Annotated in this window: 883 protein-coding genes, 3 tRNA genes, 3 other RNA genes, 6 pseudogenes, 2 riboswitches and 1 other annotated feature (2 of these 898 cut by a window edge); of the genes and pseudogenes, 504 read left to right on the top strand and 391 right to left on the bottom strand. The window is 65.0% G+C overall.

Translation table 11 applies throughout. The annotated features are described in order from the left end of the window. The 4 genes from ACFSX5_RS06215 to hpaR form a co-directional block, all read right to left on the bottom strand. A protein-coding gene (locus ACFSX5_RS06215) for a DUF882 domain-containing protein (RefSeq protein WP_386832419.1) crosses the window boundary here: on the bottom strand, positions 1 to 414 show its beginning. The gene continues 1296 nt to the left of window position 1, outside the view; the window shows 414 of its 1710 coding nt (coding positions 1–414); it begins with the start codon at positions 412 to 414; its stop codon lies off the left edge, out of view. 196 nt (positions 415 to 610) lie between these two features. Beyond that, positions 611 to 2326: a L,D-transpeptidase family protein gene (locus tag ACFSX5_RS06210; RefSeq protein WP_386832418.1), complete on the bottom strand. Its 1716-nt coding sequence runs from the start codon at positions 2324 to 2326 to the stop codon at positions 611 to 613. A gap of 492 nt (positions 2327 to 2818) precedes the next feature. After that, the gene (locus ACFSX5_RS06205; protein ID WP_386832417.1) at positions 2819 to 3202 is read right to left on the bottom strand and encodes a RidA family protein; all 384 of its coding nucleotides are present in this window, start codon (positions 3200 to 3202) and stop codon (positions 2819 to 2821) included. A gap of 322 nt (positions 3203 to 3524) precedes the next feature. Further along, positions 3525 to 3989 (bottom strand): homoprotocatechuate degradation operon regulator HpaR, encoded by a 465-nt coding sequence (gene hpaR / locus ACFSX5_RS06200; RefSeq protein WP_386832416.1) that lies wholly within the window; start codon positions 3987 to 3989, stop codon positions 3525 to 3527. A 170-nt stretch (positions 3990 to 4159) separates the two neighbouring features. Between hpaR and ACFSX5_RS06195 the strand changes: the two genes are divergently transcribed. The 10 genes from ACFSX5_RS06195 to hpaI all read left to right on the top strand — a co-directional run bounded on the left by ACFSX5_RS06195 (position 4160) and on the right by hpaI (position 13486). Then, complete coding sequence (locus tag ACFSX5_RS06195) at positions 4160 to 5122, top strand: ABC transporter substrate-binding protein (RefSeq protein WP_386832415.1); 963 nt, start codon at positions 4160 to 4162, stop codon at positions 5120 to 5122. A 4-nt stretch (positions 5123 to 5126) separates the two neighbouring features. Beyond that, positions 5127 to 5957, top strand: a complete 831-nt coding sequence (locus ACFSX5_RS06190; RefSeq protein ID WP_386832414.1) for an ABC transporter permease — start codon at positions 5127 to 5129, stop codon at positions 5955 to 5957. Between the two features lie 2 nt (positions 5958 to 5959). Next, positions 5960 to 6742 (top strand): ABC transporter ATP-binding protein, encoded by a 783-nt coding sequence (locus ACFSX5_RS06185; protein ID WP_386832413.1) that lies wholly within the window; start codon positions 5960 to 5962, stop codon positions 6740 to 6742. Further along, a complete protein-coding gene (locus tag ACFSX5_RS06180; RefSeq protein WP_386832412.1) occupies positions 6739 to 7536 on the top strand; it encodes an ABC transporter permease in 798 nt (265 codons plus the stop codon). The genes ACFSX5_RS06185 and ACFSX5_RS06180 overlap by 4 nt, the downstream gene beginning before the upstream one ends. An 81-nt stretch (positions 7537 to 7617) precedes the next feature. After that, positions 7618 to 8004, top strand: a complete 387-nt coding sequence (locus tag ACFSX5_RS06175; protein WP_386832411.1) for a 5-carboxymethyl-2-hydroxymuconate Delta-isomerase — start codon at positions 7618 to 7620, stop codon at positions 8002 to 8004. A gap of 12 nt (positions 8005 to 8016) precedes the next feature. Further along, positions 8017 to 9534 carry a 5-carboxymethyl-2-hydroxymuconate semialdehyde dehydrogenase gene (gene hpaE / locus ACFSX5_RS06170; protein ID WP_386832410.1) on the top strand — a complete coding sequence of 506 codons (1518 nt, stop codon included), beginning with the start codon at positions 8017 to 8019 and terminating at the stop codon, positions 9532 to 9534. Positions 9535 to 9536: 2 nt separating this feature from the next. Then, positions 9537 to 11000, top strand: a complete 1464-nt coding sequence (gene gabD, locus ACFSX5_RS06165) for an NADP-dependent succinate-semialdehyde dehydrogenase (RefSeq protein WP_386832409.1) — start codon at positions 9537 to 9539, stop codon at positions 10998 to 11000. After that, the gene (locus ACFSX5_RS06160) at positions 10997 to 11875 is read left to right on the top strand and encodes a fumarylacetoacetate hydrolase family protein (RefSeq protein WP_386832408.1); all 879 of its coding nucleotides are present in this window, start codon (positions 10997 to 10999) and stop codon (positions 11873 to 11875) included. Before gabD ends, ACFSX5_RS06160 begins: the two co-directional genes overlap by 4 nt. Continuing rightward, entirely contained in the window at positions 11872 to 12678 is an 807-nt protein-coding gene (gene hpaH, locus ACFSX5_RS06155; RefSeq protein ID WP_386832407.1) for a 2-oxo-hept-4-ene-1,7-dioate hydratase, read from the top strand. The genes ACFSX5_RS06160 and hpaH overlap by 4 nt, the downstream gene beginning before the upstream one ends. 7 nt (positions 12679 to 12685) lie before the next feature. After that, a complete protein-coding gene (gene hpaI, locus ACFSX5_RS06150) occupies positions 12686 to 13486 on the top strand; it encodes a 4-hydroxy-2-oxoheptanedioate aldolase (RefSeq protein ID WP_386832406.1) in 801 nt (266 codons plus the stop codon). A gap of 226 nt (positions 13487 to 13712) precedes the next feature. On the opposite strand, the gene ACFSX5_RS06145 is transcribed toward hpaI, so the two are convergent. The 6 genes from ACFSX5_RS06145 to lsrA all read right to left on the bottom strand — a co-directional run bounded on the left by ACFSX5_RS06145 (position 13713) and on the right by lsrA (position 20313). Then, positions 13713 to 14198, bottom strand: a complete 486-nt coding sequence (locus tag ACFSX5_RS06145) for a GNAT family N-acetyltransferase (RefSeq protein ID WP_386832405.1) — start codon at positions 14196 to 14198, stop codon at positions 13713 to 13715. A 270-nt stretch (positions 14199 to 14468) separates the two neighbouring features. After that, positions 14469 to 15716 (bottom strand): class II aldolase/adducin family protein, encoded by a 1248-nt coding sequence (locus tag ACFSX5_RS06140; RefSeq protein WP_386832404.1) that lies wholly within the window; start codon positions 15714 to 15716, stop codon positions 14469 to 14471. A gap of 66 nt (positions 15717 to 15782) precedes the next feature. Further along, the gene (gene lsrB / locus ACFSX5_RS06135) at positions 15783 to 16781 is read right to left on the bottom strand and encodes an autoinducer 2 ABC transporter substrate-binding protein LsrB (protein ID WP_386835589.1); all 999 of its coding nucleotides are present in this window, start codon (positions 16779 to 16781) and stop codon (positions 15783 to 15785) included. A gap of 13 nt (positions 16782 to 16794) precedes the next feature. Next, a complete protein-coding gene (locus ACFSX5_RS06130) occupies positions 16795 to 17817 on the bottom strand; it encodes an ABC transporter permease subunit (protein WP_386832403.1) in 1023 nt (340 codons plus the stop codon). Then, positions 17814 to 18827 (bottom strand): ABC transporter permease subunit, encoded by a 1014-nt coding sequence (locus tag ACFSX5_RS06125; protein ID WP_386832402.1) that lies wholly within the window; start codon positions 18825 to 18827, stop codon positions 17814 to 17816. The genes ACFSX5_RS06130 and ACFSX5_RS06125 overlap by 4 nt, the downstream gene beginning before the upstream one ends. After that, complete coding sequence (lsrA, locus tag ACFSX5_RS06120; RefSeq protein WP_386832401.1) at positions 18820 to 20313, bottom strand: autoinducer 2 ABC transporter ATP-binding protein LsrA; 1494 nt, start codon at positions 20311 to 20313, stop codon at positions 18820 to 18822. The genes ACFSX5_RS06125 and lsrA overlap by 8 nt, the downstream gene beginning before the upstream one ends. Positions 20314 to 20488: 175 nt before the next feature. Between lsrA and ACFSX5_RS06115 the strand changes: the two genes are divergently transcribed. From ACFSX5_RS06115 to ACFSX5_RS06100, 4 genes are read left to right on the top strand one after another with little or no spacing between them, the layout of a single operon-like run. Further along, positions 20489 to 21433, top strand: coding sequence for a sugar-binding transcriptional regulator (locus ACFSX5_RS06115; RefSeq protein ID WP_386832400.1), 945 nt, complete (start codon positions 20489 to 20491; stop codon positions 21431 to 21433). Beyond that, the gene (gene lsrK / locus ACFSX5_RS06110) at positions 21433 to 22995 is read left to right on the top strand and encodes an autoinducer-2 kinase (RefSeq protein WP_386832399.1); all 1563 of its coding nucleotides are present in this window, start codon (positions 21433 to 21435) and stop codon (positions 22993 to 22995) included. Before ACFSX5_RS06115 ends, lsrK begins: the two co-directional genes overlap by 1 nt. A gap of 30 nt (positions 22996 to 23025) precedes the next feature. After that, complete coding sequence (locus ACFSX5_RS06105) at positions 23026 to 23334, top strand: antibiotic biosynthesis monooxygenase (RefSeq protein ID WP_386832398.1); 309 nt, start codon at positions 23026 to 23028, stop codon at positions 23332 to 23334. Between the two features lie 32 nt (positions 23335 to 23366). After that, positions 23367 to 24152, top strand: coding sequence for an HAD-IIA family hydrolase (locus ACFSX5_RS06100; RefSeq protein WP_386832397.1), 786 nt, complete (start codon positions 23367 to 23369; stop codon positions 24150 to 24152). A 427-nt stretch (positions 24153 to 24579) separates the two neighbouring features. Here ACFSX5_RS06100 and ACFSX5_RS06095 read toward each other — a convergent pair whose 3' ends face one another. After that, a complete protein-coding gene (locus ACFSX5_RS06095) occupies positions 24580 to 25425 on the bottom strand; it encodes an alpha/beta fold hydrolase (protein ID WP_386832396.1) in 846 nt (281 codons plus the stop codon). A 251-nt stretch (positions 25426 to 25676) separates the two neighbouring features. Continuing rightward, positions 25677 to 26363, bottom strand: coding sequence for a class I SAM-dependent methyltransferase (locus ACFSX5_RS06090; protein WP_386835588.1), 687 nt, complete (start codon positions 26361 to 26363; stop codon positions 25677 to 25679). Between the two features lie 253 nt (positions 26364 to 26616). Here ACFSX5_RS06090 and ACFSX5_RS06085 point away from each other — a divergent pair, with 253 nt between their 5' ends. The 6 genes from ACFSX5_RS06085 (at position 26617) to ACFSX5_RS06060 (ending at position 31513) form a co-directional block, all read left to right on the top strand. Beyond that, positions 26617 to 27381: an ArsR/SmtB family transcription factor gene (locus ACFSX5_RS06085; protein WP_386832395.1), complete on the top strand. Its 765-nt coding sequence runs from the start codon at positions 26617 to 26619 to the stop codon at positions 27379 to 27381. A gap of 215 nt (positions 27382 to 27596) precedes the next feature. Beyond that, positions 27597 to 28352 (top strand): alpha/beta hydrolase, encoded by a 756-nt coding sequence (locus tag ACFSX5_RS06080; protein WP_386832394.1) that lies wholly within the window; start codon positions 27597 to 27599, stop codon positions 28350 to 28352. A gap of 77 nt (positions 28353 to 28429) precedes the next feature. Further along, on the top strand, positions 28430 to 29272 hold the full coding sequence (locus tag ACFSX5_RS06075; RefSeq protein WP_386832393.1) for an SMP-30/gluconolactonase/LRE family protein: 843 nt from the start codon (positions 28430 to 28432) through the stop codon (positions 29270 to 29272). Between the two features lie 139 nt (positions 29273 to 29411). Further along, positions 29412 to 30008, top strand: coding sequence for a hypothetical protein (locus ACFSX5_RS06070; RefSeq protein ID WP_386832392.1), 597 nt, complete (start codon positions 29412 to 29414; stop codon positions 30006 to 30008). Between the two features lie 20 nt (positions 30009 to 30028). Beyond that, positions 30029 to 30544 (top strand): GNAT family N-acetyltransferase, encoded by a 516-nt coding sequence (locus tag ACFSX5_RS06065; RefSeq protein ID WP_386832391.1) that lies wholly within the window; start codon positions 30029 to 30031, stop codon positions 30542 to 30544. A gap of 105 nt (positions 30545 to 30649) precedes the next feature. Further along, positions 30650 to 31513: an arginase family protein gene (locus ACFSX5_RS06060; protein ID WP_386835587.1), complete on the top strand. Its 864-nt coding sequence runs from the start codon at positions 30650 to 30652 to the stop codon at positions 31511 to 31513. A 14-nt stretch (positions 31514 to 31527) separates the two neighbouring features. Here the strand turns inward: ACFSX5_RS06060 and ACFSX5_RS06055 are convergent, their stop codons facing one another. Both ACFSX5_RS06055 and ACFSX5_RS06050 read right to left on the bottom strand, forming a co-directional pair. Next, positions 31528 to 31962, bottom strand: coding sequence for a GNAT family N-acetyltransferase (locus tag ACFSX5_RS06055; protein WP_386832390.1), 435 nt, complete (start codon positions 31960 to 31962; stop codon positions 31528 to 31530). Between the two features lie 91 nt (positions 31963 to 32053). After that, entirely contained in the window at positions 32054 to 32428 is a 375-nt protein-coding gene (locus ACFSX5_RS06050) for an auxin-binding protein (RefSeq protein ID WP_386832389.1), read from the bottom strand. Positions 32429 to 32578: 150 nt separating this feature from the next. Here ACFSX5_RS06050 and ACFSX5_RS06045 point away from each other — a divergent pair, with 150 nt between their 5' ends. Continuing rightward, positions 32579 to 33616, top strand: a complete 1038-nt coding sequence (locus ACFSX5_RS06045; protein ID WP_386832388.1) for a GlxA family transcriptional regulator — start codon at positions 32579 to 32581, stop codon at positions 33614 to 33616. A gap of 159 nt (positions 33617 to 33775) precedes the next feature. Here ACFSX5_RS06045 and ACFSX5_RS06040 read toward each other — a convergent pair whose 3' ends face one another. The 3 genes from ACFSX5_RS06040 to ACFSX5_RS06030 are packed head-to-tail and all read right to left on the bottom strand — an operon-like array spanning position 33776 to position 35874. Next, positions 33776 to 34414: an HAD-IA family hydrolase gene (locus tag ACFSX5_RS06040; protein ID WP_386832387.1), complete on the bottom strand. Its 639-nt coding sequence runs from the start codon at positions 34412 to 34414 to the stop codon at positions 33776 to 33778. Then, positions 34404 to 35228: an alpha/beta hydrolase gene (locus ACFSX5_RS06035; protein ID WP_386832386.1), complete on the bottom strand. Its 825-nt coding sequence runs from the start codon at positions 35226 to 35228 to the stop codon at positions 34404 to 34406. Before ACFSX5_RS06035 ends, ACFSX5_RS06040 begins: the two co-directional genes overlap by 11 nt. Then, positions 35215 to 35874, bottom strand: coding sequence for a DUF899 family protein (locus ACFSX5_RS06030; protein ID WP_386832385.1), 660 nt, complete (start codon positions 35872 to 35874; stop codon positions 35215 to 35217). The genes ACFSX5_RS06035 and ACFSX5_RS06030 overlap by 14 nt, the downstream gene beginning before the upstream one ends. Positions 35875 to 35954: 80 nt before the next feature. Between ACFSX5_RS06030 and ACFSX5_RS06025 the strand changes: the two genes are divergently transcribed. Then, complete coding sequence (locus tag ACFSX5_RS06025; protein ID WP_386832384.1) at positions 35955 to 36365, top strand: winged helix-turn-helix transcriptional regulator; 411 nt, start codon at positions 35955 to 35957, stop codon at positions 36363 to 36365. A 292-nt stretch (positions 36366 to 36657) separates the two neighbouring features. Here ACFSX5_RS06025 and ACFSX5_RS06020 read toward each other — a convergent pair whose 3' ends face one another. After that, complete coding sequence (locus ACFSX5_RS06020) at positions 36658 to 37665, bottom strand: LacI family DNA-binding transcriptional regulator (RefSeq protein WP_386835586.1); 1008 nt, start codon at positions 37663 to 37665, stop codon at positions 36658 to 36660. Between the two features lie 188 nt (positions 37666 to 37853). Between ACFSX5_RS06020 and ACFSX5_RS06015 the strand changes: the two genes are divergently transcribed. The 9 genes from ACFSX5_RS06015 to ACFSX5_RS05975 all read left to right on the top strand — a co-directional run bounded on the left by ACFSX5_RS06015 (position 37854) and on the right by ACFSX5_RS05975 (position 47269). Further along, the gene (locus tag ACFSX5_RS06015) at positions 37854 to 38585 is read left to right on the top strand and encodes a glucosamine-6-phosphate deaminase (RefSeq protein WP_386832383.1); all 732 of its coding nucleotides are present in this window, start codon (positions 37854 to 37856) and stop codon (positions 38583 to 38585) included. After that, positions 38578 to 39351, top strand: a complete 774-nt coding sequence (locus ACFSX5_RS06010; RefSeq protein WP_386832382.1) for a sugar isomerase domain-containing protein — start codon at positions 38578 to 38580, stop codon at positions 39349 to 39351. The genes ACFSX5_RS06015 and ACFSX5_RS06010 overlap by 8 nt, the downstream gene beginning before the upstream one ends. Beyond that, positions 39348 to 40499 carry an N-acetylglucosamine-6-phosphate deacetylase gene (locus ACFSX5_RS06005; RefSeq protein WP_386832381.1) on the top strand — a complete coding sequence of 384 codons (1152 nt, stop codon included), beginning with the start codon at positions 39348 to 39350 and terminating at the stop codon, positions 40497 to 40499. Before ACFSX5_RS06010 ends, ACFSX5_RS06005 begins: the two co-directional genes overlap by 4 nt. Beyond that, positions 40496 to 41767 (top strand): neutral/alkaline non-lysosomal ceramidase N-terminal domain-containing protein, encoded by a 1272-nt coding sequence (locus tag ACFSX5_RS06000; protein WP_386832380.1) that lies wholly within the window; start codon positions 40496 to 40498, stop codon positions 41765 to 41767. The genes ACFSX5_RS06005 and ACFSX5_RS06000 overlap by 4 nt, the downstream gene beginning before the upstream one ends. 55 nt (positions 41768 to 41822) lie before the next feature. Further along, entirely contained in the window at positions 41823 to 43127 is a 1305-nt protein-coding gene (locus ACFSX5_RS05995; RefSeq protein WP_386832379.1) for an ABC transporter substrate-binding protein, read from the top strand. A 71-nt stretch (positions 43128 to 43198) separates the two neighbouring features. After that, positions 43199 to 44086 (top strand): carbohydrate ABC transporter permease, encoded by an 888-nt coding sequence (locus tag ACFSX5_RS05990; protein WP_386832378.1) that lies wholly within the window; start codon positions 43199 to 43201, stop codon positions 44084 to 44086. After that, complete coding sequence (locus ACFSX5_RS05985) at positions 44083 to 44949, top strand: carbohydrate ABC transporter permease (protein WP_386832377.1); 867 nt, start codon at positions 44083 to 44085, stop codon at positions 44947 to 44949. Before ACFSX5_RS05990 ends, ACFSX5_RS05985 begins: the two co-directional genes overlap by 4 nt. Continuing rightward, the gene (locus tag ACFSX5_RS05980) at positions 44946 to 46193 is read left to right on the top strand and encodes a hypothetical protein (protein ID WP_386832376.1); all 1248 of its coding nucleotides are present in this window, start codon (positions 44946 to 44948) and stop codon (positions 46191 to 46193) included. The genes ACFSX5_RS05985 and ACFSX5_RS05980 overlap by 4 nt, the downstream gene beginning before the upstream one ends. Continuing rightward, a complete protein-coding gene (locus tag ACFSX5_RS05975; RefSeq protein WP_386832375.1) occupies positions 46193 to 47269 on the top strand; it encodes an ABC transporter ATP-binding protein in 1077 nt (358 codons plus the stop codon). Before ACFSX5_RS05980 ends, ACFSX5_RS05975 begins: the two co-directional genes overlap by 1 nt. Before the next feature lie 51 nt (positions 47270 to 47320). On the opposite strand, the gene ACFSX5_RS05970 is transcribed toward ACFSX5_RS05975, so the two are convergent. Then, the gene (locus ACFSX5_RS05970) at positions 47321 to 48061 is read right to left on the bottom strand and encodes a glucosamine-6-phosphate deaminase (protein ID WP_386832374.1); all 741 of its coding nucleotides are present in this window, start codon (positions 48059 to 48061) and stop codon (positions 47321 to 47323) included. Between the two features lie 155 nt (positions 48062 to 48216). Here ACFSX5_RS05970 and ACFSX5_RS05965 point away from each other — a divergent pair, with 155 nt between their 5' ends. The 5 genes from ACFSX5_RS05965 (at position 48217) to ACFSX5_RS05945 (ending at position 53645) form a co-directional block, all read left to right on the top strand. Beyond that, the gene (locus tag ACFSX5_RS05965) at positions 48217 to 49182 is read left to right on the top strand and encodes an extracellular solute-binding protein (RefSeq protein WP_386832373.1); all 966 of its coding nucleotides are present in this window, start codon (positions 48217 to 48219) and stop codon (positions 49180 to 49182) included. Positions 49183 to 49234: 52 nt separating this feature from the next. Then, entirely contained in the window at positions 49235 to 50242 is a 1008-nt protein-coding gene (locus tag ACFSX5_RS05960; RefSeq protein WP_386832372.1) for a hypothetical protein, read from the top strand. Beyond that, positions 50242 to 51378 (top strand): ABC transporter ATP-binding protein, encoded by a 1137-nt coding sequence (locus ACFSX5_RS05955; protein WP_386832371.1) that lies wholly within the window; start codon positions 50242 to 50244, stop codon positions 51376 to 51378. The genes ACFSX5_RS05960 and ACFSX5_RS05955 overlap by 1 nt, the downstream gene beginning before the upstream one ends. Beyond that, entirely contained in the window at positions 51375 to 53078 is a 1704-nt protein-coding gene (locus ACFSX5_RS05950) for an ABC transporter permease (RefSeq protein ID WP_386832370.1), read from the top strand. The genes ACFSX5_RS05955 and ACFSX5_RS05950 overlap by 4 nt, the downstream gene beginning before the upstream one ends. Positions 53079 to 53309: 231 nt before the next feature. Next, positions 53310 to 53645 carry a hypothetical protein gene (locus ACFSX5_RS05945; RefSeq protein ID WP_386832369.1) on the top strand — a complete coding sequence of 112 codons (336 nt, stop codon included), beginning with the start codon at positions 53310 to 53312 and terminating at the stop codon, positions 53643 to 53645. 141 nt (positions 53646 to 53786) lie between these two features. Here the strand turns inward: ACFSX5_RS05945 and ACFSX5_RS05940 are convergent, their stop codons facing one another. From ACFSX5_RS05940 to ACFSX5_RS05930, 3 genes are read right to left on the bottom strand one after another with little or no spacing between them, the layout of a single operon-like run. Further along, positions 53787 to 54203: a DUF3830 family protein gene (locus ACFSX5_RS05940; protein ID WP_386832368.1), complete on the bottom strand. Its 417-nt coding sequence runs from the start codon at positions 54201 to 54203 to the stop codon at positions 53787 to 53789. A gap of 34 nt (positions 54204 to 54237) precedes the next feature. Further along, positions 54238 to 57102 (bottom strand): FAD-dependent oxidoreductase, encoded by a 2865-nt coding sequence (locus tag ACFSX5_RS05935; RefSeq protein ID WP_386832367.1) that lies wholly within the window; start codon positions 57100 to 57102, stop codon positions 54238 to 54240. Then, positions 57099 to 57992 carry a dihydrodipicolinate synthase family protein gene (locus ACFSX5_RS05930; RefSeq protein ID WP_386832366.1) on the bottom strand — a complete coding sequence of 298 codons (894 nt, stop codon included), beginning with the start codon at positions 57990 to 57992 and terminating at the stop codon, positions 57099 to 57101. The genes ACFSX5_RS05935 and ACFSX5_RS05930 overlap by 4 nt, the downstream gene beginning before the upstream one ends. Positions 57993 to 58396: 404 nt before the next feature. Here ACFSX5_RS05930 and ACFSX5_RS05925 point away from each other — a divergent pair, with 404 nt between their 5' ends. The 6 genes from ACFSX5_RS05925 (at position 58397) to ACFSX5_RS05900 (ending at position 64096) form a co-directional block, all read left to right on the top strand. Further along, positions 58397 to 59086, top strand: coding sequence for a GntR family transcriptional regulator (locus ACFSX5_RS05925; protein WP_386832365.1), 690 nt, complete (start codon positions 58397 to 58399; stop codon positions 59084 to 59086). A 294-nt stretch (positions 59087 to 59380) separates the two neighbouring features. Further along, on the top strand, positions 59381 to 60622 hold the full coding sequence (locus ACFSX5_RS05920) for a M20 family metallopeptidase (RefSeq protein ID WP_386832364.1): 1242 nt from the start codon (positions 59381 to 59383) through the stop codon (positions 60620 to 60622). An 80-nt stretch (positions 60623 to 60702) separates the two neighbouring features. Beyond that, complete coding sequence (locus tag ACFSX5_RS05915; protein WP_386832363.1) at positions 60703 to 61575, top strand: transporter substrate-binding domain-containing protein; 873 nt, start codon at positions 60703 to 60705, stop codon at positions 61573 to 61575. A gap of 149 nt (positions 61576 to 61724) precedes the next feature. Then, positions 61725 to 62597 (top strand): transporter substrate-binding domain-containing protein, encoded by an 873-nt coding sequence (locus tag ACFSX5_RS05910; RefSeq protein ID WP_386832362.1) that lies wholly within the window; start codon positions 61725 to 61727, stop codon positions 62595 to 62597. Positions 62598 to 62610: 13 nt separating this feature from the next. Beyond that, positions 62611 to 63282: an amino acid ABC transporter permease gene (locus ACFSX5_RS05905; RefSeq protein WP_386832361.1), complete on the top strand. Its 672-nt coding sequence runs from the start codon at positions 62611 to 62613 to the stop codon at positions 63280 to 63282. A gap of 28 nt (positions 63283 to 63310) precedes the next feature. Then, on the top strand, positions 63311 to 64096 hold the full coding sequence (locus ACFSX5_RS05900; RefSeq protein ID WP_386832360.1) for an amino acid ABC transporter ATP-binding protein: 786 nt from the start codon (positions 63311 to 63313) through the stop codon (positions 64094 to 64096). 666 nt (positions 64097 to 64762) lie between these two features. Here ACFSX5_RS05900 and ACFSX5_RS05895 read toward each other — a convergent pair. Both ACFSX5_RS05895 and ACFSX5_RS05890 read right to left on the bottom strand, forming a co-directional pair. After that, entirely contained in the window at positions 64763 to 65986 is a 1224-nt protein-coding gene (locus tag ACFSX5_RS05895; RefSeq protein WP_386832359.1) for a hypothetical protein, read from the bottom strand. A gap of 1235 nt (positions 65987 to 67221) precedes the next feature. Further along, complete coding sequence (locus ACFSX5_RS05890) at positions 67222 to 68709, bottom strand: sigma-54-dependent transcriptional regulator (protein WP_386832358.1); 1488 nt, start codon at positions 68707 to 68709, stop codon at positions 67222 to 67224. A gap of 181 nt (positions 68710 to 68890) precedes the next feature. Here ACFSX5_RS05890 and ACFSX5_RS05885 point away from each other — a divergent pair, with 181 nt between their 5' ends. From ACFSX5_RS05885 to ACFSX5_RS05860, 6 genes are all read left to right on the top strand, one after another. Next, on the top strand, positions 68891 to 69070 hold the full coding sequence (locus ACFSX5_RS05885; RefSeq protein WP_386832357.1) for a hypothetical protein: 180 nt from the start codon (positions 68891 to 68893) through the stop codon (positions 69068 to 69070). 98 nt (positions 69071 to 69168) lie between these two features. After that, a complete protein-coding gene (locus ACFSX5_RS05880; RefSeq protein WP_386832356.1) occupies positions 69169 to 70989 on the top strand; it encodes a M3 family oligoendopeptidase in 1821 nt (606 codons plus the stop codon). Between the two features lie 34 nt (positions 70990 to 71023). Further along, entirely contained in the window at positions 71024 to 71269 is a 246-nt protein-coding gene (locus tag ACFSX5_RS05875) for an aa3-type cytochrome c oxidase subunit IV (RefSeq protein WP_386832355.1), read from the top strand. Positions 71270 to 71371: 102 nt separating this feature from the next. Further along, positions 71372 to 72913, top strand: coding sequence for a Re/Si-specific NAD(P)(+) transhydrogenase subunit alpha (locus tag ACFSX5_RS05870; RefSeq protein WP_386832354.1), 1542 nt, complete (start codon positions 71372 to 71374; stop codon positions 72911 to 72913). Further along, on the top strand, positions 72913 to 73275 hold the full coding sequence (locus tag ACFSX5_RS05865) for a proton-translocating transhydrogenase family protein (RefSeq protein WP_386832353.1): 363 nt from the start codon (positions 72913 to 72915) through the stop codon (positions 73273 to 73275). Before ACFSX5_RS05870 ends, ACFSX5_RS05865 begins: the two co-directional genes overlap by 1 nt. Before the next feature lie 4 nt (positions 73276 to 73279). After that, complete coding sequence (locus tag ACFSX5_RS05860) at positions 73280 to 74683, top strand: NAD(P)(+) transhydrogenase (Re/Si-specific) subunit beta (protein ID WP_386832352.1); 1404 nt, start codon at positions 73280 to 73282, stop codon at positions 74681 to 74683. Positions 74684 to 74696: 13 nt separating this feature from the next. On the opposite strand, the gene ACFSX5_RS05855 is transcribed toward ACFSX5_RS05860, so the two are convergent. Further along, positions 74697 to 74903 (bottom strand): SlyX family protein, encoded by a 207-nt coding sequence (locus tag ACFSX5_RS05855; RefSeq protein ID WP_386832351.1) that lies wholly within the window; start codon positions 74901 to 74903, stop codon positions 74697 to 74699. 206 nt (positions 74904 to 75109) lie between these two features. Between ACFSX5_RS05855 and ACFSX5_RS05850 the strand changes: the two genes are divergently transcribed. The 3 genes from ACFSX5_RS05850 (at position 75110) to ACFSX5_RS05840 (ending at position 77275) form a co-directional block, all read left to right on the top strand. Next, on the top strand, positions 75110 to 75655 hold the full coding sequence (locus tag ACFSX5_RS05850) for a tryptophan-rich sensory protein (RefSeq protein WP_386832350.1): 546 nt from the start codon (positions 75110 to 75112) through the stop codon (positions 75653 to 75655). A 107-nt stretch (positions 75656 to 75762) separates the two neighbouring features. Continuing rightward, on the top strand, positions 75763 to 76401 hold the full coding sequence (locus ACFSX5_RS05845) for a DsbA family oxidoreductase (RefSeq protein WP_386832349.1): 639 nt from the start codon (positions 75763 to 75765) through the stop codon (positions 76399 to 76401). A gap of 64 nt (positions 76402 to 76465) precedes the next feature. Continuing rightward, a complete protein-coding gene (locus ACFSX5_RS05840; protein WP_386832348.1) occupies positions 76466 to 77275 on the top strand; it encodes an alpha/beta hydrolase in 810 nt (269 codons plus the stop codon). An 83-nt stretch (positions 77276 to 77358) separates the two neighbouring features. Here the strand turns inward: ACFSX5_RS05840 and rpsU are convergent, their stop codons facing one another. The 4 genes from rpsU to ACFSX5_RS05820 all read right to left on the bottom strand — a co-directional run bounded on the left by rpsU (position 77359) and on the right by ACFSX5_RS05820 (position 79582). Further along, positions 77359 to 77595, bottom strand: coding sequence for a 30S ribosomal protein S21 (gene rpsU, locus ACFSX5_RS05835; RefSeq protein ID WP_386832347.1), 237 nt, complete (start codon positions 77593 to 77595; stop codon positions 77359 to 77361). A 163-nt stretch (positions 77596 to 77758) separates the two neighbouring features. Further along, the gene (locus ACFSX5_RS05830) at positions 77759 to 78856 is read right to left on the bottom strand and encodes a 5-(carboxyamino)imidazole ribonucleotide synthase (protein WP_386832346.1); all 1098 of its coding nucleotides are present in this window, start codon (positions 78854 to 78856) and stop codon (positions 77759 to 77761) included. Beyond that, entirely contained in the window at positions 78853 to 79347 is a 495-nt protein-coding gene (gene purE / locus ACFSX5_RS05825; RefSeq protein ID WP_386832345.1) for a 5-(carboxyamino)imidazole ribonucleotide mutase, read from the bottom strand. The genes ACFSX5_RS05830 and purE overlap by 4 nt, the downstream gene beginning before the upstream one ends. Before the next feature lie 19 nt (positions 79348 to 79366). Continuing rightward, positions 79367 to 79582 carry a YdcH family protein gene (locus tag ACFSX5_RS05820; RefSeq protein ID WP_386832344.1) on the bottom strand — a complete coding sequence of 72 codons (216 nt, stop codon included), beginning with the start codon at positions 79580 to 79582 and terminating at the stop codon, positions 79367 to 79369. Positions 79583 to 79730: 148 nt separating this feature from the next. On the opposite strand from ACFSX5_RS05820, the gene ACFSX5_RS05815 reads away from it, so the two are divergent. After that, positions 79731 to 79901, top strand: coding sequence for a YdcH family protein (locus tag ACFSX5_RS05815; protein ID WP_386832343.1), 171 nt, complete (start codon positions 79731 to 79733; stop codon positions 79899 to 79901). Positions 79902 to 79971: 70 nt separating this feature from the next. Here ACFSX5_RS05815 and ACFSX5_RS05810 read toward each other — a convergent pair whose 3' ends face one another. After that, positions 79972 to 80736: a sulfite exporter TauE/SafE family protein gene (locus tag ACFSX5_RS05810; protein ID WP_386832342.1), complete on the bottom strand. Its 765-nt coding sequence runs from the start codon at positions 80734 to 80736 to the stop codon at positions 79972 to 79974. Positions 80737 to 80807: 71 nt separating this feature from the next. Continuing rightward, positions 80808 to 81524 carry a DUF1013 domain-containing protein gene (locus ACFSX5_RS05805; protein ID WP_386832341.1) on the bottom strand — a complete coding sequence of 239 codons (717 nt, stop codon included), beginning with the start codon at positions 81522 to 81524 and terminating at the stop codon, positions 80808 to 80810. Between the two features lie 328 nt (positions 81525 to 81852). Between ACFSX5_RS05805 and ACFSX5_RS05800 the strand changes: the two genes are divergently transcribed. Then, positions 81853 to 82071: a hypothetical protein gene (locus ACFSX5_RS05800; RefSeq protein ID WP_386832340.1), complete on the top strand. Its 219-nt coding sequence runs from the start codon at positions 81853 to 81855 to the stop codon at positions 82069 to 82071. A 24-nt stretch (positions 82072 to 82095) separates the two neighbouring features. Here ACFSX5_RS05800 and ACFSX5_RS05795 read toward each other — a convergent pair whose 3' ends face one another. After that, the gene (locus ACFSX5_RS05795) at positions 82096 to 83142 is read right to left on the bottom strand and encodes an NAD(P)H-quinone oxidoreductase (protein WP_386832339.1); all 1047 of its coding nucleotides are present in this window, start codon (positions 83140 to 83142) and stop codon (positions 82096 to 82098) included. A 79-nt stretch (positions 83143 to 83221) separates the two neighbouring features. Here ACFSX5_RS05795 and ACFSX5_RS05790 point away from each other — a divergent pair, with 79 nt between their 5' ends. The 3 genes from ACFSX5_RS05790 (at position 83222) to rcdA (ending at position 84502) form a co-directional block, all read left to right on the top strand. Then, positions 83222 to 83407, top strand: coding sequence for a DUF1192 domain-containing protein (locus tag ACFSX5_RS05790; RefSeq protein WP_386832338.1), 186 nt, complete (start codon positions 83222 to 83224; stop codon positions 83405 to 83407). A 92-nt stretch (positions 83408 to 83499) separates the two neighbouring features. Then, entirely contained in the window at positions 83500 to 83700 is a 201-nt protein-coding gene (locus ACFSX5_RS05785; protein WP_386832337.1) for a hypothetical protein, read from the top strand. A 283-nt stretch (positions 83701 to 83983) separates the two neighbouring features. After that, the gene (rcdA, locus tag ACFSX5_RS05780; protein ID WP_386832336.1) at positions 83984 to 84502 is read left to right on the top strand and encodes a protease adaptor protein RcdA; all 519 of its coding nucleotides are present in this window, start codon (positions 83984 to 83986) and stop codon (positions 84500 to 84502) included. 292 nt (positions 84503 to 84794) lie between these two features. On the opposite strand, the gene rpmE is transcribed toward rcdA, so the two are convergent. Then, complete coding sequence (rpmE, locus tag ACFSX5_RS05775) at positions 84795 to 85016, bottom strand: 50S ribosomal protein L31 (RefSeq protein ID WP_386832335.1); 222 nt, start codon at positions 85014 to 85016, stop codon at positions 84795 to 84797. Between the two features lie 210 nt (positions 85017 to 85226). Here rpmE and ACFSX5_RS05770 point away from each other — a divergent pair, with 210 nt between their 5' ends. After that, a complete protein-coding gene (locus ACFSX5_RS05770) occupies positions 85227 to 87050 on the top strand; it encodes an ABC transporter transmembrane domain-containing protein (RefSeq protein WP_386832334.1) in 1824 nt (607 codons plus the stop codon). Positions 87051 to 87053: 3 nt separating this feature from the next. Here the strand turns inward: ACFSX5_RS05770 and ACFSX5_RS05765 are convergent, their stop codons facing one another. From ACFSX5_RS05765 to tkt, 10 genes are all read right to left on the bottom strand, one after another. Next, complete coding sequence (locus tag ACFSX5_RS05765) at positions 87054 to 88079, bottom strand: peptidoglycan -binding protein (RefSeq protein ID WP_386832333.1); 1026 nt, start codon at positions 88077 to 88079, stop codon at positions 87054 to 87056. A gap of 3 nt (positions 88080 to 88082) precedes the next feature. After that, entirely contained in the window at positions 88083 to 89072 is a 990-nt protein-coding gene (locus tag ACFSX5_RS05760) for a flagellar motor protein MotA (protein ID WP_386832332.1), read from the bottom strand. Between the two features lie 103 nt (positions 89073 to 89175). After that, on the bottom strand, positions 89176 to 89970 hold the full coding sequence (locus ACFSX5_RS05755) for an inositol monophosphatase family protein (RefSeq protein WP_386832331.1): 795 nt from the start codon (positions 89968 to 89970) through the stop codon (positions 89176 to 89178). A 76-nt stretch (positions 89971 to 90046) separates the two neighbouring features. Next, positions 90047 to 91207, bottom strand: coding sequence for a tetratricopeptide repeat protein (locus tag ACFSX5_RS05750; RefSeq protein ID WP_386832330.1), 1161 nt, complete (start codon positions 91205 to 91207; stop codon positions 90047 to 90049). Then, positions 91204 to 91794: a thiamine phosphate synthase gene (locus tag ACFSX5_RS05745; RefSeq protein WP_386832329.1), complete on the bottom strand. Its 591-nt coding sequence runs from the start codon at positions 91792 to 91794 to the stop codon at positions 91204 to 91206. The genes ACFSX5_RS05750 and ACFSX5_RS05745 overlap by 4 nt, the downstream gene beginning before the upstream one ends. Positions 91795 to 91956: 162 nt before the next feature. Continuing rightward, entirely contained in the window at positions 91957 to 92985 is a 1029-nt protein-coding gene (locus ACFSX5_RS05740) for a class I fructose-bisphosphate aldolase (protein WP_386832328.1), read from the bottom strand. A 103-nt stretch (positions 92986 to 93088) separates the two neighbouring features. Next, complete coding sequence (locus ACFSX5_RS05735; RefSeq protein WP_386832327.1) at positions 93089 to 94291, bottom strand: phosphoglycerate kinase; 1203 nt, start codon at positions 94289 to 94291, stop codon at positions 93089 to 93091. Between the two features lie 87 nt (positions 94292 to 94378). Next, positions 94379 to 94918 carry a putative glycolipid-binding domain-containing protein gene (locus ACFSX5_RS05730; protein ID WP_386832326.1) on the bottom strand — a complete coding sequence of 180 codons (540 nt, stop codon included), beginning with the start codon at positions 94916 to 94918 and terminating at the stop codon, positions 94379 to 94381. A gap of 51 nt (positions 94919 to 94969) precedes the next feature. Next, complete coding sequence (gap, locus tag ACFSX5_RS05725; protein WP_386832325.1) at positions 94970 to 95977, bottom strand: type I glyceraldehyde-3-phosphate dehydrogenase; 1008 nt, start codon at positions 95975 to 95977, stop codon at positions 94970 to 94972. 47 nt (positions 95978 to 96024) lie between these two features. Beyond that, on the bottom strand, positions 96025 to 97995 hold the full coding sequence (gene tkt, locus ACFSX5_RS05720) for a transketolase (protein WP_386832324.1): 1971 nt from the start codon (positions 97993 to 97995) through the stop codon (positions 96025 to 96027). Between the two features lie 181 nt (positions 97996 to 98176). Here tkt and ACFSX5_RS05715 point away from each other — a divergent pair, with 181 nt between their 5' ends. Together ACFSX5_RS05715 and ACFSX5_RS05710 are read left to right on the top strand one after the other, a co-directional pair. Next, positions 98177 to 98464, top strand: coding sequence for a DUF4164 family protein (locus tag ACFSX5_RS05715; RefSeq protein WP_386832323.1), 288 nt, complete (start codon positions 98177 to 98179; stop codon positions 98462 to 98464). Between the two features lie 3 nt (positions 98465 to 98467). Beyond that, positions 98468 to 98845, top strand: coding sequence for a cell division protein ZapA (locus ACFSX5_RS05710; RefSeq protein ID WP_386832322.1), 378 nt, complete (start codon positions 98468 to 98470; stop codon positions 98843 to 98845). Here ACFSX5_RS05710 and ACFSX5_RS05705 read toward each other — a convergent pair. Both ACFSX5_RS05705 and ACFSX5_RS05700 read right to left on the bottom strand, forming a co-directional pair. Next, positions 98842 to 100434: a cation:proton antiporter gene (locus tag ACFSX5_RS05705; RefSeq protein ID WP_386832321.1), complete on the bottom strand. Its 1593-nt coding sequence runs from the start codon at positions 100432 to 100434 to the stop codon at positions 98842 to 98844. The genes ACFSX5_RS05710 and ACFSX5_RS05705 overlap by 4 nt on opposite strands. Positions 100435 to 100458: 24 nt before the next feature. Beyond that, positions 100459 to 101376, bottom strand: a complete 918-nt coding sequence (locus tag ACFSX5_RS05700; RefSeq protein ID WP_386832320.1) for a lytic transglycosylase domain-containing protein — start codon at positions 101374 to 101376, stop codon at positions 100459 to 100461. A 150-nt stretch (positions 101377 to 101526) separates the two neighbouring features. Between ACFSX5_RS05700 and ssrS the strand changes: the two genes are divergently transcribed. The 4 genes from ssrS (at position 101527) to ACFSX5_RS05680 (ending at position 103925) form a co-directional block, all read left to right on the top strand. Next, positions 101527 to 101685, top strand: a non-coding RNA gene (gene ssrS / locus ACFSX5_RS05695) — 6S RNA. Between the two features lie 16 nt (positions 101686 to 101701). Next, entirely contained in the window at positions 101702 to 102289 is a 588-nt protein-coding gene (locus ACFSX5_RS05690; RefSeq protein WP_386832319.1) for a 5-formyltetrahydrofolate cyclo-ligase, read from the top strand. After that, positions 102286 to 103101 carry a TIGR00282 family metallophosphoesterase gene (locus ACFSX5_RS05685; protein WP_386832318.1) on the top strand — a complete coding sequence of 272 codons (816 nt, stop codon included), beginning with the start codon at positions 102286 to 102288 and terminating at the stop codon, positions 103099 to 103101. The genes ACFSX5_RS05690 and ACFSX5_RS05685 overlap by 4 nt, the downstream gene beginning before the upstream one ends. A gap of 77 nt (positions 103102 to 103178) precedes the next feature. Continuing rightward, positions 103179 to 103925: a YebC/PmpR family DNA-binding transcriptional regulator gene (locus ACFSX5_RS05680; RefSeq protein ID WP_386832317.1), complete on the top strand. Its 747-nt coding sequence runs from the start codon at positions 103179 to 103181 to the stop codon at positions 103923 to 103925. A 58-nt stretch (positions 103926 to 103983) separates the two neighbouring features. Here the strand turns inward: ACFSX5_RS05680 and ACFSX5_RS05675 are convergent, their stop codons facing one another. Then, the gene (locus tag ACFSX5_RS05675) at positions 103984 to 104757 is read right to left on the bottom strand and encodes a GGDEF domain-containing protein (RefSeq protein ID WP_386832316.1); all 774 of its coding nucleotides are present in this window, start codon (positions 104755 to 104757) and stop codon (positions 103984 to 103986) included. Positions 104758 to 104997: 240 nt separating this feature from the next. Between ACFSX5_RS05675 and ruvC the strand changes: the two genes are divergently transcribed. From ruvC to ACFSX5_RS05585, 18 genes are all read left to right on the top strand, one after another. Beyond that, on the top strand, positions 104998 to 105504 hold the full coding sequence (gene ruvC, locus ACFSX5_RS05670; protein WP_386832315.1) for a crossover junction endodeoxyribonuclease RuvC: 507 nt from the start codon (positions 104998 to 105000) through the stop codon (positions 105502 to 105504). Beyond that, on the top strand, positions 105501 to 106118 hold the full coding sequence (gene ruvA, locus ACFSX5_RS05665; protein ID WP_386832314.1) for a Holliday junction branch migration protein RuvA: 618 nt from the start codon (positions 105501 to 105503) through the stop codon (positions 106116 to 106118). Before ruvC ends, ruvA begins: the two co-directional genes overlap by 4 nt. Continuing rightward, complete coding sequence (gene ruvB / locus ACFSX5_RS05660) at positions 106115 to 107152, top strand: Holliday junction branch migration DNA helicase RuvB (protein WP_386832313.1); 1038 nt, start codon at positions 106115 to 106117, stop codon at positions 107150 to 107152. The genes ruvA and ruvB overlap by 4 nt, the downstream gene beginning before the upstream one ends. Further along, entirely contained in the window at positions 107149 to 107661 is a 513-nt protein-coding gene (locus ACFSX5_RS05655) for an NUDIX hydrolase (protein WP_386832312.1), read from the top strand. Before ruvB ends, ACFSX5_RS05655 begins: the two co-directional genes overlap by 4 nt. A gap of 5 nt (positions 107662 to 107666) precedes the next feature. Continuing rightward, the gene (locus ACFSX5_RS05650) at positions 107667 to 108221 is read left to right on the top strand and encodes a rhomboid family intramembrane serine protease (RefSeq protein ID WP_386832311.1); all 555 of its coding nucleotides are present in this window, start codon (positions 107667 to 107669) and stop codon (positions 108219 to 108221) included. Continuing rightward, positions 108218 to 108721 (top strand): NUDIX hydrolase, encoded by a 504-nt coding sequence (locus ACFSX5_RS05645; protein ID WP_386832310.1) that lies wholly within the window; start codon positions 108218 to 108220, stop codon positions 108719 to 108721. Before ACFSX5_RS05650 ends, ACFSX5_RS05645 begins: the two co-directional genes overlap by 4 nt. Beyond that, positions 108718 to 109110: a tol-pal system-associated acyl-CoA thioesterase gene (gene ybgC, locus ACFSX5_RS05640; protein WP_386832309.1), complete on the top strand. Its 393-nt coding sequence runs from the start codon at positions 108718 to 108720 to the stop codon at positions 109108 to 109110. The genes ACFSX5_RS05645 and ybgC overlap by 4 nt, the downstream gene beginning before the upstream one ends. A 188-nt stretch (positions 109111 to 109298) precedes the next feature. Further along, positions 109299 to 110000, top strand: a complete 702-nt coding sequence (tolQ, locus tag ACFSX5_RS05635) for a protein TolQ (RefSeq protein ID WP_386835585.1) — start codon at positions 109299 to 109301, stop codon at positions 109998 to 110000. A 1-nt stretch (position 110001) separates the two neighbouring features. Then, positions 110002 to 110448 (top strand): protein TolR, encoded by a 447-nt coding sequence (gene tolR / locus ACFSX5_RS05630; RefSeq protein ID WP_386832308.1) that lies wholly within the window; start codon positions 110002 to 110004, stop codon positions 110446 to 110448. A gap of 9 nt (positions 110449 to 110457) precedes the next feature. Further along, positions 110458 to 111639: a cell envelope integrity protein TolA gene (locus ACFSX5_RS05625; protein ID WP_386832307.1), complete on the top strand. Its 1182-nt coding sequence runs from the start codon at positions 110458 to 110460 to the stop codon at positions 111637 to 111639. A gap of 61 nt (positions 111640 to 111700) precedes the next feature. Then, complete coding sequence (tolB, locus tag ACFSX5_RS05620) at positions 111701 to 113011, top strand: Tol-Pal system beta propeller repeat protein TolB (RefSeq protein WP_386832306.1); 1311 nt, start codon at positions 111701 to 111703, stop codon at positions 113009 to 113011. 207 nt (positions 113012 to 113218) lie between these two features. Further along, positions 113219 to 113713, top strand: coding sequence for a peptidoglycan-associated lipoprotein Pal (gene pal / locus ACFSX5_RS05615; protein ID WP_386832305.1), 495 nt, complete (start codon positions 113219 to 113221; stop codon positions 113711 to 113713). A gap of 149 nt (positions 113714 to 113862) precedes the next feature. Further along, positions 113863 to 114876 carry a tol-pal system protein YbgF gene (gene ybgF / locus ACFSX5_RS05610; RefSeq protein WP_386832304.1) on the top strand — a complete coding sequence of 338 codons (1014 nt, stop codon included), beginning with the start codon at positions 113863 to 113865 and terminating at the stop codon, positions 114874 to 114876. Beyond that, the gene (tilS, locus tag ACFSX5_RS05605; protein ID WP_386832303.1) at positions 114861 to 116129 is read left to right on the top strand and encodes a tRNA lysidine(34) synthetase TilS; all 1269 of its coding nucleotides are present in this window, start codon (positions 114861 to 114863) and stop codon (positions 116127 to 116129) included. Before ybgF ends, tilS begins: the two co-directional genes overlap by 16 nt. Positions 116130 to 116356: 227 nt before the next feature. Continuing rightward, complete coding sequence (gene ftsH / locus ACFSX5_RS05600; RefSeq protein WP_386832302.1) at positions 116357 to 118288, top strand: ATP-dependent zinc metalloprotease FtsH; 1932 nt, start codon at positions 116357 to 116359, stop codon at positions 118286 to 118288. A gap of 156 nt (positions 118289 to 118444) precedes the next feature. Then, positions 118445 to 119788, top strand: a complete 1344-nt coding sequence (glmM, locus tag ACFSX5_RS05595; protein ID WP_386832301.1) for a phosphoglucosamine mutase — start codon at positions 118445 to 118447, stop codon at positions 119786 to 119788. A gap of 112 nt (positions 119789 to 119900) precedes the next feature. After that, positions 119901 to 120656 (top strand): hypothetical protein, encoded by a 756-nt coding sequence (locus tag ACFSX5_RS05590; protein WP_386832300.1) that lies wholly within the window; start codon positions 119901 to 119903, stop codon positions 120654 to 120656. A gap of 120 nt (positions 120657 to 120776) precedes the next feature. Continuing rightward, the gene (locus ACFSX5_RS05585) at positions 120777 to 121811 is read left to right on the top strand and encodes an ATP-dependent DNA ligase (protein ID WP_386832299.1); all 1035 of its coding nucleotides are present in this window, start codon (positions 120777 to 120779) and stop codon (positions 121809 to 121811) included. Between the two features lie 3 nt (positions 121812 to 121814). Here the strand turns inward: ACFSX5_RS05585 and ACFSX5_RS05580 are convergent, their stop codons facing one another. Continuing rightward, positions 121815 to 122516, bottom strand: coding sequence for an NlpC/P60 family protein (locus tag ACFSX5_RS05580; RefSeq protein WP_386832298.1), 702 nt, complete (start codon positions 122514 to 122516; stop codon positions 121815 to 121817). 231 nt (positions 122517 to 122747) lie between these two features. Here ACFSX5_RS05580 and ACFSX5_RS05575 point away from each other — a divergent pair, with 231 nt between their 5' ends. Further along, positions 122748 to 123920 (top strand): phosphoserine transaminase, encoded by a 1173-nt coding sequence (locus tag ACFSX5_RS05575; RefSeq protein ID WP_386835584.1) that lies wholly within the window; start codon positions 122748 to 122750, stop codon positions 123918 to 123920. 151 nt (positions 123921 to 124071) lie between these two features. After that, positions 124072 to 125655 (top strand): phosphoglycerate dehydrogenase, encoded by a 1584-nt coding sequence (gene serA, locus ACFSX5_RS05570; protein ID WP_386832297.1) that lies wholly within the window; start codon positions 124072 to 124074, stop codon positions 125653 to 125655. Between the two features lie 76 nt (positions 125656 to 125731). On the opposite strand, the gene ACFSX5_RS05565 is transcribed toward serA, so the two are convergent. After that, entirely contained in the window at positions 125732 to 126673 is a 942-nt protein-coding gene (locus ACFSX5_RS05565; protein ID WP_386832296.1) for a DMT family transporter, read from the bottom strand. A 166-nt stretch (positions 126674 to 126839) separates the two neighbouring features. On the opposite strand from ACFSX5_RS05565, the gene ACFSX5_RS05560 reads away from it, so the two are divergent. Together ACFSX5_RS05560 and ACFSX5_RS05555 are read left to right on the top strand one after the other, a co-directional pair. Continuing rightward, positions 126840 to 128129 carry an adenylosuccinate synthase gene (locus ACFSX5_RS05560; protein WP_386832295.1) on the top strand — a complete coding sequence of 430 codons (1290 nt, stop codon included), beginning with the start codon at positions 126840 to 126842 and terminating at the stop codon, positions 128127 to 128129. Positions 128130 to 128174: 45 nt separating this feature from the next. Beyond that, a complete protein-coding gene (locus tag ACFSX5_RS05555; RefSeq protein ID WP_386832294.1) occupies positions 128175 to 130169 on the top strand; it encodes a hypothetical protein in 1995 nt (664 codons plus the stop codon). Positions 130170 to 130181: 12 nt separating this feature from the next. Here ACFSX5_RS05555 and ACFSX5_RS05550 read toward each other — a convergent pair whose 3' ends face one another. Genes ACFSX5_RS05550 through thiB form a run of 3 tightly spaced genes read right to left on the bottom strand, consistent with a single transcriptional unit; the run spans position 130182 to position 133472 of the window. After that, positions 130182 to 130838 (bottom strand): ATP-binding cassette domain-containing protein, encoded by a 657-nt coding sequence (locus ACFSX5_RS05550; RefSeq protein WP_386832293.1) that lies wholly within the window; start codon positions 130836 to 130838, stop codon positions 130182 to 130184. After that, positions 130825 to 132411: a hypothetical protein gene (locus ACFSX5_RS05545; protein ID WP_386832292.1), complete on the bottom strand. Its 1587-nt coding sequence runs from the start codon at positions 132409 to 132411 to the stop codon at positions 130825 to 130827. The genes ACFSX5_RS05550 and ACFSX5_RS05545 overlap by 14 nt, the downstream gene beginning before the upstream one ends. A 53-nt stretch (positions 132412 to 132464) precedes the next feature. Then, positions 132465 to 133472 carry a thiamine ABC transporter substrate binding subunit gene (thiB, locus tag ACFSX5_RS05540; protein ID WP_386832291.1) on the bottom strand — a complete coding sequence of 336 codons (1008 nt, stop codon included), beginning with the start codon at positions 133470 to 133472 and terminating at the stop codon, positions 132465 to 132467. A 66-nt stretch (positions 133473 to 133538) separates the two neighbouring features. Next, positions 133539 to 133636: riboswitch (TPP riboswitch) on the bottom strand. A gap of 78 nt (positions 133637 to 133714) precedes the next feature. On the opposite strand from thiB, the gene ACFSX5_RS05535 reads away from it, so the two are divergent. Continuing rightward, positions 133715 to 134344, top strand: coding sequence for a thiamine diphosphokinase (locus tag ACFSX5_RS05535; RefSeq protein ID WP_386832290.1), 630 nt, complete (start codon positions 133715 to 133717; stop codon positions 134342 to 134344). A gap of 63 nt (positions 134345 to 134407) precedes the next feature. Here ACFSX5_RS05535 and rpoH read toward each other — a convergent pair whose 3' ends face one another. Beyond that, complete coding sequence (gene rpoH / locus ACFSX5_RS05530; protein ID WP_386832289.1) at positions 134408 to 135280, bottom strand: RNA polymerase sigma factor RpoH; 873 nt, start codon at positions 135278 to 135280, stop codon at positions 134408 to 134410. Between the two features lie 182 nt (positions 135281 to 135462). Beyond that, a complete protein-coding gene (locus ACFSX5_RS05525) occupies positions 135463 to 136488 on the bottom strand; it encodes an RluA family pseudouridine synthase (protein WP_386832288.1) in 1026 nt (341 codons plus the stop codon). On the opposite strand from ACFSX5_RS05525, the gene ACFSX5_RS05520 reads away from it, so the two are divergent. Next, complete coding sequence (locus ACFSX5_RS05520) at positions 136487 to 136834, top strand: DUF6476 family protein (protein ID WP_386832287.1); 348 nt, start codon at positions 136487 to 136489, stop codon at positions 136832 to 136834. The two genes, ACFSX5_RS05525 and ACFSX5_RS05520, sit on opposite strands and share 2 nt — an antisense overlap. A gap of 116 nt (positions 136835 to 136950) precedes the next feature. Here ACFSX5_RS05520 and ACFSX5_RS05515 read toward each other — a convergent pair whose 3' ends face one another. Beyond that, positions 136951 to 138078 (bottom strand): hypothetical protein, encoded by a 1128-nt coding sequence (locus tag ACFSX5_RS05515; RefSeq protein ID WP_386832286.1) that lies wholly within the window; start codon positions 138076 to 138078, stop codon positions 136951 to 136953. 104 nt (positions 138079 to 138182) lie between these two features. Next, positions 138183 to 138743 (bottom strand): DUF1134 domain-containing protein, encoded by a 561-nt coding sequence (locus ACFSX5_RS05510; protein ID WP_386832285.1) that lies wholly within the window; start codon positions 138741 to 138743, stop codon positions 138183 to 138185. Between the two features lie 117 nt (positions 138744 to 138860). On the opposite strand from ACFSX5_RS05510, the gene ACFSX5_RS05505 reads away from it, so the two are divergent. The 3 genes from ACFSX5_RS05505 to ACFSX5_RS05495 all read left to right on the top strand — a co-directional run bounded on the left by ACFSX5_RS05505 (position 138861) and on the right by ACFSX5_RS05495 (position 140556). Further along, the gene (locus tag ACFSX5_RS05505; RefSeq protein ID WP_386832284.1) at positions 138861 to 139328 is read left to right on the top strand and encodes a YHS domain-containing (seleno)protein; all 468 of its coding nucleotides are present in this window, start codon (positions 138861 to 138863) and stop codon (positions 139326 to 139328) included. 80 nt (positions 139329 to 139408) lie between these two features. Continuing rightward, positions 139409 to 140098, top strand: coding sequence for a histidine phosphotransferase ChpT (gene chpT, locus ACFSX5_RS05500; protein ID WP_386832283.1), 690 nt, complete (start codon positions 139409 to 139411; stop codon positions 140096 to 140098). A 92-nt stretch (positions 140099 to 140190) separates the two neighbouring features. Next, positions 140191 to 140556 carry a response regulator gene (locus ACFSX5_RS05495; RefSeq protein WP_386832282.1) on the top strand — a complete coding sequence of 122 codons (366 nt, stop codon included), beginning with the start codon at positions 140191 to 140193 and terminating at the stop codon, positions 140554 to 140556. Here ACFSX5_RS05495 and ACFSX5_RS05490 read toward each other — a convergent pair. The 4 genes from ACFSX5_RS05490 to ctrA all read right to left on the bottom strand — a co-directional run bounded on the left by ACFSX5_RS05490 (position 140553) and on the right by ctrA (position 144818). Continuing rightward, entirely contained in the window at positions 140553 to 141818 is a 1266-nt protein-coding gene (locus tag ACFSX5_RS05490) for an RNA polymerase sigma factor (RefSeq protein ID WP_386832281.1), read from the bottom strand. The genes ACFSX5_RS05495 and ACFSX5_RS05490 overlap by 4 nt on opposite strands. Positions 141819 to 141859: 41 nt before the next feature. After that, positions 141860 to 142726: an alpha/beta fold hydrolase gene (locus tag ACFSX5_RS05485; RefSeq protein WP_386832280.1), complete on the bottom strand. Its 867-nt coding sequence runs from the start codon at positions 142724 to 142726 to the stop codon at positions 141860 to 141862. Positions 142727 to 142809: 83 nt separating this feature from the next. Then, a complete protein-coding gene (locus ACFSX5_RS05480; RefSeq protein ID WP_386832279.1) occupies positions 142810 to 143961 on the bottom strand; it encodes a hypothetical protein in 1152 nt (383 codons plus the stop codon). 149 nt (positions 143962 to 144110) lie between these two features. Next, positions 144111 to 144818 (bottom strand): response regulator transcription factor CtrA, encoded by a 708-nt coding sequence (gene ctrA / locus ACFSX5_RS05475; protein ID WP_386832278.1) that lies wholly within the window; start codon positions 144816 to 144818, stop codon positions 144111 to 144113. A 413-nt stretch (positions 144819 to 145231) separates the two neighbouring features. Between ctrA and fliI the strand changes: the two genes are divergently transcribed. Together fliI and fliJ are read left to right on the top strand one after the other, a co-directional pair. Continuing rightward, on the top strand, positions 145232 to 146560 hold the full coding sequence (fliI, locus tag ACFSX5_RS05470) for a flagellar protein export ATPase FliI (RefSeq protein ID WP_386832277.1): 1329 nt from the start codon (positions 145232 to 145234) through the stop codon (positions 146558 to 146560). Positions 146561 to 146614: 54 nt separating this feature from the next. After that, positions 146615 to 147028 (top strand): flagellar export protein FliJ, encoded by a 414-nt coding sequence (fliJ, locus tag ACFSX5_RS05465; protein ID WP_386832276.1) that lies wholly within the window; start codon positions 146615 to 146617, stop codon positions 147026 to 147028. A 9-nt stretch (positions 147029 to 147037) separates the two neighbouring features. Here the strand turns inward: fliJ and ACFSX5_RS05460 are convergent, their stop codons facing one another. From ACFSX5_RS05460 to ACFSX5_RS05450, 3 genes are all read right to left on the bottom strand, one after another. Beyond that, positions 147038 to 147949 (bottom strand): PRC-barrel domain-containing protein, encoded by a 912-nt coding sequence (locus tag ACFSX5_RS05460; RefSeq protein WP_386832275.1) that lies wholly within the window; start codon positions 147947 to 147949, stop codon positions 147038 to 147040. A gap of 92 nt (positions 147950 to 148041) precedes the next feature. Beyond that, positions 148042 to 149283, bottom strand: coding sequence for a PRC-barrel domain-containing protein (locus tag ACFSX5_RS05455; protein WP_386832274.1), 1242 nt, complete (start codon positions 149281 to 149283; stop codon positions 148042 to 148044). Positions 149284 to 149476: 193 nt separating this feature from the next. Next, the gene (locus ACFSX5_RS05450) at positions 149477 to 149935 is read right to left on the bottom strand and encodes a GNAT family N-acetyltransferase (protein WP_386832273.1); all 459 of its coding nucleotides are present in this window, start codon (positions 149933 to 149935) and stop codon (positions 149477 to 149479) included. Positions 149936 to 150058: 123 nt separating this feature from the next. Between ACFSX5_RS05450 and ACFSX5_RS05445 the strand changes: the two genes are divergently transcribed. The 3 genes from ACFSX5_RS05445 to ACFSX5_RS05435 all read left to right on the top strand — a co-directional run bounded on the left by ACFSX5_RS05445 (position 150059) and on the right by ACFSX5_RS05435 (position 151460). After that, a complete protein-coding gene (locus ACFSX5_RS05445; protein ID WP_386832272.1) occupies positions 150059 to 150673 on the top strand; it encodes a LysE family translocator in 615 nt (204 codons plus the stop codon). A gap of 2 nt (positions 150674 to 150675) precedes the next feature. After that, a complete protein-coding gene (locus ACFSX5_RS05440; RefSeq protein ID WP_386832271.1) occupies positions 150676 to 151143 on the top strand; it encodes a pyridoxamine 5'-phosphate oxidase family protein in 468 nt (155 codons plus the stop codon). Positions 151144 to 151259: 116 nt separating this feature from the next. Beyond that, entirely contained in the window at positions 151260 to 151460 is a 201-nt protein-coding gene (locus tag ACFSX5_RS05435) for a DUF2934 domain-containing protein (RefSeq protein ID WP_386832270.1), read from the top strand. A gap of 3 nt (positions 151461 to 151463) precedes the next feature. Here the strand turns inward: ACFSX5_RS05435 and ACFSX5_RS05430 are convergent, their stop codons facing one another. Genes ACFSX5_RS05430 through fliF form a run of 7 tightly spaced genes read right to left on the bottom strand, consistent with a single transcriptional unit; the run spans position 151464 to position 158999 of the window. Next, a complete protein-coding gene (locus tag ACFSX5_RS05430; protein WP_386832269.1) occupies positions 151464 to 151745 on the bottom strand; it encodes a putative quinol monooxygenase in 282 nt (93 codons plus the stop codon). 1 nt (position 151746) lies between these two features. Beyond that, positions 151747 to 153885, bottom strand: coding sequence for a flagellar biosynthesis protein FlhA (gene flhA, locus ACFSX5_RS05425; protein WP_386832268.1), 2139 nt, complete (start codon positions 153883 to 153885; stop codon positions 151747 to 151749). 7 nt (positions 153886 to 153892) lie between these two features. Then, entirely contained in the window at positions 153893 to 155260 is a 1368-nt protein-coding gene (flbD, locus tag ACFSX5_RS05420) for a sigma-54-dependent transcriptional regulator FlbD (RefSeq protein WP_386832267.1), read from the bottom strand. A gap of 12 nt (positions 155261 to 155272) precedes the next feature. Further along, positions 155273 to 155560, bottom strand: coding sequence for a flagellar motor switch protein FliN (fliN, locus tag ACFSX5_RS05415; protein WP_386835583.1), 288 nt, complete (start codon positions 155558 to 155560; stop codon positions 155273 to 155275). A 50-nt stretch (positions 155561 to 155610) separates the two neighbouring features. After that, entirely contained in the window at positions 155611 to 156282 is a 672-nt protein-coding gene (locus ACFSX5_RS05410) for a hypothetical protein (RefSeq protein WP_386832266.1), read from the bottom strand. After that, positions 156283 to 157365, bottom strand: coding sequence for a flagellar motor switch protein FliG (gene fliG / locus ACFSX5_RS05405; RefSeq protein ID WP_386832265.1), 1083 nt, complete (start codon positions 157363 to 157365; stop codon positions 156283 to 156285). It abuts the gene before it with no gap. Between the two features lie 5 nt (positions 157366 to 157370). Further along, the gene (gene fliF / locus ACFSX5_RS05400; RefSeq protein ID WP_386832264.1) at positions 157371 to 158999 is read right to left on the bottom strand and encodes a flagellar basal-body MS-ring/collar protein FliF; all 1629 of its coding nucleotides are present in this window, start codon (positions 158997 to 158999) and stop codon (positions 157371 to 157373) included. Between the two features lie 169 nt (positions 159000 to 159168). Here fliF and ACFSX5_RS05395 point away from each other — a divergent pair, with 169 nt between their 5' ends. Next, entirely contained in the window at positions 159169 to 159786 is a 618-nt protein-coding gene (locus tag ACFSX5_RS05395) for a glutathione S-transferase family protein (RefSeq protein WP_386832263.1), read from the top strand. 192 nt (positions 159787 to 159978) lie between these two features. Here ACFSX5_RS05395 and ACFSX5_RS05390 read toward each other — a convergent pair whose 3' ends face one another. Both ACFSX5_RS05390 and ACFSX5_RS05385 read right to left on the bottom strand, forming a co-directional pair. Beyond that, on the bottom strand, positions 159979 to 162003 hold the full coding sequence (locus ACFSX5_RS05390) for a YfbK domain-containing protein (RefSeq protein WP_386832262.1): 2025 nt from the start codon (positions 162001 to 162003) through the stop codon (positions 159979 to 159981). Then, the gene (locus ACFSX5_RS05385; protein ID WP_386832261.1) at positions 162000 to 162557 is read right to left on the bottom strand and encodes an RNA polymerase sigma factor; all 558 of its coding nucleotides are present in this window, start codon (positions 162555 to 162557) and stop codon (positions 162000 to 162002) included. The genes ACFSX5_RS05390 and ACFSX5_RS05385 overlap by 4 nt, the downstream gene beginning before the upstream one ends. Positions 162558 to 162653: 96 nt before the next feature. Here ACFSX5_RS05385 and ACFSX5_RS05380 point away from each other — a divergent pair, with 96 nt between their 5' ends. Then, positions 162654 to 162842: a hypothetical protein gene (locus ACFSX5_RS05380; protein WP_386832260.1), complete on the top strand. Its 189-nt coding sequence runs from the start codon at positions 162654 to 162656 to the stop codon at positions 162840 to 162842. A 123-nt stretch (positions 162843 to 162965) separates the two neighbouring features. On the opposite strand, the gene mnmA is transcribed toward ACFSX5_RS05380, so the two are convergent. Continuing rightward, positions 162966 to 164120 (bottom strand): tRNA 2-thiouridine(34) synthase MnmA, encoded by a 1155-nt coding sequence (gene mnmA / locus ACFSX5_RS05375; protein ID WP_386832259.1) that lies wholly within the window; start codon positions 164118 to 164120, stop codon positions 162966 to 162968. A gap of 226 nt (positions 164121 to 164346) precedes the next feature. Between mnmA and ACFSX5_RS05370 the strand changes: the two genes are divergently transcribed. The 3 genes from ACFSX5_RS05370 (at position 164347) to sciP (ending at position 167029) form a co-directional block, all read left to right on the top strand. Further along, positions 164347 to 165852: a flagellar hook-length control protein FliK gene (locus tag ACFSX5_RS05370; protein ID WP_386832258.1), complete on the top strand. Its 1506-nt coding sequence runs from the start codon at positions 164347 to 164349 to the stop codon at positions 165850 to 165852. A gap of 11 nt (positions 165853 to 165863) precedes the next feature. Then, entirely contained in the window at positions 165864 to 166574 is a 711-nt protein-coding gene (locus tag ACFSX5_RS05365; RefSeq protein ID WP_386832257.1) for a flagellar hook assembly protein FlgD, read from the top strand. A gap of 176 nt (positions 166575 to 166750) precedes the next feature. Then, positions 166751 to 167029 carry a CtrA inhibitor SciP gene (sciP, locus tag ACFSX5_RS05360; RefSeq protein ID WP_386832256.1) on the top strand — a complete coding sequence of 93 codons (279 nt, stop codon included), beginning with the start codon at positions 166751 to 166753 and terminating at the stop codon, positions 167027 to 167029. Positions 167030 to 167099: 70 nt separating this feature from the next. Here the strand turns inward: sciP and ACFSX5_RS05355 are convergent, their stop codons facing one another. After that, entirely contained in the window at positions 167100 to 167978 is an 879-nt protein-coding gene (locus ACFSX5_RS05355) for an SDR family oxidoreductase (protein WP_386832255.1), read from the bottom strand. 117 nt (positions 167979 to 168095) lie between these two features. Here ACFSX5_RS05355 and ACFSX5_RS05350 point away from each other — a divergent pair, with 117 nt between their 5' ends. Beyond that, positions 168096 to 168443, top strand: a complete 348-nt coding sequence (locus tag ACFSX5_RS05350) for a winged helix-turn-helix transcriptional regulator (RefSeq protein ID WP_386832254.1) — start codon at positions 168096 to 168098, stop codon at positions 168441 to 168443. Positions 168444 to 168485: 42 nt separating this feature from the next. Here ACFSX5_RS05350 and ACFSX5_RS05345 read toward each other — a convergent pair whose 3' ends face one another. Continuing rightward, entirely contained in the window at positions 168486 to 169439 is a 954-nt protein-coding gene (locus ACFSX5_RS05345; RefSeq protein WP_386832253.1) for a ring-cleaving dioxygenase, read from the bottom strand. A 70-nt stretch (positions 169440 to 169509) separates the two neighbouring features. Here ACFSX5_RS05345 and ACFSX5_RS05340 point away from each other — a divergent pair, with 70 nt between their 5' ends. From ACFSX5_RS05340 to ACFSX5_RS05310, 7 genes are all read left to right on the top strand, one after another. Then, positions 169510 to 169659: a hypothetical protein gene (locus tag ACFSX5_RS05340; RefSeq protein ID WP_386832252.1), complete on the top strand. Its 150-nt coding sequence runs from the start codon at positions 169510 to 169512 to the stop codon at positions 169657 to 169659. A gap of 91 nt (positions 169660 to 169750) precedes the next feature. Then, on the top strand, positions 169751 to 171004 hold the full coding sequence (locus tag ACFSX5_RS05335; RefSeq protein ID WP_386832251.1) for a putative DNA modification/repair radical SAM protein: 1254 nt from the start codon (positions 169751 to 169753) through the stop codon (positions 171002 to 171004). Then, entirely contained in the window at positions 171004 to 172458 is a 1455-nt protein-coding gene (locus ACFSX5_RS05330) for a UdgX family uracil-DNA binding protein (protein WP_386832250.1), read from the top strand. Before ACFSX5_RS05335 ends, ACFSX5_RS05330 begins: the two co-directional genes overlap by 1 nt. An 85-nt stretch (positions 172459 to 172543) precedes the next feature. Then, a tRNA-Met gene (locus ACFSX5_RS05325) sits at positions 172544 to 172620 on the top strand. Positions 172621 to 172836: 216 nt separating this feature from the next. Continuing rightward, entirely contained in the window at positions 172837 to 174468 is a 1632-nt protein-coding gene (locus ACFSX5_RS05320) for a hypothetical protein (RefSeq protein WP_386832249.1), read from the top strand. Positions 174469 to 174499: 31 nt separating this feature from the next. Then, positions 174500 to 174844 (top strand): hypothetical protein, encoded by a 345-nt coding sequence (locus ACFSX5_RS05315; RefSeq protein WP_386832248.1) that lies wholly within the window; start codon positions 174500 to 174502, stop codon positions 174842 to 174844. Beyond that, positions 174763 to 175017, top strand: coding sequence for a hypothetical protein (locus ACFSX5_RS05310; RefSeq protein WP_386835691.1), 255 nt, complete (start codon positions 174763 to 174765; stop codon positions 175015 to 175017). Before ACFSX5_RS05315 ends, ACFSX5_RS05310 begins: the two co-directional genes overlap by 82 nt. Positions 175018 to 175218: 201 nt before the next feature. On the opposite strand, the gene ACFSX5_RS05305 is transcribed toward ACFSX5_RS05310, so the two are convergent. Together ACFSX5_RS05305 and ACFSX5_RS05300 are read right to left on the bottom strand one after the other, a co-directional pair. Next, entirely contained in the window at positions 175219 to 176517 is a 1299-nt protein-coding gene (locus tag ACFSX5_RS05305) for a flavin-dependent oxidoreductase (RefSeq protein ID WP_386832247.1), read from the bottom strand. An 88-nt stretch (positions 176518 to 176605) separates the two neighbouring features. Further along, positions 176606 to 177073 (bottom strand): DUF3237 domain-containing protein, encoded by a 468-nt coding sequence (locus ACFSX5_RS05300; RefSeq protein WP_386832246.1) that lies wholly within the window; start codon positions 177071 to 177073, stop codon positions 176606 to 176608. A gap of 264 nt (positions 177074 to 177337) precedes the next feature. On the opposite strand from ACFSX5_RS05300, the gene ACFSX5_RS05295 reads away from it, so the two are divergent. Both ACFSX5_RS05295 and ACFSX5_RS05290 read left to right on the top strand, forming a co-directional pair. Then, a complete protein-coding gene (locus ACFSX5_RS05295; protein WP_386832245.1) occupies positions 177338 to 177484 on the top strand; it encodes a LacI family DNA-binding transcriptional regulator in 147 nt (48 codons plus the stop codon). Continuing rightward, positions 177481 to 177753 (top strand): hypothetical protein, encoded by a 273-nt coding sequence (locus tag ACFSX5_RS05290; protein ID WP_386832244.1) that lies wholly within the window; start codon positions 177481 to 177483, stop codon positions 177751 to 177753. The genes ACFSX5_RS05295 and ACFSX5_RS05290 overlap by 4 nt, the downstream gene beginning before the upstream one ends. Before the next feature lie 579 nt (positions 177754 to 178332). Here ACFSX5_RS05290 and ACFSX5_RS05285 read toward each other — a convergent pair. Further along, positions 178333 to 179220: a helix-turn-helix domain-containing protein gene (locus ACFSX5_RS05285; protein WP_386832243.1), complete on the bottom strand. Its 888-nt coding sequence runs from the start codon at positions 179218 to 179220 to the stop codon at positions 178333 to 178335. Positions 179221 to 179368: 148 nt separating this feature from the next. On the opposite strand from ACFSX5_RS05285, the gene ACFSX5_RS05280 reads away from it, so the two are divergent. From ACFSX5_RS05280 to ACFSX5_RS05245, 8 genes and pseudogenes are all read left to right on the top strand, one after another. Beyond that, the gene (locus tag ACFSX5_RS05280) at positions 179369 to 180598 is read left to right on the top strand and encodes an amino acid ABC transporter substrate-binding protein (RefSeq protein ID WP_386832242.1); all 1230 of its coding nucleotides are present in this window, start codon (positions 179369 to 179371) and stop codon (positions 180596 to 180598) included. Between the two features lie 102 nt (positions 180599 to 180700). Next, complete coding sequence (locus ACFSX5_RS05275) at positions 180701 to 181576, top strand: branched-chain amino acid ABC transporter permease (protein WP_386832241.1); 876 nt, start codon at positions 180701 to 180703, stop codon at positions 181574 to 181576. Beyond that, positions 181573 to 182505: a branched-chain amino acid ABC transporter permease gene (locus ACFSX5_RS05270; RefSeq protein WP_386832240.1), complete on the top strand. Its 933-nt coding sequence runs from the start codon at positions 181573 to 181575 to the stop codon at positions 182503 to 182505. The genes ACFSX5_RS05275 and ACFSX5_RS05270 overlap by 4 nt, the downstream gene beginning before the upstream one ends. Beyond that, positions 182502 to 183230 carry an ABC transporter ATP-binding protein gene (locus tag ACFSX5_RS05265; RefSeq protein ID WP_386832239.1) on the top strand — a complete coding sequence of 243 codons (729 nt, stop codon included), beginning with the start codon at positions 182502 to 182504 and terminating at the stop codon, positions 183228 to 183230. The genes ACFSX5_RS05270 and ACFSX5_RS05265 overlap by 4 nt, the downstream gene beginning before the upstream one ends. After that, on the top strand, positions 183223 to 183939 hold the full coding sequence (locus ACFSX5_RS05260; RefSeq protein ID WP_386832238.1) for an ABC transporter ATP-binding protein: 717 nt from the start codon (positions 183223 to 183225) through the stop codon (positions 183937 to 183939). The genes ACFSX5_RS05265 and ACFSX5_RS05260 overlap by 8 nt, the downstream gene beginning before the upstream one ends. Before the next feature lie 21 nt (positions 183940 to 183960). Next, positions 183961 to 185412 (top strand): aldehyde dehydrogenase, encoded by a 1452-nt coding sequence (locus ACFSX5_RS05255; RefSeq protein WP_386832237.1) that lies wholly within the window; start codon positions 183961 to 183963, stop codon positions 185410 to 185412. A 331-nt stretch (positions 185413 to 185743) separates the two neighbouring features. Continuing rightward, positions 185744 to 186397, top strand: a pseudogene (locus ACFSX5_RS05250) (acetyl-CoA C-acyltransferase); the annotation flags it as partial. A 188-nt stretch (positions 186398 to 186585) separates the two neighbouring features. Further along, positions 186586 to 187656 (top strand): LacI family DNA-binding transcriptional regulator, encoded by a 1071-nt coding sequence (locus tag ACFSX5_RS05245; RefSeq protein ID WP_386832236.1) that lies wholly within the window; start codon positions 186586 to 186588, stop codon positions 187654 to 187656. A 32-nt stretch (positions 187657 to 187688) separates the two neighbouring features. Here the strand turns inward: ACFSX5_RS05245 and ACFSX5_RS05240 are convergent, their stop codons facing one another. Beyond that, a complete protein-coding gene (locus ACFSX5_RS05240) occupies positions 187689 to 188696 on the bottom strand; it encodes an ABC transporter permease (protein WP_386832235.1) in 1008 nt (335 codons plus the stop codon). Between the two features lie 17 nt (positions 188697 to 188713). Beyond that, on the bottom strand, positions 188714 to 189454 hold the full coding sequence (locus ACFSX5_RS05235; protein ID WP_386832234.1) for an ATP-binding cassette domain-containing protein: 741 nt from the start codon (positions 189452 to 189454) through the stop codon (positions 188714 to 188716). 231 nt (positions 189455 to 189685) lie between these two features. Here ACFSX5_RS05235 and ACFSX5_RS05230 point away from each other — a divergent pair, with 231 nt between their 5' ends. The 5 genes from ACFSX5_RS05230 to ACFSX5_RS05210 all read left to right on the top strand — a co-directional run bounded on the left by ACFSX5_RS05230 (position 189686) and on the right by ACFSX5_RS05210 (position 195414). Next, entirely contained in the window at positions 189686 to 190675 is a 990-nt protein-coding gene (locus tag ACFSX5_RS05230) for a sugar-binding protein (RefSeq protein ID WP_386832233.1), read from the top strand. A gap of 71 nt (positions 190676 to 190746) precedes the next feature. Then, positions 190747 to 191721, top strand: coding sequence for an NAD-dependent epimerase/dehydratase family protein (locus tag ACFSX5_RS05225; RefSeq protein WP_386832232.1), 975 nt, complete (start codon positions 190747 to 190749; stop codon positions 191719 to 191721). Between the two features lie 142 nt (positions 191722 to 191863). Further along, positions 191864 to 192811 carry a sugar-binding protein gene (locus ACFSX5_RS05220; protein WP_386832231.1) on the top strand — a complete coding sequence of 316 codons (948 nt, stop codon included), beginning with the start codon at positions 191864 to 191866 and terminating at the stop codon, positions 192809 to 192811. 86 nt (positions 192812 to 192897) lie between these two features. Then, positions 192898 to 194403 carry a sugar ABC transporter ATP-binding protein gene (locus tag ACFSX5_RS05215; protein WP_386832230.1) on the top strand — a complete coding sequence of 502 codons (1506 nt, stop codon included), beginning with the start codon at positions 192898 to 192900 and terminating at the stop codon, positions 194401 to 194403. A gap of 12 nt (positions 194404 to 194415) precedes the next feature. Beyond that, the gene (locus tag ACFSX5_RS05210; RefSeq protein ID WP_386832229.1) at positions 194416 to 195414 is read left to right on the top strand and encodes an ABC transporter permease; all 999 of its coding nucleotides are present in this window, start codon (positions 194416 to 194418) and stop codon (positions 195412 to 195414) included. A 337-nt stretch (positions 195415 to 195751) separates the two neighbouring features. Here the strand turns inward: ACFSX5_RS05210 and ACFSX5_RS05205 are convergent, their stop codons facing one another. Then, positions 195752 to 196789, bottom strand: a complete 1038-nt coding sequence (locus ACFSX5_RS05205) for a LacI family DNA-binding transcriptional regulator (RefSeq protein ID WP_386832228.1) — start codon at positions 196787 to 196789, stop codon at positions 195752 to 195754. 113 nt (positions 196790 to 196902) lie between these two features. Here ACFSX5_RS05205 and ACFSX5_RS05200 point away from each other — a divergent pair, with 113 nt between their 5' ends. The 10 genes from ACFSX5_RS05200 to ACFSX5_RS05155 all read left to right on the top strand — a co-directional run bounded on the left by ACFSX5_RS05200 (position 196903) and on the right by ACFSX5_RS05155 (position 206689). Then, the gene (locus tag ACFSX5_RS05200; RefSeq protein ID WP_386832227.1) at positions 196903 to 197958 is read left to right on the top strand and encodes a Gfo/Idh/MocA family protein; all 1056 of its coding nucleotides are present in this window, start codon (positions 196903 to 196905) and stop codon (positions 197956 to 197958) included. Next, positions 197955 to 198284 carry an L-rhamnose mutarotase gene (locus ACFSX5_RS05195; protein WP_386832226.1) on the top strand — a complete coding sequence of 110 codons (330 nt, stop codon included), beginning with the start codon at positions 197955 to 197957 and terminating at the stop codon, positions 198282 to 198284. Before ACFSX5_RS05200 ends, ACFSX5_RS05195 begins: the two co-directional genes overlap by 4 nt. A 151-nt stretch (positions 198285 to 198435) precedes the next feature. Then, entirely contained in the window at positions 198436 to 200196 is a 1761-nt protein-coding gene (locus ACFSX5_RS05190) for an ABC transporter substrate-binding protein (RefSeq protein ID WP_386832225.1), read from the top strand. A gap of 55 nt (positions 200197 to 200251) precedes the next feature. Continuing rightward, positions 200252 to 201439: an enolase C-terminal domain-like protein gene (locus tag ACFSX5_RS05185; RefSeq protein WP_386832224.1), complete on the top strand. Its 1188-nt coding sequence runs from the start codon at positions 200252 to 200254 to the stop codon at positions 201437 to 201439. 11 nt (positions 201440 to 201450) lie between these two features. Further along, complete coding sequence (locus tag ACFSX5_RS05180; RefSeq protein ID WP_386832223.1) at positions 201451 to 202455, top strand: ABC transporter permease; 1005 nt, start codon at positions 201451 to 201453, stop codon at positions 202453 to 202455. Positions 202456 to 202457: 2 nt separating this feature from the next. Further along, on the top strand, positions 202458 to 203312 hold the full coding sequence (locus tag ACFSX5_RS05175) for an ABC transporter permease (protein ID WP_386832222.1): 855 nt from the start codon (positions 202458 to 202460) through the stop codon (positions 203310 to 203312). Continuing rightward, complete coding sequence (locus ACFSX5_RS05170) at positions 203309 to 204127, top strand: ABC transporter ATP-binding protein (RefSeq protein WP_386832221.1); 819 nt, start codon at positions 203309 to 203311, stop codon at positions 204125 to 204127. Before ACFSX5_RS05175 ends, ACFSX5_RS05170 begins: the two co-directional genes overlap by 4 nt. Next, positions 204124 to 205092: an ABC transporter ATP-binding protein gene (locus ACFSX5_RS05165; RefSeq protein WP_386832220.1), complete on the top strand. Its 969-nt coding sequence runs from the start codon at positions 204124 to 204126 to the stop codon at positions 205090 to 205092. The genes ACFSX5_RS05170 and ACFSX5_RS05165 overlap by 4 nt, the downstream gene beginning before the upstream one ends. Beyond that, positions 205089 to 205946 carry an amidohydrolase family protein gene (locus ACFSX5_RS05160; RefSeq protein WP_386832219.1) on the top strand — a complete coding sequence of 286 codons (858 nt, stop codon included), beginning with the start codon at positions 205089 to 205091 and terminating at the stop codon, positions 205944 to 205946. The genes ACFSX5_RS05165 and ACFSX5_RS05160 overlap by 4 nt, the downstream gene beginning before the upstream one ends. Beyond that, entirely contained in the window at positions 205943 to 206689 is a 747-nt protein-coding gene (locus ACFSX5_RS05155) for an SDR family NAD(P)-dependent oxidoreductase (RefSeq protein ID WP_386832218.1), read from the top strand. The genes ACFSX5_RS05160 and ACFSX5_RS05155 overlap by 4 nt, the downstream gene beginning before the upstream one ends. A gap of 644 nt (positions 206690 to 207333) precedes the next feature. Here the strand turns inward: ACFSX5_RS05155 and ACFSX5_RS05150 are convergent. Together ACFSX5_RS05150 and ACFSX5_RS05145 are read right to left on the bottom strand one after the other, a co-directional pair. Further along, positions 207334 to 208524, bottom strand: coding sequence for a PAN domain-containing protein (locus tag ACFSX5_RS05150; protein ID WP_386832217.1), 1191 nt, complete (start codon positions 208522 to 208524; stop codon positions 207334 to 207336). A gap of 277 nt (positions 208525 to 208801) precedes the next feature. Next, positions 208802 to 209452: a GntR family transcriptional regulator gene (locus tag ACFSX5_RS05145; protein WP_386832216.1), complete on the bottom strand. Its 651-nt coding sequence runs from the start codon at positions 209450 to 209452 to the stop codon at positions 208802 to 208804. A 144-nt stretch (positions 209453 to 209596) separates the two neighbouring features. Between ACFSX5_RS05145 and ACFSX5_RS05140 the strand changes: the two genes are divergently transcribed. From ACFSX5_RS05140 to ACFSX5_RS05095, 9 genes are all read left to right on the top strand, one after another. Continuing rightward, positions 209597 to 210961, top strand: coding sequence for an acyclic terpene utilization AtuA family protein (locus ACFSX5_RS05140; RefSeq protein WP_386832215.1), 1365 nt, complete (start codon positions 209597 to 209599; stop codon positions 210959 to 210961). Between the two features lie 17 nt (positions 210962 to 210978). Further along, complete coding sequence (locus tag ACFSX5_RS05135; RefSeq protein ID WP_386832214.1) at positions 210979 to 211338, top strand: AtuA-related protein; 360 nt, start codon at positions 210979 to 210981, stop codon at positions 211336 to 211338. A 19-nt stretch (positions 211339 to 211357) separates the two neighbouring features. Then, positions 211358 to 212929 carry an ABC transporter substrate-binding protein gene (locus tag ACFSX5_RS05130; RefSeq protein WP_386832213.1) on the top strand — a complete coding sequence of 524 codons (1572 nt, stop codon included), beginning with the start codon at positions 211358 to 211360 and terminating at the stop codon, positions 212927 to 212929. Positions 212930 to 212931: 2 nt separating this feature from the next. Next, a complete protein-coding gene (locus ACFSX5_RS05125) occupies positions 212932 to 213834 on the top strand; it encodes an ABC transporter permease (protein WP_386832212.1) in 903 nt (300 codons plus the stop codon). A 1-nt stretch (position 213835) separates the two neighbouring features. After that, positions 213836 to 214780, top strand: coding sequence for an ABC transporter permease (locus ACFSX5_RS05120; RefSeq protein WP_386832211.1), 945 nt, complete (start codon positions 213836 to 213838; stop codon positions 214778 to 214780). Then, on the top strand, positions 214777 to 215796 hold the full coding sequence (locus tag ACFSX5_RS05115; RefSeq protein ID WP_386832210.1) for an ABC transporter ATP-binding protein: 1020 nt from the start codon (positions 214777 to 214779) through the stop codon (positions 215794 to 215796). Before ACFSX5_RS05120 ends, ACFSX5_RS05115 begins: the two co-directional genes overlap by 4 nt. Further along, positions 215793 to 216740, top strand: coding sequence for an ABC transporter ATP-binding protein (locus tag ACFSX5_RS19645; protein WP_449240227.1), 948 nt, complete (start codon positions 215793 to 215795; stop codon positions 216738 to 216740). Before ACFSX5_RS05115 ends, ACFSX5_RS19645 begins: the two co-directional genes overlap by 4 nt. Continuing rightward, complete coding sequence (locus tag ACFSX5_RS05100) at positions 216737 to 218164, top strand: carboxylesterase family protein (RefSeq protein ID WP_386832209.1); 1428 nt, start codon at positions 216737 to 216739, stop codon at positions 218162 to 218164. Before ACFSX5_RS19645 ends, ACFSX5_RS05100 begins: the two co-directional genes overlap by 4 nt. Positions 218165 to 218267: 103 nt before the next feature. Beyond that, positions 218268 to 220721, top strand: a complete 2454-nt coding sequence (locus ACFSX5_RS05095; RefSeq protein WP_386832208.1) for a beta-glucosidase H — start codon at positions 218268 to 218270, stop codon at positions 220719 to 220721. Between the two features lie 281 nt (positions 220722 to 221002). Here ACFSX5_RS05095 and ACFSX5_RS05090 read toward each other — a convergent pair whose 3' ends face one another. After that, on the bottom strand, positions 221003 to 222025 hold the full coding sequence (locus tag ACFSX5_RS05090; RefSeq protein ID WP_386832207.1) for a LacI family DNA-binding transcriptional regulator: 1023 nt from the start codon (positions 222023 to 222025) through the stop codon (positions 221003 to 221005). Positions 222026 to 222141: 116 nt separating this feature from the next. On the opposite strand from ACFSX5_RS05090, the gene ACFSX5_RS05085 reads away from it, so the two are divergent. From ACFSX5_RS05085 to ACFSX5_RS05060, 6 genes are all read left to right on the top strand, one after another. Next, positions 222142 to 223101: a hypothetical protein gene (locus ACFSX5_RS05085; protein WP_386832206.1), complete on the top strand. Its 960-nt coding sequence runs from the start codon at positions 222142 to 222144 to the stop codon at positions 223099 to 223101. Continuing rightward, on the top strand, positions 223098 to 224255 hold the full coding sequence (locus ACFSX5_RS05080; protein WP_386832205.1) for a serine hydrolase domain-containing protein: 1158 nt from the start codon (positions 223098 to 223100) through the stop codon (positions 224253 to 224255). The genes ACFSX5_RS05085 and ACFSX5_RS05080 overlap by 4 nt, the downstream gene beginning before the upstream one ends. Positions 224256 to 224362: 107 nt before the next feature. Continuing rightward, positions 224363 to 225667 carry an ABC transporter substrate-binding protein gene (locus ACFSX5_RS05075; RefSeq protein ID WP_386832204.1) on the top strand — a complete coding sequence of 435 codons (1305 nt, stop codon included), beginning with the start codon at positions 224363 to 224365 and terminating at the stop codon, positions 225665 to 225667. 49 nt (positions 225668 to 225716) lie between these two features. Continuing rightward, positions 225717 to 226640, top strand: coding sequence for a carbohydrate ABC transporter permease (locus ACFSX5_RS05070; protein WP_386832203.1), 924 nt, complete (start codon positions 225717 to 225719; stop codon positions 226638 to 226640). Beyond that, positions 226637 to 227461 (top strand): carbohydrate ABC transporter permease, encoded by an 825-nt coding sequence (locus ACFSX5_RS05065; RefSeq protein WP_386832202.1) that lies wholly within the window; start codon positions 226637 to 226639, stop codon positions 227459 to 227461. Before ACFSX5_RS05070 ends, ACFSX5_RS05065 begins: the two co-directional genes overlap by 4 nt. Positions 227462 to 227473: 12 nt before the next feature. Then, on the top strand, positions 227474 to 228547 hold the full coding sequence (locus tag ACFSX5_RS05060) for an ABC transporter ATP-binding protein (RefSeq protein WP_386832201.1): 1074 nt from the start codon (positions 227474 to 227476) through the stop codon (positions 228545 to 228547). Here the strand turns inward: ACFSX5_RS05060 and ACFSX5_RS05055 are convergent. The 5 genes from ACFSX5_RS05055 to ACFSX5_RS05035 are packed head-to-tail and all read right to left on the bottom strand — an operon-like array spanning position 228539 to position 233818. Then, the gene (locus ACFSX5_RS05055) at positions 228539 to 229291 is read right to left on the bottom strand and encodes a ribonuclease activity regulator RraA (protein ID WP_386832200.1); all 753 of its coding nucleotides are present in this window, start codon (positions 229289 to 229291) and stop codon (positions 228539 to 228541) included. The genes ACFSX5_RS05060 and ACFSX5_RS05055 overlap by 9 nt on opposite strands. A 35-nt stretch (positions 229292 to 229326) precedes the next feature. After that, entirely contained in the window at positions 229327 to 230529 is a 1203-nt protein-coding gene (locus ACFSX5_RS05050; protein ID WP_386832199.1) for a mandelate racemase/muconate lactonizing enzyme family protein, read from the bottom strand. Between the two features lie 24 nt (positions 230530 to 230553). Next, a complete protein-coding gene (locus tag ACFSX5_RS05045; protein ID WP_386835580.1) occupies positions 230554 to 231915 on the bottom strand; it encodes a mandelate racemase/muconate lactonizing enzyme family protein in 1362 nt (453 codons plus the stop codon). Continuing rightward, entirely contained in the window at positions 231912 to 233081 is a 1170-nt protein-coding gene (locus tag ACFSX5_RS05040) for a mandelate racemase/muconate lactonizing enzyme family protein (protein WP_386832198.1), read from the bottom strand. Before ACFSX5_RS05040 ends, ACFSX5_RS05045 begins: the two co-directional genes overlap by 4 nt. 35 nt (positions 233082 to 233116) lie before the next feature. Then, positions 233117 to 233818 (bottom strand): GntR family transcriptional regulator, encoded by a 702-nt coding sequence (locus ACFSX5_RS05035; RefSeq protein ID WP_386832197.1) that lies wholly within the window; start codon positions 233816 to 233818, stop codon positions 233117 to 233119. 253 nt (positions 233819 to 234071) lie between these two features. Between ACFSX5_RS05035 and ACFSX5_RS05030 the strand changes: the two genes are divergently transcribed. From ACFSX5_RS05030 to ACFSX5_RS05010, 5 genes are all read left to right on the top strand, one after another. After that, positions 234072 to 235550, top strand: a complete 1479-nt coding sequence (locus ACFSX5_RS05030; protein ID WP_386832196.1) for an ABC transporter substrate-binding protein — start codon at positions 234072 to 234074, stop codon at positions 235548 to 235550. Between the two features lie 75 nt (positions 235551 to 235625). Beyond that, positions 235626 to 236585, top strand: a complete 960-nt coding sequence (locus ACFSX5_RS05025; protein ID WP_386832195.1) for a carbohydrate ABC transporter permease — start codon at positions 235626 to 235628, stop codon at positions 236583 to 236585. Then, complete coding sequence (locus ACFSX5_RS05020; protein WP_386832194.1) at positions 236582 to 237463, top strand: carbohydrate ABC transporter permease; 882 nt, start codon at positions 236582 to 236584, stop codon at positions 237461 to 237463. Before ACFSX5_RS05025 ends, ACFSX5_RS05020 begins: the two co-directional genes overlap by 4 nt. A 12-nt stretch (positions 237464 to 237475) precedes the next feature. Continuing rightward, complete coding sequence (locus ACFSX5_RS05015; RefSeq protein WP_386832193.1) at positions 237476 to 238573, top strand: ABC transporter ATP-binding protein; 1098 nt, start codon at positions 237476 to 237478, stop codon at positions 238571 to 238573. Positions 238574 to 238595: 22 nt separating this feature from the next. Next, entirely contained in the window at positions 238596 to 239756 is a 1161-nt protein-coding gene (locus ACFSX5_RS05010; RefSeq protein WP_386832192.1) for a mandelate racemase/muconate lactonizing enzyme family protein, read from the top strand. A 45-nt stretch (positions 239757 to 239801) separates the two neighbouring features. Here ACFSX5_RS05010 and ACFSX5_RS05005 read toward each other — a convergent pair whose 3' ends face one another. Next, positions 239802 to 240890, bottom strand: a complete 1089-nt coding sequence (locus ACFSX5_RS05005; protein WP_386832191.1) for an ABC transporter ATP-binding protein — start codon at positions 240888 to 240890, stop codon at positions 239802 to 239804. A 348-nt stretch (positions 240891 to 241238) separates the two neighbouring features. Here ACFSX5_RS05005 and ACFSX5_RS05000 point away from each other — a divergent pair, with 348 nt between their 5' ends. The 5 genes from ACFSX5_RS05000 to ACFSX5_RS04980 all read left to right on the top strand — a co-directional run bounded on the left by ACFSX5_RS05000 (position 241239) and on the right by ACFSX5_RS04980 (position 245689). Beyond that, a complete protein-coding gene (locus tag ACFSX5_RS05000) occupies positions 241239 to 242495 on the top strand; it encodes an extracellular solute-binding protein (protein ID WP_386832190.1) in 1257 nt (418 codons plus the stop codon). A 158-nt stretch (positions 242496 to 242653) separates the two neighbouring features. Beyond that, positions 242654 to 243586, top strand: a complete 933-nt coding sequence (locus ACFSX5_RS04995) for a carbohydrate ABC transporter permease (protein WP_386832189.1) — start codon at positions 242654 to 242656, stop codon at positions 243584 to 243586. Further along, entirely contained in the window at positions 243586 to 244431 is an 846-nt protein-coding gene (locus ACFSX5_RS04990) for a carbohydrate ABC transporter permease (protein WP_386832188.1), read from the top strand. Before ACFSX5_RS04995 ends, ACFSX5_RS04990 begins: the two co-directional genes overlap by 1 nt. 53 nt (positions 244432 to 244484) lie before the next feature. Beyond that, entirely contained in the window at positions 244485 to 245114 is a 630-nt protein-coding gene (locus tag ACFSX5_RS04985) for a hypothetical protein (protein WP_386832187.1), read from the top strand. Positions 245115 to 245449: 335 nt separating this feature from the next. Next, positions 245450 to 245689 (top strand): DUF982 domain-containing protein, encoded by a 240-nt coding sequence (locus tag ACFSX5_RS04980; protein WP_386832186.1) that lies wholly within the window; start codon positions 245450 to 245452, stop codon positions 245687 to 245689. 2 nt (positions 245690 to 245691) lie between these two features. Here the strand turns inward: ACFSX5_RS04980 and ACFSX5_RS04975 are convergent, their stop codons facing one another. Both ACFSX5_RS04975 and ACFSX5_RS04970 read right to left on the bottom strand, forming a co-directional pair. After that, positions 245692 to 246432 (bottom strand): SDR family NAD(P)-dependent oxidoreductase, encoded by a 741-nt coding sequence (locus ACFSX5_RS04975; RefSeq protein ID WP_386832185.1) that lies wholly within the window; start codon positions 246430 to 246432, stop codon positions 245692 to 245694. A gap of 6 nt (positions 246433 to 246438) precedes the next feature. Then, positions 246439 to 248301, bottom strand: coding sequence for a feruloyl-CoA synthase (locus tag ACFSX5_RS04970; protein WP_386832184.1), 1863 nt, complete (start codon positions 248299 to 248301; stop codon positions 246439 to 246441). Between the two features lie 90 nt (positions 248302 to 248391). Here ACFSX5_RS04970 and ACFSX5_RS04965 point away from each other — a divergent pair, with 90 nt between their 5' ends. The 5 genes from ACFSX5_RS04965 to ACFSX5_RS04945 all read left to right on the top strand — a co-directional run bounded on the left by ACFSX5_RS04965 (position 248392) and on the right by ACFSX5_RS04945 (position 252551). Then, positions 248392 to 249171 (top strand): crotonase/enoyl-CoA hydratase family protein, encoded by a 780-nt coding sequence (locus ACFSX5_RS04965; protein ID WP_386832183.1) that lies wholly within the window; start codon positions 248392 to 248394, stop codon positions 249169 to 249171. Beyond that, positions 249171 to 249641 carry a MarR family winged helix-turn-helix transcriptional regulator gene (locus ACFSX5_RS04960; protein WP_386832182.1) on the top strand — a complete coding sequence of 157 codons (471 nt, stop codon included), beginning with the start codon at positions 249171 to 249173 and terminating at the stop codon, positions 249639 to 249641. The genes ACFSX5_RS04965 and ACFSX5_RS04960 overlap by 1 nt, the downstream gene beginning before the upstream one ends. Next, positions 249634 to 250503: an amidohydrolase family protein gene (locus ACFSX5_RS04955; protein WP_386832181.1), complete on the top strand. Its 870-nt coding sequence runs from the start codon at positions 249634 to 249636 to the stop codon at positions 250501 to 250503. The genes ACFSX5_RS04960 and ACFSX5_RS04955 overlap by 8 nt, the downstream gene beginning before the upstream one ends. A gap of 180 nt (positions 250504 to 250683) precedes the next feature. Further along, positions 250684 to 251232, top strand: a complete 549-nt coding sequence (locus tag ACFSX5_RS04950) for a TRAP transporter small permease (protein WP_386832180.1) — start codon at positions 250684 to 250686, stop codon at positions 251230 to 251232. After that, entirely contained in the window at positions 251229 to 252551 is a 1323-nt protein-coding gene (locus tag ACFSX5_RS04945; RefSeq protein WP_386832179.1) for a TRAP transporter large permease, read from the top strand. The genes ACFSX5_RS04950 and ACFSX5_RS04945 overlap by 4 nt, the downstream gene beginning before the upstream one ends. Before the next feature lie 33 nt (positions 252552 to 252584). Here the strand turns inward: ACFSX5_RS04945 and ACFSX5_RS04940 are convergent, their stop codons facing one another. Genes ACFSX5_RS04940 through ACFSX5_RS04910 form a run of 7 tightly spaced genes read right to left on the bottom strand, consistent with a single transcriptional unit; the run spans position 252585 to position 260464 of the window. Beyond that, positions 252585 to 253922: an MmgE/PrpD family protein gene (locus tag ACFSX5_RS04940; RefSeq protein WP_386832178.1), complete on the bottom strand. Its 1338-nt coding sequence runs from the start codon at positions 253920 to 253922 to the stop codon at positions 252585 to 252587. Continuing rightward, a complete protein-coding gene (locus tag ACFSX5_RS04935; protein WP_386832177.1) occupies positions 253919 to 255037 on the bottom strand; it encodes a CapA family protein in 1119 nt (372 codons plus the stop codon). The genes ACFSX5_RS04940 and ACFSX5_RS04935 overlap by 4 nt, the downstream gene beginning before the upstream one ends. Next, positions 255027 to 256007 carry an oligopeptide/dipeptide ABC transporter ATP-binding protein gene (locus ACFSX5_RS04930; protein WP_386832176.1) on the bottom strand — a complete coding sequence of 327 codons (981 nt, stop codon included), beginning with the start codon at positions 256005 to 256007 and terminating at the stop codon, positions 255027 to 255029. Before ACFSX5_RS04930 ends, ACFSX5_RS04935 begins: the two co-directional genes overlap by 11 nt. Further along, a complete protein-coding gene (locus ACFSX5_RS04925) occupies positions 256004 to 256996 on the bottom strand; it encodes an ABC transporter ATP-binding protein (protein ID WP_386832175.1) in 993 nt (330 codons plus the stop codon). Before ACFSX5_RS04925 ends, ACFSX5_RS04930 begins: the two co-directional genes overlap by 4 nt. Beyond that, the gene (locus ACFSX5_RS04920; RefSeq protein WP_386832174.1) at positions 256996 to 257898 is read right to left on the bottom strand and encodes an ABC transporter permease; all 903 of its coding nucleotides are present in this window, start codon (positions 257896 to 257898) and stop codon (positions 256996 to 256998) included. Before ACFSX5_RS04920 ends, ACFSX5_RS04925 begins: the two co-directional genes overlap by 1 nt. A gap of 2 nt (positions 257899 to 257900) precedes the next feature. Further along, on the bottom strand, positions 257901 to 258824 hold the full coding sequence (locus tag ACFSX5_RS04915) for an ABC transporter permease (RefSeq protein ID WP_386832173.1): 924 nt from the start codon (positions 258822 to 258824) through the stop codon (positions 257901 to 257903). Between the two features lie 59 nt (positions 258825 to 258883). Further along, a complete protein-coding gene (locus ACFSX5_RS04910; RefSeq protein ID WP_386832172.1) occupies positions 258884 to 260464 on the bottom strand; it encodes an ABC transporter substrate-binding protein in 1581 nt (526 codons plus the stop codon). A gap of 171 nt (positions 260465 to 260635) precedes the next feature. Between ACFSX5_RS04910 and ACFSX5_RS04905 the strand changes: the two genes are divergently transcribed. Then, a complete protein-coding gene (locus ACFSX5_RS04905) occupies positions 260636 to 261289 on the top strand; it encodes a GntR family transcriptional regulator (RefSeq protein ID WP_386832171.1) in 654 nt (217 codons plus the stop codon). On the opposite strand, the gene ACFSX5_RS04900 is transcribed toward ACFSX5_RS04905, so the two are convergent. The 3 genes from ACFSX5_RS04900 to ACFSX5_RS04890 form a co-directional block, all read right to left on the bottom strand. Then, the gene (locus tag ACFSX5_RS04900; RefSeq protein WP_386832170.1) at positions 261286 to 262524 is read right to left on the bottom strand and encodes a cytochrome P450; all 1239 of its coding nucleotides are present in this window, start codon (positions 262522 to 262524) and stop codon (positions 261286 to 261288) included. The two genes, ACFSX5_RS04905 and ACFSX5_RS04900, sit on opposite strands and share 4 nt — an antisense overlap. Positions 262525 to 262624: 100 nt before the next feature. After that, positions 262625 to 263821 (bottom strand): CaiB/BaiF CoA transferase family protein, encoded by a 1197-nt coding sequence (locus ACFSX5_RS04895; RefSeq protein WP_386832169.1) that lies wholly within the window; start codon positions 263819 to 263821, stop codon positions 262625 to 262627. A gap of 58 nt (positions 263822 to 263879) precedes the next feature. Beyond that, positions 263880 to 264398: a MarR family winged helix-turn-helix transcriptional regulator gene (locus ACFSX5_RS04890; RefSeq protein WP_386832168.1), complete on the bottom strand. Its 519-nt coding sequence runs from the start codon at positions 264396 to 264398 to the stop codon at positions 263880 to 263882. A 119-nt stretch (positions 264399 to 264517) separates the two neighbouring features. Here ACFSX5_RS04890 and ACFSX5_RS04885 point away from each other — a divergent pair, with 119 nt between their 5' ends. From ACFSX5_RS04885 to ACFSX5_RS04845, 9 genes are all read left to right on the top strand, one after another. After that, positions 264518 to 265648, top strand: a complete 1131-nt coding sequence (locus ACFSX5_RS04885) for a 2-hydroxyacyl-CoA dehydratase family protein (RefSeq protein WP_386832167.1) — start codon at positions 264518 to 264520, stop codon at positions 265646 to 265648. After that, positions 265645 to 266925, top strand: coding sequence for a 2-hydroxyacyl-CoA dehydratase (locus ACFSX5_RS04880; RefSeq protein WP_386832166.1), 1281 nt, complete (start codon positions 265645 to 265647; stop codon positions 266923 to 266925). Before ACFSX5_RS04885 ends, ACFSX5_RS04880 begins: the two co-directional genes overlap by 4 nt. A gap of 77 nt (positions 266926 to 267002) precedes the next feature. Continuing rightward, positions 267003 to 268130, top strand: a complete 1128-nt coding sequence (locus tag ACFSX5_RS04875) for a CaiB/BaiF CoA transferase family protein (protein ID WP_386832165.1) — start codon at positions 267003 to 267005, stop codon at positions 268128 to 268130. After that, on the top strand, positions 268127 to 269218 hold the full coding sequence (locus tag ACFSX5_RS04870; RefSeq protein ID WP_386832164.1) for a CoA transferase: 1092 nt from the start codon (positions 268127 to 268129) through the stop codon (positions 269216 to 269218). Before ACFSX5_RS04875 ends, ACFSX5_RS04870 begins: the two co-directional genes overlap by 4 nt. Continuing rightward, a complete protein-coding gene (locus ACFSX5_RS04865; RefSeq protein ID WP_386832163.1) occupies positions 269215 to 270378 on the top strand; it encodes a CaiB/BaiF CoA transferase family protein in 1164 nt (387 codons plus the stop codon). Before ACFSX5_RS04870 ends, ACFSX5_RS04865 begins: the two co-directional genes overlap by 4 nt. A 33-nt stretch (positions 270379 to 270411) precedes the next feature. Further along, entirely contained in the window at positions 270412 to 271425 is a 1014-nt protein-coding gene (locus ACFSX5_RS04860; protein WP_386832162.1) for a TRAP transporter substrate-binding protein, read from the top strand. A gap of 61 nt (positions 271426 to 271486) precedes the next feature. Next, positions 271487 to 272005 (top strand): TRAP transporter small permease, encoded by a 519-nt coding sequence (locus ACFSX5_RS04855; RefSeq protein WP_386832161.1) that lies wholly within the window; start codon positions 271487 to 271489, stop codon positions 272003 to 272005. Beyond that, positions 272002 to 273297, top strand: a complete 1296-nt coding sequence (locus ACFSX5_RS04850) for a TRAP transporter large permease (RefSeq protein WP_386832160.1) — start codon at positions 272002 to 272004, stop codon at positions 273295 to 273297. The genes ACFSX5_RS04855 and ACFSX5_RS04850 overlap by 4 nt, the downstream gene beginning before the upstream one ends. Next, complete coding sequence (locus ACFSX5_RS04845) at positions 273294 to 274493, top strand: MFS transporter (RefSeq protein ID WP_386832159.1); 1200 nt, start codon at positions 273294 to 273296, stop codon at positions 274491 to 274493. The genes ACFSX5_RS04850 and ACFSX5_RS04845 overlap by 4 nt, the downstream gene beginning before the upstream one ends. A gap of 89 nt (positions 274494 to 274582) precedes the next feature. Here ACFSX5_RS04845 and ACFSX5_RS04840 read toward each other — a convergent pair whose 3' ends face one another. After that, positions 274583 to 275605 (bottom strand): TRAP transporter substrate-binding protein, encoded by a 1023-nt coding sequence (locus ACFSX5_RS04840; RefSeq protein ID WP_386832158.1) that lies wholly within the window; start codon positions 275603 to 275605, stop codon positions 274583 to 274585. 249 nt (positions 275606 to 275854) lie between these two features. Between ACFSX5_RS04840 and ACFSX5_RS04835 the strand changes: the two genes are divergently transcribed. After that, positions 275855 to 276319 carry a MarR family winged helix-turn-helix transcriptional regulator gene (locus ACFSX5_RS04835; protein WP_386832157.1) on the top strand — a complete coding sequence of 155 codons (465 nt, stop codon included), beginning with the start codon at positions 275855 to 275857 and terminating at the stop codon, positions 276317 to 276319. Positions 276320 to 276331: 12 nt separating this feature from the next. Here ACFSX5_RS04835 and ACFSX5_RS04830 read toward each other — a convergent pair whose 3' ends face one another. The 3 genes from ACFSX5_RS04830 to pobA form a co-directional block, all read right to left on the bottom strand. Next, positions 276332 to 277270 carry a PDR/VanB family oxidoreductase gene (locus ACFSX5_RS04830; protein WP_386832156.1) on the bottom strand — a complete coding sequence of 313 codons (939 nt, stop codon included), beginning with the start codon at positions 277268 to 277270 and terminating at the stop codon, positions 276332 to 276334. 59 nt (positions 277271 to 277329) lie between these two features. Next, entirely contained in the window at positions 277330 to 278376 is a 1047-nt protein-coding gene (locus ACFSX5_RS04825) for an aromatic ring-hydroxylating dioxygenase subunit alpha (RefSeq protein WP_386832155.1), read from the bottom strand. A 72-nt stretch (positions 278377 to 278448) separates the two neighbouring features. Continuing rightward, positions 278449 to 279606, bottom strand: a complete 1158-nt coding sequence (gene pobA / locus ACFSX5_RS04820; protein ID WP_386835579.1) for a 4-hydroxybenzoate 3-monooxygenase — start codon at positions 279604 to 279606, stop codon at positions 278449 to 278451. Between the two features lie 72 nt (positions 279607 to 279678). Here pobA and ACFSX5_RS04815 point away from each other — a divergent pair, with 72 nt between their 5' ends. Continuing rightward, positions 279679 to 280530, top strand: a complete 852-nt coding sequence (locus tag ACFSX5_RS04815) for a helix-turn-helix domain-containing protein (protein ID WP_386832154.1) — start codon at positions 279679 to 279681, stop codon at positions 280528 to 280530. Here the strand turns inward: ACFSX5_RS04815 and pcaQ are convergent. After that, the gene (pcaQ, locus tag ACFSX5_RS04810) at positions 280527 to 281462 is read right to left on the bottom strand and encodes a pca operon transcription factor PcaQ (RefSeq protein WP_386832153.1); all 936 of its coding nucleotides are present in this window, start codon (positions 281460 to 281462) and stop codon (positions 280527 to 280529) included. The two genes, ACFSX5_RS04815 and pcaQ, sit on opposite strands and share 4 nt — an antisense overlap. Positions 281463 to 281610: 148 nt before the next feature. On the opposite strand from pcaQ, the gene pcaD reads away from it, so the two are divergent. The 8 genes from pcaD to pcaF are packed head-to-tail and all read left to right on the top strand — an operon-like array spanning position 281611 to position 287790. Then, positions 281611 to 282405: a 3-oxoadipate enol-lactonase gene (gene pcaD / locus ACFSX5_RS04805; protein WP_386832152.1), complete on the top strand. Its 795-nt coding sequence runs from the start codon at positions 281611 to 281613 to the stop codon at positions 282403 to 282405. Further along, complete coding sequence (gene pcaC / locus ACFSX5_RS04800) at positions 282398 to 282787, top strand: 4-carboxymuconolactone decarboxylase (protein WP_386832151.1); 390 nt, start codon at positions 282398 to 282400, stop codon at positions 282785 to 282787. Before pcaD ends, pcaC begins: the two co-directional genes overlap by 8 nt. Next, on the top strand, positions 282784 to 283530 hold the full coding sequence (gene pcaH, locus ACFSX5_RS04795; RefSeq protein WP_386832150.1) for a protocatechuate 3,4-dioxygenase subunit beta: 747 nt from the start codon (positions 282784 to 282786) through the stop codon (positions 283528 to 283530). The genes pcaC and pcaH overlap by 4 nt, the downstream gene beginning before the upstream one ends. Then, on the top strand, positions 283530 to 284150 hold the full coding sequence (pcaG, locus tag ACFSX5_RS04790; protein WP_386832149.1) for a protocatechuate 3,4-dioxygenase subunit alpha: 621 nt from the start codon (positions 283530 to 283532) through the stop codon (positions 284148 to 284150). The genes pcaH and pcaG overlap by 1 nt, the downstream gene beginning before the upstream one ends. After that, positions 284147 to 285181: a 3-carboxy-cis,cis-muconate cycloisomerase gene (locus ACFSX5_RS04785; RefSeq protein WP_386832148.1), complete on the top strand. Its 1035-nt coding sequence runs from the start codon at positions 284147 to 284149 to the stop codon at positions 285179 to 285181. The genes pcaG and ACFSX5_RS04785 overlap by 4 nt, the downstream gene beginning before the upstream one ends. Positions 285182 to 285192: 11 nt before the next feature. Next, positions 285193 to 285915, top strand: a complete 723-nt coding sequence (locus tag ACFSX5_RS04780) for a 3-oxoacid CoA-transferase subunit A (protein WP_386832147.1) — start codon at positions 285193 to 285195, stop codon at positions 285913 to 285915. Further along, positions 285908 to 286579: a 3-oxoacid CoA-transferase subunit B gene (locus ACFSX5_RS04775; protein WP_386832146.1), complete on the top strand. Its 672-nt coding sequence runs from the start codon at positions 285908 to 285910 to the stop codon at positions 286577 to 286579. The genes ACFSX5_RS04780 and ACFSX5_RS04775 overlap by 8 nt, the downstream gene beginning before the upstream one ends. 2 nt (positions 286580 to 286581) lie before the next feature. Next, on the top strand, positions 286582 to 287790 hold the full coding sequence (gene pcaF / locus ACFSX5_RS04770; protein WP_386832145.1) for a 3-oxoadipyl-CoA thiolase: 1209 nt from the start codon (positions 286582 to 286584) through the stop codon (positions 287788 to 287790). Between the two features lie 664 nt (positions 287791 to 288454). Here the strand turns inward: pcaF and ACFSX5_RS04765 are convergent. After that, positions 288455 to 289227, bottom strand: a pseudogene (locus tag ACFSX5_RS04765) (LysR substrate-binding domain-containing protein); the annotation flags it as partial. A gap of 215 nt (positions 289228 to 289442) precedes the next feature. On the opposite strand from ACFSX5_RS04765, the gene ACFSX5_RS04760 reads away from it, so the two are divergent. Together ACFSX5_RS04760 and ACFSX5_RS04755 are read left to right on the top strand one after the other, a co-directional pair. After that, the gene (locus tag ACFSX5_RS04760; RefSeq protein ID WP_386832144.1) at positions 289443 to 290051 is read left to right on the top strand and encodes an NADPH-dependent FMN reductase; all 609 of its coding nucleotides are present in this window, start codon (positions 289443 to 289445) and stop codon (positions 290049 to 290051) included. 129 nt (positions 290052 to 290180) lie between these two features. Beyond that, positions 290181 to 291116 carry a LysR family transcriptional regulator gene (locus ACFSX5_RS04755; protein WP_386832143.1) on the top strand — a complete coding sequence of 312 codons (936 nt, stop codon included), beginning with the start codon at positions 290181 to 290183 and terminating at the stop codon, positions 291114 to 291116. Between the two features lie 35 nt (positions 291117 to 291151). Here ACFSX5_RS04755 and ACFSX5_RS04750 read toward each other — a convergent pair whose 3' ends face one another. The 4 genes from ACFSX5_RS04750 to fni all read right to left on the bottom strand — a co-directional run bounded on the left by ACFSX5_RS04750 (position 291152) and on the right by fni (position 294619). Then, positions 291152 to 291787, bottom strand: coding sequence for a TetR/AcrR family transcriptional regulator (locus ACFSX5_RS04750; RefSeq protein WP_386832142.1), 636 nt, complete (start codon positions 291785 to 291787; stop codon positions 291152 to 291154). A 26-nt stretch (positions 291788 to 291813) separates the two neighbouring features. Beyond that, a complete protein-coding gene (locus tag ACFSX5_RS04745; RefSeq protein ID WP_386832141.1) occupies positions 291814 to 292752 on the bottom strand; it encodes a quinone oxidoreductase family protein in 939 nt (312 codons plus the stop codon). 155 nt (positions 292753 to 292907) lie between these two features. Next, positions 292908 to 293525, bottom strand: a complete 618-nt coding sequence (locus ACFSX5_RS04740; RefSeq protein ID WP_386832140.1) for a hypothetical protein — start codon at positions 293523 to 293525, stop codon at positions 292908 to 292910. Positions 293526 to 293596: 71 nt separating this feature from the next. Then, positions 293597 to 294619, bottom strand: a complete 1023-nt coding sequence (gene fni / locus ACFSX5_RS04735; protein WP_386832139.1) for a type 2 isopentenyl-diphosphate Delta-isomerase — start codon at positions 294617 to 294619, stop codon at positions 293597 to 293599. Positions 294620 to 294764: 145 nt separating this feature from the next. Between fni and ACFSX5_RS04730 the strand changes: the two genes are divergently transcribed. The 4 genes from ACFSX5_RS04730 to ACFSX5_RS04715 are packed head-to-tail and all read left to right on the top strand — an operon-like array spanning position 294765 to position 298390. After that, the gene (locus ACFSX5_RS04730; protein WP_386832138.1) at positions 294765 to 295679 is read left to right on the top strand and encodes a polyprenyl synthetase family protein; all 915 of its coding nucleotides are present in this window, start codon (positions 294765 to 294767) and stop codon (positions 295677 to 295679) included. Next, on the top strand, positions 295676 to 296614 hold the full coding sequence (locus ACFSX5_RS04725; RefSeq protein WP_386832137.1) for an ABC transporter ATP-binding protein: 939 nt from the start codon (positions 295676 to 295678) through the stop codon (positions 296612 to 296614). The genes ACFSX5_RS04730 and ACFSX5_RS04725 overlap by 4 nt, the downstream gene beginning before the upstream one ends. Continuing rightward, positions 296611 to 297810 (top strand): ABC transporter permease, encoded by a 1200-nt coding sequence (locus tag ACFSX5_RS04720; RefSeq protein ID WP_386832136.1) that lies wholly within the window; start codon positions 296611 to 296613, stop codon positions 297808 to 297810. The genes ACFSX5_RS04725 and ACFSX5_RS04720 overlap by 4 nt, the downstream gene beginning before the upstream one ends. A 52-nt stretch (positions 297811 to 297862) precedes the next feature. Next, the gene (locus ACFSX5_RS04715; protein ID WP_386832135.1) at positions 297863 to 298390 is read left to right on the top strand and encodes a sterol desaturase family protein; all 528 of its coding nucleotides are present in this window, start codon (positions 297863 to 297865) and stop codon (positions 298388 to 298390) included. Here the strand turns inward: ACFSX5_RS04715 and ACFSX5_RS04710 are convergent. From ACFSX5_RS04710 to ACFSX5_RS04695, 4 genes are all read right to left on the bottom strand, one after another. Next, a complete protein-coding gene (locus ACFSX5_RS04710; RefSeq protein ID WP_386832134.1) occupies positions 298387 to 299313 on the bottom strand; it encodes a phytoene/squalene synthase family protein in 927 nt (308 codons plus the stop codon). The genes ACFSX5_RS04715 and ACFSX5_RS04710 overlap by 4 nt on opposite strands. Then, positions 299310 to 300800, bottom strand: coding sequence for a phytoene desaturase (locus ACFSX5_RS04705; protein WP_386832133.1), 1491 nt, complete (start codon positions 300798 to 300800; stop codon positions 299310 to 299312). Before ACFSX5_RS04705 ends, ACFSX5_RS04710 begins: the two co-directional genes overlap by 4 nt. After that, positions 300797 to 301942: a lycopene beta-cyclase CrtY gene (crtY, locus tag ACFSX5_RS04700; protein WP_386835578.1), complete on the bottom strand. Its 1146-nt coding sequence runs from the start codon at positions 301940 to 301942 to the stop codon at positions 300797 to 300799. Before crtY ends, ACFSX5_RS04705 begins: the two co-directional genes overlap by 4 nt. 558 nt (positions 301943 to 302500) lie before the next feature. Then, a complete protein-coding gene (locus ACFSX5_RS04695; protein ID WP_386832132.1) occupies positions 302501 to 302866 on the bottom strand; it encodes a response regulator in 366 nt (121 codons plus the stop codon). Positions 302867 to 303029: 163 nt separating this feature from the next. Here ACFSX5_RS04695 and ACFSX5_RS04690 point away from each other — a divergent pair, with 163 nt between their 5' ends. Then, positions 303030 to 304478, top strand: coding sequence for a PAS domain-containing protein (locus tag ACFSX5_RS04690; RefSeq protein WP_386832131.1), 1449 nt, complete (start codon positions 303030 to 303032; stop codon positions 304476 to 304478). Positions 304479 to 304791: 313 nt separating this feature from the next. On the opposite strand, the gene ACFSX5_RS04685 is transcribed toward ACFSX5_RS04690, so the two are convergent. Further along, positions 304792 to 305367, bottom strand: coding sequence for a YcnI family copper-binding membrane protein (locus ACFSX5_RS04685; RefSeq protein ID WP_386832130.1), 576 nt, complete (start codon positions 305365 to 305367; stop codon positions 304792 to 304794). Positions 305368 to 305580: 213 nt separating this feature from the next. After that, positions 305581 to 305769: a hypothetical protein gene (locus tag ACFSX5_RS04680; RefSeq protein WP_386832129.1), complete on the bottom strand. Its 189-nt coding sequence runs from the start codon at positions 305767 to 305769 to the stop codon at positions 305581 to 305583. A 105-nt stretch (positions 305770 to 305874) separates the two neighbouring features. Here ACFSX5_RS04680 and ACFSX5_RS04675 point away from each other — a divergent pair. Then, a protein-coding gene (locus tag ACFSX5_RS04675; RefSeq protein WP_386832128.1) for an IS3 family transposase occupies positions 305875 to 307115 on the top strand; the annotation gives its coding sequence in 2 pieces (ribosomal slippage) (positions 305875 to 306235 and positions 306235 to 307115; 1242 coding nt in all). Positions 307116 to 307398: 283 nt separating this feature from the next. Here ACFSX5_RS04675 and ACFSX5_RS04670 read toward each other — a convergent pair. From ACFSX5_RS04670 to ACFSX5_RS04660, 3 genes are all read right to left on the bottom strand, one after another. Continuing rightward, positions 307399 to 307827, bottom strand: coding sequence for a hypothetical protein (locus ACFSX5_RS04670; protein WP_386832127.1), 429 nt, complete (start codon positions 307825 to 307827; stop codon positions 307399 to 307401). A gap of 626 nt (positions 307828 to 308453) precedes the next feature. Next, positions 308454 to 309671, bottom strand: coding sequence for an AAA family ATPase (locus tag ACFSX5_RS04665; protein ID WP_386835577.1), 1218 nt, complete (start codon positions 309669 to 309671; stop codon positions 308454 to 308456). A 270-nt stretch (positions 309672 to 309941) separates the two neighbouring features. Then, a complete protein-coding gene (locus ACFSX5_RS04660; RefSeq protein WP_386832126.1) occupies positions 309942 to 310970 on the bottom strand; it encodes a LacI family DNA-binding transcriptional regulator in 1029 nt (342 codons plus the stop codon). 206 nt (positions 310971 to 311176) lie between these two features. Between ACFSX5_RS04660 and ACFSX5_RS04655 the strand changes: the two genes are divergently transcribed. From ACFSX5_RS04655 to ACFSX5_RS04630, 6 genes are all read left to right on the top strand, one after another. Then, positions 311177 to 313528 (top strand): alpha-L-rhamnosidase, encoded by a 2352-nt coding sequence (locus ACFSX5_RS04655; RefSeq protein WP_386835575.1) that lies wholly within the window; start codon positions 311177 to 311179, stop codon positions 313526 to 313528. Positions 313529 to 313640: 112 nt separating this feature from the next. Beyond that, positions 313641 to 314879: an ABC transporter substrate-binding protein gene (locus tag ACFSX5_RS04650; protein WP_386835574.1), complete on the top strand. Its 1239-nt coding sequence runs from the start codon at positions 313641 to 313643 to the stop codon at positions 314877 to 314879. A 68-nt stretch (positions 314880 to 314947) separates the two neighbouring features. Further along, on the top strand, positions 314948 to 315835 hold the full coding sequence (locus ACFSX5_RS04645) for a carbohydrate ABC transporter permease (protein ID WP_386832125.1): 888 nt from the start codon (positions 314948 to 314950) through the stop codon (positions 315833 to 315835). Next, positions 315832 to 316659 carry a carbohydrate ABC transporter permease gene (locus ACFSX5_RS04640; protein ID WP_386832124.1) on the top strand — a complete coding sequence of 276 codons (828 nt, stop codon included), beginning with the start codon at positions 315832 to 315834 and terminating at the stop codon, positions 316657 to 316659. Before ACFSX5_RS04645 ends, ACFSX5_RS04640 begins: the two co-directional genes overlap by 4 nt. Positions 316660 to 316664: 5 nt before the next feature. Further along, positions 316665 to 317756, top strand: coding sequence for an ABC transporter ATP-binding protein (locus ACFSX5_RS04635; protein WP_386832123.1), 1092 nt, complete (start codon positions 316665 to 316667; stop codon positions 317754 to 317756). Positions 317757 to 317917: 161 nt separating this feature from the next. Next, a complete protein-coding gene (locus ACFSX5_RS04630) occupies positions 317918 to 318472 on the top strand; it encodes a hypothetical protein (protein ID WP_386832122.1) in 555 nt (184 codons plus the stop codon). A 60-nt stretch (positions 318473 to 318532) separates the two neighbouring features. On the opposite strand, the gene ACFSX5_RS04625 is transcribed toward ACFSX5_RS04630, so the two are convergent. After that, on the bottom strand, positions 318533 to 319240 hold the full coding sequence (locus ACFSX5_RS04625; protein WP_386832121.1) for a sulfite exporter TauE/SafE family protein: 708 nt from the start codon (positions 319238 to 319240) through the stop codon (positions 318533 to 318535). A gap of 142 nt (positions 319241 to 319382) precedes the next feature. Between ACFSX5_RS04625 and ccoN the strand changes: the two genes are divergently transcribed. The 9 genes from ccoN (at position 319383) to hemN (ending at position 328737) form a co-directional block, all read left to right on the top strand. Continuing rightward, positions 319383 to 320993 (top strand): cytochrome-c oxidase, cbb3-type subunit I, encoded by a 1611-nt coding sequence (ccoN, locus tag ACFSX5_RS04620; protein WP_386832120.1) that lies wholly within the window; start codon positions 319383 to 319385, stop codon positions 320991 to 320993. 12 nt (positions 320994 to 321005) lie between these two features. Next, entirely contained in the window at positions 321006 to 321737 is a 732-nt protein-coding gene (ccoO, locus tag ACFSX5_RS04615; RefSeq protein WP_386832119.1) for a cytochrome-c oxidase, cbb3-type subunit II, read from the top strand. Between the two features lie 9 nt (positions 321738 to 321746). Next, entirely contained in the window at positions 321747 to 321917 is a 171-nt protein-coding gene (locus tag ACFSX5_RS04610; protein WP_386832118.1) for a cbb3-type cytochrome oxidase subunit 3, read from the top strand. Further along, positions 321914 to 322801: a cytochrome-c oxidase, cbb3-type subunit III gene (gene ccoP, locus ACFSX5_RS04605; RefSeq protein ID WP_386832117.1), complete on the top strand. Its 888-nt coding sequence runs from the start codon at positions 321914 to 321916 to the stop codon at positions 322799 to 322801. Before ACFSX5_RS04610 ends, ccoP begins: the two co-directional genes overlap by 4 nt. A gap of 147 nt (positions 322802 to 322948) precedes the next feature. Continuing rightward, the gene (ccoG, locus tag ACFSX5_RS04600; RefSeq protein ID WP_386832116.1) at positions 322949 to 324508 is read left to right on the top strand and encodes a cytochrome c oxidase accessory protein CcoG; all 1560 of its coding nucleotides are present in this window, start codon (positions 322949 to 322951) and stop codon (positions 324506 to 324508) included. After that, positions 324505 to 324978, top strand: coding sequence for a FixH family protein (locus tag ACFSX5_RS04595; RefSeq protein WP_386832115.1), 474 nt, complete (start codon positions 324505 to 324507; stop codon positions 324976 to 324978). The genes ccoG and ACFSX5_RS04595 overlap by 4 nt, the downstream gene beginning before the upstream one ends. Then, positions 324975 to 327182, top strand: a complete 2208-nt coding sequence (locus tag ACFSX5_RS04590; RefSeq protein WP_386832114.1) for a heavy metal translocating P-type ATPase — start codon at positions 324975 to 324977, stop codon at positions 327180 to 327182. Before ACFSX5_RS04595 ends, ACFSX5_RS04590 begins: the two co-directional genes overlap by 4 nt. Continuing rightward, positions 327179 to 327337: a cbb3-type cytochrome oxidase assembly protein CcoS gene (gene ccoS / locus ACFSX5_RS04585; RefSeq protein WP_386832113.1), complete on the top strand. Its 159-nt coding sequence runs from the start codon at positions 327179 to 327181 to the stop codon at positions 327335 to 327337. Before ACFSX5_RS04590 ends, ccoS begins: the two co-directional genes overlap by 4 nt. Positions 327338 to 327396: 59 nt before the next feature. Further along, positions 327397 to 328737: an oxygen-independent coproporphyrinogen III oxidase gene (gene hemN / locus ACFSX5_RS04580; protein WP_386832112.1), complete on the top strand. Its 1341-nt coding sequence runs from the start codon at positions 327397 to 327399 to the stop codon at positions 328735 to 328737. Between the two features lie 96 nt (positions 328738 to 328833). Here the strand turns inward: hemN and ACFSX5_RS04575 are convergent, their stop codons facing one another. Together ACFSX5_RS04575 and ACFSX5_RS04570 are read right to left on the bottom strand one after the other, a co-directional pair. Continuing rightward, on the bottom strand, positions 328834 to 329253 hold the full coding sequence (locus ACFSX5_RS04575) for a GreA/GreB family elongation factor (RefSeq protein WP_386832111.1): 420 nt from the start codon (positions 329251 to 329253) through the stop codon (positions 328834 to 328836). A 192-nt stretch (positions 329254 to 329445) separates the two neighbouring features. Further along, a complete protein-coding gene (locus ACFSX5_RS04570; RefSeq protein ID WP_386832110.1) occupies positions 329446 to 329652 on the bottom strand; it encodes a hypothetical protein in 207 nt (68 codons plus the stop codon). Between the two features lie 362 nt (positions 329653 to 330014). Here ACFSX5_RS04570 and ACFSX5_RS04565 point away from each other — a divergent pair, with 362 nt between their 5' ends. The 4 genes from ACFSX5_RS04565 to ACFSX5_RS04550 all read left to right on the top strand — a co-directional run bounded on the left by ACFSX5_RS04565 (position 330015) and on the right by ACFSX5_RS04550 (position 332411). Next, positions 330015 to 330305 (top strand): DUF982 domain-containing protein, encoded by a 291-nt coding sequence (locus tag ACFSX5_RS04565; RefSeq protein WP_386832109.1) that lies wholly within the window; start codon positions 330015 to 330017, stop codon positions 330303 to 330305. A gap of 103 nt (positions 330306 to 330408) precedes the next feature. Further along, positions 330409 to 331014, top strand: a complete 606-nt coding sequence (locus ACFSX5_RS04560) for a lyase family protein (RefSeq protein ID WP_386832108.1) — start codon at positions 330409 to 330411, stop codon at positions 331012 to 331014. A 10-nt stretch (positions 331015 to 331024) separates the two neighbouring features. Next, positions 331025 to 331747, top strand: coding sequence for a 3-oxoacid CoA-transferase subunit A (locus ACFSX5_RS04555; RefSeq protein ID WP_386832107.1), 723 nt, complete (start codon positions 331025 to 331027; stop codon positions 331745 to 331747). Further along, positions 331740 to 332411, top strand: a complete 672-nt coding sequence (locus ACFSX5_RS04550) for a 3-oxoacid CoA-transferase subunit B (protein WP_386832106.1) — start codon at positions 331740 to 331742, stop codon at positions 332409 to 332411. The genes ACFSX5_RS04555 and ACFSX5_RS04550 overlap by 8 nt, the downstream gene beginning before the upstream one ends. A 10-nt stretch (positions 332412 to 332421) precedes the next feature. On the opposite strand, the gene ACFSX5_RS04545 is transcribed toward ACFSX5_RS04550, so the two are convergent. The 3 genes from ACFSX5_RS04545 to ACFSX5_RS04535 are packed head-to-tail and all read right to left on the bottom strand — an operon-like array spanning position 332422 to position 334960. Next, on the bottom strand, positions 332422 to 333594 hold the full coding sequence (locus tag ACFSX5_RS04545; protein WP_386832105.1) for an acetyl-CoA C-acetyltransferase: 1173 nt from the start codon (positions 333592 to 333594) through the stop codon (positions 332422 to 332424). Continuing rightward, the gene (locus tag ACFSX5_RS04540; protein ID WP_386832104.1) at positions 333591 to 334247 is read right to left on the bottom strand and encodes a 3-oxoacid CoA-transferase subunit B; all 657 of its coding nucleotides are present in this window, start codon (positions 334245 to 334247) and stop codon (positions 333591 to 333593) included. The genes ACFSX5_RS04545 and ACFSX5_RS04540 overlap by 4 nt, the downstream gene beginning before the upstream one ends. Beyond that, complete coding sequence (locus ACFSX5_RS04535; protein WP_386832103.1) at positions 334247 to 334960, bottom strand: CoA transferase subunit A; 714 nt, start codon at positions 334958 to 334960, stop codon at positions 334247 to 334249. Before ACFSX5_RS04535 ends, ACFSX5_RS04540 begins: the two co-directional genes overlap by 1 nt. Positions 334961 to 335041: 81 nt before the next feature. Between ACFSX5_RS04535 and ACFSX5_RS04530 the strand changes: the two genes are divergently transcribed. Further along, on the top strand, positions 335042 to 335602 hold the full coding sequence (locus ACFSX5_RS04530) for a PAS and helix-turn-helix domain-containing protein (RefSeq protein WP_386832102.1): 561 nt from the start codon (positions 335042 to 335044) through the stop codon (positions 335600 to 335602). On the opposite strand, the gene ACFSX5_RS04525 is transcribed toward ACFSX5_RS04530, so the two are convergent. After that, the gene (locus ACFSX5_RS04525) at positions 335603 to 336130 is read right to left on the bottom strand and encodes an AAA family ATPase (RefSeq protein WP_386832101.1); all 528 of its coding nucleotides are present in this window, start codon (positions 336128 to 336130) and stop codon (positions 335603 to 335605) included. 81 nt (positions 336131 to 336211) lie between these two features. Between ACFSX5_RS04525 and ACFSX5_RS04520 the strand changes: the two genes are divergently transcribed. Then, positions 336212 to 336619 (top strand): DUF1801 domain-containing protein, encoded by a 408-nt coding sequence (locus ACFSX5_RS04520; RefSeq protein WP_386832100.1) that lies wholly within the window; start codon positions 336212 to 336214, stop codon positions 336617 to 336619. Between the two features lies 1 nt (position 336620). Here the strand turns inward: ACFSX5_RS04520 and ACFSX5_RS04515 are convergent, their stop codons facing one another. From ACFSX5_RS04515 to ACFSX5_RS04505, 3 genes are all read right to left on the bottom strand, one after another. After that, entirely contained in the window at positions 336621 to 337370 is a 750-nt protein-coding gene (locus tag ACFSX5_RS04515; RefSeq protein WP_386832099.1) for an amino acid ABC transporter ATP-binding protein, read from the bottom strand. Further along, positions 337367 to 338047, bottom strand: coding sequence for an amino acid ABC transporter permease (locus ACFSX5_RS04510; protein ID WP_386832098.1), 681 nt, complete (start codon positions 338045 to 338047; stop codon positions 337367 to 337369). Before ACFSX5_RS04510 ends, ACFSX5_RS04515 begins: the two co-directional genes overlap by 4 nt. 69 nt (positions 338048 to 338116) lie before the next feature. Further along, entirely contained in the window at positions 338117 to 338884 is a 768-nt protein-coding gene (locus ACFSX5_RS04505; protein WP_386832097.1) for an amino acid ABC transporter substrate-binding protein, read from the bottom strand. 345 nt (positions 338885 to 339229) lie between these two features. Between ACFSX5_RS04505 and ACFSX5_RS04500 the strand changes: the two genes are divergently transcribed. Genes ACFSX5_RS04500 through ACFSX5_RS04490 form a run of 3 tightly spaced genes read left to right on the top strand, consistent with a single transcriptional unit; the run spans position 339230 to position 341872 of the window. Then, the gene (locus ACFSX5_RS04500) at positions 339230 to 340228 is read left to right on the top strand and encodes a zinc-dependent alcohol dehydrogenase (protein WP_386832096.1); all 999 of its coding nucleotides are present in this window, start codon (positions 339230 to 339232) and stop codon (positions 340226 to 340228) included. After that, positions 340225 to 341103, top strand: a complete 879-nt coding sequence (locus ACFSX5_RS04495; protein ID WP_386832095.1) for a sugar phosphate isomerase/epimerase family protein — start codon at positions 340225 to 340227, stop codon at positions 341101 to 341103. Before ACFSX5_RS04500 ends, ACFSX5_RS04495 begins: the two co-directional genes overlap by 4 nt. Positions 341104 to 341149: 46 nt before the next feature. Continuing rightward, positions 341150 to 341872, top strand: coding sequence for a class I SAM-dependent methyltransferase (locus tag ACFSX5_RS04490; protein WP_386832094.1), 723 nt, complete (start codon positions 341150 to 341152; stop codon positions 341870 to 341872). Here ACFSX5_RS04490 and ACFSX5_RS04485 read toward each other — a convergent pair whose 3' ends face one another. The 11 genes and pseudogenes from ACFSX5_RS04485 to ACFSX5_RS04435 all read right to left on the bottom strand — a co-directional run bounded on the left by ACFSX5_RS04485 (position 341873) and on the right by ACFSX5_RS04435 (position 356482). Next, entirely contained in the window at positions 341873 to 342520 is a 648-nt protein-coding gene (locus ACFSX5_RS04485; protein ID WP_386832093.1) for a ThuA domain-containing protein, read from the bottom strand. A gap of 1074 nt (positions 342521 to 343594) precedes the next feature. Next, a pseudogene (locus ACFSX5_RS04480) lies at positions 343595 to 343753 on the bottom strand (DapH/DapD/GlmU-related protein); the annotation flags it as partial. Between the two features lie 530 nt (positions 343754 to 344283). Further along, complete coding sequence (locus ACFSX5_RS04475) at positions 344284 to 345294, bottom strand: hydroxyacid dehydrogenase (RefSeq protein WP_386835573.1); 1011 nt, start codon at positions 345292 to 345294, stop codon at positions 344284 to 344286. Next, positions 345291 to 347150 (bottom strand): DUF2264 domain-containing protein, encoded by a 1860-nt coding sequence (locus ACFSX5_RS04470; protein WP_386832092.1) that lies wholly within the window; start codon positions 347148 to 347150, stop codon positions 345291 to 345293. Before ACFSX5_RS04470 ends, ACFSX5_RS04475 begins: the two co-directional genes overlap by 4 nt. Beyond that, entirely contained in the window at positions 347150 to 348184 is a 1035-nt protein-coding gene (locus ACFSX5_RS04465) for an ABC transporter ATP-binding protein (RefSeq protein WP_386832091.1), read from the bottom strand. Before ACFSX5_RS04465 ends, ACFSX5_RS04470 begins: the two co-directional genes overlap by 1 nt. Further along, positions 348181 to 349218, bottom strand: a complete 1038-nt coding sequence (locus ACFSX5_RS04460) for an ABC transporter ATP-binding protein (RefSeq protein ID WP_386832090.1) — start codon at positions 349216 to 349218, stop codon at positions 348181 to 348183. The genes ACFSX5_RS04465 and ACFSX5_RS04460 overlap by 4 nt, the downstream gene beginning before the upstream one ends. Beyond that, entirely contained in the window at positions 349190 to 350326 is a 1137-nt protein-coding gene (locus ACFSX5_RS04455; protein WP_386832089.1) for an ABC transporter permease, read from the bottom strand. Before ACFSX5_RS04455 ends, ACFSX5_RS04460 begins: the two co-directional genes overlap by 29 nt. Further along, a complete protein-coding gene (locus ACFSX5_RS04450) occupies positions 350326 to 351315 on the bottom strand; it encodes an ABC transporter permease (RefSeq protein ID WP_386832088.1) in 990 nt (329 codons plus the stop codon). Before ACFSX5_RS04450 ends, ACFSX5_RS04455 begins: the two co-directional genes overlap by 1 nt. An 81-nt stretch (positions 351316 to 351396) precedes the next feature. Continuing rightward, positions 351397 to 353304, bottom strand: coding sequence for an ABC transporter substrate-binding protein (locus ACFSX5_RS04445; RefSeq protein WP_386832087.1), 1908 nt, complete (start codon positions 353302 to 353304; stop codon positions 351397 to 351399). 106 nt (positions 353305 to 353410) lie between these two features. Then, positions 353411 to 355237: a heparinase II/III domain-containing protein gene (locus ACFSX5_RS04440; protein WP_386832086.1), complete on the bottom strand. Its 1827-nt coding sequence runs from the start codon at positions 355235 to 355237 to the stop codon at positions 353411 to 353413. 237 nt (positions 355238 to 355474) lie between these two features. Further along, positions 355475 to 356482 carry a LacI family DNA-binding transcriptional regulator gene (locus ACFSX5_RS04435; protein ID WP_386832085.1) on the bottom strand — a complete coding sequence of 336 codons (1008 nt, stop codon included), beginning with the start codon at positions 356480 to 356482 and terminating at the stop codon, positions 355475 to 355477. Positions 356483 to 356650: 168 nt separating this feature from the next. On the opposite strand from ACFSX5_RS04435, the gene ACFSX5_RS04430 reads away from it, so the two are divergent. Next, positions 356651 to 357379: a Crp/Fnr family transcriptional regulator gene (locus ACFSX5_RS04430; RefSeq protein WP_386832084.1), complete on the top strand. Its 729-nt coding sequence runs from the start codon at positions 356651 to 356653 to the stop codon at positions 357377 to 357379. Between the two features lie 3 nt (positions 357380 to 357382). Here ACFSX5_RS04430 and ACFSX5_RS04425 read toward each other — a convergent pair whose 3' ends face one another. Continuing rightward, positions 357383 to 357841: a hemerythrin domain-containing protein gene (locus ACFSX5_RS04425; RefSeq protein WP_386832083.1), complete on the bottom strand. Its 459-nt coding sequence runs from the start codon at positions 357839 to 357841 to the stop codon at positions 357383 to 357385. Positions 357842 to 358028: 187 nt separating this feature from the next. On the opposite strand from ACFSX5_RS04425, the gene ACFSX5_RS04420 reads away from it, so the two are divergent. From ACFSX5_RS04420 to ACFSX5_RS04350, 15 genes are all read left to right on the top strand, one after another. Further along, entirely contained in the window at positions 358029 to 358985 is a 957-nt protein-coding gene (locus ACFSX5_RS04420) for a sugar-binding transcriptional regulator (protein WP_386832082.1), read from the top strand. A gap of 123 nt (positions 358986 to 359108) precedes the next feature. Further along, positions 359109 to 360419: an ABC transporter substrate-binding protein gene (locus tag ACFSX5_RS04415; protein ID WP_386832081.1), complete on the top strand. Its 1311-nt coding sequence runs from the start codon at positions 359109 to 359111 to the stop codon at positions 360417 to 360419. Positions 360420 to 360596: 177 nt separating this feature from the next. After that, a complete protein-coding gene (locus ACFSX5_RS04410) occupies positions 360597 to 361469 on the top strand; it encodes a carbohydrate ABC transporter permease (RefSeq protein ID WP_386832080.1) in 873 nt (290 codons plus the stop codon). Positions 361470 to 361637: 168 nt separating this feature from the next. Next, complete coding sequence (locus ACFSX5_RS04405; protein ID WP_386832079.1) at positions 361638 to 362468, top strand: carbohydrate ABC transporter permease; 831 nt, start codon at positions 361638 to 361640, stop codon at positions 362466 to 362468. Positions 362469 to 362640: 172 nt separating this feature from the next. Continuing rightward, positions 362641 to 363645 (top strand): ABC transporter ATP-binding protein, encoded by a 1005-nt coding sequence (locus ACFSX5_RS04400; protein WP_386832078.1) that lies wholly within the window; start codon positions 362641 to 362643, stop codon positions 363643 to 363645. A gap of 141 nt (positions 363646 to 363786) precedes the next feature. After that, a complete protein-coding gene (locus ACFSX5_RS04395; protein ID WP_386832077.1) occupies positions 363787 to 365262 on the top strand; it encodes a mannitol dehydrogenase family protein in 1476 nt (491 codons plus the stop codon). Positions 365263 to 365323: 61 nt separating this feature from the next. Then, positions 365324 to 366910, top strand: a complete 1587-nt coding sequence (locus ACFSX5_RS04390; protein ID WP_386832076.1) for an FGGY-family carbohydrate kinase — start codon at positions 365324 to 365326, stop codon at positions 366908 to 366910. 6 nt (positions 366911 to 366916) lie between these two features. Next, on the top strand, positions 366917 to 369358 hold the full coding sequence (gene ligD / locus ACFSX5_RS04385) for a DNA ligase D (protein WP_386832075.1): 2442 nt from the start codon (positions 366917 to 366919) through the stop codon (positions 369356 to 369358). Positions 369359 to 369401: 43 nt separating this feature from the next. Further along, positions 369402 to 370313 carry a non-homologous end joining protein Ku gene (gene ku, locus ACFSX5_RS04380; protein WP_386832074.1) on the top strand — a complete coding sequence of 304 codons (912 nt, stop codon included), beginning with the start codon at positions 369402 to 369404 and terminating at the stop codon, positions 370311 to 370313. A gap of 3 nt (positions 370314 to 370316) precedes the next feature. Beyond that, a complete protein-coding gene (locus ACFSX5_RS04375; RefSeq protein ID WP_386832073.1) occupies positions 370317 to 371396 on the top strand; it encodes a tetratricopeptide repeat protein in 1080 nt (359 codons plus the stop codon). Between the two features lies 1 nt (position 371397). Then, positions 371398 to 372042, top strand: a complete 645-nt coding sequence (locus tag ACFSX5_RS04370; RefSeq protein WP_386832072.1) for an alpha/beta hydrolase family protein — start codon at positions 371398 to 371400, stop codon at positions 372040 to 372042. Then, complete coding sequence (locus ACFSX5_RS04365) at positions 372039 to 372815, top strand: exodeoxyribonuclease III (RefSeq protein WP_386835572.1); 777 nt, start codon at positions 372039 to 372041, stop codon at positions 372813 to 372815. The genes ACFSX5_RS04370 and ACFSX5_RS04365 overlap by 4 nt, the downstream gene beginning before the upstream one ends. A gap of 70 nt (positions 372816 to 372885) precedes the next feature. Continuing rightward, positions 372886 to 373854 (top strand): acetylxylan esterase, encoded by a 969-nt coding sequence (locus tag ACFSX5_RS04360; protein WP_386832071.1) that lies wholly within the window; start codon positions 372886 to 372888, stop codon positions 373852 to 373854. An 87-nt stretch (positions 373855 to 373941) separates the two neighbouring features. Then, a complete protein-coding gene (locus ACFSX5_RS04355) occupies positions 373942 to 374433 on the top strand; it encodes a YciE/YciF ferroxidase family protein (RefSeq protein WP_386832070.1) in 492 nt (163 codons plus the stop codon). 32 nt (positions 374434 to 374465) lie between these two features. Next, positions 374466 to 374690 carry a DUF2934 domain-containing protein gene (locus ACFSX5_RS04350; RefSeq protein WP_386832069.1) on the top strand — a complete coding sequence of 75 codons (225 nt, stop codon included), beginning with the start codon at positions 374466 to 374468 and terminating at the stop codon, positions 374688 to 374690. A gap of 45 nt (positions 374691 to 374735) precedes the next feature. Here the strand turns inward: ACFSX5_RS04350 and efp are convergent, their stop codons facing one another. Then, the gene (gene efp / locus ACFSX5_RS04345; protein WP_386832068.1) at positions 374736 to 375305 is read right to left on the bottom strand and encodes an elongation factor P; all 570 of its coding nucleotides are present in this window, start codon (positions 375303 to 375305) and stop codon (positions 374736 to 374738) included. 129 nt (positions 375306 to 375434) lie between these two features. Between efp and epmA the strand changes: the two genes are divergently transcribed. From epmA to ACFSX5_RS04330, 3 genes are read left to right on the top strand one after another with little or no spacing between them, the layout of a single operon-like run. Then, positions 375435 to 376493, top strand: coding sequence for an EF-P lysine aminoacylase EpmA (gene epmA / locus ACFSX5_RS04340; protein ID WP_386832067.1), 1059 nt, complete (start codon positions 375435 to 375437; stop codon positions 376491 to 376493). After that, entirely contained in the window at positions 376490 to 377518 is a 1029-nt protein-coding gene (locus tag ACFSX5_RS04335) for a lysine-2,3-aminomutase-like protein (protein ID WP_386832066.1), read from the top strand. Before epmA ends, ACFSX5_RS04335 begins: the two co-directional genes overlap by 4 nt. 4 nt (positions 377519 to 377522) lie before the next feature. After that, the gene (locus tag ACFSX5_RS04330; protein ID WP_386832065.1) at positions 377523 to 377834 is read left to right on the top strand and encodes a hypothetical protein; all 312 of its coding nucleotides are present in this window, start codon (positions 377523 to 377525) and stop codon (positions 377832 to 377834) included. Here ACFSX5_RS04330 and ACFSX5_RS04325 read toward each other — a convergent pair. The 20 genes from ACFSX5_RS04325 to ACFSX5_RS04230 all read right to left on the bottom strand — a co-directional run bounded on the left by ACFSX5_RS04325 (position 377831) and on the right by ACFSX5_RS04230 (position 404930). After that, complete coding sequence (locus ACFSX5_RS04325) at positions 377831 to 378040, bottom strand: hypothetical protein (protein ID WP_386832064.1); 210 nt, start codon at positions 378038 to 378040, stop codon at positions 377831 to 377833. The two genes, ACFSX5_RS04330 and ACFSX5_RS04325, sit on opposite strands and share 4 nt — an antisense overlap. Positions 378041 to 378117: 77 nt before the next feature. Continuing rightward, the gene (locus ACFSX5_RS04320; RefSeq protein ID WP_386832063.1) at positions 378118 to 378894 is read right to left on the bottom strand and encodes an SDR family NAD(P)-dependent oxidoreductase; all 777 of its coding nucleotides are present in this window, start codon (positions 378892 to 378894) and stop codon (positions 378118 to 378120) included. A gap of 68 nt (positions 378895 to 378962) precedes the next feature. Further along, positions 378963 to 383300, bottom strand: a complete 4338-nt coding sequence (locus ACFSX5_RS04315) for a translocation/assembly module TamB domain-containing protein (protein ID WP_386832062.1) — start codon at positions 383298 to 383300, stop codon at positions 378963 to 378965. After that, on the bottom strand, positions 383300 to 385165 hold the full coding sequence (locus ACFSX5_RS04310; RefSeq protein WP_449240226.1) for an autotransporter assembly complex protein TamA: 1866 nt from the start codon (positions 385163 to 385165) through the stop codon (positions 383300 to 383302). The genes ACFSX5_RS04315 and ACFSX5_RS04310 overlap by 1 nt, the downstream gene beginning before the upstream one ends. 266 nt (positions 385166 to 385431) lie before the next feature. Continuing rightward, positions 385432 to 387282 (bottom strand): extracellular solute-binding protein, encoded by a 1851-nt coding sequence (locus tag ACFSX5_RS04305; RefSeq protein ID WP_386832060.1) that lies wholly within the window; start codon positions 387280 to 387282, stop codon positions 385432 to 385434. A gap of 28 nt (positions 387283 to 387310) precedes the next feature. Then, on the bottom strand, positions 387311 to 388930 hold the full coding sequence (locus ACFSX5_RS04300; protein WP_386832059.1) for an ABC transporter ATP-binding protein: 1620 nt from the start codon (positions 388928 to 388930) through the stop codon (positions 387311 to 387313). After that, complete coding sequence (locus tag ACFSX5_RS04295; RefSeq protein ID WP_386832058.1) at positions 388927 to 390069, bottom strand: ABC transporter permease; 1143 nt, start codon at positions 390067 to 390069, stop codon at positions 388927 to 388929. Before ACFSX5_RS04295 ends, ACFSX5_RS04300 begins: the two co-directional genes overlap by 4 nt. After that, on the bottom strand, positions 390066 to 391160 hold the full coding sequence (locus ACFSX5_RS04290; protein ID WP_386832057.1) for a microcin C ABC transporter permease YejB: 1095 nt from the start codon (positions 391158 to 391160) through the stop codon (positions 390066 to 390068). Before ACFSX5_RS04290 ends, ACFSX5_RS04295 begins: the two co-directional genes overlap by 4 nt. Positions 391161 to 391389: 229 nt before the next feature. After that, positions 391390 to 392799 (bottom strand): dihydrolipoyl dehydrogenase, encoded by a 1410-nt coding sequence (gene lpdA, locus ACFSX5_RS04285; RefSeq protein ID WP_386832056.1) that lies wholly within the window; start codon positions 392797 to 392799, stop codon positions 391390 to 391392. 143 nt (positions 392800 to 392942) lie between these two features. Then, a complete protein-coding gene (locus tag ACFSX5_RS04280; protein ID WP_386832055.1) occupies positions 392943 to 393392 on the bottom strand; it encodes a hypothetical protein in 450 nt (149 codons plus the stop codon). 152 nt (positions 393393 to 393544) lie between these two features. Next, complete coding sequence (odhB, locus tag ACFSX5_RS04275; protein WP_386832054.1) at positions 393545 to 394891, bottom strand: 2-oxoglutarate dehydrogenase complex dihydrolipoyllysine-residue succinyltransferase; 1347 nt, start codon at positions 394889 to 394891, stop codon at positions 393545 to 393547. An 11-nt stretch (positions 394892 to 394902) separates the two neighbouring features. After that, positions 394903 to 397905: a 2-oxoglutarate dehydrogenase E1 component gene (locus ACFSX5_RS04270; RefSeq protein ID WP_386832053.1), complete on the bottom strand. Its 3003-nt coding sequence runs from the start codon at positions 397903 to 397905 to the stop codon at positions 394903 to 394905. Between the two features lie 252 nt (positions 397906 to 398157). Then, complete coding sequence (gene sucD, locus ACFSX5_RS04265; protein WP_386832052.1) at positions 398158 to 399063, bottom strand: succinate--CoA ligase subunit alpha; 906 nt, start codon at positions 399061 to 399063, stop codon at positions 398158 to 398160. An 8-nt stretch (positions 399064 to 399071) separates the two neighbouring features. Beyond that, positions 399072 to 399449: a cupin domain-containing protein gene (locus ACFSX5_RS04260; protein WP_386832051.1), complete on the bottom strand. Its 378-nt coding sequence runs from the start codon at positions 399447 to 399449 to the stop codon at positions 399072 to 399074. Further along, complete coding sequence (locus tag ACFSX5_RS04255) at positions 399449 to 399985, bottom strand: hypothetical protein (RefSeq protein WP_386832050.1); 537 nt, start codon at positions 399983 to 399985, stop codon at positions 399449 to 399451. Before ACFSX5_RS04255 ends, ACFSX5_RS04260 begins: the two co-directional genes overlap by 1 nt. A gap of 5 nt (positions 399986 to 399990) precedes the next feature. Beyond that, positions 399991 to 401184 (bottom strand): ADP-forming succinate--CoA ligase subunit beta, encoded by a 1194-nt coding sequence (gene sucC, locus ACFSX5_RS04250; protein ID WP_386832049.1) that lies wholly within the window; start codon positions 401182 to 401184, stop codon positions 399991 to 399993. A 178-nt stretch (positions 401185 to 401362) separates the two neighbouring features. Then, a complete protein-coding gene (gene mdh / locus ACFSX5_RS04245; protein ID WP_386832048.1) occupies positions 401363 to 402325 on the bottom strand; it encodes a malate dehydrogenase in 963 nt (320 codons plus the stop codon). A 243-nt stretch (positions 402326 to 402568) separates the two neighbouring features. Further along, complete coding sequence (gene zapE / locus ACFSX5_RS04240; protein WP_386832047.1) at positions 402569 to 403708, bottom strand: cell division protein ZapE; 1140 nt, start codon at positions 403706 to 403708, stop codon at positions 402569 to 402571. A gap of 208 nt (positions 403709 to 403916) precedes the next feature. Beyond that, positions 403917 to 404570: an AprI/Inh family metalloprotease inhibitor gene (locus ACFSX5_RS04235; RefSeq protein WP_386832046.1), complete on the bottom strand. Its 654-nt coding sequence runs from the start codon at positions 404568 to 404570 to the stop codon at positions 403917 to 403919. Between the two features lie 132 nt (positions 404571 to 404702). Next, positions 404703 to 404930: a hypothetical protein gene (locus tag ACFSX5_RS04230; RefSeq protein ID WP_386832045.1), complete on the bottom strand. Its 228-nt coding sequence runs from the start codon at positions 404928 to 404930 to the stop codon at positions 404703 to 404705. Between the two features lie 233 nt (positions 404931 to 405163). On the opposite strand from ACFSX5_RS04230, the gene ACFSX5_RS04225 reads away from it, so the two are divergent. The 7 genes from ACFSX5_RS04225 to ACFSX5_RS04195 are packed head-to-tail and all read left to right on the top strand — an operon-like array spanning position 405164 to position 410712. Further along, a complete protein-coding gene (locus ACFSX5_RS04225) occupies positions 405164 to 406144 on the top strand; it encodes a TRAP transporter substrate-binding protein (protein ID WP_386832044.1) in 981 nt (326 codons plus the stop codon). A gap of 60 nt (positions 406145 to 406204) precedes the next feature. Continuing rightward, positions 406205 to 406735 carry a TRAP transporter small permease gene (locus ACFSX5_RS04220; RefSeq protein WP_386832043.1) on the top strand — a complete coding sequence of 177 codons (531 nt, stop codon included), beginning with the start codon at positions 406205 to 406207 and terminating at the stop codon, positions 406733 to 406735. A gap of 1 nt (position 406736) precedes the next feature. After that, complete coding sequence (locus ACFSX5_RS04215) at positions 406737 to 408020, top strand: TRAP transporter large permease (protein WP_386832042.1); 1284 nt, start codon at positions 406737 to 406739, stop codon at positions 408018 to 408020. An 18-nt stretch (positions 408021 to 408038) separates the two neighbouring features. Then, complete coding sequence (locus ACFSX5_RS04210) at positions 408039 to 408767, top strand: FadR/GntR family transcriptional regulator (protein ID WP_386835571.1); 729 nt, start codon at positions 408039 to 408041, stop codon at positions 408765 to 408767. Between the two features lie 12 nt (positions 408768 to 408779). Continuing rightward, complete coding sequence (gene kduI / locus ACFSX5_RS04205) at positions 408780 to 409610, top strand: 5-dehydro-4-deoxy-D-glucuronate isomerase (RefSeq protein ID WP_386832041.1); 831 nt, start codon at positions 408780 to 408782, stop codon at positions 409608 to 409610. Beyond that, the gene (gene kduD, locus ACFSX5_RS04200; protein WP_386832040.1) at positions 409607 to 410371 is read left to right on the top strand and encodes a 2-dehydro-3-deoxy-D-gluconate 5-dehydrogenase KduD; all 765 of its coding nucleotides are present in this window, start codon (positions 409607 to 409609) and stop codon (positions 410369 to 410371) included. Before kduI ends, kduD begins: the two co-directional genes overlap by 4 nt. Positions 410372 to 410376: 5 nt before the next feature. Continuing rightward, positions 410377 to 410712 carry a cupin domain-containing protein gene (locus ACFSX5_RS04195; protein WP_386832039.1) on the top strand — a complete coding sequence of 112 codons (336 nt, stop codon included), beginning with the start codon at positions 410377 to 410379 and terminating at the stop codon, positions 410710 to 410712. A gap of 136 nt (positions 410713 to 410848) precedes the next feature. Here ACFSX5_RS04195 and ACFSX5_RS04190 read toward each other — a convergent pair whose 3' ends face one another. Continuing rightward, entirely contained in the window at positions 410849 to 411469 is a 621-nt protein-coding gene (locus tag ACFSX5_RS04190; RefSeq protein WP_386832038.1) for a hypothetical protein, read from the bottom strand. Positions 411470 to 411553: 84 nt separating this feature from the next. On the opposite strand from ACFSX5_RS04190, the gene ACFSX5_RS04185 reads away from it, so the two are divergent. The 4 genes from ACFSX5_RS04185 to ACFSX5_RS04170 all read left to right on the top strand — a co-directional run bounded on the left by ACFSX5_RS04185 (position 411554) and on the right by ACFSX5_RS04170 (position 415867). Next, entirely contained in the window at positions 411554 to 412168 is a 615-nt protein-coding gene (locus tag ACFSX5_RS04185) for a trimeric intracellular cation channel family protein (protein WP_386832037.1), read from the top strand. 81 nt (positions 412169 to 412249) lie between these two features. Then, a complete protein-coding gene (gene uxuA, locus ACFSX5_RS04180; RefSeq protein WP_386832036.1) occupies positions 412250 to 413461 on the top strand; it encodes a mannonate dehydratase in 1212 nt (403 codons plus the stop codon). Positions 413462 to 413572: 111 nt separating this feature from the next. Continuing rightward, positions 413573 to 415474: an ATP-binding response regulator gene (locus tag ACFSX5_RS04175; protein WP_386832035.1), complete on the top strand. Its 1902-nt coding sequence runs from the start codon at positions 413573 to 413575 to the stop codon at positions 415472 to 415474. A 9-nt stretch (positions 415475 to 415483) separates the two neighbouring features. After that, entirely contained in the window at positions 415484 to 415867 is a 384-nt protein-coding gene (locus tag ACFSX5_RS04170; protein WP_386832034.1) for a response regulator, read from the top strand. A 14-nt stretch (positions 415868 to 415881) separates the two neighbouring features. Here the strand turns inward: ACFSX5_RS04170 and ACFSX5_RS04165 are convergent, their stop codons facing one another. Both ACFSX5_RS04165 and ACFSX5_RS04160 read right to left on the bottom strand, forming a co-directional pair. Then, positions 415882 to 416274, bottom strand: coding sequence for a response regulator (locus tag ACFSX5_RS04165; RefSeq protein WP_386832033.1), 393 nt, complete (start codon positions 416272 to 416274; stop codon positions 415882 to 415884). Between the two features lie 9 nt (positions 416275 to 416283). Then, positions 416284 to 417630: an aminotransferase class I/II-fold pyridoxal phosphate-dependent enzyme gene (locus ACFSX5_RS04160; RefSeq protein WP_386832032.1), complete on the bottom strand. Its 1347-nt coding sequence runs from the start codon at positions 417628 to 417630 to the stop codon at positions 416284 to 416286. 222 nt (positions 417631 to 417852) lie between these two features. On the opposite strand from ACFSX5_RS04160, the gene ACFSX5_RS04155 reads away from it, so the two are divergent. After that, positions 417853 to 420246: a putative bifunctional diguanylate cyclase/phosphodiesterase gene (locus tag ACFSX5_RS04155; protein ID WP_386832031.1), complete on the top strand. Its 2394-nt coding sequence runs from the start codon at positions 417853 to 417855 to the stop codon at positions 420244 to 420246. On the opposite strand, the gene ACFSX5_RS04150 is transcribed toward ACFSX5_RS04155, so the two are convergent. From ACFSX5_RS04150 to ACFSX5_RS04130, 5 genes are all read right to left on the bottom strand, one after another. Then, positions 420243 to 421385, bottom strand: a complete 1143-nt coding sequence (locus ACFSX5_RS04150) for a succinylglutamate desuccinylase/aspartoacylase family protein (protein ID WP_386832030.1) — start codon at positions 421383 to 421385, stop codon at positions 420243 to 420245. The genes ACFSX5_RS04155 and ACFSX5_RS04150 overlap by 4 nt on opposite strands. A gap of 10 nt (positions 421386 to 421395) precedes the next feature. Beyond that, on the bottom strand, positions 421396 to 422130 hold the full coding sequence (locus tag ACFSX5_RS04145) for an ABC transporter permease (protein ID WP_386832029.1): 735 nt from the start codon (positions 422128 to 422130) through the stop codon (positions 421396 to 421398). Beyond that, complete coding sequence (locus ACFSX5_RS04140) at positions 422130 to 422939, bottom strand: ABC transporter permease subunit (protein ID WP_386832028.1); 810 nt, start codon at positions 422937 to 422939, stop codon at positions 422130 to 422132. The genes ACFSX5_RS04145 and ACFSX5_RS04140 overlap by 1 nt, the downstream gene beginning before the upstream one ends. A gap of 89 nt (positions 422940 to 423028) precedes the next feature. Further along, complete coding sequence (locus ACFSX5_RS04135; protein WP_386832027.1) at positions 423029 to 423781, bottom strand: transporter substrate-binding domain-containing protein; 753 nt, start codon at positions 423779 to 423781, stop codon at positions 423029 to 423031. Between the two features lie 22 nt (positions 423782 to 423803). Then, the gene (locus ACFSX5_RS04130; protein WP_386832026.1) at positions 423804 to 424655 is read right to left on the bottom strand and encodes an ABC transporter ATP-binding protein; all 852 of its coding nucleotides are present in this window, start codon (positions 424653 to 424655) and stop codon (positions 423804 to 423806) included. Positions 424656 to 424849: 194 nt separating this feature from the next. On the opposite strand from ACFSX5_RS04130, the gene ACFSX5_RS04125 reads away from it, so the two are divergent. Next, a complete protein-coding gene (locus tag ACFSX5_RS04125; protein ID WP_386832025.1) occupies positions 424850 to 425674 on the top strand; it encodes a YdcF family protein in 825 nt (274 codons plus the stop codon). Here the strand turns inward: ACFSX5_RS04125 and ACFSX5_RS04120 are convergent. From ACFSX5_RS04120 to ACFSX5_RS04110, 3 genes are all read right to left on the bottom strand, one after another. Then, positions 425635 to 426576 carry an HWE histidine kinase domain-containing protein gene (locus ACFSX5_RS04120; protein ID WP_386832024.1) on the bottom strand — a complete coding sequence of 314 codons (942 nt, stop codon included), beginning with the start codon at positions 426574 to 426576 and terminating at the stop codon, positions 425635 to 425637. The two genes, ACFSX5_RS04125 and ACFSX5_RS04120, sit on opposite strands and share 40 nt — an antisense overlap. Before the next feature lie 74 nt (positions 426577 to 426650). After that, positions 426651 to 426815 carry a DUF1328 domain-containing protein gene (locus tag ACFSX5_RS04115; protein WP_386832023.1) on the bottom strand — a complete coding sequence of 55 codons (165 nt, stop codon included), beginning with the start codon at positions 426813 to 426815 and terminating at the stop codon, positions 426651 to 426653. A 124-nt stretch (positions 426816 to 426939) separates the two neighbouring features. Beyond that, on the bottom strand, positions 426940 to 427734 hold the full coding sequence (locus ACFSX5_RS04110) for a response regulator (RefSeq protein WP_386832022.1): 795 nt from the start codon (positions 427732 to 427734) through the stop codon (positions 426940 to 426942). 158 nt (positions 427735 to 427892) lie between these two features. Here ACFSX5_RS04110 and ACFSX5_RS04105 point away from each other — a divergent pair, with 158 nt between their 5' ends. Both ACFSX5_RS04105 and ACFSX5_RS04100 read left to right on the top strand, forming a co-directional pair. Beyond that, the gene (locus ACFSX5_RS04105) at positions 427893 to 428114 is read left to right on the top strand and encodes a NepR family anti-sigma factor (protein WP_386832021.1); all 222 of its coding nucleotides are present in this window, start codon (positions 427893 to 427895) and stop codon (positions 428112 to 428114) included. A gap of 3 nt (positions 428115 to 428117) precedes the next feature. Further along, complete coding sequence (locus ACFSX5_RS04100) at positions 428118 to 428666, top strand: RNA polymerase sigma factor (protein ID WP_386832020.1); 549 nt, start codon at positions 428118 to 428120, stop codon at positions 428664 to 428666. Here the strand turns inward: ACFSX5_RS04100 and ACFSX5_RS04095 are convergent. Further along, positions 428663 to 429031: a hypothetical protein gene (locus tag ACFSX5_RS04095; protein ID WP_386832019.1), complete on the bottom strand. Its 369-nt coding sequence runs from the start codon at positions 429029 to 429031 to the stop codon at positions 428663 to 428665. The two genes, ACFSX5_RS04100 and ACFSX5_RS04095, sit on opposite strands and share 4 nt — an antisense overlap. A gap of 248 nt (positions 429032 to 429279) precedes the next feature. On the opposite strand from ACFSX5_RS04095, the gene ACFSX5_RS04090 reads away from it, so the two are divergent. The 3 genes from ACFSX5_RS04090 (at position 429280) to ACFSX5_RS04080 (ending at position 433207) form a co-directional block, all read left to right on the top strand. After that, complete coding sequence (locus ACFSX5_RS04090) at positions 429280 to 430689, top strand: sensor histidine kinase (protein WP_386832018.1); 1410 nt, start codon at positions 429280 to 429282, stop codon at positions 430687 to 430689. A 17-nt stretch (positions 430690 to 430706) separates the two neighbouring features. After that, the gene (locus ACFSX5_RS04085; RefSeq protein ID WP_386832017.1) at positions 430707 to 431606 is read left to right on the top strand and encodes a diacylglycerol/lipid kinase family protein; all 900 of its coding nucleotides are present in this window, start codon (positions 430707 to 430709) and stop codon (positions 431604 to 431606) included. A 101-nt stretch (positions 431607 to 431707) separates the two neighbouring features. Next, complete coding sequence (locus ACFSX5_RS04080) at positions 431708 to 433207, top strand: sensor histidine kinase (RefSeq protein WP_386832016.1); 1500 nt, start codon at positions 431708 to 431710, stop codon at positions 433205 to 433207. Between the two features lie 15 nt (positions 433208 to 433222). On the opposite strand, the gene ACFSX5_RS04075 is transcribed toward ACFSX5_RS04080, so the two are convergent. The 7 genes from ACFSX5_RS04075 to ACFSX5_RS04045 all read right to left on the bottom strand — a co-directional run bounded on the left by ACFSX5_RS04075 (position 433223) and on the right by ACFSX5_RS04045 (position 439981). Next, complete coding sequence (locus ACFSX5_RS04075) at positions 433223 to 433663, bottom strand: phage holin family protein (RefSeq protein WP_386832015.1); 441 nt, start codon at positions 433661 to 433663, stop codon at positions 433223 to 433225. Positions 433664 to 433665: 2 nt separating this feature from the next. Continuing rightward, complete coding sequence (locus ACFSX5_RS04070) at positions 433666 to 434082, bottom strand: DUF883 family protein (RefSeq protein ID WP_386832014.1); 417 nt, start codon at positions 434080 to 434082, stop codon at positions 433666 to 433668. A gap of 195 nt (positions 434083 to 434277) precedes the next feature. After that, entirely contained in the window at positions 434278 to 434436 is a 159-nt protein-coding gene (locus tag ACFSX5_RS04065) for a DUF3309 family protein (protein ID WP_386832013.1), read from the bottom strand. A gap of 42 nt (positions 434437 to 434478) precedes the next feature. Further along, the gene (locus ACFSX5_RS04060; protein WP_386832012.1) at positions 434479 to 434643 is read right to left on the bottom strand and encodes a hypothetical protein; all 165 of its coding nucleotides are present in this window, start codon (positions 434641 to 434643) and stop codon (positions 434479 to 434481) included. Between the two features lie 131 nt (positions 434644 to 434774). After that, positions 434775 to 437891, bottom strand: a complete 3117-nt coding sequence (locus ACFSX5_RS04055; RefSeq protein WP_386832011.1) for an efflux RND transporter permease subunit — start codon at positions 437889 to 437891, stop codon at positions 434775 to 434777. A 10-nt stretch (positions 437892 to 437901) separates the two neighbouring features. Then, entirely contained in the window at positions 437902 to 439101 is a 1200-nt protein-coding gene (locus ACFSX5_RS04050; protein WP_386832010.1) for an efflux RND transporter periplasmic adaptor subunit, read from the bottom strand. A 127-nt stretch (positions 439102 to 439228) separates the two neighbouring features. Continuing rightward, positions 439229 to 439981 (bottom strand): FadR/GntR family transcriptional regulator, encoded by a 753-nt coding sequence (locus ACFSX5_RS04045; protein ID WP_386832009.1) that lies wholly within the window; start codon positions 439979 to 439981, stop codon positions 439229 to 439231. 431 nt (positions 439982 to 440412) lie between these two features. Here ACFSX5_RS04045 and chvE point away from each other — a divergent pair, with 431 nt between their 5' ends. The 3 genes from chvE to mmsB all read left to right on the top strand — a co-directional run bounded on the left by chvE (position 440413) and on the right by mmsB (position 444447). Then, positions 440413 to 441489 carry a multiple monosaccharide ABC transporter substrate-binding protein gene (gene chvE / locus ACFSX5_RS04040; protein ID WP_386832008.1) on the top strand — a complete coding sequence of 359 codons (1077 nt, stop codon included), beginning with the start codon at positions 440413 to 440415 and terminating at the stop codon, positions 441487 to 441489. Between the two features lie 145 nt (positions 441490 to 441634). Beyond that, positions 441635 to 443167, top strand: coding sequence for a multiple monosaccharide ABC transporter ATP-binding protein (mmsA, locus tag ACFSX5_RS04035; RefSeq protein WP_386832007.1), 1533 nt, complete (start codon positions 441635 to 441637; stop codon positions 443165 to 443167). Continuing rightward, positions 443164 to 444447: a multiple monosaccharide ABC transporter permease gene (gene mmsB, locus ACFSX5_RS04030; protein ID WP_386832006.1), complete on the top strand. Its 1284-nt coding sequence runs from the start codon at positions 443164 to 443166 to the stop codon at positions 444445 to 444447. Before mmsA ends, mmsB begins: the two co-directional genes overlap by 4 nt. 109 nt (positions 444448 to 444556) lie before the next feature. Here mmsB and sseA read toward each other — a convergent pair whose 3' ends face one another. Both sseA and ACFSX5_RS04020 read right to left on the bottom strand, forming a co-directional pair. Then, positions 444557 to 445390 (bottom strand): 3-mercaptopyruvate sulfurtransferase, encoded by an 834-nt coding sequence (gene sseA, locus ACFSX5_RS04025; protein WP_386832005.1) that lies wholly within the window; start codon positions 445388 to 445390, stop codon positions 444557 to 444559. A gap of 109 nt (positions 445391 to 445499) precedes the next feature. After that, a complete protein-coding gene (locus ACFSX5_RS04020) occupies positions 445500 to 446519 on the bottom strand; it encodes a LacI family DNA-binding transcriptional regulator (RefSeq protein ID WP_386832004.1) in 1020 nt (339 codons plus the stop codon). 447 nt (positions 446520 to 446966) lie between these two features. Here ACFSX5_RS04020 and ACFSX5_RS04015 point away from each other — a divergent pair, with 447 nt between their 5' ends. The 6 genes from ACFSX5_RS04015 (at position 446967) to ACFSX5_RS03990 (ending at position 453307) form a co-directional block, all read left to right on the top strand. Then, positions 446967 to 448226, top strand: a complete 1260-nt coding sequence (locus tag ACFSX5_RS04015) for an ABC transporter substrate-binding protein (RefSeq protein WP_386832003.1) — start codon at positions 446967 to 446969, stop codon at positions 448224 to 448226. Between the two features lie 71 nt (positions 448227 to 448297). Then, positions 448298 to 449278 (top strand): carbohydrate ABC transporter permease, encoded by a 981-nt coding sequence (locus tag ACFSX5_RS04010; RefSeq protein ID WP_386832002.1) that lies wholly within the window; start codon positions 448298 to 448300, stop codon positions 449276 to 449278. After that, positions 449278 to 450123, top strand: a complete 846-nt coding sequence (locus ACFSX5_RS04005; protein WP_386832001.1) for a carbohydrate ABC transporter permease — start codon at positions 449278 to 449280, stop codon at positions 450121 to 450123. Before ACFSX5_RS04010 ends, ACFSX5_RS04005 begins: the two co-directional genes overlap by 1 nt. A 13-nt stretch (positions 450124 to 450136) precedes the next feature. After that, the gene (locus ACFSX5_RS04000; RefSeq protein WP_386832000.1) at positions 450137 to 451144 is read left to right on the top strand and encodes an ABC transporter ATP-binding protein; all 1008 of its coding nucleotides are present in this window, start codon (positions 450137 to 450139) and stop codon (positions 451142 to 451144) included. 175 nt (positions 451145 to 451319) lie between these two features. After that, complete coding sequence (locus ACFSX5_RS03995; RefSeq protein ID WP_386831999.1) at positions 451320 to 452099, top strand: ThuA domain-containing protein; 780 nt, start codon at positions 451320 to 451322, stop codon at positions 452097 to 452099. Positions 452100 to 452263: 164 nt separating this feature from the next. Next, the gene (locus ACFSX5_RS03990) at positions 452264 to 453307 is read left to right on the top strand and encodes a Gfo/Idh/MocA family protein (RefSeq protein WP_386831998.1); all 1044 of its coding nucleotides are present in this window, start codon (positions 452264 to 452266) and stop codon (positions 453305 to 453307) included. On the opposite strand, the gene ACFSX5_RS03985 is transcribed toward ACFSX5_RS03990, so the two are convergent. Continuing rightward, a complete protein-coding gene (locus ACFSX5_RS03985; RefSeq protein ID WP_386831997.1) occupies positions 453304 to 453852 on the bottom strand; it encodes a hypothetical protein in 549 nt (182 codons plus the stop codon). The two genes, ACFSX5_RS03990 and ACFSX5_RS03985, sit on opposite strands and share 4 nt — an antisense overlap. 150 nt (positions 453853 to 454002) lie before the next feature. Here ACFSX5_RS03985 and ACFSX5_RS03980 point away from each other — a divergent pair, with 150 nt between their 5' ends. Further along, on the top strand, positions 454003 to 454254 hold the full coding sequence (locus ACFSX5_RS03980; RefSeq protein ID WP_386831996.1) for a GlsB/YeaQ/YmgE family stress response membrane protein: 252 nt from the start codon (positions 454003 to 454005) through the stop codon (positions 454252 to 454254). A 67-nt stretch (positions 454255 to 454321) separates the two neighbouring features. Here ACFSX5_RS03980 and ACFSX5_RS03975 read toward each other — a convergent pair whose 3' ends face one another. Beyond that, complete coding sequence (locus ACFSX5_RS03975; protein ID WP_386831995.1) at positions 454322 to 455929, bottom strand: bifunctional metallophosphatase/5'-nucleotidase; 1608 nt, start codon at positions 455927 to 455929, stop codon at positions 454322 to 454324. Between the two features lie 267 nt (positions 455930 to 456196). Here ACFSX5_RS03975 and ACFSX5_RS03970 point away from each other — a divergent pair, with 267 nt between their 5' ends. The 5 genes from ACFSX5_RS03970 (at position 456197) to ACFSX5_RS03950 (ending at position 460783) form a co-directional block, all read left to right on the top strand. Then, positions 456197 to 456697 carry a GtrA family protein gene (locus tag ACFSX5_RS03970; protein WP_386831994.1) on the top strand — a complete coding sequence of 167 codons (501 nt, stop codon included), beginning with the start codon at positions 456197 to 456199 and terminating at the stop codon, positions 456695 to 456697. Between the two features lie 31 nt (positions 456698 to 456728). Then, positions 456729 to 457382, top strand: coding sequence for a ThuA domain-containing protein (locus ACFSX5_RS03965; protein WP_386831993.1), 654 nt, complete (start codon positions 456729 to 456731; stop codon positions 457380 to 457382). Between the two features lie 69 nt (positions 457383 to 457451). Beyond that, positions 457452 to 458303: a cytochrome b/b6 domain-containing protein gene (locus ACFSX5_RS03960; RefSeq protein ID WP_386831992.1), complete on the top strand. Its 852-nt coding sequence runs from the start codon at positions 457452 to 457454 to the stop codon at positions 458301 to 458303. Next, positions 458300 to 459091 carry a molybdopterin-dependent oxidoreductase gene (locus tag ACFSX5_RS03955; RefSeq protein ID WP_386831990.1) on the top strand — a complete coding sequence of 264 codons (792 nt, stop codon included), beginning with the start codon at positions 458300 to 458302 and terminating at the stop codon, positions 459089 to 459091. Before ACFSX5_RS03960 ends, ACFSX5_RS03955 begins: the two co-directional genes overlap by 4 nt. A 267-nt stretch (positions 459092 to 459358) precedes the next feature. Continuing rightward, positions 459359 to 460783, top strand: coding sequence for a DEAD/DEAH box helicase (locus tag ACFSX5_RS03950; protein WP_386831988.1), 1425 nt, complete (start codon positions 459359 to 459361; stop codon positions 460781 to 460783). 32 nt (positions 460784 to 460815) lie between these two features. Here the strand turns inward: ACFSX5_RS03950 and ACFSX5_RS03945 are convergent, their stop codons facing one another. The 7 genes from ACFSX5_RS03945 to ACFSX5_RS03915 all read right to left on the bottom strand — a co-directional run bounded on the left by ACFSX5_RS03945 (position 460816) and on the right by ACFSX5_RS03915 (position 466502). After that, positions 460816 to 462228, bottom strand: coding sequence for an alpha,alpha-trehalose-phosphate synthase (UDP-forming) (locus ACFSX5_RS03945; protein ID WP_386831986.1), 1413 nt, complete (start codon positions 462226 to 462228; stop codon positions 460816 to 460818). 25 nt (positions 462229 to 462253) lie between these two features. Next, positions 462254 to 463009: a trehalose-phosphatase gene (gene otsB, locus ACFSX5_RS03940; RefSeq protein ID WP_386831984.1), complete on the bottom strand. Its 756-nt coding sequence runs from the start codon at positions 463007 to 463009 to the stop codon at positions 462254 to 462256. A gap of 327 nt (positions 463010 to 463336) precedes the next feature. Beyond that, positions 463337 to 463960 carry a nucleoside deaminase gene (locus tag ACFSX5_RS03935; protein ID WP_386831982.1) on the bottom strand — a complete coding sequence of 208 codons (624 nt, stop codon included), beginning with the start codon at positions 463958 to 463960 and terminating at the stop codon, positions 463337 to 463339. 2 nt (positions 463961 to 463962) lie between these two features. Then, complete coding sequence (locus ACFSX5_RS03930) at positions 463963 to 464727, bottom strand: META domain-containing protein (RefSeq protein WP_386831980.1); 765 nt, start codon at positions 464725 to 464727, stop codon at positions 463963 to 463965. A gap of 57 nt (positions 464728 to 464784) precedes the next feature. Further along, positions 464785 to 465279, bottom strand: a complete 495-nt coding sequence (locus ACFSX5_RS03925; RefSeq protein ID WP_386831978.1) for an ureidoglycolate lyase — start codon at positions 465277 to 465279, stop codon at positions 464785 to 464787. Positions 465280 to 465283: 4 nt separating this feature from the next. Then, a complete protein-coding gene (locus tag ACFSX5_RS03920) occupies positions 465284 to 466099 on the bottom strand; it encodes a bifunctional allantoicase/(S)-ureidoglycine aminohydrolase (RefSeq protein ID WP_386831976.1) in 816 nt (271 codons plus the stop codon). 67 nt (positions 466100 to 466166) lie between these two features. Continuing rightward, a complete protein-coding gene (locus tag ACFSX5_RS03915; RefSeq protein WP_386831974.1) occupies positions 466167 to 466502 on the bottom strand; it encodes an ArsR/SmtB family transcription factor in 336 nt (111 codons plus the stop codon). A gap of 50 nt (positions 466503 to 466552) precedes the next feature. On the opposite strand from ACFSX5_RS03915, the gene ACFSX5_RS03910 reads away from it, so the two are divergent. Both ACFSX5_RS03910 and ACFSX5_RS03905 read left to right on the top strand, forming a co-directional pair. Beyond that, positions 466553 to 467011, top strand: coding sequence for an SRPBCC domain-containing protein (locus tag ACFSX5_RS03910; RefSeq protein ID WP_386831972.1), 459 nt, complete (start codon positions 466553 to 466555; stop codon positions 467009 to 467011). Positions 467012 to 467072: 61 nt separating this feature from the next. After that, positions 467073 to 467216 (top strand): hypothetical protein, encoded by a 144-nt coding sequence (locus ACFSX5_RS03905; RefSeq protein WP_386831970.1) that lies wholly within the window; start codon positions 467073 to 467075, stop codon positions 467214 to 467216. Between the two features lies 1 nt (position 467217). Here ACFSX5_RS03905 and puuE read toward each other — a convergent pair whose 3' ends face one another. Continuing rightward, positions 467218 to 468639, bottom strand: a complete 1422-nt coding sequence (gene puuE, locus ACFSX5_RS03900; RefSeq protein WP_386831968.1) for an allantoinase PuuE — start codon at positions 468637 to 468639, stop codon at positions 467218 to 467220. Between the two features lie 147 nt (positions 468640 to 468786). Between puuE and uraH the strand changes: the two genes are divergently transcribed. From uraH to ACFSX5_RS03845, 11 genes are all read left to right on the top strand, one after another. Continuing rightward, positions 468787 to 469140 carry a hydroxyisourate hydrolase gene (uraH, locus tag ACFSX5_RS03895; protein WP_386831966.1) on the top strand — a complete coding sequence of 118 codons (354 nt, stop codon included), beginning with the start codon at positions 468787 to 468789 and terminating at the stop codon, positions 469138 to 469140. Between the two features lie 204 nt (positions 469141 to 469344). Next, positions 469345 to 470811 (top strand): xanthine dehydrogenase small subunit, encoded by a 1467-nt coding sequence (xdhA, locus tag ACFSX5_RS03890; protein ID WP_386831964.1) that lies wholly within the window; start codon positions 469345 to 469347, stop codon positions 470809 to 470811. A gap of 109 nt (positions 470812 to 470920) precedes the next feature. Continuing rightward, the gene (gene xdhB / locus ACFSX5_RS03885) at positions 470921 to 473248 is read left to right on the top strand and encodes a xanthine dehydrogenase molybdopterin binding subunit (protein WP_386831962.1); all 2328 of its coding nucleotides are present in this window, start codon (positions 470921 to 470923) and stop codon (positions 473246 to 473248) included. 513 nt (positions 473249 to 473761) lie between these two features. After that, positions 473762 to 474619 (top strand): xanthine dehydrogenase accessory protein XdhC, encoded by an 858-nt coding sequence (gene xdhC / locus ACFSX5_RS03880; protein WP_386831960.1) that lies wholly within the window; start codon positions 473762 to 473764, stop codon positions 474617 to 474619. A gap of 1 nt (position 474620) precedes the next feature. Beyond that, positions 474621 to 476153 carry an ABC transporter ATP-binding protein gene (locus ACFSX5_RS03875; protein WP_386831958.1) on the top strand — a complete coding sequence of 511 codons (1533 nt, stop codon included), beginning with the start codon at positions 474621 to 474623 and terminating at the stop codon, positions 476151 to 476153. After that, positions 476137 to 477219, top strand: a complete 1083-nt coding sequence (locus ACFSX5_RS03870; protein ID WP_386831956.1) for an ABC transporter permease — start codon at positions 476137 to 476139, stop codon at positions 477217 to 477219. The genes ACFSX5_RS03875 and ACFSX5_RS03870 overlap by 17 nt, the downstream gene beginning before the upstream one ends. Then, a complete protein-coding gene (locus ACFSX5_RS03865; RefSeq protein WP_386831954.1) occupies positions 477216 to 478142 on the top strand; it encodes an ABC transporter permease in 927 nt (308 codons plus the stop codon). The genes ACFSX5_RS03870 and ACFSX5_RS03865 overlap by 4 nt, the downstream gene beginning before the upstream one ends. A 25-nt stretch (positions 478143 to 478167) precedes the next feature. Beyond that, on the top strand, positions 478168 to 479250 hold the full coding sequence (locus tag ACFSX5_RS03860; RefSeq protein WP_386831952.1) for a BMP family ABC transporter substrate-binding protein: 1083 nt from the start codon (positions 478168 to 478170) through the stop codon (positions 479248 to 479250). 200 nt (positions 479251 to 479450) lie between these two features. After that, positions 479451 to 480674 (top strand): urate hydroxylase PuuD, encoded by a 1224-nt coding sequence (locus ACFSX5_RS03855; protein WP_386831950.1) that lies wholly within the window; start codon positions 479451 to 479453, stop codon positions 480672 to 480674. Further along, positions 480671 to 481972: a guanine deaminase gene (guaD, locus tag ACFSX5_RS03850; protein ID WP_386831948.1), complete on the top strand. Its 1302-nt coding sequence runs from the start codon at positions 480671 to 480673 to the stop codon at positions 481970 to 481972. Before ACFSX5_RS03855 ends, guaD begins: the two co-directional genes overlap by 4 nt. Positions 481973 to 482030: 58 nt before the next feature. Next, complete coding sequence (locus ACFSX5_RS03845; protein ID WP_386831946.1) at positions 482031 to 484199, top strand: malate synthase G; 2169 nt, start codon at positions 482031 to 482033, stop codon at positions 484197 to 484199. Positions 484200 to 484348: 149 nt separating this feature from the next. Here ACFSX5_RS03845 and ACFSX5_RS03840 read toward each other — a convergent pair whose 3' ends face one another. Continuing rightward, complete coding sequence (locus tag ACFSX5_RS03840) at positions 484349 to 485977, bottom strand: CocE/NonD family hydrolase (RefSeq protein ID WP_386831944.1); 1629 nt, start codon at positions 485975 to 485977, stop codon at positions 484349 to 484351. A 3-nt stretch (positions 485978 to 485980) separates the two neighbouring features. Next, positions 485981 to 487690: an adenine deaminase gene (gene ade / locus ACFSX5_RS03835; protein ID WP_386831942.1), complete on the bottom strand. Its 1710-nt coding sequence runs from the start codon at positions 487688 to 487690 to the stop codon at positions 485981 to 485983. Between the two features lie 113 nt (positions 487691 to 487803). Between ade and ACFSX5_RS03830 the strand changes: the two genes are divergently transcribed. Together ACFSX5_RS03830 and ACFSX5_RS03825 are read left to right on the top strand one after the other, a co-directional pair. Beyond that, a complete protein-coding gene (locus ACFSX5_RS03830; protein WP_386831940.1) occupies positions 487804 to 487962 on the top strand; it encodes a hypothetical protein in 159 nt (52 codons plus the stop codon). A gap of 5 nt (positions 487963 to 487967) precedes the next feature. Then, positions 487968 to 488963, top strand: a complete 996-nt coding sequence (locus tag ACFSX5_RS03825) for a DNA topoisomerase IB (protein WP_386831938.1) — start codon at positions 487968 to 487970, stop codon at positions 488961 to 488963. On the opposite strand, the gene ACFSX5_RS03820 is transcribed toward ACFSX5_RS03825, so the two are convergent. Further along, complete coding sequence (locus ACFSX5_RS03820) at positions 488960 to 491158, bottom strand: putative bifunctional diguanylate cyclase/phosphodiesterase (protein WP_386831936.1); 2199 nt, start codon at positions 491156 to 491158, stop codon at positions 488960 to 488962. The genes ACFSX5_RS03825 and ACFSX5_RS03820 overlap by 4 nt on opposite strands. A 163-nt stretch (positions 491159 to 491321) precedes the next feature. Between ACFSX5_RS03820 and ACFSX5_RS03815 the strand changes: the two genes are divergently transcribed. The 3 genes from ACFSX5_RS03815 (at position 491322) to ACFSX5_RS03805 (ending at position 495260) form a co-directional block, all read left to right on the top strand. Further along, on the top strand, positions 491322 to 492371 hold the full coding sequence (locus ACFSX5_RS03815; RefSeq protein ID WP_386831934.1) for an NAD(P)-dependent alcohol dehydrogenase: 1050 nt from the start codon (positions 491322 to 491324) through the stop codon (positions 492369 to 492371). Between the two features lie 64 nt (positions 492372 to 492435). Beyond that, positions 492436 to 492978, top strand: coding sequence for an MgtC/SapB family protein (locus ACFSX5_RS03810; RefSeq protein ID WP_386831932.1), 543 nt, complete (start codon positions 492436 to 492438; stop codon positions 492976 to 492978). A 539-nt stretch (positions 492979 to 493517) separates the two neighbouring features. Beyond that, positions 493518 to 495260, top strand: coding sequence for a tetratricopeptide repeat protein (locus ACFSX5_RS03805; RefSeq protein WP_386831930.1), 1743 nt, complete (start codon positions 493518 to 493520; stop codon positions 495258 to 495260). Here the strand turns inward: ACFSX5_RS03805 and murD are convergent. The 3 genes from murD to ACFSX5_RS03790 form a co-directional block, all read right to left on the bottom strand. After that, entirely contained in the window at positions 495257 to 496549 is a 1293-nt protein-coding gene (murD, locus tag ACFSX5_RS03800; protein WP_386831928.1) for a UDP-N-acetylmuramoyl-L-alanine--D-glutamate ligase, read from the bottom strand. The two genes, ACFSX5_RS03805 and murD, sit on opposite strands and share 4 nt — an antisense overlap. Next, positions 496539 to 497870, bottom strand: coding sequence for a hypothetical protein (locus ACFSX5_RS03795; RefSeq protein ID WP_386831926.1), 1332 nt, complete (start codon positions 497868 to 497870; stop codon positions 496539 to 496541). The genes murD and ACFSX5_RS03795 overlap by 11 nt, the downstream gene beginning before the upstream one ends. Positions 497871 to 498240: 370 nt before the next feature. Continuing rightward, the gene (locus tag ACFSX5_RS03790; protein WP_386831924.1) at positions 498241 to 498579 is read right to left on the bottom strand and encodes a hypothetical protein; all 339 of its coding nucleotides are present in this window, start codon (positions 498577 to 498579) and stop codon (positions 498241 to 498243) included. On the opposite strand from ACFSX5_RS03790, the gene ACFSX5_RS03785 reads away from it, so the two are divergent. After that, positions 498551 to 498973: a YciI family protein gene (locus ACFSX5_RS03785; RefSeq protein ID WP_386831922.1), complete on the top strand. Its 423-nt coding sequence runs from the start codon at positions 498551 to 498553 to the stop codon at positions 498971 to 498973. The genes ACFSX5_RS03790 and ACFSX5_RS03785 overlap by 29 nt on opposite strands. Positions 498974 to 499136: 163 nt before the next feature. Here the strand turns inward: ACFSX5_RS03785 and ACFSX5_RS03780 are convergent, their stop codons facing one another. After that, positions 499137 to 500102 carry a metallophosphoesterase family protein gene (locus tag ACFSX5_RS03780; protein ID WP_386831920.1) on the bottom strand — a complete coding sequence of 322 codons (966 nt, stop codon included), beginning with the start codon at positions 500100 to 500102 and terminating at the stop codon, positions 499137 to 499139. Between the two features lie 43 nt (positions 500103 to 500145). Between ACFSX5_RS03780 and ACFSX5_RS03775 the strand changes: the two genes are divergently transcribed. Continuing rightward, entirely contained in the window at positions 500146 to 500619 is a 474-nt protein-coding gene (locus tag ACFSX5_RS03775; RefSeq protein WP_386831918.1) for an NUDIX domain-containing protein, read from the top strand. A 112-nt stretch (positions 500620 to 500731) separates the two neighbouring features. Here the strand turns inward: ACFSX5_RS03775 and ACFSX5_RS03770 are convergent, their stop codons facing one another. Further along, on the bottom strand, positions 500732 to 501691 hold the full coding sequence (locus ACFSX5_RS03770; RefSeq protein ID WP_386831916.1) for a glutathione S-transferase family protein: 960 nt from the start codon (positions 501689 to 501691) through the stop codon (positions 500732 to 500734). A gap of 325 nt (positions 501692 to 502016) precedes the next feature. Between ACFSX5_RS03770 and ACFSX5_RS03765 the strand changes: the two genes are divergently transcribed. The 3 genes from ACFSX5_RS03765 (at position 502017) to ACFSX5_RS03755 (ending at position 504461) form a co-directional block, all read left to right on the top strand. Beyond that, complete coding sequence (locus ACFSX5_RS03765) at positions 502017 to 502574, top strand: GNAT family N-acetyltransferase (protein ID WP_386831914.1); 558 nt, start codon at positions 502017 to 502019, stop codon at positions 502572 to 502574. A gap of 88 nt (positions 502575 to 502662) precedes the next feature. Further along, positions 502663 to 503289, top strand: coding sequence for a CoA pyrophosphatase (locus ACFSX5_RS03760; protein WP_386831912.1), 627 nt, complete (start codon positions 502663 to 502665; stop codon positions 503287 to 503289). Beyond that, complete coding sequence (locus ACFSX5_RS03755) at positions 503286 to 504461, top strand: CCA tRNA nucleotidyltransferase (protein WP_386831910.1); 1176 nt, start codon at positions 503286 to 503288, stop codon at positions 504459 to 504461. The genes ACFSX5_RS03760 and ACFSX5_RS03755 overlap by 4 nt, the downstream gene beginning before the upstream one ends. Here the strand turns inward: ACFSX5_RS03755 and ACFSX5_RS03750 are convergent. Further along, complete coding sequence (locus ACFSX5_RS03750; protein ID WP_386831908.1) at positions 504458 to 504646, bottom strand: DUF1059 domain-containing protein; 189 nt, start codon at positions 504644 to 504646, stop codon at positions 504458 to 504460. The two genes, ACFSX5_RS03755 and ACFSX5_RS03750, sit on opposite strands and share 4 nt — an antisense overlap. Positions 504647 to 504867: 221 nt before the next feature. Between ACFSX5_RS03750 and ACFSX5_RS03745 the strand changes: the two genes are divergently transcribed. Then, positions 504868 to 505887 (top strand): TerC family protein, encoded by a 1020-nt coding sequence (locus ACFSX5_RS03745; RefSeq protein ID WP_386831906.1) that lies wholly within the window; start codon positions 504868 to 504870, stop codon positions 505885 to 505887. A 32-nt stretch (positions 505888 to 505919) separates the two neighbouring features. On the opposite strand, the gene ACFSX5_RS03740 is transcribed toward ACFSX5_RS03745, so the two are convergent. After that, entirely contained in the window at positions 505920 to 506873 is a 954-nt protein-coding gene (locus ACFSX5_RS03740) for an IS110 family transposase (RefSeq protein WP_386835569.1), read from the bottom strand. 527 nt (positions 506874 to 507400) lie between these two features. Between ACFSX5_RS03740 and ACFSX5_RS03735 the strand changes: the two genes are divergently transcribed. The 3 genes from ACFSX5_RS03735 (at position 507401) to ACFSX5_RS03725 (ending at position 508540) form a co-directional block, all read left to right on the top strand. Further along, on the top strand, positions 507401 to 507580 hold the full coding sequence (locus ACFSX5_RS03735; protein WP_386831904.1) for a hypothetical protein: 180 nt from the start codon (positions 507401 to 507403) through the stop codon (positions 507578 to 507580). A 94-nt stretch (positions 507581 to 507674) separates the two neighbouring features. Then, on the top strand, positions 507675 to 508088 hold the full coding sequence (locus tag ACFSX5_RS03730) for a VOC family protein (RefSeq protein ID WP_386831902.1): 414 nt from the start codon (positions 507675 to 507677) through the stop codon (positions 508086 to 508088). 65 nt (positions 508089 to 508153) lie between these two features. Further along, on the top strand, positions 508154 to 508540 hold the full coding sequence (locus ACFSX5_RS03725; protein WP_386831900.1) for a GFA family protein: 387 nt from the start codon (positions 508154 to 508156) through the stop codon (positions 508538 to 508540). A gap of 514 nt (positions 508541 to 509054) precedes the next feature. On the opposite strand, the gene ACFSX5_RS03720 is transcribed toward ACFSX5_RS03725, so the two are convergent. The 5 genes from ACFSX5_RS03720 to petA all read right to left on the bottom strand — a co-directional run bounded on the left by ACFSX5_RS03720 (position 509055) and on the right by petA (position 512641). Continuing rightward, positions 509055 to 509588 carry an adenine phosphoribosyltransferase gene (locus ACFSX5_RS03720; RefSeq protein WP_386831898.1) on the bottom strand — a complete coding sequence of 178 codons (534 nt, stop codon included), beginning with the start codon at positions 509586 to 509588 and terminating at the stop codon, positions 509055 to 509057. Between the two features lie 38 nt (positions 509589 to 509626). Continuing rightward, positions 509627 to 509821 carry a hypothetical protein gene (locus tag ACFSX5_RS03715; RefSeq protein WP_386831896.1) on the bottom strand — a complete coding sequence of 65 codons (195 nt, stop codon included), beginning with the start codon at positions 509819 to 509821 and terminating at the stop codon, positions 509627 to 509629. Positions 509822 to 509963: 142 nt separating this feature from the next. Next, entirely contained in the window at positions 509964 to 510815 is an 852-nt protein-coding gene (locus tag ACFSX5_RS03710) for a cytochrome c1 (protein ID WP_386831894.1), read from the bottom strand. 20 nt (positions 510816 to 510835) lie between these two features. After that, positions 510836 to 512101 carry a cytochrome b gene (locus tag ACFSX5_RS03705; RefSeq protein WP_386831892.1) on the bottom strand — a complete coding sequence of 422 codons (1266 nt, stop codon included), beginning with the start codon at positions 512099 to 512101 and terminating at the stop codon, positions 510836 to 510838. Between the two features lie 15 nt (positions 512102 to 512116). Beyond that, positions 512117 to 512641: a ubiquinol-cytochrome c reductase iron-sulfur subunit gene (gene petA / locus ACFSX5_RS03700; protein WP_386831890.1), complete on the bottom strand. Its 525-nt coding sequence runs from the start codon at positions 512639 to 512641 to the stop codon at positions 512117 to 512119. Positions 512642 to 512865: 224 nt separating this feature from the next. On the opposite strand from petA, the gene ACFSX5_RS03695 reads away from it, so the two are divergent. Together ACFSX5_RS03695 and hemF are read left to right on the top strand one after the other, a co-directional pair. Next, on the top strand, positions 512866 to 513336 hold the full coding sequence (locus ACFSX5_RS03695; RefSeq protein WP_386831888.1) for a tRNA (cytidine(34)-2'-O)-methyltransferase: 471 nt from the start codon (positions 512866 to 512868) through the stop codon (positions 513334 to 513336). A gap of 18 nt (positions 513337 to 513354) precedes the next feature. Beyond that, the gene (gene hemF / locus ACFSX5_RS03690; RefSeq protein ID WP_386831886.1) at positions 513355 to 514227 is read left to right on the top strand and encodes an oxygen-dependent coproporphyrinogen oxidase; all 873 of its coding nucleotides are present in this window, start codon (positions 513355 to 513357) and stop codon (positions 514225 to 514227) included. A 115-nt stretch (positions 514228 to 514342) separates the two neighbouring features. Here the strand turns inward: hemF and ACFSX5_RS03685 are convergent, their stop codons facing one another. Genes ACFSX5_RS03685 through ACFSX5_RS03675 form a run of 3 tightly spaced genes read right to left on the bottom strand, consistent with a single transcriptional unit; the run spans position 514343 to position 515750 of the window. Further along, positions 514343 to 514723, bottom strand: a complete 381-nt coding sequence (locus tag ACFSX5_RS03685) for a hypothetical protein (protein WP_386831884.1) — start codon at positions 514721 to 514723, stop codon at positions 514343 to 514345. After that, on the bottom strand, positions 514720 to 515277 hold the full coding sequence (locus ACFSX5_RS03680; protein WP_386831882.1) for a MaoC family dehydratase: 558 nt from the start codon (positions 515275 to 515277) through the stop codon (positions 514720 to 514722). Before ACFSX5_RS03680 ends, ACFSX5_RS03685 begins: the two co-directional genes overlap by 4 nt. Continuing rightward, a complete protein-coding gene (locus ACFSX5_RS03675) occupies positions 515274 to 515750 on the bottom strand; it encodes a MaoC family dehydratase (protein ID WP_386831880.1) in 477 nt (158 codons plus the stop codon). Before ACFSX5_RS03675 ends, ACFSX5_RS03680 begins: the two co-directional genes overlap by 4 nt. A 193-nt stretch (positions 515751 to 515943) precedes the next feature. On the opposite strand from ACFSX5_RS03675, the gene ACFSX5_RS03670 reads away from it, so the two are divergent. The 5 genes from ACFSX5_RS03670 to pth all read left to right on the top strand — a co-directional run bounded on the left by ACFSX5_RS03670 (position 515944) and on the right by pth (position 519494). Further along, positions 515944 to 516300 (top strand): YciI family protein, encoded by a 357-nt coding sequence (locus tag ACFSX5_RS03670; RefSeq protein ID WP_386831878.1) that lies wholly within the window; start codon positions 515944 to 515946, stop codon positions 516298 to 516300. Between the two features lie 91 nt (positions 516301 to 516391). After that, complete coding sequence (locus ACFSX5_RS03665) at positions 516392 to 516742, top strand: YciI family protein (protein WP_386831876.1); 351 nt, start codon at positions 516392 to 516394, stop codon at positions 516740 to 516742. Continuing rightward, positions 516742 to 517974, top strand: coding sequence for an RNA polymerase sigma factor (locus ACFSX5_RS03660; RefSeq protein WP_386831874.1), 1233 nt, complete (start codon positions 516742 to 516744; stop codon positions 517972 to 517974). The genes ACFSX5_RS03665 and ACFSX5_RS03660 overlap by 1 nt, the downstream gene beginning before the upstream one ends. A 124-nt stretch (positions 517975 to 518098) precedes the next feature. Continuing rightward, entirely contained in the window at positions 518099 to 518719 is a 621-nt protein-coding gene (locus tag ACFSX5_RS03655; protein WP_386831872.1) for a 50S ribosomal protein L25/general stress protein Ctc, read from the top strand. 67 nt (positions 518720 to 518786) lie between these two features. Beyond that, complete coding sequence (pth, locus tag ACFSX5_RS03650; protein WP_386831870.1) at positions 518787 to 519494, top strand: aminoacyl-tRNA hydrolase; 708 nt, start codon at positions 518787 to 518789, stop codon at positions 519492 to 519494. Between the two features lie 282 nt (positions 519495 to 519776). Here pth and ACFSX5_RS03645 read toward each other — a convergent pair whose 3' ends face one another. After that, on the bottom strand, positions 519777 to 521066 hold the full coding sequence (locus tag ACFSX5_RS03645; protein ID WP_386835570.1) for a PQQ-dependent sugar dehydrogenase: 1290 nt from the start codon (positions 521064 to 521066) through the stop codon (positions 519777 to 519779). 152 nt (positions 521067 to 521218) lie between these two features. Between ACFSX5_RS03645 and ychF the strand changes: the two genes are divergently transcribed. Beyond that, entirely contained in the window at positions 521219 to 522316 is a 1098-nt protein-coding gene (gene ychF / locus ACFSX5_RS03640; protein ID WP_386831868.1) for a redox-regulated ATPase YchF, read from the top strand. 165 nt (positions 522317 to 522481) lie between these two features. Here ychF and ACFSX5_RS03635 read toward each other — a convergent pair whose 3' ends face one another. The 4 genes from ACFSX5_RS03635 to lgt form a co-directional block, all read right to left on the bottom strand. Further along, positions 522482 to 523414, bottom strand: coding sequence for a ribose-phosphate pyrophosphokinase (locus ACFSX5_RS03635; protein ID WP_386831866.1), 933 nt, complete (start codon positions 523412 to 523414; stop codon positions 522482 to 522484). A 112-nt stretch (positions 523415 to 523526) separates the two neighbouring features. Next, positions 523527 to 524282, bottom strand: coding sequence for a peptidoglycan editing factor PgeF (pgeF, locus tag ACFSX5_RS03630; RefSeq protein ID WP_386831864.1), 756 nt, complete (start codon positions 524280 to 524282; stop codon positions 523527 to 523529). Continuing rightward, complete coding sequence (locus ACFSX5_RS03625) at positions 524279 to 525358, bottom strand: class I SAM-dependent methyltransferase (RefSeq protein ID WP_386831862.1); 1080 nt, start codon at positions 525356 to 525358, stop codon at positions 524279 to 524281. The genes pgeF and ACFSX5_RS03625 overlap by 4 nt, the downstream gene beginning before the upstream one ends. Then, a complete protein-coding gene (lgt, locus tag ACFSX5_RS03620; protein WP_386831860.1) occupies positions 525358 to 526224 on the bottom strand; it encodes a prolipoprotein diacylglyceryl transferase in 867 nt (288 codons plus the stop codon). The genes ACFSX5_RS03625 and lgt overlap by 1 nt, the downstream gene beginning before the upstream one ends. Before the next feature lie 185 nt (positions 526225 to 526409). On the opposite strand from lgt, the gene ACFSX5_RS03615 reads away from it, so the two are divergent. The 5 genes from ACFSX5_RS03615 (at position 526410) to proC (ending at position 529392) form a co-directional block, all read left to right on the top strand. Then, positions 526410 to 526775 (top strand): YciI family protein, encoded by a 366-nt coding sequence (locus tag ACFSX5_RS03615; protein WP_386831858.1) that lies wholly within the window; start codon positions 526410 to 526412, stop codon positions 526773 to 526775. 83 nt (positions 526776 to 526858) lie between these two features. Then, complete coding sequence (locus ACFSX5_RS03610) at positions 526859 to 527113, top strand: accessory factor UbiK family protein (protein WP_386831856.1); 255 nt, start codon at positions 526859 to 526861, stop codon at positions 527111 to 527113. Between the two features lie 5 nt (positions 527114 to 527118). After that, on the top strand, positions 527119 to 527835 hold the full coding sequence (locus ACFSX5_RS03605; RefSeq protein ID WP_386831854.1) for a metallophosphoesterase family protein: 717 nt from the start codon (positions 527119 to 527121) through the stop codon (positions 527833 to 527835). 232 nt (positions 527836 to 528067) lie between these two features. After that, positions 528068 to 528568, top strand: coding sequence for a type III secretion system chaperone family protein (locus ACFSX5_RS03600; RefSeq protein ID WP_386831852.1), 501 nt, complete (start codon positions 528068 to 528070; stop codon positions 528566 to 528568). A 2-nt stretch (positions 528569 to 528570) separates the two neighbouring features. Continuing rightward, the gene (proC, locus tag ACFSX5_RS03595) at positions 528571 to 529392 is read left to right on the top strand and encodes a pyrroline-5-carboxylate reductase (RefSeq protein ID WP_386831850.1); all 822 of its coding nucleotides are present in this window, start codon (positions 528571 to 528573) and stop codon (positions 529390 to 529392) included. On the opposite strand, the gene ACFSX5_RS03590 is transcribed toward proC, so the two are convergent. Both ACFSX5_RS03590 and ACFSX5_RS03585 read right to left on the bottom strand, forming a co-directional pair. Next, positions 529393 to 529902, bottom strand: a complete 510-nt coding sequence (locus ACFSX5_RS03590; protein WP_386831848.1) for a hypothetical protein — start codon at positions 529900 to 529902, stop codon at positions 529393 to 529395. Positions 529903 to 529989: 87 nt separating this feature from the next. Further along, a complete protein-coding gene (locus tag ACFSX5_RS03585) occupies positions 529990 to 530427 on the bottom strand; it encodes a MarR family winged helix-turn-helix transcriptional regulator (protein WP_386831846.1) in 438 nt (145 codons plus the stop codon). 216 nt (positions 530428 to 530643) lie between these two features. Here ACFSX5_RS03585 and ACFSX5_RS03580 point away from each other — a divergent pair, with 216 nt between their 5' ends. Both ACFSX5_RS03580 and ACFSX5_RS03575 read left to right on the top strand, forming a co-directional pair. Continuing rightward, positions 530644 to 531537: a branched-chain amino acid aminotransferase gene (locus ACFSX5_RS03580; protein WP_386831844.1), complete on the top strand. Its 894-nt coding sequence runs from the start codon at positions 530644 to 530646 to the stop codon at positions 531535 to 531537. Between the two features lie 251 nt (positions 531538 to 531788). After that, positions 531789 to 532742 (top strand): IS110 family transposase, encoded by a 954-nt coding sequence (locus tag ACFSX5_RS03575; protein WP_386835569.1) that lies wholly within the window; start codon positions 531789 to 531791, stop codon positions 532740 to 532742. 21 nt (positions 532743 to 532763) lie between these two features. Here ACFSX5_RS03575 and ACFSX5_RS03570 read toward each other — a convergent pair whose 3' ends face one another. From ACFSX5_RS03570 to ACFSX5_RS03555, 4 genes are all read right to left on the bottom strand, one after another. Further along, positions 532764 to 533207 (bottom strand): molybdenum cofactor biosynthesis protein MoaE, encoded by a 444-nt coding sequence (locus ACFSX5_RS03570; RefSeq protein WP_386831842.1) that lies wholly within the window; start codon positions 533205 to 533207, stop codon positions 532764 to 532766. Positions 533208 to 533210: 3 nt separating this feature from the next. Further along, positions 533211 to 533465 carry a MoaD/ThiS family protein gene (locus tag ACFSX5_RS03565; RefSeq protein ID WP_386831840.1) on the bottom strand — a complete coding sequence of 85 codons (255 nt, stop codon included), beginning with the start codon at positions 533463 to 533465 and terminating at the stop codon, positions 533211 to 533213. After that, positions 533462 to 534034 (bottom strand): CDP-diacylglycerol--glycerol-3-phosphate 3-phosphatidyltransferase, encoded by a 573-nt coding sequence (pgsA, locus tag ACFSX5_RS03560; RefSeq protein WP_386831839.1) that lies wholly within the window; start codon positions 534032 to 534034, stop codon positions 533462 to 533464. The genes ACFSX5_RS03565 and pgsA overlap by 4 nt, the downstream gene beginning before the upstream one ends. A 141-nt stretch (positions 534035 to 534175) precedes the next feature. Continuing rightward, positions 534176 to 535249 carry a 3-deoxy-7-phosphoheptulonate synthase gene (locus ACFSX5_RS03555; RefSeq protein WP_386831837.1) on the bottom strand — a complete coding sequence of 358 codons (1074 nt, stop codon included), beginning with the start codon at positions 535247 to 535249 and terminating at the stop codon, positions 534176 to 534178. Positions 535250 to 535566: 317 nt separating this feature from the next. Here ACFSX5_RS03555 and ACFSX5_RS03550 point away from each other — a divergent pair, with 317 nt between their 5' ends. Genes ACFSX5_RS03550 through ACFSX5_RS03540 form a run of 3 tightly spaced genes read left to right on the top strand, consistent with a single transcriptional unit; the run spans position 535567 to position 538536 of the window. Continuing rightward, positions 535567 to 536655 (top strand): efflux RND transporter periplasmic adaptor subunit, encoded by a 1089-nt coding sequence (locus tag ACFSX5_RS03550; protein WP_386831835.1) that lies wholly within the window; start codon positions 535567 to 535569, stop codon positions 536653 to 536655. Positions 536656 to 536659: 4 nt separating this feature from the next. Then, positions 536660 to 537865 (top strand): ABC transporter permease, encoded by a 1206-nt coding sequence (locus ACFSX5_RS03545; protein WP_386831833.1) that lies wholly within the window; start codon positions 536660 to 536662, stop codon positions 537863 to 537865. Then, positions 537862 to 538536, top strand: coding sequence for an ABC transporter ATP-binding protein (locus ACFSX5_RS03540; protein WP_386831832.1), 675 nt, complete (start codon positions 537862 to 537864; stop codon positions 538534 to 538536). The genes ACFSX5_RS03545 and ACFSX5_RS03540 overlap by 4 nt, the downstream gene beginning before the upstream one ends. Positions 538537 to 538542: 6 nt before the next feature. On the opposite strand, the gene uvrC is transcribed toward ACFSX5_RS03540, so the two are convergent. Further along, positions 538543 to 540429 carry an excinuclease ABC subunit UvrC gene (uvrC, locus tag ACFSX5_RS03535; RefSeq protein ID WP_386831831.1) on the bottom strand — a complete coding sequence of 629 codons (1887 nt, stop codon included), beginning with the start codon at positions 540427 to 540429 and terminating at the stop codon, positions 538543 to 538545. After that, the gene (locus tag ACFSX5_RS03530) at positions 540426 to 541196 is read right to left on the bottom strand and encodes an SDR family oxidoreductase (protein WP_386831829.1); all 771 of its coding nucleotides are present in this window, start codon (positions 541194 to 541196) and stop codon (positions 540426 to 540428) included. The genes uvrC and ACFSX5_RS03530 overlap by 4 nt, the downstream gene beginning before the upstream one ends. Before the next feature lie 242 nt (positions 541197 to 541438). Between ACFSX5_RS03530 and ACFSX5_RS03525 the strand changes: the two genes are divergently transcribed. Together ACFSX5_RS03525 and ACFSX5_RS03520 are read left to right on the top strand one after the other, a co-directional pair. Further along, positions 541439 to 542350, top strand: coding sequence for a DMT family transporter (locus ACFSX5_RS03525; protein WP_386831827.1), 912 nt, complete (start codon positions 541439 to 541441; stop codon positions 542348 to 542350). Positions 542351 to 542408: 58 nt separating this feature from the next. Continuing rightward, entirely contained in the window at positions 542409 to 542849 is a 441-nt protein-coding gene (locus ACFSX5_RS03520; RefSeq protein WP_386831825.1) for a hypothetical protein, read from the top strand. Between the two features lie 34 nt (positions 542850 to 542883). Here the strand turns inward: ACFSX5_RS03520 and ACFSX5_RS03515 are convergent, their stop codons facing one another. Together ACFSX5_RS03515 and ACFSX5_RS03510 are read right to left on the bottom strand one after the other, a co-directional pair. Beyond that, the gene (locus tag ACFSX5_RS03515) at positions 542884 to 543339 is read right to left on the bottom strand and encodes an SH3 domain-containing protein (RefSeq protein WP_386831823.1); all 456 of its coding nucleotides are present in this window, start codon (positions 543337 to 543339) and stop codon (positions 542884 to 542886) included. Positions 543340 to 543446: 107 nt separating this feature from the next. Continuing rightward, positions 543447 to 543869, bottom strand: a complete 423-nt coding sequence (locus ACFSX5_RS03510; protein ID WP_386831821.1) for a hypothetical protein — start codon at positions 543867 to 543869, stop codon at positions 543447 to 543449. A gap of 106 nt (positions 543870 to 543975) precedes the next feature. Here ACFSX5_RS03510 and ACFSX5_RS03505 point away from each other — a divergent pair, with 106 nt between their 5' ends. The 3 genes from ACFSX5_RS03505 to hemH all read left to right on the top strand — a co-directional run bounded on the left by ACFSX5_RS03505 (position 543976) and on the right by hemH (position 547639). Then, complete coding sequence (locus ACFSX5_RS03505; protein ID WP_386831819.1) at positions 543976 to 544908, top strand: LysR family transcriptional regulator; 933 nt, start codon at positions 543976 to 543978, stop codon at positions 544906 to 544908. A gap of 25 nt (positions 544909 to 544933) precedes the next feature. Further along, complete coding sequence (locus tag ACFSX5_RS03500) at positions 544934 to 546532, top strand: HoxN/HupN/NixA family nickel/cobalt transporter (protein WP_386831817.1); 1599 nt, start codon at positions 544934 to 544936, stop codon at positions 546530 to 546532. Positions 546533 to 546616: 84 nt separating this feature from the next. After that, positions 546617 to 547639 (top strand): ferrochelatase, encoded by a 1023-nt coding sequence (hemH, locus tag ACFSX5_RS03495; RefSeq protein ID WP_386831815.1) that lies wholly within the window; start codon positions 546617 to 546619, stop codon positions 547637 to 547639. Positions 547640 to 547799: 160 nt separating this feature from the next. Here hemH and ACFSX5_RS03490 read toward each other — a convergent pair whose 3' ends face one another. The 5 genes from ACFSX5_RS03490 to ACFSX5_RS03470 all read right to left on the bottom strand — a co-directional run bounded on the left by ACFSX5_RS03490 (position 547800) and on the right by ACFSX5_RS03470 (position 553224). Further along, positions 547800 to 548093 carry an SH3 domain-containing protein gene (locus tag ACFSX5_RS03490; RefSeq protein WP_386831813.1) on the bottom strand — a complete coding sequence of 98 codons (294 nt, stop codon included), beginning with the start codon at positions 548091 to 548093 and terminating at the stop codon, positions 547800 to 547802. 132 nt (positions 548094 to 548225) lie between these two features. Beyond that, positions 548226 to 548732: a pyridoxamine 5'-phosphate oxidase family protein gene (locus ACFSX5_RS03485; protein ID WP_386831811.1), complete on the bottom strand. Its 507-nt coding sequence runs from the start codon at positions 548730 to 548732 to the stop codon at positions 548226 to 548228. 411 nt (positions 548733 to 549143) lie between these two features. Further along, complete coding sequence (locus tag ACFSX5_RS03480) at positions 549144 to 549509, bottom strand: hypothetical protein (RefSeq protein WP_386831809.1); 366 nt, start codon at positions 549507 to 549509, stop codon at positions 549144 to 549146. 307 nt (positions 549510 to 549816) lie between these two features. Further along, positions 549817 to 552195, bottom strand: coding sequence for an excinuclease ABC subunit UvrB (gene uvrB, locus ACFSX5_RS03475; protein ID WP_386835568.1), 2379 nt, complete (start codon positions 552193 to 552195; stop codon positions 549817 to 549819). A gap of 357 nt (positions 552196 to 552552) precedes the next feature. Beyond that, positions 552553 to 553224: a spermidine synthase gene (locus tag ACFSX5_RS03470; RefSeq protein WP_386831807.1), complete on the bottom strand. Its 672-nt coding sequence runs from the start codon at positions 553222 to 553224 to the stop codon at positions 552553 to 552555. 125 nt (positions 553225 to 553349) lie between these two features. Here ACFSX5_RS03470 and ACFSX5_RS03465 point away from each other — a divergent pair, with 125 nt between their 5' ends. After that, positions 553350 to 553913 carry a GFA family protein gene (locus ACFSX5_RS03465; protein WP_386831805.1) on the top strand — a complete coding sequence of 188 codons (564 nt, stop codon included), beginning with the start codon at positions 553350 to 553352 and terminating at the stop codon, positions 553911 to 553913. Positions 553914 to 553990: 77 nt separating this feature from the next. On the opposite strand, the gene ACFSX5_RS03460 is transcribed toward ACFSX5_RS03465, so the two are convergent. From ACFSX5_RS03460 to ACFSX5_RS03440, 5 genes are all read right to left on the bottom strand, one after another. Further along, positions 553991 to 554797: a hypothetical protein gene (locus ACFSX5_RS03460; protein ID WP_386831803.1), complete on the bottom strand. Its 807-nt coding sequence runs from the start codon at positions 554795 to 554797 to the stop codon at positions 553991 to 553993. 151 nt (positions 554798 to 554948) lie between these two features. After that, complete coding sequence (locus ACFSX5_RS03455; protein ID WP_386831801.1) at positions 554949 to 555629, bottom strand: DUF1236 domain-containing protein; 681 nt, start codon at positions 555627 to 555629, stop codon at positions 554949 to 554951. A gap of 164 nt (positions 555630 to 555793) precedes the next feature. Next, positions 555794 to 556006, bottom strand: a complete 213-nt coding sequence (locus tag ACFSX5_RS03450; protein WP_386831799.1) for a hypothetical protein — start codon at positions 556004 to 556006, stop codon at positions 555794 to 555796. A 199-nt stretch (positions 556007 to 556205) separates the two neighbouring features. Further along, positions 556206 to 557477, bottom strand: a complete 1272-nt coding sequence (locus tag ACFSX5_RS03445) for an RsmB/NOP family class I SAM-dependent RNA methyltransferase (RefSeq protein WP_386831797.1) — start codon at positions 557475 to 557477, stop codon at positions 556206 to 556208. A 118-nt stretch (positions 557478 to 557595) separates the two neighbouring features. Continuing rightward, complete coding sequence (locus ACFSX5_RS03440) at positions 557596 to 558003, bottom strand: hypothetical protein (RefSeq protein ID WP_386831796.1); 408 nt, start codon at positions 558001 to 558003, stop codon at positions 557596 to 557598. A 160-nt stretch (positions 558004 to 558163) separates the two neighbouring features. Between ACFSX5_RS03440 and ACFSX5_RS03435 the strand changes: the two genes are divergently transcribed. Both ACFSX5_RS03435 and ACFSX5_RS03430 read left to right on the top strand, forming a co-directional pair. Continuing rightward, positions 558164 to 558724, top strand: a complete 561-nt coding sequence (locus tag ACFSX5_RS03435) for a DUF1003 domain-containing protein (RefSeq protein WP_386831794.1) — start codon at positions 558164 to 558166, stop codon at positions 558722 to 558724. Between the two features lie 77 nt (positions 558725 to 558801). After that, positions 558802 to 559173: a DoxX family protein gene (locus ACFSX5_RS03430; protein WP_386831792.1), complete on the top strand. Its 372-nt coding sequence runs from the start codon at positions 558802 to 558804 to the stop codon at positions 559171 to 559173. A gap of 17 nt (positions 559174 to 559190) precedes the next feature. Here ACFSX5_RS03430 and ACFSX5_RS03425 read toward each other — a convergent pair whose 3' ends face one another. The 5 genes from ACFSX5_RS03425 to ACFSX5_RS03405 form a co-directional block, all read right to left on the bottom strand. Further along, on the bottom strand, positions 559191 to 559763 hold the full coding sequence (locus ACFSX5_RS03425) for an SH3 domain-containing protein (protein WP_386831791.1): 573 nt from the start codon (positions 559761 to 559763) through the stop codon (positions 559191 to 559193). A 108-nt stretch (positions 559764 to 559871) separates the two neighbouring features. Beyond that, a complete protein-coding gene (locus ACFSX5_RS03420) occupies positions 559872 to 560531 on the bottom strand; it encodes an SH3 domain-containing protein (protein ID WP_386831789.1) in 660 nt (219 codons plus the stop codon). Between the two features lie 210 nt (positions 560532 to 560741). Further along, the gene (locus ACFSX5_RS03415) at positions 560742 to 561401 is read right to left on the bottom strand and encodes a peptidase inhibitor family I36 protein (protein ID WP_386831787.1); all 660 of its coding nucleotides are present in this window, start codon (positions 561399 to 561401) and stop codon (positions 560742 to 560744) included. 89 nt (positions 561402 to 561490) lie between these two features. Next, positions 561491 to 561889: an acyl-CoA thioesterase gene (locus ACFSX5_RS03410; protein ID WP_386831786.1), complete on the bottom strand. Its 399-nt coding sequence runs from the start codon at positions 561887 to 561889 to the stop codon at positions 561491 to 561493. A 3-nt stretch (positions 561890 to 561892) separates the two neighbouring features. Next, a complete protein-coding gene (locus ACFSX5_RS03405; RefSeq protein ID WP_386831784.1) occupies positions 561893 to 562486 on the bottom strand; it encodes a thymidine kinase in 594 nt (197 codons plus the stop codon). 338 nt (positions 562487 to 562824) lie between these two features. On the opposite strand from ACFSX5_RS03405, the gene ACFSX5_RS03400 reads away from it, so the two are divergent. Next, complete coding sequence (locus tag ACFSX5_RS03400) at positions 562825 to 563214, top strand: hypothetical protein (RefSeq protein WP_386831782.1); 390 nt, start codon at positions 562825 to 562827, stop codon at positions 563212 to 563214. Positions 563215 to 563283: 69 nt separating this feature from the next. On the opposite strand, the gene ACFSX5_RS03395 is transcribed toward ACFSX5_RS03400, so the two are convergent. From ACFSX5_RS03395 to ACFSX5_RS03365, 7 genes are all read right to left on the bottom strand, one after another. Continuing rightward, positions 563284 to 564189: a DMT family transporter gene (locus tag ACFSX5_RS03395; protein ID WP_386831780.1), complete on the bottom strand. Its 906-nt coding sequence runs from the start codon at positions 564187 to 564189 to the stop codon at positions 563284 to 563286. Between the two features lie 109 nt (positions 564190 to 564298). Beyond that, a complete protein-coding gene (locus ACFSX5_RS03390; protein WP_386831778.1) occupies positions 564299 to 565603 on the bottom strand; it encodes an aminotransferase class V-fold PLP-dependent enzyme in 1305 nt (434 codons plus the stop codon). A gap of 122 nt (positions 565604 to 565725) precedes the next feature. Then, on the bottom strand, positions 565726 to 566313 hold the full coding sequence (locus tag ACFSX5_RS03385; RefSeq protein WP_386831777.1) for a Spy/CpxP family protein refolding chaperone: 588 nt from the start codon (positions 566311 to 566313) through the stop codon (positions 565726 to 565728). 112 nt (positions 566314 to 566425) lie between these two features. Next, positions 566426 to 567061 carry a LysE family translocator gene (locus ACFSX5_RS03380; RefSeq protein WP_386831775.1) on the bottom strand — a complete coding sequence of 212 codons (636 nt, stop codon included), beginning with the start codon at positions 567059 to 567061 and terminating at the stop codon, positions 566426 to 566428. A 9-nt stretch (positions 567062 to 567070) separates the two neighbouring features. Beyond that, positions 567071 to 567499, bottom strand: a complete 429-nt coding sequence (locus ACFSX5_RS03375) for a CBS domain-containing protein (protein WP_386831773.1) — start codon at positions 567497 to 567499, stop codon at positions 567071 to 567073. A 129-nt stretch (positions 567500 to 567628) separates the two neighbouring features. Then, the gene (locus ACFSX5_RS03370) at positions 567629 to 567919 is read right to left on the bottom strand and encodes a hypothetical protein (protein WP_386831771.1); all 291 of its coding nucleotides are present in this window, start codon (positions 567917 to 567919) and stop codon (positions 567629 to 567631) included. A 212-nt stretch (positions 567920 to 568131) separates the two neighbouring features. Further along, on the bottom strand, positions 568132 to 568311 hold the full coding sequence (locus ACFSX5_RS03365; protein WP_386831769.1) for a hypothetical protein: 180 nt from the start codon (positions 568309 to 568311) through the stop codon (positions 568132 to 568134). A gap of 128 nt (positions 568312 to 568439) precedes the next feature. On the opposite strand from ACFSX5_RS03365, the gene ACFSX5_RS03360 reads away from it, so the two are divergent. The 3 genes from ACFSX5_RS03360 to ACFSX5_RS03350 all read left to right on the top strand — a co-directional run bounded on the left by ACFSX5_RS03360 (position 568440) and on the right by ACFSX5_RS03350 (position 571366). Continuing rightward, positions 568440 to 569510, top strand: coding sequence for a LacI family DNA-binding transcriptional regulator (locus ACFSX5_RS03360; protein ID WP_386831767.1), 1071 nt, complete (start codon positions 568440 to 568442; stop codon positions 569508 to 569510). Positions 569511 to 569655: 145 nt separating this feature from the next. Next, entirely contained in the window at positions 569656 to 570858 is a 1203-nt protein-coding gene (locus tag ACFSX5_RS03355) for a pyridoxal phosphate-dependent aminotransferase (RefSeq protein WP_386831765.1), read from the top strand. Position 570859: 1 nt separating this feature from the next. After that, complete coding sequence (locus ACFSX5_RS03350) at positions 570860 to 571366, top strand: 2'-5' RNA ligase family protein (RefSeq protein WP_386831763.1); 507 nt, start codon at positions 570860 to 570862, stop codon at positions 571364 to 571366. A gap of 942 nt (positions 571367 to 572308) precedes the next feature. Here ACFSX5_RS03350 and ACFSX5_RS03345 read toward each other — a convergent pair. The 8 genes from ACFSX5_RS03345 to ACFSX5_RS03310 form a co-directional block, all read right to left on the bottom strand. Next, the gene (locus ACFSX5_RS03345) at positions 572309 to 573007 is read right to left on the bottom strand and encodes an HAD family hydrolase (protein ID WP_386831761.1); all 699 of its coding nucleotides are present in this window, start codon (positions 573005 to 573007) and stop codon (positions 572309 to 572311) included. Positions 573008 to 573139: 132 nt separating this feature from the next. Next, entirely contained in the window at positions 573140 to 574033 is an 894-nt protein-coding gene (locus tag ACFSX5_RS03340) for a LysR family transcriptional regulator (RefSeq protein WP_386831759.1), read from the bottom strand. A gap of 36 nt (positions 574034 to 574069) precedes the next feature. Further along, the gene (gene trxB / locus ACFSX5_RS03335; protein WP_386831757.1) at positions 574070 to 575020 is read right to left on the bottom strand and encodes a thioredoxin-disulfide reductase; all 951 of its coding nucleotides are present in this window, start codon (positions 575018 to 575020) and stop codon (positions 574070 to 574072) included. 160 nt (positions 575021 to 575180) lie between these two features. Further along, on the bottom strand, positions 575181 to 575654 hold the full coding sequence (gene greA, locus ACFSX5_RS03330) for a transcription elongation factor GreA (protein ID WP_386831755.1): 474 nt from the start codon (positions 575652 to 575654) through the stop codon (positions 575181 to 575183). Positions 575655 to 575862: 208 nt separating this feature from the next. Further along, a complete protein-coding gene (locus tag ACFSX5_RS03325) occupies positions 575863 to 576924 on the bottom strand; it encodes a FecCD family ABC transporter permease (RefSeq protein WP_386831753.1) in 1062 nt (353 codons plus the stop codon). Between the two features lie 22 nt (positions 576925 to 576946). After that, positions 576947 to 577894 carry an ABC transporter substrate-binding protein gene (locus tag ACFSX5_RS03320; RefSeq protein WP_386831751.1) on the bottom strand — a complete coding sequence of 316 codons (948 nt, stop codon included), beginning with the start codon at positions 577892 to 577894 and terminating at the stop codon, positions 576947 to 576949. A gap of 9 nt (positions 577895 to 577903) precedes the next feature. Then, positions 577904 to 578707 (bottom strand): ABC transporter ATP-binding protein, encoded by an 804-nt coding sequence (locus tag ACFSX5_RS03315; RefSeq protein ID WP_386831749.1) that lies wholly within the window; start codon positions 578705 to 578707, stop codon positions 577904 to 577906. 109 nt (positions 578708 to 578816) lie between these two features. Further along, a riboswitch (cobalamin riboswitch) is annotated at positions 578817 to 579030 on the bottom strand. A gap of 106 nt (positions 579031 to 579136) precedes the next feature. Then, positions 579137 to 579346, bottom strand: a complete 210-nt coding sequence (locus ACFSX5_RS03310) for a cold-shock protein (RefSeq protein ID WP_332691596.1) — start codon at positions 579344 to 579346, stop codon at positions 579137 to 579139. Between the two features lie 559 nt (positions 579347 to 579905). Here ACFSX5_RS03310 and ACFSX5_RS03305 point away from each other — a divergent pair. The 5 genes from ACFSX5_RS03305 to ACFSX5_RS03285 all read left to right on the top strand — a co-directional run bounded on the left by ACFSX5_RS03305 (position 579906) and on the right by ACFSX5_RS03285 (position 584800). Then, a complete protein-coding gene (locus ACFSX5_RS03305) occupies positions 579906 to 580820 on the top strand; it encodes a class I SAM-dependent DNA methyltransferase (protein ID WP_386831747.1) in 915 nt (304 codons plus the stop codon). A 59-nt stretch (positions 580821 to 580879) separates the two neighbouring features. Then, a complete protein-coding gene (gene ltaE, locus ACFSX5_RS03300; RefSeq protein ID WP_386831745.1) occupies positions 580880 to 581908 on the top strand; it encodes a low-specificity L-threonine aldolase in 1029 nt (342 codons plus the stop codon). A 90-nt stretch (positions 581909 to 581998) separates the two neighbouring features. Next, positions 581999 to 583165, top strand: a complete 1167-nt coding sequence (locus ACFSX5_RS03295) for a GNAT family N-acetyltransferase (protein ID WP_386831743.1) — start codon at positions 581999 to 582001, stop codon at positions 583163 to 583165. Next, positions 583158 to 584459, top strand: coding sequence for a lipopolysaccharide biosynthesis protein (locus ACFSX5_RS03290; RefSeq protein WP_386831742.1), 1302 nt, complete (start codon positions 583158 to 583160; stop codon positions 584457 to 584459). The genes ACFSX5_RS03295 and ACFSX5_RS03290 overlap by 8 nt, the downstream gene beginning before the upstream one ends. Before the next feature lie 68 nt (positions 584460 to 584527). Beyond that, positions 584528 to 584800, top strand: a complete 273-nt coding sequence (locus ACFSX5_RS03285) for a DUF2277 domain-containing protein (RefSeq protein ID WP_386831740.1) — start codon at positions 584528 to 584530, stop codon at positions 584798 to 584800. A 69-nt stretch (positions 584801 to 584869) separates the two neighbouring features. On the opposite strand, the gene ACFSX5_RS03280 is transcribed toward ACFSX5_RS03285, so the two are convergent. Together ACFSX5_RS03280 and clpS are read right to left on the bottom strand one after the other, a co-directional pair. Beyond that, positions 584870 to 585592, bottom strand: coding sequence for a glutathione S-transferase (locus ACFSX5_RS03280; RefSeq protein WP_386831738.1), 723 nt, complete (start codon positions 585590 to 585592; stop codon positions 584870 to 584872). Between the two features lie 124 nt (positions 585593 to 585716). After that, positions 585717 to 586022: an ATP-dependent Clp protease adapter ClpS gene (gene clpS, locus ACFSX5_RS03275; RefSeq protein WP_386831736.1), complete on the bottom strand. Its 306-nt coding sequence runs from the start codon at positions 586020 to 586022 to the stop codon at positions 585717 to 585719. 102 nt (positions 586023 to 586124) lie between these two features. Here clpS and ACFSX5_RS03270 point away from each other — a divergent pair, with 102 nt between their 5' ends. Continuing rightward, a complete protein-coding gene (locus ACFSX5_RS03270; protein WP_386831734.1) occupies positions 586125 to 586298 on the top strand; it encodes a DUF1328 family protein in 174 nt (57 codons plus the stop codon). Positions 586299 to 586329: 31 nt separating this feature from the next. Continuing rightward, positions 586330 to 587166, top strand: coding sequence for an aldo/keto reductase (locus tag ACFSX5_RS03265; protein WP_386831732.1), 837 nt, complete (start codon positions 586330 to 586332; stop codon positions 587164 to 587166). Here ACFSX5_RS03265 and ACFSX5_RS03260 read toward each other — a convergent pair. Genes ACFSX5_RS03260 through ACFSX5_RS03250 form a run of 3 tightly spaced genes read right to left on the bottom strand, consistent with a single transcriptional unit; the run spans position 587163 to position 589896 of the window. Further along, complete coding sequence (locus tag ACFSX5_RS03260; protein WP_386831730.1) at positions 587163 to 587627, bottom strand: GNAT family N-acetyltransferase; 465 nt, start codon at positions 587625 to 587627, stop codon at positions 587163 to 587165. The two genes, ACFSX5_RS03265 and ACFSX5_RS03260, sit on opposite strands and share 4 nt — an antisense overlap. Next, positions 587624 to 589159, bottom strand: a complete 1536-nt coding sequence (locus ACFSX5_RS03255) for a permease (protein WP_386831728.1) — start codon at positions 589157 to 589159, stop codon at positions 587624 to 587626. Before ACFSX5_RS03255 ends, ACFSX5_RS03260 begins: the two co-directional genes overlap by 4 nt. Next, positions 589156 to 589896 carry an ABC transporter ATP-binding protein gene (locus ACFSX5_RS03250; protein ID WP_386831726.1) on the bottom strand — a complete coding sequence of 247 codons (741 nt, stop codon included), beginning with the start codon at positions 589894 to 589896 and terminating at the stop codon, positions 589156 to 589158. The genes ACFSX5_RS03255 and ACFSX5_RS03250 overlap by 4 nt, the downstream gene beginning before the upstream one ends. Before the next feature lie 144 nt (positions 589897 to 590040). On the opposite strand from ACFSX5_RS03250, the gene ACFSX5_RS03245 reads away from it, so the two are divergent. Next, positions 590041 to 590241, top strand: coding sequence for a hypothetical protein (locus tag ACFSX5_RS03245; RefSeq protein ID WP_386831724.1), 201 nt, complete (start codon positions 590041 to 590043; stop codon positions 590239 to 590241). 149 nt (positions 590242 to 590390) lie between these two features. On the opposite strand, the gene ACFSX5_RS03240 is transcribed toward ACFSX5_RS03245, so the two are convergent. After that, complete coding sequence (locus ACFSX5_RS03240) at positions 590391 to 592367, bottom strand: bifunctional 2',3'-cyclic-nucleotide 2'-phosphodiesterase/3'-nucleotidase (protein ID WP_386831722.1); 1977 nt, start codon at positions 592365 to 592367, stop codon at positions 590391 to 590393. 267 nt (positions 592368 to 592634) lie between these two features. Here ACFSX5_RS03240 and ypfJ point away from each other — a divergent pair, with 267 nt between their 5' ends. From ypfJ to ACFSX5_RS03225, 3 genes are all read left to right on the top strand, one after another. Continuing rightward, on the top strand, positions 592635 to 593567 hold the full coding sequence (gene ypfJ / locus ACFSX5_RS03235) for a KPN_02809 family neutral zinc metallopeptidase (protein WP_386831720.1): 933 nt from the start codon (positions 592635 to 592637) through the stop codon (positions 593565 to 593567). Positions 593568 to 593615: 48 nt separating this feature from the next. Then, on the top strand, positions 593616 to 595142 hold the full coding sequence (locus ACFSX5_RS03230; RefSeq protein ID WP_386831719.1) for a glycosyltransferase family 32 protein: 1527 nt from the start codon (positions 593616 to 593618) through the stop codon (positions 595140 to 595142). Between the two features lie 73 nt (positions 595143 to 595215). Continuing rightward, a complete protein-coding gene (locus tag ACFSX5_RS03225) occupies positions 595216 to 595713 on the top strand; it encodes a cupin domain-containing protein (RefSeq protein ID WP_386831717.1) in 498 nt (165 codons plus the stop codon). On the opposite strand, the gene ACFSX5_RS03220 is transcribed toward ACFSX5_RS03225, so the two are convergent. From ACFSX5_RS03220 to carA, 3 genes are read right to left on the bottom strand one after another with little or no spacing between them, the layout of a single operon-like run. After that, a complete protein-coding gene (locus ACFSX5_RS03220; RefSeq protein WP_386831715.1) occupies positions 595710 to 596015 on the bottom strand; it encodes an AzlD family protein in 306 nt (101 codons plus the stop codon). The genes ACFSX5_RS03225 and ACFSX5_RS03220 overlap by 4 nt on opposite strands. Further along, entirely contained in the window at positions 596015 to 596722 is a 708-nt protein-coding gene (locus ACFSX5_RS03215) for an AzlC family ABC transporter permease (RefSeq protein ID WP_386831713.1), read from the bottom strand. Before ACFSX5_RS03215 ends, ACFSX5_RS03220 begins: the two co-directional genes overlap by 1 nt. Positions 596723 to 596740: 18 nt before the next feature. Beyond that, the gene (gene carA, locus ACFSX5_RS03210) at positions 596741 to 597946 is read right to left on the bottom strand and encodes a glutamine-hydrolyzing carbamoyl-phosphate synthase small subunit (RefSeq protein ID WP_386831711.1); all 1206 of its coding nucleotides are present in this window, start codon (positions 597944 to 597946) and stop codon (positions 596741 to 596743) included. Between the two features lie 185 nt (positions 597947 to 598131). On the opposite strand from carA, the gene ACFSX5_RS03205 reads away from it, so the two are divergent. Further along, the gene (locus ACFSX5_RS03205; RefSeq protein WP_386831709.1) at positions 598132 to 598593 is read left to right on the top strand and encodes a GatB/YqeY domain-containing protein; all 462 of its coding nucleotides are present in this window, start codon (positions 598132 to 598134) and stop codon (positions 598591 to 598593) included. Here the strand turns inward: ACFSX5_RS03205 and ACFSX5_RS03200 are convergent. Beyond that, positions 598590 to 599738 (bottom strand): GGDEF domain-containing protein, encoded by a 1149-nt coding sequence (locus ACFSX5_RS03200; protein WP_386831707.1) that lies wholly within the window; start codon positions 599736 to 599738, stop codon positions 598590 to 598592. The genes ACFSX5_RS03205 and ACFSX5_RS03200 overlap by 4 nt on opposite strands. Positions 599739 to 599960: 222 nt before the next feature. Between ACFSX5_RS03200 and ACFSX5_RS03195 the strand changes: the two genes are divergently transcribed. Then, positions 599961 to 600524, top strand: coding sequence for an HdeD family acid-resistance protein (locus tag ACFSX5_RS03195; protein ID WP_386831705.1), 564 nt, complete (start codon positions 599961 to 599963; stop codon positions 600522 to 600524). A 3-nt stretch (positions 600525 to 600527) separates the two neighbouring features. Here the strand turns inward: ACFSX5_RS03195 and ACFSX5_RS03190 are convergent, their stop codons facing one another. Next, positions 600528 to 600920, bottom strand: a complete 393-nt coding sequence (locus ACFSX5_RS03190; protein ID WP_386831703.1) for a hypothetical protein — start codon at positions 600918 to 600920, stop codon at positions 600528 to 600530. Positions 600921 to 600980: 60 nt separating this feature from the next. Between ACFSX5_RS03190 and dnaG the strand changes: the two genes are divergently transcribed. From dnaG to ACFSX5_RS03155, 7 genes are all read left to right on the top strand, one after another. Further along, entirely contained in the window at positions 600981 to 602918 is a 1938-nt protein-coding gene (gene dnaG / locus ACFSX5_RS03185) for a DNA primase (protein WP_386831701.1), read from the top strand. 178 nt (positions 602919 to 603096) lie between these two features. After that, entirely contained in the window at positions 603097 to 605154 is a 2058-nt protein-coding gene (rpoD, locus tag ACFSX5_RS03180) for an RNA polymerase sigma factor RpoD (protein ID WP_386831699.1), read from the top strand. 18 nt (positions 605155 to 605172) lie between these two features. Next, the gene (locus ACFSX5_RS03175) at positions 605173 to 605376 is read left to right on the top strand and encodes a type II toxin-antitoxin system HicB family antitoxin (protein WP_386831697.1); all 204 of its coding nucleotides are present in this window, start codon (positions 605173 to 605175) and stop codon (positions 605374 to 605376) included. Further along, positions 605373 to 605582, top strand: coding sequence for a type II toxin-antitoxin system HicA family toxin (locus tag ACFSX5_RS03170; protein WP_386831695.1), 210 nt, complete (start codon positions 605373 to 605375; stop codon positions 605580 to 605582). Before ACFSX5_RS03175 ends, ACFSX5_RS03170 begins: the two co-directional genes overlap by 4 nt. Then, positions 605579 to 605857, top strand: coding sequence for a DUF2442 domain-containing protein (locus tag ACFSX5_RS03165; RefSeq protein ID WP_386831693.1), 279 nt, complete (start codon positions 605579 to 605581; stop codon positions 605855 to 605857). Before ACFSX5_RS03170 ends, ACFSX5_RS03165 begins: the two co-directional genes overlap by 4 nt. Before the next feature lie 21 nt (positions 605858 to 605878). Further along, positions 605879 to 606169: an HlyU family transcriptional regulator gene (locus tag ACFSX5_RS03160; RefSeq protein WP_386831691.1), complete on the top strand. Its 291-nt coding sequence runs from the start codon at positions 605879 to 605881 to the stop codon at positions 606167 to 606169. 94 nt (positions 606170 to 606263) lie between these two features. Next, the gene (locus ACFSX5_RS03155; protein ID WP_386831689.1) at positions 606264 to 606485 is read left to right on the top strand and encodes a hypothetical protein; all 222 of its coding nucleotides are present in this window, start codon (positions 606264 to 606266) and stop codon (positions 606483 to 606485) included. Here the strand turns inward: ACFSX5_RS03155 and ACFSX5_RS03150 are convergent, their stop codons facing one another. The 4 genes from ACFSX5_RS03150 to ACFSX5_RS03135 all read right to left on the bottom strand — a co-directional run bounded on the left by ACFSX5_RS03150 (position 606486) and on the right by ACFSX5_RS03135 (position 611555). Continuing rightward, on the bottom strand, positions 606486 to 607523 hold the full coding sequence (locus ACFSX5_RS03150) for an LLM class flavin-dependent oxidoreductase (protein WP_386831687.1): 1038 nt from the start codon (positions 607521 to 607523) through the stop codon (positions 606486 to 606488). It lies immediately after the preceding gene. An 83-nt stretch (positions 607524 to 607606) separates the two neighbouring features. Continuing rightward, entirely contained in the window at positions 607607 to 608290 is a 684-nt protein-coding gene (locus ACFSX5_RS03145) for a tellurite resistance TerB family protein (protein WP_386831685.1), read from the bottom strand. A gap of 193 nt (positions 608291 to 608483) precedes the next feature. Next, positions 608484 to 608885, bottom strand: coding sequence for a hypothetical protein (locus ACFSX5_RS03140; protein WP_386831683.1), 402 nt, complete (start codon positions 608883 to 608885; stop codon positions 608484 to 608486). A gap of 255 nt (positions 608886 to 609140) precedes the next feature. After that, the gene (locus ACFSX5_RS03135) at positions 609141 to 611555 is read right to left on the bottom strand and encodes an OmpA family protein (protein WP_386831681.1); all 2415 of its coding nucleotides are present in this window, start codon (positions 611553 to 611555) and stop codon (positions 609141 to 609143) included. Positions 611556 to 611802: 247 nt separating this feature from the next. Between ACFSX5_RS03135 and ACFSX5_RS03130 the strand changes: the two genes are divergently transcribed. Together ACFSX5_RS03130 and ACFSX5_RS03125 are read left to right on the top strand one after the other, a co-directional pair. Further along, complete coding sequence (locus ACFSX5_RS03130) at positions 611803 to 612225, top strand: secondary thiamine-phosphate synthase enzyme YjbQ (protein ID WP_386831679.1); 423 nt, start codon at positions 611803 to 611805, stop codon at positions 612223 to 612225. Beyond that, on the top strand, positions 612225 to 613055 hold the full coding sequence (locus ACFSX5_RS03125; RefSeq protein ID WP_386831677.1) for a sulfite exporter TauE/SafE family protein: 831 nt from the start codon (positions 612225 to 612227) through the stop codon (positions 613053 to 613055). The genes ACFSX5_RS03130 and ACFSX5_RS03125 overlap by 1 nt, the downstream gene beginning before the upstream one ends. A gap of 79 nt (positions 613056 to 613134) precedes the next feature. On the opposite strand, the gene ACFSX5_RS03120 is transcribed toward ACFSX5_RS03125, so the two are convergent. Beyond that, complete coding sequence (locus ACFSX5_RS03120) at positions 613135 to 613842, bottom strand: SIMPL domain-containing protein (RefSeq protein ID WP_386831676.1); 708 nt, start codon at positions 613840 to 613842, stop codon at positions 613135 to 613137. A 178-nt stretch (positions 613843 to 614020) separates the two neighbouring features. Here ACFSX5_RS03120 and ACFSX5_RS03115 point away from each other — a divergent pair, with 178 nt between their 5' ends. After that, a complete protein-coding gene (locus ACFSX5_RS03115; protein ID WP_386831674.1) occupies positions 614021 to 615172 on the top strand; it encodes a fumarylacetoacetate hydrolase family protein in 1152 nt (383 codons plus the stop codon). 20 nt (positions 615173 to 615192) lie between these two features. Beyond that, positions 615193 to 616632 (top strand): aldehyde dehydrogenase family protein, encoded by a 1440-nt coding sequence (locus tag ACFSX5_RS03110; protein ID WP_386831672.1) that lies wholly within the window; start codon positions 615193 to 615195, stop codon positions 616630 to 616632. 46 nt (positions 616633 to 616678) lie between these two features. Here the strand turns inward: ACFSX5_RS03110 and ACFSX5_RS03105 are convergent, their stop codons facing one another. Continuing rightward, positions 616679 to 617101 carry a DMT family transporter gene (locus ACFSX5_RS03105; RefSeq protein ID WP_386831671.1) on the bottom strand — a complete coding sequence of 141 codons (423 nt, stop codon included), beginning with the start codon at positions 617099 to 617101 and terminating at the stop codon, positions 616679 to 616681. Beyond that, positions 617098 to 617598, bottom strand: a complete 501-nt coding sequence (locus ACFSX5_RS03100; RefSeq protein WP_386831669.1) for a DMT family transporter — start codon at positions 617596 to 617598, stop codon at positions 617098 to 617100. Before ACFSX5_RS03100 ends, ACFSX5_RS03105 begins: the two co-directional genes overlap by 4 nt. A gap of 175 nt (positions 617599 to 617773) precedes the next feature. Here ACFSX5_RS03100 and ACFSX5_RS03095 point away from each other — a divergent pair, with 175 nt between their 5' ends. Then, positions 617774 to 619399: an MFS transporter gene (locus ACFSX5_RS03095; RefSeq protein ID WP_386831667.1), complete on the top strand. Its 1626-nt coding sequence runs from the start codon at positions 617774 to 617776 to the stop codon at positions 619397 to 619399. 84 nt (positions 619400 to 619483) lie between these two features. On the opposite strand, the gene ACFSX5_RS03090 is transcribed toward ACFSX5_RS03095, so the two are convergent. Both ACFSX5_RS03090 and ACFSX5_RS03085 read right to left on the bottom strand, forming a co-directional pair. Continuing rightward, a complete protein-coding gene (locus ACFSX5_RS03090) occupies positions 619484 to 619732 on the bottom strand; it encodes a DUF1127 domain-containing protein (protein ID WP_386831665.1) in 249 nt (82 codons plus the stop codon). 72 nt (positions 619733 to 619804) lie between these two features. Further along, positions 619805 to 620896 carry a class I SAM-dependent methyltransferase gene (locus ACFSX5_RS03085; protein ID WP_386831663.1) on the bottom strand — a complete coding sequence of 364 codons (1092 nt, stop codon included), beginning with the start codon at positions 620894 to 620896 and terminating at the stop codon, positions 619805 to 619807. A 129-nt stretch (positions 620897 to 621025) separates the two neighbouring features. Here ACFSX5_RS03085 and ACFSX5_RS03080 point away from each other — a divergent pair, with 129 nt between their 5' ends. Beyond that, complete coding sequence (locus tag ACFSX5_RS03080) at positions 621026 to 622024, top strand: GlxA family transcriptional regulator (RefSeq protein WP_386835567.1); 999 nt, start codon at positions 621026 to 621028, stop codon at positions 622022 to 622024. Positions 622025 to 622459: 435 nt separating this feature from the next. Here the strand turns inward: ACFSX5_RS03080 and phoB are convergent, their stop codons facing one another. The 7 genes from phoB to ACFSX5_RS03045 form a co-directional block, all read right to left on the bottom strand. Beyond that, a complete protein-coding gene (gene phoB, locus ACFSX5_RS03075) occupies positions 622460 to 623161 on the bottom strand; it encodes a phosphate regulon transcriptional regulator PhoB (protein WP_386831661.1) in 702 nt (233 codons plus the stop codon). A gap of 236 nt (positions 623162 to 623397) precedes the next feature. Then, positions 623398 to 624108: a phosphate signaling complex protein PhoU gene (phoU, locus tag ACFSX5_RS03070; protein WP_386831659.1), complete on the bottom strand. Its 711-nt coding sequence runs from the start codon at positions 624106 to 624108 to the stop codon at positions 623398 to 623400. 23 nt (positions 624109 to 624131) lie between these two features. Then, positions 624132 to 624914, bottom strand: a complete 783-nt coding sequence (pstB, locus tag ACFSX5_RS03065) for a phosphate ABC transporter ATP-binding protein PstB (RefSeq protein ID WP_386835566.1) — start codon at positions 624912 to 624914, stop codon at positions 624132 to 624134. 64 nt (positions 624915 to 624978) lie between these two features. Further along, on the bottom strand, positions 624979 to 626334 hold the full coding sequence (pstA, locus tag ACFSX5_RS03060) for a phosphate ABC transporter permease PstA (RefSeq protein ID WP_386831658.1): 1356 nt from the start codon (positions 626332 to 626334) through the stop codon (positions 624979 to 624981). Further along, positions 626334 to 627713: a phosphate ABC transporter permease subunit PstC gene (gene pstC / locus ACFSX5_RS03055; protein ID WP_386835565.1), complete on the bottom strand. Its 1380-nt coding sequence runs from the start codon at positions 627711 to 627713 to the stop codon at positions 626334 to 626336. The genes pstA and pstC overlap by 1 nt, the downstream gene beginning before the upstream one ends. Before the next feature lie 69 nt (positions 627714 to 627782). Next, the gene (locus tag ACFSX5_RS03050) at positions 627783 to 628814 is read right to left on the bottom strand and encodes a substrate-binding domain-containing protein (RefSeq protein ID WP_386831656.1); all 1032 of its coding nucleotides are present in this window, start codon (positions 628812 to 628814) and stop codon (positions 627783 to 627785) included. Positions 628815 to 629045: 231 nt separating this feature from the next. After that, complete coding sequence (locus ACFSX5_RS03045; protein WP_386831654.1) at positions 629046 to 629801, bottom strand: IclR family transcriptional regulator domain-containing protein; 756 nt, start codon at positions 629799 to 629801, stop codon at positions 629046 to 629048. 253 nt (positions 629802 to 630054) lie between these two features. Between ACFSX5_RS03045 and ACFSX5_RS03040 the strand changes: the two genes are divergently transcribed. Next, positions 630055 to 631830 carry a hypothetical protein gene (locus ACFSX5_RS03040; protein ID WP_386831652.1) on the top strand — a complete coding sequence of 592 codons (1776 nt, stop codon included), beginning with the start codon at positions 630055 to 630057 and terminating at the stop codon, positions 631828 to 631830. Between the two features lie 54 nt (positions 631831 to 631884). Here the strand turns inward: ACFSX5_RS03040 and ACFSX5_RS03035 are convergent, their stop codons facing one another. Beyond that, a complete protein-coding gene (locus ACFSX5_RS03035) occupies positions 631885 to 632184 on the bottom strand; it encodes a DUF4326 domain-containing protein (RefSeq protein ID WP_386831651.1) in 300 nt (99 codons plus the stop codon). Between the two features lie 121 nt (positions 632185 to 632305). On the opposite strand from ACFSX5_RS03035, the gene ACFSX5_RS03030 reads away from it, so the two are divergent. Together ACFSX5_RS03030 and ACFSX5_RS03025 are read left to right on the top strand one after the other, a co-directional pair. Beyond that, complete coding sequence (locus ACFSX5_RS03030; protein ID WP_386831649.1) at positions 632306 to 632602, top strand: hypothetical protein; 297 nt, start codon at positions 632306 to 632308, stop codon at positions 632600 to 632602. A gap of 6 nt (positions 632603 to 632608) precedes the next feature. Beyond that, positions 632609 to 633475, top strand: a complete 867-nt coding sequence (locus ACFSX5_RS03025) for an SIR2 family NAD-dependent protein deacylase (RefSeq protein ID WP_386831647.1) — start codon at positions 632609 to 632611, stop codon at positions 633473 to 633475. Between the two features lie 48 nt (positions 633476 to 633523). Here the strand turns inward: ACFSX5_RS03025 and ACFSX5_RS03020 are convergent, their stop codons facing one another. The 3 genes from ACFSX5_RS03020 to ACFSX5_RS03010 form a co-directional block, all read right to left on the bottom strand. After that, positions 633524 to 633793: a hypothetical protein gene (locus tag ACFSX5_RS03020; RefSeq protein WP_386831645.1), complete on the bottom strand. Its 270-nt coding sequence runs from the start codon at positions 633791 to 633793 to the stop codon at positions 633524 to 633526. A gap of 164 nt (positions 633794 to 633957) precedes the next feature. Further along, positions 633958 to 637095: an efflux RND transporter permease subunit gene (locus ACFSX5_RS03015; RefSeq protein WP_386831644.1), complete on the bottom strand. Its 3138-nt coding sequence runs from the start codon at positions 637093 to 637095 to the stop codon at positions 633958 to 633960. Positions 637096 to 637098: 3 nt separating this feature from the next. Then, on the bottom strand, positions 637099 to 638277 hold the full coding sequence (locus tag ACFSX5_RS03010; RefSeq protein WP_386831642.1) for an efflux RND transporter periplasmic adaptor subunit: 1179 nt from the start codon (positions 638275 to 638277) through the stop codon (positions 637099 to 637101). A 141-nt stretch (positions 638278 to 638418) separates the two neighbouring features. Between ACFSX5_RS03010 and ACFSX5_RS03005 the strand changes: the two genes are divergently transcribed. Both ACFSX5_RS03005 and ACFSX5_RS03000 read left to right on the top strand, forming a co-directional pair. Then, positions 638419 to 639087, top strand: a complete 669-nt coding sequence (locus ACFSX5_RS03005; RefSeq protein WP_386831640.1) for a response regulator transcription factor — start codon at positions 638419 to 638421, stop codon at positions 639085 to 639087. Beyond that, positions 639084 to 640445 carry a sensor histidine kinase gene (locus ACFSX5_RS03000; RefSeq protein WP_386831638.1) on the top strand — a complete coding sequence of 454 codons (1362 nt, stop codon included), beginning with the start codon at positions 639084 to 639086 and terminating at the stop codon, positions 640443 to 640445. The genes ACFSX5_RS03005 and ACFSX5_RS03000 overlap by 4 nt, the downstream gene beginning before the upstream one ends. A 153-nt stretch (positions 640446 to 640598) precedes the next feature. Here the strand turns inward: ACFSX5_RS03000 and arsC are convergent, their stop codons facing one another. Next, positions 640599 to 641021 carry an arsenate reductase (glutaredoxin) gene (gene arsC / locus ACFSX5_RS02995; protein WP_386831636.1) on the bottom strand — a complete coding sequence of 141 codons (423 nt, stop codon included), beginning with the start codon at positions 641019 to 641021 and terminating at the stop codon, positions 640599 to 640601. 132 nt (positions 641022 to 641153) lie between these two features. Next, positions 641154 to 641205 (top strand) — a sequence feature (sul1 is cis-regulatory element that is thought to sense ions involved in sulfur or methionine metabolism; They are found in Alphaproteobacteria). A 205-nt stretch (positions 641206 to 641410) separates the two neighbouring features. Here arsC and ACFSX5_RS02990 point away from each other — a divergent pair. The 3 genes from ACFSX5_RS02990 to ACFSX5_RS02980 all read left to right on the top strand — a co-directional run bounded on the left by ACFSX5_RS02990 (position 641411) and on the right by ACFSX5_RS02980 (position 645198). Continuing rightward, a complete protein-coding gene (locus ACFSX5_RS02990) occupies positions 641411 to 642898 on the top strand; it encodes a SulP family inorganic anion transporter (protein WP_386831634.1) in 1488 nt (495 codons plus the stop codon). Positions 642899 to 642912: 14 nt separating this feature from the next. After that, positions 642913 to 643767 carry a universal stress protein gene (locus tag ACFSX5_RS02985; RefSeq protein ID WP_386831632.1) on the top strand — a complete coding sequence of 285 codons (855 nt, stop codon included), beginning with the start codon at positions 642913 to 642915 and terminating at the stop codon, positions 643765 to 643767. 159 nt (positions 643768 to 643926) lie between these two features. Beyond that, positions 643927 to 645198: an MFS transporter gene (locus ACFSX5_RS02980; RefSeq protein ID WP_386831630.1), complete on the top strand. Its 1272-nt coding sequence runs from the start codon at positions 643927 to 643929 to the stop codon at positions 645196 to 645198. A gap of 51 nt (positions 645199 to 645249) precedes the next feature. Here the strand turns inward: ACFSX5_RS02980 and ACFSX5_RS02975 are convergent. Together ACFSX5_RS02975 and ACFSX5_RS02970 are read right to left on the bottom strand one after the other, a co-directional pair. Further along, a tRNA-Ile gene (locus ACFSX5_RS02975) sits at positions 645250 to 645325 on the bottom strand. Positions 645326 to 645369: 44 nt separating this feature from the next. Beyond that, positions 645370 to 645981, bottom strand: coding sequence for a LysE family translocator (locus ACFSX5_RS02970; RefSeq protein ID WP_386831628.1), 612 nt, complete (start codon positions 645979 to 645981; stop codon positions 645370 to 645372). Positions 645982 to 646156: 175 nt separating this feature from the next. Here ACFSX5_RS02970 and ACFSX5_RS02965 point away from each other — a divergent pair, with 175 nt between their 5' ends. After that, positions 646157 to 647734 (top strand): ABC-F family ATP-binding cassette domain-containing protein, encoded by a 1578-nt coding sequence (locus tag ACFSX5_RS02965; RefSeq protein WP_386831626.1) that lies wholly within the window; start codon positions 646157 to 646159, stop codon positions 647732 to 647734. A 75-nt stretch (positions 647735 to 647809) separates the two neighbouring features. Here the strand turns inward: ACFSX5_RS02965 and ACFSX5_RS02960 are convergent, their stop codons facing one another. Continuing rightward, positions 647810 to 648751 (bottom strand): nucleoside hydrolase, encoded by a 942-nt coding sequence (locus tag ACFSX5_RS02960; protein WP_386831624.1) that lies wholly within the window; start codon positions 648749 to 648751, stop codon positions 647810 to 647812. Between the two features lie 164 nt (positions 648752 to 648915). Here ACFSX5_RS02960 and ACFSX5_RS02955 point away from each other — a divergent pair, with 164 nt between their 5' ends. The 9 genes from ACFSX5_RS02955 to ACFSX5_RS02915 all read left to right on the top strand — a co-directional run bounded on the left by ACFSX5_RS02955 (position 648916) and on the right by ACFSX5_RS02915 (position 664040). Beyond that, positions 648916 to 650157: an AI-2E family transporter gene (locus ACFSX5_RS02955; protein ID WP_386831622.1), complete on the top strand. Its 1242-nt coding sequence runs from the start codon at positions 648916 to 648918 to the stop codon at positions 650155 to 650157. A 76-nt stretch (positions 650158 to 650233) separates the two neighbouring features. Next, a complete protein-coding gene (locus tag ACFSX5_RS02950; RefSeq protein ID WP_386831620.1) occupies positions 650234 to 652096 on the top strand; it encodes a monovalent cation:proton antiporter-2 (CPA2) family protein in 1863 nt (620 codons plus the stop codon). A gap of 82 nt (positions 652097 to 652178) precedes the next feature. Next, entirely contained in the window at positions 652179 to 654659 is a 2481-nt protein-coding gene (locus ACFSX5_RS02945) for a glycogen/starch/alpha-glucan phosphorylase (protein WP_386831618.1), read from the top strand. Positions 654660 to 654700: 41 nt separating this feature from the next. Next, on the top strand, positions 654701 to 656890 hold the full coding sequence (gene glgB / locus ACFSX5_RS02940; protein WP_386831616.1) for a 1,4-alpha-glucan branching protein GlgB: 2190 nt from the start codon (positions 654701 to 654703) through the stop codon (positions 656888 to 656890). A 46-nt stretch (positions 656891 to 656936) separates the two neighbouring features. Next, positions 656937 to 658208 (top strand): glucose-1-phosphate adenylyltransferase, encoded by a 1272-nt coding sequence (gene glgC / locus ACFSX5_RS02935; RefSeq protein WP_386831614.1) that lies wholly within the window; start codon positions 656937 to 656939, stop codon positions 658206 to 658208. Next, positions 658208 to 659671 (top strand): glycogen synthase GlgA, encoded by a 1464-nt coding sequence (glgA, locus tag ACFSX5_RS02930; protein WP_386835563.1) that lies wholly within the window; start codon positions 658208 to 658210, stop codon positions 659669 to 659671. Before glgC ends, glgA begins: the two co-directional genes overlap by 1 nt. Continuing rightward, complete coding sequence (locus tag ACFSX5_RS02925; RefSeq protein WP_386831612.1) at positions 659649 to 661286, top strand: alpha-D-glucose phosphate-specific phosphoglucomutase; 1638 nt, start codon at positions 659649 to 659651, stop codon at positions 661284 to 661286. The genes glgA and ACFSX5_RS02925 overlap by 23 nt, the downstream gene beginning before the upstream one ends. A 13-nt stretch (positions 661287 to 661299) precedes the next feature. Beyond that, positions 661300 to 663315, top strand: coding sequence for a glycogen debranching protein GlgX (gene glgX, locus ACFSX5_RS02920; protein ID WP_386831610.1), 2016 nt, complete (start codon positions 661300 to 661302; stop codon positions 663313 to 663315). Further along, a complete protein-coding gene (locus ACFSX5_RS02915) occupies positions 663312 to 664040 on the top strand; it encodes a metallophosphoesterase (protein WP_386831608.1) in 729 nt (242 codons plus the stop codon). The genes glgX and ACFSX5_RS02915 overlap by 4 nt, the downstream gene beginning before the upstream one ends. A gap of 1 nt (position 664041) precedes the next feature. On the opposite strand, the gene ureG is transcribed toward ACFSX5_RS02915, so the two are convergent. From ureG to ACFSX5_RS02865, 10 genes are all read right to left on the bottom strand, one after another. Next, complete coding sequence (gene ureG / locus ACFSX5_RS02910) at positions 664042 to 664674, bottom strand: urease accessory protein UreG (RefSeq protein ID WP_386831606.1); 633 nt, start codon at positions 664672 to 664674, stop codon at positions 664042 to 664044. Then, a complete protein-coding gene (locus tag ACFSX5_RS02905; RefSeq protein ID WP_386831604.1) occupies positions 664671 to 665102 on the bottom strand; it encodes a DUF3995 domain-containing protein in 432 nt (143 codons plus the stop codon). Before ACFSX5_RS02905 ends, ureG begins: the two co-directional genes overlap by 4 nt. Beyond that, a complete protein-coding gene (locus tag ACFSX5_RS02900) occupies positions 665099 to 665761 on the bottom strand; it encodes an urease accessory protein UreF (protein ID WP_386831602.1) in 663 nt (220 codons plus the stop codon). Before ACFSX5_RS02900 ends, ACFSX5_RS02905 begins: the two co-directional genes overlap by 4 nt. Then, the gene (locus ACFSX5_RS02895; RefSeq protein WP_386831600.1) at positions 665758 to 666228 is read right to left on the bottom strand and encodes an urease accessory protein UreE; all 471 of its coding nucleotides are present in this window, start codon (positions 666226 to 666228) and stop codon (positions 665758 to 665760) included. Before ACFSX5_RS02895 ends, ACFSX5_RS02900 begins: the two co-directional genes overlap by 4 nt. 13 nt (positions 666229 to 666241) lie before the next feature. Then, complete coding sequence (locus ACFSX5_RS02890) at positions 666242 to 666619, bottom strand: MliC family protein (RefSeq protein ID WP_386831598.1); 378 nt, start codon at positions 666617 to 666619, stop codon at positions 666242 to 666244. 75 nt (positions 666620 to 666694) lie between these two features. Continuing rightward, a complete protein-coding gene (gene ureC, locus ACFSX5_RS02885) occupies positions 666695 to 668404 on the bottom strand; it encodes an urease subunit alpha (protein WP_386831596.1) in 1710 nt (569 codons plus the stop codon). Between the two features lie 123 nt (positions 668405 to 668527). Further along, positions 668528 to 668926, bottom strand: a complete 399-nt coding sequence (locus ACFSX5_RS02880) for a hypothetical protein (protein ID WP_386831594.1) — start codon at positions 668924 to 668926, stop codon at positions 668528 to 668530. Between the two features lie 64 nt (positions 668927 to 668990). Next, on the bottom strand, positions 668991 to 669296 hold the full coding sequence (locus ACFSX5_RS02875) for an urease subunit beta (RefSeq protein WP_386831592.1): 306 nt from the start codon (positions 669294 to 669296) through the stop codon (positions 668991 to 668993). 10 nt (positions 669297 to 669306) lie between these two features. Then, positions 669307 to 669609, bottom strand: coding sequence for an urease subunit gamma (locus ACFSX5_RS02870; protein ID WP_386831591.1), 303 nt, complete (start codon positions 669607 to 669609; stop codon positions 669307 to 669309). Between the two features lie 11 nt (positions 669610 to 669620). Then, complete coding sequence (locus ACFSX5_RS02865) at positions 669621 to 670475, bottom strand: urease accessory protein UreD (RefSeq protein WP_386831589.1); 855 nt, start codon at positions 670473 to 670475, stop codon at positions 669621 to 669623. A gap of 57 nt (positions 670476 to 670532) precedes the next feature. Between ACFSX5_RS02865 and ACFSX5_RS02860 the strand changes: the two genes are divergently transcribed. After that, positions 670533 to 670898 carry a hypothetical protein gene (locus tag ACFSX5_RS02860; protein ID WP_386831587.1) on the top strand — a complete coding sequence of 122 codons (366 nt, stop codon included), beginning with the start codon at positions 670533 to 670535 and terminating at the stop codon, positions 670896 to 670898. Positions 670899 to 670956: 58 nt separating this feature from the next. Here the strand turns inward: ACFSX5_RS02860 and urtE are convergent, their stop codons facing one another. The 5 genes from urtE to urtA all read right to left on the bottom strand — a co-directional run bounded on the left by urtE (position 670957) and on the right by urtA (position 676889). Continuing rightward, the gene (urtE, locus tag ACFSX5_RS02855; RefSeq protein WP_386831585.1) at positions 670957 to 671661 is read right to left on the bottom strand and encodes an urea ABC transporter ATP-binding subunit UrtE; all 705 of its coding nucleotides are present in this window, start codon (positions 671659 to 671661) and stop codon (positions 670957 to 670959) included. Continuing rightward, complete coding sequence (gene urtD, locus ACFSX5_RS02850) at positions 671658 to 672407, bottom strand: urea ABC transporter ATP-binding protein UrtD (RefSeq protein WP_386831583.1); 750 nt, start codon at positions 672405 to 672407, stop codon at positions 671658 to 671660. The genes urtE and urtD overlap by 4 nt, the downstream gene beginning before the upstream one ends. 3 nt (positions 672408 to 672410) lie before the next feature. Further along, a complete protein-coding gene (urtC, locus tag ACFSX5_RS02845; protein ID WP_386831581.1) occupies positions 672411 to 673619 on the bottom strand; it encodes an urea ABC transporter permease subunit UrtC in 1209 nt (402 codons plus the stop codon). Positions 673620 to 673794: 175 nt separating this feature from the next. After that, positions 673795 to 675372 carry an urea ABC transporter permease subunit UrtB gene (urtB, locus tag ACFSX5_RS02840; protein ID WP_386835562.1) on the bottom strand — a complete coding sequence of 526 codons (1578 nt, stop codon included), beginning with the start codon at positions 675370 to 675372 and terminating at the stop codon, positions 673795 to 673797. Positions 675373 to 675590: 218 nt separating this feature from the next. Beyond that, the gene (gene urtA, locus ACFSX5_RS02835; protein WP_386831578.1) at positions 675591 to 676889 is read right to left on the bottom strand and encodes an urea ABC transporter substrate-binding protein; all 1299 of its coding nucleotides are present in this window, start codon (positions 676887 to 676889) and stop codon (positions 675591 to 675593) included. A gap of 233 nt (positions 676890 to 677122) precedes the next feature. Here urtA and ACFSX5_RS02830 point away from each other — a divergent pair, with 233 nt between their 5' ends. Both ACFSX5_RS02830 and ACFSX5_RS02825 read left to right on the top strand, forming a co-directional pair. Beyond that, a complete protein-coding gene (locus ACFSX5_RS02830) occupies positions 677123 to 680488 on the top strand; it encodes a hybrid sensor histidine kinase/response regulator (RefSeq protein WP_386831577.1) in 3366 nt (1121 codons plus the stop codon). Beyond that, positions 680475 to 681386: a response regulator gene (locus ACFSX5_RS02825; protein WP_386831575.1), complete on the top strand. Its 912-nt coding sequence runs from the start codon at positions 680475 to 680477 to the stop codon at positions 681384 to 681386. The genes ACFSX5_RS02830 and ACFSX5_RS02825 overlap by 14 nt, the downstream gene beginning before the upstream one ends. A 266-nt stretch (positions 681387 to 681652) precedes the next feature. Here the strand turns inward: ACFSX5_RS02825 and ACFSX5_RS02820 are convergent, their stop codons facing one another. Then, on the bottom strand, positions 681653 to 682174 hold the full coding sequence (locus tag ACFSX5_RS02820) for a superoxide dismutase family protein (protein WP_386831573.1): 522 nt from the start codon (positions 682172 to 682174) through the stop codon (positions 681653 to 681655). A 186-nt stretch (positions 682175 to 682360) separates the two neighbouring features. Here ACFSX5_RS02820 and ACFSX5_RS02815 point away from each other — a divergent pair, with 186 nt between their 5' ends. The 7 genes from ACFSX5_RS02815 (at position 682361) to ACFSX5_RS02785 (ending at position 687608) form a co-directional block, all read left to right on the top strand. Then, on the top strand, positions 682361 to 683458 hold the full coding sequence (locus ACFSX5_RS02815; protein ID WP_386831572.1) for a methyl-accepting chemotaxis protein: 1098 nt from the start codon (positions 682361 to 682363) through the stop codon (positions 683456 to 683458). A gap of 310 nt (positions 683459 to 683768) precedes the next feature. Continuing rightward, positions 683769 to 685424, top strand: a complete 1656-nt coding sequence (gene ettA, locus ACFSX5_RS02810) for an energy-dependent translational throttle protein EttA (RefSeq protein WP_386831570.1) — start codon at positions 683769 to 683771, stop codon at positions 685422 to 685424. A 55-nt stretch (positions 685425 to 685479) separates the two neighbouring features. After that, positions 685480 to 685713, top strand: coding sequence for a type II toxin-antitoxin system RelB family antitoxin (gene relB, locus ACFSX5_RS02805; protein WP_386831568.1), 234 nt, complete (start codon positions 685480 to 685482; stop codon positions 685711 to 685713). Continuing rightward, positions 685710 to 685979: a type II toxin-antitoxin system RelE family toxin gene (locus ACFSX5_RS02800; RefSeq protein WP_386831566.1), complete on the top strand. Its 270-nt coding sequence runs from the start codon at positions 685710 to 685712 to the stop codon at positions 685977 to 685979. The genes relB and ACFSX5_RS02800 overlap by 4 nt, the downstream gene beginning before the upstream one ends. A gap of 218 nt (positions 685980 to 686197) precedes the next feature. Beyond that, entirely contained in the window at positions 686198 to 686458 is a 261-nt protein-coding gene (locus ACFSX5_RS02795; RefSeq protein ID WP_386831564.1) for a hypothetical protein, read from the top strand. A 5-nt stretch (positions 686459 to 686463) separates the two neighbouring features. After that, a complete protein-coding gene (locus ACFSX5_RS02790; protein WP_386831562.1) occupies positions 686464 to 686778 on the top strand; it encodes a hypothetical protein in 315 nt (104 codons plus the stop codon). Continuing rightward, on the top strand, positions 686772 to 687608 hold the full coding sequence (locus ACFSX5_RS02785) for an alpha/beta fold hydrolase (protein WP_386831560.1): 837 nt from the start codon (positions 686772 to 686774) through the stop codon (positions 687606 to 687608). The genes ACFSX5_RS02790 and ACFSX5_RS02785 overlap by 7 nt, the downstream gene beginning before the upstream one ends. A gap of 212 nt (positions 687609 to 687820) precedes the next feature. On the opposite strand, the gene ACFSX5_RS02780 is transcribed toward ACFSX5_RS02785, so the two are convergent. Then, a complete protein-coding gene (locus ACFSX5_RS02780) occupies positions 687821 to 688252 on the bottom strand; it encodes a host attachment protein (RefSeq protein ID WP_386831559.1) in 432 nt (143 codons plus the stop codon). Positions 688253 to 688440: 188 nt separating this feature from the next. On the opposite strand from ACFSX5_RS02780, the gene rarD reads away from it, so the two are divergent. Continuing rightward, the gene (rarD, locus tag ACFSX5_RS02775; RefSeq protein WP_386831557.1) at positions 688441 to 689394 is read left to right on the top strand and encodes an EamA family transporter RarD; all 954 of its coding nucleotides are present in this window, start codon (positions 688441 to 688443) and stop codon (positions 689392 to 689394) included. Here the strand turns inward: rarD and ACFSX5_RS02770 are convergent. Further along, the gene (locus tag ACFSX5_RS02770; RefSeq protein WP_386831555.1) at positions 689381 to 690292 is read right to left on the bottom strand and encodes a hydrogen peroxide-inducible genes activator; all 912 of its coding nucleotides are present in this window, start codon (positions 690290 to 690292) and stop codon (positions 689381 to 689383) included. The two genes, rarD and ACFSX5_RS02770, sit on opposite strands and share 14 nt — an antisense overlap. Before the next feature lie 99 nt (positions 690293 to 690391). On the opposite strand from ACFSX5_RS02770, the gene katG reads away from it, so the two are divergent. From katG to rnpB, 8 genes are all read left to right on the top strand, one after another. After that, the gene (gene katG, locus ACFSX5_RS02765; protein WP_386831553.1) at positions 690392 to 692611 is read left to right on the top strand and encodes a catalase/peroxidase HPI; all 2220 of its coding nucleotides are present in this window, start codon (positions 690392 to 690394) and stop codon (positions 692609 to 692611) included. A 148-nt stretch (positions 692612 to 692759) separates the two neighbouring features. Further along, positions 692760 to 693890 (top strand): DUF2336 domain-containing protein, encoded by a 1131-nt coding sequence (locus ACFSX5_RS02760; protein WP_386831551.1) that lies wholly within the window; start codon positions 692760 to 692762, stop codon positions 693888 to 693890. 79 nt (positions 693891 to 693969) lie between these two features. Then, on the top strand, positions 693970 to 694764 hold the full coding sequence (locus tag ACFSX5_RS02755; protein ID WP_386831549.1) for a hypothetical protein: 795 nt from the start codon (positions 693970 to 693972) through the stop codon (positions 694762 to 694764). Positions 694765 to 694845: 81 nt separating this feature from the next. Beyond that, positions 694846 to 695811 (top strand): ArsR/SmtB family transcription factor, encoded by a 966-nt coding sequence (locus tag ACFSX5_RS02750; protein ID WP_386831548.1) that lies wholly within the window; start codon positions 694846 to 694848, stop codon positions 695809 to 695811. Then, positions 695808 to 696725, top strand: coding sequence for a methylenetetrahydrofolate reductase [NAD(P)H] (gene metF, locus ACFSX5_RS02745; RefSeq protein ID WP_386831546.1), 918 nt, complete (start codon positions 695808 to 695810; stop codon positions 696723 to 696725). The genes ACFSX5_RS02750 and metF overlap by 4 nt, the downstream gene beginning before the upstream one ends. 195 nt (positions 696726 to 696920) lie before the next feature. Continuing rightward, entirely contained in the window at positions 696921 to 697739 is an 819-nt protein-coding gene (locus tag ACFSX5_RS02740) for a hypothetical protein (RefSeq protein WP_386831544.1), read from the top strand. Between the two features lie 117 nt (positions 697740 to 697856). Continuing rightward, entirely contained in the window at positions 697857 to 698570 is a 714-nt protein-coding gene (locus ACFSX5_RS02735) for a TerB family tellurite resistance protein (RefSeq protein ID WP_386831542.1), read from the top strand. Between the two features lie 46 nt (positions 698571 to 698616). Then, positions 698617 to 699001: RNase P RNA component class A (gene rnpB, locus ACFSX5_RS02730), an RNA gene on the top strand. Positions 699002 to 699022: 21 nt separating this feature from the next. On the opposite strand, the gene ACFSX5_RS02725 is transcribed toward rnpB, so the two are convergent. The 3 genes from ACFSX5_RS02725 to ACFSX5_RS02715 are packed head-to-tail and all read right to left on the bottom strand — an operon-like array spanning position 699023 to position 701994. Further along, a complete protein-coding gene (locus ACFSX5_RS02725; RefSeq protein WP_386831541.1) occupies positions 699023 to 700060 on the bottom strand; it encodes a response regulator in 1038 nt (345 codons plus the stop codon). Continuing rightward, positions 700061 to 700507, bottom strand: coding sequence for a response regulator (locus ACFSX5_RS02720; protein ID WP_386831539.1), 447 nt, complete (start codon positions 700505 to 700507; stop codon positions 700061 to 700063). Further along, complete coding sequence (locus ACFSX5_RS02715; RefSeq protein WP_386831537.1) at positions 700504 to 701994, bottom strand: sensor histidine kinase; 1491 nt, start codon at positions 701992 to 701994, stop codon at positions 700504 to 700506. Before ACFSX5_RS02715 ends, ACFSX5_RS02720 begins: the two co-directional genes overlap by 4 nt. A gap of 192 nt (positions 701995 to 702186) precedes the next feature. Here ACFSX5_RS02715 and rsmH point away from each other — a divergent pair, with 192 nt between their 5' ends. Genes rsmH through mraY form a run of 6 tightly spaced genes read left to right on the top strand, consistent with a single transcriptional unit; the run spans position 702187 to position 709305 of the window. After that, a complete protein-coding gene (gene rsmH / locus ACFSX5_RS02710; protein ID WP_386831535.1) occupies positions 702187 to 703188 on the top strand; it encodes a 16S rRNA (cytosine(1402)-N(4))-methyltransferase RsmH in 1002 nt (333 codons plus the stop codon). Continuing rightward, entirely contained in the window at positions 703185 to 703568 is a 384-nt protein-coding gene (gene ftsL / locus ACFSX5_RS02705) for a cell division protein FtsL (protein ID WP_386831533.1), read from the top strand. The genes rsmH and ftsL overlap by 4 nt, the downstream gene beginning before the upstream one ends. Continuing rightward, positions 703568 to 705274 (top strand): peptidoglycan D,D-transpeptidase FtsI family protein, encoded by a 1707-nt coding sequence (locus ACFSX5_RS02700; RefSeq protein ID WP_386831531.1) that lies wholly within the window; start codon positions 703568 to 703570, stop codon positions 705272 to 705274. Before ftsL ends, ACFSX5_RS02700 begins: the two co-directional genes overlap by 1 nt. A gap of 23 nt (positions 705275 to 705297) precedes the next feature. Then, positions 705298 to 706740 carry a UDP-N-acetylmuramoyl-L-alanyl-D-glutamate--2,6-diaminopimelate ligase gene (locus ACFSX5_RS02695; RefSeq protein ID WP_386831529.1) on the top strand — a complete coding sequence of 481 codons (1443 nt, stop codon included), beginning with the start codon at positions 705298 to 705300 and terminating at the stop codon, positions 706738 to 706740. A 50-nt stretch (positions 706741 to 706790) separates the two neighbouring features. Next, positions 706791 to 708188, top strand: coding sequence for a UDP-N-acetylmuramoyl-tripeptide--D-alanyl-D-alanine ligase (locus ACFSX5_RS02690; protein WP_386831527.1), 1398 nt, complete (start codon positions 706791 to 706793; stop codon positions 708186 to 708188). A 31-nt stretch (positions 708189 to 708219) separates the two neighbouring features. After that, positions 708220 to 709305 (top strand): phospho-N-acetylmuramoyl-pentapeptide-transferase, encoded by a 1086-nt coding sequence (gene mraY / locus ACFSX5_RS02685; RefSeq protein ID WP_386831526.1) that lies wholly within the window; start codon positions 708220 to 708222, stop codon positions 709303 to 709305. On the opposite strand, the gene ACFSX5_RS02680 is transcribed toward mraY, so the two are convergent. Next, entirely contained in the window at positions 709302 to 709703 is a 402-nt protein-coding gene (locus tag ACFSX5_RS02680; protein ID WP_386831524.1) for a type II toxin-antitoxin system VapC family toxin, read from the bottom strand. The genes mraY and ACFSX5_RS02680 overlap by 4 nt on opposite strands. Further along, positions 709700 to 709939 carry a type II toxin-antitoxin system Phd/YefM family antitoxin gene (locus tag ACFSX5_RS02675; protein WP_386831522.1) on the bottom strand — a complete coding sequence of 80 codons (240 nt, stop codon included), beginning with the start codon at positions 709937 to 709939 and terminating at the stop codon, positions 709700 to 709702. The genes ACFSX5_RS02680 and ACFSX5_RS02675 overlap by 4 nt, the downstream gene beginning before the upstream one ends. 154 nt (positions 709940 to 710093) lie before the next feature. Between ACFSX5_RS02675 and ACFSX5_RS02670 the strand changes: the two genes are divergently transcribed. The 15 genes from ACFSX5_RS02670 to ACFSX5_RS02600 all read left to right on the top strand — a co-directional run bounded on the left by ACFSX5_RS02670 (position 710094) and on the right by ACFSX5_RS02600 (position 727690). Beyond that, positions 710094 to 711257 carry an FtsW/RodA/SpoVE family cell cycle protein gene (locus tag ACFSX5_RS02670; RefSeq protein ID WP_386835561.1) on the top strand — a complete coding sequence of 388 codons (1164 nt, stop codon included), beginning with the start codon at positions 710094 to 710096 and terminating at the stop codon, positions 711255 to 711257. Next, positions 711254 to 712372, top strand: coding sequence for an undecaprenyldiphospho-muramoylpentapeptide beta-N-acetylglucosaminyltransferase (gene murG / locus ACFSX5_RS02665; RefSeq protein WP_386831521.1), 1119 nt, complete (start codon positions 711254 to 711256; stop codon positions 712370 to 712372). Before ACFSX5_RS02670 ends, murG begins: the two co-directional genes overlap by 4 nt. After that, positions 712369 to 713787, top strand: a complete 1419-nt coding sequence (murC, locus tag ACFSX5_RS02660) for a UDP-N-acetylmuramate--L-alanine ligase (RefSeq protein ID WP_386831520.1) — start codon at positions 712369 to 712371, stop codon at positions 713785 to 713787. The genes murG and murC overlap by 4 nt, the downstream gene beginning before the upstream one ends. A gap of 37 nt (positions 713788 to 713824) precedes the next feature. Next, entirely contained in the window at positions 713825 to 714745 is a 921-nt protein-coding gene (locus tag ACFSX5_RS02655; protein WP_386831518.1) for a D-alanine--D-alanine ligase, read from the top strand. Next, positions 714733 to 715614 carry a cell division protein FtsQ/DivIB gene (locus ACFSX5_RS02650; RefSeq protein ID WP_386831516.1) on the top strand — a complete coding sequence of 294 codons (882 nt, stop codon included), beginning with the start codon at positions 714733 to 714735 and terminating at the stop codon, positions 715612 to 715614. Before ACFSX5_RS02655 ends, ACFSX5_RS02650 begins: the two co-directional genes overlap by 13 nt. A gap of 23 nt (positions 715615 to 715637) precedes the next feature. Then, positions 715638 to 716936, top strand: coding sequence for a cell division protein FtsA (ftsA, locus tag ACFSX5_RS02645; protein ID WP_386831514.1), 1299 nt, complete (start codon positions 715638 to 715640; stop codon positions 716934 to 716936). Positions 716937 to 717003: 67 nt separating this feature from the next. After that, complete coding sequence (locus ACFSX5_RS02640) at positions 717004 to 717483, top strand: DUF4126 domain-containing protein (protein WP_386831512.1); 480 nt, start codon at positions 717004 to 717006, stop codon at positions 717481 to 717483. Between the two features lie 139 nt (positions 717484 to 717622). Next, entirely contained in the window at positions 717623 to 719305 is a 1683-nt protein-coding gene (gene ftsZ / locus ACFSX5_RS02635) for a cell division protein FtsZ (RefSeq protein ID WP_386831510.1), read from the top strand. A 110-nt stretch (positions 719306 to 719415) separates the two neighbouring features. Next, positions 719416 to 720372, top strand: coding sequence for a UDP-3-O-acyl-N-acetylglucosamine deacetylase (lpxC, locus tag ACFSX5_RS02630; protein ID WP_386831508.1), 957 nt, complete (start codon positions 719416 to 719418; stop codon positions 720370 to 720372). An 85-nt stretch (positions 720373 to 720457) separates the two neighbouring features. Further along, positions 720458 to 721297: an outer membrane protein assembly factor BamD gene (locus ACFSX5_RS02625; RefSeq protein WP_386831507.1), complete on the top strand. Its 840-nt coding sequence runs from the start codon at positions 720458 to 720460 to the stop codon at positions 721295 to 721297. Positions 721298 to 721407: 110 nt separating this feature from the next. Continuing rightward, a complete protein-coding gene (recN, locus tag ACFSX5_RS02620; RefSeq protein ID WP_386831505.1) occupies positions 721408 to 723075 on the top strand; it encodes a DNA repair protein RecN in 1668 nt (555 codons plus the stop codon). A 116-nt stretch (positions 723076 to 723191) separates the two neighbouring features. Further along, complete coding sequence (gene ligA / locus ACFSX5_RS02615; protein WP_386831503.1) at positions 723192 to 725405, top strand: NAD-dependent DNA ligase LigA; 2214 nt, start codon at positions 723192 to 723194, stop codon at positions 725403 to 725405. A gap of 12 nt (positions 725406 to 725417) precedes the next feature. Next, positions 725418 to 726701, top strand: coding sequence for a hypothetical protein (locus tag ACFSX5_RS02610; RefSeq protein ID WP_386831501.1), 1284 nt, complete (start codon positions 725418 to 725420; stop codon positions 726699 to 726701). After that, the gene (locus ACFSX5_RS02605) at positions 726701 to 727210 is read left to right on the top strand and encodes a hypothetical protein (protein WP_386831499.1); all 510 of its coding nucleotides are present in this window, start codon (positions 726701 to 726703) and stop codon (positions 727208 to 727210) included. Before ACFSX5_RS02610 ends, ACFSX5_RS02605 begins: the two co-directional genes overlap by 1 nt. Positions 727211 to 727219: 9 nt before the next feature. Further along, positions 727220 to 727690: a DUF3828 domain-containing protein gene (locus ACFSX5_RS02600; protein ID WP_386831497.1), complete on the top strand. Its 471-nt coding sequence runs from the start codon at positions 727220 to 727222 to the stop codon at positions 727688 to 727690. A 117-nt stretch (positions 727691 to 727807) separates the two neighbouring features. Here ACFSX5_RS02600 and ACFSX5_RS02595 read toward each other — a convergent pair whose 3' ends face one another. Further along, the gene (locus ACFSX5_RS02595; RefSeq protein WP_386831495.1) at positions 727808 to 729631 is read right to left on the bottom strand and encodes an aminopeptidase P family protein; all 1824 of its coding nucleotides are present in this window, start codon (positions 729629 to 729631) and stop codon (positions 727808 to 727810) included. A gap of 106 nt (positions 729632 to 729737) precedes the next feature. Between ACFSX5_RS02595 and ACFSX5_RS02590 the strand changes: the two genes are divergently transcribed. Together ACFSX5_RS02590 and ACFSX5_RS02585 are read left to right on the top strand one after the other, a co-directional pair. Next, complete coding sequence (locus ACFSX5_RS02590; protein ID WP_386831493.1) at positions 729738 to 729872, top strand: hypothetical protein; 135 nt, start codon at positions 729738 to 729740, stop codon at positions 729870 to 729872. Between the two features lie 122 nt (positions 729873 to 729994). Continuing rightward, positions 729995 to 730126, top strand: coding sequence for a hypothetical protein (locus tag ACFSX5_RS02585; RefSeq protein ID WP_386831491.1), 132 nt, complete (start codon positions 729995 to 729997; stop codon positions 730124 to 730126). Positions 730127 to 730192: 66 nt separating this feature from the next. On the opposite strand, the gene ACFSX5_RS02580 is transcribed toward ACFSX5_RS02585, so the two are convergent. Continuing rightward, entirely contained in the window at positions 730193 to 731062 is an 870-nt protein-coding gene (locus tag ACFSX5_RS02580) for a 50S ribosomal protein L11 methyltransferase (protein WP_386831489.1), read from the bottom strand. A gap of 82 nt (positions 731063 to 731144) precedes the next feature. On the opposite strand from ACFSX5_RS02580, the gene ACFSX5_RS02575 reads away from it, so the two are divergent. After that, on the top strand, positions 731145 to 731435 hold the full coding sequence (locus tag ACFSX5_RS02575; protein WP_386831487.1) for a putative quinol monooxygenase: 291 nt from the start codon (positions 731145 to 731147) through the stop codon (positions 731433 to 731435). On the opposite strand, the gene ACFSX5_RS02570 is transcribed toward ACFSX5_RS02575, so the two are convergent. Then, a complete protein-coding gene (locus ACFSX5_RS02570) occupies positions 731432 to 731749 on the bottom strand; it encodes a heavy metal-binding domain-containing protein (RefSeq protein ID WP_386831486.1) in 318 nt (105 codons plus the stop codon). The two genes, ACFSX5_RS02575 and ACFSX5_RS02570, sit on opposite strands and share 4 nt — an antisense overlap. A gap of 67 nt (positions 731750 to 731816) precedes the next feature. Further along, entirely contained in the window at positions 731817 to 734162 is a 2346-nt protein-coding gene (locus ACFSX5_RS02565) for an ATP-dependent helicase (protein ID WP_386831484.1), read from the bottom strand. Between the two features lie 225 nt (positions 734163 to 734387). On the opposite strand from ACFSX5_RS02565, the gene ACFSX5_RS02560 reads away from it, so the two are divergent. Next, the gene (locus ACFSX5_RS02560; protein ID WP_386831480.1) at positions 734388 to 738011 is read left to right on the top strand and encodes an AsmA family protein; all 3624 of its coding nucleotides are present in this window, start codon (positions 734388 to 734390) and stop codon (positions 738009 to 738011) included. Here ACFSX5_RS02560 and ACFSX5_RS02555 read toward each other — a convergent pair. The 3 genes from ACFSX5_RS02555 to ssrA form a co-directional block, all read right to left on the bottom strand. After that, entirely contained in the window at positions 738008 to 738226 is a 219-nt protein-coding gene (locus ACFSX5_RS02555; protein WP_386831478.1) for a ribbon-helix-helix domain-containing protein, read from the bottom strand. The two genes, ACFSX5_RS02560 and ACFSX5_RS02555, sit on opposite strands and share 4 nt — an antisense overlap. A 10-nt stretch (positions 738227 to 738236) precedes the next feature. Beyond that, positions 738237 to 738707, bottom strand: a complete 471-nt coding sequence (locus tag ACFSX5_RS02550) for an SspB family protein (RefSeq protein WP_386831476.1) — start codon at positions 738705 to 738707, stop codon at positions 738237 to 738239. 106 nt (positions 738708 to 738813) lie between these two features. After that, positions 738814 to 739169, bottom strand: a transfer-messenger RNA (tmRNA) gene (gene ssrA, locus ACFSX5_RS02545). Positions 739170 to 739238: 69 nt separating this feature from the next. Between ssrA and ACFSX5_RS02540 the strand changes: the two genes are divergently transcribed. Then, positions 739239 to 739769 (top strand): thermonuclease family protein, encoded by a 531-nt coding sequence (locus ACFSX5_RS02540; protein ID WP_386831474.1) that lies wholly within the window; start codon positions 739239 to 739241, stop codon positions 739767 to 739769. A gap of 1 nt (position 739770) precedes the next feature. Here the strand turns inward: ACFSX5_RS02540 and ACFSX5_RS02535 are convergent, their stop codons facing one another. Beyond that, positions 739771 to 740010, bottom strand: coding sequence for a YdeI/OmpD-associated family protein (locus ACFSX5_RS02535; RefSeq protein WP_386831473.1), 240 nt, complete (start codon positions 740008 to 740010; stop codon positions 739771 to 739773). Then, the gene (locus ACFSX5_RS02530) at positions 740007 to 740405 is read right to left on the bottom strand and encodes a RidA family protein (RefSeq protein WP_386831471.1); all 399 of its coding nucleotides are present in this window, start codon (positions 740403 to 740405) and stop codon (positions 740007 to 740009) included. Before ACFSX5_RS02530 ends, ACFSX5_RS02535 begins: the two co-directional genes overlap by 4 nt. Before the next feature lie 146 nt (positions 740406 to 740551). Here ACFSX5_RS02530 and ACFSX5_RS02525 point away from each other — a divergent pair, with 146 nt between their 5' ends. From ACFSX5_RS02525 to ACFSX5_RS02495, 7 genes and pseudogenes are all read left to right on the top strand, one after another. Further along, entirely contained in the window at positions 740552 to 741346 is a 795-nt protein-coding gene (locus ACFSX5_RS02525) for a thymidylate synthase (protein ID WP_386831468.1), read from the top strand. After that, positions 741343 to 741669: pseudogene (locus tag ACFSX5_RS02520) on the top strand (phosphoribosyl-ATP pyrophosphohydrolase). The gene ACFSX5_RS02525 and the pseudogene ACFSX5_RS02520 overlap by 4 nt, the downstream one beginning before the upstream one ends. Before the next feature lie 81 nt (positions 741670 to 741750). Continuing rightward, positions 741751 to 742755 (top strand): DUF4424 domain-containing protein, encoded by a 1005-nt coding sequence (locus ACFSX5_RS02515; RefSeq protein WP_386831466.1) that lies wholly within the window; start codon positions 741751 to 741753, stop codon positions 742753 to 742755. A gap of 14 nt (positions 742756 to 742769) precedes the next feature. After that, positions 742770 to 743249 (top strand): GNAT family N-acetyltransferase, encoded by a 480-nt coding sequence (locus ACFSX5_RS02510; protein ID WP_386831464.1) that lies wholly within the window; start codon positions 742770 to 742772, stop codon positions 743247 to 743249. After that, positions 743246 to 743770 carry a dihydrofolate reductase gene (locus ACFSX5_RS02505; RefSeq protein ID WP_386831462.1) on the top strand — a complete coding sequence of 175 codons (525 nt, stop codon included), beginning with the start codon at positions 743246 to 743248 and terminating at the stop codon, positions 743768 to 743770. Before ACFSX5_RS02510 ends, ACFSX5_RS02505 begins: the two co-directional genes overlap by 4 nt. Before the next feature lie 66 nt (positions 743771 to 743836). Beyond that, positions 743837 to 744952: an FtsH protease activity modulator HflK gene (gene hflK / locus ACFSX5_RS02500; protein WP_386831460.1), complete on the top strand. Its 1116-nt coding sequence runs from the start codon at positions 743837 to 743839 to the stop codon at positions 744950 to 744952. A 5-nt stretch (positions 744953 to 744957) separates the two neighbouring features. After that, positions 744958 to 746103: a protease modulator HflC gene (locus ACFSX5_RS02495; protein ID WP_386831459.1), complete on the top strand. Its 1146-nt coding sequence runs from the start codon at positions 744958 to 744960 to the stop codon at positions 746101 to 746103. A gap of 54 nt (positions 746104 to 746157) precedes the next feature. Here the strand turns inward: ACFSX5_RS02495 and ACFSX5_RS02490 are convergent, their stop codons facing one another. From ACFSX5_RS02490 to ACFSX5_RS02460, 7 genes are all read right to left on the bottom strand, one after another. Continuing rightward, positions 746158 to 746958, bottom strand: coding sequence for a phytanoyl-CoA dioxygenase (locus ACFSX5_RS02490; protein WP_386831457.1), 801 nt, complete (start codon positions 746956 to 746958; stop codon positions 746158 to 746160). A gap of 203 nt (positions 746959 to 747161) precedes the next feature. After that, positions 747162 to 747791: a type B chloramphenicol O-acetyltransferase gene (catB, locus tag ACFSX5_RS02485; protein ID WP_386831455.1), complete on the bottom strand. Its 630-nt coding sequence runs from the start codon at positions 747789 to 747791 to the stop codon at positions 747162 to 747164. Between the two features lie 216 nt (positions 747792 to 748007). Further along, on the bottom strand, positions 748008 to 748778 hold the full coding sequence (locus tag ACFSX5_RS02480) for an AAA family ATPase (RefSeq protein WP_386831453.1): 771 nt from the start codon (positions 748776 to 748778) through the stop codon (positions 748008 to 748010). A 272-nt stretch (positions 748779 to 749050) separates the two neighbouring features. Next, on the bottom strand, positions 749051 to 752362 hold the full coding sequence (gene carB / locus ACFSX5_RS02475; protein WP_386831451.1) for a carbamoyl-phosphate synthase large subunit: 3312 nt from the start codon (positions 752360 to 752362) through the stop codon (positions 749051 to 749053). A 210-nt stretch (positions 752363 to 752572) separates the two neighbouring features. Next, entirely contained in the window at positions 752573 to 752950 is a 378-nt protein-coding gene (locus ACFSX5_RS02470; RefSeq protein ID WP_386831449.1) for a response regulator, read from the bottom strand. A 242-nt stretch (positions 752951 to 753192) separates the two neighbouring features. After that, positions 753193 to 754296 carry a THUMP domain-containing class I SAM-dependent RNA methyltransferase gene (locus ACFSX5_RS02465; RefSeq protein ID WP_386831448.1) on the bottom strand — a complete coding sequence of 368 codons (1104 nt, stop codon included), beginning with the start codon at positions 754294 to 754296 and terminating at the stop codon, positions 753193 to 753195. Further along, positions 754297 to 754728: a PACE efflux transporter gene (locus ACFSX5_RS02460; RefSeq protein ID WP_386831446.1), complete on the bottom strand. Its 432-nt coding sequence runs from the start codon at positions 754726 to 754728 to the stop codon at positions 754297 to 754299. Between the two features lie 252 nt (positions 754729 to 754980). Here ACFSX5_RS02460 and motA point away from each other — a divergent pair, with 252 nt between their 5' ends. From motA to dinB, 3 genes are all read left to right on the top strand, one after another. After that, complete coding sequence (gene motA, locus ACFSX5_RS02455) at positions 754981 to 755844, top strand: flagellar motor stator protein MotA (protein WP_386831444.1); 864 nt, start codon at positions 754981 to 754983, stop codon at positions 755842 to 755844. A 15-nt stretch (positions 755845 to 755859) separates the two neighbouring features. Then, positions 755860 to 756780 (top strand): flagellar motor protein MotB, encoded by a 921-nt coding sequence (locus tag ACFSX5_RS02450; protein ID WP_386831442.1) that lies wholly within the window; start codon positions 755860 to 755862, stop codon positions 756778 to 756780. 73 nt (positions 756781 to 756853) lie between these two features. Next, the gene (dinB, locus tag ACFSX5_RS02445; RefSeq protein WP_386831440.1) at positions 756854 to 758098 is read left to right on the top strand and encodes a DNA polymerase IV; all 1245 of its coding nucleotides are present in this window, start codon (positions 756854 to 756856) and stop codon (positions 758096 to 758098) included. On the opposite strand, the gene serB is transcribed toward dinB, so the two are convergent. Next, positions 758095 to 758967, bottom strand: a complete 873-nt coding sequence (gene serB, locus ACFSX5_RS02440; protein WP_386831438.1) for a phosphoserine phosphatase SerB — start codon at positions 758965 to 758967, stop codon at positions 758095 to 758097. The two genes, dinB and serB, sit on opposite strands and share 4 nt — an antisense overlap. Here serB and miaA point away from each other — a divergent pair. Continuing rightward, the gene (miaA, locus tag ACFSX5_RS02435) at positions 758966 to 759865 is read left to right on the top strand and encodes a tRNA (adenosine(37)-N6)-dimethylallyltransferase MiaA (protein WP_386831436.1); all 900 of its coding nucleotides are present in this window, start codon (positions 758966 to 758968) and stop codon (positions 759863 to 759865) included. The two genes, serB and miaA, sit on opposite strands and share 2 nt — an antisense overlap. On the opposite strand, the gene ACFSX5_RS02430 is transcribed toward miaA, so the two are convergent. Further along, the gene (locus tag ACFSX5_RS02430) at positions 759862 to 761268 is read right to left on the bottom strand and encodes an MATE family efflux transporter (RefSeq protein ID WP_386831434.1); all 1407 of its coding nucleotides are present in this window, start codon (positions 761266 to 761268) and stop codon (positions 759862 to 759864) included. The genes miaA and ACFSX5_RS02430 overlap by 4 nt on opposite strands. An 84-nt stretch (positions 761269 to 761352) precedes the next feature. Between ACFSX5_RS02430 and ACFSX5_RS02425 the strand changes: the two genes are divergently transcribed. From ACFSX5_RS02425 to ACFSX5_RS02415, 3 genes are all read left to right on the top strand, one after another. After that, positions 761353 to 761727: a DUF423 domain-containing protein gene (locus tag ACFSX5_RS02425; RefSeq protein WP_386831432.1), complete on the top strand. Its 375-nt coding sequence runs from the start codon at positions 761353 to 761355 to the stop codon at positions 761725 to 761727. Between the two features lie 65 nt (positions 761728 to 761792). Beyond that, on the top strand, positions 761793 to 762065 hold the full coding sequence (locus ACFSX5_RS02420; RefSeq protein WP_386831431.1) for a YMGG-like glycine zipper-containing protein: 273 nt from the start codon (positions 761793 to 761795) through the stop codon (positions 762063 to 762065). A gap of 165 nt (positions 762066 to 762230) precedes the next feature. After that, a complete protein-coding gene (locus ACFSX5_RS02415; protein WP_386831429.1) occupies positions 762231 to 762719 on the top strand; it encodes an NUDIX hydrolase in 489 nt (162 codons plus the stop codon). Here ACFSX5_RS02415 and ACFSX5_RS02410 read toward each other — a convergent pair. Beyond that, positions 762689 to 764188: an inorganic phosphate transporter gene (locus tag ACFSX5_RS02410; protein WP_386831427.1), complete on the bottom strand. Its 1500-nt coding sequence runs from the start codon at positions 764186 to 764188 to the stop codon at positions 762689 to 762691. The two genes, ACFSX5_RS02415 and ACFSX5_RS02410, sit on opposite strands and share 31 nt — an antisense overlap. Before the next feature lie 325 nt (positions 764189 to 764513). Here ACFSX5_RS02410 and ACFSX5_RS02405 point away from each other — a divergent pair, with 325 nt between their 5' ends. Together ACFSX5_RS02405 and ilvN are read left to right on the top strand one after the other, a co-directional pair. Continuing rightward, positions 764514 to 766283 carry an acetolactate synthase 3 large subunit gene (locus ACFSX5_RS02405; protein WP_386831425.1) on the top strand — a complete coding sequence of 590 codons (1770 nt, stop codon included), beginning with the start codon at positions 764514 to 764516 and terminating at the stop codon, positions 766281 to 766283. A 19-nt stretch (positions 766284 to 766302) separates the two neighbouring features. Beyond that, the gene (gene ilvN, locus ACFSX5_RS02400; protein ID WP_386831424.1) at positions 766303 to 766857 is read left to right on the top strand and encodes an acetolactate synthase small subunit; all 555 of its coding nucleotides are present in this window, start codon (positions 766303 to 766305) and stop codon (positions 766855 to 766857) included. Positions 766858 to 766872: 15 nt separating this feature from the next. Here ilvN and ACFSX5_RS02395 read toward each other — a convergent pair whose 3' ends face one another. Then, positions 766873 to 767271 (bottom strand): hypothetical protein, encoded by a 399-nt coding sequence (locus tag ACFSX5_RS02395; protein ID WP_386831422.1) that lies wholly within the window; start codon positions 767269 to 767271, stop codon positions 766873 to 766875. 228 nt (positions 767272 to 767499) lie between these two features. Between ACFSX5_RS02395 and ACFSX5_RS02390 the strand changes: the two genes are divergently transcribed. Beyond that, positions 767500 to 768237 (top strand): pyridoxine 5'-phosphate synthase, encoded by a 738-nt coding sequence (locus ACFSX5_RS02390; protein ID WP_386831420.1) that lies wholly within the window; start codon positions 767500 to 767502, stop codon positions 768235 to 768237. A gap of 6 nt (positions 768238 to 768243) precedes the next feature. Here ACFSX5_RS02390 and ACFSX5_RS02385 read toward each other — a convergent pair whose 3' ends face one another. Continuing rightward, positions 768244 to 768570, bottom strand: a complete 327-nt coding sequence (locus tag ACFSX5_RS02385; RefSeq protein ID WP_386831418.1) for a hypothetical protein — start codon at positions 768568 to 768570, stop codon at positions 768244 to 768246. Positions 768571 to 768893: 323 nt separating this feature from the next. On the opposite strand from ACFSX5_RS02385, the gene ACFSX5_RS02380 reads away from it, so the two are divergent. Beyond that, positions 768894 to 769505 (top strand): NADPH-dependent FMN reductase, encoded by a 612-nt coding sequence (locus tag ACFSX5_RS02380; protein WP_386831416.1) that lies wholly within the window; start codon positions 768894 to 768896, stop codon positions 769503 to 769505. A gap of 153 nt (positions 769506 to 769658) precedes the next feature. Then, on the top strand, positions 769659 to 771581 hold the full coding sequence (locus ACFSX5_RS02375) for a potassium transporter Kup (RefSeq protein ID WP_386831414.1): 1923 nt from the start codon (positions 769659 to 769661) through the stop codon (positions 771579 to 771581). Positions 771582 to 771586: 5 nt separating this feature from the next. On the opposite strand, the gene ACFSX5_RS02370 is transcribed toward ACFSX5_RS02375, so the two are convergent. From ACFSX5_RS02370 to pepT, 3 genes are all read right to left on the bottom strand, one after another. Further along, on the bottom strand, positions 771587 to 771991 hold the full coding sequence (locus ACFSX5_RS02370) for a hypothetical protein (protein WP_386831412.1): 405 nt from the start codon (positions 771989 to 771991) through the stop codon (positions 771587 to 771589). 83 nt (positions 771992 to 772074) lie between these two features. Beyond that, a complete protein-coding gene (locus ACFSX5_RS02365) occupies positions 772075 to 773211 on the bottom strand; it encodes an NADH:flavin oxidoreductase/NADH oxidase (RefSeq protein ID WP_386831410.1) in 1137 nt (378 codons plus the stop codon). 86 nt (positions 773212 to 773297) lie between these two features. Then, complete coding sequence (gene pepT / locus ACFSX5_RS02360; protein ID WP_386831408.1) at positions 773298 to 774527, bottom strand: peptidase T; 1230 nt, start codon at positions 774525 to 774527, stop codon at positions 773298 to 773300. Between the two features lie 165 nt (positions 774528 to 774692). Between pepT and ACFSX5_RS02355 the strand changes: the two genes are divergently transcribed. From ACFSX5_RS02355 to ACFSX5_RS02335, 5 genes are all read left to right on the top strand, one after another. Continuing rightward, the gene (locus ACFSX5_RS02355) at positions 774693 to 775340 is read left to right on the top strand and encodes a TetR/AcrR family transcriptional regulator (protein WP_386831406.1); all 648 of its coding nucleotides are present in this window, start codon (positions 774693 to 774695) and stop codon (positions 775338 to 775340) included. Between the two features lie 25 nt (positions 775341 to 775365). Next, entirely contained in the window at positions 775366 to 776385 is a 1020-nt protein-coding gene (ilvC, locus tag ACFSX5_RS02350; protein ID WP_386831404.1) for a ketol-acid reductoisomerase, read from the top strand. Between the two features lie 40 nt (positions 776386 to 776425). After that, entirely contained in the window at positions 776426 to 777148 is a 723-nt protein-coding gene (locus tag ACFSX5_RS02345) for an NUDIX hydrolase (RefSeq protein WP_386831403.1), read from the top strand. A gap of 124 nt (positions 777149 to 777272) precedes the next feature. Further along, the gene (locus ACFSX5_RS02340; RefSeq protein ID WP_386831402.1) at positions 777273 to 779039 is read left to right on the top strand and encodes a B12-binding domain-containing radical SAM protein; all 1767 of its coding nucleotides are present in this window, start codon (positions 777273 to 777275) and stop codon (positions 779037 to 779039) included. A 72-nt stretch (positions 779040 to 779111) separates the two neighbouring features. Continuing rightward, positions 779112 to 779567 carry a GFA family protein gene (locus ACFSX5_RS02335; RefSeq protein WP_386831400.1) on the top strand — a complete coding sequence of 152 codons (456 nt, stop codon included), beginning with the start codon at positions 779112 to 779114 and terminating at the stop codon, positions 779565 to 779567. Between the two features lie 4 nt (positions 779568 to 779571). On the opposite strand, the gene ACFSX5_RS02330 is transcribed toward ACFSX5_RS02335, so the two are convergent. After that, complete coding sequence (locus ACFSX5_RS02330) at positions 779572 to 780213, bottom strand: hypothetical protein (RefSeq protein ID WP_386831398.1); 642 nt, start codon at positions 780211 to 780213, stop codon at positions 779572 to 779574. Positions 780214 to 780319: 106 nt separating this feature from the next. Between ACFSX5_RS02330 and ACFSX5_RS02325 the strand changes: the two genes are divergently transcribed. The 4 genes from ACFSX5_RS02325 (at position 780320) to ACFSX5_RS02310 (ending at position 783587) form a co-directional block, all read left to right on the top strand. Further along, positions 780320 to 780817 (top strand): heme-degrading domain-containing protein, encoded by a 498-nt coding sequence (locus ACFSX5_RS02325; RefSeq protein WP_386831397.1) that lies wholly within the window; start codon positions 780320 to 780322, stop codon positions 780815 to 780817. Next, a complete protein-coding gene (locus tag ACFSX5_RS02320; RefSeq protein ID WP_386831396.1) occupies positions 780814 to 781701 on the top strand; it encodes a PhzF family phenazine biosynthesis protein in 888 nt (295 codons plus the stop codon). The genes ACFSX5_RS02325 and ACFSX5_RS02320 overlap by 4 nt, the downstream gene beginning before the upstream one ends. A 92-nt stretch (positions 781702 to 781793) precedes the next feature. Further along, positions 781794 to 781916 carry a hypothetical protein gene (locus tag ACFSX5_RS02315; RefSeq protein WP_386831394.1) on the top strand — a complete coding sequence of 41 codons (123 nt, stop codon included), beginning with the start codon at positions 781794 to 781796 and terminating at the stop codon, positions 781914 to 781916. A 111-nt stretch (positions 781917 to 782027) separates the two neighbouring features. Continuing rightward, positions 782028 to 783587, top strand: coding sequence for a 2-isopropylmalate synthase (locus tag ACFSX5_RS02310; protein ID WP_386831392.1), 1560 nt, complete (start codon positions 782028 to 782030; stop codon positions 783585 to 783587). A 41-nt stretch (positions 783588 to 783628) separates the two neighbouring features. Here ACFSX5_RS02310 and ACFSX5_RS02305 read toward each other — a convergent pair whose 3' ends face one another. Next, positions 783629 to 784729 carry a pyridoxal phosphate-dependent aminotransferase gene (locus ACFSX5_RS02305; RefSeq protein WP_386831390.1) on the bottom strand — a complete coding sequence of 367 codons (1101 nt, stop codon included), beginning with the start codon at positions 784727 to 784729 and terminating at the stop codon, positions 783629 to 783631. Between the two features lie 243 nt (positions 784730 to 784972). Here ACFSX5_RS02305 and ACFSX5_RS02300 point away from each other — a divergent pair, with 243 nt between their 5' ends. Next, complete coding sequence (locus tag ACFSX5_RS02300; RefSeq protein WP_386831388.1) at positions 784973 to 785176, top strand: hypothetical protein; 204 nt, start codon at positions 784973 to 784975, stop codon at positions 785174 to 785176. A gap of 38 nt (positions 785177 to 785214) precedes the next feature. On the opposite strand, the gene ACFSX5_RS02295 is transcribed toward ACFSX5_RS02300, so the two are convergent. Beyond that, positions 785215 to 786003, bottom strand: a complete 789-nt coding sequence (locus tag ACFSX5_RS02295) for a mechanosensitive ion channel family protein (RefSeq protein ID WP_386831386.1) — start codon at positions 786001 to 786003, stop codon at positions 785215 to 785217. 185 nt (positions 786004 to 786188) lie between these two features. Between ACFSX5_RS02295 and ACFSX5_RS02290 the strand changes: the two genes are divergently transcribed. Together ACFSX5_RS02290 and ACFSX5_RS02285 are read left to right on the top strand one after the other, a co-directional pair. Next, a tRNA-Lys gene (locus ACFSX5_RS02290) sits at positions 786189 to 786264 on the top strand. A gap of 200 nt (positions 786265 to 786464) precedes the next feature. After that, the gene (locus ACFSX5_RS02285) at positions 786465 to 788150 is read left to right on the top strand and encodes a catalase (protein ID WP_386831384.1); all 1686 of its coding nucleotides are present in this window, start codon (positions 786465 to 786467) and stop codon (positions 788148 to 788150) included. A 64-nt stretch (positions 788151 to 788214) separates the two neighbouring features. On the opposite strand, the gene ACFSX5_RS02280 is transcribed toward ACFSX5_RS02285, so the two are convergent. Together ACFSX5_RS02280 and ACFSX5_RS02275 are read right to left on the bottom strand one after the other, a co-directional pair. Continuing rightward, a complete protein-coding gene (locus ACFSX5_RS02280; protein ID WP_386831382.1) occupies positions 788215 to 788421 on the bottom strand; it encodes a hypothetical protein in 207 nt (68 codons plus the stop codon). A 214-nt stretch (positions 788422 to 788635) separates the two neighbouring features. Continuing rightward, positions 788636 to 789331 (bottom strand): DUF1127 domain-containing protein, encoded by a 696-nt coding sequence (locus ACFSX5_RS02275; protein WP_386831380.1) that lies wholly within the window; start codon positions 789329 to 789331, stop codon positions 788636 to 788638. A 424-nt stretch (positions 789332 to 789755) separates the two neighbouring features. Here ACFSX5_RS02275 and cphA point away from each other — a divergent pair, with 424 nt between their 5' ends. From cphA to ACFSX5_RS02245, 6 genes are all read left to right on the top strand, one after another. Beyond that, positions 789756 to 792311, top strand: coding sequence for a cyanophycin synthetase (gene cphA / locus ACFSX5_RS02270; RefSeq protein ID WP_386831378.1), 2556 nt, complete (start codon positions 789756 to 789758; stop codon positions 792309 to 792311). 215 nt (positions 792312 to 792526) lie between these two features. Beyond that, positions 792527 to 793393 carry an isoaspartyl peptidase/L-asparaginase family protein gene (locus ACFSX5_RS02265; RefSeq protein ID WP_386835560.1) on the top strand — a complete coding sequence of 289 codons (867 nt, stop codon included), beginning with the start codon at positions 792527 to 792529 and terminating at the stop codon, positions 793391 to 793393. Then, positions 793390 to 794199, top strand: a complete 810-nt coding sequence (locus tag ACFSX5_RS02260) for a cyanophycinase (RefSeq protein WP_386831376.1) — start codon at positions 793390 to 793392, stop codon at positions 794197 to 794199. Before ACFSX5_RS02265 ends, ACFSX5_RS02260 begins: the two co-directional genes overlap by 4 nt. Positions 794200 to 794325: 126 nt before the next feature. After that, positions 794326 to 794901, top strand: a complete 576-nt coding sequence (locus ACFSX5_RS02255) for an NADPH-dependent FMN reductase (RefSeq protein WP_386831374.1) — start codon at positions 794326 to 794328, stop codon at positions 794899 to 794901. A gap of 153 nt (positions 794902 to 795054) precedes the next feature. Beyond that, the gene (locus ACFSX5_RS02250) at positions 795055 to 795441 is read left to right on the top strand and encodes a DUF983 domain-containing protein (protein WP_386831372.1); all 387 of its coding nucleotides are present in this window, start codon (positions 795055 to 795057) and stop codon (positions 795439 to 795441) included. Positions 795442 to 795464: 23 nt separating this feature from the next. Further along, complete coding sequence (locus ACFSX5_RS02245) at positions 795465 to 796358, top strand: alpha/beta hydrolase (RefSeq protein WP_386831370.1); 894 nt, start codon at positions 795465 to 795467, stop codon at positions 796356 to 796358. Positions 796359 to 796393: 35 nt separating this feature from the next. Here the strand turns inward: ACFSX5_RS02245 and ACFSX5_RS02240 are convergent. Together ACFSX5_RS02240 and ACFSX5_RS02235 are read right to left on the bottom strand one after the other, a co-directional pair. Further along, positions 796394 to 796900, bottom strand: a pseudogene (locus ACFSX5_RS02240) (DMT family transporter); the annotation flags it as partial. Positions 796901 to 796915: 15 nt separating this feature from the next. Then, positions 796916 to 797431, bottom strand: coding sequence for a DMT family transporter (locus tag ACFSX5_RS02235; protein WP_386831368.1), 516 nt, complete (start codon positions 797429 to 797431; stop codon positions 796916 to 796918). A 202-nt stretch (positions 797432 to 797633) separates the two neighbouring features. Between ACFSX5_RS02235 and ACFSX5_RS02230 the strand changes: the two genes are divergently transcribed. From ACFSX5_RS02230 to ACFSX5_RS02215, 4 genes are all read left to right on the top strand, one after another. Then, positions 797634 to 798305 (top strand): L,D-transpeptidase, encoded by a 672-nt coding sequence (locus ACFSX5_RS02230; protein WP_449240238.1) that lies wholly within the window; start codon positions 797634 to 797636, stop codon positions 798303 to 798305. A 117-nt stretch (positions 798306 to 798422) separates the two neighbouring features. Beyond that, positions 798423 to 799124, top strand: coding sequence for a TerC family protein (locus ACFSX5_RS02225; protein ID WP_386831364.1), 702 nt, complete (start codon positions 798423 to 798425; stop codon positions 799122 to 799124). A gap of 112 nt (positions 799125 to 799236) precedes the next feature. Beyond that, positions 799237 to 800412 (top strand): lipid II:glycine glycyltransferase FemX, encoded by a 1176-nt coding sequence (locus ACFSX5_RS02220; RefSeq protein WP_386831362.1) that lies wholly within the window; start codon positions 799237 to 799239, stop codon positions 800410 to 800412. Continuing rightward, positions 800409 to 801731 (top strand): lipopolysaccharide biosynthesis protein, encoded by a 1323-nt coding sequence (locus ACFSX5_RS02215; RefSeq protein ID WP_386831360.1) that lies wholly within the window; start codon positions 800409 to 800411, stop codon positions 801729 to 801731. The genes ACFSX5_RS02220 and ACFSX5_RS02215 overlap by 4 nt, the downstream gene beginning before the upstream one ends. 1 nt (position 801732) lies before the next feature. Here the strand turns inward: ACFSX5_RS02215 and ACFSX5_RS02210 are convergent, their stop codons facing one another. Further along, positions 801733 to 802344: a GNAT family N-acetyltransferase gene (locus tag ACFSX5_RS02210; protein ID WP_386831358.1), complete on the bottom strand. Its 612-nt coding sequence runs from the start codon at positions 802342 to 802344 to the stop codon at positions 801733 to 801735. A gap of 175 nt (positions 802345 to 802519) precedes the next feature. Here ACFSX5_RS02210 and acs point away from each other — a divergent pair, with 175 nt between their 5' ends. The 6 genes from acs to ACFSX5_RS02180 all read left to right on the top strand — a co-directional run bounded on the left by acs (position 802520) and on the right by ACFSX5_RS02180 (position 809743). Continuing rightward, positions 802520 to 804466 (top strand): acetate--CoA ligase, encoded by a 1947-nt coding sequence (gene acs / locus ACFSX5_RS02205; RefSeq protein WP_386831356.1) that lies wholly within the window; start codon positions 802520 to 802522, stop codon positions 804464 to 804466. A gap of 339 nt (positions 804467 to 804805) precedes the next feature. Next, the gene (locus ACFSX5_RS02200) at positions 804806 to 805891 is read left to right on the top strand and encodes a glycoside hydrolase family 3 protein (RefSeq protein WP_386831354.1); all 1086 of its coding nucleotides are present in this window, start codon (positions 804806 to 804808) and stop codon (positions 805889 to 805891) included. Positions 805892 to 805990: 99 nt separating this feature from the next. Then, positions 805991 to 806791 (top strand): UDP-2,3-diacylglucosamine diphosphatase, encoded by an 801-nt coding sequence (locus ACFSX5_RS02195; protein ID WP_386831352.1) that lies wholly within the window; start codon positions 805991 to 805993, stop codon positions 806789 to 806791. 148 nt (positions 806792 to 806939) lie between these two features. Next, positions 806940 to 808136, top strand: coding sequence for an MFS transporter (locus ACFSX5_RS02190; protein WP_386831350.1), 1197 nt, complete (start codon positions 806940 to 806942; stop codon positions 808134 to 808136). A gap of 9 nt (positions 808137 to 808145) precedes the next feature. Then, positions 808146 to 809330 (top strand): MFS transporter, encoded by a 1185-nt coding sequence (locus ACFSX5_RS02185; protein WP_386835559.1) that lies wholly within the window; start codon positions 808146 to 808148, stop codon positions 809328 to 809330. Between the two features lie 11 nt (positions 809331 to 809341). Further along, positions 809342 to 809743: an SRPBCC family protein gene (locus ACFSX5_RS02180; RefSeq protein WP_386831348.1), complete on the top strand. Its 402-nt coding sequence runs from the start codon at positions 809342 to 809344 to the stop codon at positions 809741 to 809743. 75 nt (positions 809744 to 809818) lie between these two features. Here ACFSX5_RS02180 and ACFSX5_RS02175 read toward each other — a convergent pair whose 3' ends face one another. After that, positions 809819 to 815290 carry an apolipoprotein A-IV repeat region-like domain-containing protein gene (locus tag ACFSX5_RS02175; protein WP_386831347.1) on the bottom strand — a complete coding sequence of 1824 codons (5472 nt, stop codon included), beginning with the start codon at positions 815288 to 815290 and terminating at the stop codon, positions 809819 to 809821. A gap of 353 nt (positions 815291 to 815643) precedes the next feature. On the opposite strand from ACFSX5_RS02175, the gene ACFSX5_RS02170 reads away from it, so the two are divergent. The 10 genes from ACFSX5_RS02170 (at position 815644) to ACFSX5_RS02125 (ending at position 825942) form a co-directional block, all read left to right on the top strand. Beyond that, positions 815644 to 816036, top strand: a complete 393-nt coding sequence (locus ACFSX5_RS02170; RefSeq protein ID WP_386831345.1) for a histidine kinase — start codon at positions 815644 to 815646, stop codon at positions 816034 to 816036. A 111-nt stretch (positions 816037 to 816147) separates the two neighbouring features. Further along, positions 816148 to 817752 carry a peptide chain release factor 3 gene (locus ACFSX5_RS02165; RefSeq protein WP_386831343.1) on the top strand — a complete coding sequence of 535 codons (1605 nt, stop codon included), beginning with the start codon at positions 816148 to 816150 and terminating at the stop codon, positions 817750 to 817752. Then, a complete protein-coding gene (locus ACFSX5_RS02160; protein WP_386831341.1) occupies positions 817749 to 818930 on the top strand; it encodes a class I SAM-dependent methyltransferase in 1182 nt (393 codons plus the stop codon). The genes ACFSX5_RS02165 and ACFSX5_RS02160 overlap by 4 nt, the downstream gene beginning before the upstream one ends. Positions 818931 to 819072: 142 nt before the next feature. Beyond that, positions 819073 to 819393 carry a 2Fe-2S iron-sulfur cluster-binding protein gene (locus ACFSX5_RS02155; protein ID WP_386831339.1) on the top strand — a complete coding sequence of 107 codons (321 nt, stop codon included), beginning with the start codon at positions 819073 to 819075 and terminating at the stop codon, positions 819391 to 819393. A gap of 177 nt (positions 819394 to 819570) precedes the next feature. After that, a complete protein-coding gene (gene cysG / locus ACFSX5_RS02150) occupies positions 819571 to 820962 on the top strand; it encodes a siroheme synthase CysG (protein WP_386831338.1) in 1392 nt (463 codons plus the stop codon). 1 nt (position 820963) lies between these two features. Next, complete coding sequence (locus ACFSX5_RS02145) at positions 820964 to 821287, top strand: DUF2849 domain-containing protein (RefSeq protein ID WP_386831336.1); 324 nt, start codon at positions 820964 to 820966, stop codon at positions 821285 to 821287. Continuing rightward, complete coding sequence (locus tag ACFSX5_RS02140) at positions 821274 to 822929, top strand: nitrite/sulfite reductase (RefSeq protein ID WP_386831334.1); 1656 nt, start codon at positions 821274 to 821276, stop codon at positions 822927 to 822929. The genes ACFSX5_RS02145 and ACFSX5_RS02140 overlap by 14 nt, the downstream gene beginning before the upstream one ends. Further along, on the top strand, positions 822916 to 824187 hold the full coding sequence (locus tag ACFSX5_RS02135; RefSeq protein WP_386831333.1) for a phosphoadenylyl-sulfate reductase: 1272 nt from the start codon (positions 822916 to 822918) through the stop codon (positions 824185 to 824187). Before ACFSX5_RS02140 ends, ACFSX5_RS02135 begins: the two co-directional genes overlap by 14 nt. Positions 824188 to 824356: 169 nt before the next feature. Beyond that, the gene (locus ACFSX5_RS02130) at positions 824357 to 825382 is read left to right on the top strand and encodes an NAD(P)/FAD-dependent oxidoreductase (protein ID WP_386831331.1); all 1026 of its coding nucleotides are present in this window, start codon (positions 824357 to 824359) and stop codon (positions 825380 to 825382) included. 239 nt (positions 825383 to 825621) lie between these two features. Beyond that, on the top strand, positions 825622 to 825942 hold the full coding sequence (locus ACFSX5_RS02125; RefSeq protein WP_386831329.1) for a 2Fe-2S iron-sulfur cluster-binding protein: 321 nt from the start codon (positions 825622 to 825624) through the stop codon (positions 825940 to 825942). Positions 825943 to 827329: 1387 nt separating this feature from the next. Here ACFSX5_RS02125 and ACFSX5_RS02120 read toward each other — a convergent pair. Both ACFSX5_RS02120 and ACFSX5_RS02115 read right to left on the bottom strand, forming a co-directional pair. Next, positions 827330 to 828343 (bottom strand): YcjF family protein, encoded by a 1014-nt coding sequence (locus ACFSX5_RS02120; RefSeq protein WP_386831327.1) that lies wholly within the window; start codon positions 828341 to 828343, stop codon positions 827330 to 827332. After that, positions 828340 to 829782, bottom strand: coding sequence for a YcjX family GTP-binding protein (locus ACFSX5_RS02115; protein WP_386831326.1), 1443 nt, complete (start codon positions 829780 to 829782; stop codon positions 828340 to 828342). The genes ACFSX5_RS02120 and ACFSX5_RS02115 overlap by 4 nt, the downstream gene beginning before the upstream one ends. Before the next feature lie 183 nt (positions 829783 to 829965). Between ACFSX5_RS02115 and ACFSX5_RS02110 the strand changes: the two genes are divergently transcribed. Then, positions 829966 to 831951: a PhoX family protein gene (locus ACFSX5_RS02110; RefSeq protein WP_386831324.1), complete on the top strand. Its 1986-nt coding sequence runs from the start codon at positions 829966 to 829968 to the stop codon at positions 831949 to 831951. Positions 831952 to 831989: 38 nt separating this feature from the next. On the opposite strand, the gene ACFSX5_RS02105 is transcribed toward ACFSX5_RS02110, so the two are convergent. Together ACFSX5_RS02105 and ACFSX5_RS02100 are read right to left on the bottom strand one after the other, a co-directional pair. Further along, positions 831990 to 832901: a homoserine O-succinyltransferase gene (locus ACFSX5_RS02105; protein WP_386831322.1), complete on the bottom strand. Its 912-nt coding sequence runs from the start codon at positions 832899 to 832901 to the stop codon at positions 831990 to 831992. Between the two features lie 67 nt (positions 832902 to 832968). Beyond that, on the bottom strand, positions 832969 to 833835 hold the full coding sequence (locus ACFSX5_RS02100; protein ID WP_386831320.1) for an ATPase: 867 nt from the start codon (positions 833833 to 833835) through the stop codon (positions 832969 to 832971). Positions 833836 to 834087: 252 nt separating this feature from the next. On the opposite strand from ACFSX5_RS02100, the gene ACFSX5_RS02095 reads away from it, so the two are divergent. From ACFSX5_RS02095 to ACFSX5_RS02085, 3 genes are all read left to right on the top strand, one after another. Then, positions 834088 to 836574 carry a flagellar hook-basal body complex protein gene (locus ACFSX5_RS02095; protein WP_386831318.1) on the top strand — a complete coding sequence of 829 codons (2487 nt, stop codon included), beginning with the start codon at positions 834088 to 834090 and terminating at the stop codon, positions 836572 to 836574. A gap of 62 nt (positions 836575 to 836636) precedes the next feature. Continuing rightward, the gene (flgK, locus tag ACFSX5_RS02090) at positions 836637 to 838472 is read left to right on the top strand and encodes a flagellar hook-associated protein FlgK (RefSeq protein ID WP_386831316.1); all 1836 of its coding nucleotides are present in this window, start codon (positions 836637 to 836639) and stop codon (positions 838470 to 838472) included. A gap of 14 nt (positions 838473 to 838486) precedes the next feature. Next, positions 838487 to 840421, top strand: a complete 1935-nt coding sequence (locus ACFSX5_RS02085) for a flagellin (RefSeq protein WP_386831315.1) — start codon at positions 838487 to 838489, stop codon at positions 840419 to 840421. A gap of 194 nt (positions 840422 to 840615) precedes the next feature. Here the strand turns inward: ACFSX5_RS02085 and flaF are convergent, their stop codons facing one another. The 7 genes from flaF to ACFSX5_RS02050 all read right to left on the bottom strand — a co-directional run bounded on the left by flaF (position 840616) and on the right by ACFSX5_RS02050 (position 845730). Then, on the bottom strand, positions 840616 to 840984 hold the full coding sequence (gene flaF, locus ACFSX5_RS02080; protein ID WP_386831313.1) for a flagellar biosynthesis regulator FlaF: 369 nt from the start codon (positions 840982 to 840984) through the stop codon (positions 840616 to 840618). Then, positions 840935 to 841360, bottom strand: a complete 426-nt coding sequence (gene flbT / locus ACFSX5_RS02075) for a flagellar biosynthesis repressor FlbT (protein ID WP_386831311.1) — start codon at positions 841358 to 841360, stop codon at positions 840935 to 840937. The genes flaF and flbT overlap by 50 nt, the downstream gene beginning before the upstream one ends. Positions 841361 to 841467: 107 nt before the next feature. Continuing rightward, positions 841468 to 843174, bottom strand: a complete 1707-nt coding sequence (locus tag ACFSX5_RS02070) for a flagellin N-terminal helical domain-containing protein (RefSeq protein ID WP_386831309.1) — start codon at positions 843172 to 843174, stop codon at positions 841468 to 841470. 212 nt (positions 843175 to 843386) lie between these two features. After that, positions 843387 to 843719 (bottom strand): hypothetical protein, encoded by a 333-nt coding sequence (locus ACFSX5_RS02065; protein ID WP_386831307.1) that lies wholly within the window; start codon positions 843717 to 843719, stop codon positions 843387 to 843389. Between the two features lie 99 nt (positions 843720 to 843818). Next, positions 843819 to 844286: a hypothetical protein gene (locus ACFSX5_RS02060; protein WP_386831306.1), complete on the bottom strand. Its 468-nt coding sequence runs from the start codon at positions 844284 to 844286 to the stop codon at positions 843819 to 843821. After that, on the bottom strand, positions 844283 to 844603 hold the full coding sequence (locus tag ACFSX5_RS02055; protein ID WP_386831305.1) for a rod-binding protein: 321 nt from the start codon (positions 844601 to 844603) through the stop codon (positions 844283 to 844285). Before ACFSX5_RS02055 ends, ACFSX5_RS02060 begins: the two co-directional genes overlap by 4 nt. After that, positions 844603 to 845730 carry a flagellar basal body P-ring protein FlgI gene (locus ACFSX5_RS02050; protein ID WP_386831303.1) on the bottom strand — a complete coding sequence of 376 codons (1128 nt, stop codon included), beginning with the start codon at positions 845728 to 845730 and terminating at the stop codon, positions 844603 to 844605. Before ACFSX5_RS02050 ends, ACFSX5_RS02055 begins: the two co-directional genes overlap by 1 nt. 217 nt (positions 845731 to 845947) lie before the next feature. On the opposite strand from ACFSX5_RS02050, the gene ACFSX5_RS02045 reads away from it, so the two are divergent. Next, positions 845948 to 846367, top strand: coding sequence for a flagellar assembly protein FliX (locus tag ACFSX5_RS02045; RefSeq protein ID WP_386831302.1), 420 nt, complete (start codon positions 845948 to 845950; stop codon positions 846365 to 846367). A 152-nt stretch (positions 846368 to 846519) separates the two neighbouring features. Then, positions 846520 to 846936, top strand: coding sequence for an RNA polymerase-binding protein DksA (gene dksA, locus ACFSX5_RS02040; protein ID WP_386831300.1), 417 nt, complete (start codon positions 846520 to 846522; stop codon positions 846934 to 846936). 70 nt (positions 846937 to 847006) lie between these two features. On the opposite strand, the gene ACFSX5_RS02035 is transcribed toward dksA, so the two are convergent. Then, positions 847007 to 847423 (bottom strand): curlin, encoded by a 417-nt coding sequence (locus ACFSX5_RS02035; protein ID WP_386831298.1) that lies wholly within the window; start codon positions 847421 to 847423, stop codon positions 847007 to 847009. A gap of 186 nt (positions 847424 to 847609) precedes the next feature. Here ACFSX5_RS02035 and ACFSX5_RS02030 point away from each other — a divergent pair, with 186 nt between their 5' ends. Continuing rightward, positions 847610 to 848461 (top strand): alpha/beta fold hydrolase, encoded by an 852-nt coding sequence (locus ACFSX5_RS02030; RefSeq protein ID WP_386831297.1) that lies wholly within the window; start codon positions 847610 to 847612, stop codon positions 848459 to 848461. A gap of 52 nt (positions 848462 to 848513) precedes the next feature. Here the strand turns inward: ACFSX5_RS02030 and csgH are convergent, their stop codons facing one another. From csgH to flgF, 8 genes are all read right to left on the bottom strand, one after another. Then, the gene (gene csgH / locus ACFSX5_RS02025) at positions 848514 to 848891 is read right to left on the bottom strand and encodes a curli-like amyloid fiber formation chaperone CsgH (protein ID WP_386831295.1); all 378 of its coding nucleotides are present in this window, start codon (positions 848889 to 848891) and stop codon (positions 848514 to 848516) included. Between the two features lie 68 nt (positions 848892 to 848959). Beyond that, positions 848960 to 849394: a curlin gene (locus ACFSX5_RS02020; RefSeq protein WP_386831293.1), complete on the bottom strand. Its 435-nt coding sequence runs from the start codon at positions 849392 to 849394 to the stop codon at positions 848960 to 848962. A 103-nt stretch (positions 849395 to 849497) separates the two neighbouring features. Continuing rightward, complete coding sequence (locus ACFSX5_RS02015) at positions 849498 to 850997, bottom strand: carboxypeptidase M32 (RefSeq protein ID WP_386831291.1); 1500 nt, start codon at positions 850995 to 850997, stop codon at positions 849498 to 849500. Positions 850998 to 851076: 79 nt separating this feature from the next. Then, positions 851077 to 851235 carry a hypothetical protein gene (locus tag ACFSX5_RS02010; RefSeq protein WP_386831289.1) on the bottom strand — a complete coding sequence of 53 codons (159 nt, stop codon included), beginning with the start codon at positions 851233 to 851235 and terminating at the stop codon, positions 851077 to 851079. Positions 851236 to 851425: 190 nt separating this feature from the next. Beyond that, positions 851426 to 852163 carry a flagellar basal body L-ring protein FlgH gene (gene flgH / locus ACFSX5_RS02005; protein WP_386831287.1) on the bottom strand — a complete coding sequence of 246 codons (738 nt, stop codon included), beginning with the start codon at positions 852161 to 852163 and terminating at the stop codon, positions 851426 to 851428. Between the two features lie 10 nt (positions 852164 to 852173). Beyond that, on the bottom strand, positions 852174 to 853115 hold the full coding sequence (gene flgA, locus ACFSX5_RS02000) for a flagellar basal body P-ring formation chaperone FlgA (RefSeq protein WP_386831285.1): 942 nt from the start codon (positions 853113 to 853115) through the stop codon (positions 852174 to 852176). A gap of 11 nt (positions 853116 to 853126) precedes the next feature. Next, positions 853127 to 853912, bottom strand: coding sequence for a flagellar basal-body rod protein FlgG (flgG, locus tag ACFSX5_RS01995; RefSeq protein ID WP_386831283.1), 786 nt, complete (start codon positions 853910 to 853912; stop codon positions 853127 to 853129). Between the two features lie 14 nt (positions 853913 to 853926). Further along, a complete protein-coding gene (gene flgF / locus ACFSX5_RS01990; protein ID WP_386835558.1) occupies positions 853927 to 854664 on the bottom strand; it encodes a flagellar basal-body rod protein FlgF in 738 nt (245 codons plus the stop codon). A 283-nt stretch (positions 854665 to 854947) separates the two neighbouring features. Between flgF and ACFSX5_RS01985 the strand changes: the two genes are divergently transcribed. The 5 genes from ACFSX5_RS01985 to ACFSX5_RS01965 all read left to right on the top strand — a co-directional run bounded on the left by ACFSX5_RS01985 (position 854948) and on the right by ACFSX5_RS01965 (position 861647). After that, positions 854948 to 855448: a flagellar basal body-associated FliL family protein gene (locus ACFSX5_RS01985; protein ID WP_386831281.1), complete on the top strand. Its 501-nt coding sequence runs from the start codon at positions 854948 to 854950 to the stop codon at positions 855446 to 855448. Continuing rightward, on the top strand, positions 855448 to 856632 hold the full coding sequence (fliM, locus tag ACFSX5_RS01980; RefSeq protein ID WP_386831279.1) for a flagellar motor switch protein FliM: 1185 nt from the start codon (positions 855448 to 855450) through the stop codon (positions 856630 to 856632). Before ACFSX5_RS01985 ends, fliM begins: the two co-directional genes overlap by 1 nt. Next, on the top strand, positions 856632 to 857060 hold the full coding sequence (locus tag ACFSX5_RS01975; protein WP_386831277.1) for a DUF6468 domain-containing protein: 429 nt from the start codon (positions 856632 to 856634) through the stop codon (positions 857058 to 857060). The genes fliM and ACFSX5_RS01975 overlap by 1 nt, the downstream gene beginning before the upstream one ends. Beyond that, positions 857057 to 858133 carry a MotE family protein gene (locus ACFSX5_RS01970; RefSeq protein WP_386831275.1) on the top strand — a complete coding sequence of 359 codons (1077 nt, stop codon included), beginning with the start codon at positions 857057 to 857059 and terminating at the stop codon, positions 858131 to 858133. The genes ACFSX5_RS01975 and ACFSX5_RS01970 overlap by 4 nt, the downstream gene beginning before the upstream one ends. 160 nt (positions 858134 to 858293) lie before the next feature. After that, the gene (locus tag ACFSX5_RS01965; protein WP_386831273.1) at positions 858294 to 861647 is read left to right on the top strand and encodes a tetratricopeptide repeat protein; all 3354 of its coding nucleotides are present in this window, start codon (positions 858294 to 858296) and stop codon (positions 861645 to 861647) included. Here ACFSX5_RS01965 and fliP read toward each other — a convergent pair whose 3' ends face one another. Together fliP and ACFSX5_RS01955 are read right to left on the bottom strand one after the other, a co-directional pair. Next, positions 861648 to 862394, bottom strand: a complete 747-nt coding sequence (gene fliP / locus ACFSX5_RS01960; protein ID WP_386831271.1) for a flagellar type III secretion system pore protein FliP — start codon at positions 862392 to 862394, stop codon at positions 861648 to 861650. It abuts the gene before it with no gap. Between the two features lie 16 nt (positions 862395 to 862410). Next, a complete protein-coding gene (locus ACFSX5_RS01955) occupies positions 862411 to 863034 on the bottom strand; it encodes a FliO/MopB family protein (RefSeq protein ID WP_386831269.1) in 624 nt (207 codons plus the stop codon). 176 nt (positions 863035 to 863210) lie between these two features. Here ACFSX5_RS01955 and flgB point away from each other — a divergent pair, with 176 nt between their 5' ends. The 9 genes from flgB (at position 863211) to ACFSX5_RS01910 (ending at position 870926) form a co-directional block, all read left to right on the top strand. After that, entirely contained in the window at positions 863211 to 863618 is a 408-nt protein-coding gene (gene flgB, locus ACFSX5_RS01950) for a flagellar basal body rod protein FlgB (protein WP_386831267.1), read from the top strand. Between the two features lie 11 nt (positions 863619 to 863629). Beyond that, entirely contained in the window at positions 863630 to 864040 is a 411-nt protein-coding gene (flgC, locus tag ACFSX5_RS01945; protein WP_386831265.1) for a flagellar basal body rod protein FlgC, read from the top strand. 14 nt (positions 864041 to 864054) lie between these two features. Then, positions 864055 to 864390 carry a flagellar hook-basal body complex protein FliE gene (locus ACFSX5_RS01940; protein WP_386831263.1) on the top strand — a complete coding sequence of 112 codons (336 nt, stop codon included), beginning with the start codon at positions 864055 to 864057 and terminating at the stop codon, positions 864388 to 864390. Between the two features lie 134 nt (positions 864391 to 864524). Next, positions 864525 to 864791, top strand: a complete 267-nt coding sequence (gene fliQ, locus ACFSX5_RS01935; RefSeq protein ID WP_386831261.1) for a flagellar biosynthesis protein FliQ — start codon at positions 864525 to 864527, stop codon at positions 864789 to 864791. Positions 864792 to 864794: 3 nt separating this feature from the next. After that, positions 864795 to 865562, top strand: coding sequence for a flagellar biosynthetic protein FliR (gene fliR / locus ACFSX5_RS01930; protein WP_386831259.1), 768 nt, complete (start codon positions 864795 to 864797; stop codon positions 865560 to 865562). Between the two features lie 146 nt (positions 865563 to 865708). Then, entirely contained in the window at positions 865709 to 866791 is a 1083-nt protein-coding gene (flhB, locus tag ACFSX5_RS01925) for a flagellar biosynthesis protein FlhB (RefSeq protein WP_386831257.1), read from the top strand. A 755-nt stretch (positions 866792 to 867546) separates the two neighbouring features. Beyond that, a complete protein-coding gene (gene cckA, locus ACFSX5_RS01920) occupies positions 867547 to 870111 on the top strand; it encodes a cell cycle histidine kinase CckA (protein WP_386831255.1) in 2565 nt (854 codons plus the stop codon). Beyond that, on the top strand, positions 870108 to 870503 hold the full coding sequence (locus tag ACFSX5_RS01915; RefSeq protein ID WP_386831253.1) for a DUF2237 family protein: 396 nt from the start codon (positions 870108 to 870110) through the stop codon (positions 870501 to 870503). The genes cckA and ACFSX5_RS01915 overlap by 4 nt, the downstream gene beginning before the upstream one ends. Positions 870504 to 870695: 192 nt before the next feature. Next, positions 870696 to 870926, top strand: a complete 231-nt coding sequence (locus ACFSX5_RS01910; RefSeq protein WP_386831251.1) for a DUF2798 domain-containing protein — start codon at positions 870696 to 870698, stop codon at positions 870924 to 870926. Here ACFSX5_RS01910 and ACFSX5_RS01905 read toward each other — a convergent pair. Both ACFSX5_RS01905 and araD1 read right to left on the bottom strand, forming a co-directional pair. Further along, on the bottom strand, positions 870923 to 871933 hold the full coding sequence (locus tag ACFSX5_RS01905; protein ID WP_386831249.1) for an aldo/keto reductase: 1011 nt from the start codon (positions 871931 to 871933) through the stop codon (positions 870923 to 870925). The two genes, ACFSX5_RS01910 and ACFSX5_RS01905, sit on opposite strands and share 4 nt — an antisense overlap. 58 nt (positions 871934 to 871991) lie before the next feature. Then, complete coding sequence (gene araD1, locus ACFSX5_RS01900) at positions 871992 to 872984, bottom strand: AraD1 family protein (RefSeq protein ID WP_386831247.1); 993 nt, start codon at positions 872982 to 872984, stop codon at positions 871992 to 871994. 244 nt (positions 872985 to 873228) lie between these two features. Between araD1 and recA the strand changes: the two genes are divergently transcribed. Beyond that, positions 873229 to 874305, top strand: coding sequence for a recombinase RecA (recA, locus tag ACFSX5_RS01895; RefSeq protein ID WP_386831245.1), 1077 nt, complete (start codon positions 873229 to 873231; stop codon positions 874303 to 874305). Between the two features lie 183 nt (positions 874306 to 874488). Then, positions 874489 to 877134, top strand: a complete 2646-nt coding sequence (gene alaS, locus ACFSX5_RS01890) for an alanine--tRNA ligase (RefSeq protein ID WP_386831244.1) — start codon at positions 874489 to 874491, stop codon at positions 877132 to 877134. Positions 877135 to 877140: 6 nt separating this feature from the next. Here alaS and ACFSX5_RS01885 read toward each other — a convergent pair whose 3' ends face one another. The 6 genes and pseudogenes from ACFSX5_RS01885 to ACFSX5_RS01860 form a co-directional block, all read right to left on the bottom strand. After that, the gene (locus tag ACFSX5_RS01885) at positions 877141 to 878121 is read right to left on the bottom strand and encodes a glycerophosphodiester phosphodiesterase family protein (protein WP_386831242.1); all 981 of its coding nucleotides are present in this window, start codon (positions 878119 to 878121) and stop codon (positions 877141 to 877143) included. 119 nt (positions 878122 to 878240) lie between these two features. After that, on the bottom strand, positions 878241 to 879203 hold the full coding sequence (locus ACFSX5_RS01880; RefSeq protein ID WP_386831240.1) for a Tim44 domain-containing protein: 963 nt from the start codon (positions 879201 to 879203) through the stop codon (positions 878241 to 878243). A gap of 131 nt (positions 879204 to 879334) precedes the next feature. After that, positions 879335 to 879793: pseudogene (locus tag ACFSX5_RS01875) on the bottom strand (transposase); the annotation flags it as partial. A gap of 175 nt (positions 879794 to 879968) precedes the next feature. Beyond that, positions 879969 to 881180, bottom strand: a complete 1212-nt coding sequence (locus ACFSX5_RS01870) for an NADP-dependent isocitrate dehydrogenase (RefSeq protein WP_386831238.1) — start codon at positions 881178 to 881180, stop codon at positions 879969 to 879971. 112 nt (positions 881181 to 881292) lie between these two features. After that, positions 881293 to 881628: a TfoX/Sxy family protein gene (locus tag ACFSX5_RS01865; protein WP_386831236.1), complete on the bottom strand. Its 336-nt coding sequence runs from the start codon at positions 881626 to 881628 to the stop codon at positions 881293 to 881295. Then, on the bottom strand, positions 881625 to 882122 hold the full coding sequence (locus ACFSX5_RS01860; RefSeq protein WP_386831234.1) for a GFA family protein: 498 nt from the start codon (positions 882120 to 882122) through the stop codon (positions 881625 to 881627). Before ACFSX5_RS01860 ends, ACFSX5_RS01865 begins: the two co-directional genes overlap by 4 nt. A 27-nt stretch (positions 882123 to 882149) precedes the next feature. Between ACFSX5_RS01860 and ACFSX5_RS01855 the strand changes: the two genes are divergently transcribed. The 5 genes from ACFSX5_RS01855 to rpsD all read left to right on the top strand — a co-directional run bounded on the left by ACFSX5_RS01855 (position 882150) and on the right by rpsD (position 886369). After that, positions 882150 to 882743 carry a GNAT family N-acetyltransferase gene (locus ACFSX5_RS01855; RefSeq protein ID WP_386831232.1) on the top strand — a complete coding sequence of 198 codons (594 nt, stop codon included), beginning with the start codon at positions 882150 to 882152 and terminating at the stop codon, positions 882741 to 882743. Positions 882744 to 882838: 95 nt separating this feature from the next. After that, the gene (locus ACFSX5_RS01850; protein ID WP_386831230.1) at positions 882839 to 883435 is read left to right on the top strand and encodes a GNAT family N-acetyltransferase; all 597 of its coding nucleotides are present in this window, start codon (positions 882839 to 882841) and stop codon (positions 883433 to 883435) included. 58 nt (positions 883436 to 883493) lie between these two features. Then, positions 883494 to 884288, top strand: a complete 795-nt coding sequence (locus tag ACFSX5_RS01845) for an RNA methyltransferase (RefSeq protein ID WP_386831228.1) — start codon at positions 883494 to 883496, stop codon at positions 884286 to 884288. Positions 884289 to 884347: 59 nt separating this feature from the next. After that, positions 884348 to 885580 (top strand): MFS transporter, encoded by a 1233-nt coding sequence (locus ACFSX5_RS01840; RefSeq protein ID WP_386835557.1) that lies wholly within the window; start codon positions 884348 to 884350, stop codon positions 885578 to 885580. 171 nt (positions 885581 to 885751) lie between these two features. Continuing rightward, a complete protein-coding gene (gene rpsD / locus ACFSX5_RS01835) occupies positions 885752 to 886369 on the top strand; it encodes a 30S ribosomal protein S4 (protein WP_386831226.1) in 618 nt (205 codons plus the stop codon). Between the two features lie 110 nt (positions 886370 to 886479). On the opposite strand, the gene ACFSX5_RS01830 is transcribed toward rpsD, so the two are convergent. Beyond that, positions 886480 to 887886 (bottom strand): SbmA/BacA-like family transporter, encoded by a 1407-nt coding sequence (locus ACFSX5_RS01830; protein WP_386831224.1) that lies wholly within the window; start codon positions 887884 to 887886, stop codon positions 886480 to 886482. Between the two features lie 155 nt (positions 887887 to 888041). Here ACFSX5_RS01830 and ttcA point away from each other — a divergent pair, with 155 nt between their 5' ends. The 5 genes from ttcA (at position 888042) to ACFSX5_RS01805 (ending at position 891118) form a co-directional block, all read left to right on the top strand. After that, positions 888042 to 888908 carry a tRNA 2-thiocytidine(32) synthetase TtcA gene (gene ttcA / locus ACFSX5_RS01825; protein ID WP_386831222.1) on the top strand — a complete coding sequence of 289 codons (867 nt, stop codon included), beginning with the start codon at positions 888042 to 888044 and terminating at the stop codon, positions 888906 to 888908. Continuing rightward, on the top strand, positions 888905 to 889723 hold the full coding sequence (locus tag ACFSX5_RS01820) for an inositol monophosphatase family protein (RefSeq protein WP_386831221.1): 819 nt from the start codon (positions 888905 to 888907) through the stop codon (positions 889721 to 889723). The genes ttcA and ACFSX5_RS01820 overlap by 4 nt, the downstream gene beginning before the upstream one ends. A 63-nt stretch (positions 889724 to 889786) precedes the next feature. Further along, on the top strand, positions 889787 to 890101 hold the full coding sequence (locus tag ACFSX5_RS01815) for an ArsR/SmtB family transcription factor (protein WP_386831219.1): 315 nt from the start codon (positions 889787 to 889789) through the stop codon (positions 890099 to 890101). Then, positions 890098 to 890439: an SRPBCC domain-containing protein gene (locus tag ACFSX5_RS01810; RefSeq protein ID WP_386831217.1), complete on the top strand. Its 342-nt coding sequence runs from the start codon at positions 890098 to 890100 to the stop codon at positions 890437 to 890439. The genes ACFSX5_RS01815 and ACFSX5_RS01810 overlap by 4 nt, the downstream gene beginning before the upstream one ends. A gap of 49 nt (positions 890440 to 890488) precedes the next feature. After that, complete coding sequence (locus ACFSX5_RS01805) at positions 890489 to 891118, top strand: ATP-dependent Clp protease proteolytic subunit (RefSeq protein WP_386831215.1); 630 nt, start codon at positions 890489 to 890491, stop codon at positions 891116 to 891118. Here the strand turns inward: ACFSX5_RS01805 and ACFSX5_RS01800 are convergent. From ACFSX5_RS01800 to purC, 11 genes are all read right to left on the bottom strand, one after another. Then, complete coding sequence (locus ACFSX5_RS01800) at positions 891115 to 892368, bottom strand: multidrug effflux MFS transporter (RefSeq protein ID WP_386831213.1); 1254 nt, start codon at positions 892366 to 892368, stop codon at positions 891115 to 891117. The genes ACFSX5_RS01805 and ACFSX5_RS01800 overlap by 4 nt on opposite strands. A gap of 110 nt (positions 892369 to 892478) precedes the next feature. Then, the gene (locus ACFSX5_RS01795) at positions 892479 to 893714 is read right to left on the bottom strand and encodes an MFS transporter (RefSeq protein WP_386831211.1); all 1236 of its coding nucleotides are present in this window, start codon (positions 893712 to 893714) and stop codon (positions 892479 to 892481) included. A gap of 158 nt (positions 893715 to 893872) precedes the next feature. Then, complete coding sequence (grxD, locus tag ACFSX5_RS01790; protein WP_386831209.1) at positions 893873 to 894208, bottom strand: Grx4 family monothiol glutaredoxin; 336 nt, start codon at positions 894206 to 894208, stop codon at positions 893873 to 893875. Positions 894209 to 894351: 143 nt separating this feature from the next. After that, on the bottom strand, positions 894352 to 894678 hold the full coding sequence (locus ACFSX5_RS01785) for a DUF6665 family protein (protein ID WP_386831207.1): 327 nt from the start codon (positions 894676 to 894678) through the stop codon (positions 894352 to 894354). A 2-nt stretch (positions 894679 to 894680) separates the two neighbouring features. Continuing rightward, complete coding sequence (locus ACFSX5_RS01780; RefSeq protein ID WP_386831205.1) at positions 894681 to 894914, bottom strand: BolA family protein; 234 nt, start codon at positions 894912 to 894914, stop codon at positions 894681 to 894683. A 69-nt stretch (positions 894915 to 894983) separates the two neighbouring features. Then, positions 894984 to 895586, bottom strand: a complete 603-nt coding sequence (locus ACFSX5_RS01775) for a hypothetical protein (protein WP_386831203.1) — start codon at positions 895584 to 895586, stop codon at positions 894984 to 894986. A 73-nt stretch (positions 895587 to 895659) separates the two neighbouring features. Continuing rightward, on the bottom strand, positions 895660 to 897894 hold the full coding sequence (gene purL / locus ACFSX5_RS01770; RefSeq protein ID WP_386831201.1) for a phosphoribosylformylglycinamidine synthase subunit PurL: 2235 nt from the start codon (positions 897892 to 897894) through the stop codon (positions 895660 to 895662). Between the two features lie 26 nt (positions 897895 to 897920). Next, positions 897921 to 898589, bottom strand: a complete 669-nt coding sequence (purQ, locus tag ACFSX5_RS01765; protein ID WP_386831199.1) for a phosphoribosylformylglycinamidine synthase subunit PurQ — start codon at positions 898587 to 898589, stop codon at positions 897921 to 897923. Between the two features lie 100 nt (positions 898590 to 898689). Next, positions 898690 to 899766: an acyltransferase family protein gene (locus ACFSX5_RS01760; protein WP_386831197.1), complete on the bottom strand. Its 1077-nt coding sequence runs from the start codon at positions 899764 to 899766 to the stop codon at positions 898690 to 898692. A 250-nt stretch (positions 899767 to 900016) separates the two neighbouring features. Beyond that, positions 900017 to 900259: a phosphoribosylformylglycinamidine synthase subunit PurS gene (gene purS, locus ACFSX5_RS01755; protein WP_386831195.1), complete on the bottom strand. Its 243-nt coding sequence runs from the start codon at positions 900257 to 900259 to the stop codon at positions 900017 to 900019. 9 nt (positions 900260 to 900268) lie between these two features. Then, the gene (purC, locus tag ACFSX5_RS01750; protein WP_386831193.1) at positions 900269 to 901033 is read right to left on the bottom strand and encodes a phosphoribosylaminoimidazolesuccinocarboxamide synthase; all 765 of its coding nucleotides are present in this window, start codon (positions 901031 to 901033) and stop codon (positions 900269 to 900271) included. A gap of 224 nt (positions 901034 to 901257) precedes the next feature. Between purC and ACFSX5_RS01745 the strand changes: the two genes are divergently transcribed. Then, positions 901258 to 901581, top strand: a complete 324-nt coding sequence (locus tag ACFSX5_RS01745) for a DUF1476 domain-containing protein (protein ID WP_386831191.1) — start codon at positions 901258 to 901260, stop codon at positions 901579 to 901581. 5 nt (positions 901582 to 901586) lie between these two features. Here ACFSX5_RS01745 and ACFSX5_RS01740 read toward each other — a convergent pair whose 3' ends face one another. Next, on the bottom strand, positions 901587 to 901659 hold the 3' portion of the coding sequence (locus ACFSX5_RS01740; RefSeq protein ID WP_386831189.1) for an RBBP9/YdeN family alpha/beta hydrolase. It continues 479 nt past the right edge of the window; 73 of the gene's 552 nt are visible here — the last part of the coding sequence; its start codon lies off the right edge, out of view — the gene reads right to left on this strand; it ends in the stop codon at positions 901587 to 901589.

Below are 901659 nucleotides of genomic sequence, written 5' to 3'. Positions count from 1 at the left end.
GAAGAAATCCATGGCATTGCCTTTGGTGTGCTGCGAGTTCTCGGCCACGCCCGACGAGGTTTCCCGCAGCATCGCATTGGTGGCCGGCGAGCGATAGGCGGAGACGATGTGGACAGGCTGGGTGGCGCCGACTTCCTGGTACACTTCCCAGATCAGGTCGAAGAGGCGCGGGTCCATCTTAGCCGGTTCGTTGCGGCGCCAGTCACGGAGGAACTGGTTGAGCTCGTTCAGTCCCGACTGCACGTACTGGCCGTTGCGCTTGAAGACGATGCGGGCCGTCTCGCGGGTATGGGTGTAGTAGAGATAGAGGGCGCGCTCGCTGGCGCCATAGGCCGGCACCACTGCCTGCGGCAGGAGGACGGTGATGCTCATAAGGGCGGCCATGAACAGCCGCACGATATGGTGCCCGCTCAAGAAGGAAGTCCCCGTCACGCTGAACTCTGCCCGGATACGCCTAAACATCTCGGCAGATTAGCGCTCAATTGGAGCCAATTGATTAACGCTAACCAACTCTGAAGCCTTGGCGACCCAACTCCTCACGACAAAGTCATAGCGCCGAAATAGCGGCGTCACCAAGGCGAAATTGTTAAGCGAATCCTACCGGGGCGCCTCAGGGGGAGAGCGTGTTAGCGGCAGCCGGTACCGGCTCGGCGGCAGCGATGATCTCGGGTGCGAGCTCCGGCAGCGTGCCCAGGCCCATGGCTTCGATCACCGCGGCGTTGTGGCCATAGACGTCCCCAAAGGAAACCAACTCGCCATCGTCCGTCACCTTCACCGTGAAATAGGCGAGGTGGACGGGGATCTGCCGGGTTGGATTCACCCAGCGCTCACTCGGACCAAACATGGCCTCGAGGCTGGCACGGGAAATGGTCGGCTCGTTCGCCATCAGCGCGTCGGCGAACTCCATCGGGTTCTCGACCCGCACGCAGCCATGGCTGAAGGCGCGAAGGTCGCGGGCGAACAGCGACTTCGAGGGCGTGTCGTGAAGGTAGACGTCGTGCTTGTTGGGGAACAGGAACTTGATCTGACCAAGGGCATTGCCGGGGCCCGGCCGCTGGCGCACCCGGAACGGGAAGTTCGAGGTGCTCACCATGCTCCAGTTGACCTGCCAGGGGCTCACCGGGGTGCCGTTGTAGAGCAGGTCCATGTTCTGGCTGTCGAGGTAAGCCGGGTTGCGCAGCACCGCCGGGGCGACCTCGCCGCGGATGATGGAGCTCGGCACGTTCCAGTAGGGGTTCACCACGACGTGGCGAATATTGTCCGAGAAGATCGGCGTCTGGTTCTTGACCGTGCCGACCACAACCCGTGTGGTGTATTCCTCGACGCCGTCGCGATTGATGCGCAGCCGGAACTCGGGAATGTTGACGAAGACGTGGAACTCGCCGAGATCCCGCGGCATCCAGCGCCAGCGCTCCATATTGGCGAGGATATCGGCGCGGGTGACGGGCAGGCCGCCGTTGAGGGCGGAGCGCGTGGCGGGACCGACAGCGCCATCGACGTCCAGCGCGTGGGCGATCTGGAAGGCCTTCACCGCCTCGACCAGCGTATCGTCATAGACAAGGCTGTCGCTGGCCGGCAGCTCGAGACGGGTGCGCAGCGTCGGCACGCGCGGATCGCTCATGCCGGAGCGCAGGGTGGGGCCTTCGGCGAGCTGCGGCGGACGGTTCGCGCCGCTCTCGTCGAAGGCGGCAAGCGCCTTCTTGAGCGCCAGGTACTGCGGGTGGGTCGGCTCGAGGGCAGCCAGCACCTTTTCCGGCTCATCCGAAGAGGCCAGCTCCATCAGCAAGGCCGTTTCATCGAGAGCCTTGGGGGCAATGTCGAGCAGCGGGTTCACTTTCCGCGGGTCGAGACGGCCGGTGTAGAGATGCGTCGCATAGCGCATGACGGCGGCGGAGAAGCGGGTCTCCAGGGCTGCCAGGCTGGCCGGATCTGCGCCGCTGGGAGCGAGGTCGAGTTCCGGCGTCAGGTAGTCGGCGGGATCGAGGCCCAGTTCGGCCGCTTCGCCGAACAGGCGCATGATGCGCTGCGCGCTCGCCGAAAACGCCACCTCGCCATCGCTGCCTTGATCGAGCCAGATGGGTTCGAAATGCCGGGCGCCATAGAAGAAATAGAGGTCCTGCGCCTCGCGATAGGCGGCGGTATCGCGCGCCGCGCTGTAGTAGGCGGCGGACAGGCCGGCCTTGATCGTGGCTGCCAACGGGGTTGCGGGTGGGGCGATCACCACCGGCGACACGGCCAACCCTGCCGCAAGCTCCTGGCCCGCAGCCGGCACAACCGGTGCGGTGCCGGCCAAGGCGGCAACAAGGCAGAGGACGAACCTGTTCATGAGCGCTCCCAGACACGAAAGCAGCCATGACGCCTGGCCGCCAACGCTTCCGAGCAATACTCTTGAAACCTTAACAGGAGCAATCACTCGCGAGACTGTGAGCCATGCGTGTGGCGCCGAAGCAACGCTGTTCATCGCCAATAAGACTTGTCAATTTTGCCAACAAGACGTGTCGTCTCCGCCAACAAGACGCGACCGATGTCGCGAACACGTTGAATTTGCGCAGCTTTATCTTGGATGGTCGGACCGTGGGATGAGGGTGTTCCATCCAACCATCGGCTACTTCGTGCGCCTGCACGCCGCCAATCTCGGCCATTCCGATGACCAAAATGGCGGACGCATCGAGGCTTGTCTTCGACTGCGGAGGACCAGCTTGTCCCGGAGGCTACTTCGCGCCCCATTCTGGACGTCCGAGAGCTCCTTGAGATTTGCTGAAAGCTGCCATTCCTGCCTCCGCCGTGATGTCCGTAGTGAGCAACCGGTCCCAACGCCTTACGAAGCTTCTGCGATCATCGCTATCGACACTTTCATTCCGGGAACCCGTACTGGCATCTTCGCGCCTTGCCGAGCCGGCGGATCAGACGGAAACCACCTTTGCCACTCTTCATTGGCGGCAGCGAAGTCATCTTCGTCGGCGAGTATGAGGGTGGCACTCACAGCCTGGGCCAAACTGCTTCCTGCCTCTTCCAGAATTGCAGCGATGTTGGTGAGGCATTGAGAGACCTGGGCTTGAATCGTTCCATCCACAATCTTTCCCGTAGCAGGATCAATTGGCGCGGTGCCGGAAACGAATACCAGCCCAGCGGCCTTCACCGCCTGGCTGTAGGTCGGAGGGGCGGCCGGAGCGGCAGTGCTGACGATGATCGTTCGCGACATGGGTGCTCCTGACGTGCAATGGGACGCCGGGGTATGGTTTTCTAACATTGGGCCCGCCTACCTCCGCTTGCAAGTATTCCCCTGACCTCAGCTGATAAGGACGGAGAGCACAGCGGCCGGCCCGAATGGGTCGGGTGCCGCCAGTCGGCAAAGCGCCCGTACAGACTTCCAGCGCTGCGAGCTCTGATTCCCGAAGCTGCCGTAGAACCGCTGCAGTAGCCGCTTCCTTGTTTGTGGCCCCCTCGACGAACAGAATGCCACAGGCGGGCGCCGTGCTGCTAGACACGACCGCTCAGCAATTGCCTTTGCGTGGACCTCATCGTCAACTTTCCGAGCGACGCAGTTCGGCTAGGTCGGCAACCTCTTTCAAGAGCTTTTGCAACGCTCGCATTCGCTCTGAATCTATGGCCAAGGACAGGCGCTCGTAGATGCGCTGCATCTCAGGCAGAGCTTCCTGCATGAAGTCCCTGCCAGCAGAAGAGATGGAGATCAACACACGCCGGCCATCGGTGGGGTGACGCGCGATCGCGATAAGTCCCCGCTCCTCAAGCACTTTGATCATGCGGGTAAGGCTGGGAGCCATCACGGCCGACACCTGCGCCAGCTCTAAGGCTTCCATCTCGCCGCCTTCGTAGAGGCTGCGCAAGACGCGCCACTGAGTCTCAGAAACACCCCGAGCGCTGAGCATTGGACGGAAATGCTGCATCAGTGCTTCACGCGCGCGCAACAGCTGAATGGTTAGCGATTCCTGCTCTGCAGATGCGTGCCCCTGTCGTTCTGAAGTCAATCGCCCCCCCCCCTCAACCTGGCATGATGCTGATACGGGCCGCTAGCCACACGCGCAAGCGTATTGACACCCCGTCGCAAATATACTTAACCTGTTAATTATATCGCTGTCGATGGTCAACCGCAACGAGGCGATAGAGGCAAGACGCGCCAAGCGCGATCGGAGGAAAAATGAAAATCACGCTCAAATCCCTGCTCGGTGGGGCGGCCGTGGCTACCCTTGCAACGGTATCGGTCCTGGCGCAGGACGCCGGCAATCTCACACTCGGCTTTCCCGGCGGCGTCGGCCCTACCGACATTCCCGCCATCCTGGCGCTCCAGGAACTAGAGGCGCAGGGCTGGACTACGAACTACATCGAGTTCGATTCGCCTGACATCCAGACGCAGGCGCTGCTCAACGGTGACATTCAGGTCGCCTCGATGGGCCCCGCCACTGTGTTCGCCGCCAACATTGCCGGCGCCGACCTGCGTATCGTGTCGAACAACAACAGCATTGACTTCATCGTGTTGGCCAAGACCGGCATCGAAGAGTGTGCTGATCTAGACGGCGAGATCGTCGCCTATCACTCCACCGGCAGCACCACCACCGCGCACCTCTACCGCTACATCGCCGACAACTGCCCCGAAATCACCCCGAACTACATGGTTCTCTCGGGTTCGGCCAACCGCGCAGCAGCTCTGCTGAACGGGCAGATCGCCGGCACCATCGTGCGCATGGAAGACTGGATCGCTGCGACCGGTGGCGAAGACGAGCGCGCCAAGATCCTGGCTCTGCTCGCCGAGACCCAGTCCACTCTGCTCACCCAGACCATCGTCGTCAGCGCCAAGAACGTTGAAGCCGAGCGCGGTGAAGTGGAAGCCTTTGTCGACGCTCTGCATGCCCAGTTCGCCAAGGTCTACGAAGACCCGGCCGCCTATGCTGAACTCGCTGCTCCGTACCTCGACGGTGCAAGCGTCGAGACTGTCGCTGCCGTGTACGGCGCGCTGGTTGAGTCCGAGCTCTTCCCGAAGGAAAAGGCTCTCAGCCCTGACCAGATCGCAGACACCATCGCTTTCTACGAAGAAGCTGGCCGCGCCGAGCCGGGTGCCCTGACGCCCGAGAACGTCGCCGACTTCACGCTCGCGGATCGGTAATAGCATGGCGGGTTCGATCTCTCCGGCGGTGGGTACCGGACCCGCCGTCTCCGGCAAGCCGATTCACATTCTCAACCTGCGCAAGGATCTAACCGGCCCGCAGGCTCTGGTGGTCCGTATTCTTGCGCTGGTAGTATTTGCCGTTCTCTGGCAGTTCGCGGCTGAGGCTGCGGACTCTATTCTGATCCCGACCTTCACCGAGACCATGGAGGCCATCTACCAGACGGCCTTTGTGACGGGTGAGATCTGGCCGGCGCTCTGGGTCAGCAATCTGCCGCTCATCATCGGTTTTGCCGTGAGCGTCCTGATCTCCGTCCCACTCGGGCTCGCCATGGCCCGTTGGAAGGCGATCGATGCGGCGCTGAGCCCAGTGATTGCTCTTGCGTTGGCCCTTCCAATCGCGCCGCTGATCCCGGTCGTACTGGTTGCCCTTGGCATGGGCATGACGCCTAAGGTCGTCATCATTGTTCTGTTCTCGTGGGTCTTCATCGCCACCAACGTGCGTGCTGGTGCCCGCCGGGTGGATAAGAGCCTGGTAGAAATGGCGCAGAGCTATGGCGCCACTGAAGGCCAGGTCTGGTGGCGCATTCTCATCCCGGGCGCCATTCCCGCAGTGTTTGCGGGTCTGCGCATTGGTCTTGGCCGCGCCTTCGCCGGCATGGTGATCGTCGAACTGATCATGCTGCCCATCGGTATCGGGGCGCTGTTGCTGGACTATCGCGGCGATTTCAAAGCCGGACTGCTCTACGCCACCACCATTCTCGTCATGGTCGAGGCCGTCATCCTTGCGCTGCTGATGCAGGCGCTGGAACGCCGCCTCATTCAATGGAAATAATAATGTCCATCATCTCCGTCTCCGACCTGACTCACCAGTACGCCGTAGAAGGCCGCGAGAAGACGCTGGCGCTCTCGAACGTCAATCTTGAGATCAAAAAGAACGAATTCGTTACGCTGCTTGGCCCCTCGGGCTGCGGCAAGACCACTCTGATGCGCGCCATCGGCGGCCTTGTGAGCCCCACGCAGGGCACCATCACCGTTAATGGCAAGAAGGTCGACGGTCCGAACCAGGACAGCGCCATCGTGTTTCAGAGCTTTGCTCTGATGCCCTGGGCGAGCGTCTTGCAGAACGTGACCTTCGGCCTCGAAATGCGCGGTGTTGGCAACAAGACCGAGCGCGAGCACAAGGCCATGGCAGCCATTGCCCAGGTCGGCCTCAAGGGCTTTGAGAACAAGCTGCCCAAGGAACTCTCGGGCGGTATGCAGCAGCGCGTTGGTCTTGCTCGTGCGCTGGTGGTCTCCACGCCCGTTCTGCTCATGGACGAGCCCTTCGGCGCTCTCGACCAGCAGACCCGCCGTTACATGCAGGAAGAACTGCTGCGCATCTGGCAGGAAGACCAGCGCACCGTGGTCTTCGTGACCCACGACATGGAAGAGGCCATCATGCTGGCCGACAAGGTCGTGCTGATGTCGGCTCGTCCCGGTCGTATCGAGGAAGTCATCGACGTGACCTTCCCGCGTCCGCGCGATCCCGATGCCGTCGAACGTCTGCCCGAATTCGTGGAACTCAAGGAGCATCTCTGGCGCCGTCTGCGACAGGCGCACGAGCTGAACGCGGCATGACCATGAGCTCAGTGGCAATTCAGGGCGATAGCCCGACGGCCGGCTTCGTCCGAGTCATACGCAACATCACCGCGAACTGGATGGGCATGATTGTCATCGCCCTGATCTGGGAAGTCGCCGGGCAGATCTTCCAGCAGCCTTGGCTGCCGCCGCTGTCCCGCGTCTTGACGCGGATGGTGGAGCTGTTCACCACGGGCGGTCTGTCCCAGCACCTCGTGGCCAGCCTATCTTCGCTCGCCATCGGCTTTGCCATCGCCTTGGCGATCGGCCTTGTGGTTGGCGTGCTGATGGGCCTGTTCAACACGATCTATACGGCCCTCGACGTCTATGTGAATGCCATGCTGTTCACACCGGGCCTGATCTTCGCACCAATCCTGTTTGCGATTTTTGGCCTCTCGGACGCGACGCGTATCAGTGTCGTGGTGATCTATGCGGTGTTCATCATCATCATCAACACCGCCGCCGCTGTCCGAAACGTGGACCGACCGCTGATCGAAATGGCTGCATCCTATGGTGCAAACCGTCGTACGACAGTGTTCCGCATCGTCCTGCCCGATGCCTTCCCGCTGATCATTGCGGGTCTCCGCATGGGGGCCGGTCGTGCCGTCAAGGGCATGGTCAACGGTGAGATGTTCATCGCGCTGATCGGCATCGGCGGTCAGGCAGCCCGTTACGGCAAACAGTTCGACTTCACGTCGGTCTGGGCCATCTCGGTGTTCATCATGATCCTCGCCGTTGTCATCAACCAGGTCGTGACCTGGATTGAGAAGCGGCTGACAGCCTGGGTCGACTAGTTCGATCCCTCGGAGAGCGCCGCGCCCCTACGGCGATCTCCATTCCCAATCCCTTTGAATTCTTTTGGATGGAGCGGAGCCATGCCGCATCTGACGGTGGAGTATTCTGCCAATCTGGACGGTTCGGTTGATTTCAACGCGCTGTGCCGGGAGCTCCTTCAGGCTCTGTTGGACAGCGGTCTGGTTGAACGCGGCGCACCGCGTGTTCGCGCCATCCGATGCGATGCCTATGCCATCGCCGATGAACTTCCAGAGAACAGCTTCATCGACATGTCTTTGCGCCTGGGTGCCGGTCGCAGCCAGGACGAAAAACGAAATCTGGGAGAGGCGCTGATCGCCGCCGCCCGACCGCTTCTTGCCGACCAGTTCGCGCAGCCGCACTTCGCCCTGTCGCTTGAAGTGCGCGAGATCGATCCGGACCTGAGCTGGAAGCTCAATACCATGCATGCGCGCCTGCGCGCTCAATAACGGAATGAGACGATGAGCGACCTTCAAACCAATCTTGCCAAGGCTCAGGCCTACCTCGCCCGTTTCCAGCAGGATGGTGTGCTGAACCATATCGCCGGCAAGGCCATGCCTGCTTTGGATGGCACCACGTTCGAAAGCATCTCCCCGGTTGACCTCAAGCCGCTGGCGCGCGTCGCGCACGGCAAGGCCGGCGATATCGATCTTGCGGCCAAGGCTGCCAAGGAGGCCTTCCCGGCCTGGGCTGCCATGAGCGGCAAGGCACGTCGCGCCACCCTTCACAAGATCGCCGACGCCATCGTGGCGCGCGCCGAAGAGATCGCCTTCGTCGAATGCATGGACACGGGGCAGACGTTGCGGTTCATGGAAAAGGCCGCCCTGCGCGGCGCGGAGAACTTCCGTTTCTTTGCCGACAAGGCACCCGAAGCGCGTGATGGCAAGTCCTTGCAGGGTCCGGGCCAGGTCAACATGACCACCCGTCACCCGATCGGTCCGGTGGGCGTTATCACGCCCTGGAACACCCCGTTCATGCTCTCGACCTGGAAGATTGCGCCGGCGCTCGCCGCTGGCTGCACCGTGGTCCACAAGCCGGCTGAATTCTCGCCGCTGACCGCGCGTCTGCTGGTCGAAATCGCGGAAGAGGCCGGTCTGCCGCCAGGCGTGTGGAACCTCGTCAACGGTCTGGGCGAAGATGCGGGCAAGTCCCTCACCGAGCACCCCGATATCAAGGCCATCGGCTTTGTCGGCGAAAGCCGCACCGGCTCGATGATCATGAAGCAGGGCGCCGATACGCTTAAGCGTGTTCACTTTGAACTCGGCGGCAAGAACCCTGTCGTGGTCTTTGCTGATGCCGATCTCGATCGCGCTGCCGACGCTGCCGCCTTCATGATCTACTCGCTTAACGGCGAGCGCTGCACCTCTTCCTCCCGCCTCCTCGTCGAAGAGAGCATCTACGAACGCTTCACCGCCATGGTTGCCGACCGCGCCAGCCGCATCAAGGTCGGGCACCCGCTCGATCCTGAATCCGTGGTTGGCCCGCTGATCCACCCGGTGCACGAGAAAAAGGTGCTCGAATATATCGACATCGCGCAGGGCGAGGGCGCCACGCTTGCTGCCGGCGGCGCGAAGTATGAAGGTCCGGGCGGGGGTTGCTATGTTTCGCCCACGCTCTTCACCAATGTGCGCAACGACATGCGCATCGCGCAGGAAGAAGTATTCGGTCCGGTTCTCTCGGCCATTCCGTTCAGGGACGAGGCCGACGCGCTGGCCATCGCCAACGACGTTCAGTACGGCCTTGCCGGCTATCTCTGGACCTCCGACGTCACTCGGGCCTTCCGCTTCTCTGACGGGCTGCAGGCTGGCATGGTCTGGGTTAATTCCGAAAACTCCCGTCACCTTCCAGCGCCGTTTGGCGGCGTAAAGAGCTCGGGCATTGGCCGTGACGGCGGCGACTGGTCGTTCGATTTCTACATGGAAACCAAGAACATCGCCTTCGCTACGATCCCGCATGCCATTCCCAAGCTGGCGAAGTAGCCATGTTGCCGGAGCTCAAGGATTCAATGCTGCTGCGTCAGGCGGCCTACCTGTCTGGCGAATGGATCGAGGCCGAGGGTCGTAAGTGTCTCCCGGTGACCAATCCGGCCACCGGCGAGACCATCGGCTACGTGCCCGACCTGGGCGTCGAAGACACCCGCCGCGCCATCGAGGCCGCCGAAGTGGCGCGCAAGAGCTGGGCGGCGCGTACCGCCAAGCAGCGCGCCGATCTCCTGCGCGCTTGGTTTAACCTCATGATCGAGAACCGCGACGACCTCGCGGCGATCCTGACGGCTGAACAGGGCAAGCCGCTCACTGAAGCCAAGGGAGAGATCACCTATGGCGCCAGCTTCATCGAGTGGTTTGCCGAGGAAGCCCGGCGCATCAATGGCGACATCATTCCCGGCCACCAGCCGGACAAGCGCATCATGGTGCTCAAGCAGCCCATCGGTGTCGTCGCCGCGATCACGCCCTGGAACTTCCCCAATGCAATGATCACCCGCAAGGTCGGGCCGGCTCTGGCAGCAGGCTGTGCCATGGTGCTCAAGCCCGCCAGCCAGACGCCGTTCTCGGCCATCGCCCTTGCCGTCCTCGCCGAGCGCGCCGGCATTCCGGCAGGTCTTTTCAGCATCGTCACCGGCTCGGCCCGTGTCATCGGCGGCGAAATGACGGCCAATGCGCTGGTCCGCAAACTGACCTTCACCGGATCCACCGAGGTCGGCGCTGAGCTCTATCGCCAGTGTGCCCCCACCATCAAGAAGCTGGGGCTGGAATTGGGCGGCAATGCCCCCTTCATCGTCTTTGACGATGCCGATATCGACGCGGCTGTCGAAGGTGCGCTCATCGCCAAGTTTCGCAACAATGGCCAGACGTGCGTCTGCGCCAACCGGCTCTATGTTCAGGACAAGGTCTACGACGCCTTTGCCGAAAAGCTCGCAAAGGCCGTGGCCGGCCTCAGCGTCGGCAATGGCTTTGACGAAGGCGTCGTGCTGGGCCCGCTGATCGACCACAAGGCTGTCGACAAGGTCGAGGAGCATATCAGTGATGCCGTGGCCAAGGGCGGTGCCATTGTCACCGGCGGCAAACGTCACGCGCTGGGCGGGACTTTCTTTGAGCCCACCGTCATCACTGGCGTAACGCCCGAAATGGCCGTCGCGCGCGAGGAGACCTTTGGGCCTGTGGCGCCGCTGTTTCGGTTTACCGACGAAGCCGATGTCATCGCCCAGGCGAACGACACTGAATTCGGCCTCGCCTCATACTTCTATGCGCGCGACCTCTCGCGTGTGTGGCGTGTGGCCGAGGCGCTCGAATACGGCATGGTCGGGGTCAATACGGGCCTGATTTCTACGGCTGAAGCCCCGTTTGGTGGCGTGAAATCCTCCGGCCTAGGCCGTGAGGGCTCGCGGTATGGCATCGAGGACTTCATCGAACTTAAATATGTATGCTTGGGAGGCATCGAGGCATGACAACGCATTCCCGTCTCGCCACAGTCACGGCAGCCAGCGCGACCCGCTATGGTCTTGTTCTCGACAACGGTTTTGTCGATCTCTCCGCCCGCCACGGTTCGGTCTGGCCGACGCTGCGAGCGGCCATCGAAGCGGGCGCATTGCAGACCCTTTCCGAAAAGGGCGCTGCTCTTGCACCCGACTACAGCCTCGACGAGATCACTTATGAGATCCCGGTCCCAAACGCCGAGAAGATCATCTGCGTTGGCGTGAACTATCCCGACCGCAACGAGGAATATAAGGATGGCCAGGCAGCTCCGCCTAACCCATCGCTGTTCCCCCGCTTTGCCCGCTCATTCGTCGGCCACGGCGTTGCGCTGAACCGGCCCCCGGAATCCGCGCAACTGGACTATGAAGGCGAGATTGTTCTCGTCGTCGGGAAGGGCGGTCGTCGGATCCCCGAAGCGCAGGCGCTCGACCATATCGCCGCGCTGACACTGTGCAACGAAGGCACCATACGCGACTGGGTTCGCCACGCGAAGTTCAACGTCACCCAAGGCAAGAATTTCGACGGCACCGGCTCGATCGGCCCATGGCTGGTACCCTACGTGAACGAGGCGCAGATTGCCGACATTGGTTTTGAAACGCGCGTGAATGGCGAGGTCCGTCAGTCCGACCGTACCAGCCGCATGATCTTCCCCTTCCGCAAACTCATTGCGTATATCTCCACCTTCACCACCTTGGTACCGGGCGATGTCCTCATCACCGGCACGCCGACGGGTGCTGGCGCCCGGTTCGATCCGCCTATCTGGCTTCAGCCTGGCGACGTGGTTGATGTTGAAGCCGAGGGCGTCGGCACTCTGCGCAATACCGTTGCCGACGAGGCGCTCAAATGAGCCTCAGTGCCGCCCAAGTTCGCGAACTTGCTGAAAAACTGTTCGAGGCTGAACGGACCGGAGTGCAGACCCCGGTGCTGAGCCAGTCCTATCCCGATGCTGGAATGGACGAAGCTTATGCCGTTCAGGCGGAGCTCGTCGCGCTCAAGCTCGCTACTGGCCGTGAGACACGAGGCTGGAAGATCGGCCTCACTTCAAAGGCCATGCAGTACGCGCTCAACATCGACATCCCTGACTCGGGCGTGCTGCTGGATGACATGTTCTTCCCAGACAGTGCCACCATCCCGTCTGGCCGCTTCATCCAGCCGCGCGTTGAGGCGGAAATCGCCTTTGTGATGAAGTCGGGGCTCTCGGGTCCGAATGCAACGATCTTCGACGTTCTCAACGCAACGGACTATGTCGTGCCCTCGCTCGAAATCCTCGACACGCGGGTGCAACGCATTGACAAGGAAACGGGCAGGGCGCGAACCATTTTCGACACCATCGCAGACAATGCCGCCAACGCCGGTATTGTGACGGGCGGTCGCCCGATGCGCCCCGACGCCGTAGACCTGCGCTGGATCGGCGCCATTGTCTCCCGCAATGGGCAGGTGGAAGAGACTGGCCTGGGCGCTGGCGTGCTCAATCATCCGGCTGCGGGGGTGGCCTGGCTTGCCAATCGGCTTTCGAGCTATGGTGCCGCCATCAAGGCCGGAGAAGTCGTGCTGTCTGGATCCTTTATCCGGCCCATCGAAGCAGGTCACGGCGACACCATCATCGCTGATTTCGGCCCGATGGGTGCGGTCTCAGTCTTCTTTGAATAGGTACATCATGCCCGTAGCATCCAACCCATTGAAGAAGGCGCTGGCGGAGCGGCGGCTACAGCTTGGTCTCTGGCTGGGCCTGCCCACCGCGACCACTGCTGAACTCTGCGGCGGTGCCGGCTTTGACTGGTTGCTGGTCGACGGCGAGCATGCCCCTTTCGACATCCCTACCATCGCCGCACAACTGCGCGCTCTGGAGGCGTCTACCAGCCATGCCGTCGTGCGCCCGCCGATCGGTGAGACCTGGATTATCAAGCAGTTGCTCGACATTGGGGCGCAAAGCCTGCTCGTGCCCATGGTGGAAAGCGCGGAACAAGCGCGGGCACTGGTCAGCGCAACCCGCTATCCCCCTCGCGGTATCCGCGGGGTCGGTGCGGCACTCGCCCGCGCGAGCAGCTACAATCGCGTGGGTGACTACCTCGCCACAGCCGACAATGAGATTTGCCTCCTCGTTCAGGTTGAAACGCTGAAAGGCTTGGCCAACATAGAAGAGATTGCCGGCATCGAAGGGGTCGATGGCATCTTCATCGGGCCATCAGACCTCGCCGCAGACATGGGCCATTTGGGCAATCCCGGCCACCCCAAGGTTCAGGAGGCAGTGCGCTCGGGGCTGGAGCGCATCATCGGCTCCCGCCAGGCTGCCGGCATTCTGACCGCAGACGAGACGCTTGCGCAGAGTTACATAGACCTCGGTGCAACGTTCGTTGCCGTTGGCACAGACGTAACGTTGCTTAGTCGAGCAACGGCCGAGCTCGCGGCGCGATTTCAGAATAAGCGCCAAAGCTCCACGGCTACCCAAGGCTACTAGTACCCCCTTGGCGGCAGGCGGAGCGATATTCTGTATCGTAACCGACCGCAACGCGCCCCATCCCGGCCATTGGAGCGGCAATCGCGAACTCCCAAAAGCGGACGTTGGCGCCCAGCCCAACGAATGACCAGACTGGGGGTGGACAGCGGACAGGCAGCTTTCAGGCCGTTATTGATAGATTGGCCACGCGGCCATTGGCCAGCAGGAAGACCACAGAGAGCGGCAATCAAGCCACTGCGAACTCGTAGATAAGCCAGTCTTCGCCGTCGAAGTGGTGCGGGTACGAATTGGGCGAGTGAGATGCGACGACTTTGCTCCAAAACTCACTAGCCCCGCCATTCTTCTCGATGACTCCAAGTTGCCATGGCCCTCGGTGGCGCTCGACGATTTGTCGGAAGGCTTCAGACCCCACACCCTTACCACGATAGGCCTTGAGCACGAAGAACTCAGCCATAAAATAACGATTGGGAGCATCGGAGATCGGGCTGCCATCGACTACAAAAGCAAAGCCTGCCAGTTCTGACTTCCTAAAAATCAAGTAGGGATGCTGCCAAAATCGCTCGAAGAAGTCGTACTCAAATCGCCCGTCACGACCCACCGGAAATGGAAGGTCTTCGGTCATGTCGTAGAGGTAGAGTTGAATTAGGTTGGCTATAACTGCCTTGTCGCTGGCTACCGCCTCAACGACCGATACGCTTTGACTTTCTCTCATTCAGGTCTCCTCAACCGAACGATGCATGGGCGTCAGCTTCTGGGCAAGTCATGCCATTAGGCAAAAGACCGCAATGGGGTCGGCAGGTGCCATCGTCCAATCCGAGGCTCAACGGCAGCTATTCTGAGGCTGCCGCCTGAAAGCTGCCGGTCTGCTGTCGGCCCCCCCTTGGCCCCCTCGCCGACGCAAGAACTAGGCAGGTCTCGGGACGACAGCTTTCCGAAGCCTTTGTCTTCAGCTCCCAGCGCCTCGATCTACAGTTGTCGCTGTCTAGGGCTTCTTCACCTGCAGTTTTGCCTGTTCGAGGGACCAGTATTCCATGTCGAACAGGTCGGCTTCGTCGAGGGGGCGGAACGTGCCGTAGCGCTCGGCGGCGTGGACGATGCGACAGGTTTGTTCAGCAAGGTCAGCCGCAATGCCCGCAGCTTTGGCGCCCTTGGCGATGCCGGCGACGCCGTGGCCGCGAACCAGCACCACACGCGGGAGCGGGTCGAGTATGGTCTTGGGCTCGCTCGCACGTGCGGCGTTGCGCTCGAAATAGGCGGTGTACTTGTCGGCATAGGCATCGAGGGCCGCAGCCATTTCCGCATCGGTGGCGCTGGCTTCCAGGATCAGCGGGAAGGGCTTGATGCGGATGACGTGATCTGGAGTTGCGGTGCCGCGATGGGCGACCTCATCTAGGTTCGGCAGCGCCAGGTAGTCGCGAATGGCGGGTGTGGAGCGGAAGTCCCAGACGTGGGCGTCACCGCCGGCGCGTCGATCAAGCTCGCGCTTTAGCATGTCGAGCAGGGCTGCGGGCGCCTCGCGGTCGGTGGCCTGCGGAGCCGCTAGCGACGCGCCGGTGCGGGCGAGTTCGGCCTCGGCGATGGTCACGAAGTCGATCATCAACTCGTAGGACGTCCGAGCATCGGGGCCGAAGGTGAAGAGGCCATGGTTTTCGAGCCAGAGGCCTTCGCAGCTTGGATGTGCGTCGTAGATGCGCGCCCCTTCCATCGAGAGATCGTAGCCGGGCATGACATAGGGCACGAAGGCGACCCGATTCCCGTAGAGGGCCGCGACGCGGTCGCGCATGTCGGCTTGGTTGGCAAGCGCCAATACGGCGCTGGAATGGGTATGGTCGACGAAGGCGTGGTCGATGAAGGCGTGAAGCAGCGCCTCGACCGAGGGATTAGGCGCGGCGGGATCGACCAGGTTCTGCCGCAGCAGCGCGACCATCTCCGGATCGGTTAGAGCCGGACCGTCGCGGGAGGCGAGGAGGGCGGCAAGGCGAACGGCGGGAAGCCCGGGCGCGGCGATGGTGTCGAGGTCCCAGCCGCTGCCCTTGATGTGCATCAGGGGCTCGCCGTCGCCGCCGGTCACCTTGACCGAGGTGTTGCCGCCGCCGTGGAGCACCAGGTCAGGGTCCTGGCCGATCAGTTTCGAAGTGTAGATGCGCAGGCCCAACTGGGGATCGAGCTCGTCACGGCGAGCCTCTTCGGCATAGGAGTGGGCATCGGCGTCGCGCCAGCGGCTGAGCATGGGACTGTCCTTGCGTGAAATGGGCCGCCCCCGAAGGGACGGCCCGGTCGTCATGTCGAGCTCCGACTAGAAGTCGAAGTCGTTGATGTTGTCGGCGGTGAACACGGTGCGCTCGGGCAGCAGGATGATGCCGTTGCCCTCGGCCTCGTAGTCGTAGCCCTGAACGGAGTTCGGCTCGACGGTGATGGTGCCGATGCCAGGCACGTCGAGGCTGTCGCCCACGTTGAGCGGGCCTTCCTTGAGAACGTGCGCGGCAACATGCACCGACAGGGCGCCCTGATCGGTGACGTCCCACAGGCCGAAGCGCTTGATGGTTCCGCGCTCGACATAGGGCCGCATCACGTTCGGTGTAGAGAAGCCGACAATCGTCACGTCATCGCGGCCGAGGTTCTCGGCTGCCTGGGCGGCAGCGGGGAGCGCGTTGGCGTCGGGCGCGAGGATGGCGTCGAGATCGGGATAGGCCTGCAGGATGCTCTCGGCGGTCTGCAGCGACTGCTGGGCATCATTGTAGCCGTACTGAGTGGTGACGATCTCCCAGCCGGGGTGATCGGCTTCGATCTTGGCCTTGGCGGCCGCAACCCAGGCGTTCTGATCGGTCACCGTCGGGCTCGAATAGAAGAACGCGATCTTGGCGTTCTCCTTGGTCACGTCGACTTCGGCCATTTCGACCAGCATGCCGCCGAGCTGCTCGGGCGTACCTTGGTTGATGTAGTAGCTGCGGCACTTGGGATCGACGTCGCTGTCCCAGGTCATCACAAGCACGTCGCGCTGCTTGGCCCGCTCCAGCGCAGGGCAGAGGCCGTCGGGCGACACCGACGACACGATGATGGCGTCATAGCCCTGGTTCACGAAGTTGTTGATGAACTGGACCTGTCCGGAGACGCTCGGTTCGGTCGGGCCGTCATAAGTGACGTTGATGCCCAGTTCCTCGCCGGCAGCCGTGGCGCCGGCACCGCCGCTGGTGAAGAAGCCCACGCCGACGAGCTTCGGGATAAAGGCGATTTCCTGCGCGCTGGCAGCGGTCACGCCCAGGATCGCGGTCATGGCCGTAGCGCCGACTGCGATCGATCTTAGGGTCTTAAGCACTAGTCTTCTCCTCCACGATGAGCTGCGGCGCTGCCGTTCTGGCACTTCTCCCCGCAGCGATGAAATTGGCCATCAAGGCGCCTCCCTGGCGCAGCGCGACCACGACAACCAGCAAGCCTCCCGAAAGAGCGCTGGAAACCTGACTGGACACTCCAGCCATCTGCAAACCCTGCTGCAGGAAACCGATGATGAAGACCGCGATCAGGGTGCCGAGCACCGATCCCTGGCCGCCATAGATGGACGCGCCGCCCAGCACTGCGACCGTGATCGCCGGCAAGAGGGAGGTGGTGCCGAGGTCGACGCGGGCGGAGCCGAAATAGGCCGACAGCATCAGCCCGGCGATAGCCGCCCCGAGGCCCATCATCACATAGGTGGCGAACTGCACCCGCCCGACCGCGATGCCGGAATAGCGGGAGGCGTTCTCGGACTGGCCGACCAGGTAGACGCCGCGTCCGAAGCGCGTGACGTGGAGCGCGACGACGAAGAACACCGCCAGCGCGGCGAACAGCCAGAGCATTGCCGGCAGGCCGAACAGTTCGAGATAACCGAAGCTGGTAAACTCGCCCGGGAAGTTGCCGATGCCCTCGTAGCCGCCGGCACCCACGGCGCCCGACAGGACGGTTGCCGTGCCGCCGAACAGGTACATGGTCCCTAGCGTCACGACGAGAGGCTGAATGCGCGACACATGGATCACGGTCGCATTGAACGCGCCGGCGGCGCCGCCGGTGGCGAGGGCAAGCGCCAGCGACAGCGGCAGCGGCACGCCGAAGAAGTTGGCGACGCCAAAGACAATGGCGCACAGGCCCACCAGCGAGGCGAACGAGACGTCGATGCCGCCGCTGATGATCACCAGGGTCAGCGGCAGCGCCAGGATGCCGATGTGGACGAAGTCGGACGTGCCGTAGATGAGGTTGGAGGGGTTGAGGAACCGGGGGTTGATGATCCCGAAGACCGCAAGCTCGAGGATGAGCACCAGCACCAGGACCACTTCCCAGCTGGAGAAGAAGCGCTTCATTTCCGGGACTCCGGGTTGGCCGAGGGCGTCGCCGCGTGGTGGGTGCTGGCGTAGCGCTTGGCGCGGATGCGGGCATTGACCGCCATCCGCACCCGCCCGTCGACAAAGATCACGAGCAGCAGGATGGCGCCGGCAATGAAGTCGTTCCAGAAGGCGGGGATGCGCAGGAAGACGAGTGCGCTGTCGATCGCGGTGAGGAAGATGACGGCGACGAAGACGCCGACCGCCGAGCCGACACCGCCGAGGAGGCTGACGCCGCCGAGCACGTTGGCAGCGATGGCCTTGAGTTCGATGCCGCTGCCGGCCTGGTTGGGAATGAAGCCGATCTGGGCGGCAAAGACGATGCCGGCGAGGGCAGCGCAGATGCCAGCCGCGACGAAGGCGAGGAACTCGATGGTGCGGACGGGAATGCCCAGGTGACGGGCCGCCTCGCGATTATCGCCCACGGCAAAGAGGAAGCCGCCGCGCCGGGTATGCCGCAGGAAGAACCAGAGCAGCGCAAACACCGCCAGGACCAGCAGCGTCAGGACGGAGCCGCCCCAGCCAAGATCGCCCGCCAGCGCCTTGATGCTTTGCGGCAGGGCTTCGATCCACCGGCCGCCGGTCATGGTCAGCATCAGGCCGCGGAACAGGCCGAGCGTTCCCAGCGTCGCAACGATGGACGGCACACGGAAGCCGGCGACCAGCAGGCCGTTCACCGCTCCGGCCAGTGCACCCGTCGCCACACAGAGGGCGATTGCGACGGGCAGCGCCATCCCGGCAGTTAGGGCCAGACCCAGCACCGCCGCCGACAATCCCAGCACGGAACCACTCGATACATCAATGTTACGAGTGATGATCACCAACATAGTGCCGGCAGAAACCAGCAGCAGCACGAGGCTGTTGGCGACGACCACGGAGACCGTTTTGGCCGAAAGGAAACCTGGAGCGGCGATACCGACCACGAGGAAGATGGCGACCGTGATGATCAGGAGCGTGGCGATGCGGTTGCGGGCGAAGAATTCAAACAAGGCTGACCTCCTGAACCCCGAAGGCCAACTGCCCGATGGCTTCGACCGGGGAACCGCCGGGCAGTTCGCCGGCGAGACTGCCGAAAGCCATGACCAGGATACGGTCGGCGAGTTGCACCACTTCGTCGAAATCTGAGGAGATCAGCAGCACCGCCACACCTTCGCGGGCGAGATTGCGGATGATGGCATAGATGTCGTTGCGGGCTGCGACGTCGACGCCGCGCGTCGGCTCGTCGAGGATGAGCACACGCGGCTTGGCGGCAAGGCACTTGGCCAACAGCACCTTCTGCTGGTTGCCGCCCGAAAGGCGCCCGGCCGATTGTCCCGGGCCCTCGCACTTGATGCCCATGGCCTCACGGAATTCGCCGAACATCTGGCGTTCGTGTGCCGGCCGCAGCATGAACGGCTGCCGATGCATGATGTAGGAAGAGGCGTTCCAATAGAGGGGCGCTTCGAGGAACAGTCCGTATTGCTGACGGTCCTCCGGCAGGTAGACGAGGCCGCGGTCGATGCATCGGCGTGGGGAGGGCTGCGACAGTTCGGCGCCGTCGAGCGCTACCGCGCCGCCATGCACGGGACGAAGGCCGAAGATGGTCTCGGCGAGTTCGGTGCGACCAGCGCCGACCACACCGGCGAGGCCGACGATCTCGCCCGCACGAATGGCGAAGGAGATACGCTGGAAGCCTTCGCCGGACAGGTCGCTGAGCTGCAGCCGCACTTCTTCGGTGCCCGAGGAGGCAACCGGCGCCGGAGCGGCCACGGCCTGCGTGGTGCGGGTCATTGCCGCCACGATCTCGCTGTCGGTGTAGTCGGCGATCGGGCCGCTCAACACTGTCGCGCCGTCGCGCAGCACCGAAATGTCATCGCAGATCTCGCGGATTTCCCGCAGCTTGTGCGAGATGAAGAAGATGCCCACCTGCTCGCGCGCCAGGTCGCGCATCCGCTTGAACAGGGCGGCGACCTCGTGTGGCGTCAGCGCGGACGTCGGTTCGTCGAGGATGAGGATCTTGGAGTTGCGGATCAGCCCGCGCAGGATTTCGACGATCTGACGATCGGCGACTTCAAGCGTCGCTGCCTGGGAGTCGAGGTCAAGCTTGACCTCGAGTTGGCTTAGCAGGCTCTCCACCCGCGGGCGCAGTTGCGCTGGCGACCGATCCAGACCCATGCAGATGTTCTGCAGCACGGTCTGGTTCCCAAAGATGTGCGCTTCCTGCGGGACGAGGTAGATGCCGAGCCGCTGCGCCTTGGCGGCGGACGGGCGGTCCATAACTGTTCCATCGACGGTGATGGTCCCCTGGTTGGGGACGACCAGACCGGCGATGATCTTCATGAGGGTGGACTTGCCGGCGCCGTTGCCACCGAGGAGGGCGTGGATCTGCCCGGCACGCAGCGAGATCGATACGCCTTTCAGCACGGCCGCGGCGCCATACCGTTTCCAGACGTCACGAACGTCGATTAGCGGGCGCGCAGCGCTGACCATGGACATCGTCCTCCTCCTCATCAAGCCATCATATCAAATGCACAGCGTCAATGCATTTGTTCACTATGACTGCTCCTCTGGTGGGTCGTCCCGCCGCGAACGGCGCTACAACAGCCATATGAACGCGCTTGACGCGAACATTTGTAGCTGAAAGATTGCATGTGATCAGAGGAGGGGGCCTGTGAACGATCAACTGTCCGAGGCTGACAGCGAAGAGGAAGTGTTGGCCCGCGTCGCGTGGTACTACTACCATGACGGCCTTACCCAGAACGAGATCGGGGACCGGCTGAACCTCAACCGGATCAAGGTCTCGCGCCTTCTGGAACAGGGCCGGCGGACCGGTGTGATCGACGTTAAGATCAACTCCCGCTATCAGGGTTGCCTTATGCTGGAAGACGGGCTGCGGCGGCACTATGACCTCGCCGATGCCTGCGTCGTTCCTGCGTTGCCGGGGGGCACCGAGAGCGAGCGCCTCGGCCAGGCCGCAGCACAATACCTCATGCAGCGGCTGCGGCCGGGCGACTTGCTGGCCGCAGGGTGGGGCGCGACCGTCAGCAATGCCATCCAGCGCCTCGGGCACGTCGCCAACGAGCGCAATGTGGGCCTTGTCAGCATGACTGGCGGGGTCGGGACCTATGTCGACGGCATGCGCGCCGCCCATTGGGGCAGCAATGTCCATCTGGTGCCCGCGCCCCTCGTCGTGCGGGATCCGGCCGTCGCGACGGCGCTCTCCACGGAGCCGGCCGTGACCAATCTCCTCGAGATGGCGCTCGATGCCAGCTACCAGCTGGTCGGCATCGGCGAACTATCCCAAAGCTCGACGGTGGTGCGCTCCGGCTACGTGTCGCCATCGGAAATCGAGCCGTTCCGCCGCAAGGGCGCGGTCGGCGACATCCTGTGCCGGTTTTTCGATGAGAGCGGTCGGGTGCTGAACCTGCCGTTCCACGACCGGGTGATCGGCGTGAAGCTCGAAGCGCTTGCGAAGTCGCAGAAGGTCGTTGCCGCTGCCGGTGGCGCCGGCAAGGTGCCGGCGATCCGCGCCGCCCTGCTCGGCAAGTTCGCATCCATCCTGATCACCGACGAGGACACTGCACGATCCTTGCTTGAAACCGCGGAGGGGGCGTGATGCCACGCTATTTTCTAGCCATTGACGCCGGTACCGGCAGCGGTCGCGCCCTCCTGTTCGACGACCGTGGAGTCCAAAAGGCGGTCTCGCAGGGGGAATGGTGGCACAAGCCGGATCCACGGTTTGAAGGGTCGATGGATTTCGACCTTGCGGGCAACTGGGCGCTGCTGTGCCGCTGCATCCGCAACGTCATCGCCGAGACCGGTATCGACCCAAGCGACATCGCCGCGGTCAGCGCCACAAGCATGCGGGAAGCCATTGTCGCGTATGACAGCACCGGCAAGGCGATCTGGGGCTGCGCCAATGTCGACAGCCGCTCCGTCGATCAAGTGCGTCGCCTCCAGACTGAACGTCCTGACCTCGAGCGCGAACTCTATGCGCTAAGTGGGCAGACCTTCGCCCTCGGCGCCTTGCCACGCCTGCTCTGGCTCAAGGAGAACCTGCCCCAGGTGTTCGAGCGTGTCTCGAAGGTATCGCTGATCTCGGACTGGATCCTGGCCGAGCTTTCCGGCGAGATCGTCTCCGAGCCGTCCAACGGTGGCACGACCGGGCTGCTGTCGCTGGTCGAACGCCAGTGGCTGCCAACTCAGCTGGAGAAGGTCGGCCTGAGTTCGTCTATCCTGCCGCCTGTCCTTGAACCCGGCCAGCGCGTTGGGCACGTGACGGCCGTGGCGAGCGAAGCCACAGGGCTGCGCGCCGGTACCCCGGTCGTGGTCGGCGGCGGCGATTGTCAGATCGGAACGGCGGGGCTTGGGCTTGTCCGCAGCGGGCAATGTGCCGTGCTTGGCGGCACGTTCTGGCAGCAGATCGTCAACGTGCCGCAGGACATCGTCGACCCCGACATGAACCTGCGGCTCAATCCGCACGTGGTGCCTGGTCTCAACCAGGCTGAGGCCATCAGCTTCTTCGTCGGCGCGGCGATGCGCTGGTTCCGTGACGCCTTCGGCCAACGTGAAATGGCGCGCGCCGCCGAGACGGGTGCCGATGCCTATACGCTACTGGAACAAATGTCGCAGTCGGTGCCACCGGGCGCGTACGGCATCATCCCGATCCTCTCGGACGTCATGCACTACGGGCGCTGGTACCATGCTGCGCCTTCGCTGCTGAACCTGTCCATCGATGCCGAAAAATCCGGCAAGGCTGCCATCTTCCGCGCCCTGCAGGAAAATGCCGCCATTGTCTCGGCGCGCAACCTCGAGGCGATCTTTGCGCTCAGCCGAACCCGGCCCGAGCAGATCGTGTTTGCGGCTGGAGCGGCAAAGTCGGCCCACTGGGCGCAACTGCTCGCCACGGTAACCGGCGTGCCGGTGGTGACGCCGAAGGTGAAGGAAGCTACGGCCCTTGGTTGCGCCGCCGCCGCTGCGATCGGAGCCGGCGCCTTTGCCGACTTCGAGGAATCCGCAGAGGCGTGGGTCACCTGGGAAGCTCGCTTCGAGCCGGACCCCGCATTGAAGCCAGTTTACGACGAGGCCGGCGAGCGCTGGGCAAAGGCCTATCGCGCACAGCTGGCGCTGGTCGACGAGGGGGTCACCACCTCGATGTGGAAGGCGCCGGGCCTTTAAGCCCGAACACATTCAGAAGAAAGGTCTACTATGCTTATTCAAATGGTGCGGATCGAAGTCCAACCCGACCACGTCGACGAATTCCTGGCGGCTTTCCGCATCAACTATGTCGGTACGAGGGAGGAGCCGGGCAACCTCCGCTTCGACGTGCTGCGCGACCCGGAAGCCTCGAACCTCTTCTTCGTTTACGAGGTATTCAAGTCCAAGGAAGCGCTTGAGGAGCATCGCAACACGCCGCACTACCAGGAGTGTGTTCGGCGTATCGATCCGATCCTGACAGGGTCGCGCACCAAGCAGTTCTTCGACCCGGTTATGGCGGACTTCCTCGCGGAGGCCTAAATCGACCGTCTCAATTGTCCGGACCAGACTGCGTGACGCCTCCAGCATCTCCCATTCGCCTCGGCTCCATCGACGAGCTGCGCTTCTCTGCCGTTCTTGCCGACCTCGACGGGGTGGTCTACCGGGGCGACGAGGCCATTCCCGGGGCGGTGGATCGCTTGCGCTCCTGGCGAGAGCGCGGTGTTCCTTATTGCTTTGTCACCAACAACGCGGAGAAGTCGGCCGAGCAGTTCGCGGAGAAGCTGATGCGGTTGGGCGTGCCTTGCACGCCCAATGAGGTGGTGACCTCGGCCGATATCGCCATCGCTCATCTCGAAGCACACTATGCGGCCGGAACCGGGGTCTTCTGTGTCGGCTCCGCCTCTCTCCGTGAGCGCGTTGAGGCCCACGGATTTGAGCTGTCGGCTGATGAGGCGAAGGTGGTGCTGGTTGGGCTAGATCGGGAGTTCAGCTACGATAAGATGGCGATTGCCGTCCGGCGCGTGCTTGCCGGCGCCAGCCTCGTCGCCACCAATGCGGACCTGTTGCGCCCCATCCACGGCACGTTTGAGCCCGGGGCAGGGGCGATCCTGCAGTCTATAGCCGCATCCGCAGGTGTGACGCCCCGTAGTCTGGGCAAGCCTTCTCCAGAGATCGCGCATGTCGCGCTCGCGCGGATCGGCGCACGACTGGAGGACAGCATTCTGATCGGCGATCAGCTAGAAACGGACATTCTGACGGCCAGAACAGCGGGCATTCGCTCCGTGCTTGTGGAAACCGGAGTTCCGGCAAAGCACGGCAGCCACATTGTTCCCGACTATGTCCTCGCAAGCTTGTAGGTGTCGGTGCCGTTTCGCTTCCTTACACTCAGGACTGGCGAAGGCAGCCTTCAGCGGCAAGGGCCAAGTGGCAGCTTCTGTTGTAGTTGGTCTTCAAAGCTGCCTGTCTGCTTTCGGCCCCCTATGCGCCCCGCCACGCGCACCGCTAAATGGCGCTTCGCACGAGCTGCGAAGGCTCTCGCATCCTAGGCGCACAAGATCGTAGCACGGCGGGGGGCTGTGCAAGTGGAGACACAACCCTCACATCATCGAAGGGGGTCAGCAAGGGGTGTAGCCGTCAGTCCGATAGGCAGGTGGTGCCGACGGCCGCGTCGGCCAGAAGCGGACTTGTTGATTGAACGGTTTAGCAGATCGGAGAACGCCAGTAGGCGGATCTGAGCACAGCAGGCCCAAAAGGAGCTCCAGCGCCCAACCGTCGCCCGGGCCTTCAGGAACTTCGAAGCACTGCCCGCTCGAGCTCGGGGACGCTTGTAGTGAAGTCCTTTACGGCTTGCGAGAGAGCAGCTGAGGATTGGATTGAGTAGTGGGTCTGTCCCGGCAAAATGGCTAGTCGATGCTGATTCATTCCGGAAGTATCCCACCCAGCATCCCGCAGACCGCCTCCCAGTCTGGAGAAGTACTCGACCATGTGGCTGGGTGCGACCGCGTCCCAGTCACCGGATACCAGCAGCGTCGGCGCCGGAAGTCCTCTTTTCAGCGCTTCTCCGTGATCATAACCAGCTGAGGCAGCGGCCATTCTACCCAAAGCCAGATGGAGCTTCGGCCAATTCGCATCAGGGTTTTCGGCAACCCTTACATACATGTCATACAGGGGCGTCCCTCTCATCGGATCGATGCTGTTTGCGCCGATGGTTAGTAGTGCGGCCTGCGTGGTATCGTGCCACCCGCCCCACGAAAACGGCGCAGAAACGATCACCAGACGGTCGACCACATTTGGATGCCGCAGCGCAACTTGCAGAGCGACTTCTCCACCCATTGAGTAACCAAGGAGATTGGCCCGCTCGTAACGTAGATGCGCAATTACCGCGACGACGTCGTCGGCGAAGCTGGCGTGAGACATGGGCCGATCGAAGGGGGCAGTTCGACCATGACCCTGCAAATCTACTCCGATGACCGTGTGATGTTCGGAAAGTTGTTTGATCATATGGTGGAATGTTTCGATCATCCCAAATCCACCATGGATGAGCAAAATCGGCCTGCCGTCGCCATAGGTTTGATAGTACACTTCGCCACCAAACACAGGCGCGTAGCCGAAGGACTTTGGCTTCATCATTGATAGCTCCAATTATTTGGCCGCCCACTTGGCGGCCATAGGTTCAGTGCGCTGCCGTGCCGGACAACCGTGATGCGATCGCATCTTCGCCGGCCGGCCCATGTCGCTGCTCTAGGCTGGGTGGCGCGCCAGCCTGGCACGCTCCGTGAATGTCACCTCTGACCTGAGCCGCTGCTCCTGGCCGCGTGGTCATGCGCGATTGACCATCTGAAGCAGCGGCTCCGTCGACCGGGGACCTCCAAGGATTGGTATTATTCGGAGAGCCTACGCCGAGCCAAATAGAGCACCGTCGTGATGTTGCGAGTAACGCTGTTCCCGAAGTCCTCTCGTGCAATCCGTCCGAGCTCAGCTAACACGGCTTCGCGATCTGAACGTAGGCTGACGTTGGAGTAGCTCGCGTAAAGGTCCACGACCTGGGATCCGTTGAGAGTGACTGACCATGTGCTTTGATGTACCTCTATGCTGTCAAAAGCTTCAGCGGCCCTCAATGCAGAGACGCGTGCGTCTACATCCGCCCCGAACTCCAGGTGAGGATGACCTCGATTGGATGGATTGGCAGGGCCAGAGGCGAGCAGGTCTAGAGTAGCTTCGTGAAAGGGATCCCGTCTGTTGGGATCACCATAGATGTTCCAGAATGGAGCCCACCAACCTCCCGGACGGATAGCGTCGGCAATCCTCCGCAACGCCGAGCTCTCATCCAGCCAGTGGAATGCAGTAGCGCAGATGCCCAAGTCGAAAGAGAGGGGGGGCAGATCGGCGTCCTCGAAAGCACTGTTTACGACCCGAAGTGCCGGAACAGCCACACCTTCCGAGAGGAAGGCTGCCAGTCGAGGGTCGGGTTCAATAGCGACGACCGGGTTGGCGCCCAAGGCCAAAAGCTGCCGCGTAGCTTTTCCAGTTCCCGCTCCGATTTCGAAGGCAGCAGTGCTTGTACTCACACCGCAATATGATGACAGGCACTCGAACACCCACGCGGGATAATCTGGCCGCGCCCGATCATAGCTAGCGGGATCAAGGCCAAAGGCTACCCGTCCAGCACTTTTCAAGATTTCTGAGGTGATCACCTTCTAGCTCCAAGCTCGTGCCATACGAGCTTATTCAGCGCCAAGTCCGGTGGGCAGGCTAAAATGTGACTCTTTGGTCTCATTTGCCCGTTGACACGAGACCTTTTGGTCACCTATGGGGGTTTACATGGATGACGTGTTTAAAGCCCTCGCTGACCCCACCCGCCGGGCATTGCTCGACGCGTTGCAAGAACAGGACGGGCAGAGCCTAAGTGCCTTGGAAGCAGCTCACGGAATGTCTCGATTTGGAGTGGCCAAGCACCTCAGGGTGCTGGAGGCCGCCGGACTCGTGGTTGCGCGGAAACACGGTCGCGAACGCCTTCATTTTCTGAATACCGTCCCCATCGCGCAGATTTACGACCGCTGGGTATCGAGGTTCGCAGCCCCATGGGCGGAGGCGCTTGTCCATTTAAAATCGGAGCTGGAGACGACTGTGCAAAAGGTATTCGAAATCTACATCAAGGCCTCTCCAGAGAGGCTTTGGCTCGCGCTAACCGATCCTGACGCGAGGGCCAAGTATCAGTTCGGCCTTCTTTTTTCGCCTGAGTTCCGTGCAGGCGAGCCTTACACTGCGGTCGGAGGCGGTCGAACCATAATATCAGGCGAGACGCTGGAATATGCCCCCCCAAAGCGGCTTGTTCAGTCCTACAACGCGCATTGGAATCCTGGAGTCGCATCCTACGCGCCTTCCAAGGTTACCGTTGAGATCGAGCCGATCGGAGACTCCTGCAGGCTCACCGTTATCCACGACATGCTACCGGAAGATGCCAATCCAGAGCTCTACGGGGGGTGGCCCATGATCCTGTCTGGTCTCAAGACCTTGGTTGAAACTGGAGAGCTTCTGACGACGCCAGGATCTATCCGCTGGGGCCATGGCGAGAACGCTCCATGAGCAGCAAAGTAATGTCGAAGCTTAGTAGCCGCCCTTTTGTCTTCATCTCAGCTGGCTTGGTGCTTGCGGCTCTTGCCATTCCGCCAGTCGCCGTGGGCGCAATTCTCTGGCCGGCGAGCGAAGCAATTTTGCGACCGTCTGGGCCAGGTGGCGTAGGTGAGATACGTAGCTGCTCACAGCTAGCAATGCAGGCATGGGGCACGGATTGCGGGCGCTTGAGCGCGCGAACGGACATTGAGAAACTCCCGTGGGAGGTTCAGTCGGACAACGAGTACATGCTCAGCGGCTGGATACTTCGCTCCAACACTCAGGACGAGTACCGAAAGGTGTTGCTTTATGTACCTGGTGGCGGCAGCGACCGAAGGGAAGCCAGTCGGTACGTCGATCTGGCACACAGCCTCGGGTTCGACTTGGCGTCCTTCGACCCGGTTTGCCACGGGATCTCGCCGTGTATTGGGCACGGAGTGTCGTACGGCGATAGAGAGTCGGTGGATGTCAGATCTGCGGTCCAGCAGCTGACTGCGAGCTACCGGCATGTCGTTGTGATGGGAAGCTCTGTCGGCGCATTGTCTATTTTGAGGGCGTTGCCGTCGACGCCCGGTGTTGATGGCGTCATTCTCGAAAACCCCATGGAGAGCCTGTATCAGCTGCTCCGGGATGCTCGTGAGTCGGAGGGGCTACCCGATTGGATGGTGGCTAGCCTTGCGGGTATAGTGCAACTGCGCGCTGGGTCGTCCGCGGCGCCGTCGGCAGTTGAAGCTTTAAGGATGGCCGACCTTCCACCATTGCTGTTCATCCACAGTAAGTCTGATCAACTCGTTCCATACAACCACACCGTTCGCCTAGCGGCCGAGGTTAGGGGAGAAGTTGAGATCTGGCTGCCCGAGCAAGGTGATCACGGCCAGGTTTGGAACGCCAACCCACTGGAGTTTGAGGGTCGAGTACGTCGTTTCCTTGCGCACCTGAACTGATTACCCGGTGCAGGAGGCTCTCACCCTTATCCCCCTCCCTGAACACCCCTGAACTGCCAAACACCCCAGGTAAAGCCATGGCTGCTCACAAGCTCAAACTCCTGAAGTCTGACATCCTGCTTGGTGAATGTCCCCGATGGCATGAGGGGCGCTTGTGGTTCGCAGATTGGGTCGGACAAGCGATCCATGCTGTGGACGAGACCGGAGGCAGCGAAGTCCAGCTGAACCTTGCCTCGCTACCGATCTCCTTCGATTGGCTACCGGATGGCACCGTTATAGTCGTCAATGCCACGGCCAAGAAGCTGCAAAAGTTGAACAGCGGCGCCCTCGAAGATTTCGTGGACTTGGGTGGAGCTGAACACCGTTACAACGAAATCGTCGTGGACGGCGCAGGCCGCATCTACCTCAACAACGTGAACTTCGAATTCCCCGGTGGTGATTTTCGCCCCGGCTTCATCGCGCTCGTCCACCCAGATGGGTCAGTCGTTCGGCAGGTGGGCGACTTGGCCTTCCCGAACGGCATGGTCGTCACACCTGATGGCGGCACCCTCATCTGTGCCGAGTCGTTCAACGGGAGACTCACTGCGTTTGACATCGCGAGCGATGGCGCCCTGAGTAACCCGCGCCTCTGGGCGCAACTCGAGGGCCAAGGCGGCGACGGGATGTGCATGGATGCGGAGGGAGCTATTTGGATCGCTGCAGGTGCTCGGTGCGTCCGAGTCGCCGAAGGAGGGCGAGTTCTGGACGAGGTTCCCTTAGACCGAATGGCTTTCGCCTGCATGCTAGGAGGGCATGATGGTCGGACCCTGTACATTTGTGCCAACGAGTGGACCGGATCAGTAGACGTTGCTGCTCGTACCGGCAGGCTATATTCCACAACAGTCAGCGTTCCTCACGCCGGCTATCCGCGCTCAGCTTAGGCCCTAAGACTTTTGAGCATCGCCACCGCAGATGGGTGGACGAGAGCCGGCACGCGAAAGTGGCAGAGAACGGTACAGTTCTGTCATTTCTGCCACGGCATGGAAGTTGTATTTTCCGGCCAGATCAAGGGAACCAAACATGACCGAAATTGCGCGATCGACACCCGAGGAAACAAGCTCGTCACTGAACTCACTTCAACGATGGGCAAAAACGTTGCAGTGGTGGCCCTCACTGGCTGGAGCCGTAGCCGCTGGCGTATTCGCTTTTGACCTCGCTCAAGGTCGAGATTTGGCGCCGGTAGTTACGGCATCCGCGCTTATTTATCTTGGTGCTGCGGCTCTGCAGAAGAAGAGTTCGGCGTGGCCTCTATTCTTTGCAAGCCTGCTTCTTGGCGGGCTGGGGTCATTCTTGTTTGACCTCAATGCGGCATGGGTGCTGATCATTCTTGGTGGCCCGCTTCTCGCTTATGGTGTCGTGAAAGGCGGGTTCATCCGCCCCATGAGCGGACTGCCGCTTCAGACCATCGGAATGCTAACCTTTAGTGCGGCGGCTCTGGTCGCGTTGGCCGTTGAGCCCAAGGTGGGCGCCCTTCTAGTAGCTGTGGCTCTCTTTACCCACGCCGCGTGGGACGTCTACCACCATAGGGTGGATAGGGTCGTATCTCGGTCGCTATCCGAGTTCTGCTTCGTCCTGGACACCGCGCTTGGCATAATCATCCTGGTCACGATCGCATAGCCATTGGTGGGTAGACAGCGATGGATGTGCCGCGCCTAGAGACGGACAGATTAGTGCTTCGTGCCCATTCGCCAGACGACTTACACGAGTGCTTGCGGCTGTGGAGCAATGAAAATGTGACGAAGTACATCACGGGCCGCCCCTCTACATCTGAGGAGGTCTGGGGCCGCATCCTTCGCTACGCCGGCCATTGGCAGCTGCTTGGCTACGGGTACTTCCTTGTTGAGGACAAGTTCAGCCAAGCACTAGTGGGTGAAGTGGGTATAGCCCATTACCATAGGGACGTGTTGACGTCGTTCGGTGAGCCCCCGGAAGCCGGTTGGGCTTTGCTGCCGCGGTACCAGGGCTTAGGTCTCGCGCGTGAGGCTCTTACTGCAGTTCTGTCATGGGCGGAGAAGAAGGGGCTGCGGAAGACGACCTGTCGCATAGACCCTCGAAATCTCGCCTCCATCAAGTTGGCGAAACGATTGGGATACGAGAAGTACGACAAGGTCACAGTAGGTGACCTCCAGTCAGTCCTTCTTCAGCGTGGGTAGGGTTGAACAAAGCTGGCTTGAACGAATGCGATCAGGAGAACCGGTGAATTGCCGAGCAAAAGACGCCAGCTTTGGATCATCGATGCACCCAGCAACCTTGGGCTTATGCCACCTGCCAACTCGCGTGAGCCCGGCACACGTTTCGCTCCGCAGGCCTTCAGAGATCTTGGTCTTCATCAAGCCTTGTCGCCGGCTAAGACAACGGTTGTGGAGGCTCGGGTCTACAGCGACGACCGCGGTCGACGAGTCAATGTCCGGAATATGCAAGCGATTGCGGAGCATGCGGCTAGACTCTGCCAGGCGATAGAAGTGGCCCTCTCGAACGATGCATTCGTTCTCGTTTTGGGTGGAGACTGCAGTCTATTGATCGGATCCATGCTGGCCAATGCCCATCGCGGGTCTCCTGCTTTGCTGTTTATCGACGGCCACTCAGATTTCTACCTTCCCGAGCAGTCTCATACGGGTGGAGCGGCTGGAATGGACCTTGCTCTGGTAATGGGCTGGGGACCGGGCGAGTTGACGAACCTCGCCGGCAAAGGGCCGTATGTTGCGCCCCAAAGAGTGGCAGTTTTGGGCAACAGAGCCGGTCTGGCGATCGGCTCGGCAAGTCTGCCCGCGCTGGAGGAGACTGGTGTCTTCTATGCTCCCCTGCAGTCGCTGCGTGAGATTGGAGTGGAGCAGGCAACGAGACATGCCTTGGCCAAGATCAGAACGGTGGACGAACCCTACTGGGTGCACCTCGACGTGGACGTGATCGATAGTGCTCTTATGCCAGCAGTGGACAGTCCACAGGCAGATGGGCTGACCTGGCAGGAACTAGAAACGCTACTCGAGGTCGCACTGGACGGGAATGCCTGCGGTTTGCAGGTCACCATCTATGATCCGACTTGCGATCCGGGCTTTATCGCCGGGAAGACGTTAGTCGAGGCATTAGTCCGCGTACTCGCTCCCCGAATCTCATCGGGATGAGCTTTTCAACAGTACTATTCGGTTTGCAATTTTTGCAGTGGCCTAATGAAACACGCCATTCCGATTGACGCTGGAGCAGTCGAGACGAAGCCGAACTGAGCATAAAGACGGTGAGCCTCTCCATCCGCGATCAGGCTTACATACGAGCCATCGGGCGCCATATCATTAAGCCGTCGCATAAGACTGGCTACGATTTTCTTCCCTAGTCCTTGGCCCTGATGTACCGGGTCGACGGCAATATCGGTGACCTGAAAAAAGAGCCCATGGTCGCCAATCACGCGCCCCATTCCCACCACGCCAGTGTAGTTGCGAACAGTCACGCCCAGTACAGAGTTCGGTAGTCCGATCGCCGCACCTTCTCGGCTTTTCGGGCTAAGTCCGGTCAGTACCCGCAAACGAAGGTAATCTTCCAAAGGGGGCACTTCGTCGACTACCGCATATTCGTTCATAGCAATCGTCTTCCATGAGAATGCCAGGTGAGTTCCTGGCAGGAGCAGCCCGTCTACCGCGCGCTAGCCTGTCAGTTCGGCAGGTTGAGAGTTAGAGATTTAGACCAAAGATGGCCATGTCGTCGCCAGCCGGCCCCGTGATATCCACCCTCAACAGCCAGTTGCCGGCCATGCTAAAGCGTACCCCCTCCACAATATGCCGCTCCGCCACTTCGTCGTAAGTCACCTCGGCGGCAGCGCTAAGGCCATGACCGTGCCCCGGCATTTCCCCAGCGAAGCGGACCTCCACGTCGATCTGACCACCCTGGGGCTCCGTTACCTCTACCAGCCATGAGTGGACCTCACCGATGGGTACGGGTTCGAGGCGTGGTTTGAGTGAGACTCGGTAGAGTCCCTTGGTCGATAGTTGAGGTTCCCAGCCCGCAACTTCCGGCACAAATGTCCGAGCTGTGATGGCAAAGGCCATGCTCCCGGCCAGAATCGCCCCGACTGGGAGGATCGAGGCTGGAAACGCCCACTTTCTCATTTGTTAAAGCCCCAGATGATCGACACTCCGGTGGCACTCAGCGGAGACCTAGTGCCTTTTGCGATCATATGTGCGACGGAGTAGGCAGAAATGACAAAAAGGGGCAAGATTCTGCCAATGAAGCACCGAGTTGCAGTTGTTGTCTATCCTGGGTTCGAATTACTCGATGCCACGGGGCCAGCCTCGGTCTTTGGCAACGCCAACGGAGTACTGCCCCCAGAAACATCCCCGCTGTATGAGATCGAGTTCCTGTCGGCTTCAGGCGGTGGAGTCACTAGCAGCAGCGGTGTAAGCGTAGTCACGCGAGCGTTCGCGGAGGTAGAAGGTGATTGTTGCGAAACCATACTCGTAAGCGGGGCTGAAGCTAGCGTCATCAGATCGGCAATGCGCGACCCTGCGGTGGCTGTCTTCCTGCAAAGCAGGAGTAAGAACTGCATTCGGCTCGCTTCAGTCTGCGCGGGCAGCTTCATTCTTGCTGCCGCCGGTCTACTTGAGGGAAAGCGGGCAACGACGCACTGGGCAGCGACTGCTGCCTTGGCTACTCACTTCCCTTCGGTACGGGTGGAGCCAGACGCCCTTTACACAGCCGACGCGGGAATTTGGACATCCGCCGGTGTCACCACGGGCATAGACATGGCACTAGCGATGGTGGCGGAGGATCTGGGCACCGCCGTAGCCAATAAAGTGGCGCGGCACCTCGTCCTGTATCTGCGTCGGCCGGGAAATCAATCGCAATTCAGCCCTATGTTGCAGGCGCAAATCGCCGGCGATCACCCGTTTGAGGACCTGATCAATTGGATTCACGACAACCTTCATCGGTCCTTGGATGCGCCGGCGCTTGCGGCGAGGGCAGGACTTAGCGAACGCTCCTTCTATCGGAAGTTCAGCCAAGCTATGGGGCAGACACCTGCGTCTTTCGTCGAGAACCTGAGGCTTGATAAAGCGCGGAGTTTGCTCGCTCATGGGCACTCATTGAAGGTCGTCGCGCGGAGCGTGGGCTTTTCCTCCAGTGCCAAACTGTCCCAGAAGTTTGAGCGGAAATTCGGCCTCTCACTAGCGCTGTACCGAGAGGTCCATTCAGAGCGCCATCTTCAGGGAGGTCTTGAAACCCTACATCACGCGCAATGAAGGGCAGGACAGGCTCAGCTGCTACAACGAATCATCCAGCCGAGCCGTACGTCGGCGGTCTCCCTAGCATGGGCAGACACCAGCGCAGTTGGTCGAGGGCCTCCCTGGCTACGCGACCGCAACTGGGACGCATGCCTAGTGCCAAGTCGCGCAGCCGCCTCACCTAATGTGCAGGCGACCCTCGGCAAAACGAAGGTCGACGAAGTCCGGCAGCCAGCGGCCGTAACCTTCTGAATGCTGGCCAACCGCGATGACATGGGCACCGGCCATTTCCGCCGAGGTAAGACCTGCCACCGAATCCTCAAAAACTACCATTTCTTCGGTGCGGCAGCCGAGCGCCCGGGCAGCCGCAATATACGGCATCGGATGCGGCTTTCCGGCTACCACGTCTTCGGCGGCGATGAGCACACTAGGTACAGGGAACTCAAGGTGGCGCATCCACCGTTCAGCGATCGAGCGTTGAGCAGAGGTCACGAGCCCCCAGTCTGCCGGCGATAGCGATTGGAGCAGTTCCATCGCTCCGGGAGCCGGTTTCAGCTCATCAAGGCGCCTGTCGACGAAATCGGCAACTTGCGCGGCCTCTGCCTCGATATCCATACCTGGGACAGCAAACCGGGCAACTGTCTCTATTGCCCGGCGGCCATGACAGGCCTGGAGGATATCGGTGACATCCAGGTGGTGATGCTTCGCCCAGTGCACCCACGCTTTTTCTATCAGTCCCGTCGAGTCGATCAGGGTGCCATCCATATCGAAGGCGAGCCTGGCTGCTTCGATAACGGTGCCGCTCTCAAGCCGCATGGCGTCCCTCTGCTGTACTCAGCAGCACCTCCGCGACTTGGGCGGGCTGGGTGAGCATGACGTCGTGACCGGCATCGTTGATCTTGCCGACGAGGAAACCGAGTGAGGCCGCCTTTTTCGCCTCGGCGGCAAAAATGCCGGAAGATTGGATGAACACGCGGGGGATTGCTGACAAGGTTTCAGCGTCGAAGTCGACCTTCTGCTCCAGCGCTCCCAGAGGATGGGGCGTGAGCCGGTCGCCGACGAAGGCTTGTTGCGCCGGATCGACGATACCGAGTTCTTCAACTGTCAGCATTGGTGCAACTCTTCCCCGGTCCGCCATTTGCCCCACGTCCAGTTTGGTCAGGTCGGCGAAGGATTGCCCGGGTTCGGGAAGAAAGGCGTCAAGGTAGATGAGACACTGGATCTGCTCGGCTGCCTGGCTGGCGAGCTGGCTGATCACGAAGCCCGCGTAGCTGTGCCCTACAAGAATGACATCGGTGAGGCCCTCATAGAACAACATGGCGAGAAGATCGGTGACGTGGGTCTGCAGGGCAGTCTCGGCAGAGGATAGGTGCAGCCGCTCACCGCAGCCGGTCAGCGTGGGTGCAAACACGGAATGCCCCTCCGCGCGGAGCAGGTCGGCGACGGGCCCCCAGCACCATCCGCCATGCCAGGCACCATGGACCAGCACGAAGGTTTTCGAGCCGAGTGGGGCAGTGGCGGCTGCCACCTGCATTGGCAGCAGGCCAGAGGCGACCGCACCCGCGCCCTGGATCAGGCGACGACGGGTCGTTCGCGCATTTACGAGGCGAGACATTTCAGTATTCATCATGGAAGCGCATCCAGTCCATCGGGCTGTTTTCGTTGCGGCCCAAGGGAGCCATGTCGAGGAAATTGTAGGTTCCGATCAGGATATCGATGCCTCGAGCCTCCGCCGTGTATGTCTGATAGGTTCGGTCTCCGACCCGAGCAAACACGCTGAGGCCAGGAGTGTGGTCCATTGGGGTGCCCAAGCGAGAGAAGACCTCGCCGTGGAACTCTCTCGTTGCTCCACCGAAACAGCCGACCTGCCACCCCATACGCTGTCGGAGCGCCGCAAATTCGCGGTACGGTGCTTCGGCTACGCAGACCAGGTTGACATCGTGAGCGCGCAGGTGGGCATTCGCCGCGTCGAAGTGATCCGCCACAAACGCGCAGCCATCGACCCCTGTGCGCCAGGCCGGATGTTCAGGACCCGCGCCGGGCGGCAGCAGGAAATGATAGACAATCAGCTGACTGCGCCCGTCAAAGAGATCGGCCAATTCACTCCGGCGATCGCCGGCATCGAACGAGTGACCGGCGGGAAATTCGCGCATCGGTAGCGCTAGCCGGGCCCGCGCGATTGTGTCCCGCTGTCGTGTGAGGGCTTTTTCGGCCTCGAGCAGCCGCTCTCGCGCTGCGTGCCAATCTGATCGTGCCGCCAGCCGCTTCTTGAGCATTGTATCCTACCACTTCAGTTTGTAGAGTGGTCGAGTTGTTCAAAACCGCTTCATAAAGTCAACTGGTTTTCGCAGGTACAATGAAAGAGCCAAAATCGGGGTGCCCGATCAACCTTGGGCTGGAGGTCTTTGGAGACCGCTGGACCTTGCTGATCCTCCGGGACATCATGTTCGCCGACCGACGGTCCTTCAGGGACATCCAGGCGTCTGAGGAGTCCATTTCTGCCAAGACTTTGACCGATCGAATTACTATGCTGCTGGCGGAAGAAATTCTGGTGCGATCTGCAGACCCGGCGCACAGCCAGAGGTCGATATTGAAGCTGACCAGGAAAGGTATCGACCTTCTTCCACTGCTAGTCGACATCGCTGTCTGGAGCCTGCTGTACAAGGCGGTGGACCCTGGTTTGGCGGATATCGCTCATGCCGCTCGAGCTGATCGTGAAGGATTTATCCGCGCAGAGACGAAGCGCCTTCTAGACCGTGATCTCTAGTGCGAGCCTCAGGACGCGAGTGCCTAGACCCGCGGCATGCCAGACAACCATCAGCGTTCGAAAGCGGTCGGAACCGGCTGATCCTACCATGCCCGCCGTGCCGCCGAACGGACCGTACTGGCCCTTTGCGAGGCCAAAGGTTGGTGTTCTAGCGTGGAAGGAGGTGACCAGAGTATAGCGAGCGGTGATTTCAGGTCTGACCAGCCCTTCGGAGACGGTTTGTCAGTGAGACCCCAAGCGACCGCTAGAGTGTCGCCGGCTCCTGATAGCGGACCGACTGCTTACGGCCCCCCTAAGGCCTCGCCATGGCCACCGCAGCTCCGGTCGTGCTTCGGATAACAACAGTGGTGCTCAGTACGTAACGAACGTCCCGTATTGCTTGGTTGGATAGGATGTCTACCAATAGCGTCAGGGCGGTTCTTCCGGCTTCCACCGAGCGGTTGGAGACGCTCGTAAGCGAAGGGTAAGTTGTCGCTCCCAGTACGTCGTCGCACCCAACAACGGACAATTGTTCTGGTACGGATATTCCGCGCGCGAGAAGTTCGGCGAGCATGCCCTGTGCCGTGACGTCATCAAACGCGATGGCGGCAGTCGCACCCGACGCCAGGACGCTGGGCACGATGCGCCGGCCCGACTCGAACGCTGGGTACTCGTTGGCGATGTGGACCACCTCTATACCCAGTTGCCTCGCCGAGCGCCGCACCGCGGCGCGGCGCTGCTTGTTGGACCACGATCCCTGCGGGCCGGCGACATATACCAGTTTCCGGTGTCCCAGTGAGGCTAGGTGCCTGACCGCCTCCGCGACGCCCGTCGCGCTGTCGATGAGGACCCGAGGAATCCCCTCAACATCACGATTGATTAGGACCACCGGACGGCGGGCGGCATGATTGACGATCTGCTCGTCGCTTAGGCGCGAGGACACCAGGAGAAATCCTTCTACCTGACCGCCAAAGCGGGCGATCAGCTTGTCCTCCTGCATCGGCTTCTCGTCGGAATTGCCGAGAAACACACAATAATCGGAGCGGTCGGCCTCGGACTGTGCGGCTCGGATCAGCGGCGGGAAGAACGGGTTGGCCACGTCGGGCACGATCAGCGCGATGTTGCCGTGCTTGCCGGTGCTAAGGGCGCGAGCGGTCTGGTTGGGGACGTAGCCGAGTTCTTCGGCGGCCGCAAAGATCTTGCGGACCGTTTCCTCGCTGAGCATCTCGGGACGTGTGAAGGCGCGCGACACACTGGACTTGGTCACACCCGCAGCTTCGGCAACCTGGTTGATCGTCGGTCTGGTCCGGCGAGGCGTCATGCGCATCTGTCTCTGCATTCCCTGGTCACTAATGCCACGCTGATCGGCGGATGAATAGCCGCTTGACCTGCAACCGGTTGCATCAGATAGTTCCCGCGCTTGGGTTGCCCTGTTAGCCGGCCCGAGATTGGAGGATTTCCGTGACTTCTGCTGCTCCTGTCGTGAGCGATACCCGCCGGGCTGGGCGGATGAACGTTCACGTGTACGACACCCGCGAGATGATGGGGGCAGCGGCGGCGCAAGAAGTTGCCGAGGCGCTGCGCGCCGCACTCAAGCGGCAGGCGAGCGTGCGCATGGTCTTCGCCGCTGCACCCAGTCAGGCACAGATGTTGGCGGCCCTGTGTGCAAGCCCAGATATTGACTGGGGACGCGTGACCGCCTTCCACATGGACGAATATATCGGCCTTGCCCCGGATGCGCCGGAGCGCTTCGCCCGATGGCTGGACGACAATCTGTTCGGGCGCGTCCCGTTCGCTCAAGTGCATCGCATCCGGCCCGAGCCGGATCCGGCCGGCGCAGCGGCGCGCTACTCCGAGTTGCTGGCTGAGGCGCCGATCGATTTCGTCTGCCTCGGTATCGGGGTCAACGGACACATCGCCTTCAACGACCCTCCGGTCGCAGACTTCAACGACCCGATGGACGTCAAGATCGTGACCCTGGACGACGAATGCCGGCAGCAGCAGGTCGACGACGAGTGCTTCGCCACCATCGACGACGTGCCGGAGCAGGCGATCACGCTGACGGTGCCGCGCCTCCTGCGAGCAGGAAGGCTGTTCTGCGTCGTGCCTGGCCGCTTGAAACGGGAGGCGGTGCGCGCCACGCTGCATGATCCGATCAGCACGAAGTGCCCGGCGACGATCCTGCGCGAACACGCGGCCTGTACCCTTTATCTCGATGCGGAGTCCTATCCCGATGCCTGATCCAATCGATGCCGACGCCCTGTGCGCCGGCTACCTGGACGATGTCACCGCGCTCATGCGGTTGATCCTGGTCGACGAGCGGGACGCCCTGGACCGGGCGGCCGCGCGGGTGGCCGACCAAATCGCGGCGGACCGACTGGTCCATGTCTATGGTCCTGGCGGGCACTCAAACCTCGCGGCGCAGGAGATCTTCTTTCGGGCCGGCGGGCTGATGCATGTCAGCGCAATCCTCGATGAGGGCACGCTCCTCTCCAACGGCGCATTGCGCTCCATGGCCATCGAGCGGACGCCCGGCTACGGCAAGGTGGTCATCGACGACCAGCGTCTCGGGGAAGGCGACCTGCTGATCCTCACCAACGCCTACGGGATCAATGCGGCACTGATCGATGCGGCCATGGTGGCACGCGAGCGGGGCGCCTTCCTGATCGGGTTCAATTCCCATGCCCATGCCAATGGCAGCGCGCCCACGCATCCTGCCCGCCATCCGACCAAGCAGAACCTGCACGATATCGTCGATATCGCCATCGACACCAAGGTGCCGATCGGGGATGCGCTCGTCGCCGTAAACGGTGTAGGCGAGCGGATCGCGGCGGTCTCGACCTTTGCCAACGCCTTCGCCCTCAATTGCCTGGTGATCCGCACCGTGGCCAAGCTGGCCGAGCGCGGCGTCGAGCCGCCGATCTGGCGTAGCGGCAATGCTCCCGGAGGCGACGAGGCAAATGCGCGCTTTCTCGCGCGCTTCCGCGACAGGGTGCGCTGGCTATGACGGATACTGTCCGCATTGTCGGCCGAGATCCGGCCAGCGGGCAGGGCGTTGCAGTTACTGCGACGGCGGGGGTAGTCGCCAGCATCGAGCCGGCCGAGGTGGGCAACGATGCGCCCTACCTTTCGGCAGGGTTCGTGGACCTGCAGGTCAACGGCTATGGTGGCAATGACCTCAATGCAGGCCCGCCAAGCCTCGAGACCCTCGAGCGCCTGGGGCGGCTGCTGCTGGCGGCGGGGACGACGAGCTTTGCGCCGACACTGATCACGGCGAGCGAGGAGGCGCTGTGCAGTGCGCTGGCGGCTATCGCGGCGGCACGCCGGCAGAGCCCGCTGCTCGCCGATATGATCCCGTTCGTCCATGTCGAAGGCCCCTCGCTCGGCCCCGCGGACGGGCCGCGTGGGGCGCATCCGCTCGAACACGTCCGCCGGCCGAGCCTCGAAGAGTTTGCCCGCTGGCAGCAGGCGGGCGAGGGGCTGGTGGGCCTCGTCACGCTGTCGCCGCACTATGACGAGGCGCCGGCCTACATAGCCGCGCTGGTGGTCCAGGGTGTCATCGTGTCCATCGGCCATACCGGGGCCACTCCCGAACAAGTCACTGCGGCCGTGGATGCCGGTGCGCGGCTGTCGACGCATCTAGGCAACGGCGCCGCGAGCACCTTGCCCCGGCACCCCAATTTCATCTGGGCACAGCTTGCCGATGACCGGCTGACAGCAAGCTTCATTGCCGATGGTCACCATCTGCCGGCAGCCACGCTCAAGGCGATGCTGCGCGCCAAGACGCTGGACAATGCCATCCTCGTTTCGGACGCGGCAGCGCTCGGCGGGCAGAAGCCGGGCATCTATCGCAGCCCCATCGGCGGCGAGGTCGAGGTTTCCGCCGACGGCCGGCTCGGAGTTGCGGGCACGCCATATCTTGCGGGCGCCGGCCACCTTCTCGACCGCAACATCGCCCATGCCATCGAGGCGGCGGGGCTGTCGCTCGCCGACGCGCTGCGCCTCGCCACCCGCAATCCTGGCATGCTTGCCGGTGACCGCGGCGTGCTGGAATCGGGCCAACGAGCCGACATCACGCTATTCAGTTGGTCTCCCGGCGACTACCGGCTCCGCATCAAGGACGTATTCCTCGCAGGAAAAAGGGTATTCCCATGATCAGCGCGGGCGCTGCCACTGTCGACATCACGCCTCCGGCCGGCTTGCACCTGGCCGGATTTGCAGCGCGCACTCTGCCATCAACCGGAACGCACGACCCGCTCACCGCCAGAGCAATCGCCGTCGACGATACGGCCATCGTTGCTCTCGACGTGGTCGGCATCCATGAAAGCATGGCCAGGAGGATAAGGCAGCGCTGCTGCTTGCCCGAGGACCGCGTCATCGTCACGGCCACGCACACGCATGGGGCGCCGGTCTCCATGCAGGGCCGACTGGGGCGCTCTGCCGATCCTGACTTCCTCAAGCAGATGGAGAATGGCGCCGTGGAGGCCATCCGCCTCGCGGTCGAAAGCCAGCAGGAGGCCACCATTGCCGTCGGGATGGGCGGAGATCCGGGCGTCGCCTGGAACCGCCGCCACAAGGACGGCCCGCTCGACCGCTCCGTGCCGGTGATCCGCATCCGCAATGGCGCCGGCGCCTGCATCGCGGTGATGGTGTCCTATGCCTGCCACCCGGTGGTCCTGGGGGCCGACAATCTGCTGATGACTGCGGACTACCCATACTATGTGCGCCAGGCCCTGGAGGCCGAGCATCCCGGAGCCGTCGCAGTGTTCCTGACAGGCTGTTGCGGCGACGCCAATACGGGGCATACCGCGCGCGCATCATGGACGCTGGCCGCCAATGCGGAACGCACCTTCGCGACCGCCGAGCGGCTGGGGCGGCGCGTGGCCGCTGCAGCGCTCGAGGCGCCTGAGGAGGTGGTAACCGGCGGGGTAGGAGCGGGGCATCGCGAGCTCGACCTGGCGCTGACCCGGCTCGAGGATACCCCACTCAATGAACTCGCGGCGCGCTGGCGCGCCGAGCAGCAGGATGCCGAGGCTGTACAGGCGATCCTGCTTGGGCACTGGATCGAGTGGGCCGAGCGCAACAAAAACGTCGAGCCGGGATCCTGGCGCGCCCGCGTGAGCCTCCTGGACTGGGCCGGTATCCCGATCGTCGCCATGCCCGGAGAAATCTTCAGCGAAACGGGACTTTCGGTCCGTAGCGCTTGCGGCGATCGCGCTGCATTCGTGCTCGCCTATGCCGAGGGCACGCCGGGCTATATCCCGCCACGCAGTGAATACCCTCATGGCGGCTACGAAGTGAGCGAAGCGCATCGTTTCATTGGCATGCCTGGCGCCTTCGCGCCGGGCTCCGCCGAGGCACTTGCCGAGACCGCCACGGCATTGCTTCGAGAACGCCACTTGACACCGCAACCGGTTGCATAAACAGTAGAATTTGCCGCTAGAATAAGGGAACGCGCGGCGAACAAGGGGAACAGTGATGACACGCTTAGTCGAGCAGGGTCGCAAGACGCGACTGAACGCTTTCAAATTCGCACTGCTGGGCGGTGTGGCCCTGACCATGGAAACCGCCGCCAGCGCTCAGGAAATCCGGGTCTGGAGCGGATATCCGGAGCTGGCGCCATTCTATGAGCACGTCGCCGAGGGCATGAAGGACGAGTATCCCGATCTCACGGTGCGGGTCGAGGCGATTGCCCTGCGCGAGCACGAGAAGCGCCTGGCACTTGGCCTGACCTCCGGCGAGGCAGCAGAGGTCATCGAACTCGGCACCTCGACTGCGACGCGCTACCTGGAAAACGAACTCTTCAACGTCGCGCCCGACGAGGTCGCCGCGTTCGTCCAGGATTCCGCCAATTTCACCGACTTCTTCCGCGATTCAGCCAGTTATGACGGCACGGTCTATGGTGTGCCGCTGTTCCGCGGCCAGAGTGCGCTCTACTACAACACCGAGATGTTCGAGGCTGCCGGGCTAACCGAGCCTCCCACGGACATGGCTGAGTACACCACCTATGCCGAAGCGCTGACTCAGCGCGATGCCAACGGCGAGCCGGTGGTTTCGGGCTGGAGCCTGCGCCTGTCCGGCGGTGGTCAGGGTATTGCCGAGAAGTTCTGGATCAACATGTTCCAATTCGGCGAGAACCTGGTCGAGCAGAACGAAGACGGTTTGTGGCGCGCCGACTTCGCCAATGAGCAGGGTCGGGCTGCACTCAAGCAGTATCTAGAGAACGTGCACACGCTGAAGACGGTGACGGTGGAGATGCCTGCCGACGCGGAAGCGTTCGAGCGTGAGCAGACGGCGATGTTCATCCGCGAGTCCTGGGTGATCGGCGATATCGCGGCCAAGGCGCCGGATCTGCAGTACGCCACCGCGACCCTGCCGCGCGGCTCGATCGTGGCGCCCGTGTCGCTGTGGGTCACCGGTGAGGGCGAGAAGGAGGAGGCGGCATGGGCCTTCGCTCAGGCAACGAACGAGCCGGAGAACCTGCTCTGGCTGCTGGACAATGTCGGCTGGCTGCCGAACCGGTCGGGTCTCGACTACAGCACGATCCTCGAGGCGAAGCCGGCTTTCGCGGCATTCGTCGACTACCCGGAGAGCTATGAGTTCTTCTCGCTGCCGAATATCGGGCCAGTCGAGGAGATCCTCACCCGTGCCGCCGCGCGCCTGACTGAAGCCTTTGCGAATCCGGCGCTGGCAGCAGATGATGCAGCGATCGACGCCGTGCTGGTCGCCATGCAGGACGAGATCAACGGCCTGCTGCAGCGCGAAGGCCTGTTGGCCGAGTAGGTCTGCCGCCTGACACCATCACTCACCGGGAAGGCGAACGGCCTTCCCGGTTCCGATCAGCGGAGAACCATATGCTCCGGCGCAAGAGATGGCTCTTTGCCGTACTCGCCATCCTGCCCACGCTGGCGATCTTTGCCTGGCTGCGGATGTATCCCATCGTCGAGACCCTGCGGCTCAGCCTGCACAAATGGGATATTCTCTCCAAGAACAAGCCCTTCATCGGCTTGGCGAATTTCCAGGAACTGCTCGGCGACCGGCTGTTCCACGAGGCGCTGCTGAACACGAGCATCATCGCCTTCGGCGTCCTCATCATCACCATTCCTACGGCCATGGTGCTGGCGGCGTTGATCCACTATCGCACCCGCTCCCGGATTTCTGGGTTCTACGAAACCGCGATCTTCCTGCCGCACGTGGTGTCACTGGTGCCTGCAGCCATGGCCTGGAAGTGGATCTTCGACGCGCGTCTGGGGCCGCTCAATGCGCTGCTGAGCTTCTTCGGCGTGCAGCCGCAGGCCTGGCTGTTCGACCCCACCCTGTCGGTCATCAGTGTCGTCGTGCTCTGTTCCTGGCAGGCGCTCGGCTATGCGGTGCTCATCTATCTCGTCGGGTTCAAGAGCCTGCCGGTGTCGCTCTATGAGGCGGCCAAGCTCGACGGCGCCTCCGGGCCGCAGTCGTTCTGGTTCCTGTCGATCCCGATGCTGAAGCCGATCACGCTCTATGTGTCGGTGGTAACGCTCGTCTCCGGCTTCAACGTTTACGCCCAGGCCTTTGTCCTCGCGTCAGATGCGCAGGGTGCGCCCGGGCGGCAGGTGCGGGTGCTGGTGCTCGACATGCTCGAAAACAGCTTCCGCAACTATCGCGTGGGTTATGCCGCCTCCGAGGCCGTGGTGCTGCTGCTGATCGTGCTGGTCCTGACGCTGATCCAGTTCACCTTGCTGCGGGAGAGGGGACGCGCATGACCACGGATTCGACCCGAGCCACCAGCAAGAGCCGCCGCAGGCGCCGCATGCTCGTGGACCGGAGCATCGATGCGGTGCTCGTGGTATTCAGCCTGCTGATGCTGCTGCCGCTGGTGTTCCTGGTTTCCAACGGCTTCAAGACCCCGCAGGAGATGTTGGCCTGGCCGCCGACCATCATCCCGGTCGATCCGACCACTGCCAATTTCGAGGCGGTGCTGCGCGACACGCCGCTGTTGCGGTGGATTCTCAACAGCATCCTGTTCGCCGTTCTCTCCACGCTGGCGATCCTGGCGACGTCGTCCATTGCCGGGTACATCCTCGCCAAGTTCCGCTACAACTCGCTGAACGTGGTGTTCGCCCTGATCCTCGCCACGGCGATCGTGCCGTTCGAGGTCTACATGATCCCGCTCTACTTCCAGGCGCAGAGCCTCGGCATCCTCAATAGCCTTTGGGGACTGCTGCTGGGCTACCTGGTGATGAGCTTCGGCATCTTCCTCATCCGGCAGAACGTCATCCATTCCATTCCCGACGAACTGATCGAGGCGGCGCGCATCGATGGCGCCGGCGAACTCTGGATCTTCTTCCGCATCGTGCTGCCGCTGCTGCGGGGCGCGCTGGGGGCACTGGGCGTGCTGGCGTTCTTCCAGGCATGGACCGCATTCGCCTGGCCGATGATCGTGGCGACCAACCGCGAGGCCTATACGATCGAAGTCGGGCTGGCTCTGTTTCAGACCGGGTTCACGGTCGATCTGGGGCGGCTCAGCGCCGCTTCTGCACTGGTGCTCATCCCCTCCATCACGCTCTTCGTCATCCTGCGCCGCAATTTCGTGCAGGGCGTCGCCAGCACGGGGCTCAAGGAATGACCTTGCTATCGCCCTTCATCGCTGAGGCGCACAGGACATATGTCGAGGCCAATGCCAGGTGTCTCGACTGGCTGCTAGACCGCCCCGCGCTGGGGCCTGGTTTTCTCAACAGCAAGCAGAACAGCATAACGCTCGCCGACTATGGCATCGATGATGGGTTGCGCGGCCCGGCGTACACTTACGGCTGGATTCAGGGCAGGGGGCTCGAGGCGCTGGCAACGCATGCCGAGTACTTCGCTCGCTCGCAGCGGGACCTCACTGAAAAGATCGACGCTGCCGGGCGCCGGCTCTATGCGATCCTTGCCGACCTCTGGGCCCAAGATGGACACGCCTATTTCTGCTACGACGCCGACATGCAGCCGATCATCGCCGGTGCGCATGGCAGTGAAGGCCGGCAGGCGCAGGCCCGAGAAATCCATACCTACTCCGACATCTTCGTGCTCAAGGGCCTGATCGCCGCTGCCGCGCGCTACGATCATCCTGCGCTCGACGGCTATGTCGCGCAACTGCCGGCGCTCATCGAGGCGATCGAAGGCGGTCGCTTCCTGATGAACGAGCGCCAGCGCATCGGCCGTGAGGCGCTGGCGGCGCAGGAGGACGATTTCGGCCCGCGCATGATCCTCTTGGGCGCCGCGGGCATGCTCCGGCGGCTCGGCCGCGGGGAGGCCGCCGCGTTTGCCGACCGTTTCGTGGCCCACGTACTCGGAAGGCACTTCGATCCGGTCTCGGGGCTCTTGCGCAACGTTCCGGGTAGCGACACCTGCAATGTCGGGCACGGGATCGAACTGGTGGGCTTTGCGCTCGACTATCTGCCGGCAGACGCCGATGACAGGCTGGTGCGGCAGCTCGAAACCGTGCTCCTCGCATCGTTTGAAGCCGGATTCCACGGCCCCGGCCTGCGGCTCGCAGTATCGGTTGCGACCGGCGCGCCACAAAGTCCGTACTGCCCGTGGTGGTCGCTGCCCGAGACCATCCGCGCCGCGGCGTTCTGTTTCGAGCGCACGGGCAATCCGCAGGTGCTCGAGGTTTGGCGCAAGGCGCACGCCGCTTTCTTCAGCTGGTTCTGGCGTGGGGAGCCGCCGCTGGCCTACCAGACCAGAACCGACGAGGGGCCGGCCGATTTCGTGCCGGCCACGCCCGACCTCGATCCGGGCTACCACACCGGCCTTAGCCTGCTTGCTGCCATTCAGGTGGCCGAGCGCATGGGCGCAGGCCAGTCGCTTCGTTCCAACACAGGTGCTTGATGGCTGCCGTAGAAATTCGCAACGTAGCCAAGTCCTTTGGGCCGACGGATATCATCCGCAACGTCAACATCGACGTGCCCGATGGCGCCTTTGTGGTGTTGGTTGGGCCGTCGGGCTGCGGCAAGTCCACGCTGCTGCGCATGATCGCGGGGCTGGAGGACATCGACAAGGGTGAGATAGCCATCGGGGGCCGCGTGATCAACGAGGTCGAGCCCAAGCACCGCGACATCGCCATGGTGTTCCAGAACTACGCGCTCTATCCGCACATGACGATTGCGGAGAACATGGGCTTCTCGCTCCGGCTGGCGCGCCAGCCCAAGGACGAGATCGATCGTCGCGTTGCCGAGGCCGCACGCATCCTCGGGCTCGAGGACTACCTGCATCGCTACCCCAAGCAGTTGTCGGGCGGGCAGCGGCAACGCGTGGCCATGGGCCGCGCAATCGTCCGCCAGCCGCAGGTGTTCCTGTTCGACGAGCCGCTGTCGAATCTCGATGCCAAGCTCCGCGTGCAGATGCGCGCCGAACTCAAGGACATGCACGCCCGCTTCAAGACCACCACGATCTACGTGACGCACGACCAGATCGAGGCCATGACCATGGCAGACCTGATCGTGGTGATGCGCAGCGGCGTGGTGGAACAGATCGGCACGCCGCTCGAACTTTACGATAACCCGGTCAACATATTCGTCGGCAGCTTCATCGGGTCTCCCGCCATGAACTTTGTCCCCGGTACCGTGCGGGCGGAAGCGGGCACTGTCACGCTCGAAGCAGCCGGCGGCGTGCGCTTGCCGCTGGGGACAGAATATGCCGGTCTCACTGGTCGGGCGGCAACACTCGGTATTCGGCCGGAGCACCTTGCGGTGGCCGCGCCGGGCGAGGGGCTGAGCGGTACCATCATCTCTATCGAGCCTACGGGCTCGGAGACCTTCATCGTGGTGGACATCGGCCAGGACAGGCTGTCCGTGTTGCTCCGCCAGCGCCTTATGGCGCGGCCGGGCGATGCCATCTCGCTCGCCGTGAATCCAGGCGCAGCCCACCTTTTCGACAGCGAGAGCACGACGCGCTTAGTGCCGTAACTGTCCCCGACGGCGCAGTCGGTCCTGCGCCGTCGGGGACGTGGGTGGCCCTTATCCGCGGCCCAGCAGTGCGGCCGATGCCTTGTCCAGGTGCAGGGTGGTGTTGTGGTGCTGCTGGAGGATGGAGGCCGGCACGTTCGGCGTGACCTCGCCTTCGCACGCGGCCCGCACGGCTTCGGCCTTGCGCGCATCCGGCACCGACAGGATGATGGTGGCGCTCTTGAGGATCTGCTGCACGCTCATCGACACGGCACGCAGTGGTACGTCATCGATCGTGGCGAACCAGCCCTCGCCCATCTGTTGGCGACGGCAGGCCTCGTCCAGGTCAACAACGAGATAGGGCGCGCTTGTCACGAAGTCCGCCGGGGGGTCGTTGAAGGCGAGGTGCCCGTTCTCGCCGATCCCGGCGAAGCAGACATCAATGTCGACCTGGGCGATCCGCTGGCTGACCCGGTCGATTTCGGCGGTCAGGTCAGCCGCGTCGCCGGCGACATAGATGATCTCCCCAAGGTTAGGCAACTTTTCAGCGAAGCGTTCCCGCAGGTAGCGGCGGAAGCTGGCGGGGTGATCGGTCGAGATTCCGACATACTCGTCCAGATGAAAGGCAGTGACTTGCGAAAAGTCCACGTCCGCCTTGACGAGGTGCTCAAGCATTTCGAACTGGCTGGCGCCGGTTGCGACAATGATGTTGGCGTGGCCGCGCGCGGAAATTGCGGCCTTGATTGCTTCAGCGCCCTGGCGGGCTGCCGCCTGGCCAAGCTCATCCTTGGAATTGTGGGTGATGATCTGCACGAGACGACTTCCCTTCGGTCTGTCAGGCCTTAGCCTTTGAAACGATTGCACAATCGGCACGGGAAGTTACCACCTTCGACCGATTGCGCAACCGGTTGCCAAACTGCCGGGAGTGTAGAACAGTTGTGTATCGGCACGGCCGTAAGGAGGACCCCATGAATCTGAAATCGCTTGCTCTCATTGCTGCCGTTGGCACCCTGATGAGCCAGACCGCCATCGCCCAGGAAGGTGGGCTGGTTGTCTACAACCCCGCCGGGGACGCCGGCGAGTTGATCATCGACGCATTCCGCGAGAAGTACCCGGGGATCTCAATCTCAGCGATCAACGCAGGGGTGGGCGAGCTGTTCACCCGAATGGCCGCCGAGAAGGACAACCCCCAGGGCGACGTGGTGCTGTGCGCCTCAAGCGAAGCCTTCCTTGCTAATCCGGGCCTGTTCGCTCCGCATGAGAGCCCCGAGTTGCCGAACTTCGATCCGAGCGTCGTGGCGGCGGACCACTCCTTCTATGGCTGCTCGATGCCGCTCCAGGCCTTCATCGTGAACACCAACCTGATGAGCGAAGACCAGTATCCGCGCACCTGGTCGGACCTGGCCAAGCCGGAGTTGGAAGGCAAGCTCGTGCTCGCCAACCCGTCGCTGTCCGGTTCCGCCTATGCCCAACTCGCGCAGATCCTGCAGCTCTATGGCTGGGACGTGGCCGAACAGGTCATGAAGAATGCTCGCTTCACCACCTCCTCGCAGAGCGTCTTCCAGGACGTGGGGCGCGGCGAGATCGAGGTCGGCGTGACCGGCGAAGTCAACATCAAGACCATGATGGACGAAGGCTACCCGGTGGCGGCGATCTATCCGGAAGACGGCACCGGCCTTCGCTTCGACGCTTCGGCGGTCATCGCCGGCGGCCCGAACCCGGACAATGCCAAGCTGTTCCTCGATTTCGCGAACTCCAAGGAAGCCCACGAGCTCATCGTATCGACCAACCGTCGCTCGGTGCGCAAGGACGTAGCGCCCCCGGAAGGCCTAATGCCGACCAGCGAGGTTCCGACCTTCCCGTATGACGACAATCTCGCGGCCTCCACCCGCGACGAGAACCTGGCCAAGTTCGACGAACTGTTTGCACAGTAACCGAACAGTGAAGCGCGGCCCCCCGCGCTTCACCACTACCGGAGAGCGCCACTTGCACCATTTCCAAGGGTTTACGCAGGCCAAGAACCCTGACGCGCCTGAGACCAACGAAGACCGCATCGTGGCCATTCCCAATCGCCTCTACGCGGTGATCGACGGCGCCACCGATATCAGCGGCCTGCGCTATGACGACCGGCTGGGGCAGGGCGCCACCGGCGGTTATCTTGCGGCTCAGGCCGTGGCGGAGGCGCTTGCGAGTGTCGCTGCCGGCCCTCTCGCGAGCCTGCCAGATCCGACCGAACTTGTCGGAGATCTCAACCACGCCATCGCCGCTACCTACGAGCGGCTCCGGACTGCTGAGCCCGATATCCGGTCCGGGCTGGCGCGCTTCCGCGCTGCCTTCTCCGCCGCTTTCGTATCTGGGGACATGGTTCGCCTCGTAGCGCTTGGCGATTGCGCCATCCGGGTCAACGGTCGGGCCGTGCTCGAACATCATTTTCCCGGCGACACCGTGCTCTCCAAGGCGAGGGCGGTCGCCTGGCAGATCCTGCTGGACAAGGGGCTGAGCGTCGCCGGGACCCGCGCCGTTGCCCGGCAACTGATCGTCCAGGGACCGGCCTCCTCCGCGCCGCCACCCGAATCCCTGACGTCGGTCGACATTGCCGACGTCATCTCGGCCGTCCGCAACGATGCCCTCGTGCTCGAAGCCTGCGGCAATGACCTTGCGCTGGTCGACGTGATCCTCACGGCTGGCCTCGAAGGTATTCGTGCCGATCCGGACGCCTTCCATGCCGCTGCCCTTGATGGCGTGAGCGACACCGGCAGTTCGGCCCGCGTGCTGGATCTGCCCCGATCCGAGATCAACACGCTGGAACTTGCCACCGACGGCTATCCGGCTCTTCCCGACGGCACCGGTATTGCCGCCTGGGAAGCAGCGCTCGCCGAGGCCGACCGGATCGACCCTGACCGTATCGGCCCCTATGCGAGCACCAAGGGCCGCGTCGGCAAGAATTTCGGGGATGACCGCAGCATCCTCTTCATATCCGCAGGAATCGACTGATGGCCTCTTCTTCGCCGGCACCCGCCCGCCTTTCAGTGCGCGAGCTGACCAAGATCTTCAATACGCCCGAGGGGCCGGCCACGGCGGTCAAGGATGTCAGCTTCGACATCGCGCCGAACACGTTCTTCACCATGCTTGGGCCATCGGGCTGCGGAAAGACCACGACGCTCCGCATGATCGCCGGCCTCGAATCCATCACGAGCGGGCAAATCCTGTTCAATGGGGAGGACTTCCGGCGCAAGAGCGCCTTCGAGCGCAATATCGGGATGGTGTTTCAGTCCTATGCGCTGTTTCCGCACATGACCGTGTTCGAGAATGCGGCCTACGGACTGAGGCTGCGCGGCGCCGACGAGGCTACGATCAAGAAGCGGGTCCACGAAACCCTGGCTATGCTTCGCCTCGACGGACTGGCCCAGCGCTACCCGGCTGACCTGTCGGGCGGCCAGCAGCAGCGGGTCTCGATCGGTCGCGCCCTGGTCTACCATCCCGGCATGCTGCTGCTCGACGAGCCGCTGGCCAACCTCGACGCCAAGCTGCGCGTCGAGATGCGCGATGAGATCCGCCGCCTGCAGAAGGCGCTGAATGTGATGGCACTCTATGTGACCCACGATCAGGAAGAGGCCATGGCGATTTCGGATGTGGTTGGGGTGTTCTCGAAGGGGCGGCTGATGCAGCTCGGAGCGCCCTACGAGATCTATTCCGCGCCGACGTCCTTGTTTGTTGCCGACTTCATCGGCAAGGCCAACTTCTTTCCGGTCGACGTCGAAACTCGGGACGGCGACCGTGCCGCCGTGGTCGCCCTCGGCGGCAGCCCCTTCGCCGGAGTCAGGACAGTGACGGCAGCAGGCGACGAGGGTGACTGGTTCGTCAAGCCGCAGGCGGCCCTGATGATGAGCCGGCCCGAGCAGATGTGGCTGTCCTCAACCAGCCAGCAACTCGACAGACCCGCCTTCACCGGACGGGCGGTGCGCATCCAGTTCCTCGGCAGCTTCGTCCGCTATCTGGTCGAGAGCAGCCAGGCCCGAGGTGAGGTCATCATCGACCTGCCGGCGTTCGCCGAAGGCGTGTCGGAGGGCGATGAGGTACGGTTCGGGCTGGTCGGGGAAGGCCTCGTGTTCGAGGAGGGTGTCCGATGAGCGAGCTTGCAGCGACAGCGTTGCCGACCGCCACACGGCGGCGCCTCAACATCGCGCCCTACGTGGCGGGAGGTGTCACCATCTTCGTGCTGGTGGCGTTCCTGCTGTACCCTATCGGCACCACGATGCTGAACAGCTTTGCCCCAGCGGGTGAGGCCTTCAATGGGCTCAATGCGACCCTGGAGAACTTCTCGCGGTTCTTCACCTCGTCCATGTACCAGCAGGCCTTGTGGAACACGATCTTCATCGGCGTGGTGGTGACCGTACTCGCAACGGCAGTTGCCGTGCCGGCGGCCTATTTCGTTGCCCGGGTGCAGATGCCCTTCAAGCCGTTGATCCTGTCGCTGTCCATTATCCCTCTGATCTCACCGCCCTTTATTGGCGCCTATTCGTGGGTGGTGCTGTTCGGCCGCAGCGGCATCGTCTCGCAATACCTGAACCAGTGGTTCGGCGTCCAGATGCCGCCGGTCTACGGGCATTTCGGCGTCATCCTTTCGATGGTGCTGTCGAACTTCACCTTTGTGTTCCTGTTCGTGCAGGGCGCCCTGACAGCAGTGGATCCGCATCTGGAGGAGAGCGCCCGCGTGATGGGCGCGTCGCGCTGGCGCGTGCTGCGCACAGTGGTGCTGCCGCTAGCCATCCCGCCGATGCTGGCCGGAGCGATGATCGTGCTCATCGAGGCGCTGGGCGAGTTCGGCACGCCAGCTGTGCTGGGCGGGGAAATGTATGTGCTCTCCACGCTGATGTATTTCCAGATTCACGGCTTCTTCAATCTCAACGCGGCGTCCGCCATTGCGTTGGTCAATGTGCTGATCACGCTCGGGGCGATCCTGTTCCTGATCCGGGTCAACAAGAAGCGCCGCTTCGTGACCGTTGGCAGCACCACCCGCCGCGCCGCTCTACAGACGGGCCGGGGCATCCGCATCATCGCCAACCTCTATGTGTGGGGATTGCTGGCGCTGGCCCTGCTGCCGCAACTGGTGGTGGTGTTCACCTCGTTTGCCGAGAAGTGGCCGGGCACCCTGTGGCCCACGCAGTACGGCTGGGGCAACTACCAGTATGTGTTCAGTCGTGTGGTCGAGCCGCTCCAGAACAGTCTGATCCTTGCAGCTGTGGCGACCGTGGCTTGCGTCATCTTCGGCACGCTCACCGGCTATGTCGCCGAGCGCAAGAAGTTCGTCGGCAAGTGGGCCCTGGACCTCACCATCATGCTGCCGTTTATCCTGCCGGGCATAGTCACCGGCGTGGCGCTGTTGGTGACCTACAACAGCGGACCTGTCGCTCTGACGGGCACCGCCGCGATCATCGTGATCGGCTATTTCGTGCGCCGCATTGCCTATATCTACCGTTCGGTGGTGGCTGCGGTGACCCAAATTGACCTCAAGATGGAAGAAGCCTCCACCGTTGCGGGAGCGACATGGGGGACCACGATGCGCAAAGTCACCATCCCCTTGATTGCTCCCGGGATTCTCGCCGGCGCAATCATCGTGTTCACGACGCTCATTTCGGAAATGAGCACGACGGTGATGCTCTACTCCGCCCGGTGGAAGACCATCTCGATCGCCATCTATGAACGCCTGGAAACTCAGGAGATTTCGGCCGCCGCAGCCATCGGCTCGATCACCATCCTGGTCACGCTGATCCTGGTCCTTGCCGCTACCCGGGTAATCGGCAAATCCATGTCCGAGCTTTTCTCATGAGCGGTCGTCATAGGCAATTCAGGCCGTAGCTGGCGGACAGTGCGTCAGTTGGGTGGCTGCTCTTGCGTGCGCATCGCCAGGAGCGGACCGTCCGCATTCGGCCCCGCTGAAGTCGCTGGTGAGCATGTGGGAAAGGGCGTGGCCATTCTAGCGCGGCACGGCGCCGACCGATGAACCGATCCTCTTAATCGTGTTCTCTCAATGGTCGATGATGGCCAAAGGAGAATGGAAATGGGTATCCAATATGACCCCCCCGCTAGAGGTCGGCCCGGCTTGGAGCGCCGGGCGGCAAGTTGGCGCCAAGCGGGCGCTGAAGGTCCGGCAGATCTAGGCCATCCGGCTTTTCCTGTATCGGGAGGGTCACATGCGCGACGAGCGCTGTTTGATCTGGCCATTGATAGCAAGCTGCGCGGCTGCGACCTGATCAGGCTTAAGATCGGCACGCTGGTGTCCGGTCATGACCTTCGCGCCCGGGCAATGGTGATCCAGCAGAAGACCGGTCGGCCGGTGCAATTCCAGATCACAACGGCCGCCAGAACAAGTTTGCTGGCGTGGCTCGAAAGGTGAGGGGGTCGATGGCGGATTTGGCGTTTCCGAGGCGGGCAGATCCTAACGATCACCTGAGCACCAGGCACTATGCCCGACTTGTCGTTAGATGCCCTTTCGCGATTGCAGCTGACCTCAAAGCAGCCTGTGAACTGACCCTGGCTAGGTCGCAATTGCGAAACGTACCGGCTGGGCACCCTTCCAGAGCACCAGCTCTCCAAGCGGGCGCAGGTTTTCCAAGCCGTCTTCGATGGTGATGAAATGGTTTCCAGCCAGCTGCCCCATCTTGGACGAGAAGGATAGTCCGCCATAGGCGAGGATGATTTCGGTCTCGCTGATGCCGCCGGGGTAGAGCAGCACCTGGCCCGGCGCCGGGTGGCTGGTGTGGTTCTCGTAGGTGACGCCGAAATCGCGGTCGCCGAGGGGCACCCAGACGCCCTCGCCGCTCCAGCGAACATGCACGAACTGACTCTCGAAGGGCATGGCGGCAACAAAGGCGGCGCACGTCTTCGGAGCGGCGGCCGTCTCGAGCCGGGCGCCAAAGGTGAATGGGCCGGCGGTGATGGTGATCTTCGTCATTCTCTGAGACCTCGTCTTCGGGATGGATTGGTCGCTAGAAGCGGCTGAGCGTGAAGGGAGCGAGCTCCGGCGCCGCCTGGCCGGTCATGGCCAGTCTGGCGGCCTCCCGTCCCATCAGTGGCCCCAGGGTGAAGCCATTGGCGGTTGCCGCGACCACGACCTTGGAATGCCCCGGGAGGGTGGAGAGCAGCGGGGCGCCATCGATGTCGATGTTCATCGCGGCCCAGCTGCGAACCAGCGACAGCCCGGCAATGGCCGGGACTGTCCGGCAGGCGACCCACAGGTTGCCCTCTATGCTGTCGAGAAGGACGCGCGGCTGGCCTGTGGCGCTGGTCTCGGCCGTCCAGGCACCGCCGATGAGCACGGTCCCATTCGCCCCCTGCTTCATGGTGAGGTGACGGTCGGCGTGCGCCAGCAGGCAGGGCAGCAACGGCGGCGCCGGTTCGGTCACGAGCATCTGGAGCGGCGCGCCGCGCACGGGCAGGTCGACGCCGAGATGCCGGCCGAGCTCCGCACTCCATCCGCCGGCCGCTATGATCATTCTCGAGGCGCTGACCGCCCCACGGGCCGTGTCGATGCGGTAGCGACCTGGTTCGGCGACCAGGTCGGTCACGCGGGCCAGCGTCTCGATCTCGGCCCCGCTGGCGCGGGCCGAACGAGCGAGTGCAAGCGTGGCCGGAAGCGGGTTGATCTTGCCCTCGCCCGGACACCACGCGCCTGCAACGACATCGGCAGAGAGATGGGGCACCAGCGCGAGCACCTCCGCACGGTCGAGTACCTGGGTCTCGATACCCACGGTCGCCTCGGCTGCTGCCTTGCGCTTGAGAAAATCGATTTGCGCAGGGTTTTCGGCGACCATCAGGCCGCCGGTGACCTTCATCTCGAAGTTCGCTGCAAGGGTTGTTTCCAGTTCACCCCAGAGGGCGATGGATTGCTTCTGCAGCGCCAGAGTGCGCAGAGCCGCGGACCCACCGGCGAACGCCTTGGCGCCAAAATCCCAGGACAGCAGCTGCAGGTGCAGGCTGCCCGCATTGCCGCCGGACGCTTCCGCACCGACCTGGCCCTGGTCCAGTACGATAACCTTGGCACCGGCCAGCGCAGCCTCTCGCGCTGCCGCAAGGCCGGTCACGCCTGCGCCGATGACGGCGAGGTCATAGTGGCCGCCGCCGAGTGGCCACTGCGCCTGCGACGAGGGTCGCGCCGATGGCCGGCTTTCGCGATGGCCGGACCATTCCGGCTTCTCGATCGTGACGTCCCGCAATGGCAACGGACGCGCCGGGAGCTGGGGGGCAAAGAGCGAGTTCGCATCGACACTGCGGCCGGCCGCCTCCAGCAGGCCGAGCACCGGCCTCGTGCAGTATCGCCCCTGGCAGCGGCCCATGCCCAATCGGGTCGCTCGCTTGACGCCACCGGGGTCCTGTGCGCCGTTGCCGATTGCCTGTCGGACCTGCCCGGCAGATACATTCTCGCAGCGGCAGACCACCAGGTCATCCAGCATCCTTCCAGCCTGCCGCGGCGGTGCTGCGTAGAGTTGCCAGAGCGCCTTCTGGAAGCGCTCGATCTGCCGGGTGCGATGGGCCCGAGCCTCGATCGGAGCCGGTTCGCCCAGCCATCGCGCGATCGAGGCTGCGCTGGTCCTGCCCTGCTCCTCTGCCAGTTGCGCGCCGCCAAGCCCGCCACCGTCACCGGCGATCCACACGCCCGTTACCGGTGTTGATCCGTCGGCGGCGCGGCGCGGTACCGCGATTCCATCCCTCAGGTCCATCGGGCAGTCCAGCAGTCGTGCCAGCTCGATCTGGGGCGCAAACCCTTCGCCGATGCACAATGCATCCGTCTCGATCGATCGGCGGTTACCGCCATCGAGCTGCTCGATTTCGACGGTCAGGGAGTCGCCACCCTCGATACGGCCAACCTGCCATCCCCAGAGCATCGGCACCCGGGCGCGGGACATCCTTGCTGCAAAGTATGCGCCGCGCATCACAAGGGCCGGATCAGAAACGACAGCAGCGGCAAGTGCCGCGCCTGAAGCCGGTCGGCTGCGCTCGATAATACCGAGGACGGTGCCGCCAAGTGCAAGAATCTCGGCGCCCAGTTGCAGGCCGAGGGGTCCGTTGCCGGCGATCAGCGTGCGTTTCCCCGGCGCAACGCCATAGCGGCGCACGAGGGTCTGGCCGGCGCCAATGGACATGACGCCCGGGAGGGTCCAGCCCGGTACAAGGGCGGGAAGCTCGTAGGCACCGGTCGCCAGCAGCAGGGCCCTGGCGACGACGTGCAGGCGACCCTGCGGTCCGAGTGCGTGGACATCGAAGCGCTCGTCGCTGCCTCGGCGCGCCGACCAGACTGTGGTCTGAAGACGGATGTCGAGCCCCGCGGCCCGAGCCCGCAGGCCATCCCCGGACCGATGCTGGGCGTCGGCCCGCCGGGTATGGCGGGATGCGGCGGAGCGCGGTTTGAAATATTGACCGCCAGCGGCATCACGCTCGTCGATAACAAGGACATCGAGACCCATCTCGCGGCATGCAATCGCCGCCACGAGTCCGGCCGGACCGGCGCCGATCACCAGCACCATGGTCTCGATCCGCGGTTCGGGGGCTGGATCAGCCTTCTGCAGCGATGGCGGCTGCGCAAAGCGCCCGTCATCCTGTGTGCGAACGTCCATGCCGTTGCGGACCTTGGTCATGCAGGCCCGCTGCGATCGCTGCCCGTCGACCTCCAACAGGCAATCCTGGCAGACGCCCATCCCGCAGAAGATACCGCGGCTGCTGCCGGCCGAAGTGGAATGGAGCCGGGTGATCCCGTTTTCCGCGAGCGCCGCTGCCAGACTGTCACCATCGCGGGCAGCGATTTCGCGTCCGTCGAACCGGAAGCGAACCGGGGGCGAAGTCCGCGGCGGCGTCATGCCGTCGGCATCGGCAGCAAGCCAGCTGCCGTAAGGGCCTGCTCCACCGCCGCAAGCTCGCCGGTCGGTGTCGGCAGCCGCGGCGGGCGTGGATCGCCCACGGGGTAGCCGAGCATAGCCAGTGCCGATTTGGTGGCCGAAACATAGCGGTGCCCACCGACGAGGCGGATCACCGGCAATGCCTGCTGGTAGATCGCGCGAGCCCCGGCGATGTCTCCGGCCGTGCTGCGCTCGAAGAGCTGCGCCAGCAGCCTGGGCATGAGATTGGAGCCCACGGCGACCCAGCCTTCCGCACCATTCATGAAGGACTCGAACCCCATGATGCCGCCGAACACGGTCATGCGGCCGTCGCACATGTCGATGATGTCCCGCACGCGGGTCACATCCATGGTGGATTCCTTGATGTACGAAACACCTTCGATGGTCGACAGCCGAGCGACGATTGGCGGTGTCAGGTCGACATTGGCGGTAGCCGGGTTGTTGTAGATCATGATCGGGATGGAAATCGCCTCCGCGATCCGCCGATAATGCTCGAACAGCTCATCCTCGGTCGGGGTGGAGTAAAAGGGCGGGATGATCATCACCCCGGTGGCCCCCATCGCCTCGGCTTCCTGCGAATAGCGGATCGCGTCATCGGTGTATTCGGCCCCGGTACCCACCAGAACAGGCACGCGGCCGCCCACGGTTTCGATGACGCAGCGGGCGACGGACTCACGTTCCTCATCCGACAGGGACAGGAATTCCCCGGTTGATCCCAGGGGGATCAGGCCGTGGATGCCCTCGGTCACCTGCCATTCGGTGTAGGCCTCCATCCTTTCGAGGTCGACCTGCCCGCCCTCGTCGAACGCCGTCACCATGACTGAATAGGTTCCGCGAAACTTTGTCGTCATGAGGATCAGCCCTGCGGCAGCGAGGTGGTGCGGGCCGTCCCGGCAGCGTCCCGATTCGGTCCGGTCGACAGGCGGGAGCAACTCGCCGCTGAGGCGCGGCGCGCACCGGCATTTGCAGATCGCGCCGGTATGGGTGACGCCATTTCGTAAGAATTCATGCCTGCGCTCGCCATACTTTCCTCGCGTTCGGGACTCCGTTGGTATACAGAACTCCTCGAGGCGATAGCAATCCCAATCTTGTGGACGACGCGTCGACCAGCCTTCGCGGCTGGATGCGGCGCCCGCCTGCGGGGGATGGAACGTCATGAACGGGCGGCATTTACCTCCGCTGCTAACCGTATGCGGCTTGTTCCGATTGCGCTATGAACCTCGGACGGCAACGCTCTCTCAGATCGGGGACATCGATGAAGCAGACCGCATCACACAAGATTCCAAGCGATTCGGTTTCTGCGGTGAAGTCGCGCCCTGCCCCGCGCAGACTATCCGATTTGGCTTATGAGACCCTGTCGATGGCGATCAGGGAGCGTAAGCTGCGGAGCGGCGAAACCATCGTCGAGCACTATCTGGCGGAAAGCCTCGGACTGTCGCGCACGCCACTGCGCCAGGCCTTGCAGCGGCTGGAACTCGAAGGACAGCTCGTCAAGCACGGTGGCCGCTCCTACCAGGTCCGCCACGTCAGCATGGGCGAGTACCTGCAGAGTCTCAAGGTTCGCGAGATGCTGGAGCCGGAGGCAGCCGAGCTTGCCGTCGACCGATTGCAGGATGAACACATCCAGGCCGCGCGCAAGGAGCTCGTGGCTCTCGACAACATTCGTCCATACAATGTCATTGCCCACTGGAAGGCTGATGACGCGCTGCACCATCTCTTTATCGACAATTGCGGCAACCAGGTCCTGGCCAGATCGCTGCATGCGCTTAGAGTGACAACCAAGCTGTTCGAGATCGATCGCCTCGCTGACCGGCTGGAACCCGATTCACGGGAACACTACGAAATCCTCGATGCCCTCCAGGCGCGCGACAAGAAGGCAGCCCGCCGGTCCGTCGCCCAGCACATCCGCTCGCTGATCCGCTTCGCCATCGCCACCGCAGCCTGAGCCGACGTGTCGTCCGGTGCCGGCCCGCCTGCCTCGCCCGTGCGACGGAAAGGCCTTACCTCTCTGCGCCCGTACCGCAATCCTTTCGCGCCCGGCCGCTTGCTCGACCCTTGCCCAACGGCCATGAGCAACTGGTCAGGAAATGCTCATCGAAGCCATTATTTCGGCAGCTGCGAAATAGCAGGCATCGATACGGATTGGCCGCTTGACTCGCTTCCTTCCCTAGTAAAGAGTGTCCGAACGGTATACCGCAGGAATACAAGGGGGCTCTGGATGTCGGTTGGAGCAGGAAACGTGGCGGCGATTGTAAACGGGGACGCCGATGCAACGCTCGATCTCCTGAAGAGGGTGGTCGCGGTCCCGAGCGTCACCGGAAACACCGCGGCGGTGCATGCGCTGCTGCGAGCCGAGCTGGAGCAGTTGGGCTACACGGTCGACGATGTGGCGAGCGACCCGAACGACATGCGCGGCGAGCCCGACTTCTCTCCGCCGACGCGCGAGACCTCCGGTGGGGGCATGGTCGCCCACAAACCCGGCCCTCGCGGGATAATGCTCTTCGCGCACTCCGATACCAGCGACCACGAGCGGCAGGACGGATGGCAGACCGACCCCCTGGTCCTGACACCCGATGATCAAGGCCGGGTCGCAGGCATCGGCGTCGCCGACTGCAAGGCCGGCGTCGTCGCGATCGTCGCTGCGCTGAAATCCCTCGACCGTGCCGGCATCCGCCTCCGCAAGCCGCCGGCGGTCGTCATTGCCGAAGCCAAGACCGGTGGTTTCACCGGCATGTACCAGTCGGTGCGTCAGGCCGGCCGCAGCGAAGGCGCGCTCTATTGCCATCCCGGTGAAGTCGGCGACGGCATGGGACGCATCAAGGTCGCCACGCGGGGCGTACTGTCCTTCCGCATCACCGTTGCCGGGCGCACGCCCATCCCCATTGAATCGTCGGCTCGCAGTGCCGATCCGCGTCAGGGGGAAAACGCTCTCGTCCACGCCTCCCGCGTCGTCGGCGCTATCGTCAACTGGGCCGAGACCCAGCCGCATCTGATCTGCTCGGTCAATACCATCCAGGCCGGGCGCGACGCGCTGGAAGTTCCCGCGCTTTGCGTCATGGAAGGTACCTGCTGGTACACCGAGGGAACGATCACTTCCGTGATCGATGGTCTCAAGAGCGCCGTGTCGAAGGCCGCCGCGTCGAACCCGTGGCTCGCGGCGAACGTGCCGGAGGTGGAACTGATCGGTGTACGCGCCAATCCGGCCAGCTGCGCCGACTCGCCTTTCGCCGTTGCCGTTCAGGACGCTGTCGCGGCCGTGACTGGAACGCGGCCCGAACCCTACGACTGGCATAGCGCCAGCGATATCCGCTTTCCAATGCTTTACGCGGATACGCCGACCGTTGGTATCGGCTCGATTGCCGGTAATTTCGGCCGCTCCGGTGAGTGGGTCGACGTGGCCGACTTCATGCGCATGGTCGAGGTCATCGCCCGTGTCCTCGTCTGCTGGGACGAGAGGTCCGCGGCTCCAGCCGCAGCCTGATCGAACCAATATCCGCCATTAGCGTGGCCCTGCCCTCGCGATGGAGAATACCCTCAAACCCGCAACGAAAGTCTCCTGCTATGCCCCAAAGCCGCTTTCGCATTTCCGTACTCTCGCTCGCTTCGGCTGGCGTGCTGCTTTTCGGCGGCGCGCTCGTGCCGGGCGTCGCCACGGCGCAGACCCCCAGTGGTGCCGATTGCATCGACGTCCCCGACACCTCGCTGATCAAGCCGGGCACCCTCACCGTCGTCACCAACGCTGCGAGCTACCCCAACTCCTACGTTGACGCCGATGGCAAGATCGTGGGCGTGCGTGCCGAGATGTCGCAGATGATCGCCGACGAGCTGTGCCTCGACCTGGAGATGATCAACGCTCCGTTCGATGGCCATATTCCCGGCCTGCAGAGCCAGCGGTGGGATATCAGCGCCAGCGGCATGGTCTACACGCCGGAGCGGGTCGAGGTCGTCAAGATGATCCCGGTCGAAGTCCAGGGCGTCGTCATCTGGGTTACCGGCGACAACCCCAGGAACATCGAGACCGTGGGCGATCTCGCAGGTCTGCGCGTCGCGACCGAGGGGCCGGGCTACGAGTTCGACGCCACCAACAAGCTCAGCGAGGGGCTTGCCGCTGAAGGCAAGGAACCGTTCGAGGTCCTGGTGTTCGGCGACAATACCAAGGCCGCACAGGCGCTTGCAGCCGGCCAGGCCGAAGCCCTGATCACCACTGGTCTGCCGCCGTCCGATGGGCGCTTCATCGTTGCCGGCAAGCCGCTGAACCAGACCTTCAAGTGCCTCGGCTTCAACGATCAGGCGCTTGCCGATGCCGTGGTCCAGGTGGTGAAGCGCCTGCGTGAAGACGGGCGGCTCGCAGAACTCCTCGCCCGGTACAATTTCACCATGTACGAAGGCGAAACCAAGGTCCTCACCCCTGACTCACCTCCCGAAGAAGCCTGACCGATGAAAAAGGCCGCCTCGGCGCTGCGCGCCAGGCGGCATGATCGGTTGCACCAGCAACTGCCTCCGCCTCGATATTTGTCCAGCCCCTCGGCGCTAAGATGTCCCGGCTCGCCCGGCGAGACGCCCCGAACCAAGGAGACTTACACATGCCTAGATCTGCTGTCCGCAGGGCCGTGGCCGCCCTTTCGTCCGCCGGCCTCATACTGGCAACGACTGCTCTGGGTGCGGGAAGCGCCCTCGCCCAGACTGACGCTGGATCGGGGGCCGATTGCATCGAGGTGCCCGGCGAGTCTCTGGTCACGCCGGGCAAGCTGACCGTCGTGACCAACGCAGCCAGCTACCCGATTTCCTATGTCGATGCCGACGGCGAGATCGTGGGCATCCGGGCGGAATACTCGCAGCTCATCGCCGACGCGCTCTGCCTCGAGCTCGAGATGATCAACGCGCCGTTCGACGGGCACATCCCCGGGCTCCAGAGCAAGCGCTGGGACATCAGCGCCAGCGGCATGGTCTACACGCCGGAGCGCGTCGAAGTCGTCAAGATGATCCCGCTGGAAGTACAGGGCGTGGTGATCTGGGTCAACGGTGGCAATCCACTGGGCATCGAGACCGTCGAAGACCTGGCAGGCCTGCGCGTCGGCACCGAAGGTCCCGGCTACGAGTTCGACGCTACTACCAAGCTCAGCGAGGACGTCGCGGCGCAGGGGATGGAACCGTTCAACATCCTGACCTTCGGCGACAGCTCCAAGGCCGCACAGGCGCTCGCTGCCGGCCAAGTCGATGCCAAGATCGGTACGGTACCGCCACCGGACGATGGTCGTTTCGAGATCGCTGGCGAACCGTTGAGCCAGACCTTCAAGTGCCTCGGTCTCAACGATCAGGCCCTCGCGGACGCCGTGGTGAAAGCAGTGGACCGCTTGAAGGCCGAAGGGCAGCTGGCCCCAATCTTCGAGCGCTACGAGGTAACGCTCTACGACGGTGAGACCAAGGTCATCACCGCAGATTCTCCGCCCAACTAAGAGCTGTAGCGAAATGTGGGATTGGCCTAGCTTCTTCGAGTTCCTTGTCAGCAAGCAGTATCTGCAGGGCGCATGGGCAACAATATGGCTCACCGCTGTGTGTCTGGTAATGGGGCTGGCCATCGCCATCGTGCTGGCGCTGATGCGCATGTCTCCAAATCCGGCGCTGCGGTACCCCTCGGCGTTCTTTACTTGGCTGTTCCGCGGCATCCCGCTGCTGGTGACCTTGGTGATTATATACACCGGTCTCCCGCAGTTCGGAATTCGCCTCAGCCCCCTGGCGGCAGGCATTCTTGGCCTTACCCTCAACGAGGCGGCCTACCTCTCCGAGATCGTGCGGTCGGGCATCCTCGCAGTGCCGAAAGGGCAGTATGAAGCTGCCCGGGCGCTTGGCATGACCCCAGCCCGCGTGATGCGCGTCGTGGTGTTCCCCCAGGCTTCGCGCATCATCGTGCCTCCACTGGGCAATGCCGTGAACGGGCTGCTCAAGACCACCACCCTTCTTTCGGTGGTGGCGGTCAACGAACTGCTGCGCAACGCGCAGTTCGCCATCCAGATCAACTACCGCGTGCTCGAGGGTCTCGTAGCCGCCGCCATATACTACCTCGTCCTGGTGTCGATCTGGCAGCTCTTCCAGAACTACTTCGAGGATCGCCTGAACCAGAGTTACGTCACCAAGTCATGACCACCGCAGCGACTGAAAGGAAATTCCGATGACCGAAACGAACGACGCTTCCCAGCCGGTTCTAGAGGCCACCGACGTTCGCAAGTCATTCGGCAAGCTTGACGTGCTCAAGGGCATCTCGCTGACCTTGATGAAGGGTGAATCGGTCTGCATTATGGGGCCGAGCGGCGGCGGCAAGAGCACCTTCCTGCGTTCGATCAACTGCCTGGAAATGATCGACACCGGCACGATCCGGGTCTGCGGCGAGGAGATGGGCTACCGCACCACGGCGACCGGTCGCAGGCAGCTGAGCGAGCGGGCTATTGCGGTGCAGCGTCGGCAGACCGGCATGGTCTTTCAGCAATTCAACCTGTTCTTCACCATGACCGCGCTCGACAACGTGGCCTCGGGCCTGGTGCATGTCTATGGTGTCAACAGGGAGGACGCACGGGAGCAGGCTTACGAGCAGTTGAAGCTGGTAGGTATTGCTGACAAGGCCGAATCCTATCCCATCCAGCTCTCAGGCGGCCAGCAGCAGCGCGTCGCGATCGCTCGCGCCATCGCAGTAAAGCCCAAGCTCATGCTGTTCGATGAGCCAACGTCCGCACTGGACCCTGAAATGGTCCAGGAAGTGCTGGACGTGATCTTCAATTTGCGCAAGGCCGGGATGACCATGATCCTGGTGACGCACGAGGTTGGCTTCGCCAAGAAGGCGGCCGACCGCGTCATGTTGATTGCCGACGGCGTTGTCGCTGAGCAGGCCTCACCGCAGAGATTCTTCGAGAATCCTCAGAGCGAACGGACGCAGCAGTTCCTCTCTCGCGTGCTTCACTGAGGTATTCGGACGCTGTGGCACCACCTATCGTTAAGGTTCAACGACATGATCTCCAACCGTAGAGACTCAAGGAACAAAATCCCCTCGCTTCTGCCGAGGGCACGCCATATCCCAGAGATCTACGGTATCAGTGAGCTCGAGGGACATCCCGACGTCTACCAGAGGTACCGAACGGTGTCCTCGAAAGGCGCCTCCACAAGGCAAGGGCAAGTGGCAGCTTCTGTGGATTTCGCGTCTAGCAGCATCGCCCGCAGCAGCTTCTCGGGCGCGATTAAGGGGCTGTTTAGACCCGAGTAGAGCGAAGAAAACTCACCTTTTCCATCAACCACGCCATGATGGCGAGCCCGGTCTCCCTACTTCGGCTGGTAACGCCGTCTTCCGAGCCAATGTCTGTCTAGAAACGGGGGAAAGTGAAAACCGGTCTTGGCCGCGAGCGGACTTGGTCTTTCACGCGCGGTATGTCGGTTTGTTCCTAAGGCCTGCCCAATAGCGGACAGTCTGCTACCGGCCCCGAGCTAGCCGTTCGGGCAAGCAGCTGCGTTAGCAGCAATGGGGCCGGCAGCGGACCGTCTGCTATCGGGAATTATAGCAAGGAAGCGGACGTTCGTTATGGCTGCGAGCAAAGATATCGGCCCAAGTGGAGACTGCAGGCGCTAGGAAGTGCCCCTAAGCCCGGCTGGGCGAGCGCGCATCTAGGAGCGCATAGGCTATTGGTCGCACTGTCCCGGCAACAACGTCTGCACCAAAATCGACGACGGTTCTCTTCGAATATTGCGCCGCTAGTTCCGACTCACACCAGAGCCGCAGCTCCCCGTTCATCTGACCCGCAAGCGCTAGCAGCTTGGGCAAGCTTGCTTTCTCATTCGGAGTTGGGGAGCCCCTCAATTTGGCGACCAACTGGGTGGCGCACTCGTCATCGTCGGTGAGACGAGCAACGATCAGATCCACGCACATCGGTGAGAAGTCCCACATGTTGAGCTGAGCGTGGGAGATATAGGACAGAACTATCCTGCAGAATGCCTCTGCTGTGCCGAGGGCGGCGACAAGGCGAATCGCGTCCGGCCATATTAGTTTACCGGCCTCTGCGCTCTCATCGAGTGCTAGATACAAATCTTCAAGAACTTTGCTCGTCGGCCACCCCTCGCATAGACCTGCGATCGCGGCCGATGGATGGCGGACGGATGCGGCCTCAAGCGCATGTTTAACACTGCCGTCGGTTGCGAACCGGCGGCCGAGTACCACTCCGGCGATGACGTCGCGGCGCCGGCTATCGTATGCATGTGAATTGACATCGCTGCTGGCGCCGCTGAATGCACGCAAACAATGGTCGCGTAGAAGATGCGACCCGGGCATCTCGCGTGCCAGAGCCTCGATGCAATTTGCCGACAAGATCTTTGTCTCGCGCGTACAGTACTCGATAAAGTCGCCGCGGATCGCGTCAGACTCAGAAGTATAGGGAGCAAGATGATCCCACGAATACCATTCGTTGTCGCTTCGGGTGAGGTGCGACAGAACGTCAGCGCCAAAGGCATTCTTTAGCCGTTGCCAGTGTTGGGCGATATAGGCCAGCGCGGCTCTGTTGTTGTCGAGTGCAAACAGCTCGAGCTGTCCGGAGTGTTCGGGGAGGTCACGGTATTCCTCGACCTCGTCAAGCGCGATAAACCCTGCGAGCGATGACTGCCGTATGAGGTCCATGTAAGGGCCAATCATGACGGCCTCGGCCCGTAGTTGCTCGAGACAACCCTCGCGCTCGATCCTGTCGTCGGCGGTCGCCTCATGAAGAGCTATGGTTGCCGCCGTTCGAATAGCGTGGTTGGCCTCAGCCTTGTACCCCGAAAGTAGCTTCATGAGGTCCTGATCATCGGCAGCGCGCTTGCCCAGGACGGACACGACAAGGCCTCTCAGTTCTACAGGCAAGGCCGATAGATACCTCGCAAGAACAACTCGTATCTCTTCATCCCCCGCATATCCAAAGCTTTTATTTACCCCGTTTGGCGTAGACGAGGGTATCTGAACAGTCATCTCAAGTTATGCGAAAATATAAACTTGCACCAGGACGTCGGTCCTATACTGTTGAATCTGCTACAGTATAGATTGTCTTCCCGGCCGCCCTAAGGTTTGCGAAAAACCCGTTTGCTGCGCGAGGGCTGTTGGCCCGAGGGTAACGACCGTTGTGTCAGTGAGTATGGTGGTCCAGTGCAATGTCACCAGGCCAGCGCACGCCATGGACAAGACATAGCTTGACCATTTGGGAGTGTGGTCATCACCATGTGGTTGGAGCGAGGTGAGTGGAACACCGTCCTCCCAGGTCTGAAGTGTCCTTAGTGAGCACAGGACAAACCACTGCGGCACAACAACGCTCCTGGCTGCCCAGATCGATCTGGCGACGAATGACCGCGGGTCGGACATTACGGACGCGCGAGTCAAAATCCTGTCGATTTCAACTCCCAGTTCGGTCGCACGGGAATCATCAAAGAGGCCGACGGATGTGCTGGTGCCAGATCGGATCTCTTCGAAAGCGAACCTCGCGCCAATCGGGAGTCGGGTTTCCGCTTTCCACGGGCGGATTTCGTCCACAGCCGGATCGAGCGTACTTTGGACTAGGACGTGCCTACACCATCGTGCGGTGTAGTTCATGAGTGCCGCTGTTTTGAAGCTGGCGAAGCCATTGCGGCGGAGTGACGCCGTGCTTGGCGCGATACGGTGTTGTCCGGGTGTTGTGGATGACATGAACTCTCTTCCAGTTGCCTGGAGTATTGTTCATTTACAATTCTGCATTAGTAAATGCCGCAAACACTTCTGGTTGCTCGGTGTGTTTACGGAGTGTTTAAGGGGGCGGGTGCATTAGTTTAGTGTGGTCCCGCGAAAAAATACTTGAGTCGCATTTTCGCAGGACGACCTTATCGGTACTACCGTGCTCTGCTTGCTCCCCAGCATTCCGCAGGCACAGCCAGCGCAAATTCCGTTTTAGATACAGGCGCTTACACCTAGTGGTCACGTCTTGTTGGCGAAATCGGTGTTTTTTGCACGTCTTGTTGGCGACCGGTGCAGTTCTTGCCATAGCCGGTACCTAGGAGAATCAAAGGGTTAGTCGTCGCGTCTTGTTGGCGATGAACAAACGCTGTTCAGGCGGCGTCGCTGATCAGGCCGTCGGCGAGGCCGTATTCGTGGAGCTTTCGGTAGAGTGTCGAGCGCCCGATGCCGAGGGCGCGGGCCACGCGCGACATGCGGCCGCCGTGGTGTTCGATGGCGAAGGCGATGGCTTCGCGCTCGAGGTCGGACAACGGAGTGACGTCGCCGCCGGGACCGAGAAAGCGGTCGGCGGGGGTGGTGGGGCGTTCCACCTGGACGCGTTCGCGCGCCGGGGCCATGTCGATATGAATAGGGGCCGCGGGGACCGGTGCTGCCGCCATGACGCCGGCAGCCAGGTCGCGACCATTGGCCTGGGCGACGATCTGCGGGAAGTCGAGGGTTTCGAGAAAGGCGCCGTCGGCGAGGATGACCGCCCGGTAGACGGTGTTCTCCAACTGGCGGACGTTGCCGGGCCAGTCATAGGCCATCAGCAGCTCGAGCGCGGCGGGGGAGATGCCAAGCACGCGCTTGTTGGCCTCGGCGGCGAAGCGGGCGATGAAGGTCTCGACCATGACCGGGACGTCTTCCATACGCTCGCGCAGGGGGGGCACGTAGATCGGGAAGACGTTGAGCCGGTAATAGAGGTCCTCGCGGAATTCGCCGGTGCGGGCGAGATTGAGCAGGCGGCGGTTGGTGGCGGAGATCACCCGGACATTGACCCGTTCGGCGCGGCCGCTGCCCAGGGGCTCGATCTCGCCTTCCTGCAGGGCGCGCAGCAGCTTGACCTGAGTGTCGTGCGGCAGTTCGCCGACCTCGTCGAGGAACAGCGTGCCGTTGTGGGCCTCGGCGAACTTGCCGACCTGATCGGACACGGCGCCGGTGAAGGCGCCCTTCTTGTGCCCGAACAGCACGGACTCGACGAGGTTGGCGGGGATGGCACCGCAGTTGACGGTGACAAAGGGCCTGCCGGCGCGATCGCCGCTGCCCTGGATGATGCGCGCGATCAGTTCCTTGCCGACCCCGGTCTCGCCTTCGATCAGCACCGGAATGGTGGAGCGGGCGGCCTTGGTACACAGGTTCATCACCCGCGACATGGCGGGGGCGCGCGCGATCATGTCGGCGGCAGTGAAGGTGCCGGAGCGGCGCGCCTGCTCGGACCGGATGGCGGTTTCGAGGGTGTCGAGCTTGATGGCGTTGCGCAGTGACACGATCAGGCGCTCGGGCGCGACCGGCTTGACGAAATAGTCGGCGGCACCGTTGCGCATGGCCGAGATGACGGTCTCGAGCGAGGCGTTGCCGGTCTGGATGATCACGGGGGTGCTGAGCCCCTCGCGACGCATGGCATCCATAACGCCCATGCCGTCGAGATCGGGCATGACAAGATCGAGGATCATGGCACCGATGCTCTTGTCCTCGCGCAGAATCGAGAGGGCCTGCTCGCCGCCGGTAGCGGTCAGCGGACGGAAGCCCGCGCGGTTGGCCACTTCGGCCGTGAGACGCAGCTGCACCGGATCATCGTCGACTACGAGAACGCGCGTCATACCAACTCCAGTTTTTGTCTTTGCCCGCGAGGAATCGCGGTGTGCCGTTTTGGGAGCAGCATGCGGGCGGCGCCTTAAGAGGGGATTAATCCTAAGCGATTGCGCATTTGAGGCAGGTTCCCGGCGCAGCGAGGCAACCGCTGCATCGGCCTGTGCATTGCGGGGGCAGAAGGAGACGACAATGGCAACCAACACCCGGACCGGACTGGAATTCATCGAGGGATTTACGCTTCTGGTTGGCGCGATGTGGCTGCTTGGCGCCTTGCTGGTGGGCGGCCTGGTGCTGATGGGGCAGGGGCGCGTCGCCGGTACGCCGAACGATTCCAACCAGACCGCCGTCGGCGAGATGCCGACGCAGTAAGCGGCTGTCGCGGCGCCTGCTAGAAGGCGCCGCGCACCCTTCACAGCCAACCCTCTGCTGGCTAAGGTCCGCCGCGACCGATCAGCGGAGACCACCTGATGACCCAAGCGGCACCCAACAAGGGCCACAACGCATTCGGCACGCTGCCGGTATGGGACCTTACGGACCTCTATCCGGCGCCGGACAGCCCGGAGTTCAAGGCGGCCCTGGAAGAGGCGCGCGAGCGCGCCAGCCGGTTCGAAAGCGACTACAAGGGCAAGCTTGCCGAACTGACGCGTGCCGGCCGGCTGATCGAGGCCATCCGCGACAGCGAGGTGCTGGGCGACCTGACCGGGCGCATCGGCTCGTATGCCTTTCTGCGCTATGCCCAGAACTCCACCGATCCCGATCGCGCCAAGTTCATGGGCGACACCAACGAAGCACTGACCACCTTGTCGACCCGGGTGCTGTTCTTCGAACTGGAATTGAACCGGATCGAAGACGCCGAGCTCGAGGCGGCGATCAGCAAGGACGCCGAACTCGCCCGCTACCGCACCTGGTTCGCCGACCTGCGCAAGGCCAAGCCGTATCAGCTCGACGACAAGCTGGAAGAGCTGTTCCACGACAAGTCGGTCACCGCCTTCTCCGCCTGGAACCGTCTGTTTGACGAAACGCTCTCAGGCCTCGAATTCGAGGTCGATGGCGAGACGCTGAACATGGAAGCGACGCTCCACCTGCTTTCGGAAAGGGACGAGACGAAGCGCGAGGCCGCGTTCAAGGCGCTGGCGAAGACCCTGTCGGGCAATGTGAGGCTGTTCACGCACATCACCAATGTCCTCGCCAAGGACAAGGAAATCTCCGACCGCTGGCGCGGTTACGAGGACATCGCCGACAGCCGGCACATGGCCAATTCGGTGGAGCGCGAGGTGGTCGATGCGCTGCAGGCGGCGGTGCAGGCGGCCTATCCGCGGCTCAGCCACCGCTACTACCAGATGAAGGCGAAGTGGTTCGGCAAGGACCAGCTCAACGCCTGGGACCGCAATGCGCCGCTGCCGACCAGCGACGAGCGAATCTGGGATTGGGACAGCGCAGTGTCGACGGTGCTGGAGGCCTATTCGAGCTTCTCTCCGGAGCTTGCCGAAGTGGCACGCCCCTTCTTCAACTCGGGCTGGATCGACGCGCCGGTGGTCGAGGGCAAGCTGTCGGGAGCCTTCGCGCATCCGACGGTCCCCAGTGCCCATCCCTATCTGATGTTGAACTATCTTGGGCGCACGCGGGACATCATGACGCTGGCCCACGAACTGGGCCATGGCGTCCACCAGCGGCTCGCCGCCGCTCAGGGCCCGATCCTCGCCAACACGCCGCTGACCTTGGCGGAGACCGCCTCGGTGTTCGGCGAGATGCTGACCTTCCGGCATCTGCTGGCCAAAACCACCGATCCCCGCCAGCGCTTCGCGCTGCTGTCGGGCAAGGTCGAGGACATGCTCAACACGGTGGTGCGCCAGATCGCGTTCTACACCTTCGAGCGGCGGGTCCACACCGCGCGCCGGCAGGGTGAACTGAGGGCCGAGGAGATCAACCGCATCTGGCTTGAGGTGCAGGCGGAATCACTGGGGCCGGCGATCAAGGCGAACGAAGGCTATGAGGTGTTCTGGACGTATATCCCGCACTTCATCCATTCGCCCTTTTATGTGTACGCCTATGCCTTTGGCGACTGCCTTGTGAACTCGCTCTACGCACAGTATGAGAAGGCACATGAGGGGTTTGCCGAGCGCTATTTCGAGCTGCTCAAGGCCGGGGGAAGCAAGCATCATTCCGAGCTGCTGGCTCCGTTCGGGCTCGACGCCAAGGACCCGCAATTCTGGTCGCTCGGCCTCGGCATGATCGAGCGGCTGATCGACGAACTGGAAGCCACTTCGCCTCCTGCGACTGCTGGCTGACAGACCAAAGACCGACTGTACCTTCGAGGACGATATGGCCACCAACCACCCCACCACACCTCACCCCGCCCCGCAGCAGGAGTCGGCCATGGACTATGCGCAGCACGAAGCCACCTACAGCGGTTTCGTGGCCGGTCTGAAATACGTCATCGCCTCGATGGCCCTGCTGATGGTGGGCCTCTACTTCGCGGTCATCGCCAACCAGGCCGGTGTCGGTTGGGTGCTGATCATCGCCTCGCTGATCGTGCCGGTTGTCTGGGCGATCCTGGACCGGCGCTAAGCATCGGTCGCATAGTCTGGTTCGCCGGACCACCTGGCCCGGCGGCAAACCTCTTCGGCATGCCGCAGCCGTTCCCGGCGCTCAGCGGCGGGAGCTTGCGCTATGAAGATTGCCATCGTCCGCGAACGTTTCGAGGGGGAGAACCGGGTCGCGGCGACTCCGGAAACAGTCGGCAAGCTGATCGGGCTCGGTGCGACCGTCGCGGTCGAGCGCGGCGCGGGTAGCGGATCGCGCATCACCGATGCGGAGTACGAGGCGGCTGGCGCAACGCTCGCAGCAGACGCACCGACGGCACTCAGCGGCGCCGACGTGGTGCTGACCGTCCGCCGACCTGCCGCTTCGATGCTTGCCGGCGTCAATCCCGGAGCGCTGGTGATCGGGGCGCTCGACCCCTACGGCAATGAAGCCGATATCGCCGCGCTGGCCCAGGCAGGCGTCACTGCGGTTTCAATGGAATTCATGCCGCGCATCACCCGGGCCCAGGTGATGGACATTCTGTCCTCGCAGGCGAATCTTGCCGGCTATCAAGGCGTGATCGAAGCTGCGGCGGTGTTCGACCGCGCGCTGCCGATGATGATGACCGCCGCGGGTACGGTGCGGCCGGCCAAGGCCTTCGTGATGGGCGCCGGGGTTGCGGGGCTGCAGGCGATTGCGACGGCGAAGCGGCTGGGGGCGGTGGTCTCCGCCACCGACGTGCGGCCAGCGGCCAAGGAGCAGGTGGAGTCACTGGGCGCCAAGTTCATCGCTGTCGAGGACGAAGAGTTTCGCCAAGCCGAGACCGCCGGCGGCTACGCCAAGCAGATGAGCGCCGAGTACCAGGCGAAGCAAGCCGAACTGACGGCGCAGCACATTGCCAAGCAGGACATAGTCATCACCACGGCGCTGATCCCGGGCCGAGCAGCGCCGCGGCTGATCAGCCGCGAAATGGTGGAATCGATGGCACCGGGCTCGGTGATCGTCGACCTTGCGGCCGAACGCGGCGGCAATGTGGAATTGACCCAGCCAGGCAGGGTGGTCGAGCACAACGGTGTGACCATCATCGGCTACACCAATGTGCAGGGGCGGATCCCGACAACGGCCAGCCAGCTCTATGCCCGCAACCTGCTCGCCTTTGTCGAAACGCTGATCGACAAGACCGAGAAGCGTCTCGCCATCAACTGGGACGACGAACTGGTCAAGGCCACGGTGCTGACGCGTGATGGGGCTGTGGTGCACCCGAATTTCGCCAGTGCCGTGCCTGCGGCGGGCGGCCCCGTGACCGAGGTGAAGCCGGCACCAGCCCCGTCAAGTGCAGCCGTCGAGGCGAAGGACGCAGCGGTCAAGATCGGCGCGAGTGGCGCGACCACAGCGCGCAAGGGCAAGGCTGCTGCCAAGGTGGCGGTTCCTGCCATGGCCGATCCGCCGAAGAAGGCGCAGCCGGGGGTGGAGCAGTCGCTTCCGGGAGCCGTCGAACCGGCCCCGAGCCCGCGCAAGCGTGCTGCCATCAAGAAGGCAGAGCGGGTTATCGATACCGCGGCGGACGCAGCGGCGAAGTCCGGGGCGCGTAAGCCGCCGGTGCGCAAGATTGCCACCGAAGCGGTATCGGATGCGTCGGCAACAACCAAGCGCACCCGCAAGCCTGCAGCACCCAAGGGGACTGAATAATGGACGCGACGGCAGAACAGACCGCGGATGTTGCGGCCGCAGTGGCGCATGGAGCGCTGGGTGGCGCGATCGATCCGTTCACCTTCCGGCTAGCCATTTTCGTGCTGGCGATCTTTGTCGGCTACTTCGTGGTCTGGAGCGTGACCCCGGCCCTGCACACGCCGCTGATGAGTGTGACCAACGCCATTTCCTCGGTGATCGTGGTGGGCGCGCTGCTCGCCGTGGGTGTGGAACTGGCAACCGACGGCAACTGGGTGTCGAAGCTCTTCGGCTTCATCGCCCTGGTGTTCGCCAGTGTGAACATTTTCGGGGGCTTCCTCGTCACGCAGCGCATGCTGTCAATGTACAAGAAGAAGGGCTGAAGCCATGATCTCGGGGGACATCTCGGCTCTGCTCTACCTCGTCTCGGGCGTCTTGTTCATCCTGGCGCTGCGCGGGCTTTCGCACCCGTCTTCAGCCCGCCAGGGCAATACCTTCGGCATGGTCGGCATGGGCATCGCCATCGTCACCACGCTGCTGGTGGCGGCGCCGACGGACTGGCTGAGCTGGCTCTTGATCGTGGGCGGCCTCGGCATCGGCGGCGGCATCGGCGCCTATATGGCGCGCACGGTGAAGATGACCGACATGCCCCAGCTCGTTGCCGCCTTCCACTCGCTGGTGGGCCTTGCTGCGGTGTTCGTTGCGGCGGCGGCGCTGTACGCGCCGGAGGCATTCGGCATCGGCGTGCCGGGCGATATCCACGCCCAGGCCCTCGTCGAGATGAGCATCGGCGTCGCCATTGGTGCTTTCACCTTCACCGGCTCGGTGATCGCCTTTGCCAAGCTCAACGGCAATATGAGCGGCAAGCCGATCATCCTGCCGGCGCGGCACGTCATCCACATCGTCCTTGGCCTCGTCATCATCGGGCTGGTCTGGGCCTTCACCGTTACGGCCGACCCGCTGCTGTTCTGGCTGATCACCATCCTGGCGCTGGTGCTGGGCGGGCTGATGATCATCCCCATCGGCGGCGCCGACATGCCGGTGGTGGTGTCGATGCTCAACTCCTATTCGGGCTGGGCGGCGGCGGGCATCGGCTTCACGCTCGGCAACACCGCGCTGATCATCACCGGGGCGCTGGTGGGCTCGTCGGGTGCGATCCTGAGCTACATCATGTGCAAGGCGATGAACCGCTCGTTCATCTCGGTGATCCTGGGTGGATTCGGCGCCGATACCTCGATCGCCGGTGCCGCCGAGGACGACCGGCCGGTCAAGCAGGGGGCTGCCGACGACGCTGCCTTCCTGATGAAGAATGCCGGCAAGGTGATCATCGTGCCCGGCTACGGCATGGCGGTGGCGCAGGCGCAGCATGCGTTGCGCGAAATGGCGGACCTGTTGAAGGCGGAAGGCGTGACGGTGAAATACGCCATCCACCCGGTGGCCGGCCGCATGCCGGGACACATGAACGTGCTCCTCGCCGAAGCCAATGTGCCCTACGACGAAGTGTTCGAGCTCGAAGACATCAACTCCGAGTTCGCCCAGTCAGACGTCGCCTTCGTGATCGGTGCGAATGACGTGACCAATCCGGCGGCCAAGACCGACAAGACGTCACCGATCTACGGCATGCCGGTGCTGAACGTGGAAGACGCTGGCACCGTGCTGTTCATCAAGCGCGGCATGGCTGCAGGCTATGCGGGCGTGCAAAACGAGCTGTTCTTCCGCGACAATACGATGATGCTGTTCGGCGACGCCAAGAAGGTCACCGAGGACATCGTCAAGGCGCTGGGTCACTGAGGCCCGTTTGGCCTCAGTAGTGCGGCGGCGGCTTCTCCGTCGCCGGGTCGGCGATGAAGCTGCCGGAGAGCACTTGTTGCTCTAGTTGTTCGACCTTGTGGCGCAACTGCTCGATCAGCGCCCATTGATCGGTGACCGCCGAATTCAGCTCATCGATGGTCTGCTCCTGATAGGCGATGCGGGTCTCGAGAGCGTCGATCCGATCCTTGTCGTCAGACATCGTAGAAACTCCTGTTCAGGTGGGGTCCGGGGCCTTGGGAGCGCCTATGTGACGCCGCACGGCAGGACCAGTTTTCGGCTCCCGCAGATATTTCGCTCACGTCACGGTGATCGCAGAGGCTCGATCACGAAGTTGACGTAAGCGGAACTTTGCGTCAGCGCCCGGAATTGATCTGCCACGAAATGGCAAGTCACGGGAGCCCAGAAATGGCGACCATCAAGGCAATTCCTCTTCCTCCCAAGGCGTCGTTGCTCGACGCCGACCGGCACGATCTGCTGGGCCTGACGCTCAGCGCTGCCTTGCCGCTTGCCGTCTTTGTTATCGCCAATGGCGTGGGGCAGATCACCGGCAATCCGCCGCTGTTCTTCTCCCCGTTCGGGCTGCCCGGCTGGTTCGGTGCCGTGATGCACCTGGTGACGCTGCCGCTGTTTGGCGCGGCGCGCTGGATGGTTGCGGAGCGCGGAGAGGCTGGCCGCAAGGCTGGCTGGTGGCTGGTAGCGCTGATGCTGGGCATGATCGCCTTCCCCTTCGTCGTCCTGCCGCTCGACTCTCTGGCCCTCAGCATGATCAGCATGGCGCTGCTCCTGCTGGGAATCGCCACCACGCTGCGCGTGTCGGCAGTGTCACGGCAGGCCGGCCTTGTGATGGCACCCGGGGTCGCCTGGATGGGGCTGAGCGCTGCCATGGGCCTCGCGCTGGTAGCCGCCTGGGCGCCACCCTTCGCGGTGACCAACGTCAACAACACGCTGTGACCCGAGCCGGTTACACCGAGGTGCGTTCTTGCCGATGAGCCGTTCAGCCGCCATGTGAGGAGCATATGCTCCCGCCGGCGGCTGCCGGCCGACTTCGGAAGGCGCCCATGTCCAAACTGCTCAAGATCGACCTCTTCACCGACGTGGTCTGCCCCTGGTGCCTCATCGGTTCGGCGCGACTGGATGCGGCGCTGGCACGGCTCGACTCCGACATCGAGGTCGAGATCAACAATCACCCGTTCTACCTCGATCCGAACGTTCCGCCCGAGGGCGTAGACGTCGGCGAGATGCTGCGCCAGAAATATGGCCGCGATCCCAAGGAGATGTGGGAGCGGGTGGAGAGCGAGGCCAAAAAGGCGGGGATCGATCTCGACCTGTCGCGGCAGCCGCGGATGTTCAACACCGCCAAAGCCCATACGATCACGCGGTTGAGCAAGCCCAACGGCAACCAGCACGAGCTGGCCAATGCGATCGCCGCCGCCTATTTCCTCGAGCACCGCCAGATCAACGATGACAATGTGCTGGCCGATATCGCCGTGGAGTTCGGTTGGGACCGGGGCGACGCGCTCGATGCGATGAACGACGAGAACGAACTCGATATCACCCGGCAGATGGCCGTCGGTGCTGCCGAACAGGGGATCAGGGGCGTCCCGTTTGTCGTGTTCGCAGAGAAGTATGCGCTGTCCGGGGCGCAGCCCGACGAAGTGTTCGACGAGGCGCTGCGGCGGACCATCGCCGAACTCTGAGAGACCGGGTGGACGCAGTTTCCCGCTCGTGTAGGGTCGGCGCGAAACGAACGAGAGGGGCGTCGTGCGGATATTCCTGAGGGTACTGGCGGGGCTGGTGGCGCTGCTGGTGATCGCCTATGCCGGCGTGGTCGGCTACATGTATCTGAACCAGCGGTCCCTGCAGTATTCGGCGAGCGGCGAGATAACGCCGCTCGATGGCACGCTGCTGTCGCGGGCCGAGGCGGTTGAGATCCAGTCCGGCGATGGGGTACTGGCCGGCTGGTACGAGCCACCGCAGCCGGGCAAGCCGCTGATCGTCTATTTCAAGGGCAACACCGGAAGCTTCACGGCCGAGCATGAGCGCTATGAGCAGTTCGTGGCGGAGGGCTATGGCTTCCTGGCGTTCGACTATCGCGGCTTCCCGGCGTCACCCGGCGAAATCACGCAGGACAATGTGCTGGCGGATGCGATCGCGTCCTATGACTGGGCCGCGGAGAAGGGTTTCCCGATGGTGATCTGGGGTCGCTCGCTCGGCTCTGGGCCGTCCACCTATGTGGCGAGCCAGCGGGATGCCGAAGCGCTGCTGCTGGAGACACCGTTTCTGTCGGCCGTGACGGTGGCGGCGGAGCGCTACCCATTCCTGCCGGTCCATTGGGTGATGCAGGATCAGTTTCCGGTGAACGATTGGATCGCCGATGTGGGCGAGCCGGTGATGGTGGCGCATGGGACGGCCGACGTTGTCATCGATGTCAGCAATGGTGAGCGGCTTTACGAGCTGGTGCCGAACAAGGACGAGCTCTGGATCGAGCCCGGAGCCGGCCACAGCGATCTTTGGGCACGAGGGATTTGGCCACGGGCCGAGGCGTTCTTCGAGCGGGCAATGGCGCAATAACCAGCGCCACTCTCTTCTCCATCGGCACAACGAAAAGCGCCGCCCCGAAGGACGGCGCTGATTCTGTCAGTAGTCAGGCTGGACTACCGAGCGGCCGAGCGGGCCGGAGCGGCAGCGATACCGCCTTCGCGCTGGGCGCGCTTGCGGGCAAGCTTGCGGGCGCGGCGCACGGCCTCAGCCTTCTGGCGAGCCTTCTTCTCGGACGGCTTTTCGTAGTAGTTGCGCAGCTTCATCTCGCGGAAGACGCCTTCGCGCTGCAGCTTCTTCTTGAGCGCGCGCAGCGCCTGATCAACGTTGTTATCGCGAACGACTACTTGCAAAGGTAAACCGCCCTTTCAAAGCCTGACATAATGGGTTTGGAGTAAGCGCCAGCGCCAAAGGGCACCGTCGCCGACCAGCGCTGCCGGTCACCGTGGCCGCGTCTATAGCGCAGCGGCTCCGGGTTGTCCACTGCCGCGGGCAGAAAAACCGGCCGCAACGCCTTTAGTTCCGCCCGATGCGGTTGATATGTCCCATCTTGCGGCCGGGGCGGGCCTCGGCCTTGCCGTAGAGGTGCGGCTGGGTATCGCCATCGAGATTTGCCGGCAGTGCCAACACTTCGTCGCCAATCAGGTTTTCCATGACCACGTCGGCGAGGCGGGCGGGATCGCCCAGCGGCCAGCCGGCAATGGCGCGGATATGCTGCTCGAACTGGTCGGTGAGGCAGACGGCCTCGGTCCAGTGACCGGAATTGTGCACGCGCGGGGCGATTTCGTTGACCAGCAGGGTCTCTCGGCCGTCTGCGGGCACGACGAAGAACTCGACGCCGAGCACGCCGACATAATCGAGCGCAATGACGATGGCTGTGGCGATCATGCCGGCTTGGCGGGCCAATGTCGGGGAGATGGTCGCCGGGACGGTGCTGGTGTGCAGGATGTGGTTGCGGTGGACGTTTTCGGCGGGGTCGTAGGCCTTGACCTCGCCGGTGAGGCTACGGGCGACGACCACCGAAATTTCCTTGCTGAACGGGATAAACCCTTCCAGCACCAGAGGTTTCGGGGAGAGGTCGGCAAAGGCGGGGGCGAGATCGGCATCGCTGCCCAGGGTGCGCTGGCCCTTGCCGTCGTAACCGAGGCGGGTGGTTTTTAGAACGGCGGGCAGGCCGAGGGCGGCGATTGCGTCGGCTAGGTCGGCGTTGGTCTCGACAGCGCGGTAAGGGGCGACGGGGATGTTCTTGCTGGCGAGAAACGCCTTCTCGGCGAGGCGGTCCTGGGAGATGGCGAGGGCGTTGGCGCCGGGACGCAAAGGCTTGATCCTGCTCAGGATTTCGGCCGTCGCGGCAGGGACGTTCTCGAACTCGTAGGTGACGATGTCGACCGCTTCGGCGAAGCGCTGGAGGGCGGCGGCGTCGTCATAGGCGGCGACAGTTTTGTGGGGCGTGACGTCGAAAGCGGGGCTCTGCGGATCAGGGCAGAAGATGTGGGTCTTGAAGCCGAGGCGGCTGGCGGCGAGGGAGAGCATGCGGCCGAGCTGACCACCGCCGAGAATGCCGATGGTGCTGCCGGATGGCAGCGGTTTGGGTTGCGTTTCGTTCACGCTCACTCGCTGTCTGCAGGGAATTGGGGAACAATTGCGCTCTGGCGGGCACGATAGGCGTCGAGCCGGTCGGCCAACTCGTCATCGGCGAGGGCGAGGACCGCTGCGGCAAGCAGGGCGGCGTTGATGGCACCGGGTTCGCCGATGGCGAGGGTGCCGACCGGGATGCCGCCCGGCATCTGCACGATCGAGAGCAGGCTGTCATGTCCGTTGAGCGCCTTGGACCGTACCGGCACGCCGAAGACCGGCAGCGGCGTCATGGCGGCGATCATGCCGGGCAGGTGGGCGGCGCCGCCGGCGCCAGCGATGATGATCTTGAAGCCCTCGCTGCGGGCGGTGGTGGCGAAGTCGACCAGGCGCTCGGGGGTGCGGTGGGCGGAAACGATTCGCGCCTCGTACTCGACTTCGAGCGACTCGAGCGTCTCGGCGGCAAGCCGCATGGTGGGCCAGTCGGACTGGCTGCCCATGACAATGGCGACCGGGGGCTTTGTCAGCATGCGGGCTCCTCTCGGCGGCTCAGGCGATGATGTCTGGCAGCAGGATGTTCTCGAGCTGCACGATCCGGTCCTTCAGCGCGAGCTTCCGCTTCTTGAGGCGCTGGATGAGCATGCGGTCGGCCACGTGCGACTGGGTGAGCGTGTCGATGGCCGCGTTGAGATCGGCGTGCTCCTGCCGCTTGGTCGCCAGTTCGAGGCCGAGGACGGCCTCCTGCTCCTTGGTGAGCTGCAGCATGTGTGACGAGCCCCGAGATCACACCATTGTGGTTAACCGATGGCCTTGGATTTTGCACCAGCTTTCACACATGCCGACAAGCGGGTCGACAATGCGTGAAAGATTTGTGACCATCGCTTCGTCCATAGTGGTTCTGAAAGGAGTTGTCATGACTACCGAAGGCCATATCGCGGCGCTGGAGCGTCGCCATCAGGAGCTCGATCGCCAAATCCAGTCGGAGATGCAAAACCGCCTCCGCGACGAGATGATGATCAGCGCCCTCAAGCGCAAGAAGCTCGAGGTCAAGGACGAACTCTACCGCTACACTCAGAACCCGTAAGAAAAGCGGCAACCGCTCGTTGCGGGAGTGGGAAAGGGTCACGGCAGCTGTCGCGGCCCTTTTTTGATGCCTAGAGCCCCCAGAAGATGGCGCGCGAGCCGTCCCAGATCAGCTTGAGGGCGAGCAGGAACACCAGCCAGTAGGCGATGCGGTAGAACCAGACCATGGAGATACGGCGTACCAGCACCACCCCGATCAAGACGCCAACGATGCCCACCGGTGCCAGGGCAGCGGAGAGGGCCAGGTTGCTTACACTGAGCTGTCCCAGGAAGAAGTAGGGCACCAGCTTGGCCGTGTTGACGATGGCGAAGAACCAGGCCGAGGTGCCGGAATACTCCATCGGAGAGAGGCGCTGCGGCAGCACGTAGATCTGGAAGGGCGGGCCACCGGTATGGCTGATGAAGCTGGTGAAGCCGACCGCGGCACCCCAGAAGCCGCCCCAGCCGCGTGACGGCGGCAGACCTTCGAGCTTCTTGCGCAGCGGCAGGATGGCATCCAGCACGAAGAGCAGGGTGATGACGCCGACGAAAAGCAGCACCGCCGCGTCGGAAACCACCGACCAGAGCAGCCAACCCAGGAGGGTGCCGATGGCTGCGCCCGGCAGCATGAGCTTGAGGATGTGCCAGTTGAGATCGCGCCGATAGGTCCAGACGGCGATCACGTCCATGGCCAGCAGCACCGGCAGCATCATGCCGGCGGCGTCGCGAGCCGGCATGACCAGGCTGAGCAGCGGCACACCGACCATGCCGAGGCTGCCGAGCAGACCCGCCTTGGAGAGGCCGACGATCAGCACCGCGATCACGGCAACGGTGACGAAGATGGGGTCGAATTGCATGGAGGAGCCGGCGGGAAGCGCAAAAGAAAGGCCCCGCTGCGGGCGGGGCCTGGTGTTCGGTTCCGTGGAACCTAGTTGTCGGTGTCGCTGCGGAGCGACTTGAGCTTGGAGAAGACCGAATCGGCGTCGAAATCGTCCTGCCGTTCGGCAGCGCGTTCGTAGCCGCCTTCGCCTTGTCCTTCCTGCTCGGCGCGGGCATTGCTGCGGGCCAGCGCTTCCTCGGCGGTAAGCAGGGTGGTGCCTTCGGCGAGCTCTTCGCCGGGCGCGGCGCCCTTGCTGGCGCGCTTCACCTCGAGGTCGAGGTCGATCTGGCTGCAAAGGCCCAAGGTCACCGGGTCCATGGCGGTCAGGTTGGCAGCGTTCCAGTGGGTGGATTCGCGCACCGACTCGATGGTGGCCTTGGTGGTGCCGACCAGACGCATGATCTGGGCGTCCTTGAGCTCGGGATGGTTGCGCACCAGCCACTTGATGGCGTTAGGGCGCTCGTTGCGGCGGGAAATCGGGGTATAGCGCGGACCCTTGCGCTTGGCGGCCGCGACGCGAACCTTGGGCTCGCTGACCTTCATGCGGTAGTTGGGATCGGCTTCGGCCTTCTCGATTTCCTCGCGGGTCAACTGCCCGTTCTGGATCGGATTGACGCCCATGATGCCGCCCGCAACATCGCCGTCGGCGATGCCCTGCACCTCGAGCGGGTGCAGCGAGCAAAAGGCGGCGATCTGTTCGAACGACAGGGCAGTATTGTCGACCAGCCAGACAGCGGTTGCCTTAGGCATCAACAATTGGGTCATAAGAATAAAACTCCTGGTGGCGCGGCGGGTCTTCCTCCCGGCCGCTCCGCCTCATGCTTCAGTCGTGAGGGGGAACGTGGATAATATAAGACGAAGATGGTGCATCCGCAACGGATTTGGGGCGGTGGGGCTCACTAATCGATGGGAGAGATTGCCGGCCCATGCGGGCCCGCCAACGGCCTAGCCCAGGTCGGTGCATCACGGTGGTTAGCGTGCAGGCGGAACGGGTTGGGCACGGCTGCCTTGAGCACGTCATCTTTGCAACGATGATGATGGAGCCAATCGCCCGGATGCGGGTTGATTGCTGGCGCTTAATGGAGACCGCCATATGAACCGCAATGTCATCATCGGCATCGTCGTCGTCGTTGTCCTCGTGCTGCTCGTCTTTGTCTTCATGAACAATTCGGGCGGCCCGGCGACCGATACGGCACCGGCCACTGACACCACGACTACCACCGACACCACGACCACCACCGAGCCCGCCGTGCCGGCCACGGACACGACCACGGCTCCCGCGACGGATACCACCACCGCTCCGGCGCAGTAGCCTCGGCAAGCCTCATGTTTCGGATCAGGCCCGCGTGAGCGGGCCTTTTCCTGTTGCCTGTGCTTCCAGTCCGAACGCTGTTTCCAGCACCAGCTTGCCGATGTGGGTGCGGCTTTCCATGTGCCGGTGGGCTTCGGCGGCCACTGCAAGCGGAAAGCGGGTGATGCGGGGGCGTGGCAGGCGCCCTTCGGCGAGGCGCGGCAGAAGATCGGTGCGGATGCGGTCGGCGATGGCCGCCTTGGTGGCGGACGTCTGCGGACGCAGGGTGGAGCCCGATAGCGTCAGGCCCTTGGCCATGATGGCGCGCAGCGGCACGCTGGCCGTGCCTCCGCCCAAGGTGGACACCTGGACGATATGGCCATTGCGGGCCGAGATCTTGACGTTGAGCGCGGCCATGTCGCCGCCGACGAGATCGACGATGCGATCGACACCGAGGTTTTCGGTCAGCGCCATGACCCGCTCGGCCAGGTTTTCGCGGCTGGTGTCGATCACCGCCGCGGCGCCGAGTTCGTGGGCATAGGCAGCCTTTTCGGGGCTGGAGACCACACCGATGGCGCGGGCGCCCAGGAACGTGGCGATCTGCACGGCAGCACCGCCGATGCCGCCGGCAGCGCCGTGGGCGAGAACGGTCATGCCGGGGAGCAGGCCGGCGCGCATGACCAGGGTCTGGGTGACGGTGAACCAGGTTTCCGGCAGGGCAGCGGCTTCGGCGAAGCTCCAGCCCTCCGGCACCGGCAGCACCTGACCATGCGGAACGGCAACGTATTCAGCATAGCCGCCGCCATTGGTGAGGGCCATGACGCGGTCCCCGACCTCAAGGCCAGCAACATCGCCGCCGACAGCGACGATCTCGCCTGCCACCTCGAGCCCGGGCAGCGGCGAAGCGCCCGGCGGCGGGTCGTAGTTGCCGGCACGCTGTGCCAGGTCAGGTCCGTTGACGCCGGCAGCAGCGACACGGATCAGCACCTGGTCGTCGGCGCATTCCGGCACCGCGGTGGTGACCGGCTGCAGCACTTCCGGCGCACCCGGGGTGCTGATGGCGATGGCGATCATGGTGTCAGGGATGCTCATTGGACCATGCTGGGCGAAGCGGACTTGTCCGGCAAGAGCCCTCGGCTAACATCACCGGCCGAAATCGAAGGAGAGGAAGATGGACGGAGACGAGGTGCGCAAGAGCGCCCGGGTGCATGAGATCGGGCAGTCGCTCGATGGACTATCGGTTGAAGAGCTCGAGGCTCGCATCGTGGTGCTGGAGGAGGAGATCGTTCGCCTCCGCGCAGCGGTGGACGCGCGGGGCAGCACCCGAAAGGCGGCGGAGGCGGCGTTCAAGTTGTAGGTGGGAGCCATCCGGCAGCATCATCCGTTAGGGGTGCCAGTAGGTACTACAAAGCAGATTCGGTACCTGAGCTTGTATGGAGGATCGACGACATGATGCGGGACGCTGTGCTTGAGGGTGTTCGGCGCTTCGATGTGGATCATTTGCGCCAGCTCGCCCGTGGCGGCGCCGGCGATGCCAGTGCGCTGGCGCGGCTCGAGGCCAAGGGCTGGGTGGAAACGGTGGGCTCGGTGCACCTGATCACCCTGGCCGGGCGCACGCTGCTGGACCATCCGCCGACCGAGCTGCAGTAGTCGCTCCGAGGCGTCTTGCAGGCAGGGTTAAGAAATCGAGTCTTGTTAACGCGTGATTAAGGTTCACGCGCTAATTTGTCGTTATTCAGATCTCTTCTGGATTTGCAGAGCGGTTTCTCCCTCTGTTTGACGCCTCCCTGTTAACTTCGAGAGCTGCCCGCTGGCGGCTCTTTTTCTTTTCCCCAGCCTCAACCTTGTGGCCCTTAACGGCTTTTCAATTTCGTTGCGGCTGTGTCGTGACGACAAAGCCCCAACAGCCTAGTGAACGGGCAAGGAGGCACGCGTGACGGATACCGAACCGAAACCAGCAGTTGCCCTGGGCCCGCGCATCGTTGCATCGGGAGGCTTTACCGGCCTCTACCGCGAAGGCATGGCGCTGATCGAGGAAGTCGCCGCCTATCTCGACGGGGATGGGCGGTACGAAAGCCGCTCGCTTGGGCGCGAGGCCGCTTTCGTCTATGCGACGGAATCGATGCGGCTGACGACGCGGCTGATGCAGCTCGCCTCCTGGCTGCTGTTGCAGCGGGCGGTGAACGAAGGCGAGATCACCGCCGAGAATGCCCGCACCGAGAAGGAAAAGGTGCGGTTTTCCGCCACCGCATCGCAACGCGGCGGCCCCGGCTATGACGAACTGCCAGCGCGGCTGATCGAGTATATCGATCGCGGCGACCGGCTGTTCGACCGGGTGATGCAACTTGATCGGCTGGAGCGCAGCCCGGTGCCGGAAGAGGCGGGACCAGTGTCGGCCAACGGCATCGCCGACCAGCTGGCGCGGCTGAAGGCGGCGTTCGGGCGGATGTAGGGGAGCGAACGGGCCCCACCGTCATTCCCTCCCCATTGAGGGGAGGGAGGCGATGAACACCTGCATCTGGTGAAGCGCGGTGCCTTAACCATCCACGGTGTCATCCCCGCGGAGGCGGGGATCCATCCTGAGATGGCTGCACAGCCACCTGGCGGCGGTGGCGACATCTCAGGATGGGCCCCGGCTCAAGGCCGAGGTGACATCGGGGGTGTGGGAAGTTCGGAACTCAAGCCGACAATGAACAAAAAGCCCGGCACGATGGCCGGGCTTTTCGATTCCGATCGGGAGCGGCTTAGATGCCGAGGCCCTTGAAGCGTTCCTTGAACTTGGAGACGCGGCCGCCGCGGTCCATCAGCTGGCCCGTGCCGCCGGTCCAGGCGGGATGGGTCTTGGGGTCGATGTCCAGCTGAAGGGTGTCGCCTTCCTTGCCGTAGGTCGAACGGGTCTGGTACTTGGTGCCGTCGGTCATCACCACGTTGATGGTGTGGTAGTCCGGGTGGATGTCAGCCTTCATCGCGATGCGCCTCAAATCAAACGGGCGCCGCAGCGCCCGGAGAGCCAGAATGGGTTGTTGGCGGGCTTCATACAGAATGGCCGCCGAAACCGCAAGGGCAGGGGCGCGGCAAAATCGCCGGGGCCGCACCGGTTGCCGCGCAGCGGGCACAGGCCTATATCGAGCGGGCACTTGTCGCCTTATGAGCGGCCCAAACAGCGTGTTCACGCAATGACCGATCAGGCCGCCCCGGCGGAAGCCGCTCCCGTCAAGCTCGAAACCGGCAGCACCATCAATCCCAAGCGCCTGCAGCCCTTGCGCAAGCTGGTGCCGTTCATGCTGCGCTATCCCTGGCGGCTGAGCGGAACGCTCCTGTTCCTGCTGGTGTCGACGATCGCGTCGCTCGCGATTCCTGCCATGCTGGGCGGGGTCATCGACCAGGGGTTCGTGGCGCAGAATCTCGACAGCATCACCCGCTATGGCTGGTTGATCATCGGCATCGCGGCCATCATGGGCGCGGCGAGCGGGGCGCGCTTCTATTTCATCTCGTCGCTGGGCGAGCGGGTGCTGGCGGATCTGCGGCAGTCGGTGTTCGCGCATCTGTTGCGGCTCGATGCGCGCTTCTTTGACACCCACCGAGTGGGCGAACTGACCAGCCGGCTCAATGGCGACGTGGCGATGATCCGCGGCGCGGTTGGCTCGAGTTTCTCGCTGGCGCTGCGCTCGATGGTGACCATCATCGGTGCTCTCACCATGATGCTGCTGACCAGCCCGGTGCTGACCATCGCCGTGGTGGTGGCAGCCCCGGCGATCCTGGTGCCGGTGGTGACTTTTGCCCGGCGGCTGCGCGGGATGTCGCGCAAGACGCAGGATGCACTAGCCGATCTTTCGGCGATGGCGACCGAAATGCTGGGTGCGACGCGGACGGTGAAGTCGTTCACGCAGGAAAAGGTGCAGTCCGAGCTTTACGATCGGCATAGCGAAGAAAGCTATCGCGCCGAGACGCGCCGGCTGTTCGCCCGCGCGGCGCTGGTGGCGATGGTGATCTTTCTCGGCACGGCAGCCCTGGTGGGGCTGGTGTGGTGGGGTGCGCGTTCGGTGTTCGAGGGCTCGGTCACGGCCGGGCAGCTGGCGCAGTTTCTCGTTTATGCGCTGATGGCTTCGGGGGCGCTGACCAATGTCAGCGAGGTGCTGGGATCGCTGCAGTCGGTGGCGGGGGCGACCGAGCGGCTGAGCGAGATCCTCGCGACGGAGCCGGCGATCACCGATCCGGCGGAGGCGAAAGCCTTGCCCGTGCCGCCGCTGGGGACGGTGGCGTTCGAGAATGTGAGCTTCTCCTATGCGCCGGGCGGGATGGATCCGGTGCTGAGCGAGCTGAGCTTTGCCGTCGGCGCTGGCGAGACGGTGGCGCTGGTGGGGGCTTCGGGATCGGGCAAATCGACCATCCTGTCGCTGCTGCAGCGGTTCTACGACGTGAATGCCGGCAGTATTCGCGTGGACGGGATCGACATTCGTGACGTGCGGCTGGCGGAGTTGCGGCGGCGCTTCGCCTATGTGGAGCAGGAGCCGACCATCTTTGCCGGTACGGTGGCGGAGAACATCCGCTTCGGCCGGCCGGAGGCGACCGATGCCGAGGTCGAGGCGGCGGCGCGGGCGGCGCTGGTGCACGATTTCGTCGCGGACCTGCCGCTGGGCTACCGCACGGTGGTGGGTGAGCGCGGGGTGACGCTGTCGGGCGGGCAGAAGCAGCGGCTCGCCATTGCCCGCGCGATCCTGAAGGACGCGCCGATCCTGCTGCTCGACGAGGCGACGAGTGCGCTCGACGCGCAGAGCGAGCGGCTGGTGCAGATGGCGCTTGAGCACCTGATGCAGGGGCGGACGACGCTCGTCATCGCCCACCGGCTGGCGACGATCCGCGATGCCGATGCGATCCTGGTGCTCGACAATGGCCGCATCATCGACCAGGGCACGCATGACCAGCTGGTCAGCAAGGGCGGGCGCTATGCCGAGCTGGCGCGGCTGCAGTTCCGTCTGGATGACGTTGCGGCCAGGTAGGGCTCAGCCCTCGGTCAGCTTGAATTCGATGCGGCGGTTGCGGCGGTAAGCTTCTTCGCTGTCGCCGGGGTCGAGCGGGGCGAACTCGCCGAAGCCGGCGGCGACAAGCCGGGCCGGAGCAACGCCGCGCGAGACCAAGTATTGCGCAACGGAGATGGCGCGGGCGGCCGAGAGTTCCCAGTTGGACGGGAAGCGGGCGTTGCTGATGGGCCGGACGTCGGTGTGGCCGTCGATGCGCAACACCCAGTTGATGTCGGGCGGGATTTCTTCCTCGAGCTGGAGGATGGCGTCGGCCAGGGCATCGAGCTCGGGCAGGCCATCGGGCTGGATGTCGGCCTGACCGGGATCGAACAGCACTTCGGACTGGAACACGAAGCGGTCGCCGACGACACGCACATCGGCCCGGCCTTCGAGGATTTCACGCAGGCGGCCGAAGAAATCTGAACGATACCTGCTCAGATCCTGAACGCGCTGTGCGAGAGCGAGATTGAGGCGACGGCCGAGATCGGCGATCTGGGTGCGGGATTCGGCGTCGCGCGCCTCGGAGGCTTCGAGGGCCGCTTCAAGGGCGCCGAGCTGGGCGCGAAGGGCGGCGAGCTGCTGGTTGAGCAAGGCGACTTGGGCGTTGGCCTCTTCGGAGAGTTCCTCGGCGGCTGCAAGCTCGGTTTCGAGCCCGGCGATGGTGGCGTCGCGATCGTCGAGACCGGTCCCGATGCCGGCGAGCTGGCCCTGCAGGGTCTGGTTCTCGGACTGGGCGGTCGCGAGGGTGGCGGTGAGCGCAGCGATCTGGCTGTTGAGATCGTCGGCATTGGCGCGCTCGAGCTGCAGCATCTCGGTCAGCTCGGCGATCTGGCTGTTGAGCTGGGCGAGGGCAGTGTCGCGGCCCTGGATCTCCTGGCCGAGGAAGAACTGCGTCAGCATGAACAGCGACAGCATGAAGATGATGACGAGCAAAAGGCTCGACAGCGCGTCGACGAAGCCGGGCCAGTAATTGGCCTCCTGCCGGCGGCGGGCGCGCGCGAAAGCCATGGGCTAGTTCCGCCGCTCGTCGTTGTCGGCCTGGCTCAGCACCGCCTCGATCAATTCGCGCAGCTTGCGGTTGGTCTCGCCCTGCTCGGTGATGTGACGGCGGAGGTCGTCCTGCTCGGTGCGGATATGCTTGACGAGGCCATCGATGCCGCGGGCCAGTTCGGCCATGGCCCGAATGGCGTTCTGGGAGGCGTTCTGGTTCTGCATGGTCGAGCCGAGCCGCTCGATCACGGCGGTCATGTCGGGGCCGCCGGCATTGGCCTGCATCGCCGAGACCGGATGGTCGAGCTCGGTCATCGAGGTCATCCAGTCCTCGAGATCGGTGTAGAAGGCGTTCTGCGCCTGGCTGGTCTGCAGGTCGAGAAAGCCGAGGATCAGCGAGCCGGCAAGGCCGAACAGCGAGGACGAGAACGCCGTGCCCATGCCGCCCAGTGGGGCGGCGAGGCCCTCGCGCAGGGTGGCGAATTGCGAGGCCGTGTCACCAGCGCCGACATCGAGGGTGTTGATGACCCCGGCAACGCTGCTGACGGTCTCGAGGAGACCGTAGAAGGTGCCCATGAGGCCGAGGAAGACGAGAAGGCCCGTCAGATAGCGCGAGGTGTCCTTGGCCTCGTCGAGGCGGTTGCCGACGGAATCGAGGATGGAGCGCATGGCCGAGGGCGTGATGATCGCCTCGCCGATCCGCTCGCGCAGCAGGCCAGCGACGGGGGCCAGCAAGACCGGCGGGCGCACATTGGCGCTGCTGCCATCCTGCAGGGAGTTGACCCACTTCACTTCGGGGAAGAGTCGGAAAATCTGGCGGAAGCTGAGGAAGATACCGACGGCCAGGGCGAAGAAGATCATCGAGTTGATGAACGGGTTCGCCCAGAAGAAGGTGATGATGTTGGTGAACAGGATGGCGGCGACCAGCCCGACCAGCACCAGGAAGATCAGAATCTTGACGAGGTAAACCGTGGGGCTGGCAAGATGGTAGGGATCGTAGCCTTGCGTCATCGTCCTGTCGCGCTGCTCCCAAGCAAATCAGCCCCTTGGCACACTAGTCAGCGGCACCAAGCGTGACAATGCCAAAGGCGCCCGCCGCAGCAGGCGTGAAGCGCTAGTGGATTGGCTTGAGCTGCTTCAGCAACTCGCCCTGGATCGCCTCGTTGCCGGCAACCACCTGGCCATTCCAGACCGAGCCGCCCTGGCCGGCGAAGTCGGTGACGAAACCGCCAGCCTCCTTGACCATCAGCAGACCCGGCGCAACGTCCCAGGGCGCAAGGCCGGCCTCATAGAGGCCGTCGAAGCGGCCGGCAGCGAGCCAGGCGAGGTCTACCGAGATGGAGCCCGAACGGCGGATGCCGGCGACGGCCGGGTTGATGGCGGCAAGCTGGCGCATCTGCAGCCCGTCATTGCTGGTGCCCTGCGTCTTGATGCCGGTGGAGACCAGCGCATCAGCGAGGTGGCGCCGTTGGGCGACGCGCAGGCGCTTGCGGTCGGCAAGCCAAGCGCCGCCGCCCTTTTCGGCAGTGTAGAGCTCGTCCATCACCGGATTGTAGATCACGGAGGCAATGATCTCGTTGGCGCGCTCGAGGGCAATCGCGACGGCAAAGAGCGGCACGGAATGGAGGAAGTTGGTGGTGCCATCCAGCGGGTCGATGATCCAGCGATGCTGGCCGTCGGTGCCTTCCACTTCCCCGCCTTCTTCCATCAGGAAGGCGTAGGTGGGGCGGGCCTTGCGCAGTTCGTCATAGACGATCTGCTCGGCACGAAGATCGGCCTTGGAGACGAAGTCGGCCGGGCCCTTGCGTGACACCTGCAGGTTTTCGACCTCGGCGAAATCCCGCGTCAGCGACTTGCCGGCCTTGTAGGCAGCATTGACCATGACGTTGAGAATGGCGGAACGCGCCATGGGATCACTCCGCGGCTGAAGACGATGGGAAGGGCGGGAACGGGCGTGGGGTTAATGCCCGAGAACGCCCCGGGGTTCAAGGACTTTGAGGGGCGGCCTCGGCTTCGGTGTCTTCCGTACCCGCGGCGCCACCAGCGGCAGCAGGCGCCTCGCTAGCATCGGTCGGGGTCGGCAGGGTCTCGCCTGAGGTGGCAGGAGCTGCCTCCGCGGCCGCCGGGCTGGGCGGCACCGACGGCCAGAAGCGGGCCCGTTCCTCGGCGCGGCTCAGCGCATCGGCGGGGATGGAAACGAGGAGCCGGTCGAGACTTGGATCGGAGAGACCCTGGCGGCGGGCGAGGGCGCGGAAGAGGGCCGCTTCCTCGAGATCGAGCGCCACGCCTTCGCCGACGGCGAGGAGCTTGGCATAGCGGTTCTGCGCCACGGCATTGCCGGCCTCGGCGGCGCGACGGTACCAGTCGGCGGCGGCGGCAACGTCCTGCCCGATGCCCTCGCCGAGATAGAGCAGGGTGGCATAGTCGATCTGGGCTTCGATGAGCCCCTGTTCGGCAGCGAGGCCGATATAGCGGGCCCCTTCTTCCGGATTCGGGGCGACGCCGGCGCCCTCGATCAGCATGGTGCCGTAGTCGTACTGCGCCTCGGGCAGCTCGGCGTCGGCGGCTTCCTTCATCAGCGCGGCGGCCGTGGTGAGGCTCGGCGAGGCGAAGAGCCCTTCGACGTGGAGCAGGGCCATGTTGTATTTGGCCGGGATGTAGCCGGCGTTGGCGGACTGCTGGAACAGCCGCGCGGCACGCTCGCGATCCTTGGGCACGCCTATGCCCTGCTGATAGTAGAGCGCCAGTGCGAAGGCAGCCAGCGGATCGCCATTGTTGGCGGCAAGCTGGTACCAGCCAGCGGCGCGCTCGGGGTTCTGCGGGACGCCGAGGCCTTGGGCATAAATCTCGCCGATCAGGGTCTGGGCCGCGGGGTCGCCCTGCTCGGCGCGCGGCAAGGCCAGTTCGAAGGCAGTCAGATAATAGCCGCGCTGGAACGCACCATAGGCGTAGTCGATTGGTGCGCGGGGGCCGAAGATGGCTTCGCTGATGCTTTCGGCCTGGGTGTCGGTCTCACCACCCGCCTCGGCCTCGGTCAGGGCCTCGGTGATGGTCTCGTTCGCCGCCCCGTCGTCGCCGGCCGGCTCCTGAGCCAGGGCTCCGGTGGTGAGGAGGGCGAAAAGCGTAAGCGGCAGCAGGCGTTTCATGTCGACGCCTCCGCAAGCACAGCCTTGAGGGCATCGGCTGGAGCCGGTGCGGACCAGATGCTGGTCGACAGCGCCAGGAATTCGGCACCAGCCGCATCGAGCGTGGTTGCGCCGGGGTCGCTGAGCACAGCCGGGATCTCGAAGGTCTCGGCCCACCAGGAAGCGAGTTCCGCCGCCTTGGGGTCGGTGTCCCCACCCAAAGGACCGAACAACAGGTAGTCGATGCCGAGTTCGCCAAAGCTCATGGCATCGTGGCGGCTGCGGATGTTGCCCGCGCCCACGATCAAATCCGGCTTGAGGGCGGAAACAGCCTCGCGCGCCGCCTCGAGCCCGCCAGTGACATGGACACCGTCGGCGCCGAGGCGCTTCGCCAGTGCAACGTCGTCCTCGACCAGCACGGCCGCACCAGCGCCCTGACCGATATTGACCACGTCGGCAACCAGGCGCGCATAGGTGCGCTCGTCGAGGCTGGCGCGGCGGACGAGGATGGCGGCAGCCGGGGAGGCGCTCAAGACGGCCATCAGCCGGGACCCGAAATCGGGCGCATCGGCTTCCGCCGGGGTGATGAGGTAAAGCTCGGGGGCCATGGCAATCCGGCGAGGTGACGCTAGAACCGCTTCCTTAACTGCCAATTTGGCGAGATGAGGACGGTTTCCTCCAATAGGAGATGCGCGCCCGGCAGGCAAAGAAAATGCACGCCTCCCGCAAAGGAGGCGTGCCAGTCGTGACGTTGGGACGTCGCGAAGTAATCAGGCGGCGCGGTCGACAGCGTTGTTCCACTCGCCGAGCGCGGCCAAGGAGTTCATCCGCGCCCGGTGTGTGAAGGCGGCCTGGGCCGCGGGGAAGTTCTCGCGGCGGCCGGCCCAGGTGCGCAGGGCCACGTTCTGCAGTGCGCGGCCATAGCTGAAGGTGAGCGGCCACGGCTTGTTGGGGATGCGGGCCATGGCGGCGAGGTGAGCGGTGGCTTCCTCATCGGTCTGGCCGCCGGACAGGAAGGCGATGCCCGGCACGGCGGCGGGGACATGCTCGCGCAGCACTTCGACGGTGCGGCGGGCGACATCGTCGACCGAAGGCCGGTCACGCGAATTGATGCCGGGCAGCACCATATTCGGCTTGAGCAGCATGCCGGAAAGATCGACGCCGGCCAGCCGCAGTTCCTTGAAGACGTTTTCGAGCACGTCGCCGGTCACCTGGGCGCAGCGCTCCATGGAATGGTTGCCCGGCTCACCGTCGCCCACCACTTCCGGCTCGACGATCGGCACAATGCCGGCTTCCTGGCAGAGCATGGCGTAGCGCGCGAGCGAGTGGGCGTTGGCACGGATGTTGTTTCGCGTCGGGGCAATGTCGTTGATGGTGATCACGGCACGCCATTTGGCAAACCCGGCACCGAGGCTGGCATAGTGGGCGAGCCGCTGGCGAAGGCCATCGAGGCCTTCGGTGATCTTCTCGCCGCCCTCGCCGGGCATCGGGAAGGCGCCACGGTCCACCTTGATGCCGGGAATCACATCAGCATCGGCCAGGATGGCGCGGAACGGCGTGCCGTCCTCGGCGGACTGCTCCAGCGTCTCTTCGGTAAGGATGACGCCGGAGATGTAGCTGGTCATCGCCTCGCGGGAGCGGAACAGCATCTCGCGGTAGTCGCGGCGCAGTTCCAGCGTGTTCGGAAGTTCGATCTTGGCGAAGCGCTTGGCGATGGTGGGGGTGGATTCGTCGGCAGCCAAAATGCCCTTGCCGGGCTCCACCAGCTTCTGGGCGATAGCGTTCAACGACTTGGTCATTTGGGTCCTCGGGGAGAATAACACTCCCCGAGGTTAGACTTTCGTCACGGCCCGCGCGATTAGACCTACGGTTATTGGACGAAAGGCGGATGGAACCTTTCGCCTATTTCCTCAGCGCGTCGACCCCCGGCAGGGGCTTGCCTTCCATCCATTCGAGGAAGGCCCCGCCGGCGGTCGACACATAGGTCATCTCATCCTTGACGCCGGCATGGGCGAGCGCGGCGACGGTGTCGCCGCCCCCGGCCACGGAGACCAGCTTGCCGTCATGGGTGCGCTTGGCGACGTGTTTGGCGATGGCGACGGTGCCGGCATCGAAGGGGCGCATTTCGAAGGCACCGACCGGGCCGTTCCAGACCACGGTGTGAGCATCATCGATGGCCGCCTGGATGCGCTCGACCGAGGAGGGGCCGATATCGAGGATCATGCCGTCCTTGTCGATGGCATCGACGCCATAGAGGCGGGTCGGGGTGTCGGCCTTGAAGTGCCAGGCGACCACGGCATCGATCGGCAGGATGATGGCGCAGCCGGCCTTGTCGGCCTTTTCGAGGATGCGGATGGCGGTTTCGGCGAGGTCCTTCTCGCACAGCGACTTGCCGACCCCATAGCCCTGGGCATGGAGGAAAGTGTTGGCCATTCCGCCCCCGATCACCAGGGCATCCACCTTGTTGACCAGGTTTTCGAGCAGGTCGATCTTGGAGGAGACCTTGGCGCCGCCAACGATGGCAACTACCGGCTTCTTCGGCTTGCCGAGGCCGGCTTCGAGCGCTTCGAGTTCGGCCTGCATGGCAAGGCCGGCGGCAGCAGGGAGCAGGCGCGCCAGCGCTTCGGTGGAGGCATGGGCGCGGTGGGCGGCGGAAAAGGCATCGTTGACATAGACGTCGCCGAGGCTGGCCATGCGTTGGGCGAACTCGGGGTCGTTGGCTTCCTCGCCGGGGTGGAAGCGGGTGTTCTCGATCACGTAGACGGCGCCGGCGGGGCCGGTATCGATGCCTTCCTTCGCCTTGCTGACGTCGTTCCAGTCGGTCTTGATGAAGCCGACGGGATGGCCAGTGGCCTCGACAATCGCGGGCACCACCTGTTCGAGCGAGAACTCGGGATCGACCTTGCCCTTGGGGCGGCCGAAATGGCTGAGGAGAATGGCCTTGCCGTCGCGCTTGACGATCTCGCGGATGGTGGGGACGAGGCGCTCGATGCGGGTGGCGTCGGTGACCTTGCCGTCGGCGACGGGCACGTTGAGATCAGCCCGCAGCAGCACGCGCTTGCCGGTGAGATCGAGCTCATCGAGGGTCTTGAAGGTCGCGCCCATGCTGTGCCTCCGCAGGTGTTCGGTGTTGGCCGTGGCGTAGCAGACGGGGCGCCAGTGCGGAAGGGCGAAATGTTGCGGCGGCGCCGGTCAGCCGACCTGCTGGAACAGGCCGGGGTAGGTGGTGACAATGCCGTCGGGGTCCACCTCTAGGACGCGCTCGAAGTTGTCGGGACCCTGGTAGCGGAAGCGGGTGGCGTCGATACGAGTGTAGATCTGCTCCTGGCGCTGGACACTCATGGCGTCGCCGTCGATCCAGGCCATGGCGAAGCGCTGCGGCTGGCCATCGCTCCAGCCGGTTCGCCAGATCGGCAGGGAATTGGTGAGGGGTGTCGGCCAGAGGTCGATGTCGATGCAGCCGCGGAGGTATGCGAGCGGTTCGGCGCGGTCGTCGCTCCAGCCGCCGGCGCCGTCGGAGAAGAGTTCGAGCACTTTGCCATCGGTGCGTTCGATTTTGACGGTACGGACATGGCCGTCGTCATCGAGCTTGAGGCGGTAGAAGAGGCCGTAGCTGGGGGTGATGATCGTGCCGCGGATGCGGGTGTCGCGGCCGTTGGCAATGACGTGGCAGTGCTCGAGCGTGCCGGTGTCGCCGATTCCCTGCCAGCGGATGGTGCGGTTGAGCAGCATGGGTGTGCCCAAAATGAAACCGGCGGGGTGATGCCCCGCCGGTCAGTGAATTCAGAGGGTCTTGGCGAAGGCCGCGGTGACGTCGGCCATGCGGTTCGAGAAGCCCCACTCGTTGTCGTACCAGCCCATGATGTTCACGAAGTTGCCGTCCATCACCTTGGTCTGGTCGAGCAGGATGGTGGACGAGTGCGGGTCGTGGTTGAGGTCGGACGATACCAAGGGGTGCCGGGTATAGGTCATGACGCCCTTCATCGGGCCGTCGGAAGCGGCGACCAGGGCGTCGTTGACTTCCTGGGCGGTGACGTTGCGCTTGGCGATGAACTTGAGGTCGACCAGCGACACGTTCGGGGTCGGCACGCGGATGGAGATGCCGTCGAGCTTGCCCTTGAGCTCGGGCAGGACTAGGCCGATGGCCTTGGCGGCGCCGGTCGAGGTCGGGATCTGCGACAGGGCGGCGGCGCGGGCGCGGTAGAGATCCTTGTGCATGGTGTCGAGGGTGGGCTGGTCACCGGTGTAGGAATGGATGGTGGTCATCATTCCCTTCTCGAGGCCGAAGCTGTCGTTCATCACCTTGGCCATCGGAGCGAGGCAGTTGGTGGTGCACGAGCCGTTGGAGATGACGACGTGCTCGTTGGCGAGCTGGTCGTGGTTGATGCCGTAGACCACGGTCAGGTCGGCGCCTTCGCCCGGGGCGGAGATGATGACCTTCCTGGCGCCCGCGGTCAGGTGAGCCGAGGCCTTCTCCTTGGAGGTGAAGATGCCGGTGCATTCGAGCACGATGTCGACGCCGAGATCCTTGTGCGGCAGCTGGGCCGGATCGCGAACCGCGGTGACCTTGAACTTCTGGCCGGCGGTGGTGATCACGTCGCCATCGACCACCACTTCGTGCGGGAACTTGCCGTGCACGCTGTCGTAGCGGAGCAGGTGGGCATTGGTTTCAACGGGACCGAGATCGTTGACGGCGACGACTTCGATGTCGGTGCGGCCGGACTCAACGATGGCACGGAGGATGTTGCGGCCGATGCGGCCAAAACCGTTGATGGCGACGCGGACTGCCATGTCTTGACGCTCCTGAAGGAGAAATTGGGAGGGAGGGCGCGGGTCTCTTACAACTGCGCCGTCACGGCTTCAACAACGGCGTTGGGCGTAATGCCGAAGTGCTCGTAGAGCTTGTCGATCGGACCGGAGGCGCCGAAGGAGTTCATGCCCACGAAGCGGCCCTTGTCGCCGAGCAGCTTGTTCCAGCTCATCTCGATGCCGGCTTCGACGGCGACACGCGCCCTGGCCTTGCCGAGGATCTCGGCGCGGTAGGCGTCGGACTGCTGGGCGAAGAGCTCCATCGACGGCACCGAGACGACGCGGGCGGAGATGCCCCGCTCGGTGAGCTGCTTCTGGGCTTCGACGGCGATGGCGACTTCGGAACCGGTGGCAAAGATCACCGCATCGGCGTCGGCATCACCCACCAGGGTATAGGCACCCTTGGCCGACTTGTTCTCCGAGGAGAACTCGGTGCGCACGGCCGGAAGGTTCTGGCGCGAGAGTGCAAGGATGGAGGGGGCGCTGGCCTCAAGCGCCAGTTCCCAGCACTCGGCGGTCTCCATGGCGTCAGCCGGCCGGAAGACCAGCAGGCCCGGAATGGCGCGCAGCGCCGAGAGATGTTCCACCGGCTGGTGGGTCGGGCCGTCTTCACCGAGGCCGATGGAATCGTGGGTCATCACATAGATGACGCGCTGGCCCATCAGGGCCGACAGGCGGATCGAGGGTCGGGCATAGTCGGTGAACACCATGAAGGTGCCGCCATAGGGAATGAGCCCGCCATGGAGCGCGACGCCGTTCATGGCCGCCGCCATCTCGTGCTCGCGAATGCCGTACATCATGTAGCGGCCGAGGCGGTTGTCGGCCTGGAAGGGCACGGTCTCGGGCGTGTTGGTGAGATTGGAGTGGGTCAGGTCGGCCGAGCCGGCCAGTGTTTCGGGCAGCGCCTTGTTGATGACCTCAAGCGCCATCTGCGAGGACTTGCGGGTGGCAACCTTCGGCTTGTCGGCGGCGAGCTTCTGCTTGTACTCGGCCATCGCCGCGGCGAAGCCGGACGGCAGCGTGCCGGCCATGCGGCGGGTGAACTCGTCCCTCTTGTCCGACGCGGAGAGGCGGGCCTCCCACTCGCCGCGCAGGTTCTGCGAGCGCTTGCCGGCGGCGCGCCAGCTGTCGAGGATGTTGGCCGGGATCTCGAAGGCGGGGTAGGTGATGCCCAGCGCTTCCTTGGCACCGGCGAGTTCTTCGGCACCGAGCGGAGCGCCGTGGACCTTCTCGGTGCCGGCCTTCTTGGGCGCGCCGAAGCCGATGGTCGTCTTGGCGGCGATCAGGGTCGGGCTGTCGGACTGCTTGGCAGCGTTCAGGGCCTTTTCGATCGCGTCCTGATCATGGCCGTCGATCTCGATGGTGTTCCAGCCGACGGCCTTGAAGCGGGCGATCTGGTCGGTGGAGTCGGCGTTGGAGACCTTGCCGTCGATGGTGATGTCGTTGTTGTCCCAGATCACCACCAGCTTGTTGAGCTTGAGGTGTCCGGCAAGCGAGATCGCTTCCTGGGAAATGCCTTCCATGAGGCAGCCGTCACCCGCGAGCACCCAGGTGTAGTGGTCGACGAGATCGGCGCCGAACTCGGCGGCGAGCTTGGCCTCGGCAACGGCAAAGCCCACCGAGTTGGCGAGACCCTGGCCCAGCGGGCCGGTGGTGGTCTCGATGCCGGTGGCATGGCCGAATTCGGGGTGGCCGGCGGTCTTCGAGCCGATCTGACGGAAGTTCTTCACTTCATCGATCGTCATGTCCTCGTAGCCGAGCAGATAAAGCGCGGAATAGAGCAGCATCGAGCCGTGGCCGGCGGAGAGAATGAAGCGGTCGCGGTCCGGCCAGTGCGGCTGGGACGGATCGAACTTCATCACTTTGGTGAACAGGACCGTGGCGATATCGGCGCAGCCCATGGGCAGGCCCGGGTGGCCGGAATTGGCTTTCTCGACGGCATCCATCGCAAGCGAGCGGATGGCATTGGCCAGTTCGTTCTGCTGGGCAGTATTCGGCATGGGCGAGCGCTTTCGTCGGGGCTGTTCAGGGGGAGCGACGGCGCGGGTGCGCCTCCTCCCAAAAGGCGGGTTTAGGGCATAACAGGTTCGGTTTGCCTGTCAATGACGGGGCCGGCTGCGGTTGCAAAGGCGGGCGGGCTGGGGCAGGCTGAAACCCGCGGAGTCGCGTGGGCGAGTGCTTATGGATCAGGGCGAACTGGAAGACGGCTTGGCAGCGGCGGCGGAGCGGTTCGATCGGGCCCTCGGCCGGCTCGACCAGAGCGTGCGCGATCTCAATGGCCGCCTGCGGCAGCAGCAGCGGATCGAAGTCGATACCCAGCGTCTGGTGCACGAGCGCGCCCGGCTTGCGACCGAACTCGACAAGACTGCCGCGCGCGCCAAGCGGCTCGATGACAGCGCCCATGAAGTTTCGCGGCGGCTGGTCGAGGCCATGGAGACGGTGCGCGCCGTCCTCGCCAAGGCGGAGTAGCAGATGCCCGAGGTCAATGTAGAGATCAACGGCCGGCGCTATCGCATGGCCTGCGAAGAAGGCCAGCAGCAGCACCTGATCGGGCTGGCGAAAAGGTTCAACGACCAGGTCGAGGGCCTCAAGGGTGCTGTCGGGGAAATCGGCGACAACCGGCTGACGGTGATGGCGGGGATCGCCGTGCTCGATGAGCTCGCCGAGGCCGAGCGCCGCATCCGGGCACTCGAGGAGCAGGTAGGCGAACTGACCCGCGCCGGGCAGGAGATCGCCACCGAGTACGAGACGCTGGAGCAACGGTTTGCCGAGCGGCTCGCTGCCGCCGCGGCGAGACTGGAAAGCGTCGCTGACACCCTAGACGCTGCGGCGCCGCTGCCACCGAGCTAGGGCTTGCCGTCGCCGGCAGCAACCGAATCCATGAAGGCCTGCTCCAGATCGAGCTTTTCGAGCATCTCGCGCACCACTGTGTCGTCGAGCTCGAGATTATCGCGGGCCCGAACCAGGCGGATGCGGCGCTCCGCGAGCAGGAGCTGCCCCAGCGCCAGGGCTTCGTCGGTGTCCGGCCCGGCGGGGTGCTCCATCTGGTGGTCGTCGGCTCGGAGCCGCTGCTCCATCTGCGCGGCCAACTGCCGTCCCGAATGGGTGGGATGGGTCTCGCGATATCGGCCGAGCACCGACAAGGCGGTGTCGCGGATCATGGCCTCGGCGCGTTCGCGTTGCTCGGCGGCGAAGCGGCGATGGTCGGGATCGTCGAGCCGGAGCCGGTTGATCAGCCAGGGCAAGGTGAGCCCCTGGATCAGCAGCGTTGCTATCGTCACGAGAAAGGCCAGCGAGATGATCGCCTCGCGGTCGGGGAAATCCGTCCCGTCCCCGACCAGCAGCGGGGTGCCGGCCGCCGCGGCCAGGGTGACAACCCCGCGCATGCCGGTGAACGAGATCACGGTCAGTTCGGCCCAAGAAAGGGGTTTTACCGCCGCCGCCTTGCTGCGCCGCCGCCAGCGCACGACGGCCGCGGTGCCGAACACCCAGGCGAAGCGGATCGCAACGATGGCGAGGAAGATCACCGCAGCGGCAAGCAGCAACTCGCCGAGGTCATAACCGTCTTCGGCGGCTTCGGTGATGACGAAGCGGAGCTGCAGCCCGATATAGGCGAAGACGAAGGTCTCGAGCAGCGTATCGACCGTTCGCCAGAAGGCCTGCTCCTGCAGGCGCTGCCGGTATCCTGACTGAACCGCATGGTGGCCGATCGTGAAGCCCGCGGCGACAACGGCGAGGACGCCGGAAGCGTGCAGTTCTTCTGCCACGAGGTAGGCGACGAAAGGCACCAGAACGGTCATGGCGGTTGCCAGCGGCGGACTGTGCAGCCGGTGATTTACCCACTGCGCGAGATTGCCGATGAGCAATCCGATCACGGTGCCGATCCCGGCCGCATAGAGGAAGTAGAGCGGGATGTTGTCGATAAAAGCATGGGTGCCGGTCGCCATCGCCACCAGCACGGCAAAGAGGGTGAGCGCCGCGGCGTCGTTGATCAGGCTCTCGCCCTTGAGCACCGTCATCAACCCCACCGGGAGCCCGGCACGCCGGCCGATGGTGATGGCGGTGACGGCATCGGGCGGGGCGATGACGACACCGAGGATCAGGGCGGCGAGCGGCAGCATGTCGGGCAGCACCAGCATGGCTGCGCCGGCGGCAACCACCGTGGTGGCGAAGACCAGGAACACGCCGAGGCTGACGATGGCGCCGGCACGACGGCGAAATTCGGCGAAGCTGAAGTCGCGGGCTGCCGAGAACAGCATCGGTGGCAGGACGATGCCGAGGATGAACTCGGGATCGAGTTCAAGATGGGGAATGCCGGGAATGAACGACGCCGCCAATGCGACGATGGCCACGACCAGGGCAGGCTGGCCCCCGCGGCGCTCGGCGATGGCGCTCAGGGCGATGGCGACGATGACGACGACCAGGACGAAAGCGAACACCGGGGTTCCCCATGCAGCGACGTGCTAGGGCGAGTTGACCCCGTTGCGCTGCACGATGCAATTGCCGCCATCGGCCAGCAGGTCGGCGCAGAAGGCATTTGCCTCGTCGCGGGTCGGGAAGCCGACCTGGGCGGAGTGGCGGAGGCGCGTGCCGAGGCTCAGATTGCGCACGGTGACGAGCAGCATCTTGTGCTCTCCGAAGATCGCCGGGTGGGCGGCGCGCTGGCGCTCCCAGGCAGCGCGAGCGATTTCGGCGGAGAAATTCTGCGAGATCAGCACGCCCCAAGGCTGCCACTCACCCGGGGCGCGGCCAAAATCCGGCATGGGAACGGCGCTGGCCATGTCCGTGCAGGCTTCGGTGAACGGCGCCTCGGGATGGAGCGTGAAGTCCACCGGCTCGGGCGCTTCTCCCAACCAGTATTCGATCGGGCGCCCGGTGATGATGGACACGAAGGCCCGGGTTTCCCCAGCCACGCCGCCAGTGCCGGCGAGAAGCCGGCCGATGCGTCCCTCGCCACCGTTGTAGGCGGCAGCGGCGAGGCCGAGATTGCCGAACTTGCGCTCGAGAAAGCGGAGATATTCGGCGGAGCGGACCAGCGCCTCGGCGGGGTCGAAAGGATCGGCGAGGGATCTCAGCGCGGCGGTGGACGGCATGAACTGGGCGATGCCCATGGCGCCGGCGGGGCTCACCGCCTGCGGATCGAAGCGGCTCTCCTGCCAGATCAGGCGGGCAAGGAAGCCTTGCGGCAGCCCGTAGTAGGGAGCGGCGCGGGCGATCGTGTCGCAAACGTCGGAGACATAGCTTTGCTGGCCGATGCAGACGCGCTCGGTGCCGAGCTGAGCGCAGCGGGGGGCGGCGTCTTCAGACACCGCCTCGGCCCGTGCCGGACCCGGTTGATAAAGCAGCGCCAAAGTGGCCATCAGGACGAGCAGGGCACGCATGGCACCAGACTATGCAGGGATGGCCAGGCCGTGAACCGGCACCGGCGTACTGGCCACGAAGACGTGATGCCAAAGGGCCGGGTTCCATCCCTCCACGCAGATTTGCGGGGCTGGTGCCCCTTTCGTGCGCCAGCGAACGGGCCTATATTGCCCATGCTGCCCGGTGCGTGTTGGAGACACATATCCCCGGGGCCTTAATCGATCTTAAGGGAGCTGTCCCTGACCGGGCCCGTGGGCTCGGACATACGGCGCCCACCTACGTGAGTAGGTTCCCGGGATCGATTCTCCCACGGCCAGGGCGGCACCTGATTTCCGAAAGAAGGCGATGGCGGACGCAGCGATCGAAGAGGCCAAGGCCCTGCTGCGGCGGAGGGCGCGAGTCGCACGTGGCGCGCTCAGCCCCGAGGCGCGGACGGAGGCTAGTTCCGCTATCTGCCGAAACTTCTTCGATGGCGTGCCGCTCGGGCCGGACGAGGCGGTGGCCGCCTATTGGCGTGTCCGTGACGAAGTGGATTGCCAGCCCATCCTGATCCGGCTGATGGACAGCGGCCAAACGGTGATCTTGCCGGTCGTGACCGGACCCGACCAACCCCTCGACATGCGGATATGGGAAGCGGGTACTCCGCTGTTCGAGGCGGGTTTCGGCACGCTCGCCCCTTCCGAGCTGGCGCCGCGGCGCGACCCGGATCTGATGTTGATGCCGCTACTGGGGTTCGATGCTTCCGGAACGCGGCTCGGCTATGGCGGTGGGTATTACGACCGCACGCTGGCGCATTTGCCGCGCCGGCCAAAGCTGATCGGGCTGGCTTTTTCCGCACAGGAGCTTGACGCGATCCCGCGTGAGCCGCACGACGTTCCGCTTGATGCCGTGATCACGGAGCATGGCGCGCGGTTTTTCGGCGAGGATAGATGAGGCTGTTGTTTCTGGGTGATGTCGTGGGCCGGTCTGGCCGCGACGCGGTGGCGGAGCGCCTGCCGGGGCTGATCGAGCGGCACGGCTTCGACTTCGTGGTGGTGAACGGCGAAAACGCCAGCCATGGTCGCGGGCTGACCGAGGCGCATTTCCACATGCTGCGCGAGGCCGGGGCCGATATCGTCACCCTGGGCGACCACGCCTTCGACCAGCGCGACACGCTGAGCTATATCGAGCGGGAAACCACGCTGATCCGCCCGATCAACATGCCGGAGGGCACGCCGGGCCGCGGTGCGATGTTCGTCGAAGGCCGCAAGGGGCACCGGGTGCTGGTGGTCAACGCGCTCGGCCGGGTGTTCCTCCCGCCGATCGATGATCCGTTCCGGGCGGTGGAGGCGGCGGTCGCCGCCTGTCCGCTGGGGGAACAGGCCGACGCGATCGTGGTGGACTTCCACACGGAGGCGACCTCGGAAATCCAGGGCATGGGTCACTTCCTCGACGGACGAGTGAGCCTTGTGGTCGGCACCCACACACACATCCCCACCGCGGACCACCGCATCCTCAAGGGCGGCACGGCACTGATGGCGGATGCCGGCATGTGCGGGGATTTCGACTCGGTGATCGGGGTGGATGCCGAGGAGCCGCTGAATCGCTTCCTGACCGGCATCGCCAATGGGCGGTTCACCCCGGCCGAGGGCGAGGCGACGCTGTGCGGGGTGGCGATCGAGACCGGTCCGCGGACGGGGCTCACAACCAAGGTCATGCCGGTGCGCATCGGCGGGGTGCTGGCGCAGGCGGAACCAGCCTTCTAGCGCCGCTTCACAATCGGGCGGGTCTTGCCCTATAAGGCCCCACCATTTCAGCCCAGCCAAACTATCCGGAGTGACCGATGGCCGGCCATTCGCATGCCAAGAATATCATGCACCGCAAGGGCAAGTCCGATGCGGCGCGTTCCAAGGTCTTTTCCAAGCTCGCCCGCGAAATCACCGTGGCGGCCAAGATGGGCATGCCCGACCCGGCGTTCAACGCCCGCCTGCGCCTGGCGGTCGCCAATGCGCGCGCCCAGTCCATGCCCAAGGACAATATCGACCGCGCCATCAAGAAGGCGATGGGCAATGACGGCGAGAACTATGACGAGATCCGCTATGAGGGCTATGGCCCCGGTGGCGTCGCCATCATCGTCGAGACGCTGACCGACAACCGCAACCGCACCGCTTCCAATGTCCGTTCGTATTTCTCCAAGAACGGCGGCGCGCTGGGTGAAACCAACTCGGTCGGCTTCATGTTCGACCGCGTCGGCGAGATCACCTATCCGGCCTCGGTCGGCTCGGAAGACAAGGTGATGGAAGCGGCCATCGATGCCGGTGCCGATGACGTCGAAAGCGACGAGGAATACCATTACATCTACACCACCTTCGAGAGCATGGCCGAAGTGTCGTCGGCGCTGGAGAAGGTGCTGGGCGAAGCGGAGTCGGTGAAGGCGATCTTCAAGCCGCAGAACACCACGCCGATCGATGCCGAAAAGGGCGCGACGCTGATGAAGCTGATCGCCACCCTTGAGGAAGATGACGACGTGCAGAACGTCTATTCGAACTTCGACATGAGCGACGAGGACGCAGCCAAGCTCGCGAGCTGAGCGCCCTCACATCGTGAGCATTTCGGCACCGCGTTCCGCAAGGAGCGCGGTGTTTTCGTCAGGCGATCTGGCGAAGCTCGACGAAGGGGTGGTCGGAGACGTGGACCACGGCGGCACGATTGCGGCCGGACTGCTTGGCGCCATAGAGGCGCTGGTCGGCGATGCGGAACAGTTCCGAGAAGGTGGCGGGCCGGTCGAAGGCGACGCCGCCGATGCTGACCGATAGCGAGCGCTGCCGGCCATCGGGGGTGAAGATGGCGAGGTTGACCGAGCGGCGGATGCGCTCGGCTACGGCCTCGGCGGCGCTCTGGTCGACCGCGGGCAGGAAAACGGCAAACTCCTCGCCCCCCATGCGCCCGACGAGATCGCCGGGGCGGACCACGGCCCGGATAGAACGGGCGATAATGGTCAGCGCTTCGTCGCCGGACTCGTGGCCATAGAGGTCGTTGATGGTCTTGAAGTTGTCGGCGTCGATCATCAGCAGGGCGCCGGTGCCGCGTGCCTGAAGCGTCTCGGTCACCTTGGAGGCGAAGGCGCCGCGATTGAGGCAGGCCGTGAGGCTGTCGGTACGCGCCACGAGCCCCAGCCGCCGGTTGGTGATCGCGAGGCCGCGAAGGCGCATGCCGAGATAGAAGAACAGCGGCGCGCCGAGAAGGATGGGTAACACCACGGCACTGACGATGGCACGGTAGAAGGCGTCCCGGCCGAGATCCTCGAAATAGACGGCGTTGAAGGCCACCGAGATCAGGACGCAGGCGGCGGTTCCGAACACGGTCCAGCGCCCGACACTCGACCAGCTGCGCCAGGCATTGACGGTTTTGTCGCTGTTCATGGCCGGAACAAGCCCCTTCCAGCCAACGACGGATTCGCGCGCGCCGCACGGCGCGACGACACCCTGCTTGTTCTGGTCATTCGTGGTTCCCTGCAATCCCGTCGCCACCATGCGCAAGCGGGTTGAAGGGCGTCTTGTCGAAGCCCCGACATTTTTAGGTATTGTTTCGAAGATAGTGATGGTTGCTGGTTTGTTCACTTCTGGCTTGGTAGGTTCGTGCCATCGGCCTATGGATGGAACATGAGTGAAGCCACCCGAATCATCGGCATCGACCCGGGCCTCCGCCGCTGCGGCTGGGGCATCATCGAGAGCGAAGGCACACGCCTGCGCTTTGTCGGTGCCGGAACCATCACACCGCCGGTCACGGGCGCTCTTTCCGAGCGGCTGTCGGCACTGATGGCGGGGCTTTCGGAAGTGCTCGATCGGTTCTCGCCGGCTGAAGCGGCCGTGGAAGAGACGTTCGTCAATCAGGGCGCCCGTTCGGCGCTGATCCTCGGCCAGGCCCGGGGTGTGGCGCTGGTGACGCCGGCGGCGCGTGGCATCCCGGTGGGGGAATATGCGGCCAACGTGGTCAAGAAGGCCGTGGTCGGCACCGGCCACGCCGAGAAGGAACAGGTTCAGATGATGGTCCGCACCCTGCTGCCGACGGCGAGCTTCAGCGGCGCCGATGCAGGAGACGCGCTGGCGATCGCCATCTGCCACGCCCACCATCGAGTGGCGGCGCGGCGGCTGAGGGCACTGGCATGATCGGCAAGCTCAAGGGGCTCGTCGACAGCTTCGGCGAAGATGTGGTGCTGATCGACTGCGGTGGCGTCTGCTACGAGGCGTTCTGCTCGGCGCGTACGCTGCAGGCGCTGCCACGGGTTGGCGAAGCGGCGGTGGTTTTCATCGAGACAGTCGTGCGCGAGGACATGATCCGCCTTTATGGCTTTGCGACCGAAGCCGAGAAGGCTTGGTTCAACCTGCTGATGACGGTGCAGGGCGTGGGCGCGCGCGTGGCGCTGTCGATCCTATCGGCGCTGTCGCCGTCGGAGCTGTCGAGTGCGGTGGCGCTGCAGGACAAGGCGATGATCGGCCGGGCCAACGGGGTGGGGCCGAAGCTGGCTTTGCGGCTCGTAACCGAACTCAAGGGTAAGGTGCCGGCCATCGGCAGCATCGATGCGGGCACTCTGGGGCTGCAGGCAGCACTCGGTGAGGGCGTCGCCAGCGGCAACGTCGCCGACGCGGTGTCGGCGCTGGTCAATCTCGGCTACCAGAACGCGCAGGCCTCGGCCGCGGTGGCGCGGATCGTCGCCCGCGAGGGTGACGGCACGCCCACCGAGAAGCTGATCCGCCTTGGACTTCGGGAGCTGAGCGCGTGAGTTCGTTGACCTCTGCCACCGCCGGTCGCGACGATCCGCTCGATGTGTCGCTGCGACCCTCCGGTTTCTCAGATTTTGTCGGGCAGGCAGCGGCGCGCGCCAACCTCGAAGTGTTCATCCAGGCCGCCAGGCAGCGCGGGGCGGCTCTCGACCACGTGTTGTTCGTCGGCCCGCCTGGCCTCGGGAAGACCACGCTGGCGCAGATCATCGCCAAGGAACTGGGCGTGGGCTTCAGGGCCACCTCCGGGCCGGTGATCGCCAAGGCGGGCGACCTGGCGGCGCTGCTCACCAATCTCGAAGAACGGGACGTCCTGTTCATCGACGAAATCCACCGGCTGAACCCCGCGATCGAGGAAGTGCTCTATCCGGCGATGGAGGATTTCCAGCTCGACCTGATCATCGGCGAGGGACCCTCGGCGCGCTCGGTGCGGATCGATCTCGCTCGCTTCACGCTGGTGGGCGCAACGACGCGGGCGGGCCTGCTGACGACACCGTTGCGGGACCGGTTCGGCATTCCGGTGCGGCTCAATTTCTATACGCCCGAGGAACTGGTGCAGATCGTCACCCGCGGGGCGCGGCTTCTGGGCATGCCAATGGCGCAGGATGGCGCGATGGAGATCGCCCGGCGCTCGCGCGGCACCCCGCGTATTGCCGGCCGGCTGCTGCGGCGGGTGACCGACTTCGCGCTGGTCGACGGCGCTAAGGAAGTCACCAGCGCCATTGCCGACAAGGCGCTGCTGCGCCTCGACGTCGATGCGCGCGGGCTGGACCAGTTGGACCGGCGCTATCTCACCACCATTGCCGACTTCTATGGTGGTGGACCCGTCGGTATCGAGACCATTGCCGCGGCGCTCAGCGAACCGCGCGATGCCATCGAGGAGATCGTCGAGCCCTATCTCTTGCAGCAGGGCTTCATTCAGCGCACTCCGCGGGGACGCATGCTGACGGGCCTCGCCTTCCAGCATCTCGGCCGCTCCGTTCCGCAGGGCTTTGTCGGTCAGCAGACCTCCCTGTTCGAGGAGCCGGAGGAGTGAGCGCGCGCCACGTGCTCAGCTTTCCGATCGAGGGCCAACGCTTCAACTATCGTGTGGCCGCGGTGATCATCGCCGATGGGCATGTGCTGGTGTCGCGCGAGGATGACGACGACTATGTCATGCTGCCCGGTGGCCGCGTGGAAATGGGCGAGGTCAGTGCGCCGGCGCTTGCCCGCGAGATCGAGGAAGAGCTCGGCATGAGCGGTGCGGTGGGGCCGCTGCTCGCCACCTCCGAGAGCTTCTACCGCCGTGAAGGCGAGGATTTCCACGAGATCGGCTTGTTTTACCGTGCCTCGTTGCCCGAGCACGCCGTTCCGGACGGCAAGGCGCCCTGGCTGGTGCGCGAGGATGAGGGACACGTGCTGTCGAACTTCTGGGTGCCGCTGACCGGCGGCGCCCTGGCTGCCATGAACCTGTTGCCGCGCTGGCTGCCCGGCTTTCTCGAGAGCCTGCCCGCGGAGCCCGTCCACATCGTCCATGACGAACGGGGAGTGACGGCAAAATCCTGAACCGGTTGCGCTGGCCATGGCTCACTCTCGCAGTATTCGCGCTGACGCTGCTGATGGTGGTGGCGCAGACGCTGAATCCGGACGTGCTGACGGCGCTGCAGTGGAATGCCGCGGCGGTCGGTGAAGGAGAATTCTGGCGCATCCTTACCGGCCCGTTCGTGCACAGCAACGGCTGGGGCCAGATCATCTCCAATCTGACCGGGCTGCTGCTGATCGGCTGGCTCGCCGAACAGCAGTGGTCCTGCCGGGCCTGGGCGGCGGCAGCCATCGCCGGGGTTGCCGCAGCGGAGGCGAGCGCAGTCTGGTGGTACCCGGTCGGCGGCGGTATCTCGGTGCTGCTCGGGGGACTGGTGGGGCTGCTGATGGTCGGATGGCTGTTCGACCGGCGCCTGCCTCCATGGTTCCGCTTCGGCGTGCCGGTGGTGTACCTATTGGGTGCCGGATATGTCGTGAGCCTCACCGACATTCATGGGCCGCCGGTTTTTGCGGGTGCCCTTGTCGGGCTCGTGCTTTTGAGCGACAAGCGCGGCCCCGCAACCGCTAGCGGTGCTGAGCCATGACCCAGACACGCCGGATGATCTGCTACGACGAGGACAATCGTCGCTTCCAATTGCGTGCGGCCGGTATTGCGCTGCGCGGAGGCAAGCTGTTGATCCACCGCGGCACGACCGACGCCTTCTGGGCACTGCCGGGTGGGCGTGTCGAATATGGCGAGACCATCGTCGAGACCCTGGAACGCGAAATGGTCGAAGAACTCGGCTGCAGGGTGACGGTGGGACGACTGCTGTTCACTTGCGAGACGATTTTCTCGGCCGGTGAACGACGCCATCACGAGATCGGCTTTTATCATCTGATGAGCGTCCCCGACGACTTCGGCTGCGAAGACGGCATCTGCCATCGCGTTCGGGACGGATTCGCCGATCTCGAATTCCGCTGGATCGATACGGACGAGCCTTCATTGTCGGCAGCACCCGTCCATCCCGCGGCGATGCGGCCATTCCTGGCCGATCTACCCCTAGCGCCCGTTCACCTTACCGATGTCCGGCAGGTGCGAGCGTGAGCGTCCATCACCTGCAAGTCCGCATCTACTACGAAGACACCGACTTCTCCGGCTTCGTCTACCACGCCGCCTACCTCAAGTTCTTCGAACGCGGCCGCACCGAGTTCCTGCGCGACCTCGGAGTGCACCACGCCGAGCTGGCGGAGCAGGGCATTGCCTTCGCGGTGCGGCGCATGCAGATCGATTTCGAGGCGGCGGCGCGGATCGATGATCTGCTCAGCGTCGAGACGGCGGTCGAGGGCGGTAGCGGGGCCCGGCTGGTGCTGAACCAGACGATCCGGCGGGGCGATACGGTGCTGACACGGGCGCGGGTGGAGGTTGCTGCGGTTCGCATCGGCGGCGGGGCGACCCGGCTGCCGAAGAACCTGCTCGAGCGGCTCAGAAGCTGACGCCGCCGACGCTTTGTTAACCATCTCTTGACCATAATCCTGGCAAAGAGCGTCGGTTGAACTGCGGGCGTCGCACAGCCCCGTGAAACAGCCGATTTCTCTTAATTTTGACAGATTTCGCCCGCATCGCCGCAAGCATGCGGGTCGGACAGCCGGAGCCGGGCCGAAAGGATCACGACATGGAAGCCATGGATGCTGTGGGGGCCGCCGCGCCCCACGCGGACCTCTCCATATGGGGCCTGTTCTGGGCCGCCGACTGGATCGTCAAGAGCGTCATGCTGGGGCTGCTCGCCGCCTCCATCTGGTGCTGGGCGATCATCATCGACAAGACCATTACCTATCGGCGCACCGAACGGGCGATGAACCAGTTCGAGCGCACCTTCTGGTCGGGGCAGTCGCTGGAAGAGCTCTATCAGCAGCAGGCCGAGCGGCCTTCGGGCGGGCTCGGGTCGGTGTTCGTCGCCGCGATGAAGGAATGGAAGCGCAGCCACGAGCAGAATGCGGCGAGCTTCGTCGGCATGCAGCAGCGGCTCGACAAGGTGCTCGACGTTGCCATTGCGCGTGAAAGCGAGCAGCTCGAAAAGAACCTCGGGTTTCTCGCGACGGTGGGTTCGGCCGGGCCGTTCGTCGGCCTCTTCGGCACGGTGTGGGGCATCATGAATGCCTTCACCGCCATTGCCGCCTCGTCGAACACCAACCTCGCGGTGGTGGCGGGGCCGATCGCAGAGGCGCTGTTCGCGACTGCCATCGGTCTTGTTGCGGCCATTCCGGCGGTGGTGGCCTACAACAAGCTCTCCTCCGACGCCGGCAAGATGATCGGCCGCCTGGAAGGCTTTGCCGACGAGTTCTCGACCATTCTCAGCCGTCAGCTCGAAGCACGGAGCCGCTGAGATGGGCATGGGCGTAGCAGCAGGCGGGGGAGGCGGCGGTGGCCGCCGGCGCCGCCGCAAGAGCCGGGCGGTGATGAGCGAGATCAACGTGACGCCGATGGTGGACGTCATGCTGGTGCTGCTGATCATTTTCATGGTCGCGGCGCCGATGATGACGGCCGGCGTGCCGATCGACCTGCCCAAGACGGCGGCGAACGAGATGCCGAGCCAGACCCAGCCGATCACCGTTTCGGTCGATCCGGCCGGCGCGATTTACGTGGACGAGAACCAGGTCACTGAAGCGGACCTGGTGAGCACGGTCACCGGCCTTGCCACCGGTGGCACCGAGGACCGCATCTATGTTCGCGGCGACACCACCGCCAACTATGGCTCGGTGATGCGGGTCATGGGGCTGTTGTCGTCTGCCGGCTTCACCAAGATCGGGCTGATCACCCAACCGGAGCAGTAGGACGGGCGAATGCGGACCGGCCTCACCGTTTCCATCGTTGCGCATGTGGCGCTCATCGCCATCGGCCTCGTGAACCTGGGGTTCACCGAGCCGCTGGAGATGACGGTGGATTCGATTTCGGTCGACCTGATCCCGATTTCCGAAGTGTCCAACATCCGCGTCGGCCAACTCGACAGCGAGGTGGTGGAAACACCGACGCCTTCGGCGGTCGACGACGACCAGCCCGCCGAACTGGCGCAGCCAACCGGGACCACCGAAGAGAATCAGCCGGTCCCACAGGCGGCCGATACCCCGACCCCGCAGCCGGTGACCAATACCGCTCCCGCTCCGCCGCCACCAGCTCCCGAGCCGGCTCCCGAACCGGAACCGGAGCCGATCCCAGAGCCTGAACCGCCACCGCCACCGGAGCCCGCTCCCACGCCAGAGCCCGTGCCGGCGCCGCCGCGCGAGGCGCCGGTGCCGCAGACGCGGCCGACGCCACCCGAACCTGCGCCGGAGCCAGAACCCGAGCCAGAACCTGAGCCTGAGCCTGAACCCGAGCCCGAGCCCCAGCCAGAGCCCGAGCCCGAGCCCGAGCCCGAGCCGGAACCCGAGCCCGAGCCCGAGCAGCCGGCGGTGAATGCGCCGGTGCCGATGCAGCGTCCGAGCAATCTGGAGGAGAAGCGCCGCCAGTTCGCCCAGGCGGAGGCCGAGCGCCGCCGCCGCGAGGAAGAAGAGCGTGAACGTCAGCGCGTCGCCGCTGCGGAAGCGGCGGAGCGCGAGTCGCAGGAGGCCGCGTCGCAGGACGAACTGGCGGACCTCGCGGACGAGATCTCCTCGATCATCAACCGCGACGAGACCACCGGCGCAATGACCGGGCAGGGGGGCTCGCCCACGCTGGGCGACACCACCGGCACGGCGGCGACGCTCAGCCAGACCGAGATCGCGGCGCTGGTCGCGCGGATCAAGCAATGCTGGGTGCTGCTGCCGAACGAGCAGACCAGTGGCGTCGAAGTCGTGGTCAACATGCGCCTCAACCAGAATGGAACGCTGTCGGACGTGCCGCGCATTGTCTCGGTCAGCCAGCAGCCGGAAGCCATTGCCGTGGCCCAGAAGGCGGTGAGCGCCGTTGCGGGGTGCGGGCCATACGACATGCTCTCAGCCGCAAGCTACGACCAATGGCAGAATATCAACGTCACGCTGCGTCCGTGATGCCCTCAAAGCGCCGTGTGCCGGTGAGATCGCTGGCCAACGGCAGGAATGGAGATTGACAATGACCCTTCTCACCCGGCGCAACGCCCTCAAGCTTGGCCTGGCTGGCGGGATCGCCATGGCGGCAGCCACGCGGGCTGCAGCGCAGCTCAACATCACGGTGGAAGGCGCGAATTTCCGCCCGCTGCCGATCGCCATCCCGGATTTTGCCTCGTCCGACCCCGCCTTCGGCCGGGAGATCGCCGAGATCGTGCGCAACAATCTGCGCCGCTCCGGCCTGTTCGTGCCGCTCGATCCGGCGCAGCTGCCGGTGCAGGTCGGCGACGTCAACGCCACCCCCGACTTCAACACCTGGCTGCAGGTCAATGTCGACGCCCTGGTGATGGGCGCGGTGGAACGCGGCGGCACCATCAGTTCGTCGGTGCGCGTGTGGGACACCCGCCAGGGCGCGCAGGCGGTGGGTCGCAGCTACAATACCGATCCAGGTTCTTATCGCCGCGTGGGGCACCAGATTTCGGACGCCATCTATGAGGCGCTCACCGGCGGGTCAGGCTATTTCGACACCCGGGTGATCTATGTGGCCGAAAGCGGCCCCAAGGCCAACCGCGTCCGCCGCCTCGCCATCATGGACCAGGACGGCGCCAATGCGCAGTACCTGACCGATGGCTCGTCGATGGCACTGACGCCGCGCTTCTCCCCCAATGGCGACCTCGTCACCTATATGAACTTCGCCGACGGCAACCCGCAGGTCTACCTGCTGCAGTTATCGACCGGCCGTCAGCAGCGGCTGGCATCCGTCGGCGCAATGACCTTCGCGCCGCGCTTCTCGCCCGATGGTGGCACCGTCGCCTTCTCGGTGGAGCAGGGTGGCGCGACCAATATCTATGCCGTTTCGAGCGGTGGCGGGCAGCCGATGCAACTGACCTCCGGTGCAGCGATCGACACCGGCCCGTCCTATTCGCCGGACGGGTCGCGCATCGTGTTCGAGTCCGACCGTGGTGGTTCGCCCCAGATCTACATGATGGGTGCGGGCGGCGGCGAGCCGCAGCGCATCAGCTTCGGCCAGGGTCTCTATTCGACCCCGGTGTGGTCCCCGCAGGGTGACCTCATCGCGTTCACCCGCCAGGGTGGCGGTCAGTTCTCGATCGGCGTGATGAACCCGGACGGCTCCGGCGAACGCCTGCTCTATACGGGCTTTCACGCCGAGGGTCCGACCTGGGCGCCAAATGGCCGGGTCATCATGTTCTTCCAGGATCCGGGCGGCAATGACGGCCCGCGGCTGATGAGCATCGACATCTGGGGCCGCAACCTGCTGACCATTCCCACCGAGACCTACGCGTCCGACCCGGCCTGGTCGGGGCTGCGGACCTAGGACAAGGAGGGCGCGGTGATCCCCAGGGTAACCTTAACCGCGCCCACCCACCGGTCTGTTGCATCCGGGCAACGTCACAGAAAAGCCCGGATTTCGGCCACATTCGCGCCGCGATAGGCAAAGATTTAACCACGCAGACATACCGCCCCTTAAGACTAAGCGCGGTAAATGCCGTGCTTAAGATTGTTGCCTTTCCAGGAGCCCGTCGTGGTCATTCCCGCTCCCCTCAATACCGCCTTGCGTGCCCTCGCAATGCTGTTCCTCGTGGTGGTCGTTGCCGCGTGTTCGCGGACGCCCAACACCATGCCGACCGGCGTCGGCAATCTCGGCCCGGGCGGTGGCGCTCCGGGCAGCCAGCAGGAATTCCTGGTCACCGTCGGCGACCGCGTGTTCTTCGAGACCGACTCGTCCTCGCTGACCGCCGAAGCCATGGCCACCCTCGACAAGCAGGCCGCCTGGCTCAACCAGTACCAGAACTACCGCATCCTGATCGAAGGCCATGCCGACGAGCGCGGCACCCGCGAGTACAACATCGCCCTTGGCGCCCGCCGCGCCTCGGTTGTGGTGAACTACCTCGTCTCCAGGGGTGTGAACGCACAGCGCATTACCTCGCAGAGCTTCGGCAAGGAACGCCCGGTCGCGATCTGTAACGACATCTCGTGCTGGTCGCAGAACCGCCGCGCCGTCACCGTGGTCCAGTAAGACCACCTACCAGATCCAGTGCAAACTGGAGGCAAGAGCGCCCGGTGCCGGAGACGGCCCGGGCGCTTTGTTTTGACCAAATTTGGTCTTTATCGGCTGGCAGGGGATCACCATGTGTGGGCAGCACACCCTGTCCTCGGAGGCACCGCTTGACGTTTTCCGCACTTGCGAAGGGAGGCCGGGCCGCGCTGTGCGCCGTGGCCATGGCCCTCGGCATCGTTCCCGCCGTCTCGGCACAATCCAACCTGCCGCCGGGCGAACTCGGCGGGCTGAGCTACAACAACACCGAGCCTGGCCGATTGCTGGTGGCGCAAGCCGACAGCGCGCAGTTGATGGTGCGCATCCAGCAACTTGAAGAGCAGATCCGCCAGCTCAACGGGCAGGTGGAGGGCCTCACCTTCCAATTGACGCAGATGCAGGAACTGGTGACGCGCCTCGAGCAGAACACCAATGGACGCCTGCAGGCGCTGGAAGGCGGTGGCTCGGGAAACGCTGATGCGGCACCGGCAGCGGGCGGCGCGACGCAGCCCCAGGCGGCGCCGCAGGACCCAGCCGATGTGCCCGAAACCGACATCCCGCCGCAGGGCGTGGTGCCGCTGCCGGGTGAGGTCGAATTCGATCCGACCTTTGATGATGGGTCGGTTCCCACCGACGAAGTTGGCGAATCCTCGGATCCCCTGGTTGGAACCGGAGCAGGTGGTGCGGTCGATCTCGCCACGGGCCAGCCGCTCGACCTGAGCTACGATCCGTCGGCGAACCCCTCCGGGAACGCCGATGCGGATGCGCAGTTTCAGGCGGGCTATGAGGCCCTGATGCAGGGCGACTACGCCTTTGCCGAGGACCAGCTCACCCAATTCCTCGAGCTTTACCCGAACAATCCCAAGGCAACGGACGCGGCCAATTGGCTGGGTGATGCGCTGATCTACCGCGCGGCCTATACGGAAGCCGCTGCTGTGCTGCTGGACGCCTATCAGAAGGCGCCGGACAGTCCGCGCGCGCCCGACCTGCTGCTCAAGCTCGGCGTATCGTTGTCCGGTGCGGGAGAACGTGATGTCGCCTGCCGGACCTTTTCGCAGGTCAGCGATCGCTACACCAATGTGACCCCGGCCTTTGTCGCGCGATTGGATGCCGAGAGGGCCAAGGCGCAATGCCCGCCCGCCTGAATCCCGACCTGGGTGATGCAGACACGCTGGCGCGGCTCTTTGCCCCCGTCGCCGATGAACCGGCGATCGGTCTTGCCGTGTCGGGTGGAGCGGACAGCCTGGCGCTGATGCTGCTCGCCCACCGTTGGGCATCGAGCGGTTCTGCACCGCGGCTGGTGGTCTATTCGGTCGACCACCGCCTGCGGCCGGAAGCTGCGGCGGAGGTCGCCATGGTGCTGGAGATCGCACAACGCCTCGGCATGGAGGCGCGGGGCCTCACCTGGACCGATACCAAGCCCACGACCGGCCTGCAGGAGGCGGCACGCACCGCCCGCTACCGGCTGATTGGCGAGGCCATGGCAGCGGACGGCGCCACGGTCTTGCTGACGGCCCATCACCGCAGTGATCAGGCCGAGACGGTGCTGATGCGGTTGGCGCATGGTAGCGGCGTTGAGGGGCTCAAGGGTATCGCGGCGCTGTCCCGCGTCGTCGGTGTGCGGGTCTTCCGCCCGTTTCTCGACGTCGATCGCGAGGCGCTGCGGCGTGTCGTCGTGGAGGCCGGTATCACGCCGGCCGCGGATCCATCCAACACCGACAGCAGCTATGAACGTGTGCGCTGGCGCCAACTGATGCCGCATCTGGCGGAGCTCGGGCTCGATGCCGATACGCTGGCGGGTTTCGCCGAGCGCATGGCCGAGACGGACCAGGTGCTGACGCAACTCGCGGATGCGGCGTTCAGCGAATTGGTGCTGCTCGATGGGTTCGGCGCGGCGCGGATCGAACAGGATCGTTTCGTCGCGCTCGGCGCAGCTGTCGGAACGCGCGTGCTTGGTCGGGTACTCAACATCGTCGGGGGACGGCAGAAGCCGCGCGCGCTTGGACAAGTCGAGCGTCTGCGGGCGCAGATCGCCGGCGGCTCCTTGCCGCGCTCCACGACTCTGTGCGGCTGTGTGGTCCGGCTCAAGGACGCAGCGGTGGCCGTTGCTCGCGAACCCGGGCGCAGCCTGCCGCCTGACGCGGTGCTGGCGCCCGGCGGCGAACTGGTGTGGGACGAGCGCTTCCGCATCGTCAACGGCACCGGGGCCGGCCTCACCGCCGGCGTCGCCGACTACCTGCCGCGGCATCGCCTCGAGGAGGTGCTCGGGTTCAAAGTGACTGCTCCCGCGGAAGCGATCCGCACCGCGCCGATCGTGCGCGATGCAGAAGGCGGCGTCGTGTCGCTCGGCGGCTGGAGCTTCGACGAGCGACTGACGGTGCAACTGCTGATCGACTAGCCGGTGTAGGCGGTCTCGACTCCGGCGCGACTAGCTATGGAGGCTAACCAGCGTTCTCTACGAAACCGTCTCGTGTGCACCGCATTAACCCCGTCGCGATAAAATGACTGGACGGGGGCGGCTCTGGACCGCAGGTGTTGCCCTTGTAACGCCCCATTGCGAGGCATACATTTGCGGCACACAGCGACGCTGGCCGCTTCCAAGCCGGTATCTCCGGGACAGGATTGATGAACGGAAACTTCCGCAACTTCGCCATCTGGCTGGTCATACTTTTCATGCTGATGGGCCTGTTCCAGGTCTTCCAGTCCTCCACGCGGTCGATCTCCGTATCGGACAAGAGCTACTCGCAGTTCGTCTCCGACGTCGATGCCGGCAGCGTCACCTCTGTGACCATCACCGAGAACATCGTCACCGGCACGCTGCGTGACGGCACCCGCTTCGAGACGGTGCTGCCCGAAGGCACCGACGTGGTGTCGCGCCTCGAAGATCGCGGCGTTGCCATCACCGCGCGGGCGCCGGAATCGAGTCCTTTCTGGTCGATCCTGCTGTCGAGCTGGCTGCCGTTCCTGGTCATCATCGGCGTGTGGTTCTTCTTTATCCGCCAGATGCAGGGTGGTGGCCGTGGCGGCGCCATGGGCTTCGGCAAGTCGCGTGCCAAGCTGCTGACCGAGACTCAGGGCAAGGTGACGTTCGAGGACGTTGCTGGCGTCGACGAGGCCAAGCAGGATCTAGAGGAGATCGTCGAATTCCTGCGCGACCCGGGCAAGTTCCAGCGCCTCGGTGGGCGTATCCCGCGCGGCGTGCTGCTGGTCGGCCCTCCGGGTACCGGCAAGACGCTGCTGGCGCGCTCGGTAGCCGGCGAAGCCAATGTGCCGTTCTTCACCATTTCCGGTTCGGACTTCGTGGAAATGTTCGTCGGCGTGGGCGCATCGCGCGTCCGCGACATGTTCGAGCAGGCCAAGAAGAACGCACCCTGTATCATCTTCATCGACGAAATCGACGCCGTCGGCCGCCAGCGTGGCGCTGGTCTCGGTGGCGGTAACGACGAGCGCGAGCAGACCCTCAACCAACTCCTGGTCGAGATGGACGGCTTCGAGGCCAATGAGGGCATCATCCTCATCGCCGCGACCAACCGCCCCGACGTGCTCGACCCCGCGCTGCTGCGTCCCGGCCGCTTCGACCGCCAGGTCGTGGTGCCGAACCCGGATGTGTCCGGTCGCGAAAAGGTGCTCAAGGTTCACGTCCGCAAGGTGCCGCTGGCGCCCGACGTCGACCTCAAGGTGCTGGCCCGCGGTACGCCCGGCTTCTCCGGTGCCGACCTGATGAACCTCGTCAACGAGGCGGCCCTGATGGCGGCGCGGCGCAACAAGCGCTTCGTCACCCACCAGGAGTTCGAAGACGCCAAGGACAAGATCATGATGGGTGCCGAGCGCCGCACCATGGCCATGTCCGAGGACGAGAAGAAGCTGACGGCCTACCATGAAGCGGGTCATGCCATCATCGCGCTGAAGCTTGCGGGGCTCGACCCGATCCACAAGGCCACCATCATCCCGCGCGGTCGTGCGCTGGGCATGGTGATGACCCTGCCGGAAAACGACAGCTACTCGTTCAGCCGCGAGAAGGCGCTGGCGCGTCTCGCCATGCTCTTCGGTGGCCGCGAGGCCGAGATCAAGAAGTTCGGCCCGATCAAGGTGACGTCCGGCGCTTCCGGCGACATCCAGATGGCCACCAATCTGGCCCGCTCCATGGTCATGGAATGGGGCATGAGCGAACGGCTGGGCCGTGTGCGGTATCGCAGCAATGACCAGGAAGTGTTCCTCGGTCATTCGGTGACCCAGTCGCAGCACATGTCCGACGAGACGGCCAAGCTGATCGACGAGGAAGTGCGCCTCCTGATCGAAGGGGGCGAAGCCAAGGCGCGCGAGATTCTCACCACCTATGAGAAGGAGTGGGAGGCAGTTGCCCAGGCGCTGCTCGAGTTCGAAACCCTCACCGGCGACGAACTGCGCGACCTGATGGAAGGCAAGCAGCCTGTGCGGCCCGATGATTCTGGTCCGTCTGCGCCCAAGGCCAGCGGCGTTCCCGCTGCCGGCAAGCCGGGGCGGAAGCGCCCCGACGCTCCGCCGGAGCCTGGTCTCGAGCCGCAACCCAACGGCTGATGCGATCCAGGGCCACCCCACAGGGTGGCCCTTTCGCTACAAGAGCTGCAGATTGGTGCAGCCGCGACGCGGCTGCCCCTTTTGCATTAACCGCCTCTCCGGTATTTCGCTGGAAAGTGGTATCATCCAGTGCGCACCAGCTGGGGCGAGGGAAACATGGCCAGAAAATATTTCGGCACGGACGGCATCCGTGGCCTGGCGAACGGCAGCAAGCTGACGCCGGAACTCGCGCTCAAGGTGGGAATGGCCGCCGGTGTCAAGTTCGTGCGCGGGGATCATCGCAATCGCGTGGTGATCGGCAAGGACACCCGCCGGTCGGGCTATATGCTCGAACAGGCGCTGACCGCCGGCTTCACTGCCGTGGGGATGGATGTCTACCTGCTGGGGCCGATGCCGACCCCGGCCGTGGCTATGCTCACCCGCTCCCTACGTGCCGATCTCGGGGTGATGATCTCGGCCTCGCACAACCCTTTCGATGACAACGGCATCAAGCTGTTCCGGCCCGACGGATACAAGCTCAGCGATGAAATCGAACTCGAAATCGAGCGCCTGATCGACGGCGACATGACCTCGATGCTCGCGCATGGCCGCGAGATTGGACGTGCTCACCGCGACGAGGAAGCCCGCACGCGTTATATCGAATACGCCAAGCGGACGCTTCCACGCGGCATGGACCTGGCGGGGCTGCGGGTGGTGCTCGATTGTGCCAACGGTGCTGCCTACAAGGTCGCCCCGCTGGCGCTTTGGGAACTGGGCGCCGACGTCGTGCCGATCGGCGTCGAGCCGGACGGCTTCAACATCAACCACAAGGTTGGCTCCACGGCCCCCGAGGCGGTCGCGGCAAAGGTCAAGGAAGTGCGCGCCGATATCGGTATTGCGCTCGATGGCGATGCCGACCGGGTCATCATCATCGATGAAAAAGGCCAGGTGGTCGACGGCGACCAGTTCATGGCAGTGATCGCCCAAAGCTGGAAAGACCGCGAAATGCTGATGGGCGGCGGGATCGTCGCCACCATCATGTCCAATCTCGGGTTGGAACGCTATCTGACGGAAATCGGGCTGACGCTGGAACGCACGCAGGTAGGTGACCGCTATGTGCTCGAAGCCATGCGCTCCAAGGGCTTCAATGTGGGTGGCGAGCAATCCGGCCACATCATCCTGTCGGACTTCACCACCACTGGCGATGGCCTCGTGGCCGCGCTGCAACTGCTGAGCGTGTTGAAGCAGTTGGACCGGCCCGCGTCCGAGGTGTGTGCCCGCTTCACCCAGGTTCCGCAACTGCTGAGGAACGTGAAGTTCAAGTCTGGCAAGCCGCTGGAGAACAAGCTGGTCCTGGCAGCCATCGCCGATGCCCAGGCGCGCCTTGGCACATCGGGTCGCCTTGTGGTGCGCCCTTCCGGTACCGAGCCGGTGATCCGGGTGATGGGTGAAGCCGATGACGCGGCGCTGGTGAGCGCCGTGGTCGGGCAAGTCGAAGCGGCCATTCTGGACGTCGCCTGACTGTCCGCACAGCAACTATTAGGGTTAAGGCGCAGGGTTAAGCGGGTTTTAAGAAGTTTGCGCAAATATTGCCACGAGAGCGACTGAAGTCGTGGCAATCCGAGGATCAATCATGCGCAAGCTCATTGCGGGTGTGGTGGCAGGAGCCACCCTTCTGCTCGCTGGTCAGGCCTTTGCGGCCGACATGCCCTACTATCCCCCAGTGATCGAAATCCCGGACGTGGATTACGGTTACGCGGGTTCGTTCTATCTTCGCGGCAGCGCTGGCGGGAACCTGTTCTGGAGCCGCGAGGCGTTCGGATATGATTGCGTCGCACCCTGCGGTGGTCTGGTGGAGAGCAGTTTCCCGTTCACCGAGGTGGGCTACGGCTACAGTGTCGGTGCCGGTATCGGCTATGAGACAGGTACTGGACTGCGCTTCGATGCGACTCTGGACTACATCAACAACGAAGGTGCTACCGTCACCAAGCCGCCGGCTTACGGCGACCGTGCGGGTGACTACCGACTGAGCCTCCGCTCCACCGTAGCCCTGGTCAACGGCTACTACGACTTCTCCTTTGGCGGTGGCGGATATGGCGCTGCTGGCGGGGCATTCGCCTATGTGGGCGCCGGTCTCGGTGCCGCCTTTACCCACGCCAATATCTCGGCCCCGCCCGGCGTCGTTGTGCCCCCGGGTGGCAATACCAGCCTCGCTGCCGCGGGCATGGTTGGCGTCGGCTATGACTTCGGCGCAGTGGTGGCAGATATCGGATACCGCGGCCTCTACCTGCCGCAGCTCAGCACCAGCACTCCTGTTCCCGACACCGTGTGGTCGAACCACAACTGGCTGCACGAGATCCGCGCCTCCCTCCGCTACCGCTTCAACTGACGGAGCAGGAAGCGGCAGCCACGGCCGCTCTTCTCGACATCCAACCGGCGCCCAGCGGGCGCCGGTTTCGTTTTTGGCAACGGGGTGTCTGGCGCGGCGTTACCTCGCCTGAGGAGCGCCATGCCGGATCTCAGTTTCATTGCCCCGATGGAAGCCAAACTGGCGGAGCGCCTGCCCTCCGGAGAGGGCTGGCAGTTCGAGCCCAAATGGGACGGCTTTCGTGCCGTTGCGGTTCGCCGCGGCGGGGAGGTGGCGCTCTGGTCCAAATCCGGCAAGACGCTTGGCCGCTACTTCCCCGAAGTGCTTGCGATGCTGTCGGAACTGATACCGGATGGTACGGTACTGGACGGGGAACTGGTCGTGCCGGTCCATGGCGCTGCCTCGTTCGATGCCCTGCAGGCGCGGCTGCATCCGGCCGAGAGCCGGGTGCGCAAACTGGCGGAGGCCACACCAGCCCTGCTCGTGGTGTTCGATCTGCTGGAGGAGGGCGGTTCGGATTTGCGTTCCCTGCCGCTGCGGGAGCGGCGCCGCCGGCTGGAGGCGCTCCTGTCGACCCTAGGGGAGCAGCCCGGCCTGAGGCTGTCGCCCTACGCCCATGATGCGGCGGAGGCACAGGGCTGGCTCGAGCAGACGACCACCGAGCTCGATGGCGTTATCGCCAAGCGACTGGATGAGCCGTACCGCTCCGGCGAACAGGCGATGATCAAGGTGAAGCGGATCCGTTCGGCCGACTGCGTCGTGGGCGGTTTCCGCTACGGTACGGGGGGCAACGAGGTCGGATCATTGCTGCTCGGCCTCTATGACGACGATGGGCTGCTGCACCATGTCGGCTTCACCTCCGGCATCGCCAATGCCGATAAGCCGGAACTGACACGGCGTCTGGAAGCGCTCCGCGGCGGCAGCGGCTTCACCGGCGATGCACCGGGCGGGCCGAGCCGCTGGTCGACGGAGCGCTCGGCCGAATGGGTGCCGTTGGCGCCGGAACTGGTGGTGGAAGTACTCTACGATCAGGTCACCGGTCGCCGCTTCCGGCACGGAACGCGCCTGCACCGCTGGCGTCCGGATAAGGCACCACGCCAATGCACCTTCGAGCAGATGGCGCAGCCGGCGGACCCGGACGCAGTGATCGGCGAGATCGTCGGGCGTGCCGGCTAGCCGCTATTGCTCGTTCTCCGAGAAGCGACCGTCAGGACGCAGCTTGCGGATGATACCCTCGGGCTCAAGCGCCGTTGCCGGCCACCGGCTCTCCAGCAAGCGGCCTTTGGCCAGGCGTGTCACCGTTACGGCATTGCTCTGGTTGCCGCCGAGGATGTGGTAAGCGTCCCGGTCCTCGCCGACATAGAAGCCGACATGGCCGAGCGCGCCGGATGGGCTGCCACGCCAGAAGACCATCACCGCGCTCAGTTGCGGCGAGCATTCCGTGCCGAAGCTGCGCCAGGCGCGCGCAGAGAGAGGGTAGTTCGGCAGCGGCTCTTCGGTCAGTTGCGAGCCGATGCAGTGGGCAACGAATAGCCCGCACCAGGGTATGCCATCATCGTTGTAGTCGATGTCGAGATCGCGGGCCCAGCCAATGATCAGCGGATTGTCGGCGTCCGAGATGTCCTCGGTGACCCCGATCAGCCGCACAGCTTCGCCCATCCAGCCATGCGCCACCGGAATCACCGGGCTCTTGGCGGCCGGCGCACCCGCGGGAAACAACTTCGCAAGGGTTTCCGGCCCGACGATGCCATCGACCAAGAGGCCGTTCGCGGCCTGGAAGGCCTTGATAGCGGCGATGGTGCGGCGGCCGCGGATGCCATCGATCTCGCCGGGATCATAACCCTTCGTCTTCAGGGCCGTCTGAATCTGCGCAGTGTTCATTTCCTCACCCCCTGGCGCAGATGATCTGCGTCGGGGAAGTAAACTGCCCAGCTTTCGGCGGCGGTATTCGGCGCAATACTTAGGTGGAGCCGCCTTGTTGGGAGCAAGCGTGCGCTGCGTCGTTCATGAATCCCGTTGACGGCACCGGCCGGCAGGCGTATCTGCGGCCTCAGGACATCTCCCCCTAACGGGAGACGCATAGGCCTGGGAGGGCCGTTGATGATGGCTGAAATGCCCGTAACCGCGCCGGCGGTGAAACCGGCTAACCCTAATTTTTCGTCGGGTCCGTGTGCCAAGCGTCCAGGCTGGACGGTTGAGGCGCTGGCCAATGCGCTGGTCGGCCGCTCGCACCGGTCCAAGCCCGGCAAGGCACGCATCCAGCGCGCGATCGATCTCACCCGTGAACTGCTCGAGGTTCCGGCCGACTACCGCATCGGTATCGTGCCGGCATCCGATACGGGCGCGGTGGAGATGTTCCTGTGGAGCGCTCTTGGCGCGCGCGGCGTCGACATGCTGGCTTGGGAATCGTTCGGCGCCGGCTGGGTGACCGACGTGCAGAAGCAGCTCAAGCTCGACGATGTGCGTGTGCTCGATGCCCCCTATGGCGAGTTGCCGGACCTCAGCCAGGTGGATTTTGACCGCGACGTGGTCTTCACCTGGAACGGCACCACCTCGGGCGTGCGCGTCGCCAATGGCGACTGGATCCCTGCCGACCGCAAGGGGCTGACCATCTGCGACGCCACCTCGGCCGCTTTCGCCCAGAACCTCGACTTCGCCAAGCTCGATGTGGTCACCTTCTCCTGGCAGAAGGCGCTGGGCGGCGAGGCTGCACACGGCGTGCTGATCCTCAGCCCCCGTGCCGTCGAGCGGCTCGAGACCTACAAGCCCGATCGCCCGCTGCCCAAGATCTTCCGCCTCACCAAGGGTGGCAAGCTGCTCGAGGAAGTGTTCCAGGCCGCCACCATCAACACGCCCTCGATGCTGTGCATCGAGGACGCCATCGACGCCATGGAATGGGGCAAGTCGATCGGCGGGCTCAAGGCCATGCAGGCCCGCGCCGACGCCAACTTCAAGGTGCTGGCCCACTGGGTGGAACGGACGCCGTGGGTCGAGTTCCTGGCCAAGAGCCCGGCCAACCGCTCCAATACCTCGGTGTGCCTGTCGATCGTCGATCCGGCGATCACCGCGCTGGATGACGCGGCTCAGGCCGCCTTCGCCAAGGCCATCGTGTCGCGGCTCGACAAGGCCGGCGTCGCTTACGACATCGGCGCCTACAAGGATGCCCCCTCGGGGCTGCGCATCTGGGCCGGCTCGACCGTGGAAGCTTCCGACCTCGAGGCGCTGACGCCGTGGCTCGACTGGGCCTTCGCCGAAGAGCTCACCGCGCTCAAGCCTGCCGCTTAAGACCGACCACCCCCACCCAACCTCCCCCTGAAGGGGAGGCGCTGATCGAGTTCCTGGCACGATTTCGCCACACGCTCGGAGCTGTCCCTCCCCTTCTTCAGGGGGAGGTCAGGTGGGGGCTCCTGCAACACATCACTCCAGGGATTCACCCATGCCCAAGGTTCTCGTTTCCGACAAGCTCAGCCCCACCGCCGTCCAGATCTTCAAGGACAACGGCGTCGAGGTCGACTACCTGCCCGATCTCGGCAAGGACAAGGACAAGCTGTTCGAGGTCATCGGCCAGTACGACGGCCTTGCCATCCGCTCGGCCACCAAGGTGACCGAGAAGATCATCTCGGCGGCCACCAACCTCAAGGTGATCGGCCGCGCCGGCATCGGCGTCGACAATGTCGACATTCCCGCTGCCACCAAGAAGGGCATCATCGTGATGAACACGCCCTTCGGCAACTCCATCACCACCGCCGAGCACGCCATCGCCATGATGATGGCGCTGGCCCGCCAGTTGCCGGAGGCCGATGCCTCCACCCGCGCTTCGAAGTGGGAAAAGAACCGCTTCATGGGTGTCGAAGTCACCAACAAGACCCTTGGCCTCATCGGCGCCGGCAATATCGGCTCGATCGTCGCCGACCGGGCCATCGGGCTCAAGATGAAGGTCATCGCCTTCGATCCGTTCCTCACCCCGGAACGGGCGCAGACGCTCGGCGTCGAGAAGGTCGAACTGAACGAACTTCTCGCCCGCGCCGACTTCATCACCCTCCACACACCGCTGATCGATGCCACTCGCAACATCATCAATGCGGAAGCCTTGGCGAAGACCAAGAAGGGCGTGCGCATCATCAATTGCGCCCGTGGCGGGCTGATCGACGAAGCCGCGCTTTATGACGCGCTGAAGTCCGGCCACGTCGCCGGTGCCGCGCTCGACGTGTTCCTCGAGGAGCCGGCCACCAACAATCCGTTGTTCGAACTGCCCAACGTCATCTGCACGCCGCATCTGGGTGCCTCGACCACCGAAGCGCAGGAGAACGTGGCGCTGCAGGTCGCCGAGCAGATCTCGGCCTACCTGATGACCGGCGAGATCACCAATGCGCTCAACTTCCCCTCGATCTCGGCGGAAGAAGCGCCGCTGATCACGCCGTGGGTGAAGCTCGCCGAAGCGCTCGGCTCCTTTGCCGGCCAGCTCACCGAGACGGCCATCACGGGCGTCAAGATCGAGTTCGAGGGTACCCCCGCCGGGCTCAACATCCGCCCGATGGTCGCCGCTGCCATCAATGGCGTGCTGAAGCCGTCGCTGGGCGACATCAACATGGTCTCGGCGCCGCAGATCGCCAAGGACCGCGGCATCACGGTGGAAACCACCACCCGCGACCAGCAGGGTGCCTATGAGGGCTATATCCGCCTGACCGTGACCACCGAGCGGCAGACGCGCGGCATTGCCGGCACGCTGTTCGCCAACGGCAAGCCGCGCATCATCCAGGTCAAGGACATCAACATGGAAGCGGAACTCTCCCCCTCCATGCTCTACGTCACCAACGAGGACAAGCCGGGCCATATCGGCCGTCTCGGCACCCTGCTGGGCACGCTCGGCATCAACATCGCGAACTTCAATCTCGGCCGAGCCGAGGTCGGTGGCGATGCGATCGCGCTGGTGTCCATCGACGGTACGCTGACCGAGCCGCAACTGGCCGAGATCGCCGCGCTTGAAGGCGTGAAGCAGGCGAAGGCGCTGCGCTTCTAGCACCCCTTCTGCGGGAGGCACTGCCCTCCCGCAGACCTCATGGTGAGGTCTACGAAGTCTCTATTCCCGCCACCGTCTAGGCCCGCCGAGCCGCCCACTCTGCCAGAACGATGCCGCCGATGATGATCAGGGCGGCGACGAAGTGGTAGAGTTCGAGCCGCTCGCCCAGGATCAGCACCGATCCGAGCGTACCGAAGACGGGGATGAGGTTGTGGCTGGGCGCAGCGCGGTTGGCGCCGACCAGTTCCACCCCACGGGCATAGGCGACCTGGCTGAACATCGAGGGGAAGATCGCCACATAGGCGATCACCGCCCACACCGTGGGCGAGGCGGTGGCGAGCGTCGCCGTTTTGCCGAGACCGCCGCCGAACAGCGCCAGCATGATCACGCCGGTGATCGCCGCTCCCGAGAACGAGACCGCCATGAAGCTCATGATGTGCATCCTGGGGCGGAAGCGGAGGGCCAGCGTGTAGCTGGTATAGGCGAGGCAGGCGAGGATGACGAAGCCGTCGCCGATGTTCACGTCGAGGGTTAGGATACGGGTCGCGTCCCCGTGGGTTGCGGTCAGGATCACACCGAAGATCGCCAGCAGCACGCCGACGATCTGCAGCAAACGCGGCCTCACGCGGAAAACGATGAAGTTGGCGGCCAGAATCAGCATGGGCAGCGAGGCCTGTTCGATGGCCGAGTTGACCCCCGTGGTGGTCTGCAGTCCGACATAGAGGAACACGTTGAACAGGGCGTAGCCGATGGCGCCATAAGCCATCAGCAGCGGCCAGGTCCGCCGGATGACCGGCCAGTCGGCCCCGAGAAAGCGCCAGGCGAAGGGCACGATGACCACGGTCGCCAGTACGCAGCGGCTGGCCAGCAGCAGAAATGGGTCGATCTCGCCGACCACGAGCTTCGCCGCCACGACATTGCCGCCCCAGAACAGCGGGGCCAGCACCAGCAACAGATAGGGTTGATCGAGCAGACGGGCGTAAATGCCGCGATTTCCGACTTCCAGCGGCTTTGTCATCGTCGCCTTGGTGATGTAAGGACAAGCGGACTTAGCAGTTATTCGGTCGCGATCAAACGTCAACCAAAGGCGACCGGGAGGACGGACGTCCAAGAATCAGTGGCAGTTCGGGGCCGTGGGCGTCGGGCTGGTCGCGTCACGCCGAACGGTTGAGAAGGACTAGGTAATGGCGAATGTGGTTGTCGTCGGCTCGCAGTGGGGCGACGAGGGCAAGGGCAAGATCGTGGACTGGCTCTCGGAGCGCGCCGACGTCGTGGTGCGCTACCATGGCGGCCACAATGCCGGCCACACGCTGGTGATCGATGGCGTCAGCTACAAGCTGGCGCTGCTGCCGTCCGGTCTGGTGCAGGGCAAGCTCAGCGTCATCGGCAATGGCGTTGTCGTCGACCCGCACCATTTCGTCGCGGAAATGGAGAAGCTGCGCGGGCAGGGCGTGACCATCACTCCCGAAGTGCTGCGCATCGCCGACAACGCGCCGCTGATCCTGTCGCTGCATCGCGAACTCGACGCGATCCGCGAGGACGCCAACTCCGGCCTCAAGATCGGCACCACTCGCCGCGGCATCGGTCCGGCCTATGAGGACAAGGTCGGCCGCCGCGCCATCCGTCTTGTCGATCTCAGCGAGCCCGAAACGCTGATGAGCAAGATCGAGCGCCTCTTGACACATCATAACGCCTTGCGCCGCGGCATGGGCCTGGCCGAGATCCAGGCTCAGGCGATCCATGACGAACTCACCGCCATTGCCGACCAGATCCTGCCGTTCATGGACCAGGTCTGGCGCGTGCTCGACGACAAGCGCCGGCAAGGCGCCCGCATTCTGTTCGAAGGGGCGCAAGGCGCGCTGCTCGACAACGATCACGGCACCTATCCGTTCGTGACCTCTTCCAACACCGTGGCAGGGCAGGCTGCCGCTGGTTCCGGGCTCGGACCGACCGCCATAGGCTATGTCCTCGGCATCACCAAGGCCTATACCACCCGCGTGGGCGAGGGCCCGTTCCCGTGCGAGCTCGACGACGAGATCGGGCGGCACCTGGCGACGGTTGGGCGCGAGGTCGGCGTGAACACCGGTCGGCCGCGGCGCTGCGGCTGGTTCGATGCCGTCCTGGTTCGCCAGACGGTGAAGACGTCGGGGATCACCGGCATCGCGCTCACCAAGCTCGACGTGCTCGACGGGCTCAAGGAGATCAAGATCTGCGTCGGCTACGAGCTCGATGGTTCACGCATTGATTATTTGCCTGCCTCAATGGGGGCACAGGCACGGGTTAAGCCGATCTACGAGACCCTGGAAGGGTGGTCGGAGACGACGGCCGGGGCCCGAAGCTGGGCCGAACTGCCGGCGCAGGCCGTCAAGTATGTCCGTCATATCGAGGAACTGATCGGCGCTCCGGTGGCGCTGTTGTCGACGAGCCCGGAAAGGGCCGACACCATCCTGGTGGTTGACCCGTTCCAAGACTGAGAATTTTTGTTACAACACCACCGAAACCTGAGTACCAAGTAACCGATGGCGGATTACAAAGAGCTGTTGCGCCGGGCCATCGCGGCCTTACCGGAAAATAACGGGTCTGCGCGCCGCGCGGTCTACGAGAAGGCGCGCTCAGCTCTGGTCGGTCAGCTCCGGGCGATCCAGCCGCCATTGCCGGCCCGCGAGATCACCCAGCATCGGCTGCAGCTCGAGGATTGTATCCGGCAGGTCGAGCAAGAGGCCAGCGAAGCGGTCATCCAGCTCGGCCGCGATGCTGCTTTTGGCACCAGCCCCACAGTGGCTCCCGCCGTGCGGTCCGGCTGGAGCACCACGCCGGCACAGCCTGCGAAGCCGGAGCCGGAAGCTCCGGCGCCCGCTCCTGCCGCGCCCGAGCCGGAGCCTCCAGCACCGGAGCCGGTTGCGGCAGCGAAGGCGGACGAGCCTGTAGAACCGGAACTCCCCGTTGCCGAGCCGGAGCAGCAGCCTGAGGAAAATCCCGACTCGGGTAATGAAAAGCTCTCGATCGAGGAGATCATCGCCAAGGCTGCCGAGACGTCGGGCGCCGAGGTGACTCCGGTCGTGCCGAAGCCGAGGGAAACACCGGCTCCGGCGATCACTCCGCGGAACGAGCCCGGCGGATCCAATGTGCGTCCCTTCGAGCCTGTCCGCCCCTCCGGCGGCGACACGAGGCGCGACGCGACGCCGGTCGCTCCCAACCGTCCCGCGAGCGAACCGGTGCGGTTTGGTCCCCGCGTCGAGCCAGCCGTTCAGCATGCCGTCGCGCGCCAGGCAGGCTCGCCGCTAGCCATGGCCGAAGCGGCACCCGTCGAGGCAGCCTTGTCGGCCGTGCGCGAAGTGGAGGTCGAAACGCCTCCCGACGAGGCGAGCGAGGCCGAAGGCGTCATTCAGCGCGCCATCCAGACGCTGGATCGCGAGGCGCGCGGCGAGACTGCCGAGGCCCCGCCCGAAGCCGCGGGCGATGGCTTTGCCATGGTGCCGCCCGGCAAGGACGACGCCGAGACCGCTTTCGATACCGGTGACGCACCGAGCCGTTCTGGTGCCGGCCTCACAATTTTCCTGGTGGTGTTCGCCGTGCTGCTGGCCGGTGTTGGCGGTGCTGGCTACTGGGCCTGGCGCGAAGGCTATGTCGATCTTGAACAGATGTTTGGTCAGGGTCAGCCGCAGGTGACCGAGACGGCGGAAACCACGACCCCCACCCTGCCGCCACCAACACTGGACGCCCCGGTTCAGCCCACCGAAGAAACCACCGGCCCCGGAAATACCACACCCATTGCGACGCCCGATCCAGCGGGCGAGATTGGTGGTCTCGAGATCGATGATCGGCTGGAGCCGACGCCCGAGCCGGTGGTGCCGGAGGGCAACGAGACCGTGCTGCCGGACATCGGCGCCAATGGCGAGATCAAGTCCGAGGAACGGCTTCCTGCCGCCGAAGAGGCGCTCCCCGGCACCGACGACATTGCCGCTTCCGTGGATCCGGCTGTCCTTGCGGGCAGCCAGTCGCTGCTGCTCGAAGCCAGCGCCGATGGGCGCTCCGGCGCCGTGCCGTTCTCGGGCTCGGTGGAGTGGTCGCGCGGCGAGGACGAACTCGGCCTGCCGACCCTGGAAGGGACTGCCAGCATCCCGGCACGAAACCTGTCCGTGGATGTCACGATCCGCAAGAATTCCGATCCGGCGCTTCCGGCCAGTCACCTGATGGAAGTGGACTTCCAGGTCAGTGACAGTTTCGTGGGCGGCAGCATCGCCAGCGTCGCAGGGGTCCTGCTCAAGGACGAGGAACTGGTGACCGGCACTCCGCTGGTCGGTGCCTCCGCGCGTGTTGTCGGCAACTCGTTCCTGTTCGCGCTCAGTGCAGCGGAGAACGACCTCGCCACCAACACGGAACTGTTGGAAAACCGGCGCTGGCTTGACCTGGCGATCGTCTATGGTACGGGCCGCAACGCCATCATCACCCTGGAAAAGGATGAAGAGGCGCAGGCGCTTTTTGGCGAGGTCTTTACCACCTGGGCTGAGTAGTCTCTTCTCCCCTCAGGGGGAGGAGACAACCTGCTCCTCGGCCAGTTCTCCCGCCTCTATCCGGTAGTGGCGGGCAGCCAGCGCGGCCACATCGTCGGCATGATGGCTTACCAGAACCGTGTGCCAGCCATGGCGCTCGGTCAGTGTGCCGACCAGCGCGCGGGTTGAGCGCCGGGTCTCATCGTCCAGCGCGGAAAATGGCTCGTCGAGCAGCAACACCTCACGTGCGCGCAACAATGTCCGGGCCAGCGCCACGCGCTGCTTCTGGCCGCCGGACAGCGTGGCAGCCGGTTGGGCGGCGAGACCAGTCAGGCCCACTTCTTCCAGGGCAGCCCGGACCTGGCGCTCTGCGTCGGATCGGGCAGTACCGTGTGGCAGTCCCAGCGCAACGTTCCGGCCCGCGCTCAGGTGATCAAACAGGTTGTCGGATTGCAGCAGCAGCGACACGGGCCGGTGTTCCGGTTCGAGCGGGAGCAGGTCGGTCCCGTCGAGCAGCAGGCGTCCGGTTGAGGGCTTGAGGAAACCGGCGATCAGATCGAGCAAAGTCGACTTGCCGGAGCCGCTGGGTCCAGAGATCGCGGTGACCTCACCGGGCGCAGCCGTGAACGAGAAGCGGTAAGGCGCCGTCTGCCCGGGATGGGCAAAGGTCAGCGCTTCAGCGGCGAGCATTGGCGATCCTTTCGACGAGGCGCGGCAGGCCAGTGAAGGCCACGATGGTGCCGATCAGAAGAATGGCGGCGATGGCGGCCGCGTCGTTGGTCCGGTAGGCGCCGAGACTGCGGAACATCATCAGCGGCAGGGTTTGGAAGTTCTCCGTGCCGAACAGGGCGATGACGCCGAGATCGCCCAGCGAGAAGCAGAAGGCCAGCGCCAGCATGATGCCGATGTCCCGCCCGAGCAGCGGGTATTCGATGGCAAGGAACTGGCGGGTGCCGCCGAGGCCCAGTGACCGAATGAGCTTGCCCCGGGTGCGCGCGATCGCTTCGAGCGGCGGACCGAGCGTGGCGATCGCAAAAGGCAGGGCCAACAGGCTGTTGCCGACGATCACTACTACCGGGGCGGCCTGTGCCGGCGCGATGCCGGCATTGCGGACCAGCAGGAAGAAACCCAGAGCGAGCACCACTGCCGGCACGGCGAGATAGGCATAGGGTGGCATGCCGAGCAGCGTGCGCGCCAGCGGCTGTGCTGTAGCGGCCCTGCCGAGTGCCAGCCCCAGCGCCAGCACGAGCGTGAGCAAGGCCGACGCCGAGGCGATGACAAGACTGCTGAGCGCCGACCACCAGAAGACCGGCCGGGCCAGCAGCTCCACGATCCCTGCGGTCAGACCGTCGCTGAGCACAGACAGCAGCGGCAACACGAACGCAGTCACCGCCACCAGCAGCACCAGCCATTGCATCAGGCGCGCCCCGGTGCCGTCACGCCAGCGGGGCGCGATGGAGCGCCCAAGCGCGGTCGGTACCGGCGCGAGCATGGACGCAGTCAGGATCACGACGGCGCATACGGCGATCTGGGTGAGCGCCAGGGCGACCGCCCCGCCGAGGTCGAAATTCTGCCGCACCGCGGAATAGATCGCTACTTCCAGCGTCTGGTTGGCTGGCCCACCGCCCAGCATCAGCACGATCGGAAAGCTGGTGAAGGCCAGCAGGAAGATGATTGCGCCCAAACCCGGCAGGGTGCCGCGCATGGCCGGCCAGTCGACGATGCGAAAGCGCTGCCAGGCCCCGAGCCCCAGCGATTGCCCGGTCTTGAGACGCGCCGCAGGAATGGCATCGAGCCGCGCCAGCAGAATGCGGGCGGCGAAGGCTCCATTGAGCACCACATGAGCCAAGAGGATCCCCGACAGTCCGAACGCCGGATTGCCGATCGGGGTGCCGAACAGCGCCTCGCTGGCCCGGTTGATCCAGCCATTGCGGCCCCAGATGGCCAGCAGCCCGAAGGCCATGACCATCCCCGGCGTAACGATGGCCGCCGCAAACAGCCCGACCACCAGTTCGCGCCCGCGGAAGCGGAGACGATTGAGGCTCCAGGCCAGTGCCATGCCCACCGCCAGCGACAGAAGCATGGTCAGGGCGGCCTGCAGAGACGTCATCCGCAACAGATGCGGGATGTCGATGCGCGACTGGCTCGCGCCCGAAGCGGCGTCAAGGATCGACCAGAATACCGCAACGATGAGGCCGGCGATCGCCACGGCGAGCATGGCGGCGGCGGCAATTCGGAGCGGGCGGCGGGGCAGGGTGGGCATATTGGTCCGGATTGAGTGGCCTCGCCCCCGGAACCGGGAGCGAGGCTGGAGCATCACTGGATCGCGGTCAGCATCTCGTCGATCCAAGCATCGGAATTGGCCTCGATCTCCTCGTCGGTGAAGCTCAGCGTCTTCTCCGGTTGCGGCAGGCCTGCGAAGGCCGGATCGAGTTCGTCACCGAGGTCGACCACCGGGAACATCCAGTTGGTGGTCGGAATGATCGCTTGGCCCTGGCGCGAGGCGAGGTAAGCCAGGAACTCGCTCGCCAACTCCTGCTTGTCCGAAGAGGCCAGAATGCCGGCCACCTCGGTCTGGGGGAAGTGTCCTTCCTCGAACAGCGCGGCGTGAATGGTGTCGTCGTCTTCGGCGACGATGTGGTAGGCCGGCGAAGTGGTGTAGGACAGCGCCATGTCGGCTTCACCGGCGAGGAACAGGTTGTAGCTCTCGCTCCAGTCGCGGGTGACGGTGAGAATGTGCGGCTTCAGCCCTTCCCAGATCTCGGCGGCGCGATCGCCATAGGCGGCTTTGACCCACAGCACCAGGCCGAGCCCCGGCGTTGCCGAGCGCGGATCCTGGATGACGATCTTGAAGTCCTCCGGCAGCGCGATCAGCTCCTCGAACGACTTCGGCGGGGTGGTCACGGTGTCGGTGTCGTAGACGAAGGCGAAGTGGGCATAGTCTACCGGCACGAAGGTCGGGTCGCTCCAGCCGCGGGGCACGGTCAGCCCCTCGAGTTCGAGGCCGTGGTCGGCAAAGAGCCCCGTTGCGCGGGCTTCGCCGGCAATGGCGGTATCGAGCCCGACGATCATGTCGGCCTCGGTCGTCTCGCCTTCGAGCTGCACGCGGCGCAGCGTGCCGATGGAGGAATCCGCCGCGACGAACTCGACGATGCAGCCGCCGCAGATCGCCTCGAAGCCGGCCTTCAGCCCTGGGCCCGGTCCCCATTCGGCGGCAAAGCCGTCATAGGTGTAGATGGTGAGGATCGGCACCTCCTCGGCAGCGATCGGCGTGGCGCCCAGTCCGAGAAGGACCGCAGCAGCGAGGCGGGTGGCGTTGAGCATGGCTCATCCCTTCGTGTTGCGGTCATGCGTTGAGGGATGCGTCAATGGTTGGAGCGCTCCGAGGCGCCCTTGCCATCTCGAACTTCCTCCGCCAGCATGACCTGGTTCAGGTTCAATGGGTAACTCTCAGCTCCGGCAGATCCGGAACACCCCAGCGAGACGAGCCCACGTTTAATGAGCGTTCCGTGACAGTGCAAGTCCGATCGGGGGCGACCGCCCCAATCCTGCGGTTTGACGGCCCTTTGGCCATCGTTGGCGGCGGCGCCGTTGACGCCGACATGCTGCAGGAACTCGCCGGCAGAGGTGTCGCCCTGGTCGGCGCCGATGGCGGTGCCGATACCATCGCAGCGGCGGGGCTCATGCCGGCGGCGGTGGTGGGAGACCTCGATTCCCTCGCCCATCGCGCGGCATGGGAGCAGCGCACGGTGGTGCGCCACATCCCCGAGCAGATCACCACGGACTTCCAGAAAGCGCTCTACTCCACTGCCGCTCCGGTGACCCTGGCGCTCGGCATGACGGGCAAGCGCCTCGACCACACGCTCGCCGCGCTCAGCGCCGTGCTGGAATATGCACCGCGCCGCCGCTTGCTGCTGGTCGATGAGGTGGATGTGGCGCTGGCCGTGGTAGGGCCGATCCGCTTCGAAGCGGCCTCCCGCGAACGTGTCTCCATCCACCCGCTGGAGCCGATCGGCTTCAGCGGATCGACCGGCTTGCTCTACCCGCTCGACGGCTTGCACCTGCGCCCGGGCGGGCTGCTCGGTACTTCCAATGAGGGGCTTGGCGGGCCGGTGGAGATCATCCCCGCCGAGACCGTGCCGTGGCTGCTGATCCTCGCGCGAGAGCGGCTGTGGGACCTGGTAGCCGCCGCTTGAGCTCTGCCCAAAACAAAGCTGCCCGGCTCGGAGCCGGGCAGCCAGATCGCGCGGATGGTAGCGTTAGTTGGCCGCGGCTGCCTTTTTCACCGCATCCTGCACCTTTTCGAAGGCTCGAACCTCGATCTGACGGATGCGTTCGCGGCTGACGTCGTATTGCTGTGCCAGCTCCTCAAGGGTCGACGGATTGTCCTGCAGGCGACGGGCCTGGAAGATGGCGCGTTCACGCTCGTTCAGCACATCCATGGCTTCACTCAGCAGTCCCATGCGTTCGCTGAACTCCTGCGACTCGCCCAGCGTGGTTTCCTGGCTCGGCGTATCGTCGACGAGCCAGTCCTGCCACTCCGAGGAACCTTCGTCGGCGCGCATCGGCGAGTTGAGCGAAGCATCGCCGCTCAAGCGGGCGTTCATCTGCACCACGTCCTGTTCGGTCACGTTGAGCGTGGTCGCGATCTGCTTCACCTGGTCGGGATGCAGGCTCCCTTCCTCGAGCGCAGCGATCTGCCCCTTCACCTTGCGCAGGTTGAAGAACAGGCGCTTCTGCGCGGCGGTGGTGCCTATCTTGACCAGGCTCCACGAGCGCAGGACGTATTCCTGGATCGCGGCGCGGATCCACCACATCGCATAAGTGGCCAGACGGAAGCCCTTTTCGGGCTCGAACCGCTTCACCGCATGCATCAGGCCAACATTGCCCTCCGAAATCACTTCGGAGATCGGCAGGCCATAGCCGCGGTAGCCCATGGCGATCTTGGCCACCAACCGGAGATGGCTGGTGATGAGCTTGTGGGCGGCGCTGGGGTCGTCATGCTCCTGATAGCGTTTGGCGAGCATGTACTCCTCGTCCGCTTCCAGCATCGGGAACTTGCGGATTTCCTGCAGATAGCGGCTGAGGCCACCTTCAGAAGAGAGAACCGGAAGATTGGACTGCTGGGCCATGGACGCACCCCCTTTCATGTTCCCCCGCAACGCGGGCAGATGCCGTCTGTTGCCGATGGCCGGAATGGCCCATCGGCAATTGACGATGGTTATATATAGGACGCAATGAGGCGATTGTAAGGGGAGGGATAATGCGGACCGTGCGAGTTTGGTTCCGCCATGCCTTCAAACTTTAGGGCGGCTCAGGCAAAGGCGCGGTCGTACCGCTCCAGCGACTCCTCCAGTGCCGCGAGATCCTCCGGCAACGGCGCTTCGAAGAACATTTCCTCGCCGGTCTTGGGGTGCTCGAAGCCCAGTTCGGCTGCGTGCAGCGCCTGACGGCCGAGTGCGCGCACCCGTCCGCCGACGTCCTCCGGCAGCTTGTTCACCTTGGTGGCGTATCCGGAAGCATAAACGCTGTCCGCGACCAAAGGGTGGCCGATATGCGCCATGTGAACGCGGATCTGGTGCGTGCGGCCGGTCTCGAGCTGGCAGACCAGCCGGGTGATGTCCCAGCCCTCGCCGCCATAGCGCGCCTCAACCATGTAGTGGGTGATGGCCTCGCGGCCATCCTTGCGCACTGCCTGCTTCAGGCGATTGTTGCCGTCGCGGCCGAGCGGGGCATCGACGGTGCCGCGCGCGGACTCGGTCATACCCCAGGCAAAGGCGGTGTAGGCGCGGTGGAGTGGCCCGGTGCGACCGTGATCGGCGAACTGCTCGGCAAGATGCCGATGCGCCTGTTCGGTCTTGGCCACCACCATGACGCCGGAGGTGTCGCGGTCGAGCCGATGCACGATTCCGGGACGCTTGACGCCGCCGATGCCCTTTAGGGAGTCCCCGCAATGGAACAGCAGCGCGTTGACCAGCGTCCCATTGGGTGAGCCTGGTGCCGGATGCACCACCATGCCCACCGGCTTGTTGACGACGATGAGTTGGTCGTCCTCGTGCAGGATATCGAGCGGGATATCTTCCGGCTCGGGTTCGGCATCCTCCGGCGGCGGAGCCAGAAGCACGATTGTCTCCCCCGCCTTCAGCCGGTATTTGGGTTCGCTGACCGGACGGCCGTCGATGGTGACGGCGCCGTTCAGGATCAGATCCTTGATCCGGTTACGGCTCAGCAGCGTGTGCTCGCCCGCCAGCACCGCATCAAGCCGGCCCCCCGCCAGGGCTTCGTCGACCGTAATGGTTACGGGCTCGCCCTCGAACTCGAATTCGGTGTCTTCCGCCATGCATGATCCTGAAAAGACCGGCACCGGGCCGGAAGTCGAAGCGCTCTCGCCCGAGGCGATGGCGCTGATGCGCAGGGCCCGCCGCTCGTTTGCCGTGGCCATCGGCGTCCTGCTGCTGGGCTTTATGGCGATTGGCTTCGCACTTGTCTATCGGGTGATGCGCGATGCACCGCCGACGGTGGTGGCGGAGTCGGTCGTGTTGCCCGCCGGTGCGGAAGTCGTTTCGGCTGTACTTGCCGATGGCGCGGTGAACGTCACCTACCGCGCCGGGGGTGAGACGGTGCTGGTGCTGTTCGACCATGTCACTGGTGAAGAACTCCGCCGCGTGGTTATCGGCGCGGAGTAAGGCCCTCTCAGACCTCATGGTGAGCCTTTGAACCACGAGGTCGGTGGCACGGTGCCCGCCTCTCGCCCTTAGCCAAGCTCAGGGCGGGACGAGGTCTACACACGCATGCGGGTGGCTTACCGGCCGAGGATCTCCTGCAGCGCCGTCATCCGTTCCGAGACGCGGCGCTGCGGTTCCTCGGCCTCGACGTGATCGAGGTCCTCATCGGCGAACCGCTGGACGCGATCGAACAGACTTTCTTCCGGCTCCGGCGCCGTCGTGTCGGAGTCCGCGGCATAGACGACCCGGCTCACCCGCCTGGCGATCTCGCTGAGGCGATCGCGAAGTTCGGCCTTGTCCGACGGCGGGCCCGACAGAATGCTGCTCTCGACGCCCACCACCATCTCGCGCAGCGCCGCCAGCGCATCGGCTTGCCCAAGCGTTTCGGCGAGCAGGGGGGCGGCGTCGGCGGTGGGGGCCTGCTCCTCTCCGAGGATTTCGTTGAGCCGCGTTTCGGCACTGGCAATGCGCGCTTCTGCAGCCTCCAACTCGGCGGCGGCCTTGCGTTCGTCGCGGCTGGCCAATGCACCGCGCATCTGGGCGATGGCGGCGGTGGCCTCGGCGCTGCGCCGGTCCGAGCTTTCCAGGCGGGCCACGAGGTCGCGGGCCTGTTCCTCAAGGAACGAACTGCGCTTGCGTTCGATGGCGAGGGCGGTGGTCAGCCGCTCGACATCATCGTCATAGTCTCCGGTCAGCGTTTCGCCGTCCACATCGAGGCTCGCCGGAGCATCGCCGCGGATGGTCTCGCGCAGTTCGGCCAGTTCCGCCGCCCGCGCTTCAAGGTCGCGCTCGCGCATGCGCAATTGCTGCGCGAGGTCGGCAAGCTGACGTTCGGTGTCGGCCAGTTCGGTCCGCAGCGCATCCTCACGGACGTCGCGCTCCGCCAGCTCTGCGGCAAAGCGCTCGCGCTCGAGCTTCATGGCGCCGGTATCGGCCCGCGCCTGGTTGACCTCGGCCAACTGCTCGGCAAGGCGCGCGCGCTGGGTCTCGATGGTCTGCTCGAGCTTGCGGATGGTCAGCGCGAACTCGGCGCGCAATTGATCCTTGTCGGCGCGGAACTCGGCGAGCGTGATCGGGGTGGCAGCCTCGATGCGGCGGCGGGTCAGCCGCACAGCGCGCTTCCACACCGCCGGTAGCACCACCAGTGCCAGCAGCCCGGCGGCGAAGAAGCCAAGCGCGAAATACATGATGTTCTCGATGAGCATCCGCCGATCTCCGGACGGCGCTTCGCCGCGCCTTGGTCCCTATCTGCCAGACTGCAGCGCCCGGCGCCAGCGTTTGCGCCGGCCGCGGGCTAGACGCCCGGGCCTCAGAAGGGGTTCCAGGTGGGCTCGGCGGTGAACTTCAGGTAGCCGACATTGAGGCCGAGCCGGGCGCCGACGCCGGAGCGGATCGGCACCATGACCACATTGGCGCGCTTGATCACCGTCATGCCGAACCCGCCCAGCACATAGGCCGAGCCGTCGACGCCGGCAAAGCGCCCGAGCACGTCCTGGATCTGGTTGAGGTTGTAGACCAGGACCATGACCTTGGAGCCGTCGCCGCCGATGTCGAAGCCGATGGAAGGCCCCTGCCAGTAAACCGAATACTGGCCGGCATTGCGGGTGAATAGTGTGCCTTCCCCATAGCGGGCGCCGGCAAACAGGGCGCCGCCGGCGTCTTCGCCCAGAATGTAGCCGTTGGGCAAGCCGAACTGGGACACCGCCCGCTCCACCACCGAGGCAAGGCCCTGCGCCGCCGAGCCGAAGAACTCGCGGCCGCTTTCGACCAGTTCCTCGCCGGAATAGCTGTCGCTGAGCGAGCCTTGGGCCATGGCGGGCGCGGCCAGACCGAACAGGAGGGCGAGAACAAGGGCGAAACGGTTGAGCATTGTGGATCTCCCGGTGATCGCCCGCCGGTTACAAAGCCTAAGGGTCTGTCAGCCAGAATGGCGCGGTGCCGATCATTCGAGACGATGATGACGCAAACGTCTAAACAAATCTTAACCATGATCGCCTTGCTTTTGCCGCTTCTGGGCGCGGTTTCTGCCGCAATCTCACCGGTCCGGGCGCAGTCGGTGGTGACGCTCATCGTCACCGATCCGCTGACCGGCATTGCCCTTGGCGGTGCCGATCCCGTCGCCTACTTCACCGAAAATGCGCTGGTGCCCGGCCGGGCCGAGTACGCCTTCACCTGGCAGAATGTGCCGTGGTATTTCTCCTCGGCCGCCAACCGCGATGTTTTCGCGCGCGCGCCGGAGGTCTACGCTCCCCAGTTCGGGGGTCATGACGGTATGGGAGTCGCCAGGGGTTTCGTGGCCGACAGTGACCCGCGCTTCTTCACCGTGTTCAAGCAGCGGCTCTACCTGTTCTTCTCGGCGGCCAACCGCGAGGCCTTCCTGATGGCGCCTGACGCGGCTGCGGCGCGGGCCGAGAGCCTTTGGCCGGAACTGTCGCGCAACCTGTCGATCAACTGAGACCCGGGCAGGAAATTGCTGTCCAAATCGGCTAAGCGTGTTTCTAACGTCTGATCGAACTGATTCTGGAGATGCTGCCGATGGCCGACATCATCGAGCTCAAGGCTACCGACCTCGCCGCCATGCTGTGCAGCCGCGTCTGCCACGACCTGATCAATCCCATTGGTGCCATCGGCAACGGCCTGGAAGTGCTGACCGACCCGTCGCAGTCCGAAATGGCCGAAGGGGCGCGCGACCTGATCGCGAGCGCCGCCAAACAGAGCCGCGCCAAGCTCGAGTTCGCCCGTCTCGCCTATGGCGCGTCCTCGACTACCGGCACCGACATCGACACCCGTGAATGCGAGCGGGTAGCGCGCCTCCTGTTCGAGATCGAAAAGGCCGATCTCGAGTGGAACGCGCCCCTGATCCTGCTGCCCAAGCACAAGGCCAAGCTGTTCATGAACATGCTGCTGATTGCGGCCGGCTCCGTGCCGCGCGGCGGCGTGGTCACCGCCAGCATCACCGGCGAGGCAGGGCAGGAGAAGTTCGAGTTCACCTCCCGCTCCGATCCGGAAAAGCGCCAGAAGACCCTGGTCCCTTCCGGTGCCGCGGGCCTGCTCTCGGGCATTCCCGAAGAGGGCGCGGTCGACGCCCGGGGCATCCAGCCGTTTTATACCGGCCTGCTCGCCCGCATGACCGACATGGAGATCGAGATCGGGCTCGAAAACGACCAGTTCTTCTTCCGCGCCACGCCGAAGCCGGCTGCCGCCGAGGTCGAGGCTGCCGAGTAGCGCGGAAAACGTCAGCAACCTGCTAACCATTCCGTAGCAGGTTGCTGTCATCTTGGGGGCGAGCGTTAGCCTCTGCGGAGCCCGTCCCCGAGATGAAGTCCTGCCTGATCGTCGACGACTCGAGCGTGGTGCGCAAAGTCGCGCGCCGCATTCTTGAGGACCTCGATTACATCGTGGAGGAGGCCGAGGACGGGCAGGAGGCCTTCGACAAGTGCCGGCAGGAGATGCCGGACGCCATCCTGCTCGATGCCAGCATGCCCATCATGACGGGGCTTGAATTCCTCAAGCTGCTCCGCGCCTTTGTCGGCGGCGAGAAGCCGCATGTTGTCTACTGCACCATCGAGAACGACATTGGCGCCATCGCCATGGCACTCAAGGCCGGGGCCAGCGACTACATGATGAAGCCTTTTGACCGGCAGATCCTGGAGTCGAAGTTCGAACTGGCCCAGGCCGCCTAGACCCGCATCTCCTCGGCCCGTGCCAAGAGATGCGCCCGCTCGCGCTCATTGCGCGTCAGTTCCGCGGCCCTGCGAAATTCCGCAACTGCCTCCTCGCGGCGATCGAGTTTGCTGAGCAGGTCAGCACGCACGCCGTAGAGCAGGTGGTAATTTCTGAGTGCCGGCTCCTCCCGGATAGCGTCGACGATCGCCAGGGCCGCGGCCGGCCCTTCCGCCATCGACACCGCCACGGCCCGGTTCAACTCCACGACGGGCGACGGCATCACCTCGGCCAGTCGCGCATAAAGGCTCGCGATCCGCGGCCAGTCCGTATCCTCTGGGCGGTGCGCGCGGGCATGGCAGGCAGCCAGAGCGGCCTGTAGGGCGTAAGGCTGGTCGGCGCCGCCAAGGGTCTCGGCCCGCTCCAGCGCCGCAAGGCCGCGGCGGATCAGCAACTGGTCCCAACGCGATCGGTCCTGGTCCAGCAACAGCACCGGTTCGCCCCGGCTGTCGGTGCGGGCGGCGGCTCGGGAAGCCTGGATTTCCATCAGCGCCACTAGGGCATGCACTTCGGACTCGTCCGGCATCAGCCCTGCCAGCACGCGCCCCAGACGCATCGCCTCCTGGCAGAGCTGCGGCCGGATCAGATCCTCGCCGGCGGTGGCCGAATAACCCTCGTTGAAGATCAGGTAGATGACCCCCAGCACCGAAGCGAGGCGCTCCTTGCGCTCCGGCCCGCGCGGTACTTCGAACGGCACGCCGGCATCGGCGATGGTCTTCTTGGCGCGCACGATGCGCTGGCCGATCGTGGTGTCATTGGCAAGAAAAGCCCGGGCGATCTCCTCGGTGGTCAGCCCACCCAACAGCCGCAGCGTCAGCGCCACACGCGATTCCGGCGGCAGGACCGGGTGGCAGGAGGTGAAGATCAGCCGCAGCAGATCGTCGCCGACATCATCATCGAGCGCCTCGTGGATTTCCGCCTCCGTATCCGGTGCGTCGTCCTCGATGATGCGCCCGACTTCCTCGAGTTTGCTGGCGGCCATCTTGCGGTGGCGGAAATAGTCGATCGCCTTGCGCTTGGCAGCCTGGGTCAGCCAGGCGCCGGGATTGCGCGGTACGCCGGTCTCCGGCCAGGTCTTGAGGGCGACGACCAGCGCCTCCTGTGCCAACTCTTCGGCAAGGGAGATATCGCGTACCATCCGCGTCAGCCCAGCGATCAGCCGGGCCTGCTCGAGCTTGAACACGGTGGAGATGGCGCGGTGCGTCTCGGCGGCAGTGCTCATGCAGCCAAGATGCACTGCGCCGGGCGCGGGTCGTCAAGACCCTACTGCTCGAACATGCCCTTGGGTGTCTCGCCCTCAAGGAACGGCTCGATGATGAGGTGCAGCAAGTCCACCTGGTTGATGACGGCGGTGTGGGAGGTTGCCGGCAGGACGGCCAGGCGCGAGGCGGGCAGGGGCACGCCCATATCGCCCATCACCCCGCCACCCAGCAGCCGGAACATGGCCACCGAATGCTCCAGCGTCGAGACGTCGGCGTCGCCAGCGATGATGAGTACGGGAATGTCCAGAGCCTTGACCTCGTCCTCCCAGGCCATCGGTTCCTTCTCAAGCTGGATCAGGCGCTCGGCGAAGGCGCGGAAGCCTTCCGGATCGGGTGCCAGCCGCTTCCACTCCTCCTCCATCGGTCCGCCGACGAACATGTCAGGTGACATGGTGGGGATCATGGCCGTGAATTCCGGCTGCCAACCGGAGGCGTCGTAGGCGACCGAGGCGGCGACCAGTTGGTCCACTTTTTCCGGATAGTCGATCGCGAGCCGCAAGCCGGCGGCAGCGCCCATCGAGTAGCCGAACACATCGGCCCTTTCGAGCCCGACTTCGTCCATGAAGGCAGCAACGTCGCTGGCGAGGTTGGGATAGGTGATCGGCCGGTCGATGTCGTTGGTGCGGCCGTGCCCCTGGAACTCGAGGGCGTAGACCTTGTGGGTCTCGGCGAGCTTCGGGATGATCCCGCCCATGGTGTCGATATTCATGTAGGCGCCGTGAAGCACGATCAGCGGATCGCCTTCGCCCGAGACCTCGTAGTACATCCGCATGCCGTTCACCTCGGCATAGTCACCCACGGGTTCGGACTGGGCAAAGGCGGTGGTGGCGCTGGCAAGAACGCCCGCAATGATGACGGTGCGAAGCATTGTCGTCTCTCCTCTGTGCGTGAATGCGCTGTCGGAGAGACGACGGATGGCTGTCGCGAGATTCGACAGCCCCTGCCTTGCGATCAGTTCCGGCCGAATTCCAGCCCCGACAACGCGCAGCCCTCCGCCTCGTCGATCGAGAAGCCGGTCTCGGTGCGGGTGAGGGGACACGTCATTGGGAAGGTGGCGCTGCCGGTGGGGCCGGTCGCATCCGAAAGCACGAGTTGGTCGTCCTCGAGCGTGTAACTGCCGCTCACCTGACGCCCCACCCGATCCTCAAGGGTGAAGCTGCCGTCTTCAGCGAGGGTCAGCGCCAACCCGCGAGCCTGACCGTCACCCGACACACGGAAGGTGCCGGTGCTGGCAGTGGCATCCGCTTCGGCAATGGCTTCGCCGATGCGCTGTTCGAGCGCCTCCAGTTCGGAGCTGCGCTGCGAAAGCGTCTGTGTCAGCGTCTCGACCTGCGGTTGCAGGTCGGCGCGCTGGGATTCGTAGCTTGCAACTTCGCGGGCCAGTTGCTCGCGGCGGCCCTCGAGGTCGCTGACCTGCTGCTGCAGATTGGCGAGATCCGCCCCGGCCGTTTCGGTCTGGCTGGCGAGATCGGCGAGTTGCGTCTGCGCTTCGGTGAGCTGCTGGCGCGCCGCCTGCAGATTGGTCTGGGTGTCGGCCAGTGATGCCGTGTTGGCCGCCGCCTCCTCGGTCAGCTTGGCGACGTTGGCGGTAACGGTCTGCTCCTGCCGCCGCGCGTCCTCGAGCCGGGCGCCGACATCGGTTAGTTGCCGGTTGGCGGTGTCGATCTCGGCCTGCAGGCTCGCCTGCCGATCCGCCAGAGTCGAGACCTGGGTGTTGGTGTCAGCGATCTGAGATTCGAGCGCGGCGAGTTCCTGGCGTCGTGCCTCGAGATCGGCTGTGACGCTGTCGAGTTCACCCGTCCGCGCCGCAAGATCGGCTCGTGCCGCTTCGGCGGCTGCCGTGGCGGCGGTGGACTCCCGTTGCGCCGTGGCCCTTTGGGTGGTCAGTGCCTCGAGGTCTCCGGCCGCTGTCTGCAACTCGGTCAGTTGAGCGGCCACCTGGTCGCGCTCGGCGGTGACCGCCGCAAGCTGCTCCTGCTGATTGTTGAGCTGGCTGCCGGAATTGATCCACATGGCGAGAAACGCCAGCCAGCCGGCAATCGCGATGACCAGAATGACGAGGACCAGCGGTTCGCGCAGGCGTTTGGACAGGTCGGTGGCCATGATTTCCCCCCAAGGCGTTCACCTTCGAGAACGCTAGCCCGGAAAGGGAGTTCCGGGCCAGCCCATGGCGACCGCGCCCAAACGACAAAGCCCCGTGCGCTGGCACGGGGCTTGAAGAGGGAGCGTTAAGTAGCGAGCGTTGCCTCAGATCAGGCGACGTTCTCGTTGTAGACTTCGCTCTCGTCGGGCTCGCGCAGCACATAGCCGCGGCCCCAGACGGTCTCGATGTAGTTCTTGCCGCCGGTGGCGACCGAGAGCTTCTTGCGGAGCTTGCAGATGAAGACGTCGATGATCTTCAGCTCCGGCTCGTCCATGCCGCCATAGAGGTGGTTGAGGAACATTTCCTTGGTGAGCGTGGTGCCCTTGCGGAGCGAAAGCAGCTCCAGCATCTGGTATTCCTTGCCCGTCAGGTGCACGCGCTGGCCGACAACTTCCACCGTCTTGGTGTCGAGGTTGACGGTGAGCTCGCCGGTCTGGATGACCGACTGGGCGTGCCCCTTGGAACGCCGGACGATGGCGTGGATGCGGGCCACGAGCTCGTCCTTGTGGAAGGGTTTGGTCATGTAGTCGTCGGCACCGAAGCCGAGCCCGCGGACCTTGTCCTCGATGCCGGCAAGGCCGGAAAGGATCAGGATCGGCGTCTGCACCTTGGCCACACGCAGGGTCCGCAGCACCTCGTAGCCGCTCATGTCCGGCAGGTTCAGATCCAGCAGGATGATGTCGTAGTCATAAAGCTTGCCGAGATCGACGCCTTCTTCACCGAGGTCGGTGGTGTAGACGTTGAAGCTCTCGGACTTCAGCATCAGTTCGATGCTCTGCGCTGTCGCGCTGTCGTCCTCGATAAGGAGTACCCGCATTATATTCCCCTTGTCATTCGTTCCTGCTGGAACACATGAGGGAGCCGCCTCATGCCGAACCCGTACTGGATATGACTGAACCCTAAGCCCAAATAGTTAACAAAGTTTAATTCGCTTCGGCAAGGTGCAAAAGCCGTTAGGGTGAATTAAGTATAACTTGTTGAAAATGCTATAGAAAAGGGTCGTTCGCATCTTAATAAAATGGTTTAAGAAAGCCCTGCATGCGATTCTGCGGACTCAAGCAATTGTGGCGGTGTGAGGGGGTTGAGCGCAGCGCCGCGGCAATGCCGTCCGGAAGGGCCCAAACCTCGGAATAGCGCTTTTTGCTTAACGCTGGGTTACCGTGTGATTCGCTGCTCACAACGATTCGAGCGGCCACGGAAACCATAATTGGGGCAGGGACCCGACGCGGAATGAAATCGCTGATCTCGGCGATCGAAGCCATCGACGACATCGAGGTGTTCGGCCGCGTCAAGTCGGTGCAGGGGCTGCTGCTCGAAATCGTCGGCCCGGTGCGCGAACTGCGCGTGGGCGGCCGCGTCCGCATCGACACGGTGGACTGTCAGCAGCTTGCCGCCGAGATCATCGGCTTCCGCGATGGGCATGCTCTCTGTCTGCCGTTTGGGCAGGTTGCGGGAGTGCGGCTCGGGTGCCGTGCGGTGTTCCTGCGCCACGACGGCAGCGTGTTTCCATCCAGTGCCTGGCTCGGTCGGGTGATCAATGCCGAGGGTGAACCTATCGACGGCAAAGGGCCCCTCCCGCGCGGGGCCGGCGCCTATCCGCTCAAGCAGGATCCCCTCGCCGCCCATGACCGCGTCCGCGTCGGCGAGCCGCTGGATCTCGGCGTGCGTGTACTAAACACCTTCACCACCATGTGCGAGGGGCAGCGCATGGGCATCTTCGCCGGATCGGGCGTCGGCAAGTCGGTGCTGATGTCGATGTTGGCCCGCAATACCGATGTCGATGTTGCGGTGATCGGCCTGATCGGCGAGCGCGGGCGCGAGGTGCACGAGTTCATTCAGGAATATCTGGGCGACAAGGGCCTCGAGCGAGCCGTGGTGGTCGTGGCCACCTCGGACGAAGCGGCCCTGATGCGCCGCCAGGCCGCCTATCTCACGCTCGCGCTCAGCGAGTATTTCCGCGACCAGGGCCGGCGCGTGCTGTGCATGATGGATTCGCTGACCCGCTTTGCCATGGCGCAGCGCGAGATCGGTCTCGCCATCGGCGAACCGCCCACCGCCAAGGGCTACCCGCCGACCGTCTTCACCGAATTGCCGCGACTGCTGGAGCGGGCGGGGCCCGGCACGCCTTCGACTGGTTCCGTTACCGGTCTTTTTACCGTTTTGGTCGAAGGTGATGATCACAATGAGCCCATTGCGGATGCCGTACGCGGCATTCTCGACGGGCACATCGTGATGGAGCGCGGCATTGCCGAGCGGGGTCGCTACCCGGCGGTAAACGTGTTGAGGTCCATCTCGCGAACCATGCCCGGATGCGTGCCGCCTGACATGCGGCCGGTGCTGGCGGGGGCGCGGGAACTCATGTCCCTTTATTCGGACATGGAGGAACTGATCCGGCTGGGGGCTTACCGGAAAGGGTCAGATCCGCAAGTGGACCGCGCCATTGCCTTCCATCCGGCCCTGGAGGCGTTCTTGAACCAGGACCGGGAGGAGACCTCCACTATTGCCGAAGGCTATCAGATGCTGTCGGCGATCGTGGGCGAGGCGGGTGCGGGGAACTAGGGGCGCGATGGGATCGGCGCCCCGGACTGACTTGGTGTGTAAGGAGTACAGGTCTTGAAATCGCGCAGCGAAAGCCTCATCCGGCTCAAGAAGTTCCAGGTGGACGAGAAGCGCCGACAGGTCGCGCAGATCGAGATGATGATCAACGATTTCGAGCGCATGGCGAGCGAACTCGACCAGCAGATCGAAATCGAGCACCAGAAGACCGGCATCTCCGATGTCGCCCACTTCGCCTATTCGACCTTTGCCAAGGCAGCGTCGACCCGGCGCGACAATCTGCTGGCTTCAGCCAACGACATGAAGAGCAAGCTCGAGGCGGCGCAGGACGCGCTTGCCGAGGCGCTCGAAGACCTCAAGAAGGTCGAGCTTCTCGATCAGCGCGAGCACCAGCGTGAGACCGCCGAGCAGCTCAAGGTCGAGCAGGACCAGTACGACGAGATCGCTCGCCTGCGCTTCTCCCGCAAGTGATCATCCCTCTCAGGGCGTCACCACCAGCCGCTGCGTGTTGCGCTCGGCTTCGTAGGTCGTCGGATCGAAAGCCGGCTGCGCCTCGAGCTGTTCGCGCGTCGTGCTGATGAACAGGTAGCGCTGCCCCGCGATGTCCTCCGAGATGGTGAGATTGTCCGAGCCCACGGCCACCGGCTTGGCGCCAAGGCCGAGGAAACCGCCAACATCCACGATGACCGCGTCGACCGAGCCGTCGGGATTGAGCACAACGTCGCCGATCGAGCCGATGAGTTCGTCGTTGATGCCGTAGACGCCGATCCCCCGCAACTGCTCGGGCTGGAACTCGGTCGCGTTGATGGCCGTCAGCCCTTCGCGATCACCCGGCGTAGCGCGGGCTTCCGGCTGGTCTGTGGTCAGTTCAGGATCGACCGATGCCGCGTTGGGATCCCCCTCTTCCAGCTGGGCCTCTTCCTCTTCCGGCGAGAGCGCCGGCTCGCCGGTCACAGCCTCACTGTCGCCCCAGATGAAGGCGGGGGCGTCGACAAGGGCGTCTGGCGTGGTGGCAAGAACCCAGCGGCGGCTGCCGTCCTCTCGCTCCGCCCAGGTCAACTGGTCGAAGGCAACGGCCACGTCCTTGGCTCCCACGCCCAGCACGCCACCCACGCTGATGACCACGGCGGACAAACCGACCCCCGAGGTCACCACCATGTCGTTGATGGTGCCGACCTCCTCGCCCTCGTCACCCACGGCGGTCCACACGGTCTGGCCGAGCAACTGCGTCACCAGCACGTCGGCGCCCTGCGGCGAGTAGCCCTGCGACAACACTGTCGGCGGCGTCAGCCCGCTCGCTTCCAATTGGCTCGAGCTCGACGGAGTGGCTTGGGCAAACACGGCAGTGGGAACCAGCGCCAGCACGGCGGCGGTGGCAGCAAGGCGCAGCATGGCGATCTCCTCTACGAGAAAGGGGCCGGCCCGCAGGTCGACCCCTAGTTGATTAAGCACTCAGTTCCGCTTGGTGCGCTGCACCGGCTCGACTACTGGTCGAGCGTGCGGAAGCTTTCCGGATCGTTGGTGTAGGCGGCTTCGTCATATTCCGGAGCGGCTTCCAGCTGCTCCTGGGTGAAGTCGCTGTAGATCAGCAGGTCGCCGTTCTCGTTGGCGGCGAACTCCAGATTGTCCATGCCGACAGCCACGCGCTTCTGGCCAATGCCGAGGAAGCCGCCGAAGTCGATCAGCATCGCATCGACCTGACCGTCCTGGCTGAGCAGGATGTCGCCGACCTGGGCGATGTCCTCGCCGTCCGGGCCAACCACGGTCGCGCCGGTGAGGTTCTCGGCGGTCAGGGCGTCGACCTCGACCGTGTTGTAGCCTTCACGCGGCATGCCCATGGCAGCGCCATCGGTACCGGCGGCCGGTGCCATGGCGTTGTCAGCCGGGGCCATCGCCGGGTCGGCCGGAGCCATCGCACCGCCCGCAGCCGGGTCGGCCGGGGCCATGGCCGGGTCAGCCGGAGCCATCGCACCGCCTGCAGCCGGATCGGCCGGAGCCATGGCGCCGCCATCGGTGGCGTTGCCCTCGGCATTCATGTCGGCGGGCTCATCTTCTTCCCAGACGAACTCGGGAGCTGCATTCAGAGCATCAGCAGTGGTCGGCAGCACCCAGCGTTCGGTGTTGTCGGCGGCCAGCGTGAACTCGAGCGAGTTGAAGTCGACGGCCACAGCCTTGGCGCCAATGCCGAGGAAGCCGCCAACGCCGATCACGACCGCTTCGATCTGGCCGTCCTGGCTGAACACGATGTCGTCGATGTTGCCGATGTTCTCGGCATCGTCACCAGCCGACGAATAGACCGGCTGGCCGATCAACTGCGAGCCGAGGTTGTCGGTATCAGCGGCAACATAGCCGGCCGACATGTCCCAAGGCTCGTTGATGTCGGTGTTCTCGGCACCACCGGCTTCCACATCCGAACCCTGGGTCGGATCGGTGGTGGTGGCGGCACCAGCCGCGCCAGCCGTGCCAGTGGCTGAGCCGCCAGCGTCGGTGGAACCAGCATCAGCGCCAGCATCGGTGGAACCAGCGGCAGCGTCGGCGTCAGTCGCCGTCGTGTCAGTGGTGGTGGTTGTGGTGTCGGTGCCGGTGGCAGGAGCGGCGGCGCCGCCTTCGGCAGGGGTCTCGGTGGTGGTGGCGGGCGCCTGGCTGTTGGCCGGCGCATCCTGCGCCACAACGCCTGCGGTCAACAGAATTGACAGGGCGGTGCTAGTCAGCAGTGTGCGGATCATTATAGGCTCCAGGTTCATCGTTAAGGTGAACAAGGCCGTGTGGCGCGAGGACTTTGCCGGTACGCACGCTGCACGGCCTGATGTCTCGTCAACGTGATAGCCCGGCAGTCGTTCCGACCCCCTTGCCGCGATTTGGGCAAGAAGGCGGTCAGAAACCGTTCATGTTCGTTCATTCACGTGGCAGGAGTGCCGCTCAGTCCGAGAGTTTTGCGGTCTCGCGGTCGTAGTTCCGCATGGCGCGGTGCGGCATGCCGCCGTCCTGGAACTCCGGCCCGAAAGCGACGAAGCCGAATTTTTCGTACATGCCGATCTTGTCGGACTGCGCCGTCAGGAAGAACCGATCCTGTCCGCAGGCCCGCCCATGCGCCATGGCCGCTTCCATCATCCGGCCGGCGATGCCCTTGCCGCGCCAGTTCCGGGCCACCGCTACCCGGCCGATCTTGATGTGCTCGGGCTTGTCGATCAGCCGCAGCGTGCCGACCACCTCCCCCTCAAGGATCGCCGCGAAATGGGTGGCCGTCAGGTCGTCGGCATCATGCTCCTCTTCTTCCGGCACCTTCTGTTCCACCACGAAAACCTCACGCCGCAGCGCAAAGGCGGCGTTGCAGATGGTGGAAAAGACGGGGACCCGGAGGATGACAAGATCAAGCATGGCCCGCTTCTAGCGCGGCTGAGCACGCCGCTCAACGCGCCATGGTTTGGTGAAGATGATGCGGTGCCACTTGCGGCGACGAGCCCGGCGGTGGATGCTGCCGCGCCTGCGGGAGCCTGAACGATGAGCATCGAATTCCTGATCACGACCCTTGTCGTGGTGGTCTCGCCCGGAACGGGTGCCCTCTACACCATTGCTGCGGGTCTTTCCCGCGGCAGGCGCGCCAGCCTGTGGGCGGCCTTCGGCTGCACGGTCGGCATCGTGCCGCACATGCTTGCTGCCATCACGGGTCTGGCGGCTGTGCTGCATGCCAGCGCGCTGGCCTTCGAGATCATCAAGTATCTGGGTGTTGCCTACCTGCTCTACATGGCCTGGGCAACGCTGCGCGAGACCGGCTCGCTGAGCCTCAACGCACGGGATGCGCCAGCCAAATCCGCCGGCGCGGTCATCCTTGAATCCATCCTGATCAACATCCTCAACCCGAAGCTGTCGATCTTCTTCTTCGCCTTCCTGCCGCAGTTCGTACCGGTGGATAGTCCGAATGCCGTCGGCCAGATGCTGCAGCTCAGCGGCGTGTTCATGCTGCTGACCTTCCTGGTCTTCGCCGCCTATGGCCTGTTCGCCGCAGCGGTGCGCGGGCACGTCATCTCGCGGCCTTCCATCATGACCTGGATGCGCCGCACCTTCGCTGGTGCCTTCGTGCTGCTCGGCGCCAGGCTCGCACTGACGGAGCGCTGAGCTTGGCGCGGATCAACCAGACCTTTCGCGAAGAGGCGCAGCGGGCCGTCCTGTGCTGGCTCGCGACGGTGAGCGCCGATGGGCAGCCGAACGTTACGCCCAAGGAACTGTTCGCCATCCATGACGACGAGACGCTGGTCATCGCCGACGTCCTGTCCACCAACAGCGTCCGCAACATCCAGGCGAATCCGCTTGTTTGCGTCAGCTTCGTCGACGTGTTCGCGCAACGCGGCTTCAAGGTGGAGGGTGATGCCAGGGTGCTCGCGCCCGAGGCGCCCGATTTCCGGATCTTCGCAGTGCCGCTGCTGGCGATGGCGGGTGAGACCTTTCCAGTCCGTCATGCCATCGTGGTGCACGTCGCCCGCATCTCGCGCATCTGGGCGCCGAGCTACACGCTGGTGCCGGAGCGGACCGATAAGGAACGGCACGCAGAAGCCTATCAGCGATACGGCGTCCGCCCCGGGACTTAGCTTCCCGTTGCGCGCAATGCACTGCTGCACGTTGGGCGCCGAACGGAACCTGTCCTGCTTCGTTGCGGAGGTGCCGGTAGGACCGGCGCCAAACTCACGACCTATGGAGTGCCGACATGGACTTGGTGGAGCATCAGATCCGCGAACGCGCGCGCTGGTTCTGGACGGAGGCAGGCAAGCCCGACGGGCGGGACCTCGAGTTCTGGCTCGAGGCCGAGCGGAGCTTCATGGATGGTTCCGCCGTCAGTCGCGCCGAGGAAATGCATAAGCGAGAACCGGAAGCGCCGCTGACGGACCTCGCTTTTCGCGAGCGCTGAAGGCTAGCCTTCGTCGCGTATGGTGTAGTGCCGCGGCATTCCGGCCGTGACCGTCGCCCAGGGCGAAGACGCGGCACGATGCTGGTGCGCCTCGAACGCAGCGCGGTCCGCAAACACTTCCGACACCACGAAGTGGGTGGGCTGCTCGGGATCCTGCAGCACCTCGAACCGCAAGCACCCGGGCTCGGTGCGAGTGAGATGGATGTGCTCGGGCAGAGCAGCGGCGACGGTGTCGACCTGCTCAGGAGGTACTTCGAGGTAGCCGTCGAGGAACACCTTGGCCACGCTAGATGCTGCCCACGGTCTTGAGGCGGATGCGCGGGTGCACCTCGGCCTGGCTCATCACCACCGTCTGTGGACGGAAGCGCTCGATGATCGAGCGAACATGCGGGCGGATACCGGGCGAGGTGATCAGCACCGGCAACTCGCCCTGCTGGGCAGCGCGTTCGAACCCGGTCTGCACGGCCCCGATGAACTGCTGCAAGCGGCTCGGCGCCATGGCGAGATGACGGTTGTCGCCGTCGCCGACCATGGCCTCGGCGAAGTCGCGCTCCCATTGCGGCGAAAGGGTCAGCAGCGGCAGCGTACCGTCAGGCCCGAGGTTCGCGGCGCAGAGCTGGCGGGCGAGACGCGTGCGGACGTGCTCGGCTATGGACTGCACCGTGCGCCCCGGGCCGGCGATTTCGGCGATGCCTTCAAGGATGGTCGAGAGGTCGCGGATCGAGATTCGCTCGGTGAGCAGGGCCTGGAGCACGCGCTGCACACCAGACACCGAGATCAGGCTGGGGACGATATCCTCAACCAGCTTCTGCTGATCCTTCGGCAACCCGGAGAGCAGCGACTGCACATTGGCGTAGCTCAACAGGTCCGCGACATTGGCCTTGAGTACCTCGGTGAGATGGGTCGAGATCACCGTCGATGGATCGATGATCGAGAGGCCCCGCAGTTCCGCCTCGTCGCGCAGCGCCGGCTCGATCCAGGTTGCCGGCAGGCCGAAGGTCGGCTCCGTGGTGTGGGTGCCCGGCAGGTCGATCGGGTTGCCGTAGGGGTCCATCACCATCAGCTGGTTGGCGTAGATCTCGCCGGCACCGGCTTCCACTTCCTTGATGCGAACCTTGTAGGCGTTGGGCTCGAGCTGCATGTTGTCGAGGATGCGCACGGGGGGCATCACGAACCCAAGTTCCAGCGCCAGTTGCCGGCGCAGCGCCTTGATCTGCTCGGTGAGCCGGTCGGTGCCGGTCTCGTCCTCGCGCACGAGGCTCAGGAGCCCATAGCCAAGCTCGAGCTTGAGTTCATCGATCTTCAGAGAGTCGGTGATTGGGGGCTCCGAGGGCTGCGCAGGTGCGCCCGGGTTGGGGGCACCCGGTGCTCCCGCCATCTTCTTCGCCGCCTCTTCGACTTCCCGCTCGGCCTTACCCTTGGCGGCCCGCCAGGCGGCATAGCCGATGCCACCAGAGAGAGCGAGGAAGGGGACAATGGGCATGCCCGGCAAGAGCGCCAGCGCCGCCATCACGGCCGAAGACATGCCGAGCGCGCGCGGATAGCCCGAAAACTGCGAAGACAGCGCCTTGTCCGCTGATCCGGTCACGCCGGACTTCGACACCAGGATACCGGCGGCGGTTGACACGATCAGGGCCGGAATCTGCGAAACCAGCCCGTCACCGATGGTGAGCAGCGTGTAGACGTTGCCCGCCTCCTGAAAGCTCAGGCCCTCCTGCATCATGCCGATCAGCATGCCGGCCGAGACGTTGATGAAGGTGATGATCAGCCCGGCGATGGCATCGCCGCGCACGAATTTCGACGCGCCATCCATATTGCCGAAAAAGGCGCTCTCGCCTTCGAGTTCAGCCCGGCGCCGCTTGGCTGTGTCTTCGTCGATCAGGCCGGCCGAGAGATCTGCGTCAATCGCCATCTGCTTGCCGGGCATGGCATCGAGGCTGAAGCGCGCCGCGACTTCGGCGATGCGGCCCGAACCCTTGGTGATGACGATAAAATTTACGATCACCAGGATGATGAAGATCACCGCGCCGATGATGAAATTGCCACGAGTGATGAAGTTGCCAAAGGCCTCGATGACGTGCCCGGCGGCGCTGGAGCCATTGTGGCCCTCGCTCAGGATCAGGCGGGTGGTGGCGAGATTGAGGCCCAGCCGCAGCATGGTGGCGATCAGCAGAACCGTGGGAAAGCTCGAGAACTCCAACGGCTTCTGGATGAACAGCGCGGTCATCAGGATCATGACCGAGAACACGATGGAGATCGCCAGCAGCATGTCCACCAGGATCGGCGGCAGCGGCAGGATGAGGATGACGATCAGCCCCATTACCCCGACGGCGAGCGCGATGTCGCCCGAGCGCAGCATGTCGAGCACGCCGCTGACGGAGGGAAGCTTGAAGCTCCGTGCGGGGTTGGTGGGCAGGTCGGTCATCTAGAGCTTACGCCACATTGCGGCGTTCGCCGGGTTCAGGAATATGCACCCCCTCATCGGCATATTGGTTGAGCTTGTTGCGCAGCGTACGGATCGAGATGCCGAGGATGTTGGCGGCATGCGTGCGGTTGCCCAGGGTATGGTCGAGGGTGTCGAGGATCAGGTCGCGCTCGACATCGGCCACGGTGCGACCGACCAGCGCCCGCGACATGGCTTCGGCGGTTTGGGCCAGTTGCGCGGCAGGGCTCGACTGCCGCGCGGCCTCGGCCAGTCCCATCCCATCCGGAAGGACGATGGCTTCAGGCCCGATCACGTCGCCGCTGGCGAGCAGTACGGCGCGGTGCAGGGTGTTTTCCAGTTCGCGGACATTGCCTGGCCAGGGCGCCTTGAGCAACGCGTCACGCGCCTCGGCTGAGAGCGAGCGCGGCGGCAGGCCGTTGGCCTTGGCGTATTTGGCGACGAAGTGCTCGCTCAGCACCGCGATGTCGCCGGGCCGGTCCCTGAGGGCCGGCAGCTTGAGGTTCACGACATTGAGCCGGAACAGGAGGTCTTCGCGGAAACTGCCTTCGCGCACTGCCTCGGCGAGGTTGCGGTTGGAGGTCGCAAGAATCCGGATGTCGACCGGCACGGGCTTGGTGCCGCCGACGCGATCGATCACGCGCTCCTGGATGGCGCGCAGCAGCTTGGCCTGCAGGCGCACATCCATTTCGCTGATCTCATCGAGCAGCAGCGTGCCGCCAGAGGCCTCCTCGAACTTGCCGATGCGGCGGGCGACGGCGCCGGTGAAGGCGCCCTTCTCGTGGCCGAACAGTTCGGATTCGAGCAGCGCCTCGGGGATCGCGGCGCAGTTCACCGAAATGAACGGCTTGTTGGCGCGCCGCGACTTCTGGTGAACGTGGCGGGCGATCACTTCCTTGCCGGTGCCGCTCTCACCGGTGATCAGGATCGACGCTTCGGATGCGGCAACCTGTTCGGCGAGCTTGACCACCCGCTCCATGGCCGGATCGCGGAACAGGAAGTCCGACGACTCCCGCGCCACCGCCGCAATGACTGCAGCGATCAGCTCGGCATCGGGGGGCAGGGGGATATATTCCTTGGCGCCGGCCCGAATTGCGTTCACCGCGGCCGCAGCGTTGGTCTGCACCCCGCAGGCGACCACCGGCACGGCGATGCGCTCGGCCTCGAGCCCTGCGATCAGGGTGCCGATGTCGACCATCACATCGACTAGCAGCAGATCGGCGCCGCGACCGGCGCGCAGGCTTGCCAGGGCGATCTCGACCGTGGGGGCATGCGCCACCTTGGCGCCGCCATCCATGGCCATCTTGGTCGCCTGGCTGAGCTGGCCCTCGAGGGCACCGATGATGAGGAGGCGCATGGGTCTGGCTCCTTATTGCGGCTTGATGATTTCGGTCATGGTGACGCCGAGCTTGTCCTCGACGAGGACGATTTCGCCGCGGGCCACCAACCGGTCGTTGACGAAGATCTCCACCGCCTCGCCGACCTGACGATCGAGCTCGATCACCGTGCCGGTGTCCATCTTCAGCAGTTCGCTCACCGGCATGCGGGTGCGGCCGAGGATCACCGAGATCCGGACGGGAACGTCGAACACCGCCTCGAGGTCGGCGGCGGTGCGTTCGCCATGGCCTTCCGGCCGGGCGCGCTGCGGCGCCTCCATCTCCTCGAAGCCGACGGGCTCCTGCCCGGTGAGATCCTGATCGGTGGTGCTCATTGGTGGCTCTCCTCATGGGAGCTGGGGCGTTGCCGCCCGGCTAGATAGGCTGAGATGGTCTTGTCGATGTCGCCGGCGATGGCGGCGATGTCGCGCACGAGTCCCCCATCCACCCATTCCAGGCGGCCGTCGCCGAGGCGAATGTCGGGGTCGCCCATCACCACCAGGCGCCCGGCAAAGCCGGAGGTCTGCATGTGGGCGGTGGCAATGTCGCGAATGCCGTCGGCGAGTTCGGGGTGGCAGCGAATGACGAGGTGAGGCACGCCGGCAAGATTCTGCATGCACTCGGCGATGAGCGCTTCCAGTTCCACGGTCGGGTACCGGGCGAGCAGGTGCAGCGCCAGCTTGCGGCCGATCGAAGACGCCAGCTCTATGCCCTGGCGGCGTATCTCGGCGCTGGCATCATCAAGCGCGGCGGCCATCTCGACACTGCGCGTCGCCAGCGTTCCGGCGGCAGCCGCAAGGGTCTGTGCCGCCATGGCTGCGGCATTGGCCTGCCCCGCGGCCAGACCCTCGGCGTAGCCTTCCTCCCGGGCCTGCTGCACCATCTGCATGGCGACTTCTTCGGGAATGGTCGGGACGGGAACCGGCGCCGGTCGCGCCGGAGCGCTATCCGGGCGCTGGGCTAGGTCGAGGTCGAAATTGAAGCGGGCGACGCGGGCTGCCATTTACGCCACCATCTGGTCGTCGGCTTTGGTCTTGAGGATGACGATCTCGCCCTTGGCCGCCATGTCCTTGGCAGTCGCGACCATGCGACCCTGCGCCTCGTCGACATCCTTGAGCCGCACGGGGCCCATGGCCTGCATGTCCTCGCGCAGCAGCTTGGCCTGGCGGGAGGACATGTTGGCAAAGAAGGTTTCCTTGACCTGTTCGCTGGCGCCCTTGAGCGAGATCGCCAGCTCCTTCTTGTCCATCCGCGCCAGCAGGGTCTGGATGGCGGAGGCCTCGAGCTTCGCAAGGTCCTCGAAGGTGAACATCAGCGCCTTGATGCGCTCGGCGTCGTCTCGGCTGGTTTCCTCGAGCGTGGTGAGGAACCGCGCTTCGGTCTGGCGATCGAAGGCGTTGAAGATTTCCGCCATCTGCTCGTGGCTATCGCGGCGCTTGGTGTGATTCAGCGTCGACATGAACTCGGTGCGCAGGGTCGCCTCGATCTTTTCGAGGATTTCCTTCTGCACCGGGTCGAGCCCGAGCATGCGCTGCACGACGTCCATGGCCAGCTCTTCCGGCAGCACGGCGAGCACCTTGCTCGCATGCTCGGTGGCGATCTTGGACAGCACCACGGCAATGGTCTGGGGGTATTCGTTCTTGAGATAGGCCGCCAGCACATCGGCCTGCACGTTGCTGAGCTTTTCCCACATGTTGCGGCCCGCCGGACCGCGGATTTCCTCCATGATGGCGTCCACCCGCTCCTGCGAGAGGAAGCTGAGCAGCAGCCGTTCGGTGGAGTCGGTATTGCCGGCCAGCGAGCCGTTGGAGGAAATGGTGGTGACGAACTCGATCATCAGGTCGTCCAGCATTTCCTGGGTGATCGGGCCGAGGCGCACCATGGCGCGCGAGAGTTGCTTGATCTCCAGCTCGTCCAGTTCGTCGAAGATCGGCTTGCCATAGTCCGGTCCGAGCGCCAGCAACAACGCTGCGGCCTTCTCGTCTCCTTTCAGCACGCGCTGGTTCGACGCTTCGTTGCCGATCGTCAGCTGCTTGCCGGCGAGGGCCTGGGGTTCGGGTTCAGCGGATTGGGAAACGAGGGCCATGAGGGTTATGCAGCGCTAGAGAGCCAGTCGCGCACGATCAGCGCGGCCTGCTTCGGGTTTTCTTCGACCAGGGTGCCGACGGTCTTGAGCGTCTGGAGCTGGGTCTCGCCCATGGACTTGGCGTTGGCGACCCAGGCCGGGGTCTTGTCCTTCGGCTCCTCGACGACTTCCGGCACCACTTCGCCATTGGCCGCCAGCACGCCATGGTGGCCGAGTTCGGCTGCGGTTGGCAGCGCCAGCGGCGCCTGTTCCGGGGTCAGCACCTTCTTGAGCAGCGGCCGCATCACGAACAGGATGAGGGCGAGCGCGATCAGCAGGGTGACGGCCATTTCGGCGCCGTTCATCAGGTCGTCGCGGGTGAAGTCGAGCAGGCCGGCGCTGGCGTCGGTGCCCGGCGGGGCGAGTTCAGGACGCTCGGCGAACTGCATGTTCACCACTTCTACCGTGTCGCCGCGCGCCGCGTCGTAGCCGACGGCAGAGCGGACCAGCGTCAGGATCTGCGTGATTTCTTCGGCGCTGCGCGGGGTGTAGGTGGTGCTGCCGCTTTCGTCGGTCACATAGCTGCCGTCAACGACCACGGCCACGGACAGGCGCTTCAGCGCGCCGGCCTCGGTAACGGCTGTCTGGGTGGTCTTGTTGATCTCGTAGTTGACGACTTCCTCGCTCGAAGTGCCCTGCTCGCTCGGGCCGGCAGCGGCATTCTCGCTAGCCCCGGGCAACTCGTTGGCGACGGTGACCTGACCATTAGCGCCTGCGGACAGGTTCTCGCTTTCACGGGTCTGGGTCGAGCGAACTACCTGGGATTCCGGATCGAAGGTCTCCGAAGTCGTGGTGGAGCGATTGAAGTCGAGTTCGGCGGCAACTTCGACGCGGGCGCGGCCGGCGCCGACCACATTGGCCAGCATATCCTCGAGGCGAGTGCGCAGCCGGTTCTCGTAGCCCAGTGTCCGCTCGTCGGCTTCGCCCGCGAGCAGGCCGGCAGTGTCGTCACCGGTGCCGGCGGCCAGCAGGTTGCCGCGGTCATCGACGATGGCGACGCGGGATGGGGTGAGGCCCTCGATGGCGGAGGACACCATGTGCTGGATGGCGCGGATTTCACCGGCGGAGAGCTCGCCGCGGACCGACAGGACGATGGAGGCGGAGGGGTCCTTGCGCTCGCGGCGGAACAGTTCGCGCTCGGGCAGGACGAGGTGGACGCGAGCCGCCTTGATGCGATTGAGCGAGGTGATGGTGCGGGCGAGCTCGCCTTCCAAGGCACGGATATTGTTGACGTTCTGGACGAAGCTGGTGGCGCCGAGCGTCGACTGCTGGTCGAAGATTTCGTAGCCCACCTGACCGCGGGTGGGCAGGCCTTCACCGGCCATCGTCATGCGCAGCGTGGTGATCTGGTCGCGCGGAACGAGGATGGTGTCGCCTTCGCCGCGGAGCTCGTAGGGGACGTTGAGGGTCTGGAGCTCGGTGACGATTGCCGAGGAATCCTCGAGGCTTAGGCCGGTATAGAGCGGGGACAGCGTCGGGGTCTGGGCGCGCAGGATCAGGAAGGCGAAGAAGCCCAGCATCAGCACCGCCACCGTGGCCATGGCGGCAAGCCGCGGCAGGCCAATGCGGTTGATCAACTGGGTAAAATTATCCACGCCCCGTCCCACTTTACGGCCCCGAAGCGGGGCTCTGTTGGTGGGCAAGAATTACCTAGTGGATGGTAAACAAGCTCTTAACCGACCGTTGCAGTTTGCAAAATCTGGGCAGAAACTGCCCCATGAAGGCACCATTTCGGCCGCAAAGATGAACGGAGGTGAACGAAGGATGAAGGTTCTCGGACGGGTCACTTCGATCAATGTGAGGAAGGTCCTGTGGGCCCTGGACGAACTCGCGCTGCCCTATGAACGGGAGGACTGGGGGCTGCCGCTGCGCGATCCCAAGGTGCCGGAGTTTCTGGCGCTCAACCCCAACGGGCAGGTCCCGGTGATCCGCGACGGCGATGTGACGCTGTGGGAGAGCACCGCCATCCTGATCTACATCGCCGACCGCTACGGAACCGGACTGTTGCTGCCGACCGACCATTCCCGGCGGGGACAGGCGCTGCAGTGGCTGGTGTGGCAGGCGACCGAGCTCAACCCAACCTGGGGCTATGCGGTCAATGCCCGGATCAGGAACACGCCGGGCTATGACGATCCTGCCAAGGTGCGCGAGTCGATCGCTCGCTGGGCGGCGAAAATGCAGATACTCGAAGAGCATATGGCGGTGGACAGGGAGTTCGTCGATGGCGCGTTCTCGGTCGCGGACATCGCTCTCGGGCTGTCGCTGCACCGCTGGTACGCGGTGCCGGAGGTGAAGCCGGATTTCCCGGCGGTATCGGCCTATTACATGCGGCTGAAGGAGCGGCCGGCGGGGGCGACGTGGATGGGGGCGGAGACGCCGTAGGGCTCCACTCCTGCCGAACCCCTCACCCGTCTCGGGCTGCGCCCGATCCACCCTCTCCCGCAAGGGGAGAGGGAGGCTCCGTGTTTGCCGCACGCTCCGCAAGGGGAGAGGGAGGTCCCGAGTGCGCCACAGCCCCGATGCCCCCTTCTCCCCTTGCGGGAGAAGGTGCCCCGAAGGGGCGGATGAGGGGTGCTACTCACACCCCTCGCTGGACGACTGGCACGGGTCCGTATGTGTGTCGGGCTTCAGCAGCGCGGCCGTTTCCGCAAGGGACACGAACTCGCTGCGGTAGCCGCCCTCATCCTTGCCGCGGGCGCCCTGAGCAAGCTCGACGATCCCGTCCCAGCTCATGCCGGCATGGATGCTGCCCTTCAGCTTCTGGCCGAAGGCGGCGACAGCGGCGGCGAAGCGGAAGTCCTCGCCGACTTCGTCCACATCGGCTGCAACCAGATCCGGGGTGATCGGCTGCTCGATCAACCGGCTGATGGTCTCGCCCGGTTGCTTGTAGCGGATGCGGAGGAAGGCGATCTCGTCGCTCGCTGCCGCTGTTTCCGCCTCGGTGCCGTAGCGGAGCGGATCGACCAGGGCGGCATCTGAGCCGACGGGCGTGATCTCGTAGAGCGCCGTCACCGTGTGGCCGGCGCCGATGTCGCCGGCATCGACCTTGTCGTTGTTGAAGTCCTCGCGGTTGAGGGCGCGGGTCTCGTAGCCGATCAGGCGGTATTCCGACACGACAGCCGGGTTGAATTCGACCTGGATCTTCACGTCCTGGGCGATGGTCTGGAGCGTGCCGCCGATCTCCTCCACCAGCACCTTGCGCGCCTCGCTGAAGCTCGAGATGTAGCTGGCATTGCCGTTGCCGTTCTGGGCCAGCGCCTGCATGGTGTCGTCGCCGAGATTGCCCTGGCCGAAGCCGAGCACGGACAGGCTCACCCGATCGCGGCGGGCCGCGATGAAGCGCTCGAGTTCTTCGGGGTCTTCGATGCCGACATTGAAGTCGCCATCGGTGGCGAGGATGACGCGGTTGACGCCGCCCTGCACTAGGTTGTCCTCGGCCAGCCGGTAGGCGAGCTCGATCCCCTCGGCACCTGCCGTGGAGCCGCCGGCCCACAGCCCGTCGAGCGCGGCGATGATCGTCGCCTTCTCGGTGGCGCGGGTGGGCTCCAGCACCACGCCGGCCGAGCCGGCATAGGCGACGATCGATATGGTGTCGTTGCCCGACAGTTGTTCCACCAAGAGCGAGAAGGCGCGCTTGAGCAGCGGCAGCTTGTCGGCCTCGTCCATCGAGCCGGAGGTGTCGATGAGGAAGACGAGATTGCTCGGGCGGTCCTCGGTCACCGGCGGCTCATAGCCCTTGATGCCGATATGGATCAGTTGCGTCGCCGGATTCCATGGCGTCGGGTAAACGGCGACGGACGGACGGAACGGCACCTCGGCGCTTCCCGGCGCGGGGTAGTCATAGGGGAAGTAGTTGATCAGCTCTTCCACACGCACAGCGTCGGGTTCGGGCACCATGCCGTCCTCGAGCATGCGGCGCACATAGGAATAGCTGGCCGTGTCGACATCGACGGAGAAGGTCGAGACCGGCTCCTCCGCCACAACCTTGAGCCGCTGCTCATCGAAGCTGGTGAAGCTGTCGCCCTTCGGCTCGGCCGGCGCCATGAAGTCGGCGCTGCGGGTCAGGCCGCCTACCGGCGGGCTCGAGGGCGCCGGCATGACGATTCCCTGAGGCGCCACTTCGCTTTCCATCAGCACGGCAGGTGGCGGCGGCGCGGTGTCGGCGATCTCCGCCGTGCTGGTTGCGGCATCCGCCACCGGTTCGGGTGCCCGCGGCTGGACTTTGGCAGGACTCTGCGGAGCGGGGGCTTGGGCCAGTTCTTCCCGCACCGGCTGCGGCGCGACCACCGTGTCGGCAGGGCTGAGGGCCGTGGTGGAATAAAGCTGCCAGCCGAGCGGCAGGATCAACAGGGCAATGGCGGCGGTGCCGACCGGAATACGCATGTCCATGATCGAAATCCCTCTGAAGGACGAGACGATGGACGTGAGACGGCGGCGCCAGCCGGCACCTTTGGTTGCGGGTGCAGATTTCTTTGTCTGCTCCGCCTCGAAGGCAGCACGGGCAGCAGCGACGGCAGCGGCGCGGGCATCCGGCCGCGGCGGGGGCGGCTCGACGCCGGAGAGCCGGCGAAGCGGATCGTCGGGATGTTCGGTGCTCATAGGAGCCCCCTCAAAGTCTTGCGCGCCGCATGCACATGATAGGAAACCGTCGCCTCCTTGATGCCCATCACCTGGGCGGCATCGGCGTGACTGAGTTCTTCGGCATAGACCAGCAGCACCGCGTCGCGCTGCTGCTCGGGCAGTTGTCGCACCGCCGCCCATAACTGCCGGCTGGTTGCCGTGGTCTCCTGGTCGGCCGCCTGTTGCGATGGCGCGACCTTGGCATAGGCATCGACGTGCCGGCTGCGCCGGGAGCGGGCACGCTGCATGTCCCGCACGGCATTGAGCGTGATGCGGTAGAGCCAGCTCGAAAAGGCGCTCCGCCCGTCGAAGCCAGCGATGGCGGCGCCGAGCTTGATGCAGACCTCCTGCGCCACGTCCTCGGCATCGCTCGGGTTGCCGCACCAGCGCCAGGCGGTGCGGTAGATGCTGTCGTAGTGCCGCTCCACCAGTTCGGCAAAGGCCTCGTGGTCGCCATTGCGGGCGCGAACCGCCAGCGCATCCGCCGCAGGCGCGGGGGTGTCGCTGGAGGAGATGGCGGTTTGTGCTGTCACGGGTGGGTCAACTCGCGCCATACTGTGAGCGGCATTGTAGTGCTAAGACGCCGCTGCCCGAGCAAGCCTTTGGCCCTTTACGCAGGATTTTTTGCCGTGTCCGAGGACAAGCCGACCGATAGCCCGTTCAAGCTCAACCGTGGCCGCATCCTGCTGCTGGTGATGGGCGTAGTGCTTGTGCTGATTGCCGTCTCCACCTGGATGGGTGGGATCAATGCCTACCAGCAGTTGAAGCAGGCCAATGCGGAAGCGACGAGTGCGGCGCCGGAGACAACGACGCGGTAACGCACCCATGAAACCTCGTAGACCTCATGGTGAGCGTGTCGAACCACGAGGCCGGTAACACCGGGGCCGCGACCTCGGTCCTTCGACAGGCTCAGGATGAGGTCTACGAGAGGGCGGTGAGGTTCAGGCCACCAGCGCCTGCGGCACGGCTTCGGCGATGAAGCCGCCGCCGAGCACTTCGCTGGTGTCGCTGTCGTCGGCGTAGAACACGCAGGCCTGGCCGGGCGAGATGCCGTATTCGCCGGTGACCAGCGTCACCATCACCGCGCCGTCCACCATCTGGATCACCGCCGGCTGCGGGCCGCGGGTGGAGCGCACCTTGACCTCCACCGGCGCGCCATTGCCGGCGGCAGCCTCTGCCAAGGGTCGGGCGCCGAGCCAGTTCACGTCGCGCAGGCGAACCGTATGGGTCTTCAGCGCTTCGCGGGGACCCACGATAACGCGCCCGGTGCGGTGGTCGAGCTTGACGACGTAGAGCGCCTCGCCCGCGGCAATGCCGAGGCCCTTGCGCTGGCCGATGGTGTAGTTGACGATCCCGTCGTGCTTTCCGAGGACCCGGCCGTCCATGTGGACGATCTCGCCCTCGGCCAGGGCCTCGGGGTGCATCTTGCGGATGATGTCGGTGTACTTGCCCTGCGGCACGAAGCAGATGTCCTGCGAGTCGTGCTTGTCGGCGATCTCGAGCCCCATCTCGCGCGCCAGCGCGCGCACTTCCGGCTTCGACATGCCCCCGAGCGGGAAGCGCAGATAGTCGAGCTGCTCGCGCGTAGTGGCGAACAGGAAATAGGTCTGGTCGCGGTCCCCGTCGACCGGCCGCAGCAACTGGCGGCGCCCATCCGGGCCGAGCCGCGACTGTACATAATGTCCGGTCGCCAGCGCATCGGCGCCCAGGTCCTGCGCCACCGCCATCAGGTCGACGAACTTGACGCTCTGGTTGCAGGCGATGCACGGCACCGGCGTCTCGCCCTGCTGGTAGGCATTGGCGAAGGGCTCGATGACGGCGTTGCGGAAGCGCTGCTCGTAGTCGAGCACATAGTGCGGGATGCCGAGGGCGGCAGCGACGCGGCGGGCATCGTGGATGTCCTGGCCGGCGCAACAGGCGCCCTTGCGATGCACGGCCTCGCCATGGTCGTAAAGCTGCAGTGTTACGCCCACGACCTGGTAGCCCTGACGGGCAAGCAGGCCGGCGACGACGGAGGAGTCGACGCCCCCGGACATGGCGACAACAACGCGCGTGTCCTCGGGGCGCTTGGGCAGATCAAGCGAGTTCAGCATCACCAATTCAATCCGGTTGGGGTCAAGGGCCAGCGGACAAGCCCCGCTCATACCGGTTTTGGTGGCCAGCCGCAACGAAACTGCCCGGGAGGCGGCAGCTTTTGCCGGGCAGGGGCGGAGATGGGAACACGCTGATTGCTGCTAAGTATCAGCCGTAGCTAGATTTTCCTGCTTGGCACTGCCTTTGCATCGAAGCGGATGGATTCATCTGTTCTGTGAGGCCGCTGCCGTGGCATCCGCGCTAACCGTCACTCCTGCTGCAACCGGTACCGCCCGCCCCTTCGGCGCCAGCGAGCCCGATACCGACGCCCTGGGCGGGTTTGCGGCGCTGCTCGACGGCAACGAGCCGGCAATCGGCACCTCCAGTTCGACCACGCGCAGCGGCGGCGGGATGCCCACGGACCTGGCGAACCTCGTCAAGCTCGCACTCGGGTTCGGCGAGCCGGGCGATGGTGCCGAAGGCGAGGAACCGGAAGCCGGCGATGCCGTCGCCGCCGTGATCGCCGCGCCCGTCACCCAAACGGACCTCGCTGACATCGAGACGGAATTGACCGAGTTCGTCGACAGCCTTGCGGCATTGAAGTTGGCGCTCGATGCCGGCGAGCCGATTGACCCCGAACTGATCGAAAAGATCGACGGCCTGCTGGCCAAGCTGGGCGAGGCCCTGGGCCTCGACCTCGATGCTCCTTCCACGGACCTGTCTGAGGCCGACGGCACCGCCGGTGCAGGTCTCTTCCAGCAACTGGCTGCGGCGCTGCTGCCGCTCGGCCAGGGCATGGCCGAGCAGGCGGCGACGCAGCAGGATGCCGCTGCCATGGAGGCCGCGCGCAAGCTCGGCGTCCGCCTCGAAGCGCTCGCCAACGCCCTCAGCGGCGCCGATGCGGACCTGCCCGAGGCGCTGCAGAACGGCGCCGCCGCCAGCGACGACCTCCGGCAGGCGATCGAGCGCCTGCTGAAGGGCGCGGCTTCGGCCGAGGTGGTTCCGGAGGAGCCGGAACTGGCGGCACCGGTGTTGAAGCTCAGCGAGCCTGTGCTGGCTGGCAAGCCGGCGACGGAACCGGACAAGCCGACCGCGACGCCGCCGACACCAGCGGCAGAGGCAAAGGTCCAGCCACCGTCGGAACGGACGGACCCTGCTGCGGAGCGTCCGGTGCGCACTGCCGAACCCGCCCCGCAGGCACCGGTCGCGCCCGCAGGGGAGCAGGCGGCTCCGACGGCGGCCGCCGGGACGCCCGACACCAGCCTGCGGGTGGATGCGCCGGCGCAGCCGCGTGTCATCCAGGCCGGCTACCAGACCAGCCAGCAGCAGTTGAACCTGCCGCAGCTCGCCTTCGAGATCGTGCGGCAGGTCAATGACGGCAATACCCGCTTCCAGATCCGGCTCGATCCGCCCGAACTCGGCAAGATCGACGTGCGGCTCGATATCGACCGCAGCGGGCAGGTGACGGCGCGCCTGACGGTGGAAAAGGCCGAAACGCTCGACCTGATGCAGCGCGACCAGCGCGGCCTCGAACGGGCGCTGCAGCAGGCAGGGCTCGACAGCCAGAAGACCAATCTCGAATTCTCGCTCAAGCAGAACCCCTTCGCCGGCCAGGGCAACCAGGGCCAGGACGGGCAGGGGCAGGGCAGGAATGGGTTCGGCGCGTCGGCTACCGAGGCCCATGAGGAGCCGCAGCCGACCGTCAATCTCTACCGCGGCAGCCTGACGGCCAGCGGCGTCAACATCATCGCGTGAGGAACTGAGCCATGGCCATAGACGGCGTTTCCGGAACTTCCGCCACCTCGGGTCTCGACACCTCGCGGCGTACCATCGCGGGCAATTTCGACACCTTCCTGTCGATCCTGACCACGCAGCTCAAGAACCAGAACCCGCTCGATCCGCTCGACACCAACCAGTTCACCGCGCAACTGGTGCAGTTCACCGGGGTGGAGCAGCAGCTCAAGACCAACGAGTTCCTCGAAACGCTGATGCTGTCGAGCCAGAACACCGCCAAGTCCGATGCGGTGAGCTATATCGGCAAGCAGGTGACGGCCTCCGGCAAGACCGGCGAACTGACCGACGATTCCGCCGTGTTCTGGAGCTACAATGCGGCATCCAACGTCGCCAATGCGGCCGTGACCATCAAGAATGCGCAGGGGCAGGTGGTCTATACGGAGATGGGCTCGCTCAATGCCGGGCCGGGCACCTTCCGCTGGGACGGCATGGGCAGCGACGGCAATGTGCAGCCCAACGGCATCTACACCATCGAGATCACCGGCACCAACCTCGCCGGCAAGCCGGTGGAGGTGAGCACCTCGTCGGTGGGGATCGTCACCGGCGTCGACTTCACCGGCAGCGTGCCGGTGCTGCAGGTTGGGCGGTCCAAGGTGGCGATCACCGACGTCACCGATGTGCGCATTCCCGAGGTCGTCACGCCGCCGGTCGAGGACGACGGCGGCGAGGACGAGGAGGCCTGAGGCCTCCATTCGGTCCCGCCCTGGCCCGGAGCACAACTGGCCCGAGCCGGTACAGTTTAGATCAATTCTTTGAATTTCATGGCTTTTCTTAACGGGTTGTAAGCAAGCCCTTAGCCGAATTTTAAGGCCGCTCTCCTACTCTTGTCTGCATATGGTCAGGTTGAGTAGAGAGTAAAATGACCGTACAAATGCGTCCACGCGTTAAGTACGTTATCGGGCCGGACGGCAGTCCGTTGACGATTGCCGATCTTCCACCCGCGAACACCCGCCGCTGGGTCATCCGCCGCAAGGCCGAAGTGGTGGCCGCCGTTCGCGGCGGGCTGCTCAGCCTCGAGGAAGCGTGCGAACGCTACACCCTCAGCGTCGATGAATTCCTCAACTGGCAGGCCGCCATCGACAAGCACGGCCTCGCCGGATTGCGCACCACCTGGATTCAGCATTACCGCGAAACCTGAGGTTTTGCGCCGAGTTCATGCAAGAAGGCCCGCCGGGATGACCGGCGGGCTTTTTGTTTGTCGCGGCTGTTCACGCCCCCGCCGCCCCGTAGCTGGCACGCAGGAACTCGGTCGGCGTTACGGGCTTGCGGCCGAGGAGGTTCTCGAGATCGCCGGGTTCCCGATCCCATTCGCCGGCATTGATCCCCTGCACCCAGGCGAGGGCGAAGCGAGCCGCGGGCTGGGGCAAACCGGCTGCCATCAGGTGAGCGATGTAGTCCTCGTCCGCGCCGGGGACAAAGGGCACCGGGTTGCCGCTGATCTCCGACAGGATGCGGCCGACATCGGCGAAGGACACGGCTGGGCCGCCGAACAGCGAGTAAGTCCTGTTCTCGTGGCCGGCCTGGCTGAGCACGACGGCATGGGCTTCCGCCAGATCGTCGCGCGAGGCGAAGCCGGCCTTGCCCGAGCCGGCTGGGACGTGGACGCCGGTTTCGCACGCGTTGCCCGCCAAGTAGAACGGAATGCTCTCGAGAAATGGCGGATGGCGGACCAGGGTGTAGGTCAGGCCGGAGGACTTGAGCCGGTCCTCGGCGAATATGTCCTCGCCGGTGACTTCAGGCAGGGTGAAGGCGGAGCCCGCCTTCCGGATGATCGGCATATAGACGATGTGCCCGACGCCGGCCTGCCGTGCCGCGCTGATGACGTTGTGGTGCTGGGTGTTCCGGTCGGTAAAAGCGGTGGCCGAAACCAGCATCAGCTTGTCGATACCCGCGAAGGCGCGGACGAGGTTGTTCTGGTCGAAATAGTCGCCCTGGCGGATATCGATGCCTTCGGCGATGAGATCGGCGGCCTGAACGGGGTTGCGCGCAAGACCGGCGAGATGGTTCGCGGGCACGCGCTTGAGAAGGTGTTTCAGGGTCGACCGGCCGATATTGCCGGTGGCGCCGGTGACGAGGATCTTGGTCATGGTGTTTCCGTCCGGTCCTTTTTTTCACGTCGACATTGACGCCGGGCTCAATTAGGGCGAAGCAAACCTCTCCACCAGTACGGACTATTTGGTAAGTGTCGGAAAGGAGACCCATTGATGGCCCCGATATTCCATTGCGGATTGGAAGCCGTGCTCGCGGTTCTCGGCGGCAAGTGGAAGCCGCTGATCCTCTACCACCTCGCCGGCGGCGCCAAACGGACGGGTGAACTGCGGCGGCTCGTGACCAATGTCAGCGAAAAGATGCTGATCCAGCATCTCAGGGAACTGGCCGATGACGGCATCATCCGCCGCATCGACTTCCAAACAGTGCCGCCGCATGTCGAGTACGAATTGACGGACCTCGGCCGCAGCCTCGCCGAAGTTCTGGCGCCGCTGTGCGCCTGGGGAACGCGTCACACCGATGAGGTCGCCCAGATCGTGCAGAAGCGGCAGCGGGCGGCATAGGTAGGCCGCGACCCGTAAGTGGGTCGCGACTTTGGTACAATATCAGTCCAGCGGCTTGAGGCCCGCTTCGATCTGGGCGCGGCGCCCTTCGAGGAAGGGCGGCAGCGACAGGCTCTCGCCCAGGGTTTCCAGCGGCTCGTCGGCGGTGAAGCCGGGGACGTCGGTGGCGATCTCGAACAGGATGCCGTTGGGCTCGCGGAAGTAGAGCGAGGTGAAATAGAAGCGCTCCACCTCACCGCTCGAGCGAATGCCGAAGCGGTTCACCCGCTGGATCCACTGCGCCAGCGTATCCTGATCGGGGGTGCGGAAGGCGACGTGGTGGACGCCGCCGGCGCCGGGGCGGGCGCGCGAGAGGTTCGGGTCGACCACCACATGCAGTTCGGCCGCCGGGCCGCCGGGGCCCATCTCGAACGCATGGGTTTCCGCCATGCCGTTGGCGGCGGGGTAGTGGCGCACCTTGCGCATGTTCATCACCTCGGTGAGCATGACTTCGGTGGGCTCCAGCGACGGCACCGCCAGGCTGATCGGCCCAAGGCCGATGATCTGCCGCTCCGTCGGCACCGGCGACTTCGCCCAGGGCACGACCTTGTTCTGCTCGTCGATCACTAGCCGGAAGCGCTGGCCCTCGAAATCCTCGAAGTCGAGCGAGAGCTGCCCGTTGCGCGGCTTGATGGCACTGGTGCCGACCCCGTGGGTCTGCAGGTGCTCCTTCCACCAGTTCAGCGTCTCTTCGCTGTCGACGCGCAGCCCGGTGCGGCTCACCGTGTGGTTGCCGCGGCGCTCGCGCAGGGTGTTGAAGTCGAAAAAGGTCAGGTCGGCACCGGGGGAGGCGACGCCGTCACCATAGAACAGGTGGTAGGCAGTGGTGTCGTCCTGGTTCACGGTCTTCTTGATCAGCCGCATGCCCAACGTCTGAGTGTAAAACTGGACGTTCTTCTTCGCCTCCGCCGTGACGGCGGTGAGGTGGTGGATGCCTCCGAGTTCGAGCTTGGTCATGGCGTGTCTCCTGAAGCCGCGGCGCGGCGCTGTTGAGGAGAATGTAGTCCGCCGGGGAAAGGTTGTGCAGGTGGACAATGGCAACGCACTGGTGCCGATTGGTGAACGGTGCCATCGTCCCGTAGACCTCCTGGTGAGCCTGTCGAACCACGAGGTCGCGGCCACCGAAGCCGGCGCGGACGACCTCGTCCTTCGACAGGCTGAGGATGAGGTCTACTGAAGCTGCAGCGCTCCCACCGATCACATCTTGCCGAACCCGCTTCCGTCCGCCGTTCCGCTGCGTTACAGCTGGCGAACAAAGGAAGAACAAAATGGTCGCCCTCACCATCAGCCAGAAGCTCGCCGTCCTCGCCGACGCCGCCAAGTATGACGCCTCCTGTGCCTCCAGTGGTAGCGAGAAGCGCAACAGCGCAGGCACGGGCGGGATCGGCTCGACCGAGGGACACGGCATCTGCCACTCCTACGCGCCGGATGGCCGCTGCATCAGCCTCTTGAAGGTGCTGCTGACCAATTTCTGCATCTATGACTGCGCTTATTGCATCAACCGCTCGTCCTCCAATGTGCAGCGGGCGCGGTTCACGGTGGAAGAGGTCGTGCGGCTGACGCTCGACTTCTACAAGCGCAACTATATCGAGGGGCTGTTCCTCTCTTCGGGCATCATCCGCTCGCCCGACCACACCATGGAGGAACTGGTGCGGGTGGCGCGCACGCTGCGCGAGACGCACCGGTTTGCCGGCTATATCCACCTCAAGGTCATCCCCAATGCCGATCCGGCCCTCCTGGCGGAAGCCGGCCGCTGGGCCGACCGGCTCTCCACCAATATCGAGCTGCCCACCGACGGGGCGCTGGAGACCCTGGCCCCCGAAAAGAAGCCGAGCGAGATCCGCACCGCCATGGCGCGCCTGCGCGGCAAGCTAGACGAGGCCGAAGATGCGGCGCCGAAAAAGGGTGCGCTCAACAGCAAGGCGAGGCCAGCCCGCTTCGCCCCCGCCGGGCAGTCGACGCAGATGATCGTGGGGGCCGATGGCGCCAGCGACGCCGCCATCCTGACGCGGGCGGCGGGGCTTTATTCCGGCTATCGGCTGAAGCGCGTCTACTACTCGGCCTTTTCGCCCATTCCCGATGCCAGCTCCCGCCTGCCGGTGGCGGCACCGCCGCTGATGCGCGAGCACCGGCTCTACCAGGCGGACTGGCTGATCCGCTTTTACGGCTTCGACGTGCCGGAGATTGTCGAGGGTGGGGAGGCGGGCCATCTCGACCTTGCCGTCGATCCCAAGCTCGCCTGGGCGCTGAAGCGGCGCGACCAGTTCCCGGTCGACGTCAACCGCGCCCAGCGCGAGATGCTGTTGCGGGTGCCGGGGCTGGGGGTGAAGACCGTCGACCGCATTCTCTCCACCCGCCGCCACCACCGGCTGCGGCTCGACGACGTGGCGCGCATGGCGGGCTCGATCGACAAGGCGCGCCCCTTCATCGCCGCGGCCGACTGGTCGCCGGGCGGGCTGACCGACGACGCGAAGCTGCGCCAGAAGCTGGCGCCGCCGCCGGAGCAGTTGGCGCTGTTCTGATGCTGTCGGTCCGCCTCCAGTCGATCAACGACGTTGCCGAATGGCGCGGCAAGGCGCGCCAGCTGCTCGCCGCGGGCGTGCCGCCCGAACAGGTCGTCTGGCGCACCGAGGGCGACGAGAACGGCCTGTTCGAAGCCGGCGACTCGATGCTGCCCGAGGCGAAGCCGGGCACAGTGGGGACGGTGCCGCGCCAGTTCATCGAGGCGGCGGAGATCGCCATCAACCATTCCGACCCGCAACGCTTCGCGCTTTTGTACCGGCAGTTGTGGCGGTTGCAGAAAGATCCCGGATTGCTTGCCGATGCGGCAGATGCCGGTAACGGAAAGCTGTCGGAATTCTGCAAATCCGTGCGCCGCGACAGCCACAAGATGAAGGCGTTCGTCCGCTTCCGCTCCATCGCCGGACCCGATGGCGGCGAGCGTTTCGCCGCCTGGTTCGAGCCCGAACACTATACCCTCGAGATGACCGCGCCCTTCTTCGCCCGCCGCTTCGCCGGCATGGTCTGGGCGGTCGTAACCCCTTATCGCTCCGCGTTTTGGGACACCGAAACCCTGATGTTCGGCCCCGGTGGCCACAAGAGCGACGTGCCGGCAGAGGATGCGGTCGAGGAGGACTGGAAGACCTATTTTTCTTCGATCTTCAACCCGGCGCGGCTCAAAGTGTCGATGATGAAATCGGAGATGCCGGTCAAATACTGGCGCAACCTGCCGGAAGCCGAGCGCATTGCGCCATTGATCCGCAATGCCCGGCAGATGGAGCAGGAGATGATTGCCCGCGCCGCCACCGAACCGCCCGCACGGCACCTGAGGCAGCAGGCGCGTGCCCTTGCCGAAGACGAAACGCCCGAGGAGATCAAGTCGCTCGCCGATGCGCGCGCAGCGATCGACGGCTGCCGCCGCTGTCCGCTCTACGAGCACGCCACGCAAGCGGTGTTCGGGGAGGGGCCGGCGCACGCCGAGGTGATGTTTGTCGGCGAGCAGCCGGGCGATCAGGAGGATCTTGCCGGTAAGCCGTTCATCGGCCCGGCGGGCCAGGTGTTGGACGATGTCGTTGAAAAGGTCGGCATCGATCGGCGACGGGTCTATGTCACCAATGCAGTCAAACACTTCAAGTTCGAGCCGCGCGGCAAGCGCCGCATCCACCAGCGGCCCGACGCCGGAGAGGTTGCGGCCTGCCGATTCTGGCTCAACCTCGAGATCGGCTTCGTCAAGCCCAAGGTGATCGTGGCGCTGGGCGCCACCGCCGCCACCAGCCTCTTGGGCAAGACGGCGACCATCAGCAAGCTGCGCGGTGCCCCGATCGAGATGGAGGACGGTACGACCCTGTTCGTCACCAACCACCCCTCCTACCTGCTGCGCATTCCGGACGCCGAGGGCAGGGCGCGCGAGCGCGCCAAGTTCGAGGCTGACCTGGTGCTGGTGCGCGATGCCGCCGCAGCAAACAAGAAGCGCTGAATCCAGTGCCGGCGAACGCTTGACACCACGAGGCCGCACCCCTAGTTAGGGCCCCGCGCCGGCTCCCTGCCGGGCCCCTTGCTGGGGCGGAGTAGCTCAGTTGGTTAGAGCAGCGGAATCATAATCCGCGTGTCGGGGGTTCAAGTCCCTCCTCCGCTACCAATCTATTCGATAGCAGAAAAGTCCCAGAAATCCTGGCGTCTGCCAAGAAGTGGTAGTCGCGGCGCCGGATACGTGTCACCGCAATGTGACACCGTCCAGACGCAAGGATTTCGTTAATTGGCACGGGCTGCTTACATCGTCAAAAAAGACGGGCGATACTGGTTTCAGAAGAGATTCGCGGCGCATGTCAGCCGGTCGAGGCAGGGTGCAAGTCACATGCGGCTCGCCCTGCGCACCGGGGATTACCATGTGGCAGTACGGCGGATGGCAAGGGTGCTGGATTCAGTCAGCGAATACGAGATTCAACCCGATCTGGTCGGCCGCGCTGAGGCGCTGATGGCGCAGATGCGCCGCTTCAACACGCGCCTTTCCGCGCCCGGCCATGACGAACTCGTCGAGCGGCGGGCGCTGGAACTTCTCGTAAGCCGTCTCATTGACGAGGCGCGCTGGCGCGACCACCCATTGACCAGCGATCCGCCGGACTTCTGGCACACCTGGCTGGTATTCGCCCAGGGCAATCAGCGTTTCGAGGAAATGGTCGCCCAGGCGGACCATCCTCCTGCTGCAACTGATCGCACCGGGATGGCGCTCGCCAGGGTGCGCAGTGCTTTGCGCGCCTCGACGCGAGTGGGCTCTGCGGTGGCTGACATGTCGGCGGAACACTCCGGCAACTCTGACGCGGCTGATCCGATGATCTCGGAGGTTCGGCGCGCATATCTTGACCAAAGGCGCACCAATGATGGCGACGGCCGGGCCGAGGAAGACGCCGGCATCGTCCTGGACTTTGTGGTCGACTTCCTGGGAGACCGGCCGATGTCGTCGTTGTCGGAACGGGAATGGTTCAAGATCGAGAACGCCCTTCCCGACGTCCCTCACCCGTATGGGGTGCCAAAGGAGTACACTGTATCGCTCCACAAGCGCTGGCAGTATGCTCAGGCTCATGGTTGGGGCGGGCTCAAGCGGATTTCCAAGACCCACTTGAAGAACGGCTGGCACCGCTCGCTGCACGCTTTCCTGACCTGGGCCCGCGAAAAGGGCTTCTATGCGGGGCCTGACTACAAGTTCAACCTGGTCAGTGCCGATAACAGCGAAGCCCAGGAACGGGACGCCTGGCAGCCCGGTGAGATCGTCAAACTGTTTTCCCTGCCCCTGTTCACCGGCGCGAAGTCGAAGGCGTGGCACTGGGAATCTGGCGATGTGTTCGTTCAGAACCACCTGTACTGGGCATACCTGCTGATCTTTTTCGCAGGGCTCCGGCCATCCGAGATCGGGCGCACGCGGCTCGAAGACTTCGCCTTGATCGAGGGCGTTTGGTACCTCGACTACCGTTCGAAGTCAGAAAGGGCAAAAGGAGCGAGCAAGGTCAAAAAGTCGGCCTCAGCGCGGCTCGTGCCCATTCCGCGTTTGCTGATCGATCTGGGGCTGCTTGATCGCAGGGACGCTCTGCTGGGAGCTGGGGAGGATCGTCTGTTCCCTGAATGGAAGGTGTATGTTCACAAGAAGTCCGGCCGTGAGATGTGGGGGCACGAGTTCTCGAAATCGTGGCAGTACATCAAGACCAAGTTTGGCTTCACCCGTGAGAACGTGACGCTTTACGGGGGGCGGCACACCCGGGCCAGCTGGTATGATGAGGCCGGCATCCCCCGTCGTATCCGCCTCAGGCTTCTTGGGCACAAGCCAACGGACGTGGCGGATACTTACGGGGCGGTGCACATCACTCCCGAAGAGACTGCGCTGGTGTTTTCGAAGACGAACTCTGTCGAAGAGGAGGTTGCCGAGATCCTGATCACCGCGAAGCTGCGTGCCGACTTCGGGGAACTGAAAACTGTGACGACGTGGGCTTCATAGAGGTCGGTAATGCCCGCTGCGCACTCAAGGGGTGCGGTCATGGCACGAGCGCGGTGTTCTCTACAGCTTTGTGACCAACAACGCCGAGAAGTCGGCCGAGCAGTTCGCGGAAAAGCTGATGCGTGCTGGCGTGTCCTGCACGCCGCAGCAAGTGGTTACCTCGGCCGACGCCGCGTTTGCGCATCTCGAGGCTCGGTATGCGGCCGGAACCGAGGTTTTCTGTGTTGGCTCCGCCTCCCTTCGTGAGCGCGTCGCGGCACACGGATTTTCGCTAGCCGGCGAGGGGCGCAGGCGGTGCTGGTCGGGCTGGATCGGGAGTTCAGCTATAACAAGATGGCAATCGCGGTGCGCAACATGCTTGCCGGCGCGAGCCTGACCGCAACTAACGCGGACCTGCTCCGCCCGATCGCCGGCACGTTCGAACCTGGGGCGGGGGCGATCCTGCAGTCCATCGCCGCATCGGCAGGTGCGGCGCCTCTTGTCCTCGGCAAGTCCTCCCTGAAGATCGCGCACGTCGCGCTAGCGCGGGTCGGCGTACGCGGAGGATAGCATCCTGATCGGCGATCAGCTTGAAACGGATATCCTGACGGCACAAAGAGCGGCATCCGGTCCGTGCCTGTGGAAACAGGGGTGCCGGTACGGGACGGCAGCGACATTGTTCCCGACTACATTCGGGCCATTAGCGCGCTTGCAGTCCACATCCAACCACAGGTCCGCCGCCACTGACCTCGGAGCCTCTCCCGGCGTGGGCTAGACCTCTATCAGGGTCCGTACGGTGGCGCCTTCGGCAATGGTGGGGTGTGCAGCGTTCAACTGCTCGATGGCAAAGCCGGCGGCGGCCTTGTACCGCGCCATGAAGGCGTTCCGTTCTTCGGCCGGCACAACGTCGTCGATATTGTCGAACTCGCCGCCAGAGCGTTCGTCCACGATGTTCAGCAGGCCGAACGGACCGGCGCCGCGGTTTCGCAGGACCAGTTCGGAGACGGGGCCGCAGAACTTCTGGTCATAGTATTGCAGCGCTGCGGGGGTCACGCCATGCTCGAGCATCGCCGCGCCTAAGTGCCGGGCATCCATGATAGCCTGGCTCGCGCCGTTGGAGCCGGTGGGGTACATCGCGTGCGCCGCGTCGCCCATGAGCACGACCGGGCCATCCTGCCAGGTCGGCACGGGATCGCGGTCGATCATCGGGTTTTCGTAGGCAACGTCGGAGCGCCGGAGCATGTCCGGCACATCAAGCCAGTCGTAGGTCCAGCCGGTGAAGTGATGGGCAAACTCATCGATGTCGACCGGCCGGAACCAGTTGCTGCCGTAGCGCCCCTCGTCCTTGTCGACCGTGACTTCGGCGATCCAGTTGATCATGGCCAGACCTGTCACACTGTCGGGATGCGAGATCGGGTAGAAGACGACCCGTTGCCTGTGCGTGCCGAGACCGACGAATGAGGCGCCGGAGCGGATCGGCCGCGCCAACGTGGTGCCCCGCCACATGATCGCCCCGCCCCAGTGGATCGGCGGCTGATCCGGGTACATGGTCGCGCGCACGGCCGAATGAATGCCGTCGGCGGCGATCAGCAAAGTTCCCTGTTCGCGGAGCAGGGTGCCATCGGCTTTCAGCAGGAGGGCGGTGACGGTGCCGTCCGTGTTCCGCTCATAGGCGGTGACCTTGTGCCCGAGCCGGATAGCTTCCGGTCCGGCGCGCTCCACCAGCGTGCGATGGAGGAGCATATGGAAGCGGCCGCGATGCACCGCATATTGGGGCCAGTTGTAGCCGGCCTTCAAACCTCGAGGCTCGGAATAGATGTCGTTGCCATTAAGGCCGACTAGCGCCCATTCCCGGGCGGGAAGCCCCACCGTGTCCAGCTCGTCCGGTCCGATGCCGAGATCATAAAGCTCACGCACGGCATTGGGTTGGATGTTGATGCCTACCCCGAGCGGCCCCAGTTCACGTACCGACTCGTAGACGGTGAACGGCACGCCGAGCTGCTGAAGGGTCAACGCCGTCGCCAGCCCGCCAATACCGCCGCCGGCAATGATCACATGTGGTTCGGTCAAGGTCGTTCGCTCAGGTTTGTGCCGTACCCGGTGTTACCGATGTACCGGCGGCAGGGCAATGCTGCTGCTTTCCGCAAAGTCGTTTTCGCTATTCGACTGAATAGACAGCGATCTGGACGCCGGTTGGGGTTTTGGCACCAGTCCCCACAAAGACCAGCCGATTGACGAAAGCGTAGGCTGCATGGCCGCTTTCAAGGCGAAGGGTGGAACGCATGTAGTAGGACTCGGGCGACACGGCTTCGCCGGCGACGAGGCTCTTCATCACCTGCTCGGGACCGTGGCGATACCCCTGATCCACCACCTCCACGATCGCGCCATCGTCTGTCTCCAGGGCGTATCGGGCATCCATCAGCGCCACACCATCATGACTGGTGGTCATCCAGTCGGCTCCGCCCGAAAGAATCCGGCCGTTGAGCCTGGGCCCACTGACCATTCCGCCGACAATGGGAACGATCCGCCGCTGCCCTAGGCGCCCTGTACCCATGGTTCGAACTGGTCCAGCTTCCACTTCCAGGGTGCAGAAAGGGTGCAGACCAGGCACCTTCAACTCCAGCATGCTTCCTCCTCGATTTGCCGGGACGTTAGCTTTGGCAGTTTGGTGGTGCAACGTCATTGTGCCGGCTCTCTGGCCGTTGGGGATGTCTTCTGAGCCCCACCGAGGGATCGCCCTCTCCGCACCCACTTTGCGGCGGCCGCGGAAGGGGCTCACATTTGCTTCCAAGTCCGCGGATCGCTACATGGGCAGCGTTCGCCATGCGGTCTCTTGATATTCAGGAGACGGGCAGCGACGCTGCTATGTCTTTGGGAAGCATCTAGGTTCATGACGAAAGCGAAACGGCGGTCCGGTGGCACGGGTCCGACCATGATGGACGTTGCGGCCGCTGCAGGCGTGTCTCAGGCGACTGTCTCGCTTGTGCTGAGCGGCAGCAAGCTGGCCCGCCTGAGCGATGCGACCCGTCAACGGTGAATGAGGCGGCGGAGCGGCTCAACTACAAGTTCGTTCGCCGCAGCCAGAAGAGTGCACCGGCCGGTCCCTCCACCATTCTGTTCATCGCCGATGAAGTGTCTACCGACCCGTGGATGCCGCTGGCGTTCGAAGGGGCTCGGGACCGCGCCCTCAACCTCGGCACCAATGTGCTGATGGCGGGCAGCCATGCCGATGCGGACATCGAGCTGGACCTTTTGGCGAGCGTCGGCATGCGGGATCTTGTAGGTGTCATCACGGCACCATCCTGATCCGGCAGGTGCATCTGCCGGAGGCGTTCGACGGCCACAACACCGTGCTGGTGAACTGCTACGACGAGCAGGGGGTGCTGCCCTCGGTGACACCGGCCGATCTGCTCGGCGGGCGGGTGGCTACGGAACACCTGATCAGCATCGGCCGCCGGCGCATCGGCGTGATCAATGGACAGCAGGGGCTGGACAATGGGCGGCGTCATCCTTGTCGGCGTGCTCGCCGACCAGCAGTTCAACCGCTACCGCGAAAAGCAACGGACCGCCCGCGCCAGACAACGCGGCGTCACAGCGCGAGTGATGGACCTCTAGAACGACCAGAAACGACATACGCTCTTTTCCGTCTGACGAAAGCTGCTGAACTAGGGGAGCTTCGCCGGATATTCTCCAAGAATGGGCGCCCCTCCAAGACGAAAGCCGTTTCCGAGCAACCGCAATGGGTTGAAAGCCGCATCGATAGGGCATGGGGACCAACGGCAGCTTCCGGCCCCCAGATGAGCCACCGCACGCCTGCATGCCGAATGGCGTTTTCAATCAGGGCGACGCCAAGACCGGTCAGGCCGCTTCCGCCCGGCAAGCCGGCTAAGGCCAAGCTGCAAAGGAGCCTGCAGAGTTCACCTGCTCTCGGGTGGCTTCAACCCTGAATTGCCTGGGCGAACGTCCACTGTGCCGTTTGAAGAAACGAGAGAAATAGGCGGGGTCCTCGAAACCGAGCGACGAGGCGATCTCGGCGATCTGCAGGCCGGAATCTTCCAGCATTTGCCTCGACTCCTTCATCAGCCTGGCGTGAATGAGGGCAAGCGGGGTCTGACCGGTTGCTCTCAGGATGGCGCTGTTGAGGCGGTCGCTGCTCACCCGCAAGGAGCGTGCGTAGTCGGCCACAGACCAGTGGCGGCGCATGTGTTGATCGACCAGGTGGAGAAAGCTGCTGACCAGCGCGCGCGGTGCCGGCTGCCGCACTGCGGCGCTGAGGTCCGAATTGCGCCAGAGCAGGATGGACACGATGGCCAGTTGGTGGCGCACCATCTCTGCCGCGGCGCCGCCATTGTCGCGCAGCTCGGTTTCCATGTCGCCGAGGAGGGTCATCAACTGCGCTGCTGCCTTGCGGTCGATCCGTGTGCCGAGCTGGGGTCGTATGGAAAGCCAGCGCACATCTTCGGAAATGTTGCCGGGGAGCCCGACCTGCCCAAGTGCCGTATCCGACGCTGCCATCCAGGCGCCGCGTGAGCCCGCCTGCAGGGTCAACTGAGCGGGTGTACCGGTTGGAATCCAGAGCAGGGTAGGGGCCTGCAGCGTGGTCGCTTCCCCGCGGTAGCTGACCTCGCCGGCTCCGGACATCAGCACGAACAAGCGATTGCGCCTGCCCTGAAGCATCCACTGGCCTTTGTCGAGGGTAGTCGCAATGGCCTGGCTCTCCACCTCTTGGGCGAGGTCAAGCTTTTGGCGGGCGACATGTTCTGATCCGCGCATGGCGTGAATGCCTTAAAAGTACAAGTTTCTCCGCAAATAGTCTATTTCATGCACATGGCAGGTTGGCTAGCCTTGGCCCAGGCGCTTGAACAGGGAAAAAACCTGCAGCGCTCCGACGCCTCGATCTTGGGGCAAGAGGAGGTTATCCATGACATTCGTATCGCGCAGGCTTGCCCTGTGTCTTCTCGGTGTGGGCGCCACGCTTCTGGCAGGTGTCAGCCCAATCGCGGTGAGCGCGCAGGAGCGCGACTCCGTCAAGATCGGCTATGCCGTGTCCATGACCGGGGGCAATGCGGGCGGCGCCGGCATCACCACCATCCCCAACTACAAGCTGTGGGTCCACGAGGTGAACGAGGCCGGCGGTCTTGAACTGCCCGATGGTTCGCGGCTGCCCATCGAAGTGATCGAATATGACGACCGCTCGTCGGCTGAGGAAGTGGTGCGCGCGGTGGAGCGGTTGGTCACGCAGGACCAGGTCGATTTCGTTCTTTCTCCCTGGGGCACCGGCTTCAACCTTGCAGTGGCACCGTTGCTTGACCGCTTCGGCTACCCCCTGATCGCCTCGGCTGCCGTGACCGACAAGGCGCCCGAGTTTGCCGAGCGCTGGAAGCGCAGCTTCTGGCTCCTCGGTGGTGGTGCCGACTATGCCGGCGCCCTCGCCGAAGTGCTCAGCGCCGCCCATGAATCGGGCGAGATCAACGGCGACGTTGCGATCATTTCGGTGGCCGACGGCTTTGGCATCGACCTGGTCAACGCCGCGCGCGAGACATTCGGCGAGGCCGGCCTTAACATCGTCATGGACCGGACCTATCCGCCCGGCACCACCGACTTCACGCCCATGCTCAACGAGGCTCAGGCCTCCGGTGCCGACAGCTTCGTGGCGTTTTCCTACCCGCCCGAGACCTTCGCCCTGACCCAGCAGGCGCAGGTTGCAGCCTACAACCCGGATGTCTTCTATCTCGGCGTCGGCACGCCATTCCCGACCTATCTTGCGGCCAATGGTGACAATGCCGAAGGCGTGCTCAGCCTGGGCGGCATCGACACCTCCAACGAGGCGCTGATGGACTACCGCCAGCGCCATAGCGATTTTATCGGCCAGGCCCCCGACTTCTGGGCCTCACAGATGACCTATGCCGGGCTCGAGATGCTCGAGGAAGCAATCAAGCGCGTCGGCCTCGACCGCGACGCTGTGGCCGAAGAGCTCTCGACCGGCACGTTCACCACGATCCTCGGCGAGACCAAGCTCGAGAACAACCAGCTTCGCGACCTGTGGTGGACCGGCCAGTGGCAGAATGGCGTATTCGTTGCGATCGAGCCGTCCGGACGCAAAGGCGCAAGCGATATCGTGCTGCCCAAGCAGGCCTGGAAGGCACAATAACTTCAATCACCGGCTCCGCGCTCCTGAGCGCGGGGCCCATGCTGCTTTGGAACTTATGTTCGTGACCACCTCACCGCATCGAAGGCGAGGGAAGGGTACTCCATGTTGTTGACAGCGCTCATATCGGGTTTGGTGCTGGGGGGCACCTATGCCCTCGTCGCCATGGGGCTCACCCTGCAATACGGCATCTCGCGCATCATGAACCTCGCCTATGGCGAGGTGACCATCTTTGCCGCTTTTGCTGCCTTTTTCCTGTTTTCGACCCTTGGCATCAATCCACTCCTCGGCCTGTTGGTCGTGCTGCCCGGGGCCTTTGCCTTTGGCTACCTGATCTATGGCATCATGATGCAGCCGCTGGTGCGGCGCTCGGCCAAGGGCGGGACCCTGGAGGTGGATTCGATACTCGCTACCTTCGGTCTGCTGTTCGTCATCCAGGGCGTGATGTTGGTCACCTTCGGCTCAAACTATACCAGCTACAGCTACCTCAACTTCGGCGTAAACGTGCTCGGCGCCAACATTGCGGCGAACCGGCTCCTGGCCTTCGCGTTCGCGGTGATCATCGGGGGAGCGCTGTTTCTGGTGCTGACCCGCACCCGCTGGGGCACCACCATTCGCGCCATCGCCGTGGCGCCAAAGGCGGCGCCGCTCGTCGGCATCAACGTCAACCGCACGGCCCGATTCGCTTTTGCCTTGGGCACGCTGCTGGCCGCCTCGGGCGGGGTCATGATCTCCATGTACCAGACCTTCAATGCCTCGATGGGCGTGGTCTTCACCATGAAGGCGCTGGTCATCGTGATCATGGGTGGTCTCGGCAACCTCATGGGTGCGCTCGTCGCCGGGTTGCTGCTCGGGGTGGTGGAGACGCTGGTCGCCACCTATGTGGACCCCGGCCTGACCCTCGCCTCTACCTACGTCATCTTCCTCGTGGTCCTGCTCTGGAGACCCTCGGGCTTGTTCGGAAAGGTCGCGGGCCGATGAGACGTACCGCTATGGGTTTCGGACTGATCGGGCTCGCCCTCCTCGCGTTCGCCTTCGCACCCACCCAACTGGGCGCCTATGGCGTCGGGCTGCTGCTGGGGATGACTGGTTACGTCGTCCTTGCCAGCGCCTGGGCACTGTTTTCTGGGCCGACCCGCTATATCTCGCTTGCTACGGTCGCCTTCTTCGGCATCGGCGCCTATACGGTGGCCGTGCTCTCCGAGACCCTGCCATACCCCGTCGTGCTGCTCGTTGCAGGGCTGATCGGCCTTGTGGTGGCCCTGGTGGTCGGCCTCGCGACGCTGCGGCTGGCTGGCGTCTATTTCGTGATCTTCAGCTTCGGCCTCGCCGAACTCGTCCGCCAGCTCGTCACCTGGTACGAAGTCAACGTCACCGGCACACTCGGGCGTTACATCTTCCTGCCGATCACTGCCGAGCAGATCTACTGGCAGCTGCTGGCGCTGGCCGCGGCAACCCTCGCTATCGGCTTCTGGATTTCTCGCTCGCGCCTTGGGCTGGCCCTAAAGGTCATCGGCGACGACGAAACCGTGGCCGCCCATATCGGCGTCGACATCTCCCGCGTCAAACTGGCCCTGTTTGCGATCAGTGCCACGATCATCACGCTCGTCGGGGCCATCCAGGCGCCGCGCTGGACCTATATCGAGCCGGCCATCGTGTTCAATCCGACTGTCTCGTTCCTGACTGTGATCATGGCTCTGCTGGGCGGCGCGAACCGGCTGTGGGGGCCGCTGCTGGGCGCCGTACCGCTGTTCCTGTTGTTCGAGTGGCTGAGCGCCAACTTCCCCAACCACTATTCCATCATCCTCGGCCTCATGTTCATCGCCATTGTCTTCGTGGTGCCCCGTGGTCTTCTGGCGCTGGGCGAAGAGCTCATGGGGCGGGTTCGGCGCAAGGAGCGGGCACAGTGAACCAGTTCCTCGAGATCAAGGGCCTGACCAAGCAATTTGGCGGCCTCACCGCCGTCAACGATGTCAGCTTCTCGGTCGATGCTGGTGAAGTGGCTGCGCTGCTGGGCCCGAACGGCTCTGGCAAGACGACCCTGCTGAACATGATTTCCGGCGCCCTGGCGCCCACCCGGGGCACCATCGCCCTGGGCGGCGAAACGATCTCCAGCCTGCCGCCGCACCAGATCGCGCGCCACGGCGTGGCGCGTACCTTCCAGCTGGTCAGGATCCTCCCCTCTCTCACTGTGGCCGAAAATGTCATCGCGGCGCTGGCCTTCCGGCCCAGTCCGCTTTGGGGCAGTGCTGCGCGCGACCAGGCCCATGCGCTGCTGGCCCAGGTCGGGCTGGCTGACCGTGGTGGTGAGCACGCCGACGACCTGACCTATATCGACCAGAAGCGCATGGAACTCGCCCGAGCCCTCGCCGCCGAGCCGCGCCTGCTGCTGCTCGATGAATGGCTCTCGGGCCTCAATCCGACCGAACTGCGCGTGGGGATCGACCTCATCCTGTCGCTGCGCGATCGGGGCATGACCATCATCCTCGTCGAACACATCATGGAGGCGGTGCGGGCGCTCTGCGGCCGGGCGGTTGTCATGAATGTGGGCACCAAGATCGCCGAGGGACCGACCGCCGACGTGTTGGCCGATCCGGCCGTGATCGCCGCCTATCTCGGAGACGGCCATGCTTGAGATCGACAGGCTCTCTCTGCGCTACGGGCGTCATCTGGCACTGGAGGATGTCTCCGTCCGCGTCCTTTCAGGCGAAACCGTGGTCATCCTGGGTGCCAACGGTGCCGGCAAGTCCTCGCTGCTGAAAGCGATCGCCGGTCTCGCGAACCCCGACAGCGGATCGCGGGTGACCCTGGACGGCAAATCCCTCCTCGGCCTGCCGCCGCACGAAATCCCGGAAGCCGGTATCGCCCTGGTCCCGGAGGGACGAGGGGTGTTTGGTGATCTCAATGTGGGCGAAAACCTGTTGCTCGGTGCCAATCCGCGCCGCGCCCGCGCCACCGAGGCCCAGCGCCTCGACCTTGTCTATGAGCTCTTTCCGCGTCTGGCGGAGCGCAAGCGGCAGATCGTGCGGACCATGTCGGGCGGTGAGCAGCAGATGGTTGCCATCGGGCGCGCCCTGATGAGCAACCCCAGATATCTCATGCTCGACGAGCCCAGCCTCGGGCTTGCGCCCATCGTCGTCACCGAACTGTTTGCAGCGCTCAAGCGGGTGCAGCAGACCGGGGTGGCCCTGCTCCTCGTCGAGCAGAACGTATCAATTTCCCTTTCGATCTCGGACCGCGGCTACCTCATGGAGGCAGGGCGGATCGTCGGGTCGGACACGGCCGAAGCGCTCAAGACGGACGCAGCGGTGCAACAGGCATTCCTTGGCGGCACCGCCGTCTGACACTCAGAAGGAGATTTACCGATGGATCAGCTCGGCTTGCTCATAGCGAATGAAGACCAGCAGGCATCCGGTGGTGCCGTGTTTGAGCGTCTCAATCCCATTTCCGGCCAGGTTGCCACGCGCGCCGCTGCGGCCACGGTGGAGGACGCCCGTCGCGCCGCCGACGCCGCCGCTGCTGCGTTTCCGGAATGGTCCAGCACGAGTCCCAAGGAGCGCCGCAAGGTGCTGCTGAAAGCGGCAGACGTGCTGGAAGGCAAGGGCCCGCAGTTCGTGGAGGCCATGGGTGCGGAGATCGGCGCCACGGCCGGCTGGGCCATGTTCAACGTGATGCTCGCGGCCGACATGCTGCGCGAGGCGGCCAGCCTCGTCACCCAAATCAAGGGCGAGATCGTTCCTTCCAACCGGCCCGGAAGCCTGGCCATGGCGATCCGCCAGCCCGCCGGCGTGGTGCTCTCGATGGCACCGTGGAATGCTCCGGTCATTCTCGGCGTACGGTCGCTTGCCACCCCGCTCGCCTGCGGCAATACGGTGGTGATGAAGACCTCCGAGCTCTGCCCGCGCACCCACCGCCTGATTGTGGAAGCCCTGCTCGAAGCCGGCCTGCCCAAGGGTGCGCTCAATGCCATTTCCAACTCTCCGGAAGATGCCGGTGAGATCGTGGAGGCGCTGATCGCCCATCCGGCCGTGCGGCGCGTCAACTTCACCGGATCCACTCGTGTCGGCCGCATTATCGCCGAGAAGGCGGGCCGTCACCTGAAGCCGGCGCTGCTGGAACTCGGCGGCAAGGCGCCCTTCGTCGTCCTCGACGATGCCGATCTCGATGAAGCCGTCGCCGCGGCAGCCTTTGGGGCCTACATGAATCAGGGCCAGATCTGCATGTCGACCGAGCGCATCGTTGTGCTCGACACGATTGCCGACGCGTTCGTCGAGAAACTCTCGGCCAAGGCGAGCACGCTGGTCGCCGGTGATCCGACCCAGGGCAACACCCCGCTCGGTTCGGTGGTCGATGCCGGCGCCGCCCAGCGCCTTGAGCAACTGATCAAGGACGCCACCAACAAGGGTGCCGTGCTCGCCGCCGGCGGCCGTATCGATGGCACAATCATGGACGCGACGCTGCTCGACAAGGTCACTCCCTCGATGCGGATCTATGGTGAGGAATCCTTCGGCCCCGTGGTCACTGTGGTGCGTGTCGGCTCCGTGGACGAGGCGGTGCGTGTTGCCAACGACACCGAATACGGCCTGTCGGCCGCAGTGTTCGGCAAGGACGTCAACCGGGCGCTGTCGGTGGCCCGCCGCATCGAAAGCGGCATCTGCCACGTGAACGGCCCCACCGTACACGACGAAGCGCAGATGCCTTTTGGCGGCGTGAAGGCTTCTGGCTATGGGCGGTTCGGCGGAAACTGGAGCATCGCAGAATTCACCGAGCTACGCTGGGTGACTGTTCAGGATGGCCCTCTGCATTACCCCATTTAGCGTGGGCGGCTTGCCGCCGCTCGCCGCCTCACCCTGATGTGACTGGGCAGCACCTGGATCTCGGCCTGACCTTGCCTGGCACACCAGCCGCGATTCGATTGCTGCCTTTGGTGGCTTTCTCGCCCCGATCACCAGGAGATGGTGCATGAGAACGAGCGTTCGGTGCCGCCGCCTGGACGCTGGAATGGCTGGTGCTGCCGCAGATGGCCACCGCCGCAGGGGCGAGCCTCCGGCTCGGACTGCAGTCGCTGGATCAGCTCCGGTTCGGCACCGAATAGAAGGACCAAGGATGGACAAGACGTTTGCGGATGTCGCCGCCGCAGTGGCCGGCATCCGCAGCCAGCAGCGGGCCGCTGCCGCACAGGCGAATGGCCGTCTGGCGCGCGAGATCACGCCGGTCGCAATCCCGCAGCGCAAGGGTGACCCGAAACTGGTCGAGGTGGACGAACACCCGCGTGGCGATACCACGCTCGAGGCTCTGGCCAGGTTGCCGACGCCGTTCCGCAAGGAGGGCGGCACCGTTACCGCCGGCAACGCGTCCGGCGTCAACGACGGTGCTGCCGCGCTGCTGGTCGCCAGCGAGGCGGCAATCGCCCGCTACGGTCTGACGCCACTGGCCCGCATTGTGGGCGGGGCCGCGGCGGGCGTGCCCCCGCGCATCATGGGCATGGGACCGGCGCCCGCCACCCGCAAGCTGTGCCAGCGCCTCGGCCTTCAGCCGACGGACTTCGACGATATCGAGCTGAACGAGGCCTTCGCCAGCCAGAGTATTGCGGTGCTGCGGGACCTCGGCCTGCCCGAGGATGGGGAGCACATCAATCCCAATGGCGGCGCCATCGCGCTGGGCCACCCGCTCGGCATGAGCGGCGCCCGCGTCGCCGGCACCGCCGCCCTGCAGCTGAGCCTCACCGACGCCCGGCGAGCCCTTGCCACCATGTGCATCGGCGTCGGTCAGGGGATCGCAGTCGCACTCGAGCGGACTTGAGGGCAGGTTCTCCATGAATGCCGCCTGTAAGCTGCCAGTCCGCTTGCGGCCCCAGTGCGTCCCATCTACGGCGCTACGGTTGCCGCTAGGGCCGCAGATCGCTACATGGGCAGCGCTCGTCACGCCATCTCTTGATATTCATGAGACGGGCAGCGATGCTGTTATGTCTTTGGGAAGCATCTAGGTTCATGACGAAAGCGAAACGGCGGTCCGGCGGCACGGGTCCGACCATGATGGACGTTGCGGCCGCTGCAGGCGTGTCTCAGGCGACTGTCTCGCTCGTGCTGAGCGGCAGCAAGCTGGCCCGCCTGAGCGATGCGACCCGTCAACGGGTGACTGAGGCGGCGGAGCGGCTCAACTACAAGTTCGTTCGCCGCAGCCAGAAGAGTGCACCGGCCGGTCGCTCCACCATTCTGTTCATCGCCGACGAGGTCTCCACCGACCCCTGGATGTCGCTGGCGTTCGAAGGCGCGCGGGACAGGGCCCTCAACCTCGGCACCAATGTGCTGATGGCAGTCAGCCATGCGGATGCCGACATCGAGGCCGACCTGCTGGCAAGCTTCGCCAGGCCTGACCTGGTGGGGGTGATATACGGCACCATCCTGACCCGGCAGGTCCACCTGCCGGAGGCGTTCGATGCCCACAACACCGTTCTCGTGAACTGCTATGACGAGCAGGGCGTGCTGCCGTCGGTGATCCCGGCGGACCTGCTTGGCGGGCGGGTGGCGACGGAACACCTGATCGGCATCGGCCGTCGGCGCATCGCCCTGATCAACGGCCAGCAGGGACTGGACAATCCGCGCGATCGCCTGAAGGGCTATCGGCAGGCACTGACCAGCAACGACATCCCCTTCGATCCTGCTCTGGTGCGGCCCGGCAACTGGGAGCCGTCCGCCGGATACGCCATGACCATGGAACTCATGGCGCTCGACAATCCGCCGGACGCGATCTTCTGCGCCAACGACCTCATGGCGGTGGGCTGCTACGATGCGCTTCGCAAGCTGGGGCTGTCGATCCCAGACGATGTGGCCGTGGTGGGGTTCGATGATCGCGAGATCGCGCGATCCATGCACCCGCCGCTGACGACGCTAGTGCTGCCCCAGTACGAAATGGGCCGGGTGGCCGCGGAGATGCTTCTCGACCGGGCCAACGGGCTGAACGTCAAGGGAACCCGGATCAAGGTGGAGTGCGAACTGGTCCCCCGCGCCTCTACTGCGGTGAGCCAGCAGTCGGGTGTTGCGGTTGCCGTAGCAGGGTAGGGAGGCCGCGCGGGGCGGCCTCCGCAAAGGGCCTAGTCCTGGGAGCGGAAGTTCCGCACGCGGTCAAAAGCGACCGCTATGACGATGAAGGATCCGACGAACGCCCCCTGCCAGAAGGTGCTGATGCCGAGCAGTATCAGGCTGTTGCGGATCACCTCGATCAGCAGGGCACCGACCACGGCGCCGAAGGCCGTGCCCACGCCGCCCGCCAGATTGGCTCCGCCGATCACGGCTGCCGCGATGACCGACAGTTCCATGGCCTGACCGAGATTGGTGGTGACGCCACCGAGCCAGCCGACCTCCAGGATGCCGGTAATGCCGGCCGTGACCGCCGAGAAGACATAGACCGAGACCTTGAGTTGCTTGACGGCGATGCCGGTCAGCTTCGCCGCCTGCTCGTTGCCGCCCATGGCAAACAGGTGCTGCCCCCAGCGTGTCCACCGAAAAGCGAAGCCGGCGAAAAGGGCCACGGCGGCAAGCACGATCAAGGGATTAGGCAGACCGAACGTGGAGCCCCCACCCAGCGCCAGGAGCAGGGCGTGGTCGGGCCCGAACTCGTACATCATCTTGTTGTTGGACAGCACCATGGCGAGGCTTCGAGCCATGGAGAGCATGCCGAGCGTGACCACGAAGGCTGGCATGCCGACATAAGCAATCAGCACCCCATTCACGAGCCCGACCAGCACGGCTGCCCCAAGTGCAGCGGGGATGCCGACCCAAATGGGCATCCCGCTTTCCATGAGCACCGCAACCGTCATGGCGGAAAGCACCACCGTGGAGCCGACGGAAAGGTCGATGCCGCCCGAAGCGATCACCGCGGTCATGCCGATGGCGATGATGCCAACAAAGGCGAAATTGCGTGCGACGTTGAAGAGGTTTCTCTCGGTCGCAAAGGTATCGGTGAGCAGGCTCAGGGCGAGGCAGGCTGCCACGGCGGCGAGGAACACCCAAAAGGTCTGGTGGCTGGAAAGGCGGGAGAAGACGCCCCGGTGTTGCGAGGTCTCGATCACCTGGTCCAGGGTTGAGTTGTTGGTCGACATGTTGTGGTCCTCAGTCGCTAGGCGGCTTCGATAGCCCCGGTGATCAGACCGGTGACTTCTTCTGGTGATGAGTCGGCGGCGCGCTTGCTGGCCACGAGGCGTCCCCGGCGCAGCACGGCGATCTTGTCTGCCACTTCGAACACGTCGGGCATGCGGTGGCTGATCAGCACCACTGCAATGCCGTGGTCCCGGAGGTTGCGGATCAGGTTGAGGACCTCCGCGACCTGCCGCACCGAGATGGCGGCGGTGGGCTCGTCCATCAGCACGATACGTGCGTCTGTCAGCAGCGTACGGGCAATAGCGACCGCCTGCCGCTGACCACCGGACATGCGGCGGACCAGGTCCCGCGGGCGTGTCTCCGACTTGAGGCGCGCGAAAAGCTGCGCCGAGCGGGTGCGCATGGTCGCGTAGTCGACCAGCCGCAGTGGCCCGAAGGAGCGGGTGGGTTCGCGGCCGAGAAATACATTGGAAGCCGCCGAGAGGTTATCGCACAGGGCGAGGTCCTGGTAGACGACCTCGATGCCGGCTCGCTGTGCGTCGCGGGGCTTGTGAAATTCCGCCTTGCGACCGCCAACATAAACGGATCCGCCGGTGGGCGCAAAATTGCCGGCGATGACTTTGACCAGCGTCGACTTGCCGGCTCCATTGTCCCCCATCAGCCCGACCACCTCGCCCGGCTCGATCGCCAGCGAGACGTTGTTGAGGGCCTGAATGGCCCCAAAATGCTTGCTCACATCCTCTAGTCGCAATGCGCTCATGCGCCCCCTCCACGTTGTGCGCCGCGTTCGGCACATGGCCTCTTGACGGGCCAGCCAAATGAATGATGATATTATCACATAATATGAACGTAGCTGCTAGAGCGGCGCGCTGATATTATTCGGTGCCTGATCGAATCCGTTCGCGCAGCCGCCACCGAGCAGCAAATCAACAGGTTGCGTCGCCAAGCGATGACGACCGCCGGACGATCCGGCGCAAAGGGAGGAACAACAATGACTTATGCTAGCCGACTGGCCGTTGCGGCCGCGGTCCTGTCACTGGCGGCAGGGGCCGCGCATGCGCAGGACAAGCAGACCCTGGCCATCGTGGTGAAGGGGCTCGACAACCCGTTCTTTGAACAGATCAACCTCGGCTGTCAGGACTGGGCCGCCAACAATCTCGATTCCGAGTATGAATGCCTTTACACCGGTCCTGCCTCCAGCGCCGACGAGGCGGGGCAGGTGCAACTGGTGGACGACCTGATCACGCGCGGGGTGGCGGCGATCGCCATTTCCCCGTCCAACGCGCCGGCCATGGCAAACCGGCTGCGCGAGATCGCGCCCGAAATCCCCGTCATGACCGTCGACGCGGACCTGTCCGAGGCAGACCGGTCGCTACGGGCCACTTTCCTTGGCACCGACAACTACCTGATGGGCGTGATGATGGCCGAGCAGGCCATGCGGCTGAAGCCGGAGGGTGGCACCGTGTGCCTGCAGCTGGGCAACGTGGCGGCTGACAACATCAATGCCCGCGCCGCCGGCTTCCGTGACACGGTTGCCGGAACCGAGGGGACAGATCGGCTGGCCGGGGAGGGTGGCTGGACCGAGATAGAGGGTTGCCCGGTCTTCACCAACGACCAGGCGGATCTCGCCAATCAGCAAATGGCCGACGTGTTCACCGCCAATCCTGATCTCGATGCCTTCATCCTGATCGGGGGTTGGGCCCAGTTCGCCCCGCAGGCCTATGCCCAAGTCACCGATCAGGTCAGGGATCGGCTCTCCAGCGATGAGCTCATCATCATCGCCGGCGACACCCTGCCGCCGCAGGTGCAGGCCTTCAACGAGGGTCGCAGCCACGTACAAGTCGGCCAGCGGCCGTTTGAAATGGGCCAGCGTGCGCCCGACGTCATGATCCAGCTTATCAACGGCGAGACGGTGGAAGACCCGATCTATACGGGCCTCGATGTCTGCACCCGCGAAGAGCCGGGCTTCTGCGCCCAGTAAAGGATGTGACGATGGGCGGGCGTGTCGCAATGCGACATGCCCGTCACCAATCAGGGGTGAGGGGCTTCAAGTTGAGACTGTTAGTGACTGGCCTGACCGGGAAGGTGGGAGCGAGCTTTCTGCCTGCATTCCGGGCTGACGAGCGCTTCGCGGGCTGGCAGGTCCGGGCGATCTGCAACAACCGGGTGGTAGATGATCCCGACGTGGAAGTCGTGCGCGCCTCGATCGCCGATGCCGGTGCCATGCGCTCGGCCATGGAGGGTGTCACTCACGTCCTTCACCTGGCATCCGTCAAGGAGACCCCACAGCTGGCGATGGATGTTGGCGTAAAGGGCATGTTCAACCTGCTGGAGGCGTTCCGCCAGTCCGGCACCCCGCGCCAGTTCATGCTGATCAGCGGCGATTGCACCGTCGGGCACATCATGCACCCCTATCAGGAGCCGATCACCGAGCTCTCGCCTCTTCGGCCCTATCCCGGCTCCTATGCCCTGACCAAGGCGCTGGAGGAGGCAATGCTCGAGACGTGCCGCGTCCAGTACGGCATCAATACCTGCTGCCTGCGCGCACCCTGGATCATGGAAAAGGACGACTTCCGGCACGCACTGAGCTTCAGGGCGCAGTTCGGCGGTCCGCCCTGGACCGATCTGCTCAGCGAGGCCGACGTGGCCCGCTACGCCGAACTGGATGCCGTACCCCTGCTACGGGATCGGAAGGGTGCGCCCCTGCGGCGCAACTTCATCCATGTCAGCGACCTAGTCTCCGCAATTCTGGCGGCGCTGGATAACCCGGCCGCCGAGGGCCAGCTGTTCAACATCGCCATGAATGCGCCCGTGGATTACGCCGAGATCGCCGAGCACCTGGCTTCAACTCGCGGCGTCCCCGTCGTCGATATTGCCACCCCGTTTCACAGCAACTGGCTCGACAATGCCAAGGCCCGGCTCCTGCTGGGCTGGCGGCCGCTGGTTGATTTCGTCGAACTCGTGGAGCGCGCCTGGACCTACCAGCGCGCGCCCGATGATCCGCGCATCGTCTGGTACCCAGGCTAGTGCGCCACTGAATGTCCGGTGCCGCCGATGTGGCTGAGGCCGCAGTCGGCCCGGACAGGTACAGCCCGAAGGCAGAGGAGTGCCCCGGGTTTCTTGGAGAGGTCGGGTGACGCCGTGTGCGCGGGCCGACAGGGAGGAACGTATGAAACTGAAAACAGCCGTCTCGGCCGCTGCACTGGCCGCCGTTCTCGCCAGCACCGCCGTGGCCCAGGACAAACCGCAGCTCGCCTTTGTGGTGAATGCCGCTTCCGACTTCTGGAAGCTGGCGGAAGCGGGTGTCGCCAAGGCACAGGAGGAACTGCCGGGCTATGACCTGCAATTCCGCTACCCTGCCCAGGGGACTGCAGCGCTGCAGAATGCCTTGATGGATGACCTGGTCGCTGCAGGCACGGACGCCATCATGATCTCGTCGGCGGATCCGAAGAACTCCATCGACGCCTTCAACCGCATCGCCGCCCAGGTGCCGCTGTTCACCACCGACAGCGACGCCCCCGACAGCGATCGTATCGCCTATCTCGGATCGTCCAACACCGATGCCGGCGTGCAGGCGGGTGAGATCGCCGTCAAGGCGCTGCCCGACGGCGGCAAGTGCATGGGCTTCGTCGGCTTCCTTGGGGCGGACAATGCCGTCGAGCGCATCGCCGGCTTCCGCGAGGCTGTCGAAGGATCGGGGGTCGAACTGGTCGATGTTCGCGGCGACGACGTCGACTTCGCCCGAGCCCGGTCCAATGTGGACGACGTGCTGGCGGCTAATCCCGACATCAACTGCATGGTCGGGTTCTATTCCTACAACCCGCCCAAGATCTATGAAGCCCTGCAGGCTGCCGGCAAGCTGGGCGAGATCACGGTCATCGCCTTCGATGAGGACCCGATCACGCTCGGCGCGGTGCGAGAAGGCAGCTTTGCCGGCACCGTGGTGCAGGACCCCTACCAGTGGGGCTACCAGGGCATGCACCTGATGGCGAAATATCTCGAGGGGGACACTTCCGAGATCCCCGAAAATGAGCTGATCATTGTTCCCACCAAGGTCATCGACCAGGCCAATGTCGATGCCTTCGAGGCGGAACTGAAGGAGCGCATCGGCGGGTGATCCTCCCAGGCCAGTGCGGCCGCACCGGGCAGACGACCTCATGCCCGGTGCGGTGGTCTTACGGGGTCGACATAGCAGGGCTTCGGATGTCGCAGTTTCAGTCCACGCCGCTCCTCAGCCTTCAGAACATCTCCAAGGCCTATCCTGGCGTGATGGCGCTTTCCAATGTCTCGCTGTCCCTCATGAAAGGCGAGGTCCTCGCCCTGATCGGCGAGAACGGCGCCGGCAAGTCCACCTTGATGAAGATCCTCGGTGGCGTCACTGAACCCGACTCAGGTCGCATCCTTGTGGACGGCGTGGACTATGACCGGTTGTCGGTTTCCCAGTCGCAGGCGGCGGGCATTGCCTTCGTCCATCAGGAACTGAACGTCTTCGACAATCTCGATGCAGCGGCCAACATGTTTCTGGGGCGGGAACTCCGCAGCGGGCTTGGCCTGCTGGACCTTGCAGCCATGCACCAGGCAGCCGCGCCATTGCTGGCCCGTGTGGGCGCCCATTTTCCACCGCACGCACCGGTAGCCGACCTGTCGCTGGCCGAGCGGCAGTTGCTCGAAATCGCCAAGGCGCTGTCCATCGACGCCCGCATCGTCATCATGGACGAGCCGACCTCATCGCTGACGCTGGCGGAAACCCGTACACTGATGAAGGTGATCGCCGACCTCAGGGCCGAGGGCATCGCCGTCATCTACATCTCCCATCGGCTATCGGAGGTCGAGGAATGTGCCGACCGCGTCGTCGGCCTGCGGGACGGCCGTGTCGCCGGACATCTCGACCGCGACGAGATCAGCCACGACAACATGATCCGCCTGATGATCGGGCGCGACCTCAGATCCCTCTACATCCCGCCCGCGCGCCCCGTGGGTGAGGTGGTCCTGTCCCTCCGACAGGTCGAGATCGCCGCGAATCCCGGCGCGCGCGTCGACCTCGATATTCACGCCGTTGAAATCCTGGGGATAGCCGGGCTGGTGGGGGCCGGAAGGACGGAGATTGCCGAGGCCATCTTCGGTGCCGCGCCGGTGCTGGCGGGGGACATGCAGCTTGCCGGTGAGCGCTACCGGGTGCTTTCCCCGCGGGATGCGATCGAAGCCGGGCTCTACCTCGTGCCAGAGGATCGCAAGCACACCGGGCTCGTGCTGGAGAGCACGATCGCCGAGAATGTCTGCCTCCCCGACCTGGGATCCGTCAGCCGGGCAGGGCTGGTCTCGGGCCCGGCCGTGCTGGCGCGCGCCGATGAGCAGCGGCGCCAGCTCGGCATTCGAGCGCCCAATGTGCGGCAGCTCGCCGCCAACCTGTCCGGGGGCAACCAGCAGAAGGTGGTGCTGGCGAAGTGGCTCTCCATGCGGCCGCGCGTGATCATCTTCGATGAGCCGACCCGCGGCATCGATGTTGGTGCCAAGTCCGAAATCTACGGCCTGATGCGGGGGCTCGCCGACAACGGCGTCGCCGTGGTGATGATCTCCAGCGACATGGAGGAGGTTATCGGCGTCTCCGATCGTATCGTGGTGCTGCGCGAAGGCGAGGTCGCCGGGTGTCTCCAGCGCAGCGATTTTTCCGAACACAACGTGCTCAAACTCGCCGTCGGCGCAAACTGAAGGGACGCGCTCATGCACAAGAAGGATATGGGACTCGCTGTCCTGATCATCGTGGTTGGCGCCGTCGTCTACCTGCGCAATCCGCTGTTCCTCTCCCCGATCAACCTTGGCAACACGGCCAATCTGATCGGCCTGTTCGGGCTCTTCGCCATCGGGCAGGGCTTCGTGATCATGACCGGGGGCATCGATCTTGCCGTGGGGTCGATGATCGCCCTGCTCGGCGTGTTGTTCGTCGAGATGGTCGGCAAGTTCGGCGTGTCTTGGCCGCTGGCCATCCTCATCACGCTAGGGCTCGGAGCGATCATGGGGCTCGCCCATGGCATCCTGATCACCCGGCTCAAGATGCAACCCTTCGTGGTCACCCTGTGCGGGTTGCTGATCTATCGCGGCCTGGCGCGGGGCTATACCGGTGAGGCCACCGCCGGATTTCCGTTCGGCGCCAGCTATCCCGAACTGGAGTGGTTGACCCTCGGGCGGTCCTTCGGCGTGCCGCATTCCTTCTTCGCCATGCTGCTGGTGGCGGCGATCGCGTGGGTGGTGCTGCACCGGTCCGTGTTCGGGCGCCACCTCTATGCGGTTGGCAGGAACGAAGAAGCTGCCCGCTATTCCGGCGTCCGCACAGGGCGGGTCATCACCGTCGCCTATGTCATCAGCGCCGTTCTGGCGGCGGTGGCGGCGATCTACTTCGCCATGTTCACCAAATCCGTGCAGCCATCGTCGCACGGGAACTTCTACGAGCTCTACGCCATCGCCGCAGCCGTGTTGGGCGGATTCTCACTGCGGGGCGGCGAGGGATCGATCGTTGGTGTCGTTCTGGGTGCGGTGCTCCTGCAGGAACTGCAGAACCTCGTGAACCTGCTTGGTATTCCCTCCTCGCTCAATTTCGCAGTGATGGGCGGCGTCATCCTTGTCGGCGTGCTCGCCGACCAGCAGTTCAACCGCTACCGAGAAAAGCAGCGAACCGCCCGCGCCAGACAATCCTTGGGCCGCGGCGAGACAGCGCAGGCGTGATGGTACTGCGGCGAATTTCTAGACTAGCCAAGACGACAAAGCTTTTCGGTCTGACGAAACCTGCTGCTGAAGAAGGGCGTTTCGCCGGATATCTCTTGAGAATGGACACAGCCCCTATTCGGATGCCATTTCGGTGGCAACGCAATGGGGTCGAAAGCCGCCTGGATGGAGCAGTGGTCTAACGGCAGCTTCTCTGGAAACAGCACCTCTATGCTGCCGGTCCGCTTTCGGCCCCAAGGTAACCGCCCGCTGCAGTAAACGTGAGCGTTGAAGCCGCACGCTCACACCGGCGGCGTTCCACCCTGGGTGCACTGCTAGGCCCTGTTCGATGCCTTGATCAGGCGCTTTCTCGGGCGACGATTTCGAAACCAAGGCGAACCGACTTGGCCGCCGGCTCTCGTTGGTTGAGGCGGGCCAGGATCATGCGCCCCGCCTCCATGCCGGTTTCGCGCACCGGAAAGCGGATGGTCGTGAGGCCTGGTCGTATCCACCCGGACATTATGGTGTCGCCAAAGCTGGCGATGGCAACGCGGCCTGGAACGTCAATGTTCAGATCCGCGGCATGCCGAATCGCGCCCATAGCGACGTAATGGCCAGCAAAAACCACCGCTTCGACTTGCGGATGCTGGCGCAGGATGCTGCCGATGATTTCGCCGCCCTGTCCGGTGCCGGGTACCGCAGCGATGTTGTATGAGATCGGATCGGGAAGCCCGGCCTCACGCGTTGCCAGGCGTAGACCAGCGAGACGGTCAGTCATGCGGCTGTCATCGAGGCCGAGATGGCCGACAAACGCCAGGTTGTTCCGCCCCTTGCCAATGAGGTATTGCCCGATCGCCGCGCCGGCATCAACGTTGGATGACCCGACGCTCATATCGAGCGGATTGGGGTTGTAGTCGAACATCTCGACCATTGGGATGCCTGACCGCTGAAGCAAATAGAGGCATTCGTCGGTGTGATCCTTGCCCGTGAGCAGGATGCCGTCCACGCGATGCCCGAGGAAGGTGCGGACGAGATTGCACTCGGCCTCGGCAGAGAAGTGCGAATGCCCCAGCAGGATCTGATAGCCGGCGGGCTCAAGAACGTCGGCAGCCCCCTGCATTACCATTGAATGGATGGGGTTGGCACTGGTGGGCACAACGACCCCAATGACCCGCGTGCGGGAGGAGGCAAGGCTCGACGCCTGACGATTGGGGATATAGCCGAGCCTGGTCGCTACCTCTAGCACATGCTCGCGCGTGCGCGCCGAGACGCGATCGGGATTGGTCATACAACGCGAGACGGTGACGGTCGAGACCCCTGCGGCTTTAGCGACTTCCTGAAGGCGTACGGTTGAAATCGAGGTCGGCGAAGCGATTGGCACAGCGGGATCCGGCAAGGGCTATCCTCCTCCTGTCTAGCCCCGTGCCGTGGCGGCAACAAGCTCGACTTGACGGCGTGGAAGCGCGATCCTACACCAATGGAAAGCGCTTGCCAATTTTGAGGATCAGGATGCCTGCAAAGGTCCGTGCTGCTGTGATAGGCGCTGGGTGGTATGCCGCGCAAAATCACATTCCGACGCTGGCGGCCCGCGATGACGTCGTCCTGGATGGCGTATCGCGCCTTGGCGCTAACGAACTTACGCTTGTCCGCGATCACTTCGGCTTCGCCTTTGCGTCGGAAGATTATCGTGAGGTGCTTTCCCGGAAACCGGACGTGGTCGTGGTCGCTTCGCCACATCATCTGCATTTCGAGCACGCCCGCGCTGCCATCGAGGTTGGAGCACATGTGCTTTGCGAGAAGCCGATGACGCTCGATCCTGAAGAAGCGTGGGAGTTGGCTCGTCTAGCGCAGCAACACGATCGTCATCTGCTGATTGCCAATGGCTACAATTACTTGCCGCAGGTAAACGTACTCGCGGAGCGGGTCGCCTCCGGAGCCATCGGCGAGATCGAGCATGCGGTGGTGAGTTTCATTTCCGCCACTCGAGACGTGTTTGAAGGTCACCGCGGTTTGCGACAATGGGAAACCGCCATGTTCCGCCCGGACCGTGGAACCTGGCAGGATCCGTCCCGTGGCGGCGGATTTGCCTATGGCCAACTCAGCCATGCACTGTCTCTGTTGCTCTACGTCACGGGTCTAGCCCCGCGGTCGATCGCCGGGCATGTCTTTGGCCGCGACGGCATCGACCTTGCCAATTCCGGCAGTCTCGCGCTGGCCAACGGCGCTGTCGTCAGCTTGTCGGGGGCGGCTGCGATGCCGCAGGGAAATCGGGCGTTGATGCGCCTTTACCTAGCCGGAAGCGAGGGTATGGCCACGGCGGACTTCGATATGGATCACGCATCCATCCGGCACGCTGACGGCACCGTCGACATGTTGCCGCTGGAGGAGGGCGACTGGGTCTACAACTGCAAGGGTCCGGTCAATGCCCTTGTAGAGTTGGCGCAGGGACGCGGCCAGAACCGGTCCTCAGGCATCTCCGGGGCGCAAAGCGTCAGCATCATCTCCGGACTGCTGTCATCGGCGAGATCTGGCGGTGCTCTGCAGCGTGTGCGGGGCGCGCTATGACCGGCCTCGATGCAGTGTCGTCCCGCGCCTTCCTTTTACGCATCCGCCCGGGCAAGCTTGAAGACTATAAGCGGCGGCATGCAGCGATCTGGCCGGAGATGCTTTCCGCCCTGCGAGAGGCCGGCTGCGTACATTACGACATTCATGTCTACGAGCCGCTGGGCTTGGTGTTCGGGCACATGCTCTACAGGCCGCAGGAACCTCTGGTACCGGAGCACCCGGTGATCCTCCAATGGCGCGCCTACATGGCCGACGTGCTGGAGATGGACGGGGGTCAGCCCAGCCGGGAGCCTCTTGTGCATGTTTTCCAGCTCCGCGGTGACTGATCGGTCGTCTCACGGGCCTCCATTGACTACGGCACATGAATGGGTCAAATTTCAATGGAAAGCGCTTTCCAATAATCGGATATGGCGATAGACAGTTCTTGAGGATGGCCGAACGAGGCGACAAGGCCCATCGGCAAATTGGGAGGAGACCATGCCAAAACTTGAACGCAACACCCGTGCAGGCCTAACGGCTCTGGCGGCCATGATGATGGGTACCGCGCTAGTAGGCGCCCAAGACCTGCCAGACGTACCCCGTAACCGCACGCTCGTCAGCCAAGGTTGGGACTATTACAATTCAGTCCCATCAATCGACAACTTCAACCCGTATGCCGGCGTGTTGCTGCACCAGCGCAACAGCCTGCACTACACGGTCAATGAATCTCTGTTCTACACCAACCACTTCACCAACGAGCTGATCCCTTGGATCGGCGAGAGCTACAGCTATAACGACGACTACACAGAGATAACCATCAACCTGCGAGAAGGGGTGACCTGGAGCGATGGGGAGACCCTCGACGCCGGCGACGTGGTTTTCACTTTCGACATGCTCAAGGGTGCGGCGCCGGACCTGCTGTTCTCCAGCGCCATAGCCGAGTGGGTGGCCTCAGCGGAAGCCGTTGACCCGCTCACCGTCAAAGTGACGCTGACCAAGCCGGGTCCCCGTTGGGCTGCCGACTTCCTGGCCACCGGTCAGTCCACCCGGTTCGTCATCGTGCCCCAGCACATTTGGGAGGGCCAGGATCCGAAGACCTTCGCCAATTTCGACCTCGAAAAGGGCTGGCCCGTTGGGACCGGACCATACGAACTGGTCAAGTCCGATGCGAGTTCTCTGTTCTTTGATCTTCGCGATGGTTGGTGGGCTCTGGACGCCGGTGTCGTTGCCGAGATGCCCAAGGTCGAACGCGTGATTTACGTGCCGGCGACAGCTGAAGCCATGCCGCAGCTTTATGCCACTAACCAGATTGACATCGGCCGCAATATTCAGTCCGGCGTGTTTGAAGCCATTCGCGTTCAGAACCCCAATCTGGCCGCTTGGAATAGCGAAGGGCCGGTCTGGGGCGCGCCCAACGGCTGTGTCGTCGGCATCCGCTTCAACACTCAGAAGGAGCCCTTCGACGACGTAGCGCTGCGTCAGGCCATCAACGCCGCGATCGACCGCGACCAGATCATCAACCTCGCCTACGAGGGATCCGTCCAAAAGGCCGTGCTGCCGTTCTCGTCCTATCAGGGTATGCTGGACTATGTAGATGCGATCGCAGACACCGTAGACCTGAGCCAGCTCGATGCGCGGAACCTAGACCGTGTGGCTGAACTGATGGCCGAGGCAGGGTACACCAGCACCGACGGCAAATGGACCAACGCAGACGGCTCGCCGCTGCAGATTGCCATCCAGGTCGGCCAGGGTGACCCGGTTGGCCCGGTGCTGGGCGAGCAGCTCGTTTCCGCTGGCTTCGATGCTATCGTCAATGTCCAGCAATCGACTGCGCAGACCGAAGCGCTAACAGCGGGCAATTTCGAACTCAGCGTGTACCCGCATTGCGGTAGCCTCTACGATCCCTGGCAGACTCTCGAGCATTTCCACTCCAAGTACGCAGCGCCGGAAGGCGAGGCAGCGACAAATCTTCGTGCTGTAACCCGCTATGCCAACCCGGAGCTCGATGCGCTTCTCGATCAAATGGAGTCATCGCAGCCGTCCCCGGACGACGCAGAGTATGTCGCCCTTGCAGAGCAGGCCACAGCCATCTTTGCCCGCGACCTGCCGGAGATCCCGCTGTTCGAGGAAATCCAGACTCAGCCGTTCAACACCACTTTCTGGACCGGCTACCCGTCCTCGAGCGATCCGTACGTCGCTCAGCCGCTGCCCTGGGAAGGCTTCGCGCTGGTAATCCATCGCCTGCAGCCAACCCAATAGTTCCTCCAGATGGGAGGCTTCGCAGCCTCCCATCGCAGCAGGCAGAGTTTTCGCCGTGGTCAAGATCAAGCAAATTCAGGCCTTCGCCATCCGCAGCGAGATGGTCGGGGCGCTCTACAAAGAGGGTTCGACCTCCTCCACGCCACCCCGACGCGACCCGTGGAACCGGAACGCACAGGTTGCAGGCCCCATGTCCGGCTATTCGCATCTCAAAGCCAGTCGATCGAGCTGGCGGCTCGATGGTTCCGTCGGCTGCCTTGTCACCGCGGAGGATGGTACGAGGGGCTTTGGCGTCAGCCGCCACGGCCAGGCCGTGATAGGCCTGATCAACGAGCACTTCGCACCGCTGCTCGAGGGGCAGGACGCCGTCGCCACGGAACGGGCTTGGGACATGATGACGCGCGCGTCCTCACCCTATGGCACTGCGGGCATTGCCTCCTATGCCATCAGTGCCGTCGATCTGGCCCTTTGGGACCTCAAGGGCAAAATCCTGCAGCGTCCTGTCTACGAACTGCTTGGCGGCCCGGCGAGGGAATCCATCTTTTGCTATGCCACCGGCAACGACACCGACTGGCACATGGAACTCGGGTTTGAGGCGACCAAGCTCGCCTGTCCCTTCGGAGCTTTCGACGGCCTTGTTGGGCTCGCGGGAAACGAGGAACTCGTCGCTCGGACCAGAGAGCTGGTGGGGGCAAACGTTGAACTCATGCTGGACTGCTGGCTGGCTCTGGATGTCGAGTACGCCGTTCGGCTCGGAGAGCGCCTTCGTCCCTACAACCTGCGCTGGATCGAAGACTGCCTGCTGCCCGAGCAGCTCGATGCTCATGCAAGCCTGCGCAACAGACTGCCGTGGTTGCCTCTGGCGACTGGCGAGCACTGGTACACCCCGGCAAATTTCCTCCACGCGGCTAGCCGGCAACTCGCCGATATCTTTCAGCCGGACATCTGCTGGGCCGGCGGATTGACGGGTTGTCTACGCATCAACCACATCGCAGAGGCCGCGGGCATCGAAGTCATCCTTCATGCCGGCATGAACACGCCCTATGGACAGCACCTCACCCACGCCAGCGCCAATATGCGGTGGGGCGAGTTCTTCCTCGGCTCTGCACCAGGTGTACCGCTCCGCGAGGCCGTGGTGTTTCCGGGCATGAGCGTTCCTGAAGCCGGACGGCTTATTCCCAACGACGAGCCAGGCTTTGGCCTGGGCCTCACCGAGGCCCGCCTCGAAGCCATGCGCGTGTAGGGAGCTTGCCCATGTACTTGCGCTACGCCACCCAGCGCTTTGGCTTGATGCTCGCCGTCATCGTTCTTGCCGTCTCAATCAACTTCCTGCTGCCCCGCCTCATGCCCGGTGATCCGATCGAGGCCCAGCTGAACCAACTGCTGGCGACAGGAAGCGGAGGTGGCGGCGACATTTCGGCGATGGTCGAGTCCTATCGGGCGCGCTTCGGCTTGGATCGCCCGCTTTGGGAGCAGTATCTCAACTACTGGGGCGCAACGTTGCGTCTTGACCTCGGCGTATCCCTGGCTGCCTATCCGGAACGGGTGATCGATGCGGTCCGCGCCGGACTGCCGTGGACAATTGGCCTTCTTGGTTTTGCGACTCTGGTAAGCTTCGCGCTCGGGACACTTCTCGGCGGCCTCATGGGTTGGCCCCGTTCCCCACGGTGGCTGCAGCCCTTCGGTTCGTCCGTCGTGCTTTTCTCATCGATCCCATACTTCCTCATCGGCATGGTGCTGCTCTACTTGTTTGCCATCGTGTGGCGCATTTTCCCCGCCGGTGGGGGGCTGCCTTTCGGGTTGCAGACGGGGTTCAACTGGGAAACCATCTCGGCCATTGCCATGCATGCCACGCTGCCGGCGGCATCAATCATCCTTGCTGAGATCGGCGCGTGGGCACTGGGCATGCGCGGCATGCTGGTGAGTGTGCTCGGCGAAGACTACATCGCGCTGGCAGACGCAAAGGGCCTCACGCCACGCCGCATCTTCTTCTGGTATGGCATGCGCAACGCGCTGCTGCCCCAACTGACCAAGCTGGCATTGGCCATGGGTCACATCGTTTCCGGTGCCATTCTGGTGGAGGTCATCTTCTCCTATCCCGGCATCGGCTTTCGCCTCTATCAGGCGATCCAGTCCAAGGACTACTTCGTGATTCAGGGCATCGTCCTCATTCTGTCGGTCTCCATCGCCGTCGCGATGTTCATCCTCGACCTCATCTATCCGCTCATCGATCCGCGGATCACGGCCAAGGAGAAGTGAGAATGGCATCGCCACTGTTCCGCTCCGCCGACCTCGTTCGTAACCGTCCGCTGTTTTTCGGCCTGGCTCTCCTCGGCACCATCTGTCTGCTTGCCGTCATCGGGCCGTTGGTGGTCGATCCGACCGGCGCACGGGTGGGCGCTACCATCCCGCGGCAGCCGCCCTCGGCCGAGCATTTGCTCGGCACTGATGGTCAAGGCCGCGACATGTTGACTGTGCTGATCCATGCGTTGCCCAATACGCTGAAGATCGGCTTCGCCGCCGGCCTCATCAGCCTGTCGGTCGGCGTAACCCTTGGCCTTCTCGCGGGGTTTATCGGCGGCATCATCGATACGACGATCCGCCTTGCCTCGGACGTCATGATGACCATTCCGGGGATTGCCATCCTGGTACTGGTTGCCGCCAATGTGCGTGAGATGACCGTCGAGCTGATGGCGATTATTGTTGCTGCCCTCTCGTGGATGGTGGCGACGCGCACCATACGGGCCCAAACGCTGTCATTGCGAGAGCGCGGCTATATTCAGGTCGCGCGGCTCAACGGCAGCACCGGGTTGAAGCTGGTGTTTGTAGAGGTACTGCCGAATCTGCTGCCCTTCATTGCCGCCAGCTTCGTCATCACCGTTTCCGGCGCGATGCTGGCTACCATCGGGCTGGAGGCCCTTGGGCTTGGACCTCAGAACGATTTGACGCTCGGCATGACCATCTACTGGGCGCAGTTCTATGGGGCCATCCTGCGCGGCATGTGGTGGTGGTGGGGACCGCCGATCCTTGTGATCTCAGCCATCTTCGTCGGACTCATGTTGATCGCGATGGGCCTCGACGCCTTTGTCAACAAGCGCCTGGGAGGCAATACGTGAGCCAACCGGTTCTGGATATCCGCAACCTCACGATCGAGTACCCGACCGCCAGGGGCAGTTTCGTCGCGGTAAAGAATGCGAGCTTTTCGGTCGGCGCGGGCGAGCGTTTCGGGCTGGTCGGAGAGTCGGGCTCTGGGAAGTCGACGACCATCCTGGCGCTGATGCGAATGCTGCGCGGAGGGTTTGTGTCGAACGGGCAGATGCTGCTCAACGGTCGTGACCTCGCGCAGGTGCCTGACCGGACCTATCGCGATCTACGCTTCGCGGAAATGTCGCTGGTACCCCAAGGAGCCATGAGCTCGCTCAACCCCGTTATTCGCATCGGCAGGCAGATAGACGACATCTTCGAAGACCACGGGGTCCGGCACAAACAGGGCGAACGCGTACGCATCATCGAGAACCTGTTGGCACGCGTCGGCTTGCCTGCCGATGTGCGCCATCGTTTTCCGCACGAGCTTTCCGGTGGCATGAAGCAACGGGTCTGCATCGCCATGTCCATCGCGCTGACGCCCAGCCTTATCCTGGCCGACGAACCTACTAGTGCTCTCGACGTCATGGTGCAAAAGCAGGTGCTGGCGACGCTAAGCAAGGTCCAGCGCGAGCTTAACGCCGCCATCATTCTGATCGGTCACGACATGGCGTTGATGGCGCATTTCGTCACCACACTGGGTGTGATGTATCGGGGCGAGATCGTGGAGATGGGTCCGGTGCGCGAGCTCTTCACCAACCCAAAGCACGACTACACCCGCATGCTGATCAACTCCTTGCCCTCGTTTGAACGCCGTGCCCGTGCGGCGGAAGTGAGCTCGGCATGAGCAAGCTCCTCGAGGTCAGGTCAGCGAGCGTCGTGTTCGACACAGGTGGGGGCTCCAGCAAGCGCGCGCTAGACGACATTTCGCTGGAAATCGGTGGCCCGACACCTTCTATCACGGCCGTGGTCGGCGAAAGCGGCAGTGGCAAGAGCACGTTGATCCGGCTCCTGCTTGGTTTCCAGCACCCCACTGACGGAGAGGTCTCCTACAACGGGCAGAATGTTGCTACGTTGTCTTCGAGCGCGGCGCGGACCTTTCGGAGGGAAGTGCAGGCGATCTTCCAAGATCCGTTCGACGCCTTCAATCCATTCTACAAGATCGACCATCCCCTAGTAACTCCGCTCAAGGCTTTCGGTCTCGTAGCATCACGGGACGAGGCCTATGAACGGATCGAACGAACGCTTCGCAGCGTCGGCCTCGACCCGGCCAATACACTCGGCAAGTACCCGCATCAGCTCTCCGGTGGGCAAAGGCAGCGCGTAATGATCGCGCGGTCGCTGCTGCTCGACCCACAGATAGTTCTCGCCGACGAACCGGTCTCGATGGTGGACGCCTCATTGCGTGCGACAATCCTCGACATCCTTTATGGCCTCAAACAGGAATTGGGTATTTCGCTGGTTTATGTCACCCACGATCTGACCACGGCCTACCAGGTGGCCGACACTATTGTCGTGCTGCACGGCGGGCACATCATGGAGGTCGGGCCGTCTGAGAAAGTGATCCATGATCCGCGGCACGCCTATACCCGCGCCTTGATCGAAGCGGTGCCTTCACCCGATCCTGACAAGCCCTGGAATCTAGAGGAAGAGCCTCCTTCGCCCGATGCCTTTCTTTCGGCTGGGGCAGACCTTGCGCTTTATGCCACCGAACCTGACCGCGCCATTGCTGCTCCGAGGAGGTCTTCCGAACCGGCAGTGACTGCCGCCAGCATCCAACGCGCTGTTATGGCTCAGAAGGCACAGCAATGATCCTCGACTGCCATTGCCACGTCTGGGAGCGGTGGCCCTATCAGCCGCTGGTTCCGGATGCTGCAACGCGTGCAGCCCCCGAACAGCTGTTGTTCGAAATGGATCAGTCGGGCGTCGAGACGGCGGTGCTAATCGCTGCCGCGATCGGCGGTAATCCCAGGAACGCGGACTTTGCCTTTGCCGCCGCACAGCGGTATCCCGGCCGCTTCGTTGTCTTTCCGGACCTTGAGTGTTTCTGGTCGCCCGACTACGGCGAAGCGGGTGCGTCCGGCCGTCTTCAGCAGGCGCTCGAGCGGTGGGACTTCGCTGGGTTCACGGTTTATCTAGCCGAAGATGAAGACGGCTCCCGCCTTACTGCACCGGACGGACTAGCGTTCTTCACGCTGGCGGCCGAGCGTCGTCTCATTGTCAGCCTTTCTGCTTGGCCGCATCAGCTTGCTGCCGTGGTCGACCTGGCTCAGCGCTTACCTACGCTCGTGCTGCTGCTGCACCACTTTGCCTTTTTTGGCCCTCGCAGCGGTACCGGCCCGGACCTCCGTGCCGCCCTCGCGTCCGCATCGGCCTGCGGCAACATCCACGTCAAATATTCGGGGATGGGCAATGTGGCAGCGCCGGAACACGACTATCCCTATGCCTCCTTGGGCTGGCTGCCGCTCGAAATGGCCAGAGCCTTCGGGTCGAGCCGCATGCTGTGGGGTTCGGACTGGCCGGTGTCGCAACGATATATGACTTACCGGCAGAGCCTGATGCTGCTGAAGCGGCATGGGCCTTTTTCAGACGCGGAGTGCATGGCGGTCGGGGGGAACAACATGATGCAGCTGCTGACTGACGCAGCGCAAGGGAGATTTGCATGAACCAGATCGATCTGAATGGAAAAATTGCCGTCGTCACCGGTGGTGCACAAGGCATCGGCCTTGCGGTCGCCCGCCGGCTAATCGCGTCCGGGGCTACCGTGAGCCTGTGGGACATGAACGCGGAACTGCTCGACAGCGCGGTCGAGAGCCTCGGTGCAGGTGCTTCCGCTATTCCCGTCAACATCACCGACTACGCTGCAGTGGCTGCAGCGACCGCGGCCGTTGAGGGCACCCTTGGGAGTCTCGATATCCTTGTGCATTCAGCGGGCATAGCCGGCAAGAACGCACCCATGGACGAATACGATCTCGATGAGTGGCGGCGGGTGATCGATATCGATCTGACCGGTGCGTTCCACGTCAACCGGGCGGTGCTGCCGGGCATGAAGGCGCGCAATTACGGGCGTATCGTCAATATCGCCTCAATCGCCGGCAAGGAGGGTAACCCGAACGCCGCCGCCTATGCAGCCGCCAAGGCGGGCGTCATCGGCATGACCAAGGCCGTGGGCAAGGAATGCGCCGCCTACGACATCGCCATCAACGCCGTCACCCCGGCCACCGCGAAGACCCGCATCCTCGATGAGCTCAAGCCCGAATTCATCGACTACATGCTAAGTCGCATTCCGCGCGGGCGCTTCCTCGAGGTGGAGGAAGCCGCGAGCATGATCGCCTGGCTGGTGAGCCAAGAGAACAGTTTCACCACCGCATCCGTCTTCGACCTATCAGGTGGTCGTGCGACGTACTAGCGGGATGGTTGCTGCCACAAGCGACCAAGCAGCGCGTCAAGGATCTTTAGGGCCACGCGGCAGAACCCAAATGACCCGGCGGCATGTCGGTGGAGGGCTGGTTGAGCGGAACCTAGGAACAGAGGCAGCCGGCAGCTTTGCAGGTGGTACTGCCTGAAAGCGGACAGTCGGCAAACGGCCCCATTGCAGCTGGCGAGACCTGCTTACCGAGTGGCTCCGTTGGGACCGGTAGCCACCGGTCAGAAACGCGCCCCCTGACGTAGAAAGCCACCGCTAGGGGAGGCGAAGTGCTGAACCCTGATTGGCCAAGCTCGGATCTAGACCGCGATCGTTCCGTCCGGATCCGGGAGTTACCAAAGCGTAAACCTTAATCGGCTATTAACCTGCTGCTGCGAAAATGACGCCAATGGAGTCAGTCATGCTTGCAAAACACTGCCTAATCATCGGACTCTTTTTCGCTCTGTCAGCCAGCTCTGGCCTTGCTGATGAATTTCCCGACCGGCTTGCTACAGCCGCCTTGGTCGAAAGAGACCCCGCCGGCGTCTACAAGCTGGAGTGGCAGCGAAGACTGCTCGCAATACAGCACGCCTTTGCGGAGGAGCTAATCAGGGGAGTTGGCATCGACCACACTGCAACTGGATCTATCACTCCGACAGATTTAGCACGTCCACTGCAGTAAAGGTCATCCAGCGCTTAACGCCGGACGTAACGGCGTTTGCGGAACGTGACTGGCCAATCTCACCCTTAAGCCAGCATTGTTTCGGTCCACTCGCAAACGAGAATGCCACGCACTGGTCGTGGTCCACGCAGGCCATTCTACACTCTCCAGGCGTGTCGATGCCGGGCCAAGGTGAAGTGCTGAGATCACCTCCAACATAGTCAGTCCGCGGCGACACATCCACGGTGGGATCGATGACGCCAATGCGGAAAGTCGGCGCTTGTGAAATGTTCGGGGGGAGGAATACGCCTGAAAGGGCTTCCGCATAACCTTCGAGCCGATCGGTGCCGCTCTTAAGGAAGCAGTTCGGGCCGCGTGTAAGGGCAGGGTTAGCGTTGAAAGTAAAGGCCAGACATTGCTTGTCACTTAGGCAAGCGGCAGCACAAGCTACGACGTCGGCTTCACGTTCAGACGAGATGTCCTGGCCGTAGAAGTCCAGCCCCTCATACAACGCCAAGCGCAAACCGAAGTCCTCCGGCGTCGTACTGGTCGCCGGCGGCACCACCGGGTCGGGAGACCTCGGCTCGACCAATTCAGTCAAGGCTGTGTAGTTCGTCTTACCTAGCGCCTTGCCTCCCCGGTTGATGGCGAGGTTATCGAGCTCCGCTTGGGTGAAGACGTACATCTCTTCGCTAGGAGTTCTGAACATTCGGGTGAATACCTCGGTGGGGGTATCGAACCGGGTGAGCACTTCGAGAATGTCGGACACCGACGACTGCACCCCCGATGGGTCAGGCGTTTCTGACCACATCTGATGCACGCCAAGCTCACCCTCCGCCAAGCGTTCCTTGCCAGCGAAGAAGATGAATGCGCACGCAGAGTAGCATCGCGCACCTTCTGGGATGACAGTGCTCAAGCCTTTGGTATGGATGTCGTCTGCAATGAGCAGGGCACTGGCGACCAGGCCGCCATCGCTCGAGAGTACAACCACCTTTGCATCGGGTCGCAACGCCAAAGCGCGCCGAAATTCCAGAGGCGTACCAACCCCGATCTCACCATCAAGTAGGATCGCCGACTGGCTTTGGTCGGACACGATAAATGCGCCAATACGCTCATCGGCAACTGCCGGCAAAACGGAGGCCGCAATGAACAGCAGCAAGAAAAGCAGTACGCGCATGTTGTCCCTCAACGCCGGGATTGAAGCAGTTGGCGGGCAAACCTGCAATCACTGAGGACGCTCAAAGGCACGCACCATCATCGGGACCCCGGGGAACGTGAGCCGTCAGATCGGCCACACCGGCGCCTCGTCCCTCAGGCAAGATCTAAGTGGGCATCTGCTGGAGCGAAGGCAGAACGTCAGCTTCTTAACACGTGTTGCATAAACCCGCCGGTCCGCTATTGGCCCCCTTGCGGCAGTAACGATGAAAGCTGGAGCCAGCTAGAATAAGGCGCAATCAGAATGAGGCCTCGATGTAGGTCGCCTTCAGATAGAAGTCCTTGGGGCGGGTGATATGGCGGACAATAACCGAGCCGAGCTGCTCACCGTTTCCCTTGGCGATCGCATCGATCATTTCGAAGTGCTCGGAGATGGCGATTTCGCGCAACTCGTCACTGGGGAAAGCGCGGGTTCGGATGGGGTGGGTGGCGAAGGTGTAGTGCAGGATCGCGCTCGCCAGCTGCTGGTTGCCGGCCGCCCGGTATAGCACCTCGTGGAAGGTGTTGTTCAGCGAGAACACCTCGGCAAAGTGTTGAGCGCGTGAGGCGTCGCGGTGACGGGAGGCGATATCGGTCAGCTCCTCCACCAGGGCGAGATCGGCCGGCTTGTTAAAGCGCGACGCAGCCTGTCGCTCGAGGCACTCGCGGATTTCGTAGAGCTCCTCGATCTCCCGGATCGAGTAGTCACGGACCTGCACGCCCTTGTTGGGCTGGCGGATGACCAGGCCCATCCGCTCGAGTTCGTCGAAGGCGCGGCGCACCGCATGGCGGGTCGCGTCGGTGCGGGCGATGATTTCGTCTTCGACCAGTCGCTCCCGCGGGCGCAGTTGCCCAGCAATGATCTGGCGCTGCAGGTCACGGTATACCGCATCCCAGCTTTTCGTCTGCACTTGCAATGGCTTGGCGGCTGGCACTACGTGGGACTCTCCACTGATTTGCACAGGCACAGGATAGCGGCAACGCGCCCATCACACAATCATCGTTGACATTATCGATAATCTTGCCGATGAATGAGGTGATCAAGGAGGATCGTCGTGTTTCGCATTGGCAGTGGTGCTGGTTTTTCAGGCGACCGTGTCGACGCCCCGCAATCGGTGGTGGCCGCGATCGCTGCTGCCGGAGAGGGTGGCGCCCTCATTTTTGAAACGCTCGGCGAGCGTACCCTTGCTCTTGGCCACATCGCCAAGCGCCAGGACTCTGCGCGCGGCTATGAGCCTTTGCTTGAAGATCTGCTGGAGCCGGTCCTTGCAGATTGCGTGAAGGCAGGGATTACAATCGTCGGCAATTTCGGCCAGGCGAACCCACAGGCGGCCGCAGCAGCAATTCAGTCCGTTGCGGACCGCCTTGGCCTCGGCGCGCTGAAGATCGCAGTGGTGACGGGCGATGACCTTGTCGGCCAGCTCGACCTGGGTGTTGCCGAGCGCTGGGACGGCGATGGCCGGCTGCCGGACATCGAGGGCGAAGTCATCGCCATCAATGCCTATGTCGGTGCGGCTCCAATCGCCGAGGCCATCATGGCCGGCGCGCAGGTGGTGGTCACCGGCCGCGTGGCGGATCCTGCCTTGGCCCTGGGGCCGCTGGTCGCGCATTTCGGTTGGTCCTGGGACGATCTTGACCTGATCGCCGCCGGCACGCTGGTGGGGCATCTGCTGGAATGCGGGTCCCAGGTTTCCGGCGGCTTCTTCGCCGACCCCGGATTCAAGGACGTCCCAAACCCGGCCAACATCGGCTTTCCCATTGCCGAGGTCTCCGCCGACGGCAGCTTCGTCGTCACCAAGGCGGAAGGGACCGGCGGGCTGGTCGACCTGCGCACCGTGAAGGAGCAGTTGCTCTACGAGATCCATGATCCGGCCGCATATCTCACCCCCGATGTGACGCTGGACATAACCGGCGTCGAACTGGAGCAGGTGGGCGCCAATCGGGTCCGCGTCACCGGCGCTCGCGGCCGAGCCGCTCCGCCGCAACTCAAGGCGACCGTCAGCTATTTTGGCGATTGGCTGGGGGAAGCCGAGATCTCCTATGCCGGGGCCAACGCACTGGCACGTGCACGGCTGGCCATCACCACCATCAACGAGCGCATAATGCGCCGGGCACTGCCGGTGCGGCACCGCGCCGACATCGTGGGCACGGTCAGTGCGTTCGATTCCGACAATGGCAACCTCTTGCTCGACTACTCGGACGCCGGTGCCGGCGACTACCGCGTCCGTTTTGCCTTCGGGGCATCCTCGCAGCGCGACGTGGAGCGTGCCGTACAAGAGGTCAATGCCCTCTACTGCTGTGGTCCCGCCGGTGGCGGAGGCGTGCGCGTCAGCGTTCGCCCGCGGGTGCGCACCCTGTCCTATCTCGTGCCGCGCGAAATCGTGGCCTCCAGCTTCCACTTTGCCGGCTCCGCGCAATGAAGGGCGCTGTTCGTACCATGAAGCTTCACGCACTGGCTCATGGCCGCTCGGGCGACAAGGGCAATCGGCTCAACGTCAATGTCATCGCCTATGACCAGCGGCACTGGCCGGTGCTGCTGGAGCAGGTGACCGCGGAGAGGGTGGCGGCGCTCTTTGCCCATCGTGGTGTCACGCAGGTGCAGCGCTACGAACTGCCCAATCTCGGCGCGCTCAACTTCGTCATCGAGGACGCGCTCGAAGGGGGCGTCAACTCCAGCCTTGCCGCCGACACACACGGCAAGTGCCTCAGCTACCTGGTGCTGGACCTCGACGTCCAAGTGCCGGTCGACCCGGGTCACGGCCTTGTGCCCAAACCTGCATTGCAAACTGTCCCCTAAAGGACCAAGGGAGGAACATATGACCAAATTGAAGACCTTGCAGCGCATGCTGCTGGCCGGTGCTTCGCTGGCCATCGTGGCCGCGCAGCCGGCCCTGGCCCAGGAGTTCGAGCGCGGTGGTACGCTGCGCATCGGCATCTCGCAGATGGCACCGTCGCCGGACCCGGTGGTGACAACCTTCGGCGTCAACTGGCTCACCGCCTCGATCGCCTGCGAAGGGCTGTTCGCCACCGACGAAACCTGGACGCCGCAGCCAATGCTCGCGGAGAGCTTCGAATACAGCGACGACGGCAAGACGCTCACCGTGACGCTGCGCGAGGGGCTCAAGTTCCAGAGCGGCGCCGACCTGACCTCGGCCGACGTGGTCGCTTCGCTGGAGCGCTTCCGGGAGTCCGCCGGCATCGGCGCTTCCTTCAAGGGCGTGACCGAGTCGATCGAAGCGGTCGACGAACGCACCGTCCGGTTCAACCTCACCACGCCCACGCCGATCGTCCCCGGCATCCTCGCCGGCCAGCAGGCCATCATCCTGTCGCCGGCCTCGCTTGAGGGCGCGAGCCCGACCGAGGCCGCCCGTTCGCTCGACTGCACCGGCCCCTACACGATCTCGAGCTACATGCCAGACCAGGGCGCCACGCTCACCCGTTGGGAAGAGTACCAGAGCCGCTCCGAACCCTCCTCGGCCGCGGCCGGCACCAAGCATGCCTATGCCGACACCATCCAGCTCCGCCTGATGCCGGAGGCCTCGGTCCGCCGCGACTCGCTGATCACCGGCGAGATCGACATCGCCATGGAACTTCCCACCGACTTCTACGACGCGCTGCAGAACGACCCGAACACCGAAGCGGTTGTGGTGCCGAACAACCAGTCGCTGGCCGTGGTGCTCAACACCAAGGACGGGCCGATGGCCGACGTGAATCTGCGTCGCGCCTTCTTCTACGCTCTCGAAATGGAACCCATCATGCTCGCGTCGGTGGGCAATCCCGAGTTCTACACCCTCGACCCGAGCTGGATCCCAGATCCCAACTCGTTCTGGTACACCACCGCCGGTGTGCCCGAAGGCTTCGGCTCGCCGAACCCTGAAAAGGTCGAGGAATACCTCGCCGCCTCCAACTACAACGGCGAGCCGATCCGCTGGCTGGTGGCCTCCGAGCAATATCAGAAGCACTATCTGCCGGCGATCACCGCCTCCCAACAGCTCGAAGAATACGGCATCAACGTCGAGATCGTGGAGTCGCCGATGGCGAACTACATCCAGGCGCGCGCCGACTCCGCCCAGATGGACGCGTTCTCGAGCTTCCTGCCGACCTATGTCGATCCGACGTCGATCGCCTACCTCAATGCCACCTATCCCGGGTTCTGGACCGACCCGACCAAGATGGAGCTGATGGAAAAGCTCGCCTCGACCATCGATCCGGACGAGCGCAAGGCCATCTTCGAGGAAGTCCACGCTCTCGCTTACGACCAGTTCCCGTGGGTGAAGTACGGCACCGAAGCCAACATGTACGGTATCCGTGCCGGCGTCGGTAACCCGGCACGCGTCCCGGCACGTGGCTACGACTACTACAACGTCGCACCCCCGGCAGCGAACTGAGCATGAGCAACACTCAGGCGATATCTCCCGACCGCCTGGCCGGTGGTGACGAAGAAGTCTTCGTCACCACCAACAAGTCAGTCTGGCAGCGGCTTACCGCCAATCCCACCGCGATGGTGTCCCTCACCATCCTTCTGGTTATCTCGCTCAGCGCGATCCTGGCGCCCCTGCTGGCGCCGGGTAACCCGCTGAAGGTGAGCCCTGCCGACCGATTCATACCCCCTGGCGCCGAACACTTCTTTGGCACGGACAATCTCGGACGCGACATGTTCAAGATGGTCCTGCACGGCGGTCGCACCTCCTTGCTCGTCGGCCTTGTGGTCACGGTCATCTCGATGTCTGTCGCCGTGGTGCTGGGCGCTATCTCCGGCTTCTACCGTCAGGTCGACGTGGTGCTGATGCGGCTGGTGGATGGCCTGATGGCTTTCCCCGGCATCGTTTTGGCTACCGCTGCCGCCGGCATCATGGGCCCCTCCATGGGTACCGTGATCACGTCGCTTTCGATCGTGCTGATCGCTCCGTCCCTGCGCGTGGTGCGCGGGCAGGTGCTCGTGGTCCGTGAGTTGCAGATGATCGAGGCCGCACGCTCGGTCGGGGTGCCGACGCTGCGCCTGTTCACGCGCTACATCCTTCCTGCGGTCAGCTCGCCCATTCTGGTGCAGGCGTCCTTCATCTTCTCCGCTGCGGTGCTCGGTGAAGCCGGTCTCAGCTTTATCGGCGTCGGCATCGGTCCCAAGGAACTGAGCTGGGGCAATGCGCTCACCGAAGCGCGCAACTACATCGCCCAGGCGCCGTGGATCGTGTTGTTCCCTGGCCTGGCGCTGATGTTCACCATCCTTGCGCTCAACCTTCTGGGCGACAGTCTGCGCGACATTCTCGATCCGCGCCTGGCACGGAGGCGCTGACATGCTGCGCTATCTCGGCAAACGCTTTCTTCTGATCCTGCCTACGATCTTCGTGCCGCTGATCCTCGTCTTCTTGTTGCTGCGCCTTTCGCCTGGTGACCCGGCGGGCATGATGCTCGGCGACCAGGCGACGCCCGAGCAGATTGCTGCGCTCCGCACCCAGCTTGGGCTCGACCAGCCCATCTGGGTCCAGTTCTTCCTCTGGCTCAAGGGCATCCTGACGCTCGATCTCGGCAACTCGATCTTCTTCCGTGAGCCGGTGATGCAGATCATCCCGCGCTATGCCAGCGTCACCATTCTGCTCACCCTCGTGGCGCTGACGCTCGCCATAGCAATCGGCATCACCCTCGGCCTCATCTCGGCGATGAACCGCAACAAGCCGATCGACAGGGGGGTGGTGACCACTGCTGTTCTTGGAATCTCGCTGCCCGAGTTCTGGTTTGCGCTTCTGCTGATCTTCATCTTCGCGGTGACCCTGCGCTGGTTACCCGTCGCCGGGTACAACCCTCCCGAGGCCGGCATTATTGCCTTCGGCGCCACCATCTTCCTGCCCGCGCTCGCCCTGGGCGTCCGCCAATCGGCATTGATGACGCGCATGATGCGCTCCTCCATGCTCGACGTGCTCAACGAGCCCTACATCACCACTGCGCGCGCTCAGGGGCTGCCGGAGAAGACCGTAATCGGCCGCTATGCCATGCGCACGGCCGCGATGCCAGTGGTCACCGTCGCCGGGCTGGCCGCCGGATACATGCTGGGCGGGGCTGTAGCCATCGAGATCATCTTCGCCCTGCCGGGGCTGGGCCGCATGCTCGTTGAGGCCGTCGGCAGGCGCGACTATCCGCTGGTGGAAGGCGGCGTGCTCACCATTTCGCTGGTGCTGGCGGTGCTGAACCTGCTCATCGACCTCATCTACGCGCTCCTCGATCCCCGGATACGCTACCAATGACAGCGCAGATCGCTCCCATGCCCGAGGAACGGGTTTCGCTGCTCGCCGAGGCGCCCACCATTCTCGAGGTGGACAAGCTCAGCCTGTCGTTCCGCAATGCCGATGGCCTGCTGCCGATCGTGACCGACATCTCCTTCTCCATCCGGGCGGGTGAGGCGGTTGCGCTGGTGGGGGAGAGCGGCTGCGGCAAGTCCATCACCGCCAGCGCCATCATGGGCATCGCGCCCGACAATGCCGAGATCGGTGGCACGATCACCCTGAACGGCAACGTCATCTCGGGCCTGTCACCCAGGGAGCGCCGCCGGCTGTGCGGGCGGCACATGGGCTTCATCTTCCAGGAGCCCATGACGGCACTGCACCCCACGCTCAGCATCGGGCGGCAGATGACCGATACGCTCAGGCATAATCTGGGGATCGGGCAGCGGGAGGCCACCGACCGCGCCGCGGAACTTCTCGACCGTGTGGGCATTCCGCGCGCTCGGGACATTCTCAATGGCTATGTGCACGAGCTGTCCGGCGGCATGCGGCAACGCGTGATGATCGCTCTGGCCATTTCCTGCGGTCCGTCGCTGATCATTGCCGACGAGCCGACCACCGCGCTCGATGTGACCATCCAGGCCCAGGTGCTGGACCTTCTCGAGGACATGCGCCGCGAGCTCAACCTGGCCATGCTGTTCATCACCCACGACCTCGAAGTGGTGGGTGACTTCTGCGATCGCGCCGTCGTCATGTATGCGGGCGACGTGGTGGAGCGTGGCCTCAGTGCAGACGTGGTGCAGAGCCCGGCCCATCCCTATGCCCGCGGACTCATCGATGCCGTGCCCTCCCATGATGACGGCCGCACGCGGCTGACTCCCATCCTCGGCACGGTTCCTCCCGTGGGGCAGTGGCCACAAGGTTGCCGCTTCGCCCCGCGCTGCCCGCGCGCCGACGGCAAGTGTCAGACAAGGCCGCCGCTGGAGACCGTCCGCAATACCGATGTCCGCTGCTGGTACCCGCTGGAGGCAAGCGCATGAGCACCGAGCCGATGCTGACCGTTGCCGGGCTGTCCAAGTCGTTCAAGGCCGTCAAGGCGGTGCGCGACGTCAGCTTCTCCATTCCGCGCGGGAAGACATTCGGACTTGTTGGCGAGTCGGGCTCCGGCAAGTCGACCACGGCCCGCCTTGTGCTTCGTCTGGTGGAGCCCACGGCAGGCACGATCACCTTCCGCGGACGTGACCTGGCATCGCTGTCCGCCGGTGACCTCCGCGCCGAGCGGCGACACATGCAGATGATCTTCCAGGATCCGTTCGGGTCGCTGAACCCCCGCATGAGTGTGCGCGATACGCTGGTCGAGCCGCAACTTGTGCATGGCATCGGCACGCCCGCCGAACAGTTGCGCACCGCCGAGCGGCTGTTGGGTGAGGTCAGCCTGCCACGCGCCGCACTTGATCGCTTCCCCCATGAATTCTCGGGTGGTCAGCGGCAACGCATCGCCATCGCCCGCGCCCTCGCCACCAATCCCGAACTCATCGTCGCTGACGAGCCGGTAAGCGCCCTCGACGTTTCTGTCCAGGCGCAGGTTCTCAACCTGATGCGGGACCTGCAGGACCGCCACAACACGACCATGCTCTTCATCTCGCACGACCTGCGGGTTGTTCAGTTCATGTGCGACGAGATCGGCGTGATGTATCTCGGCGAAATCGTTGAACAGGGTCCGCGCGAACGCATCTATGGGGCACCGGCGCACCCTTACACCCAGGCTCTGCTGGCCTCCGCGCCCGGCAAGGGTGGTGGCCGTCGGGCGCGTCTGCAGGGTGAAATCCCCAGCGCGCATGCCGTCCCATCAGGTTGTGCCTTCCGCACCCGTTGCCCTTATGCCTTTGACCGCTGCGTCAGCGAAAAGCCGGCCATGCGCGACGTGGGAGGGGGGCAGAAGGGGGCGTGCCACCTGCTGGACAGGGCGGCGGTCGCAGCATGACGTGCACCGTGGACGCGCTGAGTGGCGATGCCACCTATCGTGGATTGCGCGACGGCAGGGGAGATCGCTTCCTCGGCATCCGCTATGCCGAACCACCGGTTGGTCGCCTCCGGTTCAAACCACCCCAGCCTCATGAAAACCGGGGCCTCGTCGACGCCACGCATTTCGGCCTCGCGCCGGCGCAGGTCAGACGCCCCATGCCCGGCTGGGCGCCTCGTGGTGACGGTTACCAGACGGGCGAGGATTGCCTGAACCTCAACGTCTATACGCCTGCAGCGGATGACAAGCGCCGTCCCGTGATCGTCCATGCTTTCGGCGGGGGCTTCCAGACCGGCGCCGCACACGGCACGTTCCACATGGACGCCGAATTCGCCAGGGCAGCGGACGTAGTGCTGGTCCGTCCCAACATGCGGGTAGGGGCTCTGGGCTTTCTGGCGCTGGGTGGCGTCTTCGGCCCGGAGCGCGCTGCAGCAAACCGTGGCCTGCTCGACTTCATCGCTGCGCTGCGGTGGGTGCACGACAATATCGCGGCGTTCGGGGGAGATCCCGACAACGTAACGCTTGCGGGAATGTCGTCCGGCTCATTCACCATCGCCGCCCTTTTTGGCGTCGATGGCGTCTCGCAGCTCTTCCGGCGCGCCTGGCTGATGAGTGGGCCGGCAAGCCGGATCATTGCCCCTGAGGCGGCAGCCGCTGTGACCGCGGATTTCCTCTCCAGGGCCGCTGTGGCGCCAGGCGACGTGGCCGCCCTCGAGGCGTTGCCGGTCGAGACCATCCTGTCGCTGCAGGAACAGGTTCTAGCCACCCATCTGGGCGAGCGAAACGCGCCGGGTGGCCGAACCTTTGGCATCGTCCATGACGGCACCAGCCTACAGCGCCACCCGCTGGACGGTCTGGCATCAGGCAGCTTCCAGCACCACCAGATCGTTGCCGGTTGGACCCGCGATGAGGCGCGGATGTGGTACGCCTTTGGCGCCATGCCGGAAGTGAGCAGTCGCGCCGAATTGCTGGCCTCGATCGGCCGCTTCCGTCCCGCTGACGCCGAAGCCGTGCTGGCGGCACTGGAAGCGGAACGACCCCGCCTGAGCCTCACGCAGTACGAGGAAGTATTCCTGTCCCGAGCCGTTTACCGGGAGCCCGCCATCCGGACCCTCCAAGCGCATGCTGCAGCCGGTGGCGCGGGTTACGGCTACGAGTTCGCCTGGGTACCGTCTTTCGAGGCCGGCCGGCTCGGCGCGGCCCACGGGTTCGACGAACCTTTCGTGTTCGGCAGCCTCGACAACATGCCGCTGGCGGCAGGTGATCTCCAGGCGCGGGAGCTCAGCCAACGCATGATGGGACAGTTGGTCGCTTTCGCCAGAAACGGTTCCGTTGATTGGCCCGCCTTCGTCGGATCAGAGGACGCGATCCAGCGCTGGACCTGATCCGGATCGGTCGGACGCTGCGGCCAAAGGGCCAATTGCCGTTTATCAAACAGCACCTACCACTGGCGGTACTTGCCTTGTGGTCTCCAACCGGAGTGCATTCATGACCAGCACCATCGACGATCTGATCGACGCCATGACACTCGAGGAGCAGGTATCCCTGCTTTCCGGCGAGGACTTCTGGTCCCTGCCGGCTGTCGAGCGCCTGGGGACCGGCAAGTTGCGCGTCACCGATGGTCCCAATGGTGCGCGGGGCGGGGGCGGGCTTGTCGGCGGGGTCAAGGCCACGGCCTTCCCGGTGGGCATTAGCCTCGGTGCCACCTGGAATGTTGAGCTGCTGCACGAAGTCGGCGCCGCGCTGGCCGAAGACACCAAGTCGAAGAACGCCCACATGCTTCTGGCACCGACCGTGAACATCCAGCGCTCGGTCACCAATGGCCGCAACTTCGAATGCTATTCGGAGGACCCGATCCTCACTGCCGAACTGGCGGTGGCCTACATCGGGGGCCTGCAGGAAAACGGCATCGCCGCCACGATCAAGCACTTCGCCGGCAACGAGTCCGAGATCGAGCGGACCACGATGAGTTCGCAGATCGATGAGCGGTCGCTGCGCGAAGTCTACCTCATCCCCTTCGAGTGGGCGGTCAAGAAGGCCGGCACCAAAGGGGTGATGACTGCGTACAACAAGGTCAACGGAACCTATGCCTCCGAGCACAACTGGTTGCTCACCGAAGTGCTGCGCGGCGAGTGGGGTTTCGATGGCATCGTGATGTCCGACTGGTTCGGCTCCCATTCCACCGCGCCGACGGTCAATGCGGGGCTCGATCTCGAGATGCCAGGCCCGCCGCGCGATCGCGGCGAGAAGCTAGTGGCCGCCGTCGAGGCCGGAGAGGTCTCACGCGACACCATCCGTGGCCGTGTGCGGTCCATCCTGTCGGTGATGGAGTGGACCGGCGCCCTGAACGACCACCGTCCTTTCCAAGAGCGTGCCGAGGATCGTCCCGAGCACCGCCGGCTGATCCGCCGCGCGGGCGCTGAAGGCATGGTGCTGCTCAAGAACCAGAACATCCTGCCTCTCGCGCCGGGCCAGCGGGTCGCCGTTATCGGGCCAAACGCCAAGGCGGCACAGATCATGGGTGGCGGGTCCTCCCAGCTCAATCCGCACTACCGCGTTTCCCCCTGGCAGGGCCTGGTGGAGGCGCTGGGGGAAGAGGCGCTGAGCTACGCCCCGGGTTGCGGCAACAACCGGTTCGAACCGCTGCTGCAGGCGCCATTGACGGTGGAGTTCTTCGACAACCGCACCCTCGAGGGGCCGGTCGTCGCGACCGAGACGATCCAGGCGGCTGAGACTTTCTGGGTCGGGGCGGTTGCCGACGGCAAGATCCCGGCGACCTACTTCTCAGCCCGGCTGACCGGCCAGTTCACCCCCGAGCGGTCCGGCACCCACCGGGTCGGCATCGCCTCCGCCGGCCTCGCCCGGGTCTTCGTGAATGGCAGGCTGATCGCGGATGCCTGGACCAACTGGACCAAGGGGCGCACCTTTTTCGAAGAAGGTTGCGACGAAGTCGTCGGCGAGATCGAGCTTGAAGCCGGAAAGCCGGCCAACATCACCATCGACTTCGCCACCAAGGATCATTCGGTCTTGGGTCTGGCTGCGCTGCGCATGGGGATCGGCCTGCCACTCGGTGCCGACGACATCACCCACGCCGCCGCGATCGCCTCCGAAGCCGATGTCGCCCTGGTATTCATCGGCCGGAACGGCGAATGGGACACCGAGGGCAGCGACCTACCCGAAATCGCGCTGCCTGGTGACCAGAACGCGCTGGTTGCCGCTATCGCCGAGGCGAACCCCAAGACCGTAGTCGTGCTCCAGTCAGGTGGCCCGGTGGAGATGCCGTGGATCGACAGGGTCGCCGGCCTCGTGCAGGCCTGGTACCCCGGGCAGGAGGCGGGCAATGCCATCGCCGACGTGCTGACCGGCGCTGCCGAACCGGGCGGCCGGCTGCCGCAGACCTTTCCGGTTCGCTGGTCCGACAATCCGGCCTTCAGCCAGGACCCGCTGGTCTATCCCGGGCAGGACGGGCGGGTGGAGTATCGTGAGGGCCTGCTCGTCGGCTATCGCCATTACGACAACCATGGCATCGACCCGCTGTTCCCCTTCGGCTTCGGGCTCAGCTACACCAGCTTCGCGTACGACAACCTGACCATCGACCGGAGCCGGATCGCAGCCGCCGCCGTCAACGTGACCCTTGATGTCCGCAACACCGGCGACCGGGCGGGCTCGACAGTGGTCCAGCTCTACATCACTCCGGATAATCCGCCTCTGAAGCGGCCGCAGAAGGAGCTCAAGGCCTTTGCTAAGGTGGCGCTGGAGCCCGGTGAGAGCCGCCGCGCCAGCTTCGATCTCGACGCCCGGGCCTTCTCGTATTTCGATGTCGATGCGCAGCTATGGGTCGCTGCACCCGGTAACTACACCCTGACTGTCGCCACCGATGCGGTCACCCCGATCGCTTCGGAGCGGGTGACCCTGACCGAGCGGGTCGAACAGCGGCCGTAAGGCGGTTCACCTTAAGACAGTCGTTGTATGCCTAGTCGTGTTCGTTGTGGTGACGTCACCACGGCCGGCGACCGCTAAGGCTGTAACCGCTGCCGAAAGCCGCCGGTCCGCTGTCGGCCCCAAGTCCGCCTTAGCACTTCGTAACGGGGGGAGGGGCTGCAGGGAAGGTAGTGACCAGCCGTGCATAAGGCTCAGGCGTGTCAAACATGCGCGCCGCCAACAAGGATAGCCCCGGGCTGCCATGCGTCTGAAGCTGCTGCAAGCCGTATCGCCCAGTGGGTCTATGCTACCGCATTGCGGATGGACCCGCGCTGGATGATCGGCATGGGCAGGGTGGCCCCCGCGGTGACCTCCGGCCGAAGCAGCAACTCGACCGCAGCCCTGCCCATCTGCTCGTGCGGCAGGGCGATGGTCGTCAGGCCGGGCCTGAGATACGAGGCGATTTCGTCGTTGTCGAACGACACCAGCGCGACGTCGTCGGGGATCGCAAGGTCCGTCTCAGCCAGGGCCTGGTACGCGCCGAAGGCGAGACGGTCATTGAGGCAGAGCAGCGCACTTGGTCGCTTCGTGGCCAGCAGTTGGCGCGTGAGTTTGTACCCCTGATCGGGCTCCCAGTTCCAGCAGCTCAGCTCAGCGGCAAATGTGAGCCCCGCCTCATGCATGGCATCGCGGATGCCCGCGAGGCGCCGGGTAATCATCTCGGATCGGAACAGGCCCGCCTCGTCATCGGCGTTGTGCCCGAGCAGGACGATGTTACTATCGACCTCGGCCTCGGTCAGCAGCCGAACGGCGTCGCGCCCGCCCTGATATTCATCGGGCAGCACCGACAGGGGAAAGCGCGCGCTGGTGCCATTCAGCATGACCACCGGCGCGTTGATGGGCACATCGGGCACGAACACCTCGCGCGCCCGCATTGCGGCGAAGATCAGTCCGTCGACCTGGCGGTCGAGCGCCGCCTGCACCGCCTGGATCTCGCGCGCCGGCTCGCCGCCGGTCTCGAGCACGAGCATCACGTGCTTGGCCTCCTCGGCTGCGGCGAGGGCGCCACGGATGAGCCCGCTGGCGAAGCGGGTGGTGGCGACGTAGTCGGAGATGAAGGCGATGGAGCGCGATTTGTCCGTCCGCAGCGCGCGCGCCGCGACATTGGGGCGATAGCCGAGGCTGGCGGCGGCGGCGTGCACCTTGGCGTGCGCGTCCGCCGACAGGCGCGTATCGGGCTTGCCTGTGAGGATCATTGATGCGGCGGTGGTGGAAAGCCCCGCCAGCCGGGCGACATCAGCCAGGGTTACGCGCTTCTTCGGCAAGTGACCTCGCTCTCCCGCCCGCGCCTGGGGCAGTCCCTTTGGGATAGTCGGACCACTCCGTCTTGACAATGGCTCAGGCCCGTTGCACCGCTAAATGGTTTTAGCAGGGGCGGCGGATGGGCTTCAACCTTTCGGACCACTGGGTCTGGGATTTCTGGCTGGCCGATGACGGCGAGCAGTACCACCTGTTCTACCTGCACGCGCCGAAGTCGCTGGGCAATCCGGACCTGCGCCATCGCAACGCCCGCATCGGCCACGCGACCTCCTCGGATCTCGTCTCCTGGACCAATCACGGCCGCGCCTTCGAGGCCGGCGAGCCCGAGAGCTTTGATGGCAGTGCCACCTGGACCGGCAGCATCGTTCGCGACGAGGCGGGCCTGTGGCGGATGTTCTATACCGGCTCTCGCTTCCTTTCGCCGGTGACGGCCGCCAATGTCGAGACCATCGGCGTCGCCACGTCACCCGATCTGTTTACCTGGACCAAGCAGCCGGGTCCCCTCTGCGTCGCCGATCCCGCGCTTTACGAGACGTTGGGCACGTCCACCTGGCCGGAAGAAGCCTGGCGCGACCCCTGGGTCTTCCGCAATCGGGGCGACGATGTCTGGCACATGCTGATCACCGCCCGCTCCCGGACCGGTGCGGGGCCGGATCGCGGCGTGATGGGCTATGCCACCTCGCCCGATCTCGAGCAGTGGACCGTGCAGCCGGCGCTGAGTGCGCCCGGCGGCGGCTTTGCTCACCTGGAGGTGTTCCAGGTCGTCGAAATCGAGGGCCAGAGCCACCTCGTCTTCTGCTGCGATGCCGCCAAGCTCTGCGGCGCCCGTGCCGGGGGCATCGGGGGCGTGTGGAGCCTGCCGGTCGGGCCGATGCCGGGCAGGGTGGACTTCAGCCAGGCGCGCCTGCTGGTCGATGAGCGGCTCTATGCCGGTCGCATCGCCAAGGATCGCCAGGGCAGGGCGCACCTGCTCGCGTTCAACAATATGACGGCCGACGGTGAATTCCAAGGCGGCATCAGCGATCCGCTCCTCGTGCGGGTCGGGCAGGATGGGTATCTCGTCGTGGAGGCGCAGCGATGACCGTTTCCGTTGCGGGCGAAGTGAAGGCCGGCTTCGAGCCGGTGGCGCACGCTTTCGAACGCGCCTTTGATGGCCGGCCCGCCATGGGCGCCGCCCTCAACATAATGGTCGGGGGAGAGACGGTGGTCGATCTCTGGGCCGGCGTGGCCGATGCCCGGACCGGCCGGCCCTGGCTTCGGGATACCCCGTCCGTCATTTTCTCCTGCACCAAGGGTCTCGTCTCCATCCTGGCGGCGCGGTTGGTCCAGGAGGGGCGGCTCGACTATTCCGCTCCGGTGGCCCGGTACTGGCCGGAATTCGCCGCGGCCGGCAAGGATCGGGTAACGGTCGGTCAGGCTCTGGCCCACCAGGCGGGGCTGTCCGCGCCCCGCGCCGATCTCGTCGAGGACGATATCGTCGACTGGGACCGCGTGGTCGCAGCGCTGGCGGCGCAGGAGCCGCTGTGGCCGCTGGGGACCGGCTATGCCTATCATGCGCTGACCCATGGCTGGATCGCCGGCGAGATCATCCGCCGCGTCACCGGCAAGTCCGTGGGCAGTTACTTCCAGGAGCTGATCACCGCTCCCCTCGGCGCGGACGCCTGGATCGGGTTGCCGGAGGACATGGCGGAACGTGCCGCCCATCTGCAGGTCAGCCCGCCGCTTACCGCCTTGTGGGCCGAGGAAGCCGCCAAGCCGGCCCCGAACTGGCCGTACAAGGCCATGACCCTTGGCGATGCGCTGCCGGCGGACCTCGTCAGCGACGATAGCGGGTTCAACAAGCAGCGGATTCGCGCCGTGGAAATCCCAGGCGCCGGCGGCGTCGCCACCGCCGAGGCACTGGCCACGATCTGGTCGGCCACCGTCACCCCGACGCGCAGCGTCCGGCTGATCGATGACGCGGTGATTGCCGATGCCACCCGGCCCCAGAGCGAAGGGGCCACGGTCTTCGGGGGCGAACCGCCATATTCCCGCTGGGGCTATGGCTTCCAGCTCGATTCCGAAGCGCGCCGCTACCTTGGCGCTGCCAGTTTCGGACATGATGGCGCCGGTGGACAGGTCGGCTTCGCCGATCCCACCCGCCAGGTCGGTTTCGGCTTCGTCACCAACTGGATGATGGGGCCGGAAGACCAGCGCGCAACCGACATATTGTCGGCGCTGCGCTCGGTCCTCTAGCGTTCCGTGATGGGCACAAGGCCGTATTGACAGGTCCCAGCGCTCATGCGCTAAATCCATTTAGCAGAGGGTAACATCCACTGCATTTACCCCTGGAGGAGGTAGTCGTGAGAGAAAAGTCCCGCCACGCACTTCGTATTGCCGCGTTGTCCCTTTCCGTTGCCGCAACCGCCGGCACGGCACTCGCCGCCCCAAGCTGCGGCACCGATCCGGTCGTGCTCAATTCCTACTTCGAGACCGGCTTCCCGCTGCCGACGCGCCTGGCCGAAGAGTTCACCAGGCAGTTTCCCAATGTCACCTTCGACATCAAGGAAGACCAGTTCGCCAACATGATGGAGAACTCGCCGCGCATCCTGTCCGAGCCGAACGCGCCGGACCTGATCCGCCTACCCTCGCTGACCGACCTGGTAGCCAACAACCTGCTCAAGAACCTCGACGGCTATTTCGACGAGTTCGGCTGGGACAAGTTCCCCGCGGGCCAGCTGGTGCAGCTTCGTGTTGAGGACGGCGGCCGCCCCCGCGGCACCGGCTCGCTCTACGCCATGGGCCTCAACTACTCGATGACCGGGGTGTTCTATAACAAGGAATTGGCCGAGCAGATCGGTATGACCGAGCCGCCGAACTCCGTGGCCGAACTGGACGCGCTGATGGCCAAGGCCAAGGAAGCCGGCATCCAGCCGATCATGCAGTTCAACAAGGGCACCGGTGGCCTTGCCTTCCCGCTGCAGAACCTGATGGGCGCCTATGGCGCACCCGAGCCGATCAACGACTGGATCTTCCAGAAGGAAGGCGCAACCATCAACACCGAGGACAACCTCGAGGCCGCCGAACATCTCGAAGGCTGGATCAAGTCGGGCTACTTCCCGTCCGATGCCAACGCCATCGAGTACTTCCAGATGATGAGCCGGTTCATGGGCGGCGAAGGCCTGTTCATGTTCAACGGCGACTGGGAGTCGGGCAATTTCGACAGCAATGCTCCCGGCAAGTTCGGCTTCTTCATCATGCCGCCGCTGGAGGAGGGTGGTCGCCACGCCTCCATGTCTGCGCCGCTGACCTTCGGCATCGGCGCCAATGCCAACAATGCCGATTGCGCTGCCTTCTTCCTCGATTGGGTCGCCACCAATGAAGAAGCCCGCAAGATCAACGTTGCCGTGGGCGGCTCCAACCCCGGCGGTCCGGCAGATCTGCCGATCCCCCCTGTCGAACCCGGCTCGGTGACCGAAGCCTCGCTCGCTGCCGGTGCCGTTCTCGCACAGGACAACGGGGCGATGGACTTCATCGCCAATGCCACCGGCGCTATCTTTGCGGCCGGCTGGACACCCGAGCTCCAGAAGATGGTTGGCGGCCAGCAGGACGCTGCCGGTCTGCTGGAGACTGTCCAGCGCGAATACGAGACTCAGCTGTCGCGCTGAGGCTTCTCCCCTGCTGCGCGACAGCGCCTGAGTGATAGTGGACCGACACATGACCTCGACACCTGTCGCGCAGCGGCAAGACCAGCGGCTCTCCCCATCGCGGGGGAGCCGCAAGACCAGGCGGGGGGCCTGGCTGTTCGTCGCCCCGGCTTTCATCGCCTACGCGGCTTTCGTGCTCGTGCCGCTGGCGATGAGCCTTTACTATTCGTTCCTTCGCTGGGACGGCATCGGCGAAGCGCGCTTTCACGGCATCACCAACTACGTCACGGTGCTGACCGACCCCAAGCTGCTGCAGATCATCGGCAACGCTTTCCAGCTCGTCGCCTACTTCACCATCATCCCCGTGGCGCTCGGCCTTGCCGTGGCCTCGGTGATCCGCGGGCACATGGCCGGCCCCTTCGGCACCGCGACGCGTACCATCCTGTTTCTGCCGCAGGTCATTCCGCTGGTGGCAGCCGGTATCGCCTGGAGCTGGATGTTCGCCTCGACCGGTGTCGTCAACCAGGGCCTGCGCGCCATCGGCATGTCCGGCTGGGCGCGCGGCTGGCTTGGCGATTTCGTCTGGGCGCTGCCGGCTGTCGGCATCATCGGCGCCTGGGTGCTGCTCGGCCTCTGCACCATGCTGCTGGTCACCGGTATCACCAAGATCGACCCCAGCCTCTATGAGGCGGCCCGTCTCGACGGCGCCCGCCCGTGGCACGAGTTCCGCTACATCACCCTGCCGGGCCTACGGCAGGAGATCGCCGTCTGCGTCACCCTCACCGTGATCTCGGCCCTGGCAAGCTTCGACATCGTCTATATCGCCACCCAAGGTGGGCCGGGCATCACCACTACCGTGCCGGGGCTCGAGATCTATCGGCTCGCCTTTGCGCATCGGCAGGTGGGCCTCGCCTCGGCGCTCGCCATCGTCCTCATGGTGCTGGTGCTGATCTCCATCGCACCGATCCAGTGGTTCGCCCGGGAAAAGAAATGAAGACCACTGCTCCCAACGCCCTGCTGGCGCGGGGCCTGATCGTCATCCTGATGATCCTGACGCTGTTGCCGTTCGTGTCGATGCTGTCGGCGGCCCTGGCGCCGCAGGGTTCTTATCCCAACGGCCTGCAATGGCCGGCCGATCCGCAATGGGGCAATTTCGTCAAGGCCTTTGAAGTCGCCCGGATGGATCAGCTGCTGCTGTCGAGCGTGCTGATCGTGCTTGGCGTCGTCCCGGTGTCGGTGCTTATCGCCACCATGGCCGGTTATGGGTTGGCGAAGCTCACCACCAACCGCTATCGCTGGCTCTACCTCGTCTTCGTGTTCGGCCTGACGCTGCCCTTCGAAGCCGTCATCACCCCGCTCTATTACGAAGTGCGGGCTATGGGACTGCTCAACACGCGCTTCGCAATCATCCTGCCGCTGATCGGGCTCTACATGCCTTTTGGCGTCTACTGGATGCGGGCTCACTTTCTCAACGTACCCCATGACCTCACCGAGGCCGCCCAACTCGACGGCGCCACCCGTTGGAAGGAATTCTGGCTGGTGCAGGTGCCGCTCGCTCGGCCCGCGATCATGTCGCTGACAATCCTCCTGTTCCTGTGGACCTGGAACCAGTTCCTGCTGCCCGTGGTGTTGGTGCAGGACCCGATGCAGCGCACCATGGCCGGTGCCCTTGGCGCCTTCCAGGGCCAGTGGGGTACGGACATCCCGTTGCTTTGCGCGGGGGCACTGCTGATCCTCGCGCCCACCATCATTCTCTTCCTCATGTTCCAGCGCCAGTTCGTCGCCGCCCTGATGCAGGGCGCGGTGAAGGGCTAAAGGAGTTATGCCATGGCTGGCCTGACCATCCGTTCCGTCTGCAAGAACTACGGCGATGTCCCGGTCATCAAGGGCATCGACCTCGACATCGCGCACGGTGAATTCGTGGTCTTCGTCGGCCCCTCCGGCTGCGGGAAGTCGACCCTGCTGCGCATGATCGCGGGCCTCGAGGACATCACCGAAGGCACCATCGCCATTGGCGAGCGTGTCGTGAACGAAGTGGAGCCACGCGACCGCGGCGTCGCCATGGTGTTCCAGTCTTATGCGCTCTATCCGCACATGAGCGTTTACGACAATGTCGGCTTCGGGCTGAAGCTTGCCGGCACCCCCAAGGACACCCGCGATCGCAAGATCCGCGATGCTGCCCGTGTCCTGCAGATGGAGCACCTGCTCGACCGCAAGCCGGCCCAGCTTTCCGGAGGTCAGCGCCAACGCGTCGCCATCGGCCGTGCCATCGTCCGCGAGCCCGACGTCTTCCTGTTCGACGAGCCGCTCTCCAACCTTGATGCCACCCTTCGAGGTGACATGCGCATGGAACTGGCGCGCCTCCACAAGGATCTCGACGCCACCATGATCTATGTGACCCACGATCAGGTCGAGGCAATGACCCTCGCCGACAAGATCGTCGTCCTCGATGCCGGCGTGGTCCAGCAGGTCGGCTCGCCGCTGGAACTCTACAACAATCCAGCCAATCTGTTCGTCGCCGGCTTCATCGGCGCACCCACGATGAACCTCATCGAAGCCACGGTTACCGGTGTGGATGGCGGTGTCGCCCAGCTGGCGGCCGGCGGTGCGTCAGTGCCGGTTCAGCTTCGTCCAGAATCCGTTCAGATTGGCGATATGGTCACCCTCGGCATTCGCCCCCACGCGCTCGTGGCTGACCCCCAGGGCCCCCTCAGGGGCACTGTCCAGCTGGTCGAGCAGCTCGGCAACGAAACCGTCCTCCGCGTCCGGTTGACCGCAGGTCACGAACTCACCGCCGTTCTCCCCGGCCAGGCCACCCACACCACCGGCGCGCCCATCGCCCTGACCATCGACCCTGCCGCAGCCCATCTCTTCGGCAGGGACGGGCTGCGGCTAACCTAGCGCTTTACTCTGGCCGTTGAGCTTGCGCCAGGCCTCATACTCCTCGTTGGCGTCAGGGTGGAGCGGGTAGTACCGCTGGAGCGGGGCGCCTTCCATCAGTTTCATTCGGGAAAAGACTTCCCATTCCGCGTGCTTCTGGCCTTCTTCGATGACCTGTTCGGCCATCGACACCGGCACCACGATTGCCCCGTCGTCATCGGCAACGATGATGTCCCCCGGCACCACCGTCACGCCGCCGCAGGCGATCGTGACGTTGACCGCATTGGGAAAGATGTCGGTCTGCACGTGATAGTTGGGCGACCAGCCCTTGAGCCATAGCGCCAGGTCCAGCTTTTCGACATTAGGACGATCGCGCATCACGCCGTCGATGATGATCCCGGCGCCGCCCCGGCCCTTGAAGTAGGTCGACATCATGTCCCCGAAAATGCCCGAGCGCATGTCGCCGCGCGCGTCAACCACCACCACGTCGCCCTCCTGGACGTGGTAGAGCACGTGCCGGTGCAGTTGGGTTTCGGGATCCGCGTACTCGCCTTCGCTGAACAGGTCCGGTCGCTGCGGCAGGCATTGCAGGGTCAGCGCAGGTCCGCAGATCGACTTGCCCCTAGTCTGGGGCAGGATTCCGGTCATGTGCGGGTTGCGAAAGCCCATGTGTCCGAGCGTGCCGGCGATGGTTGCCGCGCCGAGGTTCTTGAGCCCCTCGACGAGGTGCGTTGGCGGCCGCTGGATGTCTGCCGTCGTAATCATTGTGTTCTCCTCCAGGAGGTTCGTGCCCGGCCGGCTTAATCGAAGAAGCCCTCGTCTTCCTCGCGCAGATAGGGTCTTGCTGCTTCAGGGTCGATGTCGAGCCCCAGTCCCGGGCCGGGCAACAGGTCGACATGACTGTCGTTGACGATACGGCCCTCCGGAAGGCCGATGATGATGTCTTCCCACCAGGGGTCCGAGGCGCTGGGATATTCGAAGGCGATGTAATTGGCAGGCAGGGTGGCGCAGACATTGATCAACGCTCCCAGCCCCAGCAGGCCATTGGCGGTGCCGTGCGGTGCCATCATGATCGAGTGCATGTAGGCGTGTTCGGCGACCCACTTCAGTTCGGCGATGCCGCCAACATCTGCGGGGTCGGGCCCGACCACCCGCACCGCCTGCGTCTCGATCAGTTCCTTGAAGTTGTGCCGCGAGTAGATCTGCTCCCCCGTGTGAATGGGGGTCGAGGTCGACACGGTGAGTTCGCGATAGGCCTGTGGATTGACCCAGGGAACGTAGTCCCCGGTCAGCATGTCCTCGAGCCACATGAGGTCGTGCTTCTCGACCGCTCGAGCGAAACGGATGGCGTCGTTCAGGAACCAGCCGGGGCCGCAATCGAGGGCGAGGCTCACCTTGTTCCCAAGCACTTCCTTCATCGCGGCGACGCAATCGAGCATGTGATTGAAGCCGCGCTCGCTGATCTGCCCCTGGTCCATGGCGCCGTGGTAACCGGAATTGGTTTGCCGCACGCCGTAGTGAAAGTCGTCTACTGCATCCTTCATGTTGGAGTGGAAGCTGATGCCCTGCTTCACCATGAAGAAGTTTTCCGGCCGTTCCATCATCCATTTGACGTCGGCGGCATAGTCCTCCGGGCGGTCGCCGGTCCGTTTCTGCCGGATCGAGCCATTGTAGACCCGCACCTTGTCGCGCACCTTGCCGCCCAGTAGCTTGTAGACCGGCACGTTGGCAGCCTTGCCGGCGATGTCCCAGAGCGCATGTTCGATGGCGCTGACCGCGGCGCCGTAGGGCTTGAAGGAGCCCCGCTGCCGAATTTTCAGCATGCAGCGCTCAACGTCGGTCGGATCCTCGCCGATCAGCGCGCCACGAAAGTGCAGCACCCACGGCTTGAGGTACGGCTTGGTGAACTCCACCTCGCCGAGGCCGTAGAGTCCTTCATCGGTGACCACGCGCACGATCGGATGGCGTCCGATCACGGCGCAGCGCAGGTCCGTTATCTTCATGTGTTTCCCCTCGGGCCTCCGTGGTCAGCTCCAGGTGCGATCCCAGGAGTACTCGTGGTCCCACTGTTCTGTGGGCTGCCAGATGCCCTCCACACCCTCTTGCAGGTGCTGGCTGATCACCTCGTCGACGACATCGTCGACGCCGAGACCGGGTTTGTCGGGAACGGTGATGAAGCCATCCTTCACGAGCGGCTTGGGCAGCCCGTTCACGATGTCGTCCCACCAGTCAACTTCCACCGAGTGGTACTCGAGCGCCATGAAGTTCTCTGTGGCAACGGCCACGTGCGCTGCGGCCATGCAGGCGATGGGGCTCTCGGCCATGTGGATCGCCATGGCGACGCCGTGGTCCTGCGCCATGTCGCCGATCTTTTTGGTTTCGAGTATGCCGCCCGATGTCAGCAGGTCCGGATGGATGACCGAGATGCCGGCCTTGAGCAGTGGCTCGAAGCCTTCCTTGAGATAGATGTCCTCGCCGGTGCAGATCGGCACGGTCGTGGCCTGCTGCAGCTGCCGGTACTGGTCGGTGTACTGCCAGGGGATGACGTCCTCGAGCCAGGCGGGGGCATATTTCTCAATCCGCCGGGCCAGCCGGATGCCACTCTGCAAGGAGATGTGGCCGACATGGTCGATGGCCAGCGGCACCTCGTAGCCGATGACTTCGCGCACCTCGTGAATGTACTGCTCCAGCGTGTCGAGCCCCTTCTCGGTGAAGGCGAGTCCGGTGAACGGGTGGCGTACATTGTGGATGTCATAGACCGCATGGCGGGCGCGACGATCTTCGAGCGTCTTGCCAGCGCCCCAGCCCGGGTGGGTGCGGTAGCCTTCGAGGGAACCCGAGGGCGCCACCACCGATCCGGGGGTATCCACCACCTGCATCAGCCCGAGGTCCATCTTGAGGAAGGTGAAGCCGAGGTCCATGCGCTGCTTCAGCCGCCGGCCGGTTTCGGTGCCGCTGGGCACGCTGGCATCGGTGTCGCAATACATGCGCACCCGGTCACGGAACTTGCCGCCCAGCATCTGGTAGATCGGCACGCCGTAGGCCTTGCCTGCGAGGTCCCATAGCGCGATCTCGATGGCCGAGACCCCGCCGCCCTGTCGACCGTGCCCTCCAAACTGCTTGATGCGCCGGAAGAGCCGGTCGATGTCGCAGGGATTCTCGCCCAGCAGCCGGCTCTTGAGCATGAGCGCATAAGTGGCGCTGGCACCGTCCCGTACCTCGCCGAGGCCGACGATGCCCTGATTGGTGTAGATCTTGAGCAGCGCCGACTGGAACGGCGCGCCGGTGATCTCGGCCACGCGCATGTCGGTGATCCGCAGTGCACTTGGCCGCGAAGCGATGCGGACATTGTCCTCGACCATGCTGGTCGCCAGATCCGCGTCCATCAGTCGAGCTCCAGCAGATTGGCTTCGAGGTAGGCGCGGTTCATCTCGATGCCGAGCCCGGGAGTCTTGTTGAGTTTCAGGCTGCCGTTGGAGTTGTCGAGCGGCCTGTCGATCAGGTGATCGTATTTGCCGAGGTTCCACTCCGAGGTTTCGAGCCGATAGAAGTTCGGCACCGTCATCATCACCTGAGCCCCCGCGACGAGGTTGATGGGTCCGGCAGCGTCGTGTGGCGATACTGGAATGTAGTAAGCCTCACACAGAGCGGAGATCTTCTTGAGTTCGGTGATGCCACCGGTCCAGGTGACGTCTGGCATGATGTAGTCGGCCAGTTTCCGTTCGAGGATGGGGACGAAATCCCACTTGGTGTGTCCGCGCTCACCCCACGATATGGCGGCGCTGACCTTCTCCCGCACCTGCTGCAGCGCATTGACGCTTTCCGGTGGAACTGGCTCCTCGAACCAATCGATGTCACCGGCTTCTTCGAGGCTGCGACAGAGGCGGATGGCGGTCGGCACGTCGAAGCGCCCGTGTGCATCGATGAGAATGTCCACGTCCGGCCCCGCAGTGTCGCGAATCAGCGCGGTAAGTTCTGCTGCCTCCCGCTCGTCCTTGCGGCTCATCGCACCGTCCAGGTAGCCCTCCGACTGCTCCCGGGCAATCCCGTTCTTGTCGAATGCACCCTGCTGGGCGAACGGGTCGAACTTGAGGGCGGTGTGACCCGAAGCGATGATGTCACGGATCTCCTGGACCACGCCATCCTTGCTGGTGAACTTGCGCTGGTCGGGGTGGGTGTAGAGCAGGATCTCCTCGCGCACCGGTCCACCCAGCAGCTCGTAGATCGGCTGGCCGAGCACTTTGCCGCGAATGTCCCATAGCGCGATGTCGATGGCGCTGACGCATTCCACCGCCGCGCCGCGGCTGCCCATATAGGTGAAGTTGCGGAAGATCTTGTGCCAGATGCGCTCGATATTGGCAGGGTCATCGCCCTCGATAATCTTGCCGATCTGCCGCAGCATCACGCACAGCGCCCGGTTGGCAACGAAGGTGGTGGTGGTGATCTCGCCCCAGCCGCTCACCCCCTCGTCGGTGGTCACCTCCACGAACAGGAACTCGCCCCAATAGGACGCATCCGACTTGATCAGCCACGGCTGGACCCCGGTTATTCTCATCGTTTCCCCCTCCGCCAGCCGTAGTGAGTTCTCGGCTAGCTTGCCCGGGCCGCCTCCGCCGCCCGCATGTGTTCCAGGATGTGGCGCCCTGACCCCTCGACGTGCTGGGCCACCAGCGCCGCCGCCTTGTCGGCTTCGCCATCCTTGATGTGTTGAATGAGCTGACGGTGCTCGCGCATAACCTGCGCGCGCCGGGCCAGTGTGAAATCGTAGCGCCGCCCGACTGCACGCAGCACCTCGCGATGCTTCCACCACAACTCGGCAGCGTGCCGGTTATAGTGACGCTCGTACATGATGGTATGGAATCGCGTGTCGAGTTCGCTGTGTCGAACCGGGTCGGCGAAGTTGTTGTCTTCGATTTCTGCCTGCACGGCTTCGAGTTCGGCGATGTCGGCGTCCGTGGCCATGCCGACGAACCATCGCGTGAGCGCCGGCTCGATCAATACGCCGATCTCGTAGATGTCGCGCACGAAGTTCTGGTCAATCGGGCGCACCCGTGCCCCGCGATTGGGTGAAATGAGCACGAAGCCCTCGCCACGCAGCAGTTGCAGCGCTTCCCGAACCGGGTTGGTGGAGGTGTTGTGGCGCTTGGCCAGATCGGCAACGATCAGGCGTTCGTTGGCTCGCAGGCGTCCCGAGATGATGTCCTCGCGGATATGGCGGTAGACCGAGTCTCCCGCCTGCGATGCTCCGCTCGGCTCCATCCCTTGTGGCGGCTGCGCCGTGTAGTCGTTCATCTAAAGTCCCGTGGTTCCCACTTTTTTGTTCCCGCCTTGTAGCGCCCGTAGCGGTCTTTGTCGTGCGGTCTTTCAATGAACTACACGGAATGATTGCCGGATAATGTATAATCCAACGCGGTTGACACTCAATATGTCTTCTGCAACGCTGTTTGTTGCTGCACCTGCACATAAGAGGCGAAGCCCGGTGTGCGATGCGGGAGGGAGAGGACCTGCCGGGAGGAGAGCCGGGCAGGACAGACAGGAGGACTTCATGAGGAACTACCGGTTGACCCGTGCGCTTACGCACGGTGCAGCAGTCTCTGCGCTCGCGGTGTCGATGAATTCCGCGGCGGTGGCTCAGAGCGTCGACATCAGCCAATGGACGCCTGAATACGTTCGGTCCATTGCCGGGACCGAAGAATACAATACCGCCGAACAGTGCGGCGCGGTCACGCCGCTCGACTACGAGGGCGACCTGACCTTCTGGTACCAGGGCGTGTTCGAGGGCGATCCCGAACTGCTGCGTCAGTACTATCGCGACTTCTTCGCAGCGTTCAGGGAAACCTACCCGAACATCAACCTGGAGGAGCAGGCGCTTACCTACAACGACCTGCTCGACAAGTTCCGCACCGCGCTGCTCGGCAATGCCGGGCCCATGGTCGTCCGCCTGCAGATACTGGGTGGCGTGGAGTTCGCGTCCAAGGGCTACCTGCAGGAGCTGAGCCCGGAGGATGTCGGCTGGAGCCGCGAGGATTTCTGGCCGGGCGCCATGAAGTCGGTGATGTGGGAAGGCAAGACCTACGGCATCCCCACCAACAATGAGACCATGGCGTTTATCTGGAACGCCGACATCTTTGAGCGGGCCGGGCTCGACCCCGAGACTCCGCCGGCGACATGGGATGACGTCGTCGCCTATTCCAAGCAGATCCACGATGAACTCGGCATTGCCGGCTACGGCCTCGTGGCTCGCAAGAATGCCGGCAACACCCCCTATCGCTTCATGCCCCAGCTCTGGGCCTATGGCGGCGGCGTCTTCGACGAGGCCGACGCGAACCCGACCTACGAGGAGGTACGGCTCGACAGCCCCGAGAGTATCCGGGCGCTGCAAGCGTCCTACGACATGTATGTCCGCGACCAGTCGGTACCGGTCTCGGCCCTGACCAACCAGCAGGCCGACAACCAGCCGCTATTCCTCGCCGGCCAGCTGGCCATGATGATCTCGCACCCGTCAGACTATGACGTGATGCTCGACCTTCAGGCCAAGGCGACGGGCGCCGACAAGGAAGCGGCGCAGACGGTCATCGACAATATGCGCTACGGCCCGATTCCGACCGGTCCTGACGGGCGGCGCGCGGTGGTCTTCGGGGGCTCCAACATCCACATCCTCAACCCCGAATATGTCGAGGGCGGCGAGGTGGACGAAGCCGCGGCCAAGGCGCTGATCTGCTTCTGGACCAGCCCCGAATGGTCCCTGAAAATGGCCTATGCCGGCTCCAATCCGGGTAACCTCAATGGCTTCAAGACCACCTGGATGAAGGAGCGTCTGGACTCCATTGAGTTCCTCGACGTGACCACCTCGATGCTGCCCTACGGCGTGCCGTTCCCGACGCTCCCGGAAACGCCCGAGATCATGAACATCATCATCCCGGACATGCTGCAGAACGCCCTGACCGGCGCCATGACGGTCGAGGAAGCAGCCAAGGACGCGGCGCAGAAGGTGAGAGATATCACCGACGGCGGCGGTCTCTAGCCGCTATCCGCAAAGCTTGACCGGCGGCCCCAACCCGCCGGTCACCCTCTCCGTTCAGGGCAAGGAGCACAAAGGATGACCACGCTGGCCGGCGAAGCCATGGCGTCCCGCGAGACCGCAACCAGGCAGCCCGGCGTGCTGCAGCAGATGTGGAACAGCCGTGCCGACTATCTCTATGTCCTGCCGGCGATCGTGGTGATGCTCGTCGTCATCGCCTATCCGATCTACTACACGATCGAACTGTCGTTCTTCAAAACGCCGCCCGGCCTGCAGTTGCGCGACAAGATATTCATCGGCACCGAGAACTACACCGCAATCCTGTCGAGTGACGTGTTCTGGAAGGTTACCGTCAACACCGCCATCTGGACGCTGGCTTCGACCCTCATCGCCTTTGTATTGGGCTACGCTTCGGCGTTGGCCCTGCACCGGGATTTCGCCGGCCGCGCTGTTCTCCGCGCCATCCTGATCATCCCGTGGGTCATCAGCGCGGTTGCCGCCTCCTACATCTGGAAATGGATCTACCATTCGGACTTTGGCATCATCGGCGCCGTCATGGTGCAGATGGGGATCGTCGACCGTCAGCCGAACTTCATCGACAACGTCAACACGGTTCTGCCATCGCTTATCGTGGTCAACATCTGGCGCGAGTTCCCCTTCGCCATGATCATGGTGATGGCGGGGCTGCAGACGGTGCCAGAGCAGCTGTTGCGCGCCGCCAAGGTCGATGGCGCGTCTGCATGGCAGCGCTTCTGGCACGTCACCTTCCCGCACCTGCGAAGCGTGTCGACGGTAACGATCCTGCTGTTGGCCGTGGCCAACTTCAACTCGTTCATCATCCCCTGGATCATGACTGGCGGCGGTCCCTCCAACGCCTCGCACATCTGGATCACCCACATCTACGAGCTTGCATTTGGGCGCCAGCGCTGGGGCGTGGCAGCGGCCTATTCGGTGCTGCTGTTCCTGATCCTGATGGTGCTCGGCTACTTCTATGTCCGCGCCTTGAGCGGCAACGAAAGCAAGGAGCAGGGGGCATGACTGCGACCGCCGACCCGATCGTGCCGCGCAGCCGCAAGCGTATCGACGGCTGGCGCTGGGCTGGACGCATCTTCCTGGTGCTGATGCTGCTCTACGCCGCCGTACCGATGGTGTGGATGCTGCTGACCTCGATCAAATCGGGCTTTGCGGCGATGCAGTTCCCGCCACAATGGTGGCCAACCGAACCGACTCTGGCGAGTTACCAGAAACTGCTCGATCCGCAGAACAGTGTCGGGCAGGACTTCCTGCGCTTCTTCTGGAACAGCCTGTTTGTGTCGTTCTGCACCACCATCCTCGCAGTGGTGGTGGCGGTGCCCGCCGCCTATGCCTTCTCGCGCTTCCGTTTCCCGGGGCGCAAGTTCCTGTTTTTCTCGGTGCTGCTCAGGAACATGTTTCCGGCCGTGATCTTCCTCGTGCCGCTATTCATCCTGATGCGGGTGCTGGGGCTGGTGAACACGCACGGCTCGCTGATCCTGACCTACCTGACCTTCGGCCTGCCACTCGCCATCTGGCTGCTCAAAGGTTTTTACGACAACATTCCGGTTCAGCTCGAACAGGCCGCCCGCATCGACGGCGCCACGCGCTTCCAGGCCTTTCTCCTGATCGTCACGCCCCTATCGGTGCCCGGGATTATCGCCACGGCGATCTACTCGTTCATCGGGGCTTGGAACGAATACATCTATGCCGCGACCTTCCTCACCAAGAACGAACAGCTCACCCTGCCGGTGGGTATCCAGCGCTTCTTCTCGGAGAACACCACGGATTTTCCAGGCCTGATGGCCGCGAGCTTCATGATGAGCGTGCCGGTCGTGGTGCTGTTCCTGATCCTGCAGAAATACTTCGTGCGCGCGCTCACCGAAGGCGCGGTCAAACACTAGGGGAATTTGCCGATGGCCCAGGTGGTCCTAAAAGATCTGGTCAAGACCTACGGCTCCATCTTTGCGGCCAAGGATGTGTCCTTGACCGTGGACGATGGCGAGTTCGTCGCCCTAGTCGGCCCCTCTGGCTGCGGCAAGACCACGACGCTCAACCTGGTGGCGGGGCTGATCCCCATCACCTCCGGGGACATTGTCATCGGCGACCGGGTAGTCAACGATCTCGATCCAAAAGACCGGGACATCGCCATGGTGTTCCAGAACTACGCGCTTTACCCGCAGAAGACCGTGTTCCAGAACCTGGCGTTTCCGCTGCAGATGCGGAAGTTGCCGAGAGCGGATATCGAGCGCAAGGTCGCCGAAGCCGCCAAGGTTCTCGACATCACCCACCTGCTGGAGCGCAAGCCCCGCGAACTGTCGGGCGGCCAGCAGCAGCGCGTGGCGCTGGGCCGGGCGCTGGTGCGCGACCCTGCCGTGTTCCTGATGGACGAGCCGCTGTCCAACCTCGACGCCAAGCTGCGGGTGCAGATGCGCTCCGAGATCAAGCGTTTCCACCAGGACCTCAACGCCACCATCATCTACGTCACCCATGACCAGCTCGAGGCGGTTACCATGGCCGACAAGATGGCGGTGATGAACGGAGGCCTGCTGCAGCAATACGATGCGCCCGCCAAGGTTTTCGCCGATCCCGTCAACATGTTTGTCGCCAGCTTCGTCGGCAGCCCCGCCATGAGTCTGGTGCCGCTGGAAGTGTCCGCGCGTGACGGCCGCACCGTGCTCACCAGCAGCGAGGGGTGGAACTTGCCGCTTTCCGATCTCAACGCCCGCAAGGTGGCCGGGGCGCAATCGAACCGTGTGGTGCTGGGTGCCCGCCATTCAACCATTCGCCTGCACAAGACACAGGTAGCGGATTCGGTGCCCGCGCGGGTCTACACCGTCGAGCCCACCGGGGATATCACCTTCGTGCAGGCGTTCCTTTCCGGAGCCATCGTCAATATCAGCCTGCCGCCCTCGATAGTGGTGGCACCCGACGAGATGGTGTGGCTGGAGTTCGATCAGGAGCGGATCCACCTCTTCGACGCCGAGAGCGAACAGGCCCTGCGCGCCGCCTGAACCAGGCGCCCCCGAGACCATCATGGCCCCCAAGCTGAAGATCACCGCCATCAAGCCGTACCCAGTGCGGGTCGGCATCCGCAATCAGTTGCTGGTCAAGGTGGAGACCGACCAGGGCATCTTCGGTTGGGGAGAGAGCGGCCTAACCGGGCGCGAGCGGGCAGTGGTCGGTGCCATCGAACACTACCGTGAATTTCTGATCGGCCGGGACGCCATGCAGATCAGCCGCATCTGGCAGGAGCTCTATCGCAGCCAGTATTTCGAAGGCGGGCGCGTACTGCAGGCGGCGATCTCGGCCATCGACATTGCCCTCCACGACATCAAGGGCAAGGCACTCGGCGTCCCCGTTTACGACCTGCTCGGTGGAAAGCAGCGACACGTCATACCCACCTTCGCTTCGACTGGTGATAGTGCAGGGGAGGGCGCTGTCCAGCGGGCGCACGAACTCATGGCGATGGGTTTTGACGCCATCCGCTTCTTTCCCATAGGCCAGGACAGCCGCGACATCTTCGAGCCGCGTCAGTCCATCGCCGCGACGGCTCGCCTGCTCAACCGGGCACGCGAGGAACTGGGCAGCGAAGTGGTCCTGGGTATCGACTACCACCACCGGCTCTCCGTCGCCGAGGCTGCCAGCTTCTGTAGCAAGCTTGACCCCGGCGTACTCGACTTCCTCGAGGAGCCGATCCGCGATGAGACACCGGAAGCCTACGAGTCGCTGCGCACGATGACCGACATTCCCTTCGCCATCGGTGAGGAATTTGCGAGCAAGTGGCAGTTCGTGCCCTACATCGAGCGGGGCATCCACCAGTTCAATCGCATCGATGTCTGCAATGTCGGCGGTCTCACCGAAGCGATGAAGGTCGCCGGCTGGAGCGAGGCGCACTATGTGGACCTGATGCCGCATAACCCCCTCGGTCCCGTGTGTACGGCCGCGACGATCCACTTTGCTGCCGCGGTGCCGAACTTCGCCTGGCTGGAAACCCGGGCCCCCGAGATTGCGCTGGGCTTCGACAACGCCGACTTCTTCCCCGTGCAGCCACGGCTGGAGGGCGCTGTCTACCCGGTCAGCGACACACCCGGCCTCGGCGTCGAAGTGAACGAGGACCTGCTCGCGCGACAGAGCTTCGAATTCTGGGAGGCTTCCCACCTACGAAGACAGGACGGTTCCGTGACGAACTGGTAAGGCCACCCAAAGCCTGTTCTGATGCCAGTGGTGGCGCTGAAGGGGTCAAATGCGCAGTCCAGCGGCGTCGAAGGCTAGGGCGGCTCCCGCTTCTATACCGACATGGATAGGGGCGCCGTTGCTCGCGCGGGAGTGGCCCTTCTGCTGGATCGTTACCTTGGATTGTCCATCTCGGCCGATCGCGTAGACGTGGGAAACGCCACCCAACTGCTCGATGACCTGCGCCGTGGCGGTCAGGGCGGCTCGGGCAGCATCCGACTCGGTGAAATGCTCGGGGCGAATGCCGATGCTGATCGTCTCGCCGACCGCACCACCTGTTCCGCGCCGCCGCACAGCCAGGTCCCGGCCCTCGAAGGCGGCGAGTGAAACCGACAGCGTGTTGCCGTCGATGGCGCGGATCACGCCTTCTAGGAAGTTCATGCGCGGCGAGCCGATGAAGCCGGCCACGAAGATGTTGTCCGGATTGTCGTAGAGTTCGATCGGGCTGCCCTGCTGCTCGATGCGGCCGGCGCGCAGCACGACGATACGGTCGGCCAGCGTCATCGCCTCGACTTGGTCGTGCGTGACATAGACCATGGTGGCGCCGAGTTGCTGATGGAGGTTGGCAATCTCGATCCGCATCTGCACGCGCAGTTCGGCATCGAGGTTGCTGAGCGGCTCGTCGAAAAGGAACGCCCGAGGCTGGCGCACGATGGCCCGGCCGATTGCCACACGCTGGCGCTGCCCGCCGGAGAGCTGGCGGGGCTTGCGGTCCAGCAAGTCTTCCAGTTCCAGAATGCGCGCGGCATCGGCGACGCGTTGTGCGACCTGCTCCCTGGGCGCGCCGCCCATCCTGAGGCCAAACCCCATGTTCTCCGCCACAGTCATGTGCGGGTAGAGCGCGTAGGACTGGAACACCATGGCTACGCCCCGTTCGCTCGGGTCGTACTCGGTAACATCCTCGCCGCCGATGAAGACTTGGCCCGAACTGGGCTCCTCGAGACCGGAAATGGTGCGCAGCAGGGTGGACTTGCCGCAGCCGGAAGGCCCGACGAACACCACGAACTCGCCATCGGCGACGTCGAGGTCGATGTCGTGAATGACCTTAACCGAGCCGAAGCTCTTGTTGATGCCCCGCAGTTTGAGTTCGGCCACCGTTTCCTCCTTGCCGATGGTTCCGGCGCTGCGCCGCGTGTGGAACGGCCCGCACCAGTGTTATGGCAGCGCTTTCTACCATACAAGTATTATCTATCAGGTTTTCTGAAGCTCTTAGTAGTTCGTATCGGCTTTATGAGTATGCCTTGAGTGGCGATGGTCCTCTGAAACGCTGCGTCAGTAAAGTGCAACTTTGTCCTTGATGATCAGTCTTGTGAGGTACGTTCCTCTTGCCTCCGTTCACAAGGCGCGTCTACAAAGTGGCAAGTGGTGATTGCAGCAAGCTGCGGACCACTGCGGCCCGGGAGGAGACCAGTTGGTTATCGGCCGCCAAAACAGGAGGATACCATGAAGCGTATTGCGCTTGCCGCAATGCTCGGCCTGGCCGTCATCATGCCGGTCCAGGCCCAGACAGTCGTCAAACACCTGCACATCACCTCGATCCCAGCGGAAGTGGAGCTGATGAACTCCATCGCCGAAGAGTTCATGGCTCAGAACCCCGACATCAAGGTGGAACTGCCGTTCCTCGAGAACGAGGCGTTCAAGGCCAAGCTGACCACGCTACTGCAGTCGGCGGATGCGCCGGACGTATTCCATTCCTGGGGCGGCGGCGTGTTCTATGAGCAGGCCAAGGCAGGATTCCTGCGCCCCGTCGGGGACGTGCTGAGCCAGGAAGCGCTGGACAACCAGGGGACCGCCGGCGTTTCCGCCTTCACCGGCCCCGATGGCGAGATCTATGGCGTCGCCCGCGACGTGAGCGAAGTCGTGCTGTGGTACAACAAGGCCCTGTTCGAGCAGGCCGGTGTGGATCCGGCGAGCATGCAGACGTGGGAGGGGTTCCTGGAGGGTGTGCAGACGTTCAAGGATGCCGGCATCACCCCGATCGCCGTTGGTGCCAAGGACAAGTGGCCCGCTCACTTCTGGTGGTCCAAGCTCGTTGTCCGCCTGGCGGGCCAGGAAGGCTTCGAGGCTGCCGCGCGGGGCGACGGCGACGGCTTTGCCGGCGAGGATTTCGTCAAGGCTGGCGAGTACTTCCTGCAGCTGGCGGAAATGGAACCGTGGCAGGACGGCTTCCTTGCCGCCAGCTATAGCGACGCTTCGGGCCTGTTCGGCGACGGCAAGGCGGCGATGCACCTGATGGGCGACTGGGACTACGGCGCCATGAAGGACAACTCCGCCACCAAGGAGGGCATCCCGGACGACCAGCTGGGCATCCTGCCCTTCCCCACCATCGAGGGCGGCAAGGGTGACCCGACCGATACACTCGGCGGCATCGGCGGCATCCTGTTCTCCAAGAACGCTTCAGATGCGGCGGTGAAGTGGGTCGAGTTCTTCAACTCGCCCGAACAGCAGCGCAAGTATGCCGAAGCCGCCTACTACATCCCGATCGCCAAGGGCGCTGCGGATGTCATGACCAACCCGTTTAAGGTGCAGATTGGCCAGAACATCAGCGGTGCGCACTGGCACGCCCTGTTCTTCGACCAGGCCCTGGGTCCCAATGTCGGCGGCGTCGTCAATGACGTCTCCGCTGACCTGGCTGCCAACGCCATCAGCGCCGAGGAAGCTGCCCAGCTGATCAAGGAGGCCGTGGACGACTCCCTGTAGTCTCCAAGGCTTTCCGGCGGGCGGCGGAAACCGCCCGCCGGATCACTTGAACAACTCGATCCCGGTCCGTCGGCCGCCATGATTCCTGATCCAGTCGCCCTAGACAGGGCGCCTGGCAGAACAGGGGAGACGGGGTGGCCGGGAGGCGGAGGACTCCGATGACCAGCATTGCCACCGCATCCAGCCCATCCCTGGCGCCGGCAGTTCGCCGCCGACGCTATGTCGAGCGCAAGAGCCTCGTGCCGCTGCTGCTGTTCCTGCCGCCGTCCATCATCCTGTTCACGGTCTTCGTCGTCCTGCCGATGATTGATGCGGCGACGTTCTCGTTCTTCAAATGGAACGGGTATGGGCCGATCACCGAATTCGTGGGCTTCAAGAATTACGACGACGTTCTTACCCATCGTAATTTCGGCACGGCCGTACGCAACAGCCTGATCGTTGTGGCGGTGTCGCTGCTGATCCAGTTGCCCCTGGCGATGTGGTGCGCCATCGCCCTGGCCGGCCGCGGGGCCCATATCAACCTGATCCGGGTGCTGTTCTTTCTGCCGTATATGTTGGCCGAAGTGGCCGCCGGGCTGATCTGGAAGTTTGTCTATGACGGCAACTACGGCTTGTTGCCGGCCGTCGGTAGCGCCATCGGCGTCGACATGCCGTTCGTGCTTGGCGACCGGTTCTGGGTGATGCCGGCGATCATGCTGGTGATCACATGGAAGTATTTCGGCTTCCACATGATGATCTATATCGCCGGGCTGCAATCCATCCCCAGCGAGGTGATCGAGGCGGCGCGCCTTGACGGCGTCAAGCGCTGGCAGATCGTGCGCCATATCCAGATCCCGATGATCCGCTCGGCAATCGTAATCTCGGTGTTCTTTGCCATCACCGGTGCGCTGCAACTGTTCGACCTGATCATCCCGCTCAGCAATGGTGGACCCTCGCACTCCAGCCACACCATCGTGACCTTCCTCTACCAGTTCGGCATTCTGCGCATGAATCTCGGCTTCGGTGGCGCGGTGAGCGTGTTGCTGTTCATCGCCTGCGTGGTCGTCGCGCTGGCCTACCGGCGCGTCCTCTTCAAGGCGGAGCAAGACTGATGTCGACCATGGCCAGGAAGCGCCGGCGCCCGGCGATCTCAATGATCCAATGGCTGACCCTGTTGGTGGTCGCTGCCTTCGTCATCGTGCCGTTCTACACCACGGCGCTCGGCGGCTTTAAGGAAATCGGGGAACTGCGGGTCAATCCATTCGGGTTGCCGGCCAGCTGGGACCCGGTGCGTTTCGTCGAAGTCCTCGGTGGGCCGCGCTATTTCTCTTCGCTGGGTAATTCGCTGCTGATTGCCGGGGGCACGGTGGTGCTGTCCACACTGGTGGCCTCCATGACCGCCTTTGCCCTGGCGCATATCAAGTTCTTCGGCAGCCGCTTCCTTCTGGGCTACCTGATGCTCGGGCTGCTGTTCCCATCGGCCACCGGCATCCTGCCGCTCTTCATCAAGATGCGCGACCTTGGCATGCTCGACAGCCACTGGGGCATCATCATCGTGCAGGTGGCGTTCAGCGTGTCCTTCTCGGTGCTCCTGTTCCACAATTTCTTCAAGGAGCTGCCCAAGGAACTCGTCGATGCCGCGCGCATGGACAATTGCGGCTACATCCGGATCTACTGGTATGTGACGCTGCCGCTGTGCCTGCCGATCATCGCGACGGTCGGGGTGTTCAATTTCGTCGGCAGCTGGAACAGCTTCCTGTTGCCGCTGATCGTGCTGAACACGGAGGCCAAGTACACTTGGCCCCTGGGCATCATGCAGTTCCAGGGGCAATACAGCTCCGACTGGCCGCGCATCCTGGCATTCCTGACGCTGTCGATCATGCCTGCCGTCGCCTTCTTCCTGCTGGCGCAACGATATGTGATCTCGGGGCTCACCGGTGGGGCGGTGAAAGGCTGATCACGGCAAACCTGCAGCATTGAACTTCACCGGCGAGAGCCCACCTAAGGCTGGTGCCACGCAAGCAAAAACAGATACCTGCCAGCCCCACCGACCTCGTTCAGGAGTGGGCGCTGCCAGCGGGGGCGACGCTCGGCTCCTCGGTTCGTGCCAGGGGCATTCTGCTCGAGCTCCGGGCGCGCCTGCCTTCGTCGGTAAGAAAATCGCTGAATCTGGCTGCGGGCGTGATCACCCTGCGGATGCCGGAAGGCTCGGATGCTGAGTTCCACCTGGTTGCGACCACCGTTTCTGAGGATTTGCGGGGAATCGAGAGCATGCCGGTCATCCCCCGGGAGATCGAGGATATCCTGTCCATTTCTACGACAGAACGGCATCGGTGGCTCAAGGATGGCCGCCTGCCGAGCGCCGGAACGCGCACCGTGAAGCTGCGCGGGCGGGCAAGGAAGGTCACCTTCCACGTCTTTGATCCCCGTCGCGTCGAGGACATCCTTGACCGTGACCTCGTCGACGCCTGGCGAGAGGAAGATGCGATCACGGCTGCCGAAAACAGGCGGCGTGCCGGCTGGAAGGCCAAATTGACGCGACAGCAGAAGAAGACGGCCGTTTCGCCGGTCGCTGCGGACGGCAGTCCGCGCCCGCAGCTGCTGGGATGGGAAGAGTTCGAGCGCGACGGGCCGATCTAGCCAGCCGCCCGCGCCGGATGCCGAACTGCTATCCCGCCAGCGCGTTGGCAACGCCGACCACCTCCACCCGCCCCTTGGATCCGTCGGGCCCGAGCCAAGACAACGCCTGACTGGGAAGCAGGCCGAGCAGGGCGGCGCCATGCCTCGATGTCACAGAGAGGCGGAACCGTTCATCCAGGAAGGTGTCATCAGGGAGCACGAGCTTGACGGTGCGCTCCCCCAAATTCTTGGATGTAGAACAAGAATAAGGAGTGGTTGGGCGTGGGCCGAAAGAACTTCGGAAAGCTAATATTCCTGCAGCACGGGCGTGGCGGTAACTTCCGCGCCGACGATGCGTGGATGCTCTGTCCTATATGGAGCGTCTCTGGCGAGGCGACAGGACACGGGAATTCCGACGCGCCTATGCGATCTGCCAGAGTGCGCTGCATAACCTGGCGTCAGCGGAGGTGGCGCGAGGTGGTCGCCGCAGCAGAACGAGCCGGCCTGTTGGACCGACGTCCGCGCATCGCCACTGCCCGGCATTCTCAGCTCGAGTCGTAAGGGCAGCACCCACCGCGGCCGCGTTGGGAGCGTGATCTCAGGTGGCCGCCAGCCGGGTCGCACCGTCGAGGCGGATCACCTCGCCGTTGAGATAGTCGTTGCCGATGCAAGCCGCCACCATATGCGCGAATTCGTCAGGCCGTCCGAGCCGGGCAGGATAGGGGATGGACGCTGCGATCGAGCGTTGGGCCTCTTCGGGCAGTCCGGCGAGAAGGGGCGTCTCGAAGATGCCGGGCGCAATGGTCAGTACCCGGATGCCGAAGCGGGCGAACTCGCGGGCGATCGGCAGTGTCATCGAGGTGATGCCACCCTTGGAGGCCGAATAGGCCGCCTGGCCCACCTGTCCCTCGAAAGCCGCCACCGATGCCGTCGAGATGATGACACCACGGGCGCCATCGGGCAGGGGCTCGGCCACCGATATCGCATGACCAACCAGGCGGATCATGTTGAAGGTGCCGACCAGGTTGACCCGAAGCACGCGCTCGAACAACTCGAGGTCCATCGGTCCGTCGCGCCCGACGACCCGCTTGGCGGGGCCTATGCCGGCGCAGTTGACCAGGATACGCGGGGTGCCGAGTTCGACGTGGACCTGCTCCAGCGCTGAGCGGACGCTGGCGTCGGAGGCAACGTCACAGCTGAGGTTCAGCGTGCCGTTGTCCGCCGGATGCAGGTCGAGCACGGCCACCCGCGCGCCTTCCTCAAGGAGCCTGGCGGTGACGGCGGCGCCGAGGCCTGAAGCGCCACCGGTGACGATCGCGGTTTGTCCGTTGACTTGCACCTGATCCTACTCCTCGATCGAAATGACGCGGGGGCTGCCCTGGTAGATCTCGGCAACGTCCGCGGCGCGGTTGGAGAGCACCTGGCGCTGGTTGATCGAGCCCTTGTCGGTCACCTCGCCACGGTCGATATCCGGCGCTCTGGCCATAAGGATGATGCGCCGGATGAGCGTCGAAGACCCGGTGCTGGTGCTGGCCAGGCTGCGGAGCTTGTCAGCGAACGCGGCACGGACCGCGGGGTGGGCCATCAGCGCTTCCCCTTCGAGCGTGTCGTCGCCGGCAAGGTCGCGAGCGGCGCGCAAGTCAGGGAAGACCAGACCGCCCAGGAATTCCTCGTCTAGACCGGTGACGGCAACGTCCTTCACCAAGCCATCGAAGTGATCGATGAAGCCGGTGCGCAGGCGCCCCACATTCACCCAGGTGCCGGTGCGCAGCTTGAAGTTCTCGGCCGTGCGGCCATCGAAATAGAATCCCTGGTAGACGTCGTCGGGGTCGGCAAAGCGCAAGGCGTCGCCCAGGTTGTAGAAGCCTTCTTCGTCGAATGCCTTGGCCGTCAGTTCCGGCTGCTTCCAGTATCCGGGGGTGATGTTGGGCCCCTTGAGACGGGCTTCGAGCTTGTCGCCGACCGGCACGAGCTTGAGCGTAATTCCCTTGGCGGGGATGCCAACATTGCCGGCGCGCTCGGCCTCGATGGTGCACATCAGCGAGAACGGCGCCGTCTCGGTGGAGCCGAGGCCGGACGCGATCAGTACGCGTTCGCCGGTGGCTTCCACCGACTGGCGCTGCAGGGCTTCCCAGGTGTGCTGGCCGAGGCCTGCGCCTGCATACATCAGCATCTTCACACGCGAGAAGAAGGTGTTGCGCAGCGTATGGTCGCGATCGAAGGCGTGGACCATTTCTTCGTAGCCGCGCGGCACATTGAAGAACCAGGTGGGGGCAATCTCCGCCAGGTTCCGCAGCGTCTTGCCAATGCCGGACGGGGTGGGGCGGCCGTCGTCGATATACAGGGTGCCGCCATTGAACAGTACCAGGAAGAACACCTTGTTGCCGCCCGCGGTGTGGTTCCAGGGCGTCCAGTCCAGGATCACCGGCGGCTCGTCCTGCACAAAGGCGTAGCAGTCGCGGACCATCATCTGGTTGGCCGCGATCATGCCGTTGGTGTTGATCACAGCCTTGGGCGAGCCGGTCGAACCGGAGGTGAACAGCCACTTAGCGATGGTGTCCGGCCGCACGGCTGCGGCTGCCGCATCGACAGCCACGGTGGCCTCCGTCGCCAGCACGTCGCTGAACAGCAGGGCGTCCGGCCGATTCGGCCGACGAGCCACCATTACCGTGACGTCGTCGAAAACAGTGTCCAAGGCGCGGGCGAAGGTTTCTCCGTCGGCAGCAAAGACCAGCCCGGGGTTGAGCAGGCTCTTGATGTCCTTGAGCTTGCTGAAATCGGACGAGACCAGCGAATAGGCCTCGGAAAGGGCAGAGTAGGGGATGCCAACCAGGATGCAGGCCAGCGCCAGTTGGGCATGCTCGATGTCATTGCCCGAAAGGATGAGAACCGGCCGCTCGGTCGACAGGTTGAGGTCGAGGAGCTTCTGCCCGATCCGGCGAGCGCGCTCCAGCATCTCTTTGTAGGACAGGCGGCGCCATTCGCTGTCGGGTCCGCGATCGGCGATGAAGGTGTGGTCGGGCGTGGTATCGGCCCAGTGCCGCAATCGGTCTGAGATTCGTTGCGGAGGCGTGGGCAGTTCGCCCAGCTGGCGGACGTAGATGGTACCGTCCGGACGGCGGTCCACCTCGATCTGCGGCTCCCAATAGCGCGCCTGGCGCAGCGCCGCGGACGCCATTTCTGCGGATTGCTGTTTCAGCGCCGTCACTAACCCCTCCATGAGTTCCGGTTCGCTTCCGGTGCTTGACATTCAACACTGGAATTGTCCACTAGTAAACTAAATTAGCGGGAAAGACGGATGGCGGCTCTGATCACCTATGACCTCGACGGGGATGTCGCCGTTATCGGCTTCAACCGCCCGGAAAAGCGCAACGCGATCTCCGATGCGGTGATCGAAGAGCTGGCCAGGGCGGTCGACCGCGCCGCCGATGAAGCCCGGGCGGCGGTGCTCCACGGACACGGCAAGCATTTCTGTGCCGGCCTTGATCTGGCCGAGCATTCCGAGCGCGACCTAATCGGGGCGATCAGGAACTCCCGTCGATGGCACCAGGTCTTCGACCAGATCCAGCGTGGCGCCATTCCCTTCATATCGGCCCTTCATGGTGCGGTGGTCGGCGGCGGCCTCGAGATTGCGGCCGCCACCCATGTTCGCGTGGCAGACGCCACCACCAAGTTCGCCTTGCCCGAAGGGCAGCGCGGCATCTTCGTGGGGGGCGGTGGATCGGTGCGGATCGCGCGCCTCATCAATCATGCCAACATGACTGACATGATGCTGACCGGGCGGGTGCTTACCGCCGAGGAGGGGCACCGTATCGGGCTCTGCCAGTACCTGGTGGGTGCCGGCGAAGCGCTGGACAAGGCCAAGGAACTGGCGCGGCGGGCTGCGGGCAATGCGCCGCTGAGCAATTTCGCGGTAATCAATGCGCTGCCGCGCATCCAGGACATGGGGCAGGACGACGGCCTCTTCGTCGAGTCGCTGATGTCCTCCATCACCACGGCGACGCCGGAAGCGCGAGAGCGTCTGCGGGCCTTTCTTGAAGGGCGGGCCGAACGGCTCATTCCCAAGGATCCGGCCTGATGGGGCTGAGCAGGAGTGCCCTCGACGACCTGATCGGGTTGAAGCTGCGGCTGGTGCAGTTGCACTTCTTTGCCGTCTACTACGCCGAGTTCGGGCCGCTGGGGATCACGCCTGCCGAATACGCCATCCTGGAAATGGTGGCCGAGAACCCGCGGACGCGCCAGGGGGTGTTGGCCGAGGCGCTCAGCATCAAGCGTTCCAACATGACCAAGGTCATGCGCGGACTGGAAGAGCGCGGGCTGCTCAGCCGAGCGGCTCCGGCCGACGATGCGCGGGCCGTGGAACTGACCCTGACCGAGGCCGGCGAGACTCTGCGGCAGCAGCTGGCTTCGCGCATGCAGCGCAATGACCGGCTAGCGGCATCGGCCCTGGACGGGCCCGAGCAGGTGGAATTGCTGCGGCTGCTCGACAAATTGCTGGCCTCGAGCGCCAGCCATGCCCCGAATTCCATGGAGCTTGCCGATGGTTGATTTCAACGCCGTTCGCGCCATCGACATCCACACGCATGCGGAAGAGCCGTGCGGCACGCACGCTGACGATGGCTACGACGACTTCCAGCAGCACATGAAGCAGTATTTCCGCATGGGCCACTCGCCGCAGCCCACGGTTGCGGAGACGGCGCAGTATTTCCGCGAGCGCAATATCGCTGCGTGCATCTTTCCGGTGGACGCGGAGCGCGAGACCGGTTTCCGGCGCTTCAACAACTACGAGGTGGCCGAACAGGCGGCCGAGCACTCCGACATCCTAATCCCGTTCGCATCGATCGACCCGGCCAAGGGCAAGATCGGCGCTCGTGAGGCGCGCGACCTGGTCGAGAACCATGGCGTGCAGGGCTTCAAGTTCCACCCCACCATGCAGGGATTCGAGCCCAACGACCGCTCGGCCTATGTGCTGTACGAAGCCATCGCCGAGACGGGCAAGCCGGCGCTGTTCCATACCGGCCAGACCGGCGTCGGTGCGGGCATGCCGGGCGGCATGGGCATGAAGCTGCGCTATTCCAATCCAATGCTGATCGACGATGTGGCAGCCGATTTCCCGGAGATGCCGATCATCCTCGCGCACCCCTCCTTTCCGTGGCAGGAGGAGGCATTGGCGGTAGCGACGCACAAGCCCAACGTCTATATCGACCTCAGTGGCTGGTCGCCGAAGTACTTTCCGCCGATCCTGGTGCGCTATGCCAACACGCTACTGAAGCACAAGATGCTGTTCGGATCGGACTGGCCGGCGATCACGCCGGATCGATGGCTCTCGGACTTTGAGCAAATCGATATTCGGCCCGAAGTGCGGCCGCTGATCCTGAAGGACAACGCACGCCGGCTGCTGGGCGCGTAAGCCGGATCGTCGTCACGGTTATAGTTCACGAAGATAACTATCCTGGATGCGGTGCGGCGTGCAGTAGCCGATAAGCTCCAGGTTATGGTTTTCTTTCAACTGTCATTTCACCGTGCTGGCAAAATAGAATAGACGGAAGAGAGATGGCACATGGGGGACTGTGCCTCGACAGGGGGGGTAGTGACAGTGTTTCGTGACGACTCGGCGCTGGGACGCGTGGTAGTCGGCCTTGCCCGATGGACTGCGATCGCGGGTGGGCTGGTGCTCATTGCGATGGTGGTGATGTCGGTGGTCAGCATCATCGGACGAGCATTGTTATGGGCGGGCCTGAAGCCCATCATCGGCGATTACGAACTGATCTCCATCGGCATGGGCTTTGCGGTGTTCGCGTTCCTGCCGTGGACGCATCTGGTGCGCGGGCACGCACTGGTTTCGTTGGTGACCGACTCGTTCGGGCCGCGGGTGAACTCCTGGATCGTGGTAGTCACCGACCTTATGATGCTGGTCGCCTCGGCCTTCATCGCCTGGCGGCTGTACTTCGGCATGATGGACAAGTTCGCCTACCGTGAGACGACGGTGATGCTGCGGTTCTCGCTCGGATGGGCCTATGCGATGGGATTTGTCGGAGCGGTCGTCATGGTGATCGTGGCCGTCTATGTGCTGGGTCGGTCCATCGGCAATGCTGTGGCCGGCCGCGTTGAGGCACCGGGTGCGGGAGCCCATACATGACCCCGTTCGTCATCGGCTTGTTTGCGATTCCCGTCGTTCTCGTCCTGATCTTCCTGCGGGTGCCCATCGGCCTCGCCATGCTGGGCGTGGGCGTTTTCGGCAGCTGGATGATCACCGGCAACTTCAATCCGGTATCCTCCCAGTTCAAGAACCTGACCTATTCCACCTTCGCGTCGCACTCGCTGTCGGTGGTGCCGCTGTTCCTGCTCATGGGTCAGTTCGCTACCCTCGGGGGCCTCTCCAGCAAGCTGTTCAATGCCGCTGCCGCATGGGTCGGGCATCGCAAGGGCGGTGTTGCCATGGCAGCGATCGGTGCCAGCGCCGGATTCGGCGCCATCTGCGGATCGTCGCTCGCGACTGCCGCGACCATGGGGCAGGTGGCGTTGCCGGAGCTGCGGAAATACGGCTACTCCGGCGCCCTGGCGACCGGCACAGTGGCTGCTGGTGGTACGCTGGGCATCCTGATTCCGCCTTCCGTCATCCTGGTCATCTTTGCCGTCCTGACCGAGCAGAACATCGCCAAACTGTTCATGGGCGCCATGGTGCCCGGTATTCTGGCGGCGGTCGGCTACATCATCGTCATCGCCCTCTATGTGCGTTTGCAGCCCGGTGCGGGTGGTTTGCGTGAGCGGGTGCCCTATGGCGAGCGTTTCCGGCAATTGGGGCAGACCTGGCCGGTCATGCTGGTGTTCCTGCTGGTGATCGGCGGCATCTATGCTGGCATCTTCACCCCAACCGAGGCGGCAGCGGTCGGCGCCGCCGGAACCGGCATCATCGCCTGGGCGTATCGCGGCATCGATCGCAAGCGGCTGATCGATGCGTGCCTGGCTACGGCTACCTCGACCGCCATGATCTTCCTGATCGTACTCGGCGCAGCGGCGCTAAACACCTTCCTCGCGCTCTCGCAACTGCCGCAGATTTCAGCCGCGTGGGTGGCCGACCAGGGCTTCAACCCCTGGATCGTGCTAATAATTGTGCTGGTCTTCTACATGATCATGGGCTGTTTCATGGATTCGCTCTCCATGATCCTACTAACCGTGCCGATCATCTACCCGATGATGTCCGTCCTCGACTTCGGCCTGACGCCGGATGAGTTCGGCATCTGGTTCGGCATCATCGTGCTGATCGTGGTGGAGGTGGGGCTGATCACGCCGCCGGTAGGGATGAACCTGTTCATCATCAACTCGATGGCGCCGGAGACGCGGCTGTCGGAGACCTATCGCGGGGTGATCCCGTTCGTAGTAAGCGACCTGGTCCGGACGGCAATCCTGGTGATGTTCCCGCCCATTACGCTTTGGCTGGTGTGGGTGCTCTACTGACAGGAGGAGCCGGCGTTCCTCGCCGGTGCCGCCTCAGAACAAACGCATCAGGTCGCCGGGGCTGTCGGTTTCCAGCCTGGTGACAGCGGCCAGCAGCTCGCGGCAATCCACGGGCTTCCTTCCCGCCGCAAGACATGCCTGCAGCTTGGGCGCGATGGCCTCGAGCTTGGTGTCCGCCGCGCGCAGACCAGGCACCGCGTTAACGATTTCGGTGAGCGATGTACCGTTGGCAATTCGTAGCGTGTAAACCGCTTCGATGCCTGGAGGGAGGGGCGATGCGTCCATGTGGATGCGGCTGGCGAGTTTGAGAGTGTCGGCCGAGGTCAGCCTTTCAGGCGTGAAACTGGCAAGGTCCACGGCTCCATGTTCCAGCGCAGTCGCGAACACGAAGGGTATCGAGAACTTCGCATCAATGGCCGTCCGCGGTGCAATTCGCTGCTGGCGCGGCACGAACAGCATGTCGTTGGGCGGTGATACGGAAACGGTGACCTGCGTCAGGTCGGAGGGCGCCACCCCTCTATTGCGGAGCCGCTGGGCGGCGACAATGGCGCTGTGGGTGCCGCGGCAGGATGGCCATTGCTTCACGCCGACTTCCGGGCCGTAGAAATGCCTGCCGATCCCGGCAAAGGCGCTCTGCCGGGGGCCATTGCCGGTCAGGATCGGGAACACTCCACCGGGTCCTTCGAGAGGTTGCACCACCGCCACGACGCCGGCGCGGGCCAACAACGCTGCCTCCACCGCTGCGCGCGCCGCAAGGCTCTCTCGGACCGCGCGCAGGTGTGAGAGCGGGCTGCGCTTGAGTTCGTCCGCGAGCATGAATTGCGCTGCGAAAAGGCCAAGGGCGTTCAGCGCGGTGTCCGCGTCCAGGTCGAGCAACAGGCAGCAACCGAGGGTCGCACCGAGCCCCGACAGAATGGGTGGATAGTACCAACCCCGCTCCGCCGGGCCTCCGTCGAGTGCCAGGGACAACCGGCACGCAAAATCGCACCCGAGGGCCAGCGCCCTGATCACCTCGGCACCGGTCGCACCCTCAGCCTCCGCGAGGGCCAGCACGGCGGGGATCAGCGATGCGTTGGGGTGGATCTTGCCTTCTTCGAACGTGTCCTCGAAGTCGATGGCATGGGCCAGGGCTCCGTTGCCGAGAGCTGCCATAACCGGAGACACCCTGCGGCTAGTTCCGATCAGCGTCGACGGCCCGGCACCCGAGGCGGAAGCATAAGCGAGCATGGGAGCAACGGCCGGCTCGAGGCCGCTGGCCGCGACCATGACCGAAAGGCCGTCGGCCAAAGCGATGGCAACCGCGGCCTTGGCCGCAGGGGTGATGTCGCGGAGGGCGACATAGTCCTCCAGCAGTGCTCGTGTGAGGGTCATTGCCGGGCAGCGATGCGCAGCACGTCACCATCCGCCGCGACGACGCTGCCCAGGTCGGCCTGGTCGGCAATGGTCTGCAGATAGGCTCGGATACGGTCGAAATCGGGATGGTCGGGCGCAACGATCTTCGGATCGGCGTCGCGCCCGATCATGATCGGCACGAAGCGGACATCGCTCACGCCTTCGCGCGACAGTTTCGCCTCGAGCATCACGCTCATCTCGGAGCCGGGCGGGAAATTGTAGCGGCTGGAGAAATCCGGCACCCAGTCCGGGTTCAGCTTCTGGATCTCCTTGAAGCCTTTCGACTGTGCATGCGCCTCGTCCATCCTGAGGTCGATGGCGAAATTGGCGAGACTGTAGGCAATGGTCTTGCCCTTGTAGACCTCGATGCCCTTTAGGATGTGTGCGTGGTGGCCAAGGACCAGGTCCGCGCCGGCATCGATGGCGGCGTGCGCCACCTGCCGCTGGTAGTCGGGGATCACCGCCGGGACAAAGTGAATGCCGGCATGGTGCGACAGCACCACCACATCAGCTTGATCCCGCACCAGCCGGATGGTGGACAGCAGCGCCTCGAGATCGTCGCGGAAGGCGTAGGTGTGGATGCGGGCCGGCGTGCCGGGTTGGTCGTGCTCGATCTGCTCGTAGATCGTGTGCGCGCGCATCGGCGCACAGCCGGGGCGGTTCTCCTCGGCCCAGTAGTTCATCGGCAGGATGGAATTGACCGAAATGAAGCCGAGGGTCACCCCGTTGCGGGTGAAAAAGACCGGCTGCCGCGCCTCCGCGATATCCCGGCCCGTGCCGATCTGGGTGGCCCCGGCCCGATCTAGGTGATCGAGGGTATCGAACAGCCCCTCCGGGCCCCAGTCCATGCAGTGGTTGCCAGCGAAGGAGACGACCTCCAGACCAACATCAACCAGTGCATCGGCGATGGCGGGGTCGCCGCGCATGGTGTGGCGCGCCTGCGGCAGTCGTACGCCGCGCTCCGTCAGGTTGACCTCGAGCTGGCAAAAACCGAGGTCCGCGCGGCCGATGCGGTCGCGCACGGCATCGAAGATGGTGGCAGGGCGGTCGCGGTCCGGCGCGACATCGCCGACGGCGACGAAGTCAATGCTCACGACGCAACTCCGGATCAAGCAGGTGACACGCGGCGCCGCCGCCATGGGGCGCCGCAAACATAGTCGGGCGAACGCTATCGCAGCGATCGAAGCGCAGCGGGCAGCGGGTGTGGTAGGGGCAACCCGACGGCGGGTCGAGCGGGCTAGGGATCTCGCCCTGCGGCGGCAGGTCGGGCGGCGGGGCGTCCGGATCGGGCGGCAGGGCCGCGGCCAGCAGCGCGCGGGTGTAGGGATGGCTAGGCGTAGTGCAGATCGCCTCGGCAGAGCCGCGCTCGATGATGCGGCCGAGATACATGACGATGACGTCATCGGCCATGAACCGGACCGTGGCGAGGTCGTGCGAGATGAACACGCAGCCGAGACCGTACTCCTCCTGCAGGTCCTTGAGGATGTTTAGAATCTGCGCCCGGATGGAAATGTCCTGCGACGACACCGGCTCGTCCAGCATCAGGACGCGGGGCCGCGAAGCGATGGCGCGGGCAATGGCGATGCGCTGGCGCTGCCCCCCGGAGAACTCGTTCGGGAAGCGCCGGGCATCCTCCCGCCGCAGGCCAACCGCCTCCAGCACCTCGCCGATCCGGTCCTCGATCTGCTGGCGGGTTAGCTCGGGGATCGTCGAGAGCGGCTCGGCAATGATTCGTCCAACCCGCATGCGCGGATCGAGCGAGGAGAACGGGTTCTGGAACACCGGTTGCACCGCCCGGCGGAACTCGCGCCTGGCCTGCGGCGGCAGCGTAGCGCTGGCTTCGCCCTGAAACTGCACTTCTCCGGCAGTGGGCGTGTCGAGCAGCAGGAGCAGGCGGTTGAGTGTGGTCTTGCCGCAGCCGGACTCGCCAACCACGCCAAGCGTTCGCCCCGGCAGGAGGTCTATGTCGACCTCGCTGACCGCATGAAGATCCTGCTGGCGGCCGTTGTGCTTGACCTTGAACACGCGGCTTAGGCCGCGCGCGGACAGGATGGCGCCACTCATGCCGCGCCTCGCTGCGCCTGCAGGGGGAACCAGCACCGGGTGGTATGGTCGACACCTACCTCGAACGCCTTCGGCGGCTCGAGGCACTTGGCTTGGGCATTGGCGCATCGCGGGTGGAAACGGCAGCCCTGTGGGCGGGCCGAGACGGGTGGGGGTGAGCCGGGGATGGTGGGAAGCCGCCTCGGCGGCCGATCGACCGTGGGGATGCTGTCGAGCAGGGCGCGGGTGTACCAGTGTGCCGGGCGGTGGAAAATGTCGCGGACCGGGCCTTCCTCGACGATCTGGCCGGCATACATCACTGCCACCCGGTCGCACATCCGAGCGACGACGCCGAAGTCATGGGTGATGAACAGCATCGCCATCCCGAGCCGCTTCTGCAGGTCCTTGAGCAGTTCGAGGAACTGGTACTGGATGGTCACGTCGAGGGAGGTGGTGGGCTCGTCGGCGATCAGCAGCCGTGGCGCGCGCGTGAGCGAGATTGCTCCGACCACCCGCTGTCGCATGCCGCCGCTCATCTGGTGGGGGTGGTTGGACAAACGGGCTTCGGGGGAGGGGATGCGGACACTTTCCAGGGCGGCGATGGCGCGCTCCCGGAGACTGCCCTCGCCGGTCGCATGCAGGCGCAGTCCTTCCCTAAGCTGGTTGCCGATCGTGAAGATCGGGTTCAGGGAGGCCATGGGATCCTGCAGGATCATCGAGATTTCTCCGCCGCGGATGGCAGTCATCTCCGCGGCCGAGAGGGCTGCGACGTCCCTGCCGTCATAGATGATCTCGCCCGAGAGACCCTTTTCCAGCAGCGGCGGCAGCAGGCGCATCAGCGCCATGCCCAGCGTGGTCTTGCCCGAGCCGCTTTCCCCCACCAGCCCGACAGTCTCGCCGGCCCCGATCGCAAGATCGATGTTCTCGATCAGGCTGAGGGCGTCGCGATCACCGCCGAGGCGGACGCTGACATTGCGCATTTGGAGAAGGGGCGGCGGAGTCGTCGTCATCAGATGTTGCGGCCCCTCAGCGCCGGGTTGATGCGGTCGGCGAGCGCGTCACCGACGAGGTTCACGGCCATAACCGTCAGCAGGATCGCGGTGCCCGGCACGATGCAGAGCCACCAGGCCGAGGCGATGTAGGAGCGACCGTCGGCGACCATCGATCCCCAGGACGGCGCTGGCGGCGGCACGCCGACACCGAGGAAGCTGAGCGAGGCCTCGAGCACGATCACCACGCCGACTTGGAGGGTAGCGATCACGATAAGGGCGGGCGCGATGTTGGGCAGGATATGCCGCCAGATGATCTTCCAGTCGGAAAGGCCGGAGGTGCGGGCGAGGTCCACATAGTCCTCGTTGCGGATCTTCAGGGTCTCGCCGCGCGCCATACGGGCATATTGGCTCCACAACACCAGCGAGATGACGATGATGATGTTGGCAAAGCTCGGCCCCGAGATTGCCCCCAGCAGCAGCGCCAGAAGGATGACGGGGAAGGAAAGGGCGAGATCAACGAGCCGCATCAGGATGCGATCGGTCCAGCCGCCGAAGTAGCCGGCCGCTGTGCCGACCGCGGTGCCCAGCGCTCCGGAAATGGCGATCACCAAGGCGCACACGGTCAACGAAATGCGCGCGCCAGCAATGATGCGGGACAGGATGTCACGACCCAACCGGTCGGTCCCGAAGGGGTGCGCCCAGCTTCCGCCGTCCTGCCAGGCCGGCGGCACCAGGCGGGCGCGCAGGGATCCGGTGAGCGGGTCGTACGGCGTGAGCCATGGACCAAAAAGCGCCACGACGACAAAGAGGACCAGCAGCGCTGCCGCAATCCGCAGAGGCCAGTCCAGCGAGCGCCATAGTCCGGCAACGCTGGTGATGATCCCCGCGCGGCGCGCGCGGGTACCTGAGCTCGCATCCACCATCAGCTCCGGATCCGCATGCGTGGATCGACCAGGACGTAGAGCAGGTCGACGGCGAGGTTGGCGAGAATGAAGAGAGAGGTGATGACCAGCACCACGGTCTGCACCACGGGAAAGTCGCGCGAGAGGATCGACTCGTAGGCCAGACGACCGATACCGGGCCAGGAGAAGACCGTCTCGACAATCACCGCACCGGTGATCATCACCGCAAAGAACGTGCCCATGAAGGTGATCACCGGGATCAGGCTGTTGGCCAGCGCATGCTTCCAGATCACCGCTGCTTCCGAAAGGCCCTTGATCCGGGCCAGCTTGATGTACTCGCTGCCCATCGCCTCAAGCATGGAGGAGCGGACCAGGCGTGTGATAGCGGCGAGGGTGAACAGCCCCAATGTGGCGGCAGGCAACACATAGTGCTGCCATTGCCCATAGCCGGAGGTCGGCAGCCAGCCCAGCTGCACTGCGAACACATACATCAGCACGATCCCAAGCCAGAAACTCGGTACCGACTGGCCGATCAGCGCCACCAGCCGGGCTGCGATATCCACCACGGAATTGCGGCGGATGGACGCCAGCACGCCGAACAGGATGCCGATGGTGACGGTGAACACCAGCGCCACTGCCGCGAGGCTCAGCGACGCCGGCAATCGCAAAAGAACCAGCTCGAGTGCCGGCTGGCTGCCGGCAGTGACGGAGCGGCCGAAGTCCCCGGTCAGGGCGTTGCCGAGGAAGGTGAGATACTGGATCGGCAGGGATTGGTCGAGCCCAAGGTCCTGCGTGAGCTTGGCCTTGTCAGCCTCGGTCGCACCGTCGCCGAGCAGCAGCGCTACAGGATCTCCGGTCAGCCGGCTGAGAAGAAAAATCACCAGGCTCATCAGCAGCAGCGCGATCAGCGCTTCACCTATCCGAGTAGCGATGAGTTTCAGCATGGCCGGCGCCCGGTGGTAGGCCGATGCCGCGCGGACGCGGCATCGGGAGTTGAAAGAGGTCAGTCGGCGCGGGTGACCTGGTCGAAGTTCCACACATAGGCCGTGGTGATCTTCCACTCGCCGACCTTGTCGCTGATGCCGTAGGGCTCATTGGCAAGGGCGATGAACACGGCCGCGGCCTCGTCACGCAGATACTGCCCGATTTCGGTGAACTTTGCTTCCCGGGCTTCGGGGTCCACTTCGGTGGAGAAGTCCTGGATCATCGTCTCCAGCTCAGCCGTGCTGAAGCTGGCGAACACACTGGCAGCCAGATAGCCGGCTTCCATGCCGTTCGCAGCGCTTGCGAACGGGAAGCCGCGGTGGGTCCACACATAGTTGTTGGCGCGCCCTTCCGTCCATTCGGACCGGAGGGAAGGCCAGTCGACCGGCTCGATCGAGGCGTTGACCCCAATGTCCTGCCAGTAGAGCGCGACCGCTTCCGCCATCAGCGGCAGCTCGGCCCCGGGGGCGGTGGTGAAGGTGCGAATGGTGATGTCGAAGCCGTTCTCGTATCCTGCTTCGGCCAGCAATTCGCGGGCGCGCTCGGGATCGTAGGGGTAGGGCTCGACGCTCGACCAGGCAGCAACCGGGGTGTCGCTCGACGCCACCGTGCCTTCCCCGTGGAACAGTTCGTCGATGATGGTCTGCTTGTCGACGGCGTAGTTGAGGGCCTGTCGCACTTCCTTGATGGCCCATGGCGCATCGGGGTTGTAGCGGTTCTCCGAGGTTTCGATCAGGCCGCCGAAGCGGACCACCGGTGACCAGGTCGCCTCTGCCGAAACAATGCTCAGGCCGGCATCGCGCACGGTCGGGATCGAGTCGAAACCGATCGGCGCAATGTCCGCTTCGCCGGTGCGCAGCATGGCGACGCGGGTGGATTCCTCGGGCACGACCTTGAACACGATGGTCTCGAACTCAGGCGCGACGCGCCAGTGGTCCTCCACATCCTCACGGAGCTTCATCACGATCTCGGAGCCGGGGGTGATGCTGGCCAGTTCATAGGCGCCGGTTCCGATCGGGGTGGCTTCTGCGTCAGCTTCACCCAGCGCGTCGAAGTGCTTCTTGGACACGATGCCCAACTGCTGGGTCGCCCCGAAATAGCCCTGAGCCAGTTCGAAATCGGGGAAGTTGAGGTTGACGACGACAGTGTAGTCATCGGGAGTCTCGACCGAAGCGATCAGCCGGCGCATCGGCGAAGCCGGACCAGCGCGGGAGTCGTCACGGATCAGCCGCTCGATGGAGTATGCGACGTCCGCAGACGTCATCTCGCCATAGCCGCCGGAGAATTCCACGCCCTTGCGCAGGTTGAAGGTCCACTTCTGACCGTCCTCGCTGACCTCCCAGGACTCGGCGAGCCCCGGGACGGTCTTGAGCGTGCCCGGTTCGACATAGGTGAGGTATTCGTAGACCACGTCGAGATAGGTCTTGCGCTGACCGCTGCCGCCCCAGGGGGTCATCGTCTCCTCGGAGAACGTCGATACAGCGACGATTAGGTCATCGGCTTGCGCCCATGCCGGCAAAGTGGGGGCGATGGCAAGCGCCACCCCGCACATCAGCCCGAACGCCGTCCTGCGCATGGTACTCAAAATAGGCTTAGTCATAGGATCCTCCCTTCCCGACTTTGCGGAACAGTTATGTTACATAACTAATAAGTCAACAGGATTGTCGACGAAAATGGTCGCCCGATTTGACAGCGACACCTGCCGCTTCATATGTACTCGGCGCCGGTGGCACCGAGGGTGGGCATGCGCGGCGTCAGGAACAGCAGCAAGATGAGCGAACCCATTTCCGCGGTAGCGATCGGCGACGGCATCAAGAACCGGATCCACCGAGGTGCGTACGCACCAGGGCAGCGGCTCATCGAGGTCGACCTGGCGGAAGAGTTTGCTGTGGGCCGGGGCCGCATCCGAGAGGTCTTCAAGACCCTGGTCGGAGAGGGATACCTCGAGTTCGTCCGGAACCGGGGGGTCTACGTCCGCCGCTTCACCCGTGCCGAAATCCTCGAGATGGGGCGCGTCCGCGAAGTGCTGGAAGGGCTTTCGGCGCGGCTGGCGGCTGAAAAGGAGCTCGACCAGACCCAGCGGGACCTGTTGCGGGCGCATCAGACTCGGCTCGACGAGGCCGAGGCCAGCAACGACGTCGACCGGTACAACGCCGAGAATTTCGACTACCACGCCACCATCTGCCGCATTGCCGGTAACCGGCATGTGGAGCAATCCCTCGCCCGGGTGCGCCTGCCGCTCTACCGGCTGCAACTGCCGCGCAGCTTTTCCAGCGACTCGATGGCCAGTTCCAACCGCGACCACCAGGTCATCACCAGCAGCATCCTTGCCGGCAAACCGGATGCCGCCGAGGCCGCCATGCGGGCTCACGTCCACGCCGGCAATCAACACGTCATCCGGCTGGCCGAAGAGCATTTCCGCTAGCCCTCGCCTCGATCGCGGAAGCGCACCGGCACGCTGAGCGGACCGTATTCGGGCCAGGTGGTCATTGGCGTGGGGCCTGTCAGCTCCCATCCGTCCGTACGTGCAATCAGTTCTTCCAGTGTTACCCGCAACATCAGCCGGGCCAGTGGCGCGCCGGCGCATTGGTGCGGACCACGGCCGAACGCCATGTGCTGCTTGTGCCCCTGCCGATCGAGCCGGAAGCTGTCGGGATCCTCGAAGGCGTCCGCATCACGGTTGGCCGAGGTGAAGGCTAGGGCGATCGGCTCGTCCTTCTTGATGCTCCTGCCGCCGATCTCGATGTCGCGTTTGGCCGTGCGGGCAAAGCCGCGGTAGGGCGTGTAGAGACGCAGCAATTCCTCGAGGGCAGCGGGTATCAGTGCCGGGTCGGCCTTGAGCATGGCGAAATGCTCCGGGTGGCGCGCCAGATGGATCGCCATGGAACCGGTGAAGGTGGTGGGCGCAATGATGCCGACCACCAGCAATTGCCGGATGGTCCCAAGGATCATGTCGTCAGGCAGCGCGTTGCCGTTGTCGTCACGCGCTGCGAGCATGGCGCTGGTGGGATCGACACCGGGATCGAGCGGCTCCGCCTTGCGCAGGGCAATGATGTCGCGCGCCACGTCGTAGAGGAACAGGCTGGTGCGCTCCAGCGTGGCGGTGTCGCGGACCTGCAGGGCACGATTGAAGTCGGCACCGATGTTGCGGATCTTCTCCGCCTGTTCAGGCGGGATATGGAAGAACTCGGCCAGCACGAAGATCGGCAGACGATACGAGAAGTCGACGCAGATGTCGCAACTGCCGCGTGCGACCAGTGGCTCCAGCAGCTTAGCCACGATGCCGCGGACCACGGGTTCCCAGAAAGCCATCCGCTCCGGATAAAAGAGCGGCGTGATGGCTCGCCGGTAGGGGGTGTGTTCCGGTGGATCGAGATGCAGTGGCGGGCGACGCCCGGAGGTTGCCACGCGCGGCACCACGTTCTGGTAGGCCGTCGAAAAGGTCTCATGATCGGCAAGGGCGCGGATCACGTCATCATACTTGGTGAGGACCCAGAACCCTTCAAAGTCGGCACTGTGGGCAACGGGGCAGCGTCCGCGCAGGTCCTTGAACATGGCGTGGGCGTCGTCGAACGACTCCACCACATCGGCACTGAACTCGTGCAGGTCGTTGTTCGGCGGAACGAAGGTCTTGGGTGGTGGGCGATGGGCCTCGGTCAATCACTCTCTCCGGTCAGCTCGCCTCAGCCAGGGTGCTGTCGGCTATTTTGTCGACAATTACGTTGGCAAGTTGACGGTGGCAAGGCGTCGGTTGAAATCCTCAGCCTGCGGAGGCCTGCCCGGTGGATGCCGGGACTTCGATGCCCAAGTCGCGCAGCACGGCTTCGGTATGCTCCCCCAGCAGCGGCGGAGGGCCGGATACGCCCGGACCATCATGGGCAAACCGAAACCCCGCGTTGAGGATGCTGGCCTGCTCGACTGCCGGGTTGGGCACCGGGATTTTGACCATCAGGTCGCGCCCCTGCAACTGCTCGAGTTCGAGCACCTCGCGCACCGGGCGTACGGCACCCGCAGGCACGCCGGCTTCGGAGAGGATCACCTCCCACTCGAGCGCCGTGCGCGTTGCGAAGGTGCGAGCAAGTTCTGCCTGGAGAGCGTCATCATGGACCATGCGGCTGTCCGGGTCGGCGAAGCGGGGGTCAGTCAGTAGGTCCGGGCGTTCAAGTGCTGTACATAGTCGTTCATACTGGCCCTGCTGCACGGCACCGATGGTGATCGGATCCTTCAGGGTGTCGAAGGTGTCCGCCGTCGGAGCCAGCGAAAACCCGCGGTTCCCCGTGCGCTTGGGGCTGGTATCCGAGATCATCAGCGGATGGATCACCGACGCCATCATCACCAGCGAGGCATCCAGCATCGACATGTCGATGTGCTGGCCCCGGCCTTCAGGGTCGCGCAGGCGCTGCACATAGGCCGACTGGATCGCGAAGGCCGCGAGCAGGGCGCTGTAGGTGTCAACGATTGGAAAACCCACCCGCATCGGGCCCCCATCGGGTTCACCTGACAGTCCCATCAGTCCGGACACGCTCTGAATGATCTGGTCGATGGCGGGATAGTCGCGCATGGGGCCCGATTGTCCGTAGCCGGAGATCGAGCAGAAGATCAGCCCGGGATTGGTTTTCCGCACGGTCTCGTAGCCCAACCCCAGCCGGTCGATCACGCCAGGACGGAAGTTCTCGACTAGGATGTCGGACGACCTGATGAGCCGGGACGCAGCCTCGCGGCCAACGTCGCTCTTGAGGTCCAGCACGATGGATTTCTTGCCGGCATTGGCGCCGATGAAGGCCTCCGACATGCCGCGCAGTTCCCGGCGCTGCGTGTAGTTGCGCAGCACGTCGCCCGTTGGCGGCTCGACCTTGATGACCTCGGCGCCCAGCAGGCACAGGAAGTGAGTTGCCAATGGCCCAGCGATCACATGGCTGAAATCGGCGATGCGAACGCCCGCGAGTGGTCGTGCCACTGGCCCCTCCCAAGTAGTTCAGTAAATGAACTACCTGAGGTGATCCCTGTCAAGGTGTTCAGTCGTCCCCGGTCTCGATGGCGGAAAGCTGACCGGTGCGTTGCAACTGGCGCTGGCCCAGATGGGTGTAGAGCCGGTTGAGAAAGGTGAACATCTGCGCGCGTTCCTGCTCGCTGAAGGGCTCGAGCAAGGCAGCGTTCTGTTGGGCGATGAGGTCGTTGATCTGCTCATAGCGGGCCTGTCCGGCGGCGGTGAGGTGCAGCGCGTTGAAGCGCTTGTCCGTCTGCCCCCTCGTCCGTTCGATCAGACCGCGTGCTTCGAGATCCTTCACCAGCTTGGTGATCGCGGACTTCTTGAACACCAGTGTGGCGGCGAGGTCGTTCTGCGACATGCCAGGGTTCAGCCCGATGACGCTGAGCACGACGATTTCACCCTGCTCTGCTCCCAGCGCGGCGTAAAACGCTGCGTTTTCGGCGCGGATATAGGCGCGAAGGGCCCGCGTCAGGAAGGGCAGGTTCTCACGGAGAGGGCCAAGGGCCACACCGTGCTGGTCTGCTTCCGCCGTACCGTCCGCCATATCAACAACCCCGCCCTGTGCTGCGGTGACTAACCCCGCATTCGCCGCCCTGTCAAAGGGCACTTGCCTGTCGCCTACACATCAGTTCATATTGTGAACTAAATTTGGAGGGGGATGGATTGCGCGAAGTCGATGACGTCAGCGCCGATGCCGGGGCGGTGCTCGCCCGCGCGTTCGAGCAGCGAGATCGCTGGACAATCTCGTCTGCCCAGCCGCTGGTCGGCATCTTCGGCAACGGCATGCCGGAGACGCTGGTGGCGGCCGCCGGGGCTGTCCCCGTCCACCTGTCGATGGGCTTCACCCACGATGAGCATCCGGTTGCGTCGGTCATCGAACCGTTTGTCGACGACGAGGTACGGACGTTCCTGGTCCGGCTGATGAACGGGGAGTTTGCCGACTATCGCGGCATCATTTTCTCCCGCGATGACGCTCCGGCATTGATCGCCTATCAGTACGCGACCGAGTGGATACGCCAGGGCAAGCCTCGGGGGGACACGCCGCCATTGTTCCTGTGGAACCTCGTGCATACCGACAGTGCCCCGGTGCGGGCCTTCAACGCCGTGCAGGCGGAGAAGCTCTTTGCGTTCTTCGTCTCGATCGGCCTTGCCCAGCCGGATCCTGCTGCTCTTCAGCGCGCCGCTGCGGATGAAGTTCGCCGCCAAGCAGCGCTCGGAGATCTGACGGCAGCCGTTGGAGTGACGGTGTCGGGTGCCAGTGCAATGCAGTGGCGCAATGCAGGTCGCTTCATGCAGGCCGCAGAGCATGCAAGACTGCTGACGTCGGCGCTGACCCAAGGGACTGGACCAGTCTCTGCCGGCCGGCGGATTGCCCTGGTCGGGTCCCCTTTGGCGTGCCCCAGGACCTATGCCGTGCTGGAGACATTCGGGTCGATCGTGTGCGACCTGCAGCCCCTCGGCAGCGTATGGCCCGGTCCCGGCAACACCTCCAGCGACTTGGAAACGATCCTGAGTGCTTCAGCCGCGGACGCCTCGTGCCCTCGCATCAGCCCGACAGCAGCACACCGGGCTGGTATCGTGAAGAGCATCCTCGACGCCCGCTGCGATTTGGTTGTGTGCCAGCTTGCCCAGACCGACGACACCTTCGGCTGGGAAGTGCCCTGGCTCTTCGCCGAACTCTCCGGGCACGGCATCGCGTGCGTGAACCTTGGGTTCAGGGACCCTGAGCCGCCCGCCGCTTGGCTCGACCGGGCGGCTTCGACCATTGCCCAGGCCCTGGAGGCACGCTCGTGAGCCACGAATACTCGCCTTTGCAATCGACCGCCGCCGCAACTGAGTACCAGCGCGAGTGGGCCAAGGGCCTGCGGGCGCAGATTACCTCTGGCGCGCAGTATGCCTTCGTCAACGCCGACACCCCCCACGAACTGTTCCACCACATCGGCTTGCCCATCGTCACCAACCAGTGGTGGTCTGCCATCATCGCGGCCAAGCAGCTGTCGGAATACTATTTCGACTTTATGGAGGCGGCCGGCTTTCATGAACGGCTGGCCCGCTATTCCAGCCTGCCGCTGATCGCCGAGCTGGAAGGGGACACGTCCCGTCAGCCTTGGGGCGGGCTGCCGACGCCCTCGATCCTGTGCGCGCGGCAAAGCGCTGACGATCACCAGAAGATCTTTTCGCTGTGGGCCGAAAAGACCGGGGCGCCGCTGGCGCTGCTCTCCTCTCCGGCCGTGCCGTCACCGCAGCCCAATTGGTGGCGCCTTGCGCGTACCGGCTGGGAGAGCCTCTACGAAACGGATCGGCTCGACCTGATGGTGGCCGAGTTCGAGGCGCTGATCGAGCAGTTGGAAGCGCTCACCGGCCGCCGCTTCGACCATGAAGGCTTCGCGCACTACATGGATCGGATCAACCTGCAGGAGCGGATCTACGAGGAAGCATCCGAACTGATCGCCAATGCCCCACGCTGTCCGATCCGCATCTCCGAGCAGATTCCGAATGTGATGATCCCGCAGTGGCATCGCGGCTCGGACTGGGCCATCGGCCATGCGACGCGCTTCCGCGACGGGGTGGCGGAGCGCGTCAGGGCAGGGGTTTCGGTGGTTGAGAAGGAGCAGATCCGGATGATGTGGATCGGCGCCGGCCTGTGGTTCGACACCAGCTTCTATTCCGCCTTCGAGGAAAGTCACGGCGCCGTCTTTGCCTGGTCGATGTATCTGCCGTTCGCGGCAGACGGGTACATCCGCGAAAGCAACGGCGATCCGTTGCGTGCGCTGGCTGCCCGGGTGTCGGCTATGAATGAGCAACTCCACCAGCCGCCCTGGATCAACAGCTGGATGGTGGAGCAGGCCAGGCGCTACCGCATCGATGTAGCACTGATGCTCATTCCCGAGCACGACCGGTTCTCGGGCCATGGCTCGCTGTTTGCCAAGCAGGCGCTCGAGGAAGCCGGTGTGAGGGTGATCGAGGTGTGGTCCGACATGGTCGATCCGCGCCAGTGGAACCGGAGCGAAATGCTGGCGCGGATCGTGCCCGAACTGGATGCGGTTCTCGCCGGAAAGCAATTGACATAGTTCATTCGCTGAACCATTATTGTCGACAATAAGATCGGCACTCGTTGTCGGCATAGGGGAGGTGCGCTGTGGGCGCGTTGGCCGATTTGAAGATCGCCGATTTCTCTTGGGTGGGCGCTGGACCGCGTGCCACCAAGGACCTCGCCGACAATGGCGCCATCGTGGTCAAGGTTGAATCCCGCAAGCGCCTCGACCTCGGTCGGCTTTCGCCCCCATTTGCAGGCGATCCGAGGGATTTCAACGGCTCTGCTTTCTTCGCCCAGACCAATACTTCCAAGTTCAGCGTCACCATCAATCTGTCCGATCCGCGCGGAATAGAGGTGGCCAAGCGGCTGGTAGCCTGGGCCGACGTCGTGGTAGAGAATTTCGGGCCCGGCTTCATGGATCGGATCGGGCTGGGCTATTCGGTGCTTCGGCAAATCAAGCCCGACATCATCCTCGCCAGCGTCTCCGTCGCCGGGAAGACGGGCCCGATGAGCGGCTTTCGAGGGTATGGCAACTCCGCCGCTGCGCATTCCGGACACGCTTGGCTGACAGGCAGTGCCGGAAAGCCGCCACACATGCCGCCGCTGGCCTATGGGGACGTCGTTGCGCCGATGTTCCTGACCGTCGCCATTCTGGCTGCGCTGGAACATCGCGCCCGGACAGGGCAGGGCCAGCATCTGGATGTCTCACAGATCGAGCCGATGGTACATGTCATCAGCGATCTTTATGCGCAGGAGCGCGCCGAGAAGACGGGCAATGCCGACTCGGCCTTCCTGCTTCACGGGGTGTTCCCCACTGCAGGTGAGGATCAGTGGGTCGCGATTGTCCTCGAGAACGCGGAGCAGGCCGAGGCCCTGAAAGGGGCGCTCGCGATCGCCGATATCGAGCCCGCTACGGTGAGCGCTGCGACAGGCCGCTATGACAAGTCCGAGCTGTTCGACAGGCTGAGCGCCGTCGGCGTTCCCTGTGGCCCCGTTCTGGATGGCAAGGGGGTCTCCGAAAATCCCGAACTTGCGGCGGCCGGACACTTCCGGAAGGTGGACCATCCTGTCCTCGGGCCGGCCAATATGCCGGCGCCGCCTTACAGGCTTCACGGTACGCCGGGTGAGGTTCGCCGGGCGCCGCTACTCGGGGAACACAACCGGGCTGTGTTCGTCGATACCGTGGGCCTGGCTGACGACGAATTCGAGGCCCTGGTCAGCGAAGGGGTTCTCTCATGAGCATGCTTTCCGGTGTTCGGGTGCTGGAGATAGCCGATGGCCTGACCGACTTCGGTGGACGCATGCTGGCGGAGCTGGGCGCCGAGGTCGCAGTGGTGTTGGCGGCGTCCCCGCAGGAAAAAGCCCGCGACCTGGCCTGGCATCATGGCAAGGTGCGGCTGCTCGCCGATGATGATGCGGCCATACGCGAGCTGGCGGGCAAGGTTGACATCGTGCTCGACGGCCAGCGCCTGGGAGATCGCTTCAACCTTGCCGATGCGGTTTCCCCACAGGCCATCTATGTCCGCGTGGCGCCCTTCAGTGCCGAAGGACCTTATGCCGGTCGGCCGGCGACCGATCTCACGCTTTTCGCCCTGTCCGGGCTGATGCACGTCACCGGCGAGCCGCAGGAGCCGCCGCTGAAATTCCCGGGCCAGCAGGCTTACGCGCTCACTGGCATTCAGGCCGCGACTGTTGCCCTTATGGGGCTCCATGCGCGCTGGAAGACCGGCAAGGGTCAGGCTGCGGACCTGTCCGCCCTCCAGAGTGCGACGCTCGCCAACTACCGTGAAGCCGTCATGTACGAGTGGACCGGCCGCATCGGTCGGCGCCAGGGCAACATGCTGGTGCGCGGCAAGTCCGGCGTGCGCCAGATCTGGCCCTGCAAGGACGGCTATGTGACATGGTCGATGATCGACAACCCGTCGATGATGCGCGCCGTGGTGGCGGTGATGACCGAGCAGGGAGAGACGGGCGAGGTCGCGTCGATCGATTGGGATGCGATCCTGGTCGCCGACACCGCACAGGAAACCATCGAGGCTTGGCAGGCGGAGTTCGAGCGCTTCTTTGCCCGGCACACGCGTGCGCAACTCGGCCAGTGGTCGCTCGAACGGGGCTGGGGCCTTTCGGTCATCCTCGATCCGGATGATGTCCGCAGGAGCGAACAACTGAAGGCCCGTGGACTGTTCGTGTCCGTGCTCGACGAGGAGACGGGCGCGCGGGTCGAGGTGCCGGGCCCGCTCTTCCACTCGGCGGTCATGGATGCGCCCAGTCGGATCCTGGCGGCGCCGATCCCGGCATCGCGTTACGTCGCGGAGCGCCAGCGATGAGCGCGCTCGAGGGCGTCCGTATCGTCGACTTTTCGAAGTTCCTGCCGGGGCCGTATTGCACATGGCTCCTCGCGGATATGGGTGCCGAGGTCATCCGGATCGAAAACCCCCGCGAGATTGCGAAGCAGGCCAAAGTGTTCGGATGGGACAAGCTGTCCACAGCCGAGCGGCAGCGGCTGCGCGAGGGGGATATCTTGGCGCGCAACAAGCGGTCGGTGATGCTCGACATCGGCGACCCCGACGCGCAGGAAGCGATCAAGGCCCTGGTGGCGACCGCCGACATTGTGGTCGAGGACTATCGCCCCGGCGTCATGGATCAGATTGGTCTGGGTTACGATGCCCTGCGCGCCGTGAAGCCGGACCTGATCTACACCAGCATCACCCTCTGCGGCCAAACCGGGCCCTATCGCGACAAGCCGGGCCACGATCCCATCGCCCTGGCGATTGCCGGTGTGTTGTCTCGCACCGGGGAAAACCCCGAGGAGCCGAGCTTTCCGGGCATTCCCGCCGCAGACGTGGTCACCGGCACCCATGCCGCATTCGCCACATTGGCAGCCCTGCATGAACGCAGCAGGACGGCGTCCGGCAGGCATGTGGATGTGGCGATGAGCGACTGCTCGATGAGCCTTCTGGTCAACGTGCTGTCCCGCTACCCCGACACATCCAGGATTCCGCCGCGTGGCACGCGGCGAGCCGATCTCGGCCTGTGGCGCACCCGCGACGGCAAGTTCATCTGCACCACCGACATGGAGCCACGCTACTGGCGCGCGTTCTGCGAAGCGGTGGGACGGCCCGATTTCATCGAGAGCCAGAACGACATTGCCCGGCGGCCGGAAATCAGGGCGGCACTCGAAGAGCTTTTTGCCAGCCGCGGCCGTGCCGAGTGGCTCGATGTCCTTGGGGCAGCGGGGACGCAGTTCGCTCCGGTGCTGGAGGTCGGCGAGGCACTGGACAATGAGCACAATCGAGCCCGCGGCATGGTCATCGAGACCGGGGCAGCGGACGCGCCGCTGCGCCAGCTTGGCCAGCCTGTGCGGCTCCAGGGAACAACAGAGGTTCGCAATCTGGGACGCCTGCCAGGCGCCGACACGGAGGAGGTGTTGGCCGAGCTCGGGATCGAGCCGGGGCTGCGGAGCAAGCTGGTGGAGCAAATCGCCTGATCTGCGCAACAGGATCAATGAGGGAGGAAGACTATGGGTATCAAGAAGCTGACACTGGCGCTGCTTGCGGCGTCCAGTCTGGGTTTGGCGTCGGAAGTGGTTCTCGCCGCCGAATTCGAACTCACCTATTCGACGACCTACACGCCGACGCACCCGTATGGGCGGGCGGACGAGGAATGGATCGAGCGCATCCACGAGCAGACTGATGGACGAGTTCAGATCACGGCCTTCTGGGGAGGTTCGCTGATCACCAGCCGCGAAGGCATCGATGAACTCAACGCCGGTGTGGCCGACATGGCCTATATCGCGCCGATCTACGCCACCTCCGGGTACGACCTCAACCGCATGACGCCGCAGTTCTTCTACGGCTACGACGATGCGCAGGATGTCCTGCAGGTTTACCTGGACCTCTGGAACGAGTACCCGCAGTTCGCCGAAGAACTCGGTGGTGCACAGGTGCTGGGCTACAATGTCGGCACGCCGATGCATCTGATGCTACGGGAGAAGCCGTTCACCCAGGTTTCGGACCTGCAGGGGCTGCGCATTCGTTCCGCCGCCGACTACATCGGTGCCCTGTCGGCCGCCGGCGCCGAGGGCGTTACCATGCCGATGACGGACACCTATCCCTCCCTGCAGCGCGGGGTGCTGGACGGCGTTATCGCGCCTTATGAAGCGCTGCGCTCGCTCAGCTTCGCTGAAGTCATCAACTACTATTCCGAACTGCCGCATAGCCGCGGCGCCTACCCCTCCCGGGCCATCAACGCCCAGGCATGGGAGAGCCTGCCCGAGGACATCCAGCAGGTCTTCCTCGACAATATCGACTGGCTGACCCAGGCAACCTACGACTATGCCCAGGAAGCCGAGGATGCAGGCCGGGCCTATGGCGAGGAGCAAGGCGTCCAATTCAACGCCGTCGCGCCTGAAGTGGTCGCTGAGTACTCCAGCGCCTTCGAGCCGGCAGCGCGTGAAACCGCGGCCAAGCTGGACAGCGCCGGGTTGCCCGGCACCGAGATCCTCGAAAAGATTCGCGCCGCCCTCGAGCAGTAGCGACTAGCAACGGCCCCCGCCGCCACCAAGGTGGCGGGGAGCCGCGATCCAGGGGCACACCATGCAACTCGTCGACCGCATACTGCGCCGCATCTGTGAAGCCGCGGGCATCATAGGTGTGCTGGCCATTTTCAGCCTGATGCTGCTTACCGTGGTCACCGTGGTGTTCCGCGCCATGCACATCGCTTTTCCGGGCACCTACGCCATCGCCGAACTACTCCTCATCCCTGCGGTGAGCATCTCACTGGCCTATGCGGCCATGCAGCATGAGCACACGCGCGCGGTGCTGTTCGTCGACCTGATAAAGAACGATCGGCTGCGGCGGGGCATCCACGGCACCGTGCTGCTTCTCGGGTCGTTGTTCTGGGTCGTCGTTGCCTGGGCGACCATCCGCGAAGCCATTCGCCGCGGCGCGCAGAACGAGCTATCGCCCATCATCAACATTCCTGTCGCGCCGTTCCGCTGGAGCATGGCCGCTGCAGTCGCTCTCCTTTGCGTCATTCTGGTGTGGCAGGGCTACAAGCTGCTGCGCGGCATCCCCGCTGAGGACGAACAGCACAATCTGGACACCTCAGCATGACCTCGGTCACCGTCGGCTTCATCGGCCTCGCAATTCTCTTCACCATGATCGGCTTCGGCATGCCGATCGGCTTCGCCATGGGCCTGGTGGGGGCAGCGGGGTTCGCCATCCTGGTCAACTTCGACGCTGCCATCGTGCGCGTCGGCGTTACCACCTTCAGCCTCGCTACCAACCACGCCATCGGCACAGTGCCGCTGTTCCTGTTCATGGCGCATCTGCTGTTTGCTGCGGGGATCGGCAGGGATCTGTTCGACTTCGCTTCGAAATGGGTAGGCAGGCGTCGGGGCGGCCTTGCCATGGCAACTATCGGTGCCTCTGCCGGCTTTGCGTCCGTCAACGCGTCGAGCCTGGCCACTACCGCCACCATGGGGCTCGTCGCGCTGCCGGAGATGCGCAAGCACGGCTATGACAACGCGCTCTCCTCCGGCAGTGTCGTTGCCGGCGGCACAATCGGTTCGCTCATCCCGCCGTCGGGCATGTTCATCATCTATGGCATTCTGACCGAGACCTCGATCGGCAAGCTCTTCGCTGCCGGCATCATCCCGGGGATCCTGCTGGCGCTGTTCTACATGACGGCGATCGCGATCTGGTGCCGGGTCGATCCCAAGGCAGGGCCACGCGGGCCCAAATACACCTGGGCCGAGAAGATGCGCAGCTTCCTGCAGATCGGGGAGGTGGTGGCGCTCTTCGCCCTGGTGATGGGCGGCATCATCGCCGGCTGGTTCACTCCGACAGAGGCGGGCGCGATCGGCTCCGCCGGTGCGCTGGTCATCGCGATCATCCGCCGGCGGCTGACCGTGGAGAACGCCAAGATTGCGATCTACTCGACGCTCAAGACCACCGGAATGATCTTCGGCATCCTCTTTGGGGCCATGGTCTTCAACAGCTTCATCACGGCCAGCACCATCCCCCTCCACATCGTCAACTTCGTTACCGAAGGCGGCTTCCCGGCAATGGTGGTGCTGCTGATGATCCTGGGAGTCTATTTCCTTCTGGGAATGGTTCTCGACGCATCGGCGATGATGACGCTGACCATTCCGCTGTTCTTCCCGCTCATCACCACGCTCGGCTTCGATGCCATCCTGTTCGGAGTGCTGGTGGTGCGCATGACCGAGATCGCGCTGCTCACGCCGCCGGTCGGAATGAACGTTTACGTGCTGTCCGGCATCGTCAAGGACATCCCGTTGACGACAATGTTCCGGGGAGCCTTGCCCTTCGTGGGGGCTGACGCCCTGCACGTGGCCATGTTGATCGCGTTCCCGACCCTGGTGCTGTGGCTGCCCAATCTATGACGCGGTCAAACAGGGCACGCTGGGGCCTGGTCTCCACCTCCGGCGTGCTCACCGGCTTCGGCCATGGCTTTGCGGCTTTCGCTGTGTCGGCTCTGCTCAAGCCCATGGCGTTGGACCTCGATACCGGACGCGGCGCCATTTCCACAGCCATAGGGCTGGGCCGTTTCGTGGCTGGCATGGCCTCGCCGTCCATCGGCCGGATCACCGACGCCTACGGCACGCGGCTCATCGTCATTGCCGGGATGGTGGTGTCTGCCATCGGGCTGTTCCTGCTGGCCGCCGTTCGCTCCGAAATCGAGCTCTACATCGTCTGGTCGCTGGTGTTTTCCGTCGGCATTGCTGCTGGATTCACCGTGGCGCTCGACAAGCTCGTCGTGGCCACGGCGGCCGACAAGGGCGGGATGGCGCTGGCGGTCCGTTTCTCGATCTCAGCCGTCGTGGCAACGCTGATCGTTCCATTGGTCACGACCATGATAGAGCATCTCGGCTGGCGGCAGACCTGCGTCATCTGGGGCGGCATCATCCTGCTGCTCATCCCGATCCCCTATCTGTTCTTCGGCATAAAGCCGGGGACCGATGTTTCGCCATCCGCAGTGAAGGATGGCGGGGAAGCCGCGGCGCCGGCCAGGTCCGTCCTGCGCCAGCCGGCATTCTGGATCATTGCCGGCGGTCTCACCGCGCAGGCCTCTGTGACGACCGGCCTGTCGGTTCACCTTGTGCCGTTGATGACCGATTTCGGGCTGGATCCCGTTTTTGCCGCCACGTTGTTCGGCGGGATGGTGCTGCTCACGGTGCCCGTGCGGCTGCTCGCCGGCTATATCGCGGACCACGTGCTACCGGCGACGCTGCCGATCGTCCTTGGTGCCCTGCTGGTTCTGGAGGGACTTGCCATCGGCAGCTTCGCGCTGGCGCCGAGTTTTGGCACCATGCTGGTGGTGATCGGGGCGCTGGGTGTCGCTGCTGGCGCGCCCATGGTTCTGGTGCTGATCCTGTGCGCCGAACTGTTCGGGCGCTCCGGCTTTGCAACCGTGCAGGGCAATCTGATGATGGTGCAGGTGCCCGGAACCATGCTGGCGCCGATCGTTGCCGGCTACGTGCATGATTTCACCGGCTCCTACGTTCCCGTAGTTGCCGGGTTCTGCGTCCTGCTGGTGATGGGTGGTGCTGGTTTGGGCCTGCTCAAGGCTCGGGGCTAGGCGAAATGTCGCTGTATCGCATTGGCAGCACCTGCCAGAAGCATGGATCAAAAAGGATGGCCCCGCGGGGCAGGGCCATCCTGAATGCGTCAGTTGGACTCGGCGGCGATCGCAGCGCGAGCGGCCTCGACCAGGGCGGGACCATCGACGCCGATGGCTTCCATTTCCTTATACCAGGCGTCGTAGGCGGGCTCAGCCGCAGCGATCCAGCGGGCGGTCTCGTCAGCGTCGAGCTGAACGATGTTGTTGCCTGCCTGGACGGCAAGGCTGAGGCCGGTGGCATCGCCGTTGTCCATCACCCGGCCAAACTGGCGCGACAGTTCAAGACCGGAGTGCTCGTCGATGATTGCCTTCAGGTCATCGGGCAGGTTGTTGTAGCTGTCCCAGTTCATGAACATGCCGAAGGTCTGGCTGTAGAGGCCATGCTCGCTGGTGAAGCCGGTGTGGTTCCGCACCAGTTCGGCGATACGCAGCGAGGGGGTCACTTCCCACGGCACGGTCGTCGCTTCGATCACGCCCTTCGACAGCGCTTCCGGCGTCTGCGTCACAGGCATGCCGACCGGTTCGGCACCAAGCAGCTGCAGCATGTTGGAGATGATGCGCGAGCCACCACGGACCTTCATGCCCTTGAGGTCTTCCAGCGAGTTGATCGGCTCCTGCGAGTGGAACAGGCCCGGGCCGTGCGTGTGAAGCGCCAGGACCTTGGTGCCGGCCACTTCGTCGGCGGCGTATTCCATCACGTAGTTGTAGAACGCGGCCGAGGACTGCTCGCCGGTGGTCAGCATGAAGGGCAGCTCGAACACTTCGGACTTGGGGAAGCGGCCGGGCGTGTACCCGAGAATGGTCCAGACGATGTCCACGACGCCGTCCTTGGCCTGGTCGTAGAGGTCGGCCGGAACGCCGCCGAGCTGCATCGCCGGGTAGTGTTCGAACGCAATGCGGCCGCCCGAAGCTTCCGTCACCATTTCCGCCCACGGCACAATCGCCTGGGCAGGGATGGTGGCTTGGGCCGGCAGCATCTGGTGAATGCGCAGGGTAACTTCCTGGGCAAAGCTGGTGGTGGACATGGCCAGGGCGGCCAGCGCACCGAGTACAAGACTGATCTTTTTCATAGTTCCTCCCTAAGGGTGACCGAGTGATGCCCGGTCCTTGACTCCCACACACCAGATCCTCAGTGGCGTGCCAGATAGCAGACTGGCGGCCGGCCGTTAAAACTTCGGCCGATCTGCCAGGGTGTTTCGGGTGAGGCGGCGCCGTGCAGTGCTTCGCAGTCCTGCCTGATGACACCAGACCCCAAACTGTTATGTTGTATAACAACGCCTTCAGATTGCAGCAAGCAGTCACCAACTCCGGAGAACAGCATGTCGCCAGCAACAGCTGCAGCGAAACTGACGGATGAAGCCGGGGTCCAACTCGAGGAAAGCCTTGGGCTGATCGGTTACCGCCTCCGGCGCGCGCAGCTGAGCGTTTTCCAGCGGTTCGCGGCAGTCTTCGAGACGCTGGCTATCCGGCCTGCCGAATACGCCGTGCTGGTGCTGGTGGACGATTCACCCGGCCGCAAGCAGAGCGAGATCGCAGCGGCACTCGGGATCAAGCGGGCCAACTTCGTTGCCCTCGCCCAAGGCCTAGAAGCCCGGGGGCTGATCGAACGGCTGAACATTGCGAGCGATCGGCGCGCCAATGCACTGCATCTGACGCCGGTGGGGCGCAGCTTTCTCGCTCGAGCGCGCGCTCTTCATGACGAGCTGGAGCGAGAGTTCATCGAGCGACTGGGCGGACCAGCCAAGCGCGAGCAGTTGCTTGACCTGCTGCAACGCCTGACTTGATCGTCACCTCGATTAATCAGGTCGATAGCCCACGTCGATGAGGGCACGTCCACCGGCCAGCCGTGACACGCAGGCGCAGAGGCGATCACCATGGCTCTTCTCCTCGGCGGAGAGGAAGACGTCACGGTGATCTATGGTGGCGCTGGTCTCGACGACCTTCACCGCGCAAAGCCCGCATTCGCCGCGCTGGCAGTCGAAGATCATCTGCACGCCCGCAGACGTGAGCGCCTCCAGAAGCGTCTGATCCGGCCGGACTGACACTGAGATGTCGCGGTTGAGCACGTCGACGGTAAACGCCTCTTCGGCAAAGAGCCCGCTGTCGCCGAACACCTCGTATCGCAAACGACTGGTGGAACGGCCTGCTGCCGCCCAGGCGGCCTTCGCGGCCTCCAGCATCCCAATTGGCCCGCAGAGGTAGCACTCCGCATCGGGCGGAAGATTTGCAAACTCTGCCGCGAGATCGATGTGCTCCCCAACCGAGTTGTCACGCAACACCAGCCGGTCGCCGAGGAGTTCGGTCAGTTCATCGGTGAAGGCCATCAACCCGCGGGTCCGCGCGGCATAGACCACACGCAGCGAGCAGTTCCGCGCCGTCAGCGCCTTGGCCATCCCATAGATGGGGGTGATGCCGATCCCTCCTGCAAGAAGCAGGTAGTGGTCGGTGCGGAAACTCAGCTCGAAGCGATTTTCCGGCACTGTCAGCCTGACCGGTTGTCCTGGCTCGAGGCCCCACATGTAGCGGGAGCCGCCGCGGCTCTGCGGATGCAGCTTTACCGCGACAGCGATCTCGGAGGGCGCGGAGGGCACGACCGTATAGGTGCGGTTGGCCGCCTGTCCGCCGATTTCAACGCGTACATTGGTGTGGGAGCCCGGATCAAACCGCGGCAGGCTCCCTTCCACTGCAAAGGCGATGCGCCGCACATCGTCGGCAACGGCGCGGATGTCCGACACGCGGGCATTCCGCCACTCTACCCGGTTGCGCATCTAGCACGCCTCCCTGCCTACAGCGCTCATTCGGCCGCACTGCGCATGGCAGTTTCCTCGGCAATCATGCGGTCGATCAGGCGGCGGGCCCACATCGAGCCGGCGTCGATATTAAGGTTGTAGATGACGTGGTCCGGGTTGGCGTCGATTGCCTTCTGCTGCGCCTCGAGAATGATCTCGTCCTCGCCGAAAATGGCGTAGACACCCTCGCGCAGGTTGTGAGTGCGGGCCTGCTCGTCGATCTTGTAGTTGCGGGCGAAGGCCCAGAAGTAGTGGCAGGTCTTGTCCGTTTCCGGCGTCATAGTGTTGAGCACCATGCCGTTCACGCCCTGGCTCCGGTCTCCCTGTGGGGCGCCAGTGCCGGTCGGCGCCACGCCCACGTCGATGGCAATGGTGGATGGGGCCTCGAAGTTGATGATCTGCCAGCGATCGACATTGCCCGGCTTGCCCAACTGACCCCGCCAGAATGGGGGAGCGTCGATGTCCAGCATCCAGCGCGTCACCGTCGCCGTCTTGTCGGTGTGCGTGCATTCGAAGGGTGCTTCAGCCACCGCGCGGTTGCCGATCGACGATCCGTGCACATAGGTCTCGTGGGTGAGGTCCATCAGGTTGTCGACTACGAGGCGGTAGTCGCACTTGGCGTGGATGTACTTGCCATCCGAGGCCCATTCGGGGTCCTTGTTCCAGTGCAGATCCGGCACCAGCGCAGGGTCGGCGAGTGCTGGGTCACCCATCCAGACCCAGATGAAGCGGTGACGCTCCACAATGGGGTAGGACTTCACGCAGGCCGAGGGATTGATAGTGTCCTGCGACGGCATGTAGACGCAGCGTCCGGTGTCATCGAACTCAAGGCCGTGATAGCCGCAGATGACGTTGTCGCCGTGCAGTTCCCCCATGGAGAGCGGCAGCAAACGGTGCCAGCATGCGTCCGCAAGAGCGACCGGCGTCCCGTCCTGCTTGCGGTAAAGAACCACCGGCTTGTTGCAGATGGTCCGCGGCAACAGGCTGCGCTTGACCTCAACATCCCACGCAGCTGCGTACCACACGTTCAGTGGGTAGTTCGGGTTCTCCATGTGATCTCCTCCTCACATTGCTATGATGTATAACATTGTGGAACGAGGGAGCCTAGAGGGGGAGCGCCACGATCAGGCGGGCAGGCCTGTGTAATTCTCCGCAAGGCTCTGCTGGGCGGCGACCGAGCCGCTGAGATAATCGAACTCGGCCCGCTGGATACGGCGGCCGAACGGGCCATTCTCCGGGAAGGTGTGCAGCAGCGATGTCATCCACCAGCTGAAGCGCTCTGCCTTCCAGATTCGTGACAGCGCCTTGGCCGAATAGTTGTCCAACCCGGCGGATGAGCGCTCGGCATAGAACTCGATCAGCGCATCGGCCAGCATGGCGACATCGCTCATGGCCAGATTCAGCCCCTTGGCTCCGGTAGGCGGCACGATGTGGGCGGCGTCACCAGACAGGAACAGTTTGCCGAAGCGGAGCGGTTCGGCGACGAAACTGCGGAGCGGCGCGATCGACTTCTCGATCGACGCACCGGTCTGCATCGCTTCGGCTGTAGCCGGATCGAGGCGCCGCCGCAGCTCATCCCAGAACCGATCATCGCTCCAGCTCTCGACCTTCTCGTCCGCCGGCACCTGCACATAGTAGCGGCTGCGCGTCGGAGAGCGCTGCGAGCACAGGGCGAAGCCGCGCTCGTGGTGAGCATAGATGAGCTCTTCGGCCACCGGTGGCTTGTCGACCAGCACGCCGAGCCAACCGAAGGGGTAGACCCGCTCGAATGTCGTCAGCGCGTCGGAGGGTATGCTGGCGCGGCTGACGCCGTGGTATCCGTCGCAGCCGGCGATGTAGTCGCAGTCGAGGCGGTGGGTGACGCCGTCCTTTTTCCACGTGACCCAGGGTTGGCCATCGAAATCGTGCAGTTCGACGTCTTCGGCCTCATAGACCGATGTGGCGGTTCGCGCGGCCATCAGGTCGCGGGTGACCTCGGTCTGCCCGTAGACGGTGACATGGCGCCCGACCAGGCCGGTGAAGTCGATGCGCAGCCGGTCCCCGTCGAAGCTCAGGTCGGTGCCATGGTGCACCAACCCTTCGCGGTGCAGGCGGCCGGCCACTCCGGCCCGCTGCAACAGCTCGACCGAACCCTGTTCGAGAACGCCGGCGCGGATACGGCCAAGGACATAGTCGGCGCTCTTGCGCTCGAGAATGACATTGTCGATTCCGGCCAGGGTCAACAACTGCCCCAGCATGAGGCCGGCTGGGCCTGATCCGATGATTGCCACCTGCGTGCGCATCATTTCCTCCCCCTCTTGCATGTTAGGATGCACGGACAGGGGCGGGCTTGAATGGACTCGGCACACAATCTCTTGCACTATCTGAACATGCAGGAGATTCCCACCTACGCCCTATACGGCGAAGCGGCAGGCGAGCGGCAACAGGATTGGCTGCATTGGGAAACCATCCAGGCCCGCAGCCGCCTGCACGATTACCGCATCTCTCCGCACCGGCATGACCGGTTCCTGCAGGTACTGCATCTGACCTACGGCGACGGAGAGGTGGTGCTGGATAGCCATCGAACGGCGTTGCTGCCGGAAAGCGTGGTGGTGGTGCCTGCCGGAACGGTGCACGCCTACAGCTTCAGCCGTGACGTGCGCGGCGTGGTGGTGACCCTGATCGAGCGAGACCTCGAAGGGTTGGGCCTGCCCCGCCCCGAGGCCGCTGTTGTGACGGGAGAGTGCAGTCAGATCGGAGCGGCGCTGCAGCGGCTGATAGAGGAGGCGGACCGGCCCGGCGTTGCGCATGACGTCGCCATGCGCGCGCATCTGATGCTGCTGCTCGTCGCTTTGCGTCGCGTCGTCAGGAGCGATGTCCCAACTCAGGGCGGTGTTCGCAGCCGCCAGATCGCGCATGCCTTCCGCGATCTCGTCGAGCACCGCTTTCGACAGACCCGGCGCGTTTCCGACTATGCAGCGGATCTGGGAGTCAGCCACACCCATCTCAATCGGGTCTGCCGGGAAGTCTTCGGCCAGGCGGCGCTTGCCGTGATCGAGCAGCGCATCGCCGTGGAGGCGCGGCGGCAGCTTTTGTTCACGACGCTCACCATCAAGCAGATCGGAGCGCAGCTCGGCTACGATGATCCGGCCTACTTCACCCGCTACATGACCCGCCTGTTCGGGGTGTCCCCTGCCCATCTGCGCCGGCAAATCCTGAAACGCTAGTCGTCTTCGCCCCGCAACTCGCGGGTGACGTTGCGCACGGCCTGCATCAACTCGGTGGCGGCAAGGCTCGGCGCGGTGTCGATGCGGGTCGTGAAGCCAACCGGGCCCATGGTTTCGCTGGTGTCGACGGGCAGCACCGCCAGTTGCCCCTCGGCGAGGTCGTTGGCCACCACGCCCTCCGAGATGATCCAGATCGCGTCGGTCTGGCGAACATAGGACCGGCCGAAGGCGTTCGACACCGTTTCGATCTCGGTGCGCAACTGCGTCACGCCCTGGGCAAGGAGAATGCGTTCGACCAGCGGCCGTATGACGGAGTCGGGCGTCGGCATGAGAGTCTGGTAGCCTTCGATCATGCGGAGGCTGAAATCGGGCTGCTGCAGCACCGGGTGACCCGGACGAACCGCCAGCACGACGCGCTCAGAATAGAGATGCTCGAAGGCGAGCCCCACCATGGCGTTCGGCTCCGCCATGCGGCCGATCACCAGATCGACGTCACCGGTGCGCAGGAGCGACAGCAGATAGCCGTTTGGTCCGGTGACGATGCGCGTGACGGCGCCGGTGGATTTTTCGGAGAAGGCCCGCACCGCCTCGGGCAGCACCCGCGCCGACACCGTGGGTAGGGCGCCGACACGCACGACGGTTGCTTCACCGACTCCGCGGGCCGCATTGATCCCCTGCCGCAGGGCCGCCAGGCTGGTGGAGGCATATTGGAGGAACACTTCGCCGAAGGTGGTCAGGGAGAGCCGGCGCCGCGTGCGGTCGAAGAGCTGGCCCTCCAACAGCGCCTCAAGTTCCTGGATGGTCTTGGTGGCGGCAGGCTGGCTGACGTTGAGGGCCTCGGCCGCGCCGGCCATCGAGCGCCGTTGCGCCACTTCGAGAAAGCACACGATGTGCCTCAGCCGGATGCGCGGATCGATGATGGGCTTGCTCATGCCGTTGCCGGTTATGTGTTGCTGCCGATCCGGCCCAATGGTCGGCTTGGGACCGCATCTCGATAATCTCAGGGTTATGTGTCTCCGGAGACATATCATTTTACAGTCCCGACGCCATCCCTCTAGAACTGCCGCGGAGGGGGATCTCATGGCTTTTGCTCGCATCAACGATGTCGTGCTGCATTATCGGCTCAGCGGGCCGGCCGATGCGCCGCTGCTGGTGTTCGTGAACTCGCTGGGCACTGACCTGCGCATCTGGGATGACGTAGTGACCCATCTTGCCGGCCGGTACCGCTGTCTAACCTATGACAAGCGCGGGCATGGCCTCAGCGATACGCCCCCGGGGCCGTACAGCCTCGACGATCACCTGGCCGACCTCGAGGGGCTGCTTGATCATTGTGGAGCCGGCAAGCTCGTTCTGATCGGCGTCTCGGTGGGAGGCCTGATCGGCCAAGGCTTCGCGCTCCGCGCACCCGGACGACTGGTGGGGCAGGTGCTTTGCGACACCGCTCCCAAGATTGGCGACGCCACCTTCTGGAATGCTCGCATGGATGCCGTGACGCAGGGCGGGGTCGCCGCCATTGCCGATGCCATCATGGAACGTTGGTTCAGCCCGGGTTTCCGCAGCGGCCGCCCCGTCGAACTCGCCGGCTGGCGCAACCTGCTGCTCCGGTCGGACCGCGAGGGCTATGTGAGCACCTGCGCCACGCTGCGCGACACCGACCTCAGCCGAGACATCGGCAGGATCGATCGGCCGACGGTGGTCGTCGCAGGTGACGCGGATCTGGCGACGCCGGTCGAACTCGTACGCGCTTGTGCTGACGCCATCCCGCGCGCTCGTTTCGAGGTGATGGCGGGAGTGGGTCACGTTCCCAGCATCGAACAACCTGCGGCGCTGGCGGACATCATCAATCGCTTTCTTGAGGAGCTTGGCCATGGCTAAATCGCCCCTGTTCGAGCGCGGCATGGTCACGCGGCGTGCCGTGCTGGGCGACAAGCACGTCGATGGTGCGACGGCGCGAAAGACCGATTTCGACGATGACTTCCAGACCCTGATCACCGAGGGTGCCTGGGGATCGGTATGGTCGCGGCCGGGGCTCCCGCGCCGCGAGCGTTCGCTGCTGACGCTGGCGCTGCTGGCGGCGCTTGGACACGAGGAGGAATTTGCGATGCATGTGCGGGCGACAGCCAACACGGGGGCGACAGCCGAAGACATCAAGGAGGCGCTGCTGCACGTGGCGATCTATGCCGGCGTGCCCGCTGCAAATGCGGCCTTCCGCATCGCCAAGCAGGAACTGGCCAAGCTTCAGGAGGCGGCGGAATGAGTGGAATCATCTTGCCGGGAGCAGACGGGATTCTGTTCCAGCGCGACCGCGCGTGGCATCCGCAGGCGGACACGCCCGGCTACAAAAGCACAACCTTCCGGGCGCCCAAGCACAGTCTGCTGGCGCTCGGCCCGACGCAATCGGAGATGACCGGGCCGACCTTCGGTCACGAAAAGCTGGGTCCGCTCGACAACGACCTGATCCGCAACTTCAGCCAGGACGGCACCGAGGCTATCGGGCAGCGGATCATCGTCTATGGGCAGGTTCTGGACGAGAATGCGCGGCCGGTGCCGAACACGCTGGTGGAATACTGGCAGGCCAATGCCGGCGGTCGCTATCGCCACAAGAAGGAAGGCTATCTCGCCGCCCTCGATCCGAACTTCGGCGGCTTCGGTCGGTCCATCACCGACGAGAACGGATTCTACCACTTCCGCACGATCAAGCCCGGCGCCTATCCGTGGCCCAATGGGGGCAATGACTGGCGTCCTGCCCACATCCACTTCTCGGTTTTCGGCCATGCCTTTGCCCAGCGGCTGATCACCCAGATGTATTTCGAGGGTGATCCGATGATCTGGCAGTGCCCGATTGTTCGCACCGTTCCGGACCCGGCTGGCATCGACCAGCTGATCGCCCGGCTCGATCGGCACAACACCACCCCGATGGACGCGCTGGCCTATCGCTTCGACATCGTGCTGCGCGGTCGTCGCTCGACCATGTTCGAGAACAAGCTGGAGGGGAACTGATGCTGCACAAGACGCCGAGCCTCAGGGAAACGCCGTCGCAAACAGCGGGCCCCTATGTTCATATCGGCATGACGCCGAATTTCTGCGGCATCACTGGTGTCTATTCCGCCGATCCGGGCGCCACGATGATCAACGGCGCTGTCGAGGGGGAGCGGATCGCGCTCGCCATTCGCATCATCGATGGTGCGGGAGCTCCTGTCGGCGATGGTGTCGTTGAAATCTGGCAGGCCGATGCGAACGGCAGCTTCGTTGCACCGATGTCGCCCAACAGCAATTCCGTGCCGGCCTTCACCGGCTGGGGCCGCCAGCCGGCCAACGAGCAGGGGGTCGCCGCCTTCGAAACCATCAAGCCCGGCCCGGCGCCTGGGCCGAACGGGTCGCTGCAGGCCCCGCATGTGCTGCTGTGGATCGTCGCTCGCGGCATCAATATCGGACTGCAGACCCGGCTGTACTTCGCAGACGAGGCCGAAGCCAACGCTACGGACTACGTGCTCAACCGCATTCCCGATCCGCGTCGGCGCCAGACGCTGATTGCGCAGCGTGAGGATGGTGCCGTGCCGCGCTACACTCTCGACATCCACCTGCAGGGTGAAAACGAGACGGTGTTTTTCGACGTATGAGCATCCTATCGGCCCTCACCGGTGACGACGAAATCGCAGCGCTCCTGTCGGATGCGGCACAGGTCGACGCCATGGTGCGTTTCGAAGTGGCCCTGGCGGACGCTTCGGCCGAAGCCGGGCTGATCGCCGCCGAAGCTGCTGCTGCCGTTGCTGGTGCGGCGGCAGGGTTCGAAGCGGATTGGGCTGACCTTGCAGAGGGCATGCGGCGCGACGGTGTGGTTGTGCCTGCCTTGGTGAAGCAGTTGCGGGCGCATCTGCCCGAAGAGCATCGGGCTGCGCTCCACCAGGGGGCAACGAGCCAGGATGCGATCGATACGGCGCTGATGCTGCAGCTGGCCAAGGTGCTCGATGTGCTGGAACAGCGCCTCGCCGCCGTGCAGTCGCGACTGGATGCACTTCGGGATGAGCATGGCGCCCGCCCGCTGATGGCCCACACGCGGATGCAGGCGGCGCTGCCGACGACATGGTCCGACAAGTTCCGCAGCTGGAGCGAGCCTCTGGTCCGCTATCAGGCGGCCCTTGTCGCTGCCCGCCGCACCCTGCTTGTAGTGCAACTGGGCGGCCCGGTCGGCGATCGTGGCAGCTTTGCGGGCAGGGGAGACACCATCGCCCGCCTGCTGTCGCAAAAGCTCGACCTCGGGTTGGCTTCACCCTGGCATGCGACGCGCGACCCGGTCGTTGCCTTTGGCTCCCTGCTGGCGCTGATCAGCGGTTCGCTAGGCAAAATGGGGGCAGATATCGCCTTGCTGACGCAGTCGGAAGTTGCTGCGGTGCAGATCGCCGGCGGTGGGGGCTCCTCCGCCATGGCGCACAAGAACAATCCGGTCGCGGCCGAGGTGCTCGTGAGCCTGGCGCGATTCAATGCGGGTCTGTCGGGCACGCTCAACCAGGCGATGGTGCACGAGAACGAGCGCTCCGGCGCCGCCTGGACGCTGGAGTGGATGGTGCTGCCGCAGATGGCGGTGACTGCGGGGGCGGGTCTCCGCCTCGCATTGCAGTTGCTGGACCAGCTCCGGTTCGGCACCGAATAGAAGGACTGACGATGGACAAGACGGTTGCGGATGTCGCCGCCGCGGTGAACTGCATCGAAGACGGCATGACGGTGATGATCGGCGGGTTCGGCGGCTCGGGTGCCCCGATCGAGCTGATCCACGCCACCATCGACCGCTTCCGGCAGACGGGAAGCCCGGGCAACCTCACGGTGGTCAACAACAATGCCGGCAATGGGCGTGTGGGGCTGGCGGCAATGATCGACGCCGGCATGGTGCGCAAGATGATCTGCTCGTTCCCACGATCGGCAGACCCGCGCGCCTTCACCGACAAATACCTGGCCGGCGAGATTGAACTCGAGGTGGTCCCGCAGGGCACGCTGGCCGAACGCATCCGCGCCGGTGGGGCGGGGATTCCTGCCTTCTACACGCCGACCAGCTACGGAACCGATCTGGCCAAGGGCAAGCCGACGGCGGAGTTCGACGGACGCATGTATGTGCAGGAGCGCTGGCTCAAGGCCGATGTGGCGTTGATCAAGGCTGAACTGGCGGACCGCATGGGCAATCTCACCTATCGTGCCGCGGGGCGCAATTTCTCGCCGCTGATGGCGGCCGCCGCGGCGGTGACCGTGGTGCAGGCCAGCCGGGTCGTTTCACCCGGTGAGATCGATCCGGAGCACGTCGTCACGCCCTCGATCTTCGTCGACAGGGTCGTAGAGGTGCCGAATGCCCGGCAGGAAGAGGACCTGATGCGCGAGGGCGTGGCCTATGTCTGACAAGCTCTCCAACGCCCAGATCGCCTGGCGCGCCGCGCAGGACATCGAGGACGGCGCCTATGTCAATCTCGGGATCGGCTTTCCGGAGATGGTCGCCAAGTTCCAGCCGCCGGGCCGGCAGGCGATCTTTCACACCGAGAACGGCATCCTGAATTTCGGCGAGTCACCGCCGCCGGGCGAGGAAGACTGGGACCTCATCAATGCCGGCAAGAAGGCGGTGACGCTGAAGCCGGGTGCAGCCTTCTTCCACCATGCCGACAGCTTCGCCATGGTGCGCGGCGGGCATCTCGACGTCGCCATCCTGGGCGCCTTCGAGGTGGCGGAGAATGGCGATCTTGCCAACTGGTCGACGGGGCCGAAAGGCGTTCCTGCGGTCGGCGGTGCGATGGACCTTGTTCATGGCGCCAAGCGCGTTGCCGTCATCACCGATCACCTCACCAAGGATGGCCGGCCCAAGCTGGTGAAGCGCTGCAGCCTGCCGCTGACCGGCGTCGGCTGCGTCACCCGGGTCTATACGAGCCTTGCCGTCATCGACATCGAGAATGGCCGCTTCGTCTTGCGCGAGAAGCTGGCGGGCATGAGCGTGGATGAACTCCAGGCACTCACCGGAGCCGAACTCGTTCTGCCCGACCATATTGGCGACCTCGTCGCCCCGGAGGTTTGATCATGGCCGAAGCCTTCATCTGCGACTATATCCGCACCCCCATCGGCCGCTTTGCCGGGGCGCTGTCGTCGGTGCGGCCGGACGATCTGGGAGCCATTGTCCTCACCGCGCTGGTGGCGAGAAACCGCCAGGTCGACTGGGAGGCGGTGGACGACGTCATCTTCGGCAATGCCAACCAGGCGGGCGAGGACAATCGCAACATCGCACGCATGAGCCTGCTGCTGGCCGGCCTGCCCGCCGGCGTGCCGGGCACCACCATCAACCGGCTCTGCGGCTCGGGGCTCGACGCAGTGATCACGGCTGCCCGGGCCATCCGTGCCGCGGAAGCCGAGCTGATGATCGCCGGTGGCGCCGAGTCCATGTCGCGCGCCCCTTTCGTCATGCCCAAGGCAGAAACGGCCTTCTCCCGCAACGCCGAGATCTATGACACCACCATCGGCTGGCGCTTCGTCAATCCGCGGATGAAGGCGCTTTACGGCGTCGATTCCATGCCGGAGACCGGCGAGAACGTGGCCGAAGAGTACCGCATCAGCCGCGAGGACCAGGACCGGTTCGCCCTGCGCAGCCAGCAGCGCGCCGCTGCCGCACAGGCGAATGGCCGTCTGGCGCGCGAGATCACGCCGGTCGCAATCCCGCAGCGCAAGGGTGACCCGAAACTGGTCGAGGTGGACGAACACCCGCGTGGCGATACCACGCTCGAGGCTCTGGCCAGGCTGCCGACGCCGTTCCGCAAGGAGGGCGGCACCGTTACCGCCGGCAACGCGTCCGGCGTCAACGACGGTGCCGCCGCGCTGCTGATCGCCAGCGAGGCCGCCATTGCCCGCTATGGCCTGACGCCGCTGGCCCGCGTCATGGGCGGGGCCGCTGCCGGTGTGCCGCCGCGGATCATGGGTATGGGACCGGCGCCCGCCACCCGCAAGCTCTGCGAACGCCTGGCCCTCAAGCCGACGGACTTCGACCATATCGAGCTCAACGAAGCCTTCGCCAGCCAGAGCATCGCGGTGCTGCGGGCACTTGGCCTGCCCGAAGATGCGGAGCACATCAACCCCAATGGCGGCGCCATCGCGCTGGGCCATCCGCTCGGCATGAGCGGGGCGCGTGTGGCCGGCACCGCTGCACTGCAACTGAGCCTCACCGGCGACCGACGAGCCCTCGCCACGATGTGCATCGGTGTGGGGCAGGGTATCGCAGTCGCGCTCGAGCGCGTGTAGTTGAAGCTTCTCCACTTGTGATGCTTAAGGGGGCGGTCGGCTTACGGCCCCCTGGTCGCCGCGAGTCCGTACCGAGGGACCGCTGGAGGCACAGAGCTTCTTTGGTGCAACTACGCCCCCAGCTAAGTGTGCAATGGAACAAATCAAGGACGGAAACCATCAGACTCAAAGTCCGATGGGAAGTACCCCCTAAACACCCCCGTTACTCTATCACTTTGTGACAGTTTTCCGCAGATTGGTAACGCTTTTCTAGATGAAGGAAGCTTTGTGGATTCTGCTTGTCGGCGCACCGGAAGACGCGCTCGAGCAGCCCATGGGCTCTGCTTTTGTCGTTGCGACCAATTGCTTGAGAAACGGTACGGGGATCCTTGGTCTCGAGCTAGAAGTGGCCCGAAGCAGCCCAGCCTAGCCAAGTCACGTACGGCGCACAGTGTGCCATGGACTACCATTGCTTTGCCGTTGTCTTTGTCAGGCGCATGCGGAGCTTGCATCGTCAGATGCACTCAGATCGGTCGTCGGCAGGGAAGGGGTGGGAGGCGGACATTCTGCTTTTGGCGCACGGCTCCGCGATAGCGGAAGTGACCATGCGAGACTCTCGATTTCGGTGCCAAGTTCGATGTCGTAGTGATCGCCGCCAACTCATTGATGCCTGCACCACCAGATTTCAGCGCCTTGGCCTCGCCCCGAATTCCCGGGCGGCCTGGATGAAGGCGCTGAAGGCAGCGGAGGGATTCCTGCGACCCGGATAGTAGAGACTGAGAGGCGCGACCTCCGGCATCCAATCCGCCAATACCTGCTCGAGCCGGCCAGCCGCGATGTCGTCCCGCACGTCTGCTTCCATGAAGAACCCGATGCCACGGCCATCGAGAACGGCAAGGCGGGCCAGGCTCGATTCATCGAGTGTCATTGGGCCGGTGACATCCACCTGCACGGTCTTGCCGCCTTTTTCGAAGCGCCAGCGGTAGAGGGCGTTGTTCGGCAACCGAACCCTGATGCAGGAATGATCGAGAAGATCAGCCGGCGCTTCGGGGCGACCGTGACGCCGGAAGTACTCCGGCGAGGCGACGACGGCATTGGCTCTCCTGGGACCAAGGGGAATGGCAATCATGTCGCTCGGCACGAGATCGGCTGGGCGGATACCCATGTCGAATCCCTGCGCGACGACGTCCACGACACGCCCCTCGGTCACGAGATCGATGTGAACTTTTGGGTAGCGTTTGGCGAATGGGAGGATGAGCGGCGCCATCACCTCCCGGGCAGCGGAGGCGAAGGCGTTGATGCGCAGGGTTCCCGAGGGAACATCCTGAAGCGATTGTGCGGCGTCGATCGCCCCCTGATATCGGCGACTGCGGGGCCGACCCGTTCGATGAAGAGGCGTCCCGCATCGGTCAAGGACACACTGCGCGTCGTGCGAGTGGGGCGACGTCGTCCGCGTCGAAACCAGGAACGACGCCGGCAAGCGGACCATCCTCTTTGTCGACAAGGATACGCTGCGCCCCATCGGCTAGCCTCTGCGCAGAACCACGCAAGCTTTGTCTCCTCCGGAGACAAAGCTTCCACGGGCGCCATCTTCTGACCTCCGGACCGGTCCGATTAGTTGGGCCCGGAGGCGTCAGGCGCCACGCCAGCCCCCCTGTCAATGAGAAACACACATGACACACAAACCCAAGATCGCCCTCATCATCGGCTCGACACGTCAGTCCCGCTGGGCAGATGTCCCGGCTCGCTGGATGCTCTCCAAGATGAAGGCGCGCGACGATTTTGACACCGAACTGGTCGACCTGCGCGACTACGAGCTCCCGTTCTTCGATGAAGCTGCCTCGAACATGTGGATCCCGTCCAAGGACCCGCGCGCCCTTCGCTGGCAGGATAAGGTCCAGAGCTACGATGGTTATGTGTTCGTCGTTGCCGAATATAATCGGTCCATCACTGCAGCACTCAAGAACGCCCTCGACCAGGACTATGTAGGCTGGAACAACAGGCCCATGGGCATGGTCGCCTATGGCACGACGGGCGGCGCACGCGCTGCCGAGCACCTTCGGCCGATCGCCGTGGAACTGCAGATGGTGCCCGTGCGCTCGGCCGTTCACATCGGCGGCTCCGATTTCTACCGGGTCATTCCGAACAACCCGCAGATGGAGCCCATCGAGGCGCTGGATCCCATCCTCGCCAATTCGGTCAAGGACACACTCGGCCAGCTCTCATGGTATGCCCGCGTCCTCAAGGCGGCCCGGGAAGCCGACGCCCGCCAGGCTGCCTGACCGCTCCGGACGAGCCCGCAATGGGCATACTCGTTGCGGGTTTTTCAGGTTCTGCAATAGCCTGCAAACTCGTTAGGCCTCCATCGCTTGGAGGCCTTGCGAGCTTCCGAACCATGGCCAGGCATCTGCATGCTCGATCTGAATGATCTCTACTTCTTTCACACGGTGTCGCTGCACAAAGGCTTCAGCGCCGCAGCGAGAGCGAGTGGCATTCCCAAGGCAACGCTGAGCAAGCGCGTGGCCATGCTGGAAGAGGCAATGGGCGTCCGGTTGCTGGAACGAACGACGCGCAGCCTGCGCCTGACGCAGGTTGGGGTCGAGGTTTTCGCTCAGGTGGAAGCCATGCTGGCGAGCGCGGACGCGGCAGCGGCTTCGGCGGCACAGGCGCAGGCGGAGCCAAACGGCTTCGTGCGCGTCGCCTGCCCACAGGGCCTCATTCAGGACTTGGTCATCAACCTCCTGCCGCGCTTTCTGCAGCTCTATCCGAAGGTGAAGGTGCAACTGAAGGTGATCAACCGCCCAGCGGACCTCGTCGAGGACGGCGTCGACGTCGCCCTGCGCGCCCGGGCGCGGCTCGACACCGACCCGAACCTGATCGTGAGAAAATTCGGCGAGACACGAAGCGTCTTGGTTGCCAGTCCAGCGCTTCTGGAGACTTGGCCCGCGCCGCTGAGGGTCGAAGACATCGCCAGAATTCCGACGCTCACCCAATATGAGGAACGAGGCGAGGTGACCTGGACCCTAATCGGGCCGAAGAATGCGGTGGCGTCGGTTGTCCATCATCCGCGGCTCATGTGCACGAGCTTCGATGTGCTGCGCACAAACGCCGAGGCCGGAATCGGCTTGACGCTGCTGCCCGAGTTCGTTGCCGCCTCTGCCTTGAACAGGGGCTCGCTTGTGCCCGTGCTCCCCGATTGGCACACGGCTCCTAGTACCCTCCATGCGGTTTTCTCGTCGCGCCGCGGGCTCGTTCCGGCGGTTCGTGTCTGGCTGGATTTCCTCGCGCAGGAGCTGCCCAAGTTGATGTTGGTTGCCGCACCCGGTGGATGCGCGGCGACTGTCTAGCAGACGCCTATGGGCGGCGGCACACTCCGGCACTCTCACGGACTGGAGCTGCTGTTAGTTTTCGCAGAAAGCGCATTCTCGATCAGTTCGAGCAGTTGCTTCCCGCCCGCGGCACTATTGAACCGAGCATCGGCCAAGAGGCTGTCAATGAGCCCGCAAATACCGGCTGCGATAAACAGGCTGGCGAAATCTGGCATCACGGTCGCTCGGATCTCGCCCCTCCTGATGCCATCGGCAATGTGTCGAGAAAGGAGCGCCAAGGTATTGTCTCGCAACTCTGCAATGTCCTTGGATAGGGCTCGGTCCCTCCTTGGGTCGGCCAGGACGATTTGCGTTGCCAGGCCACGTGTGCGGTCTGCTTCGAGCTGATCCAGCACCGCCCGCGTGATCTCGAGCACCGCCTCCAGACCCGATATTTGGTTCACCTCAGGAAGCGTCTTGTCGAACTCAATCGCGACGTAGGAGGCGAGCGCCTTGAGATAGCTTTCGCGCGAACCGAAATGGTGCGCGGGAAGACCGCGGCTATAGCCGGCGTTCTTGCCAACCTCGGTCAGCGTTAGCTTCTCGGGTCCGTGTTGAGCGACCAGATGCACCCCAGCTGCCAGCATGCGCTGTTCGGACTCTTCCCTTCGCTCCTCTTGGGTGCGCCGCGTCTGGCTCGCTCTCATCATTGTGTACTCACTGGCCCGTCTCGCCCTTATGGTTTGAGCACCAACTTACCAAAAACTCCTCCGGCCTCGAGCATCCTGTGAGCCTCGGCGGCCTCACGCAGTTGCAGGACCTTGGCAATCGGCGCCGTAAGCTCACCGAGGGCAGCTTCGGCAAACAGCGCCTTGGCCGCCTCGACCCTTTGCTCCAGCGGCACAGAATCGAGGCTCAGCAGCGAATAGGTCGGTGATTTAGGAAAACCCTGCAGTAGTGCCTGACTTATGCGGGCAGATGGGAACCCAGCTGCAGCGCCGTTCACGAGGTAGCGGCCATTGGGGGCAAGCGTTCCGACCAGGGCCAGCATCTCCTCACCCGCCACGGGATCAATGATCACGTCAAACGGACCTGCAGGCTCCGGGTCGGTGCCGCGCCGCAGCACGTGCTGCACACCCAAGGCCGCAACCCTGTCGGCCATGCCGAGGCTTGTCATGGCGGTAACGACCGCGCCGTGCCGCACGGCCAATTGGGCCACCATGGCGCCAATGCCACCGCTGGCGCCACGCACCAGCAGGCGCTCTCCCGTTGCAAGTGAGGTCCGCGAGAGGCTGAAGTATGCCACCAGGGCATTCACCCCTAGAGCTACGGCTGCTTCCGAAGATACGCCCTCCGGCAAGGGGACCAGTCCGTTGACACTGGCCACAAACTGCTGAGCATAGCCGCGCTGCCCCTGGGCAAATACCCTTGTACCTTCGAGATTGCGGTCGACGTTCGGACCAACGGCCACGATACGACCACCGACTTCGACGCCAGGGATGAACCCCGGGACAGTAACTCCCAGAAACCCCTTCCGAGCCAGGACATCCACGAGTCCGACCCCTGCCGCCTCCACCTCTATGACCACCTCACCGCTTTGAGGGACAACCTCAGGGACTGAACTGAAGGACAGCTGATCAGCCGAACCGAACTGCTTCACGATGATCGCATGCATAGAAGTGCTCCTCTTTGTTCTTGCTTGTATAGCTAACAAGTAAGATGTTCAAGGTCAGCCGATTGAGAAGATCGCGCCCCGCTGAATGGCTGGTTAGCCAAGCCTGCTCAGGTGTGAAGGGACCACCGGCAAAGCCAGCGGCTTATGCGACGCGGTCAGATGCACTTGCGGTAGAGGCGCCGTTTACCGCAGGGACTCAGGCTGCATTGGCCCAAATGCAGCATTGCTGTGCTGCTTGCGTCCACCAGATCAGCGAGTGAGGGGGAACTGGTTTCGAATAGAGGCTGAACCTTTATGATCGTTAAGAGACGATCGCGAGGGCCAGCAGTGAACTTCCTTGACCTCGCCGTTACAGCACAACGGCCTGTGTGGCCGAAGGGTTGGCGCGGCAAGGTGCTTTGCGGGTTTGCGTTGGCGTCGTTCCAACGCCGCGCGGACCCATTTGTCGCTATCCGGTCGGAGATGATCTTCAGCTTCAACACCGGTTCACAGAAGCTCCCCGGATCGAAGGAGTTGTAGAGTGGTTGCAAACGTCTCAGCGCCGCCGCGACCGTCTCTGGTCCGCTGGTGATCTGGATTTCGTGATATTGGTTGAACAACCCTAGGCGAACGTCCAGGCGCCACCCGTCCTGTTCGCCATGAGCCCAGTCACGACAGGGCATGCTGTTGGTGGGGAACTTGTTCTGCAATCGCCGTTCCGGAGCTCGGGCTGCGATGGTTGCGAACATGTTCTCCGCGTTCATCATCTCGCTTGCACTCCAGACCAGCAGCATGTCGCACAACGAACAAGGGATCGCTGCGGCGGATGGCGATGGGTGCGGTGACGTGGTTGGCGCATTTCCAATCACCCCAAATCTCCCTGCAGCCGCGCGTTCCGCAAAGCGGCGAGATCGATCGAGCCGGTGCAGAAGCACGCCACGCGTAATTGGCCGATTACGGTCTCAAGGTGCTCTTCAACGGCTTCCGAAGACAGGATTGCTGCATCGAGAATCCCGGCAGCCTGACCGACCAGATCGGCACCCAGGCGAATGGCTTTGGCGACGTCCACGCCGTCTCGCACCCCCCCGGACCCGATCAGCACCGCGTCTGGACATGCCTCGCGAACCTCGGCGATCGCTGTGGCCGTCGGCTGCCCCCATCCAACAAAGGCCCTCGCGATCGCGGCTTGGCGCAGTGTTTGCGCTCGCCCAGCCTCAACGGCCGCCCAACTGGTGCCACCAGCACCGGCTACATCGATCACGGAAACACCAGCATCCACCAGTCGGCGTGCCTGGCGCCCGGAAATACCTGATCCGACCTCCTTCACCACCAGCGGCACCGGCGAATGCCTGCTTAGTTGAGCGATCGCGTTCAGCAGTCCACGCCAGTCATGGTCACCTTCTGGTTGCACCGCCTCCTGCAGCGGGTTGAGGTGAATAATCAGCGCATCCGCGTCGATCATGTCGATGGCGCGACGGGCTTGGTCCGCCCCGAAGCCTTTGTTGAGCTGGGCTGCGCCGAAATTCGCCAGCAATGGAATGTTTGGCGCGTGGCGGCGCAGCTCGAGTCCCAGGCCGGCGCTGCCCTCATCCTCGATGGCCACCCGCTGTGAGCCAACCGCCAGTGGAATACCTACTGCCTCACAGGCTGTTGCGAGGTGAAGGTTGATGGTGGCGGCGCGCGCCGGTCCACCGGTCATCGAACTCACCAGCATCGGCGCTTTGATCGACTTGCCGAGAAACTTTGTGCCCAGATCGATCGTATCCATATCGATCTCAGGGAGGGCCGCATGCTCGAAAACAATCGCATCAAAACCCGTATGGACCGAAGATTTCGCCTGGCCCTTCAGCACAATGTCGAGATGTTCGTTTTTCCGGTTGATGGTCAATGATGCTCCCTCTCCACTGTTCAACGTGTCCAAAAAGCCCTCGCAAGGCACGAAGAAAATATCCTTCTGGGGAGAAAGTACGTGCTTACGCCCCCGGTGAGTTTCTGTTTCACTACAAAATATCGAGCCGACCGGAGGCCGCATTGTGAGCCTGACCAGCATCGAACTCAGCAACGGCGTTGGCCGGCGGAGCGATATCGCGGTAATTCGAGCCCGCCTTGAAACCAAGCTGGCGGAACTGCTCGAGACCGGCCCGACACCGGCGAACCTGAAAAGCGCCATGGATCATGCCCTGCTGGCGCCCAGCAAGCGGCTCCGCCCGATCCTGCTCTACCTGGTCAGCGAACCCGACGACTGCTTAACAGAAACCGCCTTGTGTCTGGGTGCAGCTGTGGAGATGGTTCACACAGCCTCCCTGATCCTTGATGATCTGCCGTGCATGGACGATGCAGACATGCGGCGTGAGCGGCCGACGACCCACAAGGCTTTCGGCCAGGCAACTGCTATCCTCAGTGCCATTGGCCTATTGACCCGCGCCTTCGGCATCATCGCCGAACTGGCGGAAGTCCCCGCTGCAACGCGGACACGTCTTGCTGCGGTTTTGGCGACTGCTTCAGGCCACCAGGGCTTGGTGGCGGGCCAGGAGATCGATCTCAACGCCCGCGAAACCTTGGTGGATCAGGAGCAGATCGAAAATCTCAATTGGCTCAAGACCGGCAGCCTGTTCGTTGCTGCCGCCGAAATGGGGGCTATTCTGCGCGACCTCCCCGGTAATCGGGTTGAGCATGTCCGCCGCTTCGCCCGTCATCTAGGGCTGGCGTTCCAAACTGCAGATGATCTGCTGGACAAGACGGCCAGCACCTCCGAAATCGGAAAGGACACGCTCAAGGATGGCGACAAGGCTACGCTGGTCTCGCTGTTCGGAGCGCGACGGGCGCGCCTGACCTGCAACGAGCATTTGCAGGCAGCAGAGCGTGCGCTCTTGGACAGCGGCGTTTCGGTCGGGCCAATTCAGGCTGTGATGGACACCTATCTTCGTGCCAAGATCGGCTCCGAATGACCGCTGAGGCGCTGCCCCTGCGTGTTGAGGGACTGTTTGTCGGTTACGGCGACCGGCGCGTGCTGGAAGGTCTCGACCTCACCCTTGGTGCTGGTGACATCTACGGCCTGCTCGGTCCGAACGGCGCCGGCAAAACCACGTTGATCCGCACAATCTGTGGCCGGGTGCGCTCGCGTGGGGGATCCATCACCATTGCCGGCCATAGCGGCCGCCTGAGCCTGAGGCATATCGGCCTCGTGCCGCAGGAACTGGCACTTTACCCACACATGACCATCCGTGAAAATCTGGAGGTGTTCGGACAGCTCTCCGGTCTCTCCTCCAACAAGGCGAAGCAGGCCCTGGTTTGGGCGAGCAGTGCCACCGACATCGCCGATCGCCTTGATGAGCGTGTCGATATCCTCTCGGGTGGATGGAAGCGGCGGGTGAACATTGCCGCGGCCATCCTGCACCGGCCGGCGCTGCTTATCCTGGATGAGCCAACCGTGGGCGTGGCGCTGGACGCACGCAATAGCATCCACGAGGCGATCATCCAGTTAAGTCACGCTGGCATGGGCATCCTGCTGGCGACCCATGACCTCGCTCAGGCCGATGCGCTCTGCACCAGGGTAGGGTTCCTGCGTCATGGAGTCATCGCGCCACAGGGAGCGCCGCGGCAGCTTGTGGACGATGCGTTCCGTAGCAAGAAGCAGATCGTGCTCGAACTGCGGCAGCCCGCCTCGGAGAGCCAGTCGGGCGCTTTGAACAAGGCAGGCTTCACCGCTGCCAATGCCGGCTATACTTGGATGATGATGGCTTCGATTGGGGATCAATCCGTGGAGAGGCTGGAGCCGGTCCTGTCGAGGTTGGGCATTGAGACCCGGGAGATCAGGTTGCGCGAACCAGGACTGGAGAACCTGTTCGTCGAACTTTCGCGCGATGCGGAGGGTGCAGCGTGATCTTCGCCATGCTGCGGGTGATGGCGCTTAGCGTCATCCGGGATCGCGGCGCCCTCGCTATGGCCTTCCTGCTCCCGCCGGTGATCTTTGTGATCTTCGCCACGATCTTTCTGGGCATCAGTGGAGACGAGATGCGCCTCAGGGTTGCACTGGGGGTGACGGAAACTGCCCTGCTCGCGGATCGGCTGGAGTCGGCACTCCGCGCCGAGGAGTCGCTGCTGCTGTTGCCCGGTCGCAGGTCGGCGGAAGCTGTGGAACGAATGGTATCTGGCGGTGAGGCCGATGTCGGGCTGGTCATCTCCGGTGACCTCAGGCACGACCCCACACCGCTTCGCGTCATTGTGGACCCGGGCAAGGCCGTAGCGGGGGCGATCCTGTCAGGACAGGTCCAGCGGGTGCTAGGAGAGAGCCTGCCGGACGTCGGGTTGGCACGTACGGCTCCGGTAATCGAGAGCCTGGCGGGTGGCTTCACGCCGGCGCAGTCAGCGCAGCTTGCAGCCGGGCTCGACGCCCTCAGTGAAGATCCCGAGGAGGACAGTGGCACCGGTGGGCTCGTAGAACGCCAGACGATCGGTATGGCTGGTGGTGCCAGCGTGACCGTCAGCTACTACGCCGGCGCCATCGCCATCCTGTTTCTGTTGTTTTCAGGCATGCAGGGCGCCGCGACCTTGATCGAGGAGCGTCATGCCGGCATCCTCGATCGCTTGGCGGTCGGGCCATCGGGCATCGATGTCGTGGTGATCGGCAAATTTCTGTTTCTCATCCTGCAGGGCGTGCTGCAGGTCAGCCTGATCTTTCTGGTGGCGGCGCTGGTCTACCGCGTAAGCGTGCTGGCCCGGTTGGGCCCGTGGATGCTGACGACGCTGGCGGCTTCTGCGGCCGCGGCGGGCCTTGGACTCGCCGTTGCTTCGGCATGCACCACCAAGCAGCAGGCCCAGACAATCTCCACCTTCGTGGTGCTCGTATGTTCGGCGATCGGCGGCTCGATGGTGCCGCGTTTCATGATGCCGCCATGGATGCAGGATATCGGCTGGTATACGCCCAATGCCTGGGCAATCGAGGCCTATCACGGGGCGCTGTGGCGGAGTGACGCCCTCTCCACCTTGTTGCCGCCGCTGGCCTGCCTGATTCTTGTTGGGGCAGGGGGCGTGCTGGTGGCGCTGTTTGTATCGCGGCTGCGGCTGCGGCTATCGTGATGGCGCCCGCCAGTATCTGGCGGGACCGGACTTCTGAACCCGGGAGGTTCACATGGATGCCATACTGTACTTCTTGATCCCCGTCCTTATCGTGCTCTGCTCGGTGGCCTTCATGGAATGGTTCGCCACCTGGTCACACCAGCACATCATGCACGGCTGGGGCTGGGGCTGGCACAAGTCCCATCATGAGCCGCATGACGATGCGCTCGAAAAGAACGACCTCTATGCGGTGGTGTTTGCAGGCGTCGCCATCGCTCTGTTCGCGCTCGGTCAGTTCCTGTGGTGGCCGCTCACCTGGATCGGGCTGGGCGTCACCATCTATGGCGTTCTCTATTTCTTTTTCCACGACGGGCTGGTGCACCAGCGCTGGCCGTTCAAATACGTCCCGCGAAAAGGTTACCTCAAACGAGTCTATCAGGCGCATCGGCTGCACCATGCCGTGCAGGGCAAGGAGGGATGTGTGTCCTTCGGCTTCGTCTACGCTCAGCCGGTCGATAAGCTGGTGAAGCAACTGCACGAGAACCAGCGCCCGTATGACCCGGAAGCCCTCAAGGAGGAAGATCGGCCCGAAGCAGGCTAGTGAGGCCGCTGCCAGAGTTCCGTCCGGGGCCCTGTGGCCTTGAGGAAACGGGTGGCGGCAACGTCGCCCAGTGAAAGACCGAGCATTGCCAACTTCTCGCTCCGGGTTGTCGAGACCCGTGCCTGCCAGGCATCCGGTCCACCCTGCCGCAGCTTCATGCCGATGGCGCGATAAACGCGGCGTGCCGCCGCGATGGCCCAAGCCGAACGCGGAGGCAGGGCCGAGATGCCGGCATACGCGGAGGCATAGTAGCGGTCGGCGAGATCCAGCAGTTCCAGCGCCGCAGCATGCAGCCTCGGCCATTGATCCCGGTCGTCCGGATCGATCCCGCCAATGCCGTGTCGCTCCAGCAGTTCAGCGGGCAGGTAGGCGCGCCCGGCGCGGGCATCCTCGACCACATCCCGAGCGATGTTTGTGAGCTGGAAGGCGAGCCCCAGGTCGCTGGCACGATCCAGGACCAGCGGGTCACGCGCACCCATGATCATCGCCATCATCACGCCCACGACGCCCGCTACATGGTAGCAATAGTCGAGCGTGTCGTTGATCGTCTTGTAGCGGCGGCCAGTGACGTCCATCTCGAAGCCGGCCAGCAGTTCCTGCGGGTGGCGGTGCGGGATATCGTGTCGAGCGACCACCCGCTGTAAGGCCGTGAAGATGTAGTCCTCGCCGGCGTCCCCTTTCAGCGCCCGAGCAGTCTGCTTGCGGAGCTCGGTCAGCCGCTCCTGCTGTCCGGCTCGAAATTCGACATGCTGGTCATGGCCGAGTGTCTGGCCATCGATCACGTCGTCGCAGTGCCGGCACCAGGCGTAGAGCATCACCGCGTCATCACGTGTGTGCCGGTCGAACAGACGGGCGGCAGCGGCGAAGCTCTGCGATCCTTGTGCGATCGCTTGCTCGCTCTGGTCAACGACGCTGTCGCTCATGCCCTCGCATCCGCGATCATCAGGCCCGCCGTCGCCTTGGCCGATCCGACGACACCCGGAATGCCGGCTCCCGGGTGCGTACCGGCACCGACGATGTAGAAGTTCGGAATAACGTCGTCGCGGTTGTGCGGCCGGAACCAGGCGCTCTGCGTAAGGATCGGCTCGATCGAAAACGCCGAGCCGACATGGGCATTCAGTTCATCGCGGAAATCGAACGGCGTGAAGTGCCGTACGGTGACGAGATCGTCCAGCAGGCCGGGAATGTAGCGATCGTTGAGGTATTTGAGGATTCGATCGCGGTATTTCGGCCCGGCAACCGCCCAGTCGATGTCTGCGGTGCCCAGATGGGGCACCGGGGACAGAACGTAATAGGCACTGTGGCCTGGAGGGGCGAGGCTGTCGTCCGTCACGGACGGTGCGTGCAGGTAGAGGGAAAAGTCGTCCGCCAAGCCATCCGACTTGAAGATCTCCGCGATCAACTCGCGATAACGCGGGCCGAACAGGACCATGTGGTGCTTCAACTCGGGATGGGTGGTCTTGAGGCCGAAGTAGATGACGAACAGCGACATAGAATGGCGCTTTCTAGACAATGCCCTGCCGTTCTTCCGACCGCGCTCCGTGCCCCGCAGCAGGTCGCGATAGGTATGGACTACATCGGCATTGGACGCGATCTGGTGGAACCGGTAGCGCCGACCATCCTTCAGCTGCAGCCCTGTGGCGTTCTTGCTCGAAGCGTCTATCGCATCAATCTCGGCATTCACCTCGAGCCTGCCGCCGAGGTCTTCGAGCAGGCGCACCATGCCTGCGACCAGCGCTCCGGTTCCGCCTTTGGCAAACCACACGCCGCCCTTGCGCTCTAGGGCATGGATCAGCCCGTAGATGGAGGAGGTCTCGAACGGATTGCCGCCGACCAGCAGCGAGTGGAAGCTGAAGGCCTGACGCAGGTGGTCGTCCTTGATGAACTGGCTGACCTTGGAATAGACGCTGCGGTGGCTCTCGAGCCGCACCAATTGGGGCGCTGCCTTGAGCATTGAGCCAAAGTTGAGGAACGGCACCGTTCCGAGCCTCTCATATCCCTCCCGATAAAGCTCGTACGAATACGCCAGGAAGCGCCGATATCCCTCGACGTCTTCCGGTGACTTGGCGGCAATCTGTGCGTCGAGCCGCGCTTGGTCGTCGGCATAGTCGAACCGGTATCCGTCTTCCCAGCAAAGCTGGTAGAAGGGCGAGACCGGCAGCAGCGTCACGTAATCCGACATGCGCCGGCCCGACAACGCCCAGAGCTGCTCCAGACAGTCGGGGTCGGTAATTACCGTGGGCCCGGCATCGAAAGTGAAGCCGTTGTCATGATAGACATAGGCGCGGCCTCCAGGCTTGTCGCGCTTCTCGAACACGGTCGTTTGGATGCCGGCGCTCTGCAAGCGAATGGCGAGGGCCAGGCCCCCGAAGCCAGCTCCGATCACGGCTGCGGTCTTGGCGGAACTCACGATCTCTCCGGGGTAAAAAGTGGCCTCTCGCGCAGGCAGGCCAGCGCGCGATGAACGGGAACGGGCGGTTTGCCCACCAGGATACGAGCCATGTCTGCCCAAGTGGTGCGACCGGCGTAGAACCGCTCGATCAGCGGCTCGGGAAGACGATAGAATCGCTGCAGCACCAGGTGCCGGCGGTGGGGGGCCGCGGCCAGAAACAGCATGCGGTTGAGCAAACGGTAGAAGCGCTGCTCCCGATGCCGGCGCACCGCGTGCTCCCGTAGCTTGCCGGCCAGTGCTGCACTGCCGATCGGCCAGGCTTCCGCAACGAGGTTGGCAACACGGACCGCCTCGGGAAGACTGTACCCGGTGGTTGGATGAAACAGCGCGGCGCGCATACCGGCCTGCGGCACGTCGGGCGGCACTTCTGCCCAGAACCGGTCAGCATCATGGGCCAGCGAGATGGGCAACACTCCCCGCTCACGGCGGACGACGCGGGAAATGCTCCAGCCCTGGTGAGCGGCGTAGCCGTGAATGTCACGCTCCAGCGCCGCATCGTCCAGCGCCTCGCCATCGGCATAGCGCGTATCCTCGATCAGGATGCGGGTCTGGGAGAAGGGCAGCAAGTAGACGAAGCGATAGCCGTCATGCTGGTCGACCGAAGCGTCCATGATCACCGGATTGTGGACGCCATGGGGAGCGGACGTTTCCACTTCGAGACCGACGAATTTTTGATAGCCGAGCACGAGCGCGCTGCTGGACCGGTATCCTCTCGCGTCGATCACGCAATTCGCGTCCAGCGTCTCGCCGTTGCTCAGCCAAACACGGTCACTGCCCACCGATTCCACGCGTACACCGCAGCGGATTTCGACGTTCCTTAGCTGCTTCATGCTCTCGCGGACGGAGGCGGATGTCAGGGTGGCGTAGCCGGAGGATAGATCACGTCGGTAGTTCCGAAAGCGAACCGCTTGTCCTGGCCATTGGTACGCCATCATCGGAATCAGCCAAGGGAGATCGTCCTCACCGACATCGTGCAGGTGGAACGACCATGTATGCTCACCGAACGGCTCTGGAGCGGCTTCGAGGATCAGAACGCGGTCGTTCGAGTGCAGGCTGAGCCGACGTGCAATGAGCGCCGCCGCAAGCCCTCCGCCCGCCACGATCAACCGCGCGTCACCCTCTGGTGTGACGATTGACTTGACTGATCCCACGCTGTCGAACCCAACCCTTCACCACCGCTACCGAACACTAGCACTAAGCCTTAGCCAGAAGGGCAGCCTCGTAACTTACCACTCTACTGCAAACATACGGAACGGAAGCGACCAAAGTTGCAAGGTATGGGCGGCGGCTGTTGTGACCAAGCGCCATCGTGTTCCCATTTTCCGGTCTCGTTGCTGTGCCGGGTCTGGTAGGAGTCAGGCATGTCAACCGTCGGATCACGCTGGTCCCATGGCGTCGTTGTCGAGGTGGATGACCATGCCATGGTCTTCGTACCAGATGTGTATGGCTTGACTGCCGAAGCGCCGGGAGGCGAACGCCTCTACCCTCTTCATATTGGGCCAGCGTAGAGCGGGGCAGCTCAATTCGATCGGCGGCCGGGAATCTTCCATGGTCGGAGGCAACGTCAAAGGTGGAGAGCAGCCGAAATAGAACCGGTCGGCGTTGCTGCCGGCGGTCCGAAATATTGCTGGTTGGCGCTTGCGCCCCGAATACCCCAGTCAGGCGTTCACCATCTCCACCGCCGCCGCGGCAATATCCCTCGCCACGTATGGCTTGCGGAAAAAGCGGCTTTCTTGCGGGATGTCTGCGGGTTGCACCTTGCGATGGCCGGATGTTACGATGATTTTGACAGGCGGCCATCGGTCTCGTACCGCGGCTGCGAGCTTGAGGCCATCCATACTGCCGGGCATATCCACGTCCGTAAACACAACTTGTATGTCTGAGTTGCTCATCAGCAGAATGATCGCCGCATCGGCGTCGGCCGCTTCCAACACTATGAAGCCGAGATCCCGCATTTGCTCGGAGATGTCCATGCGGACAAGCGGTTCGTCCTCGACGACCAGCACAGTGATGGGAGAAGGCATCGTCCATCCTCAGGCGACTGACGCCTCAGTGGAGGAATGATCAGGTCGGAGTAACGATGCGGGTATCACAACATATCTATCAAAATATTGCTTAAGGGTTGGCAGTGGCAGCTTCTTGTCGCAAAAAGCGTTTTGTGACGGCCACTGCTACACGCGACCGACAATGAGTAATCCCAACGAAGATCGTCGGATCAACGACGAAATCCATGCCGCTAATCCTGGTTCCGACCCCTTCGCAGCCGCGATGCGGGCCACCCGGATGCCCATGTTGATCACCGACCCTCGCCTTCCCGACAACCCGATCGTGTTCGTCAACGACGCCTTTCACAGGCTCACCGGCTACACTCGGGAAGAGACGCTGGGCCGAAACTGCCGTTTCCTCCAAGGACCTGGAACCAACAACGAAGACGTGGCGCGAATCCGCACGGCCATCGAGCAGCGCGAGCCGATTGAAGTCGAACTGCTCAACTACAAGAAGAACGGCGACATCTTCTGGAACAGAGTGCTGATCTCACCGGTGTTCGATGGCGGCGAACTCACCTATTTTTTTGCCTCGCAGCTTGACGTCACCAGGGACAAGCTGGGCGCCCCGCTGGCCGATGCGGACAGCAACGACGAAATGCGCAGGCGCATTGCGGACCTAACCGCAGCCGAAGAGCGCCTCCAGTTCACACTCAAGGCAGGCGGCTTGGGGACTTGGACGCTTGACGTGCCCAAACAGCGCCTGGTCGTAAGCACACTGTGCAAGCTGAACTTCGGACGCGGCGCTTCGGATTCGTTCACTTACCAGGATCTGCAAGCGTCGATACATCCCGACGACATTCAGCGTTGGCGCGAGATACTGGATGCCGCCCTGGCAGGGAATGGCGAGTTCAACATCGAGTACCGCATCACCACTCCGACTGGCGAAGAACGATGGATCGAAATCCGCTCGCAGACGCGGTTCGATAAGGAGCACCGACCACTAACCATGAGTGGCATTTCGATGGACATCACGGAGCGAAAGGAGGCCGAGGCCTACCGCTCGCTGTTGAACCAGGAGATGAGCCACCGCATCAAGAATACCCTTGCAACCGTCCAATCGATTGTGAGCCAATCACTCCGCTCCGACCTGCCGCCCCACGAGTTGCGAGACGTGGTGGCGCGACGCCTTGAGGCACTCGGCGGTGCTCATGACGTCCTTACTGGTAAGGATTGGGATGTTGCTGGATTGCGCCAGACGGTGCAACGCGCGGTCCGTCCGTTTAACAACGATCTTCGGATCACACTGTCCGGTCCGGATGTAGAGATCTCACACGCGGCCAGCAGCGCCCTGACCTTGGCCCTGCATGAGCTCGCAACTAACGCCGTAAAGTATGGAGCACTGTCCAATGATACGGGCACGGTGCAGATCCAATGGGAGATAGACGGCGAATTCGTGCTCCGCTGGACCGAGAGCGGTGGGCCGAAGGTTCACCAACCTACCCGCACTGGGTTCGGGAGCCGCATGATCGAACGAGCGCTGGCGGCCTCGCTCAAGGGTACTGCTTCTGTTGATTATCGTGTCGAGGGAATTCGGTTCGAGCTCCGCACGACTCCAGACGCACTGGTTGTTGCAGGCGCGCGGGCGTAAAATGCCAACGCTGCAGTTCTGCTGAGGTCGCCAGATGGTGGACATGGGAGCAACTACTTACCTCAACGGGAAGCACCTGACTCGCCGATAAAAACACCCACAAAGTGCGGCGAGTGTTGGATGCAGAAGTGTGCGATCAGCCAAAGCAGGAATAGCACGCAGCAATGGTGATCGCTGCCAGGCCGAGGAGCACAAGGGGCAAGTCAGTCCCATCCTCCCGTGCGGTCCCGTGGTTACGCTGGCACCAGCAGCCTTGCCTGCGATCTCACCGATCACAGCCTCATCCAGGTAGACCCATGAGATCGGTGACTGATTAGCGGCGGCGCTTCAGCGCACCGGCAGATACCGGTGCCTTGGAGGAGGATCCATGGTGATGGCCGTCGCTCGCCTCGGCCCGGGACAGGGTCACGGAGGGAGCGGGGAGCTCGGCATTCTCGCCGCCCGAGGTGTCGATCCAGGCGTCTTCGGTGTTGCCGCAGGTCTGGATCACCGGAAAATAGAACGGCTGGTCGGTCGGGACATCGGCGCCGAAGGTGCCGCGGAAGACGAACTCGTGGAAGAAGTCGTTGGGTAGTTCGCCGCCGGTCCAGGTGATTTCCTTCACACCCTCCTCGAGCATGGAGCCGTGGCTCTCGAACGGGGTCTCGTAGGGGCCGCGTACGGTTTCCACCGTCCAGCCGGCCTTCAGCATCGGGCGGACGTTGTAGAAGCCTTCGGGGATCTGCACGCGCACCGCCGTGGTCGCCGCCTTGCCGCAGCCATGGTCGACCACCAATACCGCGCGGAAGGTCTTGCCAATCTCGGCCTCCTGGAGCACGATATGGGCCTGGGCCGGCAGCGCGCCGGCGAGCAGGGCTGTGGTGGCGAGCAATAGGGGCAGTTTCTTCATTGGCTCTACGAAGCCGCAGACATTCTCGAAGTGCGCAACGAGCTGACTCGCGGAGCCCGAATTCGCGTCAGCTGTCCATATCGCGGCGGGACGGCAACAAGGCTTTCTCTTGAATCCTGCGTCCCGCATCCTTGCGGCAGCTTTCGGGAAGCCGACCTCAGAGACTGAACGGCAACCATGGGGTCGGAAGCTGCCATTGGGGCACGGACATCCCTAGGTTCTGCTCCATAGCGCCCACGAGGATAGCAGACACAGCACAACAACCGCGACACCGACGATCGCTGGTCCTAGTTGTGCCGTACCGTTGACCATCGGAAGAATGATGGTGCCGGAGATCACCGCAAGGGCAACCCCGTTCAGGAACTGGCTGATGAGACGCTTGATCTCTCGCTGGTTTGTCATCGCGTTACCTCCGTGCTTGCAGCATAGAGGGCGTTGGCTCGACGTGGAGCGCACCCCATTTTGACCGGACAGGCGGCATAGCCGATAAGGCATAGGCATGCGCCTATGAGTACGACTATGTCCAAGAGTCCCGACGAGCCGTTTCGACGCGTCGAAGTCATCACCTCCGTGCAGCGCCGGCGGCGCTGGTCCGTCGCCGAGAAGGTGCGGCTGGTGGAGGAGGCCATGCAGCCGGGGATGAGCGTGTCCTATGTGGCACGACGCGCCGGCATTTCCCCGTCCCAGCTCTTCGCCTGGAAGCGCCGCATGCTCGAAGGCGGCCACGCGGCGGTTCAGGCCGACGAGGATGTTGTTGGCGCCTCCCAGGTCCGCGAGTTGGAGAAGCGTGTGCGCGATCTCGAGCGCATGCTGGGCAAGAAGACGATGGAAGCCGAGATCCTCAAGGAAGCCCTTGATCTCGCGCGCCCAAAAAAACGGACCTCGCCCTTGCTGTCGTGGAGCAATCCAGAGGACGATACCCAGTGAGTGCCATTGCCCGTACGCTGGGCGTCTCCAGGTCCAACCTGGTCGAGCGTGCCAGCAAGCCTGCCAAGTCACGCGGACCTTACCGCAAGGCCGATGATGTGGTCGTTCTTGCTGAACTGCGGCCGATCATCGACCAGCGCCCCACCTATGGCTATCGCCGTGTGACAGCATTGCTCAACCGGCAGCGGCGTAAAGACGGCAAGCCCGTGGTCAACGCCAAGCGCGTTCTCAGGATCATGCAGCAGAACGGCCTCACCCTTCAAAAGCATACGGCTCTGCGGCCTGCCCGCACCCACGATGGTGTTGTCGTTGCCCTGCGCTCCAATATCCGCTGGTGCTCCGATCATCTGGAGATCCATGCCCGCAATGGCGAGGTGGTTCGCATCGTCTTCGTCATCGATGCCTGCGATCGCGAGATCATCGCCTGGTCGGCCGTTGCCAATGCCGGCATCTCTGGCGAGATGGTGTGTGACCTGATGATCGCGGCTGTCGAGCGCCGCTTCCGCACACTCAAGGTCCCACACCGGCTCGAATGGCTCTCCGACAACGGCAGCGCCTATGTCGCCAGGCAGACAGCACAAGTGGCCGCGGCACTGGGCATTGACCTGCTCTTCACCCCGGTCCGAAGCCCGCAGAGCAATGGCATGTCCGAGGCTTTCGTCAAAACCCTGAAGAGGGACTACGCCTCAACCGTCATCCTCCCAGACGCCGACACAATCCTGGCCTTGCTGCCCGAATGGATCGACGACTACTGTGAGGTCCACCCGCACTCCGGCCTCAAGTACCGCTCACCACGCGAGTTCCTGCGCCTCAGTGCCTAAACCCAACCGCCGCCTGTCCGGTCAAAATGGGGTGCGCTCCACCGTCCCGAAACCGATCAAGTTCCGGGTTGCGCAGGGGACGCCTGACCAGTCCTTCACAAGACCCTGCTTGCTCGGAGTGTCTCCTTGAACAGCTCGCAAGCCGTCGTGTTTCGCCGATCAGGGTAATAGAGGTGGTAGCCGGCAAACGGCTCGCACCATGGCTCCAGCAGTCGAGCTAGACGGCCATCGGTAATCGGTCGCCACCAGACTCTCCAGGATGTAGAGAATGCCGAAACCAGTACTATGGCCGCTTCTGCGCCAGGGCGCGGCGTACTTCCTTGAGCATCTTCTTTTGCCATATCATTTTGCGTCGGAACGAAACCGCCGGAACGATCAGGTGTTCAGGCCAGAAGGTGGCCCAGTTCTCGACCTCTTCACCACTTGCCATCTCGGTTACTCTGACGATCTGTCTCGGCCTGATCCAACCGAAATAGATCCACCACGTATGAGTCAGGTCCTGACCGATCTCCTCGGCGGCGGCACCGTTCAGAATGCGGCGGGTCTCCGTCGTGACATTCCGGAGCGACCACTCAGGCCAGCGGCAGAGCAACGCATTTTCGTCGAGTTGGACCTCGACACGAAAGGCCTTTTTGTTGAAGCGGCTGCCAAGGAGCCCATGTCCGTGCGGCTCGGTCGCGCTCGTAAGCCAGACGCCGATTTGACCTTCCATCTTTTGCAGATCAGTGGGGACGTCGACAACGGTGAGCCCCTCTTTGGCGATACCCCGGAGTTATTCGGCGGCGGTGAAATGGTAGAGGAGCACGGATGAGCCCTTAATTCGCAGCGATCTTCAGGCCTGACGAGCGAGGCCTGCTGCTTGTTCTATGGCGAGATTCCTTAACAGCCGTCTCTCGACCGGCGTTTGATGAACTGGCGATATCTTCAGCCTCGCATAGATCACGAGCACGTACTCGGCGGGCGATGTCTAAGTTCACGGCGGCGCCGACTCTGGAGTTGCGTATTGCCGCGCATGTTGATGCTATCGCATCCGTGGGTGCTCAGAAGCGGCGATGTTTACATCACGGTTCAACTCCCCAGATATCGAGAGCAGCCTTTGGCCAGGTCCGCTCTGCCCGTGGAACCGGCTACCTACCCATCATGGTAGGGTGGATACCGCGATCCGCTAATGCGAGGCTTGTCTTCAGCATGCCGGCCGGTCCTAAATTGTGCGGGCCGTGTTCCCATTTGCCCTTCAGAGTGGGGCGGTCACCGAGTTATCAACAGACGGCCGCAGTCCATGCGGGATCCGAGGATCCCGCATGGGAAGTGACAGTATGGAAGTGAGAGTTCTGACCATCAGCCAATGGACGTCGGGTGATTGGCCGCGTTACCGCTCAGGAAACCGTCACTGAAGAGGGCAGGGGTGCTTCCGCTTGCTTGAATAGCCTGTTCCAGGTCGTCCGAGTTCAGGACCCGCGCCTCAAGGAGAGCCTTGGCGACGTACAAGACCGCGTCCCGTCGAGCGGATACGAGCTTGTCCACCTTGCCCTTGAGCCGCTGCAAGTCCTGTTCGACCTGCTGTTCCAGGGCGGGGTCCTGGCGCATCAGCTCAAGGGGATCGCCGGTACCGACACGGTGTGACAGGTAACTCCCGAGGCCCCATGCCGCATGCGCCGAAGCCAGCAGAGTTGTGGCATTGCGCAGGTCCTGCTCCGCACCGGCGCTCGCGCCACTACCCAGCGCCTCGTCGGCGGATCTTCCGGCCAGGCTGACCATGACGAGGGTTTCGATGCCGCCCCGTGTCTGCGGTACGGTGGCGGTATCGAGCGAGGTGGTGCCTCTGGCATGGGCAGTCGGAACGATCGTCACGCGCCTGACAGGAATACCAAGCGCGTGCGCGATGACCGCATGGCCGGCCTCATGAACGGCGCACGCCCCGAGCAGGGACAGGGGGGTGTTGCCCTTGGGCGCTACGGCCTCCGTGAGATCAAGCAGGGCGAGTGGTCTGTTGCTCCTTCGTGCTGACCTGCGCGCTTGCTTCACCCATGCCTCGATCGCGGCGGGCGTGGCGCCATCTGCGAGGAGTGCAAGCGGCACCAGGTCCACCTCGGCGAGGTCGGACTTGAGATAGTAACGGAAGACGGCAACGATCTCCTCGGTGGTAGACGGCGGCAGCAACGGCACGAGCCGATCGAAACGTCCGGGGCGGACGAGAGCTGCGTCCAGCCTCTCGGCAAAATTGCTTGCACCCAGAAGGATGACCGGGCGTCCGGATGCCTTCACCCGGTCGATGCCCGTCAGAACCCCATTGACGACGGGCCCCCACCATTCCCGGTCCTTTTCCGACATGGCTGCCCTATCTGGCAAACTGTCAAGTTCGTCAATGAATCCAATAACTTGGTGATGCTTCAGCAGTTCCTCGAAGAAGTCGTTCGCTCCGCGCATTACGCCGCCGAGGTACCCATCGGTGCTGGTGAACCAGTTACCGATAGTGGTGCTGACGAAAGGCCAGCCGGCGCTCCGGGCGATGGAGCCGGCCAACAACGTCTTGCCCGTTCCGGGCGGGCCGGTCAGAACCGCATTCTGGAGTTGTGACGGGTAGATCTCGCCTCGCCGCAGGCTCTCCAGGTCATCCAGGACCGCCTCGCCGAAGCTGCGGGCAGAAGCAGTGAGCGGCAGCTCTTCGAAACGGGGAATCCGGACGTCTGCCAGCTTTGCCTTTGGCTGAGCCTTGGCCCGCCGCAGGCGCTGGGTGCTCTCCGCAGCGCTGGCGAACTCCGATGTGATCGCCTGTTGAATCTGCGCCAGCCGTTGTGCGGCCTGCGGGGTCCTCTGAACGGATGGTCAGCCCGCGCGAGTCGAGCTGCCGCGGGTGACGAGGCGGGGGGTGACCACCAGGTGCTCGGCCTTGCTGCGTCCCTTGATGCGTTCGATCAACAAGCGCACGGCCTGCAGGCCTAGTTGTTCGCCAGACTGGTCCACGCTCGACAGGCTGTTCTGGGCGAAATCGCAGTAGACGGTGTTGTCGTAGCCAACGATGCCCAGATCGGCGGGGATGGAGAGGCCGAGTTCGGTGGCCACGCTGATGACCTCGAGCGCGATGAAATCGGTCCAGCAGAAGATCGCATCGGGCCGCCGTGAGCCCTCCAGCAGGCGGCGGGCGGCCAGTTGTACTTCACGCAGGGTCTGGGGAATCTGGACGATGTTGATGGCCTTGCCGAGGCCTGCCTCGATCATGGCGCGCCGATAGCCGAGTTCGCGCTGTGACAGGATGGTCGAGGTACCGCTGGAGAGGCTGAGCATGGCGATCGAGCGATAGCCGCCGGCCACCAGGTGCTGCACCGCCAGCATCGCGCCCTGCTGGTCGTTGTTGTTGACCGTGTCGAACGACGTCGCCTCCGGATCGTGGTGACCGATGGTCACCAGCGGCTTGAGACTTGCAATGCGGTCGTGGTTGCCGCGGTCCTCGGTGGAACCGATCAGGACGATGCCGTCCATCTGCCGGTCGATCATGGAATCGACGATGGCCATCTCGGTGATCACCGAGGATTCGCTGATGCCGATCATGGCACGGTACTGGGTGCGCTCGAGGGCATTGTTCACGCCCACCATGATGTCGGCGAAGAATGGGTTGCGGATGTCGGGGAGCACCAGGCCGATGGTGTAGGTCTGCCCGCGCATGCCGCGTGCCGCCGTGTGCGGCCGATAGCCGAGCCGATCCATGGAGGCGCGGACCTTCGCCCTGAGGGCGTCCGAGACGCCGTAGGCATCGCGCAGCACCTTGGAAACGGCAGCCACCGAGACACCGGCGTCCTCCGCCACTTCGCGGATGGTGACGCGGCCGTTCTTCTTCTCTGCGCCTGTTGCAGTCATGTCCCGCTTCTTGTGCCCGATCATCTGCGTTGTAGGCCGGATTTCCTGCGCGCCGCAACACGGCACAAATTTCAGCAGGGGCGCGGCAAAATGGGCATTGCCATCGGCGGCTTTCTGTAGAACGATGCACGTAGAACATTCTACACCCCGCTCAGGGGCGACTATCCCAGGGAGATCTCCGCGTGAACGATTCAGCGGTACTGCGCATGTCTGCGTCCGAAACGGCACCCATCCGCTGGAGCGCCAGGATGGTGCGTCCGCAGGCCGACGCGGGTGTGGGTACGCAGGCGAGCTTCGTGGCGAAGAGCTTCACGGTCGCAGTGCCGAGTGGCAACGAAGTCCTCCACATCAGTGCCCTTGGGCTCTATCGCGCCTTCATCAACGGCAAGCGGGTGGGCAACGACCTCCTGACGCCCGGCTGGACGGTCTATGATCAGCGCCTCAGCTATCAGAGCTACGCCGTGGGCGACCTGCTGGTGGCGGGCGAGAACCGCGTCGAGATCTGGCTGGCCGATGGCTGGATGCGCTCGCAGTTGATGTGGGGCAAGGCGCCGATCTTCAACACCTGGGGCAAGGACATCGCAGCCATTGTCGAGTTGCGTGCCGCCCCCGGTCTGGACGAGGCAGTGCTCCTTACCGACGACAGCTGGGAAAGCGGCACGCTGCCGATCCTGAAGTCGGGCATCTATTTCGGCGAGATTTTCGACGCCCGGCTGGCGCCCACCGTCACCGCCGGTACGGAGGTGCTCGACTTCGACACCAGCATTCTCGTGCCGCACGAAACAACGCCGGTGCGCGAGCTGGAGCCGCTGCCGGTGGTCAAGAGCTGGCGCGATGACGAGGGCCGCACTGTTTACGACTTCGGCCAGAATGCCGGCGGCAATGTCGCCATCACCGTCAAGGGTGCGGCCGGGGCGCGGGTCATCGTCGAGCACGGCGAAGTGCTCGACAAGGACGGGCAGTTCTACAACGGCAACTACCGCACCGCTGCCGCTCGGATCGAGTACATCCTCGCCGGCACCGGCGAGGAGCACTACTGGCCGTATTTCACCTTCCAGGGCTACCGCTATGTCCGCGTGACGATCGAGGGCGACGCAACGCTCTCCGATATCGTCTCGGTGCCGGTGAGCTCCGTCACGGAACTCAAGGCGGGCTTCTCTTCGGCCAATCCGCTGGTCGACCGGCTGTTCCTCAATACTGTTTGGTCGCAGCGCGCCAACTTCATCGAAGTGCCGACCGACTGTCCGCAGCGGGACGAGCGCCTGGGCTGGACGGGTGATGCGCAGGTGTTTGCCGGCACGGCCGCTTATCTCGGCGAGGTGCACGGCTTCTTCCGCAAGTGGGTGCGCGACGTCATGGCGGATCAGCGCGAGGACGGCGCCGTTCCCCACGTGGTGCCGGATCCGACCCGGATGTACCCGGAAGGCTATCCCGGTTTCTATGGCTCCACCGGCTGGGGCGACGCCATCGCCATGGTGCCGTGGCAGCTCTATCTGCACTACGCCGACAAGGCATTCCTGGCCGAAGCGCTGCCGGCGATGGTCAAGTGGGTCGATTTCGTCTGGTCGATCAGCGACGGCCCGATCGTCAAGCCGCCCCGCGCCTGGGGTGCGCGCGGCTTCAGCTTCGGGGACTGGCTGCAGCCGAGCGGGCCGAGCGCCAAGCCGCTGCCGACCATCGGCGACGATGCGGCGGCAACCATCTACCTGTTCATCACCTCGAGTCTGGTGGCGCGCATCGCCACCATCACCGGCGACACCGCGACGGCCGAACGGTTGAGCCGGATGGCGGACGAGGTGAAGGCAGCCTTCGCGCGCGAGTTCATCACCCCATCAGGGCGTCTCGCCTATGACGACCAGACCTCCTATGCGCTGGCCTTCCTCCACGACCTGATCCCCGAGGACAAGCGCGAGGCGGCCAAGGCGTACTTCAAGTCCGCAATCGTGCGGACCGATGGCAGGATCGGCACCGGCTTCATCGGCACGCCGGCATTGCTGCCAGCGCTGGTCAAGATCGGGGAGCCTGGTATCGCCGCGCAGGTGTTCCTGCAGGAAGAGGTGCCCGGCTGGCTCTACCAGGTGAAGATGGGCGCGACCACCATCTGGGAGCGCTGGGATGCCATCCAGCCGGATGGCTCGATCTACAACCCGCAGATGAACTCCTACAACCACTACGCCTATGGCGCGGTGTGCCAGTGGCTGCTGGAAGGTGTTGCCGGGTTCCAGCCGGATCCGGAGGCGCCGGGCTTTGAACGCATCCTGTTCGAGCCGGTGATCATCCCCGAGCTCTCGCCGGTCAAGGCCCACCACGACAGTCCGCGCGGCACGATCCGCGCTGCCTGGACCGTCGAGGGCCATCGGGTTCGCTACGACATCGAAGTGCCGGCGGGCAGCCGCGGCGTGCTTCGGCTCGATCGTTATGCCGACATCACCGTGAACGGTCAGGCGGTCGGCGGCACGAGCGAGGTCGGCCCGGGCCGTCACACCATCGAGTTCACCTTCACCCCGGTGCCCGGCTTGGCGCTGGACAAGGTGGAGATCAACGCCCGCACGCCGTGACCCGCGGCGTGCCTAGTGAATGCCGCATGGTGCGGCAAACAATGAGGAGGTACCTACCGTGAAACTTGCAACCAAGCGCGCGCTGGGTGGCATTGCCGCCGGCCTGCTGGGCATGACCGCCCTGTCGGGCGTGGCCATGGCCCAGAGCGTCAACCTGACCATGCTGGTCGACAACGCGTCCCACACGCTCGCCATTTCCGAAGCTCTGGCCGAGGCCTTCGAGGCCAAGAACCCGGACGTTTCCATCGACATCGAAGCCCGTCCGGGCGGCGGCGAAGGCGACAACATCGTCAAGACCCGCCTGGCCACCGGCCAAATGACCGACATCTTCTGGTACAATACGGGCTCGCTGATGCAGGCGCTGGCTCCGGAGCGTACGCTGGTGGACCTCAGCGACGAGCCGTTCATGGACAACGTCGCCGACAGCTTCAAGCAGGTGGTGACGGCCGGCGAGGGCGTCTACGCCGTTCCCACCCGTCCGGCAGAGGCCGGCGGCATCTTCTACAACCGCAAGATCTACGAAGAACTCGGCCTCGAAGTCCCGCGCAGCTGGGACGAGTTCATGGCCAACAACGAAAAGATCAAGGCTGCCGGCAAGACGGCCGTGATCCAGACCTATGGTGAGCCCTGGACCAGCCAGGTGCTGGTGCTGGCCGACTTCTACAACGTGCAGTCCGAAGTGCCGGATTTCGCCGAGAAGTACACCGCCGGTGAAGCCAAGTTCGCCACCACCCCGGCGGCCCTGCGCGGTTTCGAGCGCCTCAAGGCCGTGGCCGATGGCGGCTACTTCAACGCCGATTTCGGTGCCGCCACCTATGAGGACGGCCTGCGCATGCTCGCCGAAGGGGAGGGCGCGCACTATCCGATGATCAGCTTCGCGATCCCGGCCCTGTCGGACGGCTATCCGGAGCTGATGGACGATGTCGGTTTCTTCGCCCAGCCGGGCGACAGCGCCGAGGACAATGGCCTGACCGTGTGGATGCCCGCCGGCTTCTACATCCCGCAGAGCTCGCCGAACATCGAGGTCGCCAAGGAGTTCCTGGCCTTTGTCGCCAGCCCTGAAGGCTGTGAGGCGCAGAGCCAGGCAGTGGCAGTGAACGGGCCGTACCTCATCGACGGCTGCACCCTGCCCGACGATGTAGCGGCACCAGTGGCCGACCTGCTTCCCTACTTCCAGGAAGGCGGCAAGAATGCGCCGGCTCTCGAGTTCCTGTCCCCGATCAAGGGCCCGATCCTCGAGCAGCTGACGGTGGAGGTCGGTTCCGGCTTCCGCGAGCCCGCCGATGCCGCAGCCCTCTATGACGAGGATGTGCGCAAGCAGGCGCAGCAGCTGGGCCTGTCCGGCTGGTAAGCTAAGCAACACCCGAACGGCTCGCGGCACCCCTCCCGCCGCGAGCCAACTCTTTGCTGGAGGTGCAGATGCCAGCCGCTTCAAGCGCTGCTGCCGTACAACGCCGCTCTCCCTATCCGGTCTGGTTCTTCCTGCCGGCGGCGATCATCTATGGTCTGCTTTTCCTCTGGCCGACCCTGACATCCTTCTACTTCAGCCTGACCCGCTGGAGCCTGTTCGATGCCACCTTCATCGGCCTGGACAATTTCGTTCAGTTTTTCCGCGAACCCTTTCTGGTCCAGGGCCTGACCAACACCGTCATCTATGCGGTGCTGACCTCGGGGCTGAAGGTGGTGATCGGCATGCTGCTGGCGCTGATGCTGACCAGCCAGATCATTGCGCGCGGTTACCTGCGCGCCGTGATCTTCTTTCCGGTGCTGGTCTCGACCGTGGGCGTCGGCATCACCTGGACGGTGCTGATGCATCCGACCCAAGGGGCCATCAACGAGGTCCTGGCCCTGTTCGGCATCACCGGCCCCGGCTGGCTCACCGACCCGCGCCTGGCGCTGATTTCGGTGGCGCTGGTCGACGTTTGGAAGGGCGTGGGCCTCGCCACGGTGATCTATATCGCCGGCGTGGTCGCCATTCCGCAGGACTATTATGAGGCTGCGCGTATCGATGGCGCCACCAAGTGGCAGAACTTCTGGTACGTGACCCTGCCGCTGCTGCGGCCGGCAACCAACACCGTCATCATTCTCAGCTTCATCGGCGGCCTCAGGACCTTCGACCTGATCTGGGCCATGACCAAAGGCGGGCCGGGCTTTGCCTCCGACACCATCGCTTCGGTGATCTACAAGCAGTACCAGGCCGGCTTCTTCGGACTGTCCACTGCCGGCAACGTCGTGCTGTTCGTCATGATCGGCGTACTGGTCCTGCCGCTCACCATGCTGCTCAACCGCAAGAAGGGCCACGAATGAAATCGCGCGCTTCCGTCGTCGGCGGCGTTGCGGCGATCGCTGCCACCTTCGTCGTCTTCGTCATTCCGTTCATCTTCATCGTGCTGACGGCCTTCAAGGATCGTCGGCAGGCCGGCCAACGCGACTTCTCCTGGCCCACCGAGTTCCACCTGTGGGACAACGTGGTGGAGGTGGTCACCACCCGCAACTGGATGCTGGTGACCGCCTTCGTCAACTCCACCATCCTGACGGTGGTCAGCGTCACCCTGATCGTCATCCTGGCCGCCATGGTGGGGTTCGTGCTGGCGCGGCGGGACTCGCGCTGGAACCCATGGGTGGAGTTCCTGATCCTCGCCGGCCTGATGATCCCGCCCGCAGTGGTTCCCACCATCTGGCTGCTGCAGGGCCTGCAACTCTATGCCACGCTGCACGGCATGATCCTGATCGAAGTGGCCTACAACCTGCCGTTCTCGATCATCCTTTATCGCGCCTTCATCGCCACCATTCCGCGTGAACTGGACGAGGCGGCGATCATCGACGGGGCGCGGCCGCTGGACGTCTTCTTCCGGGTGATCCTGCCGCTGCTGTGGCCGGTGACCGTGACCAATATCGTGGTGCAGTCGGTCGGCATCTTCAACGACTTCACCAACCCGCTCTATTATCTGCCGGGCAACCAGAACGCGACGGTGCAGCTCACCCTTTACAACTTCCAGTCGCAGTTCAACACGTCCTACAACCTGCTGTTCACCAACATCCTGCTGATCACCATCCCGCCGCTCATCGTCTTCCTGTTCTTCAACCGGCAGATCGTGGCGGGGATGACTGCGGGCGCCGTCAAGGGGTAATGACCATGGCCGGACTGGCCCTCAAATCGCTGCGCAAGAGCTATGGCCCGGTCGAGGTCATCAAGGGTGTGGATCTGACGATCGAACATGGGGAGTTCGTGGTCTTCGTCGGACCCTCCGGATGCGGCAAGTCCACGCTGCTCCGGATGATCGCCGGCCTCGAGGACATCACCGCAGGCGAGCTCTATATCGGCGACAAGCTCTGCAACACCGTCGAGCCGCGCGACCGCGGCATCGCCATGGTGTTCCAGAACTATGCGCTCTATCCGCACATGACGGTCTACGACAATGTCGGCTTCGGGCTGAAGCTGGCCCGGACTCCGAAGGAGGAGCGGGACCGCAAGATCCGCGACGCCGCGCGTATCCTGCAGATGGAGCACCTGCTTGATCGCAAGCCGAGCCAGCTCTCGGGCGGGCAGCGCCAGCGCGTTGCCATCGGCCGCGCCATCGTGCGGCAGCCGGAAGTATTCCTGTTCGACGAGCCGCTCAGCAACCTCGATGCAGCGCTGCGGGTCGACATGCGCATGGAACTGGCCAAGCTCCACCATGACCTCGGCTCGACCATGATCTATGTCACCCACGATCAGGTCGAGGCGATGACGCTGGCCGACAAGATCGTGGTGCTCGATGGTGGCGTGGTGCAGCAGGTGGGTTCGCCAATCGAACTCTACCAGCGCCCCGCCAACCTGTTCGTTGCCGGCTTTATCGGCTCGCCCAAGATGAACCTCCTTTCGGCCAAGGTGGAAGCCATCGGCGAGGGCACGGTGCGCGTGGGCAGCGTCGATCTCACCGCGACCGAAGTGTTTGCCGACACGACGGGCCTCAAGCCGGGCGATCAGGTCACCATCGGCATCCGGCCGCAGGTGCTCACGGCCGGCGACACCGGCTCGCTGGTGGGCCGCATCGACCTGGTGGAGCGGCTGGGCAGCGAGACCAATGTCAGCGTAAGCCTGCCGAGCGGCCAGGCGATCATGGCGGTCCTGGACGGCGACCGTGCCCTGCGCACCGGCGACAGCATCGTCTTCGGCTTCGAGCCGACCGATGCCGTACTCTTCGATGCCTCGGGCGCTGCCCGGCACCCGACCCGGGTGGGCTGAGCCATTGCCGCACTTTTGTGGGAGCACATGCAGCCAGCCATTGCACTCGAGCATCGAGGGCCCACCTAAGGCCGGTGTCACGCAAGCAAAAACAGAGAGATGACAGCCCCACTGACCTGGTTCGGGAGTGGGCGCTGCCGGCTGGAGCCACACTCGGCTCGTTGGTTCGGGCAAGAGGAATCCTGCTCGAAATCCGCGCCCGCCTGCCTTCGGCGATGAAGAAGTCGCTCGACCAGGCGGCAGGGTTGCTCACCCTGCGGATGCCGGAAGGCGCGAATGCCGCGTTCGAGGCGGCGGAGGCCATCGTTTCCGGCGCGCTGATCGGTATCGGGAGTCTGCCGGTCATCCCGCGGGAGATCGAGGACATCCTCTCCATCTCGACCACTGAACGGCATCGCTGGCTCAAGGATGGCCGCCTGCCGAGCGCAGGAACGCGGACGGTGAAGCTGCGTGGACGGGCCAAGAAAATCACCTTCCACGTTTTCGATACCCGCACGGTCGAGGATATCCTGGACCGTGACCTCGTCGACGCCTGGCGCGAAGACGATGCGATCACGGCTGCAGAGAACCGGCGGCAAGCTGTCTGGAAGGCGAAGCTGCGGCGGGAGCAGAAGAAGTCCGCTGCTGCTTCATCTGCGCCTCGGCTCAACGCTGACGGCAGTCCGCGTCCGCAACTGATCGGCTGGGAAGAGTTCGAGCGCGACGGACCCCTCTAGGCGGGTGCCTGTTCCCTGGTGCCAACAGCGCAGTTGGGCCGCTGACCGGCTTGGCGGACGTCAGCCCGGCGGCCAGGCCGGCGTGATGCAGAGGGGGCTGCCGGGCACCGTCAGCAGCAGGCCGAGCACACCGGCACCGATCAGCATGGCCCCGGCAGCAACTCGACCGGGCCGGTGGCGGCGGCCCGCGGCTTTCAGCAACGCCAAGGTTGTGATCACCACGGCGGGGATGGTGCCGATGCCGAAGGACAGCATCAGCAACGCGCCCATCCAGGCATCGCCGGTCAGCAGCGAGTTGAAGATCGCCGCATAGACCATGGCACACGGGGTCAGGCCCCAGATCAATCCGGCTGCCAACGCCGCCTCGGGCCCTCCAGCGGAGGCGGCCATGCGATAGCGCGCCAGCCCACTGGCAAGCGGCGCCAGCAGGCGGTCGGCACCGGCCAGCGCCGGAACCATGCCAGCCGTCGCCAATCCCATCCAGATGACCACGAGAGCCGCAACCCACTGCATTGCCTGGTGCAGCGCACTGAGATCGAGGCTCGCATAAAGCGAGGCTCCGAGAAGGCCGAACACCAGCCCCAGGCCGGCATAGGCCGTCACCCGTCCCAGTTGCATCCTCGCGATGCGCACCAGCAGCGACCGCCGGTCGGTGGCTCCGGGCATCGCCATCATCAGCGTACAGCCGATGGGGCCGCACATGCCGGCGCAGTGCAGGCTCGAACCCAGGCCGAGCAGCAGGCCCCAGATGATGGGCGACGGGATCATGCCAAACCACGAAAGAAAACCTGCCGAACCCTGCGGCGGGGCCGCCGCTGCTGCCTTGACCTAGATCAAGGCCGGTCGGGCGGGGCGCCACTATCCAGACGCTTGGCGGCAGTGTGGCCGCGCCAGATTTTCGGGGGCTCCGGTGAGATATACGGGTTGGATAATCGGGCTGGGAGCAGGGACCGTCGCGGCGCTGCTCCTGTCCGGCTTGGCCGTGGACGATGCGTTCCGCGTCCATATGGGTCTGCTGAGTTTCGTGCTGGGAATCGGCACCATCGTCGCCATGCGCCTGCCGCAGCCGAGCCTCGAGGCAGTGGCGGCCGAGCAGACCGGCTACATGGATGGGCCGATCCGCATCGGCACCATTCTTACCGTGTTCTGGGGCGTGGTGGGCTTTACCGTCGGCCTCGTGGTGGCGCTGCAGCTTGCCTATCCCGACCTCAATTTCGGTCCGTGGTTCACCTTCGGCCGGATGCGACCGCTTCATACTTCCGCGGTGATCTTCGCTTTCGGCGGCACGGCGCTGATGACCACGTCCTTCTACGTGGTGCAGCGCACCAGCCGGGCCCGCCTGTTCGGCGGCGATCTCGCCTGGTTCGTGTTCTGGGGCTACCAGCTCTTCATCCTGCTGGCCGCCACGGGATACCTCCTCGGTATCACCCAGAGCCGCGAATATGCCGAGCCCGAATGGTATGTGGACCTCTGGCTGACGGTCGTCTGGGTTGGCTATTTCCTGGTCTTCTTCGGCACCATCCTGCGCCGCAAGGAGCCACACATCTATGTGGCGAACTGGTTCTACCTCGCCTTCATCGTCACCATCGCGCTCCTGCATATCGTCAACAACCTGACGATGCCGGTGTCGCTGTTGGGCGCCAAGAGCTACTCGCTGTTCTCGGGCGTGCAGGATGCGCTGACGCAGTGGTGGTACGGCCACAACGCCGTGGGCTTCTTCCTCACCGCCGGCTTCCTGGGCATGATGTACTACTACATGCCCAAGCAGGCCGAGCGGCCGATCTACTCCTACCGGCTGTCGATCATCCACTTCTGGGCGCTGATCTTCCTCTACATCTGGGCCGGCCCGCACCACCTGCACTACACGGCGCTCCCCGACTGGGCGCAGACCCTCGGCATGGTGTTCTCGGTGGTGCTGTGGATGCCGAGCTGGGGCGGCATGATCAACGGCCTCATGACCCTGCGCGGCGCCTGGGACAAGATGCGCACCGACCCCATCATCCGCATGATGGTGATCGCCGTCGCCTTCTACGGCATGTCGACCTTCGAAGGTCCGGTCATGTCGATCAAGTCGGTCAACGGGCTCAGCCACTACACCGACTGGACCATCGGGCACGTGCATTCGGGCGCGCTCGGCTGGGTGGGCATGATCACCTTCGGCGCCGTCTATTTCATGGTGCCGCGCCTGTGGGGCCGCGAGCGGCTCTACTCGATGCGCATGGTCAACTGGCACTTCTGGCTCGCGACCCTCGGCATCGTCGTCTACGCCGCGGTGATGTGGGTGTCGGGCATCATGCAGGGCCTGATGTGGCGCGAATACGATAGCCAGGGCTTCCTGGTCTACTCATTCGCCGAAACCGTCGCGGCCCTTCACCCCTACTACGTGATGCGCGCGCTCGGCGGCCTGCTCTACCTCGCTGGTGCTTTGGTGATGGCCTACAACGTCGCCATGACCATCGCCGGCAAGGTCCGGGCCGAACGGCCGATGCCCGTCCCCGCACAACTTCAGCCTGCAGAGTAAGGAGCCCGTCCGGTGTCCATTCTTGCCAAACACGGCATCATCGAGCGCAACGCCTCGCTCCTGCTGATCGGCTCGCTGATCGTGGTCTCCATCGGCGGCATCGTCGAGATCGCGCCCCTGTTCTACTTCCAGAACACCATCGAGAAGGTGGAGGGCATGCGGCCCTACTCGCCGCTCGAACTCGCCGGGCGCGACATCTACGTCCGCGAGGGCTGCTATGTCTGCCACTCGCAGATGATCCGGCCCTTCCGTGACGAAACCGAGCGCTACGGGCACTACTCGCTGGCGGCGGAGTCGATGTACGACCACCCCTTCCAGTGGGGCTCCAAGCGTACCGGCCCGGACCTCGCCCGGGTCGGTGGCCGCTACTCCAACGAGTGGCAGGTCCAGCACCTGATCGATCCGCGCTCGGTGGTGCCGGAATCGATCATGCCGAGCTACGCCTTCCTGGTCAATGCCAAGCTCGACTTCGACACGGTGGACGGCATGCTGCGCGCCAATGCGGCGGTGGGCGTGCCCTATAGCGACGAAGCCATCGCGGCGGCCCGATTGGACGTCGTCGCCCAGGCGACGCCCGACGCCGATACCGGCGATCTGCTCGCCCGCTATCCGAAGGCGGTGACCGGCGGGTTCGACGGCAAGCCGATGGAAATCACCGAGATGGATGCGCTCGTCGCTTACCTGCAGATGCTCGGCACCCTCGTCGATTTCGACACCTACGACGAAGCTGCCAACCAGCGCTAAGGACCGATCATGACCTATGACAGCCTGCGGCACTTCGCCGACTCCTGGGGTCTCGTCTACCTCTTCGCCATCTTCATCGGCGTGGCCGTGTTCCTGCTCCGCCCCGGTGCTCGCCAGCGCGCGCGAGACGCCGCGATGATTCCGCTGCGCGACCATGCCGAAGAAGGACGCGACAAATGAGCCAGAAACCCGAGGCTCCCCATCACAAGGACATCGATGCGCTCAGCGGCGTCGAGACCACCGGCCATGAGTGGGACGGCATCAAGGAGCTGAACAATCCCCTGCCACGCTGGTGGCTGTGGACCTTCTACGGCTGCATCGTCTGGGCGGTCGGCTACACCGTGCTGTTTCCCGCCTGGCCGCTGGTCAGTTCCGCCACCAGCGGATTGCTCGGCTATTCGAGCCGTGCCGACCTGCAGCAGACCCTGGCCGAGGCCGACGCTGCCCGCCAGGGCGTCATCGGGCGGATCGCCGGCAGTTCGCTTGAGGAGATCATGGCCGATCCCGAACTGGCGCGCTTCGCCACCGCGGCCGGCAACTCAGCCTACAAGGTCAACTGCTCGCAGTGCCACGGCACCGGCGCCACCGGCGCTGCCGGCTATCCCAACCTCAACGACGACGCCTGGATCTGGGGCGGCACGGTCAACGATATCTACCAGACCATCGCCCATGGTGTGCGTTCGCCCACCGATCCGGACACCCGCTATGCCTATATGCCCAACTTCGGGACCGACGGCATGCTCGACAAGGCTGCGATCAAGAGCGTTGCCGCCCATGTCGCCAGCCTGTCGGGGCTCGAGGGCGGAGCCGCCACACCGGAAGGCGCGCAAATCTATGCCGACAACTGCGCCGGCTGCCACGGCGACGAAGGGCTCGGCATGGCCGAACTCGGAGCGCCGGACCTGACCGATCCGATCTGGCTCTATGAAGGCTCGCTCGCCGCTATCGAGGCCCAGATTCACCAGCCTCGGCACGGCATGATGCAGGCCTGGAGCGAGAAGCTCGACGAGGTCACGCTGAAGCAGCTCGCCGTCTATGTGCACGGACTTGGTGGCGGGCAGTAGGAGCTTCCGTCCGTCCGGCATGCAGACAGCGGATGGTCGGACTGAAGGGGGCGTCGTGGCGCCCCCTTTCCCCTTGCGGTTTGACCCAGGTCAAACCCCTCGCCGCCCGCTTCGGGCACAAGCGAAGCTGCAGTCAGGGCGGACAGAATGATCATCATCGACAACACCAAGGGCGTCGCGCCGCGCTCCCAGCCGGGCGCAAGCAAGCCGGCGCCTGCCGATCAACCCCTTTACGCGCCGCGCACCAAGATCTTTCCGAAGTCGGTGCAGGGCCGCTACCGCCGCCTCAAATGGATCATCATGGCGGTGACGCTCGGCGTCTATTACCTGCTGCCGTGGCTGCGCTGGGACCGTGGGCCGCATGCGCCCGACCAGGCGGTGCTGCTCGATCTCGCCAACCGGCGCTTCTACTTCTTCTTCATCGAAATCTGGCCCCAGGAATTCTATTACGTCGCCGGCCTGTTGGTCATGGCCGGCGTGGGGCTGTTCCTGATCAACTCCACCATCGGCCGCGCCTGGTGCGGCTATGCCTGCCCGCAGACCGTGTGGGTCGACCTCTTCATCCACATCGAACGGCTGATCGAGGGCGACCGCAACGCCCGCATCAAGCTCGACAACGGCCGCTGGAGCCCCACCAAGCTGGCCAAGCGCATTGCCAAGCACGGCGTCTGGATCCTGGTCGGCATGGCTACAGGCGGGGCGTGGATATTCTATTTCGCCGACGCACCGACCCTGCTGCCGCAGCTTTTCACGCTCGATGCGCCGCTCGTCGCCTATGCCACCATCGCCATTCTCACCGCCACGACCTACACCTTCGGCGGGCTCATGCGCGAACAGGTCTGCACCTATATGTGCCCCTGGCCGCGCATCCAGGCGGCGATGCTCGACGAGAACTCGCTCACCGTCACCTACAACGACTGGCGCGGCGAGCCGCGCGGCAAGCACGCCAAGAAGGCGGCCCAGACCGGCGACAGCCTCGGTGATTGCGTCGACTGCAATGCCTGTGTCGCCGTCTGCCCCATGGGCATCGACATCCGCGACGGCCAGCAACTCGAATGCATCACCTGCGCGCTCTGCATCGATGCCTGCGACAATGTCATGGACAAGCTCGGGCGCGAACGCGGGCTGATCAGCTACGCCACGCTCAGCGACTATGACACCAACATGGCGCTGGCCACCGCATCGGGCCGGATCGACCCTGCCGCAGTGCGTACGCCCGAAGGCAAACTCTCGGACAAGGTTCGCCGCACCGACTGGCGCTCCGTGGTGCGCCCTCGCACCTTCGTCTACTTCGCCTTCTGGTGCGCCATCGGCGTTGCCATGCTGGTGACCCTGTCGATGCGGGTGCCGCTCGGGGTGAACGTCCTGCACGACCGCAACCCGCAATATGTGCTCTTGTCCGACGGCTCGATCCGCAACGGCTACGACGTCAAGGTGCTGAACATGACGGCGGCGCCACGCGAGGTCCTGCTCACGCTCGAGGGCCTGCCGGGCGCGACGCTCACTTCGCCGAACCTCGCCGAAGAACCCGTCAGCCAACTCCGGCTTGAGCTCGAACCGGATGCCGTCCTGCCGGTCCGGCTCTATGTGCGGATGCCCGGCGAGGATCTCGCCTCGCAGACCGACTTCACCGTGGCGGTGCGCAGCGCAGATGGCGACGAAGCCCGCACCCTCACCCGTTTCGAAGCGCCGGAGGTGTCCAGATGAGCGCCAGCAAGCCACGCGAGTTCACCGGGCGGCATATGTTGCTGGTCACCTGCACCTTCTTCGGGGTGATCATCAGCGTGAACCTGGTGATGGCCATATCGGCCAGCCGCACCTGGACGGGGCTGGTGGTCCAGAACAGCTATGTCGAAAGCCAGCGTTTCGACGACAAGCACAATCGCATCCGCGCCCAGGTCGAGGCGGGCTGGCGCTTCGCCACCAGCTACGAAGATGGCAAGCTGGTCTTCCGCGCCAGCGATGCCGACGGGGCAGTGCTGCCGCTGGAACAAGTCTCCGCCTTCATCCACCGCCCGGTCGGCGGCCATGACGACCAGACCTTGCCGCTCACGCCGAGCGAAAGCGGCTACGCCGCCGCAGTGGCGCTGCCGTCCGGCGTGTGGGACGTCATCGTCACCACCGGCGAAACCAGCCTCGGTCCGATCGAATTCGAGCGGCGGGTGACGGTGCCATGACCGAGATCGCGGTTGCCCCGCCCGACACCATCGGCCGGGCCGCACCGGACTTGATCGAATTCGTCGAGCGGCTCGAAGACGGGGTCTGCCGCATCAACTTCTCCGTACCCGACGCCTATTGCGCCGCCTGCATCGACACCATCGAGCGTGGCCTCGGGGCGCTGGATGGCGTCCGGCAGGCGCGCGTCAACCTCACCCGCCGCACGGTGCAGGTCGATTTCGCGGGCGAGGGCGTACTCCGGCGGCTGCCCGAGGTCATCCGGGCGAGCGGGTACCGCAACCATCCCGTCGACGCCCGCGATCTCGATGGCAAGGACCCGGTACTCGGCGAGTTGCTGCGGGCCTTGGCGGTGGCTGCCTTCGCTACCCTGCATGTAATGTTCTTCTCCGAGGCGGTGTGGAACGGCGATCCGGATCCGACCACCCGCCAGTTGTTCCACTGGATCTCGGCGCTGGTCGCACTCCCGGCCACCGTTTACGCCGGGCGCATCTTCTTCCGCTCCGCCTGGGCGGCACTCTCCGCCCGCCGCAGCAATATGGATGTGCCGATCGCGGTGGGTCTGATCGCCACCTGCGGCATCAGCTTGTTCGAGACCATTCGCGGCGGTGAGCACGCCTATTTCGATGCCTCCACCATGCTGCTGCTGTTCCTGCTCGCCGGCCGGACGCTCGAGCATGTCATGCGGTCACAGGCGCGCAGCGTCGTCACCACACTGGCACGGCTCGCCCCGCGCGGCGCTCAGGTGATCGATGCGGACGGCAGCACCACCTACACCCCGCTCGACCGCATCCAGCCGGGCATGGAACTGCTGCTGCGCCCCGGCGACCGCGTCCCGGCCGACAGCGTACTCCGCTCCGAGCGGGCCGAGCTCGACCTTGCCCTGGTCACCGGCGAGCCCCTGCCGGTGCAACTCGAAACCGGCGCGAGCCTGCCGGCCGGTGCCACCAATCTTGGCTTCGCCGCCCGGGTCGAGGCCGTTCGGCCGGCCAGCGACTCCTTCCTCGCCCGTGCCGCTGCGCTGATGGAAGCGGCGGAGGGTACACGCACCCGCTACCGCCGCATCGCCGACCGCGCCGCAAGCTGGTACGGGCCGGTCATCTACTTCGCTGCCGCCACGACCTTTCTCGGCTGGGGAATTCTGGGTGGCGGCTGGCATGCGGCGCTGGTCAATGCCGTGGCGGTGCTGATCGTCACCTGCCCCTGCGCCCTGGCCCTCGCCGTGCCCATGGTCCATGTCATCGCCGCCGAGCGCCTCCTGCGCCAGGGCATCGTCATGCGTGATGGCGCCGCGCTCGAACGGCTCACCGAGGTGCGGGCCGCGGCTTTCGACAAGACCGGCACGCTCACCGAAGGCCGGCCAAGCCTCGCCCACACCACGGCCAACCCCGAACATTTCGCCGTCGCCGCCCGACTTGCCGCCAGCAGCAACCACCCTCTGTCGCGCGCCATCGTCGCCGCCCATGGCCCGGCCGAGGCGCCCGCCGACGTCCAGGAACATCCCGGTGCCGGAGTGGAAGCCGAGATCGACGGCACGCTATGGCGGCTCGGCTCTCCGGCCTTCTGCGGCGCCTCCGACACCGACGACCGCACCACCGTGTGGCTGGCCCGCGACGGCCGACCGGTGGCCCGCTTCACCTTCGACGATCGGATGCGCCCTGAGACCCCCGCCACGGCGGCCGAACTCAGGCAACTCGGCCTCGATCTTCATGTCCTGTCCGGCGACGCGGCCGGTCCGGTGATCCGCGTGGCGGAGGCGATCGGCGCCGATTGTGCCCGCGCCCAACTGAACCCTGCCGGCAAGGTGGAGGCGGTGAATGCCCTGCGCGATCGTCATGGCGCGGTGGTGATGATCGGCGATGGCATCAACGACGCCGCCGCCCTGCGCGCCGCCGACGTCTCCTTCGCCCCCGCCGCCGCTGCCGATGTGGGGCGCGCCGCCGCCGACTTCGTGCTGACACGCGACCGGCTCGACGGCGTGCCCTTCGCCATCCGCATCGCCCGCAGCGCCGATCGACTGGTGCGCCAGAACCTGGCGCTGTCGCTCGCCTACAATCTGGTGGTGCTGCCGCTGGCCATGGCCGGTCTGGTGACGCCGCTGATCGCGGCAGTCGCCATGTCGTCCTCGTCGATCCTGGTGGTCCTCAACGCCCTGCGCCTCAGGCTCGAGCGTGTGCCGTCGGACAACGCCGGAGTATCCGCATGAGCGGCGGCCTTATTCTCGTGGTCCTCGCTGCCGTGGGCATGGGCGCGGTCGGCCTTGCCGCCTTCTTCTGGACCGTACGCGCCGGGCAGTACGAAGACCTGCAAGGCGCCGCCGAGCGCATCCTCATCGAGGACGACGAAAACCCTCCAGTTTGACCAAGGTCAAAGTGGCTGGCCGGCGCCGCGGCTATTGAGGGGCATCAAGAGGCGCCCCCATGACCGACATGTCCAGACTGCTGAAGCCCGTCCCCCGCTATACGAGCTATCCGACGGCGCCGCATTTTCACAAGGGCATCGGCCCCGAGCAGTACTTCGGCTGGCTCGCAGCGCTGCCGCCGGACGCGCATGTCTCGCTCTATCTCCACCTGCCGTTCTGCGACCGGCTGTGCTGGTTCTGCGGCTGCCACACCAAGCAGGTCAACCGCTACGATCCGATCGCGGTCTATCTCGAGGCGCTGACCACCGAGATCCGCACGATCGGCGCCATCGTCGGCGAGCGGCCGGTCACCGCCGTGCATTGGGGCGGCGGCTCGCCCTCGATGATGACCCCGGAAGACATCGTCGCCGTCAACCAGTGCCTCCGCACCGCCTTCCGGCTGACCCCGGATGCCGAGTTCAGCGTCGAACTCGATCCCAACGATATGGACGAGGAGCGGTTCGATGCCTGGTCCTTCGCCGGCATGACCCGCGCCAGCATCGGCGTGCAGGATTTCGATCCCAAGGTGCAGCAGGCCATCAACCGCATCCAGACCTTCGAGCACACCAAGGGCGTGGTCGATGCCGTCCACAAGCGCGGGGTGAAGTCGGTCAATATCGACATGCTCTACGGCCTGCCGCACCAGACCGAGGCCGGTGCGGTCGAAACCGCCCGGCAGGTGCGCTCGCTAGGGCCCAACCGTGTGGCGCTGTTCGGCTATGCCCATGTGCCGTGGATGAAGAAGCACCAGACCATGATCGACGAGAACTACCTGCCGGACGCCGCCGAGCGCTTCCGGCAGTCGCTGGCGGCCGCTGCGGTCTTCACCGATGGCGGCTATGACCGCATCGGCTTCGACCACTTCGCCATGCCCGACGATTCCATGGCCATCGCCGCCCGCACCGGTACTCTGGCGCGCAACTTTCAGGGCTACACCGCCGACCGGCACGATGCCCTGATCGGCCTCGGCGCCTCTGCCATCGGCCGGTTGCCGCAGGGCTATGTGCAGAACGTCGTCGCCACCCACGAATACCAGCGCCGCATCCTTGCTGGCGAAGGCGCGCTCGAGCGCGGCGTCGGCCTGAGCGAGGACGACCGGGTGCGCGGCTATGCCATCGAACGGCTGATGTGCCAGTTCGAGCTCGATTTCAGCGACCTGCGCCACCGCTTCGGCGCCGCCGCCGAGCCGGTGATCGAGGACGCCATCAGCTTCGCGGGCGACGACCCCGACGAACTTGCCTATCTGCTGCCCGGCCGGTTGATGGTCAGCGACAAGGGGCGCCCCTTCGTGCGTACTGTGGCCGCCAGCCTCGATGCCTACCTTGCCGAGGACAAAGCCCGATACTCCAAGGCGGTGTAGTTCGTGCATGCCATGCGGCAGGGCAGGGCCATTGTCAGGCAGCACAAGATCGCTCCCGGGCCGCTGGTCAGCCGTTCCCGGCTGACCGCGACGCGCTCAGCGACTCGGCGAGTTGGCGACCCTGACCACTTCAACCGCGCCCCTGGTTCCGTCGGGGTTCAGCCAGAAGAGGGCGTCGCCGGGGCGGAGGCCGAGGAGGGCGGCGCCGTGGTGAGAGGTTACGGGCAGGCGGAAGCGTTCGTCGAGGAGGGTGTCATCGGGAAGCACCAGCTTGACGGTGCGTTCTTCGCCGCTCTCGGGGCGATAGCGCACGATGCTGTTGAGCCGCACGATGTCGGCCGGCAGCGATCTGTCGTCCACCAACTGGGCGCGGTCCAGTTCATAGAGAAGAAAGTCGATCTCCTCGGCATGGCTGGTGGTGTCGGTCAGCGCTGCGATGGTGAGGCGCCGGTGCTCCCTCTCGCCGATCAGGATGTCGGGAGATCTGTGCCAGTCGTCACGAGCGGTGATCGTCATTGTCTTGATCCTTCCCGTTCCGGTGGGCGGGTCGAGGTCGCGCCTGCCGACAGGCCCAGCGCGATTTGCCTCGTGCTCGCCGGTCGTTTGCGGCTGTCATATTCCCGGGAGCACCAGGGGCATCGACGTGCCCCGCGCGGGCCCGGCCCCGCGCATGAGCGGCAAAATCTCAGATGCTGCATGGCGTCCTTCCTAGATGCGGGACGCGGCGATGGCTTCGAGCAGGAGCTGCCGATCTTCCCGCGACAGGAGCCGGATAGTCACGGTCTCGCTCTTGAGCAGGGTTTCAGCCGGCAGGCTGTAGCTCAGGGCCGGCACGTGCGCCTCGGCCCATTCCCGGAACCGCCTCACCTTGTTGGGGCCGCTGACCGGAAGGGTGACAGAGTACTGAAAGACCATAGCAACGCGTCAAACGAATGCCGCCAACCGCCTGCCGGAGCCTGCGGTCGGTGAAGCCAAAACAAGTGGTGAGTCCGAGCACCCTGGTGCCGCTCTTGCCCATGGCAGGTAGCGGCACCAGGCAATCAGCCTGAGGTGTGGCGAAGGGCCATCATCCGGCGAGAAAGGAAACTGTGCTGCGACATGGGGGAGATCATGGACTATTCTGCCGGATTGTCAAATCTCTACCGGCGGGCGCTTGTGGTGCTGCTTTCATTCCTTGTACAAAATTGGCCATTTCGTCGCAGGTTTGTTGAGTTTGTTCTGACCGGTGCCACATAGGTTCTTGGAAGTACTTTCCAGAAAGAAAAGGAGAAGAGGAAATGGGTAGAAGAAACTTCAACAAGCCGATTTTTCTGCAGCACGGACGTGGCGGCAACTTCCGCGCGGACAATGCCTCGGATGCGCTGTCCTATCTGGAGCGGTTCTGGCGGGGAGACCGGACCCGTGAATATCGCCGCGCCTACGCGATCTGCCAAAGCGCGCTGGACAATCTGGCCTCGGCGGAGTCGGCGCGCGACTATGTGGTCGCTGCGGCGGAGCGCGCCGGTCTGCTCGACCGCAGGGCGCGGATCGCCGCTGCCCGGGGTTATCGAGAGCCGCTTCAGGCATAGCCGATGCGGCGTCAGCGGACGCCGCAGTTTTCTCAGGTCGGCGCCAGCCGGGTGGCGCCGTCGAGGCGACGCGCTTCGGGATGAGCATGGCATCCGGCCGCTGATGGCCCATACGCGAATGCAGGCGGCGCTGCCGACGACCTGGGCGGAGAAGTTCCGCAACTGGAGCGAGCCTCTGGTCCGCTATCAGGCGAGCCTTGCCGCCGCTCGCCGCACCCTGCTGGTGGTGCAACTGGGCGGTCCGGTGGGGGATCGCGGCAGCTTCGCGGGCACGGGGAACGCCATTGCCCGCCTGCTGTCGCAAAAGCTCGATCTCGGCTTGGCGTCGCCCTGGCACACGACGCGCGACCCGGTCGTTGCCTTTGGCTCCCTGCTGGCGCTGATCAGCGGTTCGCTAGGCAAAATGGGCGCAGATATCGCCTTGCTGGCGCAGTCGGAACTTGCTGCGGTGCATATCGCTGGCGGAGGGGGTTCCTCCGCCATGGCGCACAAGAACAATCCGGTCGCGGCCGAGGTGCTCGTGAGCCTCGCGCGGTTCAATGCGGGTCTGTCGGGCACGCTCAATCAGGCGATGGTGCACGAGAACGAGCGCTCCGGCGCCGCCTGGACGCTGGAGTGGATGGTGCTGCCGCAGATGGCGGTGACTGCGGGGGCGGGTCTCCGCCTCGCATTGCAGTTGCTAGACCAGCTCCGGTTCGGCACCGAATAGAGGACCGAGGATGGACAAGACGGTTGCGGATGTCGCCGCCGCGGTGAACTGCGTCGAAGAGGGCATGACGGTGATGATCGGGGGGTTCGGTGGCTCGGGTGCCCCGATCGAGTTGATCCACGCCACCATCGACCGCTTCCGGCAGACCGGCAGTCCGGGCAACCTCACCGTCATCAACAACAATGCCGGCAATGGCCGCGTCGGGCTCGCCGCCATGATTGATGTGGGCATGGTCCGCAAGATGATCTGCTCGTTTCCGCGGTCGGCCGACCCGCGTGCCTTCACCGAGAAATACCTCGCCGGCGAGATCGAACTGGAAGTGGTCCCGCAGGGCACCTTGGCCGAGCGCATCCGCGCCGGCGGGGCCGGCATTCCGGCCTTCTACACCCCGACCAGCTATGGGACCGATCTTGCCACGGGCAAGCCGACGGCGGAGTTCGAGGGGCGCATGTATGTGCAGGAACGCTGGCTCAAGGCCGATGTGGCGTTGATCAAGGCCGAACTGGCGGATCGCATGGGCAATCTCACCTACCGGGCCGCAGCGCGCAATTTCTCGCCGCTGATGGCGGCCGCCGCCGCGGTGACCGTGGTGCAGGCCAGCCGGGTCGTTTCACCCGGCGAGATCGATCCGGAGCACGTCGTCACGCCCTCGATCTTTGTCGACAGGGTCGTTGAGGTGCCCGATGCCCGGCAGGAAGAAGACCTGATGCGCGAGGGCGTGGCCTATGTCTGACAAGCTCTCCAACGCCCAGATCGCCTGGCGTGCGGCGCAGGACATCGAGGACGGCGCCTATGTCAATCTCGGCATCGGCTTTCCGGAGATGGTCGCCAAGTTCCAGCCGCCGGGGCGGCAGGCGATCTTTCACACCGAGAACGGCATCCTGAATTTCGGCGAGTCGCCGGCGCCGGGCGAAGAAGACTGGGATCTCATCAATGCGGGCAAGAAGGCAGTGACGCTGAAGCCCGGCGCGGCCTTCTTCCATCATGCGGACAGCTTCGCCATGGTGCGCGGCGGCCATCTCGACGTTGCCATCCTCGGCGCCTACGAGGTGGCGGAGAATGGCGATCTCGCCAACTGGTCCACCGGCCCCAAGGGCGTGCCGGCCGTGGGTGGGGCGATGGATCTCGTCCATGGCGCCAAACGGGTCGCGGTGATCACCGATCACCTCACCAAGGATGGGCGTCCCAAGCTGGTCAAGCGCTGCACACTGCCGCTGACGGGGGTCGGCTGCGTCACCCGCGTCTATACGAGCCTTGCCGTCATCGACATCGAGAATGGCCGCTTCGTGCTGCGCGAGAAGCTTGCCGCGATGAGCGTCGATCAACTCCAGGCGGTGACCGGCGCCGAACTCGTGGTCCCCGACCATATCGGCGACCTGGCTGCGCCCGAGGTCTGATCGCCGTCGATCAGGCCTCGATGCACATGGCGATGCCCATGCCGCCGCCGATGCAGAGGGTCGCAAGGCCGCGATGCAGACCGAAGCGGCGGAGTTCGTGGATCAGCGTCACCAGCACGCGGGCACCGGACGCACCGATGGGGTGGCCGAGCGCGATGGCGCCGCCATTGACGTTTACATTGGCCGGGTCCCAGCCCATGCCGGCATTCACCGCGCAGGCCTGAGCCGCAAAAGCTTCGTTGGCTTCGATCCGGTCGAGATCGTCCGCCGACCACCCTGCTTTGGCGAGCGCCTTTTGCGAGGCCGGGATGGGACCGGTGCCCATGACCGACGGATCAACGCCGGCCGTGGCCCAGCTGGCGATGCGGGCCAGCGGCGTGAGTCCGCGGCGGCTGGCTTCGGCTTCGGTCATCAGCACCACGGCAGCGGCACCATCGTTGAGCCCCGAGGCGTTGCCGGCAGTCACCGTGCCGCCCTTGTCGAAGGCGGGGCGGAGTTTTGCCAGTGCCTCGGCGCTGGTGTCGGGGCGCAGGTGGTCGTCGGCATCGACGACCGTAGTACCCTTGCGGCCCTCGATGGTGACCGGCGCAATTTCCGCGCGGAAGTGACCGGCCGCCTGCGCCGCGGCGGCCTTGCGCTGACTTTGGAGGGCGAAGGCGTCCTGCTGGTCGCGGTCGATGCCGAATTCGCGGGCGACATTCTCGGCGGTGACACCCATATGGTAGCCGCCGGACGCGTCGGTGAGGCCGTCGACCACCATAGTGTCGACGAGGCTGACCGACCCCATGCGATGAGCTTGCCGGAGCACCTGGCAGTGCGGCGACAGCGACATCGATTCCTGACCACCGGCGACCACGATCTCGGCGTCTCCGGACGCGATCTGCTGCATGCCAAGAGCCACGGCCCTCAAGCCGGATCCACACACTTGGTTGACGCCGAAGGCGGTCGCCGACTTGGGTACGCCCGCGGCGATCGCCGCCTGCCGGGCCGGGTTCATGCCGGCGCCGGCGGTCAGCACCTGGCCGAGGATAACCTCGTCGACCTCGTCGGCACCGACACCGGCGCGCTCGAGTGCCGCTTTGATCGCAATTGTTCCCAGATCGTGCGCCGGAACCGAACTCAACGGGCCCAGAAAGCTGCCGATCGGGGTGCGGGCAGCGCCGACAATGACGATGTCGCTCATGCCGCCTTCTCCTCGAGTGCCACGGTGAACCGCGCCTCGGTCTTGGCCGTGATCTCCTCGATGGAAACGCCGTCCGCCAGTTCGATCAGGCGCATGTCGACGTCGCCGCGGCGGGCAATGGTGAACACGCCAAGGTCGGTGATGACAAGATCGGCGACGCGCCTGCCGGTGAGGGGCAGGGTGCACTCGCGCAGGAGCTTGGGCTGGCCCTTGGCCTCATGCTCCATCACCACCACCACGCGCTTGACGCCGGCCACAAGGTCCATGGCGCCCCCCATGCCCTTCACCATCTTGCCGGGGATCATCCAGTTGGCGAGGTCGCCGTTTTCCGCCACCTGCATGGCGCCGAGGATCGACAGGTCGATATGGCCGCCACGGATCATGCCGAAGCTGTCGGCGCTGGAAAAGAAGCTGGTTTCCGGCAGGGCGGTTATGGTCTGCTTGCCGGCATTTATCAGGTCGGCATCTTCCTCACCCGCGAAGGGGAAGGGGCCCATGCCAAGCATGCCGTTTTCGCTCTGCAGCCGCACATCCATGCCCTTGGGGATGAAGTTGGCGACCAGCGTCGGGATCCCGATGCCGAGATTGACGTAGAAGCCGTCGCGCAACTCACGGGCGGCGCGGGCGGCCATCTGCTCACGGGGCCAGGCCATCAGGCAATCTCCTTCTGGCGCGGGCGCACGGTGCGCTGTTCGATGTGCTTCACCCGGCTTGGCACGTGCACGATGCGATCCACGAAGATGCCGGGGGTGTGGACCTGATCGGGGTCCAGATTGCCGGTTTCAACCAGATGCTCCACCTCGGCCACGGTCACCTGCGCCGCCGTGGCCATCATCGGATTGAAGTTTCGCGCCGTCATCCGGTAGACGAGGTTGCCTTCGGCATCGCCCTTGTGGGCGTGGACGATGGCGAGATCGGCCACAAGTCCGGTCTCCAGCACATAGTCCTCACCATCGATGGTGCGCACTTCCTTGCCTTCGGCGATCAGGGTGCCGACGCCGGTCTTGGTGAAGAAGGCGGGAATACCGGCACCGCCGGCGCGGATGCGCTCGGCCAGCGTGCCCTGCGGGTTGAACTCAAGCTCGAGATCCCCCGACAGGTACTGCTCGGCGAACAGCTTGTTCTCCCCGACATAGGAGGAGATCATCTTGCGGATCTGGCGGGTGGCGAGCAGGCGGCCGAGGCCGATGCCGTCAACGCCGGCATTGTTGGAGATCACGGTCAGGTCGCGGGCGCCCGAGCGCTCGATACCTTCGATCAAGGCTTCGGGGATGCCGCACAGGCCGAAGCCGCCGGACATGATGGTCATGCCGTCGCGGAGCAGGCCGGAAAGGGCCTCCGCCACGGTGGATTGGACTTTCTGCATCTGCTCCTCCCCCACTCCGGTGGGCTGTTGAGGAGACGCTAAGTCTTGTCCGGAGGGCCCCGTTAGTCGTATTTCTACGACATGTCTGCACCGCTCAGTTTTGTCCTAGCCGAGATCCCGGTGCCCATGGTCTACGCCACGCACCGCATCATCCGCGACTGCAACGAGGAGTTCGCGAGGCTGTTCGGCTATCGGCGCGGGGAGTTGGTCGATACCAGCTTTTCGCGGCTCTATCCCGCCGTCGCCGATTTCGTGCGGACCGGCGAGATGTGGCGGCAGCATCTGCCGGGCGGCGCCGTCTACTATGACGAACGGATCATGGCGGGCGCCGGGGGCAAGCGCTTCTGGTGCCGGGTGAATGGACGGTCGCGCGATGCTGCCGATCCCTTCGCGGCGGCGCTCTACTGTTTCGAGCCGATGAGCCGGCCGGTCACGGAAACGACGCTGAAGCTGACCGGGCGCCAGCGGCAGATCCTGACGCTGGTAGCGCAGGGCAAGACCAATGCTGCCATCGCCGGCGAGGTCGGCCTCTCCCCGCGCACGGTGGAAGCGCACCGGCTTCGCCTGGCGCGCTCGGCAGGGGTCGCCAATTCGGCGGAACTGGTTGCCTGGTTCCTGTCGCAACCGCCGGCGACGGAGTAGTCACATTCGGCTCTCCAGCTCGCGCAGGATCAGGTCGGCACGATCTGCGACCGGCATGCGCGGCAGTTCGACGGCCTGGTAGCCCAGTGCCGGATAGTCACGAAGCAGGCGGCGATATTCTTCCGTTGCCTGCTCCAGTCCGTGGCGCCGGGCTGCATCCTGCACGTAAATCTCCGGCCACGGTGGGGTGAGAAAGACCTTGGGATGAAATCGCACGTCGCCGAGATCGGGCCACTCGCCGGTAAGCTTTGCAAGGCCGGACGCGGCGTCCAGCAAACCGCGATCGAAGAAGACCCACCCCGTTTGCGCCGTCGCTGTCGCGACGTCTTCTCTGGAGAGGACCAACGCCCGCCGCAGGAAGGCGCCAAGGTCGCTCCACGGCAGTGCGCTACCGCCGGATGACGTCTCTTCTTCCACGATGCGGCGGCCAGGCTCGGGCACGGTGGCGTGGCCACGCCGGTCGAGCTCGGCAAGGATCGAGGATTTGCCTCCGCCCGAACATCCCGAGATGATGACGAAGTTGCGCAAACCGATATCCTCCTCTGTCCTGTGTCGAAACGGTGGTCTGCCGGTCGTCGGTATTCGGAACCAGCTATAGCGGAGGGAGCCATGAAGGCCGAGTTGGGCGGCAGGATCGATACCATCGACGGCTACAATGCCGCACAGGTGCAGGGAGACCGCGAGATCTGCGGGGCGCTTGCCGCCATCATCGACGAACATCTCGCCGGCGCCGAGAGCAAGATCTGGCATGCCCACCCGGTCTGGTTCCTCGATGGCAATCCGATCGTTGGCTACAGCAAGCTCAAGGGGTGCGTGCGGCTGCTGTTCTGGAGCGGCCAGTCCTTCGAGACACCGGGTCTCAAGCCGGAAGGCACGTTCAAGGCGGCCGAGGCGCGCTATACCTCGGCCTCGGACATCGATCGCGACCTGCTGATCCGCTGGCTGGACGAGGCGCGGACCGTGCAGTGGGACTACAAGAACATCATGAAGAAGAAGCGCCTCGACCGGCTCTCCTGAGTTACTGCTCGCCGGTCAGGATGGAGATGAAGCGGCGGGTGCGCTCGTCCGCGGGTGCTCGGAACACTTGTTGGGCAGGCCCCGCTTCCACCACCTCGCCATGCTCCAGAAACACGACATTGCTGGCAATGGTCGCAGCGAGCCGCAGATCGTGGGTCGCCATCAGCATGGTGGTGCCATCGCGGGCGAGCTGGGCGAGAACGTCGACCACTTCCGCCGCCAGCTGCGGGTCGAGCGCCGAGGTGGGTTCGTCGCAGAGCAGGACCTTGGGGGATGGCGCCAATGCCCGGGCTATGGCGACGCGCTGCTGCTGGCCGCCGGACAGGCTCGATGGCCAGGCATCGGCCTTGATGCTCATGCCGACCTTGTGCAGCAGGTCGCGGGCGCGGGTCTCGGCCTTCTCGCGCGGCCATTTCAGCACGGTGACCAGCCCCTCCATGACGTTCTCCAGCGCCGTCAAATGCGGGAAGAGCTGGAAATTCTGGAACACCATGCCGGTCTTGCGTCGCAGGGCGAGGATGAGCTCTCGGCTGACCTTCTGGCTGGGAGCGAAGCGCGCCACCGTATCGTCGATGTGCACCTCGCCGGATTGCGGGATCTCGAGCAGGTTGACGCAACGCAGCAGGGTGCTCTTGCCGCTCCCCGAGGCGCCGATCAGCGCCGTCACCCCGCCCTCAGGGACGGCGACGCTGACGCCCTTCAGCACATGATTGTCGCCAAAACTCTTGTGGATGTGTTCGAGCGTGATCACGAGGCCGCACCCATATAGCCGCCATAGCGGGAGAAGCGCTTCTCGATCCGCGCCTGCAGCGAGGACAGCACCGAGCTGACCAGCAGATAGATCAGCGCCACTTCCACATAGATGATCAGCGGCTCATAGCTGGTGGCAACGATGCGCTGGCCGGCGCGGAACAGCTCCGGGACGGTGATGGCGGCGGCGAGGGAGGTGTCCTTCACCAGCGAGATGAAGGTGTTGGACAAGGGCGGCACCGCGGTGCGCGTCGCCTGCGGCAGGATGGTGCGCCGCATGGCCTGGCTCCAGGTCATGCCGATGGAGTAGGCCGCTTCCCACTGGCCCTTGGGCACCGACAGCAGCACGGCGCGGATGATCTCGGAGGTATAGGCGCCGACATTGAGGGTGAACCCGATCAGCGCCGCCGGGAAGGCGTCGAGCACGATGCCGACGCTCGGCAGGCCATAAAAGATCAGGAAGAGCTGCACCAGGAGCGGCGTGCCGCGGATGATCCAGACATAGAAGCGGACGATCGCCGCGAGCGGTCCGGGCGCGAACAGCCGGATCACGGCGGCCACGAACCCCACCGTCAGCCCGAAGATGAAAGAGAGCAGCGTCAGGGGAATGGTGAACAGGAGGCATGCCCACAGCAGCGAGGGCAGCGACTCGATCATCAGGTTCAGCCAGTGCGGCATGGAGCCTCATAGGAAAAGGATCGGCCAGGGGTCTGGCCGATCCTTTGTAAACGCGGGTGGAGGCGTCGGCTACTGGGAGACGTCCTCGCCGAAGTACTTCTGGGAGATCTCGGCATAGGTGCCGTCCGCCTGGATGGCAGCCAGAGCTTCGTTGATGGCGGCGAGCAGTTCCGGCTTGCCCTTGGCGAGCAGCACACCGGAGAAGTCGGCATCCTCGGCTGTGGCGACGACCTTTACCTGCGCGTCGGGCTGCTGGGTCTTGAAGTCGAAGAAGGACAGGCTGTCATTGATGGTGGCATCCGCGCGGCCCTGCAGCACGAGGGCGATCGACTGGTCGAAGCCTTCGGTGGGCACGAGTTCGGCGCCATAACTCTCGGCGAGCTTGCCGAAATTGCTGGTCAGGGTCTGGGCCGAGCGCTTGCCCTCGAGATCCTCGAAGGTGGTGATGTCGGCATTGTCTTCGCGCACGATTAGCGCTGCCTTGGAGGCGATATAGGGCTCGGAGAAGTCGTACTTGGCCTGGCGCTCTTCGTTGATGCCGACCTGGTTGATAACGACGTCGTAGCGATTGGCGTCGATGCCGGCGATCAGGCCGTCCCAGGGGCCTTCGACGAACTCGGCCTCGACACCGATATGCTCGGCGATGGCGCGGCCGATCTCGACGTCGAAGCCGACCAGTTCACCGCTCTCGTCATGGAAGGTGAAGGGCGCGTAGGTGCCTTCGGTACCGATCCTCAGCGCGCCGGCTTCCCTGATCTGATCGAGGGCGGATTGGGCGACGACGGGGGTGGCGAGGGTCATCAGGCCGACGGCGGCGAGGGCGGTTGCGAGCTTCATTTTGTTGTTCTCCAACTCTGTGAGCACCGGCAGGTCCGGAGCCCGGTATTGGGCCGAAACTGCGCCGATGGAGGAAGGGTTTCAACTCTCTGGATGGATGTTTCTCCCGGATGCGTGCCGGGGGCATTTCGTCCCCCACAGCGCCCCGGCGCTAGTCTGGTGTTGCGCGTCTTTGTGAAGGGAGAGATCGCGTTCCGGCGGCAGGCAAGTCGTTGTGCTTGGCGGCGAAACCGCGCTAGCATCCCCCATGACTCACCGCCGAGAGTGAGCGGCTCCGCCCGGAGCCGATGGTGGTAGGAGGATGAAATTCTTAGTGTAGAGATTACCGGTCCGCGCCAGGCTGTGGTGTCGGAGCGTGAGGAGCCGCGTGCTGCGGGTGACGTGGTCAAGGTGCAGGTGCTGGTGGCGCCGATGTGTACCGAGTGGCAACAGTGGCGGGCCGGCAAGGCGTCGAACGAACTCGGGCACGAAGCCGTGGGTGTGGTGGTGGATGCGGCCCACTCCAGCCGCCTCAAGGTCGGCGACCGGGTGGTGGTGATGCCGCATGCCGGTTGCGGGACCTGCCCGGCCTGCGCGGCCGGCGAGCATATCCACTGCACCGAGCAGCGTGACCTCCTGGCCGAAACCGGCTCGACCAGCGGCATCGGCTGCTATGCCGACACGCTGCTGAAGCCCGACTACCTGCTGCACAAGGTGCCGGACGATATCGAGACCGACTATGCGGCCATGGCCATCTGCGCCCTGGGCCCGAGCTTCACCGCCATGGAGCGGATGCAGGTCAGTGCGGACGACACGGTGCTGATTTCGGGCTGCGGCGCCGTCGGACTTGGCGCCATCATCAACGCCCGAACCATCGGCGCGCGGGTGATCGCGCTCGAGCTCAACCCGTTCCGCGCAGAGCTGGCGCGAGCGCTGGGCGCCGAGCAGGTGCTCGACCCGCGGGCCGCTGACCTGGTCGATCAGGTTCGGGCTCTCACCGGTGGCTACGGAGTCGATGCGGCGCTCGAGACGAGCAACAACGAGGCGGCGCCGCCCGTGGTGCTGGAACTGGTGCGGGCGCGCGGGCGCCTCGCCTTCGTCACCTGGTCTGGCGATCTGCCGGTCAAGCGCATCACCGGCAAGGGCGTCGACATCTTCGGCAGCTGGCACTGGAACCACGAGCGCCATGGCGACAAGATGATGCAGCGGGTGCGCGACGCTCGTCCACTGCTCGACAAGCTGACCACGCACCGCTTCGCGATGGCCGATGTCAGCGAGGCCTTTGCGCTGCAGGAGACCGGTCGCTGCGGCAAGGTCCTGCTCTATCCCGGCGGCGTGCCCGCCAACCCGGAGGTGGCATCATGACGTTCAGGCTCGGCGGCTACGGCATCGACTATACCGGCGATCCGGAGGCCTATGCCCGGGCGCATGTGGAGTTCGGCTACAACGCCGCCTACATGCCCAATATCAGCCTGGAGAACCGCGACGAGATCGCCGCGATCAACAAGGCGATGGCCGATGCGGACGTGATCATCGCCGAGGGCGGTGCCTGGCGGAACCTGATCGCCCATGACGAGCAGCAGCGGAAGGCCAACCTCGACTACGCGGTGCACCAGCTCGCGCTCGCCGACGAACTCGGCGCTCGCACCTGCGTCGCCTTTCACGGCACGGTCGGCCACCCCGGCGACCCCTGGCAGCTCAGCGACAACTACGACTACGGCCCACACCCCGACAACCAGACCGAAGAGGGCTTCCAGCGGGCAGTCGACACCGCGCGCTACGTCATCGATGCGGTGAAGCCGAAGCGGGCGAAGTTCTCGCTCGAAATGGTGCCCTGGCTGGTGACCGACACGCCCGAGAACTACCTCAAGCTGCTCAAGGCGATCGACCGGCCCGAGTTCGGCGCCCATATCGATGCGGCCAACCTGGTGATCACGCCGCGGCTCTATTTCAACACCGGCCGCATGATCCGCGAGGCCTTCGAACTGCTCGGGCCCTATGTGGTCTCCTGCCATGCGAAGGACATCGTCATGCAGGGTGGACCGGGCACGATCTCGTTCCACATGGACGAAGTGCCGCCCGGCGAGGGCAACCTCGACTACCGCGCCTATCTCACCGAGATTCACAAGCTCGGGCGCGAGGTGCCGCTGATGCTCGAGCATTTCGGCGTGCCGGAATACCGGCGCGGCCTCGCGCACATCAAGACGGTGGCGCGCGAGCTGGGTATCGCGGTGGCCTGACGGCCGCCGCCACGGTGTGCTATCGAACGGCAGGAGGGCCGAACGCGTGAGCACCAGCCTTTACCCCGCCGATTTCTACGCCCGCCGCCGCGAGCACACCGCCGCGGCGGCGCGGCGCATCCTCGCGGTACTGCCGGCCGGCCTTCCGATGGAGCGGGTTGCCGATATCGGCTGCGGCACCGGCACCTTCCTGGCTGCGGCGCTGGAGCGCGGCGCGCAGTCGGCCTTCGGCGTCGAGGGGGATTGGGTCACCCCCGACATGCTCGACGACCCGCGCATCGGCTTCGCGCAGCGCGACCTCGAACAGCCGCTCACCGGCATCGCAGCGGACCTCGCCATCTCGCTCGAAGTGGCGGAGCACCTCTCCCCCGAGCGGGCCAGTGGCTTCATCGCCGACCTGGTGCGGATGGCGCCGGCGGTGCTGTTCAGCGCCGCCATTCCGGGGCAGGGCGGCGTCGGGCACGTGAACGAACAGTGGCAGAGCTTTTGGGCCGAGTTGTTCGCCGCCTATGGCTACGGGGCCCACGACCTCGTCCGCCCCGCGATCTGGACCGACGAGGCGATTCCCGCCTGGTACCGGCAGAACACGGTGCTCTACCTTGCGCCCACGCTGGCGGCCGACCTGGGTCTCACACCCACCGATCCGTCCCGGCTCGACGTCGTCCATCCGGCCTTCTGGGCCCGCGCCAATCGCGAACTCGGCTATGCCAATGCGCTGCCGGAATCCGAGGTGCTGCGCCGGCGTGCGGAAGCGTCCGAGCAGCACTAGCTACCGTGCGGCCCAGAGCAGTCCGCGCTTGAGAATGGTGCGGACCTGCGGGATCTCGAGTTCATCGGCGGTGTGCCCAAGCGAGGAATAGAACACCCGGCCGCGGTCATGGGTGGTTGTGAACACCACCGGCATCACCACACCCTTGCGCCAGGGGTGGAACTCGCCGGAGAAGGTGGTGGTCGCCAGCACCTCCACCGCCGGATCGTAGTTGAGATAGTACTGCTCTGATGTGTGCTCGAAACTCTCGATGCCGGCCATGATCGGGTGGTCGGGCCGGGTGACGTCCACGCGGTAGGTGATGATGTTGCCGGGGTGCTGCACCCAGTAGACGCTCGCCGCATAGCGGAACGGCACACTGGCACGAAAACTGGTGGCGAGCCCCATATGGTAGCCAGCAAGCCCGGTACCGGCCCGGATGGCGGCAATTAGGTTGTTCATCTTCTCGGGCGCCAGTGTGCCGTCGGTGATCACCGGCACCACGAGGTCGTTGCTGCCGACATCCTCGCCGCCGAGCGCGTCATAGTCGGGCGTAACCGTGACGGCGAAGCCCTCTTCCTCCAGCAGCTGCCGCACGACATGGGCGCCCCGCTCGGGCGTATGCAACTCCATGCCGCCCCAGACGACGAGGGCTTTTTTTGGTGTCATCGACTGTACCCTTTCCCGCTACAGCCCTAGCCCTACCGCCTCGGTTCGGTGCACGCCCTTGGGCAAGAAGGCGAACTCGCTCTCCAGCCCCAGCAGCTTGGCGGCGAGGTGCACGACCGACAGCCACATCTCGGTGCCCTGCAGCCCCGGCTGCTGCCCATCGGCAAAGGCAAAGCCTTCTCCATCCACCCACCGTTCCCCGGCGCGGCCAATGACATCGCGGGCGATCTGCTCTGCTTCGGACCGGCGGTGGTCGGTCTGCCCGAGGCACAGCAGCAGCGGATGGATGGTATCCAGCAAGTTGCAGGCGGTGTAGGTCGCTCCGTTGAAGCCGCCATGGTTGCGGTGGTTGAGCAGCACGGAATCGATCGCGGCTTCTGGCTGCGGCACGGCGATGCCGAACTGGACGTAGGTGCCGCGGGTCAGCCGGTAGAAGCCGTTGACCGGCTGCAGCAGGCCCTCCGCCGCGGTGGGCGAGCCCCACAAACCGCTGCCGCGATCCTGGTGCAAGGCCAGCCAGCCGAACAGGGTTTCGCGGGCGCGGCCGGTGCTGAAATAGCGGGCGTTGAAATAGAGCGCAGTGCCGATGGCATCGACGGCGGCCCCGGCGCCCCAGGCGCGCTCGCGCCAGGTCAGGCTCTCGAGCCAGCGGCAGAGCTCGGCTGCGCCCAGTTCCACGGCAGCGATCGGATGGAGCGGTCGGCTGCCCAGCACTTCCAGCGCATAGCCCACCGCCAGCACGTTGTAGAGCGCCAGTCCGTCCTCGCGCAAGGCACCCCCGGGAGCGGGCGGCTGGTAGGGGTCGGGGAACAGGCCGGTGGTGGGGTCCTGCACCGACTGCAGCCGGTCGATCGCCGCAGCGACGTCCAGCCCCGGCGGCACCGCCCCGAAGCCGGCGGCGATCTCGATGGCATCGCAGAGATGGCGAATGCTCATCCGCGTCTCGCCACTGGCCTCGCGCGAGCGGTACTGGCCGTCGATCTGGTTGCGCGCCAGCATATCGGTCCACTGCGCTGCGGCACGGTCGCTCAACGCCTTGAGCTGCGTGCGAGTGTCGCCAATGCGGCCGCGTCCGCGGTAGCGCAGCACGCGGGCAGGAACGCCGCCGACAATGGCCATCGCCGGCACGTCCTTGCTGACCACGGCGCCCGCCGCAATCACCGCACCGCGCCCGACGCGGACGCCATCGACGATCACGGCATTGGCGCCCACCCACACATCGTCCTCTATGACGATGCCGCGGCTCTCATGGGGCTGCTGGTGGATCGGCGTGTCGGGGTCGTCATAGCCGTGGTTGAAGCCGACCAGCGAGACATGGCTGGCAATGCGCACGCCATCGCCGCACGTCACCTTGCCGGAAATCATCGCATAGGGGTTCACCGTGCAATGCGCACCAAAGCTGACCTCCCCGCGCACCAGCGCGTGCCCGGCGATCCAACTGTGCGCGCCAAGGCTGAGGCGCGTGGTGAAGATCGCCGCTTCCGCCGCGACATAGGCGGTGGGGTGAAAACTGGCGCCGGCCCGGCGGCGCAAGTCTTCGAGCCGCGCCTGGTGTTCGGCGCTCGCGATGTCCTCCGGCGTCCGGTCCCAGGTGAGGAATTGCAGGCGCTGGTGGTGCCAGTCCCCCTCATCCGCCCTTCGGGCACCTTCTCCCGCAAGGGGAGAAGGGGGCACCGCGCTTGCGGCAGGCTCGGTGCGCCCCTCTCCCCTTGCGGGAGAGGGTGGATCGGCCGCAGGCCGAGACGGGTGAGGGGTGTTCACGCTCAAGCCAATCGCTCCAGCAATTCCGGCTCGATCTCGTACAACATCGGTTCGCCGCGCACGAAACGCTCCACCTCTTCCACCGCCATCAGCCCCAGTCGGGCGCGCTCGGTCCCGATGGCACCGGCGATATGCGGCGTCAGGAACACGTTGGCCAGGGTGAAGAAGGGAGAATCCGCAGGCGGGATCTCGGGGTCGGTGACGTCGATCACCGCCTGTATGCGGCCGGTGGCCAGTTCCGCGAGCAGCGCCGCTTCGTCCACCAGGGCCCCGCGCGCCGTGTTGATGAAGGTGGCGCCGTCCTGCATCAGCTTGAGTTGTCGCGCTCCGATCATGCCGTTGTTGGTTGGCAGCGAGGGGGCATGGAGCGACACCACGTCCGAGCGCGCCATCAGCGCATCGAGCTCCACGAGTTCCGCCTGTTCGGTGATCGGATCGCCGGCTCTCACGAACGGATCGTAGAGCAGCACCGCCATGTCGAAGCCGGCGAGCATGGCCGCGACCTTGCGGCCGATGCGGGAGGCTCCGATCAATCCGACGGTCCTGCGGTAGTTGCCAATGGGCTGGTCCATCAGCGCGTAGCTGCTGCGGCGCGAGGGGTCTTCGCGATAAAGGTCCCGGAAGCCGAAGGCGCGCTTGTTGGCAAAGAGGATGGCCGCCAGCGTGAACTCGGCCACCGGCACGGCATTGGCGTCCGCGGCATGGGTCACTCGGATGCCGCGCTGATAGGCGCTGGGGTCGACGGTGAACTTCACCGTGCCGGCGGCATGGGCGATCAGCCGCAAGTTCGGCGCAGCCCGTAGCACGTCGGGCCCGATCATCGGGCAGCCCCATCCAGTCACCAGCACCTCCGCCTCGGCGAGGAGCCGGCGGCTCTCGCGACTGGCGAACTCCTCCATCGGCTCGGGCGAGAGCACGTCGCAGCAGCCTGCGAGGCGCGCCACCAGGCCATCGTCGAGCACGTGCCGGGTCTTGTCCGGGTTCATCGCCAGCGCGAGTTTGGGCCGCATCAGAACCGCTCCGGCACCAGAATGGCGCTGACATCGATGCCCTCGCGGGCGATCAGCGCTTCGAACGCGGCGACGTCCGGGGCCGCCGGAACCTCGCCCAGCGCCGTATCGGCGGCGGTGCCGGCGGGCAGCGCCATGGCCGCGGTCACCAGCAGTGTCGTACCCGGCGGGATTTCGCCGTGTAGCTGCGGCACCAGCGTCTTGCTCGCGATCAGATTGGTGTTGGGCAGCGCCGCATGCGCCCGCCCGTCGCGGCTAAGCCCGGGCGAGAGATCGACGATGACGCTCAGGTCGGTCCGGCTGCGCGCCAGGGCGCGGCCTGGTTCGGCCTCGGTGTGGTCGGCATTCTGATCGGCCCGGGCGATGGCGAAGCCGCCTTCGGTGGTGTGGAGGGCACGGGGGGTGTCGATGCGGTGCACCCGGATGTGCCAGTCGCCCGCCGGCACCAGCCAGGTGTCGATGCTGACGTCGCGCCACGGCTTCCAGCGCGAGTAGAGGCTGCTGCCGGCAATCTGCGCCACTTCGTTGGTTTCGCGTACGCGGTAGTGCCGGCCATCGTCGCTCAGCGCCAGCGCACCGTCGAAGGCACCGGAATGATAGGCGCGCTCGTCCACCTCCACCGAGAAGGCGTAGCGGGAGGAGTAGACGAACTTGGCGTATTTCTCGGTGCCCGCCCGCATCTGCCAGTTCTGCTGGCCGCTCGACAGCGCCACCACATTGCCGGCGGTGTGCTGCATCACCATGCCGGGGTGCTTCAGCGGCACCGGCTCGGTGCCGAAATCGGCCGGAAGCTCTTCGGCCTGCCAGAAGGGATGATCCTCCGGCAGGGCCAGCGGCAGGAACGCCTTCAGCGCCCAATAGGGGGAGCCGGCAGAGTTGTAGCTCTCGGACATGAACAGGTTCGGGTAGCCGTAGCCGATAGAGAGCACGCCGTTGCCGTGGGCGATCGGCAGCTTGCTCCACCACCGGAGGTGCCTCAGGAAGTGCCCCTTGACCACGCCCCAGGGCAGCGCCTCGACATCGGCAAAGGCCAAGGCGCCCCAGAAGCCGCCACAGGCAAAGCGATAGGTCAGCGAGCGGCCGAAGGCGAGGGTGCCGCCATCCTCGTCGAACCAGTGCTGTATGTCCTGCGCAAAAAGCCGCGCCCGCTCCTTGTAGTCGCTGACCCGCTGCGCGTCGCCCCTGGCGAGGCGGGCATAGATCAGCCCGTAGAAGTGCATGGCAAAGGGAATGTAGTGATCGATGCGGCGGATGTTGCCGTCGCGATACCAGCCGTCGCCCAGGTAGAAGCCGTCCAGTTCCTCGAGATACCGGTCGGTATAGGAGCGGTCGAACTCGACTCCGCATTCCTCCAGCCCGAGATCGACCAGGATGCGGAAGAACTTCCAGTTGTTGTCGGCAAAGTCGTGCTTGCGGGCGTGCAGCAGGTAGGCGGCGAGGTTGTCCTTGGCCTTCTGCGGCAGCGGCTCCCAGACGAGGAGCGGCAGCATCTTGAGCGTGAAGCCGATGGCGGCGAGTTCCACCTGGCGCTGGTCGGTGCCGTTGACCGTGCCCCAGTATTCGGGGTGCTCCGGGTCAGTGCCATTGGCGAGGCCGCGGCGATAGAGCTCCCAGTGGTCGAACTCCGCACCACCCGCAGAGAGCGGCGTCAGCCCCCAGAGCGGGCGGGCGAAACCTTCGAGGTCGGCGGCGGCGCGGTCGAAATGCGCCGCGGCACCATCGAGGCGCACGCGGGCTCCGCCCTCCGAGAAATAGGGCAGGAGCGGCTGGAATAGGTCGCGCAGCGCCCGCTCCACGTCGGCGCGGGTCTTGAGCGGATTGCCGGCCAGCGGGTTGGCGCTCACGGGGTCGTAGGTCATCAAGCGGGAACCTGTTGCGGGGCCGTTTCGTAGGCGCCCTTGAGATCGAGGGTTTCGGCGAAGTGGCAGGCGGCGGATTGCGCCGTGCCGTGGATGGGCCTGAGCGGCGGCTTTTCGGCGCGGCAGATGTCCCGCGCATAGCGGCAGCGGGTGTGGAAGGGGCAGCCCTGCGGGCGATTGCCGAGATAGGGGATTTCGCCCCTCAGTTCGGTGCGGCGACCCTTGCGGCGCGTCGGATCGGCGATCGGCAGCGCCTCGAGCAGCATCTCGGTATAGGGGTGGCGCGGACGCTCGAACAGCATCTCGGTCGGCGCCGTCTCCACAAGGTGGCCGAGATACATCACCGCCACCCGGTCGGCGATGTAGTTCACCACGCCGAGGTCATGGCTGATGAAGATGTAGGTCAGCCCGAACTCATGCTTGAGGTCGTCGAGCAGGTTGAGCACCTGCGCCTGGATCGACACGTCCAGCGCCGACACCGCCTCATCGGCAATGACCAGCTTGGGCTCGAGCACCAGCGCCCGGGCGATGCCGATGCGCTGCCGCTGCCCGCCGGAGAATGCATGCGGATACCGCCCCACCGCATCGGCCGGGATGCCAACCTTGGCGAGCGTATCGAGCACCCGGTCTTCCAACTCGCGGCCCCGGGCGATGCGGTGGATGCGCAGCGGTTCGGCGACGATGTCGAACACCCGCATGTTCGGATTGAGCGAACTCATCGGGTCCTGGAAGATCATGCGGATGTCGCGCCGCCACGGCTTGATCTCGCGCTTGCCGAGCGTCGTCAGCTCCACCGGCGCCTGCCCTGGCGGGTAGTAGCGCACCTTGCCCTCGGTCACCGGCTGCGCCTTGATGATGCAGCGCCCGAGCGTGGTCTTGCCGCAGCCGCTCTCGCCTACGATGGCCAGCGTCTCGCCGGCTTCCACCGTCAGGTTGATGTCATTGAGCGCCACCAGTTCGCGCGTTTGCCCGAACAGGCCGCCGCCCAGCGTGAACACCTTGGACAGGTTCTCGACCGAAAGCAGCGTCGTCATGCCACCGCCTCCTCGCGTGCGTGGGTCAAGAGGTGACAGCGGGCGACATGCCCATCGCCAACCACGGTCGGCTCCGGCCGGATGGTGGGGCAGGGCGCAAAGGCATAGGGGCATCGGCTGGTGAAGGCGCATCCCTCCGGCCGGTCCTTGGGCGAGGGCACCGTGCCCTTGATCGGCGACAGCCGCTGCCGCTCGGACTTTCGCTGCAGCCGCGGCACCGAGTTCATCAGTGCCTGGGTATAGGGGTGCTTCGGTGCCCGGAACACCTCGTAGACGTCGCCCTGTTCCACCACGTCGCCGAGATACATCACCGCAACCTCGTCGGCGATCTCGGCCACCACCCCGAGGTCATGGGTGATGAACAGCATGGCCATGCCGAAGTCGGCCTGCAGCTGCCGCAACAGGTCGAGGATCTGCGCTTGGGTGGTGACGTCGAGCGCCGTGGTCGGCTCGTCGGCGATCAGGAGCTTCGGCGTGCAGGCGAGCGCCATGGCGATCATCGCCCGCTGCCGCAATCCGCCCGAAAGCTCGAACGGATAGGCATTGGCGCGATCGCGGGCGCCGGGAATGCCGACCTGGTCGAGCAGAGACACCGTGCGCTCGCGCGCCTGCTTGGGGCTCACCCGCTCATGCAGGAGGATGATCTCGTCGATCTGGTCGCCGATGGTGTGCACCGGCGAGAGCGAACTCATCGGCTCCTGGAAGATCATCGAGATCTGCGCGCCGCGGATCGAGCGCAGCGCCAGGCTGTCGGGCTTGAGCCGGGCGATGTCCACCGGCCCGCTATCGGCCTCGAAGTGAATTTCGCCGGTGCGGATTTCGGCATTGCTGTCGAGCAGGCGCAGCACCGCCCGCGCCGTCACCGACTTGCCGCAGCCGCTTTCGCCCACCAGCGCCAGCGTCTTGCCCGGTGTGAGCGTCAGATCCACCTGCCGCACCGCCTTCACGTCCGGCTCGTCGGGCGAGGTGAAGACGATCGACATGTCGTTGATGGCAAGGAGCGGTTTAGCGGCCATGGGGATCAGCGGCGTCACGAAGGCCGTCTCCGAAGAAGTTGAGGGCGAGGATCACCACCACCACGCAGACGCCCGGCGCCAGCAGCCACGGCGCGGTCGCAAGCGTGCGGATGTTCTGCGCGTCCTGCAGCAGCGTGCCCCAGCTCACGATCGGCGCCTGCAGGCCGAGCCCGAGGAAGCTCAGCGCCGTTTCGGCGAGGATCATGCCGGGGATGGCGAGCGTCGCCGCGGCGATGATGTGGCTCGTAAAACTCGGCACCATATGCCGGGTGATGATGCGCCAGTCGCTGGCGCCATCGAGCTGCGCGGCGGTGACGAAATCCTCGGTTCGGAGGCTCAGGAACCGCCCCCGCACCACCCGCGCCAGCTCGGTCCAGCCGATCAGCGACAGGATGAGGGTGATGGCGAAATAGGTCTGGAGCGCACTCCAGTCCTTGGGCAGCGCCGCCGCCAATCCGAGCCACAAGGGAATGGTCGGCATCGAGCGGATGAACTCGACCACCCGCATCACCGCGCCGTCGAACCAGCCGCCATAATAGCCGGCAAAGCCGCCGATGATGATGCCGAAGAACAGGCTCAGCGTCACGCCGGCAAGCCCGATCGAGAGCGAAATGCGGGTGCCGTGGATCAGCCGGCTCAGGAGGTCGCGCCCCAGCCGGTCGGCACCGAGGATGTAGAACGGGTCGCGCGGGTTCTCCGGCCCGATCAGCTTCACCGACATCGGGATCACGCCGGCCAGCAGATACGGGTCCGACGGCACGAAGAACCGCACCGGCAGTCGCACGCTCTCGTCGATCACGAAGGTGCGCCTCAGCGCCACCGGGTCGATTTCGGTCTTGTAGCCATAGACGAACGGGCCGAAATGCAGGCTCCCGTCATCGTTCCGGGCGAAGAAATGCAACCCCTGCGGCGGCGCATAGGTGTAGCGGGCGCTGTAGGTGGCCGGCTCCACCGGCGCCAGGAACTCGGCGAGCAAGGCGATCAGGTAGAACGCCGCCACCACCCACAGGCTCACCACCGCCAGCTTGTGCCGGCGGAAGCGCCGCCACAAGAGGCCGAACTGGGTTTCGCGCTGGCGCCGGGCCGGCACCGGAACAATGGACGTCTGTACGCTGTCGAGTGCCATTATTTGCTCCCGTAGCGGATGCGGGGGTCGAGCAGAGCGAGCAGGATGTCGGACACCGCCGTGCCGATCACCGTCAGCACGCTGAGCAGCAGGATGATGGCGCCGGCCAGATACATGTCCTGCGTGGTCAGCGAGCGCAGCAGCATCGGGCCGGCGGTCGGCAGGTTCATCACCACCGAGACGATCACCGAGCCCGAGACCAGCGCCGGCAAGAGCCAGCCGATGGTCGAGACCAGCGGATTGAGCGCTAGCCGCACCGGATATTTGAGGATCACCCGCCACTCCGGCAGCCCCTTGGAGCGGGCCGTGGTGACATAGGGCTTCTTGAGTTCATCGAGCAGATTGGCCCGGAGGATGCGGATCAGCTCGGCCGTGCCGGCCGTCGCCAGCACCAGCACCGGCGCCCAGGCATGGCTCAGGAAGTCCCAGATGCGCGGCAGGCTCCAGCGGGCATTCTCGAAGCCGGGCGAGAACAGCCCGCCCATGGTGGTGCCGAACCAGATGAAGCCCAGATACATCAGGATCAGCGCGAAGAAGAAGTTGGGAATGGCGAGGCCGATGAAGCCGCCGATGGTGGCCAGGTAGTCGCCGAGGGAATATTTGCGCACCGCCGCGTAGATGCCGATGGGCAGCGCGATCAGCCACATGGCGATCACTGCCATACCTTCCACCAGAATGGAGTTGCCGAGCCTCTCCCAGATCAGTTCCGTCACCGGACGCTTCCATTCGAAGCTCTGGCCGAAGTCGCCCTGCACCAGGCCGGTGACCCATTTCCAGTACTGGACGTAGAAGGGTTCGCCGAGGCCGTATTGGCGGCGCAGGTTCTCGATCACGCGCGGGTCGACCTGGTCACCGGTCGAGGACAGTTGGGCGATATAGGCGGTGAGATAGTCGCCCGGCGGTAGCTGGATGATGGCGAAGGCGACGATGGAAACCGCCACCAGTGTCAGCAGCATGGCGACCAGCCGCCGGACGATGAAACCGATCATGGTAGAGACCCTGTTCCAGGCTTGGGGGTCCCCCCGCGGCCGCCGCGGCCGCGAGGGGAGAGCGGGAGGGAGGTGGCCCCGCTATTCGAAGTACCAGACCACCGGATCCATCGGCGCCGGGGTGGGGAACAGCCAGGCGTTGAACATGGTCTCCGGCGCATTGCGGAGGTTGTTCTTGATGATCGAGTAGCTGTTGGGCGACAGGCTGACGCCGATCACGGGGAACTCTTCCTTGGTGATGGCGAGGATCTGGCGGAACAGTTCGGCACGCTGTTCCGGGTCGCCCGAGGCGCGGACCTGGTTGTAGAGCTCCATCTGCTGCTTGGCCCAGTCGGCCGGCTCTTCGGCGATCTCGGGCCGAGTGCCATTGAACCACTGTGCCCAGCGGAAGGCCCAGACCGATTCATCGCTGAACGGGAAGTAGTAGCGGGGCTCCTGCAAGGCTTCGATGCCACCGTCGCCGGCCCAGACCTGGGCGTCGAACTCGCCGGCAGGACGCTTCTCGTAGAACAGCGTGCGGTCGATGCTGTTGATCTCGAGATCGATGCCCGCAGCAGCAAGCTGCAGTTGCATGATCTCCAGCATGTCGACCCACTCGGGCCGAAGGGCCGTGATCATGTCGACGGTGATCTTGGCCGGGTTGCCGTCGCTCATGAGGTAGAAGCCGTCACCATTGCGTTCTGTCAGGCCCGCTGCCTCGAAATGCTGGGCGGCGAGGTCAGGATCGAACTCGGTGTACTGCTTGGCCAGTTCCTCGTCATAGAACGCCGACTCCGGGCGCGGCGCGACCTGGAAGGGTTCGCCCTGGCCGGTGAACACCACGTCGATGATCTCCATGCGGTCGATCGCGTGGGACAGACCGATGCGGAAGTCCTTGTTGTTGTAGAGCTCGCGCTTGACCGGATCGAGATGGTTCAGGTTGAGCTGCAGCACCAGCGTGTTGGAGGCGGAGGGGATCACCTCGCCGAGATGGTAGTCGCCCTGCTCCTGGCCGTCGAAGAACAGCGGCTTGTTGACGGTGGTGGCGATGTGACGTTCCTGGAAGTCGATCTCGCCATTGAGCGCCGCCAGCGTCAGGTCTTCGACGCCGCCCTGGCTCACGCGCATCTCGAGATTGTCGATATAGGGAAGCTGGTTCCCCTCGCCGTCGACCTTCCAGTAGTAGGGGTTGCGCACCCAGTTGAGGCGCTGCGTATTCGCCGTCAGCCCCGTCTCCAGGATCCACGGGTAGATGGTCGGCAGGTCCGCATTGGAGAAGCGGATCATTTCCCAGCCCCAGGCGCAGCGATCGTGCAGGTGGAGCGACCAGCCATCAAAGCCCGCGGCCTGCGCGTCGGCATCGGCATTTTCGTTGTGGCTGGGGTGGAACTGACCGCAATAGTGCTTGGGCAGCGAGGTGATGTGGATACCGTCGGTGCTGGCCAGCGTCTCCATGAACATGCCGTTCGGCTTGTCGAAGCTGAACGTGAAGTTGTGCTCGTCGATCACCTCCAGCTTCACCGGGTTGTTGGCGTTGTCGATCCAGCTGCCGGCAGGATATTCCGGGTCCTGGTAGACCTCGACGGCGAAGGCGATGTCTTCGGTGGTGAACGGGGTGCCGTCCGACCACTTCACGCCCTCGCGCAGCTTGAAGGTGTATTCTGTAGCGTCCTCGTTCACCTCCCAGCTTTCGGCCAGGTTGGGCAGCACGTTTTTCCATTCGTGGTCGTAGCGGACCAGGCCTTCATAGGCGACGGTCTTGACGATCAGGCCGTTGTCGTTGCCGCCGTTCATGCCCATGCGCCAGGTGCCGCCATACTTGCCGACGCTGTCGCCCTCCACGACCAGCGGGTTGGCCGGCAGGCGTTCCTCGAGCGGCGGCAGTTCGCCACTCTCCACCAGTGCCTCCAGTGCCGGCGCCTGGCCGGCACCAAGTGCCGGTCCCGCCGCGGCGAACATGGCCGCCAGGGCCACGGCGCCGGTCAGGCCACTGAGATGGTCTCTCCTCATTGTCGTCCCTCCCTTGTCCGGAGCCCCTGCTCCGGAGGTGAAATGAAGCTCCGGACGTTGCCGGAACCACGATGGTTCGCCTCCCTCCTCGGAGGCGCACTCCCGCTCAGCCGAGCGGCGAGATTTCGAGCGCGACCCGTCCTTCCCGGCCTTGTTGCCGGGGCGTGAACAGCACGCGCGTGAGATCGACGGCAGGCTGGTATTGCTTTTCCACCTGCTCGTGCCGGTCGAGGGTGACGGCGAGGCCGGCGGCGTCGTAGTCGACCCGCACGCCGGCTCCGCTTTGGCCGATCTCGACCGTGCCATTGCCGGCACTCACCGCAAGCGGCGTCACCAGCACTGACTGGAATTCTCCGTCGCCGGCGGCGAAAGCAAAGCTGTCCTCCAGCAGCACCCGCCCACCGCGCACCGAGCGGTCGAAGGTGATGCGACGCTCCAGCCGCTCGAGCCCGGCTTCGGCCGGGTAGGCGGCCGCCATCTCGAGTTCGAGCCGGTCGGCGTCGTCACCGTGGGAATGGTGCAGCACCCGCGCGGCGTGCGCACGGCCGGCGGCCTGTTCGTGACCATTGACCACCGGCACCGAGTGGCCGCGCGAAGAGGCCATCAGGTTGCCGTAGCGCTCCGGACCGAAATAGCTCTTGGAGTAGCGGCCCCGGCCGGGATCGGTCAGCACCACCTTGCCGCCGGCGACCACCATGAAGGCGCCGACATCGTTCTGGTTGTGCATCTCGTCATTGTGCCCGCCCTTGGCGGCGAGCCGGAGCGAAGCGGGATCGTCCGGCTCGAGCCGGCTGATCATCCAGCCCATCTCGTCATACCAGTCGTGGCGGGCGAGCCGGACAGGCTCCGGGTTCTCCGGCAGCGGCCAGGCGAACTGGCGCAGGGGCCAAATGAACTGGTTGAAGCCGGCAACGGTGAAGTCGTTGCCCATGCCGAGCCCCAGCAGCTCCGGCAGGTGCAGGTGCCGGGCCAGCAGCGTCAGCAGCGAAGGGTGAAACACCGGGTTGCTGTCGGAATCCGAAAAGCTCGCCCAGACGCCCGGCGCCAGCATGGTCCGTACCGGAAACAGCGCGATGTCGCGCACGAACTCACCGGCGAGCAGGTCGATGGCCCCGCCCGTGCGCTGGTACAGCAGATGGGCCAGCACCGCATAGTTGCCGAAGCCATAGGTCCAATAGTCGGGCCCCTCGGAAGAGCCGCCCTGCCGATCGAAGGTTTCGAGATAGTCGGCAAGGCTGTGAAGTCCTCGGGTGATGATTGCCGCCAGCCTGGAGACATCGGTTTCGAGATAAAGGGCTGCCCCGACGGCGCCGGCGACGCACACCGCCGTCCAGTTGCTGACCTGCTTGTCCGGCGTCGTATGCAGCCACCAATGATCCGAACGGTTGAGGAAGGGCCCGACCACCCGCCGCTCCACCTCCGCCCGCAGCCGGGCGCGGAGATTGGGTGCCAGCCGGTCGCCCACCAGGTAGTCGAGTTCCGCCATGTCCAGCGCCGTCATTGCCGCAGCGAGATCGACCGTCGGCCGGTCGGGATGGTCGAGGTCACGCGCATGCGCCGGCCAGGCCCAGTTGGTTTCCTCGAGCCGCGCCCAGGTGAGGTCTTCGATGGCGGGCACGAACCGCCCCTTCGCCTCCAGCCATTCGGCCATGACCAGCCGGTAGAGCATGTTGCGGCGGTCGCGCTGGGCGTCCTCGTAGCCTTCGCGCCGGCCCGTCTCGCGAAACTCGTGGTAGAGCCGCGCCGGCAGGGCAGGGATCTCGGCGACGGCATCGAGCTCCGCATCCGCGAGCAGGCGGGGGAGCGCTTCGGCTCCCAACCCTGCCTTCAGCGCTTCGAGTTCGGACGAGTCGCTGCGGGGGAACGGCGCGAAGTCGGGCGCTGCGGCGAGCACCGACTCCACATGTCTGACGTTCCACCGCCGCAGATTCACGAAATCCTCCCGCTTCTCGTTTCGGCGGTAACGGAACGCAATCCGATTTCTGCCGCACGAGTTCTGTTTGCAGCGCAAGACTACGCATGATCTTGCGTAAGTTCAAGGATTTTGCGCAATTCACGCAAATTATGCAATATTGCAGGAATTGCATTGTGCAGTGTTGAGGATAGCTGCCTTGGTCCGCGGCTCAAGCCAGCGGTTATGCACATCGCAACAGAAAAAAGGTCGGAGCCGTTAGGCCAACGTGTGGACGGTCTCGCCTTCAACCAGGGTCAGGCCGATCTCCAGTTGCTGCACCGCCAGATCACCGTCGAGTTGGTTGGCCAACAGCCTTACCACGCCGCGGCCGATGGCTTCGCGATCCACGCGCACCGTGCTCAGGCGCGGGCTGGCGATACCGGCGATCGGCAGGTCGTCGAAGCCCACCAGCGAGAACCCGGCCGGCAGCGGAGAATCCGTGCCCAGCAACGTCTCCACCATGGTGACGGCTACGCCGTCGTTCCAGCAGAACACCGCCGTCACGTCGTACTTGCCGGCCATCAGGCCGGCCAGCAATTCGCGGCTCGAATGCTCGTTCGAGATGACCACCGTCCCCACGGCATCGGGGCAATCGGCAATGGCTGCCTCGAAGCCCCGCCGCCGCTGCCGGATTGTGGGGCGATGGTGATAGGTATAGTGCAGGATCTTGCGGTGGCCGTGGTCCAGCAGGTGCTTGGTCGCCATGTAGGCGCCGTAGAAATTGGCGGGTGCGACGCTGTTGAAGCGCATCTGCGGGTCGCTGCCATTGGCGAGAACGATCGCGATGCCGGCTTCCTGTGCCCAGGCGGCGAGTTCGTCATCGGGGTCGATGCCGGCGAGGATCAGCCCGTCCGCGGAGGACTTGGCGACGTGCCGTCGCACGAAGTCCAGCGTCACCATGTCCTCGTTCACCAGCCGCACATCGAGTGCGATGCCGGCCTGTTCCGCCTGCGCCCGCATGCCCTCGACGATGCCGTGGTAAAAGCTCGCAAGGCTCCCCATGGCGCTGTTGAGCGGCACGAAGGCCACGGCGCGCTTGTCGAGCTTGCCGGCGAGCGGGGGGTGCTTGCTGCGGTAGCCGAGCATGCGCGCCACCCGCTGCACCTCCTGGCGCACCGCCTCGCTGATGCCGATCTCGTTGGCGAGCGCCCGCGACACCGTGCTCACGGAAACCCCGAGTTTTTCGGCAATGTCGGCCTGGCTGGCGCGTTTGGTGGGGGCCATTTCGGTTCCTTGCTCTGCTTACGCAATATTTGCGTTTCTTGAGCAAAGCAAGCGAAACTGCCGTCGCTACCGGAAACGCACCCAAAACTCCCAAAAACACTGCTCCGCGTCGCTTTGTCCGCTGGCACCGCGAGACCATCCGGCTATGGTGCGACAAAGAGGGCCGAGATGGCGTCCGACCGCAGAGACATCCACAATTCCGACGTGCCGGTGCTGTGCCGCAGTTGCGAGGCCCGGCATCGCGGCATGTGCGGCGTGCTCGATCCCGAGCAACTGGTGGAACTGGCCCGCACGACCCACAAGGCCCGGCACCAGCCCGGCACCGAACTCATCGGCGACAGCACCGAAATCCACTCCTACGCCAATGTCATGCGCGGGGTGGTGAAGCTCTCCAAGGTCCTCGAAGACGGCCGCCAGCAACTGGTGGGCCTGCAGTTTGCCCCGGATTTCCTGGGCCGGCTGTTCGGCCAGGAAAGCTCGGTGACCGCCGAAGCGGCCAGTTCGGTCGACCTCTGCGTGGTGCCGAAATCCACGCTCGAGCAGTTGGTCGAAAAGAACCCGGCACTCGAACACAAGCTGATGCAGCAGACCCTGCGCGAACTGGACGAAGCGCGCACCTGGATGGTGACGCTCGGCCGCAAGACCGCGCTCGAAAAGGTCGCGAGCTTCCTCCACCTCATCGCCACCCACACCGACCCGGAAGCCGATGTCGTGGTCGGCGGCGCCCGCTTCGAGCTGCCCTTGAGCCGGCTCGACATCGCCGATTTCCTCGGCCTCACCATCGAGACGGTGTCGCGCCAGATGACCAAGCTGCGGCAGATGGGGGTGATCCAGGTCACCAACAACCGCACCGTCGACGTGCCGGACCTCGACCGGCTCCAGACGCTCTGCGGCTGAGGCTCAGTTCAGCGTCGGCTGCTCCGGCGGCGCTTCGAGCAGCGGCGCCAGCAATTCCTGCTCGAAGGCGATGTGCCGCCTGAGGCTCTCGAAAAAGCCGCGCAGCATGAAGCCGGCGGTGTCCGGGGCGATGCTCTGCCGCCCCTCGCCATAGGCTTTCAGCATCTCCTGCACCTCCTCGGCATAGCAGAGGTCGACCTGGTGCTCGAGGCGCAGCCGCTCGAGGGTGCCGCTCAGCTCCGGCCGCGGTTGGTCGAGCCCCAGCAACATCGGAAACACCTGCTTTTCCTCCAGCTCCTGGGCGCGAAACAGCATCGGGCCGAGCGCGCGCGACAGCCACAGGCATTGCTGGCGGTCGACATTGTGCGGCAGGCTGTCGGCCACCGCTTCCAGCGCGTCGCAGATGGCGATCAGGCAGTCGTGGTTTTCCGTCATGTGGCGGGCTTGATCGGCTGTGGGCATCGGTTTTTCCTCCCCTCGTGGGGTCGGCCGCCACGTCGATCCGGCGGTCCCTCGGAGCTGAGCCCACTAAGCCGGTTTTGCGCCCCTGTTGTCTTGATCTGGGTCAAGGGAGAGCCCCCGCGGCTATCGGGGACTTGCGCCATGGCGGCCGCTGGCCGAATACTCCGGCCAAATCGCAGGACCACCAATGGCGCAGAAGACGGATAGCTCCACCAGCCGCCTGGACGACGCGGCGCGCGCCGGCTGGCTCTACTATGTGGCCGGCAACACCCAGGAAGAAATCGCCGCCAAGCTCGGCATCTCGCGCCAGTCGGCGCAGCGGCTGGTGTCGCTGTCGGTCAGCGAAGGGCTGATCAAGGTGCGGCTCGATCACCCCATCGGGCGCTGCATGGATCTGGCGGCTCGGCTCAAGTCGCGCTTCGCGCTCGACCTCGTCGAGGTGGTGCCGTCCGATCCCGCCAGCGCCTCGACCACCATCGGGGTCGCCGAAGCCGGTGCCGCCGAGATCGAGCGCTGGCTGAAGCGCACCGACCCCATCGTCATGGCGGTCGGTACCGGCCGCACGCTCAAGGCCGCGGTGGAACAGCTGATGCCGATGGAGTGCCAGCACCACAAGGTGGTGTCGCTCACCGGCAATATCGCCCCGGACGGTTCGGCGGCCTACTACAACGTCATCTTCAACATCGCCGACAGCGTCAAGGCGCGCAGCTTCCCTATGCCGCTGCCGGTGATCGCCTCCTCCGCACAGGAGCGCGAGCTGCTCCACGCCCAGCCGATGATCCGGCCGACGCTGGCGCTGGCAGCCCACGCCGACGTGACCTTCATCGGCGTCGGCGAAATGGGCCCCGAGGCGCCGCTCTATCTCGACGGGTTCATCACCGAAGCCGAGCTCAAGGCGCTGCAGAAGGCCGGTGCCGTGGGCGAGATCTGCGGCTGGGCCTTCGACGCCGACGGGCGGCTGATCGACGGACAGACCAATGAGCGGGTGGCCTCCGCCCCGATTCCATCCCGCGAGCAGTCCCTGGTGGTGGCAATTGCCAAGGGCAGCAAGAAATTGCCCGGTATCCGCGCAGTGGTGAACCGGCGCCTCGCCAACGGACTCATCACCGACGAGCTGACCGCCGAAGCGCTGCTCGCCGGCTGACTTTCCCCACCCAGCCGTGGATTGGCAGGGTCCTGCACAACCCGGCTTGACTTCCGTGCGCAAAGAAGGTGAACATTTGCCCATGACTGAGGCATTTGCTCGCCTCGGCTTGGGAGGATATCGATGAAACTCACACCCGTTCTCGTGGGCGCGTTCACCCTTGCGCTCGCGGCCTCGGCTTCGGCCCAGACGCTGACCATCGCCACCGTCAACAATGGCGACATGGTGCGCATGCAGGGGCTGTCGAGCCAGTTCACCGACGAAACCGGCATCCAGCTCAACTGGGTGGTGCTGGAAGAAAACACCCTGCGCCAGAACGTCACCACCGACATCGCCACCAATGGCGGGCAGTACGACATCATGACCATCGGCACCTATGAGGCGCCGATCTGGGCGCGCCAGGGCTGGCTGGCCCCGCTCGACGCGCTCACCGCCGATCCCGAATACGATGTCGACGACATCCTGCCGCCGATCCGCGAGGGCCTCAGCTATGAGGGCAAGCTCTACGCCGCCCCGTTCTATGGCGAGTCGAGCTTCATCATGTATCGCACCGACCTGATGGAAGAGGCCGGTCTCGAAATGCCGGACGAGCCCACCTGGGAGTTCATCGGCGAAGCGGCCCGCGCCATGACCGATCGCGACAACGACATCAACGGCATCTGCCTGCGCGGCAAGGCCGGCTGGGGCGAGAACATGGCGTTCCTGACGGCGATGTCCAACTCGTTTGGTGCCCGCTGGTTCGACGAGAACTGGGTGCCGCAGTTCGACTCGCCCGAGTGGAAGGAAACGCTCGACACGTATTTGTCGCTGATGGCCGATGCCGGTCCGGCCGGCGCCTCCTCCAACGGCTTCAACGAGAACCTGACCCTGTTCCAGCAGGGCAAATGCGGCATGTGGATCGACGCCACCGTGGCCGCCTCGTTCGTCACCAATCCGGAAGATTCCACCGTAGCCGACAAGGTCGGCTTCGCCCTCGCACCCGACAACGGGCTCGGCAAGCGCGGCAACTGGCTCTGGGCCTGGTCGCTCGCCATTCCGAATTCCTCGCAGAACAAGGAAGCCGCCGAGCAGTTCATCAACTGGGCGACCAGCAAGGATTACCTCGCCCTGGTGGCCGAGAAAGAAGGCTGGGCCAACGTGCCTCCCGGCACCCGCACCTCGCTCTACGAGAACCCGGAATATCAGGCGGCGGCGCCCTTCGCGCAGATGACGCTCGACTCCATCAACGCCGCCAATCCGGCCGAGCCGACGGTCGATCCGGTGCCTTATACCGGCGTGCAGTTCGTGGCCATTCCGGAATTCGCCGGTATTGCCACCAATGTCGGCCAGCTCTTCTCCGCCGCTCTCGCCGGCCAGATGAGTGCCGATGATGCCCTGGCCCAGGCCCAGGACGCCGCCACCCGCGACATGACCCGCGCCGGCTACATCAAGTAGAGACCTCCTCCCGGGGGCGCGGGAGGGGATGCAATGCGCACCCCCTCCCATCCCTCCCCGCAAGGGGGAGGGTGATCTCCACTCGGTGGCACCATCTCGCCACACACGCCGAAGCCACCCTCCCCCTTGCGGGGAGGGCCAGGGAGGGGGTTCCCTCCACGGATACGGGATCACCACATGGCAACCCAGCAGACCCGCACTCTCTCCCGCGTCATGATGGCGCCGGCGGTCATCCTGCTCTTTGTCTGGATGATCGTGCCGCTGGCGATGACCCTGTGGTTCTCGTTCCAGAACTACAATTTGCTCAACCCGATGATGACCGGCTTTGCCGGCTGGGGGAACTACCTCTACGTCATCGGCGATCCGAGCTTCACCCAGGCGCTGGTCAACACCCTGCTGCTGGTGGGCGGCGTGCTCTTGATCACCGTCGTCGGCGGCACCTTCCTCGCGCTGCTGCTCGATCAGCCGATCTGGGGGCAGGGGATCCTCCGCATCCTCGTCATCTCCCCGTTCTTCGTCATGCCGCCGGTCGCCGCGCTGATCTGGAAGAACGGCTTCATGCACCCCGGCTACGGCATGCTGGGGCACCTCTGGGACTTCCTGGGCCTCCAGCCCGTCGACTGGTTCAACCAGTACCCGCTGTTCTCGATCATCGTCATCGTCGCCTGGCAGTGGCTGCCGTTCGCGACGCTGATCCTGCTGACCGCGCTGCAGTCGCTGTCGGAAGAGCAGCGCGAGGCGGCCGAGATGGATGGCGCCAATGCCCTCAACCGCTTCTGGTACATCATCCTGCCGCACATGGCCCGGGCGATCACCATCGTCATCCTGATCCAGACCATCTTCCTGCTCGGCATCTTCGCCGAAATCCGCGTCACCACCGGCGGCGGCCCGGGCTACGCCTCCACCAACCTCACCTTCCTGGTGTTCCGCACCGGCATCCTCTCGAACGACATCGGCGCCGGCTCGGCCGGCGGCGTGGTGGCGGTGATCCTCGCCAACATCGTCGCCATCTTCCTGATGCGCGCCGTGGGGAGGAACCTCGATGCTTGAGGTCGTGACGAGACCCCCCCTCCCGTCCTCCCCCGCAAGGGGGGAGGTGGACCTCCACTCCGTGGCACGATCTTGCCACCCGCACCGTCGCAGCACCTCCCCCCTTGCGGGGGAGGCCGGGAGGGGGGTGTCCCTCCACACCCACGAAATCTCGGCGGAGACACACTGATGGCTCGCAACGCCTCCACCGCCACCAAGACCGGCTTCACCCTTCTCGCCTGGGCCATCGCGCTGCTGTTGTTCTCGCCCATCCTGTGGACGGTCCTCACCGCCTTCAAGACCGAGGCCGAGGCCATCGCCTCGCCGCCGACCTTCCTGCCCGAGACCTTCACGCTCGAGAACTTCGGCGCGGTGCAGGCGCGGTCCGACTACATCAAGCACGCCACCAACTCGATCATCGTCTCGGTCGGCTCGACCCTGATCGGGCTGATCATCGCTATCCCCGCCGCCTGGGCCATGGCCTTCGCGCCCACCAAGCGCACCAAGGACGTCCTCATGTGGATGCTCTCCACCAAGATGATGCCGGCGGTGGGCGTCCTCATCCCGATCTACCTGATCTTCCGCGACCTCAGGCTGCTCGACACCCTGCACGGGCTGACGGTGATCATGACGCTGATCAACCTGCCGATCATCATCTGGATGCTTTACACCTACTTCAAGGAAATCCCGGTCGACATCCTCGAAGCCGCCCGCATGGACGGGGCCGAGCTCTGGAACGAGATCACCCATGTGCTGGTGCCGATGGCAATTCCCGGCATCGCCTCGACCCTGTTGCTCAACGTCATCCTCGCCTGGAACGAGGCGTTCTGGACCATCACCCTGACCTCGGGCCGCGCCGGCACGCTGACGGCGTTCATCAGTTCGTTCTCGTCACCGCAAGGCCTGTTCCTGGCAAAACTCTCCGCCGCATCCCTGCTCGCCATCGCCCCGATCCTCTTGCTCGGCTGGTTCAGCCAGAAGCAGCTCGTCCGCGGCCTGACATTTGGAGCGGTGAAGTGATGGTCTCCTGTCCCATCATAGCTGCATCAGTTCCTGCCCTTCCCTCCCCCTTGAGGGGAGGGACCGAGGGAGGGGGTCCCTTAGTGGGCCACCGCACGACCCCCCACCCCAACCCTCCCCCTCAAGGGGGGAGGGAGGCACAATCTCCGACCTCCTGCCGGTAGAGGACACCATGGGCTCCATCACCCTCGAAAACGTCAACAAGTCCTTCGGCGAGGTCCAGGTCATCCCCGACATCTCGCTCGACATCCGCGATGGTGAGTTCGTGGTCTTTGTCGGCCCGTCGGGCTGCGGCAAGTCCACGCTGTTGCGGTTGATCGCCGGACTCGAGGACACCACGAAGGGCCGCATCCTCCTCGACGGGCAGGATGTCACCAAGGCGCCGCCGGCTCGCCGCGGCCTCGCCATGGTGTTCCAGAGCTATGCGCTCTATCCGCACATGACCGTGCGCGACAACATCGCCTTCCCCTTGAAGATGGCCAAGGCGCCCAGGGAGGTCATCGATCAGAAGGTCGAATACGCCGCCCGCACGCTGAACCTGTCGAGCTATCTGGACCGTCGCCCGCGTGCCCTGTCCGGCGGCCAGCGCCAGCGCGTCGCCATCGGCCGCGCCATCGTTCGCGAGCCCAAGGCCTTCCTGTTCGATGAGCCATTGAGCAACCTCGATGCCGCCCTGCGCGTCAACATGCGGCTCGAGATCACCGAACTCCACCAGCAGCTCAAGACCACCATGATCTACGTCACCCACGACCAGGTCGAGGCCATGACCATGGCGGACCGTATCGTGGTGCTGAATGCCGGCCGCGTCGAGCAATTCGGCTCGCCGCTCGAACTCTACAAACAGCCCGCCAACCGGTTCGTGGCGGGCTTCATCGGCTCGCCCAAGATGAACTTCGTCGATGGCGCCGAGGCGCAGAAGCACAACGCCCATTCGATAGGCGTCCGCCCCGAGCACATCGCCCTCTCGACCACCCAGGGCGCCGGCACCTGGTCCGGTCGGGTCACGGTCGCCGAACAGCTCGGTTCGGACACCTTCCTTCATGTCGATACCGACGGGCTGGGGCTGGTCACCGTCCGCACCGATGGCGACCAGACCTTCTCTCACGGCGACGCCGTGTGGCTCACCCCCGACACGGCCCGCATCTACCGCTTCGATCAGGCCGGCAATGCACTCTGATGACCACACTGACCCATCGTTCCTTCGTCATCACCGGGCGTGGCCCGGTGATCCAGTCCGCGGCCGGTGCACCTGGATTGCCGGGACGAGCCCGGCAATGACGACGAACCGGTGTGCCGGTGCTTTGTCCGGAATCACAGAATGACCACCAAGCTCTCCGCCCGCAGCCTCGATGCCATCACCACTGCCGCAAGACCGGCTTATGACCGCAGTGGCCTCACCGCCGGGATCGTTCATTTCGGTGTCGGCAATTTCCACCGCGCCCACCAGGCGGTCTATCTCGACGACCTGTTCGCCACCGGCGCCGGGCATGACTGGGCCATCGTCGGCGCCGGCGTGCGCGACACCGACGAGGCGATGCGCCAGCAGCTCATGGCGCAGGACTGGCTGACCACGGTGGTGGAGCAGGAGGCCGAGGCCAGCTCGGCGCGCATCACCGGGGCGATGATCGACTATCTTCGCCCGGGCGATGCCGCAGCGATCATCGCCCGGCTCGCCGATCCGGCGATCCGGATCGTGTCGCTGACCATCACCGAGGGCGGCTACTACATCGACCCCGCCTCGCAACAATTCGATCCGACCCATCCCGACATCGCCTGGGATGCGCGGAACATCGACAGCCCGAAAACGGTGTTCGGACTGATCCTTGCCGGGCTGGTGCGGCGGCGCCAGTCCGGCATCCAGCCCTTCACGGTGATGAGCTGCGACAACATCCCCGGCAACGGCCACGTCACCGCGAACGCCGTGGTGGGCCTCGCCGAACTCGTCGATCCAGCCCTGGCGCAGTGGGTGCGCGACAGCGTCGCCTTCCCCAACGGCATGGTCGACCGCATCACCCCCGCCACCTCCGACCGCGAGAAGCAGGTGCTGCGCGACGAGTATGGCATCGAGGACAACTGGCCGGTGTTCTGCGAGAGCTTCCGCCAATGGGTGCTCGAGGACAATTTCCCCACCGGCCGCCCGGCGCTCGAGCAGGTCGGCGTGCAGTTCGTGCCCGACGTCGCCCCCTACGAGCACATGAAGATCCGCATCCTCAATGGCGGTCACGCAACGATCGCCTATCCCGCTGGCCTGCTCGACATTCACTTCGTCCACGAGGCCATGGAGCATCCCCTGGTCGGCGCCTTCCTCACCAAGGTCGAGACCGAGGAGATCATCCCGGTGGTGCCACCGGTGCCCGGCACCGACTTGCTCGAATACCTCGCGCTCTGCCAGCGTCGCTTCGCCAATCCCAAGATCGGCGACACCATCCGCCGATTGGCGCTCGACGGTAGCAATAGACAACCGAAATTCATCATTCCTTCTGCTCTCGACCGGGTGAAACGGGAACGGAAAGCAACCGGTTTGTCGCTGGTGAGTGCCCTGTGGTGCCGCTATTGCTACGGCGTCACCGACAGCGGCGCCGAGATCGCACCCAACGATCCGAACTGGGACCGCCTGACCGCCCAGGCCCGGCTGGCGCGCACCGACCCCCGGGCCTGGCTCGCCATGCGCGACATCTATGGCGAACTCTCCGACAGCACGATTTTCGCTGGTTCTTTCGGCACTTGGCTCGATCGCCTGTGGTCCACCGGCACCGCCGCTACGCTGGAACACTACCTCGCTTCCGACGAGTGAGTTGCCGGAACCTGCCGATCCTGTAAGCTCCGCTCCAAAGCAACAAAGGTACGGCGGACGGGTGAGGGACAGCCTCTTGGTGGGAGTGGACGTCGGCACGGGCAGCGCCCGGGCCGGCGTTTTCACGCCCTCCGGCACCCTGCTCGGCCGCGACGAACACCCGATCAGCATGCGGCGCACCGACGCCAATCACGCCGAACACGATAGCGAACAGATCTGGCAGGCCGTCTGTGCCGCGGTGCGTGGGGCCATGCGGGAAGCGGCGGCTGAGCCCGCGCAGGTCGTCGGCATCGGCTTCGATGCCACCTGTTCCCTGGTAATCCGCGATGCCGAAGGGCGGCCGGTGACGGTTTCCCGTCAGGGCGGCGATCAGTGGGACACCATCGTCTGGCTCGACCACCGGGCCCTGGCGGAGGCGGAGGAATGCACCGCCACCGGTCACCGGGTGCTGGATTTCATCGGCGGCGTGATGTCGCCGGAGATGGAAGCGCCCAAGCTCATGTGGCTGAAGCGGCGCCTGCCGGAGAGCTGGAGCCGGGCCGGCATCATGCTCGACCTCGCCGATTGCCTGTCCTGGAAGGCGACGGGATCGCTGGCCCGGTCGCAATCGACGCTGGTGTGCAAGTGGACCTATCTCGGGCACGAGACACCCGGCTGGCAGGACGATTTTCTCGGGCAGGTGGGGCTCGAAGACCTGCGGGAGAGGGCGGCGCTACCGGATCGAGCGAGCCCTGTCGGCGACGATCTGGGTGCACTGACGCCCAAGGCCGCCGCTGACTTGGGGCTGACGACGAAGGTGCGCGTCGGAGCAGGGCTGATCGATGCTCACGCCGGAGCACTCGGGGTGCTCGGCGCCTTCGCCGGCGACGTCGAGACCATCGATCGGCATCTGGCGCTGATCGCCGGCACCTCGAGTTGCGTCATGGCGCTGTCGGCCGAGGCGCGGCCGATCGGCGGCGTTTGGGGGCCGTATTGCGGGGCGGTGCTGCCCGGTGCCTGGCTCAACGAAGGCGGGCAATCCGCCACGGGAGCGCTGCTCGACCACATCATCAGTTGGCATGCCGCCGGAGGCCAGCCGACACCGGACCGGCATGCGGCCATCGCCCTGCGGGTCGGAGAACTGCGCGCTGCCGAGGGCACCGCATTCGCTGAGCGCCTGCATGTTCTTCCGGACTTCCACGGCAACCGTTCGCCACTGGCCGACCCGAATGCGCTGGGGGTGATCTCCGGCCTCACGCTCGACAGCGACTTCGACTCGCTGTGCCGGCTCTATTGGCGCGCCTGCGTCGGCATCGCCTTGGGTGTGCGGCATATTTTGGAAACGCTGAACACGCGCGGCTATGCGATCGACACCCTCCACGTGACTGGGGGCCACACCAAGAACCCGCTGTTGATGGAGCTTTATGCCGATGCGACCGGCTGCCGTGTGGTGGAATCCGCGGCGCCGGACGCCACCCTGCTCGGCATGGCCATGGTGGCGGCAACGGCCGCAGGGCAGTACCCGAGCCTGGATGCAGCCTGCACCGCCATGCAGCAAGGCGGCCGCGAGCGCGCGCCCGACCCGGCGCTGAGAGCAGCGTACGACAAGGATTATCGCATCTTCCTCGAAATGCTGCGGCAGCGGCAGGCGATCGACGCGATGGTTTGACCGGCCATGGCGCGCGGCAAGCTCGAGCCCTATCGCAACAAGCGCGATTTCTCCCGCACCAGTGAACCGGCCGGCAGCGAGGGGGAAGGCGGCAACCGCTTCGTGGTGCACAAGCACTCGGCGACGGCGGATCATTACGATCTCCGGCTCGAACTGGATGGGGTGCTGAAGAGCTGGGCGGTGCCCAAGGGGCCGTCACTTGACCCCGCCGAGAAGCGGTTGGCGGTCCAGACCGAGGATCACCCGGTGGAATATATCGACTTCGAGGGAGTGATCCCCGAGGGCGAGTATGGCGGCGGGCCGATGATCGTCTGGGACACCGGAACGTGGGCGCCCATGGGCGATCCGCACGCCGACCTTGAAAAGGGCGCCTTCAAGTTCCGCCTTGCGGGCCAAAAGCTCGGTGGCGGCTGGATGCTGACGCGGTTGAAGGCGAAACCGGAAGACAAGGGCAAGAAGAACTGGCTGTTCTTTAAGGAACGGGACACCAGCGCCGATCCGGCCCGGGATATCCTGGAAGAGCGGCCGGAAAGCGTGAAGACCGGGCGGCGGATCGAGCAATTGGTAACGCCGGTGCCGGCGCAGCCGGTGAAGCGCAGCAAGCCGCAGCCCGGGCGCGTCAGTGGTGCGGTCAAGGCGCCGATGCCGGACAAGGTGGATCTGCAACTCGCGAGCCCCGCCGATGAACCGCCGGCCCCCTCGCGCAATGCGCGATGGCTGCACGAGATCAAGTTCGATGGCTATCGCACCATGGCTTACCTGTCGGGAGGTTCGGCGCGGCTGATCACGCGTGGCGGGCTCGACTGGAGCCGCCGCTATGGCGACCTGCCAGCGGCTTTCGGGGCGCTGCCGTGCAAGGAGGCCATCATCGACGGGGAGATCGTGGTGCCGGACGCCCGGGGCATCAGCCGCTTCGGGCTGCTGCAGGAGGCGCTCTCGGAGGGGGCGGGTAGCCGGCTGGTTTTCTATGCTTTCGACCTGCTGTACCTCGACGGCTGGGACCTGCGGCAGGTGCCGCTGGTCAAGCGTAAGCCCTTGTTGGCGCAGCTTCTTTCCGGAAGCTTGGGTGGGCGCTCGCCGATCCAGTACAGCGACCATGTCGAGGGGGACGGGACCGGGCTTTACGAGCAGGCGGCGCAGATCGGGCTCGAGGGAATCGTCTCCAAGCGAGCTGATGGACCTTATATCGGGGGGCGCAGTTCGAGCTGGCTCAAGATCAAGGCGCCGCAGGAAAAGGTATATGTAATAGGAGGTTACACTCCCTCCGCAGCGGCGGGAGGCATCGGCGCGCTGGGCATGGGGGAGTGGGTCGATGGGGAACTGGTGTACCGGGGAAAGGTGGGAACCGGCTTCGATGCGGCGACCATGGCGGACCTGCTGCAGCGGCTGGAGGCGTTGCGGATCGAGGACAAGTTCGAGGGTGCACCGCGGGACATTCTGGCGGTGAAACCGGTACTTTCTGCAAAAATCCGGTTTACTAACGTTACCGCCGACGGCCTGATCCGGCACGGTGTGTTCAAAGGCTTGCGGGAAGTGGAACTGACTGCAGCGCCGCAGCAGTCTCGCCAGCGCTTCATCTCCGACGCGGACCTTGCCGGCATCTGGGTGACCAACCCGACGCGGCGATTGTTCGGCCGCTCGGGGCCGACCAAGCTCGATATCGCCGTCTATTATGCCGCGGTCGGCGACTTCATGCTGCCGCACCTGATCGGGCGCCCGGTGTCGCTGTTCCGGTGTCCGACGGGCAGGCCGAACGACTGCTTCTTCCAGCGCCACCCGTTCACCGGGATGCCGACGACGCTGAAAACGGTCGCCAGCAAGACCTCGGAAGGGGAGCCGCAGACCTATCTTTCGGTCGAGGATGCCAAGGGCTATCTGGCGCTGGCGCAGTTCGGGGTGGTGGAGTTCCACGCCTGGGGCACGCGCCGCACCCATATCGAGAAACCGGACCGGGTGATCTTCGACCTCGACCCCGGCGAGGGCATCGAGTGGCGCGATGTGGTCAATGCGGCGGTGCACCTCAGGGGCGAGCTCGAGGCGCTGGGGGTGGTGCCGTTCGTCAAGACCTCGGGCGGCAAGGGGGTGCACCTGGTGGTGCCGATCAACCCCAAGCTCAACTGGAAGACGGCGCATGAGGCGACGGCGCGGATGGCGACGCTGCTGGCGAAGTCGGGGCCGGATACCTTCGTCACCACCATGGGCGCCGAGAACCGCAAGCGGCGCATCTTCATCGACTTCCACCGCAACGCCCGCAGCGCCACGGCGGTGTCGGCCTATTCCCTCCGGGCGCGGCCGCACCTGCCGGCTTCGACGCCGGTCAGTTGGGAGGATCTGGAGTCCATCGACTCTCCGGCTGACCTCAACTACTCTTCGCTTCCAGGTTTGTTAACCACTGCGGGAGACCCGTGGGCGGAGATTAACGAGTCCGCACGCGACCTTCCCACATGATTACTGCCCGGTTGCACGTAGTAAGCGCGTTGAGGAGGCGGTCATGGCTCCACGAGCCAGTTGGAAGGGGCATCTGCGTCTGAGCCTGGTGAGCTGTGCGGTGAAGCTGTTCCCCGCCACGAGCGCCTCCGAGCGCATCAGCTTCAACCAGCTCCACAAGGACACCCACAATCGTATCAACATGAAGCCGGTCGACCCCGAGCTGGGGCTGGTCGAGCGCTCGGACCTGGTGCGCGGCTACGAGTACGAGCCCAAGCAATACATTATCGTCGAGGACAGCGATCTCGAGGCGGTGCGGATCGAATCCAACCACACCCTCAACATCGAGGCTTTCGTCGACGAGAGCGAGGTGGACGTCATCTACCAGGACTCCCCCTACTACCTGGCGCCGGACGGGGCGATGGCCGAGGAAACCTTCATCGTGCTGCGCGAAGCCATGCGCCGCAGCGGCAAGGTGGCGATCGCGCGGCTGGTGCTGTCGAGCCGCGAGCGGGTGGTGACCATCGGCGCGCGCGACAAGGGCATGTTCGTGACCACGCTGCGCAACCCCAACGAGGTGCGCGGCACGGCCGAGTATTTCGACAGCATTCCGGTCGGCAATCCGGATCAGGAGATGCTGGATCTCGCCCAGAAGCTCATCGACCAGAAGGTGACCGACTTCGATCCGCGCCAATACGAGGACCGCTACGAGGCGGCCCTGATGTCGATGATCAAGGAGAAGTTGAAAGGCCACAAGCCGATCATCGCAGCGGCGCCCGAACGTGGTAACGTCATCAACCTGATGGATGCGCTGAAGGCGAGTCTGGGTGAGGCCAAGCCGGCCGCCAAGAGCAAGCCGAAGGCTGCACCCAAGCAGGCGGCGCCGAAGGAGTCCGCGGCCAAGGTGTCGCTCAAGGCGGCCGTGGAAGCCAGCAAGGCAGCGGCCAAACCGAAGGCGCCACGCAAAAAGGCGTAACGCATGACTGCACATGGCGAGAGCTACGGGGTGATCGGGGCGCTGCAGGCCCTGCCGCTGCGCCTCGCTGCTCGCCGGATCGACGCCATGGGCGGGCGGCTGCACCGTTCTCTGATGCGCGGCACGACCGTGGCCGTGTTCGGGCGCAACTTGCTGCTGCGCAGCGATGCAGCCAGTATCGAGGCCAAGGTTGCGGCAGCCCGTGAGGCCGGGGTGCGGCTGTTGAGCGAGAACGGGCTGCTGCGCGCCATGGGCACGCTGCCGGCGCTGCCGCCGGCGACGATTTCGCGGGACTCTGTGCTCGAACAGTCCCGGCTCGACTCCATTGTGTTCGACCTGCTGGCGCTGTTCGACGCCTTCGAGCACCATGCGGAGCCATTCTCCTTTCGCGACGTGATCCTCGCCCGCAAATATGCCGGTCTGCTCGCCAGCGGCGCGGACTGGCATGCGATCGCGCGGGCCGTGCACAGCATCGGACCGGTGGGCTCGCTGACGGCGCTGACGCTCGACGTTGCCGGGCCGGACCGGATCGTGGCGCGGGACATCCATTCGCGCGCCGAACTCAACGGGCAGCGCTTGCTGCCGCTCGAGGACCCGGTCGAAGACGCCGAGGACTATTTCGGCCATGCCGAAGTGGCGGAGGAGGCAGAGTTGTTTGCCGAGGCCGCAAGGCTCTACGCCCATTGCGTCGCCATCGACCCGACCGATGCGACTGCCGCCTTCAACCTCGGCAACTGCCTGCGCCGCCTGGGTGACCTGGAGGGCGCCATGGAGGCGTATGCGACGGCGCTGAAGCGTGACCGGCTGTTCGTTGAAGCCTGGTTCAACCAGGGGGGCGTGCTGCGGGAGATGGGGCGCATCGAGGCAGCCCGGCAGCATCTGGCGACGGCCGTGCGGATCGACCCGGACTATGCCGATGCGGCCTACAATCTCGGCGCGCTGGAATACGAAGCCGGCGATCTGAGTGCCGCCCGGCAATACTGGCTCAAATATCTCGAGCACGACTCGACCTCGGACTGGGCGCGTCGTGCCCGTGCCGGGGTGGGGCTCGCCGACCGGCTGGCGCGGCGGACGGCAAGCTGAGATGACGACGGAATTCCTGTTCGACGGCTCCGAAGACGCGCGGGTGACGCTGCTGCTGGCGCATGGTGCAGGCGCACCGATGGACTCGGCCTCGATGAACGCGGCGACCAAGGCGCTGGCGGCACAGGGCTTCCGTGTCGCCCGCTTCGAGTTCGCCTATATGGCGAGCCGGCGGACTTCTGCCGGCAAGAAGCCCCCGCCCAAGGCGGAGACGGTGATCCCGGAATACCTGGCAGCGGTGGAGGATCTGGGCCCAACCAACGGGCCGCTGATCATCGGCGGCAAGTCGATGGGCGGGCGCGTCGCCAGCATGGTGGCCGATGCGCTGTTCGATGCCCGCCGGATCAGTGGCCTGCTGTGTCTCGGCTACCCATTCCACCCGCTGGGGCGGCCGCAACAATTGCGCACGGCGCACCTGATCGAGCTCAAGACGCCGACACTGATCTGCCAGGGCACGCGCGACGAGATGGGCGATCGCTACGAGGTCGGCGAGTACGGCCTGTCGGACAGTATCGAAGTGTTCTGGCTCGAGGACGGCGATCACGACCTGAAACCGCGCAAGGCGATTTCCGGCTTCTCGACCGCCGATCACCTCAGGGCCATGGCGGAGAAGGTGGACGAGTGGGCGTCGCGCCTCGGCTCGTGAAGATCGCCACCTACAACATCAACGGCATCAACAAGCGCCTGACCAATCTGATGGACTGGCTGGCTGACGCGGCGCCCGACGTGGTGTGCCTGCAGGAGCTCAAATGCACGGACCGGATGTTCCCGGTCACGGCGCTGGCCGATGCCGGGTACGGTGCGGTGTGGAAGGGCCAGTCGAGCTGGAACGGGGTTGCGATCCTCGCCAAGGGCGCCGACCCGGTGCTGACGCGGGATGAACTGCCGGGGGATCCGGGCGACCAGCAAGCGCGCTATATCGAGGCGGCGGTCAACGGCGTTCTCATTGGCTGCCTCTATGCCCCGAACGGCAATCCGCAGCCGGGGCCGAAGTTTGACTACAAGCTGGCCTGGACCGAGCGGCTGCTGGCGCACGCAGCCGAGTTGTGGGAGACCGGCCTGCCGGTGGTGCTGGCGGGCGACTACAACATCGTGCCGGAGCCGCGCGACATCTACCCGACCAGTTCCTACAAGGACAATGCGCTGGTGCAGCCGGAAAGCCGCGAGCTGTTCCAGCGTCTGCTGGCGCAAGGCTGGACCGACGCCATCCGCAAGCGCTTCCCCGACGAGACCGTCTACACATTCTGGGACTATATGCGGCAGCGATGGGAGCGGAATGCCGGGCTGCGGCTCGACCATCTGTTGCTCTCGAAAAAGCTGTTGCGGCGGCTCAACGGCGCGGGTGTGGATCGCGAGGTGCGGGGGCGCGAAGGGGCGAGCGATCACGCGCCGGTGTGGATTAGCTTGAAGCACCAGTAGTTTCGCGCAGCGATAACGTGCTTGAGTGCTGCGGCCCATCCACCGCGCCAACGCAGCACCAGAGCAGACCATGCCCTATCCCGACCTCATCCAGCCCGAACTCGGGGCTTATCGCAGCAGCGTCGAGACGCCGGCCGATTTCAGCGCCTTCTGGGACGCCACCATCGCCGCGGCGAGAACTGCCGGTGGGGCAGTGGAGATGGTGCCCGCCAAGACCAGGCTGAAGCTGGTAGAGGTCTTCGATGTCACCTTCCCCGGCTTCGACGGCCAACCGGTCAAGGGATGGCTGTATCTCCCCCGCGAGCGCAAGGGGCGGTTGCCGCTGCTGGTTCAGTATGTCGGCTATGGCGGCGGGCGCGGCTTTCCGCACGAGAACCTGCATTGGGCAGCCTCGGGGTATGCCCATTTCCGCATGGACACGCGCGGCCAGGGCAGCGGGTGGAGCACCGGGGCGACGGCTGACCCGGTGGGGACCACACCCTCCATTCCCGGCATGATGACCAAGGGCGTGCTGGCCAAGGAGGACTACTATTATCGCCGCGTGTTCACGGACGGGGTGCGGGCAGTCGACGCCATGCTGGGGCAGGACTTCGTCGATCCGGATCGGGTGGCCGTCTGCGGCGGCAGCCAGGGCGGCGGCATCGCGCTGGCGGTGGCGGGGCTGCACCCGGCGGTCAAGGCGGTAATGCCCGACGTGCCTTTCCTCTGCGATTTTCCGCGGGCGCTGCAGAAGGCGGGGCGCGACCCCTATCTCGAGATCGTTCGCTTCCTCGCCCAGCATCGCGACAAGGCTGATGTCGTGCTCGAGACGCTGCGGTATTTCGACGGGGTCTGCTTCGCCCGACAGTCACAGGCGGAAGCGCTGTTCTCGGTGGCGCTGATGGATGACGTCTGCCCGCCGTCGACGGTGTATGGCGCCTATCAGGCCTTCGCGGGCAAGAAGACGATCGTTGAGTACGACTACAACAACCACGAAGGGGGCGGACCTTTCCAGGACGCCCGGCAGATGACCTGGCTGGGAGAAAGATTCCAGCCCTGATTCGACCATCTTTGCGCGTCCGCAGGAACCACCGTCTGGTCTCTCCGTTGCAGGGGCAGTCCCCCCTCTGACCTGGAGAACGACACAATGGCTACCGAAAAGACCCTTGAAGATCTCTTTCTCGACACCCTCAAGGACATCTACTACGCCGAAAAGCAGATCCTGAAGACCTTGCCGAAGATGGCCAAGGCGGCCGAGTCGGATGAGGTCCGCGCCGGCTTCGAGCAGCACGCTCAGGAAACCGAAGGCCAGATCGAGCGCCTCGAACAGGTGTTCGAGATGATCGGGAAGGCTCCGCGCGGCAAGACCTGCGAGGCCATCCTCGGCATCATCGACGAGGGCAAGGAAATCATGCAGGAATTCAAGGGCACGCAGGCCCTGGATGCCGGTCTCGTTTCCTCGGCACAGGCCGTCGAGCACTACGAGATCGCCCGCTATGGCACGCTGAAGACCTGGGCACAGCAGCTCGGCCTCAACGATGCCGTCAAGCTCCTGGACCAGACCCTGCAGGAAGAGATCGCCACCGACAAGAAGCTGACCCAGGTGGCTGAAGCCAGCGCCAACCAGAAGGCGGCGTAAGCGCATCTCTGTTGTGGGGCGGCACGGCGACGATGCTGAAAAACTCGAGCCTCGCCGAGGCGATCCGACGGACGGCCTATTTCCTGTGGGAACAGGATGGCCGTCCGGAGGGGCAGAGCTTTTCCTATTGGGTCAAGGCCAAGGAAATGCATCAGCGCCAGCTCGCCTATGACAAGTGGCTGGCCGAGGGCACGCCGATCGGGCGCGCCGAGGCCAACTGGCTGGAAGCCGCCGAAGAGATCGAAGACGACAAATAGAAACGGGCCCCGCGGGGCCCGTTTTCACATCCGGGATGTGCCGGATCAGTCCTTGGCGCGCTCGACGTAGGAGTTGTCCTCGGTGAGGATAACGATGCGGGTGCCGGTGCCGATATGGGGCGGCACCATCACGCGCAGGCCGTTGCTCAGCGTCGCCGGCTTGTAGGAGGAGGAAGCGGTCTGGCCCTTCACCACCGGCTCGGTGTCGATGATCTCGAGCGTCACGCGCTGGGGCAGTTCCATGGAGAGGGCGACGCCCTCATGGGTCATCAGGTGCACCTTCATGCCATCGGTGAGATAGGGCGCCTGATCGCCGATGACGTCCTTGGGGACGGTGATCTGCTCGTAGTTTTCGGGGTTCATGAAGTGGAACCCTTCGCCGTCCTCGTAGAGGAAGTCGTATTCGCGGTCGTCCACGTCGGCCTTTTCCACCTGCTCGGTGGTGCGCCAGCGCTCGGAGACCTTCACGCCATCGACGATGCGGCGCATGTCGACCTGGGTGACCGAGGCGCCCTTGCCGGGGTGGATGTTCTCCGCCGTCAGCACGACATAGAGCTTGCCATCCTGTTCGACGACGTTGCCCTTGCGGAGCGACGAGGCGATGACCTTGACCATGAATTCTTCCTTGTTCGTATCGGCAGCGCGTCGTAGAGGCTGGACCGTCCCCGCGCCGGCATCTGGTTGTCGTGCGCCCGATACCGCATTCCACGCAAATCCGCCAGACTCGACGGCGACAAAGGTCAAATGAACCCTGTGCGCTCCAGCCCTGTTTCGCCGTGGTGGACGCCGGCGGTGCATGCCGACCGGCGGCCGATCCTGGTTGCGCGCAACCGGATCGAGGCGGCGGTGCGGGCCTATCTCGCCGAGCGGGATTTTCTGATCGTCGATCCGCCGGGGCTGCAGCGCTCGCCCGGCAACGAGACGCATCTGCATGCCTTTGCCACCGAGATGATCGGCAATGACGGGGTGGGGCAGCGGCGCTATCTCCATACCTCGCCCGAATTCACCATGAAGAAGCTGCTCGCTGCGGGGGAACGGCGGATCGCGAGCCTGCAGCATGTGTGGCGCAATCGCGAGCGCAGTGCGCTGCACCATCCCGAGTTCACCATGCTCGAATGGTACCGGGCGGAGGAGCCGTATGATGCGGTGATCGCCGATTGCGTGGCGATCATCCGGCTGGCGGCGGAGGTTACCGGTGTCGAGCGGTTCAGCTTCCGCGGGCGGGAATGCGATCCGCGGGCCGAGGTGGAGCGGGTGAGAGTGGCGGAGGCGTTTCTGGCGCATGCCGGCATCGACCTGTTGGCGACCATGGACGCCGAGGGGGTGCCGGACGGGGAGATGCTGGCGGCTCAAATGCTTGGGCGCGGGTTGGAGGTGCCGGAGGACCGGAGTTGGAGCTATCTCTTCAGCCGGATCCTGGTCGAGAAGGTGGAGCCGCGGCTGGGCAATGGCCGCATCACCGTGCTTGACCGCTATCCGGCGGCCGAGGCGGCGCTGGCGCGGCGGGTGCCGGGCGACCGGCGGGTCAGCGAGCGCTTCGAGATTTATGCGGCGGGGGTGGAGCTGGCCAATGGCTTCGGCGAACTCACCGATCCCGAGGAGCAGCGCCGCCGTTTTGCCGCCGAGATGAACGAAAAACAACGGCTCTATAACGAGACCTATCCGCTGGATGAGGACTTCCTCGCAGCACTCGCGCTGATGCCCGACGCGAGTGGGGTCGCGATGGGGTTCGACCGGCTGGTGATGCTGGCGACAGGCGCGCAACGCATCGAGCAGGTGCTGTGGGCACCGGTGGCGGAATGACCCTGCGCTCCATCGAGGACCTGGCGGCGGCGGGGCTGACCGAGCGCGATCCGGCGCTGGAGCAGGTGGCGGAGCGCTATGCGGTGGCCGTCAGCCCGGCGCTGGTAGAGTTGATCGACCGCGGCGATCCTGACGATCCGATTGCGCGGCAGTTCGTGCCCAGCGTCGAGGAATTGGTGACTCAGCCTCAGGAGCGCGCCGATCCGATCGGGGATCTGGCGCATTCGCCGGTGGAGGGGATCGTGCACCGCTATCCCGATCGGGTGCTGCTGAAGGCGGTGCATGTCTGCCCGGTCTATTGCCGCTTCTGCTTCCGGCGCGAGATGGTGGGACCGGCGGGGCTGGGGACGCTGACCTCGGCCGAACTCGACGCTGCGATCGGCTATATCGCGGCGCATCCGGAGGTGTGGGAGGTGATCCTCACCGGCGGGGATCCGCTGGTGCTGTCGCCGCGGCGACTCGAGGCGATCATGCGCCGGCTGGCCGAGATCGAGCACGTCAGGGTGGTGCGCTTTCACACCCGGGTGCCGGTGGTGGAGCCGGAACGCGTCGATGCGGCGATGGTGGCGGCGCTCAAGGCCAGCGGCAAGGCGACGTATTTGGCCGTCCACGCCAACCACAAGCGCGAGTTCAGCCCGGCGGCGCGGGAGGCCGTGGCGCGGCTGGCCGATGCCGGGGTGGTGCTGGTCAGCCAGTCGGTGCTGCTCAGGGGCGTCAACGACGACGTCGAGACGCTGGCGGCGCTGATGAAGACCTTCGTCGAGAACCGCATCAAGCCCTACTATCTGCACCATCCGGACCTGGCGCCGGGCACCAGCCATTTCCGCCTCGGTATCGAGGAAGGACAGAAGCTGGTGGCGGCGCTGCGGGGCCGAATCTCGGGCCTGGCGCAGCCAACCTATGTACTCGACATCCCCGGTGGGCACGGCAAGTCGGTGCTGGGGGAAAGCGCGGTCACCCGTGGCGACGGCTGCTTCACCATTCGCGACTGGCAGGGACAGGAACACCGCTACACCGGTGAATGACGCATTGCCGGCTTCCCTCGCTCCCGTCACACTGAGCGACATGGCAGAGATCGGGCACAATGGCGGGCCACCGCTGGACGAGCCGGCACATGAGTGGGGCAACGGCCCCTTCGGCAAATATTTCGAATGGAAGGCGGCGGTTCACGACGCCTACCATGGCATCCCGGTCGAAATCGCGGTGATGCGCGCCTGCCGCGCGGCCAAGCTCGGCCTCACCTATGAGGAATATGCGCTCGAAATCCTCGAGCGCGGCCGGTTTCTCCAGGCCAGCGATACCGACCGCATCCTCGAGATCAAGCGGCGGCGGGAGCTCTAGTCGGGGCTGCCGCTGATGCCGCCGACCGTGTTGCCGATGCCCGGCTCGGGCGTATCGTCATTGAACTCGGCATTGGCCTTCCGGTTGGTCTTCTCCACCTCGGAAGCCGTTTCGCCATCATTGGGTGTCTGCCGGCCTTCGCCGTTGAAGCGGCGGTTGGCCTCCTCGTTGGTGCGGCTCACCTGCTGGTCGTCGGGTTTGGTCATGGTGCTTCTCCTGGCTCTGGGAGAGCAACGCAGCGATCCCTGTCATAGTTGACGGCAGTCTCGCTGCCGGCGGCGGATCAGCCCTCACGATAGATGTCGAAGGGGCCGATCGCCTGCGTCGTTGCCATCATCTGGATCTTGTTGACGTTGACGTGCTCCGGCAGCGAGGTGACCCAGAAGATCGATTCGGCGATGTCCTCGGCGGTCATGGCCTTGGTGCCGGAATAGGGTTTGGATGCCTTGTCCTCGTCGCCCTTGAAGCGGACGAGGGAGAATTCGGTCTCGGTCAGGCCCGGCTCGATGTCGGTGACCCGAACGTTCTTGCCCTGCAGATCGGAGCGGAGATTGAGGGCGAAGTGGCGCACGAAGGCTTTGCTGGCGCCATAGACGGAACCGCCGGGATAGGCGAATTCGCCGGCGACGGAGCCGAGCGTGACCACATGGCCGCCGCCGCGCTCGATCAAGCCGGGGAGCAACAGCCGGACGGTGTAGACGAGGCCGGAGATGTTGGTGTCGATCATGGTCTGCCAGTCGTCGAGGTCGGCCTCGGCAGCGGGTTGCAGGCCGAGGGCCAGACCGGCATTGGCGAGCACCACGTTGATGCCGTCGAACGGCGCCGGGATTGCGGCGATCGCCCGCTCCATCGCGGCCCGGTCGCGGACGTCGAGCTCGATGATGTGGCAGTTGTCCGCCCCGAGCTCCTGCTGCAGCGCCTCCAGGCGATCACCGCGGCGGCCGGTGGCGATCACCTTGCCACCGGCCGCCACATAGCGGCGGGCGGCGGCGGCGCCGAAGCCGGAGGTGGCGCCGGTGATGAAGACAACGAAGCGGGTAGGATCGAGAAGCTGGTACATGCGGGTACTTGCGGTTGGGGAGACCACAAGGGTGCGTCGGCGGGCGAGGGGCGTCAACCTCTGAGGGGCTAGTAGTCGCGCTCGTAGAAGACACCGAGGCTGGTGTCGCCGTCCTGGCCAGCCGAGCCGCGCACGGTGAGGTCGTTAGTGACGTCGAGGTTGATGTTCACCCGGCTCTGCCCGTTCGCCCCGGCGGTGACGCCAAGGTAGACATTGTCCTGGATATAGGTGCCGGCCTGAACCGCGAGATTCCCCTGGTCGTCGGTGACGACGTCGAGATCAGCGAGACCGGCGGCACCGCGCAGGCCGTCAACCAGACCACCACCACCGCCGCCGACGAGTTCTCCAGCCGCCGCAGCGAGGCGGACCAGTTGGAGCGGCGAGAGTTCGTCGAGGGAGCGGTTGAAGATCAGCCGGCTCAGCACTTCATCCTGCGGCAGTGGCGGGTTGGAGGTGAAGCTCACATCCACTTCCGAGACGCGGCCGGAGACGGTGACGAACACGGTGATGCCATCGCCCTCGGTGCGGGCGACGAGATTGAGGAAGGGATCGAGGTCGCCGACAAGGGTGACGGTGCCGGATTCGAAGGTGATGCGCTGGCCGAGGACAGACAGGCGGCCGCGGATCAGCGAGAAGCCGCCGACCGGCTGGATGTTGTTGACCGGACCGGTGAGGCGTACCGACCCGCCGGCTTCGGCATCGAGGCCGCGACCGCGAATGAAGACCTGGTTCGGCGCGTTCAGCGTGACGTCGAGCAAGAGGCCGGCGGGACGGGTCTGCGGCACCGGTGCGCCGGGAGCGGTGTCGATGCGGGCGCGGTCGAGGGTGATGGCAACGGGGCGGGGGGTGTTGCGGTGGTCGACATCGATCAGTTGCGTACCGCCGCCGAAACTGTTGGGCACGGTGATGTCGGCGCGCTCGACCAGCACATCGCCGCTGAGGAGCGGATTGCCGGCCAGGTTGCCGGTGAGGGCCAGGTCGCCGGAGAGTGTAGCGACGAACAGGTTGCCGTCGGCATAGCGGGCATTGCGGAGCGCCAGGGTCAGGTTGGCGGGGAAGCCGCCGGACAGCCCGATCGAGCCGGACGCCGACACCGTGCCGCCGGTCGCAGAGCTGCCGCTCAGGCGCTGGATGACAAGGTTGGTGCCGTCGAGCGTGGCGCTGCCGGAGACGCCGACCAGACGCAGGTTCAGTTCAGGGTCGACATAGCCGGCGCCAGTGGTGGACACGGTGCCGCCGAAGGTGGGGCTCGTGAGGCTGCCGCCGACGCGGGCATCGAGGTCGAGGACGCCGCTGAGCTGCCCGCCGCGATCGGCAAGCCAGCGGTTGCCGAGCGCGAGTGGCGCCGAGCCGGTGAGGCGGAGGTCTAGACCGCCACCGGAAAGGGGGACGCTGCCGGAACCGGAGAGGCTTAGTCCTCCACCGCCTTGGGCCGAGAGGGCGGCGAGCTGGACGGTGCCGCCGGCATAGGTGCCATTGGCCGTGGCGGAGACGTTGTTGACCCCGAGATCGCTAAGCGCCGCGGCGTTGACGCCGCTGGCGGAGGCTTCGAAGCGAACTTGCGGGTCGGACGAGGCGCCGCTGATGCTGGCACGGCCGCTGAGCGTGCCGCTCAAGGCGAGATCGGGCGCGAAGGCATTGGCCACCGAGAGCGGCAGCGACTGGATGTCGGCGGTGATGTCGAGCGTGCTGCCGGCGGTGCCGGTGGCAGTGATCGAGCTGGAGCCGACATCGAAGCGGATGGCGTCGAGCTGGACGCTCTCGCCGATCACTTCCAGGGTGGCGGGCTGGGCCAGCCGTGCCGAGAGACTGCCCTGGTCGAGGTCGGCGCGCTCGAGGGCGAGGCGGAAGCCGTTCTCGACCGGGGCCAGCGAGCCGGCGACGTCGAGATCGGTGCCGGTGGCGAGCCGGGCCTGGGCGTCGAAACTGGTGGCGCCGCCGGTCTGGCTGGCGCGGGCGGTGAGGGTTTCCACCGTGACCCCGCCGGCCACCACGTCGGTGGCGGAGGCGCTGCCGTCGATCGCGGGGACGCCGAACAGGTCGGCGACGGTAGCGCTGACGTCGGCGGAGCCGATGCGGATCGCGTCGAGCCGGAGCGACGAAACATCGGCGCGCACGGTGGCCGACTGCCGGTCATCGGTGGCGGCGAGGGTCACGTCGGCATTGATGGCGCCTTCGGCATCGAGCAGCAGCAAGGCGGCAGGGATGGAGACATCCGGGGAAACGAGCGACAGCGAGCCATCGAGCAGGCCGGTGGCGGCCGTGCGGGTGACGGCGCCGGTGACGCGGGTGCCAGCGGCCTGGAAGTCGATCTGGCTCAGCGCCAGGGCGTCGCTGTCGGCGGCGAGGCTGGCGGACAGAAGCGTGCGGTAGCCATCGAGCGCGGCTTCACCGGAGATGGTGCCGGTGAGTCCGGCATCGGTGGTGCTGCCATCAAAGCGCAGGGTGGCATCGCGCAGGGCGCGATCGACAAGCTGGCCCTCGGCGATGGTGCCGACCAGCGAGAGGTCGACAATGCCCTCTTCGCCGCGGGCCGTGCCAATGACACGGACGGCGCCGGAGGCGGCATCGGTGACCAGCGCCAGGTCGGCGAGATCGAGGGTGAAGCCGAAATCGGCGACCGCCGAAGCGTAGGTGCCGTCGGCGGTGAGCTGCAACTGCTGGTTGCCGAGGCGGAACGCGTCGGCTTCGAGGCCGGTCTCGGTGCGGGCAATGCGGCCGGAGAGTTCAACCGTGCCTTCGAGCAGGCGGTCGGCCACGGCATCGTCGATGCTGAGACCGGTGCCGGTGCCGTCGAGCACGAGATCGAAGCCGCCGCTCAGCGGCTGGATCAGGCCAGTGGCGTCGAGCGACAGGGCGCCGTCGAGGTCGCGACCGGCGAGGCCGGAGAAGGGAGAAATACTGGAGGTTTCGAGGCCGATATCGCCCTTGAAGTCGAACCCGTCCAACTGCCCCGTCAGGGCGGCGGTGAGGTTGGCGCCGGCAATCCGAAGTTCAGCCAGTTGCACCGGCTCGCCGGCATTCCACAGTCCGGCGATGCCGAGGCCGATGCTGTCGCCGAGGGCCGCTTCGACTTCCGGACTGGCGGCGATGCCGGAGAGGGCGCCATCGCCGTTGAAGGTGAGGCGGCGGGTAGCCGGATCGGAGAGATTGGCCGCGACGCCGCCGAGGTCGAAGCGGAGGGTGTCGGCGGCGAAATCGGTGCTTTCGAAGCCGGAGGCGGCGAGCGTGGCGGACCAGGTGTCGCCGGCTTCGGTGCCATAGTCGATCGACAGCTGGGCCGAGCCGATGCGGGTGGCGGCGCCGGGGACGGGCAGGGTGACGGCAGCACCGCTCGGATCGGCGATGACCGCGTCGAGATCGAGGCGCGTGAGGAAGTTGTCCGCCGTGGTCGCCGCGCTACCGGACACGGAGAGCTGCCCGCCGCTGAGGCGGAAGGCGTCGACGGTGAAGCCGCCCTCGGAGCGGACCAGGGCGTCAGCCGTCAGCGCGGTTTCGGCGCCGAAGAAGGGACGGTAGGGCTCGGCGATCAGGGTCGAGAGCGGCCCGCGGAGGTCGGCATCGACCGTGTAGCCTTCGGCGACCTGACTGATCGTGGTGGTGCCGGCGAGCGCCGTCTGGCCGTTGGCAGCGAGGGTCAGATCGGCCTGCAGGTCCGAGACCGGACCGCTGCCGGTGAGGGTGAGCGAGACGGCGGGGCGCCCCTCGATGTTGAGCAGGTTGGCGATGACGCCGTTCTCGGGCTCTTCCAGCACGAAGCCGAGGTCGAGGACGTTGGTTTCGGCCAGGTAGTCGAGGTCGAGGTCGAGCGTGCCGCCCGGGCCGTCGAGACGGACGATGTCGAGACTGGCGTCGAGATTGCCGCTTTCGAGCTGCAAGGCACCGGCGAGGGAAATCTCGGAGCCGAGGCCGAACACGTTCTCGCCGAAGGTGACCGTCGGCACGCTCAGCTCATTGAGGATGATGGCGACCGGGAATTCGGGGATCTGGAAACTGCCGGCTTCCGGCGCCGGAAGGTTCGGCTGGTCCGAGGGGACGGGGTTGCGGAAGTACTCGATCGAGTCCGCGGTGAGCGAGTTCACCTCGAGCCGGCCGAGGAAGAGCGCGGCCTGGTTCCAGTTGAGGCTGGCATTGTTGACGCGGAGCCAGACGCCATCGGCATCCGAGATGGTGATCTCGCGGACCGAGACGTTGGAGCCGAGGATGCCGTCGATGTTGGAGAGCCGGATCTGGCGCTCCGGGGTCGACAGGCGGTCCTGGACGAAGTTGGTCAGCCAGTCCTTCTGCTCCTCGTTGCTCATGGCGAGCACGTCCTGCTGCCCGACAGCGGGGGCGGCAAGAGCCAGCGTCGCCGCCGACAGCGTGGCGAGGGTCAGGGCGCGGAGAGGGGTGGTAAACCTGGGCATCAGAAGGCCTGCCCGATGCCGACATAGACGGCGTAGTCCGGATCGCCCGCCCGCTTGTTGAGCGGAATGGCGAGGTCGGCGCGCAGCGGGCCGAAGCCGGTCTCGTAGCGGACGCCGATGCCGGCGCCGAGGCGGAGGTCGGTGATGGCGGGAAAGACGTCGGCGGCGACATAGCCACCATCGACGAAGCCGACGACGCCGATGTCTTGGGTGACGCGGGCGCGGGCTTCCACCGAGCCTTCGAGCAGGTAGCGGCCACCGGTGATGTTGCCATTGCCGTCATCGACGCCGATGGAGCGGTAGCCGTAGCCGCGAACCGAGCCGCCGCCGCCGGCAAAGAACAGCTTGTCGGGCGGGATCTGGTCGAGCGACGGGCCGACCAGTGCGCCAGCCCGCAAGCGGCCGGCGAGCACGAACTGATCGTCGTCGCCGAAGCCGAAATAAGTGCGGCCCTCGACCACGAGGCGGGCCTGCGGGTTGCCGTAGACGAGTTCGTAATAGGGCTCGAGGGTGCCCTGCAGGTACCAGCCTTCGGTGGCGTTGGTGGGGTTGTCGCGGAAGTCGAGCGTGGCGCTGCCATAAAGGCCGAGCACGGCGAAGTCGCGGGTGCCGAAGACGTCGTCGAAGCGGTTGCGCTCGAACTGGGCACCGGCCTCGAAGGCGATGTGGTCGCTGAGAACGTGGTTCAGGCCGGCCCGGGCGCTCAGCGAGGTCTCGGTGTAAGTGGGGTAGATGCTGCGCTCGGCCGAGACGGCGGCGATGAAGTCGGTGTCGGGGGTGAACACGCCGGGCTTGGTGAAGGTGCCGCCGAAGAAGTAGTCGAACTGGGAGGTATCGACGGGATAGCCGATGCTGGCGACACGGGCGTCGAGCCGCAGCCGCTCGGCGCGGCCGAAGAGATTGCGCCAGAGGTGGAAGGCTTCGACGCCGAGGCCGTCGACGCTGGAATAGGTGGCGCCGACGCCGAAGCGGCGGCCGGGCAGTTCCTGCACGATGGCGGTGAAGGGCAGCAGGCCATCGGGTCCGACATTCTGCGCCGCTTCGAGGCGGGCGACCTGGAAGACTTCGAGGCGGTCGAGGCGCTTCTGGGCCTGCTCGATCTCGTCGGGATCGTATTCCTCGCCGACGGTGAGGCCAGTCATCCAGGCGACGAATTCGGGGTCCATGCGCTCGTGGCCGGTGACCGACACCGCGCCGAAGGCAGCGCGGGGGCCGGGATCGACCACGAGGGTGACGTCCACGGTGTTGGTGGCGTGGTCGGCAACGACGTCGCGGCTGGCCACGGCGGCCTTGGGATGGCCGAGCTGGCGCCAGGCCTCGAGCGCCAGGCTTTCGGCGCGCAGCACCAGGCCGGAGCGGGCGACTTCGCCGGCGGCAAAGCCAACCTCGAAGGGCGGGTCGACATAGTCGTCGGGGTCGGCCGTCGGTGGCGCCTGGTTGGCGATGGCGAGGCGGCTGAAGCGGAATTCGGGACCGGGATCGACGGTGATCACCACCGGCACGGGGTCGGGCAGGGAGACGTCGGGCGGCAGGGTGGAGGCTTCGCGGCCGCCAACGCTGATGCTGACGACCGGACCATAACGGCCCTCGCCGTACATGGCGGCGACGATGCGCTGGTAGTCGCCGCGGGCGGTGGCGAGCAGACCGGCGGCGCCGGAGGCAGGATCGGCGGAATCCTGGACCAGGGTGGAGGCCCGGCGGACAACCCCTTCGAGATCACCGTCGCCGGCAATCACCACCTCGATGGTGTAGGGCTGCGGATCGGCGATGACGGCGTCTTCCGTCTCGTCTTCGAAGAAACGGAAGCCGAAGATTTCGAACGCGGCGGCAGGGGCCGCCAGAGCAAGTCCGACGGCCAGGCACACAGCGCTGATACTCGTTACCTGCCTTGCGCTTCGCAGTTGACTCGGTCCCGCCCTTGATGCTCCGCCCGGAAGCAGAAGCCGCATTCCATCACGCGGGCGAGAAGATTTCGTTAAGCAGCTCGCCCAGCTCGCTCGTGCTGCCACAGAGGCGGCACGAGCGTGGTGAGTTTAGGGCGGGCTGGCGAACGATCATAGCCTTTGAGGCAAAATCATTCTGCTTCGGCCCGCTACCGATGCCTTGGGAACACACTCGGAGCGGCAGCGGACTAGTTGGCGCCGCCCACCTTTGCCGCCTTTTCCGCGTCCCACCACCAGATGGTGGGGAAGCCGTTGCTGAACTCCGGCAGCGGGTCGGGGCGGCCGAAGCGGTCCCAGCGGGCATAGCGGCTGTTCTGTGCCATGTAGGTGGGCACGACGTAGTGGTGGTGCAGCAGCACGCGATCGAGGGCGCTGGTGATGGCGAGTTGCGTCTCGCGATCATCCGGGGCGACCAGCAGCTCGATCAGGGCGTCGATGCCGGGATCGGCAATGCCGGCATGGTTGCGCGATCCCTGCTGGTTGGCCGTGGATGAGCCGAAGAAGAAGCGCTGCTCGTTGCCCGGTGAGAAGGATTGCGCCCAGCTCCCGTAGATCATGTCGAAATCGAAGGTGCGCAGGCGCTCGATATATTGCGCGCCGTCGACGATGCGGATGGTGGCGGCGACGCCGATCAAAGCGAGGTTGTCGACGAGGTTCTGCGCCACCGGCTCGATGGTCGGGCCGTTGAGCAGGATCTCGAAGGCGAGCTGGCGCCCGCTGGCGTCGACCAACTGGTTGCCATTGAGGGTGTAGCCGGCAGCGTTCAGCAGTTCGAGGGCGCGGCGGAGATTCTCGCGGAGCGCTGTGTCGTTTCCGGCGACGGGGTTGGTGTATTCCTCGGTGAAGACCGACTCCGGGACGAGCTCACGGACGCTTTCGAGGATCTCGAGTTCCTCACCCTGTGGCAGGCCATCAGAGGCAAAGGGCAGGCCAAAGAAGTAGCTGTCGACCCGGTAGTACTCGCCGTAGAACAGGGTGGCGTTGAGCTGCTCGAAGTCGAAGGCATAGTTCAGCGCCTCACGGACCCGCTCGTCCTGGAAGATCGGTCGGCGAAGGTTGGGCACGAAGCCGACCATGGCACCACGTCCGGCGAAATCCTGCGGGAAGCGTTCCATCACGATGCGGCCTTCGCGCACAGCCGGGAAGTCGAACTGCGTCGCCCAGCGACGCGCGGAGGCTTCGAACCACCAGTCGAACTGATCGGCCTTGAAGGCCTCGAACTGCACCGTCTCGTCGAGGAAGAACTCGATGCGGTACTCGTCGAAATTGTTGGTGCCGATGCGGGTTGGGTGATCGGCTCCCCAATAGTCCTCGACCCGCTCATAGACCATGGTGCGGCCAGGGTCGAACTCGGCAACGCGATAGGGGCCCGAACCCATGGGCGGCTCCAGCGTCGAGCGGGAGATGTCGCGCTGGTTGCCCTCTGCGTCGGTGCCTTCCCACCAGTGCTGCGGCAGCACCAGCACCTGGCCGAGGATGTGCGGCAGTTCGGCATTGTCGGTGGTGTTGAAGGTGAAGGTGACCTCACCGGGCGCGGTCACCGCGACGCTTTCTACGTCGGCATAGTAGCCGGCGTAGTCGGGGTCGAGTTCGATGGTCTTGTTGAAGGACCAGACCACGTCTTCGGCCGTGACGGGCTCGCCGTCATGCCAGCGGGCATCGGGGTTCATGCGGAAGGTGACGGAGCCATAGTCGTCGGCCACCATCATCGCCTCGGCCAGCAGGCCATAGTGGGTCGACGACTCGTCTAGCGAAGGCGTCATCAGCGTCTCGTACACCAGCCCGAGGCCCGAGGCCGGCTGGCCTTGTGGCAGGATCGGATTGAAGGTGTCGAAGCTGCCCTGATTGCCGATCCGGACCGTACCGCCTTTCGGCGCATCGGGATTGACGTAGTCGAAATGGGCGAAGCCCTCGGGATATTTCGGCGCCTCGACCAGGGAGTCGCCGTGCAGCCACACACCGGTCGGGCTCTGGCCGGCGGCCGGGAGGGCGAGTGCCACGGCAGCAAGGCCGGCAAGGAGGAAGGAGGCGAGCTTCATGATGGTCTCCGCAGGCTTTCGGGCAAGACTAGTCCGGTTCGGGGGCCGGTGACAGGGTTTCGATGGGCGCGAGGCCGAAGGCGGCTGTCATCAGTTCGCGGGTGTAGGGATCCCGCGGGTCGGAGAAGATGGCCTCGGTCGGCCCCTGTTCGACCACCATGCCGCTACGCATGACCAGCACGCGGTTCGCGAGGGCTCGCACCACGCGGAGGTCGTGCGAGATGAACACGTAGGAGAGGTTGCGGCGCTGCTGGATCTCGCGCAAGAGGTCGACGATCTGCGCCTGGATGGACACGTCGAGCGCCGAGGTCGGCTCGTCGAGCACCACCAGCCGCGGCTCCAGAACCAGAGCGCGCGCGATGGCGATGCGCTGGCGCTGGCCGCCGGAGAATTCGTGCGGGTAGCGATTGCCGGCAGCCGGATCGAGGCCCACCTCGGTGAGCGCCGCGGCGACGCGGCGGTCCCGTTCGGCCCTGGACAGTTCGCGGCGGTGAACGCCAAGGCCCTCGCCGACGATCTCGGCCACGGACATGCGCGGGCTGAGGGAGCCGTAAGGGTCCTGAAACACCACCTGCATTTGGCGGCGCAGGGGACGCAGGGCGCGGGCGGAGCGATCGTGGATGCGGTTGCCGAGGATGACGATGCTGCCGGTCGAGGGCAGCAGGCGGAGCAGGGCGTAGCCGAGCGAGGATTTGCCGGAGCCGCTTTCGCCGACGATGCCGACGGTCTCGCCCTCGCGGACGGTGAGGTCCACGCCGTCAACGGCGCGGATATGGCCCACGGTGCGCCGGAAGAGGCCACGCTTGATGGGATACCAGACCTTGAGGTCGCGGGTTTCGGCGACGACCGGTGCATCGGCGGCAGGGATCGCGGCAGTACCGCGCGGAGCAGCGGCGAGCAGATGCCGGGTATATTCGTGCTGCGGGCGGGAGAACACGTCGGCGACCGGCCCCGTCTCAACGATCCGGCCATCCGTCATCACCGCCACCCGGTCGGCGAGGCGGCGGACGATGCCAAGATCGTGGGTAATGAACAGCATGGCCATGTTGCGCCGCTGCTGCTCGGCCTTGAGCAGCGCCAGGATCTGGGCTTCGACGGTGACGTCGAGCGCCGTGGTGGGTTCGTCGGCAATCAGCAGTGCCGGGTCGTTGGCGAGCGCCATGGCGATCATCACGCGCTGGCGCTGGCCGCCGGAGAGCTGGTGCGGGTAGTCCTCGAGGCGCCGTTCGGGGTCGGGAATGCCGACGCTGCGGAGGAGTTCGACCACCCGGACGCGGGCGGCATTGGGCCGGAGCCCCTGATGCACCGCCAGCACCTCTCCGACCTGCCGGCCGACGGTGTGCACCGGATTGAGCGAACTCATCGGCTCCTGGAAGATCATGCCGACGCGGTTGCCGCGAATGCCCCGGAGGGACGGCTCGGTGGAGGCGGCGAGGTCGGTGCCTTCGAAGGAGATGAAGCCAGCCACATGCGCCTGCGGCGGCAGCAGGCGGAGGATGGAGGCGGCGGTGACGGACTTGCCGGAGCCGCTTTCGCCCACCAGCGCCAGCGCCTCCCCAGGCTTTATCTCGAAGCCGACGCCGTGCACCACTTCGGTTTGGCCGAAGCTTATGGTGAGGTCGCGGACGGTGAGCAGGGGGGCGGTCATGCGAAGGTCTTGCGCGGGTCGAAGGCGTCGCGCACCGCCTCGCCGATGAAGACCAGCAGCGTCATCATGGTGGCGATGGTGACGAAGCCGGTGATACCGAGCCACGGCGCCTGCAGGTTGTTCTTGCCCTGAGCCAGCAACTCTCCCAGCGACGGGGAGCCGGGCGGCAGGCCGAAGCCGAGCAGGTCGAGCGAGGTCAGAGTCACCACCGAACCGGACAGAATGAAGGGCATGAAAGTGAGCGTGGCCACCATGGCGTTGGGCAGGAGGTGTCGGGCCATGATGGCGAGGTTGGAGACGCCGAGCGCGCGTGCGGCGGCCACATACTCGAAGTTGCGGGCGCGCAGGAATTCGGCGCGTACGATTCCGACCAGCGATACCCAGGAGAACAGCAGCAGGATGCCGAGCAGCACCCAGAAGCTCGGGGTGATGACGCTCGAGATGATGAGGAGGAGATAGAGGGCGGGGATCGAGGTCCAGATTTCGATCAGGCGCTGGCCCAGCAGGTCGACCCAGCCGCCGAAATAGCCCTGCACCGCACCGACGAACACGCCGACGACGGAGGACAGGATGGTGAGGATGAAGCCGAAAAGGACGGAGATACGGAGGCCGTAGAGAAGCCGGGCCAGCACATCGCGGCCGCGATCGTCGGTGCCGAGCCAGTGGAAATTGCCCCAGTGGCAGTTCGGGTCGGCCGTGCCCTGACGATATTGGGCGCAGATCTGGTCACCGGAGAGCAGCCAACTCGGTGGCGTGGCGCCGGGACCCGGCTGGTAGCGGTCGATGGTGCCATAGCTGAAGCGCACGGGCGGCCAGATGGCCCAGCCATTGGTCTCGATCTCGTTGGCGATGTAGTCGCTGCGATAGTCCGGCGTGGCGAGGAAGCCGCCGAACTTGGCTTCCGGGTAGTTCACGAACACCGGGAACAGCAACTCGCCCTTGTAGGAGGCGACGATCGGCCGGTCGTTGGCGATGAAGTCGGACGCCATGGCAACGAGGAACAGCGCCAGGAACAGCCACAGCGACCACCAACCGCGGCGGTTGGCGCGGAAGTTCTGCCAGCGCCGGCGGTTGAGCGGAGAGAGGCGGCGGTTGCGGGGCGTTTCGAGGGCGGCGGCCTCGGCCATCATCTCGGTCATACGGCGCGGCTCTCGAAATCGAGGCGCGGGTCGATCCACATATAGGCGAGGTCCGACAAGAGGCTCAGCACCAGCCCGATCAGCGAGAAGATGTAGAGCGTCGCGAACACCACGGGGTAGTCGCGCTGTGCCACGGACTGGAAGCCGAGAAGGCCGAGCCCGTCGAGCGAGAAGATGGTTTCGATGAGGAGCGAGCCGCCGAAGAAGGCGCCGACAAAGGCGACGGGGAAGCTGGCGATTACCAGCATCATGGCGTTGCGGAACACGTGCCCGTAGAGCACCTGCCGCTCGGTCAGCCCCTTGGCACGGGCGGTGGTGACGTATTGCTTCCCGATCTCGTCGATGAAGCTGTTCTTGGTGAGGAGCGTGGTGGTGGCGAAGGCGCCCAGACCCATGGCGATGATCGGCAGGGTCAGGTGCCACAGGTAGTCGAGGATCTGCTGCCACCAGGGGAAGCTCTCCCAGCCGGGCGAGGTGAGGCCGCGCAATGGGAAGATCTGCAGGAAACTGCCGCCGGCGAAGAGCACCACCAGCAGGATGCCGATCAGGAAGCCGGGAATGGCGTAGCCGATGATGACGATGGTCGAGGACCACACATCGAAGCGCGAGCCGTCGCGCACCGCCTTGCGGATGCCGAGCGGGATGGAGACGCCATAGGCGATCAGCGTCATCCACAGCCCGAGCGAGATCGACACCGGCATCTTTTCGAGAATGAGGTCGATCACCGAGATGTCGCGGAAATAGCTGCGGCCGAAATCGAAGCGCAGGTAGTTGCCGATCATGGTGACGAAGCGCTCGAGCGGTGGCTTGTCGAAGCCGAACTGCTTTTCGATGCGCTCCACCAGTTCCGGGGGCAGGCCCTGGCTGCCACGGTAGCCACTGCCCTGACCACCCTGAGGGATGCCGGCCGCGTCGCCCTGGCCGCTGCCGGTGAAGCGGTCCATGAAGCTGGAGTTCTGGCCGGAGAGGTTGGCGAGCGCCTGTTCCACCGGCCCGCCGGGCGCGAACTGGGTGATCACGAAGGAGACGGCCATGATGCCGAACAGCGTCGGGATCATCAGCAACAGGCGGCGAAGGATATAGGCGCCCAATGACCTCTCCAGCCTGCAAATCAGCAGGTTAGCTCAAGAGGCAGTGCAACACTTCGATGACGGATTGGCAAGGGCGTGGGGCGGGGAATGGGTACGTATACGCGACCTTCGCCCCAACCGCAGTGTCATCCCCGCGAAAGCGGGGATCCATCTTGAGATCTCAGGATGGGCCCCGGCTCAAGGCCGGGGTGACATCGTGCTTGTGGACGGTTCCGGTGCCTGAACCGGCTCAGATATGGATCGCGCCGTCGCCCAGCATCAGCGCGGCTTCGCGGATGGCTTCCGACAGGGTCGGGTGGGCATGGGTGGTGCGGGCGAGGTCTTCGGAGGAGCCGGAGAATTCCATCAGGACGGTCAGCTCGTGGATCATCTCGCCGGCGTTCTTGCCGATGATGTGGGCGCCGAGGACGCGGTCGGTGTTGACGTCGGAGAGGATCTTCACGAAGCCCTGGGTCGCCAGCATGGCCTTGGCACGGCCGTTCGCGGTGAAGGGGAACTTGCCGACCTTGTAGTCGATGCCCTCGGCCTTGAGTTCGTCCTCGGTTTTGCCGACGGTGGCCACTTCCGGGTTGGTGTAGACCACCGCGGGGATGGCGCCGTAGTTCACGTGACCGGCCTGGCCGGCGAGGATTTCGGCAACCGCTATGCCTTCGTCCTCGGCCTTGTGGGCCAGCATCGGGCCGGCGATGACGTCGCCGATGGCATAAATGCCGTCCACCGAGCTCTTGTAGTGCGCGTCGACGCGGACGCGGCCGCGCTCGTCCAGGGCAACGCCGACGAGGTCGAGACCGAGGCCGTCGGTGTAGGGCTTGCGGCCGATGGCGACGAGCGCGACATCGGCGCCGAGTACCTCGGCGTCACCGCCCTTGGCTGGCTCGATGCGAACCTTGAGGGCGCCGTTCTCGTCGCGATCGATGCCGGCGACCTTGCTGGACAGGCGGAACTCCATGCCCTGCTTTTGCAGCATGCGCTGGAACTGGCGGGCGACTTCGCTGTCCATGCCGGGCAGGATACGGTCGAGATATTCGACCACCGTGACCTGCGCGCCGAGGCGCTGCCAGACCGAGCCAAGTTCGAGGCCGATGACGCCGGCGCCGATGACCAGGAGCTTGGACGGGACCTGTTCGAGGCTGAGCGCGCCGGTGGAAGTCACCACCTGCTTCTCGTCGATCTCGATGCCGGGCAGGGAGGCGGAGACGGAGCCCGTGGCGATGACGATGTTCTTGGAGCTGATCTCCTGCTGCGCGCCGGACTGGGGCGTCACCAGCACCTTGCCGGCTGCCGGGATAGAGCCGATGCCGCGGAAGACGGTGATCTTGTTCTTCTTGAACAGGTAGTCGACGCCGCCGACATTGGCCGCCACGGTGTCGGCCTTGTGGACCATCATCTGGCCGAGATTGAGCTGCGGGCGCGGCACGTCGATGCCGAGCTGCTGGAAGCCGTGGGTGGCCTCCTCGAGCAGTTCGGAGGCGTGCAGCAGGGCCTTGGAGGGGATGCAGCCGATGTTGAGGCAAGTGCCGCCGAGCGTGGGCCACTTTTCGACCACAGCCACCTTCATGCCGAGCTGCGCGGCGCGGATGGCGCATACATAGCCGCCGGGCCCCGAGCCGATGACGGTAAGGTCGAAACTGTCTGCCATGGTGAAGAGTCCCGGTGTGGTGCGAACGGTTTATGGGTGTGCGGCGACACTGGAGCGGGCGCCGGCGCGCCCGTCAACCGCATCGGTCACGAGTTACACCAGCCGGCCGCCCGGGGCAATGAATCCTCCGTCGGACCGCTGCGCTACTGCGCCGCGATCTGCTGGGCGCGGCGGAGGGTGTCGGGGAGTTGCTTGTCGATGTCGAGTTCGCCGGCGTCGACCCGCTCGCGGAAAGCGGTGCAGAACGAGGTCTTGTCGTCGGCCTGGTTGTAGGCGCTCATGATCTGGGTGCCGCCGTAAGTCTCTGCGGCAGCTATCTCTTTTTCACTGCCGCCGCCGAGTTGGCGGGCGACGCGGTCGGCCAGGTCGAGAAAGCCGATATTGCGCAGGTACCAGTTGTCGTAGGCGGTGCGGTAGGCGCCGTCGAGGCCAGTGGTCTCGTAGCAGTGGGTGGTCATCACGTCGACGATCGCCCGGGAACCGTGGAAAGCCATGAGTTCGCCGACGAAAGCGGCGTCGGCAGGGGCGGATTCCTGGGCGGTGGCGGGGGTGATTGCGGCGAGCAGCGCGGCGGCGAGGAGCAGGGGGCGCACGGGCGTCATTTCTCCTGTCGGAGGTTGGACACGACCCTCTGCATCTGCAGGGATTGCGTTAAGGGATTGTGAGCTTTCCGTTCACGCTGAGGAGAGCGCCGGCGGTGGTTCTGCTTGCAAAACGTTACCGCCGACGCCTCAGGTCGTGAAAATCAGAGGTCGAGGACCAGACGCTCGGGTGCTTCCAGCGATTCCTTGACGCGGACCAGGAAGGTCACCGCTTCCTTGCCGTCGACGATGCGGTGATCGTAGCTGAGGGCGAGGTACATCATCGGGCGGACGACCACCTGACCGCCGACCACCACCGGACGCTCCTGGATCTTGTGCATGCCCAGGATGCCCGACTGCGGCGCGTTGAGGATCGGGGTCGACATCAGCGAGCCGTAGACGCCACCGTTCGAGATGGTGAAGGTGCCGCCCTGCATGTCGGCCATGGAGAGGGCGCCGTCGCGGGCCTTCTTGCCGAGATTGCCGATTTCCTTCTCGATCTCGGCAATGGTCATCTGGTCGGCATTGCGGACGACCGGAACCACGAGGCCCTTGTCGGTGCCGACGGCGACGCCGATGTGGGCGTAGTTCTTGTAGATGATGTCGTCGCCATCGATCTCGGCGTTGACGGCCGGGATCTCCTTGAGGGCGTGGACCACGGCCTTGGTGAAGAAGCCCATGAAGCCGAGCTTGACGCCGTGCTTCTTCTCGAACAGCTCCTTGTAGGAATTGCGCAGGTCCATCACCGGCTTCATGTCCACCTCGTTGAAGGTGGTCAGCATGGCGGCGGTGTTCTGCGCGTCCTTGAGGCGGCGGGCGATGGTCTGGCGCAGGCGGGTCATCTTGACCCGCTCCTCGCGGCCGGCGTCATCGGCGGCGACCGGAGCACGCGGCGCCGGGGCGGGAGCCGACGGGGTCTTGACCTCGGGGGCCTTGGCAGCCGGGGCGGAGGCCGGAGCCGGCTGGTAGACCTTGGGAGCGGCATCCTGCGGTGCGGCGGCCGGCTGATTGGCCGGCGCGGCGGCGATGCCCTTGAGGGTTGCGAGCACGTCTTCCTTCAGCACCTGACCCTGCTTGCCGGAGCCGGGAATGCTCGCAGCGTCGAGACCCTTCTCGTTGATGAGCTTCTGGGCCGACGGGGCAGGGGCGCGATCGGTGGCGGTGACCGGCTGCGGCGCCGGGTTCTCCTGAACCGGCTCGGGACCGGCGGCATTGTTGGCCGGGGCCTGCGTCTTGGTCTCGCCCGCAGCAGCAGTAGTAGCAGCCCCGGCACCATCACCGCCGATGGCGCCCAGCAGGGCACCGACATCGACGGTGTCGCCGGCTTCTGCGGCGATCGCCTCCAGCACCCCGGCGGCCGGCGCGGGCACCTCGATGGTCACCTTGTCGGTTTCCAGTTCGACGATCGGCTCGTCGGCGGCAACGGTGTCGCCCACCTTCTTGAACCACTGGCCGATGGTGGCTTCGGTGACGCTTTCGCCCAGCGTCGGAACCCGGATTTCAGTCGACATTGGCTTGTCCCTTATTGTGCGAAGGCTTCGTCGAGGAAGGCCTGGAGTTCGGCCAGGTGCGTGCGCATCAGGCCAGTAGCGGTGGAGGCGGAGGCCTTGCGGCCGGCATAGCTGACGCGCTGGCCGCTGCGGCCCAACTGGTCCATCACCCATTCAACATAGGGCTGGATGAAGGTCCACGCACCCATGTTCTTGGGCTCTTCCTGGCACCAGACGATGTCCGCATTGGGGAAGCGGTTGAGTTCGTCCAGCAGCGCCTTGGCCGGGAACGGGTAGAGCTGCTCGATGCGGAGCAGGTACACGTCGTCGATGCCGCGCTTCTCGCGATCCTCGAGCAGGTCGTAGTAGACCTTGCCGGTGCAGAGCACGACGCGGCGGATCTTGTCGTCCGAGGTCAGCTTGATGGTCGTCTTCGGTGCGCCCGGAGCCTCGGCATCGTCCCACAGGAGACGGTGGAAGCTCGAGTCCTGACCCATTTCGAACAGGCCGGAGACCGCCCGCTTGTGGCGGAGCAGCGACTTCGGCGTCATCAGGATCAGCGGCTTGCGGAACTCGCGATGCACCTGCCGGCGCAGGATGTGGAAGTAGTTGGCCGGGGTGGTGCAGTTGGCGACCTGCATGTTGTCTTCGGCGCAAAGCTGCAGATAGCGCTCGAGGCGGGCGGAAGAGTGCTCCGGCCCCTGGCCCTCATAGCCATGCGGCAACAGCATCACGAGGCCCGACATGCGGAACCACTTGCGTTCACCCGAGGAGATGAACTGGTCGACCACCACCTGAGCGCCGTTGGCGAAGTCGCCGAACTGGGCTTCCCACAGGGTCAACGCATTCGGCTCGGCCAGCGAGTAGCCGTATTCGAAGCCGAGCACGGCTTCTTCGGAGAGCATCGAGTTGATGACCTCGTACCGGCTCTGGTCGGGCGACAGGTTGTTGAGCGGGGTGTAGGACTTGCCGTCCACCTGCTGGTCGTTCAGCACCGAGTGGCGCTGCGAGAAGGTGCCGCGTTCGACGTCCTGGCCGGAAAGGCGCACGGGGTGGCCCTCGGTCACCAGGGTGCCGAAGGCGAGCGCCTCGGCGGTGGCCCAGTCGATGCCCTCGCCGGACTGGATGGCGGCGAGGCGGTTGTCCATGAAGCGCTTCACCGTCCGGTGGATGTTGAAGCCTTCGGGTACGCGGGTGAGGGCGGTGCCGATCTCGGTCAGCTTGTCGATCTCGACACCGGTCTCGCCGCGGCGCGGACCTTCCTGCTCGGCCGGGCGCAAGCTCTTCCAGGCGCCATCGAGCCAGTCGGCCTTGTTCGGACGGTAGTTCTGGCCGGCCTCGAACTCGCCCTCGAGCTTGGCGCGCCAGTCGGCCTTGAGCCGGTCGACTTCCTCGGCGGTGACGAGGCCCTCCCCGATCAGCTTTTCGCTATAGAGCTCGAGCGTCGACTTGTGGCCGCGGATCCTGGAGTACATCAGCGGCTGGGTGAAGCTCGGCTCGTCGCCTTCGTTGTGACCGAAGCGGCGATAGCAGAACATGTCGATGACGACGGGCTTGCCGAAGCGCTGGCGGTATTCCACGGCCACCTTTGCGGCGAACACCACCGCTTCCGGATCGTCGCCGTTGACGTGGAAGACGGGCGCCTCGATCATCTTGGCCACGTCGGTCGGGTAGGGCGACGAGCGCGAATACATCGGCGCCGTGGTGAAGCCGATCTGGTTGTTGATCACGAAGTGGATCGACCCACCGGTGCGGTGACCCTTGAGGCCGGACAGGCCGAGACATTCCGCCACCACGCCCTGGCCGGCGAAGGCGGCGTCGCCGTGGATCAGCAGCGGCAGGACCATGGAGCGGTCCGGCTTGCCCTCGACCGCCATGTTCACCAGCTTGCCGCTCGGGGCTATGTGCTGATCCTGCTTGGCGCGAGCCTTGCCCAGCACCACCGGATCGACGATCTCGAGGTGCGAGGGGTTGGCGGTGAGCGACAGGTGCACCTTGTTGCCGTCGAACTCGCGGTCCGACGAGGCACCGAGGTGGTACTTCACGTCGCCCGAACCCTCGACGTCCTCGGGGTAGAAGGCGCCACCCTTGAACTCGTGGAACAGGGCGCGGTGGGGCTTGTTCAGCACCTGGGTCAAAACGTTCAGGCGGCCGCGGTGGGCCATGCCGAGAACGATGTCCTTGATGCCGAGGGCACCGCCGCGCTTGATGATCTGCTCGAGCGCCGGAATGGTGGATTCGCCGCCATCAAGGCCGAAGCGCTTGGTGCCGGTATACTTGACGTCGATGAACTTCTCGAAGCCTTCGGCCTCGATCAGCTTGTTGAGGATCGCCTTCTTGCCCTCGGGGGTGAAGGTTATTTCCTTGTCGGGCCCCTCGACGCGTTCCTGGATCCACTGCTTGGCTTCGGGATCGGAGATGTGCATGAACTCGATGCCGAGCGTACCGCAATAGGTGCGCTTGAGGATCGCCAGCATCTCGGGGATGGTGGCGTATTCGAGCCCCAGATAGTTGTCGATGAAGATCTTGCGGCTGTAGTCGGCTTCGGTGAAGCCGTAGCTGCGGGGATCGAGTTCCGGCGCCGGCTCGTCGGCCTTGAGCTTGAGCGGGTCGAGATCGGCATGCAGGTGTCCGCGCATGCGGTAGGCGCGGATCATCATGATGGCGCGGATGGAATCGCGGGTCGCCTGCAGCACATCGGCGACGCTGGCCTTGGCCACGCCCATCGCCTCTGCCTTCTTGGCGATGGCCTTCTCGGTCTTGACGGCGATCTCGCCCCAATTGCCATCAAGGGCGCTGATCAGGTCGCCGCCGGCGGCCTGCGGCCAATCCCGCCGCGCCCAGCTCGGGCCTTCGGCGTTGTGGTTCGCGGTGTCCTGAGGGTCATCCAGACGGGAGAAGAAGCTCTTCCAGGTCTCGTCGACGCTGTTCGGGTCGGTCTTGAAGCGGGAGTAGAGCTGCTCGATGTAGTCGGCGTTACCTCCATAGAGGAAGGAGGTCAGCAAGAACTGGTCGTTCTTTTCCTGTCGTGTCATCGCTCGTGTCGCGAGGCCCACGCCTCGCCATCCTTGTCATCGGCGCCGGCTTTGGACCGGGCCTTGTGGTGCAGTCAGTCAAACTTGCCGGATACTGACTGCTTTTCCTTTAGGTCCTGTTAAGACTTGCGGCGCCCGCAAAGGCGCCGCGGATTCATCGTGCTCGCTGCCCCGGGTCTAGCATCGATCTAGGGTGGGAACGCACCCGACTTTGGATGGATGCGCTGCTCACCTCACAACCCGCCGACCGCGTCAGCCCTTCAGCACCTCGGCCAGGGTCCGGCCGATGCGGGCCGGGGAGTCCGAGACCTTGATGCCAGCCGCTTCCATGGCCGCAATCTTCTCCTCGGCGCCGCCCTTACCACCCGAAATTACGGCGCCAGCATGGCCCATGGTGCGGCCCTTGGGCGCGGTGCGGCCGGCGATGAAGCCAGCCATCGGCTTCTTGCGGCCGCGCTTGGCCTCGTCGATCAGGAACTGGGCCGCTTCTTCCTCGGCCGAGCCGCCGATCTCGCCGATCATGATGATCGACTTGGTGGCTTCGTCGGCAAGGAACATCTCGAGCACGTCGATGAACTCGGTGCCCTTGACCGGATCGCCGCCGATGCCGACGGCAGTGGTCTGGCCAAGGCCTTCATTGGTGGTCTGGAACACTGCCTCATAGGTAAGCGTGCCGGAGCGGGAAACAATGCCCACCGAGCCCTTGGAGAAGATGGAGCCCGGCATGATGCCGATCTTGCACTCTTCCGGGGTAAGCACGCCCGGGCAGTTGGGGCCGATCAGGCGCGACTTCGACTTCTCGAGCTTGGCCTTGACCCGCACCATGTCGAGCACCGGCACACCCTCGGTGATGCAGACGATCAGCGGGATCTCGGCGTCGATGGCTTCCTCGATGGCAGCAGCGGCACCCGGAGGCGGCACATAGATGACCGAGGCGTTGGCACCGGTCTTTTCCTTGCCTTCTGCAACCGAGGCAAAGATCGGCAATTCGGTCCCGTCGACACCGGAAGACCAGGTTTCACCACCCTTCTTGGGATGCGTCCCCCCGACCATCTTAGTGCCGTAATAGGCCAGCGCCTGTTCGGTGTGGAACGTACCGGTCTTGCCGGTCAGGCCCTGAACGAGAACCTTGGTGTCTTTGTTGACGAGGATCGACATGGCGCTTCCTAGAAATGAAGTCGATTGAGTTTGGTGACGGTCTTGTTGGTGACCGCGTTGCCGGTGTTGAGCGTGGTGGCGGGTTCCACCATCATCACGATGGGTTCGTGGGTGAGCGAGCGCGGGCGATGTTCGGTGCCGCGGGGCACGACCAGGAAATCGCCCTCGTCGAGCTCGACGGTGCCGTCGCGGAAGTCGATGGCGATGCGGCCCTTGAGCACGAGAAAGGCTTCGTCCTCGGCGTCATGGGCGTGCCAGTCGAAGACGTCGCCGAACCTGGCGATCTTGACCTGAGCGTCGTTCACATCGCCGGCGATATGGGGCTGCCAGACGCCCTTGATCTGATGGGCAGCGGCGCTGACGAGGTTGAGTTTTTGCGGTGCCATCACTCGGTCTCCGCCGTTGCGGTGGGCGTGATGACGGTCAACTGGATGACGAAACTGGTCTCGGTCCAGTGCGCCAGCAGCAGCGATTGCGCGGTTTCGCTGGTGCCCTTGAGGCTGGCGAAGGTGCCATCGGACACCGTTTCTCCGGTGCCCTCGTAGCGGTCGAGCCCCTGAATGGCCTCGATCTGTTGCGCGCCGTTCCTGCCGGTGGGCTCCATCACGTCGAGGCGGCAGTAGCCGAAGGTGGTCTCCGGATAGTCCTCGACCAGCGCGAACAGGTTGGCGAGACCGATGCCCGGCAGGTCGCGGCTGGCGGAGTAGGAGCGGACATAAGGGCTTTCGGTGTCGGTCGCGTAGGCGTCCCAGCCCTTGGCATTGGCATTGTCGACGGCCAGCACGTCGCCCCTGGCGAACTGCTCGCAGACCTCGAGGGCCGCAACGCTTTGCGGCGCAGCCGGGCTCTTGGTCTTCTGTGCCAGCGCGGGGCTGGCACAGAGTGCGAGGGCAGCAGCGGTGGCGGCGAGCCAGGCGCGCATGGCGCTCAGCCCTTGATCGCCTTGACGATCTTCTGGGCGGCGTCGTCGAGATCGTCCGCGGAGATGACGTTTAGGCCGCTTGAATCGAGGATGGCCTTGCCCTCCTTGACGTTGGTGCCTTCGAGGCGAACCACCAGCGGCACTTCGAGGCCGACTTCCTTGACCGCGGCGATCACGCCCTCGGCGATGACGTCGCAGCGCATGATGCCGCCGAAGATGTTGACCAGGATGCCTTCCACGTTGGGGTCGGCGGTGATGATCTTGAAGGCCGCGGTGACCTTCTCTTTCGACGCGCCGCCGCCGACATCGAGGAAGTTCGCCGGCTCGGCGCCGTAGAGCTTGATGATGTCCATGGTGGCCATGGCGAGACCGGCGCCGTTGACCATGCAGCCGATATTGCCGTCGAGGGCGACATAGGCGAGGTCGTATTTGGAGGCCTCGATCTCCTTGGCGTCTTCCTCGGAAAGGTCGCGCAGGTCCTTGAGCTCGTCGTGGCGGAAGGCGGCGTTGTTGTCGAACGAGACCTTGGCATCGAGCACGCGGAGGCGCCCGTTCTCCATCACGATCAGCGGGTTGACCTCGAGCAGGCTCATGTCGGTCTCGACGAAGGCCTTGTAGAGGATCGGGAACAGCTTGGCGGCGTCCTCGCGGGCGGCGCCATCGAGCTTGAGCGCATCGGCGATGCTGGCGACGTCGGCGTCGGTGACGCCGGCGGTCGGGTCGATGGCGACGGTGATGATCTTGTCTGGGGTGGCTTCGGCCACCGCCTCGATGTCCATGCCGCCTTCGGTGGAGACCACGAAGGAGACGCGGCCGGTGGCGCGGTCAACCAGCAGCGAGCAGTAGAGTTCGCGGGCGATGTCGGCGCCGTCCTCGATATAGAGGCGGTTCACCTGCTTGCCGGCGTCACCGGTCTGCTTGGTGACGAGGGTGTTGCCCAGCATCTCGCGGGCATTGCTGACGACCTCTTCCACCGACTTGGCGAGTCGGACGCCGCCCTTGGCGTCGGGGCCGAGTTCCTTGAACTTGCCCTTGCCGCGGCCGCCGGCGTGGATCTGCGACTTGACCACATAGAGCGGGCCGGGGAGCTGGCGGGCGGCGGCTTCGGCTTCGTCGGCCGAGAAGATGGCGACGCCTTCGGCCACCGGGGCGCCGTACTTCTTGAGCAGGGCCTTGGCCTGGTGTTCGTGGATGTTCATGTCAGTCCCCTTGGGGTGGGAAATCCATCGCGGTCACGGGGCCTCGACCCCCACCGCGTCATTCCCGCGAAGGCGGGAATCCATTCTTCATGTTCTGGCGCCGCTCCGAAGAGTGGATCCCCGCCTGCGCGGGGATGACGCCGTGAGGGAGCCGGGGAGTACCGGCTCCGCTCGGTGCCTATGCCAGCTTCGGCGCGATCTTCTTGCAGGCCTCGATCAGCCCCTCGACGGCGCCGACGGACTTGTCGAAGGCCTTCTGCTCGGCCGAGTTCAGCGAGATCTCGACGACCTTCTCGGCACCGCCGGCGCCGATCACGACGGGGACGCCGACATAGGTGCCGGTGACGCCGTATTCGCCGTTGAGATAGGCGGCGGCGGGCAGGACGCGCTTCTTGTCCTTGAGGTAGCTCTCTGCCATGGCGATGGCGGAGGCGGCCGGGGCGTAGAAGGCAGAGCCGGTCTTGAGCAGGCCGACGATCTCGGCGCCGCCGTCACGGGTGCGCTGGATGATCTCTTCGAGGCGCTCCTTGCTCATCCAGCCCATCTTGACGATGTCGGTGAGCGGAATGCCGGCAACGGTGGAGTAGCGGGCGAGCGGCACCATGGTGTCGCCATGGCCGCCGAGCACGAAGGCGGAGACGTCTTCGGTCGACACACCGAGCTCTTTGGCGATGAAGTGTACGAAGCGCGAGCTATCGAGCACGCCCGCCATGCCGATCACCTTGTTGGTGGGCAGGCCGGAGAACTTCTGCAGGGCCCAGACCATCGCATCGAGCGGGTTGGTGATGCAGATGACGAAGGCGTCCTTGGCGTACTTGGCGATGCCCGCGCCCACCTGCTCCATCACCTTGAGGTTGATCTCGAGCAGGTCGTCGCGGCTCATGCCGGGCTTGCGCGGCACGCCGGCGGTGACGATGACCACGTCGGCGCCCTTGATGTCCTCATAGGCCGAGGTGCCCTTGAGCGCGACGTCGAAGCCCTGGGTCGGGGCGGACTGGGCGATATCGAGGGCCTTGCCGGCGCCGACCCCATCCACCACGTCGAACAGGACTATGTCGCCCAGCTCTTTCTGTGCCGAGAGCAGCGCCAGCGTGCCCCCGATCTGACCCGCACCGATGAGAGCGATCTTCTTGCGCGCCATAGTCCATCCCCGCTGCGTTGAATTGGCGCACGTCTTAACCTTGTCGGGAAGCACGGGCAAGTGAACCGTTGGTCTAAGCGGTCCGATTGCCCTTGCCGATGGGCGATGGGGTGGTGCCGGATGGGCAAAGTGGGGTTGCCGGACCCCCACCCAACCTCCCCCTGAAGGGGGAGGGGCGGATCGTGGTTGGGGCACGATCTCGCCCCACGCGCAGATCGGTCCCTCCCCCGCGTGCGGGGGAGGTTAGGTGGGGGTGTCGGCGGGAGAGTCGCGGAGCGCTTTTTCGAGGTACTCCTCGGACTGCATCTCGGTCAGGCGCGAGACGGTGCGCTGGAACTCGAAAGCGGTCCTGTCGTCCTTGCCGAGCTGGTCGAGGGGGACGGCGAAGCTGGCGCCGAGCTTGACGCCGCGATCGTAGAGGGAATCGATCAAGAGGATAAAGCGCTTGGCCGCATCGGACCGGGTGTGATCCATCTGCGGGACGTCGTCGATGATGACGGAGTCGAACTGGTGGGCGATGCGGACGAAGTCGCGGGTGCCGAGCGGCTTGTCGCAGACGTCGGCGAAGCCGAAGCGGGCGGCGCCCATGGCGGTGAGGGGGACGTGGATGTGGCGGCCGATGCTTTCCACGGTGCCGGGCTCGCCCGGTTCGCCACCGGTGATCCTCAGCCACAGCCGGTCCATGGCAGCGCGCACGTCCGGGCCGGTGCCGAAGGCATAGACGTGCTGGCCGGCGAATTTCAGGCGCCGGTAGTCCTGCGCGGCGGGGAGGGCGGCGACCACGGTGCGCTGCTTGAGGAGCTCGATGAAGGGCAGGAAGAGCTGGCGGTTCAGCCCGTCCTTGTAGAGTTCGTCGGGGACCACGTTCGAAGTCGCGACCAGGGTGACGCCGCCGGCGAACAGCTTGTAGAACAGCCGGTAGAGCAGCATGGCGTTGGTGATGTCGTGGACGTGGAATTCGTCAAGACAGAGCAGGCGCAGACCGCGCTTGAGCATGGGACGGACGACCGCCTCGACCGGGTCGGCATCATGGTCACGGCCCTTGGCGGATTTGCGGAAAGCCGCGATCCCGGCGTGCACCTCGTCCATGAATTCGTGGAAGTGCACGCGCCGCTTTTCCGCCAGCGGCACGGCGGCGAAGAACAGGTCCATCAGCATGGTCTTGCCGCGCCCGACCTCGCCATGGAGGTAGAGGCCGCGCACCGGCTCGGGCTTGTCGAAGAGACGCGCGAAGAAGCCGGAGGGCCTGCTGGCGGTGAGGTCGGCGAGGACGCGGTCGAGTTCGGCAACGGCGTCGCGCTGCGCCGCATCAGGCGTTATGGCGCCGCGGCTCACCAGGGCGTCGTAAGCGGAGCGGACGGGGGTGTTCGTCGCCTGAGGCATCTGAGTAGACCTCATCCTGAGCCTGTCGAAGGACGAGGTCGTGCGCGCCGAAGCCTCGGGGTCACCGACCTCGTGGTTGAACAAGCGCACCATGAGGTCTGTGGGGCCGCCGTTTGGCGGATAGCGGCCCTCGGGTCAAGCCCGAGGGCGGAGCGGTGGATGATGGGGAACAACGAAAGAGCCGGTCTTGCGACCGGCTCGAAAACTCTCAGCGCTGCATGGAGACGGGCTGGCCGCCGCCCATGGTGCCGATATAGCGGCCGCCGGAGGGGGCGAGGAAAGCGGCGATGTTGCCGTTTTCATCATAGAGCTGCAGCTGCGAGCCGACCTGCTGCCAGCCGGTGACCGACGCCAGTTGCGGCACGGTGCAGCCCGGCGCCGAAGCGCGGTAGTAGCTGGTGCCGGTCTTGGAGGTCAGCGGCAGGTTGAGCCGGCAGGTGGCGCCGGCGGCGGTGACGTTCCACACGCCCTCGGGGCCGGTCGGCACGCCCGCGGCGGTGTTGACCGAGATCGAGCTCGGCTGACCGGTAGCGCCGACAGTGGCAAAGGAGCCGTTACTGGTCATCTGGGTGGTGGTACCACCTGGGCCCGGCAGCGACGCGACCTGCTGGCCGGCGGGAGTGGGCGGCACGCCGCCGAGCACGGGCTGGCCCGACAGGCCCGGGGCAGGGGTGCCGGTGGCGCCGATGGCCGGAAGCTGGCTCTGGGAGACGGTGGAGTTCGGCACCGGCTGCACCTGCTGCGGCGCGCCGATGGTGTTGAGATTAGCCGTGCTGGTGCCGGTCGACTGGCACGCCGCCAGCACTACCGCCAGCCCTGCAATTCCTGCTGCGGATATCGATCCTCGCCACCAAGCCGTCATCCGTCTGAGCTCCTGCCTCTTCGAAGGTCTTAAAAAGGGTTAACCTTTGGGCGGGCTTATAGCCAGCCTCCCCTTCGGGTTCAACCGCCGCTCCCCGCCAATCACTACGCTGCGGGCAGCAATGTGGCCGATTTAGGGGGAGTCCCGCATCTCTTGCAACAGCGCTTGCGCCAATGCGGTTGCATCCTCGGCTTCGGTTTCCGGAACTTGGATCGGCGTGCCGCCGGCACCGAACAGCCGCGGTACTCCGGGTAGGCCTCCCTCGCCCGGCTCGAGAGGGTGGAAGCCGTGCGCCCTGAGGGCGGCGATGAGCACCCGTGCCTGTGCCATGTCTTCGACGTCGGCGATGATCCGGTACATCCGCTGCCCTTCTGTTCGGTTCATTGTGGCTGGTCGACTGATCCGTCGCAAGTCGATGCAGTCATCATACAAATACAGCCATATTGTATGTTGACTACAACTGAGCCCTTCCATACCAGTTTACAGATCAGGGGCAGGACTGCCGTCCTCCCTTGTGGCGCCGGTAGCCGGCGTGAAGCACAGCGGGAACAAGCCCCCGCATGGGGCCGCCCGCGGCCTTTGGGAGGACAAACATGTATCATCTGCCACGCCTGGCAGCGACTGCACTCGTCGCTGCCTCCCTTATGACCGTCGGGGTCAGTGCCCAGACCGTGTTGCGCTCGTCGGATACGCACCCGGACGGTTATCCGACCGTCGAAGCGGTGAAGCATTTCGGCGAGCTCGTTAAGGAACGCACCGACGGGCGTTACGAAGTGGAAGTGTTCCACTCGGCCCAGCTCGGCCAGGAAGCCGACACCATCGAGCAGACCCAGTTCGGCGTGATCGACCTCAACCGTATCTCGATCGGCGCCTTCGGCACCCAGGTTCCGGAAGCCACCGTCACCCAGCTTCCCTACATTTTCCGTTCGGCCGATCACTTCCACAACGTGCTCGACGGCCCGATCGGTGAAGAGATTCTCGCCGCCTTCGACGCCGTGGATGTCGTGGCCCTCGCTTTCTACGACGGTGGCGCGCGCTCGTTCTACAACAGCCAGAAGCCGATCACTTCGCCCGAAGACATGGCGGGCCTCAAGTTCCGCGTCATGCAGTCGGACATCTTCGTCGACATGGTGGGCGCCCTCGGCGCCAACGCCACGCCGATGCCCTATGGTGAAGTCTATTCCGGCATCCAGACCGGCGTCATCGACGGGGCCGAGAACAACTACCCGAGCTATGACACCGCCGGTCACGCCGAAGTCGCCAAGTACTACTCGCTCGACGAGCACCTGATGGTGCCCGAAGTGCTGGTGATGTCCAAGATCGTGTGGGACGGGCTCACCCCCGAAGACCAGGAGATCTTCCGCCAGGCTGCCAAGGATTCGGTCGCTCACCAGCGCGAGCTCTGGGCTGCCCAGGAAGAAGAGTCCAGGGCTGCGGTGGAAGCGCTCGGCGCCACCATCAACGAAGTGGACAAGCAGCCCTTCATCGACGCGATGAAGCCGGTCTACGACAAGTACGTCACCGATCCGAAGCTGCAGGATCTCGTGGCCCGCATCCAGGCCACCGAAGGCTGATCCGATCGCCGGGCCGGCCTAGAGCCGGCCCGGATTTGTTTCTTCAGGAGCGAGACGTCCATGCGAAGCGGACTGCTGGCGGTGAGCCGCGTTCTGCGCGCGGTGTCCACCACGGCCTTGTGGCTGTCTGGAGCGGGGTTGGTCGCCATGACGGCGATCGTCGCCTACCAGGTGTATATGCGCTACGTCGTGAACGCCTCTCCCCCGTGGACCGAGGCCGGATCCATCCAGATCATGAGCTGGTTCATCTTTCTCGGCGCAGCGGTGGGCGTGCGCGAGCGCTTCCACATGGGCTTCGACGTGCTGCTCTATGCCCTGCCTCCGGCCGCCAAGCCCTGGCTGCGCAGCATCAGCGACGTCGCCATCTTCGGCTTCGGCTTCGGCATGCTTTGGTACGGCGGGGAACTCGCCATTCGCGGCGCGAGCGTCCGCATCCCGGTGCTCGGGCTGCCGCAGACCGTCACCTATCTGCCGATCGTGGTGTCGGGCTTCCTGATCTGTCTGTTCGTGCTCGAGCGGATGGCGCTCAGGCTCGCCGGCGAACCTGTTGATGCCGATGCCGTCGAACCCACGCTGAACGAGGCCTCATAGAATGGAATACTGGATCCTCTTCGGCGTCTTCGGCGTGCTGATGGTGGTGGGAACGCCCATCGCCTTCTCGCTCGGTATCGCCAGCTTCGCGACCATCGTCTATCTGGGACGCCCGCCGGTGGTGGTGTTCCAGCAGCTCAATTCGGGCGTGTCGGCCTTCACGCTGATGGCCATTCCCTTCTTCATCTTCGCCGGCGACCTGATGATGCGCGGGGGCATCGCGGCGCGGATCATCGCCTTTGCCGGATCCGTGGTCGGTCATATCCGCGGCGGGTTGGGTCAGGTGAACGTCGTCGCCTCGACCCTCTTCGGCGGCATCTCCGGTTCTGCGGTGGCGGAAGCGGCGGCTGTCGGCGGCATCATGATCCCGCAGATGAAGGCGCGCGGCTATGGCGCCGACTATGCGGTGAACGTGACCTCGATGGCGGCGCTGATCGCGCTCTTGCTGCCGCCCAGCCACAACATGATCATCTATTCGCTGTCCGGTGGCGGCCGGATTTCCATTGCCGACCTGTTCACGGCCGGCATCATTCCCGGGCTGCTGCTGGCGCTGGCGCTGATGATCACCGCCTATATCGTGGCGCGCAAGCGCGGCTATCCGACGGAGCCGTTCCCCGGCTTCGCCAAGGCGTTTCAGTACTTCCTGATCTCCATCCCCGGCCTGCTGCTGATCGCGATCATCTTCGGTGGCGTTCGCTCCGGCATCTTCACCGCCACCGAGAGTTCGTGCATCGCGGTCATCTACGCGCTGCTCGTCACGCTGCTGGTCTATCGCACCATGACCTGGAGCGCCTTCGTCCACTGCGTCATCGGTGCCGTGCGCACCACCGCGATGGTGTTGTTCATCATCGGTGCGGCCGCCTCGTTCGGCTGGCTGATGGCCTATCTGCGGGTGGCGCCGATCCTGACCGAAGCGGTGGGACAGCTGACCAGCGACCCGCTGATGGTGCTGCTGCTGATCAACGTGCTGCTGCTGCTGCTCGGCACCTTCATGGACATGGGCCCGCTGATCATCATCACCACGCCGATCTTCCTGCCGATGGTGTCGAGCTTCGGTGTCGACCCGGTGCATTTCGGGGTGATCATGATCCTCAACCTCGGCATCGGGCTCAATACGCCGCCCCTTGGGCCGGTGCAATTCGTCGCTGCCGCGGTGGGCAAGATCTCGATCTGGGCGGCGATGCGCTCGGTGTGGCCGTTCTACCTTGCCGGCATCATCGTGCTCGGGCTCGTCACTTATATTCCGGCGCTGTCCTTGTGGCTGCCGGCGCTGTTTCGGGGCTGAGCCATGAGCCTCAGCGACATGGGCCTGACCGTTTCGCGCAAGCCCAAGCTTGCCGACCTGGTGATCGGAACGCTGCGCCAGCGCATCCAGGCCGGTGAATACGGCGCCAGCGGCAAGCTGCCGACCGAAGCGCAACTGACCACCATATTCGGGGTCAGCCGCACGGTGGTGCGCGAAGCCATCGCGGCGCTGGCCGCCGACGGGTTGGTGCAGTCGCGCCAGGGCGCCGGCGTGTTCGTGATGTCGCAGGCAACGAGCGCCTTCAGCAGCATCGGCAGCGAGACGTCGAACAAGATTTCTGTCGCCATCAACGTGCTGGAAGTGCGCATGGGCATCGAGATCGAGTCGGCGGGGCTGGCGGCGGTGCGGCGCAGTGCTAGCCAGGAGGCGGCTATCCACGAGGCGTGGAACGAGTTCGGCCGCTTGCTGAAGCTCGGCAACCCGACCGGCAAGACCGATTTCGCCTTTCATCGCGCCATCGCGGCGGCGACCAACAACCCGTTCTATATCGAAGTGCTGGATGCGTTGGGCAGCCGCACTATCCCTTGCGACGTGGCGTCGCCCTGGGGCACCGAAAGCGTGCTGACCTATGATTACCAGGCCGGGCTGCACGAAGAGCATGGCCGCATCCTCGATGCGATCTCGCGCCAGGATGCGACCGCAGCCCGCGAAGCCATGCGCGATCATCTCTCCCGCAGCCAGGACCGCTACCGGCAACGGCTGCGCGAACAGGGCAGCGGCAACTAGGAAGGACAAGCCATGAGCACCGATTACGAGATCCGCTTCGCCATCGATCCGGCGGCGGCGGCGATGATGGACACGTCCGAGCTCCGGGCCAATTTCCTGATCGACGACCTGTTCGCCGGTGGCGAGGTGCGCTGGTGCTATTCGCACTATGATCGCATGGCCGTGGGCGGTGCGGTGCCGGAAGGTGGCGAACTGGCGCTCGAGGCGATCAAGCCGACCGGCACCGGGTTCTTCCTCGAGCGGCGCGAGCTGATCGCGGTCAATATCGGGGACGCCGGCACGATCAGCGTCGACGGGGCCGAGCATGCGGTGGGGCCGCGCGACATGCTTTATGTCGGCATGGGCGCCAGGGATGTGCGGTTCGGTGGGGCGGGGGCGAAGTTCTACCTCGTCAGCGCGCCGGCGCATGCCAGTTATCCGACCAAGCTCCTGCAGCAGTCTGGAGCCAAGCGGCTCGACCTCGGCGCGCGGGAGACGGCGAACGAACGCTCGATCTTCCAGTATGTGAACGCCGACAGCGTGAAGACCTGCCAGTTGGTGGTGGGGCTGACGCAGTTTGCGCCGGGCTCGCTGTGGAACACCATGCCGGCGCATGTGCATGACCGCCGGATGGAGGCCTATCTCTATTTCGACCTCCAGCCGGATGCTTTCGTCGTGCACCTGATGGGCGAGCCGGACGAGACGCGGCACCTGATCGTGCGCAACGAGCAGGCGGTGCTGTCGCCGCCCTGGTCTATCCATGCCGGGGCGGGCACCGGCTCCTACACCTTCATCTGGGCCATGGCCGGGGACAATGTCGACTATACCGACGTCGAGAAGGTGGCGATGGAGGAGTTGCGGTGACCGACCTCTCCGCCTTCAGCCTTGCCGGCCGCACGGTGATGGTCACCGGGGCCAATACCGGCATCGGGCAGGGCATTGCGCTCTCCATCGGCCGGGCCGGTGGGCGGGTGATCGGCGTCGGACGGTCGAGCATGGCCGAGACGGCGCAGATGCTGGGCGACATGGGGGCGGAGTTCGCCGAGCTGCGCGCCGATCTCGGCTCCACCCAGGCGGCGCAGGCGATGTTCGATCAGGCCTGGGCCGAGCATGGGCCCATCGACGGGCTGGTCAACAATGCCGGCATCATCCGCCGGGTCGACGCGGTGGATTTCACCGAGGACGACTGGGACACGGTGATGGACGTCAACCTCAAGACCGGGTTCTTCCTGTGCCAGGCGCTGGCACGGCAGGCGCTGGCGGCAGGCCGCGGGGCGCGGATCGTCAACATCGCCTCGATGCTGAGCTTTCAGGGCGGCATCCGCGTCGCGAGCTACACGGCATCCAAGAGCGGCGTGCTCGGGATCACCCGGCTCTTGGCGAATGAGTGGGCGGGCAAGGGCATCAACGTCAACGCCATTGCCCCCGGCTATATCGAGACCAACAACACCGAGGCGCTCAGGGCCGATCCGGAGCGGAGCGCCGCCATTCTCGGACGCATTCCGGCGGGCCGCTGGGGCGTGCCGTCCGATATCGGCGATGCCGCCGTGTTTCTTTTGTCCAATGCCGCCAACTACATGCACGGGGCGGTGATCCCCGTGGACGGCGGCTGGCTTGCGAGGTGATCGAGATGAGCGACCAGAAGTTCTTCGCCCAGCCCAACGAAACCGAGTGGACCGAGTTGCAGCCCGGCAACACTAGGCGGGTGCTGATCCATACCCCCGAACTGATGCAGGTGGAGTTCGGTTTCGAGTCCGGCGCCGTCGGCGCGCCGCACAGCCATCCGCATGTGCAGGTGAGCTATGTCGCCGAGGGCCGCTTCGAGGTCACCATCGACGGCAACACCGAAGTGGTCGAACAGGGTGGCAGCTTCATCGTGCCATCCGGGCTGGTGCATGGCGTGGTGGCGCTCACCCGCGGCCGGCTGATCGACGTGTTCACCCCGATGCGGCAGGATTTCTTCTAGAACCCCTCACCCGTCTCGGCTTGCGGCCGATCCACCCTCTCCCGCAAGGGGAGAGGGGGCTCCGCGCTTGCCACACACTCCGTGCCCCCTTCTCCCCTTGCGGGAGAAGGTACCCGAAGGGCGGATGAGGGGTTCCTTACCCGAACTCCCCCAGCATCTCGGCATACGCCGCCTCGTGCCCCCCACCCCAGTTCTCCATCCCCGGCGCCGTCAGCTTGCCGCGGCGCGGTGGGATCATGCTCGAAATCCGCCGCTCGGGGTCTTCGCGCCAGTTGAGGTTGAAGGCGGCGTATTTCGGGAAGAACTCCATGGCGTGGTAGGGCAGGTGGTCGTGTACCCACCAGGCCATCGCCTCCCAATCGCCGGTGCGCTCGTAGTAGGGAATGAAGCGGTTGACGACGATGCAGGCGGTGGCGCCCATGCGGCCCTCGGCATCGCGACGGTCCCAGATGTGGTGGGCGTAGTTCTTCTGGTTGCTGGCGCAGTTGAAGCCATGGGCGTTGCCGAAGCCGTTGACCTCGGGCGAGCGATAGGCGGAGCGGATGGAGATGCGGCCGAACCGCGCCTGCAGCGGCTCCAGCAGCTCCTCGCAGAGCCGCCGGCCTGCGGCGATGGCGAGGTCGGGGTCGTCCGGCAGGTTGCGAAAGCCATGCATCACCGCGATTTCGGAGACGAGGAAATCGCGCATGAAGAAGCTCTCCGAGAGCCGAACGCGACCGAGTTCCTCGAGGGCACGGACAGTCTGTGGCTGGCGCATCTGTGGCTCCGGTCTGGACGCGGCATGCTGGTCAGGTAACTTGCGCGGCACCACCCGGTTTCGACCACCCGCCCGGAGCCCTTCATGCTCGAAGTCCTGTTCTATGTCGCCATCACGGCCGAGGCGATGACGGCTGCACTGGCGGCGGGGCGGCGGCAGCTCGACTGGTTCGGGGTGTGCCTGCTTGCCTCTGTCACCGCCCTCGGCGGCGGCACCACGCGCGACCTGCTGCTCGGGCACTATCCGCTGTACTGGGTCGGCAACCCATACGTGCTGCTCCTGGTGTGCGGCGCCGCGCTGGCGACCATCATCGGCGCGCGGATGATGCACCGGTTGCGCTGGCCGTTCCTGTTGCTCGACAGTGTGGGCCTCGTGGTCTTCACCATTGTCGGGTGCAATATCGGCATGGAGATGGGGGTGCACCCCATCATCGTCATCGTCGCCGGCATGGTGACCGGCATCGTAGGCGGCATTCTGCGCGACGTCCTGGTCAACGAGGTGCCGCTGGTGTTCCAGGGCGAACTCTACGCCTCGGTCTCGATCGTCACGGCTGCGGTTTACTATTTCGGGATTACTGCCGGGCTGCCGAGCGATCTCGTGGTGCTGATCGCGCTCGCCATCGGCTTCCCGTTCCGCGTGCTCGCCATCCTCTATGGCTGGAAGATGCCGAAGTTCGTCTACGACAAGGATCTGCGCTGAATCGTATCACAAGCCGCGCCGGTCCTTCCTTGCCTTCGCCGGTTGTGGCAAAGGACTGCCATACAAGAACGGAGCAGTGATTTGCGGCAGACGTGGCGGTGGTTCGGCCCCAAGGATTTGTGCAGCATCGACGACATCACCCAATGTGGTGCCGAGGGGGTGGTTAGCGCCCTGCACCATGTGCCGAACGGGGTGATTTGGACTCCCGAGGAGATCGCCAGGCGCCACCAGGAAATCCAGACCCGCCGCGACGGTTCGCCCTCGGGGCTGACCTGGGACGTGGTGGAGAGCCTGCCGGTTTCGGAAGACATCAAGAAGCAGAAGAACGACTGGCGCGAGCACATCGCCAACTACAAGGTGTCGATGAAGAACCTCGCCGACAGCGGCATCGAGGTGATCTGCTACAACTTCATGCCGGTGCTGGACTGGACCCGCACCGACCTGCGCTGGACGGTACCGAGCGGCGGCTCGTGCATGCGTTTCGACATCAACGATTTCGCCGCCTTCGACATCCACATTCTCGAGCGGCCCGGTGCCCCGTCGGACTACACCAATGCCATCGCCGACGAGGCGGCCCGCCGCTTCGCCGACATGGACGAGGACACGCGCAAGCAACTGGCCCGCAATGTCACCATGGGCCTGCCGGGCTCGACGGAATCGATGACGCTGGACGACGTGCGGGCCCATCTCGACGAGTATGGCGCCATCACGCCCGAGCAGTTGCGCGCGCATTTCATCGCCTTCCTCGAAGAGGTGGTGCCGGTAGCCGAAGACCTCGGCCTCAGGCTCTGCTGCCATCCCGACGATCCGCCGTTCGCGCTGCTGGGCCTGCCGCGCATCATGTCGACCGAGGCCGACTACGCCACGATCATGGATGCGGTGGACAGCCCGGCCAACGGCATGACGCTGTGCTCCGGATCGCTGGGGGCACGTCCAGACAACGACCTGCCCGGGATGATGCGGCGCTTCGGGCCGAAGGTGCATTTCCTGCACCTCAGGAACGTCAAGCGCGACAGTGATGCAGTGATGGGCTCGTTCTACGAGGCCGAGCATCTCGGCGGCGACACCGACATGGTGGCGCTGATCGCCGAGATCATCGCCGAGGAGCGGCGCCGCAAGGCGGAGGGACGCGCCGACTGGCAGATCCCGATGCGCCCCGACCATGGGCAGGACATCCTCGACGATCTCGGCCGCCGCGCGCAGCCGGGTTACCCGACGATCGGGCGGATGAAGGGGCTGGCGGAACTGCGGGGTGTCATGACCGCGCTCGAACACGGGATGGTTCGCTTCTAGGTCCGATTTCTCGCGCTTTTGCACAACTGCGTATCAGTTGCTGTCGCCGGTTCACCAAATCTCAAGCCGCTGTGATCCAGTGTCGGGTGTTAGCGCAGCGCGAGGCGTATCTTGGACGCACTGGCTCAGTTCCAGAGGGTCGTGGACTGGTTTGTCCCCGACCACATGAAGCATGATCTGCACGGGCGGAAGCGCGTGCAGATGTTCATCATCAGCCACATCTTCGGCCCGTTGATCGCGACGCCGATCCCGCTCTTTCTGTGGTTTGCCGACCCGGCGCCGATGCCGCATGTGGCGATCCTCGCCGCCTCGATCTACGGCTTTTGGCCGTTCCTGGCGCTGGTGAAGCTCCTGCCGCGCCACTACACCGTGCTGGCCATGGCGTCGGTGGTGAACCTCACCTTCTGCATTCTGTGGGGCGCCTACAATTATGGCGGGGCCAGTTCGCCGTTCCTCGTCTGGATCGTGCTCGTGCCGCTTCTCGGCTTCATGTATCTGGGCTCGAACTGGGCGGCGCGCATCTTCGTGTTCTCCCAGATCACGCTCGGGCTTGGTGCGCTCTACCTGTTCTACCTGATCGGCTCGTTCCCCGAGCACATCCCCGTCGAGAACATGGTGGTCGCCGGCGTGTTGTCGGCACTGGGCTCGAACATCTACGTGTTCATGATGGCCGCCTATTATGCGAGCGTGGTCGACAGCCAGTCCGAATTGATGCGGGAGGTGGAGCGGCACCAGCAGACGCTGAAGGCGCTGACCAACGCCAAGGAGGAGGCGGAGCGCGCCAATGGCGCCAAGTCCGAGTTCCTTGCCAAGATGAGCCACGAGTTGCGCACGCCGCTCAACGCCGTGCTCGGCTATTCCGAAATCCTGCTCGAGGATGCCGAGCTTGACGGGCGGGGCGAGCAGATTGCCGACCTCCAAAAAATCAGCGCCGCCGGCAAGCACCTGCTGGCGATGGTCAACGACATTCTCGACATCTCCAAGATCGAGGCCGGCAAGATGGCGCTGCACCTCGAGACCGTCGATCTCGAGCAACTGATCGGCGAAGTGGAGTCGACCGCCCGCCCGCTCGCCGCCAAGAACGCGAATACCTTCGTCGTTCAACGGGGCAAGGCGCTCGGAACCATTCGCGCCGACGTCACCAAACTGCGCCAGGCGATCTTCAACCTGCTGTCGAATGCCGCCAAGTTCACCCAGAACGGGCAGATCACCCTCGAGGTCAACCGTCGCGGGGCCTGGGTCGATATCGCCGTGGCCGACACCGGCATCGGCATTTCGCGCGAGCAGCAGAAGGCGCTGTTCTCCAACTTCTCGCAGGCCAATTCCAAGATCGCTGCCGTCTATGGCGGAACGGGTCTGGGATTGTCGCTCAGCCAAAACCTGTGCCGCCTGATGGGTGGGCAGATCGAACTCGAGAGCGAACTGGGCAAGGGCAGCCGGTTCACCATTCGCCTGCCGGCCAAGCCCGTCGAGGCCGTCGGCCCGACCGCGCCTGCGGCACCGGATGTTCACCCGCCTCTGCCTGCCAGCGTGTGGACCGGCAGCCCGGAACCGGAAGTCGCCGAGCCGAGCGACATGGCCGCCCGCCAGCGGGCCGATGCTATCCCCGACGTCGAACGGCGCGAGCGTATCCTGGTGGTGGATGACGACCGCGAGTTCCTCCAGGTGGTGGAGCGGCTGCTTGCCAAGGAGCGCTACACGCCCATCTGCACCGATGCGCCGCAATCAGCGCTGCAGATCGCCCGCACGGTGAAGCCCGCCGCCATCCTGCTCGACATCCTCATGCCAGGCTTCGACGGCTGGGACGTGCTGGCGGCGCTCAAGGCGGATCCGGCGACGGCCGACATTCCGGTGTTCATGATCTCGATCCTGGCCGAGCGCGCCAAGGCGCAGGCCGCGGGCGCCGACGGCATCGTCATGAAGCCGCTCGACAACAGCAAGATCAAGGCCGCGCTCGCCGGTATCCGTGCCGCACGCGGCCACCAGAAGCGCTCTCGCGCTGCTACAGCCTAGGAGTCGCCAATGGCGTTGGTGCTCATCGTGGAAGACAATCCCATCAACCGGGACGTGCTCGGCCGGCGGCTCGAGCGGCGCGGCTTTTCCATTCGCTTCGCCGAGGACGGCCCCAGCGGCATCGCCGCGGCCAAGGCGCTGAAGCCGGACGTGATCCTGATGGATATCGGGCTGGGGGAGATGGATGGGTGCGAAGCCACCCGCCGCATTCATGCCGATCCGGAAACGGCGGAACTGCCGATCATCGCCCTCACCGCCAGCGCCTTCGAATCCGATCGGCAGAAGGCCCTGGCCGCCGGCTGCATCGACTTCGATACCAAGCCGGTGGACCTGCCGCGGCTGCTGGGAAAGATGCAGGCGGTGCTTGGCCCGAAGATGCCGGCAGGCGCCTAGAGGAGCGGGGCTCCTCAGCCCGCCTGCTGCAGGAGGGCTGTTGAAAGGGTGTGGCGGAGCCGGGCGACATCGATCGGCTTCTGATAGGCGGCCGGACAATCCAGCCCCACAAGCGCGGCGGAGCGCTGCACGATGCGTAGCGTCTGCTCGTCCTGGCCGCTGACGATCAGGATGCGGCCGCGATACCCACCGGCCGACAGCAGGCGGAACAATTCCAGCGCATCGACATGCGGCATGCTGATGTCCACGGCGATGACGGCCGGATGGAGTGCCTCGACCAGGTTGATCACTCCCCTCGAATCCGAGGTTGCGAACGCCTCGTAGCCACAGCGTTCGGCGACGCGCACGATCAGCTCGGCTGAGAACGCATCATCATCGACTGCGAGCAGGCGAGGGGAGTGGGTCATGGCATCGGGTCAGGCCGCCGCGGTGGCCTTTGCGGCCTGCGTGCGCGCCTCGTTGGCAAGCCGGTATTCGAGGTCGGCGTCGCGCATGGCTCGGGCCAGGATCTCCACTACCTGGTGGATATCGTCGGCGGTGTGGCTGGCCATCACCTGGAAGCGGAAGCGGGCGGCTCCCTGCGGCACTGCGGGATATTCGACCAGATTGGCGATGCCGCCCAGCGCCATCAGATTGCGGCTGGCGAAGCGCCCGACGCCTTCGAGCCCGAGGCTGACCGGCACGATAGGGGACGGATCGCCCAGCACCTCGAGCCCGGCCGCAACCATGGTGCTGCGCAGGAGCAGGATGTTGTCCATGAGCTGTCGGCGCAACTGCCGCCCTTCCTCGGAGCGGACGATCTCGAGCGCCTTCAGCACCGTTGCTGCCTGCACCGGGGACAGGGCGTTGGAGAAGGTGTGGGTGGCGCTGTAGTAGCGCAGATATTCCGCCGTGGCCCGGTCGCGCACGGCGATGAAGCCGCCATTGGAGGCGAAGGTCTTGGAGAAGCTGCCGATGATGATGTCGGCGCCCTCGAGCATGTTCTGCAGGCCAAGATGGCCCAGGCCATCCTCGCCGATCGAGCCGAGATCATGGGCGCAGTCGACCAGCAGCGTTGCCCCGTATTCGTCGCAGAGGGCCCTGAGGGCACCGAGGTCCGGCGTATCGGAGTGCATGGAGAACAGCGACTCGGTGACGACCATGATGCCGTTCTCGCTGTCCTCGGCGCGGATGCGCTGGAGCTTGCGGGTCAGGGCCTCGAGATTGAGATGGCCGTGATAGTGGATGTTCTGGGTGGCGGCCTTGGCGCCTTCCTGCAGGCAGGAATGGGCGAGGATATCCATGACCACGTGGTCCTTGGCGCGCACGAAGCCCTGGATCGAGCCGTAGCCGGCGGCCCAGCCGGTGGGATAGAGGACGATCTCGCGGCCGCCCAGGAATGCCGAGAGCTCGGCCTCGAGCCGCACCGAATTGGCGGTGTTGCCGAGCAGCGCCGCGGAGCCGGCGCTGTGAACGCCATACTCGCCGATGGCTTCGATGGCAGCGGCCTTGATGGCCGGGTGCGATGACAGGCTCAGATAGTCCTGGCTGGCAAAGTTGATGCCGGAGAACACGCTGCCCGTGTCGCTGCGGGCCTCGCAGCGCGCCTGGGGGGCGGTGGCGGTGGAACGGGCATAGGGCCACAATTCGTGCTCGCGCCGGAGATTCTGCCAGGCGTAGAACTCGCTGGCGCGCCCGATCAGGTCGGGTCCCACCGGGGCGCGGAAATCGCGCAGGCTGCCGGTCAGGGCGGCCTCGGGGGCCGTCGGTGGGGTCGAAGTCATAGGTTCACTCCAAAGTTCCGTGCGGGCGCTCGCACGTTTGTTGCTGCTACCGTGATGGTTCCCTTCTGAAAGGGGACTTAATTGATTGCGTTTATTTCGCGTTACGAGAACAGCTTGGGACCGTGGCTTAATTTTCGCTTAAGCAATTGTCGCGGCTTTGACGCCGTAGTGACGGCATTGCCCCACACGCAATTTTAAGTGCTGGCCGGCAAGGTCGCAGCCATGAAAAGCGTCTCCGGGCCCAGTGTCTTCTCCGCTGTCGATCGGTTCGTCGATCGCGCCATCGGCGCCGACGGCCTCACGCCCCATTTGCGCGACAAGCTGCTGGCCCAGCAACTGGCCTCGGTGGGGCAGATGTTCCCCGCCATCACCGCCGCTTCGCTGGTGGTCGCGGCCCTGTTCATGGTGCTCTCCTGGGGCACCAGCCTCGCCTGGCCGATGGCGCTGTGCGTCACCATCATCCTGTTTCTTGCCGCCAATGCCTCGCGGCTGGGCTCGCGCCTGGGAGACACCCCCACGGCCCAGCAAGCAAGGGGCGCGGCGCGGGGGCTGGTGGCGCATTCGGCACTGCTCGGCGCGTTGTGGGGCGTTGCGTTCAACATGCTGCCCTCTTCCACCGGTGCCGGGCTGACGGGCGCCGGCACCATGGGACTTGGCGGTCTGCTGGTCATTTCGGCAGTGGCGCTGGTCAATTTCCCGCAGGCGCTGGCCGCCTTCACCATTCCGCTGATCGTGGGCGGCCTCGGTGCGCTGGTCGGGGGGCAGGCCTCGGCCGACCTGACGGTGCAGGGAGCGCTGCTGATGGCGTTCACCTTCGTGATGGTGACCGTCACCTTCAACCATGCCTCCGCCTTCGTCGCCCATCGCGCCTCGGAACTGGCGGTAAAGGAGAAGGGCGAGATCATCGGGCTGCTGCTCGGCGAATTCGAGCAGACCACGTCGGACTGGATCTGGGCCTTCGATGCCGATGGCAGCCTGACGCGGGTATCGTCCGGCTTCACCAATGCCACGGGTGTTCCCGAGGCCGACCTGCTCGGCGCGGACTTCATCCATTTCCTGCGCTGCATCACCCCGCCGCAGGACCCGCTGATGGGCCGGATCGAAGAAGACGTGGCGCAGCGCGGCACCTTCCAGAATTTGGAATTGCGGGTGACCGCCGATGGCGAGGAGCGCTGGTGGAGCCTGACCGGCAAGCCGGCCTATGACGAGGCGGGGACCTATATCGGCTATATGGGCACCACTTCGGACATCACCGAGCGCAAGGCCGCCGAGCGGCGGATCACGGTGCTGGCCCACCACGACTCCATGACCGGGCTGCTCAACCGCACCAAGTTCACCGAACAGCTGGGGAGTTGCGTCGCCCGCCTGGAGCGCTACGGCACACCCTTTGCGGTGATGTTCCTCGATCTCGACCACTTCAAGTCGGTCAACGACAGCCGCGGCCACATGGCCGGGGATCGGCTGCTGGTGCAGGTTGCCCGCCGCATCCAGTCGCTGGTGCGCGAAACCGATCTCGTGGCGCGGCTCGGCGGCGACGAATTCGCCCTGATCCTGCCGCACGACACCGATGCCGATCACCTGTCGGTGCTGGCGACGCGGCTGATCAATGCCATCCGCGAACCCTACGAGGTCGACGGAGACGATCCGGTGAGCATCGGCGTCAGCGTCGGAATCGCGATCGCGCCGATCAACGGCACCCGTCCCGACCAACTGCTCCGCAATGCCGACCTCGCCCTTTATCGGGCGAAGGCTGATGGCCGCTCGGTCTACCGCTTCTTCGAGATGCAGATGGACTCCGAGGCACGCGAGCGCCGCCTGCTGGAGGCGGAACTGCGCGACGCCATCGCCAACGGCGAGCTGGTGCTGCATTACCAGCCGCTGGTGTCCGCCAAGGACCACCAGCCCACCGGCTTCGAGGCCCTGGTGCGCTGGAACCATCCGATCCGCGGGCTGGTGCCACCGGCCGAGTTCATCCCCATCGCCGAACAGTCCAACCTGATCGTCGAGATCGGCGACTGGACCATCGAGCAGGCGTGCCGCACCGCCGCCAATTGGCCGGAAGGCCTGACGGTGGCGGTCAACCTGTCGGCCAAGCACTTCCACCGCTCCGACATTTCCACCGTGGTCAAGAAGGCGCTGGCGATCTCCGGGCTCGATGCGCGCCGGCTGGAAATCGAAATTACCGAGGGATTGCTGATCGACGATCCGGACGCGGTGATCGCCAAGCTGGCCGAAGTGCGCGACCTCGGCGTCACGGTCGCCATGGACGATTTCGGCACCGGCTATTCGAGCCTAAGCTACCTGCTGAAGTTCCCCTTCGACAAGATCAAGATCGACCGCTCCTTCGTCGATGCTGCCTCCGACGACGAGGTGGCGCGCGACATCCTTCGCGCCATCGCTTCGCTCGGCAAAACGCTGAAGGTGACCATCACCGCGGAAGGCGTCGAGACCGAGGCGCAGGCCGAATTCCTCGCCGAGATCGCCTGCCACCAGTTGCAGGGCTTCCTGTTCGCCCGCCCGCTCGACGCGGTCGAACTGCCGCACTACCTCATGACCCACGTGCCGACGCGGGCCGCGGCGGTGAAGGCGGAAGCGGAACTGGCGCTCGCCAGCTAGTCCTCGAGCAGATATCCGCCGGCGCGGGAGGGCAGCACTTCGGTGCCGACGATCTTGGCGATGCCCGTCCCGGCGCGGACATATTTCGCCGAAGCCCGCGACAGGATGAAGCCGTCGGTTCCCGCCACCAGCGGCCGCCGCGCGATGAAGGCGTCGGGTCCATCCATGGCAATGAGGTCCGCCACCGGCTGGCCGCGGCTGACGCGATCACCGAGGCCGATGCGATAGGCGAGAAGACCCGGCGCGTCGGTGCGCAGCACTTCGGTCGCCTCGAACGGCGTCGGCGCCGGGGCAGGGGAAGGGAGGGTGCCCGGATCGGCATCGATCAGGCCGCGACCGGCAAAGAAGCCATGGAGACCGGCGGCATCTTCGATGCCGATCTCGTCCGAGACATCGGCCTGTCCGCGATATTCCAGCGTCGCGGTTTCTGCCGCCATCGGGATCGGGTGGTCGGGATTGGCTCGCTGCGCCTTGCGGTAGAGGTTGGGCAGCACTTCGTCGAAGGAGCCGCCGCCGCTGTCCTCTGCCGTCAGCGTCGCCGCCACGCCCATCCAGTCGGCGAGGTCCTGCAGTCCCGGCATCAGTTCGGGCGAGGTGAAGATGTGCTTGAGGCTCTCGTCGTCGCAGTGCAGGTCCAGGACGATGTCGCTGTTGACCGCCGAACGCAGCACCATCAGCCGCAGCCGCCGTGACGCCGTGGTCGCGGCCTGATCATCGATCCACTCGGTCACGGTCTGCCGGATCGTCGCGACATTGGCCGCGGCATCGTCGGTGAGTTTGCCGCTCAGCCGGTCGGCGACCAGCAGGTAAAGGTCGGGCCAGGCGCGGTTGTGGTTGAGGCCGCTGCCCATGTCGTAGCGGCCGATATGGTGGCGCAGCGACACATGCGAGAGCCCGAGCGGATTGACCGAGGGGAAGATGCTGAAGCGTGCCCGCAACTGCCCGGCGGCATCGGCCTCGCGCAGGCGCGGCAGCAGGTGGTGGAGCGCCATGGTGCCGGGCTGTTCGTCGGCATGGAGCGCTGCCTGCAGATGCACGCGCACCGGCGCGTCCTCCGGGCCGGCGGTGTACCAGAAAAGGTCGGTGGTCGTGCCGGGAGCGTCCCCGGCGATGGGCGTGCGGTGCAGGTCGAAGGTCATGGAGATATACTCAGCGGAGCCAGCGCGGCGCCCAGCGCAGGCTGGGCGCGGCCGGCAGGTGCCGCACCAGGCGGCGATAGATGAGGCCGAAGATGAAGAAGATCACCAGCGACACGGCAAGGAAGTAGAGCGCCGCCACCGGGAAGTGGAGGTAGGCGTTGAAGTCGCGCTCGAACAAGTCCTTGGCCGTGACCATCAGGTCCCGCTGCGAGCCGATCACCGGCAGGGCCAGGTAGACCAGCGCGGTGGCATGGAACAGGAACACCACTTCGTTGGTGTAGGCCGGCCAGGCCAGCCGGATCAGGTTGGGCCAGATGATGCGGCGGAACTGCTGCGTTCGCGACATCCCATAGGCGCGCGCCGCCTCGATCTCGCCGCGCGGCACGGCGCGCAAGGCACCGTAGAAGATCTCGGCGGTATATGCGGCGGTGTTCAGCATCAGCACCAGCGGGCCGATGAAGAGCGGGTGCAGCACGAGGCCGGAGACACTCAGCGGCCGCCACAGGCCGACATTGAGCGACAGCGCCAGCGAGTAGAACATGAAGAACTGGATGAACAGCGGGGAGCCGCGGAAGGCGTAGATGTAAGTGCGGCTCAATCGCGAGATCAGCGGATTCCTGGACGCCTTGCCCAGCGCAAGGAACACCGCGAACACGAAGCCGAGCGGAATGGATGCGGCGGCGAAGTAGATGTTGAACCACACCGCCGGGGCAAAGACCGCCAGTTCCTGAAGCAGAACCTCCATCAGCGGGCCTCGCTCAGAATGCCGCGCCCGGCGCGGCGCATCAGCGCCTCGAAGCCCTTCTCGGAGACAAAGGTCGCAAGGATGTAGAACACGAAGAGCACGAGATAGTAGCGCCAGCGCCAGTCATCGTGGACGAGTCCGACGGCGGGCAGGAAATTGGGAGCGCCGAGCCGATCGGCCCACAGCACGATATCGGCGATTTGCAAGAGGCTGAGCAGCGAGGTCGCCTTGATCAGTAGCAGCCACACATTGCTTAGGCCGGGCAGGGCGTAGACCCACATCTGGCGGATATGCACGCGCCACAGCACCTGAGCCGCCGACATGCCATAGGCCCGCGCCGCCTCGAGCTGGCCGCGGGGCACGGCGCGCATGGCGCCATAGATGACGTTGGAGGCAAAGGCGCCATAGACCAGCCCCAGCGAGACGGAGGCGAGGATCAGGTATTCCGTGGTGCCCAGGAACCAGTTGGCCTCGCGGCAGGGCGGCCAGGGCGCCGTCTGGGCGGCGATCGCCTCCGGCGAGCAGACCTGAGTGGAGACCATCCATTCCACGGTCTGCTCGAAGGCCAGCGGGAAGAACAGGAAGAACAGCACGTCCGGCACGCCGCGGACGATCGAGGAATAGAGCGTTCCGATCAGCCGGGGAACGGCGAAGCGAGAACTCTTGAGCGTCGCCCCGGTCAGCCCGAAGACGACAGCCAGCGCGCCGCCGAGAAGGGCCGCGAAGATGGTGAACTGGAAGCTGGCATACCAGGTGAGGTGTTTGCCATTGGTCAGGTAGCCGAGCCAGAAGGCGAGGTCTTCCATCATTGAGGGTTCGGGCTCTGGCTGGCTGGAGGTCGTTCCTCCCGGAGGAGGCGGGCGGTGGCTGCCCTAGGCGTGCCACCGCCGCTCTTGCGTTACTCGGCGAAGTAGGGGCCGCGGCCCTCGAACCACTGGGCGATCAACTCGTCCACGGTGCCATCGGCCTTGAGCGCGGTGAGCGCATCATCGAAGGCGGTCTTGAGTTCGGCTTCGTCCTTGCGCAGGCCGGCGCCGACACCTTCGCCGATCAGCACGTCTTCGCCGACGAATTCGATGGCGCCGCCGGAAGCGGCGACCACCGGCTCGAGATAGGCGCCGTCGGCCAGAATGGTGTCGAGGTTGCCGGCGGCGAGGTCAGCCATGGCCTGGTCGGCGGTGGCGAAGGACACCACGGTGTTGTTGGCGCTCAGGTTCTCCTCGGCATAGGCTGCCTGGATGGTGCCGCCCTGCACGCCGACGCGGACGCCGGAAAGGTTGGCGAAGTCGAGGTTGGCGCCGGCGGCGGCCACGTACTTGGACGGGTCGGGCGGGAAATAGTTCTGCGAGAAGTCGATCGACTGGCGGCGTTCCTCGGTGATCGACATGCCGGCCATGATCACGTCGTAGTTGCCGGCCAGCAGGTTCGGGATGATCGAATCCCAGTCGTTGATCACCCACTCGCAGCTAAGGCCGGCCTGCTCGCAGATGGCGTTGCCGAGGTCGATCTCGAAACCGGCAGGCTCGCCGGCGTCGTTGAGGAAGTTCCAGGGGGCGTAGGCGCCCTCGGTGGCAATGCGCACGGTTTCCTGCGCCTGCACGGTGGTGCCGAGCGCCAGCAGCGCGGCGGCAGTGAGGAGGAGCTTGTTCATCGGTTTCTCCGTTTGTTGTCGTTCAGATCAGCGGCTCGGCCGCAGGAGGCGGTGGCGCGGGCGGCGGCGGCGCCGGCGTGTCGTGGCTGGCCGCGTTGAGGAACTGGCGCAGGCGGGTCGAACGCGTCTGGCCGAACACTTCGTCGGGCGTGCCCTCTTCCTCGATCTTGCCCTGGTGGAGGAAGATGACGCGATCGCTCACCGAACGGGCAAATTCCATGTCGTGGGTCACCAGCACCATGGTACGGCCCTCGTCGGCGAGAACCTTGATCACGCGCAGCACTTCCACCTCGAGTTCGGGGTCCAGCGCCGAGGTCGGCTCATCGAACAGCATCAGGCGCGGATTGATGCAGAGGGCACGGGCGATCGCCGCGCGCTGCTGCTGCCCACCCGAGAGCTGGGCCGGATAGCTGTCGGCCTTCTCGCCGATCCCGACCTTGGCCAGCATGGCGCGGGCTTCCGCCTCCACCTCGGCGCGGGGCCGGCGCTGCACCACCAGGGGCGCTTCCATGACGTTCTGGAGAATGGTCAGGTGTGCCCACAGATTGAAGTTCTGGAACACCATGCCGAGTTCGGAGCGGATGCGGCGGATCTGGTGCTCGTCGCCGATCTGGCGGTGCTGGCCGGTGCCCCTGAGGCGGATTTCCTCGCCATCGATGCTGACGCTGCCGCTGTCGGGAATTTCCAGCATGTTGATGCAGCGCAGCAAGGTGGACTTGCCGGAACCCGACGATCCGATCAGCGAGATGACCTCGCCCTCGCGGGCGTAAAAGGAGATGCCCTTCAGCACTTCGAGTGTGCCGAAGGATTTGTGCAGGTCGCGGACCGCGACCACCGGCCATTTTTCTGCGGCAGTCGCAGCGACTTCAGCCATACTCACCCGATAGGGTCCTGACGGACCGCCTTCCTGACCGGCGGCTGCCTTTTTATGAGGCTGGCAGCCTTGACCGGCTTCAACAAAAGCAGAAGCCGCTGAGATAGCAAGCACAAATGCGCCCGCAGCCCTCAGTCGCTGTGGGCAGCGGGCCGGCAGTCGCGAATCCGAAGTGGCTCGCTTAGGATGGCGTCATGTTCTTTGTTGCCTCCAAAGTGTTCTGGCTGCTGGCGCAGCCGCTCGGCATCGTGTTCCTGCTGATGCTGGCGGGGCTGATCGCCTTGCTGGCGGGGCGGCGGCGATTGGCAGTGGCCGGGCTGGTGCTGGCGCTGCTCGTGCATGGCCTCGTGAGCTTCACTAGCCTCGGCTTCCTGCTGATCCAGCCGCTGGAAGCGCGCTTCGGCGTGCCCGCGGAGCCGCCGGAACAGGTCGGTGCCATCGTCATGCTGGGCGGGGCCACGCTCGCACGGGTCAGCACCGCCCGCCAGGTGGCCGAACTGAACGCTGCCGGCGACCGGCTGGTGACGACGTTGTGGCTCGCCCGACGCTATCCCGATGCTCCGATCGTCCTGAGCGGTGGCTCGGGGTTGTTGAGCGGCGACACCGAGAGCGAAGCGACAACGGCCGAGCGTCTGCTGGTGGCGCACGGCATTGCGCCGGAGCGGCTGCGGCTCGAAGGGGAGTCGCGGAATACCGACGAGAACGCCGCCCTGACCCGCGACCTGCTGGCCGGGGTGGATGGGCCGGTGGTGCTGGTGACCTCTGCCTTCCACATGCCGCGCTCGGTGGGGCTGTTCGAAGCACAGGGCATCCCGGTGATCCCCTGGCCGACCGACTACCGCAGCAGCGGACGCGAGGGGTTCGGGATCGACATCGCCAATCCGGTCCACAATCTCGATGTTGCATCCATCGCGATCAAGGAGTGGATCGGGCTGCTGGCGTATCACTGGACCGGACGGACGGGCGAACTGCTGCCGTCTCAGGCCTCGAATTCGCCCGCCGGGACTTCCAGCCGGTAGGTGACATAGTTCGGATCGAGCGTGAACTCGGCCTGCCCTCCGACCGAGAGCGGCACGATGCGTTCCAGGATCAGCGTGCCGAAGCGCGGCTCGGCGCTTGCGGCACGCGTCGGGAAGGTCTCGCGCCATTCCAGCACAAGCGCACCGGGTTCGTCGTCGCTGACATGCGCATCGAACCAGATCTGGCCCGGCAGGTCCAGCGACAGCGCGCCATAGGCAGCTGCGTTGACCGCCAGTTCATGGATGGCCAATCCCACATGAAGCGCCGCATTTGGCGTCAGGATCGGGTTGTCGCCGGAGACATGAACGTTCTGGTGCGCAGATGGATGGACCCGGCGCAGTTGCGCCGAGATCAGCGTGTGCAGAGCCGTGCCGCGCCAGTCGCTGTCGGTCACCAGATCCTGGGTGCTGGACAGGGCGTGCAGGCGGCCGCGGAACTTGTCGAGAAAGTCGCCGATACTGCCGGAGTGATTGGCGGTCTGCATCGCCACCGACTGGACAATGGCCAAAAGGTTCTTGGAGCGGTGGCTGACTTCGCGCAGCAGGGCCGCAAAGGCTGCCTGACGGCGCCGGTCTTCGCTGATGTCGGTGATTACCGCGATGGTGCCGCCGTCATCCGGGATAGACCGAATGGCGTAAGTATGCCGGTCGCCGTCATGGGTCAGGTGAAACTCGGCGGTGCCGTGTTCGTCGAGGTTCCGGCAGGCGGCTGCGGCAGGCTCCGGGAGTGCTTCGGGCAGAGTCTTGCCGAGGGGGGACGATGGCCACCATTCCGGTAGCCCTTCCGCCATGTCGCAGCGGCTGTTCCTGTCGAAATGAAGCACGCTCACCCCACGGCCCTGCAGCGCAGCCAGCAAGGCGCGTTGGCGCATCATCAGATCCTCGGCGTCCAGATCCGACATTCAGAGGCCCCGGAAATAAAAGGCTTCGCCCTCGGGGCGAAGCCGCGGTGATGTCAGGTTCTTTCCGGCGGCGCTCAGGTGCGCCGGATCATCCCGACGATCAGCGAGATCACCAGGAAGGCGAGGAACAGGAAGAACAGGATCTGGGCGATGCCCGCCGAGGCCCCAGCGATGCCGCCGAAGCCAAGAACACCGGCAATCAAGGCGATCACCAGAAAGACCAGCGCATAGTAGAGCATGAAAACTCTCCGCAATCAGAAGTATTTGGGCAGAAAACGGCCGGTTCGGGATGAACGTTCCTTCACAACATGAAAAAGGCCGGGGAGAACCCGGCCTTTTCGCGAAATGGTGAATGTCGGATGGTCAGGCCGCGGCGCGGGAACCTTCGTCGAAGAACAGCGCCTGGCTGATCAGCGCCTTCACCATGTCCGGGTTGAACGGCTTGGTGACGAGGAAGGTCGGCTCCGGGCGCTCGCCGGTCAGCAGGCGCTCGGGGAAAGCGGTGATGAAGATCACCGGCACCGAATGGGTGTTGAGGATGTCGTTGACCGCGTCGATGCCCGAGCTGCCATCGGCGAGCTGGATGTCGGCCAGGATCATGCGGGGATTGGTTTGGTTGAACAGGTGCACGGCCTCGCGATGGGTGCGGGCAACGCTCACCACCTTGTGGCCCAAGCTTTCCACCAGCTGCTCGATGTCCATCGCAATCAGCGGCTCGTCCTCGATGATCATGATCTCGGTCGCCACCTGGCGGGAGATCTCGATCGAGGCCTGATCGAGCAGCGAGGCGAACTCCTCGTCCGACACGGAAAGCACTTCTGCCGCCTGGGCGTGGGTAAAGCCTTCCACTGCGACAAGCAGGAAAGCCTGCCGGGGGCGTGCAGGCAGGTTCGCCAGGTTGGCGGCAGCGCGCTTCTCCCAGGCAAAGGTCGAGCTCGGCTCCGGGACCTTCACGGCCGAGGACGAGAACAGGGCGGAGAACAGCTTGTAGAGGGCGATACGGTCGCTGGTCGCTTCAGGGAACAGCGAAATGTCGGCGATGAGAGCTTCCAGTGTGGCGGCGACGTAAGCATCGCCCGACGTCTGAGACCCGGTAACGGCGCGCGAAAACCGCCGCAGATAGGGCAAGTGCGGAGCAATCCGCGTAGACAAGGTCATAAAAGAGGACTCCCAGTGACGCTTAGGCTCGTGAAACTCACGAAACCGCCAAACGGTGGAACACGCAGGAAAGTTCCGGGCAGCCCGGAACTTTTTTGACCGGGCCGCATTGTATGGCCCAATGTGAGCTCACAACACACCGGATTTCCGACCTTATCATGATGAAGGACAAACTAGTGACCCCCCAACGTATGCGTACGCAGACGGGGCGGGTGGATGATGGCCTTGGCCCGAACACGGATATCGGTGCCCGCCTGCGCGCGCTGTATGGCGCGGTTCAGGAAGAAGGGGTTCCCGACCATCTGCTCGACCTTCTCGAAAAGCTGGACTCCGCCGAACAGGCGCAGCGTTCACAGTCAACTGGTCGGGATGGAGAGTAAGTCGTGGACAGCGAATCGACGTCCTTCAAGCGAGAGATGCTCGCTACGCTGCCAAGCCTGCGCGCTTTTGCGGTCTCGCTGACCGGCAAGCACGACAAGGCCGACGACCTCGTGCAGGACACGGTGATGAAGGCCTGGGCGAAGCAGTCGAGCTTCGAGATGGGCACCAACATCAAGGCCTGGCTCTTCACCATCCTCCGCAACGAGTTCTACAGCCAGATGCGCAAGCGCGGTCGCGAGGTGCAGGACACCGACGGCGCCTTTACCGAGCGGCTGTCGGTTCATCCGAGCCAGTACGGCTCGATGGACATGCAGGACTTCAAGAAGGCCCTGGCGCAACTGCCGGATGACCAGCGCGAAGCGGTCATTCTGATCGGTGCCTCCGGCTTCTCCTATGAGGAAGCGGCAGAAATCTGCGACTGCGCCGTCGGCACCATGAAGAGCCGCGTCAGCCGGGCCCGAACCCGCCTGCAAGACATGCTCAAGATCAACGGCGAGGCGGATTACGGTCCGGATGCCGTCTCTGCCCAGGTCACGACCAACAACTTCTAGGCCAGGGCGCCAAGAGTGCGATGAATGGCGCTGGCCAGTTGATCCTCCGAAAGAGGCTTGCCCAGCACCGGGATGGTGGCGAAACCGTCGATGCCGTGCGTCAGCTCGACATCGGAGGTGATCGCCACCGTCGGAACCTGGTGCTCCTGCAAGGCAGTGAGGAGATCGAAAGATGGCTGGTCGTGGAGCCTGATCTCCACGACAGCCAGGCTGAGCCGCTGCCACGAACCGGACAGTTCAAGGGCTTCCGCGGCATGGCGGGCGAGGAGAGTCTCGGCAAAGCCGTGCGCCTCGAGCATGCGCTGCAGGTCGAGCGCGATCAGGAACTCGGCCTCGATGACGAGGGCGGTTTTGCCGGGGGACATCTGAGTTTCCGCAAAGTTGATGTTCACCCTGCGGCCCTGGAGGACGCCCGTCATTCAACTATGACACTCGGGTCCTCGAAACCGGTGCGAGATGATTTTCCTGTGGCTTCGTTGCATCATGCCGCGCTGGCACCCATGTGCCTTCCCCGGATAACGATGCTGGACCCGTTGCGCCGACGATGAGCGGAAGCCTCAAAACTGCCACGGCGCCCGTCGAGCTTCTCGATTCGGAGCAAGGGAAAGAAGGCGTGGCACCAACCACTGCCCGTATTGCGGGAGACAACTGGTTTGTGACCCTGCGGCGGTTTGCGCCCATCATCACCGTGGGAGTGGCGCTCACGCTCGTTATCCTCGCGGTGATGGCGGCGCTGGTGCTGGTGCGGGGCATCGACGGCCAGATCGCCGACATGACGCGCACCTATGATGTCCGCAACTCGGCGCGCGAGCTCAGCGCTGCCCTGGCGCAAGCCGAAAGCAGCCAGCGTGGTTATGTGCTGACCGGCGACCCTTCCTATCTGGAATCCTACCGCGCCGACTCGGTGACGGCCGATATGCGACTGCGCACCCTGACGGCGGCCACCGAGCAGAACGCCCAGCAGCGGCAGCGCGTCGCAGCGATCGCCGCCGAGATCGCCAACAAGGTCGCCGAGATGGAGCGCAGCGTTGAGCTGGTCGCCCGCGGCCAGCGCGATGCCGCGCGCGCCTTTGCCGGGACGGGCATGGGCGTCCGGCTGATGGACGAGGTGAGCCAGCGTCTCGAGCAGTTCATCCGCGAAGAGAACCAGAGGCTGATGACGCGCAATGCCGAAATAGCAGCCTCCCGCCGAGGTCTGGTCGCCGCCATGGTGGCGGCGCTCGCCGGCGCGGTCGTGCTCGGCTATGTGTTTTTCCTGCGGGCGCGGGATGAAGTGCGGGCGCTCGCCAGCCGCGAGGATCACCTGCGCTCGGCCAATGTGGAACTGGAAGCGCGGGTGGCGGAGCGCACCGCGGATCTCGAGGAAGCGCGGGCGCATGCCGAACGGGAGCGCCAGCGGGTGGAGGCGCTGCTGCAGGAAACCAGCCACCGCATCGGCAATTCCCTGGCGACGGTGTCATCGCTGTTGGCGCTGCAGTTGATGCGCACACCCTCGGCCGAGGTGCGTCAGGCGCTGGAGGCTGCCCGCTCGCGCGTTCACGCCATCGCCTCGGCGCACCGTCGTCTCCGGCTCGCTGACGATCTCGAAACAGCGGTAGCCAGCGATTTCCTGGGCGCAGTGATCGACGACATTCAGACCACATCGAGCGCCGCAAGCAGCGTCGAGATCGAAGCGCAAATCGATCCGGTGGTGATCGGCGCAAGGGATGCCACGACCTTGGGGATCCTTGCCGGCGAACTGGTGGTCAATGCGCTCAAGCATGCATTTCCGGCCGGTCGCTCTGGCACCATTGCGGTGCGTTTCGCGTTGGATGCGGCGGGTGTGCCGACGCTGGTGGTCGCCGATGACGGCGTCGGCTTCGCGCCCAAGCAGGACGAACAGGATAGCGGTCTGGGTTCGGTGATCGTGCGGCAGTTGGCTTCCCAGTTCGGCGGGCGGCCCAAGTTCGAAGCCTCGCCGGGCGGGGGACTTACCGTCACCATCGCCCTGCCGGAGCTGGCCAAGTCACCACCGCGAGGTTGAGCGGTGCGGAGGATCGATTGCACATCGTTGCCGTACTCAACCGCGATGGCGGAACACTCAAGACCACCGACCTCGATGCGCTTTGCGAACGCGCGGTCGCCATTTTCGCCGGGCGCGGACATGATCTCGATTGCCGGGTGGTGGAAGGGAGCGCCGTAGAGGCGACGCTGCGCGAGGTGGCGGCCACCCCGGGCGTCGAGGCCCTGATCGCCGGCGGCGGTGATGGCACCATCTCTTCGGCGGCCTCCATCGCCTATTCGGCGGGCCTGCCGCTCGGCGTGCTGCCGGCCGGCACCATGAACCTGTTCGCCCGCAGCCTCAGGATACCGCTAGACCTCGAGGAGGCGCTGATGGCCCTGGCCGATGCTGAAGTCGGCACGGCCGACATCGCCACCGCCAATGGCCGCACCTTCGTGCATCATTTTGGCGTCGGCATCCATGCGCGGCTGGTCCGCATCCGCGAGGGGATGACCTACCGCAGCCGCACCGGCAAGATCCTGGCGAGCCTCAGAGCCATTGCTGCCGCGGCGATCAGCCCGCCGCGCTTCGAGGCCGATCTGCACACCGGCAACGGGACCGAGCACCGGCAGGTCTCCGGCATTTCCGTTTCCAACAACCTGCTCGGCGAAGGTCAGCTGTTCGCCGACCGCCTGGACCAGGGCGTGCTGGGCGTTTATGTGGCCGCGCCGATGAACACGTCGGCGCTGCTGAAGCTTGCGGTTGATCTCTTCACCGGCACTTGGCGGCAGAGCCCGCTGGTAGACGAACGCGAGGTCGACCAGCTCACTCTCAGCTTTCCCCGGCGCCGGCGCGGCAACCATGCGGTGATCGATGGGGAACTCATCAAGCTGGAGCAGAGCGTCAGCATCACCATCCATCCGAAGGCACTGAAGGTGCTGCGGCCGAGGCGCGGCTGAAAATTTCTTGCCCGGGGAAGGAACTCTCGCGCCGGTCGAGCGTTCGGGGCCGACAGCGATCGTAACGTGATGCTGCACCGGGGCAGCATTTGGGAAGTACAGTGCAGGAATTCAGGGGGGCACTGCCCGCGGCAATCCGCAGGGTGGTCGACGATACGGGGCGGCTCAACGCTCTGGCTGCATTGGCCCAGCCGACCGGCGAGACCGACGGGGATTTCGATCGCCTGAGCCGCACTGCCGCCCGCCTGTTTCATGCCGAATTCGGGTTCATCGCCCTGGTCGATGCGGTCGGCCAGCAGTTGCAAGGAACCCACGGCGCCCCCCCCGACCGCATCACCGACGCCAACTTCGCCGCTCACACGCTGGTTGCTCCGGCGGGCGAGGTGCTTTTCGTGCCCGATACCATGACTGATCCGCGCTTCGCCGGCAGTCCGCTGGTCACCGGAGGGGAGCGCGTAAGGTTCTTTGCCGGCGTGCCGATCACCTATTCCGGCCATCGGCTGGGGGCGCTCTGCGTGCTCGGCACCAGCCCGCAGGCCGGCGTGTCGCCCGAAATCAACGAGCAAATGTTCGATCTCGCTGCCCTGGCGAGCACCCTGTTCGGCCTCAAGGACGAGGCACGCGTCCGGGCGCGTACCGCCGCGGCGCTGATGCGCGAGGAGTGGCGCCATGCGCTCACCCTCGAGGCGGGCAAGGTCGGCAGCTGGGTCTGGGACATCCGTACCGACGAGGTGTCCTGCAACGACATGTTCCGCCGCATGTATGACCTGCCTGAAAGCGGACCGGTCTATTCAGCCCAGGTGCTCGAAGCGACCCACCCGGCCGACAGGCGCACCGTCGAGGCGGGGCTGCGCGCAAGTATCAGCCAGGGCGTCGACTATGATGCGGAAGCACGCGTCGCCTCCAACGGACGCTGGCTCAGCATGCGCGGGCGTGTCTATCAGCGCGACGCCGACGGCCGGGCCATGGTGATGATGGGCGCCAGCATCGACGTCTCCGAAAGCAAGGAGAGCGCGGAACGCACGCGCATATTGCTGCGGGAGCTCAATCACCGGGTCAAGAACACGCTGGCGATGATCCAGTCGGTGGCGCGCCAGACCATCCGGCAGAATCCGGACCCGCAGGCCTTCATCAATGCCTTTTCCGGGCGGCTGCGCACCATCTCGGATGCGCATGTACTGCTCGCCGACCGCGACTGGATGAGCGTGCAGCTCTACGAGGTCGTCGCCTCCCAGCTCGGTCCCAACTTCCTGACCAGGCCAGACCGCGCCAATGTCAGCGGCGACGATGTAAGCCTGCCGGCCGATCATGCGCTTGGGCTGGGGCTGATCCTGCATGAACTCACCACCAACGCCCATCGTCACGGCGCCTGGTCGAATGAAACCGGCATCGTCAATATCGAATGGCATGTTCGCGATCGCCCGCAGCGGGCGCTCGAACTGACCTGGCGCGAGGAGGGCGGACCCCGCGTCGTTCCGCAGGAATATGGGCTCGGCGCCAAGCTGATCGAGCGCAGCCTCGCCAAGGTGCTCGACAGCCGTGTCGAGCTCAGCTTCGATCCGGAAGGGGTGCGCGCCCATATCTGGCTGCCGCTGCCCTAAAGGCGAGCGGCAGGCTCAGGGCTCGTCTTTGCCCTTGCGGGCGTTGCGCACCAGCACGAAGGCGGCGGCTGCGGCGGCGGGAATGGCCAGCAGGCGCAGGCTCGGGGAACGGACCACGGCGGGCAGGGCGGTCAGCGCGGCCGTGGTGGCAAAGGCTCCCGCTTCGCTCGAGCGGCGGCGCTGGGCGATCTCGCGGCGGCGGCGGGTTTCGCCCATGCGGATCGCGAGCAACACGATGCCGGCGATCAGCAGCATCACCACGGCAATCACCAGCGCCGAGTAGATCGGGCCGATGAGTTGAGCCAGAGCGAGATAGGCGGCCACCAGCAGGAAGATCAGACCTGTAAGCGTCAGCGCCCCGATGACCGCATAAACGATCATCAGGGTGCGCACGCGATCGGTTATCGCCTCTATCTCGATGCCGAGAAGGGCGGCCAGCGGCCCCAGTAGCGGCATGCTCAGTGCCGCGTCAGCAGTGCCAGGATGAAGCCGATGCCCATGGCACTGGCCACGGCCGTGAGCGGCTTCTCGCGAATGGTGTCGGTGAGCTGCTTTTCCATCGCCCCGGCCTGACTCTGCGCTTCGTCGAGCATGCCCTGACCCTGGCGGCGAAGGTGACGCATCTCGCCCTTGGCGACCTCGCGGACTTCCTCGACCTTTTCACCAGTCAGCTTGGCCAGGGTTCCGGCGATGGCCTTGAGGTCCGTCTGCAGCTGCGAGATCTGCGCCTGCAGTTCGGCTTCCCGTGCCTCTTCGGTCACGGACGCCGCTGCGGCTGCAGCTTCGGCTTCGACGGTGGAAGCGGTGCTGGTGGTTGAGCTTCCGCCGCTGCTGGCACGCTTGCGGCTAGGGGCGAGATCAGGGGTGTTGGCCATTCGACGCTCCGTTTGCGATTTGCGCGATTAACGTGTGCAAATCCCTTGTGGTTCCCGCAAAGAAGGCACCCCGGAGCGCGTCAGCGCATCCAGGGTGGCAAGGTGCGGGCGAAAGGGGGGCGACCTTCGACCCGCGGGGCGCAGCTTCCGTTGGGGGACCAGGGGGGACTGGCTGCGCCTTTTACTTGTTCAGTGCTAGATGCGACCCATCAGCACCAAAATGAGAACCACGATCAGGATCACTCCGAGAATGCCGGACGGGAAGTAGCCGAAACCGCGGGAATAGCCCCAGGTCGGCAATGCACCGATCAGCAGCAGAACGAGAATGATCAGAAGAATAGTACCCAAGCCCATTGGTGATCTCCTGTCGGCTTGTTGACGCTTTGGTAGGCCGGACTAGAGGATCGCGAGCATAAGGGCAGTGGCGGCGGCAAGGATGAACAGGGCCGGAGCAAGCGCACGCGCCACCTCGGCATAGTGTGTCTGTCCATCATAGGCCTCGGTCCAGACCGCAGAACTGCGGGCGGCGTTTTCGAGAGCCTTGATCTCCAAGTGGGTCATTCCTGCCTCCACCGGCCAGCCTGCTGGCCTCCGTTCCAGTCGGCGCCGTATCGGCGCTGCCCAAAGAACGGAGCGTGGAGGATTTTAGTTCCAAGCGGCCTGCCGGCCGCCGCTGTCGCTACGGCGGCCGGCTATTCCGCCGCCGATGCCGGTGTTGCGGCTGCTGCGTCGAGTTCGGTTTCGAGCCGCGCCTCTTCCTCCGCCTTCGGCTTGCTGAACCGCGCGAGCAGCAGGTAGGCGACGGGGGTGAGGTAGAGGGTGGAAATGGCCGCAAAGCCAAGCCCGCCGACGATCACCCAGCCCAGCGCCGCGCGCGCTTCGGCGCCGGCGCCTTGGGCCAGCACCAGCGGCACGCCGCCAAGGATGGTCGCGATCATCGTCATCATCACCGGGCGGAGGCGAATGTTGGAGGCTTGCTCGATCGCCTCGGCAACCGACAGCCCCCGATCACGCAGCTGGTTGGCGAACTCGACGATCAGGATGCCGTTCTTGGCCATGATGCCAACCACCAGCACCAGCCCGATCTGGCTGAAGATGTTGAGGCTGCCGCCGGTAACCAGCAGGGCATAGAGGCTCGCCGCCACCCCGAACGGCACCGTCGCCATGACGATGATGGCGCTCCAGAAACTTTCGAACTGCGCCGCCAGCACCAGGAGGATGATGACCAGCGCGAACCCGAAGGTGAGGAACAGTCCATTGGTGGCGTCGCCCAGGGTCTTCGCCTCAGCCAGCGGAATGATCGACGTGCCTTCCGGCAGCAGCGGACGGGCAATCTCCTGGAGCTGCTGGTAGGCGTCGCCCAATGCCAATCCGTCCTCGAGGCTCGCCGTCACGGTGACGGCGCGGCGCTGTTCCTCGCGGCGCAGCGACGGCGGCACCGCGGACTCGGTAATGCTGGCGATTGTGGACATCGGCACGTAGCGCCCGTCGCCCGCCCGGACGAACAGCGTCTCGAGATCGCGCGGATCGTTCACCGGGTTGGTGGTCGACACCATGCGCACGGTGTAGCTCTTGTCGTCGATGAAGACGTTGCCGATGTCGCTGCCGTCGACCATGGCCTGCATGGTGGTGGCAAGGCCGTTGATGTCGATGCCGAGTGCGTCGGCCCGGGCGCGGTCGACGGTCAGTGTCAGCTGCGGCTGGGTGGTATCGAAGTTGACCGAGACCCGCCCGAAACGGCCGTCCTCCTCCAACTGGTCAGCGATCGCCTCGGCGGTTTCCGCCAGCACCTGATAGTCGGAACCGACGACACCGAATTGCAGCCCCGAGCCGCCGCCGCGGATGCCGAGGCTGTTGCCCTGGCCGACAAACGCCCTGACGCCCGGCACTTGTGCCATCAGCGCGTTGATGTCGGATGCGATCTGCTGCTGTGTGCGCTCGCGCTCGCCCCATGGCGCCAGTGTCAGCGTCAGCGAACCGCCGCTGCCCCAGCCCGAGAGCACGAAGATCGACTCCACTTCGCCGCTGTCGACGAAGGGCTGCAGCATGCTCTCCACTTGGTTCAGCCGCGTGCGCACGAAATCGAGGCTGGCCGTGTTCGGCGCCGACACCCGCAGGTTGATCTGCGAGCGATCCTCGGCCGGTGTGATCTCCTGCCTCAGGCTGCCATAGACATAAAAGGACGAGGCGGCGAACAGCAGTGCGACCAGCACGACCACCAGCGGGTTCTTGAGCGCCAGCGCCAGCGTGACGCGATAGAAGCGGGCGAAGGCCCGACCGATGGCGCCGAACAGGCCGCCATGCCCCTGTGCCTCCCCGGCACGGAGGAAGCGCGAGGCGACCATCGGCCCGAGCGTCAGCGCCACGACCGAGGACAGGAGTACGGCGATCGCAAGCGTGAAGCCGAACTCGCGGAACAACCGCCCGGTCTGCCCCTCGAGGAAGGAGAGCGGGATGAACACCGCCGCCAGCGTCAGCGTGGTCGCAATAACGGCAAAGAACACCTCCTGCGTGCCCAGCACTGCGGCAGCGCGCGGACCGGCGCCGAGGTGTTTGCGGCGCACGATGTTTTCCAGCACCACGATGGCATCGTCGACCACCAGCCCTGTCGCCAGCACCAGCGCCAGAAGGGTGATGATGTTGAGCGAGAAACCGGCGAGATAGATCCCGGCCACCGCTCCGAGCAGAGCGATGGGCATCGCCAGGGCCGGCACGATGGTGGCGCGCCAGTCGAGCAGGAACAGGTAGATGATGGCGATCACGACCACGAGCGCCACGATCAGCGCAATCTCTACCTCGTGCAGCGCCCCTTCGATGAACACGGCATCGTCGCTCGATATCTTGACGTTCACGCCGTCCGGCAGCGTCTGGTTCAACGTCTCGACCGCCTCGTGAATCGCTTCGGAGATGGCGATGGTGTTGGATTGCGCCTGCCGGACGATACCGAGCCCGATGCCCGGCCTGCCGTCGGCGCGGATCGCCGAGGTGCTGGCGCTGGCGTCGAAAACCACCGTGGCGACGTCGCCGAGCCTGGTCGTGCCGTTGATGATGAGCTGCTCGAAATCCTCCGGGCGGCTCACTTCCGACAGGGCGCGCACCGAGATGTTCTGGTTGGGACCGTTGATCGAGCCTGCCGGGGTGTCGAAGGCGATGGTTGACAGCGCGTTGCGCACGTCGGCCACGGTCAGCCCCAGGCTTGCGAGCTTGAGCGGGTCGATGTCGATCTCGAAGGCGGTGCTGCGGGTGCCATAGACCTGCACCTCGGCCACGCCATCGACCGCCGCCAGCCGCTCGGCAACAACCGAGTCCACCAGTTCGCTGAGTTCGGCGACGCTCATGGTGTCGGAGGTGACCGCCAACTGGATCACGGCTTGCGCGTCGCTGTCGGCCTTGAAGATCGTCGGTTCGTCGACGTCGTCCGGCAGTCCGCGCGTCACCCGGCTCAGGGCGTCGCGCACATCGGAGGTGGCGATGTCGAGATTCGTGGAGTCGCTGAACTCGAGCGTGACGCGGCTCTGGCCGACCGAGGAACTCGAGGAGATGGCAGTGACGCCCTGGACGCGCGCCACCGCGCCTTCCACCACTGCGGTGATTTCGCGATCCACCGTCTCGGCGGCGGCACCGGGGAAGCTCGTCGAGATGGACAGGACCGGCTGTTCGACCCGGGGCAGTTCGCGGACTTCGACGCCAAGCAGCGCGGCAAGCCCTGCCACCATGATCAGCGCGTTGAGCACCAGCGCCAGTACCGGCCGGCGCACGAACAGCGCTGCCAGGGTGCCGCCGCGTTCATTCTTGCTGGCGATCGACATGGCGGTTCCCCTAAGGCGTCGTCGACGTGTCGGCGGTAGCAGTGCTGCCGTCGGGGCCGTCGAGCAAGGTCACCTCGGCGCCCTCACTCAGTTGCAGGATGCCTTCGGTGATGATCGCGTCACCGGGCGACAGGTCGGCCCGCACCAGTACGCCGTCGCTGTTGCGCTGGACGATCTCGGCCATCACCCGCGTGGCGCGGCCATCCTCGTACTTCCAGACATAGGAGCCTTCGGTGGACCACAGGATCGCCAGCGGATTGACTGCGGGGAACTCCTCGCCGGGGAAGTCCAGCGCCACCGAGAAGCTCATGCCCGAGCGCAGGATGCCGTCGGGATTGGGGATCTCGGCCTGAACCTGCAGGGTGCGGCTTGCCGGATCGATGCGGTTGTCGATGGCGCTGACCTCACCGGCAAAACTGCGGCCCGGCAGGGCGACGGCCGAGACGGTCACCGGCATACCCGGCGTGATGTTGGCGGCGTAACGCTCCGGCACCCAGAAGTCGATCAGGATGGAGGAGGTGTCGTCGATGGTGGTGACGGTGGTCTGGGCGCCGACATAATTGCCGGGCGTCACCCGCAAGAGCCCGACAGTGCCGGCAATGGGGCTGGTGATGGTGCGCCGATCGAGGGCAACCTCGGCATTGCGCAGTTCGAGTTCGGCATTGTTGGCGGCAAGCTCGGCGGCGGTGAGGGCGGTGGTCGCCACGAGGCTCGAACTGGCAAGGCCCTGGGTCCGCGCCAGCGCCGCCTCGGCATCCTCGACGGCCAAGCGGGCCCGGTCATAGGCGATCTGTTCGGCCGCGGCGTCGAAGCGCGCGATGACGTCGCCGGCCGTGACGGCCTGTCCCGGCCGCACCAGCACTTCCGCCAACTCGCCCCCCGCGGGCGCGGTGACCGTCACCGAACGAACGGCCGAACCCTCGCCGATGGCGGTCAGCCGGTCGTTGATGGTGGCCAGGGTGGCGGCGGTGGTCACCACATTGGTGGTCCGCCCGCCGAATCCGCCGGGCCGCCCGCCGCCGGAACCCATCCCGGGCATGCCGGGGCCGCCTCCGCCGCCGGGACGTCCAGGCTGTGCCGGGGCTTCCGGCCCGAAGGGCAGGGAGATGCCGACTCGTGCCAGCGTTTCGGTGGAACCGGGTGCGAAGAACACCCAGGCGAGCGCCGCGCCGGCGAGGACAACGAGGGAGGCGAGAATTTGCCGGATCAACAGTGGTCTCTGAGATGGTCTGGGGTATGGGGGCGGGCCGCGGCCGCTCCGGCAAACTCTAGCAGCCGCGCGATATTTTCAAAGTTACAATGCGGCAACGTCCCCGACACGAACCCGTGTGCGGCCCTCAGCCGGTGCGCCCGAGCCGGCTCACCGCCACCCGAATGTCGCGCTCGGTGTCCTTGAGGTGGAAGCGCATGGCCTCGGCGGCGGCGCGGGCATTGCCGACGCGGATGCTGTCGAGGATGCGCTCATGCGCCGCGATGGTATCGAAGACGGTGTGCCCGCGCTGCTCGTGGCCACGCCGGCTGATGAAGAATCCTTCGCGCAACGGCCCTGCCATTGCTTCGAACAGCGCCCCCAGGACGCGATTGCCGCTGGCGAGCGCCACGGCCTCGTGAAAGGCGACGTCGGCGGCATGGAAGCGCGCCTCGCGGTCAGGATCGGTGAGGCCCTCGGTCCCCGCGGCCTCCCGCATCGAGGTCAGCGCATTTTCGAGCCCCAGCAGACCGGCGCGGGTGGCGCGCTTGGCGGCGAGCGTGGCGGCCTGGACCTCGAGCGAGAGCCGCACTTCGATGATGTCGAACAGCCCTTTGGGGTCGTGGCTGATCAGCATGGCGAGGAAGTCGCCGAAAGCCGCTCCGTCCGGCTCCCGCACTACCGCCCGCTTGCCGCGCGACAGCAGCACGAGCCCGCGGCCCTCGAGTTGCTTGAGCGCTTCACGCAGGGTCAGGCGGCTCACCCCGAAGCGTTTCGCAAGTTCCGCCTCCGAAGGCAGGCTGGTGCCGGGCGCGAGTTCCTCCACGATCATCGTCGCCACGGCCTCGGCCACGCTCCCCGCTGCCGTGCCGGAATCGTGCCCCGATATGGTCTGATCCATGCTGTTCCTCCACGTATCAGATACCATCGCCATTCTGCGGCTGTCCATGCCGCTGTGCCGGTGGCATTTTTCTTCCGGCGGCGTGTGGCGATCGAGTTTGAGGTGCGTACCGCAGACCGCTGCGAAACGGCACTCCTCGGAATCTTCGCGGGTCGAAAAATATACCACGTGGGCAAGCAAAGCCGCTTTACAGAAGGTATCTGACCATCCTAGCTTGCGCGCGTGGCCGGGAGGGCCATGCGGCAGCAGGCCGCGAGTGGGAGGACGTCCAGTGCAGGTCCGGCCGCAACACCCCAGTGTGTGCGCTTAACCGTCGTGTTCGGTCTTTCCGCCGGCGGCCAGCATGCAGGGGATTGCGCCAATCTCCGGCCAGGGCGGCCGCTCCACCCCTCAGACTAGCCAATTCTCGAAGAACATAAGGGAGTCGAGACGTGAAACTCTTCAAGACGCTTGCCACCGTGCTGGCAGCCGGCGCCGTGGCGCTGACGGCCTCTACGGCTGTGTACGCGCAGGACAAGGGCCTGATCGGCATCGCCATGCCGACCCAGTCCTCGCTGCGCTGGATCTCGGATGGCAACGAGCTCAAGGCCGCTCTCGAGGCCAAGGGCTACACCGTCGACCTGCAGTATGCGGAAGACGACATTCCGAACCAGCTCTCGCAGGTCGAGAACATGGTCACCAAGGGTGCCCAGGCGCTGGTGATTGCCTCGATCGACGGCACCACGCTCAGCGCCGTGCTGCAGCAGGCTGCCGATGCCGGCATCAAGGTCATTGCCTATGACCGCCTGATCCGTGAATCCGGCAATGTTGACTACTACACCACCTTCGACAACTTCCAGGTCGGTGTGCTGCAGGCCAACTCGCTGGTGAAGGGTCTCGAGGAACGCTTCGGCGACCAGAAGCCGTGGAACGTCGAACTCTTCGGCGGCTCGCCGGACGACAACAACGCCTTCTTCTTCTATGACGGCGCCATGAGCGTGCTCCAGCCGCTGATCGACTCCGGCGACATCGTCGTCAAGTCGGGCCAGCAGGGCATGGAAACCGTCGGTACCCTCCGTTGGGACGGCGCTGTGGCGCAGGCCCGCATGGACAACATCCTGTCCGCCAACTACTCGGACGGCTCGGTCGTGCACGGCGTTCTGGCCCCCTATGACGGGCTCTCGCGCGGCATCATCTCGTCGCTGCGTGGCGTGGGCTACGGCTCGGGCGACCTGCAGTGGCCGATCATCACCGGCCAGGATGCGGAAGCTCCGTCGGTGAAGGCGATCGTGGCCGGCGAGCAGTACTCGACCGTCTACAAGGACACCCGTGAACTGGCCAAGGTCACCGCCGACCTCGTCGACACAGTCGTGTCGGGTGGTACGCCGGAAGGTCTCGACACCACCACCTATGACAATGGCGTCAAGGTCGTGCCGTCGATCCTGCTGACCCCGTACGAAGTCGATGCCACCAACTACCAGGAACTGGTGATCGACTCCGGCTACATCAAGCCGGAAGACATCCAGTAAGCACTGGATCTATCGAACACCGGGGCTCCGCGGAAACGCGGGGCCCCTCCGGATTTCCGCGGCCCTGCGTCGTGCTTGCCCGTCGGGCAGGCGGGGCATAGAAAATCGAGCCAGCCGCAGGACAGCAAGAACTGACAGAGCCAGCATGACCAACACCATTCTGGAGATGCGCGGCATCACCAAGACCTTTCCCGGGGTCAAGGCCCTCTCGGACGTCAATCTCGACGTCCGCGAAGCCGAGATCCACGCCATTGTCGGCGAGAACGGGGCAGGCAAGTCGACCCTGATGAAGGTCCTGAGCGGGGTCTATCCGCACGGCTCCTATGACGGCCAGATCATCTACAAGGGCGAAGAACAGCACTTCAAATCCATTCGCGACAGCGAACACAAGGGCATCGTCATCATCCACCAGGAGCTGGCGCTGGTGCCGCTCCTGTCGATTGCCGAGAACATCTTTCTGGGCAACGAGCAGGCCGCCGGCGGCGTGATCGACTGGGACGAGACGCGTGACGGCGCCCGCAAGCTGCTCGCCATGGTGGGCCTGAGCGAAGATCCGGGCACGCTGATCACCAATATCGGCGTCGGCAAGCAGCAACTGGTGGAGATCGCCAAGGCGCTGTCCAAGCAGGTGCAACTGCTGATCCTCGACGAACCGACCGCGTCGCTTTCCGAAAAGGACAGCCAGGCGCTGCTCGATCTGCTGCTCGAGTTCAAGAAGCAGGGCATCACCTCGATCCTGATCAGCCACAAGCTCAACGAGATCAGCCGCGTCGCCGACCGGATCACCGTGATCCGCGACGGCCGTACGATCGAAACCATGGATACCGGCGACATCACCGAGGACCGCATCATCACCTCGATGGTGGGCCGCTCGCTCGAAGACCGCTATCCCGCGCGCCAGCCGCAGATCGGGGAGGTGGTGTTCGAGGTCCGCAACTGGAACGTCTTCCATCCGCAGCACCGCGAACGGCAGGTGATCCGCGACGTAAACCTGAGCATCCGCGCCGGCGAGGTCGTCGGCATCGCCGGGCTGATGGGCTCGGGCCGCACCGAGTTGGCCATGAGCATCTTCGGCCGCTCCTACGGTCAGCGGATCAGCGGCGAAGTGCTGATGCACGGCGAGAAGGTCGATACCTCGACCGTCGGCAAGGCCGTGGCGCGGGGCATCGCCTACGCCACCGAAGACCGCAAGACCTACGGGCTCAACCTCATCGACCACATCAAGCACAACATCACCATCGCCAATCTCGGCGGGGTGTCGCAGGTGGGGGTCATCGACGATCTCGCCGAGCTCGATGCGGCCAACGACTACCGCAAGCGCACCAATATCCGCTCCTCGAGCGTGTACCAGGCGACCGGCAATCTTTCGGGCGGCAACCAGCAGAAGGTGGTGCTGTCGAAGTGGCTGTTCGCCAATCCGGAAGTGCTGATCCTCGACGAGCCCACGCGCGGCATCGATGTCGGCGCCAAGTACGAAATCTACACTATCATCAACCAGCTGGCTGCGCAGGGTAAGGCGATCCTGGTCATCTCCTCGGAGATGCCGGAACTGCTCGGGATCACCGACCGCCTCTATGTGATGAACGAGGGCCGGATCGTCGGGGAAATGCCGACGGCCGAAGCCAGCCAGGAGAAGATCATGCGCGCGATCGTGCGCGCTGAAGGGAAGGCATCATGACCACTGACACCGCCCAGCCGGGCATTACGTCGACCGGCGAACCGGTCAAGGTACGGGAGCTCAGCATCTGGAGCGCGCTGCAGGCCAATATGCGCGACTACGGCCTGTTGCTCGCGCTGATCCTGATCATGCTGTTCTTCCAGTATTTCACCAACGGCGTGCTGTTCAAGCCGGTGAACCTGACCAACATCATCCTGCAGAACAGCTACATCATCGTGATGGCGCTGGGCATGCTGCTGGTGATCGTGGCCGGCCATATCGACCTGTCGGTCGGCTCGGTGTCGGGCTTCATCGGCGCGCTCGCCGCCATGCTGATGGTCGGCTGGCGCTTCCCGCCGGAATTCGCGTTCCTCGCCAACCCGCTGGTCGCCGGTGCCATCTGCCTCGTCGTCGGCGGCATCATCGGGGCGGCGCAGGGATACCTCATCGCGTACCACAAGATTCCGTCCTTCATCGTGACGCTTGCGGGCATGCTGATCTTCAAGGGCCTGTCGCTGGCGATCCTGGCCGGCAAGTCCGTTGGGCCGTTCCCGGGCGAGTTCCAGCTCTTGTCCGCCGGCTTCATCCCCGACGTGATCGGGCCGACGACGCTGGTCGAGGCCAGTGAAGGCGTACAGCCGCTGATGCTGCACACCACCACCATGGTCATCGCCATCGCCGCCGTCGTCGCCATGGTGTTCTTCGCCATCCGCGGCCGCAATCGCCGCCGGGCCCGCGGCTACGAGACCGAGCCGTTCGGCCTGTTCGTGGTCAAGAACGTCGTCATCGCGGCCCTGGTGCTGTTCTTCGCCTATATGCTCGCCTCCTATCGCGGCCTGCCGAACGTGCTGGTGGTGATGGGCCTGCTCATCGCCCTGTTCGTGTTCCTGACCAAGCGCATGACCTTCGGTCGCCGCATCTATGCGCTGGGCGGCAACCTCAAGGCGGCGGCGCTGTCAGGCATCAAGACCGAGCGACTGACCTTCTACGTCTTCGCCATCATGGGCGTTCTGGCGGCCCTCGCCGGCATGATCTATGCCGCCCGCCTCAACTCGGCGACGCCGAAGGCAGGGCAGGGGCTCGAACTGGACGTGATCGCGGCCGTCTTCATCGGCGGGGCGTCGGCGCTCGGTGGCGTCGGCCAGGTCGCCGGTGCCGTGATCGGCGCCTTCATCATGGGCGTGATGAACAACGGCATGTCGATCATGGGCGTCAACATCGACTGGCAGCAGATGATCAAGGGCGTCGTGCTGCTCGCCGCGGTGTTCTTCGATCTCTACAACAAGAACCGCGCCGCCTGACGACAGGCAGCGTTCATCAACAAGGCCGCCGGAGCGATCCGGCGGCTTTTTTGATTCATTCGCGGTCGAGCGTCAGCTCATTTGCTGCTCAGAAGCCGTTCATCTTCGTTCAGGTTTCCACCTCGGCATCCGGCCTTCCGCCCCATTCCGTCCAGGAACCATCATAGACCGCGACCTCCTTCGCCCCGGCGATTTCCAAAGCCAGCCCAAGGGTTGAGGCGGTAATCCCCGAACCGCAGGACGTAATCACCGGCTTGTCGAGCGCAACGCCGCGCTCCTCGAACAGCCGCCGCAGGTCCTCGGGCGAATGCATCACTCCGGCATTGCTGAGCAGGCCCACCGGCACATTGAGGCTGTTGGGAATGTGGCCGCTGCGCAGCCCCGCACGGGGCTCCGGCACCTCGCCATGGAAGCGCTGGGCCGGGCGGGCATCGACGATCTGGCTGGCCCGATCGCGGCTGCGGTCGCGGACCGTTTCGAAGTCGGCCACTCGATCGGGGTCGAAACGAACCTCGAAATCGCGCCTCTCGCGGGACACCTGGCCTGACTCGGTCGGGCGCTTCTCCGCCCGCCATTTCGGCCCGCCGCCCTCGAGAATGCGCACGTTTCGAGCGCCCATCACCTTGAAGGTCCACCACACGCGCGGCGCGGAAAACAGGCCGATCTCGTCGTAGACCACGATCGTCATGTCGTCGCTGATGCCCAGGGCGCCGACCATGCGTGCGAAATCTGCGGGTGCCGGCAGCATGTGCGGCAAATCGGTGGTGCGGTCGGCAACGCCGTCTATGTCGAAGAACACGGCACCGGGGATGTGCCCAGCCAGATATTCGGCTTGGGCGTTTCGCGCGGCGCCCGGCATGTGCCAGCTACCGTCAACCACAACGACGTCGGGATCATCGAGGTGCTCAGCCAGCCACGCCGTGGTGACGAAGGGGTTGTCCACTTTATCCTCCTTGCTCCGCACTGGGCTAAACTGCGCCTTCGGGCGGGTGACCACAAGCTCGCTCTGTGCAGCATAGGCGAGGGAAGGACGGGAGAAACCAGGTTGGCCGTCAGGGGGTCGGGGCAGGGCCCGAACTTTCGCGCAGCACTAGCTCCACCGGCCACAACTCGTGAATGTCCTCCGCCGGTTTGCCGCCCAACAATTGCAGGATGAGTTCGGCGATGCGGGTGCCGGCGGCCCGGATGGAGGACCTGGTGGTGGACATGGTCGGGTACATGTTGTCGGCATTCAGATACGGAAAGACGTCGTCATGCGCGATCATCGAGACGTCCTTGCCGAGCGCGAGGCCGGCCTGGCGGATGGCTCGGAAGATACCGAGCGCAGTCATCATCGAGCCGGCGAGAAAAGCCGTGGGCCGCGGCTTCAGCTCCAGCATCGCCTGTGCGAGGCGGAACGCCACTTCGTCGGTGAAGATGGAATTGCTCATCAGGGCGGGATCGAACGGCACCCCGCGCGCCGACAGGGCCGCGAGATAGCCGATCTCACGGTGCTCGGCGAAGGTGCGGCCCTTGACGCCGTTGAACAGGGCGATCCGACGGTGGCCAAGGTCGAGCAAATGGCTGGTGGCGCGTTCCACGGCGCCGGTGTTGTCGATGTCGAGCCATGCGACCGGTCGGTCGCCATTGATCCGACCGTGCAGAACAAAAGGCAGCTTGAGATCCATCAGCACTTCTGCTCGCTCGTCATGCAGCTTCGGAGAATGGAGGATGACTGCATCCACCTTCTGGCTGGCGGCAAGACGCCGATAGGCAGAGATCTCGTCCTGATAGCTTTCGACCGTGGTGACCAGGATGTCGATCTCTTCGGTGGCGAGGCGACCCCCGAGGCCGGAAAGAAACTCGCTCATATGAGGCCCGAGCTCGTCGGCGCCGCGCAGCACCAGTCCCACGGCACCGGAACGGCCGGTGGCGAGGCGGAGGGCGCTGGCATTTGGGCGGTAGCCAAGACGTGCCGCCGCCTCTGCAACGCGAAGGCGGGTTGCCTCGTTGACTTCCGGATAGCCATTGAGGGCGCGGCTGACGGTGGTCTGAGACAGGCCGAGATGTTCGGCCAAATCCTTCAATCTCATTGGCGAATTGGCCCAGGAGCGGCGCCCGGAGGCAGCCGCTGACCTAAGGCGGGCGCGCATTTCCTGCGTCGCGCCGCTCTCCTCCCACGGCCATTCAAAGCGATTTCAAATTTTGATGCAAGAGGGTGCTCGTTGCGCCTCCGTCCTGAGGTGCGTACATCAGCTCCTTCAGCCCGTCGTTAACCTCTGCAGCGGACCGCCCTAGGGTAAGTAACTGTAATCATAGCTGAATCTCCGCACTTCGCCGAGAATCTTCAAATTTGGTCCATGGGCCCGCTTGACAGTATTTCTCGGCTCTGGTTCCCTTTCGTTCAAAGCGCTTTGAGATTGTCAGCGGGAAAGCTGCACACCAAAGCGCTTTTGTGGGAGGATGATAGCCAGGCGACGTGCGGGACACGGCGTCCTTCGGCGCGCCTCCCAATGTTGGCTCATTCGGGAGGATATCTAATGAAGATCAACAAGATGCTCGTCGGTCTGATGACGAGTGTGACGCTGGTCGCCGGCGCCGCGCAGGCGGCCGAGCTGTCCATCGTCTCCGGCGACACCGGCAACGGACTGGCCTTCCTCGAGGAGCAGCTGGCCAAGTTCGAAGAGCAGACCGGGCATACCGTGACGGTCGTGCCGATGCCGTCGTCCACCACCGACCAGTTCGGCCAGTATCGCCTGTGGCTTGCCGCCGGCAACGCCGACATCGACGTCTACACCACCGACGTGATCTGGGCGCCGCAGCTCGCCGACCAGTTCCTCGACCTGACCGAGGCCGCGGCCGACGTCGTCGACCAGCACTTCCCCTCGATCATCGAGTCGCAGACCGTGGACGGCAAGCTCGTTGCCATCCCGGCCTATACCGACGCGCCGGCGCTGTTCTACCGCACCGACCTGCTCGAGAAGTACGGCAAGGAAGTCCCGACCACCTGGTCCGAGCTCAAGGCCACGGCTCAGGAAATCATGGATGGCGAGCGTGCCGAGGGCAACGCCGACATGTGGGGCTTCGTGTTCCAGGGCAACGCCTATGAAGGCCTGACCTGTAACGCCCTCGAGTGGATCAAGTCCTATGGCGGCGGTCAGATCGTGGAAGCCGACGGCACCATCTCGGTGAACAACGAGCAGGCCGTTGCCGCGCTCGAGGAGATCAAGACCTTCATCGGCACCATCTCTCCGGAAGGCAACCTCGCCTATATGGAAGAGGAAAGCCGCGGCGTCTGGCAGCTCGGCAACTCCGTGTTCATGCGCAACTGGCCCTACGCCTATGCGCTCGGCCAGGGCGACGACTCTGCCGTGAAGGACAAGTTCGACGTGGCGCCGCTCCCGGCCGGCGAAGGCCCGGAAGCCCGCTCCGCAGCGACGCTGGGTGGCTGGAACTACGCCGTCTCGAGGTACTCGCAGAACCCGGAAGCCGCTATCGAGCTGGCGCTGTTCCTTGGTTCGGAAGAGATCCAGAAGGAGCGCGCGATCAACCAGTCCAACCTGCCGACCATCGAGTCGCTCTATGACGACGAGGACGTGCTGGCGGCTGCTCCCTTCATGGGCAACTGGAAGGAAATCTTCCAGAACGCCGTGCCGCGCCCGTCCGCTCCGACCCAGGAAAACTACAACGAGGTCTCCTCGCTGTTCTGGTCGGCCGTTCACAACACCCTGTCGGGCAATGGCTCGGCTGCCGAGAACCTCGAGGTTCTCGAGGCCGATCTCGACGAGCTGCTGAACTAAGCAAGGCGACTAAACTCGGGTGCGGGGATCTTTCCCGCACCCAGCTGCAGCTCGACGATTGGGAGTAGTCGATGACCACCGAGGCCCTGGCGTCCCCAGCCATTGCACCCGGCAAACGTGCCCGGTCGGAGTTGATGCAGCAGCGCGCCCGCGCTGCGCGCTGGTTCCTCCTGCCGATGATGATCGCGCTGTTCGTTGTGGCTGGTTGGCCGCTGCTGCGCTCGATCTGGTTCTCCTTCACCGACGCCACACTCAATGACCTCTACGGGGCGGAGTGGATCGGCTTCGGCAACTACCTGCAAATTCGCACTCTCGAGAGCGGCCGCACTATCTATCGCGGCGTCCTCGCCGATCCGGACTGGTGGAATGCCGTGTGGAACACGGTGCGTTTCGCCTTCTGGTCCGTGATCTGGGAAACCGTGCTCGGCATGATCGTGGCCCTGGTGCTCAATGCCGAGTTCCGCGGTCGCGGCATCGTCCGTGCCGCCATTCTCATTCCGTGGGCCATTCCGACTATCGTCTCGGCCAAGATGTGGGCCTGGATGCTGAACGACCAGTTCGGCATCCTGAATGACCTGGGCATGCGTCTCGGCCTGTTGAGCCAGAAGGTCGCCTGGACCGCTTCCGCCGACACCGCCATGCTGGCGGTGCTGGTGGTCGATATCTGGAAGACCACGCCGTTTATGGCGCTGCTGATCCTCGCCGGCTTGCAGATGATCCCCAAGGACATCTACGAGGCTGCGGACATCGACGGCGTACACCCGGTGAAGCAGTTCTTCCGCATCACCCTGCCGCTGGTGCGCCCGGCGCTGATGGTGGCGATCATCTTCCGCGTACTCGACGCGCTGCGCATTTTCGACCTGATCTATGTGCTGACGCCGAACTCCGACGCCACCAAGACCATGAGCGTGATCTCGCGCGAGAACCTGTTCGAGTTCAACAACTTCGCCGAAGGGTCGGCGCAGTCGACGCTGCTGTTCCTGATCATCGCGCTGTTCACCATAGTCTATATCTGGCTCGGCCGCGTGAACTTCGAGGGGGGAGACCGCTGATGGGCGCGACCATGAACCCCTGGAAGCTGGTCAAGACGGCGCTGTTCTACCTGCTGGTTCTGACCATCGTCGTGGTCAGCGTGTTCCCCTTCTACTACGCGATCCTGACCAGCTTTAAGTCCGGAACGGACCTGTTCCGCATCACCTACTGGCCCACCTCGCTGAGCCTCGACAACTACCGGGACGTGCTGACCACCGGCGAGTTCCCACGGAACTTCATGAACTCGGTCTTTGTCGCCTCGGTGACGGTGATCCTGGCGCTGTTTCTGGCCGTCACCGCCGCCTTCGCGCTCAGCCGCGTGCGGTTCCGGGGCCGTGGGCTGCTGCTGATGACGATCCTTGCGGTGTCGATGTTTCCGCAGATCGCGGTGCTGGCCGGCCTGTTCGAACTGATCCGCTTCCTTGGCATCTACAACACGCCCTGGGCGCTGATCTTCTCGTACACGATCTTCACGCTGCCGTTCACCGTCTGGGTGCTCACCACCTTCATGCGCGACCTGCCGGTCGAGATCGAAGAGGCGGCCATCGTCGATGGAGCGTCGCCCTGGGTGATCATCACCCGCGTGTTCATGCCGCTGATGTGGCCGGCGCTGGTGACCACAGGCCTGCTCGCCTTCATCAGCGCCTGGAACGAGTTCCTGTTCGCGCTGACCTTTACCTCCTCGAACAGCACCCGCACGGTGCCGGTGGCGATCGGCTTGTTGTCTGGCGGCTCGCGGTTCGAAATCCCCTGGGGCCTGATCATGGCGGCTTCGGTGATCGTCACCATTCCGCTCGTCATTCTCGTCCTCATCTTCCAGCGCAAGATCGTGAGCGGCCTCACCGCCGGCGGCGTCAAGGGCTAAGGAGTTATTCCAAATGGCTGCAATAGAGCTTCGCAACATCCGCAAATCCTTCGGCGCGGTGAACGTGATCAAGGGCGTCGATCTCGAAGTCCGCAAAGGCGAGTTCATGGTGTTCGTCGGCCCGTCGGGGTGCGGGAAGTCCACGCTGCTGCGACTGATTTCGGGCCTTGAGGACATCACCTCGGGCGAGATGCTGTTCGACGGCAAGCTGGTGAACAACCTGGCACCGTCCAAGCGCGGCATTGCCATGGTGTTCCAGAGCTATGCGCTCTACCCGCACATGACCGTCTACGAGAACATGGCCTTCGGCCTGACTCTCGAGAAAGGCAAGGGCAAGGAGGAGATCCGCCAGCGCGTCGAGAAGGCGGCGGACATGCTGCAGATCCGCCAGTATCTCGATCGGCTGCCGAAGCAGTTGTCAGGTGGCCAGCGCCAGCGCGTCGCCATCGGGCGGGCGATTACGCGCGATCCGAAGGTGTTCCTGTTCGACGAGCCCCTGTCGAACCTCGATGCGGCGCTGCGTGTCGCCACGCGTATCGAGATTGCCAAGCTCCACGAGGAGATGGACCAGACCACCATGATCTATGTGACGCACGACCAGGTGGAGGCGATGACGCTCGCGGACCGCATCTGCGTGCTCCGCGATGGCCTGGTGGAGCAGGTCGGCACGCCCATGGAGCTCTATGAGCGGCCGGACTCCATCTTCGTCGCCGGCTTCATCGGTTCGCCCAAGATGAATTTCATCACCGGCGAGAAGGCGGATCGGTTCGGCGCCACGACCATTGGCGTTCGCGGCGAGCACATGGTGGTCAAGCCAAGCGACGGACTGTGGAGCGGCACCGTGATCCACACCGAGAACCTGGGCTCGGACTCCTATGTCTATCTTGAAATGGGCACAGAGGAGCCCGTGGTGGTGCGCCTCGATGGTCCGAACAACTACCACTCGGGCGACGTCGTGCAGGTGTCCCCGATGGAAGACAAGATCCACCGCTTCGATGGAGCCGGCAAGCCGATCCGCTGACGCGATCACAATCGCCGCAAGGCGCGCAACTCCATTCCGACAATCCTCATTCCCGCGGATACGGGATCCCGCCCCAACGGGCGGGGTTCGGTATGTTTGCGGGACATCATGCAGAGCCCAGGCCTAACCACGCTCGGCCACCTCCTCCCGGCCGACCGATCCAAGGAGACTAGTCATGCCGATCCGTACCCTCGTATGGGGTGAGAACGTCCACGAACAAAAGAACAAGGTCGTGGCGGACAACTACCCCGAAGGCATGCACAACCAGATCGCCAAGCTGCTTTCGAGCGATTCCAACATCGTCACCAAGACCACCACGCTGCAGGAGCCGGAGCACGGCTGCACGGTAGAAGCGCTGGCGGAGACCGACGTGCTGATCTGGTGGGGGCACGCTGCTCATGGACAGGTGCAGGACGAGATCGTCGAACGGGTGGCGCAGCGCGTATGGGAAGGCATGGGCCTGATCGTGCTGCACTCGGGCCATTTCTCGAAGATCTTCAAGCGGCTGATGGGGAGCCCTTGCGCCCTCAACTGGCGCGAGGCCGGTGAGCGCGAGCGCGTCTGGGTCACGAGCCCGGGCCATCCTATCGCCAAGGGCCTTCCGCCCTATTTCGAGCTCGAGATGGAGGAGATGTATGGCGAGCCCTTCAGCGTGCCCGACCCGCTGGAAACGGTGTTCGTCTCCTGGTTCCAGGGTGGTGAAGTGTTCCGCTCGGGCCTGACCTACCGGCGCGGTGCCGGCAACATCTTCTACTTCCGCCCGGGCCATGAGACCTATCCAACCTACCATGACGAGACGGTTGGGCAGGTGCTGCGCAATGCGGTGAACTGGGCCTACAACCCCAACACCTATCCGGGCCTGTTGAAGGCGCCGAACGTGCCCGTCGGCGAAGCACTCGAGAAGATTGAGGAGCGTGGCCCCACCCTGCATCAGGGCCGTGAAGGCTTCCGTTGACGTGACGTCGCGGGCCGGGGTTTCAGCTTCCCCGCCCGCTGGAGCACAGATAAACACCGCGCCGGAGAGGCTTTCCCCGGCGACTCTCGGCAAGTGGGCGTAGACGTCACACTGCCATCGTCGAGAACTGAGCGTGCGGTTGCGGCCGCTGAAGGAATGAACCTATGCGTATCCTGATCCTGGGTACCGGCGGCATGGCCAACCAGCATGCCAAGCATTTTGCTGCCATCGATGGGGTCACCCTGGTCGGCGGCGTTGACGTCGACCCGGCGCGGGTAGAGGCGTTCAACAAGACGCACAATATCGAGCGCGGCTTTGGTTCGCTGGATGCTGCGTTGGCCTGGGGCGAATTCGACGGCATCGCCAACGTCACCCCCGACTCGATCCATCACCCCACCACCATGGCCGCCCTCAAGGCGGGCAAGCATGTGTTCTGCGAGAAGCCCCTCGCGACGGACCACGCAAAGGCCCTGGAGATGACCGAGACGGCCGAGCAACTCGGCCTCATCAATATGGTCAACCTGACTTACCGCAACGTCGCCCAGCTTCAGAAGGCCCGCGAGATCGTGCAGTCGGGGCAGGTCGGCAGAGTGAAGCATTTCGAGGCCAGTTATCTGCAGAGCTGGCTCGTTTCCAAGGCTTGGGGCGACTGGCGTACCGAGTCGCAGTGGCTCTGGCGCCTGTCGAAGAAGCACGGCTCCAACGGCGTGCTCGGGGATATCGGCGTACACATCCTCGATTTCGCCGCCTATGGCGCGGGCAGCGACTTCTCGAAGGTGTTCTGCCGCCTGGAGACCTTCGAGAAAGCCGAGAACAACCAGATCGGCGAGTACGACCTCGACGCCAATGACAGCTTCGCCATGACGGCACAGTTGGAGAACGGTGCACTGGGCGTGATCCATGCGACTCGCTGGGCAACCGGTCACTTCAATGAATTGCGCCTGCGCATCTATGGCGAACTGGGCTCGATCGAGGTCCAGCATCGCCACGACTGGTCCAAGCTCTTCACCTGCCTAGGACCGGACGCCGAAACCGGCACCTGGACGGAGGTCGAGGTGGAGCCGGTTCCGACGAACTATATGCGGTTTGTCGAGGCTTTCCGCTCGGGCACGAACCTTGAGCCGAGCTTCCGCCACGCGACCAACATCCAGAAGGTGCTGGATCTGGCCACGGTGACGGACCGTGACCGCCTGGAGCATGATGTCTAGCGGTCGTCGACGTAGACCAGGACGTTCCTTTCGGCGTCAGTGCTGACCGCAACCACGTCCTCCACTGCGACGCCCTCGGTGTCGAGTGCTCCGGTGACGGCCTCATTGGCGCCTACCGCCTCATGCAGGCTGCCCATATTGTCGCGCCTGCCGGCGATCGCCTCATCAAGGGCTGCGGCTTCTGTTGACGCGTCGCCGTCGAGGGAGGACAGGCGGATGATGCGCACCTGCGCTGCGTCGGTGATGCCGGAGAGATCCGGCGGCGCGTGATTGGCAATGGCTTGCATCGCACTGGAGAAGCTGCCGGCCTCCATCGAGGTGGCAAACTGCGATGTGGTGGCGCTGGGGGTCGCCGGGCCGGTGCCGATACCCTCTCCGGCGCCGGCATGCGGCGTGGAGTTGGTGTTCACGTCTCCGGAGGGCTGATCGAGGCCGACACCTTCGCCCGGACCCGCGCCGGTCGTTCCGGAGAGTCCGGAATCCTGGGCTGTAGCGGGCGCTATGGCAACGGCCAGGGCGAGGGCTGCAATGGCAATCTGCTTCATGGTGTTCTCCTCCGGATCTTCGTTCGGCAACGGAAGGCGGTGGGGAGCGGTTGCTGCGCTTGCTCGGTGCACGGCTTCAGGGCCGGCAGGCTGCAACCGCTGGGCGAGGCTCCGACTTATTGAAGGAGGTCAACATACGGAGCGTCAGCAATGGGTATCATCTGGGCCATCATCGTCGGCTTTTTCGCGGGTCTGATCGCCCGCTTCGTGGTTCCGGGGGACAAGGAGCCGCGCGGTTTCATTCTCACCACGGTGCTCGGTATCGTCGGGTCGGTGCTGGCGACCTGGCTGGGCCAGGCGATCGGGCTCTACGGCGAGAACGACGGGGCCGGCTTCATCGGCGCGATCGTGGGTGCTGTGATCATCCTCTTGATCTGGGGCGCGGTCGCGCGTCGCCGATAGCGAACCTGCCGACCTGAACAAAAAAGGGGCGCCCGTGGCGCCCCTTTTCGATTCCTCGGTGACCCGGTCACTCGATAACGGTGATGCGGCCGTCCGTATATGGGGTGTACTCGCCACCGAGCTTGGCGATGTAGTCGGCGACCACCTGCTCCAGCGGCGGACCGAAGTCGTAAGCATTGTCGCCCTCGGCAAAGGTGCCATAGCCGTCGCCGCCGCCGCGCACGTAGTTGTTGGTGACAATGGTGTAGGTCGCCTCTTCGTCGATCGGCACCCACTCGTCACCTTCGCCCTTCACCAGTACATCGCTGATGCGCTCGCCGACCGGCTTGGCCAGAGAGTAGCTGTACTTGAGCCCGGCGACCTGGGCGAAGCGGCCTGCGCCGTTCTCAATATCGGACACGCCGTTTTCCAGCGCATCGATTACGTCAGCACCGGAAATATCGACAGTCGCCAGGGTGTTGGAGAAGGGCAGCACGGTCAGCACTTCGCCCATGGTAATCTCGCCGGCATCGATGGATGCGCGGATACCGCCGCCGTTCTGGAAGGCAATATCGGCCCCCTGTTCTGCCGTAGCATCGAGGATAGCGTCTGCCAGAAGGTTGCCCATAGAGCACTCCACGACGCGGCAAACCTCGCGGCTGCCTTCGATCGGCTCGGTCGTGCTGCCGATGACCTGGGCCATCAGTTCCTGCAGTGGCTCTTCGAGTTCCGCGAGGCGGGCGGCATATTCCTCATTCGGCTCGACGGATGCATCGATCAGGATCGGAGCGCCTTCGGCGGAAATGACGTTACCCTCATCGTCCCATGTGACCACCAGGTCGCCAAGGTATTTGCCGTAGGAATAGGCGGTAACGACCGGGACTTCCGCACCTTCGGGATTGTCGACCATGGTCGGATAGCCTCCGGCGGCACCTTCCTCGGTGTTGCTGAGGAGGGTGTGCGAATGTCCCCCGACGATCACGTCGATGCCCGGCACGTTGGCCGCGATCTCCAGATCCTGCGTGTAGCCGACGTGGGTCAGCGCGATGATCTTGTTGACGCCGGCGGCGGCCAGCGCGTCCACCTGGGTCCGCAGGCTGGTAATGGTGTCGTCGAATTCGACGTTTTCGCCGGGCGAAGAGGTCTCGTCGGTATCTTCAGCCAGGGCGGAGACGAAGCCGATCTTCTCGCCACCAATCTCGAGCACGTGGGTGCCTTCGAGCTTGCCGGCGAGGAGCGGCTCGTTCTCGACGTTGGTGTTGCCCGAGATGATCGGGAACTCCGCAGCTTCGAGGAACTTCGCCAGCTCTTCAGGGCCATCGTCGAACTCGTGGTTGCCCACTGCCATCACTTCGATGCCCAGATCGTTGGCGAACTCAGAGATGATCTCGCTCTTGTACTGGCTGTAGAACAGCGAGCCCTGGAACTGGTCTCCGGCGTCGACTAGCACGACATTCTCGCCTTCGAGTTCGGCGCGCTTGTTGTCGACGGCGGTCTTGAGGCGCGCAATGCCGCCGAAGCATTCACCGGCGGCGTCGGTCTCGGCGTCACAGTTGGAATCGCTATCGGTGATCGGCCCGAAGCGCGAGTGGAAGTCATTGATATGCAGGATATTGAGCGTGAAGTCCGCGTAGGCGGGCCCGGCGATACCGGCGAGAAGTGTCAGCGTTGAGGCGCCGAGAAGCAGTCGTTTCATCCCTGTCATCCCTGTTCTTGCCACAAGGGCAGTTCAATCGGCGGGCCTCACCCGCCGCGGCCGTGCCGAGCGCAGCCTGTGCCGAGTTAAGCAGCGTTTTGTGACGGGTGAAAGTGGACCGAGAGGTCAAAAACAGGGCTGCCATGCAGGTTCGCCTCTTCACGCCTCTTCAACCATCCGGCAAAGCTGAGAGGCGGCGGACGACATTCGTAACAAGGCTGCAGCACGGTTCGCGCTAGAACGGTGGTGCGAAACGGAATTGAGTTCATGAGCGCCGCCCTTGTCAGCCTGCTGCCGGAGGTGCCCGAGGCACCGGCCCGCTCAGAGAGCATCCTTAGCTTTATTCTGATCGGCGGCTTCGGATCGGCCCTATTCGTGACGCTGTCGAGCGTCGCCGTGGCGCTGATGCCGGCACATCCCGAGTGGCAACTGAACGCCGCCTGCTACGCCCTGACCATCCTGCCGATCTACCTGCTGCATCGCCGCTTCTCGTTCCGCTCGGTTGCTGCGCACCGTCGGGCATTGCCGCGCTATGTGACCGTGCAGTTGATGGCGCTGGGTCTGGCCGCGCTGTTCTCGTTCATCATCTACGGCACCATGCGACTGCCGCCGGTAGCCGCCGCCATACTGGTGGTGGTGCTAACGTCGGGCGTCAACTTCGTGGTGCTGCGCAGTTGGGCTTTTGCTGCCGAAAGCGTGCCGTTGGCACCTCGGCGGGTTCTGTACCGTTGGGGGAAACGGGGTTCCAATCGCCTGCCAGTGGGGTAATCTCCGCGCCGCCTGATTTGCGGAGAGTCTTATGAAGAGTGCGTTGATCGTCTATGGCGGCTGGTCCGGCCATGATCCGGAAGAATGCGCCGCCATCTACCGCCGCTGGTTGCACGAGGATGGTTACTCGGTGCGGACCGCAACGGAGACGAGCGCCTTCGCCGATCCGTCCATTCACGACCTGTCGCTGATCGTGCCGATCTACACGATGAGCAAGATTGAGAAGGAAGAGGTGGAGAACCTGACCAAGGCGGTACAGAACGGCGTCGGTCTGGCCGGCCACCATGGCGGCATGAGCGATGCGTTCCGCGAGTCGGTCGACTACCAGTTCATGGTCGGCGGGCAGTGGGTGGCGCACCCCGGCAACATCATCGACTACACTGTCGACGTGGCGAAGCCGGACGATCCGATCATGGCGGGGATCAAGTCGTTCCCCTATACGTCCGAGCAGTACTACATGCATGTCGACCCCTCGATCGAGGTGCTGGCGACGACGACCTTCTCCGGTGAGCACGCGCCCTGGATCGAAGGCGTGGTGATGCCGGTGGTTTGGAAGCACCACTATGGCAGGGGCCGGGTGTTCCACATGACCCTCGGCCACCGGGCCAAGGAATTCGAGAACACCAATATGGCCACGATCATGCGCCGCGGCCTCAACTGGGCGGCGCGGCCGGACGCCGAATAAGCCGGTTCAGCGCAAGGTGAGTTGAAACTGGCGCCGATTTGTCCTCGTATTTGGGGGCAGGGAGGCGTCATGACTCAAGCAAGCACAGACGGGCTGCCGGTTTCGCGTGGCCCGTTGATCTACCGCCAGTCTGTCTGGACGCGAGTGACCCACTGGGTGTGGGTCATCTGCCTCTTTTTTCTGCTGCTGACCGGGCTGCAGATCTTCAATGCTCACCCGGCCCTCTATGTGGGCCAGGAGTCCGGCTTCGAGTACGACAACGCGCTGCTCCGCATTGGCGCCGTCAACACCCCCGAAGGGCCGCGCGGCCGCACTACAGTGCTGGGCCAGACCTATGACACCACAGGGTGGCTGGGGATGAGCGGCAGTGCCGAGCGGCCGCAGTTCACGGCCTTTCCGGGGGCGGTGACCATTCCCTCGTTTCGCGATCTTGCTACCGGCCGGGTGGTGCACTTTTTCTTTGGCTGGCTTCTCGTAGCGGCGTTGCTGGTGTGGTTCGTGGCAAGCTTCATCAACGGCCATGTGCGGCAGGTGCTGCCCGGCAGTGCCGACCTCCGGGGTTTGCCGCGCGACATCGGCAACCACGCCCGCTTCCGCTTCCACCATGGCCGCGCCTACGGACCGCTGCAGAAGCTCAGCTATTTCACGGTGTTCTTCGTGCTGTTCCCCTTGATCATCTTGACCGGGCTGACGATGAGCCCGGGCATCGATGCTGCCTGGCCTTGGCTACTCGACCTGTTTGGGGGGCGGCAGACCGCACGAACGATCCATTTCGGCGTGATGGTGCTGCTGGTGCTGTTTTTCGTCGTGCATGTCGTGATGGTTCTGCTGGCCGGGCCGCTGAACGGGCTGCGATCGATGATCACAGGCTGGTACCGTGCGGCGCCGGGCACCGTCGTCGAGAAGGGAGACCGGGCATGAGCCCGCTGATGCTCAACCGCCGGCGGTTTCTCGCCGGATCGGCGGCGCTCGGGTCGGGGCTTGCCCTCACCGGCTGCGACCAGTTCGACTTTCTCGCGCAACGCGGCAATCCGGTGCGGCAGGCGCTGGAGCAGGCCAACGTCCTGACCTACCAGTCGCAGCGACTGCTGATCGGGGATCAGACGCTGGCTCGGGAATATTCGGCGAGCGAGATCCGGCAGGGGATGAAGCCCAACGGCTCGACCGAGCCGACCACGCCGGAATACATGTTCCTCAGGGCGCAGAACTTCGAGCCCTACCGGTTGACCATCAAGGGTATGGTCGAGCGCGAGGTCAGCTTCTCGCTGGCGGAACTGCGCAACATGCCGGAGCAGTCGCAGATCACCCGGCACGACTGCGTCGAGGGCTGGAGTTGCATCGCCAAGTGGACAGGCACTCGCCTGGGCGCCGCGCTCGATCAGGCGGGGGTAAAGGCGGAGGCGCGGTTCTGCGTCTACCACTGCTTCGACAACATCCAGCGTACGCTCGCCGGGGACATCTTCTACTACGAGAGCAGCGACCTGGTGGACGCCTATCATCCACAGACGATCCTAGCCTACGGCCTCAACGACCAGGTGCTGCCGGTGGCGAACGGGGCGCCGGTGCGCCTCAGGATCGAGCGGGCACTGGGCTACAAGCAGCCGAAATACCTGCACACCATAGAGCTGGTGGATGACCTCAGGCCGTTCGGCATGGGCAAGGGCGGTTATTGGCCGGACAACGGCTACGAATGGTATGGCGGGATCTAAGCCGGCCGCATCGCACCCCTGCAGCGGCTGCGCTTGCGTTTTCCGGTGGCTTCCCCCATATGTGCCGGGTCGATGCCGCAGGAGCGGCCGACGGACTTCTCTTCTTATCCCAGCGGTGAGCGGCGGAGTCGGCCCGGAGACCCATTTGGTCCGGGTTTGAGCCAGCACCCGCGCGATAATTTCCTATCGCCCGATTGCATTCCTTGATTGTGCAGACGCCGGATTGCGTCCGCACCGCGTGCCGTTTGGCACATCGAAAGAACCAGATTGACCGATTTTACCTCCCTTGGCCTGCCGCAGCTTCTCACCGAGAGCCTCGCCGCCGGTGGCTTTACCGAGCCGACCCGCATCCAGTCGCAGGCCATTCCCAAGCTGCTGGAACGCCGTGACGTGATGGGCATCGCCCAGACCGGCTCGGGCAAGACGGCAGCCTTCGGCCTGCCGATCCTGGCGGGCATCCTCGAGCTGACGGGGCGGCCGCGTCCGCTGACCACTCGTGCGCTGATCCTGGCGCCGACCCGTGAACTGGCCGTGCAGATCGAGGAAAACCTCAAGAAGTTCGCTGGCGGGCGCATGAAGCTCGATACGGCGCTGATCCTCGGCGGCATGTCGCGCACCCAGCAGGTGAAGGCCTTGGCGCGCGGCGTGGACGTGGTGATTGCCACCCCGGGCCGGTTGATGGACCTCGTCAATGACGGCAAGCTGCGGCTCAACGAGACGCGCTGGCTGGTGCTCGATGAGGCCGACCGCATGCTCGACATGGGCTTCATCGCTCCGGTGAAGGCCATTGCCAAGCTGGTCGGGCCGCGGCGCCAGACCATGCTGTTCTCGGCCACCATGGCCTCGGAAGTCGAGGAGCTGGCTCAGACGCTGCTGAAGGACCCCGTCCGGGTCGAGGCGGCGCCGCAGGGCACCACCGTGGTCAAGATCGACCAGCGGGTGATCATGTCCGGCTCGAAAGCGAAGCGCGGCGTGCTCAATGAGCTGCTCGCCAACCCCGAAGAAGGCATGGAGCGCGTAATCATCTTCGCCCGCACCAAGCACGGAGCCGATCGTGTAGCGAAGAATCTGGCCATCGACGGGCACGAGGCGGCGGCGATCCACGGCAACAAGTCCCAGAATGCCCGCCAGGCGGCGCTCAAGGGCTTTGCCAGCGGCAGGGTTCGTATCCTGGTCGCGACCGACATCGCCGCTCGCGGTATCGACGTCCAGGGCATCACCCATGTGGTGAACTACGACCTGCCGGACGATGCCGAGAACTATGTGCACCGCATCGGCCGCACTGGCCGCAACGGCGCTTCCGGCATTGCGATCACGCTGTGCGACGGTACCGAGCGCGGCAAGTTGCGCGATATCGAGCGCCTGATCCGCCGTACGCTGCCGGTGTCGGGTGATCTGAGCCTGGTCTCCGCACCCGAGGCTGCGGCTCCGACCCGCCCCGCGGGCCGCCCGGGCCCGCGGAGCGCCCGCAACCCGCAGGCCGCACGCCCGCAGCGTCGCGAGGGAGGCGAGCGCCGCCCCGAAACCGCGAAAGCCGGTGCAAGTCGGCCACAGTCATGGATGACGGAAGTTGCAGGCAAGGGCGGCGAAGCCCGCACCGCCCCGCGAAAGGCTGAAGCAGGCAAGGCGAAGCCCCGCTGGAGCCGGGGACAGCGCAACGCCGCCAAGGCAAAGCGCACGGCGAACGCATAGTGATACGGCGGCCCTCGGGCCGCCGTTTTCGTTTAGGCTACCGACGCTAGGTAGAGGATGTCGCGCGTGCCCGAACCGTTGCGGCTGGCCGGTGCGAGACGATCGAGGAAGCTGCGCGACCAGTCGTCTATATTGTGAGCGCGGGCAGCGGCCATCAGTGTTTGCCAACGGCTGATGCGCTCATCGAGCGGCATGTCGAGTGCCAGACGCAGAGCCTCGGCGGTCTCATCGGTGTCGAACGGATTTACCAGCAGCGCTGCATCGAAGATCTCGGCGGCGCCGGCGAAGCGCGAGAGCACGAGCACACCCGGATCGGCGGGGTTCTGCGAGCCGATATATTCGTGAGCGACGAGGTTCATGCCGTCGCGCAGGGGCGTCACTAGGCCGACGCGGGCGAGACGGTAAAGGCCGGCCAGACTGGGTTGGCCATATGCCCGCTTCACATAGGTCAGCGGCTGCCAGTCCAATTCGGCAAACCGCCCCATCACCCGTCCGCAGATGGAATCCAGTGTTTCGCTGGTTTCCTGATATTCCTTGATCGTGTCCCGCGAGGGCGGCGCCACCTGCAGGAAATGCACCTGCCGCCGAAAGCGGGCGTCATGGGTGAGGAGCTTTTCATACGCTTCAACCCGCTGCGGCAGCCCCTTGGAATAATCGAGCCGGTCCACCCCGATGATCAACCGCTGGTCGCCGAGCACTCGGCGCATGCGGTTCACCATCTTGGTGGCGGCGGGGCTGACGGCCAATCGTGCAAAGGCGTCAGGATCGGAGCCGATCGGGAAGGCATCCACTTCGGTGCGGCTGAAATCCACAGACTGCAGCGGATCGCCGGAGATGCTAGCCGGCGACTGGTGTTCGGCGAACTCGGTGAAGGCGGCGACGTCGCGATTAGCCTGCATGCCGACCAGATCGTAGCGCGACAGATCGCGCATGAGATCGAGGTGGTTCGGAATGGCGTAAAGCGTGTCGGCGGTCGGGAAGGGGATGTGCAGGTAGAAACCGATGCGGTTGCGGGCGCCGAGGGCCCGCAGTTCGCTCGCCAGCGGGATCAGGTGGTAGTCGTGCACCCAGATGATGTCGTCGGCCTTGAGCAGGGGCAGCAGGGCGCGCGCAAACTGCTGGTTGACGCGGCGGTAGCCCTCGTACCAGGTGCTGTCGAGGGTCGCGAGATCGAGCCTAAGGTGAAAGCTCGGCCAGAGGATCGAGTTGGAGAAGCCGGCATAGTAGGCGTGGTGATCCTGTCGGGTGAGATCGACCTGAGCCACCTTCAACCCGTCGACATCCTCGAAGCGCGCTTCGCTGGACGGCTGCTCCACCAGCCGGCCCGACCAGCCGAACCAGAAACCTTCCCGCTCCGCCAAAGTCTTGCGCAAGGCAACGGCAAGGCCGCCGGCGGCAGGTCCCTTGCCCGGCGTGCGGTTGGATACAATGACAATTCGGCTCATACGGTTTGCCCCCGTGTTTGTTGTCTCAATGCACGCGATCGCGTGCGGCGATGTCTCCCAGGCCCTGAATGAGTGCGTAGACGGAGGCGACGTTGGCGATGCGCATGCGCGCCGCGGTGTCGCCTTCACCGAGCTTGATGCCGACGCCGCCGAGTTCCTGCGCGGCGACGAACGCATCTTCGTCGGTGAAGTCGTCGCCGATGAAGATCGGAGTGCGGCCGGCGAACGGCTCTTCCTGCATGAAGGCGCGCAGGGCCGAGCCTTTGCCGACGAAGGCCGGGCGGGCCTCGAAGACCATCTTGCCGGGAATGAGGGTGAAGTCGGTGACGCCGTTGACGGCCTCTTCCATAGCGCTGCGGACGGTGTCCCCCAGCTCCGGCTCCTGGCGGAAGTGGAGGGCGACACTGCCTTCCTTGCGCTCGAGGATCAGGTTGGGGTGGGTCATCACCAGCGGTTCGACGGCGTGGGCGATCTCGTCAGCGGAGCGGACGGCGGCTTCGTCGACCTGTTCCAGCACCCCATCGGCGCGGCGGCGCTGGGCGCCGTGGGCGCCGGCAACCGGGAGCTGGAGCGGGGCGAGGAAGCGGTCGATGTCGGCGATTTCGCGGCCGGTGATGACGGCGAAGGCGCTGTCGAGCTCGCGGGCAGCGCGCTCGAGCTGTTCGGGGAGATCGTCGGGAACCCTAACGGAATCAGGGGTTTCGGCGATCTCGACCAGCGTGCCGTCGAAATCGGTGAAGATCGCCAATTGCGGCGCCGCCGCATGGTCCAGTTGGGACATCAAGGCCTCGGATGGATTTCTCGTCGATCACGGAACGCCCGGAAAGCCGAATGGTTCGCAGGAACATGGCTGTCATTCCTGAACCGGGACGCTCAGGCAGATGAACGAAAATGAACGGCGCATAAACGCTGAATTACCTCCGAGTTCAGGGACGTGAGCGTAGTTCCACCACCGTGATGCGATCATGGAGGGTCAAATGAACGCCCGGCTTTCACACCAGCTGCTTCTGATGGCTCTGTTCGGGGCAGCGATGAGCTTTCTCACATTCGCTGCTTCGTTCGCCGAGGTGCCACGCAGCGAGTCTCGCGCGGCGGTTTGGAGCACCCGCTAGGCGAGAGGGATGCCCTTGTTGCCCTTGTCGGACTGATAGACCGCCGACAGGTCGGCGTAGAGGGCGGCGATGTCGTCGACGCGCTGGACGAGCGCCTCGCGGTTGCCGCGGTCGAGGGTCGCAATCATCTGCGGGATCGAACGGCTGGTCCAGAACGGGTTGGTCTGGTTGTAGAGCGGCCGGTCGGGGGGAACGGTGGGGCGGTCCGGATCGGGGACGGCGAACACGGCCTGCAGGATCTGGATGTCGTAGGGAATGGCGAAGCTGTCGCGGCTGTCTTCGTGGCTGAACAGGTAATAGAAGTTGTCGAAGCCCGACCAGGTGATGCCAGAGAGGCAGAGCGAGCAGGGCTCGTGGGTGGCGAGGAACAGGCAATCCTTCGTCTGTGGCCGTTGATCGGCGGGCAGTTCGAAGAAGCGTTTGATGGCGTGCATTTCGCCATGCCAGAGCGGATTTTCGGTCTCGTTGTTGGTTTCGGCAATCACCACCGACAGATCAGACTTTCTGAGGATAGCGGCACCGAACAGCTTGTTGCCGCGCTGCACGCCCTTGTGCGTCACCGGGGCAATGTCGTGTTCGATCACGTCGAGCAGGCGCCCGACCAGGTCTGCGGTCTCCAAGTCTAGTCCTCCAGCGGCACGAGGCCGATCAGCGGGATGCCGGCGGCATCGAGCAGGCGCAGGCTCTCGCCGTCGGTTTCGTAGTTGGCGACGGCGGCGAGGGCAGCAAAGAGTGCGGCCTCCTGCGCCATCAAGGGTTCGGCGCAGGCCATGCGGGTGGCGGCGGCGGGGCCGAAGCTGAGCCCATCGGTGAAATCGGCCTCGGCAAAGTAGTTGTTGCAGCCGCTATTGCCGCCAGCGCGGCTGTCGGCGGTGATGGAGAAGGTCGGGGGACGTTCGCCGATAGCGGGTTTGCCGCCGATGCTGGTGATGCGCCAGAGCACGTCGACCAGGCCGGGCTCGGGCAGCACGGGCGCCGGGTTCGGGACTTCCCCTTCCGGTGGCGGGGCAGGTGCCCGCACGAGGTCGATGACGACGGGAGCGGGCGCGGTCACGTCGACCGGCACGGGAGCGACGCTGGCGAAGGCAAAGCCGCCCGGGCCGAGAAGTTCGGCCACGAGGCCAAAGGCGGTACCATGGCGAGCGACATCGCTGTGGAGGTTGAGAACGAAGCCGATTGGGGGGTGGCCGTTGGCGGGGACGGTGCCGCTGGCACCGACGACCGGTTGGCCCTCGGGCAGGGTGACAAGGCTGACGCGCAGGGTCGTGCCCGCCGGCGCGGCGATGCGCTCGCGATAGACGACTGTGCCGGTGAAGCTCAGTCCATCGGCAGCCGCCGGAACGGCGAGCAACAGCAGCGCGAGCAGTGTCTGTATCAACCGCAGCATCATGACGTCACCGTAGCGCAGGGCTGTGGCGGTTTCGAGCGCGGTCGGACGTTTGGGTTACCGCACCACCAGCCAAGGCTCGGCAAAGCGATGTTCCTCGAGATTGTTGCCGGGGCCGCCACGGTCGATCACGAGGAAGTCGGCATGGTGGTCGAGCGGCGTCAGCACGCCGTGCCAGGTGTTGATGGCGATGTTGACACCCTGGCCGGGAGCCGGGGCGAAGGCCAGGGGGCGCCCGGGCGTGCCACCCTCTTCAGGCGCGACGATGACCAGCCATGGCGTCGCACCGAGCGGGTAGAACGCCTGGCTGCCGAGAGGGTGGCGTTCCACAAGGGTCAGCGACAGCGGCAGAGTGTAGGGCTTGCCGCGGAAGATTGAGATCAGCGGGCGGGCGTCGGTGCCCGCAAGTTCAACGCGCGCAAGATCGTGGTAGCGCTCGGTCATGCCGGCGTTGATCGGATAGTGGTATGCGCCCTCCGTCTCGATCACCTGCCCGAAGGGCGCGAAGGCGGCGGCGGTGAGGGGCTCGATGCGGATCTGCCGGTCGGTCATGGCGCTAGAGGCCCAGCCGGGCGTGGCGGTTGACGTCCTTGTAGAGGAGGTAACGGAAGCGCTGCGGGCCGGCATAGCAGGCTTGGGGGCAGAAGGCGCGCAACCACATGAAGTCGCCCGGCTCCACTTCGACCCAGTCACGGTTCAGCCGGTACACCGCCTTGCCCTCGAGTACGTAGAGGCCGTGCTCCATGACGTGGGTTTCCTCGAAAGGGATCACCGCGCCGGGCATCAGGGTGACGATGTTGACGTGCATGTCGTGGCGGAGGTCCGCCGGATCGACGAAGCGGGTGGTGCCCCAGGTCTCGTTGGTGTCGGGCATCCAGCGGATGGGGGTATCCTGATCGCTGCTGACGAAGGCCTCGGGGGCGTCGATGCCTTCAACCGGCTCGTAGCGCTTGCGCACCCAATGGAAGCGGGCAGGCTCGGTGCTGCGGTTGACCAGGGTCCACTGGCAGCCGGGCGGCAGGAAGGCGTAGCCGCCAGTTTCGAGCAGGTGCGGTTCGCCAGAAATGGTGAGAGTGACGCTGCCCTCGACCACGAACAGCACGCCCTCAGCCTCAGGATTGGGTTCGGGGCGCTCGCTGCCGCCACCGGCTGCCACCTCGACGATGTATTGCGAGAAGGTCTCGGAGAAGCCCGTCATCGGGCGGGCGATGATCCAGGCGCGGGTGTCGCGCCAGTGCGGCAGATAGGAGGTGACGATGTCGCGCATCACGCCCGCGGGCAGCAGCGCATAAGCCTCGGTGAAGACGGCGCGGCCGGTGTGGAGGGTCATCTGCGCGGGCAGGCCGGCGGGCGGGGAAGCGTAGGTGGCCATGGGTCGTCTTCGGCAGTGGCGGATAGCGATCCTTAGCGCAGTTGCGCCGAGGACGACAGGGGCTCGGTCAGCTCTCTGCCGGCTGCTCCACGGCGCGCTTGAGACGGCTGAGCATGGTGGTGGCGTAGGCGGCGTAGGGCCCGATCCAGCGCTCGTGGATGGCGTGAATCGGCAGGGCATCGAGGTGGTTCCAGCGTTCGCGACCGCGCCGCTCGGCAATGACCAAGCCAGCCTCTTCCAGCACGCCGAGATGTTGCATGACGGTGCAGCGGTCTAGTTCGGGCAGTTGCGCGCAGAGATCGCCGGTGGTGCGGGGACCGGCCTTGAGCAGATCCAGGATCTGTCGGCGGGCGCGATGGCCGAGAGCCTTGAAGATGCGGTCGTCTTCGTCTTCCGTTGACATGTTATGTTTCTATAACATATCGTTTGCCTGTGCAAGCGAAGGAGGACGCGATGGCCTATGAATTCACGGTGAGCGGCCGGATCAGCAAGCCGGTGCACGAGGTGTTTGAGTCGGTTGCCGACCCGAAGCAACTGAGCGGCTATTTCACGACCGGAGGTGCGCAGGGGCGGCTGGAGACCGGCGCGACGGTGATGTGGGACTTCCACGATTTTCCCGGCGCCTTTCCGGTGCATGTGGTGGATGTAGTGCCAGACCAGCGGATAGTCTTGAAGTGGGGTGCGGCGCCTGATGACGACCCGGCCGGCGAATACGAAACCACCGTCACCATGACGTTCGAGGGATTGGAGGACGGGCGCACCCTGGTCAGGATTCACGAGGAGGGTTGGCGCGAGAACGCCGCCGGGCAGAAGGCGTCCTACGGCAATTGCGAAGGCTGGACAGGGATGCTGTGCGGGATGAAGGGCTATCTCGAGTACGGCATCAATTTTCGGCAGGGCTTCTACAAGTAGAGCACCGGTAAGAGCCTGTTAGGGTTACCAATCTTTCAGCTTTGGGCGGTATGCTCCGGGGATGAACTGGAGCCATCCCATCGGCCTTGCGCCGCACAACTGGATGCAGCACCACCTGCCGTGGCTGGTGGTGCTGACGATGGTGATCGGGCTGTTCCGCGACGAGCCGGTGCTGTCGGACGAGCGCGACGAGCTGAACGGCTAAGTCACTCCGGCAACAGGGCTTTCAGCCGCAGCAGGGCGATGCGCTCGACCTGGGTGCAGGCGGTGGTGAACTCTTCATCGGCGGTGTTGGCGAGGCGGCGCTCGAAGGCTTCGAGGATCGAGGCCTTGGTGTGATCGCGCACGGCGATGATGAAGGGGAAGCCGAATTTCTCGACATATGAGGTATTTAGCTCGGTGAAGCGCTGGCGTTCGGCGTCGGTGAGGGCGTCGAGGCCGGCAGAGGCCTGTTCGGCGGTCGATGCCTCGGTGAGGCGTTTAGCGGCCGCCAGTTTGCCGGCAAGATCGGGGTGGGCGCGGAGGACGACGAGCCTTTCCTCTTGAGTTGCCATGCGAAATTGCGACCGGAGGGCGAAATGGAGGCCCACCGCGGTGTCGTTGGCGGGGCCGAGTTCGGCTTCCCAGGCGCGTTCGGCGATCCAGGGGGAGTGCTCGAAGACGGAGCCGTAATCGGCAACGAAACTGGCACGATCCTGCTGTGACGGTGTTGCTTTCCGTTCCCGCCAGGGGTGGTTCTGCAGCCAATGTTCAGCGATCTGCAGACGGGTGGGGGTCCAGACGCGGTCAAAGCCCTTGATGTAGTCGACGAAGCGCTTGAGCCCCTGGAAGCGGCCGGGCTGTCCGACGAGGCGACAGTGGAGCCCGATCGACATCATCTTGGCCTGGCCGGCCTGCCCCTCGGCATAGAGGCAGTCGAAGCTGTCCTTGAGCGCCTGGAAGAACTCCTCGCCGGTGTCGAAGCCCGGCGCGGTGACGAAGCGCATGTCGTTGGTGCTGAGGGTGTAGGGGATGATGAGCTGCGGCTTGCCAGCGATCAGCTTCCAGTGGGGCAGGTCGTCGTCATAGGCGTCGGAGATATAGGCGAAGCCGCCATACTCGGCGACGAGGTCGACGGTATTGAGGCTGGAGCGGCCGGTGTACCAGCCGAGCGGGCGCGAGCCCGTGGCAACGGTGTGCAGGCGCACTGCCTCGGCGATCTGGTGACGCTCCTCCTCGGGCGACATGTCCTTGTGCTGGATCCATTTGAGGCCGTGCGAGGCGATCTCCCAGCCGGCCTCCTGCATGGCGGCAAGCTGGGCCGGAGCACGCATCAGGGCGGTGGCGACGCCATAGACGGTGACTGGGATATCCGCTTCGGTGAACAGCCGGTGGAGGCGCCAGAAGCCGGCGCGGGCGCCGTATTCGTACATCGACTCCACATTGGCGTGGCGCTGGCCCGGCCACGGCGCGGCGCCAAGCACGTCGACCAGGAAGGCTTCGGAGGCGGCATCGCCATGGAGGATGCAGTTCTCGCCGCCTTCCTCGTAGTTGAGGACAAACTGCACCGCCACATGGGCGCCACCGGGCCAATCGGCATGGGGCGGGTTGGGACCATAGCCGTGCATGTCGCGGGGATAGCGGTTCATCGAAGCCTCTTGCAGTGACAGCAGGATAGTAGCGGCGGGGCCGCTGATCACAAGATGCTCAAAAGTGGACCAAACGGTAAAAAATGTGCATTGCGCAACGGGGGCGATGCGCTAGTCTCATTCCGGAAAAGGACGGAGGAGCAGAATATGGCGTCAGGACGGCTGACCACGCACGTGCTCGATACCATGCACGGCCGGCCGGCGCGCGGCATGCGGCTCGAGCTGCTGTATGTCCATGGCGACCACACGCACCACATCACCGACAGCTATACCAACGAGGACGGCCGGGTGGACCAGCCCTTGCTCGGCGAGGACCAGTTCCAGCATGGCGAGTTCGAGATCCACTTCCATGTGGGGCAGTATTTCGAGCGGCTCGGCGTGGAGATCGAGACGCCGTTCCTCGACGTGGTGCCGGTGCGGTTCACGATCAGCGAGGACAAGCACTACCACGTGCCGCTGCTGGTGAGCCCGTTCGCGTATTCGACGTATCGGGGGAGTTGATCGTGGTGGTGAGTTCCGTGGGCGTTGAGAGAACCCCCCTCCTGACCTCCCCCGCAAGGGGGGAGGTGGCCTCCACTCTGTTGGGGCATGTTGCCACCAATTCGACTGCAAGAGGGAGGGTGGCCTCCACTCTTTGGCGTGATCGAGTAACACCACCGGCTTCCACCCTCCCCCTTGCGGGGAGGGCTGGGGAGGGGGTCGGCCATGGCTGAGATCAGCAACGCCATTCGTTTTCTCCTCAATGGCGAGGAGGTCACCGTCACCGATGTGCGGCCGGAGACGACGCTGCTTGACTGGCTGCGGCTGGAGCGGCGGTTGCGTGGCTCCAAGGAAGGCTGCGCGGAGGGCGATTGCGGGGCCTGCACCGTGCTGGTGGGGCGGCTCAGCGGCGACGAGGTCGTCTATGACAGCGTCACCGCCTGCATCCGGTTCGTGGGGAGCCTGCATGGCACGCATGTGGTGACGGTGGAACACCTCAGGGGCGAGAACGGCACGCTGCATCCGGTGCAGCAGGCGATGGTGGATCACCATGGCTCGCAATGCGGCTTCTGCACGCCCGGCTTCGTGATGAGCCTTTATGGGTTGTGGATGCGCGAGCCGCGGCCGAGCCGGGGCGCGGTGGAAAAGGCGCTGCAGGGCAATCTCTGCCGTTGCACCGGCTATGCGCCGATCATCCGGGCCGCCGAGGCGATGGCGGACTATGGCTTGCCCGAGGCCGATCCGCTGTGGGCGGAACGGATCGCCGTCAAGGAGCGGATCAAGGCGCTGAACGACGGGCGGCGGGTGGAACTGGGCGCGGACGCCGGGCGGATCATCATCCCGGCGAGCGTGGATGATTTCGCCACGGTCTATGCGGAGAACCCCGGGGCGACCATCGTCGCCGGCTCCACCGATGTGGGGTTGTGGGTGACCAAGTTCATGCGGCCTATCGGGCCGGTGATCTTTATCGGGCACCTCGAGGAACTGAAGCGCATCGCCGAGAACGACAGCGAAGTGCGGTTCTATGCCGGGGTGAGCTATTCGGAAGCGCTGCCGGTGATCGGGGCGAGCTTCCCCGAACTCTTGCCGCTGTGGAATCGGATTGCCGGCGAGCAGGTGCGCAACATGGGCACGATCGGCGGCAATATCGCCAATGGGTCGCCGATCGGCGACACGCCGCCGGCGCTGATTGCGCTCGGCGCGAAGCTGACGCTGCGCAGGGGCGATCATCGGCGGGAGCTCAAGCTCGAGGATTATTTCCTGGCCTATGGCAAGCAGGACCGGGAGCCGGGCGAGTTCGTCGAGAGCGTAACGGTGCCGCTGTTGCCGGCGGGCGAGAAGTTCGCGGTCTACAAGATCTCCAAGCGCCGCGAGGAGGATATTTCGGCGCTGTGCGGGGCATTTCGGGTGTTCGTCAACGATGCCGGCGTGGTCGGCATGGCGCGCATCGCCTTCGGCGGCATGGCGGCAACGCCCAAGCGCGCCAAGGCGGTGGAAGCGGCGCTGGTGGGCCAGTCCTGGACGATGGCGACGGTGGAGGCGGTGCTGCCGGCCTTTGCCGAGGACTTTCAGCCGATCACCGACATGCGGGCCAGCAAGGAATACCGGCTGCTGGCGGCCCAGAACCTGCTCAAGCGCTTCTTCCTCGAGAGCGAGGGGGAAGAGGTGCGGGTGAAGCGGGAGGTGGCGTGATGGTGGGTTCTGTGTGCGTGGGGAGAACCCCCCTCCCGGCCTCCCCCGCAAGGGGGGAGGTGGGCTCCACTCTGTTGAGTGATCGTGCCGCAGGCGTGAGGTGCTGGGCATGAACAAGCACTCCGCGCCGATCGAGATTGCGACCCTGCATACGCCGACCCGCCACGACAGCGGGCACAAGCATGTGACGGGGACGGCCGAGTATATCGACGACATGGTCGAGCCAGAGGGCACGATGCATGCGTACCTGGCGCTGTCGAGCCGGGCGCATGCGGAGATCGTGTCGATCGACCTGACGGCGGTGAAGGCGGCGCCGGGGGTGATCGGCGTGCTCACGGACGAGGACATTCCGGGCGAGAACGACATCAGCCCGAGCCATTTCCATGACGAGCCGATCTTTGCCATCGGCAAGGTGCATTTCTGGGGCCAGCCGCTGTTTGCGGTGATCGGGGAAACGCGCGAGGCGGCGCGGCGGGCGGCACATCTGGCGGTGGTGGAGTATCGCGATCTCGAGCCCATGCTAGACGTGCGGGCAGCGCAGGCAGGTGGCGGCAAGGTGGTGGCACCGCCGCTGGCGCTGCAGCGGGGCGAGGTCGAGGCGGCGCTGGCTGCGGCGCCGCGCAAGGTGGAGGGGTCGATCGCCATTGGCGGGCAGGACCACTTCTACCTCGAGGGGCAGATCGCCATGGCGATTCCGGGCGAGGACGAGGACGTGACCGTCCATTCCTCGACCCAGCACCCGAGCGAGGTGCAACTGATGGTGGCGCAGGTGCTGGGCATCCGCCAGCACGCGGTGACCATCGTGGTCCGGCGCATGGGCGGCGGCTTCGGCGGCAAGGAGACGCAGGGGAACCTGTTTGCCTGCGTGGCAGCGCTGGCGGCCAAGAAATGGAACCGAACCTGCAAGATCCGGCCGGACCGCGACGACGACATGACCGCCACCGGCAAGCGGCACGACTTCGTGGTGGATTACCGCGTCGGCTATGACGACAGCGGCAAGATCCATGCGGTGGATGCCGTCTATGCGGCGCGGGCCGGGTTCTCGTCGGACCTCAGCGGGCCGGTGACCGACCGGGCACTGTTCCACGCCGACAACGCCTATTGGTATCCGGCGGTGCGGGTGCGCTCGGAGCCGCTCTATACCAATACCGTGTCGAACACCGCCTTCCGCGGCTTCGGGGGACCGCAGGGCATGGTGGCGTGCGAGCGCTGGATCGAGGAGATCGCCTATGCGCTCGGCAAGGATCCGCTGGAGATCCGCAAGGCCAATTTCTATGGGACCGACAGCAACAATGTGACGCCCTATCATCAGGTGGTGGAGGACAATGTCATCCACCGGGTGGTGAGCGAACTCGAGGCCTCGTCGGACTATCAGGCGCGGCGCCAGGCAATCTTGGCGTTCAACCGCGAGAACACGGTGCTGCGCAAGGGCATCGCGCTGACGCCGGTGAAGTTCGGCATCTCGTTCACGGCGACCTGGTACAACCAGGGCGGGGCGCTGGTGCACCTCTACAAGGACGGCACCATCCAGCTCAACCATGGCGGCACCGAGATGGGGCAGGGGCTCTACGTCAAGGTGGCGCAGGTGGTGGCGGACGCGTTCGGCGTCGGGCTCGACAGCGTCAAGATCATGGCCACCAACACCAGCAAGGTCGCCAATACCTCGGCGACGGCGGCGTCCTCGGGCACCGACCTCAACGGCGCGGCAGCGCTGGATGCCTGCCGGCAGCTCAAGGAACGGCTGACGGCACACGCAGCCAAGCTGCACCAGGTGCCGGAAGAGGCGGTGCAGTGGGTGCAGGGCGGCGTGCAGGCGGGCGAGACATTCGTGCCGTTCGGCGAACTGTGCGCCTCGGCCTACCACAACCGGGTGCAGCTTTCGGCTGCGGGGTTCTACAAGACGCCCGAGATTCACTGGGACCGCGGATCAGGCCGCGGGCGGCCATTCTACTATTATGCCTATGGCGCCTCGGTGAGCGAGGTGACCATCGATACTTTGACGGGCGAGTATGTGGTCGACCGGGTGGACATCCTCCACGATGTGGGCAAGTCGCTGAACCCGGCCATCGACCTGGGTCAGGTGGAAGGCGGCTTCATCCAGGGGATGGGCTGGCTGACGAGCGAAGAGCTGGTGTGGGACGGCAAGGGGCAACTGCGGACGCATGCGCCTTCGACCTACAAGATCCCGCTCGCAAGCGACGTGCCGCCGGTGTTCAACGTGCGGCTGGCGGAGTGGTCCAGCAACAAGGAGGCGGTGATCGGCCGCTCCAAGGCGGTGGGCGAGCCGCCGCTGATGCTGGCGATCAGCGTGGTGGAAGCGCTGTCGATGGCGGTGGCAAGCGTGGCGGATTACCGCGTGGCCCCGCGGCTGGATACGCCGGTGACGCCGGAGCGGGTGTTGATGGGGGTGGAACGGATGCGGGGGGCGAGGAGGTGACCTTGGTGGTCAGCACCAACATCGCACCCCTCACCCTAACCCTCTCCCCAGAGGGGCGAGGGGACCGATCCGGAGTCGACCTCGCCCGGGGGGCTCTTCCCGGGTTGGAAGTACCCCCACCCAACCTCCCCCTGAGAGGGGGAAGGGCGGCTGCGGTGGGGCGGAGAGATCGAGCCCTATGTCGACCTTCGTCGCTGTTCCGCATTGTGGGGACAAGCAAGAATCCGAGGCGCCTCGGTTCCATCGTCTCCCTCCCCTTTGAGGGGAGGGATCAAGGGTGGGGGTGTCGGGGGTCGAGCGCATCTCGGGGTCGCGGTTCGTTGGAGCTACGACACCCCCACCCCCAGCCCCTCCCCTCAAGGGGGAGGGGGGCGGCTCCACTCGGGTGGAGGGTACCCCCACCTAGCCTCCCCCTGGGAGAGGGAGGGACTGCGGCGGTGGGGTTGCGGGATTTTGCCTGTTTCACAGATGTGCTCCTCCCCCTTCGAGGGGGAGGTTGGGTGGGGGTGTAGCGTGAACTCCGCCGCCCTCTCCGCCTTCTTCGCCGAGAACCCCGTCGCCATCGTGTGCGAACTGACGTCGGTGCGGGGGTCGTCGCCGCGGGAGCGGGGGACGTTCATGGTGGTGGGGCCGGAGGGGACGGTCGGCACGATCGGGGGCGGGGCGCTCGAATATCTGGTGATCGAACATGCGCGGCGGCTGATCGCCGACGGGCGGGCGGAAGAGGCGATGGACGTGCCGCTGGGGCCGGAGATCGGCCAATGTTGCGGCGGACGGGTCGCGGTGCGGCTGCGGCATGCGGGGGCAGGGCTCAGAGCGGAGCTGGTGGAGCGGATCGCGGCGGAAGAGGCGGGGCGGCCGGCAGTCTATGTATTCGGGGCCGGGCATGTGGGGCGGGTGCTGGCGCAGATCCTGGCGCTGTTGCCGGTGAAGCTCGAGGTGATCGATACGCGGGGCGAGGAACTGGCGCTGCTGCCGGCGGGCATCGTCGGGCACCGGGTGGCGATGCCGGAGGCGGTGGTGCGGCAGGCGCCCCGAGGCAGCAGCTTCGTGATCGTGACGCATGACCATGCGCTCGATTTCCTGATCGCGCTCGAAGCGCTGAAGCGGACCGACAGTCCCTATGTCGGGATGGTCGGTTCGCAGACGAAGCGGGCGAAGTTCGCGAGCTGGTTCCGCGAGCAGGGCGGGGACGAGATAGCGCTCGCGCGGCTGGTATTACCCATTGGCGCGCAAGGGCTTGGGGATAAACGGCCGGAAGTGATCGCCGCGCTGGCGGCGGCCGAAATAATGGTACAGATTGGTCGAGGGGAAGCTGATGTCGCGCGGGCACGCGCCTCCGGACCATCGGAGGTGGTGATTGGACGCTAGTATGCCGCATCGGCTGGAATTGACCGGTATCACCAAGCGCTTTCCCGGCGTTCTCGCCAACGACAACGTGTCCTTTGCGGTGCGGCCGGGCGAAATCCATGCGCTCCTGGGCGAGAACGGCGCCGGCAAATCGACCCTGGTCAAGATGATCTACGGCATCATGCAGCCCGATGCCGGCGAAATCCGCTGGAACGGCGAAGTGGTGACGGTGCCGAACCCGAAGGCGGCGCGGCGGCTCGGCATCGGCATGGTGTTCCAGCATTTCTCGCTGTTCGAGGCGCTGACGGTGCTGGAGAACATTGCGCTCGGGATGGACAGCAAGATCCCGGCGCGCGAGCTCGAGGGGCGCATCCGCGACGTGATGCAGACCTATGGGCTCTTGCTCGACCCGCACCGCACGGTGGCGACGCTGTCGGTGGGCGAGAGGCAGCGCATCGAGATCGTGCGGGCGCTGCTGCTCAATCCGAAACTGCTGATCATGGACGAGCCGACCTCGGTGCTGACGCCGCAGGAGGTGGAGCAGTTGTTCGCGGTGCTGCGGCAACTGGCGGCGGAGGGGTGCTCCATCCTCTACATCTCGCACAAGCTGCACGAGATCAAAGCGCTGTGCGACACGGCGACGATTTTGCGCGGGGGGCGGCTGGTGGATACGTGCGACCCCAAGGTCGAGACCAGCCGGTCCATGGCCGAAAAGATGATCGGGGCCGGGCTCAAGGACATCGTGCGCGGCGAGGGCCGGAGTTTCGGGGCGCCGAAACTGGTGGTGTCGCGGCTGTCGACCGTCGGGGACGGGCATTTCGACGTGCCGGTCAGGGATGTGAGTTTCACCGTGCGTGCCGGCGAGATCTTCGGCATCGCCGGGGTGGCGGGCAATGGGCAGAACGCGCTGCTCGATGCGCTGTCGGGCGAAATCCATGGCGACGATCGCGAGGCGATCTCGCTCGACGGTCAAGCGGTGGGGCTGATGAACACCACCGAGCGGCGGCGGCGCGGGATGTGCGCGGTGCCAGAAGAGCGCAACGGCCATGCGGCGGTGGGCGAATTCACGCTGAGCGACAATTCGGTGCTGACGGCGCGCGACCGGCTCGGCATGGTGATGATGGGGCTGATCAATTCGGGCGCCGCCAAGACCTATACGGGCAAGGTGATCGCCGACTTCGCCGTCAAGGCGCTGGGGCCGGGCTCGACGGCAGGGTCGCTGTCGGGCGGGAACCTCCAGAAATACATCATGGGTCGCGAGATCCTGCAGAAGCCGAGCGTGCTGGTGGTGTCGCAGCCGACCTGGGGCGTCGATGCAGGTGCGGCGGCGGCTATCCACCAGGCGCTGGTGGACCTGGCGGCGGCGGGGTCGGCGATCGTGGTGATCAGCCAGGACCTCGATGAACTGCGAGCGCTCTGCGACACGCTGGCGGTGATCAATATGGGGCGGCTGAGCGAGGCGCGGCCGGTGGGGGATTTCAGCATCGAGGAGATCGGGCTGTTGATGGGTGGGGTTCACGGGCAGGGGGAAGTGCGCGATGCCGTTACGGCTTGAGAAGCGGCCCGAACCCAGCAAGGCGATGCTGTACCTGACACCGGTCGGGGCGGTGCTGCTGACCGCGGTCATCGGCATGATCGTGTTCTCGCTGATCGGCTATAACGGCGTCGCCGCGGTGCGCGAGATTTTCCTGACGCCGCTCACCAACCCGCTGAAGTGGCAGGACCTGGCGGTGAAGTCGGCGCCGCTGATCATCATCGCGGTGGGGCTGGCGCTCTGCTATCGCTCCAATGTGTGGAATATCGGCGCCGAGGGGCAGTATGTGCTCGGCGGGCTAGCCGGCACCGGGGTGGCGCTGCTGACGCGCGACATGAGCGGGCCATGGATCCTGCCGCTGATGGTGGTGGCGGGTATGGCGGGCGGCATGGCCTGGGCGTTCATTCCGGCGCTGCTGAGGACCAAGCTCAAGGTCAACGAAATCCTGACCAGCCTGATGCTGACCTATGTCGCCATTCAGCTCTTGAACTACCTGGTGCTCGGGCCGTGGAAGGACCCCATGGGCTTCGGCTTCCCGCAGACGCGGATGTTTACCGCCGACCAGATGCTGCCGCGCGTGGTGCCGGGGACAATCATCCACCTGGGGGCGCCGATCGCCATCGTGGTGGCGCTGGTGGTGTGGTTCGTGATGAGCCGTTCGGTGTTCGGCTACCAGGTCAAGGTGGTTGGCTCGGCGCCGTACGCCGCGCGCTATGGCGGGTTCTCGGTGAACCGGACCATCTGGATGGTGCTGCTGGCGAGCGGCGCGCTGGCAGGACTGGCCGGCGTGCTGGAGGCGGCGGGGCCGTTCGGGCGCATGGTGCCGTCTTTCCCGACGAACTACGGGTTCACGGCGATCATCGTTGCGTTCCTCGGGCGGCTGCATCCGATCGGCATCATCTTTGCCGGACTGGCGCTGTCGATCGTGGTGGTGGGTGGTGAGGTGGCGCAGACGACGGCCGGGCTGCCGCCGGCGGCGGTGGGCATCTTCCAGGCGATGATGCTGTTCTTCCTGCTCGCGAGCGACGTGCTGGTGCGCTACCGCGTGCGTTGGCGCAGCCCGGTGACGGCGGAGGCCACGGCATGAGCAGCGACCTCCTGATCGCCATCATCATCACCCTGATCGGGGCTTCGACGCCGATCCTGATTGCCGCCCTCGGCGAGTTGGTGGTGGAAAAGAGCGGCGTGCTCAATCTCGGCGTCGAGGGCATGATGCTGATCGGCGCGGTGATCGCCTTCGCGGTGACCTACCACACCGGCAATCACTGGCTGGCGATCCTGGCGGCGGCGCTGGCGGCTACCGGCGCGTCGATGATCTTCGCCTTCCTGACGCTGACGCTGTCGGCGAACCAGGTGGCGACGGGACTGGCGCTGACTATTTTCGGCACCGGATTCTCGGCCCTGTTCGGACAGGCCTATACCGGCCGGCCGATCGCCATCTTCGACTCGGTGTTTCCCGATGAACTGGAGCAGCATCCGTTCTGGCGGGTGATCTTCGACCATAGCCCGCTGGTATTCTTCTCGCTGTTCATGGTGGTCGCCATCTGGTGGTTCCTGAAGAAAACCCGGGCCGGGCTGATCCTGCGCGCGGTGGGCGAGAACGACCTGTCGGCGCATTCGATCGGCTATTCGGTGATCGGGGTGCGCTATGCGGCGGTGGCGTTCGGCGGGGCGATGGCGGGCATCGCGGGGAGCTGTTTCCCGCTGCTGCTGACGCCGCAATGGGCCGAGCGGCTGACGGCCGGGCGCGGCTGGATCGCGCTGGCGCTGGTGGTGTTCGCCGCCTGGAAGCCGTTCCGGCTTCTGGCGGGCGCCTATCTCTTCGGGCTGGTGATGGCGATCGAGCTCTACACCAAGGCCTCGGGCAGCACCGGCATCCTCCCTTCGGAATTCTGGGCCGCGCTTCCCTATCTCGCGACCATCGTGGTGCTGGTGCTGATCTCGCTGCGCCGGTCCCAGAACTCGGCGGCGCCGGCCTGCCTCGGCAAGCCGTTCCTGCCCACCCAATAACAACGTCATAACAGGAGAGAACGTAATGACTGTGTTTACCAGGCGTACCGCCCTCAAGATCGGCGCCGCCGGGCTGCTGCTGCCCGCCGTCGGCTCCGTGGCCTTCGGCCAGGACGGGCCGCTCAAGATCGGTTTCGTCAATGTCGGCCCCAAGGACGACAATGGCTGGACCTATGGCCACTGGGTCGGCGCCCAGGCGCTCGAGGAAGAGTTCGGCGACCAGATCGAGATCACCTTCGTCGAGAGCGTGCCGGAAGGCCCGGACTGCGAGCGCGTGCTGCGTGAACTGGCCCAGCAGGGCAACAAGATCATCTTCGCCACCAGCTTCGGGTTCGGCGACTATGTGATCAAGGTGGCGCGCGAGTTCCCGGACGTGATCTTCGAGCACGCCACCGGCTACCAGCGCTCGGAGAATGTCGGCACCTACAATGCGCGCTTCCATGAAGGCCGCGCGGTGATGGGGACGCTGGCCGGGCACCTGAGCAAGACCAACACCATCGGCTATATCGGCTCGTTCCCGATCCCCGAAGTGGTGATGGGCATCAACGCCTTCACGCTCGCTGCCCGCAAGGTGAATCCGGACATCACCGTCAACGTGGTGATGCTGTCGAGCTGGCATGATCCGGCCAAGGAAGCCGACGCTGCCCGTGCGCTGATCGACCAGGGCGCCGACATCATCGCCCAGCACACCGACGGCCCGGCGGCGCTGCAGGTTGCCGAGGAGCGCGGAATCGTCGGCGGCTTCGGCCAGGGCGCGGACATGAGCGCCTTTGCGCCCAACTCGCACCTGAGCGCCATCATCGACGTCTGGGCACCGCACTATATCGACGTCGTCAACGACGTGATGGCGGGCACCTGGGAGTCCGACGACAGCTGGCCGGGCATTGCCGCCGGCGAAGTGGTGATCGGGCCCTACAACGAGAAGATCCCGGCCGAGGTGGTTGCTGCCGCCGAGGAAGTGAAGCAGGGGATCGTGGACGGCACGCTGCATCCGTTCACCGGGCCGATCGTCGACAACACCGGCACCGAGCGCGTGCCGGCGGGCCAGACTATCGACGATGCCGGTCTGTGGGCCATGGACTGGTATGTGGAAGGCGTGAAGGCGTAAGGCTTTCGCACCATGGGAGGCGGGCACATGCCCGCCTCCCGGCACTGCTGCGCGGGGGCACCCCTCACCCTGACCCTCTCCCTGTATGGGCGAGGGAACGATGAACATGGGCGTCCGGCGAAAACCGGCCTCTCACCTCCTGCGTCCCCTCGCCCCTTTGGGGAGAGGGCTAGGGTGAGGGGCTTTCGAGTGGGGTTCTGATGGGCGATCTGGCGATCTTTTATGAGTGGGCGATGTTTGCGGCGCGGTGGCTGCATGTCATCACGGCGATCGCCTGGATCGGTTCGTCCTTCTATTTCATCGCGCTCGACCTGGGCCTGCGGAAGACGCCGAGCCTGCCGCCGCTGGCGCATGGCGAGGAGTGGCAGGTGCATGGGGGCGGGTTCTACCACATCCAGAAATATCTGGTGGCCCCGGACTTCCTGCCCGAGCACCTGACCTGGTTCAAGTGGGAGAGCTACTGGACCTGGCTCAGCGGCTTCATGCTGCTGGTGCTGCTCTATTATGTCAGCGCCGACCTCTATCTGATCGACCGCAATGTGCTGGACGTGCCGAACTGGGCGGCGATCGCGCTGTCGGTCGGCTCGATCGTGCTCGGCTGGGTGCTCTACGACGCCTTGTGCAAGTCGCCGATCGGGCAATCGACCACCGGGCTGATGCTGGTGCTGTTCGCGATCCTGGTGGCGATGAGCTGGGGCTATACGCAGATCTTCACCGGGCGCGCGGCGCTGCTCCACATGGGGGCGTTCACGGCAACGATCATGGCCGCCAATGTGGCGATGATCATCATCCCCAACCAGAAGATCGTGGTGGGGGACCTCAAGGCCGGACGGGTGCCGGACGCCAAGTATGGGCGGATCGCCAAGCAGCGGAGCCTGCACAACAACTACCTGACGCTGCCGGTGATCTTCTTCATGCTCTCTGGCCACTACCCGCTGGCGTTCGCGACCGAGTGGAACTGGATCATTGCCTCGCTGGTGTTCCTGATCGGGGTGGTGATCCGGCACTATTTCAACACGCGGCACGCGCGGAAGGGCAATCCGCACTGGACCTGGGGCGTGGCGGTGGTGCTGTTCCTGGTCGTTGCGTGGCTGTCGACGGGGCCGAAGCTCGACGGCTCGGCGGCGACAGTGGCATCGCGGGCGGCGGAGCCGTTCATGGCGGCCGAGCACTTCCAGCAGGCGAGCCTGACGGTGCAGACCCGCTGCGCCATGTGCCATACGGCAGAGCCGGTGTGGCCGGGCGTCTATGAGGCGCCCAAGAACGTGATCCTCGACACTGATGTGGCAGTCGCCAACCATGCGCGTGAGGTGGCGATGCAGGCGGGGTATTCGCATGCCATGCCGCCGGGCAATGTCACCGAGATGACCGCCGAGGAGCGGGCGCTTCTGGTCGCCTGGTTCCGCGAGGGATCCGGATGGTGACCCGCACTGTCCTGAGGGGCCGGGTGCTGAGCTTCCTGCGCGAGCCGCTCGGCATCGACGACCACGAGAGCTACCGCTATCTCCAAGACGGAGCAGTGGTGATCGAGAGCGGCCGCATCGTCCAGGTGGAAGATTTCGCGCCGGCGCATGCGGACGGGGCGGAGGTGATCGACCACCGGCCGCATTTGATCATGGCGGGCTTCATCGACCTGCACCTGCATTATGTGCAGAGCCAGATCATGGCGGCCTATGCGGGGTCGCTGCTCGAATGGCTCAACACCTACACCTTCATCGAGGAGCAGAAGTTTTCGCAGCAGGGGCATGCGGGAGCGGTGGCGACGGCGTTCTATGATGAACTGATCCGCCACGGCACGACGACGGCGGTAGCCTATTGCTCGAGCCATCCGGCCTCGGTGGATGCCTATTTCGCCGAAGCCGAGCGGCGCAACATGCTGATGGTCGGCGGCAAGGTGATGATGGACCGAAATGCGCCGGAAGCGCTCTGCGACACGGCGCAGTCGGGCTATGACGACAGCAAGGCGCTGATCGCGCGCTGGCATGGGCGCGGGCGCAGCCTCTATGCGATCTCGCCACGCTTCGCCATCACCTCGACGCCGGCGCAGATGGAGGCCTCGCGGGCGCTGGCGGCGGAGCATCCCGACGTCTATGTACAGACGCATCTGAGCGAGAACGACGAAGAGATCCGCACCTCGATGCAGCTCTATCCGGACTCGCCGGACTACACGGGCATCTACGAGGACTACGAGCTGCTGGGCCCGCGGACGCTGATGGGGCACAGCATCCACCTCAACCACCGCGAGACGGCGGTGATGGCGGAGACCGGGACGGTGGCGGTGTTCTGCCCGACCTCGAACCTGTTTCTTGGTTCGGGCCTGTTCGACCGCGAGCGGCTGGTGAAGCACGGGGTGCGGGTGGGGATCGCCACCGATATCGGCGGTGGCACCAGCTTCTCGATGCTGCGGACGCTGGACGAAGGGTACAAGGTGCTGCAGCTCCGGGGCCAGCGGCTCAACCCGTTCACCTCGTTCTTCATGGCCACCTTGGGCAATGCGCGGGCGCTGTCGGTCGAAGGCACGATCGGGGCGGTGGCGCCGGGAAACACGGCGGACCTGGTGGTGCTCGATGCCGGGGCGACGCCGGCGATGGCGCTGCGGCAGCGGACGCTGGGGAGTCTCGCCGAAGAACTGTTCCTGCTCCAGACCATGGGCGACGATCGCTCGGTGGCCGAAGTCTATGTGGCTGGTGCAAGGGCGAAGTCTACTTTAGGCGGCTTGTGACACCCCAGGGCATGGCCTAGGTTGCCGCGCGAATACGCGCGCCGTCCAAGGAACGACCATGACCGACTACCTGCCGAAGTCCGGCCTCGAGGTTCATCGCCTGCTGGTGGAATTCATCGAAGGGGAAGCCCTGCCGGGCCTTGCGGTAACTCCCGAGCAGTTCTGGAACGGGTTTGCGGCACTGGTCGCCGAGCATGCCGAGACCAACCAGCGCCTCCTGGCGCGGCGGGACGAGCTGCAGGCGAAGATCGACGAGTGGCACCACAAGTACGGTCCGGTCGCAAGCAACCCGCAGGGCTACGAGTTCTTCCTCAAGGACATCGGCTACATCGTGCCGGAGCCCGAGGATTTTTCCATCGAGACCAAGGGGCTGGACCCCGAGATCAGCACGGTCTGCGGCCCGCAACTGGTGGTGCCGGTATCCAACGCTCGCTATGCGCTCAATGCCGCCAATGCGCGCTGGGGCAGCCTTTATGATGCGCTCTATGGCACCGACGTGATCGATCGCGACGGCGAGCTGGCGCCCGGCGGCAGCTACAATCCGAAGCGCGGTGCCGCAGTGGTGGCGCGGGCGGCCGAGTTTCTCGACCAGGCGGTGCCGCTGGCGACGGGCAGTCATGCCGAGGTCACCGGCTACCATGTGGTCAAGGACGGCGAGACGCGGCGGCTCGAGGTGGACACGCCGGCGGGGCGGACGGGGCTGAGGGACCCGGGCGCATTCGTCGGCTATGGCGGCACCCAGGAGCGCGGCGAGCTGGTGCTGCGGCACAACGGGCTGCATGTGATCCTGGTGATCGATCCCGGCAGCGTCATCGGTGGCGCGCACAAGGCGGGGCTCAGCGACGTGCTGGTCGAGGCGGCGCTGACCACGATCCAGGACTGCGAGGACTCGGTCGCGGCAGTGGATGCCGAGGACAAGGTCGGCGTCTATCGCAACTGGCTCGGCCTGATGAAGGGCACGCTGGAGGACACGTTCAACAAGGGCGGCAAGACCGTCACGCGCCGCCTCAAGGGCGACCGCACCTACAAGGACGCCAACGGCCAGGAACTGGTGCTCAAGGGCCGCTCGCTGCTGCTGGTGCGCAATGTGGGGCACCTGATGACCACCGATGCGGTGCTGCGCGACGGCAAGCCGATCGGCGAGGGGCTGATGGATGCGGCGGTGACGGCGCTGTGCGCGCTGCACGACCAGGGGCGCAACTCGCGCACCGGGGCGATCTACATCGTCAAGCCGAAGATGCACGGGCCGGAGGAAGTGCGCTTCGCCTGCGCGATCTTTGCTTCGGTGGAGCGGATGCTGGGGCTCGAGCCGAACCGCATCAAGATCGGCATCATGGACGAGGAGCGGCGGACGTCGGCCAACCTCAAGGCGGCGATCTACGAGGCGCGCCACCGGGTCTTCTTCATCAATACCGGCTTCCTCGACCGCACCGGCGACGAGCTCCACACCTCGATGGAGGCCGGGGCAGCGCTGCGCAAGGACGAGATCAAGGGCGAGCGCTGGATCAGCTCCTATGAGGACCGCAACGTGCTGATCGGCCTTGCCACCGGCTTCTCCGGGCGGGCGCAGATCGGCAAGGGCATGTGGGCGCAGCCGGACAACATGGCGGCGATGATGCGTTCCAAGATCGGCCATCCCAATGCCGGCGCCAACACGGCCTGGGTGCCGTCACCGACGGCGGCGACGCTGCATGCGCTGCACTATCATGAGGTCGACGTGTTCGAGGCGCAGCGCCGGCGGCACAATCAGCCGCTGCCCTCGCTCAGCGATCTGTTCTCGATGCCGGTGCAGGCGCCGTTCTCGCTCAGCCGCGAGGAGATCAACCGCGAGCTCGAGAACAATGCCCAGGGCATTCTCGGCTATGTGGTGCGCTGGGTGCAGCAGGGGGTCGGGTGCTCCAAGGTGCCGGACATCAACGATGTCGGGCTGATGGAGGACCGGGCGACCTGTCGCATCTCCTCGCAGCACATCGCCAACTGGCTGCGGCACGGGCTGACCACGCGCGACGAGGTCACGTCCATCTTCGAGCGCATGGCTTCGGTGGTGGATGCGCAGAATGCGGGTGATCCGCTGTACCGGCCGATGGCGGAGAATTACCAGTCGGTCGCCTTCCAGGCGGCGCTGGACCTGGCGCTGCACGGCGCCGACCAGCCGAGCGGCTATACCGAGCCGATCCTGCATGCGGCGCGGCGGCGGCGGAAGGCGCGGGATGCTGCGGCGCGCTGAGGGGTAGGTCGGGTCTTCCCTCCTTCAGGGAGTGACCGAGGGTGGGCTCGGGAGAAGTCAAGGCCACCCCCACCCCAGCTCTGCTACGGCCCTGCGGGCCTAGCGACGCTACCCTCCCCTCAAGGGGGAGGGAGGGCAGAACACAAAGTCTAGTGTAGCTCGTAGGTCGGCAGTTCCAGCTTCGTGCCGTCGTGATGGATGGTGATGTCGTTGGCGACGAGTGTGGTGGCGGTGCCGATGGGTTCGTCGGTGCCGAGATTGCGCGCGTAGCGGGGATGGGCGCCGGAGGAGACCTGGAGGCGCAGGCGATGGCCGGCGCGGAAGGTGTGCGCGGTGGCGTGCAGGTTGAAGGTCAGGTGCCAACTGCCGTCGGCGTTGTGCGGCGTCTCCGGGGTGACGCGGAAGAGTTTGTCGCAGATGTTGATCGAGATGCCGTTCGGGCCGACGTCGCACAGGCGGAGGAAGAAATCGGCGTGCGGGACGGTGGCGCTGGCGCGGAGATACACCTTGGCCTGCCCGATCAACGTGAGGTCGGCGGCTAGCGGGGCGCTGGTGTAGCAGAGGACGTCGTCACGGATTTCACGCAGGGCGTTGTCGACGGGACCGGCGCCGGTGAAGGCGAACATGGCGCCGCCGATATTGGGCGTCGGGTCGGCGGGGTCGTAGCGGTAGCTGTCGGTCGCGGGGGCGGGGGGCGGCTTCGGTGTGAGCGCGCCGTCCGGCCCGATGTGCCAAAGGTGAAAACGGGCGCCAGGCGGGGGATAGTGGTCGAACTCCAGCCACTCGTCGCGGCCGGACAGATGGATGCGCACCGGCTTGTCGCGCAGGCCGGTACGGTCGCCGCTGAGATGCGCGCGCATCCAGATGATGGTCTCGCGCAGATTGTCGCGCTGTAGTTCGTCGGCCACGTGGAACCAGGTGCCGACGGTGAGGTAGGGCGTGTGGCCGAGCTCGATCAGCCGCTGGTAGTCAGCGAGCAGTTCGTCGAGCATGAAGTCGTACCAGCCGGAGATGAAGTGGACCGGCGGGGTGCGGTGGCTGAGGCGCGGGCGGTGGTTGAGCGCCGCCCAGAACGCGTCATTGCCGACCGAATGCTCGAACCAGTGGCGCCAGAAGGGCACCTTGTGGCCGGCGACCTTCCGGTCGGCTTCGACCAGCGGCAGGCTCATGGCGGCGGCAGCAGTGCGGCGTTCGATGTCGCCGGAGAACATGCGGGCCGCGGTGGAGAGCGGACGGCTGCGCAGGCCCTCGATGACCTGCAACCAGCTCAGCCAGAGGCCGAGATGGAACGCGCCGGAGGGGAAGACGACAGAGCGGAAGTCGGAGGTCGTCACCTTGGTGGCCATGGCGGCGGTTTCGGGTAGCGCGTCGCTGATCGCCCACTGCGCGTAGCCGAGATAACTCGGGCCGGAGAGGCCGATGCGGCCGTCGTACCAGGGCTGCTCCCTGATCCAGGCCAGGGTCTTGAGCCCGTCGGCCCGCTCATTGGTCAGCGGGTCGAACTCACCGCCGGATTTCTCGGTGCCACGGCAGGCCTGGAGCACGACGTGGAAGCCTCGCTCGGCGTAGGCCTCGGCGATGGGGCCGAAGCCGCGGCGGCCATAGGGCAGGCGCATCAGGATGGTGGGGTGGGGCCCGGCGGATTTCGGGGCGTAGTGGTCGGTCTTGAGCACGACGCCATCATCCATGGTGATGCCGATATTGCGCGTCTTCTTCACGCCGTTGAGGCGCGGGGGCAGGTCCTCGACCCAGGCCAGGTAGAGCGACGACAGGCTCATGGGTCAGCTCACGAAATCGAAGCGGTCGACGTCGAACAGTCCACGGTCGGTCATCTTGAGATGCGGGATGACGGGCAGGGCGAGAAACGCGACCTGCAGGAAGGGCTCGGGCAGGGTGCAGCCGAGATAGCGCGCGGCATCGCGCAGCTTGTGGAGGTCGCGGGCGACCTGCTCGAAGCTGTTGAGGCTCATGAGGCCAGCGAGCGGCAGGGCGAGTTCGGCTGTGACCTTGCCGCCATCGGCGACGACGAAGCCACCGCCGAGTTCGATCAGGCGGTTGACGGCCACGGCCATGTCGGCGTCGTCGGCACCGACCACGGTGATGTTGTGGCTGTCATGCCCGACGGAAGAGGCGATGGCGCCGCGGCGGAGCCCGAAGCCGGTGACGAAGCTGCGACCGATATTGCCGTTGATGCCGTGGCGCTCGATCACGGCGACCTTGATCACGTCGGCGGCGAGGTCCGGCTGCAGGCCGTGTTCGGTGGTGGCGAGGGTAGCCTCTTCGCGGAAGGTCAGGATGAGGCCGGGGCGGACGCCGATCACCGGGACACGGTTCTGTCCGGGCTTGGGTTCGGTGACGAAGGCTTCGACGGTCACCGGCGTCGCCTTCATGGAGGTGAGGCCGACGGGTGCCACGGATCTGCGGGCGGCGAAGAGTTCGGGGGTGACCAAGCGGCCGGCGGCGACGACGTCGGAGACCTGACAGCGCTCGAGATTGTCGAGCAGGACGATGTCGGCGCGCCAGCCGGGGGCGAGCAGGCCGCGGTCGCGGAGGCCGAAGATGCGGGCGGCCGAGTGGCTGGCGGCGCGATAGACGTGGTGGAGGGGACGGCCGCGCGCGATCAGGCGGCGGATGGAGCTGTCGAGGTGGCCCTCCTCGGCGATGTCGAGGGGATTGCGGTCGTCGGTGCAGAGGGCGACGAAGCTCGAGGTGTTTTCGTCGAGGATTTCGGCCAGGGCCTCGAGATCCTTGGAGACCGAGCCTTCGCGAATGAGGATGGCCATGCCCTTGGCGAGCTTTTCGCGCGCTTCGGCGGCGGAGGTGGCTTCGTGGTCGGTGCGGATGCCGGCGGCGAGGTAGCCGTTGAGGGCGGTGCCCGACAGGAGCGGGGCGTGCCCGTCGATATGGCCGTCCTGGAAGGCGACGAGCTTGCTGATGATGCCCGGATCGGCATTGAGGACGCCGGGGAAGTTCATCATCTCGGCGAGGCCGAGGGCCTTGGGATGATCGCGGAAGGGGAGGAGGTCTTCGATCTCGAGGCGGGCGCCGGCGGTCTCGAACTCGGTCGCGGGGACGCAGGAGGAGAGGTTCACCCTTATGTCCATCACCGTCTCGGCGGCGCTGTCGAGGAAGTAGCGGATGCCTTCGGCGCCGAGGACGTTGGCGATCTCGTGCGGGTCGCAAAGCGCGGTGGTGACGCCGTGAGGCAGCACGCAGCGGTCGAACTCCAGCGGGGTGACGAGGGAGGATTCGATGTGGAGGTGGGTGTCGATGAAGCCCGGAACTGCGTAGCGGCCGGCGCCGTCGATGACCGTCTTGCCCTCGTATTCGGCGTGGGTGCCGACGATGCGGTCGCCGACGATGGCGATGTCGGTTTCGGTGACGGTGCCGGTGATGACGTCGAGCAGCCGGACGTTGCGGATGACCAGGTCGGCCGGTTCCTTGCCCTGGCCTGCCATGATCATGCGGATGAGCTCGTCGCGATCAGCCATTGCGTGCCTTTCCGTTTTGCTGCCGAGGGTGGGTCGGCGCCGTCGCCGCGTCAAGGCCGGGGAACCGTGGCGCGATGGCACACGTTGCTCCGGGCAACTTACGGGAGAGCGTCATGCAGACCTATGATCCGAACAAGTCATCGACGGAAGTGCGCCAGGCCAACCCGCGCAAGGGCAATCTGAGGGTGCTGATCGTCGGCCTGATCGGCATCGTCGTGCTCTTTGCCGTCGTCTACTTCATCTACACCGCCACCCAGGTGAACCCTACCTAAACATCATGGTTCGTCTCAGACGCGTGGGGCGCGACGACCTCACCCTGACCCGCCGACGGAGCGGGAAGGGCTTCACCTTCCTCGACGAAACCGGCGCCGTGATCCGCGACCAGGCGGTGCGGCAGCGCATCAGTGCGCTCGGCATTCCGCCGGCGTGGACGGATGTGCGCATCGCCGCGCATGAGCGCGCGCATATCCAGGCGCTGGGGGTCGATGAGGCGGGGCGCACCCAATACATCTACCACGAAGACTGGGAGCGGCGGCGGACCGGACGCAAGCAGCAGCGGCTGGCGCAGCTGACGGCGGCGCTGCCGCGCATCCGGCGGAGGGTCGCGGCGGAACTGGCGGGGCCGGAGGGCAGCCGTAGTTTCGCGCTGGCGCTGGCCGTGGCGCTGATCGACCGCACGGCGATGCGGGTCGGGCGGGAGCGGTATCTCGAAACCAACGGTACGCGGGGGGCGGGGACGCTGTTTACCCGCGACGTCACCGTGCGCGAAGGCAAGCTGCAGCTCAAGTTCTCGGCCAAGGGCAGCAAGAAGGCAGAATACGCCGTGGACGATCCGTTGCTGGTCGATGCGGTGACGCGGATCAAGACCCTGCCCGGAAAGCGGTTGCTGGTTTATCGGGACGACCACGGCAAGGTGCGGCCGATCAATACCGCCGCGATCAATGCGTGGCTGTGTCAGGTCGCCGGCTGCGAGATCTCGGCGAAGGATTTTCGCACGCTGCATGCGAGTGCGCTGGCGGCGGAAGCCCTGGCGGCGCTGGAACTCGGCACGTCGGAAACGGCACGCAAGCGCCAGATCGCCGGGGTGGTCCGGGAAATCTCGCAGGTGCTGCGCAACACCCCGGCCATCTGCCGCAAGTCGTATATCGCGCCGTGCCTGTTCCGCCTGTTCGACGAAGGCAAGCTGCAGGCCGTGTGGGAGACCGCGGGGCGCGCCGGGCCCGGGATCAAGCTGCGTGAACGGCGGCTGGCGGCGGTTCTGGCTGCCGTCTAGGCAGCGCGGCTGCGGCGGAGCGGCGCGTTCCGGGGCTCCGAGAAGATCTCCACGACGCGCTCGGGCGAGACGGGCCCCGAGAACAGGAAGCCCTGCAAGGTATTGCAGCCGAGCCGGGCGAGGATGTCCGCCTGCTCGTCGGTTTCGACGCCTTCGGCCGTGACCTCGATGTTCAGCGCGTGGGCGAGGGTGACGATGGCGTCCGTGATGGCAACGGATACGTGGGCCTCATTGAGCTGGCTGACGAAGGACCGGTCGATCTTGATGCGGTCCACCGGATAGCGCGAAAGATAGCTCATCGACGAATAGCCAGTGCCGAAATCGTCGAGGGCGATCTGGATGCCGGCGCTGCGGAAGGTCCGGAGATTTTGCGAGGAGACCTGCTCGTCATCGAGCAGGATCGACTCGGTGATCTCGAGTTCGAGATCGGTGGCGCGCATGCCGGTTTCGCGGAGAATGTCGAAGACCTGCCCGGCGAAGCGGGGATTGCGCAACTGGGTCGGCGAGATGTTGACCGCGATGGTGCGGCCGGGCTGGCCCGCACCCATCTCGCAGGCGCGGCGCAGCACGAGTTCACCGAGAGCGCCGATCAGGCCGGTATTCTCGGCGATGGGGATGAAGCGAGCGGGCGAGATCTGCCCGAACGTGGGATGGTGCCAGCGCGCCAATGCCTCGGCCCCGATCACCCGGCGGCTGCGCTGATCGACCAATGGCTGGAACGCGACGCTGATCTGAGTCGAGGTGGAGAGTGCTTCGCGCAGCTCGCCCTCGATGGTGTGCTGGAGCCGGAGCAGCTCGCTCATGCGGTCATCGTAGGTGATGGCCCGGTTACGCCCACGGGATTTCGCCTCATATAGAGCAATGTCGGCGCGGCGGATGATCTCCAGCGGATCGGTATCCCGCAGCGGCGTCACCACGATGCCGATGCTGACGCCCACATGGGCCTTGTAGCTGCCCAGCGCGAAGGGCTGGTTGATGGCCTCGACCAGCCGGGCGGCAAGATCCTGCACGCCGCCGGGGGCATCCCTGCTGAGGCTCACCAAGGCGAATTCGTCCCCACCCAGCCGAGCCAGGAACATGTCCTTGCCGGCGATCAGCCGAATGCGGTCGCGAGCGGCGCAAAGAAGGTCGTCGCCGGCCTGGTGGCCGAGGGTGTCGTTGATCTGCTTGAAGCGGTCGAGATCGAGCAGGAGCACCCACAACCGTTCGGACGCCGGCGCGGTGGCCAGGATCGTCGCCAGATGCTGATCGAACAGGGCTCGGTTGGGCAGATCGGTAAGGCCGTCATGCAGCGCCTGGTGCTCGGCCAGGCGGCGCCCGTCCTCCAGGGCATCCGTGGAGCGACGCAGCCGGACCAGTAGCAGATAGAGGATGATGGCGCTGATGCCGACACCGCCTGCCAAGGCCGGCCCCGCCTGGCGGATCAACAGCTCGCTCGGACGGTCGCGGTCCCACTCGAGAAAGGCGACGAAGCGGCCAGCGCGATTACGGATGGGATAGACCGCCCGATGTGAGCTGGCGGAACTGATGGAGGAGAAGGCCGCGTGTTCCAGCGTGTGCTGGGAAGCCAGGGTCGCCGCGAGGTCGGCATCGAGGAACCGGACGCTGGCGAGCAGGGGCTCGGTTCCGGCGGCCTGCGGAAGATCGCCGGTGTTGCTGACAAGCGGCGAGGCGGCGACGATGGCCGGGCGGCCGTCGACGATAGCAAAGTCCGCAGCGGCGCTGCTGTCGCGGGTGGGCGGCGGCTGGCTTCTGGCCAACGAAATGATCGGTTGGAGCTGGGCGCGGAGCGGAGCCATGTGGTCGGAGGCTTCGGGTTCCCCGCGGTCCATGGCGTAGAGCGGCACGCCCTCGCCGGATACCAGCAGGGTGCGGTCATGCCCGTAATAGACGTGCATGTAGGTGCCTAAATGCGTATGGACCCATTCCGGATCGAAGGCGATCGCGGTGTTTCGGACGGCGTCGTCCCAGATGGCAATGCCGGTCTGATCGTGGCCGACCTGCAGGCGCAAGCGTTCGAGGGCCCGCGCAGCCATTTCCGCCTGCCGTTCCAGAGCGCGCCGATCGATGTTGTCGGCCGACCAGAAGAAGAAACCGAGCACGGCAACAGAGGCCAGGACCAGACCCACGATTGCCGGAAGCAAGGTGGCGGCCGACTGGTACCACGGCGATCTGCCGGCGGGCTGACTGGTCATGAGGAGATTGGAGGCGGGCGCATTGGCGCTACGCTATCCGGCCATCCATTAGGGACTGGTTACCGGCTGCATCCTCTGTTGGTGCCGTTCGTTAGCCGGCACGGCTTCCGCTCCGGCGGTCGGCTCGCTAGTGTTCGGCACTCGCTTCGCAAAGGACCAGATCATGGCACAGGTGCGCGCCCTTGTTCTCGAACGCCAGCATGAGCTCGCCATGCGGGATATCGACCTGCCGCTCGAGGTCGGACCGGGGATGGTCAGAATCGCGATCCATACGGTGGGCGTGTGCGGCTCGGACGTGCACTATTACACCCATGGCCGGATCGGTCCGTTCGTGGTCGACGCACCGATGGTGCTGGGGCACGAGGCGGCGGGGACGGTGGTCGAGGTCGGCGAGGGCGTGACGCATCTAAAGGTCGGCGACCGGGTGTGCATGGAGCCGGGGGTTCCCGATCCGCAGTCGCGGGCCAGCCGGCTGGGCATGTACAATGTCGACCCGGCGGTGACGTTCTGGGCGACGCCGCCGGTGCATGGAGTGCTGACCTCTGAGGTGGTGCACCCGGCCAACTACACCTTCAAGCTGCCGGACAATGTGAGCTTTGCCGAAGGGGCGATGGTGGAGCCGTTTGCCGTGGGCATGCAGGCGGCGAGCAAGGCACGGATCACGCCGGGCGACACCGCGGTGGTGCTCGGGGCGGGGCCGATCGGCACGATGGTGGCGCTGGCGGCACTGGCGGGTGGTTGTGCGCGGGTGATCATAGCCGATCTCGCCCAGCCCAAGCTGGACATTGCGGCCCGCTACCAGGGGATCATTCCGGTCAACATCCGCGACACCGACCTGGTGGCGGAGGTGGCAAGATTGACCGAGGACTGGGGTGCGGACGTCGTGTTCGAATGCTCCGGATCGCCCAAGGCCTGGGAAACAATCATGCAGTTGCCGCGCCCGGGTGGGGCGATCGTGGTGGTAGGGCTGCCGGTCGAGCCGGTGAAGATCGACATCGCCGCGGCCTCCACCAAGGAGGTGCGGATCGAGAACGTCTTCCGCTACGCGCACCAGTATGACCGGGCCATTGCGCTGATCGCTTCGGGGAAGGTCGACCTCAAGCCGCTGATCTCGGAGACTTTCCCGTTCGAGAAGTCGGTCGAGGCCTTCGACCGCGCGGTCGAGGCGCGACCAAGCGACGTGAAGCTGCAGATCAAGGTCGCCAACGACTGAGCGGAACCGGCATCGCCGGCCCGAATTGAGATGACAGCGTCACTTGCCGCGAGGTCGCCTCATCATGGACGTCGGCAACGAATTCGGGTTTGTGCAAACCTACCTGCCGCAGCACATCATCGCCATCCGGCTGCTGATCGCGGCGCTGCTGGGTGCGGTGATCGGCTTTGAGCGGGAGCGCAACACCGCCGAGGCGGGGCTGCGTACGCACATTCTGGTTTCGGTGGCGGGGTGCCTGTTCACCATCCTCGCCTTCGAGATCTTCCACACCATCGAGAGCGACCAGACGCGATCGGACCCGATCCGCGCGGTGGAAGCCGTGACGGCAGGCATAGCCTTCCTTGGGGCAGGCGCCATCTTCCGCAGCGGCGCCAATGTGCAGGGGCTGACGACCGGCGCAGGCATGTGGCTCGCGGGTGCTGTCGGCGTGGCGACCGCGCTGGGCTACTACATCATCGCTGCGGGAACGGCGCTGCTGGCGGTGCTGGTGCTGGCTGCGCTCAGGGCCTTTGCCCACCAAGTGGTGCGCGGCAGCCAGCAGCTTGCTTCCGAAGTGAATGGAGAGGACGGCCGCGGGGAGAAGCATGTGGAGCCGGACATGCGCTGAGGGACGCGCGCTTGTCCTCATGCCTCTCCCCCCGTGCGGTCGCGACAGGGAGGAGCGTCGCGCCCGCGGGCCTTGCGCAGTCCCCGCTTGGAGTCGGGGGGCGCACTCCGCACCCAATTGGAGGGGCAGGGGCGGAGAATGAAGTGGCCCGGAGGGACGCTTGGGAATGCAGGACCGGCCGAAGCCGACTTGCAGCGCCCCTCCTGACCGGGCACGCGCCCGAAGGCACTTGCCATCTGTATTCGCGGCGCGAGGGAGCGCCGAGAAGCCGGTCTTCGTCGTGGCGCGGCTTCGCCTGTCACGCCTGCTGCGAGCAGGTCGAGACGGCGCCACCGAAGAAGCGAGAACGCTGCCGAAACTATGGTCGAACTCGAAGCTGCACCGGGTCGAAGCCGGAGCACGCGTTCACCGCCGCCAACGGGAAACACTGACGCTCTTGCTTGAGGTACGTGCGTGCGCAAAGGGAAAGGCGGGTAAAGCTGTGTTACCCGGCCTTGCGTTTTACATGTAAAGGCTCACAATCGGGGCATGGAGGCGGAATGAGAACCGCGCCCGATGAGGCCCCCGGACAAGAAACGGTACTGGAAGCGCTAGAGCAGCTCCTGGCGTGGCCGGATATCGCCCGCTCGCCGCAGCTGGCGCGCTTTCTCGAGTACATCGTGCGACGCACCATCGTCGGTGATGCAGAATCGATCAAGGCCTATTCGATCGCGGTCGACGTGCTGGGGCGCCCCAGCGATTTCGATCCGCAGACCGATCCGATCGTCAGGGTACAGGCGCGACGGCTGCGGGCATTGCTGGATGAGTATTATCGCGGGCCGGGTCGAGTCAGCCGGGTGCGCATCGCCTTGCCGACCGGACGTTATGTGCCGCAGTTCACCTGGGCGCCGGATGAGGAACCGACGGAAACGGATACGGTACCGGAGGCAAAGGAGCCGGAGGCGATACCGGGGGGACGGAGGACGGGCCGTTTCCTGCTGACCTGGCTCGGGCTGGCAGCGCTGGCGGTGGGGCTGGGCCTCGTTGCCTATCTGATCGCCGATCTGCGGCTGGTGGAGGGGCTGTCCCGAGATCGGTCCGACCCGCTTGGGCGCCCGCAACTGACGGTGATGGAATTCCAGAACCTGCGCGGGGAGGGCGCCGGCGGGCCGCTATCGGCAGGGCTGGCGATCGAACTGGTCACCGACCTGCAGCAGTTCGGCACCATCGATGCGCGCTACCGCCCCACCGGGGAGGACGACGATGGGGGCGATGGTGGACTGGTGCTGACCGGGATTGTGCGGCCCGATGGCGCGGTGGCGCAGTACAGCGCCATCCTGACCGACAGCCGCAGCGCCGAAGTGGTTTGGAACCTCACCGTGCCCATCAGCGGCCGCGAGGCGCGTGACCCGATGGTACTCGACATCGTGTCGCGGCGGCTCAGCCTGACGCTCGGCAGCCCGCGCGGACCGCTGCATGCCGAGGCGCGGCGGTTGCTGGCGCGGGAGTCGGCGGAGGGGCGGGAGAGCCCTTACCTCTGCCGGGTGTTGTTCGACATCTACCGCGAGACCATGGCCGGGAGTGATGCGGCACGGGCCAGCGCGTGTTTCGGGGCCCTGTCGGAGGCGGAGCGGAGCGAGCCGATGGTGCTGGCGGCGATGGCCAGCCTGACGGCGGAATATGCCAGTCCCGAGGTCAGCCCGCTGGAGACCGAGGCGGACCGGGTGCGGCTGGCGGCTGATCTGTTGGAGCGGGCGCTGAGGCTCGATGCCACTAATGCCTTTGTGTGGCAGCAGCGGGGTTGGTTGCGGGAGCGGACCGGTGATCTCGAGGGGGCGCTGGCGGACTACAAGTCGGCGCTGCAGCTCAATCCGGCCGATGGCGATGCGCTGGCAGCCAATGCCCGGGCGCTGGCGTTTGCCGGGCGAGTGGTGGAGGCGGAGCCGACGGCAACGGGATCGGTGCGCATGACGCCCGACCCGCCGGCCTGGTATTTCGGCGCGCCGGCGCTGATCGAGTTGCGGCGCGGCGCCAATGCGCTGGCGTTGCGATATGCCGAGGCCTATGTGCCGGCCGACCGGGAGCTCGGGCCGATCATCGCCATCCTTGCCGGCCGGGGGGTCGGCAGCAGCACGGCGGTGGATCGCTACCTGCCGCAGGTGCTGGAATGGCCGGCGTTTCGGGCGGAGGGGGTGTTGCCGCGGCTGCGGCAGCGGATCAGCGACGAGACGCTGCTCGAGCAGATCCGCAGCGGCCTGCTCGCCGCAGGCGTGCCGGCAGCGGCGCTGGAGGAGCCGTTCTAGGGACCGAAGCTTGCGCGCGCGAGGGCGACGAAGCGGTTGCCGCGCTCCTCGAAGTTCTTGAACTGGTTGTAGGACGGGGCGCCGGGGGAAAGGATGACGGTGTCGAAGCGCTGGCGGCGTTCGGCGAGGGCCGTCATGGCATGCTCGAGGTTCGGGGCCTCGATCACTTCGACTGCAGGGGCGGCCGCGCGGGCGGCTTCGGCGAGGCGAGTGCCGGTGACCGGCAGGCAGATCAGGGTAATGACGCCGGCGGTGGCGAGGCGGGCGGCGAGGTCGGCATAGTCCTGCTCGCGCTCGTGGCCGCCGGCGATCAGGGCGAGGCGCCGGCCCTGGTAGGCGGCGAGGGCGGCCTTGGTCGCTTCGGGCGTGGTCGAGATCGAATCGTCGACAAAGACGAGGTCACCGAAACGGTGTTCCTCGAGGCGATGGGGTAGGGGCGCGAAGGCGGCGATGCCGGCCAGCACACCGTCAAGGGTGGCGCCGGTGGCGAGGGCGATCTCGGCGGCAAGGCGCGCATTGTCGAGATTGTGGGCGCCGCGGAGGCGGGACCTGGCGACCGCGGCCTCGATGGCGGCGCTTTCGTCGGCATCGAGCTGGCGGACGAGGCGGCGGTGATCGCGCACCGCCTTGGCAACGAGGGCATTGCCGCGGGCGGCGGCGCCCAGCGCAACGGCGAAGCTGCCGTCACGGTCGATCAGGTTGAGCTTGTCGGCATAATAACGCTCGACCGAACCGTGCCAGTCGACATGCTCGGGGTAGAGGTTGGTGACGGCGGCCAGATCGGGCAGGAAGTTCATGTCGGCGGTCTGGTAGCTCGACAGCTCGAAGATGACGACGCTGTTGCGATCGGCGGCTTCCAGGGGCGCAAGGCCGACATTGCCGGCAAGACCGGCGTCGACCCCGGACTTGACCAGCATCAGGTGGGTGAGGGTGGCGGTGGTCGACTTGCCCTTGGTGCCGGTGATGGCGATGACGGTGCGGCCCTGCCGGTAGGTCGCGCCCCAGAGGTTGAGGTTGGAGGTGACCGGAATGCCGGCCTCGCGGGCGAGTTCGAAGATGGGCTTGTAGCGCGACACGCCCGGCGACTTGACGATGGTGCCGAAGCGGCGGTGGGCGATGGCGTCGACCAGTTCGGCCGGCTTGATCGGGATGGTGCCGGAGATGTCGGCCGTGCCGCTGTCCACGGTGATGAACACCGGCAGGTCGGGCTGGCGCGCCTGCAGGAAGGCGCGGGTGGACTGGGCCTCGCGCCCGGCGCCGTAGAGCAGAACCGGAGCGTCAAACCGCATAGGCGGCGACCTTGGCGGCGAGCGCCGGCGGAATATGGTGGTCGTGGCTGTCGGTCAGGCACTCGGCCATGGCGCGCTGCAGCTTCTCTTCGCCGTATTGGGCGAAGAGGTCGGCTTTTACCGCCCGCACTACCGCGTCCTCGTGCCAGTCGGCGTGGCGGGTGAGCGTGTAGAGGCAGGCTGCGGCTTCGAGAATTTCGCCGACGCATTCCCACGGCTTCTGGCCGGCGAGCCCGGCGAGTTCGCGGAAGGAGCGCTCATTGGCGGGATTGTCGAGCAGATCCTGCCCGAAAATGCCGACCAGCCGCTCCTTGGCCATGAAGGGCGCAAAGATCAGGAAGACGAAATGGCATTTGGGGCATTCGCCGCACCAGAGCGGACCGTCATTGCCGTTGAGGCGGAAGTTGCGGTTGCAGCTCGAAAACACGTGGTCGAAGCGGCCGGCATTGGTGAACAGCGAGGCGATGCGCGCTTCGGAATAGGGGCGGAGGAGGGAATAATATTTGAGGGCGCCGCCAGTGGCGTTGGCGAGGGTGTCGGCGAGCAGGAGCTCGAAGCCGAGGGATTTGGAGTATTGGTGGTTGGTCTCGCGGCCGTCGAACTCGACATTGCCCTCGCTGGCGGAGCGCTCGTTGGAGAGCACGATCTCGTCATAGCCGTGGAGCAGCGCGCAGAGGGCCGCGATCATCGAGTTGATGGCGGTGGAGGGCACGTGGCCGTTGAAGTAGCCGGGCTCCTTGCCGAGCCGCACCATTTCGGGGTCGAGGGTGCGGGTGACGTAGAGCGGGGTGACGCCGAGGGCATCGACGGAGGTGACGATCGGGCCCTTGGGATTGACGGCGAAGGGCGTGAACTCGGCGCCGACATGGCTGAGGAGGTCGACGCTGACCAGGGAGTCCTTGCCGCCGCCGATGGGCAGGAGGGCGCGGTGGCGCAGTTCGGGACGGGGAATCGCGCCCTGCGTGTCGGCGGGTGCCTCAAGGGTGAGGCGACCGAAGCGGGCGAGATTGTTGCGGGCGTAGAACTCGCCGAGGCCGTTTTCGTAGACGTCGATGACGAAGGCGCGCTCGGCATCGGTCAGCGGGATGGCGGGCGCGGCAATGGTGAGCGGGGCCTTGAGCTTGAAGTAGCTGGTGCCCAGCACGATGGCGGTGAGGCCGAGGAGCTTGCGGAAAGACGCGGTGTCGGCAAGGGCCGGATCGGCCGGCGCTGGCAGGCGAAGCACTTCGGTGAAGCGGAGGTCGCCCAGCCGGTAGGGCAGGCGGACTTCGCCGGTCGCGGGATCGAAGGCAGGCTCGTCGATGTGGAAGGTGTCGGTCAAGGCAGCGCTCGCGTGGGTGCTCACCATATAGGTGATTTGCGGGCGTGGCGGGAGTGGGGCGAGCGATCGCCCGAGGGGGGCGTCCGGGGGGAAGGGGCGCCGTGGGATAGATTGGGTCGGTGGGTGTGGGGAGGGCCGATGATTGCCGAGACCAGCCCGGCGACGTTCCGCGTCGTCACCACCGGGCTTGTCCCGGTGGTCCAGAGGGGTTCCCGGGAGGCACAGCACCGGCAAACGACCACGGCGTCATTCCCGCGCCGGCGGGAATCCACTGCTTGAGCTCGGAGGAAGAGTGGATCCCCCCTTCGCGGGGATGACGTGGTGGGTGGGAGCGTTTGCGGGGTGGATTGCCGGGACGAGCCCGGCGCGCTCAGCGGGAGCCGAAGAAGCTCTGGAGCATGGGCAGGTATTCGGGGTTTTGCCACACGAACCAGGCCGCGGCGGCGATGGCGGCGAGGAGGACGAGGCCGAAGAGCTTCCTGAGGACGGAGAAGACCAGCCAGAGGACGATGACGGCGCCGATGCCGAGGGCAATCAGGGTGGTGGTGTCGGTGGGGATTTGCTGTTCTCCTCGCTGGCGGTCGGGTGGTGGAGCGCAAATGCGACGCCAGCATGTCGAAGCGGCGCGGTGCGGATCGTCGCAGAAGTGATGGCACTGGTGCCAACAAGAGGAGATGGAAATGCGCGTAGTCGTGTTCGTGAAGGCCACCAAGGGCAGCGAAGCGGGCGAGATGCCGACGCCGGAGCTGGTGGAGGAGATGGGGCGGTACAACGAGGAACTGATCAATGCCGGGATCATGCTCGGCGGCGACGGGCTGAAGGCCTCCTCGCACGCCAAGCGCGTGGTGTTCTCGGGTCAGAACCGCAGCGTCTATGACGGGCCGTTCGCCGAGACCAAGGAACTGGTCGCCGGCTACTGGATCTGGGAGGTCCGGGACATGGACGAAGCGGTGGAATGGGTGAAGCGCTGCCCCAATCCGATGATGGAAGAGAGCGAGATCGAAATCCGCCCGGTGATCAGCATGGAAGATTTCGGCGAGGCGGTGACGGCAGAGGGCGCGGCGATTCATGCGCGCAACACCGAGCGGATGGCGGGGGCGTAGGAGCCCCAGCCGTTGACACCCCCACCTTACCTCCCCCGCCGGCGGGGGAGGGAGACGATGGATCGGTGGAACTCCCCCGCAGGCGGGGGAAGGAGACGATGGGCTGGTGGGACCCCCTGCAGGCGGGGGAGACGAGAGATCAAGTCAGCTTGAGAGCAGGGCGTCAGTAGATGCGCATCTGCATGCGCATGACGATGTCGCTGCCGAGGCGCTGATAGCCGAATTCGCGCATAACGCAGGACCAGCTGTCGGCCTGGCGCTCGATGCGGAACAGGTTGTAGCGAGCTGGATCGTCGAGGCGCCCGCCCTGGGCGGCGCTGGCGGCGGCTACGCCGATCACCGGCACGTCGTGGTTCTTGCCGGGGATGGAGTGGATCGAGGAGCGGTGGGTGTGGCCGTGCAAGACCAATTCTGCACCGTGCTCGGCGATTACCTGGCGGAAGAGCCGGTGGCCCTTTAGGCCGAAGGAGGGGTGCTGCAGCTCGGCATTGGGCGGGTGGTGGATCAGCACGCAGCGGAAGAAGCCGGCCTCGCCCATGGTCGCAAGAATGCGGGAGAGACGGGCGGCCTGAGCTTCGTCGAAGCGGCCGATGGCGAGGAAGGGCCGGGTGGGGACGGCGCTGGAACAGGAGATGACGGCGACATCGCCGACGCGGCGGACGAAGGGGAAGCAGGCATCCTCCAGGGTTTCGCCGCGCATGTAGTCGCCCCAGGCATTGCACGCCATGTCGAGCGCGCCGGGCACATAGGCGTCGTGATTGCCGGGGCAGACGGCGATGCGCTCCGGTGAACCCAGGGCCTCGAGCCAGCGGCCGGCTCGCTCCATCTCGGAGCGGAGTGCCAGGTTGACCAGATCGCCGGTGACCGCGGTGAAATCGACGTTCTGGGACTTGAGATGGGCCACGAGGCTGGTCAGCGTCTCGCTGTTCAGCTCTTCGTTGCGGCGCATCTTCCAGTTGAGCCAGCCGGTAATGCGCTTGTTGCCCATCATGTCGCGCCAGGACATTTCGGGCATGGGCGACAGGTGGATGTCGGAAATATGGGCCAGGGTTGTCATCGCGCGGGTTTGTGCCAGAAGCGCAGGGGCAAGAAAACCGGCAAACGCTGCGGCAGTCGATTTTGTCACCATCAAAGCTCTGCTACCGGTGGTGAGGGAGAAGGAGTCGGCTGCGATGATGAACCGTTTCCAGAAGGTGCGCGCCTGGGGGTTCCTGGCGCTCAAGGGCTGGTGGCAGCGCATGACCATCGGCGCACGGGTGATGCTGGTGGATGGAGACAAGGTGCTGCTGATCCGGCACGGCTATGTGCCCGGCTGGCAGTTTCCCGGCGGCGGTGTGGGACCCGGCGAGACGGTGGAAGCGGCAGCGGAGCGCGAGGTGCTGGAGGAGACCGGCTACCGCATCACCGGGCCGATGGAACTGCTCGGCATCTACCACCAGAACAATGCGGTGACGAACCGTGACCATGTCGCGTTCTTCGTTGCGCGCCAGTTCGAGAAGGTGCGCGAGCACAAGCCCAACCACGAGATTGCCGAGATCGGCTGGTTCGAGCGGACGCGGCTGCCGGAGATGGTGACGCCGGCGACCTCCCAGCGGGTGGACGAGGTGTTCGACGGGGTGAAGCGGCGGACGGAATGGGGGTACTGAGGGGCTGAGTGCTCCACTCCTGCCGACCCCCACCCTTACCCTCCCCGCAAGGGGGAGGGTGGAGGAGAGATCGAGGGCTGGCCGAGGGGGCGCAGGGCGGAAGGCCTGCTTGTCAGTCCACGAACTCCAGCACCGGGCCGACAGGGATGATGCGGGTCGGGTTGATGGTCTGGTGGCTCCAGTAATAGTGGGTCTTGATGTGGTCGAGATCGACCGTCGCCTTGACGCCGGGGACCTCGTAGAGCGCCTTGAGGTAGTGCGACAGGTTCGGGTAGTCGGCGATGCGGCGGATGTTGCACTTGAAGTGGCCGACATAGACGGCATCGAAGCGCACCAGGGTGGTGAACAGGCGCCAGTCGGCCTCGGTGATGGCGTCGCCGGTGAGATAGGCGGTCTCGCCGAGCAGACCCTCGACCCAATCGAGCGCGTCGAAGAGCTTTGTCACCGCCTCGGTGTAGGCCCCCTGGGTGGTGGCAAAGCCGGCCTTGTAGACGCCGTTGTTGATGTCGTCATAGACGCGAGCGTTGATCTCGTCGATGCGGGCGCGTGAGGCCTCGGGGTAGTAGTCGTCGGTGTTGCCGGTCAGCTCATCGAAGGCCGAGTTGAACATGCGGATGATCTCCGAACTCTCGTTGGAGACGATGGTGCTCCGCTGCTTGTCCCACAAGACCGGCACGGTGACGCGGCCGGTGTAGTGCGGGTCGGCCTCGGTATAGACCTGCCAGAGCATGTCCTTGCCGAACAGCGCATCGCCGGTCGAGCCTTCGTCCTTGCGGAAGCTCCAGCCGGTCTCGTCGGGCATCTTGGGGGAGACGACGGAGACCGAGATCAGGTTCTCGAGCTCCTTGAGCTTGCGGAAGATCAGGGTGCGGTGGGCCCAGGGACAGGCGAGCGAGACATAGAGGTGGTAGCGGCCGGCTTCGGCCTTGAAGCCGCCGTCGCCCGATGGACCAGGTGAGCCCTCGGCGGTGATCCAGTTGCGATACCCGGCCTGGGAGCGGACGAACTTACCGCCGGTCTTCTTGGTATCGTACCATTCGGTTGACCATTTTCCGTCGACGAGCTGGCCCATGATCGTACCCTTTCGGTCGTGTTGCTGACATCTTCAGCGGCTCAAGTCGCTGGATGCCGGTTGCGTTGCCATTGAGTTAGGCATTCGGGCGCGGCGCAATAAGGCACCATCGACGCGACACTGCGTTACCTATTGGTGGACGCGCGGAGGATCGGCCATGACATTTCATTTTACGGAACGGTTCCGTGGTGCTAATGCGGATTCAGACGTGGAGGCGTCCAGGATGGTGAAGGTGTTGGTGATGCGACGACCGTAAGCGGTCGATCCCCCGTGCGGTGCTCGTGGAGTGCCGCTGCTTTCACGTACATGCCCCTGGACCCCTGCCATGAGCCTTCACACCCAGCCGCCGGTCGCGGCCGAGCCTGCTGCCGTCCCGCCGTTGCGGGTTCCCACTGTTCGTCCGGGCACGCCGGAAGATGATGCGTTCGTCGAGGAACTGCAGGCGATCGCCTTCGGCCCTGGCCGTTTCGCGCGAACGGCGTTCCGGGTACGCGAGCGCTTCCCCATCGATCCGGCGCTGACGCTGATCGCTGAGGTCGAGGGAGTGCCGTGCGGGTCGGTTTGGATGACCCCGATCAGCATCGGCGGGGTGAATGGCTGGATGCTGGGGCCGTTGGCGACGCATCCGAACTTCCGCAAGCTCGGTGCCGGAAAGCTCCTGGCGCGGGAAGTCACCAAGCGGGCGCTGGCGCGCGGGGACGGCAAGTTCGTGATGCTGGTGGGCGACCGGGACTATTATTGCCCGCTCGGCTGGGAGCCGACGACGCTTGGCAATATCGAGTTTCCGGGGCCGGTCGATCCGAGCCGCGTGCTGCTGTTTGCCGAGAACAAGTCGCTGGCGGCGAGCTTGCAGGGGCCGATCGAGGCCTGGCAGGCTGCCTAGAGGCTGCCTAGAGGCTGCCTAGAGGCTGTCTTTGCGGCAGATGCTGCAGTAGACCTCATCATGAGGTCTACGAGTGAGCGGAGGCGGTGTGCCGCCTGAAGAATCCACCATTGAGCGCATTGCAGGGCGGCTGCTGAGGAAGGCGCCGCCTTTGCCGCCGGCGGAGGCGCTGGTGCCGGACTGGATGCCGGAGCGCCCGTTCGAGCGGCCGCCGGTGCCGGCGGCGGTGCTGATCGGGCTGATCGAGCGGCCCGAAGGCTTCACCGTGCTCTATACCGAGCGCTCGCCGGATCTGCGGGCGCATTCGGGACAGGTGGCGTTTCCGGGCGGCAAGGTGGATGCGAGCGATGCCGATGCGGCAGCGGCGGCCTTGCGGGAGGCCAATGAGGAAGTCGGCATGGCGGCGGAGGATGCCGAGGTGCTGGGCTATATGCCGCCCTATTATACCGGCACCAACTACCTGATCACGCCGGTGGTGGCGCGGGTGACGCCGGCTGGGCCGTTCGTGCCCAATCCTGGCGAGGTGCATTCGGTGTTCGAGGTGCCGCTTGGGCGCATCCTGACGCGCGAAAGCTATGGGCAGTTCACGGTGAAGCGCGGCGACAAGGTGCACCGCACCTGGCAGCTCGACCATGACGGGCACCGGATCTGGGGGATCACCGCCAATTTGACCTGGCAGTTGCGTCTGCTGGCCGCCGACGAGGAGCAGGCATGAGCACGACCGACCTGTCCGGCGCCGCTTGGTTGCAGCGGCCGGAAACGCAGGCGATCTTCGCCGCCCTCGACGGCCATCTGCGCCGTACGCGGGCGGTGGGCGGCGTGGTGCGCGACACGGTGATGGGGCACGAGGGGCGGGAGAACCCCGACATCGACCTTGCGACCGAACTGACACCCGAGGAGGTGATCCGGCGCGCGGAGGCGGCGGGGATCGCGCATTATGCCACCGGGATCGCCCATGGCACGGTGACGCTTCGGCTGGGCGAGACGCTGACGGAAGTGACCACCCTGCGGCAGGACGTCGAGACCGATGGGCGGCATGCGGTGGTGCAGTTCGGGACGGACTGGAAGGCGGATGCGTCGCGGCGGGATTTCACGCTGAATGCGCTCTACTGCGCCGCGGATGGTACGCTGTATGATCCCCTCGGCGGCTTGCCGGATGCGCTGGCGGGGCGGGTGCGCTTCATCGGGGTGCCGGCGGAGCGGATCGCCGAGGATGGGCTGAGGGTCTATCGGTTCTTCCGCTTTTCGGCGAGCCATGGTGGCGAGAACCTCGATGCCGATGGGCTGCGGGCCTGCGCCGACGCGGCGGGGCGGCTCGATCACCTGTCGGCGGAGCGAGTGGGCAGCGAGATGCTGCGCATGCTGGCGCTGCCCAAGGTGACGCGCACGCTCGGGGCGATGGCGGCGATCGGCCTGGTGGCGATCGAGGAGCCGGCGCTCCGGCGGCTGGCGCAGTACGAAGCGCTGGGTGGCCACAGCATTGCGGCGCGGCTGGTGCTGCTGGGGATCGACCTGGATGCCCTGCAGAGCCGCTGGCGGCTGTCGAACGAGGTGGTGCGAGCGGCGGGGCTGGTGCAGCAGGCTGCGGGACTGATGGGGCGGGAGCGGGTGGCCGACGCGGCCTATCGCTGCGGCGAAGCAGCGGTGGAGGGGCTGGCGGTGGCCGCGGCGGAACAGAACTGGGGGCGCGAGCGCGTCGCCGAGCTGGCCCGCGAACTCGGGCGGCTGGTGGTCGCGAAGATGCCGGTGTCCGGCGACGATCTGGCGGGCCTCGGGGTTGCGCCCGGACCCGCCATGGGAAAGGAACTGGCGCGCCTCGAGCAAATCTTCATCGACAGCGGCTTCACGCTGTCGAAAGAGGAGCTGCTGGCGCGCGTGGCTGGCTAGTGACGCGTGTCGTCGACGTCGACGATGCGCTCCTTGATGCGCTCGACCATGTCAGGACGCACTTCGGTCTCGCCGTGATAGGCCTTGAGGTTCTCGACGGCGCGGCGAACCACTTCGGCCTCGCTTTCGGCCTCCGCCTTCCAGGTGGAGCCCGGGATCAAAGAGCCAGAATCGAAACGCTTCATTGCTGATCTCCCTGTGCTGATTGCAGTTTGGGCCAACGCCCGGCGGAGGGTCAAGTTCCGCCTCCAGACCATGTGGGGAGGCCAGCACGCCGTTTGAAGGGGGTTGAACTTTAGCCGCGGATGCGCATTTTGTCCGTGCGGCGCCGGGCCCCTCTGGTCGCAGGGAAAACCTGTGGCGATGTCGGAGTCGCTCCAATGTTTCATGGAGAAGGTCCGGCGATATGGAATCGCTTCTTGGCGCCCTGACGGGCGAATTTCTTGGCACCCCTATCTATTTCTGGGTCGCGTTCGTCGCGATCGTGGTGGGCCTGTTGGTGTTCGACCTCGGCATCCTGCATCGGGATGAGCACGAGATCGGCGCCAAAGAGAGCCTGACGCTCTACAGCTTCTATGTGGCTATCGCCCTCGCCTTCGGCGGCTGGGTGTGGTGGCAGCGCGGCCCCGAGGCGGGGCTCGAATTCTATACCGGCTATCTGATCGAGCAGAGCCTGGCGATGGACAACATGTTCGTCATCGCCACAATTTTCGGCTTCCTCGGCATTCCCCGGCTCTATCAGCACCGCGTGCTGTTCTGGGGCATTTTGGGCGTGATCGCCTTCCGCGCCATCCTGATCGGGCTGGGTGCGGCGCTGGTCTACCAGTTCAACTGGATCCTGTTCCTGTTCGGCGCCTTCCTGGTGTTCACCGGTTTCCGGATGTTCTCGCACAAGGACGAGGAGCCGCATATCGAGGAAAACCCGGTCTACAAATATCTGAGCCGGCATTTCCGCATCACCAAGGAGCTGCACGGGCGCAACTTCACCGTGAAGCAGCCGGACCCCAAGACCGGCAAGATCGTCACCTGGCTGACTCCGCTGGCGGTGGCGCTGATCATGGTGGAGACGGTGGACCTGATCTTTGCCGTCGACTCGGTGCCGGCGGTGTTCGCGGTGACGCAGGACACCTTCATCGTTTATACCTCGAACATCTTCGCCATCCTCGGCCTCAGGGCGCTCTATTTCGCGCTGGCGGCGGCGATGAACCGGTTCCGCTACCTGCAGGTGTCGCTGGCGATTATCCTGGTGCTGATCGGCATCAAGATCTTCCTGGTGCCGCTGGGTATCCATATCGACACGCTGCTGTCGCTGGTGGTGACGCTCGGCATCTTGGCCGGCGGGGTGCTGTTCTCGCTGTGGAAGACCCGCGGCGAGCCGGACATCAGCGCCGAGCGGCGGCCGGAGATCGGTCAGCTCGAGCCGTAAGGCTGCGCAGAGTTGAAACAGAAGCAACGGTGTTAGCGGTCAAGGACAGCTGGGTTGTTGTCTCGGAGTCTGGCGTTGAGGATGATGAGCATTTTTCGGATGACGGCGACGAGAGCGACCTTTCCGGGTTTTCCTCTGCCCCGCAGGCTTGTGTAGAAGGCTTTGATTGCTGGATCGAAGCGGATTGCCGGCAGCGCGGCGAGATAGAGTGCGTCGCGCACTGGCCTTCTGCCGCCCGCGATCATGCGCTTTCCGCGCATTGCGCCGCTGTCGCGGTTGAGGGGGGCAACCCCGACCAGCTTGGCGATCTGAGCTTTGTTGAGCAGACCCAGTTCGGGCAGGCCTGCCAGCAGGAAGCATGCCGTGCGTAGGCCGATCCCTTTGAGGGACATGAGCACCTCGGCCTTCTTGCCGAGTTCGGGGTCCGCTCTGAGGCACTCTGCCATGTCGTCAACAACAGCCTGACGCTGCTTGACCAGAAAGCCCAGGGTCTGTTCGATCCACTCCTTCGTCCTGCCTTGGGTCCCGTGGTTCAGCTTCTCGCGCCGGTTCTTTTCTTGCACGATCATGTGAGACAACTGCCTGTAGCGCAGGACAAGCTCCTCCAGCGCAGCCTGCCGGCTGGAGCGCTGCGGCAGGATGCGCGTCTGCATGCGCCGGCCATAGTCAGCGAGGACGAAGGCGTCGATCGTATCGGTCTTGGAGAGCTGCCCGCAGGCTCTGGCGAACTGCCTGACCTGGCCGGCATTGACCTTGGCAACCGGCAACTGGGCCGCTTGAAGGGCCGCCACGGTCAGGCGCTCGTAACCGCCGGTCGGCTCCAAAATCAGCCGCGCGATCCCCTTCAGGGGCGCCAGAAAGGCGATGAGGGCAGCCACGCCTTCAGCCGTATTGGCAAAGCGAGCCTTCTCCTGATCGGGCAGCAGGCAGACATCCAGGAAGGATTTTGATATGTCGATGCCCACAAAACGGGTAGCATAAGGCATAGGCTTGGTCTCCCTTATACGCGAGCGCAAGGCTCTCTCAACGGTGCGACGAAGCCTCAAGGCACGCAGAGGGTGATGCTTTTTTACGAACGTAACGTTCAGGGCCGGATGCCCAACCGCTCTGCGTGCATCATCGTGGTGTTGCAACCACCACAATGAACTGAGGCCGGAACATCATAACGACGTTCCGGCCTCGATATGTATAAGGGCCGGCGGTTGACGCCGGCCCTTTTGCTTGCCATGCTTGGCAGCACAATTGGAGGTTTCGCACCGAAATGATCTGAGAGCTTGCTTTGGACGTCCGACCTGCGACCGTTCTGCGCCTTGCGCATGACCGTCTCGTGGTGGTTGCGCTGTCCGGCGAGTTATCCAGTATCGGTGCCAGTCCGGCCTAGCTGGCGCTCTCCGCGATTTCCTGCATCCCTGACGTCCTCCCAAAACCCCGCTCATCGCGCGGCGTCGTGCTGCGCTTTGTTTCCATCGAGCCAGTCCGCGCGCGAATACCGCCGGACGGGAAAGGACCACTCATGCCCAAGAACCAGTTCCAGCGTCCCCTGCGGGTCGTACCGAGCCACAACGTACCCCGGCACGGCGCGCCGCTGCCGCAACGCAAGGTGGAGGCCAAGCGGGTGACCGTCGCCAAGGGCGAAGCACCTGTGGCGCTGCCGCCACTGGACGCGCTGCTCGGCAAGAGCCGGCAGTCTTGAGAGCGGGCAGGGCGGCGCATCGCCGCCGCCCTGCCCAGTGTTGCCGCATTTGGTTTCTAGTCCAGGGAAGATCAGCGAGTAGAGGAGAGGCGGAATGGCCCGCATCCACGAGATCGTCTTCGACTGCGACAAGCCCAGCGTCCTCGCCCATTTCTGGGCCGAGATGCTGGATGGCTACGAGGTCCGCCCCTACGACGAGGCGGAGGTGGCGCGGCTGGCGGCGCTCGGCCTGACGCCCGAGACCGACCCGACGGTGATGGTGGATGGGCCGGGCCCCTCGATCTGCTTCCAGAACGTGGAAGGCCGCCGCTACGACAACAACCGGGTGCATTTCGACCTCGAGGTCGACGATCGTGCCGGTGAGGTGCAGCGGCTGGTGGATCGTGGCGCCGAGACGGTGCGCGTATTGCCCACCTACACCGTGATGCGTGATCCCGAGGGCAACCAGTTCTGCCTCGTCGACCGGCGGATCGAGGTCGATGCGGACCGGGAAGCCGCGGCAGCGTAGCTGCTGACAAGGGCTGACGCGCGGGCGGGCGAGGCTCGCTCCGGTCCCAACCGGAGTGCTGTCCCATGTCCCTGATCGCCACTTGCCATTGCGGCGCCACCCGTATCGAACTCCCCGACCACCCCACCGAAGCAACCGCTTGCAACTGCAGCTATTGCAGCCGCACGGGTTACCGGCCGGGTGAGCTGCGCTTTCTCAGCCGGGAAGGTGAGCGGATGTATTCCACCAGCCCCGAAATGCACCAGCACTATTTCTGCGGCACCTGCGGCATGCAGAGCTGGGGCGAGTCGCCGGACTGGGGCTCGATGTACAATGCCGACGGCACGCCCAAGAACGGCGACCCTACCGCGATCCCGACCGAGCGCAAGCAGGCAGTGAACCTGAAGCTCGTGGATGGGCTGGAGTGGAGCCGGGTGACGGTGACGGAGATGGACGGGCGGAACAACTGGTAGGGTCGGCAGGCCTGGTCTGCTTTCACGGCGAAGCGCGGATGGCAGGTTGCTAGCGCCGAACCGCCGGCGTTCAGGCTGAGTGTCACCCCTGCGGAAGTGGGGGCATATTGGAATGTGCCCGCCGCGCCTTTCTCAGGATGGATTCCCGCTTGCGCGGGAATGACACCGAGTTTGTTGATGAGTTCACCGCTGAACTCTCCTCCGCCTGCCTGCCCGCCGGAGGGAGGTGGGGTGGGGATGCTCTGGTCGCTTCACCACCCTTCCCCGTTGCCCTCGATTTCATCCTCGCGAAAGCGGGGCCATCCCGAGATGTCCCTACGGCTGCCCGATGGGTGCAGGCATCGAGTTTTGTTGCGAGCCTCGTACCCCCACCCAACCTCCCCCTGAAGGGGGAGGCTGGGCCGGTGGTCGTCGGGGTGCCACGGCACACTCGATCCGTTCCTCTCCGCTCGCGCGGGAGGTGGTGTGGGGAGGTCGCGGGGCGGGCGGCGCGGGGAGGCCGTTGGTGCGACGCCTAGTGGCCTTCGAACGAGATCAGCGACTCGACGCGGACGCCTTCGGATTCGAGTTTGGCGGCGCCGCCGAGTTCGGGGAGGTCGATGACGAAGGCGGCGTTGTCGCAGATGGCGCCGGTGCGGCGCATCAGGTTGACGGCGGCGATGGCGGTGCCGCCGGTGGCGATGAGATCATCCACCAGCAGGACCTTGTGGACGTTGCTGAGCACGTCGGCGTGGATCTCGATGGTGTCGACGCCATATTCGAGCACGTAGTTCTGCCCGATGGTCTGTCCCGGCAGCTTGCCGCGCTTGCGGACGGGCACGAAGCCGACGCCCAGGGCGATGGCAACGCCGGCACCGAAGATGAAGCCGCGGGCCTCGATGCCGGCCACATGGGTGAAGCCCATGCCGCGGTGGGCTGCAGCGATGCGCTCGACGCTCTCGCGGAAGCCCTCGGGGTGCTCGATCAGCGTGGTGATGTCGCGGAACAGGATTCCCGGCTTCGGGTAGTCGGGAATCGTGCGCACGAGCGCCTTGAGGTCGAGCGACATGGCTGTCCTTGCTGAGGAGCGGGGAGGGAAGGAGGGGGTCAGCGATCCTTGCGGCCGACGAGATGGCGGGCGATGACACCGGCGTTGTAGGCGGCGTTGCGGGTGGCGCTGATCGCTGCCTCCTTCGCCTTCGGATTGCTGGCAACGGCACGGATGCCGGCGCGGACCACGGGATGCCGGCTCATGGTGACGGCGGTTCCCACCAGGGTCATGGCGATGCGGATGGCGGACACGGCTTGCTGCCTCCCCGATACACTGCGCGTGGTGTTCATATTGCGAGCCGCGCGGCCGTTGGCAAGAGGGGCACGTGTCGCACAGGTGAAATGCAGAAGGGCCCCGATGGGGCCCTTCACATATTCGTAGCGGTGATGCCGCTCAGTGCTCGATGCCGGACCAGAGCCGGCGCTTCGTGGCCCACATCAGGCCGGCGAACAGCACCAGGAACAGCAGGACGCGGAAGCCGGTCTCCTTACGGGACACCAGGTGCGGCTCGGCCATCCACATCAGGAAGGCGGAGACGTCGGTGGCGTACTGCTCGGCCGTGAGCGGGACGGTTACGCCGTCTTCGTTGGGCTCGTAGGCGATCATCTCGTCGAAGAGCGGCGGCGCCATGCCGATGGCGTGACCGGGGAAGACTTCGTTGTAGTACTTGCCTTCAGCGAGCTCGAAGTCGCCCGGGGCTTCCTCGTGGTAGCCGGTGAGCAGCGCGTGGATATAGTCCGGGCCGCCTTCCGAGTAGCCGGTGAAGTAGTTGGTGATCCACCAGGGGAAGGGGTCCACCACGCCGCGGGCCTTGGCCATCACCGACAGATCCGGAGGCAGCGAGCCGCCATTGGCGTCGCGGGCTTCCTGATCATTGGCGAAGGGCGAGGGCCAGCGGTCGGCGGGGACAGCCGGGCGGACGCCACCATCGACGGTGGGATCGGCAACCTCGTACTCGGCGGCAAGGGCCTTCACCTGACCTTCGGTGAAGCTCGGGCCACCGGGCTCGCCCAGGTTGCGGAAGGCCAGCAGGCGGGCCGAGTGGCAGTTGGCGCAGCTTTCGCGGAACACCTGGAACCCGCGCTGGAGCTGGTTCTGGTCGTAGGTGCCGAAGATGCCGCTGAAGCTCCAGTTCTGCTTCTCGATATGTGGGGTCGAGTGGCCGTCGTCCTGAGCCACGGCAGCGCCGGTGGCCAGGGTGGCGGTGAGGACCAGGGCGGCGAGGATCGATTTAGTCTTGAGCATGATACCGGTCCCGTTCCTCATCAGCCGTTGGCCTTGCCGAGAACGCTCTCGGAGATGCTGGTCGGCAGCGGCTTGGCGACTTCGATCCGCGACAGCACCGGCAGGATGATGAAGAAGTAGATGAAGTAGTAGGCGGTGCAGACCTTGGCGAGGGTCACGTAGATACCTTCGGCCGGCTGGGCGCCGAGATAGGTCAGCCCGATGAAGTTCAGCACGAACAGCGCGTAGAACCACTTGAACATCGGGCGAAACACGCCGGAGCGGACCTTGGCGGTATCGAGCCACGGCACCACCAGAAGGGCCAGCATGCTGAGACCCATGGCGATGACGCCGCCGAGCTGCGAGTTGATGAACAGCACGTTGAAGTCGATGGCGCGCAGGATGGTGTAGAACGGCAGCAGGTACCATTCGGGCACGATGTGCGCCGGGGTCACCTGCGAGTTCGCCATGATGTAGTTGTCGGGGTGGCCGAGGATATCGGGCGCGAAGAACACGAACCAGGCGAAGGGGATGAGGAACACCACCATCGCGAAGGCATCCTTCATCGTGTAGTACGGATGGAAGGGCAGCGTATCGCGGCTCGACTTCACTTCCACGCCGGTCGGGTTGTTGTTACCCGGCACGTGCAGGGCCCAGATGTGCAGCGCCACGACGGCGGCGATCACGAAGGGCAGCAGGTAGTGCAGCGAGAAGAAGCGGTTGAGGGTGGGGTTGCCGACGGCGAAGCCACCGCGCAGCAGCTGCAGCAGGCTCTCACCGACGACCGGGATCGCCGAGAAGATGTTGGTGATCACGGTGGCGCCCCAGAAGCTCATCTGGCCCCACGGCAGCACGTAGCCCATGAAGGCGGTGGCCATCACGAGGATGAAGATGATGACGCCGAGCACCCACAGGATCTCGCGGGGCGCCTTGTAGGAGCCGTAGAACAAGCCACGGAAGATGTGGATGTAGAGGGCGGCGAAGAAGGCGGAGGCGCCCACGGCGTGAACGGCCTGGATGATGCGGCCGCCGTTGACGTTGCGGCGGATGTGCTCGACCGAGTCGAAAGCCATCGCCACGTTGGGCGTGTAGTGCATCGCCAGAATGATACCGGTGACGATCTGGATGCCCAGGCACATCACCAGGATGGCGCCGAAGGTCCACCAATAGTTGAGGTTCTTCGGCGTGGGGAAGTCCATCAGGTGCTCTTTCGAGAACCGGATGATGGGCAGGCGCTCGTCGAGCCATTTCTCGACCCCGGTCTGGGGCTGATAGACTGCGTGCTCGGGCGTGTAGTGTTCGGTCATTCGGTCAAGCCCCCACTAGCCGATCTGAATCAGGGTATCGCTGATGAACTCGTAGGGCGGAACCACGAGGTTGGTCGGGGCGGGGCCCCGGCGGATGCGGCCAGCGGTGTCGTAGTGCGAACCGTGGCAGGGGCAGAACCAGCCGTCGAAATCGCCGGACTGGCCAACCGGCACGCAGCCGAGGTGGGTGCAGTTGGCGATCATCACCAGCCACTGCTCGTAGCCGGGCTTGGTGCGCTGCTCGTCGGTTTCCGGATCCTTGAGGTCGGCCATGGGTACGGCGCGGGCCTCTTCGATCTCGGCGGCGGTGCGGTGACGCACGAACACCGGCAGGCCACGCCAGGTGATGGTCACCGACTGGCCTTCCGGAATGGCGCCGACGTCGAATTCGATGGTGGCCAGAGCCAAGGTCGAGGCGTCGGGGTTGAGCTGGTTGATCAGCGGCCAGGCGACTGCGGCAGCACCTACGCCAGCAACCGCGCCGGTTGCGACGTAGAGGAAGTCCCGCCTGTTCGTTGGATTTTCTGCTTGCGTGGCCAAGGTCCCGTTCCCCGTACGATCGATACCAGACCGGGGCCGGCAGCGCCGCCACTCCGGCATAAACGGAATCGGCGGCCGTCCGCCCTCAAGCGGCCCGTCAGTCGTGGCTCTTTTTGCACTGTCACTGGAACTTGTCCAGTGCGGCGCAAGTGACTTGGATCAAGTGCGACACTATACCCGGCGGACGTTGCCGGAGCGGCGCACAAAGCCGACAAGAGCCTGCCATGACCATCGATCTCGCGCTGTACCAACCCGACATCGCCAACAATGCCGGTACGCTGATCCGGCTGGGGGCGTGCCTCGGGTTCACGGTGCACATCATCCACCCGGCGGGGTTTCCGATCAGCCCCAAGAGCTTGGCCCGTGCGGGGCTCGACTACGTGGATCATGCGGCGGTCCGGGAGCACTCGAGCTTCGAGCAGTTCGACGCCTGGCGCAGGGAGGCGGGGCGGCGGCTGGTGCTGCTGACGACCAAGGCGACCATGTCGGTCTATGAGGCGGAATATCGAGCCGGTGACGTGCTGATGGTGGGGCGCGAAAGTGCGGGGGTGCCGGACGAGGTGGCGGAACGGGCGAATCTGAGGCTGCGTATTCCGATGCGGCCGGGGATGCGCTCGATCAATGTGGCGGTTTCGGCCGCGATGGTGATGGGCGAGGCGATGCGGCAAGTGGACGGGTTTACAGGCTTGAGCTGAAGGACCATTGGAGCGGACATGACACTTCCTCCTGACATCGACCAGAAGCAAGCCAAGGCCGAGGCGTGGTTCCGCGCGTTGCGCGACCGGATCGTTGCGGCCTTCCACGATATCGAAGATGTGGTGAGCGGCCCTCATGCCGACCGCGCGCCAGGTCGGTTCGAGATCACGCCATGGGACCGTGCTGCGGGCGGCGGTGGCGAGATGGGGATGCTGCACGGCCGGGTGTTCGAGAAGGCGGGCGTCCACATCTCGACCGTGCATGGCGAGTTCAGCGAGGACTTCGCGCGGCAGATGAAGGGCACCGAGGCGGGCGCACAGTTCTGGAGTTCGGGCATTTCATTGATCGTGCATCCCTGGAACCCGCATGTGCCGGCGGTGCACATGAATACCCGCATGATCGTCACAGGCGAATTGTGGTTCGGCGGCGGGGCGGACCTGACGCCGGTGCTGGACCGGCGCCGCACTCAGGAGGATCGCGACAGCGTGGATTTCCATGCGGCCATGCGCGCGGCCTGCGAAGGACGGCCCGGTGTCGACTACGAGCGCTTCAAGCAGTGGTGCGACGAGTATTTCTTCCTGCCGCACCGCAACGAGATGCGCGGCATCGGCGGCATCTTCTATGACCACTTCAATTCCGGCGACTGGGAGGCGGACTTTGCGTTCACTCAGGCGGTGGGCGAGGCGTTCCTTGCGATCTATCCGGAGCTGGTGCGGCGGAACTTCGAAACGGCGTGGACCGAGGCCGAGCGGCACGAGCAGTTGGTGCGGCGCGGACGGTATGTGGAGTTCAATCTGCTCTACGACCGTGGCACGACCTTCGGGCTGAAGACCGGCGGGAACGTCAATTCGATCCTGTCGTCGATGCCGCCGGAGGTGCGCTGGCCCTAGGGGCGCTCGCCGGGTCAGTGGGTGCGGAGCCCCCCCTCATCCTGGCCCTCTCCCCGGAGGGGCGAGGGAACGAAGGAGTCCATGGTCGAGTGGGTGAGGGCTGCTTCGTCGCAGCTCAGCGCGGGGTGCACATCATGACGATGGCTTCGGCGGTTTCGAGCTGTAGGGCGCTTCCGTAGGTCGGGTCCGGAATCATGCGGCCGGCGGTGATGTTGCTGGTGCTGCGCAGATTGCCGTCGCTGAAGCCGACGCCGTCCTGGTAGGGCGTGATGGCGCCGGTGCCGGAGGCGGGATCGCCCGGGGTGCGCGAGGCCCAGCCATAGACCTGGCCGTAGATGGTGAGGATGCCGACGCGATTGGTGGTGGCGTCGCGGCAGGCCCAGTTGCCGGAATAGGCCTGGGCAGCGGCCGGCAGGGCGGACGCAGCAAGAAGGGCGAGAGTGAGGGCGATTCGGCGCATGTCAGGCAGAGTGACGAGCGCCCCGGCTGCTTTCAAGTGGGGCGTCGGAGACGTGATCCGATCACCGGCACTTTGGTGAGCGCCAGCAACACCCTGAGCTTGAGCGGCATGCGGTAGTCACGCAGCTTGCTGAAGCCGACGAGATCGGCGCGATAGACCAGTTCGCCATGCTGGTTGACCGCCGTGATGCGGTTGAACAGCAGGCCCCAGCCGGGAATGGAGTTGGAGGGGCGCTTGCCGGTGACGACGAGCTGGTAGCGTACGCTATCGCCGGGGCGCACCGGCACCTTGAACTCCATGGAATTGACGCCGGGAGAGGGGCCGGAGACGCCCGGCTCCTTGCCGAGGGCGCGCAGGCGTTCCTCTTCGGCAAAGAGGGCGTCGACCATCTTGCGGTGGCCGACACTGACGGTGTGCCAGCCGGAGGCGATGATGCCGCCGAAATGGCTGTGCGGCGCCAGCTCCGGGTCGACATGGAAATATTGCGGGTCGTAGAGCGTGGCGAAGCGGATGATCTCGGCTTCGGTGAAGGTGTGCTCGCCGAGGTCGAACACCTCGTCGATGACGATGTCTTCGAACCAGCGGGTCATGCGGCGACTCCGTCGCGGCAATCGACCAGATTGGCGAGGCGCATGGTCAGCACCGGCTTGCCGTGCTGGTTGCGCACGTCGAAATCGAGCGTGATGATTCCCCATTGCGGGTGCGAGGCGGAGCGGCGGAGTTCGGCGATGGTCGCCGTGCCGCCGATGGTGTCACCGACCATGACGGGGTTCTTCCACTTGAGGTCGGTGAAGCCGAGCCCGCCGGCGGAGGCGACCTTGGACAGGAAGCTGTCGACCAGCATCCTGAGGCTCAGCCCACCCGTCTGCCAGCCGCTCGAGGCGAGGCCGCCGAGCAGGCTCGCCTTGGCGGCGGCCTCGTCGAGATGGAAGGGAAAGGGATCGAACTCCTGGGCGAAGCCGATGATCATCTCGCGGCTGACGGTGGTGTGGCCGAGGTCGATCACTTCGCCGACGGTCAGGTCCTCGAAATGGCGGCGGTTGGCCGTGACGGGATTGGTCATGTGCTTGCCCTTTACGTCAACAGGCGTGGTTGTGGCATGGGCCGGGGCAGGGGGCAAGGCTCCCCGGCCAGCGGCGTTCCCGCCATCAGTTGAGCTCGTTGTCTTGCCCGTACCGCGGTGCGCGGTGTCGAAATCACCGATGCTCGTGCGACATTGCCGTGAAGGGCTATGGTGGCCCTGAGGGAGACGAGCGATGAAGTACATGCTGATGCTCTATGCAAGCGAGCAGGGCGGGGCGGAATTGGCGCCCGAGATGATGGCGCAGGCGATGGCGCAGATGGCGGCGTACCAGGAGGCGCTGGAGAAGGCCGGAGCGTTCGTCGGCACCGCCGCGCTGATGCCGACCAGCCAGGCGCGGACGATCACCAAATATGATGGTGAACTGAAGGTCGAGGATGGGCCCTACGCCGAGAGCCGCGAGCAATTCGGCGGCTATTTCATCATCGAGGCGCGGGACATGGATCATGCGATCGAGTTGGCGGCGCAGTGCCCGGCAGCGACTTGGGGGCCGATCGAAGTTCGACAATTCCACCCTGGCTACGGGCCCTGAGGAAATCGACGGCGGAAATGTCGAAGCATCGGCGCTGGCGGCGACATGGTGGTATCGGAGCATGGTGCTTCGAGGGAAATGGGAGCGGAACATGCGCTACATGATGATCATCCACCACGACGACGAAGCCTTGGCCAACGCGCCGCAGCAGGAGCTGTGGGCCGAATATGCCGCCTTCAACCAGGCGCTGCAGAAGGCGGGAGAAGGATTTTCCGGCGGGGAGCGGCTGGCACCCGCCAAGGGCGGCACCGTTGTGAGGACCCGGGCTGGCAAGACCGACGTGCTCGATGGGCCCTATGCCGATACGCGCGAGCAGTTGGCGGGATACTTCTTCATCGACGTGCCGACCATCGAGGAGGCAGTGGAGTGGGCGAACCGCTGCCCGAGTTCGAAATACGGTGCCGTCGAGATCCGGCCGATCGTGGAACAAGGACGCCGCTGATGGCCGAGGCGGCCCACCGTGCCGCCGAGCGGGCGGCGCGGGAGAGCTACGGGCGGCTGGTGGCGTTTCTGGCGGCACGCAACCGCGACGTCGCAGGGGCGGAGGATGCGCTGGCGGAGGCATTCGCCAGCGCACTCCAGACCTGGCCGGAGAGCGGCGTGCCCGACAATCCCGACGCCTGGTTGTTGACGGTGGCCCGGCGCCGTCAGGCGGATGCGGCACGCCGGCAGGCGACGCGGAAGGCGGGGGAGGCGCATCTCACCATGATTGCCGATGAACTCGGGGAGGGCGGAGACAGGGGCCCCATTCCGGACCGGCGGCTGGCGCTGATGTTCGCCTGCGCGCATCCGGAGGTGGAGCCGGCGATGCGGGCACCGCTGATCCTGCAGACAGTGCTGGGACTGACGGCAGTGGATATCGCCGCGGCGTTCCTGCTGCCGCCTGCCACGATGGGGCAGCGGCTGGTGCGGGCGAAGGCGCGGATCCGCGATGGCGGCGTTCCATTCGCCGAACCGGAGCCGGAGGAACTGCCGGAGCGGCTGGATGCAGTGCTGGCGGCGATCTATGCGACCTTTACCCGCGGCTGGACCGATCCTTTGGATTCGGGGCCTGAGCGGTTGGCGGAAGAGGCGATCTGGCTCGCGCAGGTGGTGGTGACGCTCTTGCCGGATTCACCGGAAGCGAAGGGGCTGCTGGCGCTGATGCTCTATGCCGAAGCAAGAAGCGGGGCGCGGCGCGATTCAGCGGGGGCTTATGTGCCCTTCGAGCGGCAGGACACTTCCCTGTGGGACCGGGCAGCGATCGCCGCGGCTGAGGCGATGCTGCACGCGGCCAATAGCAGCGGCCCGACGGGGCGGTACCAGATCGAGGCGGCAATCCAGTCAGCGCACCTGGCGCGGCGGCTGGGCGGGAAGGATACCTGGCCGGCCGTAGTGCAACTCTATGATGTGTTGATGCGGCTGTCGCCTTCGCCGGTGGTGCTGCTGAACCGCGCGGCGGCGCTGGCCGAGGTTGAGGGACCGGAGGCCGCGCTCCGGAGCCTTGAGTCGATCGCCGGAGACAAGCGACTCGACACCTACCAGCCGTTGTGGGCGGTGCGCGGGTATCTGCTGGCGAAAGCGGGACGTAAGGCGGAGGCCCATGAGGCGCTGTCGCTGGCGATCGGTCTTGCGGATGACCAGGCAGTACGGCAGTACCTGATGCAGCAGCGCGCAGCGTTGGCGGACGGCTGACAAAAGCTTGCCGTTGCGGCGGCTTTCCACTATATCCCCGCGCCATGAAGCGCTCGTCACCCCTGGAGGACGGGCGCGTATGCCGTTATGGAACGGCATGCACCAACCCAATGGATGTTTTCCAATGGCTGCGACCAAAGTGCTCAGTGCACAGGCGCGCGAAGGTGTGGGCAAGGGGGCCGCTCGTTCGCTGCGTCGTCAGGGGCTCGTCCCTGCTGTCATCTATGGTGACAAGAAAGAACCCCTCACCATCGCCCTGCCGTACAAGGATGTGCACAAGGCCATCTATTCCGGCGGCTTCCTGTCCCACACCATCGACATTGACGTCGACGGCACCAAGCACCACGTGATCCCGCGCGACTACCAGCTCGATCCGGTGAAGGATATGCCGGTTCACGTCGACTTCCTGCGTGTCGGCGCCAATTCGGTGCTGAACGTGGAAGTGCCGGTTTCCTTCATCAACGAGGAAAAGAGCCCGGGCCTGAAGCGCGGCGGTACGCTCAACGTGGTTCGCCACGCTGTCGAGCTGCATGTTCCGGCCAATGATATCCCGGACACTATTGTTGTGGACCTGGAAGGCACCGACATCGGCGATGCCGTCCATATCTCCGCGGTCAAGCTGCCCAAGGGCGTGACCCCGGTGATCCAGGATCGCGACTTCACCATCGCCACCATCGTTGCACCGTCGGCTCTGAAGTCCGAAGAAGGTGCTGCTGGCGACGCCGAGGAAGGCGCTTCCGAGTAACTTCTCGGGCCCTGACGTATTCAAGAGAGGCGGCCCGCGGGTCGCCTCTTTCGTTTGGAGGACTTCAATGAAGCTGATCGTCGGCCTGGGCAATCCCGGCAGCCAGTATGAGGGCAACCGGCACAATGTCGGCTTCATGGCGCTGGAGGCGATCGCCTCGGCGCATGGGATCGGGCCGTTCCGCAGCAAGCACCAGGGGCAGATCGCCGAGGGGACGATCGCAGGCGAGAAGGTGCTGCTCCTGAAGCCGCAGACCTTCATGAACCGCTCGGGCGACAGCGTGAAGGCGGTAGCGCAGTTCTACAAGATCCCCGCCGGCGACATCATCGTGCTCTACGACGAGTTGGACCTGGCGCCCGGCAAGGTGCGGGTGAAGGTGGGCGGCGGCAATGGCGGGCACAACGGGTTGCGCTCGATCGATCCGCAGATCGGGCTCGACTACAAGCGCGTGCGGATCGGCATCGGGCACCCGGGCAAGGAATTCGTCACCCCGCATGTGCTGGGGGATTTTGCCAAGGCGGACAAGGCCTGGCTCGACCCGCTGCTCGAGGCGGTGGGGCGGAATGCAGACCTGCTGGTGAAAGGCGACGACGCCGGGTTCATGAACCGACTGGCGCTGGCGGTGCAGGGGAGTGAGCCCGTGGCGGAGAAGCCGGCGCCCAAGGCTGCCCCGAAGGGCCAGAGCATCCGCCAGGCCCGTTCGGCGAAGCCTCAGATCGAGGTGCCGAAGAGCGGACCGATGGCGGACATGCTCAAGAAGCTGTTCGGCGAGTAGGGGCAGTATCCCTCAAGGGGAACATCGGCGATTGCTGCCGATCAAGCCATCACGGCGTCAATCCTGGGGGGCGGGAATCCACTCTTGCCGTGAGTTCCCCGGAAGAATGGATCCCCGCCTTCGCGGGGATGACGTGGTGGTTTGTCGATCGACGGGTGAGGAAAGGCGGCGCGGATCGCCGGGGCGAGCCCGGCAATGACGACGTTGTTGGGTCGGGCAGGATCAACCGGCGTCGTCACCACCGGGGTTGTCCCGGTGGTCCATGCGTGGCGCTTGCTGGCGTCAGGCGCTCGTCACCCGCCATACGGCGTTACCAACATCGTCGACCACCAGCAGGGCACCGTCGGCGGCAACGGCAACACCCACGGGGCGGCCGTTGGAATAGGTCTCGTCGGGGGCTAGGAAGCCCGTCAGCAGATCGATCGGCGCGCCGGAGGGCTGGGTGCCGGAGAAGGGCACGAGGACGACGCGGTAGCCGCTGAGCTTGCTGCGGTTCCACGAGCCGTGCTGGCCGATGACCATGCCGCCGGGGAAGCCCTTGAGGGTGCCTTCGGGCAGCCAGCAGAGGCCGAGTGAAGCCGTGTGGCCACCGAGCGCGTAATCCGGAGTGAGGGCGCGGGCGACGAGGTCGGCGTTCTGCGGCACGCGGTCGTCGATGGTCTGGCCCCAGTAGCAGTAGGGCCAGCCGTAGAAGCCGCCATCCTTGACCGAGGTCAGGTAGTCGGGCGGGGTCTCGTCACCGAGGCCGTCGCGCTCGTTGACCACCGTCCAGAGCTCGCCAGTCTCGGGCTGGAAGGCCATGCCAACGGGGTTGCGCAGGCCGGCACCGAAGATGCGGTTCTTGCCGGTGGTGAGGTCGAGTTCGTAGATGCAGGCACGGCCTTCTTCGACGTCCATGCCGCTTTCACCGATATTGCTGAGCGAGCCGACGGCGACATAGAGCCGGGTGCCATCGGCAGAGGCGATGATGTTGCGGGTCCAGTGGCCACCCGGCTTCATGGTCATCAGGGTCTTGCCGGGCGCGGAGATGCGGGTGGCGCCAGCCTCGTAGGGGAAGGCGACGACGCTGTCGGTGTTGCCGACATAGAAGGTGTCGCCCACCAGGGCCATGCCGAAGGGCCGATTGAGACCGGACATGAAGGTTTCGCGCAGCTCGGGCACGCCATCGCCGTCGGCATCACGCAGGATGGTGATGCGGTTGGCGCTCTCAACCATGGCGCCGGCCCGCTTCATGGTGCGCTTGGCAACCCAGTCACGGATGCTGGTGGCCTTGCCCTGCTCGCCGGCGGATTCGGCGACCAGCACGTCGCCATTGGGCAGCACATAGGCCATGCGCGGATGGTGGAGGTCACGGGCGAAGGCGGTGACCTTGAGGCCGGGAGCGGCCGTAGGGACCTGATCCGGTGCCCAGCCGCGAGCGGTGGGCATCTTCAGCACGGGCACGGCGCCCTGGTCCTGCGCCGGCGGAATGGCGGGGACGGTGCCCACTGCCTGCGGGTAGGTGGGCACGCGGCGGAGGGGAAACAGGAACAGCCAGACGCCGATCGCCACCACGATGGCCAAAGCGAGAATGACGAGAATGGTGGTGGTCACAGGCGACTCTCCCTTGGGGCATGGACGGCAAGGGTTTTAGGCTGTGGCGGCAGCCGCCACAAGGCAAGGGCGTGCATTGACTTCCCGGCCGATCCGACCCAAGTGGAGCCCAACGTTTCTGGAGTTCACCCATGGGTTTCAAGATGGGCATCGTCGGCCTGCCGAATGTCGGCAAGTCGACGCTTTTCAACGCGCTGACGCGCACCGCCGCGGCGCAGGCCGCCAACTTCCCTTTCTGCACCATCGAGCCCAATGTGGGTGAAGTCTCGGTGCCCGATCCGCGGCTGGAGAAGCTGGCGGCGATCGGCAAGTCGCAGCAGATCCTGCCGGCCCGCATGAGCTTCGTCGACATTGCGGGCCTGGTGAAGGGAGCGTCCAAGGGCGAAGGACTCGGCAACCAGTTCCTGGCCAATATCCGCGAGGTCGACGCAATCGCCTACGTGCTGCGCTGCTTCGAGGACTCTAACGTCATCCATGTCGCCAACCGGGTGGACCCGATCGCCGACGCGGAAGTGGTCGAGACCGAACTGATGCTGGCCGATCTCGAGTCGCTCGAGAAGCGGCGCGCCGGCGTCGAGAAGAAGGCCAAGGGCAACGACAAGGAAGCCAAGGTCACGCTCGACCTGATCGACCGGGCGCTGGCAGTGCTGCGCGAGGGACGCTCGGCCCGTTTCGTCAAGCGTGACGCGGAGGAAGAGAAGGCGTTCCGCGAGCTGCAGCTGCTGACTTCGAAGCCGGCGCTCTATGTCTGCAATGTCGATGAGGGATCGGCGGCAGAGGGCAACGCGCTCAGCCAGAAGGTGGCGGAATACGCCAAGGCCAACGACGCCGGCATGGTGGTGATCTCCGCTGAGATTGAGTCGCAACTGGCGCAACTGCCGGACGAGGAAGGCAAGGAGTACCTCGATACGCTCGGGCTCGAGGAACCGGGGCTGAACCGGCTGATCCGCGCGGCCTATGATCTGCTGGGGCTACAGACCTATTTCACGGTGGGTCCCAAGGAGACGCGCGCCTGGACCATCCACCGCGGCGACAAGGCTCCCCAGGCGGCGGGTGTGATCCATACCGATTTCGAGCGCGGCTTCATCCGGGCGCAGACGATCGCCTATGAGGATTTCGTGGCGCTGGGCGGAGAAGTGGCGGCCAAGGAAGCCGGCAAGGCACGGGATGAGGGCAAGGAATACGTCGTCAAGGACGGCGACGTGATGCTGTTCAAGTTCAATACTTGAGCCGTACCCGGCTAGACCTCATAGCGAGCTTGTGAATCGCGAGGTCGGAGACACGGTGGCCGCGACCTCGTCCTTCGACAGGCTCAGGATGAGGTCTATGCGGTTTCGAAGAGTGGATTCCCGCCTTCGCGGGAATGACGCCCTGCACTGCGAGGCGGTCCGCCGCTAGTCGAACAGGCTGGAGACGCTCTGCTCGCTGGCGGTGCGGGCGACCGCTTCACCGATCAGGGGCGCAATCGAGAGGCGGCGGATGTTGGCGGCTGCCCGGGTGCCTTCCGTTTCCTCGATCGAGTCGGTCACGACCAGTTCCTTGAGCTTACTGCCAGCGATCCGCTCGGCGGCGCCTTCGGACAGGACGCCGTGGGTGATGTAGGCGGACACGGCGGTGGCACCGGCCTTGAGCAGGGCTTCGGCGGCGTTCACCAGGGTGCCGCCTGAATCGACGATGTCGTCGATGAGGATGCAGCTCTGGCCGGAGACGTCACCGATGATGTTCATCACCTCGGAAACGCCGGCGCGCGGGCGGCGCTTGTCGACGATGGCGAGGCTTGCGCCGATCCGTTCGGCGACATTGCGGGCGCGAACCACGCCGCCAACGTCGGGCGAAACGATCATGACGTTCTTGACGTCATAGTTGTCGCGGATGTCACGCACCATCACGGGGGCGGCGGTGAGATTGTCGGTGGGGATATCGAAAAAGCCCTGGATCTGGGCTGCGTGCAGGTCGAGCGTCAGCACGCGATTGGCGCCGGCCTGGGTGATGAGGTTGGAGACGAGCTTGGCCGAGATGGGCGTGCGGGGGGCGGATTTGCGATCCTGGCGGGCATAGCCGAAATAGGGCAGCACGGCGGTGATGCGGCGGGCCGAGGAGCGGCGCAGCGCGTCGGTCAGGATCAACAGCTCCATCAGGTTGTCGTTGGCCGGATAGCTCGTCGACTGGATGATGAAGGCGTCTTCGCCGCGGACGTTCTCGTGCACCTCGACATACACTTCCTTGTCGGCGAAGCGCTTGACGGTGCAGTCGGTGAGCGGCAGTTCCAGGTAGCTGGCGATGGCCTGGGCGAGGGCCCGGTTGGAGTTGCCGGTCACCAGCTTCATGAGTGCGATCCTGTCTCAACCAGCTCTCGGAAGGAGAGCCATCCAGTTTCGCGCGCAGCTTTAGCGACTCGATCCCGGACTCGCAACGCGGCTTTTGGCGGAAGGCTTAAGTTTACGTCAGTCCGATGACGGACACCTGCCGCCCGGTGCGGGTGCCTTGATGGGTGGCGTAGCGGTGCGAGAAGTAGCGGTCGGGGTGTGCGTAGGTGCAGCCGCCGACGCGCTCGATGGTGCCGACGCCGGCGCGGCGGAGTTGGTCTTCAACGAAACCGGGCAGGTCGAAATGGGCGCGCTTGCCGGGCGGAGTGGTGAAGAACCGCTCGCCCGCAGGGTGCAGGGCGAGGAAATCGGCGCGGAATTGCTCACCCACTTCGTAGTTGGGCTGGGTGATGGTGGGGCCGATGGCGGCGACCACGCGCGCGGGGTCTGCGCCGAGTTTCCGCATGGCGGCAACGGTGTTGCCGACCACGCCATCGACGGCACCGCGCCAGCCGGCATGGGCCGCGCCGATGACGCCGGCTTCCTGGTCGGCGAGCAGGATGGGGGTACAGTCGGCCGTGAGGATGGCGAGGAGCAGGCCCGGGCGATCGGTGACGAGGGCGTCGGCGGCTATTGTTCCGGGTTGGGAAAGTGGCTCGGTCAGCGCGAGGACGTCGGCGGAGTGGACCTGCTTAAGAAGTTGCAGGCCGGAAGAAAAGCCAAGGGCATCGGCGGCGGATCGGCGGTTCGCCGCGACGGCTTCGGGGTCATCGCCGACGCTCGTCGACATGTTGGCACCGGCGAACTCGCCCTGTGACATTCCGCCAGCGCGGCCGAAGAAGCCGTGATGGACGCCGAGCCCGGCGCTTCGCTCGAAGGGGACGCTCATGCGAAGCCGGGGGGCTGTAGGCCGGGGCTGTGGGCGCAGAAGACCTTGAACAAGGAGCCCATCTGATCGGGTGCGACCAGGCGGTTGCGGGCGGTTTCGAGGTCAGCGGCGGCCTGCGGGTTTGCCCTTGCGAGCGCCTGGGTGCGCTCGCCGATGCCCATGCGGGTCAGGAACTCGCCCTGAGTGGCGAGCGGGGCCACGGCGAGACCGGCACGGGCGGCGACGTTGCTCAAGGCTTCGAAGTCGACATGGGCGGAGAGATCGGTCTCGCCCGGGGCGTCGAGAACGTCGGCATAATGATGGCGTCGAACGCCCTGGAGAGTCTCGCCAGTCTGGGTGCGACCGTAGCCGTAGTCGATGACGAGGATGGCACCGCCATTGCGAGCGACGGTGCGGGCGAGACGGTCCATGATCTGGGTGCCGGCGAGGGCCACTTCGTAGACGGCGTTGATCTCGGCGTCGTGCAGCGCCTCGGGGATGCTGCTCTCGGGTATGGGCGAGGGGTTGAGGCCGAAACGGCGTTCTCCGTCGACAAGGCCGATGACGCGTTCGTGCCAGCCGTCCGCCTGCTTGACGAACTGGCGGATGGGCAGCGCGTCGAAGAACTCGTTGGCGATGACGAGCAGAGGGCCGGTGCCGACCTGGTCGAAATCGGTGATCCACTTGCCGTTGTAGTCGGCCAGGCGCGCTTTCTGCTCAGCGATGAGGGTAGGGCTGGTCTCGAACAGGCGAAGATCGAGCGCGGCCCGGAAGCCGTCGAGGCGGCTGAGGACGCGGAGCATGTCCGCCATCAGCGTGCCTCGGCCGGGGCCGAGTTCGAGCAGGGTTACAGGGTTCGGCGCGCCCATCTGCTGGAAGAGCTGCGCGACATAGAAGCCGATCAGCTCGCCGAACATTTGGGAGATTTCGGGCGCGGTGACGAAGTCACCGGAAGCGCCCAGCGGATCGTTGGTGCGGTAGTAGCCCTTGGACGGATGGGTAAGGCAGAGGCCCATATAGGTGGCGACCGACATGGGGCCGGCGGTGCGGATCTGGAAATCGATCTGCTCGGACAGGTTCGGGGCGTTGGCGACCATCAGGACAGCGCCTCCGGACGGCGGAGCAGAGGTTCGCGGCGCGTCGCGGCATAGACCACGAGGCCGACGCCGATCAGCAGCATGGGCAGGCTCAGGAGCATGCCCATGGTGAGCCAGCCGCCATAAAGGTAGCCGATCTGCTGGTCGGGCAGGCGCACGAACTCGACAGCGATACGGGCGAGCGAATAGCCGATGCCGAAAATGCCCGCGACAAGGCCGGGGCGGCGCAGGCCGAGGGCGATGTGGGTGACGAAGCGGATGACGAGGAAGAGGACGAGACCTTCCAGGGCGGCTTCGTAGAGCTGGGAGGGATGGCGCGGCACCTGCAGTGGATCGGTGGGGAAGACCACGCCCCAAGGCAGATCGGTGGGCGCGCCATAGAGTTCGGCGTTGATGAAGTTGGCAAGGCGGCCAAGGAGGAGGCCGATGGTGCCGACGGCAGCGATCAGGTCGAGCCCGCTCAGCCAGTTGCCGCCGCGGACACGGGTGAACACCACCACGGCCAGGATCAGGCCGACCATGCCGCCATGATAGCTCATGCCGCCATCGAGGGTGTTGACGATCTGGGCGGGGTTCTCGAGGTAGTAGCCGAGATTGTAGAACAGCACGTAGCCGAGGCGGCCGCCGATCACGATCGACAGCATGGCCCAAAAGGCGAAATCCCAGATATCCTCGGCCTTGAAGGGCGGACGGCCTTCGGCCCAGAGGCGTGCATTGCGCAGCAACAGGTAGCCATAGGCAGCGCCTAGGATCACGCCGAACAGATAGGCGAGGGCGTACCACCGGATGGCGAAGGGGCCGATGGCGAAGGCGATCGGGTCGATATCGGGGAAGGGCAAGGTCTGTCCTTTTGCAGGTTCGGCCATTGCAGGGTGCCGTCAGCCGTAGCGCCACGGCGGGGTGGGTCGCAAGAGGGAGCGGCACAATTGGGCGTGTGGCGGGCCTGGTGAAGCTTGAGCAGAAAACCCTGCCCGCCCTGTCGATCTTGGGTTGGGCCATTCGTCGTGTGGGTGCAAGGATCGTATCGTTGCGACAGCCAGAGAGGTTTCACATGCGCTATTTCATGAGCATCATTCCGCCCGCCGACCTCAAGCCGGAGGATGTTTCGCAAGGGTTGATGGATGCGATGGGGCCATGGATGGATAAGGGTCTCAAGGAGGGGACACTGATCTCAACCGGTGGCCTCAAGCCTGCCGAGGAGGGGCGGCGCCTGAAGGGAGCCACCGGCGCGATCGCCGTGACCGATGGTCCGTTCGCCGAAGCCAAGGAGGTCGTCGGCGGCTATGCCGTGTTCGAGGCCCCGGATATCGACGCAGCGACACGGCTCGCCGGCGAGTTCATGCAGATGCACATCGACCACGGGCTCAAGGATCTGGTTCTGGAACTGCGCGAGATCGCTGGAGGCGCCAACTACTAGTTGCCGCGATACGCCGCGCTGGTCATCCCGTTCCGCCTGCCTTACATATCTGGCAACAGCAAATCTTGCGGAACGGACAGGCCATGAACCAGAACAATCGCATCTTCGACGATCTGGGGCGACTGATGAACGAGGCTGCGGGGCTGGCGGACGGTGTTCGTCGTGAGGTCGAGACCGTCGTGAAGTCGCAGGCGCAGCGGCTGGTTGTCGACATGGAACTGGTGAAGCGCGAAGAGTTCGACGCGCTGCGCGAGTTGGTTCAGGTGCAGGGCGACGAGATTGCGGCACTGCGGGCGGAACTGGCCGCGCTGAAGACCGAGCCGCCCAAGGCAAGCTGACCGGCTTGCGCTTCGCGGTCATCTCCGACGTTCACGGCAATGTGCATGCGCTCGATGCAGTGCTCGCGGATATCGCGCGGCACAGCGTTGATGCCACGCTGTGTCTGGGCGACCATCTGAGCGGACCACTGGACCCGGCGGGCGCGGCCGACCGGCTGATGCAGATCGGCGGACCAGTGATCCGCGGCAATCATGATCGGTGGCTGGTGGAGGGCGAGCGGCTCGACCGGGTGGACCGGTTTGCCAGCGAGCGACTGACGGCTGCGCATAGGCGGTGGCTGGAGCAGATGCCGGCAACCGCAGTATTCGCGGGGGAGGTGTTCCTGTGTCACGGGACGCCGCAAAGCGACACTGAACCTTGGCTCGACGGCTGGTTCGAGGGCCGGCAAACGGCCTTGCCGGATGAGGCATCCGTGGCGGCTATGGCGGAAGGTTACGACTATCCGCTGATGCTGTGCGGGCACACGCACGTGGCGCGCTCGGTGCGGTTGCGAGACAGGCGGGTGATCGTCAATCCGGGTGCGGTGGGGCTGCAACTGGTCCATGGTTCGCCCGATGCACGCTATGCCATCATCGAGCGGCGTGAGGGGCACTGGATCACGGAACTGCGGGTGGTCGAGTACGACCACCACGCTGCTGCGGCCTTGGCCGTGGCGAACGGATTTCCCGCCTGGAGCGAGCCCCTGGCCACCGGCTGGATGGGCCCCCAAGGCCTGTTCTGATCCAAAACGAAGCAGTGTCTGGCCGCGCCTTAACACTCCGTTAACCAAATCGGCCGGACCATCCTTCCACAAGAGATTGCCGGCGCACTGCTGGCGACCGATCCCCGTGCCGGCCAGCGGGTGTAGGGTGACTTCATCGGGACGATTCGAAGCCCTTGTGGCCACGGTCGCTGCCTGACACCCCAGCCGCAGGCCCTTCGGGCCCGAGACTCGAACGAGGACGACTGTCTCAATGTCGCTTCTGCAATTTGCGCCCGACCGGACCGTCCACCCCGTGGACATCATCGAGCACATCGCCTCGATCAACGACTGGACGTTCGAGCGCCAGGACGCCGACGAGATTTCGATCTCGGTGCGCGGCGGCTGGAGCGACTACCACGTGTCGTTCAACTGGATGGAGGATCTCGAGAGCCTCCATATCGCCTGCGCCTTCGACCTGAAGGCACCGGAAGGGCGGCGGAACGAGATCAAGCAGCTGATCACCCTGATCAACGAGCAATTGTGGATCGGGCACTTCGACATCTGGCACAAGGAAGGCGTCGTGCTGTTCCGCAACTCGCACCTGCTGACCGGCGGGGCGGAAGTGTCGCCGCAGCAATGCGAGGCGCTGCTGCGCTCGGCCACCGATAGCTGCGACTTGTACTACCAGGCGTTCCAGTTCGTGGTGTGGGCCGGCAAGGCGGCTTCGGAAGCGCTGAGCCAGGTGATGTTCGAAACCGTCGGGGAAGCCTGATCATGTCGCTGCGCACCATCGGCCCGGTGATGCTGGTCGGCGCTGGCAAGATGGGCATGGCGCTGGCGCAGGGATGGCTCGATGCCGGGCTGCAGCCCGCCAATCTGATCCTGGTCGACCCCAATCCCGGTGAGATCGCTCGCGAGGTGGCGAAGGATTTCGGACTGACCATCCATGGCGATGCGGTGGGGCTGCAGCCCAACGTGCTGGTGCTGGCGGTGAAACCCCAAGTGATGGGCGCGGTGATGTCCGGCCTCAAGCCGGTCGTCGGCCCGCAGACGCTAGTTGTGTCCATCGCCGCGGGGATCGACATTGCGCGTATTTCGCAGGGCCTCGGCACCGGCAAGGTGGTCCGCACCATGCCCAATACGCCGGCGCAGATCGGCAAGGGGATCACCGGTGCGGTGCCCGCAGCGGGGGTGACCGCGAACGAACGCGACGCGGCGGAAACGCTGCTGAAGGCGGCGGGAGCGGTGGTCTGGTTCGATCGCGAGGATCAGCTCGATGCGGTGACGGCGATCTCCGGCTCGGGACCGGCCTATGTGTTCCACCTTGTCGAGGCTTTGGCCGAGGCGGGGCGGCGGCAGGGCTTGCCGGACGCCATTGCCGAACAACTGGCGCGACAGACCGTGATCGGGTCCGCGGCGCTGCTCGATGCCGATCGTGCGCCGCCGGCGGTTTTGCGCCAGAACGTGACGTCGCCGAACGGCACCACCGCCGCAGGACTGGCGGTGTTGATGGCAGAGGCGGATGGATTGACGCAACTGGTCGACCGAACGGTTGCGGCGGCGCGCCGCCGGAGCGAAGAACTCGGGCGGGGCTGATCAGCGCAAGCTGGCGCGGCGCTCATGAAATTCGGTGAGATGGTCGCGCACCGCCCGTGACCAGGTTCGGCCCGCCTCGTCTGCTGCCGTGGCGAAAACCTCCTCGGTACCGTCGAGCGCCAGATGCGCCATGAGGATGTCGGCGGGAACGTTGGCGCGGTTGCCGCGGGTGAGCAGTACGACCGCCAGATTGGTCCTGGCGAGGGCCCAGTTGCGCGTCCGTGCCGGCAGTGCGGCAATGGCCTGATTCAGCAATGACGCGGCTTCGTCCAGAATACCGATGGCTGAAGCATTCTGTGCGAGGCTCTGCGCCTGCTGGCACAGGGCTGCTGCCAGATTCACCCGGACCATCGACTGCTGCTCGTCCGTGCTCTCGGGATTGAGGACGGCGCGGAGAGCGTCGATAGCCGCCTCCACATTGCCGCGGCTGAGGGCTCCCTGGGCTTCGGCGAGCACAAGCGCTACCCGGTCGGGTAGGGCAGCAGCGCGGATGTTCGTCATCATCTGCACGCGAGCGAGTCCTTTGGGCTGTTTCGCTGCCTTGAAGCGGCTTCCTGATGTCGTCGCCCCACCTGTTTCGATGGTAGGGCCAAAAGCTTAAAGGTCGGTGGTGAGGCTGAGTCGGTCGAGGACGCTGCGGTCCGCCGGCTCGACCATCTCCACCAGGAACCGGGTTATGAGCTTGCGAGAATTGGGAGGCAAGATCCCGATCGCCGCCTCGATGCGGCTGGCCTGGGTGGCAGAGAGTCTCGCGAAGAAAGCACGGCCCTTGTCGGTGGCATAGAGCAGGCGCTGGCGGCGATCGGTGTGGCCGGTCTTTTGCTCGATATAGCCATTGTCGATCAACTGGCGCAGGACTCGGGCGAGGCTCTGCTTGGTGATCTTTAGGATGTCGAGCAGGTCGGCGACCGGCATGCCGGGGCGCAGGTTGACGAAATAGAGCACCCGGTGGTGAGCGCGGCCGAACCCTTGCTGTTCGAGCAGGGCGTCGGCATCGCCAGTGAAGTCGCGGTAGGCGAAGAAAAACAGGCCCATGATATCGAGCGGAAGGGCCGATGCGGGCAGTGCAGAATTTATGTCAGCCTTGTTGACATTTTTCGTGTGCGCTGCCATGCTGGTTCCATCAAGGATCGCCGTTGGGTCTTATCCCAAAGCCGCTGTGGTTTGCCAAGGGCTTGGGGCTGGGGCATGATCGGTGCAGCAGTTTCTGGCCCATGCGAGGGGCCCATATCTTTATTGCGGGAGAGGATCATGGCAGGCCTGCCAATGGACCAGCGTGATGGCTGGATCTGGTTCGATGGCGAACTCAAACCCTGGAAGGACGCCAAGGTCCACGTGCTGACGCACGGGCTGCACTATGCAAGCTCCGTGTTCGAGGGCGAACGCGCCTATGGCGGCGAGATCTTCAAGTCGCGCGAGCACTCGGAGCGGCTGATCCGCTCGGCGGCGACGCTCGACATGCCGTTCCCCTATAGCGTTGACGAGATCGAGGCGGCCAAGCGCCTAGTGCTGGAAAAGAACGGCCTGACCGACGCCTATGTGCGGCCGGTGGCCTGGCGCGGCTCGGAAGAGCTGAGCGTGCCAGCGCGCAACAACAAGGTGCATGTGGCGATCGCTGCCTGGGTGTGGCCGAGCTACTTCTCGGTCGAGGAGAAGCTCAAGGGCATCCGGCTCGAATGGAGCAAGTGGAAGCGCCCGAGCCCGGAGACGATCCCGTCTTCGGCCAAGGCTGCGGGCCTCTACATGATCTGCACGCTCAGCAAGGACGCGGCGATGGCTAACGGCTATGCCGACGCGCTGATGCTGGATTATCGCGGCTACGTGGCCGAGGCGACCGGCGCGAACGTGTTCTTCATCAAGGGCAAGGACATCACCACGCCGACGCCGGACTGCTTCCTCAACGGCATCACCCGGCAGACCCTGATCGACCTCGCCAAGCGCAACGGCTACACGGTGACGGAACGGCACATCCAGCCGGAAGAGCTGTCGCAGTTCGACGAATGCTTCCTGACCGGCACCGCTGCCGAAGTGACGCCGGTGAGCCAGATCGGCGAGTACCGGTTCACGCCCGGCGAAGGCTGCCGCACGCTGATTGCGGCTTATTCGGCGGAAGTGCAGCCGAAGCAGGCTGCTGCAGCCGAGTAAAGGCCGCCGTAGCGATTTTGGAAAAGGCCGGGCGACAGTCCGGCCTTATACATATCGAGGCCGGAACGTCGTTATGATGTTCCGGCCTCAGTTCATTGTGGTGGTTGCAACACCACGATGATGCACGCAGAGCGGTTGGGCATCCGGCCCTGAACGTTACGTTCGTAAAAAAGCATCACCCTCTGCGTGCCTTGAGGCTTCGTCGCACCGTTGAGAGAGCCTTGCGCTCGCGTATAAGGGAGACCAAGCCTATGCCTTATGCTACCCGTTTTGTGGGCATCGACATATCAAAATCCTTCCTGGATGTCTGCCTGCTGCCCGATCAGGAGAAGGCTCGCTTTGCCAATACGGCTGAAGGCGTGGCTGCCCTCATCGCCTTTCTGGCGCCCCTGAAGGGGATCGCGCGGCTGATTTTGGAGCCGACCGGCGGTTACGAGCGCCTGACCGTGGCGGCCCTTCAAGCGGCCCAGTTGCCGGTTGCCAAGGTCAATGCCGGCCAGGTCAGGCAGTTCGCCAGAGCCTGCGGGCAGCTCTCCAAGACCGATACGATCGACGCCTTCGTCCTCGCTGACTATGGCCGGCGCATGCAGACGCGCATCCTGCCGCAGCGCTCCAGCCGGCAGGCTGCGCTGGAGGAGCTTGTCCTGCGCTACAGGCAGTTGTCTCACATGATCGTGCAAGAAAAGAACCGGCGCGAGAAGCTGAACCACGGGACCCAAGGCAGGACGAAGGAGTGGATCGAACAGACCCTGGGCTTTCTGGTCAAGCAGCGTCAGGCTGTTGTTGACGACATGGCAGAGTGCCTCAGAGCGGACCCCGAACTCGGCAAGAAGGCCGAGGTGCTCATGTCCCTCAAAGGGATCGGCCTACGCACGGCATGCTTCCTGCTGGCAGGCCTGCCCGAACTGGGTCTGCTCAACAAAGCTCAGATCGCCAAGCTGGTCGGGGTTGCCCCCCTCAACCGCGACAGCGGCGCAATGCGCGGAAAGCGCATGATCGCGGGCGGCAGAAGGCCAGTGCGCGACGCACTCTATCTCGCCGCGCTGCCGGCAATCCGCTTCGATCCAGCAATCAAAGCCTTCTACACAAGCCTGCGGGGCAGAGGAAAACCCGGAAAGGTCGCTCTCGTCGCCGTCATCCGAAAAATGCTCATCATCCTCAACGCCAGACTCCGAGACAACAACCCAGCTGTCCTTGACCGCTAACACCGTTGCTTTTCGTTTGAGCTATTCCCAGCGCTGGCGCGCAGCATCGTCCGCCGGCTTGGCTTCGACCCAGGTGACACCGTCCGCTGTCTCCTCCTGCTTCCAGAAGGGGGCGTTGGTCTTGAGGTAATCCATCAGGTACTGGGCGCCGTCGAAGGCGGCCTGGCGGTGAGCGGCGGTGGTGATGACCTGCATGATCGGTTCGCCCGGCAGGAGGCGGCCGTGGCGGTGGATCACGGCGGCATCAGTGAGCTTGAAGCGGGTGATGGCGCGGTCGACGATGGCGCTGATCTCGTTGCGGGCAAGGTCTTCATAGCATTCGAGGATCAGGGCAGTGATCGGCCGGTCAGCGGTGGAGCGCACGATGCCGGTGAAGGTGACGGCCGCGCCGGCCGCGGGGTTGCCACCGAGTTCCGCCGGTAGGGCAGCCGGGTCGAACGGGTCGGCCGTGACAGTGACGCGCATGGCTCAGCCACCGGTCATCGGCGGCAGGATCGCGACCACGGCGGTGCCGGCGATGGGCGCGTCGAGCGGGCGGATGCGGGCGTCGAGCGAGACCTTGAACTGGGCTGGCTTGCCGTTCATTGCCAGGGCGAAGCCTTCGTCTTGGGCAGCGAGCCAGTGGAGTAGATCGGCGCTGGTGACGACCTCGGCCGGCGGGGCGATCTCCTCCTCGGCGCGGTTCAGCCGTTCGCGCAGCCAGGCGAAGTAGAGCACCTTCACCGTGCTGGTCCTGTCAGGTGCGGCCAGCTGGCGCGCAGATACTGCCAGCCCGTCCATATGGTCAGGATGCCGGCGAGCCAGAGCAGGATGTCGCTGACGAGGCCGAGGCCGGGGACGATGCGCTCGAGCAGCACCACGGCGAGGGCCACCAGCTGCACAGTGGTCTTCCACTTGGCGAGGGGACTTACCGGAAGCACAACGGTGGCATTGCCCAAGAATTCCCTGAGGCCTGGGATGAAGAATTCGCGGAACAGGATGGCGACGGCCGGAATCATGTCCCAGCCCGAGAAGCTGCCGTCCCAGGCCAGAGCGGCGATCAGAATGCCGACGAGCACCTTGTCGGCGATGGGATCGAGCATGCGGCCGAAGGGAGATTGCTGGTTCCAGGCGCGGGCGAGATAGCCATCCACCCAATCCGATGCGGCGGCGATCACGTAGAGCGCCAAGGCGATGATGCGCAGGGTCGTGTCGCCATCCATCACCAGCCAGACGATCGGGATGATCGCGAAGACGCGGGCGATGGTGATGATGTTGGGGATCAGCAGCAGCGGGTTGGTGGTGGTGGTCATTCGGGAAGGGTGACGGATGGGGTGAAGGGGGTCAAGCTGTGGTTACGAGGACGCCGGTCCAGCCGCAAGGTTCCCGTCGCCAACCCCCACCCTCGGTCCCCCCCCACAAGGGGAGGGAGGCGATGAGCACCAGCGTTCGTGTCAGGCGACCTGCTGCTTGGTGGCGGCGCGGCGCTGGGTGATGGAATCGGCGAGCGCCTCGAGCGTGGTGACGGTGGTATCCCAATCGATGCAGCCGTCGGTGATGGACTGGCCATAGGTGAGGGGCTGGCCTGGAACGAGATCCTGTCGGCCGGCGACGAGATTGGACTCCAGCATGACGCCGATGATGCGGCGATCGCCGGTGGCGAGCTGGCCACCGATGTCGGCGAGCACCGCGGGCTGGTTCTCGGGCTTCTTGGACGAGTTGGCATGACTGGCGTCGATCATCAGCGCGGCACGGAGGCCGGCCTTCTCGGCAGCAGCGGCAGCGGCGTCTACACTGGCAGTATCGTAGTTCGGGGTTTTGCCGCCGCGCAGGATGATATGGCAATCGGGGTTGCCGGTGGTAGCGGCGATCGCGGAGCGGCCGTCCTTGGTGACAGCCATGAAATGGTGCGGCTGTGAGGCGGACAGCACTGCGTCGAGCGCGATGCGGACATTGCCGTCGGTCCCATTCTTGAAGCCGACCGGGCAGGAGAGACCGGAGGCGAGTTCGCGGTGGATCTGCGACTCGGTGGTGCGGGCGCCGATGGCGGCCCAGGAGACGAGGTCGGCAATGTACTGCGGCGTGGTCATGTCGAGGAATTCGCAGGCCGCAGGGAGGCCGAGATTGGCGACCTCGAGCAGCAGTGCGCGGGCGGTGTGGAGGCCGGTGTCGATGTCGAAGCTGCCATCGAGATTGGGGTCGTTGATCAGGCCCTTCCAGCCGACGGTGGTGCGAGGCTTTTCGAAATAGACGCGCATGATGATCTCGAGCCGGTCGCCGAGGCGCTCGCGCAGGGGCATGAGGCGGCGCGCATAGTCGAGGGCGGCTGCGGGATCATGGATGGAGCAGGGGCCGACGATCACGGCCAGACGATCGTCCTGGCCGGTGAGGATGTTGTGGAAGGCGTGGCGGGCGCTGATCACCGTCCGCGTGGCGGCATCGGTGCGCGGATGGGTGCGCATGACCTCGATGGGCGTGGTCAGCGGCTTGATCTCGGTGATGCGAAGGTCGTCGGTGGATTTGAGCATCTGGTTGGTCTCCCTCGGTGGTTCGGTCGGGAGGCGGCCAACAAAAAAGCCGCCTCGTGGGTCGGGCGGCTGGCTTCGGGTTTGGTCTTATCGCTGGGATCAGATCAGACGCGCGTTAGCCTCCGCCGGGAGCGGATAGCTAAAGTACCAAAACGAGAAGGTGGCGGCGTTGATCATGCGCAAAGATGTAGCGGAGGATTCGCAGGCTGTCGACTCCGACGTTCGGTTGAGCGGAGGCGGCGGGCTTTTTTCGCGGCAGGTGAAATCTTTATGGGCGGCGGCGCGTATTAGGAGGGAGAGTGTAACGGCGGGGAACCATGGCTGAAGCGAGTTCCAAATCCTCTGGGAAAAAGCGGCGCAGCCGCCGCGGATGGCTGATCCTGCTGGCGTTGTTGCTGTTGGGGGGCGGCGTCTACGCCTATCTGCAGCGGCCGTGGGAATCGCGCGCGCCGCAGGTGCGGGTGGAAGCGGTTGCTGCCGGGCCGGTAACGCAGGTGCTGGCGGTCAACGGACGCGTGGCGGCGCGGAACACCGTCAATGTGCGCTCGGCGGTTTCCGGACGGGCGCTGGAGGTGCTGGCGGCGGAAGGCGCAGAAGTTGCCGCTGGCGACGTGCTGGTGCGGATCGACAGCGACCAGGCCAAGGCGCTGGTCGATCAGGCGCGGGCGGCGCTCGATGCCGGCCTGGTCCAGGAGCGGCAGGCACGAGCGGCGGCGGAGCGGGCGCAGGCGCTGGGCGACAACGCCACCCGCTCGGCGCGCGAGGATGCCGAGCTGTCGCTGGCTGCGGCCACCAACGAAGTGGTGCGGCTGACCGCGGCGCTCGAGGAAGCGCAGAGCCAGCTCGAGCAGTTCACGATTACCTCGCCGCTCGACGGGGTGGTGCTGGACCGGGCGGTGGACCAAGGCCAGTTGGTTGATCCGCAGAGCAACCTGTTCACCGTCGCCGATCTGTCGGAACTGCTGGTCGAGACGGATGTCGACGAGCTCTATTCATCGCGGATCACTGAAGGGCTGGAGGTGCTGCTGCAGCCGGTGGGCGAGAGCGTGGCGCGAACCGGCACCGTGGTGTTTGCGACGCCGTCGGTCGATCCCACGACGGGTGGGCGGGCGATCAAGATTGGCTTCGACGAACCGGTGGAGCTGCCGGTGGGGCTGACGGTAAATGCCAATATCATCGTGTCACAGCAGGACAATGTGCTGTCGCTGCCGCGCAGCGCCATCGTCACGGAGGGTCACGTGAGCCACGTGATGGTGGTCGAGGATGGCGTGGTGGTGGAGCGGCAGGTCCAGTTTTCCGACTGGCCGGCCGAGCGAGTGATCGTGACCGATGGCGTCGCCGAAGGCGAGTTGGTGGTGCTGGATCCGGCGGCGGTGACGCCGGGGCAAGAGGTCGAGGCGGAGTAGCGCCGTGCCCTATACCTTCAAGATCGCCCTGAGATACCTGACCGCCACCAAGGCCCAGACGGGCCTGCTGATCGCCGGCGTGGCGGTGGGTGTATTCGTGTTCATCTTCATGAGCGCCCTGATCGGCGGGCTGGCGGTGTTCCTGGTGCAGAGGACCGTGGGCGATATCGCCCATGTGACGGTGGAGGCACCGAGCCGTGATCCGGTGTCGCTCCTGCCGCATGAACCCAATATTCTGGTGGTGGAACAGCGCGCGACGACGCAGCGCAACCAGTTGCGGACGGCGGGGGCGTTCCTGCCGCTGATCAGCGCCATGCCGGAAGTGACGGCGACCTCTCAGCAGATTATCGGCAATGGCTTCATCGTGCGCGGGCAGGCGACGGCGCCCGTGAGCGTAACCGGGGTCGAGGACAACAAGGTGTCAGCCATCGCCGACGTCGAGTCCAATCTCGTTGCAGGCGAGACGCTGTTGACCAATTCCACGGTGATCATCGGCCGCACGCTGGCCGAGGATCTGGGGCTGACGGTTGGGCAGGTGGTGCGGATCCGCTCGGAACGGGACGTGGAACGACCGCTGGTGGTGGGTGGCATCTTCGAACTCGGGGTCGAGGGGCTCGATGCCCGGGCCGCTTTCGTGAGCCTCGCTACGGCGCGGACGCTGTTCGACCTGCCGCAGGGCATATCGCGGATCGAGATCAAGCTGGCTGACCTCAATCAGGCGGATGCCATGGCGGCGCGGATCGCGGCGGAGACCGGGCTCGAGACGTCGCCGTGGACCGAGGGTAATGCGCAGTTGCTGGATGGTCTGCGGGCGCAGGCGAATTCGGGCAATCTGATCAAGGCGTTTGCGCTGATCACCATCGTGATCGGGGTGGCGAGCGCGCTGCTGCTGTCGACCTACAGGCGGCGCTCCGAAATCGGCATCATGCGGGCAATGGGGGCGAGCCGCGGCTTCGTGGTGGTCGTGTTCGTGCTGCAAGGCGCGCTGATAGGGATCATCGGCGGACTGGTTGGCGCAGGACTGGGGTATCTGGCGCTGTCGCCGTTTCCGCTACCGGAACTGGCGCCACCGGGCGGGCTGCCGATCGATGTGCGGCAGGGCTCCTATGGCCTTGCGATCGCGCTGACGGCGATCGGGGCGATTCTGGCGGCGATCTTGCCAGCGCGCTCGGCGGCGCGGGTGGACCCCGTGACGGTGATCGGCCAATGACGGCGCTTCTGGAGGTGCGGGACCTCGTCAAGACTTATGGCGAGGGCGAGGCGGAAACGCGCGTGCTGAAGGGGCTCGACCTCGCCCTGGAGGAGGGGGAGTTCGCGGCGCTGCTGGGACCTTCAGGGTCGGGCAAGAGCACGCTGCTCACCATCCTCGGGACACTGATGAAGCCGACCTCCGGCCAGCACCACATGCTGGGGGAGGACCTCACCGCGGCTTCGGACCGGGACCTCACCGAGTTCCGCAACCGGCATATCGGCTTCGTGTTCCAGTTTCACCACCTGCTGCCGGACTTCACGGCGCTCGAGAACGTCATGTTTCCGACGGCTGTGCGGCAGGGGCGGGAGACGGGCGCGGCGCGAGAGCGAGCGCGCGAACTGCTGGTGCGGGTGGGGCTCGAAGACAGGATGGAGTTCCTGGCGACCGAGCTCTCCGGCGGGCAGAAGCAGCGCGTGGCCATCGCCCGGGCGCTGATGAACCAGCCGGAACTGGTGCTGGCGGACGAGCCGACCGGCAATCTTGACCGCGAGTCGGCATCGCAGGTGATGGAGCTGCTGGGCGAGATCAACCAGAACGAGCAGACAACCTTCCTGATCTCGACCCATGACGAGAAGATCGCCGCCTCCTGCCGGCGGCAGATCAATGTCAGCGACGGCAAGGTGAGCTGAGCCGGGTCAGACCCGGTTAAAGTGATCGTAGATCTGCTGGGCCATGGTGCGGGAAATGCCCGGAACGGCAGCAAGGTCGTCGAACGAGGCGCGCGAGACCGCCTTGGCCGAGCCGAAATGGTTGAGCAAAGCGCGCTTGCGGGTGGGGCCGATCCCTTCGATCTCGTCGAGGGGATTGGAGATCACGTCCTTCTTGCGCTTGGCGCGGTGGGTGCCGATGGCGAAGCGGTGCGCTTCGTCGCGCAGGCGCTGAACGTAATAGAGCACGGGGTCGCGGTGCGGCAGCATGAAGGGGTCCTTCCCCTCCATGAAAAATTTCTCGCGCCCGGCATCGCGCTCTTCGCCCTTGGCGATGCCAATGAAGGTGACTTCCTTGGGCAGGTTGAGCTCGGCGATGACCTGGCGGACGGCATTGAGCTGGCCGGCACCGCCGTCGATGAAGACGACGTCGGGCCAGTCGGGCATGCCGGTCTGCTCGTCCTCGGCATCGACCTCGCTCTCGCTCGCAAGGCGGGCGAAGCGGCGGGTGAGGACCTCGCGCATCATGCCGAAGTCGTCACCGGCGACGATGTCGGATTTGATGTTGAAGGTGCGGTAGTGCTTCTTGGAGAAGCCTTCCTCGCCCGCGACGATCATGGCGCCGACCGCATTGGTGCCGGAGATGTGGGAGTTGTCGTAGACCTCGATGCGGCGAGGCGGCTCGTCGAGGCCGAAGCAGTTGGCGACACCTTCGAGCAGGGTGCGGTTGGACGAAGACTCGGCGAGCTGGCGGCCGAGCGCCTCGCGGGCATTGGTCAGGGCGTAGTTGACGAGGTCGCGCTTCTCGCCGCGCTGCGGCACCTCGATGCTGACCTTGCGGCCGGCACGTGAGGCAAGTGCCTCGCTCATCAGCTCGGGTTCGCTGAGCTCGTGGCTGAGCAGGACCAGGCGAGCCGGCGTGCGGTTCTCGTAGAACTGAGCGATGAACGCTTCCAGCACCTCGGCGTCGCTGAGGCTGGCATCGGCGCGCGGGCGATAGGGGTAGTTGCCCCAGTTCTGGTAGGCGCGGAAAAAGAACACCTGCACACAGAATTGGCCGCCCTCGTGGTGGATGGCGAAGACGTCGGCTTCCTCGACATTGCGGGCGGTAGCGCCGCCTTGCGACTGCACCAGAGCGAGGGCGGAGAGGCGGTCACGCAGGAGCGCGGCACGCTCGAAATCGAGCTGCTCGGCGGCCTGGTTCATGTCGCGCTGCAGGTGGTCGCGCACGGAGTCGGACTTGCCGGAGAGGAACTGGCGAGCCTCATCGACCAGTTCGGCATAGTCCTCGAGGCTGATCTCGCGGGTGCAGGGGCCGGCGCAGCGCTTGATCTGGTATTGCAGGCACGGCCGGGTGCGGGCGGCGTAGAAGCTGTCCGAGCAATTGCGGAGCAGGAACGCCTTCTGCAGGCTCGAAATGGTGCGGGCGACGGCGGTGGCGGAGGCGAAGGGACCGAAATAGTGGCCCTGCCGGCGGCGGGTCCCCCGGTGCTTGGTGAGTTCGGGCGCCTCGTGATCGGTGGCGATCAGGATGTAGGGGAAACTCTTGTCGTCGCGCAGCAGCACGTTGAAGCGGGGCTTCAGCCGCTTGACCAGGTTGGCCTCGAGCAGCAGCGCCTCGGACTCGGTCTCGGTGCGCACGAACTCCATGCTGGCGGTGGCCGCGATCATGCGCTGGAGCCGAACTTCCAGGGCTTCGGGGCGCGTGTAGTTGGTGACGCGGGCCTTGAGGTTGCGGGCCTTGCCCACATACATGACCTCGCCCTGCGCATCGATCATGCGGTAGACGCCCGGCGCTGACGGCAGGGTGCGGACGAATTGGCGGATGACCTCGGCGCCCGTTGGCGGCGGAGGGGTTGTCGGCTCTTCGGTCATGATCTTGGCGTTGGGGCGCGGCGCGCCGGATATTCGAGGTGCCGGCCGCCATCGAGCGCCAGCATCTGTCCCGTCATCGACCGCATTTGCAGCAAAATCAAGACCCCTTCGGCGATGGCCTCCGGACCGGCGTGGCGGCCGAGCGGCAAGGCGGCGACCCCGCGGTCGAACTCTTCCTGCGTCTGGCGCGAGTGGGGCAGCACCGGGCCGGGGCCGATGGCGTTGACGCGGATATTGGGCGCAAGGGACTGTGCCAGGGTGCGGGTGGCGGTCCACAGGACGGACTTGGAGAGCGTGTAGCTGAAATAGGCGGGGCTTGGGTGCAGCACCCGCTCGTCGATGATGTTGACGATGTTGCCTTCGGTGCCGGCCGGGATCTGGGCAGCGAAATCGCGGGCGAGGAACACGGGCGCTTCGGCATGGAGGGCGAAGTGGCGGTCCCAGGTGTCTTCGTCGACGTCACGGGCGCTGTCGGGATCGTAAGTGGAGGCGTTGTTGATGAGCGTGGTGAGCGGGCCAAACGGCTGCGTCGCCTTCCCGATCAGAGCGGCGCGCTGGCGGCGACTGCAGAGATCGGCCCTGACGATGGCTGCTGCGCCCCCGCTCCCGCGGATGCTGTCACGGACCTGTCGGGCGCCCTCGGCATCGGACCGGTAGTGAATCACCACGGCGTGGCCGGCTGTGGCGAGGGCGCGGGCGATCTCGGCGCCGATGCGATCGGCGGCGCCGGTGACGAGGGCAACGGGGCGAGTGGGTTGATTCGTCATCGGCGGCGGTCAGTTGCGGGTCGAGAGACTGTAGGGGGCAGGGAGCGAGGGGGCAATGTTGCGGGTGGGGAGGGCAGGGGATGTCAGGAGGGTTGCTGTTGATCCAGCGCCACCATCCCCCACCTTACCTCCCCTGGAGGGGGAGGGGGTTAATAGCTCGAGGGATGGGGGCTGCGGTTGCGTGGGACATGGTCAAGACGCAGCCGTTGCGCTAGCAGTGGCGGCCACTCCGGACTCCTTTGATGACCACCTCCACCCGCACCGACAATGTTCCTCTCGCCATCGTGCTGACGCTGACCACCATTGCGGTGTTCGGAGTGCAGGATGCGGTGTCCAAGATACTCGTCCAGACCTATTCGCCGTTCCAGATCACCATGATGCGCTATTGGGGGTTCGCTCTGTTCGCGCTGGTGATGGTGATGCGGCAGGCACCGTTGCGGCAGGCGTTCCGGTCGCGGGCGGCCGGGTGGCAGGTGCTGCGCGGGGTGCTGCTGATCGCGGATATCTGGTTCTTCGCGCTGGCGCTGCGCACGGTGCCGCTGGGGGAGCTGCAGGCGATTACCCTGGTCTATCCGCTGCTGGTGACGCTGTTTGCCATTCCGATCCTGGGCGAGAAGGTGGGCATCTTCCGCTTCGTCGCGGTGGGTGTCGGGTTTCTGGGTGCCATGGTGATCGTCCGGCCGGGTGGATTGCCGCTCGACTGGGGGGTGCTGTTCACCCTGTGCTCGGCGACCCTCTATGCGCTCTACATCGTCATCACGCGCAAGGTCAGCAGCCAGGACACGGCGGCGACGAGCATGCTGTATGCGGCGGTCACCGGGCTGGTCTTGTCGGCGGCGGTCGGGGTTTTCTTCTGGCAGCCGATGGGTTGGGGCGATTTCATGCTGGTGGTGCTGATGATGGTCACCACCTGCGCCGGGCACGGGGTGATGACCTATGCTCTGTCGATGGCGCCCGCGAGCACGGTGCAGCCGTTCAACTATTTCTCCCTGCCGTGGGCGATCATCTTGAGCGCGGTCATCTTCGGGCACTGGATCGATCCGGTCTCGATGATCGGCGCAGTGATCATCGTTGCTGCCGGGCTGGTGGTGATGGCGCGTGAGCGGGTGAAGCGGGTGCCGACCGTGGCCGGACCGCTGCCGGGCCGGGAGTAGGGCTTGATCCTCTACGCCGTGAGGGGCATGTGAGGATCAACGGAGCGGAGGGACTGGCATGATCTGGCTGATCGAACTGGCGCTGGTGCTGCTGCTGATCGGCGGCGGCTACAAGCTGCTGACCGGCGGCAAAGGTACCGATCGCCGTGAGGCGCTGACGCTGCGGCGGGTCGATGCCTATATCGAGACGATCCGGCGCGAGCGGCGCAATACCGAACTGGTGGCGATGAGCGACACGGAGCTGCGGGACCTGCTGCATTCCGGGGCCCGCAACCTGCGGCTGGCGAAGCAGCGGCGGCTGTGGACGTTGCTCGGCACAGGGGCGGTGACGCTGGTGGCTTCGATCGTCGCAGCCGAGCAGGACGGTATCCGAGGCTTTGCCATTGCGATCGTGGTCGGCGCCATCGTGGCCTATGGCCTCTACGAATTCCTCGGCAGGCGCATGCGCGAACCGCTCGAGCGGCGGGGGATCGACGTCGAGCGGATCCTGGTAGAATAGCAAAGCGCCGCCCCGGGGGGCGGCGCTATATTGGTTAGTTGCCGAGGCAGACGTAGCCGTTGGGGCCGTTGAAGCAGACCGAGCCACCGCCGTGACCAGGCCAGGGCTGCGGACGCGGGGGCCGCGGGTTCCAGTGCGGCGGGCGCGGCGGACGGGGATTATGCCAGTGCGGCGGCCGATCCCAGACCGGGGGACGAACCACGGGCGGGCGAACGACCGGCGGACGGTAACCGCCGCGATCGAGATAGTTCGCGGACACCCAGCCATCGGGACCGCGCTTCTCGACGAAGCACCAGTTGCCCTGGCAGTATTCGACTTCCACCCGCTCGCCACGCCGGAGCGTGTCCACGACGCCGTAGCTGGTGCCCGGACCGGAGCGGACGTTCACGTTGCTGGTGGCAAAGGCGGGAGCGGCCATGGCGGCTCCCGCGGTGCCCAGCAGCGCCAGGACGGCGATGCCGCCTGCGATGATCTTCTTGGACAGAGCCATTGTTGTCTCCTTTTCCCTGCGTGGCACGAATGCCTTGGCGCAAGGAAACACCTTTCTGGATGAACCGGACCTGAATGGCCCCGTCATCATTCTGAACAACAAACGCGTCAGAGGCTGAGGAGTTCGACGAAGCGGCCGAGCCGCTCGGCCATGGTCTTGCGCTGCTTGGGCTTGAGCTCGCCCATCAACGCTTCCTCGATCTGGGCCCAGTGTTCGGCGAGGGCATTGCGGATGCGCACGCCGCGCTCGGTAAGGCAAACGCCGGGCACCAGTTCCGGACCCACGGCGCGGCGGACCACCAGTTCGCGACCGGCGAGGCGTTCGATGCGGCCGACGATGGAGTCGAACGGCACGCCGAGCGCTGAAGCGAGTTCATCCTCGGTGAGGCCGCTGCGGCCCAGTTCGAACAGCACGGCGTCGTCGCCGGGCTCGAGACCACGATCGCGCAGCGGGGCCAGCACCGCCAGATGCGCAAGCTGACCCGCCTGGATCAGCCGGTAGAGCGTCGAGCGGGGCGAGGGTTTGGACATGGGCGGGAAAATAGTCCGAACTCCCTGATCGGTCGATTGCAATCCATCCTATCGTTAATCCTCGGGGGACCAAGGGGCGTCATTGTTCACAATGTGCAGATGAGTTATGCGTGCCCTGCCTATGCTGGAACGGAGCATCATGACGCAGGATCTCGCCCGCATCCGCGCCTTCGTGCAGGTTTTCGACAGTGGCGGCTTCTCTTCCGCTGCCCGGCAGCACGGCCGGTCCAAGGCGCTGCTCAGCAAGTACGTCACCGATCTCGAGGATTATCTCGGCGTACGGCTGATGAACCGCACCACGCGCAAGCTCAGCCTGACCGAAGCCGGCGAAGCCTATTACCGCGAAGCGAGCGCCCTGCTGCAGCAGCTCGATGACCTCGATGCCAGCATTTCCGAGCAGACGGCCGAGCCGCGCGGCCTGCTGCGGGTGTCGGTGCCGCGCAATTTCGGTGAATCGACGCTGGCGCCGGCGATCTACGAATTCCTGCTGCAGCACCCCAAGATGACGCTCGATCTGAGACTCGAGGATCGCTATGTCGACCTGATCGACGAGGGGATCGACGTGGCGCTGCGCATCTCGACCATGCAGGATTCCTCGCTGATCGCCCGCAAGATCGCCGACATGCACGTGGTGGTGGGCGCCGCGCCGGGGCTGCTGAAGCAGCATGGCACGCCGCAGCATCCCGACGATTTGCGGCAGATGCCGTGCATCGTCGACGTCAACCTGCAGGGCCAGTCGAACTGGCGCTTCACCCAGGACGGCAAGACCATTTCGGTGCCGGTGAGCGGGCCGGTGCGGACCAATTCGCCCCTGGCAGCGCGGACCGCCGCAGCGATGGGACTCGGCCTGGTGGTGCTGCCCTCCTATCTGGCCGACCCGCTGGTTCATTCGGGCGAACTGGTGCCGGTGCTGCAGGACTATCTGCCCACGGGGCAGACATTGCAGGCGGTCTACCCCCATCGGCGGCACCTCGCGGGCAAGGTCCGCGCGCTGATTGACCACCTGGTGGTGTGGTTCCAACAGCACCCGCTGAGCTGAAATGGGCTGGTTGAGACGAGTTGCGGTGGCCGCTTTGGCGGCCGGCGGGTTTGCCGTTCCGGCCCAAGCCCACCCGCATATCTTCATCGATGCCGAGCTTGCCGTGGTGATGGACGGCAACGCCGCCGTCACCGGCCTCAGGCACGACTGGACCTTCGACAGCGCCTTTTCGGCCTGGATGGTGCAGGGGCTCGACACCAATGGCGACGGGATCACCGCGCCTGAGGAGATGCAGGAGCTAGCCGACGAGAACATGCTCGGCCTCGCCGAATACGGGTTCTACACTACGGCCGGCGACGTGGCCTCGCCGATGACGTTCCGGTCGGCGGGCGACCAGCGCATGCGCTTCGAGGACGGGCGGGTTACACTGAGCTTTTCGCTTGTTGCCGACACGCCCCAGCCGGTGGGGAGCGGGTTCGAGCTCGGGGTGTATGACCCCGAATACTATGTGGCGATCAGCTTCGGCGACGCCAGCGATGTGCGGCTGGAGACTGCGCCAGCCGCTTGCGCCGCGGAACTGGTGCCGCCGCGACCGATGGATCCGGCGGTGGAGGAGCGGCTCTATGCGCTCGGCCCGGAAGTGCTGGAACTGCCGCCGGATCTTGCGGCCGCCATGCGGGGTACGCAGGGGATGATCGTGGTACGCTGCGGTGGTGCTGCCGCAGCGCCGACGACGGCTGCAGATGCGGCAGCCGAGGTGGCGCGGGCGCGGCCGGCACCGTTCGGCGGACCGCCGCCGGAGCCGGGGCTGAACCTGCCGCGCACCGGCGTATTCGGCTGGATCGAGCAGCAGCAGCGAAGCTTTTATGGCGCTCTGACCGGCGCGCTCGACCGGCTGCGGAGCGACTGGACGGCGTTCTGGGTGCTCGGCGGGCTGAGCTTTCTTTATGGCGTGTTCCATGCCGCCGGGCCGGGGCACGGCAAGGTGGTGATCTCGTCCTATATGCTGGCCAACGAGACGCAGCTCAGGCGCGGGGTGGCGCTGAGCATGGTGTCGGCGCTGGTGCAGTCGGCGGTGGCAATCGGCTTTGCGCTGGTGGCGGCGGGGCTGCTGGGGCTGACGAGCCTGGCGATGAGTGATGCGGCGCACTGGATCGGCGTCGTATCCTACGCGCTGGTGACGCTGCTGGGGCTGTGGTTGATCGGTCGGCGACTGTTCGGATGGGGGCGCAGCCACCATCACCACGACATGGCTGCCAAGGCGCGGGCGCACCTGCATGGTGAAGAGCACCATCATCATCACCACCATCACGATGACGGGCACGATCATGCCGACCATGTGCCGGTGGTGCCGCCGGCGGTGACGACTGGCCACTGGCGCGAGCAACTCGGCGTGGTGCTGGCGGTGGGGCTCCGCCCATGCTCCGGCGCGCTGGTGGTGCTGGTGTTCGCCTTGTCGCAGGGACTGCTGGCGGCGGGGATCGCTGCGGTGGTGCTGATGGGGATCGGCACCGGCCTGACCGTATCGGTGCTGGCGACGATCGCCGTCTCGGCCAAGGGGCTGGCGCGGCGGATCGGCGGGGCGGACAACCGTGTCACGGGGGCAGTGGTGTGGTGGCTGGAACTGGGCGGGGCGGTGCTGGTGACGCTGTTCGGGGTGATGCTGCTGATCGCGAGCCTCTGATCCGGCGCGACCCATCGCCGCCTTGCGGCAGCGGGGGAAGCCGCTATGGTGCGCGAGCCTTAGAACCCTTCCAAACTGGCGTTCATGTCCCGCACCCTCCCTCCCGACCACCCCTTCATCCAAGAGCAGAAGATCGGCGTGCTGCTGCTCAATCTCGGCACGCCCGATGCCACCGACTATTGGAGCGTGCGGCGCTACCTCAAGGAGTTCCTGTCGGACCCGCGAGTGATCGAGACGCCGAAATGGCTGTGGTGGCCGATCCTGAACCTCGCCATTTTGAGCGTCCGGCCGCAGAAGGCGGGGCATGCCTATGCAACCATCTGGGACAAGGAGCGCAACGAGAGCCCGCTCAGGGTGATCACCGAGGCGCAGACCAGGGCGCTGGCGGAGCGGTTGGCGGGCGACGGCGTGGTGGTGGACTATGCCATGCGCTACGGCAATCCCTCGACGCGGAGCGTGCTCGAGCGGATGCAGGCGGCGGGGTGCCAGCGCATCCTGCTGCTGCCGCTTTATCCGCAATATTCGGCGACCACCACCGCGACGGCCAACGACAAGGCATTCGACGCGCTGAAGACGATGCGCTGGCAGCCGGCGGTGCGGACGGCGCCGGCCTATTTCGAGGACCCCAAATATATCGAGGTGCTGGGCAATTCGATCCGCGACGGGGTGGCGGCGCTTCCGTTCGAGCCGGAGCTGGTGATCACCAGCTACCACGGCATGCCGGTGGACTACCTCAAGAAGGGCGACCCCTACCACTGCCAGTGCTACAAGACGACGCGGCTGGTGCGGGAGTATCTGGGCTGGCCGGAGGAGCGGATGATGGTGACGTTCCAGTCGCGCTTCGGGCCGACGGAATGGCTGCAGCCCTATACCGACAAGACGCTGGAAGAATTGCCGAAAAAGGGGATCAAGAAGGTCGCGGTCCTGGCGCCGGCGTTCTCGGCGGACTGCATCGAGACGCTGGAAGAGATCGCCATGGCCGGCAAGGAAAGCTTCCTCGAGGCCGGGGGCGAGGACTATGCGTATATTCCGTGCCTCAATGACTCGCCGGCCGGGATGGACATGATCGAGACGGTGGTGCGGCGGGAATTGGCGGGGTGGTTGTAGGAAAGCCCGATTGACCGTTCGCTGAGCACCGATCTCGCGCCCGAAAGGGAGGCGACCTCGTTCCTCCGGAAGAACCCCCACCTGGCCTCCCCCGCTGGCGGGGGAGGGACGATGAACTTGGGGTGCGAGTTTAGGGCGAGATCGGCAGGCGGGGATAGATTTACCAGCCGGGGCCCATGAAGTCGGGGGGCGTGACCTGGATCTTGCCGGACCAGCCGACCAGGTAGCTGCCGAGAACCCAGCCGGTATCGGGGATGAAGCACCATTCGCTGTCGCGGCGGGTGCAGTATTCGAGCGGCACGGTGGTGCCGTCGGGGATGCGGCCGATGATGGGGTAGCCACGGCCGGGGCCGGAATAGACCGGGATATTGCCGCCGACGACGCGGGCGGTGGGCTCGGCGAGGGCCGGGCCGGCGGCGAGGATCAGGGCGAGGGCGGCGAGTAGCGGGCGCATGGGGGTGTTCCTAGCGCGGTTCCCTCTGTGTGTCATCGCGATATCCCAGGATGGATCCCCGCTTTCGCGGGGATGACATCGAGGGTTTGATGACATCGGGGGTGGGGTGGCGTCCGAGCCCATCGTTTGTGCCTAGAGCCGGGCGTGGGCCTGTTCGCCCATGTCGGTGTGGGCGCCGGTGAGGGCGGTGGTCAGCATCTTGGCGGTGGAGACGAGGCGATTGGGGCTGTCCCACAATTCGCCTTCCTCCGGGGTGACGGTGATCAGCCGGATGGACGGGTCGGAACTGTCTTCCCACCAGGCCTTGTCGAAGGCGGTCCACAGTTCCTCGATCTTCTGGCGATCATTGCTGATCTCGGCGCGGCCGGAGATCACCACGTATTTCTGGCCCTTGGTGTCGCTCCAGGCGAGCGAGACATAGGGGAAGCGCTCGATCTGCCAGTTCTTGCCGCCTTCCTCGTCCACCAGGAAGTAGATGGCGTGCTGGTCGCGCTTGACGCGGGCCGAGAGCGGGCGGGAGCGCTGGCGCTCGCCATCCCAGGTGGTGAACATGCAGAAATCGATGTCGTCGGCGAGCTCCCAGATGCGATCGACGATCTCGGCCTCGGACTTGTCGGAATGGGTGTCGTGGTCTTTCATCGCGAACTCCTTCGGTTGCCGGCTCAACGAGGGCACGCGGGAGCGGTTGCGACAAAGGGGTGTGAGGCGACGTGCGAAAGCGCCGCCCGGCCACGGGGTGGCGTCGCGGGGACACGGTGACGGGCGGCCATCGGCCCTTCCGAAACGAATGACGGACCAATGGCCGCCCGTCACGAACACGGATTTTCGGCGGGTCCGGACTCAGGCGCAACCATTATCGCAGGCGCGGCTGCCGACTTTCTGCCCACCCGGATGGGCGCCCCCATCCACCGGTCTTCCCGCCCGGCCCTGCGTCGGGGCCGCGTGACTGGCGGGAACGGCGGCAGTGTAGGACGAGGCCGCAGGGGCGGGGATAAGTTTCCGGAAAGCTCCGTGGTTTCAAGGGCATCGCCGCGGGCCGGCAACGGCCGCTCAGCGGTGCGGGCTCGGCAGGCCCTCGCTGTCATAGAGGGAGGGTTTCGGCGGCACGGTCTGCAGGTGCTTGTAGCGCTCCTCGAAATGGAGGGCACCGATGGTGAGGCGGCTGAGCAGGATGGTGAGATCGGCCACGGTCACCGGCGCGGCCGGGTCGAGCAGGTCGAAGCGGGGCAGGTCGGCATGGCGCCGGAATAGGCTGTTGGCGGCGCGCAGCATCTGGTTGACCTGGTGCACCGTCGCCGCGCCGACGGCGCCCGCGGGCTTGGCCTTGCGCAGGACATATTCGAAGGCGGCGAGCTCATAGCTCAGCCGGTTGTAGCGGAGGATGGCACGCTGGCCGAGTTCGGGCGGGTTGGACATGGCGGGCTCCCGGTTGAGTGCGGGAGAGGATAAGCCGGCCGGAGGGGGCGGGGATTGTTTTTGGGGGGTGGGCAAACTCGATCTGCCCCTCCCCCGCCTGAGGGGGAGGTTGGGCGGGGCCACCTAAGCTTCGAGTAAGGCGCGTTCACTCCTTGAACCCCTTCGCCTATGGGGATGATGCGCAGATGGCCGCCCCCGCCCCTCTGCGCATGCAGTTCTATCTCCTGAGCCCTCATCGGGTCAGTCCGAGGCTTGACTTCCAGCTCCGTGTCCCGCAGCGCCCTCGGGCCAAGCCCGAGGGCTTCGGCTAGTTGACCTCGCCGGACAGCGTATCCAGCTCCATCTCCTTGAGCCGCTTGACCTCGTCCCGGAGCCGTGCGGCCTTCTCGAACTCGAGGTTGGTGGCGGCTTCGCGCATTTCGCGTTCGAGGTCCTTGATCACCGCGGCGAGGTTGGCGCCGGCCTGGACCAGTTCCTTGCCGTCCTTGCCCTTGCCGATGGAGACGGTGACGTGGTCGCGTTCGTAGACGCTGTCGACGATGTCGTTGATGCGCGACTTCACCGATTGCGGGGTGATGCCGTTGGCCTCGTTGTAGGCGATCTGCTTTTCGCGGCGGCGGTTGGTTTCGGCGAGGGCGCGTTCCATCGAGCCGGTGACGGTGTCGGCATAGAGGATGACGCGGCCGTCGACGTTGCGGGCGGCGCGGCCGATGGTCTGGATCAGCGAGGTTTCGGAGCGCAGGAACCCTTCCTTGTCGGCATCGAGAATGGCGACGAGGCCGCATTCGGGGATGTCGAGGCCTTCGCGCAGGAGGTTGATGCCGACCAGGACGTCGAAGGCGCCGAGGCGGAGATCGCGGATGATCTCGATGCGCTCGATGGTGTCGACGTCGGAGTGCATGTAGCGGACGCGGATGCCCTGCTCGTGCATGTATTCGGTGAGGTCCTCGGCCATCTTCTTGGTGAGGACGGTGACGAGGGTGCGGTAGCCGTTGTTGATGGTCTGGCGGATCTCGTCGATGACGTCGTCGACCTGGGCCTTGGCTGGGCGCACTTCCACCGGGGGATCAATGAGGCCGGTGGGGCGAATGACCTGTTCGGCGAAGACGCCGCCGGTCTGCTCCATCTCCCATGAGCCGGGGGTGGCCGACACATAGACCGATTGCGGGCGCATGGCGTTCCACTCCTCGAAGCGGAGCGGGCGGTTGTCCATGCAGGAGGGGAGGCGGAAGCCGTATTCGGCGAGCGTTGCCTTGCGGCGGAGGTCACCGCGATACATGGCGCCGAGCTGGCCGATGGTGACGTGGCTTTCGTCGACGAAGACCAGGGCGTTGTCGGGCAGGTATTCGAACAGGGTCGGCGGCGGCTCGCCCGGCTTGCGGCCGGAGAAGTAGCGCGAATAGTTCTCGATGCCGGCGCAGGAGCCGGTGGCTTCCATCATCTCGAGGTCGAAGAGGGTGCGCTGCTCGAGGCGCTGGGCTTCGAGGAAGCGGCCGGCGCCGTTGAGCTCCTGCAGGCGCCCGGCGAGCTCCTGGCGGATCAGCTTGATGGCGCCGACGGTGGTGGCGCGCGGGGTCACGTGGTGGGAATTGGCGTAGATGCGGATGAAGGTGCGGTTGCCCACGGTCTTGCCGGTGAGCGGGTCGAACTCGACGATCTTCTCGATCTCGTTGCCGAACAGGGTGACGCGCCAGGCGGCGTCCTCGTAGTGGGAGGGGAAGATCTCCACCGTATCGCCGCGGACGCGGAAGGTGCCGCGGGTGAAACTCTGCTCGTTGCGCTTGTATTGCAGCGCGATCAGCTTGGCGAGGAGCTCGCGCTGGTCGACCTTCTCGCCGGGGCGGAGGTCGACGATCATGGCGGAATAGCCTTCCACCGAGCCGATGCCGTAGATGCACGACACCGAGGCGACGATGATGACGTCGTCGCGCTCCATCAACGCCCGCGTCGCCGAGTGGCGCATGCGGTCGATCTGCTCGTTGATGGTGGATTCCTTCTCGATATAGGTGTCGGTGCGCGGGACGTAGGCCTCGGGCTGGTAGTAGTCGTAGTAGGAGACGAAGTATTCCACCGCGTTCTCGGGGAAGAAGTTCTTGAACTCGCCATAGAGCTGGGCGGCCAGCGTCTTGTTGGGCGCCAGGATCAGCGCCGGGCGCTGGGTGCGCATGATGGTCTGGGCGACGGTGAAGGTCTTGCCCGAGCCGGTGACGCCGAGCAGGACCTGGTCGGTTTCGCCATTCTCGACGCCTTCCACCAGTTCGGCGATGGCGGTGGGCTGGTCGCCGCGCGGCTCGTAGTCGGTGACCAGTTTGAAGGGGCGGCCGCCTTCGGTCTTGGCCGGGCGGGCAGGGCGGTGCGGCACCCAGGGGGAGGAGCCTTCCACCTCCGGGCGGCCGTGGAGGATGATCTGCTCGAGCGCCTTCACCGTGGCGGTGACGCCGACGGTCTGCGCATCGGCGAGCGAGGCGGCGCCGGGGGTCCTGGCCTTGCGCTTGGCGGTGTCGACGGCCTCGCGCAGCTTGCCGAGGACTTCGGGATCCTTGGCGGCTTCGCGGGAGATGTCACGGGCGCTGAGCGCCTTGGCCGAGGGCTTGTGGTTGAAACCGGCCTGGGCGGGCTCGCTCATGCCATCGAAGCTGACGCGCTCGACGGAGTTGGCCTTGGAGCGCGCGGCCCTGGGCGCCATGCCGGTGGCGGTGTCGTAATTGGCCTTGGTGGTGCGGCGCTTCTCGAGCGGGGTTTTCGGCGTCGCAGCTTTCTTCTCGGCCGCCTCGGCGCGGTCGAGGGCGCGCTTGTTCTTCATGCGCTCGGCATAGAGGGGCTTGGACGCGGCGATGTCTTCGGCCTTCTCGATCTCGGCGAAGAACTCGTCGATCGAAAACTCGGTCTTGCCCGGGCGGGAAGATTTGGAGGCCATGGAGACACCTGTTCTGGGGATGCGTCTCAGATGGGGACAGAGGCGCCGCATGTAAAGGTTGCGCGGAGCTTAACACCCTGTGAACGGAGACGGAACCGCCGGTGCTGACAGAGGCTGGCAGCAGTGTCAGCGCGGGCGGGTGGCGAACCAGATGGTGTGGCGGGCGCCCTTGCCGGAGCGGGTGGCGCGGACGGCGACTTCCTCCACCGCGAAACCGGCCTGATGCAGGCGTCTGGTGAATTTCTCGTCCCGGTGCGAGGACCAGACGGCGAGATGGCCGCCGGGCACGAGCCGCGCATGGGCGGCGGCGAGGCCGGCGGGGCTGTAGAGCCGGTCGTTGCCGGGACGGGAGAGGCCGCCGGGGCCGTTGTCGACATCGAGCAGGATGGCGTCCCAGGGCGGGCCGGCGGCAATGGCGGCGGCGACGTCGCCCGCGTGGAGGCGGACGCGCGGATCGTCGAGGCTGGTGCCGTGGATGGGCGTCAGGGGACCGCGGGCCCAGGCGATCACGGCGGGGACGAGTTCGGCGACGACCAGTTCGGCGTCCTCGCCGAAGCTCGCAAGGGCGGCGCGCAGGGTGAAGCCCATGCCGAGGCCGCCGATCAGCACGCGCGGGGCCTTGCGGCCGGCGAGACGGGCAGCGGAGAGCGTCGCCAACTGTTCCTCGGAGCCGCTGAGGCGGCTGTTCATCAGCTCGGTGGTGCCGGACATGATGGAGAACTCGCTGCCGCGCTGCATCAGCTTCAGCACGCCGCCGCCGGGAACGGTGGTCTCGTCGAGCTTGATCCAGGGGAGCATGGGCGATCTTCGGTGGCGGCGGTCAGGAGCGCGGCGCAAGGTAGCGGCACGGGAGGGGATTGCAAGACAGCGTGTCGAAAGCGTGTGGGCCGGTTCGTCGGCGGGGTGTTGTGAGGGAGAAGACGATGACGGAAGTGAGTTGTGCGTGCGGGACGGTGCGGCTGGCGGCCGAGGGGGCGCCGATCACGGTTTCCGAGTGCCACTGCAGCAGTTGCCGGGACGCCGCGGGGCGAATGGCGCGGCTGCCGGGGGCGCCGGCGGTGGTGGGTGCGCAGGGTGGCACGTATTTCGTACTCTATCGCAAGGACCGGGTGCGCATCCTCTCCGGGCACGAGCGGCTGCGCAATTTCCGGCTGGGGCCGGAGCGGCAAACCCGGCGGGTGATCGCCACCTGCTGCAACACGCCGGTGCTGCTGGAGTTCAAGGGCGGGCACTGGGTGAGCCTCTATGGCAATCTGTGGCACGGCCAGGCGCTGCCGCCGCTGCGGCTCAGGACGATGACCGGGGACGCGCCGGGGGTGGTGTTCGACGACGGCGTGCCGGCGGGGCGGTGGCCGACGGCGAAGTTCTATGGGCAGTTGCTGGTGGCGTGGGCGGCGATGGGGTTCCGCTCGCCGGTGGTGGCGCTGGATACGCCGGAGGTGGAGTTGAAGGGGGCCGTCGCGGGTGGGGAGAGGCCCCCCACCTAACCTCCCCACCTTGCGGGGGAGGGACTGGCCGGTGGGTGTTGGGGCGGTGAGGCAGGCCCGATGCTCCCGTTCCCCCTTCAGGTTGAGGTTGGGTGGGGGTGGCTGCGCCGTCGCCAGAGCAGGAAGGCTTCGGCGGCGAGGAAAACTACAAGGCAGGCGATCGTGGTCGCGATCACCTCAGGGTAGCGGCCGGCATAGCCGTCGCCGGACGAGGTGTGGCGGATGAGGATGCCGGTGAAGGCCCAGAGCAGGACGAGGCCGTAGGCGTAGTCGTGGTTGCGCAGCATGACCACGGTGCCGATGGCCGCGGCGAGGGCGATGATGATCACCGTCCACCATTGCTCAGGAATGCCGAAGCGGTCCCAGCCGATGCTGACCAGCCAGACGGTGATGTTGGCGACGGTGGCGATGGTGATCCAGCCGAAATAGACGCTGAACGGTAGGCGGACCAGCCATTGCTCGCGTGTGGTCAGGGCCGCGTCGCGAAGGGTCGTGGCGATGATGGCGAGGATGACCAGGATGCAGATGATCAGCAGGGTTGAGAGCAGGATGTAGTCGTAGTGCCAGGCGAAAACCCACGCGGTGTTGGCCAGCGACGTCAGCGAGAAGAGGATGCCTACCCTGCGCAGGAGCGGCCCGTGTTGCGTGCCGGCGCTGTGAAACGCGCCCCACTGGTAGAGAATGTGGATGGCCAGGAGGGTGTAGATGAGGCTCCAGATGGAAAAGGTGATCCCCGCCGGCGTGAACAGGTTCTCGTAGATGTCGGAGATCTCGCCCGTTTCGCGGCCATTCAGCGGCAGGGCATTGGCCAGGTAGTTGGTGGCGACCATCACGAGGTAGGTCAGGGTGAGGAGGATTTTTACCGGCAGGTCGGCAGTTCGCATGGGGGACGGTTCTCCTGGGGCTCGGAGTGAACTCCAGGGGAAGGGGGATGGTTTCAGTCCCATAGGGAAGCCCCCACCTAACCTCCCCCGCGAGCGGGGGAGGGATGGGTCGAGGGTGTGGAGGGGCTGGCGCAGCCAGCCGGCGCCTTGGTCAGCGGAGCACGTAGACGATGCGGCGGGTACCGGGGTCCACCAGCACCGGCTGGCCGTTGATGTAGACGTACTGGTAGTCGTAGTCCGGGATCGCCTGCAGCGTGACGGTATCCGGCACCCCGGCGCCGATCACCACTTCGCCGTCGAGATAGACCGTGTCGACCGGGTTTGCCGTCACGTAGGTACGGGCGACTTCCGGCGGATCGATGACTGCACCGGCGGTCGCGCCGCTGGTTGCACCCACCGCGCCACCGATCGCGGCACCAACCGGGCCGCCGACCAAGGCACCGACGACGGCTCCCGTGGTGGCACCCGCTACCGCACCGCCAGCAGCGGTATCGCTGCCCTCGTAGGTGACCGTGGCGACGCCCACATCCGGATAACGCTCGGTCAGCACCACGACTTCACCGGAGAGGTCGGCCGTGAGGTAGTCCGAATAGGACCAGCCGCTGACGCCGTCATAGCTAACACGGCACCACTTGCTGCCGTCGAGGCAGCCCTCGACGATGGTGCTGTCGCCCGAGGCGATAAAGCCAATCGAGGCGTATTGCGGCCCCGGACCGGAGCGGATGTTGAGATCGGCGGTGGCCGTGGCGGAGACGGTTTGGGCGAAGGCCGGAACAGCGAACGCCGTGGTGGCCAGAGCGGTGGCGGTGAGAAGGGGGATTATCTTGTTCATGAGAAATCTCCTGGTGCCGCGTGTGCAGCGGTCACGAGCGGAAATGATGGAAGGGTCAGGTCATGTTTGGGCGTCAGCAGCACAGCGGCGCCAGCGACCAACAGCGTCGCCTTGAGCAGCGCCGCATATCGGCGCCGGCGCGTGTGAGTGAGCGCCACCATGCTCTATTCGGTGACCGTGACTTCGGGGAGGTCGACATTGACCGAGCCGCCATCGCCCGAGGTGCCGCCATTCACCAGCCACAGGATCAGGAGCACTGCCACCACAGCGGCGATGATTCCGCCGATGATGCCGAAGGGATTGCCGCCGCCGCCATCCACCACAACGGTGTCGTTCCGGGCCGGGCGCTCGACGACGGTTTCGCGTTCGATAGCCATTTTGAACCTCCGAGTTGTACGTGCAGGGACAACTCGGCGAAGGCGGCAAGGTTTCAGCTAAGCTTCTGAATTTCTTATGGAAATTCGCTGATGTGCCTGGTCAGCGTCTTGTCAGGCAAGGGGAGCGAGCATCGCCAATGCGTGGGTCTGCTGGCCGCTGCTGCGCCCCGAAGTTCCGGCACCGGCGGAGGGTTGATCGTCACACCGCTTCGGCGCCGCCCCGCTGCATCACCGCGGCGAAGAAGCCGTCGGTGCCGTGTTGGGCCGGGGTCAGGGAGAGATAGGGCTGGTCGAGCTGGAGGATGGTGCCGGTGGGGACGGTGCGGAAATCGGAATGGTTGGCGAGGAAGCTCGTGACCTGCTGCTCGTTTTCCTCGGGGAGCAGGGAGCAGGTGGCGTAGACCAGGCGGCCGCCGGGTTTCACCAGGCGGGCGGCGCTGGCGAGGATGCGGGACTGGAGGGCGACGAGGCTGTCGAGGCCCTGGTCTTCCGGCGAGCGCCAGCGGGCATCGGGGTTGCGGCGCCAGGTGCCGGTGCCGCTGCAGGGCGCGTCGACGAGGACGCGGCTGAAGCCGTGCTTGTGGCGCTTGATCCAGCGATCGGTCTCGCTGGCGAGCAGGCGCGTTTCGATGTTGTGGAGCCCGGCCTTGCGGAAGCGCTCGGCGGCGCGCTTGAGGCGCATTTCGCTGACATCGCAGGCGACGACATGGCCGCGGTTGCGCATCTGCGCGGCGATGGCGAGGGTCTTGCCGCCAGCGCCGGCGCAGAAATCGACGACACGCTCGCCGGGCTGGGCGTCGAGCAGCATGGCGACGAGCTGGGAGCCCTCGTCCTGGATCTCCACTTCGCCGGTCTTGAGCATGGGCAGCCGGGTGAGGGAGAGGCGCTGGCGCAGACGGATGCCGAGCGGCGACAGGGGCGTGGGGTCGGGATGGAGGCCTAGGTCGCGCAGGTCGGCCAGCATGGCTTCGCGCGTAGACCGGAGCGGATTGACCCGAAGGTCGAGCGGCGGCTCGGCGAGGGTTGCTTCCATTTCTGCTGCAAAGCGGTCCGTGAAGCGGCGCTGGAGTGGGGCGGCGGCCCAGTCAGGGCATTCGAGGCGCACGGAGTCCGGCATGGCCGGATGCGCGATGGTGGTGCCGCGGAGCTTGTCGAGCAGCGCGCGTTCGGTGGCGGGGAGCGGGCGCAGCAGCGCTTCGAGGTGGCTGGAGGGGGTGTTGTCGAGGGCGAGCCAGGCAAGCAGGCGGTGGCGCGGCGTGTCGGGAAGGCGGAGCCGTTCGAGCCACCAGCCGAGGCGGGCGTGGTGCCGGAGCAGGGTGTAGGCCAGCGCCAGCATGGGACCGCGATCGGAGTCGCCGATGTGGCGGTGAGCGCGGAACCAGGCGGATGCCTCCGCGTCGGCAGGACGGCGGGCGGCGGCGATGGCCTCGATCAGATCGAGAGTGGCGGTGAGGTGGGCGGCAGGAGACACGGGACAATCTGGTCGGGCGGAAGCGCCGCACCATAGGAGAGGGCGCTGCCGCTGACCATGGTTGTTGTGCCTTGGGACGCACCTCACCCGTCTGATGGGGCGGGGCGCGTCGGGGGTGTTACTCCGCCGGCAGAATGCGGGCGGTGGGGGCAGAAGCGGTGCTGGGGGCGAAGATGACCCAGGTGGCGATCAGGATGCCGGCGGCGGTGAGCAGCGACCCAGCCGCGACGAAGGGTTCCATGCCGGGGGTCTGCTTGAGCAGGAGGTAGAGCGAGGCGCTCATGATCACCACGCCGGCGGTGTAGAGCCAGAAGTGGATGCGCGGCAGCAGGCCTTCGGCCTTGGCGGGGTTCAGCGCGTAATAGCCGCCGAAGATGGCGCTGGTGACCCAACCGAGCAGGTTGATGTGAGCGTGGGCGCCGATGACGTCGTGGACCTGGGTGATCGACATGGCTAGGCCGAGGCCGATGCCGACCAGCAGGAACAGGATTCCGGCGCGAAAGAACAGATGTGACACGGATGGCATGATGGTTTTCTCCCCTGGTGCCGACGGAAGCTATGTCCCTCAAACTTCCGCAGCGCAGAAATAGTATGCCCACGGCGTGATGTTGCCACTTGTTTGGGTGGGCGGGTGCGGCCCGCAACGAATGGTCCGAGCTGCCGTTGTGGAGCGGCAGGAGGCGATCATGGCGGAACCCAAGCAGGTGGCGGATGTGAGCGGACCGGCGGAGGCGAACCGGACGCTGTCGCGCAATATCCGCGGCATTCTCGAGGACCGGCACGAGCGCGAGCGCTCGGCATCGCTGGAGAGCCGGGTGGCCGGGGCGATCAGCCGGTTCGCCGGCAGCATGGTGTTCGTCTATATCCACCTGGTGCTGTTCGGCGGCTGGATCCTGATCAATATCGGCTGGGTGCCGATCCTGCCGGCGTGGGACCCGTCGCTGGTGGTGCTGGCGATGGCGGCGTCGGTCGAGGCGATCTTCCTGTCGACCTTCGTGCTGATCAACCAGAACCGCATGGCGGCGCAGGACGATCTGCGCGCCGATCTCGACCTGCAGATCAGCCTGCTCAACGAGCACGAGACCACGCGCCTGCTTACGCTGGTCGACGCCATTGCCGAAAAGCTCGGGGTGCGAACGGAGCCTGACCCGGAGATCGAGGAGTTGAAGCAGGAGGTCGATCCGGCCGAGGTGATGCATCAATTGGCCGATGCGGAAACCACGGCGGCGGAAGATCCGGCGCGCTAGCTCTGCCGTGTGTCGAAATTCTCCGGTGTCGCTCGTCGGTTCGGTATCGGCGGCGCGGGGCCGCCAGGGAGAACGACATGAAGATCGCGGGTTGGGTGTTGAGCGTGCTGGTGGCGCTGTTTCTGGCGGGAGCCTCGGCGGCGCCGAAGCTGCTGGGGCTGGAGGCGGCGATTCAGCCGATGGAGGTGGTGGGCTGGCCGCTCAAATACCTGCTGCTGATCGGGCTGATCGAGATCGGCTGCATGGTGCTGTTCCTGATCCCGCAGACGGCGCTGCTCGGCGCGGTGCTCACCACCGGGCTGCTCGGCGGCTCGCTCGCGGCAAATCTGAGGGTGGATAATCCGCTGTTCAGCCACACGCTGTTCAGCATCTATCTCGGCATTGCGGTGTGGCTGGCGCTGTGGCTGCGCGAGGAACGGGTGCGGAGAGTGTTTCCGCTGGTTCGTTAAGTCCCGGCCGTAGGGCGTCAGTACACGCGGATCGAGGAGAGGTTGCGGACGAGGTATTGGTCCAGCACCGGCTGGGACGAGACGATGCGTTCGCAATAGCTCTGGAAGAAGCGGTCACGGCAGGCGGCGGCGGAGGCGCGGCCGATGACTTCCGCCGAGGCGAAGACGTTGTCGAGACCGCGCAGGGCCAGGTCGGGGAAGACCTCGCCACCGCCAGCGCAGAGGCGCGAGCCGGTGTAGTTGGTGCCGGTATAGAAGCAGATGGTGCCGCCTTCGCCATAGGCGTAATCGGGGTTGATGCCGCCGGGCCAGGGGGTGGAGGTGGTGCCGAAGGAGACGTGATCCTTGCTGGCCCAGCCGCGGCCGCCGGGGCCGTCGACGACGCACCACAGGCGCTGGCAGCGCAGGATCTTGATGGCGGTGTCGGCGGGGATTTCGCCGGTGACGGCGTAGACCGGACCGGGGCCGTCGCGCAGCGTCAGGTGCGCCGTGCTCCAGCCGTGACTACCGGACTCGGAGGCGGCAAAAGCGGCGGGGACCATGGTGGCGAGAGCCAGGGCGATGGCGGCGAAACGGCGCAGAGCAAGCATGAGCGACCCCGAAGCAGAAGTGCGGCGAGACTAGCGCGCAGCACAGATGACGCAAAGCGTAAAAAAGGCGCCGCGAACGGCGCCCTTGATTGGTGTTGCCCGTGCCGCTTAGCGGACGCGGATCGAGGCGATGTAGTCGTCGAAGTCGCCCAGATTGCGCGCGCTGGTGGTGTAGGTGCGGCAGTTGCGGAAGTTCCGCTCCGAGCAGACCTGCACCGACAGGCCATCGCTGTTGTCGATGGAGGAGATGCGGTCGCGCCAGTCGCCCAGGTTGCGAATGCTCTCGCCCTGCTCAAGGCAGAAGCTGCCGCCGCGGAAATTGGTGCGGTCGAAGAAGCAGACTTCGCCGAACGTGGGCTGCGGGCGCGGGCGCGGAGACGGGCCGGGACGCGGCGGCTGCGGCTGCTGGCCGACGCCGAAGTTGATCGACGGACCGCCAGGCACCTGGATGCCGAAGTTGATGCCAGGCTGGGATGGGTTCACCGGATTGCCGCCGGCACTGAGATAGTTGGCCGAAACCCAGCCATCGGGGCCCGCCTTGACGATGTAGCACCAGGAGCCCTGGCACTGCTGCACATCGACCTGGGTGCCGCGACGAGCCGTGTCGACCACCTCGTAATTGGTGCCGGGGCCGGAGCGCACGTTGACGTTGCTGGTCACGGTGCCGGGGGCCGCCTGAGCGGCGGGAAGAAAGACGACGACCGCCGTAGCCGCGACGGCGGTCGCGGTGGCGAGATTGAGCAGCATCTTGCGAGTATGGCGGTTCATTCTTGCGCTCCTGCGGCTGGCGGGCGGCCCCGGTTATCGGAGCGACGCTGTTCGACCGACAGCCATTGTTTCGAGTTGTCCCTGAAACGGAGCGGCCCAAAAAAGGGTTCCGGCTCGAGGGACGAGAGCAACAACGGGCCATTGGCGGCAGTCGCTGCTGTGGATGAGGTGCCACTCCGAGGCTGAATGGCACCTGAATGCTTTGGCAGGCTAGTAAACCTCGACCGAGGTGACCCGCGAGTCCAGTTCACGCGGCAGACGCGAGGCGTCGGAGCGCAGCGTCACGCAGGCGCCGGCGAAGTTGCGATTGCTGCACAGATCGACGCGGGCGCCGCCGAAAACCTCTACGGAGCGGATCCGGTCATCCCAGTTGCGGAGCCGCGCAAAGCTTTCGCCTTCCTCCAGGCAGAAGCTGGAGCCGCGGAAATTGCGCTCGCTGTAGAAGCAGGCACCGGCATCTTCCCATTGCGGCGGCTGCGGTTGTGGTTGGGGCCAGGGTTGCGGCTGTGGCCAGGGCTGGGGCTGCGGCCATGGTTGTGGCTGCGGCCAGGGCTGCGGCTGTGGCCAGGGGGCGGGCTGCGGCTGAGGCTGTGGCTGCGGCTGTGGCTGACGTTGTCCGCGGGTGAAGGCGATGAACCGGTCCTGGACGTAGCCTGACTGGCCATTGAAGCTGATGGGGCAGAAGCCGCCTCCGCACTGGCCCACCTCGACTGCCTGATTGGCGGGCACCAGGCCAAGCGGCTGGGCTTCCAGGCTCGGCCCGGAGTAGAGGGTTGCCTCGGACTTCAGGATGCCGGGTATGGCGAAGGCGGCAGTGGTGCTGGCCACCAGAGCCAGAAGGGCGAGAACGCCCAGGCGGAACTTCTTCATTGAACTGACTCCAAGCCGACCTCGAGGGCCGTTGACCTGTTGCAACATATGGCAGCTGAGCGCTGGCTGAACGGAACCGTTCAGCCGGATCAGGGCGGGGCGGCGGAGTTGATTGCGCGCTTGCGGCCGTGTTCGTCGAGGGCGACGTAGACGTAGCGGGCCTGGGTGACCTTGACGCGGTCGTCGAGACGGCCGCGGCGGACCCAGGCTTCGATGGCGACGGTGATCGAGGTGGTGCCGATGCGTTCGATGGCGGTGTAGACGCAGAGGATGTCACCGACCTTGACCGGAGCGATGAAGGTCATGGCTTCGACGGCGACGGTGACGACGCGGCCCTGAACGCGCTCGACGGCAGCAATAGCGCCGGCGATATCCATCTGGCTCATCACCCAGCCGCCGAAGATGTCGCCGGCGGGGTTGGTGTCGGCCGGCATAGCCAGGGTGCGGATGGTGAGGGTGCCGGTGGGTTCGGTGGTTGATTGATCCATGGTTCAGGGGCCCTTCACGGGCCAACGGCCCACCGCTTCTTCCCAGTGCCGGCGGCAGAGGGAGATATAGACCGATTTTTCGATGGCGACCTGATCGCCCTCGGTGAGGACACGGCCTTCGCTGTCCTGGCGGACGACCATGGTGGCCTTGGCGCCGCACTCGCAAATGGTGCGGATTTCGCGCAGGGAGTCGGCGATGGCGAGCAGTTCGCGGGAGCCGGGGAAGAGCTGGCCCTGGAAATCGGTGCGCAGGCCGAAGCACATCACCGGCACTTTGAGGCGGTCGGCGACGCGGGCGAGCTGCCAGACCTGATCGGGGGCGAGGAACTGCGCTTCATCGACGAGGACGCAATCGACCTTGGCTTCTTCGATGTGGTCGCGGACGGAGATGTAGAGGTCTGTGTCGGCGGAATAGAGCTCGGCCGGCTCGGAGATGCCGATCCGCGAGGAGATGAGTCCGATTCCGTCGGTGACATAGAGGGCCGAGGTGTAGAGCAGCGGCCGCATGCCGCGCTCTCGATAGTTGTAGGCGGCCTGAAGCAGGAGCGTGGACTTGCCCGCATTCATCGCCGCATAGGAAAAATAGAGCTTGGCCACCGTGAGGCTCCGTCGTTGCGGCTGTTGTGGCGGAGAGCTGCGCCGCGGGCGAGCGGGAAAGGCGGTGCTCCACAAAAAAGACGCCGTCGCCCGCTTGAGACAAAAAGATGCCGCCCGAAAAACTGGGCGGCAAGTGCCTTGGGGGTCGACGGAGACCGGGCCGTGGGCCGGGTGCTCCCACCGGCGCGGCGAGGGTTCGCGGGGCCGGGTTCCGCAACAGGGGATGAACGGAACACGGCAAGGCTATGGATGGGATGTGACGTTGCGATGACGGGAACCGTTCAGCCGCAGTTCAGCTTGGAGCGGGCACTGTGCGGTCCGGAAATCTGGAGACCTTGATGACGAAAATCTTGCGGATGGCGCTGGCGCTGGCGTTGGGGATGAGCGCGGTGGCGCCGGTTGCGGCCTCGCCGGTGGGCGTGTGGGAGATCGAAATGCGCGATTCCCGCTACAACGTCACACTGTGCGGCGACGGCACGCAGTTGTGCGGTGAACTGATCTGGCTCGGCAATGGTGCCGACAATGCCGAGAACCTGCCCTACATGAACACCATGGTCATCGACCATGCGCCGCAGATCGGACCCAACCGCTGGAAGGGGACGCTGAACCTTTACGGCCACCGGGCGGAAGGGACGATCACCCAGGTGAGCGAGAACCAGATCACGCTCAAGGGCTGCGTGCTGCTGGTGATCTGCAAGACGTATCAGATGTATCGGTACGCGCAGTAGGGATACCGCTGCTATGCCTGCAGGGTGGATCCCCGCCTTCGCGGGGATGACCTTGTGGGTTGCACCGTCTCAGTTCGTCGGCTTGATCGCGTGCTGGCGGCGGCGTTCGAGCAAAGGCGGCAGGCCTTCGGCGGTGACGATGGCGAGGAAGATCAGCGCGGCGCCAAGATAGCCGACCGGCGGCAGGCGTTCGCCGAGCAGCGAGGCGCCGCCGAGGGCGGCGAATAGCGATTCTGCCGAGAGGATGACCGCAGCGTTGGCGGGCGGCACGTATTGCTGGCCAACGGCCTGCAGGGTGAAGCCGACAGCGGTGGACAGAACGCCGGCATAGAGAATCTCGAGCCAACCGGCGCTGATGCCTGAGAGCGTCGGCGCTTCGGTGGGCAGCGCTATGACGGTGGCGAGAATGCCGGCGACGAGGAAGCTTGCGGCAGAGACGGTGATCGGCAGGCCGGTGGTGCGGGCAAGATGGCCGAGCAGGGTGACGTGGAAGCCCCAGAACACAGCGCTGATGATGATCATCACGTCGCCGACCGTGAAGCTTTCGAGCTGGCCGCCATTGAGCAGGTAGATGCCGACGAGTGCGGCGGGGACGGCGAGCCACACCGCAGGGTGGGGCAGGACGCGGAACAGGAGCCAGCCGACCACGGGGACGAAGAAGACGTAGAGGCCGGTGAGAAAGCCGCCATTGGTGACGGTGGTGGTTGCGAGACCTGCCTGCTGCAGCCAGGAGCCGCCGAAGAAGGCGAGGCACATGACGGCGGTGGCGAGGAGGTCGGCGCGGGTGAAGGCGCGCTTGCGGCGGCGGTATTCCCACAGGGCGAGGGGCAGCACCAGCAAGCCGCCGAGCAGGTAGCGCGTGCCGGCAAAGGTGAGCGGGCCCATCGAGTCCATGGCCGTCTTCTGGGCGATGAAGGCGAAGCCCCAGAGTGCGGTGCAGATGATGAGGAGCAGGGTCGCGAGGGGGCGGGGCATGGAGGGTTCAGGTGGGTGTGGAGGCAAACCCCTCATCCGCCCCTTCGGGGCACCTTCTCCCGCAAGGGGAGAAGGGGGGCGTCGGTGTGGGGGCAGGGTCGTGCAAGCTCTAGAGCTCGGCGTCGAGGGCGGCGATGAGCTGCTGGATTTCTTCGGGCGTGGTGTAGTGGACGAAGGAGAGGCGGAGGACGCCGTGATTGGGGTCGATGCCGACGGCTTCAAGCAGGCGCCAGGCGTAGAAATGACCGCCGCCGGCCATGATGCCGTGGCGGGATAACCGTTTGGCGACTTCGGCGCCAGGATCGCGATGGGCGATGGCGATGGTGGGAGCACGCTTTTCCGGGTCGTCGGGACCGATCAGGCGGATGTCGTTGCGGCGGCGCAGGTAGTCGAGCAGGGGCGTCGCCAGCGCGATCTCCTGGGCGCGCATGGCGGCATGGGCACGGCGGAAGGGGTCGGCGCCGGGGAGGTCAGCGGGAGCCAGGGCGGCCACGGCTTCGAGGTAGTCGACAACGCCGGCGGCGGCGGCGATCTGGGCGTGGTCGGGGCCGGCGGGCGTCAGGCGGTAGCGGGGCTTCTTGTCGTTGAAGAAGTGGCCCTGGTTGGGGAGTTCGGCCGCGAGTTCGGGGCGGATGGCGAGAACGCCCTGATGCGGGCCATACACCTTGTAGGTCGAGAAGAAATAGATATCGGCGCCGAGCGCGGCGAGGTCGGGTAGGCCGTGGGACGTGTAGCTCACGCCGTCGATTGCGGTGACGGCACCGACGGCGTGGGCGCGGGCGACAATGTCGGCGACGGGATTGATCTCGCCGGCAATATTTGAGCAATGCGGGGCGCTGACGAGCCGTATCTTGCTGTCGAGGAGACGCTCGAGATCGGCGAGGGCGAGGCGGCCGGTTTCGGGGTCGACCTTCCACTCGCGCACTTCGACGCCCTGGAGCTCGAGCCGGCGCCAGGCACCGCCATTGGCTTCGTGGTCCTGATCGGTGACGACAATGGCGTCGCCCGGCTTCAGCCAGCCGGCGAAGGCGTTGCCGAGCACATAGGTGTTGGCGGAGGAGGAGGGGCCGAACTGGATCCAGTCGGGGGAGACGTTGAGCGCCTGGGCCATGCGGGTGAAGGCGAGGTCCATCGCTCCGCCGGCTTCGGCGGACGCGGCATAGACGCCGTAGGGCTGGACCTTGGTGGCGCGATAGTAGCGCTCGAGCCGGTCGAGGACCGGCTGGGCGGTGTAGGAACCGCCGGCATTCTCGAAAAAGGCCTGACCCTGGAGGCTCGGTTCGGCGAAGGCGGGGAAGAACGCGCGGATGCGCGCCGGGTCGAGCGGCAGGCTGGTCATGGTCGGGTCCGGAGGTTTGGTCCGGACCCAGTGGTAGTGGATGGTCGCGAGCTTGGGAAGGGTGGTGCTTTCCAACTGTGCTCGTGGCCCCACCCCACCCTCGGTCCCTCCCCATCGAGGGGAGGGAGGCGAAGGGTGAGATGCCCGTGTTCATCGTCTCCCTCCCTTGGGAGGAGGGATCACGGGTGAGGCCGGTGTCAGCCTTCGGTCGTCGGCTCGGGCGCTTCTTCGGCGTTGGTCTTGCCGGGGCCGAAGAGGCGGAAGTGGGGGCGCCCCTCTCGGCGGGGCTTCAGGGTATCGAGCTGTTCGTCGGTGAGGCTGTCGAAGAAGGCGGTGAGGCTAGGCTCGACGGCTTCCATGGCCTCGAGGCGGGCGCGCTCGATGGCGAGGCGATCGGAGAAGCGGCCGGCGATGTCGAGGTCTTCGTCGTTGTTCGCCGGCTTGAGGCCTTCGACCGTGGCCTCCAGCTCCGTGGCGGCGGCAAGGGCAGCCTCGCGGAAGGCGTCGAAGAGCGGCTGCTGCTCGGCGGTGAGGTCCACCCGGTGGCTGAGGCGGACAAGGGCAACCTCCACCGCTTCGGCGCCGGCGCCGAAGCCGAAGAAGCCGCCGCCGAACCCGCGCGGGCCGAAGCCGGGGCCGCCATGCATGGGGCCGGGGCCGGCATGGTGGCGATGGATCTGCACGGGGCCGTCCATCGGTCCCTGCGCGAAGGCAGGTGCCGCGGCGGAAAGGCCGATGGTGGCGGTGAGGAGGGCGATCAGGGCCGTCGAATGGAGCGTCTTCATGGCGTGTTCCTCTGCATGGGTGCCGGGGAGGTACCGGCATGCGAGGAAAGTAGGTGAGCCAAGCTGTTCACGTCCTTGCGAGGCGATGAAAGCTTCGCAAGGTTGGTAAGGTTCAAGGCCTGAGGTCGCGAAGCCCGGAGGTCAGCAGGGTGAGGCCGAGCCCGCTGAAGGCGGCACCGAAGGCAGCGCCGATCCAGCGCCAGAAGCGGTTGTAGGCGCGGGTGGCGAGCGGGGTGGAGAACAGCAGCCCGTAGCCGCCATAGATCACCAGGGCCGACACGGCGACCACCGGACCGAAGGCAAGGACGTGACCATTGCCGAGGCCGCTGCCGAACAGGAAGGTGGCAATGGCGATCCACATCAGGGCCGCCTTGGGATTGGTCATGACCACGAGGAAGCCGCGGCGCCAGGCGGCGAAGGCGGACAGGGGCGCCGCGCGGGCGAGCAGGCGGGGATCAAGCCCGCGGGCGGCACCGATGAGGCCGCGGACGCCGATATAGAGCAGGTACAGCCCGCCGACGAACTTCAGCAGAACCAGGAACGCCGGAACCGCGGCGAAGAGCGCCCCGAGCCCGAGCGCGGTCAGCAGCGCCCAGACCAGGGTGCCGGAGGCGATGCCGCTGACGACCAGCAGGGCCCGGCCGCGCCCGCGGCCAAGGGCGGTCTCGGCCACCGCGAACATGTTCGGGCCGGGGGAGGCCTGGGCGGCGACGACGCCGAGCCAGGCGAGGAAGAAGGCGTGGAGCATGGTTGGGTCTCAGGAGGCGATGTAGCTGCGCAGTTCTTCGGCCTCGTGCTCGACCTCTTCGATCTTGAGCTTCACAACGTCGCCGATGGAGACGATGCCCACGAGTTCACCATCTTCCACGACCGGAACATGGCGGATGCGGCGGCGGGTCATGGTTTCCATGATGTCCGAGATCGGGGCGGTGCGCCCGGTGGTCACGACGGCGCGGCTCATGCAGTCGGCGACGCGGAGCGACAGGGTTGCGGCAGGATCGGTGCCGAGGCGGCGAACGACGTCGCGTTCGGAGAGGATGCCGGTGACCTCGCCATCAGCGGAGGTGACGACTACGGCCCCGATATTGTGCTGGTTGAGCAGGGCCACGGCCTCGGCGAGGGTGGCGGTTTCGGGCAGGGTGTGAACCAGAGTGCCCTTGGACTTGAGGATGGTCTCGACAAGCATGGTCAGTTCCTCCTTGCGAGGGAGGAGTGTGAACCTCTGCGACGACAAGGGCAATCAGCCGGAAGGCGAACAAGAAAACGGCCGGCTTGCGCCGGCCGAGTTGTCGTCAGGAGCCTAAGAACTCCCTGGCTAACCCTCTCGGGAGGAAAGAGGGCGCCGGGAGGATGGCCGAGGAAGCTCGGCCGGCAAGGGGCCGCGCCAGGCAAAGCGCGACACCTCGCAAAGGATCGCCACCACCAACAGAGTGAGCGGCACCATGAACACGGCAATCTGCGTGTCCGGTTGGCTGGCCAGGTTCGCCGCCGCTGCCGGGGTGACCCCGGCAAACAGGGCCGCCGCAGCACCGACCGTGGCTACCAGCCCCGAAAGGACTGCATAGAGGCGGATGCGGAAGCGGTGCGGAGAAGAAGACTTGGGCATGGGATCGTCGTGCCTGACCAGTGGCGATGACGATCATAGAGCGCGTGGAATGGGCCGGCAGTGGGTTGATGGTGGGGCAATTTTGTGGCGGAGGCGGGCAGGTCATCGGCATCCGAGAGGCTGATAACCCCCCCCCACCCGCACCCTCCCCTTGAGAGGGGGAGGGGAGGCGAAGGACCGGTGCTTCTGGCAGGGCAAGCAAGCGGAGGCGCTCAGGTGTGGATGAGGCTGGCGGGGCGGGGGCCGGTCAGGCGGGGGCGGCTGAACCAGGTGTGGGGGATCAGCGTGCCGCCCCTGCGGCCGGAGGTGCCGGTGCGAGTCTGGTGAATGGCAGCCGGCTCTTCCCAGTGATCGTGGTAGTAGCCCTTGAAGACATAGCTGGCGGGGATCATGGATGCTCTCCTTGAATCGGTTCAATCTGGTAACGAACTGGCGCTTGAACCGGTTCAAATATGCGCTCTCAGTTAGCCTCGGTCAAGCAGAATTTGAACCGATACAACGATTCTGCTATCCTCCTGGAATGGCCAGAAAAGTTGCAGCCGAAGACGGGGTGAAGCTTCGCGACGTCGCCCGCGAGGCGGGGGTGTCGCAGGGCACGGCATCGAACGTGTTCAACAAGCCGGAGCTGGTGCGCGAGGAGGTGCGCGAACGGGTGCTGGCCGTGGCGGAGAAGCTCGGCTATGGCGGGCCGAGCGTTGCGGGGCGGCTGTTGCGGGCGGGCCGGGTGAACGCGGTCGGCGTCGCCGCCATCGAGCCGCTGAGCTACTTTTTCGAGGATCTGTGGGCGCGCGACCTGCTCAAGCATATCTCGGACATCTGCGACGCGCAGGGGGCCGGGGTGGCGCTGGTGTCGGCGCTCAGCGAAGAGCGGGTCGACTGGAACATCCAGTCGGCGGTGGTGGACGGATTCATCCTGCTGTGCGTCGAAGGCGGGGAGCGCCTGGTGGAAGTGACCCGGGCGCGCAAGCTCCCCTATGTGGCGCTGGCGATCGGGGCGGGCGACACGACGGTGCCGGCCATTGGGGTCGACAACGTCCTCGGCGCCCGGCTGGCGGCGGAGCACCTGATCGAGCTCGGACACCGCCGCTTCGGGATCCTGTCGACGGAACTCAGCCCCAAGCATGCCGGGCGGGTGACGCCGGCGGAGATCGAGGCGGCGCTCTATTCGACGTCGCGGGATCGTGCCCATGGTTATTGGCAGGCGCTGGAAGCGGCGGGGATCGGGCGCGAGACGGTGCCGGTGTTCGAGACGCAGGCTGCCTCGGCGACGATCGCGGCGGCGATGGAGGGGTTGTTCAGCGGGCCGGGAACGCCGACGGCGATCCTCGCGATGTCGGATCGGGTGGCGATGCAGGCGATCGACTGGCTGTTTCGCAATGGGCGGACGGTGCCGGGGGATGTGTCGGTGGTGGGCTTCGACGGCGTGCCGGAATCGGCAGTCTCGACGCCGAAGCTGACCACGGTGGAGCAGCCGATGGCGGAGATCGCGCGGCGGGCGGTGGATGCAGCGCTCGGTGGAGTGCAGGTGGAAGGGCGCTACCTGCTGACGCCGAAGCTGGTGGTGCGGGAGACGACGGCGGTACCGCAATAGGGGCTCGGGAAGAGCCCCTCACCCCCGGCCCCTCTCCCCGGAGGGGCGAAGGGAGTCGCGTCGGAGTGCGAGAAGAGGCCCCACTCTGAGGTTGCAGGCGGCGGGAAGTGCCAGTATCGCTCCGGCGGCAATGCGGGAGGATGCGATGGGGTTCTTGTCGGAGGCTTTGGGGCGGGTGGCGCCGTCGGCGACGGTGGCGATTTCACAGAAGGCGCGCACCATGGCGGCCGAGGGACGCGAGGTGATCGCGCTCTCCGCCGGCGAGCCGGATTTCGACACGCCCGAGCATGTGCGCGAAGCGGCGATCGCCGCCATCCATGGCGGGAAGACGCGCTACACCAATGTCGATGGCATTCTCGAGCTCAAGGAAGCGGTGGCGGCGAAGTTCCGGCGCGACAACGGGCTGGACGTAACGGCCGCCGACTGCTTCGTGTCGTCGGGCGGCAAGCAGATTATCTTCAACGCCCTGATGGCGACGCTGAACCCCGGCGACGAGGTGGTGGTGCCGGTGCCCTATTGGGTGAGCTACCCCGAAATCGTGCGGCTGTGCGGCGCCGAGCCGGTGCTGGCGGTGGCGGATGCTTCGACCGGCTTCAAGCTGACACCCGAGGCGCTGGAAGCGGCGATCAGCCCGCGGACCAAGTGGCTGATCCTCAACACGCCGTCCAACCCGAGCGGGGCCGCCTATACCGCCGCGGAGCTCAAGGGACTGGCGGAGGTGCTGGTGCGGCACGAGCACGTGCACATCCTCACCGACGATATCTATGAAGTGCTGGTCTATGACGGCGGCAGCTTCGCGACCATTGCCCAGGTGGAACCGGCGCTGCAGCCGCGGACACTGACCATGAACGGGGTGTCGAAGTCGCACGCCATGACCGGCTGGCGCATCGGCTACTGCACCGGACCGCGGCCGCTGCTCGGGGCGATGCTGAAGCTGCAGAGCCAGTCGACGACCAACCCGACCTCGATCTCGCAATGGGCTGCCGTGGCGGCGCTGAACGGGCCGCAGGACTTCCTCGCCGACTGGCGCCGGACGTTCCAGGGGCGGCGCGACCTCGTGGTGGCGGGGCTCAATGCCGCCGCGGGAGTCGAGTGCCTGACGCCGGAGGGGGCATTCTATGTGTTCCCGTCCTGTGCGGCGCTGCTGGGCAAGACCAGCGCCGGTGGACGCAAGCTGATCACCGACGAGGACTTCGTGCTTGGCCTGCTGGAGGAAACCGGGGTGGCGCTGGTGCATGGCAGCGCCTTCGGGCTCGCCGGCCATTTCCGGCTGAGCTATGCCGCCAGCAATGCCGAGCTCGAAGCGGCGGTGCGCAAGACTCAGCAGTTCTGCAGCGGCGTGGCCTGACGTGCCCTTCGCCCTGTGCCTGCGGATCGACGATGTCGCCGAACGGAACGTCGCGGAACTGTGGCGCAAGATGGCGGAAGAGAACGTCAGTCGCGACATGCTGGACCTCGGATATGCACCGCATGTCACACTGGTTGTGCTGGACGCCGCTCCCGATGCTGCGTCGCTCGCGCTGGCAAGAGCAAAGCTGAAGTCGCTCGAGTGCGTGGTGGGCGAGGCGCGCCGGTTCGACGACACGGATATCGTATGGCTGGCCGTCGATGGCGGCGAGGTCTTGTTCAGCCTGCACGGGCAGGTGGCAGAGTGCTTCCCCGAGACCTCAATCCGACAGCATTACCGGGCAGGTGCATGGACCCCGCATCTGACGATGCACACCAGTGGAGCCGGCGATCGGGTGCTGAAGTGGGTGCATGATGCCTGGTACGGGCCGCAGACGGCGCGCTTCATGGCTGCTGAGTTTGTGGAGTTCCCTCCGGTGAGGGTTCTGCTCCGCGACCACCTCAACTGAACCCAAGAAAAAAAGAAGGCCCCGCCCGAGGGGATGGGCGGGGCCTAAGGGTCAAATGCCGGAGCTTCTGACCTTGGAGGGGCGGCCTCCACCACGAAAGGCCGCCGATCGGTCGAGCGGGAGTATTCAATGCCGTTTGCCGGCGCGCAAACGCGCTTTGGGAAAAGCTGCCATGCAGATTCATGCGTGCGGGCAAAAAAAGAGGCTCCAACCGAAGTTGGAGCCTTATGATAGGGCCGAAGCCAAATCGAAAGTGAGGCCCAAGTGCAGGGAGGAGGATTGCACCGGGCCGGTGAACCTAGGCCGAGGGAGGAGGATACGGCTTCGGTTCGGTGTCGCCTCACGCGGGTCCGAGGGAGGAGGAAACGGAGCGGCGTTCCAGCGACAAGGAGAGATATAGATTTTGACCGTCTGGTCAGCAATGCGGTTGCGTACATGCCAGCCATGCGCTGCGGACAGCGACAATCTGTCAGCCGCAGCCCTCGGCGCAAAAGAAAAGGCCCTGTCGGGAGACAGGGCCTTTTAGTTGGGGGCAGAGAGCAGGAGGAGGATGCGCTCTGCCGATGGACCGATCGAGGGAGGAGATCTCAATGCAGTCCGGGTGTCGCGAGACGAGACCGAGGGAGGAGGAGGTTCGGAAACGCTGCAGCGACGAGAGGACATATGAACCCTAGCGGGCCGGTCGACAATAAGGTGTCTGACATGTCAGCCATGCGTTTCCCGCAGGTCCAGACCGGCGCGAAAAAAAGCCCCACTCGGAAGAGCGGGGCTGAAGGGAATGTAGAACCATGGGTTCCACAAGGGAGGGAACGCAGCGACGCGACAAGGGAGGAGGAAGCGCGCCGCCGAGCTGCGTGCGATATAGGGTGCATGTGACTGCTCAACAACCGGGCAGGCTGCATATTCGCCATGCACCAGCCGCATGCAGAAGCGGCAGCGGCTTCAGGCTGATAGCTGCTGCAGAGCGGCAGGCAGCTCGCCCAGATGCGCGATCCGAGCATAGCGCGGGTGGGCCGGCTCCTCGGCCTGCTCCCAAGCCCAGGTAAGTTCGTGGGGGACATAAATGGCGGCGGCGCCGGCGTCGAGGCCGGGTATGATGTCGGAGCGTAGCGAGTTGCCGACCATGGCGGTGTGCGCCGCGCCTCCGGTGTGCCGCTCGAAGATGCGCGCATAGGTGGCTGGCGACTTGTCAGAGACGATCTCGACGGCGGCGAAGTAGTCGGCGAGGCCGGAGGCGGCGAGCTTGCGCTCTTGGTCGAAGACGTCGCCTTTGGTGACGAGGATCAAGCGATAGTCCGGTTCGAGCGCGGCAAGGGCAGCGTCGACATGTGGCAGGGTCTCGATGGGATAGGTGAGGAGCTCCCGGCCTGCGGCGAGAAGCTCGGCAATCACCGAGGCGGGAACCCGGTGCTCGGTGACCTCCAGAGCAGTCTCGATCATGGACAGGGCGAAGCCCTTGCTGCCGAAGCCGTAGAAATCGAGGTTGCGCGTCACGGACGCGATCAGGCGCTGGCGCAGATCGGGTGCATCGGTGTAGCCGGCGAGCAGCGCGACGAAGCGGTCCTCGGTGATGCGGAAGAACTGTTCGTTCTGCCAGAGGGTGTCATCGGCATCGAAGGCGATGGTGGTGATGCGGGGCATGGTCTGGTGCTCCGGTGTCAGCGGGCTATCGAGAAGGACCGTGAGCCGCTGCGTATGCGGCGGCACCCCTCACCCTAGCCCTCTCCCCGGAGGGGAGAGGGGATCGCTCCGGGTGCATTGGGAGGTCGAGGTCTAGAAGCTCCACTCGCGAGCTTTGCCGACCAGGAAGTCGCGGAAGACGCCGACGCGCTTGGAGTTCTTGAGGGCAGGCGGGTAGACGAAATAGGCCTCGTAGGCCGGCAGTTCTATCTCCGGGAGCACCTGGACGAGCCCGTCTTCCTTCTCGGTGACATAGGCGGGGAGCATGGCGATGCCGATGCCGGCGCGGCAGGCCTGCATCATGCCGTAGATTGCGTTCACCTTGAGCACGGCGCGGCGGGGGCTCGAGTCGGAGCGGCCCATGCGCTCGAGGTAGTTGATGTCACCCAGATAGGACGGCACCGGCTCGCCGAAGCTGATGATGCGGTGGTTGTCGAGGTCCTCGGGTGAAGAGGGCGTCCCATGCTCCTCGATGTAGGAGTTGGAGGCATAGAAGTGGTTGTGCACCGTGAACAGCTTGCGCTGGATCATTTCCGACTGGTTGGGACGGTGCAGGCGGATGGCGACGTCGGCCTCGCGCATGGCGAGGTCGAGTTCGGCGTCGTTCAGGCGGATTTCGAGCTGGATCAGCGGGTAGAGCTTGAGGAACTCGTCAAGCCGCGAACTGAGCCAGGTGGAACCGATACCCACGGTGGTGGTGACGATCAGCGGACCGGTCGGAACGTCCTGGGACTCCGACATCTGCGTCTCGACCTGCTGCAGCTCCCAGTGCATGCGGTGCGCGGTGCGGAACAGCTGCTCGCCGACTTCGGTGAGAACCAGTCCGCGGGCGTGGCGGATGAAGAGCTTGAGCCCGAGATCGTCCTCAAGCGCCGAGATCTGGCGGGACACGGCCGACTGGCTCATACCCAATTTCTCGGCGGCATGCGTGAAGCTGCCCGACTCTGCGGCCGTGTGGAAGATCCTCAGCTTGTCCCAGTCGAGCATTTCTTGTGACGCCTTTGGTTGGGGTGTTGAGCGGTCCTACTCCGCCGCTTCTGCCAGTTCGTGTTCGGCCAGGAACCGTTCCGCCTCGAGCGCAGCCATGCAGCCCATGCCCGCAGCGGTGATCGCCTGACGATAGACGTCGTCGGTGACGTCGCCCGCGGCGAAGACGCCCGGGACGTTGGTTTCGGTGGTGCCGGGCTTCACCTGCAGGTACCCGCCGGGCTTCATGTCGAGCTTGCCGGCGAAGATCGAGGTGGAGGGGGCGTGGCCGATGGCAACGAAGACGCCGTCGATCGGCTGCTCATAGGTGCGTCCGGTGGTGACGTCGCGCAGGGTGACCGAGTTCACCGAGGGCGGCATGGGGGCACCGCCGATCTCCTCGACCTCCGTGTTCCAGCGCACTTCGATCTTGGGATTCTTGAACAGACGCTCCTGCAGGATGCGCTCGGCGCGGAACTCGTTGCGGCGGTGGACCAGGATCACCTTCTCGGCGAAATTGGTGAGGAACAGCGCTTCCTCGACCGCGGTATTGCCGCCGCCGACGACCAGCACCTGCTTGCCGCGGTAGAAGAAGCCGTCGCAGGTGGCGCAGGCGGAGACGCCAAAACCCTGGAATTTGGACTCGGAGGGCAGGCCCAGCCACTTGGCCTGGGCGCCGGTGGCGATGATGACGCTGTCGGCGGTGTAGGTGTCGCCGCTGTCGCCGGTCAGCACGAAGGGTCGACGATCGAAATCGACGGAGACGATGATGTCGTTGACGATCCGGGTGCCGACATGCTCGGCCTGCGCCTTCATCTGCTCCATGAGCCAGGGGCCCTGGATGACGTCAGCGAAACCGGGATAGTTCTCCACATCGGTGGTGATGGTCAGCTGACCGCCGGGCTGCAGGCCCTGGATCATCACCGGCTCCAGCATGGCGCGCGCCGCGTAGATGGCAGCCGTGTAGCCGGCAGGCCCGGACCCGATGATGATGACTTTCGCGTGCATCGCGACGCTCTCCGACAAAAAGGCAGAAGCTCTCCCTCTAACGCTAGTTAAGGGGCGACCACGGCTTCTTTCAAGGTAAACCCGCCAGCGAATGGCCAGCGGGCTGTGGAACAAACGGAAATGTCACACCCGGATCGGGCATTTGCCCAAAGTTTGGGCGTCAGACATACCGTATCTTGAGGATTTCGTAGCTGCGGGCACCACCGGGAGCGGCAACCTCGAACGAATCGCCGACCGCCTTGCCGATCATGGCGCGGGCAATCGGGGACGAGATGGAGATGCGGCCGGCCGAAGCGTCGGCCTCCGGGTCGCCCACGACCTGGTAGGTCTTTTCTTCCTCGGTGTCCTCGTCGAGGAACGTCACGGTAGCGCCGAACGTCACGGTATCGCTCGACAGCTTGGTGACGTCGATGATGTCGGCAAGCGCGAGAATGGTCTCGAGCTCCTTGATCCGACCTTCGTTGAGGCTCTGCTGCTCCTTGGCGGCCGAGTACTCGGCGTTCTCGGAAAGATCGCCATGAGCGCGCGCTTCGGCGATGGCGTCGATGATGCGACGGCGCTCATTGCTGGTGCGATGCTCGAATTCCTCGGTGAGGGCCTTGTGGCCCTGGACCGTCATGGGGATCTTGTCCATTCGTCTGCCCTCCCAGGGCCGGCAAAATACATAGCATCTCCTCGCCAAACACGTTCGGCATCAGCGTCACGGCAAGTTTTTGGGGGAGATTGCGCGCAGGTTGCCCGCCAGACGCGTTTCGGTCAAGCGGGGTCTGCCACTAAGATGGCCCTGTCCACATGGCTATTCAAGTGTTTGGCGCGGGCGGAGATGTTGCGAACAGCGGCGATCAGCCGATGCCGCGCTTGCGCCACATCAGGAGGATGAAGAACAGGCCGCCGACCAGGCCAGTGATCACGCCGAGGGGGATGTCCTGCGGTGGGATGACGGTGCGTGCCGCCATGTCGGCCAGCACCAGGAAGATGGCGCCGACCAGTGCCGAAAGGGGCAGCACGCGACGGTAGTCGCCGCCCACGAGCATGCGCACCAGATGCGGGATCATCAGGCCGACGAAGGAGATGATGCCGGAAAAGGCCACGGCGGCGCCGGTTAGCAGGGCACAGGCGACGAACACGGCCAGGCGGAAGCGGTTTGCCGGCAGGCCGAGCGTGGTGGCTGACTCATCACCCAGCGTCATGGCGTTGAGGTTGCGGGCGTTGAACATCAGGTAGGCGCCGCAAATGGCCAGCGCCAGCAGCGGGTAAGGGAGCTGGGCCCACTGGGCGAGGCCAAGTCCCCCGAGCATCCAGAAGATGACGGTGTGGGCAGCGCGCGGATCCCCGAGAAAGATGCCGAGGCTGCCGAGGGAGGTGATGATGAAGGACGCCGCGACCCCGGTCAGCACCAGCCGGCTGGCATTGGTGGCGTTGGTAACGGTGGCGACGCCGACGACGACCGCCGTGGTCAACAGGGCACCGGCGAAGGCGAAGATCGGCACGGTGACGAGCCCGAGGAACATGCCGGTGTGCAGCAGCACGATGATGGCACCAAGGGCGGCACCGGAGGAGATGCCGAGCAGATGCGGGTCGGCCAACTGGTTGCGGGTAACGGACTGCAGGGCCGCGCCCACCAGGGCAAGGCTGGCACCGACAATGGCACCCAGCACCACCCGCGGCAGCCGCACTTCCCACACGATGTTGTCGCGGCCGGACGACCAGGTGACCTCGACACTGCCTGGCCACAGGTGAGCGGCCACCACTTTCCAGACCTCCCCAAACGGAATGGAAACCGCGCCCACGCCGACTCCGGCCGTCATCGCCCCGGCGAGCACGAGCAGCAGGATCAGGTGCAACAAAGGCAGGTGGTGGAGGACCGCGTGGCGCGGTCCGGTGGCACGGTGTTTGTGGGACATGCAGCGAAGCCCGCCCTCGGTATCAGGAGGGAAAGAAGGCGGCGGCGAGACGCTTGATCGCCTCGATGTTGCGCGGCCCCGGGGTTGCCTCGGTATATTCGAGCACGACGAAGCGGTTGTTCACCACGGCGGGGATGTCCTTGAAGGCCGGGATTTCCTTCATGAAGGCGATCTTTTGCTCGGCGGTGACGTCACCATAGTCGACGATCACCACCACCTCCGGATTGCGGTCGATCACCGGCTCCCAGCCGACTTCCACCCAGCTCGAGGCGACGTCCTCCATGATGTTGACGCCGCCGGCGGCTTCGATGAGGGCATTGGGGATGGCGTAGCGGCCGGCGGTGAATGGCTTGTCCTCGCCGGAATCGTAGACGAACACACGCGGGGCGGCTTCGGCGGTGGGCAGGGTGGCGGTGAAGGCGGCCAGTTCCGCCTTGTAGGCTTCGACCAGTGCCTGGGCGCGGTCCTCGACCCCGAAGATGCGGCCGAGGTTGAGCAGGTCGTTGTAGACGTCGTCCATGGAGGCTTCGGCCTTGTCCATGACGTGAGTGCAGCTTTCGGTCAGCTCGTAGACGGCAATGCCGAACTCGCCGAGCGTGTCGGGGGTGACCTCGCCGCCGACATTCATGCCGTAGTTCCAGCCGGCGAAGTAGAAGTCGGCGTCGGCGCCGAGGAGCACTTCCTTGGTCGGGTAGCTGGGGGAAAGCTGTGGCAGGCCGGCTGCCTGTTCGCGCAGTGTTGGATCAAGAGCGGTCCAGTCCGAGACGCCGGTATAGCCGACCATGTGATCGCCGAGCCCCAGCGCCAGCATCATTTCGGTGAGGTTGATGTCGTTGGAGACGGCGCGGGTCGGGACGGTGTCGAAGGTGACTTCGCGGTTGCAGCTCTGGACGGTCACGGGATGGGCCAGCGCGGCGGCGCTGGTGGCAGCGAGAAGGGTGGAGGCGATGAGGGCGGACAGAGGACGCATGCGAATATCCTAGGCGTTGCGGTCGAGGTGGAAGGAGAAGCGGGGGCGACCTGTCGCTGGGTGGCTGTCGATGGCGACACCGACGGCGAAGGTCTGGCGGATGATGGCCGGCGTCAGCACTTCGAGCGGCCGGCCCAGTTGCACCTGCCGGCCGTGCTCAAGGACCAGGACGCGATCGGCATGGGAGGAGGCCAGCGCCAGGTCGTGGAGGGAGACAACCACCGTCGTCGGCAAACGGGCCAACAGATCCAGCACTTCCAACTGGTGGCGAATGTCGAGGTGGTTGGTGGGTTCGTCGAGGATCAGCAGGTCCGGCTTCTGCACAAGAGCCCGGGCGATCATCACCCGCTGTTTTTCGCCACCGGACAGGGAGGCGAAGTCCCGCGCGGCGAAGCCGGTGAGGCCCATCAGCGCCAGGGCGTCGCCCAGCCGCTGATCGTGCATCGCGCCCAAGCGTCCCTGATGCGGGGTGTAACCGAGTTCGATGATCTCGGCGACGGTAAGGCCGAAATCGGACGCTGGCTCCTGCAGTACCGCGGCGACGCGACGGGCCAGTGCCCGCGGACGCATCGACTGGATGTCCTCGCCGTCAAGGCGCACGACGCCTGTACTCGGGCGATGGAAGCGGTAGAGGGTACGCAGGAGGCTCGACTTGCCGGCCCCGTTCGGACCGACGACAGCCAGCATCTCGCCCGGCTCCAGCACGAAGCTGATACCGGACAGGATCGGTGGGCCGCCGCGGGGGCCCCAGCCGAGGCCATCGACCGTCAGGCGTGCCGGGCTAGCACCGACGAGTTGCCGCGCCAGTTCCAAAGCGAACCTCCGCCAATGGGCAGGAGGATGCGGAAGAACCGGTCAGGCCAAATGCTGCGATGTGATCGTTGCGCGCCATCGTCGTTCCCCTCGGCACACCCCGGCCGGGTTGAAAGGATCGTCGGCGGCAGGTCTCCTGGCTTGCGGGTCCTCGCGCCTTCGAACCTTCCCAGCCCGGTGGCCAGTGGCTTCTCGAAGGAACTATCCGCTCACAGTTGCGGGGGCAGCCACGGCATTGCGCCCTGATGGGTACGTCGCACCGTGTTCCCTTTTAATCTCCGTTGGCTGGTGGCCGCCGAAGAACCTACGACGGGGTGCATAAGGCCTGCCGCTCCAAGGCTTGTCAATGCCGGCCAGGCTCCGGGGTGGACGCAACAAAAAGGGCGCGCCCCTCCAAGTGGGCGCGCCCTCATTGCTGCAAAGACGATGTCAGGCGGCGGTCAGGTTGTCGGCGGCGGACTTGCCGGTCCGCTTGTCCTTGACGATCTCGTAGTTGACCTTCTGGCCCTCATCGAGACCGTTGAGGCCCGAGCGCTGCACAGCCGAGATGTGAACGAACACGTCCGCCCCACCCTCGTCGGGCTGGATGAATCCATAGCCCTTTTGACCGTTAAACCACTTGACGGTACCTGTTGCCATAATGCGCGTTCCCTCGTGCAAATCGCTGCTGGTGGCAGTGGAGGCCAGTCGGCCTCCAACTAGAGTGTATCGAAATGTCGGAGATTGACGTCAGCAGGCGCGAATGGTGTTCGCATAATCAGATCGGTCGGCCGCAATATTCGATGCCGATCAACCTAGCGTGAAAAAAGCAGCCGTTCAATACGGGTTAATGCAAGCAACTTCGCCGCGAAAACATGTAATTTTCGCGGAAAGGAAACAAACATCGACAAGCACTTGCGCTCTACCAGTTACGGGTGAGCGCGGTTCGGGCGGTGAAATCCCCGCGGAGGCAATGGCAGTCCGACGGCAAAATCGCACTGCTGACGGCGAGCATAGACGATTTCCAGGCCATGCAAATGGGGCGCGCTGTGACGTGATGCAGTTCGCGCAAGTTTCCCCTTGCAAATGATCGGCCGCCGCGCAACATCGCGCGCCGCCGGAACCCGCCGGTAACCCTCAGAGATCAATCCAGTTGAACAAGGCGTTCCACTATTCGTCCGGCGATAGCATCGCTGACAGACGGGCGGAGTATGCGCGCATGCTCGCCGAAAACGGTGAACCGGCTGCAGCCGCCGAACTTATGGCGCAGACGATGGACACGGTGCCGGAGTGGGCTGCCGGCTGGGAATTGCTGGGGAGCTTCCACGAAAAGGCGGGCGACATTGCCGGAGCGATCGCTGCATGGCGGCGGCTCGAAGCACTGGACGACGAGGGCGTGTTCGGGGCGGTGCTGAAGCTCGCGGCGCACGGGGCCGAGCCGGCTTCGGGCGGCACGGCGGTGAGCTATGTCGAGGCGCTGTTCGACCAGTATGCGCCGAAGTTCGAGAACTCGCTGGTGGAACGGCTCGGTTACCGGGTGCCGGAGCTGCTGGACGAACTGGTGTCGCGGCGGATGCGCGAACTCGGCATCGAACGCTTCAGCAAGGCGATCGATCTGGGCTGCGGCACGGGGTTGATGGGGGAGCGGCTGCGGGCGCGGGTCGACCTGCTCGAGGGCATCGATATCTCGGCGGCGATGATTGCCGAAACGGCGCGCAAAGGCGTCTATGACCGGCTGGAAAAGGCGGAACTGGTGGCGGCGCTGAATGCCCGCCGTGCCGACGCGGACCTGATCACGGCCGCCGACGTGCTGATCTATTGCGGGGCGCTCGAGCCGGTGCTGTCGGCGCTGGTACCGGCACTGCAGCCCGGAGGGCTGGTGGCCTTTTCGCTCGAGGCGCATGACGGAGAAGAGGCGGTGTTCCTGAGGCCTTCCCTGCGCTATGCCCATGAGGCCACCGCCACGCGGGCGGTGCTGCTGGCAGCGGGGCTCGAGGTGCTGGATTTCGAGAGCGCAGTGCTGCGCTTCGATCGAGGCGCGCCGATCACCGGCCTGCTGGTGGTGGCCAGGCGCCCGCCGATTACCGGACACGCCGCTAACGATCACGAGACCGGAGGCGATGTCGCGGCATAAGGCGCTGGTCAAACGGGCAGAGGCTTGCGACAAGCAGGCACGCTGACCGGACCCCAGACATGACTGCCAACACCATCCGTTTCGACTTCCGCTCCGACACCGTCACCCGGCCGACGGAGGCCATGCGCGCCGCGATGGCTGCCGCCGAGGTGGGCGACGACGTGTTCGGGGACGATCCCACCGTCAACCTGCTGGAGCAGCGCCTGGCGGCGATGACCGGCAAGGAGGCGGCGATCTTCGTGCCGTCCGGTACGCAGTCGAACCTGCTGGCGCTGATGAGCCATTGCGGCCGCGGCGACGAGTTCATCGCCGGCCAGAACGCCCATTGCTATAAGTTCGAGGGTGGCGGCGCCGCGGTGCTGGGTTCGATCCAGCCGCAGCCGATCGAGCACCGGGCCGACGGGACGCTGGACCCTGCGGCGATCGAAGCCGCGATCAAGGCGGGTGACAATCATTTCGCGACGACCCGGGTGATCGCGCTCGAGAACACCTATGGCGGGCGCGTGCTGCCGGTCGCCTGGATGGCGGAAGTGGCGGAGATCGCCCGCCGGCATGGGCTGGGCTTCCATCTCGATGGGGCCCGGGCGTTCAATGCCTGCGTCAAGCTCGGCATGGACATCAGGGACTTCGTCATGCCGTTCGATACGGTGTCGATCTGCCTGTCCAAGGGTCTGGGGGCGCCGGTTGGATCGGTACTGGCCGGGCGCGCCGACCTGATCGAGACGGCGCGGCGCAATCGCAAGATGCTGGGTGGCGGCATGCGCCAGGCGGGGATCCTCGCGGCCGGAGGGCTCTATGCTCTGGAGCACAATGTGGCGCGGCTGGCCGAGGATCACCGGCGTGCGCGGGCGCTGGCGGAAGGACTGGCGCGGCATGACGGCCTCAGGGTGACGATGCCCGACACCAATATCCTCTGGGTGGACATGGATCGCGAACTCGGCGAGCGGCTGACTCCCTATCTGGCGGAGCATGGCGTAGGGATTACCGGCCGCTATGGCCAGCAGCGCTGGGTGACGCATCTCGATGTGGATGACGCCGCGGTGGAGGGTGCGCTGGCGGCCGTGGACGCATTCTTCCGCAACAATTAGCGGCAACGGCAAGACTTTGTTGAGCCTGCGCGGCAAGCCACTGTTCAGGATCGTGGGCTAGGGTCCGCCTGGGGAACCAGGAGGATCGCCATGGGCGGACGCCGCCAGATGAGCCTGCGCGTGCTCACCGACACGGCCGAAATCGACGCGATCGCCGAGGACTGGCGGGCGCTCGAAACCGCGTGTTCCGATCGGCTCACCTATTTCCAGACGCATGACTGGTGCCGGAGCTGGATCGGCACGTTCTGCCAGGATGGCGGGCCGCGACCCCATATCCGCACGATCTGGAAGGACGAGCGGCTGGTAGCGGTCTGGCCACTGATGATCGTTGATGGCGCCGGGATTCGCCGGCTGGAAACGCTGGGCGAGCCGCATACGCAATATTGCAACCTGCTGCTTGCCGATGGCGAGCGGGCGGCTGAGGCGGTGTCCTTGCTGCTCGGGAGCGGCTTCGGTGACGGCTGTGACGTGGCGGTGCTGCGGCCGGTGCCCTCGACGTCACCACTGGCGCCGAGCGTGGCGCACCTGCCGCCGATCGCCGGCTACAGCAATGAATCCTCGATGCTGGACCTGTCGCGCTTCGAGAGCTCGGAGGCCTACTGGGCAGGTCTCGGCAAGCTGCAGAAACGCAACCGCAATCGACGTCGCAACCAGTTGGCGCGGCTGGGAGAGTTGAGCTTCAGCGTGGTTTGGCCCGATGACGCCGAGTTCCCCGAACTGGTCGACACCGCCGTGGCGATGAAACGGCGCTGGTTGCTCGAAACGAAGCGGCTCAGCGCCGGCTTCGCGATGAACGGATATGAAGACTTCCTGAACGGGTTAGGCGGTGACCGCGAGGCGCTGAGTGGCGCATGTGTATCGGTGCTGCGCGCCGGTGAACGGATTGTGGCCGTGGAGATCGGCTTCATCCACCACCGGCACTACTACGCCTATATCGGTGGCTTCGACTGGGCGCTGAAGGAACTGTCCCCGGGCAAGGTGCAGATGGAGATGACCGTCGGCTGGCTGATCGACAACGGCGTCGAGGCCTATGACCTCTTGCCCAACCCGGCGGAGTACAAGGCCAGTTGGAGCAATGAGAGCGTCGCCATGGCCGGTCACGCGCTGCCGCTGACCTGGAAGGGGCGGTTCTATGCCGGGTCCTGGTTGCCGACGTTGCGCCCGGCACTGAAGCGACTGTGGGCGCGCGTGCCGGCGATGGCGCAGGCGGCGCTCGGCTTCGGGCGTGGGGCGCTTTGCCTGCTGCTCTATGTCTGAGACGCGCAAGGGCGCCTTGGCTGCGGCGTTGACTGTGCTGGTCCGCGCGGGGAGTGCGGCGCTGACCTTCGGGCTGCAGATCCTGCTGGCCCGCCTCATGCCGCTCGAGGATTATGGCGGCTATGTCGCGGTGTGGACGTGGATGCTGGCGCTTGGCAGCTTTGCCGCGCTCGGCTTTGCGGAATCGAGCATCCGCTTTCTGCCGCGATACCAGTTGCTCGGGCGTGGCAGCGCCATCCACGGATACTGGCGGCTGGCGCTGCGGGCGATCGGCGCCGCGGCGGTGCCGCTGGTGCTGGGAGCGGTGCTGCTTGCCTGGTTGCTGGGGTTCGATACGGCCGGCGGGATGACGGTGCTGCTGATCGGACTCGGGCTGCCGCTGCTGGCGGCGGAGTACTTCTTTGAAGGGGTAGGGCGCAGTTTCGGCTGGTTCGGGCTGGCAACGGTGCCCGTCTATCTGGTGCGGCCGCTGCTGATCGGCGGGCTGTGTGTTGGACTGGCCTGGTTCGGGGTGGAACTGACTCTGCCGGTGGTCGGGGCGGTGCTGCTGGTGGCGATGGCGCTGGTGACTGCTGGCGTGGGCACGGTGCTGGTGATGCGGCTGCGGGGTTTCGGGCGAGACGGCGCTGTGGGTCGGCGGCAGCGACGGGTGTGGGTGGCAGCCGCGCTGCCGCTGCTGCTGGTGTCGGGTCTCGAAGACCTGACCAGCTATGCGGACCTGCTGGTGCTGAGCTTGATGCTGCCGGCGGAAACGCTGGGGCCGTATTTTGCGGCCGCCCGGACCCTGGCTCTGGCGGGTTTTGTCAGCTATGCGGCGACGCTGGTGGCAGGGCGGCGCTTTGCCCTTGACCTCGCCGGACGTGACCGGGCGGAATTGCAGCGCAGCGTTTCCCGCTCGACCGGCGCCACGCTGTGGGCGACGGTGGTCGCAGTGGTGGTCGCGTGGGCGGCAGGACCGCTGTTGTTGCGGCTGTTCGGGCCGGAGTTCACCGGTGCGCAGGGGGTGCTGCTGTTGCTCGGGGTCGGGATGATTGCAAAGGCGGCGAGCGGGCAGGCGGCGGAACTGCTGGTGGTGGCAGGCCGGCAGCGCGAGGCGATGAGCTTGGGTGCGGTGGTGCTCGGTGTGCAACTGGGCCTCTGCGTGGCGCTGGTGCCGCTTTGGGGCGTCGCCGGCGCGGCCGCCGGCATGGCCTTGGGCATGGCGGTGCGCAGTGCGCTGCTTGGCTGGCTGGTGTGGCGGCTGGAGCGGATCAGGGTGTGGTCGGCGGCGGTGCCGCGGTTGCGGGCCGCCTAACCGGACGCTTGCTGCCTTGGCGCCGGCGAAATCGAGGTGCAGGATGGGGCCAGCGAGAGGAGGCCCCCATGTGCCGCAACATCAAGCCCCTGTTAAATTTCGAGCCGCCGGCCACGCGCAACGAGGTGCACGAGGCGGCGCTGCAGTTCGTGCGCAAGGTGTCCGGCTTCACCGCGCCTTCGAAGGTAAACGAAGCGGCGTTTCATGAGGCGGTGGAGGATATCGAAGGGGTGCTGCGCAAGCTGCTGAACTCGCTCGAGACGAATGCTCCGCCAAAGGACCGGGAAGTGGTCGCCGCCAAGGCGCGGGAGAAGGCCAGACTGCGCTACGGGACGGCCTGATATCGCATAGCCACCCGGTCGACGGCATCGGGGCGGCGACCTCGTCCTTCGACAGGCTCAGGATGAGGTCTAGGAGGATTTTGCTCCCTGAAGCGCGCCAAGAACCTTGCGCAGGGACTGTTCGATCTGGCCGCCGCAGTAGCTGTCGCCGTAGCGTTCCCGGGTTTGCTGGGCGAGTTCGGCAAGGGCAGGGTGCGTCTGCAGGCGGCGGGTCAAAGCGGCGGTGCGGGGAGCAGTTTCGTCCAGTAGGCGGGCGATGGTGGGGAAGCGGTCGGTCATGGTCGACCAGAGCGTGCTGGTGACGATGTCGGCGACGCCCGGTTCGCTGGTGCCGAGGAGATGGCCGCTGTCAGCGTCGACGCCGTTGCGGGTGGCGGTGGCTTCGAAGATCAGCATCCAGCGCTGGAGGCGGGGCACGAAGTCCTGCCATTTCTCCGCCGTCCACATCTGGCGGCCGCCATCGAGGGTGAGTTCGTCGATGACGTCGTTGGCGTCGTTGACGACCTTGGCGGTGAAGGCGCGTTGCTGCGGATCATCGGGGATCAGGCCGAGTGTATCGCCGAGGTAGAGCGCGATGGCCGGCATCTGCGAGACGGCAAAGCCGGTGCGGGTGTCGACCAGCACTGGCGGACCCATGAAGGGGGCGGGCTGCTCGGCGGCGTCCTGCTCCATCAGCGTGGCGATCTCGCCGGAGTCATGCTCGGTCCAGCTCTTGCCGGCGAAGGCGAGTATGGCGCGGATGAACTGGCCGCGGAAGGGCAAGGGCCAGTAGTAGAGGTCGTAGTCTGCCATGGCGGGCTCCTTTCGCGGTGGAAAGGAGCGGGAGCACCGGCCGGTTCCGGTAGCCCCCTCATCCGCCCCTTCGGGGCACCTTCTCCCGCGCGGGGAGAAGGAGGAGATCGACGTAAGCGACCGGCTATTCCTCGGGCTCGGTGGTGAAGAGCAGGGGGTAGCCGTGTTCGCGGGCGAAATCGGTGGCGCGTTTCGACTTCTCTTCGGCGACTTCGCGGGTGAAGACGGCGACGACGCAGGCGCCCTTGGTGTGGGCGGTGAGCATGATCACCTGGGCCTGCGCTTCGGGCACGCGGAATTCGGCCTTGAGCAGACGAACGACGAATTCGCGCGGGGTGAAGTCGTCGTTGACGAGAATGACCTTGTGCAGCGGCGGGCGCGCGGTGCGCGTAACGGTGCTGGTGCGCGGCCGGGTGTGGGTGTCAGCCATGATCCGGTTCCGTGGGTGGGGGTGAGCCCAGCATAGCACGATGTTGGCCGGAACGCGCGAGGGGCAGCCACGTTGAGCGGTGGGTCCTTCTGGGAAGCGTCAATGCTGAACCTACTCATCGTCCTGGTCATCGTCGCCATAATCGCAGGTGCGCTCGGGTTTACCGAGCTATCGCGCGGCGCGGCGACGGCGGCCAAGATCGTGTTCGCGATCATGCTGATCGGCATCGTGCTGTTGCTGATCCTGGCGGCCATGGGCCTCGCGATCCTGTTCTGAACCAACAAAATCTTCTTGCGGAGCTTGAAACATGGCGGACGTGCCGACCATCACTCTCAACGACGGCAACACCATTCCCCAGCTGGGTTTCGGCGTGTGGCAGGTGCCCAATGACGAAGTCACCGAGCCGGTGGTGACCGCGATCAAGACCGGGTACCGCTCGATCGACACCGCCCAGGGCTATGACAACGAGGAAGGCGTGGGCAAGGCGATCCGCGAGGCCGGCGTGCCGCGCGAACAGCTGTTCATCACCTCCAAGCTGCGCACCAAGGACCAGGGCTACGACAACGCCCTGCGTTCGCTCGATGGCACGCTGCAGCGGCTCGGGCTCGACTATCTCGACATGTTCCTGATCCACTGGCCGGTGCCGGAGCACGATCGGTATTCGGACACGTGGCGGGCGTTCATCCAGGCGCAGAAGGATGGCAAGATCCGTTCGATCGGTGTGTCGAACTTCCTGCCGGAGTATCTGGATCGCATCATCAACGACCACGGCGTGAAGCCGGCGGTGAACCAGATCGAACTGCACCCGTACTACCAGCAGCGCGACGTGCGGGACGTGCATGACCGGCTGGGGATCAGGATCGAGTCCTACAGTCCGCTCGGGAGCGGTGCGGTGCTCAAGGACGAGACCATCGGCGAGATCGCCGAGAAGCATGGCAAGGAGCCGGCGCAGATCATGATCCGCTGGCACCTGCAGCAGGGCTTTATCGTCATTCCGAAGTCCACGCATGCGGAGCGCATCCGGAGCAATTTCGACGTGTTCGGCTTCGAACTCGACCAGGACGACATGGACAAGATCGCCAAGCTCGACCGGCCGGACGGCAAAGAGGGCTCCGACCCGGCGACCAACAACACGCTGTTCTAGAAACGCAGCTTGAAGCCTTCGTGCGAGGCTTCGAAGCCCAGTCGCTCATAGAAGCGGTGGGCATCGGTGTGGACCTTGCCAGATGTCAGCTGAATGATGCTGCAGCCGGCCTCACGGGACTGCCCGATCGCCCACTGCATCATCGCGGTGCCAATACCGGTGCTGCGATGATTGGGGCTGACGAAGACGCTCTCGAACTGGGCGCGCCTGGCGCCGAAATGGCTGAGGCCGGGCAGATAGCTGATCTGCACGGTGCCGACGACGACACCATCCTGCTCGGCCACGATCAGCCGGCGCGCAGGATCCGCCGCGATCTCGTCGAAGGCGGCGCGATACCGCGGATCATCGAGCGTGGCCGGGTCGAGCGGCGGCGTGTCGGGTCGCACATGACCTTCATGCATGAGTCGGACGATGGCAGCGATGTCTGCGGGTACGGCGTCGCGGAAGGCGAGAGGGCTCATCGATTGTGGCGGGGGCTGAGGAAGCGGGCGAGGGCGAGGGTGAGGAGTGCCAGCACTGCAGGGCCGATCGCCAGCAGCGAGCCCACGGCGGCGAGGGCGCCGGTGCCAGCCCACATGATCGAAGACAGCGCCTCACACAGGGTTGCCGCCCGCGAGGCCACCTGACGGCGCCGGAACATCGAGCGGCGTTGCGGCATGCGGAACCATAGCTGGATAGCGGTGGAGGCCGAGGCGGCAGCAGCGGCACAGACGGCAGCAGCAAGTGCCGCGGGCCAGGCCGAAAGAGCCAGCAGCAAGAGCAGCGGGGTCATCACGGCGCCGACGGCGATCAGCACCGCCTCGACCTTGGCCCTGAGGATGGTGGCGGGGGTGAGAGGTGCGGTGGTGACGAGGTCATGCGCGTCCTCGCCGGAGATGGCGAGCCAGGCAAGGCCCCCGGCGAGCTGACCGGCGGCCATGACCAGAACCGGGACGACGATGATGAGCGCGCTATTGCCCTCGCCGAAATTGATCCAGAGCAGCAGGGCCGGCGGGATGAGGTAAAGCAACTGCATCAGCGTCTGCGACACCAGCCAAGGGTCGCGCAGAAGCAGGCGCCATTCCTTGCGGCGCAGAGCCTGACGCTGTGAGCCGGCGGGGAAGGCGCGGCGGGCGGGGGCGCGGCGGTTGTGCACATGACTGAGGCCGGTGGTGGAGAGGGCAAGGCGGCCGTAGCTTGCCGCGGAGAAGCCGATGGCAGCAGCAAGGCAGGCGGCGCCGACGAGAAGCAGCAGCAAGAGGGAGGGCCAGTCACCCATGACGGCGCGAGCGGGCAGCCAGACCCAACTCGATGCCTCCGGGACGGCGGCGAGAACCTGTGGCGCCTCGAACAGGGTGAAGCGCGAATAGCTGCCATAATAGAGGATGCCGGCGCCCTGAATGAGGATGACGAAGCCGGCACCGACCACGGCAGCGACGATCTGGGCGATCAGCCGGGTCATGCGGGGACCGATCAGGCGGAACAGCAGCACGGTGATGGCGAGGGCGAGCGCGGTGGCCAAGGCGCCCATGGCGGCAACGACGCCATAGCCGGCGAGCCAGCGCGGACCCTCGAACACGGCCAGAACGTTGATCAGCGGCATGGCGAGCAGGCCGGAGAGGGCGCTGACCGAAAGCCAGACGCCACCGGTGCGCACGGCAAAGAGACGTCGCGACGAGGCCGGGGAGGCAAGGATCAGATCGAGATCAGAGCGGGCATAGTAGACCCGGGTGACCGCTTCGATGGCCTGCGAGAGCATGACGGTGAAGATGGTGAAGCCGGCACCGCTGACCACGAGCAGGGTGACCTTGTCGAAAACGATCCCGGCGCGCAGCCAGGGAAGAGCCAGCCCGTAGGCCAGCAAGTGCAGGACGACCGCAGCAATGGCGAGGCCGATCACGAGACCGATGCGGCGGCGGCGGCGACCGCCGGTCATCATCGCGAGCCAATCGCGCCAGGCGAGGCGAAGTTCGTGGCGGGCGAACCAGAGCGTGGTGGCGGGAGTTGCGCTCATGCGGCGGCGCCGGTGGCGACGAGTTCGAGGAAGATGTCCTCGAGGCTGGTCTCGCGACCGGTGCGGGCGCGGAGTTCAGCGAGGGTGCCCTCGGCAAGAAGCCGCCCATGAGCGATGACGCCGATGCGCTCGGCCATGCGCTCGGCGACCTCAAGGATGTGGGTGGTCATGATGACGGTGACGCCCTGGCGGACCTTGTCGCGCAGCACGTCCTTGACTTGGCGGGCGGAGCCGGCGTCGAGACCCGTCAGTGGCTCGTCGAGGATGATGAGCTTCGGGTCATGGACGAGGGCGCCGGCCAGGGCGACCTTCTGCAGCATGCCTTTGCTGAAGCCGCCGCAGAGTTCGTCTCTGTGCGGTTCGAGGCCGAGCCAGTGGAGGAGTTCGCGGGCGCGGCTGGCTGCCACGGCGGGGTCCATCTGCCAGAGGCCGGCGACGAATTCGAGATATTCGAGTGGGGTGAGGCGGTCATAGACCATGGGCTCGTCGGAGACCCAGGCGACGAGCCGCTTGGCAGCAACGGGGTCACGGCGCGCGTCGATGCCGAAGATGTGGATGCTGCCGGAGTCTGGCGGCAGGAGGCCGGCGACCATGCGCAGGATGGTGGTCTTGCCGGCGCCGTTGGGGCCGAGCAGGGCGTAGAACTCGCCGGCGCTGACGGTCAGATCGATGCCGTTGACTACGGGGCGGTCGAAGCGCTTGTGCAGACCGGCGACAGCGAGCGCAGGGGCGGACATGGTGGGCCTCCGAAGGTGCGGGAGGCTAGCGCAGCCCGGGTTTCGGGGCGGTGAACGGGAGCGATGGCATTGGCCGCAGCGGCGTTCACGGAACCGCGAGATCGGCCGGATCGTTGTTATGGCAAGTCAACAAGGAGGCCGAAAATGGCACCCAATGATCGTGAAACCTTTATCGTCGATCGCGGTAGCGGCGGCGCCGGCGGCGTGATCGTCGGCATCATCGTGGCGCTGGCGCTGATCGGTATCGCTTATCTGGTGTTCTTCAACGATGCCGGTGGCGGCAGCGGCACGGTGGATGTCGACGTGCCGGCCGTGAGCGTCGACGTGGTGCCGGACGGGCAGTGAGACAGGCCGGTTTGGATGAGTGAAGGGCGCCCGGTGGGCGCCCTTCATCGTTTATGACGCTTGCAGGCTCAACCGGCATCTCAGGATGGATCCCGGCTCAAGGCCGGGATGACATCGAGAGTGCGGATGCGCCAGTGCTCCTCAGTCTGCTAGAGGGCAATGCGGTAGAGGCCGAAGCCGTCGGCGTTGGTTTCGCCGGTGGGTTCGATGGAGACGGCAGTGACGTCGGCGACGTGTTCGGCGGCTTTGGGGCCGGTGGCGAACAGGACGGTGGTGTCACCGATCGGGGCGAGCGACCAGTTGCTGTCGGCCTTGGGGTTGATGGTGCCGTTCTCGACGATGAAGCGGACGATCAGGTCGCGGTTGGTGTCCGGGCCGATGAAGACGATCTTGTCCGCTCCGATGCCCGGGAAGCTGCCGCCGCCGCCGGCGCGGTAGTTGTTGGTGGCGACGATGAACTCCTGCTCCGGGTCGATCGGGGCGCCATCGTACTGAAGGTCGACGATGCGGTTGGCGTCGGGGTTGATCTCCTCCTTGCCGTCGCTGGAGTATCTGGACGGCTGGGTGACGTCGATCTTGTAGGTGACGCCGTCGATGACGTCGAAGTTGTAGGACGGGAACTCGGTGTTGATAAGTTCGGCGTCGGTTGAGCCCGGTTCGACCTGATTGAAGATCCCGGCCGAGCGCTCGAGCCAGTTCTTGACGTCGGCGCCGGTGATTTTCACCGCCTGGATGGTGTTCGGGTAGAGGTAGAGGTCGGCGACGTTCTTGATGGCGACCGGGCCGACGGGGACGTCGGTGTAGTAGTCCGGGCCACCGCGGCCGCCGGCCTTGAACGGGGCAGCGGCGGAAAGGATCGGCAGCCCCTCCCACTCGGTGCCCTTCATCATCTGCTCGATGTACCAGGTCTGGGCTTGCGAGACGATCTGAACGGAGGGATCGTCGGCGACGAGGGCGAAGTAGGAATGGAGCGGCGCGGCGGTCTCGCCGACAGCGCGGCGGACGTAATCCAGCGTTTCCTGGTGCTCGGCCTCGGCGGCAGCGGCGACTTCTTCCTCGTCTTCGACCAGCGGCTGCACCTCGCCATCGACGCGCTCTGAGATCGGGCGGGCTTCGGCAGTGTGGGAGACCACGGTCCACTTGCCGTCGGCATCCTGCTCGAGGAGGAGGTCGATCAGGCCCATATGCGAGCCCCAGAAGCCAGGCATGACGGCCGGCTTGCCGGCGAGGGTGCCGGCCTCGACGTCGACGCCTTCGATGCCTTCATAGTCGGGGCCGGGGAAGACCAGGTGCTGGTGGCCGGTGAGCACAACGTCGATACCCTCGACGCCGGCAAGCTGGAGCGAGGCGTTTTCGGCGCCGGTGCCCTGGTCGGCGGCGATGCCGGAGTGAGAGAGGGCGATGATGATATCGGCGCCTTCCTCCTTCATCTTCGGCACGTAGGCCTGGGCGGTCTCCACGATGTCGCGGGTGTTGACCTTGCCGGTGAGGTGGGTGGCGTCCCAGGTCATGATCTGGGGCGGCAGGAAGCCGATGAGGCCGATCCGGATCGGCCGAGCCGTGCCGGAGCCGTCGGTCAGTTCCTTGTCGATGATCAGGTATGGCGCGATGTAGGTGTCGTCCGACAGCGGATCGGCGGCGAGTTCGCCGCGCACGAGATTGGCGGAGACGAAGGGGAATTCGGCGCCTTCGATCGCCTTGTCCAGGTATTCGAGGCCGTAGTTGAACTCGTGGTTGCCAAGGGTCGCGGCGTCGTAGCCGAGGGTGTTCATCGCCTTGATGATGGGGTGGACGTTGTCGTCGAGTCCCTTCTCGTAGGCGATGTAGTCGCCCATCGGGTTGCCCTGGATGATGTCGCCATTGTCGAGCAGGATGGAGTTGCCGGCTTCAGCGCGGATCGACTCGATGATCGAGGCGGTGCGGGCAAGGCCCATCGTGTCGTTGGGCGCGTCGGCATAATAGTCATAGGCGAAGACGGCGACGTGGAGATCGGTGGTCTCCATGATGCGCAGATGCGCCTGATTGGCCTGGGCGAGGACGGCGTAGGGGTGCATGGCGACCATGGCGCCGACGCTGGCCGAACCGGCGAGGAACGTGCGCCGGCTGATAGAGGGCAGGAAATTCATGTGGACGTCTCCCTGAGATGGTCTTGTTCAAACCAGATGGGCGGGAGCGCCGCGCCCCCGCACCAGAGCGGACCCGAAGGTCCGGAGGCCCATTTGGGGCCGGTGTGCTCATGCCGTCGTCGGGTGACGTTGGGATGACGACGTGGAGGTGAGGCTAGTGCAGATTTGACCGGTTGGTCAATTTATGACAGCGCCCGTCAAACGCGGAAGGAACCACGGGCGGGGCGGCGGGCTTCTAGAGGCGCGGGGACTTCGGAGGGCTAGATCATGAAGTGGCGCGGGCGCCGACAGAGTTCCAACATTCAGGACCGGCGCGGAGCCGGCGGCGGCGGGTTCCGCGGCGGCTTCGGCGGCAGTCCTTTCGGACGTAGTGGCGGAGGGCTACGCATCCCCATGGGTGGACGCACCAGCCGCGGCGGCATGGGCGGCATCCTCGGCATCGTGGTGGTGCTGGGGCTGATCTGGCTGCTGACCGGCACCAACCCCATCGACATGCTGACGGGCGGATCGAGTTCGACCAGCAGCGTGAGTTCGTCCAGCTACCGGCCGGCCAATGGCAGCGCCGACGAGTTGCGGGAGTTCGTCGGCGTGGTGATCCAGGAAACCGAGGACCTGTGGAACGCCGAGTTCGCCGAGATCGGCGAGGACTATCCGGAGCCGACGGTGGTGCTGTTCACCGGGCAGACCGACAGCGGTTGCGGCGCGGCGGATGCCAGCACGGGGCCGTTCTACTGCCCGGTGGACGAGCAGGTCTATATCGACCTCGGCTTCTACGACATGCTGCGCGACCAGTTCGGTGCGCCAGGCGATTTCGCGCAGGCCTATGTGCTGGCGCATGAAGTCGGCCACCATGTGCAGAACCTCACCGGCGTGCTGGGCGACTTCAACCAGCGCCGGCAGAGCATGAGCCAGGAGGAGGCAAATGCCTGGTCGGTGCGGGTGGAACTGCAGGCCGATTGCTATGCGGGCATCTGGGCGGCCTATGCCGGTCAGGAAGACCTGCTGGAGAACGGCGATATCGAAGAAGCGATCAACGCGGCCATCCAGATCGGCGACGATACGCTGCAGCGCCGGTCGCAGGGTTTCGTGGTGCCGAAGACTTTCAATCACGGTACGTCGGAGCAGCGGAAGACCTGGTTCGAACGCGGCTACCGCGGTGGCGATCCGGGGGTGTGCGACACCTTTTCGGGGAGCGTTTGAGTTGGCGATGCGCTAAGCCCTCGGTGAAATTCGTTCGCCGGAGCCGCTGTGAGCATACCCAAGATCATCCATTTCACCTGGAAGACCAAGACGCTCACCAAATTCGCCCAGCGAACCTGGGACGAGTGGGCGCGCACGCATCCGGATTGGGAACTCAAGCTCTGGGACGATGCGGATATCCGGGCGCTGGTGGCGGAACACTATCCGGAACACCTCGCGGTGTTCGATGGATATGGCTCGGGGATCTTCCGGGCCGACGCCTGGCGCTTTTTCGTGCTGCACCATGAAGGCGGCATCTATGCCGACCTCGACATGCTGCCCAAAGGGAAGATCGATCGGCTTTGTGCCGAGACCGCCTGCTTCGTCGGTGCGGAGCCGGAGATTCATGTCGAGGAGAATGACGGACGCTATCGCGGCATGCCATTCGTGCTTTGCAACGCGTTCATGGGATCGGTGCCGGGGCATGTGTTCTGGCAGCGCTGCATCGACGCTCTGGCGCGATGTTCGGCAACAAGCGATGTCGTCGACGCAACGGGGCCGCGTTTCGTGAATGGGGTCGCGCTTTGTGCGCCGCGGGAGGAGCGGCCGGATGTCCTGCTGCCCAACCTGTGGAGCCCGCTATCGGGTTGGGGCACGCCTTCCCCTACTTCAGATGCCTATGCCGAGGCCCTGGAGCAGCAGTTTCGAATCATCGGGCGCGGTGAGCCGGCGCTGGTGTCGCATCTGTGGCGCAATTCGTGGTTCATGCCGGTCTATTACAAGGGGCCGCAATTCTGGCGCTTGCCCAACCAGATACAGTGGTGGTGGCGCGGCAGGCGGAACAAGGCCCTGGCAAGCACCGAATTCAGTAGGCCCGAACGGAGCTATGACAGGCAACTGCAGGTGGCGCCGTTCGACTGGCCGGAGCTGTTTGTGGCTGTGGATCTTGCTGCGGGCGCAGAGGAGATCGCTGCAGTTCTCGTGCAGTCGAGCTATCCGAAAAGCAAGATCTCGATCGGACTGTTCGGCGGCGCGCCCGATCTGGTCGGTACTATGAGCACCGCCCTGGCCGAGGCTGGATTGGGATTTGAGGTTTATCCGGCCGAAGCCGAAGCTGCCCGGCGGCGCAACGCCATGCTGGACGCCGCGCGGGGGCGGGACTGTGTCCTGCTCGACGGGCGGCTGCAGAGTATGCCGGAGGGAACACTGGAGGCTCTGGTGACGGCCGGGCGGCCGGTGATGACACTTGAGGTGGTTGGCGCCGACGGCGAGGATCGCAACGAAGCGACGATGCTCTACAACAAGGACATCTTCAAATCGCTGTATCGTTCGGGCGGGCGCGAGGGCGACATGCAGGTTGCTGCGGGCAGCACGGCGAAGCCTTTGAGAGATTTCCGCTATCTCAATGTTGCGCCAGTGACGATCGTGGGAGCCGATGTGCTGCTGGTCCGCAACGAGGTGATCGCTGCCGGCGTTCGGTTTCCGGAGGAGGCGTACAAGGCACACCGTGGCTCTCGGGCATTCGCGCTTGCGGTACGCGATGCCGGCTTCGAGGTTGCGGCGCTGCCGAACCGAACCGTGGTCACCAGCCGCTGAAGCGGCCCCTGAAGGGTGAAGAGGTGGGGGAGCGGCGCCCGCGGGTGGTGGCTACCCATCGAGGGAGCATGTGATGGCTGTCGAGATCGTCGAGATGCGGTTCGAGGATGATGGGGTTTTCCCCAATAGCCGGCTGCCGCTGCTGCTTTATCGCGGAGTGGCGGAAGGGGAGGGGCCGGAAGCGCTGGAACGGCTGTTCGACGGAAACGGCTGGCCGCCACAGTGGCGGGATACGATCTTCACCTTCCATCACTACCACTCGAAGAGCCATGAGTGCCTGGGCGTTGCCAAGGGACATGCGACGCTGCGGTTCGGCGGGCCCGAGGGGGAAGAGGTCCGAGTGGAGGCCGGGGATGTGGTGGTGATCCCGGCTGGCGTGGCGCACCAGCGCGTGGTGGCGAGCACCGACTTCATGGTGGTGGCCGCCTATCCGCCGGGACAGGAGGATTACGACACGCTGCGCGGACAGCCGCAGGACCGACCGAAGGCGGACGAGAACATAGCCAAGTTGCCGTTGCCGGAGAGTGACCCGGTGCTGCGCAAGGGCGGTCTGCTGGAGCTGTGGCGCTAGAGGCCGAAGAGGTGGCGGGCGACCATGGTGGTGGCCCAGCCGGCAAAGAGCATGGCGAGGCCCGGATAGCGGAGCGACACCAGGCCGGCGACGATCAGCGCCAGCTTGATGTCCCAGCCTTCGGTGAAGAAGGCGGGTGCCCATAGCGTGGTGAGCACGGCCGCGGGAACGGCGTTGAGGGCCGCCTGCATCCGCGGCGGGATGGTGTTCATCCGGGTGATGAGGATGTAGCCGCCGATGCGCGTCAGGTAAGTCGCGACGGCGGCAGACAGGATCAGCAGCAACATGGCCGTGTCGGTCATCAGTGCTCCTCCGCCAGTACTGCGGGAGCGGCAGGCAGGGGCAGGAGCGTGGCCACCAGGATGCCAACGGCGGCGCCGATGCTGACGTGCCAGGGGGAGCCGACGAAATAGTAGGCGAGCATGGAGCCGACCATGCTGGCGACAACCACGGGGTAGAAGCCGGATCGCTTGCGGAAGCCGACGACGAGGCCGAGGAAGTAGATCGGCAGGAGCACGTCGATGGCGAAGGTCTGCGGGTCACCGAGCAGGCCGCCGAACCAGGCGCCGAGGATGCTGAAGCCGACCCATTGGGCAAACATGATGGCGCCGAAGGTGAAGTACCAGGTCGGGCTGGTCGACAGGCCCGCCTCGTGGCGGCGGGCGAGGTCGGCGTATTGCGGGTCGGTGAGAAGAAAGAAGGCGAGGAGCCGCTGAGGCAGGCTGTAGCGGCCAAAGATCGGGGCCACGGCGGCGGAATAGAGGATGTGGCGGAAGTTGACCGCCAGAACCGACAGGACGATCAGCCAGCCGGGGACGTGGCTGCCGAAAAGTTCTATGCCTACCAACTGGCTAGCACCGGCGAAGACGGTGGCGCTCATCAACCCGGCTTCGAAGACGGTCAGGCCGTTTTCCACCGCGATCGCGCCGAAAAGCACGGCGAACGGCGCCGCGGAGACGGCAACGACGAGGCCGCTGCGGATGCCGGCGAGGATGTCGCTGCGGTTCATGCCACGGCTTTCGTGGGGTTAAGCGGCAGTCGGCTTGTGCTCGGGGAGGGGAGACATGCCCTTCTGCTCACGGACGTGATTCAGGAAACGAGTGAACAGATAATGGCTGTCTTTCGGTCCCGGTGAGGCCTCAGGGTGGTACTGAACCGAGAAAATCGGTTTGCCTTCTACAGCAAGGCCGGCATTGGAGCCGTCAAACAGCGAGATGTGGGTCTGGGTGACCCCGGCGGGGAGGCTCTCCGAGTCGACGGCGAAGCCGTGGTTCATCGAGGTGATCTCGACCTTGCCGGTGGTGAGATCCTTGACCGGGTGATTGGCGCCGTGGTGGCCCTGGTGCATCTTGCCGGTCTTGCCGCCAAGGGCGAGGCCGAGGAGCTGGTGGCCGAGGCAGATGCCGAACATCGGCTTGCCGGTTTCCATCAGCTTCTGGATGGTGGGGACCGCGTACTGGCCGGTGGCGGCCGGATCGCCCGGACCATTGGACAGGAAGATGCCGTCGGGATTGTGCGCCAGCACTTCCTCGGCGGTGGCGGTGGCGGGCACGACGGTGACCTTGGCGCCCTGGTCGGCGAGGCAGCGCAGGATGTTGCGCTTGGCGCCGAAGTCGATGGCGACGACGTGGAAATCGGGGTTTTCGACGGTGCCGTAGCCCTTGTCCCACTGCCAGCCGGTCTGGTCCCAGTGATAGGTCTGGGCGGTGGTGACTTCCTTGGCGAGGTCGAGACCTTCGAGGCCGGGGAAGGCGTTGAGCTCGGCCATGATCGAGGCCTCGTCGAACATGCCGGAAGGCTCATGGGCGATGACGCCATTGGGCATGCCGTTTTCGCGGATGCGGGCGGTCAGGGCGCGGGTGTCGACACCGGCGATGCCGACGATGTTGCGCTTCTTGAGCCAGGCATCGAGCTTTTCGGCAGCGCGGTAGTTCGACGGATTGGTGATGTCGGCCTTGAGCACGACGCCGCGGACGCCGGAGAGGGCGGCCATGTTCACCGTCTCGATATCTTCGTCGTTGGTGCCGACATTGCCGATATGGGGGAAGGTGAAGGTGATGATCTGACCGGCATAGGATGGGTCGGTCAGGATCTCCTGGTAGCCGGTCATGGCGGTGTTGAAGCACACTTCGCCGGCAGCGTGGCCGATTGCACCGATGCCGCGGCCCTCGAGGCGGGTCCCGTCCGACAGGATCAGAAGTGCGGTCGCGGGGGATTGCTGCCAGCCGGTCACGGTGGGTCTCCAGGTTTGGGTCGCGCAATGCGCAGGAAAGCTCGTGCTTGTCCTGAAACGCGCCCGGGTCGATGTGGTTGAGGCCTCCTCTTAAGAGGCTCGGCGAAGCCGCGCAAGTGGCGCGACCGGCGTTTCATGCCTATATGGTGCCCGCTCAGGACATGGCAAGGAGGTCGAAAAAGACAATGCGCGACCAGATCAGCGAAGGGCTCAAGCAGGCGCTCAAGGCCCGTGACCAGCGGCGCACGGCGACGCTCAGGGCCATCAACGCGGCCATCAAGGACAAGGACATCGCCATCCGCCAGGAGAATCGCGGGCCGGCGACGAACGAGGAAATTCTCGCGATCGTTCAGAAGATGGTGAAGCAGCGCGAGGAGAGCTTCGCGATCTATGCCCAGGCCGGGCGCGCGGACCTTGCCACGGTCGAGAAGGAAGAAATCGACATCCTCAACGAGTTCCTGCCCAGGGGGCTCAGCGAGGACGAAGTGGATGCCGCGATCCGAGCGGCGATTGCCACCACCGGTGCGGAAGGCCCCAAGGACATGGGCAAGGTGATCGCGCAGCTCAAAACCGAATATCCGGGCCGGATCGACTTCGGCAAGGCGAGCGGCAAGGTGCGCGCGGCGCTCGCGGAAGCCAGCGCCTAGGCGACGAGGCGAAGGGCGGCGGCGCGGATCTGGTTCCGGCCGCCCTGCTTGGCCTTGTAGAGGGCGGAGTCGGCGCGGCTCAGCGTCGAAGAGAAGCTTTCTGCAGGGCCATTGATGGCGACGCCGATGCTGACCGTGGCAGCGCCGGCACCATTGCCGATCGGAATGGCAGCCTGCTCGAAGGACCGGCGGATGCGCTCGGCGACCTCCGTAGCCTCCTCGCGGTCGCGGCCGGTGAGGACGGCGCAGAACTCCTCGCCGCCAAGGCGGGCGACCACGTCGGTAGGGCGGAGGTCGGCGCGCAAAATTTCGGCAAAGTGCTGGAGCACACGATCACCGGCGGCATGGCCACGGTGATCGTTGATCTGCTTGAAATGGTCGAGATCGAACATCAGCACGGCGGTGCCGGCCGGCAAATCCATGGTCTCGTAGCGATCGAACAGGGCACGGCGGTTGAGCACGCCGGTGAGCGAATCGGTGTTGGCTTCTTCGCGGTGGCGGCGGGCCATGCGGGAGTGATTGAGGGTCAGCGAGAGCGACCCGACACCGGTGAGGCCGACAATGGCCATGAGCGCATTGAACTCTTCGGCCCAGTTCGATGGTGGGGCAGTGAGCACCCAGCTCTGATCAGCTACGAGGACGACGGCGCAGGCGAGGAAGCTGGCACCGGTGACGGCGTAGATCATGGCGTTGACGGTCAGGACCACCGGCGACTCGGCGCGGCCGGCCCAATACTGCCAGGCACACAGCGCCATGATTAGCGCGCAGGCGGCGTTCAAGGCGATGGTGCCAACGCCGGACCAGCCGAGCAGCATCGGAATGACGACCGCGGCTTCGGCGATGGCGAGCAGGACGAGCAAGGCAACCATAGGCGCGCGGCCGTGGCGGAACTGGAAGGCCCCGACGAGTACCGCACTCAACCCGACCAGCAGCAGGGCAAAGGGGACGAGCTGGTGGACAAGGTCATAGGCGCCGTTGCGCATGCCCAATGCGAAAAGTGCAACGACGACGAAGGTGATGCCGACAGTCCAACTGAACAGGTAGGAATCGCGACGCGAATTCAGCCAGGCGATCACCAAGACGAGCGTCAGCGCCGCGCCGGATACGGCGATGGCAATCATCAATGAGTCGTTGTCTATCGGCACGGCGCCCCCGCTCCGGTCATGCCGCTCGCATGTTGCCTCTGCCTGGATACGGCATCTGTGGCTTACGGTGGGCGTGCCTAATCCGAAACTGGTGAGCAAAATCTTAGCGGCGACAGTGAGAAAGCGAGGAATTCGATGTGACCATTGCTGCGGCCGGGACCGTGACAAAGCCGCTGCAAGGTGTAGGTTCAGATACCGTTAGGTGAGCGAAAGGGGAAACAGATGGCGATCTCAGCGGAGACGAAGCGGCGGTTCGCGGTGGCGACCGCGTTGCGCGGCGTGCTGATGCTCCTGGCGGGGCTCTACGCCGTCGTCTTTCCCGATGCAGCGCTGACGGTGTTGGTGATCGCAGGCGGCGTGCTGCTGGTGGTGGACGGTGCCCTCGGGCTATGGAGCCTGACCTTCGGCGGCGGCAAGAGCGGCAATTACTGGTTCGACGTGGTCGGCAACGCGCTGTCGCTGATCCTCGGCGTGCTGATCCTGCTGAGCCCGCTGCTGGCGACGGTGTTTACCGTGACCTTCATGGCGACGCTGGTTGGGCTGGCAGCGCTGGTGGTCGGCATCATGCAGATCGTGGTGGTGGTGCGCGAGCGGGAGAGCTATGCGCGCATCTGGCCGGTGGTGCTCTCGGGCATTTCGTATGTTCTGCTCGGCCTGGTGTTCCTGTTCTTTCCGCTGCTCAGCGCTTCGGTGGCGGTGATCTTCGGCGGCGTGCTGCTGGTGTTCTTTGCCATCGGCCTGTTGGGTTGGGCCTGGCGGCTCTACCAGCGCAGCAAGGCGGGCTAGGCGCTAGCGGTAGACCACGTTGATGCCGGCAACGGTGTCGTCCTGCCGGAGGGGCTCGGCGCCTTCCGGCAGCGTCAGTTCGACATTGCCATAGGCGTCCCAGCGGGGCTGGAGATCGGCGTCGGCAGCCAGCGAGAAGAAGCTCGCCGCATCATCGGGAATGGGCTCCCCGGGAGGGACCAGAGCAGCCTGGATGTTGGCGGGCGTATCGTCGCCGCACCTGCGGGAGAAGGTGACGAGATCGAACTGGCCATCGGGGGCGGTGCTGCGGGTCTCTTCGGTGATGGTGCAGGCGGGCACGAGGTCGGAGACGACCCACAGAGTGGCGCCGATCATCGCCGCGGGCAGGGTGGTCATCAGGATCAGCGCGGGGAGCGGGAAGCGAATGGCTGGCATGGGCTGTGGATAAGCTGGTTGCTGGTGACTCGGCGGGTCGGAATGCTTACCTAATCGCTGATGCGCTTTTCCGACAGCTTTCTTGACGAGATCCGACAGCGCCTGCCGATCACGCAGGTGGTGGGCGAGCACGTCGTCTGGGACAAGCGCAAGTCACAGCCCGGCAAAGGCGACATGTGGGCCTGCTGCCCGTTTCACGCCGAAAAGAGCCCGAGCTTCCACGCCGATGACCGGCGCGGCATCTACCATTGCTTCGGCTGTGGGGCGTCGGGCGACCATTTCCGCTTCCTGACCGAAAAGGCGGGAATGAGCTTTCCCGAAGCGGTGGAGAAGCTCGCCGGCATGGCCGGCGTGCCGATGCCGGCGCGGGACGAGCGCAGCGAAAGGCGGGCGGCGCAGCAGCGCAGCCTGCTCGACGTCATGGAACTGGCGACCAAGTATTTCGAGGCAGCGCTGGCACACAATATCGGGGCACGGGCGCGGGGGTACCTGTTCGAGCGCGGGGTTTCGGCACAGGCGCAGCAGCGATTCCGCATCGGGTTTGCGCCCGACAGCCGCAATGGGCTCAAGGAGCACCTCGCGGCCAATGGCGTGACGGCGCAGGAAATGATCGACACCGGACTGGTGGCGACCCGCGAGGACGATCCGCTGCCCTATGACCGGTTCCGCAACCGGGTGATGTTCCCGATCACCGACTTCAAGGGCCGGGTGATAGCCTTCGGCGGGAGGGCGATGTCGCCGGACGTCCCGGCGAAATACCTGAACTCGCCTGAGACCGAACTCTTCAAGAAGCGGCACACGCTCTATAACGGGCAGACTGCCCGGCAGGCGGCGCGGGATGGCGGGACCGTCATCGTGGTCGAGGGGTATCTCGACGTGATCGCGGCGGTGACGGCGGGCTTCGAGGGCGCGGTGGCGCCGCTCGGCACGGCGATGACCGAGGAGCACCTGCAGCTCCTGTGGCGGATGAGCCCCGATCCGGTGCTGTGTTTCGACGGGGACAAGGCCGGGCTCAAGGCGGCGGAGCGGGTGGCCGACATGGTGATGCCGCACCTCAAGCCGGGCTACACGGTTCGCATTGCGACGCTACCGGAGGGGCAGGATCCGGACGACCTGATCAAGGCGCAGGGGCGGGCGGCGTTCGCCGATGTGATCGAGCGGGCGCGATCGCTGTCGGACATGATCTGGAGCTTCGAGACCGGTGGCCTCGTGCCGGAGACGCCGGAAGCACGAGCGGCGCTGCAGGCGCGGTTGAGGGACCGCGCCAACTCCATCCAGGACAGCACGGTGCGCTTTCATTATGCGCAGGCGTTCGATGAGAAGCTGCGGGCGTTTTTGGCGCCGGTTCGGCAGGGCCGGTTCGAGCAGCGGGGCGGCGGGCAGCCGCGCTACGGCCAGAGCGGCGCCTATGGCTATCCGCGGGCGGGGACGCCGCGGCTGGTGGTGTCGGACACGCTGCGCAATTCGCGCCTGCTGAAGCAGGGGGCGGTGGCGGAGGCGACGCCGCGCGAGGCGACAATCGTGCTCAGCCTGGTCAACCATCCGGCGCTGGTGGAGGACAAGTTCGAGGTGCTGGCGGCGCTCGACCTCGAGACCACGGTGGCCCAGAAAGTCCTGGGGGATCTTTTGAACCTCGTCGTGCGGCACCACGATATTTCTGCGGCCGATCTCAAGTCGGCGCTAGGGGTGCGGGGGCATGGGCCGACGCTCGAGCGCATGGCGCAGACGCTGATGCGGCAGGGCGTGTGGCAGATCGGGCCGGAGACGGCGCTGGCCGATGCCGAGATCGGATTGAGTCATGCGCTGGCCTTGCATAACAAGAAAGTTCAGCTAAATAGGGAACTCAAGGCAGCCGAAGCCGCGCTGGGCGAAGACCCGAGCGATGAAACCTTTGAACGGCTGCGAGACATCAAGAACCAGATTACCACTGTCGATGGCACAGAGGCATTGATCGAAGGCTTTGGTTCGCTATCAGGACGCGCGACGCGCAGCTTCTAGGGAAACCGGGGAGCGGCGGTGTCGTGCGATTTTGTGCATGGCGACTCGCCATGCGGAGCGAACCGTGTGTTCGGCTGGGCGTTAACGCCTGGGTGAGCGCACCTTTACCTTGCCTTGAGGTGTCACCACCTAAAGCCTTACCCGGGCCCGGGCTTCGCGGGCACCGACGGAGTACGAGATGGCCAGCAAGGCAGCAGCAAAGACGAGCAAGGAAACCGAGAAGCCGGAAGCCGGTGCCGCCCCCGAGGCGACGACCGACTCCCCTCTGCTCGATCTTTCCGATGCGGCCGTCAAGAAGCTCATCAAAGTCGCCAAGAAGCGCGGCTACGTGACCTATGAAGAGCTGAACGCGGTGATGCCGTCGGAGGAAGTGTCCTCCGAGCAGATCGAGGATTTCATGTCCATGTTCTCGGACATGGGCATCAATGTCGTTGACGAGGACGAGGTCGAAGAGACCGAGGTCGAGAAGGACGACGACGACAGCGGCACGGAAGTCGCGCCGTCGACCGGCACGGCCGTATCGACCACCTCCAACACCAAGGCGGGCAGTGACCGCACCGACGATCCGGTGCGCATGTATCTGCGCGAGATGGGCTCGGTGGAGCTGCTCAGCCGCGAGGGCGAAATCGCCATCGCCAAGCGCATCGAGGCCGGCCGCGAGACGATGATCGAGGGGCTGTGCGAAAGCCCGCTGACCTTCCAGGCCATCATCATCTGGCGCGACCAGCTCGCCGCCGGCGAGATTCTGCTGCGCGACATCATCGACCTCGAAGCGACCTATGCCGGTCCCGATGCCAAGCAGGCGGCGCCAGAAGTGCCGGTGGAACGCCCGGCAGCGAAGCCGGAGCCGGTGGCCGAGAAGGCCAAGCCGGCACCGAAGCGTGCTTCCGGCGACGAGGACGACGATTACGTCCCCGACGAGCCGCAGCCGCCGCAGGACCCGGTTGAGGACGACGACGACGAATTCGACAACGCCCTGTCGCTGTCGGCGATGGAAGCCGAGCTGAAGCCGCAGGTGGTGGAAACCTTCAACCGCATCGCCGAAGCCTATGGCGAGATGCGCGAGCTGCAGGACAAGCACGCCGAGGATCGCAGCGTGGCGATGTCGGCGGCCGAGCAGAGCCGTGTCGCCGAACTGCGCTCGGTCGTGATTGCGGACGTGAAGTCGCTGTCGCTCAACAACAGCCGTATCGAGAGCCTGGTCGAGCAGCTCTACGACATCAACAAGCGCCTGGTGAAGCTTGAAGGCCGGCTGCTGCGCCTGGCCGAGAGCTATGGCGTCAAGCGCGACAAGTTCCTCGAGAGCTACTACGGCAAGGAAGTCGATCCGGCCTGGGAATCGGCGCTTGCTGCCAATACCGACAAGTCGTGGGCCGAGTTCGCGCGCCGCGAGGCCGACACCATTCGCGACCTGCGCGGCGAGATCGCGACGCTCGCGACGGAGACCGGCCTCAACATCGCCGAGTACCGCCGCATCGTGCACAAGGTGCAGAAGGGTGAGCGCGAGGCCGCCATCGCCAAGAAGGAGATGGTGGAGGCCAACCTGCGCCTGGTGATCTCGATTGCCAAGAAGTACACGAACCGCGGCCTGCAGTTCCTGGACCTGATCCAGGAGGGCAATATCGGCCTGATGAAGGCGGTGGACAAGTTCGAGTACCGGCGCGGCTACAAGTTCTCGACCTACGCCACCTGGTGGATCCGGCAGGCGATCACCCGCTCGATTGCCGACCAGGCCCGCACCATCCGCATTCCGGTGCACATGATCGAGACGATCAACAAGATCGTCCGCACGTCGCGCCAGATGCTGCACGAGATCGGCCGCGAGCCGACGCCGGAGGAACTCAGCGAAAAGCTGCAGATGCCTTTGGACAAGGTGCGCAAGGTGCTCAAGATCGCCAAGGAGCCGATCTCGCTCGAAACGCCGATCGGCGACGAGGAAGATTCCAACCTCGGCGATTTCATCCAGGACGTGAATGCGGTCCAGCCGATCGATGCGGCGATCCAGTCGAACCTGCGCGAGACCACGACCCGCGTCCTGGCGTCGCTGACGCCGCGCGAAGAACGCGTGCTGCGCATGCGCTTCGGCATCGGCATGAACACCGACCATACGCTCGAGGAAGTGGGCCAGCAGTTCTCGGTGACGCGCGAACGTATCCGCCAGATCGAGGCCAAGGCGCTGCGCAAGCTGAAGCACCCGAGCCGGTCGCGGAAGCTGCGGAGCTTCCTGGACAACTAGGCCACGGAGGCAAAGGGCATGAAGATCAAGATCATCGTGCACGAAGCGGAAGAGGGCGGTTTCTGGGCCGAGGTGCCGGCGATCCCTGGTTGCGTGAGCCAGGGTGAGACACTGGCGGAACTGGACGACAACATTCGCGAGGCGATCATAGGGTGCCTCGCGGTCGATCCCGTTGATCCGGTGACGGAAGGGTTCGAGCGAACGCTGGACCTGGCCGTATGAGGTCTATCACCGGGCGTGAATTCGCACGGATTCTGGAACGCCGCGGCTGGACGCTACTCAGGGTGAATGGAAGCCACCATATCTATGGGCATTCCGGCAACCAGGCCCGGATATCGCTGCCGATCCACGGGAACACGCCACTGAAAACGGGTTTGCTGCGGCATCTTGCCAGGATCGCCGACATAGAAGAGGAGGAGCTGCGATGACAGCGCCTCTCAAAGTCACGGCCATCCGGGCGGTTGTGCCGTTCCGGCTGGTGGTGACGTTTTCGGACGGGAGCCACGGGACGTTCGATGCGGCGCCGATGCTGGGCGAGCGGGGCGAGGGGACCGAGCCGCTGCGGGAGCGGAGCTATTTCGGCAAGGTGGGGCTCGCCAACGGAGTGCCGACCTGGCCGAACCATTTCGACATCTCGCCGGGCTGGCTGCGCGAAGAGATGGAAAAGCGGGGCGAGCTCGTGATACCGCGGGCGCGACGCTAAGAAAAAGACGAGGAGACCGGCATGTCGTTCCTGAAGAGGCTGTTTGGCGGTGGAGCCGAGACCAATGCGGAAGCCGGAGACAAGGTCTTCGGGGAAGAAACCTACAAGGGCTTCCTGATCAAGGCGATCGAGATGAAGGCCGGCAGCGAGTTGCAGCTCGCGGGCACCATCGAGAAGGAAGTCGATGGCGAACTCAAGACCTACCGCTTCGTGCGGGCCGACCGGATGAGCTCGCGTGACGACCTCGTCGCCCTGGCGCTCTCCAAGGGCCGGCAGATCATCGACGAGCAGGGCGAGGGCATCTTCCGCTAAGCGGAGGCGTTCCAGCTTTTCAGCCAGGCAGAATTGCGCCGCGACCGCGGCTTGCCGCCCCCAGTCGGGGGCCTATCAGTATTGGAGTTTGCAAATGGCCAGGAAACCAACGGCCAGGACCGAGTTCGTCCTGTTCGACGTGATCTATGAAGACGGTTCGCAGCGCTCGAACCGCAAGGTGGATGCGAGCCTGCTTGGTGGGCTCGATGGCGACGAGCCGGCAAAGGCCGCCATCGAAGAGCAGGACCGGGCGATTGCCGAAAAATCCGGCCAGCCGCCGCTGGCGATCAAGAGCATCAAGCGCAGCGGCAAGTAATCAGGGTGCCAGCGCCTTGTCGATGGCTGGCTTCACCACGGTGCCATAGAGCTCGATGGCCTTCATGACCTTGTCGTGGGGGACAGTGCCGACGCTGAGTTGCAGGCCGAAGCGGTCGTGCTTGAACCATTCGTGCTGCATCAGGATCTTGTCGATGACTTCCTGCGGGGAGCCCATGTAATAGGCGCCCTCGGGCGTCGCGCCGGCGTCGAACTGGGCGCGGGTGGTGGGCGGCCAGCCGCGCTCCTTGCCGATGCGGCTCATGGTAGCGCTGTGGGACGGGAAGGCGATGTCGCGGGCGGCCTGGCTGTCTTCGGCGAGAAAGCCGTGGCCGCTGACGCCGACTTTCAGCTTGCCGGCGTGACCCACCTTGGCGGTGGTCTGGTGGTAGAAATCGACCAGCGGTGCGAACTGGCGCGGCTGGCCGCCGATGATGGCGATCATCAGCGGCAGGCCGTAATAGGCGGCACGAGCTACCGAGTTCGGGGTGCCGCCCACGGCGATCCAGAGCGGGATCGGCTGCTGGACGGGCTGGGGATAGATGTTGATCCCGGGAATCGGCTTGGTGTGCTTGCTGCCGGGCCACTGCACCGCGCCGCCTTCGCGGATCTTGAGGAGCATGGCCAGCTTCTCCTCGAACAGATCATCGTAGTCGTTGAGGTCGTAGCCGAAGAGCGGGAAGCTCTCGATGAAGCTGCCGCGCCCTGCCATGATCTCGGCGCGACCGTTGCTGATCAGGTCGATGGTGGCGAATTGCTGCCACACGCGGATCGGGTCCTCGGAACTGAGGACGGTCACCGCGGTGGAGAGCCGGATCGACTTCGTGCGCGCTGCGGCGGCGGCCAAAATGGTGGCCGGGGAGGAAGCGACGTAGTCGGGACGATGGTGCTCGCCGATGCCGAAGAAGGAGAGGCCGAGCTGGTCGGCGAGCTCGATTTCCTCGAGCAGATCGCGCAGCCGCTCGGCGGGAGACTGGAGGTGGTCGCCGTTCAGCGGATCCGGCGTGTTCTCGACGAAAGAGTAAAGTCCGAGTTCCATGGTGACCTCCGTATTGGCCCGACATGGAGCCGGACGGACGCGCGATCAAGAACGCACATGGGTGTGACCGCGCGTCGATGGGCTCAGACGTTGCTGCCCGACGGAGTGTAGGCGAAGGGGGATACCGGCGTGGGGGACGGCTCGGGCGCCTTTTCACCGGCGGCGGCATGGATCTCGGACACCAAAGCGGGGTCGAGACGGAGCTTGCTGGCGAGCGCATCGAGATAGGCGCGCTCGGAGGCGGTGTCGGCGGTGATCGCCACCAGCGAGGCCGCGTAGATCTCCGCCGCGTGCTCGGGGGTGTCGGCACGGGCAACGACGGCGTTGATGTCGAGCGGGCTCGAGAGTTCGTCGAAGACCCAGGCCTTTTCCTCGGCCGACAGCGACATGCCTTCGAGGCGGGAGAAGATCTTCTCCTTCTCGTCGGCGTCGATACGGCCATCCGCCTTGGCGGCGGCGATCATGGCGCGGACGAGGGTCTTGCCGAGTTCTTCCTGCGCGTGCTGGTCAGACGTGGAGGGGATGAAAGCGTCCTCGCGAGCGGAGGAGGCGCCGGGCTGGCCGGCCTGATACTTCTGCCAGGCCTGGTAGGCGAGACCGCCGACGGCGGCCAGGGCGCCAAGCTTGACGGCGTCCTTGCCGATCTTGCCGAGACCACCACCCCCGAGAAGCATGCCGGCGGCGAGGCCGGCGGCGCCGCTCATGGCGTTTTTCTGCGCATTCGGATCGGTCTGGAGGGCTTTGACGATCTGGTCGATGTTGAACATGTGGTCTCCCTTGGCTGTGCGTTCGCATTTGGGGAAGCGCCGGGCCCGTTACAAGACTGCGCCTCGCTGACCTCCAGATGAACGAAGATGAACGGAACATGGCGTTCGAATGAACGCGAAAACGGGAAAGGCCCTGGCTTGCGCCAGGGCCTTGGACGATGCCCGCAGAGGGAGGGGCTGGGGCATCGAGGTGTTAGCCGCCGGTGGCCGGGGCAGTGGTGGTCTCGGCCGGGGCAGCAGCGTCAGCAGCCGGAGCCGCATCGGTGGCCGGAGCAGCGGCATCAGCAGCAGGGGCTGCATCAGCGGCCGGAGCCTCGGTCATCGGGGCAGCGTCAGGCGTAGCGGCCGGAGCTTCGGTCATCGGGGCCGGGGCAATGGCCGGATCAGCCGGAGCTTCGGTGGTGACCGGCGCACCGTTCACGTCAACCGAGGTGGTCGACGGACCGGAGTTGGCCGAAAAGACGAGGTAGCCGATGGCCAGAAGGGCCAGGGCGACGATGATGCCGACAAACCAGCCCGTGCCGCTCGATTCCCGAGTATAGACGGTGCGGTTGCCATCGTTGGTATAAACGGTATCGCGGTCAGGGGTTGCCATGATTTCGCTCCTTTGTGTTACCGTATGGCCGAAAGAACGTTGGCGATTTTCATTCGTTCCCAAACCTGTGATCACGAAATTCAGTCAGGATTGTTCATTGGGGACAATGGGTTGCCGCTGGATCGCGCGATATTGATTATGGCGATATTTGGACATTTGTGGTCCGGAGGCGCCGCAGCAGGTCCAAAGCTGCAAGAGGGGAAGCGAAAAGGCCGGGCATTTGCCCGGCCTTCTTGTTGGAAGTGATCTCTCGGATCAGCCGTTGGCGGCCACTGTTACCAGCGGGGTGATCCGCCGGATGGTGACGCGACGGTTCTCGCGCTCGGCTGCTTCGGTGCGGACCTTGAGGTACCGCTCGCCATAGCCCTGGGTCGCGAGGTTCTCCGGCGGCACGCCGTAGAAGTCGGTCAGGATACGGGCGACAGTCGCCGCACGCAGGTCCGACAGGCGCAGGTTGGAGATGTCCGACCCGACGGCATCGGTGTGGCCCTCGATCAGGAACGTTTCTACCGGGTTCTGTTCGATCAGGGCCAGCATGGCGTTGGCGACCTGGGACAGGGCACCGACCTGATCGCGGCTGATGGTGGCCTCGCCGGTGTTGAAGGTCAGGTTGCCGACCTCAAGACGGCGGACGCTGTCGCGAACGCGGGCCGAGCGCTTGACCTCGTCGATGGAGTAGAGGCGCGCGACCTGTTCCACCGGCGGCTGACTGAAGAAGACTTCCAACTCTTCCTCGTCGGCATCGCGGGCGTCGAGCACATATTCCTGCACGGGGATGTTGAGGCGGAGCGGCGGCAGGTCCGCGGCCGGATCACGCCATTCAACCAGCTGGTCGTAATAGCGCTCGTTGAACTGGGCGAGCACATATTCGCGCCCGTCCGGCGTGATGCGAGTGCGGCGCAGCACGTCGCCGTTGCGGTTGCGGACGGTGACGATCTGAGTGCCGTCCGGACGCGTAATGGTCTCGCGGGTCCGGCCGTTGCTCAGGTTTTCGTAGTAGATCTCGTCTTGCTGCGGGTCATAGAAGCGGGCGGTGTCGGCGCCGATCGAGTTGACGATCAGTTGCGAGCCCACCTGCAGGATGACCTGGGTGATGAGATCGCCAGTATCCACCTGAACAGGAGCCTGCTCGACAACGGTGATGTTGTTCTGCTGGACGTTGTTCTGGGTGACGTTGGTCACGTCACCATTCACCACGGTATTGTTCGTCGTCGTGGTGTTGTTGGTGATGTTGGTGATGTTGTTGACGTAGTTATTGACAACAGTCTGGGTCACCGTGGTGTTGCCGGTCGCCGTGACTTCCGTTCCCGCTTCGGCCTCGGCAGCCACAGCAGGCTCGGCGGCGATCGCACGCATGATTTCCGCCTGGGCGGCTTCATCGCTCTCGGGCAGGGTTTCCTCGGTGACGACCACCGCTTCCACGGCCGGAGGAGCCGCTTCCGTTGCTGCCGGATCGGCGCCGGGTGCCGGTTCGGCAGTGGTGCCAGCCTCGGCCGGAGCAGCCAGGACTTCTTCCTTGGCGGAGTCGGTCAGCGGAGCGGCCTCGCCGGTCACGCCTTCGGGCACCGGTTCGACGGGTTGGGTCGCGGGGTCCACCGGGGCCACATTGGCCGGATCGGTAGCGGCAGGGGCAGCCGGATCAGCAGCAGGCGCTGCCGGATCAGCAGGAGCGGCTGGATCAGCCGGAGCTGCAGGATCAGCCGGGGCAACCGTGTCCGGGTTGGCCGGCTCGGCGCCCGGCAGCGTCACGTTCGGCAGCGACAGGCCGTAATTGGCAAGACACTCTTCGGTACTGGCGAAACCGGCGCCGGCGCAAAGAGCATCGATCTGGGCACGTGCGGCATCCAGGCGAGCCTGGGCTGCAGCGACGTCGCCGCCAGCCATCGCGTCGGCGACGGCCTGATTGTACTCGTCGATCTGCGCCTGCAGGTCGGCAGAGATATCGGCCGAAGCCGCGGGGGCAGGGTCGGTCGCCGGGGCTGGTTCGGCCGCGGGCTGCTCAACGACCGGCTCGCTCGTCGGGGTTTCGGCAGGCTGCGGCTCAGCCGCAGGAGCAGGCGCTTCCATGACCTCTGGCGCGGGTTCGGGCGCTGGTTCCGGAGCAACCTCGGGAGCAGGGGCTTCGACCGGCGCCGGCTCAGTTGCAGGAGCAGGCTCCTCCATGACCTCGGGGGCAGGCTCGGGAGCGGGTTCTGGAGCAACCTCGGGAGCAGGAGCCTCGACAGGAGCCGGCTCTGGCTCCGGTGCAGGCTCGGGCTCCGGTGCAGGCTCCTCCACTGGCGCAGGCTCGGGGTCAGGTTCAGGTTCCGGGGCTGGCTCGGGAGCCGGTGTCGGCTCAGGCTCTGCCGCCGGCTCCTCTACCGGCGCGGGTTCAGGCTCAGGCTCGGGTGCCGGCGCTGGTTCTTCGGCCGGCGGAGCGGCCTCTGCGGCGGGGGCGGCACCGGTGGCGGCAGCGATACACTCGTCGATGCTGGCAAAGCCAGCGACGATGCAGGCTTCGTTCAGTGCGGTCTGCGCGGCCTCGACCGCGGCAGCGTCACCGGAGGCTTGGGCGGCCGCGAAAGCCTGGTAGGCCGCGACCACCTCGCCGTCCTGCGCGCGCACTGACATCGGCACCAGGGCCATGAGGCCGATGCTGGTGCCGGTAAGGAGCCAATTTCTGAGGCGCATATTTTTGTCCCTTGTTGTGGGCATTGAAGCTTGACGCCGAGCATCGCGACCCGTTCCTGAACTCAAACTGAACGGTCGCTGTCTCGGTCTGAACTGGCGGTACCCCCCGCAATCCCGGCAACGCAGGGTGCTTCGGCATGGTTCCGTCGGGTCAGGCTCGGGGCCGATGATGTCGCGATTGTGGCCGATGGACGGTTCGCGCCGGAGCAGGCTCCCGAGTCGCGGCGGTGCGTGATAGCCAAGGGGCATGCACCAGCACATCGACACGCTCACCATCGGAACCAGCGGGCAGGGCCTCTACGAGTTCACGCGGCAGGCGCGGGGGTTCGTTGCGTCCTCGGGGATACGGACGGGGCTGCTGACGGTCTATGTGCGGCACACCTCGTGTTCGCTGCTGATCCAGGAAAACGCCGACGACGACGTGAAGACCGATCTCGGCGGCTTCTTCCGGCGGCTGGTGCCCGAAGGCATGGACTGGCTGGTGCACACGACGGAAGGGCCCGACGACATGCCGGCGCATATCAAGGCGGCGCTGACGCAGACGTCCATCGGTATCCCCGTGGCCGATGGCCGACCGGTATTCGGCACCTGGCAGGGCATCTACCTGTTCGAGCACCGGCATCGCCCGCACCGGCGCGAGGTGGTGCTGCACCTGATCGGAGAAGAATGATGGAGTGGAGCGAGATCGCCAGCTACTGGCCGTTCGTGCTGGGGCTGATGGCAACGGGGGTGATGTCGGGCATTGCGGCCGGGCTGCTCGGCATCGGCGGCGGGGCGATCATCGTGCCGGCGCTCAGCAATGCGCTGCTGCTGCTCGGTTACGACGCCGAGGTGGTGCAGCACGTGGCGGTGGGCACCTCGCTCGCCATCATCATTCCGACCGGGATCATGAGCGCGCGCTCGCACCACAAGCGCGGTGCGGTGGACATGAGCGTGTTCAAGCTGTGGGTGCCGTTCATCGTGGCGGGGACGTTCATCGGCGGGCTGATGGCCGGCTGGTACTCGGGCGATGTGTTGCGCATCGTGTTCGCAGTGATGGCCTTCGTGATCGCCCTCAACATCGTGACGGGGCTGCAGACCAAGGTGATGGGGCACCTGCACGGTTCGGGGCTGACGCACCGCATCTCGGCCTTCGTGGTCGGCTATATTTCGTCGCTGATGGGGATCGGGGGCGGCTCGCTCACCGTGCCGACGCTGGTGGCGTTCGGCTCGAGCATGCACACGGCGGTGGGCACTTCGGCCGCGATCGGGGTTGCCATCGCTCTGTCGGGAACGCTGGGGTTCGTGATCTCCGGGTGGGGCGAGACGGGGCTGCCGCCGCTCAGCCTCGGCTATGTGAACCTGATGGCGCTGGTGCTGGTCGGGGTGCTGGCGGCGGTATTTGCGCCGCTGGGGGCGGCCCTGGCGCACCGGCTGGACCAGAAGACGCTGAAATATGTGTTCGCCGCGTTCCTGGTGGCAGTTGGGCTCAACATGCTCTGGAAGGTCGTGGCAGGCTGAATCGAGCACGGTGGGGACGGGTGACTACGGTTATGGTCCGCCCCCACCGCCAAGCCCCCTCAAGGGAGGGGAACCGGGATCAGTCGTTGCCGAGGTCCCACTCGACATCGACGGTGATGGAAAAGGTCAGTTCGCCAGCTTCCACGGGGACAGGGGCGCTGGCGGCTTCGGCGCGCGCATACATGGCGTAGGGCTGGGGCGCGTCGAAGTTCTGGGATTCGCGAATAGATTCAAGGTCGCCGAGGGTGGTGCCGGCGGTCTCGGCATAGAGTTCGGCCTTGGCGCGGGCGTCGGCGAAAGCCTTCTTGCGCGCCTCGTTGAGAAGTTCGGACGGATCGGCCACCGAGAAGGTGACGCCGTTGACGGTGTTGGCGCCGACCGTGACCGAGCGATCGAGAATGGTGCCGAGTTCTTCGAGGTCGCGCACGATCACGGTGACGGTGTTCGACACCTGGTAGCCGTTGATCTTGGGCGGCAGCGAGTAGCCGTTGCCGTCACGCTCGTCGGAATAGACGTAGTTCGGGTTGACCGAGAAGCCGGTGGTCTGGATGTCGCGGGCTTCGATGCCGGCGGCCTTGAGCTCGTCCAGCAGCTCGGTCATGGCGGCGGTGTTGGCATCGAGCGCTTCGCGCGCAGTGGCGCCCTGGGAGGTCACCCCAGAGGTGATCATCGCCATGTCGGGCGCGGCCTGTACTTCGCCGCGGCCGGCGATCGAGATGGTGCCGGCCCAGGCGGGCAGGGTGGTGGCGAGAAGGGCGAGGGGGGCAAGGGCCAACAGACGACGCATTTGAGACACTCCTTGAGGTGCCGCGGAGAGTTCCACGGGCATCGTGTCACTATTGCGGCGCAAATGAACCGCAGTTGAACGGGCTGTGGAAAGCGGATGGGGCCAAAAGTATGACTTATGAACCTTGCGCCAGTGGGAGCGGGGGGTTAGTCAGAAGGCCAAACCGGAAGAGGCAGTGATGAGCGGCAAGCATTATCCCGAGGGCGTGCTGATTGGGCGGGCGCGTGTGCCTGGACAGCAACACCCGGCTCTGGTCACCGTGCGCGACGGCGTGCTGTTCGATATCACGGCCAAGGGGATGGCGACGGTCCGCGACGTGGCGGAGAGCGGGCGCGCTGCCGAGCATGTTCGCACGGCACCGGGGCGCGAACTCGGCGATGCCGATGCCGTGGTTGCCAATTCCGTTGCGGGCAAGACCGACTCGTCGCAGCCGAGCCTGCTGTCGCCGATTGACCTGCAGGCGATCAAGGCTTCGGGCGTGACCTTCGTGGTGTCGCTGCTGGAGCGGGTGATCGAGGAGCAGGCGCGCGGCGACAAGGCCAAGGCGGATTCGCTGCGCGGAGAGATTCTCGGGCTGATCGGCACCGACCTGTCGGAGCTGGTGCCCGGCTCGGACACGGCGATGAAGGTCAAGGCGGCGCTGATCGAGCGCGGCGTGTGGAGCCAGTATCTCGAGGTCGGCATCGGCCCGGATGCGGAGATCTTCACCAAGGGCCAGCCGATGAGCTCGGTGGGGTATGGCGCCGAGGTCGGGCTGCACCCGGTTTCGAGCTGGAACAACCCCGAGCCGGAAGTGGCGCTGCTGGTGACCAGCAAGGGCGAGATCATCGGCGCGACACTCGGCAACGATGTCAATCTGCGCGACGTCGAGGGGCGCTCGGCGCTCTTGCTCGGCAAGGCCAAGGACAACAATGCTTCGGCGTCGCTGGGGCCGTTCGTGCGGCTGTTCGACGGTGGGTTCACGCTGGACACGGTGAAGACCGCCGAGATCGCGCTCAGGGTCGAGGGCGAGGATGGCTTCGTGCTCGACGGGCACTCCAACATGGCGCAAATCTCGCGCACGCCGGAATCGCTGGTGGCCGCGACCATCGGCAGCCATCACCAGTATCCCGATGGGCTGGTGCTTTATCTTGGCACCATGTTCGCGCCGGTGAAGGATCGCGACGGCGCCGGCAAGGGTTTCACCCACAAGCTCGGCGACACGGTCTCCATCTCGAGCGAGGCGCTCGGCACGCTGGTGAACCGCGTCAACCTGTCCACCCAATGCCCGCCCTGGACCTATGGCGCCAGCCACCTGCTGCGCGACCTGGCGAAGGCGGATTTGCTCTAGTTATCCGAAAGGCACTCCAGATGACCGAATTGTTCAAGAACCTCATCGATGGGGAATGGGTCGGCGGCGAGGGCGTGGAGAACGTCAATCCGTCCAACCTGAAGGATGTGGTGGGCGTCTATGCCCGGGCCACGGTGGAGGATACGCAGCGGGCGATCGCGGCGGCCAAGGCGGCCTTTCCGGCGTGGTCGCGCTCGGGCATTCTCGAGCGGCACGCGATCCTGCGGAAGACGGCCGACGAAATCCTGGCGCGCAAGCAGGAACTGGGCGAGTTGCTGAGCCGCGAAGAGGGCAAGACGCTGCCGGAAGGCATCGGCGAGGTGACCCGCGCCGGGCAGATCTTCGACTTTTTCGCCGGCGAGGCGCTGCGGCTGTCGGGCGAGGTGTTGCCGAGCGTGCGGCCGGGCGTGGGCGTTGAAATCACCCGCGAGCCGGTTGGGGTGATCGGGCTGATCACGCCGTGGAATTTTCCGATCGCGATCCCGTCGTGGAAGATTGCGCCGGCGCTCTGCTACGGCAACACCGTGGTGATCAAGCCGGCCGACCTGGTGCCGGCCTCGACCTGGGCGATCGTCGACATCCTGCAGCGGGCGGGGCTGCCCAAGGGCGTGCTCAACCTCGTCATGGGCAAGGGTTCGGTCGTGGGCCAGACCATGCTCGAGAGCCCCGATGTGGATGCCATCAGCTTCACCGGCTCGGTGGGCACCGGCCGCCGGGTGGCGGAGGCTTCGGTGAAGGTGGGGCGCAAGTACCAGCTCGAGATGGGCGGCAAGAACCCGACCGTGGTGCTGGACGATGCGGACCTGAAGGTCGCGGTGGAATCGGTGGCGCAGTCGGCGTTCTTCTCGACGGGGCAGCGCTGCACGGCATCCTCGCGCGTCATCGTGACCGAAGGTATCCACGACCGGTTCGTGGAGGCTTTGGCCGAGCGGACCCGGGGTCTGCGGGTGGGCGATGCCCTTGATAAGAATACCGAAATCGGGCCGGTGGTCGATCCGAGCCAGCTCAAGCAGGACACCGATTATATCGAAATCGGCCAGCAGGAGGGGGCGAAGCTGGTGGCCGGTGGCGAGCGGGTGAGCAAGGATACCGACGGGTATTTCCTGCAGCCGGCGCTGTTCACCGAGGCGACCAATTCGATGCGGATCGCGCGCGAGGAGATCTTCGGGCCGGTGGCGGCGGTGATCCGGGTCAAGGATTACGAGGAAGCGCTGGCGGTGGCGAACGACACCGAGTTCGGGCTAAGTGCCGGTATCGTAACGACTTCTTTGAAGTATGCCACGCACTTCAAGCGCAATGCCGAGGCTGGCATGGTGATGGTCAACGTGCCGACCGCGGGGGTGGATTTCCACGTGCCGTTCGGCGGGCGGAAGGGATCGAGCTTCGGCCCGCGCGAGCAGGGGCGGTATGCCCAGGAGTTCTTCACCCTGGTGAAGACGGCCTATACCGCGGCCGGTTGACGGTGAAAGAAACGGGGCCTTCGGGCCCCGTTTCGTTTGCATTTCGTTACCGCCGACGCTGAGTCAGCGCCATTCCGGCAAAGATCAGCAGAACGCCGAGGGCACTGGCCCAGAGCGTGACCGGAATGCCGCGCGCCCAATCGAACAGGACGCCCGAAACCATCTGCCCGGAGATCACCAGCAGGGTGGAATTGACCGCGCCGATGCGGGTGATGAGCCAGGAGCCCGAGGCGACGAAGACCACGCCCAGCGCGCCGCCGGTATAAACCCACCACGGGATCTCGGCGATGTTGTCGGGGATGAGGCCACCGAGAGCGAGGCCGAGGACGGTGAGGAAGACGAAGCCGACGAAGTGGTTCCAGAACGACGAGATCAGCGGCGTCGTCGACAAGGACAGCCGGCCGTTGACCTGGCGGCTGAGGATGACGAGCAGGCCGGCGGTGAAGGCGAAGAGGACCGGCACGATCATGACGCGCCTCCCAGGCCGAACAGGATGATGATGAGGCTGCCGGCAGCAATCAGGGCAACGGCGCCGGCATCGCGCCAGTCGAGGCGCCGGCGCGGCAGGCCGAGCAGGCCCCAGAAATCGGCGGCAAGGCTCAGCACCACCTGACCGGCAAGGCCGAGGGCGAGGGTGCCGGCGAGGGCGAGCGGGGTGTTTACCGTGGTCGAGGTGAGCATGACGGTGGCGGCGCCGATGATGCCGCCGAGATAGGACCAGAGCGGGGCCTTGCCGTGCTCGGCGCGGTCGGCGGCGGCTTCGCGGCGCTGGTGGCGCCAGATCAAGGCGAGGAAGACCAGGGCGACGGGTGTGCCGACGCCATGGGCGAGCCAGGACGAGAACAGGGCGCCGCCATAGCGACCGGCTTCGCCATTGAGAAAGACGGCAAGCGTCAGGAGGCCGCCGCTGCCGAAGGCGGCAAGAAGATGCAGCGGGTTGGGCCGCTGCGCCGTGGGCAAGTTCATTGAATTCGATCCGACTCGGAGGAGCGCTGGAGCTTAGCGCAAAATCAGGGTGGCGGCTGAAACGCTAACGGTGGCGGCGTCGTTGCGCAGGGGTATGGGACTGGCGAAGCTGCCATTTCTTTCGCATTGTGCCGGGGTGGTTCGGCGGCAGGTCCGCCTTAGCGTGGTGAGGTGAATGGCAGAGCGCATGTCGGTGCTGGCACCGTTTCGGCATGAAACGTTCCGGCTGTTGTGGGCGGCGACGCTGGTGTCGAATCTGGGCGGTCTGGTGCAGTCGGTGGGCGCCGGCTGGATGATGACGACGCTCACCGACTCCCACAACATGGTGGCGCTGGTGCAGGCGTCGACGACGCTGCCGATCATGGTGTTCTCCATCGCCTCGGGGGCGCTGGCCGACAATTTCGATCGGCGGGTGGTCATGCTCATCGCCCAGGTCGGCATGATGCTGGTGTCGGTGGTGCTGGCGCTGATGGCCTTTCTCGGCATGCTCAACCCCTGGCTCTTGCTGCTGTTCACCTTCCTGATCGGGTGCGGCACGGCGCTGTTCAACCCGTCCTGGCAAGCATCGATGGGCGATATCGTGCCGCGGCAGGACCTGCCGGGAGCGGTGACGCTCAATTCCATGGGCTTCAACATGATGCGCAGCGTCGGCCCGGCCGTGGGCGGGCTGATCGTGGCGGTGGCGGGGGCGGGCGCCGCGTTCGCGGTCAACGCCCTATCGTATGGGCCGCTGATCGGAGCGCTGTGGCGGTGGAAGCCGGTGCGGGCGCCGCGGCAATTGCCGCGCGAGAGCTTCGGCAGCGCCATGTGGGCGGGCGTGCGCTATGTATCGCTGTCGCCGAACCTGACCACGGTACTGTTCCGCAGCTTCCTGTTCGGCTTGTCGGCCGTCGCGATCCTGGCGCTCTTACCGTCGGTGGCGGCAACCTATGTGGGCGGCAGCGCGCTGGCCTATGGCACGCTGCTCGGCTCGTTCGGCCTGGGCGCGATCGGCGGGGCGTTTCTCAACGGCATCGTGCGCGAGCGCTTCAGCAACGAGGTGATCGTCCGCCTCGCCTGCGTCGGCTTTGCGCTCAGCAGCGCCGGGCTCGGTTTCAGCCGCGACCTGGTGCTGAGCCATCTGGTGCTTCTGCCGGCGGGAGCGTGCTGGGTGCTGTCGCTGTCGCTGTTCAATGTCTCGATCCAGCTCAGTTCGCCGCGCTGGGTGGTGGGGCGGGCGCTATCGCTCTACCAGACCGCCACCTTCGGCGGCATGGCGCTGGGAAGCTGGGTCTGGGGCGTGGGCGCCGACGCCTGGGGGCCGAGCATCGCGCTGGCGCTGTCGGGCACCGGCATGCTGGTGTGCGCGCTTGTGGGCTTCCGCCTGCCGCTGCCGCAGTTCAGCGCGCGCGACCTCAACCCGCTCAACACTTTCAACGAGCCGATCATCCGGCTCGATCTGAGGCCGCGCAGCGGGCCGATCATGGTGATGATCGACTATGTGATCGCCCAGGAGGACGTGCCGCGTTTCCTGCAACTGATGGCGGAGCGGCGAAAAATCCGCATTCGCGACGGGGCGCGGCAATGGGGGCTGCTGCGCGACCTCGAGCACCCGGAGGTGTGGACCGAAAGCTACCACGCGCCGACCTGGGTCGACTATCTCCGACACAACATGCGGCGCACCAAGGCCGACGCCGAGAACATCGAGCTGATCCGCAAGCTGCACCGGGGGGAAACGCCACCCAAGGTGCGGCGGATGATCGAGCGGCAGACTGTTCCGCTCAGGGACGACACGCCGCTGAGGGACACGCCGGAGGTCTAGGCGGCGGCATCTGCAGTTATCTCTCGCGGGCTCAGCCGCTTCCGCCCGCGAGAGAATAGTGGCCCGGCGACATGGGAGAGGGTTCTAGCGACCAGCGCGCTTGCGGATGGGCTGCAGCAGGACTCCGGGGGCGCGGTGCTCATTGAGTGCGTCGCGCACGTCCAGGGGATCGATGCCGATGTCGTAGAGCAGCCGTTCGTCGAGACGCGACAGTTCGATGTAGTGCCGGGCGGGGCGGGCGTGACGGCGCCAGACGATCCGCAGGGCGCGCAGCCAGGAGGGCCGGCGGAGGCGTGCTCCGGCCGCGCCCGGGCGTAAGGGATTGGCAACCAAGGCCATTGGGTACTCCTGTGGTTCGAGGTGGTGGTCGGGGAGGCGGCGGCTTGTTCGACCGCCGGGATCCATTCAGCGGGCGACGAAATAGGCGTTGAAGGGATCGTGCGGCAGGCGCGACACCTGCACCTCACCAAAGCCGGCGTCCCGGAGCATCGTCTCGGCGAGTTCGACGCCCCACATGGTGCCTAGCGCTTCGCCGCCCTGTCCCAGTGACACCGGCATGCAGTGCATCACCGACATCATGTAGAGAAACGAGCCGATCGGATGGGTCAGGTTCTGCTCGAGCCGACTTGAGCCGCCGAACTCGACCATCAGCATCAACCCGTCGCGCCGCAGCGCCTGCCGGGCCTTGCGGAGGACATCGAGCGGGCTCTTCTGGTCGTGCACGGCATCGAAGGCGAGGACCAGATCGAAGGCGCCGAGCCGGTCGACGGCCGCCAGATCCTGTTGCCGGAAGACGAGATTGCCGACGCCGATCCGTGCGGCCTCCTGCTGCGTTTCGCTGAAGGCATCGGCGCAGAGATCGAGGCCGACGAAGCGGCTCCGGGGGAAGCGCTGGGCCAGCATCAGCACCGCCCGTCCGGCACCACAGCCGAGGTCGACCACGTCGATGCCATCCTCCAGCCGCTGCCGGAGCCCGGGGACGATCGGCAGCACCTGATCGACGAACGGCTTGACGATGGATTGGTGGCTGGCCTCGGCCATCACCTCGTGGAAGCGGTCGTAATGGTGGTAGCAAAGCCCGCCACCGTGTCGGAAGCGGTCGACGACCTCGTCCTCGAGCGCCCCGACGACGGCGACGAACTGTGCGATCACCGCCAGGTTCTTCATGGCGCCGTCGCGAGTCAGGAATGCCGCGTGTTCGGGCGGCAGAGTGTAGCTGCGATCGGCCGGCGTGTAGTCGACGATCCTGGCGGTGGTCATCACCGCCAGCCACTCGCGCACATAGCGCTCGTTGAGCCCGGCGACGGCGGCGAGGGCTGCGGAGGTGGCGGGGGAATGGCGCGCAAGATGGTCGAACAGCCCGGTGCGATGGCCGATCGAAGCCATGAGGGCGACGGCCGCGCCGTTGATGGTGCCGAGCATCTGCCCGGCGAACGCCTTGGCCTTGCCCTCGTCGAAGGAAACGTCGTGCCGCACTGCGGCTTCTGCGGTCTGCATGGTTTGTCTGCCTCTGGTCTCAAAGAAGAGGCGCTGCATCTACCGCTGCCCCGGCGAAGGCGTTAGGATCGGTTCGGCAGGAAACGGTCCAATTCGGAAGTGACAGAGGTGGTGGAGCAGCCATTGACCGTGGTGGTGATCGGCACGCCGGAGGCGGGCGCCTCCGGCACCATGGCCATTCTGGACGTGCTGACCTCGGTGGGACGGGGTTGGGAGCGGCTGCACAACCAGCCGGTGCAAGCCCCACGCTTCCGCCCGCTGCTGTTGACCCTGGATGGCCAGCCCTACCGACTGCCGAACGGCACGACCATCACGCCGCATGGCCGGTTGGACGAGGCGCCGATCCCCGACATCGTCATCGTGCCGGAACTGATCCTCGACCGGCGCGCCACCTTGCCGGACACCTACCCATGGCTCGCCGAGTGGATACGCGGGGCCTATGAAGGCGGAGCGATCGTTGCGTCCGTGTGTTCGGGGACGCTGTTGCTGGCGCTCACCGGCCTGCTCGACGGTGAGGATGCGACGACCCATTGGGGGTTTTGCGATGCCATGGCCATGCGGTTCCCGCGCGTGCGGATCCGGAAGGAGCGGGTGCTCGTTCCCGCGGGTGAAGGCCACCGCATCATCACGGCGGGCGGCGCCTCCTCCTGGTACGATCTGCTGCTCTATCTGGTTGCCCGCTTCAGCGGTGCGGAAGCCGCGCGCCAGGTCGCCAAGACCTACCTGGTGCAGGCACACAACGAGGGGCAGTTGCCCTATGCCGGACTGACGGCCCGCCGCCAGCACGACGATCAGATGGTCGCCGACGCCCAGCTCTGGCTGGCCGACAACTATGCGCGGGCCAATGTGGTGAGAGTGCTCGCGGCGCGCAGCGGCCTGACGGAACGCGCTTTTCTCAACCGGTTCAGGGCGGCGACGGGGCTATCGCCCATGGAGTATGTTCAAATCCTGCGGGTGGAGGAGGCAAAGCACCTGCTCGAGACCTCCGACCTGCCGCTGGACGAGCTTGCCGGGGAGGTGGGCTATCTGGAGCCGGCCAGCTTCCGCCGCATCTTCCGTCGCCTGGTGGGTCTGTCCCCGTCCGAGTACCGGCGCCGCAATCTGCTGCCTGCTGCTGTGATGATGTGAGAGGTCTGCCCTGGGCGACACGCTGCCCGAGCTGATTATTCGCTTCCGCCCGCCCTGGCCGGCCGCAAACAGGCAGACACAGCGCGGTTGGGTTGCTGGCAATAGGAGGACGTCGGACCCGTAGCCGTCTCCTGTCACTGCGTCCTCCATTCAGTGGTGCGGCAGAGACATGGTCGCCGCCCTGCCACGGCGCCGCACCCGTTCGGGTGGGTGGGGGAGGGGCTGGGGCAGGAGCGCAAAGGCAAGAGATCGGCTTGTCGCGATCCTGCAGGGTCGGCGCCAGGGGAGCCAACCTGCTGCCGCAGGAGCATCATCAGCTTCGTGTTGTGGCAGCACGGATGCAGCATGGACCGGCCGTGGAGTGGCCTCTCCTGGGGAACCCCCACCTAGCCTCCCCCGCGAGCGGGGGAGGGACGCGGCGGTGGGCGGGGAGAGTTAGGCGACTTGCCCGAAGCGTTCGTCGAAGGCGTAGCCGGCGCCGCGGACGGTGCGGATGGGGTCGGGGTCGCGGCCGCGATTGATGGCGCGGCGGAGGCGGCCGATGTGGACGTCGACGGTGCGCTCGTCGACATAGACGTCGTTGCCCCAGACGCCGTCGAGCAGCTGCTCGCGGGAGTAGACGCGGCCGGGATGGCGCATGAGGTATTCGAGCAGGCGGTATTCGGTGGGGCCGAGATGGACGTCGCGATTGCCGCGGCGGACGCGGTGGGTGGTGCGGTCGAGCTCGAGATCGCCCAGCTTGAGGGCGGCGGTGACGAGGTTGGGGCTGGCCCGGCGCAAGAGGGCGTGGATGCGGGCGATGAGCTCGGGGACGGAGAAGGGCTTGACGATGTAGTCGTCGGCGCCGGTGGTGAGGCCGCGCACGCGCTCTTCTTCCTCGCCGCGGGCGGTGAGCATGATGATGGGGACGCGGGCGGTTTCCTCGCGGGCGCGGAAGCGGCGGCAGAGTTCGATGCCGGAGACTTCGGGCAGCATCCAGTCGAGCAGGATCAGGTCGGGAAGCTTCTCCTGGATGTGCTGGATGGCTTCGTCGCCCGTCTCGGCGGTGGCGACGCGGAAGCCCTCTGCCTCGAGATTGTAGCGCAGGAGGATGGTGATATCGGCTTCGTCTTCGACGACGAGAATGGTGGCGGGCATGGTTTGCTCCGTCTAGAGCCAGCGCACTTGCTCCTGAAGGGGAGGGAGGGCGGTGTTGTGGGTCACCCTTCAGGGGAAAGCGGGTGGATCGATATAGCGCCTTGAAGGGGGCCCCCCACCCCCGGCCCCTCCCCTCAAGGGGGAGGGGAGGAAAGGCGCCGACAGTTCTGTTGCTGGGACACCCCCACCTCACCTCCCCCTGAAGGGGGAGGGGGCGGAGAGATCAGTGTTGTGGGTCAGGCCTTGATCTGGACGCGGTGGAGTTCCTGGACTTCGCTGGTGAGCTGCTTTCCGGTCTGGAGATAGTAGGCGCGCTCGGCGATGTTGGTGGCGTGGTCGCCGATGCGCTCGAGGCTCTTGGCGCAGAACAGGAGCTGGGTGCAGGGGGTGATGTTGCGCGGGTCTTCCATCATGTAGGTGAGCAGTTCGCGGAACAGCGAGGTGTGCATGGCATCGACCTCGTCGTCGCGGTTGCAGACGTCGATGGCGCCGGCGGAGTCGCGGTTGGCATAGGCATCGAGGGCGCCCTTGACCTGGCGCTGCACCAGCGCGGTCATGTTGCGGACCCCGTTGTAGAAGGTGGGCTGGAGATTGAGCCCGTCGAGCTTCAGCGAGCGGCGGGCCAGTTGCTTGGCCATGTCGCCGACGCGTTCGAGGTCGTTGGCGACGTGGATGGCGGTGATTATGGCGCGCAGGTCCGAGGCCATGGGCTGGCGGCGGGCGATCATGGAGACGGCCATGTCGTCGATGCGGCGCTGCATGTCGTCGATGCGCTGGTCGGCGATGATGGTGAGGTCGGCCAGTTCGCGGTCGAGCTTGAGCAGGGCCTTGGTGCCGTTCTCGATGGCGAGTTCGACCTGGCCGCCCATCTCGGCAATGGACTGGGCGAGGGTGTTTAGCTCCTCGCTATAGGCGGTGACGATGTGGTCGGTACCGGGGGCGGCCATGTGCTGTCTCCTCAGGTCCGCGATCAGCCGATGCGGCCCATGATGTAGTCCTGGGTCTGCTTGTTCACCGGGTTGGTGAAGATCTCTTCGGTGTCGCCCTGCTCGATCAGATTGCCGAGGTGGAAGAAGGCGGTCTTCTGCGACACGCGGGCCGCCTGCTGCATCGAGTGGGTGACGATGACGATGGTGTAGTTTTCGCGGAGCTCGTCGATGAGTTCCTCGATGATGGCGGTGGCGATCGGGTCGAGCGCCGAGCAGGGCTCGTCCATCAGGATGACCTCGGGGCCGACAGCAATGGCGCGGGCGATGCAGAGGCGCTGCTGCTGGCCGCCGGAGAGGCCGGTGCCGGGCTCGTTGAGGCGATCCTTCACCTCCTCGAACAGGCCCGCCTTGCGGAGGGAGGAGACGACGATCTCGTCGAGTTCGGCCTTGTTGCGGGCGAGGCCGTGGATGCGCGGGCCGTAGGCGACGTTGTCGTAGATCGACTTGGGGAAGGGATTGGGCTTCTGGAACACCATGCCGACGCGGGCGCGCAGTTCCACCACGTCGAGGCTGGGATCGTAGATATCCTCGCCGTCGAGCTTGATGGTGCCGCCGACCTTGGCGCCTTCGATGGTGTCGTTCATGCGGTTGATGCAGCGCAGGAAGGTCGACTTGCCGCAGCCGGAGGGACCGATGAAGGCGGTGACGGCGCGGTCGGGGATGTCGATGGAGATGCCGAACAGCGCCTGCTTGGTGCCGTAGTGCACGGTCACGTCGCGGGCGGTGAGGCGGATCGGGCGATCCAGCACGTCGGTGGGGTTCATCGAGGCATCCACGGTCTGGTTGGTCATCTTCACCTTGGCGGCGAGCAGGTCCATTTGAGCCTCCTTAGGCACGCTTTTCCAGCCGGGAGCGCAGGAAAATGGCGATGGCGTTGAGCAGGATCATCAGGGCCAGCAGCACCATGATGGCGGCGGAGGTGCGGGCCTCGAAGAAGTTGCGGTTCTCGTTGCCCTGCCAGAGGAAGATCTGGACGGGCAGGGCGGTGGCCTGGTCGAGCGGGCTGGCGGGCACCGAGGCGACGAAGGCATTCATGCCGATGAGGAGGAGCGGGGCGGTTTCGCCCAGAGCTTGCGCGACGCCGATGATGGTGGCGGTGAGGATCGAGGGGAAGGTCACCGGCAGCACGTGGTGGAATACCATCTGGGTGCGGGAGGCCCCCATGCCGAGGGCGGCTTGGCGCAGGGAAGGCGGCACGCCCTTGAGGGCGGCGCGGGTGGCGATGATGATGGTGGGGAGCGTCATCAGCGTCAGCACGAGACCGCCGGCGAGCGGCGCCGACAGCGGCAGGTGCAGCGTGTTGATGAACACGGCGGCGCCCAGGAGGCCGAAGACGATCGAGGGCACGGCGGCGAGGTTGTTGATGTTGACCTCGATGAGGTCGGTGAGGCGCGACTTGGGCGCGAACTCCTCGAGGTAGATGGCGCTCGCCACCCCGATCGGCACCGCCAGGACGATGACGATCATCATCATGTAGAGCGAGCCCATGAAGGCGCCGGCGAGGCCGGCGGCCGCGGGAGCGGCGCGGCTGTCGACGTTGAAGAACAGGCTCCAGGCGAAGTCGCGGGTGATGGTGCCGTCGGCGTAGAAGCCGTCGGCCAGGGCGCGGGCAGGGGCGGAAAGCTGCTGCTGGGCGTCGGCGAGGTCGCGGTTGATGCGGCCGGTGAGCCAGTTGTCGACATTGGCGGAGGCGAGCAGGCTCACTTCCACGGTCTGGCCGAGCAGGGCGGGATAGCGCACGAACATCTCGCGCAGGGTGTGGCGCTCGCTGGTCTCGACCACCGTCAGGAGTTGGCGGGTGTCGATCTCGAAGCCGGCGGGCGCGGCGCGGCGGAGGGCGTCCTCGACGATCCTGTTCCAGTTGAGCATGGCCAGGTCGCGCTGCCAGGCGAGCTGGGCGGCGCGGAAATCGGCGTCGGATTGGCCGGCTTGCCGGGTGGGGGCGGGGCCTACGTCGATCACCGCGGGATCGAAGAACACTTCGACGTGCAGGCGCGACTGCTGGAAGGAGGGCAGGCCCTTGGAGATGATGGTGGTGAACAGGATGGCGACGAAGCCGAGCGCGAGGAGCACGGCGGCGATACCGAGGCCGCGGAAGATCGCTTCGCCGCGGTGACGGCGGGCGAGCGAGGCGCGGATGCGGTCGCGGTTGGCGGAGGGGCGGGGAGCGTCGGTGTCGGACATTATTCGTACTGCTCCCGGAAGCGGCGGACGATGTAGAGCGCCACGATGTTGAGGATCAGGGTCATCCCGAACAGGGTGAGGCCGAGGGCGAAGGCGACCAGCGACTGCGGGCCGGCGAAATCGGTGTCGCCGGTCAACTGGTTGACGATGGAGACAGTGACGGTGGAGGTCGGCTCGAACGGGTTGGCGCGCAGGATCGGCGCGTTGCCGGCGGCGAGCACCACGATCATGGTTTCGCCGATGGCGCGGCTGACGGCGAGCAGGAAGGCGCCGACGATGCCGGGGAGGGCCGCCGGCAGCAGGACGTTGCGGATGGTCTCGGACTGGGTGGCGCCAAGGCCATAGGCGCCGTCGCGCAGGGTGCGCGGGACCTGGTTGAGGATGTCGTCGCTGAGCGAGGAGATGAAGGGGATGATCATCACGCCCATTACCACGCCGGCGGTGAGTGCGGAGGTGGCGCGGATATCGACGCCGATGACGTCGCCGAAGCCGGCAAGGAAGGGCCCGACCGTGACCAGGGCGAAGAAGCCGTAGACGATGGTGGGAATGCCGGCGAGGATTTCGATGACCGGCTTGACCACGGCGCGGATGCGGCCGGGCGCGTACTGGTTGAGGTAGATCGCCGTCATCAGTCCGATGGGGAGGGCAACCAGCATGGCGATGATGCTGATCATCACCGTGCCCCAGAGCAGCGGCAAGAGGCCATAGTCGCCGGTGGCCTGGTTGCCGGTGGTGGAAAAGCCTGGGTTCCAGACGGTGCCGAAGAAGAAATCGAGCGGATTGACGAAGGTGAAGAAGCGGATGGCTTCGCTGAGCAGCGATACCACGATGCCGACGGTGGTGAGGATGGCGACGCCCGAGCAGGCGAGCAGCAGCAGCCGCACCATCGTCTCGACCTCGTTGCGGGCCCGCAGACGCGGGGCCATGCGGGCGCGGGCGACGATCAGTGCGGCGAAGCCGAGGCCGGCGGCGGCAAGGATGACGACCAGCATGACGATGAGGTTGAAGCGGGCCAGCGCCTCGCCCGCGGCGGCCTCATAGGGCTGCACCTCGCCGGCGACGCCATAGCCCGAAGCGATGGCGCGCACGCGCTGGAGCGCGGTTTCGAGGGCGGGGCCGGTCTGCGCTGCGACGTCAGCGGGCAGGAGGCCGATGGCATAGTCGCGGGTGAGGGTGTCGCCGAAGACGGCCCAGAGGATCAGCACGGCCAGGGCCGGCAGCAACGTCCAGATGGCAAGACGAGCGCCATGGTATTGCGGGCGCGAGTGGGGGCGAGTGCCGGTGGCAGTGGTGGCGCCGGCAAAGGCGCGGGCCTTGGACCAACCCAGAGAGTAGCTCAGGCTGAGCAGGATGAGCAGCAAGGCTGCGACGATCCACATGTTCACGGCTGAGCCCCTGTCTTGATCGGTGAGGGCGGGGAGGCGCGAACGCCTCCCCGCTAGATTTTCCTAGAGGTCGGCGGCGGTGAGCGCGGTGGCCGACTCGAAGTTGCCGAGGACTTCGGCGGTGACTTCGGCCGGCTGCGGGATCAGGCCAGCGGTTTCGAGGGTGCCACCGGCGCCGGTCATGGCGTCGGAGAGGAAGAACTGGACGTATTCCTCGATGCCCGGGACAACGCCGATGTGCTCGCCCTTGACGTAGAAGTAGAGCGGGCGGGAGACCGGGTACTCACCCGAAGCGATGGTTTCGAGCGACGGGGTGACGCCGGAAACGGTCGCAACCTTCAGGGTGTCGCGGTTCTGGTCGTAGAAGGAGAGACCGAAGACGCCGACGGTGTCCGGGTTGGACTGCAGCCGGGCGAGGGTCTCGGTGTAGTCGCCGGCGATCTCGACCACGACGTCCTGGCGGAAGGTGGTGCAGGCGGCTTCGAGTTCTTCTTCGCTCAGCTCCGGCAGGCCGGCTTCTTCACAACCAGCGGATACGACGCGCTCCTGGAAGACTTCGCGGGTGCCGTGGTTGGAGCCCGGGATGGCGAGAGCGATCGGCTGCTCGGGCAGCGAAGCGTCGATCTCGTTCCAGGTGGTGTAGGGGTTGTCGACCAGTTCGCCGTCGACGGGGACCTGGGCGGCGATGGCCTTGTAGACATGGACCGGCTCGAGGGCGAAGTCACCGGCATTGGCCGAGGTCGCGAAGACGATGCCGTCAAAGCCGATCTGGACTTCGCGGATGTCGTTCACGCCGGCTGCGTTACAGGCTTCGATCTCGGAGGCGCGGATGCGGCGCGAGGCATTGGCGATGTCGATGGTGTTCTCGCCGACGCCCTCGCAGAACTGGCGCAGGCCGCCCGAGGAGCCGCCCGAGCCGACGACCGGGGTGTTGAACTCGGGGAAGACGGCACCGAATTCCTCGGCCACGATCGAGGCGAAGGGCAGCACGGTCGAGGAGCCGGCGATCTGAATGGTGTCGCGCGACTGGGCAAAGGCCGGGGTGGTGACGGCGAGCGCGAGGACGGCGGCACTGACGGCGAGTGCGGATTTCATGGACAGGTCCCTTTCGGAATTCGTTTCAGAGCGAGCTGGCCGGCGAACTTCAAAACGCCCCTGCCGCCCAGTGACGGGGCAGACCATAGGGAGCACGGACAACGCTTTTATTGCAGTTGCGTGACTGGTTTGTGACGGCTCAAGTCTCTGAACATACGAGACTTTTCCGACAGAAACGTCGGCACATCGAGGTTTGTGACGGTCTTTGCGACAGCCGGAGAGGTCGGCGCGTTAACGCAGCAGCGGCCGCAGTTCCGCCTGCACCCGGCGCAGCAACGGCAGGAAATGCGCGATCATGTGCGAGGTGGGCGCACGCGAGGATTGGGCGCCGACGTTGAGCGCAGCCACCACCTGGCCCTGGGCATTGAACAGCGGCACGGCAATGGAGCAGAGGCCGTTCTCAAGCTCTTCGTCGATGACGGCGAAGCCCTGGGCGGCGACCACCGCGAGTTCGGTGGCAAGGCTTTTCGGATCGGCCTTGGTGCGGCTGGTATAGGCGACGAGATCGGAGCGGGCGATGATGTCGCGGGCGCGGTCCGGCGGCAGGGCGGCAAGGAGGATGCGGCCCATGGAGGTGCAATAGGCCGGCATGCGGGCGCCGGCGCCAAGGCTGATGGAGAGCACGCGGCGGTGGGCGGCGCGGGCGATATAGAGGATCTCGGTGTCGTCGAGCACGGCGACGGAGGAGCTTTCGTTGAGTTCCGCGGAGAGCTCGTCGATGAAGGGCTGGACCAGCCGCGGCATAGGGGTGGCGGCGAGATAGGTGTGGCCGAGCTTCAGCACCCGGGGCGTGAGGCGGAAGAACTTGCCGTCGTAGCTGGCATAGCCGAGTTCGGTGAGGGTCAGGAGATAACGGCGGGCGGTGGCGCGTTCGAGGCCGGTGCGGCGGGCCACGTCGGTGATCGACTGGCTGGCATGCTCCTCGTCGAAGCACTCGATGACGGCGAGCCCCTTGGCCAGGCCCGCAACGGACTCGCCCCTGCGCATCGGCATGGCTCCTGTGACACTGATCCAGCCTTAGGCGGCGGGGCAATGGGGTGCAAGGGGGAGGCCCGGGCGGGTCGCTACAAATGCGGCGAGCGCGGAAAGTTAACGTTCAGCAACACCGAGTTGTGTTGGAAACGGCGCTTGACCCTGACGTTTGGCCCTCAGTTCGAAACGTATAGAGGCCAAGAATCAAATGCGAACGCAGGTTTCAGTGCTCGCCCTCGCGACCGCTCTTCTCGCCAGCACCCCAGCCATGGCTCAGGTCAGCCTGGGTAGCGACGGGCTCGGTGTGAGCATTGGCGGCGAAAATGGCGTCAATGTGAATGTCGGGGGCGGTAGCGACGGACTGAGTGTCGACGCGGGTGTCGGCGGCAGCGAGGGGCTCAATGTCGGCGCCGGAGTGGGTGCCAGTGACGGGCTCGACGTCGATGCCGATGTCGGATTGGGCGGCAGCGACGGCATCGATGCCAGTGTGGACGCCAATGTCGGCGGACCGAACGGGATCGACGCCGATGTGGATGCCAATGTCGGCGGTAGCGGCGGGGTCGGGCCGAATGGCGGCCAGCTCATCGATCTCGGTTCGCCGGATGGACTGGTGGACGTCGAAGTGGGCGATGAGCAGGGCGTGACCGGCGCCCGGATCGGCGTGCTCGACGAGACGGCGCGGGTCGAGGCGCTGATCGGACGGATTGGGGATCCGCAACTGGCCGACGTCGATATCGATGCGGCGGTGGACGACCAGCGCGTGAGCATCGTCGCACTCGCGGACCTCGTGAATGGCGACAGCCTTGCCGAGGTGGAAGCTGCGATCGAGACCAATTCCGAAGGCCGGAGCGAACTGCTGGAGGCGCTCGGCGCCAGCGAGGTGCTGAACTCGATCCTTGGCCGTGAAGGCATCGATATCGAGGACGTGCTGTCGGTGTCGATCGACGAAGGCGGTGCGACCGAGATCGTGGTGCTCGGCGGCGCCGATGGCGATGCTGACGGCGACGGTGGCGGACTGCTCGGCGAAGGTGGCCTGGCCGACCTGACGGAAACCGAGCTTGCCGAGGTCGACGTTGATCTGCTCAGCGACGAAGAATTGGCCGAGGTTGACCTGGCCCTGCTGCCCGAAGAAGAGCAGCGCGTCGATGCCGTGCTGCGCCTGCTGTCGCGCAGCGGCCCGGAACAGGGTGATGCGGAGGGCACCACACGCATTGTGGACCTCGGCGTGCTGCTCGGCGAGGACTCGCTCGCGATCGTCGATGATGCTGTTGGAGATGTGGCGCCGGAGGTCAATGCCGATCTCGTCGCGCAGCTCGACGCGCTCGGGATCGATCCCGAGGCGGTGGTCGCGATCGGCACGGATGCCGGTGGCAACGAACGGGTGTTCCTGAACACTGCCGTGCTGTTGCCCGGTTCGGGGTCCGGTAGTGGCACCGGCGGCTCGGGTGGCGGCACTGGCGGCACTGGCGGCACTGGCGGCACAGGTGGTGGTACCGGCGGTGGAACCGGTGGCGCGGGTGGTGGTACCGGCGGCTCGGGTGGTGACACGGGTGGCACGGGAACTGGCACCGGTGGTGGCGACACGGGTGGTGATACCGGCGGCGCTGGCGGAGATACGGGCGGTGATACCGGTACCGATGTCGGCAATGGAAGCGGTATCGGTGGCGGCGGTGACACCGGCGGAGATGACACCGGAGCGGGTGTTGCTGATGCCGACGACCTGGACGGTGCGGCTGCAACCGGGGATGCCGGGCTCGCGCTGTTCGCCACGCTCGACTGCGACGTGGGCGGTGCAGCGCTCAGCCAGGGCACCAGTGCTTCCCCGGCAGCGGTCGCTCAGGCCAGCAGCCTAGAGCTGGTGCGGGTGGTCGGGTGCGACCAGTCGCTGGCGTCCGACGATATCGAGCGGGTGCGCGATGCGCTCGAGAGCAATGCGGCGATCACCGAGACCATCGACTCTCTCGGGCTCAGCCTCGAGCAGGTGATCGGCGCAACGGTGTCGGACGAGGTTGTGACGGTGTTCATCGAGCAGCCAGTCGCCTGACCAAACGCAGAGATATGAACGAAGGGCTGGCGGTCTCCGCCGGCCCTTTTCGTTTCAGCTATTGGCGATCTCGAGCAGGGTGTCGGCGTGGCAGGGGCCATCAAGCGGGCACCAGCAGGCGAGGTTCTTGCCGCGCAATGACTGGCGAATGTCGGCGACCAAGGCCGCCTGTTCGGGCCGACGGATGAACTCGCGGTATTGCCGCACCAGTTCGACCGGCGGGCAGCTGCCCGGACCAGTGGCGAACGGATTGCCGAAGCGGGTGGTGCGGTCGACCTTCACCGTGTCGGGCGGCATGCGCCAGCCTTTGCGGCGGGAGAGCTGGACACGGACGGGCGGTGGTGTCTCGGACATGGCGATCCCCGGAGGCGCCAGGATTGAAGCGCAGCGCCACCGACGGCGCAAGATGGGCGAATGGCTGGAACAATCACCGGGCGCAGGGGTTCAACCGGCACCTCACACAGGATTCTGGCAGATGAACCGTCGCCTCATCATTGGTATCGTAGTTGCCCTGGTCGTAATTGCCTTCGCCGTGACGATGTTCACCCTCAACTTCACCGGCGCCGAGGCGAACCGGGACACGATCGAGGAAAATGCGCCGGCCACGGCCGAGCCGGTCGATTCCGACCAGACGCCGGCCGGGCAGGGTGCACCCAATTCCATCGGTACCGGTGATGATGCGGGGGATGAGGCGGACACGCCCCAGCCGGCCGCACCCGAGACGGTGACGTCGGACGGCGTCGACCCGGCGGGTACGGAGGCGGCGCAGTAGCCTCCCATGCGCCGCCGCGGGCAAGCAAAGGTCTACGAGACAGCCGCACAGGGGCTTGCCCGCAGCGATGTCGATGAACTGGCCGCTGCCATCCGCAGCCGCAACGCCATTCTGTTCGTTGGCGCCGGGGTGTCGATGAGCGTCGGGTTGCCGTCCTGGGCGACGCTGGTGCGGCACATGGCCGACGAATTGCGGCTGCCGCAGGAAACCCTGGAAGGGATCACCTATCAGACACTGGCGGAATATCACCGCCTGCAGGCAGGCAGCATCGGTCCGTTGCGGAGCTGGATGGACCGGCAGTGGCACGTGTCGCGGGACAAGGTGCGGGACTCGCGGCTGCACAACCTGATCGTCGAACTCGATTTTCCGATCATCTACACCACCAACTACGACCGCAATCTCGAGGTGGCGTTCCAACTGCACGGGCAGGACTATGACCGCATCACCAATGCCCGCGATATTGCGGCGGCCCGCGAGGCGGTGACGCAGATCGTCAAGTTCCATGGCGATTTCGATGACGACGCTTCGCTGGTGCTGGCGGAGACCGACTATTTCAGCCGGCTTTCGTTCGAAGCACCGCTGGATGTGAAATTCCGGGCCGATGCGCTGGGGCGGACGATCCTGTTCATCGGCTACAGCATGTCGGACATCAACATCCGCCTGCTGCTGCATCGTCTGTGGCAGAGCTGGGCGCAATCGGGGCACGAGCGCGACCGGCCGCCATCGTTCGTCTTCATGTCGCCCAGCAACCCGATCCAGGAAGCTGTGCTGGGTCACTGGGGCTTGCGCGTTCTGAATGGAGCCGGGGACGACCCGGAAGCGGCGCTGGGAAATTTTCTCGAGACCCTGCTGGAGCGGGTGCGCGCCACATAGATGACCCGAGCTGCAGGCGGCTGGGGCCGCCTGCAGCTCGCCCTTGGGTCAGCCGCGCGAGACGGGCTGCAGGGTCGTGGGGTCGAAGAGCTGCATGCTGGTGCTGCCATCGGGGTTCTGGACGAAGGCCCGGATCAGGCCACCCCATTCCTCGACGCGGGAGGCATCCACGCCGCGATCACGCAGCGAGCTCTGGAGGGAGAATTCCCAGAAGCCGTGGACGGTGTTGTCGCTGTCGCTGGTGGCGAAAACGGGCAGGGTGGAGAAGCCGACGATGGCGACGAGGGCGGCGATGGAAGCGGTTGCGAGAGTTTTCATTTGGAGGTGTTCCTTTCTGTTTGAACACCCTCACTTTGGGACCTGCCCATTGCCCCAACATTGCAAACCTCATTTATCTTCAGGCTCTTAGCATTTCGTCGAAACGCGACGGCACCCCGCTGCGGGAGCAGGGTGCCGTGCTGGTGCGGCTGTGAGCGGCAGAGTCAGATGCCCGGCAGCAGGGGCTGGACGGGCTCGGCATGGTGCGCCGGCGCGCGGGGGAGGAAGCGGTGGGCGAACCGCGACAGGGCATCGACATAGGTCAGCATCACGGGAACGACCACGAGCGTCAGCAAGGTGGAACTGATGAGCCCGCCGATGACCGCGTGCGCCATTGGGGCATTCTGGTCGCTGCCCGGGTGAATGGCGAGCGCGAGCGGCATCATGCCGAAGATCATCGCCAGCGTGGTCATGATGATCGGCCGGAAGCGGGTGCCGCCGGCTTCGATCAGGGCCTCGACCAGGGGCGCGCCCTCGCGCCGGTGCTGGTTGGCATTGTCGACGAGCAGGATGGCATTTTTGACCACCAGGCCCATCAGCATGACGAAACCGATCATGGAATACATGTTCAGCGTCGAGCCGCCGACCAGCAGGCCCAGCATCACCCCGATCAGCGACAGCGGCAGGGCGATCATGATCGCCAGCGGCTGCAGGAAGCTGCCGAACTGGCTGGCCAGAACCAGGTAGATGAAGACCACGGCCAGCAACAGGGCCGTGACCATGCTGCCGATGGTCTCTTCCAGCATTTCGCCGTCGCCACCCTGGACGATGCTGACACCCGGCGGCAGGTCGAGGGCGGCTACGGCGGCCTCGATCTGGGCCGTGATGTCGCCCAGCACGCCGCCCTCGATATTGGCGGTGATGGTCACCTGACGGGCAAGGTTCTCGCGCTGGATCTCGCTGGGGCCCAATGCCGGCTGGATCTCGGCGATCTGGTGCAGCGGAATGGCGATGGGCGGCTCGGTCCGGCTCTGGGCGACGGGCAGATCGGCGATGATGTCGGCGCTCTGGCGCAGTTCGGCGGGCAGGCGCACCACCACATCGAGCTGGTCGCCCGCGGGATTGGTCCATGCCGAAGCAATCTCACCGCCGAGCATGGCGCGAAGGGCCGCGCCGGTGTCCTGAACGCCGATGCCGAGGTCGCTGGCCGCCTGCCGGTCGAGGATGATGTCGAGCATCGGCTGGGCCTGCTGCAGGCTGAGCTTGATGTCGACCACGCCGGGTATGGCGGCCATGGTGTCGCGCAACTGTCCCGCGGCGACGGCCAGGTTGTCGAGATTGTCTCCCTGTAGCTTGAACTCCACCGGGCTCTCGGGGCCGCCGATGCCGCCACCGGGGATCACCACGAACTGGGCGCCGGGGATGACGCCCAAAGCCTCGCGGATGGGGCCGGTCATCTCCTCGGTGGAGCGGGCGCGATCGGCCGCGCCGACCAGGGTCACGGCAATGCTGGCGCGGTTTTCCCCGGAAGCGGCGCCGGCATTGACGCTGGTATAGGTGCTGGCGATCTCGGGGAGGGCGGCCAACACGCTCTGCACCTGTCCCGCCTTGATGGCGGTGTAGGCGGTGGAGGAGCCGGCGGGGGTCTCGATGTCGACCTGGATCTGACCGTTGTCGGCGGGCGGCATGAACTCCGTCCCGACCATCGGGAACAGCAGGAAGCTGCTGCCGAAGGACGCCACGGCCACCAAAAGGGTGATCAGCCGGTGCCGCAGCGACCAGCGCAGCACGCCGCGATAGGCATGGGCGAGCTTTTCGAAGCCGCGGTCGAACAGGCCGACCAGACGGCCAATGGGACCGCGCTGGACGTCGGGCTGGGAGTCGGGGTCGTGCCAGACACTCGACAGCATCGGATCGAGGGTGAAGCTGACGAAGAGCGAGATCAGCACGGCAACGGAGACGGTGACGCCGAACTGGAGGAAGAAGCGGCCGACAATGCCCTCCATGAAGGCGAGCGGCAGGAAGACGGCGACGATCGACAGGGTGGTGGCGAGGACCGCCAGCCCGATCTCCGCGGTGCCGTCGAGCGCCGCCTGCACATGCGATTTTCCCATCTGCAGGTGCCGGGTGATGTTCTCGCGGACCACGATGGCGTCGTCGATCAGGATGCCGACCGACAGGGTGAGTGCCAGCATGGTCATCATGTTGAGCGTGAAGCCGAGCAAGCTCACGACCGCCAGCGTGCCGACGATGGAGATCGGCAGGGTGAGGCCGGTGATGATGGTCGAGCGCCAGGAGTTGAGGAACAGGAAGACGATCGCGACGGCCAGAGCGGCGCCCTCGATGAGGGTGGACCGGACGGTTTCGAAGTTCTGCTCGATCGGCTCGGCCGTGTTCTGCAGCACATCGACGGTTACATCGGAGGGCAGGCGGCCGCTGTCGTTGAGCGCAGCCACTGCGTCCTCGACGGCATGGGCGATGGCAACGGTGTTGCCGGTCTTGGTCTTGACGATGTCGATGACGAGGGCCTGCTCGTCGTTGCGGAAGGCGAGCCCGACGGTGTCAGGCGGGCCCAGCGTCACCGTTGCCACATCGCCCACCGTGATGGTCTCGTCGCCGTGACGGGCGACGATGATGTCGCGGAAGCCGGCAACGGTGGGCACCTTGGCGTTGAGCTGGACGCTTTGCACCAGCATGGCATCGACGATGGAGCCGCTGGGCAGGGTCTGATTGTCCTGCTGCAGGGCCGAGATCACATCGCCGATCCCGACACCGAAGGCATTGAGCAGGGCCGGATCGGCGGCGATGTTCACCTGGTCCTTGAGGCCACCGACGACGGTGGCGCTGCCCACCCCGGGCAGAGCGGTGAGGGCAGGCTTGACGATGTCCTCTGCCAGTCGGGTGAGTTCCGGGATCGGCCGGGTCGAACTGCTGAGGGCAAGCGACATGATCGGGCTGGCGGTGGGATTGTAGCGCAGCACCTGGCTGGGATCGGCGGCAGCTGGCAGTTCGTGCGCCATGGCCGCAACCTGGTCGCGCACATCCTGGGCTGCGGTGGCGAGGTCGGTCTCGAGCGTGAACTCCAGCACCACGGTGGAAAGACCAGCGCTGGAGGTGGAGCTGACGATGTCGAGGCCGCTCAGGGTGTTGAGGGCTTCTTCGATGGGCTGGGTGATTTCGGTTTCGACGGCCTCCGGAGAGGCGCCGGTATAGGGCGTCATCACCACGACGACCGGGAAATCGACATCGGGATATTGCTCGATGGGCAGCGTGCGATAGGCCGAGAGGCCGAAGACCATGATGGCGATCATGATCATGGTGGCAAAGACCGGATGGCGGACGCTGATGGCGGTGAGGAACATGGCTCAGTTCCCCCCGATGGCGACGGCGGTGCCGGCGGACAGGCCGGCAAGACTGGCAGCGACGATGGTGTCACCGGCAGAGAGGCCGGAGCGGGCTTCGACCAAGCCGGCCGACGGCCACTCGGTGCCGGTGCGGATGGGACGTTCGCGCACGATGCCGTTCTCGAGCGCAAGCACGTAGGGGGCATCGTCCCGGGTGTGGACGGCGGTGGCGGGGACGGCGAGCACCGCGTCGTCACGCTGCACGATGATGTCGCCGGAGACGAACATGCCGCCACGCAGCAGCCCATCGGGGTTGTCGAGCCTGAGGTAGATCTTGATGGAGCGCGTGCCGGCCTCGGCGACGGGGCTGAGGCGCTCGACCGTGCTGGTGAAGGACGCCTCCGGCATGCCCTGCACGGACAGCCGCACCGTCTGGCCGACCCGGATGCGGGCAGAATCGCGGAGGGGGGCGATCACTTCCACCGTTACGGTGGACAGGTCGACGATCGACAGCATGGTCGTGCCCGGGCTGACGATCTGTCCGGGCCCGACCGCACGCGAGGCGATGGTGCCGGAGAAGGGGGCGAGAACCCGGGCCCGTTCGAGGTTGGTGCGGGCCAGCGCCACCTGGCTCTGTTGCGCGGCGAGGGAAGCGGTGAGCTGGTCGACCTCGGCCTGGGCGGCGTCGAGCGTGGTGCGGGCGGCCAGTTCGCGGTCGGCGAGCTGCCGGGTGCGCTCCAGCGTCGCCTTGGCGGCCTGAAGTTGCACGGCGGTCGAGGCCATGGTGCCCTGCTGCTGGTCGAGCTGAAGCTGGAGGTCGGTGGTGCCGATCTCGACCAGCACCTGCCCGGCCTCGACCCGGTCGCCGGCTTCGACCGCGACCGTTTCGGCGGTGCCTCCCACCAGGGCGGCGACCGGCGCCTCGCGAGCGGGGTGGATGATACCGGTGACCTTCACCAGTTCTTCCATCGGGCGCGGTTCGACGGCGATGATTTCGGAGGGGTGCAACTGCATGAGACGCGGCGCCTCCGCTGTTTCGACGGGGGCTGCCACGGGCGCTGCCGGCAGGCGGTTGACCAGGAGGATGGAAACGCTGCCCGTGGCGAGGACCAGGCCGGCCAGCGGCCAGAACCATCGCCGCCGGCGGGATGGCCCTGCAGGGGGAGGGGTTGGTTGGTCGAGGCGTGCCGGTAAGGTCATGTCTGTCTCCATGGCTTGGGCCAGGTTCGGCCAGCGTTGCGCCATGAAGTGCGGGGTGCGGATTGCGTGAACGTTGCGGAGGGCGCAATGCAGCGGCAATGTCCGTCGCTAGACTGGCCTCGAACTGGATAGGAGGGACGCATGCGCGTTCTGCTGGTCGAAGACGAAAAGGACATGGCTGCGGTCCTCACGGCGGCGCTGAGCCGGCACGACATCGTGGTCGATCATGCGCGCACGCTGGAGATCGCCGAGGAGGCCAGCCGCAGCGGCGTGCATGACGCGGTGCTGCTCGACCGCAAGCTGCCGGATGGCGACGGGCTGTCGCTGATCCCGGTGATGCGACGCGAGCAGCCGGGCCTGCCCATCATCGTGCTGTCGGCGCTGGGCTCGCCCGATCACCGGGTCGCGGGACTGGACAACGGTGCGGACGACTACCTCCCGAAGCCCTTCTCCACCGACGAACTGCTCGCGCGCCTGCGGGCGGTGATGCGCCGTCCGGCCCAGATGGGGGAGACGGCGGTCACTGTCGGGCGGCTGCGGTTCAGCCTGACGGAGCGGCAGGCCGAAATCGACGGCGAGCCGCTGGACCTGCCGCGCCGGGAATTGCTGGCGCTGGAACTGCTGATGCGGCGCGCCGGTCGGACGGTCTCGCGCAGCGCGCTGGAAGAAGCGGTTTACGGGTTCGACGACGAGATTGCGTCCAACTCGCTCGACGCCCACATCTCGCGGCTTCGGCGCAAGCTGAGTGCTGCCGGAGTGGAGATTCATGCCATCCGCGGCCTTGGCTATCTGCTGCGGGTGGCAGCATGAAGCCTTGGAACTACCCGTCGCTGCGGGTCCGGCTGACCTGGCGTCTGGTCGCGATGCAGGCTCTGGTGCTGTTGGCCTTTGCCAGCGTCATCGCCATTCCGATCTACGAACTGGTGCGCGAGGAACAGGGACTGGACGAGGAGATCGTCGAGCACATTGCCGAGGCGGTGCAGCGCGACGAATCCGGCGGGCTGAGGCTGGTGATCAGCGACGAGGATGTCGCCAAGGGCATCAGCGAATACCCCCATTTCTGGTTCTATGCCACCGACGTCGATGGGCATTCGGTGCAAATGGGCACCATCCCGGAAAACGTCCACAATCTGCTGGATGACCTGCCGCGACTGAACTCGGCCAATATCGCCGATATCGGCCCGCACGAGGCGCCATCGGCCATCATGCGCCGGGAGGACAGTGCGGCCGGGCAGTTGTGGATCATCAGCGGGGGCGGGCCGGAACTGCGCCTCAGCGCCATACTCACCAGCTTTGCGAGCCCGATCTTCGTTGCCTTGCTGGTGCTGATGACGCTTGCCTCTTTCCTGATCCTGCCGATGATCATTTCGCGCCAATTGCGCGGGGTCGACCACGTGGCGGCGGAGGCCGGGCGGATCGATGTGGATCAACGGGGCATCCGCCTGTCGTCGGCGCATGTGCCCGAGGAGTTGCACTCGCTGGTGCGGGCGGTGAACGCGGCGCTGCAGCGGCTCGACGACGGCATGGAGCGGCGCCAGCGGTTCCTCGCCGATGCAGCACACGAGCTGCGCACCCCGATCGCCATCCTGCAGACGCGGGTGGAACTGCTGCCGCCGGGCCAACAACGCAATCAGTTGCTGCTGGATGTGGCGCGGCTGACCAATCTGGCGAACCAGTTGCTGGACCTGCAGCGGCTCGATGCGGATACCACGGTGTTCCAGCGGGTGAACCTGGTGGAGCTGGCGGCGCAGGTCACGGCCGACATGGCGCCATTGGCGATCGCGGCGGGCGACGAGATATCGTTCGATGCCGAGGATGAGGTGGTGACCGTTTCGGCGGATCCCGCTTCGCTGTCGCGGGCGCTGGTCAACCTCATCCAGAATGCGGTGATCCATGGCGGGCACAAGGCCATGATCCGCGTCGCGGTCGGACGGGATGGAACGCTGCGCGTGGCCGATAGCGGACCCGGCATTCCCGAGGAGCATCGGCAGACCATTTTCGAGCCGTTCAACCGGGTGCTGCCGCTCGATCAGGGCGCGGGGCTCGGTCTCAACCTGGTGCGGGATATCGTGAACCGTCACCAGGGCCGCATCACGGTTGGGGACTCGCCCGAAGGCGGCGCCCTGTTCGAGATCTCACTGCCCCTTGCCCGCCGGGTGGCGGCATGACGGGCTAAGCAGTGGCGAGCAGTGGCAGGACATCCCTTTGATGTCGCGATCCGCACCGGTCGGGACCTGCCCGTGGCGCTGTCCGTGATTGTTGCGCCGGCGTCCGGCTGAGGATCTGCGTTCCGTCAGGATGCGTCGCTTGTGGCCGGTCGCTCAGACAAGCCGCTTGCCGTCCGCGTCGATGATGACTTCGCCGTCCTCCTTGGTGAAGGGGCCGATATCGGGATTCTCGAGGATGTCGAGCACGAGTTCGGAGGGGCGGCACAGGCGGGTGCCCTTGGGGGTTACCACGAAGGGGCGGTTGAGGAGGATGGGATGCTCTGCGATGGCGTCGAGCAGGTCGTCGTCGCTCCTCGCTGGATCGGCCAGCCCGAGTTCTTCGAATGGGGTGCCGTTTTTCCGCAGCGCCTCGCGGATGGTCAGGCCGGCATCGGCGACCAGCCGGGTGACGGTGGCGCGGTCGGGCGGAGTCTTGAGGTATTCGACTACCGTGGGTTCGACGCCACTCTGGCGAATCATCGCCAGGGTGTTGCGCGAGGTGCCGCAGTCCGGATTGTGATAGATGGTGATGCTCATTTGGCGGTCCCTCGCTTCGAACGCCAATGTCGCGTTCGTACCAGATTTTCCATCCAGCCACGATCCAGGCTGCCCGAGGGCGTCCGTGGGCCCCTTGCTTCGGGTTTCCAGCTGAGACATGTAGAAACCGTCGTCGGACCCGCGATGCGGGTGGCTTCTCCGGGCGCCTATCCCCCGGTCACCTACCAGATCGTTTGAACATGGATGCAACGGAACGCCTGAAGCGTTCGGCTGCAGGTCAGACTGCCACGAATCCGGTGTTTCCGTCAGGCGGCTTTCCCAGCCGTGACCGCACTCCTGGCTCCTGACACCGCCTCCCTCAGGGCATCCCTGTATCGCGACAGCCGCAAGGGCTCTCTAGGCCGCGGCACTCCACAGATGGACAGTAGATGCAAGACATCCTTCCCCGCATGCGCGCCGAGTGGTTCGGCAATATCCGGGCCGACATTCTCTCCGGCCTTGTTGTGGCGCTGGCCCTCATTCCCGAGGCGATCGCCTTTTCCATCATCGCGGGGGTCGACCCCAAGGTCGGTCTCTACGCGTCCTTCTCGATCGCCGTGCTGATTGCCTTCGTGGGCGGCCGCCCGGGCATGATCTCGGCGGCCACCGCGGCAACTGCGGTGCTGATGGTCACGCTGGTCAGGGATCACGGGCTGCAATATCTGCTGGCAGCGACGGTGCTCGCCGGTCTGCTGCAGATCGGGGCGGGATTGCTGAAGCTCGGCTTCGTGATGCGGTTCGTGTCGAAGTCGGTGATGACCGGGTTCGTCAACGCACTGGCGATCCTGATCTTCATGGCGCAGTTGCCGGAACTGATCAACGTCACCTGGATGACCTATGCCATGGTCGCGGCCGGGCTGGCCATCATCTACCTGTTTCCGCGCATCACCAAGGCCGTGCCGTCGCCGCTGGTGTGCATCGTGGTCCTGACGGCCATTTCGCTGGCGCTAGGCCTCGATGTGCGCACGGTCGGCGACATGGGCGAACTTCCCGACACCTTGCCGGTGTTCCTGATCCCCCAGATACCGTTCACCTTCGAAACGCTGATGATCATCTTCCCCTATTCGGCCGCCGTGGCCGTGGTGGGGCTGCTCGAGTCGCTGATGACGGCGCAGATCGTGGATGAACTCACCGACACCAAGAGCGACCGCAACCAGGAGTGCATCGGCCAGGGCATTGCCAACACCGCCACCGGTTTCATCGGCGGCATGGCCGGTTGCGCGATGATCGGGCAGTCCATCATCAACGTGAAGTCGGGCGGCCGCGGGCGGCTATCGACCTTCTGTGCCGGGGTGTTCCTGCTGACGCTGCTGCTTGTGCTGGGAGACCTCGTCAGCCAGATTCCGATGCCGGCGCTTGTCGCCATCATGGTCATGGTGTCGATCGGCACCTTCTCGTGGAGCTCGATCAAGAACCTGGCAACGCATCCGCGCAGCTCCTCCATCGTCATGATCGCGACCGTGGTGACCGTGGTTTATACCCACAACCTCGCCCTCGGCGTGCTGATCGGCGTGCTGCTCTCGGGCATCTTCTTTGCCTGGAAGATCTCGCAGATCTTCCGCGTGACCTCGGAACTGAGCGCCGATGGGCGCGAGCGCACCTACACGGTGGAGGGGCAGGTGTTCTTCGCCTCTGCCGAAGACTTCACCAATGCCTTCGACTTCCGGGAGGCGCTGGAAAAGGTCACCATCGACGTCACCCACGCCCATATCTGGGATATCTCGAGCGTGCAGGCGCTCGACATGGTGGTGCTCAAGTTCCGCCGCGAGGGCGCCGAGGTGGAGGTGGTCGGGCTCAACGAGGCCAGCGAGACCATCGTCGACAGATTGGGTGTCCACGACAAGCCGGGGGCGCTCGAGCGCCTGATGGGACACTAGGAGGAGAACGCTGGATGACCAAACTCATCGCTTTCATCGACGGCTCCGCTTATGCCGAGAGCGTGCTTGATCATGCCGCCTGGGTGGCCACCACGGTGGCGGCCGGCGTGGACGTGGTGCATGTGATCGGCCGCCGCGACGTGTCCAGCACCCCGTTCGATCTGTCCGGCAGCCTGGAACTGGGGGCCCGATCCAGCCTCCTCAACGAACTGGCCGAACACGACAGGCAGCGAGCCAAGCTGGCACAGCAGCGCGGCCGGCTCATCGTCGATGCCGGTGTGCAACGCCTGCTTCAGGCAGGGGTGCCGGCGGCCCTCGGCAAGTTACGCAATGGCGACATCGTGGAGGCCGTGCAGGAACTCGAGAAGGAAGCCGACCTGATCCTGATCGGCAAGCGCGGCGAGGCGGCCAATTTTGCCAAGCTCCATCTCGGCTCCAATCTCGAGCGGGTGGTGAGGACCAGCACCAAGCCCGTCCTAGTTGCGTCGCGGGCTTTCCGGCCGATCCAGCGCTTCCTGGTTGCCTTCGATGGCGGCCCCAGCGTAATGAAGGCGATCAACCACATTGCGAACGGCAAGCTCTTCGCCGGACTTCAAGGCCATCTGGTCACAGCCGGGCGGGATACGCCGGAGACCCGCGGCAAGCTCGAGGCGGCTGCCAACTTGCTGCGCAGCGCCGGCTACACCATCCACACCCATATAGAGGATGGCGAGCCGGAGAAGGTCATCGCCGCCCATGCGGAGGCCGACCATATCGACCTGCTGATCATGGGCGCCTATGGGCATTCGCGCATCCGCAGCCTGTTCATCGGCAGCACCACGGCCGACATGGTGCGATCGGTGCGACGCCCGGTGATGCTGTTCCGGTAGGGGCGAAGCGGGTCGCGGCGTGCGCGGCCGCTCGCGACGTTCATCGAGGTCACCATGGCTCGCGCTGGCTTTGTGGTGAGGGAACGACTACAGCGACACCGAAGACCGGCCGAACAGATTGTCTTTTCTCCACCACCGCCTTCCCCCGAAAGTCAGGTCTTGTCCGTCATCGCCCCGTCCAAGTCCCCGCCACTGTCCGAGTTGACGGGGCGCCAGCTCCAGTGGATCGCCGGGGGCGCGATGATGACGCTGGCGACGATGCCGGGCCAGACCAACTTCATCGCCCAGTTCAACACGGCGCTGCGGACGGAATTCGGCCTGAGCCATGGCGAGTTCGGGGGCTTTTACACGCTGGCGACGCTCGCCAGCGCCAGTGTGCTGGTGTTTGCCGGAGTTCTCGCTGACCGGTTGCCGGCTCGACGGCTTGCCATCATCTGCATGCTTGGCCTGGCGGCCACGGCGCTGATCATGGCGGGCGCCGGTCACGTCGCCGTTCTGGTTGTGGCCTTGGCGCTCTTGCGGTTCTTCGGCCAGGGCATGCTGAGCCATGTGGCGATGACCACCATGTCGCGCTGGTTCAACCGCTTCCGCGGGCGCGCGCTGTCCTTTGCCGGATTGGGGTACACGGTCGGCGACGCCATTCTGCCGTTCCTGCTGACGGTTTCGATCCTGGCCTTCGGTTGGCGCAATGTGTGGGCAGGCGCGGCAGCGATACTGGTGGGCCTGGTCGTTCCGGTGATCTGGTTCCTCTTGCGTGATCCGCCGGAGGGCAGGAAGGGCCGGCCGGTCGTCGCCAACCCAGATGGCATGACCACACTTGAGCCGACCGGATTGAAATGGACCAGGGCCAGAGTGATCCGCGATCCTCTGTTCCTGGTATTGCTGCCCGGGATCATGGCCCCACCGGCCATCGGCACGCTCTATATCTTCCATCAGGCGCATCTGACGGAGGTGAAAGGCTGGGACCTGACGAGCTTCACCGCCATGTTCCCCTTCCTGTCGCTGTCCGTGGCCGTCTCGTCCATCTTCGCCGGGTTCATGGTCGACCGTTTCGGCTCCTGGCGCCTGATGCCGTTCGTGCTGGTGCCGCTTGCGGCAGCCAGTCTGATCCTGGGAACGGCCCAGCCGATATGGTCGATGCCGGCTGTGTTTGTCGGTATCGGCCTCACGCAGGGGATGATGAACCCGGTTGTCGGCGCCCTATGGGTCGAACTCTACGGCACGGCCCATATCGGTGCCATTCGGTCGCTGGCCACCGCCGCTCTCGTGGCTGCCTCGGCGCTCGGACCGGGCATAGCCGGGTTCTTCATCGACTCGGGGGTTCCGATCACGGTGCAGACCTTTGGTTATGCAGGGTACTGCATCGCCGGTTCTCTGGCGTACCTCGCCCTCAGGGGCGCCATGGCGCGGCGAGCTGCCGCCGTGGAGTAGGGGCGGGAAGCAAACGGGCGCCGCCGATTGCTCGGAGACGCCCGCAATTTCTGGTGGGCCCACCAGGACTCGAACCTGGAACCAGACCGTTATGAGCGGTCGGCTCTAACCATTGAGCTATAGGCCCGCGGGGAGGGTCTTAGCAAAGCGCGGGGCCGTGTCAAAGAGACTCTAGTGCTGCCAGACGACGAGGCCGGCGGCGGTGGCCATCATGGCGCCCGCGGTCTTGTTGAGGCGGCCGAGGGCGCGGGGGCTGGTGAACATCTGGCGGGCGGCGGCTGCGAGCCAGGCGTATCCGCAGCCGATCAGCAGCAGGACGACCACCACGATGGCGGTGAGCTCGGCGAAGGCGAGCGGGGTCATCTGGTCGAGCGGAATCACCGTCGGCAGGATGGCAAGATAGAAGACGATGGTCTTGGGGTTGCCCATGGTCAACGAGAAGCCGGCGAGGAAGGTCTTCCAGCCGTCCTCGTTCTTGGGCTTCATCTGCTCGGCGCCGGGGCGGGCGGTCCAGAACTTCCAGGCGATATAGAGCAGGTAGGCGGCGCCGGCCCAGCGCACGATGACAAAGACCGGTCCGAACCAGGTGGCGATGGCGGCAAGCCCGAAGACGGCAAAGACGAAATAGACGAGATCGCCGGCGAGGATGCCGAGCACCATGGGGAAGGCGCCGCGGAAGCCACCGCCGAGGGCCCGCGCCACGACGGCAGCCACGCCCGGCCCGGGGACCAGGACGGCGATGGCATAGGCGACGGTGAAGGCGGCGAGGGTGAAGAGGTCCATTTGGGCACCGGTGCGAACGGGCGGCGACATTACTCCCCGGCGCGAAGCCTGCCAATGGGCGGTTGCGCCGCAGCCGCGCTCTGCCTAGATTGCACCCAGCGCAACCCAACAGGACGGTGCACCGTGGATATGAGCCCTGAAGCAATGCCGATCAGCCTTGCCCACGGGGATATCCATGCCTGCCTCCATCGTTCTATCCGGTCTTTCGCTCCAAACGCCTGACGGGCGTCCGCTTCTTTCCCATCTCGATCTCAGTTTCGGTCCGCACCGCACAGGGCTGGTCGGGCGCAATGGCGTCGGCAAGTCGACGCTGCTGCGCGTGATCGGCGGTGAGCTGGCGCCGGCCTCGGGCCGGGTGACCGTCGACGGCCGCGTCGGCGTGTTGCGGCAGGCGGTGGCGGCCGGCGAGGAGACGGTGGCGGATCTCTTCGGAGTGGCCGAGGCGCTGGCGCTGGTGGAGCGGGCGGTTTCGGGCACTGCCACCGCGGAGGAACTGGCCGAGGCGGACTGGACGCTGGAGAGCCGGGTGGAAGAGGCGCTGGCCCGGCTGGGATTGGCGGCGGAGCCATCGCGGCCGCTGCGGACACTTTCCGGCGGGCAGCGGACGCGGGCGGCACTGGCGGCGCTGGTGTTCGCGGAACCCGATTTCATCCTGCTCGACGAGCCGACCAACAATCTCGATGCGGACGGCCGGGCGGCAGTGGTGGACCTGCTTGGGAGTTGGAGGGGCGGGGCGATCGTGGTCAGCCATGATCGTGAGTTGCTCGAGACGGTGGATGCGATCGTCGAACTGACGAGCCTTGGCGCCACCACCTATGGCGGGTCCTACAGCCGGTATCGGGCGCAGAAGGCGCTGGAACTGCAATCGGCAGAGCACGATCTTGCGGCGGCGGAACGGCAGGTGGCGGAGGTGGCGCGCAAGGCGCAGGAGGCGCGGGAGCGGCAGGCGCGGCGCGATGCCGGCGGGCGCAAGGAGGCCAGGCGGGGTGGGGCGCCGAAGATCCTGCTCGGGGGCCGCAAGGAGAATGCCGAGAACAGTGCGGGGGCGGGGTCTGTGCTGGCGGAGCGACAGGCGGAGGCTGCGGGGGTGGCGCTGGTGCGGGCACGGGAGCGGGTGGAGGTGCTGACGCCGTTCTCGGTCAGGCTGGAGCCGAGCGGATTGCCGGCGGGCAAGACGGTGTTGCAGGCGAGCGGGGTGACCGGAGGGTACGATCCGGAGCGGCCGGTGGTGCGGGATTTCTCGCTGACCCTGATCGGGCCGGAGCGGGTGGCGCTGGTGGGGCCGAACGGGGCCGGCAAGACGACGCTATTGAACCTGCTGACGGGGCGGCTCAAGCCGGTGGCCGGTACGGTGGTGCTGGGCGGACCGGCGGCGATGCTCGACCAGCAGGTGAGCCTGCTCGATCCGGCGGAGTCGATCCTCGACAATTTCCGGCGGCTCAGCCCCGGCAGCACCGAGAACCAGTGCCGGGCAGTGCTGGCGGCGTTCATGTTCCGCGCCGATGCGGCGTTGCAGCGTGTGGGGACGCTGAGCGGCGGGCAGATGCTGCGGGCGGGGCTGGCCTGCGTGCTCGGGGGCACGACGCCGCCGATGCTGCTGGTGCTGGACGAGCCGACCAACCATCTCGATGTCGAGTCGATCGAGGTGGTGGAGGCGGGGCTACGGGCGTTCGACGGGGCGCTGCTGGTGGTGAGCCATGACCCGGTGTTTCTGGAGAATATCGGGGTGGAGCGACGGGTGGAGATCGGGTGATCCCCCTCATCCGTCTCGCGCTTTGCGCGAGCCACCTTCTCCCGCAAGGGGAGAAGGGGCGAAGGAGCCGCGAGATTAGGGTAGGCGGGCAAGCCGCTCCGTCAGCAGGGTGTAGAAGCCGTCGGCGTTGGCGGAGCGCATGAAGATGGCGTTGCGGACGCGGCCGGTGACGTGCCAGTAGTCGGCCACGGTCATGCCCACCGTCAGTTCGCTGGCGGTTTCGACGGTGACGTTGCAGTGCCGGCCTTCGAACAGCTCGGGCTGGAGCAGGTAGGCGATGACCGTGGGGTCGTGGAGCGGGGCGCCCTCCCAGCCGTATTTCCTCAGGTCGAAGGACTCCGAGAAGGTCAGCATCTCGTAGACGGCGTGGCCAGTGCGGTTGCCGAGGCCGCGGATCGCCTGGAGGCGGGCGGGGGTGGACTGCACCTGATGGGTGACGTCGAGCGGCATGATGGTGATCGGCACGCCCGAACGCAGCACGACGTCGGCGGCTTCGGGATCGACATAGATGTTGAACTCGGCGGCCGGGGTGATGTTGCCCACCTCGAAATAGGCGCCACCCATCATCACGATCTCGCCGATGACCTCGGCGATGCGCGGCTCCTTGACCAGGGCCATGCCGATATTGGTGAGCGGCCCGAGGGTGCACAGGGTGATGCTGCCCGGCTCGGACGCCATCAGGGTGTCGATGATCCAGTCGACGCCGTGCTGCGGCTGCAGCGGAATTTTGGGGTCCGGCAGGTCGGGGCCGTTGAGGCCGGTGTCACCATGTACGTGCTCGGCGGTGACGAGGGTGCGGCGCATCGGCCGGGCGCAACCGGCAAAGACCGGCACCTCGGTGCGGCCGGACAGTTCCACCACCTTGCGGGCGTTGGTGGCGTTGTGGTGGAGGCCCACATTGCCGGCCACGGCGACGATGCCGAGCACGTCGAGCTCCTCGGGGGAAGCGAGGGCGAGCAGGATGGCCACGGCATCATCCTGGCCGGGGTCGGTGTCGATAATGATCTTGCGGGACATGGATTTAGGCTCAAAGCGAGTCGGATGGCGCCACACTAGTCGGCTCCGGCAGCCGGGTCGACGCCCTGCAGCAGGAACATTCAAGCCAGGGGCGGCGTTTCTTCACCGCGGGGAGCTTCAAGGAACTGGTCGGCAACATGGCGCGCAGAGCGGCACCAAGAGACATGGACGAAAGCCAGTTCGAGCGCGTCCTCGGTAATGCGGGGCAACTGGCCCTGGTTTTCATCGGATTGCTGGCGCTGCTGGTGGCGCTGCAGAGCGGCCAGATGTTCCTGGCGCCGGTGACGCTCGCCATCATCATTGGTCTGATGTTCGGGCCGGTGGCGGACCGGCTGGAGGCCGTCGGCATCCCCGCGGCGCTGTCGGCGGGCCTGGTGGTCATCGCGTTGATCGCAGTGATCCTGGTCGGCATGGCGCTGTTCGCCGTTCCGCTGTCGGAATGGGTGGCGCGTGCGCCGGTGATGTGGCAGCGGCTGCAGGAGCAATTGGCGACGCTGGAGGGCCCGCTCGAGGCGATTGGCTCGTTCCAGGCACAGGTGAGCGGCATCTTCAAGGACGGCAACTCGATGTCCGTCACGGTGGAAGACAATGCGCAGGTGTTCACCCTCGCCATGCTGGCTCCGGCGATCGGCGCGCAGATCCTGATCTTTCTCGCCAGCCTCTACTTCTTTCTCGCCACGCGCGACCATATCCGCATCTCGGTGCTGTCGTTGTGCGTCAGCCGCCGGATGCGCTGGCGCACGGCGCATGTGTTCCGCGACGTCGAGGCCAAGGTCAGCCGCTATCTGATCTCGATCACCATCATCAACAGTTGCGTTGCGGTGGCGGTGACGCTGGCGACGTGGGCGATCGGAATGCCGTCGCCGCTATTGTGGGGGGCGCTGGCCGGCGTGCTGAACTACATCCCCTATGTGGGGCAGGGCGTGATGATCCTGATCCTGCTCGCGGTGGGGCTCGGCACGCAGACGGAACTGACGGCGATCCTGTTGCCGGTGGCGTGCTATGTCGCCATCAACTTCACCGAAGGGCAGATCATCACGCCGCATTTCATCGGGCGGACGATGACGCTGAACCCATTCATCATCTTCCTGTCGATCACCTTCTGGCTGTGGTCCTGGGGCCCGGTCGGCGGCCTCATCGCCGTGCCGAGTCTGTTGATCGCGCAGTCGCTGCTGCTACATGCGCTGCCGAGCAAGCCGATGATGCCCAAGCGTCCGGTGCGCCGCACCCGCAACATGACCGACCGCGAGGCGCTCCTGGTCAACACGGCCATCGCCATCCGCGAACAGAGCGAGGAAGAGGCCGCGCCAGAACAGAAGGACGGCGAGCCGCAGTCGGAGCGGAAGGAAGAGCGGATGCGGCCACCGGAGGGGACAGCGCCGTCCGGCGTGGAGCGGTCGGCGTAGACCGTCCATGCAGCCGCGGCGCTTGACGCCTGCGAGGCGCGCCACAACATTGCCCTCACCAGCAGGGGGATGAGCGGTGGCGGGCGAAGCAGTCGAAGCAGCAGGGCATGCCGCCGCACACGGGGTCGATCTCGTACCGATCGTGGCGCTGCTCGCCAGCGCAGTGATCGCGGTGCCGCTGTTCAAGCGACTGGGGCTCGGATCGGTGCTCGGCTATCTCGCGGCGGGCCTGCTGCTGGGCCCGTCGGTCACCGGCATCGTGTCCGAGCCGGAGTCGGTGTTGACCATCGCCGAACTCGGCGTGGTGATGTTCCTGTTCATCATCGGCCTCGAGATGGAGCCAAGGCGGCTGTGGGCGCTGCGCAAGCAGATCTTCGGGCTGGGCGTGATCCAGGTGGGCACCTGCGGGGCGCTGCTGACCGGCACGGGGATACTGCTCGGTTTTGCGCCGGTGGTGGCGTTCATCTTCGGCATGGGGTTCGTGCTCACCTCGACCGCGATCGTGATGCAGATCCTGGGAGAGCGCGGGGAGCTGGCCAGCGATCACGGCCAGCGCATGGTGTCGATCCTGCTGCTCGAAGACCTCGCCATCGTGCCGTTGCTGGCGGTGGTGGCGTTCCTGGCCCCTACGCCGAACGAGGATGTGAGTATCTTTGAGCGCGTGGTTTCGGTGCTGGTGCCGATCGGGGCGGTGCTGCTGCTGATCTTCCTCGGGCGGCGGATCATGAACCCTTTCTTCCGCGCGCTGGCCGCGACCAAACTCCGCGAGGTGATGACCGCGGCGGCGCTGCTGGTGATCCTTGGGGCGGCGCTGCTGTTCCAGGCTAGCGGATTGTCGACCGCGATGGGCGCATTCCTTGCCGGCGTGCTGCTGTCGACGTCCTCGTTCAAGCATCAGCTCGAAGCGGATGTGGAGCCGTTCCGCGGTATCCTGCTCGGGCTGTTCTTCCTTGCCGTCGGCATGTCGCTCGACCTCGGCGTGGTGGCCGAGAGCTGGCAGATCATCGCCGTCAGCGTGGTGGCTTTCATGCTGATCAAGGGCAGCGCGATCTACCTGATCGCGCGGATGCTGCGTTCTTCCCATGGCGAGGCCCTGGAGCGGGCGGTGCTGATGGGGCAGGGCGGCGAGTTCGCCTTTGTGCTCTATACGACGGCGGTCGCCAACGGGCTGATTGACGGGCCGACCAATGCGGTGTTCACCGCCACGGTGATCGTGTCGATGATCCTGACGCCGTTCGCGATCATCGGGCTGCGCTATTTGATGCCGAAGGCGACCGGCCCGTCGCTCGAGGGCGTCGAGCCGGCCGCCGGGCTCACGGCCAGCGTGCTGATCATCGGCTTCGGCCGGTTCGGGCAGATCGCGAGCCAGCCGCTCCTGGCGCGGCATCATTCGGTGTCGATCATCGACAACGACCCCGAGATGATCCGGGCGGCGGCGCAGATCGGGTTCAAGGTCTATTATGGCGACGGCACACGCCTCGACATCCTGCATGCAGCAGGCGCGGGGACCGCGGACGTGATCCTGGTTTGCACCGACAGCAAGGAACAGACCACGCGTATAGTGGGTCTGCTGCGGGAGCAGTTTCCGCTTGCCCGAGTGATGGCCCGTGCCTTCGACCGCGGCCACGCCATCGAGCTGGTCAAGGCCGGGGTGGACTACCAGGTACGAGAGCTGTTCGAATCTGCTGTGGCCTTTGGCGGCGAAGCCATCCGCCGGCTGGGTGCCAGCGACGAGGAAGCCGAAGAAGTGGTAGAGGGCGTGCGCAGCCGCGACCGGCAGCGCTTCGAACTGCAACTGGCGGGAGAGGATTGGCGTTCGCTTGGACGGCTGTTGCTCAGTAATGCCGAAGACCAGGCGCGCGAGGGCGGTATGCCGGCCCGATCGGCCGCGCCGTCTGGAGGCGCCGAGACCGCGGGAACGCCGGGAACTGCGCCTTGACGGGGCTTCCGCCTGCAGAAATTAAGTGCAAGACTGACAGCAACAGAGGGGAAGCTGTTCGTCATGAAATCTGGACTGCGATATGCCGCAAAAGCCACTCGTCACCGACGCGCCGATCCCCGGCCCGGGCGCTCCCACCGCTGAGGCACTTCAGGCCGAAATCCTCGAAAGGCTGATCTACTCCGTCGGCAAGGACCCGGTGGTCGCCCGGCCGCACGACTGGCTGGAAGCGACGATCCTCGCGGTGCGCGACCGGGTGATGGACCGGTGGATGGAGTCCTCGCGCGAGACCTGGCGCACCTCGAAGAAGCGGGTTTACTACCTTAGCCTCGAATTCCTGATCGGCCGGTTGATGCGCGACGCGATCAGCAATATCGGCCTGATGGAGCCGGTGCGGCAGGCGCTGAAGAATCTCAAGGTCGATCTGGGCGATCTGATCAATCTCGAACCGGACGCAGCGCTGGGCAATGGCGGCCTGGGACGGCTGGCGGCGTGCTTTCTCGAGTCGATGTCGACCCTCAAGATTCCGGCCTACGGGTACGGCATCCGCTATGTGCACGGGCTGTTCCGCCAGGAGATGAGCGAAGGCTGGCAGGTCGAACTGCCGGAGGACTGGCTGGCGCATGGCAATCCGTGGGAGTTCGAACGGCGCGAGAGCGCCTACGAAATCGGCTTCGGCGGACATGTGGAGCCGGTAACCGATCCCGATGGAACGGTGCGGCAGGAATGGCGGCCCAACGACCATTTGCTGGCGGTGGCCTATGACACCCCGATCGTGGGCTGGCGCGGCGCGCGGGTAAATACGCTGCGGCTGTGGAGCGCGCAGCCGATCGACCCGATCCTGCTCGACAAGTTCAACTCGGGCGACCATATCGGCGCCCTCGAGGAAAGCGCCCGCGCCGGAGCGATCACGCGGGTGCTCTACCCGGCGGATTCCACTGCGGCGGGGCAGGAATTGCGGCTGCGGCAGGAGTTCTTCTTCTCCTCGGCCTCGCTGCAGGACATCGTGCGGCGTCACCTGCAGCATTATGGCGACCTCGGTTCGCTGCCGGACAAGGTGGCGATCCAGCTCAACGACACGCATCCGGCGATCTCGATCGCCGAGATGATGCGCATCCTGGTCGACCTCAACGGCCTGAAGTGGGCCGAGGCCTGGCGGCTGACGCGCGGCACCTTCGGCTACACCAACCACACGCTGCTGCCCGAGGCGCTGGAGAGCTGGCCGGTGTCGCTGATGGAGCGGTTGCTGCCGCGGCACATGCAGATCATCTACCAGATCAATGCCGACGTATTGGCCGAGGCGCGGCAGCGCGCGAGGTTCTCGGATGCGCAGATCGCCAGCGTGTCGCTGATCGACGAGCATGGTGGGCGCCGGGTGCGCATGGGGCAACTGGCGTTCGTCGGATCGCACTCGATCAATGGCGTGTCCGCGCTCCATACCGAACTGATGAAGCAGACGGTGTTCGCCGACCTTCACAAGCTCTATCCCGAGCGCATCAACAACAAGACCAACGGCATCACGCCGCGGCGCTGGCTGATGCAGTGCAATCCGGAGCTGACGCGACTGATCGGGGATCGGATCGGGCCTGGGTTCCTCGATGACATCAACCTGCTCAAGGGCCTCGATGCGCATGCGGACGATCCGACCTTCCAGGATCAGTTCGCGGCGGTGAAGTTCGCCAACAAGGAGCGGCTGGCAAGGCTGATCAAGACCCGCCTCAACGTGACGGTGTCGCCGGACGCTCTGTTCGACGTTCAGATCAAGCGAATCCACGAATACAAGCGGCAACTGCTGAACATCATCCAAGCCGTTGCGATGTATGACGAAATTCGTGCGCATCCGGAACGGGATTTCGTTCCGCGCGTTAAGGTGTTCGCAGGCAAGGCGGCACCGGGCTACTGGAACGCCAAGCTCATCATCAAACTGATCAACGACGTCGCCAAGGTCATCAATAATGACCCGGCGGTCCGCGGGCTGCTCAAGGTGGTGTTCCTGCCCAATTACAATGTGAGCCTTGCGGAAATGATCGTCCCCGCCGCCGACCTTTCGGAGCAGATTTCGACGGCCGGCATGGAAGCCTCGGGCACCGGCAACATGAAGTTCATGGCCAATGGTGCCGTTACCATCGGCACCATGGATGGCGCCAATGTCGAGATGCACAAGGAAGTGGGCGCCGACAACATCGTCATCTTCGGCATGTCGGCCGAGGAAGTGAACGAAAAGCGGGCGAGGGGCGAGGTGCCGCGCACGGCGATCGACAAGTCGCCGCGGCTCAAGGAAGCGCTCGAATCCGTTGCCTCGGGCGTGTTCTCGCCGGATGATCCGAACCGTTACCGCGACCTGATCGGCGGCCTCTACGATCATGACTGGTTCATGGTGGCGCGCGACTTCGACGCCTATGAAGCGGCGCAGGAGCGGGTGAACGAACTTTGGCTCGACAGGAAGCGTTGGTACGGCATGGCGGTTCGCAACACCGCCCGTGTCGGCTTCTTCTCCTCCGACCGCACCATCAGCCAATACGCGGCGGAAATCTGGGGTGTCGGAGAGCAGCAGGCGAGTTGAGGCGGGCCAGACGCAAGCGAGTGTGACGGGGGAGTGGGCGGGTGACGAAGGAAAGCTGGCAGGCGGATAGCAGGGAAGTCGAGGCGGTGGTGGCGGGACGCCACGCCAATCCATTCGCTTTCCTTGGCCTGCAGGAGGTCGGGGGGCAGTGGCTGCTGCGCGCCTTCATTCCGCATGCCGAGTTCGTCGATGCCTTCACTCTTGATGGACGGCCGCTTGGCCATCTGATCCCGCGTCATTCCGCTGGGTTCTTCGAGGGCAAGGTCGACGTCGACCGGCGCCAGCCGATCCGCTATCGCGCTCGCAACGCCGGTGGCGAGTGGGACGTCTATGATCCCTATTCCTTCGGACCGGTGCTCGGGCCGATGGACGACTACTACATCGGCGAAGGCAGCCATTTGCGGCTGTTCGACAAGCTCGGCGCCCACGAAATGGAGTTCGAGGGCATTCACGGCACGCATTTTGCCGTGTGGGCGCCCAACGCCCAGCGCGTCAGCGTGGTCGGGCTGTTCAACGAATGGGACGGCCGGCGGCACCCGATGCGCAACCGCAACGGGATCTGGGAGGTCTTCATTCCGGTGCTGGGGACCGGCACGCTCTACAAATACGAGATCGTCGCCCGCGACGGCACGGTGCTGCCGCTCAAGGCCGATCCGTTTGCCCGGCAGTCCGAACTGCGGCCGCGCACCGCCTCGGTCGTGCCGGACCCGACGCCGTTCACCTGGACCGACCAGCGCTACATGGAAGAGCGGGCGCTCAAGGACTGGCGGCGCACGCCTATGTCGATCTACGAGGTGCATCTGGGCAGCTGGCGACGCCGGCCCGACGGCGGCTTCCTCAGCTATGCGCAACTGGCCGAGCAGTTGGTGCCCTATGTGGCCGACATGGGTTACACCCATATCGAGCTCTTGCCGATTTCCGAACACCCGTACGATCCGAGCTGGGGCTACCAGCCGACGGGACTCTACGCGCCCACTGCGCGCTTCGGGGAGCCGGCGGATTTCGCGCGCTTCGTGAATGCGGCGCACGAGGCAGGGCTTGGCGTCATCCTCGACTGGGTGCCGGCGCACTTTCCGACGGACGCGCATGGCCTCGCCCGCTTCGACGGCACCGCGCTCTACGAGCACGAGGATCCGCGGCTCGGTTATCATCCGGACTGGAACACCGCGATCTACAATTTCGGACGCAAGGAAGTGCAGAGCTTCCTCGTCAACAACGCGCTGTACTGGCTCGAAACCTTCCACATCGACGGGCTGCGGGTCGATGCGGTGGCCTCGATGCTCTACCTGGACTACTCGCGCAATCCAGGGCAGTGGGTGCCGAACAAGCACGGCGGCAACGAAAACCTCGAGGCGGTCGAGTTCCTCAAGCGGGTGAACACCGAGGTTTATCGCCTGCACCCGGGCGCCTTCATGATCGCCGAAGAGTCGACCTCCTGGCCCGGTGTCAGCCACCCGGCCTATACCGGGGGACTCGGCTTCGGGTTCAAGTGGAACATGGGCTTCATGAACGACACGCTGCGCTACATGCGCCGCGAGCCCATCCACCGCAAGTTCCACCATCACGACCTGACCTTCGGCATGGTCTATGCGTTCAGCGAGAATTTCGTGCTGCCGCTGAGCCATGACGAGGTGGTGCATGGCAAGCGCTCGCTCTTGAACAAGATGCCGGGCGACGACTGGCAGCAGTTCGCCAACCTCAGAGCCTATTACGCCTTCATGTGGGGGCATCCGGGCAAGAAGCTCTTGTTCATGGGACAGGAATTCGCCCAACGCGAGGAGTGGTCGGAGAGTCGGCCCCTCGACTGGTGGCTGCTCGATGCCGGCATGCACGAAGGGATTCGCCGGCTGGTGGCCGATCTCAACGTCGCCTATCGCAGCCTGCCGGCGCTGCACGCGCGCGACTGCGAACCGGAAGGGTTCGAGTGGGCGATCGGCAATGATCAGCAGAACTCCGTGCTGGCTTTCGTGCGCAAGGCGCCCGGAGCCGAGCCCGTGCTGGTGATCAGCAACTTCACGCCGGTGCCGCGCGAGAATTATCGCGTGCCGCTGCCGCTGGCCGGGCGCTGGGTAGAGCGCATCAACACCGATGCCGGGTGGTATTCCGGGTCAAACACCGGCAACCAGGGCGGCGTTGCCGCGTATCCCGTGGAGGGGCGCCACTGGCCCGCCGAGGCCGAGGTGTTCCTGCCACCGCTTTCGACACTGTTCCTGAAATACGAGCCGGCCTGAACCGGCTTCGACAACCAAGCTCCCGGGGTGGAGGAGGAAAAGGACAATGGCTGACTACAGGGTACCATCGCCGCTGGCCCGCGAAACCATGGCCTATGTGCTGGCGGGTGGCCGCGGCACGCGCCTGATGGAGTTGACCGACCGGCGCGCCAAGCCTGCCGTATATTTCGGGGGCAAGTCGCGCATCATCGACTTCGCGCTGTCCAACGCACTGAACTCCGGCATTCGCCGCATCTCGGTGGCGACGCAGTATCAGGCGCACTCGCTGATCCGGCACCTGCAGCGGGGCTGGAACTTCCTCCGGACCGAGCGCAACGAGAGCTTCGACGTGCTACCGGCCTCGCAGCGGGTGAAGGAGGACATGTGGTATGCCGGCACAGCCGATGCCGTGTACCAGAACATGGACATCATCGAGGACTACGGCCCGCGCTACATCGTGATCCTGGCCGGCGACCACATCTACAAGATGGACTACGAGATCATGCTCCGCCAGCACGTGGATACGGGCGCGGACGTGACCATCGGCTGTCTCGAAGTGCCGCGCATGGAAGCTACCGGCTTCGGCGTGATGCATGTCGACGGGCGCGACCGGGTTATCGATTTCGTCGAAAAGCCGAAGGACCCGCCCGGTATTCCGGACAAGCCGGATACCGCGCTAGCGTCAATGGGTATCTATGTGTTCGAGACGCGCTTCCTGATGGAGCAGTTGCGCCGGGATGCCGCCACCGAGGGTTCCAACCGCGACTTCGGCAAGGACATCATTCCCTATATCGTCAAGAACGGCACGGCCTGGGCGCACCGGTTCACCCGCTCCTGCGTGCGCTCTAGCAAGGAAGAGGTGAGCTATTGGCGTGATGTCGGCACGATCGATGCCTACTGGAAGGCCTCGATCGATCTGACCGACATCGAGCCGCAGCTCGACCTTTATGATCGCGACTGGCCCATCTGGACCTATGCCGAGATCACCCCGCCGGCCAAGTTCGTGCACGATTATGACGGGCGGCGTGGCTCGGCGGTGAACTCGCTGGTTTCGGGCGACTGCATCATCTCGGGTGGTCATCTCACCCGCACGCTGCTGTCGACCGGCAGCCGCGTCCATTCCTATTCGGTGCTGGATGAGGCGGTGGTGCTGCCCTATTGCGATATCGGGCGCAATGCCCGGCTCAAGAAGGTGGTGATCGACCGTGGCGTCAACATCCCCGAAGGTTTGGTGGTGGGCGAGGACCCCGAGTTCGATGCCACCTGGTTCCGCCGCACCGATGATGGGGTGACGCTGATCACGCAGAACATGATCAACAAGTACCTGGCGGGACGATGATCGAAGTCCTGTCGGTCGCCTCCGAGGCGTATCCGCTGATCAAGACCGGGGGGCTGGCGGATGTCGCCGGCGCCCTGCCGTCGGCGCTGGGCCAGTGCGGCGTGACCATGCGAACCCTGGTGCCTGGCTATCCCTCGGTGATGAGCAAGCTCAGCGGCGGCCGGGTGGTGCAGGAGTTCGACGACCTGTTCGGCGCCAGCGCCAAGCTGATTGCCGGCCGGGCCGGCGGGCTCGACGTGATCGTCATTGACGCGCCGCAGTTCTACGACCGCCCGGGCAGCCCTTATGTGAGCCCCGATGGCTGGGACTGGCCGGACAACTGGAAGCGCTTCGCGGCGTTGGGCTGGGTCGCAGGCGAACTCGGCCACGGCATGATCGAAGGCTATCAGCCGCACGTCATCCACGCCCATGACTGGCAGGCGGGACTCGCCCCGGCCTACATCAAATATGGCGCGACGGATCGGGTGCGGACGGTGATGACCGTCCACAACATTGCCTTCAAGGGTTTTTTCCGGGCCGACATTTTCGAGCAATTGCGGCTGCCGCCGCAGGCCTTCGAGGTGGGCGGGGTCGAGTTCTATGGCGACATTTCCTACCTCAAGGCGGGGATGGAATGCGCCGATTTCGTCACCACCGTCAGCCCGACCTATGCCGACGAGATCCGCACGCCGGCCTTCGGCATGGGCCTCGAGGGGCTGCTGAACAACCGTGCCGCGACGGTGACCGGCATTCTCAACGGTATCGACACCGAGGCCTGGAATCCGGCGACGGACAAAGCGCTGGTGCAGACCTATTCGTCGAGCACGCTGCATCTCAGGCAAGCCAACAAACGCGCAGTGGCGGAGCGCTTCGGCCTCGATGGGGTCGATGGACCGCTGTTCTGCGTGGTCAGCCGCCTGACCGACCAGAAGGGCATGGACCTGCTGCTGCAGGTGGTCGATGGCATCGTTGATCTTGGCGGGCGCCTTGCGGTGCTCGGCTCGGGGGACGCCTATCTCGAGGACGGATTCCGCCACATGGCGGCACGGCATCCCGGCAAGGTCGGGGTGACGATCGGCTATGACGAGGCGTTGAGCCACCTGATGCAGGGCGGCAGCGACGCCATTTTGATCCCGTCTCGGTTCGAACCCTGTGGGCTCACCCAGCTTTATGGGCTGCGCTATGGCTGCGTGCCCGTGGTCAGCCGCATCGGCGGGCTGGCAGATACGGTCATCGACGCCAATCCGGCGGCGCTATCGGCCGAAGTGGCGACCGGCTTCATGTACGCGCCGGACAGCGCGCATGCGCTGTACGAGGCGGTGCGCAAAGTGGTGCGGCTCTACAAAGACACCAAGACCTGGAAGAAAATCCAACGGCGCGGGATGAAATCGGACGTCTCCTGGGAGACGAGCGCGGCGCTTTATGCCGGCATCTACGCCCAACTCACCGGACTGACGACCGATGGCCAACATCAAATCGATTAAGACGACCCCCTATCAGGACCAGAAGCCGGGCACGTCGGGACTGCGCAAGCGGGTACCCGTGTTCCAGCAGCCGAACTATGTCGAGAACTTCGTGCAGTCGATCTTCGACAGCCTCGAAGGCTTCGAGGGCCAGACGCTGGTGATCGGCGGGGACGGGCGCTACTACAACGACGTTGCCATCCAGAAGGCGATCAAGATCGCCGCGGGCAATGGCTTCGGCAAGGTGATGGTGGGGCGGGACGGGCTGCTGTCGACGCCGGCTGCGAGCCACATCATCCGCCACTACAAGGCCTTCGGCGGGCTGGTGCTGTCGGCGAGCCACAACCCGGGCGGTCCGGACGGCGACTTCGGCATCAAATACAATATCGGCAATGGCGGACCGGCGCCGGAGAAGATCACCGACGCCGCCTTTGCGCGCACCAAGGTGATCGACAGCTACAAGATGGTCGAGGCGCCCGATGTGGCGCTCGGCCATATCGGCACCCAGCGCGTGGGCGACATGGTGGTCGAGGTGATCGATCCGGTCGCCGACTATGCGGCGCTGATGGAGACGCTGTTCGACTTCACCGCCATCCGGGCGCTGTTCGCTTCGGGCTTCCGCATGCGGTTCGATGCCATGCATGCGATCACCGGCCCTTATGCGCATCGCATCCTCGAGGAGATGCTGGGTGCCCCCGAGGGTACTGTGATCAACGGCACGCCGTCGCAGGATTTCGGCGGCGGGCACCCGGATCCCAACCTCGTTTATGCGAAGGACCTCTACGACCTGCTGATGAGCCCCGACGGTCCGGATTTCGGCGCCGCCTCGGACGGAGATGGGGACCGGAACCTGATCATAGGCAAGAACAGGTTCGTCACACCTTCGGATTCGCTGGCGATCCTCGCGGCCAATGCCGCTCTGGCACCCGGCTATGCCACCGGCATTGCCGGTATCGCCCGCTCGATGCCGACCAGCGCGGCGGCGGACAAGGTCGCCGAGAAGCGCGGGCTCGAAATGCACGAGACCCCCACGGGCTGGAAGTTCTTCGGCAATCTGCTGGATGCGGGCCGGGTGACGATCTGCGGCGAGGAGAGCGCCGGCACGGGCTCGAACCATGTACGCGAAAAGGACGGGCTGTGGGCGGTGCTGCTCTGGCTCAACATCCTCGCGGCGCGCAAGCAGAGCGTCGACGAGATCGTGCGAGATCATTGGCAGACCTATGGCCGCAACTACTACACCCGGCACGACTACGAAGAGGTCGATGCTGCCGTGGCCAACACGCTGATGGACGACCTCAGGGCCAAACTGCCGGGCCTGGTCGGCCAAAGTTTCGATGACGATCTCACCGTCGCCTATGCCGACGACTTCACCTACCATGACCCGGTCGATGGATCGACCAGTTCCAAGCAAGGTATTCGCATCGGTTTTACTGATGGTTCCAGGATCGTGTTCAGGCTGTCAGGAACCGGCACTGTCGGCGCCACGTTGCGGCTCTACTTAGAACGCTACGAGGCAGCCGATGGACGACACGATCTTGACACCCAGACCGCCCTTGAACCCCTCGTCGGACTGGCCGACCGGCTCGCAGGGATCCGGGAGCGAACTGGACGTCAAAGTCCCAGTGTCATCACCTAGTGTCGTCAGGGCCGTGAAACCACAGATCGTGCCCGGTGGCGGGCGTATAGAACACCTTGGTGCCACCATCACCGAGGAAGGCGTCAACTTCGCCGTCTATTCCGAAAGCGCTTCGGCACTTTGGGTGTCCATCTTCGACGAGATGGACCAGGAGACGGACCGCTTCGAGTTCGACGTCCACCAGGACAACATCCATGCCGTGCTGGTTGCGGGCGTCGGTGCCGGCACGCGCTACGGCCTCAGGGCCGATGGCGAGTACAACCCGGACCAGGGATATTTCTTCGATCCCTGCAAGCTGCTGGTCGACCCTTATGCCAAGCGGCTCGACCGGGTGTTCGTGCGCTCGCCGCGCCTGCGCCTCGACCGATCGGAAGCGGTGGATACCGCGCCCCTCGTGCCAAAAGCCATCGTCGTCGGCGAGCGCAACGAAACCGTCATGCCGCGCAAGAAAGCGCCAGGGCTGTTCTATGAAATGAACGTGCGCGGCTTTACCATGCGGCATCCGGGCGTTCAGGGGCCGCTCCGTGGTACCATCGCGGCGCTGACCACCCAGCGGGTGATCGACCACTTCAAGTTCCTCGGCGTCGACACCATCCAGTTGATGCCAACGGCGGCATGGATCGACGAGGGGCACCTGCCGGCGCTGGGGCTCACCAATGCCTGGGGCTACAACCCCGTGGCCTATTCGGCCATCGACCCGCGGCTGGCGCCGCGCGGACCGCAGGAATTGCGGTACATGACCGACCTCTATCGCAAGAACGGCATCTCGGTGATCCTCGACGTGGTCTACAACCACACCGGCGAGGGCGATGCGCAGGGGCCGATGCTGAGCCTGATGGGGCTCGACGCCAAGACCTACTACCGGTTCGTGGAAGTCGACGGCAAACAGTTCCTCGTCAACGACACCGGCACCGGCAACACGCTGCGCTGCGATCATCCGGCGACGCAGCGGCTGGTGATCGACTCGCTGCGCTACTGGGTGGAGGAGATGGGTGTCTCCGGCTTCCGCTTCGACCTCGCGACGGTGCTCGGGCGCGATCCGGGCTTCAACCCCAACGCCGAGATGCTGAACAAGATCAAGTCCGATCCGGTGCTCAGCAAGTGCATCCTTGTCGCCGAACCCTGGGATCCGGGTCCGGGCGGTTACGGGCTCGGCCAGTTCGGCAAGGAGTTCAAGGAGCACAACGACACTTATCGCGACGAAATCCGGGAGTTCTGGCAGGGCGGCCCCGGCAAGATCGGGGCGCTCGCCGGCAAGGTGGCGGGCTCGGCGGAGATCTTCAACTTCGCCGGCCGCAAGCCGAGCCACAGCGTGAACCTCCTCGCCGTGCATGACGGCTTCACGTTGCGCGACCTCGTCACCTATGCCGAAAAGCACAACGACGCGAATGGCGAGAACAACCGCGACGGGCACAACCACAACGCGTCGTGGAACTGCGGTGTCGAGGGGGAGACCGATGATCCGGCGGTCAACGCCGCGCGCAAGCGCGACGTGCGGGCGCTCCTGGCGACGTTGTTCCTGTCGCGCGGAGTGCCGCTGGTCCAGCAGGGCGACGAAATGTATCGCACCCAGCAGGGCAACAACAACGCCTATGCCCAGGACAACGAGATCACCTGGGTGGATTGGGAAGAGGCGGACGGAGACCTCGTCAACTACGTGGCGGCGCTTAACCGTTTCCGCCGGTCGCACGAGGCGCTGACGCACGATCATTTCCTGACGGGACAGGAGCGCAACGGCGTTCGCGACGTGGTCTGGCTCCACCCCGACAATCGCGAGATGAGCGAGGGCGACTGGAGCGATCCGGCGGCTTCAGTGCTCGGAATGCACCTGCGTCACAAGGCCGACGAGGTGCTGGTGTGGTTCAACCGCCGGGTGGAGCCGGTGGTGGCGCATCTGCCCGAGGGCGAGTGGACCGTCGGCATCCAGTCCGACAACACCGCCCGGGTGCAGATCACCAATGGCACGGCAACGCTGTCGCCGCGCTCGGTGATCGTCCTGGTCAGGCCGGAGGGCGAGCGGAAGCGGTGATCGTTGCACAGCTCAGCGACATTCACGCCGACGGATCCCAGGCGCGGCTGGCGCGCCTGGACCGGGTGCTCGGATGGCTGAAGCCGCTGAAGCCCGATGCCATCATCATCAGCGGCGACCTGGCCGAAGCGGACCACGCCGAGAGCTACCGTCATGTCGCCGAGCGTCTCGATGACTTCGAGGCGCCCTTCCATGCCGTGCCGGGCAATATGGACGACCATGGAGCGCTCGTCGCCGTGTTGGGGGCGCGAATGGAGTGGACGGCGCCGCGTCCGCTCTGCGTGACGGGACAAGCGGGGCCCCTGCGGCTGATCGGGCTCGATGTAACGGTGAGCGGTGCTCACCACGGCGATGCTGCGCCGGTGCTCGGCTGGCTCAAGGAGCAACTTGCGGCCGACGAACGGCCGGTGCTGGTGTTTCAACACCAGCATCCTTTCTCATGCGGGATCGATGGCAAGGACCGCAATATCTGCTTCAACGGCGACCGGCTGGCGGGGGTGATCGAAGCCGCCGGGGACAAGGTGATCGGGCTGACCTGCGGGCATGTACACCGGCCGCTGTTCACCCGCTTTGCCGGACGCCAGGCGACCATGGCCCCCTCGGTAACCACGGCCAACCGCTTGCGGCTCGATGGACGTCAGGCGGAGATCGTTGATCCACCCGGCCTCATGATCCACCACTTTGCCGATGGGCAATTAGTCAGCCATGTGGTGATGGTGGGCTGAACTACTCGGCGGCCACGGCCGGGGTGAGACCGCCGGCCCTTTCGATGAAGGCGATGATCTGGTCGAGACTTTCCCGGCGAAGCAGGTCGGTGAACACGTAGGGGCGTCCTTCGCGAACCTTCTGCGTGTCGGACTCCATCACTTCGAGGCTTGCGCCCACATGGGGGGCGAGATCGGTGTGGGTGATGACGAGGAGATCGGAGCGCGAGATGGCCGGGCCGCCCTTGCGCGGTACTTTTTCGCCCTGTGCCACCGAGATCACGTAGATGGTCAGGTCGGCGAGGTCGGGGGAGAAGGTAGCGGCCAGGTTGTCGCCGCCGCTCTCGATCAGGACCACGTCAAGATCGGGGAAGCGGCGGTTGAGATCGGCGATGGCCGCGAGATTGAGCGAGGCGTCTTCGCGGATCGCCGTGTGTGGGCAGCCGCCGGTCTCGACCCCGACGATGCGGTCTTCCGAGATGGCCTGTACCCGCGCCAGGATCAACGCGTCTTCCTGGGTGTAGATGTCGTTGGTGACCACGGCCATGGAGTAGCGGTCGCGCATCGCCTTGAGCAGCATCTCGCACAGCGTGGTCTTGCCGGAGCCGACAGGGCCGCCGATGCCGATGCGCAGGGGGCCGTTGGGAGATTTCATAGCAACCTCATGATGGCGAGGGCGGCGAAGCCGGCCCCAAGCAGCAGGCAAAGTGGGGAATAGACGCGGCGGTCGTTGAAGCGAAAGTTGGGCTCTGGCGTGAGTGCCGCCCACCAGCCAGTGTAGCCGACGACGCCGCGACCGAGGAAAACCACCGCAAGGAACAGGCCCGCGAGGGTGAGCCAAATGCCGCCGCTGTCGTGATCGCCAAGAGCCACGCCGACCACCATGGCAACGACCAGGAAGACCGTGACGGCGAAGGTCGTCAGTCGCGACGGCATCCGCTCGATGCCGGCGGTGCCGACCACGGTCTGCGCCAGGAGCTTCTCGTCCCGTAGCGGCCAGGTCAGCCCGAACGACCAGGCAAGATGCGCCATGCTCACTGCCAGGAGGGCCAGGAACATCAGCGAGACAATGGCGGTGATCATGAGCGGAAAATTCTTGTGGTCAGGGTTTCGTGCGACATTTGCGCGATATCGGCCGCGTAGGCAACGCCGCCTATGTCGTCCGTTGTCGCAGTCGCCGCTGCTGCCGCCAATATGGCAATTGTCGGTTCCAGTGCGGCCATGATGGTGAGTCCATCGGTTTGCCCGATCGGCACCAGCCGGACACAGACCGAGACCTGCGCGTGAACCGCAGCCGTGAGCCAAGCGAGCAGCGTCGCCTGGAGGTCGATGCCGATGCGGGCGGCGGCGGCGCCAACGGCAATGGGGTAGGGGCAGGGCTGGGGCAGCGATATGGAGGCGGCTTCGGGCCAGGCGCGGAGCGCTGCAACGAAGGCATCACCGGTGATCAGCGTCTCCTCGTGCCGCTCGCGTGCCGGGGTTAGGGCGAGGCAAAGGTCAGCCAGGTCCTGCAGGGTGGTGGGGTCGGCGCTGGCGCGCCAAGCCCCGGAAAGCAGGATGGTGTCGGTGCGCAGACCGCCATGATGGAGGATGCCGCTGATCCAGTCCTCCGCAGTGGCGCGATCCTTGACCGTCCCGGTGGCGATCGCTGTTTCCAGTCCGGCCGACCAAGCGAAGGCACCGACCGGGAACGCAGGCGACAGCCAGGTCAGCAGCAATTGCAGGTCGCGGGGGCGGGTCATCGGGCGAGCAGCGCGTGACCTTGGTCAGCGTGGCCGTGGCTGTGGTACGCGCCGTGCTCGGCGAAGAACGGCTCGGTGACGAGGGTCACCGAGGCACCCAGGCCTTCGAGCATTGTCTTCAGCACATGGTCCCGCCGGATCAGCAGCCGCTCGGCCTCGAGTTGCGCCGGGGTGTGGCGGTTGCCGATGTGCCAGGCGAGACGGACGAGATGGGCTGCGTCCTGCGCTGTGATGGCGTAGAGCGGCTCGTCGGCGGCGAGGATTTCCACCACGTGCCCATCTTCGAGCAGCAGGCCGCCCCGGTGGTCGAGCGTAACCGTCGTCGGAAAATCCACCATCACTTCGGTGCCGCCGCGGCCGGTCAGCAGCTTGCGGCGCAGGCGACGTTCGTCATGGGCGAGGGTGATGCTGTCGATGGGCGTGCCGCGTCCATGGCCGGCGGGAAGGTGGGATACAGCACGATGCATCGGCAGTCCGGGCTTAGGGGGTGTTGATGATTTCGCTGCAGGTCAGCACCGGATCGGCGTCTTCCCCAAGCGTTGCGTCGTAGAGTTCGGCATCGGAGCCGCGGGTCCACCATGTCCACTGTCCCGACATATAGCGGGCGCCGGAGGCGGAGATGACCGAGGCAAAGACCAGCGGTTCGGATTCCGCTTCGACCGGCACGATGGCGAGGAAGTTCGGCGCGGCGTTGAGATAGGTGACGGCCAGCGGCGTGTCGGTGCCGCAATCATAGGTATGGGCGCGGCGTTCGAAATCGCCCTGGCTCCCGAGTGTCAGCACGAGGCCGGTTTCGGCGGCGTGCACCGGAAGTGCCAGGGCCATGAGAGCAGCAGCGGCGGCAAGACGTATCGGCATGGTTTCCTCCCTTCGGACCGCCGCAGCTAAGCGCAGTGCGGCGGCAGAAATGAGTCGTTGGGAACGCACACGGCCCTAGAACAGGAAATACCGTTGCGCCATCGGCAGCACCGTTGCCGGTTCGCAGGTCAGCAATTCACCATCGGCGCGCACTTCGTACGTCTCTGGGTCGACTTCGATGTGCGGTGTCGCCGAATTGTGGATCATCGATGCCTTGCCGATGCCACCGCGGGTGTTCTTGACCGGCACCAACTGCTTGGCGACGCCGAGGCGGTTGCGCAACCCGGCCTCGTGAGCCGCCTGCGAGATGAAGGTAACGGACGAGTTGGTCCTGAGCTTGCCGTAGCTGGCAAACATCGGCCGGTAGTGCATCGGCTGCGGTGTCGGGATGGAGGCGTTGGGGTCGCCCATGGGCGCAGCGGCAATGGAGCCGCCGAGCACTACCATCTCGGGCTTCACGCCGAAGAAGGCGGGGCTCCACAGCACCAGGTCGGCGCGCTTGCCGACTTCCACCGATCCGATGTGCTGGCTCATGCCGTGGGCGATGGCCGGGTTGATGGTGTATTTGGCTATGTAGCGACGCACGCGGACATTGTCGTTGTCGCCGGTTTCTTCCGGCAGACGCCCGCGCTGACGCTTCATCTTGTCGGCGGTCTGCCAGGTGCGGATGAGCACTTCGCCAACGCGGCCCATCGCCTGGCTGTCGGAGGAGATCACCGACAGCGCGCCAATGTCGTGGAGGATGTCCTCGGCGGCGATGGTTTCCTTGCGGATTCGCGACTCGGCAAAGGCGACGTCCTCGGGGATGGAGGGCGACAAATGGTGGCACACCATCAGCATGTCGAGGTGTTCGGCGATGGTGTTGACGGTGTATGGCCGGGTCGGATTCGTGGACGACGGAATGACGTTGGGCAGGCCGGCTACCCGCAGGATGTCGGGGGCGTGCCCGCCACCGGCGCCTTCAGTGTGGAAGGCGTGGATGGTGCGGCCCTTGAAAGCGGCGATGGTGTCCTCGACGAAGCCGCTCTCGTTGAGCGTATCGGTGTGGATCATCACCTGGACGTCGTAGTCGTCCGCCACGGCGAGACAGTTGTCAATTGCCGCCGGCGTCGTGCCCCAGTCCTCATGGAGCTTCAGGCAGGATGCGCCGGCGAGGATCATCTCCTCGAGCGGCGCAGGAACGGAGGTATTGCCCTTGCCGGCAAGGGCCAGGTTCATCGGGAACGCATCGAAGCTCTCGATCATGCGCTCGATGTGCCAGGCGCCGGTGCAGGTGGTGGCGAGCGTGCCATGAGCAGGGCCGGTTCCGCCGCCCAGCATGGTGGTGACGCCGCTCATCAACGCTTCTTCGATCTGCTGCGGCGCAATGAAGTGGATGTGGGCATCCATGCCGCCGGCGGTGAGGATGCGGCCTTCGCCCGCGATTGCCTCGGTAGAGGGGCCGATGATGATGTGGACGCCGGGCTGGGTGTCCGGGTTGCCGGCCTTGCCGATGGCGGCAATCACGCCGTCCTTGAGGCCGATATCGGCCTTGTAGATGCCGGTGTGGTCGACCACGAGCGCATTGGTGATGACGGTGTCGACGGCGCCCTCGGCCCGGGTGCGCTGCGACTGGCCCATGCCGTCGCGGATGACTTTGCCGCCGCCGAACTTCACCTCCTCGCCATAGGTGGTGAAGTCCTTCTCGACTTCGATGAAGAGCTCGGTGTCCGCAAGGCGGACCCGGTCGCCTGTGGTGGGGCCGTACATGTCGGCATAGGTGGCGCGAGATATGCGTGCGGGCATCGAGTCTCCGTGGTCGGCTGCGACCGGGGCTTCCCGATGCGACTGTGGCGCGCCGCCGGTCGGCTGGCAAGTGCGCAGGACGGCAGGTTCGCCCTCCACCTCACGCAGAGCTAACGATGCGCGTCAGTTCGCTGGCGGGGTGGTGCGGTTGCGGCGATAGGCGGTGACTGCGGCATCGATCAAGGTGTCCAGCAGCTCTTCGCCCTCGGCCACCTGCTCGTCTGCCCTTTGAGTGAGGGCGATCAGGGAGAAGGTGAGCACCTGAATGGCATAGGCGTGCTGGTCGCGGCCTTCGCGATGATGCTCGTTGCCCTGGTCACGGAAGGTGGTGAGCAGCAGATCATAGGTTTGGCGGTCGATGACCGACTTGGCCGCACTCCAGGTGGGCTGCTTGAGATTGTCCGAGAGATCGGAGGCCAAGCTTCCCATCAGCCACATCGCTGGCCCATCCTTGGAGCCGGTCTCCTGCAGGTCCTTGAGGACGGCGAAGAAACGGGACTTGAACTCGGCTTCCTTGGACATGAGGCACTCCGCTGCAAACGGCGCGCTTAGAGCATGATCACAGCGGGGACGCTACCCGGAACCGCTAGAGCTTGCCCATGACCTGCTGGCGGAAGCCATAGATGGCGCGCTCACCGGCGATCGGGATCAGCCGTACCTCGCGGGTCTGGCCGGGCTCGAACCGCACCGCCGTTCCGGCGGCTATATCGAGCCGCATGCCGCGGGTGCGTTCCCGGTCGAACCGAAGGCCCGGGTTGGTCTCGAAGAAGTGGTAGTGCGAGCCGACCTGAATGGGGCGGTCGCCGGTGTTCGCCACCTCCAGCGTCAGCACCTCGGCGCCAGCATTGAGTTCGATGTCGCCCGCGGCGGGCAGCACTTCGCCTGGGATCATTTTCAGCACCTCAGCGGATCGGTTCGTGGACGGTCACGAGCTTGGTGCCGTCGGGAAAGGTGGCTTCTACCTGCACGTCATGGATCATCTCGGCGACGCCTTCCATCACCTGCTCGCGGCTGACCACATGGGCACCGGCCTCCATCAGTTCGGCGACCGGGCGGCCGTCGCGCGCGCCTTCGACGACGAAATCGGTGATGAGGGCGATGGCTTCGGGATGGTTGAGCTTGACGCCGCGCTCCAGCCGCCGGCGCGCGACCATGGCGGCCATGGAGATCAGCAGCTTGTCTTTTTCCCGAGGAGTCAGGTTCATTGGCAGGTATCCTATAGGTGCCACATGCGGGGCAGGGCGTCCGCACCGCTGAGGTGGTCCAGAATTGGAACGATCATCCGGCGCAAGGCAAGTCCGGAGTGGGCAAGGGCGCGGATGACGAGGCGCTCGCCGATCGCGCTGGCGGCGATGGGCTGCCCGGCGGGCAGCAGTTCCCGCACCGATCGGCAGCGGCGGGCGGCGGCATCGGCGTCGAGCGCGATGTGCACCATGGTCGCGAGAGCTCGATGGCCGGCGAGCAAGGACGGGCCGTTGCGTTCGCTGATCGAGCCGCCGAGCCGGGTAGCGTCGGCATGGATCAGCCGACCCTCGCGCCGAATACGCCAGTTGTCCTTGAGCACCGCATCCATGGCGGTCTCGCCCATGGCGTCGCGACCGAGCAGGATGGCTTCCACAGCGGTGAGGGAAGCGCCGGCAGCGAGGTCGATCTCGATGCGGCGGTCGAGTCGGCTGCCGGCAAACAGAATGGTTTCCTGCGGCAGCCAGTCCAGGTGTGCGCTGGCTCCGATGCGCAGGGTAGTGGTGACCTGCGCATCGCCACCGATGGAGCGGTAGATGCGTTCGCAGGCCTGGGTGGTGAGCACTGCGTTGCCGGCAGCTGCAATATCCACCGACCAGTCAAGAACATCGCCACCTGTCAGCCCACCGGCGGTGTTGATCAGAACGGCCTCGAGCGCGTGGCCATGAGTATTGGGCAGTCGGATCTTGGCGCAGCCTTCCTGGTAGAGATTCAGGATGCGCGTGGTCTCACTGCGCTGCTGGGTAGAAAGACTGCCCGAGCCGCGGGCACGTTGCAGCAAAACGCGGCTGTCTGCCCGCTCCCGGCCAGCAACTCTTGGTTCGCTCATGCGTTCACCCCGCGAGCAAACGCTCTAATGACCATGATATTACAAGGGTTGAGAAAAATGCGTTTCAAATCTGTTGTTTCCGCCGCCGCCCTGGCTGCTTCCCTCGGTTTCGCCGGTGTTGCCCACGCTGACACCATGGTCGGTGCTCAGAACGTCACCGATGTCGACCTGCCGCGCGTGCAGGCCTATTGCGACCAGCTCGCCACGGGTATGGACGCCGACTCGCCGACTGCCGGCTCGATCGATGTGACCGAGACCGAAACTGACTCGAGCGGTGACACTTCCCAAACCACCGACGTCGACGCCAACGCCGACAACGGCAATGACGAGCCCACGCTGGATCTCGGCCAGATCACTCTCGAGAACTGCGTCGACGCTGGCCTGGTGATGGAAGGCGAAGCTACCACCACCACCACCAACTAATCTCTGGCTCTCCCATAGAGCTGCAGGTGCCCGGCCATCGTGCCGGGCATTTGTTTGTCTAGACCATGAGATGGCGCCGCACCTCCGGCAGGTCGAGGTCGCTCGCCGGGCCAGCATGGCGGATTTCGCCGCGGTCCATGACATAGATGTCGTCGGCGATCTCCCGGCAGAAATCGAGGAATTGTTCGACTAAGAGGATGGTCATGCCCTTCTCGTCCCGCAGGAACTGCAGCGCCGGGCCGATGTCCCTGATGATCGAGGGCTGGATGCCTTCGGTCGGTTCATCCAGCACCAGAACCTTGGGGCGGGTCACCAAGGCGCGGCCAATGGCGAGTTGCTGCTGCTGTCCGCCGGACAGGTCGCCGCCGCGGCGGCCGAGCATTGATTTCAGCACCGGAAACAGTTCGAAGATGTAGGGCGGGATGTTGCGCTCGCCCCGCGGTAAGCCGGCATAGCCCGTTTCGAGGTTTTCCTTCACGGTCAGCAGGGGGAAGATCTCGCGACCCTGCGGCACGTAGCCGATGCCCATGCGGGCGCGCTTGTAGGGCGGCGCTTTGCGAAGCACCGCGTCGCCGAAGGCGATATCGCCGGCGCTGATGTGATTGACGCCGGTGATGGCGCGCAGGGTGGACGACTTGCCGACGCCGTTGCGGCCGAGCACGGCAGTGATGCGGCCGGGGTGGCAGGTGATGCTGACCTCGCGTAGCGCCTGGGCGGCGCCGTAATGCAGGTCGATGGCGTTGATGGAGAGGGCCGTACTCATCGTCCGAGATACCTTTCGATCACCACGGGGTTGGCACTGACCTGTTCCAGCGTGCCCTCGGCAAGGACGGAACCTTCAGCGAGGCAGACGACACGCGAGCCGAGTTCGCGGACGAAGCTCATGTCGTGCTCGACCACCACCACGGAACGGGTCTGCGCGATGTTGCGGAGGAGCTTGGCGGTTTCCTCGGTCTCGCTGTCGGTCATGCCGGCGACCGGTTCATCGACCAGAAGGAGCTTGGGGTCTTGGGCGAGCAGCATGCCGATCTCGAGCCACTGCTTCTGGCCGTGGCTGAGGTCGGCGGCGAGATCGCCCTTGCGGTGAAGGAGCCGCACGGTTCCGAGGATCTCGGTGATGCGGTCGGTGTTCTCGCTGCTCGGCGTGTAGAACAGGGTGTGAAAGATGGTTCGGGGCTTTCGGAGGGCCAGTTCCAGATTATCCCAGACAGTGTGGCTCTCGAACACCGTGGGCTTCTGGAACTTGCGGCCGATGCCGAGGTTAGCAATCGCCGCCTCGTCGAGCTTGGTTAGATCGGTGCGGCCGTCGAACATGACTTCGCCGGCGTCGGGCCGGGTCTTGCCGGTGATGATGTCCATCATCGTGGTCTTGCCGGCGCCGTTGGGACCGATGATCGCCAGCATCTCGGCCGGGTGGACGATGATCGATAGGTTGTTGATCGCCTTGAAGCCGTCGAAGGCAACGGAGACGCCGTCGAGATAGAGCATGGTGTCCTGGGCGGTCTGCATTGCTTACTCCGCGGGTTTAGGCTGAGCGCCGCTGAAGGTCGCGGGCTCTTCGCCGCGCTCGGCGGCACGATCCTGCTGTGGCGTTGGCAGCGGGGGCTGGGTGCTGGTGGCCTGGCGGCGGGCGCTCGAGTTACGGAGTTGCGCCCACAGCCCCACGATGCCCTTGGGCAGGAACAGGGTGACGAACACGAACAGCGCGCCGAGGGCGAAGAGCCAGAATTCGGGGAAGGCGCTGGTGAACCAGGACTTGCCCATGTTGACCACGATAGCGCCGATGATGGGGCCGATCAGGGTGCCCCGGCCGCCGACAGCAGTCCAGATCACCACTTCGATCGAGTTGCCGGGCTCGAACTCGCCGGGATTGATGATGCCGACCTGCGGCACGTAGAGGGCGCCGGCGATGCCCGCCATGATGGCGGAGACGGTGAAGGCGAAGAGCTTCACGTACTCGACGCGGTAGCCGAGAAAGCGGGTACGGCTCTCGGCGTCGCGAACGGCGATCATCACCTTGCCGAGCTTGGAATTGACGATTAGCGAGCAGACGAGCACCGACAGCGCCAGAGCAATGGAGGTGGCGGCGAACAGGGCGGCGCGGGTAGTCTGGGCCTGGACCGAGGCGCCGAGGATTTCCTTGAAGTCCGTCAGGCCGTTATTGCCGCCAAAGCCCATGTCGTTGCGGAAGAAGGCCAGCAGCAGGGCGAAGGTCATCGCCTGCGTCATGATCGAAAGATAAACGCCGGTGACCCGACTCCTGAACGCAAAATAACCGAAGATGAACGCCAGCAGACCGGGGACCAACACCACCATGAGCATGGCGAACCAGAAGCTGTCGAAGCCCTGCCAGTACCAGGGCAGTTCCTTCCAGTTGAGGAAGACCATGAAGTCGGGAAGGGTCGGATTGCCGTAGACGCCGCGGGTGCCGATCTGGCGCATCAGGTACATGCCCATGGCGTAGCCGCCGAGGGCGAAGAAGGCGCCATGGCCGAGCGAGAGAATGCCGCAATAGCCCCAGACCAGGTCGAGCGCGAGGGCGAGGATGGCGTAGCTGAGATACTTGCCCATCAGCGAGACAAGGTAGGTCGGGACGTGACCGAACTGTCCGGGCGGGATCAGCAGGTTGGCCAAGGGCACGAGGACGGCGATGGCAAGGAAGATGCCGACGAGCCAGCTGGCCTTGCGGTCGAGGGCGCGGAACAGCGCTTGGGTCAGCATGGGGTGGTACTCCGCAGGTCAAGCTTCGCTCGCTCTTGAGGGGAGGGGCTGGGGGCGGGGGTGCGGATGTCGTCATGGGCTCGGGGGTGATGCGAGCATCTGCACCCCCACCCTCGATCCCTCCCCTCAGGGGGGAGGGAGGCGAAAGCACCGTCAATCAGGTTATTAAGCACCATCACTGTTCCACCGCCCGGCCCTTGAGGGCGAAGAGGCCGCGCGGGCGGCGCTGGATGAAGAGGATGATGAGGACGAGGATGAGGATCTTGCCGAGAACGGCTCCGGCATAGGGCTCGAGGAACTTGTTGGCGACGCCGAGGGTGAGGGCGCCGACCAGGGTGCCCCAGAGATTGCCGACGCCCCCGAAGACCACGACCATGAAGGAGTCGATGATGTAGTTCTGCCCGAGGTTGGGCGAGATGTTGTCGATCTGGGTGAGGGCGACGCCCGCAAGTCCGGCGATGCCGGAGCCGAGGCCGAAGGTCATGGCGTCGACGAAGGGGGTGCGGATGCCCATGGCAGAGGCCATACGTCGGTTCTGCGTCACCGCCCGCATCTGCAGTCCGAGCGGCGTGCGGTTCAGCACCAGCAGCAGCATGAAGAAGACGATCAGCGCGAAGATGACGATCCAGAAGCGGCTGTAGGTGATGGCGAGGCCGAAGAACTCGGTGGAGCCGGACATCCAGGTGGGGGCGATCACCATCTGGTTGGTCGGACCGAAGATCGACCGGACGCTCTGCTGAAGGATCAGCGACAGGCCCCAGGTGGCGAGCAGGGTTTCGAGCGGGCGCCCGTAGAGCCAGCGGATGACGCCGCGCTCGATGGCGATGCCGATGGCGCCGGTGAAGAGGAACGCCGAGGGCAGGGCGATCAGCAGCGAGTAGTCGAGGAGGCCGGGAAAGTTCTGGCGGATGAAGAGCTGAACGACCACGGTGGTGTAGGCGCCCAGCATGACCATTTCGCCGTGGGCCATGTTGATGACGCCCATCACGCCGAAGGTAATGGCGAGGCCTATGGCGGCGAGCAGCAGGACCGAGCCGAGCGAGAGGCCGAACCAGACGTTCTGCAGCGCCGCCCAGACAGCCCGTTCCTGCTCGAGGCCGGCAATGGCGGACTGGATGGTGGCCTGCAGTTCCGGCGGTGCTTCGGCGAGGGAGGCGGTGAGGATGGTGATGGCAGAGCGGCCGGCGTTCCTGGCCAAAACGGGAACTGCTGCCTGACGGTCCTCCAGACTGGCTTCAGCATCCCTCAACATGATCACGGCGCGAGCAGCCTGTATGGCGCTCAGCACGTTGGTGTCGGTTTCGGCAGCGATGGCCTCGTCGAGCAGGGGCAGGTTGGCGGGGTCGGGATTGGCGAGGAAGGACTGGGCGGCGCTGAGGCGGGTCGCGGGGTTGTCGCTCATCAGCGTCATGCCGGAGAGGGCGGCGGCGATGTCGCGGCGGAGGCCGTTGTTGACCCGGATCTTGGAGAAGTCGGCGTCCTCGGGAACAGCCAGTTCGGTGCCGGCGAGGGGATCGAGCCAGTCGCGACCCCGCTTGATAGCGACGGTGCCGCTGGCCTCATCGAAATAGAGGTCGCCACCGGCGAGTGCTTCAAGGGTCGGCACGACAACTGGGTCGCCGCTGGCCGCCAGGGTTTCGACGATAGCGGTGAGTTCGCGGAGGTTGGCGTCGCCCATGGCGGCGATTTCGGCTGCGACGTCAGTGTCTTCGGCGTGTGCTGCAGGAGCGAAGAAGAGGAGCAGCGCCACCATGATCGTGCGGAGGAGAGTCAGCATGGTGGGTCGGGTCCTTGGTTGCTCGATGGGGCTCCCCTCCCCCTTGAGGGGAGGGGTTGGGGGTGGGGGTGTCGTGCCACCCACCGGCGCTGAGTTCGCGAGGGCCACGACACCCCACCCCATCCCTCCCCTCAAGGGGGAGGGGGCCGTATCGCGTGAGAGGCAGAGGCTGTGCCTCACACTGACGGGGTGTCCTAGTTCGAGGCTACGGCGCTGCCGCAGGTCTTGGTTTCGGTGTTGTAGTTGCCGCAGCTGATCGGGGCGGTCCAATCGGCTTCGAGCATGGCGCTCTCGGGGAGGAAGTCGGACCAGGCATCGCCGGGGACGAGGTCTTCGGTTTCCCAGACCACGAAGAACTGGCCGTCGTCCTGGATTTCACCGATCAGCACCGGCTTGGTGACGTGGTGGTTCGGGAGCATCTCGGCGACGCCACCGGTCAGGTTCGGGGTTTCGAGGCCGACGATGGAGTCGATCACGGCGTCGGCTTCGGTGGAGCCGGCGGCTTCCACGGCTTTCACCCAGAGGTTGAAGCCGATGTAGTGGGCTTCCATCGGGTCGTTGGTGACGCGGTCTTCCGAGCCGATGAAGTCGTGCCAGGCCTCAATGAACTCGGCGTTCTCGGGGGTCTCGACCGACATGAAGTAGTTCCAGGCGGCAAGATGGCCGACCAGCGGGGTGGTGTCGAAGCCGGAGAGTTCTTCCTCGCCGACGGAGAAGGCGACGACCGGGATGTCCTCGGCGGCGATGCCCTGGTTGCCGAGTTCCCGGTAGAACGGCACGTTGGCGTCGCCGTTGATGGTGGAGACCACGGCGGTCTTCTTGCCCTCGGAGCCGAAGGCCTTGATGTCGGAGACGATGGTCTGCCAGTCGGAATGACCGAACGGCGTGTAGTTGATCATGATGTCTTCGGAGGCCACGCCCTTGTCGAGCAGGTACTGCTCGAGAATCTTGTTGGTGGTCTGCGGGTAGACATAGTCGGTGCCGGCGAGCACCCAGCGTTCGACGCCTTCCTCGTTCATCAGGTAGTCGACGGCCGGGATGGCCTGCTGGTTCGGGGAGGCGCCGGTGTAGAACACGTTGCGCTGGGATTCCTCGCCCTCGTACTGGACGGGGTAGAACAGCAGCGAGTTCAGTTCCTCGAACACCGGCAGCACCGACTTGCGGCACACCGAGGTCCAGCAGCCGAAGACCACGTCAACATCATCGACTTCGATCAACTGACGGGCGAGTTCGGCGGCCAGTGGCCAGTCCGAAGCAATGTCGACCACCACCGGCTCGAGCTGCTTGCCGAGCACGCCGCCCTTGGCGTTCTGCTGCTCGATCAGGAACAGCATGGTGTCCTTGAGCGTGGTTTCGGAGATGGCCATGGTGCCCGACAGGGAATGCAGGATGCCCACCTTGATGGTGTCGTCCTGCGCCATGACCGGGGTTGCGGCAAGGCTGCCGGCAAGCGCGGCAGCTAGAAGAGCGCTTTTTGCGCCGAGTGTGTTCATGAGTTCGTCCCCAAAAGACTGTTTGAGCCCCAAGACACCAGGGAGGCGTCTATGGGGGACTGTGGGACGATTTCTCCGGGGAGCCCTATACGTCGATTGACGTAACAGGGGCGCGCACAACCGCTGGCGTAAGCGCACTTCGGTGCAAAAACCGCGTGAATCCCGCGCCCGGCGTGCTAGAACGGCCTTGGCGAATTTTTGTGCACGACCGCAGGATGACCAAGAACTAGACGATGGCGCGGCAACGGATCATCCCCATCAGGCGTGAATACAATCGCTGGGTCGCCAACGAGACGCTGGAAGACTACGCACTCCGATTCACCGCCAAGTCGGCGCGGCGCTTCTCCAACGACCGCATCTCGCAGACTGCCATCGGCGCCATTTCCTTCCTGGCGCTCGAGGCGATCGGTGGCGCCATTACGCTGAGCTACGGCACCACCAATGCGATGATCGCGATCGTGGTCGCGTCGATCGCCATCCTGCTCGTCGGCCTGCCGATTGCGCGCTACGCCACCCGGCATGGCGTGGACGTCGACCTGCTCACCCGCGGCGCGAGCTTCGGCTATATCGGCTCGACCATCACCTCGCTGATCTATGCGAGCTTCACGTTCATCCTGTTCGCCATCGAAGCTTCGATCATGTCGAGTGCGCTGCAACTGGCGTTCGGCATACCGCTGTGGATCGGGCACATCATTTCGGCGCTGGTGGTGATCCCGCTGGTGACGCACGGCATCCGCATGATCAGCCGTTTCCAGTTGCTGACACAGCCCGTCTGGATCGTGCTCAATATCCTGCCGTTCTTCTTCATCGCCCTGATGGACTGGGAGAAGTTCGACCTGTGGCGGGCCTTCGGCGGCGTCGGGGCGCCGACGGGCGCGGCGGGGACAATCGCGCCGTTCGACGTGGCGGCCTTCGGCGCGGCGTCGGCAGTGATCCTGGCATTGATGACGCAGATCGGCGAACAGGTGGATTTCCTGCGCTTTCTGCCGGCGAGCGGCGCCAGCAAATGGCGGCACCGGCTGGGCATCTTCCTGGCAGGAGCAGGTTGGGTGGTGGTCGGCGCACCCAAGCTCCTGGCCGGTTCCTTCCTCGCCTTTCTCGCGCTGTCCTCCGGCGTATCGCCGGAGCATGCCTCCGAACCCGGCTACATGTATGCCGTGGCCTTCGGCTACATGATCCCGAACGAATTCGTGGCGCTGATGCTGATGGCGGTGTTCGTCGTCGTCAGCCAGCTCAAGATCAACGTCATGAACGCCTATGCCGGCTCGCTGGCCTGGTCGAACTTCTTTTCGCGCCTGACCCACAGCCATCCCGGCCGGGTGGTGTGGCTGCTGTTCAACGTCGCCATCGCGCTGTTGCTGATGGAGCTCGGCATCTACCGGCTGCTGGAGGAGACGCTCGGCATCTTCTCGATCATCGCCATGAGCTGGTTGTGCTCGATCTCGGCGGATCTGTTCGTCAACAAGCCGCTGGGGCTGGCGCCGCCCGGCATCGAGTTCAAGCGGGCGCATCTCTATGACATCAATCCGGTCGGGGTGGGCTCGATGCTGCTGGCGACCACGATCGCGCTGGTGGCGCATTTCGGTGCATTCGGGGAGATGGCGGCGGCGCTCTCGCCCTATATCGCGCTGGTGGTGTGCTTCATTGCTTCGCCGACGATCGCCTGGGCCACCAAGGGCCGGTACTACCTCGCGCGCAAGCCGCGCCGGGCCTGGCAGTCGCTGCCGACGGTGACCTGCTCGATCTGCGAGCACCCGTTCGAGCCGGAGGACATGGCCTGGTGCCCGGCCTATGCGGCGCCGATCTGTTCGCTGTGCTGCTCGCTCGATGCGCGCTGCCACGACATGTGCAAACCCAAGGCGCATTTCCGGGCGCAGACGCACGCGGTGGCGGCAACGCTGTTGCCGGACTGGGCGGTGGCGAAGCTGCAAACGCGGCTCGGGCGCTATGGCATCGCCATGGCGGTGGCGGTGGCGTTTCTCGGCGCCACGCTGGCGCTGATCTACAGCTTCGCCATCGGCTCGGCCCCCGAGACAAGTGACGTGGTCGGCGGCACGCTGGCGGTGGTGTTCTTCGTGTTCGCGGTGACGGCGGGGATCATCACCTGGTTCCTGGTGCTGGCCAATGACAGCCGCAAGGTGGCCGAGGAGGAGAGCTCGCGGCAGAACACGCTGCTGCTCAAGGAGATCGAGGCGCATGGGAAGACCGATGCGGAACTGCAGAGGGCCAAGGAGAAGGCGGAGGCGGCCAACCACGCCAAGTCCCGCTATGTGGTGGGGCTGAGCCACGAGTTGCGGACGCCGCTCAACGCGGTCATGGGCTATGCGCAGATCCTCGAGCGCGATGCGAGCCTGCCGGAGAACCGGCGCAGTTCGGTGCAGGTGATCCGCCGCAGCGCCGAGCACCTGTCGGGGCTGATCGACGGGCTGCTCGACATCTCCAAAATCGAGGCGGGACGGCTGCACGTCTATTCCAACGAGATCAACATCCAGGACTTCCTCGACCAGATCGTCGACATGTTCCGCCTGCAGGCGGCAGCCAAAGGGCTGGAATTCCGTCACTCCCGCGCCGAGGCGCTGCCGCGCTTCGTGCGGACCGACGAAAAGCGCTTGCGGCAGATTCTGGTGAACCTGCTGTCCAACGCAATCAAGTTCACCGCTAGCGGCCATGTGCGCTTCGATGTCGGATACCGCATGCAGGTCGCCACCTTCACTGTCGAGGATAGCGGCAGCGGTATTTCGGCAGAGGACCTGCCGCACATCTTCGAGCCGTTCGTACGCGGCGAGGCGGAGAAGAACCGGTTCACGCCGGGGCTGGGGCTGGGCCTGACCATCACCAAGCTGCTGACCGAGACCTTGGGCGGCGAAATCACCGTGACCAGCACTGTGGGGCAGGGGACGCGCTTCACCGCCCGGCTGATGCTGGCCAAGGTCGAGCGGCCGCGCGCCGATACTGCCGACCTACGGCGGATCACCGGCTATCGCGGGCCGCGTCGTACGGTGATGGTGGTCGACGACAATGCCGAGCATCGCGACCTGATGCGCGAACTGCTGTCGCCACTGGGCTTCACGGTGATGACGGCAGTGGACGGAGCCAATTGCCTCGAGATGGTGGATCTGGTGGCGCCCGACATCTTCTTTGTCGACATCCGCATGCCCGGGATGAGCGGCTGGGATTTGGTGAAGCTGCTGCGCGAGCGGGGTATGGCGCAGCCGATCGTGATGCTGTCGGCCAATATCGGCGACGGCGCCGGCCAGAGCAGCGATGCGGGGCACACCGACACGCTGGCGAAGCCCTTCGACCTCAAGCAGGTGCTCGACAAGCTCGGTACGCTGGTGGGGATCGAGTGGGACTATGCGGAGGATGCTGCCGAAACGGTCGCCGCCGGCCGCATCCGCTCGCCGGGTCCGGAGCACTTGCGCGATCTCGCCAGTCTCGGGCAGATCGGACATGTGCGGGGGATCGATGCGAAGCTGACGGAGCTGGCGACGGATCCCGACAACCTGCCGCTGGTGGAGGCGCTGCGGCGGCATGTCGACGCCTTCGATTTCGACGGCTATGCCGAGGTGCTGGAGCGGGTGGGCCATGAGTCGGATTGAACAGGATCAGGACATCGTCCTGCTCGTCGACGACTCGCCGGAGGCGCTGGGGTTTCTCACTACGGCGCTGGAGCAGGCGGGGGTCACGGTGCTGGTAGCGCGCAGCGGCGAGGCGGCGCTGGGCATTGCGCAGCGGGTAGCGCCCGACGTGGTGCTGATGGATGCGGTGATGCCGGGGCTCGATGGGTTCGAGACCTGCCGGCGGCTCAAGGCCATGCCGCAACTTACCCATGTGCCGGTTATCTTCATGACCGGGCTCACCGAGACCGAGCATATCGTGCATGCGCTCGAAAGCGGGGGCGTCGACTATCTGTCGAAGCCGATCAATGTCGACGAGCTCAGGGCGCGGATACGCGTGCACCTTGCCAATGCGCGGCGGGCGCAGAGTGCGCGCATCGCGCTTGATGCGGCGGGGCGGCATCTCATTGCCTTTGGGGCTGATGGCGCCGTGTTGTGGTCGACGCCGCAGGCCAACCGGCTGTTGGAGCGCTCGGGGTTCGGCGAGGGCGTGGAGGCGGAGATGAGCCGCAGCTTTGCCCTTTGGCGAGCGGGCGGGCAGGGCGAAGGCTTCGAGGTGGCTGCGGGCGGCGCCGGTCTTCACTTCAGTTATCTCGGCACCGTAGGTGGCGACGAATATCTGTTCCGCCTCGCCGGGCAGCCGGAGGCGGGGCATGAGGAGGCGCTGCGTCAGCAGTTCGGGCTCACGCAGCGCGAAAGCGAGGTGCTGGTGTGGATTTCGCGCGGCAAGTCCAACCGCGATATCGGCGATATCCTCGGGCTCAGCCCGCGCACCGTGAACAAGCACCTTGAACAGGTCTATGCCAAGCTCGGGGTGGAAAATCGCGCTTCAGCGGCGATCAAGGCGGTGCAGGCGATGGCGGCGCCGTTCGAGCTTTAGGCCCATCATCGCTCCCGTTCACAAATCGGAACTCTTGCCCACGGCCTCCGTTTACGGGCTGAACCGCCACGTCCCTGTGGTGGTGGACGATTGGTGCCTAGCTCCCTCCCTCGGGCACCTCTCGATCGGCTGACTACCGCAGAGGCTGACGCTCCTTTGTGGAGTCTCCGGCGAGGGCGCGGAACTCCGGTTCCGCGCCCTTTGCGTTTGGCCGGTCGGCAAAAAGGGCGCCGCTGCAGGCGGCGCCCTGTCGCCAAGGGTTCGGATCAGGAAGCAGGCGTCGCTTCGATGACGGCGCAGGCGATGCGGTCGCCGGAATTGCCGGACGGATCGGTGACCTGGTCGTCTTCGCCGGCATGGATGACGAGCGCGGTGCCGTCCTCATCGAACACATAGCCCTCCTCACCCTCGACAAGCGAAATCCGGTCGCTGGTCAGGTCTATGGCGACGGTGCCGTCTTCACCGGCCTCGATGTTGGGCAGGTCGCCGGCATGCGGCCCATCGGGGTTCTCTAGGCCATGCTGGTGGTCGGCCGGATTGAAGTGGCTGCCGGCGGACTCGAAGGCGTTGCTCGCATCGCAATCGCCGGTCTGGTGGAAATGAATGCCGTGCGGCCCCGGGCTGATGCCGGCGACCTCGCCGGTGATGGCGACGCTGTCGCCCTGCTGGACCAGCGACACCATTCCGGCTTCGGCGCCGTTGGCATCGATGAAGGTGGCGGCCGCTTCCTGCGCGGCAACCGGGGCGGCAAGCAAAGCGGCGGCGGAAATCAGAAGCAAGTGGCGCATGGACAATCCTCCGTTTCAATGTGGCTTGAACGACCCCATCACCGACGATGTTCCGCACTCGCAGTGTTTACCCGATGTTGACCATAAGCTTGGTAGGACTTGCGGCGACTGGGGACATCCGAGACCAGAAGGCTGCGCCTGAAGCAGCACGATCCTTCAGCGACCAGGGGCACTGGGGACGGGAGAATGGGCGACTTTTCCAAGGCTGCAGTGGCGGCCTCGCCGCGGGCAATGCGGGTGGTGATGGACGGCATCGGCCGTGAGCTTCACACCTATTCGGTCGGCAATCAGCAGATCGTCAAGCAGACCAAGCTGTTGGCCGTCAACGCCATCATCGAGGCAGCGCGGGCCGGTGATGCGGGCAAGGGCTTCGCCGTGGTGGCCGACGAGGTGCAGCGGCTGGCCGACAGCGCCGCCGACATTGCGGCGCGCTTCCAGGACGTGCTGCTCGGCCGTATCGCGCTCGGCCGCTCCATGTCCGAGACGCTGGTCGACGAGATGGAGGGCGCACGGCTGACCGACCTCGCCCAGACGCTGGTGCAATTGATCGTGCGCAACTTGTACGAGCGCACTGCCGACGTGCGCTGGTGGGCAACCGACACGGCCTTCTGGCAGGCGCTCGAAACCGATGACGCCCAACTGCGGGCGTTCGCAGCCGATCGCCTGGCCACCATCAACCGCTTCTACAGCGTCTACTGGGACCTGGTGCTGACCGATGCGCGCGGGCGGGTGGTGGCGAGCGCCAACCCCCACTACGCCAAGGCGCTACACGGGGCCGACCTCGGGCGCGAAAGCTGGTTCCGATCGGCCGTGGCGCTCAAGAGTGGCGACGAGTATGCCGTGGGCGAGGTGGTCGAGAGCGCCCAGCACGACGGGCGCGAGGTACTGGTCTATTCGACGGCAGTGCGCAGCGGTGGGCGGGCCGACGGAGCCGCGCTCGGCGCCCTGGGGGTCTATTTCGACTGGCAGGCGCAGGGGCGGTCCATCGTCGAGACCGAGGCGGCACTGCCGCCGCAGATTGCCGAGCGCACCGAGGTGATGCTGCTCGACGGCGAGCGCCGCATCATCGCCACCACCAATCCGCAGCGCCGCTTCGCCCGTTTCCTCCTTGAGGACGAGGGGGAGCCGCGCGGCAGCTATCTCGACAGCAATGGCAACGTCGTCGCCTTCGCCCGCACCCTCGGCTACCAGGAGTATGACGGGCTCGGCTGGTGGGGCGTGATCGTGCAGAAAGCCGAGCGCGACGACGTATTGCGCCAGTCGCTGGGGTTGGATCGGGGCTGAGAGGGGACACCTTCCGGGAGTCAGGTCGAGCGCAACGCTCCCCACAAGTTCGGTCTGTCCTCGGGCTTGACCCGAGGACCATCCCCGACGCCCGCTGACGTGGAGAGAGGCCCTCGGATCAGGTCCGAGGGCAGCCGGTGGTTGGGGTGGAGTAGTGCCCTTGAGACGGCTGCCCGTGACTGTGGCGACATGTGCGGCCACCTGCGCCCCGCGCCGCGACATCCGGCCCCACCGGTTGCCCAGTCACTGCGCTTCGCCTACATAGGCGCCCAACAGCCGAACCACCCTTCGTCGAGAGGTCAGCAGCCCTATGGCGCGCCAGTTCATCTATCACATGCACGGAATGTCCAAGGCCTATGCCGGCGGCAAGAAGGTGCTGGATAACATCAACCTCAGCTTCTACCCCGACGCCAAGATCGGCGTGCTCGGCCCCAACGGCTCGGGCAAGTCGACGCTGCTCAAGATCATGGCCGGTATCGACACCGAGTTCACCGGCGAGGCCTGGGTGGCCGAGGGCGCCAAGGTCGGCTACCTGGCGCAGGAGCCGGAGCTCGATCCGAACCTCAACGTGCTCGGCAACGTCATGACGGGCGTCAAGGAGAAGAAGGACATCGTCGACCGCTACAACGAGTTGATGATGAACTACTCCGACGAGACCGCCGACGAGGCGACCAAGCTCCAGGACATGATCGACGCGCAGAACCTGTGGGACCTCGAGTCCCAGGTGGAAGTGGCGATGGAAGCCCTCGGCTGCCCGCCGGGCGATGCCGACGTCACCAAGCTGTCGGGCGGCGAGCGCCGCCGCGTGGCGCTGTGCGCGCTGCTGCTGTCGAAGCCCGACCTGCTGCTGCTCGACGAACCGACCAACCACCTCGATGCCGAAACCACGGCCTGGCTCGAACGGCACCTGCGCGAATTTCCCGGCGCGGTGCTGATCATCACCCACGACCGATACTTCCTCGACAACGTTACCGGCTGGATCCTCGAGCTCGACCGCGGCCGCGGCATTCCCTACGAGGGCAACTACTCGGCCTACCTCACGGCCAAGGCCAAGCGTTTTGCGCAGGAGCAGTCGGAAGACGCTGCCCGCGCCAAGGTGCTGGAGCGCGAAAAGGAGTGGCTCGGCCAGTCCCCGCAGGCGCGCCAGTCCAAGAGCAAGGCGCGTATCCGCGCCTATGACGAACTGGTCAAGATCAACGAAGCCCGCACCCAGTCGACCTCGGCCCAGATCATCATCCCGCCCGGCGAACGGCTCGGCCAGAACGTCATCAATGTCGAGGGGCTGTCGAAGTCCTATGGCGACCGCCTCCTGATCGACAATCTCACCTTCAAGCTGCCCCCGGGCGGCATCGTTGGCATCATCGGGCCGAACGGCGCCGGCAAGACCACGCTGTTCCGCATGCTGACCGGCCAGGAAACGCCGGACTCGGGCACCATCGAGGTCGGCGACAGCGTCAAGCTTGGCTATGTCGACCAGAGCCGCGACACGCTCGACCCCAAGAAGACCGTGTGGGAGGAGATCTCCGGCGGCCACGAGGTGATCCTGCTCGGCAAGCGCGAAGTGAACTCGCGTGCCTACACCTCCGCCTTCAACTTCAAGGGCGGCGACCAGCAGCAGAAGGTCGGCAATCTCTCCGGCGGCCAGCGCAACCGCGTGCACCTGGCCAAGATGCTGAAGTCCGGCGCCAACGTGCTGCTGCTCGACGAGCCCACCAACGACCTCGACACCGAAACCCTCGCCGCTCTCGAAGAGGCGCTGGAGGAATTCGCCGGCTGCGCCGTGATCATCAGCCACGACCGCATGTTCCTCGACCGCCTCGCCACCCACATGCTGGCCTTCGAGGGCGACTCGCACGTCGAATGGTTCGAAGGCAACTTCCAGGACTACGAAGCCGACAAGGTCCGCCGCCTGGGTGCCGACGCCGTCAACCCGAAGCGGGCGACATACAAGCCGCTGGAGCGGTAGGTCTTCAATACTCTCCATGGTTGCTATACATGTATAGCTACCATGGAGGTGCCTCATGCTCGCCCTGCGACTGCCGGAAGACATCGAACGCCGTCTGGAAGCGCTGGCCCAGCGCACCGGACGCAGCAAGAGCTTCTATGCGCGCGAAGCCATCGTCGAGCACATCGACGATCTCGAAGACGCGTATCTGGCAGAAGAGCGCCACCGCACCGACAGTGGTGAGCGTATTCCGCTCGAAGACATGCTTCGGCGATACGCGGATGATCTCAAGGCGAGCGGCAGTGAGTGAGCCGCTGGACCATCGGCTTCGAGCCGCGTGCCGATAAGGACCTGCAACGGCTTTCGTCAACGGATCGCGCCCGTGTGCTCCGGTATCTGGCGGAGCGCGTGGCGCCACTCGACGACCCACGGCAACTCGGCAAGGCGTTGAAGGCCGATTTCGCTGGCGCGTGGCGATACCGCGTCGGTGATATCCGGATCATCACCCGTATCGAGTTCGATCAGGTCGTGGTTGTCGTTCTCGCCGTCGGTCATCGTGGTGAGGTGTATCGGTAGGTTCGCGGCAGGGATAAATCCTGGGGGTGCCCTCCATTCACCCAACCGTCGCAAATCCTCGCGACATCCCCGGCTCACCGCGCTAAAGAAGGATTTGCGGCGAGGGTTTGCTGTTGCCAGGGGGCATGGAGTTGAGACGGGTTGTGTGGGCGGCCGCTTTGGGTTTGGCCGCTGCGGGGGTGATGGCCGGGGCGGCTTGGGCCGCGCCGGGGCAGTGCATGGTGAGCGGGTATGAGACGTTTCCCTGCGACGTGGCCGTGGATGGCGGTGGGGTCACCTTCGGGTTGCCGGACGGGCAGGTCTTTGCCTTTGCGCTGACCGCTGCGGACGAGGGTCTGGGCTATCTGATCGCCGCCGAGGCGGGGCCGGGCAGTCCGCCGGACGAACTGGGGCGCTTCACGCGGGTGCCGGGAGAAGACGGATGCTGGATGCACGACGAGGATCTTCAGTTCTGCGTGCTGGTGGAACAGCGGCCGTAAGGCAGGTGCTGCTCGCCGGCCTTGCCTTCGCGGCGGTGGTGGTACCGGCAGCGGCCAAGGACGCCACCTGCTACACCAGTGATGACGGCGAATATCCGTGCCGGTTCACCGTGCTCGACGATGCCGGCAGCTTCCGCATCGAGGGGAAGGGCAAGCCGAGCTTCGAGCTGTGGATCGACACACCGGGCGAGGCCTTCGTCAGCGCGGAGTTCGAGCGCGGCGGCCGGTCCGTGGCGCTGCCGGGGCCCTATCTGCGTTCCGAGGAGGATGGCGCCTGCTGGGTCAATCCGGATACCGAGGCGGAGCTCTGCGCATGGTAGGCGATCCGTTCGAACTCGAGATCGATGGCGCGGTGCTGGCGGGGCTCGAGCTCGGCGAGGGCCTGCCGGTGGTGTTTCTCCATGCCGGTGTTTGCGACAAGCGCATGTGGCTGAGCCAGATGGAGGCTGCGGCCGAGGCCGGCTGGCACGCCATCGCCTATGACCGGCGCGGCTATGGCGAGACCGAGAGCGCCGACGAGCCGTTCAGCCACCTCGATGATCTCGAGGCGCTGCTCGATGCCTTCGACATCCATGCGGCGGTGCTGGTCGGCTGCTCCATGGGCGGCGGGCTGGCGCTGGATTTCGCGCTGAAGCATCCGGGCCGCACCATCGGGCTGGTGCTGGTCGGCACTTCCGTGACGGGGGCGCCGTGGAGCACGACCGAGGAAGAGCGCGCCATCGAGATGGCCGAGGAGGACGCCTGGGAGCGCGGCGACATCGATGGGCTCAACCGGGTGCAGGCGCATGAATGGCTCGATGGGCCGCGGGCGCAAAGCGGCCGGGTTGGCGGGGCGGTGCGCGAACTGTTTCTCGACATGAATGGCAAGGCAATCGCCAAGCCGCAACTGACCCAGGAAGAGGTGCCGCCCGATGCCTGGCGCCGGGTGGGCGAGGTGAATACGCCGACGCTGCTGATGGTGGGCGACGAGGATTTTTCCGCCCTGATCGAGCGGCACGAGCATTTGTCCGAAACCATGCCCAACGCCTTCGCCGTGGTGCTGGAAGGGGCAGCGCACATCCCCAGCATCGAACAGCCGGAACTGGTCAACTCGCTGTTGCTGGAATTCCTCGATGCGCTCGAAGGCGGCGGCGACGAGTTCGAGGAGTGAATCAAGCCGCTGACGTGGTGCGTCAGCGGCTTGTGATGGTGGTTGAGATCGGTGGTGAGTTGAGTCCGGTTCGGCCGTTAAGGGTTTGATTCACAACGCCGGTAGCATCGACTTCGCCCTTCGACAGGCTCAGGGCGAGGTCTTCCGTGAATGCAGCGGCCCGGTCGATCTCATGGCGAACTTGTCGAACCATGAGGTCCAGGCACCGGACTCTAGGCTGCGATGATCCCGTCGAAGTGCTGGTTCAGTTGTGGCGTGGGAATGTTGGTGAGGTCCTTGTCGAGTTCACCAACGACGCATTTTTTCAGATTGGGCGACATGGCCTTGCGGATGACGCCGAGCGAATTGGGATCGGCACTGATCACCAGCCGGTCGAACGCGCCTTCCTGACACTTGCGCTCCAGCACGAGGGCGACGCCCTTGACGAACTCGGCTTCGCGGTGATCGACGGGGTCGGTCCGCGGCTCCATGTTGCCGGTACCGGTGCGCCCGGGCCGGTCGGTGGTGATGTCGCGCCCCTGCAGGGGTTCGACCTCCCAGTTCAGGCCTTGCACGAGGGTCAGGCCCTTGCCCGGTCCGGTGTTTTCCAGCACGCGCGCCTGGGCGCCGTTGGCAATCAGGATCCAGGTAATGGTCTTCTTCATGTCGGTCTCCTCGTGGTCGCAAATGCGGCATTGGCCGCACAGGGCTAACGCAGGGGACGCTCAAAAGTTGGACCGGACCTATTCGCAAGACCCACGCGCCGGATCACAAAGACTCATTGGCCCGGCGGCGGTGGCATTGCTAAGACTGCTACAAGCGCCTTCCCCGGCGCAGAAGAGAAGTCCTGACCATGTCCCTGCCCGAATCCGCCCCGGAAGCCGTGCCAGCGGCAGCGGCGGCGCCGCCCGTCGTTGATCCGCGCGAGGGCCGCAAGGGTGTGGCCGCGGCGCTCGCCGCTTACCTGCTCTGGGGCTTCCTGCCCCTGTTGTTCCGGGCCCTGGACTCCGTTGGCTCCGTGCTGATCGTCGCCGAGCGCACGCTGTGGTCGCTGGTGCTGCTGGCGGTCGTCGTCTTCCTCACCACGCGGTTTGGCGAGGTGCGCGAATTCTTCCGCGACCGCCGCAAGGTGGGCGTGATGGCGCTTTCCTCCGTGCTGCTGGCGGTAAACTGGCTGCTATATGTGTGGGCGGTGGAGACCGGGCAGGTGCTGGAGGCGAGCTTCGGCTATTTCATCAACCCGCTGGTCAACATCGCCATCGGCATGGTGCTGCTCGGCGAGCGGCAGAACAGGCTGCAGACGGTGTCGATCGCCATGGCAATGGTGGCCATCGCGATCCAGGCCATGGGGATCGGCACGGTGCCGTATATCGCGCTGGGGCTCGCCTTCTCGTTCGGCTTCTATGGCTATTTCCGCAAGACGGCGATGCTAGGGCCGGCCACCGGGCTGTTCGCCGAGACCGCCATCCTCGCGCCGGCGGCGCTGGCCTATGTCGGCTTCTCCATCATCACCGCTGGCTGGGGGCCGCACGCCGATCCGGGCACGATGCTGCTGCTGATCTTCACCGGCCCGGCCACGGCGGTGCCGTTGCTGCTGTTCGCCTTTGCGGTGCAGCGGCTGCGGCTGACCACCATCGGCATGTTCCAGTATATCGCGCCGTCGCTGCAGTTCCTGGTGGCCATCTTCATCTTCGGCGAGGAGCTCAACGGTTTGCGGCTGTTGAGCTTCGTGTTGATCTGGCTGTCGCTGGTGGTGTTCAGCTATGACAGCTTCCGCCGCCGCGGCCGGGGCCTCAAGCCGGCCTAGTCTCCTTTTTTTTGTGCGTGGCGCGGATGACCTCGGCGATGCGCTGAAAGGTGGCGGCGAAGGGCGTCGCCTCCCGCCACACCAGCGACAACTGGCGTCCGGGGCCCGGACTGCCCAGCCGGTGGACGACGATGCGAGCGTCCGACGCCTCCTTGCGCAGCGAGATTTCGGGCAGGAGGGTCACGCCCTGACCGTTGGCGACGAACTCGACGATGGTCGACAGGGAGGTCGCGGCGAAGGTGCGGGCGGCCAGATCGCTGTCGATGCGGCAGGCAGCGATGGCCTGCTCGCGGAAGCAGTGGCCCTCGTCGAGCAGCAGGATGCGCTCCGGTGCGAGGTCGGCCAATGAAAGTGGCGTGCTTGCCGTTTCCGCTCGGCTGGTGGCCAACACGAAGGGGTCGTGGAACAGCGCCACGCTGGTGAGCCGGACCCCATGCTCCGGAGGGGGCGTGCCGATCAGGGCGATGTCGAGATTTCCGTCGGCCAGCCCGTTGATGAGGGCGTCGGTACGGTTTTCGCTGATGGTGAAGGACAGGTGCGGCAACTCGTTGGCCAGCGCCGGGAAGATGTCGGGCAGCAGGTAGGGTGCGACGGTCGGGATCAGTCCGAACCGGACCGGGCGATCCGGCTCGGCGCGCCGCCGTAGCGCGAAGCTCGACAGCGCCTCCGCCTCTTCCAGCACCCGGCGGGCGCGGGCGACGAACTCGGCGCCGAATGGGGTCGGGCGCACCCCCTCCTTGAGCCGATCGAAGAGGCTGGTGCCGCAGGCTTGTTCCACCGACTGAATCTGCTGGCTCAGGGCCGGCTGGCTGACGTGGCAGGCGCGGGCGGCGCGGCCGAAATGGCCCAGGTCGGCCACGGCCACGGCATAGCGCATCTGCTTGAGGGAGATTTTCACGATAACCTCGGCCTATGGATAAGGGAAGAACTATCGATTGGCCGAATGATTGTCACCTCACTATACCGGGTTCAACAAAGCACAAAAAAGGAGCCCGTCATGGATGAACACGTCGAGACCACGTCAGAGCCAATAGCGCCCGCCGGGGAATGCCCGGTTGCCCATGGCAGTGGCGGTAATCGCCGGGGCCGCAGCAATCGCGAATGGTGGCCCCACCAGCTCGATCTCTCGATGCTGCACCGCAACTCCGGGCTCTCCGACCCGATGGGCCCCGACTTCGACTATGCCGAGGAGTTCAAGAAGCTCGATCTCGCTGCAGTCAAGGCGGACCTCCGCAAGGTCATGACCGACTCGCAGGACTGGTGGCCGGCCGATTTCGGTCACTATGGCGGCTTGTTCATCCGCATGGCCTGGCACTCGGCCGGCACCTATCGCATCACCGACGGTCGCGGTGGCGCCGGGCAGGGGCAGCAGCGCTTCGCGCCGCTCAATTCCTGGCCCGACAACGTCAACCTCGACAAGGCGCGCCGGCTGATCTGGCCGATCAAGCAGAAATACGGCAACCGGATCTCCTGGGCCGACCTGCTGATCCTCACCGGCAACGTCGCGCTCGAGTCGATGGGCTTCAAGACCTTCGGTTTCGCCGGTGGCCGTGCCGACGTGTGGGAACCCGAAGAACTGTTCTGGGGGCCGGAAGGCACCTGGCTGGGCGATGAGCGCTATTCGGGCGAGCGTCAGTTGTCGGAGCCGCTCGGCGCCGTGCAGATGGGCCTCATCTACGTCAATCCGGAAGGTCCGAATGGCAATCCGGATCCGCTCGCCGCAGCGCGCGACATCCGCGAGACCTTCCGCCGCATGGCGATGAACGACGAGGAAACCGTGGCGCTGATCGCCGGCGGCCATACCTTCGGCAAGACCCATGGCGCCGGTGATCCGTCGCTGATCGCAGCCGAGCCGGAAGGTGCCGACCTCGAGGACCAGGGTCTCGGCTGGAAGAGCAAGTACGGCAAGGGCCATAGCGGCGACACCATCGGGTCGGGTCTCGAAGTGACCTGGACGCAGACGCCCACGCGCTGGAGCTACTATTTCTTCTCGAACCTGTTCGGTTACGAGTGGGAGCTGACCACCAGCCCGGCCGGCGCCAAGCAGTGGGTCGCCAAGACCGACGACCTCAACGTCCCTGACGCCTTCGATCCGGCCAAGCGTCACCGCCCGACCATGCTGACCACAGACCTGGCCCTGCGGTTCGACCCGGAATACGAGAAGATCTCGCGCCGGTTCCTGGAGAACCCCGATCAGTTCGCCGATGCCTTCGCCCGCGCGTGGTTCAAGCTGACCCACCGCGACATGGGCCCCAAGGTTCGTTACCTCGGCCCCGAAGTGCCGGCCGAAGACCTGATCTGGCAGGACGTGATCCCGCCGCTCGATCACCCGGTGGTCGATGAAGCCGATATCGCCCAGCTCAAGCAGATGATCGCGGCGACCGGCCTGTCGGTTGCCGAACTGGTCGGCACCGCCTGGGCCTCGGCCTCCACCTTCCGCGGTTCGGACAAGCGCGGCGGCGCCAATGGCGCGCGCATTCGCCTGGCGCCGCAGAAGGACTGGGAGGTCAACAAGCCCGAACAACTGGCACGCGTGCTGGCAGCGCTCGAGGGCGTGCAGGCCGAGTTCAATGCCGCCCAGACCGGCGGCAAGAAGGTGTCGCTCGCCGACCTGATCGTGCTCGCCGGTGGCGTCGGCATCGAGAAGGCAGCGGCGGCGGCCGGTCACGAGGTGACGGTGCCGTTCACTCCCGGGCGCATGGACGCATCGCAGGAGCAGACCGACGTGGAGTCGTTCAAGGCGCTCGAGCCGCGCACCGATGGCTTCCGCAACTATCTCAGCGATCGCCGCTTCATGGAGCCGGAAGAAGCCCTGATCGACCGGGCGCAACTGCTGCGGCTCACCGGACCGGAGATGACTGTGCTGGTTGGTGGCCTCAGAGTGCTCGATATCGGTGTCAACGGGCACGGAAAGCTGACAAATCGTCCCCAAACCCTCACCAATGACTTCTTCCTGAACCTGCTGACGATGGACACGGTGTGGTCCCCCAAGGCTGGCGAGAAGGGTGTCTATGAGGGCCGCGATCGCAAGACCGGCCAGTTGAAGTGGACCGGCACCCGCGTCGACCTGATCTTCGGTTCGCATTCGCAATTGCGAGCACTGGCCGAGGTTTACGCCCAGTCCGACAGCGCACCGAAGTTCGTCGACGACTTCGTTGCCGCCTGGGTCAAGGTGATGAACGCCGACCGCTTCGACCTGGTCTATTCGGATCGTTAAGCATCAATGCCCCGGAGACAGTTCTCCGGGGCCTTACCCGTCCGGCGACCCTACAATTTTAAACAAATCCAACCCTTCGCTTTCAGCCACCACAAGCGGTTGCGAGGTCATCGTTCCTGTCAGTAGCGGCAGAAGCCGGGGGACCTCGATGAACGAGCTGGAAGCGGGCCAGAGGGCCTTTTCGAGTTTCCGCGTGTTGAATGGCGAGGACAGCCATTCTGAACGCGAGCAATTGTTTCGTAACATGGCGCAGCTGTTCAGCTACGTCTCCGACCGCTGCGACGACGAGCAGGTCGCCCAGTACGACGAAGTGCTGTGCCAACTCGCCGAAATGGTGGAGGTCGAGGCACGGGCGCATGTGGCGCGGGTGCTGGCACCGCTGGAGCGGGCACCGGGCACGGTGGTGGTCAAGCTCGCCAATGACGACATCGAGGTCGCCCGGCCGCTGCTGGAATTCTCCAGCGTTCTCAGCGACGACGACCTGATCGACATCATCAGCCACCAGAGCGAAGAGCACCGCGTCGCCATCGCCGGCCGCGCCAACGTCGCAGAGCGCGTCGGCGGTGCGATCGTCGAGCATGGGGGCACGGCGTCGGTGACGCGCCTCGTGCGCAACGCCAACGCCGAACTCAACAAGGCCACGGTGGAGCGGCTCGTGGAACGCGCCACCCGTGACGCGGAGATCGCCGCCGACCTGCGCGGGCGCTCCGACATCGACTGGAAGATGTTGCGGGGCGAAATCGACACCGCTGCCAACCGCGTGCTGGAGAGCCTGGCGCAGGTGACCCGTCCGGTCGATCCGGTCGCGGCCGGCAAGATCAACGCCGTGGTCTACAACCGCATGCGCAACCGGGCCGGCTTCTCGGCCAACGAGTGGAAGCTGGCCTATAACCAGGTCAAGGCGCTGTCGGACCGCAAGCAGCTCGATGACCGTGCGCTCGCCCGCTTCGCGCGGTTCGGCTATGGCCATCACGCCGCTGCGGCGCTGACGGTGTGGCTCAAGATCGGTCCGGAAGTGTTCCTGAAGTGGATGGCGAGCCAGGACTATGTGGCGATCACCGTGGCGTTGCGCGCCGCAGGCCTCTCGCCGGAGCTGTTCGAGGCCGTGGTGGCGACGCTGCCCTGGCGTGACCTGCCGACCGAAACCGACAAGAGCATGGTGCTGAGCCGCTTCCGCGCGCTCGACCGGGAAGAGGCTGCCGGCATCTTCGAGCTGTGGCGGGCGCATGCCTTCCGCAAGCGCGCGGCCAGCGAGCACCGCGCCGCCGCCAACGGCTGAGGAGGCTTGCCCGCCGGCGGGTCCGGCGGCTAGAGGAGGGCTGCCGCGCGGATGCGGCGGCCTTCATGGACTTTTGCCGGTGCTGCCCACAATCGTTTCCTTCTGGCACGGGCCGGTGAGCTGGCTGGAACGGCTATCCGCCGCGACCTTTCTTGCCGCCGGGCACCGGGTCGACGTCTACAGCTACGAGCCGCTCGAGGGGTTGCCGGCCGGTGTGAACCGGATGGACGCCGCGAGCATCCTGCCGGCCGAAGAACTGGTGTTCTACAAGGGGCACGGCACGCCGGCGGTGTTCTCGGACCGGTTCCGGCTGATGCTGATGGCGGAGGAGCGGGGGCTGTGGGCGGATCTGGACATGATCTGCCTCAAGCCCTTGGAAAACCTTCCGGATTATGTGCTCGGCTACGAGACGCCCAAGTCCATCAACAATGCCGTGCTGCGCATCCCGGCTGGTTCGCCGCTGCTGGCGGCGATGCTGGGGGTGTTCACCGCATTGGAGCGGCGGCTGGTCGTGCCGTACCTGCCGCCGATGCGGCGGGTAGAGGTGGCGGTGCGGCGGCTGTTCGGGGAAAAGGTTCCGCCGGAAGACATGCAGTTCGGGGCTACAGGCCCGTTTCCATTGACTTATTTCTGCAAGCATCTCGGCATCGGGCCGATCCAGCCGCAGGGCGTGTTCTACCCGGTGCCGTATGAGCGCGTGGGGAGCCTGCTGGAGCCCGGGTCACGGCTCGAGGACTATGTGACCGAGCGGACACTGGCGGTGCATGTGTGGCGCAGCCAGATCACCCGGCGCGGGCGGGCGGGAGTGCCGGAGCCGCATCCCGACAGCGCTCTGGGCAAGCTTCGGCTGCGTTTCGTTCCCGGCGAGCGCTGAACTGCAAACTTTCTGCAGCGATTTCGCGCTTGATCTGCAGTCGCGTCAGACATAAAGATATCTTTATATCTGGTGAGGCGAATGGCAGAGCTGGCGAGTCTGGTCGGGGTACTGAAGGCTGCGGGTGAGGACACCCGGCTGCGCCTGCTTGCCCTGCTGGCCGATGGCGACCATTCGGTCAAGGATCTCACCGAAATCCTCAAGCAAAGCCAGCCGCGCGTGTCGCGCCACCTGAAACTCCTGGCCGACGCCGGACTCATCGAACGCAACGCCGAAGGGGCCTGGGCCTATTACGGGCTGGCGCAGGAAGGCGAGGGGGCCGAGCTCGCGCGCTGGTTGGTCGCCCGGGTGGAGGACGAGGATCCCGACCGGCGTCGCGACGTCGAGCGGCAGCAATTGGTGCGGCAGGCGCAGCAGGCGCAGGCGGCGGACTATTTCGCCAAGGTGGCGGGGAGCTGGAACCTGCTCAAGACCCTGCACGTGCCCGAGGAAGCTGTCGAGGCGGCGGTAGTGGCTGCGCTGGACGGGCGGGTGGTGGATACGCTGATCGACCTCGGTACCGGCACCGGGCGCATGCTCGAAGTCTTGGGGGGCTCGTACCGTCGTGGCATCGGCATCGATTCGAGCCGGGAGATGCTGACGGTGGCGCGGGCGCGGCTGGCGCAGGCGGGCGTGCAGCATGCGCAGGTGCGGCTGGGGGACATCGGCGACGTGGACCTCAATCCCGGACCCGCCGACGTCATCGTGATCCACCAGGTGATGCACTATTTCGACGATCCCGGCCGGATGCTCCTGTCGGCGCGGCGGCTGCTGAAGCCGGGCGGGCAGATGATCATCGTCGACTTCGCGCCGCACGACCTCGAATTCCTGCGCACCGAACATGCCCATCGCCGGCTGGGGCTGTCGCAGGCGCAGATGCAGGGATGGGCCGGCGGCGCAGAGCTTGCGGTGGACCTGGTACAGGAATTTCCGAGCGGCAACGGGAGCAGGGGGCTCACCGTCTGCCTGTGGCGGCTCAGTGACGTGAAGAAACGGAACGGACAATGATCGACGATACCGCCCGCACCAGCCGACAGCCGGCGCAGTTGCGGCCGCCGCTGCAGATTTCCTTCGAGTTCTTTCCGCCCAAGACCGACGCGATGGAAGAGCGGTTCTGGGAGACGATCCACAAGTTGGCGCCGCTCCGGCCGCGCTTCGTGTCGGTGACCTATGGTGCCGGGGGCACCACGCGGGAGCGGACGCTGCGGATGGTCTCGCAGGTGAAGTCGGAAACCGGGGTCGATGCAGCGGCGCACCTGACCTGCGTCGGCGCCTCGCGCGACGAGGTGGACGAAGTGGTTCGCGGCTACCAGCGCGCCGGCATCAACCGCATCGTCGCACTGCGCGGTGATCCTCCCGAGGGCGTGGGGCAGCCCTTCGTGCCGCATCCGAAAGGATACCGGAACGCGGCCGAACTCGTCGCCGGCATTCGCAGGATCGGCGACTTCGACATCTCGGTCGCCGCCTATCCAGAGCGGCACCCGCAGAGCGCCGATTGGGGCGCGGAGATCGACAATCTCAAGCGCAAGCTTGATGCGGGTGCCGATCGGGCGATCACGCAGATGTTCTTCTCCAATGCCGACTATCTTCGCTACCTCGAGCGGGCGCGGGCGGCGGGGATCACGGCGCCGATCGTGCCGGGCATCCAGCCGATCCACAGCTTCAAGCAGATCTCCGGCTTCGCCTCGCGCTGCGGGGCGTCGATCCCGACCTGGCTGGCGGATCGGTTCGAGGGCCTCGAGAACGACCCCGAGACGCACCAATTGGTGGCGGCGGCCGTAGCGGCGGAGCAGGTGACGGAACTCCTCGACGAAGGCGTCACCGAGTTCCACTTCTATACGCTCAACCGCTACAACCTGGTGCTGGCGCTGGCCCGGTTGCTGGGACGCCGGCCAGCCGAAGAGACGGTCTCGGCAACGTGATGACGGTGGCCGGGGCAGGGCGTCGTTAACCTTGCATTCACCATGTTCTGGTGCCATCTCCGCGCGGCCTGAACAGCGTCATTCAGGTTCGGTTCAGCTTGCCGGGCGCAAGCAACAGCGCTGCCGGTCCATATTGTGGCCATGAAGACCGGCTTTGTCGCCCGCGAGGGCGGATAGACTATCGGGACGTAGGCAATGCAGATCGATCGCCGCTTCACCAATGGCCTTGCTTGGGCCGGTGTGTTCATCATCGTCGGAGTGCCGGTCGCAGACCTGGTGTCGGCGCAGTTGCTGGAGCCCGCCACCGAGCGTGCTGCGACGGTCACCGCGCCGGCGACGCCACCCGCGCCCGTACCGCGTCCGGCCGCAGAGCGCCCGAGAGCCCCGGCTGTGGAGGTCGCGGCCACCAAGCCGACGAGCGCGCCTGAACCCGAGGTGGAGCCGGAAGCGGTAGAGGTGGCAGCGGTCGAGCCGGCGAAGCCCGCCGCTCAGCCGAAGCCCACATCCGCGTCGACCGATCCGGTTGCCAGCTACGTTCAGTCCGGCAAGCCGTTGCCGAGCTATATCAGCGATGGCGGTAACGAAGCGCCAGCGGCTGCTGCCGTGACCACCCCGGCCGCAACGCAGCCGAGCGCACCTGCCAAGCCTGTTGCCGAGCCGGTGGAGGACGATCCAATCACCGTTGCCGCCGTGCCCGAGAAGCCAGTGCCGTTCCCGATGCCGCTGTCGATGCGGCCCACGCCGCAGACCGCCCCCACCTTCGGTGTGGCTCCGGCGGTTGCCGCCACGCCAGCCACCGGTGCGCCGCCGCTGATCATTCCCGATACCGTGGTGGCTCCGGTGCCACCCGTGGAGATCACCGCCGCCGACCTCGAGGATTGGGAGAGCGGCCCGCTGTCCGAGTTCCTGGCGCGGCGCCAGGGCAATGCCAGTGCCTATTTGGAGCCGGCACCCCGTCGTGACCGGCTCGTCGCGCCCGCGGACGACTTCTACTTCTTCCCGTTCGGCGACTGACAGCTCTGCGCTGCGGGCATGGACCGCCGCTCCCACTCAAAGTATGGTCGCGCCGCCGCTTCAAGGCGGTGCGTCGGTTTGCGTGGTGTGCGGATGACTCGGCCCGAGGACAACGACATGTGGGAGCGCCTGAGCGATTTCGTCGGTTCGTTCAGCAAACGGACCGGCGTGATGGGATCGCTCGCCAATGCGCTCGATCCCGACAACTGGCTGCCGGGCGGACGCGATGCCGCGTTCACGCTGGCGCTGATCGCGCTTGCCGCCAAGATGGCCGTCGCGGACGGGGCAGTGACTGCCTCCGAGGAGCGGGCCTTTCGCGCCACGGTCGAAATCTCGCATGGGCATGAGGAGCAGGTGGCGCGGGTGTTCAATCTCGCCAAGCAGGACGTCGCCGGCTACGACGCCTATGCCCGCAAGATCGGCCGCTTCTTCGCCGACAGCCCAGAAACGCTGGAGCATGTGCTCGACAGCCTGTTCTATATCGCCACCGCAGATGGCCTCGTGCACGAGGCGGAGCTCGACTATCTGCGCTCGGTGAGCGGCATTTTCGGCTTCGACGAGGTGCGTTTCGATCAGTTGGCGAGCCAGCATGTGCGCTTGGGCGACGACATCGACCCATACTTGGTGCTGGGCCTCGCGCCGGATGCGCCGCAGGACGAGATCCGCCGTGTCTACCGGCAGCTGGTGGCCGAGCATCACCCCGACCGACTGATCGCCAAGGGCGTGCCCGAGGACCTGATCGACATTGCGACCGACCGGATGAAGGCGATCAACCTCGCCTACCAGGCACTGACCAAGCCGGCGCAACCCAAACTGCTGCCGAGCGCCTGAGCGTTTTGGGTTGACGGGGTTCCCCCCAACTCCCTACATCGGGCTGCCAGTTGACCGGGTGGCCGCTGGCGGGTGGGTAACTGCCCGCTGGAGGAAAGTCCGGGCTCCTTCGAAACACGGTGACGGCTAACGGCCGCCGGGGGCGACCCCAGGGAAAGTGCCACAGAAAGCAAACCGCCCCGGTTCGCCGGGGTAAGGGTGAAAGGGTGCGGTAAGAGCGCACCGGGCCGCCGGCAACGGGGGCCGCACGGTAAACCCCACCGGGAGCAAGACCAAATAGGGATGACGCGGAGCTTCGGCTCCAGCCAGTTTTGAGGCCGGTCATCCGGGTTGGTTGCACGAGCGTCCTGGCAACAGGCGCCACAGATGAATGGCCACCACGCCGCGGCAACGCGGCCCTACAGAACCCGGCTTACAGGTCAACTGGCGCTTAACTTGTGGGCAGACGGAGCCTACACCGGAAACTGCAGCGTGACCTGGGTGCCGGGGCGCTGGTTGGTGTAGGCGACGGAGGCGCCGAGGCTGTGGGCCATGGCCTTGACGATGCGGCTGCCGAGCCCGGTGCCCTGAGGCTTGCCGGTGCCATCCCAGCCGATGCCGTCGTCTTCGACGCGCAGGTCGATCACGGCTTCTTCGGTTGAGCGCAGCACGATCCGCACCTCGCCGCCGGTGCCCGAGGGATAGGCATATTTGATGGCGTTGGTGACGAGCTCGGTGACGACGACGCCGACCGATGCTGCCTTTTCGGTGGGAATGGAGACGTTCTGCGCGTCGATGGCGATGCGGGCGAGGGCGCCGGCTGCCTGCATGGTGGTCTCGAGTTCGGCGGCGAGGCTCTGCAGGTAATCGCCGAGCTGGACGGAGCGGGCGTCGTCGGTGGTGTAGAGGTGCCGGTGGACGCCGGCGATGGCCTGGATGCGGGCCTGCGTTTCGGCAAGGGCGTTGCGGGCTTCCTCGTTGTCGATGGCGTTGGCCTGCAGCCCGACGAGCGCGGCGACCATGGCGAGGCTGTTGGCGACGCGGTGATTGACCTCGCCGAGGAGCATCTCGGCGCGATCCCGCGCTTCGCGCATTTCCTGCTCGGCGCGGGCCTTGGCGCGGTTGAGCCGCAGCAGATCGACGGCGTGACCGATGGAGCTCGAGAGCAGTTCGAGGAAATCGCTGTCGACGGTCTTCAGCACGTAGTCGCTGGCGCCGGCCTTGAGGGCGGCGACGGCCACGGCGGTTTCGGCGGTGCCCGTCACGTAGACGACGGCGGGGTGGTCATCGAGATCGGCCATGGCCGCCAGCACGTCGATACCCGTGCCGGTCGGCAGATAGTGGTCCAGCCCAACGACGTCGATGCCGCCCTGGCGCAGGCGCGCCAGCCCTTCTTCGCCGGTATGGGCGCATTCGACTACATAGCCACGCCGCTCCAGCGCCTTCTGCACGAGGCGGCAGAGGCCCGGATCGTCATCGATGTAGAGAATGTGCGGCGTGCGGTCCGGCATTTACTCCGACTCGGGAACCTGGATGACGGAGAAGAACAGGCCGAGCTGGCGGATGGCATTGGCGAAGCCATCATAGTCCACCGGCTTGGTGATATAGACATTGGCGCCGAGATCGTAGCAGCGCTGAATCTCGCGCTGATCGTCGGTGGTGGTCAGCACCACGACGGGGGTGCGACGGGTGTGCTCGTTGCCCTTGACCTTTTCGAGGATGTCGACGCCGGTCATGTCCGGCAGGTTCAGGTCGAGTAGCACCAGGAGCTGGCGGCCGCTGCTGACCTCACCGCTGCCGTCCTGGCCCATCAGATAGGTGAGGGCCGAGGTGCCGTCGGTGAAGGGCACGATCTCGTTGTTGACGCCGGCGCGGCGGATGTTCTTCTCGATGAGACGGGCGTGACCCTCGTCGTCCTCGATCATCACGATGGTGACAGGCTTGGCGTCATGGCTCATTTCGAAACTGTCTCCAGATAGCTGCGTAGGTCCCGTGGCAGCGTGATGATGAAAGTCGTGCCCTGGCCGAGTTCCGACCGGAGCGTGATGTCGCCGCCGAGGCTGCGCACCATGGTGCGCACATGGGCAAGCCCGATGCCTTCACCCGGCTGACTCTGCGCGCCCGAGCGGCGGAAGAGCTCGAACACCCGTTCGTGGTCGGTTGCGGCAATGCCCCTGCCGTTGTCCTCGACCTCGATCTCGATGCGGTTGCCAGCCACTTGCCTGGCGCGGATCCGTACCGCCAGCGGCCGGTCCGGATCCTGATACTTGACGGCGTTGTCGAGCAGGTTCCCGAGGACCTGTTCGACCGACAGACGGTCCGTTATCACGCGCGGAACGGCGATGTCGACATCGATAGCTCCGCCCTTGTCGGCAACCTGGTGGTGAATTGCCGCAGCGGAGGCTTCCGCCAGTTCATCGAGGTTGACCGACTCCGGCTTGAGCTGGCGGCGGCCCTCGCGCGAAATCTTGAGAATGGCGTTGATCAGCGCGTCCATCTTGCGGGTGGCGGCGCGGATGAAGGTGATGGCCTCGGGCAGGTCTTCGGTTGCGGCGGTGCGCGCAGCGGCGAACGCAGGATCGGGGTCCTCACGATCCTGCATGTAGCTCGACAGCTCGCCCACGCTGGTTTCGAGCTCGCTGGTGAAGCCCATGATGTTCACGAGCGGCGCCCTGAGGTCGTGGGTGACGATATAGGCGAAGCGCTGGATCTCCTCGTTGGCGCGGCCGAGATCGACGGTGCGTTCGCGCACCCGTTCCTCGAGGCTGGCATTGGCGAGTTCCACCTCCTGGCGGGCCTTGGCCAGTTCGCGGGTGTAGGACACCACGGTCCAGGCGAAGGCACCAACCACAACGAAGATCACGAAGGCGCCGGCGATGTTGGTCCAGCGCAGGGCGGTGGCGGCGTTGCGCTGGTCCTCGGCGCCGCTGGTGAGACGGTCGTCGGCGGCGCGGATCAGCGCGTCGAAGAAGGTGCGGGAGCGATCCATCGCCTCCTTGCCACGATCGGTGCGGACGATTTCGATCGCCTCGGCCACAGCGCCTTCGCGGACGAGATCGATGGTGCGGGCCATCTCGGCGAGCTTGAAGTCGATGTCGCCCCGCAGGGTCTGCATGGGTTCGGCGGCTTGCGGGTAGGCGACGAGCACCTCCTCGAGCCGCCGGTAACTCTCCTCCACGATGTCGAGCGCTGTCGTGTAGGGCTCGAGGTAGCCCTCGTCCTGAGTAAGGATGTAACCGCGCTGGCCGGTTTCGGCGTCCTGCAGGGCGGTACGGAGGTCAACGGCGGCGGTGCGGGCGTCACGCGCCTCGATTACCTCGTTGAAGTAGACCTGGGTTTGCTCGACGAGCCAGATGGTGGTGCCGACGATGCCCGCCAGCGCCAGAAAACCCACGAGCAGCAGGATGACGCCCGAGCGTACGAAGACGTTGCTCGATATGGGCAATGCGATGTCCCCCGAAATGGTCCGGGAAACACATCGCCCAAAGCTTGGGTGGGGGCAATATGCATTCGGCGTCGCAGGGATTTTTCGGTGGAGCCCGAATGGGAAACAGAATCTTAAGCGTCCTTGGCGAGATTGATGCGGAGTTTACAGGGCCTCCCGCCGGCGGCCGCGATTGGAGTGCGAGTGGTAGCAATGGGCAAGCGTTCCCTGCCCGAGAGCGGCATGGCCGGCGGCCCGCACATTCCCGTCCTCCTGGACGAGGTGCTGGCTGCGCTCGCTCCCCTGGAAGGCAAGCGAATTGTGGACGGCACCTTCGGGGCCGGTGGATATTCACGGGCGCTGCTGGAAGCCGGCGCCTCGGTGATCGCGATCGATCGCGATCCGAGCGTACGGCCCCATGCCGAGGCGCTTGCTGAGGCGTTCCAGGACCGCTTCGTGTTCGTGCCGGGCAGCTTTTCCGAACTCGACGTCCACGCCAGCGGGCAGGGCCAGGTCGATGCGGTGGTGCTCGACATCGGGGTTTCCTCGATGCAGCTCGACACGGCCGAGCGCGGCTTTTCGTTCATGCGCGAGGGACCGCTCGACATGCGCATGGCCGGGGAAGGCGAGAGCGCTGCCGATCTGGTCAACTCGCTGGAAGCCGAGGACCTCGCCAATCTGCTCTATGCCTATGGCGAGGAGCGCAAGTCCCGCCGGATCGCGCAGGCGATCGTGGCGGCACGGGAGACGGCGCCGATCGAGACCACGACCGAACTGGCGCGGCTGATCGAGAAGGCGATCGGCCGGAAGCCGGGCGACGCGCATCCGGCGACGCGCAGTTTCCAGGCGCTCCGGATCGCGGTGAACGCGGAGTTCGAGCAATTGGTGGAAGCGCTGTTTGCCGCGGAGCGGTTGCTGCCCGAGGGTGGGCGGCTGGCGGTGGTCAGCTTCCATTCGCTGGAAGACCGGATCGTCAAACGCTTCTTCGACCCGGAAAAGGGCGGCCCGGCCCAGTCCCGACACCTGCCGCAGGCGGATGTGGAGCCGCGCCGCTGGGTGGATGTTACCAAGGCGGTCAAGCCGGGCGAAGCGGAACTGGCGCGTAACCCGCGGGCGCGATCCGCTGTGCTGCGGAGTGCGACCCGTGCTGCCGCGGCGGCTCGTCCCACCAGCTTCAAGGGTCTCGGCGTGCCCACGGTCAGGGGTGCCGCATGATCCGCAGCATCAACATCTTCCTGATCTTTACCAGCGTGCTGATGCTCTCCGGCGTTTATGCGTTGAAGTTCTCGATCGAGGACACGGCGGCGCAGCGCACCGCGCTGATCGCCCATATCGATGAACAGGAGGGAGAGCTCTCCATCCTCAAGGCCGAGGAAGCGGTGCTGAGCCAGCCCGGCCATATCGAGCCGATCGTGCGCCGGCACCAGGCCACACTCGGCATCGAGCCGGTGAAGCAGGAGCAGTTCGGCTCCTTCCTGGACCTGCCGATGCGTCCGGCCAAACCCAATTCGGCGGCCATGGATGCCCTGTTCCTGTCGCTCGAAGCGGGCGTCGACCCGATCGATGCCATTCTCGAACTCGAAGGGATCGAATAGTGGCGGTAACGGCGGAGTTTGGGTCAACCATCAGCATCGACGGCGCCCGCAAGGCGCGCGGTACGCTGACGCAGGCGCGCATTCGCTGGATGATCTTTGCGCTGCTGCTGGGCTTCGGGCTGGTTGGAGGCCGGCTGGTGCAGCTCGGGTTGGTGGAAAGCGATCAGACGATCGAGGGGCAGACGCGCGACGCGATCACCGCCACCCGCCCACCGATCCTGGACCGGAACGGCCTCGAGATGGCCGTCGACATCCGCGTGCCATCACTGTTCGCAGAGCCGCGGCGGATCATCGATGTCGAGGAAGCGGTGCGCAAGCTGCGCACGGTTCTGCCCGACCTCGACCCGGACTGGCTGCGGCGACGCCTGACCGGCGACAAGGGGTTCGTGTGGGTGCAGCGCGAGCTGACGCCCGCCATCCAGGAAGAAGTGATGCGCCTCGGTATCCCGGGCATCGACTTCATCACCGAATCCAAGCGCTTCTACCCCGGACACACCGAGGCGTCGCATATCCTGGGGTCTACCAATGTGGATAACCAGGGCATCTCCGGGATCGAGAAGCACATGGACGACGAAAACGTCGCCCTGCTGCAGGAACTTGGCCTGGCGCGCGGCAATGCCTTGGCGCCCGTGCAGCTCTCGGTCGACATGCGCGTGCAGCACATCATGCACGAGCAACTCACCGACGCGATGACGCGCTATCAGGCGGCGGCTGCAGCCGGGGTGATGATGGACGTCCATACGGGCGAGATCGTCGCCATGGCGTCGCTGCCGGACTTCGACCCGAACCAGCCCGCCACGGCGTTGGTGAAGGATACGTTCAACCGCATCACCGCCGGCATTTTCGAGCCCGGGTCGACCTTCAAGACGGTGACCATTGCCGGTGCGCTCGACAGCGGCATGGTCAAGATCAGTGACCAGTTCGATGCCCGCTTCGGCATCCGTTTCGGCCGCTTCACCATTGACGACTTCCACGGCAAGCACCGCATCCTCAGCCTGCCGGAGGTTTACAAATACTCGTCCAACATCGGCACCATCCGCATCATGCAGGCCATGGGCAAGGACGCGTTTCGCGCGTTTCTGTCGACGCTCGGGTTCGACCAGCGGGTGCCGTTCGAATTGCCGGAGATGCGTCTGCCGGTCGTGCCGAAGGAACTGTCGGAAGTCGGGGCCGCGACGGCGTCGTTCGGCCACGGTCTGTCGATCTCGCCGCTCCACCTCGTCACCGCCTATGCCTCCTTCGTCAATGGCGGCAACTATGTCCCGCCGACGCTGTATCAGCGCGATGTGGAGGAGGCGCAGCAGTTCTACCGGCGGGTGCTGAAGCCCGAGACCAGCGCCGAAATCCGTTACCTGATGCGCCTCAACGCGCTGGAAGGTTCGGGCTCGCAGATGAACAAGGCAGCGCAGGGATACCGCGTGGGCGGCAAGACCGGCACCGCCGAAAAGGTGATCGACGGCCGCTACTCGTCCAACGTCGTCACCAACTTCTTCGCCTCGGCCTTCCCGCTCGACAATCCGCGCTACGCCATGGTCATCATGGTGGACGAGCCGAAGCGGGAGAATCCGCAGTCCGGCACCACCGCTGGCTGGAACGCCGGCCAGGTGACCGGGCGCATCGTGCAGCGGATTGCTCCCATGCTCGGGATCGCTCCGGACTTTTCGGAAGTGACCGACCTTAATCTTGTCCCACCTGCCCTCCGATAATCCGATCCAGAAGGATTGAAGCCGTGTCACTCAGCGTAACCCAACTGCTTGAAGGCTCCGGTGCCCGGCCCAAGAAGGGCCTGGGTGCGGTTTTCGGGCTCAATTCCGACAGTCGCCGGATCGAGCCGGGTGATGTCTTCTTCGCCCTGCCTGGCGCAAGCGTGCACGGCAACCAGTTCATCCCCGAGGCGGTGCGTCGCGGGTGCCTCGCTATCGTCACCGACATCGACCCACCGGGTGATCCCGGCGTTCCGGTGATCATCGTCAAGGACGTCCGCGCCGCTTATGCCCGCGCGGCGTCGCGCGTCTACGAGCCACAGCCGGAAATCACCGTGGCGGTGACCGGTACCAACGGCAAGACGTCCGTCGCCTCCTTCGTGCGGCAGATCTGGACCCATGCCGGTATTCCTGGGGCCAGCATCGGCACGCTGGGCGTCGACACCGCGACCCGACATATCGATGGGGCGCTGACGACGCCGGACTCGCGCACGCTGCACCAGTCGATGCGGGCGCTGAAGGCGCAGGGCATCAACCATGTGGCGCTGGAAGCATCGAGCCATGGGCTCGACCAGCGCCGCCTGGACGGGATCCATTTCGAGGCGGTGGCCTTCACCAATCTCAGCCGCGACCACCTCGATTATCACGCCAACATGGACGAGTACCGGGACGCCAAGCTGCGGCTGTTCACCGACCTGTTGGTGGATACCGGCCCCGCTATAGTCAATGTCGACGATCCGGAGCACGAGCCGTTCATGTTCGCGGCGCTGAGCGCCGGGGCAACCCTGTTGACCGTCGGCCGCGAAGGCGCCTATATCGAAATATTGTCCATCCAGCCCGAAGGTTACGGCCAGCGGGTGGAAGTGCGGCACGTGGGCGAAAAGACCAGTTTCCACCTGCCGCTGACCGGCGAGTTCCAGGTGTCGAATGCGTTGATCGCGGCGGCGCTGGCGATGTCGAGCGGCGTCGACAAGGCGGACGCGTTCCCGGCGCTGTCGGAGCTGAAGGGCGCCAAGGGGCGGCTTGAGCTCGTCGCCGAGCACAATGGTGCGGCGATCTTCATCGACTACTCGCACAAGCCGGTGGCGCTGGAGTCGGCGCTGTCGGCCCTGCGGCCCTATGCCAAGAACAAGCTGCGGCTGGTGTTCGGCGCTGGCGGCGACCGCGACAAGGGCAAGCGGCCGATGATGGGCGAGGTGGCCCAGCGCATGGCGGACGACGTCATCGTCACCGACGACAATCCCCGCACCGAAGACCCGGCGACCATCCGTGCCGAAATCCTTGCCACGGCGACCGGTGCCAAGGAGATCGGCGACCGTAAGGCGGCGATTGCGGCAGCGGTGAAGGCACTGCAGCCAGGCGACGTGTTGCTGATTGCCGGCAAGGGGCATGAAGAGTACCAGATCGTCGGCACCACCAAGCACCACTTCTCGGACCACGAAGCGGTGGCCGAGGCGATCAAGGGCTGACCGCCCGGAGCAGGCGACGGGGGCCGCCGCACCATTCTACGGACCATGCGATGAGCCAACCGCACTTCACCGTCGCCGACATCCTGGCCGTCACCGGCGGCCGCACCGGTCTGGGCGGCGACACGCCGATCAACGCGATCTCCATCGACTCACGCGAACTCGGGCCGGATGCGTTGTTCGTGGCCATAAAGGGCGACCGCTTCGACGGCCATGACTTTGTCGAGCAGGCGCTGAAGGATGGCGCTGTGGCGGCGCTGGTGACCGAGGGGCGCGGCGATGGGGCCGGTCGCATCATCGTTCCCGATGCGCTTGAGGGACTGCGCGACATCGCCCGTGCCGCGCGCGAGCGCAGCCGCGCCGTCATTGTCGGGGTCACCGGTAGCGTGGGCAAGACCACGACCAAGGAAGCGTTGCGCGTGGTGTTCGAAGCGGCCGGGTCGACGCATGCTTCGATCAAGAGCTTCAACAATCATTGGGGCGTGCCGCTGATGCTGGCGCGCCTGCCGGTTTCGGCGCAGTTCGGCGTGTTCGAAATGGGCATGAGCGCGCCCGAGGAGATCCGGCCGCTGACGCGGCTGGTGCGCCCGCACATTGCAGTGATCACTACCATCGCCCCGGCGCATCTCGAGGCGCTGGGTTCACTGGATGCCATCGCCCGCGCGAAATCCGAGATATTCTCGGGGCTCGAGCCGGGTGGCACGACCATCCTCAATGCCGATCACGGGCAGTTGGATGTGCTGCTGGAAGAGGCGCGCGCCGCGGGCGTGGGGCGCGTCGTGACCTATGGAGAGGCGCGCGGTGTCGACTGGCAGATCGTCAACATCGAGAGCCTGCCGGAAAGCAGCGTCGCAACGGTGGAGCACGAGGGTCAGCGCTACGAGCTGCTGCTCAATGTGCCGGGACGCCACATGGTGGCCAATGCGGTGGGCGCGCTCGCTGCAAGCCATGCTGCAGGCGTGGAGCCGGCGGTCGCGCTGCGAGCATTGGCTGGCTTCGGGGCGCAGCCGGGGCGTGGTGCCCGGACTCGATTGGGTCCGTCCGGCCGGCCGCTGTTGCTGATCGACGAAAGCTACAACGCCAACACCGCTTCGATGACGGCCGCACTCGACGTGTTCGCCCGGCAGGAGGCGCCCGGCGGACGCAAGATCATCGTGCTCGGGGACATGCGCGAACTCGGAACGCAGAGTGCCGAGCTGCACCGCAGCCTGGCGCCCGCAGTGCTGGCGGCCGGTGCCGACCGTGTCTACCTGGTGGGGCCGCAGATGCAGGCACTCGCCGAGGCACTGGGGCAGGGGCGTGTTGCTGCCCATACACAGACAGCGGGGGAGATGGCGGAGATCGTCGTTGCCGATCTTGCCTATGGGGACGCTGTTATGATCAAAGGGTCAAACGGCGTGGGGCTGGCGGGCGTCGTGGAGCAAATCCGCAACAGGTTCGAGCGGGCCTGAACACCACCCACGCGAGAGGAATTTCCCCTACATGCTGTATTTCCTTGGCCAGCTGGGTGACGCGTTCGCGGCGTTCAACGTCTTTCGCTACATCACCTTCCGCACGGCTGGCGCGGTAGTCACCGCCCTGTTCTTCGTGTTCCTGTTCGGCCCGGCCATGATCGCGCTGCTGCGCGTCAAGCAGGGCCGGGGCCAGCCGATCCGCGAGGACGGGCCGCAGTCGCACCTTCTCACCAAGAAGGGCACGCCCACCATGGGCGGGCTGATGATCCTGTCCGGCGCGGTGATCTCGACGCTGCTGTGGTCAAACCTGACCAATGGCTATGTCTGGGTGGTGCTGTTCGTAACCGTGGGCTTCGGGGCCATCGGGTTCTACGACGACTACCTCAAGGTCAAGCGCATGAGCCATGCCGGGTTCGGCTCCAAGCAGCGGCTGCTGCTCGAAGCCATCATCGGCTGCATGGCGGCGTTTGCGATCTCGCAACTGGCGTCGGGCGCCTACGGCACCTCGCTGCTGTTCCCGTTCGTCAAGGACCTCGCGCTCAACCTCGGCTATTTCTACATCCTGTTCGGCGGCTTCGTGGTTGTGGCAGCGGGCAACTCGGTGAACCTCACTGACGGCCTCGACGGGCTCGCCATCGTGCCGGTGATGGTCGCCGCGGCGTGCTTCGGGTTCATCGCGTATCTGGTCGGCAGCACCACCTATGCCGAGTACCTGCTGCTCAATGCCGTACCCGGCACGGCCGAGCTCTCGGTGGTCTGTGGCGCGCTGATCGGCGCTGGCCTCGGCTTTTTGTGGTTCAACGCCCCGCCGGCGCAGATCTTCATGGGCGACACGGGCTCGCTCGCCCTCGGGGGTGCGCTGGGTGCCATCGCCGTCGCCACCAAGCACGAGATCGTCCTTGCGATCATCGGCGGTCTGTTCGTGCTCGAAACCGTCTCGGTGATCGTGCAGGTGGCCTCGTTCCGGCTCACCGGCAAGCGGGTGTTCCGAATGGCGCCCATCCACCACCACTTCGAGCATCTGGGCTGGACGGAGTCGCAGGTGGTGATCCGCTTCTGGATCATCAGCTTCGTGCTGGCGTTGATTGGGCTGTCGAGCCTGAAGCTGCGCTAGGGGAGGACGGGGATGCCCTCCGCCCGGGCAGCCCGAGCCATGGCCTCGTCGAGCGTCGCCAGCGGCACGTTGCGGAGTTTAGCCAAGGCGACGTAGCTGGCGTCGTAAGCAGTTAGGTCGTGCCGATCTGAGATGTTGGCGACCTCGGTCAGTTCCGCTTCCGGGCCGGGATCTGCCACGATCATTCGCATGAAGGCAGCCAACGCTTCGTCGCGCTTCTCACGCGTTATGCTCTTGCGGCGAAGTGCCGTGCGCAGCGCGTTGAGCACTTCAATCTGGTAGATGGCTGGTCCTGCAATGCCAGTCTGCATGACCTGTTCGTAGACACTGCGAGTGGACGCGGCTTCTTCTTCGGCCAATAACCAGGCAACGGTGATCGAGGCATCTACAACGATCATCTGGTCCGGCCGTCATTGATCATGTCCTTGATGGACATGCCCTCTGGTAGCCTTACACCCTTGCGCAACTCGGCCAGTTCCTCCCAACTGGGTGGGGCGGAACCGGCCCCTTTGGCGGGCACTATGCGGGCCACGGTCTTGCCGCCGCGGGTCAGTTCCACGCTTTCGCCATGCGCCACGCGCTCGACCAGTTGCTCGAGGTCAGAACGTGGCGCGATTTCCCACTTTTCGTCCATGGCAGTCCTCGCGTCGTCCAACGCTACTCCAGTTGATATGGCTGCTCAACAGATCGGCGTCGACTCGCAAAACGCAACGGCTCTTCGCCATTCGGTAACCATCGCCCGGCTACATTCGATGCAAGTTGTATCGAGTAGCCGGCGTTCTCCCATGATGTTCTCGCGCACCGACAAGTCCCCGCTCGCGCAGTGGTGGTGGTCGATCGACAAGGAATTGCTCGGGGCGCTGATGCTGCTGATGACCTGCGGCATGGTGCTGAGCTTTGCCGCCAGTCCGCCGGTGGCCGAACGGCTCGGGCTGAGCCAGTGGCACTTCGTCATTCGTCATGCGCTGTTTTGTATTCCGGCGCTGGGCGCCTTGCTCGTCGCATCGCTGCTCAGCCCGCGACAGGCGCGCTTTGCGGCGCTCGGGACGCTGCTGGTCAGCGTGGTGCTGCTTTATGCGACCCTGCGCTTCGGCGCGGAGGTGAAGGGTGCCCGGCGCTGGATTTCGATCGCCGGCAACACCGTCCAGCCATCGGAGTTCGTGAAGCCGGCCTTCGCCGTGCTCGGCGCCTGGCTGTTCTCGGAATCGATGATCCACCGCAACGTACCGGGGCGGACCATTGCCTCGCTCGTCATGCTGGCGATCGTTGTCGGCCTGTTGCTGCAGCCCGATATCGGGCAGACGGCGCTGGTGCTGGCCACCTGGGCGGTGCTGCTGTTTCTGTCGGGGATCTCCTGGTTCATCATCTTCGCGCTTGGTGGTGCTGCGGCGGCGCTGCTGGTCGGCGCCTATATGTTCTTCCCGCACTTCGCGCGGCGCATCGACACCTTCCTCAATCCGGAAGGCGGCGGCAACACCTACCAGATCGACCGTGCGCTCGAGTCCCTGTTCGAGGGTGGGTGGTTCGGTCGTGGCCCGGGCGAGTCCATGGCCAAGAAGCTGATCCCCGACGCTCATGCCGACTATGTGTTCTCGGCGGCGGCCGGCGAGTTCGGCATCGTCTTCTGCATGGCACTGGTTACGCTGATCGGCTTCATCGTGATCCGGGCGCTGCTGGCGGCGCAGCGGCAGCAGAGCCTGTTCGCGCGCCTCGCGGCGTCGACGCTGGCGATCCAGTTTGCCATGCAGGCCGGCATTAACCTGGCGGTGAACCTCAACCTCATTCCGCCCAAGGGCATGACGCTGCCGTTCGTGTCCTATGGCGGCACCTCGATGATCGCGGTCGGCTTCGGCATGGGGCTGATGCTGGCGCTGACCCGAATCAAGCCGGAAGAGCGGATGGCCACCGGCCTTCCCACCTACAGCAGCGCCGTGGTAGCCCCCGCCGAATGAAAACCTTCGTACTCATGGCCGGTGGCACCGGGGGGCATCTGTTCCCGGCGATGGCGCTGGCGCAGGAACTGGGCCGCCGCGGCCACACGGTCGAATTGATGACCGACCACCGTGTCGAAAGCTATGGCGGCGACTTTCCCGCCCGGCAGGTGCACGTCATTCCATCGGGCACGCCGACCGGCGCCAACCCGCTGAAGCTGGTGCCGGCCGGGATCAAGATCGTCAGCGGGATCGCCGTGGCGCTCGGCAAGCTGCGCCGGATCAGGCCGGATGCGGTGATCGGCTTCGGCGGTTATCCGACCTTCCCGCCGTTCGTCGCGGCGAGCCTGATGGGCGTGCCCGGAATTCTCCATGAACAGAATGCGGTCATGGGGCGGGCCAATCGGGCGCTGACCCGCTTTGCCGATATCCTGGCGATGAGCTTTGCCAAGACCAGGTTCACCGAAGGGCTGGCGCTCGAGAAGGTGCTGACCGGCAATCCGGTGCGCGATCGGGTGCGAGAGGCGTCGGCAATGCCGTATCCGGAACTTACCGCCGACGGGACGCTTCGCCTCGTGGTGTTCGGCGGTAGCCAGGGAGCCAAGGCGCTGTCGGACATCGTGCCTGCGGCGATCGCCTCGCTACCGGATGACATTCGCCAGCGCCTGCGTCTGGTGCAGCAGTGCCGCGCCGAGGACCTGGACCGGGTGGCCGAGGTCTACCGGCAAGCCAAGGTCAATGTCGAACTCGGCGCCTTCTTCAACGACCTGCCGGAGCGGATCGCGGCGAGCCACCTGGTGATCGGGCGTTCGGGTGCTTCGACTGTGGCCGAGCTGTGCGTGCTGGGTCGGCCGGCGATCCTGGTGCCTCTGCCGGGTTCGATCGATGCGGATCAGAAGAACAATGCCCTGGTGGTTGAGGAAGCGGGCGGCGGCTGGATCGCCGAGCAGGCCACGCTTTCACCGCAATCGCTTGGCACTCGCCTCACCACCTTGTTATCCGACCCGGCCATCCTGACGCGGGCCGCCGCTGCCGCGCGTTCGCTTGGTCAGCCCCGCGCCACGGAAAAGTTGGCGGACCTGGCCGAGATGCTGGCCGGCAAACACACAGAACTCAAGCAGGAGACGCGCTCATGAAGATGCCGCGCAATATCGGACCGGTGCATTTCATCGGCATCGGCGGCATCGGCATGAGCGGCATCGCCGAGATCCTGCACAACCAGGGCTACGTGGTGCAGGGCTCTGATGCCTCGCTCAACCCCAATGTGCAGCGCCTGCGCGACATGGGGATCAAGGTCGCCATCGGCCAGAGCGGCGACAATCTCGGCCAGGCCGAGGTGGTGGTGGTCTCCTCCGCGATCAAGAAGGACAATCCCGAGCTCGTCGCGGCCCGTGCGAAGGCGCTGCCGATCGTGCGCCGCGCCGAAATGTTGGCCGAAATCATGCGCTTCAAGACCGCCATCGCCATCGGCGGCACGCATGGCAAGACCACCACCACCACCCTGGTGGCGACGCTGCTCGATGCCGGCAATCTCGACCCCACCGTGATCAATGGCGGCATCATCAATGCCTATGGTACCAATGCCCGGCTTGGCGGCGGCGAATGGATGGTGGTTGAGGCTGACGAAAGCGACGGCACCTTCATCAAGCTGCCGGCCGACGTGGCCGTGGTGACCAATATCGATCCCGAGCATCTCGACCACTATGGGGACTTCGAGGGCGTGAAGCGCGCCTTCCACCAGTTCGTCGAGAACGTGCCCTTCTATGGCTTTGCCATCATGTGCCTCGACCATCCGGTGGTGCAGTCTCTGGTCGGCGAAATTCGCGACCGGCGCGTCATCACCTATGGGCGCAACCCGCAGGCCGATGTGCGGCTGGTCGATCTCGAAAACCATGACGGCGTGCAGCACTTCTCTGTCGAAATCCGCGATCGCATTCGCCAGACGCAGCTCCGGATCGACGGGCTGGAACTGCCGATGCCCGGCGTGCACAACGCCCTCAACGCCACGGCGGCTATTGCCGTGGCTGACCAGTTGCATGTGCCGGCCGAGGCGATCCGCAAGGGCCTCAAAGGCTTCACCGGCGTCAAGCGCCGCTTCACCCGCACGGGTGTGGTCGGCGGCATCACCGTGATCGACGACTACGGGCACCATCCCGTGGAGATCGCGGCCGTGTTGCGCGCAGCGCGGCAGTCGGCCCGGCGCGATGTGATCGCCGTGGTGCAGCCGCACCGCTATTCGCGCGTCCATGACCTGTTCGACGATTTCGCCGCCTGCTTCAACGACGCCGATACGGTGATCGTCGCGCCCATCTATGCGGCCGGCGAGGCGCCCATGCCGCATGTCACCCATGAGGAACTCGTCGCCCGCATCCGGGCGCGGGGCCACCGCGACGCGCGGGTGATCGATCGCCCTGAGGCGCTGGCGCCGCTGCTCGCCAGCCGCGCTGCCGATGGGGACTACGTCGTCTGCCTCGGTGCCGGCAACATCACCCAGTGGGCCGCGGCGCTCCCGGGTGAACTCGGCGAACTCTTGGGGGAGGAGCCGAAGTGAACTTTCCCAAGATCTGCGTATCCGCGAGGCCAGTGCGATGAGCAAGCATGTTGCCGTCCTCATGGGCGGATGGTCCAATGAACGGCCGGTATCGCTCAGCAGCGGCGCTGAATGTGCTGCCGCGCTTCGACGGGCCGGCTATCGCGTGACCGAGATCGACGTCGAGCGCGATATCGCCAATGTGTTGCTGGAGCTCAAGCCGGACGTCGCCTTCAACGCCCTGCATGGGCCGTTCGGCGAAAGCGGCATGATCCAGGGCCTGCTGGAACTGCTGCAGATTCCCTACACCCACTCCGGGGTGCTCGCCTCGGCGCTGGCCATGGACAAGCACCAGGCCAAGATCATGCTCAAAGCGGCCGGAATTCCGGTGACCGACCACGTGATCGCCAGTCGACCGGAGGTGGCGCGGACGCACGTGATGGCGCCGCCCTATGTCATCAAGCCGATCGCCGAGGGGTCGAGCTTCGGCGTCTTCATCGTCAAGGTCGACGCCAGCCATCCGCCGCAGGAGATCCTGCGCGAAGACTGGAACTGCGGCGAAGAGGTGATGGTGGAGCGCTACATCCCCGGGCGGGAGCTGACCTGCGCGGTGATGGGCGATGTCGCGCTGGGGGTGACGGAGATCGTCACCGACCTCAATTTCTATAACTACGAAGCCAAGTACGCCTCGGGCGGCTCGCGGCACATCATCCCCGCCGAGTTGAAACCGAAAATTTACGACGAAGTGCAAAAGCTTAGCCTGGCCGCTCACGCGGCTCTGGGCTGCCGCGGGGTGACGCGAAGCGACTTCCGCTACAACGAGGCAGCAGGCCCGGATGGGGAACTGGTCTTTCTCGAGATCAACACCCAGCCGGGCATGACGCCCACGTCCCTCGCACCGGAGCAGGCGGCGTTTGCGGGTCACAGTTTCGAAGACCTGGTCTCCTGGATGGTGGAGGACGCGAGTTGCAACAGGTAAAGAGCGAGGCCTTTCTCGCCGGCGCGCGGCCCATCGATCCGCGCGCGCTGCCTGTTGTCCTGCCTCCAGCACGCCGCAAGCTCAGGACCCGCCTCGGATGGCTGGTGCTGCTACATGGCCGAACGCTGCGCCGCGTCGGACTGGCGCTGGCGCTGCTTGCCACCGGAACGGTGCTCTATCAGGTCCGTGAGCCACTCGGTTCTGTCGCCGTCGCGCTCGGCGACCTGGCGCAGGGCAAGGCCGCTGCCGCCGGTCTTGCGATCGGAGAAATCTCGATCAGTGGTCAGACGCTGACCAGCGAGCAGGCGATCTTCGATGCCTTGGGCATCCAGCCGCACACGTCCACCGTGGCTTTCGACGTCGAGGCGGCACGTCAGCGCATCGCCGAATTGCCGGCGGTCGAAACGGTGAGCGTGCGCAAGTCTTACCCCGGCGACGTCACGGTGATGGTAACCGAGAAGCTGCCGGTCGCCCGCTGGCGTGTCGACGGGATCACGTTCGTGATCGACTCCATGGGCGAGCAGATCGGGGAGGACCGCGGCGCCTATGGCGAACTGCCGCTCGTCGTGGGCGACGGTGCCAATGATGACGCCATGGTGATGATCCGGGCGCTCGATCAGTTTCCCTCGCTCAAGGATGGGCTGTGGGGGCTTTCCCGCATCGCCGACCGCCGCTGGGACCTGATCTATGACACCGGCTTGCGCGTGCAACTGCCGGAACTGGGCGTGGCCCAGGCGCTGCGGCACCTCGTGATGTACCAGAACGACTACCAACTGCTTGACCGGGACGTGACCCTGATCGACCTGCGCGTGCCGCATCTGGTCGCGGTGCGTCCCACCGTTCGCGACGAAGAAGACGATAAAGACTGACACCGCCCATGATGACCGATGCCATGACATCCCGGCTCCGTCCGGTGCAGCCCGGCAAGACCACCCTGGTGGCCGTGCTCGACATCGGCTCGACCAAGATCTGCTGCGTCATCGCGCGGCTGGTGCCGCGCGGGGAGGGGAGGGCACTCCGGGGGCGCTCGCACCAGGCGGAAGTGATCGGCTTCGGTTACGGCCCCTCCGCAGGGGTGAAGAGCGGCGTCGTTACCGATATCGAGGCGGCCGAGCACGCCATCCGGGCTGTGGTCGGCATGGCCGAACGGGCCGCGGGGCTGACGCTGGAATCGGTGATCGTCAACGTGACTGCGGGCCGGCTCGGGTCGGAAACCTTCTCCGCCTCGGTGTCGCTGGGCGGTCAGGAAGTGGAAAAAACCGACATCGTGCGGGTGCTGCGCGCGGTCAATGAGCGCTCGGTGCGACCGGAACGCTCCATCATCCATGCGCTACCGATCGGTTACGCCATCGACGGGCAGAAGGGTATCCGCGAACCCAAGGGCATGGTGGGCGACACGCTTGGCGTCGATGTTGCCGTGGTCAGCGCCGAGACGCTGGCGATGCGCAATCTCGAACTGGTGCTGCACCGGTGCCACCTGCAGATCGAGGCGCTGATTGCCACGCCCTATGCCGCCGGTCTCGCAACGCTGGTGGATGACGAAGCTCAACTCGGGGTGGCCTGCATCGACTTCGGCGGCGCCACCACGACCGTCTCCGTGTTCAACGACGGGCACCTCGTCTATGCCGATGCCCTCGCCATCGGCGGGCACCACCTGACCCTTGATATCGCCCGTCAACTGTCGGTCAGCGTGGCCGACGCCGAGCGGCTCAAGACCTTCTACGGTTCGGTGCTGCCCGGCCAGTCGGACGAGCGCGACATGATCCCCATCAACCCGGTCGGCGCGCAGCCGGACGAAGCGCCGGGGCAGATCGCGCGCTCGGTGCTTACCCGCATCATGCGGCCTCGGATCGAGGAAATCCTCACCGCCATCCGCGACCGTATGCAGGCAACCGGCATGATGGATGTCTGCGGCCGCCGCTTCGTGCTGACCGGCGGGGCGAGCGAACTGACCGGTCTGCCGGAGGTTGCCCGCCGCACGCTGGCGCGCAACGTCCGCAATGGCCGGCCCATGGGCATCTCCGGCTTGCCGGACATGGCCAAGGGTGCGGCCTTCGCCACCGTCGCCGGCATGCTGGTCTACCCGCAGGTGTGCGCGCAGGAATACCAGGAGCCGCGCGGCAGCCGTAAGCTCACCGGCACCGATGGTTACCTGGCCCGCGTCGGCAACTGGCTGAGGCACAGTTTCTAGCACCTGCCGCAGTTTAGGATCGTTTCGGCACTCTGCCCGTTGCCCTTCGGCATTGCAGGAGGTGCTCATGCTTCGATCCTTGCTTATCGGCCTCGTGGCCGGCCAGCGCGGCATCTCGCCGCTCGCCGCGATTGCGATCGCCACCTATCGTCGAGAAATCCCGGCTGAATTGCCGTTGCAGAAATTGATGCTGAACCCGGTGGTGACCGCCGGGACCACCGCGTTCGCCGCGGCCGAGATGGCCGGCGACAAGATGAAGTCTGCTCCCGATCGCATCGTGCCCATCGGTCTCGCCGTTCGGGCCATCACCTCGGCGTATGCCGGGGCCGCGTTGGCCCCGAGGGATCAGCGCGTCGCCGGCGCCGCAATCGCGGTCGGCGCGGCTCTGGTCTCGTCCTATTTCGGATGGCGCCTGCGTGTGGCTGCCATGGAGCGCTATGGTCAGACCGCAACCGGCCTGGTCGAGGATGCGGTGGTGTTCGGCACCGGGCTGGCCGTCGCCAACCCTGAGCTCACCGGAACCAAGGCGCTGCTGCCGGCGCGCTAGTTTGGTTTACGAGAGGTGAAGGCGTAACCGGCGGGTGTCGCATATTGCGCGAGTGTTAACCCCAGAACGGCAATTGTTAGGGGCTGGTTAACGTTTGGGTGGGTAAATCTTAACCCAACACGCCACCACGGGTTCGCTCATGACCATCAACCTGACTATTCCGGACATCAAGGAACTCAAGCCGCGCATCACCGTCTTCGGGTGCGGCGGCGCCGGCGGAAACGCCGTCAACAACATGATCGAGTCCGGTCTCGACGGGGTCGATTTCGTCGTCGCCAACACGGACGCGCAAGCGCTGGCGCTCAGCAAGGCGCAGCGCATCATCCAGCTTGGCGTCGGCGTTACCGAAGGTCTTGGTGCCGGCTCGCACCCGGAAGTCGGCCGGGCCGCTGCCGAGGAAAGCTGGGACGAGATCAACGATCACCTCAGCGGCTCGCACATGGTGTTCATTACCGCCGGTATGGGCGGTGGCACCGGCACCGGCGCAGCACCCGTGGTGGCTCGGGCTGCTCGCGAGCAGGGGATACTCACGGTCGGCGTCGTGACTAAGCCGTTCAACTTCGAAGGCAACCGCCGTGCACGGCTGGCTGAAGACGGTATCGACGAACTGCACCGCCACGTTGACACGCTGATCGTCATTCCGAACCAGAACCTGTTCCGCGTCGCCAACGAGAAGACCACCTTCGCCGACGCCTTCGCGATGGCCGACCAGGTGCTGTTCTCCGGCGTCGCCTGCATCACCGACCTGATGGTCAAGGAAGGCCTGATCAACCTCGACTTCGCCGACGTGCGCGCCGTCATGCGCGGCATGGGCAAGGCGATGATGGGTACGGGCGAGGCTTCCGGTGAAGATCGTGCCCGTCACGCCGCCGAAGCTGCTATCGCCAACCCGCTGCTCGACGATGTGTCGATGCATGGCGCCCGGGGCCTCTTGATCTCCATCACCGGTGGTCCGGACCTGACCCTCTACGAGGTCGACGAGGCGGCCAGCCGCATCCGCGAGGAAGTGGACGTCGATGCCAACATCATCCTTGGCGCGACCTACGATCCGAACCTGACCGGCACCATCCGCGTCTCGGTCGTGGCCACCGGCACCGATGCAGCCATGGTCCAGGCTCTCGAGCCGGCCAAGCCGCATGCGTCGCGCACGCCTCTGGAAGTGCGCCGTCATGTGCCGGTCGAGCCGACCCGCGTTCAGCTCGAGCGCGAAGCTGCCGATCGTGCGGCTGCGGCCTATGCCGCCCAGGCTGTCGAGATGCAGGTCGAGCACGCCGTTGCCGACGCCATCAGCCGCGAAATGCCCGCTCAGCCGGCTGCCCCGGTGGCGCACCAGGACGACGGCGTCTATGTCGAGCCCTACACGCCGGCAGCCGAAGTCATGCATGAGCCCGAAGACCAGGCTCCGCCCGCTGATTCGCCGATCCCGAGCGTCTACGTGCCGTCGAGCGCCGCGCGTCCGGAAGGTCAGCGCCGCATGCCGCGCACCGAGGAACTGCCGATTGTGGCGCGCCGGTCACAGGAAGCGCAAGAACGTCAGGGCGAGGAACCGCGCAATGCCCGGGCTCTGTTCAAGCGTCTGGCTTCCAATGTCGGCCTGAATATCGGCACGACGCAGCAGGCGACCCGCGACGAGCCGGCTTATCCGGCGGCCGACGATGCTGCCGCCCGCAGCGCGATCGAAGCCGGTGTTGCAAGGACTTCGCGTGTATCGGCACCGGTCGAAGGCGCCCGTGGCAGCCTCGATGCGCAGGGCCGTCAGCAGGCTCAGCCGCTGCAGAAGGATCATCTCGAAATCCCTGCCTTCCTGCGCAAGCACGGCTGAGGGTAGCGAGTTTTCCGTTGAACAGGTGACCCGGTGCGGCTTTCGCGCCGGGTTTTTTTTGAGTAACACACAGCTCTGCGTAGGGCGCGGGGTCGGAGTTCGTTTCAAGTATGCATAAGCTATCCACGCGTCAGCGTACCCTAGCGGCCGTCGTGTCCTTTGCCGGTTACGGTGTCCACAGCGCCCAGCCGGTCACCCTCAGCATCGCCCCGGCTCCGGCTGACAGCGGCTATCTGATCCGACGCGACCTAGGCGCTGCGGGCATGACCGATGCCGTGCCGGTGCACTTCTCGCGCGTGACGCGCACCACGCTCTGCACCACGCTCGACCTTGGCGACAGCATCAGCGTCGCGACCATCGAACACGTGGCGTCGGCCCTGTCGGGCCTGGGTGTCGACAATGCCCTGATCACCCTCGACGGGGCGGAGTGCCCGATTCTGGACGGCAGCGCCTTCCCCTTCGCCAAGGCGATCCTCGAAGCCGGGCTCGAGATCCAGCCGGCCCAGAAGAAGTTCCTCAAGATCATGCGGGCGGTGACGGTCCGCAACAACGACGCCTTCGCAGCGCTCGAGCCCTATAACGGGCGCGCGCTCGACCTCGAGATCGACTTCGATTCAAAGGTCATCGGCCGTCAGCGCATGATCTTCGACTGGTCGCCGCGCCGCTATTTCGAAGACGTGTCGAAGGCGCGCACCTTCGGCTTCGTGCGCGATGCCAAGATCCTGCGGCAGGCCGGCTATGCACTCGGCTCCAGCCTCGACAACTCCATCACCCTGCACGAGGACCGGATTCTCAACCCGGGGGGGCTGCGGTTCGAGGACGAATTCGTCCGTCACAAGCTGCTGGACGCGATCGGCGACCTCGCGCTCGGCGGCCTGCCGATCTGGGGCCGTTTCCGCTCCTACAAAGGCGGCCATGCCCTCAACGCCCATGTTCTGGCCGGTCTCTTTTCCAGCGAAGCCAATTATGAGATAGTCGAAGCGCAGGATCTGCCGCTCGATTTCGAGAGTCTCGACGACCAGCCTGAGGGGTTGACGGTCAACTCTTATCTGCGTTCGGTGCGTTGACCGGGCGGGACCACCTGCCACAGTTTTGTTTCATTTGCTGAATACCCGCTGCGAAAGCGGTGATTGCAACAAGGACGGGCAATTCGTGACGACTGTTAATCTCGGTGGCCTCGGAAGCCGGGCCGTCCGTTTCATCACCATTGCTGCCGTGGCGCTTGCGCTGGCGGGCTGTTCCAATCTGTTCGGGCCGCCGAAGGTCAAGGAAGAGCCGATCATTCCGGCCGCCACACTGTACCAGTCTGCACTCGATGACATGGACCGGCAGTACTACCAGACCGCGATCAAGACTCTCGAGAAGCTGGAGCGCCAGCATCCGCGCGATCCGCTGACCGAGAAGTCGAAGCTGATGACGGTCTATGCCCATTACCGCATCGGCGAGTTCGACGAGGCGATCCTCGCCGCCGACCGCTACATGGCGCTTTATCCCAACGGCAAGGACGTGCCCTACGTCCTCTGGCTGAAGGGCACCTCGTACTTCGCGCAGATCAAGGACATCACCCGCGATCAGCAACTGTCCGCTGACGCGATCGAGACCTACAACCTGCTGATCGCCAACTATCCGAACTCCGAACACGCCAAGGACGCCAAGGAGAAGCTCCTGGTCGCCTATGACAATTTGGCGGGCAAGGAAATGTCGGTGGGCCGCTACTATCTCGGCAACGGCCAGTATACGGCCGCCATCAACCGCTTCCGCGTGGTGGTGGAACAGTGGCAGACCTCGACCCATATCGAGGAAGCCTTGTATCGCCTGACCGAGGCCTATCTCTCGCTGGGCCTGACCAACGAAGCGGCTACTGCCACGGCGGTGCTGGGTCACAACTATCCGTCCAGCAGCTGGTACAAACAGGCCTATGACCTGCTCGCCAAGCAGAACATCACCCCGTCGGTGAACAGCGCCAGCTGGATGGCGTCGCTTCGGACCTGATGCGGTCAGCAAATCTTTGTTGCTAGTTTGTTCCGGGGCGCTATGATGCGCCCCGGCCTGTTTCTGCACCAGGGAGTCGGTCGGTACCCGCCGACCAGAGGGTGGTCCGCATGCTGCTGGCGCTGTCGGTTCGCAACATCGTTCTCATCGATCAACTGGATCTTGCTCTCGACGAGGGCATGACGGTGCTTACCGGCGAGACCGGAGCCGGCAAGTCCATCCTGCTCGACGCGCTGGCGCTCGCTCTCGGCGGACGCGGCGATGCCTCGCTGGTGCGACAGGGGCAGGACAGCGGCCAGGTGGTGGCGGTGCTGGCTTTGGCGCCGGATCATCCGGCCCGGGCGCATCTGCGCGACAATGCCATTCCCGACGATGAGGATGTGATCCTGAGGCGCGTGCAGTTCGCCGACGGGCGCACCCGGGCCTTCATCAACGATCAGCCGGTTTCGGCGGCGCTGCTGCAACGCATCGGCAGCCAAATCGTCGAGATTCACGGCCAGCACGACGATCGGGCGCTGGTGGATGTCTCGACCCATCGTTCAGCGCTCGATGCCTTCGGGGAACTCGAGAATCGCGCCGCGGCAGTCCGAGCCGCCTGGCAGGCGCTGGTCGACGCCCAGGCCGCCGTGGCCGAGCAGAAGGCGCTGGTCGAGGAAGCGCTCGCCGCCGAGGACTACGCCCGCCACACGGTCGAGGAGTTGACCAAGCTCAAGGCTCTGGTTGGCGAGGAAGACGAGCTTGCCGAGCGCCGGCAGCACCTGCAGCAGCTCGAACGCTCTGCCGCCGACGTCACCGAGATCGACGGCATCCTCAATGGCCCCACCGCGCCGGCGCCGGAACTCGCCAGCCTGCTGCGGCGCCTCACCCGCAAGGTGGACGGCGGCCAGACGCTGTTCCAGCCGCTGGTGGATGCGCTCGACAGGGCGCTCGAAGCGCTGGATGGCACCGGCGAAGCGTTGGATGAGCTCAAGCGGGAGATGGCCTACGACCCGGCCGAGCTCGAGGGCGTCGAGGAGCGGCTGTTCGCCCTCAGGGCCATGGCGCGCAAGCACCAGACAACCTGCGACGGCCTGCCGGAGGTGCTCGCCAAGTACGAAGCCGACCTCGATACGCTGCAGGGCGGGGAGACGCGTCTGGTGGCGCTTGAGGCGGCGGAAGTGACTGCCCGCGCTGCCTACCGCAAGGCAGCGGAGGCACTGAGTGCCGGCCGGGCCCGTGCGGCCGCCGCGCTCAGCAAGGCTGTGGGCAAGGAACTGCCGGACCTCAAGCTCGGCGCGGCCCGCTTCATCGTCGATCACCAGGTGGACGAGGAGCGGGTTGCCGCCACCGGCTTCGACCAGATCGCCTTCCATGTGCAGACCAATCCCGGCACCGCCGCCGGTCCGCTGCTGAAAGTCGCTTCCGGTGGCGAACTCAGCCGCTTCCTTCTTGCCCTCAAGGTGGTGCTGGCCGATCGCGGTTCTGCCCCGGTGCTGATCTTCGACGAAATCGACACGGGTGTTGGCGGTGCCGTCGCCGATGCGATCGGGCGACGCTTGGCACGCTTGGCGGAAAAGGTGCAGGTGCTGACGGTCACTCATGCGCCGCAGGTCGCGGCCCGGGCCCGGCGGCACCTGTTGATCGAAAAGCAGATGACCGGCGGGGCCTTCATGCGCACGCATGTGAAGCCGCTCGATCCCTCCGCGCGCCAGGAGGAGGTCGCCCGCATGCTCGCCGGGGCCACCATCACCGACGAGGCCCGGGCGGCAGCCAGCAAGCTTCTGAGCGAAGTGGGGTAGCCCATCCCAGCAGGCGGGAATCCACTCTTGCGAAACCGCGTGCTAGGCCATGACAAGGATGGATTCCCCCCGCGCGGGAATGAGGTCGCAGTTGTTCGGCAGTTTGCGAGTTAGGCATGAGCGGTAGTTCCACGAAACCCGTCGATGAGCTGAACGAGGGCGAGGCCCGCGCCGAACTCCAGCGCCTGGCCGAAGCCATCGCCGCGGCCGACGTCGCCTACCACCAGAATGACGCGCCGGAGATCACCGACGCCGAATACGACCAGATGCGGCTGCGGAATGCCGAAATCGAGACGGCCTTCCCGGAACTGGTGCGCGAGGATAGCCCCACCGGCCGCGTCGGTGCGGCGCCCGCCGAAGGCTTTGCCAAGGTGCGCCATCAGGTGCCGATGCTGAGCCTTGCCAAGGCCTATACCGACCAGGACGTGGTTGACTTCATCGAGCGCGGCCGCCGCTTCTTCGGTCGCGACGAGGGCCTGGAACTCGCCTTCACTGCCGAACCCAAGATCGATGGTCTGTCCGCGTCGCTGCGCTACGAGAACGGCGTGTTCGTGCAGGGCGCGACGCGCGGCGACGGTGCCGTGGGCGAAGATATCACGGCCAACCTCCGGACCATCAAGGATATTCCCGAAAAGCTCGCCGGCAGCGGCTGGCCCGAGGTGATCGAGGTCCGCGGCGAGGTCTACATGACCTATGCCGAGTTCCAGGCCCTGAAGGAGCGCTCCGCCGCGATCGGCGGGCAGGATTACGTCAACCCGCGCAACACCGCCGCGGGTTCGCTGCGCCAGAAGGACCCGGCGGTCACCGCCAGCCGCAACCTGTGCTTCTTTGCCTATGCCTGGGGTTACACCACCGAGGACCCGGCGCCGACGCAATATGAAGCGGTGCAGCGCTTTGCCGACTGGGGTTTCAAGGTCAATCCGCTGATGACGCGGGCCCAATCGGTTGAGGAACTGATCGCGCAGTACCGGGAAATCGAGGCGCAGCGGGCGAGCCTCGGCTACGATATCGATGGCGTCGTGTACAAGGTCGACCAGCTTGAACTGCAGCGCCGCTGGGGCTTCGTGACCGGCGAGCCACGTTGGGCCGTCGCCCACAAGTTCCCGGCCGAACAGGCCACGACCATCCTGCGCCAGATCGACATCCAGGTGGGCCGCACCGGCACATTGGCTCCGGTCGGACGGCTCGATCCGGTGACGGTGGGGGGCGTTACCGTCGTCAACGTCACGCTCCACAATGAGGACTACATCGCCGGCCGCGACAGCTTCGGGCAGCCGATCCGGGATGGCGCCGACATCCGCATCGGCGACACGGTGGTGATCCAGCGCGCAGGCGACGTCATCCCGCAGGTGGTGAAGGTGCTGCTCGAGAAGCGCCCGCCGGACGCCGAGCCCTACCATTTCCCCGAGACCTGCCCGGTCTGCGGTTCTCCGGCGGTGCGCGAGCTGAACGAGAAGACCGGCAAGGAGGACGCCCGGCGCCGCTGCACCGGGGAGTCGATCTGCCCGGCGCAGGCGATCGAGAACCTCAAGCACTTCGTGGCCCGCAACGCCATGGACATCGAGGGCATGGGCACCGAGAACGTCGAGACCTTCTTTTCGGCCGGGCTGCTGAAGACCCAGGCCGATCTGTTCCGGCTCCGCGAGCGGGCAACGGAGGTGCGGCAGGCGCTGTTCGAGCGTCGTGAGGCGCAGGCTGCCGAGCGCGAGCGCTTGACGGGCAAGGTGCGCAAGAAGGTGCTGAGCGCCGAGGAACGCACCTATGAGGGGCTCGACAAGCTGTTCGACGCCATCGACTCGCGCCGCGAGCCGGAGCTGGATCGCTTTATCTTTGCCCTCGGCATTCGCCATGTCGGCGAGACTACGGCAGCGCTCCTGGCGCGGACCTTCTCGACCATCGAAGCCTTCCGCGACAAGGCGGTGGAAGCGGCCGAGAGTGGTGGTGACATGCACGCCGTGTTCCCTTCGATCAACGGGATCGGGGATACGGTGTGGTCGTCGGTGCGGGACTTTTTCGGCAACGAGCGTAACGTCGCCGCGCTGAACGACCTGCTCAGCCATGTGAAGCCGAAGCCCTACGTCGTCACCATCTCGGCCGACAGCCAGGTGGCCGGCAAGACGGTGGTGTTCACCGGCTCGCTCGAGAAGATGACGCGTTCGGAAGCCAAGGCCATGGCCGAGCGGCTGGGCGCGAAGGTCGCCGGCTCGGTGTCGTCGCAGACGGATATTCTCGTTGCGGGGCCGGGGGCCGGCTCCAAGCTCAAGAAGGCCGAGGAACTCGGCGTCGAAGTCATCACCGAAGACCAGTGGTTCGAGCGCGTCGGGCGCTGAGGGAGACAGGTCATGAAGTGCGTTGTTCAGGCGCTGGCAGCGGCCGCGCTGTTTGCCAGCCCCGTGCTCGCCAGCGAGGCGGGCGATCGGCTGGCCGAGCGGCTCTATGAGGGCACGCTGATCGAGGCGCGGGCAGAGACGTTTGCTGCCTGCGACGGGGGCGAGACCGACGCGTGCTTCGCCGCCGGGATGACCGAGCTGCTGGGCACGATCGAAGGCCTGGCGCAGGACCTCTACCGCTATGGGGCGACGACGCCCGGCACCCCGGCTGCGGCCATGCTGCTCGGCATGGGCGTCGACACCGTTGCGGCACCGGCCAATCCGGCCCCGGAGCAACTCACCTACGAGGCGCTGCGCACTGTGCTGGAAGACTTCGTTGCCGGCATGGACGCTGCCCGCGCGCGCTTCGAAGCCGCTGGCGAGAGCGGCGACTATGTTCTGACCATCGATCCGCTGCGCGTCAGGATCGATTTCAACGGTGACGGCACAGCGGAAGAGGGCGAGACGCTCCGGGCCATGCTCGAGCCGCTCGGCGAATTCGCCACCATCCCGTCACCGGACAAGCCGCCGCCGGGCAAGTCCAAGGGGCGGGCGGAAGCCGAGCCGGTCGACACCACCATCGGCTTTGATCGCGCCGATGCCTGGTGGTTCGCCGGCTACACCCAGATCGTCGCCTCCCCGATCGACCTGCTGCTGGCACATGGTTTTTCGGGGTTCTACGACGCCTATCTGCACCGCGTCTTCCCGATGGCCGGCCTGCCGATGCAGGATTATTCGACCGGCGGCACCCTGTTCATGGATGAGGAAAGCGATGCCTTCCTCGCCGACGTGATCGCCGCCATCCACACGCTCGACTTCCCGGTCACCGACAGCGATCGGTTGGCCGGCGTGCTGGAGCGCCTGAAATCCATCCCGGCGCTGTCGCGGCGCAACTGGGAGGCTATCCTGGCCGAGACCGACGACAACCGCGAACTGGTGCCGTCGCCGCGGCAGACCTCGCTGGTGCCGAACACGCCGGTGACCGAGGAGACCGTCGCCGCCTGGATGGCGACGCTCGACACGGTCGAGCAGATCCTCGCCGGCGAGCTTCTGGTGCCGCACTGGCGCTTCCGGCAGGGCTTTGATCTAGCGGCCTATTTCACCACCGCCGCTGAGACCGACCTGGTGATGCTGCTGACGGGGCAGGGGGCCTTGCCCTATCTCAGGGATGGCCCGATCGCCGACGCCGAGAGTTTCGCCGAGGCCAATCGGGTCTTCGGTACTGAATGGCTCAACTACGTGTTCTGGTTCAACTGATGCGCCACCTTCCTCTCCTCGGCCTGCTGCTGATCGCTGCTCCAGCCGTGGCGGCGCCGATCGCCACCTTTGACGATCCCAAGGCGCTGCTCGAAGCGATCTACGATCAGATCGCCTCCTACGAGGAGAACTGGGAGGATTTCGATCCCGACGCGAGCTTCGATGACAGGCAGGCCTTCTCGCACGACCTGTCGGCGCTGCTGGAGGAGGCCGACCGCGTCGTCAAGGCCGACGGCAGTGAGATGGGCGCGCTCGATTTCTCTCCGTTCATCAACGGTCAGGATTCGGGCGGCATGGCGTTCACCATCGGCGAGCCGAAGGTGAAAGGCGACCGCGCCACCGCCGAGGTCGAGATCACTTTCTTGGGCGAGCCCCACCAGACCATCGGCTTCGAACTCGTCGACGAGGGCCACGATGGCTGGAAGATAGACGACATCATCCTGCCCCCATTCGAAGACGGATTGCCGCTCCGCCTCAGCGATTATCTCGCCGATCCCTTGGCTCCCTAGGAAACCACCATGCGCCTGTTTGCCCTTGCCGCCGCCTTCGTCGCTCTCGCCGTGCCGGCGATGGCGCAGACCTTTGACACGCCGGAGGCGCTGCTCGAGGCCTTCTACGAGCCCTACTTCATCGGCGAGTTCTATGAGGACGAGACCCCCTTCCGGTCCGAAGCGCTGCAGGCGCTCTATGAGCGTGATGCCGAGAATACGCCCGACGGCGAGATGGGGGCGCTCAGCTTCGACCCGTTCATCGATGGGCAGGATTTCGACATCTACGCGTTCAGGATCGAAGCGGTGGCGGTGGATGGCGATCTCGCCACCGCGGGCGTGTCCTTCACCAATTTCGGCGAGCCGCGGCAGTTGGTCTATGACCTGGTGTTAGAAGATGGAGGTTGGCGCATCGACGACGTGGCGTCGGTCACGCCCGGCAACGAGTACCGCCTGAGCGAGATTTTTGCTGACGCAGCGGGCGAGCAGGCGGCCCAATAGACGCCCTGCATAGACGCCGTGTGTCATCCCGCGATCTCAAGATGGACCCCGGCTCAGGGCCGGGGTGACATCGAGTAGGGCGGGGCTGCGGTGTGATGTTTCGGCGTTCGGCGGCGTCTAGATCGCCGCCGTCGCCTCTTTCAGCCAGTCTTTCACCGAGCCCTTCATCTGCGGTCCGATCTCCTTCCACACGCGGGCGTGGAAATCGTTCAGCCATTGGCGCTCCGCCTCGGTCAGCAGCGATGGCTCGATGAGCCGAGTGTCGATCGGCGCCAGGGTTAGCGTCTCGAACTCGAGATAGCCGGGGAAGGCCTCTGCCTCTTTCACCACGATCAGGTTCTCGATGCGGATGCCGTATTCGCCGGCCTTGTAGTAGCCCGGCTCGTTCGACAGCACGTTCCCGGCCTCGAGCGGCAGCGTATAGCGCGAGGAGATGCCCACCGGCCCCTCGTGCACGCCGAGATAGGCGCCGACACCATGGCCGGTGCCGTGATTGTAGGTGATGCCGTCCGCCCACAGGAACTGGCGGGCGAGCACGTCGATCTGCGCGCCGCTGGTGCCCTTGGGGAAGCGCGCGGTGGAGACAGCGATCATGCCCTTGAGTACCCGCGTATAGCGATCCTTCTGCTCCGGCGTAGCCGAGCCGGTGAACAGCGTGCGGGTGATGTCGGTGGTGCCGGACAGGTACTGGGAGCCGCTGTCCACCAGCATCAGCTCACCCGGCTGGAGCCGCCGGTCGGTCTTGGTGCTGACGCGATAATGGACGATGGCGCCGTTGGGGCCGGCGCCGGAGATGGTGTCGAAGCTGGCGTCGACACAGGTCTCTTCCTCGCGGCGGAAGGCTTCCAGGGCCGTGACGATGCCGATCTCGGTGAGTTCGCCCTTTGGCGCCTCGCCATCGAACCAGGCGAGGAACTTGGCAAGGGCCACGCCATCGAGCCGGTGCGCCTCGCGCATGCCGGCGAGTTCGGCTTCGTTCTTGCGTGATTTCGGCAACAGCACCGGATCGCGCTTCTCCACCAGTGTCGCACCGGCCTCGCGCAGGGTGGCAGCGATCGCCTCGGGCGCGGTGGCCGGGTCGATCAGCACGGACTTGCCGCCCTTGCCGAGCCGCTCCAGCGCCGGCAGCAGCATCTTGCTGTTGGCAATGGTGGCGATGCCGTCGAGTGCCTGGCGAATCTCCGGCGTGATCTTGGCGGAGTCGAGATAGAGCGTCGGCTTGCCGCGGCGGGGCACGACGGCGAAGCCCAGCACGAAGGGCGTGTTCGGCACATCGCGTCCGCGCATGTTGAACAGCCAGCAGATCGATTCCGGCAGGGTCAGCACGGCGCTGTCCGCCTTCTCGGTGCCGATCGCCGCCTGGATCTCGGCGATCTTGTCGGTGCTCTCGCGCCCGGCGCGGTTGTGGCCGAGGAACTCCACGGGCGAGACCGGGGCGCCGGGCCGGTCGGTCCAGATCGAATCCACCAGATTGGCGTGTGATACCAGCGTTGCATGGCCGTCGAGCTTGGCCTCGAGGTCCCGCACCTCGCCCGGCGTGTGCAGCCAGGGATCATAGGCGAGCTTGCCGCCCTTCGGCACGTAACGGGTGATCTCCGGCGAGTAGCCGCCCAGGAGCCATTCGTGCACCGTCACCAGCTTCGTGTCGGTCTGCGCCGGCGCCTGTAGCGTGTAGCGGCTGTCAACGAACAGGCCTGCCTTCTTTGCTCCCACCACCGCCACACCGGCCGAGCCGGTGAATCCGGTGACATAGGCCAACCGCGCCTCGCCTGGCGGCACCGACTCGCCGCGATGAGCATCCGCTCGCGGGATCAGGAACGCGTCCACACCTGCTTCGGCTATCGCCTTGCGCAGCGCCGTCAGCCTCGGCTTCACGGTGGCAGGATCGGAGCGCTCCTCAAAGCTCTGGAACTGGGTGGGGGGGAAGCTGGTCTCGGTCATCACATGGTCCTGGCGAGGTGCGCTGCGGGCATGGCTGGCCTTCGGCTTTGGGCCTAGTCCAGCACCCGACGTTTCCTACATGAAGTGGCGAGCCAGGAGAACGAAGATGAGCCAGGACAAGAATTTCTTCCGCCGCGCCGTGGACGCGCTGATCGCCGGCCGCGAGCGTCAGGCCCAACGCATTGTTGAACGCTACCAGCGCGATTTCGACGCCGCCGAGCGCAAGTTTACGAAGCGCTAACGCGCCTTGCGAGAGGCGCAGGGCTGCGTTGCCCGCGAGCCACTTACCCCGGTGATAGGTAAGGCCTAGATAGAGCCCGTGAGACGGGTATGAACATCGCCCGTCCGCGAATGGAGACTGAGATGCCCGAGAACAAGAACAAGTTCAGCAACGCGCTGGGAGCTGTCATTGACGCCCGCGGCCGCGAGTCGAGCCGTCAGGTCCCCAACCGCATGCAGTACCAGCTGCTTGGTGCCTTCACCAAGCGGCCGTAAGGCAGCCAAATCGCTGACGATGCTTGCGATCCCCGAACTTCGTTCGGGGATTTTGCTTTTTGTGCCTCAGCGCTGCTCGAGGATCAGCGTCGACCACTCCTTGCGCTGCAGCTTCTGCACAAGCACCAGCCCCTGACGGCCATAGGCATTGATCACGCCGCGCGCCTGGTGCTCGAGAATCCCGGAAAGGATCACATTGGCGCCACGCTCGGTCACCCGCGCCATGGCCGGCGCCAGCGCCATCAGCGGCCCGGCCAGGATGTTGGCGACGACCAGATCATAGGGGGCATTGCGGGTGATGGTCTGGTGGCTGAGCCCCGTCGCCTCGATGGCATGGACCAGCTTGCCGACGCCATTGAACTCGGCATTCTCCACTGCCGTGCGGACCGCTACCGGATCGATATCGGTGGCCAACACGGGCGTGCGGGTGCGCTTTGCGAGTGCGATCGCCAGCACGCCCGTGCCGGTGCCGACATCCAGCATGGCGCGGGGGCGCCGCCGCTTCAACACGATGTCGATGGCTTCGAGGCACCCGGTGGTGGTCTCATGGTGTCCGGTGCCGAAGGCCTGGGCGGCATCGATGCGCATCGGGGTCAGCCCTCGCGGCACCGGACCCTCATGGTGGCTGCCATAGACATAGAAGCCGCCGGCGGCGACCGGAGCCAGCCCCTCCAGCGACTTTGCCACCCAGTTGACCTCGGGGTCGATCGGATCAACGGCAAACTCCAGCTCCGCGCCGAGCACCTGTCGCGCCAGCTCGCGGAACGCGGCGAGATCGGGCGGGCTGTCACAAGTCGCCTGGAACACCCACTCGCCTGTCGACTCGTCCTCGTGCGCGGAGGCGGTTAGCGCCAGGTCGTCGCGTTCCATCACGGCATCGACCAGCGCGTAGGCCTGATCCTTGGTGAGGGGCACGGAAACCTGGTCAACGGGCATGGGCAGATCCTTGAGTTGGCGCCTAGTTGCGCCAATCGCCTGCGGAGGTCAATGTGCGTTCTCCCCGAGCGAGGAGAGCCGGATGTATGGACTGATCGGACGCATGCTTGCCGCCCCCGGCAAGCGCGAGGAGTTGCTGGCCATCTTGCTGAACGGCAACACGCCCATGCCGGGCTGCCGCAGTTATGTGATCGCCCGCGATCCCGCCAGCGAGGACGGCATCTGGATCACCGAGGTCTGGGACAGCAAGGAGCAGCACGCGGCTTCCCTGGATATCCCCGCCGTGCGCGAGACCATCAGCAAGGCAAGGCCGCTGATCGCCGGCTTTGCCGAGCGGTTCGAAACCGAGCCGCTCGGCGGCACCGGGGTCTAGAGCCGCACCGCGGTGCCGGTGACCGAGACCATCAGCATCGAGCCCTGGCCGCCGACCACCTCATAGTCGAGATCGACGCCGATCACTGCGTCGGCGCCGATCCGCTCCGCCTCGTATTGCAGCTCTTCGTAGGCCTGCCGGCGGGCGTCACGCAGGGCGCCCTCATAGGCACCGGCCCGGCCACCGACGATGTCGCGGATGCCGGCGAACAGGTCCTTGAAGATATTGGCGCCGACGATCACCTCGCCGGTGACCAGCCCCAGATACTCACGGATCGGGCGGCCTTCGAGGGTGTGGGTGGTCGAGATGATCATGGGGTGCTCCCTGTGTGTGCAGGGAGCACATAAGTAGCGCGAGCTTCAGCTTAAAGGTCGCGCCCCCTCAAGCCTTGCTGACGAAACTCTCCAGCACCTTCTTGCGGCCGGCCTTGTCGAAATCGATGGTCAGCTTGTTGCCCTCGATGGCGCTGATCTCGCCATAGCCGAACTTGAGGTGGAAGACGCGCTGGCCGGTCTCGTAGGGCGAGCGGTCGCTGCCGATGTCCACGGAGCGGGCCACCAGTTCGCCCTCGATGGTGAGCGGACCGCCGCCCTTGCGCGAGGATTGCTGCGCCTTGGCGCGCTGCCAGCCCGGAGTGTTGTAGACGCTCTCGAATGGGTCGGCGAAATTGAAGCGGCCAGCCGCGCCGCCGCCATAGGTGTAGCCGCCATAGCCGGAGCCGGTGTCCTTGACGTCCACCACCTCGGGCGGCAGTTCGTCGATGAAGCGCGAGGGCAGGGCGGATTGCCACAGCCCGCGGATACGCCGGTTCTGCGCCATCGACAGCCGCACCCGCTTCTTGCCGCGGGTGATGCCGACATAGGCGAGGCGGCGCTCCTCCTCGAGGCCGGCGCGACCGAGTTCGTCCATGCTGCGCTGCGAGGGGAACAGCCCCTCTTCCCAGCCGGGCAGGAACACGGTGTCGTATTCGAGCCCCTTGGCCGAGTGGAGGGTCATGATGGTGACGGCGTCCTCCGCCTCGACCGTATCGCGGTCCATCACCAGCGAGATGTGTTCCAGAAACCCGCCTAGCGTCTCGAACTCCTCCATCGAGCGCACGAGTTCCTTGAGGTTTTCCAGACGCCCCGGCGAATCCGGCGATTTGTCCGCCTGCCACATGGCGGTGTAGCCGCTTTCGTCCAGCACCTGTTCGGCGAGTTCGTAGTGCGGCAGGCCTTGCAGCCGCGCCGACCAGTCATCGAATTGCGCCAGCAATTCGCGCAGCGTGGTGCGCTGCTTTGGCTTCAGTTCCTCGGTCTCGAGCAGCATGCGGGTCGCCGAGACCAGGTTGGTGTTCGCCGCGCGCGCGGTGTTGTGCAGCAACTGCACGGTCGAATCCCCGAGGCCGCGCTTGGGCACGTTGACGATGCGCTCGAAGCTGAGGCTGTCCGCCGGGTTGGCGATAACCCGGAGATAGGCGATGGCGTCGCGGATTTCCTTACGCTCATAGAAGCGCGGCCCGCCGATGACGCGGTAGTTCAGCCCGAGAGTAATGAACCGCTCTTCGAGTTCGCGCATCTGGTGCGAGGCGCGAACCAGGATCGCCATCGAGTTCAGCGATTCTCCCTGGCGCTGGTACTGCTCGATCTCCTCGCCGATCTGCCGCGCTTCTTCCTCGCTGTCCCAAACGGAGGTGACGGTGAGCTTCTCGCCCGTCTCGCCCACATCGGTCTGCAGCGTCTTGCCGAGCCGGCTTTCGTTGTTGGCAATCAGGGTCGAGGCGGCCTTGAGGATATTCGAGGTCGAGCGGTAGTTGCGCTCGAGCTTGATCACCTTGGCGCCGGGGAAATCCTTCTCGAAGCGGAGGATGTTGTCGACCTCGGCGCCGCGCCAGCCATAGATCGACTGGTCGTCGTCGCCGACCACGCAGATATTGGCCTCGCTCGCGGGTTTTCCCTGCGCCAGGAGCCGCAGCCAGAGATACTGGGCGACGTTGCTGTCCTGGTACTCGTCCACCAGCATGTATTTGAACTGCCGGTGATAATGGGCGAGCACGTCGGGATATTCGCGGAAGATGCGGATGTTCTCGAGCAGCAGGTCGCCGAAATCGGCGGCGTTCAGCACCTTCAACCGGGCCTGGTAGTCGGCATAGAGCCGGGTGCCTCGACCGTTCGCGAAACTGCCACTGTCAGCCGGGGATACGTCCTTGGGCAGCAGTCCGCGGTTCTTCCAGGTGTCGAGCATGTTGGCGAACTGCCGCGCCGGCCAGCGCTTCTCGTCGATGTTCTCGGCGTCGAGGAGCTGCTTGATCAGCCGGATCTGATCGTCGGTGTCGAGAATGGTGAAGTCGGACTTGAGGTCCGCAAGCTCGGCATGGCGGCGCAGGATGCGGGCACCGATGGAGTGGAAGGTGCCGAGCCACGGCATTCCTTCCACGGTCGAGCCTACCAGCTTGCCGATGCGCTCCTTCATCTCGCGCGCGGCCTTGTTGGTGAAAGTCACCGACAGGATTTCGCTGCCGCGCGCCTTCCGCTCCGTCAGGATGTGGGCGATGCGGGTGGTCAGCACGCGCGTCTTGCCGGTGCCGGCGCCGGCCAGCACCAGCAGCGGACCCTCGGTGGTCAGCACCGCCTCGCGCTGTTCGTCGTTCAGGCCCTTGAGGTAGTCAAGCTTCGCCTGGGCGCGCGCCAATTGGCTGGTGATCGGCCCCGGCGCAGGGCGCTCGAGCGGATTGGCAGGTGAGGGCATTCAGGGCCTTTCCTCTGCGCCGGGCCGGCAGAACGGCCGCGCAGCGCGGGGATTGACGAATCTCATTTTGTTCTCGCTGCAATATAGGCGCCGGAGCCGCCGCTGTATAGAACGCGGGCGCGTCACCGATCCGTCATTGCCGCTCGGGAAATCCGGTCCTTGGCGGGCTTGCGCAGGGGCGCGCCATGCCTACACTGCCGCAACGGACAAGGGTGAACCGGCGTCGTGCTCAACCGCATCTACATCATCGTCGGCACGCTGGCGATCATCGTGCTCGCCGGCGCCTTCATCGTGCCCCGCTTCATCCAGTGGGGCGATTATCGCGTCCGCATGGAAGAGCTCGCCTCCGGCATGCTCGGCACGCCCGTCACCATCCGCGGTGATATCGACTTCTCCCTGCTGCCGCAGCCGCGGCTGGTCTTCACCAATGTGCTGGTCGGCTCCCCGGAAGAGCCGGCGGCTACGGTCGACACGGTCGAGGCCGAGTTCTCGCTCCTGGACTTTCTGCGCGACAATTACGTGCTGACCAGCTTCCTGCTGGATGGGCCGGTGGTCGATTTCACCATCGATGAGAGCGGCCTGTTCGGCAGCGGGGTGACCCTGGCCTCGGACGACAACGGCGTTGGCCTGGGCGAGACGGAAATCCGCAACGGCACACTGCGCCTGTTCGATCGCCGGACCGAGCAGACCTTCGAGACGACCCGCCTCGATGGGCAGTTGCGCCTGTCGGGGATGAGCGGCCCGCTGCAGTTCCAGGGGGCCGGCAACTACCATGGCGAGCGCTATTCGGTGCGCATGAACTCGTCAGCGCCCGACGAGGCGGGTGCATCGCGCGTTTCGGCCTTCATCAATCCGCAGAGCGGCGCCTTCTCCTTTGCCACCGAGGGCACGCTGGTGCCCGGCATAGCACCGAAGTTCGATGGTACGCTCACCTTCCGGCAGCGGCCGCCCGCTGCGGACGCCGCCGAAGACATCCGCGGCGATCTGATCCTAGAGGCGCAGGTATCCGGCTCCACAGACCGGATCGTCCTTTCCAGTTACACCCTGCAGCCGGACGAAAACCGCGCTGGCACCCGCCTGACCGGGGCTGCCAGTATCCAGCTCGGCGAACGCCTCGGCTTCGATGCGGTGGTCTCGGGCGGGGTGTTCTCGTTGCCGCCACGCGATGCCAACGAGAACCCGGCTGACCACCCCTACGAGATCGTGCGCATGCTGGCCGAATTGCCCGCCCCGCCGCTGCCACCGATCCCGGGCCGCATCGGGCTCGATCTCGCCGAAGTCGGGCTCAGGGCTTTCGCCCTGCGCGACGTGCGTCTCGACGCCCGCAGCGAGGGCGATCGCTGGCTGATCGAGAGCTTCGAGGCGCAACTGCCGGGGGACACGAGCGTGTCGCTAAGCGGCACCCTCCTGGCCGAAGGCGACCGGCCCGCCTTCACCGGCGATGCCAGCGTCATCAGCCAGCGGGTCGACGCACTGGCGACGCTCTGGCGGCGTCCGGGCGGGGACAATGTGTTGTTCGGCGTTCCGGCAAGCCTCACGGGACGGGTGCTGCTGGCAGCGGATGCGCTGGGGATACTGGGGGCGACGCTGACAGTGGGAAGCGAGTCTGCTGCGGCAGAACTCCGCCTCGGCTTCGGGGATGAGAAGCGGCTCGACCTGACCGTCCATTTCGGCGAGTTGGACACGAGCCACAGTGCTTATGTGGCCGCGCTTCTGCCGAACATCTCGGCGGACCCGAGCTTCCGCACCAGTTTTCCCGCCGGCAGCTTCACCCTGGCCGCCGATGCGGCGCAAGTGTTGGGCCAGCCGGGACTGGATCTCCATGCAGAGGGCGTCTGGTCCGGTGGCACAATGCGGTTTGAGCGTCTTGCCGCAGCCGACTGGGGCGGCGTCACCGTTGATGTCGCCGGGGAGGTCGGGGGATCGCTCGACTCGTTGGTGCTATCCGGCTCCGGCACCTTAGCCGCCGAGACCGCCTCGGCACCGGGTCTGACTGCAGTCTACGACGCATTGAGCGTGCCGGCGGCGTGGCGCACGGCCCTGGCGCGATCACTGCCAGCCGAACTGGCCTTCGATCTCGAGCCGCCCGGCGATAATGGCGGCCAGACGGTGACCGTGCGAGGGCCGTTGGGCCGTGGCGAACTCTACCTGCGGGCCAATCTAGCCGCCGGCATCTCCGGCCTGGCTCAGGCACCCTTGCGTGTCACGGCCTCGCTCGAAGGGGACCGTGGCGCCGAATTGGCCGAGCAGTTGGGGTTCGGTAACGCGACGCCGTTCCGCGGTGGGGACGCCGTGCTGGTCAGCGCGTCACTCGAGGGCTCTGCCGCCGACGGCTTCGCCGCCCAACTCACCGGCAGCCGCGCCGACTCCAGTCTCGGCTTTTCCGGCCGGGTGTCGATCGCAGCGGATGGGGTTCTCGAGGGGAGCGGCACGGTTTCCGCGCGAGGTGTCGACGCCACTGCCATTGCGGCCTGGGCAGGCGCTACAGGGATTGACCTGCCGGTCATGTCGGGAACCGCCAAGCTCGCCTTCACCGGCAACAGCGACATTCAGCTCACCGAGCTTGCGGGTGAAAGCGGCGGCAGCGCGGTTTCCGGCGCGCTGACACTCAGCCGCACTGCCGGTTCGGCCGTGGTCTCGGGCGAGCTCGAAATGGAGCGGATGACCGGCGACAGCCTTGCCACCGCGATCTTCGGGTCAGCCGCGCTGATCCCCGGCCTCGATGTCTGGCCCGAAGGGCCGATCGACATCGGTTCGGAGCCCCGCACCTCACGCGGCACGGTGACGCTGACCGCGCCGGTGCTCGCGGTGGGACCGCAGGAATGGTCCGACGCCCGCGTGGACTTCGGCTGGGATGAAACGCGGCTCCGACTGGCACGGCTCCGAGCCGGACTGGGTGAGGGGAGCCTCGAGACCGACATCACCGTCTGCTGCTCGGGCCCGCTGCCGCAGAAAACGGTGACGGCGCGCGCCAGCCTGGCCGGTGTTGAGCTCGACAGCATCGCGCCGCCCGCAGTTGGGGCCTCGATCGGCGGTCGCCTCGACGGTGTCATTCAGGTCGAGGGCACCGGCGCCAGCCTTGCCAGCGTGCTGGGTTCTGCCGCCGGCGAAGGCAGCTTCACCATTGCCGATTTCACCGCCAACCAATTGGCGCCTGCGGTGTTCCCGGCGCTGGCCGAGATCGAGGACGCCCTCAACCTCGAGGCGGAAACTCTGGAAGCCATCATTGCCGTGTCGCTGGGGCAGGGACCCTTCACCGCCTCAACGGCCAACGGTGCCTTCACCATCGCCGGTGGAGCACTGCGGCTCGCCAATTTCATCGTTGAAGGGCAGGGCGGGCTGATCTCGGGCAGCCTCACCACCAATCTGCGCACACTCGGGCTCGACGGCACCTTCGTGCTCACTCCGCGCGACTTCACCGATCCCGAGGGTCTGGTGCAGGCGGATACAGCCCGCATCCTGACCCGGATCGCGGGGACGGCTTTGCAGCCGGAGATCACGCTCGATCTCGCCGAGATGGTCGCGGCCATTCAGGTCCGCGCCAACGAGCTGGAGGTGGAAAGACTGGAACAGTTGCGCATAGAGGACGAGGAACGCCAGCGGGCCGCGGCGGAGGAGCGCAATCGGCTGATCGAACTGCAGCGTCAGCAGGCGGAGGAGGAGGCTGCGCGGCGGGCGGCAGAGGAAGCAGCAGCCGCCGCCGCAGCGCAACCACCGGCGCCGGCACCAGCCCCAACTTCTCCGTCGATTACCACCCTGCCGCCGCCCAATACGGAACTCGGACCGCTCACCCTTCCGCCGCCGACGATCAACCAGCCGCTGGGGCCGGGCGTGAACCAGCCGTTCTAACCGCCGGTTACAGCCCGGTCCTGGTACCAGCGCAGCACGGCAAGCCGCGCGGCCGAGGACAGGTTTGCCGTCGTGCGGCGCTCGTCGATGTCACGGATCAGGGCGGCCAGAGAAAGGTCCCGTTCGGCCGCCATTGTCTCGAGGGCGGTCCAGAATTCGGGTTCGAGGGCCATGGAGGTGCGGTGGCCGGCGATGGAGAGGGAACGTTTCTCCATCAGCGCGGCGTCAGGGCTTCTTGCGGAAAGCGTCGAGGCTGACGACCTTTTCGCCCTCGGCGACCTGTGCTTCGGTCTCGACGCCAGCGTCGGCCGCCTCCTCATCGACGGCTGTAGCCGGAGCGGTGGCAGGATCGAACTGGAGTCCGAACTGGACCGATGGGTCGAAGAAGCCCTTGATGGCAGCGAACGGGATCACCAGGATCTCGGGCTGGCCATCGAAGCTGAGGCCGACCTCGAAGCCGGTCTCGGTGACCTTGAGGTCCCAGTACTGGTTCTGGATGACGATGGTCATTTCCTTGTCGTACTGGCTGAGCAATTTCTCGCTCAGGCGCACGCCGGGGGCGCGAGTGACGAAGGAAATAAAGAAATGGTGGTCGCCGGGCAGGCCGGTCTTGGCGACCTCGGCCAGCACCTTGCGTACGACGCCGCGGAGCGCTTCCTGGGCAAGAATGTCATAACGCAGGTGATCTTCGGCCATCGGCAACCTCGATTGGAACGCAGCGGAGGGCGAATCCGCCCGGCCATATCAGCCCCAGCACTCGAAGGATTTCAAGCGCAAAGGCCGTGAGGAAGGGAAACGCGGAAGTGCAGGCTTCTGTTGCCAGGTGCCTGCGAACCCCGCCTGTCACCCGGCTAGGGGTGGAGGACTTAATTTCCCAGTGCTAGCACCGCTTACGCGGCGAGAGCGACCGGAGCCTTATGGTTGTCATTAGCAACTATAAGTTTCGGACCGATAACGGTGGTACCTCACCGAGCAAAAGCAAACCCTTTACGCCCTTGTCGATCCTGTTTCGCCCCCGAACGTCCCGCCGCGACGGGTATTTGGTGGAGGCGCCGGGTACTGCCCCCGGGTCCAACGGGTTTATTACGATAGCCGTTTATTGCCATAGCCCTTACGGGCAAGTCCTATATAGGCAAGCCCTGTCCCGGATGCAAACCCTCACCCTCAAATTGAGGGCGGATTAACTCCGAATCGGCACCATCCGCCCTCCACCGGAGGAGGTGCGGGATGGCTGGACGCGGCAGAGCCCTTCGCTACAGGAGCAGACGGCGGGGCTGGCTCGACACGCTGCCCCTGCTGCCCTTCACTCTGCTGGCGCTCGGCCTCGGTGGCGGCGGCACCATGATCCTGCGCGAGAGCGGGCTCGCCGACTGGCTGCTGGGCTCGCCCGCCGGAAGTGCCGCGCCCACGGTGTCGCGCAGCTTCCCGGTTTGCGCCGGCGGCGCCCGCATCACCTGCGTCGTCGATGGCGACACCTTTTGGCTCGATGGGGTGAAATTCCGCATCGCCGACATCAACACGCCCGAAACCAGCCAGCCGCAATGCGCGGCCGAGGCGGCGCTGGGCCGGCAAGCGACCGGGCGCCTCGCGCAACTGCTAAGCGAGGCGCCGTTCACGCTCGAGCCGGCCGATCGCGACGAGGACCGCTATGGCCGCAAGCTCCGCATCGCCATGCGCGACGGGCAATCTGTCGGTGGCATGCTGGTGAGCGAAGGGCTGGCCCACCAATGGCGGGGCCGGATGGAGAGCTGGTGCTAGCTCAGCCGTTCCACTTCATGCCCATATAGACGCCGCCGGCCTCCAACTCCTCGAGCATCTGATTGAGGTGCTTCTGCTTGGTCTCCTCGCGCTTCACCTTGTTGATCCACAAGAGGTAGTCGTTGCGCTGGTAGGGCGGTCGCGCCTCGTACTTCTCCACCAGGCCACGCTCCTCCAGCGCCTCGCGCACGAAGTCCGGCATCGGCTCGCGCGGGCGGAGCGGTCGCAGGCGCGGGCTCACGGCAGCACCACCTGCGCTTCGATCTCGATCAGGTAGTCCGGATGCGCCAGCCCGGCGACGAACAACGCCGTCACTGTCGGTGGATTGGGCCGCTGACCCCACACCTTCATCCAGGCCGCGAAGCCCGCCCGCAGGTCGACGCCCTGCTGGATGATGAGGGTGACCTTCACCAGGTCCTCGAGTCTGCCACCGGCCGCATCGATCACCGTGAGCATGTTGGCGATCGCCTGCTCGGTTTGCCGGCCGATATCGCCCTTGCCGACGATCTCGCCCTCGGCATTCACCGCATTCTGGCCGCCCACCAGCAGCATGCGCGCCCCGGCAGGAGTGATGATCCCCTGCGAAAAGGCAGGATTGCTGTGCATGCCTTCGGGGTTGAGATGTTCGATCTGCATCGGATCCTCCTTTATCGGGCCGCAGGCTAGCACCATGCTGCTGACAGCGCATGGCACCGGACTCGACGGTATTAGAATACCAAATCTGTGCGCACCTGCGGCCGCCTCATCGAAGGTGCCGCCCGAATCATCATAGTGCTTGGGGCATGCAGCAATACCTCCAGCTTCTGTCCGACATCCTCGAGCGCGGCGTCGACAAGTCCGACCGCACCGGCACCGGCACGCGCTCGCTGTTCGGCTACCAGATGCGCTTCGACCTCGCCGAAGGCTTTCCGCTGGTCACCACCAAGAAGCTGCACCTCAAGTCGATCATCTACGAATTGCTCTGGTTCCTGCGCGGCGACACCAATGTGCGCTGGCTGCAGGAGCGCGGCGTCAAGATCTGGGACGAGTGGGCCGACGAGAACGGCGACCTCGGCCCCGTCTACGGCTCGCAATGGCGGAGCTGGCCGGCGCCCGATGGCCAGCACATCGACCAGATCGCCAATGTGGTCGAGTCCATCCGCACCAAGCCGGACTCCCGCCGCCACATCGTCTCCGCCTGGAACCCGGCCGAGGTCGACGAGATGGCGCTGCCGCCCTGTCATTGCCTCTTCCAGTTCTATGTCGCCAACGGCAAGCTGAGCTGCCAGCTCTACCAGCGCTCCGCCGACACCTTCCTGGGCGTGCCGTTCAACATCGCCTCCTATGCCCTGCTGACCCACATGGTGGCGCAGGTCACCGGGCTGGGCGTCGGTGAGTTCGTCCACACCTTCGGCGACGTCCACCTCTATTCCAACCACTTCGAACAGGCCCGCCTGCAACTCACCCGCGAGCCGCGCCCGCTGCCGAAACTGGTGATGAACCCTCAGGTCAAGCGGCTCGAGGACTTCACCTTCGAGGACTTCAGCTTCGAAGGCTACGACCCGCACCCACACATCAAGGGTGCGGTGGCGGTTTGAGCCGGACGCTGGCCGAGCTTACCGAACTGGTGTCGGAAGTGTCCGACACCTATGCCTCGCGTAACGGAATTGACCGCAACGAAGACTGGTACCTGCTTAAGGTCCAGGAAGAACTGGGCGAGCTGACTTCCGAGTATCTCCGCACCACCGGGCGCCATCGCCTCTAGGGCGCAGACGCTGCAAGCATCAGGCAAGCGCTGGAAGACGAGACTGCCGACGTGCTCGCCATGCTCCTGCTTTTCGCCCGCCGCAACGACATCGACCTCGATGCCGCGCTGGAACGCAAGTGGTTCCAGTACCTCGGGCGCTCGCCCATTGTATAGCTCGCTGCCTCTTCAGCATTTCAGCTCGATTATTTCCGTCGCCTCAGGCTAGAACGAAGTGGGAAAATTGTAGGGGTCCCGATGCGCAGGTTGATCTCGGTTCTTCTGGCACTGGCGGCGTCTCCCGCCCTGGCCAACGACACCTCCGCCGTTCTCACCACCGGCGGGCTCGAATTCGTCAGCAATGGCGAGATCGCCATGCAGAGCGAAGATCTCTACATCTCCAAGCACGAGATCCGCGTCACCTACGAGTTCCGCAATGACAGCGACGAAGACGTGACGCTGCTCGTTGCCTTCCCGATGCCCGACATCGTCCCCAACCACTTCTCGCCCGTGGGCTTCCCGGAAGGTCCAGCCGAGAACCTCTTCGAGTTCGAAACCCTGTTCGAGGGCGAGCCGGTCGAGGCGACGCTGCACGAATATGCCATCGCCGCCGGCGTCGATCGGACCAAACTGCTCCGCCAGCTCGATATCCCGCTGGTGCCGATCCGCCAGGAAGCGATCGATGCCGTCGATGCGCTGGAAGGGGAAACCCTGGAGACCTTGCTGCATCTCGGCCTCGCCATTCCCGACGAGTTCGATGCCGGCGAGGGCTGGGAAAAACACCACTGGCCGAACTGGACCTATCGCGCCACCTACACCTGGGAAGCCACCTTCCCGGCCGGCGAAACGGTGACGGTGGAGCATCGCTACAAGCCGAGCGTCGGCGGCACCACCGGTGTCGCGTTCCTCTACGAACCATTCGAAGATGGCTACGACCCGGCGGCCGAGTATCAGCAGAAATACTGCACCGACGACGACTTCATTGCCGCGGTGCGCAAGACCCTGACCAACCCCGATGAGCCCTGGACGGCCCCCTTCTTCGAGAGCTGGTTGAGCTACATTCTCACCACCGGTGGCAACTGGGCCGGCGGCGGCATCGAGAAGTTCCGCCTGGTGGTCGACAAGGGCAACCCCGCCAACCTCGTCTCCTTCTGCGGCGAGGACGTGAAGAAGATCGGGCCCACCACCTTCGAAATGGTCAAGGAAAACTTCTGGCCGCGCGAAGAGCTCAACATCCTGATCCTCGACCGCAACGACCTGTAGATCACGCCCCACGCATGACCCTTACGATCCGACCCGCCATTGCCGGTGAAGCCGGTCTCGTCCTGCGCTTCATCCGCGAGCTGGCCGCCTATGAGAAGCTCGAGCACGAGGTGAAGGCCACCGAGGCCGATCTCGAGCGCGACCTGTTCGGTGACAGCCCCCGAGTTTTCGCAGAAATTGCGGAGTGGGACGGCAGACCGGTCGGCTTCACCCTCTGGTTCTACACCTACTCGACTTTCCAAGCGCGCCACGGCATCTGGCTCGAGGATCTCTATGTCGACCCCGCCATGCGCGGCAAAGGCATCGGCAAGGCGCTGCTGGTCAACCTGGCGCAACGCTGCGTTCGGGAGGGGCTGGGGCGCTTCGAGTGGTGGGTGCTCGACTGGAACGAGCCGTCGATCGAGTTCTACAAGAGCCAGGGTGGCGTTATGCAGGATGAATGGACCAAGGTGCGCATCGAGGGCGAGGCACTGCAGCGCCTGGGGGCACCATGACCGCCAAGATCGCCATGATCGCAGCCGTGGCCCGAAACGGGGTGATCGGCAACGACCAGACCATCCCCTGGCGCATTCCGTCCGACTTCGCCTTCTTCAAGCGCACCACCATGGGCAAGCCGATGGTGATGGGCCGCAAGCAGTTCGAAACCGTCGGCAAGCCGCTGCCCGGCCGCTCCAACATCATTGTGACCAGGGACCGGGACTACAGGGCCGAGGGCACGGTGGTGGTCCATACGCTCGATGAAGCGCTTGGCCTCGCAGCCGAAATCGCGGCCAAGGACGGCGTCGGCGAGATCATGATCATCGGCGGCGGCACGGTGTATGAGCAGCTTATGCCCTTGGCAGACCGGCTTTACATCAGCCATGTCGACCTTGCGCCGGAGGGCAATATCCATTTCCCGCAGATCGATCCTGCTACCTGGCAGGTGGTGGCCGAGCCCGAGATCACGCCCGATCCGCGCGACGCCGCGCCCTACCGCGTCAAAGTGTATGAACGCCGCGCCAGGTCGGCGCATTGATCGGCTTCGGCGCCTTGCCTATATAGGTCGCCAACACTTCACAAAAATGCTGCCGAAAGGATCGCGATGCCCTGGGAGAGTAATGGAGGCGGGGGTGGCCGCAATAATGGGGGCGGTGGCCCATGGGGCCAGGCTCCCGGCGGCGGTGGCGGTGGCCCGCGTCGCCCCGGCGGTAACACTCCGAACCTCGAGGACATCCTCAACCGTGGCCGCGACCAGTTCCGTGGCGGCGTTCCCGGCGGCCGTTGGGCGATCATTGGTGGCGTCCTGGTGCTCGCGGCCTTCTGGCTGCTGAACGCCGTCTATACGGTTCCTGAGGGCGAGGTCGGCGTCGAGCTGCGCTTCGGTGCTCCCAAGCCCGAACTCTCCCAGGCGGGTCTGCACTTCCATCTGTGGCCGATCGAGACGGTGGAGCGCGCCTCGCTCGCGGTCAACCAGATCACCATCGGCGGCACCAATAGCGGCGACCGCACCAGCGACGACGACGGGCTGATGCTCTCGGGCGACCAGAACATCGTCGATGTGCGCTTCTCCGTCTTCTGGTCGGTGAGCGATCCGATCGCCTACCTGTTCAACGTCCGCGACCCCGACGCCATGATCCGCGCCACGGCCGAAAGCGCCATGCGCGAAGTCGTCGGCCGGCGGCCGGCCAACGACGTCTTCCGTGACGATCAGGCCGGCATCGAAATCGAGGTGCAGGACATCACCCAGGCCGTGGCCGAGAGCTATGGCATCGGCGTCACCATCAGCCAGGTGTCGATCGAAGGCGCTGCCCCGCCGGCCGAAGTGGCCGACGCGTTCAATGAAGTGCAGCGTGCCGAGCAGGACGAGGACCGCCTGCAGGAAGAGGCGCGCCAATACGCCAACACGCTGCTGGGCGACGCCCGCGGTCGTGCTGCGGCGTTGCGTGAAGACGCGGCCGCCTATGCCAATCGCGTGGTGCAGGAAGCCACCGGTGAGGCCGAGCGCTTCAACGCCATCTACGCCGAATACGTGAACGCCCCCGAGGTGACCCGCAAGCGCCTGTTCCTGGAAACCATGGAAGAGGTGATCGGGCAGTCCACCAAGGTGCTCGTTGAAACGGGTGCCGGCAATCAGGGCGTCATTCCGTACCTGCCCCTGCCGGAGCTGAGGCCGAACACCTCGACCAGCACCGTGCCCAGCACCTCGACGGGGAACTGACGCAAATGAACAATCGCCTCATCATCATTGGCGTCGTCATCGTCGCTGCCCTCTACGTGTTCTTCTCGTCCATCTTCGTGGTCAACGAGCGGGAGCAGGCCATCGTCCTGCGCTTCGGCCAGATCCTCGACGTGCGTGAAGAGCCGGGTCTCTACTTCAAGATCCCGACCGACTTCATCGACACGGTGCAGATCATCGAGGACCGCCTGCTGCGGCAGGACCTCACCAATCTGCGCGTTCAGGTGTCGGGCGGTGCCTTCTATGAAGTCGACGCCTTCATCACCTACCGCATCGTCGATCCGCTGCGCTTCCGTATCGCCGCCCAGGGTCAGTTGGCCCAGGTGGAAGACCGTGTCGCCACCCGCTTCGCCGCCGTGCTGCGTCAGGTCTATGGTCAGCGCGAATTCAACGCGGCGCTGTCCGAACAGCGCCCGGAGATGATGCGCGAAGCTGCCGACCTGATCCGTCCCGACCTGCAGGCACTCGGCATCGACGTCGTCGACGTCCGCATCCTGCGTACGGACCTCGCCGCACAGGTGTTCGAGCAGACCTTCGAGCGCATGCGTGCCGAGCGTCTGGCCGAAGCCGCCCTGCTGCGGGCTCGCGGTCAGGAACAGGCGCAGAGCCTGCGCGCCATCGCCGACCGTCAGGCTGTCGAGATCGTTGCCGCGGCAACCCGTGACGCGGAGATCATCCGCGGTACGGGCGACGCCGAACGGAACCGCATCTTTGCGGCGGCCTATGGCCAGGACGCGGAGTTCTTCGAGTTCTTCCGCTCGCTGGAATCCTACCGCACCGCCCTGTCCGGCACCGGCACCACCATGGTGCTGTCGCCCGACAGCGAGTTCTTCCGCTACTTCGGCTCCAACGGCGAACTGCCCGCGGCCAACGAGAACCTCGCGCCGCCGCAGCAATTGTCCATCACTCCGGAGCTGCCGAGCACCGACGAGCCCGCGCTCGACGGCCTCGGCATCGAGGAAACGCCGGCTCCGTCAATCACGCTCGATGACGGCTCGGAACTGCAGCCCACGATCGGCACCGAAGTGCCGCCGCCGGCCAACCCGGATGCGCCGGGTGCGCCGAGCGAGCCGGCAACGGTGACGGGCGGCGATGCAGTGCCGAACGCCGCCGATGCGCCGCCGGCGCAGTAAGGCACAGAACGATGTGGAAAGGGCCGGCTCAGCCGGCCCTTTCTTTTTGCGCGATCAGCGGCCGAGAGCCACGCGGATTGCCTGTTCCACCGGTGAGTAGCTGCCGTCCGACCGCTCCAGCGTGATCGGCTCCTTCGGGAACAGCGGCGGCTGGGCCATGAACTTCACGGTCTTGCCCCGGTGCGGCTGCGCCGCGTGCACCAGGAAGGGGTGGCAGAGATAGACCGTGCCGGCCGGACCGGTGGCCAGCGCCTCGCGGCCGGTGTCGAACCAGTCCGGACGATCCTCGGACATGTTCCTCAGCGTCCGTCCGCCCTCGCCCGCCGGGGCAAGGTAACGCGCCACCTCCAGATGCGAGCCGATCCGGATGCGGGTCGGGGCGTCGTCCTCGCCGACATCGGAGAACAGGAACAGCATCAGCAAGGCCCGCCCCTTGGAGCTGACATTGGCGCGGATGTTCATGAAGTCGGTCTGGTCGTCCGTGGGCAGCATGTAGCTGCCGTCGACGTGCCAGCCGTCGTCGCCGGGTGCCTCGTCGGAGGGGAAGCGTACCGGGAAAGTGCCGAGCCCCTGCGGCGGGGCCCAGCGGCCGGCGCCGACGAGCTGGTCATAGGCCGAGTGCAGCACCGGCGTATTGGCGGCTTCGCGGAACGGCAGGTCGTGGTAACCGCCGAGGCGGATCACCGGCTTGGTCCAGGTGGACTTGTCGTCGGGGTTGACCCCGGTGTCGCGCCAGAGGATGGCGCGGCCCTGATCGGCAAGCTCGCGCGGGAACGCGTTGTCGATGCGCAGGAAGCCATCGGTGATGAAGCGGTCGAGCTCAGCCGGGCTGAGCACGGGAGAAGAAGCAGGCATGTGATGTGTCCATGAGTTCGCGTGGCCGCAGACGCGGCCGGACGAGCGCAGATGCGCTCGGGCTTAGTGCCCGGAATGGGCGCCCTCAGGCGCTCAGGAAAACGGCGAACTTCATCATCATGGTGCGGGCATTATCGCCGTGCTCTCCGACACCGTCAAGCCGGGAGGGGGTGCCCCCTCCCGAAGGAGAGGGCGGAGCGTGGTCAGGCGACACGCTGACGCCAGAAGCGATGGAGGCCATCGATGTCGGCCGAGGTCAGCAGCGGCATCGCCGCGGTGAGTTGTTCCACCGACCAGTCCCACCAGCGCAGCTCGAGCAGCTTGGCGATGGCCTCGTCGCTGAAGCGCTTGCGGATCGGCTTGGCCGGGTTGCCACCGACGATGGTGTAAGGCTCGACGTCCTTGGTCACCAGGGCCCTTGTGCCGATGACGGCACCGTCACCGACGGTGATACCGGGCATGATGATCGCCTCCGAGCCGATCCACACGTCGTGGCCGATGAGCGTGTCGCCCGCGGGCTGGAAAGCGTTGGCGGCGGGTGCGAACTCCGGTGCATCAGGCACGAAGGCAAACGGAAAGGTTGAGATCCAGTCGTTCCGATGCCCCTGATTGCCCGCCATGATGAAGGCAGCGCCGCTGCCGATGGAACAGAAGCTCCCGATGATCAGCCGGTCGACGCCCGGTTCGGTCATCAGATAGCGGGCACAGTCATCGAAGCTGTGGCCGTGATAATAGCCGGAATAGTAGCTGTAGCGGCCAACTACGATGTTGGGATTGGTGACCTGACGGTCGAGCGGGATGCCCAGAAACGGGCTCTGGAAGTAGTTGGTCATGGACTTGCTCGCGATCACAGGTGGCCGGCCAGCGGCTCGGCGTCATCCTGTCGATGTGGGGAAGCGGACAAGCGGGCAGCACGAAGCGGCCGGCGCGTCCGGTGCAAGAGGCGACCCTCGGGGGTGTCAGACCCTCAGGCCGCGATGGAGCAAGTACAGTCTGCCATCTTCATGATGCCCGCTGGATAAACCAGGACGGAACCCGGTGTCCAGCCGTCAGAGGCTGCCGTCGTCCGCCAGCGCGCGAGCGATGAAGTCTTCCGGGTCGGCGGCGAAGTCCTGGTAGAGGCGGAAATGGCGGGTGCGGAGCAGGTCGGTCTCCGCGAAGCCCGCCGGGGTCACTTCCAGCAGCCGCGCCCCGGGCACCGCCATCAGGATCGGCGAGTGCGTGGCCATGATGATCTGTGCCGTTGCTGATTGCTGCACCTCGTGCAGCAGCCGAAGCAGTTCGAGCTGGCGCTTGGGCGAGAGGGCGCTTTCGGGCTCGTCGAGCAGGTAGATACCTTGCCGCCGCATCCGCTCGTCGAAGAAGCGGATGAAGCCTTCCCCGTGGCTCCAGGACAGGAAATCCGGCGCGGCCCCCCCGCTTTCGACGGCTACCTGGTCGAGGTACCGGGCGACGGAAAAGAAGGATTCCGCCTTGAAGAACCAGCCATTGGTCACCTTGGGCAGCCACGATGCGCGCAGGGCGGTGGCAAGCTCCGCCCCACTTTTGTCGAGAGCGCCGGAATGGTCGAGCGGTTTGTAGCCTTTGCCGCCGCCGGCCTCGTCGAAGCCGCACAGCGCCGCGATGGCTTCCACCAATGTGGATTTGCCGGTGCCGTTCTCGCCGACGATGATGGTGAGCGGGGTGGCGAACTCGATCTCGAATTCGTCGGTCAGCCACGGCAGGTCGAACGGATAGCGGTCCTCGCGCTCGACATCGTCACGCAGCCAGAGCCGCTTCAGAAATGGCGCCGGCAGGCGGGTGTCACGGCTCTTTCGCATGCGCGGAAGGTGGGTAGGGCGGGGATGGGAGTCAAGCGTGGCTCCACCCACCCTCAATCCCTCCCCACCGAGGGGAGGGAGGCGCAGGAGCCCCAGTGCTGGTGTTCACCGTCTCCTTCCCCTTGTGGGGAGGGATCCAAGGATGGGGGAGCACCAGCTTCCCATAGACCTCATGGTGAGCCTGTCGAACCACGAGGTCGGTAGCACCGGGGCCGCGACCTCGCCCTTCGACAAGCTCAGGATGAGGTCTACGGAGACTGGGCCGATCCGCCCTAAGCCGCGAAATACTCCTGCACCGAGCGCACCTGCAGGTTCCCTCGCTGGTAGGCGACGATCCCTTCCACCGCGGCCAGGGCGCCATCGATGGTGGTGTAGTAGGGGATCTTCGCCAAAAGCGCCGTGCGGCGGATGTCGCGACTGTCGGAGATCGACTTCATGCCGTCCGTGGTGTTGATCACCAGTTGCACGCCGCCGTTCTTCATGGAGTCGACGATGTGCGGGCGGCCTTCGAGCACCTTGTTGATCTTGGTCGCCGGCACGCCGTTCTCGGCGAGGTAGCGCTGGGTGCCGCCGGTGGCGAGGATGGTGAAGCCCGCCTCGACCAGGTGGCGCGCCATGTCGACGATGTGCTCCTTGTCCTGGTCGCGCACCGAGATGAAGGCCGCGCCCGAGTTGGGGACCTTCTGGCCGGCGCCCATCTGCGACTTGGCGAAGGCGATGGCGAAATCGGTGTCGAGGCCGATCACTTCGCCCGTCGACTTCATCTCCGGGCCGAGCACGGTGTCGACGCCGGGGAAGCGGTTGAACGGGAACACGGCTTCCTTGACGGCGATGTGCTTGAGCTTCTTCTCGGCAAGGTCGAAGGCCGACAGCTTCTCGCCGGCCATGACGCGCGAGGCGATCTTGGCGATCGGCTTGCCGATCACCTTGGCGACGAAGGGCACGGTGCGCGAAGCGCGCGGGTTCACTTCCAGCAGGTAGATGGTGCCGTCCTTGTAGGCGTACTGGACGTTCATCAGCCCCCCGACCTTGAGCGCGAAGGCGAGTTCACGCGTCTGGCGCTTGAGCTCGGCAATGGTCTCCTCGGAGAGGGTACGCGGCGGCAGCGAGCAGGCGGAGTCGCCCGAGTGGATGCCGGCTTCCTCGATGTGCTCCATGATGCCGGCCACGAACACGTCCTCGCCGTCGCACAGCGCATCGACGTCGATCTCGGTGGCGCCGGACAGATAAGCGTCGAAGAGCAGCGGGTTGTCGGACAGGACGGAATTGATCTGGCCGGTCTTGTCGTTGGGGTAGCGCGACAGGATGTCGGGCGGCACCAGGCCGGTCAGCGTGTCCTGCACATAGCGCTCGAACTCGTTGGCCGAGTGGACGATGGCCATGGCGCGGCCGCCCAGCACGTAGGACGGGCGGATCACCAGCGGGTAGCCGAGACGCTCGGCGACGAGCCGCGCCTGCTCCAGCGAGTAGGCGATGCCGTTCTTGGGCTGGGTCAGGCCAAGCTTGTTGAGGAGCTTTGAGAACAGGTCGCGGTCCTCGGCAAGATCGATGGCGTCCGGCTGGGTGCCCAGGATCGGCACGCCGGCGTTCTGCACCGCCTCGGCCAGGTTCAGCGGGGTCTGGCCGCCGAACTGCACGATGACGCCGTGGAGGGTGCCGTTCTGCTTTTCCGTCTCGAGGATCTCGATGACGTCTTCCTCGGTCAGTGGCTCGAAATAGAGCCGGTCGGAGGTGTCGTAGTCGGTCGAAACCGTTTCGGGGTTGCAGTTGACCATGATGGTCTCGTAGCCGGCATCAGCCAGCGCAAAGGCCGCATGGCAGCAGCAATAGTCGAACTCGATGCCCTGGCCGATGCGGTTCGGGCCACCGCCGAGGATCACCACCTTCTTGCGATCCGATGGGCGTGCCTCGTCCTCGGGCTCGCCTGCAAAGGGCGCCTCATAGGTCGAGTACATGTAGGCCGTCGGCGAAGCGAACTCTGCGGCCGAGGTGTCGATGCGCTTGAACACCGGGCGCACGCCTAGCTCGTGGCGCAGGCGGCGGACGTCGGCCGGCTTGAGGTTGGCGAGCTGCGCCAGGCGGGCATCGGAGAAGCCCATCGACTTCAGCATGCGCAGGGTCTGCGCGTCCTTGGGCAGGCCGTATTCGCGGATGCGCTGCTCGGTATCGACGATGCCGCGCATCTGATCGAGGAACCACGGGTCGATCTTGCAGGCTTCGAAGATGTCTTCGTCCGAGACGCCGAGGCGCATGGCTTCCGCCACATGCAGCAGCCGCTGCGGCGTCGGCGTGCCGAGCGCGCCCTTGATGGCGTTCTTGTCGTCGCCTTCGCCGAGACCCGGAATGCCCACTTCGTTGAGGCCGGTCAGACCGGTTTCGAGCGAGCGCAGCGCCTTCTGCAGCGACTCCTGGAAGGTGCGGCCGATGGCCATGGCCTCGCCCACCGACTTCATCGAGGTGGTGAGCTTGTTGTCGGCGCCGGGGAACTTCTCGAAGGCGAAGCGCGGGATCTTGGTGACGACGTAGTCGATGCTCGGCTCGAACGAGGCCGGGGTGGCGCCGCCGGTGATGTCGTTTTCGAGTTCGTCGAGCGTGTAGCCGACGGCGAGGCGCGCCGCGACCTTGGCGATCGGGAAGCCGGTGGCCTTGGAGGCGAGCGCCGAGGAGCGCGACACGCGCGGGTTCATCTCGATCACCACCATGCGGCCATCGCGCGGGTTGATGCCGAACTGCACGTTCGAACCGCCGGTCTCGACGCCGATCTCGCGCAGCACCGCCAGCGAGGCGTCGCGCATGATCTGGTATTCCTTGTCGGTCAGCGTCAGCGCCGGGGCGACGGTGATGGAGTCGCCGGTGTGAACGCCCATCGGGTCGATATTCTCGATCGAGCAGACGATGATGCAGTTGTCCTTCTTGTCGCGGACAACCTCCATCTCGTACTCTTTCCAGCCGAGCACGCTTTCTTCCACCAGCACTTCATTGGTGGGCGAGGCGTCGATGCCGCTCTCGCAGATGGCGAGATATTCCTCGCGGTTGTAGGCGATGCCGCCGCCGGTGCCGCCGAGGGTGAAGCTCGGGCGGATGATCGCCGGCAGGCCGATCACTTCGAGCGCCTGCAGGGCCTCGATGGTGTTGTGGGCGAGCATCGAGCGCGGGGTCTCGAGCCCGATCTTCTTCATCGCATCGCGGAACAGCTCGCGGTCCTCGGCCTTGTCGATGGCCTCCGCCGTCGCCCCGATCATCTCGACCCCGAACTTGTCGAGCACGCCCATCTTCCTGAGCGACAGGGCGCAGTTGAGCGCGGTCTGGCCGCCCATGGTCGGCAGCAGCGCGTCGGGACGCTCCTTCTCGATGATCTTGGCGACCACTTCGGGGGTGATCGGCTCCATATAGGTGGCGTCGGCGAGGTCCGGATCGGTCATGATCGTCGCCGGGTTGGAGTTCACCAGGATGATCCGGTAGCCCTCCTCCTTCAGCGCCTTGCACGCCTGGGTGCCGGAATAGTCGAACTCACAGGCCTGCCCGATGATGATCGGACCCGCACCGATGATGAGGATCGATTTGATGTCGGTACGCTTGGGCATGGGGCTCGCTCGGCTCTGATCTACTGAAGCCGGGCGAGGGGGAGGAGAATCGCCCGGACGCACCCATCCGCGCGAAACCCGCGCGGCAACTGAGCGCTGCGGCACGGGGCAGGAGACCGGACGTGGTGGTTAGGTGGGCGGTTTAGCGGAGAAGAACCGCAAAGGGAAGGGGCGGCGTCGCATCAACTTGTGAGTGCGACACCGTGCCGATCATGCCGCACAGACGCGGGTACGGGCAGGGGCGGTCAGGCCCGCCACGATGTCCTCCAGCCGGTAGGGCTTGGAGAGGAACACGGCGCCGGGCGGCAGTTCCTCGGCGCGGGGGTGATGGCCCCCGGAAACGACGACGATCGGCAGCCCGGGCTGGATCTCGGCGCAGCGGCGGGCGAGGTCGAGGCCGCTCAGCGTGCCCGGCAGGTCGATGTCGGTCACCAGCCCGTCGATGCGGGTGCGCAGCAGCGACTCGGCGGCGCCGTCGGCGGTGGTCAGCGGCAGGGAATCGAAGCCGCACTCGGCCAGCTGGTCGACAAGGTCGAGCAGCAGGAGAACCTGGTCTTCGACGACGAGTATCTTGGCTGGCTTGGGCATTTGCTGCACCCCACAATCGGCGTGATAGGGCAAGCCCCGAGCGCCCGATCCGTTGCCGCTCATTCGTGCATAGCTGCCAGTATGGTTACCGGTTGAATAAAATTGTACCGATCGGCCACTCAACAACCCCGATGTCATCCCCGCGAAAGCGGGGTCCATCCTGGGATCTCGTCACCATTGCCGAGGACCAAAGCATCGAGTGTGTTGGCGGTGTGGAGCCAACATCATTGTCGACGCGGGGGCTAGAGCGCCCCCGTCCGGAACAGCGTCACCCGCAAGCCGCCATGCAGCACCGGCGGCTCGGCTGTGAAGGGCAGGGCGGTAGCGCGGGCGAGGTCCTTGTCAGCGGTGATGAGGCCGACGCGCCAGCCGCGGAAGCGCTCGCGCAGCACCGAGCCGAGATTGCGGTGCAGCGCCACCAGCGGCGCCTTGCTGCCGATGCGGCTGCCATAGGGCGGATTGACGATGACGAGGCCCTCCGGCCCGTCCGGCCGCTGCAGCGCGTCGATGCTGCGCGCATCGAACACCGTCACCGCGCCGACGCCCGCCCGCTCGGCGTTCTCGCTGCTCATGCGGATGGCACCGGCGTCGCGATCGGACCCGAAGAAGCGCAAGTCGGTGGACCTGGCCGGCCCAGGCGCCCGCAAATGGGACCACGCACCGGGATCGAACGTCTTGAGGTGCTCGAAGGCAAAGCTGCGCTCGCGGCCGGGCCTTAGGCCCAAGGCGATTTCCGCTGCCTCGATGACGAAGGTACCCGAGCCGCACATCGGATCGAGCACCGGCTCCGTTCCCGTGTAGCCGCACTGCCGCAGGAACATCGCCGCAATGGTCTCGCGCATCGGCGCCTTGCTCACCGCTTCCTTGAAGCCGCGCTTGTGCAGCGACTCGCCCGTCGTATCGACGCTGACGGCGACGAGGTCGTCCTCGATGCGGACCATGATCCGCAGCGGCGCGTCGTCGGCCACGGGAGCGCCGAGTTCCTCGCTGATGGCGGTGGCGACCCGCTGCGCGGCAGCGCCGGCATGGTAGATGCGCGAGCGCCGACAGGTGGCTTCCACCGTCACCGGCACGTCCGGACGCAGCACCTCGGCCCAGGCGAGCTTTCGCGCCCGCTTGTCGAGCTGCGCCAGATGCGCGGCGCGGAAGCTCCACAGCCGGACGAGTACGCGGGTGGCGCCGCGCAGTTCGAGATTGGCGCGCCACACGTCCGGCCAACCGCCGCGGAAGCTGACGCCGCCCTCGACCACAGCAGCGTCGGCAAAACCGGCCGCCAGCGCCTCGTCGCGCAGCGGGGCTTCGAGGCCGGGCGTCGCGACAAGGAAGATCTCGAAATCGGTCGGCATTCAGGCTCGCTGGCCGGTGGGGTTCGGAATGGGGAAGATGCGATCGTAGGCCCAGTTGAACACGAACGCATAGCCCATGTAGAACAGCGCAAAGCCGATATCCATCACCAGCGCCTGCCAGATGGAGATGTCGAGATACCAGGCGATGAACGGCAGCAGCACCAGCAACAAGCCGAATTCGAACAGCACTGCATGCAGCACCCTGAGGGGCACGGTCTTGATCACGGTGCCGCGCAGGCGCAGCGACACCTGGTCGAAGAGGATGTTGTAGAGATAGTTCCAGCCGGTCGCCAGCAGCGAGCCGACCAGTGCCACTACACCGATGGAGGTCATCGGCATGTGGAACAGGAAGGCAGCGAGCGGCGTGATCAGAGCCAGGCCGATGACCTCGAATGAAATGGCGTGGCGGATACGGTCGCGAGTGGTGCGCATGGAAAGACACTCCGTCTGGGGTGCCGGGCCGTCCCGGCTGATGGTGACCCGTTGACGGGGGAGGTCGTCCTCGCTCGAGGGGCAATATAGGGCCGGACCCGCGGCTGGCAAGGTCCTGCCGGATATACGCTGCGTTAAGCGTAAGCACGGCACTATGCGGCGCAGCGGGAACCAAATTGCCCCGATTGTAACGGTTACATGGCTCTCCAGTCCGGCTGCGGCGGGGAGGCACAAGCGTGAGTATTGCGTCGTATGCGCCTCATCATTGGCATCGTCATCGTGTTCGGCAGTGTGCTGGGGGGGTATGCCGCCCTTGGCGGGCACGTGGAAGTGCTGTGGCAGCCCTTTGAATTCGTCATCATTCTCGGCGCCGCCATCGGCGCCTTCGTGATCGCCAACGGTGCACCGGTGCTGAAGGCCCTTCCCGCTGCCTTCGGTACCCTGTTCAAGGGTCCCAAATACAACAAGGCCGCCTTCGTCGAACTGCTCGGCATGCAGTACGCCATGTACAAGCTGATCCAATCCAAGGGCATCCTGGCGCTCGAGCCACATATCGAGAACCCGCACGAATCGACCCTGTTCAACGCCTTCCCGAGTTTTGCCAAGAACCACCACGCGGTGGAGTTCGTGTGCGACTACATGCGCATGGTCACTCTCGGCGCCAACAATCAGCACGAGATGGAAGCGCTGATGGACGAGGAACTCGAGACCCACCATCAGGAGCAGGAGCGCATGGTGTCCGCCATGCAGTCGCTGGCCGATGGCACCCCGGCGCTGGGCATCGTCGCGGCGGTGCTGGGCGTGATCAAGACCATGGGCTCGATCGCCGAGCCGCCGGAAGTGCTGGGTCACATGATCGGTGGCGCGCTGGTGGGCACCTTCTTCGGCGTGTTCGTGGCCTATGGTTTCTTCGCCCCGTTCGCCGCCTCGCTGCGCAACAGCTATGAGGCGGAATCCAAGTACTTCCTGTCGCTCAAGGTTGGCCTGCTGGCCCACGTCTCCGGCCAGGTGCCGGTGATGGCGGTGGAGTTCGCCCGCAAGGCACTGATGAGCGACGTTCGCCCGACTTTTGCGGAAGTGGACGAGGCCACGGCCAACCTGCCGGCTACCGCCTGAGGCTGAGCACTTTTCATGGCCAACACCGACCAGCCGATCATCATCAAGAAGGTCAAGAAGTCCGGGCACGCCCATCACGGCGGCGCCTGGAAGATCGCCTATGCCGACTTCGTGACGGCGATGATGGCGTTCTTCCTGCTGCTCTGGCTGATTAGCATGACCACGCCGGAGCAGAAGAAGGGACTGGCGGATTATTTCGCCCCGCCCAACGTTGCCATTTCCACCAGTGGTTCCGGCGGCGTCATGGGCGGTACCGCTCTCGACGAGAGCGGTGCCAAGATGGCCGGCTCGACGCTCGACCAGGAGGCGGACGCCTCGGTTTCCGCCGAGAGCACCGAATTCGGCGCGCCTGAGCACGGCCTCGGCGGCCAGGAGGGGCAGGTGGGCGCCGAGACCCAGTCGATCGGCGCTTCCGAGCAGAACCTCAAGTCCGCCAACGACCAGCTCTTCCACAGCGCCGCCGCCAGTATCCGCCAGGCCTGGCAGGCCATGCCGGAGATCGCCGAGATCGCCGACAACCTGATCGTCGAAGAGACCGAAGACGGTCTCAACATCCAGATCGTCGACCAGGAGGGGACGCCCATGTTCCCCGAAGGATCGAAGTACCCGTACGAGTATACCCGGGCTGCCATTGCCGCCTTGGCGCCAGTGCTGCAGCAACTGTCCAACCAGGTGAGCATCACTGGCCACACCGCGGCGGGGGCCACCTATGCCAATCCGCGTTACGGTTCCTGGGAGCTCTCCAGCGATCGTGCCAATGTGGTGCGGAGCATTCTCGGCGAATTCGGCCTGAGCGACGATCGTGTCGCCTCGGTCGGCGGTCGCTCCTCGGGCGATCCGTTCTTTCCCGACGACCCCTACCAAGCCGCCAACGAGCGGATCCAGATCACCGTGTTAAACCAGGCACCGCCGGTTCCGGCCGTGCTCGCCCCCTAGACTTCGTTCTTCTTTTGTTCTTGAACTCGAGGCCGCGGCGGCATAGCGTTGTGGCGGGTGAGAGGGCGCGGACATGGAACCGGCGACGATCCTGCATGCCGATCTCGATGCGTTTTATGCCTCGGTCGAGCAGTTGTTCGATCCGGCCCTGCGCGGCAAGCCGATCGCCGTCGGGGGCGGGGTGGTGCTCGCTGCTTCCTACGAGGCCAAGGCTTTCGGCGTCCGTGGCGGCATGGGCGGGCGACAGGCACGCGAGCTCTGCCCCGACCTGATCTTCGTTCCCGGCCACTTCAAGGACTATCAGCGCCTGGGCGACGCAGCGATCGCCATCCTGAGCGACTACACGCCCCTGGTCGAGCGCATCTCGATCGACGAGGCCTTCGCCGACGTCGCCGGCACCGCCCATCTGTTCGGACCTCCCGAGGCCGTTGCGCGGCTGGTGCGACAGCGGGTGCGCGACGAAATCGGCCTTGCCATCTCCATCGGCGTGGCGCGCACCAAGCACCTCGCCAAGATCGCCTCGCAGGTGACCAAGCCCGACGGCCTGGTGGTGGTGCCGCCGGAAAACGAGGTGACCTTCCTCCATGACCTGCCGGTCGATCTGATGTGGGGTGTCGGTCCGGTGACCGGCCGCAAGCTCAACGAAGCCGGCATTCGGACCATCGGGCAGTTGGCGGCCATGCCCGGCAAGTCGCTCGAGAGTCTGGTCGGAGTGGCGGCCGTGCAGAAGCTCGCCGCCCTGGCCTGGAACCGCGATCCGCGCGTCATCGCCACCGGTCAGCGGGCGCGCTCCGTCGGCGCGCAGTCGGCCCTCGGCAAGCAGGCCTTTGCGGCCGTGGTGGTTCGGCCGACGCTGCGGCATCTGGCCGACCGCATCTGTTCGCGCATGCGTGCCAAGGAGCTCGCCGGCCGGACTGTCACGGCGCGGGTGCGCTTTGCCGACATGCGCGCCGTCACCCGCTCCATCACCCTTGGTGCACCGGTGGCGGCCACGGCCATCCTGACGGAAGTGGCCGAAGAACTTGTCGAGACCGTCAAACGCGATCACCGGCAGGAGCGCTGGATATCCCTGCTCGCCATCTCGGTCTCGCATCTCGAGCCGCAGTCGGGGCTGCAACTGGAGTTCGGGCTTGGCCTTGGAGACGAGCACCGGCGGCCCGGTGCGCCGAAAGGAGCGGCACGCTGGCAGGCAGACCGGGCGATGGACAGGGTCCGCGGTCGATTTGGCTGGGAAGCCATCGGCTTCGGCGACGTCGTGCTGGAGGGCCGCAAGAGCGTGCCGGACGCCTTCCGTGAACTGGCCGAGAAGGACCTTTAGCGGACGAAATCGTCTTCGCTGTAGCCCTGCAGGTAGAGCAGGGCAGTGAGATCGCCATGATCGATCCGGATGCCTGCCTCGGCCGCCACTGCCGGCTTGGCATGCAGCGCCACCCCGAAGCCGGCGATGCGGATCATGTCGAGGTCGTTGGCCCCGTCACCAACCGCCAGCGTCTGGGCCAGGTCCAGCCCCCGTTCCGCCGCCAGGGCTTCGAGGCGCTGACGCTTGGTGTCCTTGTCGACGATCGGCTTCTGCACCGTGCCGGCGAGCACGTCACCATCGAAGTCCAGCACATTGGCGACCGCCTCGTCGAAGCCGATGCGCTTGGCGATGTAGTCGGCAAACAGGGTGAAGCCGCCCGACACCAGCGACGTATAGGCGCCATAGGCCTTCATGGTGTGCACCAGCGCCCGGCCGCCCGGCGCCAGGGTGATGCGCTCGCGGCGAATTTCCTCCACCACCCGGCGCTCCAGTCCCTTGAGCAGAGCCACGCGGGTATCGAGGGCCTGCCCAAAATCCAGTTCGCCCCGCATCGCCCGGTCGGTGATCTCGGCCACCTGCGGCTTGATCCCGAGTTCATCGGCGAGTTCGTCGATGCACTCCTGCTCGATCATGGTGGAATCCATGTCGGCGATCAGCAGCTGCTTGCGGCGCCCCTCGGTCGGCACCAGCGCGGCGTCGATCGGCCGCTCACCGATGATGGCGCGGGCGCTGGCCAGCGCCTCGGTTGACTTCGGCTCGACGATCTCGCAGGCAATGTCCGGGTTCAGCCAGTTGAGTTCACCACCGACGGCGTCCGCCACTTCCGTGGCAATGGCGGTGTCGAGCTCAGGCTCGGCTGGGTTCGCGATGAGGCAAAGGACCGGCATGGCAACCAATTCTGGAGGGGATGCGACAGGGACGCGACGGGCCGTCCTGATAGCGGGTCCCACCGCCAGCGGCAAGTCGGCGCTCGCCCTCCGGCGCGCTCAGACCGAGGGCGCCGTCATCGTCAACACCGATGCCATGCAGGTGTACGATACGCTGCAAATCCTCACCGCTCGTCCCTCTGCGGGTGACGAAAAGCAAGCGGATCATCGCCTTTACGGCACGGTTCCGGCCGCGGTGCGGTTCTCCACCGGCATGTGGCTGGAGGCGGTTAAGGAAGTCATCGCCGGCACCACCGGCCCGCTGATTTTCGTTGGCGGGACAGGACTTTACTTCGATGCGCTCGTAAACGGATTCGCTGACGTACCGCCGGTGCCCGAGGCCGTCACGCTTCAGGTTCAACAAGAGTTTCAACAGCTTGGCGGCGCCGAACGGCTGGCGCTGCTTCAGCGCGAGGATCCGGAGGCTGCCGCCCGCCTCGGCGTCGCCGATCCGCAGCGTTTGATCCGGGCTTTGGCCGTCAAACGCGCCACCGGAAGGCCGCTGTCGAGCTTCCAAAAAGCCCCGCAATCCGGGCTTCTCGAGGGCTGGCAGGTCGAGCGGCTGGTGCTCGATCCCGATCGCCAGGTGCTGCGCGACCGCATCGCCCACCGGTTCGAAACCATGATGGATGCCGGCGCTGTCGAGGAGGTCGAGGCGCTACGCCGGCTCGAACTCGACCCGACCTTGCCGGTGATGAAGGCCATCGGCGTACCCGAGATCGGGGACTGGCTCGACGGCCACATCGGCCGCGAAGAGGCGGTGCGGCTCGCCACCATCGCGACCCAGCAATACGCCAAGCGCCAGCGCACCTGGTTCCGCAATCGCTTCGCCGATTGGCCGCGCCTCGATCCGCTTTAGCGCGGCCGCAGGAGCCCGAGCCGTTCGCGCATGGCGAAGCGGCTGACCAGCAGCACGGCCACGAAAGCCAGGCCACAGGCAAGGCCGATCCAGATACCGATGCCACGCCAGCCCACCACCAGACCCAGCACGTAGGCGATCGGCAGCCCCACGAGCCAATAGCCGAATATGGCCATCATCATCGGCACGGTGGTGTCGCTCAGCCCCCGCAGGGCGTGGGCTGCAACCACCTGAGCGCCATCCACCAACTGGAAAATGCCGGCAATGGCGAGGAATGAAGCCGCGAGCACCAGCGCGCCCTGGTTCTCCGGAACGTTGGGGTCGAGGAACAAGGTGACGATGGCGGGCCCGAAGAGAAGGAATGTCAGCGCCGAGACGACCATGAAGGCCGTGCCAAGCGCGAAGGCGGTCCAGCCGGCCAAGCGAATACCCTCCGCATCCTGCCGGCCGTAGGCGACCCCGACCCGCACGGTCGCTGCGATGCCGAGACCCAGCGGCACCATGAAGGCGAGCGACGCGCATTGCAGCGCAACAGCGTGCGCGGCCACCTCGTCCGTGCCCAGCCGCCCCATCAGCAGGGCGGCCGCGGTGAACAGGCCGACCTCCGCCAGCACCGTCAGTCCGATCGGGGTGCCGATGCGGAAGATTTCGCGGAAGCGGGGCCAATCGGGCTTCCAGAACCGAAGCAGGATATGGAAGCGGCGGAAGCGCCGGTGCCGGAGGACAAAGGTCAGGAACAGGCCGAACATGATGATGTTGGTGCAGACCGTGGCGATGGCGGCTCCGCGCAGTTCCAGCCGCGGTAGCCCGAAGGGGCCGAACATCAGCAGATAGTTGCCGATGGCGTTGGCGATCACGCCGCCGACGGTGATGACCAGAATGACCCGTGTCGCATCGAAGGACGACAGCAGCGAGCGCAGGGCGATGACCCCCAGCGCCGGCAGCAGCATCAGCACCGCAATCTGGATGTACTCTTCGGCCCGTGCGGTCAGCGTCGGGTCCTGTCCGAGGATGGCGAACACCGTGCGGATCTGGAGGATGACCGGTGTGAGCACCAGCGTCAGCACGATTGCGGCCCAGAACCCCTGCCGCACGATGCGCCGTACCGCCCGGACGTTGCGTGCGCCGCGTGCCTGTGCCGTCAGGGGAGCCACAGCGCCCACGATGCCCACTGCCAACAGGAAGAACGGCATCAAGAAGGTCGAGGCCAGCGTGCCAGAGGCAAGTGCCTCCGGCCCCAGCCAGCCCATCATGATCACATCGGTGGCCTGCAGGGCGTTTTGCGCCACCTGGGCGACCACCAGCGGCCATGCCAGCGCGAAGGTGGCGCGGAGCTCGGTTGTCCAAGGTGCGAAGCGGCCGTTTGCCGGCGGAACGGGTGCTCCGGCCTCGTGGGTGATCATGTTCTTGTCCTACTCGCGGCAGGTGCTCTAGACCAAACCGGTGTTGGGCGGAAGGGCTGCCGCTCCAAGGAAGGAATGTCCCGCATGCGCGAATTGCTCTTCGGCCGAGGCCTCGTGGCCATTGCAGGTCTGCTGGGGGCTGCCGGCGTTGCCTCAGCGGCCGGGGCGTCGCACGGCGAGGCTGGGCGCCTGCTTGGCTCCATCGCCACTATCGCGCTGGCTCACGCTCCGGTGCTGCTGGTGCTGGGACTGCTCTCCCCCAGAGGTCGAGCGTTGCGCAGCGGCGCAGTGGTGCTCGCAGCGGGGACGCTGCTGTTCGTCGTTGATCTCGCCACCCGTCAATGGATGGGGCAGGGGCTGTTCCCGGGCGCCGCTCCGATCGGCGGTGGCCTCATGGTTCTGGGCTGGCTCGCGGTGGCTTTGGCGGCCGTGTTTCGCACTTCGTTCAATTTTCGTTAAACGCGGACGGAACCGATCGCTACATAGCCGCATTCTGGCCTCCGATATTTCTCGGAGGGTTATTCATGCACAAGTTCATCATCATCGCCGCAACCGCTCTGTCGATGGCAGCCTGCACGTCCACCCAGCAGGGTGCCGCTATCGGCGCTGCCGGTGGTGCGGTCGTCGGTGCTGCCACCACTGGCAATGTGGTTGGTACGGCGGTGGGTGCCGGTATCGGTGCCGTTGCTGGCGCTGCCGCGGGCAACCTGCTCGGCCGCTATGGCGACAGCAACGACCGCTGCGTGTACGAGCGCCCGAACGGCACCCGCTACATCGACACCTGCCCGCAGGGCTAAGACATACTCGAGGTTGCAGCATCGCCCCATGCTGCCACGCGCCTTCGCGGCGCCCTGCACCCGATCCGGAGTCCCTCCTGGATCGGGTGCATTCGCTTGTCCGATGTCGACTCCCGCGTGGGGCTACGCTAGATAGCGCGCCGTTACCAATCTGGGCTGCCGAACATGCTGCGTGATCTTCTTCGCCACTGGAGCCCCAAAGTCGAGACCGCCGGCGACATTCGTCAGGCAGGGGCCTTGCCCTACGCGATCGTTGAAGGCCGCCTCGCCATCCTGCTGATCACCTCGCGCCGTACCGGCCGGTGGATTTTCCCCAAGGGCGCGATCGAAGCCGGCCTTACGCCCTGGGAGAGTGCTGCCAAGGAAGCGCGCGAGGAAGCCGGTGTCGTTGGCGAAGTCAGCACCAGCCCGATCGGTAGCTATCGCACTGGCGCTGGCGCGATGGGATCGGCGTTGGTCGACGTCGACATCTATCCCCTCCGGGTCGAGCAGCAGCTCGACGAGTGGAAGGAAAAGGGCCAGCGGCTGCGGCACTGGACGGTGCTGAGCGAGGCCAAGCGCCTTCTTGCCGATCCAGCGCTGGTGAAACTCGCAACCCGCCTCAGTGCCGAAGTTGCTCTGCGTCAGGGCAGCAGCAGGCCGAGCACCAAATAGAGCAAAGCGGCGAGGACCGCCGAGAGCGGTACCGTCACCACCCAAGCCGCAGCAATGCTGAGTACATGCTGGCGCCGCACCAAGCGGCGGCGCGCCAGCTTGCGTTCGCTCGACAGCGCCTCTTCCGGCGTCGTGTTCAGCATTTCCGGGTCGACGAAGCGGGCATGCACCGGGACGGCGACGTTGATCATGTCGCGCTGCGACTGAAACTCGCGCAGGAAGCCGACCCCGAACACCGCACCCACGGCGATGTGGGTGGAAGACACCGGCAGACCCAGCGCAGAGGCCGCCAGCACGGTGATCGCCGCCGACAGCGCCACACAATAGGCCCGGATTTCGTTTAGTTTGGTAATCTGCTCGCCCACCGTACGGATCAGCCGGGGTCCGAACAGTGCCAGGCCAAGCGCAATACCGACAGCGCCGATTGCCAGCACCCACAGGGGCAGGGTAATGCCCGCCGTCTCGCTGTGACCCGATTGAATCGTGGTCACGATGGCCGCGAACGGGCCGACAGCGTTGGCCACGTCATTGGCGCCGTGCGCGAACGACAGGAGCGCGGCCGCGACCACCAGCGGAAACCGGAACAGCGTCGCCACATGCTTCTTGCGGTTCTCAAGATACATGGACTGCTGGCGAACCAGCGGCATGGTGACAATCCAGCCCAGGGCCGTGAAGACCAAGCCGATGAGCAAGGTCATCGGCAAGCCGGGCTTCCAGATGCGGCTCAGGCCCTTGGTGGCCATATACATGGCGAAGATGCCGGTCATCGCCGCTACCAGAATTGGCACCCACACGCGCGCGGCCGAAATCTTGTCGATGCGAGAGGTGATGGTGCGGTGAATAACCGCCAGGATCACGGCGGCGAAGACGCCACCCAGCACCGGCGAGATCACCCAGCTTGCGGCGATGGTCCCGATCATCGGCCAGGCGACAATGCCAAACCCACCCGCGGCAATGCCCGCGCCCACCACGCCGCCCACCACCGCATGGGTGGTGGAGACGGGAGCACCGAGATAGGTGGCGAGGTTCACCCACAGCGCGGAGGCCAGCAGAGCCGCCATCATCACGGTGACGAACTGGCTCGCGTCCATCTGCGGCCCGGTGAGCAGGTCTCGAGCCACGGTGTTGACCACGTCGCCGCCCGCCAGCAGCGCCCCGGCGGCCTCAAAGATCGCAGCGATGATCAGCGCGCCGGTCATGGTCAGGGCGCGGGAACCCACGGCGGGGCCCATGTTGTTGGCGACGTCGTTGGCGCCGACATTGATCGCCATGTAACCTGCGATAACCGCAGCGATGACCACCAGGTAGCTACCCGGTCCATCGAGGACAGTGGAACTCGCCCACACGGCCGCAGCCAGCAGGAACACCAGGGCGATGCCTGGTGCCGCCAATCTGCGGGCGAGATCGCTGGTAGCGTTCTCGAGTCCCGAAACCCGCTGCAGATCCTTGTCGAGTGCGCTTTTGGTCATGTCACTGAACTGTCACGAATGGTGCGAAGGCCATACCCATCGAAAGCGCGAATGACCACCGGTTTGTTGCGTTCCCCGCAGCGACCTTGTGGGCAAGGGTTGACAGCCGTCCCTCGCCACCCGTATTCAAACGTCCTGAAATTCAGGAGAGGTCCCGTGCGGGCACTTATTCTCGTAGTAGGCAGGCGCATCGGCAACGTGGGGTAAAACCCCGCGCGATAGCTGGTGCGCCGAAAACAGGTCCCAAACGGGGCCTTTTTTATTGCCCGCTGATCGGCGCTGCGAGAAACGGGCTTCTGGAAAGACCAAGGGAAGGTACAGGCAAATGGCCGAGAAGATGACCGGCGCCGAGATGGTGATCCAGGCACTCACCGATCAGGGGGTGGAGCATATCTTTGGATATCCCGGCGGTGCCGCACTGCCCATCTACGATGCGATGTTCCAGCAGGATTTCGTCAAGCACATCCTGGTGCGGCACGAGCAGGGCGCCACCCATATGGCGGAGGGCTATGCCCGCTCGACCGGCAAGCCCGGCGTGGTGCTGGTGACCTCCGGCCCCGGCGCCACCAATGCCGTGACCGGCCTCACCGATGCGCTGATGGACTCGATCCCGCTGGTCTGCATCACCGCCCAGGTGCCGACCACGCTGATCGGCACCGATGGCTTCCAGGAATGCGACACCGTCGGCATCACCCGCTCCTGCACCAAGCACAATTACCTGGTGAAGAACGTCGCCGACCTGCCGCGCGTCCTGCATGAGGCCTTCCACATCGCGACCACCGGTCGTCCCGGCCCGGTGGTGATCGACATTCCCAAGGACGTGCAGTTCGCGGTCGGCGAGTACTACAAGCCGGAAACGGCTTCGCTCCGCCACCAGTCCTACCGGCCCAAGATGGATGGGGACCTGCAGGCGATCGAGGCGGCGGTTGAGCTGATGCTGCGCGCCGAGCGGCCGGTGTTTTATACGGGCGGCGGCGTGATCAATGCCGGTCCGGAAGCGTCGGAGAACCTGCGCGAACTGGCTGAACTCACCGGCTTCCCGGTCACGTCCACATTGATGGGTCTGGGCGCCTTCCCCGCCTCCAACCCGCAGTGGCTCGGGATGCTCGGCATGCACGGCAGCTACGAAGCCAACCTCGCCATGCATGACTGCGACGTCATGATCAATATCGGCGCGCGTTTCGACGACCGCATCACCGGCCGCATCGACGCCTTCTCGCCCAATAGCCGCAAGATCCACGTCGACATCGATCCGAGCTCGATCAACAAGATCATCCGTGTCGACGTCCCGATCGTGGGCGATTGCAACCGGGTGCTGGAGGAGATGATCCGCATCTGGCGCTCCCGCACCAACGAACCGCGCACCGAGGCCATCGCGCCATGGTGGAAGCAGATCGAGAAGTGGCGCGCCGTCGGCTCGTTCAACTTCAAGAACTCCGACACCGTCATCAAGCCGCAATGGGCCATCCAGCGGCTCTATGAAGCCACCCGCAACCAGGGCAAGGACGTCTTCATCACCACCGAAGTCGGGCAGCACCAGATGTGGGCGGCGCAGCACTTCCACTTCGACAAGCCCAATCGCTGGATGACCTCGGGCGGGCTCGGCACCATGGGCTACGGCCTGCCCGCCGCCGTCGGCGTGCAGGTGGCGCATCCGGATGCGCTCGTCATCGATATCGCCGGCGAGGCCAGCGTGCAGATGACCATGCAGGAGCTGTCGACCGCGGTGCAGTACCGCCTGCCGGTCAAGATCTTCATCCTCAACAACGAGCGCATGGGCATGGTTCGCCAGTGGCAGGACCTTCTGCACGGCTCGCGCTACGCCCATTCCTACTCGGAATCGCTGCCCGATTTCGTCAAGCTTGCCGAAGCCTATGGTGCCAAGGGCATCAAGTGCGACAACCCGGCCGAACTCGATGCCGCCATTGCCGAGATGCTCGACTATGACGGCCCGGTGCTGTTCGACGTGCTGGTGGAAAAGGACGAGAACTGCCTGCCGATGATCCCGTCCGGCAAGCCGCACAATGAGATCATCCTGCCCGATACCGCCAATATCGGCTCCATCATCGACGAGAAGGGGCGCGCCTTGGTGTAAACCGGGCGGAGGAAACAACATGAACGCACATCTGCAGCCCACCGGCTCCGCCTATTTCATCGCTCCGGAAACCCAGCAGACCGAGCGCCACACGCTTTCGGTGCTGGTCGACAACGAACCGGGCATTCTTGCCCGGGTGGTCAGCCTGTTTTCGGCCCGCGGCTACAACATCGAAAGCCTGACCGTCAGCGAGACCGAACACGGAAGGCGACTTAGCCGCATTACCGTGGTCGTCATCGCCACGCCCAAGACGCTGGTGCAGATCAAGCTCCAGCTCGAGCGGCTGGTGCCGGTGCACCGCGTGCACGACCTCACCGCCGAGGGCAATTACGTCGAGCGGGAGTTGGCGCTGATCAAGGTCAAGGGTTCGGGCGATCACCGGGCCGAAACCCTGCGCCTCGCCGACGCTTTCCGCGCCCACATCATCGACGCCACTGTCGAAAGCTTCGTCTTCGAAGTGACAGGCAAGCCGGAAAAGATCGACAGCTTCATCGGCCTAATGTCGCCGCTCGGTCTGGTGGAAGTGGTCCGCACCGGCCTCGCCGCCATCGGCCGCGGTCCGGAAAGCATGTAGCAAACGCCGCCACGCCTAGGGTCGCGTGGCGGTGAACTCGCCTTGTGCGGTGGTGACGCCCAGTTCGCCACCGGCGCTATCCAGCGCTCGCACCGTCCACTCATAGGTGTGGGTGCCGCGAATGGGGCAGGGGCCGATATACTTGAAGGTGTCGGCGGCGATGGCCGGTTCGCCTTGGTAGTCCAGCGCCTTGCCGCCGTGCTGGATGTCGGCCGTCAGGTCGTGCAGCCGGAAGTCGAGCACCGCTGTGCCGTCCGGCACGCCGCTCAGCCGGAACTCCGGGCTCGGTGTGATCCGCAGCGACCCACCGGCGCAGGGCCGCACATTGGAAAAGTCGAAATCCACCTCGAAAGCGGTCGCAGGTACCGCAACGAGCACGGTTGCCGCAGCCGCGGCAAGCAGATGCAGTTGCATGTTCAGTCCTCCCGCGGTGAGTTGTTGTATCGATACAGGTGAGTGTCAACTGCTGTGTGTGAGGACGGAGATCAGACGTCCTCAGCTCACATTTCGGTCCCGCCGCCACCGCTCAGCCGATCCGCGTCGCGCCTGCGGCATCATCCTGCGTGTTCATATGCATCAAAAGGTTCGATTGGGCGGCGGGCCCTTGCGGTGCTATGGCATCGCCGAGCAAGGAATCCGGCCATGACCCTGTTGTCCGTCAATCTCAACGCCGTGGCGCAGTTGCGCAATCGCCGCGATCTGCCGTGGCCCAGCGTGACCGGCATTGCCCGGCTTGTTCTGGCGGCCGGGGCGGCAGGCATCACCGTGCATCCGCGTCCCGACGAGCGTCATATCCGCCGCACCGATGTGTTCGATCTTGCCGAGGTGCTACGGGACTATCCGGGACGTGAGTTCAACGTCGAAGGCTATCCGAGCGAGGATTTTTTGGCGCTGGTCGCCGAGGTGCACCCACATCAGGTGACGTTGGTGCCGGACGATCCGAGTCAAGCCACGTCCGACCACGGCTGGGATTTCGTTGCGCATGCGGAGCTGTTGCGTGGTGTCATCGGTCGTCTCCATGGTCACGGCGCACGGGTGTCGCTGTTCACCGATCCCGACGTCGGAGAAGCGGGTGTGGCGGCAGCCAAGGCCACCGGTGCCGACCGTATCGAACTGTTCACCGGGCCTTATGGCGCCTGTTTCAGTGACCCTGCACGCGCCGAGCGCGAACTCGGATCATTGGCGGCAACCGCGGCAGCCGCGGCTGCCGCCGGCTTGGGCGTGAATGCCGGACACGACCTCACCCTCGCCAACCTGTCGGCCTTTCAGGCAGCGGTCCCGGGCGTGGCGGAGGCGTCCATCGGCCATGCCCTGACGGCCGATGCACTGATCATGGGTTTCGCGGAGGCGGTCCGCCGTTACATCGCAGTCCTGAGCTGAGGCAGCTCAGTCGGTGAAGGTGAACACCGCCAGTTCGCACACATTGTTGCCGCCGGAGACGACCTCGTCTCCATCCTCGAAGACGGCCAGGAAATCGTAGCGGCAGTAGCCGCTGCCATCGTCGATGTTGATGACGACGCTATGCCCTGCCGGCAGAATGTTGCGCCCGAGTATGTCCTCTTCCCAGGAATTGGTGCCGGTGTTGGAGGCGTAGAATTCGTAGATGTCGTAGCTCGACTCGTTGACGATGCGGACGCGGCGGTCGTACGCCTGCGCGTCGGCGGTGACACCGGCCACGAGGGCCAGCGCCAGCAAGGCTGATGCCAGTTTCATTTTTCAAAAATCCCCGGTGCAGGCAACCTGCCTGCATGTGCGACTCCTAGATCGCGCCCCTTGGCGCCAACACACCCGTTTGGGTGGGCAGGCGAGATTGTATCTCGGGTGGTGAACACTGCGTCTGCGGAACGCCAGCCGCTGGCCCGGGATTGCCTCTGCGGGGGCACGAAGAATCGCGGAAATCCAGCATTCACGGACACTTACATCGATGTGCCCTAGCCAAATCGGTGTGGCCGGGCGACAGCGGCGTGCCTCCTTGCCGCTTTCGCCTGCAGGCACATATATCGCCTCAGTTACGATTTGTTACCAAGGAGGGCGCAATGTCCAAACTGAAAATCGCCGTCATCATTTCGTCCACCCGCGACGCCCGCTTCGGTGAGAAGCCGGCCCAGTGGATCCTCGAAAAGGCCAAGGAACGCCCGGAACTCGAAGTCGAACTCGTCGACCTGCGTGACTTCGATCTGCCGTTCTTCAACGAGGCCGCCTCTAACCTGTGGATGCCCTCCCAGGACCCGAAGGCCGTCGCCTGGCAGAACAAGATAAGCGAGTTCGACGGCTACATCTTCGTCGTCGCCGAGTACAACCGCTCGATCACCGGTGCCCTGAAGAATGCGCTCGATCAGGCCTACACCAACTGGAACAAGAAGCCGTTCGGCGCTGTCGGCTACGGCACTGTCGGTGCAGCGCGCGCCATCGAACACCTGCGCACCATTGGCACCGAGCTGCAGATGGTCTCCACTCGTTCGGCCGTCCACATCGGCAGCGGCGACTTCTTCACCGTTTGGGGTGGCGGTGCCAACCAGCCGATCTCGGCCATCGAACAGTCCATCGGCCCGTCGGCCAAGGACATGCTCGACCAGCTCGTCTGGTGGGGCCAGGCTACTAAAGCCCAGCGCGCTAACGAGACGCAAGCCGCTCAGGCGGCCGAATAACAGTTCGACGACCTCCATCTTCGTTTACCGCAGGGGCCGCTTCCGCGAGGGAGCGGCCCCTGTGCATGGATCGCATGCAGCCGTTTGGTGTTGTGCGGGAATAGAGCCGGGTGTATAGCGCCGCGGCCTTTGAACCCGAGAGCCCCAAAGCTCATGACGCACTCGCAAGCGTCCGGCGCCAGCGCCGGGACCGTAGCGACCGAACAGGCCAGCCACGCAAAACAAAACCTGCCGATCCTCACTCTGGGAGCGATCGGCGTGGTCTACGGCGATATCGGCACCAGCCCGATCTACGCCTTTCGCCAGGCCATGCATGTGCGGCCAGGTGCTGCCGCCTCGAGTATCGAGATCCTCGGGCTGCTGTCGCTCATCGTCTGGGCACTGACGCTGACGGTCGCGGTCAAATACGTGTTCTTCGTCACCCGTGCCGACAATAACGGCGAAGGCGGCACGCTGTCGCTGATGGCACTGGCCCGCAAGACCTTCACCAATCCTCCGGTCTGGATCACCGCCCTCGGCGTGCTCGGCGCCGCCATGTTCTTCGGGGATGCCATCATCACCCCGGCAATATCGGTGCTCTCGGCCGTCGAAGGCGCCGAGCTCGTTGCGCCGGGGATGGGGCGCTGGGTGGTGCCGATCACCCTCGTCATCATCATCGGCCTGTTCGCGGTGCAGCGCTTCGGCACGGCGAAGGTGGCGATCGTGTTTGGTCCCATCACCGCCTTCTGGTTTCTGGTCCTCGGCTTCTCGGGGCTGGTCCACATCATCGACTATCCGGCGGTGCTGTGGGCGCTGAATCCCTGGCTCGGGGCGCAGTTTCTCGTCACCCATTTCGGCATCGCGTTTGTCGTGATGGGAGCAATCTTTCTGGCGGTCACGGGGGCGGAGGCACTTTATGTCGACCTCGGCCATTTCGGCCGCCGCCCGATCGTGCTCGCCTGGTTCGGCCTCGTATTCCCCTGCCTGCTGCTCAACTATTTCGGGCAGGGCGCTTACGTGCTCGAGGTCGGGGTTGAGAACGTCGAGAGCCCGTTCTTCGAGATGCAACCGGATTGGGCGCTGCTGCCGTTCGTGATCCTGGCCACCATGGCCACCATCATCGCCAGCCAGGCGGTGATCACCGGCACCTACAGCCTCACGCAACAGGCGATCGCCCTCAACATGCTGCCGCGCATGGTGGTGCAGCACACCTCGGCCACCCAGAGCGGCCAGGTCTACATGCCCCAGATCAACACTATGCTGATGATCGGCGTGCTGGTGCTGGTGGTGGCCTTCGGCAGCTCGGCCGAGCTCTCCAATGCCTACGGAATCGCCGTGTCGGGCGTGATGATCGTGACGCTGGCGCTTCTGGTCGTGGTGATGCGCCGCAACTGGCGCTGGCATCCGCTGGCGGTAGCGGTGTTCGCCGCGATATTCATCATCATCGATGGCGGCTTCTTTGCTGCCAATGCCGCCAAGCTGTTCCAAGGAGGCTGGGTGCCGGCTGCGGTCGCCATCGTCGTTGCACTGGTCATGTGGAGCTGGATGGCGGGTCGCCGCCGACTTGGTGACAAGACTCGCCGGGACGAGGTGCCGCTGCAGTTCCTCGTCGACAACCTCTCCAAGAAGAAGCCGATGGTGGTGCCCGGCACCGCCATCTTCCTCACCAGCGACATCGAGGGCGCCCCGACGGCGCTGCTGCACAGCCTCAAGCACTACAAGGTGCTGCACGAGCAAAACGTCATCCTGACCGTCCGCACCTCGTCTTCGCCCCGCGTGCCGGACGACGAGAAGGTGACCATCGACGCCTATAACGAGCTGTTCTTCCGCATGATCATCACCTTCGGCTACATGGAAACGCCGAACGTTCCCAAGGCCATGGCGTTGGCTCGCAAGCTCGGCTGGAAGTTCGACATCATGTCGACCTCGTTCTTCCTATCGCGCCGTTCGCTGAAGCTGAGCCAGAAGCACAACATGCTGACGTACTGGCAGGACCGGCTGTTCACCCGGTTGGCGCGAAATGCCAGTGACGCCACCGAGTACTTTCATATCCCGACGGGCCGCGTGGTCGAGATCGGCACGCAGGTGATGCTCTAGGCGGGCTACTTCACCATGTCGGGGCAGACATAAGGCACGGTCGCCACGGTGAACCGCTGCTCCTGCGTCTCGCTGCCGAGCTTGAGGTTCAGCACCAACTCCTCGTCGGTCAGGCTGGAGATGTCGGCCGCGATCGTCATGCCGTCCTCGTCCCAGCTGATGCTGGTTTCCGAGACCTGCTGCCATTTCGACAGCCGGTACGTCTCCCAGCAGCTGTCGCTGACCAGGGTGCCATCCTCAAGGAAGATCTGCATCGGCCCGGGCAGGGCAGGGTCGGCGTCGGTGCGCACCCATACCTTGTTGAGCAGCGGATTGGCGCTCTCGACCTCCTCCGCCGCTACCGGAAGGCTGCCCAGCGCACTGACACCCCAGGCACCCATCAAGGCGAGGATTGCTGCTTTGGTATCCATGCTCACTCTCCCGTCGCGCTGATCTGGTGATCGGCTCGTCGGGCACAAGAGGCATCCTGATCGCGGCAAGAATGCGTTGCAGCTTACGTCGAGGCCGCAAAACTCCGCAGTCCCAGCGAGCGATCCCGCTCCCGTACCCGCTTGGCCTGGTTGGGCCACAGGTCGTAGTCGGAAGCGCCAAGGGCGTGCCGGGCGTGCACGGCCCAATTCGGATCGTCCAGAGCCGCACGGGCCAGGGCGACAAAGTCTGCATCGCCACCGGCAATGATCTGCTCTGCCTCCTGCGGGTCCCCGAGCAGCCCCACCGCCATGGTCGGAATGTCGGCGCCCTGCTTGACGGCGCGCGAGAACGGCACCTGGTAGCCGGGTCCGCTCTGGATCTTTGCCTCGGCGAACCCACCGCTCGAGCAGTCGATGGCATCGACGCCTCGCGCCTTGAGTTCGCGGGCCAGCACCACGCTGTCCTCCACCGTCCAGCCGCCCTCGGCCCAGTCGCTCACGGAGAGCCGGGCGAGCAGCGGCTTGTGTTCGGGCCACACCGCGCGCACGGCCTCGGTGACCTCCAGCACCAGCCGTATGCGGTTCTCGAGGCTGCCGCCATACTCATCCGTTCGCTGGTTGGCCAGCGGCGACAGGAACTGGTTCAGCAGGTAGCCATGGGCCGCGTGGATCTCGACAGTGTCGAACCCGGCTTGATCGGCGCGCCGGGCTGCGGCGACAAAGGCATCGATGACGTTGTGAATGCCGGCCTTGTCGAGCGCCACCGGCGTCTGGAAATGCGGGTTGCCCGGCGCATGCGAGACAGCGCTCGGCCCCACCGGCTGCCAGTGCTCGAAGCCGACCAGCGGCTTCTCCTCCTCGGTTTCGTCGAAGCCGTTGCGCCACGGAATCGGGGTCGAGGCCTTCCGGCCGGCATGTGCCAACTGGATGCCGGCCGCGGCGCCCTGGGAGTGGAGGAAGTCGAGGATCCGTGCCAGCGGGGCGATGTGCTCGTCCTTCCACAGGCCGAGATCGCCATAGGAGATGCGTCCCTCGGGCAGCACGCCCGTTGCCTCCAGGATCACCAGCCCGAAGCCGCCGATACCGAAGCGGCCGAGATGGACGAAGTGCCAGTCATTGGCGAACCCATCTTGAGCCGAATACTGGCACATCGGCGCGACGACGGTGCGATTGCGGAGGGTGAGCCCGCGCAGGGTCACCGGCGAAAACAGATTGGTCATGCAAACACTCTTCGGCCAAACCAGGGGAGGCCCACCGAACATGCACACCGTCGGCTTCATCGGCAAGTGCCGATGAAGAGAATGTGTCAGGTACGCTCTTCCCAGATGCGCGCTAGCTCGACGATGGTGGCGACGGCTTTCTCCATGTCCTGTCGGCTGATCCACTCCAGAGGCGAGTGGAAGGCGTGCCCACCGGCGAAGATGTTGGGGCAGGGTAAGCCCATGAACGACAGGCGCGAGCCGTCGGTGCCGCCACGAATCGAGCCGCGCACGGGCGTCATCCCCGCCCGCCGGATCGCCTCCACCGCGTAGTCGACGATCTCCGGATGCTGGTCCAGCACCTGCTTCATGTTGCGGTACTGCTCGTGGGTGGTGATCGAGAATCGGGAGTCCGGATAGTCAGCCAGCACCGCCTCGGCGATGTCGCGGACCATGGCGTGCTTCTCGGCAAGCCCGGACTCGGTGAAGTCGCGCACGATCATTTTGATCGTCGCCGCTTCCATGGATCCGCTGATCTCGGTCGGATGCACGAAGCCGTCGCGGCCCTCGGTGCCTTCCGGTGAAACCTCGCGGGGCAGACGGGCAATGATGGCGCTCGCGATCTTGATGGCGTTCTCCATCCGGTCCTTGGAAAAGCCCGGATGCATGGCGACTCCGGTGATTTCCAGCGTCAGCGCATCGGCCGAGAAGGTCTCGTCCTCGATGGTGCCGGCCGTCTCGCCATCGAGGGTATAGGCGAAGCGGGCGCCGAGTTTTTCGAGGTCGACCTTGTCGACCCCGCGGCCGATTTCCTCGTCGGTGGTGAAGAGCAGGCGGATCGTGCCGTGGCGGATGGACGGGTCGTTGAGCAGGAGCTCGGCGGCGGTGATAATCTCAGCAATTCCGGCCTTGTCGTCGGCGCCGAGCAGGGTGGTGCCGTCGGTGGTGACGATGTCGTTGCCGATCTGGTTGGCGAGTTCGGGGTGCTCGCTGGTGCGGATCACGCGGCCCGAATTGCCCAGCGGGATGTCCCCACCTGCATAGTTTCGGTGAAGTTTTGGTTGCACTCCGTTACCGCTGAAGTCGGGTGCGGTGTCCATATGGGCACAAAAGCAGACAACCGGCACATCCTTGTCGGTGTTGGCCGGAATGGTGGCGTAGACGTAGCCGTGTTCGTCGAGATGCGCATCGGTCAGGCCGATAGTGAGGAGTTCGTCGACGAGGAGCCGGCCGAGGTTCTTCTGCTTCTCCGTCGAGGGCTGGGTAGGGGAGTCGGGATCGGACTGGGTATCGATCACCACGTAGCGAAGGAAGCGGTCGAGAACGGTATCGGTCATCTGGATATCCCGGCTGGCACAAGAGCAGAACGCTTAGCCGTGTAGACGCCGCTTGGGAATCCGCTATCACGCGCTACAAAGGGGCTTGTCACGAACCGTACCGTACGGTACGCCAGCGGACGAAATCGGCCGAAACCGTTCGGCTCTATACCGGATGAGGGTGGAATGGCGCTGCCCATCAAAATCACCGAGGAGACCTTCACGCCGCGGCAGCAGGCGGTGTTGACGGCTGCGCTCGACCTTCTGGTCGAGAACGGCGATGGCCTGACCATGACGGCCGTCGCCCGCCGCGCCTCGTGCAGCAAGGAAACGCTCTACAAGTGGTTCGGCGACCGCGATGGCCTGCTTACTGCCACGGTGCAGTGGCAGGCGGCAAAGGTGCGCATGCCGCATGTGGACCGTACGCATCTGAGCGCCTCGGTGCTGCGCGAGAGCCTTGAGCAGTTCGCGCGCGACCTGCTGACCACCATCGTGGGGCAGGTTTCGATCACGCTCAACCGCACTGCCATCACCCATGCGGCGCAGGAGAAGGACAGCCTCGGCGTGATCGTGCTCGAAAACGGTCCGCTCGCCATCCGTCGCCGGCTTAAGCCGATCCTCGAGGCGGGGCGCGATGCCCGCCTGCTGCGGTTCGACAGCAGCGAGGAGGCCTACCGCACCTTCTTCGGTCTCGTGGTGCGGGACGTGCAGATCCGCCTCTTGCTGGGCGACAAGCAACTCACCCAGAGCAATGTCGAGGCCAATATCGAAGCCGACGTGAAAACGGCGGCCGATCAGTTCTTCGCCCTCTATGGGACGAAAGCCACTCAATAACACCGCAATTCGAGGGAGAAACCCAATGCGCGTCTATTACGATCGGGATGCCGATCTCAACATCATCAAATCCAAGAAGGTCGCGATCGTCGGCTACGGCTCGCAGGGTCACGCCCACACGCTGAACCTGCGCGACTCGGGCGTCACCGACATCGTCGTGGCGCTGCGTCCCGGCTCCCCCTCGGCCAAGAAGGCCGAAGGCGAGGGGCTGCGGGTGATGAGCGTTGCCGAAGCCGCCGGCTGGGCCGACGTGATCATGATGCTGACGCCCGACGAACTGCAGGCCGACATCTACAAGCAGCATATCGAGCCGAACATTCGTGACGGCGCGGCGCTGGCGTTCGCCCACGGCCTCAACGTCCACTTCAACCTGATCGAGCCCAAGAAGACCGTCGACGTGATCATGATCGCGCCGAAGGGCCCGGGTCACACCGTGCGCGGCGAGTTCCAGAAGGGCGGCGGCGTGCCGTGCCTGATCGCCGTCCACCAGGACGCTTCCGGCAACGCCCATGACATCGCGCTGGCCTATGCCTCGGGCGTCGGCGGCGGCCGTTCGGGCGTCATCGAGACCAATTTCCGCGAGGAATGCGAGACCGACCTGTTCGGCGAGCAGGCCGTGCTCTGCGGTGGCCTCGTGGAACTGATCCGCGCTGGCTTCGAGACGCTGGTGGAAGCCGGCTATGCTCCCGAAATGGCCTATTTCGAGTGCCTGCACGAAGTGAAGCTGATCGTCGACCTGATCTACCAGGGCGGCATCGCCAACATGAACTACTCGATTTCGAACACTGCCGAGTGGGGCGAGTACGTCACCGGCCCGCGCATCATCACCTCGGAAACCAAGGCCGAGATGAAGCGCGTGCTGCACGACATCCAGTCGGGCAAGTTCACCTCGGACTGGATGCAGGAATACAAGGGCGGCGCGTCGCGCTTCAAGGCGACCCGTCGCCTGGCCGACGAGCACCAGATCGAGGAAGTCGGCGCGCGGCTGCGCGAGATGATGCCCTGGATCAAGGCCGGCGCCCTGGTCGACAAGGCCAAGAACTAAGCGACACGAGGCGGCCGGGGGAAACCCCGGCCGTTTTTTCTTGATCCAGATCCTGCCCATCAGCGACGTCGACATCCGCCTCGTCCCGGGCTCCTGGCCGGTGCCGGAGCCGGTGCGCGCGGCTGCGGCGGCGCATTGGGCGGAGCTGAGTGCCGCCAATCCGCATCTGTGGGATGGCCGCATTCTTGGCGTGACGGCGCAGGACGGTGACCCGCCGCTTTCGATCATCGATGGCGTGTTGCGGGCCGAAGCGCGCGAGGATGCCTATTCGGTGTTCCTCCACTGGCGCGACAGTGGCTTTCCCGAGATCGGCATCCGCAACGTCTTCGGCTCGGCCCTGATCGCTTCCAGCGACGGCGCGTTCATTTTCGGGGTGATGGGCGGCACCACGGCGAATGCCGGCCGGGTCTATCCGCCGGGCGGTTCACTGGAGCCGAGCGACGTCGATTCCGAGGGCAAAGTGGGCGTGCTCGCCTCGATCGATCGCGAGCTCGAGGAAGAGACCGGTCTGACGGCGTCCGAGGCCGAACTCGGGCCGCTGCTGGTGACCTTCGAAGGCGCGCGGATTTCCATCGGACGGGTGTTCCGCTTCGATGAGCCTGCGGCTGCGCTCGCGGCCCGCATCCGGGCCAATCTTGACCGGCAGGCGCACCGCGAACTCGACGACGTGGTCATCGTGCGCTCGGCCGCAGACGCGGCCGCAGCCGGTTATGTCATCCCCTATGCGGCGGCGCTGGCCGATCGGGGTTCGGCCTATCTGTAGTATTGATGCAATCCTGTCGCAGTAACTGCACGGATCGACAATCGCGGGCTTTCGCTCCCCGCTCGTTCTGCTAGGCTCCGCTGACCATCGACTATTCATCCACCTTCCCACACCGGGGGTGACTATGACGTCGACCAAGCGGTTCTGCCTCTATCTGATCAAGCCGTCGCACTATGACGACGACGGCTATGTGATCCAGTGGCGGCTGTCTCCGATTCCATCCAACTCACTGGCGTCGGTCTACGGACTGGTACGCGATGCCATCGACCGTGAGGCCATGGGGCCGGGGTGGGACTTCGACGTCCATCCCATCGACGAGACCAATACCGAGGTGGACGTCCGCGCCATCGCGGAGGAGGTCCGCAGCGCCGACGGTGGCCTGGTGATGCTGATCGGGGTGCAGTCCAATCAGTTCCCGCGCGCGCTCGACATCGCCCGCCCCTTGCTCGCAGCAGGCATACAGGTCGCCATTGGCGGCTTTCATGTTTCCGGCGTCATATCGATGCTGAACGGCGAGGATGCCGATTTCCGCCGCGCCCAGCAGATGGGCATCAGCCTGTTCGCGGGTGAACTCGAGGGGCGGGTCGAGCAGGTGCTCGGGGACGCCGTCTCCGGCCGGCTGCAGCCGCTCTACAACTACATGAACGACCTGCCCGGGATCGAGGGCACGCCGGTGCCGTTCATGCCCGCGGGCCACGTGGCGCGCACCGCCTATAATCTCACCAGCTTCGATGCCGGCCGTGGCTGCCCCTACCAGTGCTCGTTCTGCACCATCATCAATGTGCAGGGGCGCAAATCCCGCCGCCGCTCGCCCGACGACATCGAGAAGATCATCCGCCTCAATCTCGAGCAGGGCGTTCGCCGGTTCTTCATCACCGACGACAACTTCGCCCGCAACAAGGACTGGGAAGCCATCCTCGACCGGCTGATCGCCATGCGGGAAGGGGAGGGGCTCGACTTCAACTTCTTCATCCAGGTGGACACGCTCTGCCACAAGATCCCGAACTTCGTGGAGAAGTGTGCCCGCGCCGGGGTGAAGCGGGTGTTCATCGGGCTCGAGAACGTCAACCCGGCCAACCTCAAGGACGCCAAGAAGCGGCAGAACAAGATCACCGAATACCGTCGGATGCTGCTGGCCTGGAAGGAATGGCACGTCATCACTTATGCCGGCTACATCCTCGGTTTCCCCACTGACACGCCCGAGCGCATCATGCACGACATCGACGTGGTGAAGCGGGAACTGCCGGTCGACATCCTCGAATTCTTCTTCCTGACGCCGCTCCCCGGCTCGGAGGACCACCAGAAGCTGCATCGCGCTGGGGTCGCCATGGACGGCGACCTCAACAAGTACGATCTCAACCACTACACCACGGCGCATCCGGCGATGAGCCAGGCCGAGTTCGAGAAGGTCTATGCCGATGCCTGGACGCGCTACTATTCGCTTGACCATGTCGAGACGATCATGCGCCGGGCGGCGGTGTCCGGCATCTCCACCTCGAATGTGCTGCTTCTGGCCGTGTGGTTCGTGGGAGCGCTGAAGATCGAGGGCGTGCATCCGCTGGAGGTTGGCTGGATCCGGCGCAAGTCGCGCCTAAACCGCCGGCATGGCATGCCGATCGAACCCGCCATCCTGTTCTACCCGAAATACTATGCCGAACTCGGCTGGAAGCTGATGCGCTGGGCGGGGCTCTACCTGCGCTTCGGGATGAAGCAGCTCAAGGTGGAACGGGACCCCAACCGGCACAGCTATACCGACACGGCGATGACCCCGGTGACAGATCAGGATGAGGCGGACCTCGAGCTGTTCAAGTCGAGCGACGCGGTGGTGTGGCTGGACGAGCAGAAGCGCATCGAGCGGGCGCAGCTTGGGCTCAGGCAGGAAGCCTCGTGACAGGCTGACCCTGTTGCGGCCATCGAGCGTGGGGTAGATTGCAGGGATCGTCGGACGGAGATGCCTGTGTCATTGCCCCGGTTTCCCCAGGAAGGCGGCTGCCAGTGCGGCGCCGTTCGCTACCGCCTGAATGCTGCGCCGCTCAGCGTCTACAATTGCCATTGCAAGGACTGCCAGCGCTTCTCGGGTGCCGGCTGGTCGATGTCGATGATCGTGCGCAGCAGCGATTTCGAGGTCTCGGGCGCAACTGTGCGCTATGACCGTAGGGCCGATAGCGGCAACGTCATCGTCATGAACTTCTGCGCCCACTGCCATGGCTGGTTGTGGAACGACCCGCCCGACGGCAGCATCAAGGTGGTCCGGGCCGGGACGCTCGACGACATCGACTGGGCCCGGCCGGTCGGCAACATCTGGACCAGCAGCAAGGCGGCATGGGCGGAGATCGACCCCAGCCTCGTGAATTTCGACAAGGGCGCGGTGGACCGCACGCCGCTGTTCGAAGCGTGGAGCCGTGCGCACCAACCGTGAGGTTCTAGGGGCGGGCGGGCTGCCTTATCCGCCAGTCGGTGGCGACGAAGCCGGCGAGCAGCGCCAGTTCACCGAGATTGCCGGCGAAGGCCAGCATGTCGCCGGTCACGGTGGCGGCCACCTGGGCCAGGGCGCCGAGGAGCAGCCACGGTCCGCCTCCGTGGCGCCAGATCACGACGCCGGCGGCGACGATCAGGACGATCACTGCGATGGGCGCGACCGGCACGGAGTTGACGTTGCTGTAGGTCACGAGCCCGTCGTCGGTGCTGAGCTCCAGTTCCAGGTTCAGCATGTCGCTCCAGAAACCGAAGGCGATGAGGGCGACGACGACAACCGCAGCGATCGCGCTTATCACGGATCCGCGGCTCCAGCCGGCGCCGCTGCGGCGAACGAGGCCGAGCGCGCTCAGCACCAGCAGCGGCGTCGAGCCCGCATGCATGAAATAGCGAGGCACGCTGAGGTTCTGCAGTTGCTCGCCCGCGCCCACCGCGCTGCCCAGCGCGATCATGACGTTGTCGTAGACCAGGCCTGCGGTCACCAGGATCAGCGGAATGCTGGAGAGAGTGCGGCTGCCAAGCAACCGGACCACGGAGGCGACGAACAGGCCGAGATGTCCAAGGGCGTAAGCTAAAAAAATCACCTGCATCGGATGCAAAGTCCACGCTCTGATGTAAGAACTTTCCGAGCGCAGCAATGCAGTATTTGGTTCCATCGGCCGCACGGCGCGGGGATGGACCGGCTTGGGACCAGCAATGAGCAACGAAGACGATATCGCCCGTGTGAAGCGGCAAGAGCAGGAACTGGTGCTGGAGCGCTTCGACGAGGAGGTGGCTTTCGCCCTCGGCACCTCGGTGCGGGAGCGCGCCCTGGCGGAAGGGCTGTCGCTGGTGGTCGACATCCGCACCTGGGACCGGCAGTTGTTCTTCTCGGCCACGGCGGGCACGTCGGCCGACAATGCCGAGTGGGTGCGCCGCAAGATCAACACTGTCCGCCGCTTCCAGCGCGCGAGCTACCGCATGGTGCTCGAGCGGGGCGAGCAGCCGTTCTCGCCACAGTCGGGTGCCGATCCTGCCGACTACGTCATCGCCGGTGGCGGTTTCCCGATCCGGGTCACGGGCGCCGGCATTGTCGGGGCGCTGACCATCTCCGGCCTGCCGGGCCGCAAGGACCATGCCGTGGCCGTCGATGCCATCTGCGATCATCTCGGACGGCCGCGCGCCGACTATGCCCTGCCGGAGAGCGCGCCGTGAAACTCAGCTATCTGCTGCTCGACGTCTTCACGCGCGAGCCGCTCAAGGGCAACCCGCTCGCGGTGGTCTGCAAGGCCGAGGGGCTGCTCGACGACGAGATGCAGCGGGTAGCCCGGGAGTTCAACCTCAGCGAGACGGTGTTCATCTGCAAGCCGAAGGCGGAGCGCAACACCGCCAATGTCCGCATCTTCACCCCGCATGAGGAATTGCCGTTCGCTGGCCACCCCACCGTTGGCGCCGCCGTGGTGCTTGGCCTGCAGAACAAGGTGAGCGCCGTGCGGCTCGAGGAGAAGGTCGGGCTGGTTACGGCGCTGTTCGAGAAACTCGACAAGCGTAGTGGCGAGGCTCGCTTCGCCTTGCCGCGATTGCCGGCGCGCCTCGGCGATCTGCCGGACCGGCTGTCGCTGGCGCAGGCGCTCGGCGTCGAGCCGGAAGACATCGGCTGCGAGGGCTACAAGCCGGCGGTGTTCTCCGCGGGCGTCACCTTTCACCTGATCCCGGTGCGCAACGCTGCGGTGCTGCGGCGGGTGCAGCCGAACTCGGCCGGCTGGAACGCCGTGTTCTCCTACGACCACCACTCCGCCTATGTGTTCACCCTGACGCCGGAGGAGCCCGACAACGACATCGCGGCGCGGATGTTCGGCATGGGCTTGGGCGAGGATCCGGGCACGGGTTCGGCGGCGGCAGCGCTGATCGGGCTTCTCGCCGAGCACGCGCCGCTCGCCAACGGCCAGTCCGATTTCGTGCTGCGGCAGGGCCACGAGATGGGCCGCCCGTGCCGCATCACCATCCAGTTGCGCAAGGACAACGACGTGCTGACCCATGGAGCCATCGGCGGGCAGGCGGTGATCGTCGGCGAGGGGGTGCTCGATCTGGGGGATTGAGCGCGCCGAACGGATTCGCGGCGGATGGTCTTGCAACGCCATCCCGATTGGCGCATTCTTTGACCAGGACGAAGTGTACCCGAGCGTACCCGATGCAGCGCCGCCGCGCCAAAGCCATTGCCATCGCAGAGCAGCAGGTTCTCCGGAATCGGCTCGCGATTGCGGCCGGCCTGCTGCTGCTTCCCGCGCTCCTCCTCCTTCTTATCAGCCCCTGATCACCGGCAGCTCGAACGAGCGGGTCGTCAGGGGAGTGTGCCATCAACCGAACATTGAAACATGTCCGGTCCAGCGAGCCATTGCCTCGGGGCCGATAGGAAAGAACTGATATGTCCGCCACCAACAGCAACAAAGAGCGCGTCTTCATCTTCGACACCACGCTGCGCGACGGCGAGCAATCGCCCGGCGCGACGATGACCCTCGAGGAGAAGCTGCAGGTCGCCGAAACGCTCGACGAAATGGGCGTTGATATCATCGAGGCCGGCTTCCCGATCGCTTCCAATGGCGATTTCGAAGCGGTCGTCGCCGTCGCCAAACAGGTCAAGCGCGCCACCGTTGCCGGCCTTGCCCGGGCGATCCCGGCCGATATCGACCGGGCAGGGGAGGCGGTGCGGCATGCCCAGCGCGGCCGTATCCACACCTTCGTGTCGACCTCGCCGATCCATCTGGCCCACCAGATGAAGAAGACCGAGGATGAGGTCATCGAGATCATCGCCCGCACGGTGGCGCAGGCGCGCAACCTGATCGACGATGTCGAGTGGTCGGCGATGGACGCTACCCGCACGCCGATCGAGTTCCTCAAGCGCTGCGTCGAGACCGCCATCAAGGCCGGCGCCACCACCATCAACCTGCCGGACACGGTGGGCTATGCGGTGCCGGACGAGCATTTCCGCATGTTCAAGACCATCATCGAGAGCGTGCCGGGCGCCGACAAGGCGATCTTCTCGGTGCACTGCCACGACGATCTCGGCATGGCGGTGGCGAACTCGCTGGCCGGTGTCGCCGGCGGTGCCCGCCAGATCGAGTGCACCATCAATGGTCTCGGCGAGCGCGCCGGCAATGCGGCGCTCGAGGAAGTGGTGATGGCGCTGCGTACCCGCGGCGATGCGATGCCGTTCTATACCGAAGTGGACTCGACGCATCTGGCCCGCGCCAGCAAGGTCGTGTCGGCCGCCTCGAACTTCCCGGTGCAGTACAACAAGGCGATCGTGGGCAAGAACGCCTTCGCCCATGAGAGCGGCATCCACCAGGACGGCATGTTGAAGAATGCCGAAACCTACGAGATCATGACCCCGGCCAGCGTCGGCATCAAGGAAACCACGCTGGTCATGGGCAAGCACTCGGGACGCGCTGCCTTCAAGGACAAGCTGCGCGAGCTGGGTTACGAGCTCGGCGACAATGCTTTCCAGGAAGCGTTCCAGCGCTTCAAGGACCTGGCCGACCGCAAGAAGCACGTCTACGACGCCGACATCATCGCGCTGGTCGATGACGAGGTCGGCTCGGTCGGCGACCGGATCCGCCTGGTCGATATGGAGGTGGTGTCGAAGACCGGCGGCACTCACCGCTGCAACCTGGTCCTCTCGATCGACGGGGAGGAAAGCGCGGTCACCGTCGAGGGCACCGGATCTGTGGACGCTATCTTCAATGCCATCAAGCAGGCCACTGGCCAGCAGCCGCATCTGGTGCTTTATGCCGTGGACGGCGTGACCGGCGGCACCGACGCGCAGGCCTCGGCGCATGTTCGTCTCGAAATGAACGGGCGCATCGCCTCCGGCAACGCCGCCGAGCCCGATACGCTGGTGGCCTCCGCCCGCGCCTATCTCAACGCCCTCAATCGGGTGATGATCGAGCGTGGCGCCTCCGCGCAGGGTGCACTCGCCGCCAGTTGATCCAGCATGGCGCCGGGTAACTCGGCGCCGTCGGCGGCCGTCTAGCCCAGTTCCGCCAGCACTTCTCCGAGCGCCTGGTCCAGCAATTGCCGGTCCTCGGCGGTGCCGGCACTGATCCGAACATAGTGATCAAGGCCAGGCGCGGCAGGCTTGCGGATGAACACGCCGCGCGCGGCCACGCCTTCAAGCATCGCGCGGGCGTATGCCGCGTCGCGGCCGCAGTTCACGGCGACAAAGTTGGTCGCGGTCGGCAGTGGCTCCAGCCCGTGCCGGCGAACGATCGCTGCGGTATCCTCCAGCGATCGCCGAACTGCGGTAACTGTCCATTGCAGGTGTTCCTGGTCAGCCAGGGCCGCTATGGCGCCGGCTTGGGCCATGTTGCTGATGCCGAAGTGATTGCGGATGCGGTCGAAAGGCCGGACTGCATCGGGATGCCCGATGACGTATCCCACGCGCGCACCGGCCATGCCGTAGGCCTTGGAGAAGGTGCGCATGCGCAGCAGATTGCGCCGGTGGAGATCGAACGGGGGCAGGGTGCCTGCCGGCGCGAACTCCCCATACGCCTCATCCAGCATGATCATCGTGGTCTCAGGCACTGCAGCGATAAACCGCTCCACCGACTCTGCTTTCCACCAACTGCCCATCGGATTGTCCGGATTGGCGAGGTAGACCATGGCCGCGTGGGTTTCGTGCGCGGCAGCGGCTAGCGCCTCGATGTCCTCGTGCACCCCGCGGAAGGGCACCGTATGCAGCGCTGCCCCATAGCCTGCCACATGGTAGTGGAAGGTGGGGTAGCCGCCGAGCGAAGACACCACTGTGCTGCCGGGCGGCGCATAGAGGCGCACGGCCATGCCCAGTATTGCGTCCACGCCTTCGCCGGGCATCACGGCTGCGGCAGAAATCCGATGGTGCGCCGCAATTGCCTCGCGCAGATGGTGGTTTTCCGGATCGCCATAGTGCCAGCTCTCGGCCGCGGCAGCGCGCATCGCGGCCAATGCTGCGGGCGAGGGGCCGAAGGGGTTTTCGTTGGCGCCGATACGCGCCCGCAGCGGCACGCCGCTGGTGCGGGCAATGCTCTCCGGCCCAACGAAGGGCACGGTCTCCGGCAGGCGATCGACGACAGGTGTCAGGCGAGGGGGCACGGTCTATCCCGGACAGGTTTGTGAACCCGAGCTAAGCGTCCGTGGTCGTTTTGCACAAGTCCACGTGGCCTGCCCCCGTCCATGGCGGCCGGATTTTGGGCGCTGGCAACCACTTGTCCAATGGGCGGCATTTGGTTCAAAGGCGCCGTAGTCCGGTCAGAAGTCGACAAGCATGGCGGCGCACCCTTGTGCTCGCGTCCCCCGACGATTCGTGCCTTTCCCCTTTGCAAATGGAGCGTGTGAATGCTGCCTACTTACGTTCTCGCGCGCGATCACCTGCAGCGTGCTGCCACAATACTGGCCGGGTCCGATCACCAGTCTCGGCAGATCCGCTACATCATCGAGCGTACCATCTCCCTGATTGAAGAAACTCGGCCCGAACCTGCTCGCCCCGCCAGCAATGTGCTGGATTTCACGGCGTTTCGCGAGCGCCACGAGCGAGCCTGACAAATCTCCAGGCCGGCGCATCAGTGCGCCGGCCGGGCCTATGCCGTGGCGCTGGCGAAGCCGCCTTCTCGATCGAGCGTTGCCTTGAGCCGCTCCTGCAACTCGCTGCGCGCCGCCGCCCAGTCGCTGCTCCGCACGGGAACCCGTGCCGCCAATGTCACCGCAGTGTCGGAGAGGCTGTCGACCACCACTTCCGCATGAGAATCGCGCACGCCGAAGTCGCTGCTCAGGCCTTCGATGATGCGCTGGCGCACCAGTGCAAGGTCGGCGTTGCGCGGCACCGTGAACTTCAGCTCGACGATTCGACCGGGTTCGCGGGTGAAGTTGGTGATGCGGGCATTGGAGAGCTTGGAGTTCGGCACGAACATGAAGACGTTCTCGGCGTTGCGCATCTGTGTGCCGAACAGGCCGATCTCGACCACCGTACCCGCAATCCCGTCGGCATCGATCTGGTCGCCGACGTTGAAGGGACGCAGCAGCACCAGGAGTATGCCGGCAGCGATGTTGGACAGGGTTCCCTGCAGGGCCAGGGCCACCGCGATGCCCGCAGCGCCGAGGACGGCAAGAATCGAGGCCGTCTCCACCCCGAACTGGCCCAGCACCACGATGATCGTCACCACCAGGATGCCGTAGCGCACCACCTGGGACAGCAGCGGTACAATGGTGTGGTCGCGGTTCAGTCGCTCCGGCAGCAGGCGCACCACCGCGCGGGAGATGAATTTTGCCAGCATCCACCCTGCCACCAGCACCACGAGCGCTATCACAGCCGACCAGACGCTGGACAGCAGCCAGGCCGTGGAGACACCGAAGATCGTCGTGTTGGTCATGGAGAACGCCACCAAGTTGTTGTTTTGCCTGAAATAGCCAGGCGCAGGGGTTGGTTGCGGCGCCGGATCTGCCGCTGGGTGCGGCATTTCATTCGTGTGTCAGGAAAGTGCGGCAGGCGTCTGGACAGGCCCAAGCCGCTTTGCTAGAGAGGCGCCACTTTGGTGCCGGCGCGCTTCAGCGCAGCGGGTGCATAGCTCAGATGGTAGAGCAGCTGACTCTTAATCAGCGGGTCCAAGGTTCGAGTCCTTGTGCACCCACCAAAGTGCTCGTTACATGGTAGCGAATTGCGGCGGGCGACCCTCGGGTCGCCTTTGTCGTTTGGGGCTCCGCTGCACCGCTTACGATGTGATGTTCGAGCCGGCTTTCAGGCAACAACCTGCGGAATGGTGCGTTCGGCCCGGTATGCTTTACCTCGCCGAGTGACGGTGCACCGTCGCTCGCTGCCCAACGGGAGGGACCGATGGCCGACGACAAGTCCGACAACCGCACCCTGACCAACCGCCAGGGTCACCCAGTCACCAACAACCAGTCTCAGCGGACCGTAGGCAGTCGTGGTCCGGCGACGCTCGAGAACTACCAGTTCCTTGAAAAGATCACTCACTTCGACCGCGAACGCATTCCCGAGCGCGTGGTGCATGCCCGCGGCTTTGTCTGCTACGGCGAGTTCGAAGCGACCGGCCGGATTGGCGACGAACCGGCTTCCAAATACACGCGCGCCAAGCTGTTCCAGGAGGCCGGCAAGAAGACGCCGCTCGCCATCCGCTTCTCCACCGTGATCGGCGGCCGCGACTCCTCGGAGGTCGCCCGCGACCCGCGTGGCTTTGCGGTGAAGTTCTACACCGAGGACGGCAACTGGGACCTTGTCGGCAACAACCTCGCGATCTTCTTCATCCGCGACGCCATCAAGTTCCCCGACGTCATCCATGCGCTCAAGCCCGATCCGGTGACCTTCCGCCAGGAGCCGAACCGCATCTTCGACTTCATGAGCCAGACCCCTGAATCGATGCACATGCTGACGCACCTGTTCAGCCCCAGGGGCATCCCCGCCAGCTACCGGCACATGGAGGGCTTCGGGGTCAACACCTACAAGATGGTCAATGCGCAAGGGGACACGGTGCTGGTGAAGTACCACTTCCACCCGCGTTGCGGCATTGCCAGCCTGACCGCGGACGAAGCCGCCAAGGTGCAGGCGCAGGATCTCGGCTCGGCCTCGAAGGACCTCTACGAGGCGATCGAGCGCGGCGACTATCCGCAATGGGATCTGTTCATCCAGATCATGGAAGACCATGATCACCCCGAGCTCGACTGGGATCCGCTGGACGACACCAAGATCTGGCCGGAGAAGGACTTCCCCCTGCGCCATGCCGGGGTGATGACGCTGAACCGCAACGTCGAGGACCACTTCAACGAGAACGAGCAGATCGCCATGGGCACGGGCGTGCTGGTCGATGGGCTCGATTTCTCCGACGACAAGATGCTGGTCGGGCGCACCTTCTCCTATTCGGACACGCAGCGCTATCGCGTCGGCACCAACTACCTGCAGCTGCCGGTGAACCAGGCCAAGAACGCCAAGGTGGCGACCAACCTCAATGGCGGGCAGATGTCCTATGGGCGGGACCTCGCCCCCGGGCAGAACCCCCACGTCAACTTCGAGCCGTCCATCCACAACGGATTGCACGAGGCTGCGCGTGAGGAGCCGAACAACCCGCCGGAGATCAGGGGACGGTTGACCCGCAGCGTGCTGGAAAGGCGCAACGACTATGTCCAGGCCCGTGGCCGCTACTGCACCATGATGCAGTGGGAGCGCGATGACCTTGTGCGGAACATGGGTACACTGCTCGGCCAGTGCGAGCGCGATGTGCAGGAACGCATGCTGTGGCACTTCCTGCTGATCCACGACGACTATGGCAATCGTGTCGGCGAGATGCTCGGCATCAGCGCGGATGACGTGCGGCATCTGCCGCCACTGCCTGGTCAAGTGCTGACAGATGAGGATCAGCGCCGGCTCGCCATGCTCGGGCGCAATCAGGACGTGATCGATTCAGAGGTCTGGGGGCAGTGGACGAGCTCGGTCAAGAACTACCAGGCCTCCGCCGAGGAAGTTCTTGGCGGCATGCCGTCGGAACTTAAGGAAGCGGCGGAGTAGGGCGCCTCCGCTAGCCCGTAACAAAACGGCGCCGCCGGGATGGCGGCGCCGCGCGATTTCGTAGCTAGAGGCTTGCCTCGGAGAGCTTCTGGAGCAGCTTCTGGCGGTCTTCCAGCGACTTCAGACGGATCGTCATCGTCTCCGTCTTGATCGGCGTCTGCACCGGCAGGTTGTATTCGAGATCGGGGAGGGACTCCCCAGCCCACTCGCGGAAACGGTGCAGCTTGTTGCCGCCGCTGATGGGGATGGTGGCGCTGTACTTGAAAGTCATGGTTGTGGTCGTCCGTAACGTGCCGGCAGCGCTGCGCAGCATGGCGCAGCCGGTGCCGGCGGGTTTCTGCTCATGGGTTGAGGTTCACCTGGTGCAGCATTGCGACGGCAAGGCGCTGCACCAGGCAATCAGCCTATGAGAAGGCGACCCTTGCGGTTGGCGCCGGCTGCCCGGGGCCGTATCGTCCAATCCCGAACCTGGCAGTTCAGCCTGGTCATTGGACGTGCTCGTGCTGCGCCGATGCCTTCGCCCGGGACGCCGACGGTGCTGCACGACGGCGCGGCGCGATGTCCTGGCGCTCAGGGGGAGGTTCGACGATCCCGCTGACGATATCGGCGATATGCGAGATCTCTCCGCGGGTGATGCCGATATCCTTGAGCATGGCGTCGTCCAGCCGTTGCAGAGCGGTGATGGTGCGGCCGCGCTGCAGCCGAACCAGCGCCGAGCGGAACATCTTCGCCAGCCCGCCCGCCGACCGCGCTGGGCTTTGACCATCGGCACTGTGCTTGCGCGGAGCCGGGGAAAGCGAGGCGGGGTCAACCTGCTCCACCTCGAGGAACTCGGTGCCCCCATCATCGGTCCGGTACGGAATGGATTGACCGGCGCTGAGACCGAGCAGGGCAAGACCCCGCGGCAGACGCAGCGACAGGTTGGAGGCGTCGTCCTCCTCCTGCGGTGACCAGGCCAGCCGCCGTTCCATGCTGCGGGCACCGTCGACCACGAAGCGCACGGTGCTGCCGCTGGTGACCAGGTCCCGGCCGGCATTCGCGGGCGGGATGATGACTGCGGTGTCGAGCTTGCGGCGCAGCAGCATGGCGAGGGCCGTGCGGCTCCCGGTCATGGTGCACATCAGCCGCTCGAGATGGGCATGGTCTTCAGGTGTCAGGATCGTGGGGTGGGAATTCTGCATCACATAAACCTCCGTGCTGTGCGAACCAGCGTCCCCATCGAGGGGACGGCCAATGCCGCGCCTCACTGCAGTGCCTGATGCTCGCGCCGAAGCTCACCGGCGCCTGAGACCGATGTGCTGGCGCAGGTGCGCAACCCGCCGGGTCGCGATCACTGCTGCGATGATGTTGGAGAAAGCCCTGAGCCCGCGCGCGGCGCGTCCGGACTCAGGGTCAGACGCCCGCTTGGAGGAGACCCAGGCGGGCTAGCACGAGAGATTTGAACGTCAGCCCAGTCATGCCCGACATGTGGGAAGTGTGGCGAGAGAAATCAAGGGCTTGCAAAAGGCTTCTATTAACAAGCCATCGCCCCAGCAACTGGCCACACTCCCCACCGTTGAGGCGGCAAAGCCCGGAAGAAAGAGACGGGCCCGAGGAGTGTTACACATGTATCCCGATCTCAAGCCCGTCGCGGACCAGCCGGTTCTGCAGACGATGAAGGTCGTCTCCACCAAAGTTTATCGCGGCCCACACCTCTACTCCGAGCTGCCGATGATCCAGATTCAACTGGACCTCGGCGCATTGGAACAATGGCCGACCAGTTCCATCGTCGGTTTCTCGGACCGGCTGACCGCACTGTTGCCCAATCTGTGGGAGCACGGTTGTTCCTATGGGGAGCCGGGCGGCTTCGTCCGCCGCATGGCGGAGGGCACCTGGCTCGGCCATGTGATCGAGCACGTCGCCATCGAGCTGCAGTGTCTGGTCGGCATGAAGGTGAGCCGTGGCAAGACCCGGTCGGTGAAGGGCCAGCCCGGCGTCTACAATGTGCTCTACTGCTATGTCGACGAGACGGTCGGCCTTGCTGCCGGACGCCTCGCCGTTCAGCTCGTCAACAGCCTGCTGCCGGAACACCTGCGCGGCATCGATGGTCTCGACGAGATCACCGACGGCGGTGAGTTCACGGACCTCGCTGCCGGTCTCAAGGCGCTCTCCGAACTGGCCGCTACCCGCGCCTTCGGCCCCACCACGGCGTCCCTGATCCACGAGGCCGAGCGTCGGCACATCCCGGTGCAGCGCCTTGACGATTCGAGCCTGATCCTGCTGGGGCAGGGCAAGTCCCAGAAGCGCATCCGCGCCTCCTGCACAGACCTGACCTCCGAGGTGGCCACCGAGATCGCGGCGGACAAGGATTTGACCAAGCTGCTGCTCGACCAGGCCGGTCTGCCAGTGCCCACGGGGAAACTGGTGCGCTCGGCGGATGAAGCGGTGCGTGCGGCCGAGGACCTCGGCTATCCGGTGGTTACCAAGCCGCTCGACGGCAATCATGGGCGCGGCGTCAATATTGACCTCAAGACGGAAGCCGATGTGCGCTGGGGCTTCGAACAGGCCCGTGAGCACGGCCGCATTGTCATCGTCGAGCGCTACTTCGCCGGCGCCGACCATCGCATCCTGGTCATCGGCGGCCAGGTGGTGGCGGTCGCCAAGCGCGTGCCGGCGCATGTGGTCGGCGACGGCGTCAGCAGCATCCGCGCCCTGATCGACGAAGTGAACAGGGACCCCCGCCGCGGTGAGGGACACTCCTCGGTGCTGACCCGCATCGAGGTGGACGAGTGCGTCGAGCACTTCCTCGCCATCAGCGGACTCACGGTGGGTTCAATCCCGGCGGCGGGCGAGACGGTGATGCTGCGCCCCACCGCGAATCTGTCGACCGGCGGCACCGCCATCGACCGTACCGACGAGATCCATCCCGAGAACGCCCTCATCGCCCGGCGTGCCGCGCAGATCGTCGGCCTCGATATCGCGGGCATCGACTTCGTTTGTCCCGACATCTCGCAGCCGGTCAGCAGGACGGGTGGCGGCATCATCGAGGTCAACGCCGGACCGGGCTTCCGCATGCACCTGGAGCCATTCCAGGGCCGCCCGAGGAATGTCGCTCGCCCGGTGCTTGAAATGTTGTTCCCGGAAGGCTCGACCGGCCGCATTCCGGTCTTCGCCATCACCGGCACGAACGGCAAGTCAACCACCGCCCGCATGCTCAACCACATCCTCAAGGAGGCCGGCTGCACTGTCGGGCTCACCTCGACCACAGGCGTGTACCTCGATGGACAGCGGGTGATGACCGGGGACTGCTCTGGTCCGAGGAGCGCGCGTGTGGTGCTGCGCGAACCCAGCGTTGATGCTGCCGTGCTCGAATGCGCCCGCGGCGGCATCCTGCGCGAGGGCCTCGCTTTCGATGAATGCGACGTCGCTGCCTGCCTCAACGTGGCCGAGGACCATCTGGGCCTTAAGGGCATCGACACGATCGAGGATCTGGCGGCTGTGAAATCGGTGGTGGTAGAGTCCGTGCGCCGCGGCGGCTGGAGCATTCTCAATGCCGACAACGAGCACACCGCCGCCATGGCCGAGCATGCCGGTGGGCAGATCTGCTACTTCACCCTGAAGGACCAGGAGGAGTGGCCGGACTTCCTCTCCGAGCACGTCGCCAGGGGCGGACGCGCCATCAGCCGCCAGCGCATGGCGGAAGGCTGGGACATCGTCATCCATGAGGACAACGAGGCCATCTACTTCATGAAGGTGTCGGAGATTCCGGCCACCCTCGACGGTTGGGCCGAGTTCAACGTCGCCAATGCTCTCGCAGCGGTGGCCATGGCGCATTGCCACCGCATCCCGCTCAACACCATTCGCGCGGCGATGCGCGAGTTCACCACCTCGTTCGAGGATTCTCCTGGCCGGCTCAACATCCATGACGGGCACGGCTTCCGAACAATTCTCGACTACGCCCACAATCCGGATGGCCTGCGTGCCCTCGGGCACCTGGTCGGCAAGATGCGCGAGCGCCACCAGCGGGTCATCGGCATGGTCGGCACCGCCGGCGACCGGCGCGACGTCGACATCCGGGCCATGGGCGAATTGGCAGCCGGCCTGTTCGACGTCATCGTCTTCAAGGAAGACGACATGCTGCGCGGACGTGAGCCTGGCACAGTGGCGGCCCTCATGCAGTAGGGTGCGCTGGCGGCCGGCTGCACCCCTGACCGCATCCACACTGTTCTCCCCGAAGACGGCGCGACGGAGTTCTGCCTGCGGCTGGCTCGACCGGGCGACCTCGTGGTGCTGATGGTCGACCACGTCGAGCAGGTCTGGGATCAGATAAAGGCATTCAGTCCCGTCAATTCGCCGCTGCAAACGGCCGAGATCGTGCCGCTGAGGAGTGCTTCGTGATGTGGTCCATCATCCTTCACGGCGGAGCGAAAGAGATCGAAGCGGAGGAAGAGGAGGCGCACCGGCAGGGGTGCCTCAAGGCATTGGCCGCGGGCCGTTTGATACTCGAGGCCGGAGGCTCCGCCATTGATGCGGTCGAGGCAGCCGTCCGCGAACTCGAGAGTGACCCGACCTTCAACGCCGGATATGGCAGCGCGCTGAACGCCGAGGGGCAGGTGGAAATGTGCTCCGCGGTCATGGAGGGGCAGGACTTCAATGTGGGGGCCGTTTCCGTTCTGAAGGGCGTTCGCCACCCGATCAGCGTTGCCAGGGCGATGCTCTACGAGGAGCCGATCCTGATCTCAGGGCCGGGCGCCCGTTGCTTTGCGGCTGACCAGGGGCTGGAACTGTGCGATCCCGCAGACCTGATCCCTCCACAGGAGCAGCAGGCGGCAAGAACTGGCACCCATGACACCGTCGGCTGCATCGCTCTCGATACCAGTGGCCGTCTCGCAGTGGGCACCTCCACCGGCGGCCTCGATGGCTCCCCGGCAGGGCGCGTCGGCGACTCGCCGCAACCCGGCTGCGGCTACTATGCCGACGACCAGATAGGCGCGGTGGCTTTCTCCGGCGATGGCGAGCACATCGCCCGCAAGATGCTGGCCGCGAGGGTCATGCACGCACTTCCCGGCGGCAACCCCGAGATCGTGCTGCAGGAGGCTTTGCAGCAGGTTGCGGAGATCGGCGGTGAGGCAGGAGGAATCGTGCTCCTGCCGGACGGCCGGTTCGGCTGGGATCACAACAGCCGCGACTTCGCGGTGGCGCTGCAAAGCAGTGCCGATGCCGAGCCCCGAGTACATACGCGTAAACAAGAAGGCATTCCGTGACCAAAGCGAAGTCAGGACCCAAGCAGGGAACTCTCATCATCATCGGCGGGCATGAGGACCACGACGGCGACAAGGTCATTCTCAAGGAAGTCGCCAGCCACGTGCGCAACGGCAAACTGGTGCTCGCCACGATCGTCTCGCACGAACCCGACGGCTATCTCGAGAAATACCAGGCCTCCTTCGCCGAACTCGGCGTCGGCCATGTCACCGAGCTCTATGTCGAAGACCGGACCGAGGCCAATGACGAGGCCAAGCTCAAGGCACTTGATGATGTGCAAGCCGTGTTCTTCTCGGGCGGCGACCAGTTGCGCATCACCAGCCAGATCGGCGGTACGCCGGTTGTCGACAGGGTGATGGAGATCTACCGCTCCGGTGGGGTCATTGCCGGCACCTCCGCCGGAGCCTCGATGATGAGCGACACCATGCTGGTCAAGGGCACGAGCGGCGCATCCTTCCGTGTCGGCGACGTGCGCATGGCGCCCGGACTGGGCCTGCTGCCGAACACCATCATCGACCAGCACTTCGCCGAACGGGGCCGGATCGGCCGGCTGATCGGCGCCGTCTCGCAGAACCCGCGCGAACTCGGCATCGGCATCGACGAGGACACGGCAATCGTGGTCGAGGGTGACCAGTTCCGCGTGATCGGCAGTGGCGCCGTCTACCTGGTCGATGCATCGGGAGCCACCTACTCGGACGTTACCGAAGCAGACACCAGGACGACCTTGTCGATCCACGATCTGAAGCTTCACGTCCTGAGCTCCGGCGATCGCTTCGACATGGTGACCCGCCGCCCGGTCCAGGGATAGAGCATCCCAGTTTGCGTCGGGAACCGTGCTCCTGACCCTCGGTTCCGTTACATCGCGCCCAGCGGCGCTTCTTGTTTTGCCCGGCGCTCCACCAGCACCCGGGCGCTACGGACCAGGAGGACGATCATGAGCGATTTCATCGTGGGCTATTTCGTCGGAAGCCTCTCATCCACCTCGATCAACCGGAAGCTGGCCCAGGCGCTGGTCAGGCTTGCGCCCGAAGGGCTGCACATGCGCGAGATTGCGATTCGCGACCTGCCGCTCTACAGCCAGGACTACGACGCTGACTATCCGCCGCCGGCGCGAGCCCTGAAGCAGGCCATCGCCGAGGTGGATGCGGTGCTGTTCGTCACTCCCGAGTACAATCGCTCCATTCCCGGCGGGCTCAAGAACGCCATCGACTGGGCCAGCCGCCCATGGGGTCAGAACTCCCTGGCGCGCAAGCCGTCAGCGGTGATCGGCGCTTCCATCGGTGCGATCGGCACCGCCGTGGCACAGCAGAGCCTGCGTAGCGTGTTGAGCTTCTGCAACTCCCCGCAGATGAACGCCCCCGAGGCCTATATCCACTTCACCCCCGACCTCGTGGACGAGGAGGGACGAGTGAGCAAGCCCGACACCGAGGAATTCCTGCGCGACTACATGAGTGCGTTTCAGCAGTTCATTGCCCGGGTCTACACCGCCATTCCACGCGAAGTCCGCTAGACCTGACACCAGATAGCGCCGGGCAAGAACTAGGCTGCTACTGCTGATCCTGGCTGCGCCCTGGCCAGTTCCCGGGCTGGCCGCGACGGGCCGGTTGAGCAGTCCTCGTAGCCAGCGTGAATACTTCGGAGACAGGCACAGGAGGACCATCCAGTGACTTCCCCCGACCCTCAACACGAAGAAATCTCGGTTGGGCGCGCCATCTGGCGCGGGCTGAAGTGCAGGTGTCCCAACTGCGGCAAGGGCCGGCTCTTTCACCACTATCTGGAACAGGTTGAAAGCTGCTCGATGTGTGGCGAGCCTCTCGCCTACTACAAAGGGGGTATCTTCGTGCCCCTGGTGGTTATCACGGTGGTCATCACCATCGCCGCCATCGCCATGCTCATCATCGAGTTGCAGGGGCAGGGTAGTCCGTTGCTCCATCTTTACGCCGTGGTGCCGCCATCGATCGTTATCCCCCTGCTGCTGCTGCCGAGTGCCAAAGGCGGGATCGTCGGCTTGATGTGGTCGAAGGGCTGGAGCGACGAGCAAGATCGCTGATAGCGACCAGGACTTATGCCGCCATGGTGACCACCCAGGACGTGGATGAAGCGTACGAGACAGCCTTGTGGAGGTTCGATCTCGTGCAGGCGCTCGAGGCGGAACTGCCGCTCCACCACCGCTGCCGGTCGACTTTGATTACGCATGGAAAAAGCACGGAAAGGGCGGCCGTCTACTTCCACGGCTTCACAAGCTGTCCGGCGCAAGGTGCTGCCCTGGCCACGCGATTGTTCGACAGGGGATACAACGTCTACCTCCCCCGCATGTTCGGACACGGTGGTCTCGAGCCGGAGAATTTCTCCATGGCTGAGCTCGAAGCGCAGCAGCTGGTGGATATGGCGAACGAAGCCGTCGACATCGCTGCCGGATTAGGGCGGAGGGTGTTCGTGATCGGCCTTTCCGCCGGGGGTACGGTGGCCTCGTGGGTGGCCCAGAACCGCACGGATGTGGCTCGGGTGATCGCCGTTTCGCCGTTCTTCGCCCCTTTCAAGCTGCCGTATCAAGCGGCCGAGGCAGCCAGCAGGATGCTCTTGAAGATCCCGAATCTGGTGATCCGGTGGAACCCGCTCGCCAATGTAGCCTCCGATCACGTCGACTATCCCTTCGCCCTGCCGGCGACGCATGCCTTGGCCGAAATCATGCTGCTGGGACAGAATGTGCAGTCGCTGGCGAGCCATCACCCGCCCGGGACCCGGAGCATCAGTGTGCTTCTCAACGCAGCGGACAGGTCGGTCAGCAACGCCGTTACCGAACGGGTCGTCAAGCTCTGGCAGATGCACGGCGCGACCGTAGCGGTGGAGACGCTTCCGCTGGCTCACCGTCTTCCCCACGATCTCATCAATCCCTTCGAGAAGGGCAATGATTTCGAGCGGGTCTACTCGGCTTTGACCAGGATGCTCTCCTTGTCCGAGGAGTAGCCGCGAGCAGGGAAGCCCCCGCCGCTGGCGTGAGCTTACGGCGCTGCCCGACCGTCGAGTGCCGGTTTTGGAAGTCCAGACTCGATGGTGTCGTCGAGCTTTGCCGCCGGCGGCTCCTTCCAAGGGCGCGCAAAGAGGCTACTCAGGCGATCTTCCGAGAGGACATTCAGCACCCCGGCCGTGGCCAGGATGATGATGCCCACTGCGGCGGGCAGGTCGATATACTCGCCGTAGAAGGCTGCCCCGAGCGCGAGCGCCCAGATCATCTGCGTGTATTGCGCCGGCGCCACCTGGTTGGCGGGCACGAACTTGGTGGCATTGATGAACGTCAGATGTCCGAGGCCGCCCAGGGTGCCGATCGCCATCAGCACCAGCAGTTGCTGCGGGCTCGGGAGTTCGAACCCCCAGGCCAGCATGGCGATGCCGTTGACACCCACGGCATAGAGGGTGACCACCGCGAAGATGCCGAGCCGGTGTTCGCGCGGCGCCAGCGACCGCAACAGGATGGTGTTTGTGGCGGTGAAAAACGCACAGGCCAGAGCGGCGAGGTGTCCGAGCTACAGGTCCCGGAAGCCTGGCCGCACCACGATCAGAACCCCGATGAAGCTCAGAACCAGCAAGGGCCATCGCCAACGCGGGATGGCTTCGCCGAGCACCAGGGCGGAGAGCGCCACGACGAACATCGGCGCCAGGAATGCCAGCGAGTAGACTTCCGCCAGCGGCACATGGGTGAAGGCGTAGATCACGCAAGCCGAACCGAGCACCCCCGAGACGCCGCGCAGGTTGAGCAGCAGCGGACTGCGGAGACGAAGGGCCTCGCTCCATTGCTCCTGCCGCGACTTGGTGAGCACAGCCGGGACGATCCCGAACAGGGAGGTGAAGAAGCCCACCTGAAAGACGCTGAGCTCTCCTCCGGTGCTCTTGATCAAGGCGTCGGCGCAGGAAAACAGCCCGTAGGCGATGAGAGCGAGAAGGACACCGGGTGACATATCGTCCGAGGGGCTGGGCTGGTTGAGGCGGCGGATGCCGGAGGGTCGAACACCAGCAAGACGCACGCGGCTGCATCGTTGCAATTCTTAACTCCGCAGATGTGCAGGATGCGGGCTCGGGCTCTTGTCACCCGGCTCGCACCTCAGTTGCACAGTTCTGCGAACGGTCTGTTTCCCCGACTGCCCCCGCACGAAGCGGTGAGGTGGGTTCCTTTCCGGATAGGACAACAATATTGACCTGTCTGGATCGAACTTGGCTTAGGAGCAGCTGGTGTCTGTGCGGACGATGAACAGGAGAGCGGTGTTGTTGGCGGGTGGGGCCAGCCTGTTGCTGGCTGGGTGCACCAGCACCAGTGCCCCGGCACGCGTGGCGCTCGCCGCGGCGCCGGAAACGCCGAAATCGCCCGACAGCGTGCCGCCGCACGTCCAGGCCATGTATGCCGCGGTTATGGACGAACCCTATCCCATTCGCGCGTCGCGGATGCATCTGGTGCCGGAGCGCTTCTGGCGGCAGGAGGTCACCGACCCAACCGGCGAAAAGCCCGGCTCTGTGGTGGTGGATACCACCGACCGCTTCCTCTACCACGTGCGCGACGACGGCACCGCCATGCGCTACGGCGTCGGCATCGGTGCCGCGGGCTTCGAGTGGTCGGGGCGCGCTCATATCGCTTACAAGCGCGAGTGGCCGACCTGGACACCGCCCTCCGACATGATCGCGCGGCATCCCGAACTCGAGCGCTACCGTCACGGCATGGAGCCGGGGCCGGATAACCCCATGGGTCCGCGTGCCCTCTATATCCACCAGGGCAATGTCGACACGCTCTATCGCATCCACGGCAACCCCGACGAGACCACTATCGGCAAGGCGGTGTCGAGCGGCTGTGTCCGTCTGTTGCCGCAGGACGTCATCCACCTCCACGCCAATGTGGTCAGCGGTTCGCCACTGCTGGTGGTCTAGGAAGCAGCCGGCATAGTTAGATTCCTGCGACTTTCGTCGATTTACCGGATGCCGGCCTTGCGACGCGAGGTTTCGAGGCTGTAGGGCTGTCGCGTCATTCTTCCAGAAGGTACCAGCATGTTCGGCTTAGATCCGAGTTTCCTCAGCTCGCTGCTCCAGGTCATCCTGATCGATCTGGTTCTCGCCGGCGACAACGCGGTCGTGATTGGCCTGGCGGCCGCGGGCCTGCCCGGGGATCTGCGGCGTCGCGCCATCCTGATCGGCATCATCGCGGCGACCCTCCTGCGCATCGGCTTTGCGCTGATCACCACCCAGTTGCTGTCGCTCGGCGGTGGCCTCCTGATCGCCGGTGGCGTGCTGCTGCTGTGGGTCTGCTGGAAGATGTACCGCGAACTGACGGTGCCGCAGGACGAGGAGCACGAGGCGACCGAAGCGCTCGCCAACGCCGACCTCAACGCCGATGGCACGGTGGCCGGCAAGGCGCCGCGCAAGACCCTGCGCCAGGCAGTCACGCAGATCATCATCGCCGACGTGTCGATGTCGCTCGACAACGTGCTCGCGGTCGCCGGTGCTGCCCAGCATCACTTTGAGGCGTTGATCTTCGGCTTGGCTCTTTCCGTGGTGCTGATGGGCGTCGCCGCCACCTTCATCGCTCGGCTCCTGCATCGCTTCCGCTGGATCGCCTGGATCGGCCTGCTCATCATCCTGTTCGTGGCCGTCCGCATGGTGCTGGAGGGGGCAGGGGCCTTTGTGGACATTCCGGCCATCCCCTTCCTCTACACCCCGCATGAGGTCGGCGCCGCCGCTGCTGCACATTAGCTTTTGCTAACCAAGGGCCGAGGTTGGCGGCATTGTCCCGGTGCTACTAGGGATTTGCACACCTTGAGCCGCTAGCGTGTCCCGCATCTGCAAAGGTGCGGGATTTGCTTTTATGGCCGCGGTCGCTGACCGATTGATCGACTCTGGCACCCCTTCGGCGTCTGCTCTCCGCGGCGGGGCCCTGCCACATCTGGTTGCCGAGCGCCTCTCCGGTGCCGACTGGGACGCGCTCATCGCCGACTTCGACGAAGTCTGCCAGGAGCAGATGCACGCCTTCGCGACCACACGCTGGCCGGGCGTAGAGCAGGAGCCGGTGGTCTTCCGTCTGAATGGCGAGGTCGTGGGCGGCACCCTGATGATGGTGCAAAGGCTGCCCCTCGGCATCGGCCGCATCGCGGTATCCAAATGGGCGCCGATGCTGCGGGACGTGCACCGACCCGACGCCGAAGCGATCCGCGCCGCCATGGTCGAATTGCTGGTTGCGGAGTTTGCCGACCGGCGCCGGCAGATGCTGTCCATCCTCCCCCGAGCCGCATTGGCGCAGCGGAATGCCGCCTATGACTGGCTGATGGACCGCGGCTTTCGGCGCGGCTCCGAGCTGTTGTTCCCCAACCGCTACATCGTCAATCTGCGCCTCACCGACGAGCAGCAGCGCAAGAGCTTCTCCCAGACCTGGCGCCGTCAGCTCAACAAGGCGGAGAAGGCGGACCTTAGCTTCGAGCATGGTGCGGCGAGCCGGTTCGGGGAATTCGAAGCGCTCTATGCGGCCATGACCGATCGCAAGCAGTTTCCGGATCATTCCGCCTTCGACACTCTCGGCGCCCTCTTCGACACGCCCGTCGAAACATTGCGGCCGGAACTGTTCTTCGTGCGGAATGGCGGCGAGGTCGTCGCCGGTGCGGTGATCTTCAAGGCGGGCGAGCGCGCCGTCTATCTCTACGGTGCCACCAACGATCAGGCCCTGCCGCTGCGGGCCGGGTACTTTCTCCATTGGCACATCATTCGCTGGCTGCGCGACCATACCCGGGCCGACTGGTACGACCTTGGCGGAACCGATGGCTTTCAGGGCCTGCACCAGTTCAAGAAGGGCATGGTCGGGGATGCCGGCGTCATCCGGCCGGTGCCTCCGGTCGCCAACTACGCCAGCCATCCGCTGGCTTATATTGCAGGCGCTGGCGCCTTTGCAGCCCGCGACGCCTACTACCACGTTCGTCGCCGCCTCGAGGGCTGGCGCAATCCGCGGGCGCGCATCGATCAGGTGCGGCAGGAGCAGGAACTGAACCGGTGAGTCTGGCCCGGCGCCTCGCATCGCAATCCACAGTGATCTTCGGTGCCAGGCTTGCGGGCGCGGGATTGGTGTTTCTGGCGCAGGCGCTGATTGCCCGCATGTGGGGTGCGCAGCTGCTGGGCGAATACATGGTCATCATCGCGACGGTGAACCTGATCGCGGTGGTAATGCCTCTCGGGTTCCACACTGTCGGTACCTACTTCACCGCCGAGTACCGGGCCCATGGTGCCCGGCGGCAACTCGGCGTTTTTCTAGTTCGCTGCTATGGCCATGTGGTCGGGGCTCTGGTCCTAGTGCTGTTGTTGGGGCCGCTGGTTCTGGCTGCTGCCGGGCTGCGCGAAGGGACCGTCGCCAATCACTTCGTCCCGGTGGCGCTACTCGCCTTCGGCGCTGCGCTGGTCTACGTGAACGGCGCCATTCTGGTGGGGCTGAAGCGACCCGTTGCGGGCTTCCTGGCTGATTCCCTGTTTCGTCCGCTCGTGGTTCTTGCGGCGTTTCTTGCCGCCACCGGCACCAGCGTGCAGACGGAAGCCTTCACCGCCATGGTATGGTGGATGGCACTTGGCTCCGTGATGATCGGGCTCGTTCACTTCGGCTTCGTGCTGATCAGTCTTCCCCGTGTCCCCGACACGATCCCGGTGCGGCCTGAAGAACCACGCCGCTGGTGGCGCTTCGCGCTTCCTTGGGTGCTGATCTCACTTGCTACCGACTTCTTCTTCGATATCGACCTTCTGCTGCTGAGCCAAAGTCTCTCGCGCGAGGATTTGGCCATCTTCGGTGTCTGCACGCGGCTGTTTTCGCTGGCCTCGTTCGGCGTTGCTGCCGTCTATGCGGTGACATTGCCCGACATGTTCGAGAGCGAAGCCAATGCCGATCGGGAGGGCTTCAACCGTAAGGTGGGCGACGCCAATTTCGTCGCCAGCCTCACCTCGATGGTGCTGTTCGGCACTATGCTGGTGACTGCGCCGTTCCTGTTGCTGCTGTTTGGCCCCGGTTTTTCCGAGGGCGCCGTGCCGCTGGCCCTGTTGTGCCTTGGCCTGGTTATACGTTCGGCACTCGGCCCTGCATCGATGGTTCTATCGATCCATGACCGTCCCTATGCGAGCCTGCCTTCGGTCGCGCTCGGCATGGTGACGCTGGTCGCTTTCAACTTCCTGCTGGTACCGCCCTTCGGCCTCACCGGAGCGGCACTAGCCGCGGTCGCCGCAATCGCGGTGTGGTCGCTGGCGCAATGGTGGGTGGCACTGCGCACCGCCCACCTCGACGTCTCCATCATGCAATGGTTCCGCGCTCGCCGCGCTGCGGTGGCAGCGGAGTAGCTCAGCCGAACAGGGCCAGCCGTAGCTTGCGGGCAAGCCGGTTCTTAAACCCGCCCTTGGTGCCGCGGTCATAGCCCGGCTCCTGCTTGGTGAGCGCCCGCTCATAGAGCAGATAGTCCTCGCCGAAAATGTGCTGCTCGAGGGTCGCTACCTGCCGAAAACCCAGCCGGCGCATTACGGCCGCCGCGGGGTCGTTTCCGGTCTTTGTGTAGGTTGCGATCTTGTGGAAGCGGCCGTTGTCCCAATGGTTGATGAAGTTCCGCATGCCGTACAGCGCAAGCGTGGAGCGGCGGAACTCGGGGAAGACGTAAGACCAGTAGAGCCAGAGCGTGCCCAGTTCCGGTCCCGAGATCATGAAGCCAGCCGGCACGTCTTCGCGAATGAACAGCAGGACATGGTGCGGATCAGCGTCGTGCAGCGCCAGCAGGTATTCTGGGCTGAGCCGCGCCCGCTCGTAGGCCTTGAACTCCTGCGAGTAGAAGGGGGAGGTGTCGATGGCCTCCATCAGGCGCCGGTGAACAAGCTTGAGTTCCTTGATCTGCGCGGGCCGGAAGACAAAGGCCGGCGTTGCCGACGTCTTGGTCCCCGAAACTGCCACGGCTACATCGCTCATCGCCGGCTCCCATTGATTGCTCAGCATAGCAAGCGCCACCGTGTTCCCGAAGCGCCCGTCCCAACAGCAGTTAATGGGTCGCTCCACAGGGTGCGTCCCTATGCGACAGAAGCAGCCCTTGCTCCGGGGGGAGGTGGTCAGTAGAACAGGACCTGGGAGAGGTAGGGAGGACGAGATGAGCGACCAGCTCATATTCCAGCCAAGCGCGGCTGCCATCGCGCGCACCCACACCACGAAGGAGCGTTACGAGGAGCAGTACCAGCGCTCCGTAACTGATCCCAATGGGTTCTGGGCCGAGCAGGCCCAGCGCCTCGACTGGGTCAAGTTCCCCACGGTAATCAAGAATACGAGCTTTCAGTACCCGGACGTCTCGATCAAGTGGTTCGAGGACGGGGTGCTCAACGTCGCTTACAACTGCATCGACCGGCACCTGGCCGACCGCGGAGACGACGTCGCCATCATCTGGGAACCGGATAATCCGGAGGATGAGGCGGAGTACATCACCTACCGCACGCTGCACGAAAAGGTGTGCCGCTGCGCCAATGTGCTGAAGTCGCTCGGCGTCAAGAAGGGTGATCGGGTCACCATCTACCTGCCGATGATTCCGCAGGCTGCCTATGCCATGCTGGCCTGTGCCCGCATCGGTGCGGTGCACTCGGTGGTGTTCGGCGGCTTCTCGCCGGACGCGCTGGCTGGCCGCATCAACGACTGCGATTCGGCCGTGGTGATCACTGCCGACGAAGGTCGCCGCGGCGGCAAGGCCGTGCCGCTCAAGGCCAATGTCGATAAGGCTCTGCAGGACTGTCCCGGCGTGCAGAAGGTGCTCGTCGTTCACAACACCGGCGCCGACGTTGCCATGAAGGGCTCGCGGGATATCTGGTGGCACGAGGCAGCCGCGGGCGTGGAACCGTTCAACGATCCGGAGCCGATGAATGCGGAAGATCCGCTGTTCATCCTCTACACCTCCGGCTCCACCGGCAAGCCCAAGGGTGTGCTCCACACCCAGGGTGGCTATCTCACCTATGCCTCGCTGACCCACGAGCTGAGCTTCGACTACAAGCGCGGCGAGGTCTTCTGGTGCACGGCTGACGTGGGCTGGGTCACCGGCCACAGCTACATCGTCTATGGTCCGCTCGCGAACGGCGCCACCACGGTGATGTTCGAGGGCATCCCCTCCTGGCCGGACTGCGGCCGCTTCTGGCAGGTGGTCGAGCGGCACAAGGTCAACATCTTCCATACGGCGCCCACCGCGATCCGCGCCCTTATGGGTGCGGGCTCCGAATGGGCCGACAAGTACGAGATGTCGTCGCTGCGCCTGCTCGGCACCGTCGGCGAGCCGATCAACCCCGAAGCCTGGCTATGGTACCACGAGCATGTGGGCAAGGGCCGCTGCGAGATCGTCGACGCCTGGTGGCAGACGGAAACCGGCGGGCACATGATCGCGCCGTTCCCCGGCGCCATTCCAACCAAGCCTGGCTCGGCCACCATGCCCTTCTACGGCGTGCAGCCGGTTGTGCTGTCCCCGGAAGGTCAACTCCAGGAGCAGACCAAGGCCGAGGGCGTGCTTGCCATCAAGGACAGCTGGCCCGGGCAGATGCGCACCGTCTATGGCGACCACCAGCGCTTCGTCGACACCTATTTCAGCCAGTACAAGGGCTACTACTTCACCGGCGACGGCTGCCGTCGCGATGAAGACGGCTACTACTGGATCACCGGTCGGGTGGACGATGTGCTCAATGTCTCGGGACACCGGCTCGGCACCGCCGAGGTGGAAAGCGCGCTGGTTGCTCATCCCAAGGTGTCGGAAGCGGCGGTGGTCGGATATCCCCATGCCGTCAAGGGGCAGGGCATCTACTGCTATGTCACGCTGATGGCGGGTGAACAGAGTTCGGACGAATTGGTCAGCGAGCTCAAGGCCTGGGTCCGCAAGGAGATCGGCCCTATCGCCACGCCTGACCTTATCCAGTGGGCGCCGGGCCTGCCCAAGACCCGGTCGGGCAAGATCATGCGCCGCATCCTCCGCAAGGTGGCCGAGAACGACTTCGGCTCCCTGGGCGATACCTCGACGCTCGCCGACCCTGCAGTGGTCGACGATCTGATCGAGAACCGCCAGAACCGTTAACGAAAAAAACGGGCGGAGGGCCCTTATCCTCCGCCCGCCAATCTGGCGGCTAGTCTACGGACCGAAGGTTGAACACGGTCCGCGCTCCAAGACGCCCGTCAGCATATTGTCAGTTTTCCCAGGCCGGCGCACCCCCTGAATAGGTGGGGTGACATCGTGCTCATCACTTTTTTGCTGCAACGCTCGTAGCTTCCGCTCTTCGGCAGCCTGAGGAGGTCGGCCGCGCGACCCTCCAGGAGTGGAACCTGAACCCGGAAGGAAGCGTCGACAGGTTCGGGCTCGGCCATTGTATGGCCGACAAATCGCGCTCAATGTCGAATGGACCTCCGGAGAATCATCGTGCGCCTTTCCACTGTCTGTCTGCTCATGGGCCTTGCGACGCTCGCGCCCACCGTCGCTTCGGCCGCAACCCTGGAGCAGATGGCCGGACAGATGATCGTGGTCGGCTTCCAGGGCAAGAGCGCTGCCGATCCGTCCGTGGTAGCGCTGCGAGACGACATTGCCGCCGGCCGGCTCGGCGGGGTCATGTTCCTCAAGGTGAACGTCACCAGTCTCGACGACGTGGCCGCCATGAATCAGGCATTCCGCGCCGCCAGCCCGGATCTGCCACCGCTGATCACCCTGGACCAGGAGGGTGGGGCGGTCGAGCGGCTGACGGAGGACGTCGGCTTCACCGAGATCCCCCGCGCCGTGGTGGTTGCCGCCGAGAACACGCCAGAGGAGGCTGAGGCGCTTTATGCGCGCATGGCCGAGGCGGTAGCGGAGCTCGGCTTCACCATCAATTTCGGCCCGGTGGTCGACATTGACCGCAATCCCGAGAACCAGGTGATCGCCAAATACGGCCGCGCCTTCGGCACCGATGCCGAGACGGTCACTGCCTATGCCGAGGCCTTCATCCGCGCCCACCACCAGGCCGGACTGGTCACTGCGCTGAAGCACTTTCCCGGCCACGGCTCCTCCACCGCCGACAGCCACGAGGGGTTCGTCGACATCACCGAAACATGGGATGCGGTCGAACTCGAGCCCTACCGCGCGCTGATCGCCGCCGGTGAGGCGGACATGGTCATGATCGGGCATCTGTTCCATGCCGACTACGCCGCGAGCCCGGGCGAACCCTCATCCTTTTCCCGCCGCTGGATCGAAGAGGTGCTGCGCGGCGAACTCGGCTTCGATGGCGTTGTGATCAGCGACGACCTCGAGATGGGTGCCATCCGCGACCACTTCAGTCTCGAAGAGACCGTGGTCGGCGCGGTGGAAGCGGGCATGGACATCCTGTTGTTCTCCAACACCTCTGACTATCGGCAGAGCCTCGGCCAGGAGGTGCTCGACATCCTGCTCGCCGAGGCTGAAGCTGATCCCGACTTCGCCGCCCGTATCGAGCAGAGCTACGAACGCATCGTGAAGCTCAAGCAGCGGATCGACTGAGACGGGGCGAACAATCCCCCGCTTTCTCATCCCCGCGGTTCCCTCCGCGCCGCGCGGTCGCTATTGTGCGCGCCCAACGACTAGGAGACCACCAGTCTGATGGCGGAAACCCGTGAGGTTCGGCAGGTTCGGGCCCTGTTCCTATCGGATGTGCATCTCGGCATGAAGCCGGTGCGCGTCAAGCAGCTCATCGAGTTCCTGCGCGCCCATGATGCGGAGACGATCTATCTTGTCGGCGACATCGTCGATGGGTGGCGGCTCGCCAAATCTTGGCACTGGCCGGCAGAGTACAACGTCCTCGCTCAGCTCCTGCTCGACAAGGCCAACGCCGGCAGCCGCATTGTTTACCTGCCGGGCAATCACGACGAGTTCCTGCGCGAATATCTCGGCACCTATTTCGGCGAGATCGAGTTCGTCGATCGCACTATCCATACCTCCGCCAGCGGCCGCACCTATCTGGTGATTCATGGTGACCAGTTCGATGTCGTGGTGATGCACGCCAAGTGGCTCGCCCATGTCGGCGACTGGGCCTACAATCTTGCGCTGCGCATCAACATCGTCATCAACTGGGTGCGCCGGCGCCTTGGGCTGCAATATTGGTCGCTTAGCGCCTGGGCCAAGCAGAAGGTCAAGAACGCCGTCTCTGTGATCGGCCGCTTCGAGGAGGCGCTGGTCCACGAAGCCAAGGTTTCCGGTGTGGACGGCGTCATCTGTGGCCACATCCACTTCGCAGATATCCACGACCGCCTCGGCATCCAGTATCTCAACACGGGCGATTGGGTGGAGAGCTGCACCGCCATCGTCGAGAATCCCGATGGCAATTTCGAGCTGATCAAATGGACGGAAATGGTGGCCGGCCAGCCGCGCCGTTTCCGCCTGCGCCGCGCCGCCGCAAGCTGAACCGCCCTCGCTGCCGCGTGACTTTGCATCCACACCGGCGGGCGATTTGCAACGTTCTAGGCTGATCTCCCTATTGGGGGGCTTGCTTTGCCCGTTGCTGCGCGCCACCAACGAGTCCGGGCGCTGATTTGCCCGGAGTCCTTTCCCGATGTCGTCGGCACGATCGCGCTGGGCCACGCCCGAGGCGCGCGCCTCTATCTTCCAGTTCATGGTCTATGTTCCCGGTGGCGTTGCCTCGGTGTTTCTCGGCATCTGGCTGAGCGAGCACGGCATCCCCGCGGACCAGATCGGCATCATCAACGCGCTGCCCACCTTTTGCCTGCTGTTGCTCAACATCGTCGTCGGCCGTGTCGCCGATAAAGCCGATGACTGGCGCACGGCGCTGATCATCATCTCGGCCTTGTCTGCGCTGGCGCCGCTGCCGCTCTACTTCGTTTCGGAGTTCTGGGGCATCCTGCTGATCTGGGCCCTGTGTGGCACCACCAACGGCCTCGTGGCCCCCGTCATCGACGCGGCATGCGTCCGTATGACCCGCCGCAATGGCACGGATTTCGGCGTGGTGCGCGCTTGGGCGACCGTGGGCTACGTCTTTGCAGCCGGCGGTCTCGGCCTGCTGCTGAACGTACTCGGTTCCTCCGTTTTCGTGACCCTTTATGTGGCGATGGTGGTGATCCGCGCCGCTTTGGCCTTCCTGCTGCCGCGCTTCCGGGCGCCAGCGCCGCAGCCCACTCTGTCGAGCGTCGCACCCGAAAGCGCGCCGCAACCGAGCCGGCTCAAGGATTCCCTCAAGCTCTGGTTCGTGCTGCCGCTGCTGGCCTTCTCGCTGGTCAACTCCAGCAATGCCCTGATCGGCGGCTTCGGTGCGCTGCTCTGGCACGAGAATGGGGTGCCTAACTACTATATCGGCCCATTGCTCGGCATTGCTGCGGTCGGCGAGGCGGTGCTGATGTTCGCCTGGCGGCGCTTCGGCGGCCGGGTGACCGCGCGCAACATGATCATGGTGGCAGCGCTCGCCGGGCTTGTTCGCTTCACCGTCATGGCGTTCAATCCGCCGGTCTGGGTGCTGTTCTTCACCCAGCTGCTGCACGCCTTCAGCTTCGGCATGGGCTATTTCGGCACCGTCCACTTCATCGCCAACTGGACCAACGAGGCCAATGCCGCGGAGGCCCAGGGATTCGCCAACATGCTCAACATGGGTGCCTCGATGCTGGCGCTGATCGTGTTCGGCGTCCTGGTCGAGTTCTTCGGCTCTGCGGCCTTCTTCTATTCCACCGTCACTGCGCTGCTGGCGGTGGCCTGCGTGGTGCTCTCGCTCCGGCTGCGTCCGCCCAAGGATGCGCAGTAATTGGCCACGATGCTGACCCCGGAACGCCGCACCACGACGTTCTACTTCACCTACTTCATGGGGCCCGGCGCCGCCGTGATGTTCCTGCCGATCTGGCTTAGCGAGAAGGGCATCAGCCCCGAGCAGATCGGGATCATCAACGCCTTGCCGGTATTCGCCATCCTGGCGCTCAATCTCATCGTGGGGCGCATTGCCGATCGCGCCAAGGACTGGCGGCAGGCTATTGTCATCGGCGCCTTGATCGGCGGCATCGTTCCGATCGGGCTGTTCTGGGTCAACGAGTTCTGGGGCATCCTGCTGTTCTGGACCTTGGCGAGCGTCCCGACGGGCGTCACCGGCCCGGTACTCGACGCCGCCACCATGCGCCTGACGCGCCGCAACGGTTCGGATTTCGGCGCCATTCGCGCTTGGGGCACGGTCGGCTACATGCTTTTCAACGGGCTGACCGGTTACCTGGTCGCCTGGTACGGCTCCGCGGTCTTCGTGCCGCTGTTCGTCGGCCTCACTCTGCTGAGAGCCTTGGCCGCGCTGCAACTGCCGCCGTTCCGCGCCCCAGCCGAGCAGCCGACCCTGGCAGCGGTCGCGCCGGCACCGGCCTCCGGAGGTCTCGACCGCCTCCGGCCCATTCTGCAGCCTTGGTTCCTGCTGCCGCTTATCGGCTTCTGCTTCATCTATGCTGCTCACTACATCTTCAACTCCTTCGCAGCGCTGGTCTGGAAGGCGCAGGGCATCGGCGAGGAGATCATCGGTCCGCTGATCGCGCTCGGTTCCGCCTCCGAGGCGCTGATGATGTTTGCCTGGCGGCGCTTCGGCGGGCGGATATCGGCGCGCCAACTGATGCTGCTGGCAGCAGTGGCAGGCTTGCTCCGGTGGGCCGCCATGGCGATCGAGCCGTCGGTGCCGGTGCTGTTCGCCCTGCAGATGAGCCACGGGGTCACCTTCGCCCTCGGCTATTTGGGCTGCGTCCACTTTATCGCCAACTGGACCAGCGAAGACATCGCCGCCGAAACCCAGAGCCTGTTCACCGTGGGTCAGCAATTGATGTCGGTGATCACGGTGATCGGCTTCGGTGTCCTGATCCCGTTCTACGGGGCGCAGTCTTTCTTTGCCTCGGCGGCGCTGGCATTGGTTGGTGGCGCCTTCGTCTGGTTGTCGATTCGGATGAAGCCACCCAAGGACGACCTACCACGCTAGCGGAGCCAGCCATGCCGACCCTGCGCAGTTCCACCCTCGGCATCAGCATCGAACGCGCCTGGCAGGAGGTCTACGCCTATGCCGCCGACCCAGCGAACATGCCTCAATGGGCCGCAGGCCTCGGCAATGGCTTTGAACGCGATGGTGACGACTGGCTGTTCCGCGACCTCGGCGGCAACCCGGCCCGGGTGCGGTTCACGCCGCCGAACCCGTACGGCGTGCTCGACCATGATGTGTTCCCTGCCGGGCAGGACCCTGTTCATGTCGCCATGCGGGTGATGCCCAACGGCGATGGCGCCGAAGTCACATTCCTCCTGATCGAGACGCCTGGCATGAGCAATGCCGACTATCAGCGCGACGCCGCGGCGGTGATGAAGGACCTACAGACGCTGAAGGCAATTCTGGAAGGGTAGGGTTCACCACCAGATCCCCGAAGAAAAAGCGGCCCCGGATCGCTCCGGGGCCGCTTCACGTCGTCTCGCTGCCGCTCAGGTGAGGCGGCCGCTGGCATGGGCCAGCATGGTGTAGACCTTGCCGCGATCCGACAACAGGTACTCGCGGGTCTCTGCAGCGGGACGCGGGCCGGCAGCAGCCCGCTTCAGCAGTTGCTCGAACTCGCCCATATAGGCCTGAGCCGTGCGGGTGAACTCGGGCTCGCGCTGCATGCGGCGGCGGACCTCGTCATAGGTGCCCTGGCCGGACAGCGTGTAGATGCGGCGCGAGAACACGTTCGACTCGCCCGCCTGGTAGCGGGTCCAGGCGTCGGCCAGCGCCGTATTGTCGATCGAACGGGCGATCTCCTCCGTCAGACCCGAAAGGCCCTGCGGCTGCTGTGCCGGCTGGCTCCCTTGCTGCTTGGCGGTCGCATTGCGCAGCACGTCGCGCAGCCATCCCCCGGTGCCGTCGCCAGCAGCCGGAGCTGCCTCGGCGGCAGGTGCCGGGCGCGGCTCCGCCTGCTGCACGGGCTCCGGCTGGCGGGCCGGCTCGGCAGCCGGCACGGGTTCGACCGTGACGGGCTGCGGCTGAGCCGGGCGCTCCACCGGACGAATGGGATCGACCAGCGTCTGCCGGGCCGGCTCGGGCCGGTAGCTCTCGCGCATGGGCTCCGGCTGGCGCGGTTCGCTGCGCAGGGCAGGGCGCTGCGGCGGGCGACGGTCGTTGACGTCGTGCGTCGTCGGCTGGCTGCGCACGATGGCGTTGAGCTCGCTCAAGGCCTCGATCTGCTCGGCCACGACCCGACGCATGGCGGCGGCGCTGGCGCGGGTTTCCTCCGGCAGTTCGTTGATGCCGCGGGTGAGTTCGGCACGGGTGGCTTCGAGCTCGTGACCCACTTCGCGTGCTGTCTCGCGCATGGCGCGGGCGGTGTCGGCGAAGCGCTGAGTGGCTTCCTCCATCGCCCGCTGCATCTCGGCCACCATCTGCTGCTGTGCCTGCTGCAGGGCAGCGTTGGCGCGGCGGCCCTCTTCGTCGGCAGTGGTGCGGAAGTCGCCGAGGCGATCACCCACATCCGCGGCGGTCTCGTCCAGCGCCTGGCGGAAGGTGCCGGTCGACTGGTCGATGGCCTGCCGCAACTGGCCGGTGTTGGACGAAATGGCGTTGCGAACCGACATGGTGCTGTCGTTGATCGTGTCGGCCAGCGTGCTGGTTGTCGAGGTGAGCACGTCGGTGACATTGCCAGCCGTCGATGCCAGCACGTCGCTGACCTTCTCGGCGTTCTGCTCGAGAGCGGCATTGACCTCGCGGGCCTGGTCGCTGAGGGCCAGGCGCACGGACGAGGCGGTCTGGTTGAGCGAGGCAGCGGCGGCCTCGGCGGCACGCTGAACGGCGTTGTCGACCTGCGCCACGTTGCTGCTGAGCGTCTGGGTGAAGCGCTCGTTGGTGGCATAGAGCGCGTCATTGACGTTCGCCGTCGAGGACTGGATGGCCTCGGTGATCGTGCCAGTGGTGCGGTCGAGCGTCTCGACGACTGTACCGGTGGTCGCCTGCAGGGCCTCGTCCATGGCGCGGCGAGCGTTGATCAGGCGGCGCTCCGTGTCGTTGACGGTGTCCGCAATCGACTGGGCGAACATGCGCATGCGGTTGTCGATGTCGTCGGCACGGGCAGCGAAGCTGTGCGCCAGCGCATCCATGGCGCCGCGGCGGTCCTCCAGCGTCTCCAGCGCTTGGCCGCTGGTCTGGGCCAGCGAGTCCGAGGCCTGCATCATGCTCTGCGCTTCCGCGTCCAGCTTGCCGAGCACGCCGGCGAACTCGTCCACCATCGAGCGGATGGTCGACTGCAGCGCGCCCACATGCTGGCTGACCAGTGCGCCCGCCTGCTCGGTCTGGCCAATCGCCTCGCGCACCGTGCTGGAGTAGCTGGCCGTCTGCTGGGCCACGCTGGTCTCGAGATTGGCGAGGTTGGCCGTGGAAGCATCCAGCACCCGCTGCAGCAGCAGGTTGGAGTCGTTGAGCTTGCCCAGGGCGGCGGTGACGTCGCTGAGGATGCGCGAGGTCGACACGGCCATGATGGCTTCGGCTTCGCGGGCATTCTCGCTGAGCGCTTCGCGCAGCAGGTTGCCATGGGTGCTGAGCGCGCCCTGCAACTGGTCCGACTTCTCGCTGACCAAGGCCGCAAAGGCGTTGGTCTGCTGCTCGACCGAGCGGTTGATGTCGGTCAGGCGTGTTTCGATGGTGTCCACCGCGGTTACGGCCTTCACCGACAGCAGATCGTCGATGTCGGTGGCTGCAACCCGGATCTGCTCCAGCGCAGTGCGCACCGCGGTATCCATACGGTTGGCCGTCTCGACGATGTCGGTCGAGATGTTCTGCGTCGCCGCGGTGATGCGGGTGGCAATGGTTTCCTCGATGCGGTCGGCGCCGGCTTCGAGATCGGCCATGGACTGCGTGATCGAGGTGTTGATCGAGGCATTGAGCGCCGCCAGGCGTTCGGCCGTGATGTCGGCGCGGGCCGTGATGGCCTCGGGCAGGGTGCCCAGGCGCTGGTCCACCATGTCGGTGATGGCCTTGCGAGCCGAATTGACGCCGGCCTCGATGAGGTCGGCCGCCCGACGGGCGCTCTCGCCCACCGTGTTGCTGGCCGACTCGATGCGCTCGGTGATGCCCTGTTCGGCATCGGAGATGCGCACCAGCGCGGTCTCGACATTGGCGCCGAAATTGCTGTTCACCTCGGTCATCTTCCCGGTGATCAGCGACGACATCGCATCGACACGCTCGTTCATTGTGTCGGTCACCCCGCGCAGCGAGGTCTCGATGCGGTTGCGGGCCTCGTCGCCGTGCTGGACGATGGTGTCGGCGAGTTCCGCCGTCCGCAGCCCCAGCGTCTCGCCGAGAGAGGCGGTGTGCGTGGCCAGAGTGTCGCTGAGCGCCTGCGTCCGGACGTTGAGCGCCTCGGACAACTGGTGGGTCCGGTTGCCGACCGCGTGTGCCAGCTGTTTGGTGCCGCCGTCCAGCACTTCGCGCAGCTCGCCGGCGCGGGCACCGAGCTCCTCGTGCAGCCGGCCCGTGCGCTCATCGATCTGGTGTGCCAGTTCGCCGGTGCGGTTCTCGAGTTCGAGCGACATCGCGGTGGTGCGCTCGGCGAGCGTTTCCGACAGCCGCTCTGTGCGGCCGGCGAGTGCCTGATCGAACGTTTCGGTGCCGGTGGCCAGCGCCTCGCCCAGTTCCTGGCTGCGAAGGCGGATGGCTTCGTTCATGTCGCGACTGCGCAGCTGGAGCGTCTGATCCAGCTCCCCGGTCCGCTCGGCGATAGCCTGGCTGATCTCGCCCCCACGTTGAGCAAGTGTCTCAGAAATCTCGCCTGTGCGTGCCGCCAGCGTCTCCGAGATTTCGCCGCTGCGTGCAGCCAGGGTCTCGGAAATCTCGCCGGTGCGCAGGGCGAGCGTATCGGAAATCTCACCCGTGCGCAGGGCGAGAGTGTCCGAGATTTCGCCTGTACGCACAGCGAGAGTGTCGGAGATTTCACCCGTACGCAGGGCGAGCGTGTCGGCCATCTCGTTGCTGCGCGCGGACAGAGTATCGGCCAATGCCCCGGCGCGGCCGGTCAGCAACTCGTCGAGGGCACGGGTACGGTTGTCGAGCGTCTCGTCGATCAGGCTGGTGTGGTTCTCCAGCGTTGTCGCGAGCTCGCGAGAGCGGTTGGCGAGGTTGTCGCTGACGCTCTGCGTGCGGGAAGCCAGCACATCGCTCATCTCGCGAGTGCGCTGGCTCAGGATGTCGTCGAACCGGCCGGATTCTTGGTTCAAGGCCATCTCGAGCACGTTGGCGCGGGCCGCGAAGGTCGTGCCCTGTTCCTCAAGCCGCTGCACCAACTGGTCGCCCTTGTCGCCGATCACGCCGTCCAAAGTGTGCAGGCGGGTGTCGAGGATGTTGGCGATCTCGTTGAGACGAGCATCGAACTGCGACAGCGCATCCTGACCCGCAGAAGACAGGGTGATGCGGGCGCGTTCGGAGGTGTCGTCCAGCGCACCGTTGATCTCGATCACTGCCGATTGCAGACGGCTGTCGAGGGCATTGAGCTGAATCGACACCGATTCATCGAGCTGGCGCCCCAAGGCCCCCAGCAGCATTTCGGCATCGCGCGAGCGCGTCGAGATATCGTCGACCAGGCGCTGACCGATGCGGTCGAGCCCGCCGGTGACCTCCTCGCCGCGCTGGCGCAACTGCTCCAGCAGCGAGCCGCCACCTTCGGTGAGCAGGCTCGCAATGGTGGCGGTGCGTTCGTCCAGCGCATGCGTCAACTGGCCGGTGGTGCTGTCGAGGAGGCCCGCGAAGGCGGCCGTGCGCTGCTCGAAATTGCCCGACATCGCCATCGTCTGCTCTTCGATGCGGCGAGCGCGATCCTCGATAGCCCCCGTGATGGTGCTGGCTTGTGCATCCAGCGCGTCGGTGAGGGCGCGCATGCGCGCTTCAACGTCGCTGGTGACCCGGCCTGCACCCTCATCCAGCGTCTGCGACAGCACGGCGGTGTGCTCGCCGAAGGTCAGCGCCAGCCGGGTGGTGCTTTCGTCCAGCGTCGAAACGACATCGCTGGTGCGATTGTCCACGAGCTGCACGAAGGCGTCCGTGCGTTCCGAGAACGCGCCGGTTAGGGTGTTGCCGGCGGTCTCGAGCGCGCGGGTCAGATTGCCGCCGCTCTCGACGATGGTGCCGGCGATGCGCTGGCTGATCATGTCGAGGTCGAAGACGAGGCCCGTATGGCTCTCGGTGATGGCTTCGCGCACGCGCTCGGTGTTGGTGAGCACACTTTCGCGCTGGTTCGCAAGTTCCGCAATCAGCGCGCGCATGCGCGACTCGTTGTCCGAATAGGTGCGTTCGAGCGCGGTGACCTCGTTGTGGATCATCACCTCGAGTTCGCCGGCGCGGGAGAGGGCGCGTTCCAGCCCGTCACCGAGGGCGTTTACCTCGCGGCGCACGGCCTGACCAACCGACGCCACCTTGTCGGCAGCCGTGACTTCCGGCTCGGCAAGGCGAATGGCGGCCTGGGTGATGGAGGAGGCAGCATTGCGCAAATCCTGCGCGCGGCGGAACAGCGTCGCCACGGCGAAGAAGGCGGCCACCGGCAGGAACATGATCGCGACCAGCGCGATGAAGTCGATGGTGCCCATGAACTGGCCAAGATCGCCCAGTTCGCTGCCGTAGCGCATATAGGCGCCGGCGCCCGAAACCAGCAGCCACAGCGCGGACAGCGCGAGCGCGATCCACGTCGGAGTGGCGGACGAGCGGCTCTGCAGGTTGTAGAGAATGCGCGAGGTGGGGAAGCGGTCGTCATTGGCGACCACGCCCGCCTGCTGGGCGATCTTGTCGGCGGCGCGCAGGCGCTCCGAACGGGTCGGTTCGGCCGGCCGCTTCTCGTTCTGCGACGGACTGGGTTCGATGCTGAACACCGATTCCTTGAGGGCGTCCTCGACGGCGGAGAATGCCAGCGCGGCGGGATCGTTCGTGGGGGTCGGGTTCTTCGCCATACTCTTTACAACTCTCGCGTCGGCTCTTCTGCTGGGCGGACTTGAGGCGTTGGTGTGACACGGCACCCCTTGCGGGGAGCCCCATCAACAATAGGCAATTCGATGCAAATGCCCCGCATCGTCCTGCAACCCTCGCCGCCGCGCGCTGGCTCGGATCGCATCCTTACATTCAATTTTATGCAAACCGAACGGTTTCTTACCCAAGGGTTAATTTTCCCTGGGGAAGTCCGCCCATCACAATCGGCCAACCAAGGCAAAGATGTGGCTTAAGGGCCTGTTCACGGCTGCCCGCTAGCGTGAAGGTGAGCGGCATGTCCACTGGTGGGCGCGTAGTCGCCGGTTCGAGGCTTGTCATGCGTCCCACATCATCCGCCGCCGAGAAACTGGATCAGGTTCAATTGCGTCGGGATGCCCGGCCGGTGGACCTCGTGCACCTTGCCAAGCAGTGCCTGGGCGACGAGCACCTCGAGTACGAAATCCTCAGGCTCTTCGACACCACGATCTCCGCCTATCATCAGCGGGTCGGGCAGGCGGGCAGCCTCGACGACCTGACGCTGGCGCTGCATTCGATGCGCAGTGCTGCCACCGGCGTCGGCGCTTGGACCATCGTCGACCTCGTCACAGCCGCCGAAGCCGACATGCGCGACGGCCGCCCCCTGCAGCCAGAGCAGCTCGCCGATCTCGCCATGGCGGTGGAAGAGGTTCGTACGTTCATTGCAGACCTGCTCAGCAACGAGCCCAACTGAGCCCGAGGCTCGCGGGGTCTTGTTTGACCCCTCTCTTGCCTTCCCCTATAGAGCGCCCGATATCAGCTCATGCGCACGCACGCATGCGACGCTCTCTGGCCAGAACATCCCATGACCATGCTTTCCCCGGCAGCCGAGGTGCCGCCTCGTGCCGCCCTTGAACCGTTCCGCACCCGCCGGACCTTTGCGATCATCTCGCACCCGGACGCCGGCAAGACGACGCTGACCGAGCGGCTGCTGGCCGCGGCCGGCGCCATCCAGTCCGCCGGGGCCGTGCGCGGCAAGGCAGGCCAGCGCTCCACCCGTTCGGACTGGATGGAGATGGAGCAGCAGCGTGGCATCTCCATCACCTCCTCGGTGATGACCTTCGAGTATGACGGCCTTACCCTCAATCTTCTCGACACTCCGGGCCACTCCGACTTCTCCGAAGACACCTACCGCACCCTGACCGCTGTCGACGCCGCTATCATGGTGATCGATGCCGCCAAGGGCATCGAGTCGCAGACCCTGAAGCTGTTCGAGGTGTGCCGGCTGCGTGACATCCCCATCATCACTTTCATCAACAAGGTGGACCGCGAGGGCTTGTCGCCGCTCGAACTGATCGACGAGATCCAGGACAAGCTGGCGCTCGACCTCACGCCGGTGCTCTGGCCGATCGGGCAGGGCGTGGATTTCGGCGGCTATATCGACCTGCTCGAAAAGCGCGTGGTCAGTCCGCAGGGAAAGTCTCTGGCCGAATATGATCAGCTGGAGGATCTGCTCGAGGTCGATGATCTGGTCGAGAACCCTGTGTTCATGACGGCGCTCGAAACCTTGGAGATGGCGCAGGCCATGCTTCCGGCGTTCGACCTCGATACCTTCCACAAGGGTCATCTCAGCCCAGTGCTGTTCGGCTCTGCGCTCAAGGGCGTGTCGGTGGCGGAACTGCTCCGTACCCTGGGGGACTGGGGGCCGGAGCCGCGGCCGCAACCTGCGGTGCCGTCGCCGATCGATCCGTCCGACCGCAAGGTCACCGGCTTCGTGTTCAAGGTGCAGGCGAACATGGACGCCAACCACCGCGACCGCATTGCCTTTGTCCGCCTCTGCTCGGGCAAGTTCGAGCGCGGCATGCGCCTCAAGAACGTGCGCTCCGGTAAGGATATGGCCGTCTCCAATCCGATGTTCTTCTTCGGCAACAACCGTGAGCTCGCCGAACAGGCGGTGGCCGGCGACATCGTCGGCATTCCCAACCACGGCACGTTGTCGGTGGGCGACACGCTGACCGAAGGCGCCGCCATCAACGTCACGGGCATTCCGAACTTCGCGCCAGAAATCATCCGCCGTGTGCGCCTGACCGACCACATGAAGAGCAAGCAGATGGCGAAGGCCCTCACCGACCTGTCGGAAGAGGGAGTGACGCAGGTGTTTCGGCGCATGGTCGGCGCCGACTGGATCGTCGGCGTCGTCGGCCAGTTGCAGCTCGAAGTGCTGAGCTCCCGCGTTGCCAAGGAATACGGCGTGCCGATCGATTTCGAGAGCATCGGCTTCGAGGTCGCGCGCTGGGTCGAGAGCGACGACCCCGAAGAGCTCAAGCGCTTCATCACCGCCCAGAAGATGAACATGGCGGAGGACCGCACCGGCGCTCCTGTGTACCTGGCGCAGAACCAGTGGTGGGCCGATCGCGCCAAGCAGGATTGGCCGAAGCTCAGGTTCCTCACCACCAAGGAACGGCATTGACCGCGGCGCGCATCGACGAGTTCGTCGAGGCGGTGGGCTCTGCCTTTGCCGACGGCTCGCTCGTGCGTCTGAAGCTCGGCGGCTATCATGGCACCGAGCCCGACCTGAGGTCGGTGGAGGCGCGAAAGATCGTCGTGAAGGGCGAGGACAGGCTGTCCTTCACCTTCCACTACAAGACGCGCGACATCATCAAGAACCACGAGCTTGGGGAGGCGGCTGCGCAGCTACGCGCATGGCTGGCCGATGCGTTCCGCAGCGCGCAGCTTGCCGCGACCACCTTCGATCTCACCTTCGAGCGCAATGGCGACAAGATCCGCCTGAAGCGCACGGAGGCTGTGCGCGATGCTGTTGCCGCCAGCCACGATCGCGCCAAGGTCCGGCCGGTCGCTGCCGGCGCCAAGCCCTGGCAGGCCGGCCTCGGGCTCACCGACGAGCAGGGCAATGTCCGTAAGGACGCGCAGGACAAGTTCCGCCAGATCAACAGGATGGTGGAGATCTTTGCGCCCTTGATTCAGGCTCTGCCGGACAATCCGCGCATCGTCGATATGGGCGCCGGCAAGGGCTATCTCGATTTCGCCATCGCCGATTGGCTTCAGGCGCAGGGCCGCTCGGCCGAGATCGTCGGCGTCGAACTCCGCCCGCAACTGGTCTCCGACGGCAACCGCCTGGCGCAATCCTCGGGTCTCATCGGCCTCAGCTTCGCCCCCGGCAGCATTCTCGACTACGACGCCACGGGCGCGGATGCCGTGATTGCCCTCCATGCCTGCGACACCGCCACCGACGACGCCATCTACAAGGGCATCCTGGCCGGCGCCCGGCTGATCGCTGTTGCACCCTGCTGCCACAAGCAAGTGCGGCGGGAGATGGAGCGCGGCACCGCTGCGGATACCCTTTCTCCGCTGCTCCGCCATGGGATCTTCCGCGAGCGTCAGGCCGAGATGCTGACCGACACGCTGCGCGCCCTGCTGCTCGAGCGGCACGGCTACAAGACCCGCGTGTTCGAGTTCGTCTCCGACGCCCACACCCCCAAGAACAACCTCATCGTCGCCGAAAAGGATACCCGGGCCGGCAAGCAAGCCGACGCGCAGATCGCCGACCTCAAGGCCATGTTCGGAATCGGCGAGCATTACCTGGAGCGGCTGCTGGCGGGTACTGAAGCGAACACCGCACTCTCGTAGACCTCATCCTGAGCTTGTCGAAGGACGAGGTCGCGGCCACGGTGTTACCGACCTCCTGGTTCGACGGGCTCACCATGAGGTCTAGGAGGCTGGTGGCTCTCCTCTTCACCGCCTATATCCGCCCTAACGAAGGCAAGAGCACATGACCAAGATCACCTACATCGCGCCGGATGGCGAGCGCATCGAGACGGAAGCACAGGACGGTTCCACCGTGATGGAAACGGCCATCATGAACGGCATTCCCGGTATCGTCGCCGAATGCGGCGGCGCCTGCACCTGCGCCACCTGCCACGTCTATGTCGATGATGCCTGGACGGAGACGGTCGGCGGTCCCTCGATGATGGAAGAGGACATGCTCGACTTCGCCTTCGATGTCCGCCCGCAGAGCCGGCTCTCCTGCCAGATCAAGGTCAGCGACAAGCTCGACGGCCTGGTCGTCCACGTGCCGAGCCGGCAAGGCTAAGCGGAATTTTCGCTCAAGGGCGGCTCTACGGATTTATTTGGCGGTATTGGTGCCTCGGCACCCGTCTGCGTTCCACGCGCCGCCCAGCGCGGGAAATATAAAAGCGATTGAATTTCAATAGCTTGTGAGGTGTCCCTGCTGCCGGTATTTTCTGGCTGCAGTGAAACTGGGACACCAATGGGCAATCTCAACACCTTTCCGTTGAGCTATATCGTCAAGGGCAAGAAGATCATCATCGTCGGCGGCACCGACGAAGCCCTGAACAAAGCCCGGTTGGCAGGTAAGACTACTTCCCAGGTCGTCATTATCTCGCGAAGCATCGAGGCCGATTTCTCCGCTTATGCTCATGCCGTGCATGAGCGGCCGCTGACAGCAAGCGACCTCGACAACACGGCGCTCGTTTTCGTTGCCGAAGAGGGCGAGGACGCGGAACTGGCCAAGGCCGAGGCACGCCGCCGGGGCATCCCCCTCAATGTCGTCGACGTGCCGGCAGAATGCGACTTCTACACGCCGTCGATCGTCGACCGTGCGCCGCTGACCGTCGCTATCTCCACCGAAGGCGATGCTCCGGTGCTGGCGCGGCTCGTCCGCGCCCGCATCGAGGCCATGCTGTCCCCCTCGGTCGGCAAAATTGCGAGTCTTGCCGGACGGTTACGGCACAAGGCTGAAACGCTGATTCACGACAATGCCGCCCGCCGCCGGTTCTACGAGGCGCTGGTGACCTCGCCTGAGATCGAGGCGGCCGAGCAGCGGGGCGCCGGCACTGCCGCGGCCGAGAACCTGCTCGCCAGCCACGCCGCTGGAACGGGGCAGGGCGTTGTCTGGCTGATCGGCGCCGGTCCGGGCTCCGAAGATCTCCTGACGCTTCGCGCCCAGAGGCTGCTGCAGGAAGCCGATGTCATCGTTCATGACCAATTGGTGCCCCAGGTTGTCGTCGACATGGGCCGTCGCGATGCCGAGCGCATCAGCGTCGGCAAGGCCAAGGGCCATCACAGCTTTTCGCAGGCACAGATCAACACCCTGATCGTGCGCCTTGCCAGCGAAGGCAAGCGTGTGGCTCGCCTCAAGTCCGGCGATCCGATGGTGTTCGGGCGGGCCGGCGAGGAGATCGCGGCTCTCCGCAAGGCCGGCATCACCTACTCGGTCGTGCCGGGCGTCAGCGCTGCCTTGGCTGCTTCGGCGGACACCGCCACGCCGGTTACCCTGCGCAAGGTGTCGAGCGGCTTCGTCATCGCCACCGCGCATGGTGCCGACGACGGCGAACTCGCCCACTGGGCCGCCCTGGCCCAATCCGGCCTGACTTTGGCTCTCTATATGGGCAAGTCGATTTCCGACGAGGTCGCCACCCGGCTGATCCATCATGGCGCCCCGGCGGACCTCCCGGTCGGCATCGTCGTCAATGCCGGCCGTGCCAACCGCGCCACCTATTCCGGCTTTCTCGCTGACCTCGCCGCCAGTCACATCGATTTCGCCGATGGCCCTGCCGTCATCCTGGTCGGCCAAGCCGTAGCCGCCGGCGACTGGGCCGACGCCGCCGGCTTGGCCGCACAGAACTTCAAGGTAGCCTGATATGGAAATCCTCACCGGCAACGAGCTGATCAGCGGCGCCACAGTCTATCTCGATGCTTCCGGCCGCTGGATCGAGGATCTGCAGGCGGCTCGACTCTTCGGCAAGGATGAGGCCGAAGCACGCGACGCGGCCATTGCCGCGAGCAAGGCCACCGGCCGCATCAACAGCATCGAAATCGAGGAAGTAGAGCGGGTCGGCGGCACGATCGTGCCGAAGCGCCTGCGTGAACGCATCCGGGCGGCGGGCCCCACCGCGCCCCTCAATCTGAACGGCGTGCCCTTCGACCGCCAGCGTCTGGGTAAGGACGACCATGTATCGATATGACGAATTCGACGCGGCTTTCGTCGCCGGCCGTACGGAACAGTTCGCCGATCAGGTGAAGCGGCGCCTGTCCGGCGAGATGACGGAAGAGCAGTTCCGGCCCTTGAGGCTGATGAACGGGCTCTACTTGCAGCTCCACGCCTATATGCTGCGCATCGCCGTGCCTTACGGCACGCTCTCGTCGCGCCAGTTGCGCAAGCTCGCCCACATCGCCCGCACCTATGACCGCGGCTACGGCCACTTCACCACCCGGCAGAACATCCAGTTCAACTGGCCGCGCCTCAGCGACGTGCCGGCCATCCTCAAGGAGCTGGCGAGTGTGGAGATGCACTCGATCCAGACCTCGGGCAACTGCATCCGCAATGTCACCACCGACCAGTTTGCCGGCGCTGCCGCCGACGAGATCATCGATCCGCGGCCGGTTGCCGAGATCATCCGCCAGTGGTCGAGCCTCCATCCGGAATTCTCGTATCTGCCGCGCAAGTTCAAGATCGCAATCACCGGCGCGACCCATGACCGCGCCGCCATTCGCCTCCATGACATCGGTCTGCAGGCGGCGACCAATGCCGCCGGGGAAATCGGCTGGGAAGTCTGGGTCGGCGGCGGGCTCGGACGCACGCCGATGGTGGCCAAGCTGATCAACAGCTTCGTTCCCAACGAGCACCTGCTCGCCTATCTCGAGAGCATCCTGCGCGTCTACAACCGCTACGGCCGGCGCGACAACAAGTTCAAGGCCCGCATCAAGATCCTCGTGCACGAAGAGGGCCTGGAGAGCATCAAGGGGCAGGTGGAGGCCGAGTTCGCCCAGATCCGTGGCGGCGTGCTGACGCTGCCACAGGAGGAGGTGGAGCGCATCACCACCTACTTTGCACCACCGGATTTCCGCAACCAGTCGGTTACCAAACTCGACATTGCCTACGAGTCGATCCTCGATCCGGCCTATGGCCGCTGGCTCGACAACAACCTCAACGCCCACAAGCAGCCGGGCTATGCCTCGGTCACCGTTTCGCTGAAGCCGGTTGGCGGCGCTCCTGGAGACGCCACTGCCGAGCAGATGGAGGTCGTTGCTGACCTCGCCGAGCGCTATTCCTATGACGAACTCCGCGTCACCCACGAGCAGAATCTGGTGTTGCCGCATGTGGCGCTGGCGGACCTCCGCACCGTCTACGATGCGCTGGTGGCTGCGGGGCTCGCTGAGGGCAATGTCGGAACCATCGCCGACATGATCTGCTGCCCGGGCCTCGACTATTGCGCGCTGGCCAATGCCCGTTCGATCCCGCTGGCGCAGGAAATCTCCAAGGCTTTCTCTGCGCCGGACCGTCAGAAGGAAATCGGCGAACTCAAGATCAAGATATCGGGCTGCATCAATGCCTGCGGCCACCACCATGCGGGCCACATCGGCATTCTCGGGGTGGAGAAAAAGGGCGGCGAGCTCTATCAGATCACCCTCGGCGGCGACGCCACCGAGCAGGCGGCTGTCGGCAAGATCATCGGCCCCGGCTTCGAGGCCGAGGCCGTCCCCGCCGCCATCGAGAAGCTCGTCGACACCTACATCGCGCGCCGCACCGAGGGCGAGAGCTTCATCGATGCCTATCGCCGCCTAGGCGATGCGCCGTTCAAGGAGGCTCTCTATGGCGCTGCCTAAGCTTGCACCCGCTCCGGCCGCGCAGGACAAGCTGCGTGCCCTCGGCATTCTCGCCCTCAACGGCATGTTTGACGAGATGGACGCCGTCGGCGTGCTCCGCTACGCCGCAACCGAAGTGCTGCCGGGCGACCTCGCCATCGTGTCCTCTTTCGGTGCGGACTCTGCCGTCCTGCTCCATATGGTCTCGCAGGTCGATCCCTCCCTGCCGGTCTATTTCCTTGAGACCGGCAAGCATTTCGCCGAGACGCTGGACTATGTTGAAACGCTGAAGCAGCACCTAGGCCTCACCAACGTCGTCGCCATCCATCCGGCGAGTTCCGACATCGCCCGCTTCGATCCCCAGGGCGATCTTTGGGAGACGGACCCGGACTCCTGTTGCTTCATCCGCAAGACCGAGCCGCTGGAGCCGGTGACCGAGATGTTCGGCGGCTGGGTTACCGGACGCAAGCGCTACCAGACCAAGGAACGCGGTGTACTGCCGCATTTCGAGCTCACCAGCGACGACCGCATCAAGGTCAATCCGCTGGCCTACTTCTCCGATGCGGACGTGATCGAGTACCGCCAACAGCACAACTTGCCCGAGCATCCGCTCTACGCTAGGGGCTACAGGTCCATTGGCTGCGCGCCCTGCACCTCGATCGTTTCCGAGGGCGAGGATCCGCGCGCCGGACGGTGGCGCGGCCTCAACAAGAAGGAATGCGGCATCCATTACGACTTCAATGGAGCGATCGCCAAGCCGATGACTGCTGTCCGCCATACCCTGTGGAAGGACGGGGCCTTCATCGCCGATCCGTTCAAGGCCTGGGAGGAGGGGACGGACCCGAGCACGGCGCGATATGTGCATGTGCCGCTTCAGGTTTTTCTCGCCGACCGTGACGCTTTCCTCGCCAACCCGCACCCGCTGGGCCTCTTGGTCACGCCCGGTGAGAAGGTGGAAGATGTCGAAAACGACCTCGGCCGCTTCGCCTCGATCGCCATCCGCTTCCCTGCATTCACCGACGGACGGGGGTATTCCACCGCACGTCTGCTTGCGGAACGTTACCGCTACAGCGGGGAAGTGCGGGCAATCGGGGACGTTTTGCAGGATCAGATACCGCTGATGCGGCGCTGCGGCATAAATGCCTTCGTGGTCGAGCACGAACCGACCCGCCGGGCGCTGATCGAGAACCGGCTGCCGGAGGTGGCGCTGTTCTATCAGCCGGTGGGACTGACCGAAGTGCCGGCCGGCACCCGCCCCTTCCTTCGCCGCGCCCATTGAGGTAAGCGGAGCCCACTTGTCAGGATTGGCCGCAGGCCATCCCTACCACCGCGTCGTTCCCGCGAACACGGGAGCCCATTGCCAGGTGTGTCCTGGAAAGAATGGATCCCTGCCTGCGCGGGGATGACGCTCAGCCGAAACGGGCGTCAGCCCACGAGCAGAGACTGAGATGAGCACTGAGATCACCACCGATGTCGTCGTCATTGGCGCGGGGCCGTGCGGCCTGTTCGCCGCCTTCGAACTCGGGCTGCTCGACGTCAAATGCCATTTCATCGACATTCTCGATCGCCCGGGCGGTCAGTGCGCCGAGCTCTATCCGGAAAAGCCGATCTACGACATCCCGGGGTTCCCGGTGGTCACCGGTCAGCAACTCACCGACAATCTGATGGCGCAGATCGCGCCGTTCTCGCCCGAGTTCCACTTTTCGCGCATGGTCAACACGCTCGAGAAGCAGGCCGACGGCAGCTTCAAGCTGACCACCGATGCCGACGAGACCTTTCACTGCAAGGTGGTGGTGATCGCGGCCGGCGGCGGCTCCTTCCAGCCCAAGCGCCCGCCGGTCGACGGCATCGAGGCCTACGAGAACAAGTCGGTCTTCTATGCCGTGCGCAAGATGGACGACTTCCGCGACCAGGACGTGGTGATCGTCGGGGGCGGTGACTCGGCGCTGGACTGGACCCTCAGCCTGCAGCCGATCGTGCGCACGCTGACGCTGGTCCACCGCCGCGACGCCTTCAAGGCCGCCCCGGCTTCGGTCAACAAGATGAAGGACATGGTCGCCGAGGGGAAGATCAACTTCCAGCTCGGCCAGATCGCCAGGATCGACGGCGAGGACGGGCAGCTCAACCACGTGCACCTCACCACCGAGGCCGGTGACCTCTCCATCCCGGCAACGCGGCTGTTGCCGTTCTTCGGTCTCACCATGAAGCTCGGCCCGGTCGCCGACTGGGGTCTCGAACTGAACGACAACACCATCGTCGTCGACACCGAGAAATTCGAGACCTCAGTGCCCGGCGTGTTCGCCATCGGCGACATCAACTGGTACCCGGGCAAGCTCAAGCTCATTCTCTCGGGCTTCCACGAGGCCGCGCTGATGGCCCAGGCCGCCAAGAAGATCATCTCCCCCGACGAGCGCGTGGTGTTCCAGTACACCACCAGCTCCACCAAGCTGCAGAAGAAGCTTGGGGTGGTTTAGGCGGCGCGGTCGCTCGCCACATAATCGGTGTCACCCCGGCCGCAGGGTCGCGTCGCGCGCGGGCAAGCTCTTGAGCCGGGGACCATCTTGAGATCTCAGGATGGGTCCCCGCTTTCGCGGGGATGACAATCGGGGGTGTGGATGCGTTTGCGATATGAACGACGGACTGGCGCGACGTTCGTCCCCTTGCCTCACCACGGTGCGGCAGCTAACCACGGCCTGTTGTTGAGGAGCGCCCGATGAAGATCCACGTCACCGACCAGGCCGGCGAAACCCATGAGCTCGAAGGGCTCGAGGGCTGGCGGGTGATGGAGGTCATCCGCGATTGGGGCCTCAACATCAAGGCCGAGTGCGGCGGCGGGCTGAGCTGTGCCACCTGCCATGTCTATGTCGACCAGGACTGGCTCGCGACCGTTGGCGTCCCCAGTGAGGAGGAAGAGGAGATGCTCGACACCGTCGGCGATGTCCGCTCCAACTCGCGCCTCTCCTGCCAGATCCTGTGCAGCGATGCGCTCGACGGCCTCAAGCTCACCCTCGCTGCCAGCGCCAGCAAGGACTGAGGCGGCCCTTGCATCGTGGCGGGGGTGCGGCATACCGGCGGCGCGCCCAAGCCGGCGTCACGAACTCGATTGTCATCCCCGCGTCGATCCCCCACCCTTGATCCCTCCCCACAAGGGGGAGGGAGACGATGAACACGGCACCAGTGGTTGCTCGTGTTCTTGGCACTTGCTACTCGCCACACCCTCGGTGTCATTCCCGCGGAAGCGGGGAGCTATCCTGAGGTGCCGACACGACATCTGGCGGCAGGTGGTGAGATCTCAGGATGGGCCCCGGCTCAAGAGCTTGCCCTCGGGCGCGACGCGACCCGGGGGCCGGGGTGACATCGGGGGTGTTGCAGTATCGTGCCCCTCGTGAGCCAGATGTGGCGCACGATCTGTGCCAACCCATCGGCTGTCAGCCATTCGGGCACAGCCTCATGGCCTTCTCGCCTGAAATCGCTCCACCGGAGCGATTTCGCCTGCGGCCGGCTCGAAGCCCCCGCGCAAGCGGGGATCCATCCTGAGGTGCGGACACGACATCTAGCGGCAGGTGGTGCCATCTCAGGATGGGACCCGGCTCAAGAGCTTGCCCTCGGGCGCGACGCGACCCGGGGGCCGGGGTGAGATCGAGTGTGGGCGGGCTGCAAAGGTCTTGCGTCCCGCGAGGCGATGGCGGAGAAGCTGGCGGCGTAGCCTGCGTGGGTCGATGCGTCGATCCCCCACCCTTGATCCCTCCCCACAAGGGGGAGGGAGACGATGAACACGGCACCAGTGGTTGCTCGTGTTCTTGGGCACTTGCTACTCGCCACACCCTCGGTGTCATCCCCGCGCAAGCGGGGATCCATCCTGAGGTGCGGACACGACATCTAGCGGCAGGTGGTGCCATCTCAGGATGGGACCCGGCTCAAGAACTTGCCCTCGGGCGCGACGCGACCCGGGGGCCGGGGTGAGATCGAGTGTGGGCGGGCTGCAAAGGTCTTGCGTCCCGCGAGGCGATGGCGGAGAAGCTGGCGGCGTAGCCTGCGTGGGTCGATGCGTCGATCCCCCACCCTTGATCCCTCCCCACAAGGGGGAGGGAGACGATGAACACGGCACCAGTGGTTGCTCGTGTTCTTGGGTTGCTACTCGCCACACCCTCGGTGTCATCCCCGCGGAAGCGGGGATCCATCCTGAGGTGCCGACACGACATCTGGCGGCCGTGCAGGCATCTCGAGATGGGCCCCGGTTCAAGGCCGGGGTGACATCGAGTGTGAGGTGGTCGCGGGGGCCTTACGTTGCGGGCCCAAGGCCGGGGTGACATCGGCGGTGGGGCGGCCGCGGGGCCTTACTTGACGGCTCAAGAGCTTGCCCTCGGGCGCGACGGGACCCAGGGGCCGGGGTAACATCGAGTGTGGGCGGACGCAGGGCCTTAGGTTGCCGCGTCCTTCACTACGTTGGTCAGCGCCGGGATGAAGTCCCGCACCGTGGGCGGCTTTTGGGTGTGGTAGGGCAGGGGGCGGACGACGCGGATGGCGGCGATGCCGACGCGTACGGTCATCAGGCCGTTGACGACGCCCTCGCCGAGGCGGGCGGAGAGTTTGGCCGCGAGGCCCTGGCCCACCAGTTGCTCGACAAGGCCGTCGGTCAGCACGAGGCCGCCGGTGACGGCGAGGTGGCTGAGGACGGCGCCGGTGAGGCGCCAGGAGCCGAAGAAGCCGGGGCGGGCGCCGTAGAGGCGGGCGATGGAACCGGCCAGCCGCACGCTTTCATAAATTACGAAGGCGATGTCGATCAGTGCGCGTGGGGAGACGGCGGTCACCAGCGCCACGCGGCGGGCCGAAGCGGCGGTGAGCGCCCTGGCCCGGGCATCGAGCGGGGCGAGCAGGCTCCGTTCGGTGAGGGCCACGACCTCGGTACCATCGAACAGATGCGGCAGGTGCCCTTCGGTCTCGGTGCGGGCGCGAGCCAGGTCGGCGCGCCCGCCATAGATGCCGAGCAGGGTGTCGGCGACGGCTCCAGCGGCCTTGCGGTCATTGCCGGCGATGGCTGCCTCGGCGTCGGCGCGGAGCGCGTCGAGCACGCGCAGGCGGCGCAGCGCCAGCATCTCGCGCAGCACCAGCGCCAGCACCGCGACGACGAATGCGCCGAGCAGGCCGAGCCCAACATAGCCGAGCCAGGGTTGGGTGGCGAACAGGTCGCGGATCAGCCGGTCGGCGGCAAGGCCGATGCCCGTCGCGACCAACGCCCCGCCGGTCGCCCAGGCGATGCGGCCGAGCCAGCCCATTCTGGGCATGGAGGGGGACACCAGGGGCGCTTCCTCGACCGGCTCGAAACTCGCTTCTGTCACCTCCGCCCGCTCGGGCGTGAAGGCGCGCGGCATCCGCACGGGGTCGGTGGAGGCGGTGTCGCTGTTGCCGACGGGGCGGGCTACGGGGCGCTTCATGCCAGCCAATCTCCGATCAGGTAGTCGATGGCGCGGTCGAAACGGATATGGGGCAGCACCACATCGCCGGCGGCATTGCGCTCGAGCCTCGAGGGCGGGGCGAAGCGCAGAAAGTTGAGCATCACCGGCGGCTCACCCTTCAGTGCAGAATCCGGATCGGCCGGCAAGTCGCCGGGGAACAAAGCGATTTCCGTCTTGCCGTCATAGGTGATGCCGTCCAGCTCTTCGCCGGCCACCGGCGTGCCGATCAGCGCCGGCAGGGTTTCGCCGCCCTCGTTGATGGTGCCCTCGGCCGTGGCCCGGATGGCGGCGACCGCCAGCGAGCGGCTCTCGGCACCGGCAAAGCGGGCGCGCCGCGCGGCATCAGCGACGAGGCGGTTGAGGATCGCCTCCAGCCGGTCGTGGCTGGTGTGGTGGACGTGGTCGGCCTTGGTGGCGACGAACAGGATGCGGTCGATGCGCTTGCTGAAGGGGCGCAGCAGCGGGTTGACGTCGCCCTGGCGGAAGCAGGCCAGCACTGCTGTCAGTGCCGTTTCGAGGTCCGCCACGGCGGCCGGGCCGGCGTTCAGCGCCTTGAGCGTATCCACCAGCACCACCTGCCGGTCGAGCCGGGCGAAGTGGTCGCGGAAGAAGGGGCGCACCACCCGGTCCTTGTAGGCCTCGTAGCGGTGTTCCAGCATCGCGTAGAGCGTGCCGTTACGGGCGGCCTGCTGCGGCGGCAGCGGCGCAAAGGTCAGGGCAGGGGAGCCCTCGAGGTCGCCCGGCATCAGGAACCGCCCCGGCGGCAGCGTCGACATGGCGCCGAGTTCGCGGCTCTGGCGCAGATAGTCGGTGAAGGCGAGGGCCAGATGCTCGGCGGCAAGGTCGCTGGCCTCGGCGAGCGGATCGACGCCACCCAGAGCTTCGAGGAAGCCAGCAGCCTCGGCACCGTGTCCCTCTGCCCGCTCCAGCGCCTCGCGGCTCCACTCTGCATAGCTGAGGCCGAGAAGCGGCAGGTCGAGCAGCCACTCGCCGGGATAATCGACGATATCGAGGTTGAGCGACGCCGGGCCGCGCCAGCCGGAGAGCCATTTGCCAGACTGGAACTTCAGCACCAGCCGCAATTGCGAGATCCGCCGCGTGCCCTCGGGCCATTCGGGGGGACGGCCGGTGAGCGTCGCCAGATGCTGCTCATAGGCGAAGCGGGGAATGGTGGCGTCGGGATACTCGGCCAGGCGCGCGCCGATGAACCTTCCCTCGGCGAAGGCGGCGAAGCCGGGCAGCCGCCCCATGGTGAGCAGGTTGTGCACCAGCGCGGTGATGAAGATGGTCTTGCCGGCCCGGCTGAGACCCGTCACCCCGAGCCGCAGGGTCGGCACGAAAGCGCCGGTGGCGTTGTCGGCGAGATTGGCGAGGGCGATGCCCAGTTCATCGACGATCGTGGTCGGAGGTTGGGGCAAGCGCAGTGGTCTCCTCGGCTGGGTGGAAGGTAGGCGGTTCTGCGCCCGTTGCAAGGGCTTGGCGCCCTGCCGACGGGGCTGTGCATTGTCGCCGAACCGTCACGGAACTGTCGCCCGGCTGTCGAAGGCCGCCAATACATCCGCTCCCAGTTCGCACCGAACATGCTGTTGAGGAGCATCGCGATGACCGACCAGACGCCCATCTTCAAGACCTCGCAACTCGAGGCCGCCGACGCCGAACCGCGCAACCACAGCGCCAACCCGACCATGGGCGAGCTGATCATCGCCCGCTTCTCGCGCCGCGGCTTCCTGGCCGGCTCGCTGGCGGTGTCCGCCATTGCCGCGACCGTCAGCCCGCTGGCGCTGCTGAGCGCCCGTCCGGCCCGCGCGCAGGAAGGCGGCTCGGCCTTCTCCTTCACCGAGGTGGAGGCCGGCATCGACGAGACCCACCACGTCGCCGAGGGCTATGACGCCGACATCCTGCTGCGCTGGGGCGATGGCCTGTTCCCCGATGCGCCCGAGTTCGACCCGACGGCGCAGACAGCAGCCGCGCAGGAACGCCAGTTCGGCTACAACAACGACTATGTCGGCTATATCCCGCTGGAAGGCTCGTCCGAGCACGGCCTGCTGGTGGTCAACCACGAATACACCAACCCGCATCTGATGTTCCCCGGCCTCGTGACGCTGGTCGAGGGCGAGATGACCATGAACCCGCTGACCAAGGAGCAGGTCGACGTCGAACTCGCCGCCCACGGCGGCACCATCGTGGAAATCCGCAAGGTCGACGGCAAGTGGCAGGTGGTCAAGGAAGGCGCTCTCAATCGCCGCATCACCGCCAATACCGAAATGGAAATCACCGGTCCGGCTGCCGGGCACGACCGGCTCAAGACCAATGCCGATCCGACCGGCACCAGGGTGTTCGGCACCATCAACAACTGCGCCGGCGGTGTCACCCCCTGGGGCACCTACATCATGGCCGAGGAGAACATCCACGGCTATTTCAGCGGCGAGTTGCCGGCCGACCACCCCGAGGCTGCCAACTACGACCGGCTGGGCATTCCGGAAGGCTCGTATGAATGGGCCAATTTCTACGACCGGTTCGACATCTCCAAGGAGCCGAACGAGCCGAACCGATTCGGCTATATCGTCGAGGTCGACGCGATGGACCCGAATACGATGCCCAAGAAGCGCACCGCGCTCGGCCGCTTCAAGCATGAGGGCGCCGAGTCGATCGTCAACAAGGACGGCCGGGTGGTGTTCTATCTCGGCGACGACGAGCGCTTCGACTATGTCTACAAGTTCGTCACCGCCGGCAGCTACAACCCCGACGACCGCGCCGCCAATATGGACCTGCTCGACGAAGGCACGCTCTATGTCGCCCGCTTCGCCGAGGACGGTTCCATGGAGTGGCTGCCGCTGGTCCATGGCGAAGGGCCGCTGACCGAGGAGAACGGCTTCGGCTCGCAGGCCGATATCGTCATCGAGACCCGCCGCGCCGCGGACCTGCTCGGCGCCACCAAGATGGACCGCCCCGAGGACATCCAACCCAACGGGGTCAACGGCAAGGTCTATGTCATGCTGACCAACAACACCCGCCGCACGGCCGAGCAGGTGGATGGCGTCAATCCGCGCGCCGAGAACGCCTTCGGCCACATCATCGAAATCGCCGAGGCGGATGGGGATTTCGCCGCCACCACCGGCACCTGGGAGGTGCTGCTCAAGTGCGGTGACCCGTCCATCGCCGAGGTCGGTGCCACCTTCTCCAGCGCCACCACCGAGAACGGCTGGTTCGGCATGCCCGACAACTGCGCGGTGGACTCGCTGGGCCGGCTCTGGGTGTCGACGGATGGCAACAATCCGTCCGATACCGGCCGCACGGATGGGCTGTGGGCCGTGGACACCGAGGGCGATGCCCGCGCCACCTCCAAGCTGTTCTTCCGCGTGCCGGTGGGCGCCGAGATGTGCGGGCCGCTGTTCACGCCGGACGACGAGACGGCGTTCGTCGCGGTGCAGCACCCGGCCGATGGCGGCGACGATTGGGAAGGCTTCGGGCGCGTGTCCTACTACGAGGACCTCTCCACCCGCTGGCCGGATTTCAACCCCGACATGCCGGTCCGCCCGTCGGTGGTGGCAATCACCAGGCAGGGCGGCGGCAAGATCGCGGTCTGAGGCAAAAGGAAGGGGCCGGTATCAGCCGGCCCCTTTCGCTATTCGCCGATCTTTTCCAGTTCGTAGGGGGTGGTCTGGTAGATCTCGTTGATCCAGTTCTGGAACAACAGGTGCGCGTGGCTGCGCCAGCGGTTCTCGGGCTCCCTGGTGGGATCACCGTTCGGGAACAGGTTTACCGGCGGGGCGGTGTCGAGACCGGCCTTGACGTCACGCTCGTATTCGTCGGCGAGCGAGCGGTTGTCGTATTCGAGATGGTTGAGGAAGAACACGGCGTGACCGGCGCGGTCTTCCAGCATGCAGAGGCCGATGTCCTGGTTGTCGATGAGCACGTCCAGCCGCTCGGGCAGGGTGGTGCGGTCGATGTCGTTGTAGCGCGACACCGGGATCATCGGCCGGTCCGACATGCCGCGCAGCCACGGCACGCGCGGGTTGACGATGTCGTGGCGGAACACGCCGAACGCCTTGTGGTCCATGCGGTAGCGGCGGACGTTGTGGAAGTGGTGCAGCGCTGCCTGTGCGCCCCAGCAGATGAACATGGTGTGGTGCACATTGGTGCGGGTCCAGTTCATGATCTCGACCATCTCGGGCCAGTAGCGCACCTCCTCGAAGGGGATGTGCGCGATCGGCGCGCCGGTGATGATGAAGCCGTCGAACTTGAGCCCGCGGACCTCTTCCCAGGTGCGGTAGAAGCTGTTGAGGTAGTCTTCCGAGGTGTTCTTGCTCTTGTGGTCGGTGACGCGCACCAGCGACAGGTTGACCTGCAGGGGCGTGGCGCCAATCAGCCGGGCGAACTGGGTCTCGGTCCGCTCCTTGTTGGGCATCAGGTTGAGGAGCCCGATCTCGAGCGGGCGGATGTCCTGCCGCGCGGCGCGGGCGGAATCCATGACATAGAGGCCCTCGCTCTCGAGGGTCTTGCGGGCGGGCAGGTCGTCGGGAATACGAATAGGCATTTCAGCCCCTTAACTGGCGAGCGTGAGAAGGCGATTCAAGCGAGGCGCGTGTCCCAGAGGGCACGCGCTAGCGCATTCGCTTCTCGATCGACGCCGCCATGAGGTCGACGAACTCGTCACCGTCGCGCACGGTGGCGAGGTCCGAGGCCTCCACCACATAGCCGAGATTGTCGGCCAGCGCCTGGTAGCGCGGCAAGCGGTCGTGCAGCAGCGCCTCGAAGCCCCAAGCGCCGAAGCCGGCGGGATCCACCTGGTCGTCCTCGACGATGCCGTGGATCAGCTTGTACTCGTTCCACTTCTCCACGAGGAAATGCGGCCGGTAGTACATCGGCTTGGGCGACTGCTTGAAGCGGCGCACCAGCTCCTGGGCGTCCTTGTCGGTGCCGCGGATGTAGAGCAGGGCGGTGGAACCGGCCAAGGTCTTCACAACGGGGTCTTCGGGGTCGTTGTGATCGATCACCTCGATCAGCGAGCCGCCGGTATCGGCGATGAAGTTGGTGTAGCCGTAAAGGGCCTCAGCGCGTTCGATGAAATGCGGCACGTCCTTGAGTGCCTCGATCTCGGCGACGCGGTGCTGCTCCTGCCGGCGCTGGTATTCGGCAAGGGGCAGGCCGCCTTTGTCCGGATTGCCGGGAGTGCCGAGATAGGTCGAGAGCGGGTCGAGATTGTCGAAGGTTATGTTGGACGAGATGTAGATCGAGTCCGAGCGCAACAGTTCGGCGAGGAACGGCACCTTCATGGCTTCGCGCTTGAAGTTGTCGACGATCGCCTCGCCCATGTAGCGGGTACCGATGCGGTAGTCCGCCGAATAGTGGAACCAGTTCGAAGCGCGCAGCATGGCGCTCAACCGCGTCTTGCCGACGCCGGCCATGCCGAACACGGTGACGGCGCGCCGCGGGGCCTTCACGAACTCATCGACGGTGTTGAACAGCATATGTGACCGGCCTGCCTGGCTCCCTGCCCACTACGAGAGAGCGCTCAGGCTTTAATGCAACAACCGCCGCCTCACAAGCAGCGGCAAAAACTGCCGCTCCAGGTGGAGACTTCTGCCCATCGGCGGGATCGGCGCCAGTAATTTCTTTGACATTTCGATGACATGTCAATGGCTTAGCTCCTTGGCACCCGGTTTGCATATCCGTGTGGTGAACGCGTCTGTCCGACGCAGTACGGGACCACGGAGCATCTCATGGGCATTTATGGCGCTCTCTCCAGCGCGGTGACAGGCCTCCGGGCGCAATCTCATGCGCTCGAAAACATCTCAGGCAATATCGCGAACTCGCAGACCACCGGCTACAAGCGGATGGAAACGAGCTTCCTCGACCTCATCCCTGATGCGCCGCTGAGGTCGCAGGTGCCCGGGGCCGTTCTGGCTCAGTCGCGTGCTACCAATAATATCCAGGGCGATATACAGACCTCGGCCAACGAGACCTTTATCGCGCTCAATACCAACGGCTTCTTCGTGGTCGAGCCCAAGGTCGGTCAATCCGACGGCAATTCGGTGTTTGCCGGCTCGAACTACTTCACCCGCCGTGGCGATTTCGAGATCGACAAGGATGGCTTGCTGGTCAACGGGGCGGGATACTACCTCAAGGGCCTCGAAATCGATCCGGCGACGGGCAACATTTCCGGGTCGGTGCCTGGCGTCATTAAGCTTTCCAACGCCTTCCTGCCGGCCAACGTCACCAAGACCATCAATTACCAGGGCAACCTGCCGCAGCTTCCCAAGACGGCAAGCTACAAGCCCAATGTGCCCAATAGCGAGCTGTTGCAGCCCTGGGCGTTTTCCAATGTGGGCGGCGGTCCGCTTGTGCCCAGCCGCACCGGCACGAATGTCGTTTCGACGATCGCGCAGATTCCGCCTCGCGCGACGAGCGAAGCAAGCTTTGTGGGAACGGCGCCGGCGACAGAGGCCGTCAACGATGGCGATTTGCTTACCGTAAGGATCGGCTCGAACTCCTACAATTTGCGCTTCGACACCAATAACAGTGGTCCCACTTCGGTCGTCAGCGGTTTTGTTTCGACGCCGTTTGTCCCGGGGGATCCAGGTGATCCGGATGCGGGTATTCCGCCTACCCCTGATACTCGTGCTACAGCCACTATGAACATCGATGCTGCCGACGTTGCGGGGCTCATCCGCAGCGGCTCGTTCAGGATTAATGGTGCCTTGGTGAATTTCCCAGCGTCGGCGCTTTCGCCTGGTGAGCGTCTCGTGGCGGCGGTCCAGGCGGCCCATCCGGGGTCAACTGTGACCTACGCCAATGGCGAGCTGCATATTGAATACGCTCTCGGTGAGTCTCCGGCATCCGGAGCCACTGGCGTCGGGACCACGATCGATGCCGATGGCAATATCAATGCGGCTCTCGCTTCGATGCAGATGGAGTTGCGCGCCCTGACGGGAAACAACGATCTCACGGTCAAGCTCAGCAACGGAAAGGTGGAGGTTTTCCCCGGTCCGAACAGCACCGAGCCGTTGACGCTCACCACCGTGCGAGGCTCGGGTGAGCATACCGACTCACTGTTCGGGCTGCCGACTTCCGTTATCGGGCCAGCAGATAACGCTGCCAGCACTGCAGGTGAAACACGCGCCGATCTCCTCGTAGGCAAGGGTCAGACCTTGACCATCGACGTCGCCGGTACCACGCGCAGCTACAAGTTCGACACCGACGGAACCGTCACCGCCGATGCGGGCGAGGTCAAGATCAACGCAGGCGGCTCTATCAATCAGATGCTGGCAGCCATCCAGGCGGACCTGCAGGCCAATGGCGGCGTGGGTGCTTCCGGCGCCAAGCTGCGGGTCGAGAACGGTGTCATCAAGATCGATTTCGGCGACAATCACTACTACCCGGCCACGGTGGGTGGCACCGCGGCAACCGCATTGGGCCTTGCAGGAACCTATGAAGCCAATCCCGGCGTCATCGGCGATATCGCCGCCTCGGATGCCGACCGGTTCGTCGCCCAATCCATTTCCGGCGGTGCCATCACCGTCTACGCCAGCAATGGCGCACCGGTGAACGTGCAGATGCGCTGGGCCAAGGTCGACAGCGCGGCCACCGGCGGCGTCGATACCTGGAACCTGTTCTACCTCTCCGACAGCACGGCCACGGGCGCTGCCACCGCCTGGACCAATACCGGCAAGAGCTATCAGTTCGACGCCAACGGCTCGATCATGGGCTCGGGCTCGGCCACCAACATGATCAGCAACCTGACGGTCAACGGCACCCATATCGGCAATGTCGAGCTGCAGCACGACACCAATGGCGTCTCGCAATTTGCGGACGTCAACGGCACGGTGACCGTCTCGACGCTCAACCAGAACGGCTATGGCGCCGGTGAATTCCTTTCGGTCGCCATCACCGACAGCGGCCGCGTCGTCGCCACCTATTCCAATGGCGAACGCATCGAGATGGCGCAGGTGGTGACGGCCCAGTTCAACGGCGTCAACTCGCTGAAGCGGCTCGACGGTGGCGTTTACCAGGCAACCTCGGAATCTGGCGAACCGATTTTCGATCTTTCGGGTTCGGGGATCATCGGGGGCGCACTCGAAGCTTCCAACACCGACATCTCGGACGAGTTCACCAAGCTGATCATCACCCAGCAGGCCTATTCGGCCGGCACCCGCATCGTCTCGACTGCCGACGAGATGCTGCAGGAAGCGCTGAACATGGTCCGCTAGCGGCGGCCAGGTAACCGGCCCGGGAGAAATTCCGGGCCAGCTTGAGGCAAGAGGGCCGCAGAATGGGTCTGGTTTCGTCTTTATCCAATGCCGTTTCCGGCTTGCGGGTCAATCAGGATTCGATCTCGATCCTGTCCCGCAACGTCGCGAACTCGGGTACGCCGGGCTATCACCGCCAATCGCTCAACATCATCGACTACAATTCGGCCAACGGCACCTATGCCCGGTCGGCCGGTGTCGAGCGCGCGTTCAGCCAGAGCCTGCAGACCTATTACAACCGACAGGTTTCCGACACGGCTGCCTCCAGTGTCGGCGCCAACTACCTCAACAAGCTGCAGGGTTTCCTGGGCAAGCCGGGTTCAGCCGGTTCGCTCGATGCCATGTTCGGCAGCTTCAAGAATTCGCTGCAGGCGCTGGCGACGAGCCCGGACGATTATCCGACGCGGGCTAACGTCGTCTCCGAAGCACAGTTCATGGCGCGACGGCTGAACGAGCTTTCCGGGGTCATCCAGGAGCTGCGCCAGGAAACCGAAACGCGTATCGCCAACAACGTCACCGAAGCCAATGCGATGCTGGTGTCGCTCAACGAGGTGAACAACCGCATGCTCGACCTGGGCATGACAGACACGGCGCGCGCGTCGCTGCTGGATCAGCGCGACCGGCTGGTGGCCTCGGTCGCCGAAGTCATCGACATCCAGGCCAACTATCGTCCGGACGGCACCGTGGCGCTGATGACGCGTTCGGGTGTCGGCCTCCTCGACGGCGGTATCTCGAGCTTCAAGTTCACCACAGCCGGGTCACTCGCGGCGACATCGCAGGCCACCATCAATACCAATGAAAGCAAGGTCGGCACGCTGACGCTGACCACGCCATCGGGACTCACGATCGATCTGGTGCAGCAGGGCGTCCTGCAGGGTGGCGAACTTGCTGGACTGGTTACCCTGCGCGACAAGACGCTGGTGGAGGCCCAGAACCAGCTCGATGAAATCGCGGCGGCCATGGCCACGGCGTTTTCCACCATCACGACATCCGGCACCGCGGCCACGGGCGGGGCGGGGCGGAACGGCCTCCTTGCCGATGTGAGCCAGCTCCAGCCCGGCAACGACATGCTGCTCAACTACACGGTCAACGGTGTCGAGCAGCGGGTGCGCATCGTCAACAGCGCCAATGGCCAGGATTTCGTCGATGCCAGCGGGCAGCGAGTAATCTCGCTCGACCTCCGCGACACCTCGGCGGCCGCGGCCTTGCTGCAGAGCAAGCTGCCCGCCCTCAACGTCACCAGCCCCAGCGCGGGCAAGTTGCAGGTGCTTGACAACGGCAGCGGCGGAAGCATCGACGTTACCGCCCTGACCACGCGCACAACGGCCACCGCAACCCAGACCGGCGAGCTTGCCATCCCGCTGTTCCTCGACGGCGGGGTAGCCTTCACCAACAATCTCGATACCGATCCGCCCCAGAAGCTGGGCCTAGCCTCGCGCATAGCCATCAACCCGGCAATCCTTGCCGACAACCGCCATCTGGTGCAGATCGATGTGGGGCAGACGCTGGGCGATGCCAAGCGTCCCGAATACATCCTCAAGCAGCTCAATCAGATGAGCTTCGTTTCGGGCGGCGCACCAGCGCAGAACGGTGGGCGGCACCAGCTCAATGGCACCGTCGAACAGCTGATCGGCCAGGTGCTGAGCTACCAGGGCACCACGATCGGCAGCGCCATCACCGCACACGCGGACCGCCAGCTGACGCTCGACACCATCACCACGCAGATGGAGAGCGAATATGGGGTCAATATCGACGAAGAAATGGCGCGGCTGACCGAGCTGCAAAGCGCCTACGCCGCCAATGCTCGAGTCGTGTCGGTGGTCAAAGAACTGCTCGACGCCCTGTTTGCCGCGACCTGAGGGGAAGACGCAGGATGATCGTCAACAAGTCCATGTTTCCCCTGCAGACCGGCTTTTCGGTCATCTCGCAGATGCAGAACAAGTTCGGCACCCTGCAGATGCAGCTGGGCACCGGGCTCAAGGCGCAGACGCTGGCCGACATGGGCCGCGACCTGCCGGTGTCGCTCTCCGTGCGCTCGCGCCTTTCCACCATCGAGGGATACAGCGCCAATATCGAGCAAGTGGCCTTGCGCCTCGGCTTTTACGACAATGCCCTGACCCGGATGGACAAGATCGAGGGCGAGGCGCGCAATTCGGCGGTGCAGGGGCAATACGGCACCAACAACATCAACATGGTCACCATTCCCGGCCTCTCCAAGGCGCGGCTCGACGAGATGGTGACCATGCTCAATTCCGATGTCGCCGGCCGCTATCTCTTCGGCGGCAACATCACCGACAAGGCGCCGGTGGCCACCGTCGCCGAGCTGCTCGATGGGGCAGGGGGCAGGGCTGGCTATAAGACTGTCCTGACGGAGCGCAAGGCGGCCGATGCCGGCCCTGACGACATGGGACGGCTGACGACCGTCCTCGTCGAAACCACCACGCCGCCGAGCGCCACGGTGCGGCTCGGCGAAGATGGCGACCATCCCTTCGGCTACAAGCTCTCCACCGTTTCCGCGATCGGCTCGGCCATCGCGAGTACCGAAAGCCTCCAGGCCTCGCCGGCCAGCACCAGCTTTACGTTCACCACGCCGCCCGCAGTTGGTGACAGTATCACCCTGGGGTTCACCCTGCCGGACGGCACCGAAACCCAGATCACGCTCAAGGCCGTTGCAAATGGCAGTGGCAGCGGTGCCGGCAACGAATTCGAGATCGGCGCCAACCCCAAGGCGACGGCCATGGCGTTCCAGGGCGCCATCGAGGATACGCTCAAGGCGCTGACTAGGAGTGAGCTGGCCGCAGCCTCCACCTTTGCCGCCTCGGAAAACTTCTTCAACGCGGCGGGCGAGCCGGTGCTGCGCGTTTCCGGTAATCCCGCAACCGCCACGAGCCTGCGCGTGGCCGACGGCAGCGACACCATCATGTGGTATCGCGGTAGCAGCGCCGCCGTTTCCTCCATCGGCATGGGCCGTCTCGAGATCGCACGGGACGGGGGCAGTGTCGAGCTCAGCCAGACCCTTCCTCCCTCCAAGGCGCATGGCTTTTCCATCGTCGCGGCATCGGCCACCGGCAGTATTTCGGCGGTGCCGGCGCTGACCGAGCCTTCGGGCGTCGAAGTGAGCTTTGCGGCGGCTACCCCGGTTGGCGACAAGGTCACGGTGACGCTCAAGGAGCCCAACGGCACGCTGCGCGAAGTCACCCTCACTGCCGTCGAGGGCAAGGCAGGGCCCGGCCAGTTCACCCGCGGCAGCACTGCGGCGCAAACCGCCGAGAACTTTGAGCTGGCGCTGACCCGCTCGGTCACCGATGCGGCGGCATCCGCAGAGGGCAATCCGCGCCAGTCGGTTTCGAGCGCGGTGGAGGATTCGGGGCGGGTCGACTATGGCATGCAGGCCAACGAAAGCGGTTATCTGCGCATGATGCGCTCGTTCGCGGCGATGTCCGTCGAGACCTATTCCGAGATCATTGGCGCTCCCGATCCGGACTCGGCCGAGCTCAACCCCGCCAAGGGGCGCTTCGACGCCATGGCGCGGCGCCAGCAACTGCAGCTTTCGGAGGCGCGCAACTCCGAGCGAGGCTCGATCGAGCTCATCACCATGGAAATGGGGGTGGCGCGCGCCTCGCTGCAGTCTGCGGGCGATCGACACAAGAACTACAAGGGCCAGCTGGAAAACCTGCTGAGCGATGTGGAAACGATCAGCAAGGAGGATGTGGCGATGGAAATTCTGGCGCTGCAAACCCGGCTTACGGCCAGCTACCAGGTGACCTCGATGGTCAGCCAGCTTAGCCTCGTCAACTTCCTGCGCTAAGTGGGCCGGTAGGCTGCAAAATCAGAGCCTCGCATTTTTGCGGGGCGTGTCCATTTGCAGCTCTGTGTAAGAATCATCCACCGCGTCATTCCCGCGAAGGCGGGAATCTCTGGTTCCAGGTGGCTAAGAAGGAGATCCCCGCTTTCGCGGTGATGACGCCGGGGTTGAAGCGGAGAGGGCTTGCGCCTTGGTCCTCAATTGCCGCGAAGGCCGGCTGCGAGCTGACGGTTGATGTTGATCAGCGGATCGAGGCGGTTGGGTGCCACGGGGTCGAGCAGGATTTCGCGGGTTTCGTTGAGGATGAACATGCCCAGATTGGCGATGTTCTGGCGCACGGGCGCGGGCAGGGGATTGTCGTCCTTTGTCACCGACGCCATGAAGATGGTCCAGAGCTTGCGATTGAAGGTCAGGCCGGACCGCAGCTGCTCGAAATCGTTGGGCCAGTTGTCGCGCAGGTTCTGCAGCGCTGCGGCAGATCGGATCAGCAGGGCTGCTTCGCGATCGCGCGGAGTTTCAACTGTTTTCGCTGTCGCTTGGTAGGCTACGGCCGCCTGATGCTGCATGGTCGAGAAGGTCCTGTTCATAGGCAATCAGCTCTCGCGCTGATTTCAAAGCTTTATACAGGGACCCCGTTAAGATGTCGTTATTGATACGGTCGATTAGGCCCAAAGAGGATGGAACTGCCTCGACAAAATCATTCACCAACGCGAAATACTGCTCGCGCAGAGCGGCAACGTCTTCCTCGATATACATGAGCTGCACGGCCAGGTAGATGCGCTTGGCGGGCGTGTCGGCGGTGTCGGGGGTGAGGATATCCTTTTCCCGCAGGATGGGCGAATTGCCGTCGATGAAGAGCCGCGTGCGCTGGTCGCCATTCGTGACGATGCAGTTGCCCAACAACAGCTTTTCGCCCGGCTTGAGTTCCACCTTTAGTGCCATCGAATCCCCCGCCTTGTGCCTTAAGACACGCTTCTTCTAGAGCGGAAGGGCGCAAGAAAAAAGGCGGGCCCGGAGGACCCGCCTCTCTATCTGGTTCAGAGCGCCGATCAACGGAGCAGCTGGAGAACCGACTGGTCGGCCTGGTTGGCCATCGACAGGGTCGAGGAGGCCAGCGACTGACGGGTCTGGAGAGCCATCATGTTGGCCGCTTCCTGGTTCATGTCGGCCAGGGTCAAATTGCCGGCACCGGTTTCGAGAGTGTTGATCATGGATTTGGTGAAATCCTGACGGTTCTGGACAATTGAGAGGTTGGAGCCGAAAGCAGAAGCCTGGGCACGAACTGTATTCAGAGCGTCCTTGACCTGATCGAGAAGAGCGTCAATGCCTTCATCTGTATCAAGGTCGACTGCATCAAGCGACGTTTCTATCTTCAGGTTGCCAGCATTGATGGCTTTTCCGCCCTTCGCCTGGATCTCAATAGATGAAGTTCCGTTTTCGTTGAACGTCAGCTTGAGGTTGTCGCCGCGTAGCAAGTTGATGCCGTTAAACGATGCGTCATCCGACAGCTTGTCCAGTTGATCGCGCAGTTCGTTATACTGCGTTGCGAAGTCCGTGCGAACACTATTTCCAGCGATAGAGCGGGTTGCACCCGACCTACCGTCGAGTGCGCCGTTGGATCCCACTCCCTTTACCGTGAGATCACTGGTCGACAGATTCTCAATCCGAAGTTTACCGTTGTCGTTAGTGGCGCGAACCTTTCCGGCAAATGCCGCGCTGTTGGAAATCTCGTTAACCAGATCATCTACTGATTTCGAGACCTTGGTGACCGCTGCCCCGGTTGGATTTACCTGAGTAACTGTAGTGATACCATTTGCTGCAGCGGCAACCTTTATCGACGAGTTTGTGTCGAGCGCGGTTAGCTTAATGCCATTTTGCGTGCCGCTGGCCACGTCTGCCTTTTCGGCGAGCACCCCAGCTCCGGACGCATTGATCTTGTCGATCGCCTGATCAAGAGTATCGTTTGCTGCTATCTCAACCTTAACTCCATTGATACTCATCGGCGCAGCGGTAGCAGGAACATAAGCCGCAGTAGCCGTAACAGTCGCTTTGCCCTTTTGTACTGTAGAGCCAAGTCCTAGGCTAGCGCTGGCGTTTTCGACCAACACAGAACCTTCGGTGGAGTTTGATGTCAGGACAATTGCGTTGTTGGTGCCAGCGCCAGCGTTGCCCTTGGTGGCTGTCACGCCAGCATTCGCATCGTTGATTGCCTTAATGGCATCGTCGAGCGTCGTTGTGGCTGCGATGTTAATTGCCTTGCCGTTGATCGTGACAGTCTTGTCGCCCGCAGGATCGTAGGCCGCGACTGGCGCAGATGTGGCCCTAAACTCCTCTTTGACGAGGCTGAGGTTTGCAGCCACATCGCCAAACTGACCACCTGTGATGCTGAGAGACTCAGTGCCGGCAGGTGATTTCGGTAGATCAAGTGCAAAAGACTGACTTTGGAATGACTTGTCTTGGCGCGCCTGACGCAGAGTCGATTGCATCGACTCGAGGTTCTTCGTGATGGCGCTTAAGCCATTGTCGGCCGCCTCAATGGTTTTGATACCATTGTTCATTGAGTCCATCAGTTGGTTTAGGTCGCCGGCGCGGCTGTTCAGCGAAGAGGCGGTGAAGAAGTTGGTGGGATTGTCCAGGGCGCTGTTGACCTTGTTGCCGGTCGAAAGGCGGTCCGAGGTCTTGGCCATCAGCGTGGCTGTGTTCTGCAGCGAAGTAAGGTTGGAACGGACGGCTTTGGAGAGATTAATATCGGCCATTTGGCTTTCCTTCTGGGATACCGATTGAAGCGCGCCTCTTCTGAGGTCCTGCGACAGTGACTCTGCCGCCTGAAAGATCGGTTAATTCGATCCCTCGCCTTCATTAGTTCCGACGCTAAGCCGGCTATGGTTTCCGAAGTGTTTACGAAGTTCGAGCCCAGTGACCGTGTCGCTGTGCTGTGTCCATCGGAGGTCCTGGCAGATCGCAGAAGCTATGCCAGAATGTCCTTGAGGCGCGCTTCGCTCTCGGGCGGAATCTCGCTGGCGCCGATGCGGCGGATCAGTTCGTCCATGCTCTGGGCCGTGGGCGGCAGGGCGCCGGCGATCACGGCAGCGGCGAAGTTGGCAGGGCCGCTGCGCGAATTATCAGGGTGGGGCTGGCCCTGCTGCGAATCGGCAGCGTCTTGGTCGAGGTCGGCTTCGCTATCGCTGGGCGGCGTGGTGGCAGGCACAGTACCGCGCTCGCCCCGCAGTGGCCGGTGGCGCATGTCGGTCAGACTTGTGTTGCCGGCATAGACCGGTGCCGGTGCAATCGCCGCAACCATGACGCTGGTCCTGCATCCACCATGACCGGTGCAGTGTCAGCATCATCTACTGCCGGAGCGTTCTCGGCAGCCTTCGCAATTGAATCGAATTGCGTACGCCTAGAGCGCCCGGTTGACCGCAATTCCGCGCGCCGCCGCGGACGGGTCGGTCGCGACAACACCGGCACTGCCATAGGTTCGGGCGCGGTCCTGCTGGCCGACCTTGCGGGCAACGTCGCTGAGAACGTCCTCCGCCACGGTCTTGGCCGTCGCCAGTACCTTGAGGTTCTCCGCCATCTGGGTAGCGAGCCGCTCATGGCCCTGACGCAGCCGATCGAGCGCGTTCGGCGCTTCCAGCCGCAGCCTCGGCTCGACGCGCTGAATGGCGCGGGCGAAGCCGACATAGTCCTGCGCGAGGCGGGTCTTGTCCGGCGTCAACTGGCTGGCGTCGCGCATGCGGCCGGCGCGGAGCAGGGTGGTCTCGGCGTTCATCACGTCGACCAGCGCCGACAATGCGGTCTCGGCCTCCTGGCAGAGGATTTCGGCCGGCATGGTGTCGAGTGCGGCGAGGCGGGCGGCGGCGGTCATTTATAGGCTCCCAGGGAGGGCAGATTGCTGGTGGTGGTGGCAGCCTCCTGCAGCGCGAGCAGGTCGGGCAGGATCTGCTCGGCAATGCCGAGCCCGCCGTTCTCGGCCATCAAGGTGGCGAATTGTTCGGCCTGCATGGAGCGCCAGGTCTCCTCGCCGAAGCCGCCGCCCATGACGCTCTCGTCGGTCTTGATGCCGGAGAACATCTGGCGGGTGAGGGTGTTCAGAAACACCGCTTCGAACTCTTCCGCCTGCGCGCGGGCCCGGCTCAGTTGCGAAGGGGGCAGGGTGGATTGGCCGATCGCTGCAACACTCATCACAGCACCTCGATCTCGGCCTGCAGGGCACCCGTCGCCTTGATCGCCTGAAGGATGGCGATCAGGTCGCGCGGGCCGATGCCGAGGGCGTTGAGCCCGTCCACCAGCTCCTGCAGCGTCACCGATTCCTGCACCACCTGTAGGGCCGTCTCGGAGAGGTTGGCATTGAGATTGGTGTTGGGCTCGACGGCGGTGACGCCGAAGCTCAGTGGATTGGGCTGCACCACTTCGGGGTTCTCGGCGATGGTGACCGTCAGGTTCGACTGCGCCACGGCGACGCTCGAGACGCGCACGTCCTTGCCCATGACGATGATGCCGGAGTTCTCGTCGATCACGATCTTGGCCTGCTGGTCGGTCTGGACCAGCAATTGCTCGATATCGGTGAGCAGGTCGACGATGTTGCCGTTGAAGCCGGGCGGCAGCGTCAGCCGCACGGTGGCCGGGTCTTCCGGCGTGGCGGTGGGAGCACCGATGAAGTCGTTGACCGCGAGGGCGATGCGACGGGCGGTGGTGAGATCCGGATTGCGCAGCGCCAGCCGCAGCGAGGTCAGGGCGCCGAGATGGAAGCCGATTTCCTGCTCGATCAGGGCGCCGCTCGATATGCGGCCGGTGGTCGGCACGCCGGAGATGATCTGCGCTGCGTCGCCCTCGGCCTTGAAGCCGTTGATCACGACCGGACCCTGGGCGATGGCATAGACCTGCCCGTCGGCGCCGACCAGCGGCGTGACCAGCAGGGTGCCGCCCTGGAGGCTGTCGGCGTCGCCGAGGGCTGCCACCGACACGTCGATGCGCGAGCCCTGCGTGGCGAAGGGCGGCAGGTTGGCGGTCACCATCACTGCCGCCACATTGGCGGTGCGGACATTCTCGCCGGCGGTGTTGACGCCCAGTCGCTCCAGCATCGACTGCAGCGATTGCTTGGTGAAGGGCGAGTTGTTGAGGCTGTCGCCGGTGCCGTTGAGGCCGACCACGAGCCCGTAGCCGACCAACTGGTTCTCGCGGATGCCTTCGACGTCGACGATGTCCTTGATCCGTGCCGCCGCCGCATAGGTCGGGGTGGCAGAGGGCAGGGTCAGCAGGACGCCCGTGAGGGCGCCGACGAGCCATCGTGTCCAGCGTGGTGCGATCATCGCCTAATCCCGTTGCGGCCGTGGTGCGGCCATCTCGCCGGTGATGTTGCGAAATCCGTGCCAGACCTTCTAACCTTCTGGTAGGAAATGATGTTTCCTCCAGAGGCTGAGCAGCCTCCCATGGCCGGAGGCAGTTCTTGCCGGGCACGTTAAGCCGCTGTTAACCAGCGGCGGCAGATTTTGCCGGGGTCGATTGTTTCCGTCCGCCGAGTCCCGCTTGCGCATCGAGTCCACCCATCGCAGCACTGCCGCCGGTAAGTCGGGTGGCGCCGGCCGCAGTGGTACGTCGGCCGCCTTCGTGCCGGCCGGCGCCGAGGGGCCGGCGCGCACCGCACCCGCGAGCCCCTCTGCCCCGGTTGCCGCGCTCGATGCGATCCTGGCGCTGCAATCTGTCGGTGATCCGCTGATGGCCAAGAGAAGGGCGGTGCGTCGCGGCCACGACCTCCTCGATGAGCTCGACGCCATGAAGGCCGACCTGTTGGTGGGACGGGTCAGCCCGGCTCGACTTGATGCCATGCTGGAGACGGTCACCACGCTGCGCGAGCGGACCGAACCGGGTCTCGATGCCGTGCTCGACGAGATCGAGCTTCGGGTGGTCGTCGAACTCGCCAAGCACGGCCGCTACGTCGCCGCCTGAGCCCGGCTTCATCAAATTGTTGTCAGTTCCGGGGTAGGGCCCTGACGGGCCGCAGCTTTCCCGCATTAAGTGCAAATGCTCTCACTGCTTGCGGGGGTGGGCCTGTGCGCCTATAAGGCGCCGCGAGGGGCGTATGGGAGTCGAGTCCATTCATGTCTTCTGTTGAAGCGACGGAATACCGGCCGAGTGAAGACGAGCCGTTTATGAATCCGCGCCAGCGGGAATACTTCCGGACCAAGCTTTTGAACTGGAAGGACGAGATCTTGCGGGAAAGCCGCATGACGCTCGAAAATCTGCAGGAGGAATCGCAGAACCACCCGGACATGGCCGACCGGGCGAGTTCCGAGAGCGATCGCTCCCTTGAGCTGAGGACCCGTGACCGCCAGCGCAAGCTGATCGCCAAGATCGACGCGGCGCTGAAGCGCATCGAAGACGGTACCTACGGTTATTGCGAGGAAACCGGCGACCCGATCGGGATCGCCCGGCTCGACGCCCGCCCGACAGCAACGCTGAGCCTCGAGGCCCAGGAGATGCACGAGCGGCGCGAAAAGGTCTATCGCGACGAATAACGGATCGAATGCGCGAAACGACACAAGCCCGCGTCACCGCGGGCTTTTTTGTTGTCGGCTGTGATCAGGCTCAGAAGCCGAACACCGTCGTGATGCCGGCGTCGTCGCCGTCCTGCAGGCACTGGCCGTTGGTGTTCTCGCCGAACTGGAACAGGCCGCAGCTGTTGTTGTGACCGTTCTGCTCGATGGTGCCGGTGTGGCCGTCGCCGTCCTGGAAGATCAGGCCGTGATTGCCCGAGCCGTTCTGCGCGATGCCGGCCGAGTTGCCATTGCCGTTCTGGTAGGCGTTGGCGCCGGTGGCGGACATGCCCTGCACGAGCGAGAACATCTTGAGCCCGAGGCTCAGCGCCTGCTTCTGGTCCGGGTCGGTGGGACTGAAGCCGATCGAGATCTGCCCGCCGGCGGTGGCCGGGGCGGCGAAACTGGTGATGCCGATCAGGGTAGCGGCGGCAAGGGCGGCGATGGTCTTGGTGAAGCGGGTGGTCATTTCGGGTCTCCTCATCATCTTGGGGCGCCGGGCCATTCCGGCTGGTGATGGAGAGACCCTAGAGTGAGCTGCCTGAACTGCTGCGGAGCGGCCCATTCAGGCTCGGTTCACCCATGTCACGGCGGTTGGAACGGGGCCGCCGGTGACGCATTCGCAGTCGAAGAGAGACATGGCAGGAGCGGCAGCATGAACCGGCAACGCTTCCGATGGTCCGGCGGCAGCGAGCTCAGCTTCGTGGAGATGGGCGATCGTTCCAACCCCGCGATATTGTTGCTGCATGGATTTCCGAGTTCGTCCGCGACGTTTCGCGAGGTCGCACCCGCTCTGTCGGCAGTGGCCCGGGTGATTGTTCCCGACCTGCCGGGGTTCGGCGACTCGGAACCCCTGCCGGCAGCCCGCTTCGCCGACTTCGCGGATGCGATCGCCGAGTTGCTCGATCACCTCGGGGTGCAGCGGCTCATCATCTATCTCCATGACTTCGGGGCGCCTGTCGGGCTTGAGCTTGCGACGCGGCAGCCGGAGAGGGTGGTGGGGCTCGTCATCCAGAACGCCAACGCGCACCGAACCGGCCAAGGCCAAGGCTGGGATGCCACACACGCCTACTGGGCCAAGCCCACGCCGGAGAACGAGGCCGCCGCCACCGCTCACCTCACGCGAGAAGGCACCCGCGACCAGTACGTCGCCGGCGTCCCTGCGGACGTTGCAGCCAAGATCTCCCCGGCCGTGTGGGAAGAAGACTGGCGCGTGATGCAGTTGCCCGGGCGCATGGCCACCCAGCGGGCACTGGTGGCTGACTATGGCCGCTACTCCGCCCGCTTCGGGGAGATTGCCGCCTATCTTCGCGAGCACCAGCCACCGGCGCTGCTGCTGTGGGGCCGCCACGATGTGTTCTTCGATGTGGCGGAAGTGCTGTCCTGGATGGAGGACCTGCCGCGGATGGAGGCGCATGTGCTCGATGGCGGCCATTTCGTGCTGGAGACCCATGCCGCCGAGGCTAGCGCGCTGATGGCGGCATTCATCCGCCGGCTTGGCCGCTAGCCGAGCAGAAGCCCCGGTGGCGAACCGGGGCTTCGGCAGACTTCGGGCGATGTCAGAGCTGGCGCACCAGCTCCTGGCTGCAGTCGAAAGTCTTGCCGGCAGCCGAGACGGTGAACTCCACCTGGTAGCCGGCATCGGCGTTGAGGGTGACGCGGCCCAGCGTCGTCTGCTGGCCGGCGGCGGCGGTGAAGGCGCCGCCCTGGCTGATGCTCGACGAACCGCCGCCACCGCTCGAGCGCAGGCTGAAGCGGTACTCGCCGCTGACTGCGATGGGGCTGACCAGCGCTCCTTGGACCTGCAGCATGCCGCCATTGCGGTCCGCGGCGATGCCGCAGGTAAACCCTTCAGGCGATTGGGTGGCGCTGGCGCCGGCGAGGCCCAGGGTGCCGAGGCCGAGCAGGGTGGCGAGCCTCAGAACGGGATGGATCATGATGTCCTCCTGGAAACGGGGATGCAGGGGGCGGAGCGTTCAGGGGCGCTCCGCCGCTCGCGATCCGGTCACGGGCAAGCCTGAACGAAGGCGCTGACATTGCCCGAGCCGTGCTGGACGACATTGGCGTTGCAGCCATCGCCCACCTGCACGCCGGCGGCGATGTTGCCGTTGCCATCCTGGGTCAGCACGGCATTGTGGTTGTCGCCGAACTGGCCGACGCCAGCCTGGTTGTTCCAGCCGTCCTGCCAGACGTCGCCGGTGTTGTTGTTGCCCTCCTGGCCGATGGCAGAGGTGTTGTTGGCGCCGAACTGCTGGCTGATGGCCTTGTTCCACCAGCCGGTCTGCTTGGTGCCGAACACATTGTTCCAGCCGGCCTGGCTGCCGCCGACTTCGTTGCCGAAGCCGGTCTGGTCGATGAAGATGTCGTTGGCGCTGGCCGGAACGGCGGCCGAGGCGATGGCGACGGCGGTGATGGCGGTTGCGATGACGGTGCGGATCATTTCAGGCGTCTCCTTGTGCTGGCGGCCCCTCCGGCCGCTGTTGATGCACAAGGGTTAGCCCCCTGATCCGGAACCGGTGCTGAAGCAGCGCTTCAGCTTCGGTTCATCCGTCGAGGTACCGCCGCTTGAGGTGCGCCTTGAAGTAGTCGGCGTTGAGCGGCTCGCCGGTGGCACGGGTGATCAGTTCCGGCGTCGACCAGCGCGAGCCCTGCGTCCAGATGCGGTCCGCCCGCCAGCCATTGATGGCGCCGAAGTCGCCGCGCCGCATCTGTTCGCGCGCATCCGGCACGTCCCTCTCCAGCGCCGCCCATTGCTGTGCTGCGATCATCGCGCCCAGCGTGTAGCTCGGGAAATAGCCGAATGAGCCGGCCGGCCAGTGGACGTCCTGCATCGGGCCGTCCTTCATGTTGTCCATGGTCGAGATGCCGAGATATTCGGTCATCTTGGCGTCCCAGGCTTCGGGAATCTGGCTCGCCTCGAGCTTGCCGGCCACCAGCTCCTGTTCGAGCTCGTAGCGCAAGATCACGTGCAGCGGATAGGTGACCTCGTCGGCATCGACGCGGATATAGCCGCGCTCGACGTGGTTCACCTCGTTGAGGATGTCGGCGATCTCCCAGCCGGGAATGGCATCGTCGCCGAGATGCAGGTGCACCAACGGCAGCATGAACTCCCAGAACTCGGGGCTGCGTGCCAGTTGCATCTCCACGAACAGCGACTGCGACTCGTGGATGCCCATGCCGCGCGCCTTGCCGATCGGCCAATGCGACCACTCCTTCTGCAGTCCCTGCTCGTAGAGCGCGTGGCCGGTCTCGTGCAGCACGCCCATCAGCGAGCTCAGGAACTCGTCGGTGCGATAGCGCGTGGTCATGCGCACATCGCTCGGCACGCCGCCGCAGAAGGGGTGGTGCGAGACAGCCAGTGAACCATGGGTGAAGTCGAAGCCCACCGCGCGCATGGCCGCGAGCCCGAGCTCGCGCTGTTTTTCGATCGGGTAGGGCGGGTTGAGCGACTTGCGCGGGCGCGTCGACAACCGCCGCTCCTGCGCAGCCAGAGCCTCGGGCACGAAATCCTTGAGGAAGATCTCTAGGTCGCCGAAGGTCGCGTCCAGATCGGCGGTGCGGTTGCCGGGATCGTACTGATCCATCAGCGCATCGTACGGGGCGAGCCCCGTCGCGTCGGCACGAAGCTGCGCCTCCTCCCGCACCAGCGCAACCACGCCCTCCAGCGCCGGCAGGAAGGTGTCCCAGTCGCCGCTCGGCCGCAGTTCGCGCCACAACTGCTCGCTGCGCATGGTTGCGGCGGTGCGGCGCTCGATGAACTCGGTCGGCAGGCAGGTGAGATTGCGGTAATTCCGCTCGAACTCTCCGAGCGCTAGCTGCTGATCCTCGGAAAGAGATTCCGCTTTGGCGGACTCGATCCAGTCGGCGACTGCCGGAGCGGAGGCCTCGGCGTGGTACATGCCGGCCAATGTCGCCATGGCCTCGGCGCGCTTCTCCCCGCCACCCACGGCCATATGCGTCGCCTCATCGGCACCAAGAATGGAAAGGGCGTGTTCCAGCGCCTCGAGACGGTGACCGAGCGCGTCGAGCTTTGCAAAGGACATGGCGGGAAGACTCCTGGTTCGGAATGTTCCTTCCACAGAAGCTCCGCCGCTGCCAAGCCCCGCCTTTGCCTCAGCGGCTCTACTTGTCAGGCTTGTCGCTCTTCCAGGCCGTCCAGGCGCTGCCCAGCGCAATGCCGATGCCTATGCCGATAGCGATGCCCACCCCGATATTGTCCATGATGGCGCCAATCGCCACGCCGATGGCAACTCCGATGGCTATGCCGGTGCCGATGTTCATGACTGTTCTCCGCTTGCGGCTGCAACATCGCGGCGTTGCGCCCGGTTCCCGAATGGGGAAGAGGCGCAGCCGGGGAAGCTGCGCCTCTGGGGGAAACCGGTCTCGGTTCTGGAGCCGGCTGACGGCGTCCGTTCTGGCCTGCCGCGGGGGAACCTGCTGCCCCCCGGGGAAGGAGGCAGCGGGGAGGGGATCAGAAGGGCAGGATGGCGTCGGCGATCTGCTGGCCGTAGCGCGGCTGCTGCACATTGGTGATCTGGCCGCGGCCGCCATAGGAGATGCGGGCTTCGGCGATCTTGTGCGAGGGGATGGTGTTGTTGGCCTGGATGTCGGATGGGCGGACGATGCCGGCAACGATCAGATCGCGAACCTCAAAGTTCACCCGGACTTCCTGCCGGCCTTCGATGACAAGGTTGCCGTTGGGCAGCACCTGGGTCACCACAGCGGCCACCGAAGTCTCGAGGCTTTCCTTGCGGTTCACCGAGCCATTGCCGGTGTGCTGCATGCCCGAGGTGAAGTCCACCGCGGCCGAGGGGTCGATGGCGCCGGCGGTGACATTGTCCACCACCGTGCCGAGGATGCCACCCATGCCTGCGGTGTTGTTGGACGAGCGGCCCGACTGCGTCGAATTGTTCATCTGGGCGCTGTCGTCGATGGTGACGATCACCGTGAGGATGTCGCCGACCTTGTGGGCCCGCTCGTCCTTGAAGAAGCCCTTGGCCGAGGTGCGATACAGCGAGTTCGGAGCGTAGGTGTCGGCGATCGGCTCCGGCATCGGCATGTGCACGGGCTGGTATCCGGCGACCGTGGTCGGATCCTGGATGGCCGTGAGCGGCGGCGCCTGGCCCACTTCGGAGAGGCGGTCCATGGTGTTGCAGGCGGCGAGGCTGGCGCTGAGGGCAACCAGGGCAAGGAGCTTGTGGAAGGTCATCGATATTCTCCTAGAGGCCGGCCAGGGCGAGCGGCTCGGCGCTCACTTCCACGGCTCCGGCAGCAATGGCAGTTGCGGTGATCACCCGCTTGGACATGAGATTGAGCACCTGCAGCGCACTGCCTTCGGTGGCGCCGGTGACCGCCTGACCCTTGACGCTCAGCGTCATCGGTCCCTTGCGGAAGTAGATGGTGACAAGGTCGTTCTTGCCGATCAGCTGCGGCTCGGCGACGTCGGAGGCCTTGAGCAGCATGCCTTCGCGGCTCTGGCGGGTCAGCGCCTTGCCGACCAGCTCATCGAGATTGGCAACGCCGACGCTCTCGGCATAGCGCAACGGCACCGGGCGCATCTCGACATCGGCTGGGCCGAGCACTGCGCCAGCGGGCAGGGTGGTCTTGAGGTGCGGCACCTCGACCATCATCTCGATGGTGCCGGACAGATCGAGCGGCTGCTCCATCCCGGCAATCGCGACGCGGGCGGTGAAGACGCCGGAGCCGGGCATATAGCGCAGGCTGGTGACGCTGGCCGGCTGCTCCACGGCTTCGGCATTGATCGGAGCGATGGTGCGATCGAAGCGGGTGTCGGCGCTCATGCCATCGGCCAGGATGCCGCGGGACTTGAGGTCGGCGGCGATCACCTGGGCGAGGACCACCTCGTCGACCACCGCCGCCGCCCGCGACACGCTCACCGCCACAAGGCTGTTGCTGTCGAAGGCGGTGATGCCGACGCGGCTCGCCGCGGCGCGAATGTCGGCCAGCGGCACATTGCCGGTGGTACCGGGGCGCGGGGCCCGGAACAGCGGCTGCTCGGCCAGCAGGTCGGCGTCGCCGAACATGTCGCCGACGGTGACGATCGGGCCGGTGACGACCACATTGCCCTTCAGCACCGGGTCGGCGGCGGCGGTACCGCACAGAAGCCCGGAGATCAGCAGGGAGATGGTGAAGCGCTTCATGGCTCGCCTCCTCAGCGCAACTGGCTCGTGGCCTGCATCATCTGGTCGGCGCCGGAGATGACGCGGGCGTTCATCTCGTAGGCGCGCTGGGCCGCGATCAGGTCAGCGATCTCGGTCACCGAATTGACGTTGGCCATTTCCAGATAGTTCTGCAGCAGATTGCCGGTGCCGTCGGCGTTGGGCACGCCGACCTGAGCCGGGCCGCTTGCCGCCGTCTCGAGGAACAGGTTGTCACCCATCGACTCTAGGCCGGACTTGTTGACGAACCGGGCAAGCTGCAGCTGGCCGATCTGGGTCGGCATGGTGTCGGCGTCGATATAGGCCGACACCACGCCGTCCGGCGAAATCGCGATCGAGGTGGCGTTGCCCGGAATGTTGATGCCGGGGTCGAGCGGGTAGCCCGCCGAGGTCACCAGCATGCCGTCCGGGTCCCGCTCCAGCGAACCGTCGCGGGTATAGGCGGTGCGGCCGTCGGGCAGCTGCACCATGAAGAAGCCTTCGCCGCGGATGGCGACGTCGAGTTCGCGCTCCGTCACGTTGACATTGCCCTGGCTCATCACCCGCGGCGTCGACACGGTGCGCACGCCCGAGCCGATCTCGAGCCCGGCAGGAACCATGGTGCCGGTCGAGGAGGTGGCCGAGCCGGCGCGGGTGACCTGCTGGTAGAGCAGGTCCTCGAACTCTGCGCGCGCCCGCTTGTAGCCGGTCGTGCGCATGTTCGCGATGTTGTTGGAGATGACTTCGACGTTGCGTTCCTGGGCAGCCATGCCGGTGGAAGCGATATAGAGTGCTTTCATCCTGATCTCTCCCGTCAGGCGTTGGCGTCGCCGAGGCGCTGGATGGCAGAGCGGCGGAGCTCATCCTGCTTCTGGCCCAGCGAGGCGATGGATTCGTAGGCACGGGTGACGCGGATCATCTCCGTCATCTCGGCCATGCCGGAGACGTTGGAACCTTCCACATAGCCCTGCATGGCGCGGGTGTTCACGGCCGGCTGCGGGGTGCCGCCGGCAAACAGGTTGCTGCCCTGCCGGGTTAGTTCCTGCGGATTGGCGAATTCGACGATGCGCAGGCGGCCCTTGGCGCCGGCGCTGGAGCTGATCGAGCCATCGGCGGCGATCAGGATGCCGGTTTCCTCCGGTCCGAAGACGATCGGGCCGGCCTCACCGAGCACCGGATTGCCGTTGCTGTCGACCAGCGTGCCGTTGGCGGAAAGCTGAAAGTTGCCGGCGCGGGTCCAGCGCTCGCCGGCCGGGGTCTCGACGGCAAAGAAGCCTTGGCCGCTCAGCGCGACGTCGAGTTCGCTGCCGGTCTGCTCAAAACCACCCGCGGAAAGGTCGTGCACCGTCGCCCAGTCCTGAACGAAGGAGAGTGGCTGGTCGAGGGTGGGGAAGTCGCGGTCGCGCGCCACCGGCATCACATACTCCTCGAAGAGGAGCTGTTCAGCCTTGAAGCCAGTGGTGTTCATGTTGGCCATGTTGTTGGCCACCACGTCCATCTGGCGCTGCAGCGCGATCTGCCGTGACAGGCCGATCAGTTGCGCGTTCTCGATCATTGCTGATCCCCGGTTTCATTCCCCGAGGCCGCCCGCTTCCCCAAGCCGGTGGCCTCGCTGGTAATCTTGCAGAAACCATGCCAAGGCGGAGAAGCGTGTTGAATCAGTCGCTTAACTTCACCCGGTGACGGGCAGAATCCGGTCTCTGCAGACCTGCCGGGAAAATCCTGCCCGGCAAAATCTGCCGGTCACACCCCGAAAGTAACCACTCGTTAACCATCGACCGCTTAGCTGAACCGGAGCCGGAATTTCTCCGGAATCGCGGGGGTTTCAGGGTTTAATGGCAGCGGAAGCTGAAGGGGGCGAAGTCTCGACCGGCAAGAAGGGCCTGCCGAAGCTCTTCATCATCATCGGCGCGGCTGCCGTCGTCGTGCTGCTCGGTGGGGTGGGGCTCTTCGTCTTCCTGTCCTCGCAAGGCAGCGCCGAGGCGGAGCATGGCGCCGCTGCCGAGCATGGCGCGGCCGCAGCCGCCCATACCTTCATTTTCAACCTCCCCACCATGACGGTGAACCTCAACAGCGAGGGTGGAGGCGAGAAGGCCTTCATGAAGCTCACCGTCGCGCTCGAAGTCGCCGACGAGGCCATGATGGTGGAAATCCAGCCGCGGCTGGCCAAGGTCATCGACGCCTTCCAGGTTTATCTGCGCGAGTTGCGCAAGTCCGACCTCGAGGGTTCGGCCGGCATCTATCGTCTCAAGGAAGAGCTGCTGCGGCGCGTCAACGTCGCCATCTATCCCTCACGCGTCGAGTCGGTGCTGTTCAAGGAAATCCTGGTGCAGTGATGGCCGGCCCTTCGGATCAGGACAAGCTCAGCGACGATTGGGGGCTCGATGACATTGAGCCGGCCCCAGACCTCGACAACATGGTCGAGGACCTGACTGAGGAAGAGAGGGCTGCCGCCGCTGCGGCCGAGTGGGCCGCCATGCTTGAAGGCGACACCGGCGACGGCGAAGGCGGCGGCGACCGCGTCCTCAACCAGGACGAGATCGACAGCCTCCTCGGCTTCGATGCCAGCGTCGGCAGCAATGTCGAGCTCACCGGTGTCCAGGCGCTGATCAACTCGGCGCTGGTCAGCTACGAGCGTCTGCCAATGCTCGAAATCGTCTTCGACCGCCTGGTGCGGCTGGCGACGACTTCGCTGCGCAATTTCACCTCCGACAATGTCGAAGTCACCATGGACTCGATCTCCTCGGTGCGCTTCGGCGACTATCTCAATTCCATCCCGCTCCCCGCCATCCTGTCGGTGATCCGCGCCGAAGAGTGGGAGAATTATGGCCTCCTCACCGTCGATTCCAACCTCATCTACTCGATGATCGACGTGCTGCTCGGCGGCCGGCGTATCGGCGGCAATATCCGCGTCGAAGGCCGGCCATACACTACCATCGAGATGGCGCTGGCGCGCAAGATGATCGAGCTGATCCTTGAGGACACCCATCGCGCCTTCGAGCCGGTGACGCAGGTCAATTTCAAGCTCGAGCGCATGGAGACCAATCCGCGCTTCGCCGCCATCTCGCGGCCCGGCAACGCCGCCATCCTGATCGAACTCCGCATCGAGATGGACGACCGCGGCGGCAAGATCGAAATTCTCCTGCCCTACGCCACCATCGAGCCCATCCGCGAACAGCTGCTGCAGATGTTCATGGGCGAGAAGTTCGGCCGCGACCCGATCTGGGAAGGCCATCTCGCCACCGAGATCTACGCCGCCGACGTCGAGATCGAGGCGGTGCTTCACGAGCAGGATCTGCCGCTCGCCCGACTCCTCTCGCTTCAGCCGGGAGACCTGGTGATGTTCGATCGCGAGCCTTCCGAACCCGTTCGCCTGCGTTGCGGCGATGTCGAACTCACCGAAGCCGTGATGGGCCATATCGGCAACAACGTCTCGGTCCGCGTCAGCCGGCCCCTCAACCCGCCCAAGGTCACCATGGCGGATTTCGAGGCCATAGAAACCACAATGGAAAAACGATGATGTCCGGTCTGCCTTTTGGTGTGCTTGTCGAGGCTGCTGTCGCCGTTCTGCTGCTGGTCACGATCGGTTACTGCACCGTGCTCAACCAGCGGTTGAAGCGTCTGCATGCCGACAAGGACCAGATGCGCCAGATGGTGGCTGACCTCGTCGGGGCCACCAACCTCGCCAATCAGGCCATCAAGGAGCTCAAGCAGAGCGCCGTGGAAGCCGACCTGACGCTCAATGCGCGTCTCGAAGAGGCCGAGCGCTTCGGCATCGAACTCGCCAATCACGTCAATGCCGGCACTGTGCTGATGGAGCGCATTGCCAAGATTACCAGCGTTGCCCGTCATTCGCAGGCCATCGAGCCGGTCGAGCAGCCCAACAAGGTTCAGTCTGCCCTCGAGCAGTTGAGTGCCCGCGTGCGCACCCGCGGAGCCGCCGCGTGAACCGTATCCGCCTGCTTCCGGTCGTCGTTCTCGCCATCTCGGCGCTGCTGGTGCTCAAGACCCTGGGTCTCGTCACCAATGGCGGCTATGTGTTGGTCGGAGCATCGCCCGTGCAGGCAGCAGGCGGAGGCGGCGGGTCCCACGGCGAGGCCGGCGGCGTGGTCACCGAATCCGATGCGACACTGACCTTTCCCGACGAGCCGACCCTCGAGGACACCGCGCCAACCGTCACCGACACTGCGCCGACGCTCGGTGCCACGGCGGCGGCTGAGGCTGGTCACGGCGAGGGCACCGCGACAAGCCACGGCGGCGCAGGTGAAGTGGCTTCGGCAGATGCCGAATCCGCCGAGGCTGCCGTGCCGACCGATGGCGGAGCGCCAAACCCGTTGCTTGGCGTGAGCGAGACGTTCTGCCGCGATGTGGATGTCACCGTCACCGAATCCGGCCGGCCGACGGAGTCTCCGGCAGAAGAGGCGGGTGAGCACGGGGAAGACTCGCAGGCAGAGCAAACAGAGCCAGCGCTGCTCACTACCGACTGTCTGCCCTCCGGCGACGCGGTGCCGCTTCAGGTCACCAGCAACGGCACTGTCCAGCCGCTGATAGCCGCCGATGGCACCAGCCCCACCGAGCAGCAGATCCTGCAGCGCCTGGCCAACCGCCGCGCCGAACTCGAGAAGTACGAGCAGGACCTGGCCCTGCGCTCATCGCTGGTCGATGCTGCCGAAAAGCGGATCGAGGAACGTGCCACGACGCTGGAGGCAGTTGAAGCGCAGATCGCGAGCCTCGTTGATCAGCGCGAGCAGATGGAAACCGGCCAGTTCGCCGCCATCGTCGCCATGTACGAGGTGATGAAGCCCAAGGACGCCGCCAAGATCTTCAACAATCTCGACATGGAAGTCCTGGTGCGGGTTTCCAAGGCCATGCAGCCGCGCAAGATGGCGCCGATCCTGGCGGAGATGGACGCCGCCCGAGCGCAGGAATTGACGGTCCGGATGGCGGCGCTGGCCGATCAGCCGGTCACCCAGATGGCCCCCGAGGACCTGGCAGCCCTGCCGCAGATCGTCGGTCAATAGCAGGGCGGAGCTCCCGTACGCGGCCTTTGCCCTTGGGTTGTAATCCTGCGTTAAGTCCACCAGCCTAGATTGCGCGTGAGTATCAGTAGCACGCGCGTTCCTGCCGGCACGGAAAGTGGCCGGGTCCGACGCGCGCCAGCGTCGGGCGGGCAGAAGGCCGGTGGAGAGCGCGTTCAGCAGATGGTGGCTGCAGGCCTTGCGGGCCCTCGCGCTGTTGTGCGCCTTGCTGGCCGGCGCGGTCCCCGCTCTTGCCCAGGCGCAGGGCCAGCTTTTCGCCACCGAGGAAGACGGATACGGCCGGCTCATCCTGAGCTTTCCCGGGCGGGACGAGCTGCCCGAGTACACGATGCGCATCGAGAACGGCATCCTGTCGCTCGAGTTCGGCGAGGCGATCTCGGTCATCCTGCCCGATGTGGGCTTGACCATGCCGGATTACCTGTCCATCGCTCGGGTCGATCCGGACGGCATGGGGCTGCGCCTCGGGCTCAAGCGCGCCTACAACTTCAACCGCATCGAGGCCGGTGAGAAACTGTTCATCGACCTGCTGCCGCAGAGCTGGCAGGGCATGCCCCCGCCGCTGCCGCAGGACGTCATCGACGAACTCGCCCGTCGGGCCAAGGAAGCGGCGATCCGGGCCGAGCGCGAGCGCAAGGCAGCAGGCGTCGAGGAGTTGAATCCCCAGGCCGATATCCGCATCGGCCGTAACCCTACCTTCCTTCGGGTCCAGTTCGACTGGAGCGTTCCCACCACAGCCGAGTTCCGCCAGAACGGGAATCTTGCGGTCCTCGGTTTCGAATGGCCGGTGGACATCGACCTGCGCGACCTCGCTCTGGATCTGCCGGCGGAAGTCACTGCCGTTTCCAGCGCCAGCACCCCGGATGGCTCCACCGTCACCTTCGAGCTGGCCGAGGGTGTCTCCCCGCGTTTCTACGAGCTCGCGCCGAACCAGTATGTGCTCGACGTCGATATCGCCGGCGCGGCGCCGCCCGCCTTTGCAGTGTCCGAGCTGGTTGAAACGGTGGAGGCGAGTGCCGCCCCGCCGCCGAATGATGAGCAGGCAATCCCGGTGGATGCGCTCTACCCCTCGGCGCATCAGCAGACGGTCCAGCCTTTCATCAGCGTCCTCGGCTCCACGGTGAGGGTGGTCTTCCCCTTCGAGCAGGATACGCCGGCTGCTGTGTTCCGCCGCGGCGATACCGTCTGGATGCTATTCGACACCACCGCTGGGATCGTGCCGCCGGCACAGTCGGAGGAACTCGAACCGATCGCCACCGACTTCTCCGTCGTACCGGCCGGCGATACGCAGGTGGTCAGGATCGACCTCGCACAGGATCGTCTCGCGACGCTGGGTTCGGAAGGCATGGCCTGGGTGCTGTCGCTGGGCGATATTCTGCTTACTCCGACACAGCCCGTCGAACTCGGTCGGCGCCGCGACATAGAGGGCAATTTCGAGATCACCGCTGATCTGTCCCGCCCGGCGCGCGTGCACGACTTCCGTGATCCTGTCGTCGGCGACGTCTTGAAGGTGGTGACCACCTTCCCACCCGCACGCGGGGTGACGCGGGCCTTCGATTACGTCGAGTTCTCGGCTTTGCGCAGCGTGCACGGACTGGTGCTGAAACCCCAAACACCGCACGTATCCGTCGCCGTCGAGAACAGCCTCGCCGTGGTGAGCGCCCCGGGTGGCCTCACCGTCTCCGCCAGCGAGGGGCCGCGGGTCAGCGCGGCGGCCACCGGCGAAGTCCCGAGGGCCGGCTTCGTCGATCTCACCCGCCTCGCTACGGCAACCCCCGCCGAGTTCAACGCACGGCTGGAAGAGCTGTACGCTGCAGCAGCGTCCGGCGAAGGCCGGCAGCGCGATGCGGCCCGCCTGGACCTGGCCCAGCTCTACCTGGCTCACGAACTGAGTTATGAGGCGATCGGCGTGTTGAACGCCATGGAGGGCACCCTCGACTCCGACGCTCTGACCCGCAAGCTGCGCATGAGCCGTGCCATCGCCACCACCATGGCCGGCCGACCGCGCGATGCTCTTGCCATACTCAATACGCCGAGCATGGGTCAGGACATCGATGCCTTGGTCTGGCGCACCATCGCCCGCGTGGAGACCTTCGACTACAAGGGCGCCCGGCTTGATGCCATCGAAGCGCAGGATGTGCTGTTTTACTATCCCGAATGGGCACGAAATGACTTCTATTTCGCTGCAATCCGCGCCGGCATCGAAACCAACGATCCCGCCATGGCCGAGCGGTTTCTCGATCGCATCGTCTTCGCCGACCTCAACAAGGAAGACCTGACGCTCTATCAGCTCCTGTCGGCGCGAGTCGACGAGTTGCGCGGTCGCCCGCAGGAGGCACTCGACACCTACGGTCAGGTGATCGCCGCCGATGTGCGGCCGACGCGCGCCGAGGCCGTGTACAGGACGCTGCGGCTGCTCGACCAGGCCGGCCAGCTCGACCTCGAAAAGGCTACGCAGACGCTGGCTGCCGAATCCATGCTCTGGCGCGGCAATCCGCTCGAAGCCGACATGCAGAAGATGCTGGCGGAGTTCTATTTCCGCGACGGGCAGTACCGCGCCGGTTTCGAGACCGTGCAGCAGGCTGTGGCCAACTACCCGGAAAGCCCGCCGATCACCGCCCTGCGCGACGAGGCACAGAGGGTGTTCGGACAACTCTTCCTCGATGGTCTTGCCGATTCCATCGGGCCGGTCGAGGCGCTGGCGCTGTTCTATGACTTCAGCCCGTTGACCCCTCCGGGCGCCCGCGGCGACGAGATGATCCGCAATCTTGCCCGTCGGCTGGTTCGTATGGACCTGCTGCAGCAGGCGAGTGAACTGCTGCAATACCAACTCGACAACCGCCTGCGCGGCATCGCCCGCACCCAGGTTGCCACCGATCTCGCCGTGATCTACCTCGCCAACCGCCGTCCGCAGGATGCGCTGCGGGTGCTCAATGACACCCGTGTCGCCAATATGCCGGAGACATTGGTCCGCCAGCGGCGCGTGCTCGAAGCCCGAGCCCTGATCGACGCTGGGCGCGACGAGCTCGCGCTCGACATACTGCGCGACATGGATGGTCCCGATGTGGTGCAACTGCGGATCGACGCCAACTGGCGAGCCCGTCGCTATGACGTGGCGGGCGGCATGATCGAGGCTCTTTACGCCGGCGAGTTGGGCCGTGGCCCGCTCAACCCGACGGCGCGGCTCGGCATCATCAAGGCTGCCGTGGGCTATTCCCTCGCCGGCGACGCGCTCGGCCTGTCGCGCCTCAGGAGCAAGTTCGGCGACGCCATGGTGACCACGCCAGAATGGCCGATGTTCGACCTCGTCAGCGCCAACCCGCAGATCACCAGCCTCGAGTTCAAGCAGGTGGCCAGCCAGGTTGCCGGCGTCGAGGGGATCGATGCCTTCCTGGCCGCCTATCGCGCCACTTACGGGGCCGATGGCGCGCTGACGCCGCTCTCCGCCGCCGAAGCCACCGAGAAGGTGGCGAGCGCCGCCACCTCGAACGCGAGCTGACTATCCGCCGCTGACGAAGCTGCGGACCAGTGACCCGGCGACCAGATACCAGCCGTCCACGAGCACGAAGAAGATCAGCTTGAACGGCAGCGAGATCACCACCGGCGGCAGCATCATCATGCCCATGCTCATCAGCACCGAAGCGACCACCATGTCGATGATGACGAAGGGCAGGAACAGCAGGAACCCGATCTCGAAGGCGCGCCTCAGCTCCGAGATGATGAAGGCCGGGATCAGCAGCTGCAGCGGTATGGCCTCGGGCTCGTCGGGTACCTCCGCTTCGGTAAGGTCGTAGAACAGCGTCAGGTCTTGTGGCCGGACGTTGGCGCGCATGAATTCATGGACGGGTGCGGCGCTCGCCTCGAAGGCTTCGGTGAACTCGATCTCGCCGGCCATCAGCGGCGCGACACCCGCGTCATAGCTCTGCTGCAGCGTCGGCTGCATGATGAACAGCGTCAGGAACAGCGCCAGCGACACCATCACTGTATTGGGCGGTGCCGTCTGCAGGCCGATGGCGGTGCGCAGCAGCGACAGCACCACCACGATGCGGGTGAAGCTGGTCACCATCACAAGGATGGACGGCGCCAGCGACAGCACCGTGATCAGCCCGATGAGCTGGATCGCCCGCTCGGTCAGCGTGGTGTCGTCGCCGAAGTCGATCGACAATTCCTGGGCGCTGGCGATCCCCGGTGTCAGCAGCAGGAGTGCGAGGCCGGCCAGTGCGCCCCAGGGCAGCAGGTGTTTCAAGCGGCGGGAGGCGCGCTCAGTTCTGCCGGGCTTCGCCGCCGTTCTGTCCAAAGTCGCCGCCTTCTGCCTTCCGCTGGCCCTCGTCCTCTTTAGCTGAGTCGGCGGCGGCGCGACCGGCAGGGGCGCCGTTTTCAGGGGAAACCGGACGGTTCTCCCCGACCGGGCGCAACAGGCCGGTGTGGCGGAGCGACAGGTGCTGCTTGCGGTCGGTGTGCTGGCCATTCTGGCGCAGTTGCTCGATGGCGGTGGCGGGCGCAGCGGCCGGAGCTGGCGCAGTCTGCGGCGGGGCAGGGCGCCGACCGCCAACCACCGGAATCGGACGTCGGCTCTGCTGCGGGGCGGCCGGCGCTTCTTCCACGGCGATCCCACCCTCGACCACAATGTCCTGCGGGCCACCCACCAGCAGCAGGTGTTCGACATTGTCGCGCCGCACGATCACCAGTTGCCGCTTCGGATCGAGCGCCAGGGTGTCCACAACCGACAGCCGCCGGTTCCGTCCGCGCCCGATATTGGAGGAGGCGGAGAACACCAGCTTCAAGAGCCACACCCCGAGCACGATGAGTACGAGGACGATGCCGAGCGCCAACAACGCGGTGATCAGGGTATTCTCGGCGCCGAAAAGGCTGGTGAGGAACTGCATGTGTACTCCCGTCCTGCCGAATCCGTGCGGCAGATAATGCCTACTTAGCGGCTGCCTGTTGCAATATGCGAGGGCTAAACCGCAACACCAGGCCTCGGTTAACGCGCTGTTAACCATGCGCCCGGCAAGAATTGCCCATCGGGGTTACCCCACGAGACTCAATGGAGCAATGGCCGATGGGCCTTCTCGACATGCCGGTCTTTTCGGCGCTGACCGACAAGATGCGCTGGCATCAGACCCGCCAGAGTCTGCTGGCCGAAAACGTCGCCAACGCCGAGACGCCCGGCTACACCGGCCGTGACCTCGCCCAGTACGACTTCGCCCGCCGGCACGGCGCCTTCTCCACCGCTTCCGTTACCACCAGTGTGACGCAGCCGCTGCATTTTTCCGCCGGAGGCGCCGGTGTCGGCGGGTTCGATGCGCAGCGCATGGCCAATTTCGAGATCACCCCGGAAGGCAATGGCGTCACCCTCGAAGACGAGATGATGAAGGTCACCACCAACCTGATGGAATACCAGGCCGCCACCACGCTCTACCAGAAGTCGATCAAGATCATCCGCACCGCGCTCGGCAAGCAGGCCTGAGGTAAGCACGCATGGACTTTAACTCCTCACTCAAGATCGCCGCCACCGGCATGCACGCGCAGACCGCCCGCATGCGGGTGATCGCCGAGAACATCGCCAATGCCGATTCCGCCGCTACCGAGCCCGGCGCCGAGCCCTATCGCCGCCGTGTGCCCACCTTCTCCGCCATGCTCGACCAGGATGTCGGCGGCCGCGTCGTCAAGGTCGGCCAGCTCGCCTACGACATGAGCGACTTCACCTCGCGCTACGAGCCCGGCCACCCGGCAGCGGATGAGGCGGGGTACGTGCAATACCCCAATGTCAACACGCTGATCGAGACCATGGACATGCGCGAGGCCCAGCGCACCTACGAGGCCAACCTCAACGTCGTTACCGTGACCCGGCAGATGCTGGGCCGCACCCTCGATATCCTGCGCGGCTGATCGGAGCCTGAACCATGGCCATCTCCACTCCCTTCAACGCAGCGGCCGCCGCCTATGGCAATGCCCAGCGCCTGATCCAGCAGGCGGCCAAGCCGCAGACCGACATGACCGCGCTCGCAGCGCCCGGTGCCGGTGGCGACTTCGCCAACATGCTCGCCCAGCAGGTGCAGGGCGTGGTCGAGGCCGGCCGTGCCAGCGACGCCGTGGCCATCGACATGGTCAACGGCAAGGCCAATGTCGTCGACATGGTCACCGCCCTCAGCCAGACCGAGATCGCCATCGAGTCCATGGTCACCATCCGCGATCGCGTCATCTCGGCGTACGAAGAAATCATGCGGATGCCGATCTAGCCCCTCCGCGCCATTCCCCCGGCGGCGTGACTCCATTCTCCCCGAGGAGCCACCCGCAGGAATGCAGTCCCGCCGTCGCGGGAATGGCGCGGTCGGTCTAGGATGGCCCGGTAATGATTCGTTAAGGCACCCTCATGACCGGCGCCGAAGTGCTCGACATCGCCAGCGACGGCATCTGGACTCTGATCATCGTGTCGGCCCCGATGATGCTGGTTGGGCTCGTGGTCGGCGTGGTCATCGCTCTGTTCCAGGCCCTGACGCAGATTCAGGAACAGACGCTGGTCTTCGTGCCCAAGATCATCGCCATCTTCGTCACCCTCTTGGTGGCGCTGCCGTTTCTTGGCGCCACCATGGGCGGGTACATGACCCGGGTGGTCGACCTGATCATCGTCGGAGGCTAGGCCGTGACGATCGCCCTCGATTGGCTGCCGGGCGTCGCCTTCGCCTATCTGCTGCTGTTCGCGCGGATCGGTGCCATCCTGATGTTGATGCCGGCCTTGGGCGAGGACCTCATCCCCGCCCGCCTGCGGCTCACCTTTGCCCTGGCATTCACGCTGGTGGTCTATCCGCTGCTGTCGCCGGTACTGCCACCAATGCCGGCGGCGCTGAGCGGCATCGTCGGGCTGCTCTTTCACGAACTGGCCATCGGGCTGATCCTCGGTGCTATCGTGCGCATCACCGTGATGGCGACGCAGGTGGCCGGCTCGATCATCGCCTTCCAGACCGGCCTTTCCGTTGCCATGACCGCCGACCCTACCCAGGCCGGCATTCAGGGCGCGGTGTTCGGCAGTTTTCTCAGCTTCTTCGGCATGACGCTGATCTTTGCCACCGATCTCCATCACATGGCGCTGGCCGCGACTTACGACAGCTACATGGCCTTCCCGCTCGACGTCGAACTGATGTTCGACGACGCCGCGCAACTGGCGATCCGCACCGTGGCCAGCGCCTTCTCCATCGGGGTGCAGATGTCCGCCCCCTTCATTGTCTTCGGCCTGGTGTTCAATCTCGGGGCCGGCATCCTGGCCCGCCTGATGCCGGCATTGCAGGTGTTCTTCGTGCTGATGCCGGCCAATATCGGCATTGGCCTGATCCTCTTCGCCATGCTGCTGACGATGATGATGGGGCTCTATCTCACCGGCTTCGAGAACCACCTGGCGATGTGGAGGGGCTGAGAGTGCGCTCCTATCGCCGTCAGGCCGAGCCGAAAGGGGTAGTTCGCGAGAACCGGCGCGCAGCGTACGTTGGAGTACGTGAGCACCGGAAGCGCAATGGACTGCCGCTTGCAGGCCGGCCTCTTGGCGAGGGGAGGGCACTCTAGATGTCCAGCGAAGCCCCCGAACAGGACTCCAAAACAGAAGACCCTTCCCAGAAGAAGCTGGAGGAGGCGCACAAGCGCGGCGACGTTGCCAAGAGCCAGGAGGTGGTCACCTGGTTCATGCTGATGGGCTCGGCGGCCATCTTTGCAATGATGGCGCCCGCCACTGGAGCGGTGCTGGCAGACTCGCTCAAGGTCCTGATCATGGAGGCCGACCGGTTCGAACTGGGCGGCAACGGCTTTCAGAGCTTCTTCAACAATCTCGCCCTGACCATGGTCGGGATCGTGCTGATCCCGCTGGTGGTGCTCTCCGCCTGCGCCGTGCTCGCCAACCTGCTCCAGCATAAGCCGCTGCTGTCGGTCGAACCGATCACGCCCAAGCTCAGCAAGATTTCTCCGCTCGCGGGCTTCAAGCGCCTGTTTTCAACCGACTCGCTGGTGAACTTCCTCAAGGGCCTTCTGAAGATCTCGATCGTGGGCACGGTGGTGGTCGTGGTGGTGTGGCCCGAGCGCGATCGCCTCGACACGCTGATGACGGCCGATCCGGTGCTGATCCTCACCGAGTTCCAGGAAATCGGCATCAAGATCCTGCTGGCGGTGCTCGTCATCGTCACCGCCATCGCCGGCGCTGACTATTTCTATGTCCGCCACAAATGGTGGAAGCGGCAGATGATGACGCTGCAGGAGACGCGCGACGAGTACAAGCAGATGGAGGGCGACCCGCACGTCAAGGGCCGCATCCGTCAGTTGCGTCAGGAGCGGGCTCGCAAGCGCATGATGGCGGCCGTCCCCGATGCCACCGTGGTCATCACCAACCCGACCCACTTCGCCGTGGCGCTGAAATACGACCGCTCCATGAAAGCCCCGAAATGCGTTGCCAAAGGCGCCGACGCGGTCGCCCTGCGCATCCGCGAGGTCGCCAAGGAGCACGACGTCCCCATCGTCGAGAACCCGCCGCTGGCGCGCGCGCTGTTCGCCAGCGTCGACATAGACGAGAGCATCCCCGGCGAACACTTCCAGGCCGTCGCCGAAGTCATCGGCTTCGTCATGCGCCTCAAGAACGGAGCAGGGTGGAAGGCTCGGTAGCGGAGGATCGGCAGGCAGAACGCGGATGCTCACGTACCGCAGTTCCTTCGCCATTGCTGGGCTTGTCGCGGCCGCACTTGTCGCGGCAATCCTCCTCATCAACGCCGTCATCCCCGCGAAGGCGGGGATCCATTCTTCCCAGGTGCAAGAGGTTGGATTCCCGCCTTCGCGGGAATGACACCGCGCTTGTTGTGAGCCACCCCCACTCAACCTCCCCCTTAAGGGGAGGCGCTGCATCGAGCCTGCCTCGGCCTCTCCACACCACCGCCCCGTCCCTCCCCCTTCAGGGGGAGGTTAGGTGGGGGCCAACACCCACCAGCCCCACAAATCTATTTCCCTTATCCCCACCCCCTCCACGTCGTGCATACTCCACCCATCTCTTCCGCACGGGGCGGCCTGCAGCGACCAGTGGCGGAAGGACGGTCGGGCAGGGGGAGGTCGCTCTTTCCCTGGGCTCGTGGGTGGTCCGCTCAGGTCCGGCGAGGTGCGGTAAGTCCCGTGCCCCATGCCCGGAATGGAGTCGTCGCGCCCCGTTCTAAAATCCCGGCGCCCCGAGGCGATGTCGTCTCAATAAATAAATCTCAGAGGCGGCACCGCCTCGGGGCCCCGCTCATCTCTCAACCGACGGTGACCCCGGCGGCTATTGGCGCTGCTGTGATGTTGAAAAGCGCTGGCGCACTCCCGCAGCGCTGGACCATTTGGTAAACCAATGGTTGGCGCCCGAATCGCCACCGAATCCGGCACGGAGCAACTTCATGGCAGCGACGCCGTCCGCCGAGGACAACTATCCCGACCCGCTGGTCTCGTCCGGCCGCGGTCGCAGCGGCGTGTGGCGCGTCATCGGGCTCAGCCTTCTGCTGATCGCTCTGGCCGTCGCCTTCTCGATGTTCGGCGAACAGGTGCCCGGCGACCTGGTGATGGGCGCCATCGCCCTCCTGGCCGTGGTCGGCGTGTTCTGCCTGTTCGGGCTCGCAGCGGGGCTGTTCGGCTTCGCGGGCGGCGAGACGCGTCGCACCATGGCCGACGCCGCCATCGACTCGTTGCCCTTTGGTGCGGTGATCGCCGATCGCGACGGCAAGATCGCCTATGCCAACAATCAGTACGGCCAGTTCCCCGGCGCCCTCACCAATGGGGTGCCAGTGGGGGTTACACGGCTGTTCGCCGGCCATTCCGATGCCGGCGAGGCCATCTATCGCCTCTCCCGCGCCGCCCGGGATGGCCGCAGTGCAGTCGAGGACATCCGGATCGTCGGCGGGCTCGGCGGCATCCAGCCCGACCGTGCCTGCTGGTATCGTGTGTCGGTGCGCCCGCTGCCGCAGACGGAGGATGCCCGTCGCCCGATGGTGCTGTGGTCGGTGGAGGACATCACCCGCGATCACGAAAGCAACGAAAGCGCCTTCCGCGATCTGCAGCGCGCCATCGACTATCTCGACCATGCGCCGTCCGGCTTCTTCTCCGCCGACGCCATGGGGCGCATCCAGTACCTCAACTCGACGCTGGCCGACTGGCTCGGCTATGATCTCGCCGAGTTCAACGCCGGTGAGCTCACCCTCAACGACATCGTGCGCGGCGACGGCGCCACCCTGCTGCGCCGCGGGCACAATGCCGGCGACATCCGCACCGAGATCATCGACATCGACTTCGTGCGCCGCAACGGCACCAGCCTGCCGGTGCGCCTGTTGCATCGTGCCGCCCGTCTCGCCGACGGGGAGCTGGGGGAGACCCGTACCCTCGTCCTCGATATGTCCAACGCGCCGGACACCGAAGAGGAACTGCGCGCCGCCGAGGTCCGCTTCTCGCGGTTCTTCAACGACACGCCGTTCGCCATCGCGACCCTCGATGGCGATGGCCGGATCATCCGCACCAACGCCCCGTTCGGGCGGATTTTCCGCTGGTCCGGCGAGGAGAAGAGTCTCGAACTTCAACCTCTGTCCGAACTGATCGGGGAGGGGAGCCGCGAGCGCTTCCAGCGCGCCATCGCCGACGCCAAGGCCAAGAAGTCCGAGGTCGAGCCGGTGGACGCACTGCTCAGCGCCGAGGGCGATCACGCCGTCCGGCTCTATGTCTCGGCCTCCGAGACCAGTGCCGGTTCACCGGAAGTCGTCAATGTCTATGCCCTCGACATGACCGATCAGCGCAAGCTCGAAGCCCAGTTCGCCCAGTCGCAGAAGATGCAGGCGGTTGGGCAGCTCGCCGGTGGCGTCGCCCACGACTTCAACAACCTGCTCACCGCCATCATCGGCTTCTCCGACCTGCTGCTCCTCAAGCACAAGCCTGGGGATCCGTCGTTCAGCGAGCTGATGCAGATCAAGCAGAACGCCAATCGCGCCGCGGGTCTCACCCGCCAACTCCTGGCCTTCTCGCGCCGGCAGACGCTGCGGCCGCAGGTGCTGGAACTGCCGCTGATCGTCGATGACCTCACCGTGCTGCTGAAGCGCATGATCGGCGAGAAGAACCAGCTCTCCGTCGAGCATGGCCGCAATATCTGGCCGGTCCGCGCCGACGTGGTGCAACTCGAGCAGGTGATCATCAACCTCGTGGTCAACGCCCGCGACGCCATGCCGAATGGCGGCTCCATCACGCTCCGCACCGCCAATGTGGAGCGCTCCGAAGCCGAGCGGCTGACCTTCGATGGCCTGGTCGCCAACGACTATGTCATGATCGAGGTGCAGGATACCGGCACCGGCATGAGCCCGGAAATCCTGCAGAAGATCTTCGAGCCCTTCTTCACCACCAAGGAACTCGGCAAGGGCACTGGCCTCGGCCTCTCCACCGTCTATGGCATCATCAAGCAGACGGAAGGCTTCATCTATCCGGTCTCGCAGGTCGGCGTCGGTACCACCTTCAAGATCTTCCTGCCGCGCCACGTGCCCTCTGAAGCCGAGATCGCTGCGAAGACCACCGCTGCCGCCGCACCCGCTCGCGACCTCACGGGGCAGGAGCGCATCCTTCTGGTCGAGGACGAGGAGAGCGTCCGCGCCTTCTCCGCCCGTGCCCTGCGCGCCACCGGTTACGAGGTGCTCGAGGCCGATGGCGGCGACGAGGCGCTCGATATTCTCGAGGAGCACGACTTCAACATCGACCTGATGATTTCCGACGTCGTCATGCCGGAGATGGACGGGCCCACCCTGCTCAAGCATGTGCGCGAGCGCCGCCCGGACCTGATGGTCATCTTCGTGTCCGGCTATGCCGAGGACAGCGTCCGCCGTGACATCGAGGACGACCAGAGCGTCGAATTCCTGCCCAAGCCGTACTCGCTCGACCAGATCAACTCCAAGGTCAAGGAAGTGCTGCAAAAGACCGGGAAGCGGCCGTCGTGAACGAGCAGGGGCGGTTCTGGGGCGCGAGCGAGGTCAACGTGCTCGGCGAACCGCTCGAACCCTGCTCCAGTGACCCGCTGACCGGTTTCTTCCGCACCGGCTATTGTGCCGCCGGGCCTGACAGTTCCGCCGTGCACCTTGTCTGCATCGAGGCAACGGACGAGTTCCTCGCCTTCTCTTGCTCGGTCGGGAACGACCTCAGCACCCCGCGGCCGGAGATGAGCTTCCCAGGCCTTGTCGCCGGCAATTGCTGGTGCCTGGTTGCGATGCGCTGGGTCGAGGCCTACCGCGCCGGCATGGCGCCGCGCGTCTTTCTCCGCCGCACCAACCGCCAGGTGCTCGGACTTATCCCCCTCGACCTGCTCCGGCAGTATGCTCTCGACCTGAACTGACGCACTTGCGGAGGAGCATGTCGCCGGCTATCTCACCAGGGCCGAAAAGATTCAGGCTGGTGTGGTTATTCCAGCCCTGGTTTTCGAGATGAAGTCGCGCTCCGGCGCGAACCCGCGGCACCAATCCCTCGGACGGATGGTGCCATGGAGCGAGTTCTTCGCTGCGCCATCTGTCCCAACCAAGGACCGCAGATGGACAAGCGTACTGCAATTGTCGCCCAAATCCTGATGACTTTCATGATGGCCCTGAGCATGTCGGGGCTGATGTCGCTCTTCGCGCTCGGCCCGACAGCCAAGTGGCTTGCCGGCTGGCCCAGGCAGTTCCTGATCGCCTGGCCGCTGGCCTTCGCGCTGACCATGGTGGCGTGGCCGCTGGCCATGAAGCTGGCGTTCCGGATCTCCCGTCCGACGAAGAAGGCCTAGGCCGTGCCGGTGGGGGTGCCGGGTTCGAGCAGGCCCTCATCGGCCAGCGCCGTCCACAAAGCCGGCGGGATCTCCGTCTCCCACCAGGCGACGATGCCGTCCAGCTCTTCCGGCGAGCGGGGGCCGGGCAGCACGCAGCACACCGCCGGATGCATCAGCGGGAACTGCAGTGCCGCTGCGGGCAGGGGAACGTCGAAGGCCTGGCAGACCGCCGCGATACGCTCGACTTTCGCCACGATTTCCGGCGGGGTCTTGGCGTAGTTGTAGGTGTCCCGCCCCACCAGCACGCCGGAGTTGAACGGCCCCCCGACAACCACCGACGTCTGCCGCTCGAGGCAAGTCTCAAGGAAAGGCCGCAGCGCCGTCTGCTCCAGCAGCGTGTATCGCCCCGCCAAGAGAAACACATCCCAGTCACCGAGCGCGAAGGCGTCCATCAACACCTGCCACTCGTTGACGCCGAGGCCGATGGCCTTCACCGCACCGCTGTCGCGCAACTCCCGCAGCGCCCGATAGCCGCCGCCTTCCAGTTGCGCCCAATAATGCCGGTTCTCCTCGGTGCCATGCGTGGCGGTGCCGATGTCGTGGACGTAAAGGATGTCGACCGCGCTCATGCCCAGCCGCTGCAGGCTGTCCTCATGAGAGCGCATGATGCCGTCATAGGAGTAGTCGTAGACCTCGGCGAAGGGCAGGGGATCGACGAACTCGGCCTTGTGCTCGAGTGGCCCACGCACCGGCACCAGCCGCCGTCCGACCTTGGTGGACAACACCGCCCCGCCGGGGCGCTCGCGCAGCACATCGCCCACCAGGTGCTCCGACCGGCCGAAGCCGTAATGGGGCGCCGTGTCGACATAGGTGATGCCAAGCTCGAGTGCATGCGCCACGGTGGTCCGGCCCTGCTCGGCCGAAACCGGCTGAAAGCTGCCGGCAATGGTCGCGCCGCCGAACCCCAGCGTGGTCACTTCGAGCGCCGTGTTCCCCACCCGGCGCGTGTCGAACCGCTTCACCATGTCGTCCTCCCAAAGGTCCGGGGTAACTGACATGTCAGCGCCGACGCGTAAAGCGGCCTCAGTAGAGGCCGCTGACCACCACGGTATGCTCTTCCTCCACCCGCAGGGGGTTGCGCAGGGCATGCCCGAACTGCGGCGCCTCGATCTCGAAGATGTCGTTGGGCCGGGTCTGTACCCCGTCGGCAAAGCTCAGCGTGGCCGTGCCGAACATATGGACGTGCACGTCACCCGGCTGGCGGAACAGCGGGTACTTGAAGTGGTGGTATTCGAGGTTGGCGATGGTGTGGCTCATATTGTCCTCACCCGACAGGAACGGCTTTTCCCAGAGCACTTCGCCGTCCCGCCAGATACGCGAGGTGCCGCGGATGTCCGCGGGCAGGTCGCCCACCAGCAGCTCCGGCCCGAAGGAGCAGGCCCGCAGCTTGGAATGAGCGAGATAAAGGTAATTGATCCGCTCTGTCACATGATCCGAGAACTCGTTGGCCAGGGCGAAGCCGAGCCGGCGCGGCATGCCATTCTTGTCGATCAGGTAGATGCCGGCGATCTCCGGCTCCTCGCCTGCGTCGAGCGCAAATGCCGGGGAGGGGATCGGGTGGCCTGGATTGGCCACGACGTGGCCGTTGCCCTTGTAGAACCACTCCGGCTGCACGCCCTTCATGCCGCCCGCCGGCTTGCCGCCTTCGAGTCCCATGCGGAACATCTTCATCGAATCGGTGAGCTCGGCTTCCGGCTTGTCGGTCTTGTGCATGGCATCGCGCGTTGCCGCCGAACCGAGATGCGTCAGTCCGGTGCCGGTGACATGCAGGTGCGCCTTGTCGGGATGGTCGATCGGCGCCAGCATCCGGCCCTCCGCCAGCAGCGCGGCGATGTCCTCGGTCTCGCCCAATCCGTGCTGGGCCACCATTGCCGGCAAGCCGCCGGCCTTGAGGTTCTGCGCCTCCCAGGCGAGGCTGTAGACGCTGGTCGCCCCGACCACGCGGCGGGCCACGCCACCCTCGACCTGGGCCACGGCTCGCTCCCCGGCGCGGTCGAAATACTGGATCAGGTTCATCGGCGGCTCCTCGGCGCACTGGTCGGAAAAGGTGGCGGCATAGAACGCAACGCCGCTTCCGCTGTCCAGTAGCAATAGTCATACTTTTGGAAGCGCAGCAATGTTCCCAAACAGGATGTTCTCATTTTGTCCCTTGACGGGGCGAGAACATTGTGAGAACAAATCCGCCACTGATACTTGCTGTTCATCGACGGTCTGGTCGCGTTGCGCAGGCTGTCCGGGCGTGGAATAAGGAGACGGACTCATGGCTAACGCGCCGCTGCGTATCGTTGAAGGTGGATCGATGGACAAGGACAAGGCGCTTGCCGCCGCGCTCAGCCAGATTGAGCGCAATTTCGGCAAGGGCTCCATCATGCGGCTGGGTGAAAACTCGGCCATCGAGGTGGAAGCCATCTCCACCGGCTCGCTGGGGCTGGATATTGCTCTCGGCATCGGCGGCCTGCCCAAGGGTCGTATCGTCGAGATCTTCGGGCCCGAATCCTCGGGCAAGACCACTCTGGCGCTGCACGTCATTGCCGAAGCGCAGCGCAAGGGTGGCATCTGCGCCTTCGTCGATGCGGAGCATGCCCTGGATCCTGTTTATGCCCGCAAGCTCGGCGTCAATGTGGACGACCTGCTGATCTCTCAGCCGGACGCCGGTGAGCAGGCGCTCGAAATCACCGACACTCTGGTCCGCTCCGGCGCCATCGACGTCTTGGTGGTGGACTCGGTGGCGGCGCTGACCCCGCGCGCCGAACTCGAGGGCGAGATGGGTGATTCCCTGCCGGGTCAGCAGGCTCGCCTGATGAGCCAGGCGATGCGCAAGCTGACCTCCTCGATCTCGAAGTCGAAGTGCCTCGTCATCTTCATCAACCAGATCCGCATGAAGATCGGCGTCATGTACGGCTCGCCCGAGACCACCACGGGTGGCAACGCGCTCAAGTTCTACGCCTCGGTACGACTCGACATCCGTCGCATCGGTGCGCTCAAGGATCGTGAGGAGATCGTTGGCAACCAGACCCGGGTGAAGGTCGTCAAGAACAAGCTGGCGCCGCCGTTCCGTCAGGTCGAGTTCGACATCATGTACGGCGAAGGCATCTCCAAGACTGGCGAACTGCTTGATCTCGGCGTGAAGTCCGGCATCGTCGAGAAGTCCGGCGCCTGGTTTTCCTGGGACTCGCAGCGGCTGGGGCAGGGGCGTGAAAATGCCCGCCAGTTCCTCAAGGACAATCCGAACGTCGCCAACACCATCGAGCAGGGTGTGCGCGAGAGTTCCGGTCTGTTGGGTGAGGTCCTGCTGGTCGCCGGTGGTGAAGACGACGCGGGTGACGACGGCGAATAAACCTCCTCCCATGCAGGGACATCCCAAGGCACCGCTCGCGCGGTGCCTTTTTCACATCGGCCCGGCCCTCAGGCTGTGCCAAGGGCGCGGCAATGCTGGACATTGCGGCAGGCCACACGATAGAAAGCCAGCCGATCTCGCCACGGCGTCCGCCGTGCCCGCCTGCCCAATGAAAGCCCGTTGATGACCAGCGTAAACGACCTCCGCTCGAGCTTCGTCGATTTCTTCGCCCGCAATGGCCACGAGGCTGTCGCATCGAGCCCGCTGGTGCCGCGCAACGATCCGACGCTGATGTTCACCAATGCGGGCATGGTCCAGTTCAAGAACGTCTTCACCGGCGTCGAAAAGCGGCCTTACTCGACGGCGGCGACCGCCCAGAAATGCGTCCGCGCCGGTGGCAAGCACAACGACCTCGACAATGTCGGCTTTACCGCCCGGCATCACACCTTCTTCGAGATGCTCGGCAATTTCTCGTTCGGCGACTACTTCAAGGAGCGCGCGATCGAGTTGGCCTGGACCCTGCTCACCAAGGATTGGGCACTGCCGCGCGAACGGCTGATGGTCACCATCTATCAAGATGATGATGAGGCCCATGCCCTGTGGAAGAAGGTGGCCGGCCTCAGCGACGACCGCATTGTCCGGCTCGGTGCCAAGTCCAACTTCTGGCAGATGGGCGACACTGGTCCCTGCGGTCCCTGCTCGGAAATCTTCTACGACCATGGTGAGGACGTTTGGGGTGGCCCCCCGGGCTCGCCGGATGAAGATGGCGACCGCTGGATCGAGATCTGGAACCTCGTGTTCATGCAATACGAGCAGTATGCCGACGGTTCCCGCACCGGTCTGCCGCGGCCGTCGATCGACACCGGCATGGGTCTGGAGCGCATGGCCGCGGTCATGCAAGGCGTCCACAACAATTACGACATCGACCTGTTCAAGGCGCTGATTGCTGCCGCGTCGAGCGCTACCGGCGCCGATGCCGATGGTCCGGGCAAGCAGAGCCTGCGTGTCATCGCCGACCACCTGCGCTCGATGAGCTTCCTGGTCGCCGAAGGCGTCCTGCCCTCCAACGAGGGCCGGGGCTATGTGCTGCGCCGCATCATGCGCCGCGCCATGCGTCACGCCACCCTGCTCGGTGCCAACGAGCCGGTGATCCACAAGCTGGTGCCGGCGCTGGTTCGCGAAATGGGACAAGCCTATCCCGAACTCAGCCGCGGCGAGGCGATGATCACCGAAACGGTGCGCCTCGAAGAAGGACGTTTCCTCAAGACCCTCGGCCGCGGACTGCAGATCCTGGCCGACGAGAGCCGCGACCTCGCCGAAGGCGACGTGCTCAATGGCGCCACTGCCTTCAAGCTCTACGACACCTATGGCTTCCCGCTGGACCTGACGCAGGACGCTCTGCGCAACCGCGGCATCGCCGTCGACCAGGCGGGTTTTGATGCCGCTATGGCGGCCCAGAAGGCCGAGGCCCGCAAGAGCTGGGCAGGTTCAGGCGAAGCCGCAACCGACACGGTCTGGTTCGGCCTCGCCGACAAGGTCGGCCCCACCGAGTTCCTGGGCTATGAAACGGAAGTGGCCGAAGGCGAGATCAAGGCGCTGCTGCGCGATGGAGTCGAAGTGTCTGTCCTCGCCGCCGGTGAAAGCGGTATCGCCGTGCTCAACCAGACGCCGTTCTATGGCGAGAGCGGCGGTCAGGTCGGCGACAGCGGTCAGTTCAAGGGCGAGGGCGTCGTCGCCACCGTCACCGACACCCATAAGCACCACGGCGTCTTCGCGCATCACCTGACCGTCGTGGAGGGTGAACTGCGCGTTGGTCAGGCGGTGGAACTGATCGTCGACCACGATCGGCGCTCGGCCATCCGCGCCAATCACTCTGCCACCCATCTGCTGCACGAGGCCCTACGCATCGTGCTGGGCGATCACGTTGCCCAAAAGGGCTCGCTGGTGTCGTCCGAGCGGCTGCGCTTCGACTTCGTCCACACCAAGCCGGTCACCGACCAGGAACTGGCCGCAGTGGAAGACATCGCCAACGCAATCGTGCTCCAGAACACCCCGGTCGAGACGCGGCTGATGGGTGTCGAGGAAGCCAAGGAGTCCGGTGCCCGCGCCCTATTCGGCGAGAAATATGGCGACGAGGTCCGCGTCGTCTCCATGGGCGAGCCCACCGGCAACGCGCTGGGCTGGTCAGTGGAACTGTGCGGTGGCACGCATGTGCGCCGCACCGGCGACATCGGGCTCGTGTCGATCGTCGGCGAAGGCGCAGTTGCTGCCGGCGTACGCCGCATCGAGGCGTTGACCGGCAACGCCGCCCGGCACCGCGGCAACGCCAATGTCGCGATCGTCAACTCCGCGGCCGGCCTGCTGCGGTCCGGTCCGCATGAGGTGCTGGAGCGCATCGAGGCGTTGCAGGAGCAGTTGAAGCGCTCCGAGCGCGCGCTGAGCGAAGCCCGCCAGAAGCTGGCCATGGGTGGTGGTACCGATGGCGCCCCGCAGGGACCAGAAAACGTGAACGGCGTCGCCTATGTCGGGCGCGTCGTCGAAGGGCTGCAGCCCAAGGATTTGCGCGGGCTGGTCGACCAGGCCAAGAAGCAGGTCGGCTCCGGCATCGTCGCCATTGTCGGCGTCGCCGAGGATGGCAAGGCCGGCGTGGCGGTGGGCGTCACCGACGACCTCACCGCTCGTTTCTCGGCCGTCGACATGGTCCGTGCCGGTGCCGCTGCCTTGGGCGGGCAGGGCGGCGGCGGTCGTCCGGATATGGCTCAGGCGGGCGGGCCCGACGGCAGCAAGGCGCAGGACGCCGTCGCGGCCATTCGGGCGCTGCTTGGCTAAACTGCATCATGGGCCTGCCACGGCGGGCCCGATCAGTTCGATGCGGTTGGTCCAAAGGTAGCCGTCGAACTCGGCCGGCACTTGTGCCAACTGCTCCAGCGTGTCGATCCCGGCGGTGCCCGGGTCGCCGGCTTCATAGGGGCCCAGCAGGATCACCTCGCTGCCGGCATTGCGCACTCGCTGGAGGAACAGGTTCGGCCAGCCCCATACCCAGGGCGCGACGTTGATCGGCAGCATGATCTTGGTGTTGCGGCAGGCCTCCGGCATGTAGCCGGTCCAGCCGAGCGCCTCGTATTGCAGCAGGCAGTCCACCAGGCCGCGGCGGGACCATACATGCAGCCCATCGATCCGCTCTGCCGCCCGGTAGGTCGGCGGGTCGCCGCCATAGGCGCCCCAGACGGCATCTCGCCAGCCCGGATTAGCGGCGACGAGGTCGCCGAGCATGTCGCCTTCGCGCTGCTCATTGCTCTTGAAGTTGACGAGGAAGCGCCGTGTCGGCATCGCCCCGAGCACCTCCTTGAGCTCAGGCATCATGCCCACGCCCTTGCCGCGGAAGGGATGGGTCGCGCCGCCATCGGCGGTGTAGCCATGGCCGATGTCGAGCGTCTTGAGATAGGCCATGTCATGGCTGCGGGTCTCGCCCGTGCCCTCGGTCCGGCAATCCACGGTCCAGTCGTGCATCACCGCGAACTGGCCGTCGGTGGTCGGGTGCACGTCGAGTTCGACGATATCGGCGCCATAGGCAAACGCCGCTTCCATCGAGGGCAGGGTGTTCTCGAGGAATAGGTGCGTGGGCGGGAAGATGCGCTCGGCCGTACAGGTGTCGTTCCCGAGATCGGTACGGTCAAAGGTCTGGTGCACGCCACGATGTGCGATCAGTTGCACCGTCGGCTTCGCCGGTGGTGCCGCGCGCCAACTACTGTTGAACACCGCCACGCCGCCGGCGAGGACCACAAGGCCCGCCAGGAACCAGTATCGCCGCTTCATCTTTCCCCCATCCGTCCTCTGTCCCGCCCATCAAAGCGGGCAAATTGCGGCATCAAGCAGACACAAAGAGGCCGGCTCGCCGTTGGGAGGCGAACCGGCCGGGAATAGTCGACCCTTCGTCAGGCCTGCTGGATTGCCGACAGCTTCCAGGAGCCACCGCGCTGGCGGACGAAGGTCCAGAGTTCGGTCGCTTCCTCCAGTTCGTCGGGGTTGCCGGCCACCACGCTGTTGCTGGCCCGGTCGACAGACCAGTCGCGCAGTTGGTAGCGCATGGCGACAGTGGCGTAGTCGGTTACACCTTCGCGCCAGCTTTCGGACACATCGCCCTGTAGCAGCTTGATGTCTTCCAGACGGTTGATCTGACCGCGACTCGCGTTCGTCGCCAGTTCTTCGGCGAGAAAGCCCATCATCTCCGGCGTGGTGAGCTCGCGCAGCGCGGCATAGTCCTCACGGCCATAGCTCGACTGCACGCGGTTCAGCATGTCCTCGAAAGTGTCGAGATCGGCATTGGTGACCCCGATTTCGTCCGGGTCGGTCTTGCGTGCGGCCGGTCGTGTCGCGCCGCCGCTACCCAGCCCACCGAAGTTCGGCATAGGGCGACCGCCGGGCGGGTTGCTGCCGGTATAAGGCGCGCCGTTGGCGGTTGCCGGTCGGCCGCCGCGCAGCAGCCGCATCACCAGATAAGCCGCGCCGCCGATCAGCATCACCTGGAACAACAGGCTCAGCAGCCCGCCGATACCGCCGAACCCGGTGCCGAGCAACAGGCCGAACAGTCCGCCCAGCATCAGGCCGCGGAACAGCGTGCCGCCGAAGCCGTTGAACACGCCGCCACGGGGTTGGGCTGTCGGCGCCGCCGGATTGCGGGCCGTGCTCGTCGGCTGGTTCTGGGTCATGCTGCGGTCGATGGGTGCCCTCGGGCCAGGTGCCGTGTTGGTCGGTGCCGGCGTGCTGTAGGTGCGGCCGCCGCGGCTGCCGAAGCCGCCCCGGGCGCGTGCCTCGGCATAGTCCACGGTCGCCATGGAAAAGATCACGACCAAGGCGGAAAGCAGGCCGGCAAGCCTGAAGCCTTTATTGCTGAACATGGGCTCTCCTCAGTTCGCGGTTCATATGGGGTGCGACAGCCCTTGGTGGAAGAGCAGTTCACCAACCTGTTGCTCATGTCCGCGCAGCGGCCGACTGCCCCGCTAGCGGCGGCAGTGAAAAAGCAACGGTGTTAGCGGTCAAGGACAGCTGGGTTGTTGTCTCGGAGTCTGGCGTTGAGGATGATGAGCATTTTTCGGATGACGGCGACGAGGGCGACCTTTCCGGGTTTTCCTCTGCCCCGCAGGCTTGTGTAGAAGGCTTTGATTACTGGATCGAAGCGGATTGCCGGCAGCGCGGCGAGATAGAGTGCGTCGCGCACTGGCCTTCTGCCGCCCGCGATCATGCGCTTTCCGCGCATTGCGCCGCTGTCGCGGTTGAGGGGGGCAACCCCGACCAGCTTGGCGATCTGAGCTTTGTTGAGCAGACCCAGTTCGGGCAGGCCTGCCAGCAGGAAGCATGCCGTGCGTAGGCCGATCCCTTTGAGGGACATGAGCACCTCGGCCTTCCTGCCGAGTTCGGGGTCCGCTCTGAGGCACTCTGCCATGTCGTCAACAACAGCCTGACGCTGCTTGACCAGAAAGCCCAGGGTCTGTTCTACGAACGTAACGTTCAGGGCCGGATAGCCCAACCGCTCTGCGTGCATCATCGTGGTGTTGCAACCACCACAATGAACTGAGGCCGGAACATCATAACGACGTTCCGGCCTCGATATGTATAAGGCCGGGCAAGAAGCCCGGCCTTTTGCCTGTTCAGGCTACGAGAGCTTAGGCCATTGCCTTCTGCAGGTTCTGGTCGATGGCATCGAGGAAGCCCAGCGTCGACAGCCACGGCTGATCCGGACCGACCAGCAGCGACAGGTCCTTGGTCATCTTGCCTTCTTCGATGGTGTCGACGGTGACCTTCTCGAGGGTCGCGGCGAACTTCGCCAGTTCGGCATTGTCGTCAAGCTTGGCGCGGTGGGCGAGGCCACGAGTCCAGGCGAAGATCGATGCCGTCGAGTTGGTGGAGGTTTCCTTGCCCTGCTGGTGCTGGCGATAGTGGCGGGTCACGGTGCCATGAGCCGCCTCGGCTTCCACGATCTTGCCATCCGGCGTCATCAGCACGGAGGTCATCAAGCCCAACGAGCCGAAGCCCTGCGCCACGGTGTCGGACTGCACGTCGCCGTCATAGTTCTTGCAGGCCCAGACATAGCCGCCGGACCACTTGAGAGCGGAAGCGACCATGTCGTCGATCAGGCGGTGTTCGTACCAGATCTTGGCTTCTTCGAACTTGGCCTTGAACTCGGCTTCGTAGATCTCCTGGAAGATGTCCTTGAAGCGGCCGTCGTAGGCCTTGAGGATGGTGTTCTTGGTCGACAGGTAGCAGGGCACGCCGCGGTTCAGTGCGTAGTTCATCGAAGCGCGGGCGAAATCGGCGATCGAGTCGTCGAGGTTGTACATGCCCATGGCGACGCCGGAACCCGGCGACTGAAACACTTCGTGCTCGATCACGGTGCCGTCTTCGCCGGTGAACTTGATGGTGAGGGTGCCCTTGCCGGGGAAGCGGAAGTCGGTGGCGCGATACTGGTCGCCGAAGGCGTGGCGGCCGACGATGATCGGCTGGGTCCAGCCGGGCACCAGGCGCGGCACGTTCTTGCAGATGATCGGCTCGCGGAAGATCACGCCCCCAAGGATGTTGCGGATGGTGCCGTTGGGCGACTTCCACATCTTCTTGAGGCCGAACTCCTCGACGCGGGCCTCATCTGGGGTGATGGTCGCGCACTTGATGCCGACGCCATGCTTCTTGATGGCATTGGCGGAATCCACCGTCACCTGGTCGTTGGTGGCGTCGCGATTCTCGACCGACAGGTCGTAATATTCGATCGGGAGGTCGAGGTAGGGATGGATGAGCTTGTCCTTGATCGCCTGCCAGATGATCCGGGTCATCTCGTCGCCGTCGAGGTCGACGACCGGGTTGGCGACTTTGATCTTGCTCATCGTTTAACTCTCCTCAGATGCGGGGCTTCGCCCATCGGGCGGCGTGGGCAGCCCTATAGCATCGGCATGGCAAAGCGCAAAGCGGCGCTCGGCAAGGGGGCATGCCGAGGCATTATTTCGCCGGCAGGGTGGTGGCGAAGGCGAGCGCTCGGCGTATCCAGCCCGCCAGCGCCTCGTCCTCCTCCAGCGCGTCGCCGGGGACGAGCACGAAACCGGACATCACCCTGCCGCCCATCTCCATTGGCGTGGCGCCGTCTATCCCCAGTGCGTCCGCCATGCCCTCCTTGCCGACACGCACGATCAGCGAGCCCTCCTTGGTAGGACATACGACCATGTTGCCGTTCAGCATGACAGCCATGCCACCGAACATGCGCCTCTCCTCGATCCGCCCCTGCGGTGGCATCAGGGGACGGATGCGGTCGGCGAGTTCGTCCACCGCCATGCTCATAACTGCTTCTCCGGACGATAGGCGGTGTAGCGGGGCAGGGCGCTATCGATCTGGTCCCAGTCCGGAAGGCTGCCGGCAAAGATCAACTGGTTGGGCGCAAACCACGCGTTCTGCCCGGCGAGCAGCCCGGCGGGTATGATGGCGACATCAGGCGCCCGTGAGGACTGGGCCAAGGCCGTTGTACCGCAGGCCGCGCAGAAGTGACGGGTGAAGTCGGCACCGGAAGCGGCCGGTCGTGTGTAGCTCTTGGTGTCCCCGCTCAGCGTCGCCGTATCGGCAGGCACGAGCACCACCGATGAATGTCCGCCGCCCGAAACCTTCTGGCAGTTCTCGCAACTGCACTGCAACATCGCCAGCACCGGCCCATCCAGCGTCAGCCGCACCGCCCCGCAGTCGCAGGTGGCAATAAGGTCGAGCTTTTGCCGTTGAGGTTCCATCAGCCGAGCGTAGATTGCCGGCAGATACGGAGCAAGTCGGCTTGCCTTGTCCGCCATCAGCAGGAACACTCCGTGGAGTAGGTGATGTCCCTCGAGCCTCAGTACCCCATCGAGACCGGGCGGTTGCGCTTGCGGCCGTTTACCCGCGGCGATGTCGACGCGGTGCATGCCTATCGCGGCCGTGAGGATGTGGCGCGCTACCTGTTCGATCCGGCGCTCAGCCGAGAGGAGTGCGCCCTTGCCGTGCAGCAGCGTACAACACAGGTTAACTTCCGGGAGGCCGGAGACCGCATCGTCCTGGCAGTCGATCTGTGCTCGACAGGTCTGCTGATTGGCGAGGTATCGCTGATCTGGCGCAATGTCGAAGCTCGGCAAGCCGAGATTGGCTGGATCTTCGACCCTCGGGTGCATGGTCGCGGTTATGCGACCGAAGCGGCCGGTTGCCTGCTGGACCTCGCGTTTGGACAGGGAGACATGCACCGGGTCTATGCGCGGTGCGGGGCCGCTAACACCGCGTCATGGCGCTTGATGGAGCGACTCGGGATGCGTCGGGAGGCCCATTTCCACGAGCACGACTGGTTCAAAGGCGGTTGGGACGAGGAGTTTGTCTACGCCATCCTGCGGCGTGAATGGCAGGCGTTGCACCAGACCGAACTCGATTTCGGTGCTCCGGCGTAGCATGATTTTCCCTTTTTCTAGAGGAACTTCGCTTCTTCCAAGTACGTTGTCAGGGCGGGCCAACAATACAAAATTTCCGTCGGGAGTTCGCCACCATGCCGTCCTTGTCCCTGCCGTTGCAAACCACGCGCTTGATCCTCCGTCCGTTCGAGCGTAGCGACCTCAGCGACCTGGCTGCCTACCACACTCTGCCCTCTGTACAGCGCTATGTCGTCAGCCGCTCGCGTGACGAAGCCGAAGTGGCGGCAGCGCTCAACGCCATGCGGAGCCATGTCAGCCTGCAGCGGCCCGGCGATACCATCACGCTGGCTATGGTGCGCAAGGGCGATAAGAAGCTGATCGGCCATGTGTCGCTGCAGTGGAGCGATGCGACCGCCGGGCAGGGTGAAATCCGCTTCTGCATCAACCCGGCCTTCTCTGGCCAGGGCTTCGCCCGCGAAGCCATCAGCGCGATGTTCGATCTCGCCTTCGACCACTTCCGGATTCATCGCGTGTTCTGCCGCTGCGACGGCCGGAACCACCACTCCATCAAGCTCATGCAGCAGATGGGGATGCGCCTCGAAGCCCATTATCGCGAGCACGCCCTGTTCCAGGGCGAATGGGACGAGGAACTGCACTTCGCCATCCTCGATCGCGAATGGCAGCGCTCCACCAAGGTGCAGGACCTGCGGCCGCGCCCACGCGTCGCCTGATTTACATCGCGGCATTCAACTGGCTATGTGCGCCTGATCTCAGCAGAGTGGCGCACATATGGCCGGAACCGACTTTTCCCAACGCATAGACTTGCTGCCGACACCGGCCGTGATCCTCGTCGAGCCTCAACTCGGCGAGAACATCGGCACCGCGGCACGAGCCATGGCCAATTTCGGTCTCTGGGACCTGCGGCTGGTCAAACCGCGGGATGGTTGGCCGAACGAGAAGGCGGTGGCGGCTGCGTCGCGTGCGGATCACGTCATCGAGCGGGTGCGGGTGTTCGATCGCCTGGAAGATGCCGTCGCCGACCTCAGCCTCGTCTATGCGACCACGGCTCGGTCCCGCGATATGCAGAAAGAGGTGATAGGCCCCGACGAGGCCGCCCGCCGCATGGCTGCACACATCGGTGGTGGCAAAGGCGCCGGCCTGCTCTTTGGGCGCGAGAAGTGGGGCTTGCTCAACGACGAGGTTGCGCTCGCCGACATCATCGTTACCCTGCCGGTCGAGCCGGCATTCGCTTCGCTCAACATCGCCCAGGCCGTCCTCATCCTCGCCTATGAATGGCGGCTGCAGTCCGGACGGGGACAGTTGCCTTTCGATAGCGGCCTTGCCGAAGCGGCCCCGCGCAGCGAGCTCGTGGGCTTGTTCGAGCACCTGGAAGGTGTGCTGGACCAGACCGGCTTCTTCACCACGCCCGACAAACGCCCGAGCATGGTCAATAACCTGCGGACGGCGCTTACCCGTGGCAACTTCACCTCGCAGGAGATTCGCACACTGCGCGGCGTCATCTCGTCGATCGATCGCCGACACGAGCGGCCGAACCCGAACCGGATGAAGAAGGCGGAAGACTAGACGGTTTCGCCCTTCTGCGGCTTTGACGGCGCAGCAGGGGCGTGCAATCTCGCGTCACCATGCAAGCTCCTACCGAACCGGCGCGCATTGCGCTGACCTATCGCGGCTTCCGCTTCTTCTGGCTCACCACCCTGCTGGTCAGCTTCGCCGTCCAGATCATGTCGGTGTCGGTCGCCTGGCAGATCTACGACGTCACCGGCAACGTGTTCCTGCTGGGTCTTGTGGGCCTCAGCCTGTTTCTGCCCTCGCTGCTGCTGATCCTGATTACCGGTCTCGCGGCCGATCGCTTCAACCGACGTGGGATCATGGCGGTCTGCCTCACCGTGGAACTGCTCTGCGCCTTGGGGTTCCTAGTCTTCGTCAACGCCCAGGCCCATGAGGTCTGGCCGATCTTCGCCATTCTGGTGGTGCTCGGTACGGCGCGGGCCTTCTGGGGGCCGGCAGCGCAGTCGCTGGCGCCGAACCTGGTGCCGCCCGAGGCGCTCTCCAACGCCATCACCACCAACGCCACCGCCTGGCAGATGGCCGCCATCCTCGGCCCGGCCGCCGGCGGACTGCTCTATGGCATCGCGCCGACCGTCGCCTTCGGCACCAGCGCGACACTGCTCGCCTGTGCGGTGGTCACAGTGCTGCTGATTCCCAAGCCGCATCAGGCGCGGGGAGGACAGGCCACCAGCCTCGAGACCATTTTTGGCGGCTTCCGCTACATCCTCTCCAACAAGGTCGTGCTGGGCGCCATCTCGCTGGATATGTTCGCCGTGCTGATGGGCGGCGCGGTGGCGCTGCTGCCGGTCTATGCCAAGGACATCCTGCAGGCCGGCCCGCAGGAACTCGGGCTTCTGCGCGCTGCCCCGGGCGTTGGCGCGATTGCCATGGCGCTGTTCCTCACCCGCTTCCCGATCCGTGATCATGCCGGCAAGTTGCTGTTCCTGTTCGTGGGCCTGTTCGGCGCCTTTACGGCGTTGTTCGGCTTCTCCACCACGGTTTGGGTCTCGGTGCCGGCGCTGGCCCTGGTCGGCGCGTCGGACATGGTCAGCGTCACTATCCGCGAAACCATCATGCAGCTGTGGACGCCGGAGGAAGTCCGCGGCCGGGTCAACGCGGTCAATTCGGTGTTCATCGGCGCCTCCAACGAACTGGGCGAGTTCCGTGCAGGTACGGTCGCCCACTTCATCGGGCCGGTGCCGGCGGTGGTCATCGGCGGCTTCGGGGCCATCGCTGTTGCGGTGATCTGGAGCCAGATATTCCCGCAGTTGCGGGAGCAGCGCACGCTCGACAAGCGCATGGCCTAGAAATCCGCGGCTTTGCTTGACTCTTCACCACCCGGGCTATAAGACGCGCCCACCTATTCCGGCCCAGAGGGCCCTTTAGGCGCACCCGGGATTCTCTTTGGGAGTCTGTCGGCCCTTCGCAAGGAGGGCAGAGGAGGGCGCGATCCATTCATTCGATACGAAGGATACGCGATGTCGAAGCGCATTTCTGCCAAGTACAAGATTGACCGCCGTCTTGGCGAAAACATCTGGGGCCGCCCGAAGTCCCCGCTCAACGCTCGTGCCTATGGCCCGGGCCAGCACGGTCAGCGCCGCAAGGGCAAGCTCTCGGACTACGGTCTGCAGCTGCGCGCCAAGCAGAAGCTGAAGGGCTACTACGCCTCCATCACCGAAAAGAGCTTCCGCAAGCTCTATGACGAAGCCAACCGCCGAAAGGGCGACACCGGCGAGAACCTGATCGGCCTGCTCGAATCGCGTCTCGACGCGATCGTGTACCGCGCCAAGTTCGTCTCGACCCCGTTCGCCGCCCGCCAGTTCGTGTCCCACGGCCATATCCTGGTCAACGGCAAGCGCGTCAACATCCCGTCCTACCAGGTCAAGGTCGGTGACAAGATCGAAGTCCGTGAGCGCTCCAAGCAGCTCACCGTCCTGCTCGAAGCCGTTCAGCTCGCCGAGCGTGACGTGCCGGACTACATCGAAGTCGACCACAACAAGATGACCGCCACCTACACCCGCGTTCCGGCCCTGTCGGACGTGCCCTATCCGGTGCAGATGGAACCGAACCTGGTCGTCGAATTCTACTCGCGCTAAGACGCAGTATCGATCGATATGAAGAAGGGCCGCTCGCAAGAGCGGCCCTTTTTGTATTGTCCGTACCTGGTCAGGCAGGCAGGGCCGGGAGGCCCTGCCTCGTAGATCGCTCAGGTCGCCGCGGCCGCGTCGCTAACGCTGGCCTTGATCGGCTCTTGGTCTTTGGGGATGTAGCTCTCGAATTTGCGCAGGCGCATAATTACCGACTGCAGCTCGACGATCACCGTCCAGGCTCGGGCGAAGAACTGGAACGAGCCGAACACCTGACCGAACGCGATCTGAATCTGCTGGTATAGGCCCATGGTCAGCGTACCGGCGAGGATCGACGGGGCCATTACCAGCAGTGGCACATAGCCGACCATGTTGGTGTACCCGTACCGGGCGAGGTTGAAGTAGGTGTAGTGGAAATAGAGGCGATAGTAGTTTTGCTGCACCGCCGCAAACAGTTGCCGCACCGTCGGCGGATCGGCTCGTTCGGCGACATCTTCACCGAACACCAGTTCTTTTCGATATGCCGCTTCCACGAGCTGGTTGTTGAAGTTCAAACCAGGCAGCCGGATACCCACGACGGCCAACAGTGCCGTACCTGCAGCCGCACCCACCAGCGCCACCCACACCAACCCACCCGGGGTTGCGCCGAAGATCGGCAGTTCGCTGATGTTGGCTGAAAGGTTCCACAGCAGCGGCAGGAACACCACCAGGGTGATCAAGGAGTCGAAGAAGGCCGTTCCGAGATCTTCCATGATGGCGGCGAAGCGCATGGTGTCTTCCTGCACGCGCTGCGCCGCTCCCTCGACCGTGCGGATCTGCGGCCAGTACTCCATGTAGTAGAAGTTCATCGCCTTGCGCCAACGGAACACATAGTGAGACGTGTAGAAGGCAAGTGCGACCGCGACCAACACGTTTGGGATGGTAACGAGCACGATGGTCCAGGTCAGGCCGTAGAGCTGTTCCGGCGTCACCGATCCCGGTTGCGTCAGAGCCAGCTGAATGGTGTTGAAGAACGACCCCGACCACTCGTTTACGAAGGCCTGCACCTGCACCTGGAAGTAGATCACCAGCAGGATCACGGTGGTGGACACCACCGACCACCAGTACCACTCGTTGCGTTTGTAGAAGTACCAAAAGACGCAGAACACCAGCGCCACCATCAGCACGTATTGGTAGAGCCAGACGCGCTCCGCGGTGAGGAAGTTGAGCTCCGCTCCTGCTGCCGCTGCTGCAGTCGGGTTTGGCGCGCTGGCTGCAGCCTCTGAGGGAGGGGGCGCATCGCTGGCGGTGTCCGCCGGGGCGTTTGGATTTGTCAGCGCTGCTCCTGCCGCCGGGTCCGTCACCGGTTCAGCTGCAGTAGTGGGCTGGTCCTGAACGGCGGCGGCGACTGGATGTGTGAACCGATCGATACTGATGACGGAGCGGATTGGTTCGCCAACGGTAAACCAGATCAGCACCGAAGCCAGAAGCCACAGGGCAGCGGATGAAAAGAAGAGCTTGGGAGCGGGAAAAAACGAGCGAAACACCGCGAGACTCCAGGGTGCCGGAAACGGCTTCATCTAGCCGTCACAATTCGGCTTCCGCAAGGAAGGGAAATTAAGTTTCGGTAAGGTGCCTGGTGCCTTTCCCTCGGACAGCATGGCGGTTACAGACAAGCGGTTTCACCAACCGGGAGTTCGCCATGAGCGAGGTCATGGAAGCCTTGCCGGCCACCGAAGATAGCGATGCCGGCGCGCACCCGATCTTTGCCGGCGCCCCGCGCTCCGTCGAGTTCAACAAGCTGCGCAAGCGCCTGATCCGCAACACGCGCGAGGCCCTCGACAAATTTGGCATGGTCCGGCCCGGCGATCGCTGGCTGGTGGCGCTTTCCGGCGGCAAGGACAGCTATGGTCTCCTGGCGCTGCTGCTCGATCTCAAGTGGCGGGGGCTGTTGCCGGTCGACCTGCTCGCCTGCAATCTCGATCAGGGACAGCCCAACTTCCCCAAGCACATTCTGCCCGAGTACTTGACCCGCGTCGGTGTCGAGCACCGCATCGAGTACCAGGACACCTATTCCATCGTCACCGACAAGCTGCCGCAGGGCGCCACCTATTGCTCGCTCTGCTCACGCCTGCGTCGCGGCAATCTCTACCGGATCGCCCGGGAGGAGGGGTGTTCGGCGCTGGTGCTCGGACACCATCGCGATGACAGCCTCGAAACCTTCTTCATGAACCTGTTCCATGGCGGCAAGCTTGCCGCCATGCCGCCGCGCCTGCTGAACGACGATGGAGACGTCGAAGTGCTGCGTCCCCTGATCTACTGCGCCGAGGAAGACCTTGCCCGCTTTGCCGACGCGATGCAGTTCCCCATTATCCCGTGTGACCTCTGCGGATCGCAGGACGGGCTCGAGCGTAATGCCATGAAGGCGATGCTGACCGACATCGAACGGCGCATGCCCGGCCGCAAGGACGTGATGATCCGCGCCCTCGGCAACATCAGTCCGAGCCACATGCTCGATCCACGCCTGTTCGATTTCGCCGCCCTGGCGGACCGGAGAACGACCCCGTGAGCCTAGACATCCTCTCCCTTGCCCACATCCTTCGCGATGCTGCCCGGGCTGAAGCCCTGCCGCGTTTCCGTCGGCTCGATGACGGCATGGTCCAGACCAAGAGCGAAGCCATCGACCTCGTCACCGAGGCGGACACGGCCACTGAGCAGGTGATCCGCGAGCGGGTGGAGGTGGCGCTACCCGAGGCGCTGTTCGTCGGCGAGGAATCGGTCGCCGCCGATCCCGGCCTGCTGCCCAAGCTCGCCGAGGCCGATCTGGCGGTGGTAGTTGATCCCATCGACGGCACCGCCAACTACGCCGCCGGCCTGCCGCTGTTTGCTACCATGGCGGCGCTGGTGAAGGGCGGGGAGACGGTCGCCGGCATCATCTACGACCCTATGGGCGATGACTGGTTCATCGCCGAGAAGGGGAGCGGCGCCTGGTTGCGCCGGCCCGATGGCGAGGCCATCCGGCTGCATGTGGCCGAGCCGTTGCCGCTCGAGCAGATGGTCGGCATGGCGTCCGTGGCCTACATGCCGGCCGACAAGCGCCCGGAAATTCTCGCTAACACCGACAAGCTGCGGCTGCTCTCGAACTACCGCTGCGCCGGCCATGAGTACCGCACCTTCGTCTCCGGCCACGGCCAGTTCGTCAGCTACAACAAGCTGATGCCCTGGGACCATCTCGCCGGTGCCCTCATGACCCAGGAAGCCGGCGGCTACGTCCGCCGCATGGACGGCAGTGAATACCAGCCCCACCACACCGGCGGCGGACTGCTGGCCACCGTCGATGAGGCCAGCTGGCAGATGCTGCGGCGTGAAGTGTTCACCTTCTAGCTCGCCATCACGCGTGAAACTCCGCCTCTTGCGTGACGCATAAGTACGTGCTTATGTGTGGGCATGACGGAAGCTGAAATATTCAAGGTTCTTGCTGACCCCACCCGCCGCGCCATCCTGGAAAGGCTGGCGGGGGCGGAGATGACGGCCACCGATCTGCGCGAGGGCTTTGCCATCTCGCAGCCGGCCATGTCGCAGCATCTTGCGGTGCTGCGCGGGGCAGGGCTGGTCAGCGAGCGGCGCGAGGGACGCTTCGTCAATTATCGCGTCGATGCTTCGGGGTTCGCGCCGCTGCACCAATGGCTCGCCCGCTACCGCGATTTCTGGCCGAGCCGCATCGACTCCCTCAGGGACCTGCTCAAGGAGATGGATCAATGACCGACACCGATGCCGAGCTGGTGTTCGAGTGCACGCTGGACGCCCCTCTCGAGAAGGTCTGGCGGGCGCTGACCATTCCTGAATATCTCGAGCGCTGGCTGCAGCCGTCGGCTGATCTCGATCTGACGGTGCTCGCCGCGGAAGAGAACCACAGCCTCAGCTATCGCTGGCGCGAGGCCGGTTCGGGCGGCACGCCCGAAGACAGCATCGTCACCTTCGAGCTGGCGCCCGATGGCGAAGGACGCACGGCGTTCCGCCTCACCCACACGCCGCCTAGATTGCCTGTCGCCGCCAACAGCAACGATCCGGCCCCGACGATGATGCTGCTCGCGGCTTAGCGCTCGGCGTCTCACCACCCCCCATCTCCCAGCCTCAAGGAGGTCGCCGATGCGCGACATGATGCAACTCGTCCCTATGGTCGTCGAACAGTCGAGCCGCGGCGAGCGATCCTTCGATATCTACTCGCGGCTCTTGCGCGAGCGGATCATCTTCCTCAACGGCCAGATCGAGGACACAATGGCTTCGCTGGTCAGCGCCCAGTTGCTGTTTCTGGAAGCCGACGCGCCGACCAAGCCGATCTACCTCTACATCAACTCGCCCGGCGGCGTGGTGACCTCGGCCCTGGCGATGTACGACACCATGCAGTTCATCAAGGCGCCGGTCGGCACGCTGTGTATGGGCATGGCTGCCTCCGCAGCGACCCTGATCCTGGCGGCCGGCGAGGCGGGGCAGCGCGTCTGCCTGCCCAATGCCTCGATCATGCTGCACCAGCCTTCGGGCGGCTATCAGGGGAAGGTCACCGACATCCTGATCCATGCCGAGGAGAGCCTGCGCATCAAGCGCCGCACCAACGAGATCTATGCCCGCCACTGCGGCCGCACCTACGAAGAGGTGGAGGCCGCGCTGGAGCGCGACCGTTACATGTCACCCACCGAAGCCCGCGAATGGGGACTGGTGGACCACGTCTACCACGACCGGAGCCAGCTTGAGCCGCCGGCGCCTTCCACGGGGGGCTAGTGGGCTTCGACAGGCGCCAGATCGGCGGAAGCATATTCCTCGCCGACGCCGAACAGGCGCCCCTTTTCGGCGACGAGAATGCAGATCAGCGTCAGCACGCCCATGCCGAAGTAGCCCATGGCCGACGGAATGGTGGTGCCGTCGAACATCTGGCCGATATAGCCGCCGATCAGTGCTCCGCCGACCGTCTGGATGAACCCGAACACCGATGCGGCGGTACCGGCGACTTCACCGAGGGGCTCCATCGACAGCGAGTTCATGTTGGCCGAGGACCAGCCGAAGGCGAACATGATGATGCAGAGCAGGCCAAGGAACAGCCACAGCGGCAGAAAGCCGAACGTTGCCATGGCCAGCCAGATGCCGCTGAAGGCGGTGAACACTAGCACCGCACCGTGCGAGATGCGGCGCATGCCGAGCCGGCGGACGATCTTGGAGTTGGTGAAGGACGAAACCGCCATCAGGGCAGCCACACCGGCGAACGCCACAGGAAAGTAGACGCCCAGCCCGTAGATATCGACATAGATCTGTTGCGAAGAGCTGATGAAACCGAACAGCGCCCCGAACAGGAACATGCCCGCCAACCCGTAAGCGAAGGCGGCGCGGTTGGTGAAGACGATGCGGAACCCGGTGAACACGGCCCGCAGGCTGAGCGGACGGCGGCGCTCGACGGGCAACGTCTCGGGCAGGCGGAAGTACGTCCACAGCCAGAACGCCAGTGCCAGCAGGCCCATGAACAGGAAGATCATCTCCCAGGGTCCAGTCAGCAGCAGCACCTGGCCGATGCCGGGCGCCAGCACCGGAATGGCCATGAACACCATGAAGGTCAGCGACATCACCTCCGCCATCTCGCGGCCGCGATACCGGTCGCGCACCACGGCTGTGGCGATGACACGCACGCTCGCGGCGCCCATGCCCTGGACAAAGCGCAGCACCAGAAGCGTCTCAAAGGTCGGGGCGAAGATTGCGGCCGTGACAGCCACGACATAGACGGCGATGCCGAAGAGCAGCGGTGCCCGGCGGCCGAAGCGATCGGTCAGCGGCCCGAATGCCAGCACGGCGATGCCCATGCCGAGCATGTAGGAGGACACCACATACTGCCGCTCGTTCTCGCTCGCGACGCCCAAAGCCTCCCCCATATAGGGCAGGGCGGGCAGCATCACGTCGATTGCCAGCGCGTTGAGCGCCATCAATGCCGCGATCAGGGCAATGAATTCAGGGCGCGAAAGCACCCGGTTGAAATGGTCAGCCATGGGAATCTTGCTCAGAAAAGAAGCGCGGCCGGGGAGGGGCGGCGCAGAATATAGGGCCGGACCATGAACTTCGTTCCGGGCATTTGCAAGCCTCTATCGGCAACAAACGATCATTCGGCCGGGGCTGGCGCGGCTGTCTTCATGCCGAAATTCGCCACTGTCCGGTCGCGGATCGGGATGTGCACCGCCGCGGAGGCGAGGCCCAGCAGGATGCCAAGATACCAGACCAGATCGTAGGCGCCGGTGGCGTCGTAGACGTAGCCGCCGAGCCAGACGCCGATGAACGAGCCGACCTGATGGCTGAAGAAGGCGACGCCGTAGAGCATGCCCATGTAGCGCGGGCCGAAGAAAAGCGTTACGAGGCCAGCAGTCAGCGGCACAGTCGAAAGCCACAGGAGCCCCATGGTGGCGGCGAAGACGTAGGCGGTCACTTCGCTCACCGGCAGCAGCAGGAAGCCGGCGATGGCCAAGGCGCGCAGGAAGTAGATGCTGGCAAGCAGCAGTTGCCGCGGCAGGCGGTTGCCCAGCCATCCCGACAGGAGTGAGCCGACGATGTTGAACAGCCCGATGACGGAAATCGTCCAACTGCCCACCTCGGGACTCAGGCCGCACTGCACCAGATAGGCCGGCATATGAACGTTGATGAACGCCAGATGAAAGCCACATACGAAGAAGCCAACCACCAGCAGGCGGTAGGAGCCATGTCCCCACGCGCTCGATAGCGCCTGCATGAATGGCAGGTCGGCCTGGCCGGGTACCGACTCGGCGCGGCCACGCAGGGCGAGGGAGAGCGGCACGATCAGCAGCAGGATCAGCGCGATCCAGACCAGCGCCATCTGCCAGCCGAACGCGTTGATGAAGCCTTGCCCGATGGGCGCAAACAGGAACTGTCCGCCGGACGACGCGGCCGTCGCAACTCCGAAGACGAAGCTGCGCTTTTCCGGCGGGACCGCGCGGCCGAAGGCTGCCATCACCACGCCGAACGAGGCCACGGCGATGCCGACGCCGGTCACCACGCCGGCGCTCAGCGTCATGGTCAGCGTATCGGGGGAGAACGCCATGCCAAGCACGCCAGCGGCATAGATCAGACCGCCGAAGGCGAGCACTCGGCCGCTGCCGTAGCGATCGGCGAAGCCGCCGGCAAAGGGCTGGGCGATGCCCCACACCAGGTTCTGCACGGCCATGGCCATCCCCCACTGCTCACGGGTCAGCCCGAGATCCTCGGTGACCGGAAGGGTGAACAGCCCAAAGGCACCACGCGTACCGAAGCCGATGGCGGCGATGATGCAGCCGGCGATGATGACCAGCGGCAGCGGGATGGCGGGGCGGGAAACGGAGGCGGACATGGCAAGCACCTGAACAGCGGTGCAGAACCTACGCCTGCCTCGCCATCACGCAAAGCGATATTGCATGATGGCTGCCATCAGCGCTGCTGATGGATTTGTGCGCAAAGAAAGGCCCCGCGCTGAGGCGGGGCCTTCTGAAACTGATTTGCGCCAGCGCCTCAGGCGCTCTGCTTCACCGCAACGCCGGCCTGCTGCAACTGGGTCTGCAGTTCGCCCGACTGGAACATCTCGCGCACGATATCAGCGCCGCCGACGAACTCGCCCTTCACATAGAGCTGCGGGATGGTGGGCCAATTGGTGTAGGCCTTGATGCCTTCACGGAGTTCGTCCGACTCGAGGACGTTGGCGCTGCCGTAGTCGACGCCGAGATAATTGAGGATCTGCACGACCTGCCCGGAGAAGCCGCACTGCGGGAAATCCGGCGAGCCCTTCATGAAGAGGAACACGTCGTTGTTCTTCACCTTGTCGTCGATGAAGGCGTTGATGTCGGTCATGGGAGGAGCCTTTCGTTACCGGGGTCAAGGTCCGGCTTCGCGTCACGCACTAGATAGGGCAGGATGGCGGCGCTGTCGAGATGAGCGTCGCCTGCTAGGCTTCACCGCGCCGTGCGGCAACCCACACAGGCCGCAGACGAAACTTACCTGGGCTTCGGCGTAGAACGCATCGCGCCAAGTCCGGCAAGCACTTCGCCGGGAATGTTGAGATCCTGAATCACGTCGGCGTGGCGGCGGAAGCCGATCAGCTCCCGCTGCACGAAATAGGCCCAAACTGCCTGCTGCGCCTCCCGCAAGAGCGAAGTGCGATCGCCCTTTGCCTCGCGCAAGGCCTGGACAGTGGTCTTCACCCGCGCTTCCGCCGCACCCATGGACGAAGCGCGCTCTGCTGCGATCTCGTGCTCGAGCGCCGCTGTGCCCGCCTCGGGGCGGACGATGCGGATCAGTTCGAGCGAGTCGCGCAGGCTCATGGTCAGTCGGGTACTCCGGTCTGCAGGGCCAACGCGTGCAGTGCACCGCCCATGTCTCCCTGCAACGCGGCATAGACCAATTGGTGCTGCTGCACGCGCGACTTGCCGCGGAACTGCTCGGAGATCACGGTCGCCGCGTAGTGGTCTCCGTCACCGGCGAGGTCGCGGATTTCAATCCTGGCATCGGGGAGGGCCGCCTTGATCCGGCGTTCGATCTCGTTTGCATCCATTGCCATGTCGACCTCCCGAAGTCTGGTTCTTGTCGCCCATAGATAGGCCAGCGCCCGAACCCCTTCAACAAGCGGCTACTGCGGCGTAACAGCTTCGTCTTCGGCAGATGCGGGTTCCGCGCCGACGCAGCAGCCGGCATCGGAATTGGTCGAGAAATTGGCGATGATGAACTCGACCAGTGGTCGCAGCTGCACCTCGCCTGCGGTGTCGTAGAAGCAGTCGAGCGTGTAGCCGCGGCCGCCATCCACGGTTTCCGTGTGCACCACGGTCAGCGGCATGCCCATGGGCGAGTCGGTGCTGGTGCCGTCATAGATCAGCGCAGGGCCGCTCTGGTAAGCTACCACTGCCTTGTTGCCGAGAGTAAAGCCGGGGAATGTTTCGGCCCAGCCGGCCACCACTTCGTCGTCGTCCAGCGACGCCAGCGCCGCTTCGGCAGTCCAGTTGCTGTCTTCCACCGGTACGATGCTCATCGAGCACTGCAGCGGCGCGTCCGGGTGGTTGATCACAACCGGCGCGTCGAGGCCGCCGCTTGCGACCATCGGGTCGGGGTAGATCAGGGTATAGGGCTGGTTCTCCAGCACCGAGCGGCTGACGCTGACGCTTTGCGCCATGGCAACGCCTGGAAGCACCCCCAGCAGAAGGCCGGCTGCAAGACCGAGGGCGGGGTGCTGTCTCATTCGGATGTCTCCTGAACCGGCGTACCGGTCCAGAACGCTCCAAACAGCGGCGAAGGTAAGGCGGCCACTTCGGTCAAGCGGCCTTGCCGTCCATATAGTTGGGGAACCAGCTCTCGTGGGCCGCCCGCAATTCGCGGACGGGGAGGGGCCGCGCTGCGCCCAGAACCAGGTCGCTGCCGCCGGTGGTGCCGATCCACGGCGCGTGGATACCGAGCGCCTTGGCCTCATCCCACAGCGCCAGGATCTCCTCGCCCTGCGGATCGAGGGCCACGGTCACCAGATAACGTCCCTGGTCCTCGGCGAAGTACTGGACCACCGGATCGACTTCGGTGAGGTCCACCACCTGGGCGCCGACGCCGGAGGCGATGGCCATTTCGGCGAGTCCCACGGCAAGGCCGCCATCGGACAGGTCATGCACGGCGGTTGCCACACCGGAGCGGATGAGCTTGCGCACCCAGTCACCGGTGCGGCGCTCGTGCGCCAGGTCGACCGGCGGCGGCGCACCATCACGGCGGCCGAACAGGTCGCGCAGATAGATCGACTGGCCCATATGGGTGCCGCGCTCCGCCGGAGCACCGACCAGGAGGATCACCTGGTTCTCGGCGGCGAAGCCGACCCGCGCCATGCGGTTCCAGTCGGGCAGCAGCCCGACGCCGCCGATCGTCGGGGTCGGCAGAATGCCGCGGCCGTTGGTCTCGTTGTAGAGCGACACGTTGCCCGAAACGATGGGGAAATCCAGCGCCTTGCAGGCTTCGCCGATACCTTCGATGGCCTTGACCAGCTGGCCCATGATTTCCGGCCGCTCGGGGTTGCCGAAGTTGAGGTTGTCGGTGGCCGCAAGGGGCTCCGCACCGGTCGCGGTCAGGTTGCGCCAGCATTCGACTACTGCCTGCTTGCCGCCCTCATAGGGGTCGGCTTCGCAATAGCGGGGGTTCACGTCCGAGGAAAAGGCGAGTGCCTTGGTGGGGTGACCTTCAACCCGGATCACTCCGGCATCACCGCCGGGCCGCTGCAGGGAATTGCCCTGGATCAGGGTATCGTACTGCTCATAGACCCAGCGCCGCGAGGAGGCCTGGTGGCCGCCGATCAGGCGCAGCAAGGCGTCGGAGACATCCATGCGGGGCACCTCGGTCACGGGAGCCGGCTTGGCGGGCTCCACCCAGGGGCGATCATATTCGGGGGCCTCGTCGCCGAGTTCCTTGATCGGCAGGTTGGCCACTTCCTTGCCCTGCCACAGCACGCGGAAGCGCAGGTCGTCGGTGGTCTTGCCGACGGTGGCGAAATCAAGCTCCCACTTCTCGAAGACTGCCCGGGCCGCCGCTTCCTTGTCGGGATGCAGCACCATCAGCATCCGTTCCTGGGATTCGGACAGCATCATCTCGTAGGGGGTCATGTGCTCTTCGCGCACCGGCACCTTGTCCAGGTCGAGTTCGATGCCGAGGTCGCCCTTGGCGCCCATTTCGACGGCCGAGCAGGTGAGGCCGGCAGCGCCCATGTCCTGGATGGCGATCACCGCGCCGGTCGCCATCAGCTCGAGGCAGGCTTCGAGGAGGCGCTTTTCCGTGAAGGGATCGCCGACCTGCACGGTCGGGCGCTTCTCTTCGATGTCGTCGCCGAACTCCGCCGAGGCCATGGTGGCGCCGCCGACGCCGTCGCGGCCGGTCTTGGCGCCGAGATAGACCACCGGCAGGCCAACGCCCTTGGCCTTGGAGTAGAAGATCTTGTCGGTGTCAGCGAGGCCCGCAGCGAAGGCGTTGACGAGGATGTTGCCGTTGTAGCGCTCGTCGAACTCCACCTCGCCGCCCACTGTGGGAACGCCGAAGGAGTTGCCGTAGCCGCCGACGCCGGCCACCACACCCGCCACGAGGTGCCGGGTCTTTTCATGTTCCGGCGCACCGAAGCGCAGCGCGTTCATGGCCGCCACCGGCCGCGCACCCATGGTGAACACGTCGCGCAGAATGCCGCCAACACCCGTCGCCGCGCCTTGATAGGGCTCAATGTAGCTTGGGTGGTTGTGCGACTCCATCTTGAACACGACGGCCTGGCCGTCGCCGATGTCGACGACGCCGGCGTTCTCGCCAGGGCCCTGGATCACCCGCGGACCGGTGGTTGGCAGCGTCTTCAGCCACTTCTTCGACGACTTGTAGGAGCAGTGCTCGTTCCACATCGCGGAGAAAATGCCGAGTTCGGTGTAGGTCGGCGCGTTGCGGCCGCCCAACAGGCTGACGATCTTGTCGTACTCTTCCGGCGTGAGGCCATGGTCGGCGACGAGCTCGGGCGTGATGGCGATGTCGTTGTCGAAGGTCATTCCGGATCCGGTCGGAAGAGGGGAGATCAGGCAGCGACGCCGAGAGCGGCGGCGAACAGGGCGCGCCCGTCGCTGCCGCCATGGGCGGCCTCGATCAGGTTCTCGGGGTGCGGCATCAGGCCGAGCACATTGCGCTTGTCATTGAGGATACCGGCAATGTCGTTGATCGAGCCGTTGGGGTTAGTTCCTTCGGCATAGCGGAAGGCGACGCGCCCCTCGCCCTCGAGATGTGCCAGCGTCTCTGCGTCGGCGAAGTAGTTGCCATCGTGATGGGCCACCGGGCAGCGGATGATCTGGCCCTGGGTGTAGCCGCGGGTGAAGGCGGTGTCGGCGTTGGTGACCTCGAGCTTGACCTCGCGGCAGACGAACTTCAGCGACGTGTTCCGCATCAACGCACCCGGCAGCAAGCCAGCTTCGATCAGGATCTGGAAGCCGTTGCAGACGCCGAGCACCTTAACACCGGCCGCCGCTCGCTCGCGCACCTTGTCCATGATCGGCGAGCGTGCCGCGATGGCGCCGCAGCGCAGGTAGTCGCCGTAGGAGAAGCCGCCGGGGATGACTATCAGGTCAGCCTCGGGGATGTCCGTGTCCTGGTGCCACACGGTGGCCGGAGCGGTGCCGGAAATCTGGGTCAGCGCCGCGATCATGTCGCGGTCGCGGTTGAGGCCGGGAAAGACGATGACAGCCGACTTCATCGTGGGTCCTCGCAATGTCAGGGATGCGCGGGGTCCTTGTGGTGAGTCTTGGCCGAAAAGGCAAGGGCGACCGCGTTGCGATCGCCCACACTTGCGCGTGTTATTCGGCTGCGGCAACCGCCGCTGTCGGCGGAGCCGATCGCCTGGTGCCGGGCAGGTGTGCCCAGCCGGGCCGTTCGAAGAGCCAGCGGCCAAAGCCGGTCTTCTCGGTCAGCCACCACAGCACCAGCGGCGCGACGATGGCTACGGCCATGGTGGCGAGGCTCAGCACGTTCGGCTCCTCGATCCCAAGCCGCAGCAGGATCAGCCGCGCCACGCCCATCGGCAGCACGAAGGCGACATAGACCACCATCGACTTGGTCCCCGTCCACCGCAGCCAGTCCATCCAGGGCAGGCGAACCAGCAGAGCCGAAATGAGGCAGATGGCCGCTGCGCCGGCAAGCGCCAGCAGCAGATGCACGCCGGGCAGGGCGGCATAGCCCATCTGGATGTGTACGGGATCGAGCCGGAAGCCGGGCGAGAACACCAGCGCGGCATTCACCGCGGCCCACACGGCGAGCATTCCGAGCGCCGCCAGCGTATTGCGATTGCCCCAATCGGCGAGCGCGAACAGGCGCGGTGCGAAGACATAGCCGGCATAGAAGTAGACCAAGTAAGCGGCAAACTGGTCGACCAGGTAGCTGCCGGTGTGGATCCCGGCCATCTGCAGCACTGCGGCGACGGCCAGCACGGCCCAGTGTGGGGCGCGGATATCGTGCAGCAGCTTGGTGACCGCGCCAAACACCGCCAGCATGTAGATGAACCAGAGCACGCCATAGGGCTGGATCACCGCCCAGGCGAGATATGCCCCGGCGGTCACCGGATCGCGCCCGACCAGCGCAACCTTGAACACGATGTGGATCACAGCCCAAAGCGCGTAGAAGTAGAGGTAATGGACCACGCGGCGGTCGGCGTAAGCCTTCCAGGGGCGGGCGATGACCTGTGACAGGAACAGGCCGGAGATCAGGAAGAACTCCGGCATGCGGAACGGCATGGCGAAGGCCAGCGCCCAGTGGAGGACGCCGGTCTGGCCGGTGTCCTCGCCCACGCTTGCGGCGCAATACATCATGACGACGAGGAAGATCGACAGGCCCTTGGCCATGTCGACCCAGGCGAGCCGATTGTCTTTGACACCCATGCATGCACTCCGGATTTCCGGAGCGCATCATAAGCGCGAGCGATGGAGCCGACGGTAAAATGCCGGTGCGAGCACCGGCAGATCGACTCTATGGTAAACGGATCGCAGGCCTCAGACGGGCACGGACGCGTAAGCCGCGAACATCAGGCCCAGGGTAGCGACGAACATCACGGAAAGCGAAAGGGTCTTGAGCATGGCAGTACAGTCCTGCGCCTGGAACTGGCGCGAAAATGGTTATCGGCGACAGCCGTTAATTTGAGATTTCGATCGTGTAGTTTTCGATCACAGTATTGGCCAGCAGCTTATCGCACATGCTGGTAAGCCGGGAACGCGCCTCGGATTCATCGGTTCCCTCAAGATTGAGGTCGAACACCTTGCCCTGCCGCACATTGGCCACACCGGGGAAGCCGAGGCCCTTGAGCGAGCCTTCGATGGCCTGGCCCTGGGGGTCCAGAACGCCGGATTTCAACGTGACGATGACGCGCGCCTTCATGTCCCGCTCCTACTGAACCAGCCGCGGACCGGTGGTCAGCGCATTGTCGTTCTCGACCAGGATGCCGAGGCGCTGGGCAACTTCGCGATAGTTCTCGACCAGGCCGCCGAGATCCTCGCGGAAGCGGTCCTTGTCCATCTTGTTGCGGGTCTTGATGTCCCACAGCCGGCAATTGTCGGGGCTGATCTCGTCGGCGAGCACGATGCGCATCATGTCGCCCTCGTAGAGCCGGCCGACTTCGATCTTGAAGTCGACGAGCTGGATGCCGACGCCCATGAACAGGCCGGTCAGGAAGTCGTTGATCCGGACCGCAAGGCTCATGATGTCGTCGAGTTCGGCCGGGGTTGCCCAGCCGAAGGCGGTGATGTGCTCTTCGGAGACCATCGGGTCGCCGAGTGCGTCGTCCTTGTAGCTGAACTCGATGATCGATCGGGGCAGGCGGGTGCCCGGCTCGAGGCCGAGGCGCTTGGCCAGCGAACCGGCGGCGACGTTGCGCACGATGATCTCGAGCGGAATGATCTCCACTTCCTTGATCAGCTGCTCGCGCATGTTGATGCGGCGCAGGAAGTGCGTGGGGATGCCGAGATCGTTCAGCTTGGAGAAGATGAACTCCGAGATTCGGTTGTTCAGCACGCCCTTGCCGTCGATCACTTCATGCTTGGCGCCGTTGCCGGCGGTCGCATCGTCCTTGAAGTACTGGACCAGGGTGCCCGGCTCAGGGCCTTCGAACAGGATCTTGGCCTTGCCTTCGTAGATTTTGCGGCGGCGGTTCATGGCATCCCAAACCGGTCGAGAGGAGGGGTGGATTTGGCCGCTTCATGCGATAGAACCGGCCCGGGATGCAAGTTCTTTCGCATGATTGCTGGGGATGGCAGCCTTGTCTCACCGTGTGTGTCGCACTTCGTCGCAAGGCCCGGAGCGCCGTTGATTTGGGCGGGTGAACCGCCTATGTCGAAGACATGGCCGTATCGGCCTTGAGCCATATTTGGGAGAGCTGCATGAGCGGGTTCGACGATCGCAAGCGGGGCGAGGAAGCCAAGTTCGCCTTCGACGCCGAGAAGAAGTTCAAGGCGGAGGCGCGTCGCAACAAGCTGCTCGGCATCTGGGCCGCCGAACTCATGAGCCTGTCGCCCGAAGAGGCCAAGGCCTATGCCGCCGAAGTGGTTGCTGCCGACTTCCAGGAAGCCGGTGACGAAGACGTCTTCCGCAAAGTTTCGGGCGACCTCAAGGCCCGCGGCATCAGCGTCGGGGACGACGTGATTCGCCAGAAGATGGCCACCCTGGTCGGCGTCGCCAACGAGCAGATCGCCGCCGAAGGCTGAGGCTTTCAGAGCCGCTGCATCAGCCGCGTGAACATCAGCAGTCCCTCTGGCCACGGACCGTGACCGGAGGCGACGTTG

This window comes from Devosia albogilva (assembly GCF_042685625.1).
Classification (GTDB): Bacteria; Pseudomonadota; Alphaproteobacteria; order Rhizobiales; family Devosiaceae; genus Devosia; species Devosia albogilva.
This window is presented reverse-complemented; position numbering and strand designations above follow the sequence as displayed.

Coding starts and splice junctions, on each gene's coding strand:
- ACFSX5_RS06210 (WP_386832418.1), bottom strand. CDS start 2,326: ATGAACAGGTTCGTCCTCTGCCTTGTTGCCGCCTTGGCCGGCACCGCA.
- ACFSX5_RS06205 (WP_386832417.1), bottom strand. CDS start 3,202: ATGTCGCGAACGATCATCGTCAGCACTGCCGCTCCGGCCGCCCCTCCG.
- ACFSX5_RS06195 (WP_386832415.1), top strand. CDS start 4,160: ATGAAAATCACGCTCAAATCCCTGCTCGGTGGGGCGGCCGTGGCTACC.
- ACFSX5_RS06190 (WP_386832414.1), top strand. CDS start 5,127: ATGGCGGGTTCGATCTCTCCGGCGGTGGGTACCGGACCCGCCGTCTCC.
- ACFSX5_RS06185 (WP_386832413.1), top strand. CDS start 5,960: ATGTCCATCATCTCCGTCTCCGACCTGACTCACCAGTACGCCGTAGAA.
- ACFSX5_RS06180 (WP_386832412.1), top strand. CDS start 6,739: ATGACCATGAGCTCAGTGGCAATTCAGGGCGATAGCCCGACGGCCGGC.
- ACFSX5_RS06175 (WP_386832411.1), top strand. CDS start 7,618: ATGCCGCATCTGACGGTGGAGTATTCTGCCAATCTGGACGGTTCGGTT.
- hpaE (WP_386832410.1), top strand. CDS start 8,017: ATGAGCGACCTTCAAACCAATCTTGCCAAGGCTCAGGCCTACCTCGCC.
- gabD (WP_386832409.1), top strand. CDS start 9,537: ATGTTGCCGGAGCTCAAGGATTCAATGCTGCTGCGTCAGGCGGCCTAC.
- ACFSX5_RS06160 (WP_386832408.1), top strand. CDS start 10,997: ATGACAACGCATTCCCGTCTCGCCACAGTCACGGCAGCCAGCGCGACC.
- hpaH (WP_386832407.1), top strand. CDS start 11,872: ATGAGCCTCAGTGCCGCCCAAGTTCGCGAACTTGCTGAAAAACTGTTC.
- hpaI (WP_386832406.1), top strand. CDS start 12,686: ATGCCCGTAGCATCCAACCCATTGAAGAAGGCGCTGGCGGAGCGGCGG.
- ACFSX5_RS06145 (WP_386832405.1), bottom strand. CDS start 14,198: ATGAGAGAAAGTCAAAGCGTATCGGTCGTTGAGGCGGTAGCCAGCGAC.
- ACFSX5_RS06140 (WP_386832404.1), bottom strand. CDS start 15,716: ATGCTCAGCCGCTGGCGCGACGCCGATGCCCACTCCTATGCCGAAGAG.
- ACFSX5_RS06130 (WP_386832403.1), bottom strand. CDS start 17,817: ATGAAGCGCTTCTTCTCCAGCTGGGAAGTGGTCCTGGTGCTGGTGCTC.
- lsrA (WP_386832401.1), bottom strand. CDS start 20,313: ATGTCCATGGTCAGCGCTGCGCGCCCGCTAATCGACGTTCGTGACGTC.
- lsrK (WP_386832399.1), top strand. CDS start 21,433: ATGCCACGCTATTTTCTAGCCATTGACGCCGGTACCGGCAGCGGTCGC.
- ACFSX5_RS06105 (WP_386832398.1), top strand. CDS start 23,026: ATGCTTATTCAAATGGTGCGGATCGAAGTCCAACCCGACCACGTCGAC.
- ACFSX5_RS06095 (WP_386832396.1), bottom strand. CDS start 25,425: ATGATGAAGCCAAAGTCCTTCGGCTACGCGCCTGTGTTTGGTGGCGAA.
- ACFSX5_RS06085 (WP_386832395.1), top strand. CDS start 26,617: ATGGATGACGTGTTTAAAGCCCTCGCTGACCCCACCCGCCGGGCATTG.
- ACFSX5_RS06075 (WP_386832393.1), top strand. CDS start 28,430: ATGGCTGCTCACAAGCTCAAACTCCTGAAGTCTGACATCCTGCTTGGT.
- ACFSX5_RS06070 (WP_386832392.1), top strand. CDS start 29,412: ATGACCGAAATTGCGCGATCGACACCCGAGGAAACAAGCTCGTCACTG.
- ACFSX5_RS06065 (WP_386832391.1), top strand. CDS start 30,029: ATGGATGTGCCGCGCCTAGAGACGGACAGATTAGTGCTTCGTGCCCAT.
- ACFSX5_RS06060 (WP_386835587.1), top strand. CDS start 30,650: ATGCCACCTGCCAACTCGCGTGAGCCCGGCACACGTTTCGCTCCGCAG.
- ACFSX5_RS06055 (WP_386832390.1), bottom strand. CDS start 31,962: ATGAACGAATATGCGGTAGTCGACGAAGTGCCCCCTTTGGAAGATTAC.
- ACFSX5_RS06050 (WP_386832389.1), bottom strand. CDS start 32,428: ATGGCCTTTGCCATCACAGCTCGGACATTTGTGCCGGAAGTTGCGGGC.
- ACFSX5_RS06045 (WP_386832388.1), top strand. CDS start 32,579: ATGACAAAAAGGGGCAAGATTCTGCCAATGAAGCACCGAGTTGCAGTT.
- ACFSX5_RS06040 (WP_386832387.1), bottom strand. CDS start 34,414: ATGCGGCTTGAGAGCGGCACCGTTATCGAAGCAGCCAGGCTCGCCTTC.
- ACFSX5_RS06035 (WP_386832386.1), bottom strand. CDS start 35,228: ATGATGAATACTGAAATGTCTCGCCTCGTAAATGCGCGAACGACCCGT.
- ACFSX5_RS06030 (WP_386832385.1), bottom strand. CDS start 35,874: ATGCTCAAGAAGCGGCTGGCGGCACGATCAGATTGGCACGCAGCGCGA.
- ACFSX5_RS06025 (WP_386832384.1), top strand. CDS start 35,955: ATGAAAGAGCCAAAATCGGGGTGCCCGATCAACCTTGGGCTGGAGGTC.
- ACFSX5_RS06020 (WP_386835586.1), bottom strand. CDS start 37,665: ATGACGCCTCGCCGGACCAGACCGACGATCAACCAGGTTGCCGAAGCT.
- ACFSX5_RS06015 (WP_386832383.1), top strand. CDS start 37,854: ATGAACGTTCACGTGTACGACACCCGCGAGATGATGGGGGCAGCGGCG.
- ACFSX5_RS06010 (WP_386832382.1), top strand. CDS start 38,578: ATGCCTGATCCAATCGATGCCGACGCCCTGTGCGCCGGCTACCTGGAC.
- ACFSX5_RS06005 (WP_386832381.1), top strand. CDS start 39,348: ATGACGGATACTGTCCGCATTGTCGGCCGAGATCCGGCCAGCGGGCAG.
- ACFSX5_RS06000 (WP_386832380.1), top strand. CDS start 40,496: ATGATCAGCGCGGGCGCTGCCACTGTCGACATCACGCCTCCGGCCGGC.
- ACFSX5_RS05995 (WP_386832379.1), top strand. CDS start 41,823: ATGACACGCTTAGTCGAGCAGGGTCGCAAGACGCGACTGAACGCTTTC.
- ACFSX5_RS05990 (WP_386832378.1), top strand. CDS start 43,199: ATGCTCCGGCGCAAGAGATGGCTCTTTGCCGTACTCGCCATCCTGCCC.
- ACFSX5_RS05985 (WP_386832377.1), top strand. CDS start 44,083: ATGACCACGGATTCGACCCGAGCCACCAGCAAGAGCCGCCGCAGGCGC.
- ACFSX5_RS05980 (WP_386832376.1), top strand. CDS start 44,946: ATGACCTTGCTATCGCCCTTCATCGCTGAGGCGCACAGGACATATGTC.
- ACFSX5_RS05975 (WP_386832375.1), top strand. CDS start 46,193: ATGGCTGCCGTAGAAATTCGCAACGTAGCCAAGTCCTTTGGGCCGACG.
- ACFSX5_RS05965 (WP_386832373.1), top strand. CDS start 48,217: ATGAATCTGAAATCGCTTGCTCTCATTGCTGCCGTTGGCACCCTGATG.
- ACFSX5_RS05955 (WP_386832371.1), top strand. CDS start 50,242: ATGGCCTCTTCTTCGCCGGCACCCGCCCGCCTTTCAGTGCGCGAGCTG.
- ACFSX5_RS05950 (WP_386832370.1), top strand. CDS start 51,375: ATGAGCGAGCTTGCAGCGACAGCGTTGCCGACCGCCACACGGCGGCGC.
- ACFSX5_RS05945 (WP_386832369.1), top strand. CDS start 53,310: ATGGGTATCCAATATGACCCCCCCGCTAGAGGTCGGCCCGGCTTGGAG.
- ACFSX5_RS05940 (WP_386832368.1), bottom strand. CDS start 54,203: ATGACGAAGATCACCATCACCGCCGGCCCATTCACCTTTGGCGCCCGG.
- ACFSX5_RS05935 (WP_386832367.1), bottom strand. CDS start 57,102: ATGACGCCGCCGCGGACTTCGCCCCCGGTTCGCTTCCGGTTCGACGGA.
- ACFSX5_RS05930 (WP_386832366.1), bottom strand. CDS start 57,992: ATGACGACAAAGTTTCGCGGAACCTATTCAGTCATGGTGACGGCGTTC.
- ACFSX5_RS05925 (WP_386832365.1), top strand. CDS start 58,397: ATGAAGCAGACCGCATCACACAAGATTCCAAGCGATTCGGTTTCTGCG.
- ACFSX5_RS05915 (WP_386832363.1), top strand. CDS start 60,703: ATGCCCCAAAGCCGCTTTCGCATTTCCGTACTCTCGCTCGCTTCGGCT.
- ACFSX5_RS05910 (WP_386832362.1), top strand. CDS start 61,725: ATGCCTAGATCTGCTGTCCGCAGGGCCGTGGCCGCCCTTTCGTCCGCC.
- ACFSX5_RS05905 (WP_386832361.1), top strand. CDS start 62,611: ATGTGGGATTGGCCTAGCTTCTTCGAGTTCCTTGTCAGCAAGCAGTAT.
- ACFSX5_RS05900 (WP_386832360.1), top strand. CDS start 63,311: ATGACCGAAACGAACGACGCTTCCCAGCCGGTTCTAGAGGCCACCGAC.
- ACFSX5_RS05890 (WP_386832358.1), bottom strand. CDS start 68,709: ATGACGCGCGTTCTCGTAGTCGACGATGATCCGGTGCAGCTGCGTCTC.
- ACFSX5_RS05885 (WP_386832357.1), top strand. CDS start 68,891: ATGGCAACCAACACCCGGACCGGACTGGAATTCATCGAGGGATTTACG.
- ACFSX5_RS05880 (WP_386832356.1), top strand. CDS start 69,169: ATGACCCAAGCGGCACCCAACAAGGGCCACAACGCATTCGGCACGCTG.
- ACFSX5_RS05875 (WP_386832355.1), top strand. CDS start 71,024: ATGGCCACCAACCACCCCACCACACCTCACCCCGCCCCGCAGCAGGAG.
- ACFSX5_RS05870 (WP_386832354.1), top strand. CDS start 71,372: ATGAAGATTGCCATCGTCCGCGAACGTTTCGAGGGGGAGAACCGGGTC.
- ACFSX5_RS05865 (WP_386832353.1), top strand. CDS start 72,913: ATGGACGCGACGGCAGAACAGACCGCGGATGTTGCGGCCGCAGTGGCG.
- ACFSX5_RS05860 (WP_386832352.1), top strand. CDS start 73,280: ATGATCTCGGGGGACATCTCGGCTCTGCTCTACCTCGTCTCGGGCGTC.
- ACFSX5_RS05855 (WP_386832351.1), bottom strand. CDS start 74,903: ATGTCTGACGACAAGGATCGGATCGACGCTCTCGAGACCCGCATCGCC.
- ACFSX5_RS05850 (WP_386832350.1), top strand. CDS start 75,110: ATGGCGACCATCAAGGCAATTCCTCTTCCTCCCAAGGCGTCGTTGCTC.
- ACFSX5_RS05845 (WP_386832349.1), top strand. CDS start 75,763: ATGTCCAAACTGCTCAAGATCGACCTCTTCACCGACGTGGTCTGCCCC.
- purE (WP_386832345.1), bottom strand. CDS start 79,347: ATGCTGACAAAGCCCCCGGTCGCCATTGTCATGGGCAGCCAGTCCGAC.
- ACFSX5_RS05820 (WP_386832344.1), bottom strand. CDS start 79,582: ATGCTGCAGCTCACCAAGGAGCAGGAGGCCGTCCTCGGCCTCGAACTG.
- ACFSX5_RS05815 (WP_386832343.1), top strand. CDS start 79,731: ATGACTACCGAAGGCCATATCGCGGCGCTGGAGCGTCGCCATCAGGAG.
- ACFSX5_RS05810 (WP_386832342.1), bottom strand. CDS start 80,736: ATGCAATTCGACCCCATCTTCGTCACCGTTGCCGTGATCGCGGTGCTG.
- ACFSX5_RS05805 (WP_386832341.1), bottom strand. CDS start 81,524: ATGACCCAATTGTTGATGCCTAAGGCAACCGCTGTCTGGCTGGTCGAC.
- ACFSX5_RS05800 (WP_386832340.1), top strand. CDS start 81,853: ATGAACCGCAATGTCATCATCGGCATCGTCGTCGTCGTTGTCCTCGTG.
- ACFSX5_RS05795 (WP_386832339.1), bottom strand. CDS start 83,142: ATGAGCATCCCTGACACCATGATCGCCATCGCCATCAGCACCCCGGGT.
- ACFSX5_RS05790 (WP_386832338.1), top strand. CDS start 83,222: ATGGACGGAGACGAGGTGCGCAAGAGCGCCCGGGTGCATGAGATCGGG.
- ACFSX5_RS05785 (WP_386832337.1), top strand. CDS start 83,500: ATGATGCGGGACGCTGTGCTTGAGGGTGTTCGGCGCTTCGATGTGGAT.
- rpmE (WP_386832335.1), bottom strand. CDS start 85,016: ATGAAGGCTGACATCCACCCGGACTACCACACCATCAACGTGGTGATG.
- ACFSX5_RS05770 (WP_386832334.1), top strand. CDS start 85,227: ATGACCGATCAGGCCGCCCCGGCGGAAGCCGCTCCCGTCAAGCTCGAA.
- ACFSX5_RS05765 (WP_386832333.1), bottom strand. CDS start 88,079: ATGGCTTTCGCGCGCGCCCGCCGCCGGCAGGAGGCCAATTACTGGCCC.
- ACFSX5_RS05760 (WP_386832332.1), bottom strand. CDS start 89,072: ATGACGCAAGGCTACGATCCCTACCATCTTGCCAGCCCCACGGTTTAC.
- ACFSX5_RS05755 (WP_386832331.1), bottom strand. CDS start 89,970: ATGGCGCGTTCCGCCATTCTCAACGTCATGGTCAATGCTGCCTACAAG.
- ACFSX5_RS05750 (WP_386832330.1), bottom strand. CDS start 91,207: ATGAAACGCCTGCTGCCGCTTACGCTTTTCGCCCTCCTCACCACCGGA.
- ACFSX5_RS05745 (WP_386832329.1), bottom strand. CDS start 91,794: ATGGCCCCCGAGCTTTACCTCATCACCCCGGCGGAAGCCGATGCGCCC.
- ACFSX5_RS05740 (WP_386832328.1), bottom strand. CDS start 92,985: ATGACCAAGTCGTTGAACGCTATCGCCCAGAAGCTGGTGGAGCCCGGC.
- ACFSX5_RS05735 (WP_386832327.1), bottom strand. CDS start 94,291: ATGGGCGCGACCTTCAAGACCCTCGATGAGCTCGATCTCACCGGCAAG.
- ACFSX5_RS05730 (WP_386832326.1), bottom strand. CDS start 94,918: ATGCTGCTCAACCGCACCATCCGCTGGCAGGGAATCGGCGACACCGGC.
- gap (WP_386832325.1), bottom strand. CDS start 95,977: ATGGCAGTCCGCGTCGCCATCAACGGTTTTGGCCGCATCGGCCGCAAC.
- tkt (WP_386832324.1), bottom strand. CDS start 97,995: ATGCCGAATACTGCCCAGCAGAACGAACTGGCCAATGCCATCCGCTCG.
- ACFSX5_RS05715 (WP_386832323.1), top strand. CDS start 98,177: ATGGATCAGGGCGAACTGGAAGACGGCTTGGCAGCGGCGGCGGAGCGG.
- ACFSX5_RS05710 (WP_386832322.1), top strand. CDS start 98,468: ATGCCCGAGGTCAATGTAGAGATCAACGGCCGGCGCTATCGCATGGCC.
- ACFSX5_RS05700 (WP_386832320.1), bottom strand. CDS start 101,376: ATGCGTGCCCTGCTCGTCCTGATGGCCACTTTGGCGCTGCTTTATCAA.
- ACFSX5_RS05690 (WP_386832319.1), top strand. CDS start 101,702: ATGGCGGACGCAGCGATCGAAGAGGCCAAGGCCCTGCTGCGGCGGAGG.
- ACFSX5_RS05685 (WP_386832318.1), top strand. CDS start 102,286: ATGAGGCTGTTGTTTCTGGGTGATGTCGTGGGCCGGTCTGGCCGCGAC.
- ACFSX5_RS05680 (WP_386832317.1), top strand. CDS start 103,179: ATGGCCGGCCATTCGCATGCCAAGAATATCATGCACCGCAAGGGCAAG.
- ACFSX5_RS05675 (WP_386832316.1), bottom strand. CDS start 104,757: ATGAACAGCGACAAAACCGTCAATGCCTGGCGCAGCTGGTCGAGTGTC.
- ruvC (WP_386832315.1), top strand. CDS start 104,998: ATGAGTGAAGCCACCCGAATCATCGGCATCGACCCGGGCCTCCGCCGC.
- ruvA (WP_386832314.1), top strand. CDS start 105,501: ATGATCGGCAAGCTCAAGGGGCTCGTCGACAGCTTCGGCGAAGATGTG.
- ACFSX5_RS05645 (WP_386832310.1), top strand. CDS start 108,218: ATGACCCAGACACGCCGGATGATCTGCTACGACGAGGACAATCGTCGC.
- tolQ (WP_386835585.1), top strand. CDS start 109,299: ATGGATGCTGTGGGGGCCGCCGCGCCCCACGCGGACCTCTCCATATGG.
- tolR (WP_386832308.1), top strand. CDS start 110,002: ATGGGCATGGGCGTAGCAGCAGGCGGGGGAGGCGGCGGTGGCCGCCGG.
- ACFSX5_RS05625 (WP_386832307.1), top strand. CDS start 110,458: ATGCGGACCGGCCTCACCGTTTCCATCGTTGCGCATGTGGCGCTCATC.
- tolB (WP_386832306.1), top strand. CDS start 111,701: ATGACCCTTCTCACCCGGCGCAACGCCCTCAAGCTTGGCCTGGCTGGC.
- tilS (WP_386832303.1), top strand. CDS start 114,861: ATGCCCGCCCGCCTGAATCCCGACCTGGGTGATGCAGACACGCTGGCG.
- ftsH (WP_386832302.1), top strand. CDS start 116,357: ATGAACGGAAACTTCCGCAACTTCGCCATCTGGCTGGTCATACTTTTC.
- glmM (WP_386832301.1), top strand. CDS start 118,445: ATGGCCAGAAAATATTTCGGCACGGACGGCATCCGTGGCCTGGCGAAC.
- ACFSX5_RS05590 (WP_386832300.1), top strand. CDS start 119,901: ATGCGCAAGCTCATTGCGGGTGTGGTGGCAGGAGCCACCCTTCTGCTC.
- ACFSX5_RS05585 (WP_386832299.1), top strand. CDS start 120,777: ATGCCGGATCTCAGTTTCATTGCCCCGATGGAAGCCAAACTGGCGGAG.
- ACFSX5_RS05580 (WP_386832298.1), bottom strand. CDS start 122,516: ATGAACACTGCGCAGATTCAGACGGCCCTGAAGACGAAGGGTTATGAT.
- ACFSX5_RS05575 (WP_386835584.1), top strand. CDS start 122,748: ATGCCCGTAACCGCGCCGGCGGTGAAACCGGCTAACCCTAATTTTTCG.
- serA (WP_386832297.1), top strand. CDS start 124,072: ATGCCCAAGGTTCTCGTTTCCGACAAGCTCAGCCCCACCGCCGTCCAG.
- ACFSX5_RS05565 (WP_386832296.1), bottom strand. CDS start 126,673: ATGACAAAGCCGCTGGAAGTCGGAAATCGCGGCATTTACGCCCGTCTG.
- ACFSX5_RS05560 (WP_386832295.1), top strand. CDS start 126,840: ATGGCGAATGTGGTTGTCGTCGGCTCGCAGTGGGGCGACGAGGGCAAG.
- ACFSX5_RS05555 (WP_386832294.1), top strand. CDS start 128,175: ATGGCGGATTACAAAGAGCTGTTGCGCCGGGCCATCGCGGCCTTACCG.
- ACFSX5_RS05550 (WP_386832293.1), bottom strand. CDS start 130,838: ATGCTCGCCGCTGAAGCGCTGACCTTTGCCCATCCCGGGCAGACGGCG.
- ACFSX5_RS05545 (WP_386832292.1), bottom strand. CDS start 132,411: ATGCCCACCCTGCCCCGCCGCCCGCTCCGAATTGCCGCCGCCGCCATG.
- thiB (WP_386832291.1), bottom strand. CDS start 133,472: ATGCTCAACGCCACCCGCCTCGCTGCTGCGGTCCTTCTCGGACTGGGC.
- rpoH (WP_386832289.1), bottom strand. CDS start 135,280: ATGGCCCAGCAGTCCAATCTTCCGGTTCTCTCTTCTGAAGGTGGCCTC.
- ACFSX5_RS05520 (WP_386832287.1), top strand. CDS start 136,487: ATGCATGATCCTGAAAAGACCGGCACCGGGCCGGAAGTCGAAGCGCTC.
- ACFSX5_RS05525 (WP_386832288.1), bottom strand. CDS start 136,488: ATGGCGGAAGACACCGAATTCGAGTTCGAGGGCGAGCCCGTAACCATT.
- ACFSX5_RS05515 (WP_386832286.1), bottom strand. CDS start 138,078: ATGCTCATCGAGAACATCATGTATTTCGCGCTTGGCTTCTTCGCCGCC.
- ACFSX5_RS05510 (WP_386832285.1), bottom strand. CDS start 138,743: ATGCTCAACCGTTTCGCCCTTGTTCTCGCCCTCCTGTTCGGTCTGGCC.
- ACFSX5_RS05505 (WP_386832284.1), top strand. CDS start 138,861: ATGATCGCCTTGCTTTTGCCGCTTCTGGGCGCGGTTTCTGCCGCAATC.
- chpT (WP_386832283.1), top strand. CDS start 139,409: ATGGCCGACATCATCGAGCTCAAGGCTACCGACCTCGCCGCCATGCTG.
- ACFSX5_RS05495 (WP_386832282.1), top strand. CDS start 140,191: ATGAAGTCCTGCCTGATCGTCGACGACTCGAGCGTGGTGCGCAAAGTC.
- ACFSX5_RS05490 (WP_386832281.1), bottom strand. CDS start 141,818: ATGAGCACTGCCGCCGAGACGCACCGCGCCATCTCCACCGTGTTCAAG.
- ACFSX5_RS05485 (WP_386832280.1), bottom strand. CDS start 142,726: ATGCTTCGCACCGTCATCATTGCGGGCGTTCTTGCCAGCGCCACCACC.
- ACFSX5_RS05480 (WP_386832279.1), bottom strand. CDS start 143,961: ATGGCCACCGACCTGTCCAAACGCCTGCGCGAACCGCTGGTCCTCGTC.
- ctrA (WP_386832278.1), bottom strand. CDS start 144,818: ATGCGGGTACTCCTTATCGAGGACGACAGCGCGACAGCGCAGAGCATC.
- fliI (WP_386832277.1), top strand. CDS start 145,232: ATGAAATCGCTGATCTCGGCGATCGAAGCCATCGACGACATCGAGGTG.
- ACFSX5_RS05460 (WP_386832275.1), bottom strand. CDS start 147,949: ATGCTGCGCCTTGCTGCCACCGCCGCCGTGCTGGCGCTGGTTCCCACT.
- ACFSX5_RS05455 (WP_386832274.1), bottom strand. CDS start 149,283: ATGATCCGCACACTGCTGACTAGCACCGCCCTGTCAATTCTGTTGACC.
- ACFSX5_RS05450 (WP_386832273.1), bottom strand. CDS start 149,935: ATGCTTGATCTTGTCATCCTCCGGGTCCCCGTCTTTTCCACCATCTGC.
- ACFSX5_RS05445 (WP_386832272.1), top strand. CDS start 150,059: ATGAGCATCGAATTCCTGATCACGACCCTTGTCGTGGTGGTCTCGCCC.
- ACFSX5_RS05435 (WP_386832270.1), top strand. CDS start 151,260: ATGGACTTGGTGGAGCATCAGATCCGCGAACGCGCGCGCTGGTTCTGG.
- flhA (WP_386832268.1), bottom strand. CDS start 153,885: ATGACCGACCTGCCCACCAACCCCGCACGGAGCTTCAAGCTTCCCTCC.
- flbD (WP_386832267.1), bottom strand. CDS start 155,260: ATGCGCCTCCTCATCATCGGTGCCCTCGAGGGCCAGCTCAGCCAGGCG.
- fliN (WP_386835583.1), bottom strand. CDS start 155,560: ATGGAGGCGCCGCAGCGCGCCCGGCCGGAAGGCCATGGCGAACGCACC.
- ACFSX5_RS05410 (WP_386832266.1), bottom strand. CDS start 156,282: ATGGCAGCCCGCGTCGCCCGCTTCAATTTCGACCTCGACCTAGCCCAG.
- fliG (WP_386832265.1), bottom strand. CDS start 157,365: ATGGCCCTCGTTTCCCAATCCGCTGAACCCGAACCCCAGGCCCTCGCC.
- ACFSX5_RS05395 (WP_386832263.1), top strand. CDS start 159,169: ATGAAGGTTCTCGGACGGGTCACTTCGATCAATGTGAGGAAGGTCCTG.
- ACFSX5_RS05390 (WP_386832262.1), bottom strand. CDS start 162,003: ATGAGCACCGAACATCCCGACGATCCGCTTCGCCGGCTCTCCGGCGTC.
- ACFSX5_RS05365 (WP_386832257.1), top strand. CDS start 165,864: ATGGCCATAGACGGCGTTTCCGGAACTTCCGCCACCTCGGGTCTCGAC.
- sciP (WP_386832256.1), top strand. CDS start 166,751: ATGACCGTACAAATGCGTCCACGCGTTAAGTACGTTATCGGGCCGGAC.
- ACFSX5_RS05355 (WP_386832255.1), bottom strand. CDS start 167,978: ATGACCAAGATCCTCGTCACCGGCGCCACCGGCAATATCGGCCGGTCG.
- ACFSX5_RS05350 (WP_386832254.1), top strand. CDS start 168,096: ATGGCCCCGATATTCCATTGCGGATTGGAAGCCGTGCTCGCGGTTCTC.
- ACFSX5_RS05345 (WP_386832253.1), bottom strand. CDS start 169,439: ATGACCAAGCTCGAACTCGGAGGCATCCACCACCTCACCGCCGTCACG.
- ACFSX5_RS05335 (WP_386832251.1), top strand. CDS start 169,751: ATGGTCGCCCTCACCATCAGCCAGAAGCTCGCCGTCCTCGCCGACGCC.
- ACFSX5_RS05330 (WP_386832250.1), top strand. CDS start 171,004: ATGCTGTCGGTCCGCCTCCAGTCGATCAACGACGTTGCCGAATGGCGC.
- ACFSX5_RS05320 (WP_386832249.1), top strand. CDS start 172,837: ATGCGGCTCGCCCTGCGCACCGGGGATTACCATGTGGCAGTACGGCGG.
- ACFSX5_RS05300 (WP_386832246.1), bottom strand. CDS start 177,073: ATGCTGGAGTTGAAGGTGCCTGGTCTGCACCCTTTCTGCACCCTGGAA.
- ACFSX5_RS05295 (WP_386832245.1), top strand. CDS start 177,338: ATGACGAAAGCGAAACGGCGGTCCGGTGGCACGGGTCCGACCATGATG.
- ACFSX5_RS05285 (WP_386832243.1), bottom strand. CDS start 179,220: ATGCGCGGATCAGAACATGTCGCCCGCCAAAAGCTTGACCTCGCCCAA.
- ACFSX5_RS05280 (WP_386832242.1), top strand. CDS start 179,369: ATGACATTCGTATCGCGCAGGCTTGCCCTGTGTCTTCTCGGTGTGGGC.
- ACFSX5_RS05275 (WP_386832241.1), top strand. CDS start 180,701: ATGTTGTTGACAGCGCTCATATCGGGTTTGGTGCTGGGGGGCACCTAT.
- ACFSX5_RS05270 (WP_386832240.1), top strand. CDS start 181,573: ATGAGACGTACCGCTATGGGTTTCGGACTGATCGGGCTCGCCCTCCTC.
- ACFSX5_RS05260 (WP_386832238.1), top strand. CDS start 183,223: ATGCTTGAGATCGACAGGCTCTCTCTGCGCTACGGGCGTCATCTGGCA.
- ACFSX5_RS05255 (WP_386832237.1), top strand. CDS start 183,961: ATGGATCAGCTCGGCTTGCTCATAGCGAATGAAGACCAGCAGGCATCC.
- ACFSX5_RS05245 (WP_386832236.1), top strand. CDS start 186,586: ATGACGAAAGCGAAACGGCGGTCCGGCGGCACGGGTCCGACCATGATG.
- ACFSX5_RS05240 (WP_386832235.1), bottom strand. CDS start 188,696: ATGTCGACCAACAACTCAACCCTGGACCAGGTGATCGAGACCTCGCAA.
- ACFSX5_RS05235 (WP_386832234.1), bottom strand. CDS start 189,454: ATGAGCGCATTGCGACTAGAGGATGTGAGCAAGCATTTTGGGGCCATT.
- ACFSX5_RS05230 (WP_386832233.1), top strand. CDS start 189,686: ATGACTTATGCTAGCCGACTGGCCGTTGCGGCCGCGGTCCTGTCACTG.
- ACFSX5_RS05220 (WP_386832231.1), top strand. CDS start 191,864: ATGAAACTGAAAACAGCCGTCTCGGCCGCTGCACTGGCCGCCGTTCTC.
- ACFSX5_RS05215 (WP_386832230.1), top strand. CDS start 192,898: ATGTCGCAGTTTCAGTCCACGCCGCTCCTCAGCCTTCAGAACATCTCC.
- ACFSX5_RS05210 (WP_386832229.1), top strand. CDS start 194,416: ATGCACAAGAAGGATATGGGACTCGCTGTCCTGATCATCGTGGTTGGC.
- ACFSX5_RS05200 (WP_386832227.1), top strand. CDS start 196,903: ATGCCTGCAAAGGTCCGTGCTGCTGTGATAGGCGCTGGGTGGTATGCC.
- ACFSX5_RS05195 (WP_386832226.1), top strand. CDS start 197,955: ATGACCGGCCTCGATGCAGTGTCGTCCCGCGCCTTCCTTTTACGCATC.
- ACFSX5_RS05190 (WP_386832225.1), top strand. CDS start 198,436: ATGCCAAAACTTGAACGCAACACCCGTGCAGGCCTAACGGCTCTGGCG.
- ACFSX5_RS05180 (WP_386832223.1), top strand. CDS start 201,451: ATGTACTTGCGCTACGCCACCCAGCGCTTTGGCTTGATGCTCGCCGTC.
- ACFSX5_RS05175 (WP_386832222.1), top strand. CDS start 202,458: ATGGCATCGCCACTGTTCCGCTCCGCCGACCTCGTTCGTAACCGTCCG.
- ACFSX5_RS05165 (WP_386832220.1), top strand. CDS start 204,124: ATGAGCAAGCTCCTCGAGGTCAGGTCAGCGAGCGTCGTGTTCGACACA.
- ACFSX5_RS05160 (WP_386832219.1), top strand. CDS start 205,089: ATGATCCTCGACTGCCATTGCCACGTCTGGGAGCGGTGGCCCTATCAG.
- ACFSX5_RS05155 (WP_386832218.1), top strand. CDS start 205,943: ATGAACCAGATCGATCTGAATGGAAAAATTGCCGTCGTCACCGGTGGT.
- ACFSX5_RS05150 (WP_386832217.1), bottom strand. CDS start 208,524: ATGCGCGTACTGCTTTTCTTGCTGCTGTTCATTGCGGCCTCCGTTTTG.
- ACFSX5_RS05135 (WP_386832214.1), top strand. CDS start 210,979: ATGAAGCTTCACGCACTGGCTCATGGCCGCTCGGGCGACAAGGGCAAT.
- ACFSX5_RS05130 (WP_386832213.1), top strand. CDS start 211,358: ATGACCAAATTGAAGACCTTGCAGCGCATGCTGCTGGCCGGTGCTTCG.
- ACFSX5_RS05125 (WP_386832212.1), top strand. CDS start 212,932: ATGAGCAACACTCAGGCGATATCTCCCGACCGCCTGGCCGGTGGTGAC.
- ACFSX5_RS05120 (WP_386832211.1), top strand. CDS start 213,836: ATGCTGCGCTATCTCGGCAAACGCTTTCTTCTGATCCTGCCTACGATC.
- ACFSX5_RS05115 (WP_386832210.1), top strand. CDS start 214,777: ATGACAGCGCAGATCGCTCCCATGCCCGAGGAACGGGTTTCGCTGCTC.
- ACFSX5_RS19645 (WP_449240227.1), top strand. CDS start 215,793: ATGAGCACCGAGCCGATGCTGACCGTTGCCGGGCTGTCCAAGTCGTTC.
- ACFSX5_RS05100 (WP_386832209.1), top strand. CDS start 216,737: ATGACGTGCACCGTGGACGCGCTGAGTGGCGATGCCACCTATCGTGGA.
- ACFSX5_RS05095 (WP_386832208.1), top strand. CDS start 218,268: ATGACCAGCACCATCGACGATCTGATCGACGCCATGACACTCGAGGAG.
- ACFSX5_RS05085 (WP_386832206.1), top strand. CDS start 222,142: ATGGGCTTCAACCTTTCGGACCACTGGGTCTGGGATTTCTGGCTGGCC.
- ACFSX5_RS05080 (WP_386832205.1), top strand. CDS start 223,098: ATGACCGTTTCCGTTGCGGGCGAAGTGAAGGCCGGCTTCGAGCCGGTG.
- ACFSX5_RS05070 (WP_386832203.1), top strand. CDS start 225,717: ATGACCTCGACACCTGTCGCGCAGCGGCAAGACCAGCGGCTCTCCCCA.
- ACFSX5_RS05065 (WP_386832202.1), top strand. CDS start 226,637: ATGAAGACCACTGCTCCCAACGCCCTGCTGGCGCGGGGCCTGATCGTC.
- ACFSX5_RS05060 (WP_386832201.1), top strand. CDS start 227,474: ATGGCTGGCCTGACCATCCGTTCCGTCTGCAAGAACTACGGCGATGTC.
- ACFSX5_RS05055 (WP_386832200.1), bottom strand. CDS start 229,291: ATGATTACGACGGCAGACATCCAGCGGCCGCCAACGCACCTCGTCGAG.
- ACFSX5_RS05050 (WP_386832199.1), bottom strand. CDS start 230,529: ATGAAGATAACGGACCTGCGCTGCGCCGTGATCGGACGCCATCCGATC.
- ACFSX5_RS05040 (WP_386832198.1), bottom strand. CDS start 233,081: ATGAGAATAACCGGGGTCCAGCCGTGGCTGATCAAGTCGGATGCGTCC.
- ACFSX5_RS05035 (WP_386832197.1), bottom strand. CDS start 233,818: ATGAACGACTACACGGCGCAGCCGCCACAAGGGATGGAGCCGAGCGGA.
- ACFSX5_RS05030 (WP_386832196.1), top strand. CDS start 234,072: ATGAGGAACTACCGGTTGACCCGTGCGCTTACGCACGGTGCAGCAGTC.
- ACFSX5_RS05025 (WP_386832195.1), top strand. CDS start 235,626: ATGACCACGCTGGCCGGCGAAGCCATGGCGTCCCGCGAGACCGCAACC.
- ACFSX5_RS05020 (WP_386832194.1), top strand. CDS start 236,582: ATGACTGCGACCGCCGACCCGATCGTGCCGCGCAGCCGCAAGCGTATC.
- ACFSX5_RS05015 (WP_386832193.1), top strand. CDS start 237,476: ATGGCCCAGGTGGTCCTAAAAGATCTGGTCAAGACCTACGGCTCCATC.
- ACFSX5_RS05010 (WP_386832192.1), top strand. CDS start 238,596: ATGGCCCCCAAGCTGAAGATCACCGCCATCAAGCCGTACCCAGTGCGG.
- ACFSX5_RS05000 (WP_386832190.1), top strand. CDS start 241,239: ATGAAGCGTATTGCGCTTGCCGCAATGCTCGGCCTGGCCGTCATCATG.
- ACFSX5_RS04995 (WP_386832189.1), top strand. CDS start 242,654: ATGACCAGCATTGCCACCGCATCCAGCCCATCCCTGGCGCCGGCAGTT.
- ACFSX5_RS04990 (WP_386832188.1), top strand. CDS start 243,586: ATGTCGACCATGGCCAGGAAGCGCCGGCGCCCGGCGATCTCAATGATC.
- ACFSX5_RS04965 (WP_386832183.1), top strand. CDS start 248,392: ATGGCGGCTCTGATCACCTATGACCTCGACGGGGATGTCGCCGTTATC.
- ACFSX5_RS04960 (WP_386832182.1), top strand. CDS start 249,171: ATGGGGCTGAGCAGGAGTGCCCTCGACGACCTGATCGGGTTGAAGCTG.
- ACFSX5_RS04955 (WP_386832181.1), top strand. CDS start 249,634: ATGGTTGATTTCAACGCCGTTCGCGCCATCGACATCCACACGCATGCG.
- ACFSX5_RS04945 (WP_386832179.1), top strand. CDS start 251,229: ATGACCCCGTTCGTCATCGGCTTGTTTGCGATTCCCGTCGTTCTCGTC.
- ACFSX5_RS04940 (WP_386832178.1), bottom strand. CDS start 253,922: ATGACCCTCACACGAGCACTGCTGGAGGACTATGTCGCCCTCCGCGAC.
- ACFSX5_RS04930 (WP_386832176.1), bottom strand. CDS start 256,007: ATGAGTGGCGCCATCCTGTCCGCGCGCGGCCTAAGCCGCGTGTTCAAG.
- ACFSX5_RS04925 (WP_386832175.1), bottom strand. CDS start 256,996: ATGACGACGACTCCGCCGCCCCTTCTCCAAATGCGCAATGTCAGCGTC.
- ACFSX5_RS04915 (WP_386832173.1), bottom strand. CDS start 258,824: ATGCTGAAACTCATCGCTACTCGGATAGGTGAAGCGCTGATCGCGCTG.
- ACFSX5_RS04910 (WP_386832172.1), bottom strand. CDS start 260,464: ATGACTAAGCCTATTTTGAGTACCATGCGCAGGACGGCGTTCGGGCTG.
- ACFSX5_RS04905 (WP_386832171.1), top strand. CDS start 260,636: ATGAGCGAACCCATTTCCGCGGTAGCGATCGGCGACGGCATCAAGAAC.
- ACFSX5_RS04890 (WP_386832168.1), bottom strand. CDS start 264,398: ATGGCGGACGGTACGGCGGAAGCAGACCAGCACGGTGTGGCCCTTGGC.
- ACFSX5_RS04870 (WP_386832164.1), top strand. CDS start 268,127: ATGAGCATGCTTTCCGGTGTTCGGGTGCTGGAGATAGCCGATGGCCTG.
- ACFSX5_RS04865 (WP_386832163.1), top strand. CDS start 269,215: ATGAGCGCGCTCGAGGGCGTCCGTATCGTCGACTTTTCGAAGTTCCTG.
- ACFSX5_RS04860 (WP_386832162.1), top strand. CDS start 270,412: ATGGGTATCAAGAAGCTGACACTGGCGCTGCTTGCGGCGTCCAGTCTG.
- ACFSX5_RS04855 (WP_386832161.1), top strand. CDS start 271,487: ATGCAACTCGTCGACCGCATACTGCGCCGCATCTGTGAAGCCGCGGGC.
- ACFSX5_RS04850 (WP_386832160.1), top strand. CDS start 272,002: ATGACCTCGGTCACCGTCGGCTTCATCGGCCTCGCAATTCTCTTCACC.
- ACFSX5_RS04845 (WP_386832159.1), top strand. CDS start 273,294: ATGACGCGGTCAAACAGGGCACGCTGGGGCCTGGTCTCCACCTCCGGC.
- ACFSX5_RS04840 (WP_386832158.1), bottom strand. CDS start 275,605: ATGAAAAAGATCAGTCTTGTACTCGGTGCGCTGGCCGCCCTGGCCATG.
- ACFSX5_RS04835 (WP_386832157.1), top strand. CDS start 275,855: ATGTCGCCAGCAACAGCTGCAGCGAAACTGACGGATGAAGCCGGGGTC.
- ACFSX5_RS04825 (WP_386832155.1), bottom strand. CDS start 278,376: ATGGAGAACCCGAACTACCCACTGAACGTGTGGTACGCAGCTGCGTGG.
- pobA (WP_386835579.1), bottom strand. CDS start 279,606: ATGCGCACGCAGGTGGCAATCATCGGATCAGGCCCAGCCGGCCTCATG.
- pcaQ (WP_386832153.1), bottom strand. CDS start 281,462: ATGAGCAAGCCCATCATCGATCCGCGCATCCGGCTGAGGCACATCGTG.
- pcaD (WP_386832152.1), top strand. CDS start 281,611: ATGGCTTTTGCTCGCATCAACGATGTCGTGCTGCATTATCGGCTCAGC.
- pcaC (WP_386832151.1), top strand. CDS start 282,398: ATGGCTAAATCGCCCCTGTTCGAGCGCGGCATGGTCACGCGGCGTGCC.
- pcaH (WP_386832150.1), top strand. CDS start 282,784: ATGAGTGGAATCATCTTGCCGGGAGCAGACGGGATTCTGTTCCAGCGC.
- pcaG (WP_386832149.1), top strand. CDS start 283,530: ATGCTGCACAAGACGCCGAGCCTCAGGGAAACGCCGTCGCAAACAGCG.
- ACFSX5_RS04785 (WP_386832148.1), top strand. CDS start 284,147: ATGAGCATCCTATCGGCCCTCACCGGTGACGACGAAATCGCAGCGCTC.
- ACFSX5_RS04780 (WP_386832147.1), top strand. CDS start 285,193: ATGGACAAGACGGTTGCGGATGTCGCCGCCGCGGTGAACTGCATCGAA.
- ACFSX5_RS04775 (WP_386832146.1), top strand. CDS start 285,908: ATGTCTGACAAGCTCTCCAACGCCCAGATCGCCTGGCGCGCCGCGCAG.
- pcaF (WP_386832145.1), top strand. CDS start 286,582: ATGGCCGAAGCCTTCATCTGCGACTATATCCGCACCCCCATCGGCCGC.
- ACFSX5_RS04760 (WP_386832144.1), top strand. CDS start 289,443: ATGACACACAAACCCAAGATCGCCCTCATCATCGGCTCGACACGTCAG.
- ACFSX5_RS04755 (WP_386832143.1), top strand. CDS start 290,181: ATGCTCGATCTGAATGATCTCTACTTCTTTCACACGGTGTCGCTGCAC.
- ACFSX5_RS04750 (WP_386832142.1), bottom strand. CDS start 291,787: ATGATGAGAGCGAGCCAGACGCGGCGCACCCAAGAGGAGCGAAGGGAA.
- ACFSX5_RS04745 (WP_386832141.1), bottom strand. CDS start 292,752: ATGCATGCGATCATCGTGAAGCAGTTCGGTTCGGCTGATCAGCTGTCC.
- ACFSX5_RS04740 (WP_386832140.1), bottom strand. CDS start 293,525: ATGCTGCTGGTCTGGAGTGCAAGCGAGATGATGAACGCGGAGAACATG.
- ACFSX5_RS04725 (WP_386832137.1), top strand. CDS start 295,676: ATGACCGCTGAGGCGCTGCCCCTGCGTGTTGAGGGACTGTTTGTCGGT.
- ACFSX5_RS04715 (WP_386832135.1), top strand. CDS start 297,863: ATGGATGCCATACTGTACTTCTTGATCCCCGTCCTTATCGTGCTCTGC.
- ACFSX5_RS04710 (WP_386832134.1), bottom strand. CDS start 299,313: ATGAGCGACAGCGTCGTTGACCAGAGCGAGCAAGCGATCGCACAAGGA.
- ACFSX5_RS04695 (WP_386832132.1), bottom strand. CDS start 302,866: ATGCCTTCTCCCATCACTGTGCTGGTCGTCGAGGACGAACCGCTTGTC.
- ACFSX5_RS04690 (WP_386832131.1), top strand. CDS start 303,030: ATGAGTAATCCCAACGAAGATCGTCGGATCAACGACGAAATCCATGCC.
- ACFSX5_RS04685 (WP_386832130.1), bottom strand. CDS start 305,367: ATGAAGAAACTGCCCCTATTGCTCGCCACCACAGCCCTGCTCGCCGGC.
- ACFSX5_RS04680 (WP_386832129.1), bottom strand. CDS start 305,769: ATGACAAACCAGCGAGAGATCAAGCGTCTCATCAGCCAGTTCCTGAAC.
- ACFSX5_RS04670 (WP_386832127.1), bottom strand. CDS start 307,827: ATGGAAGGTCAAATCGGCGTCTGGCTTACGAGCGCGACCGAGCCGCAC.
- ACFSX5_RS04660 (WP_386832126.1), bottom strand. CDS start 310,970: ATGACTGCAACAGGCGCAGAGAAGAAGAACGGCCGCGTCACCATCCGC.
- ACFSX5_RS04655 (WP_386835575.1), top strand. CDS start 311,177: ATGTCTGCGTCCGAAACGGCACCCATCCGCTGGAGCGCCAGGATGGTG.
- ACFSX5_RS04650 (WP_386835574.1), top strand. CDS start 313,641: ATGACCGCCCTGTCGGGCGTGGCCATGGCCCAGAGCGTCAACCTGACC.
- ACFSX5_RS04645 (WP_386832125.1), top strand. CDS start 314,948: ATGCCAGCCGCTTCAAGCGCTGCTGCCGTACAACGCCGCTCTCCCTAT.
- ACFSX5_RS04640 (WP_386832124.1), top strand. CDS start 315,832: ATGAAATCGCGCGCTTCCGTCGTCGGCGGCGTTGCGGCGATCGCTGCC.
- ACFSX5_RS04635 (WP_386832123.1), top strand. CDS start 316,665: ATGGCCGGACTGGCCCTCAAATCGCTGCGCAAGAGCTATGGCCCGGTC.
- ACFSX5_RS04625 (WP_386832121.1), bottom strand. CDS start 319,240: ATGATCCCGTCGCCCATCATCTGGGGCCTGCTGCTCGGCCTGGGTTCG.
- ACFSX5_RS04610 (WP_386832118.1), top strand. CDS start 321,747: ATGACCTATGACAGCCTGCGGCACTTCGCCGACTCCTGGGGTCTCGTC.
- ccoP (WP_386832117.1), top strand. CDS start 321,914: ATGAGCCAGAAACCCGAGGCTCCCCATCACAAGGACATCGATGCGCTC.
- ccoG (WP_386832116.1), top strand. CDS start 322,949: ATGATCATCATCGACAACACCAAGGGCGTCGCGCCGCGCTCCCAGCCG.
- ACFSX5_RS04595 (WP_386832115.1), top strand. CDS start 324,505: ATGAGCGCCAGCAAGCCACGCGAGTTCACCGGGCGGCATATGTTGCTG.
- ACFSX5_RS04590 (WP_386832114.1), top strand. CDS start 324,975: ATGACCGAGATCGCGGTTGCCCCGCCCGACACCATCGGCCGGGCCGCA.
- ccoS (WP_386832113.1), top strand. CDS start 327,179: ATGAGCGGCGGCCTTATTCTCGTGGTCCTCGCTGCCGTGGGCATGGGC.
- hemN (WP_386832112.1), top strand. CDS start 327,397: ATGACCGACATGTCCAGACTGCTGAAGCCCGTCCCCCGCTATACGAGC.
- ACFSX5_RS04575 (WP_386832111.1), bottom strand. CDS start 329,253: ATGACGATCACCGCTCGTGACGACTGGCACAGATCTCCCGACATCCTG.
- ACFSX5_RS04570 (WP_386832110.1), bottom strand. CDS start 329,652: ATGGTCTTTCAGTACTCTGTCACCCTTCCGGTCAGCGGCCCCAACAAG.
- ACFSX5_RS04565 (WP_386832109.1), top strand. CDS start 330,015: ATGGGTAGAAGAAACTTCAACAAGCCGATTTTTCTGCAGCACGGACGT.
- ACFSX5_RS04560 (WP_386832108.1), top strand. CDS start 330,409: ATGGCCCATACGCGAATGCAGGCGGCGCTGCCGACGACCTGGGCGGAG.
- ACFSX5_RS04555 (WP_386832107.1), top strand. CDS start 331,025: ATGGACAAGACGGTTGCGGATGTCGCCGCCGCGGTGAACTGCGTCGAA.
- ACFSX5_RS04550 (WP_386832106.1), top strand. CDS start 331,740: ATGTCTGACAAGCTCTCCAACGCCCAGATCGCCTGGCGTGCGGCGCAG.
- ACFSX5_RS04545 (WP_386832105.1), bottom strand. CDS start 333,594: ATGAGCGACATCGTCATTGTCGGCGCTGCCCGCACCCCGATCGGCAGC.
- ACFSX5_RS04540 (WP_386832104.1), bottom strand. CDS start 334,247: ATGGCCTGGCCCCGTGAGCAGATGGCCGCCCGCGCCGCCCGTGAGTTG.
- ACFSX5_RS04535 (WP_386832103.1), bottom strand. CDS start 334,960: ATGCAGAAAGTCCAATCCACCGTGGCGGAGGCCCTTTCCGGCCTGCTC.
- ACFSX5_RS04530 (WP_386832102.1), top strand. CDS start 335,042: ATGTCTGCACCGCTCAGTTTTGTCCTAGCCGAGATCCCGGTGCCCATG.
- ACFSX5_RS04520 (WP_386832100.1), top strand. CDS start 336,212: ATGAAGGCCGAGTTGGGCGGCAGGATCGATACCATCGACGGCTACAAT.
- ACFSX5_RS04510 (WP_386832098.1), bottom strand. CDS start 338,047: ATGCCGCACTGGCTGAACCTGATGATCGAGTCGCTGCCCTCGCTGCTG.
- ACFSX5_RS04505 (WP_386832097.1), bottom strand. CDS start 338,884: ATGAAGCTCGCAACCGCCCTCGCCGCCGTCGGCCTGATGACCCTCGCC.
- ACFSX5_RS04495 (WP_386832095.1), top strand. CDS start 340,225: ATGACGTTCAGGCTCGGCGGCTACGGCATCGACTATACCGGCGATCCG.
- ACFSX5_RS04485 (WP_386832093.1), bottom strand. CDS start 342,520: ATGACACCAAAAAAAGCCCTCGTCGTCTGGGGCGGCATGGAGTTGCAT.
- ACFSX5_RS04470 (WP_386832092.1), bottom strand. CDS start 347,150: ATGACCTACGACCCCGTGAGCGCCAACCCGCTGGCCGGCAATCCGCTC.
- ACFSX5_RS04465 (WP_386832091.1), bottom strand. CDS start 348,184: ATGACGACGCTGCTTTCGGTCGAGAACCTGTCCAAGGTGTTCACGCTG.
- ACFSX5_RS04455 (WP_386832089.1), bottom strand. CDS start 350,326: ATGGCACTCGACAGCGTACAGACGTCCATTGTTCCGGTGCCGGCCCGG.
- ACFSX5_RS04450 (WP_386832088.1), bottom strand. CDS start 351,315: ATGATCGGTTTCATCGTCCGGCGGCTGGTCGCCATGCTGCTGACACTG.
- ACFSX5_RS04445 (WP_386832087.1), bottom strand. CDS start 353,304: ATGAGGAGAGACCATCTCAGTGGCCTGACCGGCGCCGTGGCCCTGGCG.
- ACFSX5_RS04435 (WP_386832085.1), bottom strand. CDS start 356,482: ATGGCCCCCACCAAACGCGCCAGCCAGGCCGACATTGCCGAAAAACTC.
- ACFSX5_RS04430 (WP_386832084.1), top strand. CDS start 356,651: ATGGCGTCCGACCGCAGAGACATCCACAATTCCGACGTGCCGGTGCTG.
- ACFSX5_RS04425 (WP_386832083.1), bottom strand. CDS start 357,841: ATGCCCACAGCCGATCAAGCCCGCCACATGACGGAAAACCACGACTGC.
- ACFSX5_RS04420 (WP_386832082.1), top strand. CDS start 358,029: ATGGCGCAGAAGACGGATAGCTCCACCAGCCGCCTGGACGACGCGGCG.
- ACFSX5_RS04415 (WP_386832081.1), top strand. CDS start 359,109: ATGAAACTCACACCCGTTCTCGTGGGCGCGTTCACCCTTGCGCTCGCG.
- ACFSX5_RS04410 (WP_386832080.1), top strand. CDS start 360,597: ATGGCAACCCAGCAGACCCGCACTCTCTCCCGCGTCATGATGGCGCCG.
- ACFSX5_RS04405 (WP_386832079.1), top strand. CDS start 361,638: ATGGCTCGCAACGCCTCCACCGCCACCAAGACCGGCTTCACCCTTCTC.
- ACFSX5_RS04400 (WP_386832078.1), top strand. CDS start 362,641: ATGGGCTCCATCACCCTCGAAAACGTCAACAAGTCCTTCGGCGAGGTC.
- ACFSX5_RS04395 (WP_386832077.1), top strand. CDS start 363,787: ATGACCACCAAGCTCTCCGCCCGCAGCCTCGATGCCATCACCACTGCC.
- ligD (WP_386832075.1), top strand. CDS start 366,917: ATGGCGCGCGGCAAGCTCGAGCCCTATCGCAACAAGCGCGATTTCTCC.
- ku (WP_386832074.1), top strand. CDS start 369,402: ATGGCTCCACGAGCCAGTTGGAAGGGGCATCTGCGTCTGAGCCTGGTG.
- ACFSX5_RS04375 (WP_386832073.1), top strand. CDS start 370,317: ATGACTGCACATGGCGAGAGCTACGGGGTGATCGGGGCGCTGCAGGCC.
- ACFSX5_RS04370 (WP_386832072.1), top strand. CDS start 371,398: ATGACGACGGAATTCCTGTTCGACGGCTCCGAAGACGCGCGGGTGACG.
- ACFSX5_RS04360 (WP_386832071.1), top strand. CDS start 372,886: ATGCCCTATCCCGACCTCATCCAGCCCGAACTCGGGGCTTATCGCAGC.
- ACFSX5_RS04355 (WP_386832070.1), top strand. CDS start 373,942: ATGGCTACCGAAAAGACCCTTGAAGATCTCTTTCTCGACACCCTCAAG.
- ACFSX5_RS04350 (WP_386832069.1), top strand. CDS start 374,466: ATGCTGAAAAACTCGAGCCTCGCCGAGGCGATCCGACGGACGGCCTAT.
- efp (WP_386832068.1), bottom strand. CDS start 375,305: ATGGTCAAGGTCATCGCCTCGTCGCTCCGCAAGGGCAACGTCGTCGAA.
- epmA (WP_386832067.1), top strand. CDS start 375,435: ATGAACCCTGTGCGCTCCAGCCCTGTTTCGCCGTGGTGGACGCCGGCG.
- ACFSX5_RS04335 (WP_386832066.1), top strand. CDS start 376,490: ATGACCCTGCGCTCCATCGAGGACCTGGCGGCGGCGGGGCTGACCGAG.
- ACFSX5_RS04325 (WP_386832064.1), bottom strand. CDS start 378,040: ATGACCAAACCCGACGACCAGCAGGTGAGCCGCACCAACGAGGAGGCC.
- ACFSX5_RS04320 (WP_386832063.1), bottom strand. CDS start 378,894: ATGTACCAGCTTCTCGATCCTACCCGCTTCGTTGTCTTCATCACCGGC.
- ACFSX5_RS04315 (WP_386832062.1), bottom strand. CDS start 383,300: ATGCCCAGGTTTACCACCCCTCTCCGCGCCCTGACCCTCGCCACGCTG.
- ACFSX5_RS04305 (WP_386832060.1), bottom strand. CDS start 387,282: ATGAAGCTCGCCTCCTTCCTCCTTGCCGGCCTTGCTGCCGTGGCACTC.
- ACFSX5_RS04300 (WP_386832059.1), bottom strand. CDS start 388,930: ATGACCGCCCCCCTGCTCACCGTCCGCGACCTCACCATAAGCTTCGGC.
- ACFSX5_RS04295 (WP_386832058.1), bottom strand. CDS start 390,069: ATGACCGAGATGATGGCCGAGGCCGCCGCCCTCGAAACGCCCCGCAAC.
- lpdA (WP_386832056.1), bottom strand. CDS start 392,799: ATGGCAGACAGTTTCGACCTTACCGTCATCGGCTCGGGGCCCGGCGGC.
- odhB (WP_386832054.1), bottom strand. CDS start 394,891: ATGTCGACTGAAATCCGGGTTCCGACGCTGGGCGAAAGCGTCACCGAA.
- ACFSX5_RS04270 (WP_386832053.1), bottom strand. CDS start 397,905: ATGACACGACAGGAAAAGAACGACCAGTTCTTGCTGACCTCCTTCCTC.
- sucD (WP_386832052.1), bottom strand. CDS start 399,063: ATGTCGATCCTCGTCAACAAAGACACCAAGGTTCTCGTTCAGGGCCTG.
- ACFSX5_RS04260 (WP_386832051.1), bottom strand. CDS start 399,449: ATGGCACCGCAAAAACTCAACCTCGTCAGCGCCGCTGCCCATCAGATC.
- ACFSX5_RS04255 (WP_386832050.1), bottom strand. CDS start 399,985: ATGCGCGCCTGGCTCGCCGCCACCGCTGCTGCCCTCGCACTCTGTGCC.
- sucC (WP_386832049.1), bottom strand. CDS start 401,184: ATGAACATCCACGAACACCAGGCCAAGGCCCTGCTCAAGAAGTACGGC.
- mdh (WP_386832048.1), bottom strand. CDS start 402,325: ATGGCGCGCAAGAAGATCGCTCTCATCGGTGCGGGTCAGATCGGGGGC.
- zapE (WP_386832047.1), bottom strand. CDS start 403,708: ATGCCTCAGGCGACGAACACCCCCGTCCGCTCCGCTTACGACGCCCTG.
- ACFSX5_RS04235 (WP_386832046.1), bottom strand. CDS start 404,570: ATGACGGCTTGGTGGCGAGGATCGATATCCGCAGCAGGAATTGCAGGG.
- ACFSX5_RS04230 (WP_386832045.1), bottom strand. CDS start 404,930: ATGTACCGGATCATCGCCGACGTCGAAGACATGGCACAGGCACGGGTG.
- ACFSX5_RS04225 (WP_386832044.1), top strand. CDS start 405,164: ATGTATCATCTGCCACGCCTGGCAGCGACTGCACTCGTCGCTGCCTCC.
- ACFSX5_RS04220 (WP_386832043.1), top strand. CDS start 406,205: ATGCGAAGCGGACTGCTGGCGGTGAGCCGCGTTCTGCGCGCGGTGTCC.
- ACFSX5_RS04215 (WP_386832042.1), top strand. CDS start 406,737: ATGGAATACTGGATCCTCTTCGGCGTCTTCGGCGTGCTGATGGTGGTG.
- ACFSX5_RS04210 (WP_386835571.1), top strand. CDS start 408,039: ATGGGCCTGACCGTTTCGCGCAAGCCCAAGCTTGCCGACCTGGTGATC.
- kduI (WP_386832041.1), top strand. CDS start 408,780: ATGAGCACCGATTACGAGATCCGCTTCGCCATCGATCCGGCGGCGGCG.
- ACFSX5_RS04195 (WP_386832039.1), top strand. CDS start 410,377: ATGAGCGACCAGAAGTTCTTCGCCCAGCCCAACGAAACCGAGTGGACC.
- ACFSX5_RS04190 (WP_386832038.1), bottom strand. CDS start 411,469: ATGCGCCAGCCACAGACTGTCCGTGCCCTCGAGGAACTCGGTCGCGTT.
- ACFSX5_RS04185 (WP_386832037.1), top strand. CDS start 411,554: ATGCTCGAAGTCCTGTTCTATGTCGCCATCACGGCCGAGGCGATGACG.
- ACFSX5_RS04170 (WP_386832034.1), top strand. CDS start 415,484: ATGGCGTTGGTGCTCATCGTGGAAGACAATCCCATCAACCGGGACGTG.
- ACFSX5_RS04165 (WP_386832033.1), bottom strand. CDS start 416,274: ATGACCCACTCCCCTCGCCTGCTCGCAGTCGATGATGATGCGTTCTCA.
- ACFSX5_RS04160 (WP_386832032.1), bottom strand. CDS start 417,630: ATGACTTCGACCCCACCGACGGCCCCCGAGGCCGCCCTGACCGGCAGC.
- ACFSX5_RS04155 (WP_386832031.1), top strand. CDS start 417,853: ATGAAAAGCGTCTCCGGGCCCAGTGTCTTCTCCGCTGTCGATCGGTTC.
- ACFSX5_RS04150 (WP_386832030.1), bottom strand. CDS start 421,385: ATGACCTTCGACCTGCACCGCACGCCCATCGCCGGGGACGCTCCCGGC.
- ACFSX5_RS04145 (WP_386832029.1), bottom strand. CDS start 422,130: ATGGAGGTTCTGCTTCAGGAACTGGCGGTCTTTGCCCCGGCGGTGTGG.
- ACFSX5_RS04140 (WP_386832028.1), bottom strand. CDS start 422,939: ATGATGGAAGACCTCGCCTTCTGGCTCGGCTACCTGACCAATGGCAAA.
- ACFSX5_RS04135 (WP_386832027.1), bottom strand. CDS start 423,781: ATGAACAAGCTCCTCCTCACTGCCGCCGCGCTGCTGGCGCTCGGCACC.
- ACFSX5_RS04130 (WP_386832026.1), bottom strand. CDS start 424,655: ATGGCTGAAGTCGCTGCGACTGCCGCAGAAAAATGGCCGGTGGTCGCG.
- ACFSX5_RS04125 (WP_386832025.1), top strand. CDS start 424,850: ATGTTCTTTGTTGCCTCCAAAGTGTTCTGGCTGCTGGCGCAGCCGCTC.
- ACFSX5_RS04120 (WP_386832024.1), bottom strand. CDS start 426,576: ATGTCGGATCTGGACGCCGAGGATCTGATGATGCGCCAACGCGCCTTG.
- ACFSX5_RS04115 (WP_386832023.1), bottom strand. CDS start 426,815: ATGCTCTACTATGCGCTGGTCTTTCTGGTGATCGCCTTGATTGCCGGT.
- ACFSX5_RS04110 (WP_386832022.1), bottom strand. CDS start 427,734: ATGACCTTGTCTACGCGGATTGCTCCGCACTTGCCCTATCTGCGGCGG.
- ACFSX5_RS04105 (WP_386832021.1), top strand. CDS start 427,893: ATGATGAAGGACAAACTAGTGACCCCCCAACGTATGCGTACGCAGACG.
- ACFSX5_RS04095 (WP_386832019.1), bottom strand. CDS start 429,031: ATGTCCCCCGGCAAAACCGCCCTCGTCATCGAGGCCGAGTTCCTGATC.
- ACFSX5_RS04075 (WP_386832015.1), bottom strand. CDS start 433,663: ATGCCGCTACTGGGGCCGCTGGCCGCCCTTCTCGGCATCGAGATAGAG.
- ACFSX5_RS04070 (WP_386832014.1), bottom strand. CDS start 434,082: ATGGCCAACACCCCTGATCTCGCCCCTAGCCGCAAGCGTGCCAGCAGC.
- ACFSX5_RS04065 (WP_386832013.1), bottom strand. CDS start 434,436: ATGGGCTTGGGTACTATTCTTCTGATCATTCTCGTTCTGCTGCTGATC.
- ACFSX5_RS04060 (WP_386832012.1), bottom strand. CDS start 434,643: ATGACCCACTTGGAGATCAAGGCTCTCGAAAACGCCGCCCGCAGTTCT.
- ACFSX5_RS04055 (WP_386832011.1), bottom strand. CDS start 437,891: ATGTCGATCGCCAGCAAGAATGAACGCGGCGGCACCCTGGCAGCGCTG.
- ACFSX5_RS04045 (WP_386832009.1), bottom strand. CDS start 439,981: ATGGATCAGACCATATCGGGGCACGATTCCGGCACGGCAGCGGGGAGC.
- mmsA (WP_386832007.1), top strand. CDS start 441,635: ATGACCAACACCATTCTGGAGATGCGCGGCATCACCAAGACCTTTCCC.
- mmsB (WP_386832006.1), top strand. CDS start 443,164: ATGACCACTGACACCGCCCAGCCGGGCATTACGTCGACCGGCGAACCG.
- ACFSX5_RS04020 (WP_386832004.1), bottom strand. CDS start 446,519: ATGAGATTGAAGGATTTGGCCGAACATCTCGGCCTGTCTCAGACCACC.
- ACFSX5_RS04015 (WP_386832003.1), top strand. CDS start 446,967: ATGAAGATCAACAAGATGCTCGTCGGTCTGATGACGAGTGTGACGCTG.
- ACFSX5_RS04010 (WP_386832002.1), top strand. CDS start 448,298: ATGACCACCGAGGCCCTGGCGTCCCCAGCCATTGCACCCGGCAAACGT.
- ACFSX5_RS04005 (WP_386832001.1), top strand. CDS start 449,278: ATGGGCGCGACCATGAACCCCTGGAAGCTGGTCAAGACGGCGCTGTTC.
- ACFSX5_RS04000 (WP_386832000.1), top strand. CDS start 450,137: ATGGCTGCAATAGAGCTTCGCAACATCCGCAAATCCTTCGGCGCGGTG.
- ACFSX5_RS03995 (WP_386831999.1), top strand. CDS start 451,320: ATGCCGATCCGTACCCTCGTATGGGGTGAGAACGTCCACGAACAAAAG.
- ACFSX5_RS03990 (WP_386831998.1), top strand. CDS start 452,264: ATGCGTATCCTGATCCTGGGTACCGGCGGCATGGCCAACCAGCATGCC.
- ACFSX5_RS03985 (WP_386831997.1), bottom strand. CDS start 453,852: ATGAAGCAGATTGCCATTGCAGCCCTCGCCCTGGCCGTTGCCATAGCG.
- ACFSX5_RS03980 (WP_386831996.1), top strand. CDS start 454,003: ATGGGTATCATCTGGGCCATCATCGTCGGCTTTTTCGCGGGTCTGATC.
- ACFSX5_RS03975 (WP_386831995.1), bottom strand. CDS start 455,929: ATGAAACGACTGCTTCTCGGCGCCTCAACGCTGACACTTCTCGCCGGT.
- ACFSX5_RS03970 (WP_386831994.1), top strand. CDS start 456,197: ATGAGCGCCGCCCTTGTCAGCCTGCTGCCGGAGGTGCCCGAGGCACCG.
- ACFSX5_RS03965 (WP_386831993.1), top strand. CDS start 456,729: ATGAAGAGTGCGTTGATCGTCTATGGCGGCTGGTCCGGCCATGATCCG.
- ACFSX5_RS03960 (WP_386831992.1), top strand. CDS start 457,452: ATGACTCAAGCAAGCACAGACGGGCTGCCGGTTTCGCGTGGCCCGTTG.
- ACFSX5_RS03955 (WP_386831990.1), top strand. CDS start 458,300: ATGAGCCCGCTGATGCTCAACCGCCGGCGGTTTCTCGCCGGATCGGCG.
- ACFSX5_RS03945 (WP_386831986.1), bottom strand. CDS start 462,228: ATGAGCCGAATTGTCATTGTATCCAACCGCACGCCGGGCAAGGGACCT.
- otsB (WP_386831984.1), bottom strand. CDS start 463,009: ATGTCCCAACTGGACCATGCGGCGGCGCCGCAATTGGCGATCTTCACC.
- ACFSX5_RS03930 (WP_386831980.1), bottom strand. CDS start 464,727: ATGCTGCGGTTGATACAGACACTGCTCGCGCTGCTGTTGCTCGCCGTT.
- ACFSX5_RS03925 (WP_386831978.1), bottom strand. CDS start 465,279: ATGACCGACCGGCAGATCCGCATCGAGCCCCTCACCGCCGCCGCCTTC.
- ACFSX5_RS03920 (WP_386831976.1), bottom strand. CDS start 466,099: ATGGCCACCTACGCTTCCCCGCCCGCCGGCCTGCCCGCGCAGATGACC.
- ACFSX5_RS03915 (WP_386831974.1), bottom strand. CDS start 466,502: ATGTCAACGGAAGACGAAGACGACCGCATCTTCAAGGCTCTCGGCCAT.
- ACFSX5_RS03910 (WP_386831972.1), top strand. CDS start 466,553: ATGGCCTATGAATTCACGGTGAGCGGCCGGATCAGCAAGCCGGTGCAC.
- ACFSX5_RS03905 (WP_386831970.1), top strand. CDS start 467,073: ATGAACTGGAGCCATCCCATCGGCCTTGCGCCGCACAACTGGATGCAG.
- puuE (WP_386831968.1), bottom strand. CDS start 468,639: ATGAACCGCTATCCCCGCGACATGCACGGCTATGGTCCCAACCCGCCC.
- uraH (WP_386831966.1), top strand. CDS start 468,787: ATGGCGTCAGGACGGCTGACCACGCACGTGCTCGATACCATGCACGGC.
- xdhA (WP_386831964.1), top strand. CDS start 469,345: ATGGCTGAGATCAGCAACGCCATTCGTTTTCTCCTCAATGGCGAGGAG.
- xdhB (WP_386831962.1), top strand. CDS start 470,921: ATGAACAAGCACTCCGCGCCGATCGAGATTGCGACCCTGCATACGCCG.
- ACFSX5_RS03875 (WP_386831958.1), top strand. CDS start 474,621: ATGCCGCATCGGCTGGAATTGACCGGTATCACCAAGCGCTTTCCCGGC.
- ACFSX5_RS03870 (WP_386831956.1), top strand. CDS start 476,137: ATGCCGTTACGGCTTGAGAAGCGGCCCGAACCCAGCAAGGCGATGCTG.
- ACFSX5_RS03865 (WP_386831954.1), top strand. CDS start 477,216: ATGAGCAGCGACCTCCTGATCGCCATCATCATCACCCTGATCGGGGCT.
- ACFSX5_RS03860 (WP_386831952.1), top strand. CDS start 478,168: ATGACTGTGTTTACCAGGCGTACCGCCCTCAAGATCGGCGCCGCCGGG.
- ACFSX5_RS03855 (WP_386831950.1), top strand. CDS start 479,451: ATGGGCGATCTGGCGATCTTTTATGAGTGGGCGATGTTTGCGGCGCGG.
- ACFSX5_RS03845 (WP_386831946.1), top strand. CDS start 482,031: ATGACCGACTACCTGCCGAAGTCCGGCCTCGAGGTTCATCGCCTGCTG.
- ACFSX5_RS03840 (WP_386831944.1), bottom strand. CDS start 485,977: ATGAGCCTGTCGTCGCTCTACCTGGCCTGGGTCGAGGACCTGCCCCCG.
- ade (WP_386831942.1), bottom strand. CDS start 487,690: ATGGCTGATCGCGACGAGCTCATCCGCATGATCATGGCAGGCCAGGGC.
- ACFSX5_RS03830 (WP_386831940.1), top strand. CDS start 487,804: ATGCAGACCTATGATCCGAACAAGTCATCGACGGAAGTGCGCCAGGCC.
- ACFSX5_RS03825 (WP_386831938.1), top strand. CDS start 487,968: ATGGTTCGTCTCAGACGCGTGGGGCGCGACGACCTCACCCTGACCCGC.
- ACFSX5_RS03820 (WP_386831936.1), bottom strand. CDS start 491,158: ATGACCAGTCAGCCCGCCGGCAGATCGCCGTGGTACCAGTCGGCCGCC.
- ACFSX5_RS03815 (WP_386831934.1), top strand. CDS start 491,322: ATGGCACAGGTGCGCGCCCTTGTTCTCGAACGCCAGCATGAGCTCGCC.
- ACFSX5_RS03810 (WP_386831932.1), top strand. CDS start 492,436: ATGGACGTCGGCAACGAATTCGGGTTTGTGCAAACCTACCTGCCGCAG.
- ACFSX5_RS03805 (WP_386831930.1), top strand. CDS start 493,518: ATGAGAACCGCGCCCGATGAGGCCCCCGGACAAGAAACGGTACTGGAA.
- murD (WP_386831928.1), bottom strand. CDS start 496,549: ATGCGGTTTGACGCTCCGGTTCTGCTCTACGGCGCCGGGCGCGAGGCC.
- ACFSX5_RS03785 (WP_386831922.1), top strand. CDS start 498,551: ATGCGCGTAGTCGTGTTCGTGAAGGCCACCAAGGGCAGCGAAGCGGGC.
- ACFSX5_RS03780 (WP_386831920.1), bottom strand. CDS start 500,102: ATGGTGACAAAATCGACTGCCGCAGCGTTTGCCGGTTTTCTTGCCCCT.
- ACFSX5_RS03775 (WP_386831918.1), top strand. CDS start 500,146: ATGATGAACCGTTTCCAGAAGGTGCGCGCCTGGGGGTTCCTGGCGCTC.
- ACFSX5_RS03770 (WP_386831916.1), bottom strand. CDS start 501,691: ATGGGCCAGCTCGTCGACGGAAAATGGTCAACCGAATGGTACGATACC.
- ACFSX5_RS03765 (WP_386831914.1), top strand. CDS start 502,017: ATGAGCCTTCACACCCAGCCGCCGGTCGCGGCCGAGCCTGCTGCCGTC.
- ACFSX5_RS03755 (WP_386831910.1), top strand. CDS start 503,286: ATGAGCACGACCGACCTGTCCGGCGCCGCTTGGTTGCAGCGGCCGGAA.
- ACFSX5_RS03750 (WP_386831908.1), bottom strand. CDS start 504,646: ATGAAGCGTTTCGATTCTGGCTCTTTGATCCCGGGCTCCACCTGGAAG.
- ACFSX5_RS03745 (WP_386831906.1), top strand. CDS start 504,868: ATGGAATCGCTTCTTGGCGCCCTGACGGGCGAATTTCTTGGCACCCCT.
- ACFSX5_RS03740 (WP_386835569.1), bottom strand. CDS start 506,873: ATGCCTTATGCTACCCGTTTTGTGGGCATCGACATATCAAAATCCTTC.
- ACFSX5_RS03735 (WP_386831904.1), top strand. CDS start 507,401: ATGCCCAAGAACCAGTTCCAGCGTCCCCTGCGGGTCGTACCGAGCCAC.
- ACFSX5_RS03730 (WP_386831902.1), top strand. CDS start 507,675: ATGGCCCGCATCCACGAGATCGTCTTCGACTGCGACAAGCCCAGCGTC.
- ACFSX5_RS03725 (WP_386831900.1), top strand. CDS start 508,154: ATGTCCCTGATCGCCACTTGCCATTGCGGCGCCACCCGTATCGAACTC.
- ACFSX5_RS03720 (WP_386831898.1), bottom strand. CDS start 509,588: ATGTCGCTCGACCTCAAGGCGCTCGTGCGCACGATTCCCGACTACCCG.
- ACFSX5_RS03710 (WP_386831894.1), bottom strand. CDS start 510,815: ATGCTCAAGACTAAATCGATCCTCGCCGCCCTGGTCCTCACCGCCACC.
- ACFSX5_RS03705 (WP_386831892.1), bottom strand. CDS start 512,101: ATGACCGAACACTACACGCCCGAGCACGCAGTCTATCAGCCCCAGACC.
- ACFSX5_RS03695 (WP_386831888.1), top strand. CDS start 512,866: ATGACCATCGATCTCGCGCTGTACCAACCCGACATCGCCAACAATGCC.
- hemF (WP_386831886.1), top strand. CDS start 513,355: ATGACACTTCCTCCTGACATCGACCAGAAGCAAGCCAAGGCCGAGGCG.
- ACFSX5_RS03680 (WP_386831882.1), bottom strand. CDS start 515,277: ATGACCCGCTGGTTCGAAGACATCGTCATCGACGAGGTGTTCGACCTC.
- ACFSX5_RS03675 (WP_386831880.1), bottom strand. CDS start 515,750: ATGACCAATCCCGTCACGGCCAACCGCCGCCATTTCGAGGACCTGACC.
- ACFSX5_RS03670 (WP_386831878.1), top strand. CDS start 515,944: ATGAAGTACATGCTGATGCTCTATGCAAGCGAGCAGGGCGGGGCGGAA.
- ACFSX5_RS03665 (WP_386831876.1), top strand. CDS start 516,392: ATGCGCTACATGATGATCATCCACCACGACGACGAAGCCTTGGCCAAC.
- ACFSX5_RS03660 (WP_386831874.1), top strand. CDS start 516,742: ATGGCCGAGGCGGCCCACCGTGCCGCCGAGCGGGCGGCGCGGGAGAGC.
- ACFSX5_RS03655 (WP_386831872.1), top strand. CDS start 518,099: ATGGCTGCGACCAAAGTGCTCAGTGCACAGGCGCGCGAAGGTGTGGGC.
- pth (WP_386831870.1), top strand. CDS start 518,787: ATGAAGCTGATCGTCGGCCTGGGCAATCCCGGCAGCCAGTATGAGGGC.
- ychF (WP_386831868.1), top strand. CDS start 521,219: ATGGGTTTCAAGATGGGCATCGTCGGCCTGCCGAATGTCGGCAAGTCG.
- ACFSX5_RS03635 (WP_386831866.1), bottom strand. CDS start 523,414: ATGAAGCTGGTGACCGGCAACTCCAACCGGGCCCTCGCCCAGGCCATC.
- pgeF (WP_386831864.1), bottom strand. CDS start 524,282: ATGAGCGTCCCCTTCGAGCGAAGCGCCGGGCTCGGCGTCCATCACGGC.
- ACFSX5_RS03625 (WP_386831862.1), bottom strand. CDS start 525,358: ATGGTCGCCAACGCCCCGAACCTGTCCGAGCAGATCGATTTCCAGATC.
- lgt (WP_386831860.1), bottom strand. CDS start 526,224: ATGGCCGAACCTGCAAAAGGACAGACCTTGCCCTTCCCCGATATCGAC.
- ACFSX5_RS03615 (WP_386831858.1), top strand. CDS start 526,410: ATGCGCTATTTCATGAGCATCATTCCGCCCGCCGACCTCAAGCCGGAG.
- ACFSX5_RS03610 (WP_386831856.1), top strand. CDS start 526,859: ATGAACCAGAACAATCGCATCTTCGACGATCTGGGGCGACTGATGAAC.
- ACFSX5_RS03600 (WP_386831852.1), top strand. CDS start 528,068: ATGTCGCTTCTGCAATTTGCGCCCGACCGGACCGTCCACCCCGTGGAC.
- proC (WP_386831850.1), top strand. CDS start 528,571: ATGTCGCTGCGCACCATCGGCCCGGTGATGCTGGTCGGCGCTGGCAAG.
- ACFSX5_RS03585 (WP_386831846.1), bottom strand. CDS start 530,427: ATGGGCCTGTTTTTCTTCGCCTACCGCGACTTCACTGGCGATGCCGAC.
- ACFSX5_RS03580 (WP_386831844.1), top strand. CDS start 530,644: ATGGCAGGCCTGCCAATGGACCAGCGTGATGGCTGGATCTGGTTCGAT.
- ACFSX5_RS03575 (WP_386835569.1), top strand. CDS start 531,789: ATGCCTTATGCTACCCGTTTTGTGGGCATCGACATATCAAAATCCTTC.
- ACFSX5_RS03570 (WP_386831842.1), bottom strand. CDS start 533,207: ATGCGCGTCACTGTCACGGCCGACCCGTTCGACCCGGCTGCCCTACCG.
- pgsA (WP_386831839.1), bottom strand. CDS start 534,034: ATGACCACCACCACCAACCCGCTGCTGCTGATCCCCAACATCATCACC.
- ACFSX5_RS03555 (WP_386831837.1), bottom strand. CDS start 535,249: ATGCTCAAATCCACCGACGACCTTCGCATCACCGAGATCAAGCCGCTG.
- ACFSX5_RS03550 (WP_386831835.1), top strand. CDS start 535,567: ATGGCTGAAGCGAGTTCCAAATCCTCTGGGAAAAAGCGGCGCAGCCGC.
- ACFSX5_RS03540 (WP_386831832.1), top strand. CDS start 537,862: ATGACGGCGCTTCTGGAGGTGCGGGACCTCGTCAAGACTTATGGCGAG.
- uvrC (WP_386831831.1), bottom strand. CDS start 540,429: ATGACCGAAGAGCCGACAACCCCTCCGCCGCCAACGGGCGCCGAGGTC.
- ACFSX5_RS03530 (WP_386831829.1), bottom strand. CDS start 541,196: ATGACGAATCAACCCACTCGCCCCGTTGCCCTCGTCACCGGCGCCGCC.
- ACFSX5_RS03525 (WP_386831827.1), top strand. CDS start 541,439: ATGACCACCTCCACCCGCACCGACAATGTTCCTCTCGCCATCGTGCTG.
- ACFSX5_RS03520 (WP_386831825.1), top strand. CDS start 542,409: ATGATCTGGCTGATCGAACTGGCGCTGGTGCTGCTGCTGATCGGCGGC.
- ACFSX5_RS03515 (WP_386831823.1), bottom strand. CDS start 543,339: ATGGCTCTGTCCAAGAAGATCATCGCAGGCGGCATCGCCGTCCTGGCG.
- ACFSX5_RS03510 (WP_386831821.1), bottom strand. CDS start 543,869: ATGTCCAAACCCTCGCCCCGCTCGACGCTCTACCGGCTGATCCAGGCG.
- ACFSX5_RS03505 (WP_386831819.1), top strand. CDS start 543,976: ATGCGTGCCCTGCCTATGCTGGAACGGAGCATCATGACGCAGGATCTC.
- hemH (WP_386831815.1), top strand. CDS start 546,617: ATGTCCCGCACCCTCCCTCCCGACCACCCCTTCATCCAAGAGCAGAAG.
- ACFSX5_RS03490 (WP_386831813.1), bottom strand. CDS start 548,093: ATGCGCCCGCTACTCGCCGCCCTCGCCCTGATCCTCGCCGCCGGCCCG.
- ACFSX5_RS03485 (WP_386831811.1), bottom strand. CDS start 548,732: ATGAAAGACCACGACACCCATTCCGACAAGTCCGAGGCCGAGATCGTC.
- ACFSX5_RS03480 (WP_386831809.1), bottom strand. CDS start 549,509: ATGTCCAACCCGCCCGAACTCGGCCAGCGTGCCATCCTCCGCTACAAC.
- uvrB (WP_386835568.1), bottom strand. CDS start 552,195: ATGGCGCCCAGGGCCGCGCGCTCCAAGGCCAACTCCGTCGAGCGCGTC.
- ACFSX5_RS03470 (WP_386831807.1), bottom strand. CDS start 553,224: ATGCTCCCCTGGATCAAGCTCGACGAGACCACCGTTCCCGGCGGCGGC.
- ACFSX5_RS03465 (WP_386831805.1), top strand. CDS start 553,350: ATGACGGAAGTGAGTTGTGCGTGCGGGACGGTGCGGCTGGCGGCCGAG.
- ACFSX5_RS03460 (WP_386831803.1), bottom strand. CDS start 554,797: ATGCGAACTGCCGACCTGCCGGTAAAAATCCTCCTCACCCTGACCTAC.
- ACFSX5_RS03455 (WP_386831801.1), bottom strand. CDS start 555,629: ATGAACAAGATAATCCCCCTTCTCACCGCCACCGCTCTGGCCACCACG.
- ACFSX5_RS03450 (WP_386831799.1), bottom strand. CDS start 556,006: ATGGCTATCGAACGCGAAACCGTCGTCGAGCGCCCGGCCCGGAACGAC.
- ACFSX5_RS03440 (WP_386831796.1), bottom strand. CDS start 558,003: ATGCCATCCGTGTCACATCTGTTCTTTCGCGCCGGAATCCTGTTCCTG.
- ACFSX5_RS03435 (WP_386831794.1), top strand. CDS start 558,164: ATGGCGGAACCCAAGCAGGTGGCGGATGTGAGCGGACCGGCGGAGGCG.
- ACFSX5_RS03430 (WP_386831792.1), top strand. CDS start 558,802: ATGAAGATCGCGGGTTGGGTGTTGAGCGTGCTGGTGGCGCTGTTTCTG.
- ACFSX5_RS03425 (WP_386831791.1), bottom strand. CDS start 559,763: ATGCTTGCTCTGCGCCGTTTCGCCGCCATCGCCCTGGCTCTCGCCACC.
- ACFSX5_RS03420 (WP_386831789.1), bottom strand. CDS start 560,531: ATGAACCGCCATACTCGCAAGATGCTGCTCAATCTCGCCACCGCGACC.
- ACFSX5_RS03415 (WP_386831787.1), bottom strand. CDS start 561,401: ATGAAGAAGTTCCGCCTGGGCGTTCTCGCCCTTCTGGCTCTGGTGGCC.
- ACFSX5_RS03410 (WP_386831786.1), bottom strand. CDS start 561,889: ATGGATCAATCAACCACCGAACCCACCGGCACCCTCACCATCCGCACC.
- ACFSX5_RS03400 (WP_386831782.1), top strand. CDS start 562,825: ATGACGAAAATCTTGCGGATGGCGCTGGCGCTGGCGTTGGGGATGAGC.
- ACFSX5_RS03395 (WP_386831780.1), bottom strand. CDS start 564,189: ATGCCCCGCCCCCTCGCGACCCTGCTCCTCATCATCTGCACCGCACTC.
- ACFSX5_RS03385 (WP_386831777.1), bottom strand. CDS start 566,313: ATGAAGACGCTCCATTCGACGGCCCTGATCGCCCTCCTCACCGCCACC.
- ACFSX5_RS03380 (WP_386831775.1), bottom strand. CDS start 567,061: ATGCTCCACGCCTTCTTCCTCGCCTGGCTCGGCGTCGTCGCCGCCCAG.
- ACFSX5_RS03375 (WP_386831773.1), bottom strand. CDS start 567,499: ATGCTTGTCGAGACCATCCTCAAGTCCAAGGGCACTCTGGTTCACACC.
- ACFSX5_RS03370 (WP_386831771.1), bottom strand. CDS start 567,919: ATGCCCAAGTCTTCTTCTCCGCACCGCTTCCGCATCCGCCTCTATGCA.
- ACFSX5_RS03365 (WP_386831769.1), bottom strand. CDS start 568,311: ATGATCCCCGCCAGCTATGTCTTCAAGGGCTACTACCACGATCACTGG.
- ACFSX5_RS03360 (WP_386831767.1), top strand. CDS start 568,440: ATGGCCAGAAAAGTTGCAGCCGAAGACGGGGTGAAGCTTCGCGACGTC.
- ACFSX5_RS03355 (WP_386831765.1), top strand. CDS start 569,656: ATGGGGTTCTTGTCGGAGGCTTTGGGGCGGGTGGCGCCGTCGGCGACG.
- ACFSX5_RS03345 (WP_386831761.1), bottom strand. CDS start 573,007: ATGCCCCGCATCACCACCATCGCCTTCGATGCCGATGACACCCTCTGG.
- ACFSX5_RS03340 (WP_386831759.1), bottom strand. CDS start 574,033: ATGCTCGACTGGGACAAGCTGAGGATCTTCCACACGGCCGCAGAGTCG.
- trxB (WP_386831757.1), bottom strand. CDS start 575,020: ATGCACGCGAAAGTCATCATCATCGGGTCCGGGCCTGCCGGCTACACG.
- greA (WP_386831755.1), bottom strand. CDS start 575,654: ATGGACAAGATCCCCATGACGGTCCAGGGCCACAAGGCCCTCACCGAG.
- ACFSX5_RS03325 (WP_386831753.1), bottom strand. CDS start 576,924: ATGTCCCACAAACACCGTGCCACCGGACCGCGCCACGCGGTCCTCCAC.
- ACFSX5_RS03320 (WP_386831751.1), bottom strand. CDS start 577,894: ATGCGTCCTCTGTCCGCCCTCATCGCCTCCACCCTTCTCGCTGCCACC.
- ACFSX5_RS03310 (WP_332691596.1), bottom strand. CDS start 579,346: ATGGCAACAGGTACCGTCAAGTGGTTTAACGGTCAAAAGGGCTATGGA.
- ACFSX5_RS03305 (WP_386831747.1), top strand. CDS start 579,906: ATGCTCGCCGAAAACGGTGAACCGGCTGCAGCCGCCGAACTTATGGCG.
- ltaE (WP_386831745.1), top strand. CDS start 580,880: ATGACTGCCAACACCATCCGTTTCGACTTCCGCTCCGACACCGTCACC.
- ACFSX5_RS03295 (WP_386831743.1), top strand. CDS start 581,999: ATGGGCGGACGCCGCCAGATGAGCCTGCGCGTGCTCACCGACACGGCC.
- ACFSX5_RS03290 (WP_386831742.1), top strand. CDS start 583,158: ATGTCTGAGACGCGCAAGGGCGCCTTGGCTGCGGCGTTGACTGTGCTG.
- ACFSX5_RS03285 (WP_386831740.1), top strand. CDS start 584,528: ATGTGCCGCAACATCAAGCCCCTGTTAAATTTCGAGCCGCCGGCCACG.
- ACFSX5_RS03280 (WP_386831738.1), bottom strand. CDS start 585,592: ATGGCAGACTACGACCTCTACTACTGGCCCTTGCCCTTCCGCGGCCAG.
- clpS (WP_386831736.1), bottom strand. CDS start 586,022: ATGGCTGACACCCACACCCGGCCGCGCACCAGCACCGTTACGCGCACC.
- ACFSX5_RS03270 (WP_386831734.1), top strand. CDS start 586,125: ATGCTGAACCTACTCATCGTCCTGGTCATCGTCGCCATAATCGCAGGT.
- ACFSX5_RS03265 (WP_386831732.1), top strand. CDS start 586,330: ATGGCGGACGTGCCGACCATCACTCTCAACGACGGCAACACCATTCCC.
- ACFSX5_RS03260 (WP_386831730.1), bottom strand. CDS start 587,627: ATGAGCCCTCTCGCCTTCCGCGACGCCGTACCCGCAGACATCGCTGCC.
- ACFSX5_RS03255 (WP_386831728.1), bottom strand. CDS start 589,159: ATGAGCGCAACTCCCGCCACCACGCTCTGGTTCGCCCGCCACGAACTT.
- ACFSX5_RS03250 (WP_386831726.1), bottom strand. CDS start 589,896: ATGTCCGCCCCTGCGCTCGCTGTCGCCGGTCTGCACAAGCGCTTCGAC.
- ACFSX5_RS03245 (WP_386831724.1), top strand. CDS start 590,041: ATGGCACCCAATGATCGTGAAACCTTTATCGTCGATCGCGGTAGCGGC.
- ACFSX5_RS03240 (WP_386831722.1), bottom strand. CDS start 592,367: ATGAATTTCCTGCCCTCTATCAGCCGGCGCACGTTCCTCGCCGGTTCG.
- ypfJ (WP_386831720.1), top strand. CDS start 592,635: ATGAAGTGGCGCGGGCGCCGACAGAGTTCCAACATTCAGGACCGGCGC.
- ACFSX5_RS03225 (WP_386831717.1), top strand. CDS start 595,216: ATGGCTGTCGAGATCGTCGAGATGCGGTTCGAGGATGATGGGGTTTTC.
- ACFSX5_RS03220 (WP_386831715.1), bottom strand. CDS start 596,015: ATGACCGACACGGCCATGTTGCTGCTGATCCTGTCTGCCGCCGTCGCG.
- ACFSX5_RS03215 (WP_386831713.1), bottom strand. CDS start 596,722: ATGAACCGCAGCGACATCCTCGCCGGCATCCGCAGCGGCCTCGTCGTT.
- ACFSX5_RS03205 (WP_386831709.1), top strand. CDS start 598,132: ATGCGCGACCAGATCAGCGAAGGGCTCAAGCAGGCGCTCAAGGCCCGT.
- ACFSX5_RS03195 (WP_386831705.1), top strand. CDS start 599,961: ATGGCGATCTCAGCGGAGACGAAGCGGCGGTTCGCGGTGGCGACCGCG.
- ACFSX5_RS03190 (WP_386831703.1), bottom strand. CDS start 600,920: ATGCCAGCCATTCGCTTCCCGCTCCCCGCGCTGATCCTGATGACCACC.
- dnaG (WP_386831701.1), top strand. CDS start 600,981: ATGCGCTTTTCCGACAGCTTTCTTGACGAGATCCGACAGCGCCTGCCG.
- rpoD (WP_386831699.1), top strand. CDS start 603,097: ATGGCCAGCAAGGCAGCAGCAAAGACGAGCAAGGAAACCGAGAAGCCG.
- ACFSX5_RS03175 (WP_386831697.1), top strand. CDS start 605,173: ATGAAGATCAAGATCATCGTGCACGAAGCGGAAGAGGGCGGTTTCTGG.
- ACFSX5_RS03170 (WP_386831695.1), top strand. CDS start 605,373: ATGAGGTCTATCACCGGGCGTGAATTCGCACGGATTCTGGAACGCCGC.
- ACFSX5_RS03165 (WP_386831693.1), top strand. CDS start 605,579: ATGACAGCGCCTCTCAAAGTCACGGCCATCCGGGCGGTTGTGCCGTTC.
- ACFSX5_RS03160 (WP_386831691.1), top strand. CDS start 605,879: ATGTCGTTCCTGAAGAGGCTGTTTGGCGGTGGAGCCGAGACCAATGCG.
- ACFSX5_RS03155 (WP_386831689.1), top strand. CDS start 606,264: ATGGCCAGGAAACCAACGGCCAGGACCGAGTTCGTCCTGTTCGACGTG.
- ACFSX5_RS03150 (WP_386831687.1), bottom strand. CDS start 607,523: ATGGAACTCGGACTTTACTCTTTCGTCGAGAACACGCCGGATCCGCTG.
- ACFSX5_RS03145 (WP_386831685.1), bottom strand. CDS start 608,290: ATGTTCAACATCGACCAGATCGTCAAAGCCCTCCAGACCGATCCGAAT.
- ACFSX5_RS03140 (WP_386831683.1), bottom strand. CDS start 608,885: ATGGCAACCCCTGACCGCGATACCGTTTATACCAACGATGGCAACCGC.
- ACFSX5_RS03135 (WP_386831681.1), bottom strand. CDS start 611,555: ATGCGCCTCAGAAATTGGCTCCTTACCGGCACCAGCATCGGCCTCATG.
- ACFSX5_RS03130 (WP_386831679.1), top strand. CDS start 611,803: ATGCACCAGCACATCGACACGCTCACCATCGGAACCAGCGGGCAGGGC.
- ACFSX5_RS03125 (WP_386831677.1), top strand. CDS start 612,225: ATGGAGTGGAGCGAGATCGCCAGCTACTGGCCGTTCGTGCTGGGGCTG.
- ACFSX5_RS03120 (WP_386831676.1), bottom strand. CDS start 613,842: ATGCGTCGTCTGTTGGCCCTTGCCCCCCTCGCCCTTCTCGCCACCACC.
- ACFSX5_RS03115 (WP_386831674.1), top strand. CDS start 614,021: ATGAGCGGCAAGCATTATCCCGAGGGCGTGCTGATTGGGCGGGCGCGT.
- ACFSX5_RS03110 (WP_386831672.1), top strand. CDS start 615,193: ATGACCGAATTGTTCAAGAACCTCATCGATGGGGAATGGGTCGGCGGC.
- ACFSX5_RS03105 (WP_386831671.1), bottom strand. CDS start 617,101: ATGATCGTGCCGGTCCTCTTCGCCTTCACCGCCGGCCTGCTCGTCATC.
- ACFSX5_RS03100 (WP_386831669.1), bottom strand. CDS start 617,598: ATGAACTTGCCCACGGCGCAGCGGCCCAACCCGCTGCATCTTCTTGCC.
- ACFSX5_RS03095 (WP_386831667.1), top strand. CDS start 617,774: ATGGCAGAGCGCATGTCGGTGCTGGCACCGTTTCGGCATGAAACGTTC.
- ACFSX5_RS03085 (WP_386831663.1), bottom strand. CDS start 620,896: ATGCAGACCGCAGAAGCCGCAGTGCGGCACGACGTTTCCTTCGACGAG.
- phoB (WP_386831661.1), bottom strand. CDS start 623,161: ATGCCCGCCACCATTCTCGTCGTCGAAGACGAAGCCGATATCACCATC.
- phoU (WP_386831659.1), bottom strand. CDS start 624,108: ATGGCCGCCCCCGGTACCGACCACATCGTCACCGCCTATAGCGAGGAG.
- pstB (WP_386835566.1), bottom strand. CDS start 624,914: ATGAACCCCACCGACGTGCTGGATCGCCCGATCCGCCTCACCGCCCGC.
- pstA (WP_386831658.1), bottom strand. CDS start 626,334: ATGTCCGACACCGACGCTCCCCGCCCCTCCGCCAACCGCGACCGCATC.
- pstC (WP_386835565.1), bottom strand. CDS start 627,713: ATGTGGATCGTCGCAGCCTTGCTGCTCATCCTGCTCAGCCTGAGCTAC.
- ACFSX5_RS03050 (WP_386831656.1), bottom strand. CDS start 628,814: ATGAAATCCGCACTCGCCGTCAGTGCCGCCGTCCTCGCGCTCGCCGTC.
- ACFSX5_RS03045 (WP_386831654.1), bottom strand. CDS start 629,801: ATGCGCAGGGGCGAGTCCGTTGCGGGCCTGGCCAAGGGGCTCGCCGTC.
- ACFSX5_RS03040 (WP_386831652.1), top strand. CDS start 630,055: ATGGCTCAGGTCAGCCTGGGTAGCGACGGGCTCGGTGTGAGCATTGGC.
- ACFSX5_RS03035 (WP_386831651.1), bottom strand. CDS start 632,184: ATGTCCGAGACACCACCGCCCGTCCGTGTCCAGCTCTCCCGCCGCAAA.
- ACFSX5_RS03030 (WP_386831649.1), top strand. CDS start 632,306: ATGAACCGTCGCCTCATCATTGGTATCGTAGTTGCCCTGGTCGTAATT.
- ACFSX5_RS03025 (WP_386831647.1), top strand. CDS start 632,609: ATGCGCCGCCGCGGGCAAGCAAAGGTCTACGAGACAGCCGCACAGGGG.
- ACFSX5_RS03020 (WP_386831645.1), bottom strand. CDS start 633,793: ATGAAAACTCTCGCAACCGCTTCCATCGCCGCCCTCGTCGCCATCGTC.
- ACFSX5_RS03015 (WP_386831644.1), bottom strand. CDS start 637,095: ATGTTCCTCACCGCCATCAGCGTCCGCCATCCGGTCTTTGCCACCATG.
- ACFSX5_RS03010 (WP_386831642.1), bottom strand. CDS start 638,277: ATGACCTTACCGGCACGCCTCGACCAACCAACCCCTCCCCCTGCAGGG.
- ACFSX5_RS03005 (WP_386831640.1), top strand. CDS start 638,419: ATGCGCGTTCTGCTGGTCGAAGACGAAAAGGACATGGCTGCGGTCCTC.
- ACFSX5_RS03000 (WP_386831638.1), top strand. CDS start 639,084: ATGAAGCCTTGGAACTACCCGTCGCTGCGGGTCCGGCTGACCTGGCGT.
- arsC (WP_386831636.1), bottom strand. CDS start 641,021: ATGAGCATCACCATCTATCACAATCCGGACTGCGGCACCTCGCGCAAC.
- ACFSX5_RS02990 (WP_386831634.1), top strand. CDS start 641,411: ATGCAAGACATCCTTCCCCGCATGCGCGCCGAGTGGTTCGGCAATATC.
- ACFSX5_RS02985 (WP_386831632.1), top strand. CDS start 642,913: ATGACCAAACTCATCGCTTTCATCGACGGCTCCGCTTATGCCGAGAGC.
- ACFSX5_RS02970 (WP_386831628.1), bottom strand. CDS start 645,981: ATGGACCTCTTCACCCTCGCCGCCTTCACCGTCGCCTATGCCATCGCC.
- ACFSX5_RS02965 (WP_386831626.1), top strand. CDS start 646,157: ATGCCTGCCTCCATCGTTCTATCCGGTCTTTCGCTCCAAACGCCTGAC.
- ACFSX5_RS02960 (WP_386831624.1), bottom strand. CDS start 648,751: ATGTCCCGCAAGATCATTATCGACACCGACCCCGGCCAGGATGATGCC.
- ACFSX5_RS02955 (WP_386831622.1), top strand. CDS start 648,916: ATGGACGAAAGCCAGTTCGAGCGCGTCCTCGGTAATGCGGGGCAACTG.
- ACFSX5_RS02945 (WP_386831618.1), top strand. CDS start 652,179: ATGCCGCAAAAGCCACTCGTCACCGACGCGCCGATCCCCGGCCCGGGC.
- glgC (WP_386831614.1), top strand. CDS start 656,937: ATGGCTGACTACAGGGTACCATCGCCGCTGGCCCGCGAAACCATGGCC.
- ACFSX5_RS02925 (WP_386831612.1), top strand. CDS start 659,649: ATGGCCAACATCAAATCGATTAAGACGACCCCCTATCAGGACCAGAAG.
- ureG (WP_386831606.1), bottom strand. CDS start 664,674: ATGAAATCTCCCAACGGCCCCCTGCGCATCGGCATCGGCGGCCCTGTC.
- ACFSX5_RS02905 (WP_386831604.1), bottom strand. CDS start 665,102: ATGATCACCGCCATTGTCTCGCTGATGTTCCTGGCCCTCCTGGCAGTG.
- ACFSX5_RS02900 (WP_386831602.1), bottom strand. CDS start 665,761: ATGACCCGCCCCCGCGACCTGCAATTGCTGCTGACCTGGCTGTCGCCT.
- ACFSX5_RS02895 (WP_386831600.1), bottom strand. CDS start 666,228: ATGCATCGTGCTGTATCCCACCTTCCCGCCGGCCATGGACGCGGCACG.
- ACFSX5_RS02890 (WP_386831598.1), bottom strand. CDS start 666,619: ATGCCGATACGTCTTGCCGCCGCTGCTGCTCTCATGGCCCTGGCACTT.
- ureC (WP_386831596.1), bottom strand. CDS start 668,404: ATGCCCGCACGCATATCTCGCGCCACCTATGCCGACATGTACGGCCCC.
- ACFSX5_RS02880 (WP_386831594.1), bottom strand. CDS start 668,926: ATGTCCAAGGAAGCCGAGTTCAAGTCCCGTTTCTTCGCCGTCCTCAAG.
- ACFSX5_RS02875 (WP_386831592.1), bottom strand. CDS start 669,296: ATGATCCCAGGCGAAGTGCTGCCCGCCGCGGGCGACATCGAACTCAAT.
- ACFSX5_RS02870 (WP_386831591.1), bottom strand. CDS start 669,609: ATGAACCTGACTCCTCGGGAAAAAGACAAGCTGCTGATCTCCATGGCC.
- ACFSX5_RS02865 (WP_386831589.1), bottom strand. CDS start 670,475: ATGAGCGAACCAAGAGTTGCTGGCCGGGAGCGGGCAGACAGCCGCGTT.
- ACFSX5_RS02860 (WP_386831587.1), top strand. CDS start 670,533: ATGCGTTTCAAATCTGTTGTTTCCGCCGCCGCCCTGGCTGCTTCCCTC.
- urtE (WP_386831585.1), bottom strand. CDS start 671,661: ATGAGTACGGCCCTCTCCATCAACGCCATCGACCTGCATTACGGCGCC.
- urtD (WP_386831583.1), bottom strand. CDS start 672,407: ATGCAGACCGCCCAGGACACCATGCTCTATCTCGACGGCGTCTCCGTT.
- urtC (WP_386831581.1), bottom strand. CDS start 673,619: ATGCTGACCCAAGCGCTGTTCCGCGCCCTCGACCGCAAGGCCAGCTGG.
- urtB (WP_386835562.1), bottom strand. CDS start 675,372: ATGGTGGCGCTGCTCCTCTTCTTCGCTCCTGCAGCACACGCCGAAGAC.
- urtA (WP_386831578.1), bottom strand. CDS start 676,889: ATGAACACACTCGGCGCAAAAAGCGCTCTTCTAGCTGCCGCGCTTGCC.
- ACFSX5_RS02830 (WP_386831577.1), top strand. CDS start 677,123: ATGGCGCGGCAACGGATCATCCCCATCAGGCGTGAATACAATCGCTGG.
- ACFSX5_RS02825 (WP_386831575.1), top strand. CDS start 680,475: ATGAGTCGGATTGAACAGGATCAGGACATCGTCCTGCTCGTCGACGAC.
- ACFSX5_RS02820 (WP_386831573.1), bottom strand. CDS start 682,174: ATGCGCCACTTGCTTCTGATTTCCGCCGCCGCTTTGCTTGCCGCCCCG.
- ACFSX5_RS02815 (WP_386831572.1), top strand. CDS start 682,361: ATGGGCGACTTTTCCAAGGCTGCAGTGGCGGCCTCGCCGCGGGCAATG.
- ettA (WP_386831570.1), top strand. CDS start 683,769: ATGGCGCGCCAGTTCATCTATCACATGCACGGAATGTCCAAGGCCTAT.
- relB (WP_386831568.1), top strand. CDS start 685,480: ATGCTCGCCCTGCGACTGCCGGAAGACATCGAACGCCGTCTGGAAGCG.
- ACFSX5_RS02795 (WP_386831564.1), top strand. CDS start 686,198: ATGGTGAGCGGGTATGAGACGTTTCCCTGCGACGTGGCCGTGGATGGC.
- ACFSX5_RS02785 (WP_386831560.1), top strand. CDS start 686,772: ATGGTAGGCGATCCGTTCGAACTCGAGATCGATGGCGCGGTGCTGGCG.
- ACFSX5_RS02780 (WP_386831559.1), bottom strand. CDS start 688,252: ATGAAGAAGACCATTACCTGGATCCTGATTGCCAACGGCGCCCAGGCG.
- rarD (WP_386831557.1), top strand. CDS start 688,441: ATGTCCCTGCCCGAATCCGCCCCGGAAGCCGTGCCAGCGGCAGCGGCG.
- katG (WP_386831553.1), top strand. CDS start 690,392: ATGGATGAACACGTCGAGACCACGTCAGAGCCAATAGCGCCCGCCGGG.
- ACFSX5_RS02760 (WP_386831551.1), top strand. CDS start 692,760: ATGAACGAGCTGGAAGCGGGCCAGAGGGCCTTTTCGAGTTTCCGCGTG.
- ACFSX5_RS02750 (WP_386831548.1), top strand. CDS start 694,846: ATGGCAGAGCTGGCGAGTCTGGTCGGGGTACTGAAGGCTGCGGGTGAG.
- metF (WP_386831546.1), top strand. CDS start 695,808: ATGATCGACGATACCGCCCGCACCAGCCGACAGCCGGCGCAGTTGCGG.
- ACFSX5_RS02740 (WP_386831544.1), top strand. CDS start 696,921: ATGCAGATCGATCGCCGCTTCACCAATGGCCTTGCTTGGGCCGGTGTG.
- ACFSX5_RS02735 (WP_386831542.1), top strand. CDS start 697,857: ATGTGGGAGCGCCTGAGCGATTTCGTCGGTTCGTTCAGCAAACGGACC.
- ACFSX5_RS02725 (WP_386831541.1), bottom strand. CDS start 700,060: ATGCCGGACCGCACGCCGCACATTCTCTACATCGATGACGATCCGGGC.
- ACFSX5_RS02720 (WP_386831539.1), bottom strand. CDS start 700,507: ATGAGCCATGACGCCAAGCCTGTCACCATCGTGATGATCGAGGACGAC.
- rsmH (WP_386831535.1), top strand. CDS start 702,187: ATGGGCAAGCGTTCCCTGCCCGAGAGCGGCATGGCCGGCGGCCCGCAC.
- ftsL (WP_386831533.1), top strand. CDS start 703,185: ATGATCCGCAGCATCAACATCTTCCTGATCTTTACCAGCGTGCTGATG.
- ACFSX5_RS02690 (WP_386831527.1), top strand. CDS start 706,791: ATGAGCCAACCGCACTTCACCGTCGCCGACATCCTGGCCGTCACCGGC.
- mraY (WP_386831526.1), top strand. CDS start 708,220: ATGCTGTATTTCCTTGGCCAGCTGGGTGACGCGTTCGCGGCGTTCAAC.
- ACFSX5_RS02680 (WP_386831524.1), bottom strand. CDS start 709,703: ATGATCGTTGTAGATGCCTCGATCACCGTTGCCTGGTTATTGGCCGAA.
- ACFSX5_RS02675 (WP_386831522.1), bottom strand. CDS start 709,939: ATGGACGAAAAGTGGGAAATCGCGCCACGTTCTGACCTCGAGCAACTG.
- ACFSX5_RS02670 (WP_386835561.1), top strand. CDS start 710,094: ATGTTCTCGCGCACCGACAAGTCCCCGCTCGCGCAGTGGTGGTGGTCG.
- murG (WP_386831521.1), top strand. CDS start 711,254: ATGAAAACCTTCGTACTCATGGCCGGTGGCACCGGGGGGCATCTGTTC.
- murC (WP_386831520.1), top strand. CDS start 712,369: ATGAAGATGCCGCGCAATATCGGACCGGTGCATTTCATCGGCATCGGC.
- ACFSX5_RS02655 (WP_386831518.1), top strand. CDS start 713,825: ATGAGCAAGCATGTTGCCGTCCTCATGGGCGGATGGTCCAATGAACGG.
- ftsA (WP_386831514.1), top strand. CDS start 715,638: ATGACATCCCGGCTCCGTCCGGTGCAGCCCGGCAAGACCACCCTGGTG.
- ACFSX5_RS02640 (WP_386831512.1), top strand. CDS start 717,004: ATGCTTCGATCCTTGCTTATCGGCCTCGTGGCCGGCCAGCGCGGCATC.
- ftsZ (WP_386831510.1), top strand. CDS start 717,623: ATGACCATCAACCTGACTATTCCGGACATCAAGGAACTCAAGCCGCGC.
- lpxC (WP_386831508.1), top strand. CDS start 719,416: ATGCATAAGCTATCCACGCGTCAGCGTACCCTAGCGGCCGTCGTGTCC.
- recN (WP_386831505.1), top strand. CDS start 721,408: ATGCTGCTGGCGCTGTCGGTTCGCAACATCGTTCTCATCGATCAACTG.
- ligA (WP_386831503.1), top strand. CDS start 723,192: ATGAGCGGTAGTTCCACGAAACCCGTCGATGAGCTGAACGAGGGCGAG.
- ACFSX5_RS02610 (WP_386831501.1), top strand. CDS start 725,418: ATGAAGTGCGTTGTTCAGGCGCTGGCAGCGGCCGCGCTGTTTGCCAGC.
- ACFSX5_RS02605 (WP_386831499.1), top strand. CDS start 726,701: ATGCGCCACCTTCCTCTCCTCGGCCTGCTGCTGATCGCTGCTCCAGCC.
- ACFSX5_RS02600 (WP_386831497.1), top strand. CDS start 727,220: ATGCGCCTGTTTGCCCTTGCCGCCGCCTTCGTCGCTCTCGCCGTGCCG.
- ACFSX5_RS02595 (WP_386831495.1), bottom strand. CDS start 729,631: ATGACCGAGACCAGCTTCCCCCCCACCCAGTTCCAGAGCTTTGAGGAG.
- ACFSX5_RS02590 (WP_386831493.1), top strand. CDS start 729,738: ATGAGCCAGGACAAGAATTTCTTCCGCCGCGCCGTGGACGCGCTGATC.
- ACFSX5_RS02585 (WP_386831491.1), top strand. CDS start 729,995: ATGCCCGAGAACAAGAACAAGTTCAGCAACGCGCTGGGAGCTGTCATT.
- ACFSX5_RS02580 (WP_386831489.1), bottom strand. CDS start 731,062: ATGCCCGTTGACCAGGTTTCCGTGCCCCTCACCAAGGATCAGGCCTAC.
- ACFSX5_RS02575 (WP_386831487.1), top strand. CDS start 731,145: ATGTATGGACTGATCGGACGCATGCTTGCCGCCCCCGGCAAGCGCGAG.
- ACFSX5_RS02570 (WP_386831486.1), bottom strand. CDS start 731,749: ATGATCATCTCGACCACCCACACCCTCGAAGGCCGCCCGATCCGTGAG.
- ACFSX5_RS02565 (WP_386831484.1), bottom strand. CDS start 734,162: ATGCCCTCACCTGCCAATCCGCTCGAGCGCCCTGCGCCGGGGCCGATC.
- ACFSX5_RS02555 (WP_386831478.1), bottom strand. CDS start 738,226: ATGGAGAAACGTTCCCTCTCCATCGCCGGCCACCGCACCTCCATGGCC.
- ACFSX5_RS02550 (WP_386831476.1), bottom strand. CDS start 738,707: ATGGCCGAAGATCACCTGCGTTATGACATTCTTGCCCAGGAAGCGCTC.
- ACFSX5_RS02540 (WP_386831474.1), top strand. CDS start 739,239: ATGGCTGGACGCGGCAGAGCCCTTCGCTACAGGAGCAGACGGCGGGGC.
- ACFSX5_RS02530 (WP_386831471.1), bottom strand. CDS start 740,405: ATGCAGATCGAACATCTCAACCCCGAAGGCATGCACAGCAATCCTGCC.
- ACFSX5_RS02525 (WP_386831468.1), top strand. CDS start 740,552: ATGCAGCAATACCTCCAGCTTCTGTCCGACATCCTCGAGCGCGGCGTC.
- ACFSX5_RS02515 (WP_386831466.1), top strand. CDS start 741,751: ATGCGCAGGTTGATCTCGGTTCTTCTGGCACTGGCGGCGTCTCCCGCC.
- ACFSX5_RS02510 (WP_386831464.1), top strand. CDS start 742,770: ATGACCCTTACGATCCGACCCGCCATTGCCGGTGAAGCCGGTCTCGTC.
- ACFSX5_RS02505 (WP_386831462.1), top strand. CDS start 743,246: ATGACCGCCAAGATCGCCATGATCGCAGCCGTGGCCCGAAACGGGGTG.
- hflK (WP_386831460.1), top strand. CDS start 743,837: ATGCCCTGGGAGAGTAATGGAGGCGGGGGTGGCCGCAATAATGGGGGC.
- ACFSX5_RS02495 (WP_386831459.1), top strand. CDS start 744,958: ATGAACAATCGCCTCATCATCATTGGCGTCGTCATCGTCGCTGCCCTC.
- ACFSX5_RS02490 (WP_386831457.1), bottom strand. CDS start 746,958: ATGCCTGCTTCTTCTCCCGTGCTCAGCCCGGCTGAGCTCGACCGCTTC.
- catB (WP_386831455.1), bottom strand. CDS start 747,791: ATGACCAACTACTTCCAGAGCCCGTTTCTGGGCATCCCGCTCGACCGT.
- ACFSX5_RS02480 (WP_386831453.1), bottom strand. CDS start 748,778: ATGCGAAAGAGCCGTGACACCCGCCTGCCGGCGCCATTTCTGAAGCGG.
- carB (WP_386831451.1), bottom strand. CDS start 752,362: ATGCCCAAGCGTACCGACATCAAATCGATCCTCATCATCGGTGCGGGT.
- ACFSX5_RS02470 (WP_386831449.1), bottom strand. CDS start 752,950: ATGCCCAAGCCAGCCAAGATACTCGTCGTCGAAGACCAGGTTCTCCTG.
- ACFSX5_RS02465 (WP_386831448.1), bottom strand. CDS start 754,296: ATGCCGACCGATTTCGAGATCTTCCTTGTCGCGACGCCCGGCCTCGAA.
- ACFSX5_RS02460 (WP_386831446.1), bottom strand. CDS start 754,728: ATGCGCACCACTCGCGACCGTATCCGCCACGCCATTTCATTCGAGGTC.
- motA (WP_386831444.1), top strand. CDS start 754,981: ATGCGCCTCATCATTGGCATCGTCATCGTGTTCGGCAGTGTGCTGGGG.
- ACFSX5_RS02450 (WP_386831442.1), top strand. CDS start 755,860: ATGGCCAACACCGACCAGCCGATCATCATCAAGAAGGTCAAGAAGTCC.
- dinB (WP_386831440.1), top strand. CDS start 756,854: ATGGAACCGGCGACGATCCTGCATGCCGATCTCGATGCGTTTTATGCC.
- miaA (WP_386831436.1), top strand. CDS start 758,966: ATGGCAACCAATTCTGGAGGGGATGCGACAGGGACGCGACGGGCCGTC.
- serB (WP_386831438.1), bottom strand. CDS start 758,967: ATGCCGGTCCTTTGCCTCATCGCGAACCCAGCCGAGCCTGAGCTCGAC.
- ACFSX5_RS02430 (WP_386831434.1), bottom strand. CDS start 761,268: ATGATCACCCACGAGGCCGGAGCACCCGTTCCGCCGGCAAACGGCCGC.
- ACFSX5_RS02425 (WP_386831432.1), top strand. CDS start 761,353: ATGCGCGAATTGCTCTTCGGCCGAGGCCTCGTGGCCATTGCAGGTCTG.
- ACFSX5_RS02420 (WP_386831431.1), top strand. CDS start 761,793: ATGCACAAGTTCATCATCATCGCCGCAACCGCTCTGTCGATGGCAGCC.
- ACFSX5_RS02415 (WP_386831429.1), top strand. CDS start 762,231: ATGCTGCGTGATCTTCTTCGCCACTGGAGCCCCAAAGTCGAGACCGCC.
- ACFSX5_RS02410 (WP_386831427.1), bottom strand. CDS start 764,188: ATGACCAAAAGCGCACTCGACAAGGATCTGCAGCGGGTTTCGGGACTC.
- ACFSX5_RS02405 (WP_386831425.1), top strand. CDS start 764,514: ATGGCCGAGAAGATGACCGGCGCCGAGATGGTGATCCAGGCACTCACC.
- ilvN (WP_386831424.1), top strand. CDS start 766,303: ATGAACGCACATCTGCAGCCCACCGGCTCCGCCTATTTCATCGCTCCG.
- ACFSX5_RS02395 (WP_386831422.1), bottom strand. CDS start 767,271: ATGCAACTGCATCTGCTTGCCGCGGCTGCGGCAACCGTGCTCGTTGCG.
- ACFSX5_RS02390 (WP_386831420.1), top strand. CDS start 767,500: ATGACCCTGTTGTCCGTCAATCTCAACGCCGTGGCGCAGTTGCGCAAT.
- ACFSX5_RS02385 (WP_386831418.1), bottom strand. CDS start 768,570: ATGAAACTGGCATCAGCCTTGCTGGCGCTGGCCCTCGTGGCCGGTGTC.
- ACFSX5_RS02380 (WP_386831416.1), top strand. CDS start 768,894: ATGTCCAAACTGAAAATCGCCGTCATCATTTCGTCCACCCGCGACGCC.
- ACFSX5_RS02375 (WP_386831414.1), top strand. CDS start 769,659: ATGACGCACTCGCAAGCGTCCGGCGCCAGCGCCGGGACCGTAGCGACC.
- ACFSX5_RS02370 (WP_386831412.1), bottom strand. CDS start 771,991: ATGGATACCAAAGCAGCAATCCTCGCCTTGATGGGTGCCTGGGGTGTC.
- ACFSX5_RS02365 (WP_386831410.1), bottom strand. CDS start 773,211: ATGACCAATCTGTTTTCGCCGGTGACCCTGCGCGGGCTCACCCTCCGC.
- pepT (WP_386831408.1), bottom strand. CDS start 774,527: ATGACCGATACCGTTCTCGACCGCTTCCTTCGCTACGTGGTGATCGAT.
- ACFSX5_RS02355 (WP_386831406.1), top strand. CDS start 774,693: ATGGCGCTGCCCATCAAAATCACCGAGGAGACCTTCACGCCGCGGCAG.
- ilvC (WP_386831404.1), top strand. CDS start 775,366: ATGCGCGTCTATTACGATCGGGATGCCGATCTCAACATCATCAAATCC.
- ACFSX5_RS02340 (WP_386831402.1), top strand. CDS start 777,273: ATGACGTCGACCAAGCGGTTCTGCCTCTATCTGATCAAGCCGTCGCAC.
- ACFSX5_RS02330 (WP_386831398.1), bottom strand. CDS start 780,213: ATGCAGGTGATTTTTTTAGCTTACGCCCTTGGACATCTCGGCCTGTTC.
- ACFSX5_RS02325 (WP_386831397.1), top strand. CDS start 780,320: ATGAGCAACGAAGACGATATCGCCCGTGTGAAGCGGCAAGAGCAGGAA.
- ACFSX5_RS02315 (WP_386831394.1), top strand. CDS start 781,794: ATGCAGCGCCGCCGCGCCAAAGCCATTGCCATCGCAGAGCAGCAGGTT.
- ACFSX5_RS02310 (WP_386831392.1), top strand. CDS start 782,028: ATGTCCGCCACCAACAGCAACAAAGAGCGCGTCTTCATCTTCGACACC.
- ACFSX5_RS02300 (WP_386831388.1), top strand. CDS start 784,973: ATGCTGCCTACTTACGTTCTCGCGCGCGATCACCTGCAGCGTGCTGCC.
- ACFSX5_RS02295 (WP_386831386.1), bottom strand. CDS start 786,003: ATGACCAACACGACGATCTTCGGTGTCTCCACGGCCTGGCTGCTGTCC.
- ACFSX5_RS02285 (WP_386831384.1), top strand. CDS start 786,465: ATGGCCGACGACAAGTCCGACAACCGCACCCTGACCAACCGCCAGGGT.
- ACFSX5_RS02280 (WP_386831382.1), bottom strand. CDS start 788,421: ATGACTTTCAAGTACAGCGCCACCATCCCCATCAGCGGCGGCAACAAG.
- ACFSX5_RS02275 (WP_386831380.1), bottom strand. CDS start 789,331: ATGCAGAATTCCCACCCCACGATCCTGACACCTGAAGACCATGCCCAT.
- cphA (WP_386831378.1), top strand. CDS start 789,756: ATGTATCCCGATCTCAAGCCCGTCGCGGACCAGCCGGTTCTGCAGACG.
- ACFSX5_RS02265 (WP_386835560.1), top strand. CDS start 792,527: ATGTGGTCCATCATCCTTCACGGCGGAGCGAAAGAGATCGAAGCGGAG.
- ACFSX5_RS02255 (WP_386831374.1), top strand. CDS start 794,326: ATGAGCGATTTCATCGTGGGCTATTTCGTCGGAAGCCTCTCATCCACC.
- ACFSX5_RS02245 (WP_386831370.1), top strand. CDS start 795,465: ATGGTGACCACCCAGGACGTGGATGAAGCGTACGAGACAGCCTTGTGG.
- ACFSX5_RS02230 (WP_449240238.1), top strand. CDS start 797,634: ATGAACAGGAGAGCGGTGTTGTTGGCGGGTGGGGCCAGCCTGTTGCTG.
- ACFSX5_RS02225 (WP_386831364.1), top strand. CDS start 798,423: ATGTTCGGCTTAGATCCGAGTTTCCTCAGCTCGCTGCTCCAGGTCATC.
- ACFSX5_RS02220 (WP_386831362.1), top strand. CDS start 799,237: ATGGCCGCGGTCGCTGACCGATTGATCGACTCTGGCACCCCTTCGGCG.
- ACFSX5_RS02210 (WP_386831358.1), bottom strand. CDS start 802,344: ATGAGCGATGTAGCCGTGGCAGTTTCGGGGACCAAGACGTCGGCAACG.
- acs (WP_386831356.1), top strand. CDS start 802,520: ATGAGCGACCAGCTCATATTCCAGCCAAGCGCGGCTGCCATCGCGCGC.
- ACFSX5_RS02195 (WP_386831352.1), top strand. CDS start 805,991: ATGGCGGAAACCCGTGAGGTTCGGCAGGTTCGGGCCCTGTTCCTATCG.
- ACFSX5_RS02190 (WP_386831350.1), top strand. CDS start 806,940: ATGTCGTCGGCACGATCGCGCTGGGCCACGCCCGAGGCGCGCGCCTCT.
- ACFSX5_RS02185 (WP_386835559.1), top strand. CDS start 808,146: ATGCTGACCCCGGAACGCCGCACCACGACGTTCTACTTCACCTACTTC.
- ACFSX5_RS02180 (WP_386831348.1), top strand. CDS start 809,342: ATGCCGACCCTGCGCAGTTCCACCCTCGGCATCAGCATCGAACGCGCC.
- ACFSX5_RS02175 (WP_386831347.1), bottom strand. CDS start 815,290: ATGGCGAAGAACCCGACCCCCACGAACGATCCCGCCGCGCTGGCATTC.
- ACFSX5_RS02170 (WP_386831345.1), top strand. CDS start 815,644: ATGCGTCCCACATCATCCGCCGCCGAGAAACTGGATCAGGTTCAATTG.
- ACFSX5_RS02165 (WP_386831343.1), top strand. CDS start 816,148: ATGACCATGCTTTCCCCGGCAGCCGAGGTGCCGCCTCGTGCCGCCCTT.
- ACFSX5_RS02155 (WP_386831339.1), top strand. CDS start 819,073: ATGACCAAGATCACCTACATCGCGCCGGATGGCGAGCGCATCGAGACG.
- cysG (WP_386831338.1), top strand. CDS start 819,571: ATGGGCAATCTCAACACCTTTCCGTTGAGCTATATCGTCAAGGGCAAG.
- ACFSX5_RS02145 (WP_386831336.1), top strand. CDS start 820,964: ATGGAAATCCTCACCGGCAACGAGCTGATCAGCGGCGCCACAGTCTAT.
- ACFSX5_RS02140 (WP_386831334.1), top strand. CDS start 821,274: ATGTATCGATATGACGAATTCGACGCGGCTTTCGTCGCCGGCCGTACG.
- ACFSX5_RS02135 (WP_386831333.1), top strand. CDS start 822,916: ATGGCGCTGCCTAAGCTTGCACCCGCTCCGGCCGCGCAGGACAAGCTG.
- ACFSX5_RS02130 (WP_386831331.1), top strand. CDS start 824,357: ATGAGCACTGAGATCACCACCGATGTCGTCGTCATTGGCGCGGGGCCG.
- ACFSX5_RS02125 (WP_386831329.1), top strand. CDS start 825,622: ATGAAGATCCACGTCACCGACCAGGCCGGCGAAACCCATGAGCTCGAA.
- ACFSX5_RS02120 (WP_386831327.1), bottom strand. CDS start 828,343: ATGAAGCGCCCCGTAGCCCGCCCCGTCGGCAACAGCGACACCGCCTCC.
- ACFSX5_RS02110 (WP_386831324.1), top strand. CDS start 829,966: ATGACCGACCAGACGCCCATCTTCAAGACCTCGCAACTCGAGGCCGCC.
- ACFSX5_RS02105 (WP_386831322.1), bottom strand. CDS start 832,901: ATGCCTATTCGTATTCCCGACGACCTGCCCGCCCGCAAGACCCTCGAG.
- ACFSX5_RS02100 (WP_386831320.1), bottom strand. CDS start 833,835: ATGCTGTTCAACACCGTCGATGAGTTCGTGAAGGCCCCGCGGCGCGCC.
- ACFSX5_RS02095 (WP_386831318.1), top strand. CDS start 834,088: ATGGGCATTTATGGCGCTCTCTCCAGCGCGGTGACAGGCCTCCGGGCG.
- flgK (WP_386831316.1), top strand. CDS start 836,637: ATGGGTCTGGTTTCGTCTTTATCCAATGCCGTTTCCGGCTTGCGGGTC.
- ACFSX5_RS02085 (WP_386831315.1), top strand. CDS start 838,487: ATGATCGTCAACAAGTCCATGTTTCCCCTGCAGACCGGCTTTTCGGTC.
- flaF (WP_386831313.1), bottom strand. CDS start 840,984: ATGCAGCATCAGGCGGCCGTAGCCTACCAAGCGACAGCGAAAACAGTT.
- flbT (WP_386831311.1), bottom strand. CDS start 841,360: ATGGCACTAAAGGTGGAACTCAAGCCGGGCGAAAAGCTGTTGTTGGGC.
- ACFSX5_RS02070 (WP_386831309.1), bottom strand. CDS start 843,174: ATGGCCGATATTAATCTCTCCAAAGCCGTCCGTTCCAACCTTACTTCG.
- ACFSX5_RS02065 (WP_386831307.1), bottom strand. CDS start 843,719: ATGGTTGCGGCGATTGCACCGGCACCGGTCTATGCCGGCAACACAAGT.
- ACFSX5_RS02060 (WP_386831306.1), bottom strand. CDS start 844,286: ATGACCGCCGCCGCCCGCCTCGCCGCACTCGACACCATGCCGGCCGAA.
- ACFSX5_RS02055 (WP_386831305.1), bottom strand. CDS start 844,603: ATGAGTGTTGCAGCGATCGGCCAATCCACCCTGCCCCCTTCGCAACTG.
- ACFSX5_RS02050 (WP_386831303.1), bottom strand. CDS start 845,730: ATGATCGCACCACGCTGGACACGATGGCTCGTCGGCGCCCTCACGGGC.
- dksA (WP_386831300.1), top strand. CDS start 846,520: ATGTCTTCTGTTGAAGCGACGGAATACCGGCCGAGTGAAGACGAGCCG.
- ACFSX5_RS02035 (WP_386831298.1), bottom strand. CDS start 847,423: ATGACCACCCGCTTCACCAAGACCATCGCCGCCCTTGCCGCCGCTACC.
- ACFSX5_RS02030 (WP_386831297.1), top strand. CDS start 847,610: ATGAACCGGCAACGCTTCCGATGGTCCGGCGGCAGCGAGCTCAGCTTC.
- csgH (WP_386831295.1), bottom strand. CDS start 848,891: ATGATCCATCCCGTTCTGAGGCTCGCCACCCTGCTCGGCCTCGGCACC.
- ACFSX5_RS02020 (WP_386831293.1), bottom strand. CDS start 849,394: ATGATCCGCACCGTCATCGCAACCGCCATCACCGCCGTCGCCATCGCC.
- ACFSX5_RS02015 (WP_386831291.1), bottom strand. CDS start 850,997: ATGTCCTTTGCAAAGCTCGACGCGCTCGGTCACCGTCTCGAGGCGCTG.
- ACFSX5_RS02010 (WP_386831289.1), bottom strand. CDS start 851,235: ATGAACATCGGCACCGGCATAGCCATCGGAGTTGCCATCGGCGTGGCG.
- flgH (WP_386831287.1), bottom strand. CDS start 852,163: ATGACCTTCCACAAGCTCCTTGCCCTGGTTGCCCTCAGCGCCAGCCTC.
- flgA (WP_386831285.1), bottom strand. CDS start 853,115: ATGAAGCGCTTCACCATCTCCCTGCTGATCTCCGGGCTTCTGTGCGGT.
- flgG (WP_386831283.1), bottom strand. CDS start 853,912: ATGAAAGCACTCTATATCGCTTCCACCGGCATGGCTGCCCAGGAACGC.
- ACFSX5_RS01985 (WP_386831281.1), top strand. CDS start 854,948: ATGGCAGCGGAAGCTGAAGGGGGCGAAGTCTCGACCGGCAAGAAGGGC.
- fliM (WP_386831279.1), top strand. CDS start 855,448: ATGGCCGGCCCTTCGGATCAGGACAAGCTCAGCGACGATTGGGGGCTC.
- ACFSX5_RS01975 (WP_386831277.1), top strand. CDS start 856,632: ATGTCCGGTCTGCCTTTTGGTGTGCTTGTCGAGGCTGCTGTCGCCGTT.
- ACFSX5_RS01955 (WP_386831269.1), bottom strand. CDS start 863,034: ATGCAGTTCCTCACCAGCCTTTTCGGCGCCGAGAATACCCTGATCACC.
- flgB (WP_386831267.1), top strand. CDS start 863,211: ATGGGCCTTCTCGACATGCCGGTCTTTTCGGCGCTGACCGACAAGATG.
- flgC (WP_386831265.1), top strand. CDS start 863,630: ATGGACTTTAACTCCTCACTCAAGATCGCCGCCACCGGCATGCACGCG.
- ACFSX5_RS01940 (WP_386831263.1), top strand. CDS start 864,055: ATGGCCATCTCCACTCCCTTCAACGCAGCGGCCGCCGCCTATGGCAAT.
- fliQ (WP_386831261.1), top strand. CDS start 864,525: ATGACCGGCGCCGAAGTGCTCGACATCGCCAGCGACGGCATCTGGACT.
- flhB (WP_386831257.1), top strand. CDS start 865,709: ATGTCCAGCGAAGCCCCCGAACAGGACTCCAAAACAGAAGACCCTTCC.
- cckA (WP_386831255.1), top strand. CDS start 867,547: ATGGCAGCGACGCCGTCCGCCGAGGACAACTATCCCGACCCGCTGGTC.
- ACFSX5_RS01910 (WP_386831251.1), top strand. CDS start 870,696: ATGGACAAGCGTACTGCAATTGTCGCCCAAATCCTGATGACTTTCATG.
- ACFSX5_RS01905 (WP_386831249.1), bottom strand. CDS start 871,933: ATGGTGAAGCGGTTCGACACGCGCCGGGTGGGGAACACGGCGCTCGAA.
- araD1 (WP_386831247.1), bottom strand. CDS start 872,984: ATGAACCTGATCCAGTATTTCGACCGCGCCGGGGAGCGAGCCGTGGCC.
- recA (WP_386831245.1), top strand. CDS start 873,229: ATGGCTAACGCGCCGCTGCGTATCGTTGAAGGTGGATCGATGGACAAG.
- alaS (WP_386831244.1), top strand. CDS start 874,489: ATGACCAGCGTAAACGACCTCCGCTCGAGCTTCGTCGATTTCTTCGCC.
- ACFSX5_RS01885 (WP_386831242.1), bottom strand. CDS start 878,121: ATGAAGCGGCGATACTGGTTCCTGGCGGGCCTTGTGGTCCTCGCCGGC.
- ACFSX5_RS01880 (WP_386831240.1), bottom strand. CDS start 879,203: ATGTTCAGCAATAAAGGCTTCAGGCTTGCCGGCCTGCTTTCCGCCTTG.
- ACFSX5_RS01870 (WP_386831238.1), bottom strand. CDS start 881,180: ATGAGCAAGATCAAAGTCGCCAACCCGGTCGTCGACCTCGACGGCGAC.
- ACFSX5_RS01865 (WP_386831236.1), bottom strand. CDS start 881,628: ATGAGCATGGCGGTGGACGAACTCGCCGACCGCATCCGTCCCCTGATG.
- ACFSX5_RS01860 (WP_386831234.1), bottom strand. CDS start 882,122: ATGGCGGACAAGGCAAGCCGACTTGCTCCGTATCTGCCGGCAATCTAC.
- ACFSX5_RS01855 (WP_386831232.1), top strand. CDS start 882,150: ATGTCCCTCGAGCCTCAGTACCCCATCGAGACCGGGCGGTTGCGCTTG.
- ACFSX5_RS01850 (WP_386831230.1), top strand. CDS start 882,839: ATGCCGTCCTTGTCCCTGCCGTTGCAAACCACGCGCTTGATCCTCCGT.
- ACFSX5_RS01845 (WP_386831228.1), top strand. CDS start 883,494: ATGGCCGGAACCGACTTTTCCCAACGCATAGACTTGCTGCCGACACCG.
- ACFSX5_RS01840 (WP_386835557.1), top strand. CDS start 884,348: ATGCAAGCTCCTACCGAACCGGCGCGCATTGCGCTGACCTATCGCGGC.
- rpsD (WP_386831226.1), top strand. CDS start 885,752: ATGTCGAAGCGCATTTCTGCCAAGTACAAGATTGACCGCCGTCTTGGC.
- ttcA (WP_386831222.1), top strand. CDS start 888,042: ATGAGCGAGGTCATGGAAGCCTTGCCGGCCACCGAAGATAGCGATGCC.
- ACFSX5_RS01815 (WP_386831219.1), top strand. CDS start 889,787: ATGACGGAAGCTGAAATATTCAAGGTTCTTGCTGACCCCACCCGCCGC.
- ACFSX5_RS01810 (WP_386831217.1), top strand. CDS start 890,098: ATGACCGACACCGATGCCGAGCTGGTGTTCGAGTGCACGCTGGACGCC.
- ACFSX5_RS01805 (WP_386831215.1), top strand. CDS start 890,489: ATGCGCGACATGATGCAACTCGTCCCTATGGTCGTCGAACAGTCGAGC.
- ACFSX5_RS01800 (WP_386831213.1), bottom strand. CDS start 892,368: ATGGCTGACCATTTCAACCGGGTGCTTTCGCGCCCTGAATTCATTGCC.
- ACFSX5_RS01795 (WP_386831211.1), bottom strand. CDS start 893,714: ATGTCCGCCTCCGTTTCCCGCCCCGCCATCCCGCTGCCGCTGGTCATC.
- grxD (WP_386831209.1), bottom strand. CDS start 894,208: ATGACCGACATCAACGCCTTCATCGACGACAAGGTGAAGAACAACGAC.
- ACFSX5_RS01785 (WP_386831207.1), bottom strand. CDS start 894,678: ATGAGCCTGCGCGACTCGCTCGAACTGATCCGCATCGTCCGCCCCGAG.
- ACFSX5_RS01780 (WP_386831205.1), bottom strand. CDS start 894,914: ATGGCAATGGATGCAAACGAGATCGAACGCCGGATCAAGGCGGCCCTC.
- ACFSX5_RS01775 (WP_386831203.1), bottom strand. CDS start 895,586: ATGAGACAGCACCCCGCCCTCGGTCTTGCAGCCGGCCTTCTGCTGGGG.
- purL (WP_386831201.1), bottom strand. CDS start 897,894: ATGACCTTCGACAACGACATCGCCATCACGCCCGAGCTCGTCGCCGAC.
- purQ (WP_386831199.1), bottom strand. CDS start 898,589: ATGAAGTCGGCTGTCATCGTCTTTCCCGGCCTCAACCGCGACCGCGAC.
- ACFSX5_RS01760 (WP_386831197.1), bottom strand. CDS start 899,766: ATGGGTGTCAAAGACAATCGGCTCGCCTGGGTCGACATGGCCAAGGGC.
- purS (WP_386831195.1), bottom strand. CDS start 900,259: ATGAAGGCGCGCGTCATCGTCACGTTGAAATCCGGCGTTCTGGACCCC.
- purC (WP_386831193.1), bottom strand. CDS start 901,033: ATGAACCGCCGCCGCAAAATCTACGAAGGCAAGGCCAAGATCCTGTTC.
- ACFSX5_RS01745 (WP_386831191.1), top strand. CDS start 901,258: ATGAGCGGGTTCGACGATCGCAAGCGGGGCGAGGAAGCCAAGTTCGCC.